Annotated in this window: 758 protein-coding genes, 11 tRNA genes, 25 pseudogenes and 1 riboswitch; of the genes and pseudogenes, 335 read left to right on the top strand and 459 right to left on the bottom strand. The window is 64.1% G+C overall.

Annotated features, from left to right (window positions below):
- Together HDG33_RS04745 and HDG33_RS04740 are read right to left on the bottom strand one after the other, a co-directional pair.
- Positions 1 to 209, bottom strand: a pseudogene (locus tag HDG33_RS04745) (IS256 family transposase); the annotation flags it as partial.
- Between the two features lie 40 nt (positions 210 to 249).
- The gene (locus HDG33_RS04740; RefSeq protein ID WP_311548186.1) at positions 250 to 702 is read right to left on the bottom strand and encodes a response regulator; all 453 of its coding nucleotides are present in this window, start codon (positions 700 to 702) and stop codon (positions 250 to 252) included.
- A 333-nt stretch (positions 703 to 1,035) separates the two neighbouring features.
- On the opposite strand from HDG33_RS04740, the gene HDG33_RS04735 reads away from it, so the two are divergent.
- Positions 1,036 to 1,728: an NnrU family protein gene (locus HDG33_RS04735; protein WP_184022801.1), complete on the top strand. Its 693-nt coding sequence runs from the start codon at positions 1,036 to 1,038 to the stop codon at positions 1,726 to 1,728.
- Positions 1,729 to 1,978: 250 nt separating this feature from the next.
- Here HDG33_RS04735 and HDG33_RS04730 read toward each other — a convergent pair whose 3' ends face one another.
- The 5 genes from HDG33_RS04730 to HDG33_RS04710 form a co-directional block, all read right to left on the bottom strand.
- Complete coding sequence (locus HDG33_RS04730) at positions 1,979 to 3,295, bottom strand: HlyD family efflux transporter periplasmic adaptor subunit (RefSeq protein ID WP_184022800.1); 1,317 nt, start codon at positions 3,293 to 3,295, stop codon at positions 1,979 to 1,981.
- A 34-nt stretch (positions 3,296 to 3,329) separates the two neighbouring features.
- A complete protein-coding gene (locus HDG33_RS04725) occupies positions 3,330 to 4,850 on the bottom strand; it encodes an efflux transporter outer membrane subunit (protein ID WP_184022799.1) in 1,521 nt (506 codons plus the stop codon).
- Positions 4,851 to 4,905: 55 nt separating this feature from the next.
- Positions 4,906 to 5,343 (bottom strand): MarR family winged helix-turn-helix transcriptional regulator, encoded by a 438-nt coding sequence (locus HDG33_RS04720; RefSeq protein ID WP_184022849.1) that lies wholly within the window; start codon positions 5,341 to 5,343, stop codon positions 4,906 to 4,908.
- Between the two features lie 106 nt (positions 5,344 to 5,449).
- The gene (locus tag HDG33_RS04715; RefSeq protein WP_184022798.1) at positions 5,450 to 7,012 is read right to left on the bottom strand and encodes a DHA2 family efflux MFS transporter permease subunit; all 1,563 of its coding nucleotides are present in this window, start codon (positions 7,010 to 7,012) and stop codon (positions 5,450 to 5,452) included.
- 84 nt (positions 7,013 to 7,096) lie between these two features.
- Positions 7,097 to 7,534: a MarR family winged helix-turn-helix transcriptional regulator gene (locus tag HDG33_RS04710; protein WP_184022797.1), complete on the bottom strand. Its 438-nt coding sequence runs from the start codon at positions 7,532 to 7,534 to the stop codon at positions 7,097 to 7,099.
- 195 nt (positions 7,535 to 7,729) lie between these two features.
- Here HDG33_RS04710 and HDG33_RS04705 point away from each other — a divergent pair, with 195 nt between their 5' ends.
- Together HDG33_RS04705 and HDG33_RS38010 are read left to right on the top strand one after the other, a co-directional pair.
- Positions 7,730 to 8,152 carry a VOC family protein gene (locus HDG33_RS04705; protein ID WP_090805131.1) on the top strand — a complete coding sequence of 141 codons (423 nt, stop codon included), beginning with the start codon at positions 7,730 to 7,732 and terminating at the stop codon, positions 8,150 to 8,152.
- 200 nt (positions 8,153 to 8,352) lie between these two features.
- Positions 8,353 to 8,484 (top strand): annotated as a pseudogene (locus tag HDG33_RS38010) (SDR family NAD(P)-dependent oxidoreductase); the annotation flags it as partial.
- Here HDG33_RS38010 and HDG33_RS04695 read toward each other — a convergent pair.
- The 3 genes and pseudogenes from HDG33_RS04695 to HDG33_RS04685 form a co-directional block, all read right to left on the bottom strand.
- Positions 8,464 to 9,327, bottom strand: a pseudogene (locus HDG33_RS04695) (LysR substrate-binding domain-containing protein); the annotation flags it as partial. The pseudogenes HDG33_RS38010 and HDG33_RS04695 sit on opposite strands and share 21 nt — an antisense overlap.
- Before the next feature lie 163 nt (positions 9,328 to 9,490).
- Positions 9,491 to 10,591 (bottom strand): nitronate monooxygenase family protein, encoded by a 1,101-nt coding sequence (locus HDG33_RS04690; RefSeq protein ID WP_184022796.1) that lies wholly within the window; start codon positions 10,589 to 10,591, stop codon positions 9,491 to 9,493.
- A gap of 58 nt (positions 10,592 to 10,649) precedes the next feature.
- Positions 10,650 to 11,452, bottom strand: a pseudogene (locus HDG33_RS04685) (MFS transporter); the annotation flags it as partial.
- Here HDG33_RS04685 and HDG33_RS04680 point away from each other — a divergent pair.
- Positions 11,343 to 11,726: pseudogene (locus tag HDG33_RS04680) on the top strand (MBL fold metallo-hydrolase RNA specificity domain-containing protein); the annotation flags it as partial. The pseudogenes HDG33_RS04685 and HDG33_RS04680 sit on opposite strands and share 110 nt — an antisense overlap.
- A 72-nt stretch (positions 11,727 to 11,798) precedes the next feature.
- Here the strand turns inward: HDG33_RS04680 and HDG33_RS04675 are convergent.
- The 5 genes from HDG33_RS04675 to chrA form a co-directional block, all read right to left on the bottom strand.
- Positions 11,799 to 12,491 (bottom strand): BON domain-containing protein, encoded by a 693-nt coding sequence (locus HDG33_RS04675; protein ID WP_184022795.1) that lies wholly within the window; start codon positions 12,489 to 12,491, stop codon positions 11,799 to 11,801.
- A 48-nt stretch (positions 12,492 to 12,539) separates the two neighbouring features.
- The gene (locus HDG33_RS04670; RefSeq protein ID WP_184022794.1) at positions 12,540 to 12,974 is read right to left on the bottom strand and encodes an Hsp20/alpha crystallin family protein; all 435 of its coding nucleotides are present in this window, start codon (positions 12,972 to 12,974) and stop codon (positions 12,540 to 12,542) included.
- Between the two features lie 130 nt (positions 12,975 to 13,104).
- Entirely contained in the window at positions 13,105 to 13,380 is a 276-nt protein-coding gene (locus HDG33_RS04665) for a DUF1488 domain-containing protein (protein ID WP_184022848.1), read from the bottom strand.
- Positions 13,381 to 13,550: 170 nt separating this feature from the next.
- Positions 13,551 to 14,405, bottom strand: a complete 855-nt coding sequence (locus tag HDG33_RS04660; RefSeq protein WP_184022793.1) for a potassium channel family protein — start codon at positions 14,403 to 14,405, stop codon at positions 13,551 to 13,553.
- A gap of 156 nt (positions 14,406 to 14,561) precedes the next feature.
- Entirely contained in the window at positions 14,562 to 15,803 is a 1,242-nt protein-coding gene (gene chrA / locus HDG33_RS04655; protein ID WP_184022792.1) for a chromate efflux transporter, read from the bottom strand.
- 359 nt (positions 15,804 to 16,162) lie between these two features.
- Here chrA and acs point away from each other — a divergent pair, with 359 nt between their 5' ends.
- Positions 16,163 to 18,061, top strand: coding sequence for an acetate--CoA ligase (gene acs, locus HDG33_RS04650; RefSeq protein ID WP_260330320.1), 1,899 nt, complete (start codon positions 16,163 to 16,165; stop codon positions 18,059 to 18,061).
- 31 nt (positions 18,062 to 18,092) lie between these two features.
- On the top strand, positions 18,093 to 18,704 hold the full coding sequence (locus HDG33_RS04645; RefSeq protein ID WP_184022790.1) for an acetate uptake transporter: 612 nt from the start codon (positions 18,093 to 18,095) through the stop codon (positions 18,702 to 18,704).
- Positions 18,705 to 18,948: 244 nt separating this feature from the next.
- Here HDG33_RS04645 and HDG33_RS04640 read toward each other — a convergent pair whose 3' ends face one another.
- From HDG33_RS04640 to HDG33_RS04590, 11 genes are all read right to left on the bottom strand, one after another.
- Positions 18,949 to 20,517: a F0F1 ATP synthase subunit alpha gene (locus HDG33_RS04640; RefSeq protein WP_184022847.1), complete on the bottom strand. Its 1,569-nt coding sequence runs from the start codon at positions 20,515 to 20,517 to the stop codon at positions 18,949 to 18,951.
- Entirely contained in the window at positions 20,501 to 21,259 is a 759-nt protein-coding gene (locus tag HDG33_RS04635) for a F0F1 ATP synthase subunit B (RefSeq protein WP_184022789.1), read from the bottom strand. Before HDG33_RS04635 ends, HDG33_RS04640 begins: the two co-directional genes overlap by 17 nt.
- An 8-nt stretch (positions 21,260 to 21,267) precedes the next feature.
- Positions 21,268 to 21,513, bottom strand: a complete 246-nt coding sequence (locus HDG33_RS04630; protein WP_090805166.1) for a F0F1 ATP synthase subunit C — start codon at positions 21,511 to 21,513, stop codon at positions 21,268 to 21,270.
- Positions 21,510 to 22,208, bottom strand: coding sequence for a F0F1 ATP synthase subunit A (locus tag HDG33_RS04625; RefSeq protein WP_184022788.1), 699 nt, complete (start codon positions 22,206 to 22,208; stop codon positions 21,510 to 21,512). The genes HDG33_RS04630 and HDG33_RS04625 overlap by 4 nt, the downstream gene beginning before the upstream one ends.
- Complete coding sequence (locus tag HDG33_RS04620; protein WP_311540827.1) at positions 22,205 to 22,498, bottom strand: ATP synthase subunit I; 294 nt, start codon at positions 22,496 to 22,498, stop codon at positions 22,205 to 22,207. Before HDG33_RS04620 ends, HDG33_RS04625 begins: the two co-directional genes overlap by 4 nt.
- On the bottom strand, positions 22,491 to 22,844 hold the full coding sequence (locus HDG33_RS04615) for an AtpZ/AtpI family protein (RefSeq protein WP_409258965.1): 354 nt from the start codon (positions 22,842 to 22,844) through the stop codon (positions 22,491 to 22,493). The genes HDG33_RS04620 and HDG33_RS04615 overlap by 8 nt, the downstream gene beginning before the upstream one ends.
- Positions 22,841 to 23,272, bottom strand: a complete 432-nt coding sequence (locus tag HDG33_RS04610) for a F0F1 ATP synthase subunit epsilon (protein ID WP_184022787.1) — start codon at positions 23,270 to 23,272, stop codon at positions 22,841 to 22,843. Before HDG33_RS04610 ends, HDG33_RS04615 begins: the two co-directional genes overlap by 4 nt.
- 13 nt (positions 23,273 to 23,285) lie before the next feature.
- Positions 23,286 to 24,764, bottom strand: a complete 1,479-nt coding sequence (gene atpD, locus HDG33_RS04605) for a F0F1 ATP synthase subunit beta (protein WP_409258964.1) — start codon at positions 24,762 to 24,764, stop codon at positions 23,286 to 23,288.
- Between the two features lie 69 nt (positions 24,765 to 24,833).
- Positions 24,834 to 25,874: a zinc-dependent alcohol dehydrogenase family protein gene (locus tag HDG33_RS04600; protein ID WP_184022786.1), complete on the bottom strand. Its 1,041-nt coding sequence runs from the start codon at positions 25,872 to 25,874 to the stop codon at positions 24,834 to 24,836.
- A gap of 374 nt (positions 25,875 to 26,248) precedes the next feature.
- The gene (locus tag HDG33_RS04595) at positions 26,249 to 27,124 is read right to left on the bottom strand and encodes a helix-turn-helix domain-containing protein (RefSeq protein WP_184022785.1); all 876 of its coding nucleotides are present in this window, start codon (positions 27,122 to 27,124) and stop codon (positions 26,249 to 26,251) included.
- A gap of 37 nt (positions 27,125 to 27,161) precedes the next feature.
- On the bottom strand, positions 27,162 to 27,719 hold the full coding sequence (locus tag HDG33_RS04590) for a carboxymuconolactone decarboxylase family protein (protein WP_184022784.1): 558 nt from the start codon (positions 27,717 to 27,719) through the stop codon (positions 27,162 to 27,164).
- Positions 27,720 to 27,924: 205 nt separating this feature from the next.
- On the opposite strand from HDG33_RS04590, the gene HDG33_RS04585 reads away from it, so the two are divergent.
- A complete protein-coding gene (locus HDG33_RS04585; RefSeq protein ID WP_184022783.1) occupies positions 27,925 to 28,941 on the top strand; it encodes an alcohol dehydrogenase in 1,017 nt (338 codons plus the stop codon).
- A gap of 234 nt (positions 28,942 to 29,175) precedes the next feature.
- Here HDG33_RS04585 and katG read toward each other — a convergent pair whose 3' ends face one another.
- Positions 29,176 to 31,434, bottom strand: a complete 2,259-nt coding sequence (katG, locus tag HDG33_RS04580; RefSeq protein ID WP_184022782.1) for a catalase/peroxidase HPI — start codon at positions 31,432 to 31,434, stop codon at positions 29,176 to 29,178.
- Positions 31,435 to 31,979: 545 nt separating this feature from the next.
- Between katG and HDG33_RS04575 the strand changes: the two genes are divergently transcribed.
- From HDG33_RS04575 to HDG33_RS04555, 5 genes are all read left to right on the top strand, one after another.
- The gene (locus tag HDG33_RS04575; RefSeq protein WP_184022781.1) at positions 31,980 to 33,224 is read left to right on the top strand and encodes a tyrosine-type recombinase/integrase; all 1,245 of its coding nucleotides are present in this window, start codon (positions 31,980 to 31,982) and stop codon (positions 33,222 to 33,224) included.
- A gap of 223 nt (positions 33,225 to 33,447) precedes the next feature.
- Complete coding sequence (locus tag HDG33_RS04570) at positions 33,448 to 34,026, top strand: hypothetical protein (RefSeq protein ID WP_184022780.1); 579 nt, start codon at positions 33,448 to 33,450, stop codon at positions 34,024 to 34,026.
- 334 nt (positions 34,027 to 34,360) lie between these two features.
- Entirely contained in the window at positions 34,361 to 34,960 is a 600-nt protein-coding gene (locus HDG33_RS04565) for a DUF2760 domain-containing protein (RefSeq protein ID WP_184022779.1), read from the top strand.
- Complete coding sequence (locus HDG33_RS04560; protein WP_184022778.1) at positions 34,957 to 36,804, top strand: Hsp70 family protein; 1,848 nt, start codon at positions 34,957 to 34,959, stop codon at positions 36,802 to 36,804. Before HDG33_RS04565 ends, HDG33_RS04560 begins: the two co-directional genes overlap by 4 nt.
- Before the next feature lie 5 nt (positions 36,805 to 36,809).
- A complete protein-coding gene (locus tag HDG33_RS04555; RefSeq protein ID WP_221311260.1) occupies positions 36,810 to 39,677 on the top strand; it encodes an Hsp70 family protein in 2,868 nt (955 codons plus the stop codon).
- Positions 39,678 to 39,786: 109 nt separating this feature from the next.
- Here HDG33_RS04555 and HDG33_RS04550 read toward each other — a convergent pair whose 3' ends face one another.
- From HDG33_RS04550 to argG, 6 genes are all read right to left on the bottom strand, one after another.
- Positions 39,787 to 41,913 carry a D-(-)-3-hydroxybutyrate oligomer hydrolase gene (locus tag HDG33_RS04550; protein WP_409258963.1) on the bottom strand — a complete coding sequence of 709 codons (2,127 nt, stop codon included), beginning with the start codon at positions 41,911 to 41,913 and terminating at the stop codon, positions 39,787 to 39,789.
- A gap of 173 nt (positions 41,914 to 42,086) precedes the next feature.
- On the bottom strand, positions 42,087 to 42,617 hold the full coding sequence (locus tag HDG33_RS04545) for a hypothetical protein (protein WP_221311259.1): 531 nt from the start codon (positions 42,615 to 42,617) through the stop codon (positions 42,087 to 42,089).
- 287 nt (positions 42,618 to 42,904) lie between these two features.
- A complete protein-coding gene (locus HDG33_RS04540; protein WP_184022775.1) occupies positions 42,905 to 43,423 on the bottom strand; it encodes a RidA family protein in 519 nt (172 codons plus the stop codon).
- A gap of 116 nt (positions 43,424 to 43,539) precedes the next feature.
- Entirely contained in the window at positions 43,540 to 45,075 is a 1,536-nt protein-coding gene (locus HDG33_RS04535; RefSeq protein WP_184022774.1) for a transglycosylase SLT domain-containing protein, read from the bottom strand.
- 157 nt (positions 45,076 to 45,232) lie between these two features.
- Positions 45,233 to 46,264 (bottom strand): diguanylate cyclase, encoded by a 1,032-nt coding sequence (locus HDG33_RS04530; RefSeq protein ID WP_311548182.1) that lies wholly within the window; start codon positions 46,262 to 46,264, stop codon positions 45,233 to 45,235.
- A 179-nt stretch (positions 46,265 to 46,443) separates the two neighbouring features.
- Entirely contained in the window at positions 46,444 to 47,778 is a 1,335-nt protein-coding gene (gene argG / locus HDG33_RS04525) for an argininosuccinate synthase (RefSeq protein WP_184022773.1), read from the bottom strand.
- Between the two features lie 301 nt (positions 47,779 to 48,079).
- On the opposite strand from argG, the pseudogene HDG33_RS04520 reads away from it, so the two are divergent.
- Together HDG33_RS04520 and HDG33_RS04515 are read left to right on the top strand one after the other, a co-directional pair.
- Positions 48,080 to 48,400, top strand: a pseudogene (locus HDG33_RS04520) (cytosine deaminase); the annotation flags it as partial.
- A 44-nt stretch (positions 48,401 to 48,444) separates the two neighbouring features.
- Complete coding sequence (locus HDG33_RS04515) at positions 48,445 to 49,374, top strand: LysR family transcriptional regulator (protein WP_184022772.1); 930 nt, start codon at positions 48,445 to 48,447, stop codon at positions 49,372 to 49,374.
- 4 nt (positions 49,375 to 49,378) lie between these two features.
- Here HDG33_RS04515 and phnX read toward each other — a convergent pair whose 3' ends face one another.
- Both phnX and HDG33_RS04505 read right to left on the bottom strand, forming a co-directional pair.
- A complete protein-coding gene (gene phnX / locus HDG33_RS04510; RefSeq protein ID WP_184022771.1) occupies positions 49,379 to 50,182 on the bottom strand; it encodes a phosphonoacetaldehyde hydrolase in 804 nt (267 codons plus the stop codon).
- A 48-nt stretch (positions 50,183 to 50,230) separates the two neighbouring features.
- Positions 50,231 to 51,481 (bottom strand): 2-aminoethylphosphonate--pyruvate transaminase, encoded by a 1,251-nt coding sequence (locus HDG33_RS04505; protein WP_221311258.1) that lies wholly within the window; start codon positions 51,479 to 51,481, stop codon positions 50,231 to 50,233.
- Between the two features lie 118 nt (positions 51,482 to 51,599).
- Here HDG33_RS04505 and HDG33_RS04500 point away from each other — a divergent pair, with 118 nt between their 5' ends.
- Entirely contained in the window at positions 51,600 to 52,499 is a 900-nt protein-coding gene (locus tag HDG33_RS04500; RefSeq protein ID WP_184022770.1) for a LysR substrate-binding domain-containing protein, read from the top strand.
- Positions 52,500 to 52,614: 115 nt separating this feature from the next.
- Here the strand turns inward: HDG33_RS04500 and HDG33_RS04495 are convergent, their stop codons facing one another.
- Together HDG33_RS04495 and HDG33_RS04490 are read right to left on the bottom strand one after the other, a co-directional pair.
- The gene (locus HDG33_RS04495; protein ID WP_184022769.1) at positions 52,615 to 53,361 is read right to left on the bottom strand and encodes a glucose 1-dehydrogenase; all 747 of its coding nucleotides are present in this window, start codon (positions 53,359 to 53,361) and stop codon (positions 52,615 to 52,617) included.
- A gap of 370 nt (positions 53,362 to 53,731) precedes the next feature.
- A complete protein-coding gene (locus HDG33_RS04490; protein ID WP_184022768.1) occupies positions 53,732 to 54,106 on the bottom strand; it encodes a hypothetical protein in 375 nt (124 codons plus the stop codon).
- A gap of 196 nt (positions 54,107 to 54,302) precedes the next feature.
- On the opposite strand from HDG33_RS04490, the gene HDG33_RS04485 reads away from it, so the two are divergent.
- Together HDG33_RS04485 and HDG33_RS04480 are read left to right on the top strand one after the other, a co-directional pair.
- Positions 54,303 to 55,190, top strand: coding sequence for a LysR family transcriptional regulator (locus HDG33_RS04485; RefSeq protein ID WP_090805807.1), 888 nt, complete (start codon positions 54,303 to 54,305; stop codon positions 55,188 to 55,190).
- A gap of 123 nt (positions 55,191 to 55,313) precedes the next feature.
- Positions 55,314 to 56,663, top strand: a complete 1,350-nt coding sequence (locus HDG33_RS04480) for a TAXI family TRAP transporter solute-binding subunit (RefSeq protein WP_184022767.1) — start codon at positions 55,314 to 55,316, stop codon at positions 56,661 to 56,663.
- A gap of 27 nt (positions 56,664 to 56,690) precedes the next feature.
- Here HDG33_RS04480 and HDG33_RS04475 read toward each other — a convergent pair whose 3' ends face one another.
- The 3 genes from HDG33_RS04475 to HDG33_RS04465 form a co-directional block, all read right to left on the bottom strand.
- The gene (locus HDG33_RS04475) at positions 56,691 to 57,593 is read right to left on the bottom strand and encodes a ProQ/FinO family protein (protein WP_184022766.1); all 903 of its coding nucleotides are present in this window, start codon (positions 57,591 to 57,593) and stop codon (positions 56,691 to 56,693) included.
- A 90-nt stretch (positions 57,594 to 57,683) separates the two neighbouring features.
- Positions 57,684 to 59,048 carry an ATP-binding protein gene (locus tag HDG33_RS04470; RefSeq protein WP_184022765.1) on the bottom strand — a complete coding sequence of 455 codons (1,365 nt, stop codon included), beginning with the start codon at positions 59,046 to 59,048 and terminating at the stop codon, positions 57,684 to 57,686.
- Positions 59,045 to 59,707, bottom strand: a complete 663-nt coding sequence (locus HDG33_RS04465) for a response regulator (RefSeq protein WP_018417800.1) — start codon at positions 59,705 to 59,707, stop codon at positions 59,045 to 59,047. The genes HDG33_RS04470 and HDG33_RS04465 overlap by 4 nt, the downstream gene beginning before the upstream one ends.
- 221 nt (positions 59,708 to 59,928) lie before the next feature.
- Here HDG33_RS04465 and HDG33_RS04460 point away from each other — a divergent pair, with 221 nt between their 5' ends.
- From HDG33_RS04460 to HDG33_RS04450, 3 genes are read left to right on the top strand one after another with little or no spacing between them, the layout of a single operon-like run.
- Positions 59,929 to 61,341, top strand: a complete 1,413-nt coding sequence (locus HDG33_RS04460) for a TolC family protein (RefSeq protein WP_184022764.1) — start codon at positions 59,929 to 59,931, stop codon at positions 61,339 to 61,341.
- Entirely contained in the window at positions 61,331 to 62,455 is a 1,125-nt protein-coding gene (locus tag HDG33_RS04455; protein ID WP_184022763.1) for an efflux RND transporter periplasmic adaptor subunit, read from the top strand. Before HDG33_RS04460 ends, HDG33_RS04455 begins: the two co-directional genes overlap by 11 nt.
- Positions 62,452 to 65,511, top strand: coding sequence for an efflux RND transporter permease subunit (locus HDG33_RS04450; RefSeq protein WP_184022762.1), 3,060 nt, complete (start codon positions 62,452 to 62,454; stop codon positions 65,509 to 65,511). Before HDG33_RS04455 ends, HDG33_RS04450 begins: the two co-directional genes overlap by 4 nt.
- A 38-nt stretch (positions 65,512 to 65,549) precedes the next feature.
- Here the strand turns inward: HDG33_RS04450 and hpnK are convergent, their stop codons facing one another.
- The 3 genes from hpnK to HDG33_RS04435 are packed head-to-tail and all read right to left on the bottom strand — an operon-like array spanning position 65,550 to position 68,015.
- Positions 65,550 to 66,380, bottom strand: a complete 831-nt coding sequence (gene hpnK / locus HDG33_RS04445; RefSeq protein WP_184022761.1) for a hopanoid biosynthesis-associated protein HpnK — start codon at positions 66,378 to 66,380, stop codon at positions 65,550 to 65,552.
- Complete coding sequence (gene hpnI, locus HDG33_RS04440) at positions 66,380 to 67,645, bottom strand: bacteriohopanetetrol glucosamine biosynthesis glycosyltransferase HpnI (protein WP_184022760.1); 1,266 nt, start codon at positions 67,643 to 67,645, stop codon at positions 66,380 to 66,382. The genes hpnK and hpnI (HDG33_RS04440) overlap by 1 nt, the downstream gene beginning before the upstream one ends.
- A gap of 19 nt (positions 67,646 to 67,664) precedes the next feature.
- On the bottom strand, positions 67,665 to 68,015 hold the full coding sequence (locus HDG33_RS04435) for a hypothetical protein (RefSeq protein WP_184022759.1): 351 nt from the start codon (positions 68,013 to 68,015) through the stop codon (positions 67,665 to 67,667).
- 382 nt (positions 68,016 to 68,397) lie between these two features.
- Here HDG33_RS04435 and HDG33_RS04430 point away from each other — a divergent pair, with 382 nt between their 5' ends.
- Entirely contained in the window at positions 68,398 to 69,057 is a 660-nt protein-coding gene (locus HDG33_RS04430; RefSeq protein WP_184022758.1) for a response regulator, read from the top strand.
- Entirely contained in the window at positions 69,054 to 70,457 is a 1,404-nt protein-coding gene (locus HDG33_RS04425; RefSeq protein WP_184022757.1) for an ATP-binding protein, read from the top strand. Before HDG33_RS04430 ends, HDG33_RS04425 begins: the two co-directional genes overlap by 4 nt.
- Before the next feature lie 15 nt (positions 70,458 to 70,472).
- Here the strand turns inward: HDG33_RS04425 and HDG33_RS04420 are convergent, their stop codons facing one another.
- From HDG33_RS04420 to HDG33_RS04400, 5 genes are all read right to left on the bottom strand, one after another.
- Positions 70,473 to 71,534 carry a lysylphosphatidylglycerol synthase domain-containing protein gene (locus HDG33_RS04420; protein WP_184022756.1) on the bottom strand — a complete coding sequence of 354 codons (1,062 nt, stop codon included), beginning with the start codon at positions 71,532 to 71,534 and terminating at the stop codon, positions 70,473 to 70,475.
- A gap of 145 nt (positions 71,535 to 71,679) precedes the next feature.
- On the bottom strand, positions 71,680 to 72,840 hold the full coding sequence (gene hpnI, locus HDG33_RS04415) for a bacteriohopanetetrol glucosamine biosynthesis glycosyltransferase HpnI (RefSeq protein ID WP_184022755.1): 1,161 nt from the start codon (positions 72,838 to 72,840) through the stop codon (positions 71,680 to 71,682).
- The gene (gene hpnJ / locus HDG33_RS04410) at positions 72,837 to 74,258 is read right to left on the bottom strand and encodes a hopanoid biosynthesis associated radical SAM protein HpnJ (protein ID WP_184022754.1); all 1,422 of its coding nucleotides are present in this window, start codon (positions 74,256 to 74,258) and stop codon (positions 72,837 to 72,839) included. The genes hpnI (HDG33_RS04415) and hpnJ overlap by 4 nt, the downstream gene beginning before the upstream one ends.
- 391 nt (positions 74,259 to 74,649) lie before the next feature.
- Positions 74,650 to 75,060, bottom strand: a complete 411-nt coding sequence (locus tag HDG33_RS04405) for a hypothetical protein (RefSeq protein ID WP_184022753.1) — start codon at positions 75,058 to 75,060, stop codon at positions 74,650 to 74,652.
- Positions 75,061 to 75,096: 36 nt separating this feature from the next.
- Entirely contained in the window at positions 75,097 to 75,300 is a 204-nt protein-coding gene (locus tag HDG33_RS04400; RefSeq protein WP_007181784.1) for a cold-shock protein, read from the bottom strand.
- A 293-nt stretch (positions 75,301 to 75,593) separates the two neighbouring features.
- Here HDG33_RS04400 and HDG33_RS04395 point away from each other — a divergent pair, with 293 nt between their 5' ends.
- Positions 75,594 to 77,039 carry an NAD-dependent succinate-semialdehyde dehydrogenase gene (locus tag HDG33_RS04395; RefSeq protein WP_184022752.1) on the top strand — a complete coding sequence of 482 codons (1,446 nt, stop codon included), beginning with the start codon at positions 75,594 to 75,596 and terminating at the stop codon, positions 77,037 to 77,039.
- 133 nt (positions 77,040 to 77,172) lie between these two features.
- Positions 77,173 to 77,793 (top strand): GNAT family N-acetyltransferase, encoded by a 621-nt coding sequence (locus HDG33_RS04390; protein ID WP_184022751.1) that lies wholly within the window; start codon positions 77,173 to 77,175, stop codon positions 77,791 to 77,793.
- Between the two features lie 31 nt (positions 77,794 to 77,824).
- Here HDG33_RS04390 and kdgT read toward each other — a convergent pair whose 3' ends face one another.
- Positions 77,825 to 78,847, bottom strand: coding sequence for a 2-keto-3-deoxygluconate transporter (gene kdgT, locus HDG33_RS04385; protein WP_184022750.1), 1,023 nt, complete (start codon positions 78,845 to 78,847; stop codon positions 77,825 to 77,827).
- A 289-nt stretch (positions 78,848 to 79,136) separates the two neighbouring features.
- On the opposite strand from kdgT, the gene kduI reads away from it, so the two are divergent.
- The 5 genes from kduI (at position 79,137) to HDG33_RS04360 (ending at position 83,198) form a co-directional block, all read left to right on the top strand.
- The gene (gene kduI / locus HDG33_RS04380; protein WP_184022749.1) at positions 79,137 to 79,973 is read left to right on the top strand and encodes a 5-dehydro-4-deoxy-D-glucuronate isomerase; all 837 of its coding nucleotides are present in this window, start codon (positions 79,137 to 79,139) and stop codon (positions 79,971 to 79,973) included.
- A gap of 6 nt (positions 79,974 to 79,979) precedes the next feature.
- Positions 79,980 to 80,750 (top strand): 2-dehydro-3-deoxy-D-gluconate 5-dehydrogenase KduD, encoded by a 771-nt coding sequence (gene kduD, locus HDG33_RS04375; RefSeq protein WP_184022748.1) that lies wholly within the window; start codon positions 79,980 to 79,982, stop codon positions 80,748 to 80,750.
- 99 nt (positions 80,751 to 80,849) lie between these two features.
- Positions 80,850 to 81,800 carry a DNA-binding transcriptional regulator KdgR gene (kdgR, locus tag HDG33_RS04370; RefSeq protein ID WP_184022747.1) on the top strand — a complete coding sequence of 317 codons (951 nt, stop codon included), beginning with the start codon at positions 80,850 to 80,852 and terminating at the stop codon, positions 81,798 to 81,800.
- Positions 81,801 to 82,493: 693 nt separating this feature from the next.
- A complete protein-coding gene (locus HDG33_RS04365; protein WP_184022746.1) occupies positions 82,494 to 82,874 on the top strand; it encodes a hypothetical protein in 381 nt (126 codons plus the stop codon).
- A gap of 75 nt (positions 82,875 to 82,949) precedes the next feature.
- Positions 82,950 to 83,198, top strand: a complete 249-nt coding sequence (locus HDG33_RS04360) for a hypothetical protein (RefSeq protein ID WP_026225344.1) — start codon at positions 82,950 to 82,952, stop codon at positions 83,196 to 83,198.
- A 45-nt stretch (positions 83,199 to 83,243) separates the two neighbouring features.
- Here HDG33_RS04360 and HDG33_RS38005 read toward each other — a convergent pair.
- The 3 genes and pseudogenes from HDG33_RS38005 to HDG33_RS04345 all read right to left on the bottom strand — a co-directional run.
- Positions 83,244 to 84,158, bottom strand: a pseudogene (locus tag HDG33_RS38005) (MFS transporter); the annotation flags it as partial.
- Positions 84,147 to 85,556, bottom strand: a pseudogene (locus HDG33_RS04350) (FAD-dependent oxidoreductase); the annotation flags it as partial. The pseudogenes HDG33_RS04350 and HDG33_RS38005, both read right to left, overlap by 12 nt.
- A 10-nt stretch (positions 85,557 to 85,566) precedes the next feature.
- Positions 85,567 to 86,448 (bottom strand): SDR family NAD(P)-dependent oxidoreductase, encoded by an 882-nt coding sequence (locus HDG33_RS04345; protein WP_184022745.1) that lies wholly within the window; start codon positions 86,446 to 86,448, stop codon positions 85,567 to 85,569.
- A gap of 179 nt (positions 86,449 to 86,627) precedes the next feature.
- Here HDG33_RS04345 and HDG33_RS04340 point away from each other — a divergent pair, with 179 nt between their 5' ends.
- Positions 86,628 to 87,518, top strand: a complete 891-nt coding sequence (locus tag HDG33_RS04340; protein ID WP_184022744.1) for a helix-turn-helix domain-containing protein — start codon at positions 86,628 to 86,630, stop codon at positions 87,516 to 87,518.
- 35 nt (positions 87,519 to 87,553) lie between these two features.
- On the opposite strand, the gene HDG33_RS04335 is transcribed toward HDG33_RS04340, so the two are convergent.
- Both HDG33_RS04335 and ilvA read right to left on the bottom strand, forming a co-directional pair.
- Complete coding sequence (locus HDG33_RS04335) at positions 87,554 to 88,744, bottom strand: 4-hydroxybenzoate 3-monooxygenase (RefSeq protein WP_184022743.1); 1,191 nt, start codon at positions 88,742 to 88,744, stop codon at positions 87,554 to 87,556.
- 239 nt (positions 88,745 to 88,983) lie between these two features.
- Complete coding sequence (gene ilvA, locus HDG33_RS04330; protein WP_184022742.1) at positions 88,984 to 90,570, bottom strand: threonine ammonia-lyase, biosynthetic; 1,587 nt, start codon at positions 90,568 to 90,570, stop codon at positions 88,984 to 88,986.
- A gap of 101 nt (positions 90,571 to 90,671) precedes the next feature.
- On the opposite strand from ilvA, the gene HDG33_RS04325 reads away from it, so the two are divergent.
- The gene (locus HDG33_RS04325) at positions 90,672 to 90,953 is read left to right on the top strand and encodes a hypothetical protein (protein ID WP_184022741.1); all 282 of its coding nucleotides are present in this window, start codon (positions 90,672 to 90,674) and stop codon (positions 90,951 to 90,953) included.
- Here HDG33_RS04325 and HDG33_RS04320 read toward each other — a convergent pair.
- From HDG33_RS04320 to HDG33_RS04310, 3 genes are all read right to left on the bottom strand, one after another.
- Entirely contained in the window at positions 90,925 to 92,190 is a 1,266-nt protein-coding gene (locus HDG33_RS04320) for a virulence factor family protein (protein WP_184022740.1), read from the bottom strand. The genes HDG33_RS04325 and HDG33_RS04320 overlap by 29 nt on opposite strands.
- Positions 92,187 to 94,778 carry a bifunctional lysylphosphatidylglycerol flippase/synthetase MprF gene (gene mprF, locus HDG33_RS04315; RefSeq protein ID WP_184022739.1) on the bottom strand — a complete coding sequence of 864 codons (2,592 nt, stop codon included), beginning with the start codon at positions 94,776 to 94,778 and terminating at the stop codon, positions 92,187 to 92,189. Before mprF ends, HDG33_RS04320 begins: the two co-directional genes overlap by 4 nt.
- A 445-nt stretch (positions 94,779 to 95,223) precedes the next feature.
- Positions 95,224 to 95,367, bottom strand: a complete 144-nt coding sequence (locus tag HDG33_RS04310) for a hypothetical protein (RefSeq protein ID WP_018417771.1) — start codon at positions 95,365 to 95,367, stop codon at positions 95,224 to 95,226.
- A gap of 230 nt (positions 95,368 to 95,597) precedes the next feature.
- Between HDG33_RS04310 and HDG33_RS04305 the strand changes: the two genes are divergently transcribed.
- Positions 95,598 to 97,001, top strand: a complete 1,404-nt coding sequence (locus tag HDG33_RS04305) for an MFS transporter (RefSeq protein ID WP_184022841.1) — start codon at positions 95,598 to 95,600, stop codon at positions 96,999 to 97,001.
- A 52-nt stretch (positions 97,002 to 97,053) separates the two neighbouring features.
- Here the strand turns inward: HDG33_RS04305 and HDG33_RS04300 are convergent, their stop codons facing one another.
- The 6 genes from HDG33_RS04300 to HDG33_RS04275 form a co-directional block, all read right to left on the bottom strand.
- Positions 97,054 to 97,548, bottom strand: coding sequence for a DUF421 domain-containing protein (locus tag HDG33_RS04300; RefSeq protein WP_184022738.1), 495 nt, complete (start codon positions 97,546 to 97,548; stop codon positions 97,054 to 97,056).
- A gap of 89 nt (positions 97,549 to 97,637) precedes the next feature.
- Positions 97,638 to 98,303: a glycosyltransferase family 2 protein gene (locus HDG33_RS04295; protein ID WP_184022737.1), complete on the bottom strand. Its 666-nt coding sequence runs from the start codon at positions 98,301 to 98,303 to the stop codon at positions 97,638 to 97,640.
- Complete coding sequence (locus HDG33_RS04290; RefSeq protein WP_184022736.1) at positions 98,300 to 98,905, bottom strand: SAM-dependent methyltransferase; 606 nt, start codon at positions 98,903 to 98,905, stop codon at positions 98,300 to 98,302. The genes HDG33_RS04295 and HDG33_RS04290 overlap by 4 nt, the downstream gene beginning before the upstream one ends.
- Positions 98,906 to 98,939: 34 nt before the next feature.
- A complete protein-coding gene (locus tag HDG33_RS04285) occupies positions 98,940 to 100,136 on the bottom strand; it encodes an acyl-CoA dehydrogenase family protein (RefSeq protein ID WP_184022735.1) in 1,197 nt (398 codons plus the stop codon).
- Positions 100,137 to 100,253: 117 nt separating this feature from the next.
- Positions 100,254 to 102,227 carry a PAS domain S-box protein gene (locus HDG33_RS04280; protein WP_184022734.1) on the bottom strand — a complete coding sequence of 658 codons (1,974 nt, stop codon included), beginning with the start codon at positions 102,225 to 102,227 and terminating at the stop codon, positions 100,254 to 100,256.
- Between the two features lie 478 nt (positions 102,228 to 102,705).
- Complete coding sequence (locus tag HDG33_RS04275) at positions 102,706 to 103,764, bottom strand: NAD(P)/FAD-dependent oxidoreductase (RefSeq protein ID WP_184022733.1); 1,059 nt, start codon at positions 103,762 to 103,764, stop codon at positions 102,706 to 102,708.
- Between the two features lie 242 nt (positions 103,765 to 104,006).
- On the opposite strand from HDG33_RS04275, the gene HDG33_RS04270 reads away from it, so the two are divergent.
- Positions 104,007 to 104,444 (top strand): carboxymuconolactone decarboxylase family protein, encoded by a 438-nt coding sequence (locus HDG33_RS04270; protein ID WP_184022732.1) that lies wholly within the window; start codon positions 104,007 to 104,009, stop codon positions 104,442 to 104,444.
- Between the two features lie 41 nt (positions 104,445 to 104,485).
- Here the strand turns inward: HDG33_RS04270 and HDG33_RS04265 are convergent, their stop codons facing one another.
- Complete coding sequence (locus tag HDG33_RS04265; RefSeq protein WP_018435610.1) at positions 104,486 to 105,346, bottom strand: LysR family transcriptional regulator; 861 nt, start codon at positions 105,344 to 105,346, stop codon at positions 104,486 to 104,488.
- A gap of 151 nt (positions 105,347 to 105,497) precedes the next feature.
- On the opposite strand from HDG33_RS04265, the gene HDG33_RS04260 reads away from it, so the two are divergent.
- The 5 genes from HDG33_RS04260 (at position 105,498) to HDG33_RS04240 (ending at position 109,737) form a co-directional block, all read left to right on the top strand.
- A complete protein-coding gene (locus HDG33_RS04260) occupies positions 105,498 to 106,895 on the top strand; it encodes a DHA2 family efflux MFS transporter permease subunit (RefSeq protein ID WP_221311297.1) in 1,398 nt (465 codons plus the stop codon).
- A gap of 94 nt (positions 106,896 to 106,989) precedes the next feature.
- Positions 106,990 to 107,919 (top strand): LysR family transcriptional regulator, encoded by a 930-nt coding sequence (locus HDG33_RS04255; RefSeq protein WP_184022731.1) that lies wholly within the window; start codon positions 106,990 to 106,992, stop codon positions 107,917 to 107,919.
- A 78-nt stretch (positions 107,920 to 107,997) separates the two neighbouring features.
- Positions 107,998 to 108,225, top strand: a complete 228-nt coding sequence (locus tag HDG33_RS04250) for a hypothetical protein (protein ID WP_184022730.1) — start codon at positions 107,998 to 108,000, stop codon at positions 108,223 to 108,225.
- Between the two features lie 227 nt (positions 108,226 to 108,452).
- Positions 108,453 to 109,568, top strand: coding sequence for a glycosyltransferase family 2 protein (locus tag HDG33_RS04245; protein ID WP_184022729.1), 1,116 nt, complete (start codon positions 108,453 to 108,455; stop codon positions 109,566 to 109,568).
- The gene (locus HDG33_RS04240; RefSeq protein WP_184022728.1) at positions 109,534 to 109,737 is read left to right on the top strand and encodes a hypothetical protein; all 204 of its coding nucleotides are present in this window, start codon (positions 109,534 to 109,536) and stop codon (positions 109,735 to 109,737) included. Before HDG33_RS04245 ends, HDG33_RS04240 begins: the two co-directional genes overlap by 35 nt.
- A gap of 158 nt (positions 109,738 to 109,895) precedes the next feature.
- On the opposite strand, the gene HDG33_RS04235 is transcribed toward HDG33_RS04240, so the two are convergent.
- From HDG33_RS04235 to HDG33_RS04175, 13 genes and pseudogenes are all read right to left on the bottom strand, one after another.
- Positions 109,896 to 111,203: an MFS family transporter gene (locus HDG33_RS04235; protein ID WP_184022727.1), complete on the bottom strand. Its 1,308-nt coding sequence runs from the start codon at positions 111,201 to 111,203 to the stop codon at positions 109,896 to 109,898.
- Positions 111,204 to 111,459: 256 nt separating this feature from the next.
- Positions 111,460 to 113,141, bottom strand: a pseudogene (locus tag HDG33_RS04230) (SpoVR family protein).
- A 76-nt stretch (positions 113,142 to 113,217) separates the two neighbouring features.
- Entirely contained in the window at positions 113,218 to 114,489 is a 1,272-nt protein-coding gene (locus HDG33_RS04225; protein WP_184022725.1) for a YeaH/YhbH family protein, read from the bottom strand.
- 162 nt (positions 114,490 to 114,651) lie between these two features.
- The gene (locus tag HDG33_RS04220) at positions 114,652 to 116,574 is read right to left on the bottom strand and encodes a PrkA family serine protein kinase (protein ID WP_184022724.1); all 1,923 of its coding nucleotides are present in this window, start codon (positions 116,572 to 116,574) and stop codon (positions 114,652 to 114,654) included.
- 590 nt (positions 116,575 to 117,164) lie between these two features.
- Positions 117,165 to 117,926 (bottom strand): 2-keto-4-pentenoate hydratase, encoded by a 762-nt coding sequence (locus HDG33_RS04215; protein WP_184022723.1) that lies wholly within the window; start codon positions 117,924 to 117,926, stop codon positions 117,165 to 117,167.
- Between the two features lie 372 nt (positions 117,927 to 118,298).
- Positions 118,299 to 120,089 carry a methyl-accepting chemotaxis protein gene (locus HDG33_RS04210; protein ID WP_184022722.1) on the bottom strand — a complete coding sequence of 597 codons (1,791 nt, stop codon included), beginning with the start codon at positions 120,087 to 120,089 and terminating at the stop codon, positions 118,299 to 118,301.
- A gap of 356 nt (positions 120,090 to 120,445) precedes the next feature.
- Complete coding sequence (gene rbsK, locus HDG33_RS04205) at positions 120,446 to 121,375, bottom strand: ribokinase (RefSeq protein ID WP_184022721.1); 930 nt, start codon at positions 121,373 to 121,375, stop codon at positions 120,446 to 120,448.
- Between the two features lie 86 nt (positions 121,376 to 121,461).
- On the bottom strand, positions 121,462 to 122,505 hold the full coding sequence (locus HDG33_RS04200) for a LacI family DNA-binding transcriptional regulator (RefSeq protein ID WP_184022720.1): 1,044 nt from the start codon (positions 122,503 to 122,505) through the stop codon (positions 121,462 to 121,464).
- Positions 122,506 to 122,705: 200 nt separating this feature from the next.
- On the bottom strand, positions 122,706 to 123,797 hold the full coding sequence (locus tag HDG33_RS04195) for an ABC transporter permease (protein WP_184022719.1): 1,092 nt from the start codon (positions 123,795 to 123,797) through the stop codon (positions 122,706 to 122,708).
- On the bottom strand, positions 123,797 to 125,389 hold the full coding sequence (locus HDG33_RS04190) for a sugar ABC transporter ATP-binding protein (RefSeq protein ID WP_184022718.1): 1,593 nt from the start codon (positions 125,387 to 125,389) through the stop codon (positions 123,797 to 123,799). The genes HDG33_RS04195 and HDG33_RS04190 overlap by 1 nt, the downstream gene beginning before the upstream one ends.
- A gap of 293 nt (positions 125,390 to 125,682) precedes the next feature.
- Entirely contained in the window at positions 125,683 to 126,657 is a 975-nt protein-coding gene (locus HDG33_RS04185; protein WP_184022717.1) for a sugar ABC transporter substrate-binding protein, read from the bottom strand.
- Positions 126,658 to 126,972: 315 nt separating this feature from the next.
- Positions 126,973 to 127,950: a magnesium/cobalt transporter CorA gene (corA, locus tag HDG33_RS04180; protein WP_184022716.1), complete on the bottom strand. Its 978-nt coding sequence runs from the start codon at positions 127,948 to 127,950 to the stop codon at positions 126,973 to 126,975.
- Between the two features lie 179 nt (positions 127,951 to 128,129).
- The gene (locus tag HDG33_RS04175) at positions 128,130 to 128,570 is read right to left on the bottom strand and encodes a DUF2846 domain-containing protein (protein ID WP_260330303.1); all 441 of its coding nucleotides are present in this window, start codon (positions 128,568 to 128,570) and stop codon (positions 128,130 to 128,132) included.
- A gap of 339 nt (positions 128,571 to 128,909) precedes the next feature.
- Between HDG33_RS04175 and cydX the strand changes: the two genes are divergently transcribed.
- Positions 128,910 to 129,056 carry a cytochrome bd-I oxidase subunit CydX gene (cydX, locus tag HDG33_RS04170; protein WP_184022714.1) on the top strand — a complete coding sequence of 49 codons (147 nt, stop codon included), beginning with the start codon at positions 128,910 to 128,912 and terminating at the stop codon, positions 129,054 to 129,056.
- The gene (locus tag HDG33_RS04165; protein ID WP_184022713.1) at positions 129,053 to 129,634 is read left to right on the top strand and encodes an ATP-binding protein; all 582 of its coding nucleotides are present in this window, start codon (positions 129,053 to 129,055) and stop codon (positions 129,632 to 129,634) included. Before cydX ends, HDG33_RS04165 begins: the two co-directional genes overlap by 4 nt.
- A gap of 116 nt (positions 129,635 to 129,750) precedes the next feature.
- Here HDG33_RS04165 and HDG33_RS04160 read toward each other — a convergent pair whose 3' ends face one another.
- Both HDG33_RS04160 and HDG33_RS04155 read right to left on the bottom strand, forming a co-directional pair.
- The gene (locus HDG33_RS04160; protein WP_184022712.1) at positions 129,751 to 130,848 is read right to left on the bottom strand and encodes a saccharopine dehydrogenase family protein; all 1,098 of its coding nucleotides are present in this window, start codon (positions 130,846 to 130,848) and stop codon (positions 129,751 to 129,753) included.
- Between the two features lie 257 nt (positions 130,849 to 131,105).
- Positions 131,106 to 131,564: an Lrp/AsnC family transcriptional regulator gene (locus HDG33_RS04155; protein WP_184022711.1), complete on the bottom strand. Its 459-nt coding sequence runs from the start codon at positions 131,562 to 131,564 to the stop codon at positions 131,106 to 131,108.
- 339 nt (positions 131,565 to 131,903) lie between these two features.
- Between HDG33_RS04155 and HDG33_RS04150 the strand changes: the two genes are divergently transcribed.
- Positions 131,904 to 132,422: a Spy/CpxP family protein refolding chaperone gene (locus tag HDG33_RS04150; RefSeq protein WP_184003867.1), complete on the top strand. Its 519-nt coding sequence runs from the start codon at positions 131,904 to 131,906 to the stop codon at positions 132,420 to 132,422.
- A 247-nt stretch (positions 132,423 to 132,669) separates the two neighbouring features.
- The gene (locus tag HDG33_RS04145) at positions 132,670 to 133,107 is read left to right on the top strand and encodes a PGDYG domain-containing protein (protein WP_184022710.1); all 438 of its coding nucleotides are present in this window, start codon (positions 132,670 to 132,672) and stop codon (positions 133,105 to 133,107) included.
- A gap of 18 nt (positions 133,108 to 133,125) precedes the next feature.
- On the opposite strand, the gene HDG33_RS04140 is transcribed toward HDG33_RS04145, so the two are convergent.
- The 8 genes from HDG33_RS04140 to HDG33_RS04105 form a co-directional block, all read right to left on the bottom strand.
- Positions 133,126 to 133,491: a DUF3022 domain-containing protein gene (locus HDG33_RS04140; RefSeq protein WP_184022709.1), complete on the bottom strand. Its 366-nt coding sequence runs from the start codon at positions 133,489 to 133,491 to the stop codon at positions 133,126 to 133,128.
- Positions 133,492 to 133,587: 96 nt separating this feature from the next.
- A complete protein-coding gene (locus HDG33_RS04135) occupies positions 133,588 to 134,487 on the bottom strand; it encodes a YhfC family intramembrane metalloprotease (protein ID WP_184022708.1) in 900 nt (299 codons plus the stop codon).
- Between the two features lie 83 nt (positions 134,488 to 134,570).
- A complete protein-coding gene (locus HDG33_RS04130) occupies positions 134,571 to 135,665 on the bottom strand; it encodes a LacI family DNA-binding transcriptional regulator (RefSeq protein ID WP_184022707.1) in 1,095 nt (364 codons plus the stop codon).
- A 54-nt stretch (positions 135,666 to 135,719) separates the two neighbouring features.
- A complete protein-coding gene (locus HDG33_RS04125; protein ID WP_184022706.1) occupies positions 135,720 to 136,685 on the bottom strand; it encodes a D-glycerate dehydrogenase in 966 nt (321 codons plus the stop codon).
- Positions 136,685 to 137,974: an MFS transporter gene (locus tag HDG33_RS04120; RefSeq protein ID WP_184022705.1), complete on the bottom strand. Its 1,290-nt coding sequence runs from the start codon at positions 137,972 to 137,974 to the stop codon at positions 136,685 to 136,687. Before HDG33_RS04120 ends, HDG33_RS04125 begins: the two co-directional genes overlap by 1 nt.
- Before the next feature lie 123 nt (positions 137,975 to 138,097).
- Positions 138,098 to 139,081, bottom strand: a complete 984-nt coding sequence (locus HDG33_RS04115) for a sugar kinase (protein ID WP_260330302.1) — start codon at positions 139,079 to 139,081, stop codon at positions 138,098 to 138,100.
- Positions 139,082 to 139,234: 153 nt separating this feature from the next.
- Positions 139,235 to 140,029 (bottom strand): sugar phosphate isomerase/epimerase, encoded by a 795-nt coding sequence (locus HDG33_RS04110; protein ID WP_184022704.1) that lies wholly within the window; start codon positions 140,027 to 140,029, stop codon positions 139,235 to 139,237.
- A 236-nt stretch (positions 140,030 to 140,265) separates the two neighbouring features.
- The gene (locus HDG33_RS04105; protein ID WP_184022703.1) at positions 140,266 to 141,159 is read right to left on the bottom strand and encodes a LysR family transcriptional regulator; all 894 of its coding nucleotides are present in this window, start codon (positions 141,157 to 141,159) and stop codon (positions 140,266 to 140,268) included.
- Between the two features lie 132 nt (positions 141,160 to 141,291).
- Between HDG33_RS04105 and HDG33_RS04100 the strand changes: the two genes are divergently transcribed.
- The 6 genes from HDG33_RS04100 to HDG33_RS04075 all read left to right on the top strand — a co-directional run bounded on the left by HDG33_RS04100 (position 141,292) and on the right by HDG33_RS04075 (position 147,530).
- On the top strand, positions 141,292 to 142,371 hold the full coding sequence (locus tag HDG33_RS04100; protein ID WP_184022702.1) for a YeiH family protein: 1,080 nt from the start codon (positions 141,292 to 141,294) through the stop codon (positions 142,369 to 142,371).
- A gap of 201 nt (positions 142,372 to 142,572) precedes the next feature.
- Positions 142,573 to 143,310 carry a glutathione S-transferase gene (locus HDG33_RS04095; protein WP_184022701.1) on the top strand — a complete coding sequence of 246 codons (738 nt, stop codon included), beginning with the start codon at positions 142,573 to 142,575 and terminating at the stop codon, positions 143,308 to 143,310.
- Positions 143,311 to 143,422: 112 nt separating this feature from the next.
- Entirely contained in the window at positions 143,423 to 145,156 is a 1,734-nt protein-coding gene (locus tag HDG33_RS04090) for a ClcB-like voltage-gated chloride channel protein (RefSeq protein WP_184022700.1), read from the top strand.
- A 142-nt stretch (positions 145,157 to 145,298) separates the two neighbouring features.
- Entirely contained in the window at positions 145,299 to 146,636 is a 1,338-nt protein-coding gene (locus HDG33_RS04085; RefSeq protein ID WP_184022699.1) for a C45 family peptidase, read from the top strand.
- Positions 146,637 to 146,852: 216 nt separating this feature from the next.
- Positions 146,853 to 147,107, top strand: a complete 255-nt coding sequence (locus HDG33_RS04080) for a hypothetical protein (RefSeq protein ID WP_184003891.1) — start codon at positions 146,853 to 146,855, stop codon at positions 147,105 to 147,107.
- A 192-nt stretch (positions 147,108 to 147,299) separates the two neighbouring features.
- Positions 147,300 to 147,530: a DUF2795 domain-containing protein gene (locus tag HDG33_RS04075; protein WP_184022698.1), complete on the top strand. Its 231-nt coding sequence runs from the start codon at positions 147,300 to 147,302 to the stop codon at positions 147,528 to 147,530.
- 31 nt (positions 147,531 to 147,561) lie between these two features.
- On the opposite strand, the gene HDG33_RS04070 is transcribed toward HDG33_RS04075, so the two are convergent.
- Positions 147,562 to 148,626: a LysR family transcriptional regulator gene (locus tag HDG33_RS04070; RefSeq protein ID WP_184022697.1), complete on the bottom strand. Its 1,065-nt coding sequence runs from the start codon at positions 148,624 to 148,626 to the stop codon at positions 147,562 to 147,564.
- 270 nt (positions 148,627 to 148,896) lie between these two features.
- Between HDG33_RS04070 and HDG33_RS04065 the strand changes: the two genes are divergently transcribed.
- Positions 148,897 to 149,115 carry a hypothetical protein gene (locus HDG33_RS04065; protein WP_184022696.1) on the top strand — a complete coding sequence of 73 codons (219 nt, stop codon included), beginning with the start codon at positions 148,897 to 148,899 and terminating at the stop codon, positions 149,113 to 149,115.
- 85 nt (positions 149,116 to 149,200) lie between these two features.
- On the opposite strand, the gene HDG33_RS04060 is transcribed toward HDG33_RS04065, so the two are convergent.
- Positions 149,201 to 149,818, bottom strand: coding sequence for a TetR/AcrR family transcriptional regulator (locus tag HDG33_RS04060; RefSeq protein ID WP_184022695.1), 618 nt, complete (start codon positions 149,816 to 149,818; stop codon positions 149,201 to 149,203).
- Between the two features lie 218 nt (positions 149,819 to 150,036).
- Between HDG33_RS04060 and HDG33_RS04055 the strand changes: the two genes are divergently transcribed.
- The 3 genes from HDG33_RS04055 to HDG33_RS04045 are packed head-to-tail and all read left to right on the top strand — an operon-like array spanning position 150,037 to position 155,890.
- Positions 150,037 to 151,185 (top strand): efflux RND transporter periplasmic adaptor subunit, encoded by a 1,149-nt coding sequence (locus HDG33_RS04055; RefSeq protein WP_184022694.1) that lies wholly within the window; start codon positions 150,037 to 150,039, stop codon positions 151,183 to 151,185.
- Positions 151,182 to 154,310 carry an efflux RND transporter permease subunit gene (locus tag HDG33_RS04050; protein WP_184022693.1) on the top strand — a complete coding sequence of 1,043 codons (3,129 nt, stop codon included), beginning with the start codon at positions 151,182 to 151,184 and terminating at the stop codon, positions 154,308 to 154,310. The genes HDG33_RS04055 and HDG33_RS04050 overlap by 4 nt, the downstream gene beginning before the upstream one ends.
- A gap of 14 nt (positions 154,311 to 154,324) precedes the next feature.
- A complete protein-coding gene (locus HDG33_RS04045; protein WP_184022692.1) occupies positions 154,325 to 155,890 on the top strand; it encodes an efflux transporter outer membrane subunit in 1,566 nt (521 codons plus the stop codon).
- 175 nt (positions 155,891 to 156,065) lie between these two features.
- On the opposite strand, the gene HDG33_RS04040 is transcribed toward HDG33_RS04045, so the two are convergent.
- Complete coding sequence (locus tag HDG33_RS04040) at positions 156,066 to 156,395, bottom strand: DUF2489 domain-containing protein (protein WP_184022691.1); 330 nt, start codon at positions 156,393 to 156,395, stop codon at positions 156,066 to 156,068.
- Positions 156,396 to 156,738: 343 nt separating this feature from the next.
- Here HDG33_RS04040 and HDG33_RS04035 point away from each other — a divergent pair, with 343 nt between their 5' ends.
- Together HDG33_RS04035 and HDG33_RS04030 are read left to right on the top strand one after the other, a co-directional pair.
- The gene (locus HDG33_RS04035; protein WP_184022690.1) at positions 156,739 to 157,494 is read left to right on the top strand and encodes a hypothetical protein; all 756 of its coding nucleotides are present in this window, start codon (positions 156,739 to 156,741) and stop codon (positions 157,492 to 157,494) included.
- Positions 157,495 to 157,509: 15 nt separating this feature from the next.
- Positions 157,510 to 157,869 (top strand): hypothetical protein, encoded by a 360-nt coding sequence (locus tag HDG33_RS04030; protein WP_184022689.1) that lies wholly within the window; start codon positions 157,510 to 157,512, stop codon positions 157,867 to 157,869.
- Between the two features lie 82 nt (positions 157,870 to 157,951).
- Here HDG33_RS04030 and HDG33_RS04025 read toward each other — a convergent pair whose 3' ends face one another.
- Positions 157,952 to 160,453, bottom strand: a complete 2,502-nt coding sequence (locus HDG33_RS04025) for a penicillin-binding protein 1A (RefSeq protein WP_184022688.1) — start codon at positions 160,451 to 160,453, stop codon at positions 157,952 to 157,954.
- 559 nt (positions 160,454 to 161,012) lie between these two features.
- Here HDG33_RS04025 and HDG33_RS04020 point away from each other — a divergent pair.
- From HDG33_RS04020 to HDG33_RS04010, 3 genes are all read left to right on the top strand, one after another.
- Positions 161,013 to 161,675, top strand: coding sequence for a hypothetical protein (locus HDG33_RS04020; protein ID WP_184022687.1), 663 nt, complete (start codon positions 161,013 to 161,015; stop codon positions 161,673 to 161,675).
- Between the two features lie 480 nt (positions 161,676 to 162,155).
- Positions 162,156 to 162,836 (top strand): PspA/IM30 family protein, encoded by a 681-nt coding sequence (locus HDG33_RS04015; RefSeq protein ID WP_184022686.1) that lies wholly within the window; start codon positions 162,156 to 162,158, stop codon positions 162,834 to 162,836.
- A gap of 161 nt (positions 162,837 to 162,997) precedes the next feature.
- Positions 162,998 to 164,182: a tetratricopeptide repeat protein gene (locus HDG33_RS04010; RefSeq protein WP_184022685.1), complete on the top strand. Its 1,185-nt coding sequence runs from the start codon at positions 162,998 to 163,000 to the stop codon at positions 164,180 to 164,182.
- A gap of 93 nt (positions 164,183 to 164,275) precedes the next feature.
- Here the strand turns inward: HDG33_RS04010 and HDG33_RS04005 are convergent, their stop codons facing one another.
- Positions 164,276 to 164,944: a TetR family transcriptional regulator gene (locus HDG33_RS04005; RefSeq protein ID WP_184022684.1), complete on the bottom strand. Its 669-nt coding sequence runs from the start codon at positions 164,942 to 164,944 to the stop codon at positions 164,276 to 164,278.
- A 211-nt stretch (positions 164,945 to 165,155) separates the two neighbouring features.
- Here HDG33_RS04005 and HDG33_RS04000 point away from each other — a divergent pair, with 211 nt between their 5' ends.
- Positions 165,156 to 166,646: an NAD(P)/FAD-dependent oxidoreductase gene (locus tag HDG33_RS04000; protein WP_184022683.1), complete on the top strand. Its 1,491-nt coding sequence runs from the start codon at positions 165,156 to 165,158 to the stop codon at positions 166,644 to 166,646.
- A 247-nt stretch (positions 166,647 to 166,893) separates the two neighbouring features.
- Here HDG33_RS04000 and HDG33_RS03995 read toward each other — a convergent pair whose 3' ends face one another.
- The 4 genes from HDG33_RS03995 to HDG33_RS03980 all read right to left on the bottom strand — a co-directional run bounded on the left by HDG33_RS03995 (position 166,894) and on the right by HDG33_RS03980 (position 170,995).
- Positions 166,894 to 167,712 (bottom strand): ABC transporter permease subunit, encoded by an 819-nt coding sequence (locus HDG33_RS03995; RefSeq protein ID WP_184022682.1) that lies wholly within the window; start codon positions 167,710 to 167,712, stop codon positions 166,894 to 166,896.
- Entirely contained in the window at positions 167,709 to 168,641 is a 933-nt protein-coding gene (locus HDG33_RS03990) for an ABC transporter permease subunit (RefSeq protein ID WP_184022681.1), read from the bottom strand. The genes HDG33_RS03995 and HDG33_RS03990 overlap by 4 nt, the downstream gene beginning before the upstream one ends.
- Positions 168,638 to 169,804 carry an ABC transporter ATP-binding protein gene (locus HDG33_RS03985; RefSeq protein ID WP_184022680.1) on the bottom strand — a complete coding sequence of 389 codons (1,167 nt, stop codon included), beginning with the start codon at positions 169,802 to 169,804 and terminating at the stop codon, positions 168,638 to 168,640. Before HDG33_RS03985 ends, HDG33_RS03990 begins: the two co-directional genes overlap by 4 nt.
- Before the next feature lie 90 nt (positions 169,805 to 169,894).
- The gene (locus HDG33_RS03980; RefSeq protein WP_184022679.1) at positions 169,895 to 170,995 is read right to left on the bottom strand and encodes a polyamine ABC transporter substrate-binding protein; all 1,101 of its coding nucleotides are present in this window, start codon (positions 170,993 to 170,995) and stop codon (positions 169,895 to 169,897) included.
- A 534-nt stretch (positions 170,996 to 171,529) separates the two neighbouring features.
- Here HDG33_RS03980 and HDG33_RS03975 point away from each other — a divergent pair.
- Positions 171,530 to 172,831 (top strand): Nramp family divalent metal transporter, encoded by a 1,302-nt coding sequence (locus tag HDG33_RS03975; protein WP_184022678.1) that lies wholly within the window; start codon positions 171,530 to 171,532, stop codon positions 172,829 to 172,831.
- 123 nt (positions 172,832 to 172,954) lie between these two features.
- Positions 172,955 to 173,158, top strand: a complete 204-nt coding sequence (locus tag HDG33_RS03970; protein ID WP_184022677.1) for a DUF1289 domain-containing protein — start codon at positions 172,955 to 172,957, stop codon at positions 173,156 to 173,158.
- A gap of 107 nt (positions 173,159 to 173,265) precedes the next feature.
- On the opposite strand, the gene HDG33_RS03965 is transcribed toward HDG33_RS03970, so the two are convergent.
- The 3 genes and pseudogenes from HDG33_RS03965 to HDG33_RS36895 all read right to left on the bottom strand — a co-directional run.
- Positions 173,266 to 174,858 (bottom strand): ABC-F family ATPase, encoded by a 1,593-nt coding sequence (locus HDG33_RS03965; protein ID WP_090800503.1) that lies wholly within the window; start codon positions 174,856 to 174,858, stop codon positions 173,266 to 173,268.
- A gap of 93 nt (positions 174,859 to 174,951) precedes the next feature.
- Positions 174,952 to 175,098: pseudogene (locus tag HDG33_RS03960) on the bottom strand (NAD(P)-dependent oxidoreductase); the annotation flags it as partial.
- A pseudogene (locus HDG33_RS36895) lies at positions 175,097 to 175,231 on the bottom strand (NAD(P)-binding domain-containing protein); the annotation flags it as partial. The pseudogenes HDG33_RS03960 and HDG33_RS36895, both read right to left, overlap by 2 nt.
- Before the next feature lie 266 nt (positions 175,232 to 175,497).
- Between HDG33_RS36895 and HDG33_RS03950 the strand changes: the two are divergent.
- Positions 175,498 to 175,707: a dodecin gene (locus HDG33_RS03950; protein WP_018435559.1), complete on the top strand. Its 210-nt coding sequence runs from the start codon at positions 175,498 to 175,500 to the stop codon at positions 175,705 to 175,707.
- Between the two features lie 109 nt (positions 175,708 to 175,816).
- Here HDG33_RS03950 and HDG33_RS03945 read toward each other — a convergent pair whose 3' ends face one another.
- From HDG33_RS03945 to HDG33_RS03930, 4 genes are all read right to left on the bottom strand, one after another.
- Positions 175,817 to 176,911 (bottom strand): BMP family ABC transporter substrate-binding protein, encoded by a 1,095-nt coding sequence (locus HDG33_RS03945; RefSeq protein WP_184022676.1) that lies wholly within the window; start codon positions 176,909 to 176,911, stop codon positions 175,817 to 175,819.
- Between the two features lie 64 nt (positions 176,912 to 176,975).
- Positions 176,976 to 177,905, bottom strand: a complete 930-nt coding sequence (locus tag HDG33_RS03940) for an ABC transporter permease (protein ID WP_090800507.1) — start codon at positions 177,903 to 177,905, stop codon at positions 176,976 to 176,978.
- A gap of 39 nt (positions 177,906 to 177,944) precedes the next feature.
- Positions 177,945 to 179,051, bottom strand: coding sequence for an ABC transporter permease (locus HDG33_RS03935; protein ID WP_090805345.1), 1,107 nt, complete (start codon positions 179,049 to 179,051; stop codon positions 177,945 to 177,947).
- A 93-nt stretch (positions 179,052 to 179,144) separates the two neighbouring features.
- On the bottom strand, positions 179,145 to 180,743 hold the full coding sequence (locus HDG33_RS03930) for an ABC transporter ATP-binding protein (RefSeq protein WP_184022675.1): 1,599 nt from the start codon (positions 180,741 to 180,743) through the stop codon (positions 179,145 to 179,147).
- Positions 180,744 to 181,024: 281 nt separating this feature from the next.
- Here HDG33_RS03930 and HDG33_RS03925 point away from each other — a divergent pair, with 281 nt between their 5' ends.
- On the top strand, positions 181,025 to 181,957 hold the full coding sequence (locus HDG33_RS03925) for a LysR substrate-binding domain-containing protein (RefSeq protein WP_184022674.1): 933 nt from the start codon (positions 181,025 to 181,027) through the stop codon (positions 181,955 to 181,957).
- A gap of 100 nt (positions 181,958 to 182,057) precedes the next feature.
- Here the strand turns inward: HDG33_RS03925 and HDG33_RS03920 are convergent, their stop codons facing one another.
- Complete coding sequence (locus HDG33_RS03920; RefSeq protein WP_184022839.1) at positions 182,058 to 183,407, bottom strand: 8-oxoguanine deaminase; 1,350 nt, start codon at positions 183,405 to 183,407, stop codon at positions 182,058 to 182,060.
- A 586-nt stretch (positions 183,408 to 183,993) separates the two neighbouring features.
- Between HDG33_RS03920 and uraH the strand changes: the two genes are divergently transcribed.
- The 4 genes from uraH (at position 183,994) to HDG33_RS03900 (ending at position 187,590) form a co-directional block, all read left to right on the top strand.
- Positions 183,994 to 184,347 carry a hydroxyisourate hydrolase gene (gene uraH, locus HDG33_RS03915; RefSeq protein ID WP_184022673.1) on the top strand — a complete coding sequence of 118 codons (354 nt, stop codon included), beginning with the start codon at positions 183,994 to 183,996 and terminating at the stop codon, positions 184,345 to 184,347.
- 169 nt (positions 184,348 to 184,516) lie between these two features.
- Complete coding sequence (locus HDG33_RS03910; RefSeq protein WP_184022672.1) at positions 184,517 to 185,710, top strand: urate hydroxylase PuuD; 1,194 nt, start codon at positions 184,517 to 184,519, stop codon at positions 185,708 to 185,710.
- Between the two features lie 270 nt (positions 185,711 to 185,980).
- Positions 185,981 to 186,247, top strand: a complete 267-nt coding sequence (locus tag HDG33_RS03905; protein ID WP_184022671.1) for a helix-turn-helix domain-containing protein — start codon at positions 185,981 to 185,983, stop codon at positions 186,245 to 186,247.
- A complete protein-coding gene (locus tag HDG33_RS03900; RefSeq protein WP_184022670.1) occupies positions 186,244 to 187,590 on the top strand; it encodes a type II toxin-antitoxin system HipA family toxin in 1,347 nt (448 codons plus the stop codon). The genes HDG33_RS03905 and HDG33_RS03900 overlap by 4 nt, the downstream gene beginning before the upstream one ends.
- 95 nt (positions 187,591 to 187,685) lie before the next feature.
- Here HDG33_RS03900 and HDG33_RS03895 read toward each other — a convergent pair whose 3' ends face one another.
- From HDG33_RS03895 to HDG33_RS03840, 12 genes are all read right to left on the bottom strand, one after another.
- Positions 187,686 to 188,198, bottom strand: coding sequence for an ureidoglycolate lyase (locus HDG33_RS03895; protein WP_184022669.1), 513 nt, complete (start codon positions 188,196 to 188,198; stop codon positions 187,686 to 187,688).
- Positions 188,195 to 189,205: an allantoicase gene (gene alc, locus HDG33_RS03890; RefSeq protein ID WP_184022668.1), complete on the bottom strand. Its 1,011-nt coding sequence runs from the start codon at positions 189,203 to 189,205 to the stop codon at positions 188,195 to 188,197. The genes HDG33_RS03895 and alc overlap by 4 nt, the downstream gene beginning before the upstream one ends.
- 67 nt (positions 189,206 to 189,272) lie before the next feature.
- Complete coding sequence (gene uraD / locus HDG33_RS03885; protein ID WP_184022667.1) at positions 189,273 to 189,794, bottom strand: 2-oxo-4-hydroxy-4-carboxy-5-ureidoimidazoline decarboxylase; 522 nt, start codon at positions 189,792 to 189,794, stop codon at positions 189,273 to 189,275.
- The gene (gene puuE / locus HDG33_RS03880; RefSeq protein ID WP_184022666.1) at positions 189,791 to 190,741 is read right to left on the bottom strand and encodes an allantoinase PuuE; all 951 of its coding nucleotides are present in this window, start codon (positions 190,739 to 190,741) and stop codon (positions 189,791 to 189,793) included. The genes uraD and puuE overlap by 4 nt, the downstream gene beginning before the upstream one ends.
- A gap of 194 nt (positions 190,742 to 190,935) precedes the next feature.
- Positions 190,936 to 191,718, bottom strand: a complete 783-nt coding sequence (locus HDG33_RS03875) for an aspartate/glutamate racemase family protein (RefSeq protein WP_184022665.1) — start codon at positions 191,716 to 191,718, stop codon at positions 190,936 to 190,938.
- A 48-nt stretch (positions 191,719 to 191,766) separates the two neighbouring features.
- Positions 191,767 to 193,248, bottom strand: a complete 1,482-nt coding sequence (locus HDG33_RS03870) for an NCS1 family nucleobase:cation symporter-1 (RefSeq protein ID WP_184022664.1) — start codon at positions 193,246 to 193,248, stop codon at positions 191,767 to 191,769.
- 367 nt (positions 193,249 to 193,615) lie between these two features.
- The gene (locus HDG33_RS03865) at positions 193,616 to 194,329 is read right to left on the bottom strand and encodes a GntR family transcriptional regulator (protein ID WP_184022663.1); all 714 of its coding nucleotides are present in this window, start codon (positions 194,327 to 194,329) and stop codon (positions 193,616 to 193,618) included.
- A 320-nt stretch (positions 194,330 to 194,649) separates the two neighbouring features.
- Positions 194,650 to 195,576, bottom strand: a complete 927-nt coding sequence (gene ldcA / locus HDG33_RS03860) for a muramoyltetrapeptide carboxypeptidase (RefSeq protein WP_184022662.1) — start codon at positions 195,574 to 195,576, stop codon at positions 194,650 to 194,652.
- Between the two features lie 26 nt (positions 195,577 to 195,602).
- A complete protein-coding gene (gene tadA, locus HDG33_RS03855; RefSeq protein WP_184022661.1) occupies positions 195,603 to 196,331 on the bottom strand; it encodes a tRNA adenosine(34) deaminase TadA in 729 nt (242 codons plus the stop codon).
- Positions 196,328 to 196,729 carry a DnaJ family domain-containing protein gene (locus HDG33_RS03850; protein WP_184022660.1) on the bottom strand — a complete coding sequence of 134 codons (402 nt, stop codon included), beginning with the start codon at positions 196,727 to 196,729 and terminating at the stop codon, positions 196,328 to 196,330. The genes tadA and HDG33_RS03850 overlap by 4 nt, the downstream gene beginning before the upstream one ends.
- A gap of 457 nt (positions 196,730 to 197,186) precedes the next feature.
- Positions 197,187 to 197,786 (bottom strand): 2'-5' RNA ligase family protein, encoded by a 600-nt coding sequence (locus HDG33_RS03845; protein WP_184022659.1) that lies wholly within the window; start codon positions 197,784 to 197,786, stop codon positions 197,187 to 197,189.
- A 120-nt stretch (positions 197,787 to 197,906) separates the two neighbouring features.
- Complete coding sequence (locus tag HDG33_RS03840; RefSeq protein ID WP_184022658.1) at positions 197,907 to 198,809, bottom strand: LysR family transcriptional regulator; 903 nt, start codon at positions 198,807 to 198,809, stop codon at positions 197,907 to 197,909.
- A 125-nt stretch (positions 198,810 to 198,934) separates the two neighbouring features.
- Between HDG33_RS03840 and HDG33_RS03835 the strand changes: the two genes are divergently transcribed.
- Both HDG33_RS03835 and HDG33_RS03830 read left to right on the top strand, forming a co-directional pair.
- A complete protein-coding gene (locus HDG33_RS03835; RefSeq protein ID WP_184022657.1) occupies positions 198,935 to 200,218 on the top strand; it encodes an MFS transporter in 1,284 nt (427 codons plus the stop codon).
- Positions 200,219 to 200,269: 51 nt separating this feature from the next.
- Entirely contained in the window at positions 200,270 to 201,250 is a 981-nt protein-coding gene (locus HDG33_RS03830; RefSeq protein WP_184022656.1) for an amidohydrolase family protein, read from the top strand.
- Here HDG33_RS03830 and HDG33_RS38000 read toward each other — a convergent pair.
- Positions 201,145 to 201,672 (bottom strand): DUF2827 family protein, encoded by a 528-nt coding sequence (locus HDG33_RS38000; protein ID WP_409258956.1) that lies wholly within the window; start codon positions 201,670 to 201,672, stop codon positions 201,145 to 201,147. The genes HDG33_RS03830 and HDG33_RS38000 overlap by 106 nt on opposite strands.
- Positions 201,673 to 201,929: 257 nt before the next feature.
- On the opposite strand from HDG33_RS38000, the gene HDG33_RS03820 reads away from it, so the two are divergent.
- The 4 genes from HDG33_RS03820 to HDG33_RS03805 are packed head-to-tail and all read left to right on the top strand — an operon-like array spanning position 201,930 to position 208,594.
- Positions 201,930 to 203,390: a DUF3375 domain-containing protein gene (locus HDG33_RS03820; RefSeq protein WP_184022655.1), complete on the top strand. Its 1,461-nt coding sequence runs from the start codon at positions 201,930 to 201,932 to the stop codon at positions 203,388 to 203,390.
- Between the two features lie 2 nt (positions 203,391 to 203,392).
- Complete coding sequence (locus HDG33_RS03815; RefSeq protein ID WP_090800540.1) at positions 203,393 to 204,049, top strand: DUF4194 domain-containing protein; 657 nt, start codon at positions 203,393 to 203,395, stop codon at positions 204,047 to 204,049.
- Positions 204,042 to 207,413 carry an ATP-binding protein gene (locus HDG33_RS03810; protein WP_184022654.1) on the top strand — a complete coding sequence of 1,124 codons (3,372 nt, stop codon included), beginning with the start codon at positions 204,042 to 204,044 and terminating at the stop codon, positions 207,411 to 207,413. Before HDG33_RS03815 ends, HDG33_RS03810 begins: the two co-directional genes overlap by 8 nt.
- Positions 207,410 to 208,594, top strand: a complete 1,185-nt coding sequence (locus HDG33_RS03805; protein WP_184022653.1) for a Wadjet anti-phage system protein JetD domain-containing protein — start codon at positions 207,410 to 207,412, stop codon at positions 208,592 to 208,594. The genes HDG33_RS03810 and HDG33_RS03805 overlap by 4 nt, the downstream gene beginning before the upstream one ends.
- Positions 208,595 to 208,686: 92 nt before the next feature.
- Here HDG33_RS03805 and HDG33_RS03800 read toward each other — a convergent pair whose 3' ends face one another.
- Complete coding sequence (locus tag HDG33_RS03800; protein ID WP_260330299.1) at positions 208,687 to 211,158, bottom strand: DEAD/DEAH box helicase; 2,472 nt, start codon at positions 211,156 to 211,158, stop codon at positions 208,687 to 208,689.
- A 285-nt stretch (positions 211,159 to 211,443) separates the two neighbouring features.
- A pseudogene (locus tag HDG33_RS03795) lies at positions 211,444 to 211,578 on the bottom strand (integrase); the annotation flags it as partial.
- A gap of 104 nt (positions 211,579 to 211,682) precedes the next feature.
- On the opposite strand from HDG33_RS03795, the gene HDG33_RS03790 reads away from it, so the two are divergent.
- Both HDG33_RS03790 and HDG33_RS03785 read left to right on the top strand, forming a co-directional pair.
- Positions 211,683 to 211,955 carry a DUF1778 domain-containing protein gene (locus HDG33_RS03790; RefSeq protein ID WP_184022652.1) on the top strand — a complete coding sequence of 91 codons (273 nt, stop codon included), beginning with the start codon at positions 211,683 to 211,685 and terminating at the stop codon, positions 211,953 to 211,955.
- Positions 211,939 to 212,445 (top strand): GNAT family N-acetyltransferase, encoded by a 507-nt coding sequence (locus HDG33_RS03785; RefSeq protein WP_184022651.1) that lies wholly within the window; start codon positions 211,939 to 211,941, stop codon positions 212,443 to 212,445. Before HDG33_RS03790 ends, HDG33_RS03785 begins: the two co-directional genes overlap by 17 nt.
- Positions 212,446 to 212,666: 221 nt before the next feature.
- Here HDG33_RS03785 and guaA read toward each other — a convergent pair whose 3' ends face one another.
- The 3 genes from guaA to guaB all read right to left on the bottom strand — a co-directional run bounded on the left by guaA (position 212,667) and on the right by guaB (position 216,676).
- A complete protein-coding gene (gene guaA / locus HDG33_RS03780) occupies positions 212,667 to 214,250 on the bottom strand; it encodes a glutamine-hydrolyzing GMP synthase (protein WP_013089680.1) in 1,584 nt (527 codons plus the stop codon).
- Between the two features lie 215 nt (positions 214,251 to 214,465).
- A complete protein-coding gene (locus tag HDG33_RS03775) occupies positions 214,466 to 215,209 on the bottom strand; it encodes a hypothetical protein (protein WP_184022650.1) in 744 nt (247 codons plus the stop codon).
- 6 nt (positions 215,210 to 215,215) lie between these two features.
- The gene (gene guaB, locus HDG33_RS03770) at positions 215,216 to 216,676 is read right to left on the bottom strand and encodes an IMP dehydrogenase (protein ID WP_184022649.1); all 1,461 of its coding nucleotides are present in this window, start codon (positions 216,674 to 216,676) and stop codon (positions 215,216 to 215,218) included.
- A gap of 317 nt (positions 216,677 to 216,993) precedes the next feature.
- Here guaB and HDG33_RS03765 point away from each other — a divergent pair, with 317 nt between their 5' ends.
- Positions 216,994 to 217,980 carry a DMT family transporter gene (locus HDG33_RS03765; protein ID WP_184022648.1) on the top strand — a complete coding sequence of 329 codons (987 nt, stop codon included), beginning with the start codon at positions 216,994 to 216,996 and terminating at the stop codon, positions 217,978 to 217,980.
- Positions 217,981 to 218,050: 70 nt separating this feature from the next.
- Here the strand turns inward: HDG33_RS03765 and HDG33_RS03760 are convergent, their stop codons facing one another.
- Positions 218,051 to 218,383 (bottom strand): RnfH family protein, encoded by a 333-nt coding sequence (locus HDG33_RS03760; RefSeq protein WP_090800565.1) that lies wholly within the window; start codon positions 218,381 to 218,383, stop codon positions 218,051 to 218,053.
- Complete coding sequence (locus HDG33_RS03755) at positions 218,380 to 218,817, bottom strand: type II toxin-antitoxin system RatA family toxin (RefSeq protein WP_018417666.1); 438 nt, start codon at positions 218,815 to 218,817, stop codon at positions 218,380 to 218,382. Before HDG33_RS03755 ends, HDG33_RS03760 begins: the two co-directional genes overlap by 4 nt.
- Before the next feature lie 100 nt (positions 218,818 to 218,917).
- Between HDG33_RS03755 and smpB the strand changes: the two genes are divergently transcribed.
- Positions 218,918 to 219,364, top strand: a complete 447-nt coding sequence (gene smpB, locus HDG33_RS03750) for an SsrA-binding protein SmpB (RefSeq protein ID WP_013089686.1) — start codon at positions 218,918 to 218,920, stop codon at positions 219,362 to 219,364.
- Positions 219,365 to 219,464: 100 nt separating this feature from the next.
- Here smpB and HDG33_RS03745 read toward each other — a convergent pair whose 3' ends face one another.
- From HDG33_RS03745 to ppsA, 3 genes are all read right to left on the bottom strand, one after another.
- A complete protein-coding gene (locus HDG33_RS03745; RefSeq protein WP_184022647.1) occupies positions 219,465 to 220,412 on the bottom strand; it encodes an SPFH domain-containing protein in 948 nt (315 codons plus the stop codon).
- An 87-nt stretch (positions 220,413 to 220,499) separates the two neighbouring features.
- The gene (locus tag HDG33_RS03740) at positions 220,500 to 220,955 is read right to left on the bottom strand and encodes an NfeD family protein (protein ID WP_090805347.1); all 456 of its coding nucleotides are present in this window, start codon (positions 220,953 to 220,955) and stop codon (positions 220,500 to 220,502) included.
- Positions 220,956 to 221,073: 118 nt separating this feature from the next.
- Entirely contained in the window at positions 221,074 to 223,476 is a 2,403-nt protein-coding gene (gene ppsA / locus HDG33_RS03735; RefSeq protein ID WP_184022646.1) for a phosphoenolpyruvate synthase, read from the bottom strand.
- Positions 223,477 to 223,991: 515 nt separating this feature from the next.
- Between ppsA and HDG33_RS03730 the strand changes: the two genes are divergently transcribed.
- Positions 223,992 to 224,807, top strand: coding sequence for a pyruvate, water dikinase regulatory protein (locus tag HDG33_RS03730; protein WP_090800570.1), 816 nt, complete (start codon positions 223,992 to 223,994; stop codon positions 224,805 to 224,807).
- 64 nt (positions 224,808 to 224,871) lie between these two features.
- On the opposite strand, the gene HDG33_RS03725 is transcribed toward HDG33_RS03730, so the two are convergent.
- The 16 genes from HDG33_RS03725 to rpsB form a co-directional block, all read right to left on the bottom strand.
- Positions 224,872 to 225,660 carry an RNA methyltransferase gene (locus HDG33_RS03725; protein ID WP_184022645.1) on the bottom strand — a complete coding sequence of 263 codons (789 nt, stop codon included), beginning with the start codon at positions 225,658 to 225,660 and terminating at the stop codon, positions 224,872 to 224,874.
- Positions 225,661 to 225,751: 91 nt separating this feature from the next.
- Complete coding sequence (gene rnhB / locus HDG33_RS03720; protein ID WP_184022644.1) at positions 225,752 to 226,501, bottom strand: ribonuclease HII; 750 nt, start codon at positions 226,499 to 226,501, stop codon at positions 225,752 to 225,754.
- The gene (gene lpxB / locus HDG33_RS03715) at positions 226,498 to 227,667 is read right to left on the bottom strand and encodes a lipid-A-disaccharide synthase (protein ID WP_184022643.1); all 1,170 of its coding nucleotides are present in this window, start codon (positions 227,665 to 227,667) and stop codon (positions 226,498 to 226,500) included. The genes rnhB and lpxB overlap by 4 nt, the downstream gene beginning before the upstream one ends.
- Positions 227,668 to 227,670: 3 nt before the next feature.
- Complete coding sequence (gene lpxA, locus HDG33_RS03710) at positions 227,671 to 228,459, bottom strand: acyl-ACP--UDP-N-acetylglucosamine O-acyltransferase (protein ID WP_184022642.1); 789 nt, start codon at positions 228,457 to 228,459, stop codon at positions 227,671 to 227,673.
- Between the two features lie 100 nt (positions 228,460 to 228,559).
- Positions 228,560 to 229,024: a 3-hydroxyacyl-ACP dehydratase FabZ gene (gene fabZ, locus HDG33_RS03705; RefSeq protein ID WP_006048683.1), complete on the bottom strand. Its 465-nt coding sequence runs from the start codon at positions 229,022 to 229,024 to the stop codon at positions 228,560 to 228,562.
- Positions 229,025 to 229,210: 186 nt separating this feature from the next.
- Positions 229,211 to 230,323, bottom strand: coding sequence for a UDP-3-O-(3-hydroxymyristoyl)glucosamine N-acyltransferase (lpxD, locus tag HDG33_RS03700; RefSeq protein ID WP_184022641.1), 1,113 nt, complete (start codon positions 230,321 to 230,323; stop codon positions 229,211 to 229,213).
- Between the two features lie 132 nt (positions 230,324 to 230,455).
- The gene (locus tag HDG33_RS03695) at positions 230,456 to 230,977 is read right to left on the bottom strand and encodes an OmpH family outer membrane protein (protein ID WP_026225318.1); all 522 of its coding nucleotides are present in this window, start codon (positions 230,975 to 230,977) and stop codon (positions 230,456 to 230,458) included.
- 89 nt (positions 230,978 to 231,066) lie between these two features.
- Positions 231,067 to 233,370: an outer membrane protein assembly factor BamA gene (bamA, locus tag HDG33_RS03690; protein ID WP_184022640.1), complete on the bottom strand. Its 2,304-nt coding sequence runs from the start codon at positions 233,368 to 233,370 to the stop codon at positions 231,067 to 231,069.
- 67 nt (positions 233,371 to 233,437) lie between these two features.
- Positions 233,438 to 234,832, bottom strand: a complete 1,395-nt coding sequence (gene rseP, locus HDG33_RS03685; RefSeq protein ID WP_018417653.1) for an RIP metalloprotease RseP — start codon at positions 234,830 to 234,832, stop codon at positions 233,438 to 233,440.
- A gap of 7 nt (positions 234,833 to 234,839) precedes the next feature.
- Positions 234,840 to 236,045 carry a 1-deoxy-D-xylulose-5-phosphate reductoisomerase gene (locus tag HDG33_RS03680; protein WP_184022639.1) on the bottom strand — a complete coding sequence of 402 codons (1,206 nt, stop codon included), beginning with the start codon at positions 236,043 to 236,045 and terminating at the stop codon, positions 234,840 to 234,842.
- Between the two features lie 10 nt (positions 236,046 to 236,055).
- Positions 236,056 to 236,877 carry a phosphatidate cytidylyltransferase gene (locus HDG33_RS03675; protein WP_184022638.1) on the bottom strand — a complete coding sequence of 274 codons (822 nt, stop codon included), beginning with the start codon at positions 236,875 to 236,877 and terminating at the stop codon, positions 236,056 to 236,058.
- The gene (gene uppS / locus HDG33_RS03670; RefSeq protein WP_184022637.1) at positions 236,871 to 237,650 is read right to left on the bottom strand and encodes a polyprenyl diphosphate synthase; all 780 of its coding nucleotides are present in this window, start codon (positions 237,648 to 237,650) and stop codon (positions 236,871 to 236,873) included. Before uppS ends, HDG33_RS03675 begins: the two co-directional genes overlap by 7 nt.
- Before the next feature lie 62 nt (positions 237,651 to 237,712).
- Positions 237,713 to 238,273 (bottom strand): ribosome recycling factor, encoded by a 561-nt coding sequence (gene frr, locus HDG33_RS03665; protein WP_090800586.1) that lies wholly within the window; start codon positions 238,271 to 238,273, stop codon positions 237,713 to 237,715.
- A 97-nt stretch (positions 238,274 to 238,370) separates the two neighbouring features.
- Entirely contained in the window at positions 238,371 to 239,084 is a 714-nt protein-coding gene (gene pyrH, locus HDG33_RS03660; protein ID WP_090800588.1) for a UMP kinase, read from the bottom strand.
- 222 nt (positions 239,085 to 239,306) lie between these two features.
- Positions 239,307 to 240,188: a translation elongation factor Ts gene (tsf, locus tag HDG33_RS03655; protein WP_184022636.1), complete on the bottom strand. Its 882-nt coding sequence runs from the start codon at positions 240,186 to 240,188 to the stop codon at positions 239,307 to 239,309.
- A 218-nt stretch (positions 240,189 to 240,406) separates the two neighbouring features.
- Positions 240,407 to 241,159: a 30S ribosomal protein S2 gene (gene rpsB / locus HDG33_RS03650; RefSeq protein WP_013089705.1), complete on the bottom strand. Its 753-nt coding sequence runs from the start codon at positions 241,157 to 241,159 to the stop codon at positions 240,407 to 240,409.
- A gap of 555 nt (positions 241,160 to 241,714) precedes the next feature.
- On the opposite strand from rpsB, the gene map reads away from it, so the two are divergent.
- Genes map through HDG33_RS03635 form a run of 3 tightly spaced genes read left to right on the top strand, consistent with a single transcriptional unit; the run spans position 241,715 to position 247,224 of the window.
- The gene (gene map / locus HDG33_RS03645) at positions 241,715 to 242,524 is read left to right on the top strand and encodes a type I methionyl aminopeptidase (RefSeq protein ID WP_184022635.1); all 810 of its coding nucleotides are present in this window, start codon (positions 241,715 to 241,717) and stop codon (positions 242,522 to 242,524) included.
- Positions 242,525 to 242,553: 29 nt separating this feature from the next.
- Positions 242,554 to 245,133 carry a [protein-PII] uridylyltransferase gene (locus HDG33_RS03640; protein ID WP_184022634.1) on the top strand — a complete coding sequence of 860 codons (2,580 nt, stop codon included), beginning with the start codon at positions 242,554 to 242,556 and terminating at the stop codon, positions 245,131 to 245,133.
- A gap of 6 nt (positions 245,134 to 245,139) precedes the next feature.
- Positions 245,140 to 247,224 carry a pseudouridine synthase gene (locus HDG33_RS03635; RefSeq protein WP_184022633.1) on the top strand — a complete coding sequence of 695 codons (2,085 nt, stop codon included), beginning with the start codon at positions 245,140 to 245,142 and terminating at the stop codon, positions 247,222 to 247,224.
- 96 nt (positions 247,225 to 247,320) lie between these two features.
- Here HDG33_RS03635 and def read toward each other — a convergent pair whose 3' ends face one another.
- The 5 genes from def to HDG33_RS03610 all read right to left on the bottom strand — a co-directional run bounded on the left by def (position 247,321) and on the right by HDG33_RS03610 (position 256,278).
- A complete protein-coding gene (def, locus tag HDG33_RS03630; RefSeq protein ID WP_184022632.1) occupies positions 247,321 to 247,854 on the bottom strand; it encodes a peptide deformylase in 534 nt (177 codons plus the stop codon).
- A complete protein-coding gene (gene ligA / locus HDG33_RS03625) occupies positions 247,854 to 249,917 on the bottom strand; it encodes an NAD-dependent DNA ligase LigA (RefSeq protein ID WP_184022631.1) in 2,064 nt (687 codons plus the stop codon). Before ligA ends, def begins: the two co-directional genes overlap by 1 nt.
- A 166-nt stretch (positions 249,918 to 250,083) precedes the next feature.
- On the bottom strand, positions 250,084 to 251,400 hold the full coding sequence (locus tag HDG33_RS03620) for a cell division protein ZipA C-terminal FtsZ-binding domain-containing protein (RefSeq protein WP_184022630.1): 1,317 nt from the start codon (positions 251,398 to 251,400) through the stop codon (positions 250,084 to 250,086).
- A 113-nt stretch (positions 251,401 to 251,513) separates the two neighbouring features.
- Positions 251,514 to 255,032 (bottom strand): chromosome segregation protein SMC, encoded by a 3,519-nt coding sequence (gene smc, locus HDG33_RS03615; protein ID WP_184022629.1) that lies wholly within the window; start codon positions 255,030 to 255,032, stop codon positions 251,514 to 251,516.
- Positions 255,033 to 255,216: 184 nt separating this feature from the next.
- Positions 255,217 to 256,278 (bottom strand): DMT family transporter, encoded by a 1,062-nt coding sequence (locus HDG33_RS03610; RefSeq protein ID WP_184022628.1) that lies wholly within the window; start codon positions 256,276 to 256,278, stop codon positions 255,217 to 255,219.
- 304 nt (positions 256,279 to 256,582) lie between these two features.
- Between HDG33_RS03610 and dapC the strand changes: the two genes are divergently transcribed.
- The 6 genes from dapC (at position 256,583) to cls (ending at position 262,938) form a co-directional block, all read left to right on the top strand.
- Positions 256,583 to 257,803, top strand: coding sequence for a succinyldiaminopimelate transaminase (dapC, locus tag HDG33_RS03605; protein ID WP_184022627.1), 1,221 nt, complete (start codon positions 256,583 to 256,585; stop codon positions 257,801 to 257,803).
- 73 nt (positions 257,804 to 257,876) lie between these two features.
- Entirely contained in the window at positions 257,877 to 258,704 is an 828-nt protein-coding gene (gene dapD, locus HDG33_RS03600) for a 2,3,4,5-tetrahydropyridine-2,6-dicarboxylate N-succinyltransferase (RefSeq protein WP_090800603.1), read from the top strand.
- On the top strand, positions 258,704 to 259,069 hold the full coding sequence (locus tag HDG33_RS03595; protein WP_018417635.1) for an ArsC family reductase: 366 nt from the start codon (positions 258,704 to 258,706) through the stop codon (positions 259,067 to 259,069). The genes dapD and HDG33_RS03595 overlap by 1 nt, the downstream gene beginning before the upstream one ends.
- Before the next feature lie 141 nt (positions 259,070 to 259,210).
- On the top strand, positions 259,211 to 260,350 hold the full coding sequence (dapE, locus tag HDG33_RS03590) for a succinyl-diaminopimelate desuccinylase (protein WP_184022626.1): 1,140 nt from the start codon (positions 259,211 to 259,213) through the stop codon (positions 260,348 to 260,350).
- Between the two features lie 14 nt (positions 260,351 to 260,364).
- Entirely contained in the window at positions 260,365 to 261,249 is an 885-nt protein-coding gene (gene prmB / locus HDG33_RS03585) for a 50S ribosomal protein L3 N(5)-glutamine methyltransferase (protein ID WP_184022625.1), read from the top strand.
- A gap of 201 nt (positions 261,250 to 261,450) precedes the next feature.
- Positions 261,451 to 262,938 (top strand): cardiolipin synthase, encoded by a 1,488-nt coding sequence (cls, locus tag HDG33_RS03580; protein WP_184022624.1) that lies wholly within the window; start codon positions 261,451 to 261,453, stop codon positions 262,936 to 262,938.
- 10 nt (positions 262,939 to 262,948) lie between these two features.
- Here cls and HDG33_RS03575 read toward each other — a convergent pair whose 3' ends face one another.
- Positions 262,949 to 263,428: a glutathione peroxidase gene (locus tag HDG33_RS03575; protein WP_184022623.1), complete on the bottom strand. Its 480-nt coding sequence runs from the start codon at positions 263,426 to 263,428 to the stop codon at positions 262,949 to 262,951.
- Between the two features lie 166 nt (positions 263,429 to 263,594).
- Between HDG33_RS03575 and HDG33_RS03570 the strand changes: the two genes are divergently transcribed.
- Positions 263,595 to 265,550, top strand: coding sequence for an ATP-binding cassette domain-containing protein (locus HDG33_RS03570; protein ID WP_184022622.1), 1,956 nt, complete (start codon positions 263,595 to 263,597; stop codon positions 265,548 to 265,550).
- 108 nt (positions 265,551 to 265,658) lie between these two features.
- Positions 265,659 to 266,714 carry a CaiB/BaiF CoA-transferase family protein gene (locus HDG33_RS03565; protein ID WP_184022621.1) on the top strand — a complete coding sequence of 352 codons (1,056 nt, stop codon included), beginning with the start codon at positions 265,659 to 265,661 and terminating at the stop codon, positions 266,712 to 266,714.
- 70 nt (positions 266,715 to 266,784) lie between these two features.
- Here the strand turns inward: HDG33_RS03565 and HDG33_RS03560 are convergent, their stop codons facing one another.
- The 3 genes from HDG33_RS03560 to alr form a co-directional block, all read right to left on the bottom strand.
- Positions 266,785 to 267,063, bottom strand: a complete 279-nt coding sequence (locus HDG33_RS03560; protein WP_090800615.1) for a DUF2866 domain-containing protein — start codon at positions 267,061 to 267,063, stop codon at positions 266,785 to 266,787.
- A 153-nt stretch (positions 267,064 to 267,216) separates the two neighbouring features.
- Positions 267,217 to 268,593 carry a DNA repair protein RadA gene (gene radA / locus HDG33_RS03555; protein WP_184022620.1) on the bottom strand — a complete coding sequence of 459 codons (1,377 nt, stop codon included), beginning with the start codon at positions 268,591 to 268,593 and terminating at the stop codon, positions 267,217 to 267,219.
- Positions 268,594 to 268,596: 3 nt separating this feature from the next.
- Positions 268,597 to 269,667, bottom strand: coding sequence for an alanine racemase (gene alr, locus HDG33_RS03550; RefSeq protein ID WP_184022619.1), 1,071 nt, complete (start codon positions 269,665 to 269,667; stop codon positions 268,597 to 268,599).
- Between the two features lie 218 nt (positions 269,668 to 269,885).
- On the opposite strand from alr, the gene lplT (HDG33_RS03545) reads away from it, so the two are divergent.
- Both lplT (HDG33_RS03545) and thiD read left to right on the top strand, forming a co-directional pair.
- A complete protein-coding gene (gene lplT / locus HDG33_RS03545; protein WP_184022618.1) occupies positions 269,886 to 271,193 on the top strand; it encodes a lysophospholipid transporter LplT in 1,308 nt (435 codons plus the stop codon).
- Positions 271,194 to 271,254: 61 nt separating this feature from the next.
- Entirely contained in the window at positions 271,255 to 272,061 is an 807-nt protein-coding gene (gene thiD / locus HDG33_RS03540) for a bifunctional hydroxymethylpyrimidine kinase/phosphomethylpyrimidine kinase (protein WP_184022617.1), read from the top strand.
- Positions 272,062 to 272,067: 6 nt separating this feature from the next.
- Here the strand turns inward: thiD and HDG33_RS03535 are convergent, their stop codons facing one another.
- The 4 genes from HDG33_RS03535 to tsaB are packed head-to-tail and all read right to left on the bottom strand — an operon-like array spanning position 272,068 to position 275,393.
- Complete coding sequence (locus HDG33_RS03535; RefSeq protein ID WP_409258955.1) at positions 272,068 to 273,099, bottom strand: DUF1853 family protein; 1,032 nt, start codon at positions 273,097 to 273,099, stop codon at positions 272,068 to 272,070.
- Positions 273,096 to 274,079, bottom strand: a complete 984-nt coding sequence (locus tag HDG33_RS03530; RefSeq protein ID WP_184022616.1) for a uracil-DNA glycosylase family protein — start codon at positions 274,077 to 274,079, stop codon at positions 273,096 to 273,098. The genes HDG33_RS03535 and HDG33_RS03530 overlap by 4 nt, the downstream gene beginning before the upstream one ends.
- Positions 274,066 to 274,560, bottom strand: a complete 495-nt coding sequence (gene rimI / locus HDG33_RS03525) for a ribosomal protein S18-alanine N-acetyltransferase (protein WP_184022615.1) — start codon at positions 274,558 to 274,560, stop codon at positions 274,066 to 274,068. The genes HDG33_RS03530 and rimI overlap by 14 nt, the downstream gene beginning before the upstream one ends.
- Positions 274,557 to 275,393 carry a tRNA (adenosine(37)-N6)-threonylcarbamoyltransferase complex dimerization subunit type 1 TsaB gene (tsaB, locus tag HDG33_RS03520; RefSeq protein ID WP_184022614.1) on the bottom strand — a complete coding sequence of 279 codons (837 nt, stop codon included), beginning with the start codon at positions 275,391 to 275,393 and terminating at the stop codon, positions 274,557 to 274,559. Before tsaB ends, rimI begins: the two co-directional genes overlap by 4 nt.
- Before the next feature lie 167 nt (positions 275,394 to 275,560).
- On the opposite strand from tsaB, the gene HDG33_RS03515 reads away from it, so the two are divergent.
- Complete coding sequence (locus tag HDG33_RS03515; RefSeq protein WP_184022613.1) at positions 275,561 to 275,830, top strand: acyl-CoA-binding protein; 270 nt, start codon at positions 275,561 to 275,563, stop codon at positions 275,828 to 275,830.
- 168 nt (positions 275,831 to 275,998) lie between these two features.
- Here the strand turns inward: HDG33_RS03515 and HDG33_RS03510 are convergent, their stop codons facing one another.
- On the bottom strand, positions 275,999 to 276,322 hold the full coding sequence (locus HDG33_RS03510) for a hypothetical protein (RefSeq protein WP_184022612.1): 324 nt from the start codon (positions 276,320 to 276,322) through the stop codon (positions 275,999 to 276,001).
- Between the two features lie 8 nt (positions 276,323 to 276,330).
- Between HDG33_RS03510 and HDG33_RS03505 the strand changes: the two genes are divergently transcribed.
- Positions 276,331 to 277,938 (top strand): DEAD/DEAH box helicase, encoded by a 1,608-nt coding sequence (locus HDG33_RS03505; protein WP_184022611.1) that lies wholly within the window; start codon positions 276,331 to 276,333, stop codon positions 277,936 to 277,938.
- Between the two features lie 401 nt (positions 277,939 to 278,339).
- Entirely contained in the window at positions 278,340 to 279,644 is a 1,305-nt protein-coding gene (gene aceA, locus HDG33_RS03500) for an isocitrate lyase (protein ID WP_184022835.1), read from the top strand.
- 270 nt (positions 279,645 to 279,914) lie between these two features.
- On the opposite strand, the gene HDG33_RS03495 is transcribed toward aceA, so the two are convergent.
- Complete coding sequence (locus HDG33_RS03495) at positions 279,915 to 280,349, bottom strand: universal stress protein (protein ID WP_090800630.1); 435 nt, start codon at positions 280,347 to 280,349, stop codon at positions 279,915 to 279,917.
- Between the two features lie 127 nt (positions 280,350 to 280,476).
- Complete coding sequence (locus HDG33_RS03490) at positions 280,477 to 281,379, bottom strand: LysR family transcriptional regulator (protein WP_184022610.1); 903 nt, start codon at positions 281,377 to 281,379, stop codon at positions 280,477 to 280,479.
- A 151-nt stretch (positions 281,380 to 281,530) separates the two neighbouring features.
- On the opposite strand from HDG33_RS03490, the gene HDG33_RS03485 reads away from it, so the two are divergent.
- Together HDG33_RS03485 and aceB are read left to right on the top strand one after the other, a co-directional pair.
- Positions 281,531 to 282,337 carry a haloacid dehalogenase type II gene (locus tag HDG33_RS03485; RefSeq protein WP_184022609.1) on the top strand — a complete coding sequence of 269 codons (807 nt, stop codon included), beginning with the start codon at positions 281,531 to 281,533 and terminating at the stop codon, positions 282,335 to 282,337.
- Between the two features lie 80 nt (positions 282,338 to 282,417).
- The gene (aceB, locus tag HDG33_RS03480) at positions 282,418 to 284,010 is read left to right on the top strand and encodes a malate synthase A (RefSeq protein ID WP_184022608.1); all 1,593 of its coding nucleotides are present in this window, start codon (positions 282,418 to 282,420) and stop codon (positions 284,008 to 284,010) included.
- 126 nt (positions 284,011 to 284,136) lie between these two features.
- On the opposite strand, the gene HDG33_RS03475 is transcribed toward aceB, so the two are convergent.
- Positions 284,137 to 284,538, bottom strand: a complete 402-nt coding sequence (locus HDG33_RS03475) for a gamma-glutamylcyclotransferase (protein WP_184022607.1) — start codon at positions 284,536 to 284,538, stop codon at positions 284,137 to 284,139.
- Between the two features lie 182 nt (positions 284,539 to 284,720).
- On the opposite strand from HDG33_RS03475, the gene HDG33_RS03470 reads away from it, so the two are divergent.
- Positions 284,721 to 285,620: a helix-turn-helix domain-containing protein gene (locus HDG33_RS03470; RefSeq protein WP_184022606.1), complete on the top strand. Its 900-nt coding sequence runs from the start codon at positions 284,721 to 284,723 to the stop codon at positions 285,618 to 285,620.
- A 48-nt stretch (positions 285,621 to 285,668) separates the two neighbouring features.
- Here the strand turns inward: HDG33_RS03470 and HDG33_RS03465 are convergent, their stop codons facing one another.
- From HDG33_RS03465 to gltX, 8 genes and pseudogenes are all read right to left on the bottom strand, one after another.
- On the bottom strand, positions 285,669 to 286,133 hold the full coding sequence (locus HDG33_RS03465) for a GNAT family N-acetyltransferase (RefSeq protein WP_018417609.1): 465 nt from the start codon (positions 286,131 to 286,133) through the stop codon (positions 285,669 to 285,671).
- 123 nt (positions 286,134 to 286,256) lie between these two features.
- Positions 286,257 to 286,376, bottom strand: a pseudogene (locus HDG33_RS36890) (group II intron reverse transcriptase/maturase); the annotation flags it as partial.
- Between the two features lie 447 nt (positions 286,377 to 286,823).
- Positions 286,824 to 286,900, bottom strand: a tRNA-Asp gene (locus HDG33_RS03460).
- Positions 286,901 to 286,980: 80 nt separating this feature from the next.
- Positions 286,981 to 287,056: transfer RNA gene (locus HDG33_RS03455), tRNA-Glu, on the bottom strand.
- 61 nt (positions 287,057 to 287,117) lie between these two features.
- A tRNA-Asp gene (locus HDG33_RS03450) sits at positions 287,118 to 287,194 on the bottom strand.
- Positions 287,195 to 287,281: 87 nt separating this feature from the next.
- Positions 287,282 to 287,357: transfer RNA gene (locus HDG33_RS03445), tRNA-Glu, on the bottom strand.
- A gap of 187 nt (positions 287,358 to 287,544) precedes the next feature.
- Positions 287,545 to 287,620, bottom strand: a tRNA-Ala gene (locus tag HDG33_RS03440).
- Between the two features lie 120 nt (positions 287,621 to 287,740).
- On the bottom strand, positions 287,741 to 289,150 hold the full coding sequence (gene gltX / locus HDG33_RS03435) for a glutamate--tRNA ligase (protein ID WP_184022605.1): 1,410 nt from the start codon (positions 289,148 to 289,150) through the stop codon (positions 287,741 to 287,743).
- Positions 289,151 to 289,638: 488 nt separating this feature from the next.
- On the opposite strand from gltX, the gene HDG33_RS03430 reads away from it, so the two are divergent.
- On the top strand, positions 289,639 to 290,586 hold the full coding sequence (locus HDG33_RS03430; RefSeq protein ID WP_184022604.1) for a patatin-like phospholipase family protein: 948 nt from the start codon (positions 289,639 to 289,641) through the stop codon (positions 290,584 to 290,586).
- A 113-nt stretch (positions 290,587 to 290,699) separates the two neighbouring features.
- Here the strand turns inward: HDG33_RS03430 and HDG33_RS03425 are convergent, their stop codons facing one another.
- From HDG33_RS03425 to HDG33_RS03400, 6 genes are all read right to left on the bottom strand, one after another.
- Positions 290,700 to 291,365 carry a C40 family peptidase gene (locus HDG33_RS03425; RefSeq protein ID WP_184022603.1) on the bottom strand — a complete coding sequence of 222 codons (666 nt, stop codon included), beginning with the start codon at positions 291,363 to 291,365 and terminating at the stop codon, positions 290,700 to 290,702.
- A 137-nt stretch (positions 291,366 to 291,502) separates the two neighbouring features.
- Positions 291,503 to 293,134 (bottom strand): ABC transporter ATP-binding protein, encoded by a 1,632-nt coding sequence (locus HDG33_RS03420; protein WP_184022602.1) that lies wholly within the window; start codon positions 293,132 to 293,134, stop codon positions 291,503 to 291,505.
- Entirely contained in the window at positions 293,131 to 294,237 is a 1,107-nt protein-coding gene (locus HDG33_RS03415; protein ID WP_184022601.1) for an ABC transporter permease, read from the bottom strand. The genes HDG33_RS03420 and HDG33_RS03415 overlap by 4 nt, the downstream gene beginning before the upstream one ends.
- Positions 294,237 to 295,274: a microcin C ABC transporter permease YejB gene (locus HDG33_RS03410; RefSeq protein ID WP_184022600.1), complete on the bottom strand. Its 1,038-nt coding sequence runs from the start codon at positions 295,272 to 295,274 to the stop codon at positions 294,237 to 294,239. Before HDG33_RS03410 ends, HDG33_RS03415 begins: the two co-directional genes overlap by 1 nt.
- A 49-nt stretch (positions 295,275 to 295,323) precedes the next feature.
- Complete coding sequence (locus HDG33_RS03405) at positions 295,324 to 297,240, bottom strand: extracellular solute-binding protein (protein WP_184022599.1); 1,917 nt, start codon at positions 297,238 to 297,240, stop codon at positions 295,324 to 295,326.
- 193 nt (positions 297,241 to 297,433) lie between these two features.
- Positions 297,434 to 297,781 carry a hypothetical protein gene (locus HDG33_RS03400; RefSeq protein ID WP_184022598.1) on the bottom strand — a complete coding sequence of 116 codons (348 nt, stop codon included), beginning with the start codon at positions 297,779 to 297,781 and terminating at the stop codon, positions 297,434 to 297,436.
- Positions 297,782 to 298,244: 463 nt separating this feature from the next.
- On the opposite strand from HDG33_RS03400, the gene HDG33_RS03395 reads away from it, so the two are divergent.
- The 3 genes from HDG33_RS03395 (at position 298,245) to HDG33_RS03385 (ending at position 303,232) form a co-directional block, all read left to right on the top strand.
- Entirely contained in the window at positions 298,245 to 299,531 is a 1,287-nt protein-coding gene (locus HDG33_RS03395) for an MFS transporter (RefSeq protein WP_184022596.1), read from the top strand.
- A gap of 19 nt (positions 299,532 to 299,550) precedes the next feature.
- Positions 299,551 to 301,986: a glycoside hydrolase family 31 protein gene (locus tag HDG33_RS03390; protein ID WP_184022594.1), complete on the top strand. Its 2,436-nt coding sequence runs from the start codon at positions 299,551 to 299,553 to the stop codon at positions 301,984 to 301,986.
- Between the two features lie 61 nt (positions 301,987 to 302,047).
- A complete protein-coding gene (locus HDG33_RS03385) occupies positions 302,048 to 303,232 on the top strand; it encodes a porin (RefSeq protein ID WP_090800656.1) in 1,185 nt (394 codons plus the stop codon).
- A gap of 516 nt (positions 303,233 to 303,748) precedes the next feature.
- On the opposite strand, the gene HDG33_RS03380 is transcribed toward HDG33_RS03385, so the two are convergent.
- Together HDG33_RS03380 and HDG33_RS03375 are read right to left on the bottom strand one after the other, a co-directional pair.
- Complete coding sequence (locus HDG33_RS03380; protein ID WP_260330298.1) at positions 303,749 to 304,039, bottom strand: hypothetical protein; 291 nt, start codon at positions 304,037 to 304,039, stop codon at positions 303,749 to 303,751.
- Between the two features lie 59 nt (positions 304,040 to 304,098).
- Positions 304,099 to 304,299, bottom strand: coding sequence for a FitA-like ribbon-helix-helix domain-containing protein (locus HDG33_RS03375; RefSeq protein ID WP_184022834.1), 201 nt, complete (start codon positions 304,297 to 304,299; stop codon positions 304,099 to 304,101).
- A 15-nt stretch (positions 304,300 to 304,314) separates the two neighbouring features.
- Here HDG33_RS03375 and HDG33_RS03370 point away from each other — a divergent pair.
- Positions 304,315 to 305,254 (top strand): annotated as a pseudogene (locus tag HDG33_RS03370) (mechanosensitive ion channel family protein); the annotation flags it as partial.
- Between the two features lie 247 nt (positions 305,255 to 305,501).
- Here the strand turns inward: HDG33_RS03370 and HDG33_RS03365 are convergent.
- The 6 genes from HDG33_RS03365 to HDG33_RS03340 all read right to left on the bottom strand — a co-directional run bounded on the left by HDG33_RS03365 (position 305,502) and on the right by HDG33_RS03340 (position 311,655).
- Entirely contained in the window at positions 305,502 to 306,407 is a 906-nt protein-coding gene (locus HDG33_RS03365; RefSeq protein ID WP_184006960.1) for an NAD(P)-dependent oxidoreductase, read from the bottom strand.
- Between the two features lie 41 nt (positions 306,408 to 306,448).
- Entirely contained in the window at positions 306,449 to 307,603 is a 1,155-nt protein-coding gene (gene yqhD / locus HDG33_RS03360) for an alcohol dehydrogenase (protein WP_184022592.1), read from the bottom strand.
- Positions 307,604 to 307,703: 100 nt separating this feature from the next.
- Positions 307,704 to 308,306, bottom strand: coding sequence for a TetR/AcrR family transcriptional regulator (locus HDG33_RS03355; protein WP_184022590.1), 603 nt, complete (start codon positions 308,304 to 308,306; stop codon positions 307,704 to 307,706).
- A 21-nt stretch (positions 308,307 to 308,327) separates the two neighbouring features.
- Positions 308,328 to 309,329, bottom strand: coding sequence for a 4-hydroxythreonine-4-phosphate dehydrogenase PdxA (gene pdxA, locus HDG33_RS03350; RefSeq protein WP_184022588.1), 1,002 nt, complete (start codon positions 309,327 to 309,329; stop codon positions 308,328 to 308,330).
- Positions 309,326 to 310,660 (bottom strand): four-carbon acid sugar kinase family protein, encoded by a 1,335-nt coding sequence (locus tag HDG33_RS03345; protein WP_184022586.1) that lies wholly within the window; start codon positions 310,658 to 310,660, stop codon positions 309,326 to 309,328. Before HDG33_RS03345 ends, pdxA begins: the two co-directional genes overlap by 4 nt.
- 2 nt (positions 310,661 to 310,662) lie before the next feature.
- Positions 310,663 to 311,655 (bottom strand): 2-keto-3-deoxygluconate permease, encoded by a 993-nt coding sequence (locus HDG33_RS03340; RefSeq protein WP_184022584.1) that lies wholly within the window; start codon positions 311,653 to 311,655, stop codon positions 310,663 to 310,665.
- A 337-nt stretch (positions 311,656 to 311,992) separates the two neighbouring features.
- On the opposite strand from HDG33_RS03340, the gene HDG33_RS03335 reads away from it, so the two are divergent.
- Positions 311,993 to 312,757, top strand: a complete 765-nt coding sequence (locus tag HDG33_RS03335) for a DeoR/GlpR family DNA-binding transcription regulator (protein ID WP_184022582.1) — start codon at positions 311,993 to 311,995, stop codon at positions 312,755 to 312,757.
- A 47-nt stretch (positions 312,758 to 312,804) separates the two neighbouring features.
- Here the strand turns inward: HDG33_RS03335 and HDG33_RS03330 are convergent, their stop codons facing one another.
- The 16 genes from HDG33_RS03330 to HDG33_RS03250 all read right to left on the bottom strand — a co-directional run bounded on the left by HDG33_RS03330 (position 312,805) and on the right by HDG33_RS03250 (position 336,510).
- Positions 312,805 to 313,206: a RidA family protein gene (locus HDG33_RS03330; RefSeq protein ID WP_184022581.1), complete on the bottom strand. Its 402-nt coding sequence runs from the start codon at positions 313,204 to 313,206 to the stop codon at positions 312,805 to 312,807.
- A gap of 77 nt (positions 313,207 to 313,283) precedes the next feature.
- The gene (locus HDG33_RS03325) at positions 313,284 to 315,665 is read right to left on the bottom strand and encodes an acetamidase/formamidase family protein (protein WP_184022579.1); all 2,382 of its coding nucleotides are present in this window, start codon (positions 315,663 to 315,665) and stop codon (positions 313,284 to 313,286) included.
- A gap of 271 nt (positions 315,666 to 315,936) precedes the next feature.
- Complete coding sequence (locus HDG33_RS03320; protein ID WP_184022577.1) at positions 315,937 to 317,187, bottom strand: acetamidase/formamidase family protein; 1,251 nt, start codon at positions 317,185 to 317,187, stop codon at positions 315,937 to 315,939.
- Between the two features lie 64 nt (positions 317,188 to 317,251).
- Positions 317,252 to 318,862, bottom strand: a complete 1,611-nt coding sequence (locus HDG33_RS03315; protein ID WP_184022575.1) for an amino acid ABC transporter permease/ATP-binding protein — start codon at positions 318,860 to 318,862, stop codon at positions 317,252 to 317,254.
- A complete protein-coding gene (locus HDG33_RS03310) occupies positions 318,862 to 319,788 on the bottom strand; it encodes an ABC transporter substrate-binding protein (RefSeq protein ID WP_184022573.1) in 927 nt (308 codons plus the stop codon). Before HDG33_RS03310 ends, HDG33_RS03315 begins: the two co-directional genes overlap by 1 nt.
- A gap of 501 nt (positions 319,789 to 320,289) precedes the next feature.
- On the bottom strand, positions 320,290 to 321,786 hold the full coding sequence (locus HDG33_RS03300) for an efflux transporter outer membrane subunit (RefSeq protein WP_184022568.1): 1,497 nt from the start codon (positions 321,784 to 321,786) through the stop codon (positions 320,290 to 320,292).
- 17 nt (positions 321,787 to 321,803) lie between these two features.
- Positions 321,804 to 324,899, bottom strand: coding sequence for an efflux RND transporter permease subunit (locus HDG33_RS03295; protein WP_184022567.1), 3,096 nt, complete (start codon positions 324,897 to 324,899; stop codon positions 321,804 to 321,806).
- Positions 324,900 to 324,915: 16 nt separating this feature from the next.
- Complete coding sequence (locus tag HDG33_RS03290; protein WP_184022564.1) at positions 324,916 to 326,199, bottom strand: efflux RND transporter periplasmic adaptor subunit; 1,284 nt, start codon at positions 326,197 to 326,199, stop codon at positions 324,916 to 324,918.
- A gap of 193 nt (positions 326,200 to 326,392) precedes the next feature.
- Entirely contained in the window at positions 326,393 to 327,781 is a 1,389-nt protein-coding gene (locus HDG33_RS03285; protein WP_184022833.1) for a heavy metal sensor histidine kinase, read from the bottom strand.
- A complete protein-coding gene (locus HDG33_RS03280; RefSeq protein WP_184022562.1) occupies positions 327,778 to 328,449 on the bottom strand; it encodes a heavy metal response regulator transcription factor in 672 nt (223 codons plus the stop codon). The genes HDG33_RS03285 and HDG33_RS03280 overlap by 4 nt, the downstream gene beginning before the upstream one ends.
- A gap of 65 nt (positions 328,450 to 328,514) precedes the next feature.
- Positions 328,515 to 329,483: an oxidoreductase gene (locus HDG33_RS03275; protein WP_184022560.1), complete on the bottom strand. Its 969-nt coding sequence runs from the start codon at positions 329,481 to 329,483 to the stop codon at positions 328,515 to 328,517.
- 358 nt (positions 329,484 to 329,841) lie between these two features.
- Positions 329,842 to 331,131 carry an oxalate/formate MFS antiporter gene (gene oxlT / locus HDG33_RS03270; protein ID WP_184022558.1) on the bottom strand — a complete coding sequence of 430 codons (1,290 nt, stop codon included), beginning with the start codon at positions 331,129 to 331,131 and terminating at the stop codon, positions 329,842 to 329,844.
- A 119-nt stretch (positions 331,132 to 331,250) separates the two neighbouring features.
- A complete protein-coding gene (locus HDG33_RS03265) occupies positions 331,251 to 332,819 on the bottom strand; it encodes a gamma-glutamyltransferase family protein (RefSeq protein WP_311548131.1) in 1,569 nt (522 codons plus the stop codon).
- A gap of 167 nt (positions 332,820 to 332,986) precedes the next feature.
- Positions 332,987 to 333,733 (bottom strand): GntR family transcriptional regulator, encoded by a 747-nt coding sequence (locus HDG33_RS03260; protein ID WP_184022553.1) that lies wholly within the window; start codon positions 333,731 to 333,733, stop codon positions 332,987 to 332,989.
- Positions 333,734 to 333,831: 98 nt separating this feature from the next.
- Positions 333,832 to 334,839: a low-specificity L-threonine aldolase gene (gene ltaE, locus HDG33_RS03255; protein ID WP_184022551.1), complete on the bottom strand. Its 1,008-nt coding sequence runs from the start codon at positions 334,837 to 334,839 to the stop codon at positions 333,832 to 333,834.
- An 87-nt stretch (positions 334,840 to 334,926) separates the two neighbouring features.
- Positions 334,927 to 336,510, bottom strand: coding sequence for a methyl-accepting chemotaxis protein (locus tag HDG33_RS03250; RefSeq protein ID WP_260330315.1), 1,584 nt, complete (start codon positions 336,508 to 336,510; stop codon positions 334,927 to 334,929).
- Between HDG33_RS03250 and HDG33_RS37135 the strand changes: the two genes are divergently transcribed.
- Positions 336,397 to 336,675, top strand: a complete 279-nt coding sequence (locus tag HDG33_RS37135) for a hypothetical protein (RefSeq protein WP_260330321.1) — start codon at positions 336,397 to 336,399, stop codon at positions 336,673 to 336,675. The two genes, HDG33_RS03250 and HDG33_RS37135, sit on opposite strands and share 114 nt — an antisense overlap.
- Positions 336,676 to 336,988: 313 nt before the next feature.
- On the opposite strand, the gene HDG33_RS03245 is transcribed toward HDG33_RS37135, so the two are convergent.
- Positions 336,989 to 337,609, bottom strand: a complete 621-nt coding sequence (locus HDG33_RS03245; RefSeq protein WP_260330296.1) for a TetR/AcrR family transcriptional regulator — start codon at positions 337,607 to 337,609, stop codon at positions 336,989 to 336,991.
- A 224-nt stretch (positions 337,610 to 337,833) separates the two neighbouring features.
- On the bottom strand, positions 337,834 to 338,142 hold the full coding sequence (locus HDG33_RS03240; RefSeq protein WP_184011341.1) for a putative quinol monooxygenase: 309 nt from the start codon (positions 338,140 to 338,142) through the stop codon (positions 337,834 to 337,836).
- A gap of 273 nt (positions 338,143 to 338,415) precedes the next feature.
- Here HDG33_RS03240 and HDG33_RS03235 point away from each other — a divergent pair, with 273 nt between their 5' ends.
- The 4 genes from HDG33_RS03235 (at position 338,416) to HDG33_RS03220 (ending at position 345,139) form a co-directional block, all read left to right on the top strand.
- On the top strand, positions 338,416 to 338,736 hold the full coding sequence (locus HDG33_RS03235) for a DUF4148 domain-containing protein (RefSeq protein WP_184022547.1): 321 nt from the start codon (positions 338,416 to 338,418) through the stop codon (positions 338,734 to 338,736).
- 572 nt (positions 338,737 to 339,308) lie between these two features.
- Positions 339,309 to 342,500: an efflux RND transporter permease subunit gene (locus HDG33_RS03230; protein WP_184022545.1), complete on the top strand. Its 3,192-nt coding sequence runs from the start codon at positions 339,309 to 339,311 to the stop codon at positions 342,498 to 342,500.
- Positions 342,490 to 343,677, top strand: coding sequence for an efflux RND transporter periplasmic adaptor subunit (locus tag HDG33_RS03225; protein ID WP_184022543.1), 1,188 nt, complete (start codon positions 342,490 to 342,492; stop codon positions 343,675 to 343,677). The genes HDG33_RS03230 and HDG33_RS03225 overlap by 11 nt, the downstream gene beginning before the upstream one ends.
- Positions 343,670 to 345,139 (top strand): efflux transporter outer membrane subunit, encoded by a 1,470-nt coding sequence (locus HDG33_RS03220; protein ID WP_184022541.1) that lies wholly within the window; start codon positions 343,670 to 343,672, stop codon positions 345,137 to 345,139. The genes HDG33_RS03225 and HDG33_RS03220 overlap by 8 nt, the downstream gene beginning before the upstream one ends.
- A 149-nt stretch (positions 345,140 to 345,288) precedes the next feature.
- Here HDG33_RS03220 and HDG33_RS03215 read toward each other — a convergent pair.
- From HDG33_RS03215 to HDG33_RS03200, 4 genes and pseudogenes are all read right to left on the bottom strand, one after another.
- Positions 345,289 to 345,516 (bottom strand): annotated as a pseudogene (locus HDG33_RS03215) (SMP-30/gluconolactonase/LRE family protein); the annotation flags it as partial.
- A 33-nt stretch (positions 345,517 to 345,549) separates the two neighbouring features.
- Positions 345,550 to 346,107 (bottom strand): SDR family oxidoreductase, encoded by a 558-nt coding sequence (locus HDG33_RS03210; protein ID WP_260330295.1) that lies wholly within the window; start codon positions 346,105 to 346,107, stop codon positions 345,550 to 345,552.
- Between the two features lie 54 nt (positions 346,108 to 346,161).
- Positions 346,162 to 346,473 carry an NIPSNAP family protein gene (locus HDG33_RS03205; RefSeq protein WP_184022539.1) on the bottom strand — a complete coding sequence of 104 codons (312 nt, stop codon included), beginning with the start codon at positions 346,471 to 346,473 and terminating at the stop codon, positions 346,162 to 346,164.
- A 44-nt stretch (positions 346,474 to 346,517) separates the two neighbouring features.
- Positions 346,518 to 346,775, bottom strand: a complete 258-nt coding sequence (locus HDG33_RS03200; protein WP_311548126.1) for an SRPBCC domain-containing protein — start codon at positions 346,773 to 346,775, stop codon at positions 346,518 to 346,520.
- Positions 346,776 to 347,427: 652 nt separating this feature from the next.
- On the opposite strand from HDG33_RS03200, the gene HDG33_RS03190 reads away from it, so the two are divergent.
- The 4 genes from HDG33_RS03190 (at position 347,428) to HDG33_RS03175 (ending at position 353,436) form a co-directional block, all read left to right on the top strand.
- Positions 347,428 to 348,840, top strand: a complete 1,413-nt coding sequence (locus HDG33_RS03190; RefSeq protein WP_184022537.1) for a DHA2 family efflux MFS transporter permease subunit — start codon at positions 347,428 to 347,430, stop codon at positions 348,838 to 348,840.
- A gap of 166 nt (positions 348,841 to 349,006) precedes the next feature.
- Positions 349,007 to 350,539, top strand: coding sequence for an MFS transporter (locus tag HDG33_RS03185; RefSeq protein ID WP_184022831.1), 1,533 nt, complete (start codon positions 349,007 to 349,009; stop codon positions 350,537 to 350,539).
- Between the two features lie 751 nt (positions 350,540 to 351,290).
- Entirely contained in the window at positions 351,291 to 352,745 is a 1,455-nt protein-coding gene (locus tag HDG33_RS03180; RefSeq protein ID WP_184022535.1) for a catalase, read from the top strand.
- 76 nt (positions 352,746 to 352,821) lie between these two features.
- Positions 352,822 to 353,436 carry an ankyrin repeat domain-containing protein gene (locus HDG33_RS03175; RefSeq protein ID WP_221311256.1) on the top strand — a complete coding sequence of 205 codons (615 nt, stop codon included), beginning with the start codon at positions 352,822 to 352,824 and terminating at the stop codon, positions 353,434 to 353,436.
- A gap of 20 nt (positions 353,437 to 353,456) precedes the next feature.
- Here the strand turns inward: HDG33_RS03175 and HDG33_RS03170 are convergent, their stop codons facing one another.
- On the bottom strand, positions 353,457 to 353,636 hold the full coding sequence (locus HDG33_RS03170) for a hypothetical protein (protein ID WP_027196133.1): 180 nt from the start codon (positions 353,634 to 353,636) through the stop codon (positions 353,457 to 353,459).
- A 408-nt stretch (positions 353,637 to 354,044) separates the two neighbouring features.
- Here HDG33_RS03170 and HDG33_RS03165 point away from each other — a divergent pair.
- A protein-coding gene (locus HDG33_RS03165; protein WP_184022532.1) for an IS3 family transposase occupies positions 354,045 to 355,621 on the top strand; the annotation gives its coding sequence in 2 pieces (ribosomal slippage) (positions 354,045 to 354,513 and positions 354,513 to 355,621; 1,578 coding nt in all).
- A gap of 39 nt (positions 355,622 to 355,660) precedes the next feature.
- On the opposite strand, the pseudogene HDG33_RS03160 reads toward HDG33_RS03165, so the two are convergent.
- Positions 355,661 to 356,818, bottom strand: a pseudogene (locus HDG33_RS03160) (ISL3 family transposase); the annotation flags it as partial.
- Positions 356,819 to 357,046: 228 nt separating this feature from the next.
- On the opposite strand from HDG33_RS03160, the gene HDG33_RS03155 reads away from it, so the two are divergent.
- A complete protein-coding gene (locus HDG33_RS03155; RefSeq protein WP_184022528.1) occupies positions 357,047 to 358,213 on the top strand; it encodes an EAL domain-containing protein in 1,167 nt (388 codons plus the stop codon).
- A gap of 165 nt (positions 358,214 to 358,378) precedes the next feature.
- On the opposite strand, the gene HDG33_RS03150 is transcribed toward HDG33_RS03155, so the two are convergent.
- From HDG33_RS03150 to HDG33_RS03135, 4 genes are all read right to left on the bottom strand, one after another.
- The gene (locus HDG33_RS03150; RefSeq protein ID WP_184022526.1) at positions 358,379 to 360,643 is read right to left on the bottom strand and encodes a xanthine dehydrogenase family protein molybdopterin-binding subunit; all 2,265 of its coding nucleotides are present in this window, start codon (positions 360,641 to 360,643) and stop codon (positions 358,379 to 358,381) included.
- On the bottom strand, positions 360,643 to 361,095 hold the full coding sequence (locus HDG33_RS03145) for a (2Fe-2S)-binding protein (protein WP_026226223.1): 453 nt from the start codon (positions 361,093 to 361,095) through the stop codon (positions 360,643 to 360,645). Before HDG33_RS03145 ends, HDG33_RS03150 begins: the two co-directional genes overlap by 1 nt.
- A gap of 71 nt (positions 361,096 to 361,166) precedes the next feature.
- Entirely contained in the window at positions 361,167 to 361,478 is a 312-nt protein-coding gene (locus HDG33_RS03140) for a high-potential iron-sulfur protein (RefSeq protein ID WP_184022524.1), read from the bottom strand.
- Between the two features lie 16 nt (positions 361,479 to 361,494).
- On the bottom strand, positions 361,495 to 362,493 hold the full coding sequence (locus tag HDG33_RS03135) for an aldo/keto reductase (protein ID WP_184022522.1): 999 nt from the start codon (positions 362,491 to 362,493) through the stop codon (positions 361,495 to 361,497).
- Positions 362,494 to 362,638: 145 nt separating this feature from the next.
- Between HDG33_RS03135 and HDG33_RS03130 the strand changes: the two genes are divergently transcribed.
- The 4 genes from HDG33_RS03130 (at position 362,639) to HDG33_RS03115 (ending at position 369,333) form a co-directional block, all read left to right on the top strand.
- Positions 362,639 to 363,094, top strand: a complete 456-nt coding sequence (locus HDG33_RS03130; RefSeq protein ID WP_184022521.1) for a helix-turn-helix domain-containing protein — start codon at positions 362,639 to 362,641, stop codon at positions 363,092 to 363,094.
- A gap of 217 nt (positions 363,095 to 363,311) precedes the next feature.
- A complete protein-coding gene (locus HDG33_RS03125) occupies positions 363,312 to 366,551 on the top strand; it encodes an efflux RND transporter permease subunit (protein WP_184022519.1) in 3,240 nt (1,079 codons plus the stop codon).
- Between the two features lie 19 nt (positions 366,552 to 366,570).
- A complete protein-coding gene (locus HDG33_RS03120) occupies positions 366,571 to 367,848 on the top strand; it encodes an efflux RND transporter periplasmic adaptor subunit (protein WP_184022517.1) in 1,278 nt (425 codons plus the stop codon).
- 27 nt (positions 367,849 to 367,875) lie between these two features.
- On the top strand, positions 367,876 to 369,333 hold the full coding sequence (locus tag HDG33_RS03115; RefSeq protein WP_184022515.1) for an efflux transporter outer membrane subunit: 1,458 nt from the start codon (positions 367,876 to 367,878) through the stop codon (positions 369,331 to 369,333).
- Positions 369,334 to 369,349: 16 nt separating this feature from the next.
- On the opposite strand, the gene HDG33_RS03110 is transcribed toward HDG33_RS03115, so the two are convergent.
- The gene (locus tag HDG33_RS03110) at positions 369,350 to 370,816 is read right to left on the bottom strand and encodes a heavy metal sensor histidine kinase (RefSeq protein WP_184022513.1); all 1,467 of its coding nucleotides are present in this window, start codon (positions 370,814 to 370,816) and stop codon (positions 369,350 to 369,352) included.
- Positions 370,816 to 371,493, bottom strand: coding sequence for a heavy metal response regulator transcription factor (locus HDG33_RS03105; RefSeq protein WP_184022511.1), 678 nt, complete (start codon positions 371,491 to 371,493; stop codon positions 370,816 to 370,818). The genes HDG33_RS03110 and HDG33_RS03105 overlap by 1 nt, the downstream gene beginning before the upstream one ends.
- Before the next feature lie 92 nt (positions 371,494 to 371,585).
- Here HDG33_RS03105 and HDG33_RS03100 point away from each other — a divergent pair, with 92 nt between their 5' ends.
- The 3 genes from HDG33_RS03100 to HDG33_RS03090 all read left to right on the top strand — a co-directional run bounded on the left by HDG33_RS03100 (position 371,586) and on the right by HDG33_RS03090 (position 374,377).
- Positions 371,586 to 371,942 carry a hypothetical protein gene (locus HDG33_RS03100; RefSeq protein ID WP_184022509.1) on the top strand — a complete coding sequence of 119 codons (357 nt, stop codon included), beginning with the start codon at positions 371,586 to 371,588 and terminating at the stop codon, positions 371,940 to 371,942.
- A 72-nt stretch (positions 371,943 to 372,014) separates the two neighbouring features.
- Positions 372,015 to 373,256, top strand: coding sequence for a RimK family alpha-L-glutamate ligase (locus HDG33_RS03095; protein ID WP_184022507.1), 1,242 nt, complete (start codon positions 372,015 to 372,017; stop codon positions 373,254 to 373,256).
- Between the two features lie 26 nt (positions 373,257 to 373,282).
- Positions 373,283 to 374,377, top strand: coding sequence for a phosphoserine transaminase (locus HDG33_RS03090; protein ID WP_184022829.1), 1,095 nt, complete (start codon positions 373,283 to 373,285; stop codon positions 374,375 to 374,377).
- Positions 374,378 to 374,614: 237 nt separating this feature from the next.
- Here the strand turns inward: HDG33_RS03090 and HDG33_RS03085 are convergent, their stop codons facing one another.
- Positions 374,615 to 375,076 (bottom strand): NADPH-dependent FMN reductase, encoded by a 462-nt coding sequence (locus HDG33_RS03085; RefSeq protein WP_184022505.1) that lies wholly within the window; start codon positions 375,074 to 375,076, stop codon positions 374,615 to 374,617.
- Positions 375,077 to 375,105: 29 nt separating this feature from the next.
- Here HDG33_RS03085 and HDG33_RS03080 point away from each other — a divergent pair, with 29 nt between their 5' ends.
- The 4 genes from HDG33_RS03080 to HDG33_RS03070 all read left to right on the top strand — a co-directional run bounded on the left by HDG33_RS03080 (position 375,106) and on the right by HDG33_RS03070 (position 380,669).
- Entirely contained in the window at positions 375,106 to 377,145 is a 2,040-nt protein-coding gene (locus HDG33_RS03080) for a GAF domain-containing protein (RefSeq protein WP_311548119.1), read from the top strand.
- Entirely contained in the window at positions 377,142 to 377,699 is a 558-nt protein-coding gene (locus HDG33_RS37995; protein ID WP_311548118.1) for an ATP-binding protein, read from the top strand. The genes HDG33_RS03080 and HDG33_RS37995 overlap by 4 nt, the downstream gene beginning before the upstream one ends.
- A gap of 231 nt (positions 377,700 to 377,930) precedes the next feature.
- Positions 377,931 to 379,127: a porin gene (locus HDG33_RS03075; protein ID WP_184022503.1), complete on the top strand. Its 1,197-nt coding sequence runs from the start codon at positions 377,931 to 377,933 to the stop codon at positions 379,125 to 379,127.
- A gap of 486 nt (positions 379,128 to 379,613) precedes the next feature.
- The gene (locus tag HDG33_RS03070) at positions 379,614 to 380,669 is read left to right on the top strand and encodes an alpha/beta hydrolase (protein ID WP_184022501.1); all 1,056 of its coding nucleotides are present in this window, start codon (positions 379,614 to 379,616) and stop codon (positions 380,667 to 380,669) included.
- 328 nt (positions 380,670 to 380,997) lie between these two features.
- Here HDG33_RS03070 and HDG33_RS03065 read toward each other — a convergent pair whose 3' ends face one another.
- From HDG33_RS03065 to cysS, 10 genes and pseudogenes are all read right to left on the bottom strand, one after another.
- Positions 380,998 to 381,279 carry a DUF4148 domain-containing protein gene (locus tag HDG33_RS03065; RefSeq protein ID WP_184022499.1) on the bottom strand — a complete coding sequence of 94 codons (282 nt, stop codon included), beginning with the start codon at positions 381,277 to 381,279 and terminating at the stop codon, positions 380,998 to 381,000.
- A gap of 316 nt (positions 381,280 to 381,595) precedes the next feature.
- Positions 381,596 to 381,859 (bottom strand): annotated as a pseudogene (locus tag HDG33_RS37120) (transposase); the annotation flags it as partial.
- A 280-nt stretch (positions 381,860 to 382,139) separates the two neighbouring features.
- Positions 382,140 to 382,367: an AlpA family transcriptional regulator gene (locus HDG33_RS03055; protein ID WP_184022495.1), complete on the bottom strand. Its 228-nt coding sequence runs from the start codon at positions 382,365 to 382,367 to the stop codon at positions 382,140 to 382,142.
- 323 nt (positions 382,368 to 382,690) lie between these two features.
- Positions 382,691 to 383,905: a site-specific integrase gene (locus HDG33_RS03050; protein ID WP_184022493.1), complete on the bottom strand. Its 1,215-nt coding sequence runs from the start codon at positions 383,903 to 383,905 to the stop codon at positions 382,691 to 382,693.
- A gap of 146 nt (positions 383,906 to 384,051) precedes the next feature.
- Positions 384,052 to 384,145, bottom strand: a tRNA-Ser gene (locus HDG33_RS03045).
- Positions 384,146 to 384,325: 180 nt separating this feature from the next.
- Positions 384,326 to 385,576, bottom strand: coding sequence for an aspartate kinase (locus HDG33_RS03040; RefSeq protein WP_184022491.1), 1,251 nt, complete (start codon positions 385,574 to 385,576; stop codon positions 384,326 to 384,328).
- A 415-nt stretch (positions 385,577 to 385,991) separates the two neighbouring features.
- Positions 385,992 to 387,449, bottom strand: a complete 1,458-nt coding sequence (gene tilS, locus HDG33_RS03035) for a tRNA lysidine(34) synthetase TilS (RefSeq protein ID WP_184022489.1) — start codon at positions 387,447 to 387,449, stop codon at positions 385,992 to 385,994.
- A gap of 53 nt (positions 387,450 to 387,502) precedes the next feature.
- Positions 387,503 to 388,474 (bottom strand): acetyl-CoA carboxylase carboxyltransferase subunit alpha, encoded by a 972-nt coding sequence (locus tag HDG33_RS03030; protein ID WP_090800690.1) that lies wholly within the window; start codon positions 388,472 to 388,474, stop codon positions 387,503 to 387,505.
- A gap of 128 nt (positions 388,475 to 388,602) precedes the next feature.
- The gene (locus tag HDG33_RS03025) at positions 388,603 to 389,757 is read right to left on the bottom strand and encodes a DNA-3-methyladenine glycosylase (protein WP_184022480.1); all 1,155 of its coding nucleotides are present in this window, start codon (positions 389,755 to 389,757) and stop codon (positions 388,603 to 388,605) included.
- Between the two features lie 47 nt (positions 389,758 to 389,804).
- Complete coding sequence (gene cysS, locus HDG33_RS03020; protein WP_184022478.1) at positions 389,805 to 391,202, bottom strand: cysteine--tRNA ligase; 1,398 nt, start codon at positions 391,200 to 391,202, stop codon at positions 389,805 to 389,807.
- A gap of 250 nt (positions 391,203 to 391,452) precedes the next feature.
- On the opposite strand from cysS, the gene HDG33_RS03015 reads away from it, so the two are divergent.
- The 4 genes from HDG33_RS03015 (at position 391,453) to HDG33_RS03000 (ending at position 394,356) form a co-directional block, all read left to right on the top strand.
- The gene (locus HDG33_RS03015; RefSeq protein ID WP_184022476.1) at positions 391,453 to 392,244 is read left to right on the top strand and encodes a tetratricopeptide repeat protein; all 792 of its coding nucleotides are present in this window, start codon (positions 391,453 to 391,455) and stop codon (positions 392,242 to 392,244) included.
- A gap of 50 nt (positions 392,245 to 392,294) precedes the next feature.
- Positions 392,295 to 392,876, top strand: coding sequence for a peptidylprolyl isomerase (locus HDG33_RS03010; RefSeq protein ID WP_184022474.1), 582 nt, complete (start codon positions 392,295 to 392,297; stop codon positions 392,874 to 392,876).
- 124 nt (positions 392,877 to 393,000) lie between these two features.
- Entirely contained in the window at positions 393,001 to 393,495 is a 495-nt protein-coding gene (locus HDG33_RS03005) for a peptidylprolyl isomerase (RefSeq protein WP_184022472.1), read from the top strand.
- Positions 393,496 to 393,558: 63 nt separating this feature from the next.
- On the top strand, positions 393,559 to 394,356 hold the full coding sequence (locus HDG33_RS03000) for a UDP-2,3-diacylglucosamine diphosphatase (protein WP_184022470.1): 798 nt from the start codon (positions 393,559 to 393,561) through the stop codon (positions 394,354 to 394,356).
- Positions 394,357 to 394,401: 45 nt separating this feature from the next.
- Here the strand turns inward: HDG33_RS03000 and cysE are convergent, their stop codons facing one another.
- Together cysE and HDG33_RS02990 are read right to left on the bottom strand one after the other, a co-directional pair.
- Positions 394,402 to 395,238, bottom strand: a complete 837-nt coding sequence (cysE, locus tag HDG33_RS02995) for a serine O-acetyltransferase (RefSeq protein WP_184022468.1) — start codon at positions 395,236 to 395,238, stop codon at positions 394,402 to 394,404.
- A 255-nt stretch (positions 395,239 to 395,493) separates the two neighbouring features.
- Positions 395,494 to 396,324 carry an RNA methyltransferase gene (locus HDG33_RS02990; RefSeq protein WP_090800702.1) on the bottom strand — a complete coding sequence of 277 codons (831 nt, stop codon included), beginning with the start codon at positions 396,322 to 396,324 and terminating at the stop codon, positions 395,494 to 395,496.
- Positions 396,325 to 396,733: 409 nt separating this feature from the next.
- On the opposite strand from HDG33_RS02990, the gene HDG33_RS02985 reads away from it, so the two are divergent.
- The 4 genes from HDG33_RS02985 (at position 396,734) to HDG33_RS02970 (ending at position 403,359) form a co-directional block, all read left to right on the top strand.
- Entirely contained in the window at positions 396,734 to 397,537 is an 804-nt protein-coding gene (locus tag HDG33_RS02985; protein ID WP_184022466.1) for an inositol monophosphatase family protein, read from the top strand.
- A gap of 213 nt (positions 397,538 to 397,750) precedes the next feature.
- Positions 397,751 to 399,049, top strand: a complete 1,299-nt coding sequence (lplT, locus tag HDG33_RS02980; RefSeq protein WP_184022464.1) for a lysophospholipid transporter LplT — start codon at positions 397,751 to 397,753, stop codon at positions 399,047 to 399,049.
- A gap of 208 nt (positions 399,050 to 399,257) precedes the next feature.
- Entirely contained in the window at positions 399,258 to 401,945 is a 2,688-nt protein-coding gene (mutS, locus tag HDG33_RS02975; RefSeq protein ID WP_184022462.1) for a DNA mismatch repair protein MutS, read from the top strand.
- The gene (locus HDG33_RS02970) at positions 401,932 to 403,359 is read left to right on the top strand and encodes a hypothetical protein (protein WP_409258953.1); all 1,428 of its coding nucleotides are present in this window, start codon (positions 401,932 to 401,934) and stop codon (positions 403,357 to 403,359) included. Before mutS ends, HDG33_RS02970 begins: the two co-directional genes overlap by 14 nt.
- Here the strand turns inward: HDG33_RS02970 and HDG33_RS02965 are convergent.
- Complete coding sequence (locus tag HDG33_RS02965; protein ID WP_184022458.1) at positions 403,339 to 403,881, bottom strand: peptidylprolyl isomerase; 543 nt, start codon at positions 403,879 to 403,881, stop codon at positions 403,339 to 403,341. The genes HDG33_RS02970 and HDG33_RS02965 overlap by 21 nt on opposite strands.
- Positions 403,882 to 403,913: 32 nt before the next feature.
- Here HDG33_RS02965 and HDG33_RS02960 point away from each other — a divergent pair, with 32 nt between their 5' ends.
- On the top strand, positions 403,914 to 405,167 hold the full coding sequence (locus HDG33_RS02960; RefSeq protein WP_184022456.1) for a cupin domain-containing protein: 1,254 nt from the start codon (positions 403,914 to 403,916) through the stop codon (positions 405,165 to 405,167).
- 231 nt (positions 405,168 to 405,398) lie between these two features.
- Positions 405,399 to 405,650 (top strand): hypothetical protein, encoded by a 252-nt coding sequence (locus HDG33_RS37115; protein WP_084753953.1) that lies wholly within the window; start codon positions 405,399 to 405,401, stop codon positions 405,648 to 405,650.
- Between the two features lie 189 nt (positions 405,651 to 405,839).
- Here the strand turns inward: HDG33_RS37115 and HDG33_RS02950 are convergent, their stop codons facing one another.
- From HDG33_RS02950 to HDG33_RS02940, 3 genes are all read right to left on the bottom strand, one after another.
- Positions 405,840 to 408,104 (bottom strand): ATP-dependent DNA helicase, encoded by a 2,265-nt coding sequence (locus HDG33_RS02950; protein WP_184022452.1) that lies wholly within the window; start codon positions 408,102 to 408,104, stop codon positions 405,840 to 405,842.
- Between the two features lie 63 nt (positions 408,105 to 408,167).
- Positions 408,168 to 408,386, bottom strand: coding sequence for a DUF465 domain-containing protein (locus tag HDG33_RS02945; RefSeq protein WP_013089766.1), 219 nt, complete (start codon positions 408,384 to 408,386; stop codon positions 408,168 to 408,170).
- A 150-nt stretch (positions 408,387 to 408,536) separates the two neighbouring features.
- The gene (locus tag HDG33_RS02940; protein ID WP_184022450.1) at positions 408,537 to 409,484 is read right to left on the bottom strand and encodes a hypothetical protein; all 948 of its coding nucleotides are present in this window, start codon (positions 409,482 to 409,484) and stop codon (positions 408,537 to 408,539) included.
- 319 nt (positions 409,485 to 409,803) lie between these two features.
- Here HDG33_RS02940 and HDG33_RS02935 point away from each other — a divergent pair, with 319 nt between their 5' ends.
- Positions 409,804 to 412,158, top strand: coding sequence for a Tex family protein (locus HDG33_RS02935; RefSeq protein ID WP_184022448.1), 2,355 nt, complete (start codon positions 409,804 to 409,806; stop codon positions 412,156 to 412,158).
- 214 nt (positions 412,159 to 412,372) lie between these two features.
- Here the strand turns inward: HDG33_RS02935 and HDG33_RS02930 are convergent, their stop codons facing one another.
- From HDG33_RS02930 to ndk, 17 genes are all read right to left on the bottom strand, one after another.
- Positions 412,373 to 414,259: a potassium transporter Kup gene (locus tag HDG33_RS02930; protein ID WP_184022446.1), complete on the bottom strand. Its 1,887-nt coding sequence runs from the start codon at positions 414,257 to 414,259 to the stop codon at positions 412,373 to 412,375.
- Between the two features lie 262 nt (positions 414,260 to 414,521).
- Entirely contained in the window at positions 414,522 to 415,109 is a 588-nt protein-coding gene (locus HDG33_RS02925; RefSeq protein ID WP_260330293.1) for a phosphoribosyltransferase, read from the bottom strand.
- Between the two features lie 3 nt (positions 415,110 to 415,112).
- The gene (locus HDG33_RS02920; RefSeq protein WP_184022444.1) at positions 415,113 to 416,459 is read right to left on the bottom strand and encodes an adenylosuccinate synthase; all 1,347 of its coding nucleotides are present in this window, start codon (positions 416,457 to 416,459) and stop codon (positions 415,113 to 415,115) included.
- Between the two features lie 221 nt (positions 416,460 to 416,680).
- Positions 416,681 to 417,832: an ATP phosphoribosyltransferase regulatory subunit gene (locus HDG33_RS02915; protein WP_090800718.1), complete on the bottom strand. Its 1,152-nt coding sequence runs from the start codon at positions 417,830 to 417,832 to the stop codon at positions 416,681 to 416,683.
- A gap of 217 nt (positions 417,833 to 418,049) precedes the next feature.
- Complete coding sequence (locus HDG33_RS02910; protein ID WP_090800720.1) at positions 418,050 to 418,241, bottom strand: DUF2065 domain-containing protein; 192 nt, start codon at positions 418,239 to 418,241, stop codon at positions 418,050 to 418,052.
- A 43-nt stretch (positions 418,242 to 418,284) separates the two neighbouring features.
- A complete protein-coding gene (hflC, locus tag HDG33_RS02905) occupies positions 418,285 to 419,190 on the bottom strand; it encodes a protease modulator HflC (protein ID WP_184022442.1) in 906 nt (301 codons plus the stop codon).
- Between the two features lie 15 nt (positions 419,191 to 419,205).
- Positions 419,206 to 420,609, bottom strand: a complete 1,404-nt coding sequence (gene hflK, locus HDG33_RS02900) for an FtsH protease activity modulator HflK (RefSeq protein WP_184022439.1) — start codon at positions 420,607 to 420,609, stop codon at positions 419,206 to 419,208.
- Positions 420,610 to 420,660: 51 nt separating this feature from the next.
- Positions 420,661 to 421,875, bottom strand: a complete 1,215-nt coding sequence (hflX, locus tag HDG33_RS02895; protein ID WP_184022437.1) for a GTPase HflX — start codon at positions 421,873 to 421,875, stop codon at positions 420,661 to 420,663.
- A gap of 30 nt (positions 421,876 to 421,905) precedes the next feature.
- The gene (gene hfq / locus HDG33_RS02890) at positions 421,906 to 422,142 is read right to left on the bottom strand and encodes an RNA chaperone Hfq (protein WP_006051315.1); all 237 of its coding nucleotides are present in this window, start codon (positions 422,140 to 422,142) and stop codon (positions 421,906 to 421,908) included.
- Between the two features lie 175 nt (positions 422,143 to 422,317).
- A complete protein-coding gene (gene der, locus HDG33_RS02885; protein WP_184022435.1) occupies positions 422,318 to 423,655 on the bottom strand; it encodes a ribosome biogenesis GTPase Der in 1,338 nt (445 codons plus the stop codon).
- 470 nt (positions 423,656 to 424,125) lie between these two features.
- Positions 424,126 to 425,271 (bottom strand): outer membrane protein assembly factor BamB, encoded by a 1,146-nt coding sequence (bamB, locus tag HDG33_RS02880; protein ID WP_184022433.1) that lies wholly within the window; start codon positions 425,269 to 425,271, stop codon positions 424,126 to 424,128.
- A 79-nt stretch (positions 425,272 to 425,350) separates the two neighbouring features.
- Entirely contained in the window at positions 425,351 to 425,980 is a 630-nt protein-coding gene (locus HDG33_RS02875; protein WP_184022432.1) for a tetratricopeptide repeat protein, read from the bottom strand.
- A gap of 66 nt (positions 425,981 to 426,046) precedes the next feature.
- A complete protein-coding gene (gene hisS / locus HDG33_RS02870; protein ID WP_184022430.1) occupies positions 426,047 to 427,387 on the bottom strand; it encodes a histidine--tRNA ligase in 1,341 nt (446 codons plus the stop codon).
- Positions 427,388 to 427,408: 21 nt separating this feature from the next.
- Positions 427,409 to 428,725, bottom strand: a complete 1,317-nt coding sequence (gene ispG, locus HDG33_RS02865) for a flavodoxin-dependent (E)-4-hydroxy-3-methylbut-2-enyl-diphosphate synthase (RefSeq protein WP_184022427.1) — start codon at positions 428,723 to 428,725, stop codon at positions 427,409 to 427,411.
- Positions 428,726 to 428,810: 85 nt separating this feature from the next.
- A complete protein-coding gene (locus HDG33_RS02860; protein ID WP_184022425.1) occupies positions 428,811 to 429,950 on the bottom strand; it encodes a helix-turn-helix domain-containing protein in 1,140 nt (379 codons plus the stop codon).
- A gap of 212 nt (positions 429,951 to 430,162) precedes the next feature.
- Positions 430,163 to 431,314: a 23S rRNA (adenine(2503)-C(2))-methyltransferase RlmN gene (rlmN, locus tag HDG33_RS02855; protein ID WP_184022423.1), complete on the bottom strand. Its 1,152-nt coding sequence runs from the start codon at positions 431,312 to 431,314 to the stop codon at positions 430,163 to 430,165.
- A 210-nt stretch (positions 431,315 to 431,524) separates the two neighbouring features.
- Positions 431,525 to 431,950, bottom strand: a complete 426-nt coding sequence (gene ndk, locus HDG33_RS02850; protein ID WP_184022421.1) for a nucleoside-diphosphate kinase — start codon at positions 431,948 to 431,950, stop codon at positions 431,525 to 431,527.
- Positions 431,951 to 432,218: 268 nt separating this feature from the next.
- Between ndk and HDG33_RS02845 the strand changes: the two genes are divergently transcribed.
- Positions 432,219 to 432,917: a Bax inhibitor-1/YccA family protein gene (locus HDG33_RS02845; protein WP_018417558.1), complete on the top strand. Its 699-nt coding sequence runs from the start codon at positions 432,219 to 432,221 to the stop codon at positions 432,915 to 432,917.
- Positions 432,918 to 433,062: 145 nt separating this feature from the next.
- Here HDG33_RS02845 and HDG33_RS02840 read toward each other — a convergent pair whose 3' ends face one another.
- The 10 genes from HDG33_RS02840 to HDG33_RS02795 form a co-directional block, all read right to left on the bottom strand.
- Positions 433,063 to 433,836 (bottom strand): MBL fold metallo-hydrolase, encoded by a 774-nt coding sequence (locus HDG33_RS02840; protein ID WP_184022419.1) that lies wholly within the window; start codon positions 433,834 to 433,836, stop codon positions 433,063 to 433,065.
- Positions 433,837 to 433,844: 8 nt separating this feature from the next.
- The gene (gene bamC / locus HDG33_RS02835; protein ID WP_184022417.1) at positions 433,845 to 434,984 is read right to left on the bottom strand and encodes an outer membrane protein assembly factor BamC; all 1,140 of its coding nucleotides are present in this window, start codon (positions 434,982 to 434,984) and stop codon (positions 433,845 to 433,847) included.
- A gap of 123 nt (positions 434,985 to 435,107) precedes the next feature.
- A complete protein-coding gene (gene dapA / locus HDG33_RS02830; RefSeq protein ID WP_184004131.1) occupies positions 435,108 to 436,025 on the bottom strand; it encodes a 4-hydroxy-tetrahydrodipicolinate synthase in 918 nt (305 codons plus the stop codon).
- 43 nt (positions 436,026 to 436,068) lie between these two features.
- On the bottom strand, positions 436,069 to 436,671 hold the full coding sequence (locus HDG33_RS02825; RefSeq protein ID WP_090800746.1) for a bifunctional 2-polyprenyl-6-hydroxyphenol methylase/3-demethylubiquinol 3-O-methyltransferase UbiG: 603 nt from the start codon (positions 436,669 to 436,671) through the stop codon (positions 436,069 to 436,071).
- Positions 436,672 to 436,699: 28 nt separating this feature from the next.
- The gene (locus HDG33_RS02820) at positions 436,700 to 437,902 is read right to left on the bottom strand and encodes a tryptophan--tRNA ligase (protein WP_090800748.1); all 1,203 of its coding nucleotides are present in this window, start codon (positions 437,900 to 437,902) and stop codon (positions 436,700 to 436,702) included.
- A gap of 6 nt (positions 437,903 to 437,908) precedes the next feature.
- Positions 437,909 to 438,571: a site-2 protease family protein gene (locus HDG33_RS02815; protein WP_184022415.1), complete on the bottom strand. Its 663-nt coding sequence runs from the start codon at positions 438,569 to 438,571 to the stop codon at positions 437,909 to 437,911.
- A gap of 56 nt (positions 438,572 to 438,627) precedes the next feature.
- Positions 438,628 to 439,263 (bottom strand): L-threonylcarbamoyladenylate synthase, encoded by a 636-nt coding sequence (locus tag HDG33_RS02810; RefSeq protein WP_090800752.1) that lies wholly within the window; start codon positions 439,261 to 439,263, stop codon positions 438,628 to 438,630.
- A 109-nt stretch (positions 439,264 to 439,372) separates the two neighbouring features.
- Complete coding sequence (locus HDG33_RS02805) at positions 439,373 to 440,203, bottom strand: 3',5'-nucleoside bisphosphate phosphatase (RefSeq protein WP_184022413.1); 831 nt, start codon at positions 440,201 to 440,203, stop codon at positions 439,373 to 439,375.
- A gap of 178 nt (positions 440,204 to 440,381) precedes the next feature.
- Complete coding sequence (locus HDG33_RS02800; RefSeq protein WP_184022409.1) at positions 440,382 to 441,266, bottom strand: alpha/beta fold hydrolase; 885 nt, start codon at positions 441,264 to 441,266, stop codon at positions 440,382 to 440,384.
- 69 nt (positions 441,267 to 441,335) lie between these two features.
- Positions 441,336 to 442,241 carry a ferritin-like domain-containing protein gene (locus HDG33_RS02795; RefSeq protein ID WP_184022828.1) on the bottom strand — a complete coding sequence of 302 codons (906 nt, stop codon included), beginning with the start codon at positions 442,239 to 442,241 and terminating at the stop codon, positions 441,336 to 441,338.
- A gap of 279 nt (positions 442,242 to 442,520) precedes the next feature.
- Between HDG33_RS02795 and HDG33_RS02790 the strand changes: the two genes are divergently transcribed.
- The 3 genes from HDG33_RS02790 (at position 442,521) to HDG33_RS02780 (ending at position 444,624) form a co-directional block, all read left to right on the top strand.
- Positions 442,521 to 443,045: a gamma carbonic anhydrase family protein gene (locus tag HDG33_RS02790; protein WP_184004143.1), complete on the top strand. Its 525-nt coding sequence runs from the start codon at positions 442,521 to 442,523 to the stop codon at positions 443,043 to 443,045.
- Between the two features lie 63 nt (positions 443,046 to 443,108).
- The gene (gene hslO / locus HDG33_RS02785) at positions 443,109 to 444,059 is read left to right on the top strand and encodes an Hsp33 family molecular chaperone HslO (protein ID WP_184022407.1); all 951 of its coding nucleotides are present in this window, start codon (positions 443,109 to 443,111) and stop codon (positions 444,057 to 444,059) included.
- A 202-nt stretch (positions 444,060 to 444,261) separates the two neighbouring features.
- Positions 444,262 to 444,624, top strand: coding sequence for a hypothetical protein (locus HDG33_RS02780; protein ID WP_184022405.1), 363 nt, complete (start codon positions 444,262 to 444,264; stop codon positions 444,622 to 444,624).
- A gap of 95 nt (positions 444,625 to 444,719) precedes the next feature.
- Here HDG33_RS02780 and ftsB read toward each other — a convergent pair whose 3' ends face one another.
- The 9 genes from ftsB to HDG33_RS02735 all read right to left on the bottom strand — a co-directional run bounded on the left by ftsB (position 444,720) and on the right by HDG33_RS02735 (position 455,946).
- Positions 444,720 to 445,157: a cell division protein FtsB gene (ftsB, locus tag HDG33_RS02775; protein ID WP_184022403.1), complete on the bottom strand. Its 438-nt coding sequence runs from the start codon at positions 445,155 to 445,157 to the stop codon at positions 444,720 to 444,722.
- A gap of 114 nt (positions 445,158 to 445,271) precedes the next feature.
- Positions 445,272 to 446,555: a phosphopyruvate hydratase gene (eno, locus tag HDG33_RS02770; protein ID WP_176108207.1), complete on the bottom strand. Its 1,284-nt coding sequence runs from the start codon at positions 446,553 to 446,555 to the stop codon at positions 445,272 to 445,274.
- Between the two features lie 215 nt (positions 446,556 to 446,770).
- Positions 446,771 to 447,625, bottom strand: a complete 855-nt coding sequence (kdsA, locus tag HDG33_RS02765) for a 3-deoxy-8-phosphooctulonate synthase (RefSeq protein WP_090800765.1) — start codon at positions 447,623 to 447,625, stop codon at positions 446,771 to 446,773.
- Complete coding sequence (locus HDG33_RS02760; RefSeq protein WP_184022401.1) at positions 447,622 to 449,283, bottom strand: CTP synthase; 1,662 nt, start codon at positions 449,281 to 449,283, stop codon at positions 447,622 to 447,624. The genes kdsA and HDG33_RS02760 overlap by 4 nt, the downstream gene beginning before the upstream one ends.
- Before the next feature lie 142 nt (positions 449,284 to 449,425).
- Positions 449,426 to 450,229, bottom strand: a complete 804-nt coding sequence (locus tag HDG33_RS02755; protein ID WP_184022399.1) for an alpha/beta fold hydrolase — start codon at positions 450,227 to 450,229, stop codon at positions 449,426 to 449,428.
- Between the two features lie 116 nt (positions 450,230 to 450,345).
- Complete coding sequence (locus HDG33_RS02750) at positions 450,346 to 452,997, bottom strand: DNA internalization-related competence protein ComEC/Rec2 (RefSeq protein ID WP_184022396.1); 2,652 nt, start codon at positions 452,995 to 452,997, stop codon at positions 450,346 to 450,348.
- Positions 452,998 to 453,112: 115 nt separating this feature from the next.
- Positions 453,113 to 453,901 carry a TatD family hydrolase gene (locus tag HDG33_RS02745; protein ID WP_184022394.1) on the bottom strand — a complete coding sequence of 263 codons (789 nt, stop codon included), beginning with the start codon at positions 453,899 to 453,901 and terminating at the stop codon, positions 453,113 to 453,115.
- 43 nt (positions 453,902 to 453,944) lie between these two features.
- Entirely contained in the window at positions 453,945 to 454,661 is a 717-nt protein-coding gene (lolD, locus tag HDG33_RS02740; protein ID WP_409258952.1) for a lipoprotein-releasing ABC transporter ATP-binding protein LolD, read from the bottom strand.
- Between the two features lie 31 nt (positions 454,662 to 454,692).
- Positions 454,693 to 455,946: a lipoprotein-releasing ABC transporter permease subunit gene (locus tag HDG33_RS02735; RefSeq protein ID WP_184022390.1), complete on the bottom strand. Its 1,254-nt coding sequence runs from the start codon at positions 455,944 to 455,946 to the stop codon at positions 454,693 to 454,695.
- A gap of 305 nt (positions 455,947 to 456,251) precedes the next feature.
- Here HDG33_RS02735 and HDG33_RS02730 point away from each other — a divergent pair, with 305 nt between their 5' ends.
- The 5 genes from HDG33_RS02730 to HDG33_RS02710 all read left to right on the top strand — a co-directional run bounded on the left by HDG33_RS02730 (position 456,252) and on the right by HDG33_RS02710 (position 463,079).
- A complete protein-coding gene (locus HDG33_RS02730) occupies positions 456,252 to 457,361 on the top strand; it encodes a regulator (RefSeq protein WP_184022388.1) in 1,110 nt (369 codons plus the stop codon).
- 16 nt (positions 457,362 to 457,377) lie between these two features.
- The gene (recJ, locus tag HDG33_RS02725) at positions 457,378 to 459,084 is read left to right on the top strand and encodes a single-stranded-DNA-specific exonuclease RecJ (RefSeq protein WP_184022386.1); all 1,707 of its coding nucleotides are present in this window, start codon (positions 457,378 to 457,380) and stop codon (positions 459,082 to 459,084) included.
- A 109-nt stretch (positions 459,085 to 459,193) separates the two neighbouring features.
- Positions 459,194 to 460,298 (top strand): peptide chain release factor 2 gene (prfB, locus tag HDG33_RS02720; RefSeq protein ID WP_113061858.1). Its coding sequence is split into 2 segments (ribosomal slippage): positions 459,194 to 459,274 and positions 459,276 to 460,298, totalling 1,104 coding nucleotides; the frame shifts between segments, so codons are not numbered across the junction.
- Between the two features lie 174 nt (positions 460,299 to 460,472).
- Complete coding sequence (gene lysS, locus HDG33_RS02715) at positions 460,473 to 461,999, top strand: lysine--tRNA ligase (RefSeq protein WP_184022384.1); 1,527 nt, start codon at positions 460,473 to 460,475, stop codon at positions 461,997 to 461,999.
- Positions 462,000 to 462,344: 345 nt separating this feature from the next.
- Positions 462,345 to 463,079, top strand: coding sequence for a glycine zipper 2TM domain-containing protein (locus HDG33_RS02710; protein ID WP_184022382.1), 735 nt, complete (start codon positions 462,345 to 462,347; stop codon positions 463,077 to 463,079).
- Between the two features lie 102 nt (positions 463,080 to 463,181).
- Here the strand turns inward: HDG33_RS02710 and iscX are convergent, their stop codons facing one another.
- From iscX to HDG33_RS02660, 10 genes are all read right to left on the bottom strand, one after another.
- Positions 463,182 to 463,379, bottom strand: a complete 198-nt coding sequence (gene iscX / locus HDG33_RS02705; protein ID WP_027198111.1) for a Fe-S cluster assembly protein IscX — start codon at positions 463,377 to 463,379, stop codon at positions 463,182 to 463,184.
- A 15-nt stretch (positions 463,380 to 463,394) separates the two neighbouring features.
- Complete coding sequence (fdx, locus tag HDG33_RS02700) at positions 463,395 to 463,736, bottom strand: ISC system 2Fe-2S type ferredoxin (protein ID WP_184022380.1); 342 nt, start codon at positions 463,734 to 463,736, stop codon at positions 463,395 to 463,397.
- A gap of 188 nt (positions 463,737 to 463,924) precedes the next feature.
- Entirely contained in the window at positions 463,925 to 465,796 is a 1,872-nt protein-coding gene (hscA, locus tag HDG33_RS02695) for a Fe-S protein assembly chaperone HscA (protein WP_184022378.1), read from the bottom strand.
- A gap of 180 nt (positions 465,797 to 465,976) precedes the next feature.
- The gene (gene hscB / locus HDG33_RS02690) at positions 465,977 to 466,504 is read right to left on the bottom strand and encodes a Fe-S protein assembly co-chaperone HscB (protein WP_090800792.1); all 528 of its coding nucleotides are present in this window, start codon (positions 466,502 to 466,504) and stop codon (positions 465,977 to 465,979) included.
- A gap of 137 nt (positions 466,505 to 466,641) precedes the next feature.
- Positions 466,642 to 466,965, bottom strand: coding sequence for an iron-sulfur cluster assembly protein IscA (gene iscA / locus HDG33_RS02685; RefSeq protein WP_184022376.1), 324 nt, complete (start codon positions 466,963 to 466,965; stop codon positions 466,642 to 466,644).
- Between the two features lie 78 nt (positions 466,966 to 467,043).
- Positions 467,044 to 467,457, bottom strand: coding sequence for a Fe-S cluster assembly scaffold IscU (gene iscU, locus HDG33_RS02680; protein ID WP_184022374.1), 414 nt, complete (start codon positions 467,455 to 467,457; stop codon positions 467,044 to 467,046).
- Positions 467,458 to 467,529: 72 nt separating this feature from the next.
- Positions 467,530 to 468,753 carry an IscS subfamily cysteine desulfurase gene (locus HDG33_RS02675; protein ID WP_184022372.1) on the bottom strand — a complete coding sequence of 408 codons (1,224 nt, stop codon included), beginning with the start codon at positions 468,751 to 468,753 and terminating at the stop codon, positions 467,530 to 467,532.
- Between the two features lie 83 nt (positions 468,754 to 468,836).
- Complete coding sequence (gene iscR / locus HDG33_RS02670; RefSeq protein ID WP_018417524.1) at positions 468,837 to 469,367, bottom strand: Fe-S cluster assembly transcriptional regulator IscR; 531 nt, start codon at positions 469,365 to 469,367, stop codon at positions 468,837 to 468,839.
- Between the two features lie 164 nt (positions 469,368 to 469,531).
- Positions 469,532 to 470,029, bottom strand: a complete 498-nt coding sequence (locus HDG33_RS02665) for a low molecular weight protein-tyrosine-phosphatase (RefSeq protein ID WP_184022370.1) — start codon at positions 470,027 to 470,029, stop codon at positions 469,532 to 469,534.
- 154 nt (positions 470,030 to 470,183) lie between these two features.
- Entirely contained in the window at positions 470,184 to 470,423 is a 240-nt protein-coding gene (locus HDG33_RS02660) for a hypothetical protein (RefSeq protein WP_184022368.1), read from the bottom strand.
- Between the two features lie 263 nt (positions 470,424 to 470,686).
- Between HDG33_RS02660 and HDG33_RS02655 the strand changes: the two genes are divergently transcribed.
- Positions 470,687 to 471,214, top strand: a complete 528-nt coding sequence (locus HDG33_RS02655; RefSeq protein ID WP_184022366.1) for a hypothetical protein — start codon at positions 470,687 to 470,689, stop codon at positions 471,212 to 471,214.
- A gap of 95 nt (positions 471,215 to 471,309) precedes the next feature.
- Here HDG33_RS02655 and HDG33_RS02650 read toward each other — a convergent pair whose 3' ends face one another.
- Together HDG33_RS02650 and HDG33_RS02645 are read right to left on the bottom strand one after the other, a co-directional pair.
- Positions 471,310 to 472,725 carry a lactate utilization protein B gene (locus tag HDG33_RS02650; protein ID WP_184022364.1) on the bottom strand — a complete coding sequence of 472 codons (1,416 nt, stop codon included), beginning with the start codon at positions 472,723 to 472,725 and terminating at the stop codon, positions 471,310 to 471,312.
- Positions 472,726 to 472,836: 111 nt separating this feature from the next.
- Positions 472,837 to 473,559, bottom strand: a complete 723-nt coding sequence (locus tag HDG33_RS02645; protein WP_184022362.1) for a (Fe-S)-binding protein — start codon at positions 473,557 to 473,559, stop codon at positions 472,837 to 472,839.
- A 178-nt stretch (positions 473,560 to 473,737) separates the two neighbouring features.
- Between HDG33_RS02645 and HDG33_RS02640 the strand changes: the two genes are divergently transcribed.
- On the top strand, positions 473,738 to 474,568 hold the full coding sequence (locus HDG33_RS02640) for an IclR family transcriptional regulator (protein WP_090800805.1): 831 nt from the start codon (positions 473,738 to 473,740) through the stop codon (positions 474,566 to 474,568).
- A gap of 140 nt (positions 474,569 to 474,708) precedes the next feature.
- On the opposite strand, the gene pbpG is transcribed toward HDG33_RS02640, so the two are convergent.
- The gene (gene pbpG / locus HDG33_RS02635; RefSeq protein WP_184022361.1) at positions 474,709 to 475,899 is read right to left on the bottom strand and encodes a D-alanyl-D-alanine endopeptidase; all 1,191 of its coding nucleotides are present in this window, start codon (positions 475,897 to 475,899) and stop codon (positions 474,709 to 474,711) included.
- A 747-nt stretch (positions 475,900 to 476,646) separates the two neighbouring features.
- Between pbpG and HDG33_RS02630 the strand changes: the two genes are divergently transcribed.
- Entirely contained in the window at positions 476,647 to 477,222 is a 576-nt protein-coding gene (locus HDG33_RS02630; RefSeq protein WP_013089827.1) for a phasin family protein, read from the top strand.
- A gap of 3 nt (positions 477,223 to 477,225) precedes the next feature.
- Here HDG33_RS02630 and HDG33_RS02625 read toward each other — a convergent pair whose 3' ends face one another.
- The 4 genes from HDG33_RS02625 to aceE form a co-directional block, all read right to left on the bottom strand.
- A complete protein-coding gene (locus tag HDG33_RS02625; protein WP_184022359.1) occupies positions 477,226 to 477,513 on the bottom strand; it encodes a hypothetical protein in 288 nt (95 codons plus the stop codon).
- Between the two features lie 27 nt (positions 477,514 to 477,540).
- Positions 477,541 to 479,319: a dihydrolipoyl dehydrogenase gene (lpdA, locus tag HDG33_RS02620; protein ID WP_184022356.1), complete on the bottom strand. Its 1,779-nt coding sequence runs from the start codon at positions 479,317 to 479,319 to the stop codon at positions 477,541 to 477,543.
- A 131-nt stretch (positions 479,320 to 479,450) separates the two neighbouring features.
- Positions 479,451 to 481,088 (bottom strand): dihydrolipoyllysine-residue acetyltransferase, encoded by a 1,638-nt coding sequence (gene aceF / locus HDG33_RS02615; protein WP_184022354.1) that lies wholly within the window; start codon positions 481,086 to 481,088, stop codon positions 479,451 to 479,453.
- Positions 481,089 to 481,171: 83 nt separating this feature from the next.
- On the bottom strand, positions 481,172 to 483,871 hold the full coding sequence (aceE, locus tag HDG33_RS02610; protein ID WP_184022342.1) for a pyruvate dehydrogenase (acetyl-transferring), homodimeric type: 2,700 nt from the start codon (positions 483,869 to 483,871) through the stop codon (positions 481,172 to 481,174).
- A 275-nt stretch (positions 483,872 to 484,146) separates the two neighbouring features.
- On the opposite strand from aceE, the gene fixL reads away from it, so the two are divergent.
- From fixL to HDG33_RS02590, 4 genes are all read left to right on the top strand, one after another.
- Entirely contained in the window at positions 484,147 to 486,663 is a 2,517-nt protein-coding gene (fixL, locus tag HDG33_RS02605; protein WP_221311281.1) for an oxygen sensor histidine kinase FixL, read from the top strand.
- A complete protein-coding gene (gene fixJ / locus HDG33_RS02600; protein WP_062129599.1) occupies positions 486,660 to 487,304 on the top strand; it encodes an oxygen response regulator transcription factor FixJ in 645 nt (214 codons plus the stop codon). The genes fixL and fixJ overlap by 4 nt, the downstream gene beginning before the upstream one ends.
- Positions 487,305 to 487,740: 436 nt before the next feature.
- A complete protein-coding gene (folD, locus tag HDG33_RS02595; RefSeq protein WP_090800818.1) occupies positions 487,741 to 488,604 on the top strand; it encodes a bifunctional methylenetetrahydrofolate dehydrogenase/methenyltetrahydrofolate cyclohydrolase FolD in 864 nt (287 codons plus the stop codon).
- A 325-nt stretch (positions 488,605 to 488,929) separates the two neighbouring features.
- On the top strand, positions 488,930 to 491,035 hold the full coding sequence (locus HDG33_RS02590; RefSeq protein WP_184022338.1) for a M3 family metallopeptidase: 2,106 nt from the start codon (positions 488,930 to 488,932) through the stop codon (positions 491,033 to 491,035).
- Between the two features lie 130 nt (positions 491,036 to 491,165).
- Here HDG33_RS02590 and HDG33_RS02585 read toward each other — a convergent pair whose 3' ends face one another.
- On the bottom strand, positions 491,166 to 492,467 hold the full coding sequence (locus tag HDG33_RS02585; RefSeq protein WP_184022336.1) for an amidohydrolase family protein: 1,302 nt from the start codon (positions 492,465 to 492,467) through the stop codon (positions 491,166 to 491,168).
- Positions 492,468 to 492,630: 163 nt separating this feature from the next.
- Here HDG33_RS02585 and HDG33_RS02580 point away from each other — a divergent pair, with 163 nt between their 5' ends.
- Positions 492,631 to 493,329 carry an aspartate/glutamate racemase family protein gene (locus HDG33_RS02580; protein WP_184022334.1) on the top strand — a complete coding sequence of 233 codons (699 nt, stop codon included), beginning with the start codon at positions 492,631 to 492,633 and terminating at the stop codon, positions 493,327 to 493,329.
- 168 nt (positions 493,330 to 493,497) lie between these two features.
- On the opposite strand, the gene HDG33_RS02575 is transcribed toward HDG33_RS02580, so the two are convergent.
- Together HDG33_RS02575 and HDG33_RS02570 are read right to left on the bottom strand one after the other, a co-directional pair.
- Positions 493,498 to 493,761 (bottom strand): contact-dependent growth inhibition system immunity protein, encoded by a 264-nt coding sequence (locus HDG33_RS02575; protein WP_260330313.1) that lies wholly within the window; start codon positions 493,759 to 493,761, stop codon positions 493,498 to 493,500.
- Between the two features lie 34 nt (positions 493,762 to 493,795).
- Positions 493,796 to 494,632 carry an RNase A-like domain-containing protein gene (locus HDG33_RS02570; RefSeq protein WP_184022330.1) on the bottom strand — a complete coding sequence of 279 codons (837 nt, stop codon included), beginning with the start codon at positions 494,630 to 494,632 and terminating at the stop codon, positions 493,796 to 493,798.
- A 624-nt stretch (positions 494,633 to 495,256) separates the two neighbouring features.
- Between HDG33_RS02570 and HDG33_RS37990 the strand changes: the two genes are divergently transcribed.
- The 10 genes from HDG33_RS37990 to HDG33_RS02520 all read left to right on the top strand — a co-directional run bounded on the left by HDG33_RS37990 (position 495,257) and on the right by HDG33_RS02520 (position 503,238).
- Entirely contained in the window at positions 495,257 to 496,573 is a 1,317-nt protein-coding gene (locus tag HDG33_RS37990) for a site-specific integrase (RefSeq protein ID WP_184022327.1), read from the top strand.
- Positions 496,574 to 496,825: 252 nt separating this feature from the next.
- A complete protein-coding gene (locus tag HDG33_RS02560; RefSeq protein ID WP_184022325.1) occupies positions 496,826 to 497,284 on the top strand; it encodes a hypothetical protein in 459 nt (152 codons plus the stop codon).
- A 248-nt stretch (positions 497,285 to 497,532) separates the two neighbouring features.
- Complete coding sequence (locus tag HDG33_RS02555; RefSeq protein WP_184022323.1) at positions 497,533 to 498,693, top strand: hypothetical protein; 1,161 nt, start codon at positions 497,533 to 497,535, stop codon at positions 498,691 to 498,693.
- Complete coding sequence (locus HDG33_RS02550) at positions 498,690 to 499,172, top strand: single-stranded DNA-binding protein (protein ID WP_184022321.1); 483 nt, start codon at positions 498,690 to 498,692, stop codon at positions 499,170 to 499,172. Before HDG33_RS02555 ends, HDG33_RS02550 begins: the two co-directional genes overlap by 4 nt.
- A gap of 467 nt (positions 499,173 to 499,639) precedes the next feature.
- Entirely contained in the window at positions 499,640 to 499,984 is a 345-nt protein-coding gene (locus HDG33_RS02545) for a hypothetical protein (protein ID WP_184022319.1), read from the top strand.
- Positions 499,981 to 500,262, top strand: coding sequence for a hypothetical protein (locus HDG33_RS02540; protein ID WP_184022317.1), 282 nt, complete (start codon positions 499,981 to 499,983; stop codon positions 500,260 to 500,262). Before HDG33_RS02545 ends, HDG33_RS02540 begins: the two co-directional genes overlap by 4 nt.
- Before the next feature lie 137 nt (positions 500,263 to 500,399).
- A complete protein-coding gene (locus HDG33_RS02535; protein ID WP_184022315.1) occupies positions 500,400 to 501,443 on the top strand; it encodes a phage major capsid protein in 1,044 nt (347 codons plus the stop codon).
- Entirely contained in the window at positions 501,440 to 501,859 is a 420-nt protein-coding gene (locus tag HDG33_RS02530) for a hypothetical protein (protein ID WP_184022312.1), read from the top strand. The genes HDG33_RS02535 and HDG33_RS02530 overlap by 4 nt, the downstream gene beginning before the upstream one ends.
- 354 nt (positions 501,860 to 502,213) lie before the next feature.
- The gene (locus HDG33_RS02525; RefSeq protein WP_184022310.1) at positions 502,214 to 502,654 is read left to right on the top strand and encodes a P27 family phage terminase small subunit; all 441 of its coding nucleotides are present in this window, start codon (positions 502,214 to 502,216) and stop codon (positions 502,652 to 502,654) included.
- A gap of 29 nt (positions 502,655 to 502,683) precedes the next feature.
- Positions 502,684 to 503,238: an HK97 family phage prohead protease gene (locus tag HDG33_RS02520; protein ID WP_260330292.1), complete on the top strand. Its 555-nt coding sequence runs from the start codon at positions 502,684 to 502,686 to the stop codon at positions 503,236 to 503,238.
- A gap of 107 nt (positions 503,239 to 503,345) precedes the next feature.
- Here the strand turns inward: HDG33_RS02520 and HDG33_RS02515 are convergent, their stop codons facing one another.
- Positions 503,346 to 504,044, bottom strand: coding sequence for a hypothetical protein (locus HDG33_RS02515; protein ID WP_184022308.1), 699 nt, complete (start codon positions 504,042 to 504,044; stop codon positions 503,346 to 503,348).
- Between the two features lie 229 nt (positions 504,045 to 504,273).
- Between HDG33_RS02515 and HDG33_RS02510 the strand changes: the two genes are divergently transcribed.
- Positions 504,274 to 504,954 carry a HEPN domain-containing protein gene (locus tag HDG33_RS02510; RefSeq protein ID WP_184022306.1) on the top strand — a complete coding sequence of 227 codons (681 nt, stop codon included), beginning with the start codon at positions 504,274 to 504,276 and terminating at the stop codon, positions 504,952 to 504,954.
- A gap of 346 nt (positions 504,955 to 505,300) precedes the next feature.
- Here HDG33_RS02510 and HDG33_RS02505 read toward each other — a convergent pair.
- Positions 505,301 to 505,377, bottom strand: a tRNA-Met gene (locus HDG33_RS02505).
- An 822-nt stretch (positions 505,378 to 506,199) separates the two neighbouring features.
- Here HDG33_RS02505 and HDG33_RS02500 point away from each other — a divergent pair.
- On the top strand, positions 506,200 to 506,358 hold the full coding sequence (locus HDG33_RS02500; protein ID WP_260330291.1) for a GNAT family N-acetyltransferase: 159 nt from the start codon (positions 506,200 to 506,202) through the stop codon (positions 506,356 to 506,358).
- Between the two features lie 5 nt (positions 506,359 to 506,363).
- On the opposite strand, the gene HDG33_RS02495 is transcribed toward HDG33_RS02500, so the two are convergent.
- The 12 genes from HDG33_RS02495 to HDG33_RS02440 form a co-directional block, all read right to left on the bottom strand.
- Positions 506,364 to 509,549 carry a multidrug efflux RND transporter permease subunit gene (locus HDG33_RS02495; protein ID WP_184022304.1) on the bottom strand — a complete coding sequence of 1,062 codons (3,186 nt, stop codon included), beginning with the start codon at positions 509,547 to 509,549 and terminating at the stop codon, positions 506,364 to 506,366.
- Positions 509,550 to 509,556: 7 nt separating this feature from the next.
- A complete protein-coding gene (locus HDG33_RS02490; protein WP_184022300.1) occupies positions 509,557 to 510,120 on the bottom strand; it encodes a GNAT family N-acetyltransferase in 564 nt (187 codons plus the stop codon).
- Positions 510,117 to 510,638: a GNAT family N-acetyltransferase gene (locus HDG33_RS02485; protein ID WP_260330290.1), complete on the bottom strand. Its 522-nt coding sequence runs from the start codon at positions 510,636 to 510,638 to the stop codon at positions 510,117 to 510,119. Before HDG33_RS02485 ends, HDG33_RS02490 begins: the two co-directional genes overlap by 4 nt.
- Positions 510,639 to 510,732: 94 nt before the next feature.
- Complete coding sequence (locus HDG33_RS02480; protein ID WP_260330289.1) at positions 510,733 to 512,121, bottom strand: TldD/PmbA family protein; 1,389 nt, start codon at positions 512,119 to 512,121, stop codon at positions 510,733 to 510,735.
- The gene (locus HDG33_RS02475) at positions 512,118 to 513,557 is read right to left on the bottom strand and encodes a TldD/PmbA family protein (protein ID WP_184022294.1); all 1,440 of its coding nucleotides are present in this window, start codon (positions 513,555 to 513,557) and stop codon (positions 512,118 to 512,120) included. Before HDG33_RS02475 ends, HDG33_RS02480 begins: the two co-directional genes overlap by 4 nt.
- A complete protein-coding gene (locus HDG33_RS02470; protein WP_184022291.1) occupies positions 513,554 to 515,200 on the bottom strand; it encodes an ABC transporter ATP-binding protein in 1,647 nt (548 codons plus the stop codon). The genes HDG33_RS02475 and HDG33_RS02470 overlap by 4 nt, the downstream gene beginning before the upstream one ends.
- A complete protein-coding gene (locus tag HDG33_RS02465; RefSeq protein ID WP_184022288.1) occupies positions 515,200 to 516,312 on the bottom strand; it encodes an ABC transporter permease in 1,113 nt (370 codons plus the stop codon). Before HDG33_RS02465 ends, HDG33_RS02470 begins: the two co-directional genes overlap by 1 nt.
- On the bottom strand, positions 516,266 to 517,318 hold the full coding sequence (locus tag HDG33_RS02460; RefSeq protein WP_184022285.1) for a microcin C ABC transporter permease YejB: 1,053 nt from the start codon (positions 517,316 to 517,318) through the stop codon (positions 516,266 to 516,268). The genes HDG33_RS02465 and HDG33_RS02460 overlap by 47 nt, the downstream gene beginning before the upstream one ends.
- A gap of 7 nt (positions 517,319 to 517,325) precedes the next feature.
- Entirely contained in the window at positions 517,326 to 519,224 is a 1,899-nt protein-coding gene (locus HDG33_RS02455) for an extracellular solute-binding protein (RefSeq protein WP_184022824.1), read from the bottom strand.
- Positions 519,225 to 519,399: 175 nt separating this feature from the next.
- A complete protein-coding gene (locus HDG33_RS02450) occupies positions 519,400 to 520,146 on the bottom strand; it encodes an energy transducer TonB (RefSeq protein WP_184022282.1) in 747 nt (248 codons plus the stop codon).
- Positions 520,143 to 520,562, bottom strand: a complete 420-nt coding sequence (locus HDG33_RS02445) for a biopolymer transporter ExbD (protein WP_090800842.1) — start codon at positions 520,560 to 520,562, stop codon at positions 520,143 to 520,145. Before HDG33_RS02445 ends, HDG33_RS02450 begins: the two co-directional genes overlap by 4 nt.
- A 24-nt stretch (positions 520,563 to 520,586) precedes the next feature.
- On the bottom strand, positions 520,587 to 521,198 hold the full coding sequence (locus HDG33_RS02440; RefSeq protein WP_090800844.1) for a MotA/TolQ/ExbB proton channel family protein: 612 nt from the start codon (positions 521,196 to 521,198) through the stop codon (positions 520,587 to 520,589).
- Between the two features lie 1,072 nt (positions 521,199 to 522,270).
- Here HDG33_RS02440 and HDG33_RS02435 point away from each other — a divergent pair.
- From HDG33_RS02435 to xth, 7 genes are all read left to right on the top strand, one after another.
- The gene (locus tag HDG33_RS02435; RefSeq protein ID WP_184022279.1) at positions 522,271 to 524,961 is read left to right on the top strand and encodes a TonB-dependent siderophore receptor; all 2,691 of its coding nucleotides are present in this window, start codon (positions 522,271 to 522,273) and stop codon (positions 524,959 to 524,961) included.
- 130 nt (positions 524,962 to 525,091) lie between these two features.
- Positions 525,092 to 526,708 carry a peptide ABC transporter substrate-binding protein gene (locus HDG33_RS02430; RefSeq protein ID WP_184022276.1) on the top strand — a complete coding sequence of 539 codons (1,617 nt, stop codon included), beginning with the start codon at positions 525,092 to 525,094 and terminating at the stop codon, positions 526,706 to 526,708.
- A gap of 17 nt (positions 526,709 to 526,725) precedes the next feature.
- Positions 526,726 to 527,661, top strand: a complete 936-nt coding sequence (locus HDG33_RS02425; RefSeq protein WP_184022273.1) for an ABC transporter permease subunit — start codon at positions 526,726 to 526,728, stop codon at positions 527,659 to 527,661.
- Position 527,662: 1 nt separating this feature from the next.
- Positions 527,663 to 528,613, top strand: a complete 951-nt coding sequence (locus HDG33_RS02420) for an ABC transporter permease (RefSeq protein ID WP_409258950.1) — start codon at positions 527,663 to 527,665, stop codon at positions 528,611 to 528,613.
- 1 nt (position 528,614) lies between these two features.
- Positions 528,615 to 529,616, top strand: a complete 1,002-nt coding sequence (locus tag HDG33_RS02415) for an ABC transporter ATP-binding protein (protein WP_184022270.1) — start codon at positions 528,615 to 528,617, stop codon at positions 529,614 to 529,616.
- The gene (locus HDG33_RS02410) at positions 529,613 to 530,632 is read left to right on the top strand and encodes an ABC transporter ATP-binding protein (protein ID WP_184022256.1); all 1,020 of its coding nucleotides are present in this window, start codon (positions 529,613 to 529,615) and stop codon (positions 530,630 to 530,632) included. Before HDG33_RS02415 ends, HDG33_RS02410 begins: the two co-directional genes overlap by 4 nt.
- Before the next feature lie 325 nt (positions 530,633 to 530,957).
- Positions 530,958 to 531,734, top strand: coding sequence for an exodeoxyribonuclease III (xth, locus tag HDG33_RS02405; protein WP_090800854.1), 777 nt, complete (start codon positions 530,958 to 530,960; stop codon positions 531,732 to 531,734).
- A 51-nt stretch (positions 531,735 to 531,785) separates the two neighbouring features.
- On the opposite strand, the gene HDG33_RS02400 is transcribed toward xth, so the two are convergent.
- The 4 genes from HDG33_RS02400 to glnA all read right to left on the bottom strand — a co-directional run bounded on the left by HDG33_RS02400 (position 531,786) and on the right by glnA (position 538,376).
- Positions 531,786 to 533,903 carry a prolyl oligopeptidase family protein gene (locus tag HDG33_RS02400; RefSeq protein ID WP_184022241.1) on the bottom strand — a complete coding sequence of 706 codons (2,118 nt, stop codon included), beginning with the start codon at positions 533,901 to 533,903 and terminating at the stop codon, positions 531,786 to 531,788.
- A 140-nt stretch (positions 533,904 to 534,043) separates the two neighbouring features.
- Complete coding sequence (ntrC, locus tag HDG33_RS02395; protein WP_184022238.1) at positions 534,044 to 535,582, bottom strand: nitrogen regulation protein NR(I); 1,539 nt, start codon at positions 535,580 to 535,582, stop codon at positions 534,044 to 534,046.
- A gap of 36 nt (positions 535,583 to 535,618) precedes the next feature.
- Positions 535,619 to 536,761 carry a nitrogen regulation protein NR(II) gene (gene glnL, locus HDG33_RS02390; RefSeq protein WP_184022235.1) on the bottom strand — a complete coding sequence of 381 codons (1,143 nt, stop codon included), beginning with the start codon at positions 536,759 to 536,761 and terminating at the stop codon, positions 535,619 to 535,621.
- A gap of 199 nt (positions 536,762 to 536,960) precedes the next feature.
- Positions 536,961 to 538,376, bottom strand: a complete 1,416-nt coding sequence (gene glnA / locus HDG33_RS02385; RefSeq protein WP_184022232.1) for a type I glutamate--ammonia ligase — start codon at positions 538,374 to 538,376, stop codon at positions 536,961 to 536,963.
- A 454-nt stretch (positions 538,377 to 538,830) separates the two neighbouring features.
- Here glnA and HDG33_RS02380 point away from each other — a divergent pair, with 454 nt between their 5' ends.
- Entirely contained in the window at positions 538,831 to 539,295 is a 465-nt protein-coding gene (locus HDG33_RS02380; RefSeq protein WP_184022229.1) for a rhodanese-like domain-containing protein, read from the top strand.
- Between the two features lie 185 nt (positions 539,296 to 539,480).
- Here the strand turns inward: HDG33_RS02380 and HDG33_RS02375 are convergent.
- The 5 genes and pseudogenes from HDG33_RS02375 to HDG33_RS02355 form a co-directional block, all read right to left on the bottom strand.
- A pseudogene (locus HDG33_RS02375) lies at positions 539,481 to 540,746 on the bottom strand (glycoside hydrolase domain-containing protein); the annotation flags it as partial.
- Positions 540,747 to 540,759: 13 nt separating this feature from the next.
- The gene (locus HDG33_RS02370; protein ID WP_184022226.1) at positions 540,760 to 541,605 is read right to left on the bottom strand and encodes a molybdopterin-binding protein; all 846 of its coding nucleotides are present in this window, start codon (positions 541,603 to 541,605) and stop codon (positions 540,760 to 540,762) included.
- A gap of 19 nt (positions 541,606 to 541,624) precedes the next feature.
- Entirely contained in the window at positions 541,625 to 542,458 is an 834-nt protein-coding gene (locus HDG33_RS02365) for an EI24 domain-containing protein (protein ID WP_184022223.1), read from the bottom strand.
- A 219-nt stretch (positions 542,459 to 542,677) separates the two neighbouring features.
- The gene (locus tag HDG33_RS02360) at positions 542,678 to 543,676 is read right to left on the bottom strand and encodes a sterol desaturase family protein (protein ID WP_184022218.1); all 999 of its coding nucleotides are present in this window, start codon (positions 543,674 to 543,676) and stop codon (positions 542,678 to 542,680) included.
- 90 nt (positions 543,677 to 543,766) lie between these two features.
- Positions 543,767 to 544,786: a beta-propeller fold lactonase family protein gene (locus tag HDG33_RS02355; protein WP_184022205.1), complete on the bottom strand. Its 1,020-nt coding sequence runs from the start codon at positions 544,784 to 544,786 to the stop codon at positions 543,767 to 543,769.
- 580 nt (positions 544,787 to 545,366) lie between these two features.
- Here HDG33_RS02355 and HDG33_RS02350 point away from each other — a divergent pair.
- On the top strand, positions 545,367 to 547,883 hold the full coding sequence (locus HDG33_RS02350) for a YadA family autotransporter adhesin (protein ID WP_184022202.1): 2,517 nt from the start codon (positions 545,367 to 545,369) through the stop codon (positions 547,881 to 547,883).
- Between the two features lie 149 nt (positions 547,884 to 548,032).
- Here the strand turns inward: HDG33_RS02350 and hrpA are convergent, their stop codons facing one another.
- On the bottom strand, positions 548,033 to 552,058 hold the full coding sequence (gene hrpA / locus HDG33_RS02345) for an ATP-dependent RNA helicase HrpA (RefSeq protein ID WP_260330288.1): 4,026 nt from the start codon (positions 552,056 to 552,058) through the stop codon (positions 548,033 to 548,035).
- A 3-nt stretch (positions 552,059 to 552,061) separates the two neighbouring features.
- On the opposite strand from hrpA, the gene HDG33_RS37100 reads away from it, so the two are divergent.
- The 4 genes from HDG33_RS37100 to proP all read left to right on the top strand — a co-directional run bounded on the left by HDG33_RS37100 (position 552,062) and on the right by proP (position 556,657).
- The gene (locus tag HDG33_RS37100; protein ID WP_260330287.1) at positions 552,062 to 552,709 is read left to right on the top strand and encodes a hypothetical protein; all 648 of its coding nucleotides are present in this window, start codon (positions 552,062 to 552,064) and stop codon (positions 552,707 to 552,709) included.
- A gap of 8 nt (positions 552,710 to 552,717) precedes the next feature.
- Positions 552,718 to 554,106: an amino-acid N-acetyltransferase gene (gene argA / locus HDG33_RS02335; protein WP_184022179.1), complete on the top strand. Its 1,389-nt coding sequence runs from the start codon at positions 552,718 to 552,720 to the stop codon at positions 554,104 to 554,106.
- Positions 554,107 to 554,180: 74 nt separating this feature from the next.
- The gene (locus HDG33_RS02330; RefSeq protein WP_026225286.1) at positions 554,181 to 554,453 is read left to right on the top strand and encodes an oxidative damage protection protein; all 273 of its coding nucleotides are present in this window, start codon (positions 554,181 to 554,183) and stop codon (positions 554,451 to 554,453) included.
- Positions 554,454 to 555,187: 734 nt separating this feature from the next.
- Positions 555,188 to 556,657, top strand: a complete 1,470-nt coding sequence (gene proP, locus HDG33_RS02325; protein WP_184022176.1) for a glycine betaine/L-proline transporter ProP — start codon at positions 555,188 to 555,190, stop codon at positions 556,655 to 556,657.
- Positions 556,658 to 556,723: 66 nt separating this feature from the next.
- Here the strand turns inward: proP and HDG33_RS02320 are convergent, their stop codons facing one another.
- The 7 genes from HDG33_RS02320 to HDG33_RS02290 form a co-directional block, all read right to left on the bottom strand.
- Entirely contained in the window at positions 556,724 to 557,212 is a 489-nt protein-coding gene (locus tag HDG33_RS02320) for a metallophosphoesterase family protein (RefSeq protein ID WP_184022172.1), read from the bottom strand.
- A gap of 8 nt (positions 557,213 to 557,220) precedes the next feature.
- A complete protein-coding gene (locus tag HDG33_RS02315; RefSeq protein WP_184022169.1) occupies positions 557,221 to 558,027 on the bottom strand; it encodes a hypothetical protein in 807 nt (268 codons plus the stop codon).
- A gap of 2 nt (positions 558,028 to 558,029) precedes the next feature.
- Entirely contained in the window at positions 558,030 to 558,605 is a 576-nt protein-coding gene (locus HDG33_RS02310; protein ID WP_184022166.1) for a TMEM175 family protein, read from the bottom strand.
- Between the two features lie 144 nt (positions 558,606 to 558,749).
- The gene (locus HDG33_RS02305; protein WP_184022163.1) at positions 558,750 to 559,103 is read right to left on the bottom strand and encodes a cupin domain-containing protein; all 354 of its coding nucleotides are present in this window, start codon (positions 559,101 to 559,103) and stop codon (positions 558,750 to 558,752) included.
- 28 nt (positions 559,104 to 559,131) lie between these two features.
- Positions 559,132 to 560,529, bottom strand: coding sequence for an FAD-containing oxidoreductase (locus HDG33_RS02300; RefSeq protein ID WP_184022160.1), 1,398 nt, complete (start codon positions 560,527 to 560,529; stop codon positions 559,132 to 559,134).
- A gap of 169 nt (positions 560,530 to 560,698) precedes the next feature.
- Complete coding sequence (locus tag HDG33_RS02295) at positions 560,699 to 560,887, bottom strand: hypothetical protein (RefSeq protein WP_062129896.1); 189 nt, start codon at positions 560,885 to 560,887, stop codon at positions 560,699 to 560,701.
- Positions 560,888 to 561,023: 136 nt separating this feature from the next.
- Complete coding sequence (locus HDG33_RS02290) at positions 561,024 to 563,339, bottom strand: bifunctional diguanylate cyclase/phosphodiesterase (protein WP_184022157.1); 2,316 nt, start codon at positions 563,337 to 563,339, stop codon at positions 561,024 to 561,026.
- Between the two features lie 614 nt (positions 563,340 to 563,953).
- Between HDG33_RS02290 and HDG33_RS02285 the strand changes: the two genes are divergently transcribed.
- The gene (locus tag HDG33_RS02285) at positions 563,954 to 564,523 is read left to right on the top strand and encodes a lysozyme inhibitor LprI family protein (protein ID WP_184022823.1); all 570 of its coding nucleotides are present in this window, start codon (positions 563,954 to 563,956) and stop codon (positions 564,521 to 564,523) included.
- Positions 564,524 to 564,605: 82 nt separating this feature from the next.
- Here HDG33_RS02285 and HDG33_RS02280 read toward each other — a convergent pair whose 3' ends face one another.
- Both HDG33_RS02280 and HDG33_RS02275 read right to left on the bottom strand, forming a co-directional pair.
- Positions 564,606 to 564,896 (bottom strand): helix-turn-helix domain-containing protein, encoded by a 291-nt coding sequence (locus tag HDG33_RS02280; RefSeq protein ID WP_184022142.1) that lies wholly within the window; start codon positions 564,894 to 564,896, stop codon positions 564,606 to 564,608.
- 48 nt (positions 564,897 to 564,944) lie between these two features.
- Positions 564,945 to 566,378, bottom strand: a complete 1,434-nt coding sequence (locus HDG33_RS02275; protein ID WP_184022137.1) for a PLP-dependent aminotransferase family protein — start codon at positions 566,376 to 566,378, stop codon at positions 564,945 to 564,947.
- Positions 566,379 to 566,529: 151 nt separating this feature from the next.
- Between HDG33_RS02275 and HDG33_RS02270 the strand changes: the two genes are divergently transcribed.
- Entirely contained in the window at positions 566,530 to 568,863 is a 2,334-nt protein-coding gene (locus HDG33_RS02270; RefSeq protein ID WP_184022124.1) for an FdhF/YdeP family oxidoreductase, read from the top strand.
- A 47-nt stretch (positions 568,864 to 568,910) separates the two neighbouring features.
- Here the strand turns inward: HDG33_RS02270 and HDG33_RS02265 are convergent, their stop codons facing one another.
- From HDG33_RS02265 to HDG33_RS02250, 4 genes are all read right to left on the bottom strand, one after another.
- A complete protein-coding gene (locus HDG33_RS02265; protein WP_184022121.1) occupies positions 568,911 to 569,414 on the bottom strand; it encodes a M48 family metallopeptidase in 504 nt (167 codons plus the stop codon).
- Positions 569,415 to 569,672: 258 nt separating this feature from the next.
- Positions 569,673 to 569,936 carry a hypothetical protein gene (locus HDG33_RS02260; RefSeq protein WP_184022109.1) on the bottom strand — a complete coding sequence of 88 codons (264 nt, stop codon included), beginning with the start codon at positions 569,934 to 569,936 and terminating at the stop codon, positions 569,673 to 569,675.
- A 40-nt stretch (positions 569,937 to 569,976) separates the two neighbouring features.
- The gene (locus HDG33_RS02255; protein ID WP_184022106.1) at positions 569,977 to 570,273 is read right to left on the bottom strand and encodes a hypothetical protein; all 297 of its coding nucleotides are present in this window, start codon (positions 570,271 to 570,273) and stop codon (positions 569,977 to 569,979) included.
- Positions 570,273 to 570,716, bottom strand: a complete 444-nt coding sequence (locus tag HDG33_RS02250; RefSeq protein ID WP_184022103.1) for a hypothetical protein — start codon at positions 570,714 to 570,716, stop codon at positions 570,273 to 570,275. The genes HDG33_RS02255 and HDG33_RS02250 overlap by 1 nt, the downstream gene beginning before the upstream one ends.
- A 301-nt stretch (positions 570,717 to 571,017) precedes the next feature.
- Between HDG33_RS02250 and HDG33_RS02245 the strand changes: the two genes are divergently transcribed.
- Together HDG33_RS02245 and HDG33_RS02240 are read left to right on the top strand one after the other, a co-directional pair.
- Positions 571,018 to 571,659 carry a DUF2515 family protein gene (locus HDG33_RS02245; RefSeq protein ID WP_184022100.1) on the top strand — a complete coding sequence of 214 codons (642 nt, stop codon included), beginning with the start codon at positions 571,018 to 571,020 and terminating at the stop codon, positions 571,657 to 571,659.
- Positions 571,660 to 571,742: 83 nt separating this feature from the next.
- The gene (locus HDG33_RS02240; RefSeq protein WP_260330286.1) at positions 571,743 to 572,288 is read left to right on the top strand and encodes a flagellar biosynthesis sigma factor; all 546 of its coding nucleotides are present in this window, start codon (positions 571,743 to 571,745) and stop codon (positions 572,286 to 572,288) included.
- A gap of 152 nt (positions 572,289 to 572,440) precedes the next feature.
- Here HDG33_RS02240 and HDG33_RS02235 read toward each other — a convergent pair.
- A pseudogene (locus HDG33_RS02235) lies at positions 572,441 to 573,661 on the bottom strand (tyrosine-type recombinase/integrase).
- 214 nt (positions 573,662 to 573,875) lie between these two features.
- Positions 573,876 to 573,960, bottom strand: a tRNA-Leu gene (locus HDG33_RS02230).
- A 144-nt stretch (positions 573,961 to 574,104) separates the two neighbouring features.
- Here HDG33_RS02230 and HDG33_RS02225 point away from each other — a divergent pair.
- From HDG33_RS02225 to HDG33_RS02195, 7 genes are all read left to right on the top strand, one after another.
- Positions 574,105 to 575,199, top strand: a complete 1,095-nt coding sequence (locus tag HDG33_RS02225) for a substrate-binding domain-containing protein (RefSeq protein ID WP_184022094.1) — start codon at positions 574,105 to 574,107, stop codon at positions 575,197 to 575,199.
- Positions 575,200 to 575,283: 84 nt separating this feature from the next.
- On the top strand, positions 575,284 to 576,366 hold the full coding sequence (locus HDG33_RS02220) for an ABC transporter substrate-binding protein (RefSeq protein ID WP_184022082.1): 1,083 nt from the start codon (positions 575,284 to 575,286) through the stop codon (positions 576,364 to 576,366).
- A complete protein-coding gene (locus HDG33_RS02215; RefSeq protein WP_184022079.1) occupies positions 576,363 to 577,187 on the top strand; it encodes an ABC transporter permease in 825 nt (274 codons plus the stop codon). The genes HDG33_RS02220 and HDG33_RS02215 overlap by 4 nt, the downstream gene beginning before the upstream one ends.
- Positions 577,188 to 577,237: 50 nt before the next feature.
- On the top strand, positions 577,238 to 578,152 hold the full coding sequence (locus HDG33_RS02210) for an ABC transporter permease (protein WP_184022076.1): 915 nt from the start codon (positions 577,238 to 577,240) through the stop codon (positions 578,150 to 578,152).
- A complete protein-coding gene (locus HDG33_RS02205; RefSeq protein ID WP_184022073.1) occupies positions 578,149 to 579,195 on the top strand; it encodes an ABC transporter ATP-binding protein in 1,047 nt (348 codons plus the stop codon). Before HDG33_RS02210 ends, HDG33_RS02205 begins: the two co-directional genes overlap by 4 nt.
- Positions 579,196 to 579,252: 57 nt before the next feature.
- Positions 579,253 to 580,077: a phosphodiesterase gene (locus tag HDG33_RS02200; RefSeq protein ID WP_184022070.1), complete on the top strand. Its 825-nt coding sequence runs from the start codon at positions 579,253 to 579,255 to the stop codon at positions 580,075 to 580,077.
- Positions 580,078 to 580,218: 141 nt separating this feature from the next.
- On the top strand, positions 580,219 to 581,418 hold the full coding sequence (locus HDG33_RS02195) for an MFS transporter (protein ID WP_184022067.1): 1,200 nt from the start codon (positions 580,219 to 580,221) through the stop codon (positions 581,416 to 581,418).
- Between the two features lie 90 nt (positions 581,419 to 581,508).
- Here the strand turns inward: HDG33_RS02195 and HDG33_RS02190 are convergent, their stop codons facing one another.
- The 5 genes from HDG33_RS02190 to HDG33_RS02170 all read right to left on the bottom strand — a co-directional run bounded on the left by HDG33_RS02190 (position 581,509) and on the right by HDG33_RS02170 (position 583,941).
- The gene (locus HDG33_RS02190; RefSeq protein ID WP_090800917.1) at positions 581,509 to 581,940 is read right to left on the bottom strand and encodes a response regulator; all 432 of its coding nucleotides are present in this window, start codon (positions 581,938 to 581,940) and stop codon (positions 581,509 to 581,511) included.
- A 20-nt stretch (positions 581,941 to 581,960) separates the two neighbouring features.
- Positions 581,961 to 582,593, bottom strand: coding sequence for a response regulator transcription factor (locus HDG33_RS02185; protein WP_184022064.1), 633 nt, complete (start codon positions 582,591 to 582,593; stop codon positions 581,961 to 581,963).
- Between the two features lie 162 nt (positions 582,594 to 582,755).
- The gene (locus HDG33_RS02180; protein ID WP_184022061.1) at positions 582,756 to 583,301 is read right to left on the bottom strand and encodes a bacterioferritin; all 546 of its coding nucleotides are present in this window, start codon (positions 583,299 to 583,301) and stop codon (positions 582,756 to 582,758) included.
- 208 nt (positions 583,302 to 583,509) lie between these two features.
- Positions 583,510 to 583,671 (bottom strand): DUF1328 domain-containing protein, encoded by a 162-nt coding sequence (locus tag HDG33_RS02175; protein ID WP_006052455.1) that lies wholly within the window; start codon positions 583,669 to 583,671, stop codon positions 583,510 to 583,512.
- A 93-nt stretch (positions 583,672 to 583,764) separates the two neighbouring features.
- Complete coding sequence (locus tag HDG33_RS02170) at positions 583,765 to 583,941, bottom strand: DUF1328 family protein (protein WP_184022059.1); 177 nt, start codon at positions 583,939 to 583,941, stop codon at positions 583,765 to 583,767.
- 24 nt (positions 583,942 to 583,965) lie between these two features.
- On the opposite strand from HDG33_RS02170, the gene HDG33_RS02165 reads away from it, so the two are divergent.
- The 3 genes and pseudogenes from HDG33_RS02165 to HDG33_RS02155 all read left to right on the top strand — a co-directional run.
- The gene (locus HDG33_RS02165) at positions 583,966 to 585,621 is read left to right on the top strand and encodes a sensor histidine kinase (RefSeq protein ID WP_260330285.1); all 1,656 of its coding nucleotides are present in this window, start codon (positions 583,966 to 583,968) and stop codon (positions 585,619 to 585,621) included.
- Between the two features lie 218 nt (positions 585,622 to 585,839).
- The gene (locus tag HDG33_RS02160) at positions 585,840 to 585,977 is read left to right on the top strand and encodes an entericidin A/B family lipoprotein (RefSeq protein WP_184022056.1); all 138 of its coding nucleotides are present in this window, start codon (positions 585,840 to 585,842) and stop codon (positions 585,975 to 585,977) included.
- Between the two features lie 226 nt (positions 585,978 to 586,203).
- A pseudogene (locus HDG33_RS02155) lies at positions 586,204 to 586,554 on the top strand (hypothetical protein); the annotation flags it as partial.
- Positions 586,555 to 586,590: 36 nt separating this feature from the next.
- On the opposite strand, the gene HDG33_RS02150 reads toward HDG33_RS02155, so the two are convergent.
- The 6 genes from HDG33_RS02150 to HDG33_RS02125 all read right to left on the bottom strand — a co-directional run bounded on the left by HDG33_RS02150 (position 586,591) and on the right by HDG33_RS02125 (position 591,285).
- Entirely contained in the window at positions 586,591 to 587,520 is a 930-nt protein-coding gene (locus HDG33_RS02150; RefSeq protein WP_184022053.1) for an EamA family transporter, read from the bottom strand.
- A 432-nt stretch (positions 587,521 to 587,952) separates the two neighbouring features.
- Positions 587,953 to 588,195 (bottom strand): pentapeptide MXKDX repeat protein, encoded by a 243-nt coding sequence (locus HDG33_RS02145; protein WP_184022049.1) that lies wholly within the window; start codon positions 588,193 to 588,195, stop codon positions 587,953 to 587,955.
- Between the two features lie 92 nt (positions 588,196 to 588,287).
- Positions 588,288 to 589,091 carry a molybdopterin-dependent oxidoreductase gene (locus HDG33_RS02140; RefSeq protein WP_184022046.1) on the bottom strand — a complete coding sequence of 268 codons (804 nt, stop codon included), beginning with the start codon at positions 589,089 to 589,091 and terminating at the stop codon, positions 588,288 to 588,290.
- Positions 589,092 to 589,157: 66 nt separating this feature from the next.
- Positions 589,158 to 589,802: a cytochrome b/b6 domain-containing protein gene (locus HDG33_RS02135; RefSeq protein WP_184022043.1), complete on the bottom strand. Its 645-nt coding sequence runs from the start codon at positions 589,800 to 589,802 to the stop codon at positions 589,158 to 589,160.
- Between the two features lie 48 nt (positions 589,803 to 589,850).
- A complete protein-coding gene (locus tag HDG33_RS02130) occupies positions 589,851 to 590,714 on the bottom strand; it encodes a thioredoxin family protein (protein WP_184022041.1) in 864 nt (287 codons plus the stop codon).
- A 112-nt stretch (positions 590,715 to 590,826) separates the two neighbouring features.
- The gene (locus HDG33_RS02125; protein WP_184022038.1) at positions 590,827 to 591,285 is read right to left on the bottom strand and encodes a hypothetical protein; all 459 of its coding nucleotides are present in this window, start codon (positions 591,283 to 591,285) and stop codon (positions 590,827 to 590,829) included.
- Between the two features lie 589 nt (positions 591,286 to 591,874).
- Between HDG33_RS02125 and HDG33_RS02120 the strand changes: the two genes are divergently transcribed.
- The 6 genes from HDG33_RS02120 to HDG33_RS02095 all read left to right on the top strand — a co-directional run bounded on the left by HDG33_RS02120 (position 591,875) and on the right by HDG33_RS02095 (position 598,775).
- A complete protein-coding gene (locus HDG33_RS02120; protein WP_184022035.1) occupies positions 591,875 to 592,276 on the top strand; it encodes a GreA/GreB family elongation factor in 402 nt (133 codons plus the stop codon).
- 143 nt (positions 592,277 to 592,419) lie between these two features.
- Positions 592,420 to 592,537: riboswitch (TPP riboswitch) on the top strand.
- 88 nt (positions 592,538 to 592,625) lie between these two features.
- Complete coding sequence (gene thiC, locus HDG33_RS02115; RefSeq protein WP_184022032.1) at positions 592,626 to 594,557, top strand: phosphomethylpyrimidine synthase ThiC; 1,932 nt, start codon at positions 592,626 to 592,628, stop codon at positions 594,555 to 594,557.
- 145 nt (positions 594,558 to 594,702) lie between these two features.
- On the top strand, positions 594,703 to 594,927 hold the full coding sequence (locus tag HDG33_RS02110) for a glycine zipper 2TM domain-containing protein (protein WP_184022029.1): 225 nt from the start codon (positions 594,703 to 594,705) through the stop codon (positions 594,925 to 594,927).
- Between the two features lie 244 nt (positions 594,928 to 595,171).
- A complete protein-coding gene (locus HDG33_RS02105) occupies positions 595,172 to 595,663 on the top strand; it encodes a hypothetical protein (RefSeq protein WP_184022027.1) in 492 nt (163 codons plus the stop codon).
- 295 nt (positions 595,664 to 595,958) lie between these two features.
- Positions 595,959 to 597,557 carry an L-lactate permease gene (locus HDG33_RS02100; RefSeq protein ID WP_184022025.1) on the top strand — a complete coding sequence of 533 codons (1,599 nt, stop codon included), beginning with the start codon at positions 595,959 to 595,961 and terminating at the stop codon, positions 597,555 to 597,557.
- 291 nt (positions 597,558 to 597,848) lie between these two features.
- Positions 597,849 to 598,775, top strand: coding sequence for a DMT family transporter (locus HDG33_RS02095; protein ID WP_260330284.1), 927 nt, complete (start codon positions 597,849 to 597,851; stop codon positions 598,773 to 598,775).
- Between the two features lie 171 nt (positions 598,776 to 598,946).
- On the opposite strand, the gene bamC (HDG33_RS02090) is transcribed toward HDG33_RS02095, so the two are convergent.
- Complete coding sequence (gene bamC / locus HDG33_RS02090) at positions 598,947 to 600,182, bottom strand: outer membrane protein assembly factor BamC (protein WP_184022020.1); 1,236 nt, start codon at positions 600,180 to 600,182, stop codon at positions 598,947 to 598,949.
- A gap of 398 nt (positions 600,183 to 600,580) precedes the next feature.
- Here bamC (HDG33_RS02090) and HDG33_RS02085 point away from each other — a divergent pair, with 398 nt between their 5' ends.
- Positions 600,581 to 601,045, top strand: a complete 465-nt coding sequence (locus HDG33_RS02085) for a DUF2844 domain-containing protein (protein WP_184022017.1) — start codon at positions 600,581 to 600,583, stop codon at positions 601,043 to 601,045.
- A gap of 69 nt (positions 601,046 to 601,114) precedes the next feature.
- Positions 601,115 to 602,383, top strand: a complete 1,269-nt coding sequence (locus HDG33_RS02080; protein WP_184022014.1) for a DUF3443 domain-containing protein — start codon at positions 601,115 to 601,117, stop codon at positions 602,381 to 602,383.
- A gap of 49 nt (positions 602,384 to 602,432) precedes the next feature.
- On the opposite strand, the gene HDG33_RS02075 is transcribed toward HDG33_RS02080, so the two are convergent.
- A complete protein-coding gene (locus HDG33_RS02075) occupies positions 602,433 to 602,885 on the bottom strand; it encodes a hypothetical protein (RefSeq protein WP_184022011.1) in 453 nt (150 codons plus the stop codon).
- Between the two features lie 206 nt (positions 602,886 to 603,091).
- Between HDG33_RS02075 and HDG33_RS02070 the strand changes: the two genes are divergently transcribed.
- Positions 603,092 to 603,718, top strand: a complete 627-nt coding sequence (locus HDG33_RS02070) for a cadmium resistance transporter (protein ID WP_184022008.1) — start codon at positions 603,092 to 603,094, stop codon at positions 603,716 to 603,718.
- A 99-nt stretch (positions 603,719 to 603,817) separates the two neighbouring features.
- Here HDG33_RS02070 and HDG33_RS02065 read toward each other — a convergent pair whose 3' ends face one another.
- Positions 603,818 to 604,150, bottom strand: coding sequence for a hypothetical protein (locus HDG33_RS02065; protein WP_184021997.1), 333 nt, complete (start codon positions 604,148 to 604,150; stop codon positions 603,818 to 603,820).
- Between the two features lie 398 nt (positions 604,151 to 604,548).
- Here HDG33_RS02065 and leuA point away from each other — a divergent pair, with 398 nt between their 5' ends.
- Entirely contained in the window at positions 604,549 to 606,255 is a 1,707-nt protein-coding gene (gene leuA, locus HDG33_RS02060; protein ID WP_184021986.1) for a 2-isopropylmalate synthase, read from the top strand.
- Positions 606,256 to 606,383: 128 nt separating this feature from the next.
- On the opposite strand, the gene HDG33_RS02055 is transcribed toward leuA, so the two are convergent.
- From HDG33_RS02055 to HDG33_RS02035, 5 genes are all read right to left on the bottom strand, one after another.
- Positions 606,384 to 607,163, bottom strand: a complete 780-nt coding sequence (locus HDG33_RS02055; protein WP_184021982.1) for an amino acid ABC transporter substrate-binding protein — start codon at positions 607,161 to 607,163, stop codon at positions 606,384 to 606,386.
- Between the two features lie 278 nt (positions 607,164 to 607,441).
- Positions 607,442 to 608,680, bottom strand: coding sequence for a benzoyl-CoA 2,3-epoxidase subunit BoxA (boxA, locus tag HDG33_RS02050; protein ID WP_184021979.1), 1,239 nt, complete (start codon positions 608,678 to 608,680; stop codon positions 607,442 to 607,444).
- Between the two features lie 16 nt (positions 608,681 to 608,696).
- Positions 608,697 to 610,124: a benzoyl-CoA 2,3-epoxidase subunit BoxB gene (gene boxB / locus HDG33_RS02045; protein WP_184021975.1), complete on the bottom strand. Its 1,428-nt coding sequence runs from the start codon at positions 610,122 to 610,124 to the stop codon at positions 608,697 to 608,699.
- A gap of 98 nt (positions 610,125 to 610,222) precedes the next feature.
- Complete coding sequence (boxC, locus tag HDG33_RS02040) at positions 610,223 to 611,902, bottom strand: 2,3-epoxybenzoyl-CoA dihydrolase (protein ID WP_184021972.1); 1,680 nt, start codon at positions 611,900 to 611,902, stop codon at positions 610,223 to 610,225.
- A gap of 115 nt (positions 611,903 to 612,017) precedes the next feature.
- Positions 612,018 to 613,019, bottom strand: a complete 1,002-nt coding sequence (locus HDG33_RS02035) for a helix-turn-helix transcriptional regulator (protein ID WP_184021969.1) — start codon at positions 613,017 to 613,019, stop codon at positions 612,018 to 612,020.
- 223 nt (positions 613,020 to 613,242) lie between these two features.
- Between HDG33_RS02035 and HDG33_RS02030 the strand changes: the two genes are divergently transcribed.
- From HDG33_RS02030 to HDG33_RS02010, 5 genes are all read left to right on the top strand, one after another.
- Positions 613,243 to 613,710: a DUF4863 family protein gene (locus HDG33_RS02030; protein ID WP_184021966.1), complete on the top strand. Its 468-nt coding sequence runs from the start codon at positions 613,243 to 613,245 to the stop codon at positions 613,708 to 613,710.
- Positions 613,711 to 613,769: 59 nt separating this feature from the next.
- Positions 613,770 to 615,359 carry a benzoate-CoA ligase family protein gene (locus HDG33_RS02025; RefSeq protein WP_184021963.1) on the top strand — a complete coding sequence of 530 codons (1,590 nt, stop codon included), beginning with the start codon at positions 613,770 to 613,772 and terminating at the stop codon, positions 615,357 to 615,359.
- Positions 615,360 to 615,370: 11 nt separating this feature from the next.
- Positions 615,371 to 616,231 (top strand): alpha/beta fold hydrolase, encoded by an 861-nt coding sequence (locus tag HDG33_RS02020; protein WP_184021959.1) that lies wholly within the window; start codon positions 615,371 to 615,373, stop codon positions 616,229 to 616,231.
- Between the two features lie 120 nt (positions 616,232 to 616,351).
- The gene (locus HDG33_RS02015; protein WP_184021956.1) at positions 616,352 to 616,663 is read left to right on the top strand and encodes a hypothetical protein; all 312 of its coding nucleotides are present in this window, start codon (positions 616,352 to 616,354) and stop codon (positions 616,661 to 616,663) included.
- Positions 616,664 to 616,792: 129 nt separating this feature from the next.
- Entirely contained in the window at positions 616,793 to 618,910 is a 2,118-nt protein-coding gene (locus HDG33_RS02010; RefSeq protein WP_184021953.1) for a phosphocholine-specific phospholipase C, read from the top strand.
- 108 nt (positions 618,911 to 619,018) lie between these two features.
- On the opposite strand, the gene HDG33_RS02005 is transcribed toward HDG33_RS02010, so the two are convergent.
- Together HDG33_RS02005 and HDG33_RS02000 are read right to left on the bottom strand one after the other, a co-directional pair.
- The gene (locus HDG33_RS02005) at positions 619,019 to 619,399 is read right to left on the bottom strand and encodes a DUF5594 family protein (protein WP_184021950.1); all 381 of its coding nucleotides are present in this window, start codon (positions 619,397 to 619,399) and stop codon (positions 619,019 to 619,021) included.
- Between the two features lie 49 nt (positions 619,400 to 619,448).
- Positions 619,449 to 621,113: an acyl-CoA synthetase gene (locus tag HDG33_RS02000; RefSeq protein WP_184021947.1), complete on the bottom strand. Its 1,665-nt coding sequence runs from the start codon at positions 621,111 to 621,113 to the stop codon at positions 619,449 to 619,451.
- A 322-nt stretch (positions 621,114 to 621,435) separates the two neighbouring features.
- Here HDG33_RS02000 and HDG33_RS01995 point away from each other — a divergent pair, with 322 nt between their 5' ends.
- Positions 621,436 to 622,302, top strand: a complete 867-nt coding sequence (locus HDG33_RS01995) for a hypothetical protein (RefSeq protein WP_184021945.1) — start codon at positions 621,436 to 621,438, stop codon at positions 622,300 to 622,302.
- Positions 622,303 to 622,314: 12 nt separating this feature from the next.
- On the opposite strand, the gene HDG33_RS01990 is transcribed toward HDG33_RS01995, so the two are convergent.
- Entirely contained in the window at positions 622,315 to 623,223 is a 909-nt protein-coding gene (locus HDG33_RS01990; RefSeq protein WP_184021942.1) for a LysR family transcriptional regulator, read from the bottom strand.
- Positions 623,224 to 623,349: 126 nt separating this feature from the next.
- Between HDG33_RS01990 and HDG33_RS01985 the strand changes: the two genes are divergently transcribed.
- From HDG33_RS01985 to HDG33_RS01960, 6 genes are all read left to right on the top strand, one after another.
- On the top strand, positions 623,350 to 625,470 hold the full coding sequence (locus HDG33_RS01985; RefSeq protein ID WP_184021939.1) for a 3-hydroxyacyl-CoA dehydrogenase NAD-binding domain-containing protein: 2,121 nt from the start codon (positions 623,350 to 623,352) through the stop codon (positions 625,468 to 625,470).
- A gap of 30 nt (positions 625,471 to 625,500) precedes the next feature.
- Positions 625,501 to 626,709 carry an acyl-CoA dehydrogenase family protein gene (locus HDG33_RS01980; RefSeq protein ID WP_184021936.1) on the top strand — a complete coding sequence of 403 codons (1,209 nt, stop codon included), beginning with the start codon at positions 625,501 to 625,503 and terminating at the stop codon, positions 626,707 to 626,709.
- Positions 626,710 to 626,721: 12 nt separating this feature from the next.
- Positions 626,722 to 627,873, top strand: a complete 1,152-nt coding sequence (locus HDG33_RS01975) for an acyl-CoA dehydrogenase family protein (protein ID WP_184021935.1) — start codon at positions 626,722 to 626,724, stop codon at positions 627,871 to 627,873.
- An 80-nt stretch (positions 627,874 to 627,953) separates the two neighbouring features.
- A complete protein-coding gene (locus tag HDG33_RS01970; protein ID WP_184021932.1) occupies positions 627,954 to 628,439 on the top strand; it encodes a glycoside hydrolase family protein in 486 nt (161 codons plus the stop codon).
- A gap of 152 nt (positions 628,440 to 628,591) precedes the next feature.
- Entirely contained in the window at positions 628,592 to 628,864 is a 273-nt protein-coding gene (locus tag HDG33_RS01965) for a lysozyme inhibitor LprI family protein (protein ID WP_409258949.1), read from the top strand.
- Positions 628,865 to 629,153: 289 nt separating this feature from the next.
- The gene (locus tag HDG33_RS01960) at positions 629,154 to 630,479 is read left to right on the top strand and encodes a site-specific integrase (protein ID WP_184021926.1); all 1,326 of its coding nucleotides are present in this window, start codon (positions 629,154 to 629,156) and stop codon (positions 630,477 to 630,479) included.
- A 590-nt stretch (positions 630,480 to 631,069) separates the two neighbouring features.
- Here HDG33_RS01960 and HDG33_RS01955 read toward each other — a convergent pair.
- Positions 631,070 to 632,137, bottom strand: a pseudogene (locus HDG33_RS01955) (IS110 family transposase).
- A 1,202-nt stretch (positions 632,138 to 633,339) separates the two neighbouring features.
- Here HDG33_RS01955 and HDG33_RS01950 point away from each other — a divergent pair.
- From HDG33_RS01950 to HDG33_RS01905, 10 genes are all read left to right on the top strand, one after another.
- Entirely contained in the window at positions 633,340 to 634,038 is a 699-nt protein-coding gene (locus HDG33_RS01950; RefSeq protein WP_184021923.1) for a hypothetical protein, read from the top strand.
- Positions 634,039 to 634,578: 540 nt separating this feature from the next.
- Positions 634,579 to 644,160, top strand: coding sequence for a hypothetical protein (locus HDG33_RS01945; protein ID WP_184021920.1), 9,582 nt, complete (start codon positions 634,579 to 634,581; stop codon positions 644,158 to 644,160).
- Positions 644,160 to 649,622 (top strand): hypothetical protein, encoded by a 5,463-nt coding sequence (locus tag HDG33_RS01940; protein ID WP_184021917.1) that lies wholly within the window; start codon positions 644,160 to 644,162, stop codon positions 649,620 to 649,622. Before HDG33_RS01945 ends, HDG33_RS01940 begins: the two co-directional genes overlap by 1 nt.
- Before the next feature lie 21 nt (positions 649,623 to 649,643).
- Positions 649,644 to 650,096: a glycosyltransferase gene (locus tag HDG33_RS01935; protein ID WP_184021914.1), complete on the top strand. Its 453-nt coding sequence runs from the start codon at positions 649,644 to 649,646 to the stop codon at positions 650,094 to 650,096.
- A 589-nt stretch (positions 650,097 to 650,685) separates the two neighbouring features.
- On the top strand, positions 650,686 to 652,101 hold the full coding sequence (locus HDG33_RS01930; RefSeq protein WP_184021911.1) for a transposase: 1,416 nt from the start codon (positions 650,686 to 650,688) through the stop codon (positions 652,099 to 652,101).
- A gap of 952 nt (positions 652,102 to 653,053) precedes the next feature.
- Complete coding sequence (locus HDG33_RS01925) at positions 653,054 to 653,281, top strand: AlpA family transcriptional regulator (protein ID WP_184021908.1); 228 nt, start codon at positions 653,054 to 653,056, stop codon at positions 653,279 to 653,281.
- Positions 653,278 to 653,661 carry a hypothetical protein gene (locus HDG33_RS01920; RefSeq protein ID WP_184021905.1) on the top strand — a complete coding sequence of 128 codons (384 nt, stop codon included), beginning with the start codon at positions 653,278 to 653,280 and terminating at the stop codon, positions 653,659 to 653,661. The genes HDG33_RS01925 and HDG33_RS01920 overlap by 4 nt, the downstream gene beginning before the upstream one ends.
- Positions 653,662 to 654,030: 369 nt before the next feature.
- On the top strand, positions 654,031 to 657,954 hold the full coding sequence (locus HDG33_RS01915; protein WP_184021902.1) for a plasmid replication protein, CyRepA1 family: 3,924 nt from the start codon (positions 654,031 to 654,033) through the stop codon (positions 657,952 to 657,954).
- A 648-nt stretch (positions 657,955 to 658,602) separates the two neighbouring features.
- On the top strand, positions 658,603 to 659,193 hold the full coding sequence (locus HDG33_RS01910) for a hypothetical protein (protein ID WP_184021898.1): 591 nt from the start codon (positions 658,603 to 658,605) through the stop codon (positions 659,191 to 659,193).
- Between the two features lie 301 nt (positions 659,194 to 659,494).
- Positions 659,495 to 660,049 carry a hypothetical protein gene (locus HDG33_RS01905; protein WP_184021895.1) on the top strand — a complete coding sequence of 185 codons (555 nt, stop codon included), beginning with the start codon at positions 659,495 to 659,497 and terminating at the stop codon, positions 660,047 to 660,049.
- A 294-nt stretch (positions 660,050 to 660,343) separates the two neighbouring features.
- On the opposite strand, the gene HDG33_RS01900 is transcribed toward HDG33_RS01905, so the two are convergent.
- The 23 genes from HDG33_RS01900 to HDG33_RS01790 all read right to left on the bottom strand — a co-directional run bounded on the left by HDG33_RS01900 (position 660,344) and on the right by HDG33_RS01790 (position 689,920).
- Complete coding sequence (locus HDG33_RS01900; RefSeq protein ID WP_184021892.1) at positions 660,344 to 663,340, bottom strand: type III restriction-modification system endonuclease; 2,997 nt, start codon at positions 663,338 to 663,340, stop codon at positions 660,344 to 660,346.
- Between the two features lie 10 nt (positions 663,341 to 663,350).
- Complete coding sequence (locus HDG33_RS01895; protein ID WP_409258948.1) at positions 663,351 to 665,345, bottom strand: site-specific DNA-methyltransferase; 1,995 nt, start codon at positions 665,343 to 665,345, stop codon at positions 663,351 to 663,353.
- A 32-nt stretch (positions 665,346 to 665,377) separates the two neighbouring features.
- The gene (locus HDG33_RS01890) at positions 665,378 to 666,217 is read right to left on the bottom strand and encodes a DUF4391 domain-containing protein (protein WP_184021889.1); all 840 of its coding nucleotides are present in this window, start codon (positions 666,215 to 666,217) and stop codon (positions 665,378 to 665,380) included.
- Positions 666,214 to 668,001, bottom strand: coding sequence for a DUF262 domain-containing protein (locus HDG33_RS01885; RefSeq protein ID WP_184021886.1), 1,788 nt, complete (start codon positions 667,999 to 668,001; stop codon positions 666,214 to 666,216). The genes HDG33_RS01890 and HDG33_RS01885 overlap by 4 nt, the downstream gene beginning before the upstream one ends.
- A gap of 16 nt (positions 668,002 to 668,017) precedes the next feature.
- Positions 668,018 to 670,711, bottom strand: a complete 2,694-nt coding sequence (locus HDG33_RS01880) for an ATP-binding domain-containing protein (protein WP_184021884.1) — start codon at positions 670,709 to 670,711, stop codon at positions 668,018 to 668,020.
- Complete coding sequence (locus HDG33_RS01875) at positions 670,695 to 673,931, bottom strand: helicase-related protein (RefSeq protein WP_184021881.1); 3,237 nt, start codon at positions 673,929 to 673,931, stop codon at positions 670,695 to 670,697. The genes HDG33_RS01880 and HDG33_RS01875 overlap by 17 nt, the downstream gene beginning before the upstream one ends.
- Positions 673,932 to 674,380: 449 nt before the next feature.
- The gene (locus HDG33_RS01870; protein WP_184021878.1) at positions 674,381 to 674,950 is read right to left on the bottom strand and encodes an HD domain-containing protein; all 570 of its coding nucleotides are present in this window, start codon (positions 674,948 to 674,950) and stop codon (positions 674,381 to 674,383) included.
- Between the two features lie 36 nt (positions 674,951 to 674,986).
- Positions 674,987 to 675,805, bottom strand: coding sequence for a hypothetical protein (locus HDG33_RS01865; protein ID WP_184021875.1), 819 nt, complete (start codon positions 675,803 to 675,805; stop codon positions 674,987 to 674,989).
- A gap of 252 nt (positions 675,806 to 676,057) precedes the next feature.
- Positions 676,058 to 676,134 (bottom strand) — tRNA-Pro (locus HDG33_RS01860).
- A gap of 76 nt (positions 676,135 to 676,210) precedes the next feature.
- Positions 676,211 to 676,627 carry a MerR family transcriptional regulator gene (locus tag HDG33_RS01855; RefSeq protein WP_184021872.1) on the bottom strand — a complete coding sequence of 139 codons (417 nt, stop codon included), beginning with the start codon at positions 676,625 to 676,627 and terminating at the stop codon, positions 676,211 to 676,213.
- A 39-nt stretch (positions 676,628 to 676,666) separates the two neighbouring features.
- Positions 676,667 to 677,083: an integration host factor subunit alpha gene (locus HDG33_RS01850; protein ID WP_090800976.1), complete on the bottom strand. Its 417-nt coding sequence runs from the start codon at positions 677,081 to 677,083 to the stop codon at positions 676,667 to 676,669.
- 69 nt (positions 677,084 to 677,152) lie between these two features.
- Positions 677,153 to 679,588 carry a phenylalanine--tRNA ligase subunit beta gene (pheT, locus tag HDG33_RS01845; protein WP_184021869.1) on the bottom strand — a complete coding sequence of 812 codons (2,436 nt, stop codon included), beginning with the start codon at positions 679,586 to 679,588 and terminating at the stop codon, positions 677,153 to 677,155.
- A 160-nt stretch (positions 679,589 to 679,748) separates the two neighbouring features.
- On the bottom strand, positions 679,749 to 680,762 hold the full coding sequence (gene pheS, locus HDG33_RS01840; RefSeq protein WP_184021866.1) for a phenylalanine--tRNA ligase subunit alpha: 1,014 nt from the start codon (positions 680,760 to 680,762) through the stop codon (positions 679,749 to 679,751).
- 158 nt (positions 680,763 to 680,920) lie between these two features.
- Entirely contained in the window at positions 680,921 to 681,280 is a 360-nt protein-coding gene (rplT, locus tag HDG33_RS01835) for a 50S ribosomal protein L20 (RefSeq protein WP_006052502.1), read from the bottom strand.
- Between the two features lie 29 nt (positions 681,281 to 681,309).
- Positions 681,310 to 681,507 carry a 50S ribosomal protein L35 gene (rpmI, locus tag HDG33_RS01830; RefSeq protein ID WP_006052501.1) on the bottom strand — a complete coding sequence of 66 codons (198 nt, stop codon included), beginning with the start codon at positions 681,505 to 681,507 and terminating at the stop codon, positions 681,310 to 681,312.
- A gap of 258 nt (positions 681,508 to 681,765) precedes the next feature.
- The gene (infC, locus tag HDG33_RS01825; protein WP_075643713.1) at positions 681,766 to 682,290 is read right to left on the bottom strand and encodes a translation initiation factor IF-3; all 525 of its coding nucleotides are present in this window, start codon (positions 682,288 to 682,290) and stop codon (positions 681,766 to 681,768) included.
- Positions 682,291 to 682,339: 49 nt separating this feature from the next.
- Positions 682,340 to 684,247, bottom strand: a complete 1,908-nt coding sequence (gene thrS / locus HDG33_RS01820; protein WP_184021863.1) for a threonine--tRNA ligase — start codon at positions 684,245 to 684,247, stop codon at positions 682,340 to 682,342.
- Positions 684,248 to 684,501: 254 nt separating this feature from the next.
- Positions 684,502 to 684,578, bottom strand: a tRNA-Val gene (locus tag HDG33_RS01815).
- A 105-nt stretch (positions 684,579 to 684,683) separates the two neighbouring features.
- Positions 684,684 to 686,927, bottom strand: coding sequence for a bifunctional (p)ppGpp synthetase/guanosine-3',5'-bis(diphosphate) 3'-pyrophosphohydrolase (locus tag HDG33_RS01810; protein WP_184021860.1), 2,244 nt, complete (start codon positions 686,925 to 686,927; stop codon positions 684,684 to 684,686).
- Between the two features lie 69 nt (positions 686,928 to 686,996).
- Positions 686,997 to 687,350 carry a RidA family protein gene (locus tag HDG33_RS01805; RefSeq protein ID WP_184021856.1) on the bottom strand — a complete coding sequence of 118 codons (354 nt, stop codon included), beginning with the start codon at positions 687,348 to 687,350 and terminating at the stop codon, positions 686,997 to 686,999.
- A gap of 97 nt (positions 687,351 to 687,447) precedes the next feature.
- Positions 687,448 to 688,344: an alpha/beta fold hydrolase gene (locus HDG33_RS01800; protein WP_184021853.1), complete on the bottom strand. Its 897-nt coding sequence runs from the start codon at positions 688,342 to 688,344 to the stop codon at positions 687,448 to 687,450.
- 227 nt (positions 688,345 to 688,571) lie between these two features.
- Positions 688,572 to 689,213 carry a CoA transferase subunit B gene (locus HDG33_RS01795; protein WP_184021841.1) on the bottom strand — a complete coding sequence of 214 codons (642 nt, stop codon included), beginning with the start codon at positions 689,211 to 689,213 and terminating at the stop codon, positions 688,572 to 688,574.
- Positions 689,214 to 689,215: 2 nt separating this feature from the next.
- Positions 689,216 to 689,920, bottom strand: a complete 705-nt coding sequence (locus HDG33_RS01790; RefSeq protein WP_090800989.1) for a CoA transferase subunit A — start codon at positions 689,918 to 689,920, stop codon at positions 689,216 to 689,218.
- Positions 689,921 to 690,139: 219 nt separating this feature from the next.
- Between HDG33_RS01790 and HDG33_RS01785 the strand changes: the two genes are divergently transcribed.
- On the top strand, positions 690,140 to 690,685 hold the full coding sequence (locus tag HDG33_RS01785; RefSeq protein ID WP_018421157.1) for a LuxR C-terminal-related transcriptional regulator: 546 nt from the start codon (positions 690,140 to 690,142) through the stop codon (positions 690,683 to 690,685).
- A gap of 44 nt (positions 690,686 to 690,729) precedes the next feature.
- Here the strand turns inward: HDG33_RS01785 and HDG33_RS01780 are convergent, their stop codons facing one another.
- Both HDG33_RS01780 and HDG33_RS01775 read right to left on the bottom strand, forming a co-directional pair.
- Positions 690,730 to 691,161, bottom strand: coding sequence for a thioesterase family protein (locus HDG33_RS01780; protein ID WP_090800991.1), 432 nt, complete (start codon positions 691,159 to 691,161; stop codon positions 690,730 to 690,732).
- A gap of 56 nt (positions 691,162 to 691,217) precedes the next feature.
- Positions 691,218 to 691,994 carry an SDR family oxidoreductase gene (locus HDG33_RS01775; protein ID WP_018421159.1) on the bottom strand — a complete coding sequence of 259 codons (777 nt, stop codon included), beginning with the start codon at positions 691,992 to 691,994 and terminating at the stop codon, positions 691,218 to 691,220.
- 186 nt (positions 691,995 to 692,180) lie between these two features.
- On the opposite strand from HDG33_RS01775, the gene HDG33_RS01770 reads away from it, so the two are divergent.
- Positions 692,181 to 693,854 carry an electron transfer flavoprotein-ubiquinone oxidoreductase gene (locus tag HDG33_RS01770; protein ID WP_184021829.1) on the top strand — a complete coding sequence of 558 codons (1,674 nt, stop codon included), beginning with the start codon at positions 692,181 to 692,183 and terminating at the stop codon, positions 693,852 to 693,854.
- A 175-nt stretch (positions 693,855 to 694,029) separates the two neighbouring features.
- Here HDG33_RS01770 and aroC read toward each other — a convergent pair whose 3' ends face one another.
- From aroC to HDG33_RS01755, 3 genes are all read right to left on the bottom strand, one after another.
- Entirely contained in the window at positions 694,030 to 695,130 is a 1,101-nt protein-coding gene (gene aroC / locus HDG33_RS01765) for a chorismate synthase (RefSeq protein WP_184021820.1), read from the bottom strand.
- Between the two features lie 163 nt (positions 695,131 to 695,293).
- On the bottom strand, positions 695,294 to 697,231 hold the full coding sequence (locus HDG33_RS01760; RefSeq protein ID WP_184021804.1) for an MFS transporter: 1,938 nt from the start codon (positions 697,229 to 697,231) through the stop codon (positions 695,294 to 695,296).
- 202 nt (positions 697,232 to 697,433) lie between these two features.
- A complete protein-coding gene (locus HDG33_RS01755) occupies positions 697,434 to 697,901 on the bottom strand; it encodes a CBS domain-containing protein (protein ID WP_018421164.1) in 468 nt (155 codons plus the stop codon).
- 272 nt (positions 697,902 to 698,173) lie between these two features.
- Between HDG33_RS01755 and HDG33_RS01750 the strand changes: the two genes are divergently transcribed.
- The 3 genes from HDG33_RS01750 to HDG33_RS01740 all read left to right on the top strand — a co-directional run bounded on the left by HDG33_RS01750 (position 698,174) and on the right by HDG33_RS01740 (position 700,929).
- Entirely contained in the window at positions 698,174 to 699,568 is a 1,395-nt protein-coding gene (locus HDG33_RS01750; protein WP_184021801.1) for an O-acetylhomoserine aminocarboxypropyltransferase, read from the top strand.
- Complete coding sequence (locus HDG33_RS01745) at positions 699,565 to 700,398, top strand: alpha/beta fold hydrolase (protein ID WP_184021798.1); 834 nt, start codon at positions 699,565 to 699,567, stop codon at positions 700,396 to 700,398. The genes HDG33_RS01750 and HDG33_RS01745 overlap by 4 nt, the downstream gene beginning before the upstream one ends.
- Before the next feature lie 210 nt (positions 700,399 to 700,608).
- Positions 700,609 to 700,929, top strand: coding sequence for an Mpo1-like protein (locus HDG33_RS01740; RefSeq protein ID WP_184006183.1), 321 nt, complete (start codon positions 700,609 to 700,611; stop codon positions 700,927 to 700,929).
- A 34-nt stretch (positions 700,930 to 700,963) separates the two neighbouring features.
- On the opposite strand, the gene HDG33_RS01735 is transcribed toward HDG33_RS01740, so the two are convergent.
- Complete coding sequence (locus HDG33_RS01735; protein WP_184021795.1) at positions 700,964 to 702,277, bottom strand: YihY family inner membrane protein; 1,314 nt, start codon at positions 702,275 to 702,277, stop codon at positions 700,964 to 700,966.
- Positions 702,278 to 702,419: 142 nt separating this feature from the next.
- Here HDG33_RS01735 and wrbA point away from each other — a divergent pair, with 142 nt between their 5' ends.
- The 4 genes from wrbA to HDG33_RS01715 are packed head-to-tail and all read left to right on the top strand — an operon-like array spanning position 702,420 to position 705,900.
- Positions 702,420 to 703,022, top strand: coding sequence for an NAD(P)H:quinone oxidoreductase (wrbA, locus tag HDG33_RS01730; protein WP_090801006.1), 603 nt, complete (start codon positions 702,420 to 702,422; stop codon positions 703,020 to 703,022).
- 10 nt (positions 703,023 to 703,032) lie between these two features.
- Positions 703,033 to 703,590, top strand: coding sequence for a DUF2069 domain-containing protein (locus tag HDG33_RS37095; protein ID WP_184021792.1), 558 nt, complete (start codon positions 703,033 to 703,035; stop codon positions 703,588 to 703,590).
- Between the two features lie 32 nt (positions 703,591 to 703,622).
- Positions 703,623 to 705,041: an FAD-binding oxidoreductase gene (locus tag HDG33_RS01720; protein ID WP_184021789.1), complete on the top strand. Its 1,419-nt coding sequence runs from the start codon at positions 703,623 to 703,625 to the stop codon at positions 705,039 to 705,041.
- A 52-nt stretch (positions 705,042 to 705,093) separates the two neighbouring features.
- Positions 705,094 to 705,900 carry a metallophosphoesterase gene (locus HDG33_RS01715; RefSeq protein WP_184021786.1) on the top strand — a complete coding sequence of 269 codons (807 nt, stop codon included), beginning with the start codon at positions 705,094 to 705,096 and terminating at the stop codon, positions 705,898 to 705,900.
- A gap of 43 nt (positions 705,901 to 705,943) precedes the next feature.
- On the opposite strand, the gene HDG33_RS01710 is transcribed toward HDG33_RS01715, so the two are convergent.
- Positions 705,944 to 706,096: a hypothetical protein gene (locus tag HDG33_RS01710; protein WP_167368600.1), complete on the bottom strand. Its 153-nt coding sequence runs from the start codon at positions 706,094 to 706,096 to the stop codon at positions 705,944 to 705,946.
- 225 nt (positions 706,097 to 706,321) lie between these two features.
- A complete protein-coding gene (locus tag HDG33_RS01705) occupies positions 706,322 to 707,260 on the bottom strand; it encodes a LysR family transcriptional regulator (RefSeq protein WP_184021783.1) in 939 nt (312 codons plus the stop codon).
- Between the two features lie 155 nt (positions 707,261 to 707,415).
- Between HDG33_RS01705 and HDG33_RS01700 the strand changes: the two genes are divergently transcribed.
- From HDG33_RS01700 to HDG33_RS01685, 4 genes are read left to right on the top strand one after another with little or no spacing between them, the layout of a single operon-like run.
- On the top strand, positions 707,416 to 709,041 hold the full coding sequence (locus HDG33_RS01700) for an efflux transporter outer membrane subunit (RefSeq protein WP_184021780.1): 1,626 nt from the start codon (positions 707,416 to 707,418) through the stop codon (positions 709,039 to 709,041).
- Between the two features lie 8 nt (positions 709,042 to 709,049).
- Entirely contained in the window at positions 709,050 to 711,269 is a 2,220-nt protein-coding gene (locus tag HDG33_RS01695; RefSeq protein WP_184021778.1) for an FUSC family protein, read from the top strand.
- Complete coding sequence (locus tag HDG33_RS01690; protein WP_018421177.1) at positions 711,259 to 711,459, top strand: DUF1656 domain-containing protein; 201 nt, start codon at positions 711,259 to 711,261, stop codon at positions 711,457 to 711,459. Before HDG33_RS01695 ends, HDG33_RS01690 begins: the two co-directional genes overlap by 11 nt.
- A gap of 13 nt (positions 711,460 to 711,472) precedes the next feature.
- Positions 711,473 to 712,366, top strand: coding sequence for an HlyD family secretion protein (locus HDG33_RS01685; RefSeq protein ID WP_184021775.1), 894 nt, complete (start codon positions 711,473 to 711,475; stop codon positions 712,364 to 712,366).
- 261 nt (positions 712,367 to 712,627) lie between these two features.
- Here HDG33_RS01685 and HDG33_RS01680 read toward each other — a convergent pair whose 3' ends face one another.
- The 5 genes from HDG33_RS01680 to HDG33_RS01660 form a co-directional block, all read right to left on the bottom strand.
- Positions 712,628 to 713,242 carry an ankyrin repeat domain-containing protein gene (locus HDG33_RS01680; protein WP_260330282.1) on the bottom strand — a complete coding sequence of 205 codons (615 nt, stop codon included), beginning with the start codon at positions 713,240 to 713,242 and terminating at the stop codon, positions 712,628 to 712,630.
- Positions 713,243 to 713,544: 302 nt separating this feature from the next.
- Positions 713,545 to 714,360, bottom strand: a complete 816-nt coding sequence (locus HDG33_RS01675; protein WP_184021772.1) for an ankyrin repeat domain-containing protein — start codon at positions 714,358 to 714,360, stop codon at positions 713,545 to 713,547.
- Positions 714,361 to 714,378: 18 nt separating this feature from the next.
- On the bottom strand, positions 714,379 to 715,200 hold the full coding sequence (locus tag HDG33_RS01670) for an ankyrin repeat domain-containing protein (RefSeq protein WP_184021769.1): 822 nt from the start codon (positions 715,198 to 715,200) through the stop codon (positions 714,379 to 714,381).
- Between the two features lie 98 nt (positions 715,201 to 715,298).
- Positions 715,299 to 716,120, bottom strand: a complete 822-nt coding sequence (locus tag HDG33_RS01665; protein ID WP_184021766.1) for an ankyrin repeat domain-containing protein — start codon at positions 716,118 to 716,120, stop codon at positions 715,299 to 715,301.
- A gap of 14 nt (positions 716,121 to 716,134) precedes the next feature.
- Positions 716,135 to 717,451, bottom strand: a complete 1,317-nt coding sequence (locus HDG33_RS01660) for a DUF2974 domain-containing protein (protein WP_184021760.1) — start codon at positions 717,449 to 717,451, stop codon at positions 716,135 to 716,137.
- A 116-nt stretch (positions 717,452 to 717,567) separates the two neighbouring features.
- On the opposite strand from HDG33_RS01660, the pseudogene HDG33_RS01655 reads away from it, so the two are divergent.
- A pseudogene (locus HDG33_RS01655) lies at positions 717,568 to 717,969 on the top strand (HlyD family efflux transporter periplasmic adaptor subunit); the annotation flags it as partial.
- Positions 717,970 to 717,984: 15 nt separating this feature from the next.
- On the opposite strand, the gene HDG33_RS01650 reads toward HDG33_RS01655, so the two are convergent.
- The gene (locus tag HDG33_RS01650; protein ID WP_184021758.1) at positions 717,985 to 719,586 is read right to left on the bottom strand and encodes a methyl-accepting chemotaxis protein; all 1,602 of its coding nucleotides are present in this window, start codon (positions 719,584 to 719,586) and stop codon (positions 717,985 to 717,987) included.
- A gap of 482 nt (positions 719,587 to 720,068) precedes the next feature.
- Here HDG33_RS01650 and HDG33_RS01645 point away from each other — a divergent pair, with 482 nt between their 5' ends.
- The 8 genes from HDG33_RS01645 (at position 720,069) to HDG33_RS01610 (ending at position 729,537) form a co-directional block, all read left to right on the top strand.
- On the top strand, positions 720,069 to 721,334 hold the full coding sequence (locus tag HDG33_RS01645) for an MFS transporter (RefSeq protein ID WP_184021755.1): 1,266 nt from the start codon (positions 720,069 to 720,071) through the stop codon (positions 721,332 to 721,334).
- Positions 721,335 to 722,068: 734 nt separating this feature from the next.
- Positions 722,069 to 723,010 carry a UDP-2,3-diacylglucosamine diphosphatase gene (locus tag HDG33_RS01640; RefSeq protein ID WP_090803742.1) on the top strand — a complete coding sequence of 314 codons (942 nt, stop codon included), beginning with the start codon at positions 722,069 to 722,071 and terminating at the stop codon, positions 723,008 to 723,010.
- A 48-nt stretch (positions 723,011 to 723,058) separates the two neighbouring features.
- The gene (locus tag HDG33_RS01635; protein ID WP_184022820.1) at positions 723,059 to 724,090 is read left to right on the top strand and encodes a glycosyltransferase family 1 protein; all 1,032 of its coding nucleotides are present in this window, start codon (positions 723,059 to 723,061) and stop codon (positions 724,088 to 724,090) included.
- Between the two features lie 20 nt (positions 724,091 to 724,110).
- On the top strand, positions 724,111 to 724,794 hold the full coding sequence (locus tag HDG33_RS01630; RefSeq protein WP_184021752.1) for a diacylglycerol kinase: 684 nt from the start codon (positions 724,111 to 724,113) through the stop codon (positions 724,792 to 724,794).
- 282 nt (positions 724,795 to 725,076) lie between these two features.
- Complete coding sequence (locus tag HDG33_RS01625; RefSeq protein ID WP_018419991.1) at positions 725,077 to 725,802, top strand: TetR/AcrR family transcriptional regulator; 726 nt, start codon at positions 725,077 to 725,079, stop codon at positions 725,800 to 725,802.
- Between the two features lie 2 nt (positions 725,803 to 725,804).
- Positions 725,805 to 726,392, top strand: a complete 588-nt coding sequence (locus HDG33_RS01620) for a TIGR00730 family Rossman fold protein (RefSeq protein ID WP_184021749.1) — start codon at positions 725,805 to 725,807, stop codon at positions 726,390 to 726,392.
- 65 nt (positions 726,393 to 726,457) lie between these two features.
- Positions 726,458 to 727,204 carry an SDR family oxidoreductase gene (locus tag HDG33_RS01615; RefSeq protein ID WP_184021746.1) on the top strand — a complete coding sequence of 249 codons (747 nt, stop codon included), beginning with the start codon at positions 726,458 to 726,460 and terminating at the stop codon, positions 727,202 to 727,204.
- 281 nt (positions 727,205 to 727,485) lie between these two features.
- Positions 727,486 to 729,537: a glycosyltransferase family 39 protein gene (locus tag HDG33_RS01610; protein ID WP_184021743.1), complete on the top strand. Its 2,052-nt coding sequence runs from the start codon at positions 727,486 to 727,488 to the stop codon at positions 729,535 to 729,537.
- Between the two features lie 54 nt (positions 729,538 to 729,591).
- Here the strand turns inward: HDG33_RS01610 and HDG33_RS01605 are convergent, their stop codons facing one another.
- The 15 genes from HDG33_RS01605 to HDG33_RS01535 form a co-directional block, all read right to left on the bottom strand.
- Positions 729,592 to 730,236: a DUF924 family protein gene (locus HDG33_RS01605; protein ID WP_184021740.1), complete on the bottom strand. Its 645-nt coding sequence runs from the start codon at positions 730,234 to 730,236 to the stop codon at positions 729,592 to 729,594.
- Positions 730,229 to 730,642 carry a group II truncated hemoglobin gene (locus HDG33_RS01600; protein WP_184021737.1) on the bottom strand — a complete coding sequence of 138 codons (414 nt, stop codon included), beginning with the start codon at positions 730,640 to 730,642 and terminating at the stop codon, positions 730,229 to 730,231. The genes HDG33_RS01605 and HDG33_RS01600 overlap by 8 nt, the downstream gene beginning before the upstream one ends.
- A gap of 37 nt (positions 730,643 to 730,679) precedes the next feature.
- Positions 730,680 to 733,169, bottom strand: a complete 2,490-nt coding sequence (locus tag HDG33_RS01595; protein ID WP_260330308.1) for an ABC transporter permease — start codon at positions 733,167 to 733,169, stop codon at positions 730,680 to 730,682.
- Positions 733,170 to 733,270: 101 nt separating this feature from the next.
- The gene (locus tag HDG33_RS01590) at positions 733,271 to 733,882 is read right to left on the bottom strand and encodes a DUF4126 domain-containing protein (RefSeq protein WP_090805650.1); all 612 of its coding nucleotides are present in this window, start codon (positions 733,880 to 733,882) and stop codon (positions 733,271 to 733,273) included.
- Between the two features lie 246 nt (positions 733,883 to 734,128).
- On the bottom strand, positions 734,129 to 734,449 hold the full coding sequence (gene sugE / locus HDG33_RS01585; protein ID WP_184021732.1) for a quaternary ammonium compound efflux SMR transporter SugE: 321 nt from the start codon (positions 734,447 to 734,449) through the stop codon (positions 734,129 to 734,131).
- Positions 734,450 to 734,551: 102 nt separating this feature from the next.
- A complete protein-coding gene (gene kdpE, locus HDG33_RS01580) occupies positions 734,552 to 735,250 on the bottom strand; it encodes a two-component system response regulator KdpE (protein WP_176109149.1) in 699 nt (232 codons plus the stop codon).
- The gene (locus HDG33_RS01575) at positions 735,243 to 738,131 is read right to left on the bottom strand and encodes a DUF4118 domain-containing protein (protein ID WP_184021729.1); all 2,889 of its coding nucleotides are present in this window, start codon (positions 738,129 to 738,131) and stop codon (positions 735,243 to 735,245) included. The genes kdpE and HDG33_RS01575 overlap by 8 nt, the downstream gene beginning before the upstream one ends.
- 152 nt (positions 738,132 to 738,283) lie before the next feature.
- The gene (gene kdpC, locus HDG33_RS01570; RefSeq protein WP_184021726.1) at positions 738,284 to 738,862 is read right to left on the bottom strand and encodes a potassium-transporting ATPase subunit KdpC; all 579 of its coding nucleotides are present in this window, start codon (positions 738,860 to 738,862) and stop codon (positions 738,284 to 738,286) included.
- Between the two features lie 58 nt (positions 738,863 to 738,920).
- The gene (gene kdpB, locus HDG33_RS01565) at positions 738,921 to 741,032 is read right to left on the bottom strand and encodes a potassium-transporting ATPase subunit KdpB (RefSeq protein ID WP_184021723.1); all 2,112 of its coding nucleotides are present in this window, start codon (positions 741,030 to 741,032) and stop codon (positions 738,921 to 738,923) included.
- Positions 741,033 to 741,123: 91 nt separating this feature from the next.
- Positions 741,124 to 742,929, bottom strand: a complete 1,806-nt coding sequence (gene kdpA / locus HDG33_RS01560; RefSeq protein ID WP_184021720.1) for a potassium-transporting ATPase subunit KdpA — start codon at positions 742,927 to 742,929, stop codon at positions 741,124 to 741,126.
- A complete protein-coding gene (kdpF, locus tag HDG33_RS01555; protein ID WP_013088901.1) occupies positions 742,926 to 743,018 on the bottom strand; it encodes a K(+)-transporting ATPase subunit F in 93 nt (30 codons plus the stop codon). The genes kdpA and kdpF overlap by 4 nt, the downstream gene beginning before the upstream one ends.
- The gene (locus HDG33_RS01550; RefSeq protein WP_018419977.1) at positions 743,018 to 743,128 is read right to left on the bottom strand and encodes a hypothetical protein; all 111 of its coding nucleotides are present in this window, start codon (positions 743,126 to 743,128) and stop codon (positions 743,018 to 743,020) included. The genes kdpF and HDG33_RS01550 overlap by 1 nt, the downstream gene beginning before the upstream one ends.
- Before the next feature lie 181 nt (positions 743,129 to 743,309).
- Positions 743,310 to 744,284 carry a quinone oxidoreductase gene (locus HDG33_RS01545; RefSeq protein ID WP_184021717.1) on the bottom strand — a complete coding sequence of 325 codons (975 nt, stop codon included), beginning with the start codon at positions 744,282 to 744,284 and terminating at the stop codon, positions 743,310 to 743,312.
- Between the two features lie 53 nt (positions 744,285 to 744,337).
- On the bottom strand, positions 744,338 to 744,727 hold the full coding sequence (locus tag HDG33_RS01540; protein ID WP_013088898.1) for a methylglyoxal synthase: 390 nt from the start codon (positions 744,725 to 744,727) through the stop codon (positions 744,338 to 744,340).
- Positions 744,728 to 744,828: 101 nt separating this feature from the next.
- A complete protein-coding gene (locus tag HDG33_RS01535) occupies positions 744,829 to 745,608 on the bottom strand; it encodes an SDR family oxidoreductase (RefSeq protein WP_090803723.1) in 780 nt (259 codons plus the stop codon).
- A 216-nt stretch (positions 745,609 to 745,824) separates the two neighbouring features.
- Between HDG33_RS01535 and upp the strand changes: the two genes are divergently transcribed.
- The 15 genes from upp (at position 745,825) to HDG33_RS01460 (ending at position 760,391) form a co-directional block, all read left to right on the top strand.
- On the top strand, positions 745,825 to 746,475 hold the full coding sequence (gene upp / locus HDG33_RS01530; RefSeq protein ID WP_026225693.1) for a uracil phosphoribosyltransferase: 651 nt from the start codon (positions 745,825 to 745,827) through the stop codon (positions 746,473 to 746,475).
- Positions 746,476 to 747,071: 596 nt separating this feature from the next.
- Entirely contained in the window at positions 747,072 to 747,800 is a 729-nt protein-coding gene (locus HDG33_RS01525) for a YebC/PmpR family DNA-binding transcriptional regulator (RefSeq protein WP_018419973.1), read from the top strand.
- 104 nt (positions 747,801 to 747,904) lie between these two features.
- Complete coding sequence (gene purD, locus HDG33_RS01520; protein WP_184021714.1) at positions 747,905 to 749,188, top strand: phosphoribosylamine--glycine ligase; 1,284 nt, start codon at positions 747,905 to 747,907, stop codon at positions 749,186 to 749,188.
- A 283-nt stretch (positions 749,189 to 749,471) separates the two neighbouring features.
- Positions 749,472 to 750,395 (top strand): oxygen-dependent coproporphyrinogen oxidase, encoded by a 924-nt coding sequence (hemF, locus tag HDG33_RS01515; protein ID WP_184021711.1) that lies wholly within the window; start codon positions 749,472 to 749,474, stop codon positions 750,393 to 750,395.
- Between the two features lie 43 nt (positions 750,396 to 750,438).
- Entirely contained in the window at positions 750,439 to 751,161 is a 723-nt protein-coding gene (locus tag HDG33_RS01510; protein WP_221311273.1) for a nicotinate-nucleotide adenylyltransferase, read from the top strand.
- A gap of 4 nt (positions 751,162 to 751,165) precedes the next feature.
- Positions 751,166 to 751,615 (top strand): ribosome silencing factor, encoded by a 450-nt coding sequence (rsfS, locus tag HDG33_RS01505; RefSeq protein ID WP_018419969.1) that lies wholly within the window; start codon positions 751,166 to 751,168, stop codon positions 751,613 to 751,615.
- Positions 751,616 to 751,651: 36 nt separating this feature from the next.
- The gene (gene rlmH, locus HDG33_RS01500; protein ID WP_008919684.1) at positions 751,652 to 752,122 is read left to right on the top strand and encodes a 23S rRNA (pseudouridine(1915)-N(3))-methyltransferase RlmH; all 471 of its coding nucleotides are present in this window, start codon (positions 751,652 to 751,654) and stop codon (positions 752,120 to 752,122) included.
- A 254-nt stretch (positions 752,123 to 752,376) separates the two neighbouring features.
- Positions 752,377 to 753,006: a nucleoside triphosphate pyrophosphatase gene (locus HDG33_RS01495; RefSeq protein WP_184021708.1), complete on the top strand. Its 630-nt coding sequence runs from the start codon at positions 752,377 to 752,379 to the stop codon at positions 753,004 to 753,006.
- 9 nt (positions 753,007 to 753,015) lie between these two features.
- Positions 753,016 to 754,485, top strand: a complete 1,470-nt coding sequence (gene rng / locus HDG33_RS01490; protein WP_090803712.1) for a ribonuclease G — start codon at positions 753,016 to 753,018, stop codon at positions 754,483 to 754,485.
- Positions 754,486 to 754,663: 178 nt separating this feature from the next.
- On the top strand, positions 754,664 to 755,686 hold the full coding sequence (locus HDG33_RS01485; RefSeq protein WP_184021705.1) for a PIN domain-containing protein: 1,023 nt from the start codon (positions 754,664 to 754,666) through the stop codon (positions 755,684 to 755,686).
- A 503-nt stretch (positions 755,687 to 756,189) separates the two neighbouring features.
- A complete protein-coding gene (locus tag HDG33_RS01480; protein ID WP_184021690.1) occupies positions 756,190 to 756,447 on the top strand; it encodes a hypothetical protein in 258 nt (85 codons plus the stop codon).
- Between the two features lie 343 nt (positions 756,448 to 756,790).
- Positions 756,791 to 757,864: an SMODS domain-containing nucleotidyltransferase gene (locus tag HDG33_RS01475; protein ID WP_184021687.1), complete on the top strand. Its 1,074-nt coding sequence runs from the start codon at positions 756,791 to 756,793 to the stop codon at positions 757,862 to 757,864.
- A complete protein-coding gene (locus HDG33_RS01470) occupies positions 757,864 to 758,370 on the top strand; it encodes a hypothetical protein (protein ID WP_184021685.1) in 507 nt (168 codons plus the stop codon). The genes HDG33_RS01475 and HDG33_RS01470 overlap by 1 nt, the downstream gene beginning before the upstream one ends.
- 543 nt (positions 758,371 to 758,913) lie before the next feature.
- Positions 758,914 to 759,180, top strand: a complete 267-nt coding sequence (locus HDG33_RS01465) for a hypothetical protein (protein WP_184021682.1) — start codon at positions 758,914 to 758,916, stop codon at positions 759,178 to 759,180.
- Positions 759,181 to 760,130: 950 nt separating this feature from the next.
- Positions 760,131 to 760,391, top strand: coding sequence for a hypothetical protein (locus HDG33_RS01460; RefSeq protein WP_184022851.1), 261 nt, complete (start codon positions 760,131 to 760,133; stop codon positions 760,389 to 760,391).
- On the opposite strand, the gene HDG33_RS01455 is transcribed toward HDG33_RS01460, so the two are convergent.
- Together HDG33_RS01455 and HDG33_RS01450 are read right to left on the bottom strand one after the other, a co-directional pair.
- Complete coding sequence (locus tag HDG33_RS01455; RefSeq protein WP_409258947.1) at positions 760,289 to 760,591, bottom strand: hypothetical protein; 303 nt, start codon at positions 760,589 to 760,591, stop codon at positions 760,289 to 760,291. The genes HDG33_RS01460 and HDG33_RS01455 overlap by 103 nt on opposite strands.
- Before the next feature lie 167 nt (positions 760,592 to 760,758).
- On the bottom strand, positions 760,759 to 761,259 hold the full coding sequence (locus tag HDG33_RS01450) for a GAF domain-containing protein (RefSeq protein WP_184021680.1): 501 nt from the start codon (positions 761,257 to 761,259) through the stop codon (positions 760,759 to 760,761).
- 293 nt (positions 761,260 to 761,552) lie between these two features.
- On the opposite strand from HDG33_RS01450, the gene HDG33_RS01445 reads away from it, so the two are divergent.
- Positions 761,553 to 762,035, top strand: a complete 483-nt coding sequence (locus tag HDG33_RS01445) for a lysozyme (RefSeq protein WP_260330280.1) — start codon at positions 761,553 to 761,555, stop codon at positions 762,033 to 762,035.
- The gene (locus HDG33_RS01440; protein WP_090803691.1) at positions 762,032 to 762,472 is read left to right on the top strand and encodes a hypothetical protein; all 441 of its coding nucleotides are present in this window, start codon (positions 762,032 to 762,034) and stop codon (positions 762,470 to 762,472) included. Before HDG33_RS01445 ends, HDG33_RS01440 begins: the two co-directional genes overlap by 4 nt.
- Before the next feature lie 37 nt (positions 762,473 to 762,509).
- On the opposite strand, the gene HDG33_RS01435 is transcribed toward HDG33_RS01440, so the two are convergent.
- Positions 762,510 to 762,935 carry a molybdopterin-binding protein gene (locus HDG33_RS01435; RefSeq protein WP_184021673.1) on the bottom strand — a complete coding sequence of 142 codons (426 nt, stop codon included), beginning with the start codon at positions 762,933 to 762,935 and terminating at the stop codon, positions 762,510 to 762,512.
- Between the two features lie 158 nt (positions 762,936 to 763,093).
- Here HDG33_RS01435 and HDG33_RS01430 point away from each other — a divergent pair, with 158 nt between their 5' ends.
- From HDG33_RS01430 to HDG33_RS01410, 5 genes are all read left to right on the top strand, one after another.
- Entirely contained in the window at positions 763,094 to 764,644 is a 1,551-nt protein-coding gene (locus HDG33_RS01430; RefSeq protein ID WP_184021670.1) for an SH3 domain-containing C40 family peptidase, read from the top strand.
- A gap of 143 nt (positions 764,645 to 764,787) precedes the next feature.
- Positions 764,788 to 765,273, top strand: a complete 486-nt coding sequence (locus HDG33_RS01425) for a VOC family protein (protein WP_184009671.1) — start codon at positions 764,788 to 764,790, stop codon at positions 765,271 to 765,273.
- Positions 765,274 to 765,340: 67 nt separating this feature from the next.
- Positions 765,341 to 765,817: a VOC family protein gene (locus HDG33_RS01420; protein WP_184021666.1), complete on the top strand. Its 477-nt coding sequence runs from the start codon at positions 765,341 to 765,343 to the stop codon at positions 765,815 to 765,817.
- A gap of 84 nt (positions 765,818 to 765,901) precedes the next feature.
- Entirely contained in the window at positions 765,902 to 767,122 is a 1,221-nt protein-coding gene (locus HDG33_RS01415) for an MFS transporter (RefSeq protein WP_184021663.1), read from the top strand.
- A 606-nt stretch (positions 767,123 to 767,728) separates the two neighbouring features.
- On the top strand, positions 767,729 to 768,544 hold the full coding sequence (locus HDG33_RS01410; RefSeq protein WP_311548057.1) for a FecR domain-containing protein: 816 nt from the start codon (positions 767,729 to 767,731) through the stop codon (positions 768,542 to 768,544).
- A 3-nt stretch (positions 768,545 to 768,547) separates the two neighbouring features.
- Here the strand turns inward: HDG33_RS01410 and HDG33_RS01405 are convergent, their stop codons facing one another.
- Positions 768,548 to 769,480 (bottom strand): recombination-associated protein RdgC, encoded by a 933-nt coding sequence (locus tag HDG33_RS01405; protein ID WP_184021656.1) that lies wholly within the window; start codon positions 769,478 to 769,480, stop codon positions 768,548 to 768,550.
- Between the two features lie 296 nt (positions 769,481 to 769,776).
- On the opposite strand from HDG33_RS01405, the gene HDG33_RS01400 reads away from it, so the two are divergent.
- Positions 769,777 to 770,103, top strand: a complete 327-nt coding sequence (locus HDG33_RS01400) for a hypothetical protein (protein ID WP_090803681.1) — start codon at positions 769,777 to 769,779, stop codon at positions 770,101 to 770,103.
- Positions 770,104 to 770,145: 42 nt separating this feature from the next.
- Here HDG33_RS01400 and HDG33_RS01395 read toward each other — a convergent pair whose 3' ends face one another.
- Positions 770,146 to 770,991, bottom strand: coding sequence for a glycosyltransferase family 2 protein (locus tag HDG33_RS01395; RefSeq protein WP_184021652.1), 846 nt, complete (start codon positions 770,989 to 770,991; stop codon positions 770,146 to 770,148).
- Positions 770,992 to 771,280: 289 nt separating this feature from the next.
- Here HDG33_RS01395 and HDG33_RS01390 point away from each other — a divergent pair, with 289 nt between their 5' ends.
- Positions 771,281 to 772,582, top strand: coding sequence for an O-antigen ligase (locus HDG33_RS01390; protein WP_184021644.1), 1,302 nt, complete (start codon positions 771,281 to 771,283; stop codon positions 772,580 to 772,582).
- Between the two features lie 45 nt (positions 772,583 to 772,627).
- Here the strand turns inward: HDG33_RS01390 and HDG33_RS01385 are convergent, their stop codons facing one another.
- Positions 772,628 to 773,734 (bottom strand): glycosyltransferase family 4 protein, encoded by a 1,107-nt coding sequence (locus HDG33_RS01385; RefSeq protein WP_184021641.1) that lies wholly within the window; start codon positions 773,732 to 773,734, stop codon positions 772,628 to 772,630.
- Positions 773,735 to 773,915: 181 nt separating this feature from the next.
- On the opposite strand from HDG33_RS01385, the gene HDG33_RS01380 reads away from it, so the two are divergent.
- Entirely contained in the window at positions 773,916 to 774,932 is a 1,017-nt protein-coding gene (locus tag HDG33_RS01380; protein ID WP_184021638.1) for a glycosyltransferase, read from the top strand.
- A 307-nt stretch (positions 774,933 to 775,239) separates the two neighbouring features.
- Here the strand turns inward: HDG33_RS01380 and msbA are convergent, their stop codons facing one another.
- A complete protein-coding gene (gene msbA, locus HDG33_RS01375; protein ID WP_184021635.1) occupies positions 775,240 to 777,033 on the bottom strand; it encodes a lipid A export permease/ATP-binding protein MsbA in 1,794 nt (597 codons plus the stop codon).
- A 241-nt stretch (positions 777,034 to 777,274) separates the two neighbouring features.
- Between msbA and HDG33_RS01370 the strand changes: the two genes are divergently transcribed.
- A complete protein-coding gene (locus HDG33_RS01370; protein WP_184021618.1) occupies positions 777,275 to 778,036 on the top strand; it encodes a glycosyltransferase family 2 protein in 762 nt (253 codons plus the stop codon).
- A 48-nt stretch (positions 778,037 to 778,084) separates the two neighbouring features.
- On the opposite strand, the gene dnaE is transcribed toward HDG33_RS01370, so the two are convergent.
- The gene (dnaE, locus tag HDG33_RS01365) at positions 778,085 to 781,651 is read right to left on the bottom strand and encodes a DNA polymerase III subunit alpha (protein WP_184021610.1); all 3,567 of its coding nucleotides are present in this window, start codon (positions 781,649 to 781,651) and stop codon (positions 778,085 to 778,087) included.
- A gap of 302 nt (positions 781,652 to 781,953) precedes the next feature.
- Here dnaE and HDG33_RS01360 point away from each other — a divergent pair, with 302 nt between their 5' ends.
- Complete coding sequence (locus HDG33_RS01360; RefSeq protein ID WP_184021599.1) at positions 781,954 to 782,817, top strand: sulfurtransferase; 864 nt, start codon at positions 781,954 to 781,956, stop codon at positions 782,815 to 782,817.
- 52 nt (positions 782,818 to 782,869) lie between these two features.
- Entirely contained in the window at positions 782,870 to 783,760 is an 891-nt protein-coding gene (gene gluQRS / locus HDG33_RS01355; protein WP_184021594.1) for a tRNA glutamyl-Q(34) synthetase GluQRS, read from the top strand.
- A 107-nt stretch (positions 783,761 to 783,867) separates the two neighbouring features.
- On the opposite strand, the gene HDG33_RS01350 is transcribed toward gluQRS, so the two are convergent.
- The 6 genes from HDG33_RS01350 to purT all read right to left on the bottom strand — a co-directional run bounded on the left by HDG33_RS01350 (position 783,868) and on the right by purT (position 791,127).
- A complete protein-coding gene (locus tag HDG33_RS01350; RefSeq protein WP_184021591.1) occupies positions 783,868 to 785,334 on the bottom strand; it encodes a DEAD/DEAH box helicase in 1,467 nt (488 codons plus the stop codon).
- 374 nt (positions 785,335 to 785,708) lie between these two features.
- Positions 785,709 to 787,145 carry an aldehyde dehydrogenase family protein gene (locus HDG33_RS01345; protein ID WP_184021588.1) on the bottom strand — a complete coding sequence of 479 codons (1,437 nt, stop codon included), beginning with the start codon at positions 787,143 to 787,145 and terminating at the stop codon, positions 785,709 to 785,711.
- 30 nt (positions 787,146 to 787,175) lie between these two features.
- Positions 787,176 to 788,828 (bottom strand): acetolactate synthase large subunit, encoded by a 1,653-nt coding sequence (locus HDG33_RS01340; protein ID WP_184021586.1) that lies wholly within the window; start codon positions 788,826 to 788,828, stop codon positions 787,176 to 787,178.
- Positions 788,829 to 789,083: 255 nt separating this feature from the next.
- Positions 789,084 to 789,467 carry an MliC family protein gene (locus HDG33_RS01335; RefSeq protein ID WP_184021563.1) on the bottom strand — a complete coding sequence of 128 codons (384 nt, stop codon included), beginning with the start codon at positions 789,465 to 789,467 and terminating at the stop codon, positions 789,084 to 789,086.
- A 125-nt stretch (positions 789,468 to 789,592) separates the two neighbouring features.
- Complete coding sequence (locus HDG33_RS01330; protein ID WP_090803657.1) at positions 789,593 to 789,805, bottom strand: DUF6726 family protein; 213 nt, start codon at positions 789,803 to 789,805, stop codon at positions 789,593 to 789,595.
- 107 nt (positions 789,806 to 789,912) lie between these two features.
- Complete coding sequence (gene purT, locus HDG33_RS01325) at positions 789,913 to 791,127, bottom strand: formate-dependent phosphoribosylglycinamide formyltransferase (protein ID WP_184021560.1); 1,215 nt, start codon at positions 791,125 to 791,127, stop codon at positions 789,913 to 789,915.
- A gap of 269 nt (positions 791,128 to 791,396) precedes the next feature.
- Here purT and HDG33_RS01320 point away from each other — a divergent pair, with 269 nt between their 5' ends.
- Positions 791,397 to 791,933 (top strand): META domain-containing protein, encoded by a 537-nt coding sequence (locus HDG33_RS01320; RefSeq protein ID WP_184021557.1) that lies wholly within the window; start codon positions 791,397 to 791,399, stop codon positions 791,931 to 791,933.
- A gap of 113 nt (positions 791,934 to 792,046) precedes the next feature.
- Positions 792,047 to 796,078 (top strand): DNA translocase FtsK, encoded by a 4,032-nt coding sequence (locus HDG33_RS01315; protein WP_184021554.1) that lies wholly within the window; start codon positions 792,047 to 792,049, stop codon positions 796,076 to 796,078.
- A gap of 104 nt (positions 796,079 to 796,182) precedes the next feature.
- Here HDG33_RS01315 and HDG33_RS01310 read toward each other — a convergent pair whose 3' ends face one another.
- A complete protein-coding gene (locus HDG33_RS01310; RefSeq protein WP_184021551.1) occupies positions 796,183 to 797,349 on the bottom strand; it encodes a lactonase family protein in 1,167 nt (388 codons plus the stop codon).
- Between the two features lie 492 nt (positions 797,350 to 797,841).
- Here HDG33_RS01310 and HDG33_RS01305 point away from each other — a divergent pair, with 492 nt between their 5' ends.
- On the top strand, positions 797,842 to 797,994 hold the full coding sequence (locus HDG33_RS01305) for a DUF3096 domain-containing protein (protein ID WP_013088853.1): 153 nt from the start codon (positions 797,842 to 797,844) through the stop codon (positions 797,992 to 797,994).
- A gap of 318 nt (positions 797,995 to 798,312) precedes the next feature.
- On the opposite strand, the gene HDG33_RS01300 is transcribed toward HDG33_RS01305, so the two are convergent.
- The gene (locus HDG33_RS01300) at positions 798,313 to 798,558 is read right to left on the bottom strand and encodes a hypothetical protein (protein ID WP_090803648.1); all 246 of its coding nucleotides are present in this window, start codon (positions 798,556 to 798,558) and stop codon (positions 798,313 to 798,315) included.
- 244 nt (positions 798,559 to 798,802) lie between these two features.
- On the opposite strand from HDG33_RS01300, the gene HDG33_RS01295 reads away from it, so the two are divergent.
- Together HDG33_RS01295 and HDG33_RS01290 are read left to right on the top strand one after the other, a co-directional pair.
- Entirely contained in the window at positions 798,803 to 800,692 is a 1,890-nt protein-coding gene (locus tag HDG33_RS01295; RefSeq protein WP_184021548.1) for a glycoside hydrolase family 15 protein, read from the top strand.
- Between the two features lie 179 nt (positions 800,693 to 800,871).
- Positions 800,872 to 802,149, top strand: coding sequence for a polyhydroxyalkanoate depolymerase (locus tag HDG33_RS01290; protein WP_090803645.1), 1,278 nt, complete (start codon positions 800,872 to 800,874; stop codon positions 802,147 to 802,149).
- A gap of 123 nt (positions 802,150 to 802,272) precedes the next feature.
- Here HDG33_RS01290 and HDG33_RS01285 read toward each other — a convergent pair whose 3' ends face one another.
- Positions 802,273 to 802,905 carry a TetR family transcriptional regulator gene (locus tag HDG33_RS01285; RefSeq protein ID WP_013088849.1) on the bottom strand — a complete coding sequence of 211 codons (633 nt, stop codon included), beginning with the start codon at positions 802,903 to 802,905 and terminating at the stop codon, positions 802,273 to 802,275.
- Between the two features lie 240 nt (positions 802,906 to 803,145).
- On the opposite strand from HDG33_RS01285, the gene rsxB reads away from it, so the two are divergent.
- From rsxB to HDG33_RS01270, 3 genes are all read left to right on the top strand, one after another.
- A complete protein-coding gene (gene rsxB, locus HDG33_RS01280) occupies positions 803,146 to 804,072 on the top strand; it encodes an electron transport complex subunit RsxB (protein ID WP_184021544.1) in 927 nt (308 codons plus the stop codon).
- 43 nt (positions 804,073 to 804,115) lie between these two features.
- Positions 804,116 to 804,760, top strand: coding sequence for an endonuclease III (gene nth / locus HDG33_RS01275; protein ID WP_184021540.1), 645 nt, complete (start codon positions 804,116 to 804,118; stop codon positions 804,758 to 804,760).
- Between the two features lie 145 nt (positions 804,761 to 804,905).
- Positions 804,906 to 805,340, top strand: coding sequence for a DUF1841 family protein (locus tag HDG33_RS01270; protein WP_018419890.1), 435 nt, complete (start codon positions 804,906 to 804,908; stop codon positions 805,338 to 805,340).
- A 126-nt stretch (positions 805,341 to 805,466) separates the two neighbouring features.
- Here the strand turns inward: HDG33_RS01270 and HDG33_RS01265 are convergent, their stop codons facing one another.
- Both HDG33_RS01265 and HDG33_RS01260 read right to left on the bottom strand, forming a co-directional pair.
- Positions 805,467 to 805,847, bottom strand: a complete 381-nt coding sequence (locus HDG33_RS01265; RefSeq protein WP_184021538.1) for a c-type cytochrome — start codon at positions 805,845 to 805,847, stop codon at positions 805,467 to 805,469.
- A 46-nt stretch (positions 805,848 to 805,893) separates the two neighbouring features.
- Positions 805,894 to 806,262 (bottom strand): c-type cytochrome, encoded by a 369-nt coding sequence (locus HDG33_RS01260; RefSeq protein WP_184021535.1) that lies wholly within the window; start codon positions 806,260 to 806,262, stop codon positions 805,894 to 805,896.
- A 316-nt stretch (positions 806,263 to 806,578) separates the two neighbouring features.
- On the opposite strand from HDG33_RS01260, the gene HDG33_RS01255 reads away from it, so the two are divergent.
- From HDG33_RS01255 to HDG33_RS01235, 5 genes are all read left to right on the top strand, one after another.
- Positions 806,579 to 807,421, top strand: a complete 843-nt coding sequence (locus HDG33_RS01255; RefSeq protein WP_090803635.1) for a MoxR family ATPase — start codon at positions 806,579 to 806,581, stop codon at positions 807,419 to 807,421.
- 28 nt (positions 807,422 to 807,449) lie between these two features.
- On the top strand, positions 807,450 to 808,625 hold the full coding sequence (locus tag HDG33_RS01250) for a VWA domain-containing protein (protein ID WP_018419886.1): 1,176 nt from the start codon (positions 807,450 to 807,452) through the stop codon (positions 808,623 to 808,625).
- A 61-nt stretch (positions 808,626 to 808,686) separates the two neighbouring features.
- Positions 808,687 to 809,907: a benzoate/H(+) symporter BenE family transporter gene (locus tag HDG33_RS01245; protein WP_184021532.1), complete on the top strand. Its 1,221-nt coding sequence runs from the start codon at positions 808,687 to 808,689 to the stop codon at positions 809,905 to 809,907.
- 214 nt (positions 809,908 to 810,121) lie between these two features.
- Positions 810,122 to 811,075, top strand: coding sequence for a transaldolase (gene tal, locus HDG33_RS01240; RefSeq protein WP_184021529.1), 954 nt, complete (start codon positions 810,122 to 810,124; stop codon positions 811,073 to 811,075).
- 254 nt (positions 811,076 to 811,329) lie between these two features.
- The gene (locus HDG33_RS01235) at positions 811,330 to 811,749 is read left to right on the top strand and encodes a VOC family protein (protein ID WP_090805641.1); all 420 of its coding nucleotides are present in this window, start codon (positions 811,330 to 811,332) and stop codon (positions 811,747 to 811,749) included.
- A 27-nt stretch (positions 811,750 to 811,776) separates the two neighbouring features.
- On the opposite strand, the gene HDG33_RS01230 is transcribed toward HDG33_RS01235, so the two are convergent.
- The 4 genes from HDG33_RS01230 to HDG33_RS01215 all read right to left on the bottom strand — a co-directional run bounded on the left by HDG33_RS01230 (position 811,777) and on the right by HDG33_RS01215 (position 816,053).
- Positions 811,777 to 812,901, bottom strand: a complete 1,125-nt coding sequence (locus HDG33_RS01230) for an FUSC family protein (RefSeq protein WP_184021526.1) — start codon at positions 812,899 to 812,901, stop codon at positions 811,777 to 811,779.
- Between the two features lie 128 nt (positions 812,902 to 813,029).
- Positions 813,030 to 814,580 carry a monocarboxylate uptake permease MctP gene (gene mctP / locus HDG33_RS01225; RefSeq protein ID WP_184021522.1) on the bottom strand — a complete coding sequence of 517 codons (1,551 nt, stop codon included), beginning with the start codon at positions 814,578 to 814,580 and terminating at the stop codon, positions 813,030 to 813,032.
- Positions 814,577 to 814,819 carry a DUF3311 domain-containing protein gene (locus tag HDG33_RS01220; RefSeq protein WP_018419880.1) on the bottom strand — a complete coding sequence of 81 codons (243 nt, stop codon included), beginning with the start codon at positions 814,817 to 814,819 and terminating at the stop codon, positions 814,577 to 814,579. Before HDG33_RS01220 ends, mctP begins: the two co-directional genes overlap by 4 nt.
- Positions 814,820 to 815,117: 298 nt before the next feature.
- Positions 815,118 to 816,053 (bottom strand): spermidine synthase, encoded by a 936-nt coding sequence (locus tag HDG33_RS01215; RefSeq protein WP_184021519.1) that lies wholly within the window; start codon positions 816,051 to 816,053, stop codon positions 815,118 to 815,120.
- A 344-nt stretch (positions 816,054 to 816,397) separates the two neighbouring features.
- Between HDG33_RS01215 and HDG33_RS01210 the strand changes: the two are divergent.
- Positions 816,398 to 816,691, top strand: a pseudogene (locus HDG33_RS01210) (flagellar motor protein MotB); the annotation flags it as partial.
- A gap of 90 nt (positions 816,692 to 816,781) precedes the next feature.
- On the opposite strand, the gene HDG33_RS01205 reads toward HDG33_RS01210, so the two are convergent.
- Positions 816,782 to 819,022: an NADP-dependent isocitrate dehydrogenase gene (locus HDG33_RS01205; protein ID WP_184021516.1), complete on the bottom strand. Its 2,241-nt coding sequence runs from the start codon at positions 819,020 to 819,022 to the stop codon at positions 816,782 to 816,784.
- Between the two features lie 255 nt (positions 819,023 to 819,277).
- Between HDG33_RS01205 and HDG33_RS01200 the strand changes: the two genes are divergently transcribed.
- Positions 819,278 to 820,096 (top strand): Sir2 family NAD-dependent protein deacetylase, encoded by an 819-nt coding sequence (locus tag HDG33_RS01200; protein WP_184021513.1) that lies wholly within the window; start codon positions 819,278 to 819,280, stop codon positions 820,094 to 820,096.
- A gap of 86 nt (positions 820,097 to 820,182) precedes the next feature.
- On the opposite strand, the gene HDG33_RS01195 is transcribed toward HDG33_RS01200, so the two are convergent.
- Positions 820,183 to 820,473: a contact-dependent growth inhibition system immunity protein gene (locus HDG33_RS01195; RefSeq protein ID WP_184021510.1), complete on the bottom strand. Its 291-nt coding sequence runs from the start codon at positions 820,471 to 820,473 to the stop codon at positions 820,183 to 820,185.
- 158 nt (positions 820,474 to 820,631) lie between these two features.
- Here HDG33_RS01195 and HDG33_RS01190 point away from each other — a divergent pair, with 158 nt between their 5' ends.
- The 5 genes from HDG33_RS01190 (at position 820,632) to HDG33_RS01170 (ending at position 823,891) form a co-directional block, all read left to right on the top strand.
- A complete protein-coding gene (locus HDG33_RS01190; RefSeq protein WP_184021506.1) occupies positions 820,632 to 821,459 on the top strand; it encodes an RNase A-like domain-containing protein in 828 nt (275 codons plus the stop codon).
- 11 nt (positions 821,460 to 821,470) lie between these two features.
- A complete protein-coding gene (locus tag HDG33_RS01185) occupies positions 821,471 to 821,764 on the top strand; it encodes a contact-dependent growth inhibition system immunity protein (RefSeq protein WP_184021503.1) in 294 nt (97 codons plus the stop codon).
- 331 nt (positions 821,765 to 822,095) lie between these two features.
- A complete protein-coding gene (locus tag HDG33_RS01180) occupies positions 822,096 to 822,923 on the top strand; it encodes an AraC family transcriptional regulator (protein WP_184021500.1) in 828 nt (275 codons plus the stop codon).
- Between the two features lie 81 nt (positions 822,924 to 823,004).
- Complete coding sequence (locus tag HDG33_RS01175; protein ID WP_184021497.1) at positions 823,005 to 823,406, top strand: cupin domain-containing protein; 402 nt, start codon at positions 823,005 to 823,007, stop codon at positions 823,404 to 823,406.
- On the top strand, positions 823,397 to 823,891 hold the full coding sequence (locus HDG33_RS01170; protein ID WP_260330278.1) for a GNAT family N-acetyltransferase: 495 nt from the start codon (positions 823,397 to 823,399) through the stop codon (positions 823,889 to 823,891). Before HDG33_RS01175 ends, HDG33_RS01170 begins: the two co-directional genes overlap by 10 nt.
- Positions 823,892 to 823,916: 25 nt before the next feature.
- Here the strand turns inward: HDG33_RS01170 and HDG33_RS01165 are convergent, their stop codons facing one another.
- From HDG33_RS01165 to HDG33_RS01150, 4 genes are all read right to left on the bottom strand, one after another.
- Positions 823,917 to 824,408, bottom strand: coding sequence for a DNA-deoxyinosine glycosylase (locus HDG33_RS01165; RefSeq protein WP_184021494.1), 492 nt, complete (start codon positions 824,406 to 824,408; stop codon positions 823,917 to 823,919).
- Positions 824,408 to 825,124, bottom strand: coding sequence for a chorismate lyase (locus HDG33_RS01160; RefSeq protein ID WP_184021490.1), 717 nt, complete (start codon positions 825,122 to 825,124; stop codon positions 824,408 to 824,410). Before HDG33_RS01160 ends, HDG33_RS01165 begins: the two co-directional genes overlap by 1 nt.
- 189 nt (positions 825,125 to 825,313) lie before the next feature.
- Entirely contained in the window at positions 825,314 to 827,212 is a 1,899-nt protein-coding gene (gene htpG / locus HDG33_RS01155) for a molecular chaperone HtpG (protein WP_184021487.1), read from the bottom strand.
- A gap of 135 nt (positions 827,213 to 827,347) precedes the next feature.
- Positions 827,348 to 828,805: a PLP-dependent aminotransferase family protein gene (locus tag HDG33_RS01150; RefSeq protein WP_184021483.1), complete on the bottom strand. Its 1,458-nt coding sequence runs from the start codon at positions 828,803 to 828,805 to the stop codon at positions 827,348 to 827,350.
- Between the two features lie 231 nt (positions 828,806 to 829,036).
- Between HDG33_RS01150 and HDG33_RS01145 the strand changes: the two genes are divergently transcribed.
- From HDG33_RS01145 to HDG33_RS01120, 6 genes are all read left to right on the top strand, one after another.
- Positions 829,037 to 829,729 (top strand): VOC family protein, encoded by a 693-nt coding sequence (locus tag HDG33_RS01145; RefSeq protein WP_184022817.1) that lies wholly within the window; start codon positions 829,037 to 829,039, stop codon positions 829,727 to 829,729.
- 118 nt (positions 829,730 to 829,847) lie between these two features.
- Positions 829,848 to 831,044 carry a PLP-dependent aminotransferase family protein gene (locus HDG33_RS01140; protein WP_090803607.1) on the top strand — a complete coding sequence of 399 codons (1,197 nt, stop codon included), beginning with the start codon at positions 829,848 to 829,850 and terminating at the stop codon, positions 831,042 to 831,044.
- A 103-nt stretch (positions 831,045 to 831,147) separates the two neighbouring features.
- Positions 831,148 to 831,612, top strand: a complete 465-nt coding sequence (locus HDG33_RS01135; protein WP_184021474.1) for a RidA family protein — start codon at positions 831,148 to 831,150, stop codon at positions 831,610 to 831,612.
- 195 nt (positions 831,613 to 831,807) lie between these two features.
- The gene (locus tag HDG33_RS01130; protein ID WP_184021471.1) at positions 831,808 to 832,707 is read left to right on the top strand and encodes a PhzF family phenazine biosynthesis protein; all 900 of its coding nucleotides are present in this window, start codon (positions 831,808 to 831,810) and stop codon (positions 832,705 to 832,707) included.
- 472 nt (positions 832,708 to 833,179) lie between these two features.
- Positions 833,180 to 835,540 (top strand): EAL domain-containing protein, encoded by a 2,361-nt coding sequence (locus HDG33_RS01125; protein WP_184021468.1) that lies wholly within the window; start codon positions 833,180 to 833,182, stop codon positions 835,538 to 835,540.
- Between the two features lie 38 nt (positions 835,541 to 835,578).
- Positions 835,579 to 836,787, top strand: coding sequence for a chromate transporter (locus HDG33_RS01120; RefSeq protein ID WP_184021465.1), 1,209 nt, complete (start codon positions 835,579 to 835,581; stop codon positions 836,785 to 836,787).
- A gap of 72 nt (positions 836,788 to 836,859) precedes the next feature.
- On the opposite strand, the gene HDG33_RS01115 is transcribed toward HDG33_RS01120, so the two are convergent.
- The 5 genes from HDG33_RS01115 to HDG33_RS01095 all read right to left on the bottom strand — a co-directional run bounded on the left by HDG33_RS01115 (position 836,860) and on the right by HDG33_RS01095 (position 844,905).
- Positions 836,860 to 837,318, bottom strand: coding sequence for a CopD family protein (locus tag HDG33_RS01115; RefSeq protein ID WP_184021462.1), 459 nt, complete (start codon positions 837,316 to 837,318; stop codon positions 836,860 to 836,862).
- A 289-nt stretch (positions 837,319 to 837,607) separates the two neighbouring features.
- Positions 837,608 to 839,929 (bottom strand): DNA topoisomerase IV subunit A, encoded by a 2,322-nt coding sequence (parC, locus tag HDG33_RS01110; RefSeq protein ID WP_184021458.1) that lies wholly within the window; start codon positions 839,927 to 839,929, stop codon positions 837,608 to 837,610.
- Positions 839,930 to 839,989: 60 nt separating this feature from the next.
- On the bottom strand, positions 839,990 to 841,975 hold the full coding sequence (locus HDG33_RS01105; protein WP_184021455.1) for a DNA topoisomerase IV subunit B: 1,986 nt from the start codon (positions 841,973 to 841,975) through the stop codon (positions 839,990 to 839,992).
- Positions 841,976 to 842,409: 434 nt separating this feature from the next.
- Complete coding sequence (locus HDG33_RS01100) at positions 842,410 to 844,344, bottom strand: ATP-binding cassette domain-containing protein (protein WP_184022816.1); 1,935 nt, start codon at positions 844,342 to 844,344, stop codon at positions 842,410 to 842,412.
- 159 nt (positions 844,345 to 844,503) lie between these two features.
- Positions 844,504 to 844,905 carry a DUF4399 domain-containing protein gene (locus HDG33_RS01095; protein WP_184021452.1) on the bottom strand — a complete coding sequence of 134 codons (402 nt, stop codon included), beginning with the start codon at positions 844,903 to 844,905 and terminating at the stop codon, positions 844,504 to 844,506.
- A 308-nt stretch (positions 844,906 to 845,213) separates the two neighbouring features.
- Here HDG33_RS01095 and HDG33_RS01090 point away from each other — a divergent pair, with 308 nt between their 5' ends.
- Both HDG33_RS01090 and HDG33_RS01085 read left to right on the top strand, forming a co-directional pair.
- Complete coding sequence (locus HDG33_RS01090; protein ID WP_184009557.1) at positions 845,214 to 845,405, top strand: rubredoxin; 192 nt, start codon at positions 845,214 to 845,216, stop codon at positions 845,403 to 845,405.
- A 209-nt stretch (positions 845,406 to 845,614) separates the two neighbouring features.
- A tRNA-Arg gene (locus tag HDG33_RS01085) sits at positions 845,615 to 845,689 on the top strand.
- A 295-nt stretch (positions 845,690 to 845,984) separates the two neighbouring features.
- Here the strand turns inward: HDG33_RS01085 and HDG33_RS01080 are convergent.
- The 3 genes from HDG33_RS01080 to HDG33_RS01070 are packed head-to-tail and all read right to left on the bottom strand — an operon-like array spanning position 845,985 to position 847,408.
- Positions 845,985 to 846,224: a hypothetical protein gene (locus HDG33_RS01080; protein WP_184021449.1), complete on the bottom strand. Its 240-nt coding sequence runs from the start codon at positions 846,222 to 846,224 to the stop codon at positions 845,985 to 845,987.
- Complete coding sequence (locus HDG33_RS01075) at positions 846,221 to 846,613, bottom strand: hypothetical protein (protein WP_244144823.1); 393 nt, start codon at positions 846,611 to 846,613, stop codon at positions 846,221 to 846,223. Before HDG33_RS01075 ends, HDG33_RS01080 begins: the two co-directional genes overlap by 4 nt.
- Positions 846,614 to 846,619: 6 nt before the next feature.
- Positions 846,620 to 847,408: a hypothetical protein gene (locus HDG33_RS01070; RefSeq protein ID WP_184021446.1), complete on the bottom strand. Its 789-nt coding sequence runs from the start codon at positions 847,406 to 847,408 to the stop codon at positions 846,620 to 846,622.
- Between the two features lie 633 nt (positions 847,409 to 848,041).
- On the opposite strand from HDG33_RS01070, the gene HDG33_RS01065 reads away from it, so the two are divergent.
- Entirely contained in the window at positions 848,042 to 848,980 is a 939-nt protein-coding gene (locus tag HDG33_RS01065) for a class I SAM-dependent methyltransferase (protein ID WP_184021442.1), read from the top strand.
- A gap of 24 nt (positions 848,981 to 849,004) precedes the next feature.
- On the opposite strand, the gene HDG33_RS01060 is transcribed toward HDG33_RS01065, so the two are convergent.
- The 4 genes from HDG33_RS01060 to HDG33_RS01045 all read right to left on the bottom strand — a co-directional run bounded on the left by HDG33_RS01060 (position 849,005) and on the right by HDG33_RS01045 (position 851,594).
- Positions 849,005 to 849,844: a hypothetical protein gene (locus HDG33_RS01060; RefSeq protein WP_184021437.1), complete on the bottom strand. Its 840-nt coding sequence runs from the start codon at positions 849,842 to 849,844 to the stop codon at positions 849,005 to 849,007.
- Between the two features lie 270 nt (positions 849,845 to 850,114).
- A complete protein-coding gene (locus HDG33_RS01055) occupies positions 850,115 to 850,822 on the bottom strand; it encodes a glutathione binding-like protein (RefSeq protein WP_184021434.1) in 708 nt (235 codons plus the stop codon).
- Between the two features lie 129 nt (positions 850,823 to 850,951).
- Complete coding sequence (locus HDG33_RS01050) at positions 850,952 to 851,173, bottom strand: hypothetical protein (RefSeq protein WP_184021431.1); 222 nt, start codon at positions 851,171 to 851,173, stop codon at positions 850,952 to 850,954.
- A 229-nt stretch (positions 851,174 to 851,402) separates the two neighbouring features.
- Positions 851,403 to 851,594: a CsbD family protein gene (locus HDG33_RS01045; RefSeq protein ID WP_184021428.1), complete on the bottom strand. Its 192-nt coding sequence runs from the start codon at positions 851,592 to 851,594 to the stop codon at positions 851,403 to 851,405.
- 203 nt (positions 851,595 to 851,797) lie between these two features.
- Here HDG33_RS01045 and HDG33_RS01040 point away from each other — a divergent pair, with 203 nt between their 5' ends.
- From HDG33_RS01040 to HDG33_RS01020, 5 genes are all read left to right on the top strand, one after another.
- Positions 851,798 to 852,124, top strand: a complete 327-nt coding sequence (locus tag HDG33_RS01040; RefSeq protein ID WP_184021422.1) for a hypothetical protein — start codon at positions 851,798 to 851,800, stop codon at positions 852,122 to 852,124.
- A gap of 306 nt (positions 852,125 to 852,430) precedes the next feature.
- Complete coding sequence (dcm, locus tag HDG33_RS01035) at positions 852,431 to 853,723, top strand: DNA (cytosine-5-)-methyltransferase (RefSeq protein ID WP_184021418.1); 1,293 nt, start codon at positions 852,431 to 852,433, stop codon at positions 853,721 to 853,723.
- A gap of 30 nt (positions 853,724 to 853,753) precedes the next feature.
- Positions 853,754 to 854,200: a very short patch repair endonuclease gene (locus HDG33_RS01030; RefSeq protein ID WP_184021416.1), complete on the top strand. Its 447-nt coding sequence runs from the start codon at positions 853,754 to 853,756 to the stop codon at positions 854,198 to 854,200.
- A 240-nt stretch (positions 854,201 to 854,440) separates the two neighbouring features.
- Positions 854,441 to 854,944: a YbhB/YbcL family Raf kinase inhibitor-like protein gene (locus tag HDG33_RS01025; protein ID WP_018419796.1), complete on the top strand. Its 504-nt coding sequence runs from the start codon at positions 854,441 to 854,443 to the stop codon at positions 854,942 to 854,944.
- A gap of 117 nt (positions 854,945 to 855,061) precedes the next feature.
- Complete coding sequence (locus HDG33_RS01020) at positions 855,062 to 856,480, top strand: MFS transporter (protein ID WP_184021414.1); 1,419 nt, start codon at positions 855,062 to 855,064, stop codon at positions 856,478 to 856,480.
- Positions 856,481 to 856,635: 155 nt separating this feature from the next.
- On the opposite strand, the gene otsA is transcribed toward HDG33_RS01020, so the two are convergent.
- The 6 genes from otsA to HDG33_RS00990 form a co-directional block, all read right to left on the bottom strand.
- Positions 856,636 to 858,063: an alpha,alpha-trehalose-phosphate synthase (UDP-forming) gene (otsA, locus tag HDG33_RS01015; RefSeq protein WP_184021412.1), complete on the bottom strand. Its 1,428-nt coding sequence runs from the start codon at positions 858,061 to 858,063 to the stop codon at positions 856,636 to 856,638.
- A gap of 233 nt (positions 858,064 to 858,296) precedes the next feature.
- The gene (locus HDG33_RS01010; protein ID WP_026225665.1) at positions 858,297 to 858,509 is read right to left on the bottom strand and encodes a hypothetical protein; all 213 of its coding nucleotides are present in this window, start codon (positions 858,507 to 858,509) and stop codon (positions 858,297 to 858,299) included.
- A gap of 200 nt (positions 858,510 to 858,709) precedes the next feature.
- Positions 858,710 to 858,979: a hypothetical protein gene (locus HDG33_RS01005; RefSeq protein WP_184021410.1), complete on the bottom strand. Its 270-nt coding sequence runs from the start codon at positions 858,977 to 858,979 to the stop codon at positions 858,710 to 858,712.
- Between the two features lie 122 nt (positions 858,980 to 859,101).
- Positions 859,102 to 860,502, bottom strand: coding sequence for a sigma-54 dependent transcriptional regulator (locus HDG33_RS01000; protein WP_090803573.1), 1,401 nt, complete (start codon positions 860,500 to 860,502; stop codon positions 859,102 to 859,104).
- A 269-nt stretch (positions 860,503 to 860,771) separates the two neighbouring features.
- Positions 860,772 to 861,023 carry a hypothetical protein gene (locus tag HDG33_RS00995; RefSeq protein WP_184021408.1) on the bottom strand — a complete coding sequence of 84 codons (252 nt, stop codon included), beginning with the start codon at positions 861,021 to 861,023 and terminating at the stop codon, positions 860,772 to 860,774.
- A 99-nt stretch (positions 861,024 to 861,122) separates the two neighbouring features.
- On the bottom strand, positions 861,123 to 861,440 hold the full coding sequence (locus HDG33_RS00990; protein ID WP_184021405.1) for a YqjD family protein: 318 nt from the start codon (positions 861,438 to 861,440) through the stop codon (positions 861,123 to 861,125).
- A 398-nt stretch (positions 861,441 to 861,838) separates the two neighbouring features.
- Between HDG33_RS00990 and HDG33_RS00985 the strand changes: the two genes are divergently transcribed.
- The 3 genes from HDG33_RS00985 (at position 861,839) to HDG33_RS00975 (ending at position 864,348) form a co-directional block, all read left to right on the top strand.
- Entirely contained in the window at positions 861,839 to 862,897 is a 1,059-nt protein-coding gene (locus HDG33_RS00985) for a sigma-54-dependent Fis family transcriptional regulator (RefSeq protein WP_184021402.1), read from the top strand.
- Between the two features lie 339 nt (positions 862,898 to 863,236).
- Complete coding sequence (locus tag HDG33_RS00980; protein WP_184021399.1) at positions 863,237 to 863,815, top strand: hypothetical protein; 579 nt, start codon at positions 863,237 to 863,239, stop codon at positions 863,813 to 863,815.
- Entirely contained in the window at positions 863,812 to 864,348 is a 537-nt protein-coding gene (locus HDG33_RS00975; protein WP_184021390.1) for a hypothetical protein, read from the top strand. The genes HDG33_RS00980 and HDG33_RS00975 overlap by 4 nt, the downstream gene beginning before the upstream one ends.
- Positions 864,349 to 864,413: 65 nt before the next feature.
- On the opposite strand, the gene HDG33_RS00970 is transcribed toward HDG33_RS00975, so the two are convergent.
- Both HDG33_RS00970 and HDG33_RS00965 read right to left on the bottom strand, forming a co-directional pair.
- The gene (locus HDG33_RS00970; RefSeq protein WP_026225663.1) at positions 864,414 to 865,760 is read right to left on the bottom strand and encodes an AAA-associated domain-containing protein; all 1,347 of its coding nucleotides are present in this window, start codon (positions 865,758 to 865,760) and stop codon (positions 864,414 to 864,416) included.
- Positions 865,761 to 865,779: 19 nt separating this feature from the next.
- Positions 865,780 to 867,531 (bottom strand): ABC transporter permease subunit, encoded by a 1,752-nt coding sequence (locus tag HDG33_RS00965; protein ID WP_184021376.1) that lies wholly within the window; start codon positions 867,529 to 867,531, stop codon positions 865,780 to 865,782.
- Positions 867,532 to 868,312: 781 nt separating this feature from the next.
- On the opposite strand from HDG33_RS00965, the gene HDG33_RS00960 reads away from it, so the two are divergent.
- Both HDG33_RS00960 and HDG33_RS00955 read left to right on the top strand, forming a co-directional pair.
- The gene (locus HDG33_RS00960) at positions 868,313 to 870,004 is read left to right on the top strand and encodes a sensor domain-containing diguanylate cyclase (RefSeq protein WP_184021373.1); all 1,692 of its coding nucleotides are present in this window, start codon (positions 868,313 to 868,315) and stop codon (positions 870,002 to 870,004) included.
- 172 nt (positions 870,005 to 870,176) lie between these two features.
- Positions 870,177 to 870,443: a hypothetical protein gene (locus tag HDG33_RS00955; RefSeq protein ID WP_018419782.1), complete on the top strand. Its 267-nt coding sequence runs from the start codon at positions 870,177 to 870,179 to the stop codon at positions 870,441 to 870,443.
- 60 nt (positions 870,444 to 870,503) lie between these two features.
- Here HDG33_RS00955 and HDG33_RS00950 read toward each other — a convergent pair whose 3' ends face one another.
- Together HDG33_RS00950 and HDG33_RS00945 are read right to left on the bottom strand one after the other, a co-directional pair.
- Entirely contained in the window at positions 870,504 to 871,820 is a 1,317-nt protein-coding gene (locus HDG33_RS00950; RefSeq protein ID WP_184021348.1) for an ATP-binding protein, read from the bottom strand.
- Positions 871,804 to 872,529, bottom strand: coding sequence for a response regulator (locus tag HDG33_RS00945; protein WP_090803560.1), 726 nt, complete (start codon positions 872,527 to 872,529; stop codon positions 871,804 to 871,806). Before HDG33_RS00945 ends, HDG33_RS00950 begins: the two co-directional genes overlap by 17 nt.
- A gap of 218 nt (positions 872,530 to 872,747) precedes the next feature.
- Here HDG33_RS00945 and HDG33_RS00940 point away from each other — a divergent pair, with 218 nt between their 5' ends.
- The gene (locus tag HDG33_RS00940) at positions 872,748 to 873,281 is read left to right on the top strand and encodes a periplasmic heavy metal sensor (RefSeq protein ID WP_018419779.1); all 534 of its coding nucleotides are present in this window, start codon (positions 872,748 to 872,750) and stop codon (positions 873,279 to 873,281) included.
- 134 nt (positions 873,282 to 873,415) lie between these two features.
- Here the strand turns inward: HDG33_RS00940 and HDG33_RS00935 are convergent, their stop codons facing one another.
- Positions 873,416 to 874,126, bottom strand: coding sequence for a pirin family protein (locus HDG33_RS00935; protein ID WP_184021345.1), 711 nt, complete (start codon positions 874,124 to 874,126; stop codon positions 873,416 to 873,418).
- Between the two features lie 537 nt (positions 874,127 to 874,663).
- On the opposite strand from HDG33_RS00935, the gene HDG33_RS00930 reads away from it, so the two are divergent.
- From HDG33_RS00930 to HDG33_RS00910, 5 genes are all read left to right on the top strand, one after another.
- On the top strand, positions 874,664 to 875,440 hold the full coding sequence (locus tag HDG33_RS00930) for an ABC transporter substrate-binding protein (RefSeq protein ID WP_184021342.1): 777 nt from the start codon (positions 874,664 to 874,666) through the stop codon (positions 875,438 to 875,440).
- 272 nt (positions 875,441 to 875,712) lie between these two features.
- A complete protein-coding gene (locus tag HDG33_RS00925; RefSeq protein WP_090803552.1) occupies positions 875,713 to 876,402 on the top strand; it encodes an ABC transporter permease in 690 nt (229 codons plus the stop codon).
- Positions 876,399 to 877,112, top strand: a complete 714-nt coding sequence (locus HDG33_RS00920) for an ABC transporter permease (RefSeq protein ID WP_018419774.1) — start codon at positions 876,399 to 876,401, stop codon at positions 877,110 to 877,112. Before HDG33_RS00925 ends, HDG33_RS00920 begins: the two co-directional genes overlap by 4 nt.
- A 39-nt stretch (positions 877,113 to 877,151) precedes the next feature.
- On the top strand, positions 877,152 to 877,931 hold the full coding sequence (locus HDG33_RS00915) for an ABC transporter ATP-binding protein (protein WP_184021339.1): 780 nt from the start codon (positions 877,152 to 877,154) through the stop codon (positions 877,929 to 877,931).
- A 616-nt stretch (positions 877,932 to 878,547) separates the two neighbouring features.
- Entirely contained in the window at positions 878,548 to 879,705 is a 1,158-nt protein-coding gene (locus tag HDG33_RS00910; protein ID WP_184021336.1) for a porin, read from the top strand.
- A 183-nt stretch (positions 879,706 to 879,888) separates the two neighbouring features.
- Here HDG33_RS00910 and glnK read toward each other — a convergent pair whose 3' ends face one another.
- Together glnK and HDG33_RS00900 are read right to left on the bottom strand one after the other, a co-directional pair.
- Entirely contained in the window at positions 879,889 to 880,227 is a 339-nt protein-coding gene (glnK, locus tag HDG33_RS00905; protein WP_013088783.1) for a P-II family nitrogen regulator, read from the bottom strand.
- 102 nt (positions 880,228 to 880,329) lie between these two features.
- Entirely contained in the window at positions 880,330 to 882,042 is a 1,713-nt protein-coding gene (locus tag HDG33_RS00900; protein WP_184021333.1) for an NAD+ synthase, read from the bottom strand.
- A 150-nt stretch (positions 882,043 to 882,192) separates the two neighbouring features.
- Between HDG33_RS00900 and HDG33_RS00895 the strand changes: the two genes are divergently transcribed.
- Positions 882,193 to 883,362, top strand: a complete 1,170-nt coding sequence (locus HDG33_RS00895; protein WP_184021330.1) for a GNAT family N-acetyltransferase — start codon at positions 882,193 to 882,195, stop codon at positions 883,360 to 883,362.
- A 10-nt stretch (positions 883,363 to 883,372) separates the two neighbouring features.
- Positions 883,373 to 883,690: a GIY-YIG nuclease family protein gene (locus tag HDG33_RS00890; protein ID WP_090803545.1), complete on the top strand. Its 318-nt coding sequence runs from the start codon at positions 883,373 to 883,375 to the stop codon at positions 883,688 to 883,690.
- 6 nt (positions 883,691 to 883,696) lie between these two features.
- Here HDG33_RS00890 and HDG33_RS00885 read toward each other — a convergent pair whose 3' ends face one another.
- Entirely contained in the window at positions 883,697 to 885,793 is a 2,097-nt protein-coding gene (locus HDG33_RS00885; protein ID WP_184021328.1) for an FUSC family protein, read from the bottom strand.
- Positions 885,794 to 886,320: 527 nt separating this feature from the next.
- On the opposite strand from HDG33_RS00885, the gene HDG33_RS00880 reads away from it, so the two are divergent.
- From HDG33_RS00880 to HDG33_RS00865, 4 genes are all read left to right on the top strand, one after another.
- A complete protein-coding gene (locus HDG33_RS00880) occupies positions 886,321 to 886,818 on the top strand; it encodes a DUF305 domain-containing protein (protein ID WP_184021325.1) in 498 nt (165 codons plus the stop codon).
- Entirely contained in the window at positions 886,815 to 888,305 is a 1,491-nt protein-coding gene (locus tag HDG33_RS00875) for a YncE family protein (protein ID WP_184021304.1), read from the top strand. Before HDG33_RS00880 ends, HDG33_RS00875 begins: the two co-directional genes overlap by 4 nt.
- A 220-nt stretch (positions 888,306 to 888,525) precedes the next feature.
- Positions 888,526 to 888,858, top strand: coding sequence for a hypothetical protein (locus tag HDG33_RS00870; RefSeq protein ID WP_184021293.1), 333 nt, complete (start codon positions 888,526 to 888,528; stop codon positions 888,856 to 888,858).
- Positions 888,859 to 889,232: 374 nt separating this feature from the next.
- A complete protein-coding gene (locus HDG33_RS00865) occupies positions 889,233 to 889,856 on the top strand; it encodes a hypothetical protein (protein WP_184021291.1) in 624 nt (207 codons plus the stop codon).
- A gap of 34 nt (positions 889,857 to 889,890) precedes the next feature.
- Here HDG33_RS00865 and HDG33_RS00860 read toward each other — a convergent pair.
- Positions 889,891 to 890,853: pseudogene (locus tag HDG33_RS00860) on the bottom strand (SOS response-associated peptidase family protein).
- A 143-nt stretch (positions 890,854 to 890,996) separates the two neighbouring features.
- Between HDG33_RS00860 and HDG33_RS00855 the strand changes: the two are divergent.
- Positions 890,997 to 891,386, top strand: coding sequence for a two-component system response regulator (locus tag HDG33_RS00855; protein WP_184021288.1), 390 nt, complete (start codon positions 890,997 to 890,999; stop codon positions 891,384 to 891,386).
- An 84-nt stretch (positions 891,387 to 891,470) separates the two neighbouring features.
- Here HDG33_RS00855 and HDG33_RS00850 read toward each other — a convergent pair.
- A pseudogene (locus HDG33_RS00850) lies at positions 891,471 to 893,138 on the bottom strand (error-prone DNA polymerase); the annotation flags it as partial.
- 294 nt (positions 893,139 to 893,432) lie between these two features.
- On the opposite strand from HDG33_RS00850, the gene HDG33_RS00845 reads away from it, so the two are divergent.
- The 7 genes from HDG33_RS00845 to tnpA all read left to right on the top strand — a co-directional run bounded on the left by HDG33_RS00845 (position 893,433) and on the right by tnpA (position 900,339).
- Positions 893,433 to 893,879: a hypothetical protein gene (locus HDG33_RS00845; protein ID WP_184021285.1), complete on the top strand. Its 447-nt coding sequence runs from the start codon at positions 893,433 to 893,435 to the stop codon at positions 893,877 to 893,879.
- A 434-nt stretch (positions 893,880 to 894,313) separates the two neighbouring features.
- The gene (locus tag HDG33_RS00840) at positions 894,314 to 894,733 is read left to right on the top strand and encodes a hypothetical protein (RefSeq protein ID WP_311539621.1); all 420 of its coding nucleotides are present in this window, start codon (positions 894,314 to 894,316) and stop codon (positions 894,731 to 894,733) included.
- A 1,380-nt stretch (positions 894,734 to 896,113) separates the two neighbouring features.
- A complete protein-coding gene (locus HDG33_RS37985; protein ID WP_260336409.1) occupies positions 896,114 to 896,512 on the top strand; it encodes a fasciclin domain-containing protein in 399 nt (132 codons plus the stop codon).
- A gap of 1,029 nt (positions 896,513 to 897,541) precedes the next feature.
- A complete protein-coding gene (locus HDG33_RS00830) occupies positions 897,542 to 898,426 on the top strand; it encodes an NAD(P)-dependent oxidoreductase (RefSeq protein ID WP_184021282.1) in 885 nt (294 codons plus the stop codon).
- Between the two features lie 77 nt (positions 898,427 to 898,503).
- A complete protein-coding gene (locus HDG33_RS00825; protein WP_184021279.1) occupies positions 898,504 to 899,202 on the top strand; it encodes an SDR family NAD(P)-dependent oxidoreductase in 699 nt (232 codons plus the stop codon).
- Between the two features lie 68 nt (positions 899,203 to 899,270).
- Positions 899,271 to 899,645, top strand: a complete 375-nt coding sequence (locus HDG33_RS00820; RefSeq protein ID WP_311548038.1) for a DUF2442 domain-containing protein — start codon at positions 899,271 to 899,273, stop codon at positions 899,643 to 899,645.
- A gap of 373 nt (positions 899,646 to 900,018) precedes the next feature.
- On the top strand, positions 900,019 to 900,339 hold the full coding sequence (tnpA, locus tag HDG33_RS00815; RefSeq protein WP_184022815.1) for an IS66-like element accessory protein TnpA: 321 nt from the start codon (positions 900,019 to 900,021) through the stop codon (positions 900,337 to 900,339).
- Here tnpA and HDG33_RS00810 read toward each other — a convergent pair.
- A complete protein-coding gene (locus tag HDG33_RS00810; protein WP_184021272.1) occupies positions 900,320 to 900,556 on the bottom strand; it encodes a hypothetical protein in 237 nt (78 codons plus the stop codon). The two genes, tnpA and HDG33_RS00810, sit on opposite strands and share 20 nt — an antisense overlap.
- Before the next feature lie 315 nt (positions 900,557 to 900,871).
- Positions 900,872 to 901,399 carry an inorganic diphosphatase gene (ppa, locus tag HDG33_RS00805; RefSeq protein ID WP_090803541.1) on the bottom strand — a complete coding sequence of 176 codons (528 nt, stop codon included), beginning with the start codon at positions 901,397 to 901,399 and terminating at the stop codon, positions 900,872 to 900,874.
- Positions 901,400 to 901,696: 297 nt separating this feature from the next.
- Between ppa and HDG33_RS00800 the strand changes: the two genes are divergently transcribed.
- The 3 genes from HDG33_RS00800 (at position 901,697) to HDG33_RS00790 (ending at position 905,446) form a co-directional block, all read left to right on the top strand.
- A complete protein-coding gene (locus HDG33_RS00800; RefSeq protein WP_184021270.1) occupies positions 901,697 to 903,136 on the top strand; it encodes an aldehyde dehydrogenase family protein in 1,440 nt (479 codons plus the stop codon).
- A gap of 91 nt (positions 903,137 to 903,227) precedes the next feature.
- Positions 903,228 to 903,986, top strand: coding sequence for an SDR family oxidoreductase (locus tag HDG33_RS00795; protein ID WP_184021268.1), 759 nt, complete (start codon positions 903,228 to 903,230; stop codon positions 903,984 to 903,986).
- A 140-nt stretch (positions 903,987 to 904,126) separates the two neighbouring features.
- Positions 904,127 to 905,446, top strand: coding sequence for an MFS transporter (locus tag HDG33_RS00790; RefSeq protein WP_184021265.1), 1,320 nt, complete (start codon positions 904,127 to 904,129; stop codon positions 905,444 to 905,446).
- Between the two features lie 516 nt (positions 905,447 to 905,962).
- Here HDG33_RS00790 and HDG33_RS00785 read toward each other — a convergent pair.
- A complete protein-coding gene (locus HDG33_RS00785) occupies positions 905,963 to 906,583 on the bottom strand; it encodes a phosphatase PAP2 family protein (protein WP_221311252.1) in 621 nt (206 codons plus the stop codon).
- Positions 906,584 to 907,076: the final 493 nt, after the last annotated feature.

The raw sequence follows: 907,076 nt of genomic DNA, 5'->3' as shown, positions 1-907,076 counted from the left end.
TTGGTCACCGTTTCGCTCTTGCCATGGCCCAGGTGCTCGGACATCTCCGTCTCTAACGCACGCTCCACCAGCATCTTGGTAAGCTGCTTGAGCAGGCCGTTCTCGCCTATCAGGTCTTCCGGCTTCTGGTAATTCGCCAGCAGGCTGTCTGCCAGCTTGACGAGTTCAGGATCGGGTTTCTCTCTTTTATTGCGTTTCGCTACGGTCATTGATGCTCCTGTTGCTGGCAGTCTCCTGCCAAATGACCGTTTACACAAAACTTTTTACACCCTCCATTCCTTCGACAGCATCAGTCCCTGACGTTCGCGCATGCGAAATGTCGAGCCTGCCTGCGGTGTCACTTGCGGGGCGTTTGCCGGCCTCCTTGATCAGCCGCCTCACCGTCGCATCCATGGTGCCAAGCAGGACGGGTTTCAGCAGGACCTCGTCGATTCCGACCTTCTTGCATCGCGAACGCTCTTCCGCACCCACTTGCGCAGTAATGGCGATGATCGGCACCGTCGCGCTTTGGTCGCGCAGACACCGCGCGAGCGCGTACCCGTCCATCCCTGGCATATTGATGTCGGTCATCACAAGATCATAGTGGCGCTCATTGAAGCGCCGCACTGCCGCCCCGCCACTATCGGCGATATCGGCCTCGTATCCCAGCGTAGCAAGTTGCGCGGCGATCAACTCCCGATTTGCGATCTGATCGTCGGCCACAAGAATGTGGGGGCGTTGACGCTATGCAGACTACGAGCCTCGCCTCTCGACATTTGCCGATCCTGAACCCCTCGACGGATGCGATTGTTCTGGTTGGCAAGACGGTTGTTCACTTCGACGCGCCGGGGATGGTTGGCGGCCCATTGCCCCGCTTGCGCAGTCGATGCGATGGCGAGTGTCCCGGCCATTGCGACGACGACACTGCCAATCAAGGTTTTGCGGCGCGCGGCAATCGAAACTCGCGAAGCGATCGCTGCATTCGTTGTGGCGCGCGAAGTAGTATTCTCGCAATGCACGCGGTCGACCGATCATCTGACTTGAGGAGCCGGGCCAATGGAAAGCATCGACACACTCGTCGTGGCGGCATTCGCTTTTGTCGCCAGCCACTTTCTCCTGTCCCATCCGCTGCGGGCGGGTATGGTCCGGGCAATCGGCGAACGGGGTGCCATGGGCGTCTATTCGCTGATTGCGATACTGACGTTCGGCTGGATGGTCATGGCTTACGACAGGACGCCCGTCTCCGATCCGCTATGGCCGGCAGGCAACGCGCTGTGGGCAGTTGTGACCGTGCTCATGCTGATCGCGTCGATCCTTCTGATGGGCTCCCTGATCCGCAACCCGGCGTTGCCCACCGGCGGCCGTCCGATCGCGTTTCCCGACGCGGCGCGCGGCGTGTACGCAGTGACCCGTCACCCGATGATGTGGTCGTTCGCGCTTTGGGGACTGTGCCATATCGCCGTGTTCCCGGTCACCCGGAACATCGTGCTTGCCGGGGCGATCATCATCCTCGCGCTGGTCGGTGCCGCGCTACAGGACCGCAAGAAACGGCGGCTGCAACCCGATCTGTGGCCCGCATGGGAATCGAAGACGAGCTATCTGCCGTTCGCGGCGATCGCCGCCGGCCGCGCGCGGCTGGGCGGGTTCGGCATGCACGCGCTGGTGGGCGGCGTCGTTTTCTGGCTCGTCGCGACCTGGGCGCATATCCCGCTCTCCGGTTGGCCAGCGGGCATCTGGCGCTGGCTCTAGCCGCACGGTTCCACGAGATCTGTTCTCGTGGCGCAAGACTCTTTGCCCACGTGATCGTCGTCATCGCCGAAATCCTGCCCGCCTGATCGACGCGCGCCACGCGTGACGCATGCCCTTCCGGCTTCGCGGCGCGGGCCTCGAAACGGTACCGGCGGCCTTGGCCGAGGACGAGGCGGCGCTCGGTCGTTGAGCCCCGCCTCGGTAACCTGCCGCTTCACGCTGTGTCGCGACAGGCCGCGCTTGACGCGCTTCAACCCGCATTTGCCTTGTGCTCGTGCGACGCCACGCGTTGCGATTGCGATTGCGATTGCGATTGGGGTTGCGCGGCCATCGCGCGCGAAACCATTTCGTTTTGCTTGATGATCTTGTCGATCGCGGCGTCGGCCTGCGCATCGTAGTGCGCGAAAACATCGGTGCGATAGCGCGTGTTCTGCGCCGCGCCCAACTGCGAACCGGATTCGTCGCGCGTGTCGGCGTCGACCGCCATCGACAGGCCGATACGCAGCGGATGCGCGGCCAGCTCGGCCGGGTCGAGCGCGATGCGAACCGGCAGCCGCTGCACGATCTTGATCCAGTTGCCGGTGGCGTTCTGCGCCGGCAGCGTCGCGAACGCGCTGCCGGTGCCGGCCGAAAAGCCCTCGATACGCCCGTGATATCGCGCGCCTCTACCGTACACGTCCGATGTCAGCGTGACCGGCTGGCCAATCCGCATGTGCTTGAGCTGCACTTCCTTGAAGTTCGCGTCGACCCATACGCCGTCGAGCGGCACGATCGCCATCAGCGGCGTGCCGGGCGCGACCCGCTGGCCAACCTGAACCCGGCGCTGCGCGACGTAGCCGGTCACCGGCGCCGGCAAGGTATCGCGCGCATAGGCGAGCCACGCGGTCCGCACTTTCGCGGCGGCGGCCTGCACGTCCGGATGCTGCTCGACCGTGGTGCGATCGGTCAGCGCATGGTTGGCTTCACCCTGCTGGCGCGCGGCTTCGAGCGCGGCCTGTGCGACGCTGACCGCGTCGCGGGCGTGTGCGATGTCCTCGGCGGACACGGCGCCCGTGTCCGCGACGGCCTCGCGGCGGTGCAGGTCGTCGCGGGCGCGGCCCAGATCGGCTTCGCGCTGAGCGACGTTCGCCGCGTAGAAGTCGTTGTTGACATACAGGCCGCTCACGCGTCGCACGGTCTGGCCGAGTTGCGCTTCGGCATCGGCAAGCGCCAGTTTTGCATCGGCCGGATCGAGCGTGACGACAGGGTCGCCCTGCTTCACGATCTGCGTGTCGTCGGTGTTGACGGCGATCACCGTGCCGGTGACCTGCGGCGTCAGTTGCACGAGATTGCCGCTGACGTACGCGTCGTCGGTCACTTCGTGATATCGGCCCTCGGTCAGGTAGTACCCGCCGTAGGCCGCGCCCGCGAGCACGACCGCAGCGCCGAGCAGCGCGATCAGGCGTTTGCGGCGTGCCGGCGGCGTGGCCTTGTTGTCGTCTTGGGGCGCGGCAGGCGCTTGCCCGCCGGTCTTCTGTTCGTCTTCCCGATCCGCCAGTTCGCGGTCGGTCGTGATCGAATCGCTCATTGCAGTTCTCCTGATAGGTTTTCCGACCTGCCGTTCAACGTGCGGCAACCGCGGCATTGGCTTGACGGGTCGGGACGGCGGCGACGTCCGCGTGATGGTCGGTGCTGGCCGACGTATCGACGTAGCCGCCGCCTAACGCCGACGCGAGCTCGATCTGCTGGTCGCGGCGGTTCATCTTCAGATTGGCGATCGCCTCGTCGGCGTTCAGCGCGGTGACGTCGGCGTTGAGTACGGTCAGCTGGTTGGTGAGGCCGGCCTTGTATTGCGTGGTCGCCAGTCGATCGGCATCGCTCGCGGCCTGCTGCGCGGCCTGCGCATCGCCGAGCTGCGCGTCGCTCGAGCGGATCTGCGCGATCTGCGTGGCCACGCCGCTCAGCGCGCCGATCAGCGTCTGGTTGTAGGTCGCCACCGCATAGTCGAACTCGGCGTAGCGGCCCTTCAACTGCGCGCGCAACTCACCCCCATCGAAGATCGGCAGATGGATCGCCGAGCCCACCGAGGCCGTGCGACTCGCGGCGCTCAAAAGGCGGCCGAAGCCGAACGCGTCGAAACCGATCGCGGCGCTCAGGTTGATGTCGGGATAGAACTCGGCCTTCGCTTCCTTCACCTCGTGCGTGATCGCGTCGACGCGCCAGCGCGCCGCGACGATGTCGGGCCGGCGGCCCAGCAGATCGGCCGGCAGGTTGTCCGGCAGACGTACGTCGTCGCCGACGCCGAGCGTCGGCCGCGTGATCGCGAGTCCCCGGTCGGGACCCTTGCCAAGCAGCGCCGCCAGTTGATACCGGGTGGTCAGGATGCTGCCGTCGAGCGCGCTGACGCGGGCACGGCTCGTGGACAGATTCGCCTCGGCCGTCTTGCGCTCCACTTCGGTATCGAGGCCGTTTGCGATGCGGCTCGCGGTGATGCGGTCGATCTGCTCGCGCCGCGCGACTTCCTGCTGCGCGATGTCGCGCAATGCGTAGAGCCGCGCCAGCTCGTTGTAAGTGCGGGCGATCGAGGTGTCGAGCGTGAGCCTGACGACTTCCACGTCGGCCTCGCTCGCGGACGCCTCCGAGACAGCCGCGCGCAGCGCCTCGCGGTTCTTGCCCCACAGGTCGAGATCGTAGGAAGCGCTCAGCAGCCCCTTGTTCTCCGTCTGCCATGAGCCGGCGTACGGCGGCGGAATCAACGCGGTGCTGCTGTACTGCTGGCGCGTCAGCGTGTACGACGCATCGACGCGCGGCAGCGTGTTCGCCTTCGCCGTTTCGCTATAGGCTTGCGCCTGCTCGACTCGCGCGCGCGCCTGGTCGAGCGTCGGGCTACCTTGCAGTGCCTCGGCGATCAATGCTTTCAGTTGCGCGTCGCCGAACTGGTCGACCCAGTCGGCGGACGGCCAGTGCCCCTGCTCTTGCGGGAGGCTCCGGGACGTTTCCAACTGTCGTGGTTGATCGATCTGCTTGTCGCTGTGGATGCCCGCATAGTTTGCACATGCCGCCAGCACTGCGAAGGAGATCACCGAAACACCGAGCTTCAGCGAACGGGCGACGGTGTTTGCCCTGGAAGTCTGCGTTTTCATTTTCTGACAAATCAGATTAATGGGTGAAAAAAAGCGCGGCACACGGCCGCGCCGCTCAATCGCCTGTGAACTTGCGAAGCAGGCGGTCCAGCTCGGCAAACTCGGCTTTCGTGAATTTGCGCAAGCGGGCGTTCAACACATGCGGTGCGACTTCCGGAATCCGCGCGGAGGTTTTCTGCCCCTCGGCAGTCAACGTCAGATTGACCACGCGGCGATCTTGCGGGTCGCGGGATCGTTTCAGCAGCCCCTTGGATTCCAGCTTGTCCAGCATTCGTGTCATCAGGCCGGTATCGATTCCGAGCAGCTTCGACAGCTCGAAAGGCGTACTTGCCACACCCTGCTTCAGCGAAAGCAGGATGCCCATTTGCTGGCCGTTGATGTCGAGGTCCTTGAGTGCCGCGTCCATCTCCGCGACGACAACGTTGCGGGCCTTGACGAGCCTGAAGCCGATACTCTCGGTAAGCATGAAGTTCTTCGTCGTGTAATGGTCCATGGCGGTGTCCTCCTCGTTGATTTGAACAATATCTGCATTATCAGATAATGTCAAGAAGAGGATGGTCTGTTTCATTTCCCGTCCGAACCGGGTTGCCAAATTGGATTCAATGTCCGCCGGCGGCTACCGCGCCCGCTGCACCACCCTTGGCCGGCTTCGTCACCCAGATCAGCGGGATGATGACGACAAAGATCACCGCCGAGATCCAGAAGATGTCGTTCAGGCCGAGCATCGTCGCCTGCGCGTTCAGCGAGGCTTCGTAAAACGCCGTGGCCTTGGGAACGCCCGCGTCCAGCGCCGCCTGCAAGTGCGCGATCGCGCCGGTAAAGCCAGGATCGTCCACACTCGTTTGCTCGGCAAGGCGCGCATGGTGCAGGATCGTACGGTCGTTCCATGCGGTGCTCATCAGCGACGTGCCCACCGCTCCCGCGAAAATGCGCACGAAGTTGGACAGACCCGCCGCCGCCGGAATCTCCTCCGGCTTCAGACCCGACAGGATGATCGCGGTGAGCGGCGTGAAGAACAGCGCGGTTGGAATGCCTTGCAGCAGCGTTGGCAACACCAGTGTCCAGGCGTCGACGCCGGTCGTGTAGTTCGAGCGCATGAAGAACACACCGGCGAATCCGACGAACGCAAGCGTGGCAAGCACCCGCATGTCCGAACGCGGCATGATCTTGCCCATCACCGGGGCGAGGATCACGGCAAAAATGCCGAGCGGCGCGGTCACGAGCCCCGCGTCCACCGCCCGGTAGCCGAGAAAGCCCTGAATCCACTGCGGCAGGATCACGAGATTGGCGAAGAAGATGGCATAGGCGACCGAAATCGCAATCGTGCCGCCGAGAAAGTTACGTCTGGCGAAAAGTCGCAGGTTGACGATCGGTTTTTCCTCGGTCAATTCCCAGATCAGGAAGAACAGGAAGCTGACCACGGCGACGATCGTCAGCACCCAGATCACCGGCGAGCTGAACCAGTCGAGGTCGCGGCCCTTGTCGAGCATGATCTGCAGCGGCGCGACCCATGCGATCAGCGAGATCAGTCCGACCTTGTCGATCGGAAGTTTGCGGGCCGGGGTCTCGCGGTCGCGGTAGATCGCCCAGATCGCGCCGGCGGCAAACAGGCCGACCGGCACGTTGATGTAGAAAATCCACGACCAGCTGTAGCTGTCGGTGATCCAGCCGCCCAGCGCCGGGCCCGCGATCGGTCCGACCGTCGCCGTCATGGCCCACAGCGCCAGCGCGTTCGAACTTTTTTCCTTCGGAAACGACGCGAGCAGCATGGCCTGCGACAACGGCACCAGCGGCCCCGCCACCGCGCCCTGCACGACGCGGGCGGCGAGCAGCACCATCAGGTTCGGAGCGAGGCCGCACGCCGCCGATGACAGCACGAACAGCAGGATCGCCCAGACGAACAGCCTGACCTGGCCGATGCGCTGCGTGAGCCACCCTGTCAACGGAATCGACACCGCGTTGGCCGCGGCAAACAGCGTGATGACCCATGTGCCTTCGTCGATCGACACACCGAGGTTGCCGGAGAGCGTAGGAATCGCGACGTTGGCGATCGACGAATCCAGCACATTCATGAAAGTGGCGAGCGCCACCGCAAACGTGCCGAGTGCAAATTTTGCGCCAGTCAGCTGGGCCGGCGCGCCCGGGTTGGTCGATGGATTCATGTCACGCCCTCGTCTCGGTTCGAAGCGCCCGTCAGCGGCGGGCGATTATCTGCAATGTCAGATAAATGATTAAAAAAAGCCGCCTCAGCGGTCGAGCAGTCTTGAAAGAAGCAGGCACAACGCGTCGAAATCGGACTTCGAGAAATGCGAAAGCCGCTCGCTCCATGCTCCCTGGACAACCCGTGTATTGCGGGCGGCGACGGCCTGCCCTTCCCGCGTCAACGACACATCCACGAGGCGACGATCCCTGCCGTTGCGGGCGCGCTCGATCAATCCGCTGTTTTCGAGCTTGTCCAGCAAGCGGGTCATCCGGGCCGGATGGACACCCGCCAATTTCGACAGTGCGGCCGGTGTTTTCACGCTGCCGCGCGCCAGCGTGAGCAGAACGCCGCGCTCCTGCAGATTCAGTCCTGCATCCGCGAGCCCCGCCCTGAGTTCGCTTGCAATCAGCTGACGCGCCTGACCCAGCACGGACGCCAGCTTCTGCGTGCGCTCAAAGTCTTCGTTGATCGAGTCATCCATCGATCGCCTCCTCGATATCTGACTTCAATATATTTGACTATGCAGATTTATGCAAGCGGATTTCCTCGCCGTATGCACTACATGGTGTAAAAACTGAATTGAACCACCGGCGAATATCGCCGCGATTCCTTGGAGCTAAATTCTTTCCGGCACGGATTCGGGCGCTGCTCGCTCTCCCTTCAGGAGGACGGAACGATGACTGACAAACCGCTTACGCTGGGTATCGATCACGTCGGACTCACCGTCCGCGATCTGAACCTCACACGCGACTTCTTCGTGAAGTGTCTGGGCTGGCAGCAGGTGGGAGAAAGGCCTGCCTATCCGGCTGCGTTCGTGTCGGACGGACACGTCGTAGTGACGCTCTGGCAGGTCACCGATTCAAGCCGCCTCGTCGAATTCGATCGCAAGGTCCATGTCGGACTGCATCATCTTGCGCTGCGCGTGGGCAGCGAGGAAGCACTGCAGGACATCTTCGCACGCGTGTCCGCCTGGCCGGGCGTCAAAGTCGAATTCGCGCCCGAAGACCTCGGTGGCGGGCCCAAACGCCACACGATGGTGTACGAGCCGGGCGGCATCAGACTCGAGTTCGATCACGACCCACGAACGCAGGCATCGTGAACGCGAATGCGCGCGACAGACCGGCCGACACCAACAGGACCACTGCCGCTACGCGCCGTCACTCACCGCTTGTTCCTGCGGCTCACAACTGTTTGTCCGCGCCTTGTGTGCAAAAGCGGAGCACGACCGCATAAATTAGTAGCCATCGGAGCCAACAGTCCGATCACAGATTGCTGATCCAACTTACTTCGAGGTTCACTATGAGTCAGTCTCCCAAAGTCATCGTGGTCACCGGCGCATCGCAAGGCATCGGCGCCGAAACCGTCAAGGCATTTCGCAAGCTCGGCCATAACGTGGTCGCGACATCGCGCGGCATCAAGCCGTCTGACGAACGGATAAAGCAGGATGAATGGCCGCGTGCGTCCGCCCGCTTCGCGCAACACTTCCAAGAGCCGACCTTCGCGCAGGTCGTCCTCCACGACGAAGCGATACGTCTGAAACAGGCCCGCGCCGGCACGCGCGAGCGTCACGCCGGCGAGCGCGTCGCCCGACGTCCCATAGCTGCCCTGCGTCAGCACGTCGCCATCTTCAGGCGAACCCTCGAAGGTCCAGGCGAGATGGCGCCCGCTGCTCGGCAGTTCGAACTGGATGCACTCGTGCGCCCGCAGGTCCTCGACGGTTTTCGGTACGCCCGCGCGCTTCAGATAGGCGGGCGCCGCCACTACGACCATTTCCGCGTCTTCGAGCTTGCGCGCGACGAGGTTTGAATCGGCCGGCGCGCGTCCACGTATCGCGAGATCGAAACCTTGTTCCGCAAAGTCGATGTTGCGATTGCTCAGGTGCATCTCGACCTGGACTTGCGGATAGCGCTCGCGAAACGCCGGCAGCAGCGGCAACACGCGATAGTGCCCATACGGCGTCGGCATGCTGATGCGCAGCACGCCGGCCGGCGTGGTCTGCTCGCCCGTCACTTCGCGCTCGGCGTCCATCAGTTGCGACAGGGCTTGCCGGCACTGCTCGAAGTAGCGCCGCCCCGCGTCGGTCAGACGGATCTGGCGCGTAGTGCGCACGAACAGGTGCACGCCGAGCCGTTCCTCGAGCCGCGCCACCGAGCGGCTCACCGCCGCCGGTGTGACACTCGCGGCGTTGGCCGCCAGCGTGAAGCTACCCAGCTTCGCCGCGAGGCAGAAGAGTTCGATGCTGCCCAGCAGGAGATCGTCGAATTTGCGTTGCATGCCTGTCCGCCTTTGTTTTGTTGGCTTGAGAACCCGTCGATCGCGGTCGCGCTGGACCGAATGCATGGGTGCGGAACTGAGGCTGGATAATCCGCCATCGGCCCGCGCATGCCCCACGCGTGCCGATGTGTTCCATCTGTCCGATGGTATTGAAGCTGGACTGCTAGTTCCACACCGATTGCAGCCGCTCGATACTTTCTCGCGTTTCGCGTTCCAGTTGCGCCATCAGTTCGCCGGCCGGCAACGAACGCGCAAGCGGCGCGGCCTGGCCCGCCCATTGCGCGCCGTAGCCGAATTCACCCTTGGCCTTGGCGGCTGCATTGAGCGCCTTGCCCGCGTCATAGGTGATTGGATAGGACGGCGTGCGCGGGGCTTGCGGGTCCTCGCCGAGCGCGGTGAAGCGATTGACGATGCTGCGCGCGAGCCGCCCCGAAATGGCCGACGTGAACGTCGTCGAGCGCGCCGCATCGCTGAGCAGCGCGCGGCGATAGCCGTCGTCGATCGAGGTTTCCGGGCACGCGACGAACGCCGTGCCCAATTGCGCAGCCTGCGCGCCCAGCGCGAGCGCGGCCGCGATGCCGGCGCCGTCCATGATGCCGCCCGCCGCGATCACGGGCAGGTCGAACTCGCTCGCGAGCAGGCGCGTCAGCGCGAACGTGCCGAGGCGTTCGTCGCGCCCGGTCGTGTCGAACACGCCGCGATGACCGCCCGCTTCGATGCCCTGCGCGACGATCGCATCGACACCCGCCTCGACGGCCGCCGCCGCTTCGTCGAGATTGGTCGCGCTCGCCAGCAAACGGATGCCCGCGTGCTTCAGTTGCGCGATCACCGCATCGGGCGGCAAGCCGAAATGGAAGCTCACGACGGCCGGCTTCTCCGCGAGCAGCATCGCCTGCATCGCGGTGTCGGCGACGAAGCTCGTGTATATCTCGCAGAGCGCTTGCGGCGGCGTCGCGCCGTATTGCCGGAACACCGGTTCGAGCCAGTCGAGCCATGCACGCTCGACGGCCGCATCGGGTGTCGCCGGGCGATGGCAGAACACGTTGACGTTGAAAGGCTTCGTCGTTAGCTCGCGAGTCTGTTGGATCGCGCGGCGCGCGTTCTCAGCGTTCATCGCGGCAACGCCGAGCGAGCCGAGACCGCCCGCGTTCGACACCGCGGCGGCCAGCGCCGGCGTGGTGACGCCGGCCATGGGCGCCTGAATGATCGGCTTGTGGATGCCGAGCGTGCGCAGTAACGCGCGATTGTCCGCTTGAATGCTCATGTTCCCTTCCCACCGGATGCGTTAAAAGATTCGATGTGCCTGCCGGCTTGCCTGCCTGTCAGGCCCCAGCGCGGCGGTGCGCCCAGCGCGCGAGGCCGCCGCAAGCGATCAGCAGCGCGCCGGTCACGAAGAACACCGCGTGCAGCCCAAGATGAACGCCGATCACACCGCCGATCACGGGTCCCGCCACGTGGCCGCTGAATTGCGCCGATTGCAGATAACCGAGCATGCGGCCGGTCCTGCTTTCATCCACCGATTGCCGATCGAGGGCAACAGGCCCGCGAGCGTCATACCCATCAGCACGCGCAAAGCCGCGAGCTGCCACCAGTGCGTGACGAAGGCTTGCGGCACCATCGCCAGCCCCGTGAGCACGAGGCAGGCAACGATCACGTGCCAGCTCCCGAACCGGTCGGCCAGCGCGCCGAGGCGCGCGGCCGTCAGCATGCTCCCGAGCGCCGAGCATGCCATAACCACGCCGGCCACGCGCGCAAGATGCGCGGCATCCACGCCAAGGCCGCCGATATACACGGTGATGATCTGCTCGATCGACATGTTGGCGAGCAGCACCATCATCGCGGTCACGAGCAGCGCGGCCACCACCGCGTAATTGGCGCGTCGAGCGGGCGCGCCGGGGGTGCCGCGCGCGTGAGCTTTCGCGTCGCTGTCCGGGTGAAACTCTTCCTTCACCACGAAGATGGTGAGCAGCGCCGCCGCCGCGATCATCGCGCCGCCCGCGAAGAACGTGCCGCGAATGCCGATCCAGTCTGGCAGCACGCCGCCGACGAGCGGCCCGACCAGACTGCCCGCGAGCGCGCCCGTCGAAAGTATGCCGAGCGCCCAACCCGCGCGCTCGCGCGGCGCGGCGCTGGCGGCCCACGAGCCGTCGATCAAACTGTTCGGTGAATATGTGCGGGTGCGCGCGAACGTCGAATCGATCTCGTCGCCGTCGGCGCATGCCGATTACCACGAGTTGCTGACCTGGCTATCGAGTCTGACCGATGCGCCCGTCCACACGTTCGTCACGCATGGCGAGCCCGCCGCGGCCGCTGCGATGCGGCGGCACATCGTCGAGACGCTCGGCTGGTCCTGCGAGGTGCCCGTCTACGGGCAAAGCGTCGAACTCGGGCAGCTTTGAGCCGGTCATCCCGTGACGTAAGCGCGTGCAACGGCCGGACGGGATCGTCGGTCGCGAGAGGGAGCGTGCCCGCTATCGTTCGACTGGGACACCGTTGGGTTCGCGTGGGACGCTCGCATCGACAACGAGATCGTCGACCACCGCGCAGACGCCAGGCGCGCTCCACGCGACGCCACGCGCGACCTTGCGTTCCGCGTAGGAGCCCACCTTGCCCGTCAGCGTGACGGTGCCGTCCTTCACGTCGACGCCAATGTGCCTCACTTCGCGCTCGGCGCGCCGCCGCATCGCCTCTTCAATGTTCCTGCTGATCTCTTGCGACGCAACCTTGCGGCGCACCTCGATTGCGTTGGTCAGGCCGCGGACGCCGCGCATCTGGCCGACCGCGCGCGCGACGACGTGGCGCTGGTAGGCCCAGTCGACCGTGCCCGTCAGCGTGACCCAGCCTTTTTCCACCTGGATCTTGACCGCATCGTTGGGCACGGCGACGCTCCAGTACAGAATCGCGTGGACCGCGCCCGCCACGTCCTCGTCGCTGTGTTGGTCCGGCTTCGGCAGGCGGACCTGCATGTCCACCGCGACCGCCTTCACACCCGCCACGCGCTGCGCGGCCTTTTCGGCGGCAAGTTTCTCGGCAAAGCTCGGCGGATGGCCCGACAGCGTGACGACGCCGTTGGTCACCTCCACGCCGATATCCGTCGCGGTGACCGCGGGGTCCCACTCGAGCTCTGCCTCGACTTCCAGCTTCAGTTGCCTGTCGGTTTTCATCAGATGTCTCCTCGCGGCGCGCCCGTGACAGCGCGCCATCCTCGCGTGTCAGTCGATGGTCAGCCGCTTGCGATCGCCCGACGCCTTTTTCGGCAAGCTGAGCGACAGCACGCCATCCCTGTACTCGGCTTTCGCGTTCGCCTCGTCGACCTCGCCGCCGAGCGCGAACGAGCGGCTGAAGGTGCCGGCGTAGCGCTCGCGGCGGATCACCCGCTCGCCTTCCTTTTCCTCCTGGTTGCGCTCGACCTTCGCGTTGATCGAAACGACGCTCCCGTCGATCTGCACGTCGATGTCTTTCTTGTCCACGCCGGGCAGTTCGGCTTTGACCGAATAAGCCCCTTCGCTTTCCGTCACGTCGATCTTCATCGACGCGAGTTCGGTATCCTGGGTCGTCAGCATCGAGCGCATCGGCCGGAAGAAACCTTGAAACAGCTCCGACACAGGGTCCAGCGAAAGGGGATCAAAACGCGTCAGATTGCTCATTGCACTCTCCTTGATAAGCAGGCCGCGAGCGGGCCCGATCGACCGGGCCGAGCCAGGCTCGCCCTGTCCTCAGCGTAACCGGGCGCGACGACGCGTCGTTGATCCACGTCAAGCGTGTCGGCCCGACCAGTCACGCGCAAAACCTGAAAAACCCGCTATGCAGCAGCACGGGCCTGGCGCCGAGCTCGTCGAGCAGACGCCGGGCGGCCTGTTCGATCTGGGAACGGTGCGCGAGGAACGCCTGGAGCAGATCGTCTTCCCGCAGCGAGCGCGCGCCGAAATGGTCTTCGAGCGCCTCGGCCGTGATCGCGCACTGCACGGGCCGATCGTCGACGAGCGCCGGAAACGCCAGCACCAGATCGCGGGCGCAGTATTCGGGCATGCAGGATGGAAAGGAAATGTGCATGGTGACGCCCCCACGGGCATGAAGTGCCGCATCGGCGGATGCGAGGTAGCGGACTCGCCGCGACGTCTCCAGCTTAATCACGCAATCCACGGCGGATTTGACGTGCGTCAAGGCGGAGTCCGCACGGTCCGCGCTGGCCCCCTTTGCCGCGGCCCTGTCAGCGCAAATGGTCATTCGTCCGTGCGCGTCATGGAACCCGCAGCGGCGTCGCCGCGTCGCGCGGCGGCGTCGAGCGTTTGCCGCAACGCCTTCAGTTCAGCGTGCAGGCGCACGATTTCATCGTTCAGATGCTTGATATCCCGATGCATCTCGCGTCGCAACGCCCTCTCTTCCTTGCCGATGAATGCCGCGGCGATGCTCGCGAAGACCAGCGACAACATGCCGTAGCCGAGCAGCACGACAAATGCCGCGAACACACGCGAGGCGGGCGTCGTCGGCGCGATGTCGCCATAGCCCACGGTCGCGCTGCTTTCGAACGCAAGCCACAGCCCTTCGGAGTACGAGTGCACGTGTGGATCGAGCCAGTAAAATCCGGCGCCGGCCATCGCGAGCACGAGCGCGCCGGCGAGCAGCAGCCACATCAACCGGTTCGGCGTGGCGAATTCGCGCAGCGACAGCACGATGCGCAACGCGACGACACCCATGAACGACAGCCGCAGCAGCCATTCGACGGGCTGCCACGGCGGCGTTCCGAAACCGGTGCTGAGCGCCGCGCCCAACGCGATGAGCAGGTCGAGCCAGTTGTTCGCGAGCAGCGTCTTCGGCCGTCTGCTCAGATGGGCCAGCCAGGTGAACGACAACGCGAAGCCGGCGAACATGCCGACGTATAGTGTCCGCGACAGGCTCAGCGCCAGCGGGGTGGGCACCGTCAGTTCGACGTAGAACGCGGGGATCGCGCAAAAGCTCAGCGCGCACAGCCCCCAGCGCAGGTGGCGCCATGCCCGCACGGCGCGCGGACCGTCGTGCGCGCTGGCACCGCCCAATCCGTAGCCGCCGAGGCCGTGGTCGATCATGTGGTCCGTCATCGCGCGAATGGCTTCCGGCCTGTCGGGTTTCGCGCGATACCGTCGTGGTGCCGCAAACGCACCGAGGCCGCGCGATCATCGTTGCAGGCTAACCGACCCGCGGCTGTCAGCCTTGATGCAGATCAGTGCTGGTGCAATGCGCGCGCGATCAGCCTGTCAGAACGGGTGCAGCACCGTTTGCGCGACGCCGGCCGCCACACACAGCACGACGACCGCAAACGGGGGCACCTTCCAGCGCAGCAACAGCAAAAAGCCGATGCACGCCACGGCGAAATCCGTCGCCGACAGGACCGCGCTCGTCCACACCGGCGAATAAAGCGCGGCGGCCAGCAGGCCGACCACTGCGGCATTGACGCCGGCAAGCGCCGCCGCCATCGCCGCACGCGCGCGCAGCGCCTGCCACCACGGCAATGCGGCGAGAACGAGCAGCAGACCCGGCAGAAAGATGCCCACTGTCGCCAGCAGTGCGCCGCTCCAGTGTCTGGGTGGCAGCGCCATCATCCAGCCGAGAAACGCCGCGAACGTGAACAGCGGTCCGGGTACGGCCTGGGCCGCGCCATAGCCGGCCAGGAAGTCGTTGGGCGCGACCCATCCGGTCGCGACGGTTGCCCGCTGCAACAACGGCAGCACCACGTGGCCGCCTCCGAACACGAGCGCGCCGGAGCGATAGAACGCATCGAATACGCGGATGCCTTGCGAGGTCCCGCTTGCCGCCCATAGCGGCAACGCGAACAGCAATGCGCAAAAGACCACTAGCGCGACGATGCCTGCCGTGCGCGACACCTGAAAATCGCCGGCCCGCGGAGGAATGGCGCGTGGCGCTTGCACCGCCGTGGTCCGGCACAGCGCGACACCGAGCACGGCGCCGGCGCCGATCACGATCAGTTGGGCGTAGACGGTGCCAGGCATACTGAGCAATCCGAGCGATGCGAGCGCGATCGCCGCGCGGCGGCGATCCGGACACAGACGCCGCGCCATGTCCCAGACAGCCTGCGCGACGACGGCCACCGCGACGAGCTTCAGGCCGTGAATCACGCCCATGCCGAGCGCGCCGCCCAGGTCCGGCGCGATCGCGGCAAAGGCCAGCATCACGAGTACCGACGGCAGCGTGAAGCCGCACCAGGCTGCTAGCCCCCCACCCCACCCGGCCCGCAGCAGCCCGATCGAAAACCCCGCCTGGCTGCTCGCGGGTCCCGGCAGAAATTGGCACAGGCCGATCAGGTCGGTGAAGGCTTCATCGTCGAGCCAGCGGCGCCGCTCGACAAACTCGCGCCGGAAGTAGCCGATGTGAGCGATCGGACCGCCGAAACTGGTCAGCCCGAGTTTCAGAAAGACGATGAAAACCTCGATCACGCGCGTGAGCCGTGAGCGGCGCGGCGACGACAAATCAGTATCCATGGATGTGCGGGTTCGAGCGCTGCCGATTTCGAGAGCCGGCGGGCAAGGCGCCGTCGACGGGCTTCGTGTTTGACGACGCACAGTATAGAGGCCTACGGCGCGACCACGCGCCGCACCCGCGCTTGATCTGGGTCAATCGTGCCCCTTGCTTCCCGCAACACACTGGTCGCGACATCCAGAGCACTGTTCGAGTCATGCGCGCAGCCGCGCCGCCGATCGTTGGATATCGGCAGTCGCGGTGTGCCCGTCCCATTTCACTCATTCAAGCCACCGAGGAGACTATGTCCACTGTCGCCATCAACCATCAAGCGCCGGAAACGGCCACCCCGCCGCTTCTGACGGACACGGCCATCGACGGCATGGCCGCCTACGAAGCGCTCGTCAACGAAGCGCGCAACGACCGGAACGGCTTCTGGGCGCGGCTCGCGCGCGAGCATCTGAGCTGGCACCGGCCCTTCACCAAGGTACTCGACGAATCGAACGCACCGTTCTTCAAATGGTTCGACGACGGTCTGTTGAACGCGTCGTACAACTGCCTCGATCGTCATCTGCACGACGGCAATGCCAACAAGTCCGCCATCATTTTCGAGGCCGACGACGGCAGCGTGACGACCATCACCTACCGGCAACTGCATGCGCGCGTGTGCCGCCTCGCGAACGCGCTGCGCGCGCGCGGCATCGCGTGTGGGGACCGCGTGATGATCTATCTGCCGATGTCGATCGAAGGCGTCGTCGCGATGCAGGCCTGCGCGCGCATCGGCGCGCTGCATTCGGTCGTGTTCGGCGGCTTCTCGGCGAAGTCGCTGCATGAACGGATGGTCGATGTCGGCGCCGTCGCCGTCATTACCGCCGACGAGCAGATGCGCGGCGGCAAGAACCTGCCGTTGAAATCCGTCGTCGACGAAGCGCTGAAAATGGCAGGCACCGGCGGCATCCATACCGTGATCGTCTATCGGCGCACGGGCGGCTCGATCCTGTGGGACGAACCGCGCGACTGCTGGCTGCACGAACTCGAAGCGGCCCAACCCGACACCTGCGAGCCCGAATGGGTCGGTGCCGAGCATCCGCTGTTCGTGCTGTACACGTCCGGTTCGACCGGCACGCCGAAGGGCGTGCAGCACAGCACGGCGGGCTATCTGCTGTGGGCCGCCGTCACGATGAAGTGGACCTTCGACCTCCGCGCGGACGACGTGTACTGGTGCACGGCCGACATCGGCTGGATCACGGGACACAGCTACATCTGCTACGGCCCGACCGCGGTCGGCGCGACCCAGGTGATTTTCGAGGGCGTGCCGACGTGGCCGGACGCGGGACGGTTCTGGGAGATGATCGCGCGGCACAAGGTCAGCATCTTCTATACGGCGCCCACCGCGATCCGCTCGCTAATCAAGGCCGCCGAGACGAACAGCGGCGTGCATCCGCGCCGCTTCGACCTCGACTCGTTGCGTTTGCTCGGCACCGTCGGCGAGCCGATCAATCCGAGCGCGTGGGAGTGGTTTGCGCGCGAAGTCGGTGGCGGGCGCTGTCCGGTGCTCGACACCTTCTGGCAAACCGAAACGGGCGGCCACATGATCACGCCGCTGCCGGGCGCAACACCGCTCGTCGCGGGATCGTGCACGTTGCCGCTGCCTGGCATCGAGGCGGCGATCGTCGACGAAACCGGTTGCGAGTTGCCGCACGGCCAGGCAGGTCTGCTGGTCATCAAGCAGCCGTGGCCGTCGATGCTGCGCACGATCTGGGGCAATCCGCAGCGGTTCCGCAGCGGCTACTACCCCGCGGACCTGGGCGGCCAACTTTATCTGGCGGGCGACGGCGCGATCCGCGATCCGCAGACCGGCTACTTCACGATCACCGGCCGCATCGATGACGTGCTGAACGTTTCGGGCCACCGCATGGGCACGATGGAAATCGAATCGGCGCTCGCCGCGCATCCGCTGGTAGCGGAAGCCGCGGTCGTCGGCCGGCCCGACGAGACCATCGGCGAAGCCATCGTCGCGTTCGTCGTGCTCAAGGGCTCGCGCCCGGAAGGCGCCGAAGCGAAGAAGATCGCCGATCAGCTGCGTGCATGGATCGGCAAGGAAATCGGGCCGATCGCCAAGCCGAAGGAAATCCGCTTCGGCGACAGCATGCCGAAGACGCGCTCCGGCAAGGTCGTACGGCGCCTGCTGCGTTCGGTCGCGAAGGGAGAAACGCTCGCGCAGGACATGTCCACCGTCGAAAACCCCGCCGTGCTGCAGCAGTTCGGCCACCACGAGTAAGCCCCCCCGGATCGATTCAGGAGACTTCACGATGAAACCCACCGCACCCAACCCCGCATCGCTCGGCCTTGCGGCTTTCGCGCTGACCACGTGGCTGCTCAGCATGATCAACGCCGGCTGGTTCAGCGGCGGCTCGCTCGGTCTCGTGCTCGCCGTCGCGTTCGCGTTCGGCGGCAGCATGCAGATCGTTGCCGGACTGATGGAGATTCCGCGCGGCAACACGTTCGGCGCCACCGCGTTTCTGAGCTATGGCGCGTTCTGGTGGTCGTTCGCGCTGTTTGCGTTGTTCCTGCACGAGCAAGTACCGGCCGCGTTCGTCGGCTGGTATCTGCTGTTGTGGGGCGTCTTCACGTTCTACATGTGGATCGCGACGTTCCGCTCGTCGCGCGCGCTGCAGGGCGTGTTCGTCGCGCTGTGGGTAACGTTCTTTCTGCTCGCGGCCGGCGAATGGTCCGGTTCGGCGACACTGCGGCACGCGGGAGGCTATGGCGGACTGCTGACCGCGCTGCTGGCGTTCTATCTGTCGGCGGCGGAGATCATCAACGAGTCGTTGGGCCGCACCGTGCTGCCGATCGGCGCGAAACCCGGGCTCGTCAAACTGGAAACGGTCGGCGCCGCGGTGGTGACGCGTTTTGCGGAGTGACTGATTGCGCGCATTCGGCGCTTCACCAAGCCCGTCGCGAATCCGACATGCGCGGCGGGTTTTGTCGTCTGGCCGTGCTCATTCAGGCGCGCAGTTCGCCCTCGATCGTGCAACGGGGCGCCATCCCATGCCCCCTGGCTTTGCCACGTCCCCGGGACGGATACCACTTGTGGCGCGTGCACGTCCCAGCACGATGCCGATCACCGTTTCGATCTGCCTCGCCGAAGCGGTACGGCTTTCGATCTCACCGAGCTTGCTGGTCATCGGGGTTTCCTGCCGCTTGCGTCGCGCCCGCGGGTTCGTGCGTTGCGCGCTCGACGAGCGCGCGAATGCGCCCGCTCAGACTGTCCCGCAGCGTGTCGTCGAGCGCGTTGCGCAGCCACGCCGCGGGGGCCGCGTCAGTGTGCACGTCGTCCGCCGTGCTGAGCTTGTCGCGCACCCACGTCGCCACCTCCGGCGCGACGCCGTCGAACACGCCAGCGGCGAGCGCCGCAAGCAACGCGATCTGATCGGCGACGCGCAACGCGTTGAAACGCGGCTGCGTGATCAGCGCGCGAATCCGCTTGCCCCGCTCGATCTGCGCGTTAACGCGTGCGTCCGCGAGACCGCCGAAGCGGCTGAACATCTCCAGTTCGAGAAACTGCGCGTAGTCGAGCCGCAAGCGGCCCGCGACGTCGCGCAGCGCCGCATGCTGCGCCTTGCCGCCGACGCGGCTCACGCTCAGGCCGACATCCACGGCGGGCCGCTGGTTCGCGGCGAACAGCGCGGCGTCGAGCACGATCTGTCCGTCCGTGATCGAGATCAGGTTGGTCGGAATGTAGGCCGACAGATTGCCGGCGTCGGTCTCGGCGATCGGCAGCGCGGTCAGCGAACCGCCGCCGAGCGCGGGCGACAGTTTCGCCGCGCGTTCCAACAGTCTCGCGTGCAGATAGAAAATATCACCGGGATACGCCTCGCGTCCGGGCGGCTCGCGCGTGAGCAGCGCGAGTTCGCGATGCGTCGCCGCGTGCTTGGTCAGGTCGTCGATCACGATCAACGCGTGCTGGCCGCGATCGCGAAAGAACTCGGCGATCGACACACCCGCGAACGGCGCGATCCATTGCAGTCCGGGCGGCGCGGCCGCCGACGCGACGACGAAGATGCAGCGCTCGAACGCACCATGTTCGCGCACGGCATCGATCACGCGCTGTACCGCCGTCGCGCGCTGCCCGACGGCGACATACACGCAGATCACCTCGCTGTGCTTCTGATTGACGATCGCCTCGACGGCGAGCGAGGTCTTGCCCGTCGCGCGATCGCCGATGATCAGTTCGCGCTGCCCTCGCCCGATCGCGAACAGCGCATCGACGACGAGCACGCCCGTCTGCAGCGGTTCACTGACGAAGTCGCGCTCGATGATCGCGGGCGCCGCGCGCTCTACAGGCAAACGCGTGGTGGTCCCCACCGCCTCGCCACCATCGAGCGGCCGGCCGAGCGGATCGACGACGCGGCCGAGCAGCGCGTCACCGACCGGCACGTCGAGCACGCTGCCGGTCCCCGCGACGCGCATGCCGGCCCGCACCGCGTCGCCGCTATCGAGCAGCACGACGCTCGCGCTCGCCGCGTCGAGCGAATGAATGAAGCCGCGCACGCCGCATTCGAGTTCGACGACCTCGTCGAGCGCGGCGTCGGGCAGACCCGACACGAACGCGATGCCATCGGCGATCTGTTCGATGCGGCCGATGCTCGCCGCCCGCGGTTCGAGCGCGACGCGCGCGAGCGCGGCGCGTTTGCGCGCGAGCCACGCGTCGGCGTTGTCAGCGCGCGTGGCCATCGTCGCGAAGCAGTTCACCGTGAATCTGGTCGAGCTGATCGCGCCAGCTATTGCGCACCACGGCGTGCGCCCCCGACAGTTCGAGCCCCGCAAGCAGCGTGCGGTCGATGTCGGTATCGAATTCGAGGCGCTGTGCGAAGGCGGCCGCGAGCGCCGTTTCGCACGCGGCGCGCTCGTCCGGCGTCAACGCGCGCGGCGCGCTAACACGCAGCGGCACGTCCCCGGCAAGCGCGGCGCGCGCGCCGGGCGACAACCGGCGCACGCCGTCCGCGAGTCCGTCGATGAACCCGGCGACGCGCAGGTCCTCGGGCGACCGGTCGAGCAACTGGTCGAGCAGCTTGCCCGCGATGTCGACGGCGAGCCGCGCGGCCGCCGCCGACGCGGCTTCGGCCTGGGCCGCACGCTCGCGCTGCCGGTCCGCGGCCGCCTGGGCGCGCAACCTCTCGGCCTCGTCGCGCGCGGCGTCGAGCAGCGCCGCGTGCTGTGTGCGCGCGTCGGCCTCGATCGTCGCGAACGCCTGCGCGCGCTGCGCGGCGAGTTGCTCCCGTTCGGCCCGCAGCGCCTCGCGTTCGGCCTGCGCCGCGAGCTTCGCGGCGTTCGCGTCGCCGGTCAGCGCATTCGCGCTCGCCTGTCGCTCCGCGATGATCTTCGCGACCGGACGGAACAGAAAGCGCGCGAGCAGCCAGACCAGAATCAGCGCGTTGAGCGTCTGCAGCGCGAGCGTCGACCAGTCGATTTTCATCGCGCGCCCTACTTGACGAACGGGTTGGCGAACAGCAACAGCAGCGCGACCACGAGGCAATAGATCGCCATCGTCTCGATCATCGCGAGCCCGACGAACAGCGTGCGCGACAGCGTGCCCGCCGCATCGGGCTGACGCGCGATCGCATCCATCGCGGCGGCGACCGCGCGGCCCTCGGCGAGCGCGGGCCCGATCGCGCCGAACGCCACGGCGAGCGCGGCGGCGGCGATGCTGACGATTTCGATGAGGTTCATGCAGGTCCTTTCTGATTGTCGTGAACGGCGGCGCGCGACTCGCCGACGGCGGCGCCGATGAATACCATCGCGAGCACCGCGAAAATGTAGGCCTGCACCGCGCCGGTCAGCAGATCGAGCGCCATCAACGGAATCGGCACGAGCAGCCCGGCCAGCGACAGCACGATGCCGACCACGAAGACGCCGCTCATCACGTTGCCGAACAGGCGCACCACCAGCGAAAACGTGCGCGTGATCTGCTCGACGACGTTCAGCGGAATCATCACCCAGGCCGGTTCGGCGAACGTCGCGAGATAGCCGCGCCAGCCGCGCGAGCGCACGCCGCACACGAGCGTCGCGGCGAGCACGACGAGCGCGAGCGCGGCATCCGTTTCCAGGTGCGCGGTGGGCGGCTCGACGCCCGGAATCAGCGACGACCAGTTCGCGATCAGCACGAACAGGAACAACGTGCCGATCAGCGCGCGATACGGCGCGGGCTCGGTCTGCATCGTGTCGCGGATTTGCGTATCGAGCGTGCCGACCAGCAGTTCGAGCACGGTCTGCGCGCGCGACGGCATGATGGACAGCTTGCGCGTGAGCCACAGCGAGACGACCGTCATGACCGCCATGATCACCCACGTGACGACCACGGGCGTGGTGATCACGAGCGGACCGAGGCGTACGAGCGGCTCGGTGACGAGCGGCGAATGAATCACGACGTCGCTCGCCGCATGCCGAGCGCAACACCGCGCGCCCACAGGAAACCGCCGATGCCGCCGAGCAACGCGAACGCGCCCGCTTTCGCCAGCAGGACGAATAAAGCGGCCGTCAGCGCGAGCCGCGCCAGTTGCAGCGCGAAGGCGCGCAGCACGCGTCCTCGCGCGAAGTACGCGACGTTCCAGCGCAGCGTCGCGAAGTGCAGCGCACCGCTCAGCAAGCCGACCGCCATTCCCGTGGCGGCAAGCGCGAGCGTGTCGGTGAAATGAAACGTGGTGGCGTCAATCACGATCTCTCCTTTGCTGTCGATGCATCCAGCGCCATGCGGACCATAGGCCGATGCCCGCGCCGATCATCAGAAGCGGCGCCGCAAAAAACACCCGCGTACCGGCGATGCGGTCGAGCCAGCGCCCGAGCGCGAGGCAAAGCAGGATCGGCAGCACGATCGTCCAGCCGAGAATGCCGATCTGGCCGAGTCGCGCGCCCAGCGACGGCTCCGGATTCGCGCGCCCGGTCCGCTCGCGGCTCGCCGCGCGCTGCGCGGCTTGCGCGACGCGATCAGCGGGTTTGCCTGGTTCGTCGCGTTTGCCATCCGTTTTCCCGTTTGCCTTGCCGGCAGCAGGCCGCATCGTCATCCCGGTTCTCCACGTGTGGCTTGCGGGCGCAGATAGCGCAGCATCTGGCGCACGGCCTGCGCGTGCAGACGCGTCTGCTCCACGCGCGCGCGCCGCATCGCGTCGAGCTGCGCGGCACGCGCGCGGCGCACGTCGGCTTCAAGCGCTTCGAGCGAGTCGCCCTGCACCGCTTCACGGCACGCAAGCGAGACGGCCGTGCCGCGCGACACGATCAGCACGCCGCCATCGACCGCGCAGTAATGCTCGCCGCCATCCGCCGTGCGCCAGCGCACCACCGATGCGCTCAATAGCGTGACCATGTCCGCATGCCCCACGCGCACGCCAAAAGCACCGCTTTCATCCTCGGCGCGCAACGACACGACCGGCAAGCCGTCGACCATGACGCGCGCCGGTGTCGCGATCGTCAGAGACAGGCCATGCTGGGGCATCGCACACTCCTCGTCACGCCGCGACGGCGCTCGCGGCCGTCGACCTGCCGCGGGCTTCGTTGTCGCGCGCCTCGTCCAGCGCGCCGACCATGTACAGCGATCGCTCCTGCCAGTCGTCGCACTCCCCGGCGAGAATCGCCTTGCAGCCGACGATCGTCTCGGCGAGCGCGACCGTTCTGCCGGGCTGTCCGGAGAACGCCTCGGTAACTGCGAAGGGTTGCGTCAGAAAGCGCTGCAGACGGCGCGCGCGCTGCACGGCGCGCCGGTCGTCGATGCCGAGTTCCTCGATACCGAGCAACGCGATCACGTCCTGCAGCTCACGCTGATGTTCGAGTAGGCGTCGCACCTCGTTGGCGACCGCCGCGTGCTCCGCGCCGACCACGAGCGGATCGAGCAGGATCGACGACGAGGCGAGCGGATCGATCGCCGGATACATGCCCTCGGCGGCGAGTGCGCGCGACAGCACGATCATGCTGTCGACGTGCGAGGCGATCGTCGTCACGGCGGGGTCGGTGAAGTCGTCGGCGGGGACGTAGACGGCCTCGATCGCCGTGACCGCCGCGTTGCCCACCGACACGATCCGCTCCTGCAACGCCGCCACCTCGCTCGCGAGCGTCGGCTGATAGCCGACCCGCGACGGCATGCGCCCGAGCAGCCCCGATACTTCCGCCCCCGCCTGCACGAAGCGAAACACGTTGTCCATCAGCAGCAGCACGTTCTGGCCGCGCTCGTCGCGAAAGTACTCGGCGATCGTCAGCGCGGTGAGCGGCACCCGCCAGCGCGCGCCAGGCGGTTCGTTCATCTGTCCGTAGACGAGCACGGCGCGCGGCAGCACACCCGAGCCGCGCATGTCCGACAGCATTTCGTGTCCCTCGCGGGATCGCTCGCCGACGCCGGCGAACACCGACATGCCGCCGTAGCGCGTGGCCATCGCGTGAATCAGCTCCATCACGAGCACCGTCTTGCCGACGCCCGCGCCGCCGAACATCGCCGCCTTGCCGCCATGCGCGAGCGGCGTCAGCAGGTCGACGATCTTGATGCCGGTCTCAAACAGCCGCGTGGCGCCGCGCTGCGCCGCGAGCGGCGGCGCGGCGCGATGGATCGGCCTGCGTTCCACGGTCTCGGGCGCGGGCGCGCCGCCGTCGCGCATCACACCGGCGACGTCGAGCAGTCTGCCGAGCACCGCGTCGCCGACCGGCACCTCGATGGGGCCCGCGCCGACCCGCACGGCGGCGCCGCGCGCGAGGCCCGCGGTGGCCTGCAACGCCAGCGCACGAACCGTGCGCTCGCTGGTATGCGCCTGCGCTTCCGCGAGGATCGAGGTCCCGTCCGGCCGCGTGATCCACAGCGCGGTATCGACCGGCGGCAGTTCGTGCGTGTCGAACTCGACATCGACGACCGCGCCGCGCACGGTGCTCACGCGCCCGCTTGCGGCGACCGTAGTCGTAGGCGGCGCGGTGTTTTGACGGGCTGCGCTCTCTGCAATTGGCACGTGGCGCTCCAACGATCAGTTGCAAACCCCTTCACGCTGACGAAACGTCCAGCATCAAATCGGGACCGTCTATGACGCTTCGATCAACACCTTGAGCGCGCGCGTGCTCGACGCGCGGGAGAACGTCTCGTAAGCCGAAAGAATATCGTCGAGCCGGAAGCGATGCGTGATCAGACGCGTGGGATCGATCCGCCCCGCCTTGACCGTCTTCATCAGCATCGGTGTACTGACGGTATCGACGAGACGCGTCGTGATCGCGATGTTGCGATCCCACAGCTTTTCCAGATGCAGATCGCACTTGACGCCGTGCACGCCGATGTTCGCGATCGTTCCACCCGGCGCGACCAGCTGCTGGCAAAGCTCGAACGTCGGCGGAATGCCGACCGCCTCGATCACGCAGTCGGCGCCTACCGATTCGGTCAGCTTCAGCACTTGCGCGACCGCATCCGCACGCGCGTTGTCGATGCAAGCGGTCGCGCCGAAGCGTTGCGCGACCTCGAGCCGGTTCGCGTCGGGATCGATCATGATGATCTGCGCCGGCGAGTAGAACTGCGCGGTCAACAGCGCAGCGAGACCGATCGGCCCCGCGCCGACGATCGCCACGGTGCAGCCCGGCTGAACCTTGCCATTGAGCACGCCGCACTCGAAGCCGGTCGGCAGAATGTCGGACAGCATCACGAGCGCCTCTTCGTCGAGGCCAGCCGGAATGCGGTACAGACTGCTCTGCGCATGCGGAATGCGCACATATTCGGCCTGCGTGCCGTCGATCCGGTTACCGAGAATCCAGCCGCCCGTCGTGCAATGCGAATACATGCCGCGCCGGCAGTAGTCGCAGCGGCCGCACGAGGTGATGCACGAGATCAGCACGTGATCGCCGGCCGCGAGCCCGCTCACCGCCTCGCCGACCTGATGCACGACACCGACGCCTTCGTGGCCGAGAATGCGGCCCGGTTCGCAGGTCGGCACGTCGCCTTTGAGAATGTGCAGATCGGTGCCGCAGATCGTCGTGCGGGCGACTTTGACGATTGCATCGGTGGGCGCCGTGAGTTCGGGTATCGGCCGTTCGTCGAGCGACTTTTTGCCGGGACCGTGATAAACGAGTGCTTTCATGACGGACTTCTCCTATGGCCGGAATGAAACACGATGCGTGGCGGCAAACGTGTTCGCGTCTGAACCTGGTCGTGTCACGCGTCGGCTAGCGCCGGCGGGAACGTAATGCGTCACGCGCTTACATCATGAGCCCCGGCGTGGCGGGCGGCTTGATCTGGGTCAAGCACTACGAAAACAACGCCGACGCGTCGATGTCGGCCATTTTCTCGAGTTCTTGCAGATAGAGGCCGGGAAAGGAGCCCGCGCCTGCCTGCACATCGGCCGCGAAGAAGCTGCACGCGCGAGCCGTTGTCCATGGAGAGTGAGCGGCGCGTCGGATTGCTCGACCTGATCGGCTCGGATGATCGCCCAAAAAAATCGAAGACATCGCTATATCACGGCATACGGTTTGCCGATATTGGAGGTTGCGGGGACGCATGCGCGGCGAACAGCTGCTGGTGCCTTGCTTCGGTGGCGTCGTCGGCGGGGAACATGCATTCGATGCGCAACTCCTGCGCGGCCACGTTTTGCGGTGTGCCCACGGTCGTGACCATCGAGAAATAGCGCAGCACCACGCCTTCGCTGATGAAGCCGAGCGGAACCATCGGCAGCGTCGCGGGTGTCGCGGAAGAGCCATGATGCGTCTTCCAGTCGCGCGGCACGTCGGGATACGCAAGCAGTTCATCGAGTAGACGCTTCGTGCTGGCGCCGATTACATGACCGACCGACTCGCGATACACGCGTTGCAACAGACTTCGCGCGACCTCCTCCCACTCGGCGACGAACGGACGCATGCCATGTGGATCGAAGATCAGATGCAGCATGTTGCGCGGGCCTTCGCGCGCGGTCATGTCGATGAAGCAGTTGAAGAAGCGCGGGGCCGCGTCGTTGGTCATCAGCACGTTCCAGTCGCGGTCCATCACGAGCGCCGGAAACGGCTCATGCTGACGCACGACCCGTTCGAGCGCGCGAACCACGCCGTGCATTTCCTGCGCATTCCACGGTGCTTCCGAATAGATCGGTGCATAACCCGCGGCAAGCAGCAGCGCATTGCGCTCGCGCAGCGGCACGTCGAGGGTCTGCGCAAGCGTCAGCAGCGTGTCGCGGCCCGGCACGCTGCGCCCGCTTTCGATGAAGCTGATCTGCCGCTGCGAGATGCCGGCCTCGAGCGACAGATCGAGCTGACTCACGCCACGCACGTCACGCCAATAGCGCAACAGACCGCCGAGATCGCCCGGCTGCACTTTCGGATCGTGACTCGTGACGTTCATGGTGTTGCCCTCCGGTTGATGCCTGAACGGGATCGCTTCAGCGCGCGGGCGCGTGCCACGCGAATTCGGCGAACTGCGTTTCGAGCGGCGGCTCGGTCACGCTGCCGGTGTAGTTCGTGATCGTCGACGCGGCGACCACCGCAACCACCTCGAGAATCTGCTCCGCGCTGAAACCTGCCGCGAGAAAGCGTTGCCGGTCCTCATCGGCGAGGCGGCCGCGTTTTTCGATCAGCGTGCGCGCGAGCGTCGACAGCGCCGCGAGCCTCGTGTCGTCGGGCACGCCGCCGTGGCGGATCGCCTCGACATCGGCGCGGCGCAGGCCCGCGTTCAAGCCGAGCGCGGTATGAAACGCAACCGCCCATTCGCTCGCGTTCGTCACGGCGTTGGTGAGCAGCAGCGTCTGGATCTCCGGTTCGGTCAGACTGCTCGCATGCACGCGCTCGAACAGGCCGATGAAGCCGTTGATCAGCACCGGTGAAGCCGCCATCTTGGCCGCGATGTTCGGAATCAGGCCGAACGCCTGCTGCAGTTTCCGCAGCACGGGTTTCGATTGTTCGGGAGCGGACTCGATCGTGTGAACGGGATAGCTGGACATGGTATCTCCTTGACGTGTGCGCCATCGGAGCGGCGGCGCGGTAGTCGAAGAGTAGAGGCAGCCGCGTGGCTCGCCAATTACATCGGATGTCATCGCCATCAACCATGCGGCGGCGGCTTCTTTCTGGCGAGCCGCCTGGACGCGGCCTATCATGTTGGAGTTTGTTCCCCTCTTGTCCCGTTCGTCACTGGAAAGGAAGAACATCATGCCCACGATGAAAGCAGTCGAAGTGAAGCAGGCCGGCGGCCCGCTCGAACTGGTCGAACGCGAAGTGCCCGAGGCGGGCGCGGGTCACGTGCGTATCAGGATTCAGGCTTGCGGCATCTGCCATAGCGATGCGATGACCAAGGAAGGCCTGTGGCCGGGCCTGGCCTATCCGCGTGTGCCCGGTCACGAGATCGCGGGCGTGATCGATTCGGTCGGTGCGGGTGTCGAGGGCTGGCAGGTCGGGCAGCGTGTCGGGGTCGGCTGGCACGGCGGGCATTGCGGCAAATGCGAACACTGCCGCCAGGGCGACTTCGTGCTGTGCAAGTTCGCCCTCATCCCCGGCATCAGCTACGACGGCGGCTACGCCGAATACATGGTGGCCCCGGTCGAAGCCCTGGCGCGCATTCCCGACGATCTGTCCGACGTCGATGCCGCGCCGCTGCTCTGCGCGGGCATCACGACGTTCAACGCGATACGCAATAGCGGCGCGCGCGCTGGTGACGTGGTCGCGATTCTCGGGATCGGCGGCCTCGGTCATCTCGGCGTGCAGTTCGCGCGCAAGATGGGCTTTCGCACGGTGGCGATCGCGCGCGGTCAGGACAAGGCCCCGCTCGCGCAGCAACTGGGTGCGCATCACTACATCGACAGCAAAACGGAAAACGTCGCCGAGAAGCTGCAGGCACTGGGCGGCGCGAAGCTGATACTCGCCACGGTGACGAGCGGCAAGGCGATGACCGCGACGCTCGGCGGTCTCGGCCTGAACGGCAAGCTCGTGATGGTCGGCGTTTCCGAAGAGCCGGTCGAAGTGCCGATCGTGCAGTTCATCATGGGACGCAACTCGGTGCAAGGCTGGCCCTCCGGCACCTCGGCCGATTCGCAGGACACGCTCGCGTTCAGCGCGCTCACCGGTGTCAAGCCGATGATCGAAGAGTATCCGCTCGCCGAGGCAGCGCAGGCCTTCGACCGGATGATGAGCGGTCACGCGCGTTTCAGAGTGGTGTTGAAGATGGTCTGACTGGCAGCCTCCGGTGGGGCGATGGAAATTGCATGACCATTCTGGTTACGGGCAGCACGGGTGTCATCGGCACCCGGTGCCCGAACATCTGAAAGGCGGCGGCGCAGAAGCAGTGACGAGGCGAAGAAAAAGCGCGCTTGCCGGCATCCCGGCAAGCGCGCTCGATGACTTCGCAAATCCGCCTTCAAAAACTGCGGCGACGTGGCAAAGAACCACTCGCCAGCACTGGCCGGATCAAGCCAGATCGAAACGATCCAGATTCATCACCTTGACCCACGCGGCAACGAAGTCGCGCACGAATTTCTCCTTGCCGTCCTCGCTCGCGTAGACCTCGCTCAAGGCGCGCAGCACCGAGTTCGAGCCGAACACCAGATCGACGCGCGTACCGGTCCACTTGATCTCGCCGCTCTTCGTGTCGGCACCTTCGAACGTTTCCGCGGCCTCCGACACCGGCGTCCATTCCGTGCCCATGTCGAGCAGATTGCGGAAGAAGTCGTTGGACAGCGTTTCCGGCTTGTTCGTCAGCACACCTTCTTTGCCAGCCCCCACCTTCAGCACGCGCAGGCCGCCGATCAGCACCGTCATCTCGGGCGCCGTCAACGTCAGCAGTTGCGCCTTGTCGATCAGCAGCTTCTCCGCCACCACCGGGAACTTGCCGCCCAGATAGTTGCGGAAGCCGTCGTGGACCGGCTCCAGCACCGCGATCGCTTCGACGTCGGTCTGCTCCGGCGACGCATCCATGCGACCCGGCGAGAACGGCACCGTTACCTGCTGCCCGGCGTTCTTCGCGGCCTGCTCGATACCGGCGCCACCCGCCAGCACGATCAGGTCGGCAAGCGAAATCTTCTTGCCGCCGGACTGCGCACCGTTGAACTCGCTCTGGATGCCTTCGAGCACCTTCAGCACCTTCGCGAGCTCAGCGGGCTGGTTGACGGCCCAGTCCTTCTGCGGTGCGAGCCGGATGCGCGCGCCGTTGGCGCCGCCGCGCTTGTCCGAGCCGCGGAACGTCGAGGCCGAGGCCCACGCGGTCGTGACCAGCTGCGACACCGACAGCCCCGACGCGAGGATCTTCTGCTTCAGCGCCGCGACGTCCTTGTCGTCGACGAGCGGGTGATCGACGGCCGGAATCGGGTCCTGCCACAGCAGTTGCTCCGACGGCACTTCCGGGCCAAGATAGCGGGCGCGCGGACCCATGTCGCGGTGCGTCAGCTTGAACCACGCGCGCGCGAACGCGTCGGCGAACTCGTCGGGGTTGGCCATGAAGCGCCGCGAGATCTTTTCGTAGATCGGGTCGAGGCGCAGCGACAGGTCGGTCGTCAGCATCGTCGGCAGCAGTTTTTTCGACGGGTCGTGCGCGTGCGGATACGTGGCCTGCGCGTCCTTCGCGACCCACTGGTTCGCACCCGCCGGGCTCTTCGTCAGCTCCCACTCGTGGCCAAAGAGGCTCTGGAAGTAGCTCATGTCCCATTGCGTCGGCGTCGAGGTCCAGGTGACTTCGATACCGCTCGTGATCGTGTCGCCGCCCTTGCCAGTGCCGAAGCTGTTGCGCCAGCCGAGCCCCTGGGCCTCGAGACCGGCACTTTCCGGTTCCGGACCGACGTTATCGGCCGGCCCCGCGCCGTGCGTCTTGCCGAACGTGTGGCCGCCGGCGATCAGCGCGACCGTTTCCTCGTCGTTCATCGCCATGCGGCCGAACGTTTCGCGGATGTCGACTGCCGCGGCGAGCGGATCGGGATTGCCGTCCGGGCCTTCCGGATTCACGTAGATCAGGCCCATCTGCACCGCGCCTAGCGGGTTTTCGAGGTTGCGGCCGGGCGGATCGGTACGGCTCTTTTCCGTGCCGTGCAGCTCCTCGTCGGCGACCAGCACGCCTTCGTCGTCTTCCCTGCCGGCCGCTCCCTTGCCGTAGCGCACGTCGCCGCCGAGCCAGGTTTTTTCATTGCCCCAGTAGACGTCCTGGTCCGGTTCCCACGTGTCCTCGCGGCCGCCGCCGAAACCAAAAGTCTTGAAGCCCATCGTTTCGAGCGCGACGTTGCCGGTCAGGATCAGCAGGTCGCCCCACGAAATTTTCTGGCCGTATTTCTGCTTGATCGGCCATAGCAGCCGGCGAGCCTTGTCGAGGCTCACGTTGTCTGGCCAGCTATTGAGCGGCGCGAAACGCTGCTGGCCGCGCCCTGCGCCGCCGCGGCCGTCGCCGATGCGGTACGTGCCGGCGGCATGCCATGCCATACGGATAAACAGCGGGCCGTAGTGGCCGAAGTCCGCGGGCCACCAGGGCTGCGAATCGGTCATCAGCGCGGCGAGGTCTTTCTTGACCGCGGCGTAGTCGAGGCTCTTGAATGCCTCGGCATAGTTGAAGTCTTTGTCTAGCGGATTGGAGCGGTTCGAATGCTGGTTGAGCAGGTCGAGGCGCAATTGCTTCGGCCACCAGTCCCGATTGGTCGTCCCGCCGCCGGCGGTATGGATGAACGGGCACTTTGCTTCGTTTGACATGCGTTCTCTCCTTTGGAGGATGTCTCCGTTGTCGATCGGAGTCGGTGCCTGGGTACTTTCTCCAATCCCATGCAAGGTACTTGTTATGCGTTTGTCATCGTGTCAGGCTTGCGTGGCAATTTGACGACCCGAAAACCCGACAGTCAGCCGAATGGCTCGGCAGTGCACTCATGAAATCCAGGGTCGAGGGCAACGCAGCCGATGTCCGTAACGGCTGACTCCGGTCGGCGCTCCACTCCTATTCGAATATAGGCGAGGACAAAGTTCAATAGAATTCGAATACGGCAATGCCACTAATAGGCGGCGACTATAGCGGGCGGAAAACGAGCGCCGCCCTGCATCACTATATGCCGATCGATCGTCACCGCGTCGAAGCTTGAGCGCACCCGCTGTTTTGCGCCAGGCGCAGCCGACTGTGTGATAGGGTTTCGCGTTTCGTCCGTAACAGAATGGGCACTGCTTTCTCTTCAGGCAAACGCTTCTGACAGCACCTGAGCGGAGCAGAATGACGCCAACCGGCGTGCGCCCGAGGAGTACCCCGAACCGTGTCCAAAGCCGTGCCGAAAGCTGCCCCGAACGCTGAGCTCGCCACCGTCCAGCCCGTCGAATCGCTCGTCGTGCCGGAACTGCTCGATGGCCGCGACGGCACCAATCGCGGCGCGGCGGAAAACTCGCAGCTATCGGCGCGCAACGATCTCGACGCCGTGCGCGCCTGGCTGTCCAATTACGCGGACACCAAGACCACCTTCGACAACTACCGCAAGGAAGCGGAGCGGCTGCTGCTGTGGGCCGTCGTGCAGCTCGGCAAGCCGCTGTCGTCGCTGACTCACGAAGATCTGCTGCTGTTCAAGGCGTTCATCGCCGATCCGCAGCCGGCCACGCGCTGGGTGTCGGCGAACGGCGGCAAGTACGCGCGCGGCGACGCACGCTGGCGGCCGTTCAACGGGCCGCTGTCGCCGGCCAGCCAGCGCCAGGCGCTGATCATCCTGAACGCGATGTTCACGTGGCTCGTCAACGCCGGCTATCTGCGCGGCAATCCGATGGCGCTCCTGCGACAACGCGCGAAGCGCTCGGCGCCGCGCGTGACGCGCTATCTGTCGACGTCGCTGTGGGACGAAGTGAAGCTGTTCGTCGAGCAGCTGCCGCAAGATACCGATGCGCAACGCGCGTACTACGCGCGTTGCCGCTGGCTGACCACGCTGTTCTATTTGCAGGGCATGCGCATTTCCGAGGTGGCCGGCGGGCAGATGGGTCAGTTCTTCAGAAGGCTCGGCGGCGATGGTCAGGACCAGTGGTGGCTCGAGACGCTCGGCAAGGGCGACAAGGAGCGGATCGTGCCGGTGTCGGCCGAACTGGTTCAGGAGCTGCGCAGCTACCGCACGCTCAATGGCCTCGCCGCCCTGCCGACCCGCGCCGAGGAAACGCCGCTCGTGCTGCCGTTCAAGGGCCGAAACCGCTGCCTGTCGCGCTCGGCGATTCACGACGCGATCAAGGGCATCTTCGCGGGCGCGGCCATGTGGCTGCGTGCGCGCGGTCCCGAATTCGCCGATCGCGCCGACGAGCTCGAGCGCGCGTCGGCGCACTGGCTGCGGCATACGGCCGGTTCGCACCAGGCGGACGGCGGCGTCGATCTGCGCACGATCCGCGACAACCTCGGCCACGTTTCGCTGAATACGACCAGTCTTTACCTCCACACCGAGGACGACGCACGGCATACCGAGACCGTTAATCGACACCGGATGAACTGGGACGACGCGAAGTCTGAAGACGGCAATGCGGGCGGCAATTAAGCGCGGATCGGGCGGGTGAAACGCGCCGCCGGAATTGTGCGTTATTTCTTTCTTCTTTCTATTTCCCAGTTGGATCGATTCATCAGGCGATGCGCGCCGGGCATGCGTTTGCGCCTGCGCGTTTACCCGCTCGTTTCCCTGGTCGTCGATTCATATCTCAAGAATGCAAAACGCCGACCGTTAAACGGGCATCGCTCGACAAATAACCAATACAAACCGGGGAATGAACTTGAAAACCATCACCAACGCGCTGTTGGCGTCGGCTGCGTGCGCTACCTTTCTCGCGGGCTGCGTGAGCAGTGGGCAAGGCCGGCTCGTCAGCGCCCCGAACCGGGTCAACGAAGTGACCGTGACCGCGTATCAGCCGTTGCCGACCGATGTGTACGTCGCCAATGTGGTCGATCGCGATGTGGTGATCGTCGGCGGCGATACGTATATCTGGGTCGTCGGCCGGGACGGCGTCCGGCATCGCCAGTTCTATTCTCATGGCGATCATCGCGCCGAGGTTTTCCATCGCCGTGAGGAGCTGCATCGTGTGATGGCGAGCCATGACGGTCATCTGCCGGAGCATCCGGGCGGCGCGCATCCGCCGCTCGGGCACCCGGGCGGCCCCGCGCCGGCGATGGCCGCGCACGGACAGCCGCCGCGAGCCGACAGGCACGCCGCCAGACCGGTCAGGTCTGCACCCGCGACGGCCGCGCACGGACAACCGCGCCGCGCCGTCATGCACGTCGCCGGGCCGGTCAGGTCCGCGCCCGCACCATCGGCAAAGCGGGCGTCGAAGGATCCGAAGAAGTCGTAACGTCGCTGATAGGCGCGCTGCCAAAGCGCCTTCCTGGATCGCCCGCTTCCCGCAACTCCCCGCCAATCCCACCCCATTGCCCGCTAGAATTGCCGGCTTTGCCCGCGTCGGGCGCGCCGCAAGGCAAAATACGGGTTTTGCGCGCGCCGCACGCGCGGCCGACCCGGTCGCGAAGCGTCCCCAAGCCGTTTTCGGGCCCGGCGGTTGCATCGTCGCCCCGGGCCGCGCGCCGACCCGCAACATCACAGCCCCGCCCGGCCCGTCAGCTTCGCTGCCCGGCGCACGCGGCGCGGCGAGGACCGCTCGTCCCCAACCGAGCAGATCAGGAGCCTTTATGAGCGATTCGAATCCATCCTTCCTCGGCCGCATTTCGCTGGCCGTCGGCACGTTTTTCAGCATTCTCGGCAACGGCGACTTCGCCGCCGACGTCCTGCGCCTGCGCAACGGCGAAAAGATCGGCGCGGCCCCGGCAGCCGCCCCCGCCGCCACGCCAACCCCGGCCCCCGCCGCCGCCCCGCAACCGAAGCCGCAACCCGCGCCGGTGCTGAAGGAGGCCTCCCCCGACGCCGCGCTGCAACTGCTCGGCCTGCTGCAGCGCGACGCGCGCTTCATCGATTTCGTCGAGGAAGACATCAAGGCCTATAGCGACGCCGACATCGGCGCGGCCGCGCGCCTCGTGCACGAAGGCTGCCGCGCGACGCTGCGCGAGCACTTCACGATCCGCCCGGTGCGCGACGAAGCCGAAGGCAGCCGCGTGACGCTGCCCGCAGGCTTCGACGCGAGCTCGGTCCGTTTGACCGGCAACGTGGTCGGCAGTGCGCCGTTCAACGGCAGCATCAGCCATCGCGGCTGGCGCGTCGAGGATGTGCGTCTGCCGAAGCTGGCGGACGGTCATAACGCAAAAGTCATCGCACCGGCGGAGGTGGAGCTATGAGCGACGCACGCTATTCGATCGGCATCGATCTCGGCACCACGCACTGCGCGTTGTCCTACGTGGACACGCACGCGAGCGACGGCGAGAAAACCACCCAGGACGTGCTGTCGATCGCCCAGCTCACGGGCCCCGGCGCAATCGATAATCTGCCGCTGCTGCCCTCGTTCCTGTACCTGCCGCATCCCGACGAACTGGCCTCCGGCGACCTCTACCTGCCGTGGACCGGCCAGCGCGAATTCGCGGTCGGCGAATTCGCGCGCAGCCGCGGCGCCGGCACCCCGATCCGGCTCGTGTCGAGCGCGAAAAGCTGGCTGTGCCATCCGGGCGTCGACCGGCGCGCGGGCATTCTGCCGAACGATGCGCCGCCCGAAGTCGCGCGCGTGTCGCCGCTGGAAAGCTCGGTGCGCTACCTGACGCACCTGCGCGAGGCGTGGGACCACGCGCTTCCGGACGCGCCGTTCGGCGAGCAGGACGTCACCGTGACGATCCCCGCGTCGTTCGACCCCGCGGCGCGCGAGCTGACGGCGGAGGCCGCCGAGGCCGCCGGCTTCACGCGCATGACGCTGCTCGAAGAGCCGCAGGCGGCGCTCTATAGCTGGATTCAGAAGAGCGGCGGGCAGTGGCGCAAGCAGGTCAAGATCGGCGACATCATTCTCGTCGTCGACGTCGGCGGCGGCACGACCGACCTGTCGCTGATCGCGGTGATCGAGCGCGACGGCAATCTCGAACTGCATCGCGTCGCGGTCGGCGATCACATCCTGCTCGGCGGCGACAACATGGACCTCGCGCTCGCGCACGTGGTCGCGCGCAAGCTTGCCGCGCAGGGTACCCAGGCCGACGCGTGGCAACTGCGCGCGCTCGCCTACGCGTGCCGCGCGGCGAAGGAAACGCTGCTCAGCGACCCCGCCACCGACACCGTGCCGCTCGTCGTGCCGAGCCGCGGCTCGAAGCTGATCGGCGGCTCGATCCGCACCGAGCTGACGCGCGCCGAACTGACACAGACGATCCTCGACGGCTTCTTCCCGCAGATCGACAGCGCCGCGCGTCCGGTGAGCCGCGCGCGGGTCGGTCTGACGCAGCTCGGCCTGCCGTATGCGCAGGACGCGGGCATCACGCGGCATCTGGCGGCGTTCCTCGGGCGTCAGGTCGGCGCGCTGGCGGAACTCGAAGGGCTGCGCGAGCATGTCGCGCCCAACGCGAGCTTCCTGCATCCGACCGCGGTGCTGTTCAACGGCGGCGTGTTCAAGTCGACGCTGCTGGTCGACCGGATCATGGGCACGCTGAACGGCTGGCTCGCGACCGAAGGCGCGGCGCCAGCCCGTCTGCTCGAAGGCGCGGACCTCGATCTGGCGGTCGCGCGCGGCGCGGCCTACTACGGCTACGTGCGGCGCGGCCGCGGCGTGCGGATTCGCGGCGGCACCGCGCGCGCGTACTACATCGCGATCGAATCGGCGATGCCGGCCGTGCCCGGGCTCGAGCCGCCGGTGCAGGCGCTGTGCGTCGCGCCGTTCGGCATGGAAGAAGGCACCGACGCCGAGCTGCCCACGCAGGAGTTCGGGCTGGTCGTCGGCGAGCCCGTGCATTTCCGCTTCTTCGGCTCGTCGGTGCGTCGTCAGGATCAGGTCGGCACGCTGCTCGATTACTGGGGCCCCGAGGAGTTGCAGGAACTCGAGGAAATCCAGGCGACGCTGCCGGCGGCCGGCCGCACCGCCGGCGAAGTCGTGCCGGTGAAGCTGCACGCGCGCGTGACCGAAGCGGGCACGCTCGAACTCGAAGCGATCCCGCGCGGCTCCGACGAGCGCTGGAAAGTCGAATTCGACGTGCGCGGCAACGCGAATGCGTGATTGACATGAAGCGGTACAGCGTCGGCATCGATCTCGGCACCAGCAACACGGTGCTCGCGTACGCGCAAGCCGGATCGCAGCAGATTCGTGTGTTCGAGATCGAGCAACTCGTGAGCCCCGGCGAAGTCGCCGCGCGGCCGCTGTTGCCGTCGGTGCGCTATCAGGCGGCCGACGGCGAACTGAGCGCGGCCGATCTGCAGTTGCCGTGGTCCGGTGCGCGTGCGGCGTCGGGCCACGGCAAGGACGCGACGCAGCCGGTCGTGGTCGGCCGGCTCGCGCGGCTGCTCGGCGCGCAGGTGCCGGGGCGGCTCGTCGCCAGCGCGAAAAGCTGGCTGTCGCACGCGTCGGTCGATCGCGTCGCGCCGATCCTGCCGTGGGGCGCGCCCGACGACGTCCGCAAGATTTCGCCGCTCGACGCGAGCGCGAGCTACCTCGCGCACGTGCGCGCCGCATGGAACCAGCACTTTCCGAAGGCGCCGCTCGAACAGCAGGACGTCGTGCTGACGGTGCCCGCATCGTTCGACGAAGGCGCGCGCGCGTTGACCGTCGAAGCGGCGCGGCTCGCGGGACTGCCGTCGCTGCGGCTGCTCGAAGAGCCGCAGGCCGCGTTCTACGACTGGCTGTTCCGGCATCGCGACACGCTTGCCGGCGAGTTGGCGGACACCCGGCTCGTGCTGATCTGCGACGTCGGCGGCGGCACCACCGATCTGACGCTGATCGAAGTCGGCCTGTCCGACGACGGCGAGCCGCGCCTGACGCGCGTCGGTGTCGGCAATCATCTGATGCTCGGCGGCGACAACATGGACCTCGCGCTCGCGCATCTGGTCGAGGCGCGGCTGTTGGGTGGTGCCGGCGGAGGTGCGCAGGCGCCGCAACGGCTATCGGCGGCGAGCCTGTCTCAGCTGGTCGAGCGATGCCGCGTCGCGAAGGAGCAATTGCTCGGCGCGCAGGCGCCCGAGTCGGCGCCGGTCACCTTGCTCGGCGCGGGCTCGAAGCTGATCGGCGGCGCGCGCACGACGCAGGTCACGCGCGACGAGGTCGAGAAGATCATCGTCGATGGTTTCTTGCCGCGGGTGGCCGCCGATGAGCGTCCGGGCCGGCCGCGCGGCGCGATCGTCGAATTCGGCCTGCCGTACGCAACCGATGCGGCGGTCACGCGGCATATCGCGGCATTTCTCGAACGTTTCGCCGCGCAGTCGCGCAAGGCCCTGGGCACGGATTCCAGCACGCCGGACGCATCCGGCACAGCCGCCCTGCCCGTTCCCGACACGCTGCTGCTCAACGGCGGCGTGTTCCGCGCCGACGCGCTGTCGCGGCGTCTGGCCGACACGCTCGGCGGTTGGCGCGGCGCGGCGCTCAACGTGCTGCACAACGACAACCCCGACGTCGCGGTCGCGCGCGGCGCGGTCGCCTATACGCTCGCGCGCGCGGGCTTCGCGCCGAAAATCGGCGGCGGTTCGCCGCGCAGCTATTTTCTGGTGCTCGACGAAACGCCGGCCGGCAAAGACGACGCCGAGCCGGACGCGGCGCCGGCGCAACGCGGCATCTGCCTGCTGCCGCGCGGCACCGAGGAAGGTCACGAGATTCTGATCGCGGAGCGCACGTTCGCGCTGCGGCTCGGGCATCCGGTGCGCTTTCACCTGGTGTCGTCGAGCGCGGACACCGCGTATCAGCCCGGCGAACTGGTCGACCTCGCGGGCGGGGACTTCGTGCGTCTGCCGCCGATCGCGACGATCGTCCAGCCACGCGACGGCCATCGCGCTCGCGAAACCGCCGTGCGCATCGCGACGTCGCTGACCGAGGTCGGCACGCTCGACGTCCATTGCATCGAGCTCGACGAGCCATCGCAACGCTGGCTGCTCGAATTCCAGCTGCGCCACGCCGACGCGCAAGTGGATCCATCCGCCGAGGGCGCACCGCAACGCCACCCGGCGCTCGATCGCGCGATCGAACTGATCGACCGTTGCTTCGGCGCCCGCGCGCAAAACGTCGACCCGAAGGAGATCAAACGACTGCGCGCGCAGCTCGAACATCTGCTCGGCCCGCGCGACAGCTGGAACAGCGCGTTGCTGCGCGAACTGTTCGGCGCGCTGTGGGAGCGCGCGCGCCGCCGCCGCCGCTCGGCCGATCACGAACGGCTGTGGCTGAATCTGGCCGGCTATTGCGTGCGGCCCGGCTTCGGTTATCCGCTCGACGAATGGCGCGTCGAGCAACTGTGGACGCTGTTCGACGATGGCATCCAGTACGTGACCGACAGCCAGGTATGGTCGGAATGGTGGACGCTGTGGCGCCGCGCGGCCGGCGGCCTCGGCGAAGATGCTCAGCTGCGCGTGCTCGACGCGATGGACTATCTGCAGAAGGCCGCGCAATCGCGTCACAAGCTGCCGTTCGATGTCGCGAAGACCGGCTTCGCCGATATGGTGCGCCTGTGCGCATCGCTCGAACGGATTCCGGCCGAACGCAAGATCGAACTCGGCGAGGCGGTGCTCGCTCGCCTGAAAAAGCCAGCGGAAAACCATCAAAGCTGGTGGGCGGTCGGACGGATCGGCGCACGCCACCCGTTTTACGGCAGCGCGCATAGCGTCGTGTCGCCCGAGGTCGCCGAGCAATGGCTCGATGCGATCCTCGCGCTCGACTGGAAGAAGGTCGACCCCGCCGCCTTCGCGGCCGTCCAGATCGCCCGCATGACCGGCGACCGCTCGCGCGATCTGCCCGACGCGCTGCGCGCGAGCGTCGTGCGACGCCTCGAAGCGGCGAGCGCGCCGCGCGCCTGGGTCACGATGGTCAGCGAAGTCGTCGCGCTCGATAACGCCGACGAAGGTCGCGTGTTCGGCGAATCGCTGCCGGTCGGGTTGAAGTTGATCGGCGGCTAAAGCGTTTTGCGCGGCGCGAAGCTCAGCACCGCTCGTGCGGCGTCCAGATGCACAGCAACGCGCACACAGGCGGATACCTGTGTGCGCGCATTGCTTCAGCACGCGCCGCTCAATTCGGCACGTTCACGGCGCCATTCGTTGCGGAAATCGCATTGACACCCGGGGTCGCCGCGATCGCCGGCAGGTTGGCCGTGGTCAGCGCCGGTGCGGCTCCGGGCACGCCGCCGCGCGGTATCGTGTGGATCACCTGCGACGGCGGCAACGGCGTGCCGTTCTTCAGATGAGCCCACATCAGATTGAGCGCCTGAAGATTGTAGTAATGCAACGGCACGAAACGCGTATCGAAACCGGCGACGCCGAGGAACGCGTCAAAGTGCTGACCGTTCGTGACTTCGTACAGCGCCAGCTTGCTTGCGCCGCCCTCGACCACCTGGTTCAATCCGAGATACGGCCGCGACGCGTGATTGATCGGCACCAGCGCATCCGCGCGTCCTTGCACGATGATGGTCGGCTTGCCATGCAGATTCGCATTCACGCGAATTGCATCGACGCTGGCATTCAACGAACCGCTCGTCCACCGCGCGCGCAGGCATGCGGCGCCCGCGTAGCTCGCATCGGCGGTCGCGAGCCGATGATCGAGCGCGCCGGAGGCGCCCGCGTTGTAGACGAGGTTGATGCCATTGGTCGGCGGCACGCCGTTGCCGTTGCCGAACACCGTCAGCATCGGCGACACCGCCGGCGTCACGCCGGCTGCGCCAGTCGCGCTGGTGGTGCCGAAGCTGAAGTCGCACAGGTTGTCGGCGACACTTGCGCGCGCATACGCATTCGCATAGGTCACGGCGACGGCCGGCACCGCCTGCGAGTCCCACATCGGCGCTTGCAGCAGGTCCGAGTCGGTCTGATAGCCGTTCTGATGCAGCAGCGCGAGCGCATTGGTGGCCTGCGTCACCGTATCCGTTCCCGCGATCACGCCGGCCGCCGCGAGCGACGCGCAACGCGCGGTGCGCAGCGCGGTGGTGGTCGCGCTCGGCAGCGCGCTCAGATACGGCGCGCCGGTCGCGGCGGGCGCGAGCGCGGCGCACGGCTGCAGCAGGTTCGCGAGCGTCATGTAATCGGCGAGCGGTTTGCCGAACGCGCCGACCGGCACGCCGCCCTGCGCGACCGATACCTGCGGCGCAAGCCGCAGATTGATCTGCGGCTCGCCGACCACCACTGCCGTGATGAGACCCGACGTGTCCTCTTCGGCCGCCGCGAGCGACGCGCCGCCGCCGTTGCTGACCGACGCGGCGATCGTCGTGATGCTGCCGCTCGCATAGCGCACCGTGCGCGTCGAGCCATTCAACGCGCCGTACGAATCGTTGAGCGCCCAATACGCAAACTGGATCGCCTCCAACGTGTTCTTGCCCCAGTCCTGCTCGGGGTTCTGTTGCGAGTGCGCATGCTTGAACGCATAGCGGTTCGGGAACTGCGCGTTGAACGCCGCCAGCGTGCTGCTGCCGAGCTTCGCTGTGAAGAGGCTCGCCGTGCCCGCGGCGGTCGCATCCTGCAACGTGCCGTCGATCAGCGTCACGCGATTCGTCGACAGCTCGTGCGCGCCGTTGCCGCCGCCCTTGTCGGTGTAGGCCACCGCGCAGCCGCGCTTCAGGCCCCACTCGCCGGCCGCCGAAATCGCGCCGTACACGCCGCGCGAACCGGACGACGTCGCGGTGACGATGCACGGTTGGTCCGGATTGAAGCTCGCGGGAATCTGCACGAGCAGGCTAACGTTCTGCGCGCCGCTGCCGTCATCGGCATAGGCGAGGTATTCCTTGCCCGCGATCTTGCCTTCGCCGAGCGTGTCGTTGCCGTTCAGGTCGACGTTGGGGCCCCAGAAGCGTCCATAGCCGCCGTTCGCCGTCATGTCGACGAGCGCCCGATAGTTCGACCAGATCGCGAGACGCCGCAATTCGGCGGCCGTAGGTTGCGCCGCATTCGCGATGGCCGGCGCCGTCGCCGATGCGAGGCCGGTCTTGCCGAGGCCCGCGCTCAGCAGATCGTCGCTGTTGCCGTCATAAGATTTCGTCGTCACCGCGCTTTTGATGAAGCCAGGCAGCACGTTGCTCGGCGGCGGCGGTTGCAGCCCGTCGTTGCCGCTGCCACAGCCCGCCAGCACGATTGCGGACGCCATCACGGTCGCCGCGGTACCGAGCCTCCAAGGGTTGCGCATGGCCGCCGGGATTTTTTTCGCTGTTGTCATCTGTTCTGTCTCCGTCATTTATACGACGTTGTATTGGCAGCGGTACCCAACTTGTTGCCGACCCCGCTCCATCTGGTTCGCTAGAACGAGATGCTTCGGATACCGAGGCATCGCTAGCGTGCATTGACCTCTCTGTGGAGTCAATCCACGGTCATACCCTTACACAACGAGCATCAGGATTCGGGCGAAACAGCCGGCCGGCTAGTCGGAATCGGCCATGCGAGTGAACCCGTCGTCGCTCCAGTCTTCGGAGCCGACACCGTGGCGAACGAAGAAAACTCCGCGCGGGTGAGTTCACCCCAGTGGCGATTGCATAGCCTGTCAGCGTAAAAAGCGACGAAGCGGCCCAGCAACCGTTTGTAGGCGACATCCGAGCGGGCCACGACTGCGCAGGATACGAGGCCAAACACGGCCGGCAGTTCGTGCGTGCGCAAAGTCAGACGGCTGACGACGCCGAAGGTACCGCCACCCCCACCTTTCAAGGCCCAGAAGAGATCGGGTTCTCTTCGGGCGTTGACAACCCTGACCGCACCGTCCGCCGTAACGACCTCCGCTTCGAGCAGTGAAGCAGATGCAATGCCGAATTGTTTGGAGTGCGTTCCAAAACCTCCGCCTTGAATCAGTCCCGCGACTCCCACTGTTCCACAACCGCCGCCCTGTACATACCGACCCACGCCTCCGGTAACGGCTTCATAGGTATGCATCCAGATCGCGCCTGCCCCGACGCTTACCGCGGGTCCGGGTGGAATGACCCCGTCACATCCCAGTCCGAAGGCGTTGGCCATCCCGGTTCGCCCGGTCGTACGCGTCGCGGGGTCTGCGCAGCGCGAGCGTCATCGAGCCGAAGCAGCGGCCAGATGGAGGCGAACAGCGGGACAGCCGCAAGCCACCTGATCAGATCACGGCGCTTCACCATGGCGCTCCTCCACGCTGAAACGTGATCGTTTCCATTTCTCAGACGATCGCTCGCGACAGCGGTGGCGGCACGAGCTCACCCCTCGCTCGATGCAAGCGCTCGGGCGTCTCGTGGAAAAAGTTCGACTTCAGCCTCGATCTCCACGGGAATGTTGAAGGGAAGCTCGGCCAGTCCCACCGCGCTGCGAGCGTGAACGCCGCGCTCCTCGCCAAAGACAGCGAGTATCAGTTCCGAAAAGCCGTTGATCACCGCGGGCTGTCGGTTGAACCCGGGTGCCGAGTTGACCATGCCGAACACCCTCGTCCAACAGGCGATGCGCTCCAGACTTCCGAGCTCGCGCTTGAGGCTGCCCAGAATAGCGAGCGCGGTGAGACGAGCCGCCACGAAGGCCTGCTCCTGCGAGACCTGACTGCCCACCTTGCCAAGTGGCTCGGCCAGCGAGCCGTCCGCGTTGGTCGGTCCATGGCCCGAGATGCAAGCCCTGTGGCCGACTATCCGCACCCATGGGAACGGAAGCGTCTGGCCGGGAGGAAGTCGTAACGGTTCCGGCAAGACGTAGCCAAGTGCGTGCAAGCGATCTTCAACGGTCGACATATTCAGACTCCACGTGAAGGCCCAACTACGTTTATTCGCGCGCGCCTCGACAATCGCGCAGCGGCGTGGCTGCGGCACGTCGCTGCGGTGACAGCGCTTTCAGATGCCCGCTTCCCTCACGCTCCGCCCTGCTTGCGCATCTGCCCGATAGCGCGAGCGCGTGCAGCCTCGGCCTCCCGGACGAGCCGGTACGCAACGTAATATTTGAAGACATTGCGCACGTACGTCGTTGGTTCGATGCCGATTTTCTCGGCGACTACGATTTCGACATTGTTGAACCACTTGTTGGGATCGAGACCGCGCGCCGCCGCTTCCTTGCGCATTCTGGCGATCTTTGCGGGTCCTGCGTTGTAGCTTGCGAATGCGAACAGCGAGCGATCCCTTTCCGAGAAGTGAGCATCGGGAAAGTAACGGGCCATCAGCACATCGAGATATTTCGCTCCCGCATGTATGTTGGACTCCGCCACCCTGATGTCGCCAACCGCAAGTTCCTTCCCCGTGGCTGGCATCAACTGCATGATCCCGATTGCGCCAACGTGACTGCGGGCGCTCTGGTTCAGCTGGGATTCCTGATAGCCCTGAGCCGCAAGCAAAAGCGGATCGAAGCGGTACTGCGCACCGTATTTTTCGAAAAGACCGACCGTCTGCCCGAACCGCTTCAGCTCCGCTGACTCCGTATTGTTGGAGATCTGCTTGATGCGCTTCATTTCCTGCTGCAGACGGACTTCCGCGACACTCTGCTTCTTCACGTAATTCAGGTAGAAGTCGTTGATCGCGTCCCGCAGTTTGGGGCTCTTGAAGCGCACCGCCCAGCCGATGTAGCCTGCGTCGCGCACCGAAATATCGTTATGCACGACGATTCCAGCCAGTACCGGCGCCCATACCTTTGCCTTCCAGTCGTCCACGACGAGGATCTGGAGCAGCCCAACATTGAGCATCTCCATTGCGTCCTCGTCCTCGAGCGCGTCGGGCAGCGGCACGAGTTTCACCGGAGCTTTGCCTTCCTTGCCAAAACGCGCGTTCAACGCGTTCAGGCTCTCGTAATAGCTGCTGCTGGGCCGCACATGGACCGTCTTACCGCTGAGATCGTCGAGCTTCGCGAGGGCCGGCGACTTCGGCCCGGTCACGACCACTTCGCGTACTGCTGTCCGGTCACGCGGCGCCACGAAGTCGACCTGCTTCAGGCGGACCTCCGTGACCGTCAGATTGCCCGCGGCGATGTCGCCCCGACCCGCTATCAGCCCCGGGAGCAACTGGTCGCGAGTCGTCGGAATGATGACCAGGGTGAGCGGACGCTTGCCGAGCGTCGCCTGATACTTCTTGTTCACATAACGCTCGAAGTCCCGCATGAGACCGGCGGTCAGCCCACGTTCGTGACCTTGCTCATTCAGATAGAGCGTTCGACTGTAAGGAACCAGCACGCGGATCAGACGCCGGTCGAGCATGGCGTCGAAATCGCCCGTGAACGGTTGATTGCCGAGATCGATCCGGCGCGCTGCGGGAGCCGACGCCGCGGCGGTTGGGGATGCCGGGAGGGCCGACGAGGCGGCCGGCTGCGCGGCGACACTTTGGGCGGCGACGCACGCCGCGGGGCCGACGATCATGCCTGAGCAGAACGCCGCGATGTACAGCAACGTTTGAATGATGCGCATCGTAAAACACCCTGCTGTCGCACCCGGCGACTGCGTCGACGTTCACTACGCGCATCCATATTGCCACGATGGCAACGGGTGAAAATGGGACGATGGTCCTATAAGCAATGCGCCATGACTGAAGATAGAGCCGTACCGACGCAATCGCCAACGCCCGCTACGCCATCGTCACGCGATTTCGTCCTTTGTGCTTCGAGCGATACAACGCACGGTCAGCGCTCGCGAAACCGTCGCGATGCGCGGGGCGCGACAGGTCGCTGATACGCGTGAGCGACGCGCCAATGCTGAGCGTCACCACCCCAAGCGGCGACGCGCGATGCTCGATCGCGAGGTCCGCCACGCGCTGGCGCAGCGTTTCGAGCGTGTCTTCGAGCATCGATGGTTGCGCTTCGAGCACCAGCATTCCGAACTCCTCGCCGCCCATGCGCCCGACCACGATGCGCTCGCTGTCGGCGGCGGCCTGCATCACGGAGGCAACCAGACTCAGACAGTGATCGCCGGCCTGATGGCCGTAGGTGTCGTTGTACTGCTTGAACCAGTCGACGTCGACGACCACCGAGCCCATCACGTCGCCGTCGCGCGCCTCCTTCCAGCGGCGCGCGATGGTTTCGAGCAGGAAGCGCCGGTTGTACAACTGGGTGAGCGGATCGATCGCGGTGGCCGTGCGCATCTTCAGATCGTTTTCGATCATCGCGCGCAGGTGGTAAAACACGCCGCGCCGGCCCGCGTCGAGACGGCCCGGCGCCGGGTCCATCGCGCACAGCGCGCCAACGATCTCGCCGTTCGGCGCGCGCAATGCGATCGCCGCGTAAAAGCGCACGAACGGATGACGCTTGACGAGCATGCATTCGCCGAAGCGGCTGTCGTTGTGCGCATCCTCGATCACGAACAGGTCGGCATCGCGCACCGCGTAGTCGGCGAGCGAGCGCGCACGCGTGACGAGCGGCATCGCCATGCCGACCTCGGCGCGATAGTGCTGATACTCCTCGTCGAGCAGCACGATCGCGGTAATTGCCGCGCCGGTCACGCTCTTCAGAATCTCCGCCGCATGCGTGAAGCACTCGCGCATCACCTGGTCGTCGTGCAACAGCCACTCGATGACCGAAGACTCGACCTCGGGTTCGCCGGCGGCGGTCGAGTCGACTGGCATCCGGCTGGCGAGGCGGTCGTTATTGTAAGCGAGTTGCACGGAAGGGTTCCAGAATGGACTTAGCTTATGTCAACGGCATAGGCACGCGAAACTTGAGCACAGAATGTGGGATCGCGCCCAAGCGCCGGAGCGCATCCGGGAGCCCCAAAGAAAATGGGCCGGCTCTTGCGAGCCGGCCCATCGATCGATGCGAGGTTCAGGTAAACAGACGCGCCGCTTTACTCCTTGTCGCCCTTCACCTGCGGCAGCGCCGACGTCTCGTTCGACGACAGCAGGCCCACCTGCGAGTAGATGCGCAGCTTGTCGCGCGTGTCGGTGATGTCGAGGTTGCGCATCGTCAGCTGGCCGATGCGGTCGCGCGGCGAGAACGTCGATGCGACCTTTTCCATCGACAGACGCTCGGGCTGATACGTGAGGTTCGGCGACTTCGTGCTGAGGATCGAGTAGTCGTTGCCGCGGCGCAGCTCGACGCTCACTTCGCCGGTGATCGCGCGCGCGACCCAGCGCTGCGCGGTTTCGCGCAGCATGATCGCCTGCGGATCGAACCAGCGGCCCTGATACAGCAGACGGCCGAGGCGGCGGCCGTTCTCGCGGAACTGCTCGATCGTGTCTTCGTTGTGGATGCCGGTGACGAGACGCTCGTATGCGATGTTGAGCAACGCGAGGCCCGGGGCTTCATAGATGCCGCGGCTCTTCGCCTCGATGATGCGGTTTTCGATCTGGTCGCTCATGCCGAGACCGTGACGGCCGCCGATTCGGTTCGCTTCGAGCAGCAGCTCGACCGCGTTCGGGAACGTCTGGCCGTTCAGCGCGACCGGCTGGCCTTCCTCGAAGCGGACCGTCACTTCTTCCTTCGCGATCTGCACGTCGTCGCGCCAGAACGCGACGCCCATGATCGGGTTGACGATCTTGATGCCGGATTCGAGGCTTTCGAGATCCTTCGCTTCGTGCGTCGCGCCGAGCAGGTTCGAGTCGGTCGAATACGCCTTTTCGGCCGACATCTTGTAGTCGAAGCCCGACTGGCGCATGAACTCGGACATTTCCGAGCGGCCGCCGAGTTCGTCGATGAACAGCTGGTCGAGCCACGGCTTGTAGATCTTCAGGTCCGGGTTCACGAGCAGACCGTAGCGGTAGAAACGCTCGATGTCGTTACCCTTGTACGTGCTGCCGTCGCCCCAGATGTTGACGCCGTCTTCCTTCATCGCGGCCACCAGCATCGTGCCGGTCACGGCGCGGCCGATCGGCGTCGTGTTGAAGTAGGTGACGCCCGCCGTCGAGATATGAAACGCGCCGCACTGCAGCGCCGCGATGCCTTCCGCGACCAGCTGCGCGCGGCAGTCGATCAGGCGCGCGCCTTCGGCGCCATATTGCGTGGCGCGACGCGGGATCGAATCGTAATCGTCTTCGTCGGGCTGACCGAGGTTGGCCGTGTAGGCGTACGGCACGGCGCCCTTCTTGCGCATCCAGTGCAGCGCGGCGCTAGTGTCGAGGCCGCCGGAAAACGCGATACCGACCTTCTGGCCGATCGGAAGACTTTCAAGGATTGTACTCATAAGCAGTAGCGTTAAACTCGACGTACGGGGAGATTTTGGGGGTAACAGCTGAGTATCGGGCAAGCCTGGCGATCAGGCAAGTTACGCGGGAGTATACCGTGAACCGCCGTCCGGCCTTGGATTTTGCCGGTCGTCGCGGCCTCGCGCCGCAATCCCGCCGCGCCGAATTTCCGGATTAATTCACGCTGTATTTGCCGTAACGGGGGCGGATTTATTATCGTCTAAGGGTAGCATCGCGGGTTGCGTCGACGCACCGGCCGTTCACCCCTTTCATCCCGTTCATTCCCCTTGCCCGCCGCCCATGATCACGACCACCCCGCGCCCCGCGACGAACGCCTCGCTTGTCACCCACGTGCGGCTCGCCGACGGCAAGCGCGCCGAGGTGTCGATCGTCGATGGCCGGATCGCCGCGCTCGGCGCCGCGCTGCCGCGCGAGCCCGGTGTGCCGGTCGAGGACGGCGGCGACGCGCTGCTGCTGCCCGGTTTCGTCGAAGGGCATACGCATCTGGACAAGACCAACTGGGGCTTGCGCTGGTATCGCAACGAAGTCGGGCCGAAGCTGATCGATCGCATCGAAAACGAGCGCCGCTGGCGCGCCGAAAGCGGCCACGACGCGCGCGCATGCGCCACGCCGTCCGCTACAACAAAGACGTTTTTTGGACTCGAATGATCAATCTTTTTCAGGCCATGCAGGCCTTCGTCAAGGTGGCCGATGTCGGCAGCTTCGCGCAGGCCGCCGGGCAACTGAACGTGTCGACGTCGGTCGTCACGCGTCATGTGTCGAGCCTCGAACAGCATCTCGGCATTCGCCTGTTTCAGCGCACCACGCGCAAGGTCGTGCTGACCGAGGCCGGCGCGCAATACGCGGACGGTTGCCGCGTGCTGCTCGCCGAACTGGAGGAAGTGGAGTCGCGCGCGACCACGGCCTCGCGCGACGTGGCCGGCGACCTGCGCATCGTCGCGCTCGGCAGTTTTTCGCTGTTTCGGCTAACGCCGCTGTTCGCCGAATATCAGGCGCGTTTTCCGCAAGTCAACCTGCGCGTCACGCTGACGGAAAAACGGGTCGATCTGCTTGAAGGCGGCTTCGATGTCGGCATCGTGACCGAGCATATGATCCGCTCGGAGTCGCTGGTGGCGCGGCGTCTGATCAACTCGCACGCGGTGCCGGTTGCAGCGGGCGCGTATCTCGCGCAGGCCGGTCATCCGCAAACGCCGGCCGAACTGGACGGGCATCGGCTGATTGCCGCGCCGTTCGACACGACCGGCCCGATGTGGATCTTCCGCAAGGGTGACGGCGATGCCGAAAGCGCGAGCGAGGACGGCGACGACAGCGGCGAGAGCATCGCGATCGATGCATCGTTCACGGTCAACAGCATGATCATGCAGAAGCAGGCCGCGCTGGGCGCGATGGGCATCGCGCTGCTGCCGCTCGAAATGGTCGAGGACGAGTTGGGCGCCGGCACGCTGGTGCGCGTGCTCGACGGCTATGCGGTGCTCAATGGCGACGTGGCCGTGTCGCTGGTGTATCCGAGCCGCGAGTTCGTGCCGCGCAAGGTGCGCGAGTTCATCGATCTCGCGGTCGGTTTCTTCAAGTGACGCTTCAAGGCCGTTCGCCGCGCGCGAGCCGTGCGTCGATGTCGTACACGACCGGCATCAGATCCGCGACGCTATCGATCACGTAATGCGCGCCCGCCGCCTTCAGCCTGGCCATCGCGGCGTTGCGGCGCGCGGCGAATTCGTCGGCCGGCAACGCCTTCACCTCCGCCTCGCTCATGCCGAACGCGTTGCCGCTCACCGCGACACCGACCGCCCACGTGCCGGCGTTGATGCCTTCTTCGATACCGACCTCGGTGTCGTCGACCTTGATCGCCTCTTTCGCGCGCCACACGCCGAGCTGCGGCAGCGTCCGGTAGATCATGTACGGTGACGGCCGCCCTTCCGGCGTATCGCCGGTGCACACGATGCTGTCCGGCGCAAAGCCCTGCGCGGCCGCGCCCGGTACGATTTCGTCGATGATCTCGCGGGTATAGCCGGTCGTCGTGCCGATGCGGATATCGTTCTGACGCAAGGCGCTCGCGACTTCGGCGACGCCCGGGATCACCGCGCTGTAGCTCGCCGCGACCGCGATGTTCTTCGGCACGAACACCTCGTACACGGCGTCGATATCGGCGTCGGTCGGCGTATGGCCGTGGCGCTCGGCCCAAGCCTGCGCGACGCGCGGCAGCGCCATCAGCGCCGCGATGTGCGGCCGCTTGGCCATGCCCATCGGGCCGCGCGCTTCGTCGATCGTGATCGGCACGCCGAACTGCTCGAAGGTCTCGACGAAGGCCCCCATCGGCGCGCGTGAACCGTAGTCGACCACCGTGCCGGCCCAATCGAAAATCACTGCCTTCACGTATTTCATCTGCTTGACTCCCCAGGAATCCGAATGTATCGGGTTTGCTGTCGCGGCTCAGGCCGCCTGCGCGAGCGCCTTGCGTTCGTCGAGCGCGGCGGGCGGCGGCCCCGCGTGCGTGACGCCCATCGTGCGCAGCGCTTGCGCGCAGGCATCGACCACGCGTCGCATCACCTGCTCGTCGACCTGACCGATGCAGCCGATGCGGAAACTGTCGACCACCGTCAGCTTGCCCGGATAGATGATGAAGCCCTGCTCCTTCATCAGTTCATAGAAGCGCGCGAACTCGAACGAGGGATGCGCCGGCGAAAAAAACGTCACGATGATCGGCGAGCGCCAGCGCCCGTTGAGCAGCGGCTCGAAGCCAAGCTCGTGCATGCCGGCCACCAGCACGTCGCGATTGTTGGCGTAGCGCGCGAGCCGCGCGGGCTGCCCGCCTTCGAGCTGGTAGAGACGCAGCGCCTCGAGGAACGCGGCCACCGTATGCGTGGGCGGCGTGAAGCGCCACTGGCCCGTGCGATTCATCACGTCCCATTGATCGTAGAGATCGAGCGCGAGCGAATGGCTGCGGCCTTTCGCCTCGCGCAGGGCGCTCTTGCGCGCGATCACGAAGCCGAAACCCGGCACGCCCTCGATGCACTTGTTCGCCGACGACACGAACGCCTCGCACGCGATCTGCCGCACGTCGAGCGGCACCGCGCCGAAGGCGCTCATCGAATCGATCAGCAGTTTGCGGCCGTGCCTCGCGACCGCGGCGGCAATCTCATCGAGCGGATTGAGGATGCCCGAGCTCGTTTCGCAATGGATCGCGACCACGTGCGTGATCGATGGATCGGCGGCAAGCATGCGCTCGACTTCGAGGCCGCGCGGCGGCAGGTAGTCGCCCTTGTCGAGCAGTGTGCAGGCGCGGCCGAGATAGCCAAGCGTGATCGCCGCGCGCTTGCCGTACGCGCCGTTCGCGAGCACGAGCGCGTGGCCGTCGCGCGGAATCAGGCTGCCGAGCATCGCTTCGACGCAGTAGCTGCCGCTGCCCTGCAGCGGCACGCAGTCGTAGTCGCCCGCGGCGTCGCCGGCGATCGCCAGCAGGCTCGCGCGCAACTCGGCGGTCATCGCGCGGAAGTCGCCGTCCCACGAGCCCCAGTCGCGCAGCATCGCCTGTTTCGTCGATAGTGCCGTGGTCAGCGGGCCCGGCGTCAGCAGATAAGGCTCGCCGCCAGCCGGCGCGGCGCAGGGTGTGGTGCAACGGGTCGATGTTGCCGCGGCTGCCACGGCCAATGTCGCCGCCGAACCGCCGATCGCGCTTTCCATGTCCGCAACTCCGATATCGCTATGTCGATAGCTCACACGATACAGAAGCGTTGTCCATCGGTAAAATCGATATAATCGATGACGGTATCGCAAAAACTTATTTGCTGACGAGGCACACGTGCAATACGCGCAATTGCGGGCGTTCCATGCGGTCGCGGAACATGGCGGCTTTTCGAAAGCGGCGCAGGCGTTGTCGCTGACGCAGCCGGCGGTGTCGGATCACGTGCGGCGGCTCGAACAGGATTACGGCGTCAAGCTGTTCGAGCGCGGGCCGCGCGGCGTGGAGACGACTGAACTCGGGCTGCGCCTGTTCAGCGTGACACGGCATATGCTCAGTTGCGAGCGGGAGGCGCGCCAACTGCTCGAATCAGCGGGCGGGCTGGAGTCGGGTTCGCTATCGCTCGCGGCCGATGCGCCCGATCTCGCCGTCGCGCTGATCGGCGCGTTTCGCCAGCGGCACCCGGGCATCGTCGTCACGCTGTCGATCGCCAATGCGGCAGAGTGCATGCAGCGCGTGCTGTCGAGCGCGGTCGACGCGGCGATCACGGCCGCGCCGCAGGTGCATAGCCGCTTGCAGTCGCGCGTGTTGCGGCGCGATCCGCTGGTCGCGATGGTGCCGGCGAGCTACCCGGCCGCGAAGAAGCGCCGGCTGAGTTACGCGGAGCTCGTCGAACAGCCGATGATCTTCCGCGAGCCGCAATCGGTCACCCAACAACTGCTCGAAATCGAGCTCGTGCGCGAGTCGTTGCAAGTCGAGCCGGTCATGTACGTGGATGGCCGCGAGGCGCTAGAGGAAGCGGTCGCGCAGGGAATCGGCGTCGGCGTCATTGCGCGCGCAGAGTTCAACGAGTCGCGGCGGATCCGGATGGTGCCGCTGCTCGATTGCCGCGTGCAGATGATCGAATCGCTGACGCGGCTCGCCGAGCGGCCGGGTTCGAATCTGCTCGACGCGTTTTTTGCGGTGGAGTTGCCGGGAGCCGAAACAGAGGTCTTGGGGGGCGATGTTCAACCCGCGTAGCTCGCGCGCCGTCGCTGCAAGGAGCGGCGTGGCCTTCATGCTGCCGGCCCCGCCGCCCGCGAGCGCGCTCGAATCGTTCCGCGGGTTGCCACCAGCGTTGGCAACCCCTTCAGACTTATCGCGACCCGCCGCTCGCGATCAGGCTCTCGCCCGTCAACCAGCGCGCGTCATCCGACGCGAGGAACGCGACGACATCCGCGATATCGTCGGGTTGGCCGATACGGCCGAGCGGCGTCGTGCTGACCGCCCAAGTTTCGAAGTCCGAGCCGATCACGCCGGCGGTGTGGGTGCCCTCGGTCTCGACCATGCCCGGATTCACCGAATTCACGCGGATCTTGCGCGGTCCGAGTTCCTTCGCGAGCACGCCGGTGATCGCATCGACCGCGCCCTTGGTCGCCGTGTAGACCGCGGTGGTCGCCGGCGTGATGCGGGTCACGACCGAGCTCACGTTGACGATGCTGCCGCCTTCGCCCAGATGCCTGGCCGCCGCCTGCGTCACGAGCAGCAGCCCGAGCACGTTGACATCGAAGTGCTTATGGAAGTGCGCTTCGGTGATCTCTTCGAGCGCCGCGAATTCATAGACACCCGAGTTGTTGACCAGAACGTCGAGCCGCCCGTACGTTTCGATCGCCGTATCGATAATGCCGTTCGCGTCCGCGGCCTTCGACACGTCACCACCAACCGCGACCGCCTTGCCGCCCGCCGCGGTGATATCGGCGACCACCTTGTCGGCGCCCGCGCGGCTCGACGCATAGTTCACCACGACCGACGCGCCTTGCGCCGCCAATGCCTTCGCAATCGCCGCTCCGATGCCTTTCGATGCACCCGTTACAACCGCTACCTTGCCTGTGAGCTTGCTCATCATCGTGTCCTTTCAATGGTTCGCGCCGGCATGCCTCGCGAGGAGCCGCGGGGTCCACGCCAATAAAAGCCGGAAATGCAGTGGCGCTGTCACTGGTCGTTAATTTAGGCATGGCGCGAGGCCGGATAAAGCGGCTCGAGACGAATTGATACGCCGCTTCCGACGAACAATCGATTCGCATCAGACCTCGATGGCCCCGTTTACGCGTGGCTTACGACGATTGATGCTGTTTGGCTTGCGCCGCGGCGTCGGCGTCGCGCAAGCGCGCGCTGACCGACCGCAAGAGCGGCACGCGGCAGCAGAGACGTGCAACCGCACAAGACTCCTACCTGCAGACGCCACGATCAGGCGCTACACACTCAAGGCGCTTTTATTCATCGCACTTTTGTTCGCTGCTGAGCAGCAGCGCGATGTGCGCGGCCACGCTCGCGAGCACCGCGAGCGCGCCGAGCGTATCGAGAATAATGGGCCACACGATCTCCCTCCTCCGCGATCCGCTGCTCCCAACGTCTTTTAAACGAATGCGCGCGCCATCGATTGAACGTCGGGGCCGAGCAGACAGATAAAGAACCAGCCACGAAAACTCGCCGCACTGCTCCGCCCGCGCACGCGCTGACCGAGCTGCCGCAACGAGCGTGCCGAGTACGATGCCCGCCAGCATCGGCCATAAGCGTTCGACGAGCGTGCGCACGCCCGATCCCGCAAACAGCTGCCACCCGTTGGTGACGAACGACGGCAACAGCATGCGCGAGCTGAATGCGCTGCCGCGCGCGGAAAAGGCGCTCGTGCGTCATCTGGCCGGTATTTAGCGGCGCTGTTGCTATCATTCGTTGCCCTCGCGCAGCGCCGCGGCGGCAGCACCGTACCGCAACCGGCAGCACCCAAGGCGCAGCAAACCAACGCAACACCCATTGCCGACGCATCACACCTCAGAGGCATGCATGGAATTTCGCCAACTTCGCTACTTCATCGCGGTCGCCGAGGAAATGAACATCACGCGGGCGGCCAATCGTCTGCATATGACACAGCCGCCGCTGTCGCGGCAGATCCAGCAGATCGAGGAAAGTGTCGGCCTGCCGCTGTTCGAGCGCGGCTCGCGGCCGTTGCGGCTCACCGAAGCCGGCCGCATTTTCTACACGCAGGCGAAACGTCTGATCGATGAAGCCGACGAGCTCGCGCCGCTCACGCGCCGGCTCGCGCAACTCGCGGAACGCATCGTGATCGGTTTCGTACCGTCGACGCTGTATGGCGCGCTGCCCGCGGTGATCCGCTCGTTTCGCGAGGCCGCGCCGCACATCGAGCTGTCGCTGATCGAGATGTTCACGATCGAGCAGTTGGCCGCGCTCAAAGGTGGCCGCATCGACGTCGGCTTCGGCCGGCTGCGCTTCGACGATGCGCAACTCGCGCGCGAAGTGCTGGTCGAGGAACGGATGATCGCCGCGTTGCCGCAGGACCATCCACTCGCGCGGCAAAAGAAGCCGCTGACGCTTGCCGCGCTCGCCGAGGAAACGCTGATCGTCTATCCGAGCACGCCGCGGCCGAGCTATGCGGACCAGCAGATCTCGGCAATGCACGATCAGGCGCTGGAGCCGAAAGCGATCCATGAAGTGCGGGAGTTGCAGACCGCGCTAGGGCTGGTCGCCGCGCAGGTCGGCGTGTGTCTCGTGCCGGAGAGCGTCGAGGGCTTGCGCGCGCATGGCGTCGCGTACCGGCCGATTCCGTCGGCAAGCGCCGCGTCACCGATCATCATGAGCCGGCGCCTGCAGGACGAATCGCCGGCGACGCTGCTGATGTGCTCGCTCGCGCGGCAGTTGTTCAAGCGCGTTTGAGCGCCGCGTGCGTGAGCACGGCGACGCGGCGCCGCGCGCCCGGTCAATAGAGCGAACCGTCGACGGCAAAGCCGCCCCGCACAGGCGACAATGCCTTCACCTGGCTTCCCGCACGGAGTCTTCATGAAAGCGCAGCGTCCACGGCCTCCGCACTTTCCCGCCGAACCAACGCGCGCCGAATGGCGCGAGCACCTGCTGCCCTACTTCATCACGGCGCTGCTGATCGCGTTCGCGATCGTGCTGATCGTCTGGATCGCCAATCCGGCGCCGCCGCGCACGATCACGATCAGCGCCGGCCCGCGCGACAGCTCGTTCGTCGTCACCGCGAACCAGTACCGCAAGATCCTCGCGCGCAACGGCATCCGCCTGAACGTGCTCGAATCCGAAGGTTCCGTGCAGAACCTGCAGCGGCTGCTGGATCCGAAGCAGCACGTCGATATCGCTCTCGTGCAGGGCGGGGTGGCCGAAGGGCTCGATACTTCGTCGCTGGTGTCGCTCGGCAGCGTGTTCTATGTGCCGATCGTCGTGTTCTATCGCGGCGCGGCGCTCACGCAACTGGCGCAGCTCGAAGGCAAGCGGATCGCGGTCGGCCGCGAAGGCAGCGGCACGCGGCTGCTCGCGCTGCAACTGCTCGCGGCGAACGGCATCGAGCCCGGCGGCGCCACGACGCTAGTGCCGAGCGACGGCCTGCAGGCCGCCACGCAGCTGGTTGCCGGCGAGGTCGACGCGGCGATTCTGAGCGGCGATTCGGCAACGCGCGGCCTGATGCTGCGGCTGTTGCGCGTACCCGGCATCTCGGTGATGAATTTCGACGAAGCGAGCGCCTATACACGCGTCTTTCCGTTTCTCGACCAGATCGACTTGCCGCCCGGCGTGCTCGATCTGAAGCGGCGCATTCCGCCCGAGACCGTCCACCTGATCAGTCCGACGGTCGAACTCGTCGCGCGCAGCACGCTGCATCCGGCGATTTCGGACCTATTGATCGAGGCGGCGCAGGAAGTGCACGGCGCCGCGGGCCTGTTGCAGCACGCCGGCCAGTTCCCGAACCCGGTCGAGCACGAATATCCGATCAGCGAAGACGCGCAGCGCTATTACCGGACCGGCAAGGGCTTTTTGTATCGGACGCTGCCTTTCTGGCTCGCGAGCATCGGCGATCGTACGCTCGTCCTGCTATTGCCGGTCGCCGTGCTGCTGTTGCCCGCCATGCGCGTGATTCCGGCGCTGTACCGGTGGCGGGTGCGCTCGCGCATCTATCGTTATTACGGTTCGCTGATCGCGATCGAGCGGCACGCGCTCGCCGGCGCAACCGACGAGGAGCGCACGCAGCTACTGGGGCAACTGGACGAGATCGAGGCGGCGCTGAGCCACCTGCGCATGCCGCTCGCGTATGCGGATGCGTTTTACGTGCTGCGCGAGCATGTGGGATTCGTGCGCAGCCGGTTGACGGCTGCGCCGCCCGTCATGGCCTCGTGATCGAGGCCATGACGGGCTGTGCCAAGGTTAGGCTTGGGAGGGGGGCGAGGCGGGAGCGGTGGCTTGCGGTTCGTGTTGCGCGCTGGTCTGCGCCTGGGTGTCCGCGCTCCCGGCGGCATCCGCCGCTACGGCTTCCGGCGACGCAGCAGCGGCATCCGCCTGGCGGGCCGCTTGTTCCGCGACTGCCGCTACCGCTGCTTCGGCCTGCGACGCTTCAGCGGCCGCGCCCTCGGCCGGTGTACCTGCATCGGTCGGCGCATTCGCGCTTGCCGTCGCGGTGGCGGCCTTCTGCGCGCCCTTCGCCGCACGATGCGCGAGCAGGCGCTGAGCACCCGCCGCTTCCTGCGCCGTGACCTTGCCGGCTTCGACGCCCGCCAGGTCGACGCGCGCCGCGCCTTCGACGAGGCTCTTCCAGTAGCGCCCGCCACGGCACCACGTCTTGATCGCGTCGCGCAGTTCGGCTTCGCTCAGCGACAGTTCCTTCGCATGCACGACAAGGTCTTCGAAAATGCCGATCTTCAGCGGCAGCTTCGGGGCCGGATTCTTCGGGAAAGCGACCGGGAAACGTTTTTGCAGACGACCGATCGAGCGCACCACCGGGTCCACCGGCTTGGCGTCCACCGCCGGCTTGGCGGGCGCGGTGTGGCGCGCCGGCTGCGGGCCGCCGGCTCGCGTACCCGGCTTGCCGTCCGGGCGAGCGCCGGCCTTTGCGGCCGGCTTCGCGCCGGGCCGGCCACCGGGCTTCGTACCCGGATTGGCGCCACGCTCGGCATGTGAACCAGGATGTGCCCCTGAATTTGAAGCAGGCTTGCCAGCGGACTTCGAAGCGGGGCGCGTGGCCGATTTGCGATCGGGCTTGCCGGCGGACTCTGCGGCGGCACGCGCCGCGGCCAGTTGCTTCTTCAGTTCAGCGAGTTGTTCGAAACCCATAGTGCACAACCAATCTGTCGATCTGTAAAAATGAGATTGTAGCAGCGTGCGCCCACGTGCTTGTGACAACCCGAGCCGCAATGACGATCGTCAATTCGCGGCCGTGACGGGCGCGTGGGCGGCGGGCGCGCGCAGCCCTGTGACCGACACCCGCAAACCGGGCGCCCCGACATTGTTGCTCAGCGACAGGCCGAGCTGATGCCGCTCGGCGATCCGCGCGACGATCGCGAGACCGAGCCCGCTGCCCTCGCCCTTCGACTCCTCGCCGCGATAGAAAGGGTCGAACACGCGTTCGAGTTCCGCCTCCGGAATTCCCGAGCCGCTGTCGACGACCTCGAAGCCCACGCGCTCGCCCATGCGTCGCAGCACCACGTCGACACGGCCGCCCGGCGGCGTATGACGGATCGCGTTATTGATCAGGTTCCCTAACAACACGCTGATACTGTGCGGCTCCGCGAGCACCGTATAGGCGTCGTTCGGTGTGCGCGCGTGTTCGCATTCGAGGCCGAGATCGATCTCGCGCAACTCCGCGAGCACGGAACAATCGCTGACCGCCTGCTCGCCGATGCGGCGCAGGCTGACCGGCACCGTCGACGTGACCGGCTGCGCGTCTTCGCGCGCGAGCGTCAGCAGTTGCTGCACGAGGTGGATGATCCGGTTCACCCGATTTTCGACGCGCTCGAGCGTCTGCCCCTCGCCTCTCAGCGATCCATCGCGCGACGCCGCCTGCAGTTGCAGCTTCAGCGCCGCGAGCGGCGAGCGCAGCTCGTGCGCGGCATCGGCGATGAACGTGCGCTGCGCCTGCGACGCCGTATGCAACCGTTGCAGCAGATCGTTCAGCGCTTCGACGAGCGGCCGGATTTCGACCGGCAGGTTGCCGTCGAGCCGCAGCGGTTCGAGCGAATCGATCGAACGCGTCGCGAGCGCGCGCGACAGCCCGCCGATCGGCGCGAGCCCGCGCGCGACCACCAGCAGCACCAGCGCGATCGTCACCGGCAGCAGCACGCCGAGCGGCCACAGCGTGTGCAGCGCGAGCTGCAACGCGAGTTCTTCGCGCACCGAGACCGGTTGCGCGACCTGCACATAGCGGTCTGTCTGCGCGACGCCGAAGATGCGCCAGTGGTATTCGCCGCGCGGCACTGTGTGAAAGCCCGGCGGCAGACGCTCGAACACCGGCGCCTGCGCGGAGCGATAGACGAGCGTACCGCCGCGGTCCCAGATTTCGATGACAATGCGGTCGTCGGCGAGATCGCCGAGGTCGGGGTTGCGACGCTCGCGGCTGCCCGCGCCGCTCAGCGCCGACGGCAGCGACAGCGCGACGGTGCGCAGTTCGTAGTCGAACAGCTCGCTCGCCTCGCGCCGCGCGGTATGGAAGATCGCGAAAGCCGCGACCATCGACGCCGCCGCCATGCCGAAGATCAGCCAGCCGAGCAGCCAGCGGCGAATCGACGTCATCCGCACCTCTTCAGGCGGTAGCCGACCCCGCGCACGGTCACCACCTGATCCGCGCCGATCTTGCGCCGCAGACTGTGCACATGCACTTCGATCGTATTGCTGCCGACTTCCTCGCCCCAGCCGTACAGCTTTTCTTCGAGCTCGGCCTTCGTGAACACGCGGGTCGGCTCCTCGATCAGCGCCTGCAGCAACGCGAATTCGCGCGGCACCAGCGGCAGCGGCACGCCGTCCTTGGTGACTTCATGCGCGGCGGGGTCGAGCGTCAGTTCGCCGTGACTGTAGACCGGCTGCTTCTGGCCGGTGCGTCGGCGCAGCAGCGCGCGAATGCGCGCGGCCAGTTCGTCGAGATCGAACGGCTTGATCAGGTAGTCGTCGGCGCCGGCGTCGAGACCGCGGATGCGTTCGTCGACCGCGTCGCGCGCGGTCAGGATGATCACGGGCGCCGCGCCGCCGTTGCGGCGATACGCGTTCAGCACGTCGATGCCGTCTTTTTTCGGCAGGCCGAGGTCGAGCAGCACGAGGTCGTACACGCCGTTATCGAGCGACAGTTCCGCCGCGCGGCCGTCCTCGGCCCAGTCGATCGCGTAGCCGGCGCGGCGCATCGCGCCCAGCACCGATTCCGCGATCATGTCGTCGTCTTCGACCAGTAGCAGGCGCATGGCCTCTCCTCTCCTTGGTGCGGTTTTGGCCGCCGCATTATCGGCCGTCGCAGCTTAACGAACCCTTACGGGGTACGGACGACGCGTCGATTTCGCACGGCCCGGCTCGCGCGCTTCGACGTTAAGCCTGTCTTAAGCGCGCGCTGCGGAAAATCGACTCCCTTTGCGAGGCCTCGTTCGCGAGTCGCTCGCCCCTTCCGATGATTCGCAGGAGCCGGATTTTGCCCGATTTCCATCCCGTGGCGGCGCTGCGTCGGCGCGCACTGATGCCGTTGTGCGTGCTGCTGATGAGCGGCTGCGCGACCTATCACCGCGAGCCGCTCGCGCCGCAGGACACCTCGACGTCAGCGCGATCGCTCGAACGGATCCGCATCGATCCCGCTAGCATGCCGCTGCCCGGACTGGCCGCGCATCGTTTCGATCCCGCCGACGGGCTCGACATCGATGAAGTCGCGATGCTCGCGGTCGCCAACAACCCCGATCTGAAGCTGGCCCGCGACGATCTCGGCATTGCCGGCGCGCAGGCCTATTCGGCGGGTCTGCTGCCCGACCCGCAACTGAGCGTGTCGAGCGATTATCCGGGCGCGGCCGGCACCACGCGCGCGTTCAATTATGGCCTCAGCATCGACGTGATGGCGATCGTGCTGCGCAGCGCGAATAAACAGTCCGCCGACGCAACGCTCGCGAAGACCGATCTCGGCCTGCTGTGGCAGGAATGGCAGGTCGTCGCGCAAGCGCGGCAGCTGTTCGTGAAGCGCTGCTTCCAGCAGCGCACGCTGCCGCTGTTGCAACAGCAGCGCGAGCTCGCGCGCACGCGCTACGAGCGCATGGCCGCGGCGCGCGCCGCAGGCAATCTGACCGACGATACGCTCACCGCCGCGCTGCTCGCCTACGGCGACGCACGCAAGCAATACACCGATGCCGAGCGCGCGGCCGCGCAAACCCATCACGATCTGAATGTGTTGCTGGGCCTCGCGCCCGACGTGCAATTGCAATTGCAATCGGGCAGCGACGATGTCGTCGCGCCGCTCCCCGACGCCACACTCGACTCAGCGCTCGCCGGGCTCGCCCGCCGCCGCCCCGACCTGATCGCGCTGCAGGCAGGCTACGAAGCGCAGGAGCAGAAATATCGCGCGGCGATTCTGAGCCAGTTCCCGAGTCTGTCGGTCGGCTTCGTGCGGGCGCGCGACACGTCGAACATCTACACGAGCGGCTTTCAGGTCAACCTGAGTCTGCCGATCTTCAACCGCAACCAGGGCAACGTCGCGATCGAAAAAGCGACCCGCCAGCGGCTTCGCGACGAGTACCAGACCCGCCTGAACCAGGCGTATGCGGACGTCGCCCGGCTACGCGAAGACAGCGCGATTCTCGCGCGCCAATTGCAGCAGACCGAAGCCGCGCTGCCCGGCGTCGAGCGCGCCGCGCGCGAAGCCGCGTCGGCCTACGCCGAACACAACCTCGTGCTCGGCGCATACACCGACGCGCAAAGCGCCGCGCTCGCGAAACGCATCGACGTCGCGACGCTGCGCGAAGCGCTCGCCGAACAACGCATCGGCTTGCAGGCGCTGCTCGGCAGCGCGATTCCCGATGCTTTCTCTTCCGCTCAGACTTTCATCGACACTCATGCGAAATAGCCTATTCTCATCGCGGCATCTGTGGCCGCGCGTTGCGGCCGTCGCCGCGCCGCTCGTCTGCGCGATCCTGCTGTATGCATCGGTCCATCCGGTTCGTGCGGACGACAACGCCGCCAGCGAAGCTCAACCGTCGGTCGCGGTACAGACCGTGCGCGTGCAGCGCGCCGCAATCGCGCAGCCGGTGCGCGGCTTCGGGATCGTCGCGGCCACCGCGTCGAACCTGACGACGATCAACCTGCCCTACCTGTCGCGTATCGTGCAGATGCGCGTGCAGGCGGGCGAGACCGTCAAACGCGGCACACCACTCTTCGTCGTGCAGGCCGATCCTGCCGCGGTGCTTGCCGCAACCCAGGCGAGAAGCGCGCTGACGCTCGCGCAAGGCGAACTCGTGCGTACCCGGTCGCTGTACGACAAGGGGCTCGCGACGCAATCGCAGCTCGCCAGCGCGAGCAAGGCCGTCGACGATGCGCGCGAAGCGCTCGCCGCGCAGAATCAGACCGGCATCACGAGTGGCAACAAGGTCGTGACCGCGCCGTTCGACGGCGTGGTGCTGCAGCTATCGGCGGCACAAGGCGACCAGGTGCAGGCCGGCGCGGCGATTCTGCAACTCGCGAGTGGCGCGAGCCGCGACGCGCGCGCAAACGTGACGCTCGGCGTCGAGCCCACCGACGCCGCAACGATCCATCCCGGCGACATCGTCACGCTGCACGGCCTGTCCACGGCACTCGCACAGACGTCGATCGAAGGCCGCGTGGTGCTCGTCGGAGCCGCGATCGATCCGCAATCGCAACTGGTCAACATCGGCGCGACGGTACCGCTCGCGCAGACGCCGTTCATCCCCGGCACGCGCGTTTCTGGCGACATCGCGACGCGCACCGGCACGCACTGGATCGTGCCGCGCGCGGCCGTGCTGCAGGATGGCCAACACGCGTACCTGTTCCAGGTCACGCCGCAAAACAAGGCGCGCCGCGTCGCGGTGAGCATCGCGGTCGAAAACGGCGAGCGCTACGGCGTCGACGGTCCGCTCGACCCGATGCTCGCCGTCGCGAGCAGCGGCAACTACGAGCTGAAAGACGGCATGGCGGTACGCGCCGGCGGGGATGGCGCGCGATGAACTTCGGTCAATGGATGCAGACGCATCGCCGCTCGCTGCTGTTCGTCATCGCCTTGCTCGCGATAGCCGGCGCGCTGAGCGCATTCCGTCTGCCGATCTCGCTGTTTCCGAACGTCGCGTTTCCGCGCGCGGTCGTGTCGCTCAACGCGGGCGACCGCCCCGCCGAGCAGATGACGACGCTCGTCACGATGCCGGTCGAGGAAGCGCTGCGCCGCGTGCCGAACGTGCGCGACGTCGAATCGACGACGAGCCGCGGCGCCGCGGAGATCTCGCTGAACTTCGACTGGGGCACCGACATGGCGCAGGCGACCTTGCAAGCACAATCGGCGATCAGCGAGATTCTCGCGACGCTGCCGCCCGGCACGACGATGCAGGTGCGGCGCATGGACCCGACCGTGTTTCCGGTGCTCGCGTACAGCCTGACGTCGACGCGGCAGTCGCTCGCGGCGCTGCATGATCTCGCGCAGTTCCAGATGCGGCCGCTGCTGTCGTCGGTGGAAGGCGTCGCGCGCGTCGAGGTGACCGGCGGCGCGCAGGACGAGTTCGAAGTCGCGGTCGATCCCGCCCGCCTCGCCGCGTACAAGCTGTCGCTCGTCGACGTATCGAAGGCGATCGGCGCGAGCAACGTGCTGATGGCGAACGGCCGCATCGAGGATCACGACAAGCTGTACCTCGTCGTCACGAACTCGACGATCACGCAGCTCGACGAATTGCGCAACGTCGTCGTGTCCGCCAACGGCAATGCGAACGGCGCGCAGATCCGTCTGGGCGACGTCGCGGCGGTGAGCCGGGGCGTGGTGCCGCAATGGATGCGCGTCACCGCCGATGGTCAGGATGCGGTGCTACTGAACGTGTATCAGCAGCCCGGCGCCAACAGTGTCGCGATGGCGCGCGCGATCCGCGCGAAGATCGCGGCATTCGAGCCGCAGATGCCCGCGGGCGTGCATCTGTCGAACTGGTACGACCAGAGCGAACTCGTGATCGCGTCTGCCACCAGCGTGCGCGACGCGATCATGATCGGCATCGTGCTCGCGGCGTTGACGCTGTTCTTCTTCCTGCGCAACTGGAAGATCACCGCGATCGCGGTCGCGCTGGTGCCGGTCGTGATGGCCGCGACGATCCTGCTGCTCGACGTGTTCGGCATGGGCTTCAACATCATGACGCTGGGCGGTATGGCGGCCGCGGTCGGCCTCGTCATCGACGACGCGATCGTGATGATCGAGCACATCGTGCGGCGCATGCGCGAAGCCGGCGCGCGCGCGTTCCACGGCCGCGTGATGGCCGCGGCGCTCGAATTCACGCGGCCGCTCGCGGGTTCGTCGGCGGCGACACTGATCATCTTCGTGCCGCTCGCGTTTCTGTCGGGCGTGACGGGGGCCTTTTTCAAGTCGCTGTCGCTGACGATGGCGAGCGCGCTGTTCATTTCGTTCCTCGTCACATGGCTCGCGGTGCCGATCCTGTGCGACCACTGGCTGAAGCCCAAAGACGCCGAGGAGCACCAGGAAACACGTTTCGCCGCGTGGCTGAACCGGCGCTATGCGGTGACGGTCGGGCGTGTGATCGCGAGGCCGCCACTCGTGCTGCTCGGCGTCGTGCCGTTGATCGTCGTCGCGGCGTTCGCGTTCACGCGCGTCGGCAGCGGCTTCATGCCGAGCATGGACGAAGGCGGCTTCGTGCTCGACTATCACACGCAGCCGGGCACCTCGATCACCGAAACGGACCGGCTGATGAAGCAGATCGAGCAGATCGTGCGCGCGAACCCGAACGTCGCGACCTATTCGCGCCGCACCGGCGCGGGTCTCGGCGGCGATCTGAACGAGCCGAACAAGGGCGACTTCTTCGTGCGGCTGAAGTCCGGCAAACGTGAGCCGATCGACGCCGTGATGGCGGAAATCCGCTCGCAGATCGACACGCAGGTGCCGGGCGTCAGCATCGAGCTCGCGCAGCTGATGGAAGACCTGATCGGCGATCTGACCGCGGTGCCGCAGCCGGTGCAGATCAAGATCTTCTCCGACGACCCGCGCACGCTCGACACCACCGCGCGCAAGGTGGCCGCGCGCATCGGCCGGATTCAGGGCATCGTCGACGTGAACGACGGCATCAATCCCGCCGGCGACGCGATCGAGCTGCACGTCCTGCCCGCCGCTGCCGCGGCCGAAGGCATGGACCCGCAAGCGATCGCGCAGGCCGTCACCGACATGCTCGAAGGCAATGTCGCAACGCAGTTCCAGAGCGGCCCGAAAACGGTCGGTGTGCGCGTGCGCGTGAACGGCGCGCGCCAGATGACTGATACGCAACTGGGTCAGCTACAGATACGCGCACCGGACGGACATCTGTTCGCGCTGAAGCGCGTCGCCGATCGCGTGAGCGTCACCGGTCAGCCCGAGATCAGCCGCTCGAATCTGAAGCGGATGGTCGCGGTCACCGCGCGCATCGACGGGCGCGATCTCGGCTCGACGATCGCCGACGTGCAGAAGGCGCTCGGCGATGCGAACCTGCTGCCCTCGGGCGTCTATTACGAGCTCGGCGGTCTGTACCAGCAACAGCAGATCGCCTTCAAGGGTCTGTTGACCGTGTTCGGCGCCGCGATCGCACTCGTGTTCGGCCTCCTGCTGTTCCTGTACGAGCGCCTTCGCGTCGCGCTCGCGGTGCTGGCGATGCCGCTGCTCGCGGCCGGCGCGGTGTTCATCGGCCTGTGGATCACCGGCATCGAGTTGAACATCTCCGCGATGATGGGCATGACGATGATCATCGGCATCGTCACGGAAGTCGCGATCTTCTATGTGTCGGAATTGCAGGCGCTGGTGCGCGACGACGAGATGCCCTTCGACGACGCGTTGCAGGCCGCCGGCCGCAACCGTCTGCGGCCGATCGCGATGACGACGATCGCCGCGATCCTCGCGCTGTTGCCGCTCGCGTTCGCGCTGGGGCAAGGCTCGGCGATGCAGCAACCGCTCGCGATCGCGATCATTTCGGGGTTGATCGTGCAGTTGCCGCTCGTGCTGTTGCTGCTGCCGGCGTTGCTGAAGCTGTTGATGAAACAGCAGCCGGTGTGAGCGTGGCCAAAGTTTTCCGCATTTCGCGAAGCATGGCGCTACGCAAGCACATCCGCGAACCCGCCGAGCCGCCCCCCAAGCGCGCGGATCGCGGCGGCCACCCGTGGTGACAGCAGCGCCTGCAACTCGTCGGCATGCCGGTAGTCGTGCATGCCGTCGCTCAGCGCGTCGCCGGCCAGCGCCGGATGACAGTAGATTTCGCCGACACCATGCGGCAGATTCGCGAGCGCGGCGAGCCAGGTCGCCTCATCCATGCGCCCACTCGCCGCGATGCCGACCACATAGTCGTTGTGCGCGATCCCCGCGCGCTCGAGCCGCGTCTTCACGTGCGCGATCCACGGCCGCAGCCACAGCGGCGCGTTCGCTTCGAACGGCAGACGCATCGCCTTCATGCCGTAGTCGCGGCCGATGTCGAGGATCAGGCCGAGCACGGTCGGATGCAGATGAAAATGCTTGTGCGTGTTCACGTGGTCGAGCGTAAGGCCGGTCGCGGCGAAGGCTTCGAATTGCGCGCGAATTTCGTGCGCGAGCTGCCGGCGCACGTGCGGCAGAAAAAAGAAGCGCACGCCGTCACGCACCATGTTGCTGCCGAAGCGGCCATTCTCGTCGAGCAGCGCGGCGACCTGCTCGCGCGGCGCCAGCGCGGCGCCGTCGGCCAGCACCAGATGCAGGCCCACACGCAGTTCCGGCAGCATACGCGCGCGCGCGACCGCGTCTTTGGCGGCCGGCGCGCCGACCATCAGACTCGCGGCGCGCAGCACACCGTTGCGATGCGCGCGCTCGACCGCGATATTGACGCGCTGATGCAGACCGAAATCGTCGGCGGTGATGATCAGTCCGCGCGGCTGGGTGGGTTTTGCGCTGTCCATCACGTGAGGCTGTCCAGCCGGCCGCTGCGCTCGGCGGACGGCGTGCCGAGCTGCATGCGCTCGCCGCGCCACACGACGTGCGAACCGAACGCGCTGACGAGCCACTGGAGCGCGAGCAGCGTATCGCGCAACGGCACCAGCGGCAGATCGCGCCAGAACGTGCGCGCGCGGCGTGCCGCGCGCAGGTGCAGCAGCAGGCGCGCGCCAACGCAGACCGCGGTGGCCGACGCGCTCGCGACCACCGCCGCGAAAGGCGCGTGAGCACACGTCGCGAGCGACACGGTCAGCCCCGCGCTCGTCAACAGCCACGGCGTGGGGAAGGTGATCAGCAGCGACACGAAGCCCGGCGGATTGACCGAGCGGATCGTGCGCAGCCAGCGCGTTTCGCGCTGCCACAGCGCCGCGAAGGTCGGCTCGATCACGTCGGTCGCGACCATCACGCGCGACAGCACCGTTTGCAGACCGAGCGCGCGCACGTGCTCGGCGAGCCAGTAGTCGTCGGCGAGGCAGTTTTTCAGCGCTTCGAAGCCGCCGATGCGCTCCAGCGTCGCGCGCCGCAACGCGAGCGTCGCGCCGAAGCCGAAGCGGCGCGAGCCCATCGCATGGGCGACCCGCACCGAGGGCGCGAACCACTCGTTGATGAACAGCGCACCGACACGCGGCCAGAAACCGCCGACGCCGCGCGCGACGTACAGGCACGTGACCACGCCGACGTGCGGGTCCGCGAGCGGCGCGGCGACGCTGTCGAGATAGTCCGGGTCGACCGCGATGTCGCTGTCGGCGATCACGATCATGTCGTGGCGCGCGCGTGCCGCCATGTTGATCAGGTTGCTGACTTTCAGATTGCTGCCGTGTATGCGTGTGTCGATTGCAAGCTCGATGTCGCGCTTCGGATAGGCGGCCTGCAAACGGCGCACCACCGCGATGGCGGGATCGTGCGGCGACGACACGCCCAACACCAGCTGAAAATGCTGATGTCGCTGTTCGCAGAAGGTTCGCAGATTTTCGTAGAGACGCGGCTCGGCGCCGCACAGCGGCTTCAGCACGCTGACACCGACCTGCGCGAACGGCCCGGTTGGACAATCGAGCGAATCCATCAGCGAACGGCTGAGCGCGCGATTGACGGCCCTGCCCCCATGATGGGTCGATTTATGTCGGGCGGTGAAAAACGGCATGGCGAGCGCGGCGGCTACCGTGTAGATCGAAGCGCTAACGCAGCCGGCTAACAGAAGCCATTGACATGCCATCAACGCGTGCGCCGCCATTGTGTGCCGTCCGTGTCCGTCAGTGCTCGGCCAGCACGAAAGGTTGCCCCGTTAGCCGCAGATGAAGCACGACGAGCCACCGGCGCGGACAATTCGCTGCGATCACGGCGGGCCATGCGCCGCGAGCAGCGCGAGTCGCGCAGTCGCGCCGCACCGCGACCTCGAAGGCAACCTCGGCAAATTCGCGCGCGATCACCACGCCGCCGATGATCAGCGCGAGCGCGAACAGCCTGAACGATACCGAAGCGAAAAAAGCGTCAGAGACCGGCAGTACCGGCAACGCCATGCACAGCAGCGCTTCGGTGCCCGCGGCCGTCAGAGACGCCACTAGCAGATGGGCTCGTAGCATGTCGATGGTGACTCGCTTCATAACGTGCCTCGTGCGCGGCCTTGCGGCCTGACCGGATGCTGGCAATGGCGGGACTCGTCGAGACCGTCCGTTGACGCCATCGACCCGCATAAAGAATGCCTTGCGCGTCGCTCCATCGAAGTCCTTACGATCAGGTTGCGATGGTCTGACGACAACGTGGTCACGCACATGCATTACGATCTGCGACGACCATTTTATAGCGCGTCGATGGTATCGATTCAAGCTGAAGGAAACCTTAAGCACGCGCATGGCATGAAGCGGCTAACGAACGGCGTGGTTACACTTCGGAACGCGGCAGATGGTTCGTCTATGTGCATCAATGCCGCTTGCGTCAAAATGCTCGACGTTATGCAATAAAGCCCCACACTGGAATATTTGCCTCATGCGCTTACTCCTCGTAGAAGACGACGAACTCATCGGCTGCGGTGTCGAGGCGGGCCTTCGTCAGGCCGGCTTCACAGTCGACTGGGCACGCGACGGCCACAAGGCCGGCCTCGCGCTCGACACGACTCAATATGCCTTGGTGGTACTCGACCTCGGCCTGCCGCGCCTGAGCGGCACGGAGCTGCTCAAACGCGTGCGCGACGCCGGCAATGACGTGCCGGTGCTGGTGCTGACCGCAAAAGGCACGGTCGTCGATCGCGTCGGCGGACTCGAAGCGGGCGCCGACGACTATCTCGGCAAGCCGTTCGATCTCACCGAACTGGTGGCGCGGTGCCGCGCGCTGTTGCGCCGCGCACAAGGTCGCAGTATCGATCTGATTCGTTACCAGAATCTGACAGTGAATCCGGCCGCGCAAACGGTGCAGATCGACGAGACGCGCGTGCCGCTCACGTCGCGCGAATGGGCGATTCTGCTGCAACTGCTGACCAATCTCGGCATTCCTCAGTCGCGCTCGCGGCTCGAAGAAAGCCTGTACGGCTGGCAGGAAGAAATCGAAAGCAATGCGATCGAGGTGCACGTGTCGAACCTGCGCAAGAAGCTCGGCGCAAGCCTGATCAAGACCGTGCGCAACATCGGCTATGTGATGGAGAAAGAATGATCGGTCCGTCGATTCGGCGGCGCCTCGTGCTGCTCGTGCTCGCGAGCATCGCGATCGTATGGGGCGGCGCGCTCGTGTCGAGCTACCGGCAAGCCATCCACGAAGTCGCCGCGTGGGAACGAGCGCGTCTCGCCGAACTCGCGCAGATGCTCGCGCTGCTCGATTCGACGAATCTGATGACGCTCGCCAATGCGCGCATCGACGTGCGCGAAGAAGAGAGAGGCGGTGAGCCCGGCGCGAGCGATCTCGACGACGACGACACGCTGCCGCGCGACGCCCTCTTCCAGGTGCGCGCGGCCGACGGCGCCATTCTGGCGGGCAGCCCGCAACTGCATGCGCTCGCCGCGTGGGACTTGCCGTTGCCGCTCGCGAGCGGCGCGCAGGACGTGACGCTGGGCGGTCAGCTCTATCACTCGTTCACGTTGCGCGAAACGGCGCTCGGTCACAGCGTGCGCGTGTTCGAACCGGCCAACACCCGCAGCGACCTGGTGAGCGGTGTCGCGAGCCGCATCGCGCGGCCCACGCTGATCGCGCTGCCAGTGCTCGCGGTGCTCGTGTGGCTCAGCATCGGCTGGAGTCTCGCGCCGCTGAAGGTGTTGTCGGCCGCGATCCGTTCGCGCGACATCAACCGCATGGAACCGGTCGGCATCGGCCGCACGCCGCTCGAGGTGCGCCCGCTCGTCGACGCGATCAACCAGATGCTGGCGCGTCTGCACCATGCGCGCGAGCTCGAGCGCGCCTTCACCGCCGATGCCGCGCACGAACTGAAGACGCCGCTCGCCGCGATCAAGGTACAGGCGCAGGTCGCGCTCGCCGAGCCCGACATCGCGCTGCAGCGGCTCGCGATGGAGCGCGTCGTGCAAGGCGTCGATCGCAGCGCGCGGCTCGCCGAGCAACTGCTGCTGCTCGCGCGGCTCGACGTGCAGGAGAAGCTGCCCACCGAGCCGCTGAGGCCGGCGGCGATCGCGAAAGATACGCTGCTCGCGAACAGGCGCAATGCGCAACAGAAGCACATCAATGTGATGCTGGTCGGCGACATGCTCGCCGAGATCGACGCGGAGCCCGTGCTGATCGGCATCCTGCTTGACAATCTCCTCGATAACGCGATCAAGTACGGACGCTCGGGCGGCACTGTCGAAGTGGCGGTGCGCCATGCCGACGAGCAGGTGCAGCTGATCGTGCGCGACGACGGCCCCGGCGTCGCGCCGGACGATCTCGCGCGGCTCACGAACCGCTTTTTCCGCGCGACCGGCAATCAGGCGACCGGCAGCGGGCTCGGTTTGTCGATCGTTGCGCGGATCGCCGAGCATTTCGGCGCGAGTCTGCAGCTAGGCGCCGGGATCGGGGACCAGGGGCTTGCGGTGCGGGTGTCGTTTCCGGCCTATCGCGCGACGCGCTGAAGCCGCACCAATCGCTCAGCGCCGCTCGCCGCCCCGGTTCGCGTCAGCGACGCCCGAGCGCTGCTTGGCCAGTTCTGCGCGCACGCCGCGCGGTGCGGCATGCGGCCGCGCGCTGCCGGACGCCTCGAACAGCTGCCACGCGATCAGGCCCGGCACGAATATCAGCAGATCGCGAATTCGCCGCGCGGCCGCGAGCGCGAGACAGGTGGCGGGGTCGAGCCCCAGTGCGCCGCCAATCAGTACGAAAGCACCCTCCTGCACGCCGAGACCGCCCGGCACGAAAAACGCGGCGCTGCTGACCGCCTGAATCAGCGATTCGATCACGATCGCCTCGACGAGCGTCACGCGCGCGCCGAGGAAATACAGCGCGAGCCAGATTTCGAGCGAGGTCAGCACGCATTGCAGCGGCTGCCAGAAGAACAGATAGCGCAGCACGACCGCGCGGCGGCGCCAGATCACCTTGATCGACTGATCGATCTGCGCGGACTGGCCGACCAGCGCGGTTAGCTTGCCGCTCGTCACGCGGTTCGCCACGCGCGTGATGCGCTCGAACGGATTGGCATGCTGGACGAGCCCGAAAAGCAACAGCACCGGCGTCAACGCGACCACGCCCCACGCGAGCTGCCCGGCGAGCCGCAGCGCGCCCGATTGCGCATTGGCGAACAGAAAACCAATCCCGACCATCGTGAACATCAGCTGGCTGATCACGGTCAGCTGCATGTCGACGATGGTGCTGGCCACCGCTGTCGACGGCCTGACGCCCCAGCGCTTGAACATACGGAACGACACGAGTTCGCCGCCGATCCGCGCGACCGGCAGCATGCAGTTGACCGATTCGCGCACCCACACCAGATGCAGCATCCTGCCGAAGCTGGGGCGGTTCGCGCCGCGAATCAGCGAGCGCCAGTCGCACGCGTTGGCGATCATTGGCAGCACATGCGCGAGCGCGGCCACCACGAGGCCCGCGCCAGCCGCGCGCAACGCGCTGAACACCGCGCGCGGATCTTCGCGCCAGACGAGCCACAAAGAGATCAGCAAACCCGCGAGCGCAGCCGCGCGGCCCAGATGCTTCATCATGCGGGCACCTCGCACACGACCTCGGTATACGTGATGCGCCGCACGCCGCGTGTCGCCGGGGCGCTGCCATGCGTCTCCAGGGCGCTCCCGTTTCGCCCGCTCGAAACCTCTTCGTTCATTGCCAGCCCAATCTGCCGTTCGTTCGTCATTCGTCCTGCGCCGCCGACAGCAGCCCGTCGCCGTCGACCTTGAAGCTGAAGCCCCGCCAGATCACCCGCGACGAGCGGAAGCTCGCGACGAAAATCGCAAACGATACGATATCCCATAACGGCAGAAGCCACAGATCGCGGCAGCGCTGACGCAACGCCCGATCCGCGCGCCACTTCAACGCGAGACGCGCGACCACCGTCACTGCCGCGAGCAGCCACGCCCACGGCGCGCCGCCCGAGCACGCGAGCGCGAGCAGCGCGAACGGCAACGGATGCACGAGCGCCGTGCCGAAGTGTCCGAGCGGATCGATGCGGCGAATCGTGCGGCTCCAGCGCAGTTCGTGCGTCACGAGTTGTGCGGCGCTCGTTTCGACACACGCATGCGCGATTGCGAACGGCGGAATCGTGACCTGCTCGCCCGCCGCGCGCACCGCCGCGCCGATCTCGTAGTCCTCGGCCAGATGCTGCACGAACGGCTTGAAGCCGCCGATCCGCTCGTAGGTGTCGCGCCGCATCGCGATGGTCTGGCCGAAGCACGGCCGCGCGAGCCCGAGCGCGAGTCCGGTGACGACGCCCGGCAGGAACTGGTAGTTGGTTGCGATCGCCGACAGCCGCGGCCAGAAACCCGGATCGGGCTGGCCGCGATATGCGCAGGTGACGAGCCCGACGCCCGGCTGCTGCAATTCGCCGATCACGTTGCGCAGATAGTCCGGGCCGACGCACACGTCGCTGTCGGCGAACACGAGCACGTCGTGGCGCGCCTGCGGCACCATGTTGAGGATATTGCTGATCTTGCGGTTCGGGCCGTACAGACGCGCATCGGCGACGACGGTGATGTCCGCCTGAGGATGGAGACGCCGCAGTTCGTTGACGGTTTGCAGCGCAGAGTCGGCGCAGTCATGCACGCCGAACAGGAATTGCACGGGCCCAGGATAATTTTGCGCGCAGAAGCTCGACAGATTGTCGAGCAACGCCCACTCGTTGCCATGCAACGGTTTGATAACCGTAATGGGTGGAAAGCTGGAGGGTTCGGCTACATCCCTCGCGAAGAAGCGCCCGATCAGCGCGCTCGCGAGCACGGTGTAGCCGATCCCGACAACGGTCGCCGCCGCGCACGCGTACGCGAGCGTGACGGCGGCGAGGTGTGCGGCGCTCACGCCTCGTGCGCGCGCAGGAAGCGGAAAAATTCGACGCCTTCGCGCAGGCGCCGTTTCATCATGTCCCAGCTCGTCAGCATTTCGCGAAGGATCTCCCAGATCTTCGACGGCCGGAAATAAAAGCGTTTATAGAAGTTTTCGAGCTGATGGTACATCTCGTCGCGCGACAGATGCGGGTAGCCGATCGCCGCCAGCTGCACGCCTTCCTTGCTGACCAGATTGATCACCTTGTTCTCCGCGAGCCAGCCGTTCTCGACCGCCTGGTTATAGAGCGTAGTGCCCGGGTACGGCGCGGCGAGCGACACCTGGATTGTCAGCGGATTGATCTCTTTCGCGTACTCGATGGTCTTCTGGATCGTTTCCGGCGTCTCGCCCGGCAAGCCGAGAATGAAGGTGCCGTGCACCTTGATGCCCAGCGTGCGGCAGTCCTGGGCGAAGCGCCGCGCGATGTCGGTACGCAAGCCCTTCTTGACGTTCAGCAGGATCTGGTCGTCGCCGGATTCGTAGCCGACCAGCAGCAGGCGCAAGCCGTTTTCCCTCATGATCTTCAGCGTCGAGTAAGGCACGTTCGCCTTCGCGTTGCACGACCATGTGACGCCCAGCTTGCCGATGCCTCGCGCGATTTCTTCGGCGCGCGGTTTGAAGTCGGTGAACGTGTCGTCGTCGAACATGATCTCCTTGACTTCGGGCATGTTGTCGCGAATCCACTTGACTTCCTCGAGCACGTTCTCGACCGAACGCACCCGATAGCGATGGCCGCCGACCGTTTGCGGCCACAGGCAGAACGTGCACTTCGAGCGGCAGCCGCGGCCAGTGTAGAGCGACACGTACGGATGCTTCAGGTAGCCGTTGAAGTAATTCTTGATGGTCAGATCGCGCTTGTAGATCGGCGCGACGAACGGCAGCTCGTCCATGTTCTCGAGGATCGGGCGCGCTTCGTTGTGCTCGATCGAGCCGTCGGGGGTGCGATAGCTCAAGCCCAGGATCTGCGCGAACGGCTTGCCTTCGGCGATTTCCTTGCAGGTGAAATCGAATTCCTCGCGACACACGAAGTCGATGGCCTCGGTCGCGGTCAGCGAATTGTGCGGATCGACCGCGACCTTCGCGCCGACCATGCCGATCAGCAGCGACGGCTTGCGCTTCCTGAGGTCCTGGGCGAACAACGCGTCGGTCGGGAAGGATGGCGTGCTGGTGTGAATCACCACCAGCTCGTATTGCGAGGCGATGTCGAGGGCGGCGTCGACGGACAGGCCGTCTGCCGTGGCGTCGAGCACGCGGCTGTCGGGAACCAGTGCCGCGGGTTGGGCGAGCCACGTCGGATACCAGAACGAGCGAACTTCACGCTTGGCCTGATAGCGCGAACCCGCACCACCATCGAAGCCGTCGTACGACGGCGCCTGCAAGAACAGAGTTTTCATGGATGCTCCAGCAAGCCTTTATAGGCGCTTTCGGTTTTCAGTCGGGAATCTATTCTGTTCCATTGCCCGAATGCAGGTCGGAAAAGCCTGTGCTCGACCTGCACGTAGCGGTGGCCGCGGTCCGGAAAGGCCACGGGCAGTGGCGCAAATAGTACGGAGCAAAGCTGAAGGAAACCTGAAGAATAATACTGCGTTCAGACCGCACGCGGCATGCTCCGATGGGCGATTTGTTCAATCGACGCGCTAGTGCAATCGTGTCGCATCGATGTCGTATCGGTGTGGTAAATGGATAGGTTGTCGCGTGGCGTGCGGGCGAGCGCCGCCGGCGCCGCCGATTCACACCACCTTCACGGGCGCGAACGCTCGGCCCGACGCGTCGCTCATCGCGCGCTCATCGCGCGAGATGCCTCGCCCATTCGAGCCAGCCGAGATTGAGGGCCGCGTTTACCACTACGCCGAGCGCCGACGCGAGCGCGGCGATCATGGTCCAGAAGGCCGAGCGCCGCGCCGCGCGCGCCGACGTGTGGGCGGCGGCCGCAGCGTCGCGCGACGCGCTCGCCGCCGCCTGCGCGATATGCGACGACGCCTCCATGCGCGCGAGCGACCTCAGCGCGAAACCGCGCTCGTCGTCGTGCGTGGCGGCGGCCGCCTCACGCGCCGCGTCGTCGCGCTGTGTCTGCTCGAACAGATAGCGATGACAGAACGGCGTCAGCGGTTCGTCGGGATAGCGCGCGGCGAAGGTTTTCGCATAGGCGGCGCCGCCATTGCGCTCGATCTCCGCGTAGGCGGCGTCCTTATCCATGGTTGCCTCGCATGCGGATGAGCCGCCCGGCCGGCGTCACACGGGCTTGATGTCGGCGGCCTGTTTGCCTTTCGGCCCCTGCTTGATTTCGAAGCTGACTTTCTGGTTTTCCTGCAACGACTTGAAACCTTCGGATCGAATCTCCGAAAAATGGGCGAACAGATCTTCGCCGCCGTCATCGGGAGTGATGAAGCCGAAGCCCTTCGCGTCGTTGAACCATTTCACTGTTCCGGTTGGCATGGCGATGTCCTCGTGATGCGCTGTAGTAGCGGTTGAATGGATGAAGCGCTGCGTCCTGCAAGCGTTTCGTGCAGCGCTGACGCGGCGCCCCGGCACGACCCGCAAAATCGCTCCGGTGCCAAGGCTGAGCAAGCCGCATGCCGCGACCGGGCGCCTGCGGGCCGCGCCCGGTGCGATTGCCCGCAATCAGATAAGATAAATGGTATCCGCAATTCATTCATGGCCGCGCAGGAATGTCGCCTCGTGCCGCACGTCCGCGCGGCCAGTTGTTTTCCCACTCACAGGAACCCAGCATGGCCATCTCGAGCTATACCGATACCCGTCTTCTGATCAACGGCGAATGGTGCGACGCCGCCAGCGGCAAGACCCTCGACGTGATCAACCCCGCGACCGGCCAGGCCATCGGCAAGGTCGCGCATGCCGGCATCGCCGATCTGGACCGCGCGCTCGAAGCCGCGCAGCGCGGCTTCGAAGCCTGGCGCAAGGTGCCGGCCAACGAGCGCGCAACCGTCATGCGCCGTGCCGCCGCCCTCGTGCGTGAGCGCGCCGCGGACATCGGCCGCCTGATGACGCAGGAACAGGGCAAGCCGTTCGCCGAGGCGCGCGGCGAAGTGCTGGCGGCCGCGGACATCATCGAATGGTTCGCGGACGAAGGCCGCCGCGTGTATGGCCGCATCGTGCCGTCGCGCAACCTTGCCGCGCAGTCGCAGGTGCTGAAGGAGCCGATCGGCCCGGTCGCGGCGTTCACGCCGTGGAACTTCCCGGTCAACCAGGTCGTGCGCAAGCTGTCGGCGGCGCTCGCCTGCGGCTGCTCGTTCCTCGTCAAGGCGCCGGAAGAAACCCCGGCGTCGCCGGCGGCGCTGCTGCAAGCCTTCGTCGAGGCCGGCGTGCCGGCCGGCACGGTCGGCCTCGTGTTCGGCGATCCGGCTGAAATCTCGAGCTACCTGATCCCGCATCCGGTGATCCGCAAGGTCACGTTCACGGGCTCGACGCCGGTCGGCAAGCAGCTCGCGGCGCTGGCCGGCTCGCACATGAAGCGCGCGACGATGGAGCTCGGCGGCCACGCGCCGGTGATCGTCGCGGAAGACGCCGACGTCGCGCTCGCCGTCAAGGCAGCCGGCGCCGCGAAGTTCCGCAACGCGGGCCAGGTCTGCATCTCGCCGACGCGTTTTCTCGTGCACAACAGCCTCCGCGAAGAGTTCGCCGCGGCGCTCGTCAAGCACGCTGAAAGCCTCAAGCTCGGCGACGGTCTCGCCGAAGGCACGACGCTCGGGCCGCTCGCCAACGCGCGCCGTCTGACGGCGATGGCCAAGGTCGTCGACGACGCCCGCAAGACCGGCGCGAAGGTCGCGACGGGCGGCGAGCGCGTCGGTACCGAAGGCAACTTCTTCGCGGCCACCGTGCTGACCGACGTGCCGCTCGAAGCCGACGTGTTCAACAACGAGCCGTTCGGCCCGGTCGCCGCGATCCGCGGCTTCGACAAGCTCGAAGAAGCGATCGCCGAAGCGAACCGTCTGCCGTTCGGCCTCGCCGGCTACGCGTATACGAAGTCGTTCGCCAACGTGCACCTGCTGTCGCAGCGCATGGAAGTCGGCATGCTGTGGATCAACCAGCCTGCCACGCCGACGCCGGAAATGCCGTTCGGCGGCGTCAAGGATTCCGGCTACGGCTCGGAAGGCGGCCCGGAGGCGATGGAAGCCTACCTCGTGACCAAGGCGGTCACGGTGATGTCGGTTTAATCACGGGTTTAATCACGCCAATCACGCGCTTCGGGAACGGCGCCGCGGTTTTGCCGCTCGCATCGTTCCCGAGCGCGGCTCAACCGATCTGCCAGGTCCACGAGTCTTCCGCTCGCGGACCTTTTTTATTGCCATGAACGATATTTCCGCCGAATCGATGCAGCCCACGCTGAGCGGCTCGTTCGTCGAGCTGCGGCCGCTGCGCGAGGAGCACGCGCAGGCCCTCGTCGACGCCGCCGCCGACGGGCAACTGTGGGACATGAAGCTGACCGTCGTGCCGGGCCCGGCGACGATCGACGCCTATATCGCCACCGCGCTCGCCGGCCGTGCGGCCGGCAAGGTGATGCCGTTCACGATCGTGCGGCGCGACAAGGACGAAAAGAATGGGGGCGCTGGCCGGATCGTCGGCAGTACGCGGTTCTGGAAGATCGATCGCGCGAACCGCAAGCTCGAAATCGGCCATACGTGGCTCGCCGCCTCGGCGCAGCGCTCGGTCGTGAACACCGAGGCGAAATATCTGCTGCTGTGCCACGCGTTCGACGTGATGCGCTGCGTGCGCGTGCAGTTCACGACCGACGAGCTCAACGACAAATCGCGCGCGGCGATCCTGCGCATCGGCGCGCAACAGGAAGGCATCGTGCGGCACGAGCGGATCATGCCCGATGGGCGCAAGCGCAACTCGGTGCGCTTTAGCATCATCGACGACGAATGGCCAGCAGTGAAAGCGATGCTCGAAGCGAAGCTGGCGCGCTGAGCGGCGCGCCGGCTTCCTGCTACCGACTCATTCAAACGGGCGCATCGCGCTGCTCATTGAGCGGCGCCGCCTGCGTCGCGGTGGCGAACTCCTCGCGCAGCGCGTCGCGCGCATGATGCCGGCGCACCCACAGCGCCGTGAGGATCGGCACCAGAATCGCGGTCACGAGGCAAGCGGTGGCGACCATCGCTGTCGCGGCCGGCACCAGCGGTTTGAAGCTCGGAATCATGTCGGCGATGATCGCCGGATTCGCGACCGCGGCCCCTGCCGTCGACGACGCCGCCAGCCCCGCCGCGCCATTGCCGCCGGCAATCCAGCGATCGGCGAGAATCAGCGGCACGCCAGTCACGACGATCACGCCAAGCCCCAGCACGACGCCCGGCAGGCCGCTCGTGACGATCACGTTCAGATCGATGCCGTTGCCGAGCGCAAAGCCGAAAAACGGAATCAGCGGATGCACGCAGCGGCCGAACAGCTCGCGCAGCTCGCTATCGAAGTTGCCGAGCGCAAACCCGATCAGAAACGGCAGCACCGCGCCGACGAACAGGCGCGGCTCGAAGAACGCGACCCCCGTCGCACCCAGAATGATCATGCTGATCAGCGGCCCCGATTCGACCGACATCAGCACGAACGCGCCCGCCTCTTCCTTCGTGCCGTACTGTTGCATCACGGCCGCGTACAGCCCGCCGTTGGTCATGTCCATCGACGTGGTGATCGCGAGCATCGACAGTCCCGCGAACAGCCCGGTCTTGATGCCATCGATCGGAATGAAGCGCGCCGCGATCAGCGTGACGATCCACGCGACCAGCATCTTGGTAGCGAGCAGCGTGCCCGACTTGCGCAGCACGGTGCCGGTCGCGCGCAGGTCGATCGTCGCGCCCATGCAGAAGAACCATACCGCGAGGATCGGCACGGTGCCGGAAATCAGGCCGTGGGTGAACGAGCCGAAGTATTTGCCCGCGCCCGGCGCGAACGTATGCACACAGGCGCCGAGCAGCAGCGGCACCAGCATCAGACCGCCAGGAATGCGGTCGATGGCCTTCTTGATCTTCATGCCTCCTCCATGGACGGTGACGTCCCGTTGACGGGCTAATGACCCGCGTTGGTGTCCCGTTCTACGCCGGGCTCTCCCTGTCCGGCGCAATATAGCATCATGAAAGGAACGCCGTTCCGTTTTATTTCTTAAACCTGACTATCGTTTACCCGGTTGTTTGCGCTATGCGTTGCCAGCCGCGATCACCCGTTACAATATTTTCGGACCAGTGTTCCGAAATCATGATTCTACGTTACAGTCTCGGGCACATGGCGGCGCCGCGCCCCGCATACCGACAGGAGAACGATCAATGGACGTGAGACAGGCCATCAACAGCGAATACGCGAAGACGCTCGACACCACCGGGCTGCGTCGCGAGTTTCTGGTGGAGCAGATCTTCGAGCGCGATGCGTTGAAGCTCACGTATAGCCATATCGACCGGATCATCGTCGGTGGCGTACGGCCGGTCGAGCGCGCGGTCGAAGTGCCGGGCTCGCTCGGCAAGGCGATCGGCGTCGACTATCTGCTCGAGCGGCGTGAACTCGGCGCGATCAACATCGGCGGCGACGGCTGGGTCGACGTCGACGGCACGCGCCACACGGTGCGCCGCGAAGAGGCGATCTATATCGGCAAGGGCGCGCAAGCGGTCGCGTTCGGCAGCGCCGACGCCACCCGGCCGGCGAAGTTCTATCTGAACTGCGCGCCCGCGCACACCAGCTATCCGACCCGCACGATCTCGCTCGACCAGGCCTCGCCCGAAACCCTCGGCGATCCGGCCACGAGCAACCGCCGCACCATCTACAAGTTCATCGTGCCCGACGTGCTGCCGACCTGCCAGCTGTCGATGGGCATGACGAAGCTCGAACCGGGCAGCCTGTGGAACACGATGCCCTGCCACACGCATGAGCGCCGCATGGAAGTGTATTTCTACTTCGACGTCGCCGACGACGCCGCCGTCTTCCACATGATGGGCGAACCGCACGAAACCCGGCATATCGTCGTGCGCAACGAGCAGGCGGTGATCTCGCCGAGCTGGTCGATCCATTCGGGCGTCGGCACGCGCGCGTACACATTCATCTGGGGCATGGTCGGCGAGAACCAGGTGTTCGGTGACATGGACCATCTCGCGGTCCGCGAGCTGCGCTGAGCGAACATGAGTCCGAACACAGTGAACACTTTCGATCTGACCGGCAAGGTCGCCATCGTGACCGGCAGCAACACCGGCCTCGGCGCCGGCATGGCCGTCGCTCTCGCCGCGGCCGGCTGCGACATCGTCGGCGTGAGTCGCGCGGACGCGGGCGCGACCGCCGCGTGCGTCGAGGCGCTCGGACGCCGCTTCGCCGACGTGCGCGCCGATCTCGCGTCGACCGTTTCGGTCGACGACATCGTGCGCGCCGCGCTCGAAGCGTTCGGCCGCATCGACGTGCTCGTCAACAACGCGGGCATCATCCGTCGCGAAGACGCGCTCGAGTTTGGCGAAGACGACTGGGACGCGGTCATGGACGTGAATCTCAAGAGCCTGTTCTTCCTGTCGCAGGCCGCGGCGCGTCAGTTCGTGCGCCAGCAAAGCGGCGGCAAGATCATCAACGTCGCGTCGATGCTGTCGTTCCAGGGCGGCATCCGCGTCGCGTCGTACACCGCGTCGAAAAGCGGCGTGCTCGGTCTGACGCGACTGCTCGCGAACGAATGGGCCGCGCGACGCATCAACGTGAACGCGATCGCGCCCGGCTACATGGCGACCGCGAACACCGCGGCGTTGCGCGACGACGCGCAGCGCAACGAGGAGATACTCGGCCGCATTCCGGCCGGCCGCTGGGGCGTGCCCGACGATCTCGCGGGGCCGGTGGTTTTTCTCGCCTCGTCGGCGTCGGACTACGTGCATGGGCATACACTGGCGGTGGATGGCGGCTGGCTCGCGCGCTAGGGACGGCACAAGCTCGCCACGAGTGCGCGCGATACGCTATGCTCTCGCGCCGCTGAGCATCGGCTCGATGCGGCAGCGGCGAGTTGGCACAGACAGGGAATGACGGACATGGCGGCAACGGGAACACACAGGAATACTGCGAGGAACACTGCGCGCGACAAGACGCTCGACAAGGCGCTCGATAAGGCGCTCGATAAGACCCGCGGCAAAGTCCGCAAGGAACCCGCCGGCGCAGCGTCGCTCGATGCGGACAGCGGTGAGCGCGGCGAATCGGCGTCGTCGATCGGGCGCGTGTTCGCGATTCTCGGCGCGATCGGCGACACCGGACAGATCGGCATCAGCGAACTGTCGCAGCGGCTCGGCATGTCGAAGACGACCGTGCATCGTGTGATTCAAACACTGAAGGCGCTCGGCTACGTGATCCAGGAAGTCGAAACCGAACGCTATCGGCTGACGATCCGTCTGTTCGAGCTCGGCGCGAAAGCGCTCGAAAGCGTCGATCTGGTGCGCGAGGCCGACATCGAGATGCGCCGCATCGGCCAGATGACACGCGAAGCGGTACACCTGGGCGCGTTCGACGACGACGCGATCATCTACATCCACAAGATCGACGCCGACTACGGGCTGCGCATGCAGTCGCGGATCGGCCGACGCAATCCGCTGCATAGCACGGCGATCGGCAAGGTGCTGCTAGCATGGATGGAGCCGGCCGACGCGCGTGACGTGCTCTCGCACATCGAATTTCGCAAGTCGACGCAAAAGACCTTGACCTGCGCCGAAGCGGTGTTGAGCATCCTGCCGCGCGTACGCGACCAGGGCTACGGCGAGGACAACGAGGAGCAGGAAGATGGCTTGCAATGCATCGCGGTGCCCGTGTTCGACCGCTTCGGCCGTGTGATCGCCGGTCTGTCGATTTCGTTTCCGACGATGCGCTGCGGTGCCGACACGAAGCAGCATTACGTCGCGTTGCTCAAAGAGGCCGGGCTCGCGATTTCGACGCGGCTCGGCTATCGCGAAGCGACCGCCCCGGAACCCGCGGCCGCGCAGTAGGTTGTGCGCGTGCGATGCGTTTTTACCTATCCCACCGAAGCTTAAGACAAGCTGATGACGCTACAGGTGTAGCGTCTTTCCATCACGCTCGCCCGAGCGCACTATCGAACTTCTTACCCAGTCTGCAACCGAATGTATCTGCGCCGCATACATATGCCGAAAATCGATGCGCTTCTTTTTTCAGCAATCGAGGCGCCGAACCTTCGCTTCGAATCCATGCTTCGTCTGCCTTTGAATGCGTTTTTTTTCATAGACCCTTCAAGGGTTTGCCCGCGCGCTTGACAGTCGCCCGGCATGTCGACCCGTAACCCGCGGCGCCTTCCCTCCTCGTTCATCGCACTCGCATCGACGTTTCGGCGCGAGCTCGGATCGACACGTCCTGTTACACACAAACACACCGGTAATCGCGCCGCTCAGTAGAGTTCGGTTCAAACGAAAGCGCATCAGATGAAACGCTTCGCACGACAGGCACTCGCATCACAGATTTCAGGGAGCAACATCATGAAAAAAATCCTCGCATTGGTCATTCTTGCCGCCACGCTCGGTGGCGCGTTGAGCGGCTGCATCGTCGTCCCTGGCGATCATCCGCATCATGACCACTACTACGAACGTTATTGATCGGGCCATCACGCGCAGTAGGTGGGCGTCCGGCTCGCCAATCCATCACAGACATCCACACAACAGAGAACAATCATGAGTCTTTCACGCAACCGCTGGGTATCGTTGACCGTCGTCGCGGGTCTCGCGATCGGCGCATCATCGGCCGCTGTCGCGCACGTCGATGTCGGCGTGAACATCGGCGTACCGGGCATCGCGGTCGCGCCCGCCGTGGTCGAGGCTCCGCCGCCCGTCTATGTGCAGCCCGCGCCCGTCTATGCGCCTGCGCCGCCTCCCGCGGTCATAGTCGCTCCGGGCTGGTACGGTGAACGCTACTACGATGGTCATCGCTATTGGGAGCGTCGCCAGTGGGAGCGTCATCACGAGGAATGGCGCGATGCTCGCGGCCCGCACGGCGACTGGCACGACAACGGCTGGCACGGTCATGGTCATGACGATCGCGGGCATGACCATTGATAGACGGCAGGTGGCGTCCATCGCGCCACCGTGTCGCGCTTGCATTCGCGCCACCCCCTTGACAGGAGCGACGACGTGCTACGCAATGATCCGAGACGAGTAACCGCGCAGGTCGACGGCGCGCACATTTGCGCCGAATACAGCGAGCTGACCGGCCAGCTGTGCCTGCGCCAGGACGGCACGCTGGTGCGCGAATGGTTTCCGCCGCATTCGTGGATGGCGATCGCGTCGGTGGCCGGCGCGCGCCACTGGGGCACGCGGCCAACCGACGACGAATTGCTCGCGCTGCTGCACAACGAAATGGCGTTGCTGCGCGCGTCCTGAGCGGTCGCGCGTTGTTCGAGCGTAGCGGCACGCCCGACGCCGCGCTCATTCGATCGCTATGGCGCCGACGTTTTCATCGACCGATGCGTGATCGAGCGGCTCGCGCCGCATCATCAATACCACCCCGCCCGCCGCGATCACGGCCGGCACCGCGAGCAGGCTGAACACGGCGCCGAAGTGCCAGCCGAGCCCCATCAACGCCGCGCCGATGAGCGCGCCCGCCACGCCGCCGACGCGGCCGATTCCCAGCATCCACGCCACGCCCGTCGCGCGCGCCCGGGTCGGGTAGAAGCTCGCCGCGAGCGCCGACATCGACGTGACCGCGCTGGTCGCGACCGTGCCGGTCAGGAAGATCAGCGTCCCGAGCCAGACCTGATGGTCGACGCCCCGCCCGACCAGCAACACGAGCGCGCCGACGAGGACATAGGTGAACGCGATCACGCGATGCCCGGCGAAGCGATCCATCACCCAGCCGACGCACAGATTGCCGAGGATGCCCCCGAGCGGAAACAGCGACGTCATCAACGCGGCCTTTTCACCGGAGAAGCCGGTGTCCTTGAACAGCGTCGGCAGCCAGTTGGTCAGCAGATAGTAAATCAGTAGCCCCATGAAATAGGCGAGCCACAGCATCAGCGTGCCGAAGCGGTAGCGCGCCGACAGGATGATCGCGAGCGCCCATTGCGAACGTGCGTCGCCGGTATTGCGGCGCACGTCGACCGCGAAAAAACGGCATCCGTCGAAGCGGTCGTGGGGCGCGATGCGTTGCAGGATTCGCGCGATCCGTTGATCGGCGCGCTTACGCACCGCGAGAAATTGCGCCGATTCCGGCAGAAACAGTATCAGCATCACGCTCAGCACGAGCGGACCGGCGCCGCCGGCGACCAGCACGCTCGGCCAGCCTAAATGCGGAATCAGCCATGCGGATGCGAGACCGCCGATCGCGAGACCGGCTGTCGTACCGCGGCCGAATTCGCGATCTTCGCCACGCACCGCGTCGGCGTTGTAGCGCTTCACGGTCGCCTCGAGCGCCGTGCCGTCGAGACCCGCGTTGCGCGCGAGTTCCGCGAGCGTGCGGCCCTTGCTCAGATAGCCGTTGCGCAGCAGCGAGCCGAGCGGCACGGGCGCCGGCTTCGCGTAACCGAGCCCATATTTGCGGATCGTCGCGTGATCGCAGATCAGCCACATCGCGGTTTCGCGTTCGTTCGCGCAGGCCTCGATCATCGCGGCACCCACGTCGTGATACGAATTCGCTTCGTTGGTGAAGCGCTTGCCCGCGCGCGTCACGCCGATCACGCCAGGCTTGTAGCGATCCACCAGATGCGGAAACACGCCGACGCTGCCGTCGCTCATCGGCACGCGCGACACCGGCATCCATGCGGCGGGCTGCGGAAAACGGATCGCCACCCGCGCACCGAGACGTTCGGCCATGCCGACGCCGTCGCCCGTATTGCCGCGCGGCACCGGCGACAGGTGTTCGCCGCCGCGCCGCAGATGCGGATACGCGCGGGCGATCCGCGCGACGTCATGCGAGAAGCCGCCGCACGCGAGCACCACGCCGCGTCGCGCGACGATGCGCATCTCGCCTTGCGGTCCGGCGACGAGCGCGCCGGTCACGCTGCCGTTCGTCACGTTCAGCTCGCGAGCGGCCGTGTTCGTATGGATTGGAATGCCGAGATCGAGCGTGGACTTCGCGAGCCGCGCGGCGAGCGCGTTACCGCTCGTGATCTGCACGCCGCGCCGGTACAGCGCAAGATCCTTCAGATGGCTCGCGAGGCGCTTCGCGACGTAAAGCGCGGAGGTGAGCGAACGCGTCGCATTGAAGAAGTGCTTCAGGTCCGCATTCGACGAGTTGAACATCATGCCGATGAACGTGATCGTCTTCAGCGGCGGGCGCAATCGCGAGATGTCCTGGCCCAGCGCGCGCGCATCGAACGGCGCGGCGACGATCGAGCGGCCAATGTCGACACCACCGCCCACGTTCGGGTGATAGTCGGGATACAGCGTCGGCACGAATTTGACGGTGGTTTCGCGCTCGAAGAAGTCGAGCATCTCAGGGCCCGTGTCGAGAAACGCGTCGACGGCGGCGGCATCGAAGCACGCGCCGGTTTCGCTGCGCATATAGGTCAGCGCCGCTTCGCGCGTATCGCTGACGCCGTTGCTCTTTGCGTGACGGTTGCCCGGAATCCACAGCACACCGCCTGAAAACGCGGTCGTGCCGCCGAAGAACGGCTCTTTCTCGATCACGACGACATCGAGACCGTGTTTGCGCGCGGTGATCGCGGTCGACAGCCCTCCCGCACCCGAACCGATCACGAGCACGTCGCACGTGAGTGTCGCGCCGCGTGTTGCGTTGGTCATGATGGTCTCCTTACGCGCGGACCTGGCGGTCGGCCTGGGTGGCTTGCGCGGCCTGGTTGGCTTCGAAGCCGGGACGCGGCACGAGGTCCATCAGCATGCTTTCGAAGCCGCCATCGACGACGACTTCGGCGCCGTTCACATAGGCCGCGCGTTCGCTCGCGAGAAACGCGACGACATCGGCGATATCGTTCGGCTCGCCGATCCGGCGGCTCGCCGTCATCGCGCTGCGCCGGCGTTCGATATCGCCGTGCTCGTAGAACGCCGCCGACAGCGGCGTGCGGATCATGCCCGGGCACACGGTATTGCTGCGAATACCGCGTGGTCCCCACTCCGCCGCGATCTGCTTCGACAGCATCGTGACACCGGCCTTGCCCGCGCTGTAAGCGCCGCTATAGGTCTGCGGATGATGCGCGGCCACCGACGCGACATGCACGATTGCGCCAGCGCCGCGCTTCAGCATGCGTTGACCGAATTGCTGCGAGCACAGCATGTAGCCGGTCAGATTCACGCGCAGCATCGCATTCCATGCATCGAGTCCAATCTCTTCGATGCCCCCCGGCCGCAACAGGCCCGCGTTGTTCACGAGCACATCGGCGACGCCGAGGCGCGCTTCGAGCTCCGACACCGCGCCGCGCACGCTATCGATGTCGCCGATATCGCAGGCGAGCGCCAGCGCTTCGACACCGCTCGCGTTCAGCGCTTGCGCGACGTCACGGCACTTCTGCTCATCGCGATCGAGCAGCGCCACGCGTGCGCCAGCGTCGCCCAACACCTGAGCAATCGCGCTGCCGATGCCGCCCGCCGCGCCGCTCACGACGCAGACTCTGCCTTCGAGCCCGAGCCAGTGTCGCGCGTTGGCGGGTATGTCGCGCTTATCTTTCCGTTGATTCATTTGCTTAGTCCTCCCGATCTCCACGTTCACGATCGCGGCGAGCTTAGGTTGGCCGGCTTCACCAAACTGCGTCATTCGACCGCGTCTTCGATGGAAAAAAGTATAGCCACGCGGTTCCGGACGAAATTGGACAAAGGCAGCGCATCGCAGGACAATTCGAACATTGGAGACAAAACCGCATGAGGAATATCCCTAACTACGATCTGTACGGAGAGTCCGCGCGGCCGCCGTGGTACGACGCGTTCAATTTCGAATGGATCGTCGAGCGCAGTCGTCCGAACGACTGGCATATCGCCGCGCACCGGCACGATGCATTGCTGCAGATTCTCTATATCCGCAGCGGTTCGGGCCACGTGCTGATCGAAAGCGAAAAGCTCACGATCGACGCGCCATGCCTGATCCTGATTCCAGCGCAAACGGTGCACGGTTTCGTGTTTTCCCCGGAGATCGACGGGCTTGTGATTACGGCCGCGCAGCGCGCGCTTGAGTCGATTTCGAAAGCGGTGTCGCCGGGCCTCGTGCCGGTGCTGCAACGGCCCGCGCTGATTCCCGTGCGGCCCTCGGTCGGCGAGCGCACGTTGATGCCCTTGTTCGGTTTGCTGGAGCAGGAATTTCGCGGCAGCGCGCGCGGCCATATCGCCGCGGGCATGTCGCTGATGATTGCACTTTTTGTGCAGGTCGCCCGGCTGACCGATGCCGCCTCGAGCGCGGGCGCGACCGTCAATGACCGGCGCGCCGCGCAGATCAAACGGCTACGCGAACTGATCGCTACGCATGTGCGCGAGCATCTGCCAATCGATTTTTATGCGGAAAAATTGGGGGTGACCGCGGCGCAACTGGGGCGCATCTGTCGTGAGGAGCTTGGCCATTCGCCGCTGTCGCTCGTCAACGATCAGTTGATACGCGAGGCGCAGCGCGATCTGGTCTACTCGGGTTCGAGCATCAAACAGATCGCGCATGCGCTCGGTTTCGAAGATGCGGCCTATTTCAGCCGCTATTTCCGCAAGCAGACCGGCGTCACGCCCAAGGAGTTTCAGGCGGCCGCGCATCGGGATCTGTCGATCAATTAGCGATCCCGATGATCGCGCGGTGCTTGCAGTAGCGCTTACAGCTGCGCCTGCATCTGCGCGCCGGCGACGCCGACGTAGTTCTCCGCCAGGACTGTCGCGGCCGTGCGCGACGTCGTCACGTACTCGAGCTCGGCGACCTGCAGTTGCTGCTCGAACGCCGAAGTGCCTTCGATACGATGCAGCATGCTGGTCATCCAGTACGAGAAGTGCTCGGCGCGCCAGATGCGTTTGAGCGCGGTTTCGCTGTAACGGTCGAGCAGATCGGCGCGGTTTTCCTTGTAGAACGCGTCGAGCGCCTTGCTGAGCACGTTCACGTCGGCGACCGCGAGGTTCATGCCCTTCGCGCCAGTCGGCGGCACGATATGCGCGGCGTCGCCAGCGAGGAAGAGGCGCCCGTACTGCATCGTCGTCGACACGAAGCTGCGCATGCCGACGATGTTCTTCTGAAAGATCTTGCCGTCGATGATCTTGTGGCCTTCGTCCGAATCGGCGCGCGCATGCAGCTCGGCCCAGATGCGATCGTCAGACCAGTTGTCGACCGAGTCCTTCGGATCGCACTGGAAATACATGCGCTGCACGTTCGGCGAGCGCGTGCTGATCAATGCGAAGCCGCGCTCGTGGCGCGCATAGATCAGCTCGTCCGACGACGGCGGGCCTTCGCACAAAATGCCGAACCAGCCAAACGGATAGACGCGCTCGAAATCCTTGCGCAGCGTCTGCGGGATCGCCTGGCGCGACACGCCTTGCGAGCCGTCGCAGCCGATCACGAAGTCGCATTGCAGTTCGTGCTCCGCGCCTTCGTGGCGATAGCGGATCGACGGCTTATCGGTATCGATGCCATGCACCGACGTCTCCGATACGCCGAAACGCAGTTCGGCGCCCGCGGCGACGCGCGCCGCGACTAGATCCTTGATTACTTCGTGCTGGGCATAAACCGTGATCGCATGACCGGTGAGGCCGGTCAGATCGATGCGGCGACGCTTGCCTTCGAACGCGAGTTCGAAACCGTGATGCAGCGCGCCTTCGGCTTTCATGCGTTCGCCGAGACCGGTTTGCGTCAGCAGGTCCATCGTGCCCTGCTCGAGGACGCCGGCGCGAATCGTCGATTCGATCTGATCGCGCGTGCGCGTTTCGAGCACGACCGAGTCGATACCGCGCAAATGAAGCAGATGGGAAAGAAGCAGGCCAGCGGGCCCTGCACCGATGATGCCAACTTGGGTGCGCATGTATGTCTCCTGAATGCGGTGATGAAATTTGCGCTCAGTGTGACGATCGCGACGCCTATCCCGCAATGCGATATGGCGGATAGGCCGTATCGCGTTGCGCGATAGAAGGTGTAAGGCGGGAGCCAGCGCCGCGCGGCTGTTTCGGCCGAAAACGCAAGTCTGGTGGGGTTTTCCGGCGATTTGGATTGACCCGCGGCTCGTGCTGCGGCATGGCGTGCCCTCAGGTAAACCCCGATCCGCTAAACGAGCTTCAACTCGCCAAGAAATAGTCGGTAGACGGGATTTTTCGTCTCTTCCCAGCACGGATAGCCGAGCGTTTCGATGAAGCGCTCGAACGCCGCGTGGTCGCTCCCGGGCACCTGAATGCCGACCAGAATCGAGCTGTAGTCCGCGCCCTGGTTGCGGTAGTGGAACAGGCTGATGTTCCAGTTCGGCGCCATCGACGACAGGAATTTCATCAGCGCGCCCGGACGTTCCGGGAACTCGAAGCGAAACAGTCGTTCGTCGCGCGCGAGCGGCGAGCGGCCGCCGACCATGTAGCGGATGTGCTGCTTCGACAGTTCGTCGAAGGTCAGATCGACGGTGGCGAAGCCGTGCGCTTCGAAGGCGCCGGCGATCTGCGCCGATTCGCTGCGATTGCGGATCTGCACGCCGACGAAAATATGCGCCGAGTTCGCGTCGGCGATCCGGTAGTTGAACTCAGTGACACTGCGCGTGCCGAGCAGCTCGCAGAAACGCCTGAAGCTGCCGCGCTCTTCGGGGATCGTCACCGCGAAGACCGCTTCGCGCGCTTCGCCCACTTCCGCGCGTTCGGCGACGAAGCGCATGCGGTCGAAGTTCATGTTCGCGCCCGACGTGATCGCGATCAGCGTCTGGTTCTCGATGCCTTCCCGCTCGGCATACTGCTTGGCGCCGGCCACCGCGAGCGAGCCCGCCGGTTCGAGCACGCTGCGCGTGTCCTGGAACACGTCCTTGATCGCGGCGCACAGCGCATCGGTGTTCACGAGCAGCACTTCGTCGAGATATTCGCGGCACAGACGGAAGGTCTCTTCGCCGACGAGCTTCACCGCGGTGCCGTCGGAGAACAGCCCCACTTCGTTCAGCGTCACGCGCTCGCCCGCCTGCAACGACGCGGCCATCGCGCACGAATCGTCGGTCTGCACGCCGATCACCTTGATCTCGGGGCGCACCGATTTCACGTATGCGGCGACACCGGCCGCAAGACCGCCGCCGCCGATCGGCACGAAGATCGCGTGAATCGGGCCCTGGTGCTGGCTGAGGATTTCCATCGCGACGGTGCCCTGACCGGCGATCACGTACGGATCGTCGAACGGATGCACGAAGGTCAGGCCGTGCTCTTCCTGCAGCTTGACCGCGTGACCATAGGCGTCGCTATACGACTCACCGAACTGCACGATCTCGACAGTCGGCCCGCCGTGCGTGCGGATCGCGTCGACCTTGAGCTGCGGCGTCGTCACCGGCACGACGATGATCGCCTTCACGCCCATGCGTGCCGCCGATAACGCCACGCCCTGCGCATGATTGCCCGCCGACGCGGTGATCACGCCGCGACTGAGCGCCTCGGCCGGAATATGCGCCATCTTGTTGTATGCGCCGCGCAGCTTGAACGAGAACACCGGCTGGTTGTCCTCGCGCTTCAGATAGACCGGGTTGCGCAGCCGCGCCGACAGGTTCGGCGCGCGTTCGAGTTCGGTCTCGCGCGCCACGTCGTAGACGCGCGCGGTCAGGGTCTTTTTCAGGTAGTCGTGAGACGGCGCGACGCGCCCGGCCGCTGCGGCGGCCTGTTCGAGTTCGTTTAACAGCACGGCAAGCTCCTGGGTGGCAACATTCGATGCAACCACGCATCAACGGCGATCGACATCGAACGATAGCAATCGCGGCATGTTCGCCAGGAGGCAGGCAGAGAATGAACCTGAAAGCGGACATAAAAAAACCCGCCTCGTTTGGCGGGTTATGTGTGACTGCAAGTCGACGCGCGCTAACCCACCATTCGATGAATGATGCTAATAATCAGCGCAATACGGATGTCGAGGCAGTTCATGTCGGCGATCTTCGTCGACTCGGCAAGCTTTGTCAATCTCCGCGCAGTGCGGCAGTGCCACACAAGAAAAACGGGGCGCACCGGCAAGCGCGCCCCGCTGAGACGACCAACACCGACATCAATCGCGCACGCCGCTCTGCTTTTTGAACGCCGCGAGAATGCGTTGCTCGAGCGCGTTGTAATCGCGGCCAAAGTGATGATCGCCGGTCGTACGGATGACTTCGACGCCGGTCTTGTCGAGCGCCGGACACAGCGTGTCGGCCTCGCTCTCGCCATAGAAGCATTGAACGATCGACGGCGGCACATGCGTCAACTCGGGGCGCACGTTCAGCGCCTTGTCGCTCGCGGGCATGCCGAGCCAGCCGCCGACGCGGACCTGGAAATCGGCGTCGGGCGCGAAGCCGAGCAGCGAAATCAGCGACACCTTATCGCGCTGCGCCTGCGGCAGACGGTTATACGCGAACGGCATCACGTCGGCGCCGAACGAATAGCCGATCAGCGCGATATGCTGCGCGTGCCAGCGCTCGCCATAGGTTTGCATCACCCGCGCGAGATCGCGGCTCGTTTGCGCGGGCGGCTTCTCGCTCCAGAAATAACGCAGGCTGTCCCAGCCGACCACCGACACGCCATCTTTCTGCAGTGCCTGCGCGATCGTCTTGTCGAGATCGCGCCAGCCGCCGTCGCCGGAAATCACGATCGCCATCAAGCCGTTCGGATGCGCGGCCGGCAATTCGATCAGCGGCAGGTCGGACACGTCGTCGGCGCTGATCGAGACCGGCTGCAGATGCGGCGTCAGCAATGCAACGAGACGCGCGCGATCGGCATTGCCCGTGCTCGCCTTTTCGACGAAGCCCGGCACCTTGTCGCGAATCACGGTCGGGTCGGGCGGACACGGTTCGAAGCGCGCGTCGAGCGTGTGATCGGCGTCGACCGACACCGCGCCCGCGATCGTATTGGACGGCGCCTGCTCGAGCACGTGCATCGCGAGCGTCGCGCCCTGCCCCGTACCCGCGACGATCGGCGCGAAGTAGCGGCTCGACTGCGACTGCCGTTCGAGCTGATGGCTGAGCGCCTCGGCATCGCCCACCAACTGATGACAGGTTTCCTTTTTCGCGGCAAGGTTGGCCGCGTAGTGCGCGGTATCGACGCCGACCGTCATCGCGCCCGCTTTCGCGAGCGCATCGGCGCTCTGCTGATCGGCTGCGCTCCAGCCGCTTGCCTGCGAATACAGCACGACGAAGCCGCGCAGCGGCCCCTCGGCCTGCGTCACGCGCACGTCGCCATAGCGGCCGCCGGGCACGGTGGTGGTGGCCGCGTGCGCGAGCGCGCCGCAACTCAGAACGCTCGCCGCAACGGCGAGCCGGAACAACGGATGCAATGTCATGAACGCCGGCCTCCTGCCAGCAGCGACAGGTCCGCGAGCGTGAAGAACACGCCCGAACCGGATGCCGCGAGATAACGCGGCTCCCAGCGCGGCTGGAACTTGCTCTTGAAAGCACGCAGTCCGCGGAAGTTGTAGAAGCGGCCGCCGAAGCGCCACACGATGCCGGCCAGCCGATGCCAGCGCGACGCGAGCGGCGTCGGCTGCACGCCGGAGAGCGGCGCAATGCCGAGACTGAGCGAGCGGAAGCCCGCCTGTTTCAGATGCAGCGCGAGCTGCGTGAACAGATATTCCATCGCATACGGCGACGCGCTTTCGACGTGACGCATCACGCCGACGGTCGCCTCGGTATTCATATCGGTCGTCATGAAGGTCACGAATGCGACCGGCTCGCCGGTCTGGCGCACCAGCATCACCGACTGCGCGGCCAGGTATTCGTCATGGAAAGCCGCGACCGAGAAGCTCTTCTCGCGCGCGTCGCGGCTGTCGAGCCAACCGTCGGAAATGCCGCGCAGCGTTTCGAGCGAGGCCGGCACATGGGCCTGATCGATCACTTCGACGCTAAAGCCGTCGCGCTCGCCGCGCTTGAGCGCATAGCGCAGATGCGCGCGATGCGAGCCCTTCAGATCGAAGTCGTCGAGCACGACGTGCGCTTCCTCGCCGAGCTTCATCAGCGTGAGGCCAGCGTCGAGATACAGCGGCAGCGCATTCGCGCGCACCTGGTAGAACGCGGCGCGGCCGCCATGTGCATGCGCGAGCGCGACGAACTTGCTGATGAGACCCGCCCACTCTTCGCGCGGCCCCACCGGATCGTGCAACGCGGCCCACGTGCGGCCGTATTTCGCGTACATCAGGAACGCTTCGCGCGACTCCGAAAACAGGAAGCTCTTGTCGCCCATCAACGCGAGACCGGCGTCGCTGCGTTCCTGCGCGCGCACGATGCGCGCGGCGTCGTGCAGATCTCCGGGCGCCGGCTTCACGAAGCGGCCCGGCGCCGGACGCAGCAATTGCCAGAACGAGAAGGTCGCGGCGAATACGCTCGCGGCGAGCGTCGCGCGCAGCGCGCGCGGCGCGCGCTCGTCGAACGCGAATTGCCACCACAGATCGCCCGTGTACGGCACGTCACGGAAAGCGAACAGCATGACCCACGTCGCGAGCATCAGCACCATCGCGACCGACACGAGCCAGCCGGCCGTGAAACGCTCCGCGAACAGCGACGAATGACGGTTGAAGCGCTTGCGCGTCGCGAGCAACAGCACGATCAGCATGCCGAGCACACCGGCTTCGACGAACGCGAGACCCTTGGTCAGCGACAGCGCGAGGCTCAGCAACGCGAGCGCGAGCGTCATCCACCATGCCGCATCGAGCCGCCGCAGCAGGCCGCGCGCGACGAACAGCAGCAGCACGCCGAGCACGCTGCATAGCATCTGCGAGCTTTCGAGCACCCACAGCGGCACCAGGTCGCGCAGCATATGAATGCGCTGCCAGAACGCCGGCGTCGCGCTCGAAATGACCAGCATGCCGCCGACCACGAACGTGACGAGGCTCAGAAACAGCGGCGCGAGTTCCGACACGCGCTGCGCCTGCAACATCGACAGACGATTCTTCAGCGCGCGCCCCTCGAAGCCCGCGAGCAGCGCCGCGGAGGCGATCAGCGGCACGCCGAAATAGATCGCGCGATACGCGAGCAGCGCGGCGACCATCTGATGCATCGGCACGCTGCCGCTCAGCGTGAACACCATCGCCGCTTCGAACACGCCGACGCCGCCTGGCGTATGGCCAATCAGGCCGAGCAGCATCGCGGCCGCGTAGACGGTGATGAAGCCGACGAAGCTCACGTTCGCATGCGGCAGCAATGCCCACAACGCTAGGCCCGCGGCGACCACGTCGAGCACCGCCAGCGCAACCTGCGCGAGCAGATCGCGGCGCGCGGGAATATCGAACGAGAGCCACTGCCAGCGCGTGCGGATCGGCCGGGTTTGCCGACGACACGCGGCCGCAACGAGCGCCAGCGCGAGCAGCAACGCAGCGCCGCTCCAGCGCAGCGCGACTGGCGACAGATGCAGCATCGGCGCGAGCTGGCCCGCCATGCAGACCATGCCCAGCGCGGTCATCAAGACGAGGGCGAGCGCGAGCGACACGCTCGTAAACACCGTCATGCGGCCGATCTGCGCGGGCGTGATGTTCGCGACGCCGTACACGCGCGCGCGCACCGCTCCGCCCGTCAGCGCGCCGAAACCGGTCGCATTGCCGAGCGCCGAACCGGCCGTCGCGCCGACCCACAGCGCCGCGCGCGGCACGCTCGCGCCGAGATAGCGCAGGCCGACCGCGTCGCGCCCGACCAACGCGACGTAGCTGAGCGCGGTCGCGCCGAGCGCACCGATCCACTCGCGCGCCGACAACTGGCGCAGTTCGCGGATCACCGAACGGTAATTCACTGCCTCGGACAGATGCTGCAGCACGACCAGCAGCAACCCGCAAATGACGAGCGCGAGCACGGGCGACAGAAGGCCCCGGCTGCCAAGCGCTTTCGATGCACGGCCGAGCAGCGCGGGGAGGCGCTCGAAGCTGTGTTGAAGTCGGTGGAACATGGTCAATGCGGGCCTTGCGAGGAGCGGTCGCGGCGACGGGTCGTCACGCGCGGTATCGCCTGTGGCGGCGATTACAAAGTGATAACGGCAAAACGTGCAAAAGGTTGACAGCATTAGCAATTTTGCTGTCATTTCACTTGCGCGTCGCGCGTCAAAAGCGCGCGATTGTAATGCTTCCTCTGATGCGAGGCATCGGGCCGGCGCAACCGCGGCATCAAGATCACGGCTGGGCGTGCCGTAATCAGGAGCGGAAGCACGATATCAGGAAGGGAAACGGCGATGGCAGCCCGGAATTGGCTGACGGCGGGCGTCTATCTGGTGGGACTGGGGAGACGACTCGCTGAACGTGCTCCGCTTGACGGGGCCAGAATGCACAATGCCCGCTACTCGAGCGGGCATTGACACGACAGCTGGGGCTTGCGGGGCCCGCGCGGGAAACTCGCGCTTAGTTCGGACGACGGTACGCTTCGGCGATCACTGCGCAGTTCTGCAGATGCAGGTTCAGCGCATGCAGCGCCAGCGCGCGCAGCTTGCCGAAGAACGTGTTGGCAGCGGGGGTGGAACGGACGACATTCGATGCGGTATTCATGGCGGCTCCTGATCAGGGTTTGTACCTACGGAATAACCCGATTATAGCGATCTCGTGCCGCAGCGCAACAAAACAATATTTTTTGGCGACGTCGCGAATGCCAACGTCGCGTACCGGATACGGAAAATTCGTAAAGGGGCCGCATCGGTCATGCAGGTATTAACAATCCGCACCGTACAGGTGCAATAATGACCCCTTTGCCTGCGACGCTTCGCCGCAGGCTCGCCGATATGACCGTCGCCCAGACTCAGAAAGCTCTGATTGCGCCTCTTATCGTCGCGTGCGCGATGTTCATGGAAAGCGTCGACGCCAACGTGATCGTCACCGCGCTGCCGGCCATGGCGCGCGATTTCGGGCGCGATCCGGTCACGCTGAAGATCGCGGTGACAAGCTACGTGCTCGGGCTCGGCGTGTTCATCCCGGTATGCGGCTGGCTCGCCGACAAGTTCGGCGCGCGCACGGTATTCCGCACCGCGATCGGCGTCTTCGTGACGGGTTCGCTGTTGTGCGCCGCGTCGAACTCGCTTGCCACTTTCACGGTTGCGCGTTTCATCCAGGGCGTCGGCGGCGCGATGATGGTGCCCGTCGGGCGCATCATCATCTTTCGCGTGGTGGAGAAAGCCGACTTCATCCGCGCGATGAATTACCTGAGCGTGCCCGCCATGCTCGGCCCCGCCGCCGGTCCGCTGCTCGGCGGCTTCATCACCACGTATCTGCACTGGCGGCTGATCTTCTTCATCAACGTGCCGATCGGCATTCTCGGCATCTATCTGACCAATCGCTATATCGCCAATACGCGCGAGCCCGACCCCGGCCCGCTCGACTGGATCGGCTTCCTGCTGTCGGCGGCGGGCGCGGTTCTGTTGTTGCTCGGCTTGTCGCTGGTCGGCGGCGAACTGATTTCGAATACGGACGCGTTCGGCATGTGCGCGCTCGGCGCGATGCTGCTCGCGATCTACGTCGCGTATGCGCAACGCGTCGCACTGCCGCTTCTGGATTTGCGTTTTTTCAAGGTGCCGACTTTCCAGGCGAGCGTGCTCGGCGGCTCGCTATTTCGCATCGGTCTCGGCGCGTTGCCGTTCCTGCTGCCGCTGCTGCTGCAGGAAGGTCACGGCATGAGCGCGTTCCAATCGGGGCTGATCACCTGCGCGTCCGCGTTCGGCGGCATGTTCATGCGCACGATCGCCTCCACGGTGCTGCGCCGCTTCGGCTTTCGCCAGGTGCTCGTGTTCAACGCCGCGCTATCGGGCATTTCGATCGCCGCGTGCGGGCTGTTTTTCCCGCACACGCCGACGTGGATCATCTGGGTCGTCGTGTTGCTCGGCGGCTTCTTCCCCGCGTTGCAGTTCACGAGCCTCAACTCGCTGACCTACGCGGAGATCGCGAGCCGCGACGTCGGCCGCGCGACGAGCCTCGGCAGCGTCGTGCAGCAGATGTCGCTCGGCCTCGGCGTGACGGTCGGCGGCATCGTGCTGCAGATTTCGCGCGCGCTGCATGGGCATCCGAGCATCACCTGGTCGGATTTCTGGCCCGCGTTTCTCGTGGTCGGGCTATGCTCGTTCGCGTCGATTCCGGTCACGCTGCGCCTGCCGCGCGGCGCGGGCGCGGAGATTTCGCGAGGCGGGCGCGGCTGAGCCGGCTGCCGTGTCCCCGCGCGAGCGCCCCGCTCTTCACGGGTTCGGGCGCTCACGCGCGCTTGCGAATCACGCTCACGTCGCCATTGCGTTCCAGAATCGCGGCGGCCACGTCGTCCATCGAGCGCGAGCCGGTTTTCTGCCGCACGCTTTCCTCGATGTCGGTGCGCGTGACGAGCGCCGCGTGCATTTCGTTCGCGTGGAACTTGCCGTCGCTGAACACCTCGCGCTCGGCGCCGCCCACCAGCAGCTCGAAGCGGCGCGAGCGTATGAACGCCCACGCGAGCACCCGGTGACACACGACGATCGCGAACGACGCGACCACGGTCGCGATAAACGGCGACGCACCGACGATCGCGCGGCTCAGCGTCGCGCCGAGCAGAATCACGACGACCGAATCGAACGGCGAGCGCTGCCCGAATGAACGGCGCCCCGATACACGGATCAGCGCGAGCGCGATCACGAACACGGCGATCGAGCGCATACCCATCTGCAACGGATCGAGCTCGCTGCCTTGGCCGAATAGAACGAAAAACGCGTCCATCATGTTCGTCCTCCCCGCGGCGGATTGCCGTGCGAATGTTCTGGTGTCCGGATAGTTGCAAGCGAGACGAGCCCGCGACGCGTCGCCGTCGCTCAGGCCAGCGCGCCGTCCGTCGCCCATGAGATGAGCGTATCGCCGAAACCGCCGCGCACGCGGGCCACGGTGCGCGCGCTCGTGGTCACGCGCGGCGCGGCGCTCCACGCGATGCGCGCGCCAGTCGCGATCAGGCGATCGACGAGCGCGGCGTCCTCGCTGCACTTGAGCGGCGGAAAGCCGCCTGCGCGCCGATAGGCGTCCGCGGAAACGCCGAGATTCGCGCCGTGCACATGACGATGTCCGTCGGCGTCGACATACGTCTTGCGAAAATATTCGCGCACGCTGTGCGGATGCGCGCTCCAGTCGTCGACGGCGATCGAGCCGCACACCGCATCGGCGCCCAGCGCCAGTTGCGCGGCCAGCCAACCGGGCGACACGCGGCTGTCGGCATCGGTAAACGCCAGCCAGCGCGCACCGTGCGCGAGCAGCAGCGACGCGCCGAGCGCCCGCGCGACGCCGACGTTGCGTGCCTTCAGCGTCAGCGTCTGCACGCCGTAAGCGCGCGCGATCGCCCCGCTGAAATCGCTGCACGCGTCGAGCGCGACGACGATCCGCACCGCCTCGCCAGCGAGCGCTTCGTGTCGCGACGCTTCGAGCAAGGCCGCGAGGCACCGTGCGAGCAACGCCTCTTCGTTATGCGCCGGAACGATCACGCCGATCATAGAAGCCCCTCGCGCTGCGCGACCGAACGTGCGTCGCGCGACCACACGTCGATCAGCAAGTCGGCTTCGTCGTGATGCGCGAGACGCGCGAGACCGCAGCGCGCATCGAATAGCGCGTGCGCATGGTCGGCAGATTCGCGCGCTTCGGCGAACGGCCGGCGCCAATGACAGGCGAGCAGCGTGCCGTCCGCCGTCAGCGACCCGCCGATGCGCGCGGCCAGCGTTTCGAGCTCGGCCGCGTCGAGGTAGTACGCGAACTCGCTGATCACGATCAGATCGAACGGCCCGTGCTCCGTCGGCCAGTCGCGCGGCACCCTGCGCTGCTCGACCCGCACGTTCGATGCGCCCGCCACGCGTTCACACGCAAGCTCGACGGCGCGCGCGTGCAGATCGGCGGCGAGCAGCGCGTCGCAGCGCGTCGCGAGCCCGGCCGTCAACTCGCCGTTCGCGCAGCCCGGCTCGAACGCGTTGCGATAGCGCGCCCGCGGCAGCAGCGCGAGCGTCAGCGAACGCTTGCGGCGTTCGTACCAGCTTTCGCGCAAACGCCACGGATCGTCGCTGCGTCGGTAGAGTTCATCGAAGTACGGCGCCGTCGAGCTCATCTCAGCGATCCTCTGAAGGCAGGGGGAAAAAAAGTCATAGCGTCCACGGCGCGAGTGTTTGCGAAGACGCCTGATGCGATGCCGGCACGGCAGTCGTGTCAGCGGCCTCGACGAGCCGTTCGCCGAGCGCTGCGAGGTCGCGTTCCGCGTGGCTCTGCCGCAGAAACACCGGCAGGTCGGCAAGCGCCCGCGCGAAGCGCGCGTCGCGGCACAACGGGCCCGCGCCGAGCGCGCGTGTCGCGTGCTCGATCACGGCGCTCGCGGCCTGCTCGACGGCCAGACGCGCGCGCAACACGCGCGTCGCTGCATCGGCCGACGGCTGCGCATCGATCCACGCGGCGGTTTCGCGCAGCAGCGCGGCGGCCGACTGCAAGGCGACATCGGTCGCACCGAGATGAGCGAGCCGATGCGCGTCCGCGTGCCGGGCGCACGCGTCGCGCAGCGTGCGCGCGATTTGCGCGGCCGCGCCGTACCAGCACGCGGCGATACCGGCGCCGCCATGCCAGAAGCCCGCGCGGCGCAGATACGCATGCGGCGCGCCGACGAGCGTCGCCACGGTGTCTTTGAACGTGACATCCGCGCTCGCGGTCGCCTGCATGCCGACGGCCTGCCATTTCGATGTATCGATCGAGATCGAACTCTGGTCCAGCGCGAGCGCCGCAAGCACGGGCTCGTCGTCGCGCCATACGGTCACGAGCGCATGGGTGAGCACCTGCGCGCCGGAGCACCAGGCTTTGGTGCCGGACAGGCGCACCTGCGCTCCCTCGCCGGCAACGGTCTGGATTCCTTCGTCGATGGCGCGCACCCGCGCGTGCGGCGCTTCGGCGGCCCACACGCCCCAGCGGCTTGCCGCGGGCGGCAGCGGACCATTGAGCTCGGCGAGAATCGCGAGCGCATCGGTATGGCCTTCAAACAGTTTGACGAGGCCGAGGTCGCATGCGGCGACGGCGGCCAGCGCGCGCCAGCGCACCAGCGTCTCCCCATGCCCCGGCCATGGCAAGGTTGGCGCGCGATCGTAGCCGCGCTCGATCAGATCAGCGAGCAGTGCTCCGAGGGCAGCGGGATCGTTCGCATCGAAACGCGCGTCGCGCAGAAAATCGTCGAGCGAGATGGCAGGCTTGCCGGGCTGCGGCGCGCGGGCGCTCGCGCGTAGTGCGCGGCCACCGTGCTGATTTGAGACCTGCCGTGACTGGGCCTTGAAGCTGGCCGCGTGGTCGCGCGTGTCGAGCATCGTGCCTCCCTGCACCGGTTAGATCCGCGGCCCGCCGAGCGGCGGACCGGAACGTATGCAGAGTCGCAGCAAACACCGTGCCCCGGCCGGCGAGGCAGCCGCGCAGCGAAAAAGCGGCTACGTCCCGCCGCTTCCGCTCAGACGTCCATCCGCCTTCGCGAGCAACGCGTCGAGGACCACCATCTCGACCGGCTTCACGAGGTGTGCATGGAAACCCGCGTTGCGAGTTCGATCGAGATCGCTCGCATGGCCGAAACCCGTCATCGCCGCGTACATCGTGCGCGACATCTCGGGCAGCGCGCGCATTGCCGCGAGCGTCGCATAGCCATCCATCTTCGGCATCGCGAGGTCGATCAGCGCGAGATGCGGCGAGAAGCGTGGCGAGATCTGCAGCGCCTGCTCGCCCTCGTAGGCGATACGCACCTCGTGGCCCTTCAGTTCGAGCAGCATCGCGAGGCTGTCGGCCGAATCGCGATTGTCGTCGACGAGGAGAATGCGCAGCGGCTGCACGTGGGGCGAGGCATTGATCGTGCCGCTCTCCGCGGTGTCAGACTGCGCGGAGGCGAGCGGCAGACTCAGCGTGAACGTGCTGCCGAGTCCCAGTCCTTCGCTGCTCGCGACGATGCTGCCACCATGCATTTCGACGAGCGACTTGCACAGCGTCAGGCCGATCCCAAGGCCGCCCTCGCCGAAACTTTGCCCTTCCTTCTCCTGCGCGAACAGTTCGAAGATCTTGTCGAGCGAGCGCACCGGAATGCCGCAGCCGGGGTCGCGCACTTCGAGCACCGCCATGCGAAAGTCGACACGTCCCTGCAGCTCGATCGCGCTGCCGTTCGGCGAAAACTTCGACGCGTTGTGCAGCAGGTTTTGCAGGACCTGCACGAGCCTCGTCATGTCGCCGCGAATCATCACGGGAGCGTCGGGTACATGCGCGACCACGCGCTGCTCGCGCGAGTCGGTGAACGGCCGCGCCGCTTCGATCGCGCGCGTGACGAGCTCGGCGAGATCGACGCGCGCAATACGCAGTTCGACCTTGTCGGACATGATGCGGCCGATATCGAGCAGATCGTCGACGAGTCGCGTCAGGTGCGTGACCTGGCGATCGATCAGATCGCGCGCCCGCGCGACCACCGGGCTCAGATCGGTTTCCATCTGCATCGTGCCGATCGCGTTGCGCACCGGTGCGAGCGGATTGCGCAGTTCGTGCGCGAGCGTCGCCAGAAATTCGCGCATGCGCTCCCCGGAGCGCTCCAGCTCCTCGCGCCGGCGCCGCTCGGTCAAATCGCGCGTGACCTTTGCAAAGCCGCGCAAGCGTCGCGATTCGTCATAGACGGCCGTGATGATCACGTTGGCCCAGAACGTCGAACCGTCCTTGCGCATGCGCCAGCCTTCGTCTTCGACGGTGCCGATCTGGCGCGCGATCGCGAGCTCGCGCGCGGGCTTGCCGGCCGCGGCCTCCTCGGGCACATAGAACTGCGAGAAGTGCCGGCCGACGATTTCGTCGTGCGTATAGCCCTTGATGCGCGCGGCGCCCGAATTCCAGCTGACGACGAAGCCTTGCGGATCGAGCATGAAAATCGCGTAGTCCTTCACGCTATCGACGAGCAGACGGAAGCGCTCCTCGCTCTGGCGCAGCGCTTCGAGGTATTCGCGCTGCGCGGTCAGGTCGCGCGTGATCTTCGCGAAGCCCGTGACCTCGCCCTTCTCGTTGCGTATCGCGGTGATCACGACGTTCGCCCAGAACGTCGTGCCGTCCTTGCGCACGCGCCAGCCTTCATCTTCGAAACGGCCGGTCAGCGCCGCCTGTTCCAGCTCGTAGGTCGGCCAGCCGCGCGCAACGGCTTCCTCGGTATAGAAGCGCGAGAAATGCTGGCCGACGATCTCGCTCTGCGCATAGCCCTTCAGCTTCTGCGCGCCGACATTCCAGCTGACGATGTTGCCTTTCGCATCGAGCAGAAAGATCGCGTAGTCCGAAATCGCCTGCACGAGCGACAAATAATCGACGCCGACGGGCGCTGACGGCGCGGCCTCGGCCTGCACGGGAGCGGGCCCGCCGTAGTCGCGGGAAGAAGAAGCATCGAGCTGGGTCATGGCGGACACGTCATTGGAATTTTCGTCTTGAGCAAACCTCGCGCCTGGCCGGCGGCGAAGCCGTCGCGCAAGCGGTTGCGCGGTCCACGGAGGGGCCGGGATGCGTCGCCAAGGGCGCTCGCGCGCCGGCTGATAAGGCGCCAGGCTTATAACGGCGAGCCCCGCGACAGCTAGCGGGTCATGACGGAAAACGTCGCCGCGCTGCGGTTTCGGCTTTCCGTTTTGCCCTTCGTTGGCAAAAACAGGCGTGTCAATTGAAAAAGGTATTCACGACGCGGCGGGCTGCGCGATCGGCCACCATGAGGCTAGGGCCGCGGCCGCCGCGAGTCGACCCGCTGGAAAATACTGCCTGCCGCGAGGAACCCGAGCAGATAACAGCGGGCCGACCGTCGCGTGATACCAACGGCCGGCCCGGCGCGACATCGCTGCAAATCGGCACGCGTCGCGAGTCGAAACTGCTGCTGCGCTGGCGCGCCCGTCAAGCCGCCGCGCCGATCTTTTCCGCGAGCTTCGCGTCGTAACTCGAATGGACATGCACGCGTTTCCTGTCGGGATACGCGTACGCGTACGCCTTGCGCAGCGCGAGCGACGCCTCGTGAAAGCCCGACAGGATCAGCTTCTGCTTGTTCGGATAGTTTGCGATGTCGCCGACGGCGAAAATGCCCGGCCGCGAGCTTTCGTAGTTCGAAGTATCAACGTCGACGCGCCCGCCATGAATCGTCAGTCCCCATTGCGCGATCGGTCCGAGATCGGCGACGAGTCCATACAGCGCGATCAGATGTTCGGCTTCGAGCTGTGTCTCGCCGTTGACCTGCCGCAGCGTGAGCGAACGCAGCGCGCCGTCTTCCACATCGAGCGCCGCGATCCCGCCGACGACGAAGTCCATCTCGCCAGCGTCGACCGCGCGCCGCATCAGCTCAACGCTCGAATCGGCCGCGCTGAAGCCGGCGCGCCGATGCACGAGGGTCACGCGCCGCGCGACCTTGCGTAGTGCCAGCGCCCAGTCGAGCGCCGAATCGCCACCGCCCGCGACGACCACGTTTTTGTCGGCGAAATCGGCGAGGCGCGGCACGCTGTAGTGCACGTAGCGCCTTTCCAGCGGCACGGCCTCGGGGAGCGTGAGCTTTTGCGGGACGAACGCGCCGTTGCCGGCGGCGAGCAGGATCGCCGCGACGTCGAACACGAGGCCGCGCTGCGTGCGCACGGTCCAGCGTCCGTCGTCGCGCTGCTCGAGCGTGTCGACGCGCTGTTCCAGATGAATCGGCACATCGAACGGCTTGCACTGCGCGACCAGTCGCTCGACCAGTTCGCGCGCGGTGCACGACGGAATCGCGGGGATATCGTAGATCGGCTTGTCGGGATACAGCTCGATGCATTGGCCGCCGACCCGTCCGAGTATGTCGACGATCTGACAGGTGAGGCCGATCACGCCGGCCTCGAATGCCGCGAACAGAGCCACGGGACCGGCGCCGACGATCAGGACATCGGTGCGGATCGGCGAGGCGGGCACAGCGGACGGATCGGTGGCAACGGTCATGGGGCAGGTCTCCGGATCACGGTGAAAGGCGCAATGGAAGCGTCGATGACCCACCATACCGAATCGGCCCGCACGCGGCAACGATGCCATCGTCGACGGTAAGGGTGCTAGGCGTGCCCGCTCAACGCCCGAAAGTGGCTACCTGAAAATACCTGGAATCGGCCATTCTTATGATCCAAACGACGGACTAAGCTAACACCTGTCCGATGCATCGCATCGTCAAACCCGCCCAGGAGCCCATCATGGAACAACGTCTCGACTTCTACAAAGCCAATCCCGCCGCGATCAAATCGCTGCTCGGCGTCGAAGAGCGCATCGGCAAATCGTCGCTCGAAAAATCGCTGACCGAACTGGTGCGGCTGCGCGCGTCGCAGATCAACGGCTGCGCGTATTGCGTCGATATGCATACGGCGGACGCGCGCAAGGGCGGCGAAACCGAGCGGCGTCTCGCGACCGTCGTCGTGTGGCGCGAAACGCCGTTCTTCACGGACCGCGAACGCGCGGCGCTCGAGTGGACCGAAGCGCTCACGCTGGTGTCGCACGATCATGTGCCCGACGCGGTATGGCAGGCGGTGCGGCCGCATTTCAGCGACGAGGAACTGGTCGACCTGACGCTGCTCGTCTCGGCGATCAATGCATGGAACCGCTTCGCGATCTCGTTCCGGAAGATGCCGGCCTGAGCGGCGGCATGACGGCAGCATGAGGCGACGCACTGCCCGCCTCACTCCCCGATCCACGACCCGCGCAGGTCGCTGTCATGCAGCAACTGCAACAGCGTGCCCGCCGGGCGACTCAAGCGCTTCGCCGCCAGCGCGATGAATTCCACCGACGGCAGCGTCGGCAGTCCGGCCGCATTCAACGGCGGCGCGAGGCCGCGCGCGGCCAGATACTGCGGCCGCACGGTGATGCCGAGTCCGCCGCGCGCGGCCGCGATACAGCCGGAATGACTGCTGCTCGTGCAGACGATCTGCCAGCTCGCGCCGGCTTCGGCGAGCGCATCGAGCACGACCGCGCGCGTCACGCTCGGCTCGGCGACCAGAATCAGCGGCAGCGGCTGACTCAGATCGACGAGCGTGCCGGTCCGCGCGAGCCATTCGAGGCGCCCGGTGAAAAGCGGCACGCCGCGCCGGTCACCGAGCCGGCGCTTGCCGACCAGCAGATCGATCGCGCCCGCGTCGAGCAACTCGTAGAGCCTGCCCGTCATGCCGATCGTGATTTCCAGTTCGACGTCGGGATGCGCGTTGCGAAACGCCGCGAGCACGGTGGGGAGCGGGCCGAGCGCGATGTCGTCCGACGAGCCGAGCCGCACGCGCCCCTTCAGACGCGGCGCGCGAAACTGCGATTCCGCGCGCGACAGCGCCTGCAGGATCACGCTCGCATGCGCGAGCATCGCTTCGCCGTCGGGTGTCATCGCGAGCGAATGGGTGTCGCGCACGAACAGGCGCCGGCCCACGCTCTGTTCGAGGCGCCGGATATGTTCGCTGACGCTCGACTGCGTCAGGTCGAGCCGCCGCCCCGCTTCGGTGAAGCTATGGCAAGCCGCGACGGTCGAGAAGGTCTTGAGCCAGATTGGATTGAGCATGCGTGATTGTCGCGCTGCTTATCGGCATTGTCGATAACAGTCAGCGGGCTTAGTGGGGTTCCCGATTGACGAGGATGTCAATAAGATGACGGAATTCCGCCTGGCCCCGCTCTGGCGGCGCTTTGCCGCCGCCGCGCCCGCTGTCGAAAACATGACCAAGGATTCCTCTCAAACCGCCCTACTATGGATCGTCGCCGCCGGCTTCTTCATGCAGTCGCTCGACACGACGATCGTCAACACCGCGCTGCCGTCGATCGCGAACAGCCTGCGCGTCGCGCCGCTCGCGATGCAACCGGTCGTCGTCGCCTACACGCTGACGATGGCGATGCTGACGCCCGCCTCCGGCTGGCTTGCCGACCGCTTCGGCACCCGCCGCGTCTATTTCGCCGCCATTCTCGTGTTCGTGCTCGGCTCGATCTGCTGCTCGAGCGCGCACACGCTCGGCCAGCTCGTGATGGCGCGCGTGCTGCAAGGCCTCGGCGGCTCGATGCTGCTGCCGATCGGACGCCTCGCGGTGCTGCGCAGCGTGTCGGGCGAGCAATACGTGTCGGCGCTCGCGTTCATATCGATCGCGGGGCAGCTCGGCCCGATCGCCGGGCCAACGCTCGGCGGCTGGTTCGTGCAGGCGATCACGTGGCACTGGATCTTTCTGATCAACGTGCCGATCGGCGCGCTCGGTCTGTACGCGGTGCACCGCTTTCTGCCGTCGCATGACGAGGCGCAGGCGCCGCCGTTCGATGTGATCGGCTGCGCCCTGCTGTCGTCGTGCATGATCGCGTTTTCGCTCGCGATCGACGCGCCGGTCCCCTCGCATCGCGCGGCGTGGTCGGCGGGGCTGTTCGCGTTGGCCGTCGCCAGCGCGCTCGCCTACATTCCGTACGCCAGAAACCGCCGCGATCCGCTGTTCAAGCTGTCGCTGTTCGGCGAGCCGAACTTCAGCGTCGGCCTGATCGGCAACCTCGTATGCCGGGTCGGTTCGAGCGCGGTGCCGTTCCTCGTGCCGCTGCTGCTGCAATTGCAGCTCGGCTACTCGCCGCTGCACTCGGGTCTGATGATGCTGCCCGCGGCACTCGCCGGCACGCTCGCGAAACGCTGGATCGCGCCGCTCGTGCGCCGCTACGGCTACGACACGTTCCTGCTCGTCAACACGATCATCGTCGGCTTGGCGATCGTCGCGTTCTCGCTGATTTCGCTCGGCACACCGCTCGTGATCGAAATCGCGATCCTCGCGGTGTTCGGCGCGGCCAACTCGATGCAGTTCGCGGCGATGAACAGTGTCACGCTGAAGGACCTGTCGCACGAAGACGCCGGCATGGGCAATAGCCTGTTCTCGATGGTGCAGATGCTTGCGATCGGGCTTGGCGTGTCGATCGGCGGCGGGCTCGTCAATCTGTTCGCGGCGCAATGGTCGGCGGCGCTCGGCTTCCGGCTCGCATTCGTGTGCGTCGGCGCGATCACGCTCGTGTCCGCGTGGATCTTCCGCCACCTCGACGACCCCTCGGGCACGCGCGTGATTCGCGGCCAGGCTGCGCCGAGCGCGGGGCGTTGAGACGCGACGCGTTTCATCGTGTGCCGGCGCATGCATTCGAATGGTCTTCGCGTTAGCATGTCGGGCATCCATGGCTACCAGGCAGGGAGCCCCGATGCCATTCGATGAGCGCGTGCTGAACGGCATGGGCGTCCTGACTGCGATCGTCGATTGCGGCAGTTTCGCGGCCGCCGGTGAAGCGCTCGACATGTCGCAATCGGGCGTAAGCCGCTCGGTCGCCCGGCTCGAAGCACGCCTCGGCATTCGTCTGTTCGACCGCACCACGCGCTCGGTCACGCTGACCGACGAAGGCCGGCGTTTCTACGAGCAGATCGTGCCGCTGCTCGGCGGACTCGAGGAAGCGGCCGCCTCCGCCGCGCAGGGCGCGACCGCGGTGCGGGGGCGTCTGCGCGTCAACATGGACCCGTTCTTTTCGCGGCTCGTGCTCGGGCCGCGCCTCGGCGGCTTCATCGACAAACATCCGGACCTGCAGCTCGAACTCGTCACGCGCGACCAGTTGGGCGACATGGTCGGGGACGGCTTCGATGTCGCGATCCGCTTCGGCGACCCGCCGGTTTCGACGCTCGTCGCCCGCAAGCTGCTCGATACGCGCATCCTGACCGTCGCGGCGCCGTCGTATCTGAAAAAGCATGGCAAGCCGGTGAATCCGGGCGAGCTCGAAGACGGCCGGCATATCTGCATCAAGTTTCGCGATCCGCTCACCGGTTATCCGTTCAGCTGGGAATTCCATCGCGGCCGCAAGCAGCTCGCGCTGACGCCGCAGGGGCGGCTGACCGTCAACGACGTCGGCACGCTGCATAGCGTATGCATCGCGGGCCAGGGCATCGCGCAGATTCTCGCGCTCGGCGCGGAGTCGCTGCTTGCGAGCGGCAAGCTGATCGAGCTCTTTCCGGATTGGGGCGACGAGGTGTACCCGCTGTATGCGCTGTATCCGTCGCGGCACCATCCGCCGGCCAAGGTGCGCGTGTTTCTCGACTTCATCATGTCGCTGACGGGCGGCAGGCCGCGCCACGCGGTTGCCTGAGCGCGGAACGTCTGTTTGGCTCCCGCCCGGGTCCGCGTCTTGCTGCCGGAGGCTTGTCTTCCCTCCAGGAGAGCAGCGATGAGCAAAACGACGGAAAAATCCCAAGGCGAAGCAAAAAGCGCGGCCGACAACGAATTGAAAAGCGAGGCCAGCGCCCAGACCGAGGATTTCGCGCATCCGCACCGCGCCGTGCATAGCGACAACGCGAAGAGCAAGATGCCCGAGCGCCACGACGAAGGTCACAAGCAGTCTCCGGCGGACCGTCCGGGCAAAAAGTCCGGCGAGGGCGAACCGTCAGTCGGTTGAAAAAATAGAACCCTATATCAGAGCGGCCCTGGCTGCGTCGTGCATCCGGGCCGCATCACTTTTCCCTTCCAGCGCCTTTCTGTAAGCAAACATTTCTTCCTCATTTTTACCGAATATTTTTTTGACGCCTTGGACTATTTTGCTGCTTGCAGCAAGGTGTGCGCCCTGCGAACCGGCTGCCGCTTTCCGCCGGTTTTTGCCGCTTGCGATCGATAAAAGGCGTCATCATGTCCAACGCGTCAAGTTCTCCCCTCGCCCGTGCGGCGGTCGCCCATGTGTCCATCTGCGTGCCCACCTGCAATCGTCCCGACCTGCTGATCGAATGCGTCGACTCGTGTCTCGCGCAAAGCTATCCGCATGTCGAAATCGTGATTGGCGACGATTCGACGGACGCGCGCTCGCGGCAACTGATCTTGCAGCGTTACCGCGACGAGCCGCGCGTGCGCTACGAGAAGCACGAGCCGCCGCTTGGCCAGGCGCGCAATGTGTCGAGCCTGTTCGAGCGGGCGCGCGGCGACAAGATCCTGCTGATCCACGACGACGATCTGCTGACGAGCGACGCCGTCGACAAACTCGTGTCGTTATGGCAGCGCTATCCGCGGCTCGATGCGGCATTCGGTGCGCAATACGAAGCGGATCACGACGGCGCGATCGATCTCGCCGCGAGCGCGCGCCTGAACGAGGCGTTCCGGCGCACTGAGGCCCGCGAGGGTCTCCAGCCGCTCGCGGGCCGCACCGGCCTGATCCAGATGTTTCCGAACAACGGCTGGATGGCCGACGCGCGGCTCGTCAAGCGGGTCGGCTACGACGCGCGGTATGGCGTCTGCTGCGACTACGTGTTCGGCACCGAGCTATGCCTGGCCGCGCGCGAGGTGTTTTATCTGCACGACTATGTGTCGGTGTATCGGAAGACCGCGACGTCGGTCTCGCACAGCACGCGCGGCACGAGCATGGCCGCAACGTTGAGCGCCTATGCGTTCGTGAAGTCGCTGCGTCTGCCGGTGCCGCTCGAACCGTCGCGGCGGCAGGCGCTGCGGCGGCTCGTACCGATCGCGGTGTCGATTCACGCGAGAAACGGCGAGGCGCGCGCGGGCTGGCGCATCGCGCGCGCGCATCTGTTCGCCTACAACTACGGCTTTAGCGCGCGGCTTTACTACCATCTGCTGATGCTGGCGCGCGCGGCCTGGCGTGGCCGTCTGCCGATGCCGCGCGCCGCGGCCGATGCTGTCGCCGGCGTAGCGGCGACGCCTTCGATGGCGACGGTCGCGGCCGTTGGCGCGGCCACGGTGAATGAGGCCGCGAGGGTCGATGAGTTCGGCGACAACGGGCCGAAGCCGGTATGAGCTGCGACAGGCGCGTCGCGACCGGCGCGAGCGAGGACCAGGTCTCGCGGTCGAGTTATGGTTCGCGCAACCGATCGACGGCATCGCCGGCCGCGCGGTGCAGATTCATCTGCGCAGCGGCGCGAGGATGGAACAGGCCGATAGCCTGCGCGACCTGCTGCATGCGTGAGGGACACGGATCGTCGTCAGTTGAGCGAAGCGCGCTGATCCTCGCTTGCGGATTGACGCGCAAACGTCGATGCCATGAAAAACGGCGGCCCGGTTGCCCTGGACCGCCGCCTGAACGCTGACGTCGGGCACGACGTTTCGCCGTGTCCGACTAGCGGTTCACGGCTCGTGCCGCAGATACCCTTCCGACGACGGATCGCGCATGCGCAGCGACACGATACCCGCGAGTGCACACAGCGCCGTCACGTACCAGAAGAACATCGTCTCGACACCGGCGGACTTCAGCCACAGCGCGACATATTCCGCCGAGCCGCCAAAGATCGCATTGGCGACCGCATACGACAGCCCTACGCCAAGCGCTCGCACTTGCGGTGGAAACATTTCCGCCTTGATCAGGCCGCTGATCGACGTATAGAAGCTGACGATCGCGAGCGCCACCACGACCAACGCGAAGGCCGCATAGGGGCTCGTCACGTCTTTCAGCGCATGCAGCAGCGGCACCGTGCCGAGGGTCGCGAACAGGCCGAAACACAGCATCGAGCGGCGCCGCCCGATGCGGTCCGACAACGCGCCGAACGCCGGCTGCATCAGCATGTAGACGAACAACGCGGCGGTCATCACCGAGCTCGCGGTCTTCGCGTGCATGCCGGCCGTGTTGACCAGGTACTTTTGCATGTAGGTGGTGAACGTATAGAAGATCAGCGAGCCGCCGGCCGTGAAGCCGAGCACCGTCATGAACGCGGTCTTGTGCTCCCACAGCCCGCGCAGCGTGCCCGCTTCCTTGCGCTGGCGCATCGCCGCGGTGGTAGTTTCATCAAGGGATTTACGCAGATAGAGCGCGATCAACGCGGCGATGGCGCCAATCACGAACGGCACACGCCAGCCCCACGCCTTCAGCTCTTCGGTCGTCAGCGTCTGTTGCAGGGCCACGAGCACGAGCAGCGCGCACAGTTGGCCGCCGATCAGCGTGACATACTGGAACGACGCGAAAAAGCCACGCCGGCCCTTCAACGCGACTTCGCTCATATAGGTCGCGCTGGTGCCGTATTCGCCGCCCACCGACAGCCCCTGCAACAGCCGCGCGAGCAGCAGCAACGCCGGCGCGAGCGCGCCGATCTGCGCGTAGGTGGGCAGCATCGCGATCACCAGCGAGCCGCCGCACATCATGAATACCGACACCATCATCGCGGTGCGGCGACCACGTTTGTCGGCGAGCCGCCCGAAGAACCAGCCGCCAATCGGCCGCATCAGGAAGCCCGCGGCGAACACGCCGGCCGTGTTCAGCAACTGCGTGGTCGTGTTGCCGCTCGGGAAGAACGACGGCGCGAAGTAAAGCGCCGTGAACGAATACACATAGAAGTCGAACCACTCGACGAGATTGCCCGATGAAGCGCCGACGATTGCAAAAATGCGCCGCCGTGTGTCGTGCGCCGAGGCCACGACGTATTGTTCGGTTTGGTCGTTCATGCTGGTGTCTTTCCTTATTTAAACGAAGAGGACGGTCGTGGCGCCGCCTTGATGTCGCGCGCCCAGCCTGAGCGGCCGTCGCGGGTGCGCGAATTTTACATAAATGAAAGCAAAGGAAGGCTTTTTGTCAGCGTGGCCTGATGAAAGCCCTGGGTCGGCCGGATCTGCGCACCAACAGAACGAAGCCCCTGCCAGTTCGGGACTGGCAGGGGCTTGACGGGCGACACGGACCGCTCAGGCGGGAGTCAGGCGGCGCTCATATTCTCACGGACGGCGGCATATACCGGCAGTCGTGCCGTTTTCTGACGGTACCGTTTTCGTCGACGCTCTCGAGGTACACGTCGAACTGCCACAAGCGCGCCATGTGCTTGAGCACCTCGTCGCTATCCGACGACAGGTGCCGGTTGTCGCTCATGAAATGCCGCAACGTCAGGCTGCGATCGCCGCGTGTATTGACGGCCCACACCTGAATGTTCGGCTCGCGGTGATGCATGTCGTACTGCCGCGACAACGCCTGGCGCACGTACTGGTAGCCGCTATCGTCGTGAATCGCCGACACTTCGAGCGCGTCGCGCATGTCGTCGTCGAGCACCGAGAACAGGCGCATTTCGCGGATCAGATGCGGCGACAGATACTGCGCGATGAAGCTCTCGTCCTTGAAGTTGCGCATCGCGTAGTGCATCGCGGGCAGCCACGGACTGCCGGCCAGATTCGGAAACCACTTGCGGTCTTCGTCGGTCGGCGCCTCGCAGATGCGCCGGATATCGCTCATCATCGAAAAGCCCAGCGCATACGGATTGATGCCGCTGTAATACGGCTTCGTGACCGGCGGCTGATAGACGACGTTGCTGTGTGAATGGAGAAACTCCATCATGAAGCCGTCTTCGAGCTTGCCCTGGTTGTACATCGTATTGAGCAGCGTGTAGTGCCAGAACGTCGCCCAGCCTTCGTTCATCACCTGGGTCTGCCGCTGCGGATAGAAGTACTGGCCGATCTTGCGCACGATGCGGATCACCTCGCGCTCCCACGCTTCGAGCAGCGGCGCGTTTTTCTCCGCGAAATACAGCAGGTTTTCCTGCGGCTCGGGCGGATAGCGCCCCTCGACCTCTTCGGGCAGCGGCGTATGGCGCGTGGGCAACGTGCGCCACAACTCGTTGACCTGCGACTGCAGATACGCCTCACGTTCGCGACGCGCGGCGAACTCCTTCTGGAGCGACAGCTTCTGCGGCCGCTTGTAGCGGTCCACGCCGTAATTCATCAGCGCGTGGCACGAGTCGAGCAATTCCTCGACGCGATCGAGCCCATAGCGCTCCTCGCATTCCGCGATGTAGTTTTTCGCGTAGACGAGGTAGTCGATGATCGCGTGCGCGTCCGTCCATAAGCGGAACAGATAGTTGCCCTTGAAGAACGAGTTGTGACCGTAGGCCGCATGCGCGATGACGAGCGCCTGCATCGTCATCGTGTTCTCTTCCATCAGATACGCGATGCAGGGGTTCGAATTGATGACGATTTCGTACGCGAGCCCCATCTGGCCGCGGCGATAGCTTTTTTCAGTAGCAAGAAAATGTTTGCCGAACGACCAGTGACGGTAGTTCACCGGCATGCCGACGGACGCGTAGGCATCCATCATCTGTTCGGCGCTGATGAGTTCGAGCTGGATCGGATACACGTCGAGCTCGTATTGCTCCGCAACACGGGCAATATGCGAGTCGTACTCTTCGATCAATTCGAAGGTCCAGTCGGACGGGCACGGCAGAGGCCGTCTATCGGCTACGTTCATACGGACTTCCCTTTGCCCCTAGTTGGGCGTTCCGGTGTGTCCCGTGCTGCAGCATCGCGGACTGCTCCGGCGCGAGCGGCTCCCGTGCTGGCCGCTCCTGCCTCGGCATGCCCCGACTGTCGCTGCGGCACGCCTTTGTTGCGCTGCGGCGCGGTCATACGGCGGGTCACCCCTTGTCGTACGAATCGCCGCGCGCTTCGTCGTTCAGGCGCTTCGTGCGCCACCAGCATCCCATCAAGAAGTCGCCGCCTGCTTCTCGAACAGCTCGCGAAACACCGGATAAATATCGGCCGCGGTTTCGACCTTCTTCATCGCCATGTGCGGTTGCGACAGCGCCAGTTGCGCGTATTCGAGCCACAGATTCTGCTCTTCGGGCGTCACCTGAATATACGCGAAATACCGCACCTTCTCCAGGATGTCATCCGAGAGTATTTTGCGGCACTTCGGCGAGTCGTCGGTCCAGTTGTCGCCGTCGGACGCCTGGGCGCCGTAAATGTTCCATTCAGTCGGCGAATAGCGCTCGTCCATCACCTTGCGCATCAGTTCGAGCGCGCTCGACACCACGGTACCGCCGCTTTCGGTCGAGTGGAAAAACGTGTCTTCGTCGACTTCCTCGGCGCGCGTGTGGTGGCGGATGAACACGACTTCGATGCGCTCGTAGTTACGCTTCAGGAACAGGTACAGCAGGATGAAGAAGCGCTTCGCGAGATCCTTGCGCTGCTCGTCCATCGAACCGGACACGTCCATCAGACAGAACATCACCGCCTGGCTCGACGGCGTAGGCTGCTTCACGCGATTCACGTAGCGCAGATCGAACGGATCGATGAACGGGATCCGCCAGATGCGTCCTTTCAGATGGTGGATGTCGTCCTCGAGCAGCTTGATCTCGTCGCGGCGATCGGCGGGATCGGCCTTCAACTCTTCCAGCTGCCGCTCCATTTCGTGCAGTTGGTTGACGAGGGGCGCGCCGAGCGCGATGCGCCGGCCGAGCGCGCTGCGCAACGAGCGCACCACGTCGATATTGTTTGGCGTGCCCTCCGCGGCCCAGCCCGCGCGGACGCTTTTCCACGTCGGCACGGCCATCAGATGGGTCTTGACGAGACGCGGCAGTTCGAGGTCGTCGAAGAAATACTGCATGAACTCTTCGCGGCTCAGTTCGAACACGAAGTCGTCCTGACCCTCGCCCTCGTTGCTGGCCTGACTGCCTCCGCCGCCGCCACCGCCGCCTTGCGGGCGCTGGATCTTGTCGCCGCGGATGTAATCCGAGTTGCCGGGATGCACCATCTCGCGCCGGCCGCCCGGTCCATGACGGAACGACGGCTCCGCGATGTCCTTGCGCGGAATAGTGATGCTCTGGGTGTTCTGGATGTCCTTGATGCTGCGATCGCGCACCGCCTCCGAAACGGCACGACGAATATAGTTTTTGACGCGGCGCAAAAAGCGCTCACGGTTCGCAATACTCTTGTTCTTGCCTGCCAACCTGCGGTCGATGATTTGATGAAGCACGCCCGGTCTCCCATCCATGCAACCGCGATTCCCTGCGGCCGCACTAATATTTCGGGTGCGCGAGACGCCCGCCGCGCAGTGCAATGCTATGCGGCTTGCGCCTCGCCGGTTGCCCGTACGGTCGAACCGTACGGGCGGCACACCATGAGTATCATGCGCGCATCATGACGACTTGCGCACGCGCAGATACCAGTCGCACAGCAAGCGCACCTGCTTCGGCGTATAGCCCTTCGCCACCATGCGATTGACGAAGTCTTCATGCTTGCGCTGCTCTTCGGCCGAGCCTTTCGCGTTGAACGAGATCACCGGCAACAGCTCTTCCGTGTTCGAGAACATCTTCTTTTCGATCACGACGCGCAGCTTCTCGTAGCTGATCCACGCGGGGTTCTTGCCCGCATTCGCAGCCCGCGCACGCAGCACGAAGTTCACGATCTCGTTGCGGAAGTCCTTCGGATTGCTGATGCCCGCGGGCTTCTCGATCTTCTCCAGCTCGGCGTTCAACGCGGCACGGTCGAAGCTCTCGCCGGTGTCGTGGTCGCGGAACTCCTGATCCTGGATCCAGAAGTCCGCATACGTGACATAGCGGTCGAAGATGTTCTGACCGTACTCGGAGTACGACTCCAGGTACGCGGTCTGAATCTCCTTGCCGATGAACTCCGCATAGCGCGACGCGAGCACGTCCTTGATGAAGGACAGATACTTCTGCTCGGTTTCCGGCGGGAACTGCTCGCGTTCGATCTGCTGTTCGAGCACGTACATCAGATGCACCGGATTGGCCGCGACCTCGGTCGAGTCGAAGTTGAACACGCGCGACAGAATCTTGAACGCGAAGCGGGTCGACACGCCGGTCATGCCTTCGTCGACGCCCGCGAAGTCGCGATACTCCTGATACGACTTCGCCTTCGGGTCCGTGTCCTTCAGATTCTCGCCGTCGTAGACCTGCATCTTTGAGAACAGGCTGGAATTCTCCGGCTCGTGCAAACGCGTGAGCACGGACAACTGCCCCATCATCTTCAGCGTGCCCGGCGCGCAGACCGCGTTGGCCAGCGACGAGTTGCGCAGCAGCTTCTCGTAGATTTTGACCTCTTCACTATAGCGCAGGCAGTACGGCACCTTGACGACGAAGATCCGGTCGAGCAGTGCCTCGTTGTTACGGTTGTTGCGGAATGCCTTCCATTCCGATTCGTTCGAGTGAGCGAGGATGATGCCGTCGAACGGAATCGCGCCGAAGCCTTCCGTGCCCTTGAAGTTGCCTTCCTGGGTCGCCGTGAGCAGCGGGTGCAACACCTTGATCGGCGCCTTGAACATTTCGACGAACTCGAGCAGGCCCTGATTCGCGAGGCACAGGCCGCCCGAGTAGCTGTACGCGTCGGCATCGTCCTGCGCGTACTGTTCGAGCTTGCGGATGTCGACCTTGCCGACCAGCGACGAAATGTCCTGATTGTTCTCGTCGCCCGGTTCGGTCTTCGAGATAGCGATCTGGCGAAGGATCGACGGATAGCGGCGCACCACGCGGAACTTGCGGATGTCGCCGTTGTACTCGTGCAGGCGCTTGACCGCCCACGGACTCAGAATGCCTCGCAGGTAGCGACGAGGAATGCCATATTGCTCTTCGAGGATCGGACCGTCTTCCTCGTAGTCGAACAGACCGAGCGGCGATTCGTTGACGGGCGAGCCCTTGATCGCATAGAACGGCACGCGTTCCATCAATTGCTTCAGACGTTCCGCGATCGACGACTTGCCGCCGCCGACCGGTCCTAACAGATACAGGATCTGCTTCTTTTCTTCGAGCCCCTGGGCCGAATGCCGGAAGTAGGCGACCACCTGCTCGATCACCTCTTCCATTCCGTAGAATTCACGGAATGCGGGGTATACCTTGATGACCTTGTTCGCGAAGATACGCGATAAACGCGGATCGTTGCGAGTGTCGATCTGTTCCGGTTCTCCGATTGCCGTCAACATGCGTTCGCCCGCAGTGGCGTACGCGGCGGGATTGTCTTTGCAGAGCGCGAGATACTCCTCGAGCGAGAGTTCGTCCTCCCGTGTTTTCTCGAAGCGGGTCGCGAAACTGCTGTAGATATCCATGCTACCTCCTCGCCGAAGTCTGGGGCGATGTCGTGCGCGGCGCGCTATTCGGAAACGACATCGCTCGAATTCATCCTAAACCCTTTTAAATTTTTTTTCACGGACTACGTTGCGAAAATCGCGCCGTAACCGCCACCCTACGATCCTCACCTGGAAACAGAGATTCGACCACCTACAATTTTTTTACTCACACAGCAACCAGTCACATCATCTGCTGCACCGCTGTATCGCTACTTTCTTCAGCACCGCATCGCTATTCAGTGCTCCTGCAGGACTTCGCCGGACCGCTGCATCGCGTCAGGTCACCGCGTTGCTATTGCACATCCCGTACCCGCACCGTCGACCCGCCACCAAAATGCGGCTGTCTGCGCACGCACACTTCGTCACAAAAAGCATGCACGTGACGAACTCGCGGCGCTCTCATAGGTGTATACGGAAGGACGCGGCAAAGTTGCAACAAATGCATTCGAACAGGTTGACGATTCAAAGACTGCCACCGTTTCAAATTCGCCAAAATAAAAACGGCTGCACGCGGGCAGCCGTTTGGAATCAAGCGTTGTAATTTGCGGTTACAAGCGCCGCAGCATCGATCAGGTCAGTTCAATTTCCACTTCACCCAATCCGTCGATATGACCACGCACGATGCCGGGTTCGTCGATCTTGTGCGCGCCGACGTATGAACCGGTGGTCAAGGTCCAGTTGCGCTCGATCGTGATGCCCATCGCCGCGCAATGGTTGACGAACCACACGAGCAGCTCGCGCGGATCGCCTGCCGGATTGCCGGTCACTTCCGGTATCAGCGAGCGGCCGTTGAAACTCAGCTCCAGTTCCGGCGACACGAAGTCGAAGCCGCGCGCGAGGCTCGCATAGACGGCCGGATGGCCGGTGATCAGCGCGCCGTTGTTCTGCGCGTCGGCCAACTGCGCGAGCGGCGCGACATTCGGCCATTCGGCGAAGCGGCTGTCGACGATCTCGATGGCCGGCAGCACGGCGCCGACCTTCGACAGTACCTCGTCGCGGGCATACGCCTGAGCGCGCGGCTCGATCGTCACGTCGAAGCGGAACGCGATCTCGAGCTCCACCAGCACGCGAAAGAAGCCGTCATGCGCGAGCCTCGCTGGCGACGGCATCACCAGCGAGGCCGGAATCGGTGCGCCCGACGCGGCGCCGCCCGGCGACTTCGCGCCGATCTTCCACCCGCCGGTCGACTCGCCGAGGCCCACGATCACCGCCTGCTGGATCGCGTAGGCGGTCGCCGCGTCGGGCGGCAGGCTGTCGGGTGCGGGCGCGTCGATCGGCCGGCGCTGCCGGCGTGCCTCGACGAGGCGTTGCGCAAGATCGTATCGCGTCATGTCGGTTCTTTGTGGCTGGCGCATGGCAGGGTTCACAGGACGTAGCAATATGTGGGAACCACCTGTTGGAGGTGCGGGCAGCCGCGCCGCGCAAACGGATCGGGGCCGTGCCCGTCAATGTACCGGATCGCGACACGCGCCGGTGAAAGGCGGCGGTGCGCAAACGTTAATTCTTGCCGGAGCTGAAAAAAACCGCGCATGGGGTGTCCAGGCGCGGCTTTTCGCGAAGCGATCGTCGCGGGTGCGACGCGGATGCCGGAAAGCTAGCGAACGGGAACGGGAACGGGAACGGCTGTTGCGCCGCACGGCGCGTCTCGACTCACCTGAGGCACGACAGCGCCGCCGCCCATGTACACCTGAATCCGAGCCAGCTCAGAAGGTCTCCCAATCCTGATCGCTGCCGGCCGTCGCCGCGGACCTGGCCGGTGCGCGCGTGGGCGTGGGCGCGGCCGCTACCGGCGGCGCGACAGCGGCCGCGGCCGGGATCGATGACTTCGCCGGCAACGCCGCCTGCGCGGTAGCCGGCGTGAGCTTGCGTGCGCGTGTAGCGACCGGGCTCGTGGACACCGGGCGCTTCGGCGCAGCAAGCGCCGACGCCGCTTCGTGACCGCCACGGCCGCTGTCGTCGACCTGGAACACCGCGACCGCGCTGCGCAGCCGCGCCGCCTGCTCCTCGAGCGACGACGCGGCGGCGGCCGCTTCCTCGACGAGCGCCGCATTCTGCTGCGTGACCTCGTCCATCTGCGTGACCGCGCGCGCGACCTGGTCGATGCCGCCGCTCTGCTCCTCCGACGCCGCCGCGATCTCGCCCATGATGTCGGTCACGCGCTGCACCGCGCCGATGATTTCGCTCATCGTGCGGCCGGCCTCGTCGACGAGCGCCGAGCCCGACTGCACGCGCTCGACCGACGTATCGATCAGCTCCTTGATCTCCTTGGCCGCCGCCGACGAACGCTGCGCGAGGCTGCGCACTTCGCCCGCGACGACCGCGAAGCCGCGCCCCTCCTCGCCGGCGCGCGCCGCCTCGACGGCTGCGTTCAACGCGAGGATGTTGGTCTGGAAGGCAATGCCTTCGATGATCGAGATGATGTCGGCGATCTTCGCCGAGCTCTGGTTGATGTCGCCCATCGTGCCGACCACCTGGCCGACCACCGCGCTACCCTTGTTGGCGATCTCGGACGCGTTGGCCGCGAGCGCGCTCGCCTGGCGCGCGTTGTCGGCATTCTGCCGCACCGTGCCGGTCAGTTGCTCCATGCTCGAGGCGGTTTCCTGCAACGCCGACGCCTGCTCCTCCGTTCGCGACGACAGGTCGATGTTGCCCGCCGCGATCTGGCGCGTCGCGGTCGCGATCGACTCGCTTCCGCCGCGCACGCTGCGCACCGTTTCGGTGAGGCTGCGCTGCATTCTGGCGATTCCTTCGAGCAGTTGCCCCATTTCGTCGCGCGATGTCGCGATCACCGGACGACGCAGATCGCCGGCCGCAATCGCATCGAAGTGGCCGAGCGCTTCGTCGAGCGGACGCGCGATCGCGCGGCTCAGCGTCAGATACGACAGCGCCGCCGCCAGCACGCCGACCACCAGCGCGCCGATGCTGACCACGCGGAACGTCTGGAAACTGCTCTGCGCGGAGTCGTAGCCCTGCCTGGCCGAATCGAACTGGTATTTGCGCACCGCGTCGTCGGCGCCGACGAGGTCGTTGAAGACGACCTGCAGATTCTTCGCGTCCTCGACCAGCTTGCCCTGATCGTTCGCCGTGATCGTCGCCGCGAACGTTTCGAGTTGCTGATGCAGCGCGTTGCGCTTCGCGGCGACGTCCTGCGCAAGCCGGTCTTCGTCCGCGTTGCGTGGCAGATCGAGATATTTTTTCCACCACATGTCGGACGTGCCCCCGAGCATGCGCCCGCGCTCGATGGTGGTGGCCGCTTCCGGTGTGCCGACCAGGAACGCGGCGCGGTCGAGCGCGAGTCGTTCGCGCGCCGCGTAGATTTCCGCGTTGCCGATGTTCACCGCGCTCGGCATCGCGTTGGTGAACGTGTCCTCAAAGGCGTCGTTCGAACGGCTCATGCCGAACAGACCGAAAACGCCGATCGCAACCAGCAACGCGGCGAGGAACGCCATCGTGAGGCCAATTCGCGCCTTGATCGTGATGCCTTTATTCAACATGCTTGGTCCTGTGTGCTGTACTCAATGAGAGGCTGCTGCCTACGCAGCGTGGGGGCGGCGTGTGTTGGGTCCGGCGCTTTTTTGAAAGAGCGCTCTAATTTCGTTTACGGCAGCGCACTCATAGACTTGAAGCATTTAAAAGGTATGAACAAAGACGTTGTAAGACGTTGAAAGCAACTTGACTGGAAATGAGTGTGTTCGCGGCGCGCAGGGAAACGCGGCGATATTCGTCAAAGCACGATTTTTGACGGTTTGGCGGCGGGAATGGGTGGAGATGCGAGCCGTTCGGAGTCGCCCTAAGCGGTGGCAGGACAGTTCGATCAGGCAGCGTGCGCGGTGCCAAGGCCGCCGCGACATCAGTCCAATGCGTCGACCTCGGAGCGCGTTGGAATCGATGGCTGTGCGCCCGCGCGCGTCACCGATAGTGCGGCGGCGCGCTGCGCGAAGCGGATCGCCGCATCGACGCTCGCGCCCTGCGCGAGCTGCGCCGCGAAGCCGCCGATGAAGGTGTCGCCGGCGGCGGTCGTGTCGACCGCCTCGACGCGCGGCGCGTCGTACAGCGTCGCGGCCGCGCCTTCGAGCGACGCATGCACGCCGCGCGCACCGAGCGTGACCAGCACGTTGCGCGCGCCGGCCGCACGCAATGCGGCGGCGGCCCGTGCGGCGTCCTCGGGCGAGTCGACGGGGAGACCGCTCAGCGCGGCGGCTTCGAGTTCATTCGGAATCAGGTAGTCGATCAGCGGCAGCCAGTCGGCCGGCAACGGGCCGGTGGCGGGCGCCGGATTCAGGATCACGGTCTTACCGAGCCGCCGCGCCGCCGCCAGCGCCGCGCGCACCGATTCGGGCGGGGTTTCGAGCTGACAGATCACGACGGCGGCGGCGGCGAGCGTCGCTTCGTGTCGCGCGATGGTGGCCGGCGTGACCTCGCCGTTGCTGCCCGCGACGATCACGATCGTGTTCTGGCTCGCATCGTCGACGACGATCAGCGCCACACCGCTCGGCTCCCTGCCGGTTTCGAGCGCGGCGCAGTCGATGCGCTCCGCTTCGAGGCCCGCGCGCAGCTGCGCGCCATTCGCATCGGCACCGACGCAGCCGAGCATCGACACCTGCGCGCCGAGCCGCGCGGCCGCGACCGCCTGGTTGCCGCCCTTGCCGCCCGCGACCTGCGCGAAGCCGCGGCCGGCCAGCGTCTCGCCCGGTTGGGGCAGGCGTGGCGAACGCACCACGAGGTCCATGTTCAGACTACCGACCACCGTGACGCGTGCGCGCGTTGGGTTGCTTGCCACTCGGGTGTCCTCCGTTGCGCGACGGGTCGCGTCGCCATTGCGCGCGCGTCCTTCGAGCGCCCCTCATGCGTCCTTGATCCGGCGCGTCAGGCCGCCAGATCCCGCCGTTCCTCGCCCGCCCATGTCGCGGTGGACTCGCGCACGATCAGCCGCGGCGACACCACGCGGCGGCGCGCGGGCGCCCGCGCGGTGCTGTTCGACGACGCCTCGGCGATCCGGGCGATCAGCGTCTGCGCGGCCGTGTCGCCAAGCGCGCGCACCGACTGTCCGACCGTCGACAGCGACGGGAACGTGAAGCGGCCCAGCTCGATATCGTCGAAACCGATGATCGAGCAATCGCGCGGCACGCTGATATTGCGCTCCGCCGCCGCGCGCAACGCGCCGATGCCCATCATGTCGTTGCCCGCGAAAATCGCCGACGGCCTGACCGTATCGAACAGCTGCGCGGCCGCGCGATGTCCGCCCGTCCCCGAAAAATCGCTTTCGACGATCGCATCGGCCGGAATCTCGATGCCACGCTCGGCCATCGCGCGAATGAAGCCGTGCACCCGCATTGCGCTGACCGCGGTCTGCACCGGCCCTGTGATGCAACCGATCCGCACATGCCCGAGCTCGAGCAGATGACGGGTGGCCAGATACGCGCCCTTCTCGTGATCGATCTGCACGAGGTCCGCGCTGACTCCCTCGATGTTGCGGTCCACCACCACGAGCGGCTCGCGCGCGTCGGCGAGCGCCTGCGCGAGCACGGCGTCGTCGCCGGCCGACGCGACGATCAACCCGTCGATGCGTTTTTCCTGCAGCACGCGCAGATAGTTGCGCTGCTTCGCGGGGTCATCGTCGGAGTTGCAGAAGAACACGCAGTAGCCATTGCGCGCGCAGCCGTCCTCGATGCCGCGCGCGAGCTCCGCGAAATACGGGTTCGTGCTGTTCGGCACCACCAGTCCGATGGTCGCGGTCGCGCGCGCCTTCAGCGAGCGCGCGACCGCCGACGGCACATAGTGCAGTTGACGGATCGCGTGCTCGACTTTCGCGCGCACATCGGCCGACACCGGCCGCGAGTTGTTCACGACGTGCGATACCGTCGTGAACGACACGCCCGCCACCGCCGCCACATCCTTGATCGTCGTCATAACCTGTTGCTCTCCTGTCGAACGGAGTTAGCGCTTTAGCGCTTACTCCGGTCCCATGCAGTTTCATCGCGGTCGAACGGAGTTAGCGCTTTAGCGCTTACTCCGGCCCCATGCAGTTTCATCGCGGTCGAACGGAGTTAGCGCTTCAGCGCTTACTCCGGTCCCATGCAGTCATTCATCGTTGCGCCGCGGCGCACACCTCAGGCGCGTTTGCGGCGACTGCGGTACGTATCGAGCACCACCGCGATCACGATCACCGCGCCGGTGATCATGCGCTTGGTCGGCTCGTTCGCGCCGATCTGCGCGAGGCCCGCCGCCAGCACCGAAATGATCAGCACGCCAAAGAACGTGCTGATAACCGAACCACGCCCGCCCATCAGACTCGTGCCGCCAATCACGACCGCCGCGATCACCTGCAGCTCCAGGCCGACACCCGCATTCGGATCGGCCGCCTCGAGCCGCGAGATCTGGAACAGCGCCGCGAGTCCGGACAGCGCGCCCATCAGCGCGAACACGATCACCTTGTACGGCCGCGGATTGACGCCCGCGAGCCGCACCGCTTCCTCGTTGGTGCCGATCCCGACCAGATAGCGCCCGAACACCGTGCGCGTCAGCACCAGCTGCGCGATCACCATCACCGCGACCGCGATCAGAAAGGCCGGCGAGATGCCAAGCGCGATCGGGTTCGACAGAAAATCGAACGCATCGCCGATATACGCGGTGCGCGAATTGGTCATCTGATACGCCATGCCGCGCGCCGCCTCGAGCACGCCGAGCGACACGATGAACGACGGAATTCGCCAGCCCACCGTCACCGCGCCGGTCACGGTGCCGGTCAGCGCCGCGACCGCGACCCCGAGCAGCGCGCCGGCAGCTGGTCCCCAGCCCCACTTCAGCGTCACCACGCTGACCACCGACGCCCCGAGCGCGAGCACCGAGCCCACCGACAGATCGATCCCCGCGATGATCAGCACGAACGTCATGCCGACCGACATCACGACGAGATCCGGAATCTGGTTCGCGATCGTGCTGAACGTGTCGTAGGTCAGAAAGTGCGAACTCAGCAGCGAGAACAGCACGATCATCGCGAGCAGCGCGCCGGCGAGGCCCAGGTAGTTCGAAAAGCCGAGCCGCGTGCCGGCCGGCTTGCCGCTCGCGAGCGGCGCCGACGGATCGGCGGGCGGCGTCACGGCGGGCGCGTCCGGCGCACCGCCTTGCTTGCCGTCCTGCTGGCCGCCCAACTGGCCGTCCTGTTTGGCACCCGCCGCCTCGCGCCACGATTGATCGGTCATCACAGACTCCCTGCTTCGTTGACGCCGTGCGTGTGCAGCAGCGCGTCACGGCCGCGGTAGCCGGCGAACGCAGCCGCGAGCAGCGCATCCTGGCTCCAGCTCGCGCGCTCGAACACGCCTGTCATGCTGCCCGCCGACATCACGCCGATCCGGTCGCAGATCAGCATCAGTTCGCGCAGATCGCTCGACACCACGACGAGCGCGCGGCCGTCGCGAGCGAGCGCGCCCATCAGGCCGTAAATATCGAACTTCGCGCCGACATCGATGCCGCGCGTCGGTTCGTCGAACAACAGCACGCGGCAGTCGCGCGCGAGCCAGCGGCCGATCACGACCTTCTGCTGGTTGCCGCCCGACAGCTCGCCGACAACCTGCGCGGGCCCCGAGCTGCGAATCCGCATCGCGGCGATCTGCTTGTGCGCCAGCGCGTTCTCGCGCTTCGCGTCGACGAGGCCGTGCCGCGCGACGCTGCCGAGATTGCCGAGCGACAGGTTGGCCGCGATCGATTGCGGCAGCAGCAGGCCTTCGCCCTTGCGGTCTTCGGTGATCAGCGCGATACCCGCGCGTACCGCGTCCGCCGGCGAGTCGATTTGCACCGGCGTAGGCGGCGCGCCCGGTGTCGCGGCGAGCGACACGCTGCCGCCGTCCTTGCGGTCGGCGCCGTAGATGAGCCGCATCAGCTCGGTGCGGCCCGCGCCGATCAGTCCGCTCACACCGAAAATCTCGCCCGCGCGCACCTCGAACGACACGTCGCGCACGACCTTGCCGCGCGCGAGCCGCTCCACTTTCAGGAGCGGCGCGCCGATGTTGCGCTCACCGAGATCGATATGCTCGCCGAGCTCGCGGCCGACCATCCACGTGACGATCTGCTCGCTCGTCAGGTTCGCCATCGCGTCGACATGCACGAGGCGGCCGTCGCGCAGCACCGCGACCCGTTCGGCGACCCGCGCCAGCTCTTCGAGCCGGTGCGAGATATAGACGAGCGCGACGCCGCGAGCCTTGAGCCGCCCGATCTGCTCGAACAGCAGATCGACCTCGCGCGCGGTCAGCATCGCGGTCGGCTCGTCGAGGATCAGCACGCGGCAGTCGTCGATCAGGTTGCGGGCGATCTCGACCATCTGCTGATGACCGATGCCCAGTTCGCCGACCAGCGTGTCGGGATCGATCGCGTCGAGCCCGACACGCTCCATCGCCTCGCGCGCGTTCTCGCGCAGCTTGCCGCGATCGATCCAGCCGAAGCTGAACGCGCCCGCCCGCGGCAGCCGGTTCAGGAACAGGTTCTCGGCGACCGACAGCGTAGGCAGCAGATTCAACTCCTGCATGACCATGCGCACGCCGAGCGCCTCGGCCTCGGTGCGGCTCGCGGGCGCGTACGGCGCGTCGGCAAGCCGCATCGTGCCCGCGCTCGCTTCGACCAGCCCGCCGATGATCTTCGACAGCGTGCTCTTGCCCGCGCCGTTCTCGCCGGTCAACGCCAATACCTCGCCCGCTCGCAGCGACAGCGATACGTCGGCGAGCACCGGTTCGGCATAGGTCTTGCCGATGCCGCTGACGCTCAGTACGACAGGCAAGGCGTCGTGGTCGGTCGAATCCATCGCGCTCCTGGTTACATGGCGCTTCTGGCGCCTTCGTGGCGCCCCACTACGCGGAATGCACAGCTGCTCATGGCCGCGCTCCCTCTCACCACGCGAGCCGCCGTCATGACGCTTATCTCTGGGATTAACGGCGGTGCGGCGGGATTCTTGAGCGTTCGTTGAATAAAAGCGGATCGCTGGGTGGTGGTTTGCCTCTAAAACACGCTATCCGCATAATTCGTGGTGATTTTTGCGGCTTCGCGTGCGCTTTTCCGGCTGCGCCCGGCTCGCGCTTCACGCCGGGCGCGGCGCGCTTACTTCAGGGTGTCCTTCGTCACCAGAACGACCGGCGTTTCGACGACGCCCGACAGCTGCGACTGCTTCTTGTTTTCGCTCAACGCCTTCAACGCGGTATCGATGCCGAACACGGCCTGCTTCGCCGCGAACTGGTCGGCGGTGGCGAGCACGCGGCCGTCCTTCAGCATCGGATGGATCGCGTTGATGTTGTCGTAGCCGACCACGAGCACCTTGCCCTGCTTGCCGGCCGCGCGCACGGCCGACACCGCGCCGATCGCCATGTTGTCGTTGCCGGCGAGCAGCGCCTTCAGGTTCGGATACTCGTTGAGCATGGCCGATGCGACCGCGTTGCCCTTGTCGATTTCCCACTCGCCCGACTGCACCGACACGACTTTCGCGCCGACTGCCTGCATCGCGTCCTTGAAGCCCGCGGTACGCTGCTGCGCGTTGGTGGTGGTCGACACGCCTTCGAGGATGCCGACCTCGTCGCCGGCCTTCAGGCGCTTCGCGAGGTAGTCACCGACGAGCCGCGCGCCCTTGCGATTGTCGGGGCCGACGAACGGCACGTTCAGGTCTTTCGACTTCAGCACGTCCGGATCGAGCCGGTTGTCGATGTTGACGACGATGATGCCCGCGTCGACCGCCTTCTTGACGACCGGCACCAGCGCCTTCGAATCGGCCGGCGCGAGCACGATCGCGTCGACCTTCGACACGATCATCTGCTCGACGATGCGGATCTGGTTGGCGGTGTCGGTTTCGTCCTTGATGCCGTTGGTGATCAGGTCGAACTTGCCGGGGTTCTGCTTCTGATAGTCTTTCGCCCCGGTCTCCATGGTCAGGAAGAACTCGTTGGCGAGCGACTTCATCACGAGCGCGACCTTCGGCTTGTGAGCCGGGGCGTTCTGCGCGTGGGCGGCGGAAAAAGGCAGGACGGCGGAGGCGGTGGCGAGAACTGCGGCGGCAAGAATGCGACGACGGGTTCGATGGCTCATGCGTATCTCCAAGGTTGTCAGGCTCGCGGGCGAGCCGTATTTTTTGTGATGCGCAAACGTTTGCGAGGCCCATTCTCAGCGCAAGCTCTTCGGAATGTCAACGATTCGCGGTGTTGCAACGCACCGGCGCGCAACATCTGCGGCGCCGCAATGCGCTCGATCGATCCGGGCAGCGTGTGGCAAGGTTCCCTCGCTCAGTTCGTGCAGTCGATGACGCCTGTGCGTCGCGTGCGGCGCGACGCACAGGCCGCTTATGCTGGCCTGGTATCGCGCGCGCCGCAAGTGAAACCCCGAGCAAATTGAACGGTGCACCGGCTACAGCCAGCCGGCCTTGCGAAAACGCCGGTACAGCACGAAGTCGATCGCCAGCATCACCGCCAGCACGACCGGATAGCCGAACTTGAAATGCAGCTCGGGAATGCGCTCGAAGTTCATCCCGTAGATGCCGGCGATCATGGTCGGCACCGCGAACAGCGCGGCGAACGAGCCGAGCCGCTTGGTGATTTCGCTCTCGGCGAGCGAGATCATGCCGAGGTTCACCTGCACCGCCGTGACGACGACTTCGCGGCGCCCCTCGATGGTTCTGACGATCCGGTCGAGGTGGTCGTAGACGTCGCGGAAGTACGCCTGCATGCCTGCGCAAACACTCGGAATGCGGCCGCCCGTCAGTTTGCCGACCGCTTCCTGCAGCGGCACGATATGGTGCTGGAGGATCACGAGCCGGCGCTTCATCGTGTACAGGTCCTGCACGATCGCGCGCGAGGCGGCCGAATCGTTCTTCTCGAAGATGCGGTCCTCGAGCATTTCGAGCTCGGTGCTGATCGCCTCCACGACCGGGAAATAACGGTCGACCACATCGTCGATCAGCGCGTACAGCACGAACGCCGAGCCCTCCTTCAACAGATGCGGCTCGTGCTCGCAGCGCGCGCGCACGCTCTTGAAGCCGGTGCGCGTGCCGCGCCGCACCGACAGCACATAGTTACCGCCGACGAACACGTCGACTTCGCCGATCACGAATTCGCCCTGCTCGTCCAACTCGACCGTGTGCATCACGGTGAACAGCGAATCGCCGTACTCCTCGATTTTCGGGCGCTGATGACCGTGTTGCGCGTCTTCGATCGCGAGTTCGTGCAGATTGAACTCGTCTTTCATGGCCGCGAGTTCCTCGGGCTCCGGATCTTTCAGCGCGACCCAGACGAAGCACTCGGGCCGCGCGACGTAGTCGCTGATGCTGTCGATATCGATGTCGGCGAGTTTCCGGCCGTCCTGATAGGCGGCGCAATTGATCAGCATGTTCGGATTACCTTGCACACAAAAGCAGACCTCGCCACCCTCTCACGTAAGCATTGCGTAAGACGGGCGACGGGTCTGCATGAACGGACAAGCACGCTTCCAGCCGGCTTGAATCAGCCGCCATGTTAAGACGCGCCGCGTGAGCCGCGCGTTTCCAATTGTTAATGCTCGACGACAGGCTACTGCGCGACCCGCTGCAGGCCGATGCGGTGATCGTCGTTGAACGTGACCGAGGCGCGGTTCGTGTAGCGCGGGTCGGCCGTCACGACGAAGTTCAGCTCGATGACCGGATCGAACTGCGTCGATACGCCGATCCGATGCGGGCCGGGCGGCAGATAGAACACCACGTGCTCGCCGTTCATCAGGTCGGTCACGCGCTCGCCGTCGATATAGACGAGCGCATCGCGGAACCGCACGATCACGTCGCGCGAACGCTCGCGCCGCACGTCCACCGCGACGAGGCCGGGGCCCGGCGCGGTATAGCCCTGTCTGACGATGCGCTCGGCAGGCACCGGTTTGAACGGTACCGGCTCGGCCGGCGTCGACGCGCAGCCGGCCAGCGTGAGCACGCTGAGCGCGACGCATACGGCCAACGCGGCGCAGCGTGCGGACCCGGCCATCCGTGCGACTCGGCAGCGGCAAGACAGGCGCATCGGCATGCTGGTTCTCCCCTGTGCTCTCGATTGCGGCCCGAGTTTCCGACTACGCGGTGTGGGTCGTCGCTCCGCGTCCGCCGGTTCGGCGGACACGGTACGCTCGTACGCATGATCGTTGCGCATCATAGCAACGCGCGGACATTCCGCCAGCCACGGTGCACGGAGCTCGGGCGCCGCGCCTCTTGCATGGCGCGGCGTTCTTCTTCATGATCGGTGCAGGCGGCCGCGCTCGCGGCTGGCCATCGTCGGTTGCCGGCATGCCTGTCGATCCGCGACGCCGGACGCATGATCAAGGAGACTGCGATGTGGTATTTCACCTGGATTCTCGGCGTGGGTGTGGCGCTCGGCTTCGGCATCATCAACGTGATGTGGCTCGAGACCAACGGCACGTTCGCGCGCGACCCGCGCCCCGATGACGCCGCCGCGCCGCGTGAGGACAAGCCTGCGTGACTTCTCTGGTTTTCTTTTGCGGTCATGCGGGCACGGGCAAGACGACGCTGGCGAAAAAACTGCTCGGCCCGCTGATGAAAGTGAGCGGCACCCCCTTCTGCCTGCTCGACAAGGACACGCTGTACGGCGTCTATAGCGCGGCCGCGATGGCGATGCTGACCGGCAATCCGAACGATCGCGACAGCCCTCTTTTCCTGCAGCATCTGCGCGACCCCGAGTATCGCGGCCTCATCGATACGGCGCGCGACAATCTCGAACTCGGCATCAGCGCGTTGGTCGTCGGCCCGCTGTCTCGCGAGGTGCGCGAGCGGCGGCTGTTCGATCATGCGTGGCTCGGCGTCGCGCCGGACGTGAGGTTGCGTGTCGTGTGGGTGCGGACCTCGGAGGACGTGGCGCGGCAGCGGATCGTCGCGCGCGCGAATCCCAACGATGCGTACAAGCTCGCGCACTGGGACGTCTACCGGCGGCGGCGTTTCGAGCCGAGCGGCGCGAGCCGCGAGGGTCTGCTGATGTTCGACAATACCGCGCCCAGTTCGGCGGACCATGAAGCGCTCGTCGCGCAAATCGTGGCTGGATGACGGCCCTCCCTTGTGTCTGGCGAGTGCCGCGCCGGCCCGATGAGGGCTGAAAAACGGAAAATCCCCGTACGTCGGCGACGTACGGGGATTTTCATTCGACGCGAGCCATGCCGGCCTCAAACGGTCGCCATCGCCTCCAGCGACTGCCCTTCGTACAACTTGCCGAAGCGGTTCGCCAGAAAATCGCCGAGCGACACCTGCTCCTGCCGCACGAAGCCCTTTTGCGGCAGCTTGCGCTCGCGGAACAGATCGAGCACCGCGCACATCGCGCCGGCGGTCGTGATCTGAATCGCGCTCATCGGCACCCCGCAGACGGTCTTCGCGAAGATCTTGCGCGTGAACACCTCCTGCACCAGCTGACCGTCGCGCATGCCGCTCACGGTGATGAACACCAGCACGACATCTTGCGCGGTCGACGGCACCGAGCGGCGCATGATGGTCTTCAGCGTATCGCGGTCGCTCGACAAACGCAGGTCTTCGAGCAGGAACTGCATCAGGTTGCGATGACCCGGATAGCGCACCGACTTGTAGTCGAGCGATTCGACGCGGCCCGCCAGCGTTTCGCACAGCGTGCCCAGCCCGCCCGACGTGTTGAACGCTTCGTACTCGGTGCCGTCGAGCGAGAAATGCTCGAGGCCTTCGAGCGGCTGCACCCATTGCGTGCGGCCATCGCGGATGGCCTCGCACGGCTGGCAGTACTCGTTGATCAGGCCGTCGACGCTCCACGTCAGGTTGTACTTCAGCGCATTGGTCGGAAACTCGGGCAGCGCGCCCACGCGCATCTTCACGTCGCGGATTTCCGTGAAGCGATTCGCGAGCTCGTGCGCGGCAATGCCGATGAAACCCGGCGCGAGACCGCACTGCGGCATGAATGCGTGATCGGCATCTTCGGCGATCGCGCGGATCGCGTGCGTCGCGCGTACGTCCTCGGTCAGGTCGAAATAATGGACACCCGCGCCCTTCGCGGCCGATGCGACGTTGACCGCGAGGTAGTACGGCAGCGCGTTGATCAGCACGTCGAAGCCCTCGATGGCGGCGCGCAGCACGGCGGCGTCGGCGGAATCGATGCGGCGGGTGGGAATGCCCTGGGCGGCGAGCTTGTCGAGCGCGTGCTGATCGCGGTCGAACGCGACGACTTCGTAGTCGCCCGTCTCGCGCAGCATATGGGCAATGGTGTGACCGATCAGACCTGCGCCAACGATAGCTACTTTCATCTGCTTCTCCTTGTTATCCATGTGCTGTCTCTGAGCTTGGGAAGTGCGCCGCGTGTTGCGCGCGGCGCCTGTGGGCCGAACCCTTGAATGACAGTGTAGGAAGAAGCAAAAACAGTTCATACGCGCAAAATGCTGCGGTATGACTATCCGGTTCGACGTTCTGACGAACCGGTCAAACGATTTGTCGAAACAGCCTAAAAAAGGCGTCAACGATGGACTCTCGCAGCACTCGCGAAGAAGTTACGCCGCGCGCCGACTCACACCGTGCCGCGGTCGGTCTTGCGCGCGAGAATGATCGACGTCGTGGTCCGCTCGACGCCCTCTAGCCCGCCGATCTGATCGAGCAGATCGTTGAGCCGCTCGGGCGAATCGGCGCGCAGCCATGCCACGTAGTCGAACTCGCCGCTGACCGCGCACAGCATCTGCACTTCGGGCATTTTGCCGAGGCGTTTCTGCACGGCCGGTCCGTGCTTCGGCGCGATGATGATGCCGACATACGCGACGATGCTCGAATCGAGCACATCCTGGCCAAGCCTCACGCTGTAGCCGGCGATCACGTTGCTGCGCTCGAGCCGCGCAATGCGCGCGATCACGGTCGTGCGCGCGACGCCGAGCTGCCGCGCGAGATTCGCGACGCTCTCGCGCGCGTTGGCTTGCAGCAGTGCAACGAGGTTGCGGTCGAGGTCGTCGAGCTGGTCGAGGCGCGGAGGTCTCATCGAAGGGGAAGGAAGTTGGTGTGGAATGTCGCGGATTATCGCGCGTCTGCACGCAGCGGCGCCATGTCACGCGGTACGGTCACAGATGCACGGCACACTGTGGGGCGGCCCCGGCGCAGTATGTCGGCGCGATTGCCGCTCAGGCGCGAGCCGTTTCGCGTTCGTTTCGGTTGTAAGCGTTTGTCGCACACGCACCGTATTGTAGGGTTAACGTGTTACTAATAGCGGCGCCGGGCGAATGCGGCAGCCGCTTGCGGTGCGGCGCCATTCGCCGCTGGCGCGGGGCAAGACGCTCGCCGCGCGCCGTGTCTCAATAACGAACAGACATCAGGAGTTTCGATGAAAAAAGCACTGGTTATGCTGGCTACGGCCGTTTCGATGGGCGGCGCGTTCGCTCAAACCGCCGCGCCGGCCGCAGCACCGGACACCACGGCCTCGGCCTCCGCGGCCAAGGCCGGCCACGAACGCAACGTCGAAGACCGCATCGCTTATCTGCACTCGCAACTGAAGATCACGCCCGCGCAGGAAACGCAATGGAAGGCGTTCGCCGACGTCATGCGCAGCAACGGCGAAACGATGGGCCAGTTGTTCGAGCAGCGCAAGGCGGCCACCAACGTGAGCGCGCTCGACGACATGAAACAGTACGCAACGATCGCGCAGGCGCATGCGGACGGCATGAAGAAGCTCGTCGATGCGTTCGATCCGCTGTATAGCAGCCTGTCGCCGGAGCAGAAGAAGCTCGCCGACGCGACGTTCCACCAGGGCGGCCCCGAGGGTCATCATCGCGGCCACCATGGCAAGGGCAAGGGCGGCAAGCCCGCGGCAGAAGCCGCGAGCGACGCGACTGTCAAGCCGTAATGAAAGAGCGCCCGCGGCGGGGGTTGCCCCGTTGCGGGCGCGGTTGATTTCAGCAATTCCGCCGGCGCCCGAACAGCGGCTTTCTCACCACGTCTCAGCCTTTCGCCTCCCCCCGCCCGACTCATGCATCTGGCATTATTCGGAGTCGCGCTGTCTGGGCCGGCTACCCGTCCCAGCGATTCGACGCACGATCGCCGCAAAGCGGCAAGTCTCGCCGCAACGCTCCCCCTAATCTTCCACCCGCTTCATGACCGAACTCAGGAATCTCGATTTGCGTGACGATCCGCACGCCCAACGCGTCGTCAAGGACGAAACGGTAAGCGTCGAATTCGCCGCCGCCGAAGGCCAGTTGATGAGCCTCGAAGGCCCGAACCGCTATGTGCGCGGCGATGCGCTGATCACCGGCTCGACCGGCGAGCGCTGGGTCGTGTCGCGCGAGCGCTTCGACGCGAAGTACCTGCCCGCCGATGCCGCGCTCGCGCACGGCGAAGCCGGCGCCTACCGCAATCGCCCGGCGGTCGTACTCGCCCGCCGGATGGACGAGTCCTTCTCGCTCGCGCGCTCCGCGAGCGGTGGCGACGTGCTGCACGGCGCGGCCGGCGACTGGGTCATGCAGTACGCGCCCGGCGACTACGGCGTCGTGCAGGCCGCGCGTTTCGCGAAGGTCTATCGGCTCGCGGATTGAATCCGCTTCACCCGCGCTTCACGCGAACTCTTCGCCGAGATCGACCGTGACTTCGCGCGGGACCGGCTGGCCGTTCGCGTACATCTCTTCGAGCGAGCCCAGGCTCGCTTCGACGTACGCGCGCGATACCGCAAAGCTGCGGCCACGCAACCGCGCCGGCATCGCGCGATAACGCGCGAGCGCCGCCGGCGCGATCGCGACCGTCATCACGATACGGCGCGCGGTGGAACCGAAGCGCATTGCTACCCAGTGAACCGTCAGTGTGGGCGTGCCATCGTCGGCGACACGCTCGATGAACTGCGTCTGCTCGGGAAACAGATCGCTGATGACGCGCGCGAGCTCGTCGAACTCCGGATGCGCGCAGTCGTATTGGTAAGCTTCCATGAAGGCTGCCGGGAAAAGAAGATCCTGAAACGTAGGCGCATTTTAGAGAAACACTGAAGGGATAGCGAGGCGCCTGCCGTCCAGCGGCTCATCCGCTCACGCCGCCGCCGGCCGCCGGTAAATCCGTATCAGCAGTCCCGCGACGAACACCGCCGCCACTACATAGATCGTATCGGCCGCCGCGAGCGGCAACAGCCGCGCCTGCGTCATTGCCGCAGGCACGTCGATCAGCGCGTGCACCCCGATCGCGAGCGGCAGGATGCCGCGCGAGCCGGCCCGCACGCCGCGCCACATCAGCACCGACAGGCCGATCTGGAACACCAGCGCCGCGACGCGTTCGAGCGCGAAAATGCCGGCCAGTTGCGGCGTCAGGCTCGCGAGAATCAGATGCACGCGCATCACCGCTTCGGCCGGCAGATTGCCGAGGTAATCGCCGAGCCGGCCACGGTTTTCGAGGACCGCTAACACGAGCCACTGGAACTGCACGAACACGCCGACCATCCATGCTTCCGCGCCGCCGTGGCCGAGGCCGTAGCTGAGCGCGGCGCCATCGTCGGCGCGCAATGCGGCGGTGCGCGTGTCGGCGGTCGTGCTGGCGGCGGGGCTCGCGCCCGCGCTTGCAGCGACGCCGGCGGGCGCGTCGACGTTCGCCTTCTTGCGCACCGCCGGCCGCGCCGCCGCGCGCTTCATGAGCAGCCGCATGCCGAAGAACCGCCCCACTTCCTCGCAAACGCCCGCGGCCAGCGCACCATAGACAACGAACGCGAGCGGCTGCGAAAGGAAAGCCGCGGTCGTCTCGTTGCCGCGCAACAGATAGTCGTGCAGCGCACGCTCGATGACCATCGCGAACAGCGCGAACACCGCGACGCCGGCGATCGCGTCGCGCGGCCGAAGCGCGAGCGGACGGCGCAATTGTCGGTAAATCAGAAACGGTAAAGCGGCGATGACGAGCGTGGCGAGCGCGAGGCTCGCGAGGGTAAGCGGTGGCACGACCATGAGTATCCTTGCGGGGTTCCTTGCAATCCCCGGCGCGCAACCGCTGCGCGCCGCAGCCCGCATCATCGCAGATCGGCCGGAAATCAGCGTGCGGTCGACGCACGCACGATCAGCTCGCCGGGCAGCAGGCAGTCGCGCGCGCCCGTCTGCGCGCCTTCGATGCGCTCGTGCAGGAATTCGACCGCGCGATAACCGATGTCGTAGGTCGGCTGGCGGATCGTCGTGATGCCGGCGAGCTCGGCCCAATCCGGATCGTCGATGGAAAGCAGCGCGACGCGGCTCTGCCAGTGCGCGCCGTAACGCGCGTTCAGATGCAGCGCGAGCCGCAACGCGACCGGTGCGTTGGCCGCGAACAGCGCGACCCGTGGGGAGGCGCCGGCGGGCTCGGCACCGGCCCCGCCTGGCGAGTCGATCGCACGATCCAGCTCCGCGAGACCGCGCTCGAGCGCAGTTGCATCGGCGAGATCGAGCACCAGCGTACGACCGCGCGCGCGGCCATCGTCGCGCATCGCCCGATCGAATGCTTCGACGCGCAACTGCCGCGAGCTGACCTGCTCGAACGGCTGCACGACGAACCAGATGTGCTCGAAGCCCCGTTCGAGCAGATGCCGCGTACCGAGCGCGGCGGCCGCGCCATTGTCGAGACCGACCATGTCGGCGACCAGCCCCTCCACGCACCGATCGACCAGTACCGCCGGAATCCCGCCGTCGCCGACCGGCCGCAACGTCTCCTCGCGCACGCCTAGCGCGTTGACGATCACACCTTCCACGCGATACGTGGTCAGCAGTTGCAGATAACGCCGCTCCATCTCGACTTCGTTCGCCGCGTGGCAGATCAACGGCATCAAGCCGAGCGCGTGGCACGCGGCCTCGACGCCTTGCAGCACTTCGACGGAGTACGGATTGGTCAGGTCGGCGACCAGCATGCCGATCAGCCGGTTGCGGCCGCGCTTCAGGCCGCGCGCCATCTGGTTCGGCTGATAGTCGAGCCGCGCGATCGCGGCTTCGATGCGCGCGCGCAGCTCGGGCGACAGCGCGCTGAACTCGCCGTTCAGATAGCGCGAGATGCTGGTCTTGCCGGTGCCGGCTTCACGCGCGACATCGGTGATCGTCGCGCGTCGCGTCGGCGCGCTCGGGGGACCCGGCGGCATGCTGGCCGGGGGCGGGGTCGTGCTCATTCGCTCATCGCTCGTGCCGGTCCGAGGGCGGGAGCTTGCGCGCCGCCCTGCGAATCACTTCGCCAGGACTTCACGGTTGACGATGTTGGTCGTCAATGTGCCGTCGAGCGCGGCGACCAGGTTCTCCGCCGCGTTGAGCGCCATCGCATGACGGGTCTCGTGCGTCGCCGAGCCGATATGCGGCAATGCGACCACGTTCGGCATAGCGAGCAACGGCGAGTCGGCAGGCAACGGTTCGGTGTCGAACACGTCGAGGCCCGCGCCGTGAATCGTGCCGTTGCGCAGCGCCTCGATCAGCGCCGGTTCGTCGACGGTCGCGCCGCGTGAAGCGTTGATCAGGATCGCGCTCTTCTTCATCGCACGCAGTTCGGCGGCGCCGATCAGATGCCGCGTCTCTCGCGTGAGCGGCACCTGCAGACAGACGAAATCGGACTGCGCGAGCAATTCAGCGAGCTCGACGCGCCGCGCGCCATACGCCTGCTCCGCTTGATGGTTCGCGCTGCGGTTCGTATACAGCACCTTCATGTTGAAGCCGAGCGCCGCGCGTCGCGCGACCGCGCCGCCGATGCGTCCAAGCCCGACGATGCCGATCGTCTTGCCCTGCACGTCGAGCCCGAACTGCGCGGGCCCGATGCTCGTGCGCCACTGCCCCGCCTTGACCCAGTCGGCCAGCTCGACGACGCGCCGCGCGGACGCGAGGATCAGCGAGAACACGGTATCGGCGGTCGATTCGGTCAGCACGTCCGGCGTGTGCGCGAGCACGATGCCGCGGCGCGTGAGGTCGGCGACGTCGAACTGGTCGTAGCCGACCGAGATCGTCGACAGCGCCTTCAGCCGGCTCGCGCCTTCGAGCATCGCCGGCGTGATCTGCACGCTCGCGCCGATGCCGCCGTCGGCATCGCGCAGCGCGGCAACGAACGCATCATGCTGTGACGAATCGACCTGCACGACCTGCGCATGCTGTTGCAGATAGGCGAGCACATCCTCGGGCAGCGACTTCCAGGCGACGATCTTGTTCATCAGCTAATTTTCCTTGCGACGGTGGGACGAGCGGGGCCACGTTGTTCGGCCGCGGCCGGCTTGACGGCGAGCGTCAGGATCACCGCGGCGACGAGCGCCACGCTCATGAATGCATATGATGCCGCGGGCGAACCGGTCGCGCCGTTCAGATAGCCGACCACGTACGAGCCGACGAACGAACCGAGCGCGCCCATGCTGTTGATCAGCGCCATCGCGCCGCCCGCGACGTTCTTCGGCAGCAGCTCCGGCACGATCGCGAAGAACGGTCCATACGGCGCGTACATCGCGGCGCCCGCGATCACGAGCAGCGCATACGAGACCCAGAAATGCGCGGAGCCGAGCCCGTACGACGCCGCGAACGCAATCGCACCGATCAGCAGGAACGGCCACACGAACACCTTGCGGCGGTTGAGTTTATCCGATGCCCACGAAGCTGCAAGCATCGCGATCGTCGCGGCCAGATACGGCAGCGCCGACAGCCAGCCGGTTTCCACCATACCGAACGACGAGCCGTTCTTCAGGATCGACGGCAACCACAGCACGAAGCCGTACACGCCGATGCTCCAGCAGAAATACTGCGCGCACAGCTTGATGACCGCGGGCGTGCGAAACGCCTCGCTGTAGTTGCGCACCGGCTTGATCGCGGCCTGCTCCGCGCGCAGCGTCTGCGCGAGCGCGTCCTTTTCCTCTTGCGTGAGCCACGACACCTGCTCGGGCTTGTCCTTGACGAGGAACCACCAGCAGATCGCCCAGATGATCGCGGGCGCGCCCTCGGCGATGAACATCTGCCGCCAGCCGAACGAATGCACGAGATAGCCCGACACGACCGACATCCACAGCACCGTGACGGGATTGCCGAGGATCAGGAACGTGTTCGCGCGCGAGCGCTCGCTCTTCGTGAACCAGTTGCTGATGAAGATCAGCATCGCCGGCATTACCGCGGCTTCGACGACGCCGAGCAGGAAGCGGATCGCCATCAGCGACGGAATGTTGCTGACCATGCCGGTCAACGCCGCGCAGCCGCCCCACAGAACGAGGCTCCAGAACACCAGTTTCTTCACGCTGCGGCGCTCGGCATAGATCGCACCCGGAATCTGGAAGAAGAAATAGCCGAGGAAGAACAGCGCGCCGATCAGCGACGCGAGCCCCTTGCTGATGCCGAGATCCTGGTTGATGCCGGCCGCCGACGCGAAGCCGAAATTCGCGCGATCCAGATACGCGAGGCTGTAGGTGATGAACACGATCGGCATGATCGTCCACCAGCGGCGAATCGCAAGCGATGAGGTCATGGAAGTCTCCTTGGACGGCGTCGTCCCGAATCAATGATGAAAAAATCTGGGCGCGCAGTGGGCGCTCTTGTTGTCGTCGATGCTGGTTGTGGATGCAGCGCTATCGATGCGGTCCGATCCGCGTCAGGCCGCGCTTGCGATGTCCGGTACCTCGGCCAGCTCCAGCACGTCGAGTTCGGCGCGGCTCGGCAAACCTTCCGAATCGCCGATCACCTGGATCGCGAGCGCGCCGATCCGGTTGCCACGCGCGACCGCCTGCGCGAGCGTGCGGCCTTCGAGCAGCGCGCTGATCACGCCGACCGCGAAACCATCGCCCGCGCCGACCGTATCGACGACGTTCGCGACCGGCCGGCCGGCGATCGTCGCGGCATCGGTCGCGGTGCGGTAATACGCGCCCTGCGCGCCGAGCTTGACGATCACGCCGCGCGCGCCGCGCTCGAGATAGAACTTCGCGATGTCCTCCGGCTGCGTGTGGCCGGTCAGAATCTCACCCTCGCCGATGCCGGGCAGCACCCAGTCGGCGAGCGCGGCGAGCGCGTTCAAGCCTTCGACCATCGCCGCGCGCGAGGGCCACAGCGTCGGACGCAGGTTCGGGTCGAACGAGATCGTCCTGCCTGCAGCGCGCATTTCGCGGGCCAGGTGGAATGCGAGTTCGCGCGAGCTTGCCGAGATCGCCGGGGCGACGCCGGTCAGATGCAGATGACGCGCGGGCAGCACGTAACCGGCGAGGTAGTCGTCGAGCGACAGATGGCTCGCCGCCGAGCCCTTGCGGAAGTATTCGACCGCCGGGTCGCTGCCGTCGTCGCTCTTCGACTTCAGCTGGAAGCCGGTCGGATGGCGCGCGTCGGTGCTCACGCATTGCTGGTCGATGCCCTCTTTCGTCAGCGTGTCGCGCACGTACCGGCCGAACGAATCGTCGCCGACGCGGCTCATCCAGCCCACCCTGAAGCCGAGTCGGGACAAGCCGATCGCGACGTTCAGATCCGCGCCGGCGATGCGCTTCGTGAAGTGCCCGACGCCCGCGAGCGGGCCGGCTTCGGCGGCGACGAACATCGCCATCGCTTCGCCGTAGGTGATCACGTCGAGGGCGGGGTAAGGGTGGGTCATGCTGGGCTCCTGGTGGTGCTGCTGATGCGGTGATTCGTGTTGCGTGGAATGCGTTCTTTGCTGCCTGGGTTGCTGCCGGGGTTGCTGCCTGAGTTGCCGCCTCGTCTGCTATACGGCTTCGACCGAGGCGCTTCGTGATGCCGCGCCGCGCGTCTACACGCGCGCAAGCCAGCTCACATAACGCGCGGCATCCGCGTCGATCCGGCTCGGATCGAACGGAAACTCGATGCCGCGCGGCACATCGCGCGGCAGCCGGTCGAGGAGCGCGCGCAATGGCGCGTCATCCTCGGCCGGCGCGCTCGCAAAGCGCCGCGCGCCCTCGCCCGTGGTGGTCTTGCAATGGATGTACTCGACGTACGGCGCGAGCTGCGGCGCGATGGGTAGCGGCGCGACGTCGAGCCACGCCCAGTTGCCGGTATCGAAGGTCATGCCGAGCACGCCCGCGTGGCCTTCACGCGCGAGCGCATCGAACAGCCCGACGAACTGCGCGGGCGAGCCGCCCTGCGCCAGTTGCCCGTTTTCGACGACGAGCCGTGGCTGCACACCGCCCGTGGTGCCCGAGCCGCTCGCGACGTGCGCGACGATGGCCGCGCCGTGAGCCTCGCCCGCGAAGCCGCCGAGTTGCAGCTTGACGAAGCGCGCGCCGAGCGCGGCCCCCTGATCGAGCGCGACACGCAGTGCGTCGGAATCGAGCTGGCCGTCCACCGCGTACAACGATGCCGGCGTCGAGAACACCGACCACAGCCCGAGATCGGCCAATGCCGCGCCGAGCGCGCGCAGCCGTTGCGGGTCCGCGTCCGCGTCGCTCGCGAACAGCTCCCGGCGCACTTCGAAACCCGCCGCGCCGGCGCGCTTTGCCGCCTGCGCCCATTTCAGATGGCCGTCGGCGCGCACGGCGTTCACACCGAACGCGCTGGCGACGACCACGATCTCCACTGCATCAGTCATGTCCAACTCACGCAATCCTGAAGCGAAACCGCTTTTGGAACCGGTTCCAATTAAACTTCGAAAAAAAGCGCCGAGGCGCTGCGATGTGCGAATGGTGCTCGGGACAGCCATCGCGCACCATAGAGGAAATCCCCAGGCGCGGCCGGCGTACGGCGAGCGTAAAGCGAAGCGCGCCGGCCACGGCAGCGCCCCGCCCGGGTTCGGATTCGCGACCCCATAGGCTGCCAGCGCGGAAGTCAGCCGCCCTCGTCCGCGACGCACATCGCCAGAAACTGCTCGACCACCCGCGACGGCGCGCTCGCATGCGGCACCAGAATCGACAGCCGCCGCGTCAGCGGCTGCGGGCTCAGCGACATGAGCCGCAGCGCGCCATCCTCATGCCGCATCGACATCGCCGACACGAAACCGACACCCATCCCCGCCCGCACCGCCTCCTTCACCCCTTCGACCCCCGCGATTTCGAGCGCCACGCGCATCGGCACGCCCGCGCGCGCGAACTCGCGCTCGACCGTCTGCCGCACGCCCGAGCCTTCCTCGCGCAGCACCAGCGGATACGCGCCGAACGCGGCCAGCTCGATGCGCCCGCCGTTGTCCGCCTGCGCGAGCGGATGCGAGCGCGGCATGATCGCGACGATCTCGTCCTCGCGCCACGCATGGACGACCGTGTCCGGCGGCAGATCTGCGCCGGCGGGACCCTCGATCATCGCGATGTCGACCGAGCCGAGCGCGCCGACGATCTCGGCCGTGTTGCCGTTGGCGGTATGCACGCTCACGTGCGGATAGCGGCGATGGAATTCGGCGATCAGGTACGGCAGCAGGTAGCTCGCCGGCGTCGTGCTCGCGCCGATCCGCAAGGTGCCCTGTTCGAGACCGCGCAGCGCGTCGCGATAGGCATGCGCCTGCCGCCAGGTGTCGCGCAGCCGCGCCGCATAGGCGGCGAGCTGCTCGCCGGCTGGCGTCAGCCGCACCCCGCGGCCATCGCGCTGATACAGCGGCTCGCCGAACTCGTCCTGCAATTGCCTCAGCTGACCGGACACCGCCGGCTGCGACAGATGCAGCGCCACCGCCGCCCGGCTGATGTTGCGATGCTCAGCGACGGCGGCGAACGTTATAAGTTGATCCGGGGTCATCTCGATTAAATATCCGTTTAGCCGATACTTCACATTCTAAATCACGATTTTTCATACCGATATATCTAATTTAGGATTAGCCCCATTGCTGCTTATGCAGTCCCATGCAAGTCCGTTACGAAGCCACCGATCATGTCCACACCCACCGCCCCGCTCGCCGCCGCCTCCCCCGCGCTGTCCACCCGGGGCCAGCTCAACGGCGTACTGTTCGTCGCGCTGTTCGCCGCCGCGGTCACGCGCATCGCGGCGATTCCGGCGATTGCCGGCCTTGGCCTGAGTCCGCTGATCGTCGGCATCGTCGCGGGTGCGATCTACGGCAACGCGCTGCGCGACAGCATGCCGGCCAGTTGGGCGGCCGGCGTGAATTTCTCGGCGCGCAAGCTGCTGCGCATCGCGGTCGCGTTCTTCGGCTTGCGCGTGAGCCTGCAGGAAATCGCCCAGGTGGGCCTGCCGGGTCTCGCGGACTCGGTGCTGATCGTCGTCAGCACGCTCGTGATCGGCACCTGGGCCGGCATGAAAATCATGAAGCTCGATCGCGACACCGCGCTCCTGACGGCGGCCGGCAGCGCGATCTGCGGCGCGGCCGCGGTGCTCGCGTTCGAATCGACGCTGCAATCGAAGCCGCACAAGAGCGCGATGGCGGTCGGCAGCGTCGTGCTGTTCGGCACGCTGTCGATGTTCCTCTACCCGGTGCTGTTCAACGCAGGCTGGCTGCATCTCGACACGGTCGGCGCCGGCCTGTTCTTCGGCGGCACGATCCACGAGGTCGCGCAGGTGGTCGGCGCGGCGAGCAACGTGAGCCCCGAAGCGACGCACATCGCGACGATCGTCAAGATGACCCGCGTGATGCTGCTCGTGCCGGTATTGCTGGTGGTCGGCCTGTGGGTGAACCGCGCGACGCGCGGCGCGAAGGATGGCGGCACGGACGGCGCCGCCCCGCGCAAGCTGGCGATCCCCTGGTTCGCACTCGGCTTCCTCGCCTGCGTGGCGATCAACTCGCTGCATGTGCTGCCGGAAAGCGCCACCTCGACGCTGAACCTGTTCGACACCTTCGCGCTGACGATGGCGATGACCGCACTCGGCATGGAAACGCGCTTCTCGCAGATTCGCGAAGCGGGTCCGCGCGCGCTGACCACCGGCCTGATTCTGTATGTTTGGCTGATCGCCGGCGGACTCGGCATCACATGGACCGTCCAGCACCTGTTCCACTAAGCCGTCGCCGGCTCTCCCGCCTTCCCCGACACCCCGCCGCGCGCGGGGTTTTGCGCTTTCTGGCGCCCCATCCGGGCCGATCACACGGCATACTCGGTGCTGCGAACTTTGCCCCCCAACCCGCCCGTGCGCGACGTCCGATGGCAGCGGTGAAACCGCCTTCCCGCGACGCGTCCGGGCGACCGGAATGAGGATCGATCGATGGGACTGGAACTGTACTACTGGGATGGCCTGCAAGGCCGCGGCGAATTCGTGCGGCTCGCGCTGGAGGAAGCCGGCGTCGACTATGTCGAAGTCGCGCGCGGCAAGCCTTCGAAGGGACTTGGCACCAAAGCGATGATGGCGGTGATGCAAAGCCCCGACGAGCCGTATCCGCCGTTCGCGCCACCGTTTCTGAAAGACGGCGATCTGGTGATCGCGCAGACCGCCAACATCCTGTTCTATCTCGGCCCGCGGCTCAAGCTGGCGCCGGAGGTGGACAGCCTGCGCTATGTCGCGAACGGCCTGCAGCTGACGATCGCCGACGTCGTCACCGAAGCGCACGACACCCACCATCCGCTCGCGAGCGGCCTCTACTACGAGGAGCAGAAAGACGCGGCGAAGGTGCGCGCGCACGATTTCATCGACCATCGGATTCCGAAGTTCATGTCGTACTTCGAGCGCGTGCTCGCGCAGAATCCGGCCGGCGACAGCTTCATGGTCGGCGACACGCTGACCTATGTGGACCTGTCGATGTTCCAGCTGATCGACGGTCTGCTGTACGCGTTTCCGCGCGCGCTGAAGCGCTTCGGCGAGCACTATCCGCGGCTCGCCGCGCTGCACGACGCCGTGATCGCAAGACCGAACATCGCCGCGTATCTGGACTCGGACCGGCGCATCGGCCATAACGAAAGCTGCATCTTCCGGCACTATCCTGAACTCGACAAGGCGGCGGCTTGAACCGCGCCGCCCGCCCCCGCCCGCTCGCCGCCGCGCGCCCGCCATTCGAGGCGGGCGCGCTGCTGTTGTGCCGCGGTTTTTTCAACCTTCCTTCACGCCCCGTACTGACGACGTGCTTTCATTCCTGCTGAAGCTGCGCACCCGCGCCCAAAACGTTTTCCGCCTCTCAGAAGCCCATACGGTGCTGGTCTGGGCCGTTGTGGTCGGCATTGCCGGCGCGTTGGCGACCATCGTGTTTCGCAGGGGCATCGAACTGCTGCAACTGGCGATTGCCGGCCGCTCCGGCAGCTTCGTCGACATGGCGCGCAGCCTACCGTGGACCATGCGCATCTGGCTGCCGGCCGCGGGTGGTCTCGTCGCCGGCATTTTCCTGCTGATCGCGCAGCGTCACGCCGACACGAACAAGCACACCGACTACATGGAAGCGGTCGCGATCGGCGACGGCGTCGTGCCGGTGCGCCTGAGCCTGTGGCGCAGCGTGTCGTCGCTGTTTACGATCGCGAGCGGCGGTTCGATCGGCCGTGAAGGTCCGATGGTACAGCTCGCGGCGCTCGCCTCGTCGCTGATCGGCCGCTGGGTCCACTTCGATCCGCCACGGCTGCGCCTGCTCGTCGCGTGCGGCGCGGCGGCCGGTATCACGTCCGCGTACAGCGCGCCGATCGCGGGCGCGTTTTTCGTGACCGAGATCGTGCTCGGCTCGATCGCGATGGAAAGCTTCGGGCCCGTGCTGGTCGCAGCGGTCGTCGCGAACATCACGATGCGCGAGTTCGCCGGCTACAAGCCGCCCTACGAGATGCCGGAGTTTCCGACCGTGACCGGTCCCGAGGTGCTGCTGTTCGTCGCGCTCGGCGCGCTGTGCGGCGCGGCCGCGCCGCAGTTTCTGCGGCTGCTCGACGCATCGAAGGCGGCCTTTCGCAAGCTGCCGGTGGCGTTGCCGGTGCGGCTCGCGCTCGGCGGTCTCGTGGTCGGCATCATTTCGGTCGCGGAGCCCGAGGTGTGGGGCAACGGCTACAGCGTCGTGAACTCGATCCTGCATTCGCCGTGGACATGGTCCGCGCTCCTGCTGGTGCTCGTCTGCAAGCTCGCGGCGACCGCGGCGACGGCCGGCTCCGGCGCGGTGGGCGGCGTGTTCACGCCGACGCTGTTCGTCGGCGCGGCGGTCGGCTCGCTGTTCGGCCAGGGCATGCACGCGTTGTGGCCGCATGCGACGTCGGCCGCTTACGCCTATGCGATGGTCGGCATGGGCGCATTCCTCGCGGGCGCGACCCAGGCGCCGCTGATGGCGATCCTGATGATCTTCGAGATGACGTTGAGCTATCAGGTCGTGCTGCCGCTGATGCTGTCGTGCGTGGTCGCGTATTTCATCGCTCGCGCAATCGGCAAGACCTCGATGTACGAGATCACGCTGCGCCGCAATCGCGAGGAGCAGGAGCGCACGCGATTGCGCGCGACGCAGATGCGCGAGCTGATCCGCCCCGCGCAGACCGTCGTGCCGCCGAACGCGACCGTGCACGACATGACGCGCGTGTTCCTCGAGTATCCGGTCAAGTATCTGTACGTCGCGAACGACTCGGGCGCGTTTCTCGGCGTGGTCGCGCTGAAGGACATCACGTCCGATCTGCTCGAGCGGCGCGAAACGTCGATGAAAACCGCCGCCGATTATCTGCAGCCGCATTTCGACGTGCTGACGCCGGACATGTCGCTCGCCATCGCGTTACAGCACTTCATGGCGTTTCAGGGCGAGCGGCTGCCGGTGATCGAAAGCACCGCGCATCCGAAGCTCGCCGGCGTCGTCTACAAGACCTCGCTGCTCGATGCGTACTTCCGCATGAGTCCTTCGCGCTAGAGCTTTCGCAGGCTTCGCGGGGCGCGATGCAAAGCGCCGCGGATTCTCTACAATGGACAGACCCGCCGGCCCTTCACGCGGCCGGCACGCGTGAGCCCAGCTTGGGCGCAGCGACAGCGCCCGCCGTATCGTCGGAGCGAAGATGAGCGAACCGTCCCCCGAGGCCGTACGCCGCGATCAGGCCGGCTGGATTTTCGTGCATATCGAAGGTGAGCCGTACGATCGCGGCGAGCAGCACGGCCAGTTGCTCGCCGACGAAATCAGAAACGCGATCCGCACCGCGCGCTATCTCGCCAAATGGGACACCGGCGAGGAGTTCGACACCTTCGTCAATGCCGCGACGAGCCAGTTCGCGAGCAAGCTCGACACCGAATTCGCCGATGAAATCCATGGCATCGCCGACGGCGCGAAGCTGCCGTTCGCCGAAGTGCTCGCGTGGAACGGCTACATGGATCTGCTGCAAAGCTGGTGGCCGACGCACGCCGCGCAGGCGCAGCCGCATCTGGGCGCGAAACTGTGGCGCGGCCGGCGCGGTCACCACTGCAGCGCGTTCATCGCGACCGGCAACGCGACGCGCGACGGCCGTATCGTGATGGCGCACAACTCGTGGGACCGCTACGCGGCCGGCGACGCGTTCAACGTCGTGTTCGACATCGTGCCCGACCGCGGCAACCGCATCCTGATGCAGGGCCTGCCGGGCTGCATCTCGAGCCTGACCGATTTCTGGGTCACGGCGGCCGGCCTGATGATCACCGAAACGACAATCTCGAACTTCGCGGGCTACAACGCGGCCGGTGCGCCCGAGTTCTATCGCTCGCGGCGCGCGTCGCAATATGCGAACAGCATCAAGGAATGGTGCGACATGTTCTCGCTCGCGAACAACGGCGGCTACGCGAACAGTTGGCTGCTCGGCGACACGAAGACCGGCGAGATCGCGCGTTACGAACTCGGGCTGCACTATGCGGGCTTCGAGACCACCAAAGACGGTTTCTACAGCGGCTACAACACCGCGACGGATCTGAAGATCCGCAACCAGGAATGCATCGGCGAAGGCGAGGACTATACCGACGTGCGCAAGAACGGCGCGCGGCGTCTGCGTTTCATGCAGCTCGAGGAACTGCATCGCGGCAGCATCGACGTCGAGCTCGCGAAGCAGATGATCGCCGATCATCACGACGTCTATCTCGATCGCAACGACAACCCGTGCTCGCGCACGATCTGCGGGCATCTGGAGCTCGACGACGCGCGCTTCGGCGGCACCGATCACGGGCCGTTCAATCCGTGGGGCGCGAACGACGGCAAGGTGGTCGACAGCGAAATGGCCCGCGAGATGGCCTTCACCGCGCGCTGGGGGCATCCGTGCGGCCGGCCGTTCGACGCGCAGGCGTTCATGAAGCGGCATCCGCAGTGGAACTGGCTGAACGGCTATATGCGCGACCGGCCGTCGTGGCCGTGGACGCGCTTCGAGGTGCTGCGCTAGCGCATGGCGGACGCGCGCGCCTGTTCGTGCCATGATGGAACCTACAATACGGTTTTGCCGCAAATGTGCGCGCGTTGCAGTATTTGCCATCTAAGATGGTAAGGAGCCTGGGCCGCGCAGCGCCATGCCGTCCTCGGCTTGCACCGTCCTCTCGACGCGGGACGGCACAGGGCTTGCTCGATTGTCAGCGCCGCATGAGCTTTAGGAGGTCGGGCGATGAAAACCTCGACACTGTTAATCATGGTGACGCTGTCAGCCTCGTGCTTTGCCGCGCCGGTTCACACCGCCTCGGACAGCACGGATTCCATCACGCTTGCGCAACGCGCGAACGCCGCGCCGGTCGCGCCTCCGGCCCCAGACGTGTCGAGCACCGACGCCAGCCGTCCGCAGCACTGGGAGCATATTGCGCTGCCGAAGTCCCGACATCTGGAACGCAGCCTGACCGGGCAGAACGAGCATCTGACCACGTGAGAGCCGCCGCAACGGCGGGCGGCGGCGCGGCTACGACGGCGCGCCTGCCCGGTTTGCGCCGGCCGTCATGACGATGGGGCGGCGATGCGCGCGGGATTGCAACAGACAGCGAGAAACTCATCGCGGCGAGGCGCTGGCTTTTCGTGGCAGCAATAACGACGTGACTAACTTAAGCTCACCAGGAGCATGCGCATGACGGCCTCGGACATCCCCGGCGAATCGATCGATCTGCAGATCGCCGATTTTCTCAGCGAAGTCGAATTCCCGACCAACAAGGACGCACTCGTCGACGCCGCGCGCGAAGCCGGCGCGAGCAACGAGGTGTTGGCGATGCTCGATGGTATGCCGGAGCAGGATTATGTCGACATCGAGTCGGTCACGCGCCTGATCGGCGGCAACTATGGTCCGGGCCTGGGGATCTGAACCCGGATTCAGCCTCGCCTCACCTCACACGTCAGAACTGCGACGACGCCGCGATCCGCGCGCGCGCCACCCGCGTCACAGGGCGCGTCGTGCGGCTGTTTCCGAGCGCGTCGTCGGCGATCTCGCGCGCCCTCGGAGCGTCGGACCCGCTCACCCCGGCCACCACCCGCACCGGCGCCACGCTACGGGAATCCCGCGCCTGCGCGCTGTCCGGCTGGAAATGCTCGACCAGATGGTCGATGAACGTCCGCACCTTCGCCGGCAGATGCAGCCGGCTCGGATACGCAATCGTGATTTCGATGGGCGGCAGACTGTATGCGTCGAGCAGACGCACGAGCCGCCCCGCCGTCAGATCACTGCCGATCAGGTAGCTCGGCAGGATCGCCACGCCCATGCCGAGCAGCGCGAACTGCCGCAGCATCTCGGCGTTGTTCGCCGCGATCGCGTTGGTCGGCCGCACCCGCACTTCGCCGTCCGGCCCATTGAACAACCGCTCCTCGCCGCCCTGCTCGGCCGGCCTGCTCAGGCACGAATGCCTGAGCAGATCCGCGGGGCGCTTCGGCGTGCCGTGTTGCGCCAAATACTCGGGCGTCGCGCAAACCGTCATGTACCCGGTCGTCAACCGCCGCGTGACGATGCTCGCGCTGCGCATGTGCCGCGCAGCCAGGATGCCGACGTCGAAGCCCTCTTCGACCAGATCGACGTGGCGGTCGGCGAGCGTGACGTCGGGCACGACGTCGGGATAGCGCGCCGCGTACGACTGCACGACCGGCGCGAGACTGTGCAATCCGAACACGACCGGCGCGACGATGCGCAGCGTGCCGACCGGCTCGTGATTGCGCGCCACCACCATCTGCTCGACGCTCTCGAGATCGGCGAGGATGTGGCGTACGCGCTCCAGATAGGTCGCGCCCGATTCGGTCAGCGAAAGACGGCGGGTGGTGCGGTTCAGCAGTCGCGTGCCGAGCCGCGCTTCGAGATCCGCGACGTGCCGCGTGACGACCGCGGTGGACACATCCAGCGCGCCCGACGCGCCGACGAAACTGCCGAGGTCCGCCACCTTGACGAACACGCGCATCGACTGCAGTTGATTCATGGGACGACTCCTGCCTCGGTAAAGCCGGGCCGGCGCAATCGTTGCCGCCTGTGTCGACCCGCGCCGCATGGGCGCGCGCGGGTCCGCCCAACGCAACCGATTCTAGCGATAGGACATGTCCCAACCCTGACCCCGACATGACATTCCGGTCAGATTCGGCGCGGCGTGTCCATCGCGCCACTATTACGGCGTCTATCGTGGATTTTAGCTAGGTATAAACCCTAGTTCGCTGGTAAGATGGCGGCCAAAGAAAGTTACCGCTACACCGCCATGCCACATCGTTTTCGTCTGCTGGAAAAGATCGCGTTTTCGCTGGTTTGCTGGTCGGCCGCCGCGAGCTCGGCCTATATCGGTTACGAGCGCTGCCCCGATATCAAAGTTGCCCTGCACGCCGGGGAAAAATTCCTCGACGCCAGCGGCCAATACGCGTTCGCGTTCGCGTGCGCGGCGCCCGCCGCCGAGGCCTGCGCGCAACTGCCGGTCGAATGATTCTTCCGCCTTGAACCGTATCTGATGCGCGATCCCTCCGGGTCGCGCATTCGCGCATCTGCGCCTCCAGGCTCAACGCCTACCGTTACGCATCGCGCCCGAACACCACGCGCGAGAAAAACCCCGCCAGCACCGTTTCGGCCATCTCCGCCGGGACATTCTGCGGATCGACCGTGTAGAAGAACTGCACGCCGTCGCACAGACCCATCAGGCCGATCGCGAGCTGCTCGGGCTGCATCGGCATCGGCGTGCCCACGCGCTCCGAGAACTCGCGCACATAGGCGCTCAACTGTTCGATCTTTTCGTGCATGAACGCGTTGAAGCGCAGCCGGAAACGGCCGTCGCGCACCGCCAGCAGCTTCGCCTCGACCCACAACAGAAAACACTTGTTCTCGCGATGCAGCGAGCTGTAGTAGCGCAGCACGCGCGCCTCCATCTCCTCGCGCGACGCCGCGCTTTCGAAGATCGCATGCAGGCCCGCCTGCATCGCTTCGTGATCGCGCCGCAATAGCTCCAGAAACAGCTCGGTCTTGCTGCGGAAGTTCGAATAGAACGCGCCGCGTGTATAGCCAGCCGCCGCCGCGATGTCCTCGACACTCGCCGCGACGAAGCCCTTCTTCATGAAAATTGCCTGCGCGGCATCGAGCAGCCGCTCCCGCGTCTGGTCCTTGCTCTGCTCTCTTGTCAGTCTTTGACGTTTCATGGCCGCAAGCCTAGCACCCCAAAGAATTCAAATCCACCTATACATTCAGATACATGAGTGTATTAGAATGCATTGCTTCATTCAAAGCCATCCCTGTATGCCATTAGCATGACGCGGCATGCGGGTCTTCGCTGGCGGGCCGCGCGGCTTGCCGTGTTCGTTCGCTGTCTCCAGTTGGGGTAATTGTGAAGCGTCCCGGTTCTCCCGCATCGTCAGCGATGCGCCAGCAGTCTCCCCCATCCTCTCACCGCGGTTTCTCCAGGCAGACCTGCGCGCTGGCGCTGGCAGGCGTGCTAGCGCTCGCGGCCTGCTCGAAGAAGGAAGCCGCGGCGCCCGCGCCGCGCCCGGTGGTCGCGCTCGCCGTGCATGCGGACGGCCACGCGCTGCAGGCGGCGTCGCTGCCCGGCGAAGTGCAGGCGCGCTATTCGACGCCGCTGTCGTTCCGCGTCGCCGGCAAGATCATCGAGCGGCGGGTACGGCTCGGCGACACGGTGAAAAGCGGCGAAGTCGTCGCGCTGCTCGACCCGGCCGATGCGCAGAAAAACGCCGCGAGCACGCAGGCGCAGCTCGACGCCGCGCAGCACAACCTCGTCTATGCGCAGCAGCAGCTCGAACGCGACAGGGCGCAGGCCAAAGAAAACCTGATCGCGCCCGCGCAGCTCGAACAGACCACCAACGCCTACGCGTCCGCGCTCGCGCAGCGCGATCAGGCGCAGCAGCAGGCGGCACTCGCGAAGAACCAGCTGCAGTACACGACGCTCGTCGCCGGTCATGCGGGCGTCATCACGGCTGAACAGGCGGACACGGGCCAGAACGTGTCGGCGGGTCAGGCCGTCTACAACCTCGCGTGGAGCGGCGACGTCGACGTGCTGTGCGACGTGCCCGAAAGCACGCTCGCCGCATTCGCGGTCGGCCAGAACGCGAGCGTCACGCTCGCCGCGCTGCCGGGCCGCAAGCTCGGCGCACGCGTGCGCGAGCTGTCGCCGGCCGCCGATCCGCAGAGCCGCACCTGGCGCGCGCGTCTGACCCTGCTCGATGCCGGCGCCGACGTGCGCCTTGGCATGACCGCCGACGTCACGCCGGCCGTGCCGCTCGCCGCGGCGGCCGCGCAGCACGGCGTGTTCACGCTGCCGGTCACCGCGCTGTTTCACGAGGGGCGCCAACCGGCCGTGTGGGTCGTGCGCGCCGCGGACAACACGCTCGAGCTGCGTCGCGTGACCGTCACGCGCTACTACGAGCGCACGTTCGTCGTCAGCGATGGCCTGAAAGATGGCGAAAGCGTCGTGCTGCAGGGCGTGCACACCGTGAGCGCCGGCCAGAAAGTCCGCGCGATCGCGCCGCTGCATCCCGAGGACTTCGCTTCATGAGCACGTCGCACGAAGAAGGACGCTTCAATCTGTCCGCGTGGGCGCTGCGTCATCAGGCGCTGGTCGTATTCCTGATCGCGCTCGCCACCGCGTTCGGCATCCTCGCCTACACGCGGCTCGCGCAGTCGGAAGACCCGCCCTTCACGTTCCGCGTGATGGTGATCCGCACGTTCTGGCCGGGTGCCACCGCGCGCCAGGTGCAGGAGCAGTTGACCGATCGCATCGGCCGCAAGCTGCAGGAAACGCCGTACATCGATTTCGTGCGCAGCTACTCGCGTCCCGGCGAATCGCTGATCTTCTTCACGATGAAGGACTCGGCGCCGGTGAGCCAGGTGCCCGAGACGTGGTACCAGGTGCGCAAGAAAGTCGGCGACATCGCGTCGAGCTTGCCGCCGGGCATCCAGGGCCCGTTCTTCAACGACGAATTCGGCGACGTCTACACCAACATCTACACGCTCGAAGGCGACGGCTTTTCCGCCGCGCAACTGCACGATTACGCGGACCAGCTACGCTCGGTGCTGCTGCGCGTGCCCGGCGTCGGCAAGGTCGACTACTTCGGCGATCCCGATCAGCACATCTACATCGAGATCGCGAACACGCAGTTGACGCGTCTCGGCATCTCGCCACAACAGCTTGGGCAGGCGATCAACGCGCAGAACACGATCGCTCCCGCGGGTACGCTGACCACCACCGACGACCGCGTGTTCGTGCGCCCGAGCGGCCAGTTCAACGACGTGGGCGCGCTCGCCGACACGCTGATCCGCATCAACAACCGCACGCTCCGTCTCGGCGACATCGCGACGATCAAGCGCGGCTACGACGACCCGGTCGTCACGCAGATGCGCTTCGGCGGCAAGCCCGTACTCGGTATCGGCGTGACGATGCAGCCGGGCGGCGACGTGATCCGCCTCGGCCGCGCGCTCGATCAGCAGATGACCCAACTGCGCGCCGCGCTGCCCGCCGGATTGAATCTCGTCGAAGTATCGAGCATGCCGCACGCGGTCGCGCGCTCGGTCAACGACTTCCTCGAAGCGGTCGCCGAAGCGGTCGCGATCGTGCTGGTCGTGAGCCTCGTGTCGCTCGGCGTGCGCACCGGCATGGTGGTCGTGATCTCGATCCCAGTGGTGCTCGCGGTCACCGCGCTGTGCATGTACCTGTTCGATATCGGCCTGCACAAGGTATCGCTCGGCACACTCGTGCTCGCGCTCGGCCTGCTCGTCGACGATGCGATCATCGCGGTCGAAATGATGTCGGTGAAGCTCGAGCAAGGCTGGAACCGCACGCGCGCCGCGGCCTTCGCGTACACCAGCACCGCGTTTCCGATGCTGACCGGCACGCTCGTCACCGTAGCCGGCTTCCTGCCGATCGCGCTCGCGAAGTCGAGCACCGGCGAGTACACGCGCTCGATCTTCGAGGTGTCGGCGATCGCGCTGATCGCGTCGTGGCTCGCGGCGGTCGTGCTGATTCCGCTGCTCGGCTATCACATGCTGCCCGAGCGCAAGCGCCATGCGCACGAGCCTGACGATCACGAACATGACATCTACGACACGCGCTTCTACACGCGCTTGCGCGGCTGGATCGGCTGGTGCATCGAGCGGCGCTTCGTCGTGCTCGCGATCACCGTGCTGCTGTTCGTGCTCGCGATGGCCGGCTTCTCGCTCGTGCCGCAGCAGTTCTTCCCGAGCTCGGACCGGCCGGAGTTGCTGGTCGATGTGCGGCTGCCCGAAGGCGCGTCGTTCGATGCAACACTGCGCCAGGCGCAGCGCCTCGAACAGGTTCTCAAAGGCCGGCCTGAAATCGATCACTCAGTCAGCTTCGTCGGCACCGGCGCGCCGCGCTTCTATCTGCCGCTCGATCAGCAATTGCAGCAGCCGAACTTCGCACAGTTCGTGATCACCGCGAAGTCGGTCAAGGATCGCGAGAAGCTCGCGCAGTGGCTCGAACCGGAGTTGCTCAACAACTTCCCGGCGATCCGCACGCGCCTGTCGCGCCTCGAGAACGGGCCGCCGGTCGGCTATCCGGTGCAGTTCCGCGTGAGCGGCGACGACATCGCGACCGTGCGCTCGATCGCCGAACGCGTCGCCGCAACGATGCGCGCCAATCGCGGCACGCGCAACGTGCAGTTCGACTGGGACGAACCCGCCGAGCGCTCGGTGCGCTTCGAGATCGACCAGAAACGCGCGCGCGAGCTCGGCGTGACGTCCGAAGACGTCGCCAGCTTCCTCGCGATGACGATGTCCGGCTACACGGTCACGCAGTATCGGGAGCGCGACAAGCTGATCAGCGTCGATCTGCGCGCGCCGCGCGCCGAACGCGTCGACCCGTCGCAGCTGACCGCGCTCGCGATGCCGACGCCCAACGGCCCGGTGCCGCTCGGCACGCTCGGACATCTGCGCGACGACCTCGAATACGGCGTGATCTGGGAACGCAACCGTCAGCCGACCATCACCGTGCAGTCGGACGTGTCGGCCGGCGCGCAAGGCATCGACGTCACGCACGCGGTGGACCGCGCGCTCGCGCCGATCCGCGCGACGCTGCCGGTCGGCTACCGGATCGAGATCGGCGGCTCCGTCGAGGAAAGCGCCAAGGGTCAAACCTCGATCAACGCGCAGATTCCGATCATGGTGATCGCGGTGCTCACGCTGCTGATGATCCAGCTGCAAAGCCTCGCGCGCGTGCTGATGGTCGTCCTGACCGCGCCGCTCGGCCTGATCGGCGTCGTGCTCACCTTGCTGCTGTTCGGCCAGCCGTTCGGCTTCGTCGCGATGCTCGGCGTGATCGCGATGTTCGGCATCATCATGCGCAACTCGGTGATTCTCGTCGATCAGATCGAGCAGGACATTGCGTCGGGGCACAAGCGTTTCGATGCGATCGTCGGCGCGACCGTGCGGCGGTTCCGGCCGATCACGCTGACCGCCGCGGCCGCCGTGCTCGCGCTGATCCCGTTGCTGCGCTCCAACTTCTTCGGGCCGATGGCGACCGCGCTGATGGGCGGCATCACGAGCGCGACGATCCTCACGCTGTTCTATCTGCCCGCGTTGTACGCCGCGTCGTTCCGTGTGCGCAGCGACGAGCGCGAGCCGCAGACGCCGTCCGGTGCCGGCGCCACGCACACGGGTAACTGAGCATGAGCACGAGCATGACTATTCCCGCCCTATCCCGCCACCGCCGCGCGCGCTTCGACGCGCTGGCCCGTACCACGCTTGCCACCAGCATCGCCAGCATCACCTGCATGCTCGGCGCCTGCTCGTTTGGACCGAACGGCGACGCGCCCGCGATGCCGCAGCCCGCGCACTACGGTGCCGAGCCGCTACCGACGCAAACCGTGCCCGCGCAGGGCGTCACGCAGCAGTTCGTGACCGGCGCGCAGCCGGTGCCCGAATGGTGGAAGCTGTACCGCTCGGATGCGCTGAACGCGCTCGTCGACGAAGGCCTGCGCAATAGTCCGACGCTCGACGCGACCGACCGCAGTCTCGCCGCCGCGCGCGAGCAATTGCGCGCGCAGGTCGGCAGCTCGCTGCTGCCGACCATCGACGCCGGCGGCCAGGCCACCCGCAATCGCGCGCTCGCGATCCCCGAGATCGGACCGAACACGTTTCTGTACAACGTGTTCGTCGGTCAGTTGCAGGCGCACTACACGTTCGATCTGTTCGGCGCCGCGCGGCTCGCGAACGCGGCGCTCGCCGCGCGCGTGAACGTGCAGGTCTACCAGCTCGAGGCGGCGCGGCGCGCGCTCGCCGCGAACATCGTGACCGCGACGATCACGAGCGCCGCGCTGCATGCTCAGATCGACACGACCGAGCGGCTCGTGGTCCTCGCCAATGATCAGGCGCGCGATACCGAACGGCGCTTCGCGCTCGGCGCGGTATCGCATGCCGATCTGCTGAACGCGCAGCAGAGCGCGGCGAGCGTGTCGGCAAGTCTGCCGGCGCTGAAGCAACAGTGGCTCACTACGCGTCACGCGCTCGCGGTGCTGCTCGGCCGCACGCCCGATGCCGCGCCGGACGACATCGATCTCGCGCAGTTGCATGTGCCGGAGCAGGTCCCGGTCGTCGTGCCGTCGGAGCTGCTGCGCACGCGGCCTGACATCGAGGCCGCCGACGCCGCGCTGAAGGCCGCTGCGACCGATGTCGGCGTCGCCACCGCGCAGATGTTCCCGAGTCTGTCGCTGTCGGCATCGATGGGACAAGGCGGGTTTAGCTGGCCGGTCGCGATGTCCGGTGCGGGGGCGATCTGGAGCATCGGCGCGTCGCTGTCGCAACCGCTGTTTCATGGCGGCGCCCTGCTCGCGCAGCGCCGCGCGGCGCAGCACACGTACGAAGCGAGCGTGTCGCAGTACAAACAGACTGTGCTGGCCGCGTTTCAGAACGTCGCCGACACGCTCGCCTCACTCGAGCACGACGCGCAGTCGCTCGGCTCCGCGAACGTCGCCGCGCGTTCGGCACAGGGTGTGTTCAACGAGACCTCGGCGCGCTATCGGCTCGGCGCGCTGCCCGTCGCCGCGACGCGTTCGAGCGAGCAGCAATGGCGCAACGCGCAGCTCGATGAGATCCGCTATATGAGCGCGCGGCTGACGGATACGGCCGCGTTGTTTCAGGCGATGGGGAATCCGCTGGTTGATCAGGCAGGCGCATCATCGGCTGCGGCGACTTCGGCTTCTGCGCCTGCATCGGTTGGGACGACGAACACGGTGACATCCAACTAAATCTCGGATTCCGTACGGAACGCGGCGCACTTATCCCCAGTTCGTGTTGATGAACCTGTTGAAAACTGTCTGAACAACGGGCTAACGCATTGAACCTAATACGATTTGTTTGTACGGTGCGAAACGAATCAGAAGCAAGCCACAGTACACGTGCTCTGCAGCGCCCCAACGGTGTTTATCGATCACTGAATCGTGCTATCAGATCGATGCATGCTTGAGGCGCGAAAGAACTTGCCCACTCTTGCGAGCTTTTGAACTCGGACTCAAGATGAGCAAGCGCCTCAGATAGCCACTGCGATCGTTGCGCTTCGAAAGGCAAATGATCGGTCTCTGATCGAATGACGACGAAGACATCAAAGTCCGGATCGCGATCGGCAATCCCGTCTAACTGATTCTTAAGAGCGAGTAGCTGCGCCGCCCCTTCAAGAACCGAGAGATTGCCGTCCAACATTGCCTGTGCCACTGCCACTAAACGGCGACGCTCAAAGGTTTCACTTTCGTTCATTTCAAACCGTCGTCTATTTCAAAGATCGATCGGACGCCCATCGTGAGTCTGTGGTGAATAGAACTGTATCAGAATCGCGAAAAACGGCTCTCGATGGGAGATATCATCAATATCCGAGGTCATGACGATGATTTGCGTTGGATCTGCATCCCGTTATTTAACACTTGCTCATACTTTTTTCGTGCTTTTCCTTTCCGTCCAGTTTTGGGCTACCCGCGCACAGCCTTGAGTCACGGTTGCCGCGCACAGTGCGCATAGGTCACTGTAGCTATACCCGCAATTTTAGGATGATTCGCCATATAAACTATGCAAGATTTTCGATTTTCTCAATGCGAGTTAGATAATGGCAGATCAAAGTAGAACACGATACAGCTATACAGCTAAAGTTTCAGATGTAGTTAACATTCAGTTTCCCGTCGCCGCGAATATGGCTTGGGACGGATATGCAAGACACATCTATGACAAGACGAATTCCGTAATTCAGCAACAGGCCAAGCGACTCCTTCAGCGTGGGAATGTCACTCACGAGGAAGCCAGACAATTGGTCGAAGTGCAACGCAACGGTTTGGTGATTGAAATGCGCAGGCGTCTAAGTCCATTCGGGCGCTTTTACTCTGAGGCGCTCAAACCATCCAGAAATTTGCCAACCCTGGACACCCTGCTTCGAAAAAAAGGCAATATAGAAGCGGTTCTGTTGAGCGTCGGCAAAACGCGGTCTGTCGTTAACCGTATCGCATTTGTAGGCCGGATGGCTGGGTCCGCCGGCATCGTGATTGAGATTGTTGCCGTCGGCGTAGTCATCGAGAAAGCGCCGCAGAAGGACAAAGCGCGAGTAGCGACTGAGGAATTTGCAGGAGCCATCGGTGGATTGGCGGCGGGCACGGGAGGCATGTGGGCAGGTGCGGCGGCTGGCGCGGCATGGGCTGGCACATGGGCCGCGCCATCGTTGATGATTCCGGTCGTAGGAGAGTTGGCGGAAGGCGGGGCAATTGTGCTGGGGGGTATTGCCGGTGGCATGATGGCGAGCTGGCTCGGCCACCATGTCGGCAAGGAGGCCGCAGAGAATATCTGGCGCCTCGCCCCAATCAAATGGAAATAGAGCTACGACATGATAATGAGCCGGATCAACTCCTGGCTGCTAGGACGCCTGCCGTCACGCAGATTCTCCTTCGCTCTATCCCTGAGCGATAAGGGTCTCGTCGTGACAAATCAGCAAGGCGAGCAACACATTGCCTGGGAAGATATTTGCGAAATCGTCGCTACGCGGTCAGAACAATCGATTGGAAATTCGATCGTATTGCTCGTCCGGCTAGACGATGGCCGTACCATGACCGTGCCGGAAGGCGATTCAGCCTGGCATGATCTGACCATGAAGTTATCGGAGCATCTTGCCGGCGCGAAACGCTACGAGGAGTGGGCACTTCAGTCCGCTTTTTCCGACGATGTGCCTCGCGTCGAGGTGTTTCGCCGCTGACATGACGGTATGCGGCGAGAGCGGGCCGATGCCCGTATCGCTTAAGAATCCGCGGCCCCCCGCGCACCCGCCATCCGAGACATCAAGGCTTGTTCGACTCGAACAGATCCATGATCTGCTTCTTCTCGGTCGTCGACACGCTCGGCGGCGGCACCACCGGCGGCGTCATGCCCGCCGGGCCGACCCCGCCCACCGCATCGGTCGCGCCAGCCATCGGATTGCCCGAATCGAGACCGATGCTCGCGACGAAGCCTTGCCCCGGCAACTTGTCGGTAAAGAACAGCTCGCCGTTCATCACCGTCACACCGTCGGGTTGCTGCGGCTCGGCCTGTGGCACACCGCGCAGCGCGCGCTGCATGTACTCGACCCAGATCGGCAGCGCGAGCTGCGCGCCGAATTCGCGGCTGCCGAGACTCTTCGGCTGGTCGTAGCCCATCCACGCGACCGCCACCAGCGACTGCTGATAGCCGGCGAACCAGCCGTCCTTCGCGTCGTTGGTCGTGCCGGTCTTGCCCTGCAGGTCCGAGCGCTTCAACACGTTGGTGCCCGCGCCCGTACCCGCGGTCGCGACCGAGTGCAACAGGCTGTTCATGATGTATGCGTTACGCGGCTCGAGCGTGCGCGGCGCGTCGCGCCCAGCGACGAGCGGCTGCGCGCGCGAGATCGCCACGCCGCGCGCGTCGGTCACTTCGTTGATCAGATACGGATTGATCCGGTAGCCGCCGTTCGCGAACACCGAGTACGCGCCCGCCGACTGCAGCGGCGTGACGAGGCCCGCGCCCAGCGCCATCGGCAGATACGGCGGGGTCTTGTCGGCGTCGAAGCCGAAGCGCTGCGTGACGAAGTCCTGCGCGTACCTGGTGCCGATGAACGACAGGATGCGGATCGACACGAGGTTCTTCGACTTCTGCAGCGCGAGGCGCATTGACATCGGACCATCAGGCTGGTCGTCGTCCTTCGGCTCCCACGCGTCGCCGCCCGGCGTGCTCGGCGGGAAGTACAGCGGCGCGTCGTTGATGATCGTCGCCGGTGCGAGCCCCTTGTCGAGCGCCGCCGAATAGATGAACGGCTTGAAGCTCGAACCCGGCTGCCGCCACGCTTGCGTTACATGGTTGAACTTGTTCTTGTTGAAGTCGAAACCACCGATCAGCGCGCGGATCGCGCCGTCCTGCGGCGTCAGCGACACGAGCGCGCCCTCGACCTGCGGCAACTGAGTGATCTGCCAGTTGCCCTTGTCGTCGGCGACGAGGCGCACGATCGAACCCGGCTTGATGCGCAGCGTCGCGTTCGCGCGCGGGCTCAGCGCCGCGGCGACGAAGCGCAGGCCGTCGCCCGACACCGTCACCTGGGTGCCGTCGACCAGTTGCGCGGCCACCTGCTTCGCGCTCGCGTCCGTCACCACGCCGGCGATGATCTCGCCGTTGTCCGGGTGATCGGTCAGCGCGTCGTCGATCGTCTGGTCGCGGTCGTCGCCTGCCTCGGGCAACTGCACGAAGCCTTCCGGTCCGCGATAGCCGTGGCGCCGCTCGTAGTCCATCACGCCCTTGCGCACCGCGCGATACGCGGCGTCCTGATCGGCGGAATCGATCGTGGTGGTCACGTTCAGGCCGCGCGTATAGGTTTCGTCCTTGTACTGCGCGTACATCATCTGCCGCACCATTTCGGCGACATACTCGGCGTGCACGCTGTACTCGTTGCCCGGATTCTTCGTGTGAATCTCTTCCTTCACGGCCTGGTCGTACTGCTGCTGCGTGATGTAGTTCAGCTCGAGCATGCGTCGCAGGATGTACTCCTGACGGATCTTCGCGCGCTTCGGATTGACGACCGGGTTATACGCGGACGGCGCCTTCGGCAGGCCCGCGAGCATCGCGGCCTGGGCCAGCGTGAGGTCCTTCAGGTCCTTGCCGAAGTACACGCGCGCGGCCGCGGCGAAGCCGTACGCGCGCTCGCCCAGATAGATCTGGTTCATGTACAGCTCGAGGATCTGGTCTTTGGTCAGCGCGCGCTCGATCTTGTACGCGAGCAGCATCTCGTAGATCTTGCGCGTGTACGTCTTCTCGCTGGAGAGGAAGAAGTTGCGCGCGACCTGCATCGTGATCGTGCTCGCGCCCTGCGACGCGCCGCCATGCGCAAGGTCGGCGAAACCGGCGCGCAGGATGCCGACGAAGTCGACGCCGCCGTGTTCGTAAAAGCGGTAGTCCTCGATCGCGAGCACCGCTTTTTTCATCTGGTCGGGGATGTCCTGGAAGCGCACCAGGCTGCGTCGCTCCTCGCCGAATTCGCCGATCAGCACGTGATCGGCCGTGTAGACGCGCAGCGGCACTTTCGGGCGATAGTCGGTCAGCGCGTCGAGCGACGGCAATTGCGGCCCCATCACGACGAGCGCATAGCCGACGATCAGCGCCCCGACCACGGCGACGGTCGCGATCAGGCCGAAGAACCACAGCACGAGCGACGCGCCGATCGAACGACGGCCGCGCTCGGGCTCGCGCGAAGCGGCATTGCGTCCAGGGGTGCGTTGGTGGGAGTCCCGGTCTTCACCGGCCGGAGAGTTCGAGGAATGCGGTCGTTTGATGATTGGCATGACTGGAATAATGGGCCCGCAACTGCGCGCCTGTCTGCACGCGCTCGCGGCGCGCGCATGGGTCGTGTTCGACATCCTGGCCGGGACGTACGCCGCCCTGCGGACCTTGCCCCCGGCCGGCCGCACGGCACGCCTCGGACCATGTCCGGCGCAACGTAACAGCACATTTTAAAGAAATCGGCAGCGGTCCAAGGCAGTTTTTTTGTAAGAATTCCCTTTGCCGGCCGCCTTTTCCTGGTAAGGGTCTGTAATTTCGCGCAGCGCGCATTGCAGCGTGCGCGCGACGCGCAGCTTATGCGGGGTTATCAACATTTTCTGTTGAAAGGGCTGTGGACAAACCGGCCGCAAACACTACAACTCATTGATGCCACGGGATTTTCGCACCGCGCTTGTTCCGTGGCGGCGCAACTCGTCATATGATGAACCCCGCGCGCGTCCCTCGATGCGCGCGACGGGGACCCCAGCGGCGGGATCCAACGGCAGTTCCGATGACGGGTTCCGACACCGTATCCGAAGGCACGCGCCGAACCGCCCATGCTAACAAGACTGCGAGTCGATCATGTCCAAGCCCAGTGAGCGCATCGTCGTATTCGTCACGACCGCGCAGAAACGTGCGATCACCGCGACTGCCGAGGATCTGGGCATCAGCGTGAGTGAACTGATGCGGCGCGCGGTGCTGAGCTTCGGCGCGACCAGCGAACAGGTCAAGGCCGCGAGCATCGTCGACCGGCTGCGCGCGCCGCGCGCGCCCGATCCGCTGAACGCGGCGCTGCAGCGCGTCGCGCGCGGTACGCGCTATGCGCGCGCCGCGCTGCCGGTAGCGCTGCAAGCGGATGAGAAAGACGCGGCGGCTCCGGCGGCTGCCGGCGCGGCCGATGCCGTGGATTCGCCCTCGATCCAGCAAGCCGGTCGCCCCGCTCCCGTGACCGACGCTGTGGATGCCCCCTCGCTGCTTCCCGCGGGCGTCGCCGCCGCGCTCGCCGCCGAGCAGGACGAACAGGCCGCGGCCACCGCCGAAGCCGTCGCGCGTCTGACGGCAGCACGAGCCGCCGAAAATGCGGAAAACGCCGAAGCGGACGCAATCGACAACGCCGCGTCGAAACGGCTGCCCGGCACGTCGGCGCGTCTGCGCAACTCACTCAAGCGCCGTCCCAACGACCAGGACTCGGACGACGACGAACCGCACAGCGATCCGAGCGCCGAAGGCGGCCGTTTCGCGTGACGCAAAGCGTGACGGAAAATTACTGCGCACCGAGCCGCAATCACTGCATCCGAGCGAGCAGGCGAGCGTACGCAACGAGTCCCGGTTGCATATCGTTACATCAGTGACACCTGCGTGAAACGCCGCTCGGTAACGCCCGCCCACACCCGCAAACAGCGGCTTTTCGCGCATCGTCCGAGCCTTCGGGAAGCCGCATCGTTTAAGCCATCTTTAAGACAGCCGGTGGTGTAATATCCGCCGTCAAGTCCATGATCCGCCGTCAAGTCCATGCCCATCGCGGCTTTCCATCATCGATGGCAATCCTCAACCGGCATTGCGCCTCAACAAAAACGGACCGCGCTATTGCAATTGGCAAGTGCGCCCCGAACTCCGGTCCGAACGTTGCGCAGCATGGCTGCACGGCGGCGTAAAGTAGCAGTAGTTCAAGGCAGTCAGGCGCGCACGCATCGTCGGCGCCGCTCACATTCTCTGGAGGTTTTCATGTCGCTTTTTGACAGCATTTCGCGCACGCTCAAAGGTCTTTTGAACGATGCGGCCGACTCGGTGCAGGATCCGTCGCGCGACTCGCGCCAGATCGTGCGCGAACTCGACGACAGCATCGGCAAGGCCGAAAACTCGCTGATCGAGATTCAGGCGCAGGTCGCCACCCAGCAAAGCAAGCGCGATGTTGCCGCAGACAAGGCGAAGAAGTATGAAGACGGTGCTCGCCGTGCGCTGCAGTCCGGCGACGAAGCGCTCGCGCGTGAAGCGCTCGGTGCGCAGGCCACGGCCGAAGCCGAACGCGATGCGCTGACCAAAGAACTGACTTCGCTGGAGCCGTCGGTCGCGCAACTGAAGAGCCAGATCGAGGACATGCGCACGCGCCGCAACGACCTGAACGCGCGCTCGAGCATCCTGCAAGCCAAGCAGCAGATCGCGCAGGCGAAAGATACCGCGGCCACCGCACTCGGCGGCATCGGCGGCAAGAACCTGTCCGAGGATTTCCAGAAGCTCGAAGATAAAGTCGCGCTGTCGAACGCGCGTTCCGACGCACGTCTGAACTCCGCCGACGAAAAAAGCGGCAAGGCGCTCGACGACAAGCTCGCGGACCTGAACCGCGGCCCGTCCGTCGATGATCGGCTCGAAGCGCTGAAGAAGCAGCTCAATACGCCGGCGCAGTAAGTGCTGGATGCGTGTACTTCCTCGCAGCAAGTACACGCAGCAATGACAGCAGTAGCAGTACATGCCGGTGCGCTCGCTTCTGAACGCACCGGCATACCGGCCGCCACAGGCAGCCACCGCAATCGACTGATGGAGACGGGCGCGCCCCGCCCGGTCCGCAAATGAAAAAACTTTTCGCAACCGCCTTCGCTTCGCTGCTGCTCGTGTCGGCCGCGGCGTTCGCGGTGCCGACCGCCCAGCAAATCGAATCGGCGATGTCGCAGGGCAACTGGCAGCAGGCCGACGCCGGCCTCACCGAAGTGTTGCAAGCGCATCCGAACAACGCACACGCGCACTATCTGTACGCCCAGGTGCTCGATCGCGAAGGCCGTTCCGCCGAGGCGCTCGCGCAGCTCCAACAGGCAAAGACGCTCGATCCGCAGGTCCGCTTCACCGACCCGAGCCGCTTCGCGCAAACCGAAGCGCGCCTGCGCCGCGACGCGGAACGCGCGGGCGGCAACGTCACCCGTCACGCCGCGAATCCGTTCGCGCAGCAGAATGCGCCTGCTGTGCAGCAACAGTCGGCGATGATGTCGCAAGCGCAACAACGGCATGGTCCGGGGGTGGGTATGTGGATCGGTATCATTGTTCTGATCGCGGTGATCGCGCTCGTGCTGCGCTGGACCTTGCGCCGCGCGCGCAGCCAGGAAGACACGCGCGCCGACGAGGACCGCCGCGCGCAATTGAAGCGCGCCACCGACATGCTCAATACGGTGCGTTCGATCAAGCTCGACGTGAAGCTATCCACCGCGCCGGGTCACGAGTTGCTCGAGAAAGACGTCGAAGCGACCGAAGAACAGTTGCGCGGCGCCGTCGAAACGCTGTCGAACGGCAAGAATCCGCTGCCGCCCTATGCACTCGACGAGTTCGAGCAGCGCATCGCGAGCCTGCGCGCGCGCGCCGACGGCCGGCCCGATCCGACCGCCGCGTCCGTGGGCAGCGCTCAGCAATCGACGTACGCGCAGGAGGCCGAGCGCTTCGGCAACCCGCAACCGCCTTATCCGCAACAGGGTCCCTATCAGCAGCAGCCGCAGGTCATCGTGCAGCAAGGCGGTGGCATGGGTGGCGGCATGGGCGGTCTGCTGACCGGCGTGCTGCTTGGCGAGGCGCTCAGTCATGGGCGTGACCGCGTAGTCGAGCGCGACGTGGTCGTCGACCCCGACGAACTGCGCCGGCGCGGCGACGACGGCGGAAACGGCGGCGGCCTCGACTTCGGTCAGGGTTCGAACGACTGGAACGATGACGGCAGCGGCGGCGGCATCGACATGGGCAGCAACGACGATTCCGGCGGTTGGACCGATACCTGATCGAACCCGATCGATCCGCGTCGAATGAAAAGACAGGCTCCTTCGCGGAGCCTGTTTTTTGCCTGCCGGTTTTGTGTACCGCCTTCGTTCAAGTCAGGCCCGCGCCGACTCCGCCTGGCTACCCTCGTGCTGCGCGAGCACGACCGCCCCCGCAAACAGCCGCACGATGAAACGTTCCGCGTAATCGATCAATGCGTCGCGGCGCGCGGGGTTCGCATCGATGTATTCAGCGGATAGATGAAACAGTTGCAGCACGATCTGCGTGCAGACTTCGTCGACAGTCTCGCGCGCGAGTCGCGGCATCAATTCGAGCTGCACGACGTCGTCCGCCATCTCCGCCGACACCTCGTGCAGGTTCGCGCGCACCGCTTCGCGCAAAGCCGGCGACGTGCCGTGGTATTCGGCCAGCGCGCTCAGGAACGCCTCGCGGTTCGCGAGCGCGAACGCGAAAAACGCGACGCACGCGCGCCGCGGCACGCTGTGCGGTTCGTCGTGCGCGGCGAGCCAGCGCTCGCGCCGCAGCATCGGCCGAAGCCGTCGGCTCACCGAGGCGACGGCTTCGTGCGCAAGCTCGTCGAGCGCGCTGAAATGGCGGTAGAACGTGTTCGGATTGAGCCCCGCCTCGCGTGCGAGCTCGCGCAAGCCGAGGCTCGCGAAACTGCGGCCGCCGGCGGTCAACCGCAGCGCGGCCTCGATCAGCTTGCGCTTGCCGGGCGGCAACTCCGGGCCGGCGACGGACGCTGCTTCGGGGACGGTCGTCATCGTACGTTCAATCGTCGCGCGGTATGCGCGTTTAATAGCTGCACTCTAAACGATCTTGACGCGATGTGTACAGTTGTCTACCCTGCGCGTTAAGCGTGTGTAGACAGCTGTAGACGCGCGATTTCGCCCCTGCCCGTCGCGCCGCGCGAGTCCAGCGCGCCGTAGCCGCTATGGTTTCACCCGCCGCTTTCGCCCCGTGCCGGAGACCGCCGTGACGCCTGCCCCTTCTGCTTCATCCACCGCGCTGCGCATTGCGATCGTCGGCAGTGGCTTTGCCGGCATCGGCATGGCCATCCGTCTGCAGCAAATGGGCATCACGTCGTTTACGGTCTATGAGGCCGCGAGCGGCATCGGCGGCACGTGGCGTGACAATACCTACCCCGGCGCGGCCTGCGATGTCCCCTCGCATCTCTATTCGTTCTCGTTCGAGGCGAATCCGGCGTGGTCGCGCTCCTTCAGCAGCCAGGCCGAAATTCTCGCGTATCTGCAGCACTGCGCGCGCAAGTACGGCGTCGATCGCTACGTGCGTTGCAATGCGAAAGTGAGCGCCGCGCGCTTCGACGAAGCGCGGCAGATCTGGCTCGTCGAGCTCGACACGAACGGCGCGCGCGAAATCGTCGAGGCCGACATGCTGATCGCCGCGAACGGTCCGCTGTCGCGTCCCGCGCTGCCGCGCATCGCCGGCATCGAACGGTTCGAGGGCAAGCTGTTCCATTCGGCGCGCTGGGATCACGCCTATCCGCTCGACGGCAAACGCGTCGCGGTCATCGGCACCGGCGCGAGCGCGATCCAGTTCGTGCCGAAAATCCAGCCGCATGTCGCGCATCTGGCTCTGTTCCAGCGCACCGCCCCATGGGTGATGCCGAAGCGCGACAAGCCGATCGGCCCGCGCGCGCAATGGCTGTTCCGCACGCTGCCGTTCACGCAGCGCTTCGTTCGCAGCGCGATCTATTGGCAGCTCGAGTCGCGTGGGATCGCGTTCGTCGTCAATCCGAAGCTGATGAAGATGCCGATGAAGTTCGGCCTCAGCTATCTGCAGCGACGCGTCAAGGATCCGGTGCTGCGCGCGAAGCTCACGCCGAACCACCGGCTCGGCTGCAAGCGCGTGCTGCTGTCGAGCGACTATTACCCGGCCGTCTGTCAGCCGAACGTCGACGTCGTGACGAGCGGTATCCGCGAGATCGTCGCGGATGGCATCGTGACCGACGACGGTCTGCATCACCGCGCGGACGCGATCATCTGCGGCACCGGCTTCCAGGTCAACGACGTGCCCGCGCCGTTCGAAGTGACCGGCCTCGACGGCACCGACCTCAGCACGCTATGGCTGCGCGATGGCCCCGAGGCCTATCTCGGCACGAGCATCGCGAACTTCCCGAACTTCTTCATGATCGTCGGCCCGAACACGGGGCTCGGCCATAACTCGATGATCTACATGATCGAGTCGCAACTGCGATATATCGGCGATTGCCTGCGCGTGCTGCGGAAACAGAATGCGCGCACGATGACCTTGCGCGCCGACGTGCAGCGCGATTTCAACGCGCGTTTGCAACAGGAGATGCGGCACGCGGTGTGGACGAGCGGCTGCCACAGCTGGTATCAAACGCAGAGCGGCAAAGTCACCGCGATCTGGCCCGGCTTCACGTTCAGCTTTCGCAAGCGTACGCGCCGCGTGCGCCCGCAGGATTACCGCTTCGCGCGTTGAGTCCGCACAATGGCAATCCGGCGCCGCGGGCGTGGGCCGGCGCATTCGTTACCCGCCACCGCCCAGCAACTGCAACAGCTCCCACAGAAACTTCACGATGATCACGATCAGTTCCCACAGCCGATAGAGCGGCTGCCAGTCCAGCACGCGCAGAAGGGACTCGATCATCGCTATCGTCAGAAGAAGTGAGGGCCGCGATTTCCAGTTCGATCACGCGTGGCGCGCGATGCCCGCGCGTCGCGCAAGCTCAAACCGCCATCACGGCCCGCCTGCGCTCCGCGCGCTGCATGAAGAAGTTCGCCGCGACGACGCCGACCGTGACGACCGCGATGAACAGCGTCGCGAGCGCATTCATCTCCGGGTTCAGACCCAGTCGCACGCGCGAGAACACGACGAGCGGCAAGGTCGTCGAGCCGGGACCCGACAGGAACGCGGACAGCACGAGGTCGTCGATCGACAGCGTGAACGACAGCAGCCAGCCCGCCACCAGCGCCTGTGAGATCAGCGGCAGCGTGACGAAGAAGAACACGCGCAGCGGTGTCGCGCCGAGGTCGAGCGCGGCTTCCTCGAGCGACGGATGCAGTTCGCGCACGCGCGATTGCACGATGATCGCGACGTACGAAATACACAGCATCACGTGACCGATCCAGATCGTGAAGATGCCGCGTTCGGCCGGCCAGCCGATCCAGCGCGCCATTTCGATGAACAGCAGCAACAGCGAGATGCCCTGAATCACTTCGGGGATCACCAGCGGCGCGTTGATCATGCCGGTGTACAGCGTGAAGCCGCGAAAGCGCCCCATACGCGCGAGCACGAAGCCGGCCCACGTGCCGATGATTACCGACGCGAACGCCGTGAGCAGGCCGATACGCAGCGACAGCCACGCCGACGTGATCAGCTCGCCGTCCTGCAACAGCGCCGCGTACCAGCGCGTCGAGAAGCGCGTCCACACCGTCACCAGTTGCGATTCGTTGAACGAATACACGACGAGGCTGACGATCGGGATATACAGAAACAGAAAGCCGATGCCCAGAGCGATCAGCTGCAGCATGCGATTCGGCTTCATTGGCGGCCCTCCTCCAATGCCTTCGCCTGGGCATGCTGGAACAGCGCCATCGGCACCAGCAGCAGCAACACCATCGCGCATGTGACGGCGGACGCCATCGGCCAGTCGGCGTTGTCGAAGAACTCATTCCACATCACGCGGCCGATCATCAGCGTGTTCGCGCCGCCGAGCAGCTCAGGAATCACGTACTCGCCGACCGCCGGAATGAACACCAGCAGACAGCCCGCGATGATGCCGTTCTTCGACAGCGGCAGCGTGATCTGCCAGAACGCCTTCCACGGCTTCGCGCCGAGGTCGTAGGCGGCTTCCAGCAAGGTCAGGTCCATTTTCACGAGATGCGCGTACAGCGGCATCACGAGAAACGGCAGGTACGAATAGACCATGCCGATATAGACCGCCGTGTTCGTGTGATACAGCTCGATCGGCGAATGGATCAGGCCGACCGACATCAGGAAGTTATTCAGCAGCCCGTTGTTCTTCAGAATGCCGATCCATGCGTACACGCGAATCAGGAACGAGGTCCAGAATGGCAGCATCACGGCCATCATCAGCAGATTGCGGGTGGCCGGATTGGAGCGCGCGATGTAGTACGCCATCGGATAGCCGATCAGCAGACACAGCACGGTCGAAATCGCCGCGACCACGACCGAATTCACATAGGTCGCGAAGTACAGGCTGTCGGTCAACAGAAACGCGTAGTGCGACAGATCCAGCGTGATGTGCAGCGCGCCTTCCGCGAAGGTGACGAGCTGCGTGTACGGCGGAATGCCGAGCTGCGAATCGGCGAAGCTGATCTTCACGACCAGCAGGAACGGCACGAGGAAAAACAGCAGCAGCCAGATGAACGGCCCCGCCACCACCGCGGTGCGTCCCCTGAACTTCAGACGCCGCACGGGCCACGCGAAAAACGTCGAAAGCGCCTCTTTCATGACGTCAGCACCACGCCGGCCGATGCGCTCCAGCGCACGTAGACTTCGTCGCCCCAGGATGGCGGATCGATTTCAGTGAGCGCCAGGCTCGTCACGTTCGCGATCACGGTCTTGCCGCCGTCGAGCTTCACGTGATACAGCGAATAGCCGCCCATGTACGCGATATTCGTGACGACGCCCCTGCCCCAGTTGTAGGCGCCCTCCGGCGGCTTACGCGTGAGGGCGATGCGTTCGGGGCGCACCGAGATCGTCACCGGCATGCCGAGCGGACCGGTGATGCCGTGATTGACGTGCAAATGGCACGTCAGATCCGGCGTTTCGATGAACACGTGATCGGGCTCGTCCTCGACCGTGCGGCCTTCGAACAGATTGGTCGAGCCGATGAATTCCGCCGAGAAACGGCTGTTCGGGTACTCGTAGACTTCATGCGGCGTGCCGAGCTGCACGATCTGGCCTTCGCTCATCACGGCGAGGCGGTTGGCCATCGTCATCGCTTCCTCCTGATCGTGCGTGACCATCATGCAGGTGACGCCGACCTGGTCGAGAATGTTGACGAGCTCGATCTGCGTGCGCTGGCGGATCTGCTTGTCGAGCGCCGACATCGGCTCGTCGAGCAGCAGCAGCTTCGGCCGCTTGACGAGCGAGCGCGCGAGCGCAACGCGCTGCTGCTGCCCGCCCGACAGTTGATGCGGCTTGCGCTTCGCGAAGCGGCCCATCTGCACGAGTTCGAGCGCGTTGTGCAGGCGGTCTTTCAGCTCGGCCTTCGGCACACCTTCCTGCTTGAGGCCGAACGCCACGTTCGCCTCGACCGTCATGTGCGGAAAGAGCGCGTACGACTGGAACATCATGTTGACCGGCCGGCGATACGGCGGCAGTTGCGCGAGATCTTCGCCATCGATCAGGATCTTGCCCGACGTCACGGTTTCGAGCCCAGCCATCATGCGCAGGAGGGTCGACTTGCCGCAGCCCGAGCTGCCGAGCAGCGCGAACAGCTCGCCCTTCTTCACCGTCAGATTGACCCCTTTGACCGCGACGGTCTCGCCGAACTTCTTCACGACATCGACGATCTGGATGAACTGCTCCGCTGCGTCTCCCGTCACGGCGTTCGAGCCCGTCGACGGCACGGCCGTCCCGGCCAGTGCGCCCGGCTGGTCACTACTCATCATAATGCTGCTTCACTCCGGCGTTTGACGAACAAAGCCCCCGGTGAACACCGAGGGCTTCATAGGCTGCTTGTCTGTTTGTTGTCGCGCTTAGCGGCCGGACTTGAACTCGGTCCACAGCCGCGTTTGCAGCCGCTGGATTTCCTGCGGCAGCGGCTTCAACAGGAACAGCGTCTTGATGGTTTCCGGCGACGGGTACACGGCCGGATCGTTCGCGACGTCCTTGTCCACGTACTTGCGCGCTTCCATATTGACGCTCGGGTAGTACACGGCGTTGGTGATCGCGGCGTGCACCTGCGGCGTCTCGATGTAGTTGATCCACTCGAGCGCGGCTTCCTTGTGCTTCGCATCCTTCGGAATCGCCATCACGTCGAACCACACCGGCGCGCCGCCCTTCGGCACGAAGTACTCGATCTTGTACGGCTTGTTCGCCTCGATCGCGCGATGCTTGGCGATCACGACGTCGCCCGACCAGCCGTACGCGAAGCAGATGTCTCCGCCGACGAGGTCGTTGATATAGCCCGACGAGTTGAACTGTGTGATGTACGGGCGGATTTTCTTCAGCATCGCGAGCGCGGCGCGGTAGTCGGCCGGGTTCGTGCTCATCGGGTCCTTGCCCATGTAGTGCAGCGCGGCTGCGAACATCTGGTCCGGCGCGTCGAGCACCGACACGCCGCAGGCCTTGAGCTTCGAGATGTTTTCCGGCTTGAACAGGATGTCCCAGCTATCGAGCGGCGCGTCCTTGCCGAGGATTTGCTGGACCTTCGTCACGTTGTAGCCGAGGCCGGTCGTGCCGTACGCCCAGGGCACCACGTACTTGTTGCCCGGATCGGCGCCGGCGACGAGCGCCATCAGCGACGGGTCGAGGTACTTCAGGTTCGGCAGCTTCGATTTGTCGAGCGGCTCGAAGATGCCCGCGGCGATCTGCTTGCCCGCGTAGTTGCTGGTCGGCACGACGATGTCGTAGCCCGAGTGACCGGTGAGCAGCTTCGCCTGCAGCGTGTCGTCGCTGTCGTAGTTGTCGTACTTGACCTGGATGCCGGTCTGTTTGGTGAAGTTCGGTATCGTGTCCTTCGCGATGTAGTCGGACCAGTTATACACGTTGAGCTGCGTATCCTTCGCAGCGGCCGTCAACCACGGCGCCGCGCACAAGATCAGCGCCGCCATATGCCCCACTATCCGCTTGTTCATCCCGTTCTCCGATCCTCTCGTCACTCAAGCCGCGCCGTCGCCCGCACGGTCCCCTGAAAACCCCGAAAACTACCACCAATTATTGCCCGCACAAAAAAAAACCCGGAGCTGTCGCGCAAACGGTACAGGCTCTGGCCGCACCCTTGCAAAATGGGCGCAATTTTAACGGGTTATCGGCGCGTGTCTACCGAAAAATACGCGGTCGTCGGCCGCGCTTTATCCGTGCTGGGCACAGGCTGCGAGGGTTTCATCGCGTCGCTGTTATCTGGTTGTCAGCTCGGCGTTGGCTCGCACCTGGGCGGTGCGCCGCTCTGGCGCGCGCAAGTGCCGGACGGTGCTTGCCGGTGCAGAGCCGCGTCGGCGTCCGGCGCGCCTTTCATGCGCCGCGGCGCCGCCACGACGGCTCTAATGCTCCTATCATGATCTTTTGATGCGTATTGCGCGACGTCGTCGCGCGACGGCCGGCCAGCCGTTGCGCGCGTGCGATGGGCATGTGACTTGCAACAGGATGCGTTTCCCACAAGCTCTGGCACGATGAACACCAATCCTTTCGCGATGCGTCCCAACCGGCGCCGGCGCCTGCCGGGCGAGCCGACGCGTCCGGCGCACTGGTTCTCGTTCCTCGGCGCCGGCGCGCTGATCGCGGTCGGCTATATCGATCCCGGCAACTGGGCGACCGCGCTCGGCGCCGGCGCGGGCTACGGCTACCGCCTGCTCGGCATCGTGCTGCTGTCGAGCCTGATGGGGATGCTGATGCAGTGGCTGTCGTCGCGCCTCGGCGTCGTGACCGGGCGCGACCTCGCGCAATTGTGCCGCGAGCGCAATGGCCGGCGCGCGACGCTGTTCCTGTGGCTGACGAGCGAGGTCGCGATCATCGCCTGCGATGTCGCCGAGGTGGTCGGCAGCGCGGTCGCGCTGCAACTGCTGCTCGGCGTGTCGCTGACGGTCGGCGTGCTGATGTCGGCGGTCTGCACCTTCGCGCTGCTCGCGCTCCAGCAGAAAGGCGGCCGCAGGCTGGAGGCGGTGATCGCCGCGCTGATCGGCTTCGTCGGCCTGTGCTTCGTCGTGCAGCTCGCGCTCGCGCGGCCCGACTGGCACGCGGCGCTCGCCGGCACCGCGCCGAGCCTGGAGCTGATCAGAAGCGCGGGCATGCTGTGGCTCGCGGCCGGCATCGTCGGCGCGACGGTCATGCCGCACAACCTGTATCTGCATTCGGCGCTGGTCAAGCATCACGCGCCCGACAGCAGCGACGCGCAGATCAAAGCCGCGCTGCACGTCGTCAATCTCGATACTTTCGGCTCGCTTGCGTTCGCGTTCGTGATCAACGCGGCGCTGCTGATCGTCGCGGCGGCCGTGTTCTATGCCAGCGGTCATCGCGACGTGACCGATCTGGCCGATGCGCATCGGCTGATCGCGCCGCTCGTCGGCAGCCGCTGGGCCGGCATCCTGTTCGCGACGGCGCTGCTCGCGTGCGGACTCAGCGCGACCGTTACCGGCACGCTGGCCGGTCAGACGGTGATGGAGGGCTTCCTGCGGCTGCGGTTACCGCGCTGGAAACGCGCGCTGCTCACGCGTGCGCTCGCGATCGGGCCGGCCCTGCTCGCGGTGGGCGTGTTCGGCCAGCATGGCTCGAATCAGTTGCTGGTCGCGAGCCAGGTCGTGCTGAGCCTGCAATTGCCGCTCGCGGTCGTGCCGCTGATCCGCTGCGCGTCCGATGCGGCGCTGATGCGCGGCTGGCGCGTGCACGGCGTGCCGCTCGCGCTGTCATGGCTGTCGGCGGCGTTCATCATTGCGCTCAATGGCGCGCTGATGTGGCAACTGGCGACTTCGGCGTGATCGCAGACGCAAAGGTCAGCGCAATTGACATGAAGTTCGCACGACGCTGAGCGACGCATGCAAGCCGCGCGGCGCGCATCGGTTAACATAGCGGCACTTCGCCTCCCCGCCTCAAGGTTTCCGATGACTTCGAATCTCCACGATCTTCCCGACAGCCCGTGCATCGGCGTCTGCTCCACGCTCTTCGACGAGGTCTGTAAAGGCTGCGGCCGCACCGCCACCGAAGTGTCGAACTGGGTGTTTCTGAGCGACGAGGAAAAGCGCGCGATCTGGACTCGGATCGAACGGGAAGGCGCGGCGATGCGGTTTCAGAACGACAAGGTGTGAGGGTGTTCGTTGCGCGCATCGCACGTTGACGCGACCATAAAAAAAGCCCGCTTCGACGAAGCGGGCTTTTTGCTGTGACGCGATTCGATCAGCGTGAACCGAAGCGCTTATTGCACGCCCTGACTCGTCAGGAAGTCCTCATAGTTGCCACCGAAGTCGTTCAGCGTGCCATTGGTCTTCACTTCGATAATCCGGTTCGCGAGGCCGCTCACGAACTCGCGGTCGTGGGAGACGAAAATCAGCGTGCCGTCGAACTTGTCGAGCGCGATCTGCAGCGACTCGATCGACTCCATATCCATGTGGTTGGTCGGCTCGTCCATCAGCAGCACGTTGTGGCGGCCCAGCATCAGCTTGCCCCAGATCATGCGGCCCTTCTCGCCGCCCGACAGCACCTTGACCGACTTGCGGATGTCGTCCGCATTGAACAGCAGCCGGCCGAGCGTGCCGCGCACCATCTGCTCGTCGTCGCCTTCCTTGCGGTACTGGTCGATCCAGTCCATCAGCGTGACGTCGCCCGGAAACTCTTCGTACGTGTCCTGCGGCATGTAGCCGACGTTGGCGTTTTCCGCCCACTTCACCGTGCCGTGGTCGAGTTGCAGATTGCCGAGCAGCGAACGCAGCAGCGTGGTCTTGCCCGCGCCGTTCTCGCCGATGATCGCGATGCGCTCGCCCGGCTGCACGCTGATGCTGAAGTTATTGAAGATCGAGCGCTCGTATTTCTTGGAGATGCTGTCGGCGACCACCGCGATGTTGTGCAGCTTCTTCTCGAACTCGAAGCGGATGAACGGGTTCTGCCGCGACGACGGCTTGAATTCCTCGATCTTGATCTTGTCGATCATCTTCAGACGGCTGGTGGCCTGGCGCGCCTTCGACTTGTTCGCCGAGAAGCGGCGCACGAAGTCCTGCAGATCGGCCACGCGCTCCTTCGCCTTCGCGTTGGCGGCCTGCTGCCGCTCGCGCGCCTGCGTGCTGGCGAGCATGTAGTCGTCGTAGTTGCCCGGGTAGACCTTCAGCGTGCCATAGTCCATGTCGGCCATGTGCGTGCAGACCTGGTTCAGGAAGTGCCGGTCGTGCGAGATGATGATCATCGTCGAGTTGTACTGGTTGAGAACGTCTTCCAGCCAACGGATCGAGTTGATGTCGAGGTTGTTGGTCGGCTCATCCAGAAGCAGCACGTCCGGCTTCGAGAACAGCGCCTGCGCGAGCAGCACGCGCAGCTTCCAGCCGGGCGCCACGTTGCTCATCGGGCCGTTGTGGTCTTCGATCGCAATGCCGATGCCGAGCAGCAGCTCGCCCGCGCGCGCTTCGGCCGTGTAGCCGTCGTACTCGGCGAACTTCGCTTCGAGTTCGGCCGCGTGCATGTAGTCGTCGTCGGTCGCGTCGGGGTTTGCGTAGATCGCGTCGCGCTCGGTCATCGCGGCCCACATTTCGGCGTGGCCCATCATCACGACGTCGAGCACGCGCACGTCTTCGTACGCGAACTGGTCCTGGCGCAGCTTGCCCAGACGCACGTTCGGCTCGAGCATCACGTTGCCCGAGCTGGGCTCGAGATCCGAACCGAGAATCTTCATGAAGGTGGATTTACCGCAGCCGTTCGCACCGATCAGGCCATAGCGATTCCCTCCCCCAAATTTGACCGAAATGTTCTCGAAGAGGGGCTTCGGCCCGAATTGCATGGTGATATTGGCAGTAGACAGCACAGCGCGTCCCTTTGAATGTGATATCGGCGAAAAACCTAATATTTTAGCAGGTTTGGAGATTTCAACCGGACAGTTGTTCCGGCGCGGCCCGCGTCACCCGCTCGAGCCGCCGCGCGGCGTCTGCAGAATGTCGATAAAGGCCGAAAAATCCGCGTCGGCGAGCCCCATTGCCGCACCCAGTCGCAGCAATTGCTGGACCGTCGACGCGACCGACATCGGCGTGCCGGTCTCGTAGGCGCTCCCCCGCCGCGCCGAACACGATCTGCTCGACCGCGCGCGTGCGGTTCCACACATGCACGCTATGACCCGCGCGCGGCAGGTGCCGGATCATCGGCGCGCCCATCAGGCCGGGGCCGCAAAAACCAGTTTCCACGTTCGAACCTCGTCGGTTATCAGATTGAATGGCTTATGTTGCGTACGGATGATAGCGACCGCGCCAGGCGCTTAAGTCGCGCGATACCGGGCATGCGATGTGCGGTATCGATGGTTCGAGCGGCGACGTCTGGTCCGCCGCGCAGGCGATTGCGCTGGCGAGGACGCATCTGTCCGTCGGACTGCGCGAACCGTTGCCTATACTTTTTCCATGCATGTTTCCGAGCAGCGTTTTACTGACCAGCGGCGCACACCAAGGAGGAACTCATGTCAGAACACGTTTACAAGAAGATCGAACTGACCGGTTCGTCGAAGAAATCGATCGACGACGCGATCACCACCGCGATTGCCAAAGCGTCGGAAACGCTGCGCAATCTGCACTGGTTCGAGGTCACGGAAACGCGCGGCCAGATCGAGAACGGCAAGGTCGCGTACTGGCAGGTAACGCTGAAGGTCGGCCTGCGCATCGAGGACTGAGCGGCGACCGCACGACACGCTTGCCCGTTGCCACGCGCAAGCCGCAAACAGAAAAGCTGCGTCCAGGCGGGGCTGGACGCAGCTTTTTTTCAACAACGGACCGCCCGATTTACTTCGGCAGCGACCCGTCGACACCCTCCACGTACCAGTTCAGGCGCTGCAGTTCCGGATCGGTCAGCGTCTTGCCTTCAGGCACCTTCACCGTGCCCGACTGATCCTTGATCGGGCCCGTGAACACGTCGCGCTTGCCGCTCGCGAGTTCGTCGCGCTTCGCGGCAACCTGCTTCTGCCCATCGGCCGGAATCGCCGAGGTGTTCAGGTCCTCGAGGTTGACAGCCTTCTGCGGAATGCCCCACCACACCGGATCGTTCTTCCACTTGCCGTCGAGCACCTGCTGGATCACCGCGCTGTAGTACACGCCCCAGTGCGCGACGACCGAGCCGAGATGCGCATCAGGACCGAACTTCTTCATGTCCGAATCCCAGCCGAACGCGTGCACGTGCTTCTCCGACGCGGTCGCGAGCGTCGCGCTCGAATCGGTGTTCTGCAGCAGCACGTCGGCGCCCTGGCCGATCAGCGTTTCGGCGGCCTGCTTTTCCTTGCCCGGATCGAACCAGCTGTTGATCCAGATCACCTTCGTATGCACCTTCGGATTCACCGAGCGCGCGCCGAGCGTGAACGCGTTGATGTTGCGCACCACTTCCGGAATCGGCACCGACGCGACGAAGCCGAGCGTGTTGCTCTTCGTCACGTAGCCCGCGGCGACGCCGGCCAGATACGCGCCCTGGTACATGCGCACGTCGTAGGTGCCGAAGTTCGGCGCCTTCTTGTAGCCGGTCGCGTGCAGGAAGATGGTGTCCGGGAAGTCCTTGGCGACCTTGAGCTGGAAGTCCTGGAAGCCGAAGCTCGTGCCGAAGATGATCTTGTTGCCCTTGTTCGCGAGATCGCGGAACACGCGCTCGGAGTCGGCCGATTCGGGCACGTTCTCGACGCGCGTGATCTTGATCCTGTTGCCGAACTTCGCTTCGGCTTCCCGCGAGCCCTGATCGTGCGCGAAGGTCCAGCCGGCATCGCCCGGATTGCCGAGATAGACGAACGCGACGCCCGGCACGTCGGCGGCCTGCGCGGTTTGCGCGAGCGGCGCCGCAAGTGCCAGCGACGCCGCACCCCAGGCGAAAGCGGTCAGCAGATTTCTTCTCTTCATGTTTTTCCCCCTGTCGTAATGAGCGAATAGTGTTGAGCGGATCGATAAAGAACCTGTGTCGCCGTCAGCCCGCCGAGAAAAACGGCTTGCCGAGCGACGCGGGTGCATTCAGGCGAATCGTGTTCGGATTGCGCGAGATCAGCGCGAGCACGACGATCGTCGCAACGTACGGCAGCATCGCGAGGAACTGCGTCGGCACCGGCACACCGATCGCCTGCGCATAGAACTGCAGCCCCGTCACCGCGCCGAACAGCAGCGAGCCGATCAGCAGTCGCCCAGGGCGCCACGTCGCGAACACCACGAGCGCGAGCGCGATCCAGCCGCGGCCCGAGGTCAGGTTCTCCTGCCACAGGTGCAGATTGACGATCGAATAGTAGCCGCCCGCGAGCCCCGCCATGCCGCCGCCGAACGCGACCGCCCCATAGCGCACGCCGACCACCGGAAAGCCGACCGAATGCGCGACCTGCGGCGATTCGCCGACCGAGCGCAGCACGAGTCCCGCGCGCGTGCGATAGAGGAACCAGCCGATCGCGGCGAACATCAGGAACGCGAGGTAATCGAGCGGCGTGAGGGTAAACAGCGCGGGGCCGAGCACCGGGATGTTCGACAGGCCGGGGATCGTCCACGTATCGATCGTCGCGCGCACCGCCGCCGACGTGTACGGCTTGCCGACGTACGCGGACAGCCCGATGCCGAAGATCGTCAGCGACAGGCCGGTCGCGACCTGGTTGGCGAGCATCGTCAGCGTGAGGAACGCGAACAGCAGCGACATCGCGAGACCGGCGCCGATCGCGGCGAGCACGCCGAGCCACGGGCTGCCGGTGATCGACGTGACCGCGTAGCCGCTGACGGCGCCCATCAGCATCATCCCTTCCACGCCAAGGTTGAGTACGCCCGATTTTTCGGCGACGAGTTCGCCGGCGCCCGCGAACATCAACGGGATCGACGCGGTGATCGCGCTCGACGTGAGCGCGCTGGCTTGCTGGATATCCATATCGAGTCTGAAAGCGGATTAGCGAGCTGATTGGCAAACTTAACGAGCCACTGCTGCGGCCGAGCGGCGCCGCACGCGGTAGTTCACGAACAGGTCGGCGCCGAGCAGGCAGAACAGCAGCAGCCCCTGGAACACGCCCGAGAGCGCCTGCGGCAATTGCATCGAGGTCTGCACCGCTTCGCCGCCGAGATACAGCAACGCCATCAGCAGACTGGCGAGCACGATGCCGAGCGGATGCAGCCTGCCGACGAACACGACGATGATCGCGGTGAAGCCGTAGCCCGGCGACCACGTCGCCTGCAACTGGCCGATCGGGCCGGCGATTTCGCCCATACCGGCGAGGCCCGCGAGGCCGCCGCTAATCAGCAGCGACGTCCAGATCGTCTTCTTGTCGGAGAAACCGGCGTAACGCGCGGCGAGCGGCGCAAGTCCGCCGACGTTCATCCGGTAGCCCGCGAAGCTCTTGCGCATGAACAGCCAGACGAGCGGAATCGCGATCAGCGTGAGGAACACGGACGCGTTCAGGCGCGTGCCACGCAGAAATTTCCAGTGCCAGTCGCCATACAGCGTCGGAAACAGCGCGTCGCCGCTGAACATCTCCGACAGCGGGAAGTTCATGCCCTGCGGATCGCGCCACGGGCCGCTCACGAGATAGATCAGCAGTTGCGTCGCGACGTACGTGAGCATCAGGCTCACGAGAATCTCGTTGGTATTGAAGCGGCTCTTCAGAAACGCGGGAATCGCGGCCCACGCCATGCCGCCGAGGATGCCGGCCGCCATCATGGTCGGCAGGATCCACCAGCCGCTCGCCTGATCGAAATAGATCGCGACGCCGCTCGCCGCGATGCCGCCGAGCAGCATCTGCCCTTCGGCGCCGATGTTCCACACGTTCGCGCGATAGCCGATCGCGAGACCGAGGCCGATCAGGCACAGCGGCGACGCCTTCAGCAGCAGCTCCGACCAGCCGTTGATGCTGGACAGCGGCTCGATGAAAAACCCGTGCATCGCCTGCAACGGGTCGCGGCCGACGAGGCCGAAGATCAGGAAGCCGATCGCGAGCGTCAGCAACGCGGCGATCAGCGGCACGGCGAGCTGCATCGTGCGCGACGGCGACGTGCGGGCTTCGAGTCGATAGGGAAGCATCATGGGTAGCGTGTATTTGTTCGGGTTCTGTTCTTCAGGGTCCGCATTCGCGTGCGTGGTTAGCGTGTTGGCGTGGCCGGCGGGCAACGCCTCGCCTCATGCATGCGCCGGCTGATCCGCCGCGGGCGCCGCGCCCTCGCGGTCGCCGAACAGCCCCGCCATCCAGCGGCCGATTTCCTCGGCGTTGGTCGCACCGGTCGCGCGCACCGGTGAAAGCCGCCCGCCCGCGAGCACCGCGATGCGATCGCAGATATCGAACAGCTCTTCCAGTTCCTCCGAGATCACCAGAATCGCAACGCCGCGCGCCGACAGATCGAGCAGTTGCTGACGGATGAACGCCGACGCGCCGACATCGACGCCCCACGTCGGCTGCGCGACCACGAGCACCTTCGGCGCCTGCAAAATCTCGCGGCCCATGATGTATTTCTGCAGATTGCCGCCCGACAGACTTTGCGCGAGCGCGTCGGGGCCGCCGCAGCGCACGTCGAACGCGTCGATGCAGCGCTTCGCGAATGCGCGCATCACTCCCGTTTTGATCCAGCCCGAGTTGACCATGCTCTGCCGATGCGCGGTGAGCAGCGCGTTGTCGGCGAGGCTCATCGCCGGCACCGCGCCGCGGCCGAGCCGCTCTTCGGGCACGAAGCCGAAGCCGAGCGCGCGCCGCCCGCCCGCGCCGAGGCGCGCGGCCGGTTTGCCGCAGATCGTGATTGCGTCGGCCGGCAGGCTGCGTTTTTCAGCGCGCTTCTCTCCGGACAACGCCGCGAGCAGTTCCGCCTGCCCGTTGCCCGACACACCGGCAATGCCGAAGATCTCGCCCGCATGCACGCTGAACGACACGTCGCGCAACGAGGTGCCGAACGGATCGTCGCTCGCGACCGACAACTGCCTGACATCGAGCAGCACCGCGCCCGGCTTGTGCTCGCGCCGCGTGTAGTCCGGCAGCGAGTGGCCGACCATCAATTGCGCGAGCGATGCATGCGTCTCGTTCTTCGGCGTCACATGGCCGGTCACGCGACCGCCGCGCATCACCGTCGCGGTGTCGCACAACGCCTGGATTTCGTCGAGCTTGTGGCTGATGTAGAGGATGCTGCAGCCCTCGGCCGCGAGCCGGCGCAGCGTCGTGAAGAGCTTGCGGACCGCCTGCGGCGTCAGCACCGAGGTCGGTTCGTCCATGATCAACAGACGCGGATTCTGCAGCAGGCAGCGCACGATTTCGACACGCTGCCGCTCGCCGACGGTGAGGCTGTGGACATGCCGCTGCGGATCGATGTCGAGCCCGTAGTCGGCCGACACCTCGCGGATGCGTTTGGCCAACGTCTTCAGATCGAACGGTTCGTCGAGCGCGAGCGCGATGTTTTCGCCGACCGTCAGCGTCTCGAACAGCGAGAAGTGCTGGAACACCATGCCGACGCCGAGCTTGCGGGCGGCCGCCGGACTCGCGATGTCGACCGTCTCGCCTTCCCAACGGATCTCGCCGGCGTCGGGTCGCACGGCGCCGTAGATGATCTTCATCAGCGTGCTCTTGCCCGCGCCGTTCTCGCCGAGCACCGCATGGATTTCGCCGGGCGCGACGACGAGCGTGACGTCGTCGTTGGCGCGCACGGCCGGGTACTGCTTCGTGATGCCCGTCAGCGCGAGCCGAGGCACCGCCTGGCCGGTGAGTTGCGCGCCGTCGCTAAGTGGAGTGTCGCTCATGAGATTCCGTAGTGCGTTCGTGACGCTGCTTGCCGCCTGCTTGCCGCCTGCTTGCCGCCGGATTGCGGACTATGGGTCCGCCCCGCCGGCGGGCGATCCGTCACCACAACCGGATGACAATACCTAATTCGCCCCACTCAGTCGAGTTGACAAAATTCCCGCAAACCCCCGCCGCTACAAGCTCTGCGGGTATGTCGCCCTTGACGCCGTTTTTCGTCCATATTAAAACGCATATACCCCCACGTTCGTTCGATCAGCCAGCACATATATTCGGAGAATCCATGAGCCAGCAACGCGAGGCGATCGACACGTACCTCTTGCGCGTGTTGCACACACTGCTGATGGAGCGCAGCGTCACCCGCGCCGCCGTCAAACTGAACCAGTCCCAACCCGCCATCAGCGCGGCGCTGCGCCGTCTGCGCGACATCACCGGCGACCCGCTGCTGGTGCGCGGCAAGTCCGGCATGGTGCCGACCGAGTACGGTCTGCGCCTGCTCGAACCGGTGCAGAACGCGCTGCGCGAAATCGAGCGCATCAAGTTCCAGCAGCACAACTTCGATCCGGCCACGTCGATCCGCTGCTACCGGATCGGCTGTCCCGACTATCTGAACGTGCTGTTCGTGCCGACGGTCGTCGAACGTTTCCGTAAGGCCGCGCCGAACGCGACGCTCGAATTCCATTCGCTCGGCCCCGCGTTCGACTACGAACTCGCGCTCGAGGACGGCAAGCTCGACATCGTGGTCGGCAACTGGCCGGAGCCGCCCGAGCAGTTGCACCTGTCGAACCTGTTCGTCGATCAGATCGTGTGCCTGATGAGCAACACGCATCCGTTCGCCAAACGCGGCGGGCTCACGCTCGACCAGTACCTGAACGCGCCACATCTCGCGCCGACGCCGTATTCGGTCGGCCAGCGCGGCGCGATCGACGTGCATCTCGCGCGCGAGCGGCTCAAGCGCCATGTGGTCGTCACGTTGCCCTACTTCAATCTCGCGCCGTACGTGCTGATCAAATCCGATCTGATCTTCACGACGACGCGCCTCTTTGCCGACTACTACGCGAAGTTCCTGCCGCTGACCGTGGTGGCCGCGCCGCTCGACTTTCCGCCGATGCAGTACTACCAGCTGTGGCACGAGCGCGTGCATTACTCCGACGAAGTGCGCTGGCTGCGCGGCCTGGTTGGCGAGGCGACCCGGACGTTGATCGACAAGTCCTGACGCCGCATGCGGCGCCGATCGCACTTGCGCCGCCGCTCACGGATCAGCGACTCGCGGCTTGCGCGCGGCGCGGCGCGAGTGCCGCCCGTTCCGCTCGAGCTCAAGCGGCCGCCTCGTAAAGCTGCCGCGCGAGCGCGTTATGCCGCTCGATCACCGGCCCGAGTTCGAGCGTCGCCAACTGCCCATTCTTCACCACCACCTTGCCGTCGATCACGCTATAGCTGACCTGCGACGGCGCGCAGAATACCAGAGCCGCCACCGGATCGTGCAGCGCGCCGGCAAAATGCGGCTCACGCAGATCGAACGCGACGAAATCCGCGGCCATGCCGGGCGCGAGCGCGCCGATGTCGTCGCGATTGAGCACGCGCGCACCACCCAGGGTCGCGATTTCGAGCGCCTCGCGCGCGGTCATCGCATCGGGCCCAAAACCGACGCGCTGCAGCAGCAGCGCCTGGCGCACTTCGGCGACCATCTGCGCACCGTCGTTCGACGCCGAGCCGTCGACGCCGAGCCCGACCGGCACGCCCGCGAGCCGCATGCGCTTGACCGGCGCGATGCCCGACGCGAGCCGCATGTTCGAGCACGGACAGTGCGCGACGCCGGTGCCGGTGCGCGCGAACAGCGCGATGCCCGCGTCGTCGAGTTGCACGCAGTGCGCATGCCATACGTCATGGCCGACCCAGCCGAGATCGTGCGCATACTCGGCCGGCGTCATGCCGAACTTCTCGCGGCTGTACTCGACGTCGTTGAGGTTCTCCGCCAGATGCGTATGCAGCGACACGCCGTACTGGCGCGCGAGCGCCGCCGATTCGCGCATCAGGTCGCGGCTCACCGAAAACGGCGAGCACGGCGCCACGACGACGCGCAGCATGGAGTAGCGCCCATCGTCGTGATACGTCTCGATCAGACGCTGCGTGTCCTTCATGATGTCCGCTTCGCGCTCGACCACCGAATCGGGCGGCAGGCCGCCGTCCTTGCGTCCCACGCTCATGCTGCCGCGCGCCGCATGAAAGCGCATGCCGATTCGGCGCGCGGCCGCGATGCTGTCGTCGAGACGGCTGCCGTTCGGATAGATATACAAATGGTCGCTCGACGTCGTGCAGCCCGACAGCAGCAGCTCGGCCATCGCGGTCAGCGTCGATACTTCGATCATGTCAGGCGTGAGGTTCGCCCACACCTTGTACAGGTTCGTGAGCCAGCCGAACAACTCGGCGTTCTGCGCGGCGGGAATCGCGCGCGTGAGGCTCTGGTACATGTGGTGATGCGTGTTGACGAGGCCCGGAATCACGAGATGGCCGTGCAGGTCGAGTACCTGGTCGGCCGTTTGCGGCAGTTGCGCGGTCGGTCCGACCGCGACGATCCGGTTGTCCTCGATATACAGCCCGGCGTCGCGCAGTTCGCGCCGCTCGTCATCCATCGTGACCAGCACGTCCGCGTGCTTCACGAGCATCGTTTTACCGGGTTGTTTCAGTACTTCATTCATCGTCATTCGTCTGTCCGCCTGATTGCCTGCATGCAAAGCCGTTCGAACGCGATGCGGCGGCACGCCACCGTGCCGTCGCGTTCCGTTGAACGCCATTGGCCCGGTTACCCAGCGTGAGTCGCCGTCTTCGGGGTTGTCCGTGCCAAAGGCCTGCCTTTGCACGGGTGTGTCGCGCCGCCACCTCGCGCGAACCGCATCGGGTTCGCGCGAGGTGGCGGCGCACAGCGCTTACCTTCGGTAGCCAAAATCCCGCTGACAACCCGCGCGGTTGCGATACCCAACTTCACACCGCCAATATAGTGGTGCATTTTTGGCGCCGGTACGATCGGCCGATGAGCCGGCGCGGCTTTCGTCTGGCTGTCCATCATGCGCGAACTATTATCTTTCCTATCGCTCGCGCTCGGGACAGAGCATCCTTTCTACAATGGCTGCCACGGCGCTCGCTTCGATTCGCCGACGGGTATGTAGCCACTGACGTGGAGCCTCGATCCGCCGCAAACGTAATGGATCGGGCCGCCGCCGACACCTCGCATTCACACAAGGACAATTGCGAATGGGCAAGCTCACTACCCACGTGCTCGACACCGCGAACGGCCGTCCCGGCGCAGGCATCAAGGTCGAACTCTTCGCGCTCGCGGGCGACACGCGCCGCGCGCTCAAAACCACGCTCACCAATCACGACGGCCGCTGCGACGAGCCGCTGCTCGAAGGCGACGCGCTCGTCGCGGGCGAGTACGAACTCGTGTTCGGCGCGGGCGACTACTTCGCGTCGCTCGGCACGAAGGTGCCGGAACCACGCTTCGTCGATCGCGTCGTGCTGCGCTTCGGCGTCGCCGATGCCGAAGCGCACTATCACGTGCCGCTGCTGGTGTCGCCGTTTTCGTACAGCACGTATCGGGGCAGCTAGCCCTGCCGGATGCGAGCCGCGTCCGAACCGGCACGAACAGACCTGGACAGGCACAACGCCCCGCGATACCCATAACAACCCGCGCTGCGTCTTCTATGCGCAGTCGGCGCGATGACCGACGACGTCGAACGTCATCGCGCACGCAACGAATCAGAAGTGGAGGAGTTTCATGGAAGGCTTTATCACCGACTGGTTGAACCTCGCGATTCGCTGGTTCCACGTCATCGCCGCGATTGCATGGATCGGCGAATCGTTCTATTTCGTCGCGCTCGACAACAGCCTGAAGCCGCCGACCGATCCGAATCAGCGCCGTCGCGGCGTGTTCGGCGAACTGTGGCACGTGCACGGCGGCGGCTTCTACAACATGCAGAAGTACACGGTCGCGCCGCCCGAAATGCCCGAAGACCTGCACTGGTCGAAATGGCCGTCGTACACGACGTGGCTGTCGGGCTTCGGTCTCTTTACCGTGCTGTATCTGTTCTCGCCGAGCACCTACCTGATCGACAGGAACGTGCTCGACATGGGGCCGGTGGTCGCCGTCGCCTCGGCGATCGGCTTCCTCGCGGCCGGCTGGATCGTCTACGACTCGCTGTGCCGCATTCTCGGCACACGCGACAAACTTCTCGGCATCTGCGTCGGCGTTTATGTGCTGATCGCGGCGTATCTCGCCTGCCATATCTTCGCGGGCCGCGCAGCGTATCTGATCATGGGCGCGATGCTCGCGACGATCATGTCGGCCAACGTGTTCTTCGTGATCATTCCGGGCCAGCGCAAGATGGTCGACGCGATGCTGAAGGGCGACACGCCAAACCCGATCTACGGTAAGCGCGGCAAGCAACGCTCGGTGCACAACACGTATTTCACGCTGCCGGTCGTGTTCGCGATGCTGTCGAACCACTACGCGATGACCTACACGCATCCGTACAACTGGGCGGTGCTCGTCGTCATCATGCTGGCCGGCGCGCTGATCCGTCAGTTCTTCGTGATGCGCCATCGCGGCCAGGTGTTGTGGTATCTGCCGATCGTCGGCGTCGCGCTGATGTGCACGGCACTCGTGTGGACCATGCCGCGTCCGGTGGTGCCGCAGGCGCAGGCCGCCAACGCGCCGACGCTGAAGGTCGCCGACATCGCGCCGGTGCTGCAGCAGCGCTGCGTGGCCTGCCACTCCGCGCATCCGACGATGATGGGCAGCGCGCCCGCCGGCGTGCTGATGGATACGCCCGACGAAATTTCGCAGAACGCGCAGCGCATTTACCAGCAGGCGGTCACGTTGAAGGCGATGCCGCTCGGCAACGTCACGCATATGACCGACGACGAGCGGATGAAGATCGCCGCGTGGTTCGAAGGCGGCGCGGCGAAGTAAGGACGTCTGTCCGGATCATGGAGCCGGTGCCGAGGCAGAGGCTGGAGTGCGAAGCGGGCTTGTCGCGAGAGCGGCAAGCCCGTTGTTGTTTGGGAAGGTGACGTGCGCGGTCAGCGAGCTCGATAATCGGAGTTTGTCGCCCTTGGGCTACAAAAATTGCCAAAGATACATAAAATGTAGCCCTAGAGACACAAGTACGAATAACCCTGTTGTGTCTCTTGGGCTACAATAAACATCAAATACGTTGAATTTGACGCCCTGGGGCTACAAATGACCAACCTCGCCGATGTCTCGGACATGCTGAAAGCCATGCGACGCGACAGCAAACTATCGCAGGAAGAACTTGGGCGCCGCGCGGGCGTGGCCCGCACGACCGTCGCGCGGATGGAAACGCTCGCCAGGAACGATATGAGCGTATCCGTGCTCGTGCGCCTGCTCGAGGCCGCCGGTTACGACCTCAAGTTCGTCGAGCATGGACATGGCCGCACGCTGGAAGACATCCTCGCTGAACAGCGCAGCCCGGACGCGCAGCCATGAAGCTCGACGTTCAGGTGCTAGGCAAGAACGTTGCCACGCTGTTTCGCGAGCGCGACGACTATGTCCTCAAATATAACGGCGATGCGAACGCGGCCGACTTCGTCAGCCTGACGATGCCGGTGCGCGAAGAGCCTTGGCGCTGGCCACGCGACCTGCATCCGTTTTTCCGGCAGAACCTGCCCGAAGGCTATCTGCTGAATCTGATCCGCGAGCAATTCGGGCCCTTGCTCGACGGAACCGATCTGTCACTGCTCGCCGTCGTGGGCTCGATGGGGATCGGCCGGGTCACCGTGACGCCCGAAGGCGTGGCGCCGGGCACCGAACTCCAGGCGCTCGACGTCCAGCACATCCTGCACGGCGACAACACCGCCGAACATTTCGCGCAACTCGTCCGTGAATACGCGCGAGCGGCCATTTCGGGCGTCGTGCCGAAGTTCATCGCGCCGGAGGCGCAGTCTGCCGCATCGACGCCGTTGCAGCTTGGTAAGCCGACGATTCGAACGAGCCGTCACATCGTCAAAGGTTCGGACGACAACACGCCCTTTCTCGGTTTCAACGAGTTCCATTCGATGCGGGTGCTGGAGCGGCTGGGAGTGGCGCCCGTTGCGCGCACGCGGATGTCGGACGATGGCAGGGCGCTCGTCGTCGAGCGCTTCGATGTCGACGCGCAGGGACTGCCGGCGTATGGCGTCGAAGACTTGTGCGGTCTGCTCGGCTTGCCGCCGCACGAAAAATACCATTCGACGAGCGAGAAAATGCTCAACGCGGCAAGAGCGTATCTGCTCGATCGCGACACCATGCGGATGCAACTCCAGCAGCTCGGCTGGCATTTGCTGACGAACTACGTCGTGCGCAATGCGGACTGCCACACCAAGAACGTCGCACTGTTCTATACCTCGGTCGACGATGTCGCGTTCACGCCCGTCTACGATGTCGTGACGACCCAGGCTTATCCGCGCTTCGCAGCCAATCCGCCCGGGCTGCCTGTCGACGGCCGCAAAACCTGGGCAGCGGGTAAAACGCTGGAACGATTTTTCAACACGCGCATGGGCATCGCCCCGCGGCAATATGCGCAGATGGTTGAAGCGCTGTGCGACTCCGCTGTCGACGTCGGCCACGAGTTGATCGAAGCAGCGCGCAACGAACCGCAGTGGCGTGCGCTAGCCAAGCAGATGCTGCATGCATGGGACGACGGCATGACATCGCTGCGCTCGCCGAAGAAAAGCCTGCAATTCAGGGGGCTCAAGCCGGCCATCGAAGCAGCGGGATTTTCGGCGCCGGAGCCGCCCGAGCGGTCAAGGGAAGTCATTGGGCATTCGCCGCTGCTTGGCAGGCGCAAGTGATCGCCATCCATGCAAAAAAGCCCACGACGTAACGCACGTCGCGGGCCTGTTCTTCGAACCACAACGCTGCCGGCGACCCGGCAGCTGCATCGCCATCAAACCGCCACCGCGCTCAGCGCATCTTCCGTGAGCCACAGCGACTCCGCCAGATCCTGCTCGTTCAGATTGAGCCCCTCGCCGCCACGATCGACGACGATAAAGTCGCTCGTCTCGCCCAATGCGATCAGCGGATGGTGCCACACGCCTTTCGCGTAGTTGACGCCCTGCCAGCCAGTGGTGACGAACGCGCGGATCTCCTTCGTGTCGAGTTCGCCCGCGGGCGCGACGACGACCAGATACGGCTTGTCGTTGAGCGGCACGAACGCCTGGCTGCCAAGCGGATGACGCTCGAGCATCTTCACTTCGAACGGCAGCGTGCGCGGCTGGCCACGAAACAGATTGACGAGCGTGCGGCCGTGCTCGTCGGTCACGTCGACCTTCGCGAGGTCGTGATAGCGGATCGTCGTGCCGAGGTTGATCGGAATCTGCTTCGCGCCTTCGAGTTCGATCACGTCGCCGAATGCGGCGAACGCCGCTTTCGTCAGCGGTTCGATGGCGAGCGTTTTCATTCGAGCGTACCCCACAGACGCAGACGCGACACGCCGCCGTCCGGATAGATGTTGAAGCGCACATGCGTAACGGGCCCGAGCGCCGCGATCTCGCTCTCGAAGAAATGCTGCTTGTCCATCTGCAGTTTCTGTTCGCCAAGCAGCACCGGCCAGAACATCGCCTGCGTGACGAGCGAGCTGTCGGTCCCGCCCTTCACGTACGCGGCCTGGATCGAACAGCGATCCGGATAATTGCCCTTGAAGTGCGCGGTGTCGACTTCGATCTTGCGGATCACGCCCGGCTGCGCGAGCGCGATGATCGCCCAGTCGTTGCCCGGCTCGCGACGACGACGCGTTTCCCAGCCGTCGCCCATATTCACGCCGCGACCCGGCATCAGCAGCGTCGAGGCCGCGCCGAAGTGCTGGTTGTTCGCGCCGACCAGATACGCGCCGTTTTCCATCGCGGCGAGATCGAACTGCTCGGTGCGGCTCGCGCCGGCCCAGTCGACCTGCGGCTGACCGTAAACACGCAGACGCGCGATGCCGCCGTCCGGATAGATGTTCACGCGCAGATGCGTGTACGCGCTCGCGTCGCCGACTTCGAGGTAGTGGTGGCTATTGCCCTGCAACGTGGTCGACGGCACGATCTCGGTCCATTGCGTCGCCTGATTCGGCTCGCCATCCGCAACGCGCGCCGCTTCCACCGACGCCGCCGGCGGGAAGTTGCCGGTGAAGTGGCTCGTGTCGAGGTCGAGTCCCTTGATCACGCCGGGCCGCGCGAGCTTGACGATGCACCAGTCGTAGCCGGTCGTGCGCTTGCGGCGCGTTTCCCAGCCGTCCATCCACTTGCCGTTGTCGTCGTACTTGCCCGGAATGAAGACGGCCGGTTCCGGATTCAGCATGCGGTTCTTCGGTGCGAAGAATTCGTCGCTAGCCTCGAGCGCCTGCGCGCCCAGACGCGGGTCCGCCAGGTTCACGTAACGGCGCGTGAATTCCGGTGCGTTGGGGTCGAGAATCGGAAGTGCCATCTTTGTCGTCCTTGAGATCGATTGGTGCGGGAAAAACGTTACGGCTCGCTGCGTGACGCAGTGCGCGTCACGCGCCGATCAGGTCGTCGAGCCGCAAACGTGCAATGCGATAGATCTGATCGAGGCTCGCGCGCAGTTCGTCGGCGCGGCTGTTGTTCACGCGCGATTCGAAGTTCGCGATGATGCCGTGGCGGTCGTAGCCGCGTACCGCGAGAACGAACGGAAAACCGAATTTCTCGCGATACGCTTGATTGAGCGCATGCAGCTTGTCGAACTCTTCCTGCGTGCATTGCGCGAGACCCGCGCCGCTTTGCTCGCGCGTCGACTCGGCGGTCAGCTCGCCGCGCACCGCGGCCTTGCCGGCCAGCTCCGGGTGCGCGTTGATCAGCGCGAGCTGCTTGTCCTCGCCAGACGTTTCGACGATCTGCGACATCCTGCGATGCAGCTCGTCGATGCTCGCGAACGGCCGCTCCCGCGCCGCAATCTCCGCGACCCACGGCGAGTGCTCGAAGACGCCCGACAGCGCCGCGACGAACGCGTCGGTCGAGATCCTGTTGAGTTGGTCCAGGGTGTATTGCATCGCCTTCATGCCGCAGCCTCGCGGCTGTCTTGCTGGTAAGGATGAGTTTCGTGCCAGTGTCGCGCGATATCGACGCGCCGCGACACCCACACGCGATCGTGTTGTTCGATGTGATCGAGAAAGCGCTGCAGCGCCCGAAAACGCCCGGGCCGCCCGAGCAGCCGGCAGTGCATGCCGATCGACAGCATCTTCGGCACTTCGTCGCCCTCTTCGTACAGCACGTCGAATGCGTCGCGCAGGTAGGTGAAGAAGTGGTCCGCGGTGTTGAAGCCTTGCGGGGTGGCGAAGCGCATGTCGTTGGTGTCGAGCGTGTACGGCACGATCAACTGCGGCACGGTCTTGCCGCCCGCCACCTCGACGTCCATCCAGAACGGCAGGTCGTCGCCGTAGTAATCGGAGTCGTACAGGAAGCCGCCATATTCGGCGACCAGCCGATGGGTATTCGGACTGTCGCGGCCGGTGTACCAGCCGAGCGGCCGCACGCCGGTCACGCGCTCGATCGCCTCCATGCCGAGGCGCATGTGCTGCGCTTCCTGCTCCGGCGACATGTCCTGATAGTGAATCCAGCGATAGCCGTGGCACGCGATCTCATGTCCGAGTTCGACGAACGCCCGCGCAACTTCTGGATGCCGTTCGATCGCCATGCCGACGCCGAACACCGTCAGCGGCAGGTCGCGCCTTTCGAATTCGCGCAGGATGCGCCACACGCCCGCGCGCGAGCCGTATTCGTAGATCGACTCCATGCTCATGTGCCGCGCCGGATATGCCGCCGCGCCCACGATCTCCGACAGGAACTGCTCGGAAGCGGGATCGCCGTGCAGCACGCAGTTTTCGCCGCCCTCTTCGTAATTGAGGACGAATTGCACCGCAACGCGCGCTCGCCCCGGCCAGTTCGGATGCACCGGGTGGCGGCCGTAGCCGATCAGATCGCGTGGGTAGTTCGGGTCGAGTGGCATGGTTTGACGGATGCGTAGTGACGGGACCAGGAATGCGCGTGAACGCGGTTCGAAACCCCTCGACAACGGTGCGGGGTTCACACGTGTAGCCACGCAACAGGCGGCTTCAGCGGCTGCGGAAACCGCAGCGCCGAGTTGACCCAGTGTAGCGAAAACACTCCGGTGCGCCCATACAGCCGGGCAGATAGTGCGTGTTACAGCGAGTGTATGTGCGAGTCCGCCGATTCGGCGTTTACCCGCAGGGGACCGGGGCTGAACGACGCGAGCGCGCCGTCGTAGCGCTTCGCGAGCGGCCGCGCGTAGTCGCCGCGTTTGGCCGTCGCGAGACGCAGCGCCACCAGCGCCTCGGTCCATTTGACGGCCGCCGTCACGCCTTCGATCACCGGCGCGCCGAGCGCATCCTCGATCTCCGCGCACAGTTCGGCCATGCCCGCGCAGCCGAGCACGATCGCGTCCGAGCCGTCCTCGGCGAGCGCGCGCCGGCATTCGTCGAGGATGATGCGGCGCGCCGCCGAGCCCGGCTTGTCGAGATCGAGCACGGCGACGTCGGTCGCACGCACGTTGCGGCAGAAGCGCTTCATGCCGTAGCGCTCGGCCAGATGCCAGGCCATGCCGCAGGTGCGCGCGAGCGTCGTCACGACCGAAAAGCCCCGCGCGAGCACGCTCGCCGCGTGCATCGCCGCCTCGGCGATGCCGATCACCGGGCCGCGCGCCAACTCGCGGGCCGCATAGAGACCGGGGTCGCCGAAGCACGCAATCACGTAGCCGTCGCAGCCGTCCAGTTCGCCGGCCGCGACTTCGGCGAGCAGACCGGGCGTGGCGAGCGCTTCGTCGTAATAGCCCTCGATCGACGGCGGCCCCATCGTCGGATTGACGGCGATCACTTCGGTGCCGGGCGCGGCGACGTCGCGCGCGCAGCGCCCCATCGCCTCGGTCATGCGGCGCGTCGTGTTCGGATTGATCAGTTTGATACGCATGGCGACTCCTGTTCGACTCGTTATTGCAGCGACGAAAGCCCGTGAAACTCAGCGTGCGAGCATCCGGTAAAACAGCGCGCCGAGTCCCGCGCCGATGAACCACGAGAAATTCGCGCAGCCGTCCAGCCCCGGCACCATCACGCAGATCACCGCGATCAGCGCGGCCGGCAGCAACGCGGCCACCGCGCGATAGTTGACGCCGTTGCGATACCAGTACGAGCCGCTCGGCGCGACCGTGTACAGATCGTGGAGCACGATCTTCTGACGTTTCACGAGGTAGAAGTCGACGATCAGGACGCCGTACAAAGGTCCGATGAAGCTGCCGAGCACGTCGAGCGTGTAGTGGATCACGGCCGGATTGTTGAACAGGTTCCACGGCGTGATGAACACCGACGCCACCGCCGCGAGCATGCCGCCCGCGCGCCAGCTGATCAGACGCGGTGCAACGTTCGAGAAGTCGAAGGCCGGCGACACGAAGTTCGCGACGATGTTGATGCCGATCGTCGCGATCGTGAAGGTCAGCGCGCCGAGAATCACGGCCATCGGATAGTCGATGCGGCCCACCGTCTCGACCGGGTCCGTGATCAGTTCGCCGAACACCGGCAGCGTGGCCGCGGTCGTGATCACCGTGACGAGCGAGAACGCGAGGAAGTTGACCGGCAGGCCCCAGAAGTTGCCGCGCTTGACGCTGCGAAAGCTCCTGCCGTAGCGCGAGAAGTCACCGAAATTCAGCATCGGTCCGGAGAAGTACGACACCACCAGCGAGATCGCCGTGATCATCACCGGTACCACTTCCATGCCGTGATATTTGACGCCGCCGAGGTTGATGCCGATGTTGCGCAAACCCGCGCGATACACCATGTAGCCGGCGAGAATGAACATCACGACGTAGACGGCTGGCCCGGCGAAGTCGATGAACTTCTTGATGGTCTCCATGCCGTGCCAGAACACCAGCGCCTGCAGTACCCACAGCAGCATGAAGCCCGCCCAGCCGAGCGTCGACAGACCGAGCAGACCATGCCGATGCACGTCCGCGTACGGCAGCAGTTGCGGCACGAACTTCAGCACGACGATCACGAGCGCGCTCGACGCGAGATAGGTCTGGATGCCGTACCACGCGACCGCGATCAGGCCGCGGATCACTGCGGGGACATTCGCGCCGAGCACGCCGAAGGTCGCGCGGCACGCGACCGGATACGGCACGCCGTTCAGCTGGCTCGGCTTCGCGATCAGGTTGCACAGTACGTTCACGAGCGTGATGCCGATCAGCAGCGACACCAGCACCTGCCAGCTCGTCAGGCCGAGCGCGAACAGACTCCCCGCGAATACATAGCCACCCACGCTATGCACGTCCGACATCCAGAACGCGAAGATGTTGTACGCGCTCCAGTTCTGCGCGCGCAGCGGCGCGAGGTCCTCGTTGTAGAGCCGCTCGCTGTAGCCGGCCGGCATCGACGGATCGGTTTGAGCCGTGCCGTCCGGATAGTTGGAGATGGGGTGACTGCCTGGCGCTGCACTGAACTGAGCCATGATTCCTCCTTTGGATAGGGACCGTCGAAAGAGCATCGACGGACATTGCATCGGCCATGCCAGTTGCTCGCTTCTCGTCCCGCGTGGGTCGAAGAAGTCGGCGTCGTGGTCCCGGACCGTGCCGCGCGTGTCTCCGTACTGACGTACTTGTGGTTGTCGCATCGCCAGCCGCCGCGGCTTTGCGGCGATGCGTCGCTACCCGAGCTCCGTCGTCTCGCGACGGACGTGCGTGTTCAGGCCGGCGGCGCTCACGCGAGGCCGCCTGGCCGTGCATCTATCGGTTCAGTTCAATTCAGTGCGGCGCGCACCACGAACGGGCGCTCGCCTGCTGCTTGCCTCAGCCTGGGGTGGAGTCGGCTTCGGCTGTCTAGGTGGATGCTTCTTTCGACGCAAGCGCGCCGAATACTTCATGCAGATCCGCTGCCCCGCGCGCGGGGCGCTCCAGCATCTTCAACTCGACGCTTTGCAGATGGCGCGACATCAGCGCGGCCGCCTGCTTCGCATCGCCGGCGTCGAGCGCGGCGAGAATCGCTTCGTGGTCCTCGAACGAGCACGGGCTGCGTCCGAGCGATTCGTACAGCGCGGAAATCAGCGTGGAACGCGCGACCAGCCCGTTCAGGCAATCGCACAACACTGAGTTGCCGGTCAGGTTCGCGAGCTCCGTATGAAACTCGCCCGACAAGCGGATCCATGCCGGAAAATCCCGCGTTTCGAATGCCTTGCGTTCCCGGCCGATCCTGCCGCCGATGTTCTTCAGACGCCGCATGCCGTGTCCGCTACAGATCTTTTCGACGACGGCCAGCTCGATGATGCGGCGCATTTCGAACACCTCGTGCACCTCCTGCAACGACGGACTCGCGACGAACGCGCCACGATTCGGCTCGAGATCGACGAGGCGCTCACTCGCCAGCTGCGACAGCGCCTTGCGGATGGGGCCGCGCTTCACACCGAATACTTCGCATAGCTGAGCTTCGGTGAGTTTCGCGCCGGGTGCCAGCCGGTGCTCGAGGATCGCCGCGCGGATGCGCTCGGCGATTGCTTCGGGCTTCGAACTGTTCGCGACGGATTCGGTGTCGGACATGATTGGCGTCTCGGTATGTTGGTCATCATAGGACGGACACAAATATTGTCAACAATTTTTGCGTCGATTTTCGACAGTTTTTGTGCTGCGCTGCGTCAGCAGAAGCCCTGCGACCCTAGCTGCGCGGCTGTCTGGCGGGAATCTTACCCGGTTTTGACAATGCCAAGACGAGTAGTGGCAGCCAGTTTTTGTCAACAAAAACTGCAAACATTGGCGAAGGGTGTGGGAGGTGGTGAATGTGGAAATACTGACAGTTAGTTGCGTTACTGACGCAATAAAAAGCGGGCGATCCGCCCGCCTCCGCCCCGCCCACGACGGCTTCAGCCAATGCTCGGATAATCCGACGCCGTCAGCCTGAAGCCATGCGCATTGGCGACCAGATGCGCGGCCGCGCCGACCGGCAGCGTCACCATGTTATGAACGTGCCCGAACTGCAGCCCCGTCACGACAGGAATGCCGATCAGCGAGCGCACTTGCTCGACCATCGCGTGCAGGTCGTAGCCGTTGTCGTAGTCGTACGGCTTGCCGCCCGAGAAATCACCGAGCACGAGCGCCTTCTGCTGCGCGAGGATGCCGGCCAGATGCAGTTGATAGATCATCCGCTCGATGCGGAACGGCTGCTCGTTGACGTCCTCGACGAACAGGATGCCGCCCTGCAGCGGCGGCATGTACGGCGTGCCGACAAGCGACGCCACCACTGCCAGATTGCCGCCCCACAGCGTGCCCGTTACGTCGACGCTCTGCGCTTGCGGCGTGTCGCTCGCGACCGTGATGGTCGGCTGCGTCAACGCCGACCAGAAATGCCGCATCGTGAATTCGCTGAGCTGCTCGGCGCCGAAATCACTCATCAGCATCGGGCCGCCGAAGGTCTTCAAGCCGGCGCGCGCGAGCAGCGCCAGTTGGATCGCGGTGAAGTCGCTGTGACCGACCAGCGCTATCGGCTGATCGGCGAGCCGCCGCTGCAGCCCCTCGTAGTCGAGACCGTGCAGAATCCGCACCGCGCCGTAGCCGCCGCGCACGGCCAACACGACATCGGGCAGCTCACGCGATGGATCGGCGAGCCGGTTCAGATCGGCCGCGCGCTCGCCGTCGGTGCCCGCGAAGCGCTGGTAGCGGCGCTTCGCGGCCTCCTCGCCATCGACTCGATGCCCCTGCGCACGCAGCCGATGCAGCGCGCGATGCAGCACCTCCGGATCATGCGGATAGCCGGATGGCGCAATCAGTTCGATGGTGCGAGAAGCGGTCATGGCGAGACCCGTTGGGCGTTGTCGTTTTAGAGCGGCGTGGTTGGGGGCGGTTCGCTGCTGGAGGGTGTGGCGGTGTCAACGGCCGCATCGGCCGCTTCAGCCGTTTCGCCGCGCGCCGCCGCGCGGGCTGCGCGACTCGTCCGACGCCGCTCGGCAAAAAACGACCTGAGCGCGGCACCACATTCGGCTTCGAGAACGCCGCCGCTGACCGTCGTGTGATGGTTCAACTGAGGATTCGCGAACGCATCGACCACGCTGCCGCACGCGCCGGTTTTTGGATCGCGCGCGCCGAACACGACACGGGCGATGCGCGCGTGCATGATCGCGCCGGCGCACATCAGGCAAGGCTCGAGCGTCACATAGAGTTCGCAACCCGGCAGACGGTAGTTTTCGAGCGACTGCGCGGCTGCGCGCAGCGCGACCATTTCGGCGTGCGCGGACGGGTCATGCGCGCCGATCGGATGATTGAAGCCCGTGGCGATGACTTCGTCGCCGCGCACGAGCACCGCGCCGACCGGTACTTCGCCGGCTGCGCGCGCTTCTTCGGCGGCGGCCTGAGCGAGCGCCATGAAGCGCAGGTCGCGTTCGGAGATGATGGGAGCGTCGGAATTTCCGGGAGGGATGGCGGCAGCGGCCATCGGGTGATCAGCCGCCGGTGCGAAGACCGCGCCGATGCAGGCGCCAACGGATTTCTCACCGGCCTCGGCTTGCGCAGAAGAGTCGATCGAGGCGGCACACGGGAGCGGCTCGTTCACTGCGAACCCGCGGCGGCTACATCGACATTGCCCACGCGCTCAGAGAGACGCTCCGCGATGCGGCGGCAATATTCGCGCGGCAGGACCATCGGGCCGCCGCGCAGCGATTCGAGCGCCATATCGAGCGCGAGCATGCGCGCCTGAAGACGGCAACGGGTCGGCTGATCGCTCACGGCATTCAGCTCCGTTTGCAGATCGCGCAACGCGCGAAGCTGCTCGACGGCGGGCGGCACGAAGCCCGCATTTTTCAGAATCCGGTTGGCGACGCGCACCTCTTCCGGCACCAACGCATCGTCGTCGAGGGCCAGCGGCGCGCGCGCTCCCGGCAAGTCGTCGAACTCTCCGCGCGCGGCGGCGGCGGCAATACGCTGTTCGACAAGCGCATCAAGCAATTTCATCTGCAATCCACAACGTTGCGGCCCGAGCATTCTATCAGGGAGCGCACGGGCGCTCCGTGCTCACTTGACGCCATAAAGGCGACGATTTGCCGGCAACCCGGCATTTGACGGTGCTTCAGCGTGGACTTAGAGTAAGTCATCAAGTCGCACAACGCGCGCGGCGCTTAACCGGCGCGGCACGCAGAGGTTCCCTCTCGTCGAATTTGACGCCGCCATGCCATTCAAACCGATCGGCCGTCCCAGTGCTCTTCCCGTCCAAGCGTCTCGGCGGATCGGCGTGCGTAGCGCGCTGGCGGCGATTACCGCGGCCGTGCTGCTTTCCGGCTGCGGCGTTTTTTGCGGTGGCGCCGCGGCGAGCGGCGGCGCCTATGCCGGGGGCTGCGGGACGAGCGTGCGGTTCTAGCCGGCGCCTCGCGAAACAGCCGCGAATTCGTTACCGAGGTGGCACGCCCCTCCCTCAGCTCGGCCCCACCAACGGCCAACGCCCGAGGACGATATGTCTGGTCCGTCCCAGCAGGCTGTGCATCAGCGCAAACTCGCGCACATTCCAGCACGCCGCCTCGGCCGTATGGCGCTCGATCCACTGCATCCCGTACGCCAGCGTCACGTGCGGCGTAAAACGTGCGTCGGGCTCGATGCCGTCGTCGCGCAAGCCCGCTTCGAGCGCATCGTGAAGCGCCTGCAGTCCGTGCACACCGTGCTCGCCCACCAGCACCGCCGGCCCGAGCCGCGGCCTTTTCGCGAAGCTGGCGACCGCGTCGAATTCGACCGTAAATGGCGCCATGCTGACCGCCGCGGCCGCCCGTTTCGCCGCCTCGACCACATCCGCCGGCAAGCCGCCCGCGAAATTGCCGAGATGCCTGAGCGTGACGTGCAAGCGGTTCGCCGCGAGCGGTTTGCCGCGCACGCCGCTGCGCACGCGTGCCTCCACACAAAGCTGCTGCGCGAACTTCGCGATACCGGCCGCGGTATTGGCATCGGGATAGACCGCGAAAAAGAGCCCGTCGGTGGGCGGGGGCGGCGCCTCGAGCCCGGGCAACCACAGTTGTTCAGGCATCGCGCCTCGTTCCTTCGCTGATTCTTTCCGTCGATCCGCACACCGCCGCACAAGCGGCCCATTGCAGTCATGATACTGTATATTCATACAGTATGACAGGCCGTGTGCAACTGCGACGCGCTACAGATCGGCCGGCTTGCCGATGCGTTTGTACCAAAGCTCGATAAACGACTCGGCCGCCGGCGACAGCGAATGCTCGGCGCGTCGGATCAGATTCACGTCGCGTGTGACGAGCGGCGCTTCAAGCCTGCGCGCGACCAGATCGCGATGGGGAAACGACCCGAGCAGAATGCCCGGAAAAATCGCGATGCCGAGACCGGCCTGCACCATCGAAAGCCCGGTCGTCATATAGGACACTTCGTACTCGACCGCCTTGCGCATGCCGAGCGTGAACAACGTTTCGTCGATCAACTTGCGGATGCCGCTCGTCGACTTGATGCCGATCCACGGATACTGCAGCGCATCCTTCCAGCTCACACGCCGCTTTTTCGCGAGTGCCGAATCCTTGCGGCAGATCGCGCACAAGTTGTCGCGCGCGAGGCATTGCAGCGTGATGCCCTCGGGGCGCTCGCTGATCGTGCCGATGCCGAACTCGACGTCGCCCGTCAGCGTCGACGCGGTCAGGCGATCGGGCGCGGCGTCGTCGACCGAGACCTCGATATTCGGGTACAGCGCGCGATATTCGGCGAGCAGTTTCGGCACGATCGCCGCCGCGATCGACGGCGTCGCCGCGAAGCGCAGCCGACCGCGCTCGCGCCCGGCCAGCTCCTTCACGCTCAACTGGATCGACTCGAGATCACGCAGCATCCGCTCGACGGTCGGCAGGATTTCATGCGCGGCCGCAGTCGGGCGCAACGAGCGCGACGTGCGGTCGAACAGCCGCAGGCCGAGCGCCTCCTCCATTTGCCGGATCAATACGCTGACCGCGGGCTGGGTGATGAACATCTCGTCGGCCGCGCGCGTCAGCACGCCGAAACGGCAGACGAGCGCGAATGCGCGCAACTGTTTGATGGTTGGGGTCATGGAAGCGCAATCATAAAGTTACTTTATGGGACCATTGATTTTGTTCGATTGTTTTCATTCCGACAGTACCCTACATTGCTCTCCTACGCAGCGCGCAGCCGTTCAAAAAACGACAGGAGACAGTCGTGACAGCAATCGATTCGCGCAAACGCTTGATCGGCGCAATGGCGTCGACGCTCGGCAACGTGCTCGAGTGGTACGACTTCGTCGTGTTCGGGTTTCTGTCGATCATCATCGCGAAGCAGTTCTTCCCCAGCCACAGCGAGTACGCCGCGCTGATGCTCACCACGGCGACGTTCGGCGCGGGCTTCGTCGTGCGGCCGCTCGGCGGGATTCTGCTGGGCATGTACGCGGACCGCAAAGGCCGCAAGGCAGGCCTCACGCTCGTCATCGCGATGATGACGGTGGCCGCCGCGATGATCGCGCTCACCCCCGGCTTCCAGCAGATCGGCCTGATCGCGCCGGCGATCGTGCTGTGCGCGCGTCTGTTGCAGGGCATTTCGGCCGGCGGCGAATTCGGCACCGCGACCGCGATGTTGATCGAATATGCACCGACAGCGCGCCGCAATCTGTATGGCAGCTGGCAGATGTTCGCGCAGGCCCTGGGCGCGTTGCTCGCGGTCGCGATGGGCAGCGCGCTCACGCATCTGTTCACGCATGAGGCGCTCGAGTCGTGGGCATGGCGCATTCCGTTCCTGCTTGGTCTGCTGATCGGCCCGGTCGGCTTCTATATCCGCCGCAACCTGCCCGAAACCGAGGCGTTCCAGAAGCTCGGCGCGCGCGTGAAGGTGCCGTTCTCGCGCGTCGTGATGCACTATCCGCGCGAGTTGTTCGTCGCGACCGCGCTGTCGGCCGCGCTCAACGTGATGGCCTACGTGATCATCACGTATCTGCCGATTTACGCGGTGCAGAACCTGCATATGCCGGTGACGCTGCCGTTTTCCGTGCTGCTCGCGAGCGTGCTGCTGCGCGTGGTGACGATTCCTCTATTCGGTCATCTCGCGGATCGCATCGGCGGCGAACGCTTGATTCGCGTCGCGCTCGCGCTGTTTCTCGTCGTGCTGTACCCCGCTTACTACTGGATCGTCAACGCGCCGTCGTTCGCGTCGATCATGTCCGTCGAACTCGGCTTCGCGTTGCTGATCAGCGCGTCGAACGCGCCGATTCCGACCGCGCTCGCCGGCCTGTTCCCGACCGAAGTCCGCTCGACCGGCCTCGCGATCTCGTACAACATCGGCGCGGCCGTTTTCGGCGGCTTCTCGCCGATGGTGCTGACGTGGCTGCTGCACGTGACTGGCAACAACATGATGCCGGCGCATTTCTGCGCGGTGTTCTTCGCGCTCGGCCTGATCGGCGCGTTCATGCTGAAACGCCGCGCCGCGCCGGTGAACGAGTTCGCCACCCAGTAGCCCGCTCATCCCCGTTTTCCTCTTACCCGCACTTTCTCCGGGAGATCCCGCATGCCTGTCATTGACGTTCATACGCACATCTTCACGCACAAATGGCTCGAACTGCTGCGGCAGCGCGGCGGTGCGTACAACATTCAGACGCGCCCCGACGGTCAGCAGGAAGTGTTTCGCGGCAACACGCCGGTCGTGATTCCGCAAAAAGGCCACTTCGATTTCGACATGCGGATCCGCCAGATGGATGAATCGGGCATCGATATTTCGGTCGTGTCGCTGACCTGCCCGAACGTGTACTGGGGCGATCAGGCAACCAGTTGCCTCGCCGCGCGCGAATCGAACGACACGATCGCCGAAGCACAGGCCAAATATCCCGGCCGCATCCGCTGGTTCACGTCGCTGCCGTGGGAATATCCGGAAGCGGCGCTCGAAGAACTGCGCCGCACCTGCGAGAACGGCGCGAGCGGCGTGATGGTGCTCGCGAACATCGCGGGACGCAGCCTCACCGATCCGATGTTCGCGCCGATCTGGGCCGAGATCGACCGTCGCGCGTTGCCGGTGCTCGTGCATCCGACCGATCCGCCCGGCGTCGATCTGATGGACATGACGAAGTTCGATCTGAGCTGGGCGGTCGGTTTCATGTTCGACACGACGCTCGCCATCACGCGGATGATCTTCGAAGGCTTCTTCGATCAGTATCCGGATCTGAAGCTCATCGCGTCACATGCGGGCGGCGCGTTGCCTTATCTGGCGGGCCGCTTCGAGAAAGGCAACGAGGTCGAGATCCCGCAACGTCGCAAGATGAAGCGCAAGCCGATCGATTATCTGCGCCATATCTACTACGACTGCATCACGTATAGCCCGGCGTCGTTCGAATTTCTCGTCTCGGTGGTCGGCGCGGATCGCGTGATGTTCGGCACCGACTGGCCGCATCAGGTGTACGACATTCGCGGTGCGTTCGCCAACACCGCGCGTCTGCCGAAGGAGCAATGCGACGCGATCCGCGGCAACAACGCGCTGCGGGTCTTCCGGTTCTGACGCGAGTCGCGGCGGCAGCGAGGACCTGATGCGCCGGGATACGCTGGCAATTCTGTTCTCGCAACGACACCTCGCCCTTGCGCCGCGCGCGACGACTGCCGCGGCGCTCGCGCGATCAGATCGTCGAGCAGCGCCGCGTAGGTGGCGACCGGCTGACGGTTATCCGGCAGGTAGCGGGCGATCTCCGTGCGCTGCTTCTCGCGATACCACGACGTATGCGCGTCGTGGCAATCTGTCGCTTCGATAGCCCTACGCGCCCCCTCTTCAACGTCGTTGTCCCGATAGTAGTAACCGAGGTCCGCGCACAGATGCGCGTTGTGCACCAGCGGATAGCCCTGCCAGCGCACCTCCAGGTAGAAGTAATTGAGCGGGTTTTCCAGTTGATGCGAAATCACGATGTCCGTGTTCTGAGCCAGAAACACGGGCGTTTCGTGTCGTCCGAGAACCCGCTCCGTTAAAAAAGCCAGCAAGACCGAGCATCTGAAGCCGATTCGATACCGTCGTCGACACCGTGAGCGAACCCCTGCGCGGGCGCCCACGTACACCGCCAGAAACACCGTGAAACTCATTCCGGAGCGGAGCCTTGCAAAATTGGGATGACAGTCGGAGTAGGATACTGGCCTTTTGAGCCAAAGTTCGGCGATCTCCTCAGGGGTGCCGAACCCGTCATCTCGCACCGATGCCCCTCGACTACCCTACCCTCGATGCGTTGCGCACGCGCCATCCCGCTTGGCGCCTGTTACGCTCCGACCACGCGCCGCTCGCTGTCAGCTTCCTGCACCGCGTGTTCGTCGCGCCAAACGTGCGCGTGGTGGCGGCTCCGCTTCTTGCCGAAGCACTCGAAGATGAGCTTTACGCGTTGCGCGAACAACTCGGCGATGACGCCTTCCCGAAGCCGGCGCTCGAGTATCTGAACGACTGGGCCAGCCCTGAAAAGGGATGGTTGCGCAAGTACTATCGCCAAGGTTCCGATGAACCGCAATTCGACCTGACCCCCGCCACGGAGAAAGCGATCGCGTGGCTCGGCACGCTGACGGAACGCAGCTTTGTCGGCACGGAATCGAGGCTCTTGACACTTTTCGAGCTGCTGCGGCAGATGGGCGAAGGCAGCGAGGCGGACCCCGAAAAGCGTCTTGCCGAGCTCCACACGCGGCGCGGCCAGATCGACGAAGAAATCGCCCGCGTGGAGGCCGGTGACGTTCGGCTGCTCGACGATGCCGCGCTCAAGGACCGCTTTCAGCAATTCATGCAGATGGCGCGCGACCTGCTCACGGATTTCCGAGAAGTCGAACAAAACTTTCGGCTGCTGGACCGACATGTGCGCGAGCGAATCGCGCTCTGGGAAGGATCGAAGGGTGCGCTCATCGAGCAAATCATGGGCGAGCGCGACGCGATCGCCGATTCGGACCAGGGCAGCAGCTTCCGGGCGTTTTGGGACTTCCTGATGTCGAGCCGCCGTCAAGAGGAACTCTCGAAACGGCTCGAACGCGTGCTGGCGCTGCCGGCGGTCATGGAAATGAGGCCCGACGCGCGCACGCGGCGCGTCCACCATGACTGGCTGGAAGCCGGCGAGCATACGCAGCGCACGGTAGCTCAGCTCTCGCAGCAGCTTCGACGCTTCCTCGACGATCAAGCGTGGCTCGAAAACCGCCGCATCATGGACATTCTGCGCGGTATCGAAACGAAAGCGCTTGCGCTGCGCGAAGCGCCCCCACCAGGCTCCGTCATGGAGATCGAGACCGCATCCACTGACATCGAGCTGCCGATGGAACGCCCGCTTTACGCGCCGGCGCTGCGCCCTCTCATTGCCAACGTCTCAATCGAAACCGGTGAGGCGAACCTCGATGCCTCGGCACTCTACACGCAGATCGTCGTCGATCGCGCGCGCCTCGCAGGCCATATCCGCCGATGCCTGCAAGATCGGCCGCAAGTGACGCTTGCCGAACTGACCGCTTCGCAGCCTCTCGAGCATGGGCTCGCCGAGCTCGTCGCCTATTTGCAACTGAGCGCCGAAGCTGGATCATTTCGCGCGACCGTCGATGAGACCATTTCCGATACGATCGAGTGGCAGGCGAACGACGCCAACGGAACACCAATCATTAAGCGCACGACGATGCCTCGTGTGATTTTCACAAGGTAGAGATGACGGAAGAACAGCAAGCCTCGTCGCCTGGTCGAGGTGATTTGTCGACAGTTGCCATCGCGCTGCTCAAGGGCGTGGTTTATCGTGATGGAAACGAGCGCCTCTGGGCCGCACTGCTCGAATTGCAGACGCACGCGCGCGACTACGTCGCCGTGCTTGGCCTCGAGCTCGTCGTGGACGAGGCGGAAGGCTACGCCTTCGTAAAAAGCCGCGCCGCGCATGACGCTGAAGTCGATGGGGAACAGGCTAAGCTACCCCGGCTCGTTGCCCGGCGTCCACTCTCGTTCCCCGTGAGCCTGCTGCTCGCGCTGCTGCGAAAGAAGCTGGCGGAATGGGATGCTGGCGGCGGAGACACGCGGCTCGTCCTTGCGCGCGAGGACATCGTCGAGCTCGTACGCGTATTCCTTCCCGCGAGCACCAACGAGGCGCGCCTGGTCGATCAGATCGATACACACGTGAACAAGATCGTCGAGCTCGGCTTCCTACGCCGGATGAAGACCACGAGCGGACCGCCCACATTCGAGGTGCGGCGCATTCTCAAGGCGTTCGTCGATGCGCAATGGCTGCTCGATTTCGACGCGCGGCTCGCGAGCTATCGGGCGCACCACCTTCAAGATTCGACGGTTTCTGACCAACAGGAGAGTCGCGATGAATGAGCCGCGTACGCTCGGCCTCGATTTTGCCGTCGACGACGCCCTGACGGGCTTTCGCCTCGAGCGGCTCGAGGTTTTCAATTGGGGAACCTTCGACCAACGAGTCTGGGTGCTGCGGGTCGATGGCCGCAACGGCCTGCTGACAGGAGACATCGGCTCCGGCAAGTCGACGCTCGTCGACGCCATCACCACCCTCCTCGTGCCCGCGCAGCGCATCGCCTACAACAAGGCGGCAGGCGCGGACAGCAAGGAACGTACGTTACGCTCGTATGTGCTTGGCTACTACAAGTCGGAGCGCAACGAGGTCACGGGGACGGCCAAGCCCGTGAGCCTGCGCGACCATAACAGCTATTCGGTGATTTTGGGCGTGTTTCGTAACGCCGGGTACGATGCCACAGTCACACTCGCGCAGGTGTTCTGGATGAAAGACGCACAGGCTCAACCCGCGCGATTCTTCGTCTGTGCCGAACGCGACCTCTCGATCGCCGCTGACTTCTCGCGCTTCGGCACCGACATCGCACAGCTGCGCAAAAAGTTGCGCGGGCTGGGTGCCGAAATCGAGGACACATTTCCGAAATACAGCGCCTGGTTCCGGCGGCGCTTCGGAATCGAAAACGAGCAAGCGCTCGAGCTCTTCCATCAAACGGTATCGATGAAATCGGTGGGCAATCTCACCGACTTCGTACGCAGCCACATGCTTGAGCCGTTCGACGTTGCACCGCGCGTCGACGCACTGATCACTCACTTCGACGATCTGAATCGCGCGCACGAGGCGGTACTGAAAGCCAAGCGCCAGGTGGAACTGCTGACACCGCTCGTCGACGACTGCGATCGCCACAGCGAGCAAGGACACGTTCTCGACGGCTGGCGAGCGTGCCGTGAAGCACTGAAACCCTACTTCGCCGGGCTCAAGCTCGGCCTCATCGAGCGCCGCCTCCAATTGCTCGACGAGGATCACGCGCGTGCAATATCACGCAAGGCGCGGCACGAAGAAGCGCGCGACCAGGCGCGCCAGCGCGTGGACGATTTGCGCCGCGCCGTGACCGAACAAGGCGGCGATCGCATCGCGCAGCTCGAGGTCGAAATCCGCCAGCACGAGCGAGAAAGCGCGCGTCGCCGCGAACGCGCGCAACGCTATGCCGCCATCGTTACGCTGCTCGGCGAAACCGAGGCCACGGATGAGGCCGCATTCGCTTCCCAACGCCAACGTCTGGCCGAGCGGCGCAGCTCGCTCGTCGACGACGAAGCGCAAGAGCAAAATGCGATTACCGAATGGAGCGTGGCCTTTCGCGAAGGGAAAGCGCAGCGTGATCTGCTAGAGGACGAAATCGCGAGCCTGAAAGCTCGACGTAACAACATCCCGAAGGAACAAGTCGCGATGCGGGCGAGCCTATGCTCGGCGCTCGGTCTGGAGGAAGACGCCCTGCCGTTCGCCGGCGAACTCATTCAGGTGCAAGAGGATGCGCGCGATTGGGAGGGCGCCGCCGAGCGCGTCCTGCGCAACTTCGGCCTGTCGCTGCTCGTGCCCGACGAGCACTATGCGAACGTCGCGGCGTGGGTCGATCGCACTCATCTCCGGGGGCGGCTCGTCTACTTTCGCGTGCGCTCTGAACGCGCCGCGCGTGCAGCCGAGGCCATCGAGCTACACCGCCACTCGCTCGCGCACAAGCTCGCGATCAAGCCCGATTCGCTGTTCTATGGCTGGCTCGAGCGCGAAATCGGCCGCCGGTTCGACTATGCATGCTGCGATACGCAGGAGCAGTTTCGGCGCGAGATGCGCGCGATCACGCGTGCGGGCCAGGCGAAAGCGCTTGGCGAGCGCCACGAAAAAGACGACCGCCGCGCGCTTGACGATCGCAGCCGCTACGTGCTGGGTTGGAGCAACACGGCCAAAATTGCCGCCCTCGAAGCACAACGGCGAGCGCTCGAGGTTCGGCTTGGCGAGATCGGACAGAAGCTTGGAGAAGCTCAAAGCGAGCACGCGAAGGTGCGCGAGCAGCTCGAAGCGCTTGCGCGCATCGGCGAGTTCGTCGACTTCCGCGACATCGACTGGGGAAGCTGCGCGACCGCGATCGCACGTCTGGCAGACGAAAAAGCTCGCCTCGAAGCGGCAAGCGACGCCCTCGCGGAGCTAACGGCCCAATTGGACTCGGCGCAAGCGTCGTTGACAGAGAGTGAAGCGGCGATCTCGGAAACCGACTCGGAACTGGGCGGTATCCTGGCCAGGCGGGAGGCAGCGCAAACGTTGCGCGACGAGACGCACGCGCTCGTTGCGGAAGTGAATGCCGAACTTGCCGAGCGAATCGAGGCGCTGCGAGCGGAGATTCTCGGCGAACACCAGCTTTCCGTCGAGTCATGCGACAACCGCGAGCGGGACGTGCGAGAGGCGTTGACAACCCGTATCGACAACGAAACGAAGTCGCTCGGCCGCCTTGCCGAAAAAATCGTCAAGGCCATGGCGGCCTTCAAGGATGCCTACAAGCTCGAAACGGCCGACTTCGATGCGAGCCTCGACGCGACCTCAGAGTACCGTGACATGCTCGCGCGGCTGCAAGCGGACGATCTGCCGCGCTTCGAAGCGCGTTTCAAAGAGCTGCTCAACGTCAATACGATCAACGAGATCGCCAACTTCCACGCCCAGCTCGCCCGCGAACGGCAAACGATCAAGGAACGTATCGAACGCATCAACGAATCGTTGCGACAAATCGACTACAACGCGGGCCGATACATCGTCCTCGAGAGTCAGTCCAGCCCCGACGCGGAGATCCGCGAATTCCAGAGCGACCTGCGTGCTTGCACCGAGGGCGAACTCACCGGCTCGGACGATAGCCAATACTCGGAGACCAAGTTCCTGCAAGTCAAACGGATCATTGACCGCTTCCGCGGCCGCGAAGGGTTGACCGAGCAGGACCGGCGCTGGCGCGCCAAAGTGACCGATGTGCGCAACTGGTTTCTGTTCGCCGCCAGCGAGCGTTGGCGTGAGGACGACAGCGAATACGAGCACTATTCGGACTCGGGCGGTAAATCGGGCGGCCAGAAGGAAAAGCTCGCCTATACGATCCTTGCCGCGAGTCTCGCCTATCAGTTCGGCCTCGAATGGGGCGCCGTGCGTTCTCGATCGTTCCGCTTCGTCGTCATCGACGAGGCGTTTGGACGAGGCTCCGACGAATCGGCGCAATACGGTCTCACATTGTTTCAAAAACTGAACCTGCAACTGCTGATCGTCACGCCGCTGCAGAAGATTCACATCATCGAGCCGTTCGTTTCGAGCGTCGGATTCGTTCAGAACGAGGGCGGACGCGCCTCGAAGCTGCGCAACCTGTCGATCGAGGAGTACCGCGCGCGCAAGGCGGAGTTCGAGCAATGAATTGGACGACGACCGCCGAACTGCGCGTTCGCCTCCAGCGCCTATGGGAGCGTGGCGAATGGCTGCGGAGCCTCGTAGACGGCACCGAGGGGCTGTTCCCGCTACGTCTGACGATAAAAGGCCCGAGCTCGTCCGAATTGGCCGAACGCTTCGACGCGGTACGCGCATGGATCGCGGAGATTGCCGCGACACCGCGCGTACGCATCGAATGGCGAGAAATCAATCATCGAATTCTCGGCCTGCAGCGTTTGCCACAAGCAGCTTGGGTGGACAGTCTGGACGATGCGCTCGCGGTCGCCGGCAAGCGCCGCGACGCAGCGCAGTTCGAGCGGCTGCTCGAAATCACACGCTCCCGCCAGCCGAAGCTCACCACGTGGCTTGCGCAGCGCCCGTTGCAAGCACTCGAATTCGCAGGCGATTGGGAACGACTGCTGGCAGTCGTCGATTGGCTGCAAGCACATCCGCAGCCGGGCGTATATCTTCGCCAAGCCGAAATCGCCAACGTCGACACGAAATTCATCGAGGCGCGGCGCGGCGTCCTCGCTCAATGGCTCGATCTCGTGCTGCCGTCGGAGTCAATCGACAGCAGCCGGACAGCCGCCGCCCAATTCGCTGCTCGCTACGGGTTCCGCGAGAAGCCGCCTCGGATTCGATTTCGCGCGCTCGATGACAGGCTCGCCGTTCTGCCCGGCATGGGCCGGCCCGACATCGCACTCGACGCTGACAGCTTCGCGCGCCTCACACTGCCATGCCGCCACGTGTTCATTACGGAAAACGAGATAAATTTTTTGGCGTTTCCCGACGTTCCGCAGTCGATCGTGCTCTTCGGGGCGGGCTACGGTTGGGAAGCTCTCGAGCCGGCGCGATGGCTCACGGACTGCGCGCTCCACTACTGGGGCGACATCGACACGCACGGCTTCGCCATTCTCGATCAATTGCGCAGCCGGTTCCCGCACGTTGGATCGTTCTTGATGGACCGCGCGACGCTGCTGGCGCATGAAGCGTTCTGGGGAGAAGAAGGCGATCAGGTCACGCGCGATCTGCCGCGGCTCACTGCCAAAGAGCGGGAACTCTTCGATGACCTCCGCGACAACCGGATTCGCCATGGATTGCGGCTCGAGCAGGAGCGCGTGGGATTCGGGTGGGTCAGGGCGGCGCTCGAAGAGCGGGCTTGCGCCTAGAACTTCCCAATCTCACCGCCAGGTACAACTCGAATACGACTCGAAGCAGGCCGCCTCGAAGATGCCTGCCCCAACTCCCACGTTCAGCGACTTTAGTTTGCGCTGCCGTTGCGCAGCAGAACATCCGAGATCGTCGACAGCGCCTCAGCCAGTCGTCTTGCCGTCTCGGGAGATGGCAGCGGCAACCTGAGACTTCGCGCGCCCGTCACGGCATCGCGCTCGACCCACGGGTGGGCGGCAACCGCGCCATCGCCCGGCTCATTCAACGCCGACGCCAGCGCCGCGCCGAACTGCAGCAACCCTGACCACGGTTCGATGGACGCGCCTCGTTGCGCTGTATCGATGGTCGAAGCTTGAGGCCGCTCTCCGGTACCGGCGAGGTCGGTTTCCACGACGCTCGCGTCACGCGCCGCGTCGCCTGACACGACTGCGCCGCTCGCGGCTTCCTCCGCCGCGGCCATGACCTCGCTCTCTCCCATGCGCCCCGCGACGTTTTCGACATCCTTCATGAAGCGGGTCAGGCGCGAACCACCGAGCAGAATTTCGCTGGCGCCGCCATCGAGGATGCCTTCCGCCAGCGAGCGCTTGAAAGCCAGCACCGACAGCATGCCCTCCTCGATCGTTCCCTTCGCGATGTAATTGACGACTCGTACCGGCTTTTTCTGGCCCAACCGATAGATGCGCGCGATGCGCTGTTCCAGCACCGCCGGGTTCCACGGCAGATCCATGTTCACGAGCGTCGACGCGTGCTGGAGGTTGAGCCCCGTGCTACCTGCGTCCGTCGACAGAAATACCCGACAGTCCGAATCGTCCCGAAAGCGCTGCACCAGCGCGGGCCGATTTTCCGACGGCACGCCGCCATGGAAGCTGACGTAGCCGATGCCGAGCTTCTTGAGCCGGCGAATGACTATCTCATGCGTGCGCGTCCATTGACTGAACACCACGACTTTCTCGTCCGGCTGCGTGAAAAGCGACTCGAACAACGTCGCCAGCTCGTCGGCCTTCACGCCATGATCGGTTTCCTGGTCCAGCAGATAGGTGCTGTTGCACGACATGCGCATGTTCTGCAAAGCGCAGGTGAGGCGCCGCTGGTCCTGATCCGACAGAAACCTGGTGTTACGCCAGCGCCGGACGATTTTGGCCACGATGTCCGCGTTTTCCGTGTGATACGCCATCTGCAGCTCGGTCATGGGCACCAGCAGATTCTGGTCGGTGCGCCCGGGCAACTGCAGCAGCACCTCGGACTTGCGACGCCGTATCATGACCGGTGCCAGGGTCTGGCTGATCTTCTCTAGGCCCGTGTATCCCGTCACGCGTCCCGCCTCGTCCTTGACCTGATGTTCGTGCAGCAGCTTCCACGTGGGCCCGAGACGGTGCTGGTCGACGAATTGAACGATGGAAACGAGTTCCTCCAGCTTGTTTTCGAGAGGCGTTCCCGTCAGCACGACGGCATAGGGGCTGTCGATTCGCTTGAGAGCCTTCGCCGCAATGGTGTTCCAGTTCTTGATGCGCTGCGCCTCGTCGACGATGACCAGCTCCGGCGCCCACGCGGAAATCATGTCAAGGTCCGATTTCAGCTTCTCATAGTTGGTGATCTTGTAGAGATCCTGGGCCGCATATTCGCCCCGCCTCTGGGCAAGGCCGCCCGCGACTACCCTCGAAGCGTGGCCGGAGAACCGCGTGATCTCGCTCTGCCACTGATACTTGAGCGAAGTCGGGCAAATCACCAGCACTTTCGACACGCCAAAATGCCGGATCAGGATTTCCGCCGCCGCGACGGCCTGCACCGTCTTGCCGAGGCCCATTTCGTCGCCGATCAAAGCCCGCCCGGCACGCACGGCGAACAATGCGCCTTCGGCCTGGTAAGGATAGAGCGGCACCTTGAGCAGCTTCTTCAGCGAGGGCGTCGCCCCTCCTCGCGGAAACTGCCCGTCGAGCATCCTGGCACGGCGCGCCGCATCGTTTCGGCCAGCGATGAAATCGAGCGCGTCGTCATGGGCGCGCAATTCGTGCCCGGCCTTCGCCACCGCGGAGAGAAAGCGCCCGAGATCTTCGAAACGGTCCTCCGGCAGATGCCATCGCCGAGACTCGTCGAACAAAGCGGCGGCCGCTTTGGCTACCTTTGCCGGACAATCCGCGCCGGCGCGAAAATGGACCGCTCGCCCTCCCTCGTTTCGCAAATACAGCTCCGAGAATGCGGGCTGATAACCACGGGCGAAGGCCGCCTTTGCGCCTCGCTTGCGCAGCAGTCGCGACAAGGTAAATTCAATGTGCTTGCAGGTGCCGAGTTCGTTGGTGGCGTAATCGGGACAGTCGCAAAAGTTGTCGCCCGGGCAGACCCCACGAATCGACACGCGATAGCTGAAGTTCGACTCCGGATTGCCGACGCGGAATTCGGAGAAATACGTCTCCGTCCCGAGATTCTCCAGCGAGAACGCTTGCTCTTGCCCGAATTGCCGACGCAAGGCGCGCTGCCAGTCGGCGGGCGACATGTGATCGGGGGCGTGGATGCGGGAAAGCTTCGAGGATCGACGTGACTTGGTGGAAGAATGTTTGCTAGTCATGACTTGACGTGATATTTGCGCGACCGACCCGCTCCAACAATGCGAAGTCCAGCGGGTCTCGGATTGCCTCCCACGCGGGCCAGACCCAGTCAATCCGCCAACGGCTGAATCCGCCCCCGGATCGAGTCCGTAAGGCGTCCTTGATTGCCTACCGGCTCGGTAAAAAAGAGGACACACAGTATATCCCGGGCCTCGTCCTCCATCGCCCGCAGATTCGACACACAAGGCGGCACTCAGCACCGGCACTACCTCATTCTCGGGCAATAGTTTCGGCACGTAGCTCTACCCGTCGATCCAGGCATCGACCATGTTGGCCCACTCTTGCAGCATGTGGCGCCGCTGCTCGGCGTACTCTGCCTTGTTGTAGATCGAGCGCGAGGAACGTCCGTCCTCGTGCGCCAGGCACTTCTCGATCCAGTCGCCAGGCTGAAACCTGACTGATTCTGCCACGGCGCGTATTGACATCAGATATACATCGCTCTATCCATACGTATATCTATCGTATATACAGTATGGATTGCATCATGCGCGACGCACCTATTGATCTTCGCGCCTTGCCAGAGCAACGTGATCTGATCGATTACGCCGCGAGCCTGCTTGGCAAAAACCGCTCTGACTTTATGTTGGAGGCCGCTTGCGAGCGCGCTCAGACCGTCGTCCTGGATCGCACTTTCTTTGGGCTTGATTCGGAAAAATTTAAGCAGTTCACCGAATTGCTAGACGCGCCGAAAGTCGCAAACGCGGGTCTTGCACGTCTTATGGACGTGAAAACCCCTTGGAATGAAAACAGCGAATGAATCGGAAGCTTTCTGCTCGCAGCCGCTGCTGGCCGAGCACGACGTTGCCAGCTTTTCCTGCGGAAGGCTGGAGCTTGACGACAGGCTGAAGCGGCGCGCCCTGATTAACCACAACAGTGGGGCAAGCCGTGTATTTGTAACGACCGATGATACCGGCCGCGTCTACGGCTACTATGCCCTCGCGGATGCTCTCGCGGCTGGAGCCGTTGCCCACGTCGATGCAACCGGCAACCTTCGTCGAAATATGCCGGATCCAATTCCGGTGGTTGTGCTTGGCCGGCTAGCGCGAGACGCAAATACAAAAGGCATCCAACTCGGCGCTGCCCTTTTGAAGGACGCCCTCAATCGCGCTAGCTCGATCGCAAAAGATCTTGGCGTACGTGCGATGCTTGTGCATGCGATTGACGCACACGCAGCGGCTTTCTATGAGTCGTACGGGCTCACACCGTCTCCGATTCCTCCCCTCACGCTCATGCTCCGACTGGCTTGACGAGTGCGCAGAAAAGCCGCAGGGTGCGGCTTTTCTTCACCTGGCCAACTTTCCGCCACTACAGAATTGTCCAAAATTTACGTCGGCACACGTGCCAATTGCTGTCCGTGTACGAGCTTGCGCACGACCGAAACCCGGCTTCATGAAGCCCTGGCATGTAGTACCGAAGCTGACGAATGACGCTCAGAAAGGCCATTGATTTAATTGAGATATTTTTACCCTCATTCCCACTCGATCGTCGCAGGCGGCTTCCCCGAGATGTCGTAGACGACCCGGTTGATCCCGCGCACTTCGTTGATGATCCGGTTCGACACATGCCCAAGCAGTTCATGCGGCAGATGCGCCCAATGCGCGGTCATGAAGTCGAGCGTCTGCACAGCGCGCAACGCGACGACGTACTCGTAGGTGCGCCCGTCGCCCATCACGCCGACGCTTTTGACCGGCAGGAACACCGCGAATGCCTGGCTCGTCAGGTCGTACCACGACTTGCCAGTTTCCTTGTCGATCGTGTTGCGCAGCGTCTCGATGAAAATCGCGTCCGCGCGGCGCAGCAGGTCCGCGAAATCGCGCTTCACTTCGCCGAGGATCCGCACGCCCAGACCCGGACCCGGGAACGGATGGCGATACACCATCGAGTGCGGCAGACCCAGCTTCACGCCAAGCTCGCGCACTTCGTCCTTGAACAGCTCGCGCAGCGGTTCGAGCAGCTTCAGGTTCAGCGTCTCCGGCAGACCACCGACGTTGTGGTGGCTCTTGATGGTTTGCGCGGCCTTCTTGCCCTTGCCCGCCGATTCGATCACGTCCGGATAGATCGTGCCTTGTGCCAGCCACTTCGCGTCGGTCAGCTTGCCGGCTTCGGCCTGGAACACTTCGACGAACTCCGCGCCGATGATCTTGCGCTTCGCTTCAGGATCGGTCACGCCGGCGAGCTTGCCGAGGAATGCTTCGCTCGCGTCGACGTGAATCACCTTCACGCCAAGGTGATCGGCGAACAGCGCCATCACCTGCTCGGCTTCGTTCAGGCGCAGCAGGCCATGGTCGACGAACACGCAGGTCAGTTGATCGCCGATCGCGCGGTGCAGCAGCGCCGCCGCCACCGACGAATCCACGCCGCCCGACAAGCCCAGAATGACGTGCTCGTTACCGACCTGCTCGCGAATCTTCGCGACGGCTTCGTCGATGTAGTGGCCCATTTCCCAATCGGCCTTCGCGCCGCAGATCTGCAGCACGAAGCGCTCGAGCATCGCGCGGCCCTGCACCGTGTGCGTGACTTCCGGATGCCATTGCAGGCCATAGAAGCGGCGCTGCTCGTCGGCCATCGCGGCGATCGGGCACGATTCCGTCGATGCCATCAGCGCGAAACCCGGCGGCATCTCCAGCACCTTGTCGCCGTGGCTCATCCATACCTTCAGCATGCCGTGGCCTTCGGACGTGGTGAAGTCGCTGATGCCTTCGAGCAGGCTCGTATGGTTGCGCGCGCGCACTTCGGCGTAGCCGAATTCGCGCAGATGACCGATGTCGACCTTGCCGCCGAGCTGCTGCGCCATCGCCTGCATGCCGTAGCAGATGCCGAGCACCGGCACGCCGAGTTCGAACACGGCTTGCGGCACGCGCGGCGTGTCTTCCTCGGTGACCGAGCTCGGGCCGCCCGACAGAATCACGCCCTTCGGCGCGAAGTCGCGGATGAACGACGCGTCGACGTCGTACGGATGGATTTCCGAATACACGTTGGCTTCGCGAACGCGACGTGCAATCAGTTGGGTGACTTGCGAACCGAAGTCGAGAATCAGGATCTTGTCATGCATGGCAGCGGACGGAATCAGAAGTGAGCGGATACGGAATGCCGCGCGCGAGGCGCGGCGTCGAATTCAAAGCGGTCCACGCGGCGACGGTCTTGGCGCGGCGCGGACAGCCAACATTACGATGAAGCACAAGGGCGCGGCCAACCACGGAACTCGCCGCCTGCGATGCGCGCGAACGAAATCCGGTAGCTTCGGCAAACGGCCTCGCGCGCGGCGCTTCAACCATGAAACGGCGGGCGGGGTGCGCCGGGCACGTCGTTGCTGGTGTCGCGCGCGGCGCGTTCGGACTCGCTCAGGCCGGGCTCGCTTGCGGCCGGATGAAGCGGCGCGGTAGTGGCAACGGAAGCCGCGGCAGCCGGATTGGCCGGCCGCGTGACCGGCACGACGGGCTCTGGCACCGGCTCGGCGTGATCGACCGGAAAGCCCGCTGAGGCACGTGGCTCGCGCGCGTTGTCGCGTTCGGGTTCACGCTGCCGTGCGGCATCCTTTTCGCCTTCTTTCGCGGCACGCTTATCGGCACGACCGTCGGCCTTGCTCGACGAGGGCTTGACCACGATCCCCTTCTCGCGCCGCCGCACCGCACCCGACAGTCGCACGCCGCCGAGCCCGATCACCACCAGCACGACACCGGCCAGCACCGCCACCATCTGCCCGAAACCGGTCAGCGACGGCGTATGCAGCCCCAGCAGCCAGACCAGCATCAGCACGCCGATCAGCCAGTGCACATGACCGACGACCTTCGCGACCGTCGAGGTCAGCGCCCCGTCGAACGACGCATGCACCGCGAGCCACGCGAGCCCGATCAGCGCGACGCCGAACGCCTGGCCGACCAGCATCGGCTCCGTTGGCACCAGTTGCAACGCGTCGTACAGCGAGGTCCACGGCGTCAGCACGAACAGCAGGCCGAACGCCAGCAGCAACAACGCATCGAGGATCAGTACAACGCGCAGCAGTGGCTTCATGGGCGTTTAGTCCACGTGGTAGTTGGGCGCTTCCTTGGTGATTTGCACATCGTGCACATGCGACTCGCGCAGGCCCGCACCGGTGATCTGCACGAACTCGGCCTTTTCGTTCATTTCGGCGATGGTGCGGCAGCCGCAGTAGCCCATGCTCGCGCGCACGCCGCCGATCAGCTGGAACAGGATCGCGTTGACCGAACCCTTGTACGCGACGCGACCTTCGATGCCTTCCGGCACCAGCTTGTCGATGTTGGCCGAGTTGTCCTGGAAGTAGCGGTCCGCCGCGCCGTCCTTCATGGCGCCGACCGAGCCCATGCCACGGTACGACTTGTACTGGCGGCCCTGGTACAGGAATACCTCGCCCGGCGATTCCTCGGTACCGGCGAACATGCTGCCCATCATGACCGCGCTGGCGCCCGCCGCGAGCGCCTTGCTGACGTCGCCTGAGAAGCGCACGCCGCCGTCGGCGACGACCGGCACGCCGGTGCCGTTCAGCGCTTCGGACACGTTGGAGATAGCGGTGACCTGCGGCACGCCGACGCCTGCGACGATTCGCGTCGTGCAGATGGAGCCCGGGCCGATACCGACCTTGACGCCGTCCGCGCCGTATTCGACGAGCGCCCTGGCAGCCGCGGCGGTTGCGATGTTGCCGCCGATCACCTCAACGTGCGGGAAGTTCTGCTTGACCCACTTGACGCGCTCGAGCACGCCCTTGCTGTGGCCATGCGCGGTATCGACGACGATCACGTCGACGCCGGCCTGCACGAGCAGCTCGACGCGCTCTTCGTTGTCCGCGCCGACGCCGACCGCCGCACCCGCGCGCAGCTTGCCGTGCTCGTCCTTGCATGCATCCGGGTGCTCGGTCTGCTTGGTGATGTCCTTGACGGTCATCAGGCCGCGCAGTTCGAATGCGTCGTTGATGACCAGCACGCGCTCGAGGCGGTGGCTGTGCATCAGCGCCTTCGCTTCGGCGAGCGGCGTGCCTTCCTTGACGGTGACGAGGCGCTCGCGCGGCGTCATGATGTTGCGCACCGGCTCGTCCAGACGCTCTTCGAAGCGCAGGTCGCGATTCGTCACGATGCCGACGAGCTGCGAGCCCTCGACGACCGGGAAGCCCGAAATGCCATGCTGGCGCGACAGTGCGATCACGTCGCGCACTTTCGTATGCGGCGGCACGGTGATCGGATCGCGCACGACGCCCGACTCGAAACGCTTGACCTTCGCGACTTCACGCGCCTGCTCGGCCGGCGTGAGGTTCTTGTGGATGATGCCGACGCCGCCCATTTGCGCCATGGCGATTGCCAGACGTGCTTCGGTGACCGTGTCCATCGCGGCGGAAACGAGCGGCATGTTGAGGGAGATGTTGCGGGTCAGCCGGGTCTTGAGGCTGGTGTCGCGCGGCAGAACATCGGAGAAGGCCGGGACGAGGAGCACGTCATCGAATGTGAGTGCTGTTTGGATCAGACGCATGGCAAATCCTATAGGCGCAAAAGCGAATTATACGCGATACCACCCCGGTTTTCACTGCGCGAACAGCAGCTTAGCGAATTTCAGACGATTTTTTGCCGCTCCGGCATGCGTCGATTTCGCTTGTCTGTTCGCGTCGGGTTCGAACGGGTTTCGATTGCGCGTTCGCAGGCGAAATCGGGGCAGAGCCGGCGGCATTTTCGCGGCACGTACCCTGTCGAGCGGCGGTCGAGCGGTCCGAATGCAGGATCGAACAAGACGCCCTGCTCGCAAAACCGCTATTCTGCCGGCCATTCCAGTTTATCCAGCAGAGGCAGTCGATGCAGCGCGGTGTCGTATATGGCGTCATGGCCGGAGCCTTGTGGGGCATGGTGTTTCTGGTGCCGCGGGTGCTGCCCGACTTCTCCCCGCTCCTGCTCGTCGCCGGCCGCTACTCGATGTACGGCGTCGTGTCGCTCGCCGCGGCGCTGCCGATCGCGCGTTCGCTCGCCAAACGGCTGAGCCGCGAGGATCTGATCGCGCTCGTCAAGCTCGCGCTGGCCGGCAATATCGTCTATTACCTGCTGCTGACGGCCGCCGTGCACCTGATCGGAATCGCGCCGGCCTCGCTGATCGTCGGCGTGCTGCCGGTCACGGTCACGCTGGTCGGCCGGCGCGATCACGGCGCGGTGCCGCTCGCGCGCCTCGCATGGCCGCTCGCGACCGTGATGGCGGGCATCGTCTGCATCAATATCGACGTCTTTACGGTGGCCGGCGCGGCGCCGGTGAGCATCGCGACGCGCCTGCTCGGCGTGGCCTGCGCGGTGGGCGCGCTCATCTGCTGGACCTGGTTCGCGGTCGAGAACGCCCGTTACCTGCAGCGTCAGACGCATTTCAGCGGCAATGAGTGGTCGGTGCTGTGGGGCGTCGTGACTGGCGCGCTCGGCGGCGCGTTGTGGCTCGTGGTCGCGGCGCTGCCGTCGGGTGGCCCGCAGGGTGAGTTGGCCGACCCGCGCTGGCACACGTTCTGGCTGCTCAACCTCGCACTCGCGATCGGCGCGTCGTGGCTCGGCAACGGCCTGTGGAATGCCGCGGCAAAACGGCTGCCGCTAACGCTGTCCGGCCAGATGATCGTGTTCGAGACGCTGTTCGCGCTGCTGTACGCGTTCATTTACGACGAGCGCCTGCCGCGCCCGCTCGAACTCGCGGCGATCCTCCTGCTGGTGGCGGGGGTCTGGTGGTCGGTGCGCCGGCATTCGGACCACGATTCGTCGGGTGCGGCGCGCATCGAGGGCATGAACGATAAGGCGCAGACGGCGGCGCCTTGAGGTGATGTGACGCGATGATGCAAGACGGGCGGCGCGCGAAAAAGTCCGCCGCCCCCCCAACTAGCGCCGCCTAGCGCGAATCCTTGTTCAACCAACGCCGCCCCTCGATCGACCCCGCCTTGCGTGTCTTTTCGACGCGGCGTTGGCGCGACACCTTCGGATCCACCAGCAACGGCCGGTAAATCTCGACGCGATCATGGTCCGCCAGCACTGTATCGAGCGGTTTGAGCTTGCCGAACACGCCCACCTTCTGCGTGTTCAGATCGATCGACGGAAAGCGCTGCAGAATCCCGCTTGCGCCGATCGCCTGTTGCAGCGTCGCGCCCGCGGGCAACTCGACCGCAATCAGCGCCTGCTCTGCAGCGAGCGCATAGCAGACCTCGACCGTTAGCCGCGCACTCATGACTGACCATAGCGCTGGTTGGCGCGCTTCACGAACGATTCGACGAAGGTATTGGCGATGTGATTGAACACCGGCCCGATGATCTTCTCGAGCAGTATGCTGGTGAACTCGTAGTGCAGCGCGAATTCGATCTTGCACGCATCGGCGCGCAGCGGCGTGAAGCGCCAGAAACCGGTGAACTTGCGAAACGGACCGTCGGCGAATTCCATGTCGATGCGCGTGGGGCGCTCCATCGAGTTGCGCGTGGCGAAATGCTGCTTGATGCCCTTGAAGTTGATATCGATCCTCGCCTCCATGCTGGTGTCGTCCCGGTGACGAATTTCGATGCCCCCGCACCATGGCAGGAACTTGGGGTAATCGTCGACGTCGGTGACGAGGTCGAACATCTGCTCCGCCGAGTGGCGAATCAAAACGGTTTTCTGGACATCTGCCATAAATTGAACAGCGCGTGGCAACGGTGGACGAGCGCCGCGGGCTTTCCTTGCCCCGCTTTGCTAAAATCGTGATTTTAAACGAGTTGGGCACTTTCCATTCATGAGCATCATAGACAACAGAAAAGCCTTCTACGACTACTCGGTCGAGGAACGCTATGAGGCAGGCCTCGTGCTCGAAGGATGGGAGGTCAAGGCGTTGCGCGCCGGGCGCGGCCAGATCAAGGAAGGCTACGTGGTGATCCGCAACGGCGAGCTGTTCCTGATCGGCACGCACATCAGCCCGCTGCCCGAAGCGTCGACGCACATCCATCCCGACCCGGTGCGCACGCGCAAGCTGCTGCTGCATAGCGAGGAGATCAGCAAGCTGATCGGCAAGGTCGAGCAGCGCGGCTACACGCTCGTGCCGCTGAATTTTCACTACAAGAACGGTCGCGTCAAATGCGAGATCGGTCTCGCGAAGGGCAAGAAGATGCACGACAAGCGCGAGACCGAGAAGAAGCGCGACTGGGAGCGCGAGAAGGCGCGCTTGATGCGCTCGCCGACCTGAACGCGATTCGTTTCCGGCTCATGCAAAAATGGCCCGCGCATCGATATGCGGGCCATTTGCTTTTACGTCACGCACTCATTGCGCATGCATTGCCCGTTCGTCAGCGCAAGTCGCCGCGCGGCGGCTCCGCTGCCGCCTTGCTCCTGTTCACGATGGTCAGCGCCGACGCGATCATCGAACTCATGTTCGACATGTCGCCCGGCACGATCAGTGTCGTGCCCTGCCTGGCGAGGTTCGAGAACGCGTTCACGTACTGTTCGGCCACCTTCAGATTCACCGCGTCCATGCCGCCGTTCAGCTGGATCGCCGCCGCGATCTTCTGGATCGCCTGCGCGTTCGCCTCGGCTACCGCCAGAATCGCCGCGGCCTGCCCCTGCGCCTGATTGATCGCTGCCTGACGCTCGCCTTCGGACTTCTGGATCGCCGCCTCGCGGCCGCCCGACGCGATATTGATCTGCTCCTGCTTGCGCCCTTCCGATGCCGCGATCAGCGCGCGTTTCTCGCGCTCGGCGGTGATCTGCGCCTGCATCGCGTGAAGGATTTCCTTTGGCGGCGTCAGGTCCTTGATCTCGTAGCGCAGCACTTTTACGCCCCAGTTCGCGGCCGCCTCGTCCAGCGCGGACACGATGCTGTGATTGATGAAATCGCGCTCCTCGAAGGTCCGGTCCAGCTCCAGCTTGCCGATGACCGAGCGCAGCGTGGTCTGCGACAACTGCGTGATCGCGAACACGAAGTTGCTCGATCCGTACGATGCCTTCATCGGATCGGTGACCTGGAAATACAGCACACCGTCGACCTGCAGTTGCGTGTTGTCGCGCGTAATACAGACCTGGCTCGGCACTTCGAGAGGAATTTCCTTCAGCACGTGCTTGTACGCGACCCGGTCGACGAACGGGAACGCGAAGCTCAGACCCGGCGTCAGCGTCGCGTGATAACGGCCGAGGCGCTCGAGCACCCACGCATGCTGCTGCGGCACGATCTTGATGGTCTGCGACGCGAGCACGATCACGACGATCAGCAGCACTGCCCCGACAATGGTTGAATCCATATCGCTACCCTCCGATTCTGCTTCGAATAGTTGTGCGCAGGTTGGTCGGGCCTGCGTTTTCAGCTTGGGCGGCCGGCGCTCAGATCGTCAGGTCGCGCTCGCGCGCGCCTTCGGCTGCCGGCTCGCGACGACGACGAGGCAACTGCCCCGCAACTCCTTGATCTCGTAGACCTGCGCGTCTTCGGGTTCGCCCGCGGCCAGCTCGATGTCCCATGCCGCGCCACGATAGGTCGCGCGTGCTTTGCGCCCCTGCCAGGCCGGCACGTTCAGCGTCTGCCCGATATCCAGATTGACATCCGGATTGCGCGACGCCTGCTCGCGCCTACGACGGCCGAAGCGCGAGCGTCTGAGCACCACGACCGCCGCGAGCGCAACCAGCGCCGCCACTACGAATTGCAGATCGGTCCCGGCGCCGGCAATGCGCGCAAGCGCGGCCGCGACGAAGCCGAACGCGATCATCAACAGATAGAAGGTGCCGCTCATCAGCTCCAGCACGACAAGCACACCCGCCCCGATCCACCAGAACAGTCCGCCAGGCGCCACGTCGACCTCCACAAAGCAAAACACCCCGGTTCTACCGGGGTGTTTATAGCACGAAGCGCACGTGCCTTTAACGCGTGCCGAATGCCGCTTGCGAAAGCGGCATTCGATACCTCGCGAGTTACTGCTTCGCCTTTGCCAGCTGCTGCCACGTATCGATGATCGTGTCGGGGTTGAGCGAGATCGACTCGATGCCTTCGTCAGTCAGCCATTGCGCGAAGTCCGGATGATCCGACGGCCCCTGGCCGCAGATACCGACGTACTTGTCGAGACGCAGACAGGTTTCGATCGCGCGCTTGAGCAGGAACTTGACCGCTGGATCACGCTCGTCGAAATCGACCGCGAGCAGCTCCATGCCCGAGTCGCGGTCGAGGCCGAGCGTGAGCTGCGTGAGATCGTTCGAGCCGATCGAGAATCCGTCGAAGTACTGCAGGAACTCTTCCGCGAGGATCGCGTTCGTCGGCACTTCGCACATCATGATCAGACGCAGGCCCTTCTCGCCGCGCTTCAGGCCGAACTTCGCGAGCAGCCCGACCACGCGCTCCGCCTGCTTCAGCGTACGCACGAACGGCACCATGATCTCGACGTTGTCGAGGCCCATCTCTTCACGCACCTTCTTCAGCGCGACGCATTCCATCTGGAACGCCTCGGCGAAGTCTTCCGCGATATAGCGCGACGCGCCGCGGAAACCCAGCATCGGGTTTTCCTCGTCCGGCTCGTAGCGCGAACCACCGATCAGCTTCTTGTACTCGTTCGACTTGAAGTCCGACATACGGACGATGACGGGCTTCGGATAGAACGCCGCCGCGATCGTTGCGATACCTTCGGTCAGCTTGTCGACGTAGAACGCGCGCGGCGACGCGTGACCGCGCGCGACGCTTTCGACCGCCTTCTTCAGGTCCTGATCGACGTTCGGGTACTCGAGGATCGCCTTCGGGTGCACGCCGATGTTGTTGTTGATGATGAACTCGAGCCGCGCGAGACCCACACCTGCGTTCGGCAGTTGCGAGAAGTCGAATGCGAGCTGCGGATTGCCGACGTTCATCATGATCTTCACCGGAATCGGCGGCAGTTCGCCGCGCTGCACTTCGGTGATTTCGGTTTCGAGCAGGCCGTCGTAGATCTTGCCTTCGTCGCCTTCCGCACATGACACGGTGACGAGTGCGCCGTCCTTCAGCACGTCGGTCGCGTCGCCGCAGCCGACCACGGCCGGCACGCCCAGCTCACGCGCGATGATCGCCGCATGGCAGGTGCGGCCGCCACGGTTCGTGACGATCGCCGACGCACGCTTCATGACCGGCTCCCAGTTCGGGTCGGTCATGTCGGCGACGAGCACGTCGCCCGGCTGCACGCGGTCCATCTCCGACGGGTCGTGGATCACGCGCACCGGACCCGCGCCGATCTTCTGACCGATCGCGCGGCCCGTTGCCAGCACGTTCGACTGGCCCTTCAGCTTGAAGCGCTGCTCGGCCTTGCCGCCGCCCTGGCTCTTCACCGTTTCCGGACGCGCCTGCAGGATGAAAATCTTGCCGTCGCGGCCGTCCTTGCCCCACTCGATGTCCATCGGACGCTGGTAGTGCTTCTCGATGATCACCGCGTACTTCGCGAGCTCGATCACGTCTTCGTCGGTGATCGAGAAGCGGTTGCGCTGTTCGTGCGCGACGTCGATGGTCTTCACGCGGCCCGGCTCGCCCGGCTTCGTGAACTCCATCTTGATCAGCTTCGAGCCGATCGAGCGGCGAATGATCGGGTACTTGCCCTGCGCGAGCGTGGTCTTGAACACGTAGAACTCGTCCGGATTCACCGCGCCCTGCACGACGGTTTCGCCGAGGCCATAGCTCGACGTGATGAAGACGGCGTCCTTGAAGCCCGATTCGGTGTCCAGCGTGAACATCACGCCCGCGGCGCCGACGTCCGAACGCACCATGCGCTGCACGCCCGCCGACAACGCGACTTCAGCATGCGTGAAGCCCTTGTGGACGCGATAGGAGATGGCGCGGTCGTTATACAGCGACGCGAACACGTGCTTCATGCGATCGAGCACGTCGTCGATGCCGACCACGTTCAGGTAGCTTTCCTGCTGACCGGCGAACGATGCGTCCGGCAGGTCTTCCGCGGTCGCGGATGAACGCACGGCAAACGACAGTTCCTCGGGCGAGCTCTGTTGCAGCGTGTCGAACCCCGCGCGAATGTCAGCCTCGAGCTGCGGCTGCAGCGGCGCGTCGACGATCCATTGACGGATCTCCTTGCCCGCTTCGGCGAGCGCCTTCACGTCGTCGACGTCGAGCGTCTCGAGACGTTTGGCGATGCGCTCGGTCAGATCGTTGTGCTGCAGGAAGTCACGGAACGCGAGCGCGGTGGTCGCGAAGCCGGTCGGCACGCGCACGCCGGCTTCGGCGAGCTGGCTGATCATCTCGCCCAGCGACGCGTTCTTGCCGCCGACGATCTCCACGTCGGTCATCCGCAACTGCTCGAACGGAACTACATACGCCTTGTCCTTTGCGACGGTAACTGCGTTAGTCATACAAGCCCCTAAGTGTGAAAGAAATTCACGGCTGTGCAAGTGGGCTTGAACACGGGCAGCCCATTGAAAGCCTCGACCCCGTGTCTTGCACAACCTGTTAGATAAGCAATCGCCTGGACGGCGGAGATGCGTTGCATGGCGCGCCGGCCGTGGAGCACGAGGCGGACGCACCGAAGAACGCGGTTGAGCGGACTTACCGCTCGATCTGTTGCGTTCAACGCATGTTGACATTAGATAACGTGACGTTGAACGACCGTTCGCGGCAAGTTAGCGGCCAATCGCCTGCAATTGCTTATCCAACAGGTTGCCGCTATTCTACCGTGCCGACTCCTGAAATGTGGCAGTCGGTCGAGAATTGCGCCTCGAATCGCGCGCCGAGCGAGCCAGCGGGCTTTTGCGAGACCGCCCGCGCGGGGCACGAGCGCGGCGCGCCCGCCGCCGCGCGGTTTGATTCGAGCGCGTTGTCGCGCTCACGCTTTCCGGCTCATTTGCCTTTCACGTTCACAGATCCTCTGATGCCGCCCACCGTATTCATCGTCTCAGACGGTACCGGGATTACTGCCGAAACCTTCGCGCATTCGATCCTCTCCCAGTTCGACCAGAAATTCCGCCTGGTCCGCGTGCCATTCGTCGACTCGACCGAGAAGGCCTACGCAACGCTCGAAAAGATCAACGAAGCGGTCGTGCAGGACGGCCGTCGACCGATCGTGTTCACCACGCTGGTCGATAGCTCGTCGAATCAGATCGTGAAGGGTTCGAACGCGCTCGTGCTCGACATGTTCCAGACCTTCGTCGAGCCGCTCGAGCAGGAACTGGAACTGAAGTCGAGCCACGCGATGGGCCGCGGCCACCAGAACGCGGACACCGAGGAGTACAAGAACCGGATCGAGGCGATCAATTTCTCGCTCGCGCACGACGACGGTCAATCGAATCGCAATCTCGCAGACGCCGACGTGATCCTCGTCGGCGTGTCGCGCAGCGGCAAGACGCCGACGAGCCTTTACCTGGCGATGCAGTACGGCGTGAAAGCGGCGAACTATCCGCTGATTCCCGAAGATTTCGAACGCGGCAAGCTGCCGACGCCGCTACGCGAGCATCGACAGAAGATGTTCGGCTTGTCGATCGATCCGCAGCGGCTGTCGGAGATCCGTAACGAGCGGCGGCCGGGCAGCAAGTATGCGGCGCCGGAAAACTGCCGCTATGAGATCAACGAAGCCGAAACGATGATGCGGCGCGAGGGGATCAAGTGGCTGTCGTCGACGCACAAGTCGATCGAGGAAATCGCTACGACGATCCTGCAGGAGATCAAGCTGGATCGGCCGTCGTATTGACGGTCAAGCCGGGCAGGCATTGCGTTGCCGGGCCAGAGCCCCGGCAACGCTACTTACAGTAAGTCTACTTTTTGCGCCCGCGCTGCTGCCGGCACTGCTCGAACACGCAGACCGCCGCCGCGGCCGCCACGTTCAGCGACTCCATACCGCCGGGCTGCGGAATCGTCACCCGCAACGATACGGCATCGCGCCACGCCTGCGACACGCCCGCCCCTTCGTTGCCGAACACCCACGCGAGCGGCCTGCTCAGGTCGCTGTCATAGATCGCTTCGGCACCGTGCGAATCGGTGATGACGATCGGTACCGCGAGCCGTTCGATCAGCGCACGCGCTTCGACATCCTCATGCATCTGCAACAGGAAGTGCGCGCCCATCCCGGAACGCAGCACCTTCGACGACCACGCGTATGCGGTGCCCGGCGCGCAGAACACGTGCTCGATACCCGCAGCCGCTGCGCTGCGCAGAATCGAGCCGACGTTGCCCGCGTCCTGCACGCCATCGAGCACGAGACAGTTTTGCTCGACGCGCTCGGGCAGCGGTGCGTCGAGCTTCTCGACGAGCAGCAGAATCCCGACCCCATGCACGACATTCGACAACTGCCCGAACAATGCATCCGGCAGCGTCACGAGCCGATGCTCGTCGATCCGTGACACGATCGCCTGCGCTTCGTCGTGACGCAACGCGCCGTCGGTGACGACGCATAGCTCCGGCTGACCTGCGACGTCGAGATACGTGCTCGCGAGATGGAAGCCCTCGAGCAGCGCGTGGCCGCTGCGGCGCTGTTGATGCGTCGAGCCGGCCAGTGCCTTCAGGCGCTTGTAGAGCGGATTGTCCCGCGAGGTGATGGCTTTCACAGGCAGCGAAGGCGGTGAGAAGGGAAAAGGAATCAGCGGCAATCAACGGCACCCAAGCGCGCAGCGCGCTCGAGCCGCGCTGATGGGTCGGTCACGCGAAGCCGGCTTCGCCGAACGCATCGCCGTCGAGCAGCAGTGCGTCGGCCACGACGACGGCGTCCGCCAGCGGCAACGGCACGCCAGTGCCGAATCGCAAATGCGCTTCGCGCACCGGCGCGAACGATCGCCGATGATGCTCGCACGGCCCATGCTCGCGCAGCGCCGCGAGATGCTGCGGCGTGCCATAACCGGCATGCGCGTCGAAGCCGTACATCGGATACGCCTGGTGCAGTTCGACCAGCATGCGGTCGCGCGTGACCTTCGCGAGAATCGACGCCGCCGAGATGCTCTTCACGAGCGCGTCGCCGCCAATCACCGCCTCGCTACGGATGCTGAGCGTCGGGCAACGGTTGCCGTCGATCTTCACGAGCGTCGGCACGACCGACAGGCCCTCGACCGCGCGCTTCATCGCGAGCATGGTGGCGTGCAGGATGTTCAGCGAATCGATTTCCTCGACTGTCGCCGACGCGATGCAGTACGCGAGCGCACGCTCGACGATCTTGTCGTACAGCGCTTCGCGCTTGAGTGCGCTCAGCGCCTTCGAATCGTCGAGGCCACGGATCATCGGTTTGGCGGGATCGAAAATCACCGCCGCCGCGACGACCGGACCGGCCAGCGGTCCGCGCCCTGCCTCGTCGACGCCGCAGACGATGTCGTCGGCGCTCTCGAAGTTCAGGCCGGCTTGCGCCACTACCCGAACGGTGGCCGCGATCTTCCGGCGAGGCGCGCGCGCGGCGGTCATGGCCGCCCTGCCCGCTGCTCGACGACGCTCGCCACGACTTCGGCCGCGCGCTGCGCGGTGTTCTGCTTCAGCACGTGATGCATCTCCGTGAAGATTTCCTTCAGCGTGCGCCGGTTCGCCTCGTCGCGCAACTGTTTCAGCGTCGCCTCGGCGAGCGCCTGCGGCGTCGCGAAGTGCTGCAGGATCTCCGGCACCACGAAACGCCCGGCCAGGATGTTCGGCAGGCCGACGTACGGCAGATAGCCCTGGCGGCGCATGATCTGGCCGGTCAGCCAGGGCACCTTGTACGAAATCACCATCGGCTTTTTCAGCAGCGCGGCTTCGAGCGTGACGGTGCCGCTCTTCACGAGAATCGCGTCGGCGGCGGTCATCGCGAGTTGCGACTGACCTTCGGTGATGGTCAGCACGAGGCCCGGATGTGCATCGACGAGCGGCTGCAGCAACGCGCGCAACGCCGGCGTCGCCGCCGGCATCACGAAGCGCACGCTGGGCTCCTGGTGCTGCATCATCTCCATCGCCGCGAAGAACGTCGGGCCGATCAGATCGATCTCGGAGCGCCGGCTGCCCGGCAGCACCGCGATCACCGGCCCGCTTTCCGCGAGACCGAGTGCGCGGCGCGCACCGAGGGTGTCGGGTTCGAGCGGGATCTGATCGGCCAGCGGATGCCCGACGTACGACGCCGCGACACCCGCCTTTTCGAGCAGCGCGGTTTCGAACGGGAACACGCACAGCATGTGGTCGACGGCCTTGGCGATCTTCTTGATGCGCCCGCCACGCCACGCCCAGATGGACGGGCAGACGAAGTGCACGGTCGGAATGCCGGCGTCGCGCAGTGCGTGCTCGAGCCCGAAATTGAAGTCGGGCGCGTCGACGCCGACGAACACGGACGGCGGTTCGGCGAGCAGCTGACGCTTGAGCTCGTTGCGGATACCGAGGATTTCAGGAATGTGCCGCAGTGCTTCGACATAGCCGCGCACCGTCAGCTTTTCCATCGGCCAGTGGGCGTCGAAGCCCGCGGCGATCATGCGCGGACCGCCGATGCCGTAGTACTGCGTGGCGGCCGGCAACCGGCTGGCGAGGCCGTCGAGCAGCGACGCGGCGAGCAGGTCGCCGGACGGCTCGCCGGCCACCATCGCGACGCGCAGCGGACTGGGTTGCAACCTCATCGGTTAGCGGATGATGCCGCGCTGCGACGCTTCGACGAACGCGAGCAGCGTCTGCACCGGGGCGTCGCCGTCACCGCCGGCCGAACCGAGTTCCTTCAGTTGCACCTTCGCTTCTTCGAGCGACAGGCCGTTCTTGTACAGCACGCGATACGCGGTGCGCAGCACCGAGATCGCGTCGGCCGAGAAGCCGCGGCGGCGCAGCCCTTCGACGTTGATGCCGTGCGGCTCGGCCTTGTTGCCCGCGGCGATCACGTACGGCGGCACGTCCTGCACGAGCGCCGACGCGCCGCCGAGCATCGAATGCGCACCGATGCGCACGAACTGATGCACGCCCGACATGCCGCCGATGATCGCGTAGTCGCCGATCGTCACGTGACCGGCCATCTGCGCGTTGCTCGACAGGATCACGTTGTTGCCGACGTGGCAGTCGTGACCGATGTGCACGTAGGCCATGATCCAGTTGTCGTCGCCGAGCGTGGTGACGCCCGCGTCCTGCACCGTGCCGGTGTGGATCGTCGTGAACTCGCGGATCATGTTGCGGTTGCCGATCACGAGCCTGGTCGGCTCGTCCCGGTACTTCATGTCCTGCGGACGCCCGCCGACCGATGCGTAATGGCCGATGCGGTTGTCTTCGCCGAGCGTGGTATAGCCTTCGATCACGCTGTGCGAGCCGACCGTGCTGCGCGCACCGATCGTCACGTGTGCGCCGATCACCGCATAGGGCCCGACTTCGACGGATTCGTCCAGCTGCGCGCCCGCTTCGATGATCGCGGTGGGATGGATCCTGCTCATGCGTCCTCGCTTCTGATTCTGTTGCGTTGTGTGGATGGCCTTGCCGTCAGGGCCGCCGCGCGCGTGCCTTGCCGCGCCGCGACCTGCCCCGACGCGGGCTTTACGCGTCTTTGTCCGTGTGGCGCACCGCGCACATCAGATCGGCTTCCGCCGCGACGACGCCATCCACTTCGGCGCGCGCCTTGAACTTCCAGATGCCGCGCATGTGACGCTCGAACGTGCAGTTCAGGATCAGCTGATCGCCCGGTTCCACCACGCGCTTGAAGCGCGCGTTGTCGATGCCGACGAACAGGTACAGCGTGTTCGACGGATCGCTCGGCTCTTCCGAGAACGTCAGCAGCGCCGCGGTCTGCGCGAGGGCTTCGAGGATCAGCACGCCTGGCATCACCGGCCGCGTCGGGAAATGTCCCTGGAAATACGGCTCATTGATCGACACGTTCTTCAACGCTTTGATGCTCTTGTGCGGTTCGAGTTCGAGCACCCGGTCGACCAGCAGGATCGGATAACGATGCGGCAGCAGCGTGAGAATCTTATGAATGTCGAGATTGATTTTTTCGGTGCTCATGGTGTTTCTGCTCACGCATTGACTGCGCGATGATGACTGCGGATGCTGGGTGCAGGTGGGTTGAAAACGCGCACGACCGGCGCCTCTGATGACCGGTGGTCGTGCCACCCGGTCACGGCCACCGGCTTTGCTTCATGATGCTCGACCACTATTTTACGCGGTGCGGATGGGTCGCCGGGATAACTGTCAGATCTTGTTGCCTGCGGGTTGACCTGCGGCGCCGTCAGTGGCATTGCCGGCTTTGTCGACGGTGGCGTTCTCCAGCGCTTTGATGCGATCGCGAAGCTTGTCGATATTGCGCAGCAGCGCGGCGCTTTTGTTCCAGTCCGCGTGGTTCACGGCCGGGAACGCGCTCGTGTACATGCCGGGCTTCAGCAGCGACTTCGACACGCCCGACTTTGCGGTGACGATCACGTAATCGGCGAGCGTCACGTGTCCGGCAATGCCGACCGCGCCGCCGATCATGCAATGACGGCCGATGGTCGTGCTGCCCGCGATGCCCGCGCAGCCCGCGATCACCGTGTAGGCGCCGACCTTGCAGTTGTGGCCGATCTGCACGAGGTTGTCGATCTTCACGCACTCCTCGATGATCGTGTCGGCCATCGCGCCGCGGTCGATCGTGGTGTTCGCGCCGATTTCGACGTCGTTCGCGATCGACACGCCGCCGACCTGCGGAATCTTGACCCAACTGCCGGTGCGTGCGTCGCCCTCGCCGACGAAGTCGGGCGCGAAGCCGAAGCCGTCCGAGCCGATCACCGCGCCCGCTTGGACGATCACGCGCTCGCCGAGCTTGCAGCCGTGGTACACGGTCACGTTCGGATACAGATGTGAGTTCGCCCCGACGCGGGTGCCGCGGCCGATTACGACGTTGGCGTCGAGCCGCGCGTGCTCGCCGATCACTGCGCCCGCTTCCACGGTGACACGCGGACCGATCACCGCGCTCGCGGCGACCTGGGCGGAAGGATCGATGGTTGCGCTCGGATGCACGCCGGGGACCGCCCTCGGCGCGGCCAGGTCGATGAAGGTTTGCGCGATGCGCGCAAAGTAAGCGTAGGGATTCGGCGTGACGATGAAGTTTCGAGCTTCGCGCGAGGCGAGCTTCGCAAGGTCGCCGGCATTGATCAGCACTGCGCCGGCGCGGGTCGTTTCGACCTGCGACAGATACTTCGGATTGGCGAGGAACGCCAACTGGTCCGGGCCTGCCTGGTCGAGCGGCGCAAGACTGCTCACGCGCTGCGCCCCGTTACCGACTACTTCACCACCGAACCGCTGGACGATGTCCTCGAGCGTAAATGCCATGCCTATCCCGTCTCCAATGTCGACCAGAGTTGGCGCTTTAGCGCTTACTCTGGTCCCATTCAAATCATTGCGAGGGCGCGCGCCGAGGCGTGCGGGGCGACCGTGCGCCGCCCTCAGTCGCCCTCATTGCCCTTAGTTGCCCGATGCCGCCAGTGCCTTCAGCACCTGGTCGGTGATATCGATGCGCGGGCTCACGTACACCGCTTCCTGGACGATCAGATCGTAGTGCTGCGTTTCGGCGATCTGCTTGATGACCTTGTTCGCGCGATCGAGCACCGCCGCGAGTTCCTCGTTGCGGCGCTGGTTCAGGTCTTCGCGGAACTCACGCTGCTTCCGTTGGAAGTCCGAATCGAGCTGCGACAGGTCGCGCTGCTTTTGCGCGCGATCGGTCGCTGACATTGTCGCGCCATTCTTGTCGAGTGCATCGGACATCGACTTGAGCTTTTGCGCCATGTCGGCGAGATCCTTGTCCCGCTTCGCGAATTCGGCCTCGAGCTTCAGCTGCGCGGCTTTCGCCGCCGCCGATTCGCGCAGGATGCGGTCGGAATTCACCGCGGCGATCCTCGCCTCCTGCGCGTGCGCCATGCCGACCCCGAGGGTCATTGCCAGCGCCAATGCGCACGCTACACGTTTCGAAAACATACCGGTTAGCAAAGTCATCCTCTCGATACTGTAGTTTGGCCGGGTCCGCCGCCGCAGCCGGCGGCCGGCAACGCCGGCCGCCGGGAACACCCGCCGCCCGATCAGAACGCCGTCCCGATCTGGAACTGGAACTTCTGGTACTGGTCGCCAGTGTGCTTCGTGAGCGGGAAGCCAAGGCTCAACTTGAGCGGGCCGATCGGCGAGATCCACGCGAGACCCACACCGTAGCCGTAACGCAGGCCATTTGCGCCGATGCTGTTACCTTCCGTTCCCCACACGTTACCGGCGTCGAGGAACGTGAACACACGCAGCGTGCGATCGTAGCCCGTGCCTGGCAGCGGGAACGTGAGCTCGATATTGCCGACGAGCAGCTTCGAGCCGCCGATCGGGTCGTTGGTCTTCGCGTCTCGCGGACCGAGCGAGCTCGGCTCGTAGCCGCGCACCGAACCGATACCGCCGGCGAAGTAGTTCTTGAAGATCGGATAAGGCTTGCCGCCGAGGCCGTTACCGTAGCCGCCCTGGAAGTTGAAGCCCAGCACGAAGCCACGCGCGAACGAGTAATAGTACTGCGCGTTGATGTCGGCCTTGTAGTACTGCGTGCCCCCGACCGGCGTGCCGTACTCGGCGTTCGCCTGCGTGAAGTAGCCGCGGCTCGGCACCAGCGCGCTGTCACGCGCGTCGCGCGACCAACCGACCGTCAGCGGTACGTTGTTCGACACGCGGCCGAACTGGTTCACGTAGTCGATATAGCTTTGCGGCGTATTCGAGTCGATGTCGAGCTGGTTCTGCTCGAAGCCGACGCCGAAAAACACCGTGTCGACTTCGGAGAACGGAATGCCGAACTTCAGGTCACCGCCTATCGTGACGATCTTGAAGCTCGAATCGGTCGAATAGTACAGCGGCTGGTACGTGCGGTAGTAGACGTCGGTGATCCGCTTGATGCCATCCACCGTGAAGTACGGGTCGACCTGCGTGACCGTCAGCGTACGGTACGTCTTCGCGGTATTGATGTTCACCGCGAGGCTCGTGCCGGAGCCGAACACGTTGTCCTGCGAGATACCCGCCGACAGCACCACCTTGTCCGTCGACGAGAAACCCGCACCGAGCGTGATCGCGCCGGTCGGCTTTTCGGCGACCTTCACGTCGATGTCGACTTGGTCGGGCGTGCCTTCGACCGGCACCGTGGTCACGTCGACGTCGGTGAAGTAGCCGAGACGGTTGATACGGTCCTTCGACAGCGCGAGGCGGTTCGAATCGAACCACGAGCTTTCGAGCTGGCGCATTTCGCGACGCACCACTTCGTCGCGCGTGCGCGTGTTGCCGACCACGTTGATGCGTCGCACGTACACGCGACGGCTCGGGTCGACCTGAAGCGTCAGGTCGACGGTGTGGTTGTTCTGGTCGATCTGCGGCTGTGCATTGACGGTCGCGAACGCGTAGCCGTACTCGCCGAGCTTGTCGACGATCGCCTTCGTGGTGGCCTGCAGCTTTTCGGCCGAGAAGCGGTCGCCCGGCTTGATCTTGATCAGCTTCTTCAGTTCCGCTTCGCGGTCGAGCAGATTGCCGGCGAGGCGGATGTTCGAAATCGTGTACGGCTGACCTTCATGCAGCGTGACCGTCAGGTACATGTCCTTCTTGTCCGGCGAAATCGACACCTGGGTCGATTCGATGCTGAACTCGAGATAGCCGCGGTTCAGGTAGTACGAGCGGACGTTCTCGAGGTCGCCGGTGAGCTTGTCTTTCGCGTACAGGTCGTTCTTCGTGTACCACGAGAACCAGTTCGGCGTGGACAGCTGCATTTCGTCGCGTAGCGTGCCGGTGCTGAATGTCTTGTTGCCGATGAAGTTGATCTGACGGATCTTCGCGCTCGGACCTTCGGCCACCGAGAACAGGATGCCGACGCGGTTGCGGTCGATCGGCGTGATCGTCGTGGTGACTTCAGCCGCGTAAAAGCCGCGCGTCAGATACTGGCGCTTCAGTTCCTGCTCGGCCTTGTCGACGAGGGCCTTGTCGTAGTAGCGGCCTTGCGACAGCCCGACCGCGCGCAGCGCCTTGATCAGGTTGTCCTTGTCGAACTCGTGGATACCGGCGAAGTCGATCGTGCCGATGGCCGGGCGCTCTTGCACCTGCACGATCACCACGTTGCCTTCGGTCGCGATCTTGACGTCGTTGAAGAAGCCCGTCGCGTACAGCGCGCGAATCGCTTCGGACGCCTTGTCGTCGGAAAAGGTATCGCCTTGCTTGATGGGCAGGTACGCGAACACCGTGCCCGGTTCGACGCGTTGCAATCCCTCAATGCGAATGTCTTGCACCACGAAGGGCGTCGTTGCGTGAGCAACCAGCCCATGCGCGGCGAACGCCGCGGCTACAACCGTCTTTGGACCAAAGCGATGAGGTTTGAACAACGTGCTTCCCCAGTATGTATAGCTGCATCAGGCCTGGCGGCCGCCCTCGTGAACGCCGCCGGACACTTTAAAAATGGATTAAACGAGCCAGATCGTTGAACAGCGCAATCGCCGACAACGCGACGATGCAGGCAAGCCCCGCCCTCTGAAAAACGAGTTGCCAGCGATCGGAGACAACTTTACCGGTCACAGCTTCAACCAAATAATATAACAGATGACCCCCATCCAATACCGGAATTGGTAGCAGGTTCAGCACGCCGAGGCTAATGCTGACAAGGGCCAGGAACGACAGAAACGCGGCAGGACCCAGACGTGCGCTCTTTCCCGCGTAGTCGGCGATCGTCACCGGACCGGACAGATTCTTCAGCGATGCCTCGCCGACGATCATCCGGCCGAACATCCTGACCGAGTACACCGCGAGATCCCAGGTACGGCGCGCGCCGAGGTGGAGGCTCTCGAGCGGCCCGTAGCGCACGTCGATCGACGGCACCTGGGTCGCCAGCTCCGCGCCGATGCGGCCGATCTGCTGCCCGCTCGCCGCATCGCGCTGCAGCTGCGGCACGATGGTGATTTCTTCGAGCGCGCCCGCCGCATGACCGCCACGGCCCCCGCGCTCCACCCGCAGCGTGACCGGCACGCCGGCGTGCGATTTTACAAAAGCGATGAAGGCCGAGGCATTATCGGTCGGCGTGCCGTTGATCGCGCGCAGCCGGTCGCCGGCGACGAGCCCCGCCTTTTGCGCGGCGCTGCCCGCCTGCACGCCCGCCACCGTCAGCTTGCCGCCACCGGGCTCGAAGCCGAGGCGCGACATCAGATCGTCGTCGACGTCTTTCTCGCCGAGGCCGCGCAGGTCCATCGGAAAATCGGACGTGCCGTGCGCGTCTTTTGCACTGAGCACGATGCGCTGCTGATCGAACGCGGCGCCGAGCAGCTTCCAGCGCAGATCCGACCACGACCGCACCGGCTCGGTCTCATCGCTATGGCCGGTGCGCACACCGACGATGGTCTCGCCGCCCTCGAAGCCCGCCAGCGCGGCCGGCGTGTTCGGCGCGGGTGTCGCGATCACGGCGGCCGGTTCGGTCACGCCAGTTGCGAACACGAGCGCGAACAGCACGATCGCGAGCAGGAAATTCGCGACCGGACCGGCCGCGACGATCGCGAAGCGCCGCCACACCGACTGACGGTTGAACGCATGCGGCAGATCCGCTTCGGGAATCGAACCGGGGCCGGTCTCGCGCTCGTCGAGCATCTTCACGTAGCCGCCGAGCGGCAGCGCGGCAATCGTCCACTCGGTGCCCGTCTTCGGACTGACCCACTGAACGAGCGGCTTGCCGAAGCCGATCGAGAAGCGCAGCACCTTCACGCCGCACAGACGCGCAACGCTGTAGTGCCCGTACTCGTGGACTACCACGAGTACGCCAATCGCAACCGCGAAAGCGAGCAGTTCGATCAGCAGATTCATAGACGCCTCACTGGACGGCGCGTTCCGTGCGACGGGCGCCGTCAGGCAGACGCGCGATGAATTCGGTAGCAGCTCGGCGCGCGGCGGCGTCCGCTTCGATGACGTCGTCGAGCGCGTGCGCGCGGCGGTTCGGCAACGCGTTCAGCACCGAGTCGACCGTCTCGGCAATCGCCATGAAGCCGATGCGGCGCGCGAGAAATGCCTCCACCGCGATCTCGTTCGCGGCGTTCAACGCCGCGCTCGCGACGCCGCCTTCCACAAGCGCCTTCATGGCGAGCGCGAGGCACGGGAAGCGCGCGTAGTCGGGTTTTTCGAACGACAGCGACGCGATCTCCGCGAGATCGAGCTGCGCGACCCCGGAATCGACGCGATCCGGAAACGCGAGCGCGTGCGCGATCGGCGTGCGCATGTCGGGGTTGCCGAGCTGCGCGAGCACCGAACCGTCCGCGTACGACACCAGCGAATGAATCACGCTCTGCGGATGGATCAGCACGTCGATGCGCTCGCCGGGCAGGTTGAACAGCCAGTGCGCCTCGATCACTTCGAGGCCCTTGTTCATCATCGTGGCCGAGTCGACCGAGATCTTGCGGCCCATCACCCAGTTCGGATGCTTGCAGGCTTCGTCAGGCGTCACGTCGACGAGCGTGGCCGGTTCGCGCGTACGGAACGGGCCGCCCGATGCGGTCAGGATGATCTTTGAAACGCCGCCATGCAGCGACGCTTCACGCGGCAGGCATTGGAAAATCGCGTTGTGTTCGCTGTCGACCGGCAGCAGCACCGCGCCGTGGTCGCGCACCGCGTCCATGAAGATCGCGCCGGACATCACCAGCGCTTCCTTGTTCGCGAGCAGGATGCGCTTGCCGGCGCGCGCCGCGGCAAGGCTCGGCGCGAGACCGGCCGCGCCGACGATCGCCGCGACCACCGTGTCGCAGCCCTCGCCCTTCGCGACGTCGACGAGCGCCTGCGGCCCGTACGTGACCTCGGTCTTGCTGCCCGCTTCGCGCAGCTTCGCGGCGACCTTCGCGGCCGTGTCGGCGTCGCCGACCACCGCCACTTCGGGCGCGAAACGCAGGCATTGCCCGACGAGCTTGTCGCCGTTGCGATGCGCGCTCAGCGCGTAAATCGAAAACCGCTCGGGATGACGCGCGACCACGTCGAGCGTACTGTCTCCAATCGAGCCCGTGGAACCGAGCAATGTCAGACGTTTTTGCATATCTCTTTCTCTAGCCGAGCAGCAGCATGGCGAGCGGCAGCACCGGCAACAACGCGTCGATGCGATCGAGCACGCCGCCGTGCCCCGGCAACAGGCCGCTCGAGTCTTTGACGCCGGCCTGACGTTTCATCATCGATTCGAACAGGTCACCGACCACGCTGAAAACCACCAGCAGAGTCAGCGCGAGCACCGTGCGCAGCGCACCCAGTTGCGCCAGCAGCGCAGAATACAGGGTCGGCTCGAACGCGTGCAAAAAGATCGCCGCGGCCGCGACGATCATGACCAGCAGCCAGCCGCCGATCGCCCCCTCCCAGGTTTTACCCGGACTGATCGCTGGCGCCAGCTTGTGCTTGCCAAATGCCTTCCCGGAGAAGTATGCGCCGATATCGGCGAGCCATACCAATAGCAGCAGCGACAGCACGAACGGCACACCCTGCATGCGCGCGGCGACGAGAGCATGCCAGCACGCGATGAAACCGACGATTCCGGAAAGAAACAGAAACGCGCGCCACGCGCCCTGCGCGAGCACGGGCTTGCGCAGCAGCACGAATGGACCGGCGATCACCCAGAAAATCGCCGCCGCCTGGAAGAACGGCCGCGCAGGCTCGGTGCCGATGCCCACCCGCGTACTGGTGACGAGTCCGAGTGCCGCGACGAGCGCGTACAGCACCGGACCCGCGCCACCGAGCTTCAGCAGGCGCGCCCACTCCCACGCGGCGAACACGACGACGAAAGCGATCAGCGCGCCGAATGCGCCGACAGGCGCGAACAGCGTGACAGGCAGGAACACTGCCAGCAACACGATCGCCGTGATGACACGGGTCTTTAGCATGGAAGCGAATCGACGTTCTGCGATTGCGGCTCGAGCTGAGCACTGGTGCGGCCGAAGCGGCGTTCCCGCTCCGTGTACGAAGCGATGGCGTGACCGAGCGCGTCGGCGTCGAAATCCGGCCAGAACGTGTCGGTGAAATAGAACTCGGTGTAGGCAAGCTGCCACAGCAGGAAGTTGCTGACGCGGCGCTCGCCGCCGGTGCGGATGAACAGGTCCGGCTCGGGTGCGTAGGCCATCGACAGGTGCTCGGCGAACGCGTCCTCGTTGACCTCGACCGGCTTGCCCGCCGCCGCTTGCTCGACGAGCTTGCGGGTGGCCTGCATGATGTCCCAGCGCCCGCCGTAGTTCGCGGCGATGGTCAGCGTGAGACGGGTGTTGCGCGCGGTCTTGGTTTCCGCGCGCTTGATCAGATCGCGGATCTTGTCGTCGAAACGCTCGAGATCGCCGACCACGCGCAAACGGATCCCGTTCGCGTGCAGCTTGCCGATCTCGCGCTCGAGCGCGGTGACGAACAGGCGCATCAGGAACGATACCTCCTCGTTCGGACGGCGCCAGTTCTCCGAGCTGAACGCGAACAGCGTCAGATATTCGACGCCCCGCCGCGCGCACGCCTCGACGGCCGCCCGCACCGCGTCGACGCCGCGCGTATGGCCCGCCACGCGGGGCAGACGCCGCTGCGTGGCCCAACGGCCGTTGCCATCCATGATGATCGCGATATGTCGCGGCACCGCGGCGACTTCAGGCACGCGCACGGTTGAGCTGGTATAGGTCATGGCCGTCGGGACAGTAATGCCAGTAAAGAAGTGGAAATCAGAAGGTGCTGGGCCGAACGGCGTCAGACCGTCATGATCTCGGCTTCTTTCGTTGTGACGAGCTTGTCGATTTCGGCGACGAACTTGTCCGTCAGCTTCTGGACGTCGTCACCGGCACGACGCTCGTCGTCTTCCGAGATTTCCTTGTCCTTGACGAGCTTCTTCAGTTGCTCGTTGGCGTCGCGGCGCAGGTTGCGCACGGCCACCTTGGCCGTTTCGGCTTCGCTGCGAACGACCTTGGTCAGCTCGCGGCGACGCTCTTCGGTCAACGCTGGCATCGGTACGCGGATCACATCGCCATGGGTAGCTGGGTTCAGACCGAGATCCGACTCGCGGATCGCCTTTTCGACGACCTGGACCATCTTCTTTTCCCACGGCTGCACGCCGATCGTGCGCGCGTCGATCAGCGTCAGGTTCGCGACCTGCGAAATCGGCACCGGCGAGCCATAGTAGTCGCACTGGATATGATCGAGCAGGCCCGTGTGCGCACGGCCCGTGCGGATCTTCGACAGGTCGTTCCTGAACGCGTCGATGGAGCGCTGCATCTTCTGTTCAGCGCCCTTCCTGATATCAGCCACAGACATTTTTAAACCTCCGAACCTTCAAAACGGTGCGAGCCGCCCGGCACGCGCGATGCGGCGGCCCGGGCTCGCGTCAAAGCCCACGTAATGTAAACGAAGTTTACACGTGGACGAGGGTGCCCTCGTCCTCACCTAGCACGATGCGCTTGAGCGCACCGGGTTTGACGATCGAAAACACGCGGATCGGCAGCTTCTGGTCGCGGCACAGAGCGAAAGCCGTCGCGTCCATCACCTGCAGATTGCGGCCGATTGCCTCATCGAAGCTGATCGTGCTGTAGCGGGTCGCGCTCGAATCCTTCTTCGGATCGGCCGAATAGACGCCGTCCACCTTGGTCGCCTTCAGCACCACTTCTGCGCCGATTTCCGCGCCGCGCAATGCAGCGGCCGTGTCGGTCGTGAAGAACGGGTTGCCGGTGCCGGCCGCGAAGATCACGACCTTGCCTTCCTCGAGCTGGCGGATCGCGCGGGGCCGGATGTACGGCTCGACGACCTGGTCCATGCGCAGCGCCGATTGCACGCGCGCCTCAATGCCGGCGTGACGCATCGCGTCCTGCAGCGCCAGCGCGTTCATCATCGTGGCGAGCATACCCATGTAGTCGGCCGTTGCGCGGTCCATACCCGCCGCACCGCCCGCGACGCCGCGAAAAATATTGCCGCCGCCGATCACCACGGCCAGTTGTGTTCCGAGACGGACCACTTCGGCCACGTCCGCCACCATTCGTTCGATGGTTCCGCGATTGATGCCGAAGGCATCGTCGCCCATCAGAGCTTCACCGGAGAGTTTGAGCAGGACGCGTTTATAGGCAGTGGGCATAGGGGTATCCAGATCGCGCAGAACAGGGCAACAACAAGGGACTAATGTAGGGGTGAAATGCTGATTCGGGCAAGCACCGCCAAATTGGCGAACCCTGAGGTTCGCCAGCGGCGGCCGCGCGGCGAGGGTCAACTCGTGCGCGGCCTTGCGGCGCTGCCGACCGCGGCAAGGTCTTGCCTCGCCGCGGGTCCAAACGGTACGGCGATGAAACTTGGGTAACGCTTATTGTTGCTTTGCAGCAGCGACCTGGGCGGCCACTTCCGCGGCGAAGTCGTCCTGCTTCTTCTCGATGCCTTCGCCGACCACGAACAGCGCGAACTTCTGCACGCTCGAGTTGCCCGCCTTCAGCATCTGCTCGATCGTCTGCTTGTCGTTCTTCACGAACGTCTGGTTCAGCAGCGACACTTCCTTCAGGTACTTCTGCACGCTGCCGTCGACCATCTTCGCGACGATTTCAGCCGGCTTGCCCGATTCGGCGGCTTTCTGTTCAGCGATGCTGCGTTCCTTGGCGATCAGGTCCGCCGGCACGTCGTCCGACGACAGGGAAACCGGCTTCATCGCGGCGATGTGCATCGCCACGTCCTTGCCGACCTGTTCGTCCGCGCCGGTGTACTCGACCAGCACGCCGATGCGCGTGCCGTGCAGGTACGCCGCCAGCTTGTTCGCGGTGTCGAAGCGCACGAAACGGCGGATCGACAGGTTTTCGCCGATCTTGCCGACCAGCGCGAGGCGCACTGCGTCGACGGTTTGGCCGTCGAGCGGCAGGGCTGACAGCGCCGCGACGTCAGCCGGGTTTTGCGTCGCGACGAGTTCGGCGACCTTCTTCGAGAACGCGAGGAAGTCGTCGTTCTTCGAGACGAAGTCGGTTTCGCAGTTGAGCTCGACGAGCGAACCAGCGTTGCCGTTGATGAACGATGCGACGACGCCTTCGGCCGTCACGCGCGATGCCGCCTTGGTCGCCTTGTTGCCGAGCTTCACGCGCAGCAGTTCTTCAGCGCGCGCCAGATCGCCGTCGGCTTCCGTCAGCGCCTTCTTGCATTCCATCATCGGCGCGTCGGTCTTCGCGCGCAGTTCTGCAACCATGCTTGCGGTAATTGCCGCCATCATTTGCTCCTTGAGTTCTGTCTGTCACACGCCGCCCGCATTTCGATGCCGGCGGCAGGAATTCGTTTCAGCGTTTTCGCGCATTTTTTGCGAGCGACGCGCCTCGCGTCGCCTCGAGCACTCTGCCAGATGCCCGTTACAACAACTGTCATAGACGTCGCGACTTAAAAAAAGGGGGCCTGTAGAAAGCCCCCTTTTATGCCGGACCCTGGGCAGCCTTACGCTTCCGGGTTGACCTCGACGAACTCGTCGCCGTCGCCGCCACGCGCAGCCTGGACCACTTCGTTGACCGCGTTGGCACGGCCTTCGAGGATCGCATCGGCCACGCCAGCCGCGTACAGGGCGACGGCCTTGCTGGCGTCGTCGTTACCCGGGATCACGTAGTCCACACCTTCCGGCGAGTGGTTCGTATCGACCACGGCGATGACCGGAATGCCGAGCTTGTTTGCTTCGGTCACGGCAATCTTGTGGTAGCCGACGTCAACCACGAAGATCGCGTCCGGAATGCCGCCCATGTCCTTCACGCCGCCGATCGACTTCTGCAGCTTGGCCATTTCACGTTCGAACAGAAGCGCTTCCTTCTTGCTCATGCGCTCGGTTTCACCGGCTTCCAGCGCCGCTTCCATGTCCTTCAGGCGCTTGATCGAAACCTTCAGCGTCTTGAAGTTGGTCAGCATGCCGCCGAGCCAGCGCGCGTTCACGAACGGCATACCAGCGCGCTGCGCTTCCTGGGCGATCGTGTCACGCGATTGACGCTTCGTACCGACGAACAGGATCGTGCCGCGGTTCGATGCCAGCTGACGCGCGTACTTCAGCGCGTCGTTGTACATCGGCAGCGTCTTTTCGAGGTTGATGATGTGAATCTTGTTGCGATGACCGAAAATGAAGGGAGCCATCTTCGGGTTCCAGAAGCGGGTCTGGTGACCGAAGTGGACACCTGCTTCCAGCATTTGACGCATCGTAACTGCCATGAAATTCTCCACGAGGGTTTGGTCTTAAACCGGCTGCCGTATCGGCCGCGCCCGCCTCTACCTTGGCTGGAACGCGACGACACCCTGGGTGCGCCGGCTTGCGAATTGGTTGCCTGACACGACTTTCTCTCACTCACGACACCCAACAACCGGAGTGCCGCGAGAAGCCGCTCCGCCCAGCTGCCATGCGCGATTTTGCGCACTCGCGAATGAAAGCGGACTAGGACCGACTTAGCCAAACAGTATAGCACGCGACGACCGACTGACTCAACCGGCCCGACCACCGGCCGATGGTCCTACGCACGGGACCGCGCCGCCGGGCCCGAAGCCCGGCCTGGCGTCCTTTGGGCCGCCAATTTGCCGATTCTGGCGCTTTTCGCCCATTGCCGCCCGATCCAGCGCAACGACCCGGCCCCCACTGCTGTAAAATGGCTCGATTCCGCCACGCGCGGGGGGCGTTAAGGATCGACCGGCATTCCGTGCCCGGCAGACGCCCCTCCGCCCGGCCACCGCAACACCCAGCAAGCCTTATCCAGCAAGGCTTCCGAGGAAACCATGGCTATCACCATCAAAAACGAAGACGATATCGCGAAGATGCGCGTCGCCTGCCGGCTCGCGAGCGAAGTGCTCGACTACATCACGCCGTTCGTCAAGGCCGGAGTCACCACTGGCGAGCTCGACCGTCTGTGTCACGAATACATGCTGAAGGACCAGGGCACGGTCCCCGCGCCGCTGAATTACCAGCCGCCCGGCTACCCGCCCTACCCGAAAGCCACCTGCATTTCCGTCAACGACGTGATCTGCCACGGCATTCCGGGCGACAAGGCGCTCAAAACCGGCGACGCGCTGAACATCGACATCACCGTGATCAAGGACGGCTATTTCGGCGACACGAGCCGCATGTTCATCGTCGGCGAAGGGTCGATCATGGCAAAGCGCCTCGTGCAAGCCACTTTCGAATGCATGTGGCTCGGCATCGACCAGGTGCGACCCGGCGCGCATCTCGGCGACATCGGCTATGCGATCCAGAAGCACGCCGAAGGCCTCGGCTACAGCGTGGTGCGCGAATATTGCGGACACGGCATCGGCACCGTATTCCACGAAGATCCGCAGATCCTGCACTACGGTCGCCCCGGCACCGGGTTCGAACTGCAGGCCGGTATGATCTTCACGATCGAGCCGATGATCAACGCCGGCCGTCGTGACATCCGCACGATGCCGGACCAGTGGACCGTCAAGACCAAGGACCGCAGCCTGTCCGCGCAGTGGGAGCACACGGTGCTCGTCACCGAGACCGGCTACGACGTGCTGACCGTGTCGGCCGGCACGCCCGCGCGTCCGCCCGTGGTCGCGGCCACGGCCTGACCGATTCCGACCACACCGCCTTCCTGCCAATGAGTAGCGTTCCAGCCGTCGCCCCCTCCCATGCCTCGTCGCTCAAGGCGGACTACAAAGTGGCCAAAGCCCAGTTGCTGGAACGCTTCCGAACGGCCACCAACGTCGACGCGTTGATGGCCGCCCTCGCGCGCGCCACGGACCATTCGCTGCGCGCCGCCTGGGACACCTGCGAGCTGCCCGACGACCTCGCGCTGGTCGCGGTTGGCGGCTATGGGCGCGGCGAACTCGCGCCGCACTCCGACATCGACATCCTGGTGCTGTTGCCCGACGCGCGGCTCGAGCATCTGGACGCGCGCATCGAGCGCTTCATCAGTCTCGCGTGGGATCTCGGGCTGGAACTCGGCAGCAGCGTGCGCAGCGTGTCGCAATGCATCGAGGAAGCGGCCAACGACGTCACGGTGCGTACCTCGCTGCTGGAAGCGCGCCGCATCACCGGCAGCACCGCACTGTTCGACGATTTCGCCCGGCGCTACCGTGCGGCGCTCGACCCGAAGGCGTTCTTCCAGGCGAAGGTGCTCGAAATGCGCCAGCGTCACGCGAAGTTTCAGGACACGCCCTACGCGCTCGAGCCGAACATCAAGGAAAGCCCGGGCGGGCTGCGCGACCTGCAGCTGATCCTGTGGATCACACAGGCGGCCGGCTTCGGCAGCAGCTGGCGCGAACTCGAAGCGCGCGGACTCATCACCGAGCGCGAGGCGCGCGAACTGCGCCACAACGAAGGCTTCCTGAAGTCGCTGCGTGCGCGGCTGCACGTGATCGCCGGGCGCCGCCAGGACATCCTGGTGTTCGACCTGCAGACGCCGGTCGCGGAAAGCTTCGGCCTCAAGCCGACCGCGACCAAGCGCGCGAGCGAGCAGCTGATGCGCCGCTACTACTGGGCCGCGAAAGCGGTCACGCAACTCGCGACGATCCTGATCCAGAACATCGAGGCGCAGCTGTTTCCGAGCACGAGCGGCATCACGCGCGTGCTGTCGGATCGCTTCGTCGAAAAGCAGGGCATGCTCGAAATCGCCTCCGACGACGTGTTCCAGCGCGAGCCGAATGCGATCTTCGAGGCGTTCCTGCTATACCAGCGCACCCCCGGCGTGAAGGGACTGTCGGCGCGCACGCTGCGCGCGATCTACAACGCCCGCGACGTGATGGACCAGCACTGGCGGCGCGATCCGGAAAATCGCCGGCTCTTCATGGAAATCCTGAAGCAGCCGGCCGGTATCACGCATGCGTTCCGGTTGATGAACCAGACGAGCGTGCTCGGGCGTTATCTGCTGAATTTCCGGCGCATCGTCGGGCAGATGCAGCACGACCTGTACCACGTGTTCACGGTCGATCAGCACATCCTGATGGTGCTGCGCAATCTGCGCCGCTTCGCGGTCGCCGAGCATGCGCACGAATACCCGTTCTGCAGCCAGTTGATCGTCAACTTCGACCGGCCGTGGGTGCTGTACGTGGCCGCGCTGTTTCATGACATCGCGAAGGGCCGCGGCGGCGATCATTCCACGCTGGGCATGGCCGACGCACGGCGCTTCTGCCGCCAGCACGGCATCGAAGGCGAGGATGGCGAGCTGGTCGTGTGGCTCGTGCAGCAGCATCTGACGATGAGCCAGGTCGCGCAGAAGCAGGACACGAGCGACCCTGAAGTGATCAAGCGCTTCGCCGAGCTGGTCGGCACCGAGCGCCGCCTGACCGCGCTCTATCTGCTGACCGTCGCCGACATCCGCGGCACCAGCCCGAAGGTCTGGAACACGTGGAAAGGCAAGCTGCTCGAAGACCTCTACCGCACCACGCTGGCCGTGCTTGGCGGTGCCCAGCCGGACGAGCATTCCGAGCTGAAGTCGCGCCAGGAAGAGGCGCTCGCGCTGCTGCGTCTCGAAACCGTGCCGGAAGGCGCGCAACGGGCGCTGTGGGACAAGCTGGACGTCGGCTATTTCCTGCGCCACGACGCGGCGGACATCGCGTGGCAGACGCGCGTGCTGTACCGCCACGTCGAAACGCCGACGCCGCTCGTACGCGCGCGGCCGTCGCCGATCGGCGAGGCGCTGCAGGTGCTCGTCTACGTGAAGGACCAGCCCGATCTGTTCGCGGGCATCTGCGCGTATTTCGACCGCAACGGCCTGTCGGTGCTCGATGCGCGCGTCAGCACGACGCGCCACGGCTACGCGCTCGACAACTTCCTCGTCGCGCACACCGAAGAGGACGTGCACTATCGCGACATCGCCAATCTGGTCGAGCAGGAGCTGACCGCGCGCCTCGGGGGCCACGGCACCTTGCTGCCGGGACCGTCGAAGGGCCGGCTGTCACGGCTATCGCGCACCTTCCCCATTACGCCGCGCGTCGACCTGCGGGCCGATGAGCGCGGCCAATACTACATCCTGTCCGTGTCGGCGAACGACCGGCCGGGCCTTCTTTATTCGATCGCGCGCGTGCTGGCTGAGCACCGGGTCGGCGTCGCCTCGGCGCGGATCAATACGCTCGGCGAACGCGTCGAGGACGTGTTTCTGCTCGAAGGACACAGCCTGTCGGACAACCGCCTGCAAATTCAGGTCGAGACCGAACTACTGCGCGCGATCGCAGTGTGAGATTTCATGCGAATCAAATTAACAGCGAAGCATCCGCGGCCGGCGTCGTCCGAACGCGCCCCTGTCCGCCCCAGCAGCGCGTCGGCGCGTAAGCCGACCCGTCCAGCGCGGCCGAAGCCATTCGAGGCCGAGGCCGGCGCGAAGCGCGAAGGCGCGGCATCGACGGGTGGTGGCGCGAAGCGGCCGGTCGGTGCGAAGCCGGCGGGCGCCGGTGCACGCGGGCCGCGTGCCGAAGGGTCGGGCGGGCGCGAACGGGGCGCGGCTGCCGCGGGCGCACCGCGCCGCTTCGAAGGTGCGGCTGAGCGAGGCGAGCGCGGAGAACGCGCGCCGCGTCGTTTCGAAGGCAACGCTGAGCGTGGCGAACGCGCGCCTCGGCGCGATTTCGGCGAACGGACTGAACGCGCGCCGCGTCGTTTCGAAGGCAACGCTGAACGTGGCGAACGCGCGCCTCGGCGCGATTTCGGCGAACGGACTGAACGCGCGCCGCGTCGTTTCGAAGGCAACGCTGAGCGTGGCGAACGCGGGCCTCGACGCGAATTCGGCGAACGGACTGAACGCGCGCCGCGTCGTTTCGAAGGCAACGCTGAGCGTGGCGAACGCGCTCCTCGACGCGATTTCGGCGAACGGACTGAACGCGCGCCGCGTCGTTTCGAAGGCAACGCTGAACGTGGCGAACGGGCGCCTCGGCGCGATTTCGGCGAACGGACTGAACGCGCGCCGCGTCGTTTCGAAGGCAACGCTGAGCGTGGCGAACGCGCGCCGCGTCGTTTCGAAGGCAGCGCTGAGCGTGGCGAACGCGCTCCTCGACGCGAATTCGGCGAGCGTGCAGAACGCGCACCCCGTCGTTTCGAGGGCAATGCGGAGCGCGGCGAGCGCGCACCGGGCCGCGACGCCGGCGAACGCCGTCCGTTCAGCGGTCCGCGTCCAGGCACAGGCAGGCCGTCGGAAGGCGGCGCGCGTGGCGATCGTCCGGTGCGCCGGGAGCGCGAGGCCGCCGACCGTCCGCGCTTCGGTAGCGATCGCGGTGAGCCGCAGGAGCGTCGCGGTGGCGATCGAGGCGCGCGCAGCGACAGCACCTCGCGCCGCTTCGAAAGCGAGCGTGGCGAGCGCAGCTTCGCGAAGCCGGCAAAAGGCGGCTACGGCGAACGCACCGAGCGTCGCGAGCGCCCTGCGCGCAGCTTCGACGGCACGTTGCCGGCCGCGAACCGCCGCTTCGGCGACGACCGACCAGCCCGCGCCGCCAAGCCGCGAGCCTCGGCATCAGCAACCGCCCGCCCCGTCGACACCACCATCGACACCCCGCATCCGCCCCGCCGCGATCGCGAAGACGCGCCGGGCATGCTGCGTCTGTCGAAGCTGATGTCCAAGCTCGGCCTGTGCTCGCGTCGCGAGGCCGACGAATGGATCGAGAAAGGCTGGGTCATGGTCGACGGCGAGCGCGTCGATACGCTCGGCACGAAGGTGTTCCCGGATCAGCGCATCGACATCGACCCGGCCGCCGAAGCCTTTCAGTCGAGCCAGGTGACCGTGATCGTTCACAAGCCGGTCGGGCTCGTGTCGGGCCAGGCGGAGGACGGCTATCAGCCGGCCATCACGCTCGTCACGCCGGAGAATCGCTGGGAAGGCGACCGTTCGGGGATCCCCTTCTCGGCGTCGCATCTGCGCCAGCTCGCGCCGGCCGGGCGTCTCGACATCGATTCGACGGGCCTGCTCGTGCTGACGCAGGACGGCCGCATCGCGAAGCAACTGATCGGCGGTCACTCGGACGTGGACAAGGAGTATCTGGTGCGCGTCGCCTACGGCGATCACACGGTCGACGTAGAAAACCATTTCCCGGCCGAAAAACTCGCGCTGCTGCGCCACGGCCTGTCGCTCGACGACGTCGCGCTGAAGCCCGCGCAGGTCAGCTGGCAGAACGGCGAGCAGCTGCGTTTCGTGCTGCGCGAAGGCAAGAAGCGTCAGATTCGCCGCATGTGCGAACTGGTCGGTCTCGAGGTGGTGGGCCTGAAGCGCGTGCGCATGGGCCAGGTGATGCTCGGCGCGCTGCCGCCGGGACAGTGGCGCTATCTGTCGGAAGACGAGTCGTTCTGAGGTCCGTCCAATGCGCCTCCTTGCTGAGAGCGGACGCATCGGCACAACAAAAAACCCACGCACTTTGGCGTGGGTTTTTTGTTGGCGGCAGCTGTGTCAGTCGTCGCTGTTCGTATCGAGATCCGGGAACAGGACCTCCGTAAAGCCGAACTTCGAGAAATCGGTAATCCGCATCGGATACAGCTTGCCGATCAGATGATCGCATTCGTGCTGCACAACCCGTGCGTGAAAACCCTCGGCGACCCGGTCGATCGGATTGCCGAACTGGTCGAAGCCGTGATAACGGATCATCGAAAACCGGCTCACCACGCCGCGCAGCCCCGGCACCGACAGGCAACCTTCCCAGCTTTCTTCCATGTCCTGCGAGACCGGCGTGACGGTCGGGTTGATCAGCACCGTTTCGGGCACCGGCGGCGCGTCCGGATAGCGCTCGTTCGAACCGAAGCCGAAGATCACCACCTGCAGATCGACGCCGATCTGCGGCGCGGCGAGACCCGCGCCGTTCGCCGCGTGCATGGTCTCGAACAGGTCTTCCACGAGCCGGTGCAGCTCGGGCGTGTCGAAGTGATCGACCGGCTCGGCGATTCGCAGCAGGCGCGGATCGCCCATCTTCAGAATGTCGTGAATCATCAGTGCCCCTCCAGGAGCTTGCGCATACCATCTTCGTCGAGTACGGGGATGCCGAGTTCCTCGGCCTTCGAAAGTTTGCTGCCCGCGTCGGCCCCCGCCACCACGTAACTGGTTTTCTTCGATACCGACCCCGCCACCTTCGCGCCGGCCGCCTCGAGCATTTCCTTCGCGTCCTCGCGCGACAGGTTTGGCAGCGTACCGGTCAGCACGACCGTCTGCCCGGCCAGCACGCCCTGCGGCGCCTTCGGCGCTGGCGGCCCCTCGGGCCACGTGACCTTGCCCGGCGCGCGCAGCTGTTCGATCACCGTGCGGTTGTGGTCCTCGGCGAAGAACTGGTGGATCGATTCGGCGACGACCGGCCCCACGTCGTTGACTTCGAGCAGTTCCTCCAGCGACGCATCCATGATCGGATCGAGCGAGCCGAAGTGCTTCGCGAGATCCTTCGCGGTCGATTCGCCGACATGGCGAATCCCCAATGCGTAGATAAAGCGCGCGAGCGACGTGTGCCTGGCCTTGTCGAGCGAGTCGAGCAGGTTCTGCGCGGACTTTTCGGCGAAGCGGTCGAGTTCCGCGAGCGTCGTGAAGCCGAGATTGAACAGATCGGCCGGCGTGCGCACCAGGTTCTGTTCGACCAGTTGATCGATGATCTTCTCGCCGAGGCCGTCGATATCGAGCGCGCGCCGCTGCGCGAAGTGCCACAACGCCTGCTTGCGCTGCGCCGGACAGAAGAGCCCGCCCGTGCAGCGCGCGATCGCCTCGTCGGGCAGCCGCTCGATCGCCGAACCGCACACCGGGCACTGCGTCGGCATCACGAACTCGCGCGCGTCGGCCGGACGACGCTCGAGCAGCGCGCCGACCACCTCCGGAATCACGTCGCCGGCGCGCCGCACGATCACCGTGTCGCCGATGCGGATGTCCTTGCGGCGCACTTCATCCTCGTTGTGCAAGGTCGCGTTCGTGACCGTCGCGCCGCCGACGAACACCGGTTCCAGCCGCGCGACCGGCGTGATCGCGCCGGTGCGGCCGACCTGCACGTCGATCGCGACCAGCTTCGTCAGCGCTTCCTGCGCGGGGAATTTGTGCGCGAGCGCGAAGCGCGGCGCGCGCGACACGAAACCGAGCGCATCCTGCTCGTCGCGCCGGTTGACCTTATAGACCACGCCGTCGATGTCGTAGGGGAGCCTGTCGCGCTTCTCGCCGACCGCGTGGAAGAAGCCGAGCAGGCCTTCGGCGCCCTGCACGACCGCACGCTCGCCATTGACCGGCAAGCCCATCTCCTTGTACCAGTCGAGCAGTTCGCTATGGGTGGCCGGCATCTCGATGCCTTCGAGCACGCCGATGCCATACGCGAAAAACGACAGCGGCCGCTGCGCGGTGATCTTCGAATCGAGCTGCCGCAAGCTGCCCGCCGCCGCGTTGCGCGGGTTCGCGAATTCGCGTTGTTCGGCGGCGCGCTGGCGTTCGTTCAGGCGCTCGAAATCGCGCTTGAACATCAGCACTTCACCGCGCACGTCGAGCACGCGCGGCACGCGCTTACCCTTCAGCTTCAACGGAATCGAGCGGATCGTGCGGACGTTTTCGGTGACGTTCTCGCCGGTCGTGCCGTCACCGCGCGTGGAAGCCTGCACGAACACGCCGTCGGCGTAGCGCAGCGAGATCGCGAGGCCGTCGAATTTCAGCTCGGCCGCGTAGTCGACGGGAACCGGCGGCTCGCTCGCGTTGTTGCCGAGCGCGTCGCCGATGCGCTTGTCGAACGCGACGATGTCTTCGTCGGCGAAACCGTTGTTCAACGACAGCATCGGCAGATCGTGCACGACCGGCTCGAAACCGCTCGCGGCCTCGCCGCCGACGCGCTGCGTCGGCGAATCCGGCACGATCAGATCGGGATGCTCGGCCTCGATGCGCTCCAGCTCCTTGAACAGCTTGTCGTACTCGGCGTCCGGCAGGTCCGGTTGATCGAGCACGTAATACGCGTAGTTCGCGCGTTCGAGTTCCGCGCGCAACCACACGGCCCGCTCGGCCGGAGCGCTGGTTGCGGAAGGAGGGACGGAGGATCGGGCCATGCTGTCGGAAGCTTCTCGAGAAGAAAGTCGGACATCGGATTATCGCAGGAAGCGTGCCCCTTTACATCGCTGAATCGGGGCGGGCCGCGCTGCGACGCAAGCCGGAAACGACGACGGCCGCACATCGTGCGGCCGTCGTCAAAACGCGTAGAACGCTGCAAAAGGCTTACTGGCTGAACAGGCGCCGCGTGGCCGGCGAACCCGCCGGAATACCCGCCTGTTCGAGCTTCGCGTACAGCGTCATCAACTGTTTTTCGATCGCGAGCAGCGCGCTTTCCGGCAGCGGCCGGCGACCGTCGTCGACCACGCGTCCGCCGATGCGCTCGGCCAGCGACTTCGCGTAATCGCACATCAGCCGGAACGGCAGGATGTCTTCGTCGGCGACCGGCACGTCGAGCACCAGCGTGATCATCTCGCCGCCTTTGTACGTGAGGTCGTCGCGCAGGAAGTTGGTGTCGCCGAACTGCAGCATGAACACCGGGCTTTGCCGCGCGTCGAGCTTGACGAAGCGCGTGCCGTCGCGCGACAGCAGCAGACCGTCCTGCGATGCGACCGCCTGCACGTAGTTGGCCGACCACGGCGCGCCGTCCGACAGCACGTTGATCGACAACTGCGCGTCGCACTGGGCGGCAAAGCCGTCGAGCTCGCGCGCCATCGCGACGGTTTCGAGCATGTCGGGGAATTCCGGCGCCGCGTCGAGCGCATCGGCGAACTGCTGTACGCCGGTCACGAACTCGGAAAATTCGAGCTCGTTCAGCGCGCCGCTACGGTTCGCGAGTTGCGCGGCCGCGCGCAGCTCTTCGTAGCGCGTGCCGTTCTGCAGCAGCTCCCACGCGCCGCCGCCTTCGGGCTTGCCTTCGATGTGCACGGGCTTGCTGCCCGCCCGACGCAAGCGCTGCGCGAGCGGAAGCACCTTGTCGCCGGCCACGGGGCCGTTCAGCCGGATCGGCACGATACAGTCGATGCGTCGATCGACGATCGCGGGCGGCGCCGACGAAATCGTCGTGGCGGCCGGCAGGATCGGTTCGACCCGCTCGTGCCCGGCGGACGCGGGCTGGGCCGCGGGCGCTTCGGCCGTGGGCCGCTTCGCGTGCGCGCCCGGCGCCGCCGCATGTTCGCCTTCGCCCACGGTATCGGCGTCCGCCGATGGATAACCGTTCGGCGACGTCATCTCGGCCTGGATATCGGCCGGTGTATCGAGCGGTGCGGCGCCCGCGCCGAACGTCGGCTCGACGCGCGCTGCGGTCGGGTCCGCGGCCGCCTCGGCGCTCACGCTCGGCTCGCGCCGCGTGGTCGGCCGGGCCGGCTCGATGAACGGGCTCTGCTCCTCATGCTCGTCCCGCGCAAAGCTCTCGGCGGTGTCGGCCGGCATCGGCCGCGGCATTTTGCGGCGCACCTTCGCGCCCTGCCACGCGTTGTACACGACCACGCCCCCCACCACCACGGCACCCGCGCCGATCAAACCGAGTGTCAACTCGTCCATGCATGCTCCATCAGCAATTCTTCTATCCGCGCGGGCCTGTCGTCCGCTCCACGTACCGCGCGGCGCTCATCGAGGCCGCTGCGCTGGATGCGGATGCCCGCGAAGGCGTTAACTCAAACGATATTCTGGGCGAAACCCGCCGCCGTTTCCATGTCGACCGCGACGATCCGCGAGACGCCCTGCTCCTGCATCGTCACGCCGATCAGCTGCTGCGCCATCTCCATCGCGATCTTGTTGTGCGAAATGAACAGGAACTGGGTTTTGTCGGACATCGCCCGTACCAGATTCGCGAAACGCTCGGTGTTGGCGTCGTCGAGCGGCGCGTCCACTTCGTCGAGCAGACAGAACGGCGCCGGATTCAGCTGGAACATCGCGAACACGAGCGCGGTCGCGGTCAGCGCCTTCTCGCCGCCCGACAGCAGGTGAATTGTCGAATTCTTCTTGCCCGGCGGTTGCGCCATCACCTGCACGCCGGCGTCGAGGATTTCGTCGCCGGTCATGATCAGCTTCGCCTGGCCGCCGCCAAAGAGACGCGGGAACAGCTCGCCGAAATGACGGTTCACTTCGTCGAACGTGCTTTGCAGCAGCGTGCGCGTTTCGGCGTCGATCTTGCGGATCGCGTCTTCGAGCGTTTCGATCGCGCTCGTCAGGTCGGCCGACTGCGAATCGAGGAAGCTTTTGCGCTCGGTCGCGGCCTTCAGCTCGTCGAGCGCGGCCATGTTGACCGGCCCGAGCGCGGTGATCGCGTTGTTGATGCGCGTGACTTCGCCCTGCAGGTACGACGGCTTCATGTCCGCCGTCAGCTTGGCTTGCAGTTCGGCTTCATCGACACCGGCCGCGGCCAGCTGCTCGACGAACTGCTCGCCGCTGATGCGCGCGGCCTGCTCCTTCAACTGCAATTCATTGATGCGGTCGCGCAGCGGCTGCAGGGCGCGCTCGGCGGTGAGGCGCGTTTCGTCGGCCGAGCGCAGCTTCGCGGTCAGGTCGTCGAGCTCGACGCGCGCGGCGCGCAGCGCCTCTTCTTTCACGGCGCGGATGTCGAGCGCGTCCTGCAGCCCGGTGTGCGCGGTCTGCTCGTTGATCGTTTCCAGTTCGGCGCGCGCGTCTTCGAGCGCGCCCGCGACGCGCTCGCTCTGCTCGTGCGCGACCTGGATGCTGCGCTTCAATTCGTCGATGCGGTTCGCCATGTTGCGCGCGGCGAAGCGCGCGTCGGTAGCTGCGCGGTCGAGCTCGCGTGCTTCGCCGCGGGCGGTCGTCAGTTCTTCGTCGAGTGCTTCGAACGCGAGCTGGTGGTCTTCGAAGCGCGCCTGCAGTTCGGCGAGCTCGCCGTCGTGACGCTCGAAGTTCGCTTCCGACTCGGCGCGCAGCGCCCGCTGCTCGTCGATCTGCGCGGCGATCTCTTCGAGTTCCTCGCGAATCTGCGTGCTGCGCTGCGTGTAGCGTTCGTGTGCCTGGGTGAGCCTCAGCACGTCCATCTGCAACGCGTGCACCCGCTGCGTCGCGCGTTCGGCCTGCTGGCGCAGCTCGGCGAGCGCCTGCGCGGCTTGCGTGTGCGCGGCTTCGGCGCGGATCGCGGCGGCCTTCGCCTCGTCGGCGAGCAATGCCTGTGCGCGCACCTGGCGGCCGAGGTTTTCGATTTCCTGCTGACGCGCGAGCATGCCGGCCTGTTCGGAATCGGCCGCATACAGCTGGACGCCGACGCGCGTGACCACATGCCCCGCCTTGACGACGAACGCGCCGCCCTCGGGCAGCTGCGCGCGCATCGAAAGCGCCTGCTGCAGATCGTCGGCGACGAACGCGAGGCCCAGCCAGTCGGTCAGCACCGCGCGGATACCCGCGTCCTCGATGCGCACGAGCGACAGCAGCGAGCGCAGCGCGCCCGCCGCCGGGGCCGGCTGACCAGCCGCGGGCGGCGCGTAGAACGCGAGCTTGGCCGGTGGCGCGTCGGTTGCGAACGCCTTGACCCAGTCGAGATTCGACACTTCGAGCGCGGCGAGGCGCTCGCGCAGCACCGCTTCGAGCGCGGTTTCCCAACCGGCCTCGACATGCAGTTTCTTCCACAGACGCGGCAGGCTGCCCAGCTCGTGCTTGTCGAGCCACGGCTGGATCTTGCCTTCGGTCTGCACGTTTTCCTGCAACTGCCTGAGCGCGGCGAGGCGCGCGTCGAGCTGATGGATCTGCGCGCTTTCGGCCTGCACGCGCTCCTGCGCGGCGCGGCGTTCACCGTCGAGCCGCGGCAGTGTTTCCTGCGCTTCGGCGAGGCGGTCCTGCGCCTCGTGAAGGATTTCCTCGTGCTCGGCGAGCTGCACGCGCAATTCCTCGAGCTGCGCCTCGTCGGGCGCGTCGAGACCACCCTCTTCCGATTTCAGCCGCTCATGGCGCTGCTGCAGCTGCTGCAACTGCTGATCGGCATTGCGCTGATGCGCGGCTTCGAGCTTCAGCGCCTGCTCGGTCTGCGCGATGCCGCCGCGCTCGGTGTTCAGCTCCGCCTGAGCGTCGCGCCAGCGCGCTTCGAGGGTGGGCAGCGCATCGTGCTTCGCGGCGGCGTCCTGTTCGGCGAGCACGGCCTTTTCTTCAGCGACGGCCAGTTGCTCTTCAGCGTCGGCAATATCGTCCTGCGCCTTGTCGGCCTGCGATTGCCACTGCTCGCGCTGCGCGGTCAGCGCGGCGATCTGCGCCTGCGCGCGGTTGCGCGATTCGACGATGAAGCGGATCTCGGCTTCCAGCCGGCTCACTTCCGCGTTCGCCTCGTACAGCGCGCCCTGCGCGCCCTGCATCGCGTCGCTCGCCGAATAGTGCGCGACGCGCAGCGTTTCGAGTTCCGCCTCGACTTCGCGCAGCTTCGCGGTTTGCGCCTCGAGGTCGATCTGCGCCTGCTCGATCGCGCGTTGCTGGCGCTGCTGTTCGCCGGCCGCCTCGTTCTTGCGCAGCAACCACAGCAGACGCTGCTTTTCCTCGCCGTCGCTTTGCAGCTCGCGATAACGGGTCGCGACGACCGCCTGCCCCTCGAGCTTCTCGAGATTCGTGCCGAGCTCGCGGACGATGTCCTCGACGCGCGTCAGGTTCTCGCGCGTGTCGTGCAGACGGTTCTCGGTCTCGCGGCGGCGCTCCTTGTACTTCGACACGCCGGCGGCTTCTTCGAGGAACACGCGCAGCTCTTCGGGCTTCGCCTCGATCAGCCGCGCGATCATGCCCTGCCCGATGATCGCGTACGCACGCGGCCCGAGGCCGGTGCCGAGGAAGATGTCCTGGATGTCGCGGCGCCGCGCCGGCAGATTGTTGATGTAGTAGCTCGACGTGCCGTCGCGCGTCAGCACGCGCTTCACGGCGATCTCCGCATACTGGCCCCACTGGCCGGCGGCGCGGCCGTCCGCGTTGTCGAACACGAGTTCGACGCTCGCGCGGCTGCCGGGCTTGCGGGCGGTCGAGCCGTTGAAGATCACGTCCTGCATCGACTCGCCGCGCAATTCAGAGGCGCGCGATTCGCCGAGCACCCAGCGCACGGCGTCGATGATGTTGGATTTGCCGCACCCGTTCGGACCGACCACGCCAACCAACTGGCCTGGGACCTGGAAGTGCGTGGGATCGACGAAGGATTTGAAACCAGCGAGTTTGATCGAGGTGAGCCGCACGGCGATTTCGCTGTTTGAAAAGAGAGAGTGATAGGTGGCTCGCGAGGTTGCGCCAGTCGTTCACCGCCGCAGCGGGACGGCCCCGCGCAACCTCGCGAGCCTTCGCAATTTGGTTGCCGGCTGCATGCGCTCATGCATATCTGAGGCACACACAGGTACGCATGCGCCGGCTAATGAGGGGGAATCATACCATCGCGCGTGGACGATTCTTACCGCCCTTTCGGCGGTCGTTACTGTCGCCGTCAGGGCCGGGTTCGTCACCGCGTTGGTCACCGCGTTTGCTACCGCATTGACCACCGCGTCCATCGTCGCCGCCGGGCCCCTCCGTGTCCCCGATGGCGGGATCGGGCGGCGCCAGTTTCGTCCGATGCACCCAGCTCGACAAGGCCGACGCGAGCACGATGCACGCGCCGCCGGCCCATTCGCGCGGGCCCGGTACTTCGCCGGCGAACAGCCACGCCGACAGCGCCGTCACGACGAGTTCGAACAGCATGATGATCGACGCGCGATTGGCCGGCACGCGCGAGAGCCCGTATTGCACGAGCATGTTGTTCGACGCGAGCAGCAGACCGAGACCGAGCACCAGCAGCGCCGCCGTGCCCAGATGCGCGCCGACGGGCGGCGCGGGCATCGGCTCGAACAGCGACGCGAGCGCGCCGAACAGCGCCGCGCCGCCGAAGATCACCGCGGTGCGCATTTCGGGCTTCATGTCCGGCAGCACGCGGCTCGTCTTCAGGATCAGCACATTGCTCATCGCGAAGCCCATGCCGCCGGCGAGCCCGGCCCATTCGGCGGGATTGCCGGGTACCGGAATGCCGAGACGCGGCGACCATAGCATCGTCATCGCGCCCGCGAGCGACAGCGCGGCCAGCGCCGCGCCCGACCACGTGAGCCGCTCGTGCAGGATGAAATGCGCGAACAGCGCGGTCCACGCGGGCGTCAGATAGAACAGCAGCAGCACGCGCATCACCTGACCGTGGATCGCGCCCCACACGAAGCCGAGATTCGTGACGCCCGCGGCGAGCGCGAGCGCCGGCAGCAGCCAGTGCCACCGCACGGTCTTCAGCGCGCCATTCCGCACGAGCAGCACGAACAGGCAGCCGGTGCCGCTCGTGAGCGCGCTCGCGGCGGTGCCGGTCACCCCGAGCGCGGCCAGCATCCGCAGCGGATACCAGACCATCCCCCAGACCGACGCGCCCAGCATGATCGCGAGCGTCGGCCAGCCGTTGCGAAGCCAGTTGGTCATGGGGCGGGACTCCGACGGGCGTCGTGGGCGGGTCGTATGAGGGTCCAGCCGGCCGTCTCCTGAACTGCTGCGTACATTGCTGCTCCTGCGTATTCTTTTACGCGAACCGTGGCGGATTTCGCGCCGTTCCCGCCGCGGCGCCCCGGTGTGCCGCCTCGCGGATCGCTCCCGCGCCGCGCGCCAGGCTCCCGCCTGGTCCGCGGGCGCGCCACGCTATAATCGTCCGTTCGCCGCCGCCCGCCGGCGCGCGTGCCCGGTTGTCCCGCCATTCGTCCGCGTCCATCCCGATCAGGCCATTTCGTCCGTGAATCCGCTACTCGACTCCCTTCAGCCCTATCCGTTCGAAAAGCTGCGCCTGCTTTTCAAGGACGTCACGCCGCCGGCCGGCCTTGCGCACATCAGCTTCGGCATCGGCGAGCCGAAACATCCAACCCCGCCGCTGATCCGCGACGCCGTCATCGATTCGCTCGGCGGCCTCGCGGCGTATCCGGCCACGCTCGGCTCGGCGCCGCTGCGCGAGTCGATCGCGAAATGGGTCGCGCAACGCTACAACCTGCCGCCGCTCGATCCGCTGACCGAGGTGCTGCCGGTGGCGGGCTCGCGCGAGGCGCTGTTCGCGCTCGCGCAGACGGTGCTCAATCCGCGCCGCGATGCTGACGGCGAGCCTGCGATCGTACTCTGTCCGAACCCGTTCTACCAAATCTACGAAGGCGCGGCGATGCTCGGCGGCGCGCAGCCGTACTTCGTCAACAGCGACCCGGCGCGCAACTTCGCGTGCGACTACTCGGCGGTGCCCGCCGACGTGTGGGCCCGCACGCAACTGCTGTACGTCTGCTCGCCGGGCAACCCGACCGGCGCCGTGCTCACGCTCGACGACTGGCGCGAGCTGTTCGCGCTATCGGACCGCTACGGCTTCGTGATCGCTTCGGACGAGTGCTACTCGGAAATCTATTTCGACGAGTCGAAGCCGCCGCTCGGCGGACTGGAAGCGGCGCACAAGCTCGGACGCGGCTTCGAGCGCCTCGTGATGCTGTCGAGTCTGTCGAAGCGCTCGAACGTGCCGGGCATGCGCTCGGGCTTCGTCGCCGGCGACGCCGCGATTCTCGAGGCATTCCTGCTGTACCGCACGTACCACGGCACGGCGCTGTCGACCGTGTTCCAGAGCGCGAGCGTGGTCGCCTGGAGCGACGAGACACACGTGCGCGAGAACCGCGCGAAGTACCTGCAGAAGTTCGCGACCGTCACGCCGATGCTCGCCGACGTGCTCGACGTGCGCCTGCCCGACGCCGCGTTCTACCTGTGGGCCAACGTCGAGCGCACCGGCCTCACGGACACCGAGTTCGCCCAGCGCCTCTACGCCGACTATAATGTGACGGTTCTGCCGGGCTCGTTCCTCGCGCGCACCGCGCACGGCGTGAACCCCGGCCGCAATTTCGTGCGCCTCGCGCTCGTCGCCGACGTCGACGAATGCACGGCGGGCGCGCAGCGGATCGTCGAATTCTGCCGCTCGCTCAGTGTCAACTGAGTGCAGCCTGAGCCTCGCTCGAGCTACACGGCATCCCCTTCTTCAGACTTCAACCCTTCAGATAATCACGCCTATGTCGCAACAACTTCAGAGCATCATCGATACCGCCTGGGACAACCGCGCCGAACTGTCGCCGAAAGCCGCGCCGGCAGAAGTGCGCGAAGCCGTCGCCCATGCGATCGAGCAACTCGATAAGGGCGCGCTGCGCGTCGCCGAAAAGAAGGACGGCGACTGGGTCGTCAACCAGTGGCTGAAGAAGGCCGTGCTGCTGTCGTTCCGTCTGGAAGACAACGCGCCGATGCCGGCCGGCGGCTACAGCCAGTTCTACGACAAGGTGCCGTCGAAGTTCGCGAACTACACCGCTGAAGACTTCGCCGCCGGCGGCTTCCGCGTGGTGCCGCCCGCGATCGCGCGCCGCGGCTCGTTCATCGCGAAGAACGTCGTGCTGATGCCGTCGTACACCAACATCGGCGCGTACGTCGACGAGGGCACGATGGTCGACACGTGGGCCACCGTCGGCTCGTGCGCGCAGATCGGCAAGAACGTGCACCTGTCGGGCGGCGTCGGCATCGGCGGCGTGCTGGAGCCGCTGCAGGCCAACCCGGTCATCATCGAAGACAACTGCTTCATCGGCGCGCGCTCGGAAGTCGTCGAAGGCGTGATCGTCGAGGAAAACTCGGTGATCTCGATGGGCGTGTACCTCGGCCAGAGCACCAAAATTTACGACCGCGAAACCGGCGCAGTCACGTACGGCCGCATTCCGGCGGGATCGGTCGTGGTGGCGGGCAACCTGCCGTCGAAGGACGGCACGCACAGCCTGTACTGCGCGGTCATCGTCAAGAAGGTCGACGCGAAGACGCGCGCGAAGGTCGGCCTGAACGAGTTGCTGCGAGGCGATTGATGGCGCGCGGCACCAAAACCGTCGTCTACGGCATTCCGAACTGCGACACCGTGAAGAAGGCCCGTGTGTGGCTCGAAGAGCACGGCGTCGAGTTCGAGTTCCACGACTTCAAGAAGGCCGGCGTGACCGAGCCGCTCGTGCAGGACTGGCTCAAGGACGTCAAGCTCGACGCGCTGCTGAACCGCCGCGGCACGACGTGGCGCGCGCTGTCCGACGACATGAAGGCGGCCGCGGAAACGCAGCCGGGCGCGATCGCGCTGATGATCCACAAGCCGTCGGTGATCAAGCGGCCGGTGCTGGTCGTGAACGGGCGGGTGAAGTCGCTCGGCTTTTCGGCGGACGAGTACGCGGCGCTGTTTGTCTGAGCGCGGCGCTGAAGCGCCAGGCTCCAGCACGAGGTAGTCGAACGCGCGGCCTCGCGCCGCGTCGTTCAAAGGCTGTTGCCGGCTGCGGTGCCTCACCGCGAGCCGGCATTTTTTCATTTCAAAGTGGCTTGTACTGAATCCATGTCCGGCACCCTCGCCCTTACCGAACAACTGATCGCGCGCGCGTCCGTCACGCCCGACGATCAGCATTGCCAGCGTCTCCTGATCGAGCGCCTCGCCGCGCTCGGCTTCGAGCACGAGACGATCGAATCCAACGGCGTGACCAACCTGTGGGCCGTCAAACGCGGCGTCGACGGCACGCAAGGCAAGCTGCTCGCGTTCGCCGGCCACACCGACGTGGTACCGACCGGCCCGCTCGAACAGTGGCGCTCGGCGCCGTTCGAGCCGACCCAGCGCGACGGCAGGCTGTACGGCCGCGGCGCGGCGGACATGAAGGCGTCGATCGCCGGCTTCGTCGTCGCGAGCGAGGAGTTCGTCGCCGCGCACCCCGAGCACCGCGGCTCGATCGCGTTCCTGATCACGAGCGACGAGGAAGGCCCCGCCACCGACGGCACCGTCAAGGTCGTCGAAGCACTGCAGCAGCGCGGTGAGCGCATGGACTACTGCATCGTCGGCGAGCCGACCTCGAGCGAGCGTTTCGGCGACATGGTCAAGAACGGCCGGCGCGGCTCGATGTCGGGCAAGCTGATCGTCAAGGGCGTGCAGGGCCATATCGCCTACCCGCATCTGGCGAAGAATCCGGTGCACCTGCTGGCGCCAGCGCTCGCCGAACTCGTCGCCGAGCGCTGGGACGAAGGCAACGAATATTTTCCGCCGACCACCTGGCAGGTGTCGAACCTCCACAGCGGCGCCGGCGCGACCAACGTGATTCCCGGCCACGCGGACGTGATGTTCAACTTCCGCTTCTCGACCGCGAGCACCGTCGAAGGACTGCAAAAGCGCGTGCATGCCATTCTCGACAAACACGGCCTCGAGTACGAACTGCAATGGACCGTGAGCGGCCTGCCATTTCTCACCCCGCGCGGCGAGCTGTCGAGCGCGCTCGCGCAGGCGATCAAGGACGAAACCGGCGTGGACACCGAACTGTCGACCACCGGCGGCACGTCGGACGGCCGCTTCATCGCGCGCATCTGCAAGCAGGTGATCGAGTTCGGTCCGCTGAACGCGAGCATCCACAAGATCGACGAACATATCGAAGTCACCCATATCGAGCCGCTGAAGAACGTGTATCGCCGCGTGCTCGAACAACTGATCGCGTAACCTGGAACTTTGCGATGACGCTTCCTTTTTGCACCGTCCGCGACCTGCTGCGTTATGCAGTGTCGCGTTTTAGCGAGGCCAAACTGTCGTTCGGCCACGGCTCGGCCAATGCCTACGACGAAGCCGCCTATCTGATCCTGCACACGCTGCATTTGCCGCTCGACCTGCTCGAACCGTTTCTCGACGCGCGCCTGACCACGGCCGAAATCGAGGCGGTGCTGAAAGTGATCGAGCGACGCGCCGCCGAACGCGTGCCGGCCGCGTACATCACGCAGGAAGCGTGGATGCACGGCTATCGCTTTTACGTCGACGAGCGCGTGATCGTGCCGCGCTCGTTCATCGGCGAGCTGCTGCAGGACGGCCTGCAGCCGTACGTCGAGGACCCCGAGCAGGTCGGCGCGGTGCTCGAACTGTGCACCGGCTCCGGGTGCCTCGCGATCCTCGCCGCGCACGCGTTCCCGAACGCCGACGTCGACGCGGTCGATCTGTCCGCGCCCGCGCTCGAAGTCGCGACGCGCAATGTGCTGGACTACCACCTCGACGAGCGCATCGCGCTGTTCGAAGGCGATCTGTATGCGCCGCTCGCCGAGCGCCGCTACGATGTGATCATCAGCAATCCGCCGTACGTGAACGCCACGTCGATGCAGGAGCTGCCGGCCGAATACAGGCACGAGCCGGAGATGGCGCTCGCGGGTGGCGCGGACGGCATGGACATCGTGCGACGGATCATTGCCGACGCGCGCAACTGGCTGACCGAAGACGGCGTGCTCGTCATCGAGATCGGCAACGAACGCGAACACGTCGAGGCCGCGTTCGGCGGTCTCGACCTCGTGTGGCTGTCGACCAGCGCCGGCGACGACAACGTGTTTCTGATCCAGGCCAGCGACTTGCCGGTCTGAGTCCGGCATGCTGACCGTTTGATCGTCGTTTCAAGCGCGTTTCTCAGGCAGGGTCACGAGCAATCGCCGCGGCAGCGCGTGGCCTTGCCCGCAACCGCAGCCTGAGCCCGTTGCCCGACGCGTTCGCCGCAGACCACGGAGCGGGCCCGTGCCCGTCTCCGTTTCCTGAACCACGGCGCTTCGCCAACTGTTCGCGAGCTTATGTCATTCGACCTGCTTCACGTCGGCACGCTGGTTGCTGTTGCCCACATTCTCGGCATCATCGCGGCCGCTCACGCGATTCTCCATACCCGCACCTCGCAAGGGGCGATCGCGTGGGCCGTGTCGCTGGTCGCGATGCCTTATCTGACGCTGGTACCCTACCTGTTCCTTGGCCGCAGCAAGTTCGCCGGCTACGCGGACGCGCGCCGCGTCGAGAACGAGCTGCTGCGCACGCGCGCGCATCCGCTGGAGTGGGACACGCAGGCGTCGTCGGCCGGGGTGCCGACGCAGCAGCTCGGCTCGCGGCTCGTGCAGTCGCTGACGCGCCTCGGCGGCATGCCGTTCCTGCCCGGCAATACCGTGCGCACGCTGGTCAACGGCACGGCGACTTTCGAGGCGATCTTCGAGGCGATCGAGAACGCGCGCCGCTATGTGATCGTGCAATTCTTCATCGTGCGCGACGACGCGCTCGGCGACATGCTGAAGGACGCGCTGATCGCCAAAGCCAAACAGGGCGTGCGGGTCTACTTCCTGTATGACAGTATCGGCAGCTTCGATCTGCCGCACCGCTACGTCGCGGCGCTGCGCGCCGCCGGCATCGAGATGCAGCCGTTCGCCACGAACCGCCTCTTCGTCAACCGTCTGCAACTGAATTTCCGCAATCACCGCAAGATCGTGGCGGTCGACGGCGAGCGCGCGTTTGTCGGCGGTCATAACGTCGGGGTCGAATATCTGGGCGCGAAGCCGCCGCTGTCGCCGTGGCGCGATACGCACATCGAAGTGCGTGGTCCGGCGGTCGCAAGCATCCAGTTCGTCTTCATCGAGGACTGGTACTGGGCCACGCAGCAGTTGCCCAAGTTCGACGCGCCGGCCGCGGATTCCGTGACCCCATCCTTCGACCAGCCCGGCGACCACGGCGCCAACGAGCGCGCCGCGAACAACATGCACTGCCTCGTGCTGCCGAGCGGCCCGGCCGACAAGCAGGAAACCTGCTCGCTGTTTTTCGTCGAAGCAATCAACGCGGCACGTGAACGCATCTGGATCACGACGCCCTACCTCGTCCCCGACGAAGCCGTATTCGCTGCGTTGCGCCTCGCTGCGCTGCGCGGCGTCGACGTGCGCATCCTGATTCCGAGCCGGCGCGATCACCTCGTGGTGTTCGCGGCGTCGAAGCTCTATGCGTACGACTCACTGCGCGCGGGAATTCGCATCTTCCGCTATCAGCCGGGCTTCCTGCATCAGAAAGTCGTGCTGATCGACAGCAGCGCGGCCGCGATCGGCAGCGCCAATCTCGACAACCGCTCGTTTCGCCTGAACTTCGAGATCATGGTGCTGACCGTCGACCGCGGCTTCGCGCTCGAAGTCGAGACGATGCTGCTCGACGACTTTGCCGAGTCGCGCGAAATCGACCGCGACGAGTACCACAAGTCGAGCGCGCTGCGACGCATGCTGATGCACGTCGCGCGGCTCTTTTCGCCGATCCTGTAGGCGTGCCCGCTTACAGCAGCGCTTCGATGTCCCCGGTGATCGCCTCGGGCTTGGTCAGCGGCGCATAGCGCTTGACGACGTTGCCGTCGCGGCCGATCAGAAACTTCGTGAAATTCCACTTGATCGCCTCGAGACCGAGCAGTCCCGGCGCCTCGATCGTCAGATAGCGGAACAGCGGGTGCGCGTTCGGACCGTTCACGTCGATCTTGTCGAACATCGGAAACGTCACGCCGTAGTTCTTCTCGCAGAAGCTGCCGATCTGCGCGGCGTCGCCCGGCTCCTGCTTGCCGAACTGGTTGCACGGAAAACCGAGCACCGCGAGCCCGCGCGCCGCGTACGCGTCATACAGTTTCTGCAAGCCCGAGTATTGCGGCGTGAACCCGCATTCGCTCGCGGTATTGACGATCAGCATCACTTTGCCTTCGTACTGCGCGAGACTCGCTTCCTCGCCGCCGAGCGTGCGTGCCGAAAACGAAAAGATCGATGTCATGTGCCCTCCCGTGAAAGCCGTCAGTCTATGCCAAAAGCGCTGCCGATACAGTCGGCCGGATGGCCGATGACCGCTGCGCGCGAAGTGACAGACGGGCAATCGGCGCCGCGCGCCCGGCAACGCGCCGGGCAGTCTAAAATAGCGGTTTTCTTCAGCCGGCCACGTCGTGATCCGCTTCAATCAGTTCAGCCTCGCGCGCGGCACCAAGCCGCTTTTCGACAACACCACGTTCACCTTGAACCCCGGTGAAAAAGCCGGCCTCGTCGGAGCGAACGGCGCGGGCAAGTCGACGCTGTTCGCCGTGCTGCTCGGCGAGCTGCATGCGGACGGCGGCAATTTCTCGATCCCGCCGACCTGGCGCATCGCGCACGTCGCGCAGGAAACGCCCGCCGTCGACAAAACCGCCCTCGCCTACACGCTAGACGGCGACGCCGCGCTGCGCGACATCGAAGCGCGTATCGCTTCGGCCTCCGCGGCGCACGACGGTGCGGCAGAAGCCGAAGCGCACGCTGCGTTCGCCGACGCCGACGGCTACACCGCGCCGGCTCGCGCCGAAGCGTTGCTGCTCGGCCTCGGCTTCACGCTCGACCAGACCCGCGAGCCGGTCAGCAGCTTCTCGGGCGGCTGGCGCATGCGCCTGAATCTGGCGCAGGCGCTGATGTGCCGCTCCGATCTGCTGCTGCTCGACGAACCGACCAACCACCTCGACCTCGACGCGATCGTTTGGCTGGAAGATTGGCTGAATCGCTATGCGGGCACGCTGATCGTGATCTCGCACGACCGCGAGTTTCTCGATTCCGCCTGCAACGTCACGCTGCATCTCGAGAACCAGCAGATCAAACGCTACGGCGGCAACTACTCGCAATTCGAAGTGCTGCGCGCGCAGCAGATCGCGCTGCAACAGAATGCATACGAAAAGCAGCAGCGCACGGTCGCGCATCTGCAGAGCTACATCAACCGCTTCAAGGCGCAGGCCACCAAGGCGCGTCAGGCGCAAAGCCGGGTGAAGGCGCTCGAGAAGATGGAGCTGATCGCGCCCGCGCACGTCGCGTCGCCGTTCACGTTCGAGTTCCGCACTCCCGACTCCGCGCCGAATCCGATGATGGTGATGGAAGACGTGCGCTGCGGCTACCATGCCGAAGACGGCAGCGAGATTCCAATCGTCGAGCGCGTGATGCTGTCGATCCAGAATGGTCAGCGCATCGGCCTGCTCGGCGCGAACGGCCAGGGCAAGTCGACGCTGATCAAGACGCTCGCGGGCACGCTCGAACCGTTGAGCGGCCACGTACGCGAAGGCAAGGGTCTGCGCATCGGCTACTTCGCGCAGCATCAGCTCGAAACGCTGCGTCCGGACGACACCCCGTTGCAGCACCTCGCGCGTCTCGCGCCCGATACGCGCGAGCAGGAGCTGCGCGACTTCCTCGGCAGCTTCAACTTTTCCGGCGACATGGCGACCGCGAAGATCGCGCCGTTCTCGGGCGGCGAGAAGGCACGCCTCGCGCTCGCGCTGATCATCTGGCAAAAGCCGAACCTGCTGCTGCTCGACGAGCCGACCAACCACCTCGACCTCGAAACGCGCCACGCGCTGACGATGGCGCTCGCGCAATTCGAAGGCACGCTGATCCTGGTCTCGCACGACCGGCATCTGCTGCGCGCGACGACCGATCAGTTCATGCTGGTCGCGAAGCATCGTCTGCAGGAATTCGACGGCGATCTCGACGACTACCGCGACTGGCTGCTGCAGCATGCGGCCGAGCAGCGCGCCGCGCTGAAGGCCAATGCTTCCGGTGCGTCGGACGCAGCGTCCAACGGCGCGGCAAGTAGCGACAGCAACGTCAATCGCAAGGAACAGCGCCGCCTCGAAGCGGAAACGCGGCAGAAGCTCGCGCATCTGAAGAAGCCGCTGCAAAGCCGCATCGCGAAAATCGAAAAGGAAATGGACGCACTCAACACGGAGAAAGCGACGCTCGATACATTCGTCGCCGATCCCGCGAGTTACGAACCGGAGCAGAAGAGCAAGCTGACGGAGGCGATCCGCCGTCAGGCAGACGTGAACGCGCGCCTCGACACGCTCGAAGCCGAATGGCTCGAGACGCACGAGGAACTCGAACAGATCGGCTAGCGGCACCGCGCCGGCATCCACGGGAGCTTGGCTTTGTCATTTGCGAATTCATCGTCCGGGTTATCGGCCCCAGAATCCGTAGCTGCATCGGCAGCCGATGCGCCGCCGTTGCAAGGACTGCGCGTGCTCGACCTCACGCGTCTGCTGCCGGGTCCGGTGGCCGCGCTGCGCCTCGCCGAGCTCGGCGCCGATGTGCTGAAGATCGAGGCGCCCGGCGCGGGCGACCCGACTCGCACGATGATGCAGTCGTCGAGCGATCGTGTCGCGGGCCGACCCGGCGCGTTTTACCGGATGGTCAATCGCGGCAAGCGCGAGACGCGCCTCGACCTCAAGTCCGAAGCAGGACACCAGGTGCTGCGCGCACTCGCGGCTGAAGCCGACGTGCTGATCGAGAGCTTCCGGCCCGGCGTGATGGAGCGGCTCGGCCTCGGCTACGCGACGCTCAGCGCAGCCAATCCGCGGCTCGTCTATTGCGCGATCAGCGGATATGGCGCGAGCGGTCCGTTCGCGGACCATGCCGGCCACGATCTGAATTACATCGGCTATGCAGGCGTGCTCGATCAACTGGCGAACCGCGACGGTGCGCCGATCCTGCCGAACTTCCAGATCGCCGATCTGCTCGGCGGCGCATTGAGCGCGGTCACGCAGATTCTCGCCGCGCTCTGGCATGTCGCGCGAGGCGGCGCGGGCCGCTTCGTCGATGTATCGATGACGCACACGAGCCATGCGCACAACTTCGTCGCGCAGGTGTCGCTCGTCAACGAAGGTGCGGCGCCCGCCGCGGGCAGTGGTCTGTTGAACGGCGGCGTGCCCTGCTACAACCTCTACCGCACCAGCGATGAACGCTGGCTCGCGGTCGGCGCGCTCGAATTGAAGTTCTGGGAAACGCTGTGCATGGCGCTCGATCGGCCGGAATGGGCGACGCGTCACTGGAGCCTGGGTCAGGCGATCGGCGGTCCCGATGCCGTGGCACTCATTCAGGAAGTCGCCAATCTGATTGCGACGCGCACGCTCGGCGAATGGGTGGAATCGCTGGAATCGCTCGATTGCTGCGTGTCGCCGGTGCTAACGCCCGCTGAAGCGGCGCAGCATCCGCTGTTCAATCCGCACGCGTATGCGGCGGTGGCCGCGAGCGCCGCCGACTCACACGACGACGGGGCCTGATGCGCGTGGCGCAGCCGCGACGCGGGCGCAATGAAGATCAAGGCCCGGTCAATCGAAACACCCGCCGCCGTCAACGCCGCGTCGGCGTCTGCCTCGGCAGCGTTTGCCGCGGCGACTTTTCGTCGTCGTACAGCAGGTGCTTGCGGCCTTCCACATGGCGGCTGATCGTGGCACGCACTTCGGCGGCCGTTACGTCTTCGGCCACCACCCGCCGCGAGATCTGGCCCGCGGTGTCGATCCACTCGACGATCCGGCAAGCGCCGCCCCACGGCTGATGAATCGGTGCGGAGACCCGGCAGCCGCGCACCTGGATGTTATGGTGGGCAGCGGTTTCACGAGACTGTTTCAAGGCGCGATCCTTTTTCGAGCATCAGACGGGATGCATATCATTACAGCTTAGAAAAAAGGCATGGCGACCAGGTTACAGCCAATATGAAGATATTTACCGGGCATTACGGGACCGCAAGCGTACAAAGTACTGGCGAGCCGTCCCGGCCCCCGTCTATTCGAGCGTGCGGACGCGGTCGATGGCCTGTTCGATCCGTTCGACCGCAACGACCTGTAAGCCTTCGATTGGCTGTTTCGGCGCATTGGCCTTCGGAATCACCGCCACCGAGAAGCCGAGCTTGGCTGCTTCCTTCAGGCGCTCCTGACCGCGCGGCGACGGCCGGATTTCGCCGGCGAGGCCCACTTCGCCGAATACGACGAGCCCCTTCGGCAGCGGCTTGTTGCGCATCGACGAATGGATCGCGAGCAATACCGAGAGGTCGGCGGCGGGCTCGGAGATCTTCACCCCGCCCACCGCGTTCAGGAACACGTCCTGATCGAAACAGGCGATGCCCGCGTGCCGATGCAGCACCGCGAGCAGCATCGCGAGCCGGTTCTGTTCGAGGCCGACCGCAAGGCGTCGCGGATTTGGCGCGTTGGCCGCATCGACGAGCGCCTGCACTTCGACGAGCAACGGCCGCGTGCCTTCCTGCGTGACGAGCACACATGAGCCCGGCACCGACTGCTCGTGCTGCGATAAAAACAATGCCGACGGATTCGCGACGCCGCGCAAACCACGCTCGGTCATCGCGAACACGCCGAGTTCGTTGACCGCGCCGAAACGGTTCTTGATCGCGCGCACGAGACGGTACGACGAGTGCGTATCCCCCTCGAAATACAGCACCGTATCGACGATATGTTCGAGCACGCGCGGTCCCGCGAGCGCGCCCTCTTTCGTCACGTGCCCGACCATGATGATCGCCGTGCCCGACTGCTTGGCGATGCGCGTGAGTTGCGCCGCGCACTCGCGCACCTGCGCGACCGAGCCCGGCGCCGATGTCAAAGCATCCGAATAGACGGTCTGGATCGAATCGATCACGGCGACTTCAGGCCGTTGCTCCGTGATCGTCGCCTGAATTTTTTCGAGCTGGATTTCCGCGAGCAATTGCAGCTCGCTTGCCTTCGAGCCGGGTTCGAGCAACGCCAGCCGTTGCGCGCGCAACGCGATCTGCGCGCCAGATTCTTCGCCGCTGATATAGAGCGCGCGTTTGTCCGCCGCGATTTCCGCGAGCGATTGCAACAACAGCGTCGATTTACCGATGCCCGGATCGCCGCCGATCAGCACCACGCCGCCCGGCACGAGGCCGCCGCCGAGCACGCGGTCGAATTCGCTGACGCCGGTGGAAAAGCGCGGCACGTCCGACGCGTCGATGTCGGCGAGGCGCCGTACCGGCGTGCTCTTCGCGAGCGACTGGAAACGGTGACCGGACGGCGCCTCCGCGACCGATTCGACGAGCGTGTTCCACGTCTGGCAGGACGGGCATTGACCGGACCACTTCGGCGACTGTCCGCCGCATTCCCCGCAGATGTACAACGTCTTCGCTTTCGCCACGCGTTACTCCGCCCGAACCGGCACACGCGGCGCGACCGCGCACATCAGCTCGTAGCCGATCGTGCCGCAGGCCTGCGCGACGTCGTCGATGGGCAGCGCGGTGCCCCACAATTCCACGCGCGAGCCGACGTTGGCGGTCGGCACCGGGGTCAGGTCGACGGTCAGCATGTCCATCGACACACGTCCAACGACCCGTGTGCGCACGCCATCGACGATCACCGGCGTGCCTTCCGGCGCGACGCGCGGATAGCCGTCCGCGTAACCGCACGCGACCACGCCGATGCGCATCGGAGCGCGCGCAGTGAACCTCGACCCATAGCCGACCGAGCTGCCTTCGCCGAGCGTCTGCACGGCGATCAGTTCCGACGCAAGCGTCATCGCGGGCTGCAGGCCCGTGCCGTCGATCGCGGCCGTCACGCCGGACGGCGACGCGCCGTACAGGATGATGCCCGGACGCACCCAGTCGAAATGCGCTTCCGGATGCCACAGCGTCGCGGCCGAATTCGACAGACTGCGCGCACCGGCGATGCCCTGCGCGCCACGCTCGAACGCCTCCATCTGATGCGCGATGCCGCGCTCGGCATCGGCATCGGAAAAATGCGTCATCAACGTGATCTGGCCGACGCCCTGACAGGCGCGCGCACGTTCCCACGCGGCACGGAATTTTTCGACCGTGTAGCCGAGCCGGTTCATGCCGGTGTTCATCTTCAACTGAATATTGACGGGTTTCGACAGACGCGCCATTTCGAGCATGCGCAGCTGCTCGTCCGAATGCAGCGCCGTGGTCAAACTGTAGCGGTCGATTACGTCGATGTCGGTCGGCCGAAAAAAGCCTTCCAGCAGAAGAATTGGGCCCGCCCAGCCCAATTCACGCAACTTCACCGCTTCTTCGAGGTCCAGCAGCCCAAAGCCGTCCGTAGCGCGCAAACCGGGAAACACGCGCGCGAGGCCATGCCCGTAGGCATTAGCCTTGACGACGGCCCAGATTTTCGATTTCGGCGCATAGCGCCGCGCGACAGCGAGGTTATTGGCGAGAGCAGCGGTATGAATCGTGGCGGAAAGGGGGCGCGGCATGGGATTTTTTCGTAAAGACACTTGCGAATCAGCGGCTTACAGGGCGTTTTCAGCGCTCGGCGGCCCGCTGGGCGGTGCGATCAAGGATTCTGCTAGTCCGAATCCAGCTATTTTCATGATATAAAGCCGTGCGCACAACCCATTTCGATCGGCATAAGCCCGGACACATGACAAACGGCCGGGGCGGACAGACCGCAGCGAGGACAGCATCGCATCAGATGAAAAAAGGTTTTTACACCATCATGGCCGCGCAGTTTTTTTCGTCGCTGGCCGACAATGCGCTTCTGATCGCTGCTATCGCACTGCTGAAAGATCTTCACGCTCCGAACTGGATGACGCCGCTGCTCAAGCTGTTTTTTGTGCTGTCGTACGTCGTTCTTGCCGCCTTCGTGGGCGCCTTCGCCGACTCCCGTCCGAAAGGACGCGTGATGTTCATCACCAATACGATCAAGGTGGTTGGTTGCATAACGATGCTGGTCGGCGCGCATCCGCTGCTTGCGTACGGCATCGTCGGCTTCGGCGCGGCGGCCTACTCGCCCGCCAAATACGGCATTCTCACCGAACTGTTGCCGCCTGACCGGCTCGTTGCCGCGAACGGCTGGATCGAAGGCACCACGGTCGGCTCGATCATTCTCGGCACGGTGCTCGGCGGCGCGCTGATCAGCCCGCATATCGCCGCGCCGATTCTCAAATGGCACGTTCCCACCGTGAACACGCCCGCGGAAGCCGCGATGGTCGTGATCATGGCCATTTACGTGATCGCCGCGCTGTTCAATCTGCGCATTCCCGACACCGGCGCGCGCTATCCGCGACAGGAGCACGGGCCGATCCGCCTGATCACCGATTTCGCCGACTGCTTTCTCGTGCTGTGGCGTGACAAGCTCGGACAGATTTCGCTCGCCGTGACGACGCTGTTCTGGGGTGCGGGCGCGACGCTGCAATTCATCGTGCTGAAGTGGGCCGAAGTGTCGCTGGGCATGTCGCTGTCCGAGGCGGCGATCTTGCAGGCGGTGGTCGCGGTCGGCGTCGCGTTCGGCGCGATTTTCGCGGCTTCGCGTGTGCCGTTGAAGAAGTCGCTGTCGGTCTTGCCGGTCGGCATCATGATGGGTATCTCCGTGATGCTGATGGCGTTCTACACGCGCGATCTGTTTCCCCCGCATTGGGGCGTGTATTTTGGCCGCATGCACGTGTCGGGCTATCTGATTTTCGCGTATATCTTCCTGATGTTCGTGGGCGGCCTGTCGGGCTTTTTCGTCGTGCCGATGAATGCGCTGCTGCAGCATCGCGGGCACGTGCTGCTGTCGGCGGGCCATTCGATCGCCGTGCAGAACTTCAACGAGAATCTCTCCGTGCTCGTGATGCTGTGCCTGTACGCGGTGCTCGTGTGGCTCGACGTGCCGGTCACCGTCGTGATCGTGCTGTTCGGCACCTTCGTCTGCCTGATGATGTGGCTCGTGATGCGACGCCATCAGGCGAACCAGCGCGCCTTCGATTCGGTCGCGCTGATCGGCGAAGCCAAGCACTGATCGGCTGCGCCGGGCCGGCCGCGGCACACACGAGCGCGCCCCCCTTCTTCCTCGCTCGACCATGACTCAATCGATTCCCAATGTGCTGACGATCGCCGGTTCCGACTCCGGCGGCGGCGCCGGCATCCAGGCCGATCTGAAGACCTTCTCCGCGCTCGGCGCCTATGGCGCGAGCGTGATCACCGCGCTGACCGCGCAGAACACGCGCGGCGTGAGCGCGATTCACGCGCCGGACCCGGGCTTCGTCACCGCGCAGCTCGACGCGGTGTTCGACGACATCCGCATCGACGCGGTGAAGATCGGCATGCTCGCGAATGCGCCGATCGCGCGTGCGGTCGCCGACGCGCTGCGCCGTCATCAGCCCAAACACATCGTGCTCGACACGGTGATGATCTCGAAGAGCAATCACGCGCTATTACTACCCGATGCGGTCGCGGTGGTACGCGACGAACTGCTGCCGCTCGCCGATCTGCTGACGCCGAATCTGCCGGAAGCGGCCGCATTGCTGGGCATGCAACCCGCCGCCGACGAAGCCGGCATGGTCGAGCAAGGCGAAGCGTTGCGCGCGCTCGGCGCGCGCGCGGTGCTGATGAAGGGCGGCCATCTGAGCGCGACCGATAGCCCCGACTGGCTCGTGCAGGAAAGCGGCACGCTGCGTCTCGGCGGTCCGCGCGTGCCGGTGAAGAACACGCACGGGACGGGCTGCACGTTGTCGTCGGCGATCGCGGCCTTGATTGCGCAATGCGACGATCTCGCTAGCGCCGTCGCCGATGCGAAGGTTTATCTGACGGGTGCGTTGCAGGCGAGCGAGCGGCTCGACGTCGGCCACGGCGTGGGGCCGGTGCATCACTTTCATCGGTGGTGGTGAGCGACGTCATTGCTTCGCGTAACGCCGCGCGTGCTCGGGCCAGTCGTCGGGCACGATAAAGCCGCGCGAGCGTTCAAGTACACGCCCCGTGTTGTCTTCGATGAATCCGGCGACCATCGTCGGGCCCTGTGGCGATGAGATCTGCGCGGCGAGCGTGTTTGCGTCGACGTACCACGTGTCGTCCGCACCGGCTTGCGTTCGATATTGCGGCGCGAGCCATTCGAGCCGCGGCAACACCCGCCACCTGTGCGCATGCGCGCACGCGAAAGCCGGCCAGTCGCGATGCGTGACCCACCAGCCGCGACCGTGCGCGGGATCGAGTCCGGCAGGATCGGTGGGCATCTCGCCATGCCGGTAAAACAGCCAGCCTTTGACGAACATCTGCGGCGTCCACGCGCCCGCATAGCCCGTCGAGGCAAATTCCTCGCGTGCGCTGAGCGGCAACTGATGATCGAGCAAATGCGCGAGCTTCAGATCGAGGCGGTCTTTCAGACTGGGGCCGACATAATCGGCGAGACGCGCCGCCTCTGCCCCATTCGCATCGCCCGCATGCAGATAGCACTTCACCGCGAGTTCCCAATGCAGTCGCGCGCCCTGGCGCGTGCGCACGAGGAAATCGCATTCACCGAGCGTGAGGCCCGCATGTCGTAGCGGCACACCCGCCGCGATTAGTTGCGTCGCCGGTCCATGACGAAGGAAAAAGCCCAGCAGGCGTTCGGCGTAGCGGCCAAGGCGCGTGATACGCGTTGCCGCGAGATCCTGACGCAGAAGTGCCGGCGCGGCGTCGAGCGCGCGCAGCCAGTCGAGCGTGGCCTGCAATTCCTGCGGTGTGCCGAAAGGATCGGCGAGCGCGCCTGTGGGAAGCTGAGGGCGCAACAGATCGGGACTGAGCAGCAGCCACGCGAGATCGCGGACAGCGGGATCGCGCAGCGCATCGACTGAAGCATCGCCACGCAAACCCAGCAAGGTATCGAGAAGCGCCGCGCGGCTGACAAACGCGGCGGGCATGCGCGCCGCCGGTCCCTCGGGCATCGTCACTTTGATTCGTTCGACGGCACGCCGCCGTTCGCGAGCCACGTGGCACGCGCGAGGCACAGATCCGCCCAGGCCTTGGCCTTGTCGGGCAGGCTACGCAGCAGATAGGCCGGGTGATAGGTGACGATCACCGGCACGCCCTCGTACGTATGCACGCGGCCGCGCAACGACGAAATGCTCGCGTCGGTCCTGAGCAGACTTTGCGCGGCGAAACGGCCGAGCGCGACGATCAGCTTCGGCTTCACGAGCGACACCTGACGCTGTAGATAAGGTTCACAACGCGCGACTTCGTCCGGCTGCGGATTGCGATTGCCAGGCGGCCGGCACTTGATCACGTTCGCGATATACACGTTGGTGCCGCGCGCGAGCGCGAGCGAGTGCAGCATGTTGTCGAGCAGCTTGCCGGCCTGGCCAACGAACGGTTCGCCTTGACGGTCCTCGTTCTCGCCGGGCGCTTCGCCGATCAGCATCCAGTCGGCCTCGCGATCGCCGACGCCGAACACCGTGTTCGTGCGCTTCTCGCACAGCCGGCACGCCTCGCATCCGGCGACGCGCTCGGCGAGCGCGTCCCAGTCGAGTGTGTGGATAGACGGCAGCGCGGGCGCGTCGCGGCGCGCTTCGGCGGGCGCGGGGGCCGATGCGGTCGGATCGTCGAACCACGCGAAGTCGTGCTCGGGAGGGGCGTCGAAAGTCGGCGAGGCTGAAAAGTCAGTTTGCGATTCTGATGTTTCGCGCCGCGCTGCAGTTTCGTCGAAGCGCGGCGTGGATTCGCGCTGCACTTGCGGCGGCTGCACCTCGGCGGACGCGCGCAGCGGTTCGCGCGAGGTCTGCGTCGCAGGCTCCGCGCGACGCACGCCGTCTGCGTGTTCCCGTGGCGATTGCAGCGCATCACTCTGCCCGGCCTCCTCTCGCGCCGCGAGTCCGCGGCGCACCCACAACGGCGCGAGTCCGAATTCTTCGAGCACCGATTCATGCAGCGCCATCTTCGCCCTCCGTGGCTAACGACAGACGCATCACGATCGCGTCCTCCCGGCCGCGATGCCGCGCCGGATAATAATTTTTGCGCCGGCCGATCGACGCGAAGCCGAAGCGCTCGTACAACCGGATCGCCCGACGATTCGACGGCCGCACTTCGAGCAGCAGCCCCTCGAGCCTCTCCGCGTGCGTGATGCGCACCGCCTCGCGCAGCAGCGCGAGGCCTGCGCCGGCGCCTTGTGCTTGCGGCGTGACGCACAGATTCAGCAGATGCATTTCATCGACGACCGGCATCAGCACGCAGTAGCCGATCAACGTCCCCGTCACGTGACGCAGACAGACGCCGAAATAGCCATTGCGCAGCGAGTCGCCGAAGTTGCCGCGGCTCCACGGAAACTCATACGCAAGTTTCTCGATCGCGGCGACTTCGTCCAGGTCGCTTTCGGTCATCGGCGACATGTAGCGGTCCGTGAGCAGCACGCCGCTCATGGGCGCGCCTCGTCGTGGGACGGTTGGCCGGAGCCGCCATCGGGCGCGTGCTGCGCGGACTGCTCGGCGCTATGAGCCGCTTTGGCTGATTTCGCCGCTTTGTCGGCCATGCGCTCTGCGGTCGTCTGCGCGACCTTGTCGCGCACGTACTCGGGTGCGGCCTGATCGGCGCGCACCGTGCGGCCCGCATGAAACGCGCGCAGCGCCGCGTACGCGAGCGGCAACGCATGCGGCAACGCTTGGCCATCGACGCTCCGCGCGGCCGCGACCGCCGGCAACCGCGCGCCGAACGCGGCGGCCGCGTTGCCGGCGAGTGTGAACGGCACGTCGGGCAGTACGAGCCGCTCGGGTGCATCGAGCGACGCGGTCTGCACCGTGCGCCATTCGTGCTGCGTATCGTCCCACGCGTAGTCGGCCCAGTAGATTTCGTCCATGCGCGCGTCGAGCGCGGCGAGCACGCGCGTCGTCGACGGATCGCGCAGGCGGGCGCTCTCCGCGCACGCGAGCAGCGTGCCGATCGGTACGACCGGCAGGTTCAGGCCGAACGCGAGGCCTTGGGCGACGCCGGTCGCCGTACGCAGTCCGGTGAACGAACCCGGACCCGAGCCGAACGCGATCGCGTCGCAATCCGCCAGCGTGAGGCCGGCTTCGTCGAACAGTTCGCGGATAGCCGGCAGCAGGCGGGTACTGGACACCGCGCCGGTTTGTTCGTGACGAACCCAGACGCGCGGTTCGGCGCTGGGCTGACCGACGGCATCGACGGACGCGGACACGAGCGCCGCCGAGCAGAACTCGGTCGATGTATCGAGGGCAAGGAGCACTGTTTGAGTCATGGACCGTATTGTAATCGGCGCGGTGCGCCTGAATCGTGGTTTGCGCGGCCGCGCTGCCCGGCTTCGCGGCCGTCATCGTTTGGAATAAGCCCTCGGTCCCGGGGCGGCGGGCAATTGCTATGATTTTCGGCCGATCTCATCTATCCCGCCACGCGGGCCAAACGACCATGACCGACATCAATTCCCAGTTCGAGCAAGCCCAGCAACACGTCAAGCAACTGCCCGAGCGTCCGGGCAACCTGACGCTGCTGCGTCTCTATGCGCTCTTCAAGCAGGCGAGCGAAGGCGACGTGCACGGCGACAAGCCGGGCTTCACCGACATAGTCGGCAAATACAAGTACGATGCGTGGACGGCGCTCAAGGGCACCGCGCAGAACGCCGCGAAGCAGCAATACGTCGAACTCGTCGAATCGCTGAAGAGCGGCACCGCGGCCTGAGCTTCCGGTGCGCCAATCATCTGCCGAAATGGCCGTCTGGCAATGCTGCGACCGCCTCGCGGCGATTTCGGACACGAAGCTCCGACCGCCGCCCTCACTCGCCTACTTCAGTCCGGCACTTTCTTCTGTCGGAATTGCCTGAATGGTGGCGCAGTGCAGCAAATGTCGCTATACTGCCGCCTGCGCTTCACTGCTTTGCCCGTCTTTTCCAGCGGTCCTCGCGGCGCAGCGTCCATAGCGTTTGCTCCAATCCAGTTTAGAACCTGTCCCCTTCTGCCTAGCCCGCTCCGGGCTCAAGTCCCAGGCTGGCGACTCGCCATGTTGGCACGTCGCATCCGATACAGCTTCTAACGAAAAACTCGCCTTCATTGTCGCGAGTTGCCCCCGTTTTTCGATTTGCTCGCTGCTGTTTTGCTCGCTGAATCCGACGACTTGGGTATGCCGATTGGCGTTGACGTTTTCATCCGATGAACCACCCAGGATCGTTTTCAAGGATTCACATGACTTTGAGCAACACCCCCAGCAGCCCGTTGAACGCCATCGCCGACGAAGCACTCGGCGTTACGCCCGCCGCTCCCGAAGCCGCCGCGCAGGCTGACGCCAAGCCGACCTTCGCGTCGCTCGGCCTGTCCGCGGACGTCGTCTCCGCGCTGATCGCCGCCGGCTACGAGCACCCGACGCCGGTGCAGCAACGCGCGGTGCCAGCAGGTATCGCCGGCCGCGATCTGCTGGTTTCGAGCCCGACCGGCTCGGGCAAGACCGCCGCGTTCATGCTGCCCGCCATCGAGCGTTTCTCGCAGCTGCAAAAGACGCAGGCGAGCCAGCCGCGCGAACCGCGCCCGGCCGACGGTGGCCGCGGCCGCCGTCCGCAGCCGGTCGCGCGTCCTACCATGCTGGTGCTGACCCCGACCCGCGAACTGGCGATGCAGGTCACGACCGCCGCCGCAACGTACGGCAAGCACCTGAAGCGCCTGCGCACCGTCAGCATTCTCGGCGGCGTCGCTTATGGCCAGCAGCTGATGCTGCTCGCGAAGAACCCTGAAATCCTCGTCGCGACGCCGGGCCGTCTGATCGACCACCTCGAGCGCGGCCGCATCGATCTGTCGCAACTGCAGATCCTCGTGCTCGACGAAGCCGACCGCATGCTCGACATGGGCTTCATCGACGACATCGACACGATCGTCGCCGAAACGCCGGCTACGCGTCAGACCATGCTGTTCTCCGCCACGCTCGACGGCAAGATCGGCTCGCTGACCGGCCGTCTGTTGAAGGACCCGGAGCGGATCGAGATCGTCCAGCGCATGGAACAGCGCACCAACATCGCGCAAACCGTCCACTACGTCGACGACCGCGATCACAAGGACCGTCTGCTCGACCATCTGCTGCGTGACGACGGCCTCGACCAGGCCATCGTCTTCACGGCCACCAAGATGGACGCCGACCAGCTGGCGGGCCGTCTGGCCGACGCCGGCTTCGAATCGGCCGCGCTGCACGGCGACCTGCCGCAAGGCGCGCGTAACCGCACGATCCGCGCACTGCGCGAGCGCCGCGTGCGCGTGCTGGTTGCGACCGACGTCGCCGCTCGCGGTATCGACATCCCGGGCATCACGCACGTGTTCAACTACGACCTGCCGAAGTTCGCCGAAGACTACGTGCACCGCATCGGCCGTACCGGCCGTGCGGGCCGCTCGGGTATCGCCGTGAGCCTCGTGCATCACGCCGAACAGGGCGCGTTGAAGCGCATCGAGCGCTTCGTGCGCACGCCGCTGCCGGTCAACGTCGTCGAAGGCTTCGAGCCGCGCAAGGCGGCGCCCTCGGGCAACGGCCGTCCTGGCTTCGGCGGCCGCGGCCGTCCTGGCGGTGGTAACGGCCGTCGCTTCGGCAGCGGCTCGGGCAAGCCGGGCGGCTACGGCGGCTCGCGCAACGGTAACGGCAATGGCAACGGCAACGGCGGCGGCTGGGGTAACAAGTCGGCCGGCGGTTCGCGCGAAGGCTTCGGCTCGCGCGAAAGCCACGGCGGTTCGCGCGAAGGCTTCGGCGGTGGCTCGCGCGACGGCTACGGCGCGCGCCGCAACGACGGTCCCCGTTCGGCACGTCGCGGCAGCTAATAGCGACCCACCTGACCGACCGGATGGCTTCGCGCCGTCCGTGACACTGAAGAAAACCGGCGCTCGGGCGCCGGTTTTTTTTCGTCTATCGACTGCCCGCCCCAAATTTCACGATGTAAAAAATTTTTTTGCGTCGTAAAAAATCATGCTGCAAGGCACAAGAAGGACTATTGCAACAGGGAAAATATCGTTTCTTATCGCGAAACGCAGGCATCAAGTCATTGATTTTATATAAAAATAAATATTGGAAAAACGCTTTGCGGCGTCTATTGCGCGTCCTTCGATTTGCCTAGACTCTTATATAAGACTTCACGAAACAGAACGCCTCTCCGGGCCCGACGCTTCGAGAAGACAGAGTCACCCATCCTCCATAACTGGCATCGAAGGAGCACATCATGACCATGACCCGCGAACAGCAAGTGCAGCAACTCAAGCAGCAATGGGAAGCGGACCCGCGTTGGAAAGGGGTCAAGCGCACCTACTCGGCCGAAGACGTGGTGCGTCTGCGCGGCTCGGTGCAAGCTGAGCACACGCTCGCGAAGCGCGGCGCGGAAAAGCTGTGGGCCGCCGTCAACAACGAGCCGTTCGTCAACTCACTCGGCGCGCTGACCGGCAACCAGGCGATGCAGCAGGTGAAGGCTGGTCTGAAGGCAATCTATCTGTCGGGCTGGCAGGTCGCGGGCGATGCCAACGTCGCCGGTGAAATGTACCCGGACCAGTCGCTGTATCCGGCCAACTCGGTGCCCCTCGTCGTCAAGCGCATCAACAACACGCTGACGCGCGCCGACCAGATCCAGTGGTCGGAAGGCAAGAACCCGGGCGATGAAGGCTACGTCGATTACTTCGCGCCGATCGTGGCCGACGCGGAAGCCGGTTTCGGCGGCGTGCTGAACGCGTTCGAACTGATGAAGGCGATGATCGAAGCGGGCGCGTCCGGCGTGCACTTCGAAGACCAGCTCGCATCGGTCAAGAAGTGCGGTCACATGGGTGGCAAGGTGCTCGTGCCGACCCGCGAAGCCGTCGCGAAGCTGACAGCCGCGCGTCTGGCCGCCGACGTGTCGGGCGTGCCGACCGTGCTGCTCGCCCGCACCGACGCGGAAGCCGCCGACCTCGTGACCTCGGACATCGACGACAACGACCGCCCGTTCCTGACCGGCGAGCGTACCGTCGAAGGCTTCTATCGCACGAAGCCCGGTCTCGAGCAGGCAATCTCGCGCGGCCTCGCCTATGCGCCGTACGCAGACATGATCTGGTGCGAAACCGGCAAGCCGGACCTCGAGTTCGCCAGGAAATTCGCCGACGCGATCCACAAGGAGTACCCGGACCAACTGCTGTCGTACAACTGCTCGCCGTCGTTCAACTGGAAGAAGAACCTCGACGACGCGACGATCGCGAAGTTCCAGCGCGAACTCGGCGCGATGGGCTACAAGTTCCAGTTCATCACGCTGGCCGGCTTCCACGCGCTGAACTACTCGATGTTCAATCTCGCGTACGGCTATGCGCGCAACCAGATGACCGCGTTCGTCGAAATGCAGCAGGCGGAGTTCGCGGCGGCCGAAAAAGGCTTCACCGCGGTCAAGCATCAGCGCGAAGTCGGCACCGGCTACTTCGACGCGGTCACGCAGACGGTCGAGCGCGAAGCATCGACGACCGCGCTGCACGGTTCGACGGAAAACGAGCAGTTCTTCGACAAGAAGGTCGCCTGAGATCAGCCAGTCGGGTTACGCAGTCCCGTGGCCTGAGCGCAGCAACGATCGGCAAACGTCGAGCGGCACCACCAGAGTGCCGCCGACGCAGGGAGGGCCGTGCCGTCCTGGATTGGCAGGAGCGTCAGCGCGAACGCCGACGGCCGGAGAGTCTCAAAGAAGCCAGCACGCGGCAAGCGTGCGGCGAACCTGAACGCGCCGGCAGCGCCGCCGGCGCGCTTTTTTTCGAAGGCGGTGCATGCCGGCACGCTGCCGGCAGAGCCAAGCGATTCAGCGATAGACGATCACAGGAATTTTCGTATGCGTGAGCACGCGCTGCGTTTCACTGCCGATCAGCAGGCTGCCGAGCCCGCGCCGCCCATGCGATGCCATGAAGATCACGTCGCAGCGCCCCTGCTCGGCCGCTTCGATGATGCCGAGATACGGCGCCGGATGCACGCTCGTGCGGCTCTCGACACTGACGCCGACGCGGTGCGCCGCATGCTCGACTTCGCGCAGATGCACGCGCGCCTCGCGTTCGCTGCGTTGCAGGAACTCGCCGGGCGGTTCGACCACGACATCGGAGAACGGCGAGTACGGATATTGCGGCAGACAGGCGTATGCGGTAACGCGGGCGCCCACGGCCTGCGCGAGGTCGATCGCGCCCGCTATCGCCTTGCGTGACAGATCTGAACCATCGGTCGGAACCAGGATGTGCCTGAACATGATCCCCTCCGTCGCCGGTTGCCCGCAGCACGGCGTCAGCGTCCAACAAAGCCCAGGGTGCAGGCTGCTCGAAACGATTGTAATGCGTATGAATGCGGGTATTCGCGTCTGTCTGGAGATTGGCGCATCAGTCCCAGTAACCGGGTTCGCCGTACGTATGCTTGAGAAAGTCCAGAAACAGCCGCACCCGCAGCGGCAGATGACGGCGCTGCGGGAACACCGCGTGGATGCCGATCGGCGGCGCGGCGAATTCGTCGAGCACGCTGACGAGGCGGCCCGTCGCGATCTCCGCGCCGACCTCCCACCACGAGCGCCACGCGAGCCCGTGTCCGGCGAGACACCATTCGTGCAGCACCGCGCCGTCCGAGCACTCCATCGTGCCGGACACCTTGATCGACACGACCTTGCCGCCGTGCTGAAACATCCAGCCGCGCTGCTGGTTCGCGCTGGCGCCGAGCGCGAGACAGTTGTGGCGCGCGAGATCGGCCAGGCTGTGCGGCGCGCCGCGCCGGCTCAGATACGCGGGCGACGCGACGCATACGCGCCGGTTCTCCGCGAGCTTCAGCGACACCAGCGACGAATCGGGCAACTCGCCGAGCCGCACCGCGCAATCGAAACCTTCGTTGACGAGGTCGACGAGACGGTCGGACAGATCGAGCGTGATCGACACGTCCGGATGCGCGACCGTGAACGCGGGCACCAGTGGCGCCACGTGCCGGCGCCCGAAGCCGGCCGGCGCCGACAGCCGGAGATGGCCGCTCGCCTTCACGCCGCCCGCCGACACGCTCGCCTCGGCGTTCTGCATGTCGTGAAGAATGCGCTGGCAGTCTTCGAGAAAGGCCGAGCCTTCGAAGGTCAGCGTGATCTTGCGCGTCGTGCGCACGAGCAGCTTGACGCCGAGGCGCTCCTCCAGTGCGTCGATGCGCCGGCCGATGATCGCGGGCGCGACGCCCTCGGCGAGCGCCGCCGCGGACAGGCTCCCTTTGGCCGCGACAGCGGCGAAGGTTTCGATCTGCTTGAAACGGTCCATGAACGATACGCGCCGCGGCGAGGCGGAACAGTGAGCAGTGCGCGTCAGATTAGGTACGAAAAAGTAAAAGATCAAGTGATCTTTAGCCTATTTTTTAGCACCTAAGGTCAGCAATACAATCGATCCCGACCTCTGACAGGAGCGCATGGCAATGTCGGCCACAACGACACCTTCCCCGCGAGCAGTGATTTTCGACGCCTATGGCACGTTGTTCGACGTGCATTCGGTGATCGCCGCCGCGGAGCAACTGTTTCCCAGCCACGGCGAGGCGCTGTCGCAGCTGTGGCGCCAGAAGCAGATCGAATACACGCAATTGCGCACGCTCGCCGCGCGCAGCGACGCCCCCGGCGAACACTACCGCCCGTTCTGGGACATCACGCTCGACGCTCTGCGCTTCGCCGCGAAAAGACTGCAGCTCACGCTCGGCCGCGCGGCCGAAAAGCGGCTGATGGACGAATACGCGTGCCTGTCCGCATTTCCCGACGCGGTGCCCGTGCTGCGTGCGTTGCACGAGGCCGCCGCCGCGCCACGCGTGGGGCTCGCGATTCTGTCAAACGGCAATCCGCAAATGCTCGACATCGCGGTCAAGAGCGCCGGCATGAACGCCCTCTTCGATCACGTGCTGTCGGTCGACGCCGTGCGCGCGTACAAACCCTCGCCTGCCGCGTATGCGCTCGGCCCCGACGCGTTCGGCGTGGCCGCGAGCGAGATCGTGTTCGTGTCGTCGAACGGCTGGGACGTCGCGGGCGCGACATGGTTCGGCTTCACGACGTTCTGGCTGAACCGGCAGAACCTGCCCGTCGAAGAGCTCGGCGTGACGCCGCATGGCACCGGTAGCGGCATGAACGATCTGCTGGACTTTCTGCGCACACTCGCGACGTCGTCACGCTCGAGCGGCGGCCGTCGAACGAAAGTTCCTGGCAGTGGCAGTCGCAAGCGCGCCGGCCCGCGCGTATGACGGCGCCCCTCGCATTCGGCAATCCACTTCCCCCTTTTCAACCTTCGCATTTTTGCAATCTGACCGACCAAGGAGAAAACATGGCTAATTCGCTGTCGTTGCCGCAAGGCATGGAAATCACCGGCGACATCAAGCCCGGCTTTGAAGCGATCCTCACCGGCGAAGCGCTGGAACTCGTCGCGGCCTTGCACCGTACGTTCGAGCCGCGCCGTCAGCAGTTGCTGCAGGCGCGCGTCGAGCGCGCGAAGCGGCTCGACGCGGGCGAGCGGCCCGACTTCCTCGCCGCCACGAAGAACGTGCGCGAAGGCGACTGGAAGATCGCGCCGCTGCCGCAGGATCTGCAGTGCCGGCGCGTCGAGATCACCGGCCCCGTCGAGCGCAAGATGATCATCAACGCGCTCAATTCGGGCGCCGACTCCTACATGACCGACTTCGAGGATTCGAACGCGCCGAGCTGGGACAATCAGATCACCGGTCATATCAATCTGAAGGACGCGGTGCGCCGCACGATCTCGCTCGAACAGAACGGCAAGGCGTATCGGCTCAACGACAGGACCGCGACGCTGATCGTACGTCCGCGCGGCTGGCATCTCGACGAGAAGCACGTGAAGGTCGACGGCCAGCGCGTGTCGGGTGGCATCTTCGATTTCGCGCTGTACATGGTGCACAACGCGAAGGAGTTGATCGCGCGCGGCTCGGGCCCGTACTTCTATCTGCCGAAGATGGAGAGCCATCTCGAAGCGCGGCTGTGGAACGACATCTTCGTCGCCGCGCAGGAAGCGGTCGGCGTGCCGCGCGGCACGATTCGCGCGACGGTGCTGATCGAGACGATCGTCGCCGCGTTCGAAATGGACGAGATCCTGTACGAGCTGCGTGAACATAGCTCGGGCCTGAACGCGGGCCGCTGGGACTACATCTTCTCGGCGATCAAGAAGTTCAAGAGCGACCGCGACTTCTGCCTCGCCGATCGCTCGCAGATCACGATGACCTCGCCGTTCATGCGCGCGTACGCGTTGCTGCTGCTGAAGACCTGCCATCGCCGCAACGCGCCGGCGATCGGCGGCATGAGCGCGCTGATTCCGATCAGGAACGATGCGGCCGCGAACGACAAGGCGATGGCCGGCGTGCGTTCAGACAAGGCGCGCGACGCGGGCGACGGCTACGACGGCGGCTGGGTCGCGCACCCGGGCCTCGTGCCGGTCGCGATGGAAGAGTTCGTCAAGGTGCTCGGCGATCGGCCGAACCAGATCGGCAAGCAGCGCGTCGACGTGCTCGTGACCGCGACCGACCTGCTCGACTTCCGCCCGGAAGCGCCGATCACCGAAACGGGCTTGCGCAACAACATCAACGTCGGCATTCACTACCTCGGTTCGTGGCTCGCGGGCAATGGCTGTGTGCCGATTCACAACCTGATGGAAGATGCGGCCACCGCCGAGATTTCGCGCTCGCAGGTCTGGCAGTGGATCCGCTCGCCGAAGGGCAAACTCGACGACGGTCGCAAGGTGACGGTCGAACTGGTGCGCGAGCTCGCGGCGCAGGAGCTCGACAAGGTCAAACAGACGGTGGGCGCAGATACGAAGCCGTATGAGCGTGCCGCGCAGATCTTCGAGCAGATGTCGACCGCGGAGCAGTTCACCGATTTTCTGACGCTGCCGCTTTACGAAGAGATTTGATGGTGTTGATGATGCGGGCTCGAGCGCCTTGGGCCTGCTCGAGCCAGGGGACCCCATCGGCTTGAACGACGGCACGCCGCGGACATACGTGGCGCGCCGTTTTTTTGCTCGCCTTCGTGGACCAGCTCAGCGCGTGCGCCGATGTTCGACCCAATCTCCTGAACGGATCTCGGGCAGCCCTTTTACCGCGCTCGGCGCGACCGGATAGAAGCGGCAATTCACGACGTTGCCGTCCACTTTGACCATCACCTCACGTGTCAGAAAACGATCCTCGACGCCCGGATACACGGCTTCGATTTCGTCGAGCACCGCGACGAGCGCATCGTCGATTTCATAGACGTCGCCGCGCACGTCGATGCCCGCTTCGTCGACGACGAGACCCGGATAGGCGCCAAAATCGAACAGATGGCCGCGCACGGTGGTACTGCCGAGCAGGCTCGGCGCGGGGATGTCGTTGCGCGCGGCGGCTTCGCTGATGTCGTTGGTTTCACCGGCACGCAGCGTGCCGTAGACAAAGACGGTCTGCATCGTCGTTGAGTCTCCATGGTCAGAGGTGATGTCGGTGGCTCGGGGGCCATCGGGACATTATGCAACGGCGGCCCGTCGGCAACAGAAACTGGGCACGGCCTACAATGCTTGATGCCCGCGGCGGTGAATGGCCTCGACCGCGCTTCGCCGTTGCCAGTTCCGTGATCCGAACCGACCTTGCCATGACCTCGTCCTCCGACTCCGACTTGTTGAGCCGCGTGCGTTTCGCCGACATACCGCCCGAGTTCGCGCCGAACGAGATGCATCCGATCCGCGTGCGCTCGCGGCCAATGCCGGCGGGCTGGCATATCGCGCGTCATACGCATGCCTGGGCGCAGGTCGCGTATGCGTCGCGCGGCGTGCTGCGGGTCGCAACGACGGGCACGACATGGATGGTGCCGCCATCGCGCGCAATCTGGTTGCCGCCGCATGTGACGCACGAAGTGGTCGCCGTCGAGGATGCGTTCCTGCGCACGCTGTACATCACCGAGAGTACGGTGCCGGCCGGGCTCGATACGCCGCGCGTCGTCGAAGTATCGAACCTGTTGCGCGAGGTGATTGCCGCGCTCGATACGCCTGGCCTGTCCGCCGCGCGCGAGCAGCTGCTCGGCGCGCTCGCGCTCGATGAACTGACGCGCTCCGAGCCGTTGCCGCTGTCCGTGCCGATGCCCAGCGAAAAGCGCCTGCGCGCGCTGTGCGACGCCGTGATCGCCGACCCGATGCATGGCGAGTCGCTCGAGCAGTGGGCATCGACGGTGGGCGCGAGCACGCGCACGATCGCGCGGCTGTTCCGCCAGGAGCTGGGTGTGAGTTTCTCGCAGTGGCGTCAGCAGGCGATTCTCGCGCGCGCCATTCCATTGTTGAGCCAGGGACGACCGCTGTCGCACGTCGCGCAGGAACTGGGCTATCAGAGCCAGAGCGCCTTCTCCGCGATGTTCCGGCGTGCGTTCGGCGCGAGTCCACGCGCGTTTATCGAGCGAGGCGCCGAGCATCGCGCGAGCAACGGCGAGCATGATGACGCGCAAGCGGATGATGAAACGGCACAGGATCAAGCCGGTTCGACGGACGTCGCCGAGCGGTAAATGGCGACAACTAGCGCTGCGCGTCGGCCATCCAATGCGGGCCACGCCTCAAACTCGCCGCGCCAGATGACGGATTGCGCCTAGCTGCGCGAGCCGCGGCCCGGCGAGCTTGTAACCCTTGCGCTGATAGAGCCGCGCCGCCGGATTGTCGACGAACACGCGCAACTGCAACTCGCGCAGCCCGCGCTCGCGCGCCCATTGATGCGAGATGTCGAGCAGAAACGTACCGGCGCCAAGCCGACGATATCCTTCGGCGATCTGCACGTCGCGGATATGCAGCGAATCACCCTCCTCGGTGATACGCAGCACGCCCATCGGCACGCCATCCACTTCGAGAATGAAATTCTCCGATTCGCGCCAACTGCCGAGAAACAGATCGCTGCGCCACACCAGATGATGCCGGCGATAGTAGCCGCCCATGTTGTTGCGGGTCAGCGCCTCGGCAAACTCGAAATCGTCCATGCTGGCCGTGCGCAGATGAAACGGTGACGGAGCTTCGGTGGGATCGAACATGGCAGGACCGCGAGGATGAGTCGGATAAACGGTAAAACAGGCCGCGCGCGCTGGCAATGGCTGTTTGTCCCGAGCCTTCCGGGAGGCGGCCGGCAACGGCAGTAGAAACGGAGCGGTTACGGTCCTATGCGCAGGCGCCATCACCCGCTCACCAGCACGACGGCTGCGGACATACACGTTCGCATCGTCGGCATAGCGCACGAAGCAGTGGCCGCGCCGTTCCAGTTCCTTGTCCACCACGTCATGGCGCTGGACTCTCCCTCCCGTTTGGCCCCTCATCACCAGTTCCAGTCTCACCGACCTGTCCTGTGACTACTTACGGCCTCTGCTGACTTCTCGCTCCGGCTCGACGCCGTCGCCCTTTCAGGCATGAGGCGAGATCTCCCCAGGTAAGAGCGCACTCCTTCATGGCACAGCCGCCGCATTTACGCCGCTTCGCCCTGGTCACGAGAGCTTCGCGGTCTATTACCCGCCCGCCCTGCTTGGCAACGCCTTCTATGCGGTTCTTGTTTATCGGCTCGCGACTTACGCTCCACGCTTGCTTCCCACATTCGGCCGCCGTCATGCAGTTGCGCTTCACTTCATTCGCTGTGACCAGCTTATGGCGGGACTTGCACTCGCAGGAGTGCGCCCATGCTGGGCGCACAATAAAAAAAAGCCCACTTCTTGCGAAGTGGGCTTTCTCAAATCTGGCGGAGCGGACGGGGCTCGAACCCGCGACCCCCGGCGTGACAGGCCGGTATTCTAACCAACTGAACTACCGCTCCAGATTTTGCATCGCAGCCTGCGAGCCATACTCTCAGCCTGCTGCACCGCTCAAACTTCCAACCGAACGACGCCGATGTTCTGGCGTCCCCTAGGGGATTCGAACCCCTGTACTCACCGTGAAAGGGTGATGTCCTAGGCCTCTAGACGAAGGGGACAACGTACTGCTTACACCTTTAATGAAAAAGCCCGTTCAAGTATGTGTGAACGGGCTTTGTCTGGCGGAGTGGACGGGACTCGAACCCGCGACCCCCGGCGTGACAGGCCGGTATTCTAACCAACTGAACTACCACTCCAGTCTTTACACCCTGCTTGCGAGCGTCGGTTAATTCTCTGCAAGCTGCGCTGCTCTACTACTCGAATACTAAAGCGACGCTGATGTTTGGCGTCCCCTAGGGGATTCGAACCCCTGTACTCACCGTGAAAGGGTGATGTCCTAGGCCTCTAGACGAAGGGGACAAAATCTTTTCAGATCCGTCTCAATTCGCTTTTGACTTGATCAACTCGCGCTAACTTTTCAGTTAATTCGCCAAGCTATTTTCTGGTCAACAGCGAAGACCGCTACTTTAACTACATTTCAGCGATTTGTGAAGTCTTTTTTCTACAACCATCAGACTTCTTAACCACTTTCACCTCTCTGCTCTGTTGGTGGAGGTAAGCGGGATCGAACCGCTGACCTCTTGCATGCCATGCAAGCGCTCTCCCAGCTGAGCTATACCCCCGCGCACATCAGAGAAACGAGATTTTAGAGGGCGATCTGCGCTTTGTAAATACCCTTTGAGCAATTACATTCGAATTTTCTGCGGAGGCAGGCGAAACCTCTGACGCACGCCGCCAACGGATTAGCCAAGCGCTTTTTCGATGCGGCTAACGACGACGTCGCGACCTAACAGCATCAGCACGCTATCGATCGACGGTGTATGCGTCGTACCCGCCACCAGCAGACGCACCGGCATCGCGAGCTGCGGCATCTTCAGCTTGTGCGTGCCGAGCGTCGCTTTCAGCGCGGCGGCGATCGCCTCCTTGGTCCATTCGAGCGTATTCAATGCAGCGGCCAGATCAGCGAGCGCCGGACGAACCGCGTCGGTGACGTGCTGTGCAAGCGACCCAGCGTCGGGTGCCGGGGTGCGATAGAACATCGCGGCGTTCTGCGCGATCTCCTTCACGGTCGACGCCCGATCCTTCATCAGGCCCACCACGCCCGTCAGATCCGGACCTTGGGCGAGTGTGGCTTCGTCGATGCCGAGCTCCGCGAAGAACGGTTTCGCCAGTTCGGCGAGGCGTGCGTTGTCGGCTTCCTTGATGTAGTGGGCGTTGAGCCAGTTCAGCTTGTCATGGTCGTACTGCGCCGGCGACTTGCCGAGGTGCTCGAGATCGAACCACTCGACGAACTGCTCGCGCGTGAAAATCTCCGCGTCACCATGCGACCAGCCGAGGCGCGCCAGATAGTTGACGACCGCTTCCGGCAGATACCCCGCATCGCGATAACCCATCACGCTCATTGCGCCGTGGCGCTTGCTCATCTTCTCGCCCTGCTCGTTCAGCACGGTCGGCAGGTGTGCATACACCGGCGGCTCGCCACCGAGCGCGCCCAGTATGTTGATCTGGCGCGGCGTATTGTTGACGTGGTCGTCGCCACGAATCACGTGAGTGATGCGCATGTCGAGATCGTCGACGACGACGCAGAAGTTATACGTCGGCGTGCCGTCCGGACGCGCGATCACGAGGTCGTCGAGTTCTTCGTTCGAGATTTCGATGCGGCCTTTCACCGCGTCGTCCCACGCGACCACGCCGGTCAGCGGATTGCGAAACCTTAGCACCGGCTTCACGCCCACGGGCGGCTCCGGCAGCACCTTGCCCGGCTCCGGGCGCCACGTGCCGTCGTAGCGCGGCTTTTCGCCTGCTTCGCGCTGGCGCTCGCGCAGCGCGTCGAGCTCTTCGGTCGACATGTAGCACGGATAGACGAGCCCCGCCTCCTGCATCTGCTTCAGCACTTCGCGGTACCGGTCCATGCGCTGCATCTGGTAGAACGGGCCTTCGTCGAAATCGAGGCCGAGCCACGCCATGCCTTCGAGAATCGCGTCGACGGATTCGGTCGTGGAGCGCTCGAGGTCGGTGTCCTCGACCCGCAGCACGAAGGTCCCTTTCATCTTGCGCGCGAACGCCCACGGATACAGCGCGGAGCGGATGTTGCCCAGGTGGATGAAGCCGGTGGGACTCGGTGCGAAACGGGTACGAACGGAGGTGGTCATTAGCGGTTACTCGGAAAACAGGCGCCGGCGCTCAGGCGAACATGACTGCGAAGCGCGGCAGCGAAGCGTGCCCATGCTGCGCGCGACGTCGCGCACGGCCACGAGGGAATAAGTGCAAGAGCCGAATTATACCTTCCGCACGCGGGTTGCCGCCCTCGTCCGAACGGCCTAAGGCGCATGGGCGAACGGCGTCCGGACATCTGCGTACGCACCTTCGCAGCGCTCGCCCAACTCATCTTGAAAAAGCGCCGCGTCAGTTCCGAATACTTCCTCTGCAACGTTTCATTACAGCGGACCGCGCGAGCCGATCGTTTGCATTAAGATGTGCGCGCGCTGCGATGCGGGCTTACCGCACATCGATCCGATACGGAGCGAGCACCGCTGCAAGCGCGCGCAATCGCCGTCGGCGATCCGCCCGGTCTGACCTCAGCCTGATCGCGGTACGCGCGACGCCGCTCGCGTCGCGCGCGCCGTTGCTGGAGAACTCGTTGAAACCCTCATCCCCGAACTTGAGTCGCCGCAGCTTTTCGCTGGCGGCCGCATCCGCGGTGCTTGCCGCCTGCACCACGACCGCCGGCAAACTCGATGGCGCGCCGATCACCGCGACGCCCGCCGTTCCCCCGCCGCCTGAAAAAGCGCAACAGAAGCCGGTTCGCGTCGCGCTCGCTCTCGGCGGCGGCGCCGCGCGCGGCTTTGCGCACATCGGCGTCATCAAGGCTCTCGAGGCGCGCAATATCCAGATCGACCTGATTGCCGGCACGAGCGCCGGCTCCGTCGTCGGCGCGCTGTACGCGTCGGGCATGAACGGCTTCGCGCTGAACAAACTCGCGCTGTCGATGGACGAAGCGTCGATCAGCGACTGGGCGATGCCGTTTCGTACGCGCGGCTTCCTGCAGGGCGTCGCGCTGCAGAACTACCTGAACACGACGCTGAACAACCGCCCGATCGAGAAGATGGCGAGGCCGCTCGGCGTGGTCGCGACCGATCTGCAAACCGGCCAGCCGATCCTGTTCCAGCGTGGCAACACCGGCATCGCGGTGCGCGCGTCATGCAGCGTGCCGTCGATTTTCGAGCCGGTGAAGATCGGCGGTCACGAGTACGTGGATGGGGGTCTCGTGAGTCCGGTACCGGCGTCGTTCGCGCGCAAGATGGGCGCGGATTTCGTGATCGCCGTCGACATCTCCCAGCGACCGGAAACCGGCGTCACGGCAAGCTCGTTCGACGTGTTGATGCAGACCTTCACGATCATGGGCCAGACGATCAAGGCCTACGAGCTCGACAAGTACGCCGACGTGGTGATCCGACCGAATCTCGCGGCGATGAGCGGCAGCGATTTCTCACAGCGCAACGCCGCGATCCTCGCCGGCGAGGAAGCGGCCGCGAAGATGATGCCGGAGTTGCAGCGCAAGCTCGCCGCGCGGCGCATGGGAGCCTGAAAGCCCGGCAACGCACAGTCGCTGTGCGTCGCCATGGCAAAAATGCGCGCATCAAACGCAAAAAGCCTGCTTCGAACGAAGCAGGCTTTTTTATCGCCAGGCCTGGCGCCGAATCAGTTATTCCCGCCGATCGTCGCGGTCACGCGCTTGCGCAGATCGTCGGCCTGATACGAGGTCTCGATCCGACGCGCACCCGTAAAGCGCTTTTCCCAGTAGCCGTCATCCATGTCGTCGACGCGGATCGTGCTGCCGGTGGACGGCGAGTGCACGAACTTGTTGTCGCCGATATAGATGCCGACGTGCGAGAACGTGCGGCGCATCGTATTGAAGAACACCAGATCGCCCGGCTTCAGGTCGCTTACCCGCACCTTCTCGCCCAGGCGGCTCATTTCCTCGGCACGGCGCGGCAGCGCGAGACCGAGCGTGTCCTGGAACACGTAGCGCACGAAACCGCTGCAATCGAGCCCCGAATCAGGCGTATTGCCGCCCCAACGGTAGCGAACGCCGATCATGTTCAACGCGCCGACCACCACGTCGCCCGCTTTGCCGGCCATGCCCGAAAGGAACGATTTGGCGCTGCCGCTTTCGCTGCCGGCGGCCCTGGTTTGGGGAGTGAGAAGGGAGAGAGGATCCGAGCCGTTGGTGGTCGGATACGAGGCATTCTGATTAAAACTGCTTACTTCGTCGGCGAACGCGCCGGGAGCTGCTGCCATCAAGACGCCAATGAACATCCCGGCGACGACGCGCGTGCAAGCCTGGGTGAAGTTTCTGTGCTGCATTGGTCGGTAGTTTTTGCCAAAAAAATCAGGGGTCTAGAAAAAAAGTTTGCTCGATACTAGCCAGTAAGTATTTGCCTGTCAAAAGGAATAGGAAAAATCAATCGACAGACGCACCCAATTGGGGAAAGGGTGAAAAATCAACGATCAAGCGCCGCTTTCAGCAGCTTTCGCGTGTAAGGATGCGCGGGTGCAGCAAAAATTTTCTCGACTTCGCCGGTCTCGACGATCGATCCGTTTTGCATCACCACGACTCGGTGCGCCATCGCCCCGATCACTTCCAGGTCGTGGCTGATGAACACGAAGCCGAGGTTGTATTTGTGCTGCAAACCGGTGAGCAGCTTGAGCACCTGCTGCTGGATCGATACGTCGAGCGCGCTGGTCGGTTCGTCGAGGATCAGCACGCGCGGCTCCAGTACCAGCGCGCGCGCGATCGCGATGCGCTGCCGCTGCCCGCCCGAAAATTCATGCGGATAGCGATACAGCGCGGTCCGGTCGATGCCGACTTCGCGCAGCACCGCGACGACCTTGTCGCGCCGCGCCTGCGGAGTCATCTGCGGCCGATGCAGCGCGAGCCCCTCACCGACGATCCGCTCGATCGTCTGCCGCGGCGAAAGCGAACTAAAAGGGTCCTGAAAGACGACCTGCATATTCGAGCGCAGCGCGGTCTTTTCGGCGCCGCGATAGCTCGCGAGCGCCCTGCCCTGAAACTGGATCTCGCCATGCGCGGTGCGCTGCAGACCGAGCAGTGCCATCGCGAGCGTCGACTTGCCCGATCCCGATTCACCGACGATCCCGAGCGTCTCGCCCTGGCGCACCGACACGTTCGCCGCGTCGACCGCGCGAAACCGCCCCGCGCCGAACCAGCCACGCAGGCCGGTCCGTTTCGTTCTGAAGTCGACCGCCACATCGCGCGCTTCGAGCAGCACCGGCGAGATCGGCAGCACCGGCACGACCTCGCGCTGCGGCCGGCTCGCGAGCAGCCGCTGGGTATACGGATGGCGCGGCGCCTCGAACACCTGCTCGACCGTGCCGGTTTCGACCAGCACGCCTCGCTCCATCACCGCGACGCGCTGCGCGAAGTGACGCACGAGGTTCAGGTCGTGCGTGATCAGCAGCACGGCCATGCCGCGCTTTTGTGCTTCGTCGCGCTGCAGTTCCAGCAGAAGCTCGACGATTTGCGCGCGAATCGTCACGTCGAGCGCGGTGGTCGGCTCGTCGGCGAGCAACAGGCGCGGCCGGCAGGCGAGCGCCATCGCGATCATCGCGCGCTGCCGCTGCCCGCCCGACAGCTGATGCGGGTAGCTGTTGATGCGCTTCTCCGGCTCGGTGATGCCGGTGCGCGCGAGCAGCGCGACCGCCCGCCTGCACGCCTCGGCCGCGCTGACGCCGTCATGCACGACGATCGTTTCCGCAATCTGGTCGCCGATCGTATACAGCGGATTGAGCGCGGTCATCGGTTCCTGGAAGATCATCGCGATGTCCGAGCCGCGCAGGCCACGCATCGCACGCTCGCTCTTCGCGAGCAGATCTTTGCCATCGAAGCGGATCGCCCCGCTCACCTGTGCGTCGTTCAGCAGGCGCAGCACCGACAGCGCGGTCACGCTCTTGCCCGAGCCCGACTCGCCGACGAGTGCGACGCGTTCACCGCGCGCGATCGCGAGCGTGACGTCGTCGACGGCCACCGTGTCGCCGAACGCGACACGCAGATGGTCGAGTTCGAGCAGCGGCGTGTCCGTCGATTGCGGATCGATTTGCGGCAGCGCACTCATTGACCACCTCCGGCATGTATCGCATCGGAGATACGCGTGTCGAGCGCGTTGCGCAGCGCATCGCCCATGAAGGTCAATAGCAGCAGCATCGCCACCAGCACGCCGAAGGTCGACACCGAGATCCACCACGCGTCGAGATTCGCCTTGCCCTGAGCGAGCAGTTCGCCCAGGCTCGGCGTCGGCGGCGGCACGCCGAGGCCGAGGAAGTCGAGACTCGTCAGCGCGAGAATCGCGCTGCTCATGCTGAACGGCAGGAACGTGATGACCGGCGTCAGACTGTTCGGCAACACGTGACGCCACATGATCTGCCAATGCGACAGGCCCATCGCGCGCGCGGCGCGCACGTAGTCCTGCTGGCGATTGCGCAGGAACTCGGCGCGCACGTAGTCGGACAGGCCGATCCAGTTGAACAGCGACAGCAGCACGATCAAAAGAGCGAAGCTGCGCTCGAAGATCGATGAAAAGATGATCAGCAGATAGAGCTGCGGCATCGCGTTCCAGATCTCGATCAGACGCTGCCCAACGATGTCCGTTCGCCCTCCGAAGTAACCTTGCACCGCCCCCGCTGCGATGCCGACGATCGTGCTGATCACGGTCAGCACGAGGCCGAACACGACCGACACGCCGAAGCCGTACAGCAGACGCGCGAACAGATCGCGGCCGCGGTCGTCGGTGCCGAGCCAGTTCTCGCGCGACGGTGGCGCCGGGTTGGGCGCCTTCGAAAAGTAATTGAGCGTGTCGTAGTAGTAGTGATTGGGCGGATACAGCGCGAAGTTGCCCGGCGCATCGAAGCGGTGACGGATGTACGGATCGAGATAATCGGTCGGCGTGGGGAAGTCGCCACCGAAGGTGGTCTCGGCGTAGGTCTCGACGAGCGGGAAATACAGATGGCCGTCGTAGCGCACGACGACCGGCTTGTCGTTCGACCACAGCGGCCCCACGAGGCTCGCCGCGAACGCGACGACGAAGATGATCAGGCTCCAGTAGCCGAGACGCTGCTGGCGAAAACGCTGCCACACGCGACGCGCCGGCGACGGCGACATCAGTGCCCGCGCGGGTTCGGTGCGCGCCGCCGCGTCGGCGGAAAGGCGGGCTCGATTCATCAGCGCTCCAGTTGTTCGAATTGGATGCGGGGATCGACCCACACATAGCAAAGGTCGGAGATCAGCCGCGTGACAAGGCCGATCAGCGTGAACAGATACAACGTGCCGAGCACGACCGGATAGTCCCGCCGCATTACCGATTCATACGACAGCAACCCGAGCCCGTCGAGCGAGAACAGCGTTTCGATCAGCAGGCTGCCGGTGAAGAACGCGCCGATGAACGCGCCCGGGAAATTGACGATCAGCGGCAGCAGCGCATTGCGAAACACGTGCTTCCACAACACGCGCCGCTCGGACAAACCTTTGGCACGTGCGGTCAGCACGTACTGCTTGCGGATTTCGTCGAGGAACGCGTTTTTCGTCAGCATCGTGACGACCGCGAAACTGCCCACCACCGACGCCGTGATCGGCAGCGTGATATGCCATAGATAGTCGAGGATCTTGCCGACGAGGCTCAACTGGTCCCAGTTGTCGGAAGTGAGGTTGCGCAGCGGAAACAGCTGCAGGAACGTGCCACCGCCGAACAGCACGAGCAGCAGCACGCCGAGCACGAAGCCCGGAATCGCGTAGCCGACCAGCACGACGAGGCTCGTCGCGATATCGAAGTGCGAGCCGTTGCGCACCGCCTTCGCGATGCCGAGCGGCACCGATATCAGATAGGTGAGAAAGAACGTCCACAGGCCGATGCTGATCGACACCGGCAGCTTCGACACGATCAGCGACCACACGCTCTGATGACGGAAATAGCTCTGGCCGAGATCGAAGGTCGCGAAGCGCTTGAGCATCAGCACGTAGCGTTCGAGCGGCGGTTTGTCGAAGCCGTACAGCTGCCTCAGTTGCGCGATCTGTTGCGCATCGACGCCGCTATGCGAGCGCAGCCCGAACGGCGAGGCGCCCTCCGCGCCCTTGCGCAGTTCGTGCTGCATCTGCTCGACGGGGCCGCCCGGCACGAACTGGATCACGACGAAGGTCAGCGTCAGCACGCCGAGCAGCGTCGGGATCATCAGCAGCAGGCGTTTGAGGATGTAGCTCCACATAGGCGGTGTTCCAGTGCGAACGCGTTGGTGGGGGCGATGGATCTGCGGATCAGTCGGCGCTGCCCGTGGGCGTGCGCGCCCGCGGATCCTCGTACCACCACATCGTCGTGATCCAGCCCTCCGCGCCATAGTACAGCGGCAAAGTCTTCGGCCACGCGAGCCCGCGCTTGAACGCGACGCGATGCGTGCCGCTGTACCAGTGCGGCACCACATAGTAGCCATGCGTCAGCAGACGGTCGAGCGCGTGCGCGGCATCGGTCAGCTGCTCGCGCGTTTGCGCATGCACGAGCGCGTTCAACACCGCGTCGACGGCCGGCGACTTCAGGCCGATCGCGTTGTCCGAGCCGGGGGTATCGGCGGCCTTGCTGCCGAAGCGGGTGATCTGCTCGGAGCCCGGCACCTGCACGTCGGGCATGCGAATCGTCGTCACGTCGAAGTCGAATGCGTCGAGCCGCTTCTGATAGACCGCGAAGTCGGTGGTGCGGAAGTTCGCGGTAATGCCGAGCTTTTGCAGATTGCGCGTGAAGGTCGCGATGATCGGCTCCATCGACGAGGCCGAACCCGAGTCGTCGAGTATCTCGAACTGGAACGGCTCGCCCTTCGCGTTGCGCAGCGCGCCGTCACGATAGGTCCAGCCGGCCTGCTGCAGCAGATCGCGCGCCTGCAGCAGATTCGCGCGCAGCGAGCCGGGCGGATCGGTATCGGGCTGCTTCGGCGGCGGCCCGAATACCGCCGGGTCGAGTTGGGCGCGAAACGGCTCCAGCAGCGCGAGCTCGCCAGGCGAAGGCAGCCCCTTCGCCTGCCATTCGGTGTTGGCGAAATAGCTGTCGATGCGCGTGTACTGGTTGAAAAACAGCTGGCGGTTCAGCCACTGAAAGTCGAGCGCGAGATCGAGCGCCTTGCGCACCCGCACATCCTGGAACAGCGGCCGGCGCGTGTTCAGGAAAAAGCCCTGCATGCCGGTGCCGTTGTGCTGCGCAAACTCGCGCTTGATCAACTCGCCACTGTCAAACTTCTTGCCGACGTCGCGCCGCACCCAGTTGCGCGCGATATATTCGACCAGCGCGTCGTACTCGCCAGCCTTGAACGCCTCGAGCCGCGCGGTGCTATCGGCATACAGCTTGTAGACGATGCGATCGAAGTTGTTCATGCCGACGCGCACCGGCAGATCGGCGCCCCAATAGTGCGGGTCGCGTTTGAACGTGATCGTGCGGCCGTTGTCGTAGCTGTCGATCAGATACGGCCCGCTGCCGACTGGCTTTTCGAATGCGAGCTGGTCGAACGGAACACGGCTGCCGTCGGGCTTCATCCCCCACTTGCGCGAGAACACCGGCATGCTGCCCGCGAGCAGCGGCAACTCGCGATTGCGCTCGCGAAACTCGAAGCGCACCGTGGCCGGATCGACGACGACCGCACGCTTGATCTCGCTGAAAAGCGATGCGAACTGCGGCGCGGCCTGCGGGCTCTTCAGCGTGTCGAGAGAGAACTTGACGTCGTCGGCGGTCACAGGGTCGCCGTTCGAAAAGCGCGCGCGCGGATTGATGTGAAACGTGACCGACAGGCCGTCGGGCGCGACGACGATGTCGTCGGCGAGCAGCCCGTAGGCGGACGCGACTTCGTCGCTGCTGCCGATCGTCAGGCTCTCGAACATCAATTCGAGGCCGGGCGCCGCATTGCCACGCAGAGTGAACGGATTGAACTTGTCGAAGCTCGTTAGACGGCTCGGGTTCGCGAGCACGAGCGTGCCGCCTTTCGGCGCATCGGGATTGACGTAGTCGAAGTGCTTGAAGCCGGCCGGATATTTAGGCTCGCCGTATTGCGCGATCGCATGCGCGGCATGCGCGTGCGGCGCGACGAGCAGACTCGCGCACAGCAACGCGACGGCGAGCGCGGCGCGCAAGGGTCCGTGGATCACGCTGTGTCGAAGTCCCTCAGGCGTTTGAACCCGTCGCGAGCCAGTTGTCATGGAGTCGTGCTGGTAAATGGGCAGTGGCGATGTGGGGGATTCTACCCAATTAGCTTGCGCGATCTGGCGGCCGACTGCGACGAAATGCGTCAGCGACGGATGTTTCAGCACAAAAAAACAAAACCGCCCTCCAAGGGCGGTTCTGTCATCGCTGCGGCCGGTTGGCGCGCTTCAGCGCTGACGCAGTGGCGACTCAGTGCCAGCCGCGATGTTGGTCGTAGTGACCGCGCGCATAGTCGCCGCGGCCCGGCGGATGGTGGCGATACCAGTCGTTGCGCGCCCAGTAGCGATTGCCGTCCCAGTAACGGTCGCCATGCCAGCCGATCACGATTTGCGGACCGCCGTAGTACACGGGAGCCGGCTGATAGACGACGGGCGGCGGCGGAGGCGGCGGCGGTGCGTAGACCGGCGCCGGTGCGACGTAGACCGGCGCGGGAATGCCGATATTGACCCCGATGTTGAGCCCCGCGGCCATCGCGGCACCGGATGCAGCCAACGTCAACACGCCGAACATAAGCGGAACAAGACGAGCGGACTTCATTGATCACCTTTGTAGGAACATGTTTTGTTGGCGGAAATATAACGCAAGGCAGCAACACGCGTATTTCAACTTTGTAATAACTGATGCTGAAAATCGCCTCGCCGGCGGCGGCGTAATGTCTGGTTACACACGCCAGACGGCGGTGAAAAAGCACCCTCCGCGCGGGCGCCGGCTCGCGGCCTGGCTGACATCCCGAAAACGAACACTTTAAAGTTCGAAAGAACATATCTGTTCGATATTTTTCACCACAGTCATCCGATCACCACTCCGATACCAGGCAAAAAAATATCAAATTATCCCAAAAAATCAAGGAAAAACGTGGCAACAACTATGGTTTCCCCGGATATCCAGGTCGTTTCCAAGTGATAGGATGACTGCCATCGAAAACCAATAAATGTTCGAATTCGCGCATACCCGAGCACTGCGTCGGAAGCAACCGCTCAATGCGCCACGGAGACTGATTTTGAAAACGATCAAGGGATTGCGCTGGTGGATCATCGCCCTCGTGTGCGTTGGGACGATCGTCAACTATCTGTCGCGCAACGCGCTCGGGGTGATGGCGCCCGAGCTGATGAAACTGCTGCACATGAACACGCGGCAGTACTCGTACGTGGTCGGCGCGTTCCAGGTCGGCTATACGGTGATGCAGCCCGTCTGCGGCCTGATCATCGATCTGATCGGCCTGCGCCTCGGCTTCGCGCTGTTCGCGTGCCTGTGGTCACTGACCGGCGTGTTCCACGGTTTCGCGGGCAGCTGGCTTTCGCTCGCGGCGCTGCGCGGCTTCATGGGCCTGTCCGAAGCGGTCGCGATTCCGGCCGGCATGAAGGTCGTCGCCGAATGGTTTCCCGATCGCGAGAAATCCGTCGCGGTCGGCTATTTCAATGCGGGCACCTCGCTCGGCTCGCTGCTCGCGCCGCCGCTCGTCGTTTTCCTGTCGCTGCGCTACGGCTGGCAGAGCGCGTTCGCAGTGACTGGCGCGCTCGGCTTCGTGTGGGCCGCCGCATGGTTCGTGCTGTACCGCTCGCCCGCCGAGCACAAGCGCGTGAGCGATGCCGAGCGCGCCGCGATCGTCGAAGGCCAGGCACCGCCCGCCGCGCGCCGCGCGAGCGTGCGTGAAGTGCTGCGCACGCGCCGCTTCTGGGCGATCGCGCAAGCGCGCTTTTTCGCCGAGCCCGCGTGGCAGACGTTCAGCTTCTGGATTCCGCTCTATCTCGCCACGCAGCGTCATATGGATCTGAAGCAGATCGCGATGTTCGCGTGGCTGCCGTTTCTCGCCGCGGACCTGGGCGGTCTGTTCGGCGGCTATCTGTCGCCATTCCTGATGAAGCATTTTCGCGTGCCGCTGATCTGGTCGCGCATCTCGGGCGTCGTGCTCGGCGCGCTGATGATGATCGGGCCGGCATCGATCGGTCTCGTCGCGTCGCCCTACCAGGCCATCGCCCTTTTCTGCGTCGGCGGCTTCGCGCACCAGATGATCTCGGCGCTCGTCAACACGCTCGCCGCCGACGTATTCGATCCGGGCGAAGTCGGCACCGTCGCCGGCTTCGCGGGCATGGCCGCGTGGATCGGCGGCCTCGGCTTCTCGCTGATGGTCGGCGCGCTCGCCGATTCGATCGGCTACACGCCGCTGTTCGGTGCGCTCGGCGCATTCGACATCATCGGCGCGACGCTGCTGATCATCCTGATGCGCGGTGTGCCGCGCCACGGCCGCGCGCGCCGCGCCGAACTGAGCGTCAACACTGCTGCCTGACCTTCCTCGAAGACTCATCATGCGTTCACAGATCAATCTCAAACATCCGCCGCGCTTCGCGCTCGTCCCTCACGCTGGCAACCCGGCGGCCAACCCGGTCGTGCTAAGCGCGCAGCCGAATTGCCGCATCGAGCTGTTCGTGCTCGCCGAGGACATCATCCGCGTGCTCGTGCTGCCGGACGGCGAAACGCGCGGCCCGCGCACATGGGCGATCGCGCCCGGGATGGACGACGTGCCGCTCGATGGCCGCGAGCGCCGCGACCTGAGCGGCTTCACGCCGCCGCTGTTCACGGTGAACGAAGCAGCCGGTCACATCGTGATCGAAACGGCGCGCGTGCGCGTGAGCGTGGCGCTCGATGGCGGCGCCTGCGCCTGGGACATCCTGCACGAAGGCAAGTGGCATCGCGTGATGAGCGATCGCAAGACCCAGGCGTACAACTTCGGCTGGTGGGACTCGCGCATCTATCACTACGTCGAGCGGCGCCGCGACGAAATGTACGTGGGCCTCGGCGAGCGTGCCGGCTCGCTCGATCGCGCGCAGCAAAGCTACGAGATGCGCAACATCGACGCGATGGGCTACAGCGCGCGCACCACGGACCCGCTGTACAAGCACATCCCGTTCTACGTGACGTGGCAGCCGCAGACGTCGACGGGCTTCGGCCTGTTCTACGACACGCTCGCCGATTGCCGCTTCGACATGGGCCGCGAGCTCGACAACTATCACGGTCACTATCGGCACTTCATCGCCGAGCATGGCGATCTCGACTACTACTTCATCGCATCGCCCGGCTCGCCGCTCGACGCGGTGCGCCGCTTCACGTGGCTCACCGGACGTCCCGCGTGGATGCCGAAGTGGGGCCTCGGCTACTCGGGCTCGACGATGAGCTATACCGACGCGCCGGACGCGCAAAAGCAGATGGGCGAATTCATCGAGCGTTGCCGCGAACACGACGTGCTGTGCGATTCGTTTCATCTGTCGTCGGGCTATACGTCGATCGGGCCGAAGCGCTACGTGTTCAACTGGAATCACGACAAGTTTCCGGACATCGACGGCTTCGTGCGGAGCTATCTCGATCACGGCGTGCGTCTGTGCGCGAACATCAAGCCGTGTCTGCTGCAAGACCACCCAGCGTTCGACGACGTCGCCCACGCCGGCCTGTTGATCGAAGCGCCCGATGGCGATCCCGCATGGGTGCAGTTCTGGGACGAAGTCGGCGCGTACCTCGACTTCACGAATCCCGCGACGATCGACTGGTGGAAAGCTCGCGTGAAGGACGCACTGCTCAAATACGGCATCGCGGCCACCTGGAACGACAACAACGAGTTCGAGATCTGGTCGCCGCATGCGATCGCGCGCGGCTTCGGCAAGCCGTATCCGGCACACCATGCGAAGGTGCTGCAGACGCAGCTGATGATGCGCGCGTCGCACGACGCGCAGCGCGAGCACGCGCCGGACAGGCGCCCGTTCCTCGTGTCGCGCTCGGGCGGCGTCGGCATGCATCGCTACGTGCAGACGTGGTCGGGCGACAACTATACGTCGTGGGAAACGCTGCGCTTCAATCTGAAGATGGGTCTCGGGCTCGCGATGTCGGGCGTGTCGAATAGCGGTCACGACATCGGCGGCTTCTCGGGTCCGGCCCCGGAGCCGGAGCTGTTCGCGCGCTGGGTCGCGTTCGGCATCTTCCTGCCGCGCTTTTCGATTCACTCGTGGAACGACGACGGCACCGTCAACGAGCCGTGGATGCATCCCGAAGTCACGCGGCACGTGGCAGACCTGATCAAGCTGCGCTATCGCCTGATCCCTTATCTCTACGAGCTGCTGTGGCAATCGCATAGCGCGTACGAGCCGGTGCTGCGGCCGCTGTTCGCGGAGTTTCCGCACGATCCGCGCTGCCTCGTCGATGGCGACGACATGATGCTCGGCTCGTCGATGCTGGTCGCGCCAGTGGTCGATCCGGGCCAGAGCACGCGCGCCGTGTATCTACCGGCCGGTTCGCGCTGGGTGTCGTACTGGAGCGGCGAAACGTTCGACGGCGGCCAGACCGTCACGTTGCCCGCGCCGTTCGAGCGGCCGGTGTTCCTGCTGCGTGAAGGCAGCGTGATTCCGCTCAACATCGCCGAGCAGCATTTTGGCCGCCCCGCCGACGAACGCGCATTCCTCGCGGTGCCGTATGCCGACGCGGGCACCGCGCAAGGCGGCTCGATCGAGGACGACGGCGAGACCGAAGCCTGGCGCAACGGCGAGCAAGGCCGCTGGAACGTCACGCTGACGGGCGACGCAAACACTTTGCGGGTGACGCTCGAGCGTTCGCAATGGATGCCGCGCGTGCAGCCGCAAGTGCGCGTGTTCGTGCCGATGCGCGAAACACGCGCGGTCGTCTGCGCTAACGGCACGCTCGTCACCGATCACACCGCGGACGGCTGGCGCTGCCTGACGATTTCGGTGCCGCACTGAACAACACACCGCACCGGCCTGAGGGATCAGGCCGTCCCATCAGTCTGGAGACATCCCAATCATGAAAATAAACCAGCGCGCGCGCACCCGCGCGTTCGTCCTCTGCTGCCTGCCGTTCGCGGGCACCGCGTTGTCCACCAGCGCATCGGCGCAAAGCAGCGTCACGCTGTATGGCGTCGTCGACAATGCGTTCGCCTATGCCAGCAACCAGAAGGGGCATTCGAATTTCTATATGAGCCAGGGCAACCTGCAGGCGAGCAAGTTCGGCTTCCTCGGCTCGGAAGATCTCGGCGGCGGCACGAAGGCGATCTTCCGACTCGAGAGCGGCTTCAATTCGCTGACTGGCGCGCAAAGCACCGCGGGCTACCTGTTCAATCGCCAGGCCTATGTCGGCCTCGCGAACGACCGCTACGGCACGGTGACGCTCGGCCGCCAGTACACACCCTACTTCCAGATGGTCGGCGCGCTCGGACCGACCGGCGTGCTGACCGGCGCGACCGGCGCGCACCCCGGCGATCTCGACGCCCTCGACACGACGCTGCGCTTCAATAATTCGGTAACCTACCTATCGCCGACGATCGGGGGCCTGCAGGCAAGCGCGCAGTATGGTCTCGGCGGCGTGCCCGGCAGCGTCGCGAACGGCAGCCTGTTCAGCGCGGCGCTGCGTTATGACTTCCAGCCCGTGTCGCTCGCAGCCGGCTACGTGAAGCTGAAGGACATTTCGACGAGCGCGGCGCTCGGCAGCTTCGCGATCAACTCGCCTGTCAACAACGGTTACGCGAGCGCGCGCAGCGCGCAACTGTTCGCCGCGGCGGGTCGCTATACGTGGCACGATCTGATGGTGGGCCTCAACTACTCGAATGTGCAGTACGCGCCGGGCCACGGCTCGCTGTTCTTCGACAAGGCCGTGTTCAACACGTACGGTGCGATCGCGACGTACCGGATCACGCCGAGCGTGACGGTCGGCGGCGGCTATAGCTTCACCCAGGCAAGCAAGGCGAACGGCATCAGCGATCCGGCGCACTATCATCAGATCTCGCTCGAACAGACCTACAACCTGTCGACGCGCACCACGCTGTACGCGCTCGAGGCCTATCAGCATGCAGGCGGCAAGTCGCTGATCTCGTCGGGCAGCGGTGTGACCATCGCCGACGCGGTCGCGGTGGTCGGCGACTCGCAGAACACGACGCCGTCATCGGGTCCGTCTCAGTTCGTCGGCATGGTGGGGTTGCGGCACGCGTTCTAAGCGAGGCGGTCTCGGTCAGCGGCACGACGGGATCAGTCATGCGGACTCCTTGCCTGCCGCGCCGGATCTGGCGCGGTTTTCTGCGGACCAGCGTGGCGGGCTAACGGCGCCATGCATTGATCAGCAGACCTGCCTATTCACGTAGGACGTGGTCACACGCTGGAGGGCTGGGAATGCCGCCGACATCGCTGAAGTATCGAGCGAGATCAAAATCAAGGCGCGGAAAAACAAAAACCCCGCAGAGCCTAGACTCTGCGGGGTTTCGCCACCATTGCTGGCGGAGACGGAGGGATGCCAAACCGCCGGGAAAGCCTTTACCAGCAAGGACCTGGAAAAACACCTTTCCATTACCCATACTTCTACCCATATTAAAAAAACCGGTTTTTTCGCTGTCTGGGATGCCCCGATTCCCGATTTCGGCTCGCCGAAAGACGGTTCGAATCCCGATTCAGGACTGCGCCCACGGACCGACGACGGCTATGTCACACCCGGTGAAATCCTTCACATTGCGCGTGGTCAGCGCCGCCCCTCTGAGTGTGTACGGGCAGCGATCATGGCGTCGAACTGGCTGATTGGTCTGCCCGCGCTTTCGCGCGACCCCGCCATCCTTGCGTTTGCGTCCGCGGCATCGCTGTCGAACGCGAGAAGCCGGCCCGCGAAATCCTCGACGAAAATCGCATCGACCGCAGTAGCAAGAGCACCCTTGCGGGAACCGTCTGGCAGCAGATGCAGCCCGTAGCGGATTTCGGCACGGGTTACCGTCGTCGTAAAAAGCGCCGCGCGCGGCTGTGCGCCACGCCACGCCATTACCCTGACGTCTGGCACAGGCTTCAACGTCTGAGACAGAACGTTCGTGTCAAGAAGAATCAGGCGCCGAGGTCCACTCGTCCCCGAATCGCCTCGCGTGACGGCAATTCCAGGTCGATGCCACAGAACGGCTCGATCCGGTTCCGGATCCATTCAGCCAGGTCATGCTGACCGCAGATGGATTCGGTCGATAGCGCCGCGTGGAGAATGTCCCGGGCCTCGTCCTCCATTGACCGTCCATGCTGCGCCTGAACGCGCAGACGCGCCTTGCCAACAGCTTGCTACTCGTCATCACGGTGGTTGCGCTGCTAACCGGCGGCTTTGGCACGACGCCGACTGATCTCTTCAACAGCCTACTCGACATATTCGGTGGCGACCGTCTGCACAACCTGACCATCGTGCCCGCCCACATGCTGAACGCCATCCTGACACTCGGGCTGGGGCTGTATCTGATCCGGTCCGTGCGCAGATGGCTCGACAACGAATTCCTGCCAAAGACCGGTATGGGTGCGGGAATGCGGGCATCGCTCCTTACCCTGTTTGTCAATCTCGGCTATGTGCTGATCGCCCTGCTCACACTCCCGGTACTCGGTGTCAGATGGGCCAATCGCGTGGATCGTCAGCGCGCTATCGGTCGGCATCGGCTTCGGGTTGCAGGAAATCGTGAAAAATTTCATCTCGGGGCTGATCCTGTTGACCGAGCGTCCGGTCAAGGTCGGGGACATGGTCGGTATCAGCGGCGTCGAGGGAGACATCCGGCGCATCAACGTGCGCGCGACCGAAATACAACTGGCTGACCGCTCGACGGTCATCGTCCCCAACTCTCATTTGATCTCGCAGAACCTGCGGAACGTGACGATGGGAGACCGTACCCAGGGCGTGACGACGCTCACGCTCACCTGTCCACTGGACACCGATCCTGAACAGGTTCGCGATCTTCTGCTGGGTGCCTGTCAGGCGCACCCGTCGATTCTCGACCATCCGGCGCCGTCCGTCATGTTCAGTCAACTGACGCCCGACGGCATTACGCTGAGCGTCACCGGCTATGTCCGCAGCCCCAGGATCACGGGGGATATCAAGAGCGATCTGCTGTTCGAGATCCTCAAGCGATTACGTGCGGCGAAGATCCCGCTGTCGAAGCCGCAAACCGTTATGGTCGGGAATCTGCATCACCAGAGTCGCGCCGCCTCTGCCACAACCAGCTCATTGGTCTAGCGTTCATCGGAGCAGGAATGAGCCGGAGGTTAAGAAACCAGGCGGGATCAGGGTGTGTTCGACGAATGTCTCTCCATGCTTACCTGTCGGACCGCGCGACACCGCCAGACCCACCCTCTGCGCCGTTCATCACCACCGCCTTCGCTTCAGCGGCCCGACTGTCTTGCGGGCAGTGCGATTTCTCACAGCGCGACTGCCCATAACCCGGCTTCTCGATTTGAAGACCGCCGAATCAGCCGCGAGGCGGCTAGGTCGGGAAGTGGACCGGCTTGCTCATGCCCGCATCGGACAACGCACACAACGCTACCGCCGACCAGTCGTGCGCGGCGCCCATCCCTTGCGAACGCAAGGTCAGGAAGCGGTCACGCACGAGGCTCGCCAGCGGCAACGGCACACCCAGCGCCTCGGCGGCCGCCAGCATCAGACGGTTGTCCTTCTGGCCGAGCGGCAACGAAAAACCCGGCGGCTGGAACTGCTGGGACGCGATCAACGGGCCGTAGATCTTGTACGGCGGCGCGTTGAAGTTCGCGCTCGTCAGCAATTCGACGAGGCGCATCGGGTCGATGCCCGCCTTGCCGGCCACCGCACAGGCCTCGCCCAAAGTCTCGATGATCGCGGACAGCATGAAATTGCCGATCAGCTTCACAAGGTTCGCCTGCGAAGGATCCGTGCCGACGATGCCGACCGACTGTCCGAGTTGCTCGAGAAGCGGGACCGCGACGGTGAGATGCGTGTCCTCGCCCGCGGCCATGATGAAGAGCTTGCGGGCCGCAGCGGCGTCGGGCCGTCCGAATACCGGTGCGGACACGAAAGGGAGCTCCGCTTCGCGGTAGCGCGCCGCGTGATCCTGCGCGGCCGCCACGCTAATCGTGCTCATCGAGATATGCAGCGCGCCCGGTCGCAGCGCGTTAGCAATACCGGCCTCGCCGAACGTGACGGCGGCATGCGCGGCATCGTCGGCGACCATCGTGAAAACGACGTCAGCCGACTCTGCGGCGTGCGCCGGGCTTGCGGCGACCCGTGCGCCAGCGGCGCGCAAAGGCTCCGCCCTCGCGGCCGTGCGGTTGAAAACATGCACCTCATGCCCCGACTCGATCAGGTTCATCGCAATTGCGGCGCCCATCGAGCCAAGACCTACGAATCCAATCTTCATGGTGATAATCCAGGAGAACAGTCAAGCGGACACGGGATCGCTCAGACTGCAAGTTGATAGACCTGGCGGCTGACTTCGAGCGTCACGTTGCCGTGCTCGCCCAACGCCGTCATCCCGTGCTCTTCGAGCTTGTTGATCAGCGTGCCGATGGAGCTGCCGCCAATCTGATAGTCGCGCAACCGGGTCCCGAGCGACATGCGCTCGAAGAACACGCGGGTTGCCGTGATCGCCGCGCTGATGCGCTCGTCCTCGCTACCCTCGGTAATGTTCCAGACGCGCTCCGCGTATTGCAGCAGCTTGGCGTGCTTCTGTTGCCGTCGCACGCTCAGCATGGCCGGCAGCACGATCGCGAGCGTCTGCGCATGATCGAGCCCGTGCAGCGCGGTGATTTCGTGGCCGAGCATGTGAGTCGCCCAGTCCTGCGGCACGCCTGCGCCGATCAGGCCGTTGAGCGCGAGCGTCGCGGTCCACATGAGGTTGGCGCGCACGGCATAGTTGTGCGGCTCGGCAAGCGCCTGCGGACCCACTTCGGTCAGCGTGATCAACAGCCCTTCAGCAAAGCGGTCCTGCACTTTCGCATCGACCGGATAGGTCAGGTACTGCTCGACGACATGAACGAATGCGTCGACGACGCCGTTGGCGATCTGCCGCGGCGGCAGCGAGTAGGTCGTAACCGGATCGAGCACGGAAAATCGCGGATAGGTTGCATCGCTGCGAAACGGCAGCTTGTCGCCTTTCGCGCGATGGCTGATCACGCCGCCGTTGTTCATTTCGGAACCCGTGGCCGGCAACGTCAACACACTGCCGAACGGCATCGCGTCGCGCACTTCGACCTGTTTCGCGAGGATGTCCCACGGCTCGCCGTCGAACTTCAGTGCGGCCGCGATGAACTTCGTGCCGTCGATCACCGAGCCGCCGCCGACTGCGAGCAGAAAGTCGAGGTCGCGCTCACGTGCCAGCTCGACCGCCTGCATCAAGGTTTCGTAGGTGGGATTGGGCTCGATGCCGCTGAACACGAAATAGGGACGCTCGCCGAGCGCTGCCTGTACTTGCGCGAGCACACCATTGCTCTTGATGCTGCCGCCGCCGCATGTGATCATCACGCGCGCGTTGGGCGGCACCTCGGTGTCGAGTGCGGCGATCTGGCCTTCGCCGAACAGAATGCGAGTTGGATTGTGGAAGATGAAGTTTTGCATGGGGACCTTGCTTTCCTGCATTGATATGACCGGTCGTCTCAACTGCGGACAAACCGCGCACCGCAGAGCGACTGCGCGCCGCCCGGCGCGCCGACCTCGCTTACTGTGATTGCCGGGACTTGAAAAACAGATCGAACATCGAATGCACACAGGCCTTCAAAGGTTCGACCGAGTCCTCCAGCTTCATCCGCAACAGGCTGCCTTCCCACGTGTTCCAGAAAAGGTCTGCCATTGCTTCAGCCGGAAGATCGCGGCGCACCGAACCGAACTCCTGTCCTCGGCGCAGGTACTCCGCACAACGCATGCGCCATTCGTCGACCGTCAGGCGCGCCGCACGACGGCACAGATCGCTCGACTGCGCGATCTCGCCGGCAAAATTGCCTAACAGGCATCCGCAACGATCTTCACAAGCCTCGTAGTCGGCCACCATGCGCTCGTAGATGCCGCGTAGCGCGAGCAGCGGATCAGGCGCATCCGCTTCGATCGAGTACTGCTGCCACTCTGCCGCCTGCTCGTCCGCGTAGTGACGCAGGATCGCCGCGCCAAACGCTTCCTTGCTGTCGAAGTAGTTGTAGAACGAACCCTTCGGCACGCCGGCGCGCGCAACGATGTCCTTTACGCCAGTGCCGTGATAACCGGTTTCGGCAAACAGCGCGACGCCGGCCTCCAGCAGCTTCTGGTGAAAGTCCGCGGTTCTGCGCACAGGTGCTCCCATCGCCGCGTCTCAGGCTCGCCGCGTGGCGAGCTCGGCGCCCTGACGCAAGGCTTCGAGGAGACTGCGCTCATCGGCAATGCCCTTGCCGGCGATGTCGAACGCCGTGCCGTGATCGACCGAGGTGCGGATCACATCCAGACCGACCGTCACATTGACGCCCGCCTCCAGCCCAAGAACTTTGACCGGACCGTGACCCTGATCGTGATACATCGCGACCACCAGGTCGAAATCGCCGCGTCCGGCGCGGAAGAAAAGCGTGTCGGCAGGCAACGGACCTTCAATGTCCCAGCCTCGCTCGCGAAGACGCTGCACCGCGGGAACGATCTTTTCTTCTTCCTCGCCGTAACCGAACAGGCCGTTCTCGCCCGCATGCGGATTGATGCCGCACACGGCGATGCGCGGATTGGCGATGCCGGCCTTCACGAGCGTCGCATGACCGCGTTCGATCGTGCGCTGCACGAGGCCCGGCTCGATCTTGCGAATCGCATCGATGATGCCAATGTGCGTGGTCACGTGAATCACGCGCAATTTAGGCGCGACGAGCATCATCGAGACTTCGTCGATGCCGGTGAGATATGCGAGCATCTCGGTATGGCCAGGATACTTGTGACCGCCTGCGTGAAGCGCCTCCTTGTTCAAGGGCGCCGTGCAGATCGCGTCGATCTCGCCGGCTTTTGCCAGCTCGACCGCGCGCGCAATGTAGCGGTAGGCGGCGTCGCCCGCGAGTGCCGAGAGCTTGCCAAATGGCAGGTCGACGGGAATCAGCGCGAGGTCGATACACTCGATGGTCCCCGACTCATAGCGGGCCTCCGACGCCTTCTCGATACGACGCACCGTGGCGCTGCCGCCGAGAATCTCATTCGCGCGTTCGAGGCGTGCCGCATCGCCGATGACAAGCGGGCGGCACTGCTGATAGACCGACTCGTGCGTCAGGCTCTTGACCACGATCTCGGGACCCACGCCGGCTGCGTCGCCCATCGTGATGCCGATGACAGGAAGGTAGTTGCTCATAGTGTTCTGGCTGAATTCCGTGGGCTCGTGTTGCAAACCGTTGAGGGTGTGGAGGGGCCGGCCGGGCTGCTGACTTCCGGCCCGCCGCGCGCGGAGTCGGTCGCGCTCCTCAGATGAAGGTAAGCGCCGTACAGCGCATGCGCGCTGCCGAATGCGCCGGCCTTGGTGACAATCCTGAGATGCTCGCGGCCATGCGGACGCGCTACCGCGACGCCCGGCTCGATCTCCGATAGCAATTGCAAACTGGCGATACCGACCGCGCTCAGCATCGCGCGCGCAGTTTCGCCGCCGGTGGCGATCAGTCCGCTGAGATGCGCAAACGATGGCGCAACGAGCGCCGCCAGCGCCTTCGACAGATGCGCACCTTCGGCCGGATTGAACGCTTCGTCGCGCCCGATTCGCAGCAGCAGATCGGTGCGTTCGCCAAGGTGAGCGGCCACGCGGGCCTGCCAGTCCGGCCATTGCGGATGCCGCTCGGCGTCTCGCAGCAAGGCGGGCGGCACCACGATCTCGGCAATGCCCGCACGCTCGCGCAGCATCGCGCATTGCTGCTCCGAGACCGCCGAGAGGCTGCCGACCAGAATCAGCACCGCGCCGTCCTGCCGGTACATCTGCGACGGCGCCGCGTTTTGGTCCGGCGCGGGCGAGGACTGGCCGCTCACCAAAGCCAGCTCGCGAGCCAGTCCGCCGGAGCCGACCCAGAAGAACGCGCCGTCCAGCGACGCCGTGGCCTCGGCGAGCGCCCTGAGGTCCGCATCGGTTTGCGCATCGACGACCAGCGCCTGCATGCCGCCGCGCGTCATTGTGCCGATGGTCTCGCGCAACGCCTGCCGATCGCCGCGCAGCGCCGCGACCCTCAACAGCGCCGTGGTGAGGCCCGCGGACTCCAGCATCCTCGCGAGATCGGCAGAACGTTCAGCGTGTTCGAGCTGCCAGGTTTCGGTCTCTTCGAGCGGAATGCCGCGCACGAAGACCCGGCCGTCACACACAGTACGCCCGGTTGCCGGGTAAGCCGGCGCGACAATGGCGAGCCCCGCGAGCGGCTGCAAGCCGGCGACTTCGGCGGCCCAGTTGCCGCGCAAGGTGGAATCGATTTTTTTGTACAACCGGCAGGCCGGCGCGCCGCATACCTGCCACGCCGCGCCCGTGCAACGTGCCGCGTCAGCGGGCGACATACGGCGCGTGTCAGTATCCACCGCGATCACTTCGGCGTGCGGCATCGCCTGCGCCGCCGTGAGGCTCACCGCCGTGCGCAGACCAGCAGCGGCGAAGGCAATCGCGCAATCGGCGGCGCCGGACAGGTCGTCGGCGACGATCAGAAGTTTGGTCATGCTCAACGTGTCGCTCCGACGGTCGAGTCTCTCGCTTCCGTGCGCGTGGCGACACGCTTTGCGACAGCCGCGGTGAGCATGGGCGAGACGATGGCCGTCACGACCACGCACGCGGCAACCAGCAGCGTCGCACTTTTGGCGGCTTCAGCGTAGACCGGATTGGCCGCGGCGATCAGCGCGGGCACCGCCGCGCCGTTGCCCGCCGTGTTGGCGGCCGCCACCCCAGCGACACCCGTGCCGCCCGTCAGCCGATCGGTCAGGTAAAGGGGAATGCCCGTGACGATCACCACGGCAATGCCGAGGCCGATGCCCAGCAGGCCCGCTTGCCATACCTTGTGCAGGTCGAGGCTCGCACCGAGCGCCAACGCGAAGAACGGAATCATGACCGGCACGGCGCGGCCAAGAAAGGCGCGCATTTCCCGGTCGAGATTGCCAAGCAGCATGCCGGCCGCCAACGGCAGGACGCTGCCGACCAGCGTCTGCCAGGGAAACGCCGAAAGCCCGGCCACGCCGAGCGTGACCATGGTGAGGAACGGGCCGGATTCGAGCGACATGATCGTGTACGCGCCGACGTCTTCAGATTGACCATATTGCCCCATCAACGCCATGTAGAGGCCGCCGTTGGTGTCGTTCATCGCGGCGACCACCGCGAGCGTCGACATGCCGGCGAACAGTCCGGAGGAGACGGGCATCTCGCCAAGAAAATGGCCCAGCACGAAACCGACGACAATCGCCGTCCCCACCTTCGCGGCAAACAGCGCGCCGCCCTTCTTCAGCAGATAGGGCGTCGCCTTGATATCGATGGACGAGCCCATGCACACGTAGAACACAGCAAGGATAGGCAACGCACCCGTAAACAGCGCATTCGTGAAGGAGCCGAAGAATTTCGGCATGCCCGGCAGAAAGGTGGCGATGACTGCGCCGAGCAGGAGCGGGACGATCATCATTCCGCCGGGTACGCGTTCGATTGCGCGCTTGATGGGTAGTTGGGCCATAGTTGTCTCACGGTTGTTTGTGATCGATATGATCACTTTAATGATCGATTCAATCATTTATGAGTGTACGCCCGCCCTCCGCTTCGCGCAAATATTTCTGGAACAGCCCTTTTTACAGCCGGCATTTTGAAAATGATTGGGGGCGATGGGCTTGCCGCCTGAATTGATCGATTCAATCACTTCAGTCAATTTGACGCAGCGGGCCTGCCGCCGCAGGCGGGCACATTCGCGCGGCGCACACCTGCCTGCCCCGCCCCATTGCCCCGCCAGCCCGTTTGATTACACTTACGCGATTCGACGCCTTTACACGGCGCACCACCCAGGCAAGCCATCTCCCATGAAAGTTACGAACCGCCGCGAGGCAATGCTGCAGGCCGTCCTCTCCGGCATGACCGACGTCAGCGCGTTGTGCGAGCACTTCCGCATGTCCGAGGCGACGGTTCGCCGCGACCTGCGCGCGCTCGCCGACGAACGGCGCATCGTGCGCACCTACGGAGGCGCGGCCGCTTCGCTCGGTATTCACGAACCCGAGGAATCGCTCGATAGCCGCCGCGAGAGTTTTCGCGAGCAAAAGGAGGCCATCGCGCGCGTGGCCGTGAGCCATGTGCAGGATGGCGACGCCATCTTTCTCGACGGCGGCACCACCACCGCGGCAATGGCACGTTTGCTCGCCGGCCGTCGCGAGGTTCGCGTTGTGACCAACAATCTGTTGGCCGTCAACACGCTCGCTGCGAGCGAAGTGCCCGTCACGCTGATCGGCGGCGATCTGCGTCCCACCAGCATGAGCACGCTCGGCCCGCTTGCGCAGCTTGCCTTGAGCCGCCTGTCGGTCGACAAGGCATTTCTCGGCGCGGACGGCGTGGTGGCTGACCGAGGCCTCTGCGAGGCGTCAGCGGAGCAGGCCTACCTGAAGGAATGCGTCATCAGGCAGGCTGCCCAACTCTTCGTACTGGTCACCTCGCACAAGTTGGACCGCGCAAGCCAGCAACACTGGACACCGCTCGACCGCGAGTGGACGCTCGTGACCGACGCCCGTCGCGACGCACCTGAGATGGCCTCATTCCTGTTGCACGGCGAGGTGACCGTCGAGACGGCGCGGTAGCATGGGCACATTGACTGCCAGGTATAACGGCTGCATCGAGTCGCTGTTCAACTCGGCCTGCGAGCAATGAAGTCAATTTCGACGAGCGCGTCACGCGCCAATCCGGTTACGCCGATGCAGGTCCGCGCCGGCAATCTCCCAGTCGGAAAATAAGCTGCATAGACGGCGTTCATCGCCGCGTAATCCCGTTTGAATTCGGTCAGGAAAATCCGCGCCGAAAGGACATGTTCGAGGCCCAGACCCATCCCCTTCATCACCAGTATCAGATTGTCCATCACTCGTGTCGTCTGGGCGGCCACGCCTTCGGGAAGCGGTGCGTTGTCATCCTCCGGCGACGTCGGCATCTGGCCGGTGAGAAACACCCAGCCGTCGTGCTCGGTTGCATGGGAGAAAGGGCCTACCGGTGTCGGGCCGCCCTCGACCATCCAGAATTTTGTAGATACATCCATTCGAGGTAACTCCGGAAAAAGGAAAGCACCGTGCGCACCGCTTCGGCAGACCGATCGCGCACGCACGACAAGATGATTTACTCCGCGAACAAGGCCTTGCGGATGATCGCGTGCACACCCCAGTTGCCGTCGACGACCTGTGTCACACCAAAGTCGACTGCGACCGACATCAACGAGATTGCTTCGTCTTCGGTAAGGCCCTTGGTCGTCATCAGAAAGCGGCGCGTCTTGATGAACGCGTCACGCATCGCGAGATCCAGCGTCGACTTCTCGTAGACCTTGCTCTGCGCGTGCGTGCCGAATTCAGCCAGATAGTTAGCATGACTGAAGCCATGCAGCACCCACTCGTCGGCGGTTTCGACGAGCGGATACGTGAGATCCGCGTACGGTTGGCCGGTCAAAGTCGCTCTCTTGTGCAATATCAGTTGGAACTCGCCGGTCAGCGAGCATTCGATCGCCGTCCCACATAGCTCGGAATCGCCCTGCGATGCGTGCGGATCCCCGACCGACAGCAATGCGCCGGGAACCCCCACCGGCAGATAGACGCTCGCACCCTGCGCGACGCGCCAGTTGTCCAGGTTGCCGCCGAACGCGGACGGCGGAATCGAGTCGATGAGACCGTCCTGTTGCGGCGCGACCGCGATCAGGCCGAAATGCGGGCGCACCGGAATCTTGACGCCCTTGAGAATTCCATAGTTCTCCTCGACGGTGGAATGATCGACAGGAACGCCCGGATAGTCGATGGTCGGATGCACGACGCCGAACGGATCGCGTTGCGGCGTCCAGCGGTAGTTGTAGACCGCGCGCGCAAAGGGCGTGCCCTGGTCCGGCCGGGGCTCTGCGTCGAGTTCATAAATCGTGACGACTTCGCGCGGTTTAGGCTCGGTCAACAATTCACGGTAATGGAAACCCCACCACGCGGCCGCATTGCTGCCGAACGTCCGCCCGCTGAATTGCGGATTCGCGCAGCGCCGCGGATGCACCTCGAGGATCCTGACTTCCAGTATGTCGCCCGGCTCGGCGCCACGTACCGCAATCGGGCCGGTGCAGATATGCACCCCAAACCCTTCGCCGGCGCCTCGACCGTAGATCGATGCGTCGATCGGTCCGGCGCCGCGCCGGTTCACGTTTTTGCGCTCGGCGGTCCAGTGGAACACGCTTTCAGCGCCTGGATCGCCGGCCACCATACGCGCCCAGTCGTCCGACGCATGCTGCGTCAGTGTCTCGATCGTCACGCTATCGCCGCTGTCGACTTCGAGCACCGGCTTCAGGTCGTGTGAGAAATAGCCCCAATGTACCGTGTTGGCCGTTGCACGCAACAGATGGTGGCGCGGCTTGCCGGACCGGCTGCTGATTGCCTGCCTCGGGCCGGTTCGAGTGTCGACGGGGCGACTGGCCACGATCGCACCGGCAGAGTCGAGCTTTGCTTCGCGCGACGACGCTTTCGCGGGAACCAGCAGCGCATCCGCGTTGAGCGGCAATCCGCGCGAAATGCGCTGCACCACACGCCGGGCCAGATCGAGGCTCGCTTCATGACGGAAGGCGCGCGGCGACGTCTTGTACTGCTCGCGAAACGCACGGCTGAAATGCGCGGGATCGTTGAAGCCCCAACGAAAACAGATATCCGAAATCGACGTCTTTTCGTGGAGCGGATCGACGAGTTCAGCCCTGCAGCGTTCAAGGCGGCTGAGTCGCAAATACGTGGAGAAGCTCTGGCCGGCAGTTTCGAACAGCTTTTGCAGGTAGCGCTGCGAGACGCGCTCCTCTGCGGCGAGACGCGTGAGACTGATGTTGGGGTCGCCCAGTTGCGCATCGATACTGCGGCACACGCGCGAGAAGATGGCCGCCTGTGACGATGTCAGTCCGCTAATCGGCGTTTCGCGCTGTTGCACGGACAGAATCGCCACCAGAAACTCGACCAGCGCGAGCTCAAGCGGACGCAGGTCGTTGGCGGACAACGTCTCCACGCCTTCCGCAAGCGACGCAAGAAAACCGGAAAACACATGCCCGACACCGGCATCTCCGGCGATCCGGCCGGCGTTCATCGACGCTGCAAACAGCCGCCCCCTGATCGCCGAGCGCGGTACACGCGCGACAAAAGCGCGGAAATCGGTCGCGAAGAGCAGCGAGGCGCCTTCGCCCGACGGCAGAAAGACGAGGTCGTTCACTGCCAGAGGCTGACGTCCGCTGTTGGCCTGCAGCGTCGCCACACCGTCAAGGTGCAGCACAATCAGCACGCCGTCGCCACTGGCAGCACTCGGTTCGAGCGTCTGCGCCACCGACGCCAGCAAGCCCAGATCGAAACCGCCGGGCGAGCGCTGCGCGACGATCGTGCCACGCAACGCCCGCACAGAAGCAATCGCACCGCTACGCCACCCCATCGTGTCAAGCGCTTTAACCCACGCGCGAAGCCGTTCGGCCTCCGAATAGGACTCGGTAGTAAAGCGCAGCAAATCCAACGTTGACTCCAGAACAGACGCCCGTCGCACGAGCGCAACGCCCGCTACCCGAGGACAGATTCGACGAGCGGTACGGGTCGCCCAAAAAAGCAATAACCGCACCAACTCGGGTCGGGTGCATCGCGAGGGCGCGGCGCCCCGAGCGCCGGTGGCCGCCCGACCGCGATGATTGCGCGCGCAGGCACCAGCAACGCCCTTGTGCACCGACCTGACGCATACGGGACGCCCGCGCACCCGCGCGGCGAATCGCCTGCGGCCCGAGCGGGACGTCTCAGCGGCCGGCGCCGCCGACAAAGACGTTCTTGCGAATTGATCCATGCACACCCCAATTGCCGTCGACCACTTGTGTGACGCCGAAATCCGCGGCGACCGACATCAGCGCAATGGCCTCATCCTCGCTTAGCCTGTGCACGGTCATCAGGAACCGGCGCAGCTTGCGGAACGCGTCGCGCATTGCCTTGTCGAGACTCGCGTGCTGTGCCACCTCGGTCTGTCCGGCCGGGCCGAGTTCCGCCAGGTAGTTGGCGAAAGTGAATCCGTACACCGACCATTGGTCGTCGGTTTCCAGCATCGGGTGCGTGAGGCCTTCGAGAATCGTGCCGCCGAGGTCATTCTTCTTGTGCAGCACGAACTCGAAGTCGCCGGTGAGCGAGGTTTCGATCGCCGTACCGCCAAGTTCACTGTCACCCTGCGCTGCATGAGGATCGCCGACAGAAAAGAATGCGCCTTCGACCGCGACCGGGTAATACATCCGCGCACCTTTTCCGACGCGCCAATCGTCGATATTGCCGCCGGTGTAGCTGGGCGGAATCGAGCTGACATAGTCGAGTTCCGCCGGCGCGAGCCCCATCGTGCCGAAATGCAGCCTGGCCGGCACCTTCACGTTCGGCAGGATGTTCTCACGTTTGTTCACCAGCGTAGGGTCGACCTTGACGCCCGGGTAATCGATCATCGCGTGGACCACGCCGTCCGGGTCGGTTTGCGGCGTCCATACGTAGTTGTAGACCGCACGCGCAAATGGCTCGCCCGAGGTATCGAGCTCGAAGATCGTCACGACTTCACGGGGCTTCGGCTCCTCGATGAGATCGTGGTAATGAAAGCCCCACGATGCGGCGACATTCGAACCGAAACAACGGCCGCGATAGCACGCATTGCAGCTCGGCCGCGGGCGCACGTCGAGGATTCGCACTTCGAGCACGTCGCCCGGCTCGGCCCCTTCGATCGCGACCGGCCCGGTCAGCAGATGCACGCCGACACCTTCGCCCGAGCCGAGCGTAAACGGTCCATCGGTTGGCCCGGCGCCCCGGCGCGGCATGGCCTTGTGCTCGCGAGTCCACTGAAAAATGCTTTCGGCGCCGGGGTCGCCCGCGACCATCCGTTCGTGGTCGTCGTTCGCATGGTGGGTCAGCGTCTCGATGGTGACCCGGTCCCCGGAACGCAGCGTCAACGCGGGCGCGACCTGTTTGCTGAAGTAACCCCAGTGAACCGTTTCAGGCGAAACCGGGAGTGTATGGTGCTTCATGTCTGTTCGAACCTCGTAAGACGCCCGGCACGAACGGCCGGGCGATGCTGAATGGCGTGCGCCGTCAAGACGCGACTTCGAGCCGGTCGTCCGCGCCCATCACGCTCAGAAATCGAGCTGTCAACGGATGGCGCGGCTGGGTGAGCACTTCATGCGTGGGTCCCTGTTCGACCACCGCGCCGCCGCTCATGAACACGACGCGATCGGCGACCTGATCGGCAAAGCGCAACTGGTGCGTGGAGATGATCATGGTCAGGCCGCCTTCGTCCACGAGCCGCTGAATCACGTCGAGTACCTCGCCGACGAGTTCGGGGTCGAGCGCGGAGGTCGGTTCGTCGAGCAGCAGCACGCGAGGATTCGGCGCCAGCGCGCGGGCAATCGCGACGCGCTGCTGCTGGCCGCCCGACAGATGTCGCGGCAACGCATCCGCGCGATGACTGAGGCCGACGCGTTCGAGCAGTTCGCGCGCGCGGCGCTCGGCGTCGGCCGGTGGCATCCCGTGTACCCAGCGCAGCGGCCCGGCGATGTTCTCGCACGCCGTCAGATGGCTGAATAGATTGAAATGCTGGAACACCATGCCGACGCCGGCACTCGCTCGCTCGTTGGCGAGGTCGCCCTGTGTCATTGGCTGACCGTCGACCCGAAAACCGATGCGCTTGCCGCCGATACGGATTTCGCCGGCATCCCACTGCTCCAGGTGATTGATACAGCGCAGCAGCGTGCTTTTGCCCGATCCGCTCGGCCCGAGCAGCGCAATGACCTCGCCGAAGCGGACCGTGAGGTCGAAGCCGTCGAGTACCGTCTGCTTGCCGTAACGCTTGCTCAGCCCTTTCACCTGCACCGCCGCTTTCTGCTTCTGCAATAGCTCGTAGCGGCTTGCGCGCTCCGCATGGGCCTTGCGCGCAACCGGCACGGGCGCGGCGTCGAGCGGCACACCGACGGATAGCGTCGCGCTCGCGGCGGAGGGCTCCACGGCGAGCGCGGCCCGGCGCCACGGCAGCAGTCGCGCAAACCGTCCGGACGGACTGCGATCGAGATCGAGCGCGGTTTCGGCGAATAGCTGGATCGCGGCAATCAAGCCGGTCAGCACGAGATACATCAGCCCGGACGCAAAGAAGATCGAGAAGAAATCAAACGTCGACGACGCGAGTTGCGTGCTGCGCAAGGTCAGTTCGTCGACCGCGATCACGGAGGCCAGCGACGAGTTCTTCAGCGCGCTGACCGATTCGTTGCCGAGCGCCGGCACCATGGTGCGGATCGCCTGCGGCGCGATCACACGGCGCAGCAACACGGTCGGCGTCATGCCGAGCGCCTGCGCCGCAAGAACTTGCCCACGGTCGACGCCGAGCACGCCGGAGCGCAGGATTTCCGCGATGAACGGCCCTTCGTTCGCCGCAAGCGCGAGACCCGCGGCGCCCATCGCGCTCAACTTCAAACCGATGTGCGGCAGCGCGTCGTATGCGAACACGAGTTGCAGGATCAGCGGCGTTCCGCGAAAAATCACCGTGTAGCCGCGTGCAATGGCGGCAAGCGGCCCCACCTTGCTCAGCTGCATGCTCGCGAGCACCAGTCCCACGATCAGACCGCCTGCCAGCCCGAGGAGCGTGACTGCGATGGTGAAGCCGATGCCGCTTAACAGATACGGCAGGCCGACATAGTGCAGGAACAAATTCATCAGTTCGAGGCAATCAGCTTGGGAGTTTCGAGATTTTCAGCACCAAGCGACCACTTCTTCAGCAGCTCGGTCTGGGTGCCGGACTTCTGGATGGCGACGAGCGCCGCCATTACCGCCGCGCGCATTGCCGGATTCGTTTTGGGTACGCCGATACCGATCGAATACGGCAGTGTCACCGCATTGGCCTTTTCGAGCTGGCCCGGATACGCCTTGACCGCCTGGTCCACCGTATTGACGTCGTTGATGTACGTATCGGCGCGGCCTGAGAGAATCGCCTGGATTGCGTTCGCGTTGTTGTCGTACAGCTGCACGGCGGCTTCCGGCTTGTTCGCCGCCTTGCAAAGCGGTGCGAGCTTCTGGATCAGCGGCACTTCGACGTAACCGGTGTTCTCCGCAGCAGTCGTGCCGCACATCGTCTGGTTGATGCCGCTGATTTTCTTCGGATTGCCCTTCGCAACCAGCACGCCGTCGAACACTTTCGAATAGGTGATGAAGTCCGCCGCCTTCGCGCGCTCCTCGGTCGCATAGATATCGGAGATCACGATGTCGGCCTGACCGCTTTGCAGCGTCGCCAGCAGCGCCGAGAACGCGACAGGCTTGTACGCCATCTTGAAGCCGAGGCAATTGCCGATCGCCTCGCCGAGATCGATGTCGAAGCCGATGTATTTGGTCGGATCGTTCGGGTCCAGCGCTTCGTAACCCGGCGTGTGCGGGTTGATCGCGTTGATCAGCGTCTTGCCCTTGAATTGCGGGTATTTCGCCTGCAACGCGGCGCACTCGGCGGGAACCGGCGCGGCGGCTTGAGCGTGACCCGACATCAGCAGCGCCAGCAGACTGGCAGCGCCGAGAAGCAGCTCGCGCCAGCGGCGACCAAAACCGCCTGCGCGCGGCATGCCACGTCCATGACCGACAGTATTTGTGTTCATCCCCATACTCCTGAACGGCAGATGTCAAAGGCCCACCCTATGTACGCCTCGTTGCATCGCACGAAACCAAGGGTAGGTGAACGAAATTCCGTGGACTTGTTCCAGCGCGCCCAAATGCTTGCACGGGCGCGAAGCAGGACATCAGCGTCGCGAGCGGGTCGATGGTGTTGCTCGGCCAGTCGAGTTGGCAGCGCACCCGGCAAGCTGGACACTTCGACTGCCGGGCGCAATGCGTCGTACTCAATGCGATGACGCCGTCCCCGCCTGCAGCGTGGCGGCGGGTATTTGCGCTTCGCGCGGGAAGTAGCACGCCGGCGATTTGACGTGCACATACTGATTCCCGCAGGGTAGGCCCGCATAGTCGACGGTCCGGGTTGTCGCAGTCTGCGCAAGCGGCGCACGGTGAGCCTGTGCCGACGAATAGGCGCAGCCGTTCAGCAGAGCGACGAAGATCAGGCCAATGAGAGTTCGTATCATGAGGAATGTGTCGCGTGGTCCGTCTCAATGAGCTTCTTTTAGCGCCGCGCTCGAGACCAGCGCGTCCGACCTGTTCCACCAACCGCCGCCGACGGCCTGAAAGAGCGCCGCCGTGTCCGCGAGCCTCGCAGCTCTCGCCTGGATCGCGGCGACGTGCGCCGTTTCGTAGCTTTGCTGTGCCGTCAGCACGGACAGGTAAGCGATCTCCCCCGTCTGCAGCTTCCGGCGAGCGATATCGAGGCTGCGCGATGCAGCCGCTTCGGCGGCCGCGGACGCTTCCAGCGTCTTCGCATCGGCTTGCACGCTCTGCAAGACATCGGCAACGTTCTGGAACGCGTTGATGACCGTCAGGCGGTACTGCGCCCCGGCCTGCTCGTAGACCGCCTGTGCGGCGCGCTGGCGGTGCAGCAGCGCCCCGCCCTGAAAGATCGGCTGCGCGACCTTGCCGACCACGTTGAAGAACTGGTTGTATGGCGTGAACGCGTTGGCGAGAGCATTTGGTGAGGTGCCCAGTGCGGCGCTCAGTGAGATCTGCGGCAGCCGGTTGGCGATGGCGACGCCGACCTGTGCGGAGGCCGCGTGCAGCGTGGCGGCGGCGGCGCGAATATCCGGGCGTTGCTCGACGAGCCTGGACGGCAAGCTCACCGGAAGATTGTCGGGCAGGTGCAGGTCCGCCAGATCGAAGTGCACCGCCAGGTCTTCATTCGGAAAGCCTCCCACCAGAGCAGTCAGCGCATCACGCTGCAGCGCCAGTTGCTTTTCGAGCGGCGGCAACGCCGCTTGCGCCTGGGCGAGCACAGCCTGTTGTTGCAACAGATCGGCCTGTGCGGCCTCGCCGAGCGTGTATTCACGGCGGACGATGTCCGCGAGTTCGGTGTCGGCCTTGATCATCTCTTCTTGCGCGGCAAGCTGACCTCGCAAGGCCGCTTCGTCGATCGCCGCGAGCGCCACGTTGCTGCTCAACGTCAGATAAGCCGCTTCGAGTTCGAAGCGCTGATTCTCGGCTTGCGCGGCCGCCGATTCGACGGTCCGGCGATTCAGGCCGAATGCGTCGAGCGAATATGAAACGGTCAGCTCGCCCGTGTACAGCGAATAGATGCGCTGGTTGTTCGCCGCGACCGGTGCGAGGCTCGCAGTCGGAGTCCCGTTCCTGCTGCCCGACGCATCGAGACCGATGCTGGGGAAGAACGCTCCCTCCTGCGCCAGCATGTTTTCGCGCGCGCTAGTGAGCGCAGCTTGTGCGGCGTCGATCGTCGGGCTGCGCCTGAACGCGCGATCGATCAGCTGGTTCAACTGCGGGGACTGGAACAGCGTCCACCATTGCCCGGGTATATCGCCGCCGGCGACGAAGTCCTGCGCCGGCCCATCTGCGCCGGCCGCCGCCGCGGTCCTCGAAGGCAACGGCGCTTGCGTATAGCCGGCTCCAGCCGGTGCGGCAGGCTGCGTGAAGTTGGGACCGACCGCGCAACCCGCGAGGAGCAACGGTATCAACAGGCTGGTCGAACGTTTGAAGGTGATCATGTGACTAACGCCATGTGTCATTCTGCGTATTCCGGTACGGTCTGCTCTTGCGGCACCGTGCGCTTGCGGCGGTCGAACCACGGGTACAGGGACGGCAGCACCAGCAAGGTCAGCAGCGTGGCCGATACCAGTCCACCGATCACCACCGTGGCGAGCGGCCGTTGCACTTCCGCGCCGGAACTCGTGGAAAAAGCCATTGGCAGGAAGCCGAGGCTCGCGACAGTCGCCGTCATCAGCACGGGACGCAGCCGTGTCAAGGCAGCCTGCCGCGCAGCCTCGATAGCGCCAAGGCCGCTCGCCCGCTTCTCGACGATGTAGCTGACCAGCACGACCCCGTTCAACACCGCAATGCCGAACAGCGCGATGAAGCCGACGGCGGCCGAAATGCTGAACGGCAGGCCGCGAGTCCAGAGCGCCAGGATCCCGCCGATTGCCGCAAACGGCACGTTGAAGAAGATGAGTGCCGCCAGGCTCACGCTGTCGAACATCAGATAAAGCAGGACGAAGATCACCGCCAGGGCGACGGGCACGACCACGTAGAGCCGCGACATCGCCTCCTGCAGATTCTTGAAGCTGCCGTTCCAGGACAGGCTGTACCCGGGCGGAAGCTTGACCTGCGTGGCCACGGCATGTTGCGCAGCGAGCACGAACCCGGCGAGATCGCGGCCGCGCACGTTGGCCTGCACCATGATCACGCGCTGCCCCTCTTCGCGCTCGATCGTCGAAGGACCGGGCTCCATCCGGATGTCGGCGACTTCGGCGAGCGGCACGGCCTTGCCCGCGCCGTTGCTCACGCGTAGCGCGCCGATTCGCGCCACATCCGTGCGGTCTTGCGGCGTCAGACGAACGCGTATGTCGAAGCGGCCATCGTTATTCGAAATCGAGCCAACGGTGCGGCCTCCGAGCGCCTGCACCACGTCGAGCACCTGGCTCGCATTGAGGCCATAGCGCGCCACCGCATCCCGGTTCACGATGATGCGCAAGTACGGCTGGCCGACCGTCTGTTGCGCTTGCACGTCGGCGGCTCCCGGCACGCGAGCGATCACGCTCGCAATACGCTGCGCAGTATCGTGCAACGCGTCGAGGTCGTTGCCGTGAATCATCACGGCGACATCCGCCTGCACGCCCGCCAGCATGTCGTCCATGCGCATCTGGATCGGCTGGGCCCAATCGAGCGTGAGGCCGGGAACCGCGCGATTGAGCGCATCCGAATACGCTTCGACCAGTCCCTCCTGAGTCTGCGCGGTCTTCCACTCCGATTTCGGCTTGAGCATGATGAAAGTGTCGCTTTGCTCGACACCCATCGGATCGGTGGGAATCTCGGAGCTGCCCCCGAGCGTGACTGCCGACTGAACTTCGGGAAAGCGCATCAGCGTTCGCTCGACCATCGTCTGTGACTCGACCGCCGACGGCACGGAAATGCCGGGCAGCTTCGTGGTCGTGACCGTGAGCGCCCCTTCTTCCAAACGCGGCAGGAATTCCGCACCGAGGCGCGAGCCGAGAACGCCCGCGAGCGCGAGCAGCAGCACGGCAAGCACGACAGTCAGCACGGGACGATGCGCCGCGCGCGTGAGCACCGGCTCGTAGCGCCGCCGCATCCAGTGGATGATGCGGCTCTCGCGTTCGGCCACCTTGCCGCGCAGCAGAAAGCTCGCGAGAACGGGCATCACGGTCAACGTGATCACGAGCGACGCGAGGAGCGCGAACACGACCGTCAACGCCATCGGGCGGAACATCTTTCCCTCGACGCCCTGGAGGCTGAGAATCGGCAGATAGACGGCGGTAATGATCAGGACCGCAAACGTGATGGGCCGCGCCACTTCCCGGGATGCCTCGAGCACGACCGCCTGCATGGGCCGCGCCGGTGCTTCCGCGCGCCGCCGTACGATGTTCTCGATCATGACCACCGCGCCGTCGACGAGCAGGCCGAAATCGATGGCGCCCAGGCTCATGAGATTGCCGGACATACCCGCGCTGTACATGGCGATCGCCGCGGCCAGCATCGACAAAGGAATCGCCAGCGCGACGATCAGGCCGGCGCGCACATTGCCGAGCAACAGCAGCAGCACGGCAATCACGAGCACGGCGCCTTCGACCATGTTGTGAGCAACCGTGTGCAGCACGCGGTTCATCAGGTCGGCGCGATTGTAGTACGGTGCGATTTCGACGCCGGGCGGCAGCGTCGTGTTGATTTCCTTGACGGCGTCCTGAACCCGCTGCGCGACGATACGGGTGTTCTGCCCGAGTCCCATCAGAACGACGCCGACAACGGCTTCGCCGTTGCCGTCGCGCGTGACCGCGCCAAGCCGGGGCATCGGCGCCTCGACGACGCGCGCAACATTGCGAACATAAAGCGGCGTGCCATCCGGCTCGGTGCGCAACACGATGTTGCCGATGTCCGTCGCGTTGCGAAGCAGCCCTTCGCCGCGAATGATGGCCTCCCCGCCGTTGTGCTCGATGGTCGCGCCGCCGGTTGCGCCGTTGTTCATCTGCACGGCATTGAAGATGTCGGCGGTCGAAAGGCCGTAGCGCGTGAGTGCGTCGTCCGCCACCTGCACTTCATAGGTCTTCAGTTCGCCGCCGTTGACGTTGACGTCGACCACGCCCGGCACTTCGCGGAATTTCGGCGCGATCTGCCAGTCGAGCAGCGTTCGCAGCGTCATCAGGGATTGCCCGTGGCCACGCACCTGAAATTGATAGATCTCGCTCAGGCCATCCGACAGCGGTCCCATCTGAGGCGGATTTGTACCGGGCGGAAGCTGCACCGTCTGCAGGCGCTCGCCGATCAGATTGCGATCCTGATAGATGTTCGAGCCGTCGGCAAAGCGCACGTAGATGACCGACAGGCCATAACGGGAAATGGAGCGCAGCGCCTGCATGCCGGGCAGCCCTTGCAGGGCGAGTTCGACGGGCGCGGTAATCGAGCGTTCGATATCGACCGGAGCGAGCCCCGGCGCTTGCGTCGTCACGAGCACCTGGACCGGCGAGATATCGGGCTGCGCATCGAATGGCAGTCGCTGCATGCTGACGAGCCCAAAGGCGATCAGTACGGCGACCAGGATCAGTACCATGGCGCGATTCTTCAGCGCCGCATCGACAATCTTCGTAATCATGACCTGCGCTCGCGGTTCAGCCTTCGTCGGGAATGGTGGTTTGCATCAGCGCGGCCTTCAGCCAGTAGCTGCCGTTGGCGACCACCGGCGTTCCGGCCGCGACCCCACTCACGATCTCGGTCATGCCGCTCTCGGCCACGCCGGTATGGACCGTGCGCGGCAGGAAGTGACCCTGACCCGCAGGCACGAACACGACCGTCCGCCCGTTCACGTCCTGTAATGCGGAATCGGGCACCAGCACGGAATCGTGGCCGAGCGGCGCCGCGATGTTTGCCGTGGCGAACAGGTTGGCGCGCAGCAGCCCGCCGGGGTTCGGCACTTCGCAACGCACCATGACCGTGCCCGTATTCGGATCGGCCTGATCGGCGACGTCGATGACGCGTCCGTTGAACGGCTGGTTCGGATAGGCATCGACGTTCACCGCGACTGTCTGACCCGCGTGCACGGCAGCGGCGTCGTGTTCCGGCACGCTGACTTGCAGCCACACGGTCGACAGATCCGTCACCGTGACGAGCGACTGCGACGTATCGACGATGTTGCCGGCGGCCGTACTCACTGCCGTGACGACACCGTCGAACGGCGCGACCACGGCGCCGAGCGAGTCGCGCGGACTCAAGGCGGCAAGGGTGCGCATGTCGCCCTTTGCCTTCGCGCCGGCATCGATCGGCATCAATCGTTGTGTCATGCCGCGCCATTTCTGCAGATCCGCTTGCCGGGAGCGCAGCGTGGCATCGGCATTGGCCGCCATCGCGCGACGGCGCTCGAGTTCGCTTTGCGCAATGCCGCCGGCGTCGACCAACTCTGTGCCGCGCGCGAGCGCAGCGTGTGCCGCGTCGGCTGCGGCCGTCGCATCGGCGAGCGCGGCTTGCGCGCTGGCGAGCTGGCTGCGCACATCGGAGAGATCGAACTCGTCGAGCACGGCAAGTCGCTGCCCCGCACGCACGTGCTCGCCAACCGCGACGTCGACGGCCTCGATCCGACCTCTGGAGGGGGAACTCAGTTGTGCGAGCTGTTTGCCGTTGAAGGCGATCACGCCCGGCGCGGTGATGGTCCGCACGCCTGGGCGAAGCGCCGCGTCGGCGATTTGCAGATGCAGGTTCGAGAGCGCCTCGGGCGCCAGGTCGACGGCGCTGGAAACGGTAGGCGTACTGCTCGCTGCCGCTGAGGTGGCAGATTCGGCCGCTACGGGTTCGGCCGCTGCCCGCGTGTTCCGCGAATGAATCGCGAAGGCGCCGCACAGAACGATCAAGCCGGCCCCGGCGACGGACGCATACAGGCGTCTCTGGTAGTTGGTTTTCAATGAGTCCCTCGCAGAATCGAATTGACCTGACACGCTCGAAGAGCGAGGACTCAATGTCCTCGATCGCCTGGTGTCAATTATCGAAATCTGCGGCTGATACACACATTGCGGCTAAATGTCATTTTTGACATTGAGGCTGGCGACGTGCGCGAGGTAGAAGAGGAGAACGGGCTGCGGCGCGGCGCGCCGCGCTTTAGACGAAAGCCGGAAAATACAGCGTAAACACCGTGCTGCCTGCGCGGCTCAGCACTTCGACCTTGCCTCGGTGCGATTCCATGATCGCTTTGACGATCGCAAGACCGAGGCCGGTATTCTTCGCCGATCCCTCGCGGGCAGCATTGACGCGATAAAAGCGTTCGAAGATCTTATCGATATGTTCGGGCGGAATGCTCTCGCCGTTATTCATGACCTGCACGGCCACATACTCTCCCGAGCGGAACGCTCGCAGCGCGACTTCTGACGCGGTCCCGGCATGCTCCAGCGCATTGGATAGCAGATTGCTGACGGCGCGCCTGAACAGCGTCGGATCGGCTCGCACTTGCACGGGCCCATCAATGAAGAACCGAACGCTCTTATTCTCCGCGACGGCATCGAAAAATGCGGTGAGTTTGGCGAATTCGCTTTGACAGTCGAGCGACCCTAGCTTGAGTTGCTGTCTGGCATGATCCGCCCTCGCGAGAAACAGCATGGTCTCGATCATGCGCTGCAGTCGCTCGCACTCCTCGATATTCGAATCGATGAGCGTCTCGTACTCTTCAATCGTGCGCGGCCTGGACAGCGTGATTTGCGAGGAGCTGATGATATTCGCCAGCGGCGTGCGCATGTCGTGCGCCAGATCCGACGAGAACTGCGAGAGGCGCGTGAAGGCGCGCTCGAGCCGGTCGAGCATGCGATTGACCGGGACAGCTATGTCGTGAAGCTCGACGGGGCCGCCGCCGATCTGCAGACGATTGTCCAGATTGTGTGCCTCGATGCTGGAAATGCGAGCACCGATCGTTTTCACAGGCGCGAGACCCCGTTTCGCGATCGCATAACCGAGTGAGCCCATCAGCAGCGAACCGCCGACGAGCACGAGCAATAGATCCTCCTGAAAAGCGCGCAGCACCGAGCGCCGTACATGAGCCGCGTGCGCGAGAACGATCTGGATCGTCTCCCCGGACGACAGCTTTTCTCGCCCCACAACGCAGCGGGCAGGCCCGACGACCGGCGGATTGCAGGTGAACGGACCAGACTCGGCGTCTTTGCCGAGCCCGGATGCCAGACGCTGCCCGCGTCCCCCGGTGTACACCAACAGTTCACCACCCCCGCCGGATATCGCGAAAGACACCGCGGGATGTGAAAGCAGCGCCTCCTTAAATACCGCACCGTTTTGCGCGACCGATACCGCGCTGCCCAGTGTGCGAGCCTGCTCCATGAACTCCTGAAGCTTCACGGCAATTTCGCTGTCGTCGCGGCGTCGCAGTTCCAGTGAGAGCGTATGGTAGAGAAGGCCGCCGGCGAGCGACAGCACCAGGATGGCAAGAATCGAAAACGCGAGCGCGAGCCGCTTCAGCAGTGAATACGGCGCGCCGGCCCCAATCATGCCCTGTCCTCCAGCACGTAGCCCATGCCGCGAACCGTATGCAGCAGCTTGTTTTCGAACGGGCTGTCGATCTTCGTGCGCAGACGCTTGACCGCGACGTCCACGATATTGGTGTCGCTGTCGAAGTTGATATCCCACACGTGGGAAGTCACGAAAGCCCGGGTCAGCACTTCGCCCTGGCGCTCGGCGAGCAACTTCAACAGTGCAAACTCCTGAGCCGTCAATTCGATGCGCACATTGCCGCGCCGCACGCGCCGCCTGACCAGATCGACCTCCATGTCGGAGACACACAAAACAGTGACCGACGACTGCGCCGGCCTTCGCAGCAGCGCACGGACCCGCGCCAGCAGTTCGGCGTAGGCGAACGGTTTGGACAGGTAGTCGTCCGCACCGGACTCGAGCCCGACGACTTTGTCCTGGACCGTGTCGCGAGCCGTCAACAGCAGTACCGGCGTATGTTTTTTCTCCCGGATGCGCTTGAGGACTTCGAGCCCGTCGAGTTCGGGCAGCATCACGTCAAGCAGAATCAGATCGTAGTCTTCACTAAGCGCAAGGAAGAGGCCCTCCTTGCCATCAAGGGCGGTATCCGCCTGGAAGCTCGCTTCCATGAGCCCCTTGCGGAGATAGGTAGCCATTTTCGGCTCGTCCTCGATAATGAGTATTCGCATGGTGCTGCAACCTGTCGTTCAATTAGCGCGATTCGAAAAAGATCCGGCGGCATCGTGCGCCCAACTCACGCGGTCCGCTCGGACTGCAGATGAAAGCGAATCTGCGTGAGCGATTCGCATACCTGCCACAAACGCTGGGCGGTCAATTCATCCGTGGCCTGCGTCGCGACACTCGCTTCGCCGATTCTGCGCCCCCGTGCCTCGAGGAAACCTTGCGGCCCGTAATAGCCGCCGTCATCGACGTCGGGCGACGTCGTCGCGTAGAGCGTCGGCAGCGCGCCGGCGGATTCGCTGTTCAGCGCGACGCCGATGACCCGGCCAGCGAGGCTGCGAGCAGCACGTGACAGCGCGGAACGATCGCCGGAACGAAACAGATTGGTGTTCGCGACCCCGGGGTGGGCGGCTACAGACATGACTCGGGAATTCGCCGCGCGCAGTCGACGGTCGAGCTCAAAGGCGAACATCAAATTCGCCAGCTTCGACTGGCGATATGACTGCATCGGCGAATAATGCTTCTCCGACTGCAGATCGTCGAAATCAATTCTCCCCTGCTTGTGCGCGATGGAAGCAATCGTCACGATGCGTGGCCGGTCAGGCGATTCAGCCGCGGCAAGTTCAAGAGCGGGCATGAGCAGCGCCGTGAGTGCGTAATGGCCAAGCATATTGGTGCCGAACTGCAGCTCGAAGCCGTCGGTGGTCTCAAGACGTTTCGGCGGCGCCATAACGCCGGCATTGTTCACCAGAATATCAATGCGGCGTTGCTCCGCGAGTTCTTTCTGCGCGAACGAGCGGACGGACGCGAGGGAAGCAAGGTCGAGAATCGCCAGTTCCGCGCTTGCTCCGGGAACTTCGGCTTTCAGGCGGGCGAGAGCTTTTTCTGCGCGTCGTTTATCGCGGCATGCCAGGATGACCCGTGCCCCTTTGCGCACCAGCGTCAGCGCGGCGTGATAGCCGATACCGCTATTCGCTCCCGTGATGAGCACTCGCTTGCCGGTCAGCGGCGCAATGTCGTCGGTGGTCCACCGTGTGTGCATGTTGGTCCGGGGCGGCGTGAAGATTGAATACGTGAGTCGAGACTATCACGTCGGCGATCCGAGAGCGTATCCGGCGGCAATCATGCCGCGAGCCGCCCAGCATGGAGACTCGAGCCAATACCAATTGCTCTTCGCGTACTGCATCGATTGCTGTTTGCTCGGCGAGTCAGTCTCGAGTGGACTGGAATGATCCCGGTTGTCATTATCGGAATTCGGTCGTTAACACGACATGGCTGCTGGATGACGTTTCGGTCATTTCAGAGCGTCACTGGAAGACCGACGAGCGACCGCGGCGCGCCCATGAAAGAGGCGCGCCACCTGGCAATTAGCCGTACAACGAACGAGCGGCCAGTTGCCGTCAAACGCCGCGTGGTGCGGCAAGAAAACGGCGGCGCATCGGCTTGAGAACCGCAATCGCGAGCGATGCGGTAACGATGTCAAGCGTGATCGCCGCGCCGAACACCGGCAGCCAGCTACCCGCGTGCTGGTGCATCAACGCCGCGAGCGGGCCGCCCAGGATCGAACCGATGCCCTGCGAAATGTAGAGCCAGCCATAGTTTTCCGTGGCATGCCGCGTGCCGAACGTGTCCGTCAGCGTCGCCGGGAACAGCGAGAAGATTTCGCCCCAGCCGAAGAACACCACGCCCGAGAGCAACACGAACAGCACCGCGTTATCGCGCGTGAACAGCCACAGCGCCATCGCGACGCCTTCCAGGGCGAACGCGAAGAACATCGTGTTTTCGCGGCCGACTTTGTCGGACACCCAGCCGAACAGCGGTCGCGTCAGCCCGTTCGTGAAGCGGTCGATCGTCAACGCAAGCGGAAGCGCCGCCATGCCGAACACGAGCACTTTGGTCACGCCGAAATCGGTGGCGAAGGTGGCCATTTGCGACGTGACCATCAGACCGGAGGTCGACATCATCGTCATCATGGCGAACATCAGCCAGAAGATCGGCGTCCTGAGCGTCTGTGACGGGCGCAGATTCGCCACCGGCGAACCGGCGTCATTCACATTCGCGCCGGCGGCACCGTGCGCGGGCGGCACACGCAAGCCCTGCGATGCCAGCAGCCCCACCACCGCGAACGCGATGCCGAACATCCACAGCGTCGCCTCGACACCGCGCGCCTGCAACGACGCCGCGATCGGAAACGTCGTGACGATCGCGCCCATGCCATAGCCGGCGGCGACAGCGCCCGCCGCGAAGCCTCGCTGCGCGGGGAACCAGCGCACCATCAGCCCGACAACGCCAACATATACGATGCCCGTGCCAAGGCCGCCGATCACGCCATACGTCAGATAGAGCATCGGCGCACTCTGGACCTGCGATGCGAACACCCAGCTCAGGCCGGACATCACCGTGCCGAACGAGATCAGCGTGCGCGGACCGAAGCGGTCGATCAGCTTGCCTTGAAACGGCGAAAAGAACGTCTGCAGAATGATCAGCAGCGAGAACGTCACCTGCAGTTCAGGCAATGCGATGCCCAGTTTCGCGGCGAGCGGTTTGGTCATCAACGTCCAGACGTATTGCGGACTCGAGATCGCCATCATGCAGACGAGACCCAGCCCAAGTTGAATCCAGCGGGTATGCGTGGCGAGCGTCGAGACATTCTCGATATGCGGCGACATCGGTTGCAAGCGTGTACTCATGGTGTTCTCCGATTCCTGAGCGCATGCCAGCCGGCATGCGCGAGACGTGCGCAGTCCTCCGGGCCTGAACGGCCGGAACGGCCGGAACGGCAAGTCGTTTGGGTAAAAGCGCGCGGTGTCTACCAGCCCGCAGCGGCCCCGTCACTGCGCGGATCGTAGCCCGCTTCGATTAACCCATCAGGGTGCCGAACGATTGCGCCGGCATGCCCCATCGCTTCATCGTAAGGCGCCATCATCTCGACCTCGTGCCCGAACGCGCTGAGCGTTGCTGCCGTGTGCGCGGCAAAGCGTGGCTCGAGCTTGAGCGTGTCGGTCGATTGGCCCCATGTGCGGCCGAGCAGCCAGCGAGGCGCGTCGATCGCCGCCTGCGGATTCCAGCCGAAATTCGCGATCCGTGAAAACACGGCGCTTTGCGATTGGGGTTGTCCGTCTCCGCCCATGTTGCCGTACACCATCGTGCGGCCGTCGGCAAAGCGCGCCAGCGCCGGATTGAGTGTATGAAATGGTCTGCGCCGCGGCATCAGCGGATTGAGCGCGTGCTCGTCGAGCGAGAAACTGCAGCCGCGGTTCTGCCAGTTGATGCCGGAGCCCGGCAGGACGATGCCGCTGCCGAACTCGTGATAAATGCTCTGGATGAAGCTGACCGCAACGCCTTCGCTATCCGTCACGCCTAGCCATACGGTGTCGCCCGGTCCGCGACCGGCCGGCCAGGGCGCGGCTCGCGTCGGCGCGACGCGCGCGGCCATCGCGTCGAGTGCGGCCGGTTCGAGCAGCGTGGCGGGATCGACCGTCATGTGATCGGGATCGGTGACGTGCGCGTCGCGAATCGCGAAAGCCAGCTTGGTTGCCTCGACGCACGCGTGGACGAACTCGGGCCCGAGCGGATCCATGTCCTTCGTCAGCACGCGGTCGAGAATGCCGAGAATCAGCAGCGACACGAGACCCTGTGTCGGCGGCGGCATGTTGTAGATCGTGCCGAGCGAGTGCTGCAGTGCGAGCGGCTTGCGCCAGCGCGCCTCGTGCCGTTCGAGATCGGCAAGCGCCAGCAGCGAGCCGGCGGATTGAAGATCGCTCGCGATGCTGCGCGCGAGGTCGCCGCGATAGAAGTCGTCGAGACCGGCTTCGGCGAGGCGCTCCAAGGTTACGGCGAGACGTGGCGCGACAAAGCGCTCGCCCGCTGCAGGCGCGCGGCCGTCATGGAGAAAGGTGTCCGCGAAACCGGCGATAGGACTCAGTTCGGCGCGTCGGCTGTCGACACATTGTGCCTGGCTGCGCGTGACGGGCACGCCGGACTTCGCGTAGTAAATGGCGTCTTCGAGCAGACGCTTGACGGGCAGCTTGCCGCCGAGCGCGTCCGTCGACCAGCGGTGCGCGAGCTGCCAGCCAGACACGGTGCCCGCGACGGTGTTCGCGGCCAGCGGGCCGCGTGTCGGAATCGTCGTATATCCGCGGGAGCGGTACGCGTCGATCGTCGCAGCGAGCGCGGCCGCGCCGCAGGCCTCGATGCCCACCGGCTCCGCGCCGGGGCGAGAGATTAGCCAGAAGCCGTCGCCGCCAATGCTGTTCATGTGCGGATAGACGACTGCAATAGTCGCGGCAGCGGCAATCATGGCTTCGACGGCGTTGCCGCCGTCCCGCATGATGGCCAACGCGCTCTGCGCCGCGAGCGCATTCGGCGCGACGGCCATGCCCCGCGCGCCGCGTGCTGGATTCAGAAAACTAGATGACATATTGGACGGGGCTTTTGCTTGTATACATACCCGTCACTTATGCGAGAAGCATGCCAGCATGCGAGTCGACGGCTCATGCGCGCCAGAGCAGGGTTACGCGCGACCCGGTGCTCACGACGATGTCGCTATTTGGTGCCGCGCAGCCTGGGTGGTGCATAGGGGACCGCATTCGGCCCCATTGCAGTGCGTGCGCGTTGCAGGCGCTCCTCGGTCAAGGTGCGCACTTCAGCGCGGCTACCCTCGATATGGCGTGCGATCAACGCAATGCTACGATCCGTTTCGCGACGACGGATCGCATCGAGGATCGCCACATGTTCGTCGTAGGTTTCGTCGATGCAGTCGCCATACACGAGATCGAGCCGCCGCACGACCCGGATGCGATCGGTCACGCGCCGCATCGCATTGGTCAGCTCGGCGTTATCGGCGGCCTGCACGAGGGCGTGATGAAATGCTTCGTCGAGCGCGACCATCTCGCGGCCGTCACGCCGACGATGAGCAGGTGGAATCTTCCAGACTTGTTCGAGCCGACCGAGCATCCGTGCGACGCCTTCGCAGAGCCCCCCTTCGGCACCCGCAAGCTTCGCGACCGCAAAGGTTTCGATCAGCTTGCGCATTTCATACAGGTCTTCGAAGCGCTTGAAATCGACCGGCACGACTTCCCAGCCGCCGCGCACATAACCGCGCATCAGGCCGTCGCTTTGCAGGCGCTGCAAGGCCTCGCGCGCGGGCGTGCGGGACACGCCGAAGCGCTCGGCGATGCTGCCTTCCGTCACGCGGTCGCCGGGCAGCAGGCGCATATCGAAGATATCCTCGCGTACGCTGACATAGACATGATCAGCCCGCGAGGGGGAAATGCCGGTTATGTCGTTCACGCTTGGAACCTGAGTTGGCGAGTGTCGGGACTGAGATTATTGTCCGACCCGAACGCGCCATGTCAACACGCGATGAAAAAACCGGCATCGCGCGGACATCAGCCGCGAGCGAAATACGCCTTTACAGCCGACAGAAACGTATCGATGTCCGCGCGCGAGACGTCCTTATGTGTCGCAAAACGCGACGCATACAGCATCTGCGTGAGAATGCCCCGTTCCTTGAGCCACGCTTCGAGCGGAGCGCAATGTTCTTGCGGAAACTGCGCGAACACCATGTTGGTCGCGTGTGACTGTACCGTCACCTGATCGATCCGCGCGAGACCGTCGGCAAGAAGTTGGGCGTTGGCGTGATCGTCCGCGAGCCGCTCGACGTTGTGATCCAGCGCGTACAGACACGCCGCCGCCAGCACGCCCGACTGCCGCATGCCGCCGCCCAGCACTTTGCGCCAGCGATGCGCTGCGCCGATCAGCGCCTGGCTGCCGAGCAACACCGAGCCGACCGGCGCGCCTAGTCCTTTGGAGAAGCAGATCGACACCGAATCGAAGGGCGCGCACAGCGCCGCCAGCGATTGGCCCGAAGCCACCGCGGCGTTGAACACGCGTGCCCCGTCGAGGTGCGTCGCGAGCCCGCGCTGACGAACGAATTCGACCGCACGCGCCACATAGTCCGCGGGCAGCACTTTGCCTCCAATCGTGTTCTCTAGCGCGAACAGACGCGTGCGCGCGAAATGATCGTCGATCGGCTTGATGGCGGCCGCAATCTTATCGAGCGGCAAGGTGCCGTCAACGGCATTTTCCAGCGGCTGCGGCTGAATGCTGCCGAGCACCGCCGCGCCACCCCCTTCGTATTTATAGGTGTGCGCCAGTTGGCCGACGATGTATTCGTCGCCACGCGCGCAATGCGCCATCAAGGCCGCAAGATTGCATTGCGTTCCAGTCGGAAAGAACAGGCCGGCTTCCTTGCCGGCGCGTTCGGCGATCACGGCCTGTAGACGCAGGACAGTCGGATCGTCGCCCCACACATCGTCGCCCAACTCGGCGGTTGACATCGCGGCGAGCATCGGCAGGTCCGGACGGGTCACGGTATCGCTGCGCAAATCGATCATGTGCTGCTCCTCAGAGTGGCGGGCGCATCGCGCCTGCAGCGCGGACGACCTGGATTGAATTGAAAATCGTGCTATGCCGCCCTGCGCTCACGAGTAGCTGCTGGTGAGCGAAAGCGCCGGGTTGCGCGCAGTTGCATCGCGCTGCTGTGGGCCCGCCGATTTCAGATCCGAACCGCGCTCGGCATCGACGGAAAATAGATTGACCGCGCCAAGCAGAGTCTGCGCTTGCCTGTTCAAAGCGTCCGCGGCAGCACCCGATTGCTGGACCAGCGCAACATTCTGTTGCGTGCCATGCTCCAGGCTCGCGATCATCTCCCGGACTTGGCCGATATGAAGCGTCTGTTGCTGACACGCGTCGTGGATTTCGCTCATGATGCCCGTGACGCGCGCCGACGAATCAACGACCGCGGAGATCGTCGAGCCCGCGGCATCAACCTGGGTGGCGCCGTCTTTCACGCGAGCGTCGCTCGCCACGATCAGTTGCCGGACCTCCTTCGCCGCTTCTGCGCTACGTTGCGCGAGCAGCCTGACCTCGCCGGCCACCACGGCAAAACCGCGTCCCTGGCTACCGGCACGCGCGGCCTCGACAGCCGCATTCAGCGCGAGGATGTTGGTCTGGAACGCGATCCCGTCGATGACCGAAATGATCTCCGCGATGCGCGCCGACGACGCTCTTATCCCATGCATCGTCTCCACCACCCGGCCGACCGCCATGCCGCCTTCCCCAGCCGTATCCGAGGCGTGCCTGGCAAGCTCGTCCGCGTGTCCCGCGTTCGCAGCGTTGGTGGCCACGCTCGCGTCGAATTCCTTGAGTGCGCCGGTGGCCTGCTCGAGCGCGCTGGCCTGGAGCTCGGTGCGCGCGCCAAGATCGGCATTGCCGGCGGCAATCGCGTGACTCATGTCGGCGACTGCATCGGCGCCATCGCGCACCTGTCCCACGATGTCCGCGAGCGCTTCTCTCATCCGCACGACAGTCGCCATCACGCTACCCGTATCGCCGGTGCGCAAGTCGGCGCACTGGGAAAGATCGCCGCGCCGGATCGCATCGGCGAACGCGATCAGCTCACGCGGCTCGGCGCCGAGCGACCGGCCTATGTTGCGCACGACAAGCACCGCAACGCCAAGACCGATCACGCACGCAAGCCCGGTCAGCGCGAGCATCATCAAGCGGAAATCGACGCTTATCTGGCGTGCCTCGGCGCCGCCCCGCCGGTTCAGTGCTTCCTGAAAGTCGATCAACTGGTTGATTGCCGCGAGCCACTCGACCAGCGCGGGGCGCGCTTGCTGGAGCAGCACGGTGCGTGCCCCTTCGGTGTCGCCGGAGGTTTGCCGCGCAATCACCTCGTCGATAAACGGCGTGGCCTTGTTGCCCGCCTCGATCACGCGCGAATAGATAGCGCGCTCGGCTGCGGTGATGTCGGTGCGCTGCGCGTAGACGGCGGCAAGCGGCTTTGCCGCCTTGTCATAATCCGCCGCGAGTTGCTGGATATGCGCGACGACGGCCGGCAGTTCATCATGCGATACGAGAGTGACATCGCGCACGGCGATTGACCGGTCATGGACGCTACCGCGAAAGTTGATGGCGTAGCGTTCTTTGACGCCGTTCACGTCGATGATCTGATCGAGTCGTTGCCGCACCGACTCGACGCGCGTGATGGCGATGACTGTCAGCGCAACGAGAGCGACGAGGACAATGCCAAAGCCGGCAACCAACTGGGTGTGGACACGCAAACCCGCCGTAGTCCTCATGGATTCACCTTTTTCGTCAGAGATGCATTATTTGTTGCGCGTGTCTCGGCTGTTTCGAAGACGGCGGCCGCGGACAGCGTGCAATGACTCGCGGCCTGACATATCGGCCGAAACGCCACCAGGATGCGCAATGGCATTGTGCCGAGGCGCAGGCCGTTCGGGAAATTGGTTTGCCTCATGGCGACGATTGCGAACAGTTATGACGCAGCCGCCATGCGCAAGCCAAATACAGCTCGAACGGGCGACGGCGCGGACACAATGAGCAGCCCCCAGGGCGCCTGCGCGGCAATGCAGCCCAATTTCGCAGGATTATATCGTCGCTTGACGATTTGCGCTGGAGACGACACAGACGGTCGCAGCGATAACACCGGCGAACCGCCCTGCGCCGACGCGCAATGCGCTATAGCGCAGGCAGCAGGCTCGGCAGGCTCGTCAGGAAGGCGCGCACGTGCATGGCAATCACCGCTTCGGCGGGCGTGCTGTTTTCGTTTGAATAGATGCGGCGGCGAATCGCCAGATGAGACACGGCGCCATGTAACAGCCAACCCACTTCGCCCAGTTGAGCCGGGTCGACAGGCATGCGTAGACCCAGTTCATGCGCGGTCTCAGTGACGATGATTTCGAGCGCATGGCTGACGATCGCGTTCGTATAGGCCGGCGCCGTGTGCAGGCCCTCGAGCGACGAGTAAAGGAAAAGCCTCAGCCAGCGGCGCGTCAGGAGTGTGTCATAGTATTCGCGATAAAAGCGGTTGAGTCGGCTTTCAATCGGCACACTTCGGTCTTGCAACTGAACAAACCAGATTGCGTCGAAGATTCCGACGACTTCCCGCTTGTAGACTTCGTCAATCAAAGCGGCCTTGCTCGGGAACAGGCTATATAACAAGCGTTGCGATACGCCGCAGGCTTCCGCGATGGCGCGGGTCTGCGCGCCCAGACCATGCTCCGCGAAATACTCCGCGGCCTTCTCCAGCACGCGCGCCTGACGCTCTGCGCGCGGCAAACGCTGCGGCGCTTTTTTCATCGGCCGCTTGAGCGCGACGCGCTCGGCGCCGGTTCCACGGTTCGGCTTCTCGATAGTCCCTTTGTTCTTCATAACTCCCTGCGCTGTCGGATTATCGCCGATGTCATCACATGACGATTTACATTTTGATAAAAGTATACACGCAGGCAGCATGATTGGAAGTCGGCGTGGCGGCGCCCATATTGGCCTGCCCAGCCAATGGCGGGCCGCCAGGAACGCTCTCTTTAGCAAGCCTGAAGCACGTTGATGACGCGGCTCACGAGCAACGGGCGCGTATTGTGTCCATATTCGGCCATATGCGTTGAGGCCCCATGCGCCCTCAACGCTTCAGCGCTCTGCCAGCGCTCGATGACAGCGAACGTATCTTTGCCGAGCGGTGTCTGAAGCGTCCCGAACTCCGGTACGTCGATGACGGCCTCGTAGCTGATGCACCCCTCTTCGGCCAACACCGCTGGACGGTTCTGGTTGAAAAGTGCCAACACGGCTTCGCGTTGACCGGGCTGGGCAGTGATTGTGGCAATGACATGGATCATCTGGGTACTTCTCCTTTCTTGTTTCGGCGCCGATCGCCGCATGAAATCATAGCCGCGTTTACGTACGCCTGCCGATCGGTTCTCATCAAAGTTCAGAGCGCAACGCTCCTGCCTATTTGAACATGACAACGGCGTAATGAAGAGGTCAGCCTCGCGTCACCCCATCTGCGGACAATACAGGTTACTCGCCGTTGCGGCGGTGGCGCGGCGACACCCGAGGCTCCATTCATCGCGTGTGAAGCTGACTATATTTAACTTGACAGGTAATTCACCATGAAGACTCTGATCTATGCAGCGTTGGTTGCCAACGCACTCGTCGTCCCCGCAGTCTCTTTTGCACAGGAATCCACTGCCCCGCTGACGCGTGCCGAAGTGCGCGCGGACCTCGTGCAAATGGAACAGGCGGGGTATCGCCCGGGCCTCAAGGATCTGCACTATCCCACCGATGTTCAGGCTGCGGAGGCACGTATTCATGCGCAGGATGCCACGACGCCGAGCAGCACGGCAGTCGGCGGAGTGTCGATGAACGGCTCCTCGCAGTCGGGTGCGCCGTCGGCGACCGCAGGGACTCACTCGATCTACTTTGGTCACTGATGGTGCCGATCGGCACTGAATCCGGCCCCGGGTCCGGGGCCGCGTCGCGTGGCTTGCGCAACGGCTACCAGCGGTCGTTGGACGCACCGCGCTCGTCTGTTTTGTCACGGCCTTAGCGAAGCCCGATTTGAACCCCGCGTTGCCGCGGCTCAACGCTTTGACGGCACGCTGTCAGCATTCCTCTTCACATCTTCATGCGCATGTCATTCGTGACGAGAACCCTTGATGGCCTCTCAAACAATTGGTAATAAAAATCCTTAACGCTTTAGTCTTCGCTGGAAATCACGCTAGTTCGCCTCCGTCCGAATCTTGCCGAGCATCACTCCATCCAGCATGGACAAGGTTTTCCTGATATGCGCAGGTAGAAAGAAATTGACTCGCCCGGCATTCAAACGTTGCCGGAATGCTATTTCTCCGTCTGCAGGAATCCAGAGCGTTGTGTACATTCGCACTCTGGTTGCGTTTGGGAACACCCAACATAGGTCACAAAGCAATCATCCTCGTTGCGAACATCTTCCTGCGCCAGATCTTTGCAAGATGCTCTTGCGTTTCCCCCACTCCCTGGAATTCTCATGCTCGGTCTAGTTCGTATCGCGCTCCGACGACCTTACACTTTCGTCGTCCTGGCAATCTTCATCCTCATCATCGGGCCACTGTCGGCGATGAAGACGCCCACCGACATTTTCCCCGATATCAGAATCCCGGTGATCAGCGTGGTGTGGCAATACACGGGGCTGCCGCCCGACCAGATGGTCGGCCGGATCACATCGCCGTTCGAACGCACGCTGACTACCACCGTGAACGATGTCGAACACATCGAGGCAGAATCGGTCGCTGGTTTCGGGATCATCAAGATCTTCTTCCAGCCGGGCGTGAATATCAGCACGGCGAACGCGCAAGTGACCGCGGTCGCGCAAACTCAGTTGCGGCAGTTGCCCGCGGGCACTACGCCGCCGCTGATCCTCAATTACAACGCGTCGACCGTGCCAATCATCCAGTTGGCGCTATCGGGCAAGGGATTGTCCGAGCAGAGGCTGGGCGACCTCGGTCTGAATGCGGTGCGTCCCGTTCTGACGACTGTCGCCGGTGCGTCGGTTCCCTACCCGTTCGGCGGCAAGACGCGCCAGGTGCAGATCGACATTGATCCTGCGGCACTGCAGGCGCGCGGTTTGTCCGCACAGGACGTCGCCAATGCGCTGGCGGGTCAGAACCTGATCACGCCGGTCGGCACGGAAAAGATCGGCGACTACGAATACACGCTGCAACTCAACAATGCGCCCTCGGAAATCAAGGCCCTGGGCGATCTACCGGTCAAAGCCGCCAATGGCACGACGGTCACTATCCGTGACATTGCGAATGTTCGCGACGGCAGTCCGCCGCAAACCAATATCGTCCATGTGAACGGCCGGCGCTCGGTGCTGATGTCGGTACTCAAGAACGGCTCGGTTTCGACGCTCGGGATCATCTCCGGCATCAAGCAGCAAATCGCCAACGGGAAAGCGTCGTGGCCCGATAACCTGAATGTCGAACCGATCGGCGACCAGTCGATCTTCGTGCGCGCAGCCATCACCGGTGTGGCACGTGAAGGCGTGATCGCGGCCGTGCTCACCAGCCTGATGATTCTGCTGTTCCTCGGCAGCTGGCGTTCGACGATCATCATCGCAACCTCGATCCCACTGGCCATTCTCGGCTCGATCGCCGCGCTCTCCGCACTAGGCGAAACCTTGAACATCATGACGCTCGGCGGTCTTGCGTTAGCGGTGGGGATTCTTGTCGACGATGCGACCGTGACGATCGAGAACATCAACTGGCACCTCGAGCACGGCAAGGAGGTGGAGACCGCTATCCTCGATGGCGCCGCGCAGATCGTCACACCCGCGTTCGTTTCCCTGCTGTGCATCTGCATCGTGTTCGTGCCGATGTTCTTCCTGAACGGCGTGGCGCGCTTCCTGTTCGTGCCGATGGCGGAGGCCGTCATTTTCGCGATGATCTCGTCGTTCATCCTCTCGAGAACCCTCGTGCCGACAATGGCCAAATACCTGCTGAAACCGCATGCGCAGGGTGAGCACGCCGATGAGACGCGACGTCCGGGTCCGCTCGGACGCTTCCAGCGCGGCTTCGAAGCACGCTTTGAAAAGGTGCGTGGCGTGTATCGCGGGTTACTCGAACTCGCGCTGAACCATCGGCGTCCGTTCGTCGGTTGCTTCCTCGGCTTCGTCGCGCTCTCGTTCGCCCTCGCGCCCTTGCTCGGCCGCGACTTCTTCCCGGCGGTCGATGCCGGGCAGATCCTGATGCATGTGCGTGCACCAGTCGGGGTTCGCGTCGAAAAGACCGCGCAGATATTCGCGAATGTCGAAGGCGCGATCCGCCAGATCATCCCGCCGTCCGACCTCGGCACGGTGGTCGACAATATGGGTCTGCCGGTCAGCGGCATCAATACCGCTTACAACAACACCGGGACGGTCGGTTCGCAGGACGGCGACATCCAGATTGCGCTGAACGAAGGGCATCGTCCGACCGACGGGTATGTCCGCATGATGCGTGAAAGATTGCCGCGTGAATTCCCGGGGGTCACGTTCTCTTTCCCACCGGCGGACATCATCGGCCAGATCCTTAACTTCGGCTCGCCGGCGCCGATCGACCTGCAGATCCGCGGCAACAACCTGAACGCCGACTACGCGTATGCAGACCGTTTGCTGCGCGCGGTACGCGACGTGCCCGGCGTGGTCGATGCACGGATCGCGCAGTCGCACGGCAATCCCACCTTCAACGTCGATGTCGACCGCACGCGTGCACAGTTGCTCGGCATCACCGAGCGCGATGTGACGAACAGCATGGTGGTGAATCTCGCAGGTTCGAGCCAGGTGGCGCCCACGTACTGGCTGAACAACGCGAACGGCGTGTCGTATCCGATCGTGATGCAAACGCCGCAATACCGTCTCGATTCACTGGCAGCATTGCAAAATCTGCCGATCACCGCCAGCGGCGGAGGCACCGCCCAGATCCTCGGCGGTCTGGCAACGGTCGAGCGCTCCACTAGCAACGAAGTCGTCAGCCAATACAACATCCAGCCCATGGTCGAGATCTTCGCGACCACCCAGGACCGCGATCTCGGCGCGGTGTCGGCCGATATCCAGCGCATCGTGCACCAGAACGCCAGCACGCTGCCGAAGGGCTCGAGCGTCGCGCTGCTGGGTCAGGTGCAGACGATGAACAGCGCCTTTGCCGGCATGTTGTTCGGCCTGCTTGGCGCAGTGGTGCTGATCTATCTGCTGATCGTCGTCAATTTCCAGTCGTGGGCCGATCCGCTCGTGATTGTGAGCGCATTGCCGGCGGCGTTGGCGGGTATCGTCTGGATGCTGTTCGCGACGCACACGACGCTCTCCGTACCCGCACTCACTGGCGCGATCATGTGCATGGGGGTGGCGACCGCCAATTCGATTCTGGTCGTCAGCTTCTGCCGCGAACGTCTTGCCGTCCATGGCGATCCGTTCAAGGCGGCGCTCGAAGCGGGCTTTACGCGCTTTCGCCCGGTGCTCATGACCGCGCTATCCATGATCATCGGCATGGCGCCGATGGCGCTCGCCCTCGGCGAAGGCGGTGAGCAAAACGCGCCGCTCGGCCGCGCCGTGATCGGCGGTTTGATGTTTGCCACCACGGCTTCGCTGTTCCTGGTCCCCGTCATCTTCTGTATCGTTCACGCGCGCCCCGGGCGCGCGGCGACCCCAGCACCCGTCCCGGGAGGTTCTGCCTATGTCGTCTGAATCCGCTTTTCCCACTAACACGTCATCGCGCCGTCCGCTTCGGGTTGCGGGCGTGATCGGCCTGCTGGTCGCCTTAGGCATCGTCGTTGGCGGTGTCGCGCTGCGAGCCGTCGACGCCCGCAAGCTGAAAACCTGGACGGAGGCTCAGGCCGTACCGACAGTCAATCTGATCCAGCCCATGCGCGATCCCAACGGCCCTTCACTGCAACTGCCCGGCCGGCTCGAAGCGTTTACACGGGCGCCGATTTTCGCGCAGGTCAGCGGCTACCTGAAATCATGGAACGTCGATATTGGCGCGCCGGTCAAGGCGGGTCAGGTGCTCGCCGAAATCGAAACACCCGAGCTTGATCAGCAGCTCCTTCAGGCACGCGCCGATCTGCAGAGTGCGCAGGCGAATGCCGTCGTAGCGGGTACGACGGCGAAGCGCTGGGAGGCGCTAAGAGGCACCGATTCCGTGGCCCAGCAGGACGTCGATCAGCACGCTGCCGATTACACCGCGAAGGAGGCGATCGTGGCGGCCGCGAAGGCCAACGTCGATCGCCTCGTCGCGACGAAGGCCTTCGCGCGGATCGTCGCGCCGTTCGACGGCGTGGTGACCGCGCGCGACACCGACGTTGGCGCGCTGGTGAACGCCGGTAGCGGCGGCGTCGGCCAGGAGCTGTTCGCGGTCTCCGAGGTCAAGCAGTTGCGTGTGTATGTTCAGGTACCGCAGAACTACGCTCCGGCGATCCACGATGGCACGACCGCGATCTTGACCGTTCCCGAGTACGCCGACCAGCAGTTCACCGCGCGCGTGATAGCAGCGGCAGACTCCGTCAATTCGAGTTCGGGAACGACGCTCGTGCAGTTGCTGGTCGACAATGCCAATGGCAAGCTGCTGCCGGGCGGTTTCGCCAGCCTGAAATTCACGTTGCCCGCGTCGGCCGATTCACTTCGGGTGCCGGCCAGCGCGCTCGTGTTCGATAGCCGCGGCGTCGTAGTCGCCACGCTCGGTGCGAACGGTCACGTGCTGTTCAAGCAGGTGAAGATCGACCGTGATCTGGGCGATTCGGTGGAGATCGGCTCGGGACTCGCCGCCAGCGATCGCGTGATCGATACCCCGCCCGATGGACTCGCCGACGGCGACGGCGTGCAGGTTGCGCCGGCCACTGACAGGAAGGCGGCCGCACATGGTTAAGCCTGGACGGGTCGCGCTTTTAACGGGCGTTCTGGCGCTCTCCGCGTGCTCGCTCGCGCCGCAATATCAGGTGCCTTCGGCGCCGGTAGCAGCACAATACAAAACCGTTGGTCCCTGGACGGCCGCTCAGCCCGCCGACCGGATAGATCGTAACGGCTGGTGGAAAATATATGGCGACGCGCAACTCGACGATCTCGAAGCGCGTCTGCTGGCCAACAACACCGATCTGCGCGCCGCGTACGCGCACTATGCGCAAGCGCAGGCTTTCGTCGCGCAGGTCGCGTCGGGACTGTATCCGACCATCAGCGCAAGCGCGGTGCCGCAGCGCGTTCGCCAGTCCGATAACCGGCCGTTGCGCGTGGGCGGGCCGAACGACTACAACTCCGTCACGCTCCGCGCCGAAGTCAATTACGACCTCGACCTGTGGGGCCGCGTGCGTGACTCCGTGGTGGCCGGCAAGGATGAGGCTCAGGCGACCAAAGCCGATCTGGCTTCGGTGAAACTGGCCCTGCAAGTGGCACTCGCGGACAATTACATCGGTTTGCGGGGCCTCGACCAGCAGACCGAGCTGCTGAACGAGACGGTCATGGCGTATGCGAAAGCGCTGCAACTCACGCAGACGCTGCATGACAGCGGCATCGTGGCGGGCCTCGACGTTTCGCGGGCTCAAACACAATTGTCGTCGGCGAAGTCCCAGTTGTCGCAGAATCTCGCGCAACGAGCGCTCATCGAACACGCGATTGCCGTGCTGGTCGGCACGTCCGCGTCCGAATTCAGCCTGCCGCAGCAGACTGCCGCCATCGCGTTGCCGGCGATTCCGACCGGCCTGCCCTCGACGCTGTTGCAACGTCGCCCCGACGTCGCAGCAGCGGAACGCCGGGTTGCCGAGGCCAACGCAAAGATTGGTGTCGCGCGCGCGGCCTATTTCCCGGACATCACGCTGAGCTTGCAGGGTGGCGTGCAAAGCGCCGCCTATGCTGGACTGGTTAGCGCGCCCAATCTGTTCTGGGCGATTGGCCCGCAGCTCGTGCAATACGTCTTCGACGGCGGTTACCGTCGTGCGCAGCTCGACGCCGCGAAGGCGGCAACCGAGGAAGCCGGAGACCGCTATCGCAGCGTGGTTCTGTCGGCATTCCAGCAGGTCGAGGACAACCTTTCGCTGCTGTCGTATCTCGGCACCGCGCTTGGCGACCAAAAGGATGCCGCGAATGCCGCGCAATACTCGGTCGATCTGGCGCTGCACCAATATCGCCAGGGCACTGTAGGTTATCTCGATGTCGTGCAGGCGCAGACCGTCGCACTCGAAGCACGACGCAGCGTGCTCGATATCCAGACACGCCAGCTAAGTGCCAACGTGCAACTGCTGCATGCACTGGGCGGCGGATGGTCGAGCGATGAACTCGCCCAAGTGGCTGCCACGCCGGCACTGGTCGCGACAACGATGGCACACGGCGCATATTGAAGGTCTGCACAGGGCGCAACCGGGAGGGCGGCAGATCGAACAGATTCTTCATTGACGAGGTGTTGACGGGCATCGCAAGTGGACGCCATTCGTCGCCGATGCGCACCGAGGGTGATCGCCATGCTGAAGCTGGCGGTCTCGACACTGCTTCATGTCGTGACGGCCCACAGGTTGCCGTCGGTGTCGCAGCGCAAGCCACCCGGCGCGCCGTGCTCGCCGCGGTCGACAAAGATGCGGCCGTTGACGAGGCGCCGGCCATCCTCGACGTCGTCCACCCGGATGCGTGTTGGCGCGGATTCGGACTCGACCATGTAGAGGCGGCTTTCATCCGGCGAGAAACAAAGGCCGTTCGGATTGGCGATGTCGCCAGCGACGAACTCTGCTTCGCCGGGGCGGCCGTCAGTCGTTCTTCAGGACATACGCTGCGAACGCCTGCGCGTAGTCCGGATGCCAGCGCGACAGCGCCGGGCGATTCTCCACAATGTCTCCCGCAGCCCAAAGGATGCGTCGCTCGTCGAGGGAGCGAGGCACATCGTTGTCGGGGCACAGAATGTATCGCCCGCATCCAGTCGCTCAAGCATGAAATCGACAGTCTGCTCGGGCGTCCAGGCAGCGGCCGGTTTCTCGGTACGACCTCGAGCGGCAAGCTCCGTGAACACAAAGCCTGGGATCAGCAAATGCGCGCTGATCCGGCAGCCCGGCGTATTGCGCAACTCGTGCTGCAGTGCTTCGGTAAACGCCTTCAGGCCGGCCTTGGAGATGTTATAAGCCGGGTCGCCGGGCGGCGTCGTGATGCCCTGCTTCGAACCGGTATTAATGACGAGGCCCGGGCGTCCGCGCGCGATCATCGCGGGCACGAAGGTCTGAGTGCCACAAATGACACCCCATAGATTGACGTCGAGCACCCGCTCCCAGTTAGCCGCCGCCCCGAACATGACGCTACCTGGTTGAATCCCCGCATTGTTCATGAGGATATCCGTGCCGCCGAAGCGATCCCGAACGGCTGCTTCGAGGCGGATCTCTCAGTCCATTGGGCAAAACGGCACTGGCGACAGAAACACCGATTCCTGATGGACGAGATACGGCAGGATGCGCGGCGTGAAAGCTTGCCAGCGTGGATCGGCTGCGAGTTTCGCGCGCTGCGCTGCCCGATGCGCGTAGTCCTCGTAGCCCCAGCAAAACACGATCGAGTTCAACGTGCCTGAGTCCTTCGTCCAGCAACCCTTGAGCCGGGCGTACTGACCGATGATGCCGAGCCCTTCGCGCTCGTAGATGTCCAGGAACTCGCCTGTCTTTCCCGCCGTAATCTGATAGGTACGCATTTCTACCAGCATGATTCCCTCTGTTTCGATCGGTACTCTTTCACAGCACACCGCCGTCAGACCGCGTGGCTTTCGACATGCGCCTTCAGCGCGCTGAAGAACTCGTCGAGATTCTTGCTCGCGGCGGACTGGATCAGGCGCGAGCCCACGCTCATCAGCTTCCCGCCAATTTCGACGTCAGCGTCGTACGCCAGCACGGTCGTATTGCCTTGCGCTTCAAGTTGCAGGCGCGCCGTGACTTTGGCAAAGCCCAGCGCACCCGCACTGCCCATACCGGCAATCGTATAGGCCCTGGGCGGATCGAGATCCGACAATCATCGGCGCGAGGCTTTGTCCTCCGGCGATCAGCTTGGCGTCAAAACCGTGAAGAGCAAGAAGCGACAGCGCGTCGTCGAGTGTGTGCGGCCGGTGATACGAAAACGCGGTGGGCTTCATACGCGTTGCGCCTGCGCCCTCAGGCTGCGATTCCGGGCGAAGACCGGCAACCCGCGACAGCCCCCGCCCGCCGGTAACCGAGGCAATCGACGTCGGCCATTCCCGATTCGCTTGACGCTGCTCATGAGTCGCTCCAGCCGCGTGCGCGGCGCTGTTCACCCCGTGGGATAGCTACCGCTTCAGCCATCGCATTGGCAACGAGGATATCGCCGATAAATTAGATCGTCAATTGACGACTAAATGTCCCATTGAGAGGATCATGGTCAGTCTAATGCGCAGGCAGTCCGTGTATGACGGTGCCACTATGATGTTTTGCGGTTTTTTCAAATATGTCTTCGCGTGACGACTTATGATTTGATAGAGTACATCGTCCGCCGGCATGAACCGGTGTCGCCATGCTCCCGGTTTTAGCCCGTGCACTATCTCAGTGCCATCGCGAAGCGAGCGCCTCATCTATGACTGCAGGCATTGGCACTCCCCGCGCCAGGGCGTTTGCGGGTCTTTCACTCAACCCGTTTCGGTTCTCCGCTCATGTCTTTGTCAAGCCGTCAATCGGTCATCATCGCGTTGATCGTCGCCAGTGCCTATTTCATGGAGAACCTGGACGCCACGGTGATTGCGACAGCGCTGCCCCACATGGCCGCCACGTTCGGCGTCACGCCCGTGAGGCTGAGCATCGGCATGACCGCCTATCTGCTCGCGCTCGCGGTTTTCATCCCCATCAGCGGCTGGGTGGCGGATCGCTTTGGGCAACGCTCCGTGTTCGGTAGCGCCATCGTCGTGTTCACCGGCGCGTCGATACTTTGCGGGCTCAGCAACGGTCTCGTCGAATTCACGGTCGCGCGGATCCTGCAGGGACTCGGCGGCGCAATGATGGTGCCGGTAGGCCGGCTCGCAGTGCTGCGCAGCACGGACAGGCGTCACCTGATGCGCTCGATCGCCTACATTACCTGGCCCGGGTTGGCCGCACCGGTGTTGGGTCCAGCGTTGGGCGGCTTTATCTCCACCTATTTCAGCTGGCGCTGGATCTTTCTGCTGAACGTACCGATCGGCCTGCTGGGCCTGGCGCTAACCGCCACGTTCATTCCGAACCACCGCGAATCCAGCCGCCGTCCGTTCGATGTGCCCGGATTCGTGCTTAGCGGAGTCGCGCTAACCTGCCTCATGTACGGCATGGAACTCGTCGGGCAACTGCATGGCGACTGGCACATCGCGGCCGCGGCGCTGACCGGTGGCGTGCTCGCCGCAGCCTTCGCGGTACGGCATTTCCGGCGTGCCGAACATCCGCTGATCGATCTTGCGCCGTGGCGAATCCCGACCTTTCGCGCGACCCTCGATGGCGGTTCGTTGTATGTGGTCTCGGTCAGCGTTTCGCCCTTCCTGTTGCCGCTGTTGTTCCAGCTCGGTTTCGGGCTCAACGCGTTCGCCGCCGGCTTGCTCGTGCTCGCTTACGCGGCCGGCAATCTGGCCATGAAGACCGTCACCACGCCCATCCTCAAGCGCTTTGGTTTTCGCAAGGTAATGATCGTCAATGGCCTGCTCACTGCCGCCACCATCGCGCTGTGCGCCCTGCTCTCGCCGGACACGCCGCGCGCGCTGATCATGCTAGTGCTGCTGGTCGGCGGCCTATGTCGATCGATGCAGTTCACCAGCATCAACACGCTCGCATTCGCGGACGTGCCGCCGGCGCGGATGAGTTCGGCGAGCACGTTTTTCAGCATGGTCCAGCAGATGACCATCGGCCTCGGCATCGCATTCGGTGCGATCGCGCTGCATGCTGCAGTCCTGATACATGGCGGCCACGCGCAGTTGTCGCTTGCTGATTTCCGGGTCGCGTTTCTGCTTGTCGCGGTGCTGGTACTGATCTCCGTGCTGTACTTTATCGGCCTCGAACCGGACGCCGGCTGCGAGGTTAGCGGCCATACGGGAGCCGCATCGCGGTAGTGCGGAAATTGTATCGAGCGCGTGAATGGCGACTGGCCCAAATTAAACAGAGAGAGAGTCCGTGCAGAATAACCCGGGTACGCCAATTACGAGTTCACAAGCCGCCTCGCCCCACGCGGCGCCAGTAGCGGACAGCTCAGTCGCTCGCAGCGCCTCGCAACAGGCGCTGATCCTTGCGGGCGTTTGTATCGCGGTACTAGTGCTGCCGCTGAATTTCGGCGGTGCGGCGGTGTCGGCGCCGACTATCGGCGCCGCGTTGGGAGGCAGTCCAGTGGCAATCAACTGGATCCTGAACGCGTTCATGCTGAGCTTCGGCAGCAGTCTGATGGTCGCCGGAGCGCTCGCGGATCTGCTCGGACGAAAACGTGTATTCGCCGTCGGGGTAGCGCTCTTTGCAGCGACATCACTCGGGATCTCGGCCGCGCCGAGCCTCGTGTGGGTCGACTTTCTGCGCGCGCTGCAGGGCATTGCGGCCGCGTTGGTGCTGGCTGGATCATCGGCAGCGCTTGCCCAGGAGTTCGACGGGCATGGCCGCGCTCGCGCGTTCAGCATGCTCGGCACGACTTTCGGCGTGGGCCTGGCGCTGGGTCCGCTTCTCGCCGGGTTTCTTACGCAAACATTCGGCTGGCGCTCGTTCTTCCTGGCGGATGCGGCAATCGGCTTGACGGGCTTTGCGCTCGGCGTTCCAAAACTGAGAGAATCCTATGATCCGCACGCCAATGGTCTCGATTGGCCTGGCGCCATCAGCTTTACCGCGGCACTGACCCTGTTCACCTTCGGCCTGCTGCAAGGGCCGGAGAGCGGCTGGAGCAGTCCCCTCATCGTTTCACTGTTCGTGGGTGCCGCGGTCATGGCGATCGCCTTCGTCTGGATCGAAGGTCGTGTTACCCGGCCCATGCTCGATCTGTCGTTGTTTCGCTATTCGCGCTTCGTCGGTGTGCAGGTACTCCCGCTTGCGACCGCATTCTGCTACGTCACGTTGCTGCTTGTCTTGCCGACGCGATTCATCGGCATCGAAGGACATACCGCGATCGGCGCGGGCTTGATGATGGTTTCGCTTTCGGCGCCGATGCTGATCGTGCCGCTCACCGCTGCGCATCTCACGCGCTGGATGTCGGCCGGCGTCATCTCAGCGATCGGGCTCGTCATTGCGGCCATCGGCATGCTCTGGTTCAGTGGTATCGCACTTGATGCGTCAGCTACTGTCCTTGCAATTCCGCTGGTCGTGATCGGTGTCGGTGCGGGGCTGCCGTGGGGACTGATGGACGGCTTGTCAGTCAGCGTTGTTCCAAAGGAACGCGCCGGCATGGCGACGGGTATCTTCAGCACGACGCGCGTGGCGGGCGAAGGCATGACCCTCGCGGTGGCTAGCGCGATATTGGCGGTGCTCACCCGCTTGCGACTAGCCGACGCACTCGCGGGATCTCCCGGCGCGTCGGCTCATGCCGTCACAGAAGCCGCCCAGCGCGTGGCCACCGGCGATCTGGCACATGCCACGGTGCTTCTGCCCACACTCGGGCCGCCTGTACTCGTGCATGCGTACGACGGCGCGTTCCGGGTACTGCTCCATATGCTGGTGGCAATCACGCTCGCCTCCGCGATCATGGTGCTTGGGTTCCTTGGCCGCACACCATCCGCGGCGAGCCCAGACGATGCCAGCCCGGCGCTTTCCGGAGGCGAAGGGATCGCCGACCGGTGAGACGCGCGCGGCTGCATTGGAGAAGACGCGGGTTTCCGCAGCGAAGGCTTCCACGGAGGAAGCCACAGGTAAGGATTCAACCACGACTGATGACTGAATACTGAGCGACGCATTACCGATCCGGCTCTTTGACATTGAATCTTTATTCATGTCAATTCAGTCAATGGATTCTTCCACAGCAATAAAAATTGAAAAAATGAAAAACGAATTTCTACCAATCTAGCGCATTAGATTACCAATTAGAATACTGGACTCTACTGTCAATTTCAGCAAGACAGTTTTCCAATTTTTTGACGTTCACGACGTATTTTTGCGGGCGAACGCGACGATCCGGTCCCGCCTTACGCGATCTATCGCCGAACTCTAGCCCCGCTATTTACGGACTGTTTTCGAAGAAGAGCAGTGTCGAGAACTTGCTCAGGCTCCCTTCCTGGAGATCCTGCAACCCGATCTTTGTCATGCCTTTTTTGCAGTACTCCTAGGTTAAGCCAATTCAGCCATACCACATAACTTAATCACCGATGCTTTCATTTTTATCATCCTCTTTTTAGCCTTGAAAGAAACTGGCCTCCTATTGCAGAAATAGAGAAAATAGATTGGCGCTATGAAAAGCCCAATCATAGGATGTGCCTGGTTTCCTCCTGTCCTGAACTGGGATCACAACGTGAAATTACGCACGACACAAATCGCAGCAAGCATTCTTTCCATCGCCTCCGCAATCGTCACTGCGCAACCCGTGTACGCTGAAGATATGACGCGGGATAGTGGCTCGCCGGTCGGCGACAACCAGAACTCCCAAACCGCCGGTCCTGACGGTCCGGTACTGCTGCAGGACTCGCATCTGATCGAGAAGTTGCAGCGCTTCGACCGGGAGCGCATCCCGGAGCGCGTCGTTCATGCGCGCGGCACGGGTATTTTTGGCGAGTTCGCGCCGACCGCCGATATCAGCGCATTGACCACCGCCAAAGTGTTCACGCCTGGCACGAAGACCCCGGTCTTCGTGCGCTTCTCGACCGTGATGGGCTATCGCGGATCGCCTGAGCAGGCGCGCGACCCGCGAGGCTTTGCCGTGAAGTTCTATACGCAGCAAGGCAACTGGGACGTCGTCGGCATCAACTGGCCGATCTTCTTCATCCGGGACGCCATCAAGTTCCCGGACTTCGTGCACGCAAACAAGCCGTCCGCCGTGACGGGCGTGCAGGATCCGAATCTGGCCTTCGACTTCTTCGCTCATACGCCGGAAGCGACCAGCATGCTGACGCACCTTTACACCGACGAGGGAATGCCTGACTCATACCGTCACATGGATGGCTTCGGCGTGCATGCGTTCAAGTTCGTCAATGCCAAAGGCGAAGTTCACTACGTGAAGTTTCACTGGAAGAGCCGTCAGGGCATCGAGGGCATCCGCCCGCAGGATATTCCTCATTCGATCGGCGCCGACTGGAATCTGATGACCGACGACCTGTACAACTCGGTCAAGGCCCATTCATATCCGCAATGGGATCTGTACATCCAGATCCTGTCGCCGAAGGATCTGAACAAGTTCGACTTCGATCCGCTTGACGACACGAAGGTGTGGCCGTCGTCGATCCCTGAGCAGAAGGTCGGGACGATGACGCTCAACCGGGTTCCGGATAACTACTTCCAGTCGACTGAAGAATCGGCATTCGCGCCGTCCCGCCTCGTGCCGGGCATCGAGCCCTCCGAGGACCGGATGCTGCAGGGTCGTCTGTTCGCGTACGCCGACACGCAGATGTATCGCCTGGGACCGAACTACAACGATTTGCCGATCAACCGTCCTGTTGTGCCTGTGTACAACAATAATCAGGATGGCTCGATGAATTCCGGCGATCGCAAGGCTGAGGTGAACTACGAGCCATCCAGCATCGCGGAGATCTCGCAGCAGGCCAGGTACAAGTCCGTGCAGACGTCGCTCAGCGGAACGACGCAGCAAATGGCGATCCACAAGACGCTCGACTTCCGTCAGGCTGGCGAGTTCTACCGGACGCTGTCTGAAGCCAACAAGGCGGATCTGGTCACGGCATTGTCGGGCGATCTGGGCCGTGTAACAAACGACACGAATAAGTACACGATGCTGTCGTACTTTTACAAGGCTGATTCCGATTACGGTACTCGCCTCGCACGCGCCACGCACGCGGATCTCTCACGTGTGCAGGATATGGCGTCGCACCTCGGCGATAACTGAAGCCAGTAGGCAACGCAGACGGAGCCTGCGCAAGCAGGCCCCGTCTGCCTGAATACGATTTCCGACGGAGAACGTCATGCGAGGTTTCTCTACTGCACGGCGAGTGGTTCGAAACGCAGCCGTGGCAGCGATAGCCGCACTTCTGAGCGCGAGTTGTGCGGAGCACGTTTATCGACCAGCAATGTATTCCGGCACGGTTGACACGCGAGCATACACCGATGACTGGTTCGCGGCGGCGCGCGAAGGGCGAACCGATATCGTTCAATTGCTGATCGACGTGCACTATCCAATCGAAACCGCAACGTCTCAGGGATATACGGCGCTCATTCTTAGCGCCTATGACAACCACCCGGACACGCTAAGGGCGCTTCTTGACGCACACGCCAACGCATGCGCCGCCGACAAGCACGGCAATACCGCGTTGATGGGTGCACTGTTCAAGGGCGAAACGAACATTGCGCAAATATTGCTCGGGACGCGCTGCCCTATCGATCAAACCAACAACGCAGGGGAAACGGCGCTATCGTTTGCTGCGCTGTTCGGCCGGCTCGATATGCTCTCGGTGCTGGTGGCGCACGGAGCGAACGTCAATCATGTCGACGCACGCGGCGGCACCGCGCTGCAAATGGCCATCTCGCAACACAATACCGCCGCAGCCGATGCGCTGCGCCAGGTCGGCGCTACGCAGTAAGGCGCTACGCAGCTCTGCGTTCACGCGAAAGTATTGATGATGCTTCCAACCATGCCGTTTGCACTGACAGGCGGCGCGCTCGCAGCTTCCGCTTCGACGAGAGCCAGGGCGCCGCTTTGCGGCGTATGCGCGGCAACGCCCTGCGAGGACTGCTGCATCACTTGCATAGCCACGCTTGCGGCGGTTTGCGTAACGTTCATGATCTTTCCTTTATTGAAGACGCAGACGTTAGCATGTCTTCCGATTTTGCGCAGATCTCACCAATTGAATTCGCTGCCGCTGGTAAGCGCGAAAAATCGCGCTGCGGGTCTGGATGACACGAATGTCATGTTGCCGACTGATTTGCGACATGCAGGAGCCGGTATGTTGATACGTCGCTCAGAGGCCTATGTGCAGCTCTGTTGTTTCGTTTGCGCTTGCGACCCAAATCTCAAAAGGTGGCTCTTTTGAAAATTGTGTGGGTAATGCGGCTCACGAGGCATGTGGGTTGAAGCTGGAGAAATCGAGTTTGCCAGCGATGAGAAAGAGCACGGTGCGCATGGTAGCCCCCGGCGTCATAGTAGTTGTCGCCTCTGAATTTCTTTATTAAGAAGAGTCAGAGGTGCAAGTTGAAGGCAAAACAAACTTATTCTGTCGAGTTCAAGGAGCAGGCGCTCTCGAAGGTCCTGCAGCGGGGCAACCGAACGGTTGGAGCCGTAGCCGACGAATTGAACGTGAACGTTTTGACATTGAGGAAATGGATGAGAGGTGCAGCCGCCGCGAACCGGAGCTCGAGCTCCGGACATGCAAAGCGTCCGGAAGACTGGTCGCTGGAAGAACGGCTGATGGCCTTGCAGGAGAGCCACGGATTGGTCGACGAAGCGTTGAACGGCTGGTGTCGTGAGCGCGGCCTTTTTGCGCACCATCTCGCGCAGTGGCGAGCGGATTTCTGCACCGTCGGTGTAACCGGTAGCCGGCGCGAGAACGCCCAGGAAGTGCGGGATCTGAAGCAGGCCAATGTCCAGTTGCAGCGCGAGTTGAACCGCAAGGAGAAGGCGCTGGCTGAAGCTGCGGCGCTACTGGTGCTGCAAAAAAAGTACCGCGCGCTGTTCGAGGGCGAGGCCGAATGACGGCCCCTGAAGAGCGCAAGGCATTGATCGGCCTGATCAGCGAGGCGACCCTGGCCGGGGCTCGCCAGGCACACGCGTGCAACATTCTGGGGCTCAGTGCCCGGACAGTTCAGCGCTGGCAATGCGGCGAACCTGACGTGGTGGACGGGCGCACGTTACGGCATCATGAGCCGCGCCACAAGCTTTCTGCCGACGAACGCGCCGAGCTGCTGGCGGTCGCGAACTCGCCCGAATTCGGTCATCTGCCGCCAAGCCAGATCGTGCCACGACTGGCAGACCAGCAACGCTATATCGCCTCCGAATCGACGTTCTACCGGGTACTGAAGGCCGAGAAGCAACTCGCCCACCGGCGCAGCGAACGGCCGTCGCACACACGCAGCAAACCCCGTTCGGTTTGCGCCGACGCGCCGAACCAGTTGTATAGCTGGGACATCACGTACCTGCCGACGACGATCCGTGGACAGTATTTTTATCTGTATCTGTTTCTGGATGTGTTCAGCCGGAAGATTGTCGGCTGGCAGGTTTATGCCGAGGAAAGCAGCGTGCTGGCCAGCGAAGTCCTCAGGGACCTCTGCGCGCGCGCAGCGATACAGCCCGGCCAGGTGATTCTGCATTCCGATAACGGCGGCCCGATGAAAGGTGCGACGATGCTCGCCACCCTTCAGGCGCTGGGTGTCATGCCGTCGTTGAGTCGCCCGGGTGTGAGCAACGACAACCCTTACTCCGAGTCGCTGTTCAAGACCCTGAAGTACCGGCCTGCTTACCCGCTCAAGGCGTTCGATACCCTGTTGGCCGCGCGCACCTGGGTGGGCGCACTGGTGCGCTGGTACAACCATGAACATCGTCACAGCGCCATCCGGTTCGTGACGCCGGCGCAGCGTCATGCCAACCTTGATCAGGACATTCTGGATCGACGCGCGGCGCTCTACGACACTGCCCGGCAACGCAATCCGCTCCGATGGAAGGGCCAAACGCGCAACTGGCAGCGCGTAAGTGCTGTGCATCTGAACCCGGATCGAACCGACAACCTGGCAGGCATTCCGCAGCGCGATAACCAGGAGCGAAAGGCCGCCTGAAATCTAAACGTTGAGGCGACAACTACCTTGAAAATTTCCGGTAGTGAAGCGCGTGTAGCCGCGAGCCTTGCGTTTGGCAGCTTGAAACAAGCCGTTGATGGCCTCGATGAAGCCGTTGGTCTGGCGGGTCTGAGTCCAGGCGACGATGCCGTCGAAGTGCCGGCGAATCAGACGCGCGACGTCCTTCATCGGCTCGACTTTCGAGCGCATGACATTGGTGCACCACTGCCGCAACATCTCGGAGACGACATGGATTTGCTTGCGCTCGAGAATCTCGCGCAGTTGCTCGCGATACAGCCATGCGCGGGCGGTGCGCTTGGTGGCGTACTGCCTGACCAGCGCCTCGAGGTCGGTCAATTGCGATAGATTCAGTTTGTTGGCGTCCTTGAGCAGCGTCCAGCGCATCCCTTTGAGTTCCGGGTCGGCTTTCTGTTGTTGGCGGCGCACCGTATCAAGCGCCTTGGACGCGTGGGCGACGACGTGAAACTTGTCGAACGTCACTCGCGCGTTGGGCAGATGTTCGCCCACGCCCTTGATAAACGCGGGCGACATGTCGATGCTCACCGAGGTGACTTGCTCGGGCGTGCCGTAGTGCTGGCTAAGGCACGCCGCAAAGCCCTCAATCGTCTTCGCGTCCCGGCCGGGCGTGACGAACACGACGCGCCGCGCCCGCATATCGGCGACCAGTGTCAGATACTCGTGGCCGCGCCGGTACGAGGTCTCGTCAATGGCGACCGTGCTCACGTCCGAGAGGTTCGCAGACGCGAGCGCGAGTTCCACATAGCGCGAACAGATGGCGTGCACCCGGTGCCACGACAGATTGACGATGCGCGCCACAGCGGCAAACGGCATCTGCTGCGCCAGCATCAGCACCAGCGCTTCGAACAGCAACGTGAAGCCGTCAAGTTGGCCGACCCAATCCGGCTCGACCAGCCGTACCGCGCCATCCGGCAAGCGCACTCGCGGTACCCGGACCTCCAGATAGCACTCGTGCTGGAAGAAATTCAGGTGGCGCAGTCGCTTGATTTGCGTGTCATGCACTGGGTGCTCACCGGCGACCCCGGGGTAGGCGAAGCGGCTGCCAGCGACAAAGTCCACGGCAATCGTGAGCTGCCGTTTGGCCGTGTCGAAGTCGACGCCTTGCACGTACCACGGGGCCTTGATTCCCAAGGCGGCTTCAAAGAGTTGATTCGTCATGTTCGCTTCGTCTCGCATGGCTGGTTGCCGCATTCTGCCGCAACCAGCCATGCACCAGCTTGCCGGTTCAGGGCGCCTCAAGGGTTCGCTGCGCCGGGCTCACGCCCGCCCTTGACCCGCCAAACCGCCCACTCGAAATTCAAAAGAGGCCAAAAGGTCAAGAGCGAGTTTGGCAGAACCATTTTTCGAAGAGCGTAAGCAAGAAGGAATACAACGAGGTTGTCTTCAATGACGGAAATCACTGCCGTAGTCAGCATCCGGATTGCAGATATCACGCGTCTGACCCACATATTCGGCGAGGGATCGACTCAACAGGCTCTCACTCAGTTCGGCGAGGAAGCAACGGCTTTGCTAAAGCGGTTGCTGGCTCAGCATCAGGTAATTGACCGATATCGTTCTGATGTCGACGGACATTGCTCTGCATGTTTCCGTGTGCTGTCGGGAGGCTTGCCGCGTGATGCCAGCGAAGCGGCGCAGGCCATAGAAAAGGCAGGGCGTCATCTGATTCGCGAGCGGCTACTCGCTATTTTTGGCGGCGGGACAGGCGCCCGGATCAACTGCGATCTGTCGGTGTTCGTTTTGCCCTCCGAAGCAGTCTCAGGAGATGCCAAAACAGGTTGGTTTCAATGGACGGAAGATCGATCCAGGTCCCAACCGAAGCATCAACATAAAGACCGGGACAACTCATCGACCAGAGTGAGAGCAATTCTGCGCGAACGATCCGTACAGACCGTGTTGCAGCCGATAGTGCGCATTAAAGACGGTGCAGTGACCGGTTTTGAAGCCCTTTCCAGAGGTCCGCAACGGACGCCATTTGAACGCCCGGACGTGCTGTTCGACGCGGCCCATGCGGCCGGCTGTGCCGTGGAGATGGAATTATTGTGTGCCGAATTGGCTCTCGATCGCACCAAAGGGAAGCTGCCGCCCGGCAAGTTTTTGACCATCAATCTGGGCCCGGATGCCTTGGCCCTTGCTGCGGAAAAACTGCCGTTGGCAGACCGGCAGGAAGTCATGTTCGAACTCACCGAGCACTTGCCGCTCAACGAAGCCGAGGGTTTGCGAGACGCGGTCGAACGCCTGCGTACCATCGGCATTGGCTTGGCCCTGGACGACACGGGCTGCGGGTTCGCAGACCTCGATACCGTCCGCCTGTTGAAGCCAGAAATCGTCAAACTGTGCATTACAGTGATCCGCAATGCCGATAAGGGTGCGCCCTTCGCAGCCGCTATTCGCGCGTCGGCTGAACAGTTCTGTAAGCTCGGCTGCAAGGTGCTTGCTGAAGGTGTCGAAACGGCAGCCCAGCACGACGCATTGCAGAACTGCGGCATCGAACTTGCGCAAGGGTGGCTTTACGGCAAGCCGGCGGCCGTTGCGTCATTGCCAGGCGGCAGATGACCCAACGGCGGGTTCGCAAAACGATTTCGAAAGAACTGGCGCGCACCGAAGCGCACTGAACACCGCCGCCCGCGCACAGCGTTCCGTTGACGCGACAGCTCTATCGTTTAACGCTGATTTCATTCTCACGGTAGGCAGCCGCTCGAACTCCGTTGCATTTTGCCGCTACGTCCGTTTCAACAGCGACGTATCCACCGGTAACGCACGAATCCGCTGGCCGGTCGCGTTGAAGATCGCGTTGCAGATGGCCGCTGAAGTCGGCGGCACGCCCGGCTCGCCAACGCCGCCAGGCGGCGCATCGCTCGGCACGATATACACGTGTGTCTCGGGAACGGAATCGATACGGGCGACCTGGTAGTCCGTGAAGTTCGATTGCTCCGACGCACCGTTCCGGAAAGTGAGTTCACTGTATAACGTGTTGCCGAGCGCCATCACCACCGCGCCCTCGAACTGCGCAACAACCCGATCGGGATTGACGATGCGCCCGCAGTCGACGGCCAGATCGACGCGTGTCACACGCACCGAACCGTCGTCGGCTACCTGCAGATGCGCGACCGCGGCCACATAGCTCAGGAAGCTGCGATGTACCGCAATCCCGCGTCCATGCCGCGCCGGCAATGCGGTCGACCATCCGGAGCGCACGGCGGCTGCGCGAACCACGGCCGCATAGCGGGCGGTGTCGATCGGATACTTGTCGATCGACGCGCCGTAGTTCGGGTAATCGACCCCTAGTGCATGCAGATCGACATGCCGCGGCGTGCCGAGCAGCGTGAGCAGGTGCTGCACCGGATCCTGCCGCGCGGCCGCGGCAAGCTCATCGACGAACGACCCTAACGCGAAGCCGTGGGGAATGTTGTACACCGATCGATACCAGCCGATGCGCGTGTGTGCGAAGGCGGCGCCGTTCTCACACCGCACGTTGGCGATGTCGTAGGCCATATCGGTCACGCCCTGCCCCAATTCCCCCGCCGCCCCATAGCGGACATCGGCCTTGAACGTCGAACTGATGGACGGAAACACCGTGCGGTGCAACCACGCGACCGTCTTGCCTTGCGCATCGAGCCCGCCTTCCATGTGCTGGGCGCACACCGCATGGAAATAGTCGTTGTGCACATCGTCTTCGCGAGTCCACGTGAGCTTCACGGGCGCGCCGACCTCGCGTGACAGGAACGCCGCCTCGGCCACGTAGTCAGGCTTGGACTTGCGGCCAAAGCCGCCGCCCAATAACGTGACATTGATCGTCACGGCCGGCTCCTGCACGCCGAGCACCTGTGCCACGGTCGTGCGAGCCTGCTGCGGATTCTGCGTCGCGGTCCAGACTTCAACCGCACCGTTCGCATAGGACGCGGTCGCGGCGAGCGGCTCCATCGCCGCATGCGCCAGGTGCGGCACGTAGTAGTCCGCCGAGACATGGTGGGCGGCGCTCTTTAGCGCAGCCGCAGTGTCGCCGTTGTTGCGAACGATTTTGCCCGGCTGCCGCGCGGTGTCCTCGAGCGCCTTGCGATAAGCCTGACTGTCATACGATGCATTCGGCCCAAGGTCCCAGTCGAGCCTCAATTTCCGCCGCCCTTGCATCGCGGCCCAAGTGCTGGTTGCCACCACCGCGATGCCGCCCAGCGGCTGGAAACCGGCGGGCAACGGCGCAGCGGGAATGCGCACCACATGCAGCACGCCGGGCACTTTCATCGTTTCCGTCGAATCGACGCTCTTGAGCGTCGCGCCATAGACCGCCGAACGTTCGATCGACGCGTACGTCATTCGGGGCAATACGACATCGATACCGTACGTCGCCCGGCCGTGGACGATGTCGTCGAGATCGACGATCGGCAGCGACTTGCCGATATAGCGCCAGGTACCCTCGTCTTTCAGATGCAGCGTGTCACGGCCCGGCACCGGCTGACGCGCCGCCGCCGTTGCGAGCGCGCCGTAGGCCACGCGCCGCCCGCTCGCCGCATGCACGACATGACCCGGCTCGGTGTGGCAGGTCGCCGGCGCCACGCGCCATTGCACGGCGGCCGCCGCCACGAGCATCTGCCGGGCCGTGCCACCTGCTTCGCGCAATGGCTGGAAGAACTGGCGGATGCTGCGCGAGCCATCGGTATTCTGGTCGCCATACTTCGCATCGCCTTGCGCCTGCACGACCTTGACGGCGTTCCAGTCGGCATCGAGCTCGTCGGCAAGAATCATCGCGAGACTGGTGCGGATACCGGTCCCCATCTCCGAACGATGCGCGACCAGAATGATCTCGCCGGACGGCGCGACCGAGACGTACACGTTCGGTGCGAAAGCCGCTTTAGCGCCATTCGCGGATGACAGCACGCTCGCCGCGAGCGCGGTGCCCGCGCCGCCGATCTGCAAGCCCAGCACAACCCCACCCGCCAAGGTCCCTTTCAACACCCCGCGCCGGCTCAGATTGACGATTTCGCCCATCACGCCTCCGACGCTGCCGCCTTGATGGCGGCCTTGATGCGTTGATAGGTGCCACAGCGGCAAACATTGCCGGACATCGCTTCGACGATCTGCTCGTCACTCGGCTTCGGCGTCTGCTTGAGCAACGACGCGGCCTGCATGATCTGTCCAGGCTGGCAGTAACCGCACTGCGGCACATTGGCGGCTTTCCACGCGCGCTGCACGGGATGATCGCCGCCTTTGCCGAGTCCCTCGATGGTCGTTACGGGCTTGCCCTGAACATCCGCCAGTGCAGTCACACACGAACGCACAGCGACACCGTCCAGATGGACCGTGCATGCGCCGCACGCACCGACCCCGCAACCGAACTTGGTCCCGTGCAGCCCGAGCAGATCACGGACTGCCCACAGCAGCGGCATATTCGCATCCGCATCGACGTTGTGATGCACGCCGTTCACAATGAGTTCCATCATCTGATTCCTCGTAGTCGACGCGAACGGCACGAAGTCGTCATGCGCCGTATCGCTTTACCTGCACAAGCCTATCAGGCTCTCGCCTGATAGGCGTTGCACCATCCCGCGCCGCTCACCTGCTTCGCACCGAACAGCGCGCAAAGCGCGCTCGTGTCGGCTGGCTTGCCCTGATAGAACTGGCAATTCGAGCAGCGCTGGGTGGCGCTGAAGCGCGGATATTTCGCGTGATCGACACGCGATGCGTCGCTCCGGTAGCCAAGCGCCTGCGCGGCCGGATCGCTTTCCTGAAGCTGCGTGGGCGCGGCCCACGCCGTGCCGCCGGTCATTGCCAGCGCCGCGGCGCCAACGGTATGCACAATGAAATTTCGTCGATTGGTTCGCATGTTCAATACACTCCTTTCACGACACCAGAACACGTTGCGGCGGTGCCATAAACTCCGGACCTACCGGATCCTTTACGAATTGCGAGACGATCGCGTCGATTTGCGCGAAGGCCTTGTCGTCGAGTCGCCAGCCGAACGCGGCTTCGAGTCCGTCCAGTTGCGACGGGCGGCGCGCACCCCACAGCGCGATCGTCGGGCCGCGGTCCAGCACCCAGCGCACGGCAAGCGCAAGCACCGACTTGTCGAAGTTATCGCGCGCGAAGACGTTCAGTGCTTTCACAGCGTCGACGTACTGCTGACGACGCGGCGCACGGAACTTCGGGTCATGTTGACGCAGATCGTCGCCCTCGAAACGCGTGTCGGCGCCGATGCGCCCTGCCAGCAATCCGCGGCACAGTGCGCCATAGGCGAGTGCAACCAGCCCATGCTGTTTCACATAAGGCAGCACGTCGCGGTCGATGTCGCGTTCAAACAGGTTATAAGGCGGCTGGGTGGTGGACAGCGGCGCCACGCGGCGGAACGCGTCCATTTGCGCCGCAGAGAAATTGCTGACGCCGAGCGCGCGAACCTTGCCTTCCTTGCGCAGGTCGTCCAGCACCGCGGCCGTCTCTTCGATTGGCACGAGCGGATCGGGCCAGTGAACCTGGTACAGATCGATGTAATCTGTCCGCAAGCGCCGAAGTGTATCCTCTACTTCATGACGAATACGCTCCGGCGAAGCATTGCGAAATACCTTGCCGTCCTGCCATTCGAGAGCGACTTTAGTCGCGATGACTGCCTTATGGCGATATCCATCGGCCAGCGCTTTGCCGACGATTTCCTCCGACGCGCCGAAGCCGTACGCCGGCGCCGTGTCGATAAGGTTCACGCCGCTGTCGAGCGCCCGGCGGATCACCGCAATCGAGTCCTTCTCATCAGTGCCGCCCCACATCCATCCGCCGATCGCCCACGTGCCCAGGCCGATACGCGATACAGGCGTCGATAAACCCTCAACTTCAATTGTTTCAATAGTCATGCGATGCTCTCTGGTTAAAGCGCCGCATCCATGTCGAATGCGGTCCGAGAAAATGCGACGTGCCCAAAGGACGGGCAGGCGAGTCGATTATTTCAGCCGCATCCGGCGATCACAAGAAGGCACCTGAAGGTTCCATACTTTCCCCATGGAAACAAATTGCTACGACGGCCCTCACGCCGCCGAGAACCCACAGAAGAAAACCGATGACCTCGCGCGCAACGTCATCGAGCAAATCGCCGACAAGTGGACGATCCTCGTGATCGACGCGCTGGGCACCCATGGCGAGATGCGTTTCTCGCGGCTACGCGACGAGGTGGGGGGCGTCAGTCAGAAGATGCTCACGAAGACCTTGCGGCAACTCGAGCGCGACGGTCTCGTCACGCGCTATGTGCATCCCGTGATACCGCCTCGTGTCGACTATCAGTTAACGCCGCTAGGACGCAGTCTGCTCGACAAGATCTGCGGGATCTGGGACTGGGTGGAAGCGCATATGACGGAAATGGAATCGGCGCGCCGGCAGTTCGATCTCGGCGAAAAGCGTACCGATCGCGCGCCTTCGAACCGGGACGCGGAGTCCGGCTCGGAAACCCGCCTGGAATAGCCGAACGCGCACTGCCAGGTTGGCCGCGAGTTTGGTAAGACGTTGCGACATCAGGGACGCCCGGAACGCGGCAAACGCCCAGATAACGGAACGGTAATCCAGCCGACCGCGCCCCGTAAGGGCTCCACCATCACACTCCTGAGTCGAGAAGCCCGCGTCACGCGCTCTGACAGCGCGGGAACGCCGTGCCTTCATGGCCTCATTTCAGGAACCCGTCATGTGGATTGTCCGGCTCGCGCTGCGCCGCCCTTATACCTTCGTGGTCCTTGCGGTGCTGATCCTTATCGTCGGCCCGCTTGCGATACTGCGCACGCCGACCGATATCTTCCCGAACATCGATATCCCGGTGGTAAGCATCGTCTGGACGTACAACGGCTTTTCCGCCCAGGACATGGCCAGTCGCATCACGTCGAATTATGAGCGCGCGCTGAGTTCGGACGTCGACGACATCGAGCATATCGAGTCGCAATCGCTGAACGGCGTCTCGGTGGTGAAGATCTTTTTTCATCCGGGCGCGGATATCAATCGCGCGATCGCCGAGGCAGCGTCGAACTCCGCATCGATCCTGCGCGTGCTGCCGCCCGGCACGCTGCCGCCCAACATCATTACCTATAACGCGTCGACGGTGCCGATCCTGCAACTCGGCCTCTCCAGCGACACGCTCTCCGAACAGCAGCTCTACGACCTCGGCAACAGCGCGATCCGCACGCAGCTGGCGACGGTACAAGGCGCGTCGGTGCCGCTGCCGTTCGGCGGCAAGGTCCGGCAGATCATGGTCGATATCGACCCGCGCGCATTGCAGGCCAAAGGCCTCGCGCCGCTCGACGTGGTCAACGCCGTCAACGCGCAAAACCTGATCCTGCCTGGCGGCACCGCAAAGATCGGCACGAAGGAATACAACGTGCAGATGAACGGCAGCACGGACACCGTAGCCGCGCTCAACGATCTGCCCATCAAGACGGTGGCCGGCGGCGTGGTATATGTGCGCGACGTCGCCCATGTGCGCGATGGCTACGCGCCGCAAACCAACATCGTGCGCAGCGACGGCAAACGCGCCGCGCTTCTTACCATCGAAAAGTCCGGCAGCGCGTCGACGCTCACCATCATCCAGCAGGTCAAGGCGATGCTGCCGCATATCGTGGCCGGCTTGCCGAGCGCGCTGCACGTCACCGCACTGTCGGATCAATCGGTGTTCGTGAAGTCGGCCATCGTGGGCGTGGCGCGCGAAGCGCTCATCGCCGCCGCCCTCACCGCTTTGATGATCCTGCTCTTTCTCGGCAGTTGGCGCGCCACGCTGATCATCGCGGTGTCGATTCCGCTCGCGGTGCTGACCTCGCTGATCGCGCTGTCCGCGCTTGGCCAGACCATCAACATCATGACGCTTGGCGGCCTCGCGCTCGCCGTAGGGATTCTCGTCGACGACGCCACGGTCGCCATCGAAAACATCACCCATCATCTGGAGAACGGCGAGCCGCTGCACGACGCGATCCTGATCGGTTCCGGCGAAATCGCCGTGCCGACGTTCGTATCGACGCTGTCGATCTGCATCGTGTTCGTGCCGATGTTTCTGCTCTCAGGGGTGGCGCGCTATCTGTTCGTGCCGCTCGCCGAAGCAGTGGTGTTCGCCATGATCGCGTCGTACTTTTTCTCGCGCACCCTGGTGCCGACGCTCGCGATGTACCTCATGCGCGCACGCAGCAACGCGCCAGTGGCGGGCAATGGGCCGATTGCGCGCCTGATCCGCTTTCAGGCCGCCTTCGAGCATCGTTTCGAGCGGCTGCGCGAACGCTATCGCGGCGTGCTCGGCGCGGCGATAGCGAGTCCGCGGCGGTTCATCGCGATCTTCCTGCTGTTATGCATCGGCTCGCTCGCGCTGGTGCCGTTTGCGGGCCGCGACTTTTTCCCCGCCGTCGATACTGGCGAGATCCGCCTGCATCTGCGTGCGCCGACCGGCACGCGGATCGAAGACACCGCGCGACTCACCGACGAAGTCGAAGCCCGTGTGCGCAGCATGATTCCGAAGCAGGAACTCTCGGCGATGCTCGACAATATCGGCGTGCCGGTGAGCGGGATCAATCTGACCTACGACTCATCGGACCCGATCGGCCCGGAAGACGCCGACGTGATGATCACCCTCGCGGCGAGGCACAAACCGACCGCTCAATACGTGGCGAGACTGCGCACGGCGCTCGCCAGGGATTTCCCCGGCGTCACGTTCGCCTTTCTGCCCGCCGACATCATCAGCCAGATTCTCAATTTCGGGCTGCCCGCGCCGATCGATATCCAGATCGTCGGCAACAAGCTCGACGCCAACCGCGTCGTGGCGAACCGCCTGCTCGCGCAACTGCGCGGCGTGCGCGGCCTCGTCGATGCACGTATCCAACAGCCCGGCGATGCCCCCGCAATCAACGTCAACGTCGACCGTACCCGCGCGATTCAGGCCGGGTTGTTGCAACGCGATGTGTCGCAAAACCTGCTGATCGCGCTGTCCGGGAGTTCGCAGACCACGCCGAATTTCTGGCTCGATCCGCACAACGGCGTGAGCTATCCGCTGATGGCGATGATGCCGCAGTACGACATCAACTCGTTGCAGGCGCTCGCCAACATTCCGGTCGCGCAAACCGGAGGCACCGGGTCCGGCGTGATGACCACGGGCGCAAACACGGGCGGTCCGGCGCCGCAAAACCTGCTCGGCGCGTTGAGCACACTGACACGCGTCACCCAGCAAGCCGTCGTCTCGCACTACAACGTGCAGCCGGTGCTCGACATTTTCGCGTCGGCGCAAGGACGCGACCTCGGCGGCGTGGCAGCAGACGTGACCCGGCTCGTCGATCAGATCCGACCGCAATTGCCGCCTGGCGCGTCGATCGTCATGCGCGGCCAGGTGCAGGCCATGCACGACTCGTTCAGCGGTCTTGCGAGTGGCCTCGTGTTTGCGATCGCCTTGGTCTACCTGCTGATGGTAGTCAATTTCCAGTCGTGGCTCGACCCGTTCATCATCATCAGCGGCTTGCCGGGCTCGCTCGCGGGCATCGCATGGATGCTGTTCAGCACCGGCACTCGCCTGAGCGTGCCGGCACTCACCGGGACGATTCTGTGCATCGGCATCGCCACCGCCAACAGCATTCTCGTGATCAACACCGCGCGCGAATTTCACCACGGCGGCAAGCCGCCGCTGCGGGCCGCGCTCGAAGCCGGCTTCAGCCGCTTCCGTCCAGTGCTGATGACGGCGCTCGCCATGCTGATCGGGATGCTGCCGATGGCGCTCGGCCTCGGCGATGGTGGCGAACAGAACGCGCCGCTCGGACGCGCCGTGATCGGCGGCCTCGCGCTCGGCACGGTGTCGACACTACTGTTCGTCCCCGTCGTCTACGGGATGGTGCATGCGTGGCTCGACAAACGCCGCGCGGCACGCATCGACACGCACGAATCCGGCGTTCCCGCCCGCACTCATTGATTCCGCCGAGACCTTGCCCATGAACGATTCATCCCTTCCGCCCGAGCTTGGCGAGCGGTCCAAAGCGTCCGCCGAGACCGCCGAGACCGCGCGTTTGCACAGCGCCAAGGAAACCCAGCATGCCGGCGCCACTTCGGCAGCGGCCGCCAGCACGAACGCGCGCCGCCGCTTCTGGCCGCTTGCGTTGACCGGACTTGCCGCGGCGTTGCTGATCGTCGGCATCGTGCCGCGTCTGCATGCCAGTGCCTCGCTCACGCAACAAACGCAGGCGCAAAGGATGCTGAACGTCTCGGTCGTCACACCGCGCGCCGCGCCGGCCATCAACGAACTGCTGCTGCCCGGCGCGGTTACGCCGTTCGCGGAAGCATCGATCTACGCGCGCACGAGCGGCTACCTCGCGCACTGGAACACCGACATCGGTGCACAGGTTAAAAGCGGTCAGACGCTCGCGACAATCGAAGCCCCCGAACTGGATGCGCAATTGCGCCAGGCCCGCGCCGACGAAGCCACCGCGCAGGCCAATTTCGAGTTCGCCAGGACCACCGCGCAGCGCTGGCAGCAGATGTTGAAAACGCAATCGGTCGCGCAGCAGGACGTCGACACCAAGGTCAGCGACATGGAAGCGCGCCGCGCGATGCTGGCGTCGACGCAGGCCAACGTCGCGCATCTGGCCGAGCTTGTCTCATACGAGAAGATCACCGCGCCGTTCGACGGCGTGATCACTGCGCGCAACGTCGACGTCGGCGCACTGGTCACGGCGGGCGGCACGCCGGGCACCGCGGGCATGTCGGGCGAGCTGTTCCACATCCAGCAGACCGGCGTGCTGCGGGTCTTCGTCGATGTGCCGCAGAACGACGCGCCCTATGTCACGCCGGCGACCGGCGTGTATCTCACCGCCCAGCAGTATCCGGGCCGTCGCATCGCCGCGAAGGTCGCGCGCAGCACCGATTCGATCGATCCGTCGAGCCGCACGCTGCGCGTCGAGATCGACGTCGACAACAAGGATGGCGTGCTGATGCCCGGCGCTTACACGCAGGTGCATCTGCAATTGCGATCGACCACGCCGGCGCTCGACCTGCCGGTCAGCGCCTTGCTGTTCCGGCCGGACGGCGTGACGGTCGCCGTGGTCGACAGCAACGGCCGGGCGCTGCTCAAGACCGTACATATCGGCCGCGATTTCGGCACGCACGTGGAAATCACGACAGGCCTCGCCGCCACCGACCGCGTGATCGACAACCCCGGCGATTCGCTGAACACCGGCCAGATCGTACAGATTGCGCCGGCCATGCCTGGCTAGGTGCATCGTCACAGAAAGGATTCACTGATGGTTTCCCTGTCTCTTTCACGGCCGGTGCAGCGCCGCACGCTGGTGGCCGGGATGATCGGCGCGCTGCTCAGCGCGTGCTCGACCTTGCCCTCCTATCAGCGCCCGAGCGCCGAGATTTCCGCGCAATATGCGGGCACCGCACCCGGCTGGGCGCAGGCCGCACCGGCTGACGCCACGCCGCGCGGCCCATGGTGGACGATCTTCAACGATCCGGTGCTGAATCAACTCGAAGCGCGTATCGACGTGTCGAACCAGACCGTGCGGAAGGCGGTCGCGCAGCTCCAGCAAGCGCGGTCGATGGTGGACTATCAGCGCGCCGGATTTTTCCCGACGATTACCGCTGGTGTCGCGCAGGATCGCTCGCGGACCTCGCAGAATGTCGAAGGCAAATCGCTCGCGGGCAAGACCGTGCCGGACTATTCGGCGGGCGTGTCGGCGAGCTGGGAGCCGGATCTGTTCGGGCGCGTGCGCGATAGCGTGAACGGCGCGCAAGCCGACGCCCAGGCGAGCGCAGCCGACCTCGAAGGCGTGCGCCTATCGATGAGCGCGGATCTCGCCGTCGACTATTTCTCCCTGCGCTCGCTCGATACGCAGAAGAAGCTGCTCGACGACAGCGTGAGCGCCTACGCGGCCGCGTTGAAACTGCTGCAGCAGCAACTGAAAAACGGTGCGATCGATGCGTCCGCGGTCGCCCAGGCCACGACGCAACTCGAAGCGACGCGCACGCAGGACACCGACATCGACGTGACGCGCGCACAGATGCAGCACGCGATTGCCACGCTGACCGGCGAGCCGGCTTCGAGCTTCGCGCTGCCGCCGAACGGCTCGGCTGTCACGCCGCCCGCGATTCCGGTCGGCTTGCCGTCGCAATTGCTGGAGCGGCGCCCCGACATCGCCGCCGCCGAACGGCGCGTGGCGTCGGCCAATGCGCAGATTGGCGCCGCGCAGGCGGCGTTCTTCCCGGATCTGGTGCTGTCGGCGAGCGCGGGACTGGAAAGCACCTTTTTCGCACCCTGGCTGAGTGCGCCGAGTCTGTTCTGGTCGCTCGGCCCGCAACTGGCCGGCACGCTGTTCGACGGCGGCAAGCGCCGCGCCAGTCTGCACGGCGCGACGGCGCAATACGACGGCGCAGTCGCGGACTATCGCCAGTCGGTGCTGGTGGCGTTCCAGCAGGTCGAGGACAATCTGTCCGCCTTGCATTCCCTCGCCGACGAAGCCACCAGCCAGCAGCGCGCCACCACGGCCGCTGAACTGTCGTTGCGGCTCACGACGAACCGTTTCAACGCGGGCGCGGTCAGCTATCTCGACGTGGTCACGGCGCAGACGATTGCGTTGACGAATCAGCGTGTCGCCGACCAGATCGCCGCACGGCGGTTGGAGTCGAGTGTGTTGCTGTTGAAGGCGTTGGGTGGGACGTGGGGTGATGAGGGCAAGCGTGCGGCCGGGTCTGTGTAAGCCTCCTGGATACCCTTCACCCGCCCCGCCGAAATACCAGCACAAAGCGCGTACTCCGTGCATCGCTCTGCGCATGCACCGAGCCGCCGTGCAACTCCATGATTGTGCGCACGATCGCAAGCCCGAGCCCCGTCGATCCCGTCGAGCCTCGCGACAAGCCCGATGACGGCAGCGAGCTGCGTGACGGATCGATGCGATAGAAGCGGTCGAAAATCCGATCGAGATGTTCGGCGGCAATAGGCTGTCCTTCATTCGACACGGTCACGCGCACCGCGTCGGCCGATGCGCTCGCGTCCAGCACGATCTCGCCGCCTTGCGGCGTATAACGAATGGCATTGGCCAGCAGATTGCTCACCGCGCGGCGAAACAGTTCGAGATCCGCCGTCAAGCTGGCCGTGCCGCTGACACGCACACGCACACGCACTAGCGCCTCTTCGGCAATCCCTTCGAAGTACTCGGCGATATGGCTCAACTCTCGCGCCGCATCGAACTCACGCATGTGCTTGACGAACTGCGGATGTTCGGCGCGCGCCAGAAACAGTACGTTCTCGATCATTCTCGACAGCCGGTCGCACTCTTCCAGATTCGAGGCGAGCAGCGACTCGTATTCATCGACGGAACGCGGCCGGGCGAGCGCGACTTCAGCGGCGCCGCGCATGTTGCTGAGCGGCGTGCGCATGTCGTGCGCCAGGTCGGCGGTGAAACGCGATAAACGCTGAAACCCGTGGTCGACGCGCTCGAGCATGGCGTTCAGCGACGCCACCAGCGTCTCGAGTTCGCTCGGCACACGCGCCACCGCGATCCGCGTATTGAGGCGATTCACCGTGACCAGGCTCGCGCTAGCCGCGATATCGCGCAACGGCCGCAGCGCGGCGCGGATCAGCAGATAACCGAGCAGCATCGCCAGCATCACGCCGGCTACGCCCGCCAGGTGAAGCCTGTCGCGGTAACGGTCCAGCAGCAGCCAGCGGTCGCTCATGTTGCGCGCCACCAGCACGCTCGCCGTTTCGCCATTGCGTAGACGCGCGTCGGTGAGAATGCCGCGAATCGGCGCGCCGTTGCGGCCGGTCCACTCGCCGATATCGGCCTCGGTGATACGCGCCGAAGCCGCTACGCGCGCGAGCGGCGGCAACATGGCGAGCGTCGCCGCGCCGCTCGCCGCATTGGGCACGGCAAAAGTCCCGGCGATGTTGTGTTCGACTGCCCGGTTGCCATCGGGATCGAACAGTTCCATCGACATGGCCTGGTTGCCGAGCACGATGCTGATCAAACGGTCGCTATGCTCGCGAATGCCCTTCGACGTCTCCAGCTCCTCGGCAAGCCGCCGTGCGTGGCGCGCGGCAAGCACGATGTCGAGATTGTCCTGCGCCTTGATCTGCTTTTCGAGCGCGAGATACAGAAAGCTGCCGACCAGCACGAAAACCGCCAGCGTCGTGGCGCCGAAGGCAAGCGCGAGCGTCGCGGCAAGCGAGCGGACGCGCATCAAGCAGTGTCCTTCAGTTCGAGCACATAGCCGACGCCGCGCACCGTGTGAATCAGCTTGATGGGAAAGTTGTCGTCGATCTTGGTGCGCAGCCGGCGAATCGCCACCTCGACCACATTGGTGTCGCTATCAAAATTCATATCCCACACATATGACGCGATCTGCGTGCGGCTCAGCACCTCACCCTGACGCCGCGCGAGCAGTTGCAGCAGTGAGAATTCACGTGGCGTGAGATCGATGCGCGTGCCGCCCCGCTTGACGCGGCGGCGGTACACATCCATCTCCAGGTCGCCCACCTTGATCAGTTCGCTTTCGCGCGGCGGCCCACGGCGCGCCAGCGTACGCACGCGCGCCAGCAGTTCGACGAACGCAAAAGGTTTGACGAGATAATCGTCCGCGCCGAGCTCCAGGCCGCGCACGCGGTCGTCGATGTCGTCGCGCGCGGTGAGAAACAGCACGGGCGTGGCGCGCGTGCTGCGCAACGTCTTGACGACGGTCCAGCCATCCATGCCCGGCAGCATCACGTCGAGCACGATCACGTCGTATTCTTCTTCCTGCGCGAGGATCAGCCCTTGCGGGCCGTCGTTCGCGACGTCGACCGCGTAGCCGGATTCTTCCAGACCCTTCTTCAGATAGGCCGCTGTTTTTGGCTCATCCTCGATCACCAGGATTCGCATCGGTTGCTCCGCTTGCGTTGACCATCAAATGATACCGTCAAGCACCCGGGCGGGTGATTACGATCCGGTAATGTTGCTGGAGATCGTGAACGATGCCAGCGAAGGACACAGAGGCGCTAAAAATGCGCATCGCGGCGAGCAGTCAAAATGACAAAACGGTAATTTCCTCGCCACGTTTTCGACAGGGTCGCCACGGCAAGATCTCATGCAAGCATCACTCGGACGATAGACATTCCCTAATCCTGAAGACTTCTATCGAAGCTTCGCTGTCGATGACCGTCGCCGCGTGGATCACGAAACCGAGGTGGGCGTTGCGGCGGCCGACAACAAGCGCAACGCCGACCGCTTCGATGCCAGAAGGATGGCTCGACGAAGAGGTCGGCTATCTCGGCGAAACGCCAATGACCCTTCGTATCCGCGCGGGCATGCATGGGCAACGGCGCGACTGAGCGTCACGAAAAAACTATGCCGGCAAACGCGGCCGTTGAGCGCGGGCATCATTCCATCGAAGTGCTCCATCCATGAATACTGTTCAGACGGAACTAACCAGCAATGCCACGCATCCATCAACGCATCAGCCGTTGGGACTGGCCGTATTGCTCAGGGCGGCAACGGCTGGAAACGATCTGACACCGTTCGGGCAAAGCCTGCTTGAGTACGTCACACACCATGACGACCCCTACGCGCTCCTCGATCTGTCGCTCGTACTGCAATTGAAGTATGAGAAGGAAGTCGCGATCGCCGTCCAGGCGCAGGCGATCCAGATGTGCAGGCACTATCGATTGAAGGACGCCCAAACACCTGGGCGTTCAGTCAAGGTGCTAATGCTCAAGGCTCCTGGCGATCTGATGGCGAACACGCCTTTCGAATGCCTGCTTGAGGACGCCGACCTGCAGATAGACGTCGTGTATGTCGACGCCCATCCACAGCAGGACATCAGTCTGCCCGAACATGACGTTATCTTCGTGGCCGCGTGCGCATCCGATGAAAACGCCGGCGTTCTTGCACAAATTGCGTCGCTAATCAGCGGCACACGTTGCCAGGTGCTGAACCAGCCGGAACGTATCGCGCACACGACGCGCGATGCAGCCTATACGTTGCTGGGAACGGTGCCCGGCATCTGCATGGCTCACACGGTACGCCTGCCACGCGAGCGGATCCTCGAAGCGACGTCGGGCGCGTTCGATCTGTCTGATCTGCTGGACGGACATTACCCGTTCATCATCCGGCCGACAGGATCGCACGCGGGACAGGGACTGGCAAAGGTGACTGACAGCCGGGAACTCGCCCTATACGTGAATGATTCCGCGGCCACGGAATTCTATGTGGCGCCTTTTATCGATTACTCCAGTACCGACGGCCTGTTTCGCAAATACCGGATCGTGATGATCGAGGGGAAGCCATTCGTGTGCCATATGGGCATTTCGAAAGAATGGATGGTTCACTATCCGTATGCAGAAATGCTCGCGCACCCCGACCGTCGGGACGAAGAAGCGCACCTGATGGCGAGTTTCGACTCCGGTTTTGCAGTACGTCACAAAGAGGCGCTCCGGATGATCGCGGAATTAACCGGCCTCGACTACGTTGGATTTGATTGTGCCGAAACGGGGGATGACCGGCTGCTCATCTTTGAAATCGCCACTGCAATGGTCGTGCACGACATGGACGATCCGAACACCTTTCGTTACAAGCTGCCGCAAATGCGCCGGATATTCGACGCATTTGATCAGATGCTGCGCCGCACGTCCGCAAAGTCGTGCTGATCCAACCCGACGGCTTTCGAAGAACAATGAAATCCAATGCATTGAATTTCTCTGGTGGTCCCGGAGCGCTTCCGGAAACTGTGCTGGAGCAGACTCGCGAGGCCGTCCTGGCCCTGCCGGAAACGGGCCTCTCGGTGCTCGGCATGAGCCATCGCTCGGACTGGTTCCGCTCAATACTGAACGAAGCCGAACTGAATCTGCGCCACCTGCTCGGTATCTCCGACGACTACGCCGTTACGTTTCTGCAGGGGGGTAGCAGTCTGCAGTTCGCAATGATTCCAATGAACTTTGCTGTCCATGACCTCTCACCGCCAGAATATGTAACATCGGGCTACTGGAGCGGCCGGGCGACGTCTGAGGCGGCCAAGGTGACGGCGAGAAAAGTTGCCTGGGATGGCAAGGCTTCCGGCTATCGGCAACTGCCTGAACTTCATGCATTGAATATATCCAGGTCGGCCGCGTATCTGCACTATGTGTCGAACGAGACCGTGGAGGGCTTGCAGTTTCCGGTTTGCGACGAACCGATGTCAGTACCACTCATTGCGGACATGTCCTCTGACTTTCTGTCAAAGCCTTTCCGGCCCGACGTGTTCTCGATGATGTATGCCCACGCGCAGAAGAACCTCGGTCCCGCTGGGGTAACGGTTGCGGTGATCCAGCGTGCGCTTCTGGAACGGATTCCGGACGGACTGCCCGCCATGCTCGATTTCCGCACGCATATAACGCATGGCTCGAATTACAATACCCCGCCGGTGTTCGCAATCTATGTGTTGACGTTGATTACGCGCTGGCTGCGCTTCGATGTCGGTGGCTTGCAGGCGATGCAAAGCGTCAATGAAAGAAAGGCGCGGCGGTTGTACGAGACACTGGACGCTATGGAAGACACCATATCCATTCACGCGGACCACCGCTGGCGCTCACAAATGAATGTAGCCTTTACCTTCGGAGATTCCCGACTCGACGATGCGTTTATCCTTGGGGCCCGGGAACGAGGCATCGTCGGGCTGGAGGGACATCGGTCAATTGGGGGCCTGCGCGCGTCGCTATATAACGCCGTTACCGAGCAGGCCGTCGACATGCTAAGCAATGCGCTCAAGGACTTCGGCGTGCAACGCGTCTGACCCATGCAGCGCTCGTAGGGCGAACGATCCATCACTGCTCGAAAACGGCTGCGCTCGCCGGCCAGTTGCGCGGTATTGACCTGAACAGATCGGACCGTTCATACAGCCGCTGATGCAAAGCGTGAGCACGACTGCAACGCATCGCGGCGCTAAACCCCGGCATAGTAGAGGCGACCGATTGCGACTGACGTCACCGCCAGACCGCGTATTCACGTTCGCGCGTGCTTCCTGTAAAGACTAGCCCTTCGCGAACCGCTCGATCCATTGCGAGAATGCGGCCATGAATTCCTCCAGAAACCGACTGGTTCCGGAATTGGTCAAGACGCCTTGCTCGTCAAACAGACTAGCCATGCCGCCTACGTATGCTTCAGGCGTGGACATCACGTTCACGCCAATACAAACCAACGACTGCCGAAGGTGATGGTTCGCACCGCACCCGCCCATTGCTCCCTGCGACGAGGTGACAACGGCCGCAGGTTTCCCTAACAATGCGCTTGCTCCGTAAGGCCGGGAGAGAACATCGACAGCATTCTTGAGCACGACTGGAATGGAGCTGTTGTATTCCGGAGTAACGAACAGAACCGCATCCATTGCTGACACCTCGTTTCTGACAGTTTTCCAGGCTGACGGCGTGTCGTCCTCGAGGTCCTGGTTGTATAAAGACAGCGCGTCTGGCAGCGGGAAGTCACCTGATTCCATTCGCAAGGCGGGTCGGAACTGCACGCGATGTGCTGCGCCGTGGGTTCGAGATCGCGAACCGGAGCGGCGATCTGCTGTTTATGGGCTGGTACAGGGGTCTCTACCTCATCGACAATCTTCTCGCAGCGGGCACGCCTCTCATCGAGGTCCAACGCGAAGCCGAGGGCGGTCTCGCATTTGCACAAAAGATGCAATTGGGGCACCACGTCGAGCTCATCGCATCGTACCTCGGGCTGGTCCGGATGCTGCGCGGCTTGACGTCGACATTCGGCTCTTTCAATGACGAACAGTTCGACGAGCTCCAGATCGAAACGCGTCTGGCAAGTGACCCGCAGTTCGCGTGGATCGATTGCCTTTACCATACCCGAAAGCTGCAGGCCCACTTCCATGCTGGCAACTTTGCCGCTGCCATCCAGGCGGCATCCAGAGCGGAACAGGTGCATCCGGGCATCTTGCGATTGCTGTTCACCGCTGCGGATCATCGCTTTTACTGTGCGCTGTCCCATGCCGCCTGTTGCGAGCGCGAACCGGGCGGCGAGCGACAGCAGCACCTGCACGTTGTCGTTGCGCACCATCACCAGCTCCGGGCTTGGGCGGACAACTGTCCGGAGAATTTCGAGGACCGCGCGGCGCTGGTAGGTGCCGAGATCGCTCGCCTTGAAGGCCGCGATGTCGACGCGATGCGCCTCTACGAACAGGCGATCCGCGCGGCGCGCGACAATGGCTTCGTCCAGAACGAGGCGATCGCGTATGAAGTGGCCGCGCGCTTTTACGCCGCGCGCGGCTTCGAACAGTTTCGGCGCCTGTATTTGCGGCAGGCTCACTGCTGCTACCTGCGTTGGGGAGCCAACGGGAAGGCGCGGCAACTTGAGGAGCAGTATCCGCACCTTGACGTCGAAGAGCCCGCGCCCCGCCTGACGAACACAATCGGCGCGCCGGTCGAACATCTCGATCTCACGACTGTGATCAAGGTATCGCAGGCCGTCTCGGGCGACATCGTCCTCGACAACCTGATCGATACGCTCATGCGCACGGCGATTGAACAGGCCGGTGCCGAGCGGGGTCTGTTGATTCTTCCAGACGGCGGCGAACAACGGATAGCAGCAGAAGCGACGACCGGCGGCGACACGACCCAGGTGCAGCTGCGCGAGAAGCCGGTGACTGCGGCGGTGCTGCCGGAGTCGGTCCTCTACCATGTGCTACGCACCCGGGAGAGCGTCATTCTCAACGATGCCGCGGCCCAGCCCCCGTTTGCGACGGACCCCTACATCCATCAGCATCGTGCCCGTTCGATTCTCTGCCTGCCCCTGATGAATCAGGCCAGGCTAACCGGCGCGCTTTACCTCGAAAACAATCTGATGACCCACGTCTTCGCACCGGCCCGCATCGCCGTGTTGAAGCTGCTCGCCTCGCAGGCGGCGATCGCGCTGGAGAATGCCCGCTTATACCGCGACCTCGCGGAGCGCGAGGCTCAGATCCGGCGTTTGGTCGACGCCAACATCATCGGGATCGTGATCCGGAACAATGAAGGTGCAATTCTCGAGGCCAATGACGCGTTCCTACGAATCGTGGGATACGACCGTGAAGATCTCGTCGCGGGTCGCGTGCGGTGGACGGAGCTGACAACTCCGGAATCACGCGAGCGCACCGCACATGCCCTGGCCGAACTTAAGAATACCGGGACCCTCAAACCGTTCGAGAAGGAGTATTTCCGTAAGGATGGCAGGCGTGTGCCTGTGCTGACCGGGGCAGCGGTCTTCGAGGAAGGCGGGAGCGCGGGTGTCGCTTTCGTGCTCGATCTGACCGAGCTCAAGCAGGCGGAGGGAAAAGTCCGCGAGAGCGAGCGGCGCTATCGTGAAGTGCAGATGGAACTAGCGCATGCGAACCGCGTAGCCACCATGGGCCAGCTCGCGTCCTCAATCGCACATGAGGTCAACCAGCCGATCGCTGCGACGGTCACCAACGCCGCAGCCGCGCTGCGCTGGCTGGACGCCCAGCCGCCGGACGTCGAGGAGGTGCGGCAGGCGCTCCGCCGTATCGTCAATGACGGCAATCGGGCGGGGACGTGATCGGCCGGATCCGTCAACTCATCAGGAAGGCGCCACCACGTAAGGAAACGGTGGATATCAACAGGGCGATCCGCGAGGTGATCGAACTCACCCGTGGCGAAACCGTGAAGCACGGCGCCTCGGTGCAGACGCAACTTGCAGACGGCTTGCCCTTCATCGAGGGAGACCGTGTCGAATTGCAACAGGTCCTCCTGAACCTGGTCATCAACGCAATCGAGGCCATGAGCGACGTCAGCGATGGCGCGCGGGAAGTGCTGATCAGCACGGGAAACGCCGACGCTGACTGCGTACTTGTGACCGTGCGCGATTCGGGGCCGGGCTTTGCCCCGGACAGCACCCCCGAGCATGTTTTCGCCTCGTTCTACACAACGAAGCCCACCGGTTTGGGCATGGGGCTGTCGATCTGCCGTTCGATCGTCGAGGCACACGGCGGCCGATTGTGGGCGAACGCGAATGAGCCTCGCGGCGCGATCTTTCAGTTCACGGTCCTTGCTCACCAAAAAGTTCAAGCGGTTGCTGAAAGGCATTGCGTTCAGGGACGGCGAGCCGGTTAAGGACGATCACCGCGCTCATCAAATTCGCCGCGTGAAGATCGCTACTTATCAAGCCGTACAGACGCCACTCCTGGTGTTAGCTCCGTGACGTGAAAATTACATGCTTGACATATTTGTATAAAACACACGTTGTCCATATTTCAAAAAATTCACCATGTATACAAGGCTAGACTTTCGTCTCCCGCAAACGCTGCCCTGTTTGCGAGGAGTACTCAGTTATGGAGAGTCTTGATGAAGTACAAAGTATTGTCTGCCACGCTGCTTGCTGCACTCGGCACGACCGCAGCATATGCGCAAAGCAGCGTGACCCTGTACGGCCTGCTGGATGAAGGCATTAGTTATAGCAACAACACCGGCGGTCGCAGCAATGTGAAGTTGACCGACGCCATGATGCAAAGCAATCGTTGGGGCCTGAGAGGCGCCGAAGATCTGGGTGGTGGCCTGAAGGCACTGTTCGTGCTGGAAAACGGCTTCACGCTGAGCAACGGCAAGCTTGGCCAGGGTGGCCGCGAATTCGGCCGAAGCGCCTATGTCGGCCTGTCGAGCAACCAGTTCGGCACCCTGACCATGGGTCGTCAGAACGAATTCATGTACGACTGGGTCGGCCATGTATCGATGGAAAACTTCAACGGCGCAGGTGGCAATACCTTCGCGCACGTGATGGACAACGACAACATGCTTGGAACGTTCCGCGTCAACAACGCGGTGAAATACCAGAGCCCGAATTACCATGGCCTGACCGTCGGCGCCTTGTATGGCCTCTCGAACCAGGCCGGCGGCTTCGCGAACAACCGTGCGTACAGTTTTGGTGCCATGTACAACAACGGGCCGATTCTTGCGACGTTGGGTTACACGCAGATTAACAACAACATCAGCAGCCTCAACAACAGTGGCGCAGTTGATAACAGCGCGAACGGAAGCGGCACCGGTGACCAGAACTTTACCGCAGGGCGTCAGCGTACCTTCGGTGGCGGCTTGAACTACACGTTCGGCCCGGCCAAAGTTGGTTTTGTGATCACGGACACCAAGCTGAACAACGCAACCGCTTTCCCCGGCGGCGGTACGTTGACGGCTGCAAACGCCGCTTATGTTCATTTCACGAACTATGAAGTGAACGCGCATTACAGCCTGACCTCGGCGTTGACCCTGGGCGCAGCTTACACGTTCACCGATGGCAAGTTCGACAACGCTGGGAACGCGGCATCGCCGAAGTGGAACCAGCTCAGCCTGTTGTCGGATTACGCCCTGTCGAACCGCACGGACGTGTACGCAGTCGCCAACTGGTCACACCTGAGCGGCGGTCTGAACTCGTCGGCACCGGGTAATTCGAGCTTGACTGCATTTGAAGGCGCAAGCTCCTATGTCGGCGGGATTGCGGCAACGAAGAACCAGGTGGTCGTGGGCGCCGGTCTGCGCACCCGCTTCTAAGGCCTGATCGAACGGTTGAGGAACGCCGGGCTTGCGGCAATTCGCGTGCGGCAGGCAGGCGTGTTTCTCAACCGGCGATGACTGATATTTGTATCGTTGGGGCTCGATTCGTGGGAGCGGAACATTCGCTTCCCCGGAAGAGAGCCGAGTATTGAAGGGGTGACAAGCTACCTCAACTGCGTTATTCGAGCGCGAGAGGCTTGATAACGTTGCCGGTAGTCCCTGTCACCGACAAGCGTTCTCCGAGAAACAGTTGGCCCGCCCATTCTGGCGGGCTTTTTTGGGGGTGACCGTGCCAATCGCGCCGAGCCGAACACAACGCTGACGAAAGCGGCTTGATGGTGTGATATTTCCACGCGGCATCGAGCAGAAAAAGATCACACCATGAGCGTCGGTGACGATCAGGAGTTCGGACGGATTCGCGCCCTGAAACCATTCGAGATCGTTTATGAACTCGCGCTTTAAGCAAGCAAACGGAAGTTATCCATGAAATTCACCAAGTTGTTTGTACTCGCGTGCGCTGCATTCGTAGGTGTTTCGGGCGTTGCGCTCGCCGGAGACGTCGCGCTTGCCCAGCGGCGGGTGCCCGCAAAGATCCTGCCAATGCCGGCAGATGTTAGCCCCGAATTGCAAAAGCTCATCGCGGCGCCCTATAACCCAGCATGGAATGTGTTGTGGACCACGGGCGAGCAATGGAGAGTGGCAGCCAACGCGCAGGCTGCCAAGGTCATGCAAACCCAACCGGCCATGCGCGAACGCCTCGGTGTGACGGTGCAGCCCAATACAATCAACGGTGTGAGGGTGTACGTCGTGACGCCCGATGTTATTCCGCCCGATCACCACGACAAGGTGCTAATTCACATTCATGGCGGCTGCTATGAGCTTTACCCGGGCGAGGCGGGCACGAACGAAGCCGTCATCATGGCGGGCCTGGGGCATTACAAGGTGATTTCTGTTGACTACCGGATGCCGCCTGAGGGTTACTTCCCCGCTGCGCTTGACGATGTCGAGACGGTCTACAAGGCGGTACTGCGGGAGAACGATGCGAAGAACGTGGGCGTTTTTGGGACCTCGGCGGGTGGTGCTTTGGTGCTGGAGCTGATGCTGCGCGCGAAACAGGAAGGCCTGCAAATGCCCGGCGCGATCGCGCCAGGTACGCCGATGTCGGACCTCACGAAGACTGGCGATTCGTTCTACACCAACGAAAAGGTCGACAACGTCCTGGTGTCACGCGATGGATTCTGCGATGCCGCGGCCGTAGTCTATGCGCACGGCCATGATCTCAAAGACCCACTGCTCTCACCTGTCTACGGAGACATGCACGGTTTTCCGCCGGCTATCCTGACCACGGGAACCCGGGACCTGCTGCTCAGCAACACCATTCGTGTGCATCGGAAGCTTCGGGAGGCGGGTATCGATGCACAACTCGAGGTCTTTGACGGCATGTCGCACGCGCAGTACCAAATGGATGACCGCATACCCGAGACAAAAGAAGCGTTTGGTGAAATTACCGAGTTCTTCAACAGGCACCTCGGTCATTGACCAGGCTTCTTCTACAGGGCTGTCGTCATTCCTCTCGCTACTACTGCCGCCGTGATGATTACCGCGAGGCACTTCTGGATTATGTCGTGCAGCAGGAGCACTGACTGATCGCGATGGAATCGTGCGCCGGGACGCAGTTTCTGGCGACCAAAACGCAAATGCTCGGTCACGAAGTACGGCTCGCTCCGGCGCAGTTTGCCGCACCATTTCGCAAATCAAACAAGAACGACTTTAGTGACGCAGAGGCAATTGCCGAAGCAGCCGTAAGAGGTCACATGAGGTTTTCGCGCGTCAAGACGGCTCGCACCCGGCGACCCCATTCTCAACTTTATTCCGACGCCGGGTGCGCCGCCGGCATGCCCACCGTGCGAATTGCGGCAGTACCGTGTGTGCCATGCTGGATCGCATAGATCTCCCGATTGCGCGCGATCTCTGCAGCCGTCGGCGGATAGTCGCTATTGGACGTCGGAACCAGCCCTTCGGCCTGTGCCTGCTTCAACTGCGCGATGACTTCAGCGCGTGTCAATCCCGACGACGTGGTTTGAGCAAAAGCGTTTGCGCCGAACGGCAAGCTAAGTGCAGCAACGGCAATCGCGGTAAGCAGTTTCATGATGTCTCTCCGGGCAGTGGCAAGAAGTGAGTGGCCTGAACCACGCTTTCCATTCTCGTCATTTCACCTGTCGGAGCACTGACCCGCAGATTACCTTTTAGTTATCCAGGCATTGCCTCGTGAAACGTCACGTCACCGCACGGTTGAGGTTGACCCGGTTCGACGGATAGATTTGCAGTTGAGTTTAATGCGGTGAGGTACCTCCCGATAAGATCAAATCGCGGGTTGTCCACGGTCGGGCGGCGGGTCGCCTGTCACGACCACGACGCTGCCCGGCGGTGGACAACCCGCGCGACGATATGCTTTGATTTTGCGCATGCAGGTTTTCGAATTCGAGCGGCGAACAGTAGCCGATGCTGCTGTGGAGGCGGCGTATGTTGTACCAGCTCTCCAGAAACGAGAACAGACGCCGCCTTGCCTGTTCGTGGGTCGCGAAGTGTTCGCGACCGAGCAGTTCGGCTTCGAGCGTGCCGAAGAACGACTCGCACATCGCGTTGTCGTAAGCGTCGCCGGCGGTCCCCATCGACGGTTGTACGCCGGCTTCTCGGCAGCGCCGCCCGAAGGCAATGGAGGTGTATTGCAATGCCAGACGAACTACACGAATCACCCTAGAATGGGAGCAAGGTACAGCGAAAGGAAAGCTCAATGCCTTTACGAATCAAGCTCGTGAGGCCGCCTGGCGCGTGCCCTTACCATTCACTATGGTTCCAACCGTACTGGAGAACCGGGGCGCCTTTGTCTGACTAGCAAGCAATTGCGTGCGTCGATGGCGTCCCGCATAAAATACCTGGCAGTACGACGCACGGTACGTTTATTGCATGGATGACAACATCGCACTCGGAGTACCAGAATAAGCCACTTCATCCTGGCCCGCGCCGTCCCGCCTCCATGCGGTTAGCAATCCATGCGTCAATCTCGCTTTCCAGCCATGCTACTCTGCCGCCGCCAATCTCCACCGGCCGTGGAAATTTCCCTACCGCCAGATACCGGTATACAGTGCTTGCACCGAGGCCAACGCGGGTACGTACCTCGCGAACGCGAATCAGGCGCACTCTCGCGCCAGCGCGTTCGACAATCTGTTCGTCCATTGTCCTGGCCCTCCCGACTACGTCCGGATAACCCCGGACATCGCCAATCTAGCTTGTCGCAGAAGGCGCTGCAAACTTGCGATGAGGAACAGGATTGCGGAAATCCGGAGCCACACTCCGAAGGCGATTTCCCCTGGATTCCCTGCTGTTCCCACTCTCCAGGGACGACGGGGCAATCCTCCCACCGGCAAGCCACCAGAGAGCGAAACTTCGCGATTTGCCCGAAACTAATCCTTGCGGCCCGTGAGAGATGCGTGCGCCAGGAAACCCTACCTGTTCGCAGCGGCCGCGCCGACAAGGCCTCAGACAATCCGCGCACGACATCAGGCTGCTTTCGCTTTCGGGCTGCAGTAAGCCACCCAGTCATCCATCATCTGCCTGCGTCGCTGGAACATGTCCCCTCGACGATAGGCGGCCTCAACCTTGTCGTCCACCGCGTGAGCGAGCGCCATTTCGGCCATTTCGTTGGGGTACGTCGTACATTCGGCGGCCCAGTCGCGGAAGGTCGAACGAAAGCCGTGCACGGTGAGGTCGGCGCGCTTCATGCGGCGAAGGACGGCAAGCATTGCCATGTTCGACAGCGGCTTGCCCTTCTTCGCGCCCGGAAAGACCAGTTCTCCGTCCGTCTCATCAAGCAGGCGGCGAACCAGTGCACGAGCCGACGCGGACAGCGGAACCCGATGCGGGCGCTCAGCCTTCATCCGCTCCGCAGGGATTGTCCACGTCGCGGCATCGAGATCGAACTCGCTGCGTATCGCGCCGATCACTTCGTTGGTCCTGCCCGCAGTGAGAATCACGAGTTCCAGCGCGCGTACTGCGAGACCATCCTGAGCCTTGAGAGCCTTCATGAATGCGGGCGCTTCGCCGAAGGGCAACGCGGGATGGTGCCGAACCTTGCGCACCCTGATGCGCGCCGGCAGGATTTTGTCGAGATGGCCTTTCCATCGTGCCGGGTTCTCTCCCTCCCGATACCTGTGCGCGGTTGCCCAGTCAAGCACCGACTCGATGCGCCCCCTCACGCGACTGGCCGTCTCGGGCTTCGCCTCCCAGATGGGTTCGAGAACACTCACGACGAGCGTTGTATCGATATCGCGCACGGAAAGCTGGCCGAAAAATGGAGAAGCGTAAGTGGCCGGGGTGTTCTCCCATTGCGTCACGTGCTTTTCATTTTTCCACCCTGCACGGTTGGCCTTGATGAATGCCTTGGTGCACTCATCAAACGTCTTGTTATGTGCGGCCATCGCAAGCTGCTGCGCGCGTTCGGCACGGCGCGCCTCGATCGGATCGACACCTTCGAAAAGCATCTTCCGGTAGCGGGCTGCGAGCTCGCGTGCATCGGCAAGCGAGACGACATGCAGTGGCCCCAGGCCCATCTCACGCAACCGGCCCTTGCGCCTGAAGCGGTAGACCCATGAGCGCGTACGCGCCACCGACACCTGAAGGTACAGACCACCGCCATCGCAGTAATGGCCAGGCTGCTTCAGACGCGCGACGCCGAGCGCGGAAAGACGGTGGATGGAGCGTGAAATCGTGCTCATGACTGCCTCCTTTCTACCCATACTTTTGTTTGCGATTGGGTGGTATGGAGCGGGAAGGTCCGGCACAAGAAAAAACCCCGGAAGGCCATGTGGCGGCCTTCCGGGGTTTGGTCCGGGACATTGTGAGATGCCCCGGGAGGTGCTCCTGGCGGAGACGGAGGGATTCGAACCCTCGATCCAGGTTTTGGCCCAGATGCTCCCTTAGCAGGGGAGTGCCTTCGACCTCTCGGCCACGTCTCCCAAACTTTCTGTCGCACAGGGAGTCAGTGCGACGAAGCCAAGATGATAGCGGGCCGGGTCGATAAGGTCAATGTCTGACGAACATTATTTGTGCCAACGTGGCGTCTCATCACGCAATTCATTCACATGAACGCCACAAAACAAACGGGACGCTCTAGAGCGCCCCGTTTTTCCCGCCACTTATGCCTGATCGAGTTCGAAGGCCTTATGCAGCGCGCGTACCGCGAGCTCCATGTACTTTTCGTCGATCAACACCGAAATCTTGATCTCCGAGGTCGAGATCATCTGAATGTTGATGCCCTCTTCCGACAGCGTGCGGAACATCTTGCTGGCGATGCCGACGTGCGAGCGCATCCCGACGCCGACCACCGACACCTTCGACACCTTCGGGTCGCCCAGCACCTGCTCGGCCTGGACGTGCGCCTTTACCGTGCCGGTGAGGATTTCCATTGCACGCGCATAGTCGCCGCGGCCAACCGTGAACGTGAATGCCGTCTTGCCCTCGACGCTCTGGTTCTGGATGATCATGTCGACATCGATATTCGCGTCCGCCACCGGGCCGAGAATCTGATACGCGATGCCCGGCTTGTCGGGCACGCCCATCACGGCGATACGAGCTTCGTCGCGCTGGAACGCGATACCCGAGATGACTGCTTTTTCCATGGTCTCGTCTTCTTCAAAAGTAATCAGGGTGCCCGACTTCATTTCTTCGTCGAGTGGCATCAGCGGATCGGTCAGGCTCGACAGCACGCGCGTTTTCACCTGATATTTGCCGGCGAATTCCACCGAGCGGATCTGCAGCACCTTCGAACCCAGGCTGGCCATTTCCAGCATTTCTTCGAACGTCACGCGGTCGAGCCGGCGCGCTTCTTCAACGACGCGCGGGTCAGTCGTGTACACACCGTCGACGTCCGTGTAGATCAGGCACTCGTCGGCCTTCAGCGCGGCCGCGACCGCGACTGCCGACGTGTCCGAGCCGCCGCGGCCGAGCGTCGTGATGTGGCCGTCCGGGTCAATGCCCTGGAAGCCGGTGATCACGACCACCTTGCCGGCTGCGAGGTCTTGCATGACGCGCTCGCCGTCGATGTCGCTGATGCGCGCTTTCGTAAACGCGCTATCGGTCTTGACCGGCACCTGCCAGCCTGCGTAGCTGACCGCTTCGACGCCGGCTTCCTGCAGCGCGATCGCGAGCAGACCCGAGCTGACCTGCTCGCCGGTGGCGGCGATCATGTCGAGCTCACGCGGGCTCGGTTGAGTCGTGATTTCTTTCGCGAGGCCAAGCAGGCGATTGGTTTCGCCGGACATTGCCGACGGCACGACGACCATCTGATGGCCGGCCTTGTGCCATTTCGCGACGCGCATGGCGACGTTCTTGATGCGCTCGACCGAGCCCATCGAGGTGCCGCCGTATTTATGTACGATGAGTGCCATTGTCGTTCTGAACTGGAAGAGAAACCGCGCTGGCGCGCTGGAGACGACCGCACAGAAAGCACAGGGGCGCAACGTCTCGTGAACGGCGGCAAAGTGTGTGGCGGCGTAGATGCAGCACGCGTGCAGCACGCGCGGATTTGCCCGGGATGAAATCGCAAATGGCTGATCGGAATTGAACGGCGACGACGGATCACGCACGCCTGCCGACACTAACGACCGATAGCGACAAAAGCGACGGCGAAATCGGGTCGGGCAAACAAGCTAAAGTACCTGATTAGGCGCAAAAAGACAAGACGCAACGAGCGCTCAAATGCGTCGAATCAGGCCTGCAATGGCCTGTTTTATGGTTGATTTGCGCCCTGTTTCACGCTTTCGACATCTGCACGCACGGCTTGCGCGACTGTCCGACCGGCGCTCAGGCGATCAGCAGATCCTCGCGCCAGACGATTTTCACGCACGCTTCGCGCTCTGGAGATGCGTCGCGCACGGTCCCGCGATTCAGGCCGATCAGCGGCACGAACAGCAGTTCATCGCCAACGTAAAGCAATGGCACGTCGCGCTTCCATGCGGGAATGCCGCGCTCCTGAAACAGGTTCTTCAGCGTGCGGCTCGGCGTGTTCGGCACACCGACGCGCATGCGTTCTCCGCCGCGGCGCGCCCGCACGCTTAGAGAGGCTCGTTGCAGGACGCTGACGGGAACCATGTCGCATGCTTCGTTACGTGGCGCTGCGTCGGAAGCAGCGGCTTCATCCACCATCGCGAACACGAACGTGCCGCGCCATTGCGGCAAATGCCAGATCTCTTGCCCTTGCCACGCGAGTTCACTGATCTCGCGCTCGACGAGCGCGGTTTCGTCGGCGGGTTCGCTGCTATCGCCGGCTTCCCAGTAGACGAGGCCGCGATAGCTGCGCAACGCATGCCCCGCATGATCGATGCGGAGCCGATGTCCGTCCTGCCCCGCAGCCACTTCGCGCAACTGCCGCAGTGCATCCGCGACACGCGCGCTCGATGCCGCGACGAAGCCGAGCGTACGCATCCAGTAGCGCAGCAGATTCAGCGCGCGATCGTCGTCGAGAGCGAGCAGCGCGTCGTGCGCGAGGGCGCGTCCTTCATCGCGCGACGCGCTTTCCATGTCGGCGCGCGCGAGCGTGTCGAGCAATCGCTGCGCCGATGCCGAATGCGCGGCCGTGCGCGCGAGCGCATCGCGATAGCCCGGGAAGTGCACCGCGAGCACCGGCATCACCTGATGACGCAAGGCGTTGCGCGCATAACGCGTGTCCGCGTTCGATTCGTCGTCGATCCAGCGCAGCTTGCGCGCGCTCGCATAGTGTTCGAGCTGCGCGCGCAGCAGATGCAAAAGCGGCCGCACACGTGTCGTCGACGCACCTGTCGGCAGCGTGCCGGGCGCCATCGCCGCGAGACCCGCGAGCCCCGCGCCGCGCAGCAGTTGCAGCAGCACGGTCTCGGCCTGATCGTCCGCATGCTGCGCGAGCCATAGCGTGCCAATGCCGTGCGTTGCGCACATCGCTTCGAGCGCGCGATAACGCGCGTCGCGTGCCGCGGCCTCGATGCTCAGGCCCGGCGCGCGCGAAACATCCACGCGTCGCGCGTCGAATTCGACGCCACGTTCGCGCGCGAAAGCCTCGCAGTGCGCGAGCCACGTATCGGCATGTGGACTCAAACCATGATGCACGTGCAGCGCGATACAGCGCGACGCACCCGCGACGCGCACCGCCGCATCTAGGAGCACGCTCGAATCGACGCCGCCGCTGAATGCGACCGCAATGCGCGCGTTCGAATCGAGCCCGGACAGCGCGGCGCCGAGCGCCTCGATCACGAGGCGCTCGGCGGATGAGTCGGCGGTGGTGGTCACGTCGTTAGCGCGGAAAGCGCCGGTGGACGAAAGAGACAGGCCAACGCGCGGGCTTATGCGCCCGGCGTCGTTTCCTTGAATTTGCCGTACGCCATCAGCCGTTCGAAACGGCGTTCGCGCAGGTCGTTGGTGCTCATACCCTGGAACTGGCGCAGCGAATCGGCGAGCGCACGGCGCAGCATCGCCGCCATGCCCTTCGGATCGCGATGCGCGCCGCCGAGCGGCTCGTTGACGATCTTGTCGATCAGACCGAGCGCCTTCAGACGATGCGCGGTCAGGCCGAGCGCCTCCGCTGCTTCCGGTGCCTTGGCGGCGCTTTTCCACAGGATCGATGCGCAGCCTTCCGGCGAGATTACCGAGTAAGTCGAGAACTGCAACATCAGCACGCTGTCGCCCACCGCGATAGCGAGTGCGCCGCCCGAGCCGCCCTCGCCGATGATCGTCGCGATCAGCGGCGTCTTCAGCTCGGCCATCACGTACAGGTTGCGGCCGATCGCTTCGGACTGGCCGCGCTCTTCCGCGCCGATGCCCGGGTACGCGCCCGGCGTGTCGATGAACGTGAAGATCGGCAGGCCGAACTTCTCGGCGAGGCGCATCAGCCGCTCGGCCTTGCGATAGCCTTCCGGACGCGGCATGCCGAAGTTGCGCAGCGCGCGCTCCTTGGTGTCGCGGCCCTTCTGATGACCGATCACCATGCACGCCTGGCCGTTGAACCGCGCGAGACCGCCGACGATCGACAGATCGTCCGCGAAGTTGCGGTCGCCATGCAGTTCATGGAAATCGGTAAACAGCTCGCTCACGTAGTCGAACGTGTACGGACGCTGCGGATGACGGGCGATTTGCGAAACCTGCCACGGTGTGAGGTTCGCATACAGATCTTTGGTGAGCTGCTGGCTCTTCTTGGACAGCCGCTCGATCTCTTCCGAAATATCGACGGCCGAGTCGTCCTGCACGAAGCGCAATTCTTCGATCTTCGCTTCGAGTTCAGCGATCGGCTGTTCGAAATCCAGAAACGTGGTCTTCATTGGTTGTAATCCTTGGACTTACCGGGCAGCGCGTATTCTAACCGTGTGCGCCGATGTCAAAACCATTTCTCAACTATCGATATCATATACGCAATAGTCTTTGAAACGGCTTCGTTTCCTGTTCTTCTTTAGTAGTCGACCGGTAACGGATCGAGACTACGCCACATGTACCAGGTCGCCACCGTGCGCCACGGCTCCCAGTTCGCGGCAACCTCGCGCGCTTCGCTGCGCGTGACGGGTTCGCCGCTGAAATAGTTGACGCTGATCGCGCGGATCAGGCCGAGGTCGTCGAGCGGTAGCACGTCGGGACGCGACAGGTTGAAAATCAGGAACATCTCCGCGGTCCAGCGGCCGATGCCGCGAATCTGCGTGAGTTCGGCGATCACCGCCTCGTCGTCCATCGACGTCCACTTGCCGACGTGCAACGCGCCCGACACGAAATGCCTCGCGAGATCGAGCACGTATTCGGCCTTGCGTTTCGACAAACCGCACGCGGTCAGCTTCTCGAGACCGAGCTTGATGAACTGCTGCGGCACGAGCTTCGGACACGCGACTTCGACCCTCGCCCACACGGCCTGCGCCGAGGCGACCGAGATCTGCTGGCCGACCACCGAGCGCGCCAGCGTGACGAAAGGATCGCCACGACTCAGCAAATGCACGGGGCCGAACTTCGGAATCAGCTTCTTCAAAATGCGATCGCGCTTGACGAGATCCGCGCACGCCTTGTCCCAATACGCGGGACGCGTGACTTCAGGCGCGAGACCGCCGATCTGCACCGGCACCGCGACTTCGTTCGCGAGCGATGCGACACCGGCCGCTTCGCCGCCCGCGCTGGCCGTGCTCGCCGAGGTGGCCGATACGCGCGTCTTGCGCACGACTTCGCCCGCGTTCGTGTCGCGCGCGAGTTCCTGCACGTCGCCGGCGAGCTCGGCCGCGAGTTTGGCCGGCAACGCACCGTTGCCCTTCGCACGCGACGCCGTTTTCGCGCGTTTCGCAGGCGCGTGCGCAGCTTCAGTGGCCGCGCCATTGAGCGAGCGTTTGGCCGCGCTCTTCTTTGCCGCGGTCGAGTCGGCTTTCGCCGCCGCCCCGCCCGCTTTCGAGGGCGCTTTGTCTACCGCGCCGTCGCCCGCACGAGTCGACTGAGCTGCGGCAGCCGATGCTGCGGCAGCCGATGCTGCGGCAGCCGATGCTGCGGCAGCCGATGCCGCGGCAGCCGATGCCGCGGCTGCCGCACTGGTTTGAGACGCCGCGCGTTTAGCCGGCGTCTTCGTGGCCGTTGCCATCCTGCCTCCTGCCTGGCGAGTCGTTCAGAGGGAAGTACGAGGTGCGCTCACACGCGCCGCCACTCGGTCAACCCGCCGGGTTTGTCTTCAAGGGCAACGCCGGCATCGAGCAATTCGGCCCGGATCCGGTCTGCTGCCGCATAGTCCTTTGCCTGCTTGGCGGCGATGCGCGCGGCGATCTTCGCTTCGATCGCGGCGGGCTCGAGCGCGCCTTCGGCTGCAGCACCCGCTGCCTGCTGCAGGTATGCACGCGGTTCGCGTCCGAGCAGCCCGAGCACCGCGCCAAGCGCGCGCAATTGACGGGCCAGCGCGGGGTCGCGCGTGCGGTTCACTTCGGTGGCCAGCTCGAACAGCACCGACACGGCCACCGGCGTGTTGAAGTCGTCGTTCATTGCCGCCTGGAAACGCTGCGCGTACGCTTCGTTCCAGTCGAGCACGGCGCTATCGGGCGTCACGTCTTTCAACGCCGTGTACAAACGCGCGAGTGCATTGCGCGCGTCGTCGATATGTACGTCGCTGTAGTTCAACGGCGAGCGGTAATGCGCGCGCGCGATGAAGAAACGCACCACCTCTGCATCGTACTGCGCGAGCACTTCGCGAATCGTAAAAAAATTGTTCAACGACTTCGACATCTTCTCATTGTCGATCTGTACGTAGCCGTTGTGCATCCAGTAATTGACGAATGTTTGTCCGGTCGCGGCCTCACTTTGCGCGATCTCGTTTTCGTGGTGCGGAAACTGCAGGTCCTGGCCGCCGCCGTGAATGTCGAACTGTTCACCGAGCAGCGTGCAGCCCATCGCCGAGCACTCGATGTGCCAGCCGGGACGACCGCGCCCGTACTTCGAATCCCAGCCGCTGTCGGCCGGTTCCTCGGGCTTCGCCTGCTTCCACAGCACGAAGTCGAGCGGGTCCTGTTTCGCGTCGTTGGCCGCGACGCGTTCGCCAGCGCGCAGGTCTTCGAGCGACTTGCCCGACAGCTTGCCGTAGCCTGCGAATTTGCGTACCGCGTAGTTGACGTCGCCGTCGCTCGCCTGGTAGGCGTAGCCGTTTTTCTCGAGCGTCTCGATCATGCCGAGCATCTGCGGAATGAAGTCGGTCGCGCGCGGCTCGATGTCCGGACGCTCGATGCCGAGCGCGTCCGCGTCTTCATGCAGCGCGGCGATGAAGCGATCGGTCAGCGATTTGATGGTTTCACCGTTCTCGACTGCGCGCTTGATGATCTTGTCGTCGATATCGGTAATGTTGCGCACGTAAGTCACGTTGTAGCCAAGCGCACGCAACCAGCGCTGCACGATGTCGAACACGACCATCACCCGCGCATGACCGACGTGACAATAGTCGTACACGGTCATCCCGCAGACGTACATCCGCACGACACCTTCGCGCAGCGGCACGAAAGTCTGTTTGTCACGCGCGAGCGTGTTGTAAATGCGCAGAGATTCCATAGAGAGCGGTGCGTGGGCCGAAAGAAGTCCGCATTGTGCTTCATGCGCGCCGCGACCCGCGAAACGAACAGGAGAACGGGTGCATCGCATACAGCTGAAACCGGCGCACCTCGTGCGGCGATCAGGCTGCAGACGAGGCTGCGAACCGGGCGGAGACGGCCACGAGTGGCGAAAAGACAGTCGGCGGTTCGACGGAACGCGCAGACCTTTTGTTAGAATGGCTCGGAGTATAACATCCAGACCTGAGCCTATGAAACACTCCAGCGGCCGCGCGCACAGCGCTGCGACCCTCGCCGCGACTGCGTTTGGCAACGTTGTCGGTGGCGTTACTTTGGAAGCGGCGCGTGCCCTCGCGTGGCGCGTCACCGTCGTTGCCGCACTTGCCGCGGTGCCGGTCGCGAGCGCTTATGCGCAGAAGACCGCGGTGATGCCGCAAGGCCCCGCCGTGCGTGACAATACGCCGGAAATCGACGCGTCGATCGCGCAGAAAAACTGGCAAGCCGCGCTGACCCAACTCGATGCGCGCGTCGCCGCGAATCCGCGCGACGCACAAGCGAAGTTCAAACGTGCAAACGTGCTCGTGCATCTGAATCGCGACGACGAAGCGATCACAGCGTTCACCGAACTCACGCAGCTGTATCCCGAGTTGCCCGAGCCGTACAACAACCTCGCCACACTCTTCGCGAGACAAGGCCGTCTGACCGAAGCGCGCGCGGCGCTCGAGATGGCCACTCAGGTCAATCCGAACTACGGCCTCGCGTTCGAGAACCTCGGTGACCTCTATCTGCGCCTCGCCGATGCCGCGTACCGTCGCGCGGAGAGCCTCGGCAAGGCGAGCCCGAGGACCGCGCAGCGTCTCGCGGATATCCAGAAGGTCGTGTCGCCGGCAACGCCCGCTGCCGCGGCGTCACAGCCTGCCGCCGAGCAGACGACCGTGCCCGCCGCGCACCCCACGTCGAACATCACGGACAGCCCGAGCTTCCAGTTCGGCGGCCCGAATGGCTCGCTCGCCATGCCGCCGTACATGGCGCCGTCGCGCTGAGCGCCGGGCTCGTCGCCTGCCGCAAGTTTTCTCCAACCCCGAGGACTTTCATGAAATGGTTGATGTTGGCGCTCGGCAGCGCCGCCCTGATCGCAAACGCACCCGCCTTTGCGCAGTCCGGTTCGCAGGCCGCTCATCCTTCCGTGCTGCTGAAGACGTCGGAGGGTGACATCCGCGTCGAGCTGTATCCCGAAAAAGCGCCAAAGACGGTCGCCAATTTCCTCGACTACGTGAAAGCCGGCCAATATAGCGGCACGATCTTCCATCGCGTGATTCCGGGCTTCATGATCCAGGGCGGCGGCTATACGCAGAGCTTCGTCGAGAAGCCGACGCGCGCGCCGATTCCGCTCGAGAGCCGCACCGGTCTGAAGAACACCGCTGGCACGATCGCGATGGCACGCACCAGCGACCCGAATTCGGCCACCGCGCAGTTCTTCATCAACACGGTGGACAATGCCAATCTCGACTACCCGAATCCGGACGGCAACGGCTACGCGGTATTCGGCAAGGTCACGAGCGGCATGGACGTCGTGAAACGCATCGAAGCCACGCCCACCACCACGCGCGGCCCGATGAGCGATGTGCCGCAGAAGCCGGTCGTGATCCAGTCGGCGACGGTGGTGAGCAAGTAAAAGAACGGGCAAGCAAACCCGCGCGGCCGAAGCCCGGCCCCAACCAACGCCCCGGCGCGGCCGGTCGTCAGCACATGACGACGCGCCGCGCCTTTTATCCACCTGTTCATCAAAGGATTCCATCATGGTTGAACTGCATACGAACCACGGCCTCATCAAACTCGAGCTGAATGCCGAAAAGGCACCGAAGTCGGTCGAGAACTTCCTGAACTACGTGAAGGCCGGCCACTACGACAACACGGTGTTTCACCGCGTGATCGACGGCTTCATGATCCAGGGCGGCGGCTTCGAACCCGGCATGAAGCAGAAGCCGACGGCCGAGCCGATCACCAACGAGGCGAACAACGGTCTGAAGAACGAGAACGGCTCGATCGCGATGGCGCGTACCAACGACCCTCATTCGGCGACCGCGCAATTCTTCATCAACGTGAACGACAACGACTTTCTGAACCACTCGTCGCCGACGCCGCAAGGCTGGGGCTATGCGGTGTTCGGCAAGGTCATCGAAGGCATGGACGTGGTCGAGAAGATCAAGAAGGTCAAGACCGGTTCGAAGGGCTTCCATCAGGACGTGCCGGTCGATGATGTCGTGATCGAAAAAGCTGTCGTCGTCGGCTAAACCGTGAGTGAGTCGCGCCTCATGCGGGCGTCGACTCCTTTGAACTGAAATCAGGCACCTTCAATGCTGCAAGAGACGCCGCTGCGAAGCGTCGCCGCGGGCGTGCCAGGCGAGGGCCGACGCCCGCACGCCGCGCGCCCTTTTTTCTTCCTCTCCGATCTGCATCTGAGCGAGGCGATTCCGCGCACGGTCGCCGCGTTCGAGCATTTCATCCGCGTGAGCGCGGAAGCGGCCGACTCGGTGTTCATCCTCGGCGACCTGTTCGAGTACTGGGTCGGCGACGACATGCTGAGCGAGCCGTTCGTCGCCCATATTGCGGCGCTGCTGCACACGCTGTCCGAGCGCGGCATCGCGCTTTACATCATGCACGGCAACCGCGACTTTCTGCTGGGCAAGCGCTTCATGAAAGCGGCCGGCGCGATCTGGCTGCCCGATCCGTTCGTGATTACCGCGTTCGGCACGCGCATTGCGCTCGCCCATGGCGATGGTCTGTGCACCGCGGATCGCGGCTATCAGTTGTTCAGGTGTTTCGCGCGCAATCGACTCGCGCAGATTCTGTTTCTCGCGTGGCCGTTTCGTTGGCGTCGCAAGCTCGCCGAGAACATGCGCTCGAAGAGCGAGCATGGCCGCACGCGGCCGATGCCGATCAAGTATGACGTGACCCCGCAAGGTGTCGCCGCGCTGTTCAGGAAATCGAAGACCGCGACGATCATTCATGGGCATACCCATCTGCCCGCGCGGCATCGCGAGCCGGGCGGCACGCGCTGGGTTCTGCCCGACTGGGATTTCGATCACGGCGAGCGCCGGGGCGGCTATCTGAAGATCGATGCCGACGGGATTCGAGCGTTGCCGCTGGATTGACCTCGTGGGTACGGCGTGCGCTTCGCGCTGCCGAGGCGCCGATACCTAGCGCTCCCCCGCCAGCCCCTCCACCTTCCCCCCGATCGCCGCCGATAGCCGCCGCAAATCGAGCAACGCCGCATCCGCGCCTTGCAGACCTTCGAGGCTCGTGCCGAGCCGCTCGAGCGCATCGACGATTTCATCGATACGTCGCGCCTGAGTAGCCGCATGGTCGATCAGACCGTGAATCGCGAGCGAAACCGGATCGTCCGCGTTGGGCGTGATGCCGTATGCGCAAAACGCGCTGATTTCGCTGCCGCGCTTCGCGTCACGCGCGGCGTTGTTCGCATTCGGGTTCGCACCGTTCGCACCGTTCGCAGCCGCCGCGGCCGGCACGATGATCCGCGCCGGATTGCCGAGCGCCGTGCCACGCGCGGGCACCGGCTTCGTCACGACCGCGTTCGATCCGATCTTCGCGTCCGCGCCGACGGTGAAGCCGCCGAGCACCTTCGCGCCCGCACCGACGATCACACCACGCTCGAGCGTCGGATGCCGCTTCGCGCCGCGCGTGAGCGACGTGCCACCGAGCGTCACACCCTGGTAGATCGTGCAGTCGTCGCCGATCTGCGCGGTCTCGCCGATCACGACGCCCATGCCGTGATCGATGAACACGCGCCGCCCGACGCTCGCGCCCGGATGAATCTCGATGCCGGTCATGAAGCGCGCCATCTGGGACACGAAACGCGCGAGCCAGCGGCGCTTCGCGCGCCAGCACGCGTGAGCGATCCGATGCAGCACGAGCGCGTGCAGCCCCGGATAACACGTGAGCACTTCCCATGCGCTGCGGGCAGCGGGATCGCGCTCGCGGATGGTGGCGATATCTTCGCGAAGTCTCGTGAACATGGCAGGGACTGTATTGTTGGGGGAAAACCGTCTGCGTGAGCGAATCCGCGCGGTTTGCGCATGCGCGGGACTCTGCGTTTCGCGCCATAGCTAACGGCATCGCTGCCGCTTGGCACGGCGGCAGCTTTGCTTCTAACGTTTCGTGGATTGTAGGGCGATTGCGCGAAACCTGCCGGAAGTCCCCGTCACCTGCAAGGTTGTCGTCAGACGAAGGCGGCGCATCAGGTGCGCCGTCACGGGCTGGTCAACGGACCGTCAGCCGGTCCGCCTGGTCTTGAGCAGGATGTGCTTGGCGATGCCGCGCACGATGTTGACCTCCTCGCGCTCGAGGCCCGAGCGCGCGAAGAGCCGCCGCAGCCGTGACATCAGCTTCTTCGGATTGGCCGGATCGAGAAACTCGAGCGCGACCAGTGCGCTTTCCAGATGCGCGAACATGCTCTCGATCTCGTCGCTGGCCGCCATCTGCGCACGTGGAGCGGCGGATTCGGCCGGCGCCGCGTGCGCTCCCGCGGTGGGTGCGCCGTCGCTCGCTTCGTCGGCGCCGAGGTACGCGGTGCGTAGCTCGTAGGCGAGCACCTGCACCGCCTGCGCGAGATTGAGCGAGCTATAGGCCGGATTGGCCGGAATATGCGCGATCGCGCTGCATCGCTCGACGTCCTCGTTCGACAAGCCCGTGCGCTCGTTGCCAAACACCAGCGCGATCTCGCCGTGCATCGCCTCAGCGTGCGCGGCGGCGGCAGCCGCACGCGGCGTCCATTGCGGCGGACCGTATTCGCGCAGCCGCGCGGTCAGCGCAATCGACCAGTGCACGCCAGTCAGTGCATCGGCGAGCGACGGCACCACGTGCACGGAGGCGAGTACGTCGTCGGCGCCGCTCGCCATCGCGATCGCTTCGGGGTCGTTCTGCACGTTCGGCACGCGCGGCGACACGAGCACGAGCCGCGAAAAGCCCATGGTTTTCAGCGCGCGCGCCGCGGCGCCGACATTGCCCGGATGGCTGGGCTCGACCAGCACGAAACGCGTCGACGTGAAGCCGCCGCGCAAATCGGCCACGGCGGGGTCGGAGGAATGGTGGGTGTGATCCACGATGAAACTCGGCTGGCTAGGACTCAAGACGCGTATGGTAGCGCCAACGGGCACCTATGCCGAATCAGGCGCACGCGCGAGCCACGCGCGCGGACGAGGGCGCAGCATCGGGCCGGCACCGGCGGGCGCCTGTGCGGTACATCAGCCGCACGTGAGCGAGCACCTGCGCGAGGGCGCCCGGACTCAGGTAAAATACCGCTTTTCGCGTCCGGCGCCGACGTTTGCTGAAGCTTGCGTCGAACCGGTCGCACCGTTCTTATTCAATTCGTCTCCGTCGACGGAATGCTCTCCGGTTTGATAGCCGGTCTGCCGTTCCGTGCTGTTTTTGCGTCGTTGCGGCGCCCGTCAGCGCAGTTTCGCGCTTATTTACCGGCCGGCAGCCGTGCTGCCCCGGCACAAGGATCAGTTTATGCATCCCATGCTCAATATCGCTGTGAAGGCCGCGCGCCGCGCAGCTCAAATCATCAGCCGCGCATCGCTCGATCTCGACCTGATTCAGGTCAGCAAAAAGCAGCACAACGATTTCGTCACGGAGGTCGACAAAGCGTCCGAAGCGGCGATCATCGAAACGCTGAAGACCGCTTATCCCGATCACGCCATCCTCGCCGAAGAGTCGGGCAAGTCGGACCACGATTCCGAATACCAGTGGATCATCGATCCGCTCGACGGCACCACCAACTTCATCCACGGCTTCCCTTACTACTGCGTGTCGATCGCGCTCGCGCACAAGGGCGTCGTCACGCAGGCCGTCGTCTACGATCCGACCCGCAACGATCTGTTCACCGCATCGCGCGGCCGTGGCGCGTTTCTCAACGATCGCCGCATCCGCGTCGCCAAGCGTGACCGCCTGGCCGACTGCCTGATCGGCACCGGCTTTCCGTTCCGCGCGCAGGACAGCCTCGAATCGTACGGCCGTCAGTTCGCCGAGATGACCGAAGCCTGCGCCGGCCTGCGCCGTCCGGGCGCCGCCGCGCTCGATCTGGCCAACGTCGCGGCCGGCCACATGGACGGCTTCTTCGAGCAGGGCCTGAACGCATGGGACGTCGCGGCGGGCAGCCTGCTGATCACCGAAGCCGGCGGCCTGGTCGGCAACTACACCGGTGATTCGGAGTTCCTGCACGTCGGCGAAGTCGTCGCGGGCAACCCGAAGGTCTACGCGCAGATGATTCCGATCCTGTCGCGCTACAGCCGCACGCGCCAGCAGTCGGCGTAAGGTGCGCCGCCGCGGCAGGTCCGCGGCAACGCATAACGGTTGCAGAGAAAAGCGGCTTCGGCCGCTTTTCTGTTGGCGGCGCTCCAGTGTCCGGAGCGTCGTGCTAAAAAGCGGGAAGTTATTCGGGACGGTACTCGGCCGGGACCGTTCCCTGCTCCATGCCGCTTTGACCCTGCCCGACTTTCGCCCCGGGCGCAGCCTCCAATCTGCCCCATGAAAAAAGGCTTCCATACGATCATCGCGGCACAGTTCATTTCGTCGCTGGCCGACAATGCGCTGTTGATCGCCGCCATCGCCCTGCTTTCCGTGATGCGCTCGGCCGCGTGGGTTACGCCGCTGCTGCAGATTTTTTTCACGATCTCGTACGTGCTGCTCGCGCCGTTCGTCGGCGCGTTCGCCGATTCGATGCAGAAGCGCCACGTGATGTTCATCTCCAACGCGCTGAAAGCGAGCGGCTGCCTGATGATGATTCTGGGCGTTCATCCGATGATCGCCTACGGCGTGGTCGGCTTCGGCGCAGCCGCGTATTCGCCCGCCAAGTACGGCATCCTCACCGAGCTGCTGCCCGCCGGAAAGCTCGTGCAGGCGAACGCGTGGCTTGAATCGGCGACGGTGCTGTCGACGATCGCCGGCACGATGCTCGGCGGTGCGCTGATCAGCACCGTCGTCGAGCATTTCGTCACGCGTGCGCATATGCCGCTGATCCGCTCGGCCGCCGATCTCGCGATGGGCGCGGTCATGCTCACCTACGCGATCGCCGCCGCGATCAACATCTTCATTCCGGACACTGGCGCGCGCTATCCGAACCGGCTGACCGAGCCGAATAAGCTGGTCGGCGATTTCCATCACTGCTTCCGGGTGCTGTGGGCCGACAAGCTCGCGCAGATCGCGCTGTGGGTGACCACGCTGATGTGGGGCGCCGCGGTGACGATGCAGCTGCTGGTGCTCAAATGGGCGAACGTGAACCTCGGGCTGTCGTTGTCGAAGGCGGCGGTGATGCAAGGCGTGACCGGCTTCGGCATCGCGATCGGCGCGGCGGGCGCGGCCGCGCTGATTCCATTGCGCCACTCGCTGAAGGTGTTGCCGGTCGGCGTGCTGACGGGCGCGGTGGCGATCGCGATGGCCTTCTACAACAAGGACCTGTTCCCGGCGGGCGCGGGCCTGCGCTTCGGCACGCACGTCGCGCCCTACTACATTCTGCTGGCCTATCCGCTGATGATCGTGCTCGGTGCGTTGTCGGGCTTTTTCATCGTGCCGATGAATGCGATCCTGCAGCATCGCGGCGCGACGCTGCTGTCGGCCGGTCACTCGATCGCCGTGCAGAATTTCAACCAGAACCTCGCGGTGCTGCTGATGCTCGGCGTGTACGCGCTGCTGCTCACGGCGAAGATGCCCGCCCAGTGGATCATCGTCGTGTTCGGCACCTTCATCACGCTGCTGATGTGGCTCGCGAAACGCCGCAGCGCGGCGAACGAACGCAGGGTGGACATGCGGGCGATGATCGAGGAATGAATGCATCACGGTGCTCCAGCAATGACAGCGCGAGGCTCGGCTCGACGGCCGTAACCCGCCGCGACGGCGTGCAACCCCCGCTTTGATCGAATAGGTCATGCTGACATTCAGCTCTTGTGTTGGGCATCGTCCGTTCGGCCAGGGTCCGCTCGCCGCGCCGGCGGGTTAAACTCACGCCCTGAGCATCTACCGCAAGAAGACACGAAGGATGGGTATTCAAACCGCAGCGTCCAACGACGTCGCACAACACACGCCGATGATGCAGCAGTACCTGCGCATCAAGGCGGAGCATCCGGGCACGCTGGTGTTCTACCGGATGGGCGACTTCTACGAACTCTTTTTCGATGACGCGGAAAAAGCCGCGCGCCTGCTCGACCTGACGCTCACGCAGCGCGGCGCGTCGGCGGGCAATCCGATCAAGATGGCCGGCGTGCCGCATCACGCTGTCGAACAGTATCTGGCCAAGCTCGTGAAGCTCGGCGAATCGGTCGCGATCTGCGAACAGATCGGCGACCCGGCCACCTCGAAAGGCCCGGTCGAGCGCAAGGTCATGCGCGTGGTTACGCCTGGCACGCTGACCGACGCCGCGCTGCTGTCCGACAAGAGCGACGTCTATCTGCTCGCGCTGGGCGTCGCGCACAATCGCCGCGGTGTCGCCACGAGCGTCGGTCTCGCGTGGCTCAATCTCGCGAGCGGCGCGCTGCGCCTCGCCGAAGTCGCGCCCGATCAGGTCGCCGCCGCGCTGGAGCGCATCCGTCCCGCGGAAATTCTGGTCGCCGACGCCAGCGCCGATTCGACCAGCTGGACACCGCCTGTCAACGCCAGCGCGCTCAAGCGTGTACCGGCCTGGCACTTCGATATCACCTCGGGCACGAAGCGCCTGTGCGACCAGCTCGAAGTCGCTAGCCTCGACGGCTTCGGCGCGCATTCGCTCGGCTGCGCGTGCGGCGCGGCCGGCGCGTTGCTGCTGTATGCGGCGTCCACGCAGGGCCAGCAACTGCGCCATGTGCGCAGCCTGAAGGTCGAATACGAATCCGAATACATCGGCCTCGATCCGGCCACGCGCCGCAACCTCGAACTCACGGAGACACTGCGCGGCACCGAATCGCCGACGCTGTGCTCGCTGCTCGACACCTGCTGCACGACGATGGGCAGCCGCCTGCTGCGGCACTGGCTGCATCATCCGCCGCGCGATTCGGCGGTGGCGCAGGCACGTCAGCAGGCGATCGGCGCGTTGCTCGACGCGCCGCCGGGCGCCGACCTCGATACATTGCGCAGCGCATTGCGGCAGATTTCGGACATCGAACGGATCACCGGACGTCTCGCGCTGCTGTCGGCGCGGCCGCGCGATCTGTCAAGCCTGCGCGATACCTTCATCGCGCTGCCTGCATTGCGCGCGCAGCTCGCGGCGGTGGCCTCGAACGCGGATTCGCTTGCGCGCATCGACGCGGCGCTCGAACCGCCGCACGCGTGCGTCGATTTGCTGAAGCTCGCGGTCGCGCAAGAGCCGGCCGCGATGGTGCGCGACGGCGGCGTCATCGCGCGTGGTTATGACGCCGAGCTCGACGAACTGCGCGATATTTCGGAGAACTGCGGACAGTTCCTGATCGATCTCGAAACACGCGAACGCGCGCGCACCGGCATCAGCAATCTGCGCGTTGAGTACAACAAGGTGCACGGCTTCTATATCGAAGTCACGCGCGGCCAGACCGACAAGGTGCCGGACGACTATCGCCGTCGGCAAACGCTGAAGAATGCCGAGCGCTATATCACGCCGGAGCTGAAAACCTTCGAGGACAAAGCGCTGTCCGCGCAGGAACGCGCGCTCGCGCGCGAACGCGCACTGTACGACGCGTTGTTGCAATCGTTGCTGCCGTTCATTCCCGACTGTCAGCGCGTTGCGCTCGCGCTCGCCGAACTCGATCTGCTGGCCGCGCTCGGCGAACGCGCTCGCGCGCTCGACTGGGTTGCGCCGACGTTCTCGGCGAACGCGGGTATCGACATCGAGCAGGGTCGTCATCCGGTGGTCGAGGCGCAGGTCGAGCAGTTCATCGCCAACGATTGCTCACTCGCGGCCGAGCGCAAGCTGCTGTTGATCACCGGTCCCAACATGGGCGGTAAGTCGACTTTCATGCGCCAGACCGCGCTGATCGCGCTGCTCGCTTACGTGGGCAGCTATGTACCGGCGCGGCGCGCGGCCTTCGGACCGATCGACCGCATCTTCACGCGCATCGGCGCGGCCGACGACCTCGCCGGCGGCCGCTCGACCTTCATGGTGGAGATGACCGAAGCCGCCGCGATCCTCAACGACGCGACACCGCAAAGCCTCGTGCTGATGGACGAGATCGGCCGCGGCACGTCGACGTTCGACGGCCTCGCGCTCGCGTGGGCGATCGCGCGCCACCTGCTCGCCCACAACGGCTGCTACACGCTGTTCGCGACGCACTATTTCGAGCTGACGCAACTACCCGCGGAGTTTCCGCACGCGGCCAACGTGCATCTGTCGGCAGTCGAGCACGGGCACGGCATCGTGTTCCTGCACGCGGTCAACGAAGGGCCCGCCAATCAGAGCTACGGTCTGCAGGTCGCGCAACTCGCCGGCGTGCCGAACGCGGTGATCCGCGCGGCACGCAAGCATCTCGCGCATCTGGAGCAGCAATCGGCCGCGCAGCCCGCGCCGCAACTCGATCTGTTCGCGACGCAGCCTGCCATGCTCGCCGAAGACGCGGACGACGACCACGAGGCGGCGAGCGACGCAACGCCTGCGTCGCTCGCGATGCAGACGCTCGTCGAGCGTCTGCGCGGCATCGATCCGAACGATCTGCGGCCGCGCGAAGCGCTCGATCTGCTGTACGAACTGCATGAACTGGCCGTCGCGCCGGATGCGGACCACTGACACGGCGGGACACCCGCCGCGCCCGCGCGGGCTTCGCGCGGCGCTGCGCCAAGTGCTCGCACCGGCAGGCGGCATCGTCGTGCTCGTGGCAGTGTGCGCATGGACCGCGCCGGCGCGCGCTGAGGCCTCGCGCTTCGCGTTCGCGGTGATTTCCGGCACGATGCACAGCCCCGCCGACGAAGCCGCCACGCAACGGCTGCTCGAGGCGATCGGCCGCGAGCGCGACGTGCGCTTCATCGTCTACGACGGCAATCTGAAGGGGCCAAAGGAAGTTTGCCGCGACGCGCTGTTCGAGCGCCGCCACGCGCTGCTCGACAGCTCGCGCACCGCCCTCTTCTTTATCCCCGGCCAGCATGACTGGGTCGATTGCGGCACGGCGGAAGCCGGCGGCTTCGATCCGGTCGAGCGGCTCGACCAGTTGCGGCAAACGCTGTTCGCCGATCCAACGTCGATGGGGCAGAACCCGATCGCGTTGACGCGCGAGAGCGAGGTGTCGCGCTTCCGCCCGTTCCGTGAAAACGTGCGCTGGGTGGTCAACGAAAAAACGAACGACAAAGCGAACACCAAAGCCGGCGACATCGTCTTCATCGGCCTGAACGCGCCAGGTCCGAACAACCACTACCTGAGCGCGGGCGGCCGCAACGGCGAGTTCGAAGATCGCGTGATCGCCAACGCATTCTGGCTCGAGCACGCGGCCGAATACGCGAAGCGCCGCGACGCGCGCGCGATCGTCGTGTTCATTCAAGGCGACTTCGACCCGGAGCGCTACGAGCGACACGAACGGTTCGCCTGGCTGCACTTCGCACATAGCTCGCGCCGCGACGGCTTTCTGGAATTCAAGCGCAGTCTGGTCAAGCTCGCGCAGATTTTCCCCGGACCCGTGGTCGTCATTCATGCAGACGACGACCGGCCGGCCGGCGGTTTCGTCATCGATCAGCCGCTACGCAACGACAAGGGGACGGTCGTGACGAACCTCACGCGCATTGCGCTCGCGCCGCATGATCGTCTCAACCAATGGATTCAGATAGAAGCGGATTTCGGCAGGAAGCCGCCGTTCAGAGTCAGCGTGCGCGACGTGCCGAAGCAGATGCCGCTGCCCGCCACGCCGCCGGTCTTGCCGCCCGCATCGCCGCGCGACGAATCCGGCGCGTCGATGCCGGTTGCGCCGGAGATGCCGAATGTGGAAGGTTTCGGGCCGGCGTCGGAATTGCCGCCCGTATTGCAGACGCCTGGAGAGTCGCAGGAGCAGCAGCCGCGCATCCCGTCCGACCAGGGCGGCAGCGACTATGGGCCCGCTATCTCGATGCCGCCGGGGTCGATACTGCCAGCCTCGCCTGCGTTGCCCGCATCGGTGCCGCCTGCCCCCGTGACGACACCGCGCATGCCCGCAAGCTCAGTGCAGGGTCGGTTTTGAGCTGTCTTCTTCGTCCTCGTCTTCATCGTCGTCGAGAACTTCGAGGCCGTCCGCGCCATGCGCGTGCTCGTGCTGGATTTCGTCTTCAGTAGCCGGACGCACGTCTCTGACGGTCAACGCGAAACGCAGCGCCATGCCGGCGAGCGGATGATTGCCATCGAGCACGACCTTGTCTTCCGCGACGTCGGTCACCACGTACACCAGCGCATCGATTTCCTCGTCGCCATCTTCCGGGGTGCCTTCGAACTGCATGCCGACTTCGAGCGGTTCCGGGAAGCGATCGCGCGGCTCGATCTTCACAAGCTCGGGATCGTATTCGCCGAACGCGTCTTGCGGCTCGAGCTGGATCTGGGTCTCGAAGCCAGCCTCGTGGCCGTCGAGCTCTTCCTCGATCTTGGGGAACGTGCCATCATAGCCGCCGTGAAGATAGACCATCGGCTCTTCGCTTTCCTCGATCAGATTGCCCTGCGCATCCGACAGCTTGTAGGCGACCGACACGACGGTGTTCTTTGCGATTTTCATTCGATTCTCCAAAATACAACTCACATTATACGATGCCCAGGCGGCCCACTCACCTCCCGGCCGATGCAGGTTCGGCAAGCAATTCGCCGTCTACTGCAAAGCCGGCCACGCGGCCCATTCTTCCGCCCTCGCCCGACGTTCCGACCGCACTTCTCGGCCATCTGAGCCCGTCGCAATTCATGCGCCGCTACTGGCAGAAAAAGCCGCTGCTGATCCGTCAGGCGATTCCGGACATCGAAGCGCCGCTGTCGCGCGACGAGCTGTTCGAGCTGGCCGATCGGGACGACGTCGAAGCGCGCCTGATCACGCACTTCCGCAACAAATGGCAGCTGGAGCACGGCCCGTTCGCGCCCGACGAACTGCCGTCCGTCAAACAGCGCGCATGGACACTGCTCGTGCAGGGCGTGGATCTGCACGACGACCGCGCGCGCGCGTTGCTCGACCGTTTCCGTTTCGTGCCGGACGCGCGTCTCGACGACCTGATGATTTCGTATGCGACCGATAGCGGCGGCGTCGGCCCGCACTTCGATTCCTACGATGTGTTTCTTTTGCAAGTAAAAGGCAAGCGCCGCTGGCGCATTAGCGCGCAGAAAGATCTGACGCTGCAGCCCGGCTTGCCGTTGAAGGTTTTACAGCACTTCGAGCACGCACAGGAGTGGGTACTCGAGCCCGGCGACATGCTGTACCTGCCGCCGCACATCGCGCACGACGGCATCGCCGAGGGCGAATGCATGACCTGCTCGATCGGTTTTCGCGCGCCCTCCGAAAGCGAGCTGACCGCGCAGTTCCTCTACCACCTGGCCGAGCGCGGAGAGGCCACGGGCAAGGCGGGCGCCCTTTATCGCGACCCACGGCAGGCCGCCGTCGAACAGCCGGCCGAGTTGCCCGCGGCGCTCGTCGAACGGGTGGGCGCGATGCTTGCTAAAGTGCGATGGAATGAGCAGGACATTGCGTCGTTCCTTGGCACGTACCTCAGCGAACCCAAGCCGAGTGTCGTCTTCGATCCGCCGCAACGGCCGCTCAACGAAGCCCGTTTCATCGGCGCGGCGTCGAGATCCGGTCTACGGCTCGATCGCAAGACTAACCTGTTGTATGAACGACGTTTTTTCTTCGTAAATGGAGAAGAAATATCGTGGACCGGCGCGAAAAAATGGCTGTTTGAACTCGCAAATCTGCGGTGCATGAGTGCGATACGCTTTGTAACACTATCGCACGATTCATCGGTGACAGCACTGCTACACGAGTGGTATTGTGCGGGCTGGATACAGGTAGGCGAGATTGCGTAACTCTGCCCGCCTGTTATACCGTACGGTGAAATTTTGTATGAGAAAGACAACGTATTGACCCGCATTTATCGACTGTCAGTACGAAAGTGCATATAATTTCCGCCCAAGCCGTAGGGAAGATTCCAGCTCGTCAAAAGAGCATCTCCACCAGCGGCCCAGGTCGGTGTTGGAGCACATTACCGGTTTTATTTTGCGCTGTTGCTTACCTTTAAACCATAAAAGGACGTGATCATGAAGAAATCCCTCCTCGTAGCATCCCTGTTGGCAGTTGTGGCACTCGCTGCATGCAACAAGAGCAACGATCAGGCTGCTGCACCGTCGGAAGCTGCGTCCGCACCGGCGGCAGCATCGCCTGCTGAAGCAGCATCGCCGGCAGTTGCGGCATCGCCGGCTGAAGCAGCATCGCCGGCCGAAGCAGCATCGCCGGCAATGGCAGCATCGCCGGCTGAAGCAGCATCGCCGGCAGCAGGCGCAAGCCAGTAAGCCGCAACGGTTCGGCGCTGTAGCGGCGCTCCCGCTACAGCGCCTGCGCATGAAACGTTTGGAGGCTGGCCGGAAACGGCGCGAGCCGCAAACGGGAAAAGAAAAACGCCACGGATTCACATCCGTGGCGTTTTGTCATTCAGGGCCGCTTTCCGCTGCGGAGCTCGTCGCATGTGTGGAACACATCCCCTATCGAACCGGCGCCGCTGGCCCAGCGCTCTCCTCAAAGAACTCACGCACCACGTCGATCTCGCGGGTGCGCTTGAACGGCGGCAGACTCTGCCAGATGCGGCGGCCATAAGGTTTATCGACGAGACGTGTATCGCAGATCATCAGCACGCCACGATCGGTCTCCGCGCGAATCAGCCGGCCGGCGCCCTGCTTCAGCGTGATGACGGCCTGCGGCAGCTGATGCACGGCGAACGGGCTCAAGCCCTTCTTCGTCAGTGCGTCGAGCCGCGCGGCCAGTACGGGATCGTCCGGCGGCGCAAACGGCAGCTTGTCGATCACGACCAGCGACAGCGCGTCGCCGCGCACGTCCACCCCTTCCCAGAAGCTCTGACTGCCGACCAGGATCGCATTGCCGTAGGCGCGAAAGCGGTCGAGCAGTTCGGTGCGGCTCGCATCGCCCTGCACGAGCAGCGGATAATCCCAGCCGCGCGACTCGATCGCGTCGCGCAGCTTCGCCGAGATACGATCCACCGCGCGCAGCGTCGTGCACAGCATGAAGACGCCGCCGCCCGAGGCTTCGATCGCGGGCAATGCGGCATCGAACACGGCGTCGGTGAACATCGGCGATGACGGCTGTGGCAGATTGCGCGGTACGTACAGAAGCCCTTGCGATGGATAGTCGAATGGGCTCGGCAATGTCATCGAGCGCTTCGAGTTCAAGCCCATCTGCGCCGCATAGTGCGTGAAGTCGCCGCGCACCGACAGCGTCGCCGATGTGAAGATCCACGCGCGCGGTACGCCGGCGCGCTGCTTCGCGAAAATCGGCGCGACCGACAACGGCGTTTCGTGCAGCTGCACCGTGTGCGAGAACACCTCGATCCAGCGCACCTTTTCATTCGGATCGGCGCGCTCCGCGCTGGCGTCACCCTCGCGGGTCGCAACCGCGTCGCGTTCTGCACTCGTGGGTGGCATGGTCCAGCCGCTCAGCACGTCCTGCAACTCGCGCGCGCGACGCAAACACGCGCCGAGCGATTCGGCTCGCTCGGCCTGGCCCGCCAACGCCGAGGCCAACGCGTCGAGCTCGGCCTCGAGCGTCTCGAGCGCGGCGAACAGCGGGTGATCGTCGGGCAGCTGGCCGATCGACAGACGCACCGAGTCTTCCTTGAACGCGAGCCGCACGTCGCGCGCGGCGCGCTCGAGCGTCGCGCCGAGCTTGACCCAATCGACCGCATCGCGTGCGTGACCGAGGCCCTCGGCCACCGAATCGCGTGCGAGTTCGAGAAACTGCGCGGTCGATAGCGTCTCGCCGAAAAACAGCGTCGCGGTTTCGGGCAGCTGGTGCGCTTCGTCGAAGATGACCGTATTCGCAGTCGGCAGCAGCTCCGCCATGCCGGTATCGCGCAGCATGATGTCGGCGAAAAACAGATGGTGGTTGACCACCACGATATCGGCCTGCTGCGCTTCGCGGCGCGCCTGCATCACGAAGCAGTCCTTGTAGTGGGGACACTCCTGGCCGAGACAGTTGTCGCGCGTCGACGTGACCATCGACCACACCTGCGCCGTTTCCGGCACGCTCGCGAGTTCGGCCTTGTCGCCGGTGCGCGTGATCTTCGCGAAGCGCACGATGTCCTGCAGATACGAGGTCTCCTGGCGCGACGGCAGACGGCCGTTGTCCGCGGTGCGTTGCAGGTAGTAATGGCACAGGTAGTTCGCGCGGCCCTTCAGCATCGCGACCGACACCGGCACCGCGAGCGCGTCGCGCACGGTCGGAATGTCGCGCTGGAACAGTTGATCCTGCAGATGCTTGGTGCCGGTCGAGACGATCACCTTGCCGCCCCACAGCATGGCCGGCACGAGGTACGCATAGGTCTTGCCGGTGCCGGTACCCGCCTCTACGATCAGCGTATTCTCACCACCGTCGACGCCATCGGCTTGCGCGTTGCTCCCGGTCGACTCAGAGACGGCTTCGGCGCCGGTCTGCTGCAGGCGCCGCGCCGGGCGCTTCTGCGTCTCGAACATCGCGGGCTCGGGCATCGCGCGGCCCGACGCCTCCATCGCCGCGGCAACCGCGCGCGCCATCTCGATCTGCGACGCACGCGGCCGATAACCGTCGATCTGCCGTGCGAGCAGACCGTTGTCGGCGAAGATGTCGTCGAGCTCGCTCGCGCGGCGCCGATTCAGCGACACACCTGGCACCGGTGCTGCCGCGCGCGGCGCGGGCGTGCCCGAAGCAGATGCGTTGTCCGGCGCGGCCCGGGATGAAGTGTCATGCGATGAATTCAAGGCAAGCGTTCCTGCTAAGTCCGGCTCGCGCGCTGCGCGCCCGGCGCCTGCCAGGCCGCGAACTCAGGCGCGCGCGTCCGGTTCGAGCTGCAATTGCAGCAAGATGATGGTGTCCTTGACTTTAAGTTTGCGCTTTTTCAGGCGCTGCAACTCGAAGTCGTCGATGCCGGGTTCATCCGACATCCGGTCGATCAACCGGTCGAGTCCACTATGCTCCGATTCCAGTTGCAGAATGCGGTCGCGAAGTGTGTTTGCGTCGATGACGTGATGACGATCGCGCATGCTCGCCTCCTCTGGTCGGCGGCACGAACCGCGTTCGCGCGGTCCGATGCCTGAGGTTGCTGTCCGCCTCAAAACGCATTACGGCGACTACGGCGGCCCTGGCCACGACCGCCCCACGGCTTACTCTACGATACAGCCACTACAGCACGCTTACTGTTGCTCTTGTTGCTGCTTTTGCTGCTCTTCGAGCTGTTGCTGCTTCAGCTCGTCCTGACGCTTCTGCTCGGCCTTCTCGGCGGCCTGCTTTTGACGTGCTTCGACATCGAGCTTGTGCTGCGCGGCCTCGGCCTGCTTCCGCTCGAAAGTCTCCTGTTTCTGCTGGCGCTCCGCGGCCTTTTGCGCACCCTGCCGACGCGCTTCCTCGAGCTTGCGCTGGTAGTCGCTCTGCTTCTGGTCGTAGGCCTTCTGATTGGCCGCCGCCTGCGCAGGCGTGACACCATGCTGCGCCTGATCGAGCGCGTGCTGGCGCTGCTTCTCCTCGTAGGCCTGCGCATTGGCTTCGTGCTGCGGTGCCGCGGCGTTGCGCTGCGCCTGATCGAGCGCGTGCTGACGTTGCTTCTCCGCGTAGGCCTGCGCATTGGCTTCGCGCTGCGGCGCCTCGGCGTTGTGCTGCGCCTGATCGAGCGCGTGCTGACGCTGCTTTTCCTGATACGCCTGCTCGTTGCGCGCGTCTTCGGCGGCACGTTGCGGCGCTTCTGCCTCGTTTTGCGCGCGCCGCAACGCGGTGCGTTCGTCGCGTTCACGGGCGCGCTGCGCACGCTGCTCGGCGTCGAGCGCGAGCTGTTCCTTGCGGATGTCCGCCTGCACGCTGCGCATCGCGTCGCGCGCGCGGTTCAGACAGTGATTGACGAAGAAGCGGCTGTAGCAGTTGTGTTGCGCGACAGCGAATTGATAGTTGTTGTCGTCGGTGCGCTGATTGAGCACCTGTTGCCGCTCGTCGAACGACTTCTCCAGCACGGCTACATCACTTGCGCTTTGAGGGCCGTCGGCGGTTGCGGCGGCTTGCGGGCCCGAGGCCGCGACGGGCCCCGTACCTTGCGCCGGCGTCGCGCTTTGCGCCACGGCCGAGACCGGCACAACGAGCGCTGCGGCGATCACGCACGACGCGGCAGCCGTTAAAGCCGACCGACCGACCGAGCGTAAAGAAACCAGCGGCAATTGAGACGAACCCGGCAGTGAACCCGGCAGTGAACCTGACGCCAGCGAAGAGACCAGGCGGTTGAGGGACAAGGAGATTGGCAACGTCGTAGAGGGTCAACGGAACATGCCCGAAATTCTAACACCCCACGGTTGAGCCCTTTGGCATTTATGGCAAAATGCCCCGCTCTAGCAACCTGGTCGCGGCGCACGCCGGGCCTGTCCCGATTTGCCGCCCGCGCGCGGCCCATCACTGAGTCCGCAGGAACACCAAGACCTTATGACGGAAACCGTAGCACTCAAGATCATCCAGCGCATCGCCACCGAACTGTCCGTCCAGCCGCGCCAGGTCGCGGCCGCAGTGGAACTTCTCGACGAAGGCGCGACCGTTCCGTTCATCGCCCGTTATCGCAAGGAAGTGACCGGCAATCTCGACGACACGCAACTGCGCAATCTCGAGGAGCGCCTGCTCTATTTGCGCGAGCTGGAAGACCGGCGCGCGGCGATCATCGCGAGCATCGACGAACAGGGCAAGCTCACCGACGAGCTGCGCGGCGCGATCGAAGGCGCCGACAGCAAACAGGTGCTCGAAGACCTCTATCTGCCATACAAACCGAAGCGCCGCACGCGCGCGCAGATCGCGCGCGAAGCCGGCTTGCAGCCGCTCGCCGACGCGCTGCTCGGCAATCCGCTGCTCGATCCGCAAGCCGAAGCCGCGGCGTACGTGGACGCGGACAAAGGCGTCGCCGATGTGAAGGCCGCGCTCGACGGCGCGCGCGACATCCTCTCCGAACAATTCGGCGAGACCGCCGAACTGCTCGGCAAGCTGCGCGACTATCTGTTCAACCAGGGCGTGGTGTCGTCGAAGGTCGTGGAAGGCAAGGAAACCGCGGAAGAGGAGAAATTCCGCGACTACTACGACTACGCCGAAACGATCCGCACGGTGCCGTCGCATCGCGCGCTCGCACTGTTCCGCGGCCGCAATGCCGGCGTGCTGATGATCAAGCTCGGCCTCGGCGAAGAGCTCGATGCGCAGGTGCCGCACCCGGGCGAAGCGCTGATCGCGCGGCACTTCGGCATCGCCAATCAGAATCGCCCCGCCGACAAGTGGCTCTCCGACGTGTGCCGCTGGTGCTGGCGCGTGAAGGTGCAGCCGCACCTCGAAAACGAGCTTCTGACCAATCTGCGCGACGAAGCCGAACACGAAGCGATCCGCGTGTTCGCGCGCAATCTGAAGGACCTGCTGCTCGCGGCGCCGGCTGGTCCGAAGGCCGTGATCGGTCTGGATCCGGGCTTGCGCACCGGCGTGAAGGTGGCGGTGGTCGACCGCACCGGCAAGGTGCTCGCGACCGACACGATCTACCCGCACGAGCCGCGCCGCGACTGGGACGGCTCGCTCGCGAAGCTCGCGCGAATCGCCGCGCAAACGCAGGCCGAGCTGATCAGCATCGGCAACGGCACCGCGTCGCGTGAGACGGACAAGCTCGCGAGCGAGCTGATCGCGCGTCATCCGGAGCTGAAGCTGCAGAAGATCGTCGTGTCCGAAGCCGGCGCGTCGGTGTACTCGGCGTCCGAGCTTGCCGCGAAGGAATTCCCCGCCATGGACGTGTCGCTGCGCGGCGCGGTGTCGATCGCGCGACGTCTGCAGGACCCGCTCGCCGAGCTCGTGAAGATCGAGCCGAAGGCGATCGGCGTCGGCCAGTATCAGCACGACGTGAATCAGCGCGAACTCGCGCGCTCGCTCGACGCGGTCGTCGAAGACTGCGTGAATGCGGTCGGCGTCGATGCGAACACCGCGTCGGTCGCGCTGCTCGCGCGGGTGTCGGGTTTAAACGCAACGCTCGCGCGCAACATCGTCGACTATCGCGATGCGAACGGGCCGTTCCCGTCGCGCGAGCATCTACGCAAGGTGCCGCGTCTCGGCGACAAGACCTTCGAGCAGGCTGCCGGCTTCCTGCGCATCAATAACGGCGAGAATCCGCTCGACCGTTCGTCGGTGCACCCGGAAGCGTATCCGGTCGTCCAACGCATCCTCGCGAAGATCAGTAAGCAGGTCGGCGAAGTGCTCGGCAATCGCGACGCGTTACGCGGAGTGTCACCCACCGAATTCGTCGACGAGCGTTTCGGTCTTCCAACCGTGCGCGACATCCTGGTCGAACTCGAGAAGCCGGGCCGCGATCCGCGTCCCGAGTTCAAGACCGCGACGTTCCGCGAAGGTGTCGAGAAGGTCAGCGACCTGATCCCGGGCATGGTGCTCGAAGGCGTCGTGACGAACGTCGCGGCGTTCGGCGCGTTCATCGACGTCGGTGTGCATCAGGATGGCCTCGTGCACGTGTCGGCGATGTCGACGAAGTTCGTGAAGGACCCGCATGAGGTCGTGAAAGCCGGTCAGATCGTCAAGGTCAAGGTGCTCGAAGTCGACGTGAAGCGCCAGCGTATCGCACTGACGATGCGTCTCGACGACGAACCCGGTGCAGCGGCCGCGCGCAGCGGCGGCGGTGCGCAGCAGGATCGCGGTGGCTCGGGCGGCAGCTTCAATCGCGGCGGAGCGGGACGCGGTGCGCCGCAACGCTCGCGCGAACCGGAGCCGGGCGGCGCGATGGCGGCTGCGTTTGCGAAGCTCAAGCAGAAGTGAGCGTCACGGACCGGAGCACGTCGTCGCACGCGCTCCGGTCCGTGACATGACTGCGTCGCGCGCTCAACCGCTTGCACGCGCGCATGAACAAAAAGCCCACGCAATGCGTGGGCTTTTTGTTTGCGCTCCCTGTTTGCGCTCCCTGTTTGCGCTCCCTGTTTGCGCTCCCTGTTTGCGCTCCCTGTTTGCGCTCCCGCACATCACGCGCGAGCCGTCAAATCTCGATCTTCGTTCCCAGTTCCACGACCCGGTTAGCCGGGATGCTGAAGAAGTCGGTCGGCTTCGCGGCGTTCTGATGCATCCACGCGAACACACGCTCGCGCCATACCGACATGCCCGGCAATTGCGTCGGCACCACCGTTTCGCGCGCGAGGAAGAATGACGTGTCCATCAATTCGAAGCTCATGTCGTGCGTGCGGCCGACGTCGAGCAGCACCGCCTTCACGTCGGGCGTTTCGTTAAAGCCGTAGGCTGCCTTCACCAGCCACAGGCCACCGTTCACGTCCTTCACGGTCACGCGATCGGCGTCCTTCACGTACGGAATGTCGCGCGTGACGAAGGTCAGAAAGATCGTGCGCTCGTGCAGCACCTTGTTGTGTTTCAGATTGTGCAGCAGGCTCACCGGCACCAGCGAATCGCTGCCGGTCAGATAGATCGCGGTGCCCGACACGCGATGCGGCGGATGCGCGAGCAGGCCTTGCAGGAACGGCATCAGCGGAATACCGTCGGCGGCCGTGCGTTCCTTCACGATCATCCTGCCCTTGAACCACGTCATCAGCAGGAAGAACAGCAGGCCGCCGATGCACAGCGGCAACCAGCCGCCCTCTTCGACCTTCAGCAGGTTCGCGCCGAAAAAGCCCAGGTCGACCACCATGAACACGCCGATGATGAGCCCAACCAGCAGTTTGTTCCAGTTCCACACCTTCACCATCACGACGCAGGCAAGGATCGTCGTGATCACCATCGTTGCCGTCACCGCGATACCGTACGCGGCCGCCAGATTGTCCGAGCTCTTGAACGCGATCACGATGCACAGGATGATGAACAGCAGCATCCAGTTCACGACCGGCACATAGATCTGCCCGATCGCGAGTTCGGACGTGTGCAGGACCTTCATGCGCGGCACGTAGCCGAGCTGGATCGCCTGGCTCGTCAGCGAGTACGCGCCCGAAATCACCGCCTGCGACGCGATCACCGTCGCGACCGTCGACAGCACGACGAGCGGCAACAACGCCCAGTCCGGCGCTAGCAGGAAGAACGGATTTTCGATCGCCTTTGGGTCGTGCATCAGCAGCGCGCCCTGGCCGAAGTAGTTCAGCACGAGCGAAGGCATCACGAGCACGTACCACGCCATGCGGATCGGCTGCGCGCCGAAGTGGCCCATGTCCGCGTACAGCGCCTCCGCGCCGGTCAGCACCAGCACGACCGAGCCGAGCACCACGTAGGCCTGCAGCACGTGCGCGGCCATGAACGTGTACGCGTAGTAGGGATTGAGCGCCTGGATCACATTCGGCGATTGCATGATGTGCCACAGGCCGAGCACGGCGAGCACGAGGAACCAAAGCGTCATGATCGGCCCGAACAGACGGCCGACCGTGGCCGTGCCGTGCCGCTGGATCCAGAACAGCACGATCAGGATCACGACGGTCAGCGGAATCACCAGATGCGCCAGATGCGGCGCGGCGATTTCGAGACCTTCGACCGCCGAGATCACCGAGATTGCCGGCGTGATCACCGCGTCGCCGTAAAACATGCAGGCGCCGAAGATGCCGAGCATCATCAGAAGGCCGGCCATTTTCGATTTCTGATCGACCGAGCGCATCGCCAGCGCCATCAGCGCGAGGACGCCGCCCTCGCCGTTGTTGTCGGCGCGCATCACGAACAGCACGTACTTAACGCCGACCACGATCACGATCGCCCAGAACAGCAGCGAAATAACGCCAAGGATCGACTGATCGGTCAACGGGATGCCGTGCGACGGACTGAAGGCTTCCTTCAGCGCGTACAACGGGCTCGTACCGATGTCGCCGAACACCACTCCGATCGCGGCAATCGCAAGGGAAGGCAGTGGCTGTTTGTGTACGTGATTGTTATCTGTCATGGACGCGAGGAAATCCGTTCCCGGGCGGAAAAAACGACCGCTATTTTAAACTGCCCATCCGGTACCGCCCGGCTTGTTGTGGATACGCCACGTGGATGTCCGCGCAGTGTAGCACTGCGATATGGACGCGCCTGTCGCGGTGCGGACGTCCTGGCGCCGCGCGTGACGCATACAAAAACGGAGCCCGACTGGACTCCGTTTTGTGACACCGCGATGACGCGCGAGATCCGATGCGACAAAGCGTGAGGCGCGCGGCTTCGCGTCAATTGCCCGACGCCTCATCGGCCTGGGCGATGCCGCGCTTGATCCACGCGCCGAGGTTATGCGGACGCACCGTGTCCCACTCCTCGAACGGCTGATGAATCCACGGGTTGGTCGGCAGATACTGCACGTGGTAATCGGGCTTCACCTTCGAGCAGCCCTTGTACCACAGCACGGCCGAGCGCACCGCGGTGATGGCCGGATAGCGTTCCTTCAGATGCTGCTGCACGCGCGCGAGCGTGACGCCCGAATCGACGAGGTCATCGACGAGCAGCACGTTACCGTGCAGTTCGCCGCGCGTCATCGTGATGTATTGCGCGATGTCGAGTTCGCCCTGCTGCGTGCCCGCTGCCTCGCGATAAGAGCTCGTTGCCAGAATCGCCAACGGCAGATCGTAGATGCGCGACAACTGGTCGCCGACGCGCAGACCGCCGCGCGCGAGGCACAGGATCTTGTCGAACTTCCAGCCCGATTCGTGCACGGCAAGTGCGAGCATCTCGATCAGCCGGTGATATTCGTCCCAGCCGACCCACAGGTTCTTGTCGTCGTTGCGCGGATCTTTCATCGCGATCATGGGTACATCTTGCATCGCTTAGACCTTGAACGGATGACGCAGCAGAATCGTTTCGTCGCGGTCTGGACCGGTGGAGACCATGTCGATCGGAATGCCCGCGACTTCCTGCACGCGCCTCAGGTACGCACGCGCGTTGGCGGGCAGCTTGTCCCACTCCTTGATGCCGACCGTGCTTTCCTTCCATCCCGCAAAGGTTTCGTAGACCGGTACGCAGCGCGCGACTTCCGTCGCGCCGCGCGGCAGCAGATCGACGTTGTGGCCGTCGATCGTGTAGCCGACGCACAGCTTCACTTCGTCGAGACCGTCGAGCACGTCGAGCTTGGTCATGCACAGCCCCGTCACGCCGTTGATCTGGATCGAGCGACGCAGCGCGGAGACGTCGAGCCAGCCGGTGCGGCGCGGACGGCCGGTGACCGAGCCGAATTCCTTGCCGACGGTGGCGAGTTCGAGGCCGATCGGGTCCTGGCGCGAAGCATTGTCCGCATCGTACAGTTCGCTCGGGAACGGGCCCGAACCGACACGCGTGCAGTACGCCTTCGTGATGCCGACGATGTAGTTGAGCTTCTGCGGACCGACGCCCGCGCCCGCCGTCGCGGCACCCGCGACGCAGTTGCTCGAGGTGACGAACGGATAGGTGCCATGGTCGATGTCGAGCAGCGTGCCCTGCGCGCCTTCGAACAGCAGATTGCCGCCGTTCGCGTTGACGTCGTAGAGACGGCGCGACACGTCGGTAACCATCGGCTTCAGTCGGTCGGCGTAGCTCAGCATCGTGTCGAGCGTTTGCTGGAAGTCGACCGCGGCGGCGCCGAGGTACTGCGTGAGCACGAAGTTGTGATAGTCGAGGTTTTCGCGCAGACGCTCGGCGAAGGCTGGCGCGTCGAACAGGTCCTGCACGCGCAGGCCGCGGCGCGCGACCTTGTCTTCGTAGGCCGGGCCGATGCCGCGGCCGGTCGTGCCGATCTTGCTCGCGCCGCGGCGCGCTTCGCGGCCCTGGTCGATCGCGATGTGGTACGGCAGGATCAGCGTGGTGGCTTCGGAAATGAACAGGCGCTTCTGGACGTCGATGCCGGCGGCTTCGAGTTCGCCGATTTCCTTGAACAGCGCTTCCGGCGACAACACGACGCCATTGCCGATGTAGCACGCGACGCCGGGATGCATGATGCCCGACGGAATCAGACGCAAGATGGTTTTCTTGCCGCCGATGATAAGCGTGTGACCGGCATTGTGACCGCCCTGGAAGCGAACGACGCCCTGAGCGTGGTCCGTCAGCCAGTCGACGATCTTGCCCTTGCCCTCATCACCCCATTGGGTACCCACGACGACGACGTTGCGCCCGGGGTTCACATTCACTGCGCTGGCAGACATGTTGTTTCGTAAGCTGGTTAAAAACGTATTTTACCTAGGTTCGCGGAAGCTTCCGGAATTTTTCCGTTTCCGCTCAACGGTATGCACGTTATGTTGAGTATCGGGAGGGATGCGCGGCCGTGCAGAGTCGCGCGACCGCGCGCGATTCGGGCGGTGGTTGCGCCGCCCTCGGGCGAACGTCGGGGGACGGGTCCCCGGCAGCGTAGATCGGAACGCGCGGCTCAAGCGCGCGGTTCAACCACCCATGCGCCATTGCGCTCGACCAGCACCCGGTCGAACGCGAATTCATCGAGATCGTGCTTGTGGCCAGGCAGCGCCTGGATGACCACTTCACCGCCATCGCGCAATGCCGCGACCGCCACGCGCAACGCTTCGTCGTGCCGCCACGGCGCGAGGATCGCGCTGCTGCGCGCTTCCACCGGCGAGATCCGCGCGACTTCGCGCAGATCCAGCGAAAAGCCGGTTGCCGCGCGAGCGCGGCCATAGGCCTGACCGACGTGGTCGTAACGGCCGCCGCGCGCGACCGCGTTCGGCACGCCGTCCACGTAAGCGGAGAACATCACGCCGCTGTGGTACGCGTAGCCGCGCAGATCGGCGAGGTCGATCATCACTTCGGCGCCGTCGACCTGGCTCGCGAGGAACGCGAGGTCGTCGAGCGCGCGGGCGATCGCCGGTGAATTCGGCAGACGCGCGCGGGCCTCTTCGAGCACCGACGCGTCGCCGTACAGCGTCGGCAGCGCGCGCAGCGCATCGCGAATCACCGGCGAGAATTGCGCGGTCATCTCGACCAGGCGCGGCACGTCCTTGCCGGCCAGCGCGTCGTAGAGCGCCGGGCCGAGTTCCTCGGCGGCCGGCTCGGCTTCGATCAGCGCCGCCAGCACGCCCGCGTGACACAGGTCCAGACGCACCTTCGCGAGGCCGGCGAGACGCAGCGCGTCGAGCATCAGCTGCTGGATTTCGAGGTCCGCTTCGAGCCCCGCGTGGCCGTAGATTTCCGCACCGATCTGGATCTGCTCACGCGTCGCATGCAGGCCGCGCGGGCGCGTATGCGCGACGTTGCCCGCATAGCAAAGACGCGTGACGCCCTGGCGGTTCAGCAGATGCGCGTCGATGCGCGCGACCTGCGGCGTGATGTCGGCGCGCAGACCGAGCGTGCGGCCCGACAGTTGATCGACGAGCTTGAAGGTGCGCAGATTCAGATCGTGCCCACCGCCCGTCAGCAGCGACTCGAGGTATTCGAGCAGCGGCGGCATCACCATTTCGTAGCCGTACGAGCGGAAACGGTCCAGCAAATGACGCCGCAATTCTTCGATCTTGCGGGCCTCCGACGGCAGCACGTCGGCGATATTCTCAGGAAGCAACCAGGTCGACATCGATACAGTCCTACGGCGTTGAACACGGCGTCTTGCAGCGCCGATGATGAGTGTGAATGACGTAGAGCGGCTTGATTCTGGCGGCTGACACAGACGCCCGGGCGGCGCTTTGCGGCACGCGCGCGACGCGCGGCGGCGTGGCCGGTCAGTACGCGTTTTGCTCGGGCCGGCAAAACACGCCGCAACACGCGGCGTTCATCAGACAAGCAAGCCGGCTTCAGGTCGCGATGAACAGTAGAACCAGCCCGAGCAACATCACGATGAGCCCTCCGACACGAATCTGATGCGGCGGTCGTTCCGCTATTTTACGGAACGTGTCGCGCCAGGCGGTTGGAAAAACGAACGGAAACATCCCCTCGATAATCAGCATCAGCGCGATCGCGAGCAATAACGAACCAGCTATGTCCATGCGAGTGAAGCGGCCGCGATGCGGATGCCGCGGCCTTCGGTAATCAGCGTTTGCGCGCAGCAGGCGCGGAAGCGTCCGGGGCGACGCCGCCGGTCGGGCTACGCATGAAGCGGAAGAACTCGCTACTGGAGTCGACCACGATCAGGTCGCCCGGCTTGAAGGTCTTCCGGTACGCCTGCATGCTTTGATAAAACTGGTAGAACTGCGGATCCTTGCCGAACGCTTCGGCAGCGATCTCCGCGGCCTTTGCATCGCCTTCGCCGCGAATGCCCTGCGCCTGCGCGAGGCCGTCGGCGAGCACCGCCTGCTGCTTGGCGAGCGCGTCCGCGCGGATCTGATTCGCTTCGGCGGCGCCCTTCGCTCGCTCGTCCGCCGCGACCTGCTTGCGCGCGGCGATCATGCGCTTGAATACCGAGTCGGCCACCGCGGCCGGGAAATCGACGCGCGTGAGTTGCACATCCACGACCGATACGCCGAGCGATGCCGCGCCCTTGTCCATCGCACCGCGGGCCTGTTCGGCGACCGCCGGTTGTTTGGCGAGCGCGTCGGACAGCGTGAACTTGCCGAACGCGTCGCCGAGCGCGCCGCGCGACAGCAGCGCGAGCCGGTCGGGCAGACTCTGCGGATCACCCTTCGTTTCGGCGATCAGCTTCAGCGGATCGGTCACGCGGAACTTGATGACCGGGTTGACCAGCAGATCGGTTTTGTCGGACGTGACGTAATGATCTTCGTCGGGTGCGTCGAGCGACTGGATGCGATTGTCGACGAACGCGACCGTTTGCAGCGGCGGCGGCAGCTTCACGTGCAGCCCCGGGCCGAGCAGCGTGGGCGTCGCGTCGCCGCGCGCGGACAACACAGCCATATGCCGTTGATCGACGACGAACACCATCGACGATGCCGCGAACAGCACGATGACGACCGCGACGACGAGCGCAATGATTCGGTTCATATTCTTGTGCGCTCCTTATTGAACGTCGTCTTCGCGCATGCGATTGCGGAACGCTTCGCGCGAGCGCAGCGACGCGGCGCTCGGCCGGCTCGCTGGCGCAGGCGCGGAAGCAGCGGGTGCGGATGCGCCATCGGCGGCGGAGCCTGCCGCGGCACCGGTCTCAGCGGCCGACGCGGCCGACGGCGCGGCCGCACTCGCCGCTTGCGGCGCGCCCGCGACAGCAGCACCCGAAGCGGCGGCGCCCGCCGCCGCGGCCTGGCGTTCGCGGTTCTGCTCGACGAGCCTGTCGAGCGGCAGATACAGCACGTTGTTGCCGTTCTTCGCGTCGACGAACACCTTGGTCGCCTTCGCGTAAATCTGCTGCATGGTTTCCATGTACAGGCGGAAGCGCACGACGGCCGGCGCCTTCGCGTATTGGGCGTAGACCTGGTTGAAGCGCTCGGCCTCGGCCTGCGCCTGCGCGACCGTGGTCTGGCTATAGGTTTTGGCTTCCTGGACCTGACGATCGACGTCGGCCTGCGCGCGCGGCAGAAGATCGGCCGCATAAGCCTGCGCATCGCGTTTCGCGCGTTCGTTTTCGTCGTGCACCTTCGCAGCGTCGGCGAACGCCGGTTGCACCTGCTCGGGCACCTGCACGCTCTGGATCGTCACGCCCGTGACTGCCAGACCGGACTGGTACTGATCGAGCGATTGCTGGATCGCCGCGATCAGCTGCTGGCGCAAAGTTTCGTGATCCTGATCGAGGATATCGCTAGTGCTCTGCGCGCCGACGATGCCGCGCACCGCCGCCTGCGCGGCGTGCATCACGCTCTGATCGGGATCGACGCTGCGAAACAGAAAGTCGTTGGGATTGCGCACCTGGTACTGCACGGCGAAGCGCACGTCGACGATGTCGCCGTCGTGCGTGAGCATTGACGCGTCCTTCACGTTCGCGAGACGCACCACATTGCTACGGCCGATCTCGACCTGGCGGATCTGCCCGACATTGACGAACTCGTGGGACTCGAACGGAAACGGCAGACGCCAGTGCACGCCCGGCGCCGCGGTATAGCGATACTTGCCGAACTGCAGCACGACGGCCGCCTGGCCATCCTGCACGACGAACACACCGCTGCCGAGATAGATCGCGATCAGCACGCCGATCACGATGCCGACGCCGATGCGCGCGCCACGGCCGTTGTCAGGACGGCCACCGCCGACACCGCCGCCCCTGCGCCCGAAAATCCGGGACAGACGGCGATTGAAATCGCGCCACATTTCGTCGAGGTCGGGCGGACCTTCACCGTCGCGTGCCGGTCGCTTCGGATCGTTCGGCCGTTGCCGGTCGCCGTTGCCGTCGCCCCGGCCCCAACGCGGATCGTTCAGTGAAAGCAAGGCGCGCATACGCAGCCAGATACTCCGCTCGTTGTAATCGTTCACCTGTGTTCGTTCACCAGAGTAGACAGCGGGTCAGTGCAATTTTGGAACGGGTCAGTGCCCGAGTTCTGGAACCTTGTGGTCGTCGCGCAGTTGCGCCGCGCGGTCATCTTGCGACGCATCGAACGGCATGTCGGCAAGCGGTTCGGCTGTAGCGATTTCGGCGATGGCAGCGCGCAATGCATCCAGCCCCTGCCCGGTGCGCGCGCTCAAAAAGACGCGCGAAATATTACCATACTCGTCCCGCTCGACCGCGTCGCCACGGGCTGCCAGCTCTGGCACCGCGTCGATCTTGTTGAACACGAGCACCTGACGGATCGTGTCCGCGCCGATCGCGTGCAACACCTCGTTGACCTGATCGATCTGGTCGAGCCGCACCGCGCTCGATGCATCGACGACATGCAGCAGCAGGTCCGCGTGAATGGTTTCCTCGAGCGTCGCGCGGAACGCGGCGACGAGCTGGTGCGGCAGCTCGCGGATGAAACCGACGGTATCGGACACCACCACCTGCCCCGCTTCGTCGCCCAGATACACGCGCCGCGAGGTGGTATCGAGCGTGGCGAACAACTGGTCGGCGGCATACGCCTGCGCCTTGGTCAGCGCGTTGAAGAGCGTCGATTTGCCGGCGTTCGTGTAGCCGACGAGCGACACCGACATCGTCTGGTTGCGATTCCGCGCCCGGCGTTGCGTGCCATGCTGGCGGCGCAGCTTGTCGAGGCGGATCTTGAGCGCCTTGATGCGCTCGCCGATCAGCCGGCGGTCGGTTTCGAGCTGCGTCTCGCCTGGACCGCGCAATCCGATACCGCCCTTCTGGCGTTCGAGGTGGGTCCACGCGCGAATCAGCCGGGTCGACAGATATTGCAGCTGCGCGAGTTCGACCTGCAGCTTGCCTTCGTGGCTGCGCGCGCGCTGCGCGAAAATGTCGAGGATCAGACTGGTGCGATCGACCACGCGCCGATTAAGCGCCCGCTCCAGATTGCGCTGCTGCGCAGGCGCCAGAGCATGGTTGAAGATCACGAGTTCGATGTCGTTTGCTTCGCACGCAAGGCGCAATTCTTCGGCCTTGCCGCTGCCGACGAACATCTTCGCGTCGGGACTGGAACGGCGTCCGGTGAGGGTGACCAGGGGGTTCGCGCCCGCGCTTTGCGCGAGCAGGCTGAGTTCTTCGAGACTGGCTTCGAAATCGATCTTGCCGAAGTCGATGCCAACGAGCGCTGCATTGATCAAATTGGAGGGTATCAAAATGACGCGGCCGGGAGTGATCGCCAACGGGCGACAGTGTGCCGGCCGCGGCGAGGGTTAGGACTGTTCGGAATCCGGGTGGAAATTCACCGGACGGGCAGGCACGACCGTCGAAATGGCGTGCTTGTAGACCATCTGGGTGACCGTATTCCGGAGCAACACGACGTACTGGTCGAACGATTCGATGTTCCCTTGAAGCTTGATGCCGTTGACCAGGTAGATCGACACCGGCACATGCTCTTTACGCAGTGCGTTCAAAAACGGGTCTTGTAACAATTGCCCTTTGTTGCTCATAGCAAACTCCGTATTTTTTTGCAGGTTGACTGAATTGACGGCGAAGAAAAAGAGATCCGCCGCCAACCGCTACACTATAGCTGATTTTCATTTCGACGCGCGGGCCCGGGACCCCCGGCCAAACCCAGCATACACGCGGGTTTCAGCCCAGGTTTAAGACCAGCTTCAGCTTGCTTCAGCCTTTGTCCGCGTAAGGGTTCGTCGACGATCTGAACTCTATTCGCAATGGAGTCCCCGTCAGCTTGAAAGTTTCCCGGAAGCGATTTTCGAGGTACCGCTTATACGTGTCGGTGATCGCGTCGAGCGCATTGCCGTGAATCACGATAATCGGCGGATTCTGTCCGCCCTGGTGTGCGTAACGCAGCTTCGGACGCACTGGACCGCGACGGCGCGGCTGCTGGAATTCGACCGCCTCGATCAGCGCGCGCGTCAGCTTCGGCGTCGGCAGCTTCGACATCGCGGCCGTGTACGCGTCGTCGACCGAACGCATCAGCGGCCCGATTCCGGTTTTTTCCGCGGCGGAAATGAAATGGAATTTGGCGAAGTCCAGAAATTTTAGTTTGCGTTCGAGGTCGGCTTTGGTGCGCTCGCGCACATGCGGATCGAGACCGTCCCATTTGTTCACGCCAACCACCAACGCGCGGCCCTGCTCGACGACGAAGCCAGCGATGTGCGCATCCTGATCCGAGATGTCCTGACGCGCGTCGAGCAGCAGGATCACGACGTTCGCATCGGAGATCGACTGCAGCGTCTTCACGACCGAGAACTTTTCGATCGCCTCGAACACCTTGCCGCGGCGGCGCAGGCCGGCCGTGTCGATCAGCGTATACGGCTTGCCGTTGCGCTCGAAATCGACGTAGATCGAGTCGCGCGTAGTGCCGGGCATGTCGAATGCGATCACGCGCTCTTCGCCGACCAGCGCATTGATCAGCGTCGACTTACCAACGTTCGGCCGGCCGACGATGGCGATCTTCACGCCGCGCGCTTCCTTGTCTTCCTCGCTCTCTTCCGGCTGACCGGCATACGCGACTTCGAGCGCCTCGTTGATCATGTCGGTGACGCCGTCGCCGTGCGCGGCCGAAATCGCGCGCGGATCGCCGAGACCGAGTTCGTAGAAGTCGGCCGCGACGTTGGCGTACTTCATGCCCTCGGCCTTGTTCACAACGAGGAAGATCGGCCGGCCGACCTTGCGCAGATAGTCGGCGATCGACTTGTCCTGCGGCGCGAGACCGTTGCGCCCATCGACGATGAACACGACGACGTCCGACTCTTCGACCGCCTGGCGGGTCTGGCGCGCCATCTCGTGCAGGATGCCGTCTTTCGCGACCGGCTCGAAGCCGCCGGTGTCGACGACCAGATACGGCCGCTCGCCGGCGCGTCCTTCGCCATAATGGCGATCCCGCGTGAGACCGGGCAGGTCGGCAACCAGCGCATCACGCGAACGCGTAAGGCGGTTGAACAGCGTGGATTTCCCCACATTGGGGCGCCCAACGAGGGCAATAACGGGTTTCATCTGATGTTGTTCACGGTGAAACGCGGGATCGCAACCGATCGCGCGCGTAGCGACGCCAGGCGGCCGCCACGGGGTGGCGTTCTGACGAAATTATCACGAATTCAGCCTGCTCCGGATGCGCGATCGATTTGCGCATCCAGGCGGACGGGAGTGGGCTGCACAGACGCCGCCGGGGGCGCCTGCTTCAGACCGGGCTGCTCGACGGCTGACGCGCTCGTGTTCGAGGGCGTCTTTAATTTGCAAGGCCGCCGACGAAGCGCACGCGCCGCCTTGCATGCCGGCGGCCACAGCCTCGATCCGACTTGCCGGACCAGCCCATCCGGCGATTTTTTCTATTGAGCCTGCCCGATCACGCGACGGGCAGCATGGCAACCCGACGCAGGAGCCGCACGCCAAAGCCGGCGCAGACTTCAATTAAAAAGCGCGCGGCCGGCAAAGCCGGCCTGCGCGCCTGACATCATCTATCGCGATCAGCGCGGACGATAGCCGAACAGGCCGCCGTCGCGCGTCTGTACGACCAGCGTGTCGCCAGCCAGCACCGGCGCCGCGGTAATCGCGCTGCCGTCGGTCTTCACTCGTGCGACGAGCGTGCCGTCGACGGTCGACAGGAAATGCACGAAGCCCTTGTAGTCGCCGAACACGGCCGCGCGGCCGAGCAGCGTCGGCACGCTCAGGTCGCGGTTCTTCAGCGTGTCGTTCTTCCACAGTACCGAGCCGTTGTTCACGTCGAATGCGGACACGACCGACCAGTCGTCGGCGGCGACCACGCTGCGCTCATCCTGCGCGAGGCCGGTCGTGCTCGAGAACGGCTTGCCCCACAGCGCGCGGCCCGAATTGGCGTCGAAACAGCCAATCTGGCCCTGGAACGTCACGGCGCAGGTTTCCGAACCCACCAGCGTGGGCGGGCCGGTCACGTCGTTGATACGCTCGACCTCGGTCACCCCCTTCGGATACGACACCGGCGTCTGCCAGTAGGCGTCGCCCGTCTGCAAGTTGATCGCGGCGAACGAGCCGCCCGGGAAGCCGGCCAGCACGGCCGCGTCACCTGCGAACGTCATGCCCGACGACACGCGCAGGTTCAGCGGCACGGCGCGGTTGCGGAAGTTCCACTTCTGCTCGCCGGTTTGCGCGTTGAACGCGACGATCTGGCCGTCGATCGTGCGCACGATCACGAGGCCGTTGCCGACGAGCGGCGGCGTAATGAGCTCGCCCGGCGCCTTCGCGGTCCACAGCTGCTTGCCGTCCGCGCCTAGCACGTACACGTCGCCCTTCAAGCCACCGACCGCGGTGAGCGTGCCATCGCTGCCGACGCCCGCCGACAGATCATCGTGCAACTTGACGCGCCACACGTCCTTGCCCGTTTGCGCGTCGATCTTGGCAACCGTGCCATTCGTGCCGGCAGCGTACACGGCATTGCCGACCGCAACCGGCGAGAACAGGTAGCGGCCCGCCTTGCCGACGCTCGCCGACCAGGACTGCTGCACGTCGAGCACGGGTTTGAACTCGGTGAGCGGCGTCGGCACACGGCGCTCGTCTTTCGTGGATGAGCAAGCCGCCAGCGTGAGAATGGTCATCGCACAGATAACGGGCACGGCGTAACGTTTCAGCAGATTCATCGGTGGACGAAGCATTCAGGAAATTGGATTAAAGGAGACCGCCTTGCGGTCGTGGCTCGCGGCGCGCCGCGCGGGACGCTCAGCCGCCAAGCGCATCCAGCTTGAACTGGATCAGCTGGCGCGCCGAACTGTCGCTGTTCGACAGCGAGTCGAGCGCCAGCTTGTAGGCCGCGCGCGCGTCGTCGCGCTTGCCCTGGGCGGCGAGCAGGTCGCCGCGGCGGTCCGCCACGACGCCCTTGAAGGCATCGGATTGTGGCTCGGCCAGGAGCGCGAGGCCCTGGTCGTATGCCTTGTCGTCGAGCAGCAGCGATGCCATGCGCAGCTTCGCGATCTGCTTGAACTCGTCGTCCTTCGCGTGATCGATCGTCCATTGCAGCTGCGCTTTCGCGCCGGCTTCGTCGCCAGCGGCGTACAGCGCCTTGGCGGCGCCCAGCGCAGTCATCTGCGCGTAGGCAGTGCGGCCGAACTTGTCTTCCATGTCGGCGGCGACGCGCGCAATCTGCGCCTTATCGCCCGATGCCGCGGCTTGCTGAGCCTGGTCATACAGCACCGCGGCTTCCGCGGCCTGACGACGCTGCCAGAAATTCCAGCCGTTCCAGCTCGCGCCTGCCAGCAACACCACCAGCACGATCCACGTGGTCGCATTGCCCCACTGCGTCCACCATGCCTTCAGACTTTCAATCGATTCTTGTTCGTCGTGGTAACTCATCGCCCGGCGATTTCCTCATTCTTGCTACGTGTGCGTGTCGAGCCAGCCGGCCCAACGACATCGCGATCAGTCGTCGCCGTCTTCGGCGGATGCAACCATCGCATTGATTAGATATTCGGTCAAGTCTTCGGCGGGCACGTTCTGTTGCTCGTTCTTACCGCCGTGGGCTTGCGTATCGCGCAGCGGTTTCACGCCGACCGTGCCGTTGGCGATCTCATCTTCGCCGAGCACGACCGCGAACGCGGCGCCGCTCGCGTCGGCGCGCTTCATCTGCGACTTGAAGCTTGCCGACTGACCGTCCGCGCTGCAATGCAGGATCACGTCGAGACCGGTATCGCGCAGACGCTCGGCGATGATGAACGCCTGCTCGCGCGCGGTGTCGCCCTGATGGACCACGTACACGTCGCAACCTTCGTCTTCCGGCACGAGCTGTTCTTCCTTCAGCAGCTCGAGAATCCGCTCGACGCCCATCGCCCAGCCGCACGCAGCCGTCGGCTTGCCGCCGAGCTGTTCGATCAGCGGATCGTAGCGGCCGCCCGCCGCGACCGTGCCTTGCGCGCCGAGTTTGTCGGTCACCCACTCGAACACGGTCAGATTGTAGTAATCGAGACCGCGCACGAGACGCGGATTGATCGTGAACGGAAGGTTGTTCGCCTTCAGCAGACGCTGCAGAGCTTCGAAGTGCGCGCGCGATTCTTCCCCAAGAAAATCGATCAGCTTCGGCGCGTTCCGCGCAACTTCCTGCAGCGCAGGATTCTTCGTATCGAGCACGCGCAGCGGGTTCGTATAGAGACGGCGCTTCGCGTCTTCGTCGAGCACGTCTATGTGCTTTTCGAGATACGCGATCAGTTCGACACGATGCGCGGCGCGCTCTTCAGCGAGGCCCAACGAGTTGATTTCGAGCTTGATGCCAGTCAGGCCGAGGTCGTCCCACAGACGCTGGCACATCATGATGATTTCCGCATCCGCATCCGGACCCGCGAAACCGAGCGCCTCGACACCGACCTGGTGGAACTGGCGATAACGGCCGCGCTGCGGACGCTCGTGACGGAACATCGGACCGATATACCACAGACGCTTCGGGCCATCGTACAGCATGTTGTGTTCGATCGACGCGCGCACCACGGCCGCCGTGTTTTCCGGGCGCATCGTCAGGTTTTCGCCGTTCAGTGCGTCGGTGAAGCTGTACATCTCTTTTTCGACGATGTCGGTCACTTCGCCGATACCGCGTGTGAACAGCTGCGTATGCTCGACGATCGGCGTGCGGATATTCTGGTATCCGTACGAACGCAGCATCGACTTGACGGTGGTTTCGAAAAATTCCCAGAGCCCGGCTTCCTGCGGAAGGATGTCGTTCATGCCCTTCACGCCAGACAGCTTCTCGAGCTTTTTCTTCTGTTCAGTCATCTGTGTTTCGATAGCCGGTTTTTAGTTGAGCGCGTCGGCGCGGCCATAGCGGCGCTCGACGTAGTCGCTCACGATTTGCTGGAATTCTTGCGCGATGTGCTCGCCGCGCAGCGTCTTCACCTTTTCGCCGTCGATGAACACCGGCGCGGCCGGATTCTCGCCCGAGCCCGGCAGGCTGATGCCGATATTCGCCTGCTTCGATTCGCCCGGACCATTGACGATGCAGCCCATCACCGCGACGTGCATCTGCTCGACGCCGGGATACTGGTCGCGCCACACCGGCATCTGCTGACGCAGATAGGTCTGGATCTGCGACGCGAGTTCCTGGAACAGCGTGCTCGTGGTGCGGCCGCAGCCGGGGCACGCGATCACCATCGGCGTGAACGACCGGAGGCCCATGGTCTGCAGAATTTCCTGACCGACGATCACTTCGCCTGTGCGCGACGCGCCCGGTTCCGGCGTCAGCGAAATACGGATCGTATCGCCGATGCCCTGCTGCAGCAGAACCGACAGCGCCGCGGTTGACGCGACGATGCCCTTCGAGCCCATGCCCGCTTCGGTCAGGCCAAGATGCAGCGCGAAATCGCAACGGCGCGCGAGTTCGCGGTACACGGCAATCAGATCCTGCACGCCGCTGACCTTGCACGACAGGATGATCTGGTCGCGCCCGAGGCCGAGTTCGACCGCACGTTCCGCCGAGCCGATCGCCGACTGGATCAGCGCTTCGTACATCACGCTTTGCGCTTCCCACGGAGTGGCGCGCGAGCCGTTTTCGTCCATCATCTTCGCGAGCAGGTCCTGGTCGAGGCTGCCCCAGTTCACGCCGATGCGCACCGCCTTGTCGTATTTGACCGCCGTCTCGATCATCTGCGCGAACTGCGTGTCGCGCTTCGCGCCGTGCCCGACGTTGCCCGGATTGATCCGGTACTTCGACAGCGATTCCGCGCAGCCCGGATAGTCGCGCAGCAGCAGGTGGCCGTTGTAATGGAAGTCGCCGACGAGCGGCACCATCACGCCCATGCGGTCGAGTTGCTCGCGGACCGCCGGAACGGCCGCCGCCGCTTCCGGCGTATTCACGGTGATACGCACCAGTTCGGACCCGGCTTGCGCCAGTTCCTTGATCTGGATAGCGGTACCGATCACGTCGGCGGTGTCGGTGTTGGTCATCGACTGCACGCGCACCGGCGCATCGCCGCCGACGGTCACGAGCTGGCCGCCCCAGCGGACGTTGACCGCATGCGACTTGCGCCGCATCGCGGGGCCGCCGAACACCGGCTCGTCTGAAACGATCTTGCTACAGGATTGGGATTGAGCTTCGGTTTGCATCGAAAAACCCATTTACGCCGCACGCGCTATGCAAAAACGCAGCGCCTGAATTGAAAAAGCGCCGCGGACCGGTTGACCGCGGCGCGTACCGTATCTGTCAAGGCAGCGCAAAGCGCGCCACGTTGCCCTTGGCTGTCGCATATTTCGACGGATCGACCGGCTGGCCGTCGAGCGTCACCGACTCGAGACCCGCCTTGTTGCCGACCGTGACCTTGAACGGACCGACACCCGTCACTTCCTTCGGATCCCCGGCATGCACGAGGCCGGAGAACAGTTCCTTGCCGTTCTTGTCACGCACGCTGAACCAGCTGTCCTGCGTCACGCGCAGCGCGACGACCGCCTCGCCGAGCGCTGGCGTGACCGCCGGTGCCGACGCGTTCGCCACGACCGCCGGTGCATTTGCGCTCTCCATGGCGGCCTGTGCCTGAGCCTGCGAGCCGGCCTTCGGTGCCGCGGCCGTCGGTGCCGGCGTTGCCGCTGTATTCGCTGCCGGGGCCGAGCCCGGCGCGGTGCCAGTGGCAAGCGGAGCCGGCATCGGCGTTGCCGACGCAGACACCGCATTATCAGCGCTTGCCGCGTTGTCAGCCGTGGCCGCCGCATCCGGCGCCGATGCCCCTTCCGCCGCCGTCGCCGGACCCTGAGCGACCGCGCCCGAAGCCGCCGTGTCGCTGATAGTCGAACTATTCGCGCTTGCCTTCAGGCGCGCGAGCCACGCGGACGAATCACCGCCGTTAGTGCGCCACATCCCGAGTGCGATGACCGCGACGACGATCGCCGCAATGCCCCACAGCCACGAACGGCTCTTATGCCCGCTGTCGCCGAGCGACAGCGAAACCTTGCCGCGCGGCAGATCCTTGCCCGATGACGCCGGCATCGACAGATTCGGCGCCGGCACGCCCTTCTCGCGACGCAGCGCCGCCGTAAAAGGCGCCGGATCGGCGCCCAGCATTTTCGCGTAGCTGCGCACGACGCCGAGTGCGAACGTCGTGTCCGGCAGATGGCTGACGTCGCCCGCCTCGAGCGCGCTCAGCTTGACGACAGACACCTTCAGCCGCGCCGACACGTCCTCGATAGTCCAGCCTTTCGACTCGCGCAACTGGGTCAAGCGCGCGCCAACCGCTGCCAACGAATCAAGGGCCGGCTGCACGACAGGCTGGACCACCGCCCTTGCAACGGGTGCCGGATGGCCATCGCTCGTGTCTGTCTCGTGCGGCTGCGGGTGCTGCGGCTCACTCATCCCAAATCCTTTCGCGTCGATTCTTTTAATCGTGCGACCGGACGGGCTCGAGCGTCACGTCCAAATCGCAGACCGTTTATAACAAAATGTGCGGCTTTGTGTACCGCTCCCGATCGATTCTGCAAACTTTCTTTTAATCGCCGGTGGCATGGGAGCATTTTTGCGCTCGCGGTGCTTTCCGCCGAACGCCGACGCCCTGCCGCCCCTCGCGATTACACGGCGCGAACCTCGATCACCTTCGCCGCCTTCCCGGTGCGCTCAGCAAGACGCGTGCGGTCTTTCACCGCGCCGGCCAGCTGACCGCAGGCAGCATCGATATCGTCGCCGCGGGTCTTGCGCACAGTGGTGACCACGCCAGCGTCCATCAACACCTGCGCAAACCGCTTGATCTGTTCCGGCTTCGAACGGATAAGGCCCGATTCGGGGAACGGATTGAACGGAATCAGATTGAACTTGCACGGCACGTTACGCGTGACGGCGAGCAGCTCGCGCGCGTGCGCCTCGCTGTCGTTCACGCCATCGAGCATGCAGTATTCGAACGTAATGAAATCTCGCGGCGCGACTTTCAGATAGCGCTCGCACGCCGCCATCAGCTCGCGCAGCGGATACTTTTTGTTGAGCGGCACCAGCACGTCGCGCAGCGCGTCGTTCGAGGCATGCAGCGACACTGCGAGCGCCACGGGTAGATCCGCGCCGAGCCGGTCCATCATCGGTACGACGCCCGAAGTGGACAACGTGACGCGCCGGCGCGACAGGCCGTACGCATTGTCGTCGAGCATCAGGCGCATGGCCGGCACGACCGCGTCGTAATTGAGCATCGGCTCGCCCATCCCCATCATCACGACGTTCGTGACGACGCGCTCGCCCTTGCCGTCGCCCCCCATCGCGCGGCCGCCGGCATCACCACGCGACGCGCGCAGCGCAAACTCAGCCATGCGCAACTGGCCGATGATTTCGCCGGTGGTGAGATTGCGGGAGAACCCCTGCTTGCCGGTCGAGCAGAACCGGCAGTTGACCGCACACCCAGCCTGTGACGACACACACAGCGTGCCGCGCGTTTCTTCGGGGATGTAGACGGTTTCAACGGCGTTGCCGTTTCCGACGTCGATCAGCCACTTGCGTGTGCCGTCCGACGAAACGTGGTCGCTGACGACGCCCGGCATCGTGATCGCGGCGCGCCCTTTGAGCTTTTCGCGCAAGGACTTCGCGAGATCGGTCATGCCGTCGAAGTCGGCAGCGTTGTATTGATGAATCCAGCGCTGCAATTGCTTGGCGCGAAACGGTTTCTCGCCCAGGCTGTCGCAATAGGCGACGAGCCCTTGGGCGTCGAGGTCGAGAAGGTTGACGGAGGGACTGCTCGTCATATCGAATCCTGCCATTTCATTGCGAGACTACGTTCATGCAACAAGCTGCATGAACGCCGTGCCCGTTCGCGCCCATTCCTGCTGCTTTTACCTTACTACTTTGCCGTGCAACGCGCGCGATTCATGCGATAAAACAACTCGGCTGCACGAAACGCGCCAGGCGGACACGGCTTGCGACCGAGGCCAGTGCCTGACCTCAGCGCGAGGCGCTCAACGCGAGTAGACGTTGACTTGGGGGAAGAAGAATGCGATTTCAATCGCGGCCGTTTCCGGTGCGTCCGAGCCGTGCACCGCGTTGGCGTCGATGCTGTCCGCGAAGTCGGCACGGATCGTGCCCTTTTCTGCCTTCTTCGGGTCAGTCGCACCCATCAGATCACGGTATTTCAGGATCGCGTTTTCGCCTTCCAGCGCCTGCACGACCACCGGACCCGAGATCATGAATTCGACGAGGTCCTTGAAGAACGGACGTGCTGCGTGCACGGCGTAGAACTTCTCGGCGTCAGCACGCGACAGATGAACCATGCGCGATGCCACGATCTTCAGACCAGCGTTTTCAAAACGGGTATAGATCTGGCCGATCACGTTCTTGGCCACTGCGTCCGGCTTGATAATCGACAGGGTGCGCTCGATCGCCATAAAAACTCCAAAAAATTAAGAAGTTACAGATTCAAATGAATCCGCTATTGTAGCATGCTCCCGTGCACCATTGCGATTGAACCCTTACATGATTGAAAGAATCAAAGCAAAGGGCGCGAAATACTGGTAGCGTAGGCCATGTGGGCGACTGGAGGTATTGAAACTCCGTGCTGCCGCGCTAATCTTACGGATGAACGGTGCGCCCGCCGGCGCTTCGCAAATTGCCGTATCACCATCACGAAACACGCTTCCGAGGTAAGGAGAGATCATGAACGAACATCCGTATATGTTTGGCCGCAACGGCGCGGTCAGCACGGTCGAAACACGCAACCGCGTGCTACGGAATACCTACTGGCTGCTCGCGCTGTCCATGATTCCGACCGTGCTCGGCGCGTGGGTGGGTCTTGCCACCGGCTTCTCACTGTTCGCCGCCACCAGCCCCGCCATGAGCATGCTGGCATTCTTCGCGATCGCCTTCGGCTTCATGTTCGCGATCCAGCGCACCAAGGACAGCGCCGTCGGCGTCTTCGTACTGCTCGGCTTCACGTTCTTCATGGGGCTGATGCTGTCGCGCATTCTCGCGTTCGTGCTCGGCTTCTCGAACGGCCCGTCGCTGATCATGCTCGCTTTTGGTGGCACCGGTGTGATCTTCGCGGCCATGGCGACCATCGCCACGGTCAGCAAACGCGACTTCTCGGGCCTCGGCAAGTGGCTCTTCATGGGCGTGATCGTGATCCTGCTGGCTTCGGTCGCGAACGTGTTCCTGCAACTGCCGGCGCTGATGCTGACGGTTTCAGTCATGGCAATCGTGATCTTTTCCGCCTACATCATGTTCGACGTGCAGCGCGTCGTGAACGGCGGCGAGACGAATTACATCACGGCGACGCTGGCGATCTACCTGGATCTGTACAACGTGTTCGTCAATCTGCTTGCGCTGCTCGGCATTTTTGGCGGCAACCGCAATTAAGTTTGCCCGGTCGTGCGGCGTGCCCCACGCCGCACTCGACGCTCAAATTAGAAGCCCATAACGATTGCTCGTTATGGGCTTTTTCATTACCTGACCACCCGGCGCATGGCGTGCAGCGCGACCGGACGCCGACCGGGCGCCACAGTCACACCGTCAACCACGCGAAACCTTCGCTCTGCGACGCAACCACCACCTCCGTGGGAGCCGCGTCAAGCACGCCCGCCAGCGCCGCCTGCGCAAGTTCCGGCAGATTGTTCTGCTGGCTCAGATGCGCTGCGACCAGATGCCGCAAGCGCGAGCGGTCGAGCGACGCCAGGATTTCGGCCGCCGCGTGATTGTTCAGATGCCCGTGATTGCCGCCGATACGCGCCTTCAGCAACGGCGGATAGCGACTGCCCGCGAGCATCTGCACGTCATGATTGCATTCGAGCACGAGCGCGTCGCAGCCACTCAGCACCGCGCTGATATGCGGCGTGGACGTGCCCACGTCGGTGAGCACGCCAAGCCGGCTCGCGCCGTTCGAGAACACGTATTGGAGCGGTTCGCGGGCGTCGTGCGGAACGGTATAAGGGAGAACGCTGAGCTCTCCGATCGATACCGCCTCGTCGCCCCACAGCACCTGCAGGTCAACATCGGCTTCGTCGGCGCCCACCGCGCGCGCGGTGCCCCAGCTCATGTACAGCGGAATCGACCACTTGCGCGCCAGCGTCAATGCGCTGCCGATGTGATCGCTATGTTCATGCGTAATCAGAATCGCGTCGAGGTGCTCGGCACTCGCGCCGAGCCGCGTCAGACGCCGCTCGACTTCGCGCGCGGAAAAACCGCAATCGAGCAGCACACGCGTGGTGACCGCACCGCTGCGCGCCTCCACCAGCAGCGCATTGCCTTCACTGCCGCTGCCGAGACTTGCGAAGCGCACGACCCGCCTTAGTTCAGTTGCGCGTGCAGCAGCGACACGATGCGCTGCGCGTCCGACGACGTGTCGATCTGCCCATTCGCGTCGACGACCGCGACCTGCGTCACTGCGTCGCCCTTCGCGCGCACGTTGACGAGGAATTCCTGGCCCGGCTTGCGCGTCGAATTGCCGCTGTAGAACAGTTTGCCGAACAGGCCTTCCTTCTTCAGTTCCTGCATCGAATCCGCGTAGCGCACGTAGTAGATGCCCTTCTCGCGATCGCGGTTGTCGACCGTAAAGTTGGTGCGATCGAGCGCGAGGCCCACACGCAGCCAGGCACGGTCGAACGACTCCTGCAGATCGAGCGTCGACGCACCCGCGTTCTGCTCGATCGTGGTCGGCGCGGCGGCGGTGCGCGCGTCGGTCAGCAGCTGCTTCGATTGTGCTTCAGTCAGGCCGAACTTCTGCATCAGCTTGGCGAGAAACAGCGCCTCGAGCGCCGGATCACGCGGACGCTCTTCCCAGCGCGAAGACGTCTTGTCCTGCCCGGTCATCACCTCTTCCATCGCGCTGTGCGTGATCGAGATATCGGTCGCGCTGTCCGGACCGCGCGATACCAGCGTGCGGAAACTGTCGCGGGTGCCCGACGAATAAGCGAAGTCGATGACCTTGCCGATCGTGCGGCGGAACCAATCATCCGGAATGTTCGCGCGGTTTTCCGCCCAGTCGGTCGTCATGATGCCGGTGGCCGGCGCATCGGTCTTCAGCACGAAGCCGTTTTCCTGCCAGAACTCCTGCAGCTGCGGCCAGAGCTGCTCCGGGGAACGGCCGTCTACCACCAGCCAGCGACGGTCGCCGTCGCGCTCGATATGCATGCCGAGCGGATCCTGCGCGTTCGGCTGACCTTCGGTCGCGTTGCCGGCCGCCGTGACAGCGCGCGTCGGCGTGCCACCAAGCGCCAGATTGGCCGGCGGTGCCACATAGCGCTGGTCGTTCGGCGACGTGCTCAGATCGCTCGGCACGGCGAGCGGCGGCGCGCTCGAGGTCGCCTTGTAGTTGACGCGGTCGGAAGCGAACCAGTCGTTCAGCGTGTCACAGCCGGCGAGCGTCGACAGGGCAAGCGCCAGCGCCGCCATGCGGGTTGCGTGGAGGGAAAGTGCGGAACGTTTCATGAGGTCCTTCGTGATGCTGGAACGCGATGCCTCGTTCGATCTGCCGGGAACGTGGGCTGAAGCGACGTCGGTTAATGAAATGCCGGTGGCGGTCTTGCGTGGGCGGCGGGACGGTCGGCCCGTTCAGCCGAGCAGGCCCGCTTCGCGCAGCGCGCCGCGCACCACTTCGTGGTATTGCGCGTCGAGCGGCGTAAGCGGCAGGCGGATGCCGCCCTGCACACGCCCCAGTTGCTGCAGCGCCCACTTCGCCGGAATCGGATTCGCTTCGGCAAACAGGTACTTGTGCAGTGACAGGAGTTTCAGATGAATGTCGCGTGCGGTCTTCACGTCCGCGGCGAGCGCGGCCTTGCACAGTTCGCTCATTGCGCGCGGCGCGACGTTCGCGGTGACCGAAATATTGCCGTGACCGCCGAGCAGCATCAGCGCGATCGCGGTGGGGTCGTCGCCGCTATAGATGCCGAAGTGCGCCGGCGCCGACTTGATCAGATGCGCGGCGCGGTCGATGTTGCCCGTGGCCTCCTTCACGCCGACGATGCCCGGCACCTGCGCGCAGCGCAGGATGGTCTCGTTGCTCATGTCGGCGACGGTGCGGCCCGGCACGTTGTACAGAATCACTGGCAGATCGACGGTTTCGGCGATCTTCGCGAAATGGCGGTAGATGCCTTCCTGGGTCGGCTTGTTGTAGTACGGCACGACCTGCAGCGTGGCATCCGCGCCGACGTCCTTCGCGTGTTGCGTGAGTTCGATCGCCTCAGCGGTGGAATTGGCACCCGCGCCCGCGATGACAGGAATGCGTCCAGCGGTGTGCTCGACCGCGGTCTTGACCATCAGCACGTGTTCTTCGACCGACAGCGTGGCCGACTCGCCGCTCGTGCCGACCACGACGAGCGCATTCGTGCCTTCCTCGACGTGCCAGTCGATCAGTTTGCGAAACGCCGGCAGATCGAGGCTGCCGTCTTCGAGCATCGGAGTGATGATGGCAGGAATGCTGCCGCGGATCTGAACGCCGTCCTGGTGACCGCTGTGGTTGCCGTTAGTCATGAAACGCCATGAATATGATCAGGTAAACCGCGATTGTAGCGGATTAGCCAGCCAACTCGTAACAAGGTGGCGCTGTTGCCCGTGCAGGATCATGCGCCCGGGCCGTTTCCCGAACCGCGCAGATGCGCTGAACGTAGGCCGGACGCGGCTCGGCGAGAAATCCGTCCTGAAATGCGATCACCCGCAGGTGGCCCCGCACGGTGTCGAGCAGCTCGCCAGGCGCGAGCAAAAACGCCGGATTGGAGGGTTTGCCGACGCTTTCGTTTCCTTGCGCGAAGGTCTCGTAAACCAGTACGCCGCCGGGCGCGAGCGCGCGCAGCAACTGCGGAAAAAGCGGCCGGTGCAGGTAGTTGGTGACCACGACGGCGGCGAACGCCGCATCGGCCGGTAGTGGCCACGTCGCGCCTTCGAGATCGGCCACGAGAGGTGTGACGAGCGGCGCGTCGCGCAGCAGGTCGAGAGCAGCCGCGTCGCGATCGATCGCGGTGACCGGATGGCCGAGCGACGCAAAAAAGCGCGCATGCCGCCCGGCCCCCGACGCGACGTCGAGCACCGCGCCGCCCGGCGCGATCAGGTGCGCCCAGTGACGCACCCAGCGCGACGGTTCACCGAGGCCATGCAAGCCACTGGTAACGGGCGTGCTCATCGCTGCACCGCGGTGCGTCGGGTGCGCATCAGTTGTACGACAGCCCCATCGCCTCACGGACGTCGCGCATCGTTTCGGTCGCGAACCGGCGTGCCTTGTCGCAGCCATCGGCGACGATCGCGCGCAACAGCGACGGGTCGTCCATGTACTTCTGCGCGCGCTCGAGCATCGGCTGCTGCTCGCGCAGAATCCCTTCGACGACCGGCTGCTTGCAATCGAGGCAACCGATGCCTGCCGAGCGGCAGCCCTTCTGCACCCACTCGTGGGTCGCTTCGTCGGTATAGACCTGATGCAACTGCCACACCGGGCACTTGTCGGGATCGCCCGGATCGGTGCGGCGCACGCGCGCGGGGTCGGTCGGCATCGTACGGACCTTCTTCGTGATGGTTTCCGCGTCTTCGCGCAGGCCGATCGTGTTGCCGTATGACTTCGACATCTTCTGGCCGTCGAGACCCGGCATGCGCGACGCCTCGGTCAGCATCGCCTGCGGCTCGACGAGGATGATCTTGCGCGAACCTTCGAGATAGCCGAACAGGCGCTCGCGATCACTCATCGACAGGCTTTGCGATTCCTGCAGCATCGCCCGCGCGCGTTCGAGCGCTTCGTCGTCGCCTTCCTGCTGATACGCGTTGCGCAACTCGTGATACAGCTTCGAGCGCTTGCCGCCGAGCTTCTTCGCGGCTTCGTTCGCCTTCTCCTCGAAGCCCGGCTCACGGCCGTACAGGTAGTTGAAACGACGGGCGATTTCGCGCGTCATCTCGACGTGCGGCACCTGGTCTTCACCGACCGGCACGAGCGAGCCGCGATACAGCAGAATGTCCGCCGCCATCAGCACCGGATAGCCGAGGAAGCCGTAGGTGGACAGGTCCTTGTCCTTCAGCTTTTCCATCTGCTCCTTGTAGGTCGGCACGCGTTCGAGCCAGCCGAGCGGCGTGCTCATGCCGAGCAGCAGCGCCAGCTCGGCATGCTCGGGCACCTTGCTCTGGATGAACAGCGTCGCCTGCGCCGGATCGATGCCGGAAGCGAGCCAGTCGATCAGCACGTCCCACACGTTCTTTTCGATCACTTCGGGCGTTTCGTAGTGCGTCGTCAGTGCGTGCCAGTCGACCACGCAGAAGAAGCACGGGTATTCGGACTGCAGCCGCACCCAGTTTTTCAGCACGCCGTGATAGTGGCCGAGGTGCAACGACCCGGTGGGCCGCATGCCGGAGAAGATACGGTCTGGGAACATGGTTATTTAGAAAAGCGAAACAAGTGGAGTCAGAATTGCAGTGATCGCGCTATACCCGAGCGTCACGAGTGGCCTCAACCAGAAACGCGTGAGCGTACCCGTCATCACCAGCGCCATCACGATGAAAAAGCCGTACGGCTCGAGCCTCGACAACGCGATCGATTGCTTCGGCGGCAACAGGGCCATCACCACGCGGCCGCCATCGAGCGGCGGCAGCGGAAACAGGTTCAGCACGCCGAGCACGAGATTGACGCCGACGCCAGCGCCCGCCATGCGCGTGAAAAACGGTTCGTTGACATTGAGCCCCGCGAGCGCAACGCCGAACACGCCCCAGAACAGCGCCTGGATGAAATTGCACACGGGCCCGGCCGCCGCGACCCATAGGCTGCCCCAGCGCGGGTTGCGCAGACTGCCGAACGCGACCGGCACCGGCTTCGCATAGCCGAACACGAACGCGCCGCTCGTCGCGAAGTACAGCAGCAGCGGAATGGCGATCGTGCCGAGCGGATCGATGTGCCGCATCGGGTTCAGCGATACGCGGCCGAGCACGTACGCGGTGTTGTCGCCGAGCCAGCGCGCGACGTAGCCATGCGCAGCCTCGTGCAGCGTAATCGCGAAGATCACCGGCAGCGCGTACACCGCAATGGTTTGTATCAGGGAAGAATCCATAGCTCGCTATTGTAACAATGCGCTCGCGCGTGTCTGTCCGCTTTCGCTCACGACGCTCACGCCGTTTCCTCGAGACCGAACGGCGCGAGCGAGCCGCGCCCTGCCCGCACCAGCACCGGCTCCGAGCCGGTCAGATCGATTACGGTGGACGGCTCGCACACGCACGCGCCGCCGTCGATCACCAGATCGAGCTGCTTTTCGAGCCGCGCGCGGATTTCCTCGGGGTCGTTCAGCGGCTCGGTTTCGCCGGGCATGATCAGTGTCGAGCCGAGCAGCGGCTGGCCGAGCTCCTCGAGAATCGCGAGCGTGATCGCGTGATCCGGCACGCGCAGGCCGATCGTCTTGCGCGACGGATGCGACACGCGCCGCGGCACTTCCTTGGTGGCCTGCAGCACGAACACGTACGGACCCGGGGTCACCGACTTAAGCAGCCTGTACTGCCAGTTGTCCACCATAGCAAAATTGGCGAGCTCCGACAGATCACGCACGAGCAGCGACAGTAGTTGCTTTTCGTCGAGTCCGCGGATGCGCCGCAGGCGTTCGACCGCATCCTTGTCGTCGAGACGGCAGGCGAGCGCGTAGGTCGAATCGGTCGGCAAGGCGACCACGCCGCCGCCGTTGATGATCTGCACGGCCTGCTTGACGAGACGCGGTTGCGGATTGTCGGGGTGAAGCCGAAAGTATTGGGACATGGAGACTCACGATGGCGGCAGACGAACTGCGGCGGATGGGCTGCGGCGAGCAGAGCGCGTGCCGCATCCAGCCAGCCCGCGCGCCGTGCCGCTCCGGCCCGGCGCGCGGTCACAGCCAGCGTTCCCAAACGGGCTTCAGATCGGCGGGTAGCGGCGGCAGTGCACCGAGTTCCATGCGGCCTTCGCCAGGCGCATGGAAGTCGGAACCGCGCGAGGCCTCGAAGCCATAGCGACGCGCGACGTCCGCATATTCGCGGTACTGGTCGGGCGTGTGGCTGCCGGTCACGACCTCGATCGCCTCGCCGCCGAGGTCGATGAATTCGCCAAAGAACGCGTCGAATTCGAGTTGCGAATATGCGTAACGACCGGGATGCGCGACGATCGCGACGCCGCCCGCGGCCTGGATCCAGCCGAGTGCGTCGGCGAGCCTGGCCCAGCGGTGCGCGACGTAAGCCGGCTTGCCGTCGCCGAGATAGCGGTCGAACACTTCCTGGGTGTTTGCGCAGTGGCCGTGCTCGACCAGGAAGCGCGCGAAATGCGTGCGCGACATCATGTCGGGATTCGACACGTAATGCAGCGCGCCCTCGTACGCGTCTGGAATGCCGAGCGTGGCCAGTTGCTCGCCGATTGCTTCGGCGCGCGCGGCGCGGCCGTCGCGCGTGCGGGCGAGACCGTCGATCAGGATCTGGCTGCCCGGATCGATACCGAGTCCGACGATATGCACGGTGCGCCCCGCCCACGTGACCGAAATCTCGACGCCGCTCAGGTAATCCATGCCGAGAGCCTCGGCCGCGGTGCGCGCCTCGTGCTGGCCGCCCACTTCGTCGTGATCAGTGAGCGCCCACAGCGTCACGCCGTTAGCGTGCGCGCGGCGCGCGACGTCGGCCGGCGCGAACTGGCCGTCGGAAACGGTGGAGTGGCAGTGAAGATCGGCGTTCATCGTGGTCCTGGAAGGGTTCTGCGGTCATTTTACTGCAATGCAGTAAGGGGCCGCAGGGGTATCTCGCGACGCCAGTGCCGGTTGCCGGCGTGCCGCGAGGTCAAGACCAGTCAGCGCCGATCCCGCGACCTCCGGGCGACCCACGAGCGCCGTTTCAAACGTAGCTTCAGGCGCGGTGTCAGGTGCAGAACCCCTCGATCAACGCGGCGATCTGCTCCGGCTGGTCGTGATGCACCATGTGCCCCGCGCCGTCGATGATCTTCTCGCGCCAATCGGGAAACGCCTGGAAACGCGCCTTGAATTCGTCGAGCGGAATGTCGCCGGCGATCTGCGCGAGCGTCGGCGAGCCGGCGGCCTCGACGTGCAGCACCTTCGCGCTGACCTTACGCCACACCGCCATCACCTCGTCGAGGCGATACAGCGTCGGGCCGCGGACCTTGTGCGCCGGATCGGCGAGCAGCATGAAGCGCCCTTCGCCATCCGGCTTCGACCAGTGCTGCGCGAGAAACTGCGCACGCCGCGGAACGAGGCGCGGATTGGTTTTGATCAGGCGCGCGGCGACCTCGTCGAGTGATGCGTAGCGCTTGAGCTGCGGTGGATCGCGCAATTCGTCGAGCCAATTGAGCAGGCGCTTCGGCGCCTGCGCCGAATGCGATGGCGCGAGCCCGAAGCCTTCCAGATCGACCACGCGCCGTACCCGCTGCGGCCGCACGCCCGCATACAGGCACACGACGTTCGCGCCCATGCTGTGACCGACGAGGTTCACCTGGCCGTCGGGCGCGTAGTGGTCGATCAGCGCGTCGAGATCGCCGAGATAGTCCTGCACCCAGTAGCTGCCGCCGCCGCGCTCGGCGACCGGCCAGTCGGACAGACCGAAGCCGCGCATGTCGGGCGCGATCACCTGCCAGTCGCCACCGAGCGCATCGACGACGAACTGGAACGACGCGCCGACGTCCATCCAGCCGTGCAGCATGAACAGTATCCGCGCATCGGGATGGCCCCAGCGCCGCACGTGCAGCCGGACGCCGCGCGCGGCAACGAACTCAGAGCGGGATGTATTCATGAACGGCGCACCCGTAAAAAAGAATGGTCGTTCGATTATAGGAACAGCGGCGCAAGAAGTGGTAACGGTTTATTGACGCGATGCTCGGTCGTCCGTTGCCTGCATGGCTTGCTGCGCATCCTGACTCGCGAGCGCGGCGAGTTCGGCATCGTCGAAACCAGCGTCGCGGCGCGCTTCGAAATTGAACGGACCACGCAGTTTCGGCGCGTGATACTGGTCGGCGAGACGCAGATAGGTGTGGTGCGGATCGAGGCCGTCCGCGTCGCACAGGTGACGAAACCAGCGGTTGCCGATCAGCACGTGGCCGATTTCATCGCGCAGGATCACGTCGAGAATCGCCGCCGACGCGTGATCGCCGGCCTGCTGCAGACGCGCGCGGATCGGCGGCGACGCGTCGAGGCCGCGCGCTTCGAGCGTACGCGGCACGAGCGCCATGCGCGCGAGCACGTCGCCACGGGTGCGCTCGCACATGTCCCATAGGCCGCCGTGCGCCGGGAAGTCGCCGTACGCGTGGCCATATTCGGCGAGACGCGCGGCGAGCAGCGAGTAGTGATACGCCTCTTCGGCGGCGACTTTGAGCCAGTCGGTATAGAACCCGGCGGGCATGCCGGGGAAACGCCAGACGGCGTCGAGCGCCAGATTGATCGCATTGAACTCGATGTGCGCGAGCGCGTGGAGCAGCACCGCGCGGCCCTGCGGCGACTGCATGCTGCGTCGACCGAGTTGGCGCGGTTCGACCAGTTCGGGCCGTTCGGGGCGGCCCGGCAGGCCAGCGGGCTCGGCGAGATCGAGGCCGGAGTCACAGAGCGCGCGACCGTCGAGTACCGCAGCGTACAACTCGCGGGCCGCCGCGGCCTTCGCGGCCGGATCCCGCTCGCGCAACGCGGCGAGCGCGGCGCGGCGCGCGCACGGCGGCTCGTCGTAAGAATTCGATGCGCGAGAAGCGACAGAAACGGGCGAAGCGGCGGACGTCATGACAAACGGATCGGCGTTGGAAGCGGTAAAGACGGCGGACAGACGGCGGCTGAGCCGCGCGCGAGCAGTCAAGCGGCTCAAGCACACAACCGTTTACAATACCCGATTCGACCAACCGGCGCGCTTTCGGGCACGCCCGTCAGTTGGCGACGCAAGACCGCCAACCTCGCACCGCGCCGGCTGCGCGCCGCCCCGCCCATGCGTGGCAACCGATCAGACCATCATCGTGCACAGGATCGGAGTCACCGAAGGCCCGGCTCTGACCAACAAGGAGACATTGTGACGATTTACAAGCTGGGCGAAGCCGCCCCGATCATTCATGAAAGCGTGTTCGTCGCGGATTCGGCGAACATCATCGGCAACGTAACGCTCGAGGAGAACGCGAGCGTGTGGTTCGGCGCGACACTGCGCGGCGACAACGAGCCGATCACGATCGGCGCCGGCAGCAACGTGCAGGAAAGCGCGGTGCTGCACACCGACCCCGGCTATCCGCTGACGGTCGAGTCGAACGTGACGATCGGCCATCAGGCGATGCTGCACGGCTGCACGATCAAGGAAGGCGCGTTGATCGGAATTCAGGCGGTGGTCTTGAATGGCGCGGTGATCGGCCGCAACTGTCTGGTCGGAGCGGGCGCCATCGTCACCGAGGGCAAGGTGTTTCCCGACAATACGCTGATCCTCGGCGCGCCCGCGAAGGCGGTGCGCGAACTGACGGAAGCGGATATCGCCAACATGCAGCGCGGCGCGGCAAGCTATGCCGGGCGCCGCGAGTATTTCAAGGCGCAGCTCGTACGCATCGGCTAGACGGCCGGCGCGCGGTGCGCAAAGGCGCGGCGTCATGCCGCGTCATTCCAGCGAGGAAAAGTTGTGAGCGACCAGTTGCAAAAATTCATGTTCAGCGCGGCGCCGGTGCGCGGCGAGATCGTTTCCCTGCGCAATACCTGGCAGGACGTGCTGACGCGCCGCGATTATCCGGCGCCCGTGCGAACGATTCTAGGCGAAATGATGGCCGCGTGCGCGCTGCTGTCGGCGAACCTGAAGTTCGATGGCACGCTCGTCATGCAGATTTTCGGCGATGGCCCGGTCAAGATGCTGGTCGTCCAGTGCAGCTCGAACCTGACGATGCGCGCCACCGCGAAGCTGTCCGGCGAAGCCGCCCATACGATCGACGACACGACCTCGCTCATCGATCTGGTGAACGCGAGCGGCTACGGCCGCTGCGTGATCACGCTCGACCCGGCCGCCAAGCAGCCCGGCCAGCAGCCGTACCAGAGTATCGTGCCGCTGTCGGGCGTGGACGGAGCGCTGAAGTCGATCGCCGAGGTGCTCGAGCACTATATGCATCACTCCGAGCAGCTCGACACGCGCATGTGGCTCGCGGCGAACACCGAGCGCGCGGTCGGCATGCTGCTGCAGAAACTGCCGGGCGACGGCGGCATCGTCCCGCATCCGGGCGAGCTCGACGCGGATACGTGGGAACGCGTGTGCACGCTCGGCGGCACGCTGTCGCACGACGAGCTGCTGAAGGAAGAACCTGAGACGGTGTTCCGACGCCTGTTCTGGCAGGAAAACGTCCAGCATTTCGAGCCGGTTACCACGCGCTTCGAATGCACGTGCTCGCGCGAAAAAGTCGGCGCGATGCTGAAGATGCTTGGCCGCGATGAAGTCGACAGCGTGATCGAGGAACGCGGCCACGTCGAGATTCACTGCGAGTTTTGTAATCAGCGCTACGAGTTCGACCCGGTCGACGTCGCGCAACTTTTCGTGGCCGGTGGACTCTCACAGGGTGTGACGCCGGCGGCCGCGCAGCGGCACTAGACCGCGCTTTCGCCGAAGCGGAGTACGTGCCCGTGAACTGATCGGGCTCTTCAACGCAAGTCTTGACCGCGCCGCCCCATGCCTCGTCACGGCTCGGGCGGCGCGTTGCTTTTGAGCGCGGCGTTGATACTTTGGAGGGATGCATGCGGCGCTGCGCGTTGGAAGACGCTTGCTCGAGCCTCGGACCGATGGAGATTCGACCATGAAGCACACGCTTTCGTTGATCCTTGCCGTCTTCACGGGCAGCGCGGTGCTGGCCGGCTGCTCGATCGATCCGCCTGGCCCAGCGCCGATTCTGAGCCGTCTGCCGCCCGATCAGGCCGAAGCCATCAGTCATACGCAGACGCTGACACCGGAGGAACGCGCGCGCTATGACGCGATCGAGCAACAGGTCATGTTCGAACAGAATCAGACGATGGCCGCGGACGCCGCCGCGCAAGCCTGGTCGCGCTATTACTCGCGTTCGCCGCCCGTGAGGTTTTCCGCGGGCTTCTCGAGCGGCGGCTGGGGACGTGGCTGGGGAACCGGGATCGGCGTCGGGTTCGGGCCGTATTGGGGCTGGTAGGGCGAACACGGCAGCATAAAAACAAAAAAGCGCGGTTCAAGATGAACCGCGCTTTTTTTGCGCCTTCCTGCGAGGCCGATGCGAAATATCGAACCTCAGTGCACCGGCTTCTTCTCCTTCGCAGCCGCTGCCTTCCCGCCATGCTTGCGATCCGGCTTCGCGCGCGACTCCGGATTCGGCACCACATGCAGCGGCGCGGCCGACACCTCACCGCGCGTCGAGGTGTTCGCCGACGGCGTATTCGCCAACGGCACCGGCTGGTTCGGCGACACGAACTGCACGAACACTTCGCCGTCCTTGACCATGCCCATTTCGTAGCGCGCCCGCTCTTCGACCGCGGCCGTGCCATTCTGCAGGTCCTGCACTTCGCCCTGGATGCGCTCGTTGCGCAGCTTCGCGTCGGCATTCTTCTGCAGTTGCTGCGCGAGTTGTCCCTGCAACTCATGCACGCGCAGCCAGCCGCCGTGCCCCCACCAGAGCGGGTACTGGATCAACGCCAGCAGAACGATCAGGACAGCAGTGACAAGCCGCATGAAGTAAGCACAATAAATACGCGCCGCCCTGCGCTATACGCAGGGCGGCGAGGTCAATCAGAAACGAAGGATAACCGGCTCATCGATCGGCGTGAACAATCTGGCGAAGACCGCTTAGCGCAGATTGTAGAAGGCCGACTTGCCCGGGTAGCTCGCGATATCGCCGAGATCTTCCTCGATACGCAGCAGCTGGTTGTACTTCGAGATGCGGTCGGAACGCGACAGCGAACCTGTCTTGATCTGGCCGGCGTTCAGACCGACGGCGATGTCCGCGATCGTCGAGTCTTCAGTTTCGCCCGAACGGTGCGAAATCACCGCCGTGTAGCCCGCGCGCTTGGCCATTTCGATCGCCGCGAAGGTTTCCGTCAGCGTGCCGATCTGGTTGATCTTGATCAGGATCGAGTTCGCGATGCCCTTCTCGATGCCTTCCTTCAGGATGCGCGTGTTCGTCACGAACAGGTCGTCGCCGACCAGCTGGACCTTGTCGCCGAGCTTGTCGGTCAGCGTCTTCCAGCCTTCCCAGTCGCCCTCGTGCATGCCGTCTTCGATCGACACGATCGGGAACTTGTCGGCGAGGTTCGCGAGGTAGTCCGCGAATTCCGTCGACGACAGCTGCAGGCCTTCGCCCGCGAGCTGGTACTTGCCGTCGTGGTAGAACTCGCTGGCCGCGCAGTCGAGCGCGAGCAGCACGTCTTCACCGGCGCGGTAGCCTGCTTTCTCGATGGCTTGCAAAATAGTGGACAGGCATTCCTCGTTGCTGCCGAAGTTCGGTGCGAAGCCGCCTTCGTCGCCGACTGCCGTGCTCATGCCGCGGTCCGACAGGATCTTCTTCAGCGCGTGGAACACTTCGGCGCCGCAGCGCAGTGCTTCGCGGAAGCTCGGCTGGCTGACCGGCACGATCATGAATTCCTGGATGTCCAGGCTGTTGTTCGCATGCGCGCCGCCGTTGACGATGTTCATCATCGGCACCGGCAGTTGCATGGCGCCCGAGCCGCCGAAGTAGCGGTACAGCGGCAGACCGGCCTCCTCGGCCGCGGCCTTCGCGACGGCCATCGACACGGCCAGCATCGCGTTCGCGCCGAGGCGCGACTTGTTGTCGGTGCCGTCGAGCTCGAGCAGCGTCTTGTCGAGGAACGCCTGCTCGGAAGCGTCGAGACCCATGATCGCTTCGGAGATTTCCGTGTTGATGTGCTCGACGGCCTTCAGCACACCCTTGCCGCCGTAGCGGCCGGCTTCGCCGTCGCGCAGTTCGATCGCTTCGCGCGAGCCGGTCGACGCGCCCGACGGCACGGCCGCGCGCCCCATCGTGCCCGACTCGAGCAGCACGTCGCATTCGACGGTGGGGTTGCCTCGCGAATCGAGAATCTCTCGACCGATGATGTCTACGATAGCACTCATGGTTTCCTCAAAGGATGACGTTGAATTCTTTACTGTGACCTTGCATCGCGCTGTCGAACCGGAGTTGGCGCTTTAGCGCCTACTCCGGTCCCATGCAAAGCGCCTGCCGGTCTCCCCGACAGACAGCTCGCGCGCCGATACGTTCGACGACCATTATGCGAAAACGCCGCGGGTCGATTATCGAGGGCAATCGTGACACGCGGCGCACACCTGAATCAGTTGAAATCGCTTTCGAGGAACGGCCCGCGCTTGACGGCCCGGTCGAGCGTGACGAGCGTTTCGAGCAGGTCCGCCATGCGATTGAGCGGCACCGCGTTCGGCCCGTCCGACTTCGCTTGCGCCGGATTCGGGTGCGTTTCCATGAACAGACCGGCGACGCCGACCGCGACCGCGGCGCGCGCGAGCACCGGCACGAATTCGCGCTGGCCGCCCGAGCTCGTGCCCTGACCGCCCGGCAACTGCACCGAATGCGTCGCGTCGAACACGACCGGCGCGTTGGTCTCGCGCATGATCGCGAGCGAACGCATGTCCGACACGAGGTTGTTATAGCCGAACGACACGCCGCGCTCGCACGCCATGAAACGGTCTTCGGACAGACCCGCTTCACGCGCGGCGTCGCGCGCCTTGTCGATCACGTTCTTCATGTCGTGCGGCGCGAGAAATTGGCCCTTCTTGATGTTGACCGGCTTGCCCGAGCGCGCGCACGCGTGGATGAAGTCGGTCTGACGGCACAGGAACGCGGGCGTTTGCAGCACGTCGACGACCGACGCAACCTGCTCGATCTCGTGTTCGGCGTGCACGTCGGTCAGCACCGGCAGACCGAGCTGGCGCTTCACTTCCGACAGGATGCGCAGACCTTCGTCCATGCCCAGACCGCGAAACGACTTGCCGCTGCTGCGATTGGCCTTGTCGTACGACGATTTGTAGATGAACGGAATGTTCAGCTTCGCGCAGATTTCCTTCAGGCGGCCGGCCGTGTCGATCGTCATCTGTTCCGATTCGACGACACAGGTACCGGCGATCAGGAAAAACGGCTTGTCGAGCCCGACGTCGAAATCGCCCAGTTTCATGCTTTCTCCTCGACCCTCGACTGCTGATGCGCGAGCGCCGCTTCGACGAACGACTTGAACAGCGGATGACCGTCACGCGGCGTAGACGTGAATTCAGGGTGGAACTGGACGCCGACGAACCACGGGTGCATGCTGCGCGGCAGCTCCATCATTTCCGGCAAATCCTCGCTCGGGGTACGGGCGCTAATGATGAGGCCACCGCCTTCGAGCTGGGGCACGAAACGGTTATTCACCTCATAACGGTGACGGTGGCGTTCGTTCACATCGGTGCCGTAGATCTCTTCGGCGAGCGTGCCGGGCTTGATCGGGCAGCGCTGCGAGCCGAGGCGCATCGTGCCTCCGAGATCCGACTCTTCGGTACGCTTCTCGACGCGGCCTTCGCGGTCGTACCACTCGGTGATCAGCGCGACCACGCGGTTCTTCGTTTCCTGATCGAATTCGGTGCTGTTCGCGTCCTTCAGGCCGACGACGTCGCGGGCGAATTCGATCACGGCGAGCTGCATGCCGAGGCAGATGCCGAGATACGGCACCTTCGCTTCGCGCGCATAACGGATCGCGGCGATCTTGCCTTCGGTGCCGCGACGGCCGAAGCCGCCCGGCACGAGCACTGCATCGAGATGCTTGAGGCTCCCGACGCCTTGCGTTTCGATTTCTTCGGAGTCGATGTACTCGATATTCACGCGCGTCGACGTATGCATCGACGCATGACGCAGCGCTTCGATCAGCGACTTGTACGACTCGGTCAGATCGACGTACTTGCCGACCATGCCGATCGTCACTTCGTGCTTCGGGTTCTGCAGCTTCTCGACGAGGTCCGACCACATGGACAGGTCCGCCGCCTTCGGCGTGAGCTTCAGCTCTTCGCAGATGATCGCGTCGAGACCCTGGTCGTGCAGCATCTGCGGAATCTTGTAGATGCTGTCCGCGTCCCACACGGAAATCACCGCATCTTCGGGCACGTTCGAGAACAGCGAGATCTTCGCGCGCTCGTCGTCCGGAATGCGGCGGTCGGCACGGCACAGCAGCACGTGCGGCGAAATGCCGATTTCGCGCAGCTTCTGCACGCTGTGCTGGGTGGGCTTGGTTTTGAGTTCGCCGGCCGTGGCGACCCAGGGCACCAGCGTCAGGTGCACGAAGCACGCGCTGTTGCGGCCGAGGCGCAGGCTCATCTGGCGCGCGGCTTCGAGGAACGGCAGCGATTCGATGTCACCCACCGTGCCACCCACTTCGACGATCGCGACATCCGGCTCGCCGCACGTCGCAGACGCTGCGCCGCGCTCGACGAATGCCTGGATTTCGTTCGTGATGTGCGGGATGACCTGCACGGTCTTGCCGAGATAATCGCCGCGGCGTTCCTTGCGGATTACCGACTCGTAAATCTGGCCCGTGGTGAAGTTGTTGGCCTTGCGCATCTTCGTGCTGATGAAGCGCTCGTAGTGGCCGAGGTCGAGGTCGGTTTCCGCTCCGTCTTCCGTCACGAACACTTCGCCGTGCTGAAACGGGCTCATCGTGCCGGGGTCGACGTTGATGTAGGGATCGAGTTTGAGGAGGGTGACTTTAAGACCGCGCGATTCGAGGATCGCGGCGAGGGAAGCGGCGGCAATACCCTTGCCGAGGGAAGATACTACGCCGCCGGTGACGAAAACATATTTGGTCATCGCTGGATGCTCGCGGGAAAAACGGATTATACCGTAAAGGATGGTCCCGACCCAGCAAAAAACGGCCGACCCACGCGTGCCGAGGCCGCCTCGCGTGGCAGCCGGCGCAGCGGTTTGGAGCCCGCTTCGTGCGCGCAGCACGTCAGGCGGTTCGCTCCAGCTCACGCAGCATGCGTTGCACCGCGCGCGCGGTTTCGATCGGCTTTTCCATCGGATACAGATGGCTGCCCTCGATCCACTCGACATGCCCGCCGGTCGCGCGTCGCGTCGCGTCGAGCCCGGCCTGGCGGATTTCCTTCGAGCGTGTCCCGGCGATGAACCCGACCGGCACCGGCGCGCCGCGCGCGAGCCGCGCGCCGAGCGTATGCGGCAGCGTCCGGTAGATCTGGTATTCGGTGCGACGATCGAACGCGAGCACCCGGGTGCCGTCGGGCGAACTCTGCGGAATGCCGAAGTCGATGTAGTCGGACAGCATGCGCTCGTCCCAGCGCGCGAACGCGGGCTTCGAATGGAAGTGCCGCCATGCTTCGTCACGGCTCGTCCATTGCGTGCGCCGCTTGCGCGTCGCGGCGGCGGGCGACAGCCGCTCGTCGAGCCCGGTCCATTGCGACACGCGCAGCATGCTGCTGCGCCAGCCGGCGATAACCGGCGAGTCGAGCATCACGACGCCCCTCACCCACTGCGGCTTTTTCAGCGCCGCCATCAGCGACAGATAACCGCCGAGCGAATGCCCGACGAGCCACACCGGCTGCTCGTACTTGCGGGCGATATCGTCAAGCAGTTGCTCGACCAGATGGGGCCAGTCCTGCGTGACCGGAAAGCGCGGATCATGGCCGATCCGCTCGATCGAGCGCACGTCGTAGTCGTCGGAGAGCTCGGCGAAGATCGTCCGGTAAGTCGAGGCCGGAAAGCCGTTCGCATGCGAGAAATGGATGATGTTTTTCAACTGCGGCGATCTCCGTTGTGTTTTTTACGCGTGGGCGGTGCTTTGCCTGTGCCGCTGCTTATACCGCTGCCTGCGCCTGTTGTCTGCGCTGTTGCACTCATCGGGCCGCGACGCGCTCAGGGCTCCATCCAGTAGCGGCGCTGCGTGTCCCGATAGCGCTCGAGCGTGAGCGCGGCGCCCTCCTCACCACGCGCGCCCGGATCGACGTCGACCCTCACGGCGCCATCGCGATCGCTGCGCCCGAGTTCGATATGACGCGCCGCGTAGCGCGCGAACACGCCCGCATTCGGATGATGAAAGCGATTCTCGTAGCCTACCTGAAATAACGCGATGGACGGATCGATAGAGTCGAGGAACGGCTCGGTCGACGACGTTTTGCTGCCATGATGCGGCACCATCAACACTTGCGCGCGCAGCATAGCGGGATCGCGCGCGAGCAGCGCGCGTTCGGTCGGCGCTTCGATGTCGGCGGTCAGCAGGGCCGTGAAACGCGGCGCGTTCGCACCGACGAACGCCGCCGCCTGGCTTGCGTTGGTGGGCGGCAACGTGCTGACCCTCAACACGCAGCAATGCTCGTTCGCCTTGCCCGTGAGTGCCCCGACGTCAGGCCACAGCACGGTGAACTCAACACCATCCCACTGCCAGCGCTGCCCTGCCACGCACGGCAGCGTCTGCGTGCCATGCTGTTTTGCCTTCGGCCACAGCGGATTGTCCGGCTCCAAAGCAGCCACCAGCTGACGCACCTCGATCGCATCGAAAACGGCAGGGGCGCCGCCCGCATGATCCGAGTCGGCGTGACTGATCATCAGCGTATCGAGCGTCGTCACGCCTTGCGCCCGCAGGAACGGCACCACCACGCGCTCGCCAGCGTGGCTCGATTCCGGACCGGGACCCGCATCGAACAGCAACGCGTGATGCGCGGTCTGCACGAGCACCGACGAGCCCTGCCCGACATCGAGCGCAGTCAGACGGAACGCGCCTGATGGCTCGGCGAGTGCGCCGCTTGCGCTGGGCATCAGCAGCGGCAGCCACGACAGCGGCGCCGCCCAGCGCAGTGGCCAGCCGCGCGGCGCGAGACACCACAGCACACCGAGCGCCGCCGCGGCCAGCGCCCACGAATGCGGCTGCGGCAGCCACCACAGCGTCCAGCGCGGTCCCGAAGCCAGTTGCAGGCCGGCCGCGAGACCATCGAGCAGCGTGTGCGCGGCGCGCCACGCGAACGCATCGAGCGGCGCGGGCAATGCGACGCCCGCGAGCACCGTCGGCGTGACGAGCAGGCTCACCCAGGGAATCGCGAACGCGTTCGCGAGCGGACCGGCGAGCGGAATTTGCGCGAACCAGTAGGCGGTCAGCGGCGCCAGCGCGACCGTCACCGCGAACTGCGCGTGAGCGGCGCTGCGCAACCGTTCGGCGAGCACGCGCAGACGCCGGATCGATACGGGACGCGCCGCGCTGCCCTCCTCGTCGTCATGATGACGGGACGCCAGTGGAACCCGCACGCGCGGCCGCCCCGACATCGCGAACAGGATCGCGCCGACTGCGCAAAACGACAGCCAGAATCCGGCCGACACGACTGCCCACGGATCGACCAGCAGCACGAGCCCGAGCGCCCACGCGAGCACCGTGGAGCGCGCTAGCTGCCGGCCGCCGACGAACGCCAGCGCGACGAGCGCGGCCATCCACAGCGCGCGTTGCGCTGGCACGTTGAAGCCCGCGAGCGCGGCATGCAGTGCGGCGAACATCGCACCGGCCGTCACGCCGACGAGCTGCGCGGGCAAGCGCAGCGGCCAGTTGCGGCCGAGCCACCCCGAACGTCGCCAGATTGCCGCCGCGAGCCAGCCGGTCAGCCCCGCGACCAAGCCGAGATGCAAGCCCGAAATCGCCACCAGATGACTCGTGCCGGTGCCGCGCATCAATTGCCAGTCGGCGGGGCTCACTTCGTCCTGCGCGCCGATCGCGAGCGCGACGACGATGCCGCGATGCGGCGCATCGGCAAGCACCGTGTCGATACGCGCACGCAACCCGGCGCGCCAGCGGTCGACCAGCACGGCGAGCCCGCGCGCGTGACCGGCCAGGCGCCGCGCATGGTCCGGCACGCTCACGTAGCCGGTCGCGCGGACGTTGCGCGCGAGCAGACTCGCCTCTGCATCGCGCACGCCGAAATTCGCGTTGCCGTGCGGGCGCTTCAGGCGCACGGTCAGACGCCAGCGTTCGCCCGGTTCGAGCCGCGGCGCCGCGGCGTCGCGCGCGATCCAGGCTAGCTGGATCACGCGCGGGAAAGCGGCGAGCCGCGCACCGGTCGTCTCGACGTCGAACAGGAAGCGCGCGCCTTTGTCGTCACGCGTCGGCAATCCCTTGATCGTGCCGACCACCTCGATATCGCGCCCTTCCCACTCGTGCGGCAGGCTCACCGCGAGCCGCGTTTGCGCGCGCACGGCCGCGTAGCCGAAGCCGACGCAGATCGCCGCGCACCACACCGCGCCCCAACCGGCCACCCGCCGCATGCGAGCGTCGCGCCATACGCGGCGAGCGAGCTGGTGCGAGAAGCCCCGCTCGTATTCGCGCTGGAGCGCCGCACCGGCCGCACCTGCCGCACCTGTCACACCCGCCGCCGCAGCCGCTGCGCCGCCACGCAAACCCCACACCGCAACGCCCGCCGCCGTGCAGCCGACCAGTATCAACGCGCACCATGCGCCTGGATCCGGCAACACCGCCTGTCGCTGCAGCCAGACCACCCCCAACGCAAATCCACACCAGACCGCCCGCATCCGCCCTCCGTACCCGCTGGCGCCGGGCCTCGTCACCGCGCCAGCGAACGGGCAGCAGCGAGCCCGCCGGGCGTGGGGATCGCCCGACGCGAACCCTTTCGATCAACGGAATCGATTATGCAGAGGAAAGCGCGAGTCGCGGCAGCGCGGCGAGCGCGTTAGCCGTTGTGCCAAGGGCGGCTGCGTCGGAAGTGACACCGCGCAGTCGCGCGAGGCTCGCGCCGATCGCCGGAATCTGCTCGGGTGAATTGCGCTGCCTGTACATCCAGGACGGCGCGATATCCGGCGCGTCGGTCTCGACGACCAGCGCATCGAACGGCAGCTGTTCGGCGAGTCGCCGGATCTGTCGGGCGCGCTCGAACGTGAGGTTGCCGCCGAACCCAAGATGCATGCCCTGATCGATGTACGCCTGCGCCTGCTGGAAACTGCCATTGAACGCGTGCGCGATGCCGCGATGAATCTGATGCCGGCGCAGCCCTTTGATCACCTGATCCTGCGATTTGCGCACATGGCAGATGACCGGCAAATCGAATTCGCGCGCGAGCTGCAACTGGCCGTTGTAGAAAAACTGCTGGCGCGCATCGTCGAGGCCGTCGACGAAATAGTCGAGCCCGATCTCGCCGATGCCGACGAAGCGCGGATCGTCGAGACTCGCCTCGATCTCCATGCGCAACAGGTCGAGGTCGGCATCGACGGCGTGCGGCGTGAACAGCGGATGAATGCCGAGCGCGTACGCGCCGCCGTGGACGCGATGCGCAAGCTCGCGCACCGCCGCGAAGTTCTGTCGCCCGATCGCCGGAATCACGATGCGCGACACCCCCGCATGGCGCGCGGACGCCGCAACCGCATCACGGTCGGCGTCGAACTCCGAAGCGTCGAGATGGCAGTGCGTGTCGATCCACATGGGTTATCTCGCTGGCAAGAGGACGGACCGTGCCGGCCCGCACTCAGACCGGCACCGGCGGCTCTTCGTGCAGCACGCCGTCGCGCAACCGCATGATGCGATCACAGCGGCCCGCCAACTCCGGGTCGTGCGTGACGATCACGAAGCTCGTCTCGAGCGTGCGCGACAGTTCGAGCATCAGGTTGAAGACCGTGTCGGCGGTGCCGCCGTCAAGGTTACCGGTCGGCTCGTCGGCGAGCACGCAGGCGGGCTTCGTGACGAGCGCACGCGCGATCGCGACACGCTGACGCTCGCCGCCCGACAGCTCGCCCGGCCGATGCTTCGCGCGATTCCCCATGCCGACGCGCTCCAGCACCGCCATGGCCTCGCGGCGCGCGACTTCGGTCGTCTCGCGACGAATCCGCAGCGGCATCGCGACGTTATCGAGGGCGGAAAACTCCGACAGCAGATGGTGAAACTGATATACGAAACCGAGCGCGCGATTGCGCAGGTCGTTGCGCTCGCGCTCGGAGAGCTTCGTGAACGGCTTGCCGAGCACCGACACGTGGCCCGCGCTCGGGTCGTCGAGACCGCCGAGCACGTGCAGCAGCGTGCTCTTGCCGGAGCCCGACGCGCCGACGATCGCGAGCTTCTCGCCGCGCCGCACGGCGAGTTGCGCATTGTTGAGCACCTGCACGTTCAGCCCGCCCTGCACGAACGCTTTGGAAATGCCGGTGGCTTCGAGCACGAACGGATGCGACGCGGAGTCCTGAGCGGTCATGGATGAATCGGTTGAGGGATGGACGAGGCGGTCATTCATAGCGCAGCGCCTCCGCCGGACGGACCTTCGCGCCGCGCCAGCTCGGATAGAGCGTCGCGAGCGCCGACAGCACGAACGCGATGAGGCCGATGCGCGCGACGTCCGCCGGAACCAGCTCGGACGGCAGCTCGCTGATGAAGTACACCGACGGCGGCAGGAATTGCACGCCGAGCAGATGCTCGATCATCGGCACGAGCCACGGAATGCTCCACGCGATCAGGCAGCCGAGCGCGACGCCGGTCGCCGTGCCGATGAAGCCGATCGTCACGCCCTGCACGACGAAGATCTTCATGATCGAGCCGGGCTGCGCGCCGAGCGTGCGCAGGATCGCGATATCGGCCTGCTTGTTGGTCACCGTCATCACCAGCGACGACACCAGATTGAACGCGGCCACCGCGATGATCAGCGTCAGGATGATGAACATCATGCGCTTCTCGATCTGCACCGCCGAGAACCAGGTCTTGTTTTGCTGGGTCCAGTCGCGGATGTACAGATCGCCCGACAGCGTGCGCGCGAGCTGATGCGCGACTTCCGGCGCGCGCTGCATGTCGGTGAGGCGCAGCCGCACGCCGGTCGGTGCGGGCAGCCGGAACAGCGCCTGCGCGTCCTTGATGTTGATCAGCGCGAGCGTGCTGTCGTATTCGTAATGGCCCGACTCGAAGATGCCGACCACCGTGAACTGCTTCAGGCGCGGCAGCATGCCGGCCGGCGTGATCGTGCCTTCGGGCGCGACGAGCGTGATCTTGTCGTTCAGCTGCACGCCGAGATTGGCCGCCAGATCGGCGCCGAGCACGATGCCGAAGCCGCCGGGCACGAGGTCGGCCAGCTTGCCGCCTTTCATTTCCTTGCCGATGTCGGACACTTCAGGCTCGAGCGTCGGCTCGATGCCACGCAACGCGACCCCGCTCACCGCGTCCTGGCGCGTCAGCAGCGCCTGGGCCTCGACGTAGGGCGCCGCGCCGATCACCTCCTTGTTCTGGCGCGCCTCCTTCGCGGTCAGTTGCCAGTCGGGCATCGAACCGGTCGGCGAAAAGATCTCGACGTGCGCGAGCACCGACAGCATGCGGTCGCGCACCTCTTTCTGAAAGCCGTTCATCACCGACAACACGACGATCAGCGCCGCGACGCCAAGCGCGATGCCCGACATCGACACCAGCGCGATGAACGAAATGAAGCCGTTACCGGTCGTGCGTTTGCCGGCGCGTGTGTAGCGCCAGCCAATCTGCCATTCGTAGGGAAATTTCAAGCGAATCCTTTTGTGCGTTCTTCGACTGTATGTCGGGACCGGCGGACATCGACGTCCGCCGTGCGGCCCGAGCGTCGTGATCGTTGGGCTCGCGGCGGCGCGGATCGTTCCTCGCGCGCCCGGCCGCTGTGCGGCTCTGCCGGCGCATAGAGGCGCGGCGCCGCGGTGCGCCACCCAGCCGGGTCCGGCGATCAAGCGCGAAGTTTGCCACACAATGCCGCCGGCTCGCGCAAAGGACGTGCCTCGGCCGCGCCATCGACGAACCGGCCGCGCTTCGTCGAAATACTCGCACCGTTTGCCCTACAATGCGCAGCATCATGCCTGCCGACCGCCTCCATCTTCTGCTGCCCTTCGCGCTGCCTGCCGCGGCCGACGCCTCCACCGCGCTTCACGACATCCAGTGCCCCGCTCTCGACAGGCTGATCGCGCGCGCGACGCTGATCGAACGCGTGATCGGCGAGGATTTTCAGCGCACGCTGCCGCACGAGCGCTGGGTCGCGCGACAATTCGGCGCGCTGCCCGACGGCGCCTCGGCCGCCGCCGACGAAGCCCCGCTCGCGCCCTACATGCTGCGCGCCGACGGCGGCGAACCCGGCAACGCGACGTGGGCCTGCGTGCAGCCGGTACACGTGCACATCGCGCACGACCACCTGGTGCTGATCGACCCGGCGTCGCTCAATCTGTCGGACGCCGAAGCGAGCACGCTGCTCGCGCTCGCGCGTCCGCTGATCGAGGAACTCGGCGTGCGCATCGAGGCGCCCAAGCCAATCCGCTGGTATCTGTCGAGCGACGCTTTCGGCTCGCTCGCGGGCGCGTCGCCGTTGCGCGCGAGCGGCCGCAACATCGAGATCTGGTTGCCGCACGAAGCGCATTCCGGCGAACGCTCTCGCGCGTGGATGAAGCTGCAGAACGAAGTGCAGATGGCGTGGTTCGAGCACCCGGTCAACGAAGCGCGGGAGGCGCGCGGGCTGCCGGCCGTCAACTCGATCTGGTTTCACGCGCAAGGCGCCGCGCGGAGCGTGCGCAGTCCGTTCGCGCAGGTGCTGTCCGATGCCGCCGCAACGCGCGGTCTCGCGCTCAGCGCGGGGGTGGCGACAGGCGCGCCGCCGGCGTCGTATCGCGAACTGGCCGCGGCGCTGCGCGGTACCACCAACGGCAGCGGCGCAACGCTCGTCGAACTCGACCCCTTCTCCGCGCCCTACATCGAACAGGACTGGGCGCGCTGGAACCAGGCATTCGCCGCGCTGCAGACCGACTGGTTCGCGCCCGCGCTCGCGGCATTGCAGTCGGGCGAACTCGCCGAGCTCGGCCTCACGCTGTGCGGCGACACCGGCTCGGTGACGCTGACGGTCACGCGCGGCGATCTGCGCAAATTCTGGCGGCGGCGCGTGCTGGCCTCGCTTTTCATCGAATGATCCACGGCCCTTCCGCATGACCCGAATCGTTACACGCCCCTGCTCCCCCGTCGACGCCGAAGTGCTGACCCGCTGCGGCCTGCATCCGGTGCTCGCACGCCTGTACGCAGCGCGCGGCGTGTGCCTGCCCGAGGACGTCGAAACCGGCCTCGCGCGGCTCGTGCCGCCAGCCGAACTGAAGGGCTGCGACGCGGCCGCCGCGCTGCTCGCCGACGCGCTCCAGCAGCAGCGCCGCATGCTGGTCGTCGCCGACTACGACTGCGACGGCGCGACCGCCTGCGCGGTCGCGGTGCGCGGGCTGCGCATGTTCGGCGCGCGCATCGACTACCTGGTGCCGAACCGCATGGAGCACGGCTACGGGCTCACGCCGGACATCGTCGAGCTGGCGGCGCGTAGCGCGGCCGGCAAGCCCGATCTGCTGATCACCGTCGACAACGGCATCGCGAGCGTCGACGGCGTCGCGGCGGCCAACGCCCTCGGCATCGACGTGCTCGTCACCGACCACCACCTGCCCGGCGACGAACTGCCCGCCGCGCGCGCAATCGTCAATCCGAACCAGCCGGGCTGCACATTCCCGAGCAAGTGCCTCGCCGGCGTTGGCGTGATGTTCTACGTGCTGCTCGCGCTGCGCGCCGAACTGCGCCGCCGTGGGGCGTTCGGCGACGCGCTGCCCGAGCCGCGCCTCGACGGCCTGCTCGATCTGGTCGCACTCGGCACCGTCGCCGATGTCGTCAAACTCGACGGCAACAACCGCGTGCTGGTCGCGCAAGGTCTGCAGCGCATCCGCCGCGGCCGCACGCAGCCTGGCATCGCCGCGCTGTTTCGCGCCGCCGCGCGCGACGCGCGCAACGCCTCCGGCTTCGACCTCGGCTTCGCGCTGGGACCGCGCCTGAACGCGGCGGGACGGCTGTCGGACATGTCGCTCGGCATCGAATGCCTGACCACCGACGACGTCGGCCGCGCCTGGGAACTCGCGCAGCAGCTCGACACGATGAACCGCGAGCGCCGTGAAATCGAGGCCGGCATGCAGCAGCAGGCGCTGGACGACCTGTCGACGGTCGATCCCGACGGCGCGACCACGATCACCTTGTTCAATCCGGGCTGGCATCAGGGCGTGATCGGCATCGTCGCGGGACGGCTGAAAGAGAAGTTCCACCGCCCGTCGTTCACGTTCGCGCCGGCCGACGGTACCGGCGTGCTCGTCAAGGGCTCGGGGCGCTCGATCGCGGGCTTCCATCTGCGCGACGCGCTCGATCTGATCTCGAAGCGCGAGCCGGACCTGATCGTCAAATTCGGCGGCCACGCGATGGCCGCGGGCCTGACGCTCGCCGCCGCCGACGTGCCGCGCTTCACCGCCGCGTTCGAGGCGGTCGGCCGCGAATGGCTGTCCGCGCAGGCGCTCGCACGCACGATCGAAACCGACGGTGAGCTCGAAGACGCGTACTTCACGCCGCAATTCGTCGAAATGCTCGACGCGGCCGTCTGGGGCCAGGGATTTCCGGCGCCGGTGTTCTCCGGCGAATTCGAGGTCGCCTCGCAGGCGTTGGTGAAGGACAAGCACCTGAAGCTGCAACTGCTGCGCGGCCGCCAGCGCTTCAACGCGATCTGGTTCAATCACACCGACACGCTGCCCGCGCGCACCACCATCGCCTACCGGCTCGCGAGCGATACATGGAACGGCGTGTCGCGCGTGCAACTGATCGTCGAGCACGCGGTGAGCTGAAATCTTCCGCAAAATCAATCGCGAACACGCGCCGGGTCGCCCGCGAGGCTCCGGCGCGGCGTGCCGATCGGCTATAATTTCCGCTTTTTACGCAGAATAGAAGATCGACATGGAAGCGGAACGTCTCAACGCGATCGAAGCCTCTCTGGCCGACCTGCGCAAGCGCGCGGACGACCTACGGGGGTATCTTTGACTACGACGACAAAGCACTGCGTCTAATCGAAGTCAACCGGGAACTCGAAGACCCGGACGTCTGGAACGACTCGAAGCACGCCCAGGCACTCGGTAAGGAAAAGAAGCTGCTCGACGACACGGTCGGCAAGCTCACGTCGATCACGAACGACGTGCGCGACGCGCAAGACCTGTTCGAGATGGCACGCGAAGAAGCCGACGACGACACGCTGCTCGCCTGCGAGGGTGACGCCCAGGCCATCGAGGCACGCGTCGCCGACATGGAATTCCGCCGGATGTTCGCTAATCCGGCCGATCCCAACAACGCCTTTCTCGACATCCAGGCCGGCGCCGGCGGCACCGAGGCGTGCGACTGGGCGTCGATGCTGCTGCGCCAGTATCTGCGTTATTGCGAGCGCAAGGGCTTCAAGACCGAAGTGCTCGAGCAGACCGAAGGCGACGTCGCCGGCATCAAGAACGCGACGATCAAGATCGAAGGCGAATACGCGTACGGCTTCCTGCGTACCGAAACCGGCGTGCACCGGCTCGTGCGCAAGTCGCCGTTCGACTCGTCGGGCGGTCGTCACACGTCATTCTCGTCGGTGTTCGTGTACCCGGAAATCGACGACTCGATCGAAGTCGACATCAACCCGGCCGACCTGCGCATCGACACGTACCGTGCTTCGGGCGCGGGCGGTCAGCATATCAACAAGACCGACTCCGCGGTGCGTATCACGCACATGCCGTCGGGCATCGTCGTGCAGTGCCAGAACGACCGCTCGCAGCACCGCAACCGCGCCGAAGCCATGGCGATGCTGAAATCGCGCCTGTACGAAGCGGAAATCCGCAAGCGTCAGGCCGAGCAGGACAAGCTGGAAGCCGGCAAGACCGATGTGGGTTGGGGCCATCAGATCCGTTCGTACGTGCTCGACAACAGCCGCATCAAGGATCTGCGCACCAACGTCGAAATCAGCAATACGAAGAGCGTGCTCGACGGTGACCTCGATCCGTTCATCAGCGCGAGCCTGAAACAGGGCGTCTAGGCGCGCATGGCGCGGCCCCGTTCACCGATCCGGACCGCGCCTTCTTCGTTGCTGCTTTTGCGTTGCCTCCACGCTATTTATTCGCCGTTTTTCCAGTACCGCCTGAGGTTTTTACACTGACTGGCTTCCCGCCAGCGGAGCACTCCGCGGCGGGCCACCGAATACCAAATCATCATGACTGAACCGACCCAGCCGACTGTCGTGCCCGAAGCGGACGACAACAAGATCATCGCCGAGCGCCGCGAAAAGTTGCGCGAACTGCGTGAGCGAGGCGTCGCCTATCCGAACGATTTCCGTCCCACGCACCACGCCGAAGATCTGCAGGCGCAGTACGAGCACGCCGACAAGGAAGCGCTCGAAGCGCATCCGCTCGAAGTCGCGATCGCCGGCCGCATGATGCTGAAACGCGTGATGGGCAAGGCAAGTTTCGCAACCGTGCGCGACGGCTCGGGTCAGATCCAGTTCTTCATCACACCGGCCGACGTCGGCCAGGAGACCTACGACGCGTTCAAGAAGTGGGACATGGGCGACATCGTCGCCGCGCGCGGCGTGCTGTTCCGCACCAACAAGGGCGAGCTATCGGTGCGCTGCACGGAGCTGCGTCTGCTGTCGAAGTCGCTGCGTCCGCTGCCGGACAAGTTCCACGGTCTCGCCGACCAGGAAATGAAGTACCGCCAGCGCTATGTCGATCTGATCGTCACGCCGGAAACGCGCCGCACGTTCGTCGCGCGCACGAAGGCGATTTCGTCGATCCGCAAGTACATGGCCGACGCGAACTTCATGGAAGTCGAAACACCGATGCTGCACCCGATTCCGGGCGGCGCGGCGGCCAAGCCGTTCTCGACGCACCACAATGCGCTCGACATGCAGATGTTCCTGCGCATCGCGCCGGAGCTGTACCTGAAGCGGCTGGTGGTGGGCGGCTTCGAGCGCGTGTTCGAGATCAATCGTAATTTCCGCAACGAGGGCGTATCCGTGCGCCACAACCCGGAATTCACGATGATCGAGTTCTACGCGGCCTACACCGATTACAAGTGGCTGATGGATTTCACCGAGCAGCTGATTCGCCAGGCGGCGATCGATGCGCTCGGCACGGCCACCATCACCTATCAGGGTCGCGAGCTCGATCTGTCGAAGCCGTTCCATCGGCTCACGATCACGCAGGCGATCCAGAAATACGCGCCGCAATACACGAACGAGCAGCTCGCCGACGGCACGTTCCTGCGCGCCGAGCTGAAGAAGTTCGGCGTCGATGCGTCGCAGCCGCAGTTCCTCAACGCGGGCGTCGGCTCGCTGCAACTGGCGCTGTTCGAAGAGACCGCCGAGTCGCAACTGTGGGAGCCGACCTACATCATCGACTACCCGATCGAGGTGTCGCCGCTCGCGCGTGCGTCGGACAAGGTGGAAGGCATCACCGAGCGTTTCGAGCTGTTCATCACCGGCCGCGAAATCGCCAACGGGTTCTCGGAGCTCAACGATCCGGAAGATCAGGCCGCGCGCTTCAAGAAGCAGGTCGACCAGAAAGATGCCGGCGACGAGGAAGCGATGTTCTACGACGCCGACTACATCCGCGCGCTCGAGTACGGCATGCCGCCGGCGGGCGGCTGCGGTATCGGTATCGATCGTCTGGTCATGATGCTGACCGATAGCCCGAGCATCCGCGACGTGATTCTGTTCCCGCATCTGCGTCGCGAAGACTGAGCGACGCTGGGCGCGAGCGCTCGTTGTGTTTCGCGCGCAATGCGATGGTTTGAAGAGCGCCCGGTTGATGCCGGGCGTTTTCTTATGCGCGCGTTTTCGCTTTGCGGGACCGTTTTCTGCTTCTCATCGTTTGTAACCAGCGGTAAAAGCTGCTCGTTCGCGCGCAAGTCGCCGTGGACTCGATGGTCTTAGAAGTTTGTTGACACCAAAGCGCACCGCGTGAAGGGCGCCTACCCACGCCCGAGGGCGCCACCTGAGCGGTTACAAATAGAAACGCTGCCCGGATCGAATTGCGCGACACTCAGTCTCACAAGAAGTCGGCTCTGTCAAAAACGGAGGCCCTACATGGACAACCCTACTCATCAACCCACGCAGCCACGTCGTCTTCATCCCTTGATCGCGGTGGCCGCCGGCGCGGTGCTCGTCGCGAGTCTCGTCGCTACCGCGGCGATCACCGGCGTGTTCCCGAAGGCGTCGGGTAACGGCGCACAGCACGATCAGACGCAGGCCGCGCAGGTCAGCACGCAAGCGCCGGGCGTCGTCGATTCGGCCGCGCCGGTCAAGCCGTCTGCGCAACAGCGGCAGGATCAGGCTCAGCAAGCGGTGCCGGCCGCCCCTGCCGCCGCTCCGACCCAGCAGCAATACGCGCAGCAACAGCAGGCACAGGCCGCGCCGCAGTATGCGCAGCAGCCCGAGCCGCAAGCGGCTCCGCAGTATGCGCAGCAGCCGGCGCCGCATGCCGCTTATTGCTCGACTTGCGGCACCGTCGTCGCGATCTCGGCGGTTCGGCATGAAGGACATGGCACCGGCATTGGCGCGGTCGGCGGTGCGGTGGCCGGGGGCGTCGTCGGTAATCAATTCGGCGCCGGCGGCGGGCGTACCGCGATGACGCTGCTCGGCGCGCTGGGCGGCGGGTTCGCCGGCAACTCGGTCGAAAAACATCTGCGCAGCACGACGTCGTATTCGGTGCGCGTGCACATGGAAGACGGCAAGACGCGCTATTTCACCTATAGCGAGGCGCCGCCGTTGCGCGACGGCGAGCGCGTGCGCGTTCAGAACGGCGGCCTCGTCGCCGACTGAGCTGAGCTCGGCGCACAACGTTCGTCGACGCGCCATGAAAAAAGGCGATTCCATCGGAATCGCCTTTTCTTTGGAGTTCAATGCACCCGTTCGAACACGCGTTCAATAATCCGCGTCTTCGATCCATGCCGCCTGAATCGCTTCGAGAATCTTTTCGCTCGAACGGTTCGGATCGTCGTCGAAGCCTTCGAGCTCGGTCACCCAGCGGTGCAGGTCGGTGAAACGCACCTGCTGTGGATCGACGTCCTGATGCTTGTCCGTCAGAGCCATCGCGATGTCTTGCGTATCGGTCCACTTCATGGCGGCACCCTCCTGTTAGTGATTTTCCTTCGCGTGATTGATCGAGTAACGCGGAATTTCGACGACCAGATCCTGCCCGTCCGGCATGACCGCCTGACACGACAGGCGCGAAGCCGGTTCCAGCCCCCATGCCTTGTCCAACAGATCGTCCTCGTCTTCCTCGGATGGCGTCAAGGCGGCGAAACCCTCACGCACGATTACGTGGCACGTCGTGCACGCGCACGACTTCTCGCACGCATGCTCGATTTCGATACCGTTATCGAGCAGGTTGTCGCAGATGCTCTTGCCGGGAACGGCGTCGATCACCGCGCCTTCCGGGCACAGTTCGACGTGAGGCAGCAAAACGATTTGAGGCATACAGTTTCCGTTTGGGTCTGAGGCACGGCGGCTGCCAGCAATGCCGCGTGCAGGCTCCGTACCATTTTACTGGCGCCGCGCGGACTTTTTAAGTCCGCGCGGGCGCGATCGGTGGTTCGTGGGGGGCGCAGTTCGTGCGTGGCCTGAGCGCAAGTCGCGTGCACGTTGCTGTCGCTACGCTCGCCCGTTCAGATCTCGTCGAGCTTGCGGCCCGACAGCGCGCGGCGAATTCCCTTGTTCATGCGGCGCGCGGCGAATTCGTCGGTGCCTTCGGCGAGCGCCTTCGTCGCGGCTTCGATGGTGCCGACGTCGTCGCCTGGCGCGACGTTGCGCAGCGCGGCGAGCAGCGCGTCGAGTTCGGCGCGTTCGCTGTCGTCGAGCAGCTCGGCGTCGGCGGCGAGCGCCGCGTCGGTCGCTTCGACGAGACGCTGCGCTTCGACCTGTGCCTCGCGCAATGCGCGCGCGCGCATGTCGATTTCAGCGGTCGAAAAGCTGTCTTCGAGCATGCGCGCGATGTCGTCATCGGCAAGGCCATACGAAGGCTTCACGACGACCGATGCCTCCACGCCCGACGCCAGCTCGCGCGCAAACACCGACAGCAGGCCGTCGGCGTCGACCTGATAGGTCACGCGAATGCGCGCGGCGCCGGCGGCCATCGGCGGAATGCCGCGCAACTCGAAGCGCGCGAGCGAACGGCAATCGCTGACGAGCTCGCGCTCGCCTTGGACGACGTGAATCGCCATCGCGGTCTGGCCGTCCTTGAAGGTCGTGAAATCCTGCGCGCGCGCGACTGGAATCGTCGAGTTGCGCGGAATGATCTTTTCGGTGAGGCCACCCATCGTCTCGACGCCGAGCGACAGCGGAATCACGTCGAGCAGTAGCCATTCGTCGCCTTCCGCCCCGCGGTTGCCGGCCAGCAGATCGGCCTGGATCGCGGCGCCGAGTGCGACGACCTGATCCGGATCGAGATTGACGAGCGGCGGCTGGCCGAAGAACGCCTCGACCGCGCGGCGGATCACCGGCATGCGCGTCGCGCCGCCGACCAGCACGACGCCCTTGATTTCCTTCGTGGTGACCTTCGCGTCGCGCAGCGCCTTTTTTGTCGGGCCCAGCGTGCGTTGCACCAGCGCGGCCGTGATGGTCTCGAAAGTGGCTTCGTCGATCGTCAGATCGAGCGCGGTGCCGTTGGCAAGCGTGAGCTCGAGGGTAGTTTGCGACGCGCTCGACAGCGCCTCCTTGGCCTCGCGCACGTTATCGAGCAGCAGGCGCACGTCGTGCGGCGCGAGCGTCTGCGACGCGATGCCGGCCTGTTCGAGCACATGGCGATATAGCGCATGGTCGAAGTCGTCGCCGCCGAGCGCGGAATCGCCGCCCGCCGCGAGCACTTCGAAAACGCCCTTGGTGAGCTTCAGGATCGACAGGTCGAAGGTGCCGCCGCCGAGGTCGTAGACCGCGTACAAACCTTCCGCGCCGTTGTCGAGACCGTAGGCGATCGCCGCAGCGGTCGGTTCGTTGAGCAGACGCAGCACGTTCAGCCCCGCGAGGCGCGCGGCGTCCTTGGTCGCCTGACGCTGCGCTTCGTCGAAGTAAGCGGGCACCGTGATTACCGCGCCGACGAGCTCGTCGCCGAGCGTGTCTTCGGCGCGCTGGCGCAGCGTCGCGAGAATTTCAGCCGATACCTCGACCGGGCTCTTCACGCCGTCGACGGTGCGGATCTGCACCATGCCGGGTGCATCGACGAAGTCGTACGGCGCGTTTTCGGCGCCCTCCACCTCGGCCTTGCCGCGGCCCATGAAGCGCTTGACCGACACGATCGTGTTGCGCGGGTCGGTCGCGGCTTCGGCCTTCGCCCGGCGGCCGATGCGACGGCCGCCCTGCTCCAGGTAACGCACCACCGACGGCAGCAGCACGTGCCCGTCTTCGTCGGGCAGCACATCGGGCACGCCGCTGCGCACAGCGGCGACGAGGGAGTTCGTGGTGCCGAGATCGATACCGACCGCCAGACGCCGCTGGTGAGGCGCCGGCGCCATGCCGGGTTCGGAGATTTGCAGTAAGGCCATCTGGATCTTCTCGGGGACGTTGTGCCCCGTCCTGAATGTTCGCGTTGCTGGGGTGATGCCGCGGCTCGCGGCCGCTCTGGTTTTTTGTTTGTCGCTTACTACGTACGTCGCTTACTACGTCGCTGCCTACTGTTGCTGCTTGCCCGCGCCGCGCTTTTGCGCGCGTCGCGCGAAACCGCGCTAGCCTTCGAGCCGCTCGATCTGGGCATCGATTTCCGACGCGACGCGCTCAATGAACATCAGCTGCCGCACCGCCTCGCCCGCCGCCTGATTCGCGCCGTGATCGAGCGATGCGCCGAGCTTGTCGAAGCGCCGACGCTCCTCGTCGCGCAACTCGATGAGCAGCGCGTCGAGCGCGTCGACGTTCTTCGCCGCGGCCGCGTCCTCGATGTTCTCGCGCCACTCCATCTGCTGCATCAGGAACGCGGGCTCCATCGCCGTGTTGTTCTCCGCGCCGACATTGATGCCGCGCAACGACAGCAGGTAGGTCGCGCGCTTGAGCGGATCGCGCAGCGTCTGATAGGCCTCGTTCGCGCGCGTCGCCCACTGCATCGCAATTCGCTTTTGCGCATCGCCGGCCGCCGCGAAGCGATCCGGATGCACCTGCGCCTGCACGGTGCGGTACGCGTGATCGAGCGTGCTCGCGTCGAGCGCGAATTGCGCCGGCAGACCAAACAGATCGAAGTGGCTGTCGTTCAGCGAGGCCATCGGATTAAAGTCCGTTGATGAAAACTGGTATGGAGACATCGGGCCTTGTCAGGCGTGACCGGTTCAGTGGAGCGCGGATCAAACTAAAAAGGCGGCCCGCGCCGCCTTTTATCCGCCGCACGCGGAAGGTAACGAATCTAGACGCGGAACGACTCGCCGCAGCCGCATTCGTCTTTCACGTTCGGGTTGTTGAACCTGAAGCCTTCGTTCAGCCCTTCACGTGCGAAGTCGAGCTCGGTGCCGTCGATATACGCGAGACTCTTCGGGTCGACGACGACCTTCACGCCGCCCGTCTCGAACACCTGGTCTTCCGGCGCGAGTTCGTCCACGTACTCGAGCTTGTAGGCGAGGCCCGAGCAACCGGTGGTGCGCACGCCGACGCGCAACCCGATGCCCTTACCGCGGCGGGTCAGATACCTCTGGACGTGCTGTGCTGCCTTTTCGGTCAACGTAATTGCCATAACGTTTCTCAGTTGCCAGAGTGCGCGGCGCGCGTGTTCGCGCCGCGCTCACCGGTTGCTTCTTTCTTACCCTGTTGCTCAGGCGGCCTTGCCGTCTTCGACAACCGCTGCTTCGCCGTGGCGCTGCTTGTAGTCGGCGACCGCTGCCTTGATCGCGTCTTCCGCGAGGATCGAGCAATGGATCTTCACCGGCGGCAGTGCCAGTTCTTCGGCGATCTGCGTGTTCTTGATCGACATCGCCTGGTCGAGCGTCTTGCCCTTCACCCATTCGGTGACGAGCGAGCTCGATGCGATGGCCGAGCCGCAGCCGTAGGTCTTGAACTTCGCGTCTTCGATGATGCCGTCCGCGCCGACGCGGATCTGCAGCTTCATCACGTCGCCGCAGGCCGGCGCGCCGACCATGCCGGTACCGACCGTGTCGTCGTCCTTCGCGAAGGAACCGACGTTGCGCGGGTTTTCGTAGTGGTCGAGGACCTTGTCGCTATAAGCCATGATTACACTCCTTGATTCGTTTCAACCTGCAATGCGATGAACGTTCGATGTCCGCTTCGTCCAGCCGGCGCGTCAGTGCGCGGCCCACTGGATGGTCGACAGATCGATCCCGTCCTTGTGCATTTCCCACAGCGGCGACAGATCGCGCAGCTTGGAAATCTTCGACTTCAGCAGGTTGATCACGTAGTCGATTTCCTGCTCGGTCGTGAAGCGACCCACCGTGAAGCGGATCGAGCTGTGCGCGAGTTCGTCGTTGCGGCCAAGCGCGCGCAGCACGTACGACGGCTCCAGCGACGCCGATGTGCACGCCGAGCCCGACGACACCGCGACGTCCTTCACCGCCATGATCAGCGATTCGCCTTCGACGAAATTGAAGCTGATGTTCAGGTTGTGCGGCACACGCTTTTCCATGTCGCCGTTCACGTACACTTCCTCGATTTGCGACAGGCCTTTCAGCAGCCGGTCACGCAGCATGCGGATGCGCTCGTTTTCGGTCGCCATCTCTTCACGCGCGATACGGAACGCTTCACCCATGCCGACGATCTGGTGCGTGGCGAGCGTGCCCGAACGCATGCCGCGCTCGTGACCGCCGCCGTGCATCTGCGCCTCGATACGGATACGCGGCTTGCGACGCACGTAAAGCGCGCCGATGCCCTTCGGGCCGTAGGTCTTGTGCGCCGAGAACGACATCAGGTCGACCTTCAGCTTCTGCAGATCGATCTGGATCTTGCCGGTGGCCTGCGCCGCGTCGACGTGGAAAATGATGCCCTTCTCGCGCGTGATCTCGCCAATCGCCTCGATGTCCTGGATGACGCCGATCTCGTTATTGACCGACATCACCGACACCAGAATCGTGTCCGGGCGCAGCGCCGCCTTGAACGCGTCGAGGTCGATCAGACCGTCGTCCTTGACATCCAGATAGGTGACTTCGAAGCCTTCGCGCTCGAGCTCGCGGGTGGTGTCCAGCACCGCCTTGTGCTCGGTCTTCACCGTGATGATGTGCTTGCCCTTGCTCTTGTAGAAGTGCGCGGCACCTTTCAGAGCGAGGTTGTCCGACTCCGTCGCACCCGAGGTCCAGATGATCTCGCGTGGATCGGCGTTTACGAGCGCGGCCACCTGCTCGCGCGCTTCCTCGACTGCGCGCTCGGCGCTCCAGCCATAAGCGTGACTACGCGACGCGGGATTGCCGAACTGCTCGCGCAGATACGGGATCATCTTGTCCACCACACGCGGATCGATCGGCGTCGTGGCGCTGTAGTCCATATAGATGGGCAGATGGAGAGAGTCGTTATTCATCAATTGCTCCGGGGACGTCATGTGCTCTGGCTTCTGGGTTCGATATGGGGCTGCGGCGAGGGTTTTCTATTGCGTGCCGCGCTTCACGAACCGGCCATGTTGAAAACGGAATTGGGACCCTTGGGCGCCACGCGCACGGGTTCGACCGCCGGCGCGTCGTTGCGCCTGTCGCGCAGCACGGCCGGCGTGCCTTCGCGTGAACGCTGCTGATCCACCAGATCCTTCAGCGAAACCGAATCGAGGTATTCGACCATTTTCTGGTTCAGCGTCGACCACAGCTCATGCGTCATGCAGTGGCCGTCGTGCTGCTTGGTGCCTTCGCATGTGCCCTTACCGCCGCACTGGGTGGCGTCGAGCGGTTCGTCGACCGCGATGATGATGTCGGCCACCGTCACCTCTTCGGCACGGCGCGCGAGATTGTAGCCACCGCCCGGTCCGCGCACGGATTCGACGATTTCATGACGGCGCAGCTTGCCAAACAGCTGCTCGAGATACGACAGGGAGATGTGTTGGCGCTGGCTGATACCCGCAAGCGTCACCGGGCCCTGCTCCTGGCGCAGCGCCAGGTCGATCATCGCCGTGACGGCGAAACGGCCTTTCGTGGTGAGTCTCATATGATGTGAGGAACCGCAATTCTCGACAAGTTTGGTCAAGTATAAATACATGAGCGATTTAGTCAAGTATGGGCGGTAAATTTTGTGTCATTCGCTTAATTGATCGCCATACGTCGACGCCGCGCCCCCACCCGTGTGGTGCGTCTGCGTTCTTCGCCCGATGCCTACGCGAGCAACTGCGGGCGCAGCGCGGCGATCAGCCCGCGGCAGGCTGCTTCGCACTGATCGAGCACTAACTCGAAGCCTTCCGCGCCGCCGAAATACGGATCGACAACCTCTCGCGCGCCGCTCCAGCGGCCATCCGACTCAGGCACGAACTCCATCAGCAGACGGATCTTGTCGCGCTGTGCGGGCGGGCACAGTTGACGCAACGCGGCGACGTTACGGTCGTCCATGGCAATCAGCAGATCGAAGCGCTCGAAGTCCGCGACCGTGATCTGGCGGCCGCGCAGCGCGGCGAGCGCATAGCCGCGCTGGCGGGCCGCGTGTTGCGCGCGTTCGTCGGGCGCCGCGCCGATGTGCCAATCGCCGGTGCCGGCCGAATCGATCAGGATGCAGTCCGCAAGCTTCGCCTCGTCGACCAGATGACGCATCACGCCCTCCGCCGTCGGTGAACGGCAGATATTCCCGAGGCAAACGAAACAGATGGACACAGTTTTCATCAGGGATTTTTCGACGCTCGAGGCGCCGCGCGTGAGGTCGTCAGACAGTCAGCGGACTGCGCCGCGATTATACAAATCTCGGCAGATTCGCGCCGAGCGGGGCGCAGCCAGCGAGATCAGCGGGCTTCGGACCGTCGCGGTCCGCCGCGCCGGCTTACGATGCCTCGGCGAGCGGCGTCGCCGTGGCGGCACGCATCGGCTTGGCCGGCAATGCCGACGCCGTGTCGATCATGCCGTACGACACCGCGCGTGCGAGTTCGGCGGTCAGATGGCTGGCGTCGAGTGGCATCTGCGAAGCGCGCGAAGCGGTTTGGCCGTTGACGTGCAGAAGGGCGAGCACCGCGAGCGGTACAACGATGGCTAGGGGCCAGTACACTGATATTGTCTTTTTCATGATGTGTTTTTCAATTAGGGGCGCATGAGTTTATGACGCACTATGCCCTAACGAAATGCTATAGAAATTCACAATCGGGAAAAACCCGCCCGCGCGAGATAGATCGTTGCTTGATACGAAACAGTCAATTGAGACCTCTTTCGGGAACGATTGGCGCATCGCTGGCACACAAAAGTAAAGCTTACAAACGCATACAAAGCCGCCGCGACGGACGGCGACAATGACGGTCTTATTCTTACCCTTACATTTCTTTGCACCACAAAATGAAACGCATTGCACCTCTCGCTGGCCTGGTGGCCGCCGCGCTGCTCGGCGGCTGCGCGGTCTATCCGGACGGCACGCCGATGTACGGCAACGGCTACGGCGCCTATAGCGGCTACAACGGTTATGACGATTCCGCATACGCGCCGGGTGCCGCGGTCGTACCGCAAACCAATGTGTACCTCGGCTACGGCGATTACGGTCCGGGACGTTACTACGGCCCGGGGCCGGGCTCCGGCTATCGCGGCTATCCGGATCGCGGTCATCCGAACGACAACGACTGGCACCACGGCGATCACGGCAACGGTCATGGCAACAACGGCGGCGGTCCTGGACAACCGCACGGCGGCCCGCCGCCGCAGGGCGCAGCGGGCGGTCCGCACGGCCCTGGTGGCGCCAATGGCGGCCCGAACCCCGGCGCGGGCGGCCCGCCGCAGGGCCAGCCGCAAGCCGGCAACCGCGGTGGACGAGGCAACGATTTGGTGAGAAATGCGCCCGCGCGTCAGCCGGGGCAGATGACCGAACATTGAAGACGGAGCGGCGCTGAAGCATCCCGCCGGCTTCTTCGCCCATTTCGACGGCTGCGCGAGCGCGCAGCCGTCAAACCAATCCCAATGCCGCCCGCTCAGCCAATATGGCTGCGCTGCGCGGCATACAACTCGCGGAACGTACGACCCACCGGCGCCGGCATGTCGCGCGTATCAGTCCAGCCCGCGCCGCCGAGCGGCAGTTTGGCGATCGACCGATTGCGCCCACCCATGCGCTCCAGCACGCGCACGGCGAGTTTGGTAAAGAGCGCATAGGCATCGGGATGCAGCGCGAGCCAGCCCCACAGCGCCAACCCGGCGCGCTCCTTCCACGGCCGCAGGTGTCGCTCCATCTGCTTTTCGCGCAGCTTGCGCAACAGATCGGACAGCGGGATACCGACCGGGCACACGCTATTGCATTCGCCGCATAACGTCGCCGCTTGCGGCAGGTCGAGCGCCTTGTCGATGCCGACATAGCTCGGCGTCAGCACCGACCCCATCGGCCCCGGATAGACCCAGCCATATGCGTGCCCGCCGACCTTCTGATACACCGGGCAATGGTTCATGCACGCGCCGCAACGGATGCAGCGAAGCATCTCCTGGAAGTCGCCGCCGATCAGCCCTGTGCGGCCACCGTCGACGAGCACCACGTACATATGCTCGGGCCCATCCTGATCGCCCGCGCCACGCGGCCCGGTCAGCATCGAAAAATAGTTCGAGGTGGCCTGGCCGGTTGCCGAACGCGGCAGCAGGCGCATAGCCGTCGCGAGATCCTCGAGCGTCGGCAGCACCTTCTCGATGCCGGTGACAGCGACATGCACGCGCGGCATCACCGTGCACATACCTTCGTTGCCCTCGTTGGTCACGACCGCGACCGAGCCCGTTTCCGCGATGATGAAATTGCCGCCCGTCACGCCCATGTCCGCGCTCAGAAAATGCGGCCGCAGCATTTCGCGCGCCTCACGCGTCATGTCGGGAATCTCGGTGAGCCGCGGCCGGCCGTGCGTCTTCGCGAACAGGTCGGCGATCTCGTCCTTATCCTTGTGAACGACCGGCGCGATGATGTGGCTTGGCGGCTCGTTGTCGTTGATCTGCAGGATGTATTCGCCAAGGTCGGTTTCGATCGACTGCACGCCCATCTGCCCGAGCACTTCGTTCAGACGCATTTCCTCGGTGACCATCGACTTGGTCTTGATCACCTTCTTCACCTCGTGCTTGCGCGCAATGTCGCCGACGAGCCGCGCGGCCTCCTGCGTGGTCTCCGCGAACAGCACAGTCACGCCGCGCCGGGTCGCCTCGCGCTCGAAGGTTTCGAGCCACACGTCGAGATTCTCGAGCGCGCGATCACGGCGCTCCTTGAGCGCGGCCCGCGTCGCGGGGAAATCGATCGCGGTCATCGCGCTCGCGCGCGCCGACACGAACTTCGTGGACAGCTTGGTCAGGTTCTGCTGCAGGCGCTGGTCGGCGAGTTTCTGACCGGCGCGAGCCTTGAACTGCATCGATTGGACTTGCATGGCGGCCCTGATGAGATCGGATTGAAACGCGCGGCGCATTCGCGCCCGACGCAATGCGTGACAGACAGGATAGACGTGACGCGAACAATGGCGGTGTTCGCCGCGCGGGGATTACACGTCGCCGGCCAGCACCTGTGCGATATGCAGCACGCGCGTCGTCGAGTCGCCGTTGCGGCGCAGCCGCCCTTCGATATTCAATATGCAGCCGAGGTCGCCGAGCACCACCGCACCGGCGCCGCTCGCGGCGATGTTCGCGCACTTTTCGTCGACGATCGCGGTCGAGATATCGCCGTATTTGACCGCGAAAGTGCCGCCGAAGCCGCAGCAATGCTCGCAGCCTTTCATCTCGGTGACCGCGACGCCGACCTGCGCGAGCAGTTCGCGCGGCTGTTCCTTGACGCCCAGTTCGCGCAAGCCCGAACACGAGTCGTGATAAGTCACCTGTCCCGCGAACTCGCCCGGTTGCAACTGCACCTTCGCGACGTTGACGAGGAAATCCGTCAGCTCGAACACCTTGCCGCGCAGGCGGCCGAAACGGTTCATCAGTTCGGGATCGTCGCGGAACAGGTCGCCGTAGTGCGCGCGGATCATGCCGCCGCACGAGCCCGACGGCACCACCACATAGTCGAACTGTTCGAACTCGCGCAGCGTTTTCTCGGCAAGGTCGCGCGCGAGGCGGCGGTCTCCCGAGTTATACGCAGGTTGCCCGCAACAGGTTTGCGCGGGCGGCACTACGACCTCGAAACCGGTGCCTTCGATCAGCTTGATGACGGAGAAACCGATCTCGGGACGCATCAGGTCAATCAGGCAAGTGATGAACAATCCGACTCGCATGAGCCCTCCTTGCGGGGAAACGTCCCTGATTATCCGCTGTTTGCCGGTGCAATACCAACGGCCGGAAGGCATAGGAAGCACGCCGCGCCGGATTGGAAGCGCGCCTCGAAGCGTTCGCTTTTTTCACAATACGAGATACAATCAGTTTTCGCTGTTTGACGCATCCACCGATTCTCATATGAGCGATACGAACCCGGATCCCAAAACTTCGATCCAGGTGATCGAACGCATGATGCGCCTGCTCGACGCACTGGCGGCGCATAGCGACCCGGTCAGCCTGAAAGAACTGGCTATCCGCACGGAGCTGCATCCATCCACCGCGCACCGCATCCTGAACGATATGGTGATGTGCCGGCTGGTCGACCGTTCAGACCCCGGCACCTACCGTCTTGGCATGCGCCTGCTCGAACTGGGCAATCTTGTCAAGGCGCGCCTGTCGGTGCGCGACGCGGCGCTCACGCCGATGCGCGAGCTGCACCGCGAGACCGGGCAGACCGTGAACCTGTCGGTGCGTCAGGGCGACGAAATCGTCTATATCGAACGCGCGTATTCGGAGCGCTCAGGCATGCAGGTGGTGCGGGCGATCGGCGGGCGCGCCCCGCTTCATCTGACCTCGGTCGGCAAGCTGTTCCTCGCGGCCGACGAAGCCACCCGCGTGCGTGCCTACGCAACACGCACCGGTCTGTCGGGCCATACGCAGAACAGCATCACCGATCTCGCGAAACTCGAGCGCGAGCTGTCGCATGTGCGCCAGCAGGCCTGCGCGCGCGACAACGAGGAACTGGAGTTGGGCGTGCGCTGCATCGCCGCCGGCATCTACGACGATACCGGCAAGCTGGTCGCGGGGCTGTCACTGTCGGCGCCGGCCGATCGTTTGCAGGATTCATGGCTCGGGCAGTTGAGCCAGACCGCGTTGATGATTTCGGAATCGCTCGGCTACCGCCCGCAGCCGCAGCAGGACCATGCGCACGGCGGGCACGGCTCACATGGCTCGCACGGCCAGCATTAGTAAAGGGGGCGGCCGCCCAACCGCCGTGCACCCTTCGCTCCCGCCGGCGCCATGAAAAAAGCCTCGCATCTGCGAGGCTTTTTCTTTGCACGTCAGCTGCAGCCGGACTGACTATCACCGGCTGAGTATGCGTTGCGGCTTCAGGTACCCGGACCGCCGGCATCGGCGCTCGTGATACGCGGCTGGTCGCCGCCGTTGTCGAGCCACGTACGCAGACGCGTCGCGTCCGCGAAACGCGAGTACTTGCCCGACGAATCGAGCAGCACCAGGATCATCGGCCGGCCGTGGATGGTCGCCTGCATCACGAGACACTCGCCCGCTTCGTTGATGAAGCCGGTCTTCTGCAGACCGATGTCCCACGTCGGGTTGCGCACCAGCGCGTTCGTGCTGTTGTACGCGAGCGTGCGCTTGCCGGTGTACACCTCATAGCTGTGATCGGTCGAGAACTTGCGGATCAACGGATACTGATACGCCGCGTTGACCATCTTCACGAGATCGCGCGCGCTCGACACGTTCATGCTCGTCAGACCGGTCGGGTTCTCGAAGTGCGTGTCGTTCATGCCGAGCTGCCTCGCCTTCGCGTTCATCGCCGCGAGGAACGCCGGCCGGCCGCCCGGGTAGTAGCGCGACAGCGCCGCCGCCGCGCGGTTTTCCGACGCCATCAGCGCGATGTGCAGCATGTCCTCGCGCGACAGCACCGAGCCCACCGACAGACGCGAACCGGTGTTCTTCTCGTAGTCGCGGTCTTCGTCGGTGACTTCGATCTGATCGGTCATCGGCTCTTTCGAATCGAGCACCACCATCGCCGTCATCAGCTTGCTGATCGATGCGATCGGTACCACCGCGCGCGAGTTCTTGTCGAACAGCGTCTCGCCGCTGTTCTGGTCGATCACATAGGCGACGCTCGAGCGCAGCATCAGCGCGTCCGGCGTCTCGTGCAGACCAAACGCCTGGCCGACGCTCGGCTGGCGCGGCTCGTACGCGACGCGTCGCATCACCGAACGGTGTCGGCCGTTCGCCGTGAACGTGACGCGCTTGCGTTTGACGCCGGCGTGCGGGGCATCTTCATCCGCCGCAGCGGCTTTCACGGCCTCACCCTTGCCGGCTTTCGCCGCATGGCTCGACACCTTTGCGGTGGCGGCCGCCTGCGCAGGCTTCCTGGCAGTTTTAGCGTGTTTGGAAGTTTTTGCGGATGCAGCAGACGTAGCTGCAAAAGTGCTGACAGGCGTAGCGAACGCCGCTGCGACGGCCAGCGAGACGGCCACCGACAGAGCGGTGCTGCGCGCCGCGCCGTGGAGCACTTTTAGCGACGAAAACATGTCGGTTTTCATTGGGTGTTCGATAGGGAGCGGCGAGAGGTTTCCGCAAGTGTAGTAAAGCAACGAAAAATTAGCAATTTGAAGCACTTATACGCGCTCCTTAAACCGGCTTGTCAGCTCCGATCGCGAAAACACGAATAAGTGCCGCGCCTCGATCGAAAAAAACGATCGTCGCCAGCAAGCCTCGCCATCGCCGCCCGGCCCAATCGAGCAGATCATTGCAGGATAACGGCAATTTTGAGACAACCTTGATCCGGGGAAATACTGTCAGAGCACAGGCGGAAACTACTGCGCCGCGCCATGAAGGCGTTGCGAGCGTGCGACGGACTTTTTTAAGTGTCTGACGAAAGTCGCTAACGCGCGTTCGACTGCCATCGTTCTTTAACGTTCCTTGTCATCTTGTGGTTTACATCGAATTGATGATGATCGTTTTTTCAGGGGCGAATTGCTGCCACACGGAAAAAATAATCTCCCGACGGTCTGCTGAACGGTTGGTTTATGTCGCACCAGCACGGTGCAACGAGCAATCGTTCCGCGTCATATTAATGACATGCCTACTGTATAACCTATTGTTTTGTCGGCATTTTCTTAATATTGTGCGATGCACAAAAAACGCTTGACATTCCTTGTGGGCATCCTAAAATGGGAACCATTGCTGCGATGCACAATACATCGCGGTCCGGAGAGACGATGAATTTGCGTCTCGCCACCCACCCAATGCGGTCCGCACAGACCGGCCGCAATCCAGGAGCGTAAACCATGACTCTGCTGACCCCTGAGCAATTCGCCGCAGCCCAGAAAGCCAACTTCGAAACCCTGTTCGGCCTGACGACCAAAGCATTTGAAGGTGTCGAAAAGCTGGTCGAGCTGAACCTGCAAGTTGTGAAGTCGACGCTCGCCGAAAGCCAGGAAAATGCCCAACGCGCGCTGTCCGTGAAGGATGCGCAGGAACTGCTGGCACTGCAAGCAAGCCTCGCCCAGCCGGTGGCTGAAAAGGCGCTGTCGTATGGCCGCCATGTGTACGAAATCGTTTCGGCAACGCAGGGTGAATTCACCCGCGTCGCGGAAGCGCAATTCGAAGAGCAAAACCGCAAGGTTCAGGCGCTCGTCGAAAACGTCGCCAAGAACGCACCGGCCGGTTCGGAAACCGCTGTCGCCGTGATGAAGTCGGCTATCACCGCCGCCAACACCACGTACGAAACGGTCCACAAGGCAACCCGCCAGGCTGTCGAAATCGCCGAAAGCAACTTCAACGCAGCCGCAACGGCCGCTTCGAAGGCAGCTTCGCAAGCCGCTGCGCAAGCATCGCGCGCCGCCGCCAAGAAGGCCGTCTAAGCTTCACGCGTCAACACGCCAGGCTTTATGCCTCGCGTCGTCTTTCACGCCGGCCCAGCCTATGCGCTGCGCCGGCGTTATCGCAAGCAACAGCGTCGTGCCGTTGCCGCTTATACGGTTTGATGAGCCGAACGCTCCGATACGTTGCAATGGCGTATCGTTTGCCCGGCCGCCAAGCCGGGATTTTTTTGCCCGCCACTGGCCGCCACGAAAACGGAAACGGCGCGCTCCGCCATGGAGCGCGCCGTTTTTCTTTGCCGTACGGCTCGACCGGCTTTGCCGCGCCCGCATGTCGTCACGCAGGCGCGGCGCACCGCGTTACTTCTTCTTGACGGGCGGCAGATCGGTACAGACGCCTTCATACAACTCGGCCGCCATGCCGATCGATTCGCCGAGCGTCGGATGCGGATGGATCGTCTTGCCGATATCCGTTGCGTCCGCGCCCATCTCGATCGCGAGACAGACTTCGCTGATCAGGTCGCCCGCGTTCAGACCGACGATACCGCCGCCGATCACGCGATGCGTTTCCTCATCGAACAGCAGCTTCGTGAAGCCCTCGTCGCGACCGTTGGCGATCGCGCGACCCGATGCGGCCCACGGAAACACCGCCTTGCCGAACTTGACGCCTTCGGCTTTCAGCTGGTCTTCCGTCTTGCCGGCCCAAGCCACTTCCGGATCGGTGTAGGCCACCGACGGAATCTGCAGCGCGTCGAAGTACGCCTTCTCGCCATGCGCGGCTTCCGCCGCCACGTGGCCCTCGTGCACGGCCTTGTGCGCGAGCATCGGCTGACCGACGATGTCGCCGATCGCGAAGATGTGCGGCACATTCGTGCGCTGTTGCCTGTCGACTTCGATGAAGCCGCGATCCGTCACCGCGACACCGGCCTTTTCCGCGCCGATCCGCTTGCCGTTCGGCGAGCGGCCGACGGCCACCAGCACGAGGTCGTAGCGTTGCGGCTCGGCCGGCGCCTGCTCGCCCTCGAACGACACGTAGATACCGTCGTCCTTCGCTTCGGCGGCGATGGTCTTGGTCTTCAGCATCACGTTCGCGAAACGCTTGCTGTTGTACTTCTCCCAGACCTTGACCAGATCGCGGTCCGCGCCGGCCATCAGGACGTCGAGCATTTCGACCACGTCGATGTTCGCGCCGAGCGTCGAGTACACGGTCGCCATTTCGAGACCGATGATGCCGCCGCCGATCACGAGCATGCGCTGCGGAATCTGGCGCAGTTCGAGCGCGCCGGTCGAATCGACCACCCGCGGATCTTCCGGAATGAACGGCAGCTTCACCGCTTCCGAGCCCGCTGCGATGATCGCCTGGTTGAACCTGACGACCTTCTTGCCGCCCTCGGTCTGCACTTCCATGTGGTTCGGATCGACGAACGCACCCGTACCGACCACCACTTCGACCTTGCGCGCCTTCGCCATGCCGGCGAGACCGCCGGTCAGCTTCCTGACCACGCCGGACTTGAAATCGCGCAGCTTGTCGAGATCGATCTGCGGCTTGCCGAACGTGATGCCGTGCGCGGCAAGATCAGCCGCTTCGTCGATGACGAGCGCGGTGTGCAGCAGCGCCTTCGACGGGATGCAGCCGACGTTCAGACACACGCCGCCGAGCGTCGGATAACGCTCGACCAGCACGGTCTTCATGCCGAGGTCGGCGGAGCGGAACGCGGCCGAATAACCGCCGGGGCCCGAACCGAGCACGAGCATGTCGCACTCGATGTCGGCGCTGCCCGAATAGCTGCCGGCTTGCGCAGCCGCTGCGGCGGCCTTCGGCGCCGCAGCGGCGGGCGCCGGCGCGGGAGCCGCCTTCTCGGGCGCTTTCGGCTGCGCAGCGGCCGCAGCCGCGCCGCCCGCCGTTGCCTCGACGAGCGCGATGACCGTGCCCTGCGAAACCTTGTCGCCCGGCTTGATACGCACTTCCTTGACGGTGCCGGCAGTATCGCTCGGCACTTCCATCGACGCCTTGTCGGATTCGAGCGTCAGCAGCGACTGCTCTTTTTCGATGGTGTCGCCCGGCTTGATGTTGACTTCGATGACGTCGACGTCCTTGAAGTCACCGATGTCCGGCACTTTCACTTCGACGAGACTCATGGTGTCCCCTTCTCTTATTGATCGATGATGAGCGGCGCCTTCGACGCGCACAGCGCACGCGAACGCGCGGACGGCGCGACGCGGATCGGTCGAAATCATCCGCGCCCGCGCCGGCGGACCTCACCAGCCGGTCAAAGAATCACACGCCGGAAATCGGCAAGAATCGAACCGAGGTATGCGTTGAAGCGCGCGGCTTCCGCTCCGTCGATCACACGATGGTCGTACGACAGCGACAGCGGCATGGTCAGGCGCGGCTCGAACTGCTTGCCGTCCCACACCGGCTTCATCGCGCTGCGCGACAGGCCGAGAATCGCGACTTCAGGCGCATTGATGATCGGCGTGAAGTGCGTGCCGCCGATACCGCCCAGCGACGAGATCGAGAAGCAGCCGCCCTGCATCTGGTCCGGCTTCAGCTTGCCCTCGCGCGCGGCCTTCGACAGGTCGGCCATTTCCTTCGCGATGTCGACGAGGCCCTTCTTGTCCGCGTCGCGAATCACCGGCACCATGAGGCCGTTCGGCGTGTCAGCGGCAAAACCGATGTGGTAGTACTGCTTGAACACCAGGTTGTCGCCGTCGAGGCTCGCGTTGAAGGTCGGGAATTTCTTCAGGGCCGCCACGCAGGCCTTGATCACGAACGCGAGCATCGTGAACTTGACGCCCGCCTTCTCGTGTTCCTTGTTCAGCTTGACGCGCAGCGCTTCGAGCTCGGTGATGTCCGCTTCGTCGTTGTTCGTGACGTGCGGAATCATGACCCAGTTGCGATGCAGGTTCGCGCCCGAGATCTTCTTGATGCGCGATAACGGCTTCGGATCGACCGGACCGAACTTCGTGAAGTCGACCTTCGGCCACGGCAGCAGATTCAGCTCGCCACCGCCGGCGGCCGGCGCGGCCGCACCAGCCGGCGCCGCGCGCTGGCCCGTCATCACGCCCTTCACGAACGCGGTCACGTCGGCCTGCGTAATGCGGCCCTTCGGACCGGTGCCCTTCACCTGGCCGACGTCCACCCCGAGCTCGCGCGCGAACTTGCGCACCGACGGCGACGCATGGCTCGGATGACGCGAGCCGCCTTCTCCAGCCGGGATCAGCGGCGCCTGCGCGAGCGCGGACGGCGCGGCCGGTGCTGGGGTCGGCGTGGCCGGCGCGTCGAACGGCTTTTCAGTCGGCGCCTTCGCGGCCGGTGCCGGCGCGGGTGCCGGGGCAGCGCCGCCTTCCGCTTCGATCACGACGATGACCGAGCCTTCCGACACGGTATCGCCAACCTTGACCTTCACTTCCTTGACGACACCGGCGGCCGAGCTGGGCACATCCATCGTCGCCTTGTCGGATTCGAGCGTGACGAGCGACTGTTCCTTCTCGACACGATCGCCGACCTTCACCGCGATCTCGATCACGGGGACGTCTTTGTAGTCGCCGATATCCGGCACCTTGATTTCCTGCACGCCGCCGCCTGCTGCCGCGGGTGCGGGCGCCGCCGCAGCGGGAGCTGCCGCCGGCGCAGGCGCAGGAGCAGGAGCCGCGGCAGCGGCGTTGGCGCCTTCGAGCACGATGATCAGCGTGCCTTCGGACACCGCATCGCCGACCTTGACCTTCACTTCCTTGACGACGCCGTCGGCCGAGCTCGGCACGTCCATCGTCGCCTTGTCGGATTCCAGCGTCACGAGCGATTGCTCTTTTTCGACGGTGTCACCCGCCTTCACCAGCACCTCGATCACGGGGACGTCCTTGTAATCGCCGATGTCCGGCACCTTGACTTCGATCGCTTGACTCATTGTTAGTGTCTCCTGGGCCGCGCACGCCGCCGGCCCCTCGCGATGAGGAGCAAGCGCGTGCATCGTGGCACACGGGTGATGCCTTAGACGGTCATCGGGTTGGGTTTGGCGGGATCAAGGTTGTACTTCTTGAGCGCCTCGGCGACCACCTTGCGTTCGATCGTGCCTTCGTCCGCCAGCGCGTTCAGCGCGGCGACCGTGACCCAGTAGCGATCGACTTCGAAAAAGTGACGCAGCTTCTCGCGCGTGTCCGAACGGCCGTAGCCGTCGGTGCCCAGCACGACGAACTTCTGCGGCACGAACGCGCGGATCTGCTCGGTCAGCGCGCGCACGTAGTCGGTCGATGCGATGACCGGACCCGGCGGCGCATCCTTCAACAGCTTCTCGACGTGCGACAGCTTCTTCTCTTCGGTCGGGTGCAACAGGTTCCAGCGCTGCACTTCGTGACCTTCGCGCGCGAGCTCGGTGAAGCTCGGCACGCTCCACAGGTCGGCGTTGACGCCCCAGTCGTTTTTCAGCAGGTCGGCCGCGGCGATCACTTCGTTGAAGATCGTGCCCGCGCCCATCAGCTGCACGTGCGGCGCCTTTTTATCGGCTGCGGTCTTGCTGAACGAGTACATGCCCTTGATGATGTCGGCCGCCACGGTCTCGCCCTGCGGGATTGCCGGGTGCTCGTAGTTCTCGTTCATCACGGTGACGTAGTAGTAGACGTCTTCCTGGTCGGCGACCATGCGGCGCAGACCGTCCTGCACGATGACCGCGAGTTCGTAGCCGAACGTCGGGTCGTAGCTGATGCAGTTCGGCACCGAAGCCGCCCACATCAGCGAATGGCCGTCTTCGTGTTGCAGGCCTTCGCCGTTCAGCGTCGTGCGGCCCGCCGTGCCGCCCAGCAGGAAGCCGCGCGAGCGCATGTCGCCAGCGGCCCATGCGAGGTCGCCGATGCGCTGGAAGCCGAACATCGAGTAGAAGATGTAGAACGGGATCATGATCTCGCCGTGCGTCGAGTACGACGTCGCGGCCGCGATCCAGTCGGCCATGCCGCCGGCTTCGTTGATGCCCTCCTGCAGGATCTGACCGGTCTCCGACTCACGGTAGAACATCAGCTGGTCGGAATCTTCCGGCACGTACTTCTGGCCGTCCTGATTCCAGATACCGATCTGACGGAACAGACCTTCCATGCCGAACGTACGCGATTCATCCGGCACGATCGGCACGACGCGCTTGCCGAGCGTCTTGTCCTTCAGCAGGATGTTCAGGATCCGCACGAACGCCATCGTCGTGGAGATCTCGCGGCCTTCGCCCGTGCCCTTCAACAGCGGCTCGAATGCCGGCAGTTCCGGCACCGGCAGCGACTCGGCCTTCTGACGACGCGCCGGCAGATAGCCGCCCAGGTCCATGCGCTTCTGGCGCATGTATTCGAGTTCCTTCGAGCCTTCCTCGAACGTCAGGTACGGCACGTCGACGATCTGCTCGTCCGTGATCGGCAGACGGAACTGGTCGCGGAACTTCTTCAGCTGCTCCACCTGCATCTTCTTCTGCTGGTGGGTGATGTTCATCGCCTGACCGGCTTCGCCCATGCCGTAGCCCTTGATCGTCTTCGCGAGGATGACGGTCGGCTGGCCCTTCGAATTCGTCGCTTCCGTGAACGCCGCGTAGATCTTGTGCGGATCATGGCCGCCGCGGTTCAGATTCCAGATGTCGTCGTCCGACCAGTCGGCGACCAGCGCCTTCAGTTCCGGCGTGTTGAAGAAGTGTTCGCGCACGAACGCGCCCGACTCCGACTTGTACGTCTGGTACTCGCCGTCGACGACTTCCATCATGCGGCGCATCAGCGCGCCCGACTTGTCGCGCGCGAACAGCGCGTCCCAGCGGCTGCCCCAGATGACCTTGATCACGTTCCAGCCGGCGCCGCGGAATTCGCTTTCGAGTTCCTGGATGATCTTGCCGTTGCCACGCACCGGACCGTCGAGACGCTGCAGGTTGCAGTTGATCACGAACACGAGGTTGTCCAGACGCTCGCGACCGGCCATGCCGATCGCGCCGAGCGATTCCGGCTCGTCCGTTTCGCCGTCGCCGAGGAAGGCCCAGACCTTGCGGCCGTCGGTTTTCGCGATGCCGCGCGCCTGCAGGTACTTCATGAAGCGCGCCTGGTAGATCGCCATGATCGGACCCAGGCCCATCGACACGGTCGGGAATTGCCAGAAGTCCGGCATCAGCCACGGATGCGGATACGACGAGATGCCCTCGCCGCCGACTTCCTGGCGGAAGTTGTCGAGCTGCTTGTCGGTCAGGCGACCGAGCAGGAACGCGCGCGAGTAGACGCCCGGCGACGAGTGGCCCTGCACGAACACGAGGTCACCGCCGTGCTCGGCCGACGGTGCGTGCCAGAAGTGGTTGTAGCCGACGTCGTACAGCGTGGCGGCCGATGCGAACGACGCGATGTGGCCGCCGACGTTGGTTTCCTTGCCGGCGCGCAGCACCATCGCCATCGCGTTCCAGCGGGTGTACGAGCGGATACGGTGTTCGATGTCCTGGTCGCCGGGGTTCTTGGCCTGGCGCGCGACCGGAATCGTGTTGATGTAAGGAGTGTTAGCGGAGAACGGCAGATGTTCGCCGTGCACGCGTGCGAATTCGATCTGTTTTTCGATCAGGTAGTGGGCACGGTCAGGGCCTACTGCAGAAATCACGCCATCCAGCGCTTCCAGCCATTCGCCGGTTTCCTGGGGATCGTCGTCTTTATCGGCGGCGACATATTTCATGACTTCGTCGGGTACAGCGGACATGCTCGTCTCCTGGGTATGGGGAACGCACTTTGAACAGACGACGCGGACGCAGGAACGGCCGCGGCAGCTCCGGCCGATTGTAATAAGGGTCCCGACGTCAGCGCAACCAAATTTTCAAATTACGAGATCAATTCTCATAATGCGGAAAATTGCTGCGACGCAACCTGGTTTGACTGCCGATCGACTGATCCGCCGGCTAGTTTGCGCCGATTAACTGCACTTTCCGTGCTTTTTTGCGCCATTTGTCGGGGACGTGCTGAGCTACAATGCCACGCATGTTGACCGAACGGCTCTTCTCTCGCTCGGCGCGCACCGCGGGTTCGCCGGCGGATTCGTCGCCGTCCTCGCGCTGGCACCACGGACCCTGGTGGTCCAATTCCTATTTGCTGACGCCGCTCCTGTCGATCCTGGTGTTCCTGGTCGTCATGAGCCTGATTCTGTGGAGTCTGAACCGGCGCGAGCAGCAACAGCAGGAAGACACGCTGTACCGCAACGTCGCGTGGGCGCAGCAGCAGATCCGCCTGTCGATGACGGGCGCGCAAGAGCAGATCCAGGCACTCGCGCGCGACCTCGCCGCCGCCCATGCCGACGAGCATTCGTTCCAGGTGAGCACCACGGACATCATGCAGGGGCATCCCGAGATCCTCTACATGAACTGGTACACGGGCCAGCAGCAGCCGCGCTGGCCCAACGCCGCGCCGCCGGTGCTCGGCCAGCGGCTCGCGCGTCCGAACGACGCGCAGATGGACGAAGCTGTCAAGGCCGGCTTCGCCGAGGCGCGCAACACGCGCCGCCAGGTGTACTCCCCGCTCATCTACGACGACCTCGGCAACGGCTTCATCACGCTGCAAACGCCGATCTTCCGCGACCGCGATTTCCTCGGCACCATCGCCGCGGTGTTCTCGGTGGAAGGCATTCTGAAGCGCGACATCCCGCCCGAGCTGTCGGCCAAATACAAGATCTCGATCATCGACGCGAACAACCGCGAGTTGACCACCACGTCGACCCGCCCGCGCCTGCCGCGCGACATGTTCTACGACCTGCCGCTCGACCCGCCGGGCCAGGGCATTTCGGTGCGCGTGTACGCGTTCCCGCAGATCACCAACTTCACGAACAACACGCTGGTGTGGCTGGTGGCCGGCCTCTCCTGCTTCGTACTGTGGAGCCTGTGGAGTCTGTGGAAGCACACGCGCCAGCGCTTCGAGGCGCAGCAGGCGCTCTACGCGGAAGCGTTTTTCCGCCGCGCGATGGAAAACTCGGTGCTGATCGGCATGCGCGTGCTCGACATGCATGGCCGCATCACGCACGTGAACCCGGCGTTCTGCCGCATGACCGGCTGGGACGAAAGCGACCTCGTCGGCAAGAGCGCGCCGTTCGCCTACTGGCCGCGCGACGCGTACCCCGAGATGCAGCGTCAGCTCGACATGACGCTGCGCGGCAAGGCGCCCTCGTCCGGCTTCGAGCTGCGCGTGCGGCGCAAGGACAGCTCGACGTTCCACGCGCGGCTCTACGTGTCGCCGCTGATCGACAGCTCGGGCCGCCAGACCGGCTGGATGTCGTCGATGACCGACATCACCGAGCCGAAGCGCGCGCGCGAAGAGCTCGCCGCCGCCCACGAACGTTTCACGACCGTGCTCGAAAGCCTCGATGCGGCGGTGTCCGTGCTGGCCGCCGACGAAGCCGAGCTGCTGTTCGCGAACCGCTATTACCGGCATCTGTTCGGCATCCGCCCGGACGGCCACCTCGAACTCGCGGGCGGCGGCTTCGACGCCTCGCAGGCGTCGTCCGATTCGATCGACATGGTCGACACCTTCGTCGGCCTGCCCGCCGCCGCGCTGACCGAAAGCACCGCCGACGCGCAGGAAATCTACATCCCCGGCATCCAGAAGTGGTTCGAGGTGCGACGCCAGTACATCCAGTGGGTCGACGGCCATCTCGCGCAGATGCAGATCGCGACCGACATCACGACCCGCAAGCGCGCGCAGGAACTCGCGCGCCAGCAGGACGAAAAGCTGCAGTTCACGAGCCGCCTGATGACGATGGGTGAAATGGCCTCGTCGCTCGCGCACGAACTGAACCAGCCGCTCGCCGCCATCAATAACTATTGCTCCGGAACCGTCGCACTGGTTAAATCCGGTCGAACGACGCCCGACAATCTGCTGCCGGTGCTCGAAAAGACCGCGCAGCAGGCGGTGCGCGCCGGCATGATCATCAAGCGTATCCGCGAGTTCGTGAAGCGCAGCGAGCCGAAGCGGCAGGCCACGCGGGTCGCGGATATCGTCGCGGACGCGGTGGGTCTCGCCGAAATCGAGGCAAGGAAGCGGCGCATTCGCATCGTTACCGATCTGCGCTCGCGGCTGCCGGTGATCTACGTCGATCCGGTGCTGATCGAGCAGGTGCTCGTGAACCTGCTGAAGAACGGCGTCGAAGCGATGGCCGAAGCGCGCCCGAACGCGGTCGACCCAGTCATCCGCGTGGTCGTGCGACTGGAGAGCGGCTTCGTCTGCATCAGCGTCGTCGACCAGGGGCCCGGCGTCGACGAAGCGACCGCCGAGCGTCTGTTCGAACCGTTTTACAGCACCAAGTCCGATGGCATGGGCATGGGGCTGAACATTTGCCGTTCGATTATCGAATCGCACCGCGGCCGTCTGTGGGTGGTCAACAACGTCGAATCCGACGGCCACATCACGGGCGCCACGTTCCATTGCAGTCTGCCCATTGGGGAGCCTGACGGCCCGAGCAACGGCGGGTCCGAGGCGCCGATACCACAAACCGTTACGGGAGAGCTATGAACAGCCCAGTCACCACACAGGAAACCGTCTTTGTCGTCGACGACGACGAGGCCGTGCGAGATTCGCTGCGCTGGCTGCTGGAGGCGAACGGCTACCGCGTTCAGTGCTTCTCGAGCGCCGAGCAGTTCATCGACGCATGGCAGCCGCATCAGCATCCGGGCCAGATCGCGTGTCTGATCCTCGACGTGCGGATGTCCGGCATGAGCGGGCTCGAGTTGCAGGAACGCCTGATCGCCGACAACGCGTCGCTGCCGATCATCTTCGTGACGGGCCACGGCGACGTGCCGATGGCGGTGTCGACGATGAAAAAAGGCGCGATGGACTTCATCGAAAAGCCGTTCGACGAAGCCGAACTGCGCAAGCTCGTCGAGCGCATGCTCGACAAGGCACGCAGCGAAAGCACCAGCGTCCAGCAGCAGCGCGCCGCGGCCGAGCGCCTCGGCAAGTTGACCGCGCGCGAGCATCAGGTGCTCGAGCGGATCATCGCGGGCCGCCTGAACAAGCAGATCGCCGACGACCTCGGCATCAGCATCAAGACGGTCGAAGCGCATCGCGCGAACATCATGGAAAAGCTGAACGTCAACACGGTCGCCGATCTGCTGCGACTCGCGCTGTCGAACAAGCCGCAAACGGCGCAGTAACAGAGGCACGGGCGGCCTTTCGTTCGGAGGGGCCGTTGGTACGTGGCCGCCATCCGTGGCGGTTGCGTCGCCGGTTCGCGACGGCCTGACCGACGCCGAGTCCGGCGTGCGGGTGGCGTGCGAGCGGCCTGCCCCGCCGCTCGCAGTGCGCTTCCTTGCCGCCGCAGGACCGCCGCCTCACCTCCCGGACGCTCCCACGCGCGCCGCGCGCCCCGAATCCACTGCGAAAGCGCGCCCCCGCGCCGGTATAATGTTGGACTTCGCGGCGGCGCCTTGCCCGAACCGGCAGCGCGCCTGTCGCAGGGCGACGGGGCTCCGTCAGCCAGCCGAAGCACGCCGTCGCACGCCCCTCCGCGCGAGCGCTTCGCCCCGCCTGCCAAACCGTCTGTCCCGACCTGATTCCCGATCCCAATCTCGACCCAACGTTCGACCGACCATGACTGCCAAACTGATCGACGGCCTCGCCCTCTCCAAGACCCTGCGCGCCGACGTCGCGGCGCGCGCCGCCGCCCTGACCGCCCGCGGCCATCAGCCGGGCCTCGCCGTGATTCTGGTCGGCGACAATCCGGCCAGCGAAGTGTATGTGCGCAACAAGGTGAAGGCCTGCCACGACAACGGTCTCGGCTCGTCGTTCGACCGCTATCCGGCCGATCTGCCCGAAGCCGACCTGCTCGCGCGCATCGACGAGCTGAATCGCGATCCGGCCATCCACGGCATTCTCGTGCAGCTGCCGCTGCCGAAGCACATCGACAGCCACAAGGTGATCGAGGCGATCGCGCCCGAGAAGGACGTCGACGGTTTCCACGTCGCCAATGCGGGCGCGCTGATGACGGGTCAGCCGCTGTTCCGTCCGTGCACGCCGTACGGCGTGATGAAGATGTTCGCGGCCTACGGCATCGATCTGAAGGGCGCGAACGCGGTCGTGATCGGCCGCTCGAACATCGTCGGCAAGCCGATGGCGCTGCTGCTGCTCGAAGCGGGCGCGACCGTCACGATCTGCCACAGCAAGACGCGCGATCTGGCCGCGCACACGCGCAACGCCGACGTCGTGGTCGCCGCGACCGGTCTGCGCAACATCCTGACCGCGGACATGGTGAAGCCGGGCGCGACCGTGATCGACGTCGGCATGAATCGCGACGACGCCGGCAAGCTGTGCGGCGACGTCGACTTCGCGGGTGTCAAGGAAGTGGCCGGCCATATCACGCCGGTGCCGGGCGGCGTCGGCCCGATGACGATCACGATGCTGCTCGTCAACACGATCGAAGCGGCCGAGCGCGAGGCAGACGCGGCCAAGGCGTAACCGCCGGGCGGTGAGCGCGAGGCGGAGTGAGGCGACTCATCCGTCTCGTCCACCGGGTCATCACCCGCCCTTCTCTCTCGCAGAACCACCGCCTCCTTACCGCGTCGCCGGATCCCGCGGCCCACGCCCTGCCCCAACGCGCGCCCAACGCGCCGCAACATCTGTTAATTTGTCAGCCGATGGATTGGAATCGGCGCCCCCCGCCCCAATAATGTCCGTAGCCGGTGCCGCCATGCGCCGTGCGCCGGGCGTCGAGCGACCCAGCACGAGACGGCACGCGCGAGCGCCGCACCGCCCCCTTCACCCGCGTCAGACAGGAAGCCTTATGTCCACTACCGCCACGCATCAAGACAACCCGCTCCTCGATTTTTCCGATCTGCCGCGCTTTGGCTCCATCCGACCCGAACACGTGACGCCCGCCCTCGACGTGCTGCTCGCCGACGCGGCGGCCGCCGTCGAGCGTGCCGCGCTGCCGGCCACGCCCCCGTCGTGGGCCGACGTCGTCGAACCGGTCGAGCGCGCCACCGAGCCGCTGTCGCGCGCGTGGAGCGTGATCGGTCATCTCAATGCCGTCGCCGATACGCCCGAGCTACGCGCCGTGTACGGCGAGAACCTGCCGCGCGTAACCGAGTTCTGGTCGAGCGTCGGCCAGAATCTCGCGCTCTACGAGAAGTACAAGGCACTGAACGCCAGCGACGAATTCGCATCGCTGAACGGCGAACGCAAGAAGATCCTCAGCAACGCGCTGCGTGATTTCCGTCTGTCGGGCGCCGAGTTGCCGGAAGACCAGAAGCCGCGTTTCGCCGAATTGCAGGAGCGCCAGGCGGCGCTGTCGAAGGCGTTTTCGGATCACGTGCTCGATGCGACCAACGCGTATGCGTACATCGTCGATGCGGGCAACGAAACGCAACTGGCGGGACTGCCCGAAGACGTGATCGAAGCCGCGAAGGAAGCCGCCGAGCGAGACGGCAAGACTGGCTACAAGTTCACGCTGCACTTCCCGTCTTATTTCCCGGTCATGCAGTACTCGGAAAACCGTCCGATGCGCGAAGCGATGTATCGCGCCTATGTGACGCGCGCGTCCGAGCTCGGCGCGCAATACGGCAACGGCAAGACCGAGTGGGACAACACCCAGGTGCTCGCCGACGAACTGAAGCTGCGCGCCGAAGAAGCGCAGATGCTCGGCTACGGCAACTTCGCCGAAGTGTCGCTCGCGCCGAAGATGGCCGAATCGCCGGCGCAGGTAATGGCCTTCCTCGAAGACCTCGCGACGCGCGCGCGTCCGCATGCCGAGCAGGACTGGAAAGAGCTGCGCGAATTTGCCGCGAGCGAACTCGGCATGACCGATCTGCAGCCGTGGGACATGACGTTCGCCGCCGAGCGCCTGCGCCAGAAGCGCTATTCGTTCTCGGAAAACGAAGTGAAGCAGTACTTCCCGGAAGACGCGGTGTTCAAGGGCCTGTTCAAGGTCACCGAGACGCTGTTTGGCGTGCGCATCCGCCGCGACGAAGCGGCCGTCTGGCATCCGGACGTGCGCTTCTTCCGCGTCGAGAATCAGGACGGCGGCCTCGTCGCGCAGTTCTATCTCGACCTGTATGCACGCGAAGGCAAGCGCGGCGGCGCCTGGATGGACGACGCGCGCGGCCGTCACAAGCTCGCGCACGGCGCGGTGCAAACGCCGGTCGCGTATCTGACCTGTAATTTCTCGGCGCCGGTCGGCGGCAAGCCCGCCTGCTTCACGCACGACGAAGTGATCACGCTGTTCCATGAGTTCGGCCACGGCTTGCATCACATGCTCACGCGCGTCGATGAGCTCGGCGTGTCGGGCATCAACGGCGTCGAATGGGATGCGGTCGAGCTGCCTTCGCAGTTCATGGAGAACTTCTGCTGGGAGTGGGACGTGCTGTCCGACATGACCTCGCACGTCGATACCGCGAAGCCGCTGCCGCGCGAGCTGTTCGACAAGATGCTCGCCGCGAAGAACTTCCAGAGCGGCCTCGGCACGCTGCGGCAGATCGTGTTCTCGATGTTCGACATGCAACTGCATACCGGCTTCGACGCGAACGGCGCGAAGAGCGCCAACGAACTCGCGCGCGAAATCAACGAACGCTTCCACGTCGTGCCGCAAGCGCCGTTCTCGCGTTGGCCGAATACGTTCAGCCATATTTTCGCGGGCGGTTACGCGGCCGGCTACTACAGCTACAAGTGGGCCGAAGTGCTGTCGGCCGACGCGTACGCGGCGTTCGAGGAAGCCGCGCAAGCCGCGGGCAGCGTGCTCGATCAGTCGACCGGCATGCGTTATCGTCGCGAGATTCTCGAAGTGGGCGGCAGCCGTCCGGCGATGGAATCGTTCAAGGCGTTCCGTGGCCGCGAGCCGAATATCGATGCGCTGCTACGGCATAACGGCATGGCGCCGGGTGCCGCGCACTGAGCGATTGAAACGTCGCGATGATCGTTCGTTCGGCCTGGATGCGATGGCGCTGAATGAACGAGGCCGATAGAAAAACCGGCGGTCTGCTCGCGCAGGCCGCCGGTTTGTCATTGATGCGCGAGATATGTCGCTACGCGCGATGCAGCTTGAAATCGACCTGCTCAGGCCGCCCTTCGAGCGATAACGACACGCTCGCGGCCGGCGCGCGGCCGACCACCCTGCCCCGGCTCACCACCACGAGCCGCGCGGCGCGCAGACGGATCGCCTCGAGCTCGTCGCGCGCATCGAGCACGACGAGATTGGCCGCGCATCCGGGCGCGATGCCATAGTCTTCCAGACCGAGAATGCGCGCCGCGTTCACGGTCACCGCGTCGAAACAGGCGTGCATGCCGTCGACGCTGGTCATCTGCGCAACATGCAGGCCCATCTGCGCGACTTCGAGCATGTCGGCCGAACCGAGGCTGTACCACGGGTCCATCACGCAGTCGTGGCCGAACGCGACCGTGATGCCCGCGGCCAGCATCTCCGGCACCCGCGTCATGCCGCGCCGTTTCGGGTATGTGTCGCTGCGGCCTTGCAGCGTGATGTTGATCAGCGGATTCGCGATCGCCGCGACGCCCGACTCGCGAATCAACGGCAACAGCTTGCTCACGTAGTAGTTGTCCATCGAATGCATCGACGTCAGGTGCGAACCGGCGACACGTCCGTGCAGGCCGAGCCGGTGCGTTTCGGCCGCGAGCGTTTCGATGTGGCGCGATAGCGGATCGTCCGATTCGTCGCAATGCATATCGACGCGCAGGCCCTTTTCGGCCGCGTACTCGCACAGCATGCGCACCGACTGCGCGCCGTCGGCCATCGTCCGCTCGAAATGCGGAATGCCGCCGACCACGTCGACGCCCATGTCGATCGCGCGCTTCAGATTATCGAACGCGCCGGCGCTGCGCAGCAGACCGTCTTGCGGGAAGGCAACCAACTGCAGATCGAGATACGGCGCGACGCGGCGCTTCACTTCGAGCAATGCCTCGACCGCGAGCAGACGCGGATCGCACACGTCGACGTGGCTGCGGATCGCGAGCAGGCCGCGCGCGACCGCCCAATCGCAATACTGCATCGCGCGTTCGATCAACGCTTGCTGCGTGAGCTCGGGCTTCAGCTCGCCCCATAGCGCGATGCCTTCGAGCAGCGTGCCCGACGCGTTCACGCGCGGCAAACCGTACGACAGCGTCGCGTCCATATGGAAATGCGGGTCGACGAACGGCGGCGTGACGAGCGAACCGGCCGCGTCGATTTCGTCGCGCGCGCTCGCGGCCAGGTTCGGCTCGATGGCGACGATACGGCCCGCGTCGATGCCGATGTCGATTGGGGACTGGTGATGCGGGGACAGCTGGGCGGCACTGCGCGGCAGCGTCGCGTGGCGGATGATCAGATCCATGTTCGCTCCGGTTGATCGCGTTCGGACTCGCTACGATTCTATCGGCGCCAGAAAAATGCGGGCACCGATGCGTACCGGCGCGCAGGCCGAAATCCGTACCGGCTGAGCGCGATGCGACGCGCCTATACTCGCCGTTTCGGCCATGCATTGACGGAGCATACAGATGAAAACGATCGGCGTGATCGGCGGAATGAGCTGGGAGTCGTCCACCGAGTATTACCGGCTGCTGAACCGCCACGCGAAGGCGCGGCTCGGCGGCCATCACAACGCGCGCAGTCTTCTGCTGACCGTCGATTTCGCGTCGATCGAGGCGAACCAGCGCGCCGGCGACTGGCACGCGCTCGGCGAACAGATGGCCGACGCCGCGCGCCAGCTCGAACGCGGCGGCGCCGATCTCGTGATTCTTGCGACGAACACGATGCATCGCGTGTGCGAATCGATCGAGCAGGCGATCACGGTGCCGTTCCTGCACATCGCCGATCCGACCGGCGCGGCGCTGCGCGCGGCGGGCGTCGAGCGGGTGGGCCTGCTCGGCACGCGCTACACGATGGAGCAGACGTTCTATATGGGCCGGCTGCGCGAGCGCTATGGACTCGACACGCTCGTGCCTGATGAGGACGAACGCGCGGACGTGCACCGCATCATTTACGACGAGCTATGCCACGGTAACGTGGCCGACGCGTCGCGCGAGGTTTATCAACGCGTGATCGAGCATCTGGCCGCGCGTGGCGCGCAGGCGGTGATACTCGGCTGCACCGAGATCACGCTGCTGATCAAGCCCGAAGATTCGGTGCTGCCGGTGTTCGATACCACTGCGTTGCATGCGCAGGCGGCGGTGGAGTGGGCGATCGGGGCGGAGTGAAAATAGGCGCGGGGCTCTGGTTTTGCGCCGGAAGGAAAACAGATTCGCCTCCCTTTGGCGGTGAGAGAAGGCGCGAGTCGAAAGCGATAGATCGATACTCATCACGTATCACGTCCCGTGCATACACATCGGACCGGATGGAACTGTCCGCGCCTTGCAACAAGCCGATTACTCGTTGAGGAGGCGCTGGATCTCGTCTAGAAAAGAAGCGACGGTGTAGCCCCACGGCTCGGGAGAAAATCCGCGCCCATACATCTGATCGAACGCAATGGCCAGATCGTGCGGGTGTTCGTTCCTGAACGAGTCTATTTCCCGAACTAAATTGGCGTAATCATGAGGACTGTCCTGCTTGTAACACGCGACTATTTCCGGGACGGTTTCTCCGAACAGGTCGAAGTCCTGGCCGAAATACGTTCTCATGAGGTGGTCCATTGCGGGATAGCGCTCTGACGAACTCATTTCTCTCTCATTCAAGGTAGGCGGTGAGGATGTAATAAGGCATGCCGTTGTAGGTTTCGTATTTCAGCGTGACGAAGACGTTGTTCATTCGCGTAAGTTCGCCAGTAACCCGCGTCACTCCATAGCCGATGTCGCCAGAGACGACCTTGGTGACTGTGATCTTTGCGTTTCGAGTTGGGGACTGCACCCACGTCCTGATTCTTACGGCATTGGCCTGCACCGTTTCCGAAATGGCGCGTTCGGCATGCTCAAGGGTTATAAACGAGGATACGATTTTTCGCTTTGGTTCACGTTTCAGCCGCTCCCTGAGCCATGCTTCGTTCTTACCAACATGCTTCTGGAGCGTGTGCCCTCCGAGCCTTGGATTGAGCGCTTTCGCCTCGTGCATTTGCAGATGGATCCGGCCCATCGTAACGCTGGCCGCGCGTGCAGCCTTGATCGAGCCAGCAAAGCCGAACGGCACGGCCATATCGATAGACAGGCCGATCTGGTCTGCCATGTCAGGGCTGACCCGCATCGCCTCTGCCAGCTTCGCCGTGCCCTGCTGAGTCAAGGTGGCGGTATCGCGCCCTGTCCAGACCTGGCGCAGGCCCGCCGCGGCCGTGTCCGAACCATGCGCCCCGAACACTACACACCCGGCCTTGCTTGCCATCGTCGGTTCGGGCAACACGCACAGCGCTGCCGCTCCGGCCATTTCAAGCACCCCGCCGACAACCTGCAAACCTCCCCACAGACGGTTGGAAAGCATTTCGGTGGGGCTAATCGAGTGGCGAGCCAGCACGGCCGACAGCTGCGGGGCGCTCAGCACCACGCGCACGCTGTCTGAATCCTGTTCATATGACATCTGAAACCTACTCCTGGTCGTTGGGACGACCAAGCTAACCGTTGGTTTAGACATCGGATATGGGCGATGGATGATTCTTGCGTCCCATCGGTCAACGAAGATTCGGATACTGACTCGCGCTCGGCGAACGGATGGCCAACGCCGCGCGCCATCTCGAACGCAGCGGCGCCGATCTCACGATCTTCGCAACGAACACGAGCAGGAAGATTCAGTGCTGCCCGGCTTCGATACCGCCGCGTTGCATGACGAGGCGGCGGTGCAGTGGGCGATTGGAGGAGAGAGACGATGGCCTCGAGGCCTCGATCCCGCGCGAATCGTGTTGCATCTATTCACGCGCACAGCATACGCAGCAAGCGCCACAAGCAAAACGTAGCGCCGAAAGTCAAAAAGCCCGCATGGCTTGCGCGATGCGGGCTTTCAACAATGCTTTGGTTGCGGGGGTAGGATTTGAACCTACGACCTTCGGGTTATGAGCCCAATTTAACCCGATAATGCCCGTTCTTTCCAGTTGCCCATCGTTGCATATTCCTTGAGCAATCAGTGACTTAGGTTTAAATTGGTGATTCGTTGTTGCTGCCGGTTTTCTGCCGCTAGCGCCCAAGAAACGCCCAAACCGGAGTCCCTGTGTCCAAGAATAAGGTCAACATCACCCGCGAATTCCTTCGCGGCCTCGAAGCCACCGGCAAGTTTCAGGAGTACGCCGATGCCGATCTAACCGGCTTCAAGGTGCGCGTGCTGCCGAGCGGCACCATCACCTTCACGGTGCGCTATTACAAGCCGGACGGCAATGAGGGTCGCAAGCGCATCGGTACTTACCCTGCCATGTCTGCGAGCGATGCCCGCGAAGCGGCCCGGCGCGAACTCGAACAGACCCCGACGAAGCAGGATACGCCCGCCGTGATCGAAGAAAAGAAGCGCCGGCACACCGAGAGCGTGCGGCGCGCGCATGGCGTGCCGACGCTGCGCGCCTTCCTCGACACCGATTATGTAAGCTATCTGGAAGCGAACGGAATCAGCACGGCGAACGCGGACCTGATCCGCTCGTCATTCCCCGAACTGCTCGACCGTGCGCTCGATGAACTGACGCCCTGGCTGCTCGAAGGCTGGAAGGCGAAGGCCGCGAAAACCGGGATCAAGCCGAAGACGATCGCGAACAAGCTCCACGCGCTGCAAGGCATGCTGCGCGTCGCTACCGATGCCGGGCACATCGCAGACAACCCGGCCCGCAAGGTGAAACGCAACGGCCGCGCCGACGTGGTGGTGCGCTACTTGTCTGCGGACGAACGCGAGCGCTTGTATGCGGCGATGGAAGCGCGAGAAGAAGCGAACCGCGAAGCCCGCCAGCGCACGATCGCGCACCGGCGCATGCGCAAGCTCACGCCGCCGCCCTCACTGCGCAATGTGCGCTATAGCGATCACCTTCAGCCGTTTGTTGTGTGCGCGCTCAATACCGGCATGCGCAAGGGCGAGATATTCGCGCTCGAATGGGCCGATGTCGACCTTGAGCTTCGCACGATCCACGTGCGGCGCGGCACAACGAAAGATGACGAACGCCGTGATGTGCCGATGACCGATGAGCTGGCCGAATGCTTCACGGCATGGAAGCCGCTCGCGCATAAGGTCTATGTCTTCGGCAATGAAGACACCGATGCGCCGTTGACGGACATCGGCAACGCGTGGGACGCCTTGCTTGAAGCGGCGCACATCACCGGCTTCCGGTTTCATGACTGCCGGCATGACTACGCGAGCAAGCTTGTCTCGGCCGGTGTCGACCTCAACCGTGTGCGCGTGCTACTCGGGCATAGCGATATCAAGACCGTGCTGCGCTATGCGCACCTCGCACCGGACCATCTGCACGATGCGATCAACACCGCATTCAATGCGCCGCGCCGCGCCGCGATGAAGCGGAAACCCAGCGCCGGCGCTGTCACGATCGCATAGCGTGCGCGCCTCTATCACCCCTCGAACCCGGCCGCGTGCCGGGTTTTTTTGCGCCTTGATATAAGTTTTTCTGATTGCAAGATTATTGAGAAACATTGAACTTGCATGTGCTTTAAAGAGCAACAAAGCGCAACTAGTAAGTCTCCGGTATCAGATAATTTCGTTTTCTTTTCGGTATCCATAAGAGTTAAATCGAGTTGTTCGCAACTCACGTGAACACTTCGCAACGGAATCTCTAATGGAGATGTCGACATGACGCCACGCCGGAATCCAGTGCCCGCCGTAACTGATGCGCCGGGCTTACCGGGCGACGAAGAGCAAACACAACGCGCCGTGTCGCCGGACGTGACGGCGCTGCTACAACAAATCCTCGAAGGGATTCGTGCGACCTCGCACGATCCGGCCGATGAGCCCGGCGCGATGACGCAGAAGGAATTCTGCGAACGTTACCGGCTCGATCGCGTGACGTTGTATCACTTGCGCCGCAAGGGGCTCGGCCCCGAAGTGATGATGGTCGGCAAGAAGATATTGATCACCTATCGGGCCGCGCTGGATTGGCAACACGCGATGATCAAGGCCACGCCCAAGCCGGCGCAACCGTCCGGGCCTGAAGCCGCGCCGAAGGAAGCACCGCCGCTCGTCAAGCCGAAGAAGGCTATCGTCTCGCGCGTGAAGGGCAAGGCCGAACGCGCCGGCTCGCAAAGCGCCTGAAGCACCACGCCCTCGACCGATCGAAGGAAAAAATAGCGGCCGGGACGCCAACCCCGACCGCTTGATGCCTTCGCGCATAACGTCTTCTGGGGAGACACGCGAAATGCGCTTAGATGGTAGTCCGAATTTTCCGCATTGCACGTGGTTTGCGTCATACGGAGCCGCGCGATGAGTGCCGCCGCCCCGCGATCGCACGCATTCGCACAAGCGATGAGCGCACTCGGCCAGTGTGATGGTGGAGTGCGCTCATGAGCGGCGAGAACAAGTACCGCGAGCGCACCGTCGCCACGCAATGGGCCGAGAATTACCCGATCCGCAATGCTACGCGGCAAGCAATCTTTCATGCGCTCTGCCGTGTGATCGACAACGACCGCAAGTTCTACTGGTCGGTGTTGCGCCTCTCGTGGCGCACGGGTTTCGCCACGAGCACGATTGCAAGTGTGCTCGCTGAATTCGTTACACGCGGGTTGCTCGAAGATACGGGAGAGCGCAGAGGGAAAGGCGGCACGCGCGTGTACAGGCTCCACTACGAGCGCTCGTTCGATGCATATCCGGACACGGTGACGTGGGAGGAATTCAAGGCGAACGCCGAGCGCGAGAGTGCTGGCGTGCAGCGCAACAAAGAACCGCTTGAGCCGGATCGCGAAGTTCACCGCGAGCCGGTGAAGTTTAATGGCACCGAAGTTCACCGCGAGCCGGTGAAGTTTAATGGCACCGAAGTTCACCGCGAGCCGGTGAAGTTTGACGACTCGAACTTCACCGAACCGGCGCTCGAACTTCACCGATCCACCGCGCGAACTTCACCGATTCGCGATCCGAACTTCACCGATCCGGGCACCGAACTTCACCGATTGACCACGCGAACTTCACCGGCTGTCGGTGACAAGGGGTTGAGGGTATTGAGGACGAACATCGAGGACGCTCATTGCCGCGTGGCTAGCGGCGAGCCTCCGCGCGAGGACGCTCATTGCCGCGTGGCTGCGCCGCCTTCGGCGTCGGCTGCTGCTCTGCACCCCGGCGAAGGGGAAGTGCATGGACAGCAAAGCGGCACGGTGCAGCGCAGCAAAAAAACCAGCTATCGAGACCGGCTTGCCGCGCTCGACCCGGAAGTACGCGAGCGGGCCGGGCGGATCACCGAGCGGCTCCGCTCGTGCGGCGTCGTGAAAGGATGGAAAGTGCCCCGTGTAGCTCAGCGCTGGGCGGCCGATCCGCGCGTGACTGACGACCTGATCGATGAGGCTATCGAGGAGTACCGGAAGTGTGACGAAGTGCAGCAACGGGTGCGCTTGTTCGCATCAACCGTCGAAGCCGTGCTCTTCGAGCGCGAACAGAAGAAGCCGGCAAAGCGCTCGAAAAGCCGCGCACGGCCCGCGCGTGATGAAGACTTCGATGACGGAGCCGAGCCATGATCACGGCCTTGATCGCGGGCAAGCTCTACGGCACGCCCATCTTGCGCACTTCGCGCGATGGCAAGCACCGCTTCGCTACCGCCAAGATGCGCGTGGCACAGGATGGCGCTGATGCGCTCTTCGTGAATCTCGTGTGCTTCGGTGACACCGCGAAGGCCGCGCTTCTCGCGCTCGATGACGGTGATGCGCTCGCGGCCGTGGGCACGCTCAAGCTCTCGGTCTGGACCGATGGCAACGGCACCGCCCGGCCGCAAGTGTCGATGACTGCGGATCGCATCGAAAGCACCTACACCGTCGAGCGCAAGCGCCGCATCTCGCGCGGCGAAGACACTGATGCCGAACTTGCCGAGCGCAAGGCCCGGCCGCAACGAGCACCGGCGACTCAACGCACCGGCCGCTTCATCGGCAAGCGCGCGACGCCCGCGCGGCGCGATACCGGCGCAATGCCAGACGACACCCTCGATGATGTTGCCTTCTGATGGAGTGACACGATGATCAAACCGAAGGGAAAGTGTCTGCACTGCCCGGCCGCCGATGACTGTTATGCGTGCCCGCTGAAGACCGGATAACGAACGCGCAACAAGCCGAAGGGCTGTATATCGGCTACCTTCATCGAGCTTGAAGACCGCTCTGTCGTGGTCGATGTTTTGATTGATGGATGGAAGGAGGGCTTTACCTTCACGACCGATGATTACGATGATCGGTCTTGCCTTTCGCTGCCACCGGGGAAGCCGAAGCCGCCGCTCACCTTTCGCACGTGCCAATACAAATCGTGGCCGAAACATCAAGCAAGGCCGCTAACGATATGGCCGAAGCATTCAAACGTGCCATTTTGGTAGCGCTGTGATGCAGAGTCTTAATATTCGCGCGACCGCAAGCTCGCCCGTTTCGAAGACGGATGCGCGCGCAACTATATACCGGTGACGCAATCCGAAGGAGTGGCACGATGAAGATCGACAATCTCGGCCGGCCCGTCTTTGCTGCGGAACCGGCACGGGCATTCAACGCGCTTGAGGGACACCGCCGCCTGTTGGCGAAATACGTGATCAACAGGACCAAGGCCGAAGAGATCGAAGACGTAATCCGCTATGCGCTCGCTACGCGCGAGCGCCGGCTCGACGTGGGATTCATGGTCTTGCTCATGCTGGCGGATATGCCGGATGCCGAAAGCGAGCCGGCGACACTGCTCGCGCGTTCGATGCCGCTGGCTGTCAGTGACGAGATGAAGTTCGGCGCGCTTGAAGGCTACATCGATTCGTTAAGACTGCTCGTGATCGAGCGCAAGCGATGATGCCGAGCCTTGAAGAGCGCGTGGCCGCTAGGCTCGCCCGCCTTGAAAATTGGTGCCGCGATAACGGCGTGATGGTTAGCCCGGCCGGTGAAGTGTGCGAGCGTGACGCGGCTCGCTTGCTCGGCTATCACTCGCCGAAGGCGCTGCGCCGCCAAGCCATCGAGGGCCGCTTATCCCCCGTGCTGCGTCGACGGCGCTGCGGCCCGCGCTGGCTCTACACGCTCGATTCGATTGCCGAGCACATCGAGCGCGAGCTTGATCGATATGCCGTCTCGTGATCGAGCATCGATGCGCGCGACGTGCGGAAGTTCCGCACCATGCGCGAACACCATCGGCCGCTATCGGCCGCTTCGGTATCTGTTCGACGCGCTCGATGCGCTCGATGATGAAGCCTCACTTCACGGAGGCTCACATCATGGGACTGACAGACGGCGACGGCTACACCCTCGCGCGTATCGCTCGCGCTCTCGCAATCGCTCGCGGAAGCGTGCCGCAAGCTCGTGCGTACTGTGAAGCACAGCACGGCGTGATGGCCCTTGCCACGCGCATCCTGCAAAAGGCCGGCACCGTAGACATTCCGGCGCTCGGCGATGATGCTGAAGCCGCCGCCGCTTCGCAAGCCTTCATCACGCTCGCGCGTGCGCATTCGCTCATCGAGAGTATCAATGCGGTATCGGCTTTCTCGACGGTGCCCTTCGTGCTGCCGTTCCTCGTAGAAGGCGAAGGTGCCGTGGCCTTCTGGACACATGAAGGCAAGCCGATCAAAACATCGCGCGAGAGCTTCACCACGATGCGCCTGCCAGCGCTCAAGCTCGCGAGCCTGATCGTGCTCACCAACGAAGTGCTTCGCCTTCTCGGCCCGGCCGGCGATAGCGCGCTCAATCGCGCTTTGCAACGCGCCGCGAATAAGACCGAAGCGCAAGCTTTTATCGATCCTGCTAACGCTGGCGTGGCGGGTGAATCCCCGGCTTCGATCACGCACGGTGCGCCGAGCACGCCCGCAACCGGCAACACCGCCGCCGATATTCGCGCGCTCATCGACGCCTTCGAAGGCGATCTTGCTTCGGCCGTCTTCGTGATGGGTGCCGCGACCGCCGTCTCCTTCGCGCTCGCGGGTGCCACCCTTGGCGCGGCCGATATCGGTGTAGCGCAAGTCGGCACGCTGGCGGGCATTCCTGCTATCGCGCATAGTGCGGTGCCGGCCGATGCGCTCGTGCTTCTCGACCCTTCACGCATCGCGCTCACCCCGCGCCTGTTCGCGAGCGATGCATCGAGCGAAGCTTCTCTTGAAGTAGACGATGGCACCGGCACGACCGTTCTGATGTCCTTGTGGCAAGAGAATCTATCGAGCGTGAGGCTTCTCGAATACGTGAATTGGTTCGCATCCGATGGTGCGGTCTCGGTGCTCACCGGCATCGGCACCGTGCCGCTCGGCACGAGCAAGGGAGCGAAGGCATGAAGAGCCGCCCGCACCCCGAAGACGGCCGCACGCTCGCCAGTGTCTTCCCGCTGCCCGCGCTTGCCGGCGAGCGCTCGTGGGCTTACGTGATGCGCCGGGTAGCACGTGTGCTCGAAGCGAATCACTATGCCGTGCGCCGCGATGAACTACACCCGGCAAGAAGCGATGACCTCGAATCGAGCTTGCTCTCGCTGTGCGGGCAAGTAGGCCGCGTGATCGCAGAGCATCCCGGCGCGAAGCTCGTGGCTATCGATTGCTTCGAGCACGCGCATACACCCGGCCGCGTATGGATTGTCACCGAGCTATCAAGCGGACATCTTCACGGCATCACAATCCCGCTCATCGATCCGTTGCCGGCCCGCTCGACCGTCATTTATGACGACGGCCCGCTGCTGATGCTCGAAGGCGTACCGTGACGAAGGCACAAGACTGTGCCCGCATGACGGCTCAAATTTGAGCGCACGTGAAAAGTGGTGAGCACGCGCGAGCAATGACGGGCAAGCGATGGCGGGGGGGCAAGTCGCGATCAAGAAGTTTCAAACCGGACACCTCGCCCCCAACCGAATTTTGCGCAATCTGCACTTCTCACGAGTCGCCTTTTAGGGCCATACTTCGACGCAATCGCAAGGATTCCTTCGTGAATCAACCCGGCTCGATCCCGGCGCGATACTGGCGGTGCCGCCTTGTTACCGCCCGTAACCCCGGCCGATCCGGCCTGTAGCCCGGCTTCAATTCCGGCCGTCTTCGGAAGTGACCAAAGGAGCGTGATCATGGGTGGACGAACAAGCGGCCGGCGTGCAATCGGTGAGCCGGCCTTGCGTCTGATGCCGGCGAAGCCATTGCCGCCGCCGAAGACGATGAGTGCCGAAGGCAAGAAGGTGTGGCGCGAGATTGTGAATTCCGCGCCGACCGACTACTTCACGGCCGCCGATTCGAGCCTGCTTGCCGCCTACGTTGCGCACGCCGTGATGCGCGAGCGCGCTACGGCGATCCTCGATGCCGAAGGGCCGCTCATCCGCATCGGCCGTAACAGGACACCGGCCGTGCATCCGGCCGTGAGAATTCAAGCCGTAGCCGCTGGCGTGATGGCGGCGCTCGCGGTGAAGCTCCGCCTGAGCAAGTCTTCCCGCACACCGCGAGATGCCGCGAGCACGCAAATGAACGCACCGCGCACGGCGAGGAAGCCGTGGGATAGCGGCACGAAGCGATAACGCCTTGTCCGGCCTAACCTTGGAGAAGCATGATGATTACCCGTCGCGCAGTAAGCACCCTTGTCTTGCGTCACGTGAAGGAAAGCGAAGGCGAGCGCGTGATCGAAGGCATTTGCTCAACGCCAAGCCCTGACCGCATGGGCGATGTAGTCGAGCCGCAAGGCGCGCAATTCACGCTACCGATGCCGCTTCTATGGCAACACCAGCACGATGCGCCGATCGGCTCGGTGGTGTATGCGGCCGCCAATGATCGCGCAATCGGCTTCAAGGCAAAAATCGCGCAAGTGGCCGAGCCGGGCGAGCTAAAGGATAGGCTTGATATGGCGTGGCAATCGATCACAGCCGGACTGGTGAAGGGCATATCAATCGGCTTTCGGGTACTCAAGATGGTGCCGCTCGAAGATGGCCCCGGTATGCGCTTCACCGCCTTCGAGATTCTTGAAGTTTCGGCCGTGACGGTGCCGGCGAATAGCGATTGCTCGCTGGCCGTAGTGAAGAGCCTCGATGCAGCGCAACGGCTTGCGCATTTGCCGAAGGCGCACGTGGTGCGGCTCAATCGGCCGATCCGCTCGCCCGGCGCGTAGTCCGGCGTGACCATCTTAGGGTTTCAAGCACTTGCTATGCATTAGCGCGCAGCAAGAAGCTCGCGAAAGGGCCGATGTGCCGACAGACGAAAACGCGTGCGACTTCATCATTCGGTGCCACGCGGTGCCCGTGGTGGTTCATCGGGCAGCCGAAGAACATCCTGCATTACGGTTACAACAGTCTCCTCAAGTGCGCTGCGTCGCACCAGCATTTCTACATGTAAAGGCTTAAAAGTGCTCAGATTCTCGTCCATCTGCTTTTGGCGCGCCTGAAGGTCTCCTTGGTCGATCCGTCCAAGAGCCTGCCCCGCCGCAAGCGCTTGTTGAATTAGGCTCCGCCATGCAAGAGTAAATCCCATCGTCGGGGCGAATAGCGGAGGAAAATACAGGCGAGCAAGCATCTCTAGACGATTCAGACACTCGCTGTCCAGCGACCCGAACGTGCCGGTTTGCATGTCCGAGACCCACGGGTCCAACATCGAAGTCACAGTCCCTATCTGCTGAACGAACTCCTCAAGCTTAGTGCGACGAGTGCTATACATTTCACGCGTGCGCCACTCAATGTGCCCGACTTCATTTTTGATTTCCTCGGTAATGCGCGTGGTCGCCTGCAATTGCGTCTTAAGAATTTCGAAGTCTTCCTTGGTCGCGAGTTGTTCCCCCTTCTTAGTGCCATAGCCCTTGAGATAGCTGGCGGCAATCGTGGCTGCCGCCGAAACGAGGAAAACCATCAACCAAAACATCCAGTTCCCAACAATCCTGCCCGTGATCAGGTCGGCGACTAGTGCCTGCGTCGTAGCATCCATTGCGCGCCTTTAACGTAGTTTGTGTAGATGCAGATGCTATCAGGCCGAATCGAATCAGTAGCTGAAACTCAGCGCTCAATATTGAGTCGTGATCCATTCTTGGATTTGCATGCGAAAACACCGTGCGCAAAAGCTCGCGTAAGAGCCGCCGCCTTCGGATGACCTTGGATACCACCCGCACCCCGCGAGCGGTTTCTAGACGTCTGCCGCAACCCTTGCGTCCTTTACAATGGCCGCACCGATCATCAGCCACCCGGAACCAATGAGCGAGCCGAACCCACCCAGCTACGCGACGTTACTTTCCACAAGCAATTTCGATCCACATGGCCGGGACCGCAATGCGGGGTACTTCTTCAAGCAATCTGCCGAAGACTATGCAGCGGCAAGGTGTTGCTTGTTGAATGGTCTTTTCCCGGGCTTCGTGATGGCAGAGCAAGCGGTCGAGAAGCTAATCAAAGGGTTCATCTTCTTCATGGACCCAAGCTTTAAGCCTAAGAAAGGAAAAGGACACGACCTCCCGAGTCTTGCAGCGGTCATGTGCTCGCACTACGGACACGTCTCGCTTGCACCCTATGAGAAGACCATCGAACTTTTACAGTCAAGCTACGACGGGCGCTATCCGGACTCGGGAACGTACTCGCAGGCCCATATGACAGCGCAACTGCGCGATGTAGATGAGTTGTACATCTACCTGCTGGACCAATCTCCGATTACGGGCGACCTTCGATATCAAGTCGGCGCATGGCCTCATTTATATACCGCCTACCTCGGCATAACGAACATGCCCGATCCGAAGTGGACGATGTTCGATAATCTCGCCGCGCGGCGCTTGTTAATGGGGCGGCCTATCCCGGCCAATGTTCAACGATGGAAGGACGCTCATGATAGAAGCGCCGACGCATCTTCATAGTTCGAAAACTTCTACCGAAACAGTAGAACTATCGCGCACGCCCCGGCGCGCGACTCGGGCACAATATCCGAGCAAAATTGGAAGGAATTTTCCAGAAAATTTATCGAGCGTACGAAGGGGTAGTGATGGGGGTGCGCGCTGGCTATTTCCGCCTGAAACCCGGCCCTATAGGGCTTTACGCCGAGTCCTCGCTTAGCAGCGGAAAACAAAAAACCCGCTCGAAGGCGGGTTTGATGGTGTGACGGTTTTGCCGGATTTTCGCGGCCAGCGCCCACATAGCGCCCAAATTCGCGAAAAGTGCGATCTCCCCAAAACTTCTGAAATCGCGCAAAGCCCTACTGGGCTTTGGTTGCGGGGGTAGGATTTGAACCTACGACCTTCGGGTTATGAGCCCGACGAGCTGCCAGACTGCTCCACCCCGCGTCAGAGAAAAAAGAGTATATCGGATCGCTGACACAACGTCAAATGTTGGCGCGAAATACATATCGAGTGCGATCGAGCAAGCGGCACATTCGCGCGGCGCGATGCGTCGCACGCGCTACGAAACATCGCAACGGCAAGTTGCACATTTCCCGCTCGCGCACGCGATAAGATGCGGAACTACCGCGAATCGGAGCAACTGGCCGGGACTTCATTCATCGAACCTCGCCTGCGCGAACGCAACCACGCAAGAAGCTATCTTCATCGTTGAGCGGAACTTGATATGACGTATCCACCCGATGCAATTCTTGCTGCGCTGCCCATGAGAACCTCTTTGCTCAAGTTGCGCAGGCATCGCACGGTCGCTCATGCTCATGCGTATTGCGCCATGAGTCGTCCCTTCGTGCTTCCAATCGATCATTTATTTGCGTAAGCGGGGATACCCGTTCACGCGATACACCATTTCTTTCAACCAAGAGGTTCATCTTGCTGCGCGCGGTGTGCGGCTTTCCTGCTCGGACAAACGCATCTTCCTGCGGCGGGTGTTGCTTTATTTGCGCGACCACGGTCAGCCTCGCTCACCGGATTTGCGGACGGCAAATCTAAAGACATAAAAACGATTGGCGAGCTTTGCAACTGGCTATGCCCGGAGGAAGCTGTGGGCCTGAAGTAACATCGGCTATAACCGCCTTGCCGATAGTTGAGTTGCCACATCAGTGAGACCGCCATGACACTTCTATCTTTGGTCTTGCATCCTTCCAGGCGTGTCATCTCAGGTTCCCGGTATCGCGGCGCTTCGAAGGTCGCGGCTTCGCCCGCGAAGGGTTGAGCAACGCAATCGACCACGCCTTTAGCACGCTGCAACTGCATCGCGTAATGGCGAATTACCGGCCCGACAATCTGCGCAGCGCGCGACTCCTCGAGCGGCTCGGCTTTGAAAACGAAGCCCTCGCGCGTGCGTATCTGAAGATCGGCGGCGCGTGAGCCGATCATGTGCTGACATCGCGAATCAACTCGCGCGACTGACGCCGATAGCCATGCAAGCGCCGCAGCGCGCCGCGCGGCCCTTGCTGCGCGACCACCGCCACCACCTGAAACGCGACCGGCGCAAACACCAGCCCGAGCAAGGTCGCCGTCACGACGCCGCCGAACACGCCCGTCCCGATCGACTGGCGGCTTTCCGCACCGCCGCCGCTCGCCAGCACCAGCGGCACGACGCCCAGCAGGAACGCCGACGACGTCATCACGATCGGGCGAAATCGCGCGCCCGCCGCGCGTATCACCGCGCGCGTCAGCGGCACACCGCGTAGGCTCAGGTCGCGCGCGAATTGCACGATCAGGATCGCGTTTTTCGCGGACAAGCCGATCACTGTGATCATCCCAACCTTGAAGTAGACGTCGTTCGGCATGCCGCGCATCAGCATCGCCGCAATGGCGCCGACTACGCCAAGCGGTACGACCATCAACACCGCGAGCGGAATCGTCCAGCTTTCGTATAGCGCGGCCAGCGCCATGAACACCGCCAGCAGCGACAGTCCGAGCAGCAACGGCGTCAGCCGCGCCGCCGCGCGTTCTTCGCGCGCCGCATCGACCCAGTCGAACGCGATGCCCGCAGGCAAGCTCGCCGCGAGCCGCTCCATCGCCTCCATCGCCGCCCCCGAACTGACACCGTTCGCCGCACGGCCGTTCAGATCGAGCGACGGATAGCCGTTGTAGCGCGTCAATGCGACTGGCCCGATGGTCCAGCGGCGCGTCGCAACCGACGACAGCGGCACCATCGCGCCCGACTGGTTCGGCACCGACAACGCCAGCAGATCGGTTTCCGTCATCCGCGTCGACGCATCGCCCGCCACCAGGACGCGGCGCATCCGGCCACCCGCCGGAAAATCGTCGACGTAGTACGAGCCAAAGGTGCTGCCGAGCACGTCCGCAATCCGGTCGAACGATACGCCGAGCGCGTACGCCTTCGCGCGGTCCACGTCGAGTTCGATACGCGGCGCGTCGGGCAGATCCTCGAAATGAATCGACGCCAGCGACGGATCGGCCTTAGCGCGCTCGGCAAGCTGGTCGCGGGCGGCCTTCAACGCGTCGCGGCCCAAGCCGCCGCGATCTTCGAGCCGGAACGTGAAGCCGTCCGAATGCCCGACGCCCGGCACCGACGGCGGCAATTGCGCCTGCACGTTGCCGTCGAGAATCCGGCTGAACGACCGGTTCAACGTGTCGCGCAGCGTCATCGCATCAACGCCGCGCTGGCCCCAGTCTTTCAGCGTGACGAATGACATCGCTACGTTCTGTCCGCTGCCCTCGAAACTCCAGCCGATCACGCTTGTCACGTTCGCCACCGCCGTTTGCATGCGCAAAATCGACTCGGTCTTTTCGACGACCGCGAGCGTGCGCGCCTGCGTCGCGCCGGCCGGCAACTGGATCATCACCTGCAACTGGCCCTGGTCTTCGACGGGCAGGAAGCCGCCCGGCATCCGCCAGTACAACGCGCCGCACAGCAGCAGCAATACGGCATACACCGCGAGCAGCGGCCCGACCCTGCGCATCGCGGCGGCCGTCATGGCCCGGTAGGCGCGCGACGCGCGATCAAAGCCCTGTTCGAAACGCGTCGAGAGGCGCGCGGCAACGCCACGCAAACCGCGTCGCGCGTCACGCTGACGGACCGATTGCGCAGGCGCGCCCAGCAGGTTCGCGCACAACGCGGGCGTCAACGAAAGCGCCATGAAAGACGACACCAGCATCGACGCAATCATCGCGACCGCGAATTGCCGGTAAATCCCACCGACGCCGCCAGGAAAGAACGCCATCGGCACGAACACGGCGGTCAGCACCGCCGTCACGCCGACGATCGCACCGCCGATCTGTTTCATCGCTTTCAATGTCGCGTCGCGCGGCGCCATGCCCTCTTCGTCCATCACGCGATGCACGCTCTCGACCACCACGATCGCGTCGTCGACCAGAATGCCGATCGCCAGCACGAGGCCGAACATCGTGAACACGTTGATCGACAAGCCGAATGCGTACATCGTGACAAACGCACCCATCAGCGTGACCGGAATCACCACTGTCGGCACCAGCGCGTAGCGCAGATCGCGCAGGAACAGCCACATCACGAGAAACACCAGCAAGATCGCCTCGGCCAGCGTGATCAGCACTTCGCGAATCGCAACGTTGACGAAGCGCGCGCTATCGAACGGCACCTGAACCGCGACGCCCGGCGGCAAACGGCTCGCCAGTTCCGCGAGCCGCGCCCGAATCGCGTCCGATGTTTCGAGCGCGTTGCCGCGCGGCCCGAGTTGAATCCCGACCGTCGCCGACGGCTTGCCGTTCAGGCGCGACCAGAACGTATAGTTGTCGCGGCCGATCTCGACCCGCGCGACGTCGGCAAGCCGCACTGCCGAGCCGTCGGGGTGCGCTTTCAGCACGATCTGGCCGAATTCCTCCGGCGACAGCAACTGCCCTTTGACGTTCACCGACGCGCTCAGCTGCTGGCCGTCCACCAGCGGCGCGTCGCCGAGTGTGCCTGCCGCGACGCTCGCGTTTTGCGCGGCAATCGCGGCGTTGACGTCGGACGCGGCGAGGCCGAATTCGCGCAGCTTCATCGGATCGAGCCAGACGCGCAACGCTTCGTCGGCGTCCCACAGTTGCGCGGAACCGACGCCCGGCGCGCGCTTCAGTTCGCGCATGATGTCGCGGCTGAGGATGTCGCTCAGTTGCGCGGAATCGCGCGTGCCATCGGTGGATGTCAGCGCGACCAGCATCAGGAACGTGTTGGCGGCCTTGAAAACGCTGATACCCTGCTGCACCACCTGTTGCGGCAAACGCGGCTCGACCTGCTTGAGCCGGTTCTGCACGTCCATCATCGCGATATCGGGGTTGGTGCCGGGCGCGAAGGTCGCCGCGATTTCAAGGTTGCCGAGGCCGTCGCTGGCGGTTTCGTAGTAAAGCATCCCGTCGGCACCGTCGAGACTTTCTTCGATGATGCTGCCAACGTTCGCATCCACGGCTTCTGTCGATGCGCCCGGATAGACTGCGTCGATCACGATACGCGGCGGCGCGAGTCGTGGATATTGCGCGACCGGCAGTTGCGTCAACGCGAGCGCGCCCGCGATGATTACCGCAAGCGCCAGAATCCACGCAAACACCGGTCGGTCGATAAAAAAGGCGGCCAAGGCATGCTCACGCGTGTGGGTTCGGTGCGAGCGCGACCGGCGAAGCGAACACCGGCGCATCGGCGAAACGGGCCATATGGAATGCATCGACCAGCTGGCCGTCGCGCATCGCGAACGCTGGCGAGCGTCCTTCCTCGACGAAACCGAAGCGCTGGTACAGAGCGATCGCGCGGTGGTTGTCGACGAACACGGTCAACTCCAGCCGACGCAGGCCGAGCAGCGTATCCGCGCACTCGACGGCCGCCGCGAGCAGCGCCGTGCCGACGCCGCGCCCGACGTAATCGTCATGCACGCAGAGACCGATTCCCGCGCAATGCGCCATCCGGTGCATGCGCGGCAACACGTCGATCATCCCGACCACGCGACCGCCCGCCTCCGCGCACAGTCCGAGCGTGTTCGCGGGCATTTTTTCGAGCCAGTTCCCGACCGTCGCGTTCGAGCGATACGGCGTCTGCAACGTGCCATGCCGCGCGCCGGGGCAGTTCATCAACGAAGTGATCGCGTCGAGGTCGGACACTTCGCGGGCGCGGATAATCACATGCGCCGTGTCGGGTTTCAACGAGACGTTCATACGGCCGCCTCGATTTCCGCTTGCAGATGACCCATCGGCGCGCGTAAGCGGCCCATGAACACCGAGTCGATCAGCATGCCGTCGCGCAGCACGGCGCCGCGAAAGGTCGCTTCGTGCGAAAAACCGAACTTGCGATACAGCGCAATCGCGCGATGGTTGTCGGCGAACACGTTCAGCTCGAGACGGCGCAGCCCGTACCAGTTGTCGGCGGCATCGATCAGTTCGGCCATCAGCCGCGTGCCGACGCCCTTGCCCTGCCAGTCGTCGTGCACGCTGATACCCAGCCAGCCGCTATGCGCGCGACGCAGCGCGCCCGGATGCAGATCGGCCGCGCCGACCAGCGTATCGCCCACCAGCGCTGCAATCGCCATCGACGGCGCCGCGAGCTTCGCGAGCCAGCCTTGAGCCTGCTGCAAGGTCGGATACGGACGCATCGGGTTCTGGCGCATCACGCCGGGGCATGAACGCATCGCGTGGAGTTGCGCGGCGTCGTCCGGATGCAGCGGCCTGATGCTCATCTCGACCGGTTCGGCCCCGAACCGTGTCGTGCTCTCAAATATTGTCGTTGGTTCTGTCATTGTTATGGCGTTCAGTCTGTCATCGGAAACTCACTCACAGCGTCAGTTCGAACGAGCGTGCCAGCAAGCCGGGTAGTTTCCAGCCGCCGGTCTGCCGCTCGCCCCATGTTCCATCGTTCAGCAGCAGTTCCGGCTGGGCGTCGAGACGTTCGAGTTCGCTCGACAGCAAACGGTACAGGCTGTCGTCGAAACGCATCGCGTCGACCGGCGCGACGATCTGGCCGCGTTCGACCCAGAACGTCGCGAAACGCGTCATGCCGGTCAACCGGCAATTCATCCGGTCAGAAAAATTCACGTACCAGAGATTGCCGACATACAGCCCGGTATCGAGTGCGGCAAGGATATCGGCGGCGTCGAGATCGCCGCCAGCCATCGCCAGCGACTCGGGCGTTTCGCTGGCGAGCGCGCCGTTCGGCGTCAATCCGTATTCGCGCGCGCTACGGGCGTTGGTCAGTTGCCCGGCGTTGCGGCCGTCGTGAATCAACGGCACGCTGTCGCGCTGATAACCGTCTTCGTTGAAGCGCGGCGTGATATTCAGGCTCAGGTCTTCGGTCATCGACACGCGCGGATCGAGCGCGACTTCGCCGCTGTGCAGCCGGTAAAACGGGCTGCGCGCGGTGGCGTTCGCGCGCGCGGAAAACCCGCCCCACGACGCCGTGCCGACCAGTTCCAGCATCGCCGACGGCGCCAGATACGTGCGATACCGCCCCGGCGACAACGCGCGCGGCGTGTGTCCAAGCACCGGCAAACGTGCGGCGGCCTGTTCGACCTTCGCGGCGAACACGCTGTCGTCCCAGTGGTCGCCGGTGTACGTGCTTTTGATCGCACGGCCGCTCGGGTCGTACAACGACCAGCTAAAGCTGAAGTTGCTGACTTCGTACCAGCCGCGACTGCCGCGCGACGACGAGAAGCCGCGCACCATCGAGCCACCTGCATAGAAGCCGACGAAATCGAGTCCGCGCGCGCTTTCGGTGGCGGTCCGCAACAGTGCGTCGGGCGCGGGCAGCTTGCCGCTGCGGCGCGTCGATTGGGTCCATTGGGTGGCGTCGTACAACAGATGCGGGTCGTCGGGCGCATCGCGCAAGCCGTCGCGCAACGTATTCAGCGCATCGGCGATATCGCGCAGGTCCGTCGCTGGATCGCCGCATACCGTGAAGCTCGAATACGCCTGCCTGGCGCCGTCGATCAGGCGGACGGTCAGTTTGCCTTGCGACACCTGGCCGATCTGCCGAACCTTGCCACCGTTGAAGCGGATAAAGTCGGATTGCTCCGCCGACAGCCGCGTCAACACCACTTCGTCGCCGCTGAGCAACGTGTCGATCGCATCGGCGAGCAGCGCGAAATGCGCGTGCCAATCCGGCGACTGCGCGTTCGAGGCGAAATCGAAGCCGCTCGATGCATTGACTGCATGGGGTGTAGTCATCGCGCGCCTCCGAATACATCGACATGCCTGAACACGCACGGCGGCGACGCATGGCCGACGCGCACCACCTGCGCCGGTTCGCCTTTGCCGCACATCGACGTGCCGAACACTTCGCGCGTGCCGGCATTGCCGACCGCGCTCAGACTGCGCCAGAAATTCGCGGATATGCCGCGATAATTCGGTTGCTTGACGATTTGCGTGAGCTTGCCGTTTTCGATCAACTGGCCGAACTCGCAGCCGAATTGAAACTTGTTGCGGTGATCGTCGATCGACCACGACGTATTGGTGCGCATCAGGATGCCGTGTTCGATGCCGGAAATCATTTCGCCCAGCGTGCTGGTTCCCGGTTCGATATTCAGGTTCGCCATCCGGTCGATCGGCGCGCGATTCCAGCTCGACGCACGCGAATTCGCGACGCCCGCCATCTTTGCGCGCTGTTGCGACAGCGCGCCACCGAGCGGACGTTCGAGCACGCCATCGCGAATCAGATACTGTTTGCGCGCTTCAGTGCCGTCGTCGTCGAATGCGTACGACGCGGCTTCTTCGCGCAACGACGGATCGAATGTCACGTTGAGCAGTTCCGAGCCGTAACGGTAAGTGCCGAACATCTCCGGCTTCACGAAACTCCATCCGGCGAAGTTGCGTTCGTCGCCGAGAATCCGGTCGAGTTCGAGCGGATGCCCGATCGATTCGTGAATCTGCAACATCATCTGATCGGGCATCAGCAGCAGGTCGCGCGGACCAGCCGGACAGTTCGGCGCGGCCAGCAAGGTCAGCGCGTCGGTGGCGAGCCGCACGCCTGCGCCGTCGAACGCGTAGCGGTCCAGCACTTCGACGCCGCCTTGCGCGAGCGTGCCGTAATTGCCGCCGAGCGTGCGCACCTGCGTGTCGCCGTTCGCGTGCGCCGCGACGCTCATTTCCGGCATCACGAGGCAAAAGCGCTGGTCGATTCGCGCGCCGTCGCTGGTCAGATAAACCTGTTCGGTGCGCGTGATCTGCACGGATGCCGTGCGCTCGACGATCCGGTCGTCGATTTTCGCGGCGGCGCATTCGTGCGCGAGACGCGCGAGCCATTCGCCGCGCGTTGGCAGCGGCTGGTCGGCATTGGGCGAGACATACGCGCCGCTGAGCGCTTCGCGCGACACCGCGCGATGGTCGATCAGCGATGCGCCGGCGCTCGCCAGCGCACGTTGCGTCGCGATATCGAGCGCAGCCTGCAAGCCCGCGATGGACAGATCCGTGGTTGCCGCATAGCCTGCGCCCGCGCCGGCCCATGCGGTCAGCATGGCGCCGCGTTCGCGCTGCGTGCGCAGCGGCTGCGCGACGTCGTTGCGCACTTCGTGGTCGTCGATCTGTTCATCGACAATCCGTAAGGACCAGAACGCCGCATTGCTTTTCAACGCACGGGCGGCCTGCGTCCAGCGCGATTCGCTCATTGCAGCACCTCGGGTTCGTCGTGCTCCGGCGCGATCATCGACGCGGCGAGCAACGACTGCGTATAAGGATGTGACGGCGCATGCAGCACGTCGAGCGTGTCTCCCGCCTCGACCACGCGGCCGTTCTTCATCACGATCACGCGATGCGCCATCGCACGCATCACCGCCAGATCATGGGTGATCAATAGATAGCTTAACCGGTACTTCTTCTGCAAGCCCGCCAACAACTTGAGCACCTGTTGCTGGATCGACACATCGAGCGCGCTGGTCGGTTCGTCGAGAATCAGCACTTCCGGTTCGACCGCCAACGCACGCGCGATCGCTATGCGCTGCCGCTGCCCGCCGGAAAACTCGTGCGGATAGCGCAGCATCGATTCTTGCGGCATGCCCACTTCTTCGAGCATCGTCCCCACCCGCGCGCGGCGCGTGCGCGCGTCGATTTCCGGCCGGTGCACCTCGATCCATTCCCCGACGATCTGCTCGACCGTCATACGCGGCGATAGCGACCCGAACGGGTCCTGAAACACCACCTGCATCCGCGAGTACAACGCGCGGCGCGAGTTCGCGCCACGCAAAGCCGACAACGGCGCGCCGTCGATATGGATATGACCGGCGGCGGGCCGTTGCAGACCGAGCAGCGTCGCCGCCAGCGTCGATTTTCCGGAGCCCGATTCGCCGACCACGCCGAGCGTCTCACCGCGACGCAGCGTCAGATCGACCTCGTGCACTGCGCGAAACGTCGAACCGCTGAACAGCGAGCGCCAGCCTTTCGCGGCCGTCCGGTAATCGACCGCGAGGCCTTGCACCTGGAGCACCCGACGCGCGTGCGGTTCGATCGGCTCGATCTCGCGATGCGGTTCGCTGTCGAGCAATCGCTGCGTGTAAGGATGCTGCGGCGCTGCGAACAGCGCCTGGGTCGTATTGGTTTCGACCAGCACACCCTTTTCCATTACCGCCACGCGTTGGGCGAAGCGGCGCACGAGATTCAGGTCGTGCGTGATCAGCAGCACCGCCATGCCGCGATCGGCAGCTTCCTGTTCCTGCAACTCGATCAGCAGATCGACGATCTGCTGACGCACGGTGACGTCGAGCGCGGTAGTGGGTTCGTCGGCGAGCAGCAGGCGCGGACGGCACGCGAGCGCCATCGCGATCATCGCGCGCTGGCGTTGTCCGCCGGATAGTTGATGCGGGTAGCTGTCGATCCGCCGTTCCGGCTCGGGAATGCCGGTACGGCGCAGCAGTTCGATGCCGCGGGCGCGCGCCGCGTTCGACCACAAACCCTCGTGCAAACGCAGGCTTTCGGCGATCTGCTGACCGATCGTGAACAGCGGATTGAGCGCGGTCATCGGCTCCTGAAACACCATCGCGACGTCGGCGCCGCGAATCCCGCGCATCTGCTGCTCGGTTTTCTGCAATAGATCGACGCCGTCGAGACGGATCTGGCCGCTGGTCTGCGCATGTTCGACGAGGCGCAGGATCGACAGCGCCGTGACGCTCTTGCCCGAACCGGATTCGCCGACCAGCGCAACCCGCTCGCCGCGCCCGATCGTCAGATTCAGTTCGCGAACCGCGACCTTGTCGCCGAAACGGATCGAGAACGTGTCGATTTCCAGCAAAGGCTTGTGCAACGTTGCGTCGCCCATCACTTCCTCCCGCCGAACGCCGACCCGCGCGAACGCGTGTCGAGCGCATTGCGCAACGCGTCGCCCATGAACGTCAGCAGCAACAACGTGATCACCAGCGCGGCAAACGCAGATAGCGAAATCCACCATGCGTCGAGATTGTTCTTGCCTTCCTGAAGCAGTTCGCCCAGGCTCGGCGTGGGCGGTGCGACACCCAGCCCTAGAAAGTCCAGACTCGTCAGCGACAGAATCGCGGCGCTCATCCGGAACGGCAGGAAGGTGATTACCGGCGTCATGCTGTTCGGCAGCAGATGACGCCAGATGATCTGCCAGTTGCTCAAACCCATCGTGCGCGCGGCGCGAACGTAATCGAGCGAACGGTTGCGCAGGAATTCGGCACGCACATAGTCGGACAACACCAGCCAGCCGAACATCGACAGCAGGATAAACAGCAGCCACAAACTCGGCTCGAAGATCGACGCGAAGATGATCAGCAGATACAGGTCCGGCATCGAACTCCATACTTCGATCAGGCGCTGCCCGATCAGGTCGGTGCGGCCGCCGTAAAAGCCTTGCAACGCACCCGCCAGCACGCCCAGCACGATACCCGACACCGTCAGCGCAAGCGCCATCAACACCGACAGCCTGAAGCCGTACAGCAATCGCGACAGCACGTCGCGGCCGTATTGATCGGTGCCGAGCCAGTTGGTCGCGGACGGCGACGCCGGAAACGGCCGCGTCGCGAAGTAATCGATCGTGTCGTAGTGGTAGTGATTCGGCGGGTAGATCGCGAAGTTGCCTTTCTCCGTCAACTGCTTGCGGATAAACGGATCGAGATAGTTCGCGCGGGTCGGAAAATCGCCGCCGAACATCGTTTCCGGATAGTCCTTCACGATCGGAAAATAGTTATGGCCGTCGTAACGGACCATCAGCGGCCGGTCATTCGCGAGCACTTCGCCGAGCAGGCTCAGCACGAACAGCGTTGCGAACGCGATCAGGCTCCAGTAACCGAGCTTCTGCCGGCGGAAACGCTGCCATACGCGTCGCCCAGGCGACACGGACACCGGCAACGCGCCGGGCGGCAGTTCATCGGTCCAGGCTGTTGAACTGGATGCGGGGGTCGACGAGGACATAGCAGACGTCAGCAATGAGTTTGGTCACGAGACCAATCAGCGTGAACAGGAACAGCGAACCCAGCACGACCGGATAGTCGCGGCGGATCACCGAGTCATAAGACAGTTGGCCCATGCCGTCGAGCGAAAACAGCGTTTCGATCAGCAGGTTGCCGTTCAGGAAGGCGCCGATAAACGCGGCGGGCAACCCGGTCAGCAGCGGAATCGCAGCGTTGCGCAATACGTGCTTCCACAGCACGTCACGCTTGGGCGCGCCTTTCGCCCGCGCGGTCAGCACGTATTGACGACCAATCTCTTCGAGAAACGTATTCTTGGTCAGGATCGTGACGATCGCGAAGTTGCCCACCACCGACGCCGTCACCGGCAACACGATGTGCCATAGATAATCGAGCACCTTGCCGAACGCGCTGAGTTCGTCGAAGTTATCGGACGTGAGGCCGCGCATCGGGAAGACCTGCCAGAACGTGCCGCCGCCAAACAGCATCAGCAGCAGCACGCCGAACACGAAGCCCGGAATCGCGTAACCGGTCAGCACCATCACGCTGGTGGCGGTATCGAAGCGCGAGCCGTTGCGCACCGCTTTCGCAATCCCGAGCGGCACCGACACGATGTAGGTCAGCACGACCGTCCATAACCCGAGCGTGATCGACACGGGCAGTTTCGAGCGGATCACCGCCCACACGCTCTGATGGTGATAGTAGGACTGGCCGAGATCGAAACGCGCGTAGTCCCTCAGCATCTTCAGATAGCGCGTCAGCGGCGGTTTGTCGAAGCCGAACTGCTTCTTGATCTGCTCCATCTGCTGCGGATCGACGCCCTGGCTGCCGTGATACGCGCTGCCGCCGCCTCCGCCTTCGCCGCCGCGCTGCTGGCCGTGACGCAACTGCGTCATCATCTGTTCGACCGGGCCGCCCGGCACGAACTGCGTCACGAAGAAAGTCAGCGTAACGACGCCGATCAGCGTCGGGATCATCAGCAGCAGACGTTTGACGATGTAGATAAACATAAGCCCCTCACTTCGCCTCGGCGGTATTGGCCGCAGCGGACGGCGGCTTGCGATACCAATAGCTGACGATCCAGTCCTCGCCCTGGAAACTGACCGGCGTCACCGACGGGTAGCCGAGCGCGCTTTTGTACGCGATCCGCGTATCCGGCGCGAAATATTCGGGCACCATGTAATAGCCGTTGATCAGCACGCGGTCGAGCGCATGGGTCGCGGTTTCGAGTTCGTTCAGCGTGCTCGCGCGCATCACCGCGCGCACCAGCGCATCGACCGCCGGCGACCTCACGCCCGGATAGTTCTCCGAGCCGACCTGGGACGCCGATGCGCTGCTGAAACGACGCTCCAGTTCGGAACCGGGAATCGTCACGCGCAGATAGACGAACGTCGTCATATCGAACTCGAAGTTGTCGATCCGCTTCTGATACAACGCACTATCTATCTCGCGCATATGCGCATCGATGCCGAGCAGTTGCAGATTGCGCATATACGCCAGCAGTACGCGATCCATGCCAGGCTGATCGTCGATGATTTCGATCGACATCGGGTTGCCGTGCGCGTCGCGCAACTGGCCGTCGCGCACCGTCCAACCCGCTTCGGCGAGCAGGCCGCGCGCTTCGCGCAGGTTCTCGCGCAACGTGTGCGGCGCAATCGTGTCGGCCTGCCTGACCATTGGACCGAACACGGCCGCCGGCAAACTCGCGCGATACGGGTCGAGCAGCGTGAGTTCGGCATCGGTCGGCACGCCTTGCGCGGCGAACGGGCTATCGTCGAAGTAGCTGTTGGTGCGCCGGTACTGGCCGTAGAAGGTCATCCGGTTCAGCCAGTCGTAGTCGAACGCGAGAGCAAGGGCATGCCGCACCCGCACATCCGAAAACATCGGCCTGCGCGTGTTGAACATCAGCCCCTGCATCTGCGCGCCGTGATCCGGAAAGAGTCTGCGCTGCAACGCGCCGTTCTCGAAGTTCTTGCCGATATAACGGCGCGCCCATTGCATCGAACTGTATTCGACCATCACGTCGGTATCGAGCGCTTTCAGCGATTCGAGCTGCGTGTAATGATCGTGATAGAGCTTGAACGCGACGCGCGCGAAATGGTACATGCCGCGCCGCGACGGCAAATCGGCGGCCCAGTATGCCGGATTGCGACGGTAGACGATCTGCGTGTCGTTCTTGCGCTGCTCGATCAGATACGGGCCGCTCGACACCGGCGGCACGTTGGTCAACTGATCGAACGCGATGCGCGTGCCGTCGGCTTGCATTGCCCACTTGCGCGAGAAAACCGGCAGGTCGCCTGCGATCAACGGCGCGTCGCGTTCCACGTGCCTGAAGTCGAAGCGCACCCGCGACGGGTCGAGCACCGTGGCGCGGCTGATCACCGCGAACTGCGAGTTGAATAGCGGCGATGCCTGCGGGCTGGTCAGCGTATCGAACGAATACTTGACGTCGTCGGCGGTGATCCGATCGCCGTTCGAAAAGCGCGCTCGCGGGTCGATATGAAACACCGCTGATTTGCCATCCGGCGCCACCTCGACGTCGTCGGCGATCAATGCGTATTCCGACGCGAGTTCGTCCCAGCTGCGCTGCATCAGCGTATCGAACATCAGATGCAGGATGTCCGGCGCCGGCGCACCACGCGTCAGGAAAGGATTCAGCGAATCGTAGCTTTGCGCTTCGTCGTAGTTCTGGAAAACCAGCGTGCCGTCGGTCGGCGCATTCGGGTCCGCGTAATCGAAATGCGTGAAGCCGGATGGATACTTCGGCGCGTCGTACTGCGCGATCGACGCCCTCGCGAACGCGGGCGCGGTCGTCAACGGCACGACCAGCAGCCCCGCGACGAGCGTCACCGCAACCCGCGCCGCGAGCATCTTAACGACGCGCGCGCGCGGGCCTCGAAACCTGTCGGTTGTCATCATGCGTGTCTGGACGCAATCGGCTCGTAGCCGATACGCGATGCTTCGAAACCGCGCGGGCGGCGGCGGGTAGCCACCGCTCGCGCGGTTCCGGGTTGAAGGCCGGATGGGTAAATTGCGAAGGCCGGAAGTTCGCGTCGAAGCTGAGCTTATTCGTCGTCGTTACTCGTCGTGGTTACTCGTCGTCGGACGGTGTGGTCTTGAACGAGAACTGAACTTCGCCGACATACGGCTCGGCATTCTTCTCGCACTTGTACGCCTTGCCTGCGGCAATCACGGCTTCGTTGAACACCGACGTCGGCGGCGTGACGCGCATGATCTTCACGTCGCTGACATTGCCGTCCGTACCGATCGTCAGATGCGCGATCACGTCCGCCGAAATACCGTCCGTCAATGCCTTGCGCGGAATCACCGGCTGCACCGACTGGCAATGACCGCGGCCGTCCACCACGCCATGCAGCGCGGGCGGCGCCGGCGGCGCGGCCGGTGCCGGCGCCGCCGGCGCAGGCGTCGGCGTCGGCGAGGCGATCGCCGGAGCGTTCGGAGCCGGATTCGCCGTGGGCTGGATCACCGGCTGCGGCGTCGGTCGCGGCGGCGGCGGCGTCGGGGTCGGCTTCGGTATTTCGTGCTTCGGCTGCGCTTTGGGCGGCGCCGGCGGCGGCTCCAGCTTCTTCACCTCGGGCGGCGGCGGTGGCGGAGGCGGCGGCGCAATCTGCACGCGCATCTCCTTCGGCGGCGGAGGCGGCGGCGGCTGGAACTTCATGTGCGACACGCCCAGAATCACCAGCGCCTCGACCAGCACCGCAACGCCGATCGCCAGCTTCATGGGCATGCGACCGTGATGCGCCGGCGTCGTCGATGCCCAGAGTGCACCGTCCAGGCGGTTTTGCGGATCTTTCATGTCGATGGCCGGTGAACTCATGTCGTCGGGTTCGTGGCCAATGCAACCGAACTGATGCCCGCCGCGCGCACCAGGTCCATCACCTTGACGATATTCTTGTAGCTCGTGCCTTCGTCGCCGGCAATCGCGACATCTACTTTCTTCGAGTCGTGAACCAGACCTTGCAGACGCGCGGTCAGTTCGTCAGGCGTCACGGGCTTCGAATCCAGATAGATTTCGTCCGTCTTCGTCACGCCGATCGATAGCTTGACGGTCTGCTGCAACTGCTCGGCGGTGCTCGATTGCGGCAGGTCGAGCTTGATGCCTGTGCCCTGGATCATCTTCAGCGTCGCGAGCATGAAGAACACCAGCAGGAACATCATGATGTCGATCATCGGGATGATCTCGATGCGCGCTTTCTCTTCACCGCCGAGGTAATGGCTGCGATGGTTTCGCATGGTCCGTCTCCTTGAGTGCCGGCGTCAGACTGCGAAGCGCGATACGAGCAGCGACTTGATGAGGTCGAACTGGTTGACCGTCATCCGGATACGCTTGTTGAAGTAGTTCAGGAAGATCACGCAGATGATCGCGATGGTCAGCCCGCACGCGGTGGCCGTCAGCGCGTGACCGATGCCGCCCGTCACACCGTTCGGGTTCGCGGTGCCGCTGGTGCCGAGCACGTTGAACGATTCGACCATGCCGATGATCGTGCCAAGCAGACCCAGCAACGGGCCGAGCGTCACGGCCGTATCGAGAATCCACAGGTTACGGTCGAGACGCGGCAACTGGAACATGATCGTTTCCTCGATCTCGCGTTCGACCACGGCTTCGCTCTTGCCCTTCACTTTCATCGCCGACTTCACGAGTTCGCCTTGCACGGTCTGCTTGTAGTGCTCGGCCACTTTGGCGGCATCTTCGGGATTGGCTGCATCGACGAGTTTCAGGTCGTGTTCGAGGGTCTTGCCGGCACGCACGGCACGCGAGAAGAACATGAATCGTTCGATGATGATCGCGATGCCGAGCAGGAAGATGAACGCGAGGAGAGGGATCAGACCCATCGACTGGATCGAGTAGTTAATGAGGGTATTCAGCACTGCGGACTCCGGTTAGTACAGGCTCAAGCGGCCGTTGAATAACGGTAGGTTTCGAGATGCCGGCTGCCTTGTGAGTCGCCGGCTAAAGGCCCGCCACCTATGCAAAGCCCGTACCAGGTCAGGCGACTGGTTTGTCCGTAACGAACGTCGCCAGTCCTTACACGGGACGCTTTGCCTTTTATTTCAGGGACTTGCCGAGCGCGACAAAGACCTCGCATGCCCGCCGCTTGCGTGGCGCGCGCGCACGCATATAGCAAAACAAATTTATTTTCGTAATTAGAGTAAGTCCGCTTTCCAATGCTTATTCTGCCAAAGGCTTTAATTCCATATTGCAGAAATGGTGCGAAAAGTCGCACTTGAAGCGTTTTGGTGCAATCTCAGAACATCTATAGACAATTTCATTACATACACCTTTCACATTACTTTCGCTTTAGTATGACAATAGACACCAATTGAAGACCAGCTACCACCCATAAATGCCTACACGTAGCGAGAAGCCACCTTACCGAATCACTTTCTTACACTTATTACGGTTCATTTCGAAGGCACATTAATCGCCCAAAATTAGGGAATTTAATTGCCGTGGGCGGTTTTTTATTTAATGCACCAATTCTGTAATTAAGCATTCGTGCGGTGCGTAAACCGCACCAAATCGTAATTAAAATAAGCCGTCTAACTTTATTTTTTTCTAATGGAAACTTTCCTGCGTTCTGTTACGCGCGAGGAATGCTTTATTTCCAGGCACTACCCTCGCGACACAATTTTCGTAACTCTGAATTCCTAAGCAAATCAATCGCTTCGATGCATTTGCGGAGGCCGCTCAAGGCCTTTCCGACGGTCCGCGACCTCACACATGGCATATCTCGTGCTCTTGCTGCGCTCGCTTCAAGACCAAGGCGCGCGTCCGACACGATCGGCGACGCACCCTGGACGGGATGTGCGGGACGGCGCGGGGATGCGCCGGACAGCGAAGAACTCGCTGACGTCAACGCACTGCAGCGCACGCGCAACTCGCGCCTGCGTTTGCGTGATCGTTCAACGGAAGTGGCCTTAACAACAAGAAGGAGCGGAAGTGAAACAAAAGCGATTGGCCTCAGCCATCAAAAGAATCATCGGAGCCGAGCTGGTGTTGACAGCGGCGTTCGTCCCGCTGGCACACGCACAAAGCCAACCTGATACAGCGGCCGTTCCGACGGCCGCAAGCACGCCAGCGGCGACTCCCCCCGCCGTCAGCAAGCTCGAAAGAGTAGAAGTCACCGGTTCGCTGATCCGCACATCGGACAAGACCGGCAACGTCGAAGTCCAGACCGTTACAGCAAGGGAAATCCAGCAAAGCGGCTACACAACCGTGGCCGACTTCCTGCGCGGCATGTCTGCCAACTCCGCGTCCAGTTGGGGTTCCACCACGATGAACGGCACGGCGCCGGGCGGCTCGGGGATCGCATTGCGCGGTCTGTCCGAGAAGTACACGCTGGTGCTGGTCGACGGCCAACGCGTCGCGAACTACGCACAGGCGGTGAACTTCACCGACACGTTCTTCGACGTCAACACGATCCCGCTGAACATCGTCGATCACATCGAAATCGTGAAGACGGGCGCCGTGTCCGCATACGGTTCCGACGCGATTGCCGGCGTGGTCAACATCATCACGAAGAAGAACTTCCAGGGTCTTCAGATCGACGGGCAGCTCGGCAAGGCACAGCATCCGGGTAACGCTCAGGGCAACTTCAGCGTGCTCGGCGGCTTCGGCGACCTGAACTCGGATCGTTTCAACGTGACGGCAGCCGCCAGCTACTATCGCGATTCCGGTTCGACGCTCGACCAGCGCGACATGACCAAAAACGAAGACTTCAGCCAGTTCCCAGGTGGGTCGGCGGGTCCTCTGGGTCCGAATCAGCAGTCATTCTGGAAACTGCCCGACGGCTCGACCGCCGCGTTGAACCCATGCCCTCCGGGCAGCACTAACGCGGCGGGCGCATCGTGCGTGTACAACAACGCGAACACGTACTCGCTGATTCCACAGACGACGCGTATGAACGCGAAGGTGCGTGGCACCTTCAAGATCAACGACGACACACAGGCTTACGCCGACCTGTGGGCGAGCCGCAACGAGACGGTCCAGTATTTCGGCAGCCCGGCCATCACCAGCACGTCGAACGTGTTCAATCCGCTGACCGGCTCGGTGTCGCAACTCGACCGCACGGTGTCGGCGCTGAATCCGTACAACCCGTACGGTGTCGATACGCCGATCAACCTGACCTTCCCGGGCGTTGCGCAGCGCGCAGACACGGTATCGACGTTCTGGAAGGCGTCGACGGGCGTGAAAGGTTCGTTCACCACGCCGAAGGTCGGCGACTGGGACTGGTCGGTGGACTATGGTCATTCGCAGAGCACGGTCGACACGACGTACTCGAACATGATCAACACGGCCGCGCTTGAAAACATCCTCGGCCCGAACGGCGGCTACAACTTCGCGAACCCGGCATCGACGCCGAACGGTCTGAACGGCCTGTTCCAGGACGACAACCAGCAGGCGATCTCGAAGCTCGACAGCGTGACGGCGAAGACCTCGACCGGCAATCTGTTCAACCTTCCAGCTGGCCCGGTCGGCATCGGTTTCGGTACGGAATTCCGTCACGAAAGCTCGCTGATCAACCCGCGCACGTACTCGTCGCAAGGGATCGTCGTGCCGGCGAACGTTCAGTCCGTCGACGGCGAACGCAACATCGCGGCCGTGTATTACCAGATCGATATTCCGATCATCCACAACCTGACGTTCACGCAAGCGGGCCGCTATGACCACTATAGCGACTTCGGCGGCGCGTTCTCGCCGAACTTCGCACTGCGCTTCCAACCGGTCCAGATGCTGACGACGTACGCGTCGTACAGCCGCGGTTTCCGCGCGCCGACGCTGATCGAAAACTCGCAGGCAACCTACCTGGCTCACCAGAACCTCGTCGATCCGAACGACCCGAGCGGCGTGCCGACCAAGCACTTCACGACGGAACAGATCAACGGCAATCCGAACCTCCAACCGGAGCACACCAAGAACTACAACATCGGCTTCGAACTGTCGCCGGATACGTCGACCGATATCGGTGCAGCGTTCTACAAGATTCATATCGACGGCGTGATCGGTACCGACGATCCGAATGCCGTGCTGGATGCCAACGACCCGTCGAGGGTCGTGCGCAATCCTGACGGCACGATCCGCTACATCGCGCAACAGTTCGTCAACCTCGGCTCGCTGGATACCGACGGCTTCGACATGAACTTCCGCAAGTCGGTCGGCACGAAGTACGGCACGTTCACGCTGTCGGGCGACTGGGCGTACGTGTGGCACTTCAAGCTGAACAGCCCGGGCGCTGCAACGCAGGACTTCGCGGGTAACAACCTCGCGCTGCTGCAACCGTTCGGTGCGTCGAATCCCCGCTGGAAGGGCAACACGAGCCTGACTTGGGATTACCGCAAGATGACCACGACGCTGACCTGGCAGTACACGGGCCCGTACACCAACGCAGTGGCAGCCGAGTTCGGCGACGGTGGCACGGGTTCGGTGGCGTCGTATAGCCAGTTCAACCTGATGATGACGTATCGCGGCTTCAAGAACTGGACGATCTATGGTGGCATCCAGAACATCTTCGACAGGGAGCCGCCGTTCGACGTGGAGTGGCAAGCAACGCCGGACATCACCGGCTACGACCAGTCGCTGTACACGAATCTGGGCCGCTTCTTCCAGATCGGTGCGACCTACCGCTTCTGATCGTCGCAGCGGGCTTTATCGCAGGACCGTAGGTCTCCTCTTGCCTCTTCTTCGTTGTTGAAGAGGATTGGCGGCGGTGCCTCGCGCACCGCCAGCTTTTTTGCTTTTCGGATGCCACTTGGAATACGCAATGAAACCGATTCACGCCAGTCGGGCGGCGTTGGCCGCGTTGGCGCTCGCCCTTCTCTCTCCCGCCCACGCCGTGACGATCCCGCCCGGCGTCACGCTCGCAGCCACCCAGGAACTCACGCGGCAAACACCCGTCGAGGCAGAATCGATCGACCCCGCGCATATCGAATCCTGGGCCGCTAATACCATCGGCCTCGACCTGTTCGAAGGCTTGACGCGAATCGCCGCCGACGGTGCGGTCGTGCCGGGCGTCGCGCAATCGTGGAGCCGCAGCGCGCCCGATACATGGATCTTCAAGCTGCGCCACAACGCGCGCTGGAGTAACGGCGAGCCGGTCACGGCCGCCGATTTCGTCTATTCATGGCAACGCGTGGTCGATCCGAAGACCGGCTCGAAATACACGATTCTGGTCGAGTTCGTGAAGAACGCGAAGGCGATTCTGGCGGGCAAGGCGCCGCTCTCCAGTCTCGGCGTGCGCGCGGTCGATCCGTACACGGTAGAGGTCAGGACCGAAGACCCGACCGCGTTCTTTCCGCAACTGACCGCAATGTCGACGATGGCGCCGGTGAACCGCGCGACGGTCGCGAAGTACGGCGACGAATGGACCCGTCCCGGCCACATGGTCAGCGACGGTGCGTATGCGTTGAGCGACTGGCAACCGGGCAACCGTCTCGTGATGGTGAAGAACGACAAGTACTGGGATGCGAACAAGGTCGCAATCACGAAAGTCACCTATCTGCCGATCGAAAGCGACGAAACGGCAATGCGGATGTATCAGGCCGGCCAGTTCGATTACACGTATACGATTCCGTCCGGCATCTATAACCAGGTCAGCAAGCAGTTCGGCTCCGAACTGAAGACCGGGATGTTTATCGCCACCTACTACTACTCGCTGAACAACGCCGACCCGGCCTTCAGGGACAAGCGCGTGCGCGAGGCGCTGTCCATGGTGATCGACCGCAACCTGCTGACGTCCAAACTGACCGCAAGCGGCGAGTTGCCGCTATACGGCCTGATTGCAAAAGGCACGCAAGGCGCCGCGCAATTCCAGCCCGACTGGGCCGCGTGGCCGATGGCGAAACGCATCGAAACCGCGCGAGACCTGCTGAAACAGGCGGGCTATTCCGCTGCAAAGCCGTTGACGTTCACGCTGACATACAACACCAACGACCTGCACAAGAAGGTCGCGCTATTCACGACGTCGGAATGGCGCACCAAGCTCGGCGTCAACGTGAAGCTCGAAAACGTCGAGAACCGCGTGCTGCTGAAAATGCGCCACGACGGCAAGGTGCAGGCGTCGCGCGACGGCTGGTTCGTCGACTACAACGACGCGATGTCGTTCTTCGACCTGATCCGCTGCAACAGCTTGCAGAACGACCAGCACTACTGCAATCCGAAGGTCGATGCGTTGATCGATCAGGCGAACCAGCAGATGGACGAAGCGAAGCGCACCGCGATGCTAACGCAGGCGCACGACATCGCGATGAACGACTATCCGCTGATTCCGATGTTCCAGTACTCGGCGGTGCGGCTCGTGAAATCGTATGTGGGCGGCTATTCGCCGACCAACTACGTCGATCAGCGGCAGTCGCAGGACATGTACATCATCAAGCACTGAGCGCAAGGAGCCTTGCCATGCTGGCTTATACATTGCGCCGCGCGTTATGGGCGATCCCGACGATTCTCGCCGTGATCACCGCGTGCTACCTGCTGCTGCACCTGACGCCCGGCGGCCCGTTCGATTCGGAGAAGCATCTGTCGGCGGCCGTGCTTGCCAATCTCGACGCGAAATACCACATCGATCAGCCGCTGTGGAAGCAGTATTTGCTGTACATCGACTCGCTGCTGCACGGCGATCTCGGCGCGTCGTTCCGTTACACGGACTGGTCGGTCAGCGAACTGGTGTGGAAAGCCCTACCGGTCAGCCTCGGCGTCGGCGGCATTTCGGTGCCGATCGCGCTGGTGATCGGTGTGGCGCTCGGCACGGTTGCGGCGGTGCGCCGCAATGGCGTGATCGACTACGGCGTGATGTTGCTCGGCAATCTCGGCGGTGTGGTGCCGCCATTCATCCTCGGCCCCGTGCTGGTGTGGGTCTTCGCGATCCTGATCAAGCGCGGCGAGCATGGTCTGCTGCCCGCCGGCGGTTGGGGTGATGGCGACTGGCACTACCGCGTATTGCCGATCGTACTGCTCGTGATCATCAACGTATCGACGATTGCGCGCGTGATGCGCGGCAGCATGATCGAAGTGCTGTCCGGCAATTTCATCCGGACCGCGCGCGCGAAAGGTCTGGCCGGCCGCACCATCGTCTTGCGTCATGCGCTGAAACCGGCGCTGATGCCGGTCGTATCGCTACTCGGCTCGCTGTGCATTTCGTCGATCACCGCTGCGGTCGTCACCGAATCCGTATTCGCGCTGCCCGGTCTCGGGCAACTGGTCGTGAACGGCGCGATCAATCGCGACTACACGCTGGTGCTCGGTCTGGTCGCATTGATCACGGCATTCGCGGTCCTGTTCAATCTGCTGGTCGATCTTGCTTACGCATGGCTCGATCCGCGCATCCGGTACTGACATGAAGATTCGTCGATTCAACCTGGCCGCGCGTGCGTTCGTCGCGCCGCCGGCCGATGCGGCGTCCGCAGGCGGCTGTCTGCCCGGCGGCATCGTCACGAAGGCTTCGCGCGGACCGTTCGCGATTGCCGGCATGCGCTTTTTGCGTAATCGCGCGGCATTTGCAAGTCTCGTGATCCTGCTGCTGATCGTCGTCGCATGCTTTGCGGGGCCGCTGTTTCTGCCCAACAATCCGGTCGACAGCGACTGGGGATCGATCAGTCTGCCGCCGTCGTGGCTCGGCATGCATCTGTTCGGTACCGACGAACTCGGTCGCGACCTGCTCGCGCGCACGCTGGTGGGCGGGCGCGTATCGCTCGAAGTCGGGTTGCTCGGCACGCTGGTGTCCGGACTGATCGGCGTCGCGTGGGGCGCGACAGCCGGCTTCATGGGCGGGCGCGTCGATGCCGTGATGATGCGCGTCGTCGACGTGATGTACGCGATTCCGTACATGCTGATCGCGATCATGATGATGACGCTGTTCGGCCGCGCATTCTATCTGGTCGTGCTGACCATCAGCGCGTTTTCGTGGCTCGATATGGCGCGCGTGGTGCGCGGTCAGACGCTGTCGCTGCGTTCGCGCGAATTCGTCGACGCGGCGCGTGCGACGGGCGTTAGCACCCGCGCCATCATCGCCCGGCATATCGTGCCGAACCTGATCGGCGTGGTGGTCGTGTATGCCACGGTCACCGTGCCGTCGATCGTGCTGACGGAATCGGTGCTGTCGTTTCTCGGACTCGGCGTCCAGGAGCCGATGACGAGTTGGGGCGTGCTGATCGAAGACGGTGCCCAAAAACTCGAATCGATGCCGTGGCTGCTGCTCTGCCCTGCCGTCATGCTGTGCGTGACGCTTTATTGCGTGAACTTCGTCGGCGACGGTTTGCGCGACGCTCTCGACCCCAAGGATCATTGACATGGCGCTACTCGAAGTGAAGGACCTGAGTGTGCGCTTCACGCGCCGCGAAGGACCGCCGGTCGATGCGGTCCAACGCGTGTCGTTTTCGCTCGACGCGGGCAGCACGCTGGGCATCGTCGGTGAATCGGGGTCGGGCAAGAGTCAGACCGTGATGGCGCTGCTCGGTTTGCTGTCGTCGAACGGCAGCGTGTCGGGCACCGCACTGTATCGTGGCGAAGACGGCGGCGATCTGCTGACGATGAACAACGCAGCGCTGAACAGGATTCGCGGCAACCGGATCGGCATGGTGTTTCAGGACCCGATGACGGCGCTCAATCCGTTTTTGACCATTGAACGGCAGATGACGGAATCGCTGCAATTGCACAAGAAGCTGTCGCGTCGCGAAGCGCGTCGGCGTGCCATCGAGGTGCTCGACACGGTGCGGATTCCCGATGCCGCACGCCGCATCGGCATGTATCCGCATGAGTTTTCCGGTGGTATGCGGCAGCGCGTGATGATTGCGATGGCGTTGCTGTCCGAACCGGAAATTTTGATTGCCGACGAACCGACTACCGCGCTCGACGTCACCGTTCAGGCGCAAATCATCGAATTGCTGCGCGAACTGAATCGCGAGCGCGGCACGGCAATCGTCCTCATCACGCACGACATGGGCGTGGTTGCCGGATTGTGCGACACCGTGATGGTGATGTATGCAGGGCGCACGGTCGAGCAGGCAGACGCGCGCGCGCTGTTCGCCGCGCCGACCCATCCGTACACGATCGGCCTGTTGAACGCGCTGCCGCGCATCACCGACGACGACGACCGCCCGTTGCAAACCATTCCGGGCAATCCGCCTTTGCCGGGGCAAATCGGCGCGGGTTGCGCGTTCGCACCGCGTTGTTCGTTTGCAGACGATACTTGCCGCACCACAGTGCCGTCGCTCGACGCGCGTAGCGATCTGGCGGGTGCATTGCGCGCGTGCCACCGTCCGGTTCCAGCCATTCTGGAGGCCGTTCGATGAACCAGCATTCCGCTTGCAACAGTACCGAACCGCTGCTGTCGGTGAACGAACTGAAGGTGCATTTCAGCGTGCCGCGCGGCAAATTACCGTGGTCTGGCAAGGCCACGCTGCGCGCTGTCGACGGCGTGTCGTTCGATGTACGGCGCGGCGAAACCGTCGGGCTGGTGGGTGAATCCGGCTGCGGCAAGTCCACGCTCGCGCGCGCGATCGTCGGTCTTGCGCCTGCGTCGGGCGGCAGCGTCAAGCTTCATGGCGTCGAAACCGTGCAAGGCGCGAAGCGCGAACTCGGCATCTTGCGGCGCGACGTGCAGATGATCTTTCAGGACCCGCTGGCGTCGCTCGATCCGCGCATGACGATCGAGCAGATCGTCGCGGAGCCGTTGATCACGCATCGGCCCGATGTCGCGCGCGCCGATGTGCGCGCTCGCGTGCTGACCATCCTCGAACGCGTCGGCCTGAATGCGCAGCATCTGCGGCGCTATCCGCATGAGTTTTCGGGCGGGCAATGTCAGCGCGTCGGAATTGCACGGGCATTGATCAGCGAGCCGCAACTCGTGATCTGCGATGAACCGGTGTCCGCGCTCGACGTGTCGATTCAAGCGCAAATCGTTAATCTATTGCGCGACTTGCAACGCGAACTGTCGTTGTCGCTGCTGTTCGTCGCGCACGATCTGGCCGTGGTGAAAGCAATCAGCCATCGCGTGATGGTGATGTATATGGGGCGCGTGATAGAGTTCGGCGAAAAACGCGCGCTGTACGCGGCACCTGCGCATCCCTATACCCGTGCATTGCTGTCGGCCGTACCGGTTCCCGACCCGACCGTCGAGCGCGCGCGACGGCATCTGCTGCTTCAAGGCGAGATTCCGTCGCCCTTGCAACCGCCGTCGGGATGCGCGTTCCGCACGCGCTGCCCCGCCGCGATCGACGCATGCGGCGATGCGCAACCGCAAGCGGTTTCCCGGCAAGGTGATGCACGGCGGGTTGCGTGCATCCGGGTTCCCGTTCCTACCGAATAGCGCCTGTTTCATGGGCGGGAGTTCAACAACCGGGACAGCGGCGAAAGCTCACGCTCGACCGGCCCGAGCTGATGGCCTGGTGATGGGCCAACAGCAAAAAGCCCGTTCAAGTTCCCATGAACGGGCTTTGTCTGGCGGAGTGGACGGGACTCGAACCCGCGCCCCCCGGGCGTGACAGGCCGTATCATATAGGCTGCGACGCCGGACTGGCATGGCGTGTGACTCCTGAGTAACGGAACACCACTCGTGAAATGAGTATGTCGATACGTATATCACGACCACATCAAGTCAAATATTTATTGAAAATCAACAGCTTGCGCAACCGATGAAAATCGCCACCTGGAACGTCAACTCCCTCAAAGTCCGCCAGCAACACGTCATCGACTGGCTCGCGAGCAGCGGCACCGACGTGCTGTGCCTGCAGGAACTGAAGCTGCCCGACGAAAAATTTCCGCGCGCCGAACTCGAGGCGGTCGGCTATCGAAGCTGGTACGCGGGTCAGAAAACCTATAACGGTGTCGGCATTCTGGTGCGCGAAGGTTTGAACGTCGACGAAAGCAGCATCGTGCGCAACATCCCCGGTTTCGAGGACCCGCAGCAGCGCGTGATCGCGGCAACCATCGACGGCGTGCGCATCATCTCCGCGTATTTCCCCAACGGCCAGGCGCCCGGCACCGACAAGTTCGCGTACAAGCTGCGCTGGCTCGACGCGCTGCACGACTGGCTCGCAACCGAGATGACGCTGCATCCGAAGCTCGCGTTGCTCGGCGACTACAACATCGCGCCCGACGATCGCGACGTGCACGATCCGAAGGCATGGGAAGGTCAGAATCTGGTGTCGCCCGAGGAACGCGCGGCGTTCGTGCGGCTGATCGGCCTCGGCCTGCTCGACGCGTTCCGCCAGTTCGAGCAGCAGGAAAAAATCTATTCGTGGTGGGACTACCGGATGATGGCGTTCCGTCGCAACGCGGGACTGCGCATCGATCACATCCTGCTGTCGAAGGCATTGGCCGACATCTGCTCGGCGTGCGACATCGACAAGGTGCCGCGTAAGTGGGAGCAGCCGTCGGATCACGCGCCAGTGTTCGCGCAGCTGGGCTGATCCGGAATACAGCGACGAAACGAGGCAGCGCTGCCTCGCGTCCCTATTGCTTCAGGCGCCGCCCAGCACACCCCACAAGAACCCGAACACCATCGCATCATGCTCGGCCTGCTCCAACTCATCGGAGCCGCCGTGGCCGCCTTCCGTATTCTCCCGATACCATACGTGCTGCGCGCCCAGCGCCTGCATGCGCGCGGCCATTTTGCGCGCATGGCCGGGATGCACGCGATCGTCGGCGGTCGACGTCGTGAATAGCACCGGCGGATACGCGACACCCGCCGCGAGGTTGTGATACGGCGAATACGCGGCGAGCGCACGCGCTTCATCGGGTTCGTCGGGGTCGCCGTACTCGTCGATCCACGAGGCGCCCGCATGCAGCAGGTGATAGCGGCTCATATCGAGCAACGGCACCTCGCAGACGACCGCGCCGAATAGCTGCGGCCGCTGCACCATGCAGGCGGCCACGAGCAAACCGCCGTTGCTGCCGCCCTGAATGCCGAGCTGTGCGGCGCTCGTCACGCCGGTCGCGATCAGCGCCTCGGCGACCGCGATGAAATCATCGAACGCGCGCTGGCGATGCTCGCCTTGCGCCGCCGTGTGCCAGCGCGTGCCGAACTCGCCGCCGCCGCGAATATGCGCGACCACGTACACGCCGCCGCGTTCGAGCCAGCCGATGCCCTGCCCCGTCAGATAGCTCGGCAGCAGCGGAATCGCGAAGCCGCCGTAGCCGCTCAGCAGACATGGGCGCGTCGGGCTTTCATCGCCCGGCGATGACGGCGCTTCCTTCGGCCCAATCACCGTGTAGGGTACGCGCGTGCCATCGGCAGATACCGCATGTCCGCGCGTCACCGCAACGCGCGTCGCGTCGAACTGCGTCGGCCAACGGTCGAGCAACTCCCATTCGCCAGGCTCCTCGAGCGCGAGATCGGAGAGCCAGTAGGCGGGCGGTTGCAGATAATCGTCGGTGTCGACGAACACTTCGTCGTTCAGTGTCGACTCGACCGGCGACACGTCGACCTGCGCATCGCCGCGCGACGCGAACACGCGCTCACGCCACTGCCAGGTGCCGTCCTCGCGCTGCGACGGCGTCCAGATCAGCGTCTTGCCGCGCACGTCGTCGAGATACGACACGATCAGATGATGGCGCGTATGCGACCACTCGCAGGCCGAGGTCAGCGGCGTCGGCGTGAAGAGCGGCGTCACGTCGCGCTCGCCGCGCAGAAACGCGTCCTCGCGAATCGCGAGCAGCGCGCCGCCCGGATAGCGCGCGAGATTGCCGTCCCACTCGCATTCCCAATCGAGCCGCGGCTCGAGCAACAGCCAGCCCTGCCACGCCCCCACCGCGACGTGCGACGGCACTTCGTAACGATGCCAGGCGCCGCTAGCGTCGTCGAGGTAATACGTGTGCGAATCGAAAAAGTCGACGCTGCTCGTCACCGTATGCCGGCGATCGACCGGATCGTAATGCGCCTCCACGCCGATGTCGCCAAACTCGCCGCGAAACACGACGGGCGCATCGGCGAGCGCCGTACCGCGGGTCCAGCGCCGCACGTCGCGCGGATAACCGGAGCGCGTCAGCGTCTTGCGCCCATTGTCCCAGCCGACGTACAGCGTTTCGCGATCGATCCACGACACCGTGTGCTTGCCCGCCTTCGCAACCGCGAAGCCATCGTCGACGAAACGCCGCGCGTCGAGATCGAACTCGCGGACGACGAGCGCATCCGAACCGCCCGGCGACATCGTGATCAGCGCGCGGTCGCCGTCCGGATAAAGGATATCGAGATCGACGCAGACCCACGGCGTGCCGTCGGCCGCGCCGAGCGCGTCGAAGTCGAGCAGGTTCTGCCACACCGGCGCGCCGTTGCGCCATGCGGCCCACGCAGTGCGTCGCCAGATACCGCGCGGATTGCGCTCGTCCTGCCACAAATCGTAGGCCCAGTCCTTCCAGCGATCCGGAATCACCGGACGCTCGCGCGGCAGATAGGCGTCGGCGAGCCGCCGTCTGAGCGTGTCGAACGACTCGCCGCTGCACCACGCCACGCGGGTGCGCGCATTCTGCGCGTCGACCCATGCGAGTGCGTCAGCGTCGTACAGCTCTTCGAGCGACAGGAAAGGATCGGGGGAAAGCGGCCACTCGAACGGGGCGGGAGAAGCTGAAGAAGCTGGCATCGTCGGCTGTTGGATCGGAACAGCGTTGATTATGCCTCGTGCGCGATGGTCGACGGTTTGCCGCGGGGCGCGATGCAACCACGACGAAGGCGGCCTGAGCCGCCCCCGCCTGCCATGCAGCATCGCTCAGAACGAGCGTGTCAAGGCTCCAGATTGAGCTCCTGAATCTTGCGCGTAATCGTATTGCGCCCGATGCCGAGCCGCTCGGCCGCCTCGACCTTGCGGCCGCGCGTGAAGTCGAGCGCCTCGCGGATCACGGCCGCTTCGAAGCGGCGCGCGAGTTCGTCCATCACGTCGGCCGCGTTTTCGCGCAGCATGCGCGCGACTTCGGTGCGCAAGCCGCCTTCCCATGCGCTCAGCGCGGTGGCGACCGACGCACCGGCCGCCCCACCCGGATGCACGAGCGCGCCGCCGTTCGTGCCACCGAGCGGCACGCCGCCCGCGATTCCCGCATGGGTCGCCGCGGTGCCATCCGTCGTCGCGCCGGCAGCGGCGCCCGCACCAAGCTCGCTCCCGGCGCCGTGCGCGGGACCGAGATCGGGCGGCAGATCCTTGATTTCGATCGTCTGCGCGGGCGCCATCACCGTGAGCCAGTTCGCGAGGTTCTCGAGTTGCCGCACGTTGCCCGGAAACGGCAGCGACGCGAGATACGCGAGCGCCTCCTCGGACACGCGCTTCGGTTCGACGCCGAGATCGCGCGCACTCTTTTGCAGGAAATGCCGCGTCAGCAGCGGGATATCCTCGTTGCGCTCGCGCAACGCGGGCAAGCGCAGACGGATCACGTTCAGACGGTGATACAGGTCCTCGCGAAACAGTCCCTGCCGCACGCGCGATTCGAGATTCTGGTGCGTCGCCGCGATCACCCGCACATTCGCGCGCAACGGATTGTGGCCGCCCACGCGATAGAACTGCCCGTCCGACAGCACGCGCAACAAACGCGTCTGCAGATCGAACGGCATGTCGCCGATTTCGTCGAGAAACAGCGTGCCGTTCTCGGCCTGCTCGAAGCGTCCCTGGCGCATCGCCTGCGCGCCGGTGAACGCCCCGCGCTCATGACCGAACAGTTCGGACTCCAGCAAATCCTTCGGAATCGCGGCCGTGTTCAACGCGATGAAGGGGCCGTTCGCGCGTGGGCTATGTCGGTGCAACGCACGCGCGACCAGTTCCTTCCCGGTGCCTGATTCGCCGGTAATGAGCACGGTGGCCGCCGAATGCGACAGGCGGCCGATCGCGCGAAACATGTCCTGCATCGCGGGCGCCTGGCCGAGCATCTCGGGCGCTTCGGCGACGCGGTCGTCCCACGTCTGCTCGCCGCGCATGCTTTCGTCGACCGCGCGGCGAATCAGCTCGACGGCCTTGTCGACGTCGAACGGCTTCGCCAGATACTCGAACGCGCCGCCCTGGAATGCGGCGACCGCGCTATCGAGATCCGAGAACGCAGTCATGATGATGACCGGCAAGCCCGGCACCTTGTCGCGTACGGTTTGCAGCAGCTCCAGCCCGGAGCCGCCAGGCATGCGGATATCGGAGACCAGCACCTGCGGGCTGTCGTGATCGAGCGCGGCCGACGCTTCGCGCACGTTCGCGAAGCTGCGCGTCGCGAAGTTCTCGCGCGCCAGCGCTTTCTCGAGCACCCAGCGAATTGATTGATCGTCGTCTACTATCCAGATCGGCTTCATATAGGTCGGTCAGAAGTCTTGAGGTGCTTGTGTTATCTAGAGGTCGAGCGGCAGCAGAATCTGAAACTCGGTATGGCCCGGCCGGCTGTCCACCTCGATCAGACCTTCGTGCTGCTGCACGAAGGTCTGCGCTAGCGTGAGACCGAGACCGCTGCCGTCCTCGCGCCCTGACACGAGCGGATAGAAAATGCGGTCGCGAATCTCTTCGGGAATGCCTGGGCCGTTGTCGATGATATGCAAGTCCAATGCCAGCTTGCACAGGCGTTTTGAAATCGTGACCTTGCGCGCGATGCGCGTGCGCAATTCGATGCGCGCATCGCCCTGCGAGATCCGCTCGCGCAACGCCTCGGCCGCATTGCGCACGATGTTCAGCAGCGCCTGGATCAGCTGCTCCTTGTCGCCGCGCAGATCCGGCACGCTGACGTCGTAGTCGCGCTCGATCGTCAGGCCGCGCGGAAACTCCGCGAGAATCACCTGACGCACGCGCTCGCACACCTCGTGAACATTCACGTCGCCGACGATATGCGGATGCCGGTGCGGTTCGAGCAAGCGGTCGACCAGCGTCTGCAGACGGTCCGACTCCTTGATGATGACCTGGGTGTACTCGCGCAACTCGTCGCGCTGACGTTCGCCGAGTTCGAACTCGAGCAGTTGCGCGGCGCCGCGAATCCCGCCCAGCGGATTCTTGATTTCGTGCGCGAGATTGCGGATCAGATGCTTGTTGACGGCCGTCAGGTCGTTGATGCGCTCTTCGCGGTCGGTGCGCAGATGCCGCTCGTTCTCGAACAGTTCGAGCAACACGTAGTCCTGCGCGCTTTCCAGAAAACCGACGATCGCATGCACGTGCAGCGGCTCGTGGCCGGGACGCTCGAGCACGGCGTCCAGATGCGTCGCGTGAAAACGGTGTGCGGCGATCGCGGTGATCGTCGCGACCAGTTCGTCCGCGTTCGAGAAAATGTCTGGCCACGCCATCTGCGTGAGTTGCTTGCGAGACATCTCCAGCATCGACTCCGCCGACGGATTCGCGAACGCGACGCGCAGAGTGCGCTTCTCGAGCACCAGCAAGACGGTCGGCAGCGCCTCGAAGCCCGGCAGCAAGCCAGAACTCACGAGCTGCATGTCGTCCGACAGCGTCTGTTCGTGTCCTTTCCTTGCCTTGATCAGATTCTTGAGAACCATCTTGCAGTCTGGCCGGTAGGAGATGGTGATAAATCAGGAGTGCTGCTTTATTGTGCTTCACCGAATGCCGGGTTGCCCGCGCGCGGCCGGCCGTGCGTACGGCCTAACGAAAAAGGGACGGCGCCGCCGTCCCTTCGTGACCGATCGCGAGCGTCGGGCAAAGCGCTTCGCCGGGTGAAGGGCGAAGCGCCATGGCCGCTTACAGCGAGTAATACATTTCGAATTCGATCGGGTGCACCGACTGACGAAAACGCTGCAGTTCCGTCGTCTTCAGTTCGATGTACGCGTCGAGCATCGCATCCGTGAACACGCCGCCGCGCGTCAGGAACTCGCGGTCCGCGTCGAGCGAGTCGAGAGCCTGGTCGAGGCCCGCGCACACGGTCGGGATCTTTGCATCCTCTTCCGGTGGCAGGTCGTACAGGTTCTTGTCGGCGGCTTCGCCCGGGTGAATCTTGTTCTGCACGCCGTCCAGACCCGCCATCATCAGCGCGGAGAAGCACAGGTACGGATTCGCCAGCGGATCCGGGAAGCGCGTTTCGATACGGCGGCCCTTCGGGTTCGACACGTGCGGAATTCGGATCGATGCCGAACGGTTGCGAGCCGAGTAAGCGAGCTTGACCGGCGCTTCGAAGTGCGGCACGAGACGCTTGTACGAGTTCGTACCCGGATTCGTGATCGCGTTCAGCGCGCGAGCATGCTTGATGATGCCGCCGATGTAGAACAGCGCGAATTCCGACAGACCTGCGTAGCCATTGCCTGCGAACAGGTTCGTGCCATCCTTCCAGATCGACTGGTGAACGTGCATGCCCGAACCGTTATCGCCGACGACCGGCTTCGGCATGAACGTTGCCGTCTTGCCGTACGTGTGCGCGACGTTTTGGATGATGTACTTCAGTTGCTGCGTCCAGTCGGCGCGCTGCACCAGCGTCGAGAACTTCGTCCCGATTTCATTCTGGCCCATGCCCCCCACTTCGTGGTGATGCACTTCGACCGGAATGCCGATCTGTTCGAGCAGCAGACACATTTCCGAACGGATGTCCTGGAACGAATCGACCGGCGCGACCGGGAAGTAGCCGCCCTTGGTGCCCGGACGGTGGCCGGTGTTGCCGCCTTCGAATTCCTTCGCCGACGACCACGGTGCTTCTTCCGAACCGATCTTCACGAAGCAGCCCGACTGATCCGTGTTCCACTGGACCGAGTCGAAAATGAAGAATTCCGGTTCCGGACCGAAGTACGCGGTGTCGCCGAGGCCCGAGCTCTTCAGGTACGCTTCGGCGCGCTTCGCGAGCGAGCGCGGGTCGCGCTCGTAGCCCTTGCCGTCAGCCGGTTCGACGACGTCACAGGTCAGCACGAGGGTCGATTCTTCGTAGAACGGGTCGATGAAGGCCGTATTCGCGTCCGGGACCAGCAACATGTCCGATGCTTCGATGCCCTTCCAGCCGGCAATCGACGAACCGTCAAACGCATGGCCGCTTTCGAACTTGTCTTCATCGAATGCCGACACCGGCACCGAAACGTGTTGTTCTTTGCCGCGCGTGTCGGTGAAACGGAAGTCGACAAACTTGACGTCTTCGTCCTTGACGAGTTGAATGACGTCGGCCACGGATTTACTCATAACCTATCTCCTGATTAACAATTTCGGCGGATTCAGCCGCCGCCCAATCTAGCTGACCCATCCCGGCACGTCCACTTATACGGCGTCGCGGGCGGAAAATTCTGCCGGGATAAATCGATCGGCACCAATAAAGCAGATAGTGTGCCACCTCTGGGCCTCGGATGGGCCAATCCGGCGCACACCATTGCGCCGCTTACGTTTGCCGGCCACGCACGAGGCGAGAGCAGCCTCGCAAACAAACGTGCGGGCATCGCAACGCACCAATTTCGCGCATTCACCTCTTTGGAAACGACGATCCATACCATTTTGGTGCATTCAGCAGAAAATGCACCATATTTGCGCATCGAGGTTGGGATAGCGCCCGCGACTGCCCGGCGCCGTCCAGTCTACACAGGTCTGTGCGCTGCCTGCAGCGCGCTAGAATGATCATTTGGTCCGAAGGAGATTGACGCTCATGAGCACGCTCGAACAGCTTTACGCGAAGGCGGACGCCCGCCGCACCGAGAACCAACTGCCCTACGCGGGCGCGGTATCGCCGGCCGAGGCGTTCGAACTGCTGGAACTCGATCCGCGCACGCGTCTCGTCGACGTGCGTACCCGCGCCGAGCTCGACTGGGTCGGCCGGCCGGTGATCGGTGATGGCCAATACGCGCATGTCGAATGGACGCGCTATCCGGGCGCGGTGCCCAATCAGGAGTTCGTGCAGCAACTCGCGCAGGTCGCGTCGCCCGACACGCCGGTGCTGTTCCTGTGCCGCAGCGCCGCGCGCTCGAAGCTCGCCGCGATCGCCGCGACCCAGGCCGGCTTCACGAAGGCGTATGACCTGCTGGAAGGCTTCGAAGGCGACAAGGACGGCCAGGGGCATCGGAAGACGGTGTCGGGATGGTGTTTTCGCGGCTTGCCGTGGATCGGAGCCTGATGGCGCGGGCGCACTGCCCGCATCTGCGGAAGCCCGTGGCGCGGCGCTGAAGCACGCCGATTGAAACGGTTCGCGCCGACCACGCATTGATTGCATCGTCGGCTCGGGTTGTGACACTGCGATGTCGCGGTTCGCGCCAACCTAACCCTCAGGCGCGGACCGCTTGTTTTGTCGAGCGCCGCGCGCGCCGCCGTCAAGGCCTGCGACGAGTAGCTGAACAGCGAGCCGTCGAAGTCCGCTCCCAGACCATCGGTATCGGTGCTGCCGTCGCTGCCGATGCCGTGGTTGTTGAATGCGTCGGCCACATTCCGCGCGAGCGGCACGCCATACGAAGGGGGTGCGTCCGCCGCGCTCGTCCCCCACTGGGAGGGAGACGAACCCATCACGAAGTTCAGCGCGACACCGCGCCGAGGTCGTCATTGCCGGGCAAACCGTTCGGCCCTGTGCCGAAGGCGCTCGCCATGATCTGCTGGACCACGTTCTGCGTGCCCGACGGCGAACCCGCTCAGTTATATAGCCACGGCACCTCGAAGGTCGGTTCGTCGCCCATATAGAAATTGGGCAGGCTCATCCCCGCGTTCAACACCGCAAAAAACGCGTTCAGGCGCGACACCGCCGCCGAGTTGGCCGCCCAGTTGCGCAAACAGTCCGACCGGGTTGAACGGCACCATCCACGTGTACTGCCCGGCATTGCCTTCGCCGTAGTTGTCGGTGCTGCTCTGCGTCTCCGCAATCCAGCTTCCGTCCGAGTTGCGCGCGGCGATCAGAGGCGGCGGCAGCGACGCGTTGAGCAGGTTCTGCCAATAGGCCGAGCGGCTCAGCAGCATCTTCTGGATCGTTGAATTGCCCAGTTGGCCGGCAAACTGCGAAATGGCGAAATCGCTGCTCGCGTATTCGAGCGTCGACGATGCCTGCCCCCATTCGCCATTCGTGATGTAGCCGAACTGCAGATAACTGGCGCGGCCGCCATTCGTGGTCACGCCATTGCACGCCGTTCCGGGAACGTTGGCCATCTTGATCATGTGCTTCAGCGCGCCCGAGGTATCGAACGCTCGCGCGCCGAATGCATAGGCGCCCGCCACGATCAGCGAACCGGCGTCGCCGGGCATCACGCCATCCTCGACGTTGTCGTTGACCCAATGCGGAATCGCGCCGCACTGATCCGCATCGTTGACTAGCGACTGCGCCATCTCGCTGGTCTCCTGAGGAAACAGCGTGGCTTTGAGCGCAATCAGCGAGCGATAGATGTCCCAGCCCGAAAAGCAGGTGTACTGCGGCTGGTGTACTGCGCCGCGTGGCCCGCGCTAACCGAATGGACCTGCTGGTCGAAGCCGATATATTGGCCGTTGGAATCGCTGAATACGCTCGGCGCCCACAGCGCGTGATAGAACGCCGTATAAAACTTCGTCAAGCGCAGCCGTGTCCTGACTACTTACCTGAATCGTATTGAGGGCCCGCTCAGCTTCACGGCTTACCCGTGGCCGCTGCCGCCGCTGCCGCCGCCGCTTCAGGCTCGACGATATCGCCACCGAGCAGATGCACCCCCTCTCGCAGCTTCACGAACGCCGCGGCGACGGCTTCCGGTTCACCCTTCACACCCAGATCGATGTGATGCCGCGCATACACGCCGCCGCGCTCGGCATCCCCGACGCTCGGCAGGCTGAACACCCGCACGCCCGGAAAATCGCGCTCGATTTTCTCCATCAGCGGCGTCACGCGCGACTCCGGCAACTCGAACACCAGCAGCGATTTTTCAGCGTGCGGCGTCGTGTGATGCAGATGCGCGTACTGCGTGTCGAGCACCCACTCGATCATCGGCCAGGCCATCACCGGGAAACCCGGCACGAAATGGTGTTGGCGGATCGAAAAGCCCGGAATCTTGTTGTAGCCGTTCGGAATGATGTCGGCGCCCTGCGGGTACGTGCCCATATTCAGGCGATGCCGGTTCTCGGGCGAGTTCAGATCGAGCGGCGCCGGCGAGTTCGCCGGATACATGTCGCGGATACGCTCCTGAATCAGCTTCGCGGCTTCCGGATGCAGCTCGAGCGGCACGCCGAGCGCGGCCGCCGCGCACTGGCGCGTGTGGTCGTCCGGTGTCGCACCGATACCGCCCGTCGAGAACACGATGTCGCCCGACGCGAACGTGCGCCGCAGCGTCGCCGTGATGCGCTCCGGATCGTCGCCGACGTACTCCGCCCAGCCGAGCGACAGCCCGCGCCCGCGGAGCAACTCGATGACCTTCGGCAGATGCTTGTCGACGCGTCTGCCCGACAGGATTTCATCGCCGATGATGATGACGCCAAATGCCATTGCCGCCTCTTTCGTTTGATCAATAGGGAACCGGCGCGACCTCGCGCGCGCCGCCAGGCGCTTCCGCCCGCATGCGCTGCAGCGCGCGCAGGCAGTAGTTGCCGAACCATAGCGCCGAGAACACGAGGATGAACGCGTAAATCCAGATCGTCACCGTCGTGATCACCGGGAACAGCACAATCAGCCATACCGACGACGCCCACAACAGCGTCGGCAGCGAACCTAGCAGGCCGCTCACGATACCGATCAGCAGCAACGGCAGCCGGTGGCGCCGCACCAGTTCGCGCCGCTCGTCGCGCGTCGCATGCAACGAGAGCGCGTCGTAGGTCATCACGCGATACGTGAGCCATCCCCACAGCAGCGGCGGAATCAACGCGAAGAACGGCGGCACCAGCCACAGCGGCAACGTGACGATCAGCAGCGCCAGACACAGCAGCGTGGTCCAGAGCGCCTGACCGAGGCTACCGTACCACGTTCCGCCGTGGCGCATCTCCAGCCCGGCGAACTGGCGGGCCGCGAGAAAGCGGATCACGGCCGGCATCGACAGCATGGCGATCAGCAGCAGCACCGTGACGACGATCAGCGGGATCGCCATCGCAACCACGATGAACGGCGCGATGACCGCGTGCAGCGTCGAAAAACCGAGCACGTCGAACAGATGATAAAGCGTGGTGGTGAAGGACCAATCGTCGAGCCAGGTGCGCGTCGCGCCGGTCAGCGTCTGCCAGAAGAACCACAGGAGTACGCCCCAGCCGACCGTCGCGACGATAAACGGTTTGAAGGTCAGCCAGAGCATGCGCGGATGCAACGCGCTTGCGAGTGCGCGCCCAAACGAGCGCAACAGATCATTCATGCGAGCCAGTGCCTGCGAACGAAACGATGGACGGGAGAATCGCGCCGCGCCCGGGCCAGGCATGCTGGGGCACTGGAGGGTGCGCTCGAACGTGCACAGCATAAACCAAGGGACGCGCCGCCGGCGGAAGTGAGCAGCGCGGCGGAGTGCGCGCTCGAATGGATCCGCAATGGACTCAGAATGGACTCAGAATGGACTCAGAACGGACTCTGAACCGACTCAAACGGCAGCGGTGTCGTTGCCGGGTGCGCGGCGCTTCGATACGAGGCGATGCGCGATGCGCACGAAGGCGAACCAGTGCTGCTCCCAGAATCCATCGCCATAGCCGCGGCCTTCGAGCTGATCGCTGATACCGGTCGGCTCCATGTCGCGGCTCCACGACACGCTGCGGAACAACATGTCCCACCACGGGAACAGCACGCCGAAATTGCAACCGTATTTGAGCCCTTCATGACCGTACCCGATCGCGTGGTGACGGCGGTGGAACGCCGGGCTGACGAGCAGCCGCTCGCCGAGCCAGCCGTAATACAGGCGGATGTTCGCGTGCTGCACGCTTTGCGCGAGATTCGTGATCGCAACCAGCACGACGAACTGCGACGGCGGCACACCGATTGCGAGCGCGATGATCGCGAAGAACGACGCCTGCAGCAGATCGTCGAGCAGATGGTTGCGATCGTCGGACCACAGCGACATCTGCCGCTGACTATGGTGTACCGCATGCAGCTCCCACCACACGCCGAAGCGGTGCTGCCAGCGGTGATACCAGTAGCCGGCGAAATCGAGTACGAGCAGATACATGACGAACGTGACGAGCGGCTGCGTGGTCACGCCGGGCCACAGGTTGTCGAAGTTCAGGTTCGCGATGCCGTGCAGCCGCAGCCAGCCTTGCACGTTGTCGAAGAACGGTTGCAGCGCGAAGAAAAAGAACAGGTTCAGAATGCCGAGCTTGGCGATCCACGTGTACAGCACGTCGACGCGCACGGCCTTGCGGTTCTCCCATTGCTCGACCGGGCGCAGCGCCTCGAGCGGACGCAGGATCGCGTACATCGCGAGCACCTCGAGCACACCGACGATGACCCAGTACAGGCTGTCGTAGGTGTCCTCGTCGTAGTCCATCAGATTGAACCGGAACAGCAGCGGCTGCACCACGTCGACGTACAGCCACGTCTGCGCGGCTGAAACGAAGCTGTCGAGTGAGGAGAAAATCAGATGGAACATGATGCTGGCCTGTTACTTCATCCTTGGTGGCTCGTGGCGTCCTGGCTCTGCCCTGTTGCCCTCAGGCACTGTCGGGCGCCCTCAGGCCCCTCAAGCGCCGTTCGGCGCCGTCACCGGCGCGCGGTCGAAGAAATAGATGCCGTGCGGCGAGCGGCCCACCGCAATGGTCTGGATCAGCTTGCGCGTGTTGAGATCGATGATGCCAACGTGCTTCGCGAAGCGGAAGGTCACCCACAGATAGCGTTTGTCGGCGGAAAGTTCCATATCGTCCGGTCCCGGCATCAGGCCGGTGATGTCGCCGACGTTGGTGAGCGTGTCTTCGTCGATGATGCTGATCGTGCTAGCGACGCGGTTCGACACCGCGACATGCCTGCCGTCGGCGAGCGAGCGGAAATTGTGAGCGCCCTTGCCCGTGTGAATCGTCTTGACGACCTTCTGGTTGCGCCAGTCCACCACGGCGACGCAGTCCTCGCCGGTCATGCCGACGAGCAGGTACTTTTCCCCCGGCGTCATCCACAGACCCGCGGGCACCTTGCCGACCTTCATCTTCCATTTGACGGTTTGCGTGGGCAGGTCGATGGCGGCGAGCTCGCCCGAGATCTGCAGCGAGACGAACACCGTCTTGCTGTCATTCGAGAACGCCATGTGGCTCGGCATCACCGCGAGCGGCAGCCGTGAAGCCAGCGTCATCTGGTTTTTCGGGTTGTCGTAGTGATAGATGTCGAGTCGATCGAGCCGCAGTCCCGTAGTGACGAGCCACTTGCGATCAGGCGAAAAACCGATCTGATAGGGATCTTCGATGTTCTCGACCCAGCGCTGTAACTGCCCCGTTTTCGGATCGACGAACATCAGGCTGTTCGACACCGAATTGGCGACGATCAGCGAGGAATTGTCCGGCGTGGCCATCAGGTGATGCGGTTCCTTGCCCGTGGGCACGGTGCCGATGACCTGGCGGCTGTTCTCGTCGATCAGGCTCAGCGTGGCCTCGCCGGAATTGAGCACGATCACGTTATTGGCGTGCGCCGCCGGAGAAAAAAAGCCTGCGGCGGCGACCAGCACCGCGGTCGCGGCGAACGTGGCACTCAATCCGGGAAGAAAAAATTTACGCATGAAAACTCGCTTCGGAGAACAACGGTCATTGTAGAACGTTTGCCGGTCCGGGCGGTTGACGTAAGTCACTGGCGACGACCGAAAAATGACGGGTGCGATGAAGCTCGGCCGCGTGCGGGAGGTTTCGTCTGCCACGTCCGGTTTGATGCTCGCGCCGTGGGTTTTCGAGTGAGGAATCAATGTGCTCTCCCTGTCAGGGTCAATCATGCATCAGCCACACGTTAAAATCGCGCAAATGATTAGCGGGAACAATAAGAATACTCCTCTTTCCTTATCAATAAAAACCTAGCCGTATTAATATATTTTTTAGCCCAATCGAATTTCGGAGTTTGCTGATATCTGAATTGCACGCGGACATCGGAGAATTCTCCATACGCGCCGCCCCGGTAGCGCCTCCCCCATGAAACCCGAGCGTACATCGCCGGGCTGACGCGCGCTCGGCCAAATAACGCAAGCCTTACCAATGACCGGCGTTTTTGTATTTTCAATATTTTCAAACCCACCAGGCAATAACTTCACGTCAAAGTCGGAATACGCGCTGCGTGCCACTAACCACAATAATGCGGAGGATTTTTAATTGATGAACAAGAATATTTCGATAATTCGCCATACCACGTCTCAAATAAAAGTCGCAGCGCCGCGAACTGCCTGCCTGCAAACACACCGTGCTTCCGCGCGCCAGAAAAGCATCGCCCGGGCGGTTCGAAGTACCGCGGGTGTTGCAATAGCGGCGGCGGCCCTTTACGTCACGGAAGCGACAGGCGCCGGCGTCGATTCCGTCGAGGTAGGCACGGCCAGCGCGCCCGCCGACATCGCGGTCGCGATAGGCGCACAGGCCACCGCAAGCGGCAGCTCATCGCTGGCGGTCGGCTCGCAGGCGAACGCGCAAAACGACGGCGCGATCGCGGTAGGGGCGAACGCCACGGCGCAGGGCGATAGCGCCGTCGCCATGGGCCTCTCCTCTTCCGCACAAGGCGAAGGCGCGAGCGCCTTCGGGCCTTATGCGAATGCGCAAGCGGAACGCGCGACCGCGGTCGGTCTGAACGCGTCGGCGCTTGGCGTCGACTCGGTCGCAGCGGGCTCCGGTTCAATAGCGGCGGACTCGGCCGCCTCCGCGTTTGGCTCCCTATCCACGGCAACCAGCGTCGGATCGACCGCGCTCGGCTATGTCGCGCAGGCCGGAGGCGCCAACTCGCTCGCCGCCGGAGCATGGGCCTCGGCGCTCGCGGACTCGAGCGTCGCGCTTGGCAGTAATGCCGTCGTCAGCGGCGTCGGCGCCATCGCCCTCGGCGTTGCCGCGCAGGCACGCGGCGCCTACGCCAGCGCAATCGGCTTCGGCGCAACGGCCGCGGGAGCCGGCGCGATCGCGCTCGGCAGCAACGCAAACGCGAGCGCCGACAATAGCGTCGCGCTAGGCGCCAACGCCAGCACCACGACGGACCTGTCGCAAAGCGCGTTTGTGCCCGTGGGAACGGGCGCCACCCCGATCGCGGCCTCCAGCGCGACGGGCGAAGTCTCGCTCGGCTCGGCGAACAACGAGCGTCGCCTGACCAACGTCGCCGCGGGCGCCGCGCCCACCGACGCGGTCAACGTGAGCCAGTTGGGCGCGGTCGACAACAAGGTCGATGCACTCGCTCAAAGCAGCGCGCTGCATTACTTCAGCGCTGCTGACCCGGCCGACGGCTCCAACGAGGCGCTCGCAGACGGCACGCACGCGCTTGCCGCGGGCAGCAACGCCAGCGCTATGGGCAGCAACGCAACCGCATTCGGCACCAGCGCCAGCGCCAGCGCCAGCGCAACCGACTCGACCGCGATCGGCGCGGGCGCTGTCGCCGGCACGGCCGACGCGACCTCGCTGGGCGCGTCAGCGTCGGCCTACGGCTCCGGTGCGACGGCGCTCGGCTCCAACGCCACGGCGAACGGCGCCGGCGCCCTCGCGCTCGGCTCCGGTGCCAGCGCAGCCGCCGACAACGCACTTTCGCTCGGATCTAACTCGAGCGCGCTAGTTGCAAACTCCGTCGCGCTCGGCCAGGGCTCGATCGCCGATCGCGCGGGTACCGTGTCGGTCGGTTCGACGGGCAACGAGCGCCAGATCACCAACGTCGCGGCTGGCACCGCCGACACCGATGCGGTCAACGTCGCCCAGCTGAAAGCGGTGAGCGACCAGAGCAGCGCGACCGCAGCGAAGCTCGACGGCGCGGTCATGTACGACACGAACGCCGACGGCAGCATCAACCGAAACGGCGTTACGCTCGGCGGCGATACCACGGAGGGCACCGTCATCCACAACGTCGCGGACGGTGTACAGGCGTCCGACGCGGTCAACCTCGGTCAGCTGAACGCGGCGCTCGAAGGCGCGATCAATAACGCGACGATCGGCTCGGCCGACGCGTTGTTCAGCGCGGCAGGCGATAGCGCGACTGAGAGCGCGCAGGCGTCCGGCGCGCACGCGATTGCGGCCGGGGCGAACGCGCGGGCGAGCGGCGTCAACACGGTCGCCGAGGGTACAAACGCAGAGGCGGCCGGCACGAACGCGATTGCCGTCGGAGCGAATGCACAAGCAAGCGGCGCCAACGCGGCAAGCATCGGAGCGAACGCCATCGCCAGCGGCAACAACGCGACGGCGGTCGGTGCCGCGGCCAGCGCGAGCGCCGACAACGCGGTGGCGTTAGGCCAGGGCTCCGTCGCCGACCGAGCGAACACGGTATCGGTTGGCGCGGCGGGCCAGGAACGCCAGATCGCCAACGTCGCGGCCGGCGTGCGAGGCACCGACGCGGTCAACGTCAATCAGTTGCAGCAAAGCGTGAGCGGCGCGATCAGCGCGTCGAATCGCTATACCGACGACCAGATCCGCTCAGCCCGTCGGGACAGCTACGGGGGCACGGCATCGGCGCTCGCGATGGCAGCTTTGCCGCAAGCGGTCCTGCCGGGACACGGCATGGTCGCCATGGCGGGTGGCACGTACGGCGGTCAATCTGCGCTTGCAATCAGCGTGTCGCAGTTGTCGGACACCGGCAAATGGATCTACAAGGTCCAGGGCAGCACCGACTCTCGCCGACAGTTCGGCGCATCGATCGGCGCGGGGATGCATTGGTGAAATCAGCTCGAGTGAACGTATCGGACCGAGTCCGGCCGCGACGGCGCTCAGAGGACGCTCGGTGTACCCCGCGCGCACCGGTGCGCGGGCCCGCTCATCGGCCGCGGTGCACACCCAGTGTCCAGCGTCCGCGAGCGAGCGCCCTGGCTTTAGCGCTGCATCGACTCCCACACCTTGTGCAGGCGCTTCACCGAAACCGGCATCGGGGTGCGCAACTCCTGCGCAAACAGCGAGATGCGCAATTCTTCGAGCAGCCAGCGGAATTCCGCAAGCCGCGGATCCACGACGCCGCCGCGCTGCGACACCGCGCGCTGATAGTGCTGCAGCAGCGGCTGGAATTCGGCGAACTGGCGCGCGTCGCGTATGGCGTCCGCGCGCAGCTTGTCGATACGCAGCGCCATCCCCTTCAGATAACGCGGGAAATGTGCGAGTTGGGCATACGGCGTATCGACGACAAAACGCTTGCCGATCAGCGCATCGAGCTGATTCTGCAGATCGGTGTACGCGGCCGCGAATGGCTTCGCCTGCAGGAGCTTCTTCGTCAGGCTCGCGTATTCGCCAAGAATCTGACCGACCAGCCGCGAAATTTCCTGCGCGAGCAACGTGAGGCGGCTACGCCCTTCGTCGCGGCGGACATGGAAGCTCGCATCGTCGTCGGGCAGCGGATCCTGCAGACACGCGCGGTCGAGTGCGGTGTCGATCAGCTGATCGCGCAGTTCCTCCTGCGTGCCGCGCGGCATGAACTGCATGGCCATTTCGCGCAGGCCCGGCAGATTCTTCTCCAGATACTTGATCGGCTCCTTCAACTGCAGCGCGAAGAGCCGACGCAAGCCCGCCCGATGAATCCGCGCGGCTTCTTCCGGCGAATCGAACACCTCGACGTCGCAATGGGTGCCACGGTCCACGAGCGCCGGGTAGCCAAACAGCGTCTGACCACCACGGCGAATTTCGAGCAACTCGGGCAACTTGCCGAAATTCCACGTGGTCAGGTTTTCATAGAGCGCGGTGGCTGGTGCGCCTTCGGGTGTCGCGGGTTGCGGCGCGGCCGCGCCCTTGCCGCGCAACGCGCCACTCTGAGCCAAATCTGGAGAGCGTGCAGGTGCCGCAACACCGCCGCCGCCCGCGTCGGCCAAGGCGGCGCCCGCCGCGCCCGAAACGAGCTTCTGGAAATGCTGCTGCGCCTGAGCGCCAAGCTCGGCGCGCAGTTGCGACAAATTGCGCCCCATCGCGAGCTGCCGGCCATGTTCGTCGATGACCTTGAAGTTCATGAACAGATGCGCGGGCAGCGTCTCGAGCTTGAAGTCGGACTGCTTCATCGCGACCTGGGTCTGCTCGCGCAGGTCGGCGATCAGCGCCTCGAGCAAGCCTCCTCCTCCGAAGCGCTGTGCGCCGTGCCGTTCGGCGAAGCCCGCCGCGTACTCGGGGAGCGGCACGCAATGCCGACGCAGCTTTTGCGGCAGCGACTTCAGCAGCATCTGCGCCTTTTCTTTCAGCATCCCGGGCACGAGCCACTCACAGCGGCGCGCGTCGACCTGGTTCAGCGCGTACAGCGGCACTGCGAGCGTCACGCCGTCGCGCGGCGTGCCCGGCTCGAAGTGGTAGGTCAGCGCCATCTCGATGCCCGCCATCGTCAGCCGCTTAGGGAACAGATCCGTCGTGACACCCGCCGCCTCGTGCCGCATCAGATCGTCTCGGGACAAATACAACAGCCGCAGCTTGTCCTCCGCCTGGCCGCTCTTTTCGACCTCGTCGCGATACCAGCGCTCGAACGCGGCGCCGGTATGGATGCCGTCCGGCAGCGCCTGATCGTAGAACGCGTAGATCAATTCGTCGTCGACGAGCACGTCCTGGCGGCGCGACTTGTGCTCGAGCTGCTCGATGTCGGCGAGCAGCTTGCGGTTGTGCGCGAAGAACGCAAGCTTCGTGTCGAACTCCCCTTCAACAAGCGCACCGCGAATGAACAGCTCGCGCGCCCGCGCCGGGTCCTGCTTGCCGAAGGCGACGCGCCGCCGGTGATAGATCGGCAGGCCGTACAGCATCGCGCGCTCGAACGCGGACACCTGCGCCGCGCGCTTTTCCCAATGCGGCTCGGACAACGACTTCTTGAGCAGATGCGCGCCGACCTTCTCGACCCACTCCGGCTCGATTTTCGCGATACAACGCGCGTACAGACGGCTCGTTTCGACGAGCTCGGCGGCCATCACCCACTTGCCTGCTTTTTTCACGAGCGCCGAGCCGGGCCACAAATAGAACTTGATGCCGCGCGCGCCGAGGTAGTACGGCTCGTCGTCGGCTTTCAGGCCGATGTTGCCGAGCAGACCGGTCAGCAGCGCCAGATGGATCTGCTCGAATGTTGCCTCCGCGTCGTTCAGCCGCCAGCCGTGCTCGCGCACCACCGTCAGCAGCTGCGAGTGGACGTCGCGCCATTCGCGCAGCCGCAGTTGCGACAGGAAGTTCTTGCGGCACTCGTCCTGCAGCTGCCGGTTCGATTTCTTGTGCGCGATCGCTTCGTCGAACCAGTTCCAGATCTTCAGCCACTGCAGGAATTCGGAGCGCTCGTCGGCGAACCGGCGATGCGCCTGGTCCGCCTGCTCCTGCGCTTCGATCGGGCGATCGCGCGGGTCCTGCACGGACAGCGCACTCGCGATGATCAGCACTTCCTTCAGCGCCTGCTGGTCGCGCGCGGCGAGGATCATGCGGCCGACGCGCGGATCGAGCGGCAGGCGCGCGAGTTCGCGGCCGAGCGGCGTCAGGTGGGTGTCGTCGTCGACGGCGCCGAGCTCGTTGAGCAACTGGTAGCCATCGGAAATCGCACGGCCCGGCGGCGGTTCGATAAACGGGAAGGTTTCGATCGCCGTCAGATGCAGCGACTTCATGCGCAGAATCACCGAAGCAAGCGACGAGCGCAGAATTTCCGGATCGGTGAAGCGCGCGCGGCCCTGGAAGTCGCTGTCCTCATACAGACGAATGCAGATGCCATCGGCGACCCGGCCGCAACGCCCCGCGCGCTGGTTCGCGGCGGCCTGCGAAATCGACTCGACCTGCAATTGCTCGACCTTGTTGCGATACGAGTAACGCTTCACGCGCGCAAGGCCGGTGTCGACCACGTAGCGGATGCCGGGTACCGTCAGCGAAGTTTCGGCGACGTTGGTCGCGAGCACGATGCGGCGCGCGTTCGACGCGCGGAACACGCGCTCCTGCTCGGCGGCCGAGAGCCGCGCGAACAGCGGCAGGATCTCCGTGTGGGGCGGATGATGTTTGCGCAGCGCCTCGGCGGCGTCGCGAATCTCGCGCTCGCCGGGCAGGAATACCAGTACGTCGCCGGGGCCTTCGCGGCACAGTTCGTCGACAGCGTCGACGATCGCCTCCATCAGATCACGATCTGTCTCGCGCTGCGTCTTCGGGCGCTCGCGGCCAGACGAGGTTGCACCCGAGGTCCCTTGCGCCGCCTTGACCGCCGGGCTGTCCTCGACGACCGGACGGTAACGTACCTCGACCGGATACATCCGGCCGCTCACTTCGATCACCGGCGCGGGTTTGTCGTCGCTGCCGAAATGACGCGCAAAACGGTCGGCGTCGATCGTCGCCGAGGTGACGATCAGCTTCAGGTCGGGACGCTTGGGAAGAATCTCCTTCAGGTAGCCGAGCAGAAAATCGATGTTGAGGCTGCGCTCGTGTGCTTCGTCGATGATCAGCGTGTCGTAGGCATTCAGCAGCGGATCGGTCTGCGTTTCCGCAAGCAGAATGCCGTCGGTCATCAGCTTGACCGATGCGCCCGGCGCGAGGTTGTCGTTGAAGCGCACCTTATAGCCGACCACTTCGCCGAACGGCGTGCCGAGTTCCTCGGCGATACGGCGCCCGGTCGCCGACGCGGCGATCCGGCGCGGCTGCGTATGGCCGATCAGACCATTGCCGCCGGCACCGAGACCACGGCCAAGCGCGAGGCAGATTTTCGGCAACTGCGTGGTCTTGCCCGAGCCGGTTTCGCCCGACACGATCACGACCTGATTCTGCACGATCGCCCGCGCGATCTCGTCGCGACGACCGGAGACAGGAAGCGCTTCGGGGAACGTGACCGGTGGAATCGGATTCGGCTCGACGACCCGCGACGGCCGCGCTTCGCGCGGCGCGCGAGGTTGTTCCTTGCGCGGCTCGCCCGATTGTTTGTCGCGCAATCCGTGACGTTGCTCGCCGCGGGTCGATCCGCGTTGCTCGCTACGTGGCCCGCGATCTCCCTGTTCGTTGCGAGACGCACGACGCTGTTCAACGCGAGGGGTGTCCGAGCGCGCGTCGCGGATTTCATTGCGCTGCTCGCTTTGCCGCGCATCACCTCCCTCGTCGCGAGCCTGCTTGCCATGCTCACCGCGAGGCGCGGCCGAAGGCGTATTGGGGCGCTCGCCTTGCGGCCCACCCCGCTGCCCGCTTTGCGGCCCATCGCTCTGCTGCTCACGGGCCGCGTTATGAAGTGCAGTACGGAATTGGCCAAGCTGCTCGCTCAACGAAGCGCCACGTTGCTCGTCACGAGCCCCACCGCCCCGCTTCGCACCAGACGCGTCATCCGATTCATCGCGGGATTCACCGCGCCGTTCGTCACGCGCGCCAGCGTGCTCTTCGCGACCTTTTCGACCTGCACCGCCCCCTTCGGGCGGCACCTTTCGCGCAGACGCGCCCGCCCCCCGACGCGCGTCACGCGCCTGATCGGGTTTCGCATCCTGCGCTGGGCGGCGCATCGTGTCGCCGGGGTTGGCCGGCTCGCCGGCCGACGCCGGTTTCTCGTTCGCCCCAGCGGGACTTTTGGGTACATTCGACATGGGGGCGCATTATAATCCCCGGCATGAATTCCCAAACCGACCTCGTCCCCGCGCCCGCGAGCGTCCCGGCCCCCGCCGACTCGCCGGAAACCCTCGCCCAGCACGCGCAATTCGTCGACTGGATGCGTTCCGTCGCCCCGTATATCCACGCGTTCCGAAACAAGACATTCGTCGTGGGTTTCGGCGGCGAAGTGGTGCATCAGGGGCTGCTGAATGCGCTCGTGTCCGACATCGCGCTGCTGCAGGCAATGGGCATCCAGATCGTGCTCGTGCATGGCTCGCGCCCGCAGGTCGAGGAGCAGATGAGCCTGCACGGCGTCGAATCGGAGTTTTCACACGGCATGCGCATCACCGACGCGCGCGCGCTCGAGTCCGCGAAGGAGGCGGCCGGCGAAGTGCGTCTCGACATCGAAGCCGCGATCAGCCAGGGTCTGCCGAACACGCCAATGGCGCACGCGCACATCAGCGTCGTATCGGGCAACTTCGTGACGGCGCGCCCCGTCGGCATTCTGGACGGCGTCGACTTCCAGCACACGGGCCTCGTGCGCAAGATCGACGCGGATTCGATCCGGCACTCGCTTGCGAGTCGCAAGCTCGTGCTGTTGTCGCCGCTCGGCTTCTCGCCCACCGGTGAGGCATTCAATCTGTCGATGGAAGACGTGGCCTCGGCCGCGGCGATCGCGCTGCGCGCCGACAAGATCGTGTTCCTGACCGAAACGCCGGGCCTGATGGAAACCGGCGAAAGCGGCACCGCGCTGATCCGCGAACTGTCGCTCGACGACGCCTACAAGCTGCACGAAAGCGGCGAAGTGACCGGCGACGCCGCGTTCTACCTGAAGCATTCGATCCGCGGCTGCCGCGGCGGCGTGCCGCGTGCGCACATCATCCCGTACGCGCTCGACGGCAGCCTGCTGCTCGAACTGTTCCTGCACGATGGCGTCGGCACGATGATTTCGTACGAGAACCTCGAAAGCCTGCGCGAAGCAACGCCGGACGACGTCGGCGGCATTCTCGCGCTGATCGAGCCGCTCGAAACAGACGGCACGCTCGTACGGCGCGGCCGTCACCAGATCGAACGCGATATCGACCATTTCTCGGTAATCGAGCACGACGGCGTGCTGTTCGGCTGCGCGGCGCTGTATCCGTATCCGCAGGAGCGCATCGGCGAAATGGCGTGCCTGACCGTCGCGCCCGAAGCTCAAGGCACCGGCGACGGCGAGCGCCTGCTCAAGCGCATCGAACAGCGCGCGCGGGCACGCGGCCTCACGCGCATTTTCGTGCTCACCACGCGCACCGAACACTGGTTCCTGAAGCGCGGCTTCGTCAAGGTTACGGTCGACGACTTGCCCGAAGACCGCCGCCGACTCTATAACTGGCAGCGCAAATCGCTCGTGCTGATGAAACAGCTTTGAGTACTTCGTGATCGCCCCCAACTGATCCGATCCGGCGTCTGCCCGCCCCACATCGATTACAGGAGAAGCACAGCATGACTCGTATGGTTCAATGCGCGAAGCTCGGCAAGGAAGCCGAAGGCCTCGATTTCCCGCCGCTCCCGGGCGAACTCGGCAAGCGGATCTACGAAAGTATCTCGAAGGAAGCCTGGCAGAGCTGGTTGAAGCAGCAGACCATGTTGATCAACGAAAACCGCCTGAACATGGCCGATCCGCGCGCGCGGCAGTATCTGATGAAGCAGACTGAAAAGTTCTTCTTCGGCGAAGGCGCGGATACCGCGTCGGGCTACGTGCCGCCGTCAGCCTGAGCTTGCCTCGTCCGGGACGACACAACGTGTCGCCCGAACCGGATGAACGCACGCCCACAATCCGCGCCGCGAGCGCGGATTTTTTTCGCGCCAACATCGGCCGCGCATCGCGCCCGCCGCTCGCATCGTCTTCGCCTCAAAAAGCGCTCGCCAATGTTCTAAGCGGTCCGTTTTTCAGGGCCGTTCCGACCCCGCCAGATCTCCCGTCCCGCAATTGATCGAGTCACATTGGCGGCCCTACCTCGCACCACCGATTTGCATGATCCTCTGGCATCGTGCTAACATGTGCCCTCGTTTGAGCCGCAATTCACCTTCATTCGTGTTCTTTCAAGTTGGTTCATCGTGTGCTTTTCCGCGCACGCGCCATCCTGAATTGAACTGTTTTTAAACAAGAAGGCTCGTCGGTCGTTTCCCCGCCTAAAGCGGAAAATTCAAGACCGGCCTTTTTCGTTTCAAGCCCTCAGTGGCGCATGGGTCAGTTTCCCGCCAGCCCCGCGTCCCTCATGCATCTGCCCCCCTTCCACGGCCACGCAGGTGCAACAGTCAGCACAATCTAGTCGAGTGTTTTTTCGCGAACTTACCGCGAGGCACGGGCGTTTGCTTCCTTTCGCCATCCGTTGCGCCGCCGGATAACCGGTGCCGCGAATGGCCTCGCCTTGCTCACGAAATTACACTTCCCAGCAACCGTGGCGGAACGCATCACGAGTTTCGTCGCAGTCATTGGAGTTTCAACCTTGACCGCTTCCAGCAACGGCTTCTGGCGACATCACAAACCGGAACAGCGTCTTTCCCTCGACGACATCACCGTCGTCGATCACTCCCTCCTGAAACGGGCCGTCGGCGCCATGGCGCTCGGCAACGCGATGGAATGGTTCGATTTCGGCGTGTACAGCTACATCGCGGTCACGCTCGGCAAGGTGTTCTTCCCCTCGTCGAGCCCTTCGGCGCAACTCATTGCGACCTTCGGCACGTTTGCCGCGGCGTTTCTCGTGCGGCCGATAGGCGGCATGGTATTCGGGCCGCTCGGTGACCGCATCGGCCGTCAGCGCGTGCTGGCAATGACGATGATCATGATGGCCGCGGGCACCTTCGCGATCGGCCTGATCCCCAACTACGCGACGATCGGCATTCTCGCGCCGGTGCTGTTGCTGCTTGCGCGCCTCGTGCAGGGCTTCTCGACCGGCGGCGAATACGGCGGCGCCGCGACCTTCATCGCCGAATTCTCGACCGACAAGCGCCGCGGCTTCATGGGCAGCTTTCTCGAGTTCGGCACGCTGATCGGCTACGTGCTCGGCGCGGGCACGGTCGCGCTGCTGACGGCGACGCTGTCGAACGACGCGCTGCTGTCCTGGGGCTGGCGCGTACCATTCCTGATCGCCGGACCGCTCGGCCTGGTGGGTTTGTACATCCGCATGAAGCTCGAGGAAACGCCCGCGTTCAAGAAACAGGCCGAAGAGCGCGAAGCCGAAGACCGCGCGCTGCCCAGCCAGTCGTTGCGCCAGCTGCTCGTGCAGCAGTGGAAGCCACTGCTGCTGTGTGTCGGCCTCGTGCTGATTTTCAACGTGACCGACTATATGGCGCTGTCGTATCTGCCGAGCTATCTGTCCGCCACGCTGCACTTCAACGAAACGCACGGTCTGTTCCTCGTGCTGCTCGTGATGATCCTGATGATGCCGATGACGCTCGCCGCCGGCCGTCTGTCCGATGCGATCGGCCGCAAGCCCGTGATGCTGCTCGGCTGCGTCGGTCTGTTCGCGCTGTCGATTCCCGCGCTACTGCTGATTCGGATGGGCACGGTGCTGCCGGTGTTCGGCGGCCTGATGATTCTCGGCGTGCTGCTGTCGTGCTTCACCGGGGTGATGCCGTCGGCGCTGCCGGCGCTGTTCCCGACCCGGATCCGCTACGGCGCGCTCGCGATCGGCTTCAATATCTCGGTGTCGCTGTTCGGCGGCACGACGCCGCTCGTGACCGCATGGCTCGTCGACCGGACCGGCAATCTGATGATGCCCGCCTACTACCTGATGGGCGCATCGCTGATCGGCATCGTGTCGGTACTCGCGCTGCGCGAAACCGCGCGCAAGCCGCTGCTCGGCTCGGGTCCGTGCGTCGCGACGCGCGCTGAAGCGCACGCGGTGCTGCGCGGTGAGCGCGAGGCCGAGGAGATGGATGAACGGTTCGCGGCGGCTGCGACCGCGCGTGCCTGACCTGCGCAGTCATCACGTCAGGCGTAGTTTCTGAAGCGGGCCGGCGACATTCGCCGGCCCACTTTTTTACGTCAGCAGCGAATCGAACGTCGCGCCAACCTGCGCGCCTTCGACGGTCAGCGTGCCCGCGCACACCGGCAGCCTGAAGCGCCGCGGCCCCGCGCTGCCAGGATTGACGTACAGCACGCCGTCGCGCTCGGCGATCGACGGCTTGTGCGAGTGGCCGCTCACCACTACGCGAATGCCATCGTGCTGCGGCACGCAGCCCAGCTCGGCGATGTCGTGCACGACCAGAATCGTCACCTGCTGGATCGTCAGCCGCGCATGCGTCGGTAGAGACGCGGCCCAGTCACCGGTATCGTTGTTGCCGCGCACCGCGGTCAGCGGCGCGATCCGCGCGAGCGCGTCGAGCACGTCCGGGTTGCAGATATCGCCCGCGTGAATGATCGCGTCGCAGCCGTCGAGATAGCGCAACGCTTCGGGACGCACGAGGTTGTGCGTATCCGAGATGAGCCCGATGCGGGTAGCGGTCGAAGGTGAGCGATGTGAAGCCATGCGCAGTCTCACTCCGTCTGCGGCTGCGCCAACTCTCGCGCCGCCGCCTGGGCACGGCGCTGCCCGGCCAGCAAGCGCCGCGTCAACCCCTGCACGACGACCGACACCACCGCCGCGCACGCAAACGCCGTCGCCACACCGTACTGCGGCAGCAGCATCGCCGTCACCGCGAAGAACGCCGCGAACGAGCCGCGCCCGACCACCATGCCGCGCATCAAGAGCGCCACGAAGTCCGCGCCATGCGCACGCTGCGCCGACACCGCGAGCACGATGCCGAGCAGCGGAAACACCGACACCACGCCACTCCACGCGGCGCCCATCGATGCCGAAGCAGCCGTCACCGCGAGCGTCAGCAATGCGCCCGCGAGCATCCGCACGGCCAGATCCGCACGCCCGACGCGCGCCGCCGGCACATGGCCCGTCGCGCGCGGCAAGCAGCTCTGCGACACCGCGACGGCCGCGCACGCCGCCGCCAGCGCCCACCCAAGCGAGCCGGGCATCCGCACGATCAGCAGTCCCGCGCCGAGCCAGCCGGCCATGCCCGCGACCAGTGCGAGCGGCCAGTCGAAGCGTCGGCAGCTCCATCCATAAGCAAGATTGAATGCCTCGGATGCGGCGATCGCCGCAACCGACGCCGCCGACGCCTGCGCCGCGAACGCCGGCCCGCGCTCGACTGCGAGCAGCAGCATGATCGGTCCGGCGACGACCGGCAGTCCCGCGAGCCATCCCGCGACCGACGGCCCCCAGACGCGCGCGGCCGCCGTCAGCGCGGCGAGAAAGGCCGGCACCAGCACGAGCTTCAGCGCGAGCAGCATGCTCAGGCCTCCAGCACGTGTTCGATGCGACGGTCCGGTACGAACCACCATGCGGCGGCGAGCGCGTACAGCACGGCCGACGCCCACGGCACGACGAACGCGAGCCCGATGCCGGTCAGGTAAATGACGACGGAGACCTTGCCCTTGAAGTCGTTGCCGAGCGCCTTGGCCAGCGTCGAGTCGTGTCCATGCTGAGAAATCAGCGTGCGCGTCAGGATGAAATACGCGATCGCCGCCATGAACAGCACGATGCCGTACATCGCGGTCGGCCACGCGGCCAGATGGTTTTCGCCGACCCAGTGCGTCACGGCCGGCAAGAGGGATAACCAGAACAGCAGATGCAGGTTCGCCCACAACACCTTGCCGTTGACCTTCTGCACCGCATGGAACATGTGATGGTGATTGTTCCAGTAAATGCCGACGTAGACGAAGCTCAGCACGTATGCGCAGAACACCGGTACGACCGGGCGCAGCGCCGCGAGATCGTGGCCTTCGGGCACCTTCAGCTCGAGCACCATGATCGTGATGATGATGGCGATTACGCCATCGCTGAAGGCTTCGACGCGTCCCTTGCCCATGCGAGTCCCGAAGATCAATGCGGTGGGGCGCACAGCCCGCCTTCGCCTTGCGCGCGGGCCGCGCCGCTGCCGATTATCGGTGATGGTGTGAGGATTTGTCGATGCGCGAGAGCCGGCCGCGCGGATGGCTCGATCCGCCGCGGCTCACGGGTAATGGACGGCGAGCCACACGCTCGGCTCGGTGTCGCTCGTCCATGCGACGCGGTGGCGGCAATGCGCCTCGATCAGCACGTGATCGCCGGGCTTCATCGGATGCGGCTGGGGGTCGTTGTCGAATTCGAGCATCGCCGCGCCGGTGAGCAGCACGACCCATTCGGCGCGCGGGCTGTCGTACCAGAAGCCGGGCGGACTCGCCTGCCCGGTCGAGACGATCCGCTCGATCGTCACGCCGCCCCGCTCGACGAGCGCGTCGACCTGCTCCTCGGGCGTCGTCCCCAACTGCGCGACGGCGTCGAACAGGTTGCCGCTGCTACGTGCGGGTTTGAGCGGGCTTGTCATCAGCGTGTCGCGCCAGCGTCAAGGCAGTTCATTGCATCGGCTTGAGCCCATCGAGCAGCGTCGGCACCAGTTCGCTGATGGTCGGATGCACGTGCATCGCGTATTGCAAAGTCGGATACGGCGCGCCTGCGGTCATGATGTCGACGAACGTATGGATCGCCTCGTCGCCCTCGATGCCGTGAATTGCCGCGCCGAGTATCTGTTTGCTGTTCGCATCGACGAGCGCCTTCATGAAGCCGTCGGTTTCGCCACGCTCGCGCGCACGGCCCACGCGCGACATCGGCATCGTCGCGATCAGCGCTTCGCGGCCGCTGTTGCGCACCTCCTGCTCGGACATGCCGACGCGCGCGAGCGGCGGATCGACGAACACCGCATACGTCATGATCCGCGTGTCGACGCTGCGCGCGCCGCCGTCGAGCAGGTTCGCCGCGACGATCTGGTAGTCGTCGTAGGACGTATGCGTGAACGCGCCGCGGCCGTTCACGTCGCCGATCGCCCACACGCCCGGCACGCTGGTGCGCAGTTGGCCGTCGACGATGATCGTGCCGTGCCGGTCGGTCTCGATGCCGGCGACGTCGAGGCCGAGGTCGTCGGTGTTCGGCCTGCGGCCGGTGGCCAACAGCAGATGCGACGCCTCCATGGCTGGGATGTTCTGCTCGAAGCCGATGCACACGTCGTTCGCGCGATGCGCATGCGGCTCGACGCGCGTCGGTTGCACGCCGAAATGAAACTCGACGCCCTCGCGCGCGAGCACCTTCTGCACCGACTCCGCGAAATCGGCATCCTCGCGGTTCAACACGCGCTCGCCGCGCACCAGCACGCTGACGCGGCTCCCGAAGCGGCGAAACACCTGCGCGAATTCCAGCGCGATATAACTGCCGCCGACGATCACCAGATGATCCGGCAACGCGGTCAGTTCGAGCAGCGTCGAGTTCGTGTAGTACGGAATCCGCTGGATGCCTTCGAGCGGCGGCACGACGGCGCGCGTGCCGGTGTTGATGAAGATTTCGAACGCGCTGAGCTCGTTCAGCAATTCCCCGTCGCGCCCGCAGATAGCGAGCGTGCGCGCGCCGGTGAAGCGCGCGTGGCCGTTGATCACCGTGATGTTTTCCGTGCCGCGCAGCCATTTTTCGACGCCGCTGCGCGACTCTCCGATGATCCGGTCCTTGCGCGCCTTCACGGCCGCCAGATCGACGCCGACCGAACCCACCTGCACGCCGAGCTCCGCCGCATGGCGCGCCACGTGCGCCGCGCGGGCGCTCGCCACATAGGATTTGGTCGGCGTGCAGCCGACGTTCACGCAAGTGCCGCCAAACTCCGCGCGTTCGATCACCGCGGTGCGGCGCCCGCTTTGAGCGAGGCGCACGGCGAGCGGCGAACCGCCTTGTCCGGTACCGATCACGACTGCGTCGAAGTGCTGTGGCATGGCAACTCTCCCCGGCTGGGTGCAGGTCGTAGCATCTTACGCTTAGTGCCACGCGCTGCCATGTCATGTCTGATTGTGCGGGCGCTTTGGCGACGGCCCGTCTTGCCAGGCGCCGCGCGCGAGGCGGCGCCAATCAGTTGGGATTACTGCGTATGCTGCGCGGGAAATCTCAGGCGTGGCAATGAACCGCGCAAATCAACTCGCGCGAACGTTGCAGTGCGGCCTGCGCGCCGCGCGCCGCGAACACCCAGCCGACCTGGCCGAGATTGAAATCCTGCGACACCATCACCTGCATCAGCGCGACCATCGGCAGTACGACCGCTGGCCGGTAAAGCTGGTTTCTGATCAACTCTGACATGACGACCCCCAAACGCGGGGCGCCGCTTCGGCACCGCGCACCAATAATGTTTCGATGGGGGAATTTTAGGGAGTGCGTCGCCGCCGATAAATAGCGGCAACGCGAAGTCACTTGTTCGGCAATCTGAACAATCGCGTCAGGACGCCTTCGCCATGCCGATCAGCTGCGCGTCGTACAGCGTGCGCGCATACGCGCTCGCGCCGACCGGCCGGCTGTACAGGTAGCCCTGCTGCTTGTCGCAATCGATCGCGCGCAGGAACGCCGCCTGCTCGGCGGTCTCGACACCCTCGGCGGTGACGTTCATGCCGAGCGAGTGCGCCATCGCGACGACCGCCTGGGTGATCGCGACCGAATCGCGATGATCGGGCAGCCCCGCGACGAACGACCGGTCGATCTTCAGGTTATGCAGCGGAAAGCGCTTCAGGTACGACAGCGACGAATAACCGGTGCCGAAATCGTCGACCGAGACGCGCACGCCCATTGCGTTCAGCGCGCTCAGCATCGGCAGCACGGTATCGCTGTCGCTCATCAGCAACCGCTCGGTGATCTCGAGTTCGAGCGCGGCCGGTTCGAGCCTGGACTGCGCAAGACAACGTTCGATGCGCTCGAGCAGTCCGTCGTTGAACTGCCGCGGCGACAAATTGACCGCGACGATCAGATGCGGCGCGAGCGAGCGCCGCCACTGCGCGACCTGCTGGCAGGCGTGCTCGAGCACCCAGTCGCCGATCTCGACGATCAGCCCGGCATCCTCGGCGACCGGAATGAATTCGCCCGGCGACACGTTGCCAAGCTCGCTGTTGTACCAGCGCAGCAGCGCTTCCGCACCGATCGTGCGGCCGCTCTGGCTATCGACGATCGGCTGGTACACGAGGCTCAGCTCGTTGGCCGCGAGCGCGCGCCGCAGCGACTGTTCGATCGTGAAACGCCGCTGCAGATGCTGGTTCAGCTCGGCGGTGAAGAACTGGAAGTTGTTGCGGCCGCGCTGCTTCGCGTGATACATCGCCGAGTCGGCGTTGCGCATCAGCGTCGCGACGTCCTGGCCGTCTTCGGGAAACAGGCTGATGCCGATCGACGCGCCCAGGTAGTACTCGTTGCCCGCCACCGCGAACGGCACCGCGATCATGTCCAGAATGCGGTGCGCGAGGCCGATCAGCTCGCCGGTATTGCCGTACGCGCTGGCGACGATCACGAACTCGTCGCCGCCGACGCGCGCCAGCGTGTCGCCACGCCCGACGCAGGCCGACAGCCGTTCGGCGACGCTGCACAGCAGGGCGTCGCCGGCTTCGTGACCGGCGGTGTCGTTGACCTTCTTGAAGCCGTCGAGATCGACGAACAGCACGGCGACGCTGGTGAGCTCGCCGTCATGGTCGCCGGCCGCGCGCGGCGCGAACAGGTCGCGCATCCGCTCGGTCAGGTAGGCGCGGTTGTAGAGGCCGGTCAGCGAATCGCGCGTGGCGAGGTACTTCAGCTGGCGCTGCGCCTCGCGCACCGGCCCGATGTCGGAAAACGAAATCAGCACGGAGTCCGGCTCGCTGTCGCCGGGCCGCAGGATCGGCACGACGTTCTGCGTGATCCACACGACTCCGCCGCCGATCAGTTCGAGGCCGACCGTCACGCCGAGCATCGGCTTGCCGGTCGCAAAGACCTCCGAGACCGGACGGTTGACCTCGCCGATGACCGAGCCGTCCTCGCCGAACGCGCGTGTCATCACGGTCCGCATGCTGCTGCCGACGACTTCCGGTGTCACGTGCAGCATGCGCTGCGCACTCGGATTGCAGGCGAGCACGATGCCGGTGCGCGACTGCACGACGATGCCCTCGCTGAGATGATCGACGACCAGCCGGTGACGCTCCTCGCTGTGCGCGAGGCGCTGCGCCATCGCGTCCTGATGGACTGCGAGGCCGACGCTGCTGCCGATGTCGCGCAGCATCGCCTCTTCCTCGGGGGTCGGACAGCGGGTGGCGCGGTAGTAGACGGCGAACGCGCCGAGCACGATGCCCGCGTCGTTTTCGAAGGGCACGGACCAGCATGCGCGCAAGCCGTGCGGCAACGCGAAATCCCGGAAGTTTTCCCACAGCGGATCGGATTCGATGTCGTCGACGATCACCAGACGCCGCTCGAACATCGCCGTGCCGCACGAGCCGACGCGCGGACCGATCGCCGCGCCCTCGATCGCGGCGCTGTACGCGGGCGGCAGCGACGGCGCGCCGCCGACGCGCACATGCACGCCGTCCGGGTCGAGCAGCAGGATCGAGCAGCACGCGCCGTCGCCGAGCAGCGCCTCGGCGCGACGGCAGACTTCGTCGAGCAGTTCGGGCAGCGGCGTGTTGCGGGTGATCAGCCGCAACACGCTGCGCTCGGACGCGAGTACCTCCTCGGCCCGTTCCGGCCGATAGCGGGCGCCCTCCGGCGCAGCTGTCGTCGTGCCACGTGATGTTGCTTCGCAAATCATAGTTGCGCCCCCCCACCCAACATCGGCAAGTTAGTGTACGCGGCACACCGGGGTTTACGCTAAGCCCAGCGTGAAAATCTGCCATGCATCGCGTGCGGACGGCTCCGGCGTGGCGTGCCAGCATCGGTTGATGCCGGTACGACGGGCGACGGCAGTGCGGGCGCCGTCTGTTCGTGGCCCGCAGGCGCCGCAGCGGCTCGACGCTGGGCCGGCAGTTGCGCGACGATCGGGTAGTCGGCCGCAGGGCCCCCGCGCACATTGGACCCGCTGTTCGTATGGGCCTGTGACTGCGCGCTGGCCGCGCCGGGTAAAGTCAGAAGGCCCGCTGCCATGCAAAGACCGAACACGAGTCGTCGTTCCATTCGTTCTCCCTCTTTCGATGGCCGCCTTTGACCACGCCGGCCCAAGTGCCCCCCACTTCCAATATCCAATATATAGACGTTGCGCCTACTTCGTGACACGCGAAGGTGCGCGAGCGCCGACCGGGGCCGGCAGCCCGCGCGGCAACATCTGGTAACGACCCGCCCGAATTCCCGCGTTGTTCGGACGTCCGTGAGGCGCGCGACCGGTCGATCATCGGCGGCATGATCAACCGATGCACCGCCCACACCCTGATGACCCTCTTCCGCCCCCTCCTGATCGCCGGACTGCTGCTCGCGCATCCGTACGCCAACGCTGCGAGCTTCGATTGCCAGCGCGGCCGCTCGCCGACCGAGCGCATGATTTGCGGCGACGCCGCCCTGTCGACGCTCGACGACACGTTGGGCCAACTCTACTGGAAGGCACGTCGGCGAGTCACCCAGCGCCGCGCGTTCATCGACGACAGCGACAGCAAGTGGGCCTGGCGCGAAGCGAACTGCCGCGACACCGCGTGTCTGCGGACGTGGTACGCGACGCGTATCGACGAATTGCAGCGACTGCTGGCGAGCCTGCCGAGCGGCGCGCGGCACGCGGCGTCCGTGGATGCGGATGCGCACTCCGACCCGTCGACGCTGCAATGCACGGCCGCGCAGCCCGACCTTGCGGTGAACGAGCAGTGTGCGAGCGTGATCGGGCAGTCCAGCAATCGGTGGAAGTATCAGCCGCGCGATGCCGACTGGTTCTGCGGCGTCGCCACGCTCGAGGCGGAGGACATGGCGCCATCGCGATCACAACCGCAGATGCAGGCGAGCGTCGGGCCATGAGACGGCGGAACGCGCTGACTACGACAACAATCAACCCGTGCGCGGGATCAATTGCGCGCCGGCGGCAGTTGCGCCGGGACGCTCAGCCGGGGGCCGACGGCTCGCCGCCCTCGCTCGTGCCGAACAGCTCCGCGCAAAGCTGCGCGCCGATTTCGCTCAGCGACGCGGCTCCGGTGCCATCGTCGTGGATCATCGTATCAACGAGACCGCTTCCCGAGAGTGCCGTCAATTGCCGCCGCAAGCTGCTCATCGGCACGCCGGCCTGCTTCGACAGCTTCGCGAGCGACCACGCGCGCCAGGGTGTCTCGCGATGCGCGCGCCATAGCTGCGCGAGTATCGCGGCGAGTTGCGGGTCGATGTCGTCGTCATCCATGTCGGTCTACCTGTCGTGATGTGTCGTTTTGCATCGCCGTAGCGCCTGTCACGCCATCGCCGTAGCCAGCTCACCGAGCGTCTTCAACGCCGCTTCGGCCTGCGCGGTCCACGGATAGCTGTAGTTGAGCCGGATGAAGTGCCGAAAATCGTTGCGCGTCGAAAACATCATCCCCGGCCCGACCGTGATCCCGCGTTCGAGCGCCGCCTGATAAAGCCGCATCGAATCGATCGCAACGGGCAACTCGACCCACAGTACGTAGCCGCCCCGCGGCGTCGACACGCGCGTGCCGACCGGGAAAAAGCGCAGCACCAGCGCGCTCATGATGCTCGCCTGCTGCCGGTACACGCGGCGCAGGTGCCGCAGATGACGGTCGTAGCCGTCCTGACGCAAATAATCGGCGACCGCGATCTGGGGCACCGACGGCGTCGTCAGCGTATTCAGGAACTTGAGCTTCTCGACCTGCGCGCGATAGCGCCCCGGCAGCGCCCAGCCGATCCGGTACGACGCCGTCAGGCTTTTCGAAAACGATGCACAGTGCAGCACGAGCCCCTGGGTGTCGAAGGTCTTCAGCGTCGACGGCCGCGTGTCGCCGAAATACAGCTCCTGGTAGACATCGTTCTCGATCGCCGGGATCTCGTGCGCGGCCAGCAGTTCGACCAGTTGCCGCTTGCGCTCGTCGGACATGCAGAAGCCGAGCGGATTCTGGAAATTCGGCATCACCATGCACGCGGCGATCTTCTGCCGCGCGATCGCCTTCGCGAGCGCGTCGATGTCGATGCCGTCGACCGGATGCGTCGCCACCTCGATCGCGCGCATGCCGAGGCGCTCGATGGCGTGCAGCATCGCGTAGTAGGTCGGCGACTCGACCGCGACGGTGTCGCCCGGCTTGGCGACCGCCTGCAGGCTCAGGTTGATCGCCTCGGTCGCGCCGAGCGTGATCACGATTTCGCCCGGATCGACCGGCAGACCGTTTTCCGCATAGCGCCGCGCGATCTGCCGGATCAGCTCGGGGTTGCCCGGCGGCAGATCGTCGATCAGATTCCAGCTCGCGTGCCGCCGCGCGATCGCGTTGGCGTACTGGTTGATGCGCCGCCACGGGAACAGCGACGGATCGGGATACGGCGAGCCGAACGGCACGGCGTCGTGCGCGCGGATGCTGCGTAGCGTCGACAGCACGAGCCGGCTCACGTCGACCGTCGCGGGCACTGGCGGCGGCGCGGACTCGCTGCCCACGGGGGCCGCGGCGGGCGCCGGCGCGAGCGCCCGCGCGGCCGCGTCGCGCACGAAATAGCCCGACTGCGGCCGGCTCTCGACGATGCCGCGGCTTTCCAGCAGCGCATACGCGTGCAGCACCGTCTTGATGCTGACGCCGTGCTGCTGGCTCGCCTGACGCACCGACGCAACCCGCTCGCCGGCCGCGAACACGCCGCGGCGCACGGCTTCGGTGATTTCGTCGGCGAGTTTTTCGTAGAGCTTCATGCGATTCGGGTGGATTCGGGCGGCTTCAGGCATCGTCGCGCAACTGTACTCCTATTCTTTCCGATTTTCTGTATCCGACGTGGTTTGTGGAACACAGTACGCTCTCCAGCATTGGGCTGCAAAGCCTGTCGAATCTGTCCACCGCCACGTCATGAAGAACGAAACACAAGCCGAAGCCCGCATCGAGCCGTACAAGCACCCCGCCGCTGGCTGGGGCGCGCTGAAGTATGTCGCCATCAACCTGCTCAAGGAAAAGGTCGCGGGCGGCAACTACCGCACGCTGCTCAAGCAGAACCAGCCTGACGGCTTCGACTGCCCCGGCTGCGCGTGGCCGGATCGCGAGCACGCGTCGACATTCGAGTTCTGCGAAAACGGCGTGAAGGCCGTTGCCGCCGAGGCCACCGGCAAGCGCGTGACGCCCGCGTTCTTCGAGCGGCACAGCGTCACGGAGCTGATGACGCAATCCGACTTCGAACTCGAGCAGCACGGCCGCCTGACCGATCCGCTCGTCTACGACGCCGCGCGCGACCGCTATGTGCCGATCGGCTGGGACGACGCGTTCGCGCTGATCGCGAGCCATCTGAAGCGTCTCGACGATCCTGACCGCGCCGCGTTCTATACCTCGGGCCGCGCGAGCAACGAAGCCGCGTTCCTGTACCAGCTGTTCGTGCGCATGTACGGCACCAACAATTTTCCCGATTGCTCGAACATGTGCCACGAGGCGACGAGCCGTGGCCTGCCGCACACGGTCGGCATCGGCAAGGGCACGGTCACGCTCGATGACTTCGAACACGCGGATACGCTGCTGATCTTCGGCCAGAATCCGGCCACCAACCATCCGCGCATGCTCGGTGAGCTGCGCGAATGCGCGAAGCGCGGCGCCACGATCGTGTCGATCAATCCGCTCAAGGAGCGCGGCCTCGAACGCTTCGCCAGCCCGCAGCATCCGGTCGAAATGCTGACGATGGGCAGCACGAAAATCAGCTCGGTATTCATCCGTCCGAAGGTCGGCGGCGATTTCGCGCTGATCAAGGGCGTTGCCAAACGCGTGCTCGAACTGGATGACGAAGCGCTCGTGTCGGGCCTCGAGCGCGTGCTCGACTTCGGCTTCATCGCCCAGCACACAGTCGGCTTCGCTGCCTTCGCCGACGATCTGCGCGCCGAGCGCTGGGACACGATCGTCGCCGAGGCAGGCGTGCCGCTCGATGAGGTGCTGAAGCTCGCCGATATCTACGTGAAGGGCCGCGCGGTGATTTCGACCTGGGGCATGGGTCTCACGCAGCACAAGAACTCGGTCGCGACGGTACAGCTGCTGTCGAATCTGATGATGATGCGCGGCAATATCGGCCGGCGCGGCGCGGGGCTTTGCCCGGTGCGCGGCCACTCGAACGTGCAGGGCGACCGCACGGTAGGTATCGAGGAAAAGCCTACTGAAGCGTTTCTCGACAAGCTCGGCGCAGCCTACGACTTCGCGCCGCCGCGCGAGCACGGACTCGACGTCGTCAACACGATTCAGGCGATGCTCGACGGCAAGGTGAAGGTGTTCATCGGGCTGGGCGGCAATTTCTCGATCGCGACGCCGGACACGCCGCGCACGTGGGACGCGATGCGCGCATGCGATCTGACCGTGCACGTGACGACGAAGCTCAATCGCAGCCACCTCGTGCATGGCCGCGACGCGCTGATCCTGCCGACGCTCGGACGCACCGAGATCGATGTTCAGAACGGCGTGGCGCAAGGCGTCAGCGTCGAGGATTCGATGAGCATGGTGCACATCTCGTATGGGATGAACAAGCCGGCGTCGGACAATCTGCTTTCCGAAGTGGCGATCGTCGCGCGCATGGCGCATGCAACTTTGGGCAGCGGCAAGGTGGACTGGCTCGCCCATGCGGCCGACTACGCGCTGATTCGCGACGGCATCGCGAAGGTGATTGACGGTTTCGACGACTACAACGAGCGTCTGAAGAAGCCGGGCGGCTTCCATCTCGGCGTCGCATCGCGCGATCGCATCTGGAAAACGCCGAGCGGCAAGGCACAGTTCATCGTCCACGCGATCGCGCTCGACACGCCGATTCATCAGGCGAAGAAGCAACATGGCGAACGCCTGATGACGCTGATGACCACCCGCTCACATGATCAGTACAACACGACGATTTACGGTCTCGACGATCGCTATCGCGGCGTGTACGGACAGCGGCGCGTGCTGTTCGCCAACAAGGACGATCTCGCGATGCTCGGGTTCGCGGCTGGTCAGCGCGTCGATATCACGAGCGTGTGGGCAGATGGCATCGAGCGACGCGTGGACGGTTTTCTGCTCGTCGAGTACGACATTCCGCGCGGCTGCCTCGGCGCTTATTATCCGGAGACGAATCCGCTGGTGCCGCTCTCCTCGGTCGCAGATGGCGCGGGTACGCCGACGTCGAAATCGATTCCGGTGTTGTTGACGGCGTCGATGGTGGAGGATGCCGCGGAACTGGCGGCTTGAAGTCAGCTCCGTTTGTCGCGCCTGCCGCGCCTGCCGCGCGGCGTACCTCACACGGTCTTCTTCGCCAGATCGCGATGCGTCAGATACAGACGTAGATCGAATTCGATCTGGTGATAACCCGGCTGCATGAACTCGCACAGACGATAGAACGCTTTGTTGTGATCGCTCTCCTTCAGATGAGCGAGTTCGTGCACGACGATCATCTTCAGAAACTCCGGCGCCGCGGCCTTGAATAACGACGCGATGCGGATTTCCTTCTTCGCTTTCAGCTTGCTGCCCTGCACGCGCGAAACGCTCGTGTGCAGGCCGAGCGCGTGACGCATCACGTCGAGTTTGCTGTCGTAAGTGACCTTGTCGATCTGCTCGGCGTTGCGCAGGTGTTCGCGTTTGAGTTCCGCGCAGTACTCGTAGAGCGCGCGGTCGGTTTGCACCTCGTGCGTGCTCGGGTACTTCTGCGCGACGTAGGAGCCGAGCTGATCGGCGGCGATCAGCTTTCTCACCTTGTCTTGCAGAGGTGCGGGGTAGCCGGTGAGGTATTTGAGGGGGGACATGAAGGCGGAGTGAGGTTGGCGGGGGTGATGTTACGCATGGTCCGGCCTGGCGACAAGTTTGATTCTTTCCGGACGACTTAAGGCGCGTAGGCGTGCATGTTGTCGATGATTTCACCGCCTGATTCAACGCCTCCATCGTCGTGCAAGATGGCGTTGTCGTCACCGCGCAATTGATTCGCTCGCTTCATCGCATCAATCACCCTGCATGCTTGACGTCGAGCGACTACAAGAAATCCAACTCCGCTGAGGCGGTACGGCTTACGGCAGAGGGAACTGATCCGGCCTCACACGCAAACGCTGCTTCACTTCGGGGTGATATATCGAGAGGATGCCAAGCGCACAGGCCCCGAGGCAGTTGGCGACATTCTCTGTCAGTTCATCACCTGGAATGGCGTCAAGCCGCCAAGGCGCTACCACGGCATTCTCGCGCAGTTCCGCAAGATCTGAGTCTTTGAGCGAGCACATGTCGAATTGCTGAAGTTCGTCGTTATATGAGATGACGAATGATTGTGGGGCGACCATGCTTAGTATCAACGGCACTGGTTACGGGGTGTGAATTGCACTATTCGCCAGACGGCTTCGCTGGTGTCCAGACCATCGGGGCTTCAGTCGTGATCTGCAAGCGAGACCTCAAGTCAGGATTCGAAGCGGCAAGGCTCAGGACCGCCAAGCCCCCCAGCTTCCGCGTGTCCTCGTCTGTAAATGGAGCGTCGGAGTGTTCAGCGGCATCCGGCGGCACGCTGATTGCCATGACGCGACCAATCGCGGTTTGAACGAACTGTCGCGGCACAACGCAGAATTTCACCTGTCCCGTGTGTTCGTCGAAAAAACTGATAAACGCGGTTTGTCGTTGACTCATCAATAACCTCTACAGGTCTGGTAATTCGCGAATGCCCGTTGCGCGCACAGCGCATAAGTGCGCGGGTCCTGGAATATTGCGCAAGCAGCAGAACACGCTGTCATTTCCGCATGATATATCGCGTCGCACTGAGTTTCCTCGGCCGCGCTGACTCCGCGCGCCGCGATCTGCTGCACATCGCCGCTCAGCGCGTCCGGTGCGTACTCCAACGGCTTTGCATTGCCGAGATTCTGCGGCACGCGCGGACTGTTGCCATAAAGCGAGCTTGCCATGTCCGCCTCGGCCGGTTGTTGTGTGCGGGCAGGCGCTGGACCCGAAGCTTTTTCCCGCTGCTTGCGTATCTCCTCCACACACTTGCGCATGTCGTCCCGCTCGGGCACAAACAGCAGGTTGCCGTTTTTTACTTCGTCGTACAGGGCTTTGGCGACCTGATGGTTGGTCATCCTGTACATATAAAAGCGGTTGTCACTCCCCCCGACGACGGCGACAGCGACCGCTGGCTCTTTGTTATCGCGCCGCCGCTCACGACTCACTAAACCCGATGGTCACCATCACCATTGTTTTGACAATCGTTAAACAAAATATCGAACCTGTCCTATTGAATGCCCCCTCCTGTTTGCGCTAGCTTGGCGCAGGGTGATCCGCAACGCTCACCCGTCGAAGGTGGGGCCATTTTATGATTCGCTCACGAACCGGAGAGCCGAGAGAATCGGCATGCCCTCACCCAGAACTGCGTGCCGAAATATGGCATCGGCCTACGGGGCACAGTCGGCGGTGAGCGCTGCGACCGCCGAAAGCGGTACCAAGGTCTATCAGATGCTGGCAAAGGGCAACACGTCGCTGTTTCTCGACGTTTGGCCGCTGCATATGTTCTACAAGAAGTTTGGGCTTGCGCGATTAAAGCGATGCTTACCCGAACGCAAACTCTTGCGCGGTTCCGTCCTGTGGCCGATTGAGAACAGTGTTCCGTTCGCGGAGGAAAGGCCTCAGATTTTGAGCGCCTTCTCCGCAATTGATAGTGGCCGCATTGCAGATGGTGTCAAAGACTTGGCAATACACGAGCAAATCAACATCTTGCAACCGGCCATGTACAACGATCCAACATTCGCGTTGCTGATGCGCGCCAACCAGTTCGCATGGGCATTGCATATTCCGACTGGATCGGCGCGGGAAATCCAGCTTGCCTTTGCGAATCAGTGTACGGTGACCGGGGCCAACGCCAAGAACGAAAGATTCAGCAAGGAGCCTCTCGCAAATCTTGCCGATCCACAGCAGCGCATGGCATTTGTTTTGCGAGCCGCACAGCGTTTCGACCAACTGCTACACGATCCGCTTAAGAAATATGACGTAGAAAATTCCCTTTATCTCATCGCGCATGCAAGGTAAACATGCTGAGTCGAAAAATCAGGTGGCCTGGATATCTCGTTTGCACCGTAGTTGGCTGCGCTGCCTTATGGGGACTGCTCGCAATGGCAAATCCTGTTGATGAGGTCGTGCTGACGCTAGGGGAACCCTATGAACAGGTGCGTAAGCAATCGCACTCGACGTTACCGCCGATTGAACCCAATACGAGCTGGGCTGGGGTGCTGATACGCCCTGCAAAACTCCGATTTGTTGATCCACACTATGATTTCGTAACGCCGGCCGCGAAGTTTTTCATGGTTCAGTACGACCAGCAAGGCAAGGTCGAATCACTTGTACTCTCGCCGCAAGTCGAAACATTACCGCTTGACGAATCAATGGCGATCCTCACGGACCTACAGAACCAATTCAGGCGGGGCGGGTGGAAACCTTTTCACTCTTCGACCAATCGCCCCATCGAAGACACTCAGGCGACACGCAATACAATTCGGGCGTGCGACGCACCCACGACACGATGGCAGGCCGGCAACAAATATCAGGTTTCACTCAATATCCGGTGCTTTCGGACAGACGACCGACCAAACGACGAGCGCTACCTGATTACCCTCGACCTTAATTTTCCGGTGTTTGAGGATAACAGCGACGACTATTAACCGGTAGTTCGCGAAGCCGATGAGTACAAGTGGTCCCGCTTCGGCGGGACTTTCTGTTTAATGTCACGTAGGTCTCAGAGAGCAAAGACATGCGCCGCCCACGCTTCCATCATCGGGAGGTGCTGTTCCAAAACGTTGTCCCACTGAGGTAGTCAGGCGACCGTCCCGCCCTTGATCGGAATGACTTCGGCGCCGGCCTTGATCCGGTCAAGGTAATCGACCCACTCCTGCATCATCTCGCGGCGCTCGCGAATGAATTTTGTGCGGTTGTACGCCGAACCAAGGTTATCCGGTACAGCGTGCGCGAGTTGATGCTCGATCACTTCGGGCTTGTGTTCCAGTTCTTCATGCAGGATCGTGCGCGCCATCGCCCGGAAACCGTGGCCGGTTATCTCGGTGCGCGTATCGTAGCCAAGCCGCCGAAGCGCGGCATTGATAGCCGCTTCACCCATCGGGCGCTTGATATCGCGCGCGCCTGGGAACACGTAGCGTCCGCTACCCGTCAGCGCCCGCAGTTCGCGCAGGATCGCGACGGCCTGTGCCGCCAGTGGCACAAGATGATCCGTGTTGGTTTTCGTGACGCGGTAGCGCCATGCCCCCTTGTCAAGATCGATCTGCGCCCATTCAGCCTATCTCAGTTCGCCGGGACGCACAAACAGCATGGGCGCGAGCCTGAGCGCACACAAAACCGGGAACGTGCCGGAAAAGGCATCGAAGGCCCGCAACATCTCCGCGACCTTGGCGGGCTCGGTGATCGAGGCGAAATGCGTTGTCTGTGCAGGCGGTATTGCGCCAACCAGATCGCGTGCCGGATCGGTTTTGCAATAGCCCTCCTTGATCGCGAAACGCAACACGGGGCTTGTTTCGCTGCGCAGACGGTGAGCCGTAAAGCGGGCGCCCCGGCTATCCACGCGTTTAAGGACTGCCAGAATCTCGGGTGTGTCAATTTCCGCGATGGGTCGCTTGCCAAGCCAGGGAAACGCGTCATTCCTGAAACGCGCAAGCGTTTTTTCATACTGCCCGCTTTCAACGGACTGACCGCGCTCTTCCATCCAGGCGAGCGCAACGGCTTCGAATGAATTGGCAGCAGCAAGGCGGGCGGCGCGTTTCCCGGCCTTTTTGGCTTCCCCCGGATCAATGTGTGCTGCCAGTTTTTCGCGGGCGTCGTCCCGACGCTTGCGGGCATCGGCAAGCGGCACGTCTGGATAGACGCCAAGTGCGGGGCTCTTTTCCTTTCCGGCAAAACGGTACTTGAAAATCCATCGCTTGCTGCCCGTTGGCGTGACAAGCAGCAGCAGGCCGCCACCGTCGTACAGCTTCTGCTGTTTTTCACCTGGCTTCGTGTTATGGATCGTGACATCGGTCAGCGCCATGTTTGCGTCTCCGGTTGTCGCGCCGCTGCTGGGGGCGTTTTCCATCCGACGGGCGCTTGAAATTCGACGGGCGCTTGAATCGTGGCAACCCCCGAAACGACCCCCTAGGTTGTAATCGCTGGTGAACCCTTGGAGACTACAGCAAACAAAAGCCCCGCTCAGCGCTAGCTGTCGGGGCTTCGTGGTGAACCGTTGAAATCCGTTAGCGAGTATTTGGTGCCGGGGACCGGACTTGAACCGGCAAGCCCGAAGGCGGCGGATTTTAAGTCCGCTATGTTTACCAATTTCATCACCCCGGCAGAGGTGGCAATCGCGCGTGGTCGCGAATTCTACCATCGCCTCGCGGCAGCCCCAAAAACGCGCCCGACACCCGCATTCATCCCAAAGTCACAAACGTTGCCGATAATCCGCTCACGAAAACGATTACAGCGGGCCGAAAACCGATGACGCCGACGATCAAGGATGTCGCCGCCCACGCGGGCTTTTCCATCGCCACGGTATCGCGCGCGATCAACGCGCCGCACACCGTGAACCCCGTCACGCTCGACAAGGTACGTCAGTCGATCGACGCGCTGAACTTCCGCCCGAGCCCGCTCGGCCGGCAATTGCGCGGCGAGCGCACGCGCCTCGTCGGTGTCGTTCTGCCGACGCTCGCGAACCCGGTGTTCGCCGAATGCCTGCAAGGCATCGACGATCTCGCGTCAGCGCAAGGCTATCGGCTGATGCTGATGACCACGCAGTACGACGTGGACCGTGAACGTCACGCAATCGAAACGCTGCGCGAGCATCGCGTCGAAGGACTGATCCTGACCGTCGCCGATGCCGACACCCATCCGCTGCTCGACGAACTCGACCGCGACGGCCTGCTATACGTGCTGATGCACAACGACACGGTGCGCCGCCCGTCGGTGTCGGTCGACAATCGCCTCGCCGCCTACGACGGCGTGCGCCGGCTCATCGCGCACAGCCATCGCCGCATCCTGATGCTGGCCGGGTCGTTCGCGGCCTCGGATCGCGCGCGTCAGCGGCATCTCGGCTACACGCAGGCGATGCAGCAGGCCGGCCTCACGGCCGCGCCCGCGCTCGAAGTCGATTTCAACGCCGACGAACTCGCGCCGTCCGTGCTCGCGCACCTGACGCACGGCGCAAACCGTCCGACCGCCCTCTTCTGCAGCAACGATCTGCTCGCGATGGTCGTGATGCGCGGCCTGCGCCGCGCGCGTCTGAGGATTCCGCAGGACATGTCGATTCTCGGCTTCGACGGCCTCGCAATGGGCGAACTGCTGTCGCCGGCGCTCGCGAGCATCTGCGCGCCGAATCGCGAAATCGGCTGTGCGGCGTGGCAGCGCCTGCTCGCACGCATCGGCGGCGCGCGCGACGAGCGCGCGTTCTGCGCAACCTCGCGCGCGTTGACGCTGCCGCATAGCTTGCGCGAAGGCGCGACGATCGCGGCGCTCGGCTCGCACGCGAATCTCGACGAAGCGTCGCCGACCCACGTCCCGAACGCTGCGGCCGCCATCGAAAAGCCGCTCGCATAAGAAGCCCAATGAAGGCACGCGCATACGCGCGCCCTAGCTGTCATCCCCAACCCTCGCAACCCATCCGACACAGGGAGACCCGCAGTGCCCCGCTCAACCTCACGCTTCGCATCCTCGCTCATACCGCTGTGGCAAAAACTCTCGCACGCCGCCGCGACTGCACTGCCGGCGAGCCTGCTCGTCGCCGGCGCGGCGCTCGTCGCGCTCGCGCCGCAAGCCGCGCGCGCCGACGAAACCGCGATCTGCTACAACTGCCCGCCCGAATGGGCCGACTGGGCGAGCCAGATCAAGGCGATCCAGCAAAAGACCGGCATTCGCGTGCCGTTCGACAACAAGAACTCAGGGCAATCGATCGCGCAGCTGATGGCCGAGCAGAAAAGTCCGGTCGCCGACGTCGTGTATCTCGGCGTATCGTCGGCGTTCCAGGCCAAGGACAAGGGCGTGATCCAGCCGTACAAGCCCGCGCACTGGGACGACATTCCCGCCGCCCTGAAAGACCCGCAAGGCTACTGGTTCACGATCCACTCGGGCACGCTCGGCTTCTTCGTCAACAAGGACGCGCTCGAAGGCAAGCCGGTGCCGCGCTCGTGGGCCGATCTGCTGAAGCCCGAATACAAAGGCATGATCGGTTATCTCGATCCGTCGAGCGCGTTCGTCGGCTATGCGGGCGCGGTCGCGGTGAACCAGGCGCTCGGCGGCACGCTCGACAACTTCGAACCGGGTCTCGACTGGTTCAGAAAGCTCAAGGCGAACGCGCCGATCGTGCCGAAGCAAACCGCGTACGCGCGCGTGCTGTCCGGCGAAATTCCGATCCTGCTCGACTACGACTTCGACGCGTACCGCGCGAAGTATAAGGATCACGCGAACGTCGAGTTCGTGATTCCGAAGGAAGGCACGATCTCGGTGCCGTACGTGATGAGCCTCGTGAAAGGCGCGCCGCACGAAGCGAACGGCAAGAAGGTGCTCGATTTCGTACTGTCCGACGAAGGCCAGAAGCTGTGGGCGCAGGCGTATCTGCGGCCGGTGCGCGCGAGCGCGATGAGCGCCGAAACGGCCGCGCAGTTCCTGCCCGCGAGCGAATACGCGCGCGCGAAGCCGGTCGACTTCGCGAAGATGGCCGACAAGCAGTCGAGCTTCGGCGAGCGCTATCTACAGGTGATGCATTGAACGAAGTCACGTTCCCGCTGCGCTGGCGCATCGCGTTGCTCGCGCCCGCGCTCGCGGTCTTCATCGCGTTCTGGCTGCTGCCGATGGTCGCGCTCGCGCAGCTCTCCGGCGGCGGCCATGCGTTCGCGACGTATCGCGCAATGCTGACGAATGCGCGTTACATGTCGAGCCTTGGCGCGACCGTCGTGCTGTCGGCGGCGGTCACGGCGGCCACGCTGGTGCTGTCGGTGATCGCGGGGCTGCTGCTCGCGCGTCGAGAGTTCGCCGGCAAGCGCGCGCTGCTCGCGCTGCTGACGTTTCCGCTCGCGTTTCCGGGTGTCGTCGTGGGCTTCATGGTCATCATGCTCGCGGGACGTCAAGGGTTGATCGGCGCGCTGTCGCTGAAACTCGCGGGCGATCGCTGGGTGTTCGCGTATTCGATGAGCGGCCTGTTTCTGGGCTATCTGTACTTTTCGATTCCGCGCGTGATCGTCACCGTGATGGCATCGGCGACCAAGCTCGATGCATCGCTCGAAGAGGCCGCGCGCTCGCTCGGCGCATCGCCGTGGCGCATCATGCGCGACATCGTGTTGCCGGCGCTGTCGCCCGGACTGATCGCGGCGGGCGCCGTGTGCTTCGCGACCGCGATGGGCGCGTTCGGCACGGCGTTCACGCTCGCCACCGACATCGACGTGCTGCCGATGACCATCTATACCGAGTTCACGCTGAACGCGAACATGGTGACGGCCGCGGGCCTGTCGATCGTGCTGGGCATCGTCACGTGGGCAGTGCTGGCGATCGCGCGCAGCGCGAGCGGTTCGGGCGTGGCGGCGAGCGCGTGAACGGTGCGTCGCCGGAGCCGCGCGTTCGCGAACGCAACGACTACCTACCTATGAACTCAATCACCGCCCCTTCGCCGTCTTCGCAACCGGCAGCCGGACCGCGCGCGCGACGCGCGTGGCCTTCCACGCGAACATGGCTCGCCGCGGGTCAATGGTTCGTCACACTACTGCTGTGCGCGTTCCTGATCGTGCCGGTCGTCATGTCGATCGTCGCCGGGCTGACGGTCAACTACTTCAAGGGCGTGTCGAGCGGACTCACGCTGCGCTGGCTCGTCGAAGTGTGGACCCAGTATCACGACTCGGTGTGGCTATCGCTCGAAGTGGCCGCGGCGACGCTCGTCGTCACGCTGCTGACCGGCGTGCCCGCGGGCTATGTGCTCGCGCGCAGCAAGACGCGCTTCGCACGCATCGTCGAAGAGTTTCTGGTGCTGCCGATCGCGCTGCCCGGCCTCGCATCGGCACTCGCGCTGCTGGTGATCTACGGCGGCTTCACGGCGTTTCGGATGAGCGCGGCGTTCATCGTCGTCGGGCATGTGGTGTTCACGCTGCCGTTCATGGTGCGCGCGGTCGCGGCGGTCTGCGCGAGCAGCGATCTGCGCACGCTCGAAGAAGGCGCGGCGAGCCTCGGCGCGAGCTTCTTCACGCGCTTCGTCACGATCGTGCTGCCGAACGCGCGGCCAGGCATCGTCGCGGGCGCGCTCGCGGTGCTCACGCTGTCGATCGGCGAATTCAATCTCACGTGGATGCTGCACACGCCCGACACGAAGACGCTGCCGGTCGGCCTCGCCGACACCTACGCGTCGATGCGCATCGAGATCGGCAGCGCGTACACGATCCTGTTCTTCATCATGACGATGCCGCTGCTCGTCGCGATGCAATGGCTCGGCGTCGATGCGACCGGCCAGCGCAGCGCCTCGAAGAAGCGCGGCGCCGCCTTTTCCGCGAAGCCCATCGACACACCATGAAACTGACCTCGGTTCCCATCACGCTCACGCAGTGCGCCAAAACGTTTCGCGGCACGCGCGTGCTCGAACCGCTCGACCTGACGATCGGCGCGGGCGAAACCCTCGTGCTGCTCGGACCGTCGGGCTGCGGCAAGACGACGACGCTGCGCCTGATCGCGGGCCTCGAAACGCCTGACGCGGGCGGCCGCATCGCATTCGGCGACGACGACGTGACCACGCTGCCGATCGAAAAGCGCGCGGTCGGCATGGTGTTCCAGAGCTACGCGCTGTTTCCGAACCTGACCGTGCGCGGCAATATCGGCTACGGCCTGAAGATCAAACGCGTGCCGGCCGCAGTCGCGCGACAACGCGTCGACGAACTGCTCGGCATGATGCGGCTCAACGCGCACGCCGACAAACCGATCGATCAACTGTCGGGCGGCCAGCGTCAACGTGTGGCGCTCGCGCGCGCACTCGCGGTGCAGCCGCGCGTGCTGCTGCTCGACGAACCGCTGACCGCGCTCGACGCGCGTCTGCGCGACGCATTGCGCAGCGAGATGAACGCGCTGTTGCGCGAACTCGGCATCACGACCGTCTACGTGACGCACGATCAGGCCGAAGCGATGGAGCTCGGCGATCGCATCGTCGTGATGAGCGCGGGACGCATCGAGCAGATCGGTTCGCCGCGCGACATCTACTATCGTCCGGCCAATCGCACGGTCGCGCAGTTCGTCGGCACGATCAACCGTGTCGCGGGCGAGCCCCGCGACGGCATGCTCGCGACGAGCGGCGGCGCCGTGCCGTTGCCCGCGCATGCGTCGAACGCACACGGCGCGCACGAAATCTTCTTTCGCCCCGAGGATGCCCGGCTCACCGACCCCGCGCTCGCGCAACTGCGCGGCCAGATCGAAAGCACCGCGTTCCTCGGCGAACGCACGCGTCTGACGATTGGCGGTGCCGCGCCCGAGCCGCTCTTCGTCGACGTCGCGGGCCGCATCGAGCTTGCGCGCGGCACGCCGGTCGGCATCTCGATCGAGCCGGACGCACTGATTGCGCTATCGTAGGTAAAAACAGCGCCGCATCCTGGCGCCCGACACGAAGCAACCCGAAGGACCTCTGTCATGCTGCTGGCTCAAATTAGCGACCTGCATATCAAGCAACCCGGCGCACTCGCGTATCGCCGCGTCGATACCGCCCCCTACCTCGCGCGCTGCGTCGACGCGCTCAACGCGCTCACACCACGCCCCGACGCGGTGCTGATCACCGGCGACCTCGTCGATCAGGGCGACCCCCAGCAGTACGCGCGCCTGAAAACACTGCTCGCGCCGCTCGAAATCCCCTACTTCCTGATGGTCGGCAATCACGACGAACGCAACGCGCTGCGCGCGGCGTTTCCCGGGCGCGAGGAATTGCTGAGCGGCGGCGAGTTCGTGCAGTACGCGCTCGACGTCGGCCCGCTGCGCGTGATCGCGCTCGATTCGCTGGTGCCCGGTTCGAGCGCCGGCATGCTGTGCGACACGCGGCTCGCGTGGCTCGAGCGGCAGCTCGATGCGGCGCGCGGCAAGCCGGTCGTGGTCGCGCTGCATCACCCGCCGTTCGCGTGCGGCATCGGGCATATGGACGAGATCCGGCTCGACCGGGCGGCGTCGCACAAGCTCGCGGCGTTGATCGCTCAGCATCCCAACGTCGAGCGCGTGCTCTGCGGGCACGTGCATCGGTCGATGTTCGTGCGCTTCGGCGGCACGATCGCGAGCGCGATTCCAGCGCCCGCGCACCAGGTGGCGCTCGATTTTCGCGAGGACGGACCGTCGGCGTTCGTGATGGAGCCGCCCGCGTATGCGCTCCATTACTACGATCCGGCGACGGGCATCGTCACGCATCATGCGTATGTCGACGCGGCCGACGGCCCGTATCCGTTCTACGACGCTGGCGCGTTGATCGACTGAACCGCCGGACACACTTCGCAACCGCCTGACACCGGATGCGCGGGCGAGCCTCGCGCGGCCGTCAGCACGAACCCCGCCGCTCCGGTATGATCGGCACGCTTGAGGACCGCGCATGGGCCGGTCCGTCGATCCGCCCCTGTCATGTCCACTTCCGACGCTTCCACTTCCGCTTCCTCCGCCCGGTCGTTGCGCGGCGTGTTGCTGCTGCTCGCGACGATCGCCGGTGTCTCGGTCGCAAACATCTATTTCAACCAGCCGCTGCTCGATAACTTCCGCCAGTCGTTTCCGGGCAGCGCGTCATGGGTCGGCGCGGTGCCGGCCGTCACGCAGCTCGGCTACGCCGCCGGCATGCTGTTGCTTGCGCCGCTCGGCGATCGCTTCGACCGGCGTCTGCTGATCCTGCTGCAGATCGCCGGCATGTGCGTCGCGCTCGTCATTGCGGCGTCGGCACCGACGCTCGCGGTGCTGATCGTCACGAGTCTCGCGATCGGCGTGCTCGCGACGATCGCGCAACAGGCGGTGCCGTTCGCGGCCGAACTCGCGCCGCCGTCCGAACGCGGCCACGCGGTCGGCACCGTGATGAGCGGCCTGCTGCTCGGCATCCTGCTTGCCCGGACCGCGGCGGGCATCGTCGCCGAATACTTCGGCTGGCGCGCGGTGTTTGGCGCATCCGTCGTCGCGCTGCTCGCACTCGCGGTCGTCATCATTTTGCGTTTGCCGAAGAGCCAGCCGACCTCGACGTTGCCGTACGGCAAGCTGCTCGTGTCGATGTGGCACCTGGTAACCGAGCATCGCGCGCTGCGCGAGGCATCGCTCACCGGTGCGGCGTTGTTCGGCGCGTTCAGCATTTTCTGGTCGGTGCTCGCGCTGCTGCTCGCGGGCGCGCCGTTTCATCTCGGGCCGCAGGCGGCAGGGCTGTTCGGTATCGTCGGCGCGGCCGGCGCGCTGGCCGCGCCGCTCGCCGGCAAGTTCGCCGACCGGCGTGGACCGCGCGCGATCATCACCGTGTCGCTCGTGCTGGTCGTGATCGCGTTCGTGATCTTCGGTGCGTCGGCGAAGAGCATCGCGGGACTCGTGGTCGGCGTGATCATTCTCGACATAGGCGTGCAGGCCGCGCAGATTTCGAATCAGTCGCGCATCTACGCCTTGAAGCCCGATGCGCGCAGCCGCGTGAATACCGTGTACATGGTCGCGTATTTCATCGGCGGGGCGCTGGGCTCGGGTGTCGGCGCGATCGTGTGGCCGGTGTTCGGGTGGGTCGGCGTGACTATCGCGGGGATCGCGTTTGCCGGGCTCGGCGCGTGGAATCATTTGCGGTTGCCGGCGCGGGCTGGGCATTGATATCAGCCGGAGGATCGTCTGTAATGAACGACACGTGGCTCGATCTCGCTCGGTTCATCCGCGAAATGCGCACTCCCGCCGGTCGAGTCGTTACACCCCGCCACCCCTCCCCAACGCATACTCATGCAGCGCATCGAGCACGCGATCGAACTCGAACGATTTGTCGTAAAAGTGCCGCACGCCATACTGCTCGCAGCGCTCGCGGTACGCGGGCAACGCGTGATTGGTCAGCACCGCCGCGAACATCGAATCGATCAGCCCCTCGCGCTGCAGATACGCGAGCACCGGCACGCCCGAGCCCAGCTTCAGCTGCAAATCGACGATCACCGCGTCGAACGCTTCGTCGCCGAGCAGCGCGATCGCCTGATCGGCGGAATCGGCATAAGCGGCCACGCGCAGCAGGCCCGACGCATCGATCGCCTCCACGAGGCTGCGGCGGATCAGCGGCGAATCCTCGATCAGCAGCACGCGCAACGGCGCGCGGCTGGCTGACTCGGTAGCGGGGTTCGGTTCGCTGTTCATCGGAATATCTCGATCGTCCGTCATTCGATCAGGCCATTCTTGATCGCGTAATACGTGAGGTCCGCGTTGTTCGCGAGACGCATCTTCTCGAGCACCCGCGCGCGATACGTGCTCACCGTTTTGACCGACAGATGCAGCTCTTCAGCAATCTCGGTCGGCAACTGGCCGGCCGCGAGCTTGCAGAAGATCTGGAATTCGCGCTCCGACAGCGCTTCATGCGGACGCCCGGCGGCAGGCTTGTCGAGATTGTCGGCAAGCGTATCGGCGACCGCCTCCGACAGATAGCGATGCCCGCGCGCGACCGAGCGGATCGCGCGCACGATTTCTTCCGGCTCGCAGTCCTTGTTCAGATAGCCGTTCGCGCCCGCGCGCAGCAGATTGATCGCGTACTGGCTCTCGGGATAGCCCGATAGAATCAGCACGCCCTGCTCGGGACGCACCTGCTTGATCACACGCAACGTGTCGATGCCGTTCTTGTCCGGCATCGCGATGTCGAGCAGCACGACGTCGAATGCCTGCTCGCGCACGAGGCAGATCGCTTCCTCGCCGGTGGCGGCCTCCGCGGCGACGCACATGTCCGGCTCGTCGGCGACGAACTGTCTGAAACCACCTCGAACGATCGCATGATCGTCAGCTATCAGCACTCGAATCATCGGTTGGGTTCCGTGCAAAGGGAGTCGCTCCGATGCGGACATTGTAATGATCCGGGGCCACGGCCGGACGCGGAATGCGAGGGCGGCTTCGCACCGCAGCTGCCGGCATTCCCGAGTTCGCCCGCGACCCGGTCCTTCGACGCTTCCTTGTCGCCTCGCGCGCTACTCGCGCCCCGCGAGCAGATCCGCCATATCGTCGGCATGCTCTTCTTCGACCGCGAGAATCTCCTCGAACAGCCGGCGCGTGGTCACGTCCTTCTCGCCGAGATACCGTACGATCTCGCGGTACGTGTCGATCGCGATGCGCTCTGCGATCAGGTTCTCGCGAATCATGTCGGTCAGATCGGTGCCTTCCTTGTATTCCGAATGCGCGCGTGCCTTGATGCCGTCCGGCGCGAAATCTGGTTCGCCGCCAAGCTGCACGATGCGCTCGGCGATGCGATCGGCGTGCTCCTGCTCCTCGGTTGCGTGCTCGGCAAATTCCCTCGCGACCGCTTCGGAATTGATGCCCTTCGCCATGAAGTAATGGCGCTTGTAGCGCAGCGTGCAGACGATCTCGGTGGCGAGCGCGTCGTTGAGCAGCTTGAGCACCGTCTCGCGATTCGCACCATAGGTCTGCGTGACCGGACCATCCGACATATGCTTGCGCGCGTCCTCGCGGATCTTCTTGATGTCCATCACGAACGTGTCGCCAGATTGCTTCGCCATCGAACTTCTCCTTTATCCGGTATTGGGTGAATCGCGCCTCAGCACGAATCGCGCCTGATGCGCCCAGGGCGGAATGACGGCGCGCTTCGAACGCGGGCACCTCAATCGGGGATTCAAACGCCGCGCGTTCACGCGCCTTGTTGACTACCTGTTCCTACATTGCGTACTTCGCTGCCTGCCTCATGTTGCGTTCATCCGGCTCGCGCGGCTAGGTTCGAAACACGCCGAGCAGCAATGTGACCACGAACACGACGAGAAAGATGTAGAACAGGATCTTCGCGATTTCGGCCGCGCCGGCCGCGATGCCGGTAAAGCCGAATACGGCTGCGATGATCGCAATCACGAAGAAGACGATGGCATAGTGAAGCATGGCATTTCTCCCTTTTGTTGGCCTTCCAATCGACTACCAGCAAATCGCTCGCCTGCTGTGAGGGCGCGGCTTGCCGCCACTGCGATGGCCGCGCTAATCGATCATTTTCTTCGTCACGACGAAGCCCAGCGCGAGGAACACGACGCACAGCACGACAAAGACGAAGAACAGGAACTTCGCGATCGCCGCCGCGCCGGCCGCGATGCCGGTGAAGCCGAGAAGACCGGCGATCACCGCGACGATCGCGAAGAACAGTGCCCACTTCAACATGATGGCTTCCTCCCGCAACATTGCATGAACGATCGGGTCCATGCTATCGATGCGCGGCGCCGCGCGCATTCCGACGCTCGCCGTTTTTCGTGTGAGAATCCGCTTACATTGGATTACGACGACATTACGCGCGCGGCTTCGCGCGATGCCGGAGTCGATGCCGGTGTCGATGCCCTCTTTCTGGAGCCGAAAGTGTCGAATCTGCAGAACCCGCCGGAACAACCTGGCGCACGCGCCACGGCGCGGCTCGCCGAGTGGATGCGCAATCGCAGCTGGGCGATCGCGATGACGGTGGCGATCGTGATCACGGTGGGAGGCCTCGTGATTCTGGAGACCGCGCGTCAGCGCATCACCGCCGAGTATGAGACCGCGCTTGAAGCGCGCGACGTCACCGTGCGACTGAGCACACTCGCGAGCGAGCTGTCGCGCCTCACCGCGCAACAAAACCAGTTTCTTCTGACGAAGGACGACGCATCCGCCCACGCGTTCTGCGCGAGCGCCGCGCGCATCCGCGACACCACCCAGCAGTTGGACCACTTCTATCGCGGCGGCCGCGCGGACAGCGCGGAACTCGCGAGCTTCACGCAGATTCTCGCGCTGATCGACGCGCGCATCGGCGCGGGCGCCGCCGCGATGCAGCACGCCGCGCCGCATCCGCTCGATCTCGGCGCATGCGGGAGCGCGAGCGACGTCAACCCGGCGGACGCGTCGCTGATCGACAGTACGCTCGCGCTGCTGCGCGACAACGAGGAGCGCCGCGCTCAGCACGCGCTGGCCGCGAGCCGCGCCGACCAGCGGCTGTCGACGCTGTGCGCGGCGGGTCTGTCGGCGCTGAACATCGTGCTGTTCATTCTGCTGTTTCGCAATCTCGGCATCCAGATCGACCGGCAGGCGCGCGCGCAGCGTCAGTTGATCACGCAGCAGGAGGAACTCGACCAGCTCGTCAACGAGCGCACGCGGCAGCTCGAAGCGCTCGGCTGGCATCTGCAGGCGGTCAGCGAAAACGAAAAGACCCAGCTCGCGCGCGAGTTGCACGACGAGCTCGGCGCGATTCTGACCGCATGCCGGATGGACGTCGCATGGGCGCGCCGCAAGCTGAAGGACAGCGAGCCAGACATCGCCGACAAGCTGCAGCGCGCGCTCGCCAATCTCGACCAGGGTATCGCGTTGAAGCGGCGCATCATCGAGGACATGCGGCCGACCGTGCTGGCCAATTTCGGGCTCGTTACCGCGCTGCGCACGCTCGCCGACGAAGCCGCGCAGCGCAACAACTGGACGCTCGAGCTGCACCTGCCCGCCGACGATATCCAGCTCGACGAGCAGACCGAAATCGCGCTGTTTCGGGTCGCGCAGGAATCGCTGACGAACGCCGCCAAGTACGCGCGGGCCTCGAAGGTCGGAATCGCATTGCGGGTCGGCGACGGCGAGGTCGCGCTGCATATCGCGGACAACGGCGTCGGCATCATGCCGGCCGACCTGAAGCGCACACATACGCACGGCCTGCTCGGCATGCGTCAGCGCGTGGCCGCGCGTGGCGGGCGCTTCGAGATCCGCCGTGGCGCGCAAAACGGCACCGACATCGACGTCGTGATGCCGAGCGCGAGCGCCGCGACGCCTTCGGTCGATCAGCCGCTGACGTCGCCGGCCACGCCGCCCACTTCGTCGCAAAGCCCCGTCTGACAGAAGCTCGCCGCAGCGCCCCCAAGCCGTTGTAGGAGTGCGCCGACGCAAACACCGGAGCACGCCTACGACAAAATCACGGCACGGCCGACAGCGCCGCCCCCGCCCTTTTTTTACCATGCAATCAGACCGGTTCGAAACCGGATCGAGACCTGATCGACTGGCATGGCCCCGGTCGGACGACATCAACCGATGCATTCTCGACAAGGAGAAGTTTCATGACTCGACTGATCGCTTTGCTTGTGCTCGCAGGAACCGCCATGCTTGTCACCGGCTGCAACACGATGGCGGGCGCCGGCGAAGATATTTCGAAGGGCGGCCACGCCATCACGAACGAAGCGGAAAAGGCGAAATAAGCCGGCACATGGCAGCAGGATTTGCAAAGCCCGTCGCGGGATGTCGCTGCGGGCTCTTTTTTCGTGAATGATTGCGTGCTGGCTGGCACTCGACGCGACGCGTTTTCAGAACGCGATGAAACGGCACGGCGACCGCACCCTCGCGGATCGCCGTGCCGTCCCCCCCGCCGCGCGGTGTATCGTTCGTGCTGCCCCCTCTTACACGGTCCCTGCATGTCTTACCAACGTCGCGACCGGCATCGTGCCGCGGCGGCCGGCGATTGCCGGCATCGATGGGCCCAACGGGCTGTCGTATGTCGACGTGCGGCGCGGTGCGCCGGTCGGCGCGCGCGTCGCCGTGATCGGCGCGCGCGGTCTCAGAATCGCGCGTGACAGTGCCGACGCATGGCTCGACCTCGATACGATCGTCGTGTGCGCGGGGTAGGAGTCGTTGCGCGAGCTGTTGCCGTCGACGGTCGATCGCAACCACGGCAGCGGCGGCCCGCGTTTTCATGTGATCGGCGGCGCGAAGCTCGCGACCGAGCTCGATGCGAAGCGCGCGGTCCGCGAGGGCGCGGAACTGGTGGCAAGGCTTTGACAGCGGGCGCGCGGTTCGACGAGAACCGCGCCGCTATCAGGCGCTGCGCTTGTTCCGGTAATCGAACCAGAAAGACATGCCGACGCTGATCAGAATCACGATCGTCGCGATTACCGTCGAGCGGGTGACCGGCTCGCCGAGCAGCAGCGCGCCCAGCGCGACCGCGACGACCGGATTCACGTACATGCAGCTGCTCGCGATGATCGGGCTCGTGTGGCGAATCAGATAACCGTAGGCGACGTACGCCGCCATCGTCCCAATCAACATCAGATACAGGAACGCGACGAGAGGCAGAAAATGCAGCTCGAGCATCCGCTCGCCCGACGCCCACGCGACCAGCGTCGACATCGCGCCGCCGAGGCCGATCTGCAGCGAGGTCGACAGAAACAGGTCCGACGGCAGCTTCAGCTGCCCGGCCAGATGCGCGCCGCCGGCCCAGAACAGCGCGCCGCACAGAATCGCGAGACTGCCGCCCGTCGAGCCCGGCGTGCTGTCGCCGTGACTCAGAATCACGATGCCGGCGAGCCCCAGCCCGACCGCGAACCATTCGCCGCGGCCGATCTTGCGTCCGGCGACGGCCGCGATCACGGTCGCGAACAGCGGCACGGTCGCGACCATCACGGCCGCGGTGCCGGTGCCGACCGTGCGCATGCCGTAGGCGAGCATGCCGCTCGACAGACCCACCAGCATGGTGCCGACGAGGCCCGCGTTGCGGATTTCGGCGAAGCTCGGCCAGATCGGCTTGCGGCGCGCGGCGAACACGAACAGACCGATGCCGGCGAACAGGTTGCGCAAGCCCGACATCAGCAGCGGCGGGAACGAGCCGAGCGCGACGTGCACGCCGAGGTACGTCGAGCCCCACACCAGATAAACGACGGCAAGCGCGAGCGCGATCCGCCCGTTGCGCGACCGCGGCAGACGCAGCGGCCGGCCGCGCGGAGAAAAAGCTGAACGTTGCAGCGACATGCTTCAGTCCGCCGTCGCCACTCGACCCGCGCGATGCGCTCGATGCCCGCGAGGCGCCGAGCCTGCGTCGATATCTTTCGGGCGGGATGGCGGGCACCGCATCGGCGATGCGGTCGGACGGGCGAGGCTGGCGGACATGTCGGTGGAACGGTAAGACGATGGGCGGCGCCGGAAGCGCCAGAAACGGCGGTGGCGGCGGCGTCGGTCAAAACGACACGATGCAACGCGGCCGCGCTGCGCGGCGGCAAGGTTGGCAAAGCCGCGGCGCGCACCGCATTATGCAGTAAGCGCCGAGAACACCACGCGAGAGAATCGTAACTTTTGGGTTTCCTGCAACAGAAAAGCCGGGGACGCATCCCCGGCTTGCGGTGTCGGATCCGTTCGATGCGCGGCCGTGCATCGGCAGGATCGCTAAGCGCCCTCGGCGCCGACTCAGTTGCCCATCGCGCCCGACGCCTCGTGCTTCATCGCGTCGCCGCCCTTTTTCATCGAGTCGTGCTTCATCGTGTCCTTTTTCGTGCCGTCCTTCGACATGCTGTCTTTGGACATCGAATCTTTCGACATCGCATTCTTCGACATCTCATCGTTCGACATCGCGCCGCTCGCCTGCGCGAAGGCCGTGCCGCCGCTTGCCAGCATCAACAATGCGATCGTGGTAACTGCAATCTTCTTCATGGGATGACTCCTTGGTGGTGGATGAATCGAAGCCGGCGAGAGCCGGCGTGCTTCCGAAGCCGCTGCCGCAAGCGCGCGTGCGCCCGCATGCGTCAGGAGCCTCCGAACCAGTTGTAGCCCTGGTCGACCCAATAGCCGCCGGGATACGTGTTGGTGACGAATATTTCGACGATATGCTTCGGATTCTTGTAGCCGAGCTTGGTCGGCATGCGCAGCTTCATCGGGTAGCCGTATTTCGCGGGCAGCCGTTCGCCGTCGTAGGAAAACGTCAGCAGCGTTTGCGGATGCAAAGCGGTCGGCATGTCGATGCTTTCGAAGTAGTCGTCCGCGCATTTGAAGCCGACGTACTTCGCCGTCGTGTCCGCGCCGACGCGCCGCAGAAAATCGCCGAATGGCGTGCCGCCCCAGCGGCCGATCGCGCTCCAGCCTTCGACGCAGATATGTCGCGTGATCTGCTCCGCGTGAGGCAGCGCGTACAGCTCGGGCAGCGTCCACACGCGCTGGCCGGTCACGAGGCCGCTCAGCTTCAATTGATAATCTGAGCCGTCGACGTGCGGCACGTCGTCGATGCCGTAGTACGCGTTGAATGGAAACGGCCGCGTGATCTGCGCTTCGGTGTAGGTCGGCGCGAGCTGCTTCGGATCGAACAGCGCGGCCTGCGCGCGATCGTTCAGCCGCGACACGGCTGTCAGGAAACGGTTCACGGAAGCGTCGTCGGTCAGCGAGCAGCCGGTCAGCATCGACAGGCCGCCGAGCGTCAGGAGCTGCTTGCCGAACAGGCGTCGCGACGGCATCGCCAGTTCGCGCTTCGCATCGAGCAGGATCGACGCGCGGTCGAGCTTGTGGCTCACACGATGTGTGGATGGGTCCGCTGGTTTCTCTATCGGCTTGTTCATGATTCGGTATCCGTTTGGAATTCGCGTTGCGATTTCATGAGCGTGAGCATGCGCGTGGGCAGCCGCTCAACGTCCGCGCAACATCGCGAGCAACGAGCGCGGCACGAGCGCGACCATCGCCAGATGCACGGCGAGAAACGCGGCCAGCAGCGACATCGCGCTGAAGTGCACGATGCGCGCGTTGTCGTAGCCGCCCATCAGTTCGCGCAGCAGCGGAAACTGCACCGACTTCCAGATCGCGAGCCCCGATAGCACGAGCACGATCAGATCGGCGATCGCGAACAGGTAGGCGAATTTCTGCACCGCGTTGTAGACGCGCAGATCGCCATGCGACAGCTTCCCGCGCAATGCGGCGACGAAATCGCGCAGTACCGCGCGCGGCGTCAGCGGCAGGAACTTGCGCACGAAACGCCCGCTCGCGAGATTCAGCGCGATATACATGAGGCCGTTGAACACCAGCAGCCACATCGCCGCGAAGTGCCATTGCAGCGCGCCGCCGAGCCAGCCGCCCAGCGTGATCGCGGTCGGGAAGCTGAACGCCGGGAAGATCGGCGACGCGTCGTAGATGCGCCAGCCCGACAGCATCATCACGATCGCCGCGAGCGCATTCAGCCAATGCGTGATGCGCAGCCACAGCGGATGAATGACGCCGCGCTTCGGCGCGGTGGGCGCGGCGGGTGCACTGGGGCGCAAGGCGTGGGGTGTGGACATGGGGCTCTCCTCGAGCAGCGGTAGTGAATGCGGCGCGCGCGATGTCGATCAACGGCACGCGGGAAGATCGGTCGCTTGCAGCACGTCGCCGCTCGCGTCGCTTTCGACGAACGCGACCACGCCGAAGCGGTCGGCGGCGTTGGCGCTCGGATCGGCTTGCGCATCGACGCTCCCTGCGTGTACATCGATGTCCTGATGAATCCGCGCGTGACCGGAGACGAGCGGCACAGGCCCGAACCAGGCGCGCACGACGCGCTCGTGATGCAGCGTCGCGCCGCGGTTTTCGCCCGCGCCGACCTGCGTCGTCAGCGCGTTCTCATAGATCGCGAGATAGGCGCTCAACGCACCCGTGGCGGCGGCTGCCGTCGTGCTGAACTGCGCATCGACATCGAACGCGCCGGGCGCACGCGGGCTCAGCGCAAGTGCGACGCTCGCCTGGGCGGGTTCGGCGACGAGCTCGTCGATGCGGCGCTCGAAACTGTCGCGTTGCGACCAGTCGCGCAGCTCGCGGCCCGCGACGAACACTTCCGGCGTATAGAGCGTGTGCGCGCCCGCGAGACGCGTCAGCGTTTGCTGACGTTCAGTGAAGCGATGCTGGGAAAAGCGGTCGGTCCAGCCGAGGCTGTTCCAGTAGTCGACGTGCAGCGCGAGCGGCACGATGCCGTGCGCGGCACCGTTGCTTTTCCATTGACTGAGCCAGCGGTCGGCGGGCGGGCAGCTATCGCAGCCCTCGCTGCTGTACAGCTCGACGAGCGCGACGCGGTGCGCGGGGCTGTGCGTGGCGCATAGGGGCCCGGCCGCGTCGGCCGCACTGATGCCAGAACCGCTCAGCAGAAAAAGCGCGAGGCCGACGGCGGGCGTCGAAAAAGTCGTAAAGCGCTGAAGTATCGAGCGATTGTGCGCGGTCGACATGACGTGCTCCGATCGTAATCTGCACGTTTGTCGAGCCGCGCGGCCGGTTATGACAAGCCTCTTTTAATTTTTTTTCCGGCATGGGATGAGCCAGTCAAAGCTCGCCCGCGACTCAGTCGTAACTGACCACCACCGTCACGCGCGTGTCCGTATCGGTGCGCTTCGCGTTCAGCGACAGCACGCCGCCCGCGCGACCGACCGCGTAGTGGCCGTCGCGGGCCGTCGCGACGCGCCCGGTGCCATCGACGAAACGCGCCGCCACCAGATCGCGCGACTGCGTGCCGCCGTTCACTTCGAGCGCGACATCGGCCCCGCTGACGACGCCCGGCGGCGCGCTGAACGTCACCGTGCGCGAAAAGCGCTGACCCGCCACGCTCGCGCTACCGACGGCGACGCCAGGGGGCGCCGTATCCTCGCTGATCTGCATCGGCGGTGCAACGATCATCCCCACGAACCGGATCACGCCGCCCGTCACCGTCGATGCCGCCGGCGCCGCCAGCGGCGCGGCAAGCAATGCCACCCCCGCAACTGTGCGACCGAACGTTCGCCACCGTCTGCTTTCCGCTTTCATGTGCACCTCTTTGTCAATCGGCGCGAGTCGCCTCGCGCCATTCACGCGCCATCCCGCGAATCGCTTCGCCGGAGTGCGGCCTTCGCTGCACTTTGTTTAACGGCAATCCTCTGACTGGCTTGAACGCAATGCGGACCACACCGCTTTCTTCTTGCACCGCACAAAAAACGGTCAATCGACGGGCGCGACGTCGCAAACGGAGCCGCGTGAGACAGCGTGCTAACATCAAACTTTCGTCTCGCTGCTGCCGCGCGGCCTCACGCTTTGTCGCCCGGCACCTCTCGATCGCTGTTCCCCAACACCTGGTCGTTTTGCCCGTGACTTCTCTGCGTCGTCCGACTTTCCGTGCTCTCGCCCGCTTGCGCCCATGCCGCGCAGGCGAGTGCGCGGACGTCGCGTCGCACGGTCCCGGCGAGACGTCCCGAACGGTCCCGCTTCACGCCGCCCGGCGCCCTCGCTGACGCAGCCCGCCAATACCCAGGGCCGCGTCGCCGGGCACCGGGCTCTCCCATTCGTCCACTCATCCGCCGACCGCCCCATGGGTCGTTGCACGCGGCCATCCATGACCGCCTTATCCGGAGTCCTGATGATGAAGAAGATCAAAACCTGCTACCTGACCGAACTCGACGTGACCCGCCTCGAGAAATACGCGGCCACCGACGCCAAGTTGCAGCACATGCTCGACGATGTGCTCGAACGCGCGGTGATCGTCGACTCGCACGAGATCCCCGCCGACGTCGTCACGATGAACTCGCAAGCGACGCTGATCGACACGGCGAGCGGCGAACAGATGACGTGGACCGTCGTCTATCCGCCCAACGCCGATTTCGCGCAAGGGCGCCTGAACGTGTTCTCGCCGGCTGGCCTCGCGCTGCTCGGCGCGCGCCGCGGCGAGAGCATCCGCTTCACGCCACCCAGCGGCGATCAGAAAGTGCTCAAGCTCGACAAAATCCTGTATCAGCCTGAAGCCGCCGACGATTTTTCACTGTAAGGCGGCCGTTCCCTCGCTGTAAGTTGCCCTGTCTGATGCGGTCTCGATTCAAGCATAGGAGATGTCCGGGGTTTCATCCGGACCGGTTTTTTGAATCATTCAGACAGGTTGCCAAACCGCGGGCGGGCGGTGTATCGTGTGCGCTGCTAACGCGGGGGTCCTGCGTAGCGCGGAGCTGGAGGTCCGTGTTGCGTGGGTGAGAAATACCCTTTGAACCTGATCTGGATAATGCCAGCGCAGGGAAGCGTACGGATTTCGCTCCAGCCCCAAGGGCCTCACCTCTCCGCGATTTCCGACTACTTCCATCTCGGTCTCCTGCTTAGCCGCCCCACTTTGTACGGAGACTTACATGAACGCCAACCCGAAGTTTATTTCCGCCGAAGCCCACGTGGACGAGGCCGCCGTCGCGCCGTTGCCGAATTCGCGCAAGGTCTACGTGACCGGCTCGCGCCCCGACATCCGCGTGCCGATGCGCGAAATCTCGCAGGCCGACACGCCCGACAGCTTCGGCGGCGAAAAGAATCCGCCGATCTACGTGTACGACACGTCGGGCGCCTACTCCGACCCGGACGCCAGGATCGACATCCGCGCGGGTCTGCCCGCGCTGCGCCAGGCGTGGATCGAGGAGCGCGGCGACACCGGGCCGCTGACCGGTCTGTCGAGCAGTTTCAGCCGCGAGCGCGCCGCCGATCCGGCCACCGCGCAGCTGCGTTTTCCGGGACTGCATCGCACGCCGCGCCGCGCAATTGCCGGCAGGAACGTGACGCAGATGCACTACGCGAAGCAAGGCCTCATCACGCCGGAAATGGAATACATCGCGATTCGCGAAAACCAGCGCCGTGCCGAGTACCTCGAGACCCTGAAGACGAGCGGCCCGAACGGCGCGAAGCTCGCCGCGATGATGGGCCGTCAGCACCCCGGCCAGGCATTCGGCGCGAGCGCGTTCGGTCCGAACGGCCTCACCGAAATCACCGCGGAATTCGTGCGCGAGGAAATCGCGCGCGGCCGCGCGATCATCCCGAACAACATCAATCACCCGGAAAGCGAGCCGATGATCATCGGCCGCAACTTCCTCGTGAAGGTCAATGCGAACATCGGCAACTCGGCGGTGACATCGTCGATCGGCGAGGAAGTCGACAAGATGACGTGGGCGATCCGCTGGGGCGGCGACACGGTGATGGATCTGTCGACCGGCAAGCACATTCATGAAACACGCGAATGGATCATCCGCAACAGCCCGGTGCCGATCGGCACGGTGCCGATCTATCAGGCGCTCGAAAAGGTCAACGGCAAGGCTGAAGACCTCACCTGGGAAATCTTCCGCGACACGCTGATCGAGCAGGCCGAGCAAGGCGTCGACTACTTCACGATCCACGCGGGCGTGCGTCTGCAATATGTGCCGCTCACGGCGAACCGGATGACCGGCATCGTGTCGCGCGGCGGCTCGATCATGGCGAAGTGGTGTCTCGCGCATCACAAGGAAAGCTTCCTGTACGAGCATTTCGAAGATATCTGCGAAATCATGAAGGCCTACGACGTGGCCTTCTCGCTCGGCGACGGCCTGCGTCCCGGCTCGATCTACGACGCGAACGACGAAGCGCAACTGGGCGAGCTGAAGACGCTCGGCGAACTCACGCAGATCGCGTGGAAGCACGACGTGCAGGTGATGATCGAAGGTCCGGGCCATGTGCCGATGCAGCTGATCAAGGAGAACATGGACCTGCAGCTCGACTGGTGCGACGAAGCGCCGTTCTACACGCTCGGGCCGCTGACCACCGACATCGCGCCGGGCTACGACCACATCACGTCGGGCATTGGCGCCGCGATGATCGGCTGGTTCGGCACCGCGATGCTGTGCTACGTGACGCCGAAGGAACACCTCGGTCTGCCGAACAAGGACGACGTGAAGACCGGCATCATCACGTACAAGCTCGCCGCGCATGCCGCCGATCTCGCGAAGGGTCATCCGGGTGCGCAGGTGCGCGACAACGCGCTGTCGAAGGCGCGCTTCGAATTCCGCTGGGAAGACCAGTTCAATCTCGGTCTCGACCCGGACAAGGCGCGCGAATTCCACGACGAAACGCTGCCGAAGGATTCGGCCAAGGTCGCGCATTTCTGCTCGATGTGCGGCCCGCACTTCTGCTCGATGAAGATCACCCAGGACGTACGCGAGTTCGCCGCGCAACAAGGGGTCACCGACGACGAAGCGCTGAAGAAAGGCATGGAAGTAAAGTCGATCGAGTTCATGAAGCAAGGCGCGGAGATTTATCAGCGGCAATGAGCGGGTTGCGCGATTCGCGCGAACCAGCACTGCAGTATCGAAGCCCGCCGGCATGGCGGGCTTTTCTATTCCACCGCATCGAGCAGGCACGTTGCGTGCTGAGAGAAGGAAACATCTGTTTCCAACAACGAGCGGAGTCAGCATCATGAAATCGATCCGTCATCTCGGTACTCGTCTTGGTACGGTCACAGCCGCCCTTTCACTTGTCGCGGGTCTCGCGGCATGCGGCGACATGTCCCCACGCACACGCGACACCGCGATCGGCGCGGGTGTCGGCGGCGCCGCTGGCGCGGCGATCGGTGGCAGCGGCCTGTCGACGTTGGGCGGCGCGGCGGTAGGCGGCGTCATCGGTAACCAGGTCGGCAAGTGAGCGGCAAGTGAGCGTTGCGTCCGATGACGCGTCTAACGATTCATACAGGACAGCAAACGATTTTTTCGGACCACGATCCGGACTGCCGAGGGCGGCGGATGCGGTGCGCCCTCGTCCCGACAACGCGCGTGGAAATAGGCTGAAATATGCGGTTGCGGTTTTGCCACAGCGCTGCCGCGGCAAGAGCGTAAGCTCCTCATAACGACGTCGCGCAAGGCGGCATCGGTTCATCGAGGAGCGCGCCATGAAGTCCCGCGTCGTCACCCATCGTTGCGTGGTGCGCCTCTCGACGCCACGCGATTCGTCCAGTTTTTCCGCGAGATTCGCGCGTCCCGCCACCGCGATTTGCGTGCTCGCCTCGAGTCTCTTTTTTGCAGGCTGCTATTACCCCGCCGGCTACTATCCCGCCGGCTATTACCCGTCGTACTATTCGACCGCGCCCGCGACCACAGCCGACCAAACCGCGCCGGCGACCGATCAACAGCAGCCGCCTCAAGCCCAGGCGCAAATGCAGGTCGCACCGCAAGACATGCCGCCCGGTTATGCGGTCCCCGCGCCCGTGTATGCGGCGCCGCCGGTTTATCCCGCCTACTATCCGCCGCCGGCTTATCCTTATCCCGCTTATTACGGCTACCCCGCCTACTACGGACCGTCGATTGCGATCGGCATTGGCGGTTATTGGGGCGGCCATTGGGGCGGTCACGGGGGCGGTCATGGGGGCGGCCACTCGCATTGACCTGTCCTCTTTCGTCGCGGAGCGTGCACGCGCCGGCACTTCAACTGCCGGCGCGCGCGCTTCTTCATGAGTCGTTTTTCCGCGCGTATCGCCCTCCACCGCGCATACCCCGCCCGTACTTTCCCGGCTTGACGCGCCGGTAAGGCGCTCTATCCTTGGAAGGTTTCATGCAGCACCCGCTTAAATCGGGCGACGCCGCTTTGTCGAGGCCACTTGCGAGCGTTCGCCGAATCAGAGCGACGCGCCGTCATGCGCAATCCCCCGCGTCGAATTACACAACAACGAAGGAGACGTGATGTTTCATCAACTACTCACTCCGGTTGGCAATTCGCTTTTTCCGTCGTTCATCGTCGCCGCGCTGCCGATCATCGCCGTGCTCGCGCTGCTCGGCTGGGCGCGCAGGCCCGCGTGGCAAGCGTCGCTCGCGGGACTGATCATCGGTTTGATCGTGGCGATTTTCGTCTGGCAGTTTCCGGTCGGGCTCGCGTTCAACTCGGTCGCGGCTGGCGTCGTGTTCGCGATCTGGCCAGTGATGTGGATCGTGTTCACCGCGATCCTGCTGTACAACATCGCGCAGCGCTCGGGGCGCTTCGAGGCCTTCCGCCTGTGGATGATCGACAACCTGCCGAACGACCGGCGCATCGTGCTCGTCGTGGTCGGCTTTTCGTTCGGCGCGCTGCTCGAGGGCATTTCGGGTTTCGGCACGCCGGTCGCGATCACGAGCTCGCTGCTGATCATGCTCGGCTTTCCGACGCTCGAAGCGCTGACCTTCACGCTGATCTTCAACACCGCGCCGGTCGCGTTCGGCGCGCTCGGCGTGCCGATCACGGTGCTCGGCGCGGTCACCCATCTGCCGTCCGATGTGCTCGGCAAGATGGTCGGGCGGCAATTGCCTTTCTTCGCGGTCCTGCTGCCCTTCTATGTGATCGCCGTGTACGCGGGCTTTCGCAACATGCTGCGGATCTGGCCGGTGCTGCTGGTCTCGGGCCTGAGCTTCGCGCTGACCCAGTTCGTCGTCTCGAACTTCATCAACTACAGCCTGACCGACGTGCTGTCTTCGCTGGTTTCGCTGATCCTCACCGTTGCGTTCCTGCGCGTCTGGAAGCCCGCCGTCGATCCGAAATTCGCGGTCAACGTCGATCGCATCAGCGAGGTGCGCGGCAAGATCGGCGGCGCACAGGGCTGGTATCCGTGGATCATCGTGTCGGTCGTCGTGATCATCTGGACGATCGCGAGGATCTTCACGATCGGCGACATCAAGGTGTCGTGGCCCGGTCTCGACAAGGCCGTGTTCATCACGCTCTACAACACGCCGTACGGCGCGATCTGGGACTTCCAGCCGCTCGCGACCGGTACCGCGATCCTCGTCGCCGCGCTCATCACGGCGTTCGTCGTACGGCTCTCGCCCGCCGAGTTCGGCAAGGCGATCTCCGATACGTGGGTGCAAACGCGCATCGCGATCCTGACCGTGGCAACGATCGTCGGCCTCGCTTACCTGATGAACTACTCGGGACTCACCTACACGCTCGGTCTCGGCGTTGCGTCGGTCGGGCCGCTGTTTCCGCTCGTGTCGGCGTTCCTCGGCTGGGTGGCGGTGTTCCTGTCGGGCAGCGATACGTCGGGCAATGCGCTGTTCGGCAATCTGCAGGTGGTCGCGGCCAACCAGCTCAATCTGAATCCGGTGCTGATGGCGGCGACCAACTCGTCGGGCGGCGTGATGGGCAAGATGATCTCGCCGCAGAACATCGCGACCGGCGTCGCGACCACCGAGTTGAAGGGCAAGGAAGGCGTCGTGTTCGCCAAGACCTTCAAACATTCGATTCTGCTGACGGTGCTGCTTGGCGTGCTCGTCTGGGCGCAGCAGAACGTCCTGCAATGGATGATTCCGCATTGAGGTCGCGCCAGTAACGGTGCAATGCAATTCACATCTTTTCGGACGGCCGCCCGCGCATCGCGGGCGCCGTTTCCGATCCCATTCCCACTGCCGTTCCGCCGATCGCAATTTTTCTCACATATCGGCGAGAATTGCTCGTTTGGCGCGCGCCCTCGCAGCGCTTACCATCGACCTCACCGGACGCGGCCGTCTCCCGGATCTTGCCGTTTCATCCTGTACTGAAACGATTCGCGCGATCGCACTGTTACGATGAGCTGGCGTCCCGACTCAACTGCGCGCGGCGCCATTCCAATGAAAACCAGAAACCTGCTGCAACTGCTGATCCTCGCTGCCCTGTGGGGCGCATCGTTCCTGTTCATCCGCGTCGGCGTGACCGACTTCGGCGTCGCGCCGCTGATGGCGCTGCGCGTCGGCATCGGCGCCCTCTTTCTCGCGATCGTGCTGATCGCGCGACGGCCGCTGCAACAGTCCGCCACCGTGTTGCGCACGCGCGCAGTGCCGCTGCTCGTGGTCGGTATCGTCAATTCGGCGGCACCATTCTGCCTGTTCGCGTATGCCGAGCTGACGCTGTCGGCGGGCGTCACGTCGGTGATCAATGCGTGCGCGCCGCTGTGGGGCGCGCTGGTCGGCTTCCTGTGGCTGCGCGACCGGCTCAGCGCACTGCGCACGCTCGGTCTCGTGGTCGGCTTTCTCGGCGTGCTGATGCTCGTGTGGGATCAGATCGCGGCGCCGGCCGGCTCGGCCGCCTCGCCGCTGAGCGTCGCGCTCGCGGCCGGTGCCGCGCTCGGCGCCACGCTGCTCTACGGCATCGCCGCCAACTACACGAAGCGTCACCTGACTGGCGTCGACGCGCTGACCGTCGCGACCGGCACGATGATCGGCGCGACGATCGTGCTGCTGCCGCTCGCGGTCATCTACTGGCCCGCCGCGCCGATCTCGCTGCGCGCGTGGGGCGCGGTGATCGCGCTCGGCGTCGCCTGTACCGGCATCGCGTACATGCTTTTCTTCCATCTGATCGCGGTCGCCGGGCCGACGCGCGCGATCACCGTGACCTTCGTGATTCCGATCTTCGGCATTCTGTGGGGCGCGTTGTTTCTCGGCGAGACGGTGTCGCCCGGCATGCTCGAAGGGTGCGCGGTGATTCTGGTCGGCACCGCGTTGGCGACCGGCGTAGTCAAGCGCTTGCCGTGGATGGGGACGCGGCGCGCGGATACCTGAGCGCACGGAGTCAATCGGCAACCGCGTCGGGTCGCGGCTTGCCGATCCGGTCACGTTACATCGGCTCACGCGCGCGCCGTTCGCGCGTCAAATGCATAGTCAAAAAAAAACCGCCCGGATTTCTCCGGGCGGTTTCGTCGAACCGCCGGCGTCGGCCGCGAGGCTCTCGTATCAGTGCAGCTGGTCGGCCATCAGGCTCATGATCTGCTTGGCCTGCGAGCTTTCGTCAAGCTGACCCTTGTCGTCGACCACGGCCACGCGGGTCTGGTTCGGCGTCACCGCGCGCACGTTCACGCGATACTGCCTGGCGACCTTCTCCTTCTTGCCGTGGAAGACCTGGCTCCAGAAGCCCTGCTCGGCCGACGACATATCCTTCGGATCGACGTAGCGCACGAAATAGAGGCCGCGGCTCATGTCGCGATCGTCGACCGTGAAATTGCTGCGATCGAGTGCGAGGCCCACGCGCAGCCACGCGCGGTCATACGGCTCGCCGAGCGTGAGTTCGGTCGATGAGAGCTGCGCCGACGTGTTGTTGGCCGAATCCGCGTCCGGCATAGGCGGTTGCGCCGCGAGCGCGACGTTCTGCGCGACAACGGCGGCCGTCGCCGACTTCGCACCCGCCGTCGCGGCGTTCGGCGCGATCTGCGTGCCCGCGGGCGACAGCTCGGCGTTCTGCGTGCCACCCGCGTTGCTACCCGAATCGGCCCGCGCCAGCGAGACCATCAGGCGCTTCAGGTATTCCTGCTCGAGCGCCGGGTCGTTCGGCTTGGGTTGCCACTGGGTCGACTCGTTGTTCGTACCGGTGATCGCCTCACGCATGCCTTTCTGGCTGACGAACACATAGGTGCCGCCCTTCGGCGCCGCTTCGAGACGCGTGCGGAACTTGTTGCGCTCCGAACTCACGTAGCTGTTGCCCATCGCCTTCGACAGCGTGTTGCGGATAAAGCCGTCGTTGATCTGCGCGTGGGTTTCGTTCCAGTCGGTTTCCATCACGCCCTTGTCGCGCTGGTCGACGACGAGCAGGAAGCCCTGCTCCTGCCAGAAGCGGCGGATTTGCGGCCAGGCCTGATCGGGCGTTTTATTGTCGATCACGAGCCAGCTCTCGGTGCCGTCGCGCTGGATGTGGATGCCCTGGACGGGCGGCACGACCGCGACCGCGTCGCCGGCCGGCGCCTGTGCCTGCACCTGTTTCAGCGTGGACAGCGAGGTTTCGCCGCCCTGCGGCGGCAGCGAACGCTGATCGGCCGTCTCGTCGATCATGTTCGGCGGTACGGCAAGCGATACCTGCTTCGAACGGGAGTCGCTCCTATAGTCGATTTTGGTCGGCGACGAGGTGCCGCAGCCGGCGACCAGCCCGCCTGCCATGAGCATTACTGCAAACCGCTTGGTGAGACGAAAATCAGTCATGTTCGGGGAATCCTTCCGCTACGCCACGGCAAGTTTCCGTGGATCAACCCAACATTTTACCGGTCCCGGCGAGGCCTGTGCAAAAACTGGGGTTTGCCCGCGAATCGCCGCATGCCACGGCTACGAAGCGACCACGGGAAAAAAGTCCGCGCCCATCATGCTATTTGCCTTCTTATGAGGTAAATTTAACACTCAATAATACTTTCGAGTTGACCTTGGGAGTATTCCCAAGTCTTTGCCGGAGGCCCGCCGAATAAGGGCTTCCGGTCTGCATGCGGCTTGTTTTTAAACGTGGCGTGCGGTCCTGTCCGCCGCGATGTGCAAAGACCAGAAAAAACCAGCGCTAGATTAATCGAGTTATCTCAATAAAAAATCCGGCGCCAAACGAGGAAGGCCTCATGTCCCAGTCCTGTCTCAATCCATCCGCGATCGCCTCGGCGATCGCCGTCGTCGCGTGCTGCGCGAGCTTCGGCGCGCATGCCGAATTGGGCGGCACGATGCCGAGCCAGGCGGTGTCGGGCGCGAGCGCGCCGCGCACGCTGCTCAATGGCGCACTGCGCGAGCGCACGTGGACCGACGCTGGCAATACGACCATCAACGAATACGCGACCAGCACCGGCCTGATCGTCGCCTACGCGTGGCAAGGCCCGACGATGCCGGATCTGCACGCGCTACTCGGCACATACGGCGACTCGTACAAGACAGGTGCCGCGGCGGCGGCCGGCAGCGGCAATCTGCATTCGTCGCGGGTCACGCGCGCCGACGTGATCGTCGAGTCCGGCGGACCGATGCGCGGCTATGTCGGCCGCGCGTGGCTGCCGGCGGCTTTGCCCGCCGGCGTCACCTCCGACGACATCCAGTAACGCGTGCGCCCCGCACGCGTCGCTCGCGCCCCCTTCACGCCTGAGTTCCACCCGACGGATCGCCACGCCATGAAATCCGCCTTGCGTTTCCATGCCCTGCTTCTGATCGTCTGCGCGGCCCTCGTCGGCTGCGGCGGCGGAGGCGGCAGTTCCTCGTCCAGTTCGTCCGGCTCGGGCTCGACGCCGTCCGCGACTGCGCCGACCTCGTCGACCAGTTCCACGAGCGCGTCGAACACGACGCAGAGCGCGAACGTGCCGCAATCGACCACGCCCAACGTGCAGCTGGTCACGGTCGGCGTATCGCCCGGCAATACGCGCAACATGCTGACGACGAGCGTCACCGTCTGCCAGGCCGGCACCAGCAACTGCGCGACGATCGACGACATCCAGGTCGACACCGGCTCGAACGGCCTGCGCATCCTCGCATCGGCGCTGCCGACGACCCTGTCGCTGCCGACCATCGCCGCGGGCGGCGGCGTGAGCGCCGAATGCGCGGTGTTCGGCAGCGGTTATGCGTGGGGCTCGATCCGCAACGCGGACGTACGCATGGCTGGCCAACAGGCGTCATCGATTCCGATCCAGGTAATCGCCGACAGTGCGCTGCCCGCCGCACCCACCGACTGCGCGAACTCCGGCGCGTCGCTGCTGACGGTGTCGAGCCTGCACTCGAACGGGATCCTCGGCGTGGGCCTGTTCCCGGTCGACTGCGGCAACGGCTGCTCGAACTCCGCATTGCCGCGCTGGTACTACAGCTGCACGACGAGCGGCTGCACCGCAACCGCGCAGCCGCTCGCACAGCAGGTGACCAACCCGGTCAGCAGCTTCCCGCTCGACAACAACGGCGTCGTGATCGACCTGCCGGCCGTCGCCGATGCGGGCGCGGCCAGCGTGTCGGGCTCGTTGATCTTCGGCATCGGCACCCAGTCGAACAACACGCTGACGAGCCCGAACGTCCTGAAGGCGAACGCCGCGACCGGCTACGTGACGACGAACTCGGGCGGTCAGACCTATGCGGTGAGCTATCTCGACAGCGGCTCGAACGGCCTGTTCTTCCACTCGACGCAGTTCCCGTTGTGCGGCTTCTGGTACTGCCCGACTTCGACGCAGTCGGCGAGCGCGTCGATCACCGGCATCGATGGCGTGTCGAGCACGGTGTCATTCGACATAGCCAATTCGAGCACGCTGTTCTCATCGTCGAACAACGCGTTCGACAATCTCGCCGGCAATTCGAGTCAGGGCTTCGGCTGGGGCTTGCCGTTCTTTTACGGCAAACGCATTTACACGGCGATTGCGGCGCGCAATACGCCGGCCGGCCAGGGGCCGTATTACGCGTTCTGAGGTTGATTGGGTTGGATGCGCAGCGATGGCGCGAGACGCGGACGGGAACTCAGCCCGCCGCGCTGGCGGGTTGCGCGGCCGGCGCGGCCGGCGCGGCCAGCTTTGCCGGCGCGAGCCAGCGGAATACCTCCAGCTCTTCGCCGTGGAACGTGCACTCGGCGGCGGCCGGCGTGCTGCCCCTCTTCGGCTCGGCCTGCTTCGCGGCCACGTTGACGTCCGTCGCCGCTTGCGATGCCGATGCCGCGAGCGGCTCGGAGACCGCCACCTCGGACGCGCTTACCCGGTGCTCGATCGTCCCCTCCACCACGACGCGCGAGCCGCGAATCGCGGCCCCGCGATGCGTGACCCGCAGCGTATCCGACGACATCCCCGACGACGCCTCGGCCAGCTTGCTGCGCATCAATTGTTCGCATGCGCTCGAGTTGCGGGTACCGATCGTGCAGGCCGCCAGCAGCGCCGCGGCGCTCGCGACACAGGCGATAGAGAGAAGGCGAATCTTCATCGATGTTCCGTTGTTCCAAGCCTCGGTCATTGTAGCTTACGACCCCATCGCCCGGCTTAGCGGCCGCCGGCCGCTTGACCTTGACGCGGCGCATCGGCATTGTGTTGACCGGTCGCGCCCTCGATGGCGCAGCCGGCAGCCCGGTTGCCCACATTGCGCGGCGAATTCAAAACGACTCTACTCCCGGTAACGATCCCGGCTTCTTCATGCTCAGCCTCGTCCTGCTCGCGATCGTCGCCTACGCCGCGACCAATATCGACAACCTGTTCGTGCTGCTCGGCTTTCTGACCGAAACGGGAGTGGAGCGGCGCCGCGTGGTCGCGGGACAGTACGCGGGCTCTTTGATCCTCGTCGCCGCGGCGCTCGTGCTCGCGGCGTTGCTCACGCGCCTGCCGGCCGGTTATGTGGGCCTGCTCGGCTTGCTGCCGATCGTCGTGGGCCTGCACAAGGCCTGGCAGCGCTTCGGTCCCGGCCACGCGCGGCGCAACGCCAGCGAAGATAGCGAGGACAGCCGCGCAAGCGCCCCGCCATCCGTTCGCGGCTCATCGAGCTGGACCGTCGCGAGCGTCGCCATCGCCAACGGCTCGGACAACCTCGCCGTCTACGTGCCGCTATACGCGAGTCGTACGCCCGCCGAGAACGCGCTGGTTTCGCTCGTGTTCGTCGTGATGATCGGGCTCTGGTGCGCGGGCGCGGCATGGCTGGTCGACCACCCGTTGCTCGGCGCGCCGATCCGGCGATACGGTTCGGCGCTGCTGCCGCTGATCCTGCTCACGATAGGCGTATCGGTGATGGTGAACAGCGATACGTTGCGACTTTGGTCCGGCAGGTGATCAACGCGGGGCGTCGACGAAGACTGCGCGGCACGCAACGGCTTCAGCTTGCCGCCTTCAGCGTCGTAGTCTTCGTCTGCCGATCCTGCTTCGCCAGTCTCAATTCGCCGGCTGGGGCGGTTGCACGTATGTACGCACGCCCGCCAGCGGCGCGCCATAGCCGCCCGCGCTCGCGTTGTTCGGCAAGCCGTTGACCAGTTGCGCACGCGGATCGGTCGGATTCAGATTCAGCTCGCCCGCCTGCTGGTTGCCATGCGTCGGATACTCGCTGCCGCGCGCCGCCTGCGGCATCAGACCTGTACTGTTCTGCGGCGCGTTCATGTCGTTCTGCGCGCTGAGCCCCTGCGCGCCGGCCTGCCCGGCGAACCCACATGCCAACGCCGCGCACGCGCAGATCCTCGCGAGGCCGGATATCTTCGCTACTCTTTTCATGTTCACCTCCTGCTCTGTGAATTGACGACGCCTCGTGAGCTCACCCCTGAATCGAGTGCCGCGCGAGCGTCCCACGGCACCTTCCATGCGAGCGGCCGCTCGCCCCCTTCTGCAGCCGAGCAGGCCGCGGCCCACTCCACCTCGGCCCTTGACGCTTTCTCAATAATATGTTCCCATTGCGCACTATGTACCGCGCCCAGACCACCCTATCGCTACTACTAGCCCGCTCTACCGGGCTAGGTCTGCTGCTGCGCGCGTCCGCTTCTCTCTGATACACCGAAGCATCGCTTGAATCCCCAGTAACTGACCCAGCCCCGGTTTCCGACCGGCGGCCCAGTATCGCGTTTTCGTCGTCCGGTCGACACCCATTCCACGGCCCCCCCCCCCGGATGATGAAAATGTTGAAAAACCCTGCTACCAAGTACCGTTCGTTCAAGCCGATCAATTTGACGGATCGCCAGTGGCCGTCGCGCACCATCACGCGCGCGCCGATCTGGATGAGCACCGATCTGCGCGACGGCAACCAGGCGCTGTTCGAACCGATGAACGCCGAGCGCAAGATGCGCATGTTCAAGACGCTGGTGCAGATTGGCTTCAAGGAAATCGAAGTCGCGTTTCCGTCGGCGTCGCAGACCGATTTCAACTTCGTGCGCGAGCTGATCGAGGGCGGCCATATTCCCGACGACGTGACGATCGAAGTGCTCACGCAGGCGCGCGACGATCTGATCGAGCGTACTTTCGCATCGTTGCGCGGCGCCCCGCGCGCGATCGTCCATCTGTACAACGCGACCGCGCCGGAATTCCGCAAGATCGTGTTCGGCCTCGAAAAGAGCGGCGTGATCGAACTCGCGCAGAAGGCCGCGCGCACGATGAAGCGCCTCGCCGACGCGCAACCGGACACGCACTTCACGCTGCAATACAGCCCGGAAGTGTTCAGCGGCACCGAACTCGAATTCGCGAAGGAAGTCTGCGACGCGGTGTTCGACATCTGGCAACCGACGCCCGAGCACAAGGCGATCGTCAATCTGCCGGCCACCGTCGAAATGGCCACGCCGAACGTCTACGCCGACCAGATCGAATGGATGCACCGCAATCTCGCGCGTCGCGACTCGCTGATCGTCTCCGTCCACCCGCATAACGACCGCGGCACGGCCGTCGCGGCCGCGGAGCTCGCGGTGATGGCGGGCGCGGATCGCGTCGAAGGTTGTCTGTTCGGCAACGGCGAGCGCACCGGCAACGTCGACCTCGTCACGCTCGCGTTGAACCTGTACACGCAGGGCGTCGACCCCGAGCTCGATTTCTCGAACATCAACGAAGTCGCGCGCACGGCCGAGGAATGCACGCAGTTGCCGGTGCATCCGCGTCATCCGTATGTCGGCGATCTCGTCTTCACCGCGTTCTCGGGCTCGCACCAGGACGCGATCAAGAAGGGCTTCGCCGCGCAGAAGCCGGACGCGATCTGGGAAGTGCCGTACATGCCGATCGATCCGAGCGACCTCGGCCGAACCTACGACTCCGTGATTCGCGTGAACAGCCAGTCGGGCAAGGGCGGTATCGCGTACCTGCTCGAGCAGAGCTACGGCGTCGTGTTGCCGCGCCGTCTGCAGGTCGATTTCAGCTCGGCCGTGCAGCGCTTCACCGACCAGAGCGGCCAGGAAGTCACGCCCGCGCAGATCTGGGAACTGTTCCAGCAGGAATACGTGCGCACGGCCGAGCCGGTCCGCTATATCAGCCACAGCCTGTCCGAGCATGACGGCCGCGAGCACATCAAGCTCAACGTCGAAATCAACGGCACGCCGCGCGTGCTGGGCGGCTCCGGCAACGGCCCGCTCGACGCGCTGATGCACGCCTTCGACGTGCCCGTGCGCATCCAGCACTACGAGGAACGCGCGCTCACGCAGGGCGCCGATGCGCGCGCGATCGCGATCGCCGAAATGGCCGGCACCGATGTGGCCGGCAGCGCGTTCGGCGTCGGTGTCGATGCGAACCTGATCACCGCGTCGATCCGCGCGGTGATCAGCGGCGTGAACCGCGCGTATGCACGCGTGAACACGGATGCCCAGGAGCGCTTCTTCGACGCCGCGCTGAGCGACGCGACGGTGTGAGGCCAGCGTCTGCCGCGTTGAACGTGCGGCACGCCGCATGTTCGACGGGCTGACGACAACGAAGAAGGGGCGTTTCGACGCCCCTTCTTTTTTAATGTGGATTTATCCGCGTCAACGTCGGCCGACGGTCAATGAAACACGTCCCGGCCGAAGTACTTCAGCGAAATCCGCTGATACGTACCGTCTTTTCTCATGCCGGCGAGCGCGTCGTCGATCGCCAGGCGCAGCTTTGGATTGCCCTTGCGGATCAGTACGGCCGACTTGTCGCTGTTATCGGGCGACGTATCGACCGCGACGACCTTGATCCTCGCCTCGGGCTCGCGCTTCCTGTAGTCGAGAAACGACAATGAATCGTTGACGGTCGCGTCGACGCGGCCCGCGACGAGCAGCTCGATCGATTCGTCGAAGCCCTGCGCCGGAATCACCTGCGCGCCGTGCGCGGCCGCGATCCTGCCGACGTTGCTGGTCAGCGTATTGGCCGATTTGCGGCCCTTCAGGTCGTCGAAAGATTTGATCGTCGTGTTGTCCGATGCGACGATCAGCACCGCGTGCGACGTGATGTACGGGTCCGAGTAATCGTATTTGAGCTTGCGCTCGTCGGTGATCGCGACCTCGTTGATCACCGCGTCGTAGCGATTGATGTCGAGACCGCCGACCAGTCCTTCCCATTTGCCTTCGATGAATTGCGGCTTGACGCCGAGACGCTGCGCGATCGCGCTCCCAATCTCGACGTCGAAGCCGGTCAGCTTGCCCGCGTCGTCGTGGTAGGTGAACGGGGCGTACGTACCTTCGGTGCCGATCCGGAACACGCCCGATGCCTTGATCCGCGCGAGATCGTCGGCGCTAGCCGGATGCGCCAGTGCTGCCTGCAACAGCGCAATCATCGCAAGTGAACGAATCGGCTTCATCGGACGGCTCCGTCTGAGTGCCTGCGCAGGTGGCGGACTGCCGCGTTTGGCGGGGAGTGCCGGCGTGCGGCCGGCTGTGTGGGCCGACTGTAGCAAACCGTGCGCGATTTTCAAAGCGCTTCGCGCGCGGTGCGTCGATCCGCACAGGTCAGCCGCTGCGCTCTGCCGTCAAGCATATGGCGCAGGCAAAAAGGCCCCGCAAGCGCTTATGCTTTCACGAGCCTTTGCGGAGCCTTTTCGCGGAGCTTTCGGTGTGGGTCGACGTGTCGGCGCGCCGCTCAGTACGTCTCCAGATGCAGCCGCCCTTCCCGCTTCAGCTTCGCCCACAACGCTTCCCAATCGAGCTGATGCTGCTCGCCGATATCCTTGAGCGCCTGCAGCACACCGTCCTCCATGCCCTTGAGGCCGCACACGTAGATATAGGTGTTGTCGTCCTTCAGCAGGTTCGCGACGTCGGCCGAACGTTCGCGCATTGCGTCCTGCACGTAGCGCTTCGCCTGTCCTGGGGTGCGCGAAAACGCGAGCGTGGTGTCGATGAAATCCTTCGGCAGATTCGTCAGCGGTCCAAAGTACGGCAGCTCCTCCCTGGTGCGCGCGCCGAAGAACAGCATCAGCTTGCCGGTCGCGCCTTTGAGGCGCTTGCGGCGGCGATACTCGGTCATCGCGCGCATCGGCGCGGAACCAGTGCCCGTGCAGATCATCAGCAGATGCGAGTTCGGATGATTCGGCATCAGGAAGGTGCTGCCGAACGGACCGATCACGTTGACCACGTCGCCCTTCTTCAGATCGCACAGATAGTTCGAGCACACGCCGTCGATCGCGTCGCCGTGCTGCTGCGACACCCGCTTCACCGTCAGCGACACGTTGTTATAGCCGGGCCGCTCGCCATCGCGCGGACTCGCGATCGAGTACTGGCGCGCGTGATGCACGCGGCCGTCGGCGGCAGCTCCCGGCGGCAGAATGCCGATCGACTGGCCTTCGAGCACCGGAAACGGCATCGAGCCGAAATCGAGCACGATGTGATGGATGTCGCTCGACGTCGCGCTGTCGGTGAGCCGGTAGTTGCCGACCACCGTCGCGGTGGTCGGCGCCTTATGCGTGTAGAGATTCACGTACGGCTTCGCGGCGGACCACGGCGGCACGACCGCGCCGCGCACGGTATCCACTTCGATGCCGTCCGCTTCGGCGGCGCTGTCGCCCGCGGTAGACGCGGCCACCGGTTCTTCAGCCGGCACCGCCATCGTGTTCTGCTCCGGCAACACGTCCCACGTAAACTGCTCGTCGATCGAATACGCGTCGGCCTTCAGCACGGTGCGCCAGTTGTCGATCGCGCCGGTCGGGCACGGCGGCACGCAGGCCATGCAGCCGTTGCAGACGTCGGCCTTCACGACGTAGTTGTTGTCGTCGTGCGTGATCGCATCGACCGGACAGGTCTCTTCGCAGGTATTGCAGCGAATGCAGATCTCCGGATCGATCAGATGCTGCCGCAGAACTTCGACCGATACTGGCCCGTTCATGACTTCCTCGCCTGCTTCAGTTGAAGCGCACGTATTCGAAATCGACCGGCTGACGGTTCACGCCCATCGCGGGCGGCGCGATCCAGTTCGCGAACTTGCCCGGCTCGGCGACGCGGCCCATCAGCGAAGCGACGAACGCGCGGTCTTCCGGCGTGGCGAGCCAGTTCGCTTCGTTGGCGGCCCATTCGGCTTCGCTGAGCACGCGGCCGTCCGGCGACACCCGCGTGCCGGCGAACGTGCCGATCTGCCGGTTGAACGCCTTGTGCGGCACCGTCATGCGAAAGTCGACGCCGGCCTTCTCGAGCACCTTGTTCCAGCGCCCAACGCCCGCAACCGAGTCCTTGATGTAATCGTCGCGCAGCACTTCGTTCATCGCGTTGAGCATCGGCACTTCGCGCTCGACGAGCTTGCCGTCCCGCACGTCGAGCAGCTTGTAAGCATGCTCGTTCAGGCGATGATCGTCGTCGCGCTTGCCTTCCTCGTAGCGGCCCTTCAGACCCGAGCTATAGAACGTCGCCGCGTTCGACGAATGATCGGCGCCGAACAGGTCGATCGTGACGGAGTAATGGAAGTTCAGATAGCGCTGGATGGTCGGCAGATCGATCACGCCGGCCGCGCGGATCTTCGCGACGTCGTCGGTGCCGAGTTCGTTCATCACCTGAGCGGTGCGCTGGATCACGCGCGACACGCCCGATTCGCCGACGAACATGTGATGCGCTTCCTCGGTCAGCATGAACTTCGTCGTGCGCGCGAGCGGATCGAAGCCCGACTCCGCGAGCGCCGACAACTGGAACTTGCCGTCGCGGTCGGTGAAGTACGTGAACATGTAGAACGCGAGCCAGTCCGGCGTTTTCTCGTTGAACGCGCCGAGAATGCGCGGGTTGTCCTCGTCGCCCGAGCGACGGCCGAGCAAGGCTTCGGCTTCCTCACGACCGTCGCGGCCGAAGTAGCGATGCAGCAGGTACACCATCGCCCACAAGTGGCGGCCTTCCTCGACGTTGACCTGGAACAGGTTGCGCAGATCGTACAGCGACGGCGCGGTTAAACCGAGGTGACGCTGCTGCTCGACCGAGGCCGGTTCCGTATCGCCCTGCGTGACGATGATGCGGCGCAGGTTCGCGCGATGCTCGCCGGGCACGTCCTGCCACGCGGCTTCGCCCTTGTGCTCGCCGAAGTGGATCGTGCGATCCTGCTCGCCCGGCGTGAGGAAAATGCCCCAGCGGTACTCGGGCATCTTCACGTAGTCGAAGTGCGCCCAGCCGCCCGCATCGACGCTGACCGCGGTGCGCAGATACACGTCGTAACCGTGTGAGCCTTCCGGGCCCATGTCGCCCCACCATGACAGAAAGTTCGGCTGCCATTGTTCGAGCGCGCGTTGCAGCGCACGGTCGTCGGCGAGGTTGACGTTGTTCGGAATCTTTTCGCTGTAGTTGATCGAGGACATGGTCGGTTCCCTGGGTCAATTCCCTGTTCGGAAGCTGCAGTGGCGAGAGGCGCGTATCGGCAGGCGGCGTCGTTCAGTCGGAGTGAGCGCGGCGCATCTCACACGCGCGACACATCGAATTGCGCCTTGCTGCCCTTGCCGTACACCTTGAGCGCACCCTTCTCGCCCACTGCGTTCGGCCGGTTGAAGATCCAGTTCTGCCAGGCGGTGAGACGGCCGAAAATGCGCGTCTCCATCGTCTCCGGCCCATTGAAGCGCAGATTCGCTTCGAGGCCGGTCAAGGCATCGGGCGACATCGCCGCGCGTTCTTCGAGCGCGATGCGGATTTCGTCGGCCCAATCGATATCGTCAGGCGACGCGGTGACGAGACCGAGGCGCTCCGCGTCGAGCGCCTTGACCGGCTGGCCGATCAGCGCGCGCGCCGCGCCGAGCGGCTCGGCTTCCTCGTAGAAGCGCCGCGCGAGCCGCGACTGATGCGTCACCATCGGATACAGGCCGAAGTTGACTTCCGACAGCGTGATCGCCGGCTCCTCGTCCTCGTTGTCGGGCAGCGCGGCCATGTAGGTGCGATCGGCGGCGAACGCGAGTTCCGCGAACGTGCCGGCGAAGCATGAACCCGGCTCGATCAGCGTGAAGATGGAGCGCGACGACACGTCGAGGCGCGCGAGCGTGCGGCGCAGCATACCGATCGTTTCGCGCACGAACCAGTGATCCCGGTGCTGCAGCAGCGTCGCATCGACCGCGAGCAGGTGGCGCGCGTTGCCTTCGGTCTTGAACACCCAGGTGCCGATGTCGAGCGCGTTGGTGCGCATCGAGAGGATCGCGTCGTCGAGTTCACGGGCGAATTGCAGCGGCCACCAGTCGGCGCCGGCCGCGACGATCGCGGCGATGCCGGTCGGTTGCTCGGTCTGTGGCGCCCGCGCAGTGAAGGTCGCCACACGTTTCGCGCGATCGATCGTGACGTCGACCGTCTGATAGCTGAGGCCAGCTTCGCGATCCGTGCGTTCGATGCGCGTGAGCGCGACGCCCGGCGCTGCGGCCGGACGATCGCTGTGCGCGCCGAGTTCGAGCGCGCGCGCCTGAATGGCCTGCTCGAACTGGTTCGGCTTCACGACTTCGTCGACGAGACGCCAGGTCTTCGCGCGTTCGCCGCGCACGCCCTCGACCACCGTGCAGAAGATATCCGCGCGATCGTGGCGCACCTTGCGCTTATCGGTCACGCGCGTGAGTCCGCCGGTGCCGGGCAGCACGCCGAGCAGCGGCACTTCCGGCAGCGACACCGAAGAGGAACGATCGTCGATCAGATAGATTTCATCGCAGGCGAGCGCGAGTTCATAACCGCCGCCCGCGCACGCGCCGTTCACCGCGGCGAGAAACTTGAGCCCCGAATGGCGCGACGAATCTTCGAGCCCGTTGCGGGTTTCGTTCGTGAATTTGCAGAAGTTGACCTTCCACGCGTGCGATGACAGCCCCAGCATGAAGATATTCGCGCCCGAGCAGAACACCCGGTCCTTCAGGCTCGTCACCACCACCGTGCGGACTTCCGGATGCTCGAAGCGAATGCGCTGAATCGCGTCGTGCAGCTCGATGTCGACGCCGAGATCATACGAATTGAGCTTCAGCTTGTAGCCGTCGCGAATGCCGCCGTCCTCGGCAATGTCGATGCCGAGCGTCGCGACCGGACCGTTGAAGCTGAGCTTCCAATGCTTGTACTGCGACGGGTCGGTGCGATAGTCGACCGGCGCGGCCTGAGCAATGGCGGTGGGTGCTGTGGACATGGGGCGTCTCCTGACTGGACGATGCAATCTGTTTTTTTGCACAATAGTGCATCGTCATACCAGCGTAAAGCACTTTAGTGCATTTTTACGGGGAAACCCTGGCGCCCGCGATCGGTCAGCTCACGCGCGCCTCGTCGGGGGCTTCCGCCGCGAGACGCGCGGCGAGACGGTCGCGCAACTGCAGGTACGCATCGGCGAGCGTCTTTTCGCTGGTGTCGAACGACATGTCCGCGCGTCCGTACAGCTCGGCGCGCCCGGCGAGGATGCGCTTCAGGTCGTCCATCGCCTCGCGGTTGCCGGACATCGGCCGCAGATCGCCTTGCGCGACGACGCGGCGCATATGTTCCTCGGGCGTCGCCTGCAACCACACGGTGAAGCAGTGCGACAGCAGCAGGTTGAACGTGCCCGCTTCCGACACGAGCCCGCCCGGCGACGCGATCACCGCGTGCGGATGCTCGTGGATCACCGCCTCGAGCGCGCGTTGCTCGTAGCGTCGATACGCGCTCGCGCCGTACAGCGAATGAATCTCCGACGGCGGACAGCCCGCGAGCTGTTCAATCACGCGCGTGAGCTCGATGAACGGCACCTTGCGCTCCTGCGCGAGCATGCGCCCGAGCGTCGACTTACCCGCGCCGCGCAGGCCGATCAGCGCGATGCGGTCCTTGCGGTGCGGGTCGCGCGGCGCCTGCGCGAACATCTCGGCGAGCGCGATGCGCGCGCGCTGCAGTGCCGCCTGGTCGCGCCCCCGCAGCAGCTCGCGGATCAGCAGCCATTCGGCCGACGCGGTGGTTTCGTCGCCGATCACCTCGGCGAGCGAGCAGTTCAGCGTGGCCGCGAGCTGCCGCAGCACCAGCACCGACGCATTGCCGACGCCCGATTCGAGGTTCGCCAGATGCCGCTCCGACAAACCGGTTTCGGCCGCCAGCGTCTTGCGCGTCATGCCGCGGCGCGCGCGCAGCAAACGCACACGCTCGCCCATCGCGGTCAGGAACGGATCGCGTTCTTCGCGCTCGCCGCCACGTTCGGCCGTGCGTTCACCCGCGCGCCCGGTGCGTTCGGCGCGGGCCGCGCCGTCGTCGGTTTCGTCCAACGGTGCGGGAGGGTACTTTTGATTCATGTTTTGCGACCTCGTGACTACGATACATGTACTATAGTGCTTGACACGCACCAGGTGAACGGTTTAATTTTCGCCAAAAGCTGATCCAATCACAAACACAGTCGCGCGCCGCCTTGGCATTCCGGCCGCGTCACGGAGACGGCGCCGCAATACGCATGCACCCAAGTTCCGGCGGCCGGCGACCCGGCGGCCGGCCTGCGTGAGCGCGCTTCTGGAGGCTCGCATGTCCCCACAGGAATTCCAGCGCCTGATCGCAGGCGTCACTGGGCAACTCGCCGGGCGGCCGCTCGACGCCGCGCTCGCCGACTGGCTGAACGACACCTGGCCCGCCGGCAGCCCCACCTTTCACGAACTCGAGAACGCATGCCGCAGCGGCGTCGCCGAAGGCTGGCTGTGCAACCGCGAGGCCGGCGGCATCCGCTACGGCCGCATCTTCAAGGCGCTGCCCGACACGCACGGCTTTTCCGTCGACGTCGTCGACATGCAGGACATTGCCGGTCCGCACCACGTCCATCCGCAGGGCGAGGTCGATCTGATCATGCCCCTCACCGACGGCGCGACGTTCGACGGCCATCCGGCCGGCTGGTGCGTGTATGGCCCCGGCTCGGCGCATCGTCCGAGCGTCGCGAACGGCCGGGCGCTGGTGCTGTATCTGCTGCCGCAAGGGGCGATCGAATTCACGCGCGCGTGAGCCGCGAGCAGATCACGATCACCCAAGAGCCGGACCGTGTCCACGGATGGAGGAGACATATGGAAGCCCTGCTGGAAGCGAGCGCACGCGAGCCGGTTGCGCCGCCGCCCCCGCTGTTCAACTTCGCGAGGCATCTGTTCCAGTTGAACGAAGCGCGCGCGAGCAAAGTCGCCTATATCGACGACTACGGCGCGATGACCTACGGCGAACTCGAACAGCGAGCGCGGCGCTGCGCCAGCGCACTGCGTGCGCTCGGCGTACATCCCGAGGAACGCGTGCTGCTCGTGATGCTCGACACCGTATCGCTGCCGGTCGCATTTCTCGGCGCGCTTTACGCCGGCATCGTGCCGGTCGTCGCGAACACCTTGCTGAGCGCCGCCGACTATACGTACATGCTGACGCACAGCCACGCGCGAGCGGTGATCGTATCGGAACCGTTGCTACCTAACGTGACGGAGGCGCTGAGCAGCATCGACGACGACGGCTGCCAACCGATCGTCTCGCAGCCTCACGCCTGCACCGAAGCGCCGCTCGCGGCGCCCCGCTTCGAAACGCTGGTCGACACCGCGCTACCCGCCGTCAAAGGCTGTGCAAGCAATGCGGACGACATCGCGTTCTGGCTCTATTCGTCGGGCTCGACCGGCAAGCCGAAAGGCACCGTCCATACGCACGCGAATCTGTACTGGACCGCCGAGCTGTATGCGAAGCCGGTGCTCGGCATCGTCGAGAGCGACGTGGTGTTTTCGGCGGCGAAACTGTTCTTTGCATATGGGCTCGGCAACGCGCTGACGTTTCCGCTGTCGGTCGGCGCGACCGCGATCCTGATGGCCGAGCGCCCGACCGCCGAGGCGATTTTCGCGCGCCTCGTCCGGCATCGCCCGACCGTGTTCTACGGCGTGCCGACCTTGTACGCGAACATGCTGGTGTCGCCCAACCTGCCCGCGCGCGCCGACGTCGCGATCCGCGTGTGCGCGTCGGCCGGCGAGGCATTGCCACGCGACGTCGGCGAACGCTTCACCGCGCACTTCGGCGCCGAGATTCTCGATGGCATCGGCTCGACGGAAATGCTGCACATCTTCCTGTCGAATCGCGCGGGCGAAGTCGAATACGGCACGACCGGGCGCCCCGTGCCGGGCTACGAAGTCGAGTTGCGCGACGAAGCCGGGCGGCCGGTGCCCGATGGCGAAGTCGGCGATCTGTTCATCAAGGGGCCGAGCGCGGCGCTGATGTACTGGAGCAATCGCGAGAAAACGCGCGCGACGTTTCTCGGCGAATGGATCAGAAGCGGCGACAAATATCGGCGTCTCACGAACGGCTGCTATGTCTACGCGGGCCGCAGCGACGACATGCTGAAAGTGAGCGGCCAATATGTGTCGCCGGTCGAGGTCGAGATGGTGCTCGTCGCGCATCCGGCGGTGCTCGAAGCGGCGGTGGTCGGCGTCGATCATGGCGGGCTCGTGAAAACGCGCGCGTTCGTCGTGCTCAAACGCGACTTCATACCGTCCGACATGCTCGCCGAGGAACTGAAGACCTTCGTCAAGGCACGGCTCGCGCCGCACAAGTACCCGCGCAATATCGTGTTCACCGACGATCTGCCGAAGACCGCCACCGGCAAGATTCAACGCTTCAAGCTACGCGAACAGTCATAGGTGATTCATTGATGCAGAACCGAGGTACCGCCCCTGCCACTTCCTCCGCGAGTGCCGCCAGCCGCTTTGCCGAACTGCCGGCGAGCGCGTCGCATGGACCGCTGCGCATCGAGTACCGCTGGGTCAACGAGCAGGCGAATGCTCAGCAGGACGATTCGCCGATCGCGGTATTCCTGCACGAAGGTCTCGGCTCGATCGCGATGTGGCGCGACTGGCCGCAGACGTTGTGCGCGCGACTCGGCATGCGCGGGCTCGTCTATTCGCGGCCGGGCTACGGACTCTCGACAGCGCGTGCGCCTGACGACAAATGGCCGGTCGATTTCATGACCGCCCAGGCGCGCGACATCCTCCCCACCATGCTCGACGCGCTCGATATCGACCTGCGCCAACGCCAACGCATGTGGGTGATCGGTCATAGCGACGGCGGCTCGATCGCGCTGCTGTATGCGGCGCTGTACCCGGATGCGCTCGCGGGCGCGGTCGTGATCGCGCCGCACGTATTCGTCGAAGACATCTCGGTGCAAAGCATCGCCCAAACGAAGCAGCTTTACGAATCCACCGATCTTCGCGCGAAGCTCGCCCGCTATCACGCGGACGTCGATTCCGCGTTCTACGGCTGGAACGATATCTGGCTCGACCCTGCGTTCAGGCGGTGGTCGATCGTCGAGGCGCTCGCGCCGATCCGTCGACCGCTGCTCGCGATCCAGGGCCACGACGACAACTACGGCACGATGGCGCAGATCGACACGATCGCCGCGCGCGTGCCGCACGCGCAACTCGTGAAGCTCGACGCATGCGGACACTCGCCGCATCGCGACGCGCCCGCCGCGCTCAACGACGCGGTCGAAGCGTTCGTGCGCGCACAACGATAAGCGGCGCCTGCCTGTTACCGATACTTCATAAAAATTACACGGATCGGCGATTATGCTGCTGCATCGCTGACCTCGGCACATCGATTGCGAGGCATCCCTTCCCCGCCCGGAGACCGTGCCATGCCCTTCGTGTCGAAGCCGATTCGTCCGCCCCATCGCAAACGTTTGACGGGCGCCATCGCGGTGATCGCGCTGTGCGCGCTAGCGGGAGCGTGCAGCGACGACGCCCCGCCCGCCGGCACGAATACGATCAGTTCAACCGACCATTCCGCCGCTAACCCCGGCGACCCATCGATCGCCCCGCCGCCGGCCGACTCCGCGCCGCCGACGCTGACGATCCAGACACCGGCGGCACCCGCATCCGAAGCCGGCACGGCGCTGTCCGCCACCTCGCCGCCGCTGGCCAGCCCCGTCATCCATACCGTCGATTGAGAATCGCACCGCGCGCGGCGGCTAGCCCGCCTTCGCGCGTCCGACGCAGCATCGCCGTTTCAGTACCGCAATTTGTCGTCCCCGTGCCATTTTCCTCCACCGAAGATCAAAGCCACCACCGCCCCAACCATGACCTCAAACAATCGTCGTGATTTTCTGCGCTCGGCCGCGCAAGCCGCCGGTTCCTTCACCGCGTTGAGCATGCTGCCGCCGGGCATCCGCAATGCGCTCGCGATTCCGGCCAACAACCGGACCGGCACGCTCCGCGACGTCGAGCACATCGTCGTGCTGATGCAGGAGAACCGTTCGTTCGACCACTACTTCGGCACGCTCAAAGGCGTGCGCGGCTTCGGCGACACGCGCGCGATCAACCTCGCGAACGGCCAGCCGGTGTGGTATCAGCCGCAAACCGCCGATGCCAGCGGTGCCAGCTACGTGCTGCCGTTCCGTCCGGGCGCGCCGAACCTCGGCCTGCAATTCCTGCAGGATCTCGCGCACGACTGGGGCTCCACGCATGCCGCATGGAACGGTGGCCGCAACGATCAGTGGGTACCGTCGAAAGGCGCGACCACGATGGCCTACCTGACGCGCGACGATATCCCGTTCCACTATCAGCTCGCCGACGCATTCACGATCTGCGACGCCTACCACTGCTCGCTGATGGGCCCGACCGATCCGAATCGCTACTACATGTGGAGTGGCTGGGTCGGCAACGACAGCAGCGGCGGCGGCCCGGTAATCGACAATTCGGAACTCGGCTACGGCTGGTCGACCTACCCCGAAGTGCTGCAGAACGCGGGCATCTCGTGGAAGATCTATCAGGACATCGGCACCGGGCTCGACGCGAACGGCTCGTGGGGCTGGACGCAGAACGCGTACATCGGCAACTACGGTGACAACTCGCTGCTGTATTTCAATCAGTACCGCAACGCGCAGCCGGGCAACCCGCTATACGACAACGCGCGGACCGGCACCAACGCGGCCAACGGCGACGGCTACTTCGACATTCTGAAGCGCGACGTGCAGAACGGCACGCTGCCGCAGGTGTCGTGGATCGTCGCGCCCGAAGCGTACAGCGAGCATCCGAACTGGCCGACCAACTACGGCGCGTGGTACATCGATCAGGTGCTGCAGATCCTCACGTCGAACCCGGACGTGTGGAGCAAGACCGTGCTGCTGATCAACTACGACGAAAACGACGGCTTCTTCGATCACATCGCCGCACCGTTCGCGGCCGCGTCGAGTGCCAACGGTTTGTCGACCGTCGACATCACGCACGAAATCTATGCCGGCGATGCGAAGAACGTCGCCGGGCCGTACGGGCTCGGACCGCGCGTGCCGATGCTGGTGGTCTCGCCGTGGTCCAAAGGCGGCTATGTGTGCTCGGAAGTGTTCGACCATACGTCGGTGATCCGCTTCATCGAAAAGCGCTTCGGCCAGCAGCACAATCTCGGCGAATCGAACATCACGCCGTGGCGTCGCGCGGTGTGCGGCGATCTGACCTCCGCGTTCAACTTCGCGAATCCGAACGCGTCGGTGCCGTCGCTGCCGGGCACGAGCGGCTACGTGCCGGCCGACCAGAACCGTCACCCGGACTACGTGCCGCAACCGCCGACGGTGCAGACGGTGCCGAAGCAGGAAGCGGGCGTGCGCCCGGCGCGCGCGTTGCCGTACGAACTGTTCGTGCGCGTCGACGAAGGCTCGAACGGCAAGCTGACGATGCGCTTCGTCAACACGGGCCGCGCGGGCGCGGTGTTCCTCGTGTACGCGGCCAATAGCGCCGACGCGCCGCGCAGCTATACCGTCGAAGCGGGCAAGCATCTGCAGGACACGCTGCTGCTCAACGCCGACGGCAGCTACGACTTCAGCGTGCACGGGCCGAACGGCTTCCTGCGCCGCTTCGCGGGCAAGGTGGTCGCACGGAACTGGTGGAAAGGTTCGGACACCGCACGGCCGGCCGTCGCCGAAGGCTACGATGTCGCGAACGGCAATCTGCAACTGCGGCTCGAGAACGTCGGCAGCGCGCGTTGCCAGTTCACGATCGTCAACGCGTACGACGCGAGCCATATGATCAAGCATTCGGTACGCGGCGGCGACACCGACAATCTGTACCTCGATCTGCGCAAAGCATACGGCTGGTACGATCTCGCGATCACCGTCGATACGGACCCGACGTTCGCGCGCCGCATCGCCGGTCATGTCGAGACGGCAAACAACAGCATGAGCGATCCGGCGCTGGGCGGCTGAGCGTCGCTGTAACCCAACGCTGCAAAAGCAACGGCCGCTGCCTCTTCGGGCACAGCGGCCGTTTTTCATCCAGCTCTCGAACGCAAGCCCGCAATCGCGCGCGAGCGTCTACGATTCGAAATCGAGCCCGCCGATCAACGTAACCCGCTCACCCTGCGTGTGCGTGGAGAAATCGAGTTCGCGCGCCTGGGTCCACGCATTGAGCTTGCGCGGCAGCGCGGCCAGATATCTGGCGAAACGCGTCGCGCCCTGCTCGCCCATCAGCCTTTCTATTTCGTCGCTGTCCCAGGTCAGATACAGATTCAACGGATGCGGGTAATGACCGAGCTCATCGAGCGGCGTGGCGTGAATCCGCACGCGGGTGGGCTGACCCTGTTCGCCATGCGGCAACACGTCGGTGTGCACGGTCTTGGCGATACACGCGGCGATCGCCTCGGCAATGCGCGGCGCGAACTCCTGGTCGAAACGAATTGCACTCTCGGGGCGCATCCAATCTCTCCGCTGTGATTCCCATCGTGGGTTGGTCATCGTAGCAGACTCAGTTTTTCGCCGGTGAGATCGCGTCCGCACCGTGCGTCACCGCCTCGCGCAGCGTCTTGCGGATCACCTTGCCGGTGGCCGTCATCGGCAGGCTTTCGACGAAGCGAATCTCGCGCGGATATTCGTGCGCGGCCAGACGCGTCTTCACGTGCTGCTGGATCTCGCGCACGAGTGCATCGTCGCCGACGAAACCCGCTTTCAGCACGACGAACGCCATCACGATTTCGGTGCGCTCGCGATCGGGGGCGCCGACCACGGCCGCCATCGCGACGGCCGGATGACGCAGCAGCGAATCCTCGATCGACGCCGGCCCAATCCGGTAACCGGCGCTCGTGATCACGTCGTCGCCACGACCGACGAAGCGAATGAAGCCGTCCGCGTCGCGCGTGCCGAGATCGCCGGTCAGCAGAAACCTGCCGCGGAATTTGTCGTTGGTGGCAGCAACGTTCCGCCAGTAGCCGAGAAACATCACCGGATCGGGCGCGGCCACCGCGATATCGCCGATCGCGCCGGGCGGCAGCTCGTTGCCGGCGGCGTCGACGATCGCGACACGGTGCCCCGGCACCGCGCGCCCGATCGCGCCGAAGCGCGGCTCGAACAGCGCCGCGCACGACGACACCACGACGTTGCACTCGGTCTGCCCGTAGAACTCGTTGATCGTCACGCCGAGTGCGTCGCGCCCCCAGCCGATCAGTTCCTCGCCCAGCGATTCGCCGCCGCTCGCGACCGATTGCAACGCGAGACGCAGATGGGCGGGCCGCTCGACGCCGCGCATCATCTTCAGCGCGGTCGGCGGTAGAAACGCATGGGAGACCGCGTGACGCGCGAGCAGATCGAACGCGGCGTGGCCGTCGAATTTCGCAAAACGGCGCGCCAGCACCGCGACACCGTGATGCCACGATGGCAGCAGCACGTCGAACAGCCCGCCGATCCACGCCCAGTCAGCGGGCGTCCACATCAGCGTCGCGCGCGCGGGAAAGCCCTGCTGCGACATCTCGACGCCGGGCAGGTGCCCGAGCAAAACGCGATGCCCGTGCAACGCGCCCTTCGGTTTTCCGGTCGTGCCCGACGTATAGATGATGATCGCCGGATCGTCCGCGGCGGTGTCGGCCGGCGTGAACTCGGCGCAAGCGCCATTCAACGCCTGCCAGAACGACCGCACGGGCGCGTCCGATGCATCGTCATCCTGCTCGATATCGACACTGAACACGTGTCGCAACTCGGGCAGCGCGCCGCGAATTTCGTCGATCTTTTGCACGCCGGCGTGATCGGTGATCAGCGCGAGCGCGCCGCTGTCGCCGAGCCGATGCTCGATCGCGTCCACACCGAACAGCGCGAACAGCGGCACCGCGACCATGCCGGCCTTGTAGGCCGCGAGATGCGCGATGGCCGTTTCGATCGATTGCGACAGAAAGATGCCGATGCGCTCGCCGCGCCGCGCGCCCGCCGCGAGCAGCGCATTGGCGAAGCGGTCGGACAAGGCTTTCAGTTCGTCGAACGTATAGCGGGTCGCGCGGCCGTCGGCGTCTTCGTAGATCAGCGCGAGACGCCCCGAGCCATCGGCCCACCTGTCGCATGTGTCGACGCCGATGTTGTAGCGCGGTGGAATACGCCACGCGAATCTGGCCGTGAGCGAATCGTAAGTCTCGCCGTCGAGGTTCATCGGGTCTCCTGGATATCGTCGTTGTCGCTGCATGGCGTGATGCATGGTCCGTCGCTTGCTGCCTCTGCGCGCATGGCCGGTGTTCCGCAGTTTAGCCCACGAGCTTGCGCACTCAGTTGATGCATTGCCGTGCGCAACTGAATTCGCCAGATACGACATAGTCCCGCTCATAATCGCCGACTCGTGGCGCTGAACTCAACGTTTTGCGACAACTCCTGTGCGATTCAAGCCCTTTACATCTGACCTGTGCCGTGCCCGTCTAGGATCGTTACACAGGTTCGGCGTCCATGTTGCGCCGCACGATCGCTACCCTGGATGACATATGCGCAAGGCAAGGTTTGCATCGTTCTGGCATGGCCCGGAGCTTTCTCCCTACGAGATCGCCTGTCTGAATTCGTTCACGCTGTACGGCAGCGAGGTCGCGCTCTATAGCTACGAGCCGATCGACACTCTGCCGCCCGGCGTGATCGCGAAGGACGCGACCACGATACTGCCGCGCGACTCGCTGAACGACTTCCCGATTCACGGCGTGCCGTCGATGCAGCATTTCACCGACTATTTCCGCTTCGTGATGTTCACGAAGACCGATGAGATCTGGGTCGATACCGACATGCTGCTGCTACGCGATTTCGATCTCAACGCCAAGGGCGATCTGATCGGCCGGGAAACCCAGTCGAGCATCTGTAATGCGATTCTGAGGCTCGATCCGGATCAGCCGCGCTTGCACGAGGCGATCGAACGGGTCGAAGCGATGAAAGGCCGGGCGCTGAAGTGGGGCGACACCGGCCCGCGTCTGCTGACCGCCATCTACGGCGTGAAGGCCGGTCTTCCCGAAAGCCTGTTCTATCCGGTGCACTTCAACGATTACTACAAGGTGTTCCTGCCGCGCTATTTCGACGAGTGCGCGGCGCTCTGTTCCAATGCGTACACGCTGCATCTGTGGAACAACCGGGTGGTCAAGATGGGCCTGTTCAAGCGCATCGGCCCCCCCGTTGGGTCGTTCCTGCACCACGTGTTCGAGCAAACCGGCGCCAACACGCTGTTTCGCGAGTTTTATCCGGCGAGCGTGATGCAGGCGATGATCGACAACGCGGTGGGCAAAGTCGGTAGCGACGAAGGCGTGCGCAAGCTGCTGCGCGTCGGCGTGCCGATGGTCACGACGGCCATCGCGCGCAGACTCGGCGCCTGAGAGTTCGCAGCTTCAGTTCGCGCCGCCCCTGCCCGAGCCCTGCGCCTGCTCCAGCACGAAGTCGATGAACGTCGCCGCCGCGCGCGTGTGATGCCGATCCGGCATGTACAGCATGTACATGTGCGTGCCGAAGATGCTGAGCCGCCAGGCATCGAGCGCGGTCAGCACAGCGCCGAGCTTCAGATCGTCCTGCACCACGTAGTCGGGCACGAGTCCGACACCGAGACCGGCCAGCACCGCCTGGCGCAAAAATAGAAAGTTTTCCGAAATAATCGTCGGTTCGAGCAGGACTTCATGACGCTCGTCGCGCAGATACGCGGCGAGCCGCAACTGCTTGCCGATCACGGCCGCGGTAATCAGCGGCGCGGTGCGCAGGTCGTCGAGCGTCGCGGGCATGCCGTGTGTCCGCGCGAATTCGAGGGATGCGCAGGCCACGTACCGGACTGGCCCCATGTCCCGCGCGACGAGGTTTTGCGGCGGCTCCGACATCACGCGCACCGCGATGTCGATCTCGTCGCGCATCAGATCCTCGACGCGGTTCTCGAACATCACATCGAGCACGATACCCGGATACAGCCGCTTGAACGCGATCAGCCAGTCGGACATCACGAGCTGGCCATAGCCGCTCGGCACGCTGAGCCGCACGCGCCCCTGCAGGCTCTGGCCCAGTGTCGTCACCGACTCGCGCGCGGCCAGCAGCGCGTTGCGGATCGTGCGGCCGTGCTCGTAGAGCCGCAGACCGATCTCGGTCGGCTCGACGCGACGCGTGGTGCGTCGCACCAATTGCAGGCCGACCGAACGCTCGAGCTGATTCAGGTGATAGCTGACGTTCGCGCGGCTCATCTTGAGCCGGCGTGCCGCTTCGCTCAGATTGCCGGCGTCGAGGATGTCGACGAGCAGGGTCAGCGAGTTGACGTCCATCGCCCAGTCTTTGTCAAAATAACTTTGACAGTCTGTCAATCAACGGTGTAATTGTCAATGAACGTTGACCACTCCAGAATGGGACGATCCGGCGCGCCTCGCCATCCTCAAACGGAGACACCTACGATGACCCTTTCCACCTCAGCCGACGTCGTCACGCGCGAATTGCACGGCAAGGTCCTGCTCGTCACGATCGACCACGCGCCGGTCAACGCGCTATCCGCCGACGTGCGGCGCGGTCTGCTGGCCGCGATCGAAACCGCCGACGCCGCCCGCGCGGTCGAAGCCGTGCTGATCGTCGGCGCGGGGCGCAACTTCATCGCCGGTGCCGATATTCGCGAGTTCGGCAAGCCGCCGGTGCCGCCTTCGCTGCGGGACGTGTGCAACCGCATCGAGGCATGCACGAAACCCGTGATTGCCGCGCTGCAGGGCGCGGCGCTCGGCGGCGGGCTCGAAGTGGCGCTCGCCGCGCATTACCGGATCGCCGTCGACGGCGCGAAGCTCGGCCTGCCCGAAGTGCAGCTGGGTCTGCTGCCTGGCGCGGGCGGCACGCAACGCACGCCGCGTCTGATCGGCGCGCCGGCGGCGCTCGACCTGATGCTGAGCGGCCGTCACGCGAGCGCGAAGGAGGCGCTCGCGCTCGGCCTCGTCGACCGTCTCGGCGACAGCGGCGACATCCTCGCCGAAGGGCTCGCCTACGCGCACGAGCTGCTCGCCGCGCACGCGCCGGTACGTCGCACGCGCGACGCCGCCGCATTGATCGATCGCGCCGCGAGCCGCGCCGCCGTCGCGAAAGCGCGTGACGAAACCGCGAAGAAAGCGCGCGGCCTGTTCTCGCCGCTGAAAATCGTCGATGCCGTCGAAGCCGCGATCGAACAGCCCTTCGAGGAGGGCTTGAAGCTCGAACGCAAGCTGTTCCTGCAATGCCTCGACAGCCCGCAGCGCGCCGGCCTGGTTCACGCATTCTTCGCCGAGCGCGAAGTGCTGAAGGCGCCCGAAACGCGCGACGCGAAACCGCGCGCGCTCGAGGCGATCGGCGTGATCGGCGGCGGGACGATGGGCGCGGGCATTGCGGTCGCAGTGCTCGACGCGGGGCTGCCCGTCACGCTGATCGAACGCGACGAAGCGGCGCTCGCGCGTGGCCGCGCGCACATCGACAAGGTCTACGACGGGCTGATCGTCAGGGGCCGCCTCACCGCTGAGAAGAAAGCCGCGACCATGGCGCGCTGGAGCGGCAGCACGTCGTACGATGCGCTTGCTCACGCCGACCTCGTGATCGAAGCCGTGTTCGAAGATCTCGACGTCAAAAAGGCCGTACTCGCCGAGCTCGATCGCGTCTGCAAGTCCGGTGCGGTGCTCGCGACCAACACGTCGTATCTGGACATCGACGCGATCGCAGCCAGCATCTCGCGCCCCGCCGACCTAATCGGCCTGCACTTCTTCTCGCCCGCCAACATCATGAAGCTGCTCGAAGTCGTGGTGCCGAAGCAGGTCAGCGCCGATGTCGTCGCGACTGCGTTCGAGTTCGCGAAGAAGCTGCGCAAGACGCCGGTGCGCGCCGGCGTGTGCGACGGCTTCATCGGCAATCGCCTGCTTGCCGTGTACCGCGCCGCCGCGGACGCGCTGATGGAAGACGGTGCATCGCCGTATCAGATCGACGCGGCGGTGCGAGCGTTCGGCTTGCCGATGGGCCCGTTTCAGGTGGTCGATCTCGCGGGCGGCGACATCGGCTGGGCGGCGCGCAAACGCCGCGCGGCCACGCGCGACCCGAACGCGCGCTACGTGCAGATCGCCGACCGCCTGTGCGAGCGCGGCTGGTTCGGCCAGAAGACCGGCCGCGGATTCTATCTGTACCCCGAAGGATCGCGCGGCGGCATGCCCGATCCCGAAGTCGAGGCGATCATCGACGCCGAGCGTGCGCGCGCGGGCATCACGCCGCGCAGCTTCACCGACGAGCAGATCATGCGCCGCTATCTGGCCGCGATGATCAACGAAGGCGCGAACGTCGTCCACGAAGGTATCGCGCTGCGCCCGCTCGACGTCGACGTGACCCTGCTGTACGGCTACGGCTTTCCGCGCTACCGCGGCGGTCCGATGAAATACGCGGATAGCGTCGGCCTGCCGACGATTCTCGCCGACATCCGCGAGTTCGCGAAGGAAGACCCGCTGTTCTGGCGGCCGTCGCCGCTGCTCGTCGAGCTGGTCGAGCGCGGCGCGGATTTCGCGAGCCTGAACACGACGGCCTGAACCACCACGAACATTGACGGAACGACTGCGATGGATCTGAACTTCACCTCCGAGGAAGAAGCGTTTCGCGCCAGCGTGCTGGCGTTTCTGCGCGACAAGCTCCCGCGACGTCTCGCCGGCAAGGTGCACGGCGGGCGGCGTCTGACGCGCGACGACATGGCCGAGTGGCACGCGATTCTGAACGCGCAAGGCTGGCTCGCGAATCACTGGCCGAAAGAGTACGGCGGCCCGGGTTGGAGCGCAGTGCAGAAATTCATCTTCGAAAACGAATGCGCACTCGCCGGCGCGCCACGCGTCGTGCCGTTCGGCGTCAACATGCTCGGGCCGGTGCTGATCAAGTACGGCAGCGAGGCGCAGAAGCGTCACTGGCTGCCGCGCATTCTCGATGGTTCCGACTGGTGGTGCCAGGGCTATTCGGAGCCGGGCGCGGGCTCCGATCTCGCGTCGGTCAAGACGACGGCAGTGCGCGGCAAGGACGCGCAGGGCGAGCACTACCTCGTCAATGGCCAGAAGACGTGGACCACACTCGCTCATTACGCGAACATGATCTTCTGCCTCGTGCGCACCGCGACCGACGTGCGCAAACAGGAAGGCATCAGCTTTCTGCTGATCGACATGAACACGCCGGGCGTCGAAGTCCGGCCGATCATCACGCTCGACGGCGAGCACGAGGTCAATGAAGTGTTCTTCACCGACGTGCGCGTGCCGGTCGGAAATCTCGTCGGCGAAGAAAACAAGGGCTGGACCTACGCGAAATATCTGCTTACGTACGAGCGCACCAATATCGCCGGCGTCGGCTTTTCCGTCGCCGCCTTCAACCGTCTGCGCAAGATCGCCGCGACACAGTTGCGCAATGGCCGGCCGCTCGCCGAGGATCCGGCGTTCGCGGCACGCATGGCGCGCGTCGAGATCGATCTCGAGAACATGAAGACGACCAACCTTCGGGTGATCGCGGCCGTGGCGGGCGGCGGCGTGCCCGGTGCCGAGAGTTCGATGCTGAAGATTCGCGGCACGGAGATCCGTCAGGAGATCTCGTCGCTGACGCGGCGTGCGATGGGCGCTTATGCGCAGCCATTCGTCGAGCAAGCGCTGCACGAAGGCTTCGACGGCGTGCCGGTCGGCCCCGACGAAGCCGCGAGTGCCGCGTCGCAGTACTTCAATAATCGCAAGCTGTCGATCTTCGGCGGCTCGAACGAAATCCAGAAGAACATCATTTCCAAAATGATCCTCGGACTGTAAGAGGCGCACGTCATGAATTTCCAGCACACCGAAGACCGCCGCATGCTGGCGGATACGCTGAATCGATTTATCAGCGAGCAGTACGGCTTCGCGACGCGCGATGAAATCGCACGCTCGACGCAAGGCTTCAACACCGAATTGTGGGCACGCTTCGCGGAGCTTGGCGTGATCGGCGCACTGTTCGACGAAGCGAGCGGCGGTTTTGGCGGCGGCGGGTTCGATATTTCCGTGGTGTTCGAGAGCATCGGCCGCGGGCTCGTCGTCGAACCGTTTCTCGATACGCTGGTCGTCGGCCGGGCGATCGCTCGCAGCGGCGGCGACCTGCAGAATGCGGCACTGGGTTCGTTGATCGACGGCTCGCGGATCGTTGCGCTCGCGCATGGTGAACCGGACAGTCATTACGAGCTTGCCCGGGTCGCGACGACGCGCGCGCGCCGCAGCGTAAATGGCAACAGCGGCGTGTGGACGTTGCACGGCGCAAAGGCCGTCGTTCAGCATGGCGAGCATGCTCAGGTGTTCCTCGTCTCGGCACGCACGAGCGGCGAGGACGATGCCGAAGCCGGCATCACGCTGTTTCTGGTGCCGAGGGACGCGACGGGTGTGAGCGTGCGCGGCTACCGCAAGATCGACGGAGGACGCGCGGCCGAAGTGACGTTCGACGACGTCACGCTCCGCGACGACACCGTGCTCGGCTCAGTGGATCACGGCTTTGCGACGCTCGAATATGCGGTGAGTTGCGGCGTGCTCGCGCTGTGCGCGGAAGCGGTCGGCGCCATGGACGTCGCGAAAGACTACACGCTCGACTATCTGCGCACGCGCCAGCAGTTCGGCGTGCCGATCGGCAGCTTCCAGGCGTTGCAGCATCGCATGGCCGATTTGCTGCTTGAAATCGAACAGGCGCGCTCGGCGGTGATCAACGCGGCGGCGGCGCTCGACGGCGAACGAAACGCGCGTGAGCGCGCGGTGTCGGCGGCGAAGTACAGCATCGGCCGGATCGGCACGCGAGTCGCGGAGGAATGCATCCAGTTGCACGGCGGGATCGGTATGACGTGGGAACTGCCGCTCGCGCATTACGCGAAGCGGCTCGTGATGATCGATCATCAGCTTGGGGATGAGGATCATCATCTGGAGCGGTTTGTGGCGTTGGGGGCTCAAGGGCGGTGATTCGTGTGCGCTTGCGAATGCGAACGCGTGCCGGTGACAAGTCTGCCAGATTGCACTCGCCTATTCTTGAGGAGCTGAACGTGCCAAACGAATCAAAAAAGTTGAGCGATGCCGGACGGACTGCATTGCGGATGCACGAGGGCGCTGTCCTTCGCTACGACAACGACGTAGCGAACAATTGCACCTTCGGGATAGGCACGCCTGCGTACTTTGGCCGATGCACCAATGACGAAATGCGGCGGCCGGTGACCTTGGCAGATGTCAACGCTCAACTCGCAACAAGGGTTCGCGCCGTGGAAGGTTCGGTCAAAAGCCGAGTTACGGATCATGAGCTAACGCAGCGGCGGTTCGACGCTCTCGTGAGCTATACCTATAACACGGGCGCAACCGGCGCCCGACAGGCGTTAGCTGTAGCAAATCGTGGGCAGAACGATGAAGTCGCAATCGAAATGGCACGCAACGTCTATGTACATCCTCGCGATGCCCACGGGCGACGGCTACCGGCAGTGCGAGTGCCAGGCTTGGTAAATCGCCGCCGCGAAGAAGCGGCGTCGTTCCTGATGTAGAGCCAGCAATGAGGCGGCTGTGTGTCGCACTTGCGCTTGTTAGCAGTTCGGCACTGGCCGCCGCATCCAATCCAGCCGACGTCATCGCAACCCGCAGTGGACTGCCCGCCAGTGAGGTCGACGCGGCCCTGTCGCATTGCGACGCGAATCAGATGAGCATGAATCTGTGCGCGTGGCGCGATCAGATCGTCGCGGAGCAGAAGCTGGAGCAGCTCGTCAAGGGCAAGGCCGCGGTGTCGGCGAGTTGCAAAGCGGCGATCGAGAAGAGGCTCACCGCGTGGAAAACGCGCCGTGACGCCAATTGCAAAAAATCGGCTTCGCGAGAATGGGGCGGCGGGTCGATGCTGCCCACGGCGGTCGCGATGTGCAAGACAGCCGAAACCGAGCGCATGAGCAAAGCAATCGAGGCTTCGGGATGCAGATGAGCGTGGGCGAAGCGTTGACAGCGGGAAACGCTGCCCCGCGCGACGGGCAAGAAAAAAGGACTTACGGCTTTCACCGTAAGTCCTTTTGATCTTTTTGGTCGGGGCGAGAGGATTTGAACCTCCGACCACCTGCACCCCATAAAGATTTATAACGATCCGGAGTCCTACTGAAACGTTCGGTACACCTGTATAATCAATGCTGTACGGAAAGTTAGTGTCCAGATGAGTCCGGTCATGATCGGCTCAATCTGGCGATATTCCGGTAACGGGACGGTAACGGATAATGAAAATGGGAAAGCTCACAGTACGGGGCATTGAAAGCGCGAAGCCGAAGAAGACAGCCTATCATCTGGCCGATGGTGATGGCCTGCGGCTGCGGATCGCCACCGACGGCTCGAAGTCATGGCAGGTCAAATACACGGCAAATGGCAAGGAGACGACCGTCACGCTGGCCCGCCGCTATGGTGCCCGCACCGATGACGGCCATCTATCGCTCGAGGATGCCCGCTTCGAGGCGACGGCCATTCGCGCGAAAGCCCGTCAAGGCATCGACCATCAAGTCGAGCAGGCGCAGCGTATGGCTGCCGAGCGCAAGCGCCACGAAGATGAACAGCAACGTCTGACCGTACGCCAGTTGTTCACGGAATGGAGCGCACTCGATCTCGTGCGCCGCAAGGACCGGGGTGCAGAAACCAGCCGCGGCCTCGAAAAGGATGTATTGCCGAAACTCGGTAACCGTCACGCCGATACGATCCGGCGCGCCGACATCATGTCGGTGCTCGATGCGGTCAAGGCACGCGGCGCCGCGCGCCTCGCCAACCGGTTGCTCGCCGAACTGCGCCAGATGTTCGGCTTTGCGCTGGTGCGCGAAATCGTCACCGCCGATCCGACGGCCGGCATCGAGAAGAAGCACGTAGGTGGCCACGAGGCGGAACGCGAACGTGTGCTGTCCGAAGCCGAAATCCGTGCACTGCAAACGAAACTCGCGAATGGGAATCTGCTGAAAACGACACAGCATGCTGTCTGGGTGATGCTCGCGACACTCGCACGGATCGGCGAACTGACGCGGGCACGCCGCGCCGATATCGATCTGGAGGCGGGTACCTGGCTTATTCCGGCGGACCACTCAAAGAACGCGAAAGAACATACGATCTATTTGAGCGAGTTCGCAAAGCTGCATCTGGAAACGCTGCTCGGACTGAGCGACGACGAAGTCTGGCTTTTCCCGGCTAGCCGCAAGGATGGACCGGTATCCTCAAAGTCGATTACAAAGCAGATCTATGACCGCCAGGGCGCTGCAAACGGTAAGCCGCTCAAGCATCGCAGCCAGCATATCGACGCGCTCAGCTTGCCAGGTGGACGCTGGACACCACACGATCTGCGCCGCACGGGCGCCACCCTCATGGGTGAACTCGGCGTGCATGGCGATGTGATCGAAAAGTGTCTGAACCATCTTGAACAGAACAAGATTAAACGCACCTACCAGCGGGCGGTCCGGCAGCAGGAACAGGCGGACGCGTGGCGCCAGATTGGCGCGCGTTTAGAGATCCTGATGGATAGCGCGTCCAACGTGGTGCCATTCCGCCAGGATGTTGCGCTGTCTGCGGCTGCATAGGGCGCGCGGCTACCGCTCCAAAGACTGAAACTTGCGCCATGTTTACTGAATGCCCGAACGATGCGTGCGTGATTCGGCGCAACCTTCCGACGGCCATGCCCCCCTTAAAAGGCTACATCGCGGCATGGCGACTAAATTGTTAATAACATCCATCTAGGCTAATCAACGATTTGCTCATCCTGCGCTGGCGTCAGAGGCTGCGTGCGGCCGATACTGTTTGCAAGGACTTCCTCGGAGAGTCAAGCTCGGGGTTCGATTTTCGGCGCCCGTAGAGATGCGCAGCGTCGGCAATCCGTGCGTGACGCTGGTGGACTCATATATCTCTCCTGTTGGTGGCTTCTGCTCTTACAGTTCGAAGCAATACCAGGAACAGACTGCGTCTTTGCAAACGGCCTTGTTGCCCGAAGCGGATCGGGCGGGCCACGATATGAGCCGCACAGGAGAACCCTATTTGAAAACCGGCGAACTGGCATAGGACGTTGAGCCTTATGCGGTAATGACTCGCCAACAGAATCGTCGGGTTCTTCTCCCGTTCGGTCCGACCTCGTCTTGCTATCGCGTCGAGCAGTAGTGAATTGCAGGTCAATCGGTCATACAGCAGCGGGCGGTAACCGTGGATGCAGCGGGTGGCGCTGCCATGCATTGGCATCGTGACGCTCGCCTTTGGCGAGCATCGCCCACAACATGCGGGCGTGCTTGTTTGCAATCGCAATCACGTCTTGTGATAGCCCTTGCGTTCATGGAGCTGCCTGATCCATCGTTGCAGGCGGCTCGCGTGCGTGGGGTCCGCACGCAGTGCCGACTGCAAGGTACTTCGGGCGCCCTGAACGAGCAGCGTGCGCAGATAGACATTGCCTCTCAGGCTGATGTGTCCCAGCCGCGTCCTGCCGCCAGAGCTGTGCTGGCGCGGCGTCAGGCCCAGCCAGGACCGAACTGCCGGCCGTTGCGGAAGATCTTTGCATCCGGAACGGTCGCAGCCAGCGCGCTGGAGGTCACCGGACCGATGCCGAGCAGTTCGCTGGCGCGTCTCGCGACGTCATTGTTTCTGGCGTGAGTGGCGATCTGCTGGTCGCAGCGCGCAAGCCGCAGGTTCAGCGCCGCCAGTTGTTCACGCACCTCCAGCAGCATGGCGTGCACCGGGCCAGGTAGCCTGGGGTCTTCGATCAGCGTAGGCAATGCGTCGAGGAACCGGTCTGCAGTACGCGCAATCACCACTCCGAATTCGGCCAGCAGACCGCGAGTGCGGTTCAGTAGTGCTGTGCGCTCCTCGTGCCAGCCTGCACGCAAGCTATGCCACGCCAGGATCGCCTGCTGTTCGACCGACTTGATCGCCACGAAGCGCATCGTCGGCTGCCGGGCTGCAACGGCGATCGCCTCGGCATTGGCCGCATCGTTCTTGCCGCTCAGCCTGAACGGTTTGACGAACTCGGCGGGAATGAGTCGTGAGGTATGACTACGCGCGGCAAACCAGCGACCCCAGTGGTGGGCCGATGCGCAGGCTTCCATCGCGACGCGGCACGGAGACAGCTGTTCGGCCCATCGCGCGAACGCCTCGCGTCGCAGCACGCGCCGCTGCAGCACAGCACCCTGGCATCGAGCACGCAGATCGCGAACACATCCTTTGCCAGGTCGATCCCGACGGTAGTAAGCTGGTCCATGACTTCCCCTCCTGTTCAGATTGGTGGCTGACACCTCAATCCTGGCACTCGATGCCGTACGACCTCAACCTCGCCTCAGGTTGAGGAAGTCCCTCACATTTGAAAAAGTCGAGCTGCGCAGTTCTTGCACCGTAGGCTAGAAGTTCGGCCTCTCAGATCGAGCCACAAACCGCTCGCAGTACTCAGTTAAGGGTAGAACGACCCGTGAAAACCTCGTGAGATAGTCAGTCATCGATTTTTTCAACAGTATCGGCCATTAAGCGTCGTTCGCATGCGTCGTCGGTCGGACGCCCAAGCGTCGGCTCCATCCCGTAACCGGCCATCCGATTGTCAAAGACGAACGCTCCTTCGTCGGCCGAAGCGGACGGTACCCGATCAGGAGCGTGCGGCCGTTCCAGATCACGTTGCCGACATTCGCGGCCTGATGTTGGCGAATGTCAGCTTTCGTTATTGGCTATTGAGTCTTCTCAACCCAAAGCCGACATTTGACGCTCGGTGCTGGGGGGCAGCTCAGCGAGCTGACCCCGCCATTCAGCGCGCGTTCGGTCGGCGCTGTAATCCGGCAAGCTGTTCGCTCATGTCCCGTGCAATTTGAAAAAAATATTTCTATGCTAAGAACGGGAGGGGCTTGCAGAGTCGGTCGCCTACCACTGACACCGCACGCCACTCTATAACCTTGGTCGCGACGTTCGAAGGATGCCAATGCACCGAGCGTTACATGAAATTCCGTGCTCTGAGTTGGAATCGGAGGAAAAGATGTCGTGTCAGGACCATCAGCCAACAACCGGAGCCAGATTCGAATTTCTCCGCGCGGTGAGGACCAACGCTTCAAACAATTCGTCCGATCTCTCAACGCGAACTCGCTTTCAATTGCCGGACGAACATCGTGATGAGTTTTTCACCCAGATCGCCTTCTTTGATGTGGTACCCACGGAGGCGTCGCAACGCAAAGAGGTGGTTGTAAAGGGCCTCTTTAGACGTACTCCACCGTTGGTTTCTTCCGCGTTAGGATCGACTCGGATACTTGTACATTCTTCCAGACGGGGAACCGCTTTTCATCGCTATGGAGGCGCTCCGGCTCGGTCATCTCTTTTGGTTTCACTCAAAGTAAGGGCCATCCTATCCTGACGCTAGCGGACAATGCCACGCAATCTTGGACGCGGTGTTCATCGTGTCGAGGACCGTGATAAGAGGGGACTCAAATGAAGTGTACTACGCGAACGTTTCTGATCCTTGCGGAAATGAGTGCGACCTTGATATGCGCGGAAACATGGGCTGAGGTCGTCACGATTCAAGCCAAATCATTTATTCAGACGGTCGATCTGAAAGATCCTACGCAATTTGATCCTGGCGTGACCAAATGCCAACAATTAATGGCTGCGGTCGTAAACTGCGGCGTTGTTGGCGGAGAAGATCCCTCGGACGGCAGTGGAGCGACGGGAAATTTTCGCCTGCGAAGCGAAGCACAGATCGACGTCAGTTGCTCGGGGAACACAATTTCCAAATGGCAGATTTTACCCATCGCTACGGCGACCGGGAAGGAGTTTCTGTTCCTTGCTACTAGCGGGGAACTATCGCCCGCCCCGAAGGCATCTCCCGGAATGCAAGGCGCAGCGACCAACAAGCTGACTCTCGAGTATCAAATGCGCGGACAGCCGAACGCCGCGGGAAATCTTGCAATGAGCAGTGTCAAAGCAAGGAGTTGCACATTCATATGGCAAAAGATCAACGCAACAGTGTCGTGCAAGGCCGGTAAAGCAGAAACTGCCGTGACGCTTGACGGCAGCAAGTTTCCGTCCCATCGCGTATGGGTAAACGGAGTACTATCCGGCGAAATGAATCAAGGACCCTTCAACAATCTTTGGAACTGCGACCCCTTAGATGCGTCGAAAATCCGATAGGTATACTAATATACTAATAAACTCATAAACAACCTCGCCGTCTCCAGTTGTTGGCGAAGCTACGTCGCGTACCTCAATGCTCTTTGGAACGTCCAAGACCAAGTCGCAGCAAACTTGGGATTCGCCATGATCTGCAGTCGCGAGCCTGGACGGAAATGAATCTTAGTATTTTGGAGCCAGTTGTCCTTTAGGAGCGGGAGGTTGACGACCAAACACAAGCAAAGCCCGGCGGAGCAGATCGCCGTGGCACGACTGCACTGCTTCGCCACGCATCGCACCTTTTTGAACGTGAGACTTAGCACACATTGAGCAGCCATCACCCTAGAGATTTCCCCTAGCAATATTCTCTGACACAGGAAAGTTTTTAGGTCTATTTTTCTTATACCTCTGAACTCGAATTCCTGACACCGACTGCGCGGTTGTTCTCACTGTGTCTTTGTATTGATTCGTTATGCGAAGGAACCTAAGACCCGGTGAAGTGGTTCCATCGTCTTCATCCGGATACGCCTCATCGCTCCACAATGAGATGGGACGACGTCCATGAACAAGCGACCGTGGTTCAGACAGGAAGGTTTCGTGCCTCTCGGAGCTTTGTCCGACTTCATGCCGATGACGCGCCGCACGTTCATCGTTGGTTCGCTCGCTAGCCCCGCCTTGGCAGCGAACAATAAGAACGCCGCCAAGGCACCGTGGTCCGACCCGGACGATCTCACGGGGTTGCGTTTCTCCGAGGACAGCGCTGGCATAGCAATTATCCGTCCTCCTTCGAACAAACGACTTACGAAAGGGCCGCTGCCTGCCGACGACCCGCACTTTACAGGACAAAGTTGGCGTATCGACCGTATGGCGCTCGGGCCGGAGGCAACTTTCCGTCTGAAAATCGTGCCAACCGGAACAAACAAGCCGGACGACTATGTGCTCGAGGCATCGCACGTCAGGCTGGGCAATCTCGGCAATGCGTGGCACCAGTTTCATTTTCATAAGATCAACGACACCTGGCGCGTCCAGATGGTCACTAACATCTGGACCGGGGGGAAAACCAGCTCGCTGTCTCTGAAGTCCGACTATCAGGATTTCGACAAGCTCGCGGAGCTGTCGCGCGCGCGTCTCGACGCCGTCTGCGAAGAACCAACGGCGCTTTCCGATTGCAAGCAAGCTCCGATTAGCGCGCCCTTCGTCTTTTCGTGCGACGGGCGTCTGGTTCATCACGCGGTCGAGCAGATATTCGAAGGCCATCTGATCCTGCGCGATCCCGTCACACTCGGATTTCATCCGGGCGGCGTATGGTATCTCTTCAGCGGCACGCGGGGCGCATTGATCGCCAACACGCTCGACGCCAGGCTTCATCTGGTGGTGTGCGCATGGTGTCGACAGATGACGCCTCCAACATCTGACGGCGCCCACTCCGACACGGAATCGTACGCCGCTTCGGTTAAGTCCGCGAAGGCGTCCAAAACGGATCGTTCCGGCAAGAAGAGCTCAAGTGTAAAGAGCGCTGACGAGGCAGATTCCGGCGAGCACGACCCAGTATTCTATGCGAGCGCCGTCGTCGATACGGACCCGAAACCGCATACGATGACGCGCGGCACTTCACCGTCAATGTCCATCACGTCCACGGATTGCGTCACGTGGCGCTATACACGGCGCACGTGGCGCAATCAGCCGAATGCCTGGAAAGCTGGCATCGCGCGGCTCGCCTCGAGCTGGAGGCTTACGCTTTTATCGCACGGCAACATCCTCCTCGACGGCCTCGCGACACACGATGCCGCGCTCGAAGCATGGCGGGCGGAGGGTGACGTGCTGGAGATGGGTTTCACGGGCGAATTCGTCTCCGACGAACAGACGGTGCACTCTCCCATGGGTCGGATCCGGGTTCGCGGAGCCCGCGATAACGCCGCACCCCGGCCATCCGTGCTGATCCTCGCGCGTGGGCCGGCGGGCGCGGGCGCTTCCCGCATGACGATCGCATCCATCGCCCTTGACTTTCTGTTGTTGGCGGCCGATCTCGCGCTCGCCGACGCCGAATACAGCGAACTTCGCTTCGCGCCGACCGAACTGAGAGCCATCTACCATCAAAACGCCGACAAAGCGAAGGAGTCCGTTGGGACTTCGCAGAGTTATCTTTGGCTCGACGCGCAGGTCGATCCCGAGCCGTTGCCGCTTGCCCGCATCGACCTCTCGAATGCACGTCTTCAAGTCGGTCGCGCGCGCGATCTGATGTCGCTCTCGTTCCTCTTTGCCGGCTTGCGTCTCGATGTATTCAAAGGCCACGCGTTGCTCGTCGATACCAGTGCGGAGTGCGCCGTCGTCCTTCGAGCCGATCCCGACGATAGGCAGGACGGCCAACACTCGCTCGAGTCCGACCTGCGGGACACCCGCCCTGTTCTAGTCGCCGAATTTCCCCCGCAACACGTATTCGAGGAATGCGTGTTTCGCCCGAACCCGCCCGCATTCCCCGATGTGCTGCTCGAGCAACCGACAATCAAGATACCGCGCAAGGACCTGTCCTCCGACCGGGACGTCGGCAAGGACGACATGCTGACCGTTATTACCGAGGGCCAAGCATTCGCCAATTACATCAGCACATTTCCAATGCAGGACCGCGTCGTGATGCGCCGGGCGTTGAAGAACGCCAAGCTCGAGCAGGAAAAATCCGCGGGACAGAGTATTCCAAGCAAGATTTCGTTTGCGGATTTCGCCGCAGCGTTCGAAAACGGACGCGCGCCATCTGATATGGCCCCGAGCGCATCAGGAACGCCGGCGGCGGCCGTCCCTGCGTCTTCAGCGCACGGACCGGTTGCGATAGCGGATGCTCCTCCCACTGCACCGCGCGCTTGCGCGGTGCACGATTGCGTGCGGCACGCCAATTTGCCTGCCGATCAATGCATCTATATTGGTCCCTTCGGAATGGACCCGGACGCGGCAGCGTGGGCACGCAGACTCAACCTGTGCGTCCAGGCCAGCGCGATCAAGGTGCGCGTGATCGACATGCTCAAGCTGGCAGACAATCTGATTAAAGGGCTTCGCATCGGCAAACAGCCCTCTCCGCCAAACTCACAGGGTATTGTCGATCAATTATCCAGTTTTCTCGAATATGCGTGGAACTGGATCAAGGGCAACAAGGAGTCGAGTCCCCCTGCCGTACAAACCGACACGGACAAAACCCGGTGGTTCGAACGCGTGGCCGAAGCGACCATCCCTAGCTACCAGGATTTCCGGGAGTTCTACCGTCTCGAAATGACGCGGCTTTACTTCGATGCCGAATACCGCCGGATCTATGCAGATGGCATTCGCTACGATCCGAAAAGCGGCGATGGCTGGAAGCCGGAAGACGTGCCGACGAATACCAGTGCAGCGCAGATCGAATATATCAGCGCGTCCGGGGTCACGACCGACGTAGACCGCGCCGCTGCAAGGCGTGAGAGCGTAATCGATCGCTATGTCGACGCTGCCACACAACGCACCGAATTGCCGGCACGAGCCCGCGCACGGCTTGCCAATCCGTCGCGCCTTGCGTTTCTCATGGATTGCGCGCCGCCCCGAAATGCCCGGATAGACCAAACGCGCGATGTGAGGCACTGGTTCGAGTCGCCCCTGCCGGTCGAGCCCACGTCCAGGTCACGTCCGTTTCTGCTCTCGACACTGATGGACTGGTCGAATTTTCGGATGTCGGTGTGTCCGCGTGCAATGGAAATCCCACACTTCAACGAGGCAGGCCTGCTCGTCAGAGAAGGCGAGATCTCGGCCAACACGGCATTGGACCGTACCAAGAAGAAAGGCGACAAGGTCCAGGACGATGCGGCCCAGGCAGCCGATACCGCGAAGGAGGCGACCGATCAGTCGAATGCCGCAGTCGACATGTTGCGAATGCTGCACATGCGGTCAGGATCGGCACTCACGGCCGCGGAGCGCGTGGCCGACGTCGAAGCCGCACTGAAGATCGCGCCGACGCCGCTGCAGACGGCCATCGAACTGCCCGCGCGGCTCATTCTGTCGCCGTCGCAATCGGCGGTGTGGCGTACGCCTGAATCGAAGTTGGACTGGGCACCTGGTCCATACCACTCGCCGCCCAACCAGGTCCTTCACAAAGCTCAACCGTTGTGGACTGCCGAGCTGCTCGCGATATATCCAAATCCGGGGTTACGCGCGGTCTTTTCACCAGACCTGCGGCCCGGCTTCGTGCATGGAAATTTGATTGGTGCGCCGGATCAGGGTTCAGCCGCGGCGGCTGCGTCGGACGCGAAAGCGCCGCCAATGCACTTGCATACGCCCGCGAATCTCGCGCCGCCGCGCGGGCCGCGCGCGCCGTGGACGCTTGGTATCGAAGACGCGGATATTGAAACCAGCAGCATGGCACTCCTGCGCAGGGCGAGCGGCGCAACCGACGGGGTTGAATGCCCACCGGAGCAGGCACCGGACACGGACGCCCCGGCATCAAACGCATCTGCCGTCGATCCGGCATCAGCGCCCGACAACGTCACGGCATATCCGCTGCTCGATTATCTCTGCCGTCGCAAAGCGGAAAAGCAGAACGGGTATGGGGCCGATGGCGTGTTCCGCACATCGCTCGATGCCTACGATCGCCATGAACTCGTCGTGCTCTCCTCTGCATGGGGACTGCCCGTGCGTGGCAGGCGCGAGCAGAACGGCCAGCTTCAACAATCGCAAGTGTCGAGTCAGGTCGAGTTGCCTTCCCGGTGGCGGCCAATCGACATCGAAGGAAGCAGCGCGACGTATCTGCCACGCGCGCTTCAACTGCAGGAATTGCGTCTGAGCGCGCTCGGCGGAACGCTGCGCCACGAGACCGATTTCGTCCCGCCTGCATCGGCACGGCATATTGCATATGGGCCCCTGTTCGACTCATTGTCGATCGAGCGCTGGCAGCACTGGACCGTTCTCGGGCGCGATGTACACGCTGAAGTGGTCTACAAGGGATTTCTATTTCCGATCGGACACCGCGCTTCGCTCGTGAAACAAACCGAGCGCGTGTTCTTGCGCCGCAAGGATTGCGAACGCGTGCGCGCGTGGCTGCGGCAGCGCATGTTTATTCGCATTTCCAAGCCCGACAAGCTATTTCCGGCACGCGGACATCCGAATGCAGGACGGCAGTTTCCCCCGAAGCTCGTGCAAATGCTCACGCAGACGACGCCAGATATCGTCGATCCAACCGAGGATTCAACCAATCCGGTCACCGATTTTCCCTCGCCCGCAGGACGGCTGTTCGTCGATGAGCCGGGACTCGTCTTCTGGCCGCGCACAGCGCGAATCGAAGGCACCGACGTGCTCTTCGACATGATGTTCGATACCGCCGTGACGCAGGCGCCGCTCATCTTCGTCGACAATGTCGCGGCCAACCGTGACCGTTTGTTGGCTAATCTGATCGATTACTACAACAACTATAACAACGGCACATCGAAGCGCCGCCGGGCGTTGCCGATCGGTATTGCGTCGCCTGACGACGTCGATTTGAGCAACGGTCGGGCTCAAATCGACCTGCAGCCGATCGACCCGGGTGTTCATCTGCGTACGCTGGACTTCGGCGGCCAGACCTTGCGCTATTGCGATGAAACGAAGCCCGGCGGGTCCTCGCACAAGACCATTTCCTGGACACTCAAGGCGGCGGGTGGTGTGGCATCGGTACCCTCCAGGAATGACCCGAACACGAATGATTTTGAAGGCAACAACAGTTCCTTCGACGATCCCTCGCTCGCCGCCGCCGATCAGCCGCCGTTCTATCCGATGATGGAGACCGCGCGCATCCGGCTGGATCAGATCGAGCGCATCGTCAATGGCGGACAGCAAGTCGTGCTGGTTCAATTCGACGGCTATTACGTCGCCAACGGTTTCCCCTCCACGGCGCCTCGGGACGCTAGCGGCGTGTCGACTCCCGACGTCGCGGATGGGCTGGGTACGCACCCTTACCGGGACACGCGCGAAGTCTATCTGGACATCCTGAACATTGCGTTGCTCTCGGCGGGAACATCGGGTGACCGCACGGGCGCGGTCATGCACCCGCAGTTGCCGCTCGCCGGACTCTCCCGCACCTGCGGTCCGCTCGGCGGCGAGCGCGGCCAGTCGGCGCATGGCATGCGCAAGGCCGGCACGCTGTTTTCAATCGTAAAGAACTACACGATTCCAGGCAATGGCTTGCCTGCCGGGGGGCACGCGCTGGCGTTGCCGCCGAGCATCGTGCGAGTCGTTGCCGACCCTAGGTTAGCGGCAGGCGCCGCAAACGGCGACGATGCGCGCAACGCGATGAAGCAAGTCTTTTCAAACTTCTTCAGCGATCACGACACCACGTTGCTCGGCGTCGTCAAGCTGAGCGAGCTTGCATCGTATCTGCTCGCAGATGCGACGAGCGAATATCTGCCGAAACTTCGCGACACTGTCGACTATGCGCTTGCAGGCATGCAGGCGACGAGCGACTCGATAAACGCGCTGGTCGTCGGGCCGTTGCGGGAAATCGTGCGAGTTCAGCGCCAGAAGTGGCTCGACGTTGCGACGAAATTGAAGGTGCCGGGCAGCCAGGGCACACCGCTCGATATCAATGTGCAAGATGTTTTCCCGGACATCGATTCCGCACTCGCGGATCTGCAAGCCGCGCTCATCGTCGCGAACGATGCAGGCAATGCCGGCCAGTCGGCGCGCATGAGCTCCGAACTGGCCGTGGTCTACGGATGCGGCCGCAGGCTGATCGACGCGATTGCGCGGGTCATGGCCAATCCGCTCGATCGCGTAATGGTCCAGCTCGAACAGAAGCTCGCCGGGTTTCAGAAACAACTCGAAAATAAGCTATTCGAAAAGATCGGAAACCGGGAGCAGTTGAAACCCATCTCCGACTGGCTTGAATCCGTCTCGCAAACACCGCCGCCCGATTCGGCGGATTTCATCCAACTCCTGCCGCTCTGGATGCCGCCCCTCAACGATGCGCGGACGGGCTTTCTCGGCATCAATCGGGACAAGCCCGATCCAGACGAGGCAAATAAAGCACTCGCGAAAGCACGCGATGCGCTGAGCAACTATCCCGGCAGAGCCCGAGCGCGTCTGGTGACAGCGTTCAGGAACACGCCGCCAAAGAGCGCTGCCGTTCTGGCGAACGAATGCTGGCTTGGTATGTTGAAGGATGCCGGGGACACGCTCACAGAAGCGCTTGCCCAGCTAAAGAGCGATAAAACCGGAAATCCCGTGATTCTCGCGGCGACACGCATTTTGAGCAGGGAACGAGACCTGGTTGCGACTCTGACCGACAACGCGAAGATGAAGTCCATCCCGACAGGCGATTGGCGGACAGCGGCGTTGTCCCGCCTGTTTGCATTGTTGCAGGCAGCGGACATCGTACGCGATATTCGTGGAGGCCGGCTCGATCCATTTCAAGGAGTCGCGCGCTTTACGGTCGTGGTGCTTCCGCAATTCCTTCCGGTCGATCAACTCGCGTTTCCTTCGCTCAAAGACGCGGCCGGCAATATTGCCGAGCGGCTCAATAACCTGAGTAGCGGCTTGACGACATGGCGCAATGAGAGCGGCGGGAAGTTTGCGCTCTCGGAAGACCACTGCTCGCAATGCAACGACGTGCACGGCCAGCCGGATGTGACCGGCGATAGTGTCGGGATCCTCGATAACACATTCCGCGAACTGCTGAAGAAACTACAGGCAAAACTCGCGGAGGTGAGCGCGTCGCCCAAACTGGCCAAGCTGCCAGACCTCAAGCAAAAAGTCGATACCGCGCAGCAGTCGATCAATTCATTGGTGTGCAACCTCGACTGTGCATTGCGGCTCTGGAGCTTCGGACTCGATCAGATCGCGGGAATCGACTGGATGGCGCCTTTGAGGGTCAGTAGCGAGGCGCAGGCCGTCGCCAGTCTGCAACTCGAACCGATTTCTGTCACGGTCTCGCACGCGGCCAGCGCGATGAAAACGGTGGTCGACTCCGCCTACAGGGCGATCGGCGAGCTCGTAGCATTGCCTGCCGAAGGCGCACGCGAGCTACTAGACAAAGCGTTGCTCGACGCAGCCCGGGACTTATTGGGAAAAGCCTTCAGTTTGCTCACGAAAGTGAACGATTGGATTTGCGACAACGCAGAACAGTTGATCGATACGGCGGGGCTGAACGCAGACAAAGCAGTCAAGATCCAAAGTATCAAAGCGGCGAACGACGCTGTCATCAACGCGGCGTCAAACACGCTGCATGCATGCAAAACTCTCGATGACCTGGCGAACAACAGTCTGCAACTGCAACTGAGCACCAGTCCGTTCGGCGATCCGGCGGATCGGGCCGCCGCGCAGGTGGCCATCGCTTTACTGCCGACACGGCTGATCGAGCACATGACCTTCTACAGGGATCAGGTGCTCGCGTCCGCGTCCGAGATTGTGCAGCAGTTCTCGTCGAAGCTTGCGTTCATGCTTTTTTCGGAAAAGACAATCGGTGGCGAGCCGGCACAAACAAATATCCCGTCGATCTACAAGAGCATCTACGTCGATCGCAACGATGTGTGGCGCAAGCTGAGCACCTCGAGCCTCGCTATCGAAGCCAACGGTCTGCTCGTCGCGCCCGACGAGCCACCAAATTATTATTCGCCGCCCGTCGACACGGGGCCGACGGCATACGCGCAAAACGAGACCACCGATCAGCTCGCGCGCGATGTCATATCGCTCAATAACCTGCAAGCCGTTCTGAACCCGGCCGCGCCCTTGCCCGATCCTGCATTTCGTTATGTCGTGCGCTTCTTGCAGGGCTGGCAGAACGGTGCGGCGACGCCGCTGCGTATCACGCAGCAAATCAGGTCGGTATCGATTGAGGCGCTGCGCAGTCAGCTTTTGGCAATATTCGACTTCGGCGCCATGCGCGACGCCATCGAAACGCAGATCAAGCTGCTCGTGCCCTCGCGCATGACGACTTCGCTTGAGTTTTCCGCGAAGATCAGCCCGGACGCCGCCGGCGTGACGGGGAATATCTTCAAGCCGCTGGACAACTGTGCTCTGAACGTCGCTTCGACAACGATCATCGACCTGCTTGCCTCCACCGGCCCGCAGATATCCTGCGTCGGCGAACTCGGGGCATTCGACATTGCGCTTGTCGGCGATCTGGTGGAGGCAGTGACGCTCCATTTCGCTGGTGCACAGTTCCGCACCACTGGCGGCTCGCCAACATGCGATCTCCACTACGCTGGCTTTTCGATCGGCCGGGAACTAGATTTTCTGCAGTCCTTGGCACCCTATTTCGGCGGGGCCAAGGGGACTGGCTTCTATCTCAATCCGTTCGGGCTCGGTCTCGAAGTCGGATACGGACTGAACCTCGGCATCATCTCGATTGGCACGGTCTCATTCTTCAATGTCTCGATCAATGCGGCAGCGCGGCTGCGTTTCGACGATCAAAAGGCGACGTTCGTCGCTTCGCTCGCGCGTCGCGATGCGCCCTTTACTATTTCCGTGGCGCCCTACGGCGGCAGCGGCTTCTTCGCGCTGGAAGCTTCGGGTGATGGCATCGTCGGGTTCGAAGCATCGTTCGAATACGGCGGTGCCGCGGCGTTCGCCTATGGACCGCTGACGGGCTATGGTCGCATTATGACGGGCATCTACATACGCTCGGGGCGGGACACCCCGGTCGACTTCGCCGCGACCTTCTACTGCGGCGGCGCGGCATCGATCTGGATCTTCACATTCGGCGCTTCGCTGAGCGTGCTCGCACATCAGTCGCCCGACGGAAAGCGCATGGAAGGCACAGCGACCTTCCGTTTTTCGTTCTCGATGGGCTTCGTCAGTTACGACTACAGCGTGAATGTGTCCTGCTCGATAAATTGGGGTGGCGGCGGCGCCACCACGAAGTCGGACGGAGGCAAGACCAGCTCGGTTCACCTTGACGATCCTGTTCGCCTGGCGTCTATCAGCATCCCTTTCGACGACCCCGACGTCATCGTTTCCGATGTCCCCGTCCCCCTGATGCCCGCGGGGTCCGGCCACGCCGAAGGCAGCCGCGTCGCCACGCGCCACGTAGTCAAAAACGGTACTACGCCAGCGACGCAGCGAAGCACGCGAATGCGCATCGCCACGGTTTGTGAATCCCAGAACTGGGCGAAGTATCAGACCTATTTCGATGATCATCTGAGAAGAGGAGTGGACTTCTGATGGATCTCATTGCCGTCGCCAAGGTCGTGCCGGCCGGATATGCCGAGGAAGGTCATATCTTGAGGGCCACTGTCATGTTCACACCCGCTGCGGACGGTTTGGATCATTCGCAGATCGAAAGCTGGCCCACCGCCGTGATCGCGCATCTGCGTCGCGAACCCGAATGGGTGCTGCCACTGAGATTCAAGCTGAAAAGCGGGGGCGAATTCAACTTGATGGCGCGCGCGCGGGCCGCACAGTTTACATGGGGACGCGGGGAACACTCCGACAGTTGGGTGGAGTCGCTCTGGCGCTCATGTTTCTCGGTCGAAACGGGACATCGCACCGGGCTCGCGGTGCTGCAAAACAGTAAAGCCAAGGAATCGATCAAGCCGGTAGAACCACGGCTCGCGTGGGACGCGCTTTTACAGTCGATCAACCAGTCGAATCAGGGCACGGCAGTGAAAAGCGCTAACGCGCCCGCGCAGCGGTCCGACGGTTTGCCGGAGCTGCGGCGTGCGGGCCTCAAGCTCGTCGCGGACGATCCGACCAAGGTGTGCAAAAAACCAGAGGCAACGACGGTCGTCAGCTCTGTCGCAGCGGTTCGCCAGACAGACTTTTCCGTTCTGCTGGAATCGCAGCGCGCGCTTGAGTTGATGTCCACGCTGCACGCCATGAGCGCCGATCCCAAGGGCCTCGCAAAGTGGAGCGCACTCGAGGACAAATGCGTGCAACTGGCCAAGGACGGCGAAGTGCCTGGCAGCGCCGATCAGAAGGCGAAGTCCGCTGCGAATCGCGGCGAGCAATCGATAAGCCGCGCAGGCGAGAGTCCGTATCGCAAGGCCGCGATGGACATTTCCCTTGCCTATGGGCGGCATTGCCCGGGCTTCGTCTGCCCTGTGACCGTCTCTGGCGACACGTCGAATCCGAAGCATCCGCCAATAAGCGCGCATGAACTGTTCGGGGATGGCGATAAGGCTGTTTCGATTGCGGAACATCGCGAGAATATCGTCAAACACTTGTCGCGGGTGATGAGCGGGATGAAGAGTGCACGCGACTTGAGGCACGCCCTCAAAGAAAAAGATGACGACACGATAACCGTGGACGATTTGAAGGACATCGTGAGTCAGCGCTTTTTTACGATCCAGGGTTCGCCGTCGCTATCGCGTCTCTTCGGACTTGCCGTGGACGTCGAATTTGAATATGAGGAGCTCAAGCGCGCCGCACAACAACAACTCAACATCTCGGATTTTCCGCAACCGGGGTTCCTGTCGGTTTCCACTGACAATCCCGGGATCGCGGATAACCGGCACAAAACCGATGCGGACAAGGCGGCATCGCACCGGCGCGCCTGGACGCTCGCCGGATTCGATGCGAAGACGCGGTTCTGGCCCGCGACCAACGCGGAAGCCAGCGGGAACCCTTCACCTCAAGTCGACGGCGTTCTGGTTGCCGCAGCCCCTTACGTACCGTCCGAACCACAGTCGAACAAAAACGACCCTCTCCCGCTCGATCCGAGGCGTTTTGTCATCACGAGCCTGAATGTGCCGAACGCAATGGAAGGCGCAGTCGATCTCGGATATCAATCCGTGGCGCAGCAGACGCCAGGTTCAGCGGGCGGCAAAGGCTTGCGCAAGACGCACCAGACGGCCGGCCTTGTGCTGCTCGATCGCGGCCGGGACGAGTCCACGAACGATCAGCTCAATCGGCGCGATCTGCACCTATGCACGCAGACGACCGATACCGGTCTGCTCAGCCTCGATGCGCAGGATCTCGTGATTGGCTATCGGATCGATGTCGCCGTCCCCGCTCAGGACGAACCGAATTGTTCAGTGAGCGGCGCGAAGCTGGCACAACAGGCGAATGATACCGCGGTACCCGGGCTGCCTTGGCGCACACTGATGGCGAGGCGTATCGAGCACGGCGCGTCCGGGCTTTGTCAGGAGCAGGTCAGGCAGGCACTATCGGGATTATTGTCACTACCGTCGGCCGCCGATCGGGGCCGTCCAGCAGGGACGGCTGCGCGTACTGCGGCGGCGGACCAATGGAGCCAGACGATCGAAGATGCCGTTCTCGGACTGCCGATCCGCATGGTTCCCACCGTCGACGCGAAAGGCACGCCGTCCGACACTCACGTCGATGCCTACGTGGAAGAAGCGGTCGCCGTCTGGAATGGTGATCCGATGGGCGCGCATTGCGCAGGACCCGTGGAACACAAGAGTGTTGCCTCGGAGCTGGCTACCGGAGACACCATCTCCCTGCCAGACGAACTCAACGATCCGCACCGACGCCCGCCGCCCTTGCGCTTCGGACGCGCATACCGGTTCGGCATTCGCGCGGTATACACCGGGGGCATTTCCGTGCCGCTCTCATATGCCGCGAAGATCTACGAGAGCACTCCGAACGTGACGATTCCGGGGCACGACAGCCGCGACGCCCGAGGTTTTCGGCGCTTCTTGCGGCACGAGCGTGTCGACGCGCCCTTCCTGCTGCTGCATGAAGACTTCGCGCTCAAGCAGTACGGCGCGATGGGTTACGAGCGCGCCGCCCACGTGATCATCCGTTCGGCGGAGGGCGCGCAGGCGTTTCGCGGCTTGCCCGGTAAAACGCAGCGCGTGTTCGCGCCGCCTTCGGTCGAGGCTCACTTCGCCAATCTGCATGGCAGCTTTGACAAGTATCATCTCGAAACGCTGCCGCAGGGACTGCGGGGGGTCAGCCTTGATCACGAAATGGGCGGATTTCCCGTCGCCAACATCACGTCCTGCGCCGGCATCAACGGCGAGGTTTACGCGAATCCCCCGTTCATTTCCACGAAGAAGGACGCCTTGGGCGATCTCGTCTATATGCGTTCGTCGAAAGACGTGAAAACGCGCAAGAAGCCCTATTATCCCGATCCGTTCGCCAAATATTACGTGGTGGGCATCCGTTATGCCGGGACTTCCCGATACCTCGATGGCGGCCCCTACCTGATCCCGGTATATCCGGGTGGGCATTATCCAGATGCGAAGCCGTTCGTGTTGAATATCGAACGCGCAACATCGGCCGCGCGAAACGTCACCCGAACTCTGAGCGGCGTGCTTTCCATCCCCGCGCACGGAAATCAGCGCCGGGATCAAACACCCGAGGCAACATTGCGACTACGCCCCGGCGATGATTTCGACGTCGATGTCTGGTGCATTCCAGAGTGGCAGGACCTTGCCAATTGCTCGGCGCTGATCGAAGCCATTGGAGCCATCGCGTTGCAAAGCGCCGCGACGGATGGTCAGCAGGCCACGCACGTCGACGTCTGTAATGCACTCGCGGCGCTGCTCCCGCCGAACGTGTCGGCAAAGGAGATCAGCTACTGCGCCAAGGAGGATTGCCCCGCGGAGACGCCGCCCGGCTGGCGCGACGGATTCGGCGGCCTATGGGCGCCGCGCAAGCCCGTATTGCAAACGATCGCGCAGATCATTCGATCGACCCTGAACACGCGACCGCTGAACGAAATAGCCGCCGTGCGCACCGTGCGCTGCACTCATGCGACGGACAAGCCCTCACGCAAACCGACACTCGTCAGTACAAGCGGAAAAGACAAAAATCCCCGCGCGGTGCATGTCGAGCGTTGTTCCATCGAGGTCCCGCCGCCGCCAATTCCGGGCAGCACAGCCAATGGCCAACCGCCGGCGCCGCGGCCTTCGTCCGGTAACGGTGTGCAGGCGACACTCGAGTATCGCCTGACCGGCGATGTGGAGGTAGATCTGCTCTCTACTGGCGGGCTGGACATCATGGCGAACGCCACGCTGCCGACCACCCAAGCTTTCGACGATCCGCAACGTGGCCGCAGCGTGAAAGACAAGCGCGAAGACAACTGGCCGGTCGTCGACGGCAAGAAGTTGTCGCCAGCCCACGTGTTCGGCTTCGACGTCGATGCCGACGGCAACGTGACGCTGCCGCAAGGCCAGGTCAGGCTGCTCGGCATCGACGATATTTCGGTTCTGTTGGGCCCGGACAAAGATCCGGACGATGCGTCGCCTGCACGCGTGGCGTTGGAGAGCTACACGCCCACGCTGGAAGAACGCGCGGCATCCGCGCCAGGCGAGGAACAGGGGATCGTGAAAACGCGGCATGTATTTCCGGACAAGCGGGCACGCAGACTCGAGCTGCGTGTCGTCGGCAAGCCACGGCATGCGGCATTCATGCGCACGGCGAACAGCGGTTGCAAAAACGACTTCCTGACGTCGGGGGTGGATCTTCCGCCGCCGCACTTCGACGAAAGCGACAAGCCGCTCATCGTATACCTCGAATCGGGCGTGCGCCCTTCCGCCCCCCTGTGCCACACGCCCATTCCTGTGTTCTATTGGGAACCGGGTGAGGCGAAGCGACCGTGGTTTGGGTTGAGCAAGACGCTTACCCGACGATCCGTCATCCGCATTTCAATGAGTCGTGGATGGTTCTCATCGGGAGTCGAAGAAAAGCTCGGCATCGTCGTGTGGCCGCCGTATCGCGAGCCGAACGACGAGGCCATGCTCGAGAGCGACCGCGTTCCTGCGCCAGGAGACGCGCATCGCATCATGGACCTCAGCGATTTTGAGGACACGGATCTCGGCGCAGGCGGACAGTTCATCACCCGCTGGGGCGATGATCCCACGCGCCCGCCGCATCTTTCTTCCGACATTACGAAATCGCATACCTTCATACCGCGCTCTGCTTTCCGCGACCTCGATAAGACCACTCAGCACGGTTTCCAGCCGGAGTTCATCCCGATCGCACGTTTGCCGGTCCGCAAGGACAATACTGTCGAAAAAAGCGCGACTGCCACGGCCGTTCCCGACAGTTTTCTCGACGTCGCGATCATCGCCTACACGCCCCGCTTCGACGTCCGTAGTGAAGAGTGGTATGTCGACGTGGACATTGAACATCCGAGCGAAGCCGAGCCATTCGTTCGCCTGGGCCTTGTCAGATATCAGGAGCATGCGGCTCCGGAACTCAAGGTGTCGTATCCCATAATTCAGTGGACGCAGCTGCTGCCGCGCCGCCGTGTCGAAGTAAGCGTCGTCTCGAAGCCAGACTTCAAAGAGGTGTGCGTTGCTGTCGTCGGGCAACAAGCCGCCTCTACCATTAATATGCCCATTCCGACTTCGGGTCCTAAAGAGCCGGGGCCGGAGCACCGGATGCATGTGAGAGTCCTGCGGCAATACATCAACGCGCACGCCGTGCGGTGCATGGAGATCAAGTGCGAGAAAGACGCGCTTCGCAACTTCTTTCCAGATTCCCTCGAAGCGGGCGCAGAAGTTACATGGAATGCCGGGCCGCTTGTCATAGACTTTGACGCGAAAGTGGATAAGACCGAATCCGCGACATATCACCTGCATATCGAGGAGCGGGACTACTATCTTCCGGCCACTTATGCAGACGAACCCGTGACGCCAGAACAGGCGTACGGAGAAGGGGTCGAGCGCATCGCGAGCGGACCTCGTTTCGCTGCGCACGTGGTGCTTTCCTGATAGCGCGCCGTATGACGCGACGTGCTGGGAACGGATAGCACAGCACCATTCGACACGGGCTCTCACCGTCTGCGCTTTCACGGATTCAGTGGGAACCGAATCGACGTCTGCCAGGATCTGCGTGCGGCATCTCTACTGCTCATGCCATCGAGAGCGGAAGGGTTCGGTCTTGTTCCATTTGAAGCGATTTCCGCTGGCGTCCCCGTTCTCGTGAGTCAGGAAAGCGGGGTCGCGATGCTGCTGCGAACGCTGGCCGATCAGGCCGTGATCGCGAATGCTCTCGCCGATGAAGCGATCGTTGAAAGCACTGGCGACCTGGAGGCCGACGCTGACACGTGGTCTGAGCGGATTCAGCGCGTGATGGCCGACAGAGCGGCGGCCTTTGAGCGGGAGTTAGAACTTCGGGACGGATTGAGCCACATGACGTGGGCAGCCGCGGTTGAGGGTGTCCTCGATCAACTCCGATCCTCCTAAAAAGCCGGTCCTCAGGGCGTCTCCGGGCGGAATGGATTTGGCGGCGGCAAACTTGATAACTGCGCCGCGTATTTCATCCGCCAACCCCAAACCCGACACGAGCTTGCAACGCTGTCGAAAAGCCTTGGGCCAAGATAGTGTTGAGGACAGGGCGGAAAATCAAGGTGCGGAGTGCTGATTCGCCACTGCTTCGGCAAGACGGCAACGCCCTTTTTTCGCGGCTCGTGGAATGTAGCCGGCCGAAACGGTGTACCGTAGCCATCTCGAAGGCCTAATGCCTGCACTTGCGCAACGGGCCTACTACTTGCCGATCATATGTGGGCCGCGTACACGACCTCGCCTGAAAGCAGTCGTTCAAACTTGACTTAGCAGGTTCGAACGGCGACTGTGGGTCGAGTGTGTCAGTTCGCGTATCGAGGGAACTGACATCTGGCTGCTCGGTAGTTCGACCGTCGGCGACCCGCTACATTGCTGACGAAGAACGCAGCCCCGCCCAATGTCGGCTATGGCCGGATTGTGTTGAAAAAGTCTGTCGACGCGCGGATTGTTCGGTATCCTGGAAGACATCGATCGACGGGAGTGATTCGTCATGATGGGTCAACTGGGCAGCGGACAAGACAAACTTTTCTACTCGTTCAACCTTGATAACCACGTCCCTCGCGAGCACCTGTTGAGAGGCATTGATCACTTCCTGGATCTGAGTGATCTACGCCGGCATCTCGCACCGTACTACAGTCCGATGGGACGGCCATCGATTGATCCGGAGCTCATGATCCGCATGTTGATCGTCGGCTACTGTTTCGGCATCCGGTCAGAGCGCAGGCTATGCGAAGAGGTGCATCTGAATCTGGCGTATCGATTGTTCTGCCGCCTGAGCCTGGAGGACGCCGTACCGGAACACTCGACATTCTCCAAGAACCGCCACGGTCGCTTCCGCGATAGCGATGTGCTACGCCATGTGTTCGAGTCGGTAGTGGGTCGATGCATGTCCGAAGGGCTCGTAAAGGGTGAGGGATTCGCGATTGACGCGAGCATCATCAGAGCCGATGCGAGCTCTGTACGCGGTGTTCCGGGTTCTGAGCCCATCGACTGGGGTTGCGTTAAGGGCCAAAGCCGTGCAGTGCGGGAGTATCTGGAAGCATTGGAAGAAGCGAATCCGGCAAGCACCGAAGTGGCGGAGAAGGCAGAGACATCGAAGCCGCCAAAGAGGGTATCTCTGACGGATCCCGCCGCGAGCTGGACAGCCGCGAAGGGTGGCTTGCCGTTCTTCGCCTACTCGACCAATTATCTGATTGACCTGCAGGCAGGGATCATCGTGGACGTCGAGGCGACGCCCGCGAACCGGTCGCACGAAGTGGAATCAACCAGGACGATGATTGACCGCGTTGAGCGGCGGCATGACCTCAAACCTCGACGTCTTGCAGGCGACACCGCGTATGGCTCAGCGGCGATGCTTGCCTGGATGATCGAAGAGAAGGAAATTGCGCCACATGTTCCGGTCTGGGATAAAACCGCACGCAAGGACAATACATTGTCCAGCATCGAGTTCAAATGGGATGAACTGGCCAATGAATATCGTTGCCCCACCGGGCACGCACTACGCAGTGATCGGCGCAAGTTCAGAAATCCGCGCTCGCGAGTCACGAAGGCTGACACGATAATCTATCGGGCAAGCCAGTTTGACTGCGAGAACTGTTCGATGAAGGATCGCTGCTGCCCGAATACACCATTCCGCAAGATTGCTCGAAGCATCCATGAAGCTGCGCGTGACAAAACGAGACGTATTGCGAACACGCCTGAATACAATCGATCTTGTCGTGAGCGAAAGAAGGTGGAAATGCTCTTCGCCCATCTCAAACGTATCTTGAAACTGGACCGTCTGCGACTGCGCGGTCCAAGCGGTGCCCATGATGAGTTTCTGATGGCAGCAACGGCGCAAAATCTGCGAAGAATGGCCAATCGGCTAGTGCCAGGAAGCAAGCAGATGAACCAGGCAGTCGCATGACGGGCAACGGGGATCGTTGCCTCGTTCAAGTTTGCCGCTTCGCCGATCACCACAACTCGAAAACGTGCCGCGGACTTCAGCGCTTCGAGCCAAAACAAGACTTTTTCAACACAATCGCCGAACACTTGTCAACCGACCTGAATGCACGAACGACCGTTGCATCTGGCAACGGCCCTTGCGGCCGTGCTGTGTTGAAGGGCAGAAGTGGGTCGTGCGGTGACGATCACGACACTCGGGGCGGCCCAAACCTGAGTCGAACTGGATGGGAAGACAGTCAGGGTCGGGCGCATCCACGGAGGCAATAGCGCAAGACGGGGCGCATCGGCCGTAGGATCGACGCAGGTCTCCGCCATGCTGGCCGTCGCATACCCATTTTTCGTCGGTACGCGTTTCGCTTCTGAACGGAATACTCCAAACGCGGCCATTTTCCCTGCAAGTCGATGCCGACATTGTGACGGGCAGCGCGATTCCTTCGATGCTTGGGATCGCCGGCAACTGATCTGCAATCGGCTCGTTCGTCTGGGCACCTGCGGCAAGGCAGTTGCCAAGAAAGTAAGCGTGCCCTGATTAAGGCCACTGACTAAGGCGGATTCCAGTGCAGCAGTCGCAGGGTCACAGTCTTGCGCACAACGGTCTAAATTCGCCGCGTGACTGGCGGCGCTCCGCTGACCGCGCTCCGCGAGCGCCTTTAAGCCGATAACTACGAACGAGCATTCTTACGCTAGAGCACGCGAGCTACCGCAAATGCATCGTGCTTCCAAGCCGCAATGCTGTTGAGGCAGACGCCCGCCCGCAAAGTAGGCTCTTCCCGCGGCCGCCCGCGCTCGTTGCAAAAATACAACACTCCGGACAAAAACGCACCACTCCGCACTTCCCCAAAAATCGTCGTGACAAAAAAATCGGTCAGGTAGCAGACGCCTGTCGCTATGCAACCAACTTGTGAGGCAAATTAATGTCGCAGGACTTTTATGAAAATGCGCCGTCCAAACCGACTACCCATGGGGGCGCAGCATTCTACCGCATGAGTCGCCTGACGAAGCTGCTGGATGTGGGCCGCAGCACGTTGTATGAATGGATCAAGGCAGGGCGCTTCCCTTCGCCGGTCAAACTTGGGCCGAAGGCTGTCGGCTTCCGCGCCGAGGACGTCCACGCATGGATCGCAGCGCGCGAGGTTGCATGATGTCCTTTCCGCAAGACAACGCACCCATCCTCTTCGTGAAGGATCAATGCGACGCGATCGACAAAATCGCGCCTATCTTCAATTGCTTCGGATGGAACGGGAGTGGGATTTCCGCCAATGCATTCACATGGTATGCGCCTAACCGGCGCAAAGGCCAGCGCCCGCTTGATTACGCTACCTGGAGCGGCTATCGGCCGACGGGCGTCACGCTCTGCATCGATAACGTGCGTTACTTCATTACCGGACCTCGTGATCTTCTCGACGCGCTTAACGATGTGGCTCGGTACCGCAGGATCGGCCGCTGCGATGAAACGGCACTGAACCAGTTGCGCGCGGCGCTTTCACTGCAAGAGGCAGCCATTTCCATCGACTTCCTCTAGCGCCACCGGAATCGCGAAAGCCGTCTCGCCGCGCTTTATTTTCAACGTGGGCGCGAAATTCGTGATCAAAGGGCCTTTTTCGGCCTGATCGGCAGTAGTGACGCCGCGTTACGGGAAAGTCAATTGCACACGTCGAAAATATTTGGTTTGAAATCAACGATTTCATCGTGTGACAATTTCGGCAAGTAGGAGGAAGCGATTCCCCGCTGCTTGCCGGGCGCGCGGACGAGCACCTGAATGGATATGTCCGCCGACTGTCGCAACAGCGCGACTTGACGCGTTTTAAAAATTCCTTTGACTGAAGACGTCAAACTCGAATGACACTGACGAACCTTACATTTAGTAGTTCAAATAAATCGGCCGGCGTCGATGACCGCCATGTTGACTGAAGCGGGAGTAGTCGATCAGTTTCGCGATGAGATGGCCAAACAGGGCATCCACGTCGATCGTTCGCGGATTGTCGCTGACGGGGAACGGCATCGGGTCCATGCTGACGGCGACAGGCCTGGCAGCAAAAACGTCTTCTATACCTTGTACGACGACGCTCGCGGCCAGAATGGTGTGTTCGGTCACAACGGCCGTTATGGTCCCGACGTCCGGTTTTACTGGCACTCGAGCGAAACGCGCACACCCCTGTCGGATGAAGAAGAGCGCGCCATCGCGAAAAAAATCGCCGCCGACAAAGCTCGCGAGGTAACCGAGAAGGCCATTCAGAACAGCAAGGCTGCCGCGCATGCCGTGGCTACGCTGAAGGCCGCGCAACGCTATAGCGCGGAAGATGTAGTCCCCAATAAACATCTGTCGAAGCGCGGCATGAAGAATGGTCACGGCGCATTCTACGGTGAGTTCCGGCAGTTCACTGGCGGTCCGATCGTATCAGAGCATGCGATCCTAGTCCCGATCCGCGACATCGACGGCAATGTGCGCTCGTTGCAGGCGATTTTCCCCGACGCGAAAAACGCGCTTGGCCGCGATCGCACCTACCTGTTTCAGGGCGACAAAACCGGGAAATTCCATGTGATCGGGCAGCCGGTCGGCGTCGACGGCATGCCTCTCGCGCTGAAGGCCGAGCCCCTCTTCCTGGTCGCCGAGGGTTTCGCGACGGGCGTCGCTGTGCATGAGGCAACCGGTTACACGGTGATTGTGGCGTTCGATGCGGGCAGCCTGCTGCCGGTGGCGGAAGCCATCCGCGACGCGTACAACTCGTCAATGATCGTCTTCGCAGCCGACAACGATCAGTGGACGTCGGGAAACCCGGGCCTGACGAAAGCTCGCGTTGCGGCGGAGGCTGTCGACGGGTTCGTCGCATTCCCCAACTTTGACCAGTCGCTTGGCAAGCTGAATGCTGATGGCAAGCTCGAGGGCCCGACCGACTTCGACGACCTGGCTCGGACCGGCGGCGATGGTAAGGCGGCCGTTCGTGCGAGCATTGAGGCCGCGTTGATACAGGCGGCAAACCAGACCGCTGCGGCGGCCATTGAGACGGCCGGCGTCTTGGATTTCGCGAAAAAGCCGGCGGCATTCGGCGGAGCCGATGCCGTAGCGCTGCCGAAGTTTGCGAAGGCGGACGATCTGCCGTCGACAGACGTCAAAAGCATCTCTCTCGAGAAGCATATCTACGCGCTCGCGTCGTTCGCGAAGTTGCCCGAAGCTGGCAAAGACGGGAAAGGATTGCGCGCTATCACACTCGAGCGCGAACTGCGAAATGCGCGGGGCTACGCGCCGACGGAACCGGGCGCGGAAGGGATGCACCATAGCGCTGCGTCTTACGCATGGGCAGTGTGCAAAAAGCGCGTACGCTTCACTCCCGCAGAAATGGACGTCGATGATCTCATCGGTCGTATCCGATGTTCGGGCGCGCCGATTCATGAGAAAACGCTGGTTCATATGGGCGGCTGGATGAACTGGCTGTGCTCTCAGCGTCGCTCGACTGCGCTGCTTCGCGTGGGGATTTCGGGCTGCGCAAAGGCGCGACACATCTATACGTCTTGCAGCGAGCTGCCGGTGCTCCGCGACGACGACTATCGTGGCGTGATCCTGATCCGCGCGCCGATGGGCTCCGGCAAGACCAAGCGCATCGGACTGGCGTTTTCGCGGTTCGCACAATACAGCAACGCGGTGAGCGGCGATGCTCGGTTCGTGGCGATCGTACACCGCGTCACGCTGGTGAGCGCGCTCGTACAGGTCCTCGGCCTCGCCCATTATCGCGACGGGAAGTGCCCGATCACGAAAGAAAACGCCGTCGATGTGACCGCACTCGGCGTCTGCCTACCGTCAATCAATAAGGCGTCGCTCCGCGCGATCATGCAAGAGTGCCGGTACCTCCTGATCGACGAGATCGCGCAAGTTCTCACGTTCCTCGAATCGAAAGAGTGCTTTGAGGACGAAGGCGAAAGCTCGCGCCAAGCGGTATACAAGGCGCTGCAGGACCTCGTGCGTAATGCGACGTGTGTGATTGGCATGGACGCCGGCATCAATGACCGCGTAATCGAGTTCATCGAGCAGTGCAGGCCGGCTGGCGAGCAGATCCGGATCTACGACATGGCTCAAAACAACGAAGGCCTGATCGCCAAGTTTGGATTCGGCGAGAAGGCTGTCCAGATGTTTTACGAGGAAGCGAACCGTCGTCTGGACGCCGGCGAAACACTGTGGATCGGCTGTGACAGTCGCAAGCAGGCAACCGAGCTGCATGAGGTGCTCTCGCGTCTGCACGGCAACAAGCGGTTACTCCTGATCACGAGCGATACGACGGACCGGACCGAACAGCGTGCGTTTCTCGAGAATGCCGACAGGGTAAGCCGTGAATATGACTGCGTGATTCACTCGCCGTCGATCAGCTCCGGCTTGTCGATCGAGCACAAGCGTAAGAATTCAGCCGGAGAAATCGCGCGCGATGAGAACCGAAACGATATTGTCGATCAGCACTTCAAACACTGCATGTTCCTCGGGGGTGGCTGCTCGATCTCGGCGGCCGATGCGCTGCAGATGATGCGGCGTGTCCGGTACGTCAAGACGTGGACGGTCGCGATTCACCAGAACAACACCGAACCTGGTCCAACGGACCCTCGCGAGATTATTGCGGCATGGGAGAAGGCGTCTGCGGCTGAAGGCAGGCCTACGCAGGCCACGCCGATCGGCTGGTATTTCGCCGGCGTCGAGGCTGACCGCAACGGCGCAAGGATCGAATTCGCGAACGAGTTGCTCTGGCTTATGGAACAGGCTTTGTTCCAGATCGTGCGCAGCCATCAGACGGAAGACCGGTTTGACCCTTCGGTTCGGAAAAAAGCGCGTCTGGAGATCGAGATGCGCGAAAAATCGCTGATTGTCGCAGCGCGCGACCTGAGCGAGGGAGAGGCCGCCCTCCTCCAGCGATCGGCTAACAAGTCAGACGCGGATCGCGCGGCACTGAAGCGGCACGAAATCGCGGGCCTGTTCGGTAGCGATGTGTTCAACATTGCGCCTGAAAAGATTCTTGATGCGCCGCTTTGGAATGCTTACCAGAATGGCCGGGGCTTGCGTCGGATCGACAATTTTTCTGGTGCGGTGCACGGCGTCGCCGACACCAGTGAAGGCAGCAAAGCGCTTGAAGACATGAAATTTGACGTCGCGACTCGCCAGTTTCAGGCACTCCTGTGGGGCGATACTGTCATCAGCCCGGGCGTGCCCATCGAGATGGCTGCGGCGACCGCGATCGTTGAGCGCGCGATGTCGAACCGAATCACATTCGCCTATCACGGGATCATCCCGAAGCGGTTTGGCGTCGGCAAGGGCAAGCCGAAAGGCGACCGGCTCGAGGATGTCGCGGACATGCTGGAACTGATGGGTCTCAAGTCCTTCAAGGTCGCCTCGGCAGAGGACCCGGCTGGCTATGCGCTTGCTATCGAACAGGCGTCGTTCGCTTTCATGGAAGAATGGTCGGCACGGCGCCGCGCGATGCAGATCGGCACACGGTACGTGGCTCCCGCGGCTCCTGCGCAACTCCCCACGCTCGCTGAACGCATCCAGTTGCAACAGATGCTCGGCCTATCCGACGTTATGCCATGCGTGGTTGTATTTAGTGCTTTGTTCGACCGGATCAACGCGATGCTGCCCAAGGACGAGCAGATCACGCGCAAGGCGCTAGCGGAGTCATTGGACGGATTGGGCATGAAGCTGTTCTCGAGCACGTTCAAGTTGAAGCGCGGCGGCAAGTGGGTCAAGAGCACCGTCTACATCGACCCGGACTTGGTTGGTACGGGAAACGACATCATTCGAGAAGCCCTCGATGCGTCCGCCGGTCTTGGTCCCGATTGAGATTCGGCGGCGGCTCTGTTTAAGAGAACCATGGCTGTTTTGGAATCTCGACCAAAGCTCAAGCCCTTGCCCAGCAAGGCGTTGCAGCAAAAAATGGGGTTCCGGCGACGCTCGACGCGAAAATGGCGAAAACAGGGTGCGGCGGCGTGAAGCCTCCCACCCGCCGGATTTCCTCGATGTAGCTTTTCGGGGAGACGCGCACGATGAACGGTGCTGTTTTTTGAGAGCCGCGGCTTGCAAACCCACGCGCCATCTAGGTGGCGCCCGCGCGACAAACCACACGGGCTGTCTGGCATTTCACAAGTGCCGATAAGAGCCCGGCTTTTCGATCCCATCGCAATTGCGCGCAAAGGTAGCAGCGCTTGGCCATCGCGACGACCGCAGAGTCGCCGAATCCGGTGGGCACAATATTCTGAGTTGCCGGCGAAACCCTGGCATAGCTGCGGGTTGCGAGCTCAAGCCCTAGTGGGAATCATTGCCTCAGCCCTCTCACAAAACGCCGACACATTGATGTCGCGCGCCAATTGGCGCGGGCCGATACTGTGCGATAGCCATGCGCAGAATCTCAGCTGTGAGAAGAGGCCGCGCTATCAAAACCAATGGACTTTTTGCATAAAGTCTCGGCGTAGAGCAGGTCGTGAACCGAGAATGTATCTAAACGCAATCGGTACTTTCATGCCACGACCTCCAGATCCCGCAAGACTCGAAGCGATCAAAGCCATTCGCGAGCTCATCGCTGAACATGGCGATGTTGATGGGCCACGTCTCGCGCGCCTGCGCTTCCCGAATGTACCGGCTCCTACTTGGTACCGGTGGGTCAGTACCACACGCGAAGAAGACCGGAACCTCGTAGAAGAGGCGGCTGCCGCCATACCCCATCCTGCCCGGCCGCCACTCCCCGTAACGGACGAAGGCCGCATCGCGACGAGGCGCGCGATCGATTTCTACCGCGAGCTCGAGGAGATGGTCGAGGACGCTCGGCTATTGGCCGACTATGCGGTCACCATGAACGACGACGGTACGCGTCGCATCAAGAATCCGCAAATGCTTGCGCTGTCACACCGCATGCGAGCAACGAACATGACGATCGCGCTAAAACACTCAGAAATGGTATGGAATGTGGAGCGCCTTGAGCAGATGCATGACGCGATCACTCGCGCGATCTTGCAGGCCGACAGCGAAACCGCCAAGCGGGTTTTTGCCGCCTTGAAAGATGTGCATGACCGCTGGAGCCTGTAGTCCGTTCTATTCACGCACCGCTCCGAAGGAGATCAATGAAAACGTCCACGCCATATTATCTGGGTGACCTAGATGCGTGTCTGGCCGAGATAAACGACGACTTGGTGCTGCTTGAGAAGACTTGTCGCCCCAGCTCGCGTCTGAAGCGCTCATTCGTGAGCCTCCGCCTCCAGGTCGAGGCGGCGAAAAAGCCGATGAGTGAACTCAATAGGAACGGTTCGAATTTGATACACCGGTTCGATACGTCGATGTCAGAGCAAAGCACCTCGGGTGATCGCGGCCATTCCCGAAGTAAGGCGCCATGAAGCCGGATACCCAAAACACATTGTACTTCGAGATCCCAGAGCTTCCCGGCACGCAACATTTTCACTGCGACCGCTTGCGAGCAACGCTGTCAACCGACGCCTGCGGTCATCGTTGGAAGATTGCCGGCGAAGCGCCCACAGATACGCGGTGGCTGATCTGTAAGAACTGTCCTGTCGGCGCTCATCATGCTGGCGAGGTCAACGCGAATCCATCACAGTTACGGGCGGCGAAGCTCTGCGCGCGGTGTCACCTGACTACAACCAGGCTGATTAACAAGTATCTGTGTGTCAGTTGCTACAACCGCCAACGGGAGCAGATTATCGGTGCGAACGCCAAAGGAACGAAGCCAGTTAAGCTCCCTCCCCTGCGCCGTCGCTCAATTAGCTTTTTGACTGATGGTACGCCGAAGACTAGGACGGTCGAGCGCAGCGTTGACGCGCTGGAGTTGATCGTCGCAGTCATACGAGACGAGCCGCATTCAGTACAGTTTGGATGGCAACCGCCGGTAGGAGTGCACGTATTCGGAAAACTTGGAGAGACCGTCGAATGAACGACAGTGACACATATTGGCAGCTTTCCGAGCACTGCTGCCGGGCATGTTTCGGCCGCGTGTTGGTGGCGGATAGCCCGGATGGTAGGTCCCGTTACCGGTGTGCCCAGTGCGGGGCGCGCGGCGAAGGCCGCGACGCCTCCATCATCTGCTGCTGCGGAATCCGGCTCAAGACAGGAGCCGACGCCGGCGTTCGATGTATGTTGAATGACGCGCCTTCGCCAGAATGGACGTCGGAAGTCGTCGCCGGGCAAGTGTGAAACCCCGCTGCGCTGAAGCGCACAGAAAGCGATGTTACTCCATAGTCTTAAGCACATCTCCGAAAGATGTGGCCACGAGATAACGGGCTGGATTTTCGCCATTCCCCAGCGCTGCAAAGTGAGCCTTGCCACACTCGATCTTGGCTTCTTCCTTGCTGCGCCAATCATTGGAGAACAGACTGCTCTTGGTCTCCACCACGAAATACAAACGCTGCATGCCTTCGTGGTCGAACAGGATCGCCCAATCCGGATTGTATGGCCCCAACGGGGTCGGCACCTTGAACCAGCCTGGCAGCTTGGCGTAGAGCAGAACGCCGTCATTCGTTTCCAGATCTTCGACAAAATTGCGCTCGGTATCCGAGTCGTAGATGACGTGCTCGTAGATCGACCGCTTTGCGTTCAACCGGATATTGCGCAGGTAGCCGACGAGCTCGTCGTTGGCGAACAACTCCTGAGCATAGTAATGCTCGTCGCCGATCTTCTGGTACTTGATACCATCTACCAGCGCCTGACGCTTGCAGCGGTTGATGATCTCCGCCGTCTGCTCGATAAACTGTTGTGGGTTACGCTTGAAGTCATCCAGACGGCCGCTGCCGCTCAGGATGGTGATGATGCTACGGCGCGTCAATTGGGTGCGATCCTGCAAGTCGGTTAGAAGGTCCGGCAATTCGATATCCGTCTCGTCCAGTACAACGGTGGCGGCGCCTTCCTTTTCGGTTGCCTCCACGCCGGCCTTGCCAATGGCAATGTCAGCCTTCCGCCACTGCAGTCTCGCCTTGGCAATCGCTGGAGCTTTCTTCAGAACAGAAATGCAGTCATCCAACAGTTTCGCGTTGTCAAACTGCACGCGGTAGGTGGTCTGGTGCTTGATGCGATCCCACAGCGCCTTAAAGTCGTCGGACAGATAGACTGCCTTGCCATCCTTGCCTGCACGTAATGGCACGTCCCTGCGCTCGTCGGCGTTCTTGACGTCCAAACGGCCGGACACCTTGCGCAGAACCTCGACAATCTGATTGCGCCGAGCCTCGAAGGCCTCGGGCAGTGCCAAGGTGCCGGTCTTCAAGGCCAGTTTCAGCGAATCCTGTACCTTGCCCTTGGCATCGACGTGCCCGGCCGCTTTCAAATGATTCCACAATGCCGTGGACTGATCCACGCCGAGCGGCATCAGCGTGCCATCGGCCGCCTTGATAGCGATGGCGGCAAACTGATGCTGCTCCAGTACGCCGAAGCGGATACCTGTGTCGGCCTCAATTTCCTTTTGTAGGTTCTCGGCGAACTGCTCATATGATTCGGTGGCGATGACCGTCAGACGGTTCACCTCGAAGCCGCGCACGCGGTCGCCGTTCTGATCTACGCACAGCCGCAAGCCTCGGCCGATGGTCTGCCGGCGCTCGCGCTCGGAGCCCATTTCCCGCAGCGTACAGATCTGAAACACGTTCGGATTGTCCCAGCCCTCTTTCAGCGCCGAGTGCGAGAAAATGAACTTTAGCGGCGTATCGAAGGCAAGCAGCTTCTCCTTGTCCTTCATGATCAGGTTGTAAGCTCGCTCGGAGTTCTCACGGTTTCCGGCGTTGTTCTCGGCCGTATCTGACCAGCCTCCCTTCTTATCGATGGAGAAGTAGCCGTTATGCACCTCTTCGGCGGCATGAGCCAGATCCACTTCAGCAAACAGGCTATGGTAGGCCGGCAGCTTGGCCGCGCGCCGGTACTCTTCCTCGAAAATGCGAGCGTAGTCGCCCTTCGCTGCATTGCCGTCGGCATCGTACTTGCGGTAGCGCTCGACGGCGTCAATGAAGAACAGCGACAACACCTTGATACCTTTTGGGCGGAGCACCTTCTCCTTCTCCAAATGCTCACGGATAGTGCGGCGAATCAGCTCGCGCTGCACCGCCAGTGCATCAACACCACCATGAGCCTGGCCAATCGCCAAAAACACCTCGCCGCCAGGGTAGCGCAGCTCTAAAAACTCTTCGCCCTTAGCCGTGTGGATTTCGCCCACGCGGAAATGCGCGTAAATCTCGCGACCCTCGGCGGACTGCTGAAGGTCGTCGCCGTCGCAGACCCACACCTCGCGCGGCTTGACCCCCGAATCGGTGTTCACATGAAGCTCCACTTTGGCGCTGATAGCCCCGCGCTTATTGCTGACCGACACTAGGCGCACGAAGGCCTTGTTGTGCGCGTCCTCGATGGTGGCCGCCGCCACCTCGATCTGCTTGACCAGCTTGCGTTCGTAGGCATCTAGTGCGTCGAGCCGGAAGACCATGTGGTACTTGTCTGCATGCGTGGCCGAATAGCGCAGCGTGCACAGCGGGTTCATCGCGTCCAACGCGTTCTTGCCGGCGCCCGTCAGGCCGCCGTCCACGCTCTGCGGCTCGTCCACGATGACGATGGGGCGCGTGGCCTTGATGAGGTCGATGGGCTTCTCGCCGCCGGTCTTCTCGCTGTCCTTATAGAGGTTGTTGACATCCTTCTTGTTAATGGCGCCAACCGTCACCACCATCACCTGAATGTTCGAACTGGTGGCAAAGTTGCGCACCTGCCCTAGCTTGTTGGAGTCATACAGGAAGAAGTCCACGGGCACTCCGGCATATATGCCCTTGAAGTGGTCTTCGGTAATCTGCAACGACTTGTAGACCCCCTCCTTGATTGCCACCGAGGGTACGACGATAACAAACTTGGTGAATCCGTAACGCTTATTCAGCTCGAAGATTGTGCGCAGGTAGACGTAGGTCTTGCCGGTGCCGGTCTCCATCTCAACGGTGAAGTCGCCTGAGGCCAGCACGCTGGAGGGCGCCAAGCCACCGCGCAATTGCACATCGCGCAGGTTCTGCAAAAGCTGGTCGTCCAGCAATGTCAGCCGGTTGCCGACGCCAACATCGGTCTCGGCAACACCGAGCGTTATTTGATGGTCCGGCAACTTCATTGTGACCGTGAATTCGGTGCGAAAGACTTCCTGCCCTCGGAAGAGGTCGCAGACGGCCTCAAGGGCCTGAAGCTGATAGTCCAGATTCGACTCGAAGTGTAGTTTCATGGCCCTGTCCTCACAAACTGCGCACGTTCACAATGCCGTGCTGGTGCAGGATGGCGGCCATATTGGTTTTGGCCACGTCATCGGCGAATGCACTGTCGCGGAACACGCAGGTGGTGTCGCCTGCGGGAGCAAGCTCGTCGTGCCAAGTGACGATGCCATGGGCCAGTGCCTCCACGTCATGTGAAGCAATGGTCGTGCTCAAACAGGCCAGCAGCACGCCGCGACCTACAGCGTGGACAACCTTGCCGTCAAAGGTGCGCCGCTCCATGGGGACACACAAATCAAGCCCGAGCTTGAGCAACAGCTCGTAGAGCACATCGTTCTCGCTCCGGCCATCAAGCAAATGGTCTTGATGGCTGAACAGCGTGGCTTCCAGATCAGCGGGACTGGGGTTCCAGGCGCGGATATTGGAGTGATCGAGTTTGAACACGCGAAAGCCGAGGTCACCCAAGGGTGCGCCACCTGACCTCTTGAGCTTTGCGCTAGCTTCCCGCAATCGCTTCCTCGTGATATCAGCGATGGTTTTGAACTGCTCCTTACCTGTAGGCTCAGGCAATTGGACCAGCACATACCGCCGTTTTGAGCCGTGCGCTGCGTTGACCTTATATATTGCGTGACCTGTGCTGCCCGACCCCGCGAAGAAGTCCAGGACGATGTCATCCGGCTTCGTGGTCAGCTCGATAAGCTCAGCCAGCACATCGGTGTTCTTCGGGAACTGGAACCACCCTTTACCAACGAGTTCCTCCACCTCCAAGGTGGCCGAGCGCCCATCCCGGTAAAAGACCGATGAGAAGGGCTCGCTGTCGATCTCGAAGAGGTAGCTCTTGCGCGTCGGTATCGTAGTTTCGTCCGGCCCGAAGTGAATACGCGGGGGTACTTGGGCCAGCGCCCAATTCGTCTTGTCCTCATCCCATCGCCAGCCAGTTGAGGGCTTCTTGCATGGCCGCCCGGTTGTTGGATGCAATATGTCGTGCCGAGGGCGCGATTCACGACCATCGTCCGGACCGGCAAAGTCAGCCGCGAAGTACAGGCCTCGGTCGTCCGACCAGTTGTAGTGCTTGTGCGACTTACGTGGATCACCCTCAGGCAGTTGGCGGTACCACTCCATCATCGCTGGTCGAATCGCCTGATGATCTGATTTCAGTTCGGCTTTCAGCTCGGTGTACTTCGCCAGCACCTCGTCGGCCCCCTCCTTTGGCAAGCGCCATACGCCCTGGGCAAGCACTGCGGCCTTGTCACGAACATAGCACACGATGTACTCATGCACGGTCGCGATAAGTTTGGCGTCACCCTTCTTTGAGCGCTGCCAAATCACCTGTCCAACGAAGTTCTCCTCGCCAAACAATTCATCCATCACGATTCGCAGTCGAGACAGCTCATTGTCGTCACAGGAGACCATTACCGCGCCCGCTGGATCAAGGAGGGACTTCGCTACTTTCAGACGAGGGTAGATCATGTTGAGCCAGTCGGTGTGAAATCTCCCGCTGGCCTCGGTATTGCTGCTAATCTTCTGTCCTCCTTCCGCCTGCCCCGTCAGCTCTAGATAGTTTTTGATGTTGTCCTGGTAGTTGTCCGGGTACACAAAGTCCTTGCCGGTGTTATAGGGCGGGTCGATGTAGACCAGCTTGACCTTTCCGGCGTAGCTCTTCTGCAGCAACTTCAACACTTCAAGGTTGTCGCCCTCGATCATCAGGTTCTTCGTGGTCTCCCAGTCCACGCTCTCGTCCGGGCAAGGCCGCAGCGTTCCGGTGCTGGGCGTCAGCGCCAATTGCCGGGCCGCGCGCTTGCCGTGCCAGTTCAAGCCGTATTTCTCCTCGGCGTCGGTTACCGTCGCGTCGCCCACAAGGGCCTTCAGTACATCCATGTTGATGGCCGGGCCGTTCGGTCCCTCGGTCACCAGCTCCGGAAACAGCGCCTTCAGTTGGGCCAGGTTGTCGGCCGCCACGTTGGCGGACTGGGCCTCTAGGCTGGTCGCTTCAATCTTCTGCATTTTGGTGTCTTTCACTCGGTCGTTCTTCGTGTGTTGGCATGCGCGGTTCACAGCCGCGCACGCGCCGCGTTCAGGTCTGCCTGCAGGCGCTGCAGCGCCAGGTTCAGGTCCACCTGTTTGGCGATCTGTCGTTCTTTGGCGGCCTGGTTGCGCAGCCGAACCGTCTCTTGTTCGAGCCGTTGGCATTCGCGCAGCGCCTCGCGTTGCTCGGCGGCCTGGGCGGGGTCGGCGGTCAGGCGAAAGCGGCCCGTGATGCGGGCGGCCTCTGCGGCGGTCAGGCAGTCCATCCACCCTTGGTACAGCGCCATCAGATCGTGGTGGGGCTGGCGGTCCAGTGCCAAGGCGTCCAGCAGTGGGCCTGCCACGGTTGCAACGGTGCCGTCGGCGCCGCCCAGTTCGGTGCAGACCAGCTCACCGTCGAGCACTACCTTGCCCGTGTCGTTCTGTGCCGCCCGCTTGTGCGCCAGGCTGACGGCCAGTTGCGCCGGGCGCGTTGGCGCCGAGCCGTCGGTTGCGGCCTCGGTGCCGGACGCCAGTGCCTGGATCAGCAGCATCGGATAGGGCACCGCCCGATGCACCAGCTCGGCCAGCCGCAGCAGCTGCGACGCGTTGCCATGTGTGGTCCGAACCTGCACGCTCAGCACGGCCACTTCCAGGTACTCGCGCCCGTCGGCACGGTACTCGGGTATCGCAACGGTACCGGGCTTCAGCGCGGCAATCCACTGGAGCTCCTCGATGCCGTCGGTCAGCAGGCGTCGGTCGGTGGCCGTCGCAGCGCCATGCTGGGCAAGCATCTTCTTGGGCACGCGCTGCTCCACGCGCGCACGGTCAGGCAGCGCTAGGGCCCTGACTACGTCATCGATGGTGAAGCAGCGTGGGTTGGTCATTGCGTCAAGCCGGCTCCGAAGGCCTTGACGGTGTCCTCGCTGTCGAGGCCTGACACGGTCTTGCCTGTGGCTTGCTCGATGAGGTTCAACAACGCAGCGGCGCGTAAGCGGATGAAGGCGTCGAAGTCGTCGGTCCGGAGGGCCGGTACCGGGATGACGTGCGAGCCAAGGAACTCATCGAGGCTGTGCGGCGGCACCTGTTTAGCCTTCTGGATGCGGCCCAGGTAGACGCTGGGGGCGTCACCGCTGATGAACCGGTTGGTGCCAGCGGCCAGCGGCGCCTTATTGATTACACTGTTCCACTTGTCCTTGGGAAGCTTTTGCTTTTCGCACCAAGCTCGCGGAAAAATGTGGTGGATGTCGATGGCGTTGTTGAAGTAGGTGTTCAGGTCAATGGGCGTACCGCTGACGAAGTCGCGTCCCCCGTGCTTCATCAAGAGGGCGGCGAGGCCCTTGTAGGCCGCCGCCAGGCGGCTTTGCAGCGACAGCAGGCGGGTCGGCGCGAAGTTGGCATCGCGCACCGTCCGCGGCTCTGCGCCGCCGTCCACCCAGGCCACGACATCTTGCATGTCCATCGCAAAGCGCGTCTCGTTGGCGCCGCCGTATAGCTCGCCCAGCACACCACTCCAGTACCAGCGCAGCAGCCTCTGCTTGACGCCGTGCAGCGTTGTCCGTTCGCCCAAATGTGCGCAGATGGCGGCCAGCGGGATGAGCTGCGTGGCGTAAGGCACACTGCGCTCGTCGAAGATCTTTTCCTCAGCCAGCAGCTCGGCCGCACGCTTGAAGCCCAGCTCCAGTGCAGCCTCCAGCGCCTTGAACTCGGTGAGGCCCAGCTTCAACACGTCGGCACGCTTGCAGCTCACCGCCGTCTTCTGGGCCAGGTGGCGTCGGTAGCTGGCCAGCAGGGTGACTGCGGTCAGGAAGCTCGTGCCATCCACCGCCTCCAGCACGTCATGCTTGGCCGTCAGCCGTTCACGGCGGGCGTCCCAGTCGTCGCGCAGGTTGAACTCGTCGGCGGCGAAGGTGGCCGTCATTAGCTCGAAGACGGTGAGCGTTACGCCACCGGTGTTGACCTTTTCGAACACCTGGCAAACTGCCTCGCGTGGGGTGTCCTGGGTCAGTTCGATGGCTGGTACCTTGAACTGCTGGAAGCGCAGCCAAATCGCCTGATCAAAGCGCATGAGGAACATCGCAGGTTCCGAGTTCTGAGCATGATGCTGCGCAAACCCCATCTTCCACGTCATGTAGCCTTCGGCATCGAACAGCAGCGCAACCGGGAACAAGCGTTGTGCGTATTGCAGGTCGGGGGTACTGACATCAAGGTCGACTTTGCGGCCGAAATTTGAAGTGACTTGCAGCGCCTCTGGCACGGAGATGACGGCCTCTTCGCGATCGGCGTCCGGATCCAGGCACTTGGCCATGTCCAGGAAGTAGAGCCGGCGAATGTCGGCACCCTTCTCGGTGCGCGTCGGCACCGGCTGGCCGCTGCGCAGTGACAGATACATCGACGTGAGGCGCTGCTGGCCGTCGAGCACTAGAGTCTTGGGTTTGGGAGCCGGCTGCAGGTGCACGCCCGCGAAAAGGCGGGGCTTGAACGGCACGCCTCCCGCCTCCAAGAACATAACGGCGCCGATAGGATAGGACAGCGACAGGCTCGCAATTAGTGAGCGAATGTGGTTGTCGTCCCAGACCCAGCCGCGCTGAAAGTCGGGAAGTTGAATTTGGCCGGCGGCAATGCCGTCGAGAACATCTTTCAGTGCGGGTTCTGCGGTACGAAAGCTCATGCGGTCGGTCTCTCGGTCACGCCTGGTCAGTGTGGGAGGCGTCCCACGTCACACGGAAGTGCCTGCGCAGGGGTTCCAGTGCGTACGGCAGTTTTGCGGCGCAAGTCACGCCCAGGTACTGGGCTGCACGGGTTGCGCCGACGTACAGAAACTTGTCGAACAGCTCCGGCCGACTGGCGGCCAGTTGGTCGATGCCCACGAAGAAGGCGGCCTCAAACTCCAAGCCCTTGATGTGCTGCACATCGAAGACCCGGACGTTGCTCTCTTGCCCGACAGCTTGACCCTCCCGGCACGCGACCACCTGGATGTTCTGGTCCGCCAGCGCTTCGTTCAGCGCATGGGCGATGGGTTCGACATCGGCCTCGGAGTTGACGAATATTGCAGTAGAAGGGAGGCGCCCATCGAGATACCGGTCAATCCACCGGATCCCTGCCGCCAGCCAGACCACCGAGTCATCGATTGATGCGTACTCCAACAAGATAGGAGGCGCTCCTTCGTTGCTGACTTCGGCCGGCAGGCTGGCATCCTGGTCGGATCCTCCCACGCATCGGATGATGTCGCGCGCCAGTTCGTTGAGCTGGTGGCTTTGACGATAGGCGACGGTGACGTGCCGGATGTCAAAGTCTGGAAACACCCACTGCAGGTCATCAGTAGAGCGCGAGCCCCAAGTGGTCAGGCGCTGGTTGAAGTCGCCGCAGGCAAAGAAGGAGTGCAGACGCGGATGCGCCAAGGCAGCCATGCAAGCAAGCTGGATCGGCGAGAAGTCAGTAGCCTCGTCGACCACGACCTGGCTGCGCAGCGTGGCCAATACAGGCTTCAGCGACGCCCAGGCAGGGCTGTCGATGTCGCGCATTACCGTCGGGCGTTGCAAAAGGTCTCCAGCCGATCGCAGGATCGCCAGCAGCACGACGTCCAGCTCAAGCGGGTTCAATTCGCGGGGCTCGAATCCGGTCTTGGCATACCAACGCCCCTCATCCTGACGCATCTTGCGGAAGGCACGGTAGCGCTTTGGGATACCGTCGATGTACCGCTTTACCGGGTTTGCAAATCGGCGGGCATGGGCTTGCAGGAGCAGGCTCGTGCCGAGCGCTGCCAATTCGGGGGCCGGAAGCGTGCGGTCGCCCAGCCATTCGATGATCTTGCCGTTGCGCGTGGTCCTGTTAGTGGAACGCTTGGCCGCGGCGTTGCGGGCTTGCGCGCGGACGGCTTGCATGTAGGCGGTGATGGCCGCCGCAAGCCCGACTTTTGGGACTGCAACATCCTCGTCGTCCTCGCCGTCTTGATCGTCGTCGGCGTCGCTATCGGCGGTCTGCTGCTGCAGACCTTCAATGAACTTGGCCAGCTCGCTGACCAAGCCTTTGTTTCGAGCCAGTTGGGCGTTTAGTGCGGTCTTGATGGTGTTGTCGGTCTCGTCCTTGAGATTTGCAACAAGGCTCTGCACTGCCGGAAGTTCGCCAACCAGTGCAGCAAACGTCGCGGGCCATGCCCCGTCGTCCTGCAGCCGTGTCTGCAGGCGCTTGCCCAGCTGTTGGGCCGTCGCCAGCGTGGCGCCAACTAGCGCTTGTGTGCTCTCCATCAGCTCCGCCCGGTAGGCGGTGCCTTGCCAGGCCTGAAAGTCCTCGAACCAAGCAATGGGCTGAGCCGCCGCTGCCGGTTGCAGGCTTGTTGCATCCTTGAGTATGAAGGTGCCTCCACCAGTGGCAGTGCGAAGGACACTAAAGGTCTGCCGCGCCAGATCTCGACGATGGTCGCTCCAAGTGCGAATGTTTTGGTCAGGCGCGGGCACGCCTTCGCGGGCGAACGCCTCCTTCAGGTACTGTTTCAGCAGCTCTGTGGGCGTGAACATCAGCCAGCTCTTGCCGTGGGAAACCTGCTGGCTCTGGGCGATTTCTTCGACGATGCGCTGCTCGTCCTCTTCCAAGAACTGGACATCGAGCTTCTGACCCAAGCGCCGAACCAGTGTCGTGGTCTTGCCGGTGCCTGGCGGGCCAAGAAGAAGAACTCGGCGGTTCAGCGGCAGGCGGAAGATCTCATCTTGGAATTGATCCAGCACCGGCTGGTCGCGCAGGCCCATCTTGACGATGACGCTGCGCTTTATGCCCTCGATGACGTTCTGGCTGGCTTCAGCACTCGCCAGCATCTGGGCGACCAGGTCTTCGACCGGTTTGGCCAGCTCGGGATGTAGCGCCAGAAGCTTGCGCAGCGACTCGATGGTGACGGTTGACGCGTCTTCCGACTGGATGACTGTATAGGCGTCCCAGGATCCCGTTAGTTGCGACGGGCGCAGCTGCGCGCGCTCGACGACGATCAGCTCCTTGCCGTCGAGACCGACGTATTCTTCGCCGACAGGGAGGGCAGCCAGGCGACCGGCGGGCGCGCGATAGCTGACCACGCTCAAGTTTGCCATGCCTTGTTCAGCGCGACAGAAATAGTAAGTGGTCCGGTGTCCGTTATGGTCTTCGGCGATGACGCGTGCGATGGCTGGCTCACTAGCCAGCATGCGGTACGCCGATTCGTTGGCCTGGTTCACGCCGTCGAACGCGCGCACCGCGCGATCCGAATTCAGCGTGTTCCCGCCGGAAGCCAGGGCTTCAATGCCCGCACGGCGCGGGGTGGCAAGCCAAGTCCTCGCCGCGCTTGCCACGGTATCCAGCTTGTCCACGACCTCGGTTGCCAGCGGCCCAAAGCGTTGGCTATGCTCCATGCTCATTCGTTGCTCCCTGTGTATCTTGCTTGGGCAGTACCACCATGAAGGCGAGAACCTCGAAATCGCCCGTGCCCGCAAACTCGCCCTTCATCGCATGCGTACCACCGGGAGAGAACAGACTGGCGACTGCGCGCTCTTCGTTCTTGCCGACCACCGAGGCTACGGCCGAGGCAAGGAGCGTCTGCGCGTGGCGCATGTCCTCGCCATGGCGGGTTAGCCTGTCGAACCGGCTGCTCGCCCCAACGTCAGGGAGCTCGCGGCCCAACGCGAGGCGCTTGAGGCGGTCCAGAATGTGCTTGGCCTGCGGGTAGGCCAGCACCGTGGTGCCGTCGTCGCCGACGTGTGCGAGGTAGATCGGCGCCAAGGGATAGTCGCCAGGTCCAGTTCCCGCCCGCGCCGCGTCCTGCCCCGGGCCCTCCGCCCGCAGGCAGAAGATGATACCCGGCTCGATGTCGGCGTCGATGCTGGTCGTAACAGCGTACGCGCCCAGCGGCATGCCTTCCAGCACTGCGGGATGATCGCGGAGGAACTGAGCCAAGTCGATTCGGAAGTCGGTGAGCGTGAGGTCGGTAATCGAGACACCGCTGCTAAGGTCTTCCATGTCGATGACAGAGTCCTGCAGTTTCAGCAGCTGTTTTCGGCGGTACTCGAGGTCGTTCATCGGATCGCCAGACTGCTGCTCAATGATGTTCTCCTCACCGGTGGCCGACACATCCAGCAGCACCATGCGCCCGCTCACCCGCTGTTCCAGCCCGATATATTCTTCCAGTTCCATATTGGGCCAGAAGTTCACCAACTGGATGTTCTGGTTAGGCGAGCCGATCCGGTCGATCCGACCGAAGCGCTGGATGATGCGGACGGGGTTCCAGTGGATGTCGTAGTTGATGAGCCAGTCGCAGTCCTGCAGGTTCTGGCCCTCCGAAATGCAGTCGGTCGCGATAAGCAGGTCGATCTCGCCTTCGCCAGCCATGTCTGCCGGGCGCTCTTTCGCGCGCGGCGCGAAGGCCGACAGCACGCTGCTCATGCTCTTGCGCAAACCGGGCAATGTGGTTTGAATTCCGGCGCTGCCAGTGATCAAACCAGCGTCAATGCCGAGAACGGACTTGACCCACGATGCGAGATTGGCGTACAGGTATTGCGCTGTGTCAGAAAACGCCGTGAAAACAATGATCTTGCGGTTGTCTACGTTAATGGGCGCGCGGCACTTCTGCTCGATCATATCGCGCAGTTTGGCCAACTTGGCGTCACGTGCCGCGTCCACCTGCTGAGCGGCGGACAGCAACGTAGCCAAGCGATTACGGTCTTCGATGAGGTCTTGCCTCCACCGGACCAAGTCCACATCGCTGAGCAACACCTTAACCTTGCGCCCTACCAGCAGCGATTCAAATGCCGAGTCGTCGATGTCCACATCAGCGATATCAATTTCCTCGATGCCCTCGGCATGATTCTCAATGCGGGCCAGCACAGCTTCAACGTCTTTGAGCTGTCGCTGCACGGTCAGTGAAAACGAAGATACGGCGCTCTCCATGCGCTTGAGTACGTTGACGCGCAGCAGGTGAATCAGGCTCTCTTCGCGGTCAGCTTGGCGGAAGAAGCTCTCGCCCCCCCGAATTTCAGTGCTGTATTTCGCGTCGTAGGCGGCCTGCTTGTTCGGCAGCACGTAGCGCAGCGGTGCGTAGCTGGCTAGGTTTAGGCGCCGGATTTCAATGTTGATGTCCTTGATTGCGCGGAATTGGCCCGCCAGATCCACATCGGCCTTGATGTTTATAGGCGGTAAGCGGCCCGGGAATCTGCCTGTCTCGGCCGTGCCGTAGTACTTCTCGATGTGTCGGCGCGAACGCGCGATGGTTAGGTGATCCAGGAGCGTGAAGTAGTCAAAGCCCAACATCTCGACCAGATGGCCCGGAGTGCGCTCGGCCTCGTCCATGTCCAGCCAGCGGTTGAACTGGGTTTGCGCTTTGCGCGTGGTCTGCTCGATGCTGTCGATGCCATGCTCGACCAACGCGGTGTCATCGCCTTCCGTTACAAAGGCAATTTGATTTTTCAGATCAGCCAGGCGGTTGTTGACCGGTGTGGCCGACAACATCAGCACGCGAGTCTTGACGCCCTCTTTGATGATTTTTCGCATAAGCCGGTCGTACCGGGTCTCGGTACCTTGACGCGGCGACTTTTTGTTGCGGAAGTTGTGGCTCTCGTCGATGACTACAAGGTCGTAGTTTCCCCAGTTCACATGACCCAGGTCAATGTCGCCGGAGTGGCCACCGTCTCGCGACAAGTCGGTATGATTAAGTACATCGTAGTTGAACCGATCGGCCGCTAGCGCATTGCGTTTATCGTTGGCCTTGTAGAGCGTCCAGTTGTCGCGCAGGCGCTTAGGAGCAAGCACCAGCACGCGGTCGTTGCGCAGCTCGTGGTACTTGATCACAGCTAAGGCCTCGAAGGTCTTTCCAAGCCCCACGCTGTCCGCAATGATGCAACCACCGAAGCGTGCCAGCTTATCGATAGCTCCGACAACACCATCACGCTGAAACTTGAACAGCTTCTTCCAAACGGCGGTGTTGCGAATACCGGTGGCCGATTTGACGATGCGCTCCTCGTCCAGCTCCTCGCCCCGGTTCCCGAACAGGTGATTGAGGATCAACGCGTAAAGCGTGAACGGTGCATGGTGCCGCCCCATCCTTTGCAAAGCCTCAATCAGGGCAGGCCGGCTATCAGGCTGCGCCTGCAGCGTGGACCATTGTTGATCAAACCAACGGGCAAGCAGCGCCGCCTCGTCGGCTGACTCGGACGCCTGGATCAGATTCAGCGGATTGCCGGGCGTCAGGCCCAAGCCATCTGAACTGAAAGCGAATGAGCCCATCACAACCTGGTCAGCCGTACCGTCCGATGCGCGCATGACGGCGGCGCCTTGCGGCACGCGGCCGTGAGCCCGGCGCAATTCAACACGACCATCGAGCCATTCGGCGCACTGGGTGGCCAGCCAACGGGCTTGCAGCCGATTGCGTGCAGCGCGGTCACCCGCGCCGCCAAGGAAGTCCAACTCGTCGTCAGTCGGGGGGAGGATGAGTTGTACCCTCTCCAGCTTCGCGAAGACATCGCGCAGCTCGGCGAAAGCGAACAACGAGAACGACGGCGTGACACAACCGAATTGCCGCCCCGGCCTTAGATGCGGGCGGATCAGATCAATGACGCGGTCTGAGCCGCTGTTATTTACCAGTTTCACGTCTTTATTTGCGCCTATGTGTGGCTCAACCTCGACTGATGCAGACTCAAATTCGCAATTCCGCCGCCAAGGTGCTCTCGATGCTCATTATTTTGTGTTCCAGCTGGGCGTAAATCAGCAACAAATAGGGAAAGTTCCGGCCCAATCCATTCAGTTGCCCCGCCAAGGGAAGGCATCCGCCCCCCTACATGACCGTCGAATAAATAGCGAAACCGCTGCGTCATTGAGAATTTCTGCAGACAGCGAAATTGTCAAGAATTTTAGCAGCCTGACCACCCTACTTAGCCGGGCAATAAACGAATAAAACATGCCCTATTAAATGCAATACATCGAAGGCCAGCCCGTAATCCTCTTCTTCCCAGACGCACGTGATCCCGCTCCCGGTCTTTGGGTTAAGCGAGGCCCCGCCAGCCGGCCTCTCCAACAAAAACCATCCGGCGAGGAGCAAGTTAATGCGTGGCTGCCGTCATGAGCTCGACTGTATGCGCGAGTTCCTGCGACATGCCGCCCGGCATGTGGGCCTGGAAAATCCGCGCGAGCTCGCGGTAGTACCAGAGTGTGCCCGCCTCGCCGGCCGTGAAGCGTTCGAAGACGGCACGACCGACCGTGCGCAGGTCCATGACGATCGCGCGCGCGTTATAGAGCTTGTCGGACGCCGACACCAGCAGCACGTCCGCTTCCGCCTGCTCCAGATGCGCCAGGTAGGCAACCTTGCGCGTGCGCCAGTCCGGTTTCTGACCTGATGCATCCGGCACACCATCCGTGCAGCCCTTGACGATCCGCAACACGCGTTCACCGAACAGTTCTCGGATCGTCGGCGCCACTTCCGGACCAACGTCCTCGATCGCGTCATGCAGCAGGCCCGCGATCGCCTGCTCTTCATCGCCGCCATTTTCCAGCACCAGGCTCGCGACACCCAGCAGATGTGACGTATAGGGGATCTGCGTCCCCTTGCGTCGCTGCGCAGCGTGCAGTCGGAGCGCGAGCTCCGTTGCCCGGACAAATTTTTCGGTGAGCATCGTGTGGTCCTTAATCGTGAATAGTTATGTGTGAATCTAGGCCCACGGATCGGTCTTGTGGGTGAATGGCACGCCCGATTCGCTGAGCCAGCGATAGGCGTCAGCCCATGCGGGGTAATGCCGACCAATGGCAACAAGTAGGGCTTGCGGTGTTACCGGCCGCTCCTCTGTGGTACGCGCCATCGAGTCTTGAAGCAAGGCAATGACGGCGCCTTCGACGCAATATGTATCGGCACGGCCGCTGCCCAGGTAGTCGCGATCATACAGGTCGAAAATCAGCGCGCCGTCGGCCCGCAAGTGGACCGTCGCCGTGCAATGGGGATACGACTTGAGCGTAATCGTCCGGACACGATCACCTGCAGACGTCTGCCCAGCGGATGGCGGCTCCGCTACATGGACGTCCGTTGCGCCCACAACGGTTTTGAGCAGGAAGCGCTCGAAAGCGGCCGATTCACCCACACCAAAGCGCTGCGCGTACCGCATCTTGCGGGCCTGTCGTTCGCTCTCGTGGCGTTGCGCGACAATCGCGCGCAGCCAAGGCTCGAGATCGTCGCAGACGAGAAGGATGTCGAGCAGCGCCGGCCAGTCCGCCTCCGCTTCATCGAGCAGGTAGACGGGTGCCGCGCCAATCTCATCGGCTAGCTCAGGTCCGGGCGGCTTTAGCGTCAGCCCCCACCCGTCCGGCAGGCGAAAGGGCAGCCCGCTATTGGCGGGCCGCCACGCGTACCAGGCCCATTGCGCCGGGTAGCGAAAAACTTCAGTCGGGGTTTCTTCGAAATGCTGGGCGCAGAGTTGCAGTTGGGCGACGCACCAGCAGTCCGGCTGCCATGTTGTGATTATGTTGAGCGGGTCCATGCCGTCATTCTAGGTGGCCAGCCCGGGTTTGCGCTACGGGCCGTATGTGCGGCGCGACGTTCAACGTGCTTCCTGACTGACTCGTCAGGACATCAGTGATGACCGTCGGCGGGATGAGGCGGGACCGATCCGCCGCGCGATTTGCTCGCCAGGAATATGGGCGGACCGCCGCGATTCCGGTAACCAGACGGTAACGGCGGCGCGCGCAAAGAAAAAGGACCTACGGCTTTCACCGTAAGTCCTTGAATTTTTTGGTCGGGGCGAGAGGATTTGAACCTCCGACCACCTGCACCCCATGCAGGTACGCTACCAGGCTGCGCTACGCCCCGAACAGAAGAAAAATTATAACAGACACTTCATTCGATTAGAACCGCTCGACACGAACAAAGCGAACAAGTCCATGAACTAGTGGCCCAGCAGATCGATTACGTTCTGCAGTTCCTTGCGTAACTTCTCGACATCGACCGCAACCGTTGCCGCCGATGCCTGCACCTGACCCGCGACTCCGGCGGTAGCCTCACCCTCTTCGACCACCGCATCCGGCCCACCGCCGCCATGCGAATCGAGCCGGTTGCGCGCCCCGTTGATCGTAAAACCCTGCTCGTACAGCAACTCTCGAATCCGCCGGATCAGCAGCACCTCGTGATGCTGATAATACCGACGATTGCCGCGCCGCTTGACCGGCCTCAACTGGGTGAACTCCTGCTCCCAGTAACGCAGCACGTGAGGCTTTACCCCACAAAGTTCGCTGACCTCACCAATCGTGAAGTACCGCTTCGCCGGAATCGGAGGCAAGACGACTTTTTCGATCGTCGCTGTCATCGTCAGTTAGCCGTGATGGGTTGCCCGAAAGCGCGCCAGTCAATCAGCGCGCGAAAAGCTCGCTTCGGCGCCGTTTTCGACGAGCGCCTTCAGTTTTTGACTTGCATGAAACGTCACCACGCGACGCGCCGCAATCGGAATCGCCTCGCCCGTCTTCGGATTTCTGCCGGGACGCTGCGGCTTGTCGCGCAACTGGAAGTTGCCGAAGCCCGACAGCTTCACGCTGTCGCCGCTCTCGAGCGCATCGCGGATCACCTCGAAGAAAGCCTCGACCATGTCCTTCGCTTCCCGCTTGTTGAGCCCGACATTGTCGAACAGCAACTCGGCAAGTTCCGCCTTGGTGAGTGTCGGCGTTTCATTGGAAACGACGGCGGATGATGTCGGAATATCTCGAATCATGGCGCTGCGTTGCGCCGTAAGAAGGGCTTCGAAATCACTCGAGTTCATTTCATTCATATCTATCAAATGGCGCGCCAAGCGTAAAACAATGGATGCGGAAACAGCCGTGCAATTGTTAAATGCGGGTTATCCGCGCAACCGTGCGCCATATACTCGAGCTAGACGTTCCACCAGAGTTTGAATAGCCAGATCGACCGTTTCATCCTGAAGGGTTCCGCCAGTATCTTGCAAGGTCACCCGGAACGCAAGGCTTTTCTCGTGCGCGGCCAGACCACCGGAAGTGTTTGATTTTGGACGAAATTCGTCGAAAAGTGCAACCTTCTGGACAGCCTTGCAGGCCGGTTCGGACTGGGCCTTCTGAAGCTCGTCGAGCAGCGCCTGAACCTCGATTTTCTGATCGACGACCACCGCGATATCACGTCGTACCGGCGGGAATTTTGAAACTTCCGACGGAATCGGCAATACCCGCTGCATTAATGCTTCCGCTTCGATTTCAAACAGAATCGGCGCATGCGGCAAATCATATTTTTGCATCCAGCGCGGATGCAATTCGCCAATCCAGCCCACTGCGCGACCATTCAATTCGATCCGCGCGCTGCGCCCCGGATGCAGCGCCGGATGCTCGGCCTGTACGAACCGCACGACCGCCGGTGCGACCAGCGCTTCGAGGTCGCCCTTCACGTCGAAGAAGTCGACGGCACGCGTCGGTGCGCCCCACTGCTCGTCGAGCGCGGGCCCATAGGCGAGCGCGCCGATCATCTTCGGCTGCGCGAAACCTTCGACGGTCAGCTCGCCGGCCTTGATCGACGGATCGTGCAGGAATACGCGACCTGCTTCAAACACGCGCACGCGGTCCGCCGCGCGACGGTTCAGATTCGTGCGCAACACATGAATCAGGCTGCCGAACAACGTCGTGCGCATCACCGACAGCTGGCTCGCGATCGGGTTGATCAGACGCACGGGGTTGCTGTTGCCTGCGAAGTCCTGCTCCCACTCCGCGTCGACGAAGCTGAAGTTCACCGTTTCCGCGTAGTCGCGCGCGGCGAGCGCATGACGGATCGCGTGGATGGAGCGTTGCGTCTCGTTGGTCGCGCGCATTTCGCTGGTCGCGACCGGCGGGCGCGCCGGAATCTTTTCGAAGCCGTGGATACGCGCGACCTCTTCGATCAGGTCCTCTTCGATTTCGATATCGAAGCGGTACGACGGCGGCATCACCGAGAACGTATCGCCGTCACGCTCGAACGAGAGGCCGAGGCGCGTGAAGATCTGCGCGATTTCATCGACACCGATCGCGACGCCGATGATGCGGTTCGCGCGCGAAACGCGCATCTTCACGGGCGCGCGCTTCGGCACGTTGACGATCTGATCGTCGACCGGACCCGCTTCGCCGCCGCAGATGTCGAGGATCAGCTGCGTGATGCGCTCGATATGATCGACGGTCGTCGCGTAGTCGACGCCGCGCTCGAAGCGATGGCCTGCATCGGTCGAAAAGTTGTACTTGCGCGAGCGACCACGAATGCTGTCGGGCCACCAGAACGCGGCCTCGAGATAGATGTTGGTGGTGTCGAGCGTGACCGCGGTGCTGTCGCCGCCCATGATGCCCGCGAGGCTTTCGATATGCTGCTCGTCGGCGATCACACCGACCGTTTCGTCGAGCTCGACCGTGTTCCCGTTCAGCAGCTTCAGCGTTTCGCCCTTGCGGCCCCAGCGTACGTCCATGCCGCCGTGGATCTTGTCGAGATCGAACACGTGCGACGGACGCCCCAGCTCGAGCATCACATAGTTCGAGATGTCGACGAGCGCGGAAATGCTGCGCTGGCCGGAGCGCTCGAGACGCTCGACCATCCATTGCGGCGACTTCGCGCGCGCATTGACGCCGCGGATCACGCGGCCCGAGAAACGGCCGCACAGATCGGGCGCGGAGATCTTCACGGGCAGCGTTTCGTTGAGCGTGACCGGAGCCGGCTTGATTTCGAGCGGACGCAGCGGCGCTCCGGTAATCGCCGACGTTTCTCGCGCGACGCCGAATACCGACAGACAGTCTGCCTTGTTCGGCGTCAGCTTGATTTCAAAAACGGTGTCGTCGAGATTGAGCGTGTCGCGGATGTCCTGGCCGATCGGCGTGTCTTCCGGCAGGATCATCAGACCGCTGTGATCTTCGGAGAGCTTCAGCTCGCGCGCCGAGCACAGCATGCCCTGGCTTTCCACGCCGCGCAGCTTCGACAGCTTGATCGCGAACGGTGCGCCGCCCTCTTCGGCCGGCGGCAGTTGCGCGCCGACCAGCGCGACCGGCACCTTGATGCCGGACGCAACATTCGGCGCGCCGCACACGATGTTCAGCGTCGCGCCGGTGCCAGCGTCGACCTGACACACGTTGAGCTTGTCCGCATCCGGGTGCTTGACGACTTCCAGCACCTGGCCGACGACGATCTTCGAGGTCGGCGGCGCGGCCGTCCGCAGGTCTTCGACTTCGAGACCCGCCATCGTCAACGCGTGCGACAGCTCGTCGGTAGTCAGTTGCGGATCGACAAAAGTTCTGAGCCAGGATTCCGGAAATTGCATGGTTCTGTGTACGTTGTGATCAGGTTGGGTCCACGTCCGGCAGATGCTTCGTAAAGCCCGGTGGTCTTGCGCCGGTTCAGCGAGCTCTGCCGGGGACGCTCGCGGCGCGCACCAGGTGCGCTGCCGCGATTTATGCTTCGTCGCGCTCGCGCGCGCCGGGTCACGCGAATTGACGCAGGAAACGCAGGTCGTTTTCGAAAAACAGGCGCAGGTCCTGCACGCCGTAACGCAGCATCGTGAGACGCTCGAGGCCACTGCCGAAAGCGAAGCCGATGTAGCGCTCCGGGTCGAGACCCATGTTGCGGATCACAGTCGGATGCACCTGGCCGGAGCCCGAAATTTCGAGCCACTTGCCCGCGTTCTTGCCCGTTTCGAACTGCATGTCGATCTCGGCCGACGGTTCGGTGAACGGGAAATACGACGGACGGAAGCGCACGAGAATGTCGTCGCGCTCGAAGAATTTCTTCAGGAAGTCGGTATAGACGCCCTTCAGGTCCGCGAAGCTGATGTTCTCGTCAATCCACAGGCCTTCGACCTGGTTGAACATCGGCGAATGCGTCGCGTCGCTATCCACGCGATACGTGCGGCCCGGCACGATCACCTTGATCGGCGGCGTGTTGGTGCGCGCGTAGCGCACCTGCATCGGGCTCGTATGCGTGCGCAGCAGCAGCGGGCGGCCGTCGGCATCCTTGCCGTCGACGTAGAAGGTGTCCTGCATCGAACGCGCCGGATGGTTTTCCGGGCTGTTCAGCGAGGTGAAGTTGTACCAGTCGGTTTCGATCTCGGGGCCGTCGGCCACGTCGAATCCGATCGTACGGAAAATCTGTTCGACGCGCTCCCAGGTGCGCATCACCGGGTGCAGGCTGCCTGCACCGGTGCCGCGGCCGGGCAGCGTGACGTCGATGGCTTCAGCGGCGAGGCGCTGATTCAGCAGCACGTCGGCCAGCGCCTGACGGCGGGCCGTCAACGCGGCTTCCACTTGTTGCTTGACGAGGTTGATCCGTGCGCCTTCGGTCTTGCGCGTTTCGGGATCGAGTTTGCCAAGGCCCTTCAACAGCTCGGTCAGTGCACCCGCCTTACCGAGAAAGCGCGCTTTCTCATTCTCGAGGGTGGTGACGTCGGGGGCTTCTGCGAAGGCTTTTTGCGCGTCGGCGACAATCTGGTCCAGATCCATTGATCCCATCATTTCAACGTCAGTGTTCTATCGAAACAAAACTGGTTCTACCAACAAAAACGGGGCTCGGTGAGGAGCCCCGTTTTTGTTGCAGCGTCACCGAGACTACCGGATGTTCGCTGCAACGAACCACGCAGTTTTAATTGCCAGAAGCGCAATCAGGCTGCAACGGCGGCTTTCACCTGCTGAACGATCGCAGCAAAAGCAGCCTTGTCGAACACAGCCATGTCGGCCAGCACCTTACGGTCCAGTTCGATCGACGCCTTCTTCAGGCCGTTGATGAACACGCTGTACGTCATGTCGTGCTGACGCACCGCCGCGTTGATACGCGTGATCCACAGTGCGCGGAACACACGCTTCTTGTTGCGGCGGTCGCGGTAGGCGTATTGGCCTGCGCGCATGACCGCCTGCTTGGCGATGCGATAGACGTTATTGCGACGGCCGCGGTAACCCTTGGCCAGCTTGATGATCTTCTTGTGACGGGCCCGTGCGGTAACCCCACGTTTTACTCGAGGCATGCTTCGCTCCTATGAGTGTCGGTTAAGGGTTAAGCGAACGGCAGCATTGCGCGAACGGAGTTCAGATCGGAATCATGAACTGCCGTGGAGCCGCGCAGATGGCGTTTGTTCTTGGTGGTCTTCTTGGTAAGAATGTGGCGCTTGAAGGCCTGACCGCGCTTGACGGTACCGCCCGGACGCACCACGAAGCGCTTTGCAGCGCTCTTCTTGGTCTTCATCTTCGGCATGACAACTCCATTATTAGATGGACATGGGTGTGCGGTCGGCCAGATGGCCATTTCCCGCCCTTCGAAACCCATTCCACTTGGTATGCAGACCGCCGATACCGCCAGCGGCCGCTTTTCGGGAACCACTGCGCACTTGCATGCGCGACGTTCCGAAACCTTCCGACACCAAGCCGGACACCCAGCACAGCATCAAACAACCTTGCGCCGCCGGAGCGCGCGCCACATGGCACGCCGTCGCTCCGGCCAACTGCTTCGCGCTTACTTCTTTTTCTTCGGAGCGAGCACCATGATCATCTGGCGCCCTTCCATTTTCGGCATCTGCTCGACCTGACCGACTTCGTCGAGGTCGGTGCGCAGGCGTTCGAGCATGCGCATGCCGATTTCCTGGTGAGCCATTTCGCGGCCACGGAAACGCAACGTGATTTTCGTCTTGTCGCCGTCTTCGAGGAAGCGGACGAGGTTGCGCAGCTTGACGTTGTAATCACCGTCGTCGGTACCTGGGCGGAATTTGACTTCCTTGACCTGGATGACCTTCTGCTTGAGCTTGGCCTCGTGTTGCTTCTTCGCTTCCTGGTACTTGAACTTGCCGTAGTCCATCAAGCGGCAAACCGGCGGAACCGCTTGCGGAGCGATTTCGACCAGATCTACGTCCTGCTGTTCCGACATGCGGAACGCATCAGCGAGTTTTACGATGCCGAGCGGTTCGTTCTCGACGCCGACCAGTCGCACCTCGGGTGCTGTAATTTCACCGTTGATGCGGTGCGCAGACTTATCAGTAGCGATGTTACGTTTCCTCTAAAAATTAAAAAAAACGAGCCGGGTACCAAGTGGCTCAGTTGAACGACTGCACGTCCTGGCGCAGACGCTCAATGAAGGCATCAACAGGCATTACACCCATATCGACACCACCACGGGCACGCACGGCTACCGTTTGCGCTTCACGCTCCTTGTCGCCGACCACCAACAGGTAGGGGACCTTTTCCAGCGTGTGCTCGCGTATTTTATAGCTAATCTTCTCGTTGCGCAAATCGGCCTCGACTCTAACCCCTTGTTTTTGCAACGATTGGGCTAGCGCCTGCGCGTATTCGGCCTGACTTTCCGCAATATTCATCACAACGACCTGCATCGGCGCGAGCCAAGCGGGCATTGCACCAGCATGGTGCTCAATCAGAATCCCGAGGAAACGTTCCATCGATCCGACGATCGCCCGGTGCAGCATGATCGGGCGACGGCGACTGTTGTCTTCGGCAACGTATTCGGCACCCAGCCGCTCCGGCAACACCATGTCGAGCTGCAGCGTACCGCACTGCCACGAGCGGCCGAGCGCGTCCTTGATGTGATACTCGACCTTCGGGCCGTAGAATGCACCCTCGCCGGACAACTCTTCCCACGTGACGCCGCAGGCCGTCAGCGCCTCGCGCAGTCCCTGCTCCGCGCGATCCCAAGTTTCGTCGGTGCCGGCGCGCGCATCCGGGCGCAGTGACAGCTTGATCTCGACGTTATCAAAGCCGAAGTCGCGGTAGACGCTCATTGCCAGCGTGTTGAACGCGATCGATTCGCTGATGAACTGATCTTCGGTACAGAAAATATGCGCGTCGTCCTGCACGAAGCCGCGCACACGCATCAGTCCATGCAGCGCGCCCGACGATTCGTTGCGATGGCACGAACCGAACTCCGCGTAACGCAGCGGCAGATCGCGATACGAGCGCAGACCGTGATTGAACACCTGCACGTGACCGGGGCAGTTCATCGGCTTGATCGCGTAGTCGCGCTTTTCCGATTCCGTCGTGAACATGTTTTCACGATAGTTCTGCCAGTGGCCCGACGCTTCCCACAGCGAGCGGTCCATGATCAATGGCGTCTTGATTTCCAGGTAGCCGGCGTCGTTCACGCGACGGCGCATGTACTGCTCGACTTGCTGCCACAGCGTCCAGCCGCGCGGATGCCAGAACACCATGCCCGGCGACTCGTCCTGCATGTGGAACAGGTCGAGCTGCTTACCAAGCTTGCGATGGTCGCGCTTCTCGGCTTCTTCGAGCATGTGGAGATACGCTTCCTGGTCTTCCTTCTTCGTCCAGGCCGTGCCGTAAATGCGCTGCAACTGCTCGTTCTTCGAGTCGCCACGCCAGTACGCGCCGGCGACTTTCATCAGCTTGAAGACCTTCAGCTTGCCGGTGGACGGCACGTGGGGGCCGCGGCACAGGTCCGTGAAGCCGCCATGCGAGTACAGTTTGATTTCGTCGCTAGCGGGGATCGATTCGATGATCTCGGCCTTGTACTTTTCACCGATGCTCTTGAAGTACTCGACCGCTTCGTCGCGGGACACCACGCGACGCGACACCGGCTCGTCCCTCTTCGAGAGTTCCTGCATGCGCTTTTCGATCTTTTCGAGATCTTCCGGCGTGAAAGGACGGTTATAGGAGAAGTCGTAATAGAAACCGTTGTCGATGACCGGGCCGATCGTGACCTGCGCTTCCGGGTACAGATCCTTCACCGCGTACGCGAGCAGGTGCGCCGTCGAGTGGCGGATGATATCGAGACCGTCTGCGTCCTTCTCCGTGACGATGGCGAGCGCCACGTCGTGATCGATCAGCATGGACGTATCGACCAGCTCCCCGTCGATCTTGCCGCCGAGCGCGGCTTTCGCGAGACCGGGGCCGATCGAGGCGGCCACTTCGGCGACGGTCACCGGATGCTCGTACTGTCGAACAGAACCGTCAGGCAAACGTATCGAAACCATTGCGTTCTCCGTGGTGCCGACCGGCGGCGGCACATACAACCAGGGTCAAAAAGATAAAAAAAATGCGGCCCCGCTTTCGAGGGGCCGCATTCACATTTTATGCAAACTTCACTGGCGAAAGTGGTCCTCGACTAGCGTCGTTCCGAAATGGTTTCGGTCAACGTTCGCGGTGTCATAACCGTATTCGCCTTTTTGCGCTGAAAGCGCTTACTGCAGCTTGCGAAACCCCAGCGAGGCCGGAATTTCATTTTCGTTGGTAGGCTCGATTGGACTCGAACCAACGACCCCCACCATGTCAAGGTGGTGCTCTAACCAGCTGAGCTACGAGCCTGAAGAAACGAGATTATATGGGGTATAGCGCAGCTTGGCAAGTACTTTTATGCGGCGACTTTAATCCGTCGCGCCACTAGCGGGGCTTTTTCCAACCGCCCGCGCCTCAGTTCTTGCGCGTCGCGCGCACGACACCCGTGATCTCGCCCAGCAGCGTGCACGCGCGCTGAATCTGCGCGGAGCTCGACACCTCGACGGTAAATTGCATGAACGCGGCATTGCGGCGCGATTGCGTCTTTACGCCGATCACGTTCATCTTTTCCCGCGCGAATACTTCGGAGATATCGCGCAGCAGACCTTGCCGGTCCGTCGCCTCGATGCTGAGGTCGACCGGGTAGACGGAATGGCCGCGGCCGCTCATCACGTCCGCCGACCACGCCGTCTGAAGCACGCGCTCCGGCGCGCGCTCCGCCATCCGGCGGAACGTCGCGCAATCGCTGCGATGAACCGACATGCCCTTGCCTCGCGTAACGAATCCGCAGATGTCGTCGGGCGGCGCCGGCCGGCAGCAGCGCGCGAGCTGGGTGAGCAACGCATCGACGCCGACCACCAGCACCCCCGTGGAGGCGCCGCGCGCGACGCTCGCGCCGCTGCTGCGTTTCTCGAACTTCTCCGGCGCATCGACCTCGGGCTCGGGCGGCGGCGCATCCTGCAACGCCTGCTCGACGAGCCTCAGACTGAACTCCTCCTTGCCGACCACGGAGAACAGGTCGTCGGTGGTCTTGAAACCGAGCCGCGCGGCCAGTTGATCGAGATTGACCGAGGTCTTGCCTTCGCGCTGCAGGGTTTTTTCAACCATCGCGCGACCGTTCGCGATGTGCTCCTGTAACTCCACCGCGTTGAACCATGCGCGCACCTTCTGCCGCGCGCGCGGGCTTTGCAGATAGCCAAGTTGCGGATTAAGCCAGTCGCGCGACGGACCGCCCTCCTTCACCGCCACGATCTCGACCGTCTGGCCGTTCTGCAGCGGCGTGTTGAGCGGCACCATCGCGCCGTCGACGCGCGCGCCACGGCAACGATGCCCAAGCTCGCTGTGCAGGTGAAACGCGAAGTCGATCGGCGTCGCGCCGTGCGGCAACGGAATCACGCGCGCCTGCGGCGTCAGCACGTAGATGTGATCGTCGTCGAGCGTGGCCTGGCGCAACTGCTCCCACGGCTGTGCCGAGCCCGCTTCGCCATGCTCGCCCTCGGAGACTTCGTCCTTCCATGCGAGCAGCTGTCGCAGCCAGGCGATCTTCTCGTCGTATTTCTCGCTCGCGGTGAACGTGCCGCCATAGCCGCGCGCACCCGCTTCCTTGTAGCGCCAGTGCGCGGCCACGCCGTATTCGGCGAAGCGATGCATTTCCTGCGTGCGGATCTGCACTTCGAACGCGCGGCCGTCGTCGCCGATCACGACGGTGTGCAGCGACTTGTAGCCGTTCGGCTTCGGCCGGGAGATGTAATCGTCGAACTCCTTCGGCACCGGCTGCCACAGGTTGTGCACGATGCCGAGCACGGTGTAGCAGTCCTTGATGTCCGGCACGATCACGCGAAACGCGCGCACGTCGTACAACTCGGCGAAGTCCAGCTCCTTGCCGCGCATCTTGCGCCAGATGCTGTAGATATGCTTCGGCCGACCGCTCACTTCCGCGCGGATATGCGCGGCGGCCAGCTCCTGCTGCAGGCGTTCGATCGCCTGCGCGACATAGCTCTCGCGCTCGACGCGCTTCTCGTCGAGCAGTTTCGCGATGCGCTTGTAGGTGTCCGGCTCCTCGAAGCGGAACGCGAGGTCCTCGAGCTCCCACTTCAATTGCCAGATACCGAGGCGGTTCGCGAGTGGCGCGTAGATATCGAGCGTTTCGCGTGCGACGTCGGGCGACGGCGTGAGCTTCGCGGCCGCGTAATAACGCATCGTTTGCAGCCGCGACGCGAGGCGGATCAGCACGACGCGAATGTCCTGCGCGAACGCGAGCAGCATTTTGCGCAGCGCCTCGACCTGCGCGCGGCGCGCAGCCTGCGCGTCACGTCCGGCCTCGGGCATCGCGTTTTGCGCCGCGCGCAAACTGACCGTGCCGAGCCGCAGCAGCTTGCGTACGTCGCCGACCAGTTGGGCGACTTCTTCGCCGAAGTCGTCGGCGATCACGCGCTCCGGATCGCGCAGATGCGGTGTCAGCGCAAACAGCGCAGCGGCCAGCACCGCCGGCGGATCGACGTTGAGCTTGCGCATGATCGACGCGGTGCCCGCCGCGTGATCCGCGAGCAATTCGCCCGACGACAGCCGCACCTCGCCCGCATGTTCGCGCACGAACGCCATCGCTTCGTCGAAGGAACGATGGGGATGAGGCGCGCTCGGAACGGTATCGGTGTTCATGGTGCGACGGCCCGCCGGGCCAGACGATTCAACGGAAAATCAACCACGGTGCTGCCGGACGGCCGCGACTCAGTTGCGCTGCGCCGCGATCACGACGATTTCGACGAGGCACTTCGGATTCGCAAGCTTTGCCTCGACGGTCGCGCGCGGCGGCGTGTCGCCCTGCGCGACCCACTCGTCCCACACGGCGTTCATGCCGGCGAAATGCGCCATGTCCGAGATATAGATCTGCACCGACAGCAACAGCGACTTGTCGCTGTTCGCTTCCGCGAGCAGACGGTCGATGTGGCCGAGCACTTCGCGCGTCTGGCCGGCGATGTCCTGATCGTCGTCTTCGGCGATCTGACCCGCGAGGTACACGGTGCCGTTGTGCACGGCCATTTCCGAGAGACGCTTGCCGACGTGATAACGAATGACTGCCATGAAAAGTCCTGAGCTGAGGGGTTAATCGAACTACGTCCCACACGACACTGCCGATGAAATCGTCATGCGGAACTCAATATTATGACGCGTTCGCGGCCTAACCGATGAAGAACTCCCTCGCGAGCGCGATCTGGTCCGCCGCCAGGAACGCCGGCGCATGCCCGACGCCGGCGATCTCCACGCTCGATGCGGCACGCGCGGTCGACACCATCTTCGCGACCGTTTCACGCGACAGCAAATCCGACTGCTCGCCGCGCACCACCAGCACCGGCCCCTGGAACGACGCGAGCGAATGCCACAGCGCCGCCTCGCCGAGCTTCGCCGCTTCCTCGGTGACCGCCGCGAACGGCTGCGCGATGCGCGGGTCATAGCGCAGCACCCATGCGCCGTCCTCTTCGCGCAGCAACGGCGTATTGATTTCGCGCCATTCGTCCGGAGTCAGCGGTCCGAAGCTCTGCGCGAGCTGCGCGGCATAGTCAACGCCCTGCTGCAGCGTTTCGAAGCGTGCGGGCTTGCCAAGGTAATCGCCGATGCGCTTGACCGCGACCGGCTCCAGATGCGGCCCGACGTCGTTCAGCAGCAGCTTGCGGATTGGCGTGTCCGGCAGGCCGGCGAGCCCCATGCCGATCAGGCCGCCCATCGAGGTGCCGAACCAGTCGACGGTGTCGACGTCGAGCCGCGCGATCAGTGTGACCATGTCGGCGACGTACTGCGGCACCGCGTATAAGTTGGGGTTCGCGAGCCACCACGACAAGCCCCGGCCAACCACGTCCGGGCACACCACGCGATAGGTGTCCGCGAAGTTGGCGGCGAGGCGGTCGAAATCGCGCCCCGATCGCGTGAGTCCGTGCACGCACAGCAACACTCGGGGATTGTCCGGGTCGCCCCACTCGGTATAGGCGACGCGATGCAGGCCGGCAGCGCTCGCGCACCGCACGTAACGTTGACGCGGCGCGGGCCGCCCGGTGGTGGAAGCGGAAGTCGTTGCGGTCATCTGGTGTCCTTGCAAAGACGCTGCGGATTGGGCTGCAAATGATTGTAAACCGCTTCGTCGCGCGGCAAGCATCGGCCAGAAGGCTTAGGAAGGTCGATCCAACCGTCCGGCGCATCCGCCGCCGTGCGCCAAATACAGAACGGGCGAGACTCACGTCTCGCCCGTCCGGAACACACCGTTGCCGCCGCGCGGTCGCGCCGACGCGCGCAGCGGCGTTTCAACCCGCGTCAGCTCACCGCGCTCACATCGAGCGGCGCGCCGGTTTTCGCCTTGATTTCGTCGACGCTCACACCCGGCGCGAGTTCGGTCACTTTCAAGCCGTTTTCGGTCACTTCGATCACGCCGAGATCGGTGATGATCTCGTCGACCACACCCACGCCCGTCAGCGGCAGCGTGCATTCTTCGAGGATCTTGTGCTGATCGCCCTTCGCGACATGCTCCATCAGCACGACCACGCGCTTGACGCCCGCGACCAGGTCCATCGCGCCGCCCATGCCCTTGATCATCTTGCCCGGGATCATCCAGTTCGCGAGATCGCCCTTCCTGCTGATCTGCATCGCACCGAGAATCGCGAGATTGATGTGGCCGCCGCGAATCATCGCGAACGAATCCGCCGAAGAGAAAATCGACGAACCGGGCAGCGTCGTCACCGTTTGCTTGCCGGCGTTGATCAGGTCGGCGTCGACTTCGTCTTCGGTCGGCGACGGGCCGATACCGAGCAGACCGTTCTCCGACTGCAGCCACACTTCGACGCCCGCCGGCACGTGGTTCGCGACCAGCGTCGGCAAGCCGATGCCGAGGTTCACGTAAAAGCCGTCCTGCAGTTCCTTCGCCGCGCGCGCGGCCATTTCGTCACGAGTCCATGCCATGATCAGTCTCCTTTCGCGCGGACGACGCGTTGTTCGATGCGTTTTTCCGGATGCGCATTCAGCACGATGCGCTGCACGAAGATGCCGGGCGTATGGATCGCGTCCGGATCGAGCTCGCCCACTTCGACGATCTCTTCGACTTCCGCGACGGTGATGCGGCCCGCCATCGCGCACATCGGATTGAAGTTGCGCGCGGTGCGGCGATAGATCAGGTTGCCGGCCTTGTCGGCCTTCCATGCCTTGACGAGCGCGACATCGGCGGTCAGCGAATGTTCGAGCACGTAGTGGTTCTCGCCGAACTGGCGGGTTTCCTTGCCCTCGGCGATCTGCGTGCCGTAGCCGGTGTTCGTGAAAAACGCCGGGATGCCCGAGCCGCCCGCGCGCAGCTTCTCGGCGAGCGTGCCTTGCGGCGTGAATTCGAGCTCGAGTTCGCCGGCCAGGTACTGGCGCTCGAACTCCTTGTTTTCGCCGACGTACGACGAGATCATTTTCTTGATCTGACGCGTCTCGAGCAGCAGGCCGAGGCCGAAACCGTCGACGCCCGCGTTGTTGCTGATGCAGGTGATGCCCTGCACCTTCGAATCGCGCAGCGCAGCGATCAGCGCCTCAGGAATGCCGCACAACCCGAAGCCGCCGACGGCGAACGTCTGCCCGTCCTTGACGATGTCCTTCAGCGCCTCGGCGGCGCCTGGATAGACCTTGTTCATCTGTATGTCCCTTCCTTTATGGAAACCCGAAACGTGTACGCAGGCCGCCGGATCATTGCGGCTGATATCGCAACGGGTGAACTTCACGTCGCCTCACGATACCGCTACGTCATTCTAGTCATCCGCGGCTTGAGCCGCGTTGTCATCCGCCCGAAAGAGTACGCTGGGCCCGCCATGCGGCACAATACGCAAAAATACATAAGTACTTGCCTCCCGCCCATGCCCGCCCTGGATTACCGCACTGCGTTTCACCTCGCGCCGATCGGACTCGTGCTGTCCCGCGAGCGGACCATCGAAGACTGCAACGACGAGCTAGCGTCGATATTCGGCTACGCGCGCGACGCGCTGATCGGTCAGTCGTTCCAGGTGTTGTATCCATCGGCGGACGAGTTCGAGCGGATCGGCGCGCGCATTCCGCCGATCATGACCGCGCAAGGCAGCTACGCCGACGACCGGATCATGAAGCGCGCGAACGGCGAGCTGTTCTGGTGTCACGTGACGGGCCGCGCGCAGCAGCGCACCGACCCGCACGCGGCGGGTGTCTGGACTTTCGAGGATTTGAGCGCAACCCGGCGGGTCGCGGTGGAACTGACGCCACGCGAGCGCGAAATCGCCGCGCAACTGGTGACGGGCAAGACCAGCAAGCAGATCGGCCGCGTGCTCGACATCAGCCCGCGCACGGTCGACGTCTACCGCGCGCGGCTCATGCGCAAATACGATACGGGCAATGCGACCGAGCTGTTGCAGCGGCTGCTCGGGGATTGAGAGAGGGCGTTTGACGCGCGCGACAGCGCTGGCAAGCCGCGCGCTCAGGCCGCCTTGACGAGCGCCGCGCTCTCGATGGCCGCGCGCAGTACGTCAGGCACCGGCACCGACTTGCCCGCCGCGTAGTCGATCCACACGCATCGTGCGGCGCCTCGCGCATAGAGCGTATCCGGCTCATCGGCGCGCAGGAGCTCGAAAGCCGTATCGAAGCTGCTGCGCCCCGGTGTCGCCACCGACATCCGGCCGATCACGTCGCCCGGATAGTGCAACTGCTTCAGAAACTCCATCGACGCATTGACGATCACCGGCCCCTGCCCGTGCGCGCGCTGGCCGACAAAGTCCATGTGCTCGAACCAGGAAATCCGCACCTGCTCCATGTAGCGGAAATAAACCGTGTTGTTGACGTGACCGAAGGCGTCCATGTCGCCCCAGCGGATCGGCATCGTCATTTCGAAAACTGCGTGAAAATCGCTCATCCTGTACTTCCGTTCTTCCTTTTTCTGCCTGACTTTTGAAACTTTGGACGACCCGCTCACGCGAGTCCGAAGCCGTCGTCGGCGACGATCACCGAGCCGTTGATGAACTGCGATTCATCCGCCGCGAGCAGCAGGAGCAGCCCATCGAGATCCTCCGGCTTGCCGACCCGATGACGCGGCAGCATCGCCACGAGTTTCTGGCCCTGATCGGTCGACCAGTGGTGATGGTTGATCTCGGTGTCGATATACCCGGGGCAGATCGCGTTCACATTGATGCCGTGCTTGCCCCACTCGAGCGCCATCGCCTTCGTCATGTGGACGACCGCGGCCTTGCTCATCGAATACAGGCCGATTTGCGGCAGCACGCGCAAGCCCGCCATCGACGCGATGTTGATGATCCGGTACGACGGCTTCTGCGCGTTGTTGCCGCGCATGATCATGCGCTTGGCGACTTCCTGCGCCACGAAAAACGCGCCGCGCGTATTCGTGTCGAACACGTATTCGAAGTCCGCCGGCGTGACCTCGGACAGCTTCTGCGTGGTCGACACGCCCGAGTTGTTGACGAGGATATCGATGGTGCCGGCCTCGGTCTCCGCATGCGCGACCGCCGACTTGATGCTCTGATAGTCGGTCACGTCGAGCGACACGACGTGCGCGGCGCCGCCGGACGCCTCGATTTCCGCGCGCAGTTCCTTGAGCCGCTCGGTACGTCGGCTCGCCAGCACGACCTTCGCGCCCGCCTGCGACAGCACCTGCGCGAAGCGCTTGCCCAGCCCGCTCGAGGCGCCCGTAATCAGCGCGACCTTGCCTTCCAGATTGATCGAACGGCCCATTGTCTTTCCTTGTTCGGTTGTGATGACAACTGCGGTTGACGGGTTCGGCAGGACCCGACTAAGGGTCTATACCGTATCGTGAAATAGTACGGTCGTGCTAATCTGTGGCTTTCGGGTTGCGGCGCGGGATTCGATCGCCCACAATACGAACCCGAAAAAAGCATTCTAACGGTAAGAGGAGCATCAATGACCCCCGCAAGTCTCATTGAGCAGTACGGCCCGCGCGAGTCGATGGAATATGACGTCGTCATCGTCGGCGGCGGCCCTGCGGGGCTGTCGGCGGCCATTCGCCTGAAGCAGCGCGCCGCCGAACGAGGCGCTGACATTGGCGTGTGCGTACTCGAAAAAGGCTCTGAGATCGGGGCCCATATTCTGTCGGGCGCGGTGATGGACCCGCGCGCGCTGACCGAGCTGATCCCGGACTGGAAGGAAAAAGGCGCGCCGCTGACGGTCGAAGTGACCGAAGACCGCTTCCTGTTCCTGTCGGAGACGGGCGCGAAGAGCGTGCCGACCTGGGCGCTGCCGGACAATTTCAAGAACCACGGCAACTACGTGATCAGCCTCGCGAACGTGACGCGCTGGCTGGGTCAGCAGGCCGAGGCGCTCGGCGTCGAGATATTCCCGGGCTTTCCGGCGGCCGAAGTGCTGTACAACGGCGACGGCTCGGTCAAGGGCGTCGCGACCGGCAACCTCGGCATCGGCAAGGACGGCGAACCGACCGAAAACTTCCAGCTCGGCATGGAGCTGCACGCGAAGTACACGCTGTTCTGCGAAGGCGCGCGCGGCCACCTCGGCCGCCAGCTGAACGAGAAGTTCAAGCTGCGCGACGGCGTCGATCCACAGGTGTACGGCATCGGTATCAAGGAGCTGTGGGAGATCGATCCCGCGAAGCACAAGCCGGGTCTGGTCATGCACACGGCCGGCTGGCCGCTCGAAAACGACACTTACGGCGGCTCGTTCCTCTACCACATGGACAACAACCAGGTCGTGGTCGGCTTCGTGGTCGGCCTCGGCTATTCGAATCCGTATCTGTCGCCGTTCGAGGAATTCCAGCGCTACAAGACGCATCCGGCGATCCGCGCGATTCTCGAAGGCGGCAAGCGCGTGTCCTACGGCGCGCGCGCGATCACCGCGGGCGGCCTGATGTCGCTGCCGAAGCTGGTGTTCCCGGGCGGTGCGCTGGTCGGCGACGACGCGGGCTTCCTGAACGCGTCGCGCATCAAGGGTTCGCACGCCGCGATCAAGACCGGCATGCTCGCCGCCGATGCCGCGTTCGACGCCGTCCAGGCCGGCCGTCTGTCAGACGAACTGAGCGCCTACCCGGAAGCGTTCAAGACGTCGTGGCTCTACACCGAGCTGTATCGCGCGCGTAACTTCAAGCAGTGGATGAGCAAGGGTCTCTACCTCGGCACGCTGATGGTCGGTCTCGAGCAGAAGCTGCTCGGCGGCAACGTGCCGTGGACGCTGCATCATCAGCATTCCGATCACGAGATGCTGAAGCCGGCTTCGCAGTGCAAACCGATCACGTATCCGAAGCCGGACGGCAAGCTGACGTTCGACCGGCTGTCCTCGGTGTTCATCTCGAACACGAATCACGAGGAAAATCAGCCGGCGCACCTGACGCTGAAGGATCCGACCGTGCCGGTCAACGTGAACTGGCAGACCTACGCGGGACCGGAGGCGCGTTATTGCCCCGCTGCAGTGTACGAGTTCGTGAAGAACGACGATGGCAGCGAGCGGCTCGTCATCAATGCGCAGAACTGCGTGCACTGCAAGACCTGCGATATCAAGGACCCGACGCAGAATATCGTGTGGGTCACGCCGGAAGGCGGTGGCGGTCCGAACTATCCGAATATGTGATTGATGTGCCGTCTGCCTGTGCGGCGCTGCGCGATAACCGGCAGCGTCGCGCAGGCAAATTCCGATAGCGCGCTCGCGCTTTCGTCTGCGCGCATTCTTGCGCGTTTCGTTGGTCCCCTTCCCGATTCTTTTTTATGGCGGCTCGTTCGCCGCCAATCGCGGGACCGCGTCAGGGTTACGGCGCGCTCGCCGCGATCTTCGGCGTGCTGACGGCCACATCGCCGCATTGCGCGCGATGGCGCAGCGCGTGATCGATCAGCACGAGCGCAAGCATCGACTCGGCGATCGGCGTCGCACGAATGCCGACGCAGGGGTCGTGCCGCCCGAAGGTCTCGACGATCGCGGGGTTCCCCGCCTTGTCGATCGAACGGCGCGGCGTGCGAATGCTCGACGTCGGCTTGATCGCGATCGACACCGTGATGTCCTGCCCCGTCGAAATACCGCCGAGCACGCCGCCCGCGTGATTGCCGACGAAACCTTCCGGCGTCAGCTCGTCGCCATGCACCGAGCCGCGTTGCGCGACGCTCGCAAAGCCCGCGCCGATCTCGACGCCCTTCACGGCGTTGATGCCCATCATCGCGTGCGCGATGTCGGCGTCGAGGCGGTCGAACAGCGGCTCGCCGAGGCCGACCGGCACACCGGAGGCAACCACGTTGATGCGCGCGCCGATCGAATCACCGTCCTTGCGCAGCGCGTCCATATACGCCTCGAGCTGCGGAACGATCTCCGCATTCGGCACGAAAAACGGGTTTTCGCGCACCTGCGCCCAATCGACGAACGGCACGTCGATCTCGCCGAGCGCGGCCATATAGCCGCGAATTTCGGTGCCGAACTTCTCGCGCAGCCACTTCTTCGCGACCGCGCCCGCCGCGACCGTCGGCGCCGTCAGCCGTGCCGACGAGCGGCCGCCACCGCGGTAATCGCGAATGCCGTACTTTTGCCAGTACGTGTAGTCGGCGTGGCCGGGGCGAAACGTTTCCGCGATGTTGCCGTAGTCCTTGCTGCGCTGGTCGGTATTGCGGATCAGCAGCGCAATTGGCGCGCCGGTGGTTTGACCTTCGAACACGCCCGACAGGATCTCGACCTTGTCTTCTTCCTGGCGCTGCGTCACGTGGCGCGACGTGCCCGGCTTGCGGCGATCGAGTTCGAACTGGATGTCGGCTTCGTTGAGCGCCATGCCCGGCGGGCAGCCGTCGATCACGCAGCCGATAGCGGGGCCGTGCGATTCGCCGAAGGTCGTGACAGTGAAAAGCGTACCGAGCGTGTTACCGGACATGAGCGTCGTCCAAAGAAATACGGGGAGAACGCTATTATGCCAGCCCGCTCGTCTCGAAGCCGGGCCTGGCGACGGCGATGGCCGATCGGCCAGGGCGCACTCGGCCGAAAGCGGGTGATGGCGGGCGAGCCCGCCATCTCGGCGTCCGCGCACCGGCCCACGGCTACTTGCGGGCGCCGCGCAGCTCGGTCACGATCCGCTGCAGCGTCTCCGGCGTCACGAGCGCCGGGTCGATCGGCTCGCCGACGGCGAGGCTCAGCCGGCTCATCACACCTTTGCTGATCGGCCGCGGCCAGGTTGCGTCCACCGCGCGCGAAAACACGCTGCCCCACAGCCCGCGCAGCGCCATCGGAATGACGGGCGCCGGCGTCCGCCTGACGATCTCGGCGACGCCGTGGCGAAACGGATTCAGCTCGCCGGTACGCGTCAGCTTCCCTTCGGGAAAGATACAGACTAGTTCGCCGTCCGCGAGCGCCTGCGCGCACAGGTCGTACGCACGCGCGAGCAGCGCCGCGTCCTGATGCACGGACGCGATCGGAATCGCCTTCGCGTGCCGGAACAGCCAGCCGACGAACGGCGAGCGGAAGATCTGATGGTCCATCACGAAGCGGATCGGCCGCGGGCTTTCGGCCATGATGACGATCGCATCGACGAAACTGACGTGGTTGCACACGAGCACCGCCGCGCCCTGCTCCGGAATCCGCTCCGCGTGCACGAGCCGGATCCGGTAGAACGTATGCACGAGCAGCCACGCGATGAAGCGCAGCAGGAACTCGGGCACGAGCGAATAGATGTAGCCCGCGACGACCACATTCAGAAGCGCGGTGACGAGGAAGAACGCCGGAATACTGAAGCCCGCGGCGGTCAGGCCCATCGCCATCAGCGCCGACACGATCATGAACAGCGAGTTGAGGATGTTGTTCGCGGCGATGATGCGCGCGCGATGGCTCGGCTGACTACGACTCTGGATCAGCGCATACAGCGGCACGCTGTAAAAGCCACCGAACATCGCGAGCAGGAACAGATCGGCGAGCACGCGCCAATGCGCCAGCCGCGCGAGAAATTCGCCAACGCTGAGCAGATGCCCCGCCGGCGGCAGCGCGTGGCTCGCGAAAAAAAGATCGATCGCGAACACGCTCATGCCGATCGAGCCGAGCGGCACGAGGCCGACTTCGATCCGCCGCTTCGAGAGCCGTTCGCACAACAGCGAGCCGATGCCGATGCCGATCGAAAACGTGGCGAGCAGCACGGTCACGACGTCGGGATCGGCGGACAGCACGTCCTTCGCGAAGTTGAAGAACGACGCGAGGAACGTCGCGCCGACGAACCACAGCCACGAAATGCCGAGCAGACCAAGAAACACCGTGCGGTTTTCGTGCGCGAGCTTCAGATTGCGCCACGTTTCGCTGACCGGGTTCCAGTTGATGCGCAACCCGGGCTGCGGCGCGGGCGTAGGCGGCACGAAGCCCGACACGGCGCGCCCGATCAGCGCGATCGCGATACACGCGCAAGCGAGCACCACTGCGCCATGCTCGGCGAACCCCGCGCCCGCGCCGCCGACGATCGTGCCGATCAGGATCGCGACGAAGGTGCCCATCTCGACCATGCCATTGCCGCCGACCAGCTTCGCCTGCGACAGATGCTGCGGCAGATACGAGTACTTGACCGGCCCGAATACCGTCGAATGCACGCCCATCAGGAACGTGCACAGGTACAGCAACGGCGCGCTGTGCAGCCAGAACCCCGCGCCGCCGACCAGCATCACCGCGATCTCGAAAGTCTTGACGAGGCGCGTGAGCAACGCCTTGTCGTACTTGTCCGCGATCTGGCCGGAAGTGGCCGAAAACAGCACGAAAGGCAGAATGAAAATCGCGGAGATCAGGAACGCCGCGGTTTTCGGGTCGACGCCCGAAAACCGCGCCGCCTGATACGTGACGAGCGACGTGAAGCCGATCTTGAACACGTTGTCGTTCATCGCGCCGAGAAACTGTGTCCAGAAGAACGGCGCGAAGCGGCGCTGGCCGAGCAGGCGGAACTGGGATTCGTGCGCTTCGTGCGCGCGAGCGGCGCGGCGGGCGGCGGGCAACGGACGATCGTTCATGAAGTCAGGAGAACGGCGCGGAAAAATGGCGATGAAGCGGACGGCACGGCCGGCAAGCGGATCGCCGCGACTCGCGCACGCGGCTCCCGCAATCCGCCCGCACCAGCTCCAGACACAAAAAAAGCGCCCGCTTGCGCGCGCGCCCTGTCGGCGGGTTCGCGCTCGCGGCGATGGCCGGAGCGCGACCTTCGAGCCACGCGCATCAACGCGCCGGCTGCTGGTCCTGTCCTTCCTGCTCTTCCGGCCAGTCGCGGATATAGGCCTTCAGCATGCGGTTCTCGAACCCCTGCTCCTCGACCACCGCCTTCGCGACGTCGTAAAACGAGATGACGCCCATCAGCGTGCGGCTTTCCATGACGGGCAGATAGCGCACGTGATGCTCGAGCATCATGCGGCGCACTTCGTTGACGTCGGTTTCGGGCGTGCAGGTGAGCGGATGGTCGTCCATCACCTTGCGGATCGTCGAGGTGCCGACGCTGCCGCCGTTCTCGCTCAAGGTCAGAATGATTTCGCGAAACGTCAGCATGCCGACGAGGTCGCCGTACTCCATCACGACGAGCGAGCCGATGTCGTGCTCGGCCATGGTATTGACGGCGTCATGCAGCGTGGTATCCGGCGTGACCGTAAAAAGGGTATTGCCCTTGACTTTAAGAATGTCGCTGACTCGCATGATCTATCTCCTGATACCGCCAATCTTGCAGTGCATGAAATGTTTTTTCGATCCTATCGGAAAGGCCCATAAAAGGAAAGCGGCCCGCCAGCCAAGGCGCGGCGGGCTTCGGAGACTCGAATTCGTCTGACTTCCAGATTGCGAGCATGCCCCGCTCCCGGCACGAGCCGCAGGAACCCGCGGGAAAACCGCGCTTGATGCGGCGCGCGCCAATGGTAGGATGGCCGCCCACCCCGATCTTTCGCGAGGCCGCTCGCGGCCCGCCGCCCACGATGTCCGCCAACCGTTTCGATACGCTTGCGCTGCACGCCGGCGCAGCCCCCGACCCTGCCACCGGCGCGCGCGCGACGCCGATCTACCAGACCACGTCGTTTTCGTTCCGCGACTCGGATCATGCCGCCGCGCTGTTCAACATGGAGCGCGCCGGCCACGTCTACTCGCGCATCTCGAATCCGACCGTCGCCGTGTTCGAGGAGCGCGTCGCCGCGCTCGAAAACGGCGCCGGCGCGATCGGCACCGCGAGCGGCCAGGCCGCGCTGCATCTGGCGATCGCGACGCTGATGGGCGCGGGTTCGCACATCGTCGCGTCGAGCGCGCTGTACGGCGGCTCGCACAATCTGCTGCATTACACGCTGCGGCGCTTCGGTATCGAGACGACCTTCGTCAAGCCCGGCGACCTCGACGCGTGGCGCGCCGCGCTGCGCCCCAACACGCGCCTGCTATTCGGCGAAACGCTCGGCAATCCGGGCCTCGACGTGCTCGACATCGCCGCACTCGCACAGATCGCGCACGCGCACCGCCTGCCGTTGCTGGTCGACTCGACCTTCACGACGCCCTACCTGCTGCGCCCCTTCGAGCACGGCGCCGACCTCGTCTACCACTCGGCGACCAAGTTTCTCGGCGGCCACGGCACGACGATCGGCGGGGTGCTGGTCGACGGCGGCACGTTCGACTTCGAGGCTTCCGGCCGCTTTCCCGAATTCACCGAGCCGTACGACGGTTTCCACGGCATGGTATTCGCCGAGGAATGCACCGTCGCGCCGTTCCTGCTGCGCGCGCGTCGGGAAGGCTTGCGCGACTTCGGCGCGTGCCTGCATCCGCAGGCCGCGTGGCAGCTGCTGCAAGGCATCGAGACACTGCCGTTGCGCATGGAGCGTCACGTCGTCAACACACGGCGCGTGGTGGAGTTTCTCGCCGGTCATGCGGCGGTCGAATCGGTCGCCTATCCCGAGTTGCCGACGCATCCCGACCACGCGCTCGCCAGGCGGCTGCTACCGCGCGGCGCGGGCGCCGTGTTCAGCTTCAACCTGCGCGGCGACCGCGCGGCCGGGCGCGCCTTCATCGAAGCGCTCACGCTCTTCTCGCACCTCGCGAACGTCGGCGACGCGCGCTCGCTGGTGATTCACCCGGCATCGACGACGCACTTCCGCATGGATGCCGCCGCGCTCGCCGCGGCCGGTATCACCGAAGGCACGATCCGTCTGTCGATCGGGCTCGAAGATCCGGATGACCTGATCGACGATCTCAAGCGCGCGCTGAAGGCCGCGCAAAAAACCGCGCAACCGGCGAGCGGCGGTCGTACCGCAACGCCGAGCAGCGCCTCACAACAGACCGCCACTGCCGCGCCCGCCGCCACGAGCACCCCCGCCCGCCCGGAGTCCGCATGATCGTCACCGTTCAAGGCAAACCGGCCTACGCCTACACCGGCGGCAAACCCTTCGACGCGAGCCTGCCAACCGCCGTGTTCATCCACGGTGCCGAGCACGATCACAGCGTGTGGGCGCTGCAAAGCCGCTACTTCGCGCATCACGGCTTCGGCGTGCTCGCGGTCGATCTGCCGGGCCACCGACGCAGCGCCGGCCCCGCGCTCGCCAGCATCGCCGCGCTGGCCGACTGGCTCGCTGCGCTGCTCGACGCCGTGGGCGTCACGCGTGCGTTCGTCGCCGGTCACAGCATGGGCTCGCTGATCGCGCTCGACTTCGCCGGCCGCTATCCGCGGCGCGCAACGCATCTTGCGCTGCTCGCCACCGCGCTGCCGATGACGGTCTCCGACGCGCTGCTCGACGCCGCGCTCAATCGCGAGCCCGAGGCAATCGGCATGGTCAACCAGTGGTCGCATTCGACGCTCGCCGCGAAGCCCTCGTGCCCCGGCCCCGGTTTCTGGCTGCACGGCATGAACCAGCGGCTGATGGAGCACGTGTCCGCGAGCGGCGAGCCGCATCTGTTCCACACCGACTTCACCGCCTGCCATACCTATGCGGACGGCCACGCTCGTGCGGCGCAGGTGCGTTGCGCCACGCGCCTGATCGTTGGCCGGCGCGATGCGATGACGCCGCCGCGCGCGGCGAAAGCGCTTGCCGATGCGCTCGCGCAGGCGGGCACGCCGGTCGACACCGTCACGCTCGATGCGGGCCACGCGTTGATGACCGAGCAACCCGACGCGACGCTCGATGCGCTGTACGGCTTCGCTTCGCGGCCGCCGCACGAAGCGGGCTGAAGGGGCGCGCGATGGCGCGCTCGCCGCGCGCCTCGGCGCTCCGCGGGCGGCCGTCGGGAATGCCATTGCGAATCGCCACCGAATCACTACCGAACGACCACGATACCCACGCCGAACCCGCCGCGCCATCTGCCGAATGGCCAGGTTGCGCCAGGCAGGCGATCGCCGGAGAATGATTGAAGCTGTCTTTCTCAGCCTCCGGAGGCCGTCATGGCTCATACAGCACATACCGATCACTTCGCGAACTTCGCGGAGTTTTATCCGTACTACCTGAGCGAGCATCGCAATCTCGTGTCGCGGCGGCTGCATTTCGTCGGCTCGCTCGGCGTCATTGGCTGCCTCGCGATGGCGCTCGCTACCGGCGACTGGCTATGGTTGCCGGCGGCCGTGGTGTGCGGCTACGGCTTCGCGTGGGTCGGCCATTTCTTCTTCGAAAAGAACCGGCCTGCCACCTTCCGTCATCCGTTTTACAGCCTGATGGGCGACTGGGTGATGTTCAAGGACATCTGCGTGGGGAAGATCTCGTTGTAGTTTTATCGGGGCGGCTCGAAGTCTGGCCGCCCTATCACGCTGCCTGGTGCGGCATCGAAGCCGCCGCGCGCTCGCCATCGCCGGGTCGCGCCGCCCGTGCCGCCGCGCGCGAGGCGAGCAACGCGGCGAGCGTCACCTTCAGCTGGTCGTTGTCGAGCGCGGCGAGCAGCATGCCGCCGTCCACGCGTGTGGAGTCGAGTTCGAGCTGATACGTAAGCTCCGCGCGGTCGATCACGAACAGGTCGTACAGCCGCTGCACGGTCACCTGCGCCGGGTTCGCGAGCAGCACGAAGTGCGGGCCGGTATGGTCCTCCTCCAGCCGCGCGATCCACTCGATCTCCTCGAGACGCTGCAACAGCATCAGCGTCGTATCCTTGTCGCGGCGAAGCATCCGGGCAAGCTCGGGCATCGTGTAGCCGCGTCTGCCGCCCTCACGCGCTTCGCACAGCCGCGCGAGCAATTCGAGCGAATCGAACAGATTGCTGCCATAGAACACGGGGCGGTGAAACTGACCGATGCGAATCGCCGGCAACGCCGATGCGATCATCGCGCCGGTCAGCGTGATGAACCAGCACAGGTACATCCACACCAGGAACAGCGGCACCGCGGCGAACGCGCCGTACACCGCCGTATAGGTCGGAATACGGCGCACGTAGTAGCCGAAGCCGCGCTTGGCGAGCTCGAACGCGACCGCGGCGATCACGCCGCCGACCACCGCGTCGCGCCATTCGACACGGCAGTTCGGCAGATAAACGTAAAGGATCGTGAACGCGAGCATCGTGAACGGCAGCGAGGCGCTCGCGAGCGCCCATTCGATCAGCGGTGTGATGCGCTGCGCGGCGCTAAACGACATCGATTGCGTGAACACATACGACGAGATGGACAGGCTCACGCCGATCAGGATCGGACCGAGCGTGATGATCGCCCAGTACACGAGAATGCGCTGCGCGACGGGCCGCGCCTTGCGCACGCGCCAGATCACATTGAATGCGGACTCGACGGTCATCATCGTCATCACCGCGGTGACGAACAGGATGATCATGCCGATCGTGGTCAGCCCTTTGGCCTTCGATGCGAACTGGTTCAGATACTTGAAGATCTGATCGTTCAGTTGCGCGGGCATCAGGTGGTCGGCAAGAAAAAACTGCAGCGACGCCTGGAACGAGCTGAAGATCGGAAACGCGGTGAACAGCGCAAACGCGACGGTGGCGAGCGGCACGAGCGCGAGCATCGTCGTGAACGTCAGGCTGCCCGCGACCTGCGGAATCCGGTCCTCGCCGATGCGTTGCGCCGCGAATTGCGCGAGCCGTTTGAGCGTGTCGAGATCGAAACGCACCCTAACCAACAAACCTGCCTCCTTGCTTGCTGAACCGTCAGACCGGGACTGCGGGAACTCCGCGCGGCGTTTGGCCGAAGCGCCTGGCCGAACGGCTATGAGCGGCCTGTGCAACTGACCGAACCCCTATAATACCCGTTCAATGATGAGGCCTATGAAAGACATTCTCGTGCTTTATTACAGCCGTCACGGCGCCACCCGCGAGCTCGCGCTGGCGATCGCGCACGGCGTCGACAGCGTCCCCGGCATGCAGGCGCGCGTGCGCACCGTGCCGGCGGTCTCCACGGTTTGCGAGGCGAGCGAGCCGGACATTCCCACCGAAGGACCACCGTACGTCGAGCTGCGCGACCTCGAAGAATGCGCGGGCCTCGCGCTCGGTTCGCCGACCCGCTTCGGCAACATGGCGGCCGCGCTCAAATACTTTCTCGACGGCACCACGCCGCAGTGGCTATCCGGTGCACTGTCGGGCAAGCCGGCCTGCGTGTTCACGTCGACCGGCAGCCTGCACGGCGGCCAGGAATCCACGCTGCTGTCGATGATGCTGCCGCTGCTCCATCACGGCATGCTGATCGTCGGCATTCCATACACGGAGAGCGCGCTGTCCACCACGCAGACCGGCGGCACGCCGTACGGCGCGTCGCATTACGCGCGCGCGGGCACGACCGGCCATGGCATCTCCGCCGACGAACGGACGCTGGCGATTGCGCTTGGTGCGCGCGTTGGGCGCACGGCGGCGTCGATGTCCGAAAGGCCGTGAGCGTAAAGCCGTGAACGAACCGGATCCGCAACCCACCGAACGCGACGACGCCCGTCGTGACGCGGGTGGCGCTGAACTCGCGGCCACGAACTCCGGGGGCCACGCGAACGCGGCGCCCGCAAGCCTCGCGGCCAACGCGTCGGCATCTACGACCGTCGTCCCCGTGCAACCCAAAGCTGCCGCCGCGCTCGTCGCCGCTTTCACACTGGTCTCGATGATCGTGCTTGCCGTCGCATGGGAATGGTGGCTCGCGCCGTTGCGCTCTGGCGGCTCGCTGCTCGTGCTGAAAGCGTTGCCGCTACTCTCCGCGTTGCCGGGCGTGTGGCGACGTCGGCTTTACACGATGCAATGGGCGTCGATGCTGATCCTGCTGTATTTCGCCGAAGGCGTCGTGCGTGCCTGGAGCGATCATGGCTTGAGCGCGCGGCTCGGCTGGCTTCAGGCGGCGCTCGCCATGATCTTCTTCACCTGCGCACTCGCGTATGTCGGACCGTTCAAGCGCGCGGCGAAACGAGCCGCAAAGCAGGCTGCAAAGCAGGCCGCCAGCGAACCGATTCCGCCCGCCTGACGCCCAAGCCCCAACACCGTCAACCGATCCACATGACCCACACCGCTTTTCTCGCCGCCTGCCGCGACGCCATCGGCGCGACTTACGTACTGACCGATCCGCACGACACCGCTCCCTTTCTGACCGACTGGCGCCGCCGCTACACCGGCGCGGCCTGCGCGGTGCTGTGCCCGGCCACGTCCGCGGAAGCCGCCGCGCTCGTCAGGCTCGCGGTCGAACATTGCGTCGCGCTGGTGCCGCAGGGCGGCAATACCGGCCTCGCGGGCGGCGCGACACCCGACGCGAGCGGTGCGCAGGCGGTCATCAGCCTGCGCCGCCTGAATCGCGTGCGCGACATCGATCCGCACAACAACACGATCACGGTCGAAGCCGGCGTGATCCTCGCCGACGTGCAGAAGCACGCCGAAGCGGCCGGGCGTCTGTTTGCGCTGAGCCTTGCCGCCGAAGGCAGCTGCACGATCGGCGGCAATCTGTCGACCAACGCGGGCGGCACCGGCGTGCTGCGCTATGGCAACGCGCGCGAGCTATGTTTCGGCCTCGAAGTGGTGACGCCGCAAGGCGAACTGTGGGACGGCCTGCGCGGGCTGCGCAAGGACAACACCGGCTACGATCTGCGCGACCTGTTCATCGGCGCGGAAGGCACGCTGGGCCTGATCACCGCGGCGGTGCTCAAGCTGCATCCGCAGCCGGCCGCGCGCGTCACCGCGCTCGCCGCGCTCGCGTCGCCGCACGCGGCGCTCGATTTTCTCGCGCTCACGCAACGCGTCGCCGGGCCGCTCCTGACCGGCTTCGAACTGATGTCGGATTTCTGCCTGCGCCTCGTCGGCCGGCATTTCGAGCAGATGCGTTATCCGTTCGCCGAACCGCATGCGCAGGTCGTACTGCTCGAACTGTCGGACAGCGAAAGCGAAGTGCACGCGCGCACGCTGTTCGAGGGGCTGATGGAAACCGCGCTCGAACAAGGTCTCGTGGAAGACGCCGTGGTGGCGGAAAACCTCGCGCAGTCTCGCGCGTTCTGGAATCTGCGCGAGCACATTCCGCTCGCCCAAGCCGAGGAGGGCCTGAACATCAAGCACGACATCGCGGTGCCGATTTCACGCGTCGGCCACTTCATCGAAGCGACCGATGCGGCAATCGCGCAAGCCGCGCCGGGCGCGCGCATGGTCACGTTCGGCCATCTCGGCGACGGCAATCTGCACTACAACGTGCAGGCGCCCGAGGGCGTCGATGCGAAGGCGTTTCTGCGGCAGTACCAGAGCCCGATCAACCGGATCGTCTACGACAGCGTCGATGCGCATCGCGGCAGCATCAGCGCGGAACACGGACTCGGCCAGTTGAAGATCGACGAAGCCGCCCGCTACAAGCAGGACGTCGAGGTGCGGATGATGCGCGCGATCAAGCAGGCGCTCGATCCGCTGAACCTGATGAATCCGGGCAAGGTGCTACGCTAATATCTGAAGCCTGCGCGATCCGGCGCGCAGGCGTTTTGCAGGAGTCGCGTCCGTGAAGATTCGCGTGCTGTCCGATCTGCATCTGGAAAACGACGAGCCTGAACTGATCCCGCATGCGCAGGCGGATCTCGTGGTGCTGGCGGGCGACATCCACAATCATGCGGCCGGCCCGCGCTGGGCAGCGCAGGCGTTCGACGACGCCGTGCCGGTCGTCTACGTGCCGGGCAATCATGAGTACTACGACGGTGAATTCGGCGCGCTGGAGAGCGCGATGCTCGACGCGGCCGCGCAGGTCGACAACGTGCATGTGCTGAACAACGCCGCGCTGGTCGACAGCCAGGGCCGCTGGCGCGTGCTCGGCACGACGTTGTGGACCGACTTCGCGCTGTACGGCGCGACGCCGGATGCAATCGAGGAATCGATCGTCGCCGCGCGCCGGGTCATGCTCGACTATCGCGGGCTGATCCAGATGAACTGGCCGCACGACCCGCGCGACGCCGCGCGCGACTTCACGCCCGCCGATTCGCTCGCGCTGCACCAGCATGCGCGCGCGTGGCTCGAAAGCGAGCTTGCCAAACCGTTCGCCGGCCAAACGATCGTGGTCACGCATCACGCGCCGCATCGGCTGAGCCTGGCCGGGCGTTTTGCCGAAGACCGCGTGTCGGCGGGCTTCGTCAACCATCTGCCCGAGCTCGTGCGCGCGCCTGTCGCATTGTGGATTCATGGCCACACGCATACGTCGTTCGACTACGTGGTGGACGGCACGCGCGTCGTGTGCAATCCGCGCGGCTATTTCGACCGGCGCACGCGCCAGTGGGAAAATCCGCTGTTTGCGTGGGACAAGGTCGTCGAGATCTAGCGTGTGCTAGCGGGCCTCTTGCATCAGATCAACCCGCCGCCGCTCACCGCTCGCGCCGCGGCGCATCCTGTGACTCGACCTCGACCGGCACGAGCCGCGGCTGCTGTTCGCGCATGCGGCGCAGCAGATCGCGCGACGCGGCGACGCCGATCAGTCCAAACATGACGGCCAAGCCGATCATCAGGTGCGTATCCATGAGTGTGTCGTCCTTCAGTGGTTGCGAGGCGCCGAACGGCGCCGAATCCAGCGCGTCCGGCCGGAGCGGCGGCGCGTGAACGACACGTTAACAAATCGACTGCGTGTGAGAAGTAAAGAAATGTTGCGACGCGGCGCGTGTGTAACAGGCTGTCACGCCGCGTGCCCACTCCGCGTGCCGCACTCCGCGTGCCGCCCGAACGTCAATGCTTGACGAGCAGACCGTTCAGGTCCGCGCGAACTGCCGCAACTCCTCCTGATCCGCCGCCAGCGTCGAAGGCAACTCGTCGCGCAGGAATTCGACCCACGTGCGGATCTTCGCATCGAGATACTGCCGCGACGGATACAGCGCATACAGATTCATCTGCTGCGACGTGTACCCGGGCATCAGCCACACCAGTTCGCCGCTGCGCAAACGGCTGATCGCCGAGTAGATCGGAATCAGCGCTACGCCCATGCCCTGGGCGACGGCCACGACCATCGCCTCGGCCACGTTCACCTGAAACGTCGCCGCGCCGAGCGAGACGACTTCCTCGCCGTGCGGGCCGTCGAAGGTCCATTTGTCCGGTGGATTCACCGGCGTCACCATCTGCAGACAGGCGTGCTGCGCGAGGTCCGCAGGCGTTTGCGGCACGCCGCGCCGTTCGAGGTACGCCGGCGACGCGCACGCAATGCTGAACGCGCTGCCAAGGCGCTGCGACACCAGCCCCGAATCCGGCAGGCCGGTCGCGAGCGTCAGCGACACGTCGAAGCCTTCGTCGAGCAGATCGGGCATGCGCTGCGCGAGCGTCAGTTCGATATGCACGTCCGGGTAGCGCTGCTGGTAACGGCCCACGGCCGGCACCACGTAGTGCTGGCCGAAGCTCGTCATCGCGTGCACCTTGAGCTTGCCGGACGGACGCGCGTGCGCGTCGCTCGCCTCGGCCTCCGCCTGATCCACGTACGCGAGAATCTGCTCGCAGCGCTGCAGATAGCGCTCGCCAGCTTCGGTCAGCGCGATGCGGCGCGTGGTCCGGTTCAAAAGCCGCGTGCGCAGATGCGCTTCCAGATCGGAAACCGCGCGCGACGCGTAGGCCGTCGTCGTATTCAGATGCTGCGCGGCGCCCGTGAAGCTGCCCGCTTCGACGACGCGGACGAAAACGCGCATGTTTTGAAGCGTGTCCATACCTATCCTCAGAAATCGGCAGCGATTGTTACACGATCAGCAAGGGCGATTATCTCATGTCTGGTAAAAATGCCTTGCATCCTTACCGGTTATTCCGCAATCGATCAAAAAATATAATTGCGCACAAGCTTCTATAGTCAAATTTGGAGGAAATCGTGCAGTCTCCGGTACCCAAAGGGATCGCCGCAGCCGCGGTTCTTACGATCCTATTAACAATCGCCGGATGCGCAAGTACCGGAGGCGTCGCGCCGCAAACGCACACGATCAATCCTGCGTCGCTCGATGCGGGCAACGCAATCCGCGCCGCCAACGCCGATGCGCAGTGGCCCGCCGCCGACTGGTGGCGCGCCTATGACGATCCGCAGCTGGACCGGTGGATCGCGGACGCGCAAGCCGGCAATCCCAGTCTCGCGGTCGCCCAGGCGCGCGTGCGTGAGGCGGCGTCGATGGCCGGCGTCGCGCGCGCGGCGCTCGCTCCGCAGGTCAACGGCAGCCTGTCGATCCAGCGCCAGCAGTGGGCCGACAACGTGTTCTACGGTCCGGGGCCGCTCGCCGGCGAGCAGTCGTGGAACAACACCGGCACGCTCGGCCTCGCGTATCACCTCGATTTCTGGGGCAAGGACAAGAACGCCGCCGAGCGCGCGCTCGACCTCGCGCACGCCAGCGCCGCCGACGCGCGCGCCGCGCAGCTCGAGTTGCAGGCGAACGTCGTGCGCACCTATATCGAGATGTCGCTGAACTACGCGTTGCTCGACATCGCGAAGGCCACGCTGCAGCAACAGCAGCAGATCGTCGACCTCGCGAACCGGCGCCTGAAGGGCGGCATCGGCACGCAGCTCGAAGTGAGCCAGGCCGAGACGCCGATACCCGAGTACGAGCGCCAGATCGACGCGATCGAGGAGAAGATCGCGCTCGGCCGCAATCAGTTGGCCGCGCTCGCGGGCAAGGGTCCGGGCGCCGGCGACGCGATCCAGCGCCCGGCGCTGTCGCTCGCCGCGCCCGCTGGTCTGCCGGCCGCGCTGCCCGCGGATCTGATCGGCCACCGGCCGGACGTGGTCGCGGCACGCTGGACGGTCGCCGCGCAGGCGCGCGGCATCGACGTCGCCAAGGCCGGGTTCTATCCGGACATCAACCTGCTCGCGTCGATCGGCGGCTATGCGGCGATGGGGCCGCTGTTCCAGTTCCTGAAGAGTCCGTCGCATAGCTGGAGCGTGGGTCCCGCGCTGACGCTGCCGATCTTCGACGGCGGCCGGCTGCGCTCGCAGCTCGGCGCGGCGTCGGCGGGCTACGACGAGGCCATCGAGCGCTACAACCAGTCGATCGTGGGCGCGCTGAAGGACATCTCCGACCAGGTGATCCGCATCCGTTCGCTGACCACCCAGGCCGACGACGCCGACCGCTCGGTCGCCGCCGCGCGCAGGAACTACGAGCTGTCGCGCGAAGGCTACCGGCGCGGCTTGACCGACTATCTGAACGTGCTGGTCGCGCAAAACCAGTTGCTGCGCGCGCAGGAAGGCGTCGCCAAAGTGCAGGCCGAGCGGCTCGGCGCGCATGCGTCGTTGATGACGGCGCTCGGCGGCGGTCTCGACGATCCGGCCAACGGTCCGCGGGATAACGAAACGTTGCCGGCGCATGGCAAGGGCAGCGGCGAGAGCAAGAGCGGCGCGGCGAGTAGCGACACGGCAACAGCGGATGCGGATGCCAACGCCAACGCCAGGACCAATGCAGCCATCACCGCCACCACCGCCTCGCGCGCCCCGAACGCGCCCGCGTCCGAGTAAGGAAGGCCATGTCCTCCTCGCCCTCCCCGTCGAGCGCGCGCCCCGCCTCGTTCGCCGCGCTCTACGAAGCCGCCGCCCACTGGGCGCGCACCGACGGCCTCGTATGGATCTATCTGTTCAAGTCGCTCGCCGCGTGCTTCCTCGCGCTCGGCATCGCGATGAAGCTCGATCTGCCGCAGCCGCGCACCGCGATGACCACCGTGTTCATCGTGATGCAGCCGCAAAGCGGCGCAGTGTTCGCGAAGAGCTTCTATCGGATCTGCGGCACGCTGGTCGGTCTCGTCGTGATGCTCGCGCTGATCGGACTGTTCGCGCAGCAGCCGGAGCTGTTCCTCGTCACGACCGCGATCTGGGTCGGCATCTGCACCGCCGGCGCCGCGCGCAATCGCAACTTCCGTTCGTACGGCTTCGTGCTGGCGGGCTACACGGCCGCGCTGATCGGCATCCCCGCTTCGCAGCATCCGGACGGCGCGTTCCTGAGCGCGCTCACGCGGGTCGCGGAAGTGGTGATCGGCATCATCTGTGCGGGCGCGGTCAGCGGCCTCGTGTTTCCGCAGTTCGCCGGCCTGCAGATGCGCGGCACCGTGCGTGCGCGCTTCTCGGCGTTCGTCGAGTACGTGTCGGCGTCGCTTGCCGGGCGCAACGACCGCGCCCAGATCGAGGCGACCAATGCGCGCTTCGTCGCCGACATCGTCGGCTTCGAGGCCGCGCGTAGCATCGCCGTGTTCGAAGGCCCCGATTCGCGGATACGCGGCGGGCGCCTCGCGCGTCTGAACAGCGAGTTCATGACCGCGTCGACGCGCTTTCACGCGCTGCATCAACTGATGAACCGTCTGCGCGACAGCGGCACGCACGGCGCGTCGATCGCGATCGACGCGCTCGAACCGTACTTCAAGGAGATCGCGCCGTTGCTCGCGAAGTCGGGCGAGCCGGTGCTGAGCGCGGCCGACGCGGCGCACGCCGCGGCCCAGCTCGACACCTACAGGAGCGAGTTGCCCAAACGCGTGCGCGCGACGCGCGACGAGCTCGAAACGCACCCCGACGCGCCGTTGCTCGATTTCGACACGGGCGCCGAGCTGCTGTACCGCTTCATCGACGACCTGCATGCGTACGCGGCGACCTACGCGTCGCTCGCCGTCGACAAGCACGCGCGCGAACGCTGGATCGAGCGCTACGAGCCGAAAACCAACGCGATCGCGGCCGGCGTCGCGGGCCTGCGCGCGGCCATCGTGATGATGGTGCTCGGGGCGTTCTGGATCGCCACCGCGTGGCCGAGCGGCTCGACGTTGACGCTGGTCGCAGCGACCGTGTGCGCGCTCGCGTCGGCGTCGCCGGATCCGAAGCGCACCGCGTTCAGGATGGCCGGCGGCACGGTGCTCGCGACGCTGATGGGCATGATCGCGGTGTTCGGCGTGTATCCGCACGTCGACGGCTTCGTGATGCTGTGCGTCGCGCTCACGCCGTTCCTGCTGCTCGGCGTGTTGATGACCACGCGTCCGACGCTCGCGGGCTACGGCGTCGGCTACTGCATCTTCTTCTGCTTCCTCGCCGGCCCCGACAACGTGATTCACTACGACCCGAGCGCGTTCATGAACGACGCGCTCGCGCTGGTGCTGTCGATGCTGGTGTCGTCGATCGCGTTCGCGGTGCTGCTGCCGCCGTCGACGCCGTGGCTGCGCAACCGCCTGCTCGTCGACCTGCGCCGCCAGGTGGTGCTGGCCGGCCGCGCGGGTCTGGCACGCGTGCGCTCGCGCTTCGAAAGCGGCGCACGCGATCTGATGTTCCAGATCAACGCGCTGTCGCAGAACGAGCCCGAAACGAAGCGCGACACGCTGCGCTGGCTGTTTTCGGTGTTGGAGGTCGGCAACGCGGTGATCGACCTGCGCCGCGAAATCGCGACGCTGCCCAACGAGCCGCGCTACCACAAAGCGGCACCGTGGCGCGTCGCGCTGCGCGCGCTGCGCGATGCGCTCGCGGCGCTGTTCGAGCGGCCGCGGCAGCAGCACTTCGCGCGTGCGCTCGCGGCGACCGCCGATGCGATCGCGCAAGTGCAGCAGCTGATGGCCGGCTTCACGCCATCGCGTGAAGAACGCCATCAGCTGTTGCGCATCCTCAGTCAATTGCATTTCATCCGTACCGCGCTGCTCGATCCGCAGTCGCCGCTTGCCTCGGCGATCGGCGCGCGCGCGGACGCATCAGAAGAAAAAGGAGTTCCTCATGCCGCGTGATATCGCCGTGCTCGATGCCTATGTGCCGGCCATTGTGCTGCTGTTCATCGCGGGCGCCGCGTTGACCTGGCTCGTCGATCGCGTGATCGCCTATACGGGCCTCTATCGCGTGGTGTGGCACCCCTCCCTGTTCCGGGCCAGCTTGCTCGTGTCCGTGTGCGGCCTTCTCGGCCTCGCCGTTTATCGTTGATCAGAGTCGAAACATGACCATCCGAAATCTTGTGGGCTTCATCGCGACAGCCGTCATTTTCATCGTCGCGATCGTGATTGGCCGCGTGCTGTGGGTCCATTACATGGACGAACCGTGGACCCGCGACGGCCGCGTGCGCGCCGAGATCGTCAACGTCGCGCCGGACGTGTCGGGCGCGATCGTCGATCTGCCGGTCAAGGACAACCAGTTGGTGAAGAAGGGCGACCTGCTGATGCAGATCGATCCGTCGCATTACCAGATCGCGGTCGAGCAGGCGCAGGCCGCCGTTGCCGCGCGCAAGGCCGAGTTGCAGATGAAGCGCGACGACGCGCAACGGCGTGCCGACATGGATTCGCAGGTGGTGTCGAAGGAAAGCCGCGAAAACGCGACGCATACCGCGTCCGCCGCCGATGCCGCCTATCAGCAGGCACTCGCCGCGCTCGACGCCGCGAAGCTGAACCTCGAGCGCACGCGCGTCGTGTCGCCGGTCGACGGCTACGTGACGAACCTGTCCGTGTTCCGCGGCGACTATGCGAGCGCGGGCGCGGCGAAGCTCGCGATCGTCGACAGTCACTCGTTCTGGGTGTATGGCTACTTCGAGGAAACCAAGCTGCCGCACGTGCGCGTCGGCGATCAGGCCGAAGTGCGGCTGATGAGCGGCGGCACGCTGCAAGGCCACGTGGAGAGCATCTCGCGCGGCATCTACGACCGCGACAATCCGCAAAGCCACGAGCTGCTCGCGGACGTGAATCCGACCTTCAACTGGGTGCGACTCGCGCAGCGCGTGCCGGTGCGCGTGCGGATCGACTCGGTGCCGCCCGACGTGATGCTGGCGGCGGGCACGACCTGCACGGTGGTGGTGCGGCCGGGGACGGGCTCCGGCTCCTCGTCGGCCAACGCGAGCTGACGCCCGCGCCGCCTTTTATAGCCTGAACTGCCCCACCATCGCCTTCAGCCCGCGCGCCTGATCGTCGAGCGAGCGGGCTGCGGCGGTGGCCTCCTCCACCAGCGCGGCGTTCAGTTGCGTGCCCGGAGCCTATCCGCCTTTTCGTGTGCGAGTCGGTTTAAAAAATCCTACCCCCTCGCCAGCGTGAAGCGCTCGCCAAACAGGATGACGAACTGGTTCATCGCGGACTTCCAGTCGAAGGTTGCCCTTTCGGTCTCTGCGTCAAGGCAGCGGATGCTTGCTGTCATCGAGCCGTCGCGGAGGATTGGCTCCCCAACGTGCTTTTATCTGTTCCGGAGTCTCCGGAGGCCATTTCACGCCCATCTTGATGATGCGGTCCCCAATCTCGATTAGCTTTTTGTAGGTCGGGGAATTGGGCGCGAAGGTATTAATGTCATCCCATATCCCTAGTGGGAATGACTCGCCATTAATGTTGTAGGTGTTGGGGTTTGCCCCATGGTCCAGCAAGTAGTCAATTTGATCTAGTGCGCGATTTGCCAGCGCTTGATACAGCACTGAATTACGTAACGAATCGCGCCGGTTCACATCCGCGCCACGTTCCACCAGCAGCCTGAGCGAACCAGATGTCGACTCTCTTGCAACGAAGAAAATGATGGGTCTGCGGCCCTCGATCATGGTGTTGGGGTCAACCCCACCGTCCAGCATCGCGCGCAGGAATTCCGGATGGGAGTTGTTGAGCATGACCCCGAGGGGGCTGCCATAATCCGGTACTTCCTGCAAGGGATCGGCCCCGGCCCTCACCACCTCCGACGCAACCGCAAGCCGGTGCGGGTCGCGCTGCAACGCCTCCTGAAAGGCAAAAAACAGCATCGTCATGTTCTTGCGCCCAGGCGTCTTCAGGTCTGTCTTCGGGGCCAGTCGCCGGACCTGCTCCATATCACCTCGCTCGATGGCCTGCGCCAGTTCGAGTTGCGGGTCGCTAAAAAAATCAGTGGCGGGAAATTTTTTTCATTGCATGAACCACAGGGGATAGCGCCAGTAACAGCACCGGCACGATAAGAATTCGGCTGAGTGTTTTCATCGCTTCTTGCCTGAAAAACAAAACCCCACGCTCCGAAAAACGTGGGGTTGGTCAGCAGTCTGAGGGCTACCCGGATGTAGCACTTTCGGTCTCGGCTTCAAGGCAGCGGAAGCTTGCTGTCATCGAGCCGTCGCGGAGGATTGGCTCCCCAACGTGCTTTTATCTGTTCCGGAGTCTCCGGAGGCCATTTCACGCCCATCCTGATGATGCGGTCTCGGATTTCGACCAGTTTGACACCTGATTCAGAGGTGGAGCCTATATGTTCTATCTGCGATTCCAATTGTCTTGGGAATGAGATTCCATTGATGTTGTAAGTGTTGGGGTTGGCTCCGTGATCGAGAAGGTAATTGACTGCCCCGGTGTCGTAGCCAGTTAGCGCTTCGTAGAGAGATGTGTTGCGCAATGAATCGCGCCGGTTCACATCCGCGCCACGCTCCACCAGCAACTTGAGCGAGCCCAATTTACGATCGCTTGCAACATCAAAAATTATCGGGGTGCCTTCTGATATCAAATTTGGATCAACACCGCCGTCCAGCATCGCACGCAGGAATTCCGGGTGCGAGCTGTTGAGCCCGACCCCGAGCGGATCGCCAAAATTCGGCACTTCCTGCAAGGGATCGGCCCCCGCCCTCACCACCTCCGACGCAACCGCAAGCCGATGCGGGTCGCGCTGCAACGCCTCCTGAAACGCAAAAAACAGCATCGTCATGTTCTTGCGTCCGGGCGTGTTCAGGTCTGTCTTCGGGGCCAATCGCCGGACCTGCTCCATATCACCTCGCTCGATGGCCTGCGCCAGTTCGAGTTGCGGGCCGCTAAAAAAATCAGTGGCGGGAAATTTTTTCATTGCATGAACTACAGGGGATAGCGCCAGTAACAGCACCGGCACGATAAGAATTCGGCTGAGTGTTTTCATCGCTTTCAGCCCCGTTATTCAAGGCAGCGGAAGCTTGCTGTCATCGAGCCAACGTGGTGCGTTTGCCCCCCAGCGCGCCCGTATCTGTGCCGGTGTCTTCGGGGGCCATTTCACGCCCATCCTGATGATGCGATCCCGAATCTCGATTAGCTTCATGTAGGTCGGAGAATTGGGCGCGGATGCGTTATCGGCAATGCGCGTTGATAGCGCCTGAGGAAACGACAGGCCTTTGATATCGTAGGTGTCGGGGTTCGCCCCATGATCCAGCAAGTAGTCAATTTGATCTAGTGCGCGATTTGCCAGCGCCTCATACAGCACTGAATTACGCAACGAATCGCGCCGGTTCACATCCGCGCCACGCTCCACCAGCAGCTTGAGTGAGCCAGATGTCGACTCTCCTGCAACAAAGAAAATTAATGGATCTCCCTTGTAGACCAGATTAGGATCAACGCCCCCGTCCAGCATCGCGCGCAGGAATTCCGGGTGGGAGCTGTTGAGCACGACCCCGAGGGGGCTGCCAAAATCCGGTACGGCCTGCAAGGGATCGGCCCCGGCCCTCACCACCTCCGACGCAACCGCAAGCCGATGCGGGTCGCGCTGCAACGCCTCCTGAAAGGCAAAAAACAGCATCGTCATGTTCTTGCGTCCGGGCGTGTTCAGGTCCGTCTTCGGTGCCAGCCGCCGGACCTGCTCCATGTCACCTCGCTCGATGGCCTGCGCCAGTTCGAGTTGCGGGCCGCTAAAAAAATCAGTGGCGGGAAATTTTTTCATTGCATGAACCACAGGGGACAGCGCCAGTAACAGCACCGGCACGATAAGGATTCGGCTGAGTGTTTTCATCGCTTCTTGCCTGAAAAAACAAAACCCCACGCTCCGAAAAACGTGGGGTTGGTCAGCAGTCTGAGGGCTACCCGGATGTAGCTCTTCCGGTTTCTGCCTCAAGGTAGCGGAAGCTTGCTGTCATCGAGCCGTCGCGGAGGATTGGCTCCCCAACGTGCTTTTATCTGTTCCGGAGTCTCCGGAGGCCATTTCACGCCCATCTTGATGATGCGGTCCCGGATTTCGACCAGCTTCATGTAGGCTGGTGAATCAGGCGCGGAGGCGTTTCTGTTGATGTCATGTGAAAGCGCGAATGGGAACGATACTCCGTTGATGTTGTAAGTAGACGGGTTTGCGCCGTGATCGAGAAGGTAGTCAATCTGGTCGAGTGCGTTGTTCATCAATGCTTCAAATAGCACTGAATTACGCAACGAATCGCGCCGGTTCACATCTGCGCCACGCTCCACCAGCAGCCTGAGCGAACCAGATGTCGACTCCTTTGCAACATCAAAAATTATCGGGGTGCCTTCTGAAATCAAGTTTGGATCAACACCGCCGTCTAGCATCGCACGCAGGAATTCCGGGTGCGAGCTGTTGAGCACGACCCCGAGCGGATCGCCAAAATTCGGCACTTCCTGCAAGGAATCGGCCCCCGCCCTCACCACCTCCGACGCAACCGCAAGCCGATGCGGGTCGCGCTGCAACGCCTCCTGAAACGCAAAAAACAGCATCGTCATGTTCTTGCGTCCGGGCGTGTTCAGGTCTGTCTTCGGGGCCAATCGCCGGACCTGCTCCATATCACCTCGCTCGATGGCCTGCGCCAGTTCGAGTTGCGGGCCGCTAAAAAAATCAGTGGCGGGAAATTTTTTCATTGCATGAACTACAGGGGATAGCGCCAGTAACAGCACCGGCACGATAAGAATTCGGCTGAGTGTTTTCATCGCTTTCAGCCCCGTTATGACAGTGTTTCAAGTACGGAGATGTCCTCCGCCTTCTGCTGCTCGATGCCGTCTATTGCCTGCCTGATGAAGTGCCGCGACACCGGCGATCCGCTGCCGGGCAGGGGATAGGCAGTACCGGCTGCACCGGGTAGGGGCGTCCACGTCTGTGCCACGGTCAGAATGTCGCCGTTCACATGGTACGCATTGATGTTCGATGGCGTGACCTGGCCGCCGTAATGCTGGACCGTCTTCGGGTGCAGGCCCGCTGCATTGAAGCTCCAGCAGTCCTTGCCTCTGGCGACGGATGCAGCCGAACACAGGCCACCGCCTAACGAGTGACCTGTTATGTCGATAGGTTCTGCTGAGAAGGCTAATTTTTTGCCTGTATTGACAGCCCTCTCGTAATAGGGCGATTCCCTATCCACGCTTTGGCTAAAGTTGTTCGACCAGTCGGCCAGGCTCGTCATTTCGGTTCCCTTGAAGGCGAGGGTGGGCTTCATATCGTCGCCGAAGACATGACGATCGGGTTCGTATAGCTGCGCTCCAAAATTGGAACCCTTGATTTTCAGGTCTTTCGGCTTCAAGCCATACCAATCCAGAAATTCCATATCCCCGCTGCGGTTCGTCCACCCTTCGGGCACCGGCCTGGACGGCTCGTAGACATGATCGGAGAGTCTGGCCTTCTCCACCGCGACATTGTTGCGCGCAAGCCGTTCAGCCGCTGCCCGCACGCGCCCGGACATGGTCGCATTGCCCGCCGCAATCAGCGCCTTGCGCGTCTGCCACCGCTGCGCCTTGGTCAGTGCCTGTGGTATCTCGATGCGCGGCGGTGTCGCCCGGGCTGCGCGCGCAGCGTTCAGCTGCGTTTGCCAGGTGGCCGGATCATACTGGACGGACAGCACAGGTTCACCGTCCGGGTGACTGCCGGTCCTCCCTTCGGGATTCATTAACGGCGTGCCGCTGTACGGTGACGGAAACAGGCCATTACGCGGACCTTTAACGGCAAGCAGTTTGCCCCGGCGCATCTCTTCGAACAGAGCAACGATGACCCGCCAGCCATCGGTGTCAGGGTTCCGGTCCCGTACATCATGAAAAAACAGCCAGTGACTGTCGATGAGATTCTTGACTAGCTTCCGGTCCTCCTCCCACTTTCCGCGATTCAGTGTGGCGATAGCAAGAAATTCGCGGGTCTCCGCCCAGGCTCTCTGAAGGTCTGCGGCCTTGCCGAGGCACGCTTTATAGTGCCATTCGTCGCAGATGACGTACCAGGTACCCGGTGGCCGCTGGCAGAACAGCTCCAGGGAGTGCATCTCAAATACGGACAGGGACATAGGTGTGTCGATGGTCTATCTGAAGTCGCTGCCAGGATTGACAGCAGTCAGATGATTACCGTGCGACAGGCAGTCCGTACATGGGCGACGGCCCAAAATCTCCACAGCTTTCGATGAACCTGTCCGTGTTCCGCGGCGACTATCCGACGGCCGGCGCCGCGAAGCTCGCGATCGTCGATAGTCACTCGTTCTGGGTGTATGGCTACTTCGAGGAAACCAAGCTGCCGCACGTGCGCGTCGGCGATCAGGCCGAAGTGCGGCTGATGAGCGGCGGCACGCTGCAAGGTCACGTGGAGAGCATCTCGCGCGGCATCTACGACCGCGACAATCCGCAAAGCCACGAGCTGCTCGCGGACGTGAATCCGACCTTCAACTGGGTGCGCCTCGCGCAGCGCGTGCCGGTGCGCGTGCGGATCGACTCGGTGCCGCCCGACGTGATGCTGGCGGCGGGCACGACCTGCACGGTGGTGGTGCGGCCGGGGACGGGCTCCGGCTCCTCGTCGGCCAACGCGAGCTGACGCCCGCGCCGCCTTTTATAGCCTGAACTTCCCCACCATCGCCTTCAGCCCGCGCGCCTGATCGTCGAGCGAGCGGGCCGCGGCGGTGGCCTCCTCCACCAGCGCGGCGTTCTGCTGCGTGCCCGAGTCCATCTGCGTGACCGCGAGACTGATCGCCTCGATACCGGCGCTCTGCTCGGACGACGCCGCCGAAATCTCGCCCATGATGTCGGTCACGCGCTTCACGGCCTTGACGACTTCGTCCATCGTCTGACCGGCGTCCGCGGCGAGCGTCGAGCCGTTGCCGACGCGCTCGACCGAAGTCTGGATCAAGCCCTTGATCTCCTTGGCGGCCGCCGCGCTGCGCTGCGCGAGATTGCGCACTTCCGCCGCGACGACCGAAAAGCCGCGCCCCTCCTCGCCCGCGCGCGCCGCCTCGACGGCCGCGTTCAGCGCGAGAATGTTGGTCTGGAACGCGATCCCCTCGATCACGCCGATGATGTCGCCGATGCTGCGCGCGCTGTCGTTGATCTCGTTCATCGTCGCCACCACGCGGCTCACGACCGCACCGCCCTGCTCGGCGATCGCCGACGCGTTGTTCGCGAGCGTGCTCGCCTGCTTTGCGTTGTCGGCGTTCTGACGCACCGTCGAGGTCAGCTGCTCCATGCTGCTCGCGGTGCGCTCGAGCGCGAGCGCCTGCTGTTCGGTACGCTGCGACAGATCGAGATTGCCCATCGAAATCTGCCCGGACGCGGTCGCGATCGCATCGGCGCTCGACGCGATGTCGGCAACCGTCGTCGCGAGTCCGCTTTGCATGTCGGACAGCGCGAACAGCATGCTCGCACGGTCCTTGCCGCCGAGCGCGATGCGGTTCGACAGATCGCCCGCGGCGATGCGGCGCGCGATCTCCTTCGCGTACGCGGGCTCGCCGCCGAGCTGCGCGGTGAGTCGCCGCACGACCCACGCGGCGATGCCGATCGCGAGCACGATCAGTGCGAACGTCATCACCGCGATCATCACGAACGACGAGTGATAGATGAAACCGGACGCGTCGATCGTCGCCTTCGCGGCGGTGCCGCGCTGCGCGACGAGTTCGTCGACGAGCTTTTCGAGCTTGCCGGTTTCGACGAGCAGCGACACGTCCTGCGTGCCGACCTGCCAGTTCATCTGTGACAGATCGAGCGGCTGCGCTTTCACGAGCGTGACGAAGTCGCGCAGGTGACTGCTCCATGCCGCGACCGCCGCGGTGAACGCCTTCTGCGCGCCGAGCGCCTTCGCGTCCGACTTATCGACGTACTGCTGGAGCGTGCGCAGTTGCTCGTTGAGACCTGCGAGGCCGCGCTCGATGTCGGCCCCGAGTTCGTCGCGCTCCTTCGCGGTGGTCGCGGTGAGCAGCATCTTTTGCGCGCGGCTCGCGCGCAGCATGTGGCCGCGCGCTTCCTCGGCGGCGCGGCTCGCGACGTGGCCCTGGTCGTAGATCGATTGCGCGGACGCGTTCAGCCGGCCGATCTGCAGCAGCGAAAACACGCCGATCAGCAGCGTGCCGGCGAGCAGAATCGCAAACGCGATCCGCAGCGTCGCCTTGACCGACAGGCCGTTGAACTTCGTTGCCGCTGCGCTGTGTGCCACTGCTTTCATCATCCCCGTCCCCACATGTCGACGCGCCGGAAGGTCGGTTCCGGCATCACCACTTATCTCCCCGGGTCTACGGCAGCGCGCCCCGCGATCTTGAATTTCGCTTGTGCAGGCCGGGGCGGGTCGTGCGCCGCTTGCCGTTCCCGGTTCCATGTTCGACGCGCTGCTTCGTGAGCCGCGCAATCGCGAGCGCTTTATACCGTGGCCAAAAACTCGCCAAAAAAAGTTTCTTCAGGCAAAGAGCTGACGATTCGTCCTTTCACCGCCGAATGAAAAATCATCCGCCCCCTTGTCCGATTCGCGACAAAACTTGTCCTTACAATTCGCTTCGGCCACATTAAACTTCGGCTAGATATTCAAAACGCCGGTTGCCGCGACGAAACGCCGCAGTGCTTTGCGGAACGCGCCTACGAGGCGTGCTGCCCGCACCGGTTTTCGGTGCCGATCTTTCATTCCACCGTTTTCCCGATCTTTTTTTCTAGCGTATGGAAACGAGCCTCGATAAAAGCGCCCTTGCCGGCGCATCCGCCACGGGGGCGAGCGCGTCCCCGGCCGCCGCTGCGCCGGCGGCTGCCAAGGTCCAGCGCACGGTGTATTCCGTGCTCGGTGCGATCAGCTTTTCGCACCTGCTCAACGACATGATCCAGTCGCTGATCCTCGCCATCTACCCGATGTTCAAGGACAACTTCTCGTTGTCGTTCGGGCAGATCGGTCTGATCACGCTGACCTACCAGGTCACCGCGTCGCTGCTGCAGCCGCTCGTCGGCAGCTATACCGACAAACATCCGAAGCCGTACTCGCTGCCGGTCGGCATGGGCTTCACGCTGACCGGGCTGCTGCTGATGTCGGTCGCGCCGAACTTCGGCGTGCTGCTGGTCGCCGCGGCGCTGGTCGGCTGCGGATCGTCGGTGTTCCATCCGGAGTCGTCGCGAGTCGCGCGGATGGCCTCGGGTGGCCGTCACGGTCTCGCGCAGTCGTTGTTCCAGGTCGGCGGCAATGCGGGTTCGTCGCTCGGGCCGCTGCTCGCCGCGCTGATCGTGATTCCGCACGGGCAACGCAGCATCGCGTGGTTCTCGGCGGCGGCGCTCGTCGCGATCGTCGTGCTCACGCAGATCGGCCGCTGGTACAAGCGTCATCCGTCGGTCAGGAAGGCGCGCGGCCAGGGCGCGCACGTGACGCTGCCGCGTAACAAGATCATCCTGGCGATGAGCGTGCTGGTGTTGCTGGTGTTCTCCAAGTACTTCTATCTCGCCAGCATCAATAGCTATTTCACGTTCTATCTGATCGACAGGTTCCATCTGTCGGTGCAGGCCGCGCAGATCCATCTGTTCGTGTTCCTCGCGGCGGTCGCGGCGGGTACGGTGATCGGCGGGCCGATCGGCGACAGGATCGGGCGCAAGTACGTGATCTGGGTGTCGATTCTTGGCGTCGCGCCTTTTACGCTGCTGTTGCCGTATGCGAATCTGTTCTGGACTGGTGTGCTGACGGTTGTTATTGGGGTGGTGCTCGCCTCGGCGTTCTCGGCGATTCTTGTTTATGCGCAGGAGTTGATTCCTGGGAAGGTTGGGATGGTGGCTGGGTTGTTCTTTGGTTTTGCCTTTGGGCTTGGCGGCGTGGGCGCCGCCGTGCTTGGGGAGCTCGCTGACGCTACCAGTATTGCGTTTGTTTATAAGGTTTGTTCGTTTTTGCCGTTGATTGGGGTGCTTACTGTTTTGTTGCCGGATGTTGAGGGGAAGCGGGTTAGAGGGTGAGCGCGTGCCGCGGGGTTGGGGCTTTTTTCTTATTGTGCGGTGTTGGCCTTTCCTTGCTGGCTTGTCGGTTTATTAGCGTTGCCCCTGTGCGGGGCGGCACCTACTTTCTTTGCTGCTGCAAAGAAAGTAGGCAAAGAAGACAGCTAAAACCGCCAACTCTTAAGCGGGTCCCTCGGTCTGCATGAGGTAGTGGTGCATCTGGAATCCGTGCTCCCGCACATTCCGCGCCAGTGACAAGGCAGTCATTCTTCCGGCGGCGCTACGCGCGCCGAAACCCCGCTCAAAAACCACTGGTTGTTTCTGCGCGTCGCCGAGGCGCAGCCGAGGGTCCCCGCTGCGCGGGCAAAACCATTGGTTTCCCAGGCAGACCCGTCCGCGACGCACGTAGTGCGGAGCGGGAGGGATGACGGCTTTGTCACGAACGGCAGAACGTGCGAGGGCACGGATTCCAGATGCACCACTACCCCTTCCAAGCCAGGGGACCCGCTTATGAGCTTGCGGTTTGAGCTGTCTTCTTTGCCTACTTTCTTTGCAGCAGCAAAGAAAGTAGGTGCCGCCCCGCACAGGGGCAACGCTAATAGACCGATAAGCCAACAAGGAAAGGCCAACAAAGCCAGAACAACGAAAAAACAGGCCCCGCCAAGGCCCCTCCGTAATAAGAACTTCTCATGACTGTCACGCCGCAGTCACGCGCACCCGGCCCAATACGGGCACCGCCACTCGACGCGTGAGCCATGGACCCCAATACGTCCGCGACTTCCCTGTTTCGTCAAACCGGACCGAGCGTCGACCCCGTCGCGTTCCGGCCCGCTCCGGGTTCTACTCAACACGGCCTGCCGCTGCCCGCGACGCCATCACTCGATGCCCGCGCCGATCATCCCGACGACGGCCACGACGATCCGCATCGCTATCGCACGATCTGGCTCTCGGATATCCATCTCGGCTCGAGCGGCTGCCAGGCGGGATATCTGCTCGACTTCCTGCGCCACAACGAATCGGAGTACCTGTACCTCGTCGGCGACATCATCGACGGCTGGCAGTTGAAGAAAGGCTGGTACTGGCCGCAGGCGCACAACGACGTCGTGCAGAAAGTGCTGCGCAAAGCCCGCAAAGGCACTCAGGTCATCTACGTGCCCGGCAATCACGACGAAGCCGCGCGCCAGTTCTGCGACCTCGCGTTCGGCGACATCCACGTACGCGGCGAAGCGTTCCACACGACGCTCGCCGGCAAGCGGCTGTGGATCGTGCACGGCGATCTGTTCGACGGCGTGATCCAGCACGCGAAATGGCTCGCCTATCTCGGCGACACGCTGTACACGATGATCCTCGTGCTGAACCGCTGGTTCAACCGCATTCGCAGCAAGCTCGGATTTCCGTACTGGTCGCTGTCGCAATACCTGAAGCATCAGGTCAAGAACGCGGTCAACTTCATCTCGTCGTTCGAACGCGTAATGACCGACGAAGCGCGTCGCCGCGGCTGCGACGGCGTCGTCTGCGGCCACATCCACAAGGCCGAGATGCGCGAGATCGATGGCGTGCTCTATTGCAACGATGGCGATTGGGTCGAGAGTCTGTCGGCGCTCGTCGAGACTTATGAAGGCGAGCTCAAGGTGATCTTCTGGACTGCGCTGCGCGCGCCCCAGGCGGGCACGCAAAAAGCCCGCGCCACTGCCTGAGCACTTCCACTCTCCACTTCCACAGGGCCCGCAGCGATGAACAACGCGATGAAGATCATGATCGTCACCGACGCATGGGAGCCGCAGGTCAACGGTGTCGTACGCACGCTGAAGAACACCCGGCGCGAACTCACCGCGCTCGGCCATCAGGTCGATCTGCTGACGCCGCTCGAATTCCGCACCATCCCGTGCCCGACTTACCCGGAGATACGCCTGTCGTTGCTGCCGCGCCGCCGGCTGCGCGAGCGCATCGCCCGTTTCGCGCCCGACGCGTTGCACATCGCGTCCGAAGGTCCGCTGGGCATGGCCGCGCGCGCGTATGCGCTCGAACACAAGCTGCCGTTCACGACCGCGTATCACACGCGCTTTCCCGAGTACGTGCAGGCGCGCTTTCGCATCCCGCTCGCGGCGACCTACAGGTTTCTGCACTGGTTTCACAAGCCGTCGCTCGCGGTAATGGCGCCGACCCCCGTCGTCAAGCAGGACCTCGAGAAGTTTGGCTTCACGAACGTCGTGCTGTGGACGCGCGGCGTCGATCTCGAAATCTTCCGTCCGATGGACTCGAAGGTGCTCAACACCGCGCGGCCGATCTTCCTGTACGTGGGACGCGTGGCGGTCGAGAAGAACGTCGAGGCATTCTTGCAGCTCGACCTGCCCGGCTCGAAGTGGGTCGCGGGCGAAGGTCCGGCGCTCGCCGAACTGAAGTCGCGCTATCCGCAGGTCAACTATCTGGGCGTGCTGTCGCAGGCCGAACTCGCGAAGGTCTACGCGGCCGCCGACGTCTTCGTGTTTCCGAGCCGCACCGACACGTTCGGACTCGTGCTGCTCGAAGCGCTCGCATGCGGCACGCCGGTGGCCGCTTATCCGGTCACCGGCCCGATCGACGTGCTCGGCGACGGCGGCGCCGGTGCAATGCACGAGGATCTGCGCGAAGCGTGTCTGGAGGCACTGAAGATCGATCGGTCGCATGCGCGCGCATGGGCCGAGCGCTTCTCGTGGGCAGCGGCGTCCGCACAATTCGCCGCGCATCTGAAGCCGCTGCGCGACACGGCGTATCGTGAGGAAAGCGCCGCTGCGTGATGCGGCGCGCGGAGCCATCCATGCGAAGCAGTCGATCCAGCGCCGAAGGCGCGTCGAACGGCGCACTGCGCGCCGCCAAGTCCACCCGCGACACCACCAGCATCGAACCGTTCGACGACGTACGCGAGCCGGGTATGACCGGGCATGCGGATACCGTGCATCGGGTGAACGGCGCGAGGACCATGACCGGCGGCGCCAGCGTCGCGGGTGGCGTGCAAGCTGACGCCACCCAGGACACGACTCGCGACTCGACCCACGACGCCCCCAACGAACCGCTCAGCCCCGACGACCCGCTCGCCCCGCTGCCCTTCAACCCCTACAAAGGCAACCGCGGCCTCACGCGCGCATGGCACGCGATGAAAAACTCGCTGGCCGGTTTTCGCGTTGCGATTCGCGAGGAAAGCGCGTTTCGTCAGGAACTCACGTTGGCCGCGATCCTGATTCCGTGCGGCCTCGTGGTGCCCGTCGATCCCGTGTCGCGCGTGTTGCTGCTCGGCTCGGTGCTGCTCGTGCTGATCGTCGAGCTGCTCAACTCGAGCGTCGAAGCGGCAATCGACCGGATCTCGCTCGAACGTCACGAGTTGTCGCGCCGCGCGAAGGATCTCGGCAGTGCGGCCGTGATGGTCGCGCTCGGCATGTGTGTGATGACGTGGGGAGTCATCGTCGGGCCGCTGGTCGTCGGCTGGGTTCGCGCGTGGCTTTGAGGTTCGATGCGGGTTGAAGCGCACGCTTCGCCACGCCCCCACAGGATGAAAATCCGCGCAGGCGGTTGGGTATTAGAACGCTCGGTTTATAATCGTTTAACAGTCTCACAGGAAAGCGCTCGCGCAAACGGATCCGCGCCTCGCCTCATCCTGCCCTTTCGGGGGGCCCGCCGCGTGTCGGCGGGTTCGGGAAGAGCTCAATATACCAACCGCATCCGGGTGGAACACGCAGCAGCGGCACGCCGCCACGCGCCCAGCCCGGCATAACCAGGGCCGGACGACATGGAAGCCAAACCTCCCCGCCGCACGCGCGAACGGATTCTCGAACTGTCGTTGAAGCTGTTCAACGAAATCGGCGAGCCGAACGTCACGACGACGACGATCGCCGAGGAAATGGAAATCAGCCCAGGCAACCTGTACTACCACTTCCGCAACAAAGACGACATCATCAACAGCATCTTCAGCCAGTTCGAGCAGGAGATCGAGAAGCGTCTGCGTTTCCCCGACGACCATCGCGCGACCATCGACGAGATGTGGTCGTATCTGCAGTACATGGTCGATTTCACGTGGCGCTACCGCTTCCTGTACCGCGACCTGAACGACCTCCTCGCGCGCAACCGCACGCTCGAGACGCACTTCAAGCAGATCATCAGCCATAAGGTGCGCTTCGCGAGCCAGTTCTGCGAACAGCTCGTCGCCGACGGCGAAATGGTCGCGACGCCGCAGGAAATGCAGGTGATCGCGACCAACGTCGGCGTGATCGGCACGTACTGGCTGTCATATCAGTTCGTGATGAATCCGCGCAAATACAACGAGCAGGAAGCGATCCGCGAAGAGCTGCATCAGGTCAGCGTGCAGATCGTCTCGCTGATGGCGCCCTACCTGCGCGGCCGCTCGCGGCAGCTGTTCGACGACCTCGTATCGGGCACGCTGCCCAAGCGCGAGTTCTACGACTACCTGCCGCCGCGTGAAGGCGCCGCGCCTCGCAACGAATCGAAGGACAGTTGAGCATGAAGTCGGTGTGTGTCTATTGCGGCTCCTCGATGGGAGCCAAACCGTTGTATGCGCAGGCGGCGCGCGCGTTCGGCCGTGCGCTGGTCGAGGCCGATCTCGCGCTCGTCTATGGCGGCGGCAAGGTGGGGCTGATGGGCGTGATCGCCGATACCGTGATGGCCGAAGGCGGCCGCGCGATCGGCGTGATTCCCGAGCTGCTCGTCAGCAAGGAAGTGGGGCATAACGGCCTGACCGAACTGCACGTGGTGCCGGACATGCATCATCGCAAGAAGATGATGGCCGAGCTGTCCGACGCGTTCGTCGCGATGCCCGGCGGCGCGGGCACGCTCGAGGAGCTGTTCGAGGTCTTCACGTGGGCGCAGCTCGGCTACCACGGCAAACCGGTTGCACTCCTGAACACCGACGGCTTCTACGCGCCGCTGATCGACCTGCTTCAGCACACGGTCGACGAAGGCTTCTTGCGCAAAACCTATCTCGACATGCTGCAGATCGACGCCGATCCGCTCGCGTTGATCGGCAAGCTGCAACGCTACGCGCCGCCCGCGCGCGACAAATGGGCGGCGGTCCAAAGCGACGCGATCTGAATCGCGGGTCCGCCGAACCCGAGCGAAGCGCGCCGCGCACGCACCACCCCAACGACGAGGTTGCGATGACGAAAGCTGTTCTGATCACCGGCGGCAGCCGCGGCATTGGCCGTGCCACCGCGCGTCTGCTTGGCGCGCGCGGCTGGTGCGTCGGCGTGAACTACGTGCGTGACCTCGCCGCCGCGCAGCAGACAGTCGCAGAGGTCGAACACGCGGGCGGCCGCGCGGTGCCGATCGCCGGCGATGTCGCGAACGAAGCCGACGTGACCGGCATGTTCGATACGCTGCAGCAATCCTTCGGCCGCATCGATGCGCTCGTCAACAACGCGGGCATCGTCGCGCCGTCGAGCCAGCTCGCCGATATGGACTTCGCGCGTCTGAAACGCGTGTTCGACGTCAACGTGCTCGGCGCCTATCTGTGCGCACGGGAAGCGGCACGGCGCATGTCGACCCAGCGCGGCGGCGCGGGCGGCGCGATCGTCAATGTTTCGTCGGCGGCGGCGCGGCTCGGTTCGCCGAACGAATACGTCGACTATGCGGGGTCGAAAGGCGCAATCGACACGATGACGCTCGGCCTCGCGAAAGAACTCGGCCCGCAGGGCGTGCGCGTGAACGCGGTGCGTCCGGGCCTGATCGACACCGAGATCCATGCGAGCGGCGGCAAGCCCGAGCGCGCCGCGCAACTGGGCGCGACCACGCCGCTCGGCCGCCCCGGCCGCGCCGACGAAGTCGCCGAGGCCATCGTGTGGCTGCTCAGCGACGCGTCGTCGTACGTGACGGGCGCGCTGTTCGACGTCGCCGGCGGCCGCTGAGCGAACGCCGCACGCAACGCGGCGCAAGCCTTAAACACTTGGCACGGTCCACTACGGCCGCGCCTTTCCAGCCCGCTCCCCTCTCCTCTTTCCCCACGAACCCTGGTCGATTTCTCATGAAACCGGCACCGCCGCGCATCGAATGCGCGCGCGTTCGTTCGTGTGTAATCTTCAGTAATAATGCGGCGCTACAATCGACCAGATCGTATGCATCCGCAGGCGACGTAAGCAAAGCATAAGTACGAGGCCAACGCCGCCGCGTACGCTGACCAGAGACTTCCATGCAACACAAGCAGTCCACGCGCTGGCGCGCGCACAGTGCCAACGCGACGGCCACGACCTCGGCCGCTCCAGCAGGTGGCGCGCACGAGGCTTCGCTTTCCGCCGGCACCGCGCACCCGTTTGCCGGCGCGCAGACCCAGCCGGCGGCCGGGGACCCCGCGGCTTCGGCCGCAGCGGTATACAGCGCCGACAGCGCCCATCCATCGGGCTCCGCCGGTTCTGCCGACCGCGCAACGCGCGGCCTGCAGCGTTGGCGCGCGCTCGCGGCGATCCGCCCGCTGCTGTGGCTGATCGCGCTGGCGATCCTGTGCGCGTGGCTCGCCCCCGGCATTCTCGGCCACGAACCGTGGAAGCAGGACGAAACCTACACATTCGGCATCGTCCAGCACATGCTCGATACCGGCGACCTCGTCGTGCCGACCAATGCCGGCCAGCCCTTCGTCGAAAAGCCGCCGATCTACGATTGGGTCGCCACGGGCCTCGCGTGGATGTTCGGCCGCTATCTGCCGCTGCACGATGCGGCACGGCTCGCGAGTGCGCTGTTCGCGGGCCTGACGGTGTATTACACCGCGCGGGTCGCGCGTCGCGCGGTCGCTGCGTCGAGCTGGTTCGACCTGCGCGTGATCGGCACGCTCGCGCTGTTCGGCGGCACGCTCGTCGTCGTCAAGCACGTGCACGACATGATGACCGACGTCGCGCTGATGGCCGGCGCCGCGCTCGGCTTTTGCGGACTGTTCGAACTCGTACTCGTGCATCTGCGTGACGACCCGCGCGCCGCGTCGTATTTACCGATGCACTCGCAAGCCGCCCGGCACACCAAACCGCTCGATGCCCGCGAGCGGCGTCACGCGATCATCAGCGGCGCGACGATGTTCGGCGCGGGCGTCGGCGTGTCGCTGCTCGCCAAGGGGCTGTTCGTACCGCTCGTGTTCGGCGCCACCACCTGCGCGGCGCTGCTGCTCTATCCCGCATGCCGCAGCCGCGGCTTCGCCGGCGCGCTCGGCCTCGCCGCGCTCGTCTGCGCGCCGTTCGCGCTGATCTGGCCGATTTGCTTCTACCTGCGCTCAGCGGCACTCTTCAAGGTGTGGCTGTGGGATAACAACGTCGGGCGTTTCTTCGGTTTTTCGGTCGCCGAGCTCGGCTCCGAAAACGAGAGCCACCTGTTCGTACTGCGCACCGTGCTGAGCGTCGGCTTTCCGGTCGTACCGCTCGCGCTGGCCGCGCTCGCCGGTGGCGCATGGCGGCGCTGGCGCGATCCGGGCGTCGCGTTGCCGGTGCTGTTCGCGGGTATCGGTTTCGCGGTGCTGCAAAGCTCGGCGACGGTTCGCGAGCTATACATCCTGCCGTTCATCGCGCCGCTCGCGCTGGTCGCGATGCAGGGCGTCGAACGTTTGCCGGCGCGCCTGCATACCGGCTGGGATATGACTAGCCGAGTGCTGTTCGGCAGCGCGGCCGCGCTCGTGTGGATCGTCTGGTCGATCATGACGACCCCCGCGAGCACGCATGCGTCGCTGCATCTGCTCGGCCGCTGGCTGCCGCTCGACTGGGTGCTGCCGATTTCGCCCGCGCTGATCGTCGGCGCGCTGCTGCTGACGATCGGCTGGCTGTGGCTGCTGCCGTCGTTCAAGTACGCGGGCAAATGGCGCGGCGCGCTCAGCTGGTGCGCGGGCGCGATGCTCGTCTGGGGGCTCGTCAGCACGCTGTTGCTGCCGTGGCTCGACTACGCGAAAAGCTACCGCTCGGTGTTCCGGGACCTCGGCGCGAAGGTGGATATCGAATGGAACGACGGCGACTGCATGGCAAGCTCCGGACTCGGCGAATCCGAAGCGCCGATGCTCTTCTACTACACGGGTATCGTGCATCAGCCGAGCGAAGATCCGCGCACGACCGCCTGCACCTGGCTGATCGAGGAAAGCCGCCGCGACAACGCGCGGCCGCCGGCCGGCGAATGGCGGCTGTTCTGGTCCGGTGCGCGACCGGGCGACTCGGATGAGCTGTTGCGCGTCTTCGTGCGCACGCCGATGGCGGGCAAGCGGCACGGCGACGAATAGAGCCGCGCAACGCGTCGCGCCGGCCGAGTGTCTCGCGCGCGCGTCCGCGTCGATTCAGAACGACGAACCGGGCTCGCGCAGGAACGCGATCTCCTCGTCGCTCGATTCACGTCCGAGCAACCCGTTGCGATGTGGAAAGCGGCCAAATCGTTCGATCGCTTTCGCGTGGCGCAGCGCGTACTGATAGTAGCCGTCACCGCCCGGCTCCGCCGCAAGCTGTTTGAACAGACGCAGCGACTCCTGCTGGCTCGCGAGCGTTTCATCGTGCTCGAACGGCAGATACGCGAACGCGCGATGCTGCACGTCCGGCAACAGCCGATCGGCGCCGCTCGCGATGATCCGTTGCGCGGTTTGCAGCGCCTTGCCGTCGGTCGCGAAGGCGCGCGGCGTATTGCGATGGCAGTTGCGGGAAAACTGGTCCAGCACGATGACGAGCGCCAACGCACCCAACGGCGTGCTCTGCCATGCGTCGAGCTCACCCGCGCTCGCCGCATCGATCAGGTTACCGAAACGTTCGCGCAGCATCGTATCGACGGCGTCATCGCGCTTGAACCAGAACTTGCGCTCCGTGCCGCGCTCCGGCGTGCCCGGCGCACCGAACCAGCAGTCGAGAACCTCGCGCGCCCGCGGCGCGAGCGCCGCATAGTCGGCTTCGACCGAGTACGGTGCCGAGGTGGCGTGCGGCGGCGTGTCAGCCATTGCGGTTGCGCATCCAGTCGGCGGTTTCGAAGAACGAGCCGAGCAGGCGCTCGCGCAGCGGTTCCGGCAAGCCGACATCCTCCATCGCCCATGCCATGCACCTCAACCACTGGTCACGCTCGCTCGACGCGATCGCGAACGGCAGATGGCGCGCGCGCAGACGGGGATGGCCAAAGCGGCCGATGTAATGATCGGGACCGCCGAGCCAGCCGCACAAAAACCAGAATAGCTTGTCGCGCGAACCCTCGAGCGACGCCGGATGCAACGCGCGAATCCCGGCGAAATCCGCCTCGAGATCCATCAGGTCGTAAAACCGGTCGACCAGGTCGCGCACCCGCGTCTCGCCGCCCACCAGTTCGAAGGCCGTCGGCTTGTCCGAGGACACTTCGTCGTTCAAATCGCTCATACCCTGCTCGACAGCAAAAAGACATCACCAGGAAAACTCACGCGTCGCGCAGCGACTGCAGCGCCGGCCGCGCCAACACATGCCGCAAACTCAGCCACCCGCCGACACCGGCACACGCGATGCCGGCCGCAATGCCCACCGGCAGCAGCCACGGATCGAAGTCCAGATAAAACTCGAACACGTGCGTGGCCAGCATCGAGCCGACGATCTGCGCGCCGAGCGCCGCCATCAGGCCGGCAAGCGCGCCGACCGCGACGAATTCGGCCACCTGCACCGCCCGCACCTGACGATGCGATGCGCCCAGCGCACGCAGCAGCGCGGATTCTCGCATACGCTCGTCGCGCGTGCCGGCGAGCGCCGCGTACAGCACCAGCACGCCGGCCGCGAGCGTGAAGGCGAACAGGAATTGCACCGCGCCGATCACCTGCTGCAACACGCGCTGCACCTGCGCGAGGATCGGGCCTGTATCGATCGCGGTCAGATTGGGATACGCGGCGATCAGGCCATCGATCGTCGACTGTTTATCCACCGGCAGATGGAAGCTCGTGATGAACGTCGCCGGAAAATCCTGCAACGAAACCGGCGGCATCAGCACGAAGAAGTTGACCTTGAAAGAACCCCAGTCGAGCTTGCGCACGCTCGTCACCGGCGCCTCGACAGTCAGCCCCGTCACGTCGAAGCGCAGCACGTCGCCGGGCTTCACGTTGATCAGCTTCGCGAGACCCTGCTCGATCGAGATCTGCGGCTTCGTCGTCTCGCCGAACCAGGTTCCCGCGGCGATCCGGTTGTCGTCGGGCAGTTGCGTCGTGTAGGACAGGTTGAACTCGCGGTCGACCAGTCGCCGCGCATCCTCGCCCTTGAACGAATCCGGATTGACCGCCTTACCGTTGATCGCGACGAGCCGCCCGCGCACCATTGGCGACAGCGCCGCGCCGGCGATGCCGTGCGCGTCCAGATACTGCGTGACCGCGTCGCGCTGATCGGGCTGGATGTCGATGATGAACTCGTTGGGCGCATCGGGCGGGGTCGATTTGCGCCAGCCCTGCACGAGGTCGTTGCGCGTCATCGCGATCAGCAGCAGGCACATCAGGCCGATGCCGAGCGCGGTGATCTGCAGCGTGCTGGTACTGCTGCGCCGCTCGAGCGACGCCAGCGCATAGCGCCAGCCGATGCCCGCATTGAAGCGCTCGCTGCGCACCACGCGCGCCGCGCCCCACAACGCGAGCCGCGCGATGCCGGCGAACACCAGCAGCCCGCCCGCGAATCCACCCGCGACGATGCCCCCGAGCTTCAATTCCCCCGCGGCGAGTATCAGCAGCCCTGCGAACAGCACGATGCCGACCGCGTAGGCGGCCCACGCAGTGCGTCCCTCCTCGCCCCATTCACGCCGCAGCACGCGCACCGGCGGCACGCGCGTGAGCGGCAACAGCGGCGGCAGCGCGAAGCCGAGCAGCAGCACGAGGCCGGCCGCGATGCCTTCGAGCGCGGGCCACAGCGTCGGCTGCGGCAGCACCACGTCGATCAGGCCGCCGAGCCACGTCAGCAGCGCGAGATGCCCGAGATAACCGAGCGCCACGCCGAGCACGCCGCCGAGCACGCCCAGCCCGACGAATTCGAGCATGAACAGCGCGCGCAGCGCGGCCTGGCTCACGCCGAGGCAGCGCATCGCCGCGCAGCCGTCGAGATGCCGGCGCATATAGCGGTGCGCGGCCATCGCGATCGCGACGGCCGCGAGCAGCGCGGTCAACAGCGACACGAGCGTCAGGAAATGGCCCGCGCGATCGAGCGCCTGACGCACCTGCGGCTGGCCGTCCTGCAGCGACTCGAGCGCAACGCCGCGCAGCTTGCCGCCGTCGACGTGCTCATGCGCAAACTGCGCGAAGCGCGCGACCGCGTCGTCTGAACCGGCGACCAGCAGCCGGTACGTGACACGGCTGCCATAGGTGATCAGGCCCGTCGACGGTACGTCAGCGGCGTTCAGCATCAGGCGCGGCGAAAAGTTGACGAACGAAAAGCCGCGATCGAGCTCGCGCGTGATCAGCGCGCCGACCGTGAAGTTGCGATTGCCGAGCTTCACCGCATCGCCGATCTTCAGCTTCAGCGCGTCGAGCAACTGCTGGTCGACCCACACGGTGCCCGGCGCCGGAATCGACGTCGCCGGATGATCGGCCGCACCCGGCGCCGCCGCGATGCGCAGCGCGCCGCGCAACGGATAGCCGGGCGACACCGCCTTGACGGCGGCGAGCCGCGACGCCGGCTGCGCGCCGGTCGAATTGATCATGCTGGGAAAGATCGCCGTGGTGGCGGTGCGCAGGCCCAGGGCGTGCGCCTCGGCGGCGAATTGCGGATCGACCGGATGATCGGCGCGCACGATGAAGTCGGCGGCGATCATGCGCCGCGCATCGCGCTCGAGCCCCTGATGCAGCCGATCGCCCAGAAACCCGACGCTCGACAACGCCGCGACCGCCAGCACGAGCGCGAGCAGCAACATCGTCAGTTCGCCCGCGCGCCAGTCGCGCGCCGTCATCCGCATGGCCTGGCGCAACAGATCGATGCCGCCAAGCCGCCGCGCCGGTCTCGTGTCGGCGCGCGTTCTTGAACCCGCCTTGGATCCTGGTAGTGCTTCGCTCAATCGTGCCTGCTCCTCGCAAATCGCGACACCATGTGCGTGGCCATGCCGCGAAAACCGCCCTGCACGCCACGCCACAATCGCGGCAATGCCCACGCCGCGAGCAGCAGGAAGCCTACCATCAAGACCAGAAACACGAGCGGCACGAACAGCGCAAGCAGTACGCCGCCGACCACGAGGCCGTCCTCGGCGGTCGACGTGACGACGTTCGACACCGGCTCCGGCGACAGGTTGATCAGCGCGCGCGTGCCCGCCTTCGCGAGATGCGCGGTGCCGGCGAGCGTGCCGCCCGCGAGCGCGGCAACGCTCAGCAGCGTCGGATCGGCGTGGCCGAGCGCGCCGGCGGCCAGCACGGCGCCGGCCGGAATGCGGATGAAGGTGTGGATCGCATCCCACAGCGAATCGAACGCGGGGATCTTGTCGGCGAGGAATTCGGCCAGCGTCAGCACGGCCGCCGCACCGATCACCCATGGCGATGACAGCGCGGACAATGTGTTCGGCAAGTGAATCAGGCCAAGACGTTCGAACACGCCGGCCAGGAGGACCGTCAGATAAAGGCGCAGACCGCTGCCCCATGAAAGGCCCGCTGCAAGTGAAAGTGATTCAAGCATGGCCGCCTCCACGCGCTCAGTGCGCGCCAGGTGCCTCGGCGGGAACGAGCGGGCGTTCCGCGCCAAAGCCATCAGGCTCGCCAAGCTGGCCGCGCCAGCCAGGCCGCGCCAGCCTGGCCGGGGACAATCTCAAGGTCGTTTCTGTCTCATTATAGCTACGATAATTCGCAGAACGTAGAGCGGCGAAGCCTTCGCTGTGGCTTGCAGGCAATGGCGGCCGCGCCCCGAGCGGAGGTGGCCGCCCGGTCAGTGCCCCGACGACAGCTTCAGGCCGACGAGGCCGATCACGATCAGCGACGCACTGGCGACGCGCGCGACCGTCAACGCCTCGCCCATCATCACGACGCCGAAGATGAACGCGCCGACCGCGCCGATCCCTGTCCAAACAGCATAGGCTGTGCCGAGCGGCAACTGGCGCATCGCGAGCGCGAGCAGCACGAAGCTGCCGAGCGCGGTCACGACCGTGAAGACGGACGGCCGCAAGCGGGTGAAACCTTCGCAAGTTTTGAGACCGGCCGCCCACGCGACTTCGAGCAGACCGGCAATCAGGAGAAGAAACCAGGACATCGACACAGCTCCATGAAAAATGGGGCCGTCCCCGATGATTGATGCAGGCGCAAGGTCGTCCTTACGTCGGGAGATTATAACGAAGCGGCATCGCGGACGAACTCACACCGCACCTACCAACCGGTACCCGACGCCCGTCTCCGTGACGATATGCTCCGGCTGCGCCGGATCGCGCTCGAGCTTGCCGCGCAGATGCGCCATGTAGATGCGCAGATAGTGGTGACTCTCGACGTGCGACGGCCCCCACACGTCGCGCAGCAACTGCCGGTGCGTGAGCACGCGGCCCGCATGGCGCACGAGCGTCGCGAGCAGCCGGTATTCGATGGGCGTCAGATGGACCGCGGCGCCGTCGCGCGTAACCTGGCGCAGCGCGAGGTCGACGGTGACCGCACCGAAGCGCACCTGCGGCGATTCGTTCGCGCCGCCGTGATTGCGCCGCCGCAGATGCGCGCGGATCCGCGCAAGCAACTCGGACACGCCGAACGGCTTGGTCAGGTAATCGTCGGCGCCGGCGTCGAGCGCGGCGACCTTTTCGCTTTCCTGGGTACGCGCCGACAGCACGATCACCGGCAGCTCGCTCCAGCCGCGCAGCTCGCGGATCACGTCGAGGCCGTCGGTGTCGGGCAGGCCCAGATCGACGATCACGAGATCGGGCTTGCGCGTCGCCGCTTCGACGAGCCCCTGCTTGCCGGTCTCGGCGTCGTACACGGCAATGCCCTCGCCTTCGAGCGCCGTGCGCACGAAGCGGCGAATCTGCTTCTCGTCTTCGATCAGAACGACGGTGATGCTCAGGTCACTCATGGGCGGGGCGGGTGAGCGGGTTGAGGTCGGCGGCGGTGTCGGTGGCTGCGCCTTCGTCTTCGAGCGTATCAAACGTCTCGGGTGCGTCGGGCGGCGTCTTGACCGGCAGCGTGAACCAGAAGCGCGCGCCCTCGACGTGACCATCCGTGGCCAGCCGGTTGAGCGCGCCGATTGTACCGCCGTGCGCCTCGACGATCGCGCGGCAGATCGCGAGCCCAAGGCCGATGCCTGGTTTCGCCGACTCCTTCTCGCCGCGCGTGAACTTCTCGAACACGCGCGCTTCCATGCCGGCGGGCAGGCCGGGGCCGTTGTCGTCGATCGTGATGCGCACGAACGGCGTGCCGTCCGCGTCGATCTGCTGCGCGCCGATTGCGAGCGGCGTGCCGGACGCCGTGTATTTGGCCGCGTTCTCGAACAGGTTCGAGAACAAGCGCTCCATCAACACCGCGTCGAGATGCAGCAGCGGCAGATCGGCGGGCAGCGTAACCCGCACCGGATGATCCGCGAGCACACGCTTGCATGCGCGCAGCGCGGCGCCGACGGTCTCCTCGAGCAGCGTCCATTGCTGGTTCAGTTGCAGGCTGCCGGCCTGCAAGCGCGCCATGTCGAGCAGATTCGTGACGATGCCGGTCATGCGCAGCGCTTCTTCGTGGATTGCGTCGACGAGTTCGTCGTCACGCCGCGCGGCGGATTGCGCGTCGGTCCGCAAAGAAGCATTCACCTCGCCTTCTGTCCGCCGCTGTCCCGCCTGCCGCCCCTGCGCGAGCATCGACGAAAACCCGACGATCGTCGTCAGCGGCGTGCGCAGATCGTGCGAAATCGCCGACAGCAGCGAATTGCGCAGCCGCTCCGACTCCATGTTGACGAGCGCATCGCGCGCGATATCGACGTAGTGCACGCGTTCGAGCGCGAGCGCGATCTGCGCGGCGAACGCATCGAGCATGCGGCGCTGTTCGGGCACGGTCAGCTCGCGCTCGTCACGCACGACCACCGCGAGCACGCCGCGCGTGCGCATCGGCGCCTTCAGCGGCAGATACAGCGCCGCGGCGGCCGGCAGCGTATCGGTGCCGTGGCCGGCCGGCTTCTGCTGATCGTAGACCCACTGGCCGACGTCGAGATCGAGCGCGTCGCCTTCGAGCGTGATCGCCGCGTCGGGGTCTTCGATCTTCTGTTTGACCTTATCGACGCTATCGGGCAGCAGGATCGCGACACGCGCGCCGAACACCTCGCTCACGTGCCGGGTGCCGATGCCGACGATCTGCTCGGTCGCGAGCGCCGCGGCGAGCTCGCGCGCCATCTCGTACATCGCGCCGGTGCGCTGCTCGCGGCGTCGCGCGACGCTCGCCTCGTGGCGCAGGCTCGAAGTCAGATGGCTGATCACGAGCGAGGTCAGCAGCATGCCGAAGAACGTCAGCAGGTATTGCGTGTCGGAGACCGACAGCGAGATGCGCGGCGGCACGAAGAAGAAATCGAACGCGGCAACGCTCGCGAACGACAGCACGACACCCGGCCCGCGCCCGAGCTTCACCGCGGTGAAGATCACGCCGAGCAGATACAGCATCACGAGGTTGGTCAGATCGATGCGGTCGATCAACTGGCTCGACAGCAACGTGATCGCCGCGCCGATCGCGAGCGCGTACGCGTACGCGCGCGGCGGCGAGCGACGCTCGCGGGCCGCGCTCAACGCCTCGCGCCACGCGTTCGCGGTCGTGTTCAACAGCCGCCGCTGCTCGCCGCCGTCGCGCTCCGACGACACGCGAATCAGCGTGAGATCGAGATCGCCGCTCTTCTCGGCGATGCGCTCGCCCAGCGGCCGGCGCAGCCAGCGGCTCGCGCCCGTGCGCGACGATGCGCCCGCCACCAGCTTCGATACGTTGCGCGCCTGCGCGTAACCGATCAACGCGTCGAGCGCATCGGTGGCGGCGAGCGTCGCGGTTTCGGCGCCGAGTTCGGCGGCGAGCTTCAGCGCGTTCAGCGTGCGTTCGCGGCGGGCGTCGGGCAGGCGCTGCAACGCGGGCGTTTCGACATAGACCGCGAGCCAGTCGGCTTTCAGGCTCGCGGCGAGGCGCGCCGCCGAGCGCACCAGCGCCGGCGCTTCGGGACCAGGACCGACACACACCAGCAGCCGCTCGCGCGCCTGCCAGATACGCTGGATCGACCGATCGGCGCGGTACTCGCGCATCTGCGCGTCGACCCGATCGGCCGTGCGGCGCAGCGCGAGTTCGCGCAGCGCGATCAGGTTGCCCTTGCGAAAGAAGTTGCGCACCGCGCGCTCGGCCTGCTGCGCCATGTAGACCTTGCCGTCGCGCATGCGGTCGAGCAGTTCCTCGGCCGGCAGATCGACGAGCGTGACTTCGTCGGCATGATCGAACACGCGATCGGGCACGGTCTCCCACACCCGAATGCCGGTGATCTGGCCGACCACGTCGTTCAGGCTCTCCAGGTGCTGCACGTTGACGGTCGTATAGACGTCGATACCCGCGTCGAGCAGTTCGTAGACGTCCTGCCAGCGCTTCAGATGACGCGCGCCCTGCAGGTTCGAATGCGCGAGTTCGTCGACGAGGATCAGTTGCGGCTTGCGCGCGAGCGCGGCGTCGAGATCGAACTCGCCGAGCTTGCGGCCGCGATACTCGATCTGCGCGAGCGGCAGCACGTCGAGCCCCGCGAGCAACGCGGCGGTTTCGCTGCGCCCATGCGTTTCGGCGATGCCGACCAGCACGTCGACACCTTCTTGCTGGCGGCGGCTCGCGGCCTGCAGCATCGCATAGGTCTTGCCGACACCGGCCGACGCGCCGAAGAAAACCTTCAGCCGGCCGCGCTGGCGTTTTTCTTCGTCGCGCTGCAGCTTGTCGAGCAGTTGGTCAGGATCGGGGCGGTTCATGCTCAGTGGTTTTGATAGTCGTGCGAGCGGCGGTGTCTGCATGGTGGCACGGCCCGCGCCGGCCCGCAAATGGCGGCGCGGCGCCACGCGAAACGCCGCCGTTTCATCGATGAACCGCAATTGCGGCTGGTGCGTCGTCGCTGCGTTCAGTGTCAGCCGCGCTTCATTTCATCGAGCGCGAGATTGAGCTTCAGCACATTCACGCGCGGCTCGCCGAGCACGCCGAACTGGCGCCCCGTCGTGTAGCGCTCGACGAGCGCCTGCACGTCGTTCGGCGCGAGATGTCGGGCCTGCGCGACCCGCTCGAGCTGATACGCGGCCGCGGCCGGACTGATCTCCGGATCGAGCCCGCTGCCCGACGACGTGACCAGATCGACCGGCACCGGCTTCGACATGTCGGTGCCCGCCGCCTTCAGCGCCGCGAGACGGCCCTTGATCTCGTCGAGCAGCGCCGGGTTGGTCGGCCCGAGGTTCGAGCCCCCCGAGCTTTGCGGGTTGTACGGCATCGGGCTCGTTGCCGACAGCCGGCCCCAGAAGTACTGGGGCGCGTCGAACTGCTGGCCGATCAGCTGTGAGCCGACCACCTTGCCGTTCTGCTCGATGAGGCTGCCGTTGGCCTGTTCGTGGAACGCCGCCTGGCCGAACGCCGTCATCACGGCGGGATAGGCGAGTCCTGTGATCGCGGTCAGCACCGCGAAGATCACGATCAGCGGACGGAACAGATTCTTCATGATGGGTCTCTTTCCCTTTTCATCACTTCTGGTTGTGGCGTAATGACGCGCTGCGCGCTCAAACCCAGCCGAACGCGGCGAGCACCATATCGATCAGCTTGATGCCGATGAACGGCACGATGATCCCGCCAAGGCCATAGATCAGCAGATTGCGGCGCAGCAGGATCGCAGCGCCTAGCGCGCGATAGCGCACGCCCTTCAGCGCCAGCGGAATCAGCAGCACGATGATCAGCGCGTTGAAGATCACCGCCGACATGATTGCCGAGGTCGGCGTCGCCAGATGCATCACGTTCAGCGCGTTCAACGCCGGATACGTCGACGCGAACGCGGCCGGGATGATCGCGAAGTACTTGGCGAGGTCGTTGGCGATCGAGAATGTGGTCAACGACCCGCGCGTCATCAACATCTGCTTGCCGATCTCGACGATCTCGATCAGCTTGGTCGGATTCGAATCGAGGTCGACCATATTGCCGGCCTCCTTTGCCGCCTGCGTGCCGGTGTTCATCGCGACCGCGACGTCGGCCTGCGCGAGCGCGGGCGCGTCGTTGGTGCCGTCGCCGGTCATCGCGACCAGACGCCCTTCGGCCTGATGCGCGCGAATCGTCGCGAGCTTCGTTTCGGGTGTCGCCTCGGCAAGGAAGTCGTCGACGCCCGCTTCGGCCGCGATCGCGGCGGCGGTCAGGCGGTTGTCGCCCGTCACCATCACGGTCTTGATGCCCATCTTGCGCAGCTCGGCGAAGCGCTCCTTGATGCCGCCCTTCACGACGTCCTTCAACTCGATCACGCCGAGCACGCGCGCGCCCTGCTCGCCTTTCTCGGCGACCACCAGCGGTGTGCTGCCGCGTCGCGCGACATCGGCGACCGCGTTGCTGACTTCGTTCGGGAAACGGCCGCCGTTCGCTTCGACATAGTGCTTGACCGCATCGGCCGCGCCCTTGCGGATTTCACGGTTCGGCGCCCCGGAGGAAGTCCCCTGGGGGGAGAGATCGACGCCGCTCATGCGGGTCTGCGCCGTGAACGCGAGAAACACCGCATGCAGCGAGGCCATATCGCGCTGACGGATATTGAAGCGCTGCTTCGCGAGCACGACGATGCTGCGGCCTTCCGGCGTTTCGTCGGCGAGCGACGACAGCTGCGCGGCATCGGCAAGCGCCTCTTCGGTCAGACCTGGCGCCGGCAGAAACTGCGACGCCTGGCGGTTGCCGAGCGTGATCGTGCCCGTCTTGTCGAGCAGCAGCACGTCGACGTCGCCGGCCGCTTCGACGGCACGGCCCGAGGTCGCGATCACGTTCGCCTGCATCATACGGCTCATCCCGGCCACGCCGATCGCCGACAACAGGCCGCCGATCGTCGTCGGGATCAGACACACGAGCAGCGCGGCGAGTGCGGTGATCGTCACCACGTGGCCCGCTTTCGCGGCTTCGACGGAGAACATCGAGAACGGCAGCAGCGTCGCGGTGGCGAGCAGCATCACGATGGTCAGCGCGACGAGCAGGATGGTGAGCGCGATTTCGTTCGGCGTCTTCTGACGCTTCGCGCCTTCGACCATCGCGATCATGCGGTCGAGGAACGCCTCGCCCGGATTGGCCGTGACGCGCACGACGATCCAGTCCGACAGCACCCGCGTGCCGCCCGTCACCGACGAAAAGTCGCCGCCCGACTCGCGGATGACCGGCGCCGATTCACCGGTGATCGCCGATTCGTCGACCGAAGCGACGCCCTCGATCACTTCGCCGTCGGCCGGGATCACGTCGCCGGTCTCGACCAGCACGACGTCGCCACGGCGCAGATCGGTCGCGGTCGTGATGCGGATCGGCGACTTCGGATGCGGCTCGTTGAGCTTCTTCGCCATCACGTCTCTCTTCGCGCTGCGCAGCGACGCGGCCTGCGCTTTCGAGCGGCCTTCGGCGAGCGCCTCCGCGAAGTTCGCGAACAGCACCGTGAACCACAGCCACAGCGTGACCGCGAGGATGAAGCCCGCGGGCGCCTCGGCCTGACCGCCGAGCGCGGCGATCCACAGAATGGTCGTCAGGATGCTGCCGACGTACACGCAGAACATCACCGGGTTGCGAAACTGCGTGCGCGGCGTGAGCTTTTTAAAGGAGTCCACGATCGCCGGGCGCAGCAGCGCCGGGTCGAACATGGACCGGGTAGCGTTATGTTCAGTCATTGAATCCTCGAATATCCGTCTACGCTTGCAGGCTTGCGGCGTGCAAGCGCCTGTTCGGTCGTTGGCTCGCGGCCTGGGTCACTGCCGTGGCTCACTGCACGCCGATCATCATCAGATGCTCCACGCCGGGACCGAGCGCGAGCGCCGGGACGTAGGTCAGCGCGCCGACCAGCAGCACCGTGCCGAGCAGCAGCACGACGAACAGCGGTCCGTGCGTCGGCAGCGTGCCGCCGGTGACGGCGATGCGCTTCTTCGCGGCGAGCGAACCGGCGATCGCGAGCACCGGCACGATCGTGCCGAAGCGCCCGAACCACATCGCGATCGCGGTGAGCCAGTTGTAGAACGGCGTATTCACCGTGAGACCCGCGAACGCGCTACCGTTGTTGTTCGCCGCCGAGCTGAACGCATAGAGGATCTCGGAGAAGCCGTGTGCACCGGGGTTTGCGATGCCGGCCTTGCCCGCCGCGCTGAGCACCGCGATCGAGGTGCCCACCAGCACGAGCAGCGGCGTGAGCAGCACGACGATCGACACCATCTTCATCTCGTAGGCTTCGATCTTCTTGCCGACATATTCAGGAGTACGCCCGATCATCAGTCCCGCGACGAACACCGCGAGCAGCGCGAACACGAGCATCCCGTACATGCCGGAACCGACACCGCCGAAGATCACTTCGCCGAGCTGGATCAGCAGCATCGGATACAGGCCGCCGAGCGGCGTCAACGAATCGTGCATGTTGTCGACCGCGCCGCACGAAGCCGCCGTCGTCGCGACCGTGAAGATGCCCGACTGCGCGATGCCGAAGCGCGTTTCCTTGCCCTCCGCATTGCCGCCCGCCTGCAGCGCGTTCGCCGACTGGTCGACGTTGAGCGCCGTGAACGCGGGATTGCCGCCCTGCTCGGCGCTGATCTCGCCGAACACGCAAACGCCGAACGCGATCGTCATCGCCGCGAGCACCGCGACGCCCTGCCGCCGGTCGCCGATCACGCGGCCGAACACGAGCGCGAGCGCCGCCGGGATGATCAGGATCGAGATGATCTGCACGAAGTTCGAGAACGGCGTCGGGTTTTCGTACGGATGCGCGGAGTTGCCGTTGAAGAAGCCGCCGCCGTTGGTGCCGAGCATCTTGATCGCTTCCTGCGACGCGACCGGGCCCATCGCGATGGTCTGCGTCTTCACGGGCGTGTCGAGCATCACCGGATCGCCCTTCGCGTCCTTCACCGGATTGCCTTGCGCGTCGAGCTTCGGCGCGGCGTAGGTGGTGGTCTGCAGCGTCGGCACCTCCTGATATGCCTTGAAGTTCTGGATCACGCCCTGACTCATCAGCAGTGCGGCGATGATCGCCGCCATCGGCAGCAGGACGTACATCGTCACGCGCGTGATGTCGACCCAGAAGTTGCCGATCGTCTGCGCGCTATGACGCGCGAAGCCGCGCATCAACGCGAACACGACGACGATGCCGGTCGCCGCCGACAGGAAGTTCTGCACGGTCAGGCCGAGCATCTGCGTCAGATAGCCGACGGTCTGCTCGGGCGTGTAGTCCTGCCAGTTGGTGTTGGTCACGAAGCTGACCGCGGTGTTGAACGCGCTGTCGACCGACATCGCGCCGAACTGCTGCGGATTGCCTGGCAGCCACCCTTGCACGCGCAGCAGCACGTACAGGAACGCCGCGCCGAGCACGTTGAACGCGAGCGTGGCGACCGCGTAGTGCCTCCAGCCCATTTCCGCCGCTGGATCGACGCCCGCGATACGGTAAAGCAGCCGTTCGAGCGGCGCGCCGAAGCGCACCACGCGCGAACTGCCGTCCATCACGGCGCCGAGATAGCTCGCCACCGGCACCGCGGCGGCCAGTAGCACGACGATAAAAAGACTCGCCTGCAGGACATCGTTCGTGTTCATTCGATGTCCTCCGCGCGCAGCAGCGCATACACGAGATAAACGAACAGCAGCGCGGTCGACGCGCCGGCCAGCCACAGCATCCAGGTCATCAGCGCGCTCCTTGTCCGCGGCGCAACTGCATCAGCTTCTCGCAGCCGCCAATCAGCCCAAAGGTCAGCAAGGCAAACAGCGCCAGGCCCCCGACATACAGCACATCCATTCTCGTTCTCCATTCACGGACTTCGGATGGATAGAACGGTATGCCGATCGGCCTAAAGGGCTGGTCAAAGATCGCGGGGTACGCGTAAAAATCGCGTAAACGGACAAGGCCGTTTCATCTCGCGATGAAACGGCCCTGATGGATGACGTGCAGCGCAGCCCGAGGCCGCGCTGACACTTCTTTACGGCAGCAGGATCGTCGACCCCGTCGTGCGGCGCCCTTCGAGGTCCGCATGTGCCTGCCCGACGTCCGGCAGCGCATAGCGCTGATTGATGCTGGTCTTGACCTTGCCCGAGCTCAGCACGTCGAACAGTTCGGCCGACATCGCCTCGTAGTCGCTGCGTTTCGCCATATAGGTGAAGAGCGTCGGTCGTGTAAAGAACAGCGAGCCGCGTCCCGCGAATTCCGACGAGTCGATCGGCGGCAGCGGACCCGACGCGTTGCCGAAGCTCACGAACAGGCCGAGCGGCGCGAGACAGTCGAGCGATTTTTCGAAGGTGTCCTTGCCGATCGAATCGTAGACGACCGGCACGCCCGCGCCGTTGGTGATCTCGCGTACGCGCTTCGTGAAGTTCTCGCGCGTATAGACGATCGCGTGATCGCAGCCGTGCGCTTTCGCGATCTCGGCTTTCTCGTCGGAACCGACCGTGCCGATCACCGTCGCGCCGAGCGCCTTCGCCCACTGGCACACGAGCAGGCCGACGCCGCCCGCTGCGGCCTGAATGAGGATCGTGTCACCGGCCTTCACGCGATACGTGCGGCGCAGCAGATATTGCGCAGTCAAGCCTTGCAGCATCGCCGACGCGGCCTGCTCGTCGCTGATCGCATCGGGCAGCTTGACGACCAGCGCGGCCTGCAGCACGCGCTCCTGCGCATACGCGCCGGGCGGCCGCGCGACATACGCGACGCGATCGCCGACCTTCAGACCGGTCACGCCCGAGCCCACCGCGCTGACCTCGCCGGCCGCTTCCATGCCGAGCCCGCCCGGCAGCGGCAGCGGATACAGACCGGTGCGGAAATACACGTCGATGTAATTGAGGCCGACCGCCGTCTGGCGAATGCGGATCTCGCCCGCGCCGGGCTCGCCCACCGCGACGTCGACCCATTTCATGACTTCGGGGCCGCCGGTTTTGTCGAAACGGATTGCCTTGACCATCACGTCTCCTTCATCTGTCATCTGTATGGATGTGGGTGCGGCGACGCGCGCGCTCACGCCTCGCCGGACAGGCGCAGCGTCAGCACGTCGAGCACCATGCGGGCGGTCGAAATGTTCGTCGCGCACGGAATGTTGTGCACGTCGCACGCGCGCACTAGCGCGTTGATGTCCGGCTCGTGCGGCTGCGGCGTCATCGGGTCGCGCAGGAAAATCACCATGTCGACGCGCCCTTCGGCGAGCTGCGCGCCGATCTGCAGGTCGCCGCCGTGCGGGCCCGACAGCATGCGCTCGACCGTCAGGCCGTGCGCGTCGCTGATGCGTCCGCCGGTCGTGCCGGTTGCGACGATCTCGCAGCGCGCGAGCGTGTCGACGTATTCGCCGGCCAGTTTGACGATGTCGTCCTTCTTGTGATCGTGCGCGATCAGCGCAATGCGGGTGCTCATGACGTAAGACTCCTCAAACCCTTGTGACTATCGTTGTTGTGATGTGACGGGTGTCGTTCGCGCGCGGCGGCTCAGTACGTGCCTGCTCAGTACGTACCAGCTCAGTACGTACCAGGATAGGCGCCGCCGTCGATCAACCAGTTCTGCCCGGTGATGTAACCCGCGTGCGTGCTGCACAGGAACGCGCAGGCCCGGCCGAATTCTTCGCGATTACCGAAGCGGCCGGCGGGGATCGTCTTCATGCGCTGCTTGCGCGCTTCGTCGATCGAAATGTTGTGCGTCTTCGCCTGCGCCTCGAACGTGACCGCGATACGGTCGGTGTCGAACAGGCCCGGCAGCAGGTTGTTGATCGTCACGCCGGTCGGCGCGACCTTGCGCGCGAGCCCCGCGACGAAACCGGTCAGGCCGGAGCGCGCGCCGTTCGACAGACCGAGCACGTCGATCGGCGCCTTCACCGCCGAGCTCGTGATGTTGACGATGCGCCCGAAGCCGCGCGCGCTCATCGTGTCGATGGTCTGACGGATCAGCTCGATCGGCGTCAGCATGTTGGCTTCGAGCGCGCGGATCCAGTCCTCGTGCGTGAAGTTGCGGAAATCGCCCGGCGGCGGACCGCCCGCGTTGTTGACGAGAATGTCCGGCTGCGGGCAGGCCGCGAGCGCGGCCGCGCGCCCTTCAGGCGTGGTGATGTCGCATGCGACGGTCTTCACCTCGACGCCGCTCTGCTTGCGGATCGCCTCGGCGGTCGCTTCGAGCGTTTCGGCGGTGCGCGCGACGATCGTCAGGTCGACGCCCTCGGCGGCGAGCGCTTCCGCGCAGCCGCGTCCCAGACCTTTGCTCGCCGCGCAAACCAGCGCGCGGCGTCCTGCGATTCCCATGTCCATGTGTATGCCCTCCTGGCGAAGTTTCCCCAGATTCTAGAAGAATCGGTGCCGGACTGTGCCGCGTCGCTGCAATCTCAAGTATCGCCGGGCGGTACTCTTTCGGTAAACTTGCGCGGTGGCGCGCTTTTCCGCCGTTCGTCCGACCTTCGAGCGCGGACTGAGCCAACGGATGAGCGCGCCGACCCGATCCACCTTGCCGCCGCGCGCGAGCCCGCCATGACCCAGGACAGCCGTTTCCCCAATCTCTTCATCCTCGATCACCCGCTGATCCAGCACAAGCTGTCGCACATGCGTGACCGGGACACGTCGACGCGCACGTTCCGCGAACTGCTGCGCGAAATCACGCTGCTGATGGGCTACGAAATCACCCGCAACCTGCCAATGACCACGCGCCGCATCACCACGCCGCTCGTCGAGATCGACGCGCCGGTGATCGCCGGCAAGAAGCTCGCGATCGTGCCGGTGCTGCGCGCGGGCGTCGGCATGTCGGACGGCCTGCTCGAGCTGGTGCCGTCGGCGCGCGTCGGCCATATCGGCGTGTATCGCGCGGAGGATCATCGGCCGGTCGAATACCTGGTGCGGCTGCCGGACCTCGAAGACCGCGTGTTCATCCTCTGCGATCCGATGGTCGCGACCGGCTACTCGGCCGTGCACGCGGTCGATGTGCTCAAGCGCCGCAACGTGGCGGCCGAGAACATCATGTTCCTCGCGCTCGTCGCCGCGCCCGAGGGCGTGCAGGTGTTCCAGGACGCGCACCCGGACGTCAAGCTGTTCATCGCGTCTCTCGATTCGCATCTGAACGAGCATGCGTACATCGTGCCGGGCCTGGGCGACGCGGGCGACCGGTTGTTCGGTACGAAGAACTGACGCGCCGGGGGCCAGCGCGGGTGGCCTGGCGATGCCGGCGCCCCGGAACCGGCCCCGCTTTCGCCCGCATCCGGCCCTCCCGGCGACACATCCGCACCGCCTCTATTCATTTTCGCGTCGATTTGATTGCATTTGCGGCCGGTTTCGCGGCGCGGCCCCCTCTGCCGCACCCTCGCGGCATGATAAAATTCGCATCCGCTCGACGGAGCGGCTCGACCCGCACGATCACTCGCACCACCGCCTGCAATTTCGACTGGCGCCCCGCGCTTTCGCATCAGGTCATGCGGCGCCTGGCCGCGCAAGCTGCCCCGCTCCACCGCGCTGCCGCCCTGCGGCTGCGCCTGGCCGGCCGATCATGCACGAACCGGCACGAACGCCCACCGGCGGGCAAGCGCGGAACGACGCGCGGGAACGGCCAGGCTGAGATCGGCGGCACAGGTGGCCGCCTCGACGGGCCAACACGAGCAACAAGCACGAGCGGCCGGCAGCCTTTCACCTGACGGATTGACATCGAGGCGCAACACGCGAGGCGCCCGACATCGCAACGACAATTGCACTATGCGTGCGCCCCGCTGGCGCGCGCGACGGAGAAAAGTATGGCGGGTCATTCGAAATGGGCCAACATCAAGCATAAGAAAGCAGCGGCCGATGCCAAGCGCGGCAAGGTCTGGACGCGGCTCATCAAGGAAATCCAGGTTGCGGCCCGTCTGGGGGGCGGCGAAATCGACTCGAACCCGCGTCTGCGGCTCGCGGTCGACAAGGCGTACGACGCCAACATGCCGAAAGACAACATCAACCGCGCAATCCAGCGCGGTGTCGGCGGCGCGGACGGCGCGAACTACGAGGAAATCCGCTACGAAGGCTATGGCATCGGCGGCGCGGCGGTGATCGTCGACACGATGACCGACAACCGCACCCGCACGGTCGCGGAAGTGCGTCACGCGTTCTCGAAGAACGGCGGCAACATGGGCACCGACGGCTCGGTGTCGTTCATGTTCGATCACGTCGGCCAGTTCCTGTTCGCTCCCGGCACCGCCGAAGACGCGCTGATGGAAGCCGCGCTCGAAGCGGGCGCCGACGACGTCGTGACGAACGAGGACGGCAGTATCGAGGTGCTGTGCCCGCCGAACGATTTTTCGAAAGTGAAGGCTGCACTCGAAACGGCGGGCTTCAAGGCCGAACTGGCCGAAGTCACGATGAAGCCGCAGACCGAAGTCGAATTCACCGGCGACGATGCCGTGAAAATGCAGAAGCTGCTCGACGCGCTGGAAAATCTGGACGACGTGCAGGAAGTCTATACAAACGCGTCGATCGCCGGCGAGTGATGGCGCGCCGGGCTCTGGCATCGTTTGCCCTTGCTGTTGATGGTTTATTGCACGGCTGAGCACACCGCTCGGCCGTTTATGGTTTTCAAGTCTCGGGGATTCACATGAAGTTACTCGTCGTCGGTTCCGGCGGTCGCGAACATGCGCTGGCATGGAAGCTCGCGCAATCGCCGCGGGTCCAGCTCGTCTACGTCGCGCCGGGCAACGGCGGCACCGCTCAGGATGAGCGTCTGCTCAACATCGACATCACCGAGCCGGCCGCGCTCGCTGATTTCGTTGAAAAAGAACAGATCGCGTTCACGCTGGTCGGGCCGGAAGCGCCGCTCGCGGCAGGCATCGTCAACCTGTTCCGCTCGCGCGGCCTGAAGATCTTCGGGCCGACCAAGGAGGCCGCCCAGCTCGAAAGCTCGAAAGATTTCGCCAAAGCGTTCATGAAGCGCCACGGCATCCCGACGGCCGAGTACGAAACCTTCGCCGACGTCGCCGCCGCGCACGCGTATCTGGACGCCAAGGGCGCGCCGATCGTGATCAAGGCCGACGGCCTCGCCGCCGGCAAGGGCGTGGTGGTCGCGCAAACGCTGGAAGAAGCGCACGCCGCAGTCGACATGATGCTGTCGGACAACAAGCTCGGTGACGCCGGCGCGCGCGTCGTGATCGAGGAGTTCCTCGCCGGCGAGGAAGCGAGCTTCATCGTGATGGTGGACGGCAAGCACGTGCTCGCGCTCGCGTCGAGCCAGGATCACAAGCGTCTGCTCGACGGCGACCAGGGCCCGAATACGGGCGGCATGGGCGCCTACTCGCCCGCGCCGATCGTCACGCCGCAGCTGCATGCGCGCGTGATGCGCGAAATCATCCTGCCGACCGTGCGCGGCATGGAGAAGGAAGGTATCCGCTACACCGGCTTCCTGTACGCGGGCCTGATGATCGACGCGCAAGGCAACCCGAAGACGCTCGAATTCAACTGCCGGATGGGCGACCCCGAAACGCAGCCGATCATGGCGCGTCTGAAAGGCGACTATTCGAAGGTGGTGGAACACGCGATCGCCGGCACGCTCGACACCGTCGAGCTCGAATGGGACCGCCGCACCGCGCTCGGTGTCGTGCTCGCCGCGCACAACTACCCGGACACGCCGAGGAAGGGCGACCGCATCAACGGCATTCCCGCCGAAACCGCGGATTCGGTCACGTTCCACGCCGGCACCACGCTGACGGACGGCAAGCTGACCACCTCGGGCGGGCGCGTGCTGTGCGTCGTCGGTCTCGCGGATTCGGTGCGCACCGCGCAGGCGGCCGCGTACCACACGATCAACCAGATCGCGTTCGACGGCATGCAGTACCGCCGCGACATCGGCTATCGCGCGCTCAACCGCAAGCACGACGGCAAGTAAGCTTCGCTAGCGCTGGACGCCGTGCGGGCGGCGCACTGCCGGCGCCGCAGTGCGGGCACGTTACACGACGCGCGCTACACTGAATCTTTCCCGCTCGTCGCGGCAGACGGGCCCGGAGCCCGCGAATCGACTGAAGCGGCAAGCCGCCTCTGATGTTCGCCTCCGGCAACCAGGCAATCCGAACCAGCGGTCCAAGTTCGCAGACACCCGGCGCCAACGCGGCCATCGCTTTCTTTCGAAGAACCCGCGGCACGACGAGCGTGCCGCCCCAGCACCTGCATTCATGAGCAATTCGAGCTACGACGCACAAGCCGTGCGCAGCTGGCTGCAAGGCCTGCAATCGCATATCGCGGACACGCTCGGCGCCTTCGACGGCTCCGCGTTCGCTACCGACGCGTGGCAGCGCGCGCCCGGCGAGAAGCTGCGCGGCGGCGGCGTCACGCGGATTCTCGAAGGCGGCCAGTTCTTCGAGCGCGCCGGCATCGGCTTCTCGGACGTCGCGGGCGACGCGCTGCCGGGCTCGGCAAGCGCCGCGCGGCCGCAACTGGCCGGGCGCGGCTTCGAGGCGATGGGCGTGTCGCTCGTGCTGCATCCGCACAATCCGCACTGCCCGAGCGTGCACATGAACGTGCGCCTGCTGATCGCGACGAGGGAAGGCGAAGAACCGGTGTTCTGGTTCGGCGGCGGCATGGACCTGACGCCCTACTACGGCTACGAAGAGGACGCCCGGCAGTTCCATCAGGTGTGTCGCGACGCGCTCGCGCCGTACGGCGCGGACCTGTACCCGCGCTTCAAGCGCTGGTGCGACGAGTACTTCTTCCTGAAGCACCGCAACGAGCCGCGCGGCATTGGCGGGATTTTCTTCGACGATTTCTCGGCGCCGGGCTTCGAGCAATCGTTCGCGATGCTCAAAAGCGTCGGCGAAGGCTTTCTCAAGGCGTACCTGCCGATCATCGAGCGGCGCCGCGACACGCCGTACGGCGAAGCCGAGCGCGCGTTCCAGGCCTACCGGCGCGGCCGCTACGTCGAGTTCAATCTGGTCTTCGACCGTGGCACACTGTTTGGGCTGCAGAGCGGCGGACGCACCGAATCGATCCTGATGTCGATGCCGCCCGTGGCGAACTGGCGCTACGACTGGCACCCCGAGCCGGGCACGCCGGAAGCGCGTTTGTACAGCGATTTCCTCGTGCCGCGCGAGTGGGTATGACGCGCCACCTGTCTCGCTTACGGTCACGACAAAGGACCCTCACCTGAAGCCGAACGCTCACCCTGTCGCCCTGCCTCGCCGGATCGGTCTGCTGGGCGGCACTTTCGACCCGATCCACGACGGCCACCTCGCGCTTGCGCGGCGGTTCGCCGACGTGCTGCGGCTGACCGAACTGGTGCTGCTGCCGGCCGGCCAGCCGTGGCAGAAAGCCGACGTGTCGCCCGCCGAACATCGGCTCGCGATGACGCGCGCGGCGGCCGCGTCGCTCGCGATCCCCGGCGTGACGGTACGCGTCGCGACCGAAGAAATCGAGCACGTTGGCGCGACCTACACGGTCGAGACGCTGCAATGCTGGCGCGAGCGCGAAGGCGACGACGCATCGATCACGCTGCTGATCGGCGCGGATCAACTGGTGCATCTCGACACATGGCGCGACTGGCAGCGCCTGTTCGAGCTCGCGCATATCGGCGCGGCCACGCGGCCCGGCTTCGACCTCGCGTCGGTCGCCCCCGCGGTCGCCAGGGAAATCGCCGCGCGCCGTGCGCGTGCCGACGTGCTGCAGGCCACACCCTGCGGCCATCTGCTGATCGACACGACGCTCGCGTTCAACGTATCGGCCACCGACATTCGCGCGCATCTGCGCGAGCAGGTCAACCAGCGGCTCGCCCACGCGGGTGCGGGCGGCACAAGCCAGGATCGGGCCGCGAGTCACGTCCCCGCCGCGGTGTGGGACTATATTCTTCAACATCATCTGTACCACCGGTAACTCCATGGATATTCGCAAACTGCAACGCGTAATCGTCGACGCTCTCGAAGACGTCAAGGCGCAAGACATCAAAGTGTTCAACACCAGCCACCTGACCTCGCTGTTCGATCGCGTGATCGTCGCGAGCGGCACGTCGAACCGGCAAACCAAGGCGCTCGCGTCGAGCGTGCGCGAAGGCGTGAAGGAAGCCGGCGGCGAGATCATCAGCACCGAAGGCGAAGATATCGGCGAATGGGTGCTGGTCGATTGCGGCGACGCGATCGTGCACATCCTGCAGCCGGCGCTGCGCCAGTACTACAACCTCGAGGAAATCTGGGGCGACAAGCCGGTGCGCATCAAGCTGTCGACGCCGAATCCGTTCGGCGGCGCGCGCGCAAGCGAGCCCGACGACGAGGAAGACGAGGAAGCGCCGGCCGCGAAGCCCGCGCGCAAGACCACGGCGCGCCGCAAGTAAGCGGGCCGTGTCGGGCACACCGCTACTGTCCTCGCGATGAAACTGCATATCCTCGCCGTCGGCCACAAGATGCCGGACTGGATCGCGACCGGCTTCGACGAATACGCGAAACGCATGCCGCCGGAGTTGCGCATCGAACTGCGCGAGATCAAACCGGAGCAGCGCTCGTCGGGCCGTTCGGCCGAAAGCGTGATGGCCGCCGAACGGCAGAAGATCGAAGCCGCGTTGCCGAAGAACGCACGCATCGTCGCGCTCGACGAACGCGGCAAGGACTGGACCACGATGCAGCTCGCGGGCGCGTTGCCGGGCTGGCAGCAAGACGGCCGCGACGTGGCCTTTCTGATCGGCGGCGCGGACGGGCTCGATCCCGAGCTGAAGGCACGCGCCGATATGATGCTGCGCGTGTCGAGCCTCACGCTGCCGCACGCGATGGTGCGCGTGCTGCTGGCCGAACAGCTTTATCGGGCGTGGACCATCACGCAAAATCATCCGTATCATCGCGCGTAGGTGCTGGAGCCTCGCGCGGCGACGCCTGGCAACGATTCGGTGCTGCTGACGCGTCGCGGGTGCTCGGCTCCATACGCTTGAGCGTATTGTCGCCGCTTCGTGCGATGATGCGCCCGACGCGCCGGGCATCGATGCCGCTAGTGGATGCAGCGCATCGATCGGATCACCGGGTCAACCTCGCCCGCGCACTCTTCCACGCCCGCCCGCGTTCACCACCCCGCGCCATCCGTTTCCCGCTCCATCGAGACCCGTTCATGCCCACGCCTTCCGCTTCGCTGCATCCGTTCGTCTACCTCGCCTCGCAAAGTCCGCGCCGCCAGGAGCTGCTGCAACAGCTCGGCGTGCGTTTCGAATTGCTGCTGCCGCGCCCCGATGAAGACGCCGAAGCGCTCGAAGCCGAACGGCCCGGCGAACACGCGCGCGACTACGTGCAGCGCGTGTGCATCGCGAAGGCGCAGGCGGCCCGCGCGCGGCTCCTCGACGGCGGTCACGAGGTGCGGCCGATACTCGTCGCCGACACCACCGTCACGATCGACGACGCGATTCTCGGCAAGCCCATCGATGCCGACGATGCGGTCGCCATGCTCACACGTCTCGCGGGCCGCACGCACGAAGTGCTGACCGCGCTCGCCGTGATCGATGCCAACGGCGCGCTGCTGCCCGCGGCGTTGTCGGTCTCGAAGGTGCGTTTTGCTGCAGCGCACGCAGACGCGTTGCGTCGCTACGCGGCGAGCGGTGAGCCGCTCGGCAAAGCGGGGGCGTATGGCGTGCAGGGACGCGCGGCGGAGTTTATCGAGCATATAGACGGGTCCTATTCGGGTATTATGGGTTTGCCGCTTTTTGAAACCGCTGCCCTCCTGCGTGCAGCGCGCATCGACTTCTAGAACAACACCATGAATGAAGAAATCCTGATCAATGTCACGCCGCAGGAAACGCGCGTCGCGCTCGTTCAACAGGGCGCCGTCCAGGAACTTCATGTCGAACGAACGCTGTCGCGCGGCCGCGTCGGCAATGTCTATCTCGGCAAGGTCGTGCGCGTGCTGCCCGGCATGCAATCGGCGTTCATCGACATCGGCCTCGAACGCGCCGCGTTTCTTCATGTCGCCGACATCTGGCATCCGCGCATCGCCGGCGAAGCGCAACATCAAACACCGCATCAGCCGATCGAAAAGATCGTCTTCGAAGGTCAGACGCTGATGGTGCAGGTCGTCAAGGACCCGATCGGCACCAAGGGCGCGCGGCTGTCCACGCAAGTGAGCATCGCCGGGCGCACGCTCGTGTATCTGCCGCAGGAGCCGCACATCGGCATCTCGCAGAAAATCGAAAGCGAAGCCGAGCGCGAGGCCGTGCGTGCCCGTCTGACCGCCGTGCTGCCCGCCGACGAGAAAGGCGGCTACATCGTGCGCACGATCGCCGAGGATGCGACGAGCGAAGAGCTCGCGGCCGACGTCGCGTATCTGCGCAAGACGTGGGCGACGATTCTGTCGCAGGCCCAGCGCATGCCGCCCACCAGCCTGCTCTACCAGGATCTGAATCTCGCGCAGCGCGTGCTGCGCGATTTCGTCAACGATGACACATCGCGCATCCAGGTCGATTCGCGCGAGACGCATCAGATGCTCGCCGATTTCGCGGCCGAGTTCACACCGGCGGTATCGTCGAAGCTGCACCACTACACCGGCGAGCGGCCGCTGTTCGATCTGTACAACATCGAGGCCGAGATTCAGCGCGCGCTATCGCGTCGCGTGGATCTGAAGTCGGGCGGCTACCTCGTGATCGACCAGACCGAGGCGATGACGACGATCGATGTGAACACCGGCGGCTACGTCGGCGCGCGCAACTTCGACGACACGATCTTCAAGACCAACCTCGAAGCCGCACATACCATCGCGCGGCAACTGCGGCTAAGGAATCTTGGCGGCGTGATCATCATCGATTTCATCGATATGGAAAACGTCGAGCATCGCGACCAGGTGCTGGGCGAATTGAAGAAGGCGTTGTCGCGCGATCGCACGCGGGTGACCGTCAATGGTTTCTCGCAACTCGGGCTCGTCGAGATGACGCGCAAGCGTACGCGTGAGTCGCTCGCGCATGTGCTGTGCGAGCCTTGCCCGATTTGCCAGGGCAAGGGGCAGGTGAAGACTGCGCGCACGGTGTGCTATGACGTGTTGCGGGAGATTTTGCGCGAGTCGCGGCAGTTCAATCCCCGCGAGTTTCGCGTGGTCGCTTCGCAGCAGGTGATCGATCTGTTTCTCGAGGAAGAGTCGCAGCATCTGGCAATGCTGATCGATTTCATCGGCAAGCCGGTGTCGTTGCAGGTGGAGTCGAATTTGAGTCAGGAGCAGTACGACATTGTGTTGATGTAGCGACGTGAGCGGCCAACTGGCGTGGCTTTCGTCAAGAATGTGACGCCTGAAACTTTTCTAGCTACTAACCTAGCTACTAAATTGCGACGCAGTGGGATGCTCGCGGAAGAAAAGTCAGCCAGTTCCCCTCCGTTTCGCGAACAAGCACAGCCGACGACATTGAATACGCACAAGTCAAATGTCTATTCCCGCCGCAATATTCCTCGACACCAACGTCTTCGCCGGCCAGCAATACAACTTCTCATCAACCGCGATCAGCACGTTTATTCCGGTAGTCCAGCAGGCAAAGCTCAAGCTGCTCCTCCCTGATCCGACCGAACGGGAGGTTAAGCGTCAAATCGATACTCGCTCCAAAGAGGCGTTGGACGCGCTGAACGACGCGCGGCGGAAGGCACCCTTCCTGTCAAAGTGGGAGCACTTCCCGAAAGACGTCGGGAACCACTTTGAGACTTGGAACGTGAGGCGCATCGCACTGAATGAGTGGCAAGAGTTCCTGCGAAAATTCGACGTGGTGCGGCTCGGCTACGAAGGACTCGATGTGCGGACTGTCATGAACTGGTATGACGCCTCCACGCCGCCCTTCGGAATCGGGAAAAAAAGAAAGGAGTTCCCCGACGCGTTCGCGGTCGCGATTCTTGACGCCTACGCACGGAAAACAGGCGTGCATATCGCCGTAGTGTCGGATGACGGCGATTTCAAGCAAGCATGCGAGCGCTTCACCTCGTTGATGTACTTCCCATCCTTGCCGCGCTTAACTGAGCTACTACTTGCGGACCCCGCGAAGGTGGCCGCACTGCGAACTGCAATCGAAGAAGACCTGGACGATATTGCGGCGGGAGCATGGGCTGCGGCCGAAGACCTGAGGTTCTATCACTATGACGACAAATACGAGGTCGAGAGAAGCCGTATCAAAGATGTGTCGATCGACGACGTAAGCGTCGTAGCCATTGGCGACCAGTCGTGCACGCTAACGTTTGAAGTCGGAATTAGTTCCGAGCATACTCTTCGGTGGAGAGATTGGGACGACGAGGACCGGTCGAGCTATAGCACGTACGAGGACTGGATTTCCGACGACGCGGTAGTGTCTGGGACAGCGAAGGTGCGGTTGGACGAGAAAACCCGGAAGGTCAAGGAGGTCACCCTTCTTGAAATCGATGAAGTCGAGATCGAGTTGACCGAGTCCCCGCGCGGCCGTTGGTAGGAAAACACCAAGCGGTTGCAGTTAGGCGCCGCTTGACTCTTTTTTTGTAAATCATTCGACAACTTCGCGCTAGCGCGCTCTCCTGCCACTTCTCCGCCCGCTGCCCATGGACGCTCACCGGACAACGGTTTGACGCCGCTCCCCAAACTTGTCGCACTTGTCGCTTGCTTGTCCGCTCCGACAAGTCGTGAGCCGACGATCCAGCATCGAAACTCGTCCCCCGGCGACAGATGCAGATCGAATACCGCGAGCACCCCGAGTATCCCGGCCTTCGCACTTTCCGCTGCGAGCCACTGCTAGCCGACCTGTCGCCAGCAGCCTGCGCGCGGAATCAACAGACGGGAAAGTTCTTGTCGTGCCGCGCCTGCCCACTCGGGGAGCGCCACTCTCAGGCGTGCGGTCGCCAAGCGTCAGCGATCGATGAACGTGGACAAGCCTGCCAGCAAGTGCATCCCGCGCGCCCCTGCGTGCGCTGCGGCATCGCCTCCTTGAGACTTGTGCGAATGGAATTGTGTATCGGCTGCTACAACCGGCAGCTCGAACTCAGACGCGGCCGCAACGCGAAAGGCGGCCCTCCGCGCCTTGCAGCTGCGCGGCTCCGCCCTGCGAGATGCCTCATCGACCAGAACGGCACAGCCGAGATTGTTGATCTGGACTTCTGCACCGGTCGCAGCGAAGCCGCCACCATCGTGAAGCGCCGTTGGCCGGACGCGCGACTTGCTGACTACGAACTGCTCAGTAGCCACACTCGGCACGGCTGAGCGCTGGAGTTTGCGCCAAATATCGCCGAACCAGGTCGCCCAAATGCGAACATCGTCCGCCACCAGTGGGATCGCTCAAAGGGCGGATACCAACGTCACGCCTGTACTTGCACACAGGCATCGCCCAACGAAAACTCCAACTTCTGGCAGTTCAAAGCTTCGACCGTTCGCCCTTTGAGCGACCAAAAATGTCACACGCCGCATTTTCATGGTACCCCCCGCAAAAAACCGATTTGCCCGCCATACGTTCTAGCTATCGAACCGGAAGGCCTGTAGACTTTTTTGCAACTGCACGATAGTGTATTGAACCGGACCAGCGTACATTGCGCTCTGTGGAGATATCGTGAGCCAACTTCCACCTAACGACCCATTTTCTCTGGCGGACGCCCTTGGGTTGCCTCAAAGGCAGGAAGGACTCGGCCTTTCGACAATTGCGACACTGCTCGGCTCTTCGTCTGCGTCGCTAGGAATAGGTTTAACGGGGCTCGCCGCGGCAGCCGCGCCAGCGGACGAAGGACCGAAGTGGATTCACGTCACGGAGCGCTTCAAAACCTTTCTCGACAATCTGGAGTTGACCGCGTCGCAGGACGCGGACGGCTGGACAAAGGTTCACGGCGTTGTGTCGTGTTTGAACTCGGCGTACTACGGGAACAATTCGGCGCTCGATCACGCGTTTCTAATCGGCTCATGGGCGAAGCGCACGCGGGTTCGTCCCCCGCGTGACGTCGATCTGTACTTCGTCCTACCGATCGAGGTCTATTACCGGTTCGAAGCGTACGCCGCCGGCGCGAACAAGCAATCGGCGCTCTTGCAAGAGGTGAGGTCGAAACTGGTCGCTTCGAATCCGTCGAGCGCTATAAAGGGAGACGGGCCAGTGGTGCTCGCGGGCTTCACGAGCTACAACGTCGAAATCGTTCCCGCGTTCCTGTACAACGAAGAAGAGCGCTCCTACTATGTCTGCGACACGAACAACGGTGGCTCGTACAAGAAGACGATGCCGGTGCACGAAATCGATGCGATCGACTCTGCCGATGCGCGCAATTCGAACAATGTTCGCCGGCTGATTCGCATGCTCAAGGCGTGGCAGTCGTGTTGTTCGGTGCCGATAAAGTCGTTCTACCTCGAACTGCTAGCCATCGAGTTTCTGGATCAGTGCGACTGGCGCCACAGCGACTACTTCTACTATGACTGGATCAGTCGCGACTTTTTCAAGTGGATGATCACCAAGGCAAACACGTACCTGTGGGCGCCCGGGACGTACAATCTTCTGTGGCTCGGCGACGACTGGAAGTCTCGAGCCGAATCGGCCTACGCACGGGCAGCAAAGGCGTGCGACTACGAGCGAGCCAACGACATGGCGAATGCCGGCGACGAGTGGCAGAAAATCTATGGCACCGATATTCCGAAGTGGGTCTGATGGATCAGCGCGCACAGCAAATCGTTAACGAATCCAAGCGGCAGGAGGAATCCTGCCTTTACACATCGACGGCGCTGTTCAGTTGGCAAAAGGAGGTCCGCGTCTTTCGCGTGGCCTTCATCGTCGTCCCTATCGTTTGCAGTTCGTTTGCCAGCGCACGCATTTTCGTGCGTGATCCGTATTTCGACTGGCCCATCGCCATCGCAGCGTTGATTGCAGGTCTGTTCCCGGCAATTTTCAAGGCGCTCGACCTCGACGTGAGCCTAAAGTCCATCGCGGACAGCGCAAACCGATTCAAGACCCTGCAGGACGGATTCCGTCAGGCATCGTTGATCGGCGCAACGCGAACGACGGAAGAGCTCGAGGAAGAGTTCAAGGCGCTCATGCAGCGGATGGACGACGCGCGTTCAGCGAACCCCACCATCCCTGAGCGCCACTTCGCCAAGGCTCAGAAGAAGGTCAAGAAGGGCGACTACAAGTTCGACAGCGTCGAGGCATCGTCATGATTTGAACGCCATGTCGTTCACAAGGGCAATGCTGAGATTGTCGATCTAGAGTTCGGCTTAGGTTGCAACGAATCCGCCGCCACTGTGATGCGCCGTCGGCCGAACGCTCGATTGGCCGACTTCAAGGGGCTTCAGTAGTCGCAATTGGCGACACCTAAGTGCTCCAATTTTTGGCCACTGTCCTCGAACAGGGTCGCAAAATAGCGAACAGTGTCCGTCATCAGTGCGGCCGTTCAACGCGAAGACCGACTTCCTGAAATTTTCCGCCACGGCCATTCATCTTTCTGGCGACCGACGCGCGGAATCCCCCAAAAGACGAAAAGCATCCCCGAACAGACGAATAGCTGCGCAGCCGTCACAGCCGCACTAGGCGGCAGGGCTTCGCTCTGGACGCGCGTCATCGGCCTTTCTGCCATTTCATCGTGGGCTCCCGCGAACCCGAATTCGTCTTTTGGGGGACGCTATTCGTCTTTTGGGGGATAGACAGATCGGAGCCGTAGCGTGAGACCGTGTCAGTGTCATTGGCTATTTTGCTGCCCCACCATGAACAGCACAGACCATGAAGTGTCACGCCTCGGAGAAGCGGTAGCTCTCAAGACCCTGAGATTGCTGGATGCCCGTCTGGACGAACAGCTTGCAGCGGCCGAAAGGCGCCGCGCGCGCCGTGGCAGGATAGAACGACTGGTCTCGTCTATACCGGCCAGCGTCAAAACGTTCGTCACTTCGGTCGCCGTCTCCGTCCCGCTATTCGTCGCCGCCGGCAAGAGCGGCGACTTACTCGGGAGACTGCTTCAGGCGGCGCTGCACTAGCCATCGTGCGGCCGCGCGGTCAAATGGGGGGCAGGCGTGCGGAGTATGCCTGCATAAGATACAGTTTGAGCCAGCATTTTGACCAAAGACGACGGGACGACAGGCTGCTTCCGCGCCGCTTCTTAGCCGCTAATCCGATTCAGCCGCTGGCTTTCTAAGTTCAATGGCGATAGCGCGTTGAAGCAGTCGAGCGCAGTACTCTTGCGAGAAGGATCTGAGGCAACTTGCCCAGTACCCTGTCCTCTGATCGACTGCCAATTGCGCTGCCGTCTTCGCTGTCTGCTCGTCTAACAGCGATCCGTTGACCTTAGAACAGGCGTCTATGTCATTTACTCCGATGATGCTGCACTGCCTCGCTGCCGTCACCAAAAAAGCGGCGGTAATCGACGCGTCGGAGCCAGTTGCCGCTTCAGCCTGCTGTAACTTTTCTTGCGGTGTAGAGTCCTTATCGCAACTTGTCGAGACGAGCGCTACGCTGAGCATGCAAAGCAAGCTCGCGAACGATCTGGACTTGGCCTTTTCGCGTCGAGTCATAGTAGTAGACACGGGTTTTCTCACGCAAGGATGCAGCACTACGCTCTGACTTTGCGCCATATTATCCCCCCGTTGTGACCAACCTACGGTCTGCCCGTAGCCTGATTTTTGTCACGTCAGCGGGTAAATAACCAGGGCTTTCCGAGGGGCCCGAATGGATCATCCGTCGCTGACTTGAACTGCGCCGCAAATAGCCCTGGAAAGTACATACGAAGCCGCCGGCGATAGTCAACGATGTCTGGAAATGATGGACCAACCGCTCGACAGGCCGCAACTGGACACTGCTGAAACGGTTGACGGGTTGCTGCGCAATGCTCGCAGGCTGCATTACGCGCCGAGCAAGCGCGCTCAAAGGGCATGCAGACGCTCGCCGCGCGCAGATAGCCGACACCGAAGAGCTGCGCGAGCTGGCCGATATGCTTCAGGACCGGGGCGACGCGGCCGCGCGCTACTTCGTGCAGCCGTGGAATTCGCCCGATCGGATGGGCCGGTGGGTCAAGGCGGCATACAAGCTCGACTGCACGCAGGACGACGCGGTGTTCGTGTTCCTCCTTAACGTGCTGTGTCAGGTGTATCAGATGGTCGATCGCGACGGCGCAATGCCGGGCAAGCCGCACGAGGGCATCGACCTGACCCACGCGGCGATTCTCAACGTCGCGCCGCCATCCGCCGGATAATCCGCAACCGACACCACCGGTGCAAGCGTCGAACCGCTCAGCACGCGCGGCTCGTCGGCCGCGAGTTTCTGCAGTTGCCCGATCGCCGCATCCACGTCCTTGCGCTGCGCGAGTTCCACCTCGACCTCGATGCGCTGTGTGCCGCCACAGTTGTCGTTGATCACCGGATTGCTCCAGATCTGGCTGTTCGGCACGAACACGATGTTGCCGTCGCCGCATCGAAATCGGACCCGCACTACGAAGTGACAAGCGAGAAAAAGCGCCAAACACGCGGTGCATCGCGGTGATGCGCTAGAGCGTCTCAAAGATTGAGGTACACGGTCTGCACCTCAGTGCTACGCGCCGCGCTCGGCGCGATTCGGCGACGCTACACGCCGCGCGGCAGCGCTGCCTCGATGAACACCGCGCACAACGCTTCCATGCCCTTCGCGTCCTCCTCGTCGAAGCGCGCGACGACCGGGCTATCGACATCCCACACGCCGATCAGCGTGCCGTCGGGCGCGACGAGCGGCACGACGATTTCCGATTGCGACGCCGAATCGCATGCGATATGGCCGGGAAACTCGTGCACGTCGCGCACAACCTGGGTCTGACGGGTTTGCGCGGCCGTACCGCAGACGCCCTTGCCCAGCGCAATGCGCACGCACGCGGGCTTGCCCTGGAACGGGCCGACCACCAGTTCGCTGCCGTCGTGAAAGTAAAAGCCGGCCCAGTTCAGATCGCTCAACGAATGAAAGACGAACGACGAGAAATTCGCGGCGTTGGCGATCCAGTCCGTTTCGTCGGCCAGCAGCGCGCGCGCCTGCGCGACCAGTTCTTCATATTGCGCGGCTTTGGGCAGATGCGAGGTGGAGGAAACTTCGAACATGACGGCGTCCGTGATCAGAGCGGGATGGAAAGCGGTAAGGGGTGAAGTGTAAAGCAAGCGCAATCCCCGCGCGCGGGTGTCGAACGCTGTGACACGCGCCGCGCGTCTACGCTCGACGTCCCCCTCGGTTCTCGACTATCCCTTCTTCGTTTCTATCTTAATATAATCAATATTCATTTCGCATTAGTTTAAATCGAACGGGTCTCTATCGACTCTATTTTTGCTATATTACCCACTCCATTCGATTTGTTTTTTAAGATATATCGATGCCAAACGCAAATTCAGATAAATCCATGAGTGAAGCAGGCTATACCGCTCTTCGTCTAAATGAAGGTGTCGTTATGCACTACTACAACGATGCGCCAAAGAATGGTAATTGCACCTGGGGCATCGGCACATTAGCCCACTTCGGTCCGTGTACAGCGGAAGAACTGGCGCGAACGGTTGTTCCCGAACAGGCAAACGCTGTCCTGCAAAATCGGATTCGTGACGCTGAGGCAGCAGTTAAAGCTGTGGTCACGCAGCACGAATTGACTCAGGCACAGTTCGATGCTGCCGTGTCTTTTGCTTATAACTCGTCACGCCAGAACACACGTGACGCGTTAGGTCCCGCAAATACCGGAGACATGACGGCGGTAGCAGAAAAAATGATGCTTAATGTGATGATTACCCCGCGTGATCGCAATGGCCGAAAGATGGGTCCCGCGAAGATAAGCCGGGGACTAATGAGCCGCCGTCAACGAGAATCCGCGCCCTTCCGGCAGTCAGCACAATGACAGGCCACAAGCTTTTTTCGTATGTGGCTCTCACGCTGACCGCCTCGGCAAGCGTGTGCGCGGCACAAACACCACCACACGCTACGATTAATGATTTCATCGGCAATTGGGTCGTGACCGATGTAGTTGACTATGCCGATATTTCTGGTGGCATCCCCGAAGCAAAACGGATTCTCGGCATGACGATGACAATTACGCCTCAATCCATGAGCTTCGACAGTGAAACGTGCAAGCCCAACACAGGTTTTACCGTCAAGCGAATTGACACGCTTTCGGCGTTGAAGAAACAGTTCGACCTTCGCGTGAATGAAACCGGGTTGCCCGCTACAACCGTTGTCGTAGATAGCGACAATTGTTTTGCGATCTTCCGGATGGACGCTCACAGGATTGTTTTTGGATGGGACGGGATCATCGTTCGCGCCATCCGCGATCAGTGAGAGCTCGTTGAGTACCCGTCCCAGAGGCCCGGGCCTTTTACTGATCGACCCCAATAATCACGCTCGACGCCTTGAATACCGCCGTGGCCGCCTTGCCGCTCGCGAGGCCGAGGCGCTCGACGCTGTCGTTGGTGATGATCGCCGCGATCTGCGCGCTGCCGGCACTGATCGTCACTTCCGAATTGACGGCGCCCGTCGTCACCGCCGCGACGGTCCCTTCGATGCAGTTGCGCGCCGACACCTGCTGCCTCGCGACATCGACCATTACGATCACCGACGATGCCTTCACGAGCGCAAACGCCTGCTTGCCGGTCGCCAGCCCGAGCGACTTCGCGCTGCCGTGCGTGATGATCGCGACGACCTCGAGACCGTCCGGCGTGCGCAGCGTGACTTCGTCGTTGACGGCACCGTGCTTGAGGTCGGTGACTTCGCCGCTGAACTGATTGCGTGCGCTGGTTTTCATGGCGGACTCCCTGGCGATTGTCGCGCGTGGCGACGCGCGGGTGGACGGATAAAGCGAGTGTAGTCGAAGCCGCGCGCGCCCCCGCCCAACATCCGATGCGCCGTGCGCATCGCCGACACCGTATCATCTTGGCCGTGCACCTCATACGCCGAATCTTTATGCCCGTCGCCGTTCTCTCCCGCCGTGCCTGCCGCGCCGTCGTGCTGTGCGTCGCCGTCGCGACGCTCGCCGCGTGCAGCACGCCAACGCCGCCGCGCGGCACGCACGCGTTCGTCGACAACGTCACGCTGTTTTCGCTCGCCCATTACGACCAGAACGTCGATCACTGGCTCGATCCGAACAGCCCCGACTACGATCGGCCGTTTCTCAGCGCCGCCGAGCAGCGCGCACATTTCGACGCGCTGTTCGCGCGCTACTTCGGCACGGGCGAGAACGCGCCGTCGCCGTGGAATCCCGCCTGGGTGACGACACGCGTGTTTCGGGAGCAGGGCGAGGACATTGCCGCACTGCAACAGCGCCGCATCGACAGGTTCGACAACACCGGCAAGCGTGGCGGCGTCATCGGTTACGGCGAAAACTTCCGGCCGCACGACAAGGCATGGATCGACGCGATCGCGCGCAACATCAACGTCGCGCAGTTCACGCAAACGCCGGTCTATCAGCCCGAGCGGCGCGCGATCGCGACCGGCAACCTGATGGTGCGCGAGTTGCCTACCACTGATCCGTCGTTCTACGACCATCGCCTGGCCGGCGAGGGTTATCCGTTCGACAACCTGCAGATCTCGGCGGTGCGACCCGGCACGCCGCTCTATGTGCTCGGCAGCAGCGTCGACGGCGCGTGGCATTACGTGCAGACGCCCGACGTGCAGGGCTGGGTGCGCAGCGACGGCGTCGCGTTCGCCGACGATGGTTTCATCGATCAATGGCGCGCGGCGGCCGGGAAGTCGCTAGGCGCGGTGATCGTCGCGTCGGCGGCGGTCAACGACAGCCACGGCGTGTTCCGCTTCGCTGCCCCGGCCGGGACGATGCTGCCGCTGGTGGCGGGTGCCTCGGCATCGCCAGCCGCGACCAGCACCAATCCAGGCACACTCCAGCTCCTCGTTCCCGCACGCGACGTCGACGGCCGCGCGCTGATCCGCACCGCGTCGCTCGACGCCACGCAGATCACGCCGATGCCGCTCGCCGCGACGCCGCGCCATCTCGCGACGCTGTTGAAGGCGCTGATCGGCCGGCCGTACGGCTGGGGCAATAGCGGCCTCTACAACGACTGTTCGTCGGAACTGCAAAGCATCTTCGCCGCGTTCGGCGTGTGGCTGCCGCGCCATTCGTCGACGCAGATGAGCGCCGGCCGCATGGTCGATCTGTCGGAGTCGACACCCGCCGAACGGCTCGACTATCTGGCGCGGCATGGCGTGCCGCTGCGCACGCTGATCTACATCGGCGGCCACGTGATGCTGTACCTCGGCAACACGACGCGCAACGGCGCCACGGTCCCCGTCGTCTATCAGGACGTGTGGGGCCTGCGCCCGGCCGACAACAGCCGGCGCGCGGTCATCGGCGGCTCGGTGATCCTGCCGCTCGACGAGCGCATCCCCGAGGACGCGACGCTGCAGTCGCTCGCCGCGACGCCCACGTTCCAGATCAGCATCCTCGGCGCGCCGGCGGGCAGCACGGCACCGCCGGCGGACGAGGACAATCCGGCGGGATAAATGGCCGGCCGCCCTCCCCCGCGCCTGAAAATATTTTTTTCGGAGTGTCGATCCGACGGTGACCAACTCGTCGTAACGTTGAAGACCCAGCTCATGCAGCCGGTCTTTCCCCTGAGGAACCGTTACTTCAAGGAGTCACCGTCATGTCCAGCGCCGCAGCCAAACCGATCCCGGACGGGATGCACTCGCTCACGCCGTACCTGATCTGCAAGAACGCCGCCGAAGCGATCGCGTTCTACACGAAAGCCTTCAATGCCGTCGAACAGATCCGTCTGCCGGGCCCCGACGGCAAGGTGATGCACGCGACCCTGAAAATCGGGGACTCCATGCTAATGCTGACCGACGAATGGCCCGAGCACCAGACCTTCGGCCCGAACACGCTGAAGGGCACGCCGGTCACGATTCACCACTACGTACCAGACGTCGATGCGAGTTTCAAACAGGCGGTCGACGCGGGCGCGACCGTCACGATGCCCGTCACCGACATGTTCTGGGGCGACCGCTACGGCCAGGTCAAGGACCCGTTCGGCCACAGCTGGTCGCTCGCGACGCACAAGCGCGACCTGAGCGCCGAGGAAATCCAGCAGGCAATGGCCGCGATGGACTGTTCGTCCCAAGAGAAGAAGTGAGCGGCCGATGGGCGTCGGGCAATCGCACGCCCACGCCCACCGACACCAATTCCGAAGGAGCAACGTCATGCAGAAAATCGCGCCGTGCCTGTGGTTCGACGGCAACGCGGAAGAAGCCGTGGAGTTCTACACGTCGGTGTTTTCGGCGTCGCGCATCGCCACCACGCTGCACGCCACGGACGCCGGCCCAGGACCGGCCGGCAAGGTCGTCGCCGTCACCTTCGAAATCGAAGGCCAGGAGTTCATGGCGCTGAACGGTGGCCCGCAATACAAATTCACGCCGGCCATCTCGCTGTTCGTGCACTGCGACTCGCAGGAGGAAATCGATCGCTACTGGTCGAAGCTGCTCGACGGCGGCGGCGAGCCGTGGGCCTGCGGCTGGCTGCGTGACCGCTTCGGCGTGTCGTGGCAGATCGCGCCCAACGTGCTGCTGCAGATGCTGCGCGACCCGGATCGCGCAAAGGCAAGCCGCGTGATGGCGCAGATGATGAAGATGGTCAAGCTCGATATCGCGCCGCTCGAACTGGCGTATCGCGGCGAATAGGACGGCGGCCAGCGGGCGCCCCGCCTCGCCCGCGCGATCTTTTGATAGGATCGGTCTCGACCCCAACACGGCGAGACAACCACGGTGCGCGTCAACCATCAGGCCTTCTTCTGCTCACTGTTCATCGCGCGTCTCGCCGATCAGATCCTGCTCTTCCTGGTGCCGCTCGTGGTGTTTCAAACGACGCGCCAGGTCTCGTGGTCGGGGCTCGCGTTTTTCATCGAAACGCTGCCGCGCTACCTCGTGTTCCCGTTCTTCGGCGCGCTCTGCGACCGCTTTCCACCGCTGCGCCTGATGCGGCTGAGCCAGGCGGTGCGTGCGCTCGCATGCTTCGGCGGTATCGCCGCATATGCGCTGTTCGGCGGGATCGGCTGGCTGATCGCGCTGTCGGCCGCGTGCGGCGTGCTGACGAGCCAAGGGCTCGTCGCGCGCGAGGTGATGCTGCCGCAGATCTTCAGCACGCAGCAGATCCAGAAGGTGCTCGCGTATTCGCAACTGGCCGATCAGCTCGGCTTCGTGCTTGGGCCGATGCTCGCCGCGTTGCTGCTCGGTGTGTGGCATTGGGAATGGGTGGTCGCCGCGACCGGTGTGCTGTTTCTGTGCGCCGACGCCGCACTGTTCGTCTGGCAGCGACTGAGCGGTTTTCGCGCGCCTTCGCCTGTGTCCGCTCGATCGCTCACGCCCGCCGCCCATTGGACCACGCCGCTGCGCATCGCGCTCGATCACGTGTGGACGCTGCCGGGCCTGAAGAAGGTCATCATGCTCGCGGCCGCGGAGAACCTCGTCATCGGTGTCACGCTTGCGACGTCGGCGGCGATGGTGACGGGTTTGCATGCGCAATCGAGCCGCTACTACGCCGGTCTGCAAACGGCCGGCGCGATCGCCACGGTGCTGGTGCTGCTGACGGTTGCGCGCGCCGGATGGCCGGCGCGCGTGCTCGGTCTCGTCGCATTCGTGACGATCTGCGCGGGCGGCGTGATCGCAGGCGCGAGCGCGTCGCCGTGGGGCTATGCGCTCGGCTTCCTGCTGATCGTCGGCTTCGACAAGATGTTCAACGTCTACATCCGCAGCGCGCGTTTGCAGATCATCCCGCCCGAGGACTACGGCAAGACCATCGGCGTCGCGATTCTGCTGAACAACCTGACGCAGCCGCTAGCCGGCCTGCTCGTCGGCGTGGTCTCGGCGAGCACCCAAACCGGCCCACTGATCGTCGCGCTGTCGCTGACGATGGGCGGCATCGGCGCGGCGGTATCGATCGGCTCGGCGCTGCTGCGCCGCAAGCGCGCGTGGGCGCTCGAAGACTAACGGCGCTTCGACGCGCGACGACACGCTCGAAGTTACCCACAGTTTTTGTTGGCAAATCTGTGCATAACTTCCCGGAAAAATCCGCAAGCCTTTGATACGCCTGTCGTTTTTTCGTCTGCATCGAAGGTGCGGCAGCGCACGGAGTTTTACCGGGGTCCATGAGTGGCCGGCTGCGCGCAGACCGTCGTCAGCGCCGTGCGCATGCGAAGAGTTTCATCAGATTTACACGCCCGTCGGCTAAACCCGGCACGCTGTAATTCGTGACAAAAATGTCACGTTCTATTGCAGCGCAATTAGTCGCATTTCTGGTTAAGAATTCACGAAAAGAAAAGATCCACACATAGCCTAAATTTTTTGTATCGATGACAATGGGTCTGCATGCTCTCACGCAACCGGGGCCCACGATTCCCTTGGAATAAGGTATTCAGTCATTTCGATGTGAACTCGATCCGAATATGCGCCGCAAATCATTATTAACAGATATAAATCGTTAAATCCTGATCTACTAAATTCAATTTAAATCACATTTGTCAAATGCGTCCGGAGTACCGCATCTTTAACCAAATGCTTCGGCGAGCGCAGCAATTACGGCGCGAAACCGGCGCCGTGCCTGCGGACGTCGGCCCCGCGCTACGCGAAGACGCGGATGCTGCCGGCGTGTCGCAGGGACGGCGGCGCGCGCTGAAAACGCTCTGGGGGCTTGCGATCGCCGCGCCCGCGGGCTGGCTCGCGAGTCGCTTGCCGTGGCAGATGTGGAGCGCCGAATTCCACACCGCGACTGGCGAACTGGACGACGAGCTGCTGGCGGACGGCACTCAGATCACGCTGGGCAGCGCGAGCGCGATCAACGCCGCGTTCGAGGCGAACGTTCGGCGCGTCGAACTGCTCGGAGGGGAAATCATGGTGCGGCCCGTGATCGATGTTGGCGGCGCACCGGGCGCCCGAACGACTCATGCGCCTTTGCTCGTGCAGACAGCCGAAGGCGTCGTCGAAGCGCGCGGCGCGCAGTTCAGCGTGAGGCAAGGGGATGGTTTCACACGCGTGGCCGCGTTTCGCGGCGACGCGTTGGTGAGGCCGGCATCGGGCGCGGCGCTGGTGCTGACGCAAGGCCAACGGTGCACGCTGACACGCTTCGGCGTCGCGGCGCCGCAAGCGCTCGACCCGCGCGAGGCGATGTGGACGCGTGGCCTGCTCTACGCGAACAACATGCGTATCGCGGATCTCGTCGACGAACTCGCGCGCTATCACGCCGGCGTATTGCGCTATGCCGACGACGTCGCCGATCTGCACGTGTCGGGCATCTATCAGCTCACCGATACCGACGCGACGCTCGCGCTGCTGCAGCGGACCTACCCGATCCGCTTACGCTCGATCACGCCTTACTGGACCCTCGTCGAAGCGCTCGACAGCGCGAGAATCTGACGCTCAGGCCGCGACGGCCTGCGGCAACGCGAACCCTTGCTCGCCCTGCTCGCCGCCCAGCGCATCGAGCAGATCGCGCAGCATGCGGTCGAGCTCGGCCGTCATCAGCGCGACGTCGGAATCGAAGCGCTCGTCGTCGTTCTGCGCGGTCGGGTCGCTCGCTTCCTTGAGCACGTCGAGCGGCGCGACGCGCTTGATCGTCAGCGACGGCGTCAGCACGAACGACACGCGATCGTTCCACGTCATCGCAAGCCGCATGCATTGCTTGCCCGCCTCGATGTGGCGGCGCATGTCTTCGGCGTCCAGCGCATGGCCGACATAGCGCACCGTCGCGTTGCCCTCGGCGGGCGAACGCAGCTCGGTGTCCTGATCGAGCGTGAAACCCGCCGGCGCGTCGCCGTCGAGCAGCCAGCCGGTCATCGCCGCGACCGGCGACTGCGCGACGCGCACCGTCATCAGCGGCAACTGGTCGATCGACTTCACGAGCAGACCGCGCACATCGTCGGCGAGCGCCTGCGACGCCGCGTCGATCACGAGCCAGCCATTCGTGCAATCGATCCACACGCGCGTATCGCGGCGGATGCTGAACGCGCGCGGCCGCAGCTCGTCGGTGACCTGCTCCTTCAGGTCGCGCATCTGCTTGCGGCCCGGCTTGAAGCCCTGCTGCTCCTCGAGCTCGGCCGCGCGCTCGCGCGTGACCTGGGTGACGACCGACGCGGGCAGCAGCTTCTTCTCGGCACGGAACGTCAGCAGCATCTGACCGTTCATTGCGTAGACCAGCGAGTCGCCGTCGCGCGGCGGCGCCCAGCCTTGGGCCTGCATCTCGACGCTCTGGCCGGGCGCGAACGCGTACGGCGCGAGCCACTTCTGCATCTGTTCAGGGTTGACGGACCACGGCGCGGGCAGACGGTGCAGCTGAAGGTTTTTGAACCACATGAGCGAAGTCGGATTTAGGCAAAGCGCAGCATTTTATCCGACGAGAACCAGCCGGGGCGTTCTGGCGGACGCGATCCTGCAGACCGCCCAATTTCAAAAATTAAACGAAAATCTCTCCAACTGCGGCTTAATTATCAAAACCTCGCCGATCTCAGCAGAATGCGCTTCATCAACCCACTTCCCAAGAGCGCCTCCATAGTCGAAGCCGTCATGGTTTGGCCGTAGCCGGCCGCCCGCGCGTTTTGGCGGCAAATCACCTAGACTTTTGGACAGGACAGACCCGGACGGAGGCGGTCATGGCCGACCAAACCGCAAGCTGGCAGACGGTGCAATACGAGGGCTTCGAGATACACGTGTCACCTGTCGCGAAGGATCCGCCCGACCCGGCGCATGCCGCCGATGCGGCCGCGAAAAACAGCCGCTACACGTATCTAGGCTACGTCTGCCATCCGGGCGCCAACCCCCAGCTTCCCGGCCATGCGGTGCCGTTTCACGCGGACGGCGAGGAGAGCTTCGCGAGCCTCGCCGACGCGCTCTCCGAAGCGGTGCACGTGGGACGCAGCATCGTCGACGGCACGCATCCGGATCTGACGGTGCTGCCGCTCGTAACGCGCGGCGTTTGACACACGCAGCGCGTCAAGCAGCCGTTTTCGGCTCGCCGCCCGTCAGCCCAACGCGCGCTTGATGCGCGACTTCAGCAGCGCACGGCGCAGCCGGCCGGTGCGCTCGGGCTCGCTGACCGCGAGCGCGACGTCGATAGCGGTGCCGCGGCGCAGGTAATAGCGGTCGAAGGTCGCCTGTGTCATCCCCCACTTGTTGAGGAACTGGCGACGCCCGTCGTTCTTCACGATCTTGCCGGTGCTCTTCTGCTGGAAGTGATAGACGAGACTGTCGCCGACGCCGACGAACACGCGGCAGCCCGCGTCCCACAACTTCATCGAGAAATCGTTGTCGCTGCTCATGCCGGGGCTCAGTTCGCTGCTGTAGCCGCCCACCTTGAACCACCAGTCCCGATGCACGAGCGTCGGCGGCCACGTCGCGCCGCGCCAGTCGGCGCGCACGAGACCGGCCGCGGCGGCGACCAGCTCGTCGGCGCGAAACGCCTGCGCGTCGCGGCCGAAGTCACGCACGACCACGCATGGATTGCCCGAATCCACCGGCTCGATCATCGTGCCCGACAACATGAACAGGTTGTCGGCCGGCATCTGCGCGAGACGCTTGACGAGCGCGTCGTCCCAGCCGGGGCAGCAGTACATGTCGTCGTTCATGTAGACGATGTAGTCCTGCGTCGCGCGCGCCGCCGCGATATTGACCGCGTGGCAGATGCCGATATTGCCGGGCGACGCCGTGTGCTCGATGCCCTCGTCGCGCACCCACGCGAGCGTGCCGTCCGAACCGTCGTTCACGTGCACGATGAGCTGGTGCGGATGCGTCGAATGACGGCGCAGGCTTTTGATCACGAGGCGCAGATAAGGCAGGTTGTTCCAGGTCGGGATGATGATTGAGAACATCGAGTCGGTCCGTTGAGCTGGGCGCGGGGCGCGGCATGCGCCGCGCCCCGGCCATGAATGTCGCGCGATTGTACCGCCCCCGCCTGCTCGCACGACAGACGCCGCCCGCGCCCGCCCCACCCGCATGCCGCGGACCAGCGGAACCTTCCCGCGTGCGGCAGCAAGCATTTCGCAAGGAAGCGCATGGTTATAATCCGGATCGCTCTACCGTCTTGAAAAACTCAAATGGTCCGGCACCCCTGCAATTTCACCACCGGAACGGTAGTGTGTTCATCGATAACGTAGACCTATGATTTTTGCTTCCAGTCTGATCTGGCTCACGTCGGCTCTGCTGTTTCTCGCGCCCGCGGTCAATCTGATGTGGCGCGGCGGCACCGGCTACTGCTTTTTCGCGCTCGTCGCGCTCGCGCTCGGCGCGGCCATCGTCAACCGGCGCATGCCGGGCTATTTCTCCGCGTTGCGGACCTACCGCTGGTTCACGATCGGCATGCTCGCGTTCGTCGTCGGGATCGGCGCGCAGCAGTTGGTGCTCGGCTTCTGGCTGCCACGCGAGTTCGACAATGCGTCGCGTTTCGTGCTCGCGCTTCTGGTGTTCCTGCTGCTGCGGCAATTGCCGTCGCGCAATCTGCGCTTGATCGGCTGGGGCTGCGCGGCCGGCGCGCTCGCGGTCGGCGCATGGGCGTTCATCGATCAGCCGCCCGGCGGCTGGACCGACGCGAACCGCCTGAACAACTCGTACACGAACGCGATTCCGTTCGGCGATACCGCGCTGCTGCTCGGGTTCCTGTCGGTGTTCACGCTTGGCTGGGACAATCCGCGCGACTGGCGCGTGCTGGTGCCGCGCGTGCTCGCGCTGGTGTCGGGCGGCTATGCATCGTTTCTGTCGGGCTCGCGCGGCGGCTGGATCGCCGTGCCGGTGTTCGTCGTGCTGCTCGGCATGCAGTACCACTGGTTCACGCACAAGAAGCGCCTGCTGATCGCGACGCTCGTCATCGTGATCGGGGCGGGCGGTCTGTTGTCGACCGAACGGGTTCAGAAGCGCTTTGCCGAGGTGCCGAACGACGTGTCGATGATGCGCAAGGGCGAGGACGACACGGCCACCGGCCTGCGCCTGCAACTGTGGAACGCGTCGCGGATGATGTTCGAGCGGCATCCGGTGTGGGGCGTCGGCAAAGGCCATCTGGTCGACGAGCTCGGCGTGATGGCGAAGCGCGGCGAAGTGAAGGCCGAGATCGTCAACGAGCGCGCGCATAGCGACTTTTTCTCGACGCTCGCCGAGATGGGCGCGGTCGGCGTGATCTGCCTGTTGCTGTTCTACTACGGGATCACGGTGTATTTCTGGCGACACCGGCATGAGACCGATCCGGCGATTCGCGCCGCGTCGTACGCGGGTCTCGCGGTCGCGGCGAGCACGGTGATCTTCGGGCTCACTATCGACGTGCTGGTGCCGATGATGGTGGCGGTGCTGCTCGCCTCGCTGGTGGCGACGCTGCTGGCGGTGATCGATGCACGCAAGCGCGAGTTGCGAAGCGAAGCGCGGACCACGCCGGCGCCAGCCGCGGTCGTGCGCGAGACGCAGCCGCGCGATTGATTTTGATTTGACGAGAAGCGGCAACCCGAGCGCGGAGCGCCGCCCTCATCCCCGCGTGAACACCTCGTAAAGCGCCGCGACGTGCGCGTCGACGCTCGGGTCGTACACGAGGCTGTCGCGCGGCGTCGCGATGCGCGCGGCGCCGCTCTTCACGCGCTCGACCGCCTGCTCGATCGCGCGCTCGAAACTGCCCGCGGTCTGCCGCGAGAACTCGATCTTCGCGGCACCGGTCACCGTCTCCGCCGAGCCGACGTTGTCGGCGATCACGAGCGGCGTGCCGCACATCACCGACTCCACGCCGACGAGCCCGAACGGCTCGTACGCCGACGCGACGACCGTGAAATCGGCGGCCGCGAACAGTTTTTCGATCTCCTTGCTGTAACCCGCGTAACGAATTGTGTCGCCGGTTTTCGGCACCGGGCGTCCCGCGACGACGAGGCAGACCGGCAGCGTCGTGCGCGAGAAAAACGCTTCGAGCAGCGGATAGCCCTTGCGCTCGTGACTCGTCGACGAGAACACGAACATCACGCGATCGTCGGGCACGCCGAGCTGGCGGCGCACGGCCGCGCGCGCGGCGGGGTCGAGCGGCCGGAAGCGTGCGGTCTCGACGGGCGGATAGAGCACGTCGATCCGCGCGGCCGGCACGTCATAAAAACGCTGCAACTCGCGGCTCATCAATTGCGAATGCGCGACGATCGAGCGCGCCCGCGTGTAGACGCGCCGCTCGAGCTCGATCTGCCATTCGTCGCTGCGGCGCGGCGCGCGGCCCGCGGCTTCGAGCGAACCCGGATGCGTGCCGCCGCACAACGCGACGTCGGCATGCGTCGAGTGATTGATCGAGAACACGCACGCCGGACGATGCCGCTTCAACCGCTGCTTCAGACGCCAGTCGAACGCGAGGTTGCGCAGCTTGCGCGGCGCCCAGCGTACGTCGAGCGGCTGCGCATCGATCCACGCGGCCTCGGGCAGCGCGCGGTCGATCTCGCGCGCGTACAGCGTCGGGCGCAAACCCATGCGATGCAGGCCGGCGATCACGTCGCGCGTGTAACGCTCGGCGCCGCCGCTGTTCTTCAGCGCCTGGGCGGTCAGCGCGATGTCGGTGAGGGGGCGGCGGTTCGGGTCGAGGGCTGCGTCGCGGTTTGGCTCTGACAAGGATCGGTCTCGGTGAGGCGCACGCGCGGGCGAGGCCGTGGGTGCGCAGTTTCGGGGCAGCGGCAATTGTAAAGGATGGGTTTCGCCGGGCTCAGCTCGGGGTGCCCGGGTTTGCCGCGTGCGTCGCGCGGCGCGGCCGTCAGCGGCTAGAATCTAGGCCAATCGCCTTCGTCCCGACTCCATGACCGATAGTCCGCCGTCCGCCGCAACCGCCGACACCGCCCGTCCGCTCGTCTCGATGCTGCTGATCGCCTACAACCAGGCAGAGCAGATCGGCGACGCCGTGCGCAGCGCGCTCGCGCAAACCTACGAGCCGCTCGAAATCATCGTCTCCGACGACGCGTCCAGCGACGCCACCTACGCCGCGATCGAAGCGGCGCTCGCCGGCTACGCGGGCCCGCATCGCGTGATCGCACGGCGCAATACCGTGAACCAGGGCATCAGCGCGCACCTGTCGCAACTCGCGCAGCTCGCGCACGGCGAACTGCTGTTCGTCGCCGCCGGCGACGACATGTCGGCGCCCGCGCGCTGCGAGCGCGTCGTCGACTGCTGGCTCGCGCATGGGCGCCGCCCCGACCTGATCGCCACCGATCTCGCCGACATGGACGAAGCGGGTCACGTGCACGAGCGCGTGAGCCCGACCGAACTCGATCGCTATCGCAGCTTCGACGACTGGCTCGTCGAGCGTCCATGGCTGATCGGCGCGGCACATACGTGGTCGCGACGCCTGATCGAGCGCTTTGGGCCGATGCTGCCGGGCGCCGCGGCCGAGGATCAGATCATGGTGCTGCGCGCGATCCTGTCGGGCGGCGCGATCAGTCTGCACGAGCCGCTGGTGCGCTATCGGCGCGGCGGACTTTCGCGCAAGCGCCGCTACCAGTCGGTCGACGAGCTGATCGCGCGGATGCGGCAAAGCAATCGCTACGGACTCGCGGAGCTCGCGCAACTGCAGCGCGACGCTCAGATCGCCGGTGTGGGCGAACGCATGCGCGCGGCGATGGCGCCGAAGCTCGCGCGCGCGCAGTTCATCCATGCGATGTTCGAAGCGGGCAGCCTCGGCGAACGCCTCGGGCTGGTGACGCGCAGCGCCGGCGTGAAGCTCGGGCTGCGGATTCGGATGTTCCTGTATGCGAGTTGCCCGATGGTCTACGCGCCGGGCATCTGGATCAAGCGGGTCGTGCGGGGCAGAAAGGCCTGAAGACGACGATAGGATCTCGCGGTGCCTGGCGACGCCACATCGGTCACGAAAGTCCGCGCGCCGCACCTCGACGCCGAAGCTCAGCACGCTCACGCGCAAGCGCCGCAGCATCTTCGCCGAGCGCGCGAAGATCTCGCCGGTGTGGCTGATCATCACGAACTCGAATGCGCCGCGCCAGCTCGCGACACCGCGCGAAAACGCATACATGTCGTGACGCGCATCGACGGGCAGCTCGGCGCCGAACAAGCGCAATGAATTGAGACTTAAACACAACACCGGCCCGCGCTCCCGTTCGCAATGTGCCGGATCAAACCGGGCTTTGCTGGAACTGGATACGATGCAGATGGGCGTACAAGCCGTCGTGCTCGAGCAACTCGCGATGGCTGCCGCGCTCGACGATCCGCCCCGCCTCCATCACGAGGATGCGGTCGGCGCGCTCGATCGTCGACAGGCGATGCGCGATCACGAGCGTGGTGCGGCCTTTCATCAGCGTTTCGAGCGCCGCCTGCACGTGGCGCTCGGACTCGGAATCGAGCGCCGATGTCGCTTCGTCGAGAATCAGGATCGGCGCGTTCTTGTAGATCGCGCGCGCGATCGCGAGACGCTGGCGTTGGCCGCCCGACAGCATCATGCCGTTGTCGCCGACGAGCGTCTCGATGCCCTGCGGCATCGCCTGCACGGTGTCCCACAGGTTCGCCGCGCGCAACGCCGCCTTGACCTTCTCGGCATCGACTTCCTGACCGTACGCGACGTTGTGCGCGATGGTGTCGTTGAACAGCACGACGTCCTGGCTCACCATCGCGATCTGGCTGCGCAGCGCGTGCAGGTCGTACTCGGGCAGCGCGACGCCGTCGACCAGAATCGCGCCCCCGGTCGGATCGAAGAAGCGCGGCAACAGGTTCACGAGCGTGGTCTTGCCGCTGCCCGACGGCCCCGCGAGCGCGACCATCTCGCCCGGCGCGATCTTGAACGACACCTGGTCGAGCGTATGGCGGTTGTGCGTGGAGTTCGTGCCGTAGATGAACGACACGTCGCGGAACTCGACCTCGCCGCGCGCGTGAGCGAGCGGCTTGCCGCCGCCTTCCGGCTCGGCCGGCTCGTCGATCAGGCCGAAGATCAGCTCGGCCGCGGTCATGCCGCGCTGCAACGGCTGGTTCACGTCCATCAGATGCTTGAGCGGCGAGATGATCAGGAGCATCGACGTGACGAACGCGACGAAGCCGCCGACCGTCGTCTGATCCGACGACGACTGCACCACCGCGATCGTGATCACGACCGCGAGCGCGATCGACGCCAGGAACTGCGTCAACGGCTGCGCGAGGCCACCGGAGACCGTCATGCGCATCGCGTAGCCGCGCAGGCGCCGGCTCATCGCGGTGAAGCGGTCCGTCTCGTATTGCTCGCCGTTATGCACCTTGACGACCTTGTAGCCGCCCACCGTTTCTTCGACGATATACGACAGCTCGTTGGTGAGCAGCTGATGCTCGCGGTTCAGTCGCCGCAGCCGGCGATTGATCTTGCCGACCAGCCAGCCGATGCCTGGCAGCAGCACCGCGACGATCAACGTCAGGCGCCAGTTCAGATAGAACAGATAGCCGAGCAGGAAGACCACCGTCAGCGAGTCGCGCACGAGCGTGACCATCACGCTCAGCAGCACGTTCAGGATCTGGTTGACCTCGAAGACGATCGCGTTGATCACCGTGCTCGCGGTTTCGCGCTGGAAGAACGCGACGCTCGTGTGGATCATGCGGTCGAACATCTTCAGACGCAACTCGAGCAGGATCTTGTTCGACACGTACGCGAGCAGATAGCCGGACGCGTACTGCGACACGCCGCGAATCAGCGCGAGGCCGATCACCGCGATCGGCACGAGCCACTTGGTCTTGTCGACTGCGTGCGAGCCGAAGCCCTTGTCGAGCAGCGGCTTGAGCAGCGCGGGAATGGCGGCGTCGGTGCCGGCGCTCACCGCCATCGCGATGATCGCGCCGACCACGACCCACAGCAGCGGCTTGATGAAGGGCCACAGGCGCCGCAGGACGACGGCCGGCGACGACGCATCGCCTGCACCCATGGGTTTGCTTAACGTTGGCTTCGCGCTCAAGGAATCCTCTGGAAATGCGGAACGGCGAGCACGCGGCGCATGATTGGCCGGCCGCGTGAAATATCAAAAAAGAGCATTGTAATCGGTTGCAGATGACGGCCGGCGCTCGGCGCGCGACGGCATGCGCGCAACACATGGCGGATCGGCGCCGTGGTGTGGGGCCGGATGAGATGTGTATACTCGCTGCTCGATTGCCGGGTCGCGACCCGCTCCGTCACTTCGTCCTCCACGCAACTCAGGTATGCAAGAAACCACTCTTGGCGTTGCCATCATCACCCGGAACGCAGCGGCGCGGCTGGCCGAATGCCTGCAGGCCGTGGCCTTTGCCGACCAGATCGTCGTGGTCGACGGCGGCAGCACCGACGGCACCGCCGACATTGCTCGCGCGAACGGCGCTCGCGTCATCGAACAGACGGACTGGCCGGGCTTCGGCCCGCAAAAGAACCGCGCGGTCGATGCCCTGACGACAAGCTGGATCCTGTCGCTCGACGCCGACGAAATCGTCACACCGGAACTTGCCGCATCGATTCGCGCGACGCTCGCCGCGCCCGCCGCCGACGTCTATGCGGTGGACCGTCTGTCGAGTTTCTGCGGCCACTGGGTCCATCACAGCGGCTGGTATCCGGACTGGATTCCGCGCCTCTTCAAACGCGGCACCGCGCGCTTCTCCGACGACCTCGTGCACGAGCGCCTCGTGTTCGACACGCCCGCGCAACGCCTGACCGGCAAGCTGATGCACTACTCGTACGAGGACTACGAGGGTGTGCTGCGCAAGCTCGACGCGTATTCGACGGCCGGCGCGCGGCAGCGTTACGAGGCCGGGCAGAAAGGCAGCATTCGACTCGCGCTCGGGCGCGGCCTGTGGGCGTTCGTGCGGACTTATCTGCTGCGGCGCGGTTTTCTGGATGGCCGCACCGGGCTGATGATCGCGCTGTTCAATGCGGAGACGGTGTACTACCGGTTTCTGAAGCTGGCACGCCTGGAAAAAACGGGCGGGCGCTAAAGTTAGCCGGTACACGCGGCACCGGCCCATCCACACCGCGGACCTCGCTCAATACACGATCTCGATCGAGCTTCCCGCAAACTCGCCGCGCAGCGCGGCGAGCAGTTCATCGGTCGGCTTCACGCGCCACGCGTCGCCCAGACGCATTTCGCCTTGCGCATGCTCGCTGCGATAAACGACCTGCACCGCGAGCCCGTTCGGAATCTGCACCGCTTGACGCTGACGGCCGCCATCGCCGCCGAAGCCGCCACGCCCACCGCCATTGCCGCGCGGCGCGGCCGCCGGCGCGGCTGTGGCGGACGGCTCGTCCTTGCCGGCGGTGTGCGCTTCGAGCACCCGGCGCAATGCCTGCGCGTCCGCGTTGCCGTTCATCTGCACCTTCAGCGAGTCCGCGTAACGGCAGCGCGCGCGGCCGAGATCCATCACCGTTTCGACCGTGAAGCGGATGCCGCCCGTGAACGCGTCGTTGCGCGCCTGGCCCTGCACGACCAGCAGCTCGTCTTCCTTGAACAACTGCTTGTGCTCTTCGAAGACCTCGTTGAACACCGTCACTTCGCACTGGCCGGTGCCGTCGTCGAGCAGCGCGATCAGCATCTTGCCGCGCTGGGTCATCTGCGTGCGCAGCGACACGATCACGCCCGCGACCAGCTTGTCGCGCCCTTCCTTCAGCTCGCCGATCTTCTGGCGCACGAAGCGACGCACTTCGTCCTTGTATGCATCGAACAGATGGCCCGACAGGTAGAAACCGAGCGCGGCCTTTTCTTCCTGCAGCTTGCGCTTTTCCGGCCACTCCGGTTCGTCGACGAGTTCGTGGCCTTGCGACGGCGCGTCGCCCATGTCGAACAGCCCGGCTTGCATCGCGTTGGCCGCCGCCTGCTCGGCCGCTTCCATCGCGAGCGACACCGACGCGATCAGCTGCGCGCGGTTCAGATGCAGCGTGTCGAACGCGCCGGCGCGAATCAGCGCCTCGATCGTGCGACGATTGACGATGCGCCGATCGACGCGGTTGCAGAAATCGAAGATGTCGATGAAGCGGCCTTCCTCGCGTGCGCGCAGGATTTCTTCGATCGCGTTCTGGCCGCTGCCCTTGATCGCGCCGAGACCGTAGCGGATCGTGCGCGAGCGCTTGCCGTCGGCTTCGGCGACCGGCTCGAAGCGATACGCGGACAGGTTCACGTCCGGCGGCAGCACGGCCATCCTGTTCGCGAGGCAGTCTTCGAACAGGATCTTGACCTTGTCCGTGTCGTCCATCGCGAGCGACATGTTGGCCGCCATGAATTCGGCCGGATGGTGCGCCTTCAGCCACGCGGTGTAGTACGCAAGCAGCGCGTAGGCGGCCGCGTGCGACTTGTTGAAGCCGTAGCCCGCGAACTTCTCCATCAGGTCGAAGATTTCGTCGGACTTCTCGCGCGTGAGGCCGTTGGTGGCCGCGCCTTCCGCGAAAATTTCGCGGTGCTTGGCCATTTCCTCGGGCTTTTTCTTACCCATCGCGCGACGCAGCAGGTCGGCACCGCCCAGCGAGTAGCCGCCGATGATCTGCGCCATTTGCATCACCTGCTCCTGGTAGACCATGATGCCGTAGGTCTCTTTCAGAACAGGTTCGACGCGCGGGTCCGGATATTCCACCACCTCGCGGCCGTGCTTACGCGCACAGAAGCTCGGGATCAGGTCCATCGGACCCGGGCGGTACAACGCGACGAGCGCGATGATGTCTTCGAAGCGGTCGGGCTGCGCGTCCTTCAGCATGCCCTGCATGCCGCGGCTTTCCAGCTGGAACACGGCGACCGTATTCGCTTTCTTCAGGATCGAGAACGACGCCGGATCGTCGAGCGGCACCTGGGCGAGCGACCAGTCCTGCTTCGACGGATCGAGGCGGCGGATGTAGCGCTCGGCCCAATCCAGAATGGTCAGCGTGGTCAGGCCCAGAAAGTCGAACTTCACGAGGCCGACTGCTTCGACGTCGTCCTTGTCGTACTGGCTGACGACGCCGCTTTCGTCGCCCTGCGTGTACAAGGGGCAGAAATCGGTCAGCTTGCCCGGCGCGATCAGCACGCCGCCCGCGTGCATGCCGACGTTACGCGTCAAGCCTTCGACGCGCTGCGCGAGTTCGAGCAGTTGGTGCACTTCGTCTTCGTTGTCGAAGCGCTCCTGCAACAGCGGCTCTTCCTTCATCGCGTCGGCGATCGTCACGTGCTTGCCCGGCTTGAACGGGATCAACTTCGCGATGCCGTCCGTGAACATGTAGCCGAGATCGAGCACGCGGCCGATGTCGCGCACCGCCGCCTTCGCCGCCATCGTGCCGAACGTCGCGATCTGCGACACCGCGTTCGCGCCGTATTTCTCCTTCACGTACTGGATCACGCGATCGCGGCCGTGCTGGCAGAAGTCGATATCGAAGTCGGGCATCGACACCCGCTCCGGATTCAGGAAACGCTCGAACAGCAGGTTGTAGCGCAGCGGATCGAGATCGGTCACGCCGAGCGCATAGGCGACCAGCGAACCCGCGCCCGAACCCCGGCCCGGCCCGACCGGCACGCCGTTGTTCTTGGCCCAGTTGATGAAGTCCGCGACGATCAGGAAGTAGCCCGGAAAGCCCATCTTGATGATCGTGCCGCATTCGAATTCGAGGCGCTGGTAGTACGTCGGGCGTTGCGCGTCGCGCTCGGCCTCGTCCGGATACAACTGTTCGAGCCGCTTTTCCAGGCCCTCTTTCGACAGCTGCACCAGGTAGTCGTCGAGCGACATGCCGTCGGGCGTCGGAAAGAGCGGCAGCTTCGGCTTGCCGAGTTCGAGCGTCAGATTGCAGCGCTTGGCGATCTGCACCGTGTTCGCTAGCGCCGAAGGAATGTCCGCGAACAGCGTGGCCATTTCCTGTTGCGTGCGGAAATACTGCTCGGCCGTGAAGCGCTTCTGGCGACGCGGATTCGCGAGAATGTCGCCTTCGGAAATACACACGCGCGCTTCGTGCGCGGTGAAGTCGTCCGGCGTCATGAACTGCATCGGGTGCGACGCGACGACCGGCAGTTTCAGCGATGCCGCGAGCGCGACCGCCTGCTGCACGTACTGCTCGCCGCCAGGCTGGCCGTAGCGCTGCAGCTCGATATAGAAGCCGCCTGGGAACACCTTCGCCCAATGCTGCGCGTGGCGCTTCGCCGCCTCTTCGTTGCCGGCCGCCAGCGCGAGACCGATGTCGCCCTGCTGCGCGCCCGACAGCGCGAGCAGCCCTTCGCCCAGACCGGATTCGAGCCAGCCGGCTTCGATTTCCGCGCGGCCGCGATACTGGTTCGTCAGCGAGGCCTTGCTGAGCAATTCGCAGAGGTTCAGGTAACCGCGGCGGTCCTTGACCAGCAGCAGCAGGCGGGAAGGCTTGTCGCGGTCGTCAGGATTGGTGATCCAGACGTCGCAGCCGGCAATGGGTTTGATCCCTTTGCCACGCGCTTCCTGGTAGAAACGGACGAGGCCGAACGCGTTGCCGAGGTCGGTAAGCGCGAGCGCGCCCTGACCGTCTTTGGCCGCCGCCGCGACGATGTCGTCGAGACGCACGATGCCGTCGGCAATCGAGAATTCGGAGTGAACGCGGAGATGAACGAAGCGGGGATCTGACATGGGCGACATTGTAACTCCACCCTTCCGCGGATTTCAGGTCAAAACGGCGCGTTGGCCATCCGGCCAGGACGAGGTCGGAGCGAGCGCTGTTTGCGCTAGCGCAACTCGTTAGCCATTCGGCCAGGTCGGGGAAAATGCCGGGTTGAGGGATAATAGCGGTTTCGCCTCTCTCGACGTGGCCATTTAACCGGCAAACGCGCGGCAAACGCGCGCGAACCCGCGCGTCAAACCCCGGGTCTCATAGGGGCGCAACAGCGGCGGCACATCCCGCCGCCCCTCGCCACGCCGGCCATCTTTACCGCAGAACACACATGAGTATCGTCAATCTCGCCGCGTATCAATTCGCGACCATCGAAGACACCGCCGCCTGGCGCCCGTTCGTCACCGAACGCTGCAATGCGCTCGGCCTGCGCGGCACCATCCTGCTCGCGCCGGAAGGCATCAACCTGTTCATCGCCGGCACGCGCGAGAACACCGACGCATTCATCGACTACATTCGCCACGACGCGCTGTTCGAAGGCAAGTTCGCGAATCTGCAGTTCAAGGAAAGCCTGTCGGACAAGCAGCCCTTCACGCGCATGCTGGTCAAGCTCAAGCGCGAAATCATCACGATGAAAAAGCCGGCGATCCGCCCCGAGCTCGGCCGCGCACCGTTCGTCGACGCGCCGACGCTGAAGAGCTGGCTCGACCGCGGTCACGACGACGAAGGCCGTCCGGTCGTGATGCTCGACACGCGCAACGCGTTCGAAGTCGACGTCGGCACGTTCGACAACGCGCTCGACTATCGGATCACGAAGTTCAGCGAATTCCCCGAGGTAATCGAGAACAACCGTGCCGATCTCCAGGACAAGACAGTGGTGTCGTTCTGCACGGGCGGCATCCGCTGCGAGAAGGCCGCGATCCATATGAAGGAGGTCGGCTTCGAGAACGTGTACCAGCTCGAAGGCGGCATCCTCAAATACTTCGAGGAAGTGGGCGGCGCGCATTATCACGGCGACTGCTTCGTGTTCGACTACCGCACCGCGCTGAATCCGCAACTCGAACCGACCGCGACCGCGCAATGCTTCGGCTGCCGCGCGGTGGTCACGCCCGAGCAACAGCAATCGCCGATGTACGTCGCGGGCAAGACCTGTCCGGCGTGCCATCCGGACAGCAAGGCCGGGTGCGCCGCGTAATGACAGCCGGGGTGCCCCGCGACGCGGGCGCCTCGCCTGTCGCCCCCAAACCATGACCTATCGCGGACGCTTCGCGCCGTCGCCGACCGGCCCGCTGCATTTCGGCTCGCTGGTCAGCGCGCTCGCGAGCTGGCTCGACGCGCGCGCGCAGCGCGGCGCGTGGCTCGTGCGCGTCGAAGATATCGACGGACCGCGCACGATGCCCGGTGCCGCCGAGGACATCCTCGCGACCCTCGAACGCTTCGGCATGCGCGCGGACGAAACGCCGGTCTGGCAAAGCCAGCGCATGGCGCGCTATCAGCACGCGCTGGAGCAGTTGAAATCGGCCGGTCTGGTCTATCCGTGCGGCTGCACGCGCAAGGAAATCGCCGATTCGCTGCTGCACGCGCACGCGCGCAACACGACACTCGCCTACCCCGGCACCTGCCGCACGGGTCTGCATGGCAAGCCGGCGCGCGCGTGGCGCCTGCGCGTACCCGACGGCGAGCCCGCCGTGATCACGTTCGACGACCGCTGGCAGGGTCCGCAGACGCAAAATCTCGCGACCGAGGTCGGCGATTTCGTGCTGCGCCGCGCGGACGATCAGTGGGCATATCAGCTGGCGGTGGTAGTGGACGATGCGGACGCGGGCATCACGCACATCGTGCGCGGCGCGGATCTGATGGATTCGACGGCGCGGCAGATTTATCTGCAGCGTTGTCTGGGTGTGGCAACGCCCGAGTATCTGCATGTGCCGGTCGTCACGAACGAGCACGGCGAGAAACTCAGCAAGCAGAACGGCGCGACCGCGCTCGATAGCGACAAGCCGCTCGAAGCACTAGGCGCGGCGGCACGGCATCTGGGACTGAAGTTGGGAAGCGAGCCGCCCACGACGCTGGAGCAGTTCTACAGCGCCGCGACCGCGGCCTGGGCAAAACGGATGAACATTCGCGCATCCAGATGATGCGCACGCGTGAAGCCTGCTGCGTTTTCCGAGACTTCGAACCGCTCGGCCCCACCGTTTTTACGCTCGAGGCGTTGCACCCCGAGCTCTGAACCCGACAGCCCGTCTTACGACGACGAAGGCGTCTTCCTCGGCATTCCGAAGCCACCGAGCAACGCGGCCAGTTGCCGCTTCGGCGCCGTCTTTTGCGGCGCGGAGTTCGACGCGGCCGTCTCCTCGATCGTGCGCACCGATGCCGGCGACGGCTCGTACGGCTTCAGGAAGAAATCGTCGACCGGTTGCGCGCGATGATGATGCGGACGGTCATACGAACCCGACGCCCCGCCCGTGCGACGGCGGCTGCGCTCGTCGCGCGATTCGCTGCGATCGCGGCGCGGCGGACGGTCCTCGTGATGATGGCGCACCGGCGCCTCGACGGTCAGGCGCTGCAAGTCGAGCGGACGCTTGATCAGCTTCTCGATGTCGGCCAGTTGCTTGCGCTCGTTCGGGCTGCACAGCGACAGCGCGTCGCCCGATGCGCCCGCGCGGCCCGTGCGGCCGATCCGGTGCACGTAGTCTTCGGCGTTGAACGGCAGGTCGAAGTTGATCACGGTCGGCAGTTCGACGATGTCGAGACCGCGTGCGGCGACATCCGTCGCGACAAGCGCCTCGACTTCGCCGCGCTTGAACGCATCGAGCGCCTGCATGCGCTCGCTCTGCGTGCGGTCGCCGTGAATCGCGGTCGCGACCACGCCGTCGCGTTCGAGACTGCGCGCGAGCCGGCTCGCGCCGATCTTGCTGTTGCAGAACACGAGCACCTGCTTCAGGCCACGCTCGCGGATCAGCTGCACGACCGCGCCGGTCTTGTCGCCCTCGGCGACTTCGTAGACGATCTGGGTGACATTGGTCGCGGTCGAGTTGCTGCGCGCCACTTCGATGGTCTGCGGGTTGCGCAGATACGTCGCGGCGAGCTTCTTGATTTCGCCCGAGAACGTCGCGGAAAAGAGCAGCGTCTGGCGCTCTTTCGGCAGCAGGTTCAGGATGCGCTGCAGGTCGGGCAGGAAGCCCATATCGAGCATGCGGTCGGCTTCGTCGAGCACGAGCATCTGCACCTGGCCCAGGTTCGCGGTTTTCTGCTGCACGTGATCGAGCAGACGACCTGGCGTCGCGATCAGGATTTCAACGCCGCGGCGCAGCTGCTCGGACTGCGGATTCATGTCGACGCCACCGAACACGACCGCGCTGCGCAGCGCCGTGTGCTTCGCGTACGCCTGCACATTCGCGGCGACCTGGTCGGCCAGTTCGCGGGTCGGCGTGAGGATCAGCGCGCGGACCGGATGACGCGCCGGCGACGCGCTCGTACTGGCCTGCGGCAGCAGGCGCTGGATGATCGGCAGCGAGAAGCTCGCGGTCTTGCCGGTGCCGGTCTGCGCGGCGCCCATCACGTCACGGCCCGCCAGCACGACCGGGATCGCCTTCGCCTGGATCGGCGTGGGCGACGTGTAGCCCGATTCCTTGATGGCCTTCAGGATGTCGGGCGCGAGGCCGAATTGATCAAAAGTCTCGGTGCTGGGCGTGACGGCTGTGTCGGACATGGTGGCTTTCGCTAAAAAGGCGCGTGGCGCGATGCGCGCGACAGCGGTCGGGACCGCGGAGGGCATCAGGATGAAGGCGGAGCCACGTCGTTCCGCGCGAGACCCGTCTGAGTTCGGATAATGCGGCCGGCTCCGGCTGGCGGAAGCATCCGCCGAAAGCCGAGCATTGTAGCACTTCAGCAAAAACGCTCGTGACGGCTGGCTGGCCGGCGGCTCGCGGCCGTTGCTTCGGTCGCAGCGTAGTGCGCACAGACGACAGTGGCGTGACAGCCGGGCACTTCGGCGGGCGGCGCGCGGCGTTCGTCAGCCGTCCCCGCGCCCGCACTGGCCCCATTGCGAACGGTCGCCCGCCCCCGCTCACGTCAGATCGCCCCTCACCACGTCTCGCGCATCACCATCAGCCGCATCTCGGTCATGTCCTCGATCGCGTAGCGCACGCCCTCGCGCCCGAGCCCCGAATCCTTGACGCCGCCATACGGCATGTTGTCGACGCGAAACGACGGCACGTCGTTGATCACGACGCCGCCCACTTCGAGCGCATCCCACGCGCGATGCGCATGCGCGAGCGAATCGGTGAACACGCCGGCCTGCAGGCCGAAGTCGCTGTCGTTGACCTGCGCGAGCGCCGCCTCGAAATCGTCGAAGCGCTCGAGTATCGCAACCGGTCCGAACGCCTCCTTGCGATACAGATCGGTGTCGCGCTTCACGCCTTCCAGCAGCGTCGCCTCGAACATCGCGCCGTCGACCTTGCCGCCCGCGACGATCTGCGCGCCCGCCTGCACCGCCCCCTCCATCCAGCCAGCGAGCCGCTTCGCTTCCGATTCGGAGATCATCGGCCCGACGAAGGTCTTTTCGTTCTTCGGATCGCCCATCACGAGCGACTTCGTCTTCGCGATCAGCTTCTCGCGCAGCGCGTCGTAGACGCTCGTGTGCGCGAGAATCCGCTGCACGCCGATGCAGCTCTGCCCCGACTGATAGAACGCGCCGAACGCGAGCCGGTCGACCACGTAGTCGAGCTTGCCGCCCTGGTCAGCGTCGACGATCGCCGCCGCGTTGCCGCCCAGCTCCAGAATCACCTTCTTCTTGCCGGCTTTGCGCTTCAACTCCCAGCCGACCGCGGGCGACCCGGTGAACGACAGCAGCTTGAAGCGCTCGTCGGTCGTGAACAGGTCGGCGCCGTCGCGATGCGCGGGCAAAATCGAGAACGCGCCCTTCGGCAGATCGGTTTCCGCGAGAATTTCGCCCATGATCAGCGCGCCGACCGGTGTGCGGCTCGCCGGTTTCAGCACGAACGGCACGCCGGCCGCGATCGCCGGCGCGACCTTGTGGGCGGTCAGGTTCAATGGAAAATTGAACGGCGAGATGAACGAGCACGGCCCGATCGGCACGCGCTTCACATAGCCGTGATACCCGTTCGCGCGCGGCGAAATCTGCAGATTGATGATCTCGCCGTCGATCCGCACGCTCTCCTCCGCGGCGACCTTGAACGTATCGATCAGGCGCGTGACTTCGCCCTTCGAATCGTTGATCGGCTTGCCCGCCTCGATGCACAGCGCGAGCGCGAGTTCGTCGTAGCGCTCGCGAAAGCGCTTGACGCAATGTTCGAGCACCGCCTGGCGCTTGAACGGCGGGTAGGCGCGCATGGCGGGCATCGCATCGACCGCCAGGCCGATCGCCTTGTCGATCGCGGCCGCGTCGGCCATTGCGACGCGCGTGGCGACTTCGCCGCTGAATTTGTCGGTGACTTCGAGATCGGTGTTGGCGGCCACCGGCTCGTTGGCGAGGTAGTACGGATAGGTTTTCTGCAACATGTCGCGTTCTCCTAGATTCGATGCAGAGGCTCAAAGCCGCGCGGACAGCCGCTTGATCTCGCGATTGAGCACGCGCTCGTTGTCCGAATAGTCGATCGGCACGTCGATCACGTGCACGCCGGGCGTCGCGAAGCACTCGCGCAACAGCGGCGCGAACTGCTCGGCCGCCTCGATCCGATGCCCCTGCGCGCCATAACTCTGCGCATAGGCGACGAAATCCGGGTTCGCAAGCGTCATGCCGTAGTCCGGGAAGTTCATGTTCTCCTGCTTCCAACGGATCATGCCGAACGCGTCGTCGCGCAGAATCAGGATCACCAGATCGAGCTTCAGCCGCACCGCCGTTTCGAGCTCCTGCGAGTTCATCATGAAGCCGCCGTCGCCGCACACGGCGATCACCTTGCGCTCCGGATGCACGATCTTGCTCGCGATCGCCGACGGCAGCCCCGCGCCCATCGACGCCAGCGCGTTGTCGAGCAGCAGCGAATTCGGCTCGTGCGCGCGGTAGTAGCGCGCGAACCAGATCTTGTACATGCCGTTATCCAGACACACGATGCCGTCGACCGGCGTGGTCTCGTACACGTCGTTGACGATCCGCACCGGGTACATCGGGAAGCGATCGTCGTGCTGGCCCTTCACCAGATGCGCCTCGAAGTGCTCCTTGATCTCCTTGAAGCGCGCGAAGTCCCAATGCTCCTGACGCGTCTTCAGGCTTTCCTTGAGCTGCCACACCGCGTTGGCGATATCGCCGACCACTTCGATCTGCGGGAAATACACCGGATCGACTTCGGCGCCGAGGAAGTTCACGTGGATCACGGTCTTCTCGCCCGCTTCGCCGCTGCGCATGAAAAACGGCGGCTTTTCGATCACGTCGTGACCGACGTTGATGATGCAGTCCGCGAGCTCGATCGCGCGGTGCACGAAGTCGCCGTCGGACAGCGTCGCGTTGCCGAGCCACATCGGATGCGATTCGTCGATCACGCCCTTGCCCATCTGCGTGGTGAAAAACGGAATGCCGATCTGGTCGACGAACTCGCGCAGCATCTTCGTGGTGGTTTTGCGGTTGCCGCCCGCGCCGATCATCAGCAGCGGATGCTTCGCGGCGGTGATCGCCTCGACCGCGCGCGCGACCGCCTTTTCCTCGGCGACCGGACGGCGGCTGTAGCTCTTCGGAATCGGCTTGCCGTCGCCCTCTTCGTGCGCGACGTCCTCGGGCAATTCGAGGTGGGTGGCGCCCGGGCGTTCCTCCTCGGCGCGGCGCACCGCCTCGCGCACCGTCGCCGGAATATTGCCGATCGACACGATCTGCCGTGTGTACTTGGTGAGCGGCTCCATCATCCGCACCACGTCGACGATCTGGAAGTGCCCCTGCTTGCTCGATTTGATCGGCTTCTGGCCCGTGACCATCAGCATCGGCATCCCGCCCAGCTGCGCGTAGGCGGCCGCGGTCACGAAGTTGGTCGCGCCGGGGCCGAGCGTCGCCAGACATACTCCCGTGCGGCCGGTGAGCCGCCCGTAGGTGGCGGCCATGAAGCCGGCCGCCTGCTCGTGGCGCGTGAGGATCAGACGGATTTTCGAGCGGCGCAGCGACTCCAGCAGATCGAGATTTTCTTCACCGGGGATGCCAAACACATACTCGACACCTTCGGCTTCCAGCGATTTGACGAACAGGTCCGATGCTTTCATTGAGGGTCTCGCTTGATGACTCGGGGAACGGACAATCGAAGACGACAACGACGGCTGCGCGAAACACCGCTCCGCGCGCGCGGCATGGCAAACGGCATGGCGAACGCCATGCCGGACAGCTTACTACTCGAACGGAAACGATGCGCGCGAGCGCACGAGGCGGCGCGGGGGACAGGAAGCCAGGCGCGAGAAGAAGCAGGCGGCGGTCGGGGATGAAGCCGCCGCATGCGGTGCACGTGTGCGCCGATCAGCAAATCAGCGAATCACGGTCACGCAGTCGGAGAGAATCGGCGGCGCGTTCTCGCCGCTCGTCAGGTCGTACAGGTTGGCGCGCGGACCCTTGGTCCACCACGTATAGCTGCCAGCCTGGTACTTCGCACCGGACGCCGAGATCGTGTTGACGAACAGCATCGACGCGCCTTTCACCGGCAGCACGGCGAAGCTCTGGCCGTTCTGCGCGTTCCAGTAGGTGACTTGCAGGATCTTGCCGGTCGCGCAGGTGTATTTGCGCGTCTGATGGTTCTTGCCCTCGAAGTGCTTGAATTGCAATGGCGCGGCCGATGCGCCGCCGGAAGATGCCGCCAGCCAGGCCACCGTCCATGCTGCTGTCGTGAGGATTGCAACACGCCATGTCTTCATCGAACACCTCGATTGTTGCGGGGGTCAGGCAGGGAGGGCAACACCGGCCGCGACGCCGGTCACAGCCGAGTCACGGCCGAGTCACAGGCAGCTCATGGGCGATTCACGGACAGCTCAACGACGCTTCAAGGATCGATCACGCCGGCACACGCGTCGGTCGGCGCAGCGGCGACGTGGCCGACCACCGGCACGATCTTCAGTCCCGCCGAAGCGATCCGGCACGGCGCAGCCGCGAGCCCGCAGCCGCTGATGCCGGCGCACAGCGCGAACGCCACGCCGAGTGCGCCGACCCGGCGAAGCGCGCCGCGCCATGGATTGCTGCGAGATTCAAGCGCCATACGATCCTCTACTCCGATCTCTTTGCTTCGATAAGCCAGAAACGAATGCGGTGGGCTCTTTCGTGTGCGTCCCGCACACTTTTGCGCCGCGCCTCGCCGCCTGCCCGTTACTTCGCCGACACCGGCCGCACCGCGGCCGCCGCCTGGCTGGCACGCGAGCGCGCTTCCCCGATGTTCTCGCCGGTCGCGAGCGCGACGCCCATGCGACGTTTGACGAAGCTTTCCGGCTTTCCGAACAGGCGCAGATCCGCATTGGGCACCGCAAGTGCGGCCGCGACGCCTTCGAACGCGATGCCGGCCTCGTCGCGACCGCCGTAGATCACCGCCGACGCGCCCGCCGCACGCAGCGACGTATCGACCGGCAGGCCGAGGATCGCGCGCGCATGCAGTTCGAACTCCGAGAAGCGCTGCGAGCACAGCGTGACGAGCCCCGTGTCGTGCGGACGCGGGCTGACTTCCGAAAACCATACGTCGTCGCCGCGCACGAAAAGTTCCACGCCAAACAGGCCGCGGCCGCCGAGCGCCGCCGTCACCTTGTGCGCGATCTCGCGCGAACGCTCGAGCGCGCGCGGGCTCATCGGCTGCGGCTGCCACGATTCGACATAGTCGCCCGCGACCTGCACGTGGCCGATCGGATCGCAGAAATACGTGCCGACCGCGCCGCTCGCCGGGTCGATCGCGCGCACGGTGAGCTGCGTGATTTCGTATTCGAAGTCGATGAAACCCTCGACGATCACGCGCCCGAAATTCACGCGGCCGCCCGCCATCGCGTACTGCCAGGCGGCTTCGACGTCGGCGTCGCTGCGCAGCACCGACTGCCCCTTGCCCGACGACGACATCACCGGTTTCACGACGCACGGATAGCCGACCTTCGCGATGCCCGCGCGCAGCTCGTCGAGCGAATCGGCGAATGCGTACGGCGAGGTCGGTAGACCAAGCTCTTCCGCAGCGAGGCGGCGGATGCCTTCGCGGTTCATCGTCAGTTGGGTGGCACGCGCGGTCGGGATCACCTCGGCGAGCGCCTCGGTTTCAATCGCGGCGAGCTCGTCGGTGGCGATCGCCTCGATTTCGGGGACGATCAGATGCGGGCGCTCCTGCTCGACCAGCGCGCGCAGCGCGGCGCGGTCGGTCATGTCGATCACATGCGCGCGATGCGCGACCTGATGGCCCGGCGCGTTCGGGTAACGGTCGACGGCGATCACTTCGACGCCCAGCCGTTGCAGCGCGATGATCACTTCCTTGCCGAGCTCGCCGGCGCCGAGCAGCATCACGCGCGTCGCGGATTCAGAAAGGGGCGTGCCGATCCGTTGGCCGATCTGCATGGGAACTCCAGATAAAAGTCGGGATGAGGGTGGGATTGGATAGACCGCGATGTTAACATGCGGGCCCCTTGCCGCGCGGCGCTCAGGGTGCGCTTTGGGTGCGCTTTGGGTGCGCTTTGGGTGCGCTCGCGAGGCCGTGGGGGTCGAGCGGAACCGTGCCGCCGCGTCGACGTTCGCAGCCGCGATCACGTCACCGCGAGCATCGCTCGCGCACGACAAGCTTAGTACGTTACCCTTACGCCTTCGCCAGTTTGAACAGGAACGACGCCATGCTCATCCGCTCCCGCCCGCGACCTCTTGCGCGCATCATTCCGTGCCTGCGCACGGCCGTCGCCGCGTTGAGCATCGCCGCGCTGCTCGGTGCCTGCGCGATCCCGAAGCATCCGGACTCGTCGGCGCCGCCGCCTGATCCGTTCAATCCCGCCGCCGCGCAACTGCTCGACGACACCAGTTGGGTGCTGAGCTCGTGGAAGAACGCCGACGGCACGGCGCGCGCGGTGCCGTCGAAGGATCAGAAACCGCTCACGCTGACGTTGTCGACCGAAGGCGGCCGGCGTCACGCGAGCGGCTTTTCCGGCTGCAACCGCTTCATGGGTTCGTACATGCTGAAGGACGGCAAGCTGAGCTTCGGTTCCCTCGCCGGCACACGCATGGCGTGCGTCTCGCCCGGCGGCGACATCGAGAAGCCGTTCCTCGATGCGCTCGAGCGGATCGATCGCACCGGCGTGCAGATGCGAGCGCCGCAGCAGATGCAGCTGATCCTCGACAACGGCGACACCCTGATGTTCGATCGCAGCGACAAGTGATGCGAGTTTGCGCCGCGTTCGGGATTCGCGCCGGCCTTCGAAGCCGCGCGCTGCGCCGTTTAAACTCGACGGATTGCGCTTCTCGCGCGCTCCGTCATTCGTAGATGTCTGGTATGCACACGGTAGTTTTCGGCTGGTTCGGCGGGTCGGCCGTCTGGTTCATTCCTCTTTTGTGGCGCCTCGTGAAGTCGATGCTGCCGGGCGGCGCGGGTCTGCGCGGCCCCGGCACGATCCGGCTGTGGCTCGGTTTCGTCTGCGTGCTGATCGCGAGTTGCACGCTCGAGGGCTCGCTGATCGGCATTGCCGGCATCAATGGTTTCGGTCATGCGCTCGCCGCGGGGCTTGGACATCTGCTCGGCCATGTCGGCACGCCGCTCGCGGCGCTCGCGCTGCTCGTGATCAGCCTGCCGTGGCTCGTCGACTTCCGCTGGAGCGACGTCGCCGTTTGGGCCGACGGCGCGTTCGGCCTCGGTCTGTCGCGGGGACTCGCGAAGCGCGACGAGGATGCGCGCCGCCACCGCAGCGTCGACGACGGCGCGCCGTCGCATCTGTCGCCTGCTACCAACACGATGGCGCCGCGCAATAGCAAGGGTCGCTACGCGCGGCCGACGGTGTGGCGTCCGCCCGCGAGCGGGCGCGGCGCGGGCTCCGCCGCTGCTGCCGGCACCGCGGCGGCTGGCATCGCGGGTAGCAAGGACGCTTCCGCCCGTGGCGCCGGCGCAAGCTGGCGAGCCGATGCGGCCGCCGACGCGGCGCGCGGGCCGGTCAAGCAGACCGAGCCGGTGCTACGCACGGGGTCGAGCGCGGCGACGTCGACGGCAACGCAGGCGCTGCATGCGGACAAGGCTGCGGACAGATCCGCCGCACCATTCGTGCCGACCGAGCCGGTCGCGCCGGCCGGCTGGCTGCGCACCACGGAGCCGCGCGCGGCGACGGCGGCGGCATCGCTGGGTGCGGCGGGTGCATCGGCCGCATCGGGCATGTCGGCTCGTGATGGTGCTGCGCAGGTCGGGCGGCGCTCAGTCGGAGATCAGCGTGCGGCTGCATCGTTCGGCTCCAGTGCCGCGTTGGCGGCGACGGCCGCCAACGCGGCCGGCGTGTCGGCGCGAGCGGCACAGGCGATGGCGGGCCGCGCCGCCGCCTCGGGCGCCGGTATCGGCATCACAGCGGGATCGTTGAATGCCGCGGGCCGCGCAAGCCGCCCGTCGTCGCTGTCACGTCCGGCCGACGGCAGCGCGACGCCGCGTCAACCGTTCCCGGCCGCTTCGCGCGCCAACGGCGTGACCTCGCCGTCGACCGTGCACCGGCATACACCGAACTTCACGCGAACGATGACGAACGCGTCGACGGTCGCGCCGCCCGCGAGCGTCGAGGAAACGCTGCGCAGCATCGCGGAAAACGCCGCGCGCTGGACCGACATGGCCGGCGTGAGTCTGGCGCGCAGCCGTGGCGCCGATAGCGCGAAGATTGACGATGCAGAGCGTGCGTCGACGACGTTCGATGTGCCACCGGCGCAGCGGGACGTGCTACCTGTCGAAAACGGCGAGACGGTTGCGGCGCCGCAGGCGCAGAGCGTGGAGAGTTCGGCGCGGATGGTGTCGCCGGCGCAGTCGCAGCAAGAAACCGCATCGGTCGAGATGCCGGCTGAGCGTGCGGTGGCCGAGTCCGAGACGTCGGTCGAGGGCGGCAACGAAGCGGTTGCGCAATGGCCGACCGAACCGCCCGTCATTCATGCGCCGCTTACGGTTGCGCCGCAGACGACGACTGCAATCGAGTCGGTGGCCGCCGTGGCTGCTGCGGCTGTCGAATCCGCGGTTGTCGAGCCATCGGCATCCGCTGTGGCTGAGTCTGCCGCCACCGAACCCGCCGCAAGCGCGCCGCAACATGAGTCGCCGACGGCGACGCCATTCGAGCGCTTCGCAGCCAGCCTACGGGACGATGCTTCGCAAGAAGACGCACCGGCGGTCCAAAACGATTCGACGCAGACAGCAACAAACACCAGCGTCCCGGCATCGCAGAGGGAGGAATCCGCGCGAACCGTCGAACCGGCCACCGCCGACACCGCGACGCCTCCGCAAGCGCTGGCTCCGGCAGCCGAAATCGTTATCCACGAGACGCTCGTGCCTTGGGAGAGCAAGCTCGGCCCCGCCGCGGCTCAACGCGCGGCCGCGTCAGCGGACTCGCCGCAGACGGAGGCCGCGGCGCCGTCGAGCGCAAGCGTGCCGCCGTGGTCCGGCGCGACGGTCTCGGAACTCGCCAGCGAACGTGCGCAGTCAGGTGAGCCCGCGACGTCGCACGCCCCTGCCCTGCCCGCTGTGAACGAGCCCGCGAACACCCCCGCAAACGACTCGCCGTCGTCGACTTCGACGAGTGCGGCGAACCTCGCTATGCCGGCAACCGCACCGGCCGTCGTCTCGAACGTAGTCCTCCCGGGCTTCGCCGCGCCGGCGACCAGCATCGAGCCTTCGGTCGGCGCAAGCGCAACGCCTGTCGCGAACACGCCGGCCGCAGAACCTTCGCCCGCACCGTCGTCTTCACCCGCGCTAACACCGCAACCGCAGGCCCAATCCGCCGACCAACCCCCTACCGAGCCCGCCGGCCGCCCGCCGCTGCGCGGCCACGCGCCGGTCAACGGCTTCGAGTTCCACGCGCCCGCCGCATCGATGGTCGAACTGCCGACGCTCGATCTGCTCGCCCCCGCCGATGCCGACATTGAACCGATCCCGGATGAAAAGCTCCGCGAAACCGGCCTGCTGATCGAGCAGCGCCTGCAGGAATTCAAGGTGCCGGTGACGGTGGTCGGCGCATCGGCGGGTCCGGTCATCACACGCTTCGAAGTCGAACCGGCGCTCGGCGTGCGCGGCAGCCAGATCGTCGGTCTGATGAAGGACCTGTCGCGCGGTCTCGGTCTCACGTCGATCCGCGTGGTCGAAACGATTCCGGGCAAGACCTGCATGGGCCTCGAACTGCCGAACGCGAAGCGCCAAACGATCCGCCTCTCGGAAATTCTCGAGGCGAGCGTCTACCAGAACTCGCACTCGCGACTCACGCTTGCGATGGGCAAGGACATCACCGGCCATCCCGTCGTCGCCGATCTCGCGAAGGCGCCGCACATGCTGGTGGCCGGCACGACCGGCTCGGGCAAATCGGTCGCGATCAACGCGATGATCTGCTCGCTGCTGTTCAAGGCGACGCCAGAGGAAGTGCGCCTGATCATGATCGACCCGAAGATGCTCGAACTTTCGGTTTACGAAGGGATTCCGCATCTGCTCGCGCCGGTCGTCACCGACATGAAGCTCGCGGCCAATGCGCTGAACTGGTGCGTCGGCGAAATGGAAAAGCGCTACCGGCTGATGTCGGCCGTCGGCGTGCGCAATCTCGCCGGCTTCAACCAGAAGATCCGCGACACCGAGGCGAAGGGCAAGAAGCTCGGCAACCCGTTCTCGCTGACGCCCGATGCGCCCGAGCCGCTGGCGCCGCTGCCGCTGATCGTCGTCGTCATCGACGAGCTCGCCGACCTGATGATGGTCGCGGGCAAGAAGATCGAGGAGCTGATCGCGCGCCTCGCGCAGAAGGCGCGTGCGGCCGGCATCCACCTGATCCTCGCGACGCAGCGGCCGTCCGTCGACGTCATCACCGGTCTCATCAAGGCGAACATTCCGACGCGCGTCGCGTTCCAGGTGTCGTCGAAGATCGACTCGCGCACGATTCTCGACCAGATGGGCGCCGAGTCGCTGCTCGGCCAGGGCGACATGCTGTTCCTGCCGCCGGGCACCGGCTACCCGCAGCGCGTGCACGGCGCGTTCGTCGCCGACGAGGAAGTGCATGCGATCGTCGAATATCTGAAGCAGTTCGGCGAGCCACAATACGAGGAAGGCATTCTCGACGGCCCGGCCGCCGATGGCGGCGCGGCCCAGGACCTGTTCGGCGAAGCGCCGGATGCGGAAGCCGATCCGCTGTACGACGAAGCGGTCGCGTTCGTCGTACGCACGCGCCGCGCGTCGATCTCGTCGGTGCAGCGGCAGTTGCGCATCGGCTATAACCGCGCGGCGCGGCTCGTCGAGCAGATGGAGACGGCCGGCCTCGTGTCGGCGATGAGCATCAACGGCAGCCGCGAAGTGCTGGCGCCGGGGCCGGCGGAATGAGCGCCCGGTGAATCGCTAAGCGGGTCGGCGATGATCCGGAAGAAAAAACGGACAGCCTCAGGATGTGAGCTGTCCGTTTTTCATTTACCCGCGCGTGCCGCGCATCACGACGGTGATACCAGCTTGAAGTCGACCGGCGAGCCGAGATCGAAATGCTGCTTCGGATTCGGATCGAGCAGCCCCGTCTGCGGATCGCGCTTGAACACATAGACCGTGTCGCTCAGCTGATTGCCGACGATCAGCCAGTTGCCGGTCGGATCGATGGTGAACTCGCGCGGCGATTTGCCGAGGCTCGACTGCCGGCCGATCTGCTTCAGGTGTCCAGTGGCGGGATCGACCGAGAAGATCACGATCTCGTTCGCGTCGCCGCGATTGGACGCATACACGAAGCGTCCGTCCGGCGACATATGGATCGCCGCGGCGCCCACCTTCCCCTTGAAGTCAGGCTCGCTCAATGGCAGTGTCTGCACGAGCTTCAGCCTGCCGTCGTGGTAGTCGAACGTGCTGACGGTCGCCGCGAGTTCGCTCGTCAGATACGCGTGCTTGCCGTCCGCGCCAAAGATCAGATGGCGCGGACCCGTGCCGGCCTTCTGCTGCGTGTAGCCCCAGTCCGTCGCGATGAATGGACCCGCGCCGGCGCTGCTCTGCGGCGCGTAGCGGTACGAGTACAGCTTGTCGGCGCCGAGGTCCTGCGCGAACAGATAGCGGCCGTCAGGCGAGAACACGGTCGAATGCACGTGCGAGTTGTCCTGCCGCCCTTTCACCGGACCGCCGCCCTCGTGATGCACGGTCTGCACCGAGGTGCCGACCTGGCCGTTCGCCTGCAGCGGAAACACCGCGAAACTGCCGCCCGGATCGGGCGCGACCGAATAGTTCGCGCTCAGCAGATACTTGCCGTCCGCCGAGATGCTCAGATAGCACGGATCATTGCCGTCCGACGACACCTTGTTCAGAAACGTCAGCTGCCCGCGCGCGGCATCGAAGCCGAACGCGCTGATGCCGCCGCGCTGCGTGGCCGGGCCGTTGTCACCGGGCAGTTCGTTGACCGAATAGACGAAGCGGCGGTCGCGGCTCACGACCAGAAACGACGGGTTGACCGTCTGCGCGACCGACACCTGGGTCGCCGCGCCCGTCTTCGTATCGAAGCGAAAGACGTAGATGCCCTCGCTCTTGCCGCTGGTGTAAGTACCGACCAGCATCGTATAGACGCCGTCCGCGGGGACCGGGCCAGAATCTTGCGCAGACGCGTGCGAAGCAACAATCGAAACCATGAGCGCGAAACCCCTTATTATCGAGCGGGCGGCCCGCAACGGCACTGGCCGCGTTGCGCGCCGGGCGGTGCTTTCCGCCGTGCAATCCGCGGCAGATGGAGCGGCGCGGTCAGCGCCACGCGGACGGGAACCCTGAAATGCAACACCGGCAAGAACAGAAGTAAAAACGGAAGTCGGAACTGGGCGCACGGCAACACGCCCGACGGCACGGCGACTGTGAAGCATGAGACCTCCTCGACATCGGTTGTCCGGTACGGGCTCGCGTATGAGCCGGGGTACGAGCGGTTGTAACGGTGTCTGGTCTGCCGCGCCGCGAATCGAGCGTCGTTCCACGTTGTTGTTGTCGAAGTCAGTATAAGAGCGTCAGGTGGGATCATGCAGTGAATCCACCGCTGCGGCACGGTCTGCGCCAGCGGCTTGGGTCCCGCGCGGCGGGACGTTTTTCAATCGTTTTCTCAATCGCGCATCACGCGTCTCAACCACGGAGTCTCCATGAACGTCACTCTCAGCCTCGGCCCGCTCGTTTCGCTGATCGCCGGCATCCTGATCCTGATCATGCCGCGCCTGTTGAACTACATCGTCGCGCTTTACCTGATCATCATCGGCATCATCGGGATCTTCGGCGTGGGCTCGTCGCATCTGTGAGCGACAGGCGCCGCGACGCCGGGCGTGAGATTTGCGTCCGGTATCGAGGTGGTTTCGCACGAAGGGAAGGTTCGCTGGGTGCCAGCGCCACTCGCCCGTGTGAGAGCGCGGCAAATGTCACGCCGTGATATATGCGGGAAGCGGGCATCGCGCGCAAGATGGACGCGCGCGACCGCCCGCGCCACGCGAACGATCGACCTGACGCGACGCGGCGTGAAGATACGGATAGGAAATGCGAAGGCGCGGTACGGAGGGATGCGGCGAATGGCCGGCGCGGATACGCCAGGAACCTGCGCTACGAACGCTCGGCCCTACCGCTCAACCGTTCGCCAGCTGTTCGAGCCGCAGGCGCCCCTGCAACGACAGCGCGCCGACCGCATAATGATCGGCATCCTGCTGATAGCGCCGGAAGCAGGCCCGCTCGACCAGGAAGGAGGCGGCAGCCAGCATGCCGTTGCGGCTCAGGCCGAGCCGGCCGTGATCGAGTGGCAACATGGAGTCGCCGGCAAGCTGGCTGGCGGCCGAGAGAATCGTGATGCAATCGGATTTCGAAGGGTTCAGCATGGCTTTCGTCCTCGGAAACGGCGTCTGCAACCGCCATGAGCAAGGCCGATTCGCAGTCCGGCAGGTCGCCGGACATCGGCATGAAATTTGATTGTATGCATGGATTTGACAATTTTCCAACCCGCGTTTTGCCGCACTGTGCGGTGAACCAAACACTGCCGATCGTGGTCCGGTAATAACACCCACTCGAAGCGCGGCTGCTGTCGCCGTCCGTAATAACGACTCGTTTTCCGACACGCTTTCCATGCCTGCACACATCGAAGACTACGCACTCATCGGCGATGGCCATACCGCCGCGCTCATCTCCCGCGAGGGTTCCGTCGACTGGCTCTGCTGGCCGCGCTTCGACTCGGGCGCCTGCTTCGCCGCGCTGCTCGGCTCGCCCGACAACGGCCGTTGGCTAATCGCCCCCGCTACCGACGGCGAGCACGGCGCGCCCACCATCACGCGGCGCTATCGCGGCGAAACGCTGATCCTCGAAACCGACTTCGAAACGCCCGACGGCGCCGTCACGCTGATCGATTTCATGCCGCCCGGCAACGGCTGGTCGGAGCTGATCCGCATCGTCGTCGGCAAGCGCGGCACCGTGCGCATGAAGATGGAACTCGTGCTGCGCTTCGACTACGGCTTCTCGATTCCGTGGGTCGACAAGCTCAAGCACGACAGCGGCATCAAGGCGATCGTCGGCCCCGACAACGCGGTGCTGCGCACGCCGGTCGAGTTGCATGGCGAAGACATGAAGACCGTCGCGGAATTCACGGTAACCGAGGGCGAGCGCGTGCCGTTCTCGCTCGCGTACGGGGCGTCGCATCTGCGCATTCCGCCCGCGCGCGATCCGCACACGTCGCTCGCGCGCACCGAGAACCACTGGCTCGAATGGGCGGCGCGCGGCACCGTCGAAGGACGCTGGGCCGGGCCGATCCGCCGCTCGCTGATCACGCTGCGCGCGCTCGCCTACGAGCCGACCGGCGGCATCGTCGCGGCGCCCACCACGTCGCTGCCCGAGCGGCTCGGCGGCACGCGCAACTGGGACTACCGCTACTGCTGGCTGCGCGACGCGACCATCACGCTGCTCGCGATGATGCGCGGCGGCTACTACGACGAAGCGCGCGCCTGGCGCAGCTGGCTCGGCCGCGTGATGGCGGGCGCGCCGGACCAGTTGCAGATCATGTACGGCATCGGCGGCGAGCGGCGCCTGCCCGAATCCGAAATCGACTGGCTGCCCGGCTACGAGGGCGCGAAACCGGTGCGCATCGGCAACAACGCGGTCGGGCAGCGTCAGCTCGACGTTTACGGCGAGGTGATGAACGCGCTGCATCTGGCGCGCGTCGGCGGCCTGCAGGCGGACGTCACCGCGTGGAGCGTGCAGCGCGCGATGCTCGAGCACCTGAGCACGATCTGGCGCGAACCCGACGAAGGCATCTGGGAGACGCGCGGCGGCCCCGAGCATTTCACGTTCTCGAAGGTGATGGCGTGGGTCGCGTTCGACCGCGCGATCCGCTCGGCCGAAATGTTCAAGCTCGACGGCCCCCTCGACGAATGGCGCGCGACGCGCGACACGATCCACGCCGAGGTCTGCGAGAAGGCGTGGAATCCGCAGCTCAACGCGTTCTCGCAGTACTACGGCAGCGATCAGCTCGACGCGAGCGTGCTTCTGATGCCGCTGGTCGCGTTCCTGCCGCCGCAGGATCCGCGCATCAAGGGCACGGTCGAGGCGATCGAGCGGGACCTGATGCACGGCGGCTTCGTGCTGCGCTACCGCACCACGGAATACGACGACGGCTTGCCACCGGGGGAAGGCACCTTTCTTGCGTGTTCGTTCTGGATGGTGGATAACCTTGCGCTGCAGGGACGCGTGCAGGAAGCAATCGAGATGTACGAGCGGCTGCTCGCGCTGTGCAACGACGTCGGCCTGCTGTCCGAGGAGTACGACCCGGTCGATAAACGTCTCGTCGGCAATTTTCCGCAGGCGTTCTCCCACGTGGCGCTCGTGCACACCGGACTGAACCTGATGAAGCACGAGCAGGAGATGGCGCAGGCGACCGGCCATCCGGCGCATAACGGCATCCGCGCGAGGGAGCTTGAGGATCAGGCAAGCCCTGATAGCGGCGGAGCAGCATCGCCATTAGCATGACGCAGTGACAATTTGCGTACACTGAATGCGAATATTGTTGCATTGCACAAATCTGCCTTGTTCGATATTATCGATATGACTGTCGGCCGACAATAATGTGCCTACAACCACAATGGCCCGCCGCAACGCCTCATGCGTGTTTGCGAAGCCCCATGCGAACCGCTTAAAACGGAGCAAACATGCTCTATCAATTTCACGAATTCCAGCGGGCGATGTTGAGCCCCCTCACCGCCTGGGCTCAGGCCGCATCGAAATCATTTGCGAATCCGGCCAGTCCGCTAGCCTATGTGCCGGGCGCCACGCGCCTTTCCGCCGGCTACGAACTGCTTTACCGGCTCGGCAAGGACTACGAAAAGCCCGAGTTCAATATTCACCAGATTGTCAAAGACGGCCATAACATTCCGATCGTCGAGCAGACGTTCATCGAAAAGCCGTTCTGCCGTCTGATGCGCTTCAAGCGCTTCGCGGACGACAGCGAAGCTGTCAGCCAATTGAAAGACGAACCGGTCGTGCTCGTCTGCGCACCGTTGTCAGGACACCACGCCACACTGCTACGCGATACCGTGCGCACGTTGCTGCAAGACCACAAGGTCTACATCACCGACTGGCTCGACGCGCGCATGGTGCCGCTAGAAGCCGGCTGGTTCGGTCTGAACGACTACATCGCGTATATCCAGGAATTCATTCGCCATATCGGCGCGAAGAATCTGCACGTGATCTCGGTGTGCCAGCCGACCGTGCCGGTGCTCGCCGCCATTTCGCTGATGGCGAGCCGCGGCGAGGACACGCCGCGCACGATGACGATGATGGGCGGCCCGATCGACGCACGAAAGAGCCCGACCTCGGTCAATTCGCTGGCCACGCAGCACTCGTACGAGTGGTTCGAGAACAACGTGATCTTCACGGTGCCGCCGAACTATCCCGGCGCGGGCCGCAAGGTCTATCCCGGCTTCCTGCAGCACACCGGTTTCGTCGCGATGAATCCGGAGCGTCACGCGGCGTCGCACTGGGATTTCTACCAGAGCCTGCTGCGCGGCGACGAGGACGACGCCGAAGCGCACCGCCGGTTCTACGACGAGTACAACGCGGTGCTCGACATGGATGCCGATTATTACCTCGACACGATCCGCGTCGTGTTCCAGGAGTTCCGTCTTGCCGAGGGCACGTGGGTCGTCAACGGCGAACCGGTGCGGCCGCAGGACATCACGACGACCGCGCTGTTTACGATCGAAGGTGAACTCGACGACATTTCCGGCGACGGCCAGACTTACGCGGCGCACGACTTGTGCAGCGGCATTCCGGCGAAGAACAAGCGTCACTTCACTGCGGAGAAATGCGGCCACTACGGCATTTTCTCGGGCCGCCGCTGGCGCACGATCATTTACCCGCAATTGCGCGACTTCATTCTCGAGCACAACAAGGCAGCAAAAACGGCGAAAGAAAAAGTCGAAGCCTGAGCATCAAACTTGCATTAGCATATAAAAAGCCAACGGTCCCGTTCGAGGCCGTTGGCTTTTTTATCGCGCTTTGTTCGTGATACTGATTTTTTGCCACGGCCATGATCACCGCGGCACTGCCCGTTACTTTCTCAACAAATACGCGAGCAGCAGTTCGGTATTCATCTGAATCACCTCGCTGCGTTCGGCGGCGCTGCTGAAATCGCGGCCGAGCGTCGCCTCGAGCGTGAAACGGTTCGACACGATGTAGTAGCCCATGCCCGAGAGCGTCACGTAAAAGCGCAGCGGGTCGATGTTCGTGCGAAACAGCCCCGCGCGCTGCCCACGTTCGAGAATGCCGCCGAGCGTGGCGACGATCGGCGAAATCATTTCGCGTATGCGCGTGGACTTCTGCATATAGCGTGCTTCATGCAGATTCTCGTTGTTGATGAGCCTCAACAACTCGGGATGATCGCGGTAGTAGTCCCACACGAAATGCGCGAGACGCGTAACCGCCTCGACCGGCGCGATTCCGTTGAGTTCGAGCGTGCGTTCCGCTTCGTTGAGCGCGCTGAACGCGTGCTCGAGTACCGCGGTGAATAGCTGCTCCTTGCTACCGAAGTAGTAATAGAGCATTCGTTCATTGGTTTCCGCGCGGCGAGCGATCTGATCGACTCGCGCGCCGAACAGCCCTCCATTTGCAAACTCTTCCGCCGCCGCGAGCAAGATGCGGCGCCTCGTGCCTTCAGGATCTCTTTTGATTTTCGGCTGATTCATGGTGGCATCGTCTTCGTGAGCCGCGTTCTCCGGATCGCGCCGCCGGCCTCTCCTCGAGCCTTTTTGTGGCGGCGTTTAGCGGGCGCGTCGTGGTTGGGAAACACACCCTTTTCTGCGGTCTTTCGAATGAAGCGCTTCGATTATGGCACATGGATTGCGAATGGCAATCCGGGAAATCGGCGATAATGTGCTATTTAGTTCAGGTCGTGCGATCGCACGGCAAACCCCCGCGCCGCAACCGTGACAGACGTCAAAACCCTCGCGGATCGCATCGAAGATCTGCTGCCCCAAACGCAATGCACGAAGTGCGGTTATCCCGCATGCCGTCCGTATGCCGAAGCCGTCGCCAATGGCGAGGCGAACTATAACCAGTGCCCGCCCGGCGGCGCCGAGGGCATCGCGCGCCTCGCCGCGCTGCTCGGCAAACCGGTGATTCCGCTCAATTCGGCCAATGGCGTCGAACGTCCGCGTCCGTTGGCGGTTATCGACGAACAGGTGTGCATCGGCTGCACGCTGTGCATGCAGGCGTGTCCGGTCGACGCGATAGTTGGCGCACCGAAACAGATGCACACCGTGGTCGCCGAGCTATGCACCGGCTGCGACCTGTGCGTGCCGCCCTGCCCGGTCGACTGCATCACGATGCTCCCCGTGACCGGCGAGGCCACCGGCTGGGATGCATGGAGCCAAAGCCACGCGGACGCGGCGCGGGCGCGTCATAACCGCCACCAGACCCGTCTCGCGCGCGAGCGCGACGCCGCCGAAGCGCGCGCTGCGGCGCGGCGAGCCGCAAGCGCGCCGCCGGCTGCGCCGGACGCGGTTGCGGCAAGCGGCGCGACAGTGCCGTCCGAGGCTCCCGCCGCCCCGATTGCGGACGACGCGGAAGCGAAGAAACGCGCGATCATCCAGGCCGCGCTCGAACGCGCGCGCAAGAAGAAGGAAGACTTGGCCGCGAAAGGCGAGGGACCGCTGAACACCGAGAACGTCAGCGCCGACGTGCAGGCACAGATCGACGCCGCCGAAGCGCGCCGCCGCCGTCTCGGTCTTGCCAGCGGTGGCGACACGCCCGGCTCGGAGCAGCAGTCCGACGAGTCAAATGAGTCAAATGAGTCAAACGAGTCCAATCCGCCGTCCAACTCGCCGTGCAACTCGCCGCCAACCGCGCGCTGACCATGCCGGCGCAACCCGGCCCACTCACACGGACCCGCTCCGCATGAACGCGAACAAACGCCGCGCGATCTACGAAACGCTTCAGAGCCTCAATCCGCATCCAACCACCGAGCTCGAGTACACGACGCCGTTCGAACTGCTGATCGCGGTGCTGTTGTCGGCGCAGGCGACCGACGTGTCGGTCAACAAGGCGATGCGCAGGATGTTTCCGGTCGCGAACACGCCGCAGAAGGTGTTCGACCTCGGCGAGGAAGGCGTCGCGAGCTATATCAGGACGATCGGTCTGTATCGCACGAAGGCGAAGAACGTGATCGCGACCTGCCGCATTCTGCTCGACCGGTACGGCGGCGAGGTGCCCGAGGATCGCGAGGCACTCGAAGGGCTGCCCGGTGTCGGCCGCAAAACGGCCAACGTGATCCTGAACACCGCATTCGGCCATCCGACCATCGCGGTCGACACCCACATTTTCCGCGTCGCCAACCGCACCGGCCTCGCGCCCGGCAAGGACGTGCGCGCGGTCGAAGCGGCACTCGAAAAATTCACGCCCGCCGAATTCAGGCAGGATGCGCACCACTGGCTGATCCTGCATGGACGCTACGTGTGCAAGGCGCGCCGCCCCGAATGCTGGCATTGCGCGATCGAACCGCTGTGCGAGTTCCGGCCGAAGACCCCGCCACCCGATCTATAAGGCCGGGCCAGTTCGAGACCCGAGGCCGTGCAGCGCGCCTGCAGCCCACGCGGCCGCCGCGTAAAATAGTGTCTTACGGCGCAGCGCGCACTGCGGACCCGCACCGTCGCGCTCCGCGCCTCCACTCCCACGCACCGGTTCCACGATGTTCAATCCCAGCCGCGACGAAGTTCGCCTCTTTTTCACCGACACCTGGCGCAAACAGCGCCAGGGCGAGATTTTGACACCGCTCGAGGCGATCGCCGCCGACTGGATCGTCGAGCATCCCGAATATCACGCCGATCTCGCCGATGGTCCCGCCGCCCAGGCGCAGGACTATTCGCCGGAGCGCGGCCAGACCAATCCGTTCCTGCACCTGTCGATGCACCTGGCGATCTCCGAGCAGTTGTCGATCGATCAGCCGCCCGGCATTCGAGCCGCGCATGAGCGGCTCGCCGCGCGCCTCGGCTCGACGCACGAGGCGCAGCACGCGATCATGGACTGCCTCGGCGAAACCATCTGGGAAGCGCAGCGCACCGGCACGCCGCCGGACACGGACGCGTATCTGCAGCGCATCGAACGGCGCGCGACGCGCGACTGAGGCGACTGGAAACTCCGGCGCGGCACGACGCCAGCACGCCGAGGTACGACGCCCTCAAAGCAAAACACCCCGCCAAGGCGGGGTGTTTTGCTTTTGAAGCTTCGGCGCGAAACCGGCGCCCGACGCTTACTTCTTCTGCACGAGGTCGCCTGGCAGCGATTCGATGTAGGCGGCGATGTCCTTCATGTCGCCTAGCGACAGGCTCTGCACCTGTGCCTGCATGATCGCGTTGTTGCGGCCGAGGTGTGGATTGCCAGTACCCATCTGGTACTGACGCAGCGCCCAGAAGACATAGTCGGCGTACTGACCGGCCAGCTTCGGATACTCCGGGCTCACCGGCTTGTTCAGGTTGGGGCCGTGGCAGGCCGCGCAGTTGTGGCTGTCGGCGAGCACCTTACCCTTGCCGGCGTCGGCCGCGTGGGCTGCGTTCGCCGCGGCCAGACCGATTACCGCCGCCGCGCCGACCGCCTTGAATACCGTGTGGAGTGCCTGTTGGGGCTTGATCATGAAATCTCCTATCCCGCGAATTGGATGTGCTGGTGACCGACGCCGATCACTTGTCGGGATTGTTTTTCGAAGCGGCAGTTTGCGCTGCGTAGTACGCGGCGACATCGGCAATGTCCTGATCCGACAGCGTCACCGCGATCGCGTGCATCGTGGCGAAATGGCGGTCGCCCTTCTTGTAGGCGCGCAGCGCGTTTTCGAGGTACGCCTGATTCTGGCCACCGAGCTTCGGCACGCGGAAAACCTCTGGATAAGCCGTGCGGTACTCAGGGATGCCGTGGCAGCCGATACACATCGCGACCTTGTCCTGGCCCGCCTTGGCGTTGCCTACGACATCCGCTGCCTGCGCATTGGCCGCATACCCCGCGAGCACCGACAGCGCTACGATCACGACGTGTTTGCCGACGAATTTATTCATAGATGTAACCTGGCTTGAGGGGAAACGGGTGCCCACAAAGGCAGCGGTCCGCGCCGTTCTTCTTGTAGGGCAGCCGCGCAGGCCAAAAAAATCGGGCTCATTGTACCGCGCCGCCGCGCCGAACGTCCACCAGACACGGGGGCCGCGCAACGCCCGCCGGGACGGTCCCCACGCCATGACCGCGGCGGCTTCGCAACGACGCCACAGCGGCACCGCCGCCGCGTCACTGCGCGGCTGACACCATACGTGAGCCGGTTTCAGGCCAACAGGCCTTCTGACTTATACTGGGTTTTTTCCCGCACAAGAGCATCTCGTCATGCGTTTCGAAGGCTCATCGCAGTACGTCGCCACCGACGACCTCAAGCTCGCGGTCAACGCCGCGATGACGCTCAAGCGTCCGCTGCTGATCAAGGGCGAACCCGGCACCGGCAAGACCATGCTCGCCGAGGAAGTCGCCGCCGCGCTCGGCATGCCGCTCTTGCAATGGCACATCAAGTCGACCACCAAGGCACAGCAGGGGCTGTACGAATACGACGCGGTGTCGCGTCTGCGCGATTCGCAGCTCGGCGACGAGCGCGTGAAGGACATCCGCAACTACATCGTCAAGGGCGTGCTGTGGCAGGCGTTCGAATCGGACGAGCAGAGCGTGCTGCTGATCGACGAGATCGACAAAGCCGACATCGAATTCCCGAACGACCTGCTGCGCGAACTCGACCGCATGGAGTTCTACGTGTACGAGACGCGCGAGCTGGTGCGCGCCAGACATCGCCCGCTCGTGATCATCACGTCGAACAACGAGAAGGAGTTGCCCGACGCGTTCCTGCGCCGCTGCTTCTTCCACTACATCAGGTTTCCGGATGCGACGACGATGCAGCAGATCGTCGACGTGCATTACCCCGGCATCAAGAAGGATCTGCTCGCCGCGGCGCTGCAGAGCTTCTTCGAGCTGCGCAACGTCGCGGGGCTGAAGAAGAAGCCGTCCACCTCCGAACTGCTCGACTGGCTCAAGCTGCTGCTCGCCGAAGACATTCCGCCCGAAGCACTGCGCTCGGCCGATCAGAAGCAGATCGTGCCGCCCCTGCACGGCGCGCTGCTGAAGAACGAACAGGACGTGAGCCTGTTCGAGCGGCTGCTGTTCATGAACCGCAACAACCGTTGAGCGGGCGCCGCGCCGCAGGACATCCAGCATGCTGATCGACTTTTTCTACTCGCTGCGCGCCGCCCGCCTGCCGGTCTCGGTGAAGGAATACCTGACGCTGCTCGAAGCGCTGAAGGCCAACGTGATCGCGCCGTCGCTCGACGAGTTCTACTACCTCTCGCGCATCACGCTCGTGAAGGACGAGCAGTACTTCGACAAGTTCGACCAGGCGTTCGGCGCCTTTTTCAACGGTGTCGCGGCGACCTCGGAGCTCGCGTTCGAGATTCCGCCCGACTGGCTGAAGAAGAAGCTGCAACGCGATCTGTCGCCCGAGGAAAAGGCGCAGATCGAGGCGATGGGCGGCATCGACAAGCTGATGGAGCGCCTGAAGGAACTGTTCGACGAGCAGAAAGAGCGCCACGAGGGCGGCAACAAGTGGATCGGGACGGGCGGCACGTCGCCGTTCGGTCACGGCGGCTATAACCCCGAAGGCGTGCGCATCGGCGGCGACGCGGCCGGCAATCGCACGGCCGTCAAGGTATGGGAAGCGCGCGCGTATCGCGACTACGACGACCAGGTCGAAATCGGCACGCGCAACATCAAGGTCGCGCTGCGACGGTTGCGCCGTTTCGCCCGCGAAGGCGCGGCGGAAGAACTCGATTTGCCCGACACGATCCGCAGCACCGCCGCGAACGCCGGCTGGCTCGATCTGAAGATGGTGCCCGAGCGGCACAACAACGTGAAGGTGCTGATGCTGCTCGACGTCGGCGGCTCGATGGACGATCACGTGAAGCGCACCGAGGAGCTGTTCTCCGCCGCGAAAGCCGAGTTCAAGCACCTCGAGTTCTACTACTTCCACAACTGCGTGTACGACTTCCTGTGGAAGCACAACCGCCGCCGCCACGCCGAGCGCACACCGACGTGGGACGTGCTGCACAAGTTCACGCCCGACTACAAGCTGATCTTCGTCGGCGACGCGACGATGAGCCCGTACGAAGTGTTGCAGCCCGGCGGCTCGGTCGAGTACAACAACGCCGAGGCCGGCGCGGTATGGTTGCGCCGGCTCGCCGATCACTTCCCGCACTTCGCGTGGCTGAACCCGGAGCCGGAAGCGCTGTGGCCGTACCGGCAGTCGGTCAGCGCGATCCGCGAAGTGCTGGGCCACCGCATGTATCCGCTGACGCTCGCGGGCCTCGAGACGGCCATGCGGGTGCTGAGCAAGTAACGCCCGCCGTTCCAGAATCCACGTCCCGACGCTTCAACTTCCACAACAAGAAAGCCTTCGCATGAGTTCGTCCCCGTCGCCCCAGCTGTCCCGCGCCGCCACGTCGCCCAGGCGCTTCAATCCGCTTGCCGATACGTCGCTGTCGACGATCGTCGCGGGCTTCGTCGCGGCGATGACCGGCTACACGAGCTCGCTCGTGCTGATGTTTCAGGCGGGCCAGGCCGCGCATCTGAGCGACGCGCAGATTTCGTCGTGGATCTGGGCGCTGTCGATCGGCATGGGCCTGTGCACGATCGGCCTGTCGCTGCGCTTTCGCGCGCCGATCGTGATCGCGTGGTCGACGCCGGGCGCGGCGCTGCTGGTGTCGTCGCTGCCGCATGTCGAGTATGCGCAGGCGATCGGCGCATTCATCTTCTGCGCGGCGCTGCTGACGCTGGTCGGCGTCACCGGCTGGTTCGACGCGCTGATGAAGCGGATTCCGTCCGGCCTTGCGGCAGCGCTGCTCGCGGGCATCCTGTTCGAGATCGGCATCGAGATTTTCCGTGCCGCGCAGTACCAGACCGCACTCGTGCTGACGATGTTCTTTACCTACCTGATCGTCAAACGGTTCGTGCCGCGTTATGCGATTCCGACCACGCTCGTGGCCGGCACCGCAGCCGCCGGCGGCCTCGGGCTGCTCGACTTCAGCCACTTTCACGTCGCGCTCGCGCACCCGGTGCTGACGATGCCGTCGTTTTCAGTGGCGGCTTGCGTGAGCATCGGCATTCCGCTGTTCGTGGTCGCGATGGCCTCGCAGAACGTGCCGGGCATCGCGGTGCTGCGCGCCGACGGCTATACGACCCCGTCCGCGCCGCTGATCGCGACGACCGGCGTCGCGTCGCTGCTACTCGCGCCGTTTGGCTCGCACGGCATCAATCTTGCGGCGATCACGGCGGCGATCTGCACCGGCCCCGAAGCGCACGAAAACCCCGCCAGGCGCTACACAGCGGCCGTATGGGGCGGCATTTTCTATCTGCTCGCGGGCGTGTTCGGCGCGACGATCGCCGCGCTGTTCGCGGCGTTCCCGAAGGAGTTGGTCGTGTCGGTCGCGGCGCTCGCGCTGTTCGGCTCGATCATGAGCGGGCTCGCCAATGCGATGCAGGATACGAGGCAGCGGGAGGCGGCGCTCGTCACGTTCATGGTGACCGCCTCGGGACTCACGCTGCTGTCGATCGGCTCGGCGTTCTGGGGGCTCGTCGCCGGCGTGGTGACGCAAGTCGTGCTGAACGCGCGGCGCGTGTGAACGGATCGCCACGCCCGGCTGTCCATACCCGGTGTTCATACCGTCCTCGGCGATCCGCCATAGAATAGATGTATCCGGCAGCGTTTCCCAAGCCATCGTGGGACGCGCTGCGGCTTGACCCGCGGCCGCCGGCGCCGGCTGATTCCTCCTGCCGGCGCGGCGGCGTCCTCACTTCTCCTGAACCATGGCGCAGACGCGCCCTGAAGGCCCGAACATGACAACCGCACTCGACCAACTCAAGCAATACACCACCGTGGTGGCCGACACCGGCGACTTCCAGCAGCTCGCGCAGTACAAGCCGCGCGATGCGACCACCAATCCGTCGCTGATTCTGAAGGCCGTGCAGAAAGACGACTACCGGCCGCTGCTCGAAAAGACCGTGAAGGCGCATGCGTCGAAGCCGGCCGGCGCGATCATCGACCAATTGCTGATCGCCTTCGGCACCGAAATCCTGAAGATCATCCCGGGGCGGGTGTCGACCGAAGTCGACGCGCGCCTGTCGTTCGACGTCGAAGGCTCGATCGCGAAAGGCCGCGAGCTGATCGCGCTGTACAAGGAACACGGCATCGAGCGCGACCGCGTGCTGATCAAGCTTGCGTCGACGTGGGAAGGCGTGCGCGCGGCCGAGGCGCTGCAGAAGGAAGGCATCCACTGCAACATGACGCTGCTGTTTTCGCTCGTGCAGGCCGCCGCCGCCGCGGAAGCTGGCGCGCAGTTGGTCTCGCCGTTCGTCGGCCGCATCTACGACTGGTACAAGAAGAACGCCGGCAGCGCGTGGGACGAAGCGAAAGACGGCGGCGCCAACGACCCGGGCGTCAAGTCGGTGCGCCGCATCTACGCGTACTACAAGAAGTTCGGCTACAAGACCGAGGTGATGGGCGCGAGCTTTCGCACGACCTCGCAGATTCTGGAACTGGCCGGCTGCGATCTGTTGACGATCAGCCCCGACCTGCTGCAGAAACTGCACGAGAGCACCGACAAGGTCGAACGCAAGCTGTCGCCGGAGACATCGCACGACGCGGACATCGAGCGCGTGCCGGTCGACGAGAAGTCGTTCCGCTTCCTCCTCAACGACGAAGCGATGGCGACCGAGAAGCTCTCCGAAGGCATCCGCACGTTCGCCGCGGACGCGGTGAAGCTGGAAAAGCTGATCGACACGCTGCGCTGAGGCGCCGGAGGCGGCGGGCGTGGCTGGCTGAGTGACGCTCACGCTCGCCGCGCGGCTCCGCGCGAATGCCATCCATGACAGGCGGCGCTGGACCTCACGGTTCGGCGCCGCTTTTCGTTTACGCTGCGTCGCCACCGGCGACATAGCGTCACAATCGACGCGCCGCCACCGACTACAATCGACTCCACGCCTCTCCCCACCGCCGCTGGCGAGGAACGACGGCGCCCGCCCAACGCCTGACCATGGAGACGATCATGTACGTTCAGCCCTATGTGTTCTTCAACGGCCGTTGCCAGGAAGCGCTCGATTACTACACCGACAAGCTCGGCGCCCAGGTGACCTTCAAGATGCTGTTCAAGGAAGCGCCGCCGGACGCGCACAATCCGCCACGCCCCGAACTCGCCGACAAGATCATGCACGCGAGCGTGCAGCTGGGCTCGAGCACGTGGATGGCTTCCGACGGCAACTGCGATCCGGCGGCCGGCCCGTTCAACGGCTTCAGTCTGTCGCTGACCGTCGATGACGGCGCGTCGGCGGAAAAATGCTTCAACGCGCTCGCCGATGGCGGCCAGGTCGTGATGCCGTTCCAGCAAACGTTCTGGAGCAAGGGCTTCGGAATGGTGGTGGACCGCTTCGGCATGATGTGGATGGTCACGCTGCCGCCGCAGGTTTGAGGCTTAGGGGCAGGCCAGCGCTAGCACCTACCTACCACGCGTCGCCCGCTCGTGCCGCTCGATGTTCCAGTTCGGCTCGGTCTCCAGCAATAGCGCGCGCAACCGGTCTACCTGCTCCGCGAGCCGCTGACCGAGCCAGTACGGCCCTTGCCAGTCGGGCAGCAACGCGGTGGCCACGTCGCCGTGCCCCTTCGCGGGCGGCGCCGCGGCCGGAATGCCAAAGCGCGACGGACGGCCAAAACGCAGCCCGCGCGCGGTGGACAACAGGATCGCCCGCACGGCGCGCACCTCGGCGCCGCAATGCGCTGCATAGGCGGTGCGCGCGGCGGCATCGGCGTTCATCAGCGGACCCGTGGCAAGCAGTTCCAGCGAGCTGAGCACCGAGCGATGCAGCCGCTGGATCTCCTCGAGCCTCGACTGCGGCACGTCGATTTCCTTCGCGACCGACGGCATCAGCGAGCGCAGTTGCACGAGCCGCTTGTTGATCCGCAGGAAGCGCTTGATCTGCTCCTCCTCGGTGATCGTTTCGCCGTCGAGCAGCCGCGCGTAGATGCCCGCGCATTCGCGCAGATTGGCGGCGAGGCCGTAGCGCCACGAATACGTCGCGTGCAGCGGAAACGCGAACGAAAACGCCAGCGCGATGACGATACCGATCAGCACGTTCAGCGTGCGCCAGAGGCCGACGTCGATCAGATTGTCGCCGTGGCCCGCGACGATGCACATCGTGATGGCGGTCAGGAGCCCGATATAGCCGGACGAGCCAATCGCGAACCACGCGCAGATCGACGCGATGATCGCCATCAGCCCATAGGTGAGCGGCAGCGAACCGATGAAGTGCTGTTGCACGATCAGCAGGAGCCCGATCGATGCCCCGAGCAGCGTGCCGGCCGCGCGTTCGGCCGCTTTCTTGCGGATATTGCCGTGATGCTGCAAGCCGCCGATCACGACCAGCAACGTCACCGACGACCAGATGCCGTGCGGAATATCGATGCCGGTCGTCGCGAGAATCGACACCAGCATCGCGAGGCCGACGCGCAGGCTATGCAGTACCTTCGCGTGCCGGTAGCGGTAATACGGCGACGTGACCGCGCGCACCATCCGGCTGAGTGCCGCGCGGCGGGAGATCACGGTGGGAGTATCTGCAGCAGCCATGGCGGCGCGCGGCGAACGCGTGAAAGGACGGTTCCGCTATCCTGCCCTGGAGTGCCCCGCAAACACAAACGCCCGCCAACTTTCGTAGGCGGGCGTTGCGTTTTTCAGCGTGTGAAGTTGCAGCCGGATCAGCCTTCGACGACGTCCAGATAGTCCTCCGGACGCGTGCGGTCCTCGGCGCGCTGCATGCCCACCGCGCGCACGACCAGGCTCACGACGACCGACACCACGAGGTTCACGACCAGCGACCACACGGCCGCATAGCCCGGAATCGCGATGCCGAACAGATGGATCGTGAAGATCGAGCTCGCGAGGTTCAACGAAATCGCCATCCACGTGCCGGTCGCGATACCTGCCGCCCAGCCGAGCAACAGACCCCGGTAGTCGAGCACGCGCGTGTAGAGACCCAGCACGATCGCCGGCAGCGTCTGGATGATCCAGATCCCGCCGAGCAGTTGCAACTGGATCGCGTACGTGAGCGGCAGACCGAGAATGAACGCCACCGCGCCGACCTTGACGATCAGCGACACCAGCTTCGCGACGTTGGTCTCCTGCTCGTGCGTCATGTTGCGGTTGACGAACTCCTTGTGCACGTTGCGCGTGTACAGATTCGCCGCCGCGATCGACATGATCGCCGCCGGCACCAGCGCGCCGATACCGATCGCCGCGAACGCGACGCCGACGAACCACGACGGGAAGAAGTGCAGGAACAGCGCCGGCACTGCGAAGTTCGGGCCGAAGGCCTTGAAGTACGGCGCGAACTCCGGCATGTCCTTCACGCCGGCCGCGAGCGCCATGAAGCCGAGCAGCGCGAGCAGGCCGAGCACCAGCGAATACGCCGGCAGCAACGCCATGTTGCGGCGGATCGTGTTGCCCGACTTCGACGACAGCACCGCGGTGATCGAGTGCGGATACAGGAACAGCGCGAGCGCCGAACCCACCGCGAGCGTCGCGTACGCGCTATAGCCGTTCAGGCTCGACACGTCCGGCGACTTCAGCAGCAGCTTGGCCGGCGGGACCGCGCCGAAGATATGGCCGAAGCCGCCCAGCTGCGGCGGAATCACGATGATCGCGGCGAAGATCGTCACGTAGATCAGGATGTCCTTGACGACCGCGATCATGGCCGGCGCGCGCAGGCCCGACGTGTACGTGTAGGCCGCGAGGATCGCGAATGCGATGATCAGCGGCAGATCGCCGACGAAGCCGGTCGTGTCGAAACCGAGCGCGCCGATCACCACTTCGATACCGACCAGTTGCAGCGCGATGTACGGCATCGTCGCGACGATGCCGGTCACCGCGACGGCGAGCGCGAGCATGCGGCTGCCGTAGCGGGCCGACACGAAGTCCGCCGAGGTCACATAGCCGTGCCGCTTCGCGACGCTCCACAGCTTCGGGAACACGACGAACGCGAACGGATAGATCAGGATCGTGTACGGCAGCGCGAAGAAGCCCGTTGCGCCCGCACCGAACACGAGCGCCGGCACCGCGATGAACGTGTAGGCGGTGTACAGGTCGCCGCCGAGCAGGAACCACGTGACGATCGTGCCGAAGCGCCGGCCGCCGAGACCCCACTCTTCGATATGCGCGAGATCGCCGCGCCGCCAGTGGGCCGCGACGAAGCCGAGAATCGTGACGCCGATGAAAAACAGAACGAAGACGAATGTTGCAATGGGGTTCATCGTTGCGCGCCCCCGTTCGTGCGACCCGTATAGCGGGACTTGGTCTTCGAATAGACGAACGCGGTGATGACCGCGCTGATCAGCACCCACAGCAGCTGATACCAGTAGAAGAACGGGAAATCGAACAGCTGCGGCTCGATCCGGTTGTAGGACGGCACCCAGATCATCGCGATCCACGGTAGCAGCAATAGCCAGAGCCAGTGCTTGCTGGCTTTCTTCACGTCGGCGTCGTGAGCCATGACGTCTCCTGTTTCCTATTTAGAATTTATCTGCCCGCGGTCGACGGGAGGTGGAACTCAGCGGGTGGTCGTCCCGCGGTCAGCCACGGGCTCCCCGAAAGCTTCGAAAGAGTATAGGAGTGGCGAACTCCCGGTCAAGCAGGGACGACCCGAGGCGCGTCGGCGTCCAACAACGCGACGGAAGCGCCAACGATGCAGGCTGGATGACGTTGCAGCGTAGACGTGAAAAAAATACCGGAAGCAAAGCGGCCGTGCCGACCGATACGCCGGTACGGCCGCTTCATTCTCCGTGCGCTGATCAGATCGCAAACGATGCGCCCGTCTGCCCCGTCGATTCGCGCAGGCCCTTGATCCATTTGCGCGCCGGCAAGCCGAGCTCGGCTTCGATCAGCTTCGCGCGCGCCTCTAGCGCGGTGAACGGCACGTCGAGCGCGGGGCCCGAGAAGGCGATCGCGATACGGTTGCCGTCGTGCACTTCGGGCAGCGCGACGACGCGACCGTCGAAGGCTTCGTTCAGACGCTTCATGTTGCGCACGAAGCTCGGATGATCGCCGAACAGATTCACCGTGACGATGCCCGCGTCGGTCAGACACGCACGTGCCGCACGGTAAAAGCCGACGCTGTCGAGTACTGGGCCGCGCGCGGTCGCGTCGTAGACGTCGATCTGCAGCGCGCCGATGGTGCCATGGTTCGCGCTCTCGTTGACGAAGTCCCACGCGTCGCTTTCATGCACGCTCAGACGCGCGTCGTCGGGCGGCAGTTCGAACATCGTGCGCGCGGCCACGACGACCGCCGGATTCAGTTCGACGGCCTCGACCTTCGCGCTCTTCAGGAAGCGGTGCGCGAACTTGGTCAGCGACGCGGCGCCGAGCCCGAGCTGCACGATGCGCTTCGGCGTTTCGAGGAATAGCAGCCAGGCCATCATCTGCTGCGCGTATTCGAGTTCGATGTGATCGGGCTTGCGTAGACGCATCGCGCCTTGCACCCATTCCGTGCCGAAATGCAGGTAGCGCACGCCGCCCTCTTCGGAGAACGTCACCGGTGCGAAGCGCGGCTTGCGCGGCGCTTCGATTTGCGGCGCGTCGTGTGCGTCGTGCTCGACGGCGCCGCTCGCGTTGCGCGTGGATTTGGCTGCCTTTTTGTGGGCCATTTTCTGTTTACCGCCGATGGCTTGGGCGTCGCGGTTACGGAAAGCGCGCGCCTCGGCCGAAGCGCGCTTGATCAGATTCGTCATGTAGGGATGTCGCGCGACAGGCGCAATATTTTTGGTCGAACGAGAGCATAGCATTCGCTGCGGTTCGCTCATTCAAACCAACCGCTCACAAACTGCTTTCAACGAACTCACTTTTGCGGCCGCTGGGTCGCGACCAACCTGCGCCATTACGGCACGCGCAAACGATTCACGTGGCGCTTTATCGCCGTTCTCCGTCACCGTCCGCAGCTTGCAGCGCATTTCCTCCTGGTGCAGCGCCCGGCGAGATCCTCTATTCCGAGGGCCACTCGGGTGAGCCCGTGGTCTTTCTGATCACGGAAGGCAAGGTCGAACTTACCACTCGCTGCGACGACAAGAAGGTCGTCGATTCGTTCGATGTACTCAATCAGATCGCGCAGGGACTGCAAAAGGATGCGACGGGGAATGTGCTCGTCGAAGGGCATACCGACAGTGTGCCGATTTCGACCGCGAAGTATGCGTCCAACTGGGAGCTGTCCTCGGCTCGCGCGGGGGCCGTGGTCAGGTATCTGGTCGAGCGCGGGATCGAGCCGCATCGGCTGGCCGCGATCGGACGGGCGGACGATTTTCCGCTGGTCGCCGGCAATGACGCGGCGGCAAGAGCGGCCAACCGGCGGGTCGCGATCGCCGTGCAGTATTGAACGCGTTCGCCGGTAGCATTGGCCGCCCTTCCCTGCTACGAGCCGCCCGCCGGCGGCTCGTCTTCACATCACCTCACTTCACGCATCACGTCATTCGACGCGTACCGCCCCGAGCGCCTCGTTCAGCGTGCGGCTCGGCCGCATCACCTCTTCGAGCTTGTTGAAGTCCGGCTTGTAATAGCCGCCGATGTCCGCCGGCGCGCCCTGCACCGACGCGAGCTCCGCCACGATCACCTGCTCGTTGGCGGTCAGCTGCGTCGCGAGCGGCGCGAACTGCGCGGCGAGCGCGGCGTCGTCCGTTTGCGCGGCCAGCTCCTGCGCCCAGTACATCGCCAGATAGAACTGGCTGCCGCGATTGTCGAGCTCGCCCGTCTTCGGGCTCGGGCTGCGATTGTTGTCGAGCAGCTTGCCGGTTGCGGTGTCGAGCGTCTTCGCGAGGATCTTCGCCCGGTTGTTGCCGGTCTTGATGCCCAGTTCTTCGAGCGACGCCGCGAGCGCGAGGAACTCGCCGAGCGAGTCCCAACGCAGATGGTTCTCTTCGACGAGCTGCTTCACATGCTTCGGCGCCGAACCACCCGCGCCGGTCTCGTACATGCCGCCGCCCGCCATCAACGGCACGATCGACAGCATCTTCGCGCTCGTGCCCAGCTCCATGATCGGGAACAGGTCGGTCAGATAATCGCGCAGGATGTTGCCGGTGACCGAGATCGTATCGAGCCCGCGCACGACGCGCTCGAGCGTGTAACGCATCGCGCGCACCTGCGACATGATCTGGATGTCAAGGCCCGTGGTGTCGTAATCCTTCAGGTAGGCCTCGACCTTCCTGATCAGTTCCGCTTCGTGCGGGCGATACGGGTCGAGCCAGAACACCGCGGGCATGCCGGAATTGCGCACACGCGTGACCGCGAGCTTGACCCAATCGCGGATCGCCGCGTCCTTCACCTCGCACATGCGCCAGATGTCGCCCTGCTCGACGTTCTGCGTGAGCAGCACCTCGCCGTTGGCTAGATCGACGATGCGCGCCTCGCCGTCTTCCGGCACTTCGAAGGTCTTGTCGTGCGAGCCGTATTCTTCCGCCTTCTGCGCCATCAGGCCGACGTTCGGCACGGTGCCCATCGTGACCGGATCGAACGCGCCGTTGGTCTTGCAGAAGTTGATGATCTCCTGGTAGATGCGCGCGAACGTGCTCTCCGGGATCACCGCCTTGGTGTCTTTCGGACGGCCGTCGGCGCCCCACATCTTGCCTCCGAGGCGAATCATCGCCGGCATCGACGCGTCGACGATCACGTCGTTCGGCGCGTGCAGGTTCGAGATGCCCTTCGCCGAATCGACCATCGCCAGTTCCGGACGATGCTCGTGGCATGCGTGCAGGTCGCGGATCACCTCCTCGCGCTGCGATTCCGGCAGCGTCTCGAGCTTCTCGTACAGATTGACGAGGCCGTTGTTGACGTTCACGCCAAGTTCCTCGAACAGCTTGCCGTGCTTCGCGAACGCGTCCTTGTAGAACACTTTCACCGCGTGGCCGAAGACGATCGGGTGCGAAATCTTCATCATCGTCGCCTTCACGTGCAGCGACAGCATCATGCCGGTCTTGCGCGCATCTTCCATCTGGTCTTCATAGAACGCTAGGAGCGCCTTCCTGCTCATGAACATGCTGTCGATGATCTCGCCGTCCTGCAGCGCGACCTTCGGCTTCAGCACGATCGTCTTGCCGTTCTTCGTGACGAGTTCCATCTTTACGTCGCGCGCGCGATCGAGCGTCATCGATTTTTCGCCGTGATAGAAGTCGCCGTGCCGCATGTGCGCGACGTGCGTGCGCGACGCCATGCTCCATTCGGCCATGCTGTGCGGGTGCTTGCGGGCGTAGTTCTTCACCGCGGCCGGCGCGCGACGGTCCGAGTTGCCCTCGCGCAGCACCGGGTTCACCGCGCTGCCGAGACACTTCGAGTAGCGCTGACGGATCGCCTTCTGTTCGTCGGTCTTCGGATCTTCCGGATAGTCGGGCACCTTGTAGCCCTTCGCCTGCAGTTCCCTGATCGCGCTCGTCAGTTGCGGCACCGATGCGCTGATGTTGGGCAGCTTGATGATGTTGGTGTCGGGTAACGAGGTCAGGCGACCGAGTTCCGCGAGGTTGTCGGGCACCCGCTGCGCTTCGGTCAGAAACTCGGGGAACTCACCGAGGATGCGGCCCGCGACCGAGATGTCGCTGGTCTCGACCTCGATGCCGGCCGGCCTGGTGAAGGTCCGGATGATCGGCAGGAACGCGGCCGTCGCAAGCAGCGGGGCCTCGTCGGTGAGGGTGTAGATGATGGTCGGTTGCTGGGTCGTCATTGCTAGGCTCTGGGCGGGCGGTTGAGAGGCATCTCGCACGTGATACGGGCAGGATGCGCAAACGTCGATCAGGAAAACGGCAACGCTAGGACACAAACGCTGTGCGTGGCGGATGGCGATGCGGAGCCCTGGAACGCCAAAGCGGAACGATTAAGCGAACACGGCGGACTGCGTCGCGCAGCGGGTCGCACGTTTGGATTCTGCCTCATTTTGGGGCTGCGAGGAGAATTCGGTATGTGAACAACGGGAGCACGCATGGACACGGCAGAGCAAATGACGATCGCGGCTGACTGGATACGCGAAGCCGACGGCATTCTGATCGCGGCGGGCGCAGGCATGGGCGTCGATTCCGGGTTACCCGACTTTCGAGGCGATCACGGATTCTGGGCGGCTTATCCGGCGTTGAAGACCGGCGGAATCAATTTCCATGACATTGCCAATGGAACCGCCTTCCTGCGTGATCCGGTCCGCGCATGGGGTTTCTACGGCCATCGGCTCAACCTGTACCGGCGCACCGTCCCGCACGCGGGTTTCGAGATCTTGCGCGGCTGGGCATCGGCGAAAAGAAGCGGCGGGTTCGTGTTCACCAGCAATGTGGATGGCCAGTTCCAGAAGGCCGGCTTCGCCGACGATCGCCTGTTCGAATGTCACGGATCGATCCATTTCCTGCAATGCGGACAGTCCTGCACGCATCAGATATGGTCGGCTGATGGTTTCCAGCCAGAGGTGGACGTGAATCGCTGTGCACTGCTATCGCCGTTGCCGAAGTGCCCGAACTGCGGCTGCGTCGCTCGACCGGCAATTCTGATGTTTGACGACTGGCATTGGGTTGAAACTCGCACGAGGCATCAACGGATGCGGTACGAGGCGTGGCTGTCGAGCGTCGAGCAAGCTGTCGTCATCGAACTCGGCGCGGGCGGCGCGATACCGACCGTTCGTAACCAAAGCGAGCGATTTGGACCGCGCGTCGTTCGGATCAATCCACGCGAATGTGCGGTCGATCCACGCATAGGTCTGGGTCTACCGGGTCGCGCGCTCGATGTGCTGCGTTCGCTGAACGAAAGGATGGGCTGAGCGATCTGGGGCGCTGATGGCCCGATGATTCAGTTCGCCCCGCAGTGGCAATAAAAGAGCCCTCATGCGCCGCGATCAGGAGTTGACTACTCACTCAGCAGCCGCTTCAATTTCTCAAAAAATGATGCGGTCGTGTGCCCCCACGGTACGGGAGAAAACTCGTGCCCGTACATCTGATCGAACGCGACATCCAGATCATGCTGGTGCTTTTTCTCGAACCTTTCCGTCTCTGCAAGCATTGATTTGTGGTCAGCCACCGGGCTATCTCTCTTGTAGCAGGAAACAATAGCGGGAATGGTCTCACCCCATATGTCGAAATCCTGATTCAAATAAACACCAAATAGTTGATTTAGCTCACGGTATTCCGAATTTCTCATTGTTCGAACCGCGACCGCAGCGCGTCCCATGTCTGAAGTAGGAGAAAGACAACAGTACGCCTGAAAAATGCAGATTCGCAATTTTCATCCACCGCCCATTCCTCTGCCTGTTGTCGCCTGCTAGCGTGGCAGTCCCAACAGCTACGGAGAAGTTCGGAATGTCGTATCAACAGGACGCGGACGGCGTGCGCCTCGTGCTCAGTGCGCCGCAATTGGCGGCGGTACTGGCAAGGCAGTCAATCAGCCAGACCGAATTGCTTTCCAACCGGCTATGGGGCGGGCTGCAAATCGTCGGTGGCGTGCTGGAAATGGTCGGCGCAAGTGCGTTGTGTGTGATCCCGGAACCGACCATGCTCACCAAGGCAGGGTGTGTCGTGTTCGGTGTACATGGTTCTGATACGGCGGCGGCTGGTTTACGTCAGGTCTGGACGGGCCAGGATACGGCCACATTGACCCAGCAGGGCACGACGAAGCTGGCCGAGGCGATGAAGGCTAGTCCTGACATGGCCAACAATATCGGCCTGTCACTTGACATGGTCGTGCCGTTCAGCTTTGCCGGGTCAATCAAGGCGGTGCGGGCTGCGCGTATCACGATGGGCGAGATCAACCTGAACATGCATGAAGCGAAGACGCCTCGCGGGGTTGGCGGGCACACGATCCTGAAGCATGTTGGACGGACGGAGGCGCAGTTGCGGCAGCGTCTGATCGACGAGCCAAGACGGATGACAGTGTCCACCTTCTACGATCTGAACGCCGCCGAATGGGCAATATCCGAGACGATGAGGGAAAACGCACTGAGGATAAGCGCGTGGGCAAAGGCGCCGGTACGAGACTTGGACTTGGTAAAGAGCGTCGGGAAAAATGTTGGTTTTGCGATTGCCCGGAGTACGGGCAAAAGAGTTGAGGCCCAGAAGGTTGTAGTCATCCTCCGGCATCAGACATACAACGGGATGCCGTACTATATCGTGACATCGTACTTGGACTGAGGGCTTATCGTATGGTTGACGATGAGGAATATGGCGATCTGACGGGGTTGATCCGCTCTCGCTTCCACGAAGATTTTGACCTTTTCGGAAACTCATTAGAAGAACTCGTTTCTTCGTACACCGAGAAAATGTCAAAGAGTGACATTGACACGCTCATATCTGACATAGATTCATTCAAAGCGCACTATCCAGATACGCTCGAGTCGGAGTTTAAGCAGCGGTTTGGCCGCCAGTTCGATCCTGTTTTGTGGGGCTACACGGCGGATTCTTTCCTTGATGAAGTAAAACGGCTACTGAGTCAGTAGGCAATTGCTCAGGACGGGTCAAAAAAGGAGGCTCGTCGGGCACCACGCCTGGCAGGCGCCAGAACTGATTGGCGTTTTGATCAATTTGAGATCTAGACCAAGCGGTCTGCCCGGGAGGCTGACTGCCTCAAGGGTCTGATAACCGGGCCGCCCCGCGCAGACAAGTCACAGCTCGTGGCACAGTTATCGGAGCGGCCGGCAACAACGTCGCGCAATGAGAAACAGACGTCAGCCGCACTACCACGCATGCCAAGCGTGCGAACATTCGCACCGGTACAATCCTCCGATATCGATGTTCCCGCAGATCTGCCAAACCAAGCCGGAGCGTGTGATGGACGGCGATACCAGCAAAGCCCAATCCGACTGGATTTCCCGTTCGGAATCCACCCACGGAGTCGAACGCATCGAAGCGTTTTTCCACGGCAACGCGTACTCCATGCATCGGCATGACACCTACGCGATCGGCCTGACCCTCGCCGGCGTTCAGTGCTTCCATTACCGGCGCGGTTTGCGCACCAGCCTACCTGGACAGACGATGGTCCTGCATCCCGACGAAGTGCACGACGGTCAGGCCGGCACGAACGAGGGATTTCGTTATCAGATGATTTACGTGCAACCCGCTGCAATCCAGGAAGTCCTCGGCGGCCGCCCCCTGCCGTTCGTCGAAGGCGGCGTCACGACCGATCCGCGCCTGTTCGAAGCCACGCAGACAGCGCTGCGCCAGATGCGTGGCGACGCGGAGCCGCTCGAACGTGACGACGCGCTCGCCGGTCTCGCGCTCGCGCTGGATAACGCCTCGGGCGCGCGGCAGACGCGCAAGTCCGCGGATTTCGCGGCAGCGCAGCGAGCACGGGAATATCTGCACGCATCGTGCACGCACACCGTCACGCTCGATGAACTTGCCGCCGTCAGCGGACAGGACCGTTGGAGCCTGTCGCGCGATTTCCGAACCTTTTACGGCACCAGTCCCTATCACTACCTGGTCATGCGCCGGCTCGAAGCCGCGCGCGCAATGATGCTGCGCGGCGTTTCCCTCGTGGACACCGCGGCCGCCGCCGGCTTCGCCGACCAGAGCCACATGACCCGACATTTTCGCCACGCATACGGAATCCCTCCCGCACGTTGGCTCGCGATGACGAGCGATCGGCACGCCGCCTAGCGCAAGCTTGCACGATCGTTCAAGACACTCGCGGGCGGCGGGACTATGCTCTGTTCCAGGTATCACCCGAATGGAGCCACCATGCAAAGCGATTCCCAGCCGACACCCGAGCAACGCGGCCAATACAAGACCATCAACCTGCTCGACAAGATCAGTCAGATCGACGACCACTGGCAGCCGCGCGTCGTGGCTGAAATGAATGACTATCAGTTCAAGGTCGTAAAGATAGCCGGCGATTTCGTCTGGCATCGGCATGCCGATACCGACGAGACGTTCATCGTCCTCGCAGGCCGGTTGCGCATCGACTTCCGCGACCGCTCGATCGAACTGTTTCCCGGAGAAATGGCGGTGGTACCAAAGGGAGTCGAGCACAAGCCGTATGCCGAGTCCGAGGTGAAGCTGCTGCTCATCGAACCGCGCGGCGTCGTCAATACCGGCGATACGACCAACGAAAGAACGGCCGACAACGACGTATGGATCTGAGAGCCGCCATGCAAACGCCGCGGCCGATCGTTCGCGAAGCCGTTTTCCCCGCCGACACGCACAACCTCGTCGCCGTGATCCGCGAGTATGTCCGCTGGCTGGGTATGGATCTGTCGTACCGTGGATTCGATGCAGAAATGGACGCGTTCGAACACGTTTATACGCTGCCATCGGGCATGTTCTTCGTCGCCGACGCCGGCGGCGAGCTCGCCGGTTGCGCGGGGCTGCTTCGTCATACGGCGGAGACTGCGGAAATCAAACGGCTCTATGTTCGTGAAGCATTCAGAGGGTTGTCGCTTGGCGAAGCGCTGGTCACATCGGTGATCGGGAAAGCGAAGACATTGGGATTCTCGACGCTGGTTCTCGACTCGGTTCCGCAAACCCGTTTTGCACAGCGCATCTACGAGCGGTTAGGGTTCGTCGAAACCGCGCCCTACTACGAGAATCCAGTCGAAGGCACACGGTTTCTTGCGCTCGATCTATGACCGCGAATGGCATCCCGTCGGTCGATCAGACGCAGGTTAGCCGTCGCCATATATCCAGCTTTTGAGCGTATGAAACCGAGGCATGGGCGGGACTGCTCGACGGCAAACGGACAAGCCGATATTGCTCGCCCCGCTCGCCCAACGCTTTCATCCCGATTTTGGCCGCCGTCCCCCCGTTGAAGGCGATGGTAGCCAGCTTCGGCAGCGTATCGATCAGAGCAATCAGATCGTTGCTGGCATGGTCGCGAATCCGGCTATCCAGGCTTCCTGCTCGACGAGCCTCGGCAACGACGTCCCATAGTCCGATATGGTGTTCGAGCAACGCCTCGAGACGCGTCGAATAGTCCATACCAACCAGATCCCGTTCTATCGCTTCACCGACCAGTAACCAGAATTTGTTCTGCGGGTGTGCGTAGTATTGGCCGTGAGCCAACGACACCTCGCCCGGCAAGCTACCGAGGATCAAGACCCGCGTATCGGCGTCGACGACAGGCGCAAAGCAACGCTTGAACGACATCAGCGGCTCCGCTCGTCGGCGCTGCGCGGCACGCTGTGCGCGCGCGACGCGGTGTGATCGAGCGGACGACCGTGCTCGCGCACCCGCGCGTGCGCGATATGCGCCGCGCCGGTGCCTGACGCGGCAGCGTGCGCGCGAGCGGCCGCGTCCAACGCACGCAAATGCTCCCACAGTGCCGGCAACATGCATTCGGTCACCATCAAAGGCGCGCCATGCCGCTCGAACACCGAGCGACGCGCCACCAGCGCATGCGGCGCATACCGATCGCCGCCGTCGATTTCATGCGCGGCCAACCGATACAACGGATGCCGCTGCCCCACCCTGCGGCTCACCAGCGACGAACGCGCGACGCTGCTATCGCTATACAGCAACTCCGCGAGCGGCCGGGTGCGCAGCCGGCGCGTCGCCTGCCAGATGCCGACGCTCGCGGCACGCGGCGTCACGCTATGCGCGGCGACGAACGGCACGCCATCGACCGACAGCACCACTTCGCGCACCCACACCGGCGCGCGCGGCGCGAGTTCGAGCGCGGCGGCTTCGTCGGGCCACGGCAGCGCGACGGCTTCGCGAGTCACGCGCACCGCGACCGCGCCGAGCGCGCGCAGGTGCGCGGTCAGTGAACCGCCGCGGGTCAGCCAGTCTTTCTGGGCGGCGCTGAAAGTGGCCAAAGGCGCGACGCGCCAGTGGGCGTCGGCGGGATCGAAACGGATAGGCATGGTGTCGGATTATAGCGGCGTGCTCCGACGGTAATTTTTCGCCGCGACGACCGCGGCGATCGTGCGCGCTCCTTCAGCCAGGGCAGCCGACGCAAACCAGAAGGCAAAAAAAAATGCGCTGCCGAAGCAGCGCATTTCTCAACTACCGTGCGTCAATCCAGCAACGACATCAACGCTTTCGGCTCACGCTCAACCCGCGCGCGACAGCAGCAACGCATTGGTCCGCTTCACGAAGCTCGCCGGATCTTCCAGCGCGCCGCCTTCGGCGAGCAGTGCCTGATCGAACAGCAGATGGCACCAGTCATCGAAATTCGCGCTATCGGCATGCAGACCCTTCACGAGGGCGTGCTCCGGATTCACTTCGAGAATCGGATGGAACTCAGGCGCCTGCTGGCCCGCGGCCTTCAGCATGCGCTGCAGGTAGCCGCTCATTTCGCCGTCGTCGGCAACGAGGCACGACGGCGAGTCGGTCAGGCGGAACGTCAGACGCACGTCCTTCGCCTTGTCCTTCAACGCTTCCTTCATCTTCTCGACGAGCGGCTTGAACGCTTCGCCGATCTTCTCCTGCGCCTGTTTTTCCTCGTCGTTCAGCGCGCCGAGATCGAGGTCGCCGCGCGCGACGCTTTGCAGCGGCTTGCCGTCGAATTCGTTGAGGAACGACAGCATCCATTCATCGACGCGATCGGTCAGCAACAGCACTTCGACGCCCTTCTTGCGGAACACTTCGAGATGCGGGCTGTTCGACGCGGCCTGCCACGTGTCGGCGGTCACGTAGTAGATCTTCGTCTGCTCGGGCTTCATGCGAGCGACGTAGTCGGCCAGCGACACGGTCTGCTCGGCCGTGCCCGTATGCGTCGTCGCAAAGCGCACGAGCTTCGCGACGCGCTCGCGATTGGCGAAGTCCTCGCCGATGCCTTCCTTCAGCACCTGGCCGAATTCCTTCCAGAAGCCCGCGTACTTTTCCTTATCGGCGTCGTTGTCCGCGTTGGCCAGTTCTTCCAGCATCGACAGCGCGCGCTTCGTCACGCCTTCGCGGATCGCCTTCACGTCGCGGCTTTCCTGCAGGATTTCGCGCGACACGTTGAGCGGCAGATCGGCCGAATCGACCACGCCCTTCACGAAGCGCAGGTACGTGGGCAGCAGTTGCTCGGCGTCGTCCATGATGAACACGCGCTTCACGTACAGCTTCAGGCCGCCGCGCTGCTCGCGGTTCCACAGATCGAACGGCGCGTGCGCCGGCACGTACAGCAGTTGCGTGTACTCGCTGCGGCCTTCGACGCGGTTATGCGTCCACGTCAGCGGATCTTGATGATCGTGCGAGATGTGCTGGTAGAACTGCTTGTATTGATCGTCGATGATGTCGTTCTTCGGACGGGTCCACAGCGCGCTCGCCTGGTTGACGGTCTCGTCCTCGTCCTTCGTGACCATCTCGCTCTTTTCCGCGTCCCACTCTTCCTTCTTCATCAGGATCGGCAGCGCGACGTGGTCCGAGTACTTCTGGATGATCGACTTCAGCCGATACGACGACAGCAGTTCGTCCTCATCGGCACGCAGATGCAGCGTGATGGTCGTGCCGCGCGCGGCGCGCTCGATCGTCTCGACCGCGAAATCGCCTTCGCCCGCGCTTTCCCAGCGCACGCCTTCCGAGGCCGGCAAACCGGCGCGGCGCGTCTCGACGGTGATCTTGTCCGCGACGATGAACCCCGAGTAGAAGCCCACGCCAAACTGGCCGATCAGCGCCGCGTCCTTCTGCTGGTCGCCCGACAGCTTGCCGAAGAACTCCTTGGTGCCCGAACGCGCGATCGTGCCGAGGTGCGCGATCGTCTCGTCGCGGCTCATGCCGATGCCGTTGTCGTCGATCGTGACGGTGCGCGCGGCCTTGTCGTACGACACGCGAATCCGCAGGTTCGGATCGTTCTCGTACAGCGCGCTGTTTTCGATCGCCTCGAAGCGCAGTTTGTCGGCCGCGTCGGACGCGTTCGAAATCAGCTCGCGCAGAAAGATTTCCTTGTTGCTGTACAGCGAATGGATCATCAGTTGCAGAAGTTGCTTCACTTCTGCCTGAAAGCTCATGGTTTCTTGTGCCATGGTCGGACTTCCTCTCTGTTGCGAATTAGGGGATGAGCGGCGGCCGAAGCGGATTTCAACCGCGGTTCGGGCCCGCCGTGCCGGAGCGCTGGACCGCCGGATCGTCCGCGCAAATGGGGACGCTCCGGCGCGGTTTCAAGAGGCGCGACGCGCGACGCCGTCGAGATAACGACTTAGGAACGCCGGTAATTCGGGATCGCCGCAATTGGCGATATTGAAGCGCATCCACGTGCTTGGCGACTGCTGCGGCGAAAACAGCCCGCCCGGCGTCAGCAGATAGCCAGCTTCGTGCCCGGCGGCGGCGAGTGCGCCTGCGTCGACGCCGGTGTCGGCCCACAGGAACATCCCGGCCGTCGGCGTCAGAAACAGCTTCATGCCGGTCTTCTCGATCATCCGCACGGCCTTCTCGCGCACGCCGTCGAGCCGTGCGCGAATGCGCTCGACGTGCCGCCGGTAGTGGCCCTCGGTCAGGATCTTGTAGATCACGCGCTCGTTCAACTCAGGGCTCGTCATGCCGACCAGCATCTTCTGATTGGCGACCACCATCGCGACCTCCGCCGCGCATGCGATGAAACCGACGCGCAGATTCGGCGCAAGCGTCTTCGAAAAGCTTCCCAGGTAGATCACGCGCTTCAACTGATCGAGGCTTGCGAGCCGCGTGCCCGGGTAGCTGGGCGGGCACAGGTCGCCGTAGATGTCGTCCTCGACGACGATGAAGTCGTACGCCTCGGCAAGCCGCAGGATGCGGAACGCCTGCGCGGCGCTCAGCGAGGTGCCGGTCGGGTTCTGCAGCACCGAGTTGATCACCAGCATTTTGGGGCGCCATTCCTGGACCAGCGCTTCGAGCGCGTCGAGATCGGGGCCGTCCGGCGTGTACGGCATGCCGACGAGCCGCGCGCCCTGCGACGCAAAGCAGCCGAACATCTGGAACCACGCCGGATCGCCGACGATCACCGCATCGCCCGGCTTCACGTAGATGCGCGAAATGAGGTCGATCGCCTGGGTGATGCCCGACACCATCACGATCTGCTCGGGCGACGCGCCGATCTCCAGCTCCTCGAGCCGCGTCTGCAACTGCTGACGCAGCGGCAGGAAACCTTGCGCGGTGCCGATGCCGAGCATCTGCATGCCGCTTTGCCGGCCGAGCGTGCGCAGCGCGTTGGTGATCAGGTCGCCGTCGAGCCAGCGGGCCGGCAGATAGCCGAGGCCCGGGCTGCGCTCGGGCCGCGCGCCGGTGTGCAGCATGTTGCGCAGCAGCCAGACGACGTCGATATTGGCCGGCGCGGGCAGCGTCTCGGCGCGCGGGTGCAGCTCGGAGACCGTCGCCGCGCCGCCCTGGCGCTCGCGCACATAGAAGCCGGAGCCGCGCCGCGACTCCAGAAAACCCTGCGCAACGAGCCGCTCGTACGCTTCGACCACCGTGAAGCGCGACACGCCCTTGTCGAGCGCGAGCTTGCGGATCGACGGCATGCGCATGCCGGGGCGGAACACGCGCTCCTCGATGCGGCGCCGCGCCCATTGGACCAGCTGTTCGACTAGCGTCAACGACGCGGTGTCGTGCGGGGCGGGAATCTGGGTAAGCGGGACGGACATGACGGACTCCAACTGTACCGAACAGTATCGCGCCGATTGTACCGTTACTGTGCAGGTCACGGCCGTTACATTTGAATCCCGCGAGGCTGGTGACACCATGTAAATCCATCCGCATGGCCCGCCGATCCGGCAAACGGTTATGCTTACGGCCCCGGCAGCGCAGCCTTCAGGCGTGGCGCGCAACTGGCCCTTGCGAAGAACAGCGTTTTCCGTCGATCCGCCATGACCACCCTGACAGCCCAATCGCTCAGTCTCGATCACCTCGTCGTCTCCGCGCGCACCCTGGACGAAGGCGTCCAGTACGTCGCCGATACGCTCGGCATCGCGCCGGCCGGCGGCGGCGCGCATCCGCTGATGCGGACCCACAATCGCCTGCTCGGCCTGTGGGGCGGCGTCTACCTGGAAGTGATCGCCATCGATCCGCACGCCGCGGCCGACGCAACCGATGGCACCGCGCCGCGCCCGCGCCTGTTCGCGCTCGACGACCCGGCGACGCGGGCGCGACTGGAAAACGGGCCGTATCTGTCGCATTGGGTCGCGCGCGTCGAGCGGCCGAAGCATCTGGCGACGTGGCAAGCGCAGTATCCGCAGCGCATCGCGCCGGTCGTGCCGATGACGCGCGGCGATTTCACGTGGGGCCTGACTGTGCCCGACGACGGGTCGTTTCCCGCGTGGCAAGGCGCCGGCGACGGCGTGCTGCCCTCGCTGATCCAGTGGGACTCGACGCGGCATCCGTCGCAGTCGCTGGCGCCGACCAACCTCGCGCTGAAAGCGTTGAAAGCCGTGCATCCGCGGCCAGAGCTGATTGGCGAGCAACTGCACTGGCTCGGCGCCGCGCACCTGCTCGACGTACAGCCGACCGACGGCGCGGCGGCGCTCGTCGCCGAATTCGAAACACCCGAGGGTTCTCGAACCCTCGGATAAACAGCGCGTGATTGTGCAATCCCCGTGGCAACCCCGGTGGCACCCCAGCGGCAATGGTTGGCCAGTCGCGCGATAATTGAAGTTTTGACCGGTTCCAGAAATACCAGCAGAGGAGATCATGGACCAAAGCGACCTGAAAGCCCCGACGTGGCAATTGTCCGAACGCGCGCGCAAGCTCACGAGCTCCGCGATCCGCGAGATCCTGAAGGTCACGGAACGGCCCGAAGTCATCTCCTTCGCCGGCGGCCTGCCCTCGCCTGCCACCTTCCCGGCCGAGCGCATGCGCGAGGCGTCCGACCGCATCCTGCGCGACACGCCCGCCGCGGCGCTGCAGTACAGCGCGACCGAAGGTTATCTGCCGCTGCGCGAATGGGTCGCGCAGCGCTACTCGATCAACGGCGCGCAGATCCGTGCGTCGCAGGTGCTGATCACGACCGGCTCGCAACAGGCGCTCGACCTGCTCGGCAAGGTGCTGATCTGCGTCGATAGCCCGGTGCTGGTCGAAACGCCGACCTACCTCGGCGCGCTGCAATCGTTCTCGATGTACGAGCCGCACTACGTGCAGGTGCCGACCGACGAGCAGGGCCTGATCCCCGAGGGTCTGAAGCCGGAACTGACCAATGGCGCGCGTCTGCTGTACGCGCAGCCGAATTTCCAGAATCCGACGGGCCGCCGTCTGCCGGTCGAACGCCGCCGCGCGCTCGCCGAGTTCGCGAAGACCGCGCCGTTCCCGGTGATCGAGGACGACCCGTACGGCGCGCTCGACTACGCGGGCGAACCGCTGCCGACGATGTTGTCGATGGCGCCCGATCACATCGTCTATCTCGGCTCGTTCTCGAAGGTGCTCGCGCCGGGTCTGCGCGTCGGTTTCATCATCGCGCCCGAGGAACTGATCTTCAAACTCGTGCAGGCCAAGCAGGCCACCGACCTGCACACGCCGAGCTTCACGCAGCGCATCGTGCACGAAGTGGTCAAGGACGGCTTCCTCGACACGCACGTGCCGACGATCCGCGAGCTGTATCGCAACCAGTGCGACGCGATGCTCACCGCGCTCGAACGCTATATGCCCGAAGGCGTCAGCTGGAACCGTCCGGAAGGCGGCATGTTCATCTGGGTCAATCTGCCGGCGGGCATCGACACGATGAAGCTGCTCGAGGAAGCCGTCGCGCAGAACGTCGCGTTCGTGCCGGGCGCTCCGTTCTTCGCGAGCGAAGCCCAGCACAACACGCTGCGTCTGTCGTTCGTCACGGTGCCACCGGCTAAAATCGACGAAGGCGTGGCGCGTCTCGCCGCACTCGTGCGCGCGAAAATCTGAACGGCGTTAGCCGCACTGCCATCGGGGCGAAGCTTGCACGCGCGTTGCGTGCGGACTTCGCCCCGCCTGCATTCATGCAATCTCACCGAAACGAGGACACGACATGGCTCAATCGAATGTGTACGACAAGCTCAAGGAACTCGGCATCGAATTGCCGGCGGCGGGTGCGCCGGCAGCGGCCTATGTGATGAGCGCACAAAGCGGCAACACAGTGTACCTGTCGGGCCACATCGCCAGGAAGGACGGTAAGGTGTGGGTCGGCAAGCTCGGTGCGACGCTCTCCACCGACGAAGGCAAGGCCGCCGCGCGCTCGATCGCGATCGATCTGCTCGCCACCTTGCATGCGCACGTCGGCGACCTGAATCGCGTCACGCGCATCGTCAAGCTGATGAGCCTCGTCAACTCGACACTCGAGTTCACCGAGCAGCATCTGGTCACGAACGGCGCGTCCGAGCTGATCGCCGACGTGTTCGGCGAGCGCGGCAAGCACGCGCGCTCGGCGTTCGGCGTCGCGCAGATTCCGCTCGGCGCGTGCGTGGAGATCGAGCTGATCGCCGAGGTCCAATAGCATCGACGCGATGTGACAATGCGTGCGGTGTCGCGCGAGATCGGCACCTGATTCACGCCGCATTGCGATTGAAACGCGCCGACCGGTGTCACGCACCGGCGGCGCGTTTTTGTTTTATGGCGACGGTGGATCGCCGCCGCGCAGGCGGATAGAATCCGCGAACTCCCTCAACGTCCATTTCGCCGGGGCCTGTCGATGTCCGCTCACACCGTTCGTTTCAAACAGGTCGACGTGTTTACGTCGACACCGTTCAAGGGCAATCCGCTTGCCGTCGTGTTCGATGCCGACGCGCTCGATACCGCGCAAATGCAGGCCATTGCACGCTGGACCAATCTGTCCGAGACCACGTTTCTGCTAAAGCCGACCGACGCGGCCGCCGACTATCGCGTGCGCATCTTCACGCCGGGGGGCGAGTTGCCGTTCGCGGGTCATCCGACCTTGGGCACCGCGCATGCTTTGCGCGAAAGCGGCTACCAGCCGAAGCAGGCCGGCAAGCTGATCCAGCAATGCGGCGTGGGTCTCGTCGAACTCGAAGCGCTTGACGGCGGCGACAACATGCACGGCGCATGGGCGTTCGCCGCGCCGCCCGCGCGCGTGACACCGCTCGCCGAGCATCGTTACGAAGCGCTGTCTACGGCTTTACGTAGTCAGGCGATCGACTTCAGCGCGCCGCCATGCGCGGTCGACAACGGTGCGCCGTGGCTCGTCGTGCGGGTCGATTCGGCACGCGCCTGCCTCGCGCTCGAACCCGACGCGGCGGCGCTCGCCGAGCTCGTGCATTCGGTCGACACGCACGGCGTCGCCGTGTATGGACCGCACGACGCCGACGGCCCCGCGACGTTCGAGGTCCGTTGCCTGATGGCGGGCGGCGGCTTCGGTGTCGGCGAAGACCCGGTGACGGGCAGCGCCAATGCCGCGCTCGCGGGTCTGCTGAACCTGCAGCACCGTCGTCCCGCCGCGCGCTACACGGCGCGTCAGGGCACCGCGCTCGGGCGCGCGGGCCACGTGTCGGTCCACTACGACGATGCGCGCGGCAAGATCTGGATCGGCGGGCCTTCGGTGACGATCGTCGACGGCACGTGCCGGCTCGCGTAAGCGAGCTGCGGCTTCGCGCGCACGCCACGGCGACACGCCACATGCCGCCGCTTCACACCACAAAAAGCCGCAGCGCGATGGCGTCGCCATACCTGGTTCTCCGAATTCATCGTGGCCGGATTGCAAAAGCCCTGCCAGAAACTGCCGAGTGGCAGGCACCGTTGCCGATGAAGTCTTCGACAAACCACGGACCGGCCGCGTCATAAGACCGGCGATGCAGGTCACGTGAACAGCCGCACGTGGGCGCCCGCCGCGCGAGCGTATACCCCATGCCCGGAAGCTTCCTTAATCCAGTGGCATTCAGTAATATCGAACCGTATCCGATGACCTGCGGACGGTCCGGCGCGGCGCCACACCCTCTCCTCCTGCGCAGCAGCTTTGGCATCTTGGTCACCATGCAGCCATCCATCTATTTCGCGCAGTCGATGCCCATGCGTTTGCAAGTGGCCCGCACCCAGCCAAGGCCCGCGCGATGACTCAGTCCCGCTTCTCCGAGCCGCGCGAAGCCAGGCCGCGACGCGATCCATTGGTCACGCGCCGGCGCGCATTGCTCGTCATTCCCGCCCTCGGGGTACTCGTACTGATCCTGCTGTGGACCGTGATCTTCGCGCGGCTGTCGGTAGAAAGGGACGCGACGTACCGCGAAGCGATGGCGTCTTCCGCCATACTTTCCGCGGCGCTCGAGCAGCACACCATCAAGGCGATTCACCAGGTCGATCAGATCACGCGCTTCGTCAAGTACGAGTTCGAAAAGACGCCCAATCATTTCGATCTCGCGAGCACGGTCGAAAAAGGCGTCGTGCAAAGCGAAACGCTCGTGCAGGTGTCGATAATCGACGAGCACGGCAGACTGATCGCCAATACGGCCGAACTCAACCCCGCTCACATCGACTTGTCGGACCGCGAGCACTTCAAGGTCCACGAGCACGAAAACGACGACCAGCTGTACATCAGCAAGCCCGTGCTCGGCCGCGTGTCGCGTCACTGGACGCTGCAGATGACGCGGCGTCTCAATCATCCGGACGGCTCGTTCGCGGGCGTCATCGTGGTCTCCGAAGACCCGAGCTACTTTACGTCGGACTTCTACAACAACGCGGCGATCGGCCGCGAAGGCGTGATCGCGGTGATCTCGGACAGCGGCACCGTGCTCGCGCGCCGCACCGGCAACGCCAGCAGGACGAGCAGCACGTTCACCGCGAGCGGCACGTATCCGACCTCGGAGCATGTGTCGGGCACCTACGTCGATTCGATCGACAACGTCACGCGCATCGTGTCGTACCGGCACATCGACGGCTATCCGCTCGGCGTGCTCGTCGGTCTTTCGCAGGGCGAAGAATTCGCCGATTACAACCACACGCGCAACGTCTATCTGTTGATGGCGGGCTTCATCTCGCTCGCGATGCTCAGCTTCTTCGCGGTCGCGACCGGCCTGATAGGCAAACTGCTGGGCCGCGAGCGCGAGATGACGCAACTCGTCGAATACGATCTGTTGACCGGCCTGCGCAATCGCTACGCGACGCTGCAGGCGCTGCGCCATGACGTCGCGCAGCCGTTCAACCTGGGTCGCCTCGCGATTCTTTTTATCGACCTCGACAACTTCAAGACCGTCAACGACACGCTCGGCCACAACGCCGGCGACATCGTGCTGCAGATGACAGCCTCGCGCCTCGCCACCGCGGTCGGTGACGACGGCGCGCTGAGCCGCATCGGCGGGGACGAGTTCGTCGTCGTGATCAAGGGCGACGATGTCGAAAAGCGCGCGGTCGCGCTCGCCGAAGCCGCCGGCGAAGCGTTCTCGAAGCCGTTCGAGGTGCGCGGCAGCGCGTTCGTGCTGCATGCGAGCATCGGCATCGCGCTGTACTCGGTCGCCAACGAAAGCGAGATCGACCTGCTGAAGAAAGCCGACCTCGCGATGTACAGCGCGAAGGACGCCGGCAAGAACTGCTACCAGTTCTATTCGCCGCATCTGTCGCATCGCGCGGACCATCTGATGAAGTGGGAGCAGCAGTTGCGCGTCGCGCTGGCCGAGGGGCAACTGTTCCTCGCCTATCAGCCGAAGATCGATCTGAAGCGCCGCTGCATCACCGGCTTCGAAGCGCTCGTGCGCTGGAACCATCCGCAGCACGGACTGATCGCGGCCAACGAGTTCATCCCCGTGGCCGAGTCGACCGGCCTGATCGTGCCGATCGGCGACTTCGTGATCGAGACCGCATGCCGTCAGCTCGCGCAATGGCAGCAGCAGGGCTACGACACGCTATCGCTCGCGGTGAACATTTCGGCGGTGCAGTTCTGGCGCGGCGACCTGCTCGAAACGGTCTCGCGCGCGATCGAGGAAAGCGGCATCTCCGCGCGTCGCCTCGAACTCGAAATCACCGAAACGACGATGATGGAATTTCCGGAAGTGGTCTCCGAAAAAATCTTCGCACTGAAGCGTCTCGGCGTACGCATCGCGCTCGACGATTTCGGCACCGGCTACTCTTCGCTGTCCTATCTCAACCGCTTTGCCGTCGATACGCTGAAGGTGGACCGCTCGTTCGTCCAGGCGATTCCGGGCGACCGCAGCGTCTGCGTAATGGTCACCGCGATCGTCAACCTCGCGCGCTCGCTCGGGCTCACGGTGGTGGTCGAAGGCACGGAGACCGAAGAGCAGATTGCGTGGCTGGCCGCGCTCGGCCATATCGAGGCACAGGGCTTCCTGTTCTCGCGGCCGGTGCCAGTGGAGGCGATCCCGGCACTGCTCGAGCGCTTCGGGGTATGCGGCATGAACAGCGTCGGCGGCCGCCGCGTCGCGCACGAAGCCCACAGCGCAAGCAGCCTATCGAGCAACAATTAAAGGACGGGCGCCCGCACGGCGGGGCCCGTGCAGCGCCGATGCAGACCATCACGAGCGATGAGGCTGCCCGCCGCGGGCAACGGGAACCGCTATGGACGCTGTTCCGGGTCGTGTGCGGCCTGTCGGCGCTGTCGTGGGGCGGTCTCGCGTTGATGGCGCAGCTCGAGCATCATTACGTGGAACGCGAGGGGCGGCTCTCGCGCGTGGCGTTCTCGGACCTGATCGCGCTCGCGTGGATGGTGCCGGGACCCGTCGGCTGCAACGTCGCCGTGCAGCTCGGGCACGCGCTGCGCGGACGCGCGGGCGCATGGGTCGCCGGGGTGGCGAGCGTCCTGCCCTTCTTCACGCTGATGACGCTGTTCGCGATCTTCTATCGCACGCCCATCGCGCACACGATCGCGTCGCAAACCCTGCTGCATCACTTCAGCGTCGTGCTCGCGACGCTGATCGCGGTCACCTGGTACAAGCAAACCCGCGCGCTGGTGCGCGGCAAGCTCGAATGGACGGCGGCGTTGCTCGGCAGCATCGCGCTGCTCTATGCGCACAGCGCCGCGGCGTATGTGGTGATGCTCAGCGCGGCCTTCGGCGCCGGCTGGTTCGCGAGTCGGGAGCGCGACTCGCGACTCGCCGTGTCGCTCCAGTGCGGCGACTGTCGGCTGCTGGCCGCGCTCGGCGTGCTGCTCGTGCTGTTTGCGCTGCCGCTGCCGCACCGCTATGACCTCGCGCTGCTGTGGCCGCGCCTCGCGGGCGCCGGCATGACGCTGTTCGGCGGTGGCTTCTCGGCGTTGCCGGTGCTGAAGACGCTGTTCGTCACGCCGGCGGTCGGCGTGTCCGATAACGACTTCACGCTCGCGTTTACGCTGTCGCCGTTGTCCCCGGGACCCCTGCTGAACGTGGTTCCGTTCTTCGGTTATCTCGTCGATGGCTGGCTCGGCGCGCTGATCGCGACGCTCGCGCTATTCGTGCCGTCAGGCTGCCTCGTCGTGCTCGCGCAGCGGCATCTGCATCAGTTGAAGGTGAACCCGCGCTTCGAGCACGGCATGAGGATTCTGCGCGCGGTCACGACCGCGTTTCTCGCGGTCGCGGTACTGCGCATTGCCGTGCACGTACCGCTGGAGCCGATCTATCTGCTGACCGCGACGTTCTCCGCGATGTGCTTCGCGAAGCTGAAGGTGCCGGTGTATGCCGTGTATGGAACGGTGGCGGTGGCGTGCGGTTTGTGGTTCGCGTACGGCGCCGCGACGTGATGCGTCGCGGGCCGCACGAAGCCTGCTGCGCCGTTGGCGATCCGGCGGTCCGGCGGTCCGGCGGTCCGCCGATCAGAACCCGCGCGACAGCACAGCGAAGCCGATCGTCACGATGCCCAGCACGAGATTGATCAGCACGAGACGGCGGACCGTGCCGACCGCCTGCGCGCCATCGGGCCACTTCTGCGCCTGAACCGCGCGGCGAATGCGCGGATATACGGCGAAGCGGATATGCCCAAAGATCAGCATCATCACGATGCCGAGACCGGCCATCGCATGCAGCGGCCAGCTAGCATGAGCGCCGCCGAATTGCATCAGCAGGAAGCCGCCGCTGATCAGGATCACGAGCACCGACACCCCGACCCAGTTGAAGAAGCGGCCAAATACCGACTCCCACAGCGGCAGGCGCAGTTGCGGCGACAGATCGCCGAGCGCAGGACGCAGGCAGAAATGCGCGAACACCATACCGCCGACCCACACCGCCACCCCGAGCAGATGCAGAAAAAGCGCGACTTCGATAGCCTTGTTCATGTAGTTTTCCTCTCCCGACGACGCCACACCGTTTAGGACACGCGATCCCGCTCAGCACCAACTGAGCGCGTTCGACCATACGTGATGCAGGCAGTTCCGGGTATCGACGTCTATTGCGTCGTGTTTTGTCGTTGTGATCGCGGCACGTTCATCCGGCCGCGACGCCGCCGCGCCCCGTTTGCTTCCACGCCCTTCGCGCGATGGACCTTGCTGCGACAGACCGCGAGCGCCCCGCATGCTAGCAGGCGCTCACGGTTCTACAGCGTCAAACTTCGTTAAATCGACTCCACTAAGCCGGCAGCACCGGACGCATGCCGTCGAGCTTCAGCTTGCTGGCGGGCGCGCGTCCCTTGCGCGCACGCTTGCCGACATGCGCCGCAAGCTCGGCGCCGGCCAGCTTCTCCTCGTCGACGCGGCCGCCACGACGCGTGCCGATCAGCATCACGCCTGCTTGATTGATCGCGAGCGCCTGCACGAGCGTTTCGTTGTCGTCGAGCGCCATCAGTGTGACGCCACGGCCGCCGCCCGACAGCGTCTTCATCTCGTCCAGGCCGAACACGAGCAGACGTCCGCCCGACGACAGACACGCGACCTGCGCCGCGTCCGGCAGCATCGGCATCGGCGCGAGCGGCGCGGCGTCGGCGTCGATCGTCATGAACGACTTGCCGGCCTTCACGCGGCTCACCATATCGCCGACCTTCGCGATGAAGCCGAAGCCGTTGCTCGACGCGAGCAGCAGCGCCTGTTCCGCCGACGCCGCGTAGTAGTGCATCAAATGACTGCCCGATTCGAGCTCGATCAGCGACGTGACCGGCACGCCGTCGCCGCGTCCGCCCGGCAGCTGAGCCACCGCGACCGAATAGACGCGCCCGTTGCTACCCCACGCGATCAGCGTATCGGGCGTGCGGCATTGGAACGCCGCGTAGAGGCCGTCGCCGGCCTTGAAGCTGAAGCCGGCCGTATCGAGCCCGTGGCCCTTCAGCGCGCGCACCCAGCCCTTCTGCGACACCACGACGGTGACCGGCTCGTCGACCACGCGCGCTTCGAACGTCGCGCGCTTTTCCTGCTGGATCAGCGTGCGGCGCTCGTCGCCATACTGTTTCGCGTCGGCTTCGATTTCCTTGATCAGCAGGCGCTTCATCGCCGGTTCGCTGCCGAGCAGCTCTTCGAGCTTGGCCTTCTCGTCGCGCAGCTCGGCCAGTTCCTTCTCGATCTTGATCTTCTCGAGGCGCGCCAACTGACGCAGCCGGATTTCGAGGATGTCCTCGGCCTGGCGATCCGTGAGACCGAACGCGGCCATCAGCGCGACCTTCGGCTCGTCCGATTCGCGAATGATGCGGATGACTTCGTCGATATTCAGGAAGACGATCATCCGGCCTTCGAGAATATGGATGCGGTCGTCGACCTTCGACAGACGATGCCGCGTGCGGCGCGTCACCGTCGCGAAACGGAACGCGATCCACTCGTGCAGGATTTCGCTCAAGCCCTTCTGACGCGGCCGGCCATCGCCGCCGACCATCACCATGTTCAGCGGTGCGTTCGATTCGAGGCTCGTATGCGCGAGCAGCGTGTTGACGAAGTCGGTCTGATCGATGCGGCTCGACTTCGGCTCGAACACGAGACGCACCGGCGCGTCCTTGCCCGATTCGTCGCGCACCGCGTCGACGAGCCCGAGCAGCGTCTGCCGCGTCTGCAACTGCTCGGGCGTCAGCGTCTTCTTGCCGAGCTTGATTTTCGGGTTGGTCTGTTCTTCGATTTCCTCGAGCACCTTCTGCGCGGCCGTATTCGGCGGCAGTTCGGTGATCACGAGTTGCCACTGGCCGCGCGCGAGATCCTCGATCTTCCAGCGCGCGCGCACCTTCAGGCTGCCGCGGCCGGTTTCGTACGCGGCGGCGATTTCCGCCTCGCTCGAAATGATCTGGCCGCCGCCGGGGAAGTCCGGACCGGGCACATGCTGCATCAGCTCCGCATGCGAGAGCTTCGGATTGCGGATCAGCGCGACCGCCGCTCCTGCGACTTCGCGCAGGTTGTGCGACGGAATTTCCGTCGCGAGGCCGACGGCGATGCCCGATGCGCCATTGAGCAGCACGAACGGCAGACGCGCCGGCAGCACCTTCGGCTCTTCGAACGAGCCGTCGTAGTTCGGCATGAAGTCGACCGTGCCCTGGTCGATTTCGGCGAGCAGCAGCTTTGCGATCGGCGTCAGGCGCGCTTCGGTGTAACGCATCGCCGCCGCGCCGTCGCCGTCGCGCGAGCCGAAGTTGCCCTGGCCGTCGATCAGCGGATAGCGCATCGAAAAGTCTTGCGCGAGACGCACGAGCGCGTCGTACGCGGACTGGTCGCCGTGCGGGTGATACTTACCGAGCACGTCGCCGACCACCCGCGCCGATTTGACCGGCTTCGCGTTGTCGCCGAGGCCCATCTCGTTCATCGCGAACAGGATGCGGCGCTGCACCGGCTTCTGCCCATCGCAAACATCGGGCAGCGCGCGGCCCTTGACCACGCTGACCGCATACTCGAGGTACGCGCGCTCCGCGTAGTTGCCGAGCGTCAGCACGTCGCTGTCCGACGGCGGCTCGTTGAAAAGGTCGAGAGTGTTATCGTCGTCCATCTAGATTCCGTGTCCGTGTTTGGCTTGCAGTGTCATATGCCGCATTGAGGCGCAATGCGCTCAGATGTCCGCTTCCACTTCGTTGCCCTTCTCTTCGAGCCAGCTGCGGCGTGACGCCGCTTCGCCCTTGCCCATCAGCATCGTCATGCGCGCGACGGTCGCATCGTAGTCGAGTTCGCCGAGCGCGACCGGCTGCAGGCGGCGCGTGTCGGGATTCATCGTCGTGTCCCACAGCTGCTCGGCGCTCATTTCACCGAGACCCTTGAAGCGGCTGATCGACCACTGGTTGTCGCGCACGCCGTCCTTGCGCAGCTTGTCGAGAATCGCCTCGAGCTCGCCTTCGTCGAGCGCATAGAGCTTCTGCGCGGGCTTCTTGCCGCGCGCGGGCGCATCGACGCGAAACAACGGCGGACGCGCGACGCACACATGACCGCGCTCGATCAGTTGCGGGAAATGCTTGAAGAACAGCGTGAGCAGCAGCACCTGGATATGCGAGCCGTCGACGTCCGCATCCGACAAAATGCAGATCTTGCCGTAGCGCAGATTCGACAGATCGATCTTGTCGTCCGGATTATGCGGATCGACGCCGATCGCCACTGAAATGTCGTGCACCTCGTTGTTCGCGAACAGGCGATCACGTTCGGTTTCCCATGTGTTCAGCACCTTGCCGCGCAGCGGCAGGATCGCCTGGTATTCCTTGTCGCGGCCCATCTTCGCGGAGCCGCCCGCCGAGTCGCCCTCGACGAGGAACAGCTCGTTGCGGCCGATCTCCGTCGATTCGCAATCGGTCAGCTTGCCGGGCAGCACGGCAACGCCCGAGCTCTTGCGCTTCTCGACCTTCTGCCCCGCACGCGTGCGCGCCTGCGCCTGCTTGATCACGAGGTCCGCGAGTTTCTTGCCATGCTCGACGTGCTGGTTCAACCACAGTTCGAGCGCCGGCCGAGCGAACGACGACACGAGCTTGACCGCATCGCGGCTATTCAGGCGCTCCTTGATCTGCCCTTGAAACTGCGGATCGAGCACCTTCGCCGACAGCACGAACGACACCCGCGCGAACACGTCTTCGGCGAGCAGTTTCACGCCCTTCGGCTGCAGGTTGTGCAACTCGACGAAGCTCTTGACCGCCTGATAAAGACCGTCGCGCAAGCCCGACTCATGGGTGCCGCCCGCAGGCGTAGGAATCAGGTTCACGTAGGACTCGCGCGTGAGCGGCCCTTCCTCGCTCCACGCGACGACCCACGCCGCGCCCTCGCCTTCGGCGAACGTCTCTTCGCTCGAACGCGAGCTTTCCGCGTAGCGCTCGCCCTCGAACAGCGGAATCAGCAGATCGCTGCCGTTCATGCCTTCGAGCAGATAGCCGCGCAGGCCGTCTTCGTATTTCCAGCTTTGCCGCTCGCCGGTTTTCTCGTTGACGAGCGTGACCTCGACGCCCGGCAGCAGCACCGCTTTTGAGCGCAACAGACGCTGCAATTCGCCGAGCGGCAGGTTCGGCGAATCGAAGTACTTTGGATCGGCCCACGCGGTCACGCGCGTGCCGGATTTCTTGTCGGCCCTGGTGGCGGCACGCACTTCGAGCGGCTTCGCGACGTCGCCGTGCGCGAAGCTCAGTTCGGCGACCTTGCCGTCGCGCCACACGGTGACGTCGAGCCGCGTGGACAGCGCGTTGGTGACCGACACGCCGACGCCGTGCAGACCGCCCGAGAACGTATAGGCGCCGCCGGCGGCCTTGTCGAACTTGCCGCCCGCGTGCAAGCGCGTGAAAACGATTTCGACGACCGGTACGCCTTCGTCGGGGTGCAGGCCGAACGGAATGCCGCGGCCGTCGTCGTCGACCGAGACCGAATGGTCCGCGTGCAGCGTGACCGTGATTTGCCGGCCGTAGCCGCCGAGGGCCTCGTCCGATGCGTTGTCGATGACTTCCTGAATGATGTGCAGCGGATTCTCGGTGCGGGTGTACATGCCGGGTCGTTGCTTGACCGGCTCCAGACCCTTCAACACCTTGATCGACGCTTCGCTATACGCGGCGTTTGGCTTTTTCGTAGACATGATTGACTCGGTGCGTCGGTTCATCGTTGTCCACAGGTCCTGTGGACAGGGCCGTGGACAATGCGTTGAGTATTCAAAAAAAGCGAAACGAAACAACGGGGTTAGGTGGAGCGCCCGCGATGCGGGCAAGCTGTTTTGTCGCGCGGCTTCCGTTGGCGCGCTCGCATGCCGGACATGGACGCACAGCCCGCCGGGGAAGCCTGTTCGCGGGGTATTGTACTGATTTCGATCACGGCGGCAATTGACCCCGCGCTGAATTGGCCGACTGGATAAGGCGCGGCGGGCGTTGGGGGACATGCAATGGAGGATGGACGGCTCGCAGGACGGCGGCGCGATAGGTATCGGCGGAAAATGCACGGGCGCGCGCCGGCTGAATTTCGGTGCCGTGCGCGGCGGCGCTTTCTGTTGTTTTTGTGCCGGCCGCGCACGCCGCGTTACTTGACGCGGTTTTCCAGCTCGTCCCAACGTTCGAGCGCGAGCATCAACTCCTCATCGATCTCGGCATAGCGCTCGGTCAGACGCGCGCCTTCGCGTGCATCTTTCCCGAACACCGAGCCGTCTTCGAGCTGCGCGCCGATTGCCTTCTGTTCGGCCTCGAGGTCGGCAATCATTTTCGGTAGCGCCTCCAGTTCGCGCTGCTCCTTGAACGACAGCTTCGCGCTGCGCTGCGCATTGCGGCCCGACGCGCTGTCCTTCGGCGCCGCTTCTTTCGGCGCTTCCTTGCTCGATTCTTTCTGCGCTTCGAGCGCGAGTTGCTCCGAGCGATCGCGCTGCGTCTGCCAGTCCGTGAAGCCGCCGACGTATTCGCGCCACTTGCCGCCGCCTTCCGATGCGATCACCGACGTCACGACGTTATCGAGAAAGGCGCGGTCGTGGCTGACGAGCAGCACCGTGCCGTCGTAGTCGATCAGCAGTTCTTCGAGCAGTTCGAGCGTCGGAATGTCGAGGTCGTTGGTCGGTTCATCGAGCACCAGCACGTTGGCCGGGCGCGCGAACAGGCGCGCGAGCAACAGCCGGTTGCGCTCGCCGCCCGACAGCGACTTGACCGGCGAACGCGCGCGCTCCGGCGCGAACAGGAAGTCGCCGAGATAGCTCATCACGTGCTTCTTCTGGCCGTTGATTTCGACCCACTCGCTGCCGGGGCTGATCGTGTCCGCGAGACTCTTTTCCAGATCGAGCGCCGCGCGCATCTGATCGAAATACGCGACCTGCGGATTCGTGCCGACGCGCACGTTGCCCTCGTCCGGCGCGAGTTCACCGAGGATCAGCTTCAGCAGCGTGGTCTTGCCCGCGCCGTTCGGACCGACGAAGCCGATCTTGTCGCCGCGCATCACCGTGGCCGTGAAGCGGTCCACCACCGCGCGCTCGCCATAGCGCTTCGTCACGTCCGTCAGTTCCGCCACGATCTTGCCGGACTTCTCGCCCTGACCGACGTCGAGCTTCACGTTGCCCTGCACGTTGCGGCGCTCGGCGCGCTCGTTGCGCATCTGCACGAGGCGCGCGATGCGGCCAACGCTGCGCGTGCGGCGTGCCTCGACGCCCTTGCGAATCCACACTTCTTCCTGCGCGAGCAGTTTGTCGAACTTCTCGCTCTCGATGCGCTCGACTTCGAGCTGCTGCGCCTTGCGCGTCTGGTACGCGGAGAAATTGCCCGGATACGACAGCAGCCGCCCGCGATCGAGCTCGACGATGCGCGTCGCGACGCGGTCGAGAAACGCGCGATCGTGTGTGATGAACAGCAGCCCAGCGCGCAGCGACACAAGAAGATCTTCGAGCCAGCGGATGCCGTCGAAGTCGAGATGGTTGGTCGGCTCGTCGAGCAGCAGCACGTCGGGCTGCACGACGAGCGCGCGCGCGAGCGCGGCGCGCTTCTGCATGCCGCCCGACAGCGAGCCGACACGGGCTTCGCCGTTCAGGCCGATCTGCTGCAGCGTGGTCGCGACGCGCGTGCTCCAATTCCATGCGTCCGCGGCGTCCAACGACGATTGCAGCGTGTTCATGCGCGCGAGCAGCGCGTCGTGTTCGGCGCCCTCAGGCGTGTCGGCGAGCTGATGCGCGACCGCGTCGTATTCGTCGAGCAGCGCGCGCGCCTCGGTGAGTCCGGCGGCGACCGCGTCGAACACGGTGTCGTCGGCGTTGAACTCGGGCTCCTGCGGCACGTAGACCGTGCTCAGATGCTGCTGACGCGTGACGAGGCCGTCGTCGGGTTTGGCCAGATCGGCGACGATTTTCAACAGCGACGACTTGCCCGCGCCGTTGCGCCCGATCAGCCCGACGTGCTCGCCCGCTTCGAGCGAGAAATCCGCGTGGTCGAGCAGCGCGACGTGACCGAACGCGAGCTGCGCTCCGGTAATGGTGTAAAGCGACATGGGAATGGGAGAAGACAGCGATGAGTCGGAACTGCTCATTGTACCGGGCGCAGGTATGCCGGGCGGGAACATCCATGCGATGAAGCGCGCGACACAGCGTGCAACGCGATCGGCGCGGGCCGGCGACGCGCGCGCCGGGCCGGCCTTTCAAGCAGTTGCTTACTTGACGTGCACCGTGATCGTCTTGCTCATCTCCGGCCCATACGAGCGATGCGCGCCGTCGCCGAATTGCAGCGTCAGCGTATGGTCGCCCGGCGGCAGCGTCAGATCGGCTTCAGTCTGGCCTTTGCCGAAGTGCAGCGACTTGTCGGTCGCGGGGACGACCTCGCCCTTCGGCAGCGGCTTGCCGTCGATCAGCAGATGATGATGCCCGGTGCCGTCAGTCAGCGTGCCGGCGGGCGCGATCTTCATGCCGTCGAGGCCAAACACGACGTGCACCGGATTGGTGACGGTCGCGCCGTCCGCCGGTTGCACGAAGGTCACGCCCGCCGCCTGCGCCACGCCCGACCCGGCGAGTAGCCCAGCCGCCGCGACGCCGACCAACCATCTGTTTATAAACATCGTTTTCTCCTTTGGAAACGAAACCCGGCGATGCGGCGCCGCCAGCGGCCTCGCCCGAGACCGATCGTCGCAATACGTGCGAAGCGAGCGCCACATCTGTCCAATCAAATAGCTTGCAGGTCAAAGCGTACACGGCTTGTGTGACGAGGCCCGTCGCGCGAACCCGGGCTCGCCGCAGAGGCGTTGGGGCGGCGTCGCATCGGTCGTCTGCGGCTGATTTGACAAATTCCGGTAATATTGCGGGTCGCCGCGCCGCCCCATAAAGGGGCAGAGCAAGCCGGCCATTGCATTAAACGAGAGAGCGTGTCGTGAGCGAAGTAATCGAAGTGACGGAATTCAAGAGCTGGGTCTGCCTGATTTGCGGTTGGATCTACAACGAGGAAGACGGTCTGCCCGAAGAAGGCATCGCACCGGGCACGCGTTTCGCCGACATTCCGGAAGACTGGCGCTGCCCGCTGTGCGACGTGGGCAAGGCGGAGTTCGCGGTGGTGGAGTTTTGACAGTGAGATGAGCTTGGGGCGATAGGCGCGGTTGCGTGCGCTTCGCCAGATGCTCAGGTGGTTTGCGCGGCCCCGGCAGGCGATGTCTGCGGGGCCGTTTGTTTTTGCGGGATTTGTGCGAGGCGCGGGCGGCTGCTGGGGCTTGGCTCTCCTTTTGCCCGCGCCGGTTTGATATACTCTGCGCTCGCCGATCTGTCCGGCCCGGTCCTCTCCCTGTAGTTCAATGGATAGAACAAGTGCCTCCTAAGCGCTAGATACAGGTTCGATTCCTGTCAGGGGGACCAGATAGCTTCCCGGCGTTGCCCAGAAAAGTATTGAACATGGGCCCAATCTGCACTGACGAGTCGCCGCGAACGTGAGACGGTGCGGAGGCATCGCGCAGAAATTTAGCGAGCTTCACCTGTTGCGGTTCGTCCCTCGCCAAAGTGGTCGGGCTGGCAGTGACGATGCGTTTGCGGCCAGCGCGTACCTCTCTACTCCCGGCGTCGCCGCAATATTCCGCTCGAGCATAGACCACACAAAGGTTGCCGGCTCTCGCCTGGATTTCGATTGCCACTAGCCCCTCCATTCGTGCCCGCTCTAGCGGTACTCGTCAATCTCCACCGTACCGCTCAGCGCTTCTGGCAGTTCGTCCTCGTTGCCGTCGCCGGACAGCAGTTCGGAAAGCTCGTCTGCGCGTACCGCCCGCATCGCTTTCTCGATCTCCCGGTCGTATCGGCGGTTGTTCCGATTATGCCGGGCGTGCGCCTTACGCGCGTACTTCTGAACGAAGCAACCACGCTCGCCAGCGAGGCGGTCCCGCTTTCGTTTTGCGATCACGGGAGCCGAGGGCCACATGTTCCGCCGTCGGTCTCATGGACCTCAAGCGAGTCACACTCAATCGCGAGTTCGGCACCCAGAGTGGAATAGATGAAAGCAAGCAGTGCGGCTTTCTTGTCGGTAAGTCGCTCTCCAGCTTCGAGCACAGCACTGGCCCGCGCGTGCTTCGCGTCGTCCGGGGCAACGATGTGAATGCCGTAGACGATATTCAGCAAGCCAAGATGCTCAACCGAAACACACGTCACGCCGTTGAACGTGACCAACGCGCGCCTGTTGGCAAGGTACAGACCTAGCGTCAGCGTCCGGGGCTCGGTATTCGGGCCAATGACCACGCTGTCCAGATACCAATCGTGGAAATAGCCCCACGCCTTCAATATTTCATCCGTCATATCGATTTACCAAGGGAGCAAGGAGACCGGCGCGCCCTCGTCGCGGATGTAGCCGTCCCAATTGTGCGCGTGCGGATTTGGATTGCCGTGGTGCGCTTCAAGGTCAAAGTCCGCTAGCGGCGTGCCATTCGGCCCGAACTGACGCAACTGCGGCATCGTCCCAGGCATACTGGAGATCCACGTCCCCGGCGTGCCTTTGAACGGCATCCCGGCAACTTCATCTGCTGCGCCACCCGGCATGTCGTGCTGATAGTCGAACGCCTGCGCATCGCCCAGCGGCGTTGATACCGGCGTAGCGATGGTTCCATCCGGAAGCACGTCACCGGGGCGGGCGAACCAGATGGCGAGATCATCGTCGGCGGCCAGTCGCGGAAGTACTGGACGCTGGAATGAACGCCCGGCACTCACGACAGGCAGCGCGCGCCTGAATAGCTGCGACGGCGTGACGATCGCGTAGTACGGCCGGATCTTCTGCTCAATAGGCGCACCGCCTCCGCGCGACGTACGCGGCGTGGGCACGACTGCGATCACATCGCCACGTTCGACGGCGTTCTGTAGCGCCCGGGCGGTCTGCTCTGGAGCAGCGCTACTCGCGTATGCGCCACTGCGCGCGTTGCGCATGAATTCGACGAGCCGCGCCAGCTGACGTGTGTCGCGCGTGAGTTCCCGCAATCCTGCCGAGGTAATGAGCTGGCGGCCGGCGCGCGCCTCGTTGCTCAGGGCATTACCGTGATACTCATGTCGCGTGTAGAGCGTGCAGCGCCGATGCGTTCCGACGTCGAAGTCAATCGCCATCAGTCTGTAATCCCATCAACTTGTGCCTCCTCCAAAAGCGATTTGAAGAGGCTATGTAGCACAAAGCCGGGAACGGAGCGACAGATCCGACACAATCGTTGACACTCGTCCCTGCGCCGGTCCGCCATGCGTCACCACGCACGACCGTGCGCGCGCCGAAGCGCCGAAAAGGCCGGACGAAAAACCGGACTTGCAAGGATCCCTGAAAGGAGGAGACGAGTCTAGATGCTGCTGAATGCGGAGCAGCACTGAGGCGGTGAAGCGGCGAAAAACTACTCCCTTATGTGACGCGGGATCTGAAGCGGCCCCGCTTTAGGGGGCTATACAAGCAAATCAATCGCCCCGGCGATCGATTGCGCCGCATCCAGGTCACACAGAAATCGCACGCGTTTTTCCTCAGGAGACCGATTCTAGGGGCACAGGTGGGGGGCACAAAAAATCGAAAACTCCCCGCAAACACCGCCAGCCGTATGAATTCTGTCAGCCCCGCACACCTTGCGCTGCGGTGCTTTTTGTTGCCGATCCGCCCTCCAGGCGACCACCCGTTCGACAACCCCGGAAAATCAGGCGCTCCCGGAAATCTCGGATCGCTATAATCTGCGAGCCGACTTCGAAACGTTTCCGAGGACCGACATGGATCAAGCGCTTGAATGCGTTACCGCGTTGAATTTTTGTGAGCAGGCCTATCTCGCCGCAAATCCGGACGTCGCTGAGGCTGTCAGGCTCGGCGCATTACGATCGGGAAGATCGCATTTCGAAGTTTTCGGAAGCGCCGAAAGTCATCGCAGGCAAGATGCACAGGTGGCGGCCCAATCCAGGCAGGAACGAAGAAAAAGAATAGCGTCTGTCCTTCGCACTGATATGCCATTTAGTGACGACGGAAAATTTTTCGATTTTTTGTCGCCCGATCTGCGCTCCCAGTTCGACATTTACGACTCGGACCTGGCCGGAAGCAATCTGTACGATCAGGATGCACTGAGTATGATCGAGCGCCATCCGTCGGGGATTATTCTGGATTGTGGGGCCGGCAGCCGTCCCGCGATCTACGAAAACGTGATCAATTTCGACATCACCAACTATCCATCCACCGATGTGCGAGGTGTCGGCGAAGTTCTGCCATTCAAAGATGCATCGTTCGATGGCCTTCTGTCGTTGAATGTCCTCGAACATGTGAAGGACCCATTCACTGCCGCCAAAGAGATTCTTCGCGTGCTGAAGCCGGGAGGCGATCTGGTCGTGGTGGTTCCGCTCACTCAACCCACTCACGGCTACCCGCATCACTACTACAACATGACAGCCGAGGGGATTCTCAACCTCTTCGGATCTACGATCAATGTCGAACGTGTGTACGTACCGGAATCGACAACGGCCATCTGGTCGATTTACTGGATCATGAGCGAATGGGCCGATGGTCTCGACGAGAATGCGCTGAAGGAATTCAAGGCGCTCACGGTCGAAGAAATTCTGCAAGGACCGCCGACGTTGCTGGATCGATCGTTTGTGAAGCAGCTAAGCGCAAAAAAGAATCTCGACATTGCGAGTTCGACGACGGTGATCGCGAAACGCGTTTGAGACGACGCCAGTCCAGCGGCTCCATTATTTTTGCATCGGCCGACGGACACTTTGCTCGTATATCGACGGATCGACGACGTTCATCTGATCCTTTGGGCGTTCACCAAAAACTCGCTCGAAGTCCTCGGGACCCAGAATGTCAGCAGCGTCGTGGAGAAAAGACGAATAGGCCTGGTTCAGCTCCGAGGCGGACGGAACATCGCCGCCCTGCGGGGCATGTTGCAAACGCTCGACCCGCACCATAAATGCGCGTCGATGATTCATCAACGACTTGATTTTCGCATCCGCGTCGGGACCCTTCAAAGTCGCCTGAAGATGCTCCTGAAAATCGTCGACATCGGATTCCTGATGTCCTGGCTTCATCGCGTCACTCCCGCTTGGTGTCGAGCACTGAATCTTCTTGCTCGCCCATGCAGCATGCTGCTTACCGTATGTTCCGAAGATCGCGATGCTCAACCAGTAGCCCCTGGACATGCGGACGGTAGCTGGAGCCGCTCCACCGCTGCCGGTCGCCCAAAGAATCTGGTTTGACAGCTGATGGCATACACCATCGCGACCATAGCTGAATATCGTTCCACGAGCGGCCGGATCGATGTTCGAGTCCACATCGGGCTTACATAGACAACTAGCATAAAGCAGATTTGCCGCGCCGGAAGCCAAAAAACCATCCGCACTGACCGGCGTCCCACCTCGGGCGTGGAAGCTGCCCCAGCTGTACCAATAGTGCTCGCCCGCGATCAGGACGTCCGCCAGCGCTGGGTAAATCTTCACGCGGCTGTCGTAGGTCGTCACCCATGTATGGTCGACCACGGAATCCTGGAAATACGCCGGAACGGACCACGCGAACAATGTAACGGCGCTCATTGCTTCACCTTTTCGTCCGGTCGCGTCACAGCGCTGTCGCGCGATTCTCGCCCGATAAGCCGGTAAGAACTTTACTCACCTCAAAGGTTATACGCGCTCAGCGGTATTAATTTCAAGGACACGAAAAACCGTCGAAGCACCAGAAACGACGACAGCGCATGCCAGGCGCTCACGCGCGGAAAAACATGGACGAGCCAGCCATGCGCGGCAACGATGCCGTCGGTATGAAACGCGACGACGCCCAGCGCGGCGAGCGCGCGCAACAGGCCATCAAGCCGGCCGCTGCGGAATATTCAGGCCGCGCACCACCGCCGGACGCTCGACGAACGCCGCCAGCACGCGCCGCACGTTCGGGAAGTCCTGAATGCCGACCAGTTCTCCCGCCTCATAGAAGCCGACCAGATTGCGCACCCACGGGAAGATCGCGATATCGGCGATCGAATACTGATCGCCCATCACCCATGTGCGTCCTTCCAGGCGCTGCTCCAGCACGCCGAGCAGCCGCTTCGATTCGGCGATGTAGCGATCGCGCGGACGCTTGTCCTCGTACTCCCTGCCGGCGAATTTGTGGAAGAAGCCGACCTGGCCGAACATCGGACCGATGCCGCCCATCTGGAACATCACCCACTGGATCGTCTCGTAGCGCCCGGCGGCGTCCCGCGGGATCAGCCGGCCGCTTTTGTCGGCGAGATAAATCAGGATCGCGCCCGATTCGAACAGCGGCAGCGGTTTGCCGTCGGGACCGTTCGGATCGAGGATCGCCGGAATCTTGTTGTTCGGGTTCAACGACAGAAACGCCGGCGTCATCTGATCGTTGGTATCGAAGCGCACCAGATGTGGCTCGTACGGCAAGCCGGTTTCCTCGAGCATGATCGAGATTTTTACGCCATTGGGCGTCGGCAGCGAATAGAGCTGAATCCGGTCCGGATGCTCGGCCGGCCATTTCTTCGTGATCGCGAAAGCGGATAAATCGGTCATGGGTTCGGGTCGCCCTATGGGACAGAAATTGCAAGACCGCCCAATATAAACCGACTCGACACAACGCGTGCGAGGCCGCGCGAAGACCCTACAAACGCTGCGGCAACAGCGCCGTTCGCAATCGGCGGTTCACCACAAGTCCTTCGTCGCCGTACCCGCGCGCACGTTGAAGCCCTCGCGCCACAGCGCCGCGCCGACCGTCAGCAGCAGCGTCTTTTCGGTGCTGTCGAGCAGTTCCCACGCGGCCGCGAGCCACGTCGCGAAGTTCGCGCAGGTCGCTTCGAGATCGGGCGGCGCCTTGCCTTCCAAATACTGCCGTTCGAACATCGAAAGTATCTTTTCGGGTGTCATTGGCGCGACCTCCTGATGGGATTGCGCCAAGTCTAAAGGGCTCGCAGCGCGCGCGGAATGCCGATCATCGCGATCACGGGTTACTCCCAGGCCGGCCGCCGCGCCAACGTCAGCCGTGACCCAACTGGTGAAATCGGACGCGTCGTGTCCGACCTGCGCCGTACAAAAAACAAAGGCGCCGCGACGATCGCGACGCCTCCGCCGTTACGGCAACCTGCACCGAACGGGTTCAGTGACGACCGCGCTTTGCATCGTCCTTGGCGTCTTCCTTCGCATCGCCATAGGCCTTCTGCACCTTGCCGGCGCCCTGCTGCAGGTCGCCCTTGAGTTCCTTTGCAGGGTCGTTCGTGGCCTTGCCGACGGCCTCGTTGACCTTGCCCTTGACCTGCTCGCCAACGCCCTTCACTTGATCCTTGTTCATGCTCGGCTCCCATATGCGTAGTCGACGGAAATGCCGGCGCGGTATTCCGCCGGTGTGTGGGAAGCAGCAACGGCTGTTCCCGGGAGCTGCTCCGCGCGCCGGGCCGCGGCACCGACGAACGCCGACGCGCGATCGGGCAAATTTTTTATGCAAAGGCCTAAAGTCTCGCCGCGCACCGCCGTAAATGCGCTCAGGGAGGAGTCATGGACCGCACGGAGACTACGATTTCGGGATCATCGCAAGCTGCGTTGATCGACCACGACATCGCGCACATTGCGCGGGTGATGCACGTATCGCTGCGCGGCGATTTCGGCGGTCCGATCCTGCCAGCCACCTATTGGCGCAAACGACTGACCGCGCTGGTCGACAGCGGCCAGCTTTCTACCGCCCAATTGGACAAAGTCGACAGCCTGCTGCTGCAACTCGATCGGCTGGCCTCGACGCCGCTGCCCGAATGGGAACGCTTCGCGCCCGCGCCGACCTCGCGATTCGAGCGGGCTGACCCGGTGAAGAAGGTGAAGTCGGCCTGACCGCGTCCGCATCCGCCCCACCCGCTGCACCCGCACGCGTGGCGCCAAGCCGGCACGCCACTCGTCTTGCGCGCCGCAAAAAAAGCGGCCGGGCACGAGGTCGCGGCCGCCAATACGCGTCGCAACGCCGGAAGCCAGCGTCACGGGACAGGCGTATATCCGCATTCGTCACAGGCATGTTTCGCCGCAAACAAACGCAGCGGCGCGACGTATCGCGAAAAATTCCTGATCAATCGGCGCCGACAATAGGGAAAGGGGACGACCTTAGGTCATAATGTCCGCAAAAATTCCCAGCAAGGACGCCACGTGACCCTCGCCGCCCCCTTCGACCTGCTCAAGCAGGCGCGCGCCCGTTTTACCCAACGCGAAATCGCAGCCCATGTCGGCAAGGACATCAAGACGGTGCGTCGCTGGGAAAAAGGTGAAACGCCTTGTCCCGCGATGCTGGAACCCGCGTTGCGCGATCTGCTGCGGCAAGGCGCGCGTGAGGCGCAACACGCGGGCGACGCGGCGCGCTTCCGCTTCATCGATCTGTTCGCGGGTATCGGCGGCATTCGCATGGGCTTCGAGGCGCACGGCGGCGAATGCGTGTTCACCAGCGAGTGGAACGAGTTCTCGACGCGGACTTATCGCGAGAACCACGGCGACAACTCCGCGAGCGGCGGCGCGCACGCGCTGATCGGCGACATCGTCACGTTTCCCGCCGAGGACGTGCCGAGCCACGACGTGCTGCTCGGCGGCTTTCCGTGCCAGCCGTTTTCGATCGCCGGCGTCAGCAAGAAAAACGCGCTTGGCCGGCCGCACGGCTTCGAATGCACGACCCAGGGCACGCTGTTTTTCGACGTCGCGCGCATCATCGCCGCGAAGCGCCCCGCCGCGTTCCTGCTCGAAAACGTAAAGAACCTGCTGTCGCACGACAAGGGCCGCACCTTCGACGTGATCCTGCAAACGCTGCGCGACGAGCTCGGCTACGAGGTGCACTACCGCGTGATCGATGGCCAGCATTTCACGCCTCAGCATCGCGAGCGCATCATCATGGTGGGCTTTCGCGGCAAGACCGGGTTCACATGGGACGACCTGCGCCTGCCCGAACAGGGTCCTCGGCTCGGCGCGATCCTGCATCGCACGGACGGCACGGAACCGGTGCTGCCGTGGGACCACGAGCGCTTCTTCGACCACGCCGCGCGCCGCGTGCAGCCGAAGTACACGCTCACCCCGAAGCTGTGGGCGTATCTGCAAAACTACGCGGCCAAGCATCGTGCGGCGGGCAACGGCTTCGGTTTCGGCATCGCCTATCCGGACAGCGTGACGCGCACGCTGTCGGCGCGCTATCACAAGGACGGCTCCGAAATTCTCGTCTATCAGGGCGAGGCGCTGCGCCCGCGTCGCCTGACGCCGCGCGAATGCGCGCGACTGATGGGCTTTCCCGACACCTTCAGGATTCCGGTCAGCGATACGCAGGCCTACCGGCAGTTCGGCAATAGCGTCGTGATGCCGGTGATGCGCGAAGTGGCGCGTATCATGCTGCCGCATGTGCAAACCCTGCTTGCCCACCCGACCCGCGATGCGTCGAAACACTCCCTGCCGCTCTACGCGTGAGCGGCCGCGCGACCCGTTGGCCCGCTGACGATGGTCGATATCGTCGATAGCGCGACGCGCAGCCGGATGATGTCCGGCATTCGCGGCCGCAACACCAAGCCGGAGATCCTGATCCGCAGCCTGCTGCATCGGCGGGGCCTGCGCTTCCGGCTCGACGCGCGCGATCTGCCCGGCCGCCCCGACATCGTGCTGCCCCGCTATCGCGCGGTGGTGCTCGTGCATGGCTGCTTCTGGCATGGCCACGACTGTCATCTGTTCAAATGGCCACAGACGCGGCCCGACTTCTGGCGCGACAAGATCGGCCGCAATCGCAGCAACGACGACAAGGTGCGCGCCGCGCTGCTCGCGAGCGGCTGGCGCGTCGCGGTCGTGTGGGAATGCGCTTTGCGGGGCGCGAATCGCGATATCGCGGGCGTGATCGAGCGGCTCGTCGCGTGGATCAGAAGCGACGCGCCGGAGTTCGAGGAACGCGGCTGAAAACCGCGCGCGACCTGCCCGGCTCGCGCGAGTCTCGCGCCGCTGGTGCTACACTCGAAAGGCTCACCCGGCGCGCTTTCGAGATGCCTTCGAGGCATGCTTCGGCGGCGTTTTCCGGGTGCTTCCAGGCGCTTTCGCGGCACGTCCTCACGCGCTTCGGCATGCCACGAGATGCGCCTCGCCCGCCGCGACATCGCGAACTCCGACGATCCCAGAACCAATCAACAAGGGAGGCACATCATGGCTGACTTCCGTCTCTGGTCCGACGATTTTCCCACCAACGGCTTCATGCCGAGAGCCCACGAGTACAACGACAAGGCGTTCGGCGGCGACGGCGAAAACATCTCGCCGTCGCTGCAATGGGAAGCGCCGCCTGCGGACACGCAAAGCTTCGCGCTCACCGTTCACGATCCCGACGCGCCGACCGGCAGCGGCTTCTGGCATTGGGTCGTCGTGAACATTCCGGCCGACGCGCGCTCGCTGCCGCGCAACGCCGGCAAGGCCGACGGCTCGCTGCTGCCGCAGGGCGCGATGCAGGTGCGCAACGACTATGGGACGGTCGGCTTCGGCGGCGCCGCGCCGCCGCGCGGCGATCGCACGCATCGCTATATCTTCCGGCTGCATGCGCTGAAAGTGCCGCATCTGCCGGTCAGCGCGGAAACCACCAACGCGGTCGCGCGCTTCATGACGCACCTGAACGAAATCGATTCGACGACCCACACGGGCCTTTACGAACTCAAATAACGCACGCGCGGCGCCGGCGCCCGGTAACGCCGGCGCCGCGCCGACCGATACGCCCGCAGCGGCCAGCGCGTGAGCCGCGCACAGGCGCGCCAACATCTCCGACAAATCAAACAATCGATGCACGCACCCTCCCCGCGCACGGACGGCTCGACGCCCTCCACTTCCCGCTTCGAAGGCAAGGAACTGGGCCTACCGGTTCCACAACGCTACTGGGCGATGCTCGTCATCGCGCTCTCGCTGACGCTCGCGGTGCTCGACAGCGCGATCGCCAACGTCGCGCTGCCGACGATCGCGCGCAACCTCAATGCGAGCGCCGCCGCGTCGATCTGGGTCGTCAACGCGTATCAGCTCGCGATCACGATCTCGCTGCTGCCGCTCGCGTCGCTCGGCGACCGCATCGGCTACCGGCGCATTTATCTGTCGGGCCTGATCCTGTTCACGGTCGCGTCGTTCGGTTGCGCGCTGTCGAACTCGCTGGCGACGCTCGCGCTCGCGCGAGTGGTCCAGGGCTTCGGCGCGGCCGGCATCATGAGCGTGAACACCGCGATCGTGCGCATGATCTATCCGCCTAACCAGCTCGGGCGCGGCGTCTCGATCAACGCGATGGTGGTGGCGGTGTCGTCGGCGGTCGGGCCGACGGTCGCCTCGGGCGTGCTCGCGATCGCGACCTGGCCGTGGCTGTTCGCGATCAACGTGCCGATCGGAATCGCGGCGATCGTCGGCGGCTTCAAGGCGCTGCCGATGAACCCCGGCCACGAATCCCCGTATGACTATCTGAGCGCGGTGATGAACGCGTTCGTGTTCGGTCTGCTGATTTTCGCGGTCGATGGCCTCGGCCACGGCGAGCGTTTCGGCTACGTGACGCTCGAGGCGCTCGGAGCGCTGGTCATCGGCTACTTCTTCGTGCGTCGCCAGCTGACGCGGCCCGCCCCGCTGCTGCCGATCGACCTGCTGCGGATTCCGGTGTTCGCGCTGTCGGTCGGCACGTCGGTCTGCTCGTTCTGCGCGCAGATGCTCGCGTTCGTGTCGCTGCCGTTCCTGCTGCAGGAAACGCTCGGCATGTCGCAGGTCGAAACGGGTCTTTTGATGACGCCGTGGCCCGCGATCATCATCATCGCGGCGCCCATTGCCGGCGTGCTGTCGGACAGGATATCGGCCGGCTGGCTCGGCGGCGTCGGGCTCGCCGCGATGACGGTCGGCCTGCTGCTGCTCGCGACGCTCGGGCCTCACCCGGACGCGCTGCAGATTTCGTGGCGCATGGCGCTGTGCGGCGCGGGCTTCGGCATCTTTCAGTCGCCGAACAATCGCACGATGCTGTCGTCCGCGCCGCGCGAACGCAGCGGCGGCGCGAGCGGCATGCTCGGCACCGCGCGCCTGACCGGGCAAACGCTCGGCGCGGCGCTGGTCGCGCTGATCTTCGGCGTCGCGCCGCAGAGCGGGACGATCATCGCGCTGTATGTGGCCGCGGGGTTCTCGGCGCTCGCGGCGGTCGTCAGCACGATGCGGGTCATGCAGAAGGCGGCGCAGCCGGCCTGAGGGCTGTGACCGTTACGCGCGCAAGACATGCACGATAAAAGGCGCGCATCGCACGAGGCGATGCACGCCTTTTCGCCTTGATCTTCCCTGTCACTCCATGCACGACGTGAGCGGCACACACGCGCCGCCCGCCCGCGCGGGCCGCGCCTGTCGGCTCAGGGTGATGCCGTCACGTCAGCGAGCTTTACCGCTTTGGCCGTCACCGAAGACGCGGTCGCGACGTGGCGCAGATCATCGAGCAACGTATCACGCCACACCGACAGGTTGCTCTCGCGCATCGGCTCCATCATGTCCGCATGACGCGCCTGACGTTCGGCGAGCGGCATCGCTAATGCGCGCTCGAGCGCTTCGGCCATCTGCGACAGATCGAACGGATTGACGACCAGCGCGCCCGGCAGCTGCTCGGCCGCGCCCGCGAATTGCGACAGCACGAGCACGCCCGGATCGGCCGGATCCTGCGACGCGACGTACTCCTTGGCCACCAGATTCATGCCGTCGCGCAGCGGCGTCACATAGCCGACCTGCGACTGGCGGAACAGCGCCATCAGCAGATTGCGCTCGTACTTGCGGTTCAGATACTGGATCGGCGTCCAGTCGAGCTGCGCGAACCGGCCGTTGATGCGGCCCGCCTCGCCTTCGAGCGTATGCCGGATGCGCTGATAGGTCTGCACGTCGGCGCGGGTCGGCGGCGCGATCTGCACGAGCGACACGCGGCCGTGCCAGCCGGGCGCGTTCTGCAACAGCCGCTCGAATGCCTGGAAGCGCTCGACCAGCCCCTTCGAATAATCGAGCCGGTCGACGCTCATGATCAGCTTGCGCCCGCGCATGCCGTCGCGCAGGCTGCGCACCGCCTTGCGGTCGGTGAACTGCTCGGCGGCCTTCGCGATCGCGTCGGGATAGATGCCGATCGGGTACGCGCCGACCTTCAGGAAGCGGTTGTACGCGTGCACCATGCCGTCTTCACTCGACGTGCCATGGTGACCGCGCTCGATATAGTCGACGAACGACTGGCGATCCGCCTCGGTCTGAAAGCCGATCACGTCGTAGCTGCACATCGCCTTGACGAGTTCTTCATGCGGCGGAATCGTGCGCAACACTTCGGGCACCGGAAACGGAATGTGCAGGAAAAAGCCGATCGGGTTCTTCACGCCGAGCTCGCGCAGGCAGCGCGCGAACGGCAGCAGATGGTAGTCGTGCACCCAGATGATGTCGCTGGGCTTGAGCAGTTCCTTGAGCTGCTTCGCGAGCGTCGCGTTGACGCGCTGGTAGCCCGCGTAGTCCTCGCGGTCGTAGCGGGACAGGTCGTTGCGATAGTGGAAGGTCGGCCACAACGTGGTGTTCGAAAAACCGCGGTAGTACTCGTCGTAATCGCGCTTGGTGAGGCCCACAGTCGCGTAGGTGACGTTGCCCTGCTTCTCGATCACGGGCGCGGATGGCTCGCTGACCGTTTCGCCGCTCCAGCCGAACCAGACGCCGCCGGTCTCCTTCAGTGCGTCCAGTACGCCGATCGCGAGCCCGCCCGCTGCCGGACGCGCTTCCTGAATCGGTGCGACACGATTCGATACCACGATCAATCTGCTCATTAGTGCTCCATTGTTTCGTTGTATGCGGAATTGCGCCAAAACGGTGCACGCAATCATCGTGCCGATATATGAGATATCAGAAATAAAGTTGTATGAAAATGTGACAAACGCGCGAATCCCCGCAATCATCACGGATGGCGAAGAAAATTTTTCTGTTAAATCCGACGAATGCGGAGGTCTTTCTTACCGGTATCCCGGTCGCCGGGATACCCCCGCCCGGGTGCTACGCTGCCTCAGGCATCCTGCTCCGAGCCCAGATCGCGCTGGTATTCGAGGCCTTCCTGACGCACCCCGCCCTGGTTGTGCTCGCCGTCCGGCGGCGTATGCGGGGCGATCCGATTCTGCGCGGCCGGGTCCGGCGACACCACCGGCTCAGTCTCGACCTCGGCCGGCCGTGGCCCGCGCTTGGAGTGCCGCGCGGAACGTCGCAATGCGGGGTGTCTCATGATCGTGCCTCCGGGGGAAGCCTGCCGCTTGTCGCGGCATCCCTACAGTCTAGGGGGCGAAACCGTAAATTGCCGGTAAAACATGCGCCGGCTTTGTAACAAGTACAGCAATGCTCTGCACCGACCCAGGGCATGACGCCTTGCAGTGCGGGATGTGGTTCCATCGAGTGCGCGACAGGGCGCCGACATCGACGGGCGTATCAACATTGCCGCGGTCCCGACAGACGGTCGGCGGCCTGAGGCGTTTGCGTTGGCTGCGGCGGCGGATCGCCGATCGGCGGCGTGACCGGTTCGACGGGTTCGATCGGATCGGGTGTCGGGCCGGGGATCGTGTCGGGTTCGGCCGGGTCCGGCGGCGCGATGGGAGGTGCAGTGGGCGGCTCGACCGGTTCGGGCCGATGAGCGTGCAACGGCCTGGACGGCGCGGAAACGGCAGCGTAATGCGACAGGTGCGGCGGCAGGTGCGGCATGTCGGTGACCTCGTTTTGCGTTCCACCGGAGCGCAGCAAGGCTCGTGCCGTTCGGGTGCCCGCCCGGAAGCCCGGGCGGGCGGATACTGGGTGACGCGGATGACGTGCGAACGAGGCGCGGATCAGGCGTCCGCGCCGCCGAGTGCGCGTGATTCGTCGGTGGGATCGCCGTCGTCGCGCGCATCGTTGCCGTACTCGACGAGCCGGTTGTACAGCGTCTTCAGGCTGATGCCGAGAATTTCCGCGGCGCGTGTCTTCACGCCGCCGCATTGCTCGAGCGTCGCAAGAATCAACTGACGGTCGGCTTCCGCGAGCGAGGTGCCGAACGGGATCGTGATCGCGGTGCCGGCCGCGGGCTTCGACAGCGTGATTTGCAACGGCACCGTCGCCGTGCTATCCGAATCCCCGCTCGACATGATGTGCGCGCGCTGCACGTAGTTCTTCAGCTCGCGCACATTGCCCGGCCACGGATACGACAGCAGCATGTCCTTCACCGCGACAGGGAAATGCTTCTTCGTGCCGTGACGCTCGTTGAGTTCATCGAGGAACGATTGCGCGAGCAGCTCGACGTCCTTGCCGCGCTCGCGCAGCGGCGGCAGGCTGATCGGAAACACGTTCAGCCGGTGGTACAGATCGAGCCGCAGCTTGCCTTCGAGCACCGCCTGCTCGGGATCGCGATTGGTGGCCGCGATCAGACGCACGTCGGTTTCGATTTCCTTGGTCGTGCCGACGCGCATGAACATGCCGGTCTCGAGCACGCGCAGCAGCTTTACCTGCAACTCGATCGGCATCTCGGTGATTTCGTCGAGGAACAGCGTGCCGCCGTTCGCGCGCTCGAAATAGCCCTTGTGCTGCCGGTCCGCGCCGGTGAACGAACCGCGCTCGTGGCCGAACATTTCCGATTCGATCAGATTCGGCGAAATTGCGCCGCAGTTGACCGCGAGGAACGCGTGCTTGCGGCGCAGGCTCAGCTCGTGCAGCGTCTGCGCGGCAACTTCCTTGCCGGTGCCCGATTCGCCGACGAGCATCACCGAGGCCGCCGTCGGCGCGACGCGGCTGATCTGGTCGTAGACCTCCTGCATCGCCGGTGAATTGCCGAGCATCAGACCGAAGCGGCCCATGCGGCGCAACTCGCCGCGCAGCGTGCCGATTTCGGCCTTCAGGTCGCCGGCGCGCGGCAGGCGCGACAGGATCGACTTCACGCGCTGCATGTTGATCGGCTTCACGAGGTAGTCGGCCGCGCCCATTTTCAGTGCGCTGACCGCCGACTCGACCGTCGCGTGGCCGGTGATCACGATCACTTCGACGCCGGAGCGCGGATCGAGATCTTCGAACAGATCGACCCCGCTGCCGTCGGGCAGCTTCAGGTCGGTGAAAACGACGTCCGGCATCTGCCGGATCAGTTGAATACGCGCTTCGCGCAGATCGCCCGCGGTGGCGGTGGTCAGCCCGTCTTCCCCGATGACGGCGGAAAGTGCCTCGCGGGTACCTGCGTCGTCATCGACAATGAGTACATGTGGCATCGCGTTTCGAAAGCCTGCAAGCGTGGGTCAGAAAATATGCGGAACATGCCAATGGGCATGCGGCTGGGTCCGGTCGGCTGCATGACGCGGAATCGACTGCGTTCCGTTCCGCCGACAATTTGATTAAAAATTGCAACAATGACGGCCAAATTCGCGCCAACTTCCGTGTCATTGTTGCCTATTTACCTATTATACGGCTTTATAAGATTCATTTAACAATCCCGTTCCAGGCGCCGGCCGCAGGCCCCGTTGCATTCGAGCGAACCGCGTCAGCCGCGCGGAAACGGCCATGCGCGGTGTTCGCCGTTGACCTGCCCCGAGCCGTTGCCGCTGTGCGAGGCGGGCGCCAGCTCGGTCGACAAAGTCGCCGGCGCCGCCACCGCGCCGCCCTCGTTTTCCCAGCGGCTCAGCTCGCGCGCCGGTGAGACCTGGCCCGTGCGCTTGTGTTGCACGTAGCGAACCGCCAGGAAGCCGCCGATTGCCATCAATGCGCCAAAAAAACCAATTGTGGGTCGTGTCATCATGAACTCCTTGGATCGTGATGCGGATGAATGCAGCCGTGCCAAGCGTGCGCCATGCCTTCCGGCGAGCCGATGCGAGCGCCGCTCGCTGCGCCGCGTCTAACGCGCGACCAGCACGCCGAGCAGAAAACCGGTGCCCGCCGCGAGCGCGAGCGAGCGCCACGGGTTATGGCGCACATAGTGCTCGGCGCTGACCGCCGCCCCGCGATACCGGCGATGCACGTTGCGTTGCGCATCGCCGAGCGCCGATTGCAGCGTTTCCACGTGCGTGCCGAGCCGGCCGCGCAAGACGTCGACGCCTTCGCCCGGCACGTTGGCGGCGAGCCGCAGCATTTCCTCCGAGTCCCTCAGCAGCACCCGAAGATCCTCGACGATCTTCTGTCCGCCGAGTGCAAGTTGTTGTGTGGTGTCAGTCATCGTTCACTCCTCGTCTGATTCGGCGTTCGTGCGTTGCCGCGGAATCGGTGCGTCGACCGGTGCAACAGTTCGGGCTTCGGGCGCACGATGCGGCTCGCCGGTTTGCGCTGGCCGGCGGCGCTGCGACGTAGCCGTCAAACCTCGCACGACTCGATCAAACGGTCAATGAGGCAATGCATGTGCCCGGTATATTTACCGCTCCAACGCGCTGATAAAGCCAATCTCGCGCACTTTCGACCGATTGCGCGCACGGCTATTTCAGCGGCTCCCAGTTCGATTGCCGGAATCAGTGTCGAAGTGGTTAAATCGTCTTTTATGAGATAGTGGCTGTATGGTCTATCGCATTCAAGGCCTGCGCGCCGCAACACGAACTCCATTTGCACAGGACTTCCCTTTTTATGGCGTCAATCGATCTGGACTCGCGCACCGTGTCAGCCGGTGGCAATGCTTCGCCACAAGCGAAGCAGCGCGTCGCGGACGCCGTCGCGGGACTGAAATCGTACGGGCTGCTGTACGGCTCGTCACCGGTAATGCTCGATCTGTACGAACAGATCGAACGCGTCGCCGATACCGACGCGACCGCGCTGATCATCGGCGAATCGGGCACCGGCAAGGAACTGATCGCCCGCACCATCCACGAGCGCAGCGGCCGCAAGGACGGCGCGTTCGTCGCCGTGAATTGCGGCGCGATTCCCGACGAGCTGATCGAAGCCGAACTGTTCGGCCACGAAAAAGGCAGCTTCACCGGTGCGGTCCAGGGCCGCGTCGGCTACTTCGAACATGCGAACGGCGGCACGCTGTTTCTGGACGAAATCACCGAAATGGCGCCGGTGCGCCAGGTCAAGCTGCTGCGCGCGCTCGAAACCGGCACGTTCTATCGCGTCGGCGGCAACGAGTTGATCAGCGGCAACGTGCGCGTGATCGCCGCGACCAATCGCGACCCCGCGGTAGCCGTCAAGGAAAACGGCTTGCGCGAGGATCTGATGTACCGGCTCGCGGTATTTCCGCTGCGCGCGCCGCCGCTGCGCGAGCGCGAAAACGATCGCGAGCTGCTCGCGCAACACTTCCTCGCGCAATTGAATCAGCAGGAAGGCACCAACAAGAGCTTCAGCAAACGCTCGATCGAAACGCTGCGTTCATGGTCGTGGCCGGGCAACGTGCGCGAGTTGAAGAACGCCGTATATCGCGCGTTCATTCTCGCGGAAAAGACGGTTGAATTGCCGCATCCGCATCTTGCGTCGCGAGTCAAGAAAGCGGTCACGCAAGGCGACGCGATGAGCGTGTGGATCGGCACGCCGCTCGCCGATGCGCAGAAGCAGATCATTCTCGGCACCCTCAAGTACTGCGGCGGCGACAAGCGACGCGCTGCCAAAGCGCTCGGCGTGAGCCTCAAAACGCTGTACAACCGGCTGAGCGCATACGGCGACGAAAGCGGGGAAGACGAAGCCGACTCATAGGCACGGTGCAACGCGAGCCGTCCGCCGATGGCGGCGGCCAGCTGTTGCGCTATTCGTCATGATCCTTTCGCCGCGCGTTTCGCGGCACCGAATTCACCTGCTCAACGTCTCACGCCGACGGCAAATTCACCTGATGTCCCCAATACCTGGCAGAGCCAGGTAAGCCCGCCCATGCGACAGAAAACATCGCAGCGCACGATGTTTTGCAATTTCTTGCATTTTTTCGCTGCCAATTACAAAACGCATCCTGCACAATGCGGCTGCGTAATGAACGACGTGTCCTTCGTTTACACGCGCGAAGCGTGAACGCAGGCACCTGTACGGGCGGGGACGGGAGAAATGCAAAAGAACATGGTGTGGGCTGTCAACGCGAAGTCCGTTGTCGCTGGCGAACGCCCCCACGTAACAGCGCTGATCGCGCTGGCGCTGGCGGTTTCGTCGGCATTGAGCGGCTGCAGTTCGTTGTACACGGAAGGCGCGGTCGCGGGCGCCGGTGTCGCGGGCGCCGCGGTCGCCAACAAGGTCACCAGCAATGCGGCGGTCGCGACCGGTATCGGTCTTGGCGCGGTCGCCGCCGCGCGCGCCGGTGTGCAGTACTCGGAGCGCGTGGTTCACACGAATACGCAGAACAGCATCGCGCAGGCGGCCGGTCCGCTCGAGGTCGGCACGGTCGCCCCGTGGAGCATCACCCACTCTTTCCCAATCGAAGACGACGAACACGGCCGCGTGACCGTCAGCCGTCTGATCAGCACCGGCCCGCTCGACTGCAAGGAAATCGTCTTTTCCGTCGATCAAAACGCAACGCGCGACAAGCCCGCGAGCAGCGCGTTCTACATCGCATCGGTTTGCCGTGATGGTAAGGACTGGCGTTGGGCATCGGCCGAACCCGCCACCGAGCGCTGGGGTGCGCTGCAATGAAATTGCGTTCGCTTGGCGTTCCGATGGGTGATCGGATGCGGCTCATCGCGGCCGCCGCGCTATGCGTCGGCGCGAGCCTGCTGGCGAGCGGCTGCGCGTCGATCGGCGCGGCGAGCGGCGCGGCGGCGGGTGTCGCGTCGGGCCTCGTGACCAGCAATCCGGCCGTCGCGCTCGGCGTCGGCGTGGCCGTGCAGGCCGCGACCGACGAAGCGGTCGCGCGCTACATGCGCAGCATGCACAAGGATCAGCAGGATCTGATGGCGGCGCTGGTCGGCACGATGCCGGTCGGCGAAGCGAAACCGTGGTCGGTCAAGCACACCTTGCCGATCGAAAACGGCCACGGCGAGGTGCGCGTGACCCGCGCGTTCAGCTCGGCGCTCGCGCTGTGCAAGGATTTCGTGTTCTCGGTGCAGGACGGCGACGGCCCGAATGCGCCCGAGAGGTGGTTCACCGCGAGCGCGTGCCAGCAGGACAAGGGTTGGAAGTGGGCCACGGCCGAGCCGGCGGTTACACGCTGGGGCAATCTGCAATAAAAGCGGCGAGGTTTTCCTCGCCGCTTTTTTGTCTGAACCGCAGTCGTTTCCGCGGCAACCCAGGCTTAAGACTCCACGTCTTCCAGACTGAAGATTTCGGTCTGGTCGTTATACGAAAAGATCTCGCCGTAACGGCCCCAGTTGATGACCGCGTCGAGCGTCTCTTCCGCCGCGCTGTCCGACAGGAAGTCCTCGAGCTCCTGCTCGAAACGCACGCGCGGCGCGCGATGTCCGGGCCGCTCGTTCAACACCTTCTTGATCCGCGCCGCGAGCGGCACGTGCCGCAGCAGATGCTCGGCGAACATCATCTTCCGTTCCTGCGTGCCGAACTCGGAGAACACGCGCGCCGGCGGCGTCAGGAAAATGTCGCCCTCGCGCACGTCGGCGAAACCGAGGTGCTGCAGCACTTCGGCGATCGGAAACAGATCGTCGACCTCCAGATGCAGCGAGCGCGCGATTTCCGGCATGTCCGCGCGGCCGTGATACGGCGCGGCGGCGAGCGTTTCGATCAGACCGGCCATCAGGTTGGTCGACACGTGCGGCAGCCAGCTACCGAGCTCCAGCCCCTTCTTGGTCTTTTCGTCGGTCTGACGCGCGGTCATCTTCGCGTAGATCTCGTCGACGAGGCGGCGAAATGCCGGGTCCAGACGGTTGCGCGGATGCTTGAACGGCACCTTGATCTCGGCGATCACGCGGCCCGGGTTCGACGACAGCACCAGAATGCGGTCGCACATGAACACCGCTTCCTCGATGTTGTGCGTCACGATCAGCACCGCCTTGATCGGCATGCGCCCCTGCGTCCACAGATCGAGCAGGTCGGTACGCAGCGTTTCGGCGGTCAGCACGTCGAGCGCGGAGAACGGCTCGTCCATCAGCAGCAGCGTCGGATCGACGACGAGCGCGCGCGCAAAGCCGACGCGCTGGCGCATACCGCCCGACAGCTCGCGGGGATACGCGTTTTCGAAGCCGTCGAGGCCGATCAGGTCGATCGCGGCGAGCGCGCGCGTGCGCCGCTCCGACGCACCGACGCCCTGCGCCTCGAGACCGGCTTCCACGTTCTGCAGCACGGTCAGCCACGGAAACAGCGCGAAGGTCTGGAACACCATCGCGACACCCTTGGCCGGACCTGCGAGCGGCTTGCCCATGTACGTGACTTCGCCGTCGGTCGGCTCGATCAGACCGGCGATGATGCGCAACAGCGTCGACTTGCCCGAGCCCGAACGGCCAAGCAGACCGACGATCTCGCCCTCGCGCAGCGACAGATTCGCGTCGTCGAGGACGAGCAGTTCGCCCTGCGTCTTGTTGAAGCCGCGGCACACGTCCTTCACGCGCAGAATTTCCTCACCGAGGCGCGGGGGCTTCGGCGGCGTCTGGATCGGCGCGGCGGTCATAGCAGCTTTAGGATTTTGCATCGCGTTAAGCCTTCATTTCTCAATCTAGACGGAGCTTGCCTTCGGCGTAGGCGTACATCGGACGCCACAGCAGACGGTTGAACAGGGTCACGAACAGGGACATCACGGCGATGCCCACGATGATCTTCGGATAGTCGCCCGCCGCGGTAGTCTGCGCGATATAGGCGCCGAGGCCATGCGCGGCGACCTTGGTATCGCCCCACTGCACGAACTCGGCAACGATGCTCGCGTTCCACGCGCCGCCCGACGCGGTGATCGCACCGGTCACGTAGTACGGAAAAATGCCCGGCAGCATCGCCTGACGCCACCACTGCCAGCCGCGAATGTGGAAATTCTTGGCCGCCTCGCGGTAGTCGTTCGGATACGAGCTTGCACCTGCAATCACGTTGAACAGGATATACCACTGCGTGCCGAGCACGATCAGCGGCGACAGCCAGATGTCCGGATTCAGGTGAAAGCGCACGATCGCGATCACGAATACCGGGAACAGCAAATTCGCCGGGAACGCCGCGAGGAACTGCGCGAGTGGCTGCATCTTTTCCGCGAGCGCGGGGCGCAGGCCAATCAGCACGCCAACGGGCACCCAGATCACGGAAGCGATCGCGATCAGCACGACCACGCGCAGGAGCGTGATCAGGCCCAGCACGAACACGTGGCCGATCTCGTCGAGCGTCACGCCGGTCCGTACATACAGGAACACGCGGTACACCACATACACCGTGGCGAGCAGCACGATCGCCGCCCAGATGAAGTCGCCGAGCTTCGAGTTCTTCTCGCGCTGCGGGATGTGAAAGCGCGGCGCGCTGAACGCCGGCAGTTGGAAGCGCACCCGAGCCGCGCGCGCGAACATCCAGCCGAGCGGCACGAGCAACCGGTGAATCAGCCGCGTGCGGCGGATCAGGTCGAGCAGCCACGATTGCGGCGCATCGCCCGAACTCGTGAACTCCATGCGGAACTTGTCCGCCCACGCGACGAGCGGACGGAACAGCAACTGGTCGTAGGCGAGAATCACGACCGTCATCGCGAGGATGACCCAGCCGATCGCGTGCAGGTTCTTGTCGCTGATCGCCTGCGCCAGGTAGGCGCCGATGCCCGGCAGCGTAACTGTATGATTGCCGACCGTGATCGCTTCGGAAGCCACGACGAAGAACCAGCCGCCAGACATCGACATCATCATGTTCCAGATCAGGCCGGGCATCGAGAACGGCACTTCGAGTTTCCAGAAGCGCTGCCATGAAGTCAGATGAAAGCCGCGCGAGACTTCGTCGAGGTCGCGCGGCACCGTGCGCAGCGACTGATAGAAGCTGAACGTCATGTTCCACGCCTGGCTCGTGAAGATCGCGAAGATCGCGGCGAGTTCGGCGCCGAGCACGCGGCCCGGGAACATCGCGAGGAAGAACGTCACCGTGAACGAGATGTAGCCGAGCACCGGCACCGACTGCAGGATGTCGAGGATCGGCACCAGCACGAGACCGGCGCGGCGGCTCTTGGCGGCCAGCGTCCCGTAGACCAGCGTGAAGATCAGCGACGCGACCATCGCCGCGAGCATGCGCAGCGTGGTGCGCATCGCGTACTCGGGCAGGTTGGCCGGATCGAGCGAGATCGCCTGCGTCTTTAGCGTCGACATCGGCGCGAGCGTCTCGTGAAAGCCGATCGACGCCATCGCGATCAGGCAGATGATCAGCGGGAACGCGACGAAGTCCCAGCGGTTGGGCAACACGCGCCATGCCGATGCATTGGCGGTGCGGTTCAGGTTGAAGCTGAAATCCATCAGATGCCCTCCCTCTTCAAACAGGCATTCGAACGCTCGAAGGAGGCCGCGGCTGCTCCGCGGCGGTCTATGGGTCGGTCCGGAAAGCGGAAATCAGGCATGGCAAAACGCGCGTGCGTGGTAAATCGTTAGCGTTGGAGACACATGGGCCGGCAATGGACAGCTTCGTGAACGCGTCGCCCACGACCACCACCATCACGCCGAACTCCTGTCGCCGCGGGCGCCGCCCGAGGGCTGGCGGGCTTTCCTCGTTTTGGACGGCACGACACTACACCATCCTATGTTTCAGGCACAACCTTTCGCCGCAAATTGCGATACGGCCTCGCGAGGCCGTGGCGTAAGGCTTCAGCAAGCCCCGGCACGCGTCGCCGCGCCGCACTGTACTCTGCTGCCGCGTGCTTCAGCGTGACACGTCGCGAGGCCGTCTCGCGGCGTGGCGCGCAAGCCACATCGGCGCGTCGCCCCGGCCGTCGTCGCTCGATCGCTTCATTGGCCCGCACAGCTATCAAGAAAGCGGCGCGGCTGCCGTTAAGAATCTGATCGGCGCGGCATATGCAGGCGGCATCCCAGCAATAACGGTGGCATCGTGCTCCGCGACGGTTAAAATCGGGAAACGGCGTACCTGTTTATCAGCGGTTCATCCCGGACATGGCGACGGCGCAGCGCACCTCGCTCGCGACGGGACGAAACCGCAGCTGATGCAGATAACGACACAGCGTTGAGAGCGCGCTGCCCACGAACGAGCAAGTTGCATGTCACAGCCAGACGGATCAGAGGGTCGATGAACAGGACAACCTTGCGCCAGGTAGCCGGGCCGGTCAGCTTCGTGCTGATCGTACTCGTCTGCTGGTTCGTGGCTGGCATGGTCGCGGACCGGATGGTACAGCAAGAGCTGGACGCGGCGTTGCACACGCAGCGGCAAATGTCCACGTCGATCGTCGACAACATGGCTGAAGTGATTGCCAGCGACCTCGCGATGTCCCGCGCCATTCCCGCAACCATGGCCGAAATGGACGTGGTCCAGCGTGCCCTCGTGCAATCGCAGAATTATGCCGTGAACAGCGAGGCGGCGGAACCCGCCTTGCGAACCGCCTTGCTCAAGGATCCGAAGATGGCCGGGGTCAGCAGGTTCCTGCACGAAGCGCAGGGCTTCTCCGGGCTCGATCAGGTCTGGATCGTCAACGCGAACGGCATCTGTGTTGCGTCGAGCGGCACGATGTCGAACCCCGAGGGTGCCCAGCAATCGTTCGTCGGCGTGGACATGCGCGCGCGCGGCTATCTGACCAACGCGCTGCTCGGCGCATTCTCCGAAGCCTACGGCGTGGGTCGCGCGAGCGGCGAGCCGGGCATCTTCATCGCCGCGCCGGTGTACGCGGACGGGCTGCTGGTCGGCGCGGTGGTCGCGAAGGTCGGCATCGCGCGGTTGCGCCACTGGGTCGCGCACGCGGGCACCTTCGTGTCCGACGACAACGGCGTCATCATCATGGCGCACAACAGCGCGCTCGAAGGCCACGCGTTGCCGAACTCGCGCGTCACGCTGATGAGCCCCGCCGAGCGGCGCATCATCTACCGCCGGGACACGTTCCCCGACATGCTGATCCGCGAAGACACGCAAGTGCGTGAGCAGGCGCCGTGGGTGCCGGCGTCGGTCGCCGCGCAGCTGTTCGGCATGATCGAACAGCCGGCCCCGGCGCTCTATCAGAACCGCGGCGGCCTGAACTCGGGGCTCTCCGCGCACCTGGTCGATCCGCTCGCCGCGTGGCCGGAACTGCTGCGCAACCACAAGCGCGACCACCTGCTGGTGTTCCTGACATTGGCCGGCACCGTCGCGCTCGCGTGGGTGATCACCGTGTCCTACGTGCGCGAGCGGCGCCACCATCGCGCGACACGCGATCTCGCCGAGCAGTTGCAGTCGGCCAATACGCTGCTGTCGGCGGAGGCGCGGCACGATGCGTTGACCGGCGCGCTGTCGCGGCGCTATTTCCTCGACCTGCTACGCCACGAGATCGATCGCGCGCATGCGGGGCGCGAGCCGCTGTGCATGGCGATCGCCGATCTCGACCACTTCAAGCAGATCAACGACCGCTTCGGCCACGCCGCCGGCGACCGCGCGCTCGAACATTTCGTCGATACGTGTCGCGCCGAGCTGCGTGGCTCCGACGCGGTCGGCCGGCTCGGCGGCGAAGAGTTCGGCCTGCTGCTGCCGGCCACCGATCTGACGGGCGGGCGCGAAGTCGTCGAGCGTCTGCGGCTGCGGTTGAAAGCGGTGCCCTCGCCGAAGCTGCCGGCCTCGGCGGGGCTGAGCGTGAGCATCGGCATCACCGAACTGTCGCCCGACGATCTGCCCGAGCGTCTCATGAGCCGCGCCGATACCGCGCTGTATGCGGCGAAGACCGGCGGGCGCGACCGCACCGAAGCACTGCCGCCCGACGATACGGCGCCGCCTACGCGCACCGCGGTGAATGCCTGGTGAATGCCTGACGCTCGCCGAAATATTCAGCACGCGACGGTATCGCCCTCTCCGCTCAGCCAACCCACGCCGACACCCTGCCCCGCGCTGAAAACGACGCCGAGCCTCCCGCAACGAAGCAGGTATCATCAATCCTGATATCGGATTGTCACTACCGCACTAACGGGAGATTCGCATGAAGGGAAATCTGGTGATCGTCTGTCGCGATCACGACGCTGATGCTTTCGACCATCTGCTCGCCGAATACGGCGCGTTCCAGACGCGTCTGTCGTCGACCGCGTGGTATCTGAAACTGGAGGTTGCGCCGGAACTGATTCAGGAGGAAATACTCGCGCGCCTCGGCAAATATACGACGCACTATATTTTCGAGGCGGAATCGGTGACGTGGAATACCGTCGATAGCGAAACGGCGAACGCGTTGAATACGCTGTTTTCGGACTGAGCTCTCGCCGCTCGCGATGCCGACGCCTCGCGCGCGCATCGCGACTCCAACACCCTGCTTCTACCAGGCGTTTTCCGAGGCGGTCGCGACCCGCGGCAGCACGTCGAACGGAAAACTCATCAACACCCGCAAACCGCGGCCGCCATGATTGCCGATTTCCCATTCACCGCCCGCGCGCCGCACGAGCCGCTCGACGATCGCAAGGCCCAGCCCGCTATGGCCGTTGCCGCCTCGCGCCGGATCGAGCCGCACGAACGGCCGGCTCGCGTTGATCAGGTCCTGGGCGGCGATGCCCGTGCCGTTGTCGCTAATTGATAGCGTAAAGCTCTGCGGCGTGCGCGCGGTCGCGACGACCACCGGCGGCGCCCCATACGCATGCGCGTTGTCGATCAGATTCGACAGAATCCGGTCGAGCGTGGCCGCCGGCAGCAGAAATGACGGCCCGGCGTTCAGTTCCGTGTGCACGGTCGGCGCACTGGTGGCCACCGCCCGATAGCTGCGCACGACACGCTCGCACTGCGCATCCACTTCCACGGGTTCGCTGCGGTCCGCGCCGTCGTGCGCGAACAGCAGGAACTGCTCGACGATATGCGTCATCGAATCGACGTCGCGCACGACGCCGTCGCGCGTCTTCGCGTCGTCCATCATTTCGGCGCGCAGCCGCAGACGCGCGAGCGGCGTCTTCAGGTCATGCGCGACACCGGCAAGCATCACCGCGCGATCGTTCTCGGTGCGCGCGACTTCCTGCACCATCTGATTGAAGCCATGGGTGAGTTGCCGCAACTCGCGCGGCCCGCGCTCGGGCACCGGCGGCACCGGCAGCCCGCGACCGAAGCGCGCCACCGCCTGCGCGAGCAAGCGCAGCGGCCGCTGTAGCGCCCAAGCAGCGAACAGCGCCGCCATCACCGCAAACGAGAAAATGATGACGAGCCACAAGACCGTGCGGTCGAGCGAGCGCGGCATGCGCAGCGGCTGCACCGGCACGACGATCCAGTTCTGATCGGTCACGGCGCGCACCCATAGCATGGGCGGAGCGCCGGGTGGACCGACGCGCACCTGGGTGTCGGCCGGCATGCGGTCGCGCACGTCCTCGACGAAACGCGCGAGCGGCGGCGGCATGTTCGCGCTGGCCGCCGGCACGTCCGGGCTCGCCGGGTCGACCAGCTTCACACGCGACGGCAGCGGTTGATCCGGTGTGCGGGCGACGTGCTGACGCACCGCGTCGACGAGGAAGGTCGCTTCCTCGACCGCGTAGCGCGTTTGCAGTTGCGAACGTTCGAGTCGCATCAGCGCATACCACGCGAAATGCGACAGCAACAGCACCGCGACGACGAGCAGCGCGAGCCGCCCGAACAGCGAATCAATGGGCCGACGCATGCTGCTCGCCGTCCGGCACGAACACGTAACCGCGGCCGCGCACGGTCTGGATGAAGCGCGGCGTGGATGGATCGGTTTCGAGAATGCGACGCAGGCGCCACACCTGCACGTCGATGCCGCGGTCGGTGCCGTCGTACTCGGGACCGTGCAGCAGTTCCAGCAGGCGCTCGCGCGTGAGCGTGCGCATGGGGTGATTGACGAAAATCTTCAGCAGCGCGAACTCGCTGCCCGACAGCGCGAGCGGCTTGTCTTCGAGATGCAGCGTACGCGACTGGAAATCCAGCGTGAAGCGGCCGAAGCTGAACGGCTCGCGCTGCTCGGGCGCGGCCGCCGACGGCAGCGTGCGGCGCCGCCGCAGCACCGCCTGCACGCGCGCGAGCAGTTCGCGCGGATTGAACGGTTTGCCGAGGTAATCGTCCGCGCCGAGTTCGAGCCCGACGATACGATCGACGTCGTCCGCACGCGCGGTCAGCATGATGACGGGGATATCGTCGCCCGACGCACGCAGCTTGCGCAGCGCGGTGAGGCCGTCCACGCCGGGCATCATCAGGTCCAGCACGATGAGGTCGGGGCGCTCGCGCTCGAGGCGCCGTTCGAGCGAGCCCGCGTCGTGCAGCACCGAAACTTCGATGCCCTGACGGGCGAGATAGTCGCGCAACAGATCGCGCAGTTCGACGTCGTCGTCGACGACCAGGATTTGAGTAGCCATGGAATGAAGTTTAACGCGCAGCCAAAAGGGATTTCGTTTTCCAAACGGTCTGAAGGGTTACCGGGTGTTACGGTGAAAGCCACACGTAATTGCTGGTAATAGCGGCGTCCGGGCGCGTAACACAGCGGCGCACCCGGTTCTCTACGCTGTGCCTTACCGAGTGCAGGCAGTCCAAAGACCGGTTGCTTCGTCGGCTATTCCATTACAAGGAGCCTCATATGTCCACCAAAAAGATGTCGCGCGTTCTCGCCGTTGCTGCCACCGCTCTCGCCATCGGCGCGGGCGCCGCTTACGCCGCCCAACCCGCCGAGCAGGCGCACGGCGGGCCCGGCGGCTGGCATGGCCACTTCATGAAGGAACTGACCCAACTCCACGACCAGTTGAAGCTGAACGCGGATCAGGAAAAGCTGTGGCAAAACGCGCTCGATACGATGAAGCAGAACCACGAAGCGATGCGCGCCAACCACAAGCAGGTTCAAGACCAGTTCAAGGCCGCACAGCAACAGCCGATCCTCGATCTGAACGCGATGGCCGCGACGCATCAGCAGATCGAGCAGAAGGACGCGCAACTGCGTCAGCAAACCACCGACGCGTGGCTGAAGTTCTATAACGGCCTGAACGACCAGCAGAAGACCACCGTCAGCACGGCGCTGAAGCAGCGCTTCGCGCGGATGGAGCAGCGTCACGAGAAGATGCGCGAGCGCTGGGAGCATCACAAGGGTGCCGCGTCGGCGCCGGCCGCCAATCAATAAGCGGCGCATTCGCGAGGCGGACCAGGGAGGGCGCCTCGCTAATAGAAAAACGCCACGGAAGAGGTTTTCCGTGGCGTTGCTGTTTGGCGCTGCTCGCCGCTCGATCGGCGGCCCGCGCGAATCAACTGCTTGAATCAGCCGTTCAACTGACCCAGATCGAACAGCAGCACTTCCGCGTCGTCGCCCTTTTCCAGCGTCACCGTGTCGACGTCGCTGAGCTTCGCGGCATCGCCCGCCTCGAGCACCGTGCCGTTCACGCTCAGCGTGCCGCGCGCGACGTGCAGATAGGCGAGGCGCCCCGCCGGCAGCGCGAACGTCGCGTGTTCGGCGCCGTCGAACAGTCCCGCGTAGATCGACGCGTCCGCATGGATCGTCACCGAGCCGTCACGGCCGTCGGGCGACGCGATCACGCGCAGGCGGCCGCGCTTGCTGTCGGCGTCGAAGCGCTTTTCCTCGTAGCCGGGCTGGTCGCCCGCGCGGCGCGGGATGATCCAGATCTGCAGCAAGTGCGCGAGTTCGTCGCGCGACGCGTTGAACTCGCTATGCTGCACGCCGGTGCCCGCGCTCATGCGCTGCACGTCGCCGGGACGGATCGTCGAGCCATTGCCCATGCTGTCGCGATGCGCGAGCGCGCCTTCGAGCACATACGTGACGATCTCCATGTCGCGATGCCCGTGCGCGCCGAAACCCTGACCGCCGGCGATGCGGTCTTCGTTGATCACGCGCAGCGGCCCGAAGTGCACGTGCTCGGGGTCGCGGTAATCGGCAAACGAGAAGCTGTGATACGAGTCGAGCCAGCCGTGGTTGGCGTGACCGCGTTCTGCGGAGCGGCGAATCTCGATCATGGAAAGTCTCCCGGTAAGTAGTCAATCAGAGCGATGTTGGGAATGTAGGGGTTGCGCCCCCCCATAACAATCGTGCGCAACCGCACCGCAGCGTTCCATCGCTGCATGCAATCGCGCGACCGGCGAGCCCATCGCGCGGAAAGCCCGGCGCCCGGATGCCCGGGGCCCGGCAGCCCGGCGCCCGCAAAACCGCGCCGGCGTCGCGCACGCACAACGCGTTGCACGGCGTCTTGCCGCTCGATGCCGCGCTGCGCTGGCAGCTTGCCGCTCTTCGGGTAAAATACCGCGCTTTTCAAGCCGCGTGGACGTCCCGCGGGACGTGCAGGCCGCGCCGGCAAGCCTCGGCGGGCGGGCCGCAACCGGTGCGCGACGGGCTTCGACTCGGCACCAAACCGTGCGAGCCACGCCGGATAAGCACCGAACGCGCCGGACCGGCGCGGCACGGCAATTTTGACCGCCTAGAATAGCGACCGTCGGCCCTCGGCCGGTGCTCGTCGAGTCGTGTCATTACGACGATCAGTTTGATTCAGGAGAAACATGAAGAAGTTCGCACTGTGCGTGGCTCTGGCAGTCATGGCCACCGGCGCGATGGCGAAAGAATGGAAAACGGTGCGCATCGGGGTCGACGCCAGTTATCCGCCATTCGAATCGAAGGCGCCTGATGGCGACATCGTCGGTTTCGATGCCGATCTGACCCGCGCGCTGTGCGCGAAGATGAACGTGAAGTGCGTGTGGGTCGCGCAGGATCTCGATGGCATCATCCCGGCGCTGAAAGCTCGCAAGTTCGACGCGATCATTTCCTCGCTGAGCGTCACCGACAAGCGCCGCGAGCAGATCGACTTCTCCGACAGGATGTTCGACGCGCCCGCCCGCATGATTGCGAAAACCGGTTCGCCGCTTCGGCCCACCCCTGAATCGCTGAAAGGCAAGCACGTCGGCGTCGAGCAGGGTTCGACGCAGGAACAGTACGCGAAGGCCTGGTGGGAGTCGAAGGGCGTGCTCGTCGTGTCGTACCAGAATCAGGACCAGGTGTACGCGGATCTCGCGTCGGGGCGCCTCGACGCCGCGCTGCAGGACGAAGTGCAGGCCGACGCCGGCTTTCTGAAGACGCCGCGCGGCAAAGGGTTCTCCTGGGCCGGTCCGGAAGTGAAGGATCCGCAGACGATCGGCGAAGGCACCGCGATCGGTCTGCGCAAGGGCGATGTCGAACTGAAGGCGAAGTTCAATCAGGCGCTCGCCGAGGTTCATCAGGACGGCACGTTCAAGAAGCTCGAAAAGCAGTACTTCGATTTCGACATTTATCCTGGCCGTTGAGCGAAACAGGCAGGATACTGCGTGGTAAGCCGGCTCGTGCCGGTGGCGGTGAAAGCGGCAACGAAGGTGGCGACACCAGGCAGTAGATTCAAAACAATCCGAGACGAAAGTCCCACAAGCGCGCTGCAGGAGCACCAACGTTTCTGCAGCATGATTTGCACAGCGGCACGCTGTGCGCCGCGGATCACGGCGAGCCAGGCGCTCGTCCCCGACGCGGCGCTACGCGGACCGCGTCTTTCGCGGTGCGCGTAGCGCATCGTCGTGGACTACCTATGTTCCTTCAAGGCTACGGCCCGCTGCTTCTCAGCGGCACCTGGCAAACCGTCAGGCTGGCGGTGTTCTCGCTCGCGCTCGCGTTCGTGCTCGGCCTGCTCGGCGCGGCGGCGAAATTGTCGAAGAACCGTCTGTCGAACGGCATCGGCACGGTGTATACGACGCTCGTGCGCGGCGTGCCCGATCTCGTGCTGATGCTGCTGCTGTTCTATAGCATCCAGATCTGGCTGAACAACCTGACCGACGCGCTCGGCTGGGAGCAGATCGACATCGACCCGTTCGTGGCCGGCGTCGCGGTGCTCGGCTTCATCTACGGCGCGTACTTCACCGAGACGTTCCGCGGCGCGTTTATCGCGGTGCCGCGCGGCCAGCTCGAAGCGGGCGCCGCCTACGGCATGACGAGCTGGCAGGTGTTCTCGCGCGTGATGTTCCCGCAAATGATGCGCTTCGCGCTTCCGGGCATCGGCAATAACTGGCAGGTGATGGTCAAGGCGACCGCGCTCGTGTCGATCATCGGTCTCGCCGACGTCGTCAAGGCCTCGCAGGACGCCGGCAAGGGTACCTTGCGGTTCTTCTTCTTTACCCTGCTCGCGGGGGCGATCTATCTCGTCATCACCACCGTGTCGAACTTCGTGCTGATGTACCTCGAAAAGCGTTACTCGACCGGCGTGCGAAAGGCGGATCTATGATCGAGATCATTCAGCAATACTGGCGCAACTATCTGTTCACCGACGGCTATCGCTTCACCGGCGTCGCAATCACGTTGTGGCTGCTGGTCGTGTCGATCGGCCTCGGCTTCTGCCTGTCGGTGCCGCTCGCGGTCGCGCGCGTGTCGAAGAAGAAATGGCTCGCGGGCCTCGTGTGGCTCTATACGTATATCTTCCGCGGCACGCCGCTCTACGTGCAGCTGCTGCTGTGCTACACGGGTCTCTACAGCCTCGAGATCATCCGCAACAACGAGCTGACCAACGCGTTCTTTCGCGACGGCATGCACTGCACGCTGCTCGCGTTCACGCTGAATACCTGCGCGTACACGACCGAAATCTTCGCGGGCGCGATCAAGGCGACGCCCTACGGCGAGATCGAAGCGGCGCGCGCGTACGGCATGTCGTCGTTCACGCTGTACCGGCGCGTGATTCTGCCGTCGGCGCTGCGCCGCGCACTGCCCTACTACAGCAACGAAGTGATCCTGATGCTGCACGCGACGACCGTCGCGTTCACGGCCACGGTGCCGGACATCCTGAAGATCGCGCGCGACGTGAACTCCGCGACGTACCAGTCGTTCAATGCGTTCGGCATCGCCGCGCTGCTGTATCTGTGTATTTCTTTCGCGCTCGTGTGGCTGTTCCGCCGCGCCGAGCGTCGCTGGCTCGCTTACCTGCGGCCGCAAGGCAAGTAACTGCGCGTCCCTGGACAAGCAAGCTCGTTAAGGATCCTGATGAACTCCAAGAAGCAGAAGCTCTTCGTCGACGAGCTTCACAAAAAGTACGGCGACAACGAAGTCCTCAAGGGCGTGTCGCTGAAAGCCAATGCCGGCGACGTGATCAGCGTGATCGGTTCGTCCGGTTCGGGCAAGAGCACGATGCTCCGCTGCATCAACTTTCTCGAACAGCCGAACGCGGGGCGCATTTTCGTCGACGGCGAGGAAGTGCGCACGCAGACCGCCAGGGACGGCGCGTTGCGCGTGTCGGACCCGAAGCAGTTGCAGCGTGTGCGCACCAAGCTTTCGATGGTGTTCCAGCACTTCAACCTGTGGTCGCACATGAACGTGCTCGAGAACATCATCGAGGCGCCGGTGCATGTGCTCGGTCTGAAGCGCAAGGAGGCCGAGGACCGAGCGCGCGAGTATCTGGAGAAGGTCGGGCTCGCGCCGCGTCTCGAGAAGCAGTATCCGTCGCATCTGTCGGGCGGCCAGCAGCAGCGTGTCGCGATTGCGCGGGCGCTGGCGATGCACCCCGACGTGATGCTGTTCGACGAGCCGACCTCCGCGCTCGACCCGGAGCTCGTCGGCGAAGTGCTGAAGGTAATGCAGAAGCTCGCCGAGGAGGGCCGCACGATGATCGTCGTCACGCACGAAATGGGCTTCGCGCGCAACGTGTCGAACCACGTGATGTTTCTGCACCAGGGCCGCGTCGAGGAAGAAGGCCATCCCGACGAAGTGTTCAGGAACACGAAGAGCGAACGTCTGAAGCAATTCCTGTCGGGCAGTCTCAAGTAATAAAATTACTCGCGACTTATGATGCGAATGGCATGGAAAATGTAGTCAATGTAGTTTTACAAGGCGCTTACGAGCGCCTTTTTCGTTTTCACCATGTCCTTCCGCCCGGCCATTCGAACGACGAAAAAGCGCCGAAAATCCCACAAAACGGGCCGTTCAGGCCGAGTTTTCGCCCTAACCTGCCACTTTTGACTCGTCAATAGTGACAATCCTTAATACGACCCCTTCCAAGCCGCGATTCCCTTGCCGGACAAGGCTTTGCGCCTTTTCCCGAGGAACTCCTTCGGGTCCCAGCCCACATTCGTATTGCAATTTGGCGACACCCCCTGTTGGCGGTACTAATTTCTTCTCCCAGTTAAAGTTATTTTTGATAAATTGGTAACCAAAGTACCAAAACAAAGTTGATTAAAAGTAGTTTCACTTCAAAACACAGAGGAGAACCGGTCGGCGTGGGATCGGCATGACGCAAAGATAGCTCGACGCTACATGTCATGGCAGGAGAATCCCTATCCACCCGCCACTCTCCCCTGGTACCGCTTTCTGTTCGGTGCTTATCGCGTCCGAACACCACTCGCAGTACTGGGTTTCTTTTTTTTGACAGGGTATGGAGGAGAAGATGAAGAAAGCTTTGCTCGTCGCTGCGCTGATGTCGGCCGGCGTTGTTGCACACGCTCAGAGCAGCGTCACGCTGTATGGCCGTTTGGATGCAGGTCTCGAGTACATGTCGGGCGTCCCGACCGGCGCTAACGCCAACGGCGCGGCCAACACCAGCTCGAACCGCTTCAAGGCGGAAAGCGGCGACTGGGGCACCAGCCTGTGGGGCATGAAGGGTGTCGAGGACATCGGCGCCGGCAACAAGATCCTGTTCCAGTTGGAAGGCTCGTTCAACACGATGACGGGCGCAGGTCCTGGCGGCGGCGGTCTCTTCAATCGCTGGGCAACGGTCGGTATTTCGAACAACCAGTACGGTACGTTCACGATGGGCCGCATGCTCTTCATCTCCAACGGCGTGTGGGACTTCGACCCGTTCGGTCAGTCGAACTGGTCGTCGGCATCGCTGGTGCGTGGCCGCAACTGGCCGCAGTCGAGCAACAACTTCGCGTACCAGTCGCCGAAGATCGCAGGCTTTGACTTCTACGGTCAGTACGCGCTGTCGAACGCGACGAGCTGGAACGGTAACGGCTCGACGCCGCAAGGTCGCGAAGCTGGCGCGCAGGTCACCTACACCACCTCGCTGTTCCAGATCCGCGGTCTGTACGACGAAATCCGCAACCCGACGACCGGTGGGTTGTGGGGCGGGCCGGTTCACAACAACGGCATCAATACGGATAACCTGGCCAACGGCGTGTTCGCGGCATCGCGCGAGTACTCGGCTCTGCTGAACGTGTTCCTCGGCCAGTTCAAGATTCAGGCCGCTTACCAGGCGGTCCGTTCGGCAGGCGCAACGGGCGTTCTGCCCGGTCAGCCGACCACGCTCGATCACGAATGGGGCGGTGTGACGTGGCAGGCAACGCCGGCTGCAGCGCTGATCGCGGCGGTCTACCACGTGAACGGCAACAACGGCGCGGGCAATGCGACGATCTACACGGTTGGCGGTTCGTACAACCTGTCGAAGCGCACGCTGCTCGACCTGCAGGCCGCGACGGTGCGCAACAGCCGTAATGCTAACTTCGGTCTGAACGCGAACAATGCGGGCTTCGCCGCTGCAACGGACAACCCGTTGCAAGGCCGCCAGCAAACCGGCGTGTACGCAGGTATCCAGCACTCGTTCTAATCGAACGGTCCGCCCCGAGGGTCATCCCTCGGGGTGTAACACGAGTTTCTTCGAGAGAATCTTTTTCACGCTGCTGCGAGAGGCGCGTATCGGTGCGATATCCGCAAGGGTATTGCACCGTTTTTTATTCGGCGCACGGTTTTTGCCGTTGCGCGCACCGGGCCGGTGCGTGATTGCGTCGGCTTATACCGCTGCTTCGTTCTCTTCGCCGGTACGGATTCGGATCACGCGCTCGACGTCCGCGACGAAGATCTTGCCGTCGCCGATCTTGCCGGTACGCGCCGCGCCGATGATCGCGTCGATGACCTGATCGCACTGGCTGTCCGCGACCACGACTTCGATCTTCACTTTCGGCAGAAAGTCGACCACGTATTCCGCACCACGATAGAGCTCGGTATGCCCTTTCTGGCGGCCGAACCCCTTGACCTCGGTAACGGTCAGGCCGGTGAGGCCGACTTCCGCGAGGGCCTCGCGCACTTCGTCGAGTTTGAACGGTTTGATGACTGCGGTGATGCGCTTCATGGCGAACCTCGTCTCTTGATGGGAAGAGTGGAAAGGAAAAGGATGATTTTTATTCTACGCCGCGCCGGATGCATTGCGGCATCCGCGCGCGGGTGTCGTCTTTCACTCCACCGGTTCGGTGTAGCGCGACGTGATCGGATAACGCCAGTCGCGGCCGAACGCGCGATGCGTGACGCGAATGCCGATCGGCGCCTGACGGCGCTTGTACTCGTTGATCTTGATCAGGCGCGTGACGCGCTTCACGTCGTCGACCTGATAACCCGCCGCGATGATCTCCGCGAGCGAACGGTCCTCCTCCATATACATGCGCATGATCGCGTCGAGTACTTCGTATTCGGGCAGGCTGTCCTGGTCGGTCTGGTTCTCGCGCAGCTCAGCGGACGGCGCGCGCGTCAGAATCCGCTCCGGAATCACGTCGCGCGTCGCAAACGTGGTGGCCGCGTTGCGATAGCGGCACAGCCGGTACACGAGCGTCTTCGCGATGTCCTTGATCACCGCGAAGCCGCCGGCCATGTCGCCGTACAGCGTGCAATAGCCGACCGCCATCTCGCTCTTGTTGCCGGTGGTCAGCACGATCGAGCCGAACTTGTTCGACAGCGCCATCAGCAGCGTGCCGCGAATGCGCGCCTGAATGTTCTCTTCGGTCGCATCTTCGGCGCGGCCCGCGAACTCCTTGGCGAGCGAGCCGCGGAACGCGTCGAACATCGGCGCGATCGCGATCTCATCGTAGCGCACGCCGACGCGGCGCGCCATCTCGGCGGCGTCGCTGGTCGAGATATCGGCCGTGTAGCGCGACGGCATCATCACCGCGCGTACCTTGTCGGCGCCGAGCGCATCGCATGCAACGGCCAGCACGAGCGCCGAATCGACGCCGCCCGACAGACCGATCAAAACACCAGGAAAACCGTTCTTGCCGATGTAGTCGCGCACGCCCATCACGAGCGCCGCGTAGACCTGCGCTTCGATCGACTGCTCCGGCGCGATCGCGGCCGGCAGCGGCGTGCCAGCGTCGAACTCCACGACAGCCGTGGCTTCCTCGAACTGCGCGAGCTTCGCGACGAGTTCGCCCCGCGCGTCGAGCACGAACGAACCGCCATCGAACACGAGTTCGTCCTGGCCGCCGACCATGTTCACGTAGACCATCGGAATACCGGTTTCGCGAATGCGCGCGCGCAGGATGTCGAAGCGGACCGCTTCCTTGTTCAGGTGGTACGGCGAGCCGTTCGGAATCAGCAGCACCTGCGCGCCCGCGGCCTTTGCCATCTGCGCGGCCGACGCATGCCACGCGTCCTCGCAGATCACGACACCGTACTTGACGCCGTCGAGTTCGAACACGAACGGCTGCGGATCGGAGGCGAAGTAGCGTTTCTCGTCGAACACTTCGGTGTTCGGCAGATCCTGCTTGCGATAGGTGCCCTTCACTTCGCCGTCGACGATCAGCGACGCCGCATTGAACGTATCGACTGGCGGCACGCCGCGCTCGATCGGCGCGTTTGCATTACCATGGCCGTTCGCCGGGCGGGGCGCGAGGTTGTCCGACCCGTCGCGCAGCGGATGGCCGACGATCACATGCAGACCGGTGAACGGCTTCAACTGTGCGGCGAGATCGGCCAACGCGGCCGCGCTGGCGGTGTAGAACGCGGGGCGCAGCAGCAGGTCTTCGGGCGGATAACCCGACAGCGCGAGTTCAGGCGCGACCAGCAGCTTCGCACCATCGCTGTGCGCGGCGCGCGCGGCGGCGACGATCTTCGCGACGTTGCCGGCGAAGTCGCCGACGGTGACATTGATTTGAGCAAGAGCGATTCGGGTCTTCATGGCAGGATCGACAGGCAAGCCTTCACGGCTCGCGGTACCGCGGCTCGATGGCTCGACGGGATTGAACAAACCGGATAAACGAACTCAACGAACGACGTGGCAGCTTCAGTTTCAGAGCGCCGCGCCGGTCATTGCATACAGTCACTCAGATTGAACCAGCAACGTATCGATTATCGCACGGGCATTCTGGCCTCGCCCTCCGAGGTGGACGCCGCCGAGTGGAACGCCCTCCTCGCCGCGCAGCCGCAGCCCACGCCGTTTTTGCGGCACGAGTTTCTGAGCGCGCTCAACGCGACGCAATGCGCGGTTCCCGACACCGGTTGGGCGCCGCAATTCGTCACGCTGACCGACGCGCGCACGGGCATGCTCGCGGCGGCGGCGCCCGTCTATCTGAAGGGACACTCGTACGGCGAGTACGTGTTCGACTGGGCCTGGGCCGACGCGTACAAGCGCAACGGCCTGCCCTATTACCCGAAGCTGCTGTGCGCGGTGCCCTTCACGCCGGTACAGGGCAACCGGCTGCTGTCGGCGAACGAGCATGCGTTGCGCCATCTCGCGGCCACGTTGATGGCGTTCGCCGAGCAGGCCGAGGTGTCGTCGCTCCATGTGCTGTTTCCGACGCAGAGCGAAGCGGACGCCCTCACCGATATCGGCATGATGCAGCGCGAAGGCGTGCAGTTTCACTGGCTCAACGACGGCTATCGCGACTTCGAAGACTTTCTGTCGACGCTCGAACAGAAGAAGCGCAAGAACATCCGCGCCGAACGGCGCAAGGTGCACGAGGCCGGCATCACGATGCGAAGGATCCGCGGCGCAGACATCGAGGATGCCGACTGGCGCTTCTTCAGCAAGTGCTATCGGCAAACCTATCGCGAGCATTTTTCGAGTCCGTATCTGAACCTCGATTTCTTCCGGATGATCGGCGCGTCGATGCCGGAGAATCTGCTGCTCGTGATCGCCGAATATGAAGGCAAGCCGATCGCGAGCTCGCTCGTCGTCTATCAGCGCGACGAGAAAACCGGCGGCACCTTGTATGGCCGCTACTGGGGCGCGCTCGAACACGTGCCGTGCCTGCACTTCGAAACCGCGTACTATCAGCCGCTCGAATTCTGCATCGAAGAAAAGCTCGGCGCATTCGAAGGCGGCGCGCAGGGCGAGCACAAGATGGCGCGCGGCTTTCTGCCCACGGTCACGCGCTCGACGCATTGGCTCGCGCATCCGGCGTTCGCCGATGCGGTCGGCCATTTTCTCGATAACGAAAAAAACAGCATCCACGCGTACGTGGACGAGCTGCGCGAACACAATCCGTTCAAAGGCTAGAAGCGCGGTTATGGCGTGGTTTCTCTATCTGCTCGAATGCTCGGACGGCAGCGTCTATACCGGCATCGCGACCGATGTCGCTGCTCGCTTCGACAAACATCTGAGCGGCACGGGCGCGCGTTATACGCGCTCGCGCAAGCCGGTGCGGGTGCTGGCGTCGTTCGAGCTGGCGGACCGGTCGAGCGCGTCGAGCGCCGAGTATTGGGTCAAGCGGCTCACGGCGGCCGATAAACGGGCGCTGGCGGCCGGGGTGTTCACGCTGCAGTCGGTGTTGCCGGTGGCAGCGGTGAATGACGTCGCGGAAGACGGCGAGCGTTCCGACGGCTGAGTCGAGCTACCCCCTCGCCTCCCGCATCCTCTCCGTCAACAGCCGATGCACCCGCGCCAGCTCGCCTACCACATCTGCTTCCAGCGACGTCAACTGCTCGCGAGCGGGTAACTCGAGCCGCACCGGCCGTAACGTGCGATTCAGCGCGGCCTCGATCGCCGCGCTGATCGCCTCGACCCATTGGTCGAGTTCGCTATGCATGTCGCGACGGTTCGCGGTGAGGCGCAACTGCGTCGCGGTGCCGGCCATCCGTCGCAGCAGGCTCAGCACCGTCAGCGTGACGGTATCGGCCATCGAGTCCTCGAGCTTTTCGAGCCGCACGCGGCCAATCGCTTCTTCCGCGTTGTTGCTGGTGAGGCCCGCGGCGCGGCGCAATTGCTCGATCTCCTTGCCGCCATGCCGAGGCGCGTCGAGCGACGCGCGCAGATACGCGAGATTCGCGCGCACCGCGTCGCCGAGATAGACGCGCACATCGAGCTTCTCGCGCGTCGGCCATAGAAGGAACGTCGCGAGCAGCGCGAGCACGCAGCCGAGCACGTTGTTGCCGAGCCGCGTCAGCGCGAACGCCAACTCGTTGGCGCCCGGCGTCGCGAAGTCGGCGACCAGCACGAAGGTCGGCGTCAGAAACAGCACGAACAGGCTGTAACTGACGGGGCGCAGCGCCATCGTCGCCATCACCAGCGGGAACACCGCGAGCGAGATGCCGAGCGGCGAATGAATCGCATAGCCGATCGCCGCCGCGAGCACGCCGCCGACGATACTGCCCGTCGCGCGTTCGATGCTGCGCGGCCAGGTCGCGGCGATCGACGGCTGCAGGATCAGCAGCGTGGCCATCGTGGCCCAATAGCCGAACGGCAGACCGAGCGCGCGAATCACGACGAAGCCCGCCGTCGTCGTCACGCCGACACGCGCCGCATGGCGCAAGCCGACCGACTGCCACGACAGATTGGCCTTCAGCGTCGACCACGCGCGCGCCGTATAACGCGCGATGCACGCGCTCCACGGCTCCACGTGCACCTCACGCGGCGCGAAATCGACGAGCTCGAAACCGGATTGCAGCTTCACCGGTTCGAGCAACACGCTTTCGAGCCGATGCGCGAGACGCCGCAGACGCGCCTGCGGGTCCGCGAGACGTTCCCAGCGCGCGTCGCCGGTCGCGCTGCCGATGTCGCTGAGCACTTCGCCGATCGCATTGAGCGAGCGCACCGCGCGTTGCGTGCGGCGCGGATCGTCGGGCACTTTCGCGCCCGCGCCCGACACCGCGATCAGATACGCGAACAACGCTTCGCCATCGGTCAGCAAGCCGAGCAACGTGTCGTAGACGGCCGCGCCGCCCGCTTTCGAGGCGGGCACGTTCGCCAGCGCATCGCGCGAACGTTCGAGCGACGCGCGCGCATCGGCGCGAAAGCGCGCGGCATGCGTGGCCCATTCGCGCGGCGCGGCATGTGCGTCGACAAGCCGCGCGCTATCGAATGCGACATCGGCGAGGCGCAGATACACCGCGCGCAACGACGCGCGGCTCGCGCCGAATGGATGAATGCGCCACACCGTCAAGCTCAGCACGATCGCGAACAGGCAGCCGACCAGATAGACGCCGAGAAACGCGACACCCGCGCGCGCGTCGTGCATCGGCCGATCGACCATCACGACGCAGGCGGTCGCCGCGAGGATCGTTACCTGCGACGTGGCCGCGCCCCAGATGCGGCCGAACGCGCCGAGCGTCGTGAACGCGAGCACCGCGAGCGCGGCCCACGCGGCACCCGAGGCGGACGCGAACGCGGTCATGCCGCCGCACAGCGTCGACAGCAGCGCGAAGCTCATCATCGACATGAAGCGCGCGCGGTTCGAGCCGGCGGCATCGGCGAGGCAGGTCCAGAACGCGCCGATCGCCGCCCACGCAAACACCGGATCGTGCAGCACGTTGCCGAGCGCAAGCATCGCCGTCGATGCGCACGCCGCCCTCAAGCCCTCCGACAGATTCGCCTCGCTCGCCGCGAACGACACCATCCAGACCGGCCGCTTGCGATAGATCGCGGTGACGACCGAATGCAGCCGGGTCGACCAGCGCGGCGATGTCGAATGGGACTTGCTGCGGTTCATCATCCGGACCGTGGTTCTTGAAGTGATGGAAACGCGCGTTGATGCCGTGAGTTCGCGCGCGAGGTCGTGCGGCGAATGATAAGGGTTTACACCTAAATATAAAAATGCGTTCCGTTCATCGGAGCGATGCGTTCAGGTTATGCGTGCGAGACGACGCGTGCGAGACGAAGATCGCGGCGTTTTTGCACGGTAGTCGAATGCCGCGCAAATCAGATGAAAAAACCGCGCGGTCCTTGCGGACTCGCGCGGTTTTCGTACTGCATGCAGCAAGCGGATGAACGGCGGCGCGCTTAGTAGCGCTCCGCGGCTAGAAAATCGCGAAAGATTCTCACAAGATATTGATTTCATTGTCATTCCGCGCTCAGTATAGGTCTTCGCCCCCGTCGCCAATCTTACGTTTTTCACTGCGACGCGCTTTTGACGGTCGACTGTATTCAGTCTGGCGTTGCCCGCGAAGCGCTGCCAAGGTCTCGCCTGTGTGCCTCCGGCCTGCCGAGAGACTGCAATCCAAAAGAGAAAAGGGAACCTGTATGCGCATCCCAATCCGTCCGTCTGGACCACTGGTACTGTCGGTAGCCGTCGCGCTTTCCATATCGGGACTTGGCGCACCGCCTGCATCCGCTGCTGGTGCACAGGGCACAAACTCAAACGAAGCGCCCTTCCTGCATGAAAACGATGCGGCAATGACGAAGATGATGACAGACATGTCCATCAAGCCGACTGGCGATGTCGACCGGGACTTCGTCGCCATGATGGTGCCTCATCATCAGGGAGCCATCGACATGGCGCAGGCCGAATTACGCTATGGAGATAACGAGCAATTGCGTCGTCTCGCCCAGGAAATCGTCGTCGAGCAACAGCAGGAAATCGTTGCCATGCGCCTCGCCCTTGGGCAGCCCCTGCCCCCTTCGGCACCCGCTCCAGACCAGCAGCAGCGCGTCCCGTCATCCGCAGACCACACACATTCGATGTCCAACCCTGGCAGGCAGATGAACATGCCGAATCACACGCAACAGGAGCCCAAATGAAACGCACGCCGCTTCTCACCACCGCCCTGACCACAGCGGCACTGACTGCAGCGCAGTTCGCGTGGGCCGGACAGGTACCCGGTTCGTCGTCCGACCCAGACATTGCCGTGAGTCACCGCGACCGGGTCTATGCGGCCGAGCAATTCTCGAATACCGTCTCCGTCGTTGACCCGGCGGACAACAAGATGGTCGGGCTGATTCGTCTGGGCGACCCATCGCCGGGCAACTTCAGCCCATTGTACAAAGGCCAGTTGCTGGTGCACGGCATGGGTTTTTCGCCCGACCACCGGACAATTGCAGTCGTATCCATCGGCTCGAACTCGGTCTCGTTCATCGATACTCAGACGAATGCGGTCAAGCATGTTACGTACGTGGGCCGGTCGCCTCACGAGGCCTTCTTTACACCCGACGGGAAGGAGGTCTGGGTGACCGTGCGCGGTGAAAACTATGTTTCCGTGTTGGACGGTACAACCTTTGAAGAAAAGACCCGGATTACTGTGCCCGCCGGCCCGGGCATGCAAATCTTCTCGCCGGATGGAAAGTATGGCTACGTGTGCTCTTCGTTCAATCCCGAGACGAAGGTCATTTCGGTCGCCGACCACAAGATTGTCGGCACGGTGAAGCAGGCGAGCCCGTTCTGCCCGAACATCGCTGCGACCCCGGACGGCAAGCAGGTGTGGTTGACGCTCAAGGATGTGGGCAAGACTCAGGTCTTCGACGCGCGGCCGCCATTCGCACTTATCAAAACGCTCGACACAGGCCCGATTACGAATCACGTGAACATCGTGCATAACACCAACGGTACGTTCGCCTATGTGACCGTTGGAGGCCTGAATCAGCTCAAGGTGTTCCGGACCAACGACTTCTCGCAGGTCGCGACAATTCCTGTCGGCAGTCTGCCGCATGGTCTATGGCCGTCCGGTGACGGCAGCCGCATCTACGTCGGCCTTGAAAACGCAGACGCGATGACCGCCATCGACACGCTGACAAACAAGGTCATTGCGACCGTACCCATTGGACAGGCGCCGCAGGCCGTAGCCTACGTACCGAATGCGGTCCCGGAAGGAGACGGCACGCAAAACACGCAGCCGCTCGGACTCGCCGGGCAGAGCATTCACCTGGTGCTGGTCCCCGTGGGGTCGGGCAAGCCGGCCGATGCCAGTAGTGCCCCCACGACTGTGGCGTTGTTTGACCAGGGTCTCCTGCAGGTCCTTCAGGCGGCCGTCACCGGTCTGCAACCGAAGCAGCCGTATGTACTGTGCCTTGCAGACAATCCTGATGGCAGCGGCAAGGTAGAGGCGCTAGCGAACTTCATGACCAATCCGGCCGGCTCGGCGATTGTGAATGCGCTTGGTCAGATTCGCCAGTTGGTCACGCCAGGTATGGAGCCTGCTGGCGACAGGCACCGCTACCTTATGATTGCGCCGCAAGTTTCGGGCAAGCCCGGCGCCCCCGTACAGGTGCAGGCAGCACTGAACGCGTCGTAGGCAAGTCTCGATGTCGACGTCACCAGCTCCGACGGAAACCGGACCAGGCAATCAAATGAGTGAGCCAACGAGCAAAATTAGACCGCCCACGGCGCGCGTGAGGTGTGGAATGCACGTCACGTCACGGGGTAGTACGATATTCGTTCTTCCTTTTCCCCTCCCGCCAGGCGTGAAGGGTCACGCCGCGCTGGCGTGACCCTTCCGGACGCAGGAGGCCCGCATGCGCGTACTGATAGTCAGCGCAACCGGAGCGCTCGGCAACGCGAACGCGCGCCTGCTCTCGTCCGAACTCCAGGTCATTGGCGCAAGCCGCAATGGCTCGGACCTGTCCGTGGGCCTCGCTGACAAAGCGTCCATCGTGTCCATGTACCAGAAACCTGGAACCGTGGACGCCGTGATTTGCGCCGCAGGTACGGCAAAGTTCGCGCCGCTCGAATCTCTCTCGGATGAAGACTTTGCGTTGAGTCTGGGCAACAAGCACGAGAAGAGGCGCAAAATCGCGCGGGATTTAACGCACTCGAGTTCGCCATGGAATCATTGCGGCAGGTTCTGAACAGCATGCGCTCTCTCGCCAGAAGGCGATATCTGTGGTCTCGTGTGAGAGCCGCCTATCTGATAGTCGCTGTTGCACTCGCCGCCTCAAGCCTCTCACAACCCTCTACAGCACAACTTCCTCCGAAGCCGACATCGACTGCATCAGCAAAGCAGCCCTCCTCACAGCCTCCGGCAGCGCAAGCCGCGTCAAGTCTCGCTGCTAGTTCAGCAAGCTCTGCCCCGCCTCAGGTCGGAACATCGGCAGCCCCCACAACCAGTGGCTCGGCTGCAAGCACACCAAGCCCCCATAGTAATCCTGCTGCCAGCGGTTCGTCCCCAGCCAGTACCCCTCCGGTGGTGGAAGAGGAACAGTTGGGGAAAAGATATGGGTGGATGGTCGCCAGTGCGCTCGCGCTCCTGTCACTCCTGGTATCAGTGTTCGCGGTCTTGCTCTCCATTCTGACCGTTTGGCGCAACTGGAGCATTGCACGCGTGAATATCGTCGCGAACTGCCACAAGACTTATGGAGACATTTTCAGCGAACTGTTCGAGCTTCGCGAAGCGTACGGACTTCAAGGCCCTGTCCAAGCCGCCCAAGCCGCAAACCAACCTCCTCTGATGCCCTTGCCTGTCATCAAAAGTCGGGCGCACAGCCTGTTCATAAAGCTGTGGAATCTTCAGCACGAGCAGTATCTGTACTTTCGCGAGGGACTTATTCCTCAAGCAATATTCGAGAGCTGGGTGACGTATCGCTACGCCGATTACCATGGCAACGACTACGACTTCGATGGAGTCAACTACAAATGGACATGGGACACGCGAAAGAACGAGTTTGGCAACCAGAGCGACTTCGTGCGATTCATGGACCTTGCGATGGATACCGCAGGGGTTCACGCCAACGCCCCGGATGCACCGGCACAGGCGCGGACCCAAGCAATGCAGTTATACATTCAATCAACCGAGAGGAGCAACCTGAAGCGGCATTGGGAGCGCATCGTCGACTTCTATAATCACTAAGCCGCCAGTCCTGCCGTCAAATCAGGCGTCTTCCCTATGCAGCCAGCCGGTGCTCGTAGTACGGCCGGTCCCTGTCACCAGGTATCGCGTACAGTGCCGCCAGGTCTGACGCATCCGGGTTCAACCACGCATCGACGTTTTCAGGCTTGATAGGTACGATGCATCGGTCGTGTCCTGCCGCCGCGACCTCTGGCGGCGGCTCATCCGTAATTGCCGCAAACGACAGCAAGTCCGGCTCACCCGGGGCGCTCCATCGAGACCAGAGGCAGGCGACCAGCATCAGTTGGCCATTGCTCGGACGAAATTCCAGAACAACATTCTCATCTCGCTCATGAGTCTCCAGTAACGTTCCCTCGAACTTCGCCTTGCTCACATTCTCGTAGAACACTTCAACAAGCAAGACGCCATGCGTGCGTCCAAAGCATGGTGCCCAGAAACCTTCGAGACTATCCCGGCGCGCATTGTAAGTTCCAGGGTATTTGACATCGTAGAAGGCGGGTTTTCCGGCAATGCGACATTGATAACGCATTGGCTTCACGATGCGCTGCCCGTCTTCGATGACTAGCACGGGCGCCTGGTGTCCCGGAAAAATCCGGGAGTTCCGCGGCTTCGGCTCGGTTCGCTGCAAGTCGTCAAGCTTCCCTCGTATCGAGGCAATCTGATCGGTAGAGATGCGCTAACTTTCGGTTGCTGCTTTAGTTATCTTTGTCTGCAGTGACCGTTCCGCATCCGCTAGGCGCTTGCGCTGTTTAAACAGGTCCTGTTCGAGCTTCGTTGCCTGTCCGGCAGTGAACTGGTTGATGAGAGCGTTGATTCCGCGCTCCGCTTCATTCTGTGGTTCGACAAAAGCGTCTTCCATTGCCTTCGGTATTTTCGCCTTGCTGATGCCCTCGGCGCGCTCGAAAAACAGACGCACGAACTCGTGTATGTCCATCAGTGCGCCAAAGGTGCGCACAAATTTCCGGTAGTCCGCCTGGATTTGAGCCGAGTAGCACATCGATGTCTCCGTTTCATGCTCCCATGATACGCACTCTCTCGAACGACGCGACCGCGACGAATATGCGGCGTCGATAAATGGCCCCGTGAACTTTGGCCTGCATCAAGCTGCCAAAGCACGTGGGGCCACTCGGACATTTGTGTATGGCAAGCGTACTGCTGGTAGACGATGATGCGGAGGCTTTGGCCGCGTGGGGCGCCTGTTGCGCCGCTGACGGATTTGAAGTAAGAAGCGCGAGCGACGGCCAGGCGGCATTGAAGATGTTCATCGAATCCCCTGTCGACATAGTGGTTGCCGACTGGCGCATGCCGGTGATGTCGGGAAGCGAGCTCTGTCACCGTTTGCGAACACGTCCCGGATTAGCTGACGTCACATTCATTCTGGTTTCAGGGGAGCCCAGCCCACCAGCCTTCGTAAGCTACGACGGCTTTCTCCGCAAGCCTGTAGATGGGCAAATTTTACTGACCACAATGCGTCGCTTGCTGGCGGACCACATAACCCATCGAGAGCAACAGCGCGGCAAGCCAACCTAGTCGAAAAGCCGCCTCTTGTGCTGACGAGGCCAATCGAAATATGGCTGTTGAAAGGAAATGCCGCTTCCAGGGGCAAATGGCAAGTCAGCAAAAATTTCTGCTCGCAGTAGTCAGGCCACCAAGCAGATGAGACATATCGATAAGGCGCTGCGCGACCAGATGTCGAACCTCACCCTGGCATTGCCATGTTCCGTACACGGCAAGTAGCGATGCGCCGAGCGCTTCCTTTCTCTGCTTTTCGAGCAGGCTCGGCCACACGATTACATTCACGTTGCCGGTCTCGTCTTCAAGCGTCACAAGCATGACCCCCTTCGCAGTGCCCGGCCGTTGCCGTACTGTAACAAGTCCGCACCCACGAGCCAGGCGCCCGTCGCGATAGGTGCGCAGCGTCGACGCTGGCATCAGGCGATTTGCGAGCAGTTGCGACCGCAGCAGCTCGAGCGGATGTCGACCTAGTGTGAGACCGACCGATAGTCCACGACGATGTCGTGCGCCTCCGTCGGCGCGCCCAGTTCAGGAGTCTCGTCCTCGATGGCCGCTATCGCAAGCATGTCTTTGTCCGGCACAGCGGCGACAGATTGCCAAAGCGCTTCGCGACGATTGCCGGCAACGGATGCCAAGGCATTAGCATCGGCAAGGACATGCAGGTCTTTGCGGTCAAGCTGCGCTCTGCGGGCAAGGTCAGCGACGGTTTCGAACAGACGCACGGCTCTGGTATTTTCAATCCGCTCTGCGGCGCCGTCCTTCATGCCGCGCAGGAGCGACATGCCGAGTCGGACAGCCGGGCGGTCGTTGTCTGCCAGCCTCACCAGAGCAGAGTCCCAGCCGCTGACAGCAACGTCAACTGGCAGCACGTTCACGCCATGGCGCTGTGCGTCCTGCACAAGCTGCGACGGCGAATAGAATCCCATCGGCTGGCTGTTGAGCATGGCAGCAAGGAACGCTTCTGGTTCATGGCACTTCAGCCAGCTACTCGCGTATACGAGCAACGCGAAGCTGGCCGCATGACTTTCGGGGAAGCCGTATTCACCAAAGCCTTTGATTTGCTCAAAAATACCATCGGCGAAACCTTGGTCATAGCCGCGCTCCAACATACCATTCACAATGCGGTCGTAGTATTTTTCAAGACCGCCTTTGCGCTTCCATGCGGCCATGGCACGTCGCAATGCATCGGCCTCGCCGGCAGTGAATCCCGCGGCGAGTATGGCAACTTGCATCACCTGTTCCTGAAAAAATGGGCACGCCGAGCGTACGGCCCAGCGCCGTTTTCAGTGCATCACTCGGGTATGAGACCGCCTCGAATCCCTGTCGACGCTGCAGATATGGATGGACCGCACCACCTTGAATTGGCCCCGGCCGGACAATGGCGACCTCGATAACCAGGTCGTAAAACGTTCGTGGTTGCATGCGCGGCAACATCGACATCTGGGCACGAGATTCAATCTGGAAAACGCCGACTGTGTCCGCAGCGGAAATCATCTCGTACGTTTTCGGGTCCTCGGCGGGGATGTCCTGCATTTCAAAGCGTTCGCCGCGCTGTTCGGAAACGAGGTCGAATGTGCGGCGAATAGCTGAGAGCATGCCGAGCGCAAGGACATCTATCTTAAGCAGACCCAATGACTCAAGGTCGTCTTTGTCCCACTCAATTACGCTGCGGTCTGCGATCGCCGCGTTTTCAACCGGCACAAGACGCGTAAGCTTTCTGCGGCTAATAACGAAGCCACCGGAGTGCTGTGACAGATGGCGAGGAAAGCCGCCGAATTTTCATTAGTGTGTAAATGTGCTGCGCGAGTTAGCCCGGGCTGGGCACGAGACCCTCGGGTCGTTCCGTACAACTGAACCGCAACAGCCGACCGCAGGGTAGTCGCGTAGGGAAACGCAAGCGAAGCGCGAAATCCTTGCCAACCTTTCGTCATGGCATGCTCATTGCGCAGAAAGGGAAGCTCCCTCATAGAGAAATTGATAACGGCACCTGGCGCGACTGGGAGCGGCCGTTTGCCGCCAGCCGCACCGCGGCACATATCAGATGGGGCGCACGGAGGAATCATGCCGCAAGTCATCGTCGGGCTTTTTAACTCGTTTCTCGACGGCGATGAGGCGCTCCGAGCGTTGCAGGCAATGGGTTTATCCCCCGACTACGGACACCTGTACCAAACGGAGCGACGAGAACTCGACTCCACTTTTGCCGAGGATGCTTTAGTTGCGGATTTGCGCGCGCAGGAGTACGCGGAGTATGCCGCGCACGGCGAACGGTTGGGCCTCGCCGGTTCGGCAATTCGATACAGCAGCGCAGACGAGCGCAATTCGCTGCCCGATACCGGACCAGGCATCGAGACGCCGACGCGCACGCTTCTGGTGGTCGGAGACATACGCGGCCTGCGAGCGGCAGCCGTTCGCGAGGTCTTGTACGACTTCGGCGCGGTTGCAGTCAAGGACCCTACCGGTCACTGGCGCTTCTCACCTTATCGCAAGGTCTGCCGCAGCCAGGAGTAGAAGGCGGTAGCGGCGCGAGGGCGAAACTTGCAGTTCCTCGCGCCCGATGCAGCGCCCATAAGTTGGCTCAGCCGCCGCGCTTCGCCGATATAACACTGCGGCCCTGCTTTGTGCGCAGCCCGGCCGGACGAACCGGATTCTGGCGCGCGACCCAAGTGCCTTGGGGCAACTGTACCTCCAGCAGACGTTTCCTTAATCCTGACGCTGCCAGATACGACAAGCGCCGCAAAAATGGGCCTGTCGTGTGCGGACCATCGCTTCTCCCGGCATTTGCGCGTCGCTTGCCCCTCAGGGGCCAGACTGTATCAAGAACGCAATGAACGGAGGTAAGGCAATGGACGACCGATTTGATAGACGGCAACTGCTGCTTCATCTCGGGGACATTCTCGAAGCGTTGAACTGTTTAGCCAGGACAAGTCGGCGCGAACGCGCCGGTGACGCAGCTTGCGCAGGAAGAGGATTCGTTGCAGGACTTCGAGTTCCTCCGGGCGCTTGCGCCCAAGATGAAGGGGGTCGAGTTTAGTGCACGCATCGCCAGCGCGTTCTTCCTGTGGCCAAAGGAGCTGTTTGATACTGAGCCCAACCGCAATGCGCTTGCGTCAACCGTTCAGCAGGACCTTTTTGAGGGCAACCATGACGGTTGGAAGGCGTACGCCGCTCACGTCCAGAAGAAGGAGAAGTGGTTCGTGACTGGGCTTCCCGGGGTGAGGAAGGAGGCGGGGGCCGAATCGTTGCACGATGCAGTGGAGGAAGCGGGTCCGGTCGAGGCATCGGTCACGGCCGCGCCGCCCGTTCAGGGGGATGCGCATAAGAAAAGCGGTTGGCCCTGGGCCGAGTCGAGGTCTACGTCATGACGCATGCAATTCGTGGCGTCTATTCCGAACTCAAGGCGCCCCGGCGCTCAAACTCTCGTAGTGACCTCCATTCCGCTCCCTCTTGAAGCCGGCGCGCGTTTCGCATGTCGAGGCGCCTCCCCTATCAGGACGCGCCCGACCCTTAAAGAGTGAAAGGGAACCCGGCCCGACCAAGGATGTCGTTCCCCCTCGCGACGCGGCACCCAGCGCTTTCCGTTCCTGGCCCGCCCACCGTCAGTCCGTTGTTTAGCTCCCTCCGAAAAAAACGTTGCATTGTGGGTCTACCCTGCACGGCCTGGCATGTTTTACGCCGCTTTGTACCTTCGTGTCGGGCATACCGCCATATGCCTCCATCCCCGCACTGGGGTCGGTGGCTTGAGTCGCGGCGTTTTCCTGTGGGGCGGGTTGAGGGACTTGGGGCGCGCCTTGCGAATGCGCAAACCCGGCCATGACAAACAACCCGGCAGCAGAAGCGACCATCAGTGATGATTTCACGTTGGCTCCTTTAATCTACGTTGAGTTTTCCACGCATGAGATTCGCTATTCGCGTGCTCCGAACTCGAAATCCACATGGGAATTTCGGAGGTGCGAAGCCCACTTCGGGCATGCGTGGCTAGCTGCCCTGATAGATATCGCAGGACAGGCCCACCGTGCACGCGGCACCGTTTCTAGCTTTGCCGCTGCCGCTGCTTCCGCCGGGCTGCGGTCCGTATCCCAGGTCAGGGGTGCGGTCCATAGTCGTGGCCGGCTGAGCAGTTGTCATGGGCTGCTGGGCAGACGACGGGTCAGTTGTGCCCGACGGTTGCATTTGCTGCGAGTGGGCGGCGCCGGTCGCAGCGAGCAGGGATACTGCACTGACTACAGCTAAAAGTTGCACTTTCATCTCGTCACCTCATTTTCGTCAACGGGTTGCGAATACCACGACCCCGGAATAACAAGGGGATTGGCATCCCCACGAGCGCGCGATGCTTGCATAAGACCTTTTCTCGCGCCTTGCTGATTCTTGCTTTCGCTCCACCAAATGCCATACAGCGTCGTCTCCGACGCCATTTAGCCGAGCAAATGCGAAGTTGGCTTGTTGCACCGTTTGTGCACAAAGCCGGACTTATCCGATGACTACCTGGGTAATGACGCGAGGCTGGTACCGGGCGGGGCAGAAGTATGCGCAATGAGTGCGCCGGTGACAGGACGTTGTACGCCCATTGACCAATAAGACCGCTGCTGCGTTTATGTTATAGAACGCCAAGGTCGTGATTGACAGCGGAATTGACAATCGGCAAGTCAGGGGCGACAGTCGCTCCTGGTCGCTCGCACTGCCATCGGAAGCAGCGACACACCTGTCCCCCCCCCCCCGCATCCAGCTACCCGAGGCCCCCGTATATGCAGTCAACGCAGCGCAATCCGGCGTCCCGTCATGAGGAAACCTCTCATGAAACACACCGCTTTTCTCGTTGCTGCCGCGTTGTCAGCCGCAGGGTCCGGGTTTTCGCGGCTAGCGATACCGTCACGGTGGACGGTCCGGCGACGTATCCCGTCGAAGACATTGTGGACATCGCGATGAATTCGACGGACCACACCACGCCCGTCGTCGCAGTTAAGGCGGTAGGCCTCGTGGGTACGCAGAAGCGTGTTGCGCGCTTTATCGTTTTCGCACCAACCAATGAAGCATTTGCAGCATTGCCGCCGGCCACGGTCGACAGCCTCATCAAACCAGAAAACAAGCCGATGCTGACCTGTATCCTTTCCTGTCACGTTATCCCGGGGCGTTACGATTTTTAGAAGCTCGACCAGCCCATCAGGGAAGGTGACGGCAAGGTGGAACTTAAAACCGTGAACGGCGAGACGCTCACGTTTCCGGACGGACCACACAACATCGTGCTATTGGACGCTGCGGGGGCACACGGCAGACATCTCGGCCTACGACGTCATTCAGAGTAACGGCGTAGTCATGATGGTCGACAAGATACCGATGCCGAAGTAGCAGGACCGGCGCGCACGGTCAAAATGTTCGAATCCAGCCCGGCTCTGTCATTTTCGGCGCCGAACCACGACTTACCTGCATGCCTGACGTCCGGATAAGGCAAATGTCTGCCCTGTTCTGGCCCGAGCGGCTGCTTGCGCTTCGCCGCTGTGCAATCAGCCATCCAACGGTCAGGCGTTAGCGGTGCATGAAACTTCGACGCTGCTACAGCACGCGCCGAAATCGCAGGAGAAATGTGATGGAAAAGGCAACGCGGAAAGTCGTGCTGGCGTGCGTCGCTGTCGTCTCGCTCTACGCCTCGAGCGCGACGTTTGCGCAGGGTGGAGGGAATGGGAACGGTGGAAGTGGGGGCGGTGGTGCTCACGGTGCCGCAACAGCAGGGATGACATACCACAGCGAGCCTGTCTCGAGCCCGTGGAACGCGAGACCGGGCAAAATGACAAAGAACACTGGCTCGACCGATACAGGCATGCACAGTATGTCGCCGGACGACGATGTTATGCCGGCAAAAACAGGGCAGTAGTGCCCACTGCCAGTAAAAGGCTGGCGCGTTTCATACAGTTCTCCTGTCCCGCTTACTGCTGGCGGGTACATGACAAGAGGGAGCGGCTGGGGCTGTACGGGTGGCTCGCCGGACCAGGTAAAGCCGAAACGCGCATTCTGGCCGGCAGCCCCCCGCCGGTCATGTCGGCTTTCACGATGAATACGACGCCGTCAGAAAGTCGTCGGCGACAACGTACGCTATCCCCTTCACGAGTAACGGCTACATCGGCAACGGCGTAATGACGGCAGCAGCGTATGCTACAGGGAGTGTTCAGGAGACAACCATGACCCTTGCCGGCAAGACCATATTCATGTCTGGTGGCAGTCGCGGCATCGGACTCGCCATTGCACTCAGAGCCGCACGTGACGGAGCCAATATCGTGATTGCGGCGAAGACCGGCGACCCGGACCCGCGTCTCGAGGGCACGATTTATACGGCAGCGGCGGCTGTTGAAGCTGCTGGCGGCAGGGCGCTCCCGCTTGTTGTGGATATTCGCGACGAAGAACGCGTGAAAGCCGCGGTTGCCGAGACCGTTGAGATGTTCGGTGGCATCGATATCCTCGTGAACAATGCCAGCGCCATTCGACTGACTGGCACGCTAGATACACCCGTCAAACGGTACGACCTGATGCATGGGGTCAATGGCAGAGGCACGTTCGTGTGCGCGCAAGCGTGCCTGCCGCATCTCCTCAATTCGCCGAACCCGCACATCCTCACGCTGTCACCTCCGTTGGTCCACGACGCAAAATGGTTTAGCGACTTTGCGGCATACGCCATTGCAAAATACACGATGAGCCTGTTCACCTTAGCGCTTGCCGGGGAGTTCAAAGACCGAGGTGTCGCAGTCAATTCGCTGTGGCCTCGAACAGCTATCGCGACCGCGGCTGTGCGAAATGAGATTGGTGGTAAGGACATGATTGCAGCGTGTCGCAAGCCTGAGATAGTTGCCGACGCGGCCCACTATATCCTGACGCGCCAAGCCAGGGAGTGTTCGGGAAACTTCTTCCTCGACGACGAGGTTCTTCTGGCAGCCGGTGTGCGCGACTTTGCACAGTACGACGTGCAGGCTGGGGCTGCATTGCAAGCAGATTTCTTTGTGGATGCCCTGCCGGGCATGTTGCCGGCGGACAATATGACGAAGCGTCCACCCCGCAATCCGCTCCCCTAAAAAGTTAGGGTGTGCGGAAACGGACTGACGGCACGGCATACGTAGCTACTCAAGTCCCTGTTGAAGCAGGAGGAACCATGAGTCGAATTGAGACCGCTTTGATTGTGGGTGCGGGAAAGGGATTGAGTGCCTCCCTCGCGCGACTGTTTGCGGCCGAGGGTATGCAGGTTGCACTCGCTGCCCGCGACACCAGCAAGCTGACACACCTCGTCGACGAGACCGGCGCTCTCGCCTTGAGTTGCGACGCCAGTCGAGCGGACGAGGTCAAGGCACTCTTTGACCACGTAGAAGACGCATTCGGCGCTCCTGACCTCGTTGTTTACAACGCGAGTGGCCGCTATCGCGCGGCTGTCGAAGATGTCGAGGCGGAGAAACTTGAGGATGCCTTCAAAGTGACCGCCTTCGGTGGCTTTCTCGTTGCCCAAGCAGCGGCTGTTCCAATGCTGGCACGCGGCAACGGCACCATCCTCCTGACCGGCGCTACGGCGAGCGTAAAAGGTCTACCCGGTTCGACGCCATTTGCAATGGGCAAGTTCGCCTTGCGAGGAATGGCCCAATGCATGGCGCGAGAGCTCGCACCAAAAAATATTCATGTGGCGCATTTTGTCATCGACGGCGGCATCGCCAGTGGTCGGGCGCAACCGGATGACGGCAGCACTGACGACAAATGGCTGGACCCAGACGCCATAGCCAGCGAATATCTGCACGTTCATCGTCAGCACCGCAGTGCGTGGACATGGGAAGTCGAACTGCGGCCCTGGGTCGAGGAGTTTTAGGGCATACATCCTCGCCGAATGGGGAGTGGACGCAGCCGCGGTGAGATTCGGTATCGGGCGCTTCGTCCGTGGCTGGTCGTGTCATTGAGCGACACTCACTTCACATTAGGGAGCGTAAATTGTTGCCACATCTCATTGTGATAACGTTCGCCGAGAACGCCTTCACCGTCGAATCGACCGACGGTCGGCAGTTGAATGTGCCACTGGATATTTCATCGAAACTGCTGGCAGCCGTGCCAGAACAGCGTCCTGCGATGAGCCTCACGCCGAGCGGACTACACTGGGACGAACTTGACGAGGACCTCGGGGTTGCTGAGCGAATCCGGGCGCATGCTGTCGCTCGAAGATGCAGAAACGAGCCCTCAGTGATGAGCGGGAGAGGGCAAGTTCTATCCCAAAACAGTTCTACGCGAGCGGCTAAAGTCAGTCGGTCGGGTGATTAAGGTCGACCCAGAGGACATTTAGCGGCGGTCCCGCCGTAACCACCCTGCACACAATAGCCGCCACGTCGAACCCGGCGCAACCGATTGATTTCACAAAGTCTCCAGTCCTAAACGGAAGATGCGGCAAACATAGCGAGAGCGCGTCGTTGGTCACAATGGCGGACAACTCGCATTGAAACACAGGCGTCTGATTTCACATCCCGGGTGGGTTGTCAGTAAGCGCCGCGGCACGGCCGTCTTGATCTGTGCAATCGGAGAGGCCAAAGTGGTTCCCACCATTTCGAGTAGCGGGAACCATTTTGGGATCAGAAGAGAAGCCAGCGTCGGGAACACGTAAAGGCAGCCCGAACATAGCCCAGAGTTTCGACGTCGCCTGGCCGCGGCTGCATGTGAACCAGGCGTCTCTGTTTCGAAACTCGCCAGGGAACATGGCATCAACGCGAACATGTTGTTCAAGTGGCCGCGGCGTTATCGTGCAGAGCAAGCTGCCGGGACGACCGGGCTTGTTCCGGTGATGGTCGTGAGCGACGCGCCGGTTGCCAACACGCCGACATCTTCGGTCGAACAGGAGATGGTGAAGCCAACCAGGACCATCGGCACGATTGAAGTTCGAATTGGCCGGGCGGTGGTGAAGGTCGATGGTGTAGTTGACGCCGAAACGCTGCGTACGGTGCTCAAGAGTGTGCGATCGTGATCGGCCTGCCTCGTGGCGTGATAACAACTTCATCGGGAATCACGACACCGAGCGCCTTAGCAATGTTGGAAACATAGGGACGAGTCCGCTCGGGCAATTCCGTGCGCCCGCGCACGACAACTTCGGTACCGCAGACAGTGACCAGAAACTCCAACGCGCGTCGGTCACGTTCGGAGTCTACGATGATGCCAACTGCAGTAAGTGCCGAGAAGTCCACAGGCAATCTCCGGTCGAAAACCAATTACCCCGGAGAACTCTATGCGAAAAAACACAAAATTCAAGAAATTCAAAGAACTACGCAATCTTGCACGAAGATTTGTGCGGCATGCGTGATTGGCCTCAGCGCGCTGCTGGGCGCCTCGGAAAACCTTTGAGAAATTTTCTCTATCTTTAAAACCAAAGGCGCGCAGGGTCTCACCGCCGAAATTCAGCCGAACAAACGCAAAGAGGCAAACCGTTGTGGATTGCCCCTTAAAGACCTACTGAGTGTTCGCAAAGCGAGGTCAATCTTTCACTTCGCGATTACCCTGCTCTACTTCTTGTAGTTCGCCACGCCTTCGCTGATTTCCTTGTGGGCAGCATCGACGTCGGCCCAGCCTTCGACCTTGACCCACTTGCCCTTCTCCAGCGCCTTGTATTGCTCGAAGAAGTGCTTGATCTGGTCCTTCAGGTAAGCCGGCACGTCGTCGACCGACTTCAGGTTCGCCGTCATCGGGCAGATCTTGTCGTGCGGCACGGCGATCAGCTTCGCGTCGACACCGGACTCATCAGTCATCTGCAGCATGCCGAGCGCGCGGGCACGCACGACCGAGCCTGCCAGCAGCGGGAACGGCGTGATCACCAGCACGTCGACCGGGTCGCCGTCGCCCGACAGCGTCTGCGGAATGAAGCCGTAGTTGGCCGGATAGCGCATGCCGGTGCCGATAAAACGGTCGACGACGAGCAGGCCCAGGTCCTTGTCGGCTTCGTACTTCACCGGGTCGCTTTGCGCCGGGATTTCGATGATGACGTTGAAATCGTGCGGAAGGTCATTGCCTGCGGGAACGTGATTGAAGCTCATGAGCGCTCTCTGAAGGGGATGGAAATCGGAAGGCGGCGAACGGCGCGCGAGCTGCCGATGCGGTGCGAACTGTGTGCGAACCGCGAACGTCGGGCACTGAAACCCTCTCGCCCCGAACGACGGGGCCGCGCACCGGACCGTACGGAATGCGCCATTATAGCCAATCGGCAGGTGGCATCCGCGGTCGGATCGGCGCGATAATCGTCTGGCGAGTCTCGCTTCGCGTCTCTACCGTTTTGTGTCTCCCCTTCGAACCCGCGCCGCCGCACGCCGGCCGCACGTCATCAAGGAGCATGCATGGAAGAAGCACGGCATTTCATCGGCGGCGAGTGGTGCGCCGCTTCCGGCGGCGAATCGATCGCCGTACTCGATCCCTCGGACGGCCAGCCGTTCACGCGCATCGCGCGCGGCACCGAGGCCGATATCGACACCGCCGTGCACGCCGCGCGCGCAGCGTTCGACGGCACATGGGGCGCGCTGAGCGCCGCCGAGCGCGGCCGCGTGCTGTACCGGCTGTCGCTGCTGGTGGCAGCGCGCCAGGAAGACCTTGCACGGCTCGAAGCGCGCGACACCGGCAAACCGCTCAAGCAGGCGCGCGCCGACGCCGCCGCCCTGACCCGCTACTTCGAGTTCTACGCCGGCGCGGCCGACAAGCTGCACGGCGAAACCCTGCCCTACCAATCCGGCTACACGGTGCTGACGATCCGCGAGCCGCACGGCGTGACCGGCCACATCGTGCCGTGGAATTACCCGATGCAGATCTTCGGGCGCAGCGTCGGCGCGGCGCTCGCGACCGGCAATGCGTGCGTCGTCAAACCGGCCGAGGACGCGTGCCTTTCCGTGCTGAGGGTCGCAGAGCTCGCCGCCGAGGCCGGCTTGCCGGCCGGTGCGCTGAACATCGTGACCGGCTATGGGCACGAAGCGGGCGCCGCGCTCGCGCGTCATCCGGGCATCGATCACATCTCCTTCACGGGCTCGCCCGAAACCGGCAAGCTCGTCACGCAGATGGCCGCCGAAAACCACGTGCCGGTCACGCTCGAACTCGGCGGCAAGTCGCCGCAACTCGTGTTCGCCGACGCCGATCTCGACGCCGCGCTGCCGGTGCTGATCTCCGCGATCGTGCAGAACGCCGGGCAAACCTGCTCGGCGGGCAGTCGCGTGCTGATCGAGCAGGCGATTTACGAGCCGCTGCTCGACAGACTCAGCAGCGCCTTTCAGGCGTTGCGCGTCGGGCCGTCGAATGCCGACCTCGACTGCGGACCGCTGATCAGCGCGAAACAGCAGCAACGCGTGTGGGACTTTCTGTCGGACGCGCAACACGACGGCATCGCGATGGCCGCGCACGGCGAGGTGATTCCCGAAGCGCCTGAAAGCGGCTTCTATCAGGCCCCGACCTTGCTGCGCGACGTGCCCGCGAGCCACCGCCTCGCGCGCGACGAAGTGTTCGGTCCGGTGCTCGCCGCGATGTCGTTCCGCGACGAAGCCGAAGCGCTCGCGCTCGCGAACGGCACGCAGTTCGGGCTCGTCGCCGGCATCTGGACACGCGATGGCGCGCGCCAGATGCGCCTCGCCCGACGCGTGCGCTCGGGCCAGGTGTTCATCAACAACTATGGCGCGGGCGGCGGCGTCGAATTGCCGTTCGGCGGCGTCAAGCATTCGGGACATGGCCGCGAGAAAGGCTTCGAGGCGCTGTATGGCTTTACGGTGCTGAAGACGATCGCGATCCGGCACGGCTAGCGGGTGCCGTAGGGCTCGCTCGCGATCGGCGCGAGCAGCACGTTACACACAACAACGCATCGCTCTATCCATCACAAACAACGGAGACATCATGCGGTTGACAGGTAAAACGGCCATCGTCACGGGCGGCGGTTCGGGTTTCGGCGAAGGCATCGCAAAGACCTTTGCGCGCGAAGGCGCGAACGTCGTGGTCAACGACCTCAACGGGCCGGCCGCCGAACGCGTCGCGAGTGAGATCGCGATTGCGGGCGGCAAGGCGATCGCGGTACCCGGCAACGTCGCGCAACGCGACGACTGGCGCACGCTGCGCGAGGCCGCGCTGGAAGACTTCGGCAGCGTGCAGATCGTCGTCAACAACGCAGGCACCACGCATCGCAACAAGCCGGTACTCGAAGTGACCGAGGCCGAGTTCGACCGCGTCTATGCGGTGAACGTGAAGAGCATCTACTGGAGCGTGCAGGAGTTCGTGCCGTATTTTCGCGAGCAAGGCGGCGGCAGCTTCATCAATATCGCGTCGACGGCGGGCGTGCGGCCGCGGCCCGGGCTCGTCTGGTACAACGGCAGCAAGGGCGCGGTGATCGTCGCTAGCAAGTCGCTCGCCGTTGAGCTGGGGCCGGACCGGATTCGCGTGAACTGCGTGAATCCGGTGATCGGTGAGACCGCGCTGTTGTCCGAGTTCATGGGGGTCGAGGATACGCCGCAGAACCGGCAGAAGTTCCTGGCAGGGATTCCTCTCGGGCGGTTTTCGACGCCGCAGGATATTGCGAATGCGGCGCTGTATCTGGCTTCGGATGAGGCGGAGTTTATTACCGGCGTGTGCCTCGAAGTGGATGGGGGGCGCTGCGTGTAGCGGTAGGTGAAGCGCTGCGCACGCACTGCGTGCGCAGTCAGTGTTTTCCCCCGATATCGATTCGTCCTGCAAAAGACCTGGCGCGGATAGAATCGTTCGGCGGCGGCACTTCAATTCCATAAAAAAGAGGAGACATAGTCATGGCTAGTCCTGCAGATCCGCTTCACCATCCCGGCGCTGGCGCGCCGCCTTCGACGTTCGAAGAGGCGACTTATCGCAAGGTTACCTGGCGGCTCGCGCCGCTATTGATGCTCTGCTACATCGTTGCCTATCTGGACCGTGTGAACGTCGGCTTCGCGAAGCTGGGGATGAGCACCGATCTTGGCTTGAGCGATGCGGTGTATGGTTTCGGCGCGGGGATTTTCTTCCTCGGCTATTTCATCTTCGAAGTGCCGAGCAACGTGATCCTGCATAAGGTCGGCGCGCGTGTCTGGATCGCGCGGATCATGATTTCGTGGGGCGTGATATCCATGCTGACGATGTTAGTCACCACGCCGACGATGTTTTATGTGATGCGCTTTTTGCTTGGACTTGCTGAGGCGGGGTTCTTTCCAGGGATTATTTTGTATCTCACCTACTGGTATCCGGCGCATCGGCGTGGACGGATGACGACCTGGTTTATGACGGCGATTGCGTTGTCGGGGGTGATTGGTGGGCCGGTGTCTGGGTACATCCTGAAGAACTTCAACGGCGTGAACGGGTGGCACGGGTGGCAGTGGCTGTTTCTGCTCGAGGGGGTTCCGTCGGTGCTGGTTGGGATCATCGTGTTCGTGATGCTCGATGATCGGATTTCGAAGGCTAAGTGGCTGACCCGGGAAGAGCAGCAGTTGCTTGAGAGTCAGGTGTCGGCTGAGGAAGCGACCAAGCACGATATGCCGATTCGGCAGGTACTCACTAGCGGGCGGGTGTTGATGTTGAGCCTCACCTACTTCTCGTTTGTGATGGGGCTTTATGGGGTGAGCTTCTGGTTGCCGACGATTATCAAATCGACCGGCGTTACCGATGCGTTTTTGATTGGGCTGCTATCGGCGGTGCCGTTTGCGGCGGCTGTTGTGGCGATGGTGTTTGTAGCGCGGAGTGCGGATCGGTCGAGGGAACGGAGATGGCATATTGCGTTGCCGGCGTTTCTTGGTGCTGTGGGGCTCGTGCTTTCCGTCGTTTGGGCGCATAACACCCTGCTTGCCATGACTGGGTTGACGCTGGCTACTATGGGCATCCTCACTACACTGCCGTTGTTTTGGAGTTTGCCTACCGCGATTCTGGCAGGCACCGGCGCCGCTGCCGGGATTGCGATGATTAATTCGATTGGCAACCTTGCCGGTTTCCTTAGTCCTTATGCTGTGGGGTGGTTGAAGGAGGTTACTGCGGCGAACGATTCGGGGATGTATATGTTGGCGGCGTTTATGGTGCTGGGCGGTTTGCTTGCTATTAGTGTGCCGGCGAGGATGGTTAATAAGTGATTGGAGTCGCTGCTGAATGTTGCAGAAAGAGTGATTGCCCGCCTTCGCGGAATGCCACCGACGAGGTCGGGTTTATATGACCTTAGCGAAGCAGACGCAAAATCAGTCGCTGTCAAATTGGCGGGCGAGCTTCGCTCGACTTACTTCAAAAGCGTCCCCCCAGTGTTGGGCGCGTTGGCATTTGGAGCAATGACTCGGGTTAGTGCCTCGCGTGTGAGCTCCCAACCGAAAGCTATAGCCGTACACGAGCAGCGGCACCTGTGGTGATCGGCCAACAATCAATCTTCGGTAACCAGCTCGGACACTCAGGCTTCCACTGCGCCCAGGAAGCAGCCATTAGATCGTAGGGATGGCGGTCGCTTCATCGGCCATTCCATCGCGATGACGGTTCGCGATGCTGGATACGGTGGTGGCGAGCAACTCTGCGCGTCGAACTTACGGAGCGTTGTTCAAACGAGGTCAGGACGTCGCCGCGCCGCCACCTGCACACCAGTCACGTCCGTTTCGCAACCAGACCTAGAACCGCTTCGCGAAGCCTACCGTAAAACCGTGCGGGAGAATCTGCACGAACAGGGGTGTCTGCCATGTCGTGCTCAAGTATCCTACCGCCGTGCCCAGCGCCCAACCGGCGAGGACGTCGGTCTGCCAATGCGCCTGGCTTTTCACGCGTGCGATCGAATCATAGAGCGGCAACACCTCGAGTGCCCAAACCCACGGATCACGCCGACCATAGTTGACGATGAACGGCGTTACGAAGCTCGCCTGAAGGGTGACTTCACCACTGGGAAAACTCTTTCCGCCGCTGAACCATTGGTTCGGTCCCTGGCCAGCGCTGGGCCGCTGACGACCGAACGCATACTTCATGCCTTGAGCAGCGACCGCCGATATCGCCGTAGCGTCGGCCGTTTGCCAGAATGTATGGCCCAGTTCGTTGTCGTTCCCAAGCCACAGAGCCCCACCCGCCGTCGTGGCTATCACGGCGTATTCAAGTGCGAGCTGAACATTGCGGTTCCATATGCCGCTCTGATCCAGCGCGACTTCATGATCGATCCCGCCGGCATATGCGCCCGAAAAAGTGAACGCCGTGATTGCGGCGGCTCCGCACCGTCTCCCTGTCACCCTGAGTCCAGAAGTCATCGATCTCATTTTCGCCCTCGCGCAGCAGTGTGGCGAAAGGTTCGCGTAACCAGCTTTCTGCAGTTACTTTAAGACGCAACGTGAACGACGATCGCGGCCCGCACCATGATCGCCATGGATCATGGTGGCGACGATTGAAGGCAACTTCAGTCCGCCCCGGATCTATTCAAACCTTCCGATGCTTCAATTGGCGCCTCGATGCGTAACCGCCCGCAGGAGGAACTGCCGTCAGCGTACCAACGCGACGGGATGCGCAGCATGTGCTCGAATACGGTGAAACCCATGTTGCACAAGATCGTACTAGACCGATCTGAAGGAAACGTTAAGACCCGAAACGTTTCCAATGCTTAGGGAGCTAAGCCATGTCACGTCAGCATCGAATTGATCGTGCCGGGCATATTCTCGCGATGGAACCAGAGGCGGCTTGAAAGGTCCTGTTAGCGCGGCACTTAACAACATGTCGAACCAATGTCGTCGGCCCCGGATCTCTGGT

Source organism: Paraburkholderia sp. Cpub6, assembly GCF_014201065.1.
Lineage (GTDB): Bacteria > Pseudomonadota > Gammaproteobacteria > Burkholderiales > Burkholderiaceae > Paraburkholderia > Paraburkholderia tuberum.
This window is presented reverse-complemented; position numbering and strand designations above follow the sequence as displayed.

Bases quoted from the DNA above. Each gene is read 5' to 3' on its own strand.
- HDG33_RS04735 (WP_184022801.1), top strand. From the start codon at position 1,036: ATGGAAAGCATCGACACACTCGTCGTGGCGGCATTCGCTTTTGTCGCC.
- HDG33_RS04730 (WP_184022800.1), bottom strand. From the start codon at position 3,295: ATGAGCGATTCGATCACGACCGACCGCGAACTGGCGGATCGGGAAGAC.
- HDG33_RS04725 (WP_184022799.1), bottom strand. From the start codon at position 4,850: ATGAAAACGCAGACTTCCAGGGCAAACACCGTCGCCCGTTCGCTGAAG.
- HDG33_RS04720 (WP_184022849.1), bottom strand. From the start codon at position 5,343: ATGGACCATTACACGACGAAGAACTTCATGCTTACCGAGAGTATCGGC.
- HDG33_RS04715 (WP_184022798.1), bottom strand. From the start codon at position 7,012: ATGAATCCATCGACCAACCCGGGCGCGCCGGCCCAGCTGACTGGCGCA.
- HDG33_RS04710 (WP_184022797.1), bottom strand. From the start codon at position 7,534: ATGGATGACTCGATCAACGAAGACTTTGAGCGCACGCAGAAGCTGGCG.
- HDG33_RS04705 (WP_090805131.1), top strand. From the start codon at position 7,730: ATGACTGACAAACCGCTTACGCTGGGTATCGATCACGTCGGACTCACC.
- HDG33_RS04690 (WP_184022796.1), bottom strand. From the start codon at position 10,591: ATGAGCATTCAAGCGGACAATCGCGCGTTACTGCGCACGCTCGGCATC.
- HDG33_RS04675 (WP_184022795.1), bottom strand. From the start codon at position 12,491: ATGAAAACCGACAGGCAACTGAAGCTGGAAGTCGAGGCAGAGCTCGAG.
- HDG33_RS04670 (WP_184022794.1), bottom strand. From the start codon at position 12,974: ATGAGCAATCTGACGCGTTTTGATCCCCTTTCGCTGGACCCTGTGTCG.
- HDG33_RS04665 (WP_184022848.1), bottom strand. From the start codon at position 13,380: ATGCACATTTCCTTTCCATCCTGCATGCCCGAATACTGCGCCCGCGAT.
- HDG33_RS04660 (WP_184022793.1), bottom strand. From the start codon at position 14,405: ATGACGGACCACATGATCGACCACGGCCTCGGCGGCTACGGATTGGGC.
- chrA (WP_184022792.1), bottom strand. From the start codon at position 15,803: ATGGATACTGATTTGTCGTCGCCGCGCCGCTCACGGCTCACGCGCGTG.
- acs (WP_260330320.1), top strand. From the start codon at position 16,163: ATGGCCGCCTACGAAGCGCTCGTCAACGAAGCGCGCAACGACCGGAAC.
- HDG33_RS04645 (WP_184022790.1), top strand. From the start codon at position 18,093: ATGAAACCCACCGCACCCAACCCCGCATCGCTCGGCCTTGCGGCTTTC.
- HDG33_RS04640 (WP_184022847.1), bottom strand. From the start codon at position 20,517: ATGGCCACGCGCGCTGACAACGCCGACGCGTGGCTCGCGCGCAAACGC.
- HDG33_RS04635 (WP_184022789.1), bottom strand. From the start codon at position 21,259: ATGAAAATCGACTGGTCGACGCTCGCGCTGCAGACGCTCAACGCGCTG.
- HDG33_RS04630 (WP_090805166.1), bottom strand. From the start codon at position 21,513: ATGAACCTCATCGAAATCGTCAGCATCGCCGCCGCCGCGCTCGCCGTG.
- HDG33_RS04615 (WP_409258965.1), bottom strand. From the start codon at position 22,844: ATGACGATGCGGCCTGCTGCCGGCAAGGCAAACGGGAAAACGGATGGC.
- HDG33_RS04610 (WP_184022787.1), bottom strand. From the start codon at position 23,272: ATGCCCCAGCATGGCCTGTCTCTGACGATCGCGACACCGGCGCGCGTC.
- HDG33_RS04600 (WP_184022786.1), bottom strand. From the start codon at position 25,874: ATGAAAGCACTCGTTTATCACGGTCCCGGCAAAAAGTCGCTCGACGAA.
- HDG33_RS04595 (WP_184022785.1), bottom strand. From the start codon at position 27,124: ATGAACGTCACGAGTCACGATCCGAAAGTGCAGCCGGGCGATCTCGGC.
- HDG33_RS04590 (WP_184022784.1), bottom strand. From the start codon at position 27,719: ATGTCCAGCTATCCCGTTCACACGATCGAGTCCGCTCCCGAACAATCG.
- HDG33_RS04585 (WP_184022783.1), top strand. From the start codon at position 27,925: ATGCCCACGATGAAAGCAGTCGAAGTGAAGCAGGCCGGCGGCCCGCTC.
- katG (WP_184022782.1), bottom strand. From the start codon at position 31,434: ATGTCAAACGAAGCAAAGTGCCCGTTCATCCATACCGCCGGCGGCGGG.
- HDG33_RS04570 (WP_184022780.1), top strand. From the start codon at position 33,448: ATGAACTTGAAAACCATCACCAACGCGCTGTTGGCGTCGGCTGCGTGC.
- HDG33_RS04565 (WP_184022779.1), top strand. From the start codon at position 34,361: ATGAGCGATTCGAATCCATCCTTCCTCGGCCGCATTTCGCTGGCCGTC.
- HDG33_RS04560 (WP_184022778.1), top strand. From the start codon at position 34,957: ATGAGCGACGCACGCTATTCGATCGGCATCGATCTCGGCACCACGCAC.
- HDG33_RS04555 (WP_221311260.1), top strand. From the start codon at position 36,810: ATGAAGCGGTACAGCGTCGGCATCGATCTCGGCACCAGCAACACGGTG.
- HDG33_RS04550 (WP_409258963.1), bottom strand. From the start codon at position 41,913: ATGACAACAGCGAAAAAAATCCCGGCGGCCATGCGCAACCCTTGGAGG.
- HDG33_RS04545 (WP_221311259.1), bottom strand. From the start codon at position 42,617: ATGCATACCTATGAAGCCGTTACCGGAGGCGTGGGTCGGTATGTACAG.
- HDG33_RS04540 (WP_184022775.1), bottom strand. From the start codon at position 43,423: ATGTCGACCGTTGAAGATCGCTTGCACGCACTTGGCTACGTCTTGCCG.
- HDG33_RS04535 (WP_184022774.1), bottom strand. From the start codon at position 45,075: ATGCGCATCATTCAAACGTTGCTGTACATCGCGGCGTTCTGCTCAGGC.
- argG (WP_184022773.1), bottom strand. From the start codon at position 47,778: ATGAGTACAATCCTTGAAAGTCTTCCGATCGGCCAGAAGGTCGGTATC.
- HDG33_RS04515 (WP_184022772.1), top strand. From the start codon at position 48,445: ATGATCAATCTTTTTCAGGCCATGCAGGCCTTCGTCAAGGTGGCCGAT.
- phnX (WP_184022771.1), bottom strand. From the start codon at position 50,182: ATGAAATACGTGAAGGCAGTGATTTTCGATTGGGCCGGCACGGTGGTC.
- HDG33_RS04505 (WP_221311258.1), bottom strand. From the start codon at position 51,481: ATGGAAAGCGCGATCGGCGGTTCGGCGGCGACATTGGCCGTGGCAGCC.
- HDG33_RS04495 (WP_184022769.1), bottom strand. From the start codon at position 53,361: ATGAGCAAGCTCACAGGCAAGGTAGCGGTTGTAACGGGTGCATCGAAA.
- HDG33_RS04490 (WP_184022768.1), bottom strand. From the start codon at position 54,106: ATGCTGTTGCCGTCGTTCGTCACCAACGGGTGGCAGCTGTTTGCGGGA.
- HDG33_RS04485 (WP_090805807.1), top strand. From the start codon at position 54,303: ATGGAATTTCGCCAACTTCGCTACTTCATCGCGGTCGCCGAGGAAATG.
- HDG33_RS04480 (WP_184022767.1), top strand. From the start codon at position 55,314: ATGAAAGCGCAGCGTCCACGGCCTCCGCACTTTCCCGCCGAACCAACG.
- HDG33_RS04475 (WP_184022766.1), bottom strand. From the start codon at position 57,593: ATGGGTTTCGAACAACTCGCTGAACTGAAGAAGCAACTGGCCGCGGCG.
- HDG33_RS04470 (WP_184022765.1), bottom strand. From the start codon at position 59,048: ATGACGTCGATTCGCCGCTGGCTGCTCGGCTGGCTGATCTTCGGCATG.
- HDG33_RS04465 (WP_018417800.1), bottom strand. From the start codon at position 59,707: ATGCGCCTGCTACTGGTCGAAGACGACGACATGATCGCGGAATCGGTG.
- HDG33_RS04455 (WP_184022763.1), top strand. From the start codon at position 61,331: ATGCGAAATAGCCTATTCTCATCGCGGCATCTGTGGCCGCGCGTTGCG.
- HDG33_RS04450 (WP_184022762.1), top strand. From the start codon at position 62,452: ATGAACTTCGGTCAATGGATGCAGACGCATCGCCGCTCGCTGCTGTTC.
- hpnK (WP_184022761.1), bottom strand. From the start codon at position 66,380: ATGGACAGCGCAAAACCCACCCAGCCGCGCGGACTGATCATCACCGCC.
- hpnI (WP_184022760.1), bottom strand. From the start codon at position 67,645: ATGGCGGCGCACGCGTTGATGGCATGTCAATGGCTTCTGTTAGCCGGC.
- HDG33_RS04435 (WP_184022759.1), bottom strand. From the start codon at position 68,015: ATGAAGCGAGTCACCATCGACATGCTACGAGCCCATCTGCTAGTGGCG.
- HDG33_RS04430 (WP_184022758.1), top strand. From the start codon at position 68,398: ATGCGCTTACTCCTCGTAGAAGACGACGAACTCATCGGCTGCGGTGTC.
- HDG33_RS04425 (WP_184022757.1), top strand. From the start codon at position 69,054: ATGATCGGTCCGTCGATTCGGCGGCGCCTCGTGCTGCTCGTGCTCGCG.
- HDG33_RS04420 (WP_184022756.1), bottom strand. From the start codon at position 71,534: ATGATGAAGCATCTGGGCCGCGCGGCTGCGCTCGCGGGTTTGCTGATC.
- hpnJ (WP_184022754.1), bottom strand. From the start codon at position 74,258: ATGAAAACTCTGTTCTTGCAGGCGCCGTCGTACGACGGCTTCGATGGT.
- HDG33_RS04405 (WP_184022753.1), bottom strand. From the start codon at position 75,060: ATGGATAAGGACGCCGCCTACGCGGAGATCGAGCGCAATGGCGGCGCC.
- HDG33_RS04400 (WP_007181784.1), bottom strand. From the start codon at position 75,300: ATGCCAACCGGAACAGTGAAATGGTTCAACGACGCGAAGGGCTTCGGC.
- HDG33_RS04395 (WP_184022752.1), top strand. From the start codon at position 75,594: ATGGCCATCTCGAGCTATACCGATACCCGTCTTCTGATCAACGGCGAA.
- HDG33_RS04390 (WP_184022751.1), top strand. From the start codon at position 77,173: ATGAACGATATTTCCGCCGAATCGATGCAGCCCACGCTGAGCGGCTCG.
- kdgT (WP_184022750.1), bottom strand. From the start codon at position 78,847: ATGAAGATCAAGAAGGCCATCGACCGCATTCCTGGCGGTCTGATGCTG.
- kduI (WP_184022749.1), top strand. From the start codon at position 79,137: ATGGACGTGAGACAGGCCATCAACAGCGAATACGCGAAGACGCTCGAC.
- kduD (WP_184022748.1), top strand. From the start codon at position 79,980: ATGAGTCCGAACACAGTGAACACTTTCGATCTGACCGGCAAGGTCGCC.
- kdgR (WP_184022747.1), top strand. From the start codon at position 80,850: ATGACGGACATGGCGGCAACGGGAACACACAGGAATACTGCGAGGAAC.
- HDG33_RS04365 (WP_184022746.1), top strand. From the start codon at position 82,494: ATGAGTCTTTCACGCAACCGCTGGGTATCGTTGACCGTCGTCGCGGGT.
- HDG33_RS04345 (WP_184022745.1), bottom strand. From the start codon at position 86,448: ATGAATCAACGGAAAGATAAGCGCGACATACCCGCCAACGCGCGACAC.
- HDG33_RS04340 (WP_184022744.1), top strand. From the start codon at position 86,628: ATGAGGAATATCCCTAACTACGATCTGTACGGAGAGTCCGCGCGGCCG.
- HDG33_RS04335 (WP_184022743.1), bottom strand. From the start codon at position 88,744: ATGCGCACCCAAGTTGGCATCATCGGTGCAGGGCCCGCTGGCCTGCTT.
- HDG33_RS04325 (WP_184022741.1), top strand. From the start codon at position 90,672: ATGAACCTGAAAGCGGACATAAAAAAACCCGCCTCGTTTGGCGGGTTA.
- HDG33_RS04320 (WP_184022740.1), bottom strand. From the start codon at position 92,190: ATGACATTGCATCCGTTGTTCCGGCTCGCCGTTGCGGCGAGCGTTCTG.
- mprF (WP_184022739.1), bottom strand. From the start codon at position 94,778: ATGTTCCACCGACTTCAACACAGCTTCGAGCGCCTCCCCGCGCTGCTC.
- HDG33_RS04310 (WP_018417771.1), bottom strand. From the start codon at position 95,367: ATGAATACCGCATCGAATGTCGTCCGTTCCACCCCCGCTGCCAACACG.
- HDG33_RS04305 (WP_184022841.1), top strand. From the start codon at position 95,598: ATGACCGTCGCCCAGACTCAGAAAGCTCTGATTGCGCCTCTTATCGTC.
- HDG33_RS04300 (WP_184022738.1), bottom strand. From the start codon at position 97,548: ATGATGGACGCGTTTTTCGTTCTATTCGGCCAAGGCAGCGAGCTCGAT.
- HDG33_RS04295 (WP_184022737.1), bottom strand. From the start codon at position 98,303: ATGATCGGCGTGATCGTTCCGGCGCATAACGAAGAGGCGTTGCTCGCA.
- HDG33_RS04290 (WP_184022736.1), bottom strand. From the start codon at position 98,905: ATGAGCTCGACGGCGCCGTACTTCGATGAACTCTACCGACGCAGCGAC.
- HDG33_RS04285 (WP_184022735.1), bottom strand. From the start codon at position 100,136: ATGCTCGACACGCGCGACCACGCGGCCAGCTTCAAGGCCCAGTCACGG.
- HDG33_RS04280 (WP_184022734.1), bottom strand. From the start codon at position 102,227: ATGACCCAGCTCGATGCTTCTTCTTCCCGCGACTACGGCGGGCCCGCT.
- HDG33_RS04275 (WP_184022733.1), bottom strand. From the start codon at position 103,764: ATGACCGTTGCCACCGATCCGTCCGCTGTGCCCGCCTCGCCGATCCGC.
- HDG33_RS04270 (WP_184022732.1), top strand. From the start codon at position 104,007: ATGGAACAACGTCTCGACTTCTACAAAGCCAATCCCGCCGCGATCAAA.
- HDG33_RS04265 (WP_018435610.1), bottom strand. From the start codon at position 105,346: ATGCTCAATCCAATCTGGCTCAAGACCTTCTCGACCGTCGCGGCTTGC.
- HDG33_RS04260 (WP_221311297.1), top strand. From the start codon at position 105,498: ATGACCAAGGATTCCTCTCAAACCGCCCTACTATGGATCGTCGCCGCC.
- HDG33_RS04255 (WP_184022731.1), top strand. From the start codon at position 106,990: ATGCCATTCGATGAGCGCGTGCTGAACGGCATGGGCGTCCTGACTGCG.
- HDG33_RS04250 (WP_184022730.1), top strand. From the start codon at position 107,998: ATGAGCAAAACGACGGAAAAATCCCAAGGCGAAGCAAAAAGCGCGGCC.
- HDG33_RS04245 (WP_184022729.1), top strand. From the start codon at position 108,453: ATGTCCAACGCGTCAAGTTCTCCCCTCGCCCGTGCGGCGGTCGCCCAT.
- HDG33_RS04240 (WP_184022728.1), top strand. From the start codon at position 109,534: ATGAGTTCGGCGACAACGGGCCGAAGCCGGTATGAGCTGCGACAGGCG.
- HDG33_RS04235 (WP_184022727.1), bottom strand. From the start codon at position 111,203: ATGAACGACCAAACCGAACAATACGTCGTGGCCTCGGCGCACGACACA.
- HDG33_RS04220 (WP_184022724.1), bottom strand. From the start codon at position 116,574: ATGGATATCTACAGCAGTTTCGCGACCCGCTTCGAGAAAACACGGGAG.
- HDG33_RS04215 (WP_184022723.1), bottom strand. From the start codon at position 117,926: ATGACGCGATACGATCTTGCGCAACGCCTCGTCGAGGCACGCCGGCAG.
- HDG33_RS04210 (WP_184022722.1), bottom strand. From the start codon at position 120,089: ATGTTGAATAAAGGCATCACGATCAAGGCGCGAATTGGCCTCACGATG.
- HDG33_RS04200 (WP_184022720.1), bottom strand. From the start codon at position 122,505: ATGACGACGATCAAGGATGTGGCGGCGGTGGCGGGCGTGTCGTTCACG.
- HDG33_RS04195 (WP_184022719.1), bottom strand. From the start codon at position 123,797: ATGACCGATCAATCGTGGCGCGAGGCGGCGGGTGCCAAACAGGACGGC.
- HDG33_RS04190 (WP_184022718.1), bottom strand. From the start codon at position 125,389: ATGGATTCGACCGACCACGACGCCTTGCCTGTCGTACTGAGCGTCAGC.
- HDG33_RS04185 (WP_184022717.1), bottom strand. From the start codon at position 126,657: ATGAGCCATCGAACCCGTCGTCGCATTCTTGCCGCCGCAGTTCTCGCC.
- corA (WP_184022716.1), bottom strand. From the start codon at position 127,950: ATGCTGATCAATTGCGCCGCCTATCAGGACGGCCGGAAACTCGCCGAC.
- HDG33_RS04175 (WP_260330303.1), bottom strand. From the start codon at position 128,570: ATGGCCGGGTCCGCACGCTGCGCCGCGTTGGCCGTATGCGTCGCGCTC.
- cydX (WP_184022714.1), top strand. From the start codon at position 128,910: ATGTGGTATTTCACCTGGATTCTCGGCGTGGGTGTGGCGCTCGGCTTC.
- HDG33_RS04160 (WP_184022712.1), bottom strand. From the start codon at position 130,848: ATGAAAGTAGCTATCGTTGGCGCAGGTCTGATCGGTCACACCATTGCC.
- HDG33_RS04155 (WP_184022711.1), bottom strand. From the start codon at position 131,564: ATGAGACCTCCGCGCCTCGACCAGCTCGACGACCTCGACCGCAACCTC.
- HDG33_RS04150 (WP_184003867.1), top strand. From the start codon at position 131,904: ATGAAAAAAGCACTGGTTATGCTGGCTACGGCCGTTTCGATGGGCGGC.
- HDG33_RS04145 (WP_184022710.1), top strand. From the start codon at position 132,670: ATGACCGAACTCAGGAATCTCGATTTGCGTGACGATCCGCACGCCCAA.
- HDG33_RS04140 (WP_184022709.1), bottom strand. From the start codon at position 133,491: ATGGAAGCTTACCAATACGACTGCGCGCATCCGGAGTTCGACGAGCTC.
- HDG33_RS04135 (WP_184022708.1), bottom strand. From the start codon at position 134,487: ATGGTCGTGCCACCGCTTACCCTCGCGAGCCTCGCGCTCGCCACGCTC.
- HDG33_RS04130 (WP_184022707.1), bottom strand. From the start codon at position 135,665: ATGAGCACGACCCCGCCCCCGGCCAGCATGCCGCCGGGTCCCCCGAGC.
- HDG33_RS04125 (WP_184022706.1), bottom strand. From the start codon at position 136,685: ATGAACAAGATCGTCGCCTGGAAGTCGCTGCCCGAGGATGTGCTCGCC.
- HDG33_RS04120 (WP_184022705.1), bottom strand. From the start codon at position 137,974: ATGACCTCATCGCTTGCGATTCGCCGCTGGTGGACGATCATGCCGATC.
- HDG33_RS04115 (WP_260330302.1), bottom strand. From the start codon at position 139,081: ATGACCCACCCTTACCCCGCCCTCGACGTGATCACCTACGGCGAAGCG.
- HDG33_RS04110 (WP_184022704.1), bottom strand. From the start codon at position 140,029: ATGACTGATGCAGTGGAGATCGTGGTCGTCGCCAGCGCGTTCGGTGTG.
- HDG33_RS04105 (WP_184022703.1), bottom strand. From the start codon at position 141,159: ATGACCCCGGATCAACTTATAACGTTCGCCGCCGTCGCTGAGCATCGC.
- HDG33_RS04100 (WP_184022702.1), top strand. From the start codon at position 141,292: ATGTCCACACCCACCGCCCCGCTCGCCGCCGCCTCCCCCGCGCTGTCC.
- HDG33_RS04095 (WP_184022701.1), top strand. From the start codon at position 142,573: ATGGGACTGGAACTGTACTACTGGGATGGCCTGCAAGGCCGCGGCGAA.
- HDG33_RS04085 (WP_184022699.1), top strand. From the start codon at position 145,299: ATGAGCGAACCGTCCCCCGAGGCCGTACGCCGCGATCAGGCCGGCTGG.
- HDG33_RS04080 (WP_184003891.1), top strand. From the start codon at position 146,853: ATGAAAACCTCGACACTGTTAATCATGGTGACGCTGTCAGCCTCGTGC.
- HDG33_RS04075 (WP_184022698.1), top strand. From the start codon at position 147,300: ATGACGGCCTCGGACATCCCCGGCGAATCGATCGATCTGCAGATCGCC.
- HDG33_RS04070 (WP_184022697.1), bottom strand. From the start codon at position 148,626: ATGAATCAACTGCAGTCGATGCGCGTGTTCGTCAAGGTGGCGGACCTC.
- HDG33_RS04065 (WP_184022696.1), top strand. From the start codon at position 148,897: ATGCCACATCGTTTTCGTCTGCTGGAAAAGATCGCGTTTTCGCTGGTT.
- HDG33_RS04060 (WP_184022695.1), bottom strand. From the start codon at position 149,818: ATGAAACGTCAAAGACTGACAAGAGAGCAGAGCAAGGACCAGACGCGG.
- HDG33_RS04055 (WP_184022694.1), top strand. From the start codon at position 150,037: ATGCGCCAGCAGTCTCCCCCATCCTCTCACCGCGGTTTCTCCAGGCAG.
- HDG33_RS04050 (WP_184022693.1), top strand. From the start codon at position 151,182: ATGAGCACGTCGCACGAAGAAGGACGCTTCAATCTGTCCGCGTGGGCG.
- HDG33_RS04045 (WP_184022692.1), top strand. From the start codon at position 154,325: ATGACTATTCCCGCCCTATCCCGCCACCGCCGCGCGCGCTTCGACGCG.
- HDG33_RS04040 (WP_184022691.1), bottom strand. From the start codon at position 156,395: ATGAACGAAAGTGAAACCTTTGAGCGTCGCCGTTTAGTGGCAGTGGCA.
- HDG33_RS04035 (WP_184022690.1), top strand. From the start codon at position 156,739: ATGGCAGATCAAAGTAGAACACGATACAGCTATACAGCTAAAGTTTCA.
- HDG33_RS04030 (WP_184022689.1), top strand. From the start codon at position 157,510: ATGAGCCGGATCAACTCCTGGCTGCTAGGACGCCTGCCGTCACGCAGA.
- HDG33_RS04025 (WP_184022688.1), bottom strand. From the start codon at position 160,453: ATGCCAATCATCAAACGACCGCATTCCTCGAACTCTCCGGCCGGTGAA.
- HDG33_RS04020 (WP_184022687.1), top strand. From the start codon at position 161,013: ATGTCCAAGCCCAGTGAGCGCATCGTCGTATTCGTCACGACCGCGCAG.
- HDG33_RS04015 (WP_184022686.1), top strand. From the start codon at position 162,156: ATGTCGCTTTTTGACAGCATTTCGCGCACGCTCAAAGGTCTTTTGAAC.
- HDG33_RS04010 (WP_184022685.1), top strand. From the start codon at position 162,998: ATGAAAAAACTTTTCGCAACCGCCTTCGCTTCGCTGCTGCTCGTGTCG.
- HDG33_RS04005 (WP_184022684.1), bottom strand. From the start codon at position 164,944: ATGACGACCGTCCCCGAAGCAGCGTCCGTCGCCGGCCCGGAGTTGCCG.
- HDG33_RS03995 (WP_184022682.1), bottom strand. From the start codon at position 167,712: ATGAAGCCGAATCGCATGCTGCAGCTGATCGCTCTGGGCATCGGCTTT.
- HDG33_RS03990 (WP_184022681.1), bottom strand. From the start codon at position 168,641: ATGAAAGAGGCGCTTTCGACGTTTTTCGCGTGGCCCGTGCGGCGTCTG.
- HDG33_RS03985 (WP_184022680.1), bottom strand. From the start codon at position 169,804: ATGAGTAGTGACCAGCCGGGCGCACTGGCCGGGACGGCCGTGCCGTCG.
- HDG33_RS03980 (WP_184022679.1), bottom strand. From the start codon at position 170,995: ATGAACAAGCGGATAGTGGGGCATATGGCGGCGCTGATCTTGTGCGCG.
- HDG33_RS03975 (WP_184022678.1), top strand. From the start codon at position 171,530: ATGAACACCAATCCTTTCGCGATGCGTCCCAACCGGCGCCGGCGCCTG.
- HDG33_RS03970 (WP_184022677.1), top strand. From the start codon at position 172,955: ATGACTTCGAATCTCCACGATCTTCCCGACAGCCCGTGCATCGGCGTC.
- HDG33_RS03950 (WP_018435559.1), top strand. From the start codon at position 175,498: ATGTCAGAACACGTTTACAAGAAGATCGAACTGACCGGTTCGTCGAAG.
- HDG33_RS03945 (WP_184022676.1), bottom strand. From the start codon at position 176,911: ATGAAGAGAAGAAATCTGCTGACCGCTTTCGCCTGGGGTGCGGCGTCG.
- HDG33_RS03940 (WP_090800507.1), bottom strand. From the start codon at position 177,905: ATGGATATCCAGCAAGCCAGCGCGCTCACGTCGAGCGCGATCACCGCG.
- HDG33_RS03935 (WP_090805345.1), bottom strand. From the start codon at position 179,051: ATGATGCTTCCCTATCGACTCGAAGCCCGCACGTCGCCGTCGCGCACG.
- HDG33_RS03930 (WP_184022675.1), bottom strand. From the start codon at position 180,743: ATGAGCGACACTCCACTTAGCGACGGCGCGCAACTCACCGGCCAGGCG.
- HDG33_RS03925 (WP_184022674.1), top strand. From the start codon at position 181,025: ATGAGCCAGCAACGCGAGGCGATCGACACGTACCTCTTGCGCGTGTTG.
- HDG33_RS03920 (WP_184022839.1), bottom strand. From the start codon at position 183,407: ATGCTCGTGAAGCACGCGGACGTGCTGGTCACGATGGATGACGAGCGG.
- uraH (WP_184022673.1), top strand. From the start codon at position 183,994: ATGGGCAAGCTCACTACCCACGTGCTCGACACCGCGAACGGCCGTCCC.
- HDG33_RS03910 (WP_184022672.1), top strand. From the start codon at position 184,517: ATGGAAGGCTTTATCACCGACTGGTTGAACCTCGCGATTCGCTGGTTC.
- HDG33_RS03905 (WP_184022671.1), top strand. From the start codon at position 185,981: ATGACCAACCTCGCCGATGTCTCGGACATGCTGAAAGCCATGCGACGC.
- HDG33_RS03900 (WP_184022670.1), top strand. From the start codon at position 186,244: ATGAAGCTCGACGTTCAGGTGCTAGGCAAGAACGTTGCCACGCTGTTT.
- HDG33_RS03895 (WP_184022669.1), bottom strand. From the start codon at position 188,198: ATGAAAACGCTCGCCATCGAACCGCTGACGAAAGCGGCGTTCGCCGCA.
- alc (WP_184022668.1), bottom strand. From the start codon at position 189,205: ATGGCACTTCCGATTCTCGACCCCAACGCACCGGAATTCACGCGCCGT.
- uraD (WP_184022667.1), bottom strand. From the start codon at position 189,794: ATGAAGGCGATGCAATACACCCTGGACCAACTCAACAGGATCTCGACC.
- puuE (WP_184022666.1), bottom strand. From the start codon at position 190,741: ATGCCACTCGACCCGAACTACCCACGCGATCTGATCGGCTACGGCCGC.
- HDG33_RS03875 (WP_184022665.1), bottom strand. From the start codon at position 191,718: ATGCGTATCAAACTGATCAATCCGAACACGACGCGCCGCATGACCGAG.
- HDG33_RS03870 (WP_184022664.1), bottom strand. From the start codon at position 193,248: ATGGCTCAGTTCAGTGCAGCGCCAGGCAGTCACCCCATCTCCAACTAT.
- HDG33_RS03865 (WP_184022663.1), bottom strand. From the start codon at position 194,329: ATGTCCGACACCGAATCCGTCGCGAACAGTTCGAAGCCCGAAGCAATC.
- ldcA (WP_184022662.1), bottom strand. From the start codon at position 195,576: ATGACCGCTTCTCGCACCATCGAACTGATTGCGCCATCCGGCTATCCG.
- HDG33_RS03850 (WP_184022660.1), bottom strand. From the start codon at position 196,729: ATGAAATTGCTTGATGCGCTTGTCGAACAGCGTATTGCCGCCGCCGCC.
- HDG33_RS03845 (WP_184022659.1), bottom strand. From the start codon at position 197,786: ATGCCTGAACAACTGTGGTTGCCCGGGCTCGAGGCGCCGCCCCCGCCC.
- HDG33_RS03840 (WP_184022658.1), bottom strand. From the start codon at position 198,809: ATGACCCCAACCATCAAACAGTTGCGCGCATTCGCGCTCGTCTGCCGT.
- HDG33_RS03830 (WP_184022656.1), top strand. From the start codon at position 200,270: ATGCCTGTCATTGACGTTCATACGCACATCTTCACGCACAAATGGCTC.
- HDG33_RS03820 (WP_184022655.1), top strand. From the start codon at position 201,930: ATGCCCCTCGACTACCCTACCCTCGATGCGTTGCGCACGCGCCATCCC.
- HDG33_RS03815 (WP_090800540.1), top strand. From the start codon at position 203,393: ATGACGGAAGAACAGCAAGCCTCGTCGCCTGGTCGAGGTGATTTGTCG.
- HDG33_RS03810 (WP_184022654.1), top strand. From the start codon at position 204,042: ATGAATGAGCCGCGTACGCTCGGCCTCGATTTTGCCGTCGACGACGCC.
- HDG33_RS03805 (WP_184022653.1), top strand. From the start codon at position 207,410: ATGAATTGGACGACGACCGCCGAACTGCGCGTTCGCCTCCAGCGCCTA.
- HDG33_RS03800 (WP_260330299.1), bottom strand. From the start codon at position 211,158: ATGACTAGCAAACATTCTTCCACCAAGTCACGTCGATCCTCGAAGCTT.
- HDG33_RS03790 (WP_184022652.1), top strand. From the start codon at position 211,683: ATGCGCGACGCACCTATTGATCTTCGCGCCTTGCCAGAGCAACGTGAT.
- HDG33_RS03785 (WP_184022651.1), top strand. From the start codon at position 211,939: ATGAAAACAGCGAATGAATCGGAAGCTTTCTGCTCGCAGCCGCTGCTG.
- guaA (WP_013089680.1), bottom strand. From the start codon at position 214,250: ATGCATGACAAGATCCTGATTCTCGACTTCGGTTCGCAAGTCACCCAA.
- HDG33_RS03775 (WP_184022650.1), bottom strand. From the start codon at position 215,209: ATGAAGCCACTGCTGCGCGTTGTACTGATCCTCGATGCGTTGTTGCTG.
- guaB (WP_184022649.1), bottom strand. From the start codon at position 216,676: ATGCGTCTGATCCAAACAGCACTCACATTCGATGACGTGCTCCTCGTC.
- HDG33_RS03765 (WP_184022648.1), top strand. From the start codon at position 216,994: ATGCAGCGCGGTGTCGTATATGGCGTCATGGCCGGAGCCTTGTGGGGC.
- HDG33_RS03760 (WP_090800565.1), bottom strand. From the start codon at position 218,383: ATGAGTGCGCGGCTAACGGTCGAGGTCTGCTATGCGCTCGCTGCAGAG.
- HDG33_RS03755 (WP_018417666.1), bottom strand. From the start codon at position 218,817: ATGGCAGATGTCCAGAAAACCGTTTTGATTCGCCACTCGGCGGAGCAG.
- smpB (WP_013089686.1), top strand. From the start codon at position 218,918: ATGAGCATCATAGACAACAGAAAAGCCTTCTACGACTACTCGGTCGAG.
- HDG33_RS03745 (WP_184022647.1), bottom strand. From the start codon at position 220,412: ATGGATTCAACCATTGTCGGGGCAGTGCTGCTGATCGTCGTGATCGTG.
- ppsA (WP_184022646.1), bottom strand. From the start codon at position 223,476: ATGACTAACGCAGTTACCGTCGCAAAGGACAAGGCGTATGTAGTTCCG.
- HDG33_RS03730 (WP_090800570.1), top strand. From the start codon at position 223,992: ATGCCGCCCACCGTATTCATCGTCTCAGACGGTACCGGGATTACTGCC.
- rnhB (WP_184022644.1), bottom strand. From the start codon at position 226,501: ATGACCGCCGCGCGCGCGCCTCGCCGGAAGATCGCGGCCACCGTTCGG.
- lpxB (WP_184022643.1), bottom strand. From the start codon at position 227,667: ATGAGGTTGCAACCCAGTCCGCTGCGCGTCGCGATGGTGGCCGGCGAG.
- lpxA (WP_184022642.1), bottom strand. From the start codon at position 228,459: ATGAGCAGGATCCATCCCACCGCGATCATCGAAGCGGGCGCGCAGCTG.
- fabZ (WP_006048683.1), bottom strand. From the start codon at position 229,024: ATGAGCACCGAAAAAATCAATCTCGACATTCATAAGATTCTCACGCTG.
- lpxD (WP_184022641.1), bottom strand. From the start codon at position 230,323: ATGGCATTTACGCTCGAGGACATCGTCCAGCGGTTCGGTGGTGAAGTA.
- rseP (WP_018417653.1), bottom strand. From the start codon at position 234,832: ATGAATCTGCTGATCGAACTGCTCGCTTTCGCGGTTGCGATTGGCGTA.
- HDG33_RS03680 (WP_184022639.1), bottom strand. From the start codon at position 236,045: ATGCAAAAACGTCTGACATTGCTCGGTTCCACGGGCTCGATTGGAGAC.
- HDG33_RS03675 (WP_184022638.1), bottom strand. From the start codon at position 236,877: ATGCTAAAGACCCGTGTCATCACGGCGATCGTGTTGCTGGCAGTGTTC.
- uppS (WP_184022637.1), bottom strand. From the start codon at position 237,650: ATGACCTATACCAGCTCAACCGTGCGCGTGCCTGAAGTCGCCGCGGTG.
- frr (WP_090800586.1), bottom strand. From the start codon at position 238,273: ATGTCTGTGGCTGATATCAGGAAGGGCGCTGAACAGAAGATGCAGCGC.
- pyrH (WP_090800588.1), bottom strand. From the start codon at position 239,084: ATGCCCACTGCCTATAAACGCGTCCTGCTCAAACTCTCCGGTGAAGCT.
- tsf (WP_184022636.1), bottom strand. From the start codon at position 240,188: ATGGCGGCAATTACCGCAAGCATGGTTGCAGAACTGCGCGCGAAGACC.
- rpsB (WP_013089705.1), bottom strand. From the start codon at position 241,159: ATGGCAGTTACGATGCGTCAAATGCTGGAAGCAGGTGTCCACTTCGGT.
- map (WP_184022635.1), top strand. From the start codon at position 241,715: ATGGCTATCACCATCAAAAACGAAGACGATATCGCGAAGATGCGCGTC.
- HDG33_RS03640 (WP_184022634.1), top strand. From the start codon at position 242,554: ATGAGTAGCGTTCCAGCCGTCGCCCCCTCCCATGCCTCGTCGCTCAAG.
- HDG33_RS03635 (WP_184022633.1), top strand. From the start codon at position 245,140: ATGCGAATCAAATTAACAGCGAAGCATCCGCGGCCGGCGTCGTCCGAA.
- def (WP_184022632.1), bottom strand. From the start codon at position 247,854: ATGATTCACGACATTCTGAAGATGGGCGATCCGCGCCTGCTGCGAATC.
- ligA (WP_184022631.1), bottom strand. From the start codon at position 249,917: ATGGCCCGATCCTCCGTCCCTCCTTCCGCAACCAGCGCTCCGGCCGAG.
- HDG33_RS03620 (WP_184022630.1), bottom strand. From the start codon at position 251,400: ATGGACGAGTTGACACTCGGTTTGATCGGCGCGGGTGCCGTGGTGGTG.
- HDG33_RS03610 (WP_184022628.1), bottom strand. From the start codon at position 256,278: ATGACCAACTGGCTTCGCAACGGCTGGCCGACGCTCGCGATCATGCTG.
- dapD (WP_090800603.1), top strand. From the start codon at position 257,877: ATGTCGCAACAACTTCAGAGCATCATCGATACCGCCTGGGACAACCGC.
- HDG33_RS03595 (WP_018417635.1), top strand. From the start codon at position 258,704: ATGGCGCGCGGCACCAAAACCGTCGTCTACGGCATTCCGAACTGCGAC.
- dapE (WP_184022626.1), top strand. From the start codon at position 259,211: ATGTCCGGCACCCTCGCCCTTACCGAACAACTGATCGCGCGCGCGTCC.
- prmB (WP_184022625.1), top strand. From the start codon at position 260,365: ATGACGCTTCCTTTTTGCACCGTCCGCGACCTGCTGCGTTATGCAGTG.
- cls (WP_184022624.1), top strand. From the start codon at position 261,451: ATGTCATTCGACCTGCTTCACGTCGGCACGCTGGTTGCTGTTGCCCAC.
- HDG33_RS03575 (WP_184022623.1), bottom strand. From the start codon at position 263,428: ATGACATCGATCTTTTCGTTTTCGGCACGCACGCTCGGCGGCGAGGAA.
- alr (WP_184022619.1), bottom strand. From the start codon at position 269,667: ATGCCGCGCCCCCTTTCCGCCACGATTCATACCGCTGCTCTCGCCAAT.
- lplT (WP_184022618.1), top strand. From the start codon at position 269,886: ATGAAAAAAGGTTTTTACACCATCATGGCCGCGCAGTTTTTTTCGTCG.
- thiD (WP_184022617.1), top strand. From the start codon at position 271,255: ATGACTCAATCGATTCCCAATGTGCTGACGATCGCCGGTTCCGACTCC.
- HDG33_RS03530 (WP_184022616.1), bottom strand. From the start codon at position 274,079: ATGGCGCTGCATGAATCGGTGCTCGAAGAATTCGGACTCGCGCCGTTG.
- rimI (WP_184022615.1), bottom strand. From the start codon at position 274,560: ATGAGCGGCGTGCTGCTCACGGACCGCTACATGTCGCCGATGACCGAA.
- tsaB (WP_184022614.1), bottom strand. From the start codon at position 275,393: ATGACTCAAACAGTGCTCCTTGCCCTCGATACATCGACCGAGTTCTGC.
- HDG33_RS03515 (WP_184022613.1), top strand. From the start codon at position 275,561: ATGACCGACATCAATTCCCAGTTCGAGCAAGCCCAGCAACACGTCAAG.
- HDG33_RS03505 (WP_184022611.1), top strand. From the start codon at position 276,331: ATGACTTTGAGCAACACCCCCAGCAGCCCGTTGAACGCCATCGCCGAC.
- aceA (WP_184022835.1), top strand. From the start codon at position 278,340: ATGACCCGCGAACAGCAAGTGCAGCAACTCAAGCAGCAATGGGAAGCG.
- HDG33_RS03495 (WP_090800630.1), bottom strand. From the start codon at position 280,349: ATGTTCAGGCACATCCTGGTTCCGACCGATGGTTCAGATCTGTCACGC.
- HDG33_RS03490 (WP_184022610.1), bottom strand. From the start codon at position 281,379: ATGGACCGTTTCAAGCAGATCGAAACCTTCGCCGCTGTCGCGGCCAAA.
- HDG33_RS03485 (WP_184022609.1), top strand. From the start codon at position 281,531: ATGTCGGCCACAACGACACCTTCCCCGCGAGCAGTGATTTTCGACGCC.
- aceB (WP_184022608.1), top strand. From the start codon at position 282,418: ATGGCTAATTCGCTGTCGTTGCCGCAAGGCATGGAAATCACCGGCGAC.
- HDG33_RS03475 (WP_184022607.1), bottom strand. From the start codon at position 284,538: ATGCAGACCGTCTTTGTCTACGGCACGCTGCGTGCCGGTGAAACCAAC.
- HDG33_RS03470 (WP_184022606.1), top strand. From the start codon at position 284,721: ATGACCTCGTCCTCCGACTCCGACTTGTTGAGCCGCGTGCGTTTCGCC.
- HDG33_RS03465 (WP_018417609.1), bottom strand. From the start codon at position 286,133: ATGTTCGATCCCACCGAAGCTCCGTCACCGTTTCATCTGCGCACGGCC.
- gltX (WP_184022605.1), bottom strand. From the start codon at position 289,150: ATGACCACCTCCGTTCGTACCCGTTTCGCACCGAGTCCCACCGGCTTC.
- HDG33_RS03425 (WP_184022603.1), bottom strand. From the start codon at position 291,365: ATGCAGCACAGAAACTTCACCCAGGCTTGCACGCGCGTCGTCGCCGGG.
- HDG33_RS03420 (WP_184022602.1), bottom strand. From the start codon at position 293,134: ATGAGTGCGCTGCCGCAAATCGATCCGCAATCGACGGACACGCCGCTG.
- HDG33_RS03415 (WP_184022601.1), bottom strand. From the start codon at position 294,237: ATGAATCGAGCCCGCCTTTCCGCCGACGCGGCGGCGCGCACCGAACCC.
- HDG33_RS03410 (WP_184022600.1), bottom strand. From the start codon at position 295,274: ATGTGGAGCTACATCCTCAAACGCCTGCTGCTGATGATCCCGACGCTG.
- HDG33_RS03405 (WP_184022599.1), bottom strand. From the start codon at position 297,240: ATGACAACTGGCTCGCGACGGGTTCAAACGCCTGAGGGACTTCGACAC.
- HDG33_RS03400 (WP_184022598.1), bottom strand. From the start codon at position 297,781: ATGAAGTCCGCTCGTCTTGTTCCGCTTATGTTCGGCGTGTTGACGTTG.
- HDG33_RS03390 (WP_184022594.1), top strand. From the start codon at position 299,551: ATGCGTTCACAGATCAATCTCAAACATCCGCCGCGCTTCGCGCTCGTC.
- HDG33_RS03385 (WP_090800656.1), top strand. From the start codon at position 302,048: ATGAAAATAAACCAGCGCGCGCGCACCCGCGCGTTCGTCCTCTGCTGC.
- HDG33_RS03380 (WP_260330298.1), bottom strand. From the start codon at position 304,039: ATGGCGTGGCGTGGCGCACAGCCGCGCGCGGCGCTTTTTACGACGACG.
- HDG33_RS03365 (WP_184006960.1), bottom strand. From the start codon at position 306,407: ATGAAGATTGGATTCGTAGGTCTTGGCTCGATGGGCGCCGCAATTGCG.
- yqhD (WP_184022592.1), bottom strand. From the start codon at position 307,603: ATGCAAAACTTCATCTTCCACAATCCAACTCGCATTCTGTTCGGCGAA.
- pdxA (WP_184022588.1), bottom strand. From the start codon at position 309,329: ATGAGCAACTACCTTCCTGTCATCGGCATCACGATGGGCGACGCAGCC.
- HDG33_RS03345 (WP_184022586.1), bottom strand. From the start codon at position 310,660: ATGACCAAACTTCTGATCGTCGCCGACGACCTGTCCGGCGCCGCCGAT.
- HDG33_RS03340 (WP_184022584.1), bottom strand. From the start codon at position 311,655: ATGGCCCAACTACCCATCAAGCGCGCAATCGAACGCGTACCCGGCGGA.
- HDG33_RS03335 (WP_184022582.1), top strand. From the start codon at position 311,993: ATGAAAGTTACGAACCGCCGCGAGGCAATGCTGCAGGCCGTCCTCTCC.
- HDG33_RS03330 (WP_184022581.1), bottom strand. From the start codon at position 313,206: ATGGATGTATCTACAAAATTCTGGATGGTCGAGGGCGGCCCGACACCG.
- HDG33_RS03320 (WP_184022577.1), bottom strand. From the start codon at position 317,187: ATGAAGCACCATACACTCCCGGTTTCGCCTGAAACGGTTCACTGGGGT.
- HDG33_RS03315 (WP_184022575.1), bottom strand. From the start codon at position 318,862: ATGAATTTGTTCCTGCACTATGTCGGCCTGCCGTATCTGTTAAGCGGC.
- HDG33_RS03310 (WP_184022573.1), bottom strand. From the start codon at position 319,788: ATGAACACAAATACTGTCGGTCATGGACGTGGCATGCCGCGCGCAGGC.
- HDG33_RS03300 (WP_184022568.1), bottom strand. From the start codon at position 321,786: ATGATCACCTTCAAACGTTCGACCAGCCTGTTGATACCGTTGCTCCTC.
- HDG33_RS03295 (WP_184022567.1), bottom strand. From the start codon at position 324,899: ATGATTACGAAGATTGTCGATGCGGCGCTGAAGAATCGCGCCATGGTA.
- HDG33_RS03285 (WP_184022833.1), bottom strand. From the start codon at position 327,781: ATGATTGGGGCCGGCGCGCCGTATTCACTGCTGAAGCGGCTCGCGCTC.
- HDG33_RS03280 (WP_184022562.1), bottom strand. From the start codon at position 328,449: ATGCGAATACTCATTATCGAGGACGAGCCGAAAATGGCTACCTATCTC.
- HDG33_RS03275 (WP_184022560.1), bottom strand. From the start codon at position 329,483: ATGCACACACGGTGGACCACCGACGACATTGCGCCGCTGACCGGCAAG.
- oxlT (WP_184022558.1), bottom strand. From the start codon at position 331,131: ATGAGTACACGCTTGCAACCGATGTCGCCGCATATCGAGAATGTCTCG.
- HDG33_RS03265 (WP_311548131.1), bottom strand. From the start codon at position 332,819: ATGGCCGTCGCGCCGAATGCGCTCGCGGCGCAGAGCGCGTTGGCCATC.
- ltaE (WP_184022551.1), bottom strand. From the start codon at position 334,839: ATGATCGATTTGCGCAGCGATACCGTGACCCGTCCGGACCTGCCGATG.
- HDG33_RS37135 (WP_260330321.1), top strand. From the start codon at position 336,397: ATGGACGCTACCGCGAAAGTTGATGGCGTAGCGTTCTTTGACGCCGTT.
- HDG33_RS03245 (WP_260330296.1), bottom strand. From the start codon at position 337,609: ATGAAAAAAGCGCCGCAGCGTTTGCCGCGCGCAGAGCGTCAGGCGCGC.
- HDG33_RS03240 (WP_184011341.1), bottom strand. From the start codon at position 338,142: ATGATCCATGTCATTGCCACAATCACTGCCCAGCCCGGTCAACGCGAA.
- HDG33_RS03235 (WP_184022547.1), top strand. From the start codon at position 338,416: ATGAAGACTCTGATCTATGCAGCGTTGGTTGCCAACGCACTCGTCGTC.
- HDG33_RS03230 (WP_184022545.1), top strand. From the start codon at position 339,309: ATGCTCGGTCTAGTTCGTATCGCGCTCCGACGACCTTACACTTTCGTC.
- HDG33_RS03225 (WP_184022543.1), top strand. From the start codon at position 342,490: ATGTCGTCTGAATCCGCTTTTCCCACTAACACGTCATCGCGCCGTCCG.
- HDG33_RS03220 (WP_184022541.1), top strand. From the start codon at position 343,670: ATGGTTAAGCCTGGACGGGTCGCGCTTTTAACGGGCGTTCTGGCGCTC.
- HDG33_RS03210 (WP_260330295.1), bottom strand. From the start codon at position 346,107: ATGAACAATGCGGGGATTCAACCAGGTAGCGTCATGTTCGGGGCGGCG.
- HDG33_RS03205 (WP_184022539.1), bottom strand. From the start codon at position 346,473: ATGCTGGTAGAAATGCGTACCTATCAGATTACGGCGGGAAAGACAGGC.
- HDG33_RS03190 (WP_184022537.1), top strand. From the start codon at position 347,428: ATGTCTTTGTCAAGCCGTCAATCGGTCATCATCGCGTTGATCGTCGCC.
- HDG33_RS03180 (WP_184022535.1), top strand. From the start codon at position 351,291: ATGACGCGGGATAGTGGCTCGCCGGTCGGCGACAACCAGAACTCCCAA.
- HDG33_RS03175 (WP_221311256.1), top strand. From the start codon at position 352,822: ATGCGAGGTTTCTCTACTGCACGGCGAGTGGTTCGAAACGCAGCCGTG.
- HDG33_RS03170 (WP_027196133.1), bottom strand. From the start codon at position 353,636: ATGAACGTTACGCAAACCGCCGCAAGCGTGGCTATGCAAGTGATGCAG.
- HDG33_RS03155 (WP_184022528.1), top strand. From the start codon at position 357,047: ATGACGGAAATCACTGCCGTAGTCAGCATCCGGATTGCAGATATCACG.
- HDG33_RS03150 (WP_184022526.1), bottom strand. From the start codon at position 360,643: ATGGGCGAAATCGTCAATCTGAGCCGGCGCGGGGTGTTGAAAGGGACC.
- HDG33_RS03145 (WP_026226223.1), bottom strand. From the start codon at position 361,095: ATGATGGAACTCATTGTGAACGGCGTGCATCACAACGTCGATGCGGAT.
- HDG33_RS03140 (WP_184022524.1), bottom strand. From the start codon at position 361,478: ATGCGAACCAATCGACGAAATTTCATTGTGCATACCGTTGGCGCCGCG.
- HDG33_RS03135 (WP_184022522.1), bottom strand. From the start codon at position 362,493: ATGACTATTGAAACAATTGAAGTTGAGGGTTTATCGACGCCTGTATCG.
- HDG33_RS03130 (WP_184022521.1), top strand. From the start codon at position 362,639: ATGGAAACAAATTGCTACGACGGCCCTCACGCCGCCGAGAACCCACAG.
- HDG33_RS03125 (WP_184022519.1), top strand. From the start codon at position 363,312: ATGTGGATTGTCCGGCTCGCGCTGCGCCGCCCTTATACCTTCGTGGTC.
- HDG33_RS03120 (WP_184022517.1), top strand. From the start codon at position 366,571: ATGAACGATTCATCCCTTCCGCCCGAGCTTGGCGAGCGGTCCAAAGCG.
- HDG33_RS03115 (WP_184022515.1), top strand. From the start codon at position 367,876: ATGGTTTCCCTGTCTCTTTCACGGCCGGTGCAGCGCCGCACGCTGGTG.
- HDG33_RS03110 (WP_184022513.1), bottom strand. From the start codon at position 370,816: ATGCGCGTCCGCTCGCTTGCCGCGACGCTCGCGCTTGCCTTCGGCGCC.
- HDG33_RS03105 (WP_184022511.1), bottom strand. From the start codon at position 371,493: ATGCGAATCCTGGTGATCGAGGATGAGCCAAAAACAGCGGCCTATCTG.
- HDG33_RS03100 (WP_184022509.1), top strand. From the start codon at position 371,586: ATGCCAGCGAAGGACACAGAGGCGCTAAAAATGCGCATCGCGGCGAGC.
- HDG33_RS03095 (WP_184022507.1), top strand. From the start codon at position 372,015: ATGAATACTGTTCAGACGGAACTAACCAGCAATGCCACGCATCCATCA.
- HDG33_RS03090 (WP_184022829.1), top strand. From the start codon at position 373,283: ATGAAATCCAATGCATTGAATTTCTCTGGTGGTCCCGGAGCGCTTCCG.
- HDG33_RS03085 (WP_184022505.1), bottom strand. From the start codon at position 375,076: ATGGAATCAGGTGACTTCCCGCTGCCAGACGCGCTGTCTTTATACAAC.
- HDG33_RS03075 (WP_184022503.1), top strand. From the start codon at position 377,931: ATGAAGTACAAAGTATTGTCTGCCACGCTGCTTGCTGCACTCGGCACG.
- HDG33_RS03070 (WP_184022501.1), top strand. From the start codon at position 379,614: ATGAAATTCACCAAGTTGTTTGTACTCGCGTGCGCTGCATTCGTAGGT.
- HDG33_RS03065 (WP_184022499.1), bottom strand. From the start codon at position 381,279: ATGAAACTGCTTACCGCGATTGCCGTTGCTGCACTTAGCTTGCCGTTC.
- HDG33_RS03055 (WP_184022495.1), bottom strand. From the start codon at position 382,367: ATGGACGAACAGATTGTCGAACGCGCTGGCGCGAGAGTGCGCCTGATT.
- HDG33_RS03050 (WP_184022493.1), bottom strand. From the start codon at position 383,905: ATGAGCACGATTTCACGCTCCATCCACCGTCTTTCCGCGCTCGGCGTC.
- HDG33_RS03040 (WP_184022491.1), bottom strand. From the start codon at position 385,576: ATGGCACTCATCGTACATAAATACGGCGGCACCTCGATGGGCTCGGTC.
- HDG33_RS03030 (WP_090800690.1), bottom strand. From the start codon at position 388,474: ATGAAGACCACGTTTCTGGATTTCGAACAGCCGATCGCTGAACTCGAA.
- HDG33_RS03025 (WP_184022480.1), bottom strand. From the start codon at position 389,757: ATGGCAACGGCCACGAAGACGCCGGCTAAACGCGCGGCGTCTCAAACC.
- cysS (WP_184022478.1), bottom strand. From the start codon at position 391,202: ATGGAATCTCTGCGCATTTACAACACGCTCGCGCGTGACAAACAGACT.
- HDG33_RS03015 (WP_184022476.1), top strand. From the start codon at position 391,453: ATGAAACACTCCAGCGGCCGCGCGCACAGCGCTGCGACCCTCGCCGCG.
- HDG33_RS03010 (WP_184022474.1), top strand. From the start codon at position 392,295: ATGAAATGGTTGATGTTGGCGCTCGGCAGCGCCGCCCTGATCGCAAAC.
- HDG33_RS03005 (WP_184022472.1), top strand. From the start codon at position 393,001: ATGGTTGAACTGCATACGAACCACGGCCTCATCAAACTCGAGCTGAAT.
- HDG33_RS03000 (WP_184022470.1), top strand. From the start codon at position 393,559: ATGCTGCAAGAGACGCCGCTGCGAAGCGTCGCCGCGGGCGTGCCAGGC.
- cysE (WP_184022468.1), bottom strand. From the start codon at position 395,238: ATGTTCACGAGACTTCGCGAAGATATCGCCACCATCCGCGAGCGCGAT.
- HDG33_RS02985 (WP_184022466.1), top strand. From the start codon at position 396,734: ATGCATCCCATGCTCAATATCGCTGTGAAGGCCGCGCGCCGCGCAGCT.
- lplT (WP_184022464.1), top strand. From the start codon at position 397,751: ATGAAAAAAGGCTTCCATACGATCATCGCGGCACAGTTCATTTCGTCG.
- mutS (WP_184022462.1), top strand. From the start codon at position 399,258: ATGGGTATTCAAACCGCAGCGTCCAACGACGTCGCACAACACACGCCG.
- HDG33_RS02970 (WP_409258953.1), top strand. From the start codon at position 401,932: ATGCGGACCACTGACACGGCGGGACACCCGCCGCGCCCGCGCGGGCTT.
- HDG33_RS02965 (WP_184022458.1), bottom strand. From the start codon at position 403,881: ATGAAAATCGCAAAGAACACCGTCGTGTCGGTCGCCTACAAGCTGTCG.
- HDG33_RS02960 (WP_184022456.1), top strand. From the start codon at position 403,914: ATGCCCAGGCGGCCCACTCACCTCCCGGCCGATGCAGGTTCGGCAAGC.
- HDG33_RS37115 (WP_084753953.1), top strand. From the start codon at position 405,399: ATGAAGAAATCCCTCCTCGTAGCATCCCTGTTGGCAGTTGTGGCACTC.
- HDG33_RS02945 (WP_013089766.1), bottom strand. From the start codon at position 408,386: ATGCGCGATCGTCATCACGTCATCGACGCAAACACACTTCGCGACCGC.
- HDG33_RS02935 (WP_184022448.1), top strand. From the start codon at position 409,804: ATGACGGAAACCGTAGCACTCAAGATCATCCAGCGCATCGCCACCGAA.
- HDG33_RS02930 (WP_184022446.1), bottom strand. From the start codon at position 414,259: ATGACAGATAACAATCACGTACACAAACAGCCACTGCCTTCCCTTGCG.
- HDG33_RS02925 (WP_260330293.1), bottom strand. From the start codon at position 415,109: ATGCAAGATGTACCCATGATCGCGATGAAAGATCCGCGCAACGACGAC.
- HDG33_RS02920 (WP_184022444.1), bottom strand. From the start codon at position 416,459: ATGTCTGCCAGCGCAGTGAATGTGAACCCCGGGCGCAACGTCGTCGTC.
- HDG33_RS02915 (WP_090800718.1), bottom strand. From the start codon at position 417,832: ATGTCGACCTGGTTGCTTCCTGAGAATATCGCCGACGTGCTGCCGTCG.
- HDG33_RS02910 (WP_090800720.1), bottom strand. From the start codon at position 418,241: ATGGACATAGCTGGTTCGTTATTGCTCGCGATCGCGCTGATGCTGATT.
- hflC (WP_184022442.1), bottom strand. From the start codon at position 419,190: ATGAACCGAATCATTGCGCTCGTCGTCGCGGTCGTCATCGTGCTGTTC.
- hfq (WP_006051315.1), bottom strand. From the start codon at position 422,142: ATGAGCAACAAAGGGCAATTGTTACAAGACCCGTTTTTGAACGCACTG.
- der (WP_184022435.1), bottom strand. From the start codon at position 423,655: ATGAAACCCGTTATTGCCCTCGTTGGGCGCCCCAATGTGGGGAAATCC.
- bamB (WP_184022433.1), bottom strand. From the start codon at position 425,271: ATGAATCTGCTGAAACGTTACGCCGTGCCCGTTATCTGTGCGATGACC.
- HDG33_RS02875 (WP_184022432.1), bottom strand. From the start codon at position 425,980: ATGAGTTACCACGACGAACAAGAATCGATTGAAAGTCTGAAGGCATGG.
- hisS (WP_184022430.1), bottom strand. From the start codon at position 427,387: ATGACTGAACAGAAGAAAAAGCTCGAGAAGCTGTCTGGCGTGAAGGGC.
- ispG (WP_184022427.1), bottom strand. From the start codon at position 428,725: ATGGGTTTTTCGATGCAAACCGAAGCTCAATCCCAATCCTGTAGCAAG.
- HDG33_RS02860 (WP_184022425.1), bottom strand. From the start codon at position 429,950: ATGAGTGAGCCGCAGCACCCGCAGCCGCACGAGACAGACACGAGCGAT.
- rlmN (WP_184022423.1), bottom strand. From the start codon at position 431,314: ATGACGAGCAGTCCCTCCGTCAACCTTCTCGACCTCGACGCCCAAGGG.
- ndk (WP_184022421.1), bottom strand. From the start codon at position 431,950: ATGGCGATCGAGCGCACCCTGTCGATTATCAAGCCGGACGCAGTGGCC.
- HDG33_RS02845 (WP_018417558.1), top strand. From the start codon at position 432,219: ATGAACGAACATCCGTATATGTTTGGCCGCAACGGCGCGGTCAGCACG.
- bamC (WP_184022417.1), bottom strand. From the start codon at position 434,984: ATGAAACGTTCCGCACTTTCCCTCCACGCAACCCGCATGGCGGCGCTG.
- dapA (WP_184004131.1), bottom strand. From the start codon at position 436,025: ATGACTAACGGCAACCACAGCGGTCACCAGGACGGCGTTCAGATCCGC.
- HDG33_RS02825 (WP_090800746.1), bottom strand. From the start codon at position 436,671: ATGAGCACGCCCGTTACCAGTGGCTTGCATGGCCTCGGTGAACCGTCG.
- HDG33_RS02820 (WP_090800748.1), bottom strand. From the start codon at position 437,902: ATGTTCCCAGACCGTATCTTCTCCGGCATGCGGCCCACCGGGTCGTTG.
- HDG33_RS02815 (WP_184022415.1), bottom strand. From the start codon at position 438,571: ATGGATTCTTCCCTGATACAAACCATTGCGGTGTACGCGCTGCCGGTG.
- HDG33_RS02810 (WP_090800752.1), bottom strand. From the start codon at position 439,263: ATGTCCCAATACTTTCGGCTTCACCCCGACAATCCGCAACCGCGTCTC.
- HDG33_RS02805 (WP_184022413.1), bottom strand. From the start codon at position 440,203: ATGAACGCCGATCTTCACTGCCACTCCACCGTTTCCGACGGCCAGTTC.
- HDG33_RS02800 (WP_184022409.1), bottom strand. From the start codon at position 441,266: ATGAATACATCCCGCTCTGAGTTCGTTGCCGCGCGCGGCGTCCGGCTG.
- HDG33_RS02795 (WP_184022828.1), bottom strand. From the start codon at position 442,241: ATGACGTCCGCCGCTTCGCCCGTTTCTGTCGCTTCTCGCGCATCGAAT.
- HDG33_RS02780 (WP_184022405.1), top strand. From the start codon at position 444,262: ATGAAGCACACGCTTTCGTTGATCCTTGCCGTCTTCACGGGCAGCGCG.
- ftsB (WP_184022403.1), bottom strand. From the start codon at position 445,157: ATGCGGCTTGTCACTGCTGTCCTGATCGTTCTGCTGGCGTTGATCCAG.
- eno (WP_176108207.1), bottom strand. From the start codon at position 446,555: ATGAGTGCTATCGTAGACATCATCGGTCGAGAGATTCTCGATTCGCGA.
- kdsA (WP_090800765.1), bottom strand. From the start codon at position 447,625: ATGAAACTGGGCGATTTCGACGTCGGGCTCGACAAGCCGTTTTTCCTG.
- HDG33_RS02760 (WP_184022401.1), bottom strand. From the start codon at position 449,283: ATGACCAAATATGTTTTCGTCACCGGCGGCGTAGTATCTTCCCTCGGC.
- HDG33_RS02750 (WP_184022396.1), bottom strand. From the start codon at position 452,997: ATGCGGGCGGTCTGGTGTGGATTTGCGTTGGGGGTGGTCTGGCTGCAG.
- HDG33_RS02745 (WP_184022394.1), bottom strand. From the start codon at position 453,901: ATGTGGATCGACACGCACTGCCATCTCGACGCTTCGGAGTTCGACGCC.
- lolD (WP_409258952.1), bottom strand. From the start codon at position 454,661: ATGACCGCTCAGGACTCCGCGTCGCATCCGTTCGTGCTCGAAGCCACC.
- HDG33_RS02730 (WP_184022388.1), top strand. From the start codon at position 456,252: ATGCGCAGCATCATGCCTGCCGACCGCCTCCATCTTCTGCTGCCCTTC.
- recJ (WP_184022386.1), top strand. From the start codon at position 457,378: ATGACCCGAATCGTTACACGCCCCTGCTCCCCCGTCGACGCCGAAGTG.
- lysS (WP_184022384.1), top strand. From the start codon at position 460,473: ATGACTGAACCGACCCAGCCGACTGTCGTGCCCGAAGCGGACGACAAC.
- HDG33_RS02710 (WP_184022382.1), top strand. From the start codon at position 462,345: ATGGACAACCCTACTCATCAACCCACGCAGCCACGTCGTCTTCATCCC.
- iscX (WP_027198111.1), bottom strand. From the start codon at position 463,379: ATGAAGTGGACCGATACGCAAGACATCGCGATGGCTCTGACGGACAAG.
- fdx (WP_184022380.1), bottom strand. From the start codon at position 463,736: ATGCCTCAAATCGTTTTGCTGCCTCACGTCGAACTGTGCCCGGAAGGC.
- hscA (WP_184022378.1), bottom strand. From the start codon at position 465,796: ATGGCCTTACTGCAAATCTCCGAACCCGGCATGGCGCCGGCGCCTCAC.
- hscB (WP_090800792.1), bottom strand. From the start codon at position 466,504: ATGGCCTCGCTGAACGACAGCCACTTCGATCTGTTTGGTCTGCCGGCG.
- iscA (WP_184022376.1), bottom strand. From the start codon at position 466,965: ATGGCAATTACGTTGACCGAAAAGGCAGCACAGCACGTCCAGAGGTAT.
- iscU (WP_184022374.1), bottom strand. From the start codon at position 467,457: ATGGCTTATAGCGACAAGGTCCTCGACCACTACGAAAACCCGCGCAAC.
- HDG33_RS02675 (WP_184022372.1), bottom strand. From the start codon at position 468,753: ATGAATAACGACTCTCTCCATCTGCCCATCTATATGGACTACAGCGCC.
- iscR (WP_018417524.1), bottom strand. From the start codon at position 469,367: ATGAGACTCACCACGAAAGGCCGTTTCGCCGTCACGGCGATGATCGAC.
- HDG33_RS02665 (WP_184022370.1), bottom strand. From the start codon at position 470,029: ATGAAAACTGTGTCCATCTGTTTCGTTTGCCTCGGGAATATCTGCCGT.
- HDG33_RS02660 (WP_184022368.1), bottom strand. From the start codon at position 470,423: ATGAAAAAGACAATATCAGTGTACTGGCCCCTAGCCATCGTTGTACCG.
- HDG33_RS02655 (WP_184022366.1), top strand. From the start codon at position 470,687: ATGAAACGCATTGCACCTCTCGCTGGCCTGGTGGCCGCCGCGCTGCTC.
- HDG33_RS02650 (WP_184022364.1), bottom strand. From the start codon at position 472,725: ATGCAAGTCCAATCGATGCAGTTCAAGGCTCGCGCCGGTCAGAAACTC.
- HDG33_RS02645 (WP_184022362.1), bottom strand. From the start codon at position 473,559: ATGCGAGTCGGATTGTTCATCACTTGCCTGATTGACCTGATGCGTCCC.
- HDG33_RS02640 (WP_090800805.1), top strand. From the start codon at position 473,738: ATGAGCGATACGAACCCGGATCCCAAAACTTCGATCCAGGTGATCGAA.
- pbpG (WP_184022361.1), bottom strand. From the start codon at position 475,899: ATGAAAACCGACATGTTTTCGTCGCTAAAAGTGCTCCACGGCGCGGCG.
- HDG33_RS02630 (WP_013089827.1), top strand. From the start codon at position 476,647: ATGACTCTGCTGACCCCTGAGCAATTCGCCGCAGCCCAGAAAGCCAAC.
- HDG33_RS02625 (WP_184022359.1), bottom strand. From the start codon at position 477,513: ATGCGGGCGCGGCAAAGCCGGTCGAGCCGTACGGCAAAGAAAAACGGC.
- lpdA (WP_184022356.1), bottom strand. From the start codon at position 479,319: ATGAGTCTCGTCGAAGTGAAAGTGCCGGACATCGGTGACTTCAAGGAC.
- aceF (WP_184022354.1), bottom strand. From the start codon at position 481,088: ATGAGTCAAGCGATCGAAGTCAAGGTGCCGGACATCGGCGATTACAAG.
- aceE (WP_184022342.1), bottom strand. From the start codon at position 483,871: ATGTCCGCTGTACCCGACGAAGTCATGAAATATGTCGCCGCCGATAAA.
- fixL (WP_221311281.1), top strand. From the start codon at position 484,147: ATGTTGACCGAACGGCTCTTCTCTCGCTCGGCGCGCACCGCGGGTTCG.
- fixJ (WP_062129599.1), top strand. From the start codon at position 486,660: ATGAACAGCCCAGTCACCACACAGGAAACCGTCTTTGTCGTCGACGAC.
- folD (WP_090800818.1), top strand. From the start codon at position 487,741: ATGACTGCCAAACTGATCGACGGCCTCGCCCTCTCCAAGACCCTGCGC.
- HDG33_RS02590 (WP_184022338.1), top strand. From the start codon at position 488,930: ATGTCCACTACCGCCACGCATCAAGACAACCCGCTCCTCGATTTTTCC.
- HDG33_RS02585 (WP_184022336.1), bottom strand. From the start codon at position 492,467: ATGGATCTGATCATCCGCCACGCGACGCTGCCGCGCAGTGCCGCCCAG.
- HDG33_RS02580 (WP_184022334.1), top strand. From the start codon at position 492,631: ATGAAAACGATCGGCGTGATCGGCGGAATGAGCTGGGAGTCGTCCACC.
- HDG33_RS02575 (WP_260330313.1), bottom strand. From the start codon at position 493,761: ATGGACCACCTCATGAGAACGTATTTCGGCCAGGACTTCGACCTGTTC.
- HDG33_RS02570 (WP_184022330.1), bottom strand. From the start codon at position 494,632: ATGTCATATGAACAGGATTCAGACAGCGTGCGCGTGGTGCTGAGCGCC.
- HDG33_RS02560 (WP_184022325.1), top strand. From the start codon at position 496,826: ATGACGCCACGCCGGAATCCAGTGCCCGCCGTAACTGATGCGCCGGGC.
- HDG33_RS02555 (WP_184022323.1), top strand. From the start codon at position 497,533: ATGAGCGGCGAGAACAAGTACCGCGAGCGCACCGTCGCCACGCAATGG.
- HDG33_RS02550 (WP_184022321.1), top strand. From the start codon at position 498,690: ATGATCACGGCCTTGATCGCGGGCAAGCTCTACGGCACGCCCATCTTG.
- HDG33_RS02545 (WP_184022319.1), top strand. From the start codon at position 499,640: ATGAAGATCGACAATCTCGGCCGGCCCGTCTTTGCTGCGGAACCGGCA.
- HDG33_RS02540 (WP_184022317.1), top strand. From the start codon at position 499,981: ATGATGCCGAGCCTTGAAGAGCGCGTGGCCGCTAGGCTCGCCCGCCTT.
- HDG33_RS02535 (WP_184022315.1), top strand. From the start codon at position 500,400: ATGGGACTGACAGACGGCGACGGCTACACCCTCGCGCGTATCGCTCGC.
- HDG33_RS02530 (WP_184022312.1), top strand. From the start codon at position 501,440: ATGAAGAGCCGCCCGCACCCCGAAGACGGCCGCACGCTCGCCAGTGTC.
- HDG33_RS02525 (WP_184022310.1), top strand. From the start codon at position 502,214: ATGGGTGGACGAACAAGCGGCCGGCGTGCAATCGGTGAGCCGGCCTTG.
- HDG33_RS02520 (WP_260330292.1), top strand. From the start codon at position 502,684: ATGATGATTACCCGTCGCGCAGTAAGCACCCTTGTCTTGCGTCACGTG.
- HDG33_RS02515 (WP_184022308.1), bottom strand. From the start codon at position 504,044: ATGGATGCTACGACGCAGGCACTAGTCGCCGACCTGATCACGGGCAGG.
- HDG33_RS02510 (WP_184022306.1), top strand. From the start codon at position 504,274: ATGGCCGCACCGATCATCAGCCACCCGGAACCAATGAGCGAGCCGAAC.
- HDG33_RS02490 (WP_184022300.1), bottom strand. From the start codon at position 510,120: ATGAACGTCTCGTTGAAACCCGACACGGCGCATGTGATTATCCGCGCC.
- HDG33_RS02485 (WP_260330290.1), bottom strand. From the start codon at position 510,638: ATGAGCATCAGGCCGCTGCATCCGGACGACGCCGCGCAACTCCACGCG.
- HDG33_RS02480 (WP_260330289.1), bottom strand. From the start codon at position 512,121: ATGACTACACCCCATGCAGTCAATGCATCGAGCGGCTTCGATTTCGCC.
- HDG33_RS02475 (WP_184022294.1), bottom strand. From the start codon at position 513,557: ATGAGCGAATCGCGCTGGACGCAGGCCGCCCGTGCGTTGAAAAGCAAT.
- HDG33_RS02470 (WP_184022291.1), bottom strand. From the start codon at position 515,200: ATGGGCGACGCAACGTTGCACAAGCCTTTGCTGGAAATCGACACGTTC.
- HDG33_RS02465 (WP_184022288.1), bottom strand. From the start codon at position 516,312: ATGTCCTCGTCGACCCCCGCATCCAGTTCAACAGCCTGGACCGATGAA.
- HDG33_RS02460 (WP_184022285.1), bottom strand. From the start codon at position 517,318: ATGTTTATCTACATCGTCAAACGTCTGCTGCTGATGATCCCGACGCTG.
- HDG33_RS02455 (WP_184022824.1), bottom strand. From the start codon at position 519,224: ATGACAACCGACAGGTTTCGAGGCCCGCGCGCGCGCGTCGTTAAGATG.
- HDG33_RS02450 (WP_184022282.1), bottom strand. From the start codon at position 520,146: ATGAGTTCACCGGCCATCGACATGAAAGATCCGCAAAACCGCCTGGAC.
- HDG33_RS02445 (WP_090800842.1), bottom strand. From the start codon at position 520,562: ATGCGAAACCATCGCAGCCATTACCTCGGCGGTGAAGAGAAAGCGCGC.
- HDG33_RS02430 (WP_184022276.1), top strand. From the start codon at position 525,092: ATGAAACCGATTCACGCCAGTCGGGCGGCGTTGGCCGCGTTGGCGCTC.
- HDG33_RS02425 (WP_184022273.1), top strand. From the start codon at position 526,726: ATGCTGGCTTATACATTGCGCCGCGCGTTATGGGCGATCCCGACGATT.
- HDG33_RS02420 (WP_409258950.1), top strand. From the start codon at position 527,663: ATGAAGATTCGTCGATTCAACCTGGCCGCGCGTGCGTTCGTCGCGCCG.
- HDG33_RS02415 (WP_184022270.1), top strand. From the start codon at position 528,615: ATGGCGCTACTCGAAGTGAAGGACCTGAGTGTGCGCTTCACGCGCCGC.
- HDG33_RS02410 (WP_184022256.1), top strand. From the start codon at position 529,613: ATGAACCAGCATTCCGCTTGCAACAGTACCGAACCGCTGCTGTCGGTG.
- xth (WP_090800854.1), top strand. From the start codon at position 530,958: ATGAAAATCGCCACCTGGAACGTCAACTCCCTCAAAGTCCGCCAGCAA.
- HDG33_RS02400 (WP_184022241.1), bottom strand. From the start codon at position 533,903: ATGCCAGCTTCTTCAGCTTCTCCCGCCCCGTTCGAGTGGCCGCTTTCC.
- ntrC (WP_184022238.1), bottom strand. From the start codon at position 535,582: ATGAAGCCGATCTGGATAGTAGACGACGATCAATCAATTCGCTGGGTG.
- glnL (WP_184022235.1), bottom strand. From the start codon at position 536,761: ATGGTTCTCAAGAATCTGATCAAGGCAAGGAAAGGACACGAACAGACG.
- glnA (WP_184022232.1), bottom strand. From the start codon at position 538,376: ATGAGTAAATCCGTGGCCGACGTCATTCAACTCGTCAAGGACGAAGAC.
- HDG33_RS02380 (WP_184022229.1), top strand. From the start codon at position 538,831: ATGAGCACGCTCGAACAGCTTTACGCGAAGGCGGACGCCCGCCGCACC.
- HDG33_RS02370 (WP_184022226.1), bottom strand. From the start codon at position 541,605: ATGGCATTTGGCGTCATCATCATCGGCGATGAAATCCTGTCGGGCAGA.
- HDG33_RS02365 (WP_184022223.1), bottom strand. From the start codon at position 542,458: ATGAATGATCTGTTGCGCTCGTTTGGGCGCGCACTCGCAAGCGCGTTG.
- HDG33_RS02360 (WP_184022218.1), bottom strand. From the start codon at position 543,676: ATGTTCCATCTGATTTTCTCCTCACTCGACAGCTTCGTTTCAGCCGCG.
- HDG33_RS02355 (WP_184022205.1), bottom strand. From the start codon at position 544,786: ATGCGTAAATTTTTTCTTCCCGGATTGAGTGCCACGTTCGCCGCGACC.
- HDG33_RS02350 (WP_184022202.1), top strand. From the start codon at position 545,367: ATGAACAAGAATATTTCGATAATTCGCCATACCACGTCTCAAATAAAA.
- argA (WP_184022179.1), top strand. From the start codon at position 552,718: ATGAATTCCCAAACCGACCTCGTCCCCGCGCCCGCGAGCGTCCCGGCC.
- HDG33_RS02330 (WP_026225286.1), top strand. From the start codon at position 554,181: ATGACTCGTATGGTTCAATGCGCGAAGCTCGGCAAGGAAGCCGAAGGC.
- HDG33_RS02320 (WP_184022172.1), bottom strand. From the start codon at position 557,212: ATGGCTTCACATCGCTCACCTTCGACCGCTACCCGCATCGGGCTCATC.
- HDG33_RS02315 (WP_184022169.1), bottom strand. From the start codon at position 558,027: ATGCTGCTCGCGCTGAAGCTCGTGCTGGTGCCGGCCTTTCTCGCCGCG.
- HDG33_RS02310 (WP_184022166.1), bottom strand. From the start codon at position 558,605: ATGGGCAAGGGACGCGTCGAAGCCTTCAGCGATGGCGTAATCGCCATC.
- HDG33_RS02305 (WP_184022163.1), bottom strand. From the start codon at position 559,103: ATGACAAGCCCGCTCAAACCCGCACGTAGCAGCGGCAACCTGTTCGAC.
- HDG33_RS02300 (WP_184022160.1), bottom strand. From the start codon at position 560,529: ATGCCACAGCACTTCGACGCAGTCGTGATCGGTACCGGACAAGGCGGT.
- HDG33_RS02295 (WP_062129896.1), bottom strand. From the start codon at position 560,887: ATGTCAGAGTTGATCAGAAACCAGCTTTACCGGCCAGCGGTCGTACTG.
- HDG33_RS02290 (WP_184022157.1), bottom strand. From the start codon at position 563,339: ATGATTTGCGAAGCAACATCACGTGGCACGACGACAGCTGCGCCGGAG.
- HDG33_RS02285 (WP_184022823.1), top strand. From the start codon at position 563,954: ATGACCCTCTTCCGCCCCCTCCTGATCGCCGGACTGCTGCTCGCGCAT.
- HDG33_RS02280 (WP_184022142.1), bottom strand. From the start codon at position 564,896: ATGGATGACGACGACATCGACCCGCAACTCGCCGCGATACTCGCGCAG.
- HDG33_RS02275 (WP_184022137.1), bottom strand. From the start codon at position 566,378: ATGAAGCTCTACGAAAAACTCGCCGACGAAATCACCGAAGCCGTGCGC.
- HDG33_RS02270 (WP_184022124.1), top strand. From the start codon at position 566,530: ATGAAGAACGAAACACAAGCCGAAGCCCGCATCGAGCCGTACAAGCAC.
- HDG33_RS02265 (WP_184022121.1), bottom strand. From the start codon at position 569,414: ATGTCCCCCCTCAAATACCTCACCGGCTACCCCGCACCTCTGCAAGAC.
- HDG33_RS02260 (WP_184022109.1), bottom strand. From the start codon at position 569,936: ATGGTCGCCCCACAATCATTCGTCATCTCATATAACGACGAACTTCAG.
- HDG33_RS02255 (WP_184022106.1), bottom strand. From the start codon at position 570,273: ATGAGTCAACGACAAACCGCGTTTATCAGTTTTTTCGACGAACACACG.
- HDG33_RS02250 (WP_184022103.1), bottom strand. From the start codon at position 570,716: ATGACCAACCATCAGGTCGCCAAAGCCCTGTACGACGAAGTAAAAAAC.
- HDG33_RS02245 (WP_184022100.1), top strand. From the start codon at position 571,018: ATGGCATCGGCCTACGGGGCACAGTCGGCGGTGAGCGCTGCGACCGCC.
- HDG33_RS02240 (WP_260330286.1), top strand. From the start codon at position 571,743: ATGGCAAATCCTGTTGATGAGGTCGTGCTGACGCTAGGGGAACCCTAT.
- HDG33_RS02225 (WP_184022094.1), top strand. From the start codon at position 574,105: ATGACGCCGACGATCAAGGATGTCGCCGCCCACGCGGGCTTTTCCATC.
- HDG33_RS02210 (WP_184022076.1), top strand. From the start codon at position 577,238: ATGAACTCAATCACCGCCCCTTCGCCGTCTTCGCAACCGGCAGCCGGA.
- HDG33_RS02205 (WP_184022073.1), top strand. From the start codon at position 578,149: ATGAAACTGACCTCGGTTCCCATCACGCTCACGCAGTGCGCCAAAACG.
- HDG33_RS02200 (WP_184022070.1), top strand. From the start codon at position 579,253: ATGCTGCTGGCTCAAATTAGCGACCTGCATATCAAGCAACCCGGCGCA.
- HDG33_RS02195 (WP_184022067.1), top strand. From the start codon at position 580,219: ATGTCCACTTCCGACGCTTCCACTTCCGCTTCCTCCGCCCGGTCGTTG.
- HDG33_RS02190 (WP_090800917.1), bottom strand. From the start codon at position 581,940: ATGAACAGCGAACCGAACCCCGCTACCGAGTCAGCCAGCCGCGCGCCG.
- HDG33_RS02185 (WP_184022064.1), bottom strand. From the start codon at position 582,593: ATGATTCGAGTGCTGATAGCTGACGATCATGCGATCGTTCGAGGTGGT.
- HDG33_RS02180 (WP_184022061.1), bottom strand. From the start codon at position 583,301: ATGGCGAAGCAATCTGGCGACACGTTCGTGATGGACATCAAGAAGATC.
- HDG33_RS02175 (WP_006052455.1), bottom strand. From the start codon at position 583,671: ATGCTTCACTATGCCATCGTCTTCTTCGTGATTGCGATCATCGCAGCC.
- HDG33_RS02170 (WP_184022059.1), bottom strand. From the start codon at position 583,941: ATGTTGAAGTGGGCACTGTTCTTCGCGATCGTCGCGGTGATCGCCGGT.
- HDG33_RS02165 (WP_260330285.1), top strand. From the start codon at position 583,966: ATGAACGATCGGGTCCATGCTATCGATGCGCGGCGCCGCGCGCATTCC.
- HDG33_RS02160 (WP_184022056.1), top strand. From the start codon at position 585,840: ATGACTCGACTGATCGCTTTGCTTGTGCTCGCAGGAACCGCCATGCTT.
- HDG33_RS02150 (WP_184022053.1), bottom strand. From the start codon at position 587,520: ATGTCGCTGCAACGTTCAGCTTTTTCTCCGCGCGGCCGGCCGCTGCGT.
- HDG33_RS02145 (WP_184022049.1), bottom strand. From the start codon at position 588,195: ATGAAGAAGATTGCAGTTACCACGATCGCATTGTTGATGCTGGCAAGC.
- HDG33_RS02140 (WP_184022046.1), bottom strand. From the start codon at position 589,091: ATGAACAAGCCGATAGAGAAACCAGCGGACCCATCCACACATCGTGTG.
- HDG33_RS02135 (WP_184022043.1), bottom strand. From the start codon at position 589,802: ATGTCCACACCCCACGCCTTGCGCCCCAGTGCACCCGCCGCGCCCACC.
- HDG33_RS02130 (WP_184022041.1), bottom strand. From the start codon at position 590,714: ATGTCGACCGCGCACAATCGCTCGATACTTCAGCGCTTTACGACTTTT.
- HDG33_RS02125 (WP_184022038.1), bottom strand. From the start codon at position 591,285: ATGAAAGCGGAAAGCAGACGGTGGCGAACGTTCGGTCGCACAGTTGCG.
- HDG33_RS02120 (WP_184022035.1), top strand. From the start codon at position 591,875: ATGAAGAAGATCAAAACCTGCTACCTGACCGAACTCGACGTGACCCGC.
- thiC (WP_184022032.1), top strand. From the start codon at position 592,626: ATGAACGCCAACCCGAAGTTTATTTCCGCCGAAGCCCACGTGGACGAG.
- HDG33_RS02110 (WP_184022029.1), top strand. From the start codon at position 594,703: ATGAAATCGATCCGTCATCTCGGTACTCGTCTTGGTACGGTCACAGCC.
- HDG33_RS02105 (WP_184022027.1), top strand. From the start codon at position 595,172: ATGAAGTCCCGCGTCGTCACCCATCGTTGCGTGGTGCGCCTCTCGACG.
- HDG33_RS02100 (WP_184022025.1), top strand. From the start codon at position 595,959: ATGTTTCATCAACTACTCACTCCGGTTGGCAATTCGCTTTTTCCGTCG.
- HDG33_RS02095 (WP_260330284.1), top strand. From the start codon at position 597,849: ATGAAAACCAGAAACCTGCTGCAACTGCTGATCCTCGCTGCCCTGTGG.
- bamC (WP_184022020.1), bottom strand. From the start codon at position 600,182: ATGACTGATTTTCGTCTCACCAAGCGGTTTGCAGTAATGCTCATGGCA.
- HDG33_RS02085 (WP_184022017.1), top strand. From the start codon at position 600,581: ATGTCCCAGTCCTGTCTCAATCCATCCGCGATCGCCTCGGCGATCGCC.
- HDG33_RS02080 (WP_184022014.1), top strand. From the start codon at position 601,115: ATGAAATCCGCCTTGCGTTTCCATGCCCTGCTTCTGATCGTCTGCGCG.
- HDG33_RS02075 (WP_184022011.1), bottom strand. From the start codon at position 602,885: ATGAAGATTCGCCTTCTCTCTATCGCCTGTGTCGCGAGCGCCGCGGCG.
- HDG33_RS02070 (WP_184022008.1), top strand. From the start codon at position 603,092: ATGCTCAGCCTCGTCCTGCTCGCGATCGTCGCCTACGCCGCGACCAAT.
- HDG33_RS02065 (WP_184021997.1), bottom strand. From the start codon at position 604,150: ATGAAAAGAGTAGCGAAGATATCCGGCCTCGCGAGGATCTGCGCGTGC.
- leuA (WP_184021986.1), top strand. From the start codon at position 604,549: ATGTTGAAAAACCCTGCTACCAAGTACCGTTCGTTCAAGCCGATCAAT.
- HDG33_RS02055 (WP_184021982.1), bottom strand. From the start codon at position 607,163: ATGAAGCCGATTCGTTCACTTGCGATGATTGCGCTGTTGCAGGCAGCA.
- boxA (WP_184021979.1), bottom strand. From the start codon at position 608,680: ATGAACGGGCCAGTATCGGTCGAAGTTCTGCGGCAGCATCTGATCGAT.
- boxB (WP_184021975.1), bottom strand. From the start codon at position 610,124: ATGTCCTCGATCAACTACAGCGAAAAGATTCCGAACAACGTCAACCTC.
- boxC (WP_184021972.1), bottom strand. From the start codon at position 611,902: ATGTCCACAGCACCCACCGCCATTGCTCAGGCCGCGCCGGTCGACTAT.
- HDG33_RS02035 (WP_184021969.1), bottom strand. From the start codon at position 613,019: ATGAATCAAAAGTACCCTCCCGCACCGTTGGACGAAACCGACGACGGC.
- HDG33_RS02030 (WP_184021966.1), top strand. From the start codon at position 613,243: ATGTCCCCACAGGAATTCCAGCGCCTGATCGCAGGCGTCACTGGGCAA.
- HDG33_RS02025 (WP_184021963.1), top strand. From the start codon at position 613,770: ATGGAAGCCCTGCTGGAAGCGAGCGCACGCGAGCCGGTTGCGCCGCCG.
- HDG33_RS02020 (WP_184021959.1), top strand. From the start codon at position 615,371: ATGCAGAACCGAGGTACCGCCCCTGCCACTTCCTCCGCGAGTGCCGCC.
- HDG33_RS02015 (WP_184021956.1), top strand. From the start codon at position 616,352: ATGCCCTTCGTGTCGAAGCCGATTCGTCCGCCCCATCGCAAACGTTTG.
- HDG33_RS02010 (WP_184021953.1), top strand. From the start codon at position 616,793: ATGACCTCAAACAATCGTCGTGATTTTCTGCGCTCGGCCGCGCAAGCC.
- HDG33_RS02005 (WP_184021950.1), bottom strand. From the start codon at position 619,399: ATGCGCCCCGAGAGTGCAATTCGTTTCGACCAGGAGTTCGCGCCGCGC.
- HDG33_RS02000 (WP_184021947.1), bottom strand. From the start codon at position 621,113: ATGAACCTCGACGGCGAGACTTACGATTCGCTCACGGCCAGATTCGCG.
- HDG33_RS01995 (WP_184021945.1), top strand. From the start codon at position 621,436: ATGCGCAAGGCAAGGTTTGCATCGTTCTGGCATGGCCCGGAGCTTTCT.
- HDG33_RS01990 (WP_184021942.1), bottom strand. From the start codon at position 623,223: ATGGACGTCAACTCGCTGACCCTGCTCGTCGACATCCTCGACGCCGGC.
- HDG33_RS01985 (WP_184021939.1), top strand. From the start codon at position 623,350: ATGACCCTTTCCACCTCAGCCGACGTCGTCACGCGCGAATTGCACGGC.
- HDG33_RS01980 (WP_184021936.1), top strand. From the start codon at position 625,501: ATGGATCTGAACTTCACCTCCGAGGAAGAAGCGTTTCGCGCCAGCGTG.
- HDG33_RS01975 (WP_184021935.1), top strand. From the start codon at position 626,722: ATGAATTTCCAGCACACCGAAGACCGCCGCATGCTGGCGGATACGCTG.
- HDG33_RS01965 (WP_409258949.1), top strand. From the start codon at position 628,592: ATGAGCATGAATCTGTGCGCGTGGCGCGATCAGATCGTCGCGGAGCAG.
- HDG33_RS01960 (WP_184021926.1), top strand. From the start codon at position 629,154: ATGGGAAAGCTCACAGTACGGGGCATTGAAAGCGCGAAGCCGAAGAAG.
- HDG33_RS01950 (WP_184021923.1), top strand. From the start codon at position 633,340: ATGAAGTGTACTACGCGAACGTTTCTGATCCTTGCGGAAATGAGTGCG.
- HDG33_RS01945 (WP_184021920.1), top strand. From the start codon at position 634,579: ATGAACAAGCGACCGTGGTTCAGACAGGAAGGTTTCGTGCCTCTCGGA.
- HDG33_RS01940 (WP_184021917.1), top strand. From the start codon at position 644,160: ATGGATCTCATTGCCGTCGCCAAGGTCGTGCCGGCCGGATATGCCGAG.
- HDG33_RS01930 (WP_184021911.1), top strand. From the start codon at position 650,686: ATGATGGGTCAACTGGGCAGCGGACAAGACAAACTTTTCTACTCGTTC.
- HDG33_RS01925 (WP_184021908.1), top strand. From the start codon at position 653,054: ATGTCGCAGGACTTTTATGAAAATGCGCCGTCCAAACCGACTACCCAT.
- HDG33_RS01920 (WP_184021905.1), top strand. From the start codon at position 653,278: ATGATGTCCTTTCCGCAAGACAACGCACCCATCCTCTTCGTGAAGGAT.
- HDG33_RS01915 (WP_184021902.1), top strand. From the start codon at position 654,031: ATGACCGCCATGTTGACTGAAGCGGGAGTAGTCGATCAGTTTCGCGAT.
- HDG33_RS01910 (WP_184021898.1), top strand. From the start codon at position 658,603: ATGTATCTAAACGCAATCGGTACTTTCATGCCACGACCTCCAGATCCC.
- HDG33_RS01905 (WP_184021895.1), top strand. From the start codon at position 659,495: ATGAAGCCGGATACCCAAAACACATTGTACTTCGAGATCCCAGAGCTT.
- HDG33_RS01900 (WP_184021892.1), bottom strand. From the start codon at position 663,340: ATGAAACTACACTTCGAGTCGAATCTGGACTATCAGCTTCAGGCCCTT.
- HDG33_RS01890 (WP_184021889.1), bottom strand. From the start codon at position 666,217: ATGACCAACCCACGCTGCTTCACCATCGATGACGTAGTCAGGGCCCTA.
- HDG33_RS01885 (WP_184021886.1), bottom strand. From the start codon at position 668,001: ATGAGCTTTCGTACCGCAGAACCCGCACTGAAAGATGTTCTCGACGGC.
- HDG33_RS01880 (WP_184021884.1), bottom strand. From the start codon at position 670,711: ATGAGCATGGAGCATAGCCAACGCTTTGGGCCGCTGGCAACCGAGGTC.
- HDG33_RS01870 (WP_184021878.1), bottom strand. From the start codon at position 674,950: ATGCTCACCGAAAAATTTGTCCGGGCAACGGAGCTCGCGCTCCGACTG.
- HDG33_RS01865 (WP_184021875.1), bottom strand. From the start codon at position 675,805: ATGGACCCGCTCAACATAATCACAACATGGCAGCCGGACTGCTGGTGC.
- HDG33_RS01855 (WP_184021872.1), bottom strand. From the start codon at position 676,627: ATGACAGCGACGATCGAAAAAGTCGTCTTGCCTCCGATTCCGGCGAAG.
- HDG33_RS01850 (WP_090800976.1), bottom strand. From the start codon at position 677,083: ATGAATGAAATGAACTCGAGTGATTTCGAAGCCCTTCTTACGGCGCAA.
- pheT (WP_184021869.1), bottom strand. From the start codon at position 679,588: ATGCAATTTCCGGAATCCTGGCTCAGAACTTTTGTCGATCCGCAACTG.
- pheS (WP_184021866.1), bottom strand. From the start codon at position 680,762: ATGGATCTGGACCAGATTGTCGCCGACGCGCAAAAAGCCTTCGCAGAA.
- rplT (WP_006052502.1), bottom strand. From the start codon at position 681,280: ATGCCTCGAGTAAAACGTGGGGTTACCGCACGGGCCCGTCACAAGAAG.
- rpmI (WP_006052501.1), bottom strand. From the start codon at position 681,507: ATGCCGAAGATGAAGACCAAGAAGAGCGCTGCAAAGCGCTTCGTGGTG.
- thrS (WP_184021863.1), bottom strand. From the start codon at position 684,247: ATGGTTTCGATACGTTTGCCTGACGGTTCTGTTCGACAGTACGAGCAT.
- HDG33_RS01810 (WP_184021860.1), bottom strand. From the start codon at position 686,927: ATGAACACCGATACCGTTCCGAGCGCGCCTCATCCCCATCGTTCCTTC.
- HDG33_RS01805 (WP_184021856.1), bottom strand. From the start codon at position 687,350: ATGGCAGTCATTCGTTATCACGTCGGCAAGCGTCTCTCGGAAATGGCC.
- HDG33_RS01800 (WP_184021853.1), bottom strand. From the start codon at position 688,344: ATGACCGCAACGACTTCCGCTTCCACCACCGGGCGGCCCGCGCCGCGT.
- HDG33_RS01795 (WP_184021841.1), bottom strand. From the start codon at position 689,213: ATGGCATGGACTCGTGACGAAATGGCCGCGCGCGCGGCGAAGGAACTG.
- HDG33_RS01790 (WP_090800989.1), bottom strand. From the start codon at position 689,920: ATGAACAAGGTCTATCCAGGCGCCGCCGAGGCGCTGAAGGACATCGTC.
- HDG33_RS01785 (WP_018421157.1), top strand. From the start codon at position 690,140: ATGCCCGCCCTGGATTACCGCACTGCGTTTCACCTCGCGCCGATCGGA.
- HDG33_RS01780 (WP_090800991.1), bottom strand. From the start codon at position 691,161: ATGAGCGATTTTCACGCAGTTTTCGAAATGACGATGCCGATCCGCTGG.
- HDG33_RS01775 (WP_018421159.1), bottom strand. From the start codon at position 691,994: ATGGGCCGTTCGATCAATCTGGAAGGCAAGGTCGCGCTGATTACGGGC.
- HDG33_RS01770 (WP_184021829.1), top strand. From the start codon at position 692,181: ATGACCCCCGCAAGTCTCATTGAGCAGTACGGCCCGCGCGAGTCGATG.
- aroC (WP_184021820.1), bottom strand. From the start codon at position 695,130: ATGTCCGGTAACACGCTCGGTACGCTTTTCACTGTCACGACCTTCGGC.
- HDG33_RS01760 (WP_184021804.1), bottom strand. From the start codon at position 697,231: ATGAACGATCGTCCGTTGCCCGCCGCCCGCCGCGCCGCTCGCGCGCAC.
- HDG33_RS01755 (WP_018421164.1), bottom strand. From the start codon at position 697,901: ATGCGAGTCAGCGACATTCTTAAAGTCAAGGGCAATACCCTTTTTACG.
- HDG33_RS01750 (WP_184021801.1), top strand. From the start codon at position 698,174: ATGTCCGCCAACCGTTTCGATACGCTTGCGCTGCACGCCGGCGCAGCC.
- HDG33_RS01745 (WP_184021798.1), top strand. From the start codon at position 699,565: ATGATCGTCACCGTTCAAGGCAAACCGGCCTACGCCTACACCGGCGGC.
- HDG33_RS01740 (WP_184006183.1), top strand. From the start codon at position 700,609: ATGGCTCATACAGCACATACCGATCACTTCGCGAACTTCGCGGAGTTT.
- wrbA (WP_090801006.1), top strand. From the start codon at position 702,420: ATGAAAGACATTCTCGTGCTTTATTACAGCCGTCACGGCGCCACCCGC.
- HDG33_RS01720 (WP_184021789.1), top strand. From the start codon at position 703,623: ATGACCCACACCGCTTTTCTCGCCGCCTGCCGCGACGCCATCGGCGCG.
- HDG33_RS01710 (WP_167368600.1), bottom strand. From the start codon at position 706,096: ATGGATACGCACCTGATGATCGGCTTGGCCGTCATGTTTGGACTGATC.
- HDG33_RS01705 (WP_184021783.1), bottom strand. From the start codon at position 707,260: ATGGACACGCTTCAAAACATGCGCGTTTTCGTCCGCGTCGTCGAAGCG.
- HDG33_RS01695 (WP_184021778.1), top strand. From the start codon at position 709,050: ATGTCCTCCTCGCCCTCCCCGTCGAGCGCGCGCCCCGCCTCGTTCGCC.
- HDG33_RS01690 (WP_018421177.1), top strand. From the start codon at position 711,259: ATGCCGCGTGATATCGCCGTGCTCGATGCCTATGTGCCGGCCATTGTG.
- HDG33_RS01685 (WP_184021775.1), top strand. From the start codon at position 711,473: ATGACCATCCGAAATCTTGTGGGCTTCATCGCGACAGCCGTCATTTTC.
- HDG33_RS01680 (WP_260330282.1), bottom strand. From the start codon at position 713,242: ATGACGATGCTGTTTTTTGCCTTTCAGGAGGCGTTGCAGCGCGACCCG.
- HDG33_RS01675 (WP_184021772.1), bottom strand. From the start codon at position 714,360: ATGAAAACACTCAGCCGAATTCTTATCGTGCCGGTGCTGTTACTGGCG.
- HDG33_RS01670 (WP_184021769.1), bottom strand. From the start codon at position 715,200: ATGAAAACACTCAGCCGAATCCTTATCGTGCCGGTGCTGTTACTGGCG.
- HDG33_RS01665 (WP_184021766.1), bottom strand. From the start codon at position 716,120: ATGAAAACACTCAGCCGAATTCTTATCGTGCCGGTGCTGTTACTGGCG.
- HDG33_RS01660 (WP_184021760.1), bottom strand. From the start codon at position 717,451: ATGTCCCTGTCCGTATTTGAGATGCACTCCCTGGAGCTGTTCTGCCAG.
- HDG33_RS01650 (WP_184021758.1), bottom strand. From the start codon at position 719,586: ATGAAAGCAGTGGCACACAGCGCAGCGGCAACGAAGTTCAACGGCCTG.
- HDG33_RS01645 (WP_184021755.1), top strand. From the start codon at position 720,069: ATGGAAACGAGCCTCGATAAAAGCGCCCTTGCCGGCGCATCCGCCACG.
- HDG33_RS01640 (WP_090803742.1), top strand. From the start codon at position 722,069: ATGGACCCCAATACGTCCGCGACTTCCCTGTTTCGTCAAACCGGACCG.
- HDG33_RS01635 (WP_184022820.1), top strand. From the start codon at position 723,059: ATGAAGATCATGATCGTCACCGACGCATGGGAGCCGCAGGTCAACGGT.
- HDG33_RS01630 (WP_184021752.1), top strand. From the start codon at position 724,111: ATGCGAAGCAGTCGATCCAGCGCCGAAGGCGCGTCGAACGGCGCACTG.
- HDG33_RS01625 (WP_018419991.1), top strand. From the start codon at position 725,077: ATGGAAGCCAAACCTCCCCGCCGCACGCGCGAACGGATTCTCGAACTG.
- HDG33_RS01620 (WP_184021749.1), top strand. From the start codon at position 725,805: ATGAAGTCGGTGTGTGTCTATTGCGGCTCCTCGATGGGAGCCAAACCG.
- HDG33_RS01615 (WP_184021746.1), top strand. From the start codon at position 726,458: ATGACGAAAGCTGTTCTGATCACCGGCGGCAGCCGCGGCATTGGCCGT.
- HDG33_RS01610 (WP_184021743.1), top strand. From the start codon at position 727,486: ATGCAACACAAGCAGTCCACGCGCTGGCGCGCGCACAGTGCCAACGCG.
- HDG33_RS01605 (WP_184021740.1), bottom strand. From the start codon at position 730,236: ATGGCTGACACGCCGCCGCACGCCACCTCGGCACCGTACTCGGTCGAA.
- HDG33_RS01600 (WP_184021737.1), bottom strand. From the start codon at position 730,642: ATGAGCGATTTGAACGACGAAGTGTCCTCGGACAAGCCGACGGCCTTC.
- HDG33_RS01595 (WP_260330308.1), bottom strand. From the start codon at position 733,169: ATGACGGCGCGCGACTGGCGCGCGGGCGAACTGACGATGTTGCTGCTC.
- HDG33_RS01590 (WP_090805650.1), bottom strand. From the start codon at position 733,882: ATGCTTGAATCACTTTCACTTGCAGCGGGCCTTTCATGGGGCAGCGGT.
- sugE (WP_184021732.1), bottom strand. From the start codon at position 734,449: ATGTCCTGGTTTCTTCTCCTGATTGCCGGTCTGCTCGAAGTCGCGTGG.
- kdpE (WP_176109149.1), bottom strand. From the start codon at position 735,250: ATGAGTGACCTGAGCATCACCGTCGTTCTGATCGAAGACGAGAAGCAG.
- HDG33_RS01575 (WP_184021729.1), bottom strand. From the start codon at position 738,131: ATGAACCGCCCCGATCCTGACCAACTGCTCGACAAGCTGCAGCGCGAC.
- kdpC (WP_184021726.1), bottom strand. From the start codon at position 738,862: ATGAAGAATCTGTTCCGTCCGCTGATCGTGATCTTCGCGGTGCTGACC.
- kdpB (WP_184021723.1), bottom strand. From the start codon at position 741,032: ATGACTGAACATAACGCTACCCGGTCCATGTTCGACCCGGCGCTGCTG.
- kdpA (WP_184021720.1), bottom strand. From the start codon at position 742,929: ATGAACACGAACGATGTCCTGCAGGCGAGTCTTTTTATCGTCGTGCTA.
- kdpF (WP_013088901.1), bottom strand. From the start codon at position 743,018: ATGACCTGGATGCTGTGGCTGGCCGGCGCGTCGACCGCGCTGCTGTTC.
- HDG33_RS01550 (WP_018419977.1), bottom strand. From the start codon at position 743,128: ATGGATGTGCTGTATGTCGGGGGCCTGGCGCTGTTTGCCTTGCTGACC.
- HDG33_RS01545 (WP_184021717.1), bottom strand. From the start codon at position 744,284: ATGGTCAAGGCAATCCGTTTCGACAAAACCGGCGGCCCCGAAGTCATG.
- HDG33_RS01540 (WP_013088898.1), bottom strand. From the start codon at position 744,727: ATGAGCACCCGCATTGCGCTGATCGCGCACGATCACAAGAAGGACGAC.
- HDG33_RS01535 (WP_090803723.1), bottom strand. From the start codon at position 745,608: ATGGACATGGGAATCGCAGGACGCCGCGCGCTGGTTTGCGCGGCGAGC.
- upp (WP_026225693.1), top strand. From the start codon at position 745,825: ATGACCCAGGACAGCCGTTTCCCCAATCTCTTCATCCTCGATCACCCG.
- HDG33_RS01525 (WP_018419973.1), top strand. From the start codon at position 747,072: ATGGCGGGTCATTCGAAATGGGCCAACATCAAGCATAAGAAAGCAGCG.
- purD (WP_184021714.1), top strand. From the start codon at position 747,905: ATGAAGTTACTCGTCGTCGGTTCCGGCGGTCGCGAACATGCGCTGGCA.
- hemF (WP_184021711.1), top strand. From the start codon at position 749,472: ATGAGCAATTCGAGCTACGACGCACAAGCCGTGCGCAGCTGGCTGCAA.
- rsfS (WP_018419969.1), top strand. From the start codon at position 751,166: ATGGATATTCGCAAACTGCAACGCGTAATCGTCGACGCTCTCGAAGAC.
- rlmH (WP_008919684.1), top strand. From the start codon at position 751,652: ATGAAACTGCATATCCTCGCCGTCGGCCACAAGATGCCGGACTGGATC.
- HDG33_RS01495 (WP_184021708.1), top strand. From the start codon at position 752,377: ATGCCCACGCCTTCCGCTTCGCTGCATCCGTTCGTCTACCTCGCCTCG.
- rng (WP_090803712.1), top strand. From the start codon at position 753,016: ATGAATGAAGAAATCCTGATCAATGTCACGCCGCAGGAAACGCGCGTC.
- HDG33_RS01485 (WP_184021705.1), top strand. From the start codon at position 754,664: ATGTCTATTCCCGCCGCAATATTCCTCGACACCAACGTCTTCGCCGGC.
- HDG33_RS01480 (WP_184021690.1), top strand. From the start codon at position 756,190: ATGGAATTGTGTATCGGCTGCTACAACCGGCAGCTCGAACTCAGACGC.
- HDG33_RS01470 (WP_184021685.1), top strand. From the start codon at position 757,864: ATGGATCAGCGCGCACAGCAAATCGTTAACGAATCCAAGCGGCAGGAG.
- HDG33_RS01465 (WP_184021682.1), top strand. From the start codon at position 758,914: ATGAACAGCACAGACCATGAAGTGTCACGCCTCGGAGAAGCGGTAGCT.
- HDG33_RS01460 (WP_184022851.1), top strand. From the start codon at position 760,131: ATGCTTCAGGACCGGGGCGACGCGGCCGCGCGCTACTTCGTGCAGCCG.
- HDG33_RS01450 (WP_184021680.1), bottom strand. From the start codon at position 761,259: ATGTTCGAAGTTTCCTCCACCTCGCATCTGCCCAAAGCCGCGCAATAT.
- HDG33_RS01445 (WP_260330280.1), top strand. From the start codon at position 761,553: ATGAGTGAAGCAGGCTATACCGCTCTTCGTCTAAATGAAGGTGTCGTT.
- HDG33_RS01440 (WP_090803691.1), top strand. From the start codon at position 762,032: ATGACAGGCCACAAGCTTTTTTCGTATGTGGCTCTCACGCTGACCGCC.
- HDG33_RS01435 (WP_184021673.1), bottom strand. From the start codon at position 762,935: ATGAAAACCAGCGCACGCAATCAGTTCAGCGGCGAAGTCACCGACCTC.
- HDG33_RS01430 (WP_184021670.1), top strand. From the start codon at position 763,094: ATGCCCGTCGCCGTTCTCTCCCGCCGTGCCTGCCGCGCCGTCGTGCTG.
- HDG33_RS01425 (WP_184009671.1), top strand. From the start codon at position 764,788: ATGTCCAGCGCCGCAGCCAAACCGATCCCGGACGGGATGCACTCGCTC.
- HDG33_RS01420 (WP_184021666.1), top strand. From the start codon at position 765,341: ATGCAGAAAATCGCGCCGTGCCTGTGGTTCGACGGCAACGCGGAAGAA.
- HDG33_RS01405 (WP_184021656.1), bottom strand. From the start codon at position 769,480: ATGTGGTTCAAAAACCTTCAGCTGCACCGTCTGCCCGCGCCGTGGTCC.
- HDG33_RS01400 (WP_090803681.1), top strand. From the start codon at position 769,777: ATGGCCGACCAAACCGCAAGCTGGCAGACGGTGCAATACGAGGGCTTC.
- HDG33_RS01395 (WP_184021652.1), bottom strand. From the start codon at position 770,991: ATGTTCTCAATCATCATCCCGACCTGGAACAACCTGCCTTATCTGCGC.
- HDG33_RS01390 (WP_184021644.1), top strand. From the start codon at position 771,281: ATGATTTTTGCTTCCAGTCTGATCTGGCTCACGTCGGCTCTGCTGTTT.
- HDG33_RS01380 (WP_184021638.1), top strand. From the start codon at position 773,916: ATGACCGATAGTCCGCCGTCCGCCGCAACCGCCGACACCGCCCGTCCG.
- HDG33_RS01370 (WP_184021618.1), top strand. From the start codon at position 777,275: ATGCAAGAAACCACTCTTGGCGTTGCCATCATCACCCGGAACGCAGCG.
- dnaE (WP_184021610.1), bottom strand. From the start codon at position 781,651: ATGTCGCCCATGTCAGATCCCCGCTTCGTTCATCTCCGCGTTCACTCC.
- HDG33_RS01360 (WP_184021599.1), top strand. From the start codon at position 781,954: ATGAGTATCGTCAATCTCGCCGCGTATCAATTCGCGACCATCGAAGAC.
- gluQRS (WP_184021594.1), top strand. From the start codon at position 782,870: ATGACCTATCGCGGACGCTTCGCGCCGTCGCCGACCGGCCCGCTGCAT.
- HDG33_RS01350 (WP_184021591.1), bottom strand. From the start codon at position 785,334: ATGTCCGACACAGCCGTCACGCCCAGCACCGAGACTTTTGATCAATTC.
- HDG33_RS01345 (WP_184021588.1), bottom strand. From the start codon at position 787,145: ATGTTGCAGAAAACCTATCCGTACTACCTCGCCAACGAGCCGGTGGCC.
- HDG33_RS01340 (WP_184021586.1), bottom strand. From the start codon at position 788,828: ATGAAAGCATCGGACCTGTTCGTCAAATCGCTGGAAGCCGAAGGTGTC.
- HDG33_RS01335 (WP_184021563.1), bottom strand. From the start codon at position 789,467: ATGAAGACATGGCGTGTTGCAATCCTCACGACAGCAGCATGGACGGTG.
- HDG33_RS01330 (WP_090803657.1), bottom strand. From the start codon at position 789,805: ATGGCGCTTGAATCTCGCAGCAATCCATGGCGCGGCGCGCTTCGCCGG.
- purT (WP_184021560.1), bottom strand. From the start codon at position 791,127: ATGCAGATCGGCCAACGGATCGGCACGCCCCTTTCTGAATCCGCGACG.
- HDG33_RS01320 (WP_184021557.1), top strand. From the start codon at position 791,397: ATGCTCATCCGCTCCCGCCCGCGACCTCTTGCGCGCATCATTCCGTGC.
- HDG33_RS01315 (WP_184021554.1), top strand. From the start codon at position 792,047: ATGCACACGGTAGTTTTCGGCTGGTTCGGCGGGTCGGCCGTCTGGTTC.
- HDG33_RS01310 (WP_184021551.1), bottom strand. From the start codon at position 797,349: ATGGTTTCGATTGTTGCTTCGCACGCGTCTGCGCAAGATTCTGGCCCG.
- HDG33_RS01305 (WP_013088853.1), top strand. From the start codon at position 797,842: ATGAACGTCACTCTCAGCCTCGGCCCGCTCGTTTCGCTGATCGCCGGC.
- HDG33_RS01300 (WP_090803648.1), bottom strand. From the start codon at position 798,558: ATGCTGAACCCTTCGAAATCCGATTGCATCACGATTCTCTCGGCCGCC.
- HDG33_RS01295 (WP_184021548.1), top strand. From the start codon at position 798,803: ATGCCTGCACACATCGAAGACTACGCACTCATCGGCGATGGCCATACC.
- HDG33_RS01290 (WP_090803645.1), top strand. From the start codon at position 800,872: ATGCTCTATCAATTTCACGAATTCCAGCGGGCGATGTTGAGCCCCCTC.
- HDG33_RS01285 (WP_013088849.1), bottom strand. From the start codon at position 802,905: ATGAATCAGCCGAAAATCAAAAGAGATCCTGAAGGCACGAGGCGCCGC.
- nth (WP_184021540.1), top strand. From the start codon at position 804,116: ATGAACGCGAACAAACGCCGCGCGATCTACGAAACGCTTCAGAGCCTC.
- HDG33_RS01270 (WP_018419890.1), top strand. From the start codon at position 804,906: ATGTTCAATCCCAGCCGCGACGAAGTTCGCCTCTTTTTCACCGACACC.
- HDG33_RS01265 (WP_184021538.1), bottom strand. From the start codon at position 805,847: ATGATCAAGCCCCAACAGGCACTCCACACGGTATTCAAGGCGGTCGGC.
- HDG33_RS01260 (WP_184021535.1), bottom strand. From the start codon at position 806,262: ATGAATAAATTCGTCGGCAAACACGTCGTGATCGTAGCGCTGTCGGTG.
- HDG33_RS01255 (WP_090803635.1), top strand. From the start codon at position 806,579: ATGCGTTTCGAAGGCTCATCGCAGTACGTCGCCACCGACGACCTCAAG.
- HDG33_RS01250 (WP_018419886.1), top strand. From the start codon at position 807,450: ATGCTGATCGACTTTTTCTACTCGCTGCGCGCCGCCCGCCTGCCGGTC.
- HDG33_RS01245 (WP_184021532.1), top strand. From the start codon at position 808,687: ATGAGTTCGTCCCCGTCGCCCCAGCTGTCCCGCGCCGCCACGTCGCCC.
- tal (WP_184021529.1), top strand. From the start codon at position 810,122: ATGACAACCGCACTCGACCAACTCAAGCAATACACCACCGTGGTGGCC.
- HDG33_RS01235 (WP_090805641.1), top strand. From the start codon at position 811,330: ATGTACGTTCAGCCCTATGTGTTCTTCAACGGCCGTTGCCAGGAAGCG.
- HDG33_RS01230 (WP_184021526.1), bottom strand. From the start codon at position 812,901: ATGGCTGCTGCAGATACTCCCACCGTGATCTCCCGCCGCGCGGCACTC.
- mctP (WP_184021522.1), bottom strand. From the start codon at position 814,580: ATGAACCCCATTGCAACATTCGTCTTCGTTCTGTTTTTCATCGGCGTC.
- HDG33_RS01220 (WP_018419880.1), bottom strand. From the start codon at position 814,819: ATGGCTCACGACGCCGACGTGAAGAAAGCCAGCAAGCACTGGCTCTGG.
- HDG33_RS01215 (WP_184021519.1), bottom strand. From the start codon at position 816,053: ATGACGAATCTGATCAAGCGCGCTTCGGCCGAGGCGCGCGCTTTCCGT.
- HDG33_RS01205 (WP_184021516.1), bottom strand. From the start codon at position 819,022: ATGACGACCCAGCAACCGACCATCATCTACACCCTCACCGACGAGGCC.
- HDG33_RS01200 (WP_184021513.1), top strand. From the start codon at position 819,278: ATGGACACGGCAGAGCAAATGACGATCGCGGCTGACTGGATACGCGAA.
- HDG33_RS01195 (WP_184021510.1), bottom strand. From the start codon at position 820,473: ATGAGAAATTCGGAATACCGTGAGCTAAATCAACTATTTGGTGTTTAT.
- HDG33_RS01190 (WP_184021506.1), top strand. From the start codon at position 820,632: ATGTCGTATCAACAGGACGCGGACGGCGTGCGCCTCGTGCTCAGTGCG.
- HDG33_RS01185 (WP_184021503.1), top strand. From the start codon at position 821,471: ATGGTTGACGATGAGGAATATGGCGATCTGACGGGGTTGATCCGCTCT.
- HDG33_RS01180 (WP_184021500.1), top strand. From the start codon at position 822,096: ATGGACGGCGATACCAGCAAAGCCCAATCCGACTGGATTTCCCGTTCG.
- HDG33_RS01175 (WP_184021497.1), top strand. From the start codon at position 823,005: ATGCAAAGCGATTCCCAGCCGACACCCGAGCAACGCGGCCAATACAAG.
- HDG33_RS01170 (WP_260330278.1), top strand. From the start codon at position 823,397: ATGGATCTGAGAGCCGCCATGCAAACGCCGCGGCCGATCGTTCGCGAA.
- HDG33_RS01165 (WP_184021494.1), bottom strand. From the start codon at position 824,408: ATGTCGTTCAAGCGTTGCTTTGCGCCTGTCGTCGACGCCGATACGCGG.
- HDG33_RS01160 (WP_184021490.1), bottom strand. From the start codon at position 825,124: ATGCCTATCCGTTTCGATCCCGCCGACGCCCACTGGCGCGTCGCGCCT.
- htpG (WP_184021487.1), bottom strand. From the start codon at position 827,212: ATGGCACAAGAAACCATGAGCTTTCAGGCAGAAGTGAAGCAACTTCTG.
- HDG33_RS01150 (WP_184021483.1), bottom strand. From the start codon at position 828,805: ATGTCCGTCCCGCTTACCCAGATTCCCGCCCCGCACGACACCGCGTCG.
- HDG33_RS01140 (WP_090803607.1), top strand. From the start codon at position 829,848: ATGGACCAAAGCGACCTGAAAGCCCCGACGTGGCAATTGTCCGAACGC.
- HDG33_RS01135 (WP_184021474.1), top strand. From the start codon at position 831,148: ATGGCTCAATCGAATGTGTACGACAAGCTCAAGGAACTCGGCATCGAA.
- HDG33_RS01130 (WP_184021471.1), top strand. From the start codon at position 831,808: ATGTCCGCTCACACCGTTCGTTTCAAACAGGTCGACGTGTTTACGTCG.
- HDG33_RS01125 (WP_184021468.1), top strand. From the start codon at position 833,180: ATGACTCAGTCCCGCTTCTCCGAGCCGCGCGAAGCCAGGCCGCGACGC.
- HDG33_RS01120 (WP_184021465.1), top strand. From the start codon at position 835,579: ATGCAGACCATCACGAGCGATGAGGCTGCCCGCCGCGGGCAACGGGAA.
- HDG33_RS01115 (WP_184021462.1), bottom strand. From the start codon at position 837,318: ATGAACAAGGCTATCGAAGTCGCGCTTTTTCTGCATCTGCTCGGGGTG.
- parC (WP_184021458.1), bottom strand. From the start codon at position 839,929: ATGGACGACGATAACACTCTCGACCTTTTCAACGAGCCGCCGTCGGAC.
- HDG33_RS01105 (WP_184021455.1), bottom strand. From the start codon at position 841,975: ATGTCTACGAAAAAGCCAAACGCCGCGTATAGCGAAGCGTCGATCAAG.
- HDG33_RS01100 (WP_184022816.1), bottom strand. From the start codon at position 844,344: ATGTCGCTTTACACCATTACCGGAGCGCAGCTCGCGTTCGGTCACGTC.
- HDG33_RS01095 (WP_184021452.1), bottom strand. From the start codon at position 844,905: ATGTTTATAAACAGATGGTTGGTCGGCGTCGCGGCGGCTGGGCTACTC.
- HDG33_RS01075 (WP_244144823.1), bottom strand. From the start codon at position 846,613: ATGACGGATGAAATATTGAAGGCGTGGGGCTATTTCCACGATTGGTAT.
- HDG33_RS01070 (WP_184021446.1), bottom strand. From the start codon at position 847,408: ATGGCGATTGACTTCGACGTCGGAACGCATCGGCGCTGCACGCTCTAC.
- HDG33_RS01065 (WP_184021442.1), top strand. From the start codon at position 848,042: ATGGATCAAGCGCTTGAATGCGTTACCGCGTTGAATTTTTGTGAGCAG.
- HDG33_RS01060 (WP_184021437.1), bottom strand. From the start codon at position 849,844: ATGAGCGCCGTTACATTGTTCGCGTGGTCCGTTCCGGCGTATTTCCAG.
- HDG33_RS01055 (WP_184021434.1), bottom strand. From the start codon at position 850,822: ATGACCGATTTATCCGCTTTCGCGATCACGAAGAAATGGCCGGCCGAG.
- HDG33_RS01050 (WP_184021431.1), bottom strand. From the start codon at position 851,173: ATGACACCCGAAAAGATACTTTCGATGTTCGAACGGCAGTATTTGGAA.
- HDG33_RS01045 (WP_184021428.1), bottom strand. From the start codon at position 851,594: ATGAACAAGGATCAAGTGAAGGGCGTTGGCGAGCAGGTCAAGGGCAAG.
- HDG33_RS01040 (WP_184021422.1), top strand. From the start codon at position 851,798: ATGGACCGCACGGAGACTACGATTTCGGGATCATCGCAAGCTGCGTTG.
- HDG33_RS01030 (WP_184021416.1), top strand. From the start codon at position 853,754: ATGGTCGATATCGTCGATAGCGCGACGCGCAGCCGGATGATGTCCGGC.
- HDG33_RS01025 (WP_018419796.1), top strand. From the start codon at position 854,441: ATGGCTGACTTCCGTCTCTGGTCCGACGATTTTCCCACCAACGGCTTC.
- HDG33_RS01020 (WP_184021414.1), top strand. From the start codon at position 855,062: ATGCACGCACCCTCCCCGCGCACGGACGGCTCGACGCCCTCCACTTCC.
- otsA (WP_184021412.1), bottom strand. From the start codon at position 858,063: ATGAGCAGATTGATCGTGGTATCGAATCGTGTCGCACCGATTCAGGAA.
- HDG33_RS01010 (WP_026225665.1), bottom strand. From the start codon at position 858,509: ATGAGACACCCCGCATTGCGACGTTCCGCGCGGCACTCCAAGCGCGGG.
- HDG33_RS01005 (WP_184021410.1), bottom strand. From the start codon at position 858,979: ATGCCGCACCTGCCGCCGCACCTGTCGCATTACGCTGCCGTTTCCGCG.
- HDG33_RS01000 (WP_090803573.1), bottom strand. From the start codon at position 860,502: ATGCCACATGTACTCATTGTCGATGACGACGCAGGTACCCGCGAGGCA.
- HDG33_RS00995 (WP_184021408.1), bottom strand. From the start codon at position 861,023: ATGACACGACCCACAATTGGTTTTTTTGGCGCATTGATGGCAATCGGC.
- HDG33_RS00990 (WP_184021405.1), bottom strand. From the start codon at position 861,440: ATGACTGACACCACACAACAACTTGCACTCGGCGGACAGAAGATCGTC.
- HDG33_RS00985 (WP_184021402.1), top strand. From the start codon at position 861,839: ATGGCGTCAATCGATCTGGACTCGCGCACCGTGTCAGCCGGTGGCAAT.
- HDG33_RS00980 (WP_184021399.1), top strand. From the start codon at position 863,237: ATGCAAAAGAACATGGTGTGGGCTGTCAACGCGAAGTCCGTTGTCGCT.
- HDG33_RS00975 (WP_184021390.1), top strand. From the start codon at position 863,812: ATGAAATTGCGTTCGCTTGGCGTTCCGATGGGTGATCGGATGCGGCTC.
- HDG33_RS00970 (WP_026225663.1), bottom strand. From the start codon at position 865,760: ATGCAAAATCCTAAAGCTGCTATGACCGCCGCGCCGATCCAGACGCCG.
- HDG33_RS00965 (WP_184021376.1), bottom strand. From the start codon at position 867,531: ATGGATTTCAGCTTCAACCTGAACCGCACCGCCAATGCATCGGCATGG.
- HDG33_RS00960 (WP_184021373.1), top strand. From the start codon at position 868,313: ATGAACAGGACAACCTTGCGCCAGGTAGCCGGGCCGGTCAGCTTCGTG.
- HDG33_RS00955 (WP_018419782.1), top strand. From the start codon at position 870,177: ATGAAGGGAAATCTGGTGATCGTCTGTCGCGATCACGACGCTGATGCT.
- HDG33_RS00950 (WP_184021348.1), bottom strand. From the start codon at position 871,820: ATGCGTCGGCCCATTGATTCGCTGTTCGGGCGGCTCGCGCTGCTCGTC.
- HDG33_RS00945 (WP_090803560.1), bottom strand. From the start codon at position 872,529: ATGGCTACTCAAATCCTGGTCGTCGACGACGACGTCGAACTGCGCGAT.
- HDG33_RS00940 (WP_018419779.1), top strand. From the start codon at position 872,748: ATGTCCACCAAAAAGATGTCGCGCGTTCTCGCCGTTGCTGCCACCGCT.
- HDG33_RS00935 (WP_184021345.1), bottom strand. From the start codon at position 874,126: ATGATCGAGATTCGCCGCTCCGCAGAACGCGGTCACGCCAACCACGGC.
- HDG33_RS00930 (WP_184021342.1), top strand. From the start codon at position 874,664: ATGAAGAAGTTCGCACTGTGCGTGGCTCTGGCAGTCATGGCCACCGGC.
- HDG33_RS00925 (WP_090803552.1), top strand. From the start codon at position 875,713: ATGTTCCTTCAAGGCTACGGCCCGCTGCTTCTCAGCGGCACCTGGCAA.
- HDG33_RS00920 (WP_018419774.1), top strand. From the start codon at position 876,399: ATGATCGAGATCATTCAGCAATACTGGCGCAACTATCTGTTCACCGAC.
- HDG33_RS00915 (WP_184021339.1), top strand. From the start codon at position 877,152: ATGAACTCCAAGAAGCAGAAGCTCTTCGTCGACGAGCTTCACAAAAAG.
- HDG33_RS00910 (WP_184021336.1), top strand. From the start codon at position 878,548: ATGAAGAAAGCTTTGCTCGTCGCTGCGCTGATGTCGGCCGGCGTTGTT.
- glnK (WP_013088783.1), bottom strand. From the start codon at position 880,227: ATGAAGCGCATCACCGCAGTCATCAAACCGTTCAAACTCGACGAAGTG.
- HDG33_RS00900 (WP_184021333.1), bottom strand. From the start codon at position 882,042: ATGAAGACCCGAATCGCTCTTGCTCAAATCAATGTCACCGTCGGCGAC.
- HDG33_RS00890 (WP_090803545.1), top strand. From the start codon at position 883,373: ATGGCGTGGTTTCTCTATCTGCTCGAATGCTCGGACGGCAGCGTCTAT.
- HDG33_RS00885 (WP_184021328.1), bottom strand. From the start codon at position 885,793: ATGATGAACCGCAGCAAGTCCCATTCGACATCGCCGCGCTGGTCGACC.
- HDG33_RS00880 (WP_184021325.1), top strand. From the start codon at position 886,321: ATGCGCATCCCAATCCGTCCGTCTGGACCACTGGTACTGTCGGTAGCC.
- HDG33_RS00875 (WP_184021304.1), top strand. From the start codon at position 886,815: ATGAAACGCACGCCGCTTCTCACCACCGCCCTGACCACAGCGGCACTG.
- HDG33_RS00870 (WP_184021293.1), top strand. From the start codon at position 888,526: ATGCGCGTACTGATAGTCAGCGCAACCGGAGCGCTCGGCAACGCGAAC.
- HDG33_RS00865 (WP_184021291.1), top strand. From the start codon at position 889,233: ATGGTCGCCAGTGCGCTCGCGCTCCTGTCACTCCTGGTATCAGTGTTC.
- HDG33_RS00855 (WP_184021288.1), top strand. From the start codon at position 890,997: ATGGCAAGCGTACTGCTGGTAGACGATGATGCGGAGGCTTTGGCCGCG.
- HDG33_RS00845 (WP_184021285.1), top strand. From the start codon at position 893,433: ATGCCGCAAGTCATCGTCGGGCTTTTTAACTCGTTTCTCGACGGCGAT.
- HDG33_RS37985 (WP_260336409.1), top strand. From the start codon at position 896,114: ATGCAGTCAACGCAGCGCAATCCGGCGTCCCGTCATGAGGAAACCTCT.
- HDG33_RS00830 (WP_184021282.1), top strand. From the start codon at position 897,542: ATGACCCTTGCCGGCAAGACCATATTCATGTCTGGTGGCAGTCGCGGC.
- HDG33_RS00825 (WP_184021279.1), top strand. From the start codon at position 898,504: ATGAGTCGAATTGAGACCGCTTTGATTGTGGGTGCGGGAAAGGGATTG.
- ppa (WP_090803541.1), bottom strand. From the start codon at position 901,399: ATGAGCTTCAATCACGTTCCCGCAGGCAATGACCTTCCGCACGATTTC.
- HDG33_RS00800 (WP_184021270.1), top strand. From the start codon at position 901,697: ATGGAAGAAGCACGGCATTTCATCGGCGGCGAGTGGTGCGCCGCTTCC.
- HDG33_RS00795 (WP_184021268.1), top strand. From the start codon at position 903,228: ATGCGGTTGACAGGTAAAACGGCCATCGTCACGGGCGGCGGTTCGGGT.
- HDG33_RS00790 (WP_184021265.1), top strand. From the start codon at position 904,127: ATGGCTAGTCCTGCAGATCCGCTTCACCATCCCGGCGCTGGCGCGCCG.
- HDG33_RS00785 (WP_221311252.1), bottom strand. From the start codon at position 906,583: ATGACTTCTGGACTCAGGGTGACAGGGAGACGGTGCGGAGCCGCCGCA.